Genomic DNA, 922,746 nt, shown 5'->3' with positions numbered 1-922,746 from the left:
CGTGTTGAGGATGTTGGGCGTTGCGTGGGCTGCGATGCTGTTGCCCAGCCCGTAGACGATCCAGGTGCCGTTGTAGCGTTCCATCGGCTGCACTGAGTGGCTGTGGTGTCCGTAAATCAGCGAGAACTCGCCGCTGTCGGCCAAGGCATGGGCAGTCTGCTGCTGTTGCGGGTTGGCATAGTTCGTGTATTCGTCGCCGGCATGGATGGCGCCCAGCACGATGTCCGCGCCGTCCGCCCGGGCCTGTTTGGCCTTGGCGATCATGGTCTGCGGATCCAGCATGTCCACCTCCCACGGCGCCTCCGGCACCAGTCCGTTCAGCGAGAACGCCGCGGTAATGACGGCGACGCGCGCGGCCGGAGTGTCCACGATCAGCACGCCGCCGGACTCGGCCTCACTGCGATAGGACCCGGTGTGCTCCAGTCCGCGGGCGTCCAGGGAGGCGAGGGTCCGTTCCAGTCCGGCGGTGCCGTAGTCGAACGTGTGGTTGCTGGCGGTGGTGCAGGCGTCGTAGCCCACGGCGGTCGCTGCGTCGAGGATCTGCGGCGGTGCGTTGAACGCCGGGTAGCCGGAATACGGGCCGTCTTCGTCCGCCAGCGGCGTTTCCAACTGGCAGATCGCAAGGTCGGCGGTGTCCAGGTACTGCTGCTGTGCGGCCAGGATGGGTTCGAAGTCCAGGCCCGGGGTGCCTGTGCGCCGGGCGTCTGCGGCCGCCTGCTCCCAGAGCGCTTCATGCAGCAGCAGATCGCCGGTCATCGCCACCGTGGCGCAGCGGCTTCCCGGACAGTCCGGCCCCGCGCCGGCTGTCACCTCCGGGGCGGGCTCCGTTGTGGAGGACGACGGCGGTGCCTCCCCCGCGGCGGCGCGCCCCTGAGTGCCGCTCCCTTCTGCGCCGCTTCCCTCAGTGCCGCTTCCCTTCGCGCCCGGCCCCGCTAATTCCGCTGCGGGTGCCGTTCCCGCCGCGCCGCTCTGGCCCGTACGTCCGCCGTCCGGAGCGCCCGTACAACCGGCCAGCAGCAGGGCTGTCACCGTCAGGGCCGCCACCTTCTTTGCCAGCGCACGCCTGGACCACAGGTCTGGGCCCCGCCCTTGGGTCTCCGGTCCGATCATGCCGCCAGTGTATTCCGGCGGATGGCCCTGATCACGGCGGCAGTGGGGTGTTCCTGCCGCCAACTATGGCGCAGATCCGGGGTCAGCTCGCCGGCTCTGCGATCGGCGTCGGAATCTTCCGGGGGATGAATATCGCCGCAGCAATGCCGATGAGACCCACCGCAGCCAGAACAATCGTCGAGATCGCATAGTTTTGGCCGGGAGTGGACGCGATACCGGCTACAAGGATGGTGCCCGCGATCGCCGTGCCGAACGAAGAGCCAAGGTTGGAGACACTTCGGGACAGCCCTGAGATCTCGCCCTGCTTAGACTCGGGAAAACTGGACTGCACCACGTTCACCGAAGGAGTGAGCATCAAGCCGACGCCCAGGCCGGTGAGCAGCAAACCGGGCGCGAATGCCCAGGCGACCTGAGTGCCCTGCACAATCCAAAGCCCGAGCAACATGCCGGCGACGGTGAGCGCAAAACCGGTGATAATGAGCGTCCGCTGCGCAAACTTCTTGGACAGGGGCCCGGCGGCCAACGACGACGCCAGAAGGCCGATCGTCGCGGCAGTGAAGATCACGCCGGTCTCGATGGCGTTGTAGCCGCGCACTACCTGCAGGAAGCTGGCGACCACAAAGGAGAATCCCAGCAGCATCAGCCACTGCGCGTTCTGCGTGATCATCCCAAGGTTCGAGGTGCGGTTGCGGAACAGGCTGAGTGACAGCAGGGGTTCGTGCCCTGAACGCTCCTTCGCCCGCACCGACACGAAGAAGCCCACCAGCACCAGCGCGCCGGCGCCCATCATGACCAGCATCAACCAGAGGCTGTTGTCTGCGGCCAGGATCCCCATGACGATCAGGATGAGGCCGCCGGCAGAGAGGACCGCTCCGCGCACGTCAAACTCACGGGTTGGATCCGGGGGAACGGGATCCTTGAGGCTGCGGCTGAGCAGCGCGATCACCACGATAATGAGGGCCTGGAAGACGAACGCCGCGCGCCAGCTGATCGCCGAGGTGATCAGGCCACCGATCAGCGGGCCGGCCGCGGATCCGACGCCTCCCGCGGCACTGATCGCTCCGAACGCCTTCGCCCGGGAGCCCAGATCGTGGAAGAGCATGGTTGTCAGGATGTAGACCGGCGGGATGAGGAGCGCGGTGCCGACACCTTCGAGGATTGAGTTGCCCAGGATCAGCACGGGGAGACCGGGCGCGACTGCACTGATCAGTGCGCCGACGCCATAGATGATGAGTCCGAGAAGGAACAGCCGCTTGCGACCGTAGCGGTCGGTGAGCTTGCCACCGGGGATCATCAGCGCGGCCATGACCAGCAGGAAGATGGTGATAGCGACCTGGATTCCCTGCACCGTGGTGTCGAGGTCCTCGCTCATATCGTTGATCATCACGTTCATGTTCGAGCCTGCGAAGCTGCAGATGAACTGCGCGAGTGCGAGTGGGAGCAATACGCCCCTCGCCTGAGTACGCGCTTTCTGCTCAGTCATGTTCGTGTCCCGTCATCGCCTGGGAAATACGCCACTAGCGCCCAAAATACGGCGGATGAGAGCAGTCAGGATCACCCAGAAAGGATGAGGAAACTCGGCCCCGGCCGGACAAGACTTACCGGGAGTGGGCCGAGTCTCCGGTGACACTAGTCGCCACCGGCGCACCCATGAGGGAGGACCACCATGGCAAGCGGATCAGCTGGGCGGACCACCGATCCGGGGAGATCCATCGACCCGGATTACAACGTTGCGGCCGCGGGAACAATCCTCTTCGGCGGCATCATCATGATCGTGGCCGGCTGCTTTCACATCATCCAAGCACTTGTGGCGCTGTTCAACGATGAGTTCTACGTGGCCGGTCAGGAGTACATCTACAAGTTCGACCTGACCTCGTGGGGCTGGATCCACCTGCTCGGAGGAGTGCTCTTGGTGCTCGGCGGGATTTTCCTGTTCCGCGGCGCTGTATGGGCGCGCATTCTGGCCGTGGTGCTGGCGTCGCTGAGCGCGATCCTTAATTTCATGTGGCTGCCGTACTACCCGTTGTGGGGCGCCATCGTCATCGTGCTCGACGTGGTCATCATCTGGGCAGTCCTGGCCCACCCCCGAGACCTGCGATACGCCACGCAGTCCTGAAACCGCTGGTTTGGCTTCGAGGCGTGGGCAACTTCGCCGGGCTCCGATCAACCACCGAAGGAAGTCCGGACGGCCGCGGGTGGCCTCCTTAACCGAACGAACTGGTTCCGAGACGGGCCCTGCCCGCTAATTCAACCGAGGGGGGCCAAGATCATTCGGCCGGGGTGATGCCCCGGCCGTGGAGGGAAAACTACTCTGGCCAGGTCTTGGACGGCCAAATCAGATTGCAAGGGTGATGTTCGTGGCAACAACAGAAGTGCACGGCCCAATCGACTTCCTGTTGATCGAGTTTCCAGTGGCCAAGACGGGCAGCGGCGCCACCGTTGCTGCCCTGATGGACCTGATTAACCGGAAGGTGGTCTGGGTCTATGACCTCATGATCATTAGGAAAGACGCGGACGGTTCCACCGCCGGCGTAGAGATGACCGAAGACGTTAGCGAGGGTTTGGAAGGGTTCGCATCCCTTGCCTCGGTTCGTTCGGGCCTCTTGGGCGACGATGAAATCGCCGAAGCAGCTTCGGCGATGGAACCTGGTACCGTAGCGGCCCTGATCGTCTACGAGAATCTGTGGGCGATTCCTTTTATTACCGCAGCACGCGAGGCCGGTGGAGACGTCATCGCGAGTGCGCGCATTCCGGCTGACGACGTCATGGCCGCGCTGGACGCGCTGGAATCCGATTCGACGGTCTGAGGAGGAACCGGATATGGGACTGTTACGAGGAGTAGCACGCACGGCGGTTGTCGCCGGCACAGCAACGGCCGTGAGCGGTCGCGTACAGCGCCGCCAACAAGCGCGATGGGATAGCCAGGCGCAGCAGCAGCCCGCACAGCAGGAGCAGTATGCACAACCGCCACAGGAGTACGTGCAACCGCAGTATGAGACCGCATCCGCCGAAGCGGCTGCGCCGGCCGCTGATCCACTCGAGCGGCTCAAGACCTTGGGCGACCTGAAAGCGCAGGGAGTCCTGACCGAGGCAGAGTTCGAGGCGCAGAAGGCGAAAATTCTGGCTGGCTGAAAACAGCCGATAAACCTGGCCACCACCCAATCCCGTGCCCTGCTGACTCCGGTCGGCAGGGCACGGCGGCGTTGGTCAGCGGGTCGGCGGAACCGGTACTTCGTCTACTTCGTCGGGGGCCTCGGGGTAGGCGCTCGGCTCCGCCGGCGGAGTCCCGATGAACTCTATGATCGCGATCACAACCACCACGATGATGGTGATGGTGATGACGACGCCGATTGTGGGCTCTGACCAGAACACGAGCACCAGGCCTCCGACAATGACCGTGGCCACCCAGAGCAGCCTCTTATACCGGTAAACCCAGTTGCCCACCCCGCCAGTGCGCATGCCCGCCGACTCCGCCGATCCGCGCAGGCGGCCGATCCCCCTCGAGGCGGAGGCACGCGCCCGTACGGCGGAGGCAGAGGTTCCGGTGAAGTACGCGGCTATCGCCACCACCAGCGCGATCACCGCGGTGAGGCGCAGTGAGTCACGCAGGAAGCGCACCAAGGTGTCGAAGACCAGCCCCGCCGAATCGCGCGATAGCACTACGCCCGGCAGCGCCTGAAGGTAGGCGATGCGGGCCACCGTCAGGGCAATCCCCAGTGCGAGCATCGCGGCTACGACGCCGAGCGCACCCAACATCACGGCACGGGCCCGGTGACGCGAAGCCAGCACTCCCGCGACGAACAGGATGCCGGTGATGATCGGCAGCCAGATGCTGAGTGCGTTCAATACCCGGTACGCGGTCTGGGCCTGGGTGACGGCGTCCGACTGCACCAGCTCGTAGGAGGCATTCACGTTGGGGATGTTCTGCGCCAGGCCGAACCCTTCGGCCACGAGCCGCTCCTTCACCTGAGCAATGATCGGACCGAGGTTGACCGAGATCGTGTCATTCTGGGCGCTGATCGCCCCGCCCTGGTTGCCTTCCAGCAGCTTCACCAACTGCTCGTGGGCGATCTCGTTTGAGCGGTCCCAGACGGTGTCGAATTGCGGGCTGCTGATCGTTTGCTGCACGCGGCTGTGGACGAAATTCTCAATGCCCGCAATCATCGGCTGCTGCAAGGCAGTCAAGGCGGCCTGGGCCCGTGGTGGCAGCCCGAGGTCGGACACCGCGTTAAACGCTTCGTCCGTGACCGCCTTCAGATCCACGTGGGTGAAGATGACGTTGGTGACGGCGTCGGTCAGGTCCGCCTGCACGGATGGGTCGTTGATCAGCGGACTGACGGTTTCAACATACCTGTCGGTGTCAGAGACCACGCTGCCCGCCCACACCCCCACCACCGAGATCGGAGCGAGCACACACGCCAGCGTGAGCAGCACCGCCGAGCCAACTGATCTCCAACGATGCCTTTCCTCGGCAGGTCCGTGCACGTCGCCTGGCGCACGGACACGTTCGGCCTCGAGTTCGGCCACCCGGGCCCTCAGCCGTTGTAGCTCCTCGGCATCGGTCATTCCTGGATCCGTCATCGCTGGCTCCGTTCAGGCGCGCTGTCGTTCGGGCGGGCACTATCGCCTCAGGATTCATCCGTTGACTACAGTCTCCCGCCGGAAGGACGGCGTGCTCATCATCTGGGAAGGATGAAATCGTGAAGCCTCACACCGGCCAATAACGCCAAACGCCCGGTACCGCACCTTCGTGCGGTACCGGGCGTTCGCCGTCGTTAGTTCTTACCAGCCGCGCTCGGCGAGGCGGTGCGGCTGCGGGATTTCGTCCACGTTGATGCCGACCATCGCCTCGCCCAGGCCGCGGGAGACCTTGGCGATTACGTCCGGATCGTCGTGGAAGGTGGTGGCCTTGACGATGGCAGCGGCGCGCTCGGCCGGGTTGCCGGACTTGAAGATGCCGGAGCCAACGAAGACGCCGTCGGCGCCCAGCTGCATCATCATCGCGGCGTCGGCCGGAGTGGCGATGCCGCCCGCGGTGAACAGCACCACCGGCAGCTTGCCGGTCTGCGCAATCTCCTTGACCAGTTCGTACGGGGCCTGCAGTTCCTTGGCCGCCACGTACAGCTCGTCTTCGGGCATCGCGGACAGGCGCTTGATCTCGGAACGGATCTGGCGCATGTGGCCGGTGGCATTGGAGACGTCGCCGGTACCGGCCTCACCCTTGGAACGGATCATCGCTGCGCCTTCGTTGATCCGGCGCAGCGCCTCACCCAGGTTGGTGGCACCGCAGACGAACGGAACGGTGAAGTTCCACTTGTCGATGTGGTTGGTGTAGTCGGCCGGGGTCAGCACCTCGGACTCGTCGATGTAGTCCACGCCAAGCGACTGCAGCACCTGCGCCTCGACGAAGTGGCCGATGCGGGCCTTGGCCATCACCGGGATCGAGACGGCTTCGATGATGCCGTCCACCATGTCCGGATCGCTCATCCGGGACACGCCGCCCTGCGCGCGGATATCCGCCGGAACCCGCTCAAGGGCCATCACGGCCACGGCACCGGCGTCTTCGGCGATGCGGGCCTGATCGGGTGTTACGACGTCCATGATGACGCCGCCCTTCAACATCTCGGCCATGCCCCGCTTTACCCGGCTGCTGCCGGTCACGGGGGCGTGAGTTGACGTTGCTTCACTGCTGGACACTAAAAGCCCCTAGGAGTCGGTCGAAAACGTACATCTCATCATACGTCCGGGGCCGTGAACCGGCTCACCGGTGACGTAACCTTCGAAAACGCCCGACGGCGGCCGCCCGCCTCGTGTCGCCGTCCCGCCTCCCGCGGTCGTCCCGCAGAGCGGCGGCCAGCCGGTCAGGCGGTCAGCCGGGTCTGCCGGTAGACGGTCATGATCCTCTGGATCACGGTCACCAGACTGGCGGCGGCCAGCAGCACCAGGACCACCAGCAGGACGATTTCCGGCAGGCCCAAACCGGTCAGGCCGGTGAAGACCAGGACCGCGACGAGCCGCTCGGATCGTTCGGCAAACCCGACGGCGGCCGTGCAGCCAAGCGATTCGGCCTTGGCCCGGGCGTAGGAGACCAGCGAGCCCAGCAACAGGCACACGAGCGCGAAGACGGCGATGGCCGGGTTCTCTCCCCCGGTAAAGAACCAGATGGCCACGCCGGCGAACACCGCACCGTCGGCCAACCGGTCGAGGGTGGAGTCCAGAAAGTTGCCCCAGCGGCTGCTGCGCTCCAGCATGCGGGCCATCAGGCCGTCCACCATGTCGGCGAAAACGAACGCCGTGATAAAGACGGTGCCCCAGAACAGCTCGCCCAGCGGGTAGAAAACCAGCGCCCCGACGCAGACCCCGAGCGTCCCGATGATCGTGACCGCGTCAGGCGAGACGCCCATCCGGATCAGCACGCGGGCCAGCGGGGTGAAAAGCTTGCCGAAGAATCCGCGCGCGTATTTGTTGAGCATCGCCGCGTTACCGTGCGGGCCAGGCGTCGGCTACCTGCTTGCGGACCTCGTCCAAGGTCTGGGTGATCGCCTTGGTCTGCGCGATGATCGGGAAGAAATTCCCGTCGCCGCCCCACCGCGGCACCACGTGCTGGTGCAGGTGCGCCGCGACGCCCGCTCCGCCGGCTTCGCCTTGGTTCATGCCCAGGTTGAAGCCGCTGGGGTTCGCCACCTTGCGCAACACACGCATGGCCGTCTGGGTCAACTCGGCGAACTCCGCGGTTTCTTCCGGGGTGATGTCCGTGTAGTCGGGCACATGGCGGTACGGACAGACCAGCAAGTGGCCGGGGTTGTACGGAAACAGGTTCAGTACCACGTAAGCGGACTCGCCGCGGTGGACGATCAGCGATTCCTCGTCCGGTCGGGCCGGCGCCACGCAGAACGGGCACTCGTCCTTGTTCTTGAACTGCCCCTGGCCGCCCTTGACGTAGGCCATCCGGTGCGGCGTCCAGAGCCGCTGGAATGCATCCGGGACTCCGGGCAGCTCGAAGCTGTCCGTTGCCTCATCATCCGCCCGGCCCATCATGGCTTCCTTGGTTGTCCCGGCCATCGTCAGTTGCCGCGCCTGGCCACAGCCTGCACGATCCGCGACACTGCCTCGTCCACCGGAATGCCGTTGTCCTGGCTGCCGTCGCGGAAGCGGAAGGAGACCGCTCCGGCTTCGGCATCCTCGCCGCCGGCAATCAGCACGAACGGTACTTTGTCCTTGCTGGCGGTGCGGATCTTCTTTGGGAAGCGGTCCGACCCCAGATCGGCCTCGGCGCGGATGCCCTGGGCCCGCAGCTTGGCCACAATCTCCAGCATGTAGTCGTTGAAGGTCTCCGCCACCGGAATGCCGACAACCTGTACCGGAGCGAGCCAGGCCGGGAACGCGCCGGCGTAGTGCTCGATCAGCAGGCCCATAAACCGCTCCACCGACCCGAACAGCGCACGGTGGATCATCACCGGCCGCTGCCGGGAACCATCGGCGGCCTGGTACTCCAGCTCGAAGCGTTCCGGCAGGTTGAAGTCCAGCTGGATGGTGGACATCTGCCAGGTCCGGCCGATCGCGTCCCGCGCCTGAACCGAGATCTTCGGCCCGTAAAAGGCGGCTCCGCCCGGATCCGGCACCAGCTCCAGGCCGGATGCTTCCGCCACCTCGGCCAGCGTGCGGGTAGCTTCGTCCCAGACCTCGTCTGAGCCGACAGACTTTTCGGGATCCTTGGTGGAAAGCTCCAGGAAGAAATCGTCCAGCCCGTAGTCCTTGAGCAGGTCCAGCACGAAGTTCAGCGTGGTGGTCAGCTCGTCCTTCATCTGCTCGCGGGTGCAGTAGATGTGGGCGTCGTCCTGGGTCATGCCGCGCACCCGGGTCAGCCCGTGGACCACGCCGGACTTCTCGTACCGGTAGACCGAACCAAACTCGAACAGCCGCAGCGGCAGTTCGCGGTAGGACCGTCCGCGTGAGCGGAAGATCAGGTTGTGCATGGGGCAGTTCATCGGCTTCAGGTAGTAGTCCTGGCCGGGCTTGACCACCTCGCCGGTTTCCGGATCCCGGGTCTCGTCCACGTGCATCGGGGGGAACATGCCGTCCCGGTACCAATCCAGGTGGCCGGACACCTCGTACAGATTGCTCTTGGTGATGTGCGGGGTGTAGACGAATTCGTAGCCAGCCTCGGTGTGCCGCTGCCGCGAGTAGTCTTCCATCGCCTTGCGGACGGTGCCGCCCTTGGGGTGGAAAACGGGCAGGCCGGAACCCAGCTCGTCCGGGAAGGAGAACAGGTCCAGTTCGGCGCCCAGCCGGCGGTGATCGCGGCGCTCGGCCTCCGCCAGCCGCTCCTGGTAGGCCTTCAGGTCGTCCTTGGTGGGCCAGGCGGTGCCGTAGATGCGCTGCAGCTGCTTGTTCTTCTCGTTGCCACGCCAGTACGCGGCGGCCGAACGGGTCAACGCGTAGGCGTTGGAGATCAGCTTGGTGTTCGGCAGGTGCGGGCCGCGGCAGAGGTCCTTCCAGACCACTTCGCCGCTCTTGGCGTCCACGTTGTCGTAGACGGTCAGCTCGCCGGCGCCAACTTCGATGTTGGCTCCCTCGCCGGCCTCATCGGAGTGGCCCTTGAGCCCGATCAGCTCTTCCTTGTACGGTTCCCCGGCCATCTCGGCCAAGGCCTCGGTCTCGGAGACCGCGCGGCGGACGAAGCGCTGGTTGGAGTTGACGATCTTGAGCATCATCTTTTCCAGCTGCTTCAGGTCCTCCGGCGTGAAGGGTTCATCGACGTCGAAATCGAAGTAGAAGCCGTCTGTGATGTACGGACCGATGCCAAGCTTGGAGTCCTTGCGCAGCTGTTGCACGGCCTGGGCCATCACGTGCGCGGTGGAATGGCGCAGCACGTTCAAGCCGTCGGCCGAATCGATGGTCACGGCTTCCACTTTGGCGCCGGCCGGGATGGGCTGGTCCAAGTCCTTCAGCTCGCCATCCACGCGTACGACGACGACCTCCCGCCGGGTGCCGTAAAGGTCGGCTCCCGTCGTGCCCTCGGTCACCTGGTTCTCTTCGCCGTCGACGATGAGGGTGATGTTCTGGGGCGCTGACACAGAGGTCTCCTAATTGTTTGGCTGCGGCCGTTACTGCAGCGACATACGTGGGCGCTGCAAGCCTCTACGATCGTATCCGCTGACGAGTTGCCGGACCAACATCGGCGCGGCCGGATCCGGTGTGACCACCGCCGAGGATCGGGCCATGAACGGACTCACTGCGGAGGCATGCCCGCGACGCCATCGAGTACGGCGAGACCGCGGACCGGCTGGCCGTCCGTCCCGGACTGGCGCAACTCTGGGTACTTCTCCGCCGAGGAATGGCCCGCACAGGAACGGGCCGAGTCCGCCACGCTGGTCTCGGGAGGGCCACGTCCTCGAGGCGGTCTACGCTCGTGCCGCCGCCGCGCTGTTGTCGGCACAGATGTCTGCCGTCGGCCGGCTGACCCGCAGGCCGGTTCCCCGCAGCCGCGAGGCCATTCAGGTCCTAGAAGGGCGGTGTCTGCGGCTGGGCTGGCCAACCGTCAAAGGGACTGAAGTTTCTGCTCGGCCTGGTGGGTTCGGTGGCGCCGGGCATGCCGATATCCAGTTCTTCCTGCCTCGGCACAGGTAGCGGACCGTCTCTGTGAGCCGAAAGGTTCGGGGCGTTCGCTTCATGAGGAGCAGACTCTAATACCGGTAAGGGCCCGCCGGATTTTCCGGACCACTGTCCTACGGTTACTGGTTCCGGTTGGCGTTCGGGTAGTTGGGCGTTCTTCAGCCAGGCGTGGTTGCGTAGTGGTTTTTGTGCCGGATCCAGGGTGGGCGGTGGGAAGAACCAGGCGACGCCGTTGATGACCTCGATCCGCCAGTCTCCTTCGTGGATGAGGTGGTGGTGGTGGCTGCACAGCATTACGCCGTTGTCGGTGGAGGTTGGGCCGCCCTTTTCGAACCACCGGATGTGGTGCACTTCGGTCCAGGGTGAGGGGGCGGTACAGCCGGGGAAGGCGCAGCCTCCGTCCCGGGCGATGATCGCCAGCCGCAGGTATTTCGGGAACAGCCGCTGGGATTGGCCGACGTCCAGGATCACGCCCATGCCGGCCAGGACCACCGGGATGATGTCTGCATCGCAGGCTATCCGGCGAATGGTCTTGGCGCTGAGCGCTCCGGAGAAGGTGCCGGTTCCGGGGCGGCCGAGGTCGGTGGCCAGGTCTTTGTAGTCAATGGTGGCCAGCAACTGGGGACGGCGTCCGCCGGCGGCCGGCAGCAGGTCCGTGGTCAGAGCGACCTTGCAGGCACCGATGAGTCCGTCCAGTTGCTTCTGCTGTCGGGTCCGCCCGTCCAGGTCCCGGCCGGTGGCGGCGGCCGGATCAGCATCGTCTGGTTGGTTCCCGCCTGCTGCGGTTCTGCTAAGCGGGTCGACGGCGGCGGGCAGGTACCCGGCAGCGTCCTCGCCGGTAGCATCATCCCCGGTGCCGGGGGCGGCACCGGGCGTACCGGTGCCGGCAAACCCGACCGTGCCGGCCGTGGCGGTGCCTTCCCTCAAGCGGGGATTGGTGGCCGTGTTGTAGACCGTGGCCAGGACCTCGTTTTGCTCGTCGGTGGCGTTGATCTCGTAGCAGTGCAGGCCGTTGCGGCGGCCGCGGTAGAACAATCCTTGGCGTGATTTCAGCTCGGCGGCTGTCGGGTCGGCGCCGCCGGGATTCAGGCCGCCCTCCCAATACCGGATCAGCTCCCGCAGCGAATCGGCGTCGTAATCGGAGGCATGCTTCACCAGTGCCTCTTCCATCTTGCGCAGCTGGTCCGGTTCGGCGGTGCGGCGCAGCCCGTCCACGGCTTTCCGGATCAGGTTCGCGGCCTGGCCGGACACTTTCCCGTCGTCCAGCGCACGGGCGAGCACCGGCAGCCGGGGCGGCGCGGCCGGCCTGCCCTCGGGCACCGGCCGGGCTTCGGTGGCTTCCGCGAGCTGGAACCGGCGCGCGGCTTCCTGCCGGGCAATGCCGAGCTTGGCCCGCAGGAAATCCTCATTCGACTTGAAGGCGCCGCGTTTCGGCCGGTCCGGTGCATCCGGATCGTGGGGTTCGTCCGTTTCGCCGACGGCAGCGATGTTCTGCGCTTTGATGATGCGGGCCAAGACCAGCTGGGTTTGGGCAACGGTGTTGGCCAGCTCTTCAACTTGTGCTGCCGTCCGGGCGACAGACTTTGTACTGCGTGTCAGCCCGCCGCTCCGAAGCCGGCTGTTCAGTCCACTGACTTCGGCGCACAAACGGGCCAGCAGAGCGGACTCATCCTGCCCTGCTCCTGAAGCCGCATCCAGCACCTCGATCGCCATGAATCAAGCCTATGAAGGGCACGAAAGGGGCAGGAGCGGTGGAAACGAGGATGTGGACGAGGTGCCGGCGAATGGCGCCTGTGGAGGTGGGGTGCCCGCGCCGAGCGTCGGCGATTGGTGCCTGTGGAGGTGGAGTGCCCGCGCCGAGCGTCGGCGATTGGTGCCTGTGGAGGTGGGGTGCCCGCGATGGGGCTGTGCTGCGGACTGTGGATGTAGGGCCTACGTTTAGGCCCGGGACGAACGGCTTCCGGCCAGCCAGGGTTCTGCCGGGCCGCGGTTGTCCAGACCTTCCTCGGCCATGCGGCGGGCGAGCTCGCCGGTACTCAGTGGCCCGGCAGGGGGTGCCGCCGATGATGCGGCAGGGGTCCGAACGTGCGGAGGTTCGGGACGGACGGCGTTTCCCGGCAGCGGCAGACTGGCAGCGTCGGACAGGTCCCAGGCCTCGAGCGCCTGCAACCCGATTCCTTTGGGACCGGTCCGGCGGGTGAGTCCACGAATGAGCAGCAGCTCGGTCCCGAACAGCAGCGAGCCGGAGCGTTCCTGTGCCTCCTGGAAAAAGGTGGCGTCTACACAGCCGGTCCCGTCGTCCACGCTGATGAAAACCACCCTGCGGCCGCCACGCATGGGCGGGGTTTGGGTGGCGACCCGGATACCGGCCACCATCACCTCGCTTCCGTTGCGCAGGCCCAGCAGATCCTTGGCCGGTGTGACACCCAGTTTTGCCAGTAGCGGCGCGTAGCTTTCCATCAGGTGGGAGCTGGCGTCGATCGAGAGCAAGTCCAGTTCGGTGCGCACCATGTCTACCGCAGTCGGTTCTGGGAAGACCGGGACCAGATTGCGCAGTTCCAGATCCCCCAGCGGTAGGGACAGCTGGCCTTCGATGGGCTGGTAGCGTTTGGGCACCGGGCGTGCGGTTGGCTGGTCCAGGTGATAAACCAGATCCGTCCGGCTGGCAGCACGTCCGCCGCGTTGGCCGGTTGCCCGGTTCAGTTCGTCGAAGGCTCCCAGCTGGGCCAGGCGTTTCAGCGTGGGTTTGCTGACCTTTCCCCGGGCCCGCAGGTCGGCCAATGATTCGTACGGCTGCCCGGCGACAATGCGCTGGAGTTCGGCAGCTGAGAGCCCATAGATGTCAGCAAGGCTGAGCCGGATGCCCAGCTTTTCTCCTGTCTCGGAAGAAACACGTTCCACCCGGTAGCGGCCTGCGCTGCGGTTGATGTCCAACGGCAGGATCGGGATGCCGAGCCGCCGTGCCTCGGCTACCAACAGCCGCCGCGGGTACATCCCCGGGTCGTGCTGCCAGAGCCCGGCGAGGAACGCCTCCGGATGGTGGGCTTTCAACCACGCGGTCTGGTAGGTGGGGACGGCGAAGGCGGCACCGTGGGCTTTGCAGAAGCCGAAGCTGCCAAAGGACTTCAACGTAGTCCAGACCGTATCCACTACTTCCGGCAGATATCCCCGGTCCAGCGAAGCTTTACGGAAATAATCCTCCACTGCCGGTTCGGCTTCCTCGTTGCCCAGCAACCGGCGGAATTCGTCCGCCTTGGCCAGCCCGCATCCGGTAAAGACATCAAAGGTCCGCAGGACTTGCTCATGGAAGACAGTCACGCCGTGGGTTTCCTTCAAAACCGGGATCAGGTCCGGATGAGGGAACCGCTCCGGAGCCCAGCCGTGGCGCTGCTCCAGGAACGGGCGGACCATGTCAGATTGCATGGGGCCGGGCCGGAACAGCGAAATATCGATGATCAGGTCGTTGAAGTCCCGCGGCGCCATCTTGCCCACTAGTTCACGCTGACCCGGGGATTCAATCTGGAAGCACCCCAGAGTGTGGGTGCTGCGGATCAGCTCGTAGGTCGGTTCATCGTCCAGTGGGACCTGTTCCAGGTTGATTGTCCCGTTCGCGGCGATGTAGCTAGGCCCTTCCCCGTCCTCGCCCACCGGGTGCTTTCCGGCTGCTGTCACCGCTTCCTTGTTTGGATGGATGCGGGCGATTTCGGCGAGCGCGTAAGCCATCGAGCTCTGCATCCGTACACCCAGCACGTCCAGCTTGAGCATGCCCATCGGATCCATATCGTGTTTGTCAAACTGGCTCATCGGCAGTCCCAGTCCGCTGGGCTGGGTGGGGGTACGGTCCAGCAACGAGGTGTCGCCCAGGATCACCCCGCAAGGATGCATGGAGATATGCCGGGGCAGCCGGTCCAGCCGTTCGGTCAGGTCCACCAGCAGATCCAGTTGCTGGTTCTGCTCCACCTGGGCCGAGAATGCGCGCAGTTCCGGCTTCTCTGCCATCGCTTCACGGAATTTGCGCGCGGAGAACCGCCAGAGCTGTTTGGCGATACCGGAGATCTCATCCTCCGGCAGGCCAAGTGCTAGGCCGGCGTCGCGGACCGCGCCGCGGGCGCGGTAACCGTTCTGCATGCTCATCAGAGTGACCCGTTCGCTGCCGAATCGGTCGAAGATCTTCTGGTAGACGTTGTGCCGCTCTGCGCTTTCCACGTCAATGTCTATGTCCGGCAGGGTGGAGCGGTCCTGGGAGAGGAAACGTTCGAAGATCAGCCCGTGGTCCAGCGGGTTTACGTGGCTGATGTAGAGCAGATAGTTCACCAGGCTGGAGGCGCCGGAGCCTCGGGCAGAAGCCCGGACGCCCATGCCGGTAATCATTCGCGATACTTCGGCAACTGTCAGGAAGTAGGAGGCGAAGCCCAGCCGGGAGATGATGCCCAGCTCATGTGCCAACCGGTCCCGCAACTCCTGTTCTGCCCGTCCGGATATTCCGCCAAACCGTTCGGCGATGCCGGTTTCACAGCGCTGCAGCAGCTCGGTCAGTGGCTCCCCGTCGATTCCGATGACCGTGGCTTCCGGGACCACGGGATGTTTGAAGCCCATATCCTGGTAAGGGTCCATCCGGCACCGGTCCGCCACGGCTTCCGTCATGGACAGCAAGCGGTGCACGTCCCGGCTTCCGCCACCGGCAGCCTGAACGACTTCCCGGGCCAGTGCCTGCATCTGGGCAGGGGCTTTCAGCCAGCCCTGTGCACTGGGCTGCAGGTCAGGAAGTTTGGACAGGGCCGTTAAAGCCCTAGCCGAGTCCAGCACATCTGCGGTGGCGGCTCCGTCCTCTTCGCAGTAGCGCACCGCGTTGGTCAGCACTGCTGGAATCTTCAGCTCCCCGGCAAGGTTGAGCATGCGCACAGCATGGGCGGTGCTCAGGTTCTCGCCGGGGGCACTGAGGTGGGAAACGATCTCCATTGCCAACGATCCGACCGGCAGTACGGTGCACCAGTGTCCGGCCAGCCGCCGCGCTTCGGCATAGCTGCGGCGGCGCAGCGCCTGCCCGAGCTCGGACATTGGCCCCAACAGCACCGTGAGGGCAGGTCCGCCGTCCGGAGTACCGGCATGCCGGGCGAGTTGTTCCAGCGTCACCCCGGGCGTCCGGTGCCTGCTTCCCCGCCCGCTGCCTGCCGTACCGTCATGCGCTGCCGAAATCAGGCGGCAGAGCGCATGGTAGCCGTTGCCTTGGTTCCCGCCATGCGCCAGCACCACAACACGTCCGGTGTCCCGGCCGCTGTCGTCCTGAACTGCCAGATCCACGCCGACTATCGGATCAATCCCCACTGCCAGGCAAGCCTTGATGTGCTTGACCGTTCCGTAAAGTCCATCCCGGTCTGTGCAGGCCAAAGCGTCCGCTCCGAACGAAGCGGCTGCGCCGGCCAACTCATCAGGCCAGGAGACACCGTAGTGGGCGCTGAACGCCGTGGATACGTGCAGATGGGTAAAGCTCATAGGTCATTCCAAACGCCTTATTCAAGGCACGGGATCGTTATCCGGCAGGCTGCCGCGAAAACCGAGGCGGATAAATACTGCGTGCCTGCGCTCAGGCGCTCAGTTCCCGGACGGCATCATGGACACGGATCAGTCGCCAGCGATCGGCATCCACCTGATGGGAAAGATCCAAGGTGCGGATCTGGGACCCGCTGTTCAGCCGTGCCTGCACGCGCCAGATTTCGTGGTCCACCAACCCGGCCCCCCTGCCCCGCTCTGCCCGCAGCTCTTCCGCCCACCATTTGCGGCGTTCATACCAACGCACAGGTTCTGCGACGATCCGGTAGCTCCTGCCCTGCCACCGCAGCCGCAGCGGCTGTCCGGCAGGGGAACAAATAACTTCGACAGCTTCACTGAAAACACCCATGTTCCAGTCACCTTTCATCTGGACAACGGGTCAGAGTCCGCAGCACGCGCCCCTGCGCCAACACGCCTGCCGAAGAACTTGACCCTTCTATTCTATTCGAATATGTGTTCGAATCCAAGGTCAAGCGTAGGGACGGGCACTGACAAAATCAGGGTGAGTAGTGAGGACGCCTAAGCCTGCAACAATTGCCTGGCTTGCCGCAGCGCTGGCCCGCATGCCACACGATCTTCCTCGGGGATATCCAGCAGCTCCATGATTTCCACCGGCCGGCGAGCGCTGTCCGGATCCCCCAGCCGGACGTGGAGTTCGGCAAGGCACGCGAGCGCTTCGACCTGGACGGGTACGGCTGCCTGCCGCAGGTTGCTTGTGACCGCTCCGGCCAGAATCTTCACCGCCTTGTGCCGTATCGCCATGGGAGTCGGCCAGTACAACCGCGTTGGCCACGGCCGCGGCCAGCTTTCCCGCCGCGGGCCCGGCCGTTGTTTCCGCTCCAAGACCGGAGGCGCTGTCCCGCATGACCCGGATCCAGTTACCTGCCGGGTCGACCAGCGAAAATCCGCTCAGTCCACATACTTGCGCCGTCGCGGCCGGGTAATCCGGGAAAGCCGACCATCGGCAGTTTTCCGTAGCCAGCCCTCAACCCGGCGGCGCCGGCGTCGAAGAGCCGCACGGCAGCAGCGGAACGGTCCGCGACCCCATTGGCCTAGCCTTGCTCGGCCAGATCCTTCACATCGCCCACCAGCTTGTCCCACATCAACTTGGAGTGCTCCGCCGCTTCGGCATTGGCATTGTTGTCCTGCGACAGCGTGAACTCGGTGCCGCCGGGAACCTCCTGCAGCGTCCAGATCAGGCGGTGGTAGTTCTCCGGCACGTCCTCCTGTCCGGTCAGCGGGCTGAAGTGAGTGACGACCAGCCGCCTTCCCGGTTCGAACTCCAGCACCTGGCCCTTGTCTTCGTAGGCCTTGCCTTCCCATTCACCCCGCCAGCGGATGGGCCCGCCGATGCTCCAGTCGGTGTGCACCTCGGTACCGAACATGAACCCCTTGATCGCTTCGGGGTCGGTAATCACCGCCCAGACACGATCAGGCGGTGCCGCGATGGTCGCCGTCGAACTGGCGACAAACTTTCCCGTCATGAGTAACTCCCCCGCAGACACCCTCAAACCCCACATACACCCTCACAGCGGCTGGGTCCCGCTACTTCCCTAGCTTCCAGCAGCCAGGGCCGGCGCACAATAAGTCCGGCGGAATTGTTGCGGGCGGCCGCCGACAAACCGGACCTGGGTGAAGCTGACAGCCGGCGGGCGAGAGCGCCCGGGAAAGGGAGATGCCAGGCTGAAACGAACTTGAGGGCCGGGAGGAGCCCTCAGGCAAACAGCGAGAGGATGGCCGTCGTGAAATCACTTCTGCGAACGGCCGAGCCAGCACTCATGCTGCCTCGTCGATGAGATCGGGCCCGTTATTGCGCACGTTGTTGACCTTGGAACTGACCCGCCGCGGAACAAGATGTGGTTCGGGCATGGCATCCAGCAGCTGTTGAACATCGGCCTCGGATGTTGTTTCCGGATCCAGCCAGTCCGAATAAAGGTCAGTCGGGACGATCAGCGGTGTTCTGTCATGGATGTGCCCGAGCGAATCGGAAGCTTGGGTGGTGATGATGGTGCAGGTCCGCAGCCACTTCTCCGGATGATCTTCCGGCAAGGCTGGATCCGGCCAATTCTCGAAGAGAGCCGCGAAGGCCAACATCTCTTCGCGTTCGCCGTGCAGATAGATCGGTATTTTGCCGTCCGGGGTCTTTTGCCATTCAAAGTACCCATCGGCAACGAGCAACCCGCGCTTTTTTGCCGCCGCCTTTCGGAACGAGGGTTTTTCCGTGACGGTCTCCATCCGTGCGTTGATCAGTCGCGCGCCGGAGCGAGGATCCTTGGCCCACGGGGGCACGAGGCCCCACCGAGCCATGATGAGTTTCCTGGATACTCCATCGCCGTCGGGGCCCCTGCGGTCGATGATCAGGGGGACTTCGTCAGTCGGTGCAACGTTGTACGAAGGCTGGATCTCTTCAACATAGGACTCATCGACGTCGAACGAAGCCACCAGATCCCCGGTGCTCCGCGCCATGACGTATCTGCCACACATGCCTCCATTATGGTCCAGTACCGCGGATCCGGACGGCGCAGGACAGGCATAGTTCCCGGCTTTTCGGGGCGTCCTGGGATCTCCCAGTGGGCCGCGACGAAGGCCACGAGTCGGAACTATCCGCGGCCACGCTTAGCGCCGGGAATGACCACGGCCGGCACCGCGTTGACATGTACACAAAGCTTTCACACCAGAAGGAGCCACCTTGGATTACACACCTGCTGCCGGAACCGTCACCATGTTCTCCACCACCTGGTGCGGGTACTGCCGTCGCCTGAAGACCCAGTTCGATGCGCAGGGCATCGGCTACACCGAGATCAACATCGAAGAGGTCCCGGGCACCGCCGAGCTGGTCGAGAAGCTCAACGACGGAAACCAGACGGTTCCCACCCTGCTCTTCCCGGATGGCAGCAGCGCCACGAACCCGCCGCTCTCACTGGTCAAGGAGCGCCTGGGCGTCTAGCAGCCGCAGGCTCCGCCGCCGGAATTCGAACCGCAAGCATCAAGGGCGCCACAGTTTTCATAACATTCGTTTTGGAAATTGTGGCGCCCCTGTTTTCTTCCTAGGATGGGCAGGGTGGCCGACGACGGCCCCGCCAGACTTCGCTAGGAAGGAATCACTCCCGCATGGTTCACAAGGTACGGGCAGTAGTGGCCCTGGAAAAGAATGCGCCGGTCTCCATCGAAACTATCCTGGTGCCGGACCCGGGTCCGGGCGAGGCGCTGGTGGACATCCTCACCTGCGGCGTCTGCCATACGGACCTGCACTACAAGCAGGGCGGGATCAACGACGACTTTCCGTTCCTGCTCGGCCACGAAGCCACCGGCGTGGTCAACGCCGTCGGCCCGGACGTGACCAACCTGGTCCCCGGCGACCGCGTGATCCTGAACTGGCGCGCCGTCTGCGGCGAATGCCGGGCCTGCCAGCGCGGCCAGGCACAGTACTGCTTCAACACCCACAACGCCACGCAGAAGATGACGCTGGAGGACGGCACCGAGCTCTCCCCCGCCCTGGGCATCGGCGCCTTTGCCGAAAAGACCCTGGTGGCCGCCGGCCAGTGCACCAAGGTGGACGACGACGTCGATCCGGCCGCGGTGGGCCTGCTCGGCTGCGGTGTCATGGCCGGTATTGGCGCGGCCATCAACACCGGTGAGGTCAAGCGCGGCGAATCCGTCGCCGTGATTGGCTGCGGCGGTGTTGGCATCGCCGCCATCGCCGGAGCCAAACTGGCCGGAGCCACCACGATCATCGCGGTAGATATCGACGACAACAAGGTGGAACTGGCCAAGTCCCTGGGTGCCACGCACGGCATTAACTCCAAGGAGCAGGACCCGGTGGAGGCCATCCGGGCGCTGACCGGTGGCAACGGCGCCGACGTCGTGATTGAAGCCGTGGGCCGCCCGGAAACCTACAAGCAGGCGTTCTACGCCCGCGACCTGGCCGGCCGCGTGGTGCTGGTGGGCGTCCCGACGCCGGACATGAAGCTCGAACTGCCGCTGCTGGATGTGTTCGGCCGCGGCGGATCGCTGAAGTCCTCCTGGTACGGCGATTGCCTGCCTTCCCGCGACTTCCCCATGCTGGTCAGCCACTACAAGCAGGGCAACCTGGACCTGGACGCCTTCGTCACCGAGCGGATCACGCTGGATGACGTGGAGGCCGCCTTCCACAAGATGCACGAAGGCAAGGTCCTGCGTTCGGTGGTGGAGGTCGCATGAGCGCCTCGATCGAAAACCTGGTCACTTCCGGCACTTTCTCGTTGGACGGCGGCACCTGGGACGTGGACAACAACGTCTGGATTGTCGGTGACGACGCGGAGGTGTTCGTCATCGACCCGGCCCACGACCCGCAGGCCATCGCCACCGCGGTCGGTTCCCGGACCGTGAAGGCCATTCTGCTGACCCACGGCCACGACGACCACATCCGCGCCGTGGGCGATTTCCGGGACCTGGTGAAGGCACCGGTCTACCTGCACGACGACGACCGGATGCTCTGGGACACGGTCTTCCCGGACAGCACGCCGGACCACTCGATCAAGGACGGCGATACGTTCGAGGTCGCGGGGGCGCAGCTGAAGGCCATCCACACTCCGGGCCACTCCCCCGGCTCGGTCTGCTTCCATCTGGAGTCTGAGGGCGTGCTGTTCAGCGGCGACACGCTGTTCAACGGCGGCCCCGGCGCCACCGGCCGCAGCTACTCCAGCTTCGAGACGATCATCGAGTCGATCAAGGACAGGCTGCTGACGCTGCCGGCCGAGACCACGGTGAACACCGGCCACGGCGATGCCACCAGCATCGGCGCCGAGGCACCGCAACTGGACGAATGGATTGCCCGCGGGCACTGAGTACGCCCCCTATCCAACTCCCATTACACCGCCCGCGCTCAACCGGATTTCGGCCTGAGCACGGGCGGTGTTCCGTGTAGGGGCTGGGTCAGCACATCCGGGACGTCCTGCTGCCATGGAAACAGCCCTTCCTCGTCGGCCCAGATGGCCTGCAGGCCGCGTAGCCGGCCCTTGTAAATATCTGCCGCAACCAGGAGCACATCCTCCGGCCGCTCAATCCGGGCCAGCGCCACCTTCCGCGGCCGCAACGGTACTTCCATCCCGGCAACCAGGGTGCGGCCATGGTGGAGCACCCGGTGCGCCAAGAGGCTGAGAATGGCGTGGGTTTCCGCCAAGGTCCGTCCGGTAAGCAGTATTTCGGGATGCTGCACCTGGGTCAGCCCGATGGTGTAGCCAAAAGCGGTGTTGTCGGTATCCCCCTCGACAATCATGCATTGCCAGCCGTACTTGTCGATGGTTCGGAGCGTCTTCTCCCTGGCCTCCCGCTGGGTCATGCCGTTGCAGATATCGCACACCATGGGCTCCTCTTGCCGACTGATCGGATTGTCCAGCCAGTCTGCATCCGCGTCCGCTGCAACGGCACCGGCGAATCCGCCGATGTGGATAAGGCCGATGTGGATAAGTGGGCCCTAGCCGCCGATATAGTGCATCTCCACTTTCCGCCCCGGCCAGCCAGCCGCAGGCGGGGCACCAGTCCCGGCCGGAGCGCTGCCGGAACGAGGATCAACGCCCGCGGTCTCGGCGCTGCGCAGCTCCGAATAACGGTCCGACCGGCGGCGCCACACGCCGGCGAGCACGCCGGCCAGTTCGTCATCGTCAGCGCCACCGCGCAGCAGAGCCCGCAGGTCGGTGCCGGCGGTGCCGAACAGGCAGGTGAACAGCTTCCCATCGGTGCTCAACCGGGCCCGGGTGCAGCCGTGGCAGAACGCCTGAGTGACACTGGAAATCATCCCGATCTCGCCGCCGCCGTCGCGGTACCGGAAGCGCGTCGCGGTCTCGCCGGCGTAGCGGGGAGCCAGCGGTTCCAGCGGGAGTACGGCATCGATCCGGCGCACCACGTCCGCGGAGGGGACCACCTGCTCCAGATTCCAGCCGTTGGTGGAGCCGACATCCATGTATTCGATGAACCGCACGATGTGCCCCGTATTGCGGAAGTGGCGCGCCATCGCGAGGATGCCGCCGTCGTTCATTCCGCGCTTGACCACCATGTTCACCTTGACCGGGCCAAGCCCGACGGCGGCCGCGGCCTCGATTGCCTCCAGCACCGTGGCCACGGGGTAGTCGACGTCGTTCATCCGGCGGAAGGTGGCGTCATCGACGGAGTCAAGAGAGACCGTTACCCTGGACAGCCCGGCCGCTTTGAGCGCCCCCGCCTTGCGGGCCAGCACCGAACCGTTCGTGGTCATCGCCAGGTCCAGCGGGAGGCCGTCGGGTGTGCGCAGCTCGGCGAGCCCGGCCACCAGATTTTCGATCCCCCGCCGCAGCAGCGGTTCGCCGCCGGTCAGCCGGATCTTTTCCGCGCCCTGGGCGGCCGCTATCCGGGCCACCCGGGTGATCTCTTCGAAGCTGAGCAGCTGGTCTTTCGGCAGGAAAACGAAATCGCGCCCGAAGATTTCCTTGGGCATGCAGTAGACGCAGCGGAAGTTGCACCGGTCGGTCACGGAGATCCGCAGATCCCGCAGTGGCCGGCCCAGTGTGTCGTCCAGAGTGTGCGGACCGTGCTGCGCTGGCCCGTCCATGGTGCGCCTCCGCCGTGCCGGGACTTGAAGTCCCTTCCAGACTAGGCTGGCTGCACCCGGACTACAACGGGCGCCGGCACCAGGGCCATCAGTTCGCCGAACGCCCCGTCCCGCACCGCGGCGTGGCCGGAGTAGGCCGCACGCAGCGACCGTTCCACCGTGGCGACGCTCAGCCCTGGCACCAGGTCTTCGGCCGACCCGGCGGTCGCCGGGTCCCAGTCCAGCCCAAGTGCGTCGTAACTGGCCGTGAGCACCTCGCGCAGCGGAGCCGAATCCTGCACCACTACCACCGAGGAAAACAGCCAGGCGCCCGCCACTACCCGTTGCGCGGTCCCTACCAGCTTGACCCGGCGCAGCGGATCAACCGCGTGCGCGCCGTGAACGCTGAACTCGCCGGGGCAGTACTCCCCCGGGATTTCGCCGACGGCGGCGAGCAGTCCCGCGTCGCGCAGGCCTGCGGCGATGAGCTCGCCGAACTGGCTGAAGCGCCTCTTCGCGCCGGCAATGGCATCGGCCAGCGGCTCCACATGGTCCAGAATGAGGCAGCCTTCGTGGTATGCCGCGGCACGGCCTCCTGCCTTGCGGACCAGCGGTTCGAATCCGAGTTCGCGGCAGCGCCGTGCCGCCTCTTCAAAGCCGGGCAGGTGGGCGTCGCGCTGGCCAAACGCCACGGTCGGCGCCGGACGGTAGACGCGCATGGTGGGGCCCAGCCGCCCCTGCTTGGCGGCGGCCAGCAGTTCCAGCCCGTACTGCAGGTCCGCTTCCGCACCGAACGATTCCGGCTGCTGGACCCATTCAAGTCCGCCAGCGGTTTGCGGTGGCTGCTCCAACGTCATGCCTGCTTCCTCAACGTGCTGCTCCGCGCTTCCGGCTGGGGCGGAATACCCCTGCCATCTTACGGCGCGGCCGGCGGCCTGCGCCGAACAGCCCGTGTCCGGACACGGGTGGGTCGGGACGTAAGCGCCGGACACGGAATAATAGCGTTGTGCCTTCTCCCCAAACCCCGCTCATTTTGCTCGGCGGCGCCTCCGGTTCCGGTAAGTCCTATCTGGCGGCCCGTTTCGGCCGACCGCACGTGGAGCTCGACGGGTTCTACCGGGAGATCGGCGAGCACACCGCCGCTTCTCCGCTGCCGCAAACGCCTTACGGAGAGATCGACTGGGACCATCCCGGGACCTGGAACAGCGACGCCGCGGCCCGCGCGATGGTGCAGTTGCTGCAGACCGGGCGGACCGAGATCCCCAACTGCTCCATCGCCACCTCCAGCTACACCGGTCACCGCACCTTGCATCTCGCCGAAGGCCCGGTGATCGCCGAGGGCATCTTCGCCGATGCCGTGCTGGCCCCGTTGCGCAGCCTCGGGGTGGAGGTGCACGCCGTCTTCATCAAGGTCCCTCCCATCACGACGGCGGTGCGCCGGCTGGTGCGTGACCTCCGCGAGCACCGCAAACCGCTGCCGTTCCTGCTCAAGCGCGGCTGGGCGCTCTTCCGCTCCGAACGAGGCGTGCGTGAACGCTACCTGGAAGCAGGGTTCCGCGCCGTCGCCAAGCGGCAGGTAAAGAAGGAACTGGCCGGGTTGCAGCCGCTTTCGGTCGGCGGCCGACAGTAGCGCTCCGAACCTGCTCGCTCCAAACCTACTCGGTGACGTCCCAGATCCGGCGCCACCAGTGACGCTTCGGCTCGGGCTCCGGCGCCTCATCTGCCGCCGCGGCGGCCTTGGCTACCCGGCGTTCGTGCCAGCGTTCCACCTCGTACTCCACGTCGCGGGTCTTGGTAATGACCGGCGGGCCGCCCTGCAACTGGCGCCGCGCGTTGACCACCCTGGCGTTGAAGTCCGCCAGGATCTCGCGCACCTGCACTTCCGCAACCTGCTGGTCCAGCCGGCCGTCCAGCTCTGCGTCCTCGGTACGCAGCAGCAGGGCTTCCGGGCCCAGCCCGGTCAGGTGCTCGCGCTCGATCAACCCCTTGAGCCACCAGTCCGGGTCGTAGCCGTTGCCCAGGTTCGGGATCGGTTTGCCGGCATATTTCAGGTCGTCGAACTCGCCGCGCGCCATCGCCTCCCGGACCAGATACTCAGCGCGTCGGGAGGTGTCCATCTCCCGGATTTTCCGCTGCTTCTCCTCGTCCGCAGCGGTCTGTTCGGCATCCTCCGGAACGGCCGGGCCGTGTTCCCGCGCGGCGCGCAACTCGGCGGCGCGTTCCATCCGACGGCTGTTGTCTCCGGATGCCCTGCCCATCTGTCCCTCACCGCCTCCGTAGAGCCTTGGCCCGGCTGCGCTGTCACCGGGCGATTGTTGATATTTTCCCAGCCCGGACTACACGCGGCAATGCACGGTGGCAGACTCGGAGCCATGCGCGCATTCGTCGTCCTCGGCACCTCTTCCCAGGTCCCCACCCGAACCCGCAACCACAACGGCTATCTGTTGCGCTGGGACAACGAGGGCCTGCTGTTCGATCCGGGCGAGGGCACGCAGCGGCAAATGCTCCTGGCCGGAGTCTCGGCCAGCCGGATCACCCGCATCTGCCTCACGCATGTGCACGGCGACCACTGCTACGGTTTGCCGGGCGTGCTTTCGCGCATGGTTCTTGACAGCGTCGAGCATCCGGTCCACCTGCATTACCCCGCCTCCGGCGAGGACGTGGTCCGCGCGCTGGTCTCGCTCGCCTCGCCGGGGCTGGACCTGCACCTGCACCCGCACGGCGCGGCCGGTGCCATTGCGGATGGACTCGAAGTCCAACGGCTGGACCACCGGATTGAGGCCTATGGCTACCGTCTGACCGAGCCCGACGGCCGCACGCTGCTGCCCGAGCGACTCGCCGCCGCCGGGGTTTCCGGTCCCGACATCGGACGCCTGCGGCACCAGCGCGCCCTGAACGGTGTGCGGCTGGAAGATGTCAGCGTGCCGCGGCCCGGCCAGCGGTTCGCCTTCGTCATGGACACGGCGGTGTGCCCCGGCGCGGAGGACCTCGCGGACGGAGCGGACCTGTTGGTGGCGGAGTCCACCTTCAGTGACGACGACGGCGCGCTGGCAGCGCAGTACCGCCACCTCACGGCGGGACAGGCAGGCGACCTCGCGGCCGGCGGCGGGGTGGGCATGCTGGTGCTCACGCACTTCTCATCGCGCTACGCCGACCTGACTCCGCTTGGCGAGCAGGCCCGCGCCCGTGCGGGGAACACCGCCGTCGTTATTGCACGGGACCTGGACGTGATCCCCTTTCCCAAGCGCCGGCAGACCACCGCGATGTGAGGACCTTGGCCGCGGGAGGCCCGCGTCCGTCCCTGCCCCACACCAGTGCCAGCACCGTTCCGCCGCCCGGTCTCTTCCCCCGCCGGCGGCAGCGTCCGGGATCCGGCCTATTTCCTCTGGCACGCGGTCGGGCCATGTTGGCACACTAACCGCGAGATACCGTCCAACGTCATTCTCGCTTCTGAATTCACTGCCCGGTTCGACGGCTTTTCCATCGGCTCAAACGACTTGACGCAGCTCATCCTTGGCGTTGACCGCGACTCTGAATTGCTGGCCCCGCTGTTCGACGAACGGGACGAAGCGGTCAAACACATGATCCGGGACGTCATCGCCCAGACCCACCGTGCCGGAATCAAGATCGGAATCTGCGGTCAAGGCCCCAGCAACCAAACCGACTTCGCCGAGTTCCTCATCGATCAGGGGATCGACTCGATTTCCCTGAATCCCAGACACCGTGCTCAAGACAATTCCGATTATTGCCGCCGCCGAACTTCGACGATACCGGAGTCGACGTCCTCGATCACTCGGTGCACGCGCTGCGGGACGCCCACTGGTCAAGGCTTCCCCGATGGAGTGCCTAGCGATTTACAGAGCTCCCTGAGAGGGGACCAAGGAGTCAAAGTCAAGAGAATGCGAACACTCGCTCGCTGCTTGGGTTCGGAGTAGGCTCGCCGCCATGGAGAACAAGCCCTCACCGCCCACCGTTGAAGTTTTGGAAGCGGACGACTGCTGGCGACTGCTTCGAGGTGTTGCGTTGGGCCGTCTTGCTGTCTGGGTCGACGACCACCCGGAACTGTTTCCGCTCAACTTCCGGACCGACAAAGAGACCATCGTTTTTCGCACTGCGCCGGGCACCAAATTATCCGCGGCATTGGAGGGAAAACCGGTGGCATTGGAAGCCGACCACATCAATGGCCGCACCAACGTCGCTTGGAGTGTCGTCGTCAAAGGACGGGCGGCAGAGGTGGAACAGACCGAAGAATTCCGGACCAACGTCGCCCAACTCCTTTTTCCGTGGAGTCCAGGTCCCAAGGACCTTTTTGTTCGCATCACCCCCGACGCCATTACTGGCCGCCGGTTTACGATCGCGCCCCCGCAAACATGGGAAATCACTCTGGACAATGCGACAAGGGCGGGTTTCGAATAGGTTGGTTACTTCTCCTCAGGCCGCCGGCATCCCTCTAGCACCAGCAGATTCTTGTGCTGCCTCGACGACTTGAGAGTGCGCCCGCACCGGGCGACAAAGGCATGGAGCACCCCAATGCCTTGTCTCGCTAGGACCCCCCGATGAGGTCGAAATTGTCTGCCTCGGCGTTGCCGGGCACGCTGTGCCGGCTCATTGACCCGTTCCCGGGAGGCTGCCACACTTTGAGCATCGCACCTTTGGTTCAAAGGAGATCCTCATGGCTGGCATGATCCGCAAGAGTCTGAACGAACCCGAAGAAACCCGGCCCTTCGAGGACGGCAAAGGAAAGCTGGACCTAGTTCATCTTGAGGCTGGCGGCGTGGGACGGGCCGTTTTCGAGCCCGGCTGGCAATGGTCCAAGCACGTGAAGCCGATCGCCAAGACGGACAGCTGCCAAGCGAACCATGCCGGCTACGTGCTGTCTGGACGGATGAAGATCGTCATGGACGACGGCGAAGAAAGTGAGTTCACCGCCGGTGACTACATGTCGGTCCCGCCGGGCCACGATGCCTGGGTCATCGGCGACGAGCAATGCGTAGTCATCGACTGGGCGGGGTACGCCGACTACGCCAAGCGACGCGACTAAATCGACATCGGCCGCATATTCCTCGCCAGCACCGGCCGGAGCAGCATCTCGATTGACTCAGGGTGTGTTGACCAGGCGCCTTTCGCCATGGAAGTGGAATGACTGCGTTCTGACGCGCCTCGAGCAGCCGGAATTACCTCAGTAACCCGGACACTGTTCCTCGCTCACAATCATCCTGTACACCCTGCACCCTCCGTCATGCCCGCCTGCAACCATCGGCCACTGATGCAGCGGGATTCCGTCCATGCGCGGGGGCAGCGTCCTGAATCTGTTGCCGCGAGTGAAGGCCGCCGCTGAGGATGCTCTCGTGCGTTCGGGCCCGAGACAGCGTCACGGGACCGTCAGTGGTTGCTCATCCTTGAGGGATGATGACACCGGCCGCGGACGCCCAGAACATTAACAAGAGTCGCCAGGATTCCAGCCTGACGAAATGATGCCGCGAAACCTTCCCTTCCCTTTCAACATCCGGCGTCAGAACAGCCTCAGCTACCTGAAGAAAAGGTCTTCGTGATGAACAAACACCAACTGATCGCCGACCACGGTCTGATCGGTGATCTGCAGACGACGGCGCTGGTTGCTACAGACGGCACTCTTGATTGGTTCTGCAGCCCACGCTTCGATTCGCCCAGCATATTCGCCTCCTTGCTCGACCATGAGCGCGGAGGCCACTTCACCACGCGGCCTCGCGAGGAAGCATTTGCAACGAAGCAACTCTATTTCCCCGATACAGCGATCCTCATTACGCGTTTCCTGACTGAAGCAGGGGTCGGAGAACTCACCGACTTCATGATTCCCACCACCGGCACTGCCCCCAGCCAGCAGCACCGGCTTGTGCGGATGTTCCGATGCGTACGCGGGAAAATCTCGTTCGACATTGAGGTTGCTCCCCGGTTCGACTACGGACGTCAGAGCCATGAGCTGAGTGTCTCTGATTCCGGCGCAGTCTTCGACGCCGGCGAGACACGTCTGAGTCTCAGCCTCATCCGTGAGCAGGATGACGAACGGCTAGGGCGTTCCATATCCACCGACGAAGGTATGCTGCGGGCCGTCCTCGACCTTGAGGAAGGTCAAATGCGCGGGGTCGTGCTGGAAACCGGCCCGGATGTTTCCCCCACGTTCATACGACCGGCGGAGGCCCAACAGTTGGCCGACGACACCGCGCACTTTTGGCATGACTGGCTCAGTCAATCCACTTATACGGGACGGTGGCGCGCGGTCCTGGAGCGGTCGGCCATCACGCTTAAGCTGCTGACCTATGCCCCCAGCGGAAGCCTGGTGGCTGCTCCCACAGCCGGTCTTCCGGAACAGATCGGCGGGGAACGCAACTGGGATTACAGATTCACTTGGGTCCGCGATGGATCATTCTCAGTTCACGCACTGCTTCGCATGGGATTCGTCGACGAGGCTGTCGCCTTCAGCCAGTGGCTCCGCAACCGTGTTACCGAGCCACGCGCGGAAGGCTCCTACCCGCTGGACATCATGTACCGCGTTGATGGCAGCTCCGACCTCCACGAGGAGGTCCTGAAGGATTGGAAGGGCTATCGCGGCTCCTACCCGGTGCGGATTGGAAACGGAGCCGCTGACCAACTCCAACTGGACATTTACGGCGAAGCGCTCGATGCGATGTACTACCTCGACGGCGCAGGCGTCGGAATCGGACAATCCGGTTGGCTCGCCATCTCCGAATTGCTCAATTGGCTCGCCGATAACTGGGACCAGCCGGAAGAAGGGATCTGGGAGACCCGGGGCGGCCGCAAAGACTTCACGTACGGAAGACTCATGTGCTGGGTCGCGTTTGACCGGGGCATCCGACTCGCCACATCGCATGGGCGGCCGGCGCCACTCGCCCGATGGATAGCTGAACGAGACGCCATATACCAGCAGATCATGGAAAAGGGGTGGAGCAGCGAACGCCAGGCATTCGTCCAGCAGTATGGAGATGAGGTCCTCGACGCCGCGCTGCTGAAGATGCCCCAGGTCGGCTTCGTGTCCCCGCAAGATCCCATGTGGCAGTCGACCCTCCGGGCGATGGATACAGAGTTGGTCTCAGATAGCTTGGTCTACCGTTACGACCCCAGCGCCTCCCCCGACGGGCTGCGTGGTTCGGAGGGGACATTCTCACTCTGCACGTTCCTCTACGTAGATGCCCTGGCACGGTCAGGGCGGCTCGAAGAGGCACGATTGACATTCGACAAGATGCTGACTTACGCAAACCACGTCGGGTTGTACTCCGAGGAGATCGCTGCCACCGGAGAGCAGATCGGCAACTTTCCACAGGCGTTCACGCATCTGGCACTCATCGACGCCGCCATGACCCTCAACGAGCGTCTGGACGCCGCGCAGAATGGTCGGCGATTTAGGGGCCAGACAGGGCACACGTCGCCGTAAGACCGTAGTCAACGTCCCGACCGTATGGGGCCGCTGCGTCGCCCGGCCATCCCCAGTGGTTTTGCGCCAGTGGTTATACGGCGTCGCGTGGATGCCCAATGGGCGGCGCGCTGAATTCAGTTGGGCGTGCACAGTTGCAGCTGAGAAGGGGTTCTCCCCCGACGGTCATGACAGGAGCCTCGCTTTCGCGGCGGCGAATTCCTTGTCAGTCAATACGTGGGCGGCGTGCAGTTCCGCGAGTATCTCCAGCTGATCAGCCAGCCACTCTTTACCGGCAGGCGTCGCGGACGGGACACTCGGCGCCCGCTGTTCAGCAGCCCGCCGGGAACGCACTCGATCATCGATTGAACCTGCTGTTACGCGCGCCGCACCCGAGATGGCAGCAGATCTCGCTATGGTCCCGAGCAGCCCGGGCAGGCCGCTTCTTGCAAAAGTCATCAGAATTCTGGGTCCGTGTCCGGTTCAGGTCGCGGAAATGCCGGCTGCTTCGACGGCGGCGACCACAGTGTCGTGGGGAATTCTCGCGTATAGGGTGGTTACGCCTCCTGAATCCTGTACGGCATCAGAAAGGTGCTGCGCCCAACGATGTTCCAGAGCTAGTACCAATGCTGTTTCGTTGTTTCCTATTGATTCAGCAGCGACTTCGAGGTCCGTGTCGCTGAGCAGCGTCAGCAACCGGGGATGGTCAATGAGGCCAGACCAGGCCTCCTGAAGGTGGTCTTCCAGGTCGCGAACGTGCACTACTCCGAACTGGTCTCTCGATAACAAAACCAGATCGATGATAGTCACCGCTCCAGGCCTGACCGCCTCCCTCAGCGCATCGATGACGGTTGGGTCGACCTCCGATCGCCGAAACGCACAGATCATCACTTCAACGGGTCCGACTTTCATGTGTGGCTCCTGTTGGCCGGAACTGCAAGTCCTATAAATATTCCCTATGCCGAACCGGTCAGACCTCACCCGCCCCGGATGATCTGATGCCATGGCAGCCACGCGACCGATCGTGTGATCCCTATCGGCTGCTATACACGCCCCAGAAATACCGCTTGGCCCTTGTTGAATCGCATCGTCTGCGCCTAGCATGAGCGACGTGGGACATATCTCGCCTAGTCCCCAGTTCAAGATCAAGCCCCCCCGTCGCGCGGAGCTGGCAATTGAGCGTCCGCGTTTGTGCGAGGCCCTGTCGGTTGCCGCCGATTCGCACAGGCTCATACTCGTCGAAGCTCCCGCGGGCTACGGAAAGTCGACGATCTTGAGCGACTGGGTTCGGGATACCACCAAGGCTTCAGGATGGCTCACCCTCGACCGCTTTGACGTACGGCCCGATCGGTTGTTCCGCGGCGTCTTAGCCGCCATACAGTCGGCAGCCGACGGATTGTCCCCCGTGATGAACGACATCCTGCTTGCCCATGATCAGTCTGAGGCCGGGGACGAAGTTGCATCCTATGACCACCTCCTCGCGGCGCTCGACCTATTGGAGGAACCCCTTGCCCTCGTCCTAGATGACGTGCATCTGGCCGGCCCGGGACTGGCCGACGGTATTGTAGGTGTGCTCACCAGCTCAGCCCCTCCGGCATTACGGCTAGTACTCTCGGGCCGTGACCATTCTTCCTTGCGGTTGGAGAAACTCCGCTATGGCGACGGGTTGGAGGAATTCCGCACCACTGAATTGGCCTTCACCTTTCAGGAGGCTACGGAGTTGGCGTTCAGCCTTGGACGGGCCGCCGAGGTGGATGTTGAAGCGGTTTGGAGGGCCACCGGTGGGTGGCCGGTGGCCCTCCATGCCGGCCTGGGTGGAACCCACGCCCATAAGGAGCACGACGACGGTTCCGGCGCATTTCCCGCGGCGCGAGCCTTCACCGAATACATTGCCGAAGAAGTTCTCGGCCAACTTGACCCAACGCTGGCAGACTTCGTTTTGCGAGCCACGACCTGCGACTGGCTTGAGCATGCACTCGCAATCGAACTGTCCGGTGTGCAAACCGGCGGAATCCTCCTCCAAGAGTGCATCAGAAAGGGCCTGTTCATCGAGGAGAAGGTCTCACGCGGCGACAAGTCCGTCTACCAGTGGCAACCCCTGTTTGCAGCCCAGTGTCGGGAAATACTGGAGGAGCGCAACCCAGTTCTCGCGGAGCACCTTCACCGGATTGCCGCCCGCTACTACCAGGACCTCGACATATCCGAGAGTGTCAGCCATGCCCTTCAGGGGCAAGAACCTCAGCAAGCCGTGACCTCCCTTGTAGCTCACTGGTTGGAGTATCTGCTGCGCAACGGCCTCTACCCCCTCGAACAGCTGTGTCTCGACCTGCCGGCACCATGGTGTGACCACGCCGGAGTACTCATGATCAGGTCTGTGTGCCGTGCGCTGGCGGGTGACGCACAGTCCGCCGTCGATCTTGCCGACCGAGCGCTTGAGGGTGTTTCTGCACTGGACGCCGCGCCCCGGAGACGGTTCGAACTGTACGTGGACTTGCTCGGATTGATGCCCACCCCAGGCATGCCTCTGCCTGGACAGGCTCGCGTTCGTCAGCACGAGGAAGTTCAACCCACACTTCTGGCACCCTCGGCCGCAGACACGGCGGATGCAAGCCATGTGGCAGTGGCAGATGAAGTAATCATCACCTCGGAGATCGCGTTGGCATATGCACTGGCGGGCGATTTGGCGGCCGCTGATAAGCGAGTGGTCCACGCCTTAAGCGGAGCCGACGAACTCGGATGGAGCCCGGAGGGCCGGATGGCAGGCCTCTGGCTGGCACAAGGGATCTCAAGCTACTGGATTGATGATCTGCCGGGCGCTCGAACGCACCTGGACAACGTCCTGCCCTCGGGAACTCAGGCCTCTTCGATCGACAAGCTATGCGCTGTCTACCGGATCCTGGTCGATTGTGCCAGGGGCGATTCCGCCCAGATCGCCGCCTCCGGCGAGATGCTGTTGTCGCTTCGAGATCGGGGACTGTACGGACCTTCATGGAATGCGTTTTCGACGATGGCAAGCGCAAAAATTGCCGAAGCCGAAGGAGACCTGGCCGGCGCGCTGGCGATTGCAAAGCCTCTTCAGGACGCAAAGAATCCTCCACTGGTGATTGCGTTCCTTGCCGAGCTACTCAGGCGCGGCGGCAAATTTGCCGAGGCGCTGTACTGCACGCACGCCGTGACGGAACGAGAGCGTAACTCATACACGGGCACTAGTATCGCCCTGACCGAGGCCCTCCTGGCCTCCCAGGACGGCGACTTGGCTGCGGCGCACGAGCGGCTTGAGCATGCGGTTTCTCTCGCGGAGCCGCAGCGCATCTTGCGCCCATTCGCCGACCGTAGAGACGAACTATCTGGACTTCTTATGCGGCACGCGGTGTGGGGCACCGCGCACGAGGCGTTTGTTGCGGCCCAGCTAAAGGAGAATACCCACGGCGACAACCTGACGACGTTTCTCTACTGGCGTCTCACGGAGCGTGAACTGGAAGTCCTTGCCTATATGCGCTCAATGATGACCGCTGCGGATATCGGAAAGGCACTTTTCATTTCGGTGAACACGGTCAAGACGCACCAGCGATCGATTTACCGGAAGCTCGGCGCGGCAAGCCGGCGGGACGTTCTCAAGATTGCTGCGGCCCGCGGAATCATCTAGAGATTCAGATGTGGTCGAGGCCGAGCTGCTCGGTTTCCGGTTTCATACTCTAGGGGTGAGGTCTGGGTTCAATCCTGTCCCGATATCCCTGGCGGCTTTCCTGCCCTGCTCGCAAAGAGGCGGCCTCCCCTAAGGGAGCGCCGCCACCGGGGGCCCTATCTACGCCCCTACCTATGACGGTTTCATCCTCGGTGCGGACGCTGTGAAGATCCTTTTGTCATGACCTGTGTCGATGCCTTCCTGATAAATCCTTTGGATGGCGGGCCAATCAGAGCGCTGCATGCTTCTCAGGGTTGCTGTGGCGCTCATAGGTTGGCCAGGATGCCTGTGACTTTGTCCAGGGCGCCGGGGGCCAGGGAGTAGTAGGCCCAGGTGCCCCGCTTTTCGCGATGCAGCAGGCCGGCATCCACCAGGATTTTCAGGTGGTGGGAGACGGTGGGCTGGCCGAGGTCCAGGGGTTCGGTGAGGTCGCAAACGCACGATTCGCCCGAGGCTTCGGCCTTGACGATGGAGAGCAGGCGCAGTCGGTTCGGGTCGGACAGGGCCTTGAAAATGATGGCCTTTTCCTTCGCCGCTTCGGCGCCCAGAACTGTCCCCGCTGGGGGGCAGCAGGTTTCTTTCGTGGCCGGTTCAAGGATGGGCAGCGCATTCATGCACACCATTATGCCCGAACATTGACCGCCATCAATGTATGAGGGCGGCATGCCCGTTTCTGCCGGCGAGTAACTCATGCATGCAGTGACGGTCAGGATCCGTCCTTCTGCGAAGGGTGCGGGACAACAACGTCGTCGGCCATGCGCGACGCCGCTGGGAAGAGGAGCACAAGGAGGCCGACACCCACTGCCGCACCGACCAGCTGCGCCAGCACGAAACCGGGGACCGAGCTCGGCGCGATGCCGGCAAACGTGTCGCTGAAGATGCGGCCGACCGTTACCGCCGGGTTGGCGAAAGACGTCGAGGAAGTGAACCAGTACGCCGCGCCAATGTATGCGCCCACAGCGGGAGCCGCGAGGATACCCCGTCTAGTGGCAGCCAGGGAGAAGATCAGCAGAACGAGCCCAGCGGTCGCAACCACCTCGCCCAGCAGTGTTCCCGCAGTGGCTCGGTCCTTGGCCGAGATGGACGTACCCACCTCGAACATGGCGTTGGCGAGCACGCTACCCCCGATGCCCCCGACCATCTGCGCCACCACATACGTGCCCAACTCCGCAAGGGTCAAGCCGGTGCGGCTGCGCCTGCCCAGGAGCCAGTCAGCGAGGGACACCACAGGATTAAAGTGTGCGCCGCTGACCGGTCCAAACATGAGGATCAGGACCGTCAGGCCCAGCACCGTGGCGGTGCTGTTCTGCAGCAACTGCAGTCCCACATCATTCGGGGACAGCTGCTGCGCGGCAATGCCCGAGCCGACGACGATGCAAACAAGCAGGGCCGTGCCGAGCATCTCGGCGACAGCGCGGCGCCACAAGGGCGGCTGATGTGAAGTCATAAGATCCAGCTTGACCGAAGAAATTAACTCAGTCAAAATTGAATCAATGACTACTGAGCTAACCGAGGACTTTCAGGCGCGTGCCGCAAAGCATGCAGCCCTCGCAGACCCTGCCCGCCTGCGCATCATCGACCTGCTGACTCTCGGCGACTACTCGCCGACGGAACTGCAGGCCGAGCTCGGCATCCCCTCCAACCTGCTGTCCCATCACTTGCGCACGCTGGAAACTGCCGGGCTCGCGACCCGCCACCGCTCGGAGGCGGACAAACGGCGCAGCTATGTCAGGCTCACCTCCGGGGCGCTGGAGGGACTCTCCCCCGGGCGGGAGCACGGAGTGCGCCGCGTCCTCTTCGTCTGCACGCACAACAGCGCTCGGTCGCAACTGGCGACGGCCCTATGGCGACGCGTGAGTGAAATCCCGGCAACGTCGGCGGGCACGCATCCGGCAGACCGCGTCGCCCAAGGGGCCATCGACATCGCAAAGCGGCACGGCATCAACCTCGGGAAGGCGAGTCCGCGTCAGCTGGCTGACGTCGTAACGAGTGACGACTTCATCGTCACTGTGTGCGACAACGCACACGAGGAACTCCCCGGCCTGGAAGGAATCCACTGGTCAGTACCGGATCCTCTCCGGCTGAATACCAACGTCGCTTTCGAACACGCTTTCCTCGACATCTCCAACCGCATCAGCGATCTCGCACCACGCCTGCACGCCGCCTGAACGGTCATGGGCAGGACAACCGCACGCACATATTGACAATCATCAATATAGTGCCGGATACTCCATCCATCGACAAGCATCAATACCGAGTCGGTGCAGCAAGGGAGCGGGCCGCACACCCAACCAGACCCACCATCAATTTGAATCCCAGGAGTAACCCGTGAGCACCGATACCACCAAGAAGCCTTCCGTCCTCTTCGTCTGCGTCCACAACGCAGGCCGTTCGCAGATGGCGGCGGCATTCCTGACCACCATTGCTGAAGGCGCTATCGAGGTCCGCTCCGCCGGCTCCCAGCCCGCGGACCAGGTCAACCCGGCCGCGGTGGAGGCCATGGCCGAACTCGGCATCGACATGTCCGCCGAGATCCCCAAGGTCCTCACCACCGAGGCCGTCAAGGAGTCCGACGTCGTGATCACCATGGGCTGCGGCGACGAGTGCCCCTACTTCCCCGGCAAGCGCTACGAGGACTGGGTCCTCGAGGATCCGGCCGGGCAGGGCGTGGACGCTGTCCGTCCCATCCGCGACGAGATCAAGACCCGCATCGAGGGATTGATCGAATCCCTGATCCCGGCCGCCAAGTAGACCAATCCGAATGAGAGCAGCAGGAGAGAGCTTCGTGAGCACCGACGTCCAGACCGAACAGCTGATCATCATCGGATCCGGCCCGGCAGGCTACACCGCCGCCGTTTACGCCGCCCGCGCAGGCCTGCGGCCGCGGGTGATTGCCGGAGCGGTCACCGCCGGCGGCGCCCTGATGAACACCACCGAGGTGGAGAACTTTCCCGGTTTCCCTGACGGTATCCAGGGCCCGGACCTGATGGAACAAATGCGCGTCCAGGCAGACAGATTCGGGGCGGTCATCGAGTACGACGACGTCTCCGCCGTCTCGCTCAAGGGCCACCTCAAAGAGGTGACCACCATGGGCGGGAACACCTATCGGGCACCAGCGGTCATCCTGGCCACCGGTTCCGCCTACAAGGAACTCGGCCTGCCGGAGGAGAAGAAGTTCTCCGGCCACGGGGTCTCCTGGTGCGCCACCTGCGACGGGTTCTTCTTCCGCGAACAGGACATCATCGTGGTCGGCGGCGGCGACTCGGCCATGGAAGAAGCGCTCTTCCTGACCCGCTTCGGCAAGACCGTCACCGTCGTCGTCCGCCGCGACACCCTGCGCGCCTCAAAGATCATGGCCCAGCGTGCGAAGGACAACGAGAAGATCCGTTTCGCCTGGAACAGCGCCGTCACCGCCATCCACGGCGACGGCAAGGTCACTGGCGTCACCTTGACCGACACCGTCAACGGAACCGCCACGGACCTGCCCGCGACCGGGATCTTCGTGGCCATCGGGCACCTGCCGCGCACCGAACTGGTCAAGGGACAGGTCGATTTGGACGACGAGGGCTACATCAAGGTCGACGCCCCCACCACGTGCACGAACCTCCCCGGCGTCTTCGCCTGCGGCGACGCGGTGGACCACCGGTACCGGCAGGCCATCACGGCCGCTGGCACCGGCTGCTCCGCGGCCTTGGACGCCGAACGCTACCTGGCAGCCTTGGAAGACACCGACAGCATCGCCACCGCACTCGTTGAGGAGAGCATCCATGCTTGAGAACACTGAAACCGAGACTCTGCAGCTTCCCGTCGCCGTCATCGGCGCCGGTCCGGTCGGGCTGGCAGCCGCCGCCCACCTGCTCGAACGCGGGCTAAAGCCGGTCATCTTCGAAGCAGGCGACACGCCTGCCGCGGCAATCGACGCGTGGGGACACATCCGGCTCTTCTCGCCGTGGCGGTACAACATCGACGCCGCCGCACGCCGGCTGCTGGCCGGAACCGGTTGGCAGGAACCGGACCCGGAGGCACTTCCCATCGGCGCCGGACTGATCGAGCAGTACCTGAATCCGCTGGCATCGGTCCCCGCGATCGCCGGCGCCCTGCGGACTTCCCGCCGGGTCACCGCCATCAGCCGGGACGGCCTGGACAAGACGCACTCCCGCGGCCGGGAAACCACCCCGTTCCTGGTCCGGGTCGAAGACGCCGAGGGCGCGACCACCGATCATCGTGTCCGCGCCGTCATCGATGCTTCCGGCACCTGGAACACCCCGAACCCGCTCGGGCAGGCCGGGCTCCTAGCGGAAGGGGAGGTTGAAGCCCGCGCGGCGGGATTCATCACCGACCCGCTGCCCGATGTCACAGGACGCGGCCGGGCCCGCTTCGCCGGCAAACACGTTCTGGTCGTCGGTGCGGGGCACTCGGCCGCCAACACCCTGCTGTCGCTGGGCGAGCTGGCGGCGCAGGAACCCGGCACCCGGATCAGCTGGGCCATCCGCCGCAACTCTGCGGCCACCTTGTACGGGGGCGGCAACCTCGACGGCCTGCCGGCCCGCGGAGCACTCGGCTCCCGCCTGCGCGCCCTGGTCGAGGACGGAGCCGTCGAGCTGCACACCTCGTTCACGATCACCGGCTTAAAGAGCGCAGACACCTTGGCCGTCCTCGGAACCACAGCTGATGGCCAGGCGCAGCTGGACGTGGACCTGCTGGTGCCGGCCACCGGCTTCCGCCCGGATCTGGACATGCTGCGCGAAGTCCGGCTGGACCTGGACCCGGCGGTGGAAGCCCCGCGGGAACTCGGCCCGCTCATCGACCCTGAATTCCACAGCTGCGGTACCGTCGAACCCCACGGCGCGAAACTGTTGTCCCACCCGGAGAAAGATTTCTACATCACCGGGATGAAGTCCTACGGCCGTGCGCCGACCTTCCTGATGGCCACCGGCTACGAACAGGTCCGTTCCATCGCCGCGGCACTGGCAGGCGACCAGGAGGCAGCTGACAACGTCGAACTCGTCCTGCCCGAAACCGGTGTCTGCTCCTCCGACCTCGGCGGCAGCTGCGACACAACCCCCACGCCAGCAGGCACCGACGAGGCATCCTGCTGTGCAGCTCCCGAGCCGGCGTTCCTCGGCATCCCCACCGGGCTGGCACATGGACGCTCCGCCGGGCAGGAGCGCACACCGAGTGTCCTGTTCATCTGTGTGAAAAACGGCGGTAAGTCGCAGATGGCGGCCGGCCTGATGCGTGATCTGGCTCGCGGAACCGTTGAGGTGGAATCGGCCGGGACCAAACCCGGCAACGCGATCAACGCGCTTTCGGCCGATTCCCTGGCCGAACTTGGCATCGACATCAGCGCCGAGAAGCCCAAACCCGTCGCTGACGCCGCGCTGCGGGATGCTGACGTCGTCGTGACCTTGGGCCCCGAGGCTGAGGTCACGGTCCCGGAGGGCACCCGCTACGAGAACTGGGACACCGACGAACCCTCTGAACGCGGCATCGAGGGCATCGAGCGGATGCGCTTGATCCGCGACGACATCCACCGACGCGTCCAAGAGCTCCACGCCGAACTCACCGGCTCACAACCCAGCGCCTGACCCCGCGCTTCCACCGTAGGTCACTCCCCGGCAAGGACAGGACGAAAGTGCAGCACACAGGATCAACCGGCGAAACACGTGACGTCGACGTCCTCGTTATCGGTGGAGGTCAGGCTGGCCTTGCCGCGGGGTTCTACCTGAACCGTCTGCGGCGGGACGCGGCCGCCGGTAGGTCCGGCCCGGCCCCGAACTTTGCCATCCTCGACGCCAATAACCGGGCCGGCGGTGCCTGGCAGCACTATTGGGACAGCCTGGAACTGTTTTCCCCGGCCGCCTACAGCTCCTTGCCCGGCTACCAGATGCCGCCCTGGCATGGCCAAGGCAACCCTTCAGCGGACCATGTCGTGGACTACCTGCGCACCTATGAGGCCCGCTACAGTCTGCCCGTCCACCGGCCCGTCACCGCCACTGCAGTGCAGCAAACCACCAACGGGTATACGACGGAAACCGATAACGGACGGTGGACCAGCAGGGTCGTCATCAGTGCTACCGGGAACTGGAACGCCCCCTACATCCCGCAACTGCCCGGCAGCGAGCAGTTCCTGGGGCGGCAGCTGCACACGGCCGACTACAGGGACCGGCACGGCTTTGCCGGGCTGAAGGTGATCGTGGTTGGCGGCGCGAACTCCGGAGCGCAGATCGCGGCGGACCTCACCGCCGTCGCGGCCGTCACCTGGGTGACCCGGAAGCCGCCGCACTACCTTCCCGATGACATCGATGGCCGGGCACTGTTCCAGATCGCCACCCAGCACGCCCGCGCAGTCGCGAACGGCGAACCCAGCCCGGGCGGCGTCGCCTCCTTCGGCGACATCGTTGCCGTACCCGCCGTCAGGGCAGCACGAGACGCCGGACACCTACAGGCCTCGCCGATGTTCTCCCGGTTCATCCCCGGCGGTGTCCAATGGGACAACGGACACGAGCTGGAAGCCGACGTCATCATCTGGTGCACCGGATTCCGGCCCGATCTGCAGCACCTGCAACCCCTGGGTCTTACCACCCGCAACGGCATCCCCGAAACGTCGGCGGCCCTAGCCAGCCGGTCTACCGACTGCCCCGGTCTGTTCTTCCTCGGCTACGGCGACTGGTGCGGACCCGCATCGGCCACCCTCATCGGCGCCGGGGCCATGGCCCGCGACACCGTGGCCGCGGCAGCTGCCTCGGGCGCACCACCGGTCCCTTCCACCGAGAGCCAACTGCAGGACGAACTCCACCAGTAGCGACAGCAAGCCTTCAGCCACCCACCAACGCCACGCATTCAAAGGGGAACAATGTGAACGACGAAAACGATGACCGGCTGAAAGGCGTGGCTCCCGCCGAAGACATCCTCGGCAGAATCAGCCAGGAACTGGCCGGCAAGTTCACAGGAATCTTCACCCCGGAAATGGTCGACCGCTATGTCTTCGAGTCCTACACGGCCTTAGCCAGGACCGCCCGGATCACCACCCACCTCCCGTCCACCACGCGCCACTTTGCCTACGACCGGCTCACGGCCTTGGCCCATTCGAAAGGAAGCCGTCCCAGCGGCAAGCCCGAAGTCCTCTTCGTTTGCGTACACAACGCTGGCCGTTCTCAAATGGCCGCCGCTCTGCTCAAACACCGCGCGGGCGACACCGTCAACGTCCGCTCAGCCGGATCGATGCCCGCCGAACGCCTCTTGCCCAACGTCACCGCCGTGATGAACGACCTCGGCATCAACCTCGAGCAGGAGTTCCCTAAACCCCTGACCGACGACGTCGTTCGGGCAGCCGACATTGTTGTGACCATGGGTTGCGGGGATACCTGCCCCATCTACCCCGGAAAACGATACGAAGACTGGCAGATCGACGCCCCAGAGGACCGCTCCTTGAAAGAAGTGCTGGCAATCCGCGACCAACTCGACCAACTCGTTCAAGGGCTTTTGGCCAGCCTGTCCCCTGGATTGAGGTCTTGAACGATGACAGTGGAACTGACGTCCGTACTCACATGTCCGGATGCGGGCAGGAAACCACCTCACAGATGCCGACCGATGCCTGTCAGTTCTTCTGGGTGCGCCCGGCATGCAAGCAGCGCCTGCGGGCCCCGATGGGGATTGCTGCGTGTTCTGTTCCTTCCGGATTGCCCCCCTGCTCAAGCAGACGCCCACTGCCTCGAACTAGCTTTCGTGCAAAAAGTGAACCTTCTCGATCGCCGCCTTCACGCCGGGGTGTCATTGGTCTCAAGATGAGACGGAAAATCCAGTTCCCGCCAACCGTTCGGCCTCAACCTCTGCCCGGGTAAGCGAAATGAAATGCTCGGCGTAGTGCAGGCGCGGATCCGACTCGAGGGCGCCATCGAGTCGCGGGGCGCACTCGATGCCACCTCGCCCCGGTTCATGGCGACGTAGAGGGCCGGGACCCCGCCGTTGAGTGCGTCGGCACGATGTTGTGGTTGAGGCGGAACAGGTTCTGCGGGTCGAAGCGGTTTTTCAGGGCCACCAGCCGGTCGTACGTTTTCGGCCCGTAGGCCTGGCGTGCGGCTTCGGTGGCGTCGTAACCGACTTCTGCACCGAGGAAGTTGACGTATTGGCCGTGCTCGGCAAGCGGCTGCATATTGGCGTAGGCCTTCCGGGCGAACCCGCTGAGCCGCTCGTCCTCCGCTGGGTCCTTCCAGAAGCCGTAGACGTTCAGCCAGTACTTCGCCGAACGGTTGGGAAACGCTGTCGCATCCTCGGGCACACGCCCGAAGGCCCCTTGCATGTGGTGGATGTCGATCCCCGTTCCGAACCACGTCACCTCGGAGGCGAATCCGACCAGGACATCGACGGCCTCTTCATCCAGCCTGGAGAATGACACGTTCTTCCAGTACCCCCGGGCTCCCTTGGGAAAGAGGCTGTCCATGGCGGACTGCCACTCCAGCCAGGCCGCGGGCCCCACTTCCTCCTCGTCCGGGGGTGCCGCTTCCCGCAGCTGCCCAATCAACTCGAGCCCTGGCTGATGGTTCTCGGAGGCCCAGGCAAAGCCGATGATCATCCACGGCTCCTCCCCCATCTCGAAGTCGGGCGGCAGCACCAGGATCGAGATGATCGGGTTCATCTCATCGGGCAGGTCCTGGGTCCAGCGATCAAAGGCATGCAGGGCGTCCCTCCAGCGCTCCGGGCGGTAGAAGAAATTTCCACCCAGTACGGCAACCGGCAACGGACGGGCCCGGAAGGTGAAAGATGAGACCACTCCGAAGTTCCCGCCCCCACCGCGCAGGCCCCAGAACAGCTCGGGGTTTTGCTTCTCGCTGACCTGCAAGTGTTCGCCTGTGGCGGTGACGACGTCCGCGGAGACAAGGTTGTCCAAGCTCAGCCCGTTGGACCGGGTCAGCCAGCCCACACCGCCACCAAGGGTCAGCCCGGCGACCCCGGTCGCGCTGATCACCCCGAGCGGTACGGCAAGTCCGTGCGGAACAGTGGCATGGTCGACGTCCGCCAAAGTCGCCCCGGGTCCGACGGTCACAAGCCGTTGCCCTGCTTCAACCTCCACACCGCGCAACTGGCCCAAATCCAGCACCAGGCCGCCTTCGACCGTGCCATGGCCGGCGATGTTATGCCCGCCCCCGCGCACAGCCAGCGGCAGCCCGGTGCTCCGCGCCATGTCCAGGACGTGGTCGATGTCAGCAACGGTGCCCGCCCGGATAACCGCCCGCGGGTGCACGTCGATCATGCCGTTCCACACTGCCCGGGCCTCGTCGAAGAGCGGATCCTGCGGTTCAATCACCGACCCGGCCAAGTGGCTGCGCAGCTCCTGCAGCGCGCGGTCGGTTTCGCCGTCCTGGTCGCCATGATCCATTGTGTTCATCGGTCTGTTGCTTCCCTGACGCGGGGGTGTGACGTCCTTTAATCCAGCAGTGGATTGAATTTCGCCGGTGCCGGCGATGCCGGGCGGTACCTGCCCCAGGACGCGCCCTGAGGTGTTCCGGCCCGGGAATACGGTCCAGCCGACAATGCACTGGAACAGCGCGTGGTGGCCTCAAGTATAGATTCGCCGGAGTCACCGGACAACAGACCCACCGGAGTGCCTGCTTTTCAAGAAAAGAGCGAATTGGCCGATCTTCCCTGAAGACCCTGACATGGAGCACCCCTCCGCCCTGCTCAGACAAGCCAGGGGGTCCGGGAAGCCGCCGTCCGCCGTCATCATGCAGGAACGACAACCCCTGGGCGCCCGGTCAGAGCGGAGTAGCATACCGAAATGGATTACCCGGGAGATGCCGGGCAAGGGCTGGCGCCGCCACTGCCAGGGACCGTCCAGCCGGCAACCGCACTAGCCTGGAGGGTCGTATGGGACAGCATGTGAAGGCCGGGGAGCTGGAGACCTGGACGGAGCAGGTCGGCCAGGGGCCCGACGTGCTGCTGATCGGCGGGCTCGGGGACACCGTGGAGTCCTGGCAGTGCCAGCTCGACGGGCTGGCGGACCGTTACCGGATGACGGCCTTCGACAACCGCGGGGCTGGCCGGACGGCCATGCCCCAGGGGCAGCCGACTGTGGAGGCGATGGCTGACGACGCTGCCGCGGTGCTGCCCTCGTTGGGAGTCTCCTCGGCCCATGTGGCCGGGTCTCCGGCGGCAGCATCATTGCCCTGGAGCTCGCGCTGCGCCACCCCGAAGCCGTCCGCAGCCTGGTGCTGCAAAGCACCTGGTCAGCGATGGACGACTTCATGCAGACGATGATCCGGGCCTTCCACTGGCAAGCCGAGCTGGCGCCCAGCGAGCGTGACTTCCTGGAGGGGGTTCTTCATCTGGGTCTACACCGCCAGGGCCCACAATGACGGGACGGTCGACCGGTTCATCGAGGACGCCATGGCCTTCCCACACAAGCAGAGCACGGAGGACTTCCTCGCCTTCGCCGATGCCTGCGCGCGGCACGTAACGGCCGGCAGACTGAACGCCATTCAGGTTCCAATACTGGTACTCGCCGGCGGCGCCGACAGGATGAGCCGCCCTGAGCTCGGTAAGGGGGTGGCCGATGAGATCCCCGGAGCCCGGTTCGAGGTAATGGAGGAGGAAGCGCACCAGCCCTTCCAAGAGGTCCCGGACGCTTGGAACGCGCGGGTGGATGAGTCCTGGCAGGAGGCGGAGAGGCTCCACTCGGGTACGACGTCGAGCTTACCCCGGCACCCGTTGTCCTTTTGAGTGTCGGAACGCGGGGCAGCAGCGCCTGCCATTCCGGGATCCCCGGTTCAAGGACTGTTGGCCAGTGACTCGCTTTCGGCCCGAGGCCTCGCTCTCGTCTAGGCGGATCGCCCCGCCAACCAGGCGAAAGCAACCCCGCCCGAAGTTGCTGCCCCAGCCTAGCTGGGCGGCCACTCCAGTCTGCCTTGGCCATCGCGCAGAGACGGAAGCACAGGCGGAGGGCCTGCAACGAGATACAAACGCATCACTCGCCGTGGCGGATGCGAGCCTGTGGAAATTGACCGTATGAGCCACTCCAGTCACCCAAAGTGGACTACATGTGGATCACGCTTTACGGACCCTTATGCACTCGCTGGAGCCGATTGGAGAGGCACTCCTACAGCCAGCCGGGAACACACTTGCCTGTCTCACTAGTGATACAGCAACGCGGAACAGGCCCGGGCAGTCGGTGGAACGGCTCCAAGATTCCCCTCTCCTTCCGCCTATCGGTTGCTACCCACATATCGTAGGGTGGCCTTGGCAGATCTCCGCTTCCTGTTTCCGCCGCAACTAAGCTCCTGGGTTCAGCACGTCGATTTCCGACGTTCCAACGAGATTCCCTCGAAGGCACCGTCAGGCGCCGGGGCGGCCCAAACCGTGCATGCGTCGGAGACAGGAAGGACCGTGGTGGATAAGTCAGACGTGCCGATGCCTGTCAAGGGCCCCGCCTTAGTCGGGGTAGTACAGGGGCAGCGGGCGGCAGTGGTACGGCGGGCAGCGGTCCTAGCCGTCGGCCTTGGTGTGGATTTGGTATGCGTGCATGTGGACGTCTCCACCTATGAGGAGACCCTGCCGAATGGGTCCAAGATTCTGTTGCCTATCGATTCCGATGGTGACTTCAGCTATGTGGAACGGACTGCCGAAGAAATCCAAACCAACCTGTCCGAGGCTCTGACCGGGTGCCGGGTGGCGTGGTCGTTCCGGACCGTGGCTGGTGAACCGGCGCGCGCCTTGTCTGATGTTGCAGATACGATCGGCGCGTCCATGATCGTGGTGGGAACACGCGAACCGGGCGTTGTCCACGCCCTCGAGGAAGTTCTCGTCGGGTCCGTGGCCGTTCATCTGGCCCATCATCAGCACAGGCCGGTGCTGATAGTCCCGCTCGATCCCCGCCCCTTCGAGTAAGGGCACGTAACTCCCCAATGCGGCCTATCGACTCCATTTACGGGTACGGTGGTCCGGCTCACGAACTGACCGTCCAGCCCTAGGCAAACGGCCCCTGCGCAGATGAGGGTGCTAGTTGGGCCGGCTGGTCCGCCGGATCTGGGCCAAGCGAATTCGGTGCAGCCCCGACCGGGATTACCCAACAACTACGTTCAGCGAGGCACACAAGATAACGCTGCCGCGGGCGAAGCTGACCGCCCGGGGCCTTGACTGTCGACGCATTGCATCGCAACGGGTCAACACGTCAGCGAGTCAGAACTACCTTCAACGCTTTGGTCTCTGCAGCACGGGTGAACGTGTCGTAGGCTTCAACGATCTCCGCTAGTGGGAAGTGATGTGTAGCAAACTTTTCCGCGGGGATCCGATGTTGGGCCACTAGTTTTAGGAGCATGGGGGTGGTGTTCGTATTGACTAATCCCATGCTGATGTTGATGTTCTGGATCCACAGATTTTCCAAGTGCAGTTCAACCGGCCTGCCGTGAACACCTACGTTGGCTACGTTTCCCCCTGGCCGGACTAGCTGCACGGCCATTTCGAAGGTTTCGGGGATCCCCACCGCTTCAATGGCTACGTCTGCCCCGAGCCCATTGGTTAGCGCGAATACTTGCTCTTTCCAATCCGGAGCCAGCGATGAGATGACGGTGGTGGCACCGAAGTCCCGTGCTTGGCTAAGGCGATGCTCGTCCAGATCCATTGCGATCACCGAGGCCGCCCCGTAGAGGCCTGCGGTAGCGATCGCAGCTAGGCCCACGGGTCCTGCGCCGACGACCACGACCGTGTCTCCGGGCTTGACTTTCCCATACTGGACTCCAATTTCGAACCCGGTCGGGAGAATGTCCGAGAGCATGACGGCTTGTTCATCCGTCACTCCCTCCGGGAGTTTGTGCAGCGAGTTGTCGGCGTACGGGACGCGCACAAATTCCGCCTGCGTTCCGTCGATAAGATGACCGAAGACCCATCCGATACCTGTTGCCCCCTCGTCCCCATGACAGTGGGAGTAAAGCCCCACCTTGCAGCTGGTGCAGTGCCCGCAGGATTTGATGCAGGAGATGATGACGCGGTCACCAACCCTGATGCCCATGACGGAAGATCCGGTCTCCATGACGGTTCCCACACCTTCATGTCCCAGGATTCTTCCGCTTTGAACAGCCGGGACGTCACCTTTGAGAATGTGAAGATCCGTACCGCAAATTGTGGTGGTATCCACGCGGACGATGGCGTCTGTCGGATTCTTGATGGAGGGATCCGAAACCTCGGTCCACGATTTCTTCCCGGGACCGTCGAATACCAGTGCTTTCACTTTCCATTCCTTTCTCGTTGCTCGGCCAGTGCTGAAGCTGAGGAGCCATCCCCGTCCGGTTGCGATCGCAGCGACGCGTACAAGCGGGCGGGTCAGGCACTAGAGTTGCTTGTCGAACGCGATGGCGTGTGCGGTCCCTCGATGGCGTGTGCGGTCCCTCACGGCCCCCGCACTATTTGGGGCAGATCCTCATCGCGCCTGCACTGTCGCGGAGTGGGTAGCAGGTACTCTAGGCGAGAAGCTTCAGGGCAGTGTCCCAGTTAAAGTGCTCATGCTCGGGATTCACTTGCAACGCCATGATCAGGAGCATAAACGCTTCCAGTTCGCGGGCCCAGCGGAGCGGCCCCACATCGATTGGACGCATACCTGACCGGGCAACTGCGGCGCTGACCTTTTCTTTTGCGGCCTCCGAATCGCCAGCGATGAAAACATCGAGTGGCTGGCCAGCGACGGTACCCACGACGAGAGTCTTTGGGAATGTTGTGTTGAACGCTTTCACAACTTCGGCCCGACCTTCAAGCATGGTTGCGGTCTCTTCCGCGGCTGAGGAGCCAGGCGACGTTGTCAGTCGGTCCATTGTCGTGTAGTCGACAGGATTGCTGATGTCAACTACCACTTTGCCGTCGAAACCGTCACCGTATTCGAGGAGAACCTCTCTGGTCGCTCCGTGGGGCACTGCAAGAATCACGACATTGCTCGTGATTGGACTGCCCATATATGCGCCGGATGCCCCGGGTCCGAGGGACTCTATGAGATCCCTCATCTGAGAGTCGTTCCTTCCAATAATCCGGACGTCGTGTCTGCCGGCGAGTAACCGGGTCGCAATGCCGCGGGCCATATGACCGCTGCCGATGATGTCAATTTCGGTCATGATCTCGCCTTTCAGTGCCCGATCAGCCGATTGGGCCGGGCATCTGCGTTTTCAAAATATGGATGACGGGTCTCTGCAGCAGCACCAACTAGATTGCCGCGCTGCTTGGGATCCCGGCTGCGTGTGGCTCGACCCGATGTCATGATTTCCGCTCTCGCCCAGCACGCAATTTGCGGACAAGCATCGGCTACTTCCGGCTTTGTTCAGGGCGTGGAACGTGCTTTCCCACTAGACGTACAGGCATGAGCATCAGGGTCGCACGCCCTGGATCCTTTCATAGACTGAAGCGGTACCTGAGGCCTTGACCATCTCCCCTCCTCACGGCGTGGCATGGCTAGCCGCGTGAAACGTGTATCTTCTTCTGGGGAGTTTCCTCGTCTTTCTGGGGAATTGGGGCCCGGACCTCTAGCACCCCATCCTTGTAGGTGGCGGTAATGTCTTCACCTTTTACTCCTCTTGGGAGGGGTACGCTACGGAAAAAAGAGCCGTAGCGGAACTCGGAGCGGTAGCTCTCCTTGTCCTTCTGCTCAGACTTCTCCTGCCGCTCCGCACGGATATGAAGTTGGTCATTAGCTAGTGATATTTGCACATCCTTCTCAGGGTCAATACCAGGAAGCTCCGCCCGAACAGTCAGCACGCCTTCTTTGGCTTCTTCCTCGACCCGGATCATCGATTTCTCCGCGTCGCTTTCAAAGAACCGCCGGAATGGTTCCATCAGCTCAAACGGGGAGCGGCGCTCAAACGGGGACCACCTCGACAAATCACTCATGTCATCATCTCCTTAGGACCAACCGACGGCACGGGCCCTGCCTCGTGCCGTCGGTCAACTAATGCCCCCTTGAATACGTGGAAGTCTAACGTCCCGCTTGTCTTTCAGGAAGAGGACTAGGAGATACGGCCTCCCTGCTTGGCAGGTCCTCTCGTGCAGCCCATAGCGCAGCAGCAGTAACCTGGATGTAGGGGCAACCGGGGCACCGTGTAGGTCTCGTTCGCCCCGGAGGTCCCGCGGCGGTCGGTACGTCGATTGGGCCGGCTTCGGGGCGCCTGGCTTGAACGCTTTCGATTATCTATCCTCCCGAACCGGTTGATCACTCTTGAGAGTTCGTAGCCGGCCGCCAGCATCAGCCCAACGTGCTGGGCAGCCTACAAATGTACCCTCGGTGTCTGCCCGGGACGTGGGCGCGTCGCTAGAATGAAGCCCTGGTATTGGCTGTGATCGCCGACGAAGACGATTTGGCCAACTCCACTCGTAGTCAACCAGGATCGGTGAAGACATGCGTGCGTGGTGGATAAATCAAGCGGACCAGGCCGGCCACCACACCGGGCGGCCACTGGTTCTTGGCACACGTCCTGACCCCTCCACGGGTGCAGGCGACTTACTTGTCCGAGTGCATGTATGTGGTGTTTGCCGTACCGATCTTCATTTGGCTCAGGGGGAACTCGCGCCTAAGAGACCCCGTGTAGTGCCCGGTCACGAAGTGGTGGGCGACGTCGTTGAGCTGGGGCCAGGATGCAACCGCTTCGCGATCGGAGACCGGGTGGGAATTGCGTGGCTGCGCGGCACGTGCGGAAGTTGCCGCTTTTGCCTGCGCGGAGATGAAAATCTCTGCCTTAGTCCGCGATTCACTGGTTGGGATGACGACGGAGGCTACGCCGAATTTACAACTGTGCCCGAAAAATTCGCGTATTCCGTGCCCGAGGTGTTCTCCGACAATGAAGCTGCACCGCTTCTATGCGCGGGGATCATAGGCTACCGGGCACTGCGCAGGTCGCAGATCAAACCCGGCGGCAAACTCGGCATCTACGGTTTCGGGGCCTCTGCTCATCTCGCCGCCCAAGTGGCTATGTATGAAGGTGCCGATGTATACGTCATGACCCGGTCTCCCGAAGCCCGGCGACTGGCTTCGGAGCTAGGTGCCGTATTCGTCGGGGATGCATACGACGAACCACCGGAGCCACTCGACTCAGCCATCCTCTTCGCACCTGCCGGGAACCTTGTTCCGGTGGCGCTAAGAGGTCTGGACCGTGGCGGGACATTGGCGATAGCAGGGATATACCTCAGCGATATTCCGCCATTGAATTATGCAGCCGACCTCTTCCAAGAACGCCAAGTGCTGAGTGTGACGGCGAACACGCGGAGAGACGGCGCTGATCTTCTGGCCATTGCAGCGCAAATTCCGCTACGCCCTGCCGTCACAGCCTACGACTTTACGGAAGCCGACCAAGCGCTGTCGGATCTATCTGCAGACCTCGTGACCGGGGCCGCCGTATTGCAGGTATCCAGGCACGATGCCCAAGCGTTCTGATTCCGATGGTGGAGCCGTGGCTGCGGCCCATCCGGCTGACACCCCGAAATTGCCTCCGCGACACACTCGCTCACCTACGTTAGCGGGCACACTCTCCCCGTTCGATGCCGTGATCTTGGACTTGGATGGCGTCGTCACGGATACGGCTTCAACTCACCGCATTGTCTGGAGAAAGCTGTTTGAAACCGTTCTTGCCGATCCAAGGGTGCCGCAAAAGGCTGCATCCGCCGAATTTCGGGACAGCGACTACTTCACGTTCATTGATGGGCGGCCAAGGGAGCAGGGCGTCCTTGGATTCCTGGCCTCCCGCCATGTCGAGATTCCTTTGGGATCCCCTTCGGACCCCCCGGGGGCTTGGACAGCGTTTGGTTTCGGTGGAACTAAGAACATCCTGTTCCTCGAAGAACTGCGGCGGAACGGGGTGAGGGCTTTTCCGGGAACCGTTGATTTTATCGCCCGACTCCGCGAGGGCCGGGTGCCTATCGCTGTCGTGAGCTCAAGCCGGAACGCGTCAGCGGTGCTCGCTGCAGCCGGCCTCGACGGCAGTGTGGATGTACTCGTCGACGGCGCCCTAGCCGCGGAATTGCAGCTGCCGGGCAAACCCGATCCCGCAGTTTTTCTTGAGGCTGCTCGAAGATTGAAAGTACGGCCGGCCCGTACGGCAGTGGTGGAAGACGCTGTCGCCGGGATCTCAGCTGCCCGCCAGGGAGGGTTTGGGCTCGTGGTCGGAATTGACCGCGCCTCGCAGCGTGAAGCGCTCGAGCAAGCCGGCGCCAACGTTGTGCTGCACGATGTGGCCGAACTCGATATTGGGCTGGTCCTGACTCATCCCTGGCGGCTGGTCTATGACGGATTTGATCCATGGCACGAAGGTCACAGGGAGGCGCTGACAACTCTTGGCAACGGACGTATGGCGATTCGGGGGGCCGCGCCAGAAGCGCGCGCTGATTCAGTGCACTATCCCGGCACTTATCTCGCCGGAATCTACAACAGACTTGTCCACGTGGTGAATGGTGAGAAGAGCGAGGGCGAGCATATGGTCAACTTGCCCAACTGGCTTCCCCTGGATCTCCGGTTCGGCGCGGGAGGGTGGTGGTCTGAAGGTGGGCTAACGCGCAAACGAGAGCACAGGGAACTGGACATGAGAAAGGCGGTTCTTTCCCGGCGCGTCCTGTTGCAGGACAACCAGGGGTTGGAGCTGGAAGTTACCCAGCGACGTATAGTCTCCATGGCCCAGCCTCATCTGGCATTGCTGGAAACAACCCTGACGCCGCGCGGCTGGAGCGGTCCCGTTCAAATCAGAACCGGCATCGATGCCATGGTCGTAAACGATAACGTGCCCGAAGATGCAGAACTGGGGAACCGTCACCTGGAGATTCTTACGATAGAAACGCAGGCGAACCTCGAAACGGTGCAAGCGATAACCGTGCAGAGTCAAATACGCATCGCCTTGGCGGTGCGTGTCTCGTTCACGGGTGAGCCAAGTTCAATGGTCCGCAGTCTTCCGGCCTCAACTCGGGCCTCGTCTGCCGAGAGGAATCCGCCGTGGCTGCAGAATCACCAGGCCAACGCATCGGACGGTAAATCCTTGGTGGTCTGCAAAACAGCCGCCATGGTCAGCTCCCGGGATAGAGCAGTGTCTTCCCCATTGACCGGCGCCTATGCTGTGCTGAGGAGGACACCGGAGGACTTCGAAGCAGCAGTCGCCTCCCACGAAACCTCCTGGAAGCACTTGCTTGACTTGTTCACCTTCGATCTTCATGCCGATCGAGAAACACAGCTCGTGCTCAACTTACATGTCTTTCACCTGCTGCAAACACTCACACCGCATACAGCTGATCTTGATGTAGGAGTACCTGCCCGAGGACTCCACGGTGAAGGGTACCGCGGCCATATCTTCTGGGACGACCTCTTTGTCCTGCCTCTGGTGACCTCTCGTCTCCCATCGGTCACTCGCTCGCTCCTGGATTACAGATGGCGCCGGCTGGACACGGCCAGAGACGCTGCCCGAGCGGCGGGACTTGCTGGGGCGCTGTTCCCCTGGCGTAGCGGAAGCGACGGCAGCGAGGAAACACCACGATGGCTTTACAACCGCTTTTCAGGCAAGTGGATGCCTGATCATTCGCGGCTACAACGCCACGGCAGCCTGGCCGTGGCCTACAACGTCTGGCAGTATTTCGAAGCAACTGCCGACCGGGACTGGATGTTGAGCCACGGGGCGGAAATCATCGTTGAAGTAGCCCGGCTGTTCAGCTCAATGGCGAAGCGCGACAGGCCCGACGGCAGATTCCATCTGCGGGGCATCATGGGCCCGGACGAATACCACGATGGTTATCCGGAGCATCCGGGCGAGGGCCTAGACGATAACGCCTACACAAACGTAATGGCTGCTTGGGTTTGTTCTCGTCCCTCAAAGATAATGGAAGCATTTCGCGGCCGAGACCGCCGGGATCTGCGCAAGAGGCTCGGTATTACTGGTGCTGAACTGGATCATTGGGATTCTCTGGCCCGCCTTATGTACGTCCCTTTCCACAACGGGATCATCAGCCAGTTTGAGGGATATGAACGGTTGCAGGAACTCGACTGGGAGCACTACCGCCGGGCTTACGGCAATATCGAGCGTCTTGACCTAATCTTGGCAACCGAAGGCAGCAGTACCAACCGGTACCGACTGTCCAAGCAGGCCGACGTCCTGATGCTCTTCTACATCCTGGGCGAAGACCAGTTGGCGCGCGGTCTGCGGAGGATGGGTTACGAAGTGACACCGGATCAATTGCGAAACACCGTGGACTACTATTCGCAGCGCACGGTGCACGGCTCTACTCTTAGCCGGGTGACGCATGCATCCGTCCTGGCCGCGTCCGATCCCGCGCGCGCCTGGACCACCTTCCGCGATGCCTTAAACGCAGATCTGGACGACACACAGGGAGGCACGACACGCAACGGTGTTCATCTAGGTGCCATGGCAGGCACGATTGACGTCATCCAGCGCAGTTTCGCCGGGCTGAGGATGAGCGCGGGCACCCTGATCTTCGCCCCGTGCCTGCCCGCCGAACTCCGGAAAGTCTCGTTCCATATCCGCTACCGTGACCAGCTTCTGGAGGTAACCCTGGAGCGCTCAAAGTTAAAGGTGGAAGCCACCGCGGGCCCGGCAGCACCGATTCGCATCCGGGTCGGAACAGATGTCACATATTTGGAGCCGGGCAGCACCGTTGAGATGGAAGTGCCTAGACCACGGCGCCTCGATGGCGGTGCCTGATCCTCTTGTAAAGGTAATCGGCAAAGAGGACCGCCGGTATGGCCAACAATCCTGTCAGCAGTCCGGCCACCGTGGGAGGCGCATGCCCGAGCATAGCTGCCACCGGCCCTATGAACAGGAATGCAATCAAGGCCAGCAACTCCACAGCAACGGCCCATAGCAACAACCGGTTTGTTGCCCAGCCTAGACGCCACGGCGGTACGGACTCGCTACGGCAGGCGAAGGCATTTGCCCATTGAGCCAAGACAACGGTGGTAAAGGCAGCCCCGGATGCCGCTGCCAAGACACCAACGTCAGGGAAAGGAAAGCCAGGGCGCCACCCGGCCAGCCAGAGAGTCACTGTGAATGCAGCCATTTCGCACACTGCTTCAACCGGTCCCAGTATCGCGAAGACCCGGATCATCAGGGCAGAATCCATCAGGTGACGTCGTTCCGGCGGTCGCTGCAGTATTCGCGGGCCGGCGCGTTCACTGCCCAGCGCCAAGGCTGGCAGCAGGTCGGTGCCTATGTCCAGGAAGAGGATTTGCATTACTCCCAGCGCCAGCGGGAAATTCCCGCCGGACAGCGCCCAGACAACAAAGGGTGTGAGCTCGGCGACGTTGTCGGTGAGGTGATACGTGAGGAAACGGCGGATGTTTGCGTACGTTGCCCTTCCCTGCTCAACTGCTGCGATTATGGTGGCGAAGTCATCGTCCAGCAGCACCAGGTCAGCAGCTTCCCGAGCCACGTCGGTTCCGCTGGCTCCCATTGCCACGCCGATGTCCGCCTCTTGAAGTGCCGGGCCATCGTTGACACCATCGCCGGTCATCGCCAAGACGTGACCGCGCAGTTGCAGGGCCCGCGCGACCCTCAATTTTTGCTCCGGGGAAACGCGGCTGATCACCGCCCCGTCGTGGTCCAGCAGCGCCCCAAGCAGATGACCATCGTCCGGCAGGTCCTTCCCCTCTACGACGGTTCTGTCCGGTCGCAGCAGTCCGATTTCGGCGGCGATCGCGGCCGCAGTCGTAGGGTGGTCACCAGTGACCATCGCAACCTTGATACCTGCCATCCGTGCCTTCTGCAGTGCCTCGGCAACTGATTCCCGCGGCGGATCGTGGAGGCCCACCAGCCCAAGCAAGGTTAGGTGCTGTTCATATTGGCCCGGTTCGTCCGGCCATCGCTCTACCAGGCCGGTACCCGGAAGGGTACGTTCTGCCACTGCCAGTACGCGGAGCCCTCGCCCGGCCATGTCTTCCAGGGCCGAGCTGCAGGTTCGCAAGTCCGTTGAGGGCACGCACAAGGGCAATACGTTCTCCGGTGCACCTTTGACGAGCAACTCGCTGCCGACTGCTACCGATTCGCGTCTGCGCACGGGATCGAAAGTCCAACGGAACTGTACCTGGTCGTCATCCAGGTCCTGGGCGTCCGCCAAGCGCCGGGCGAGGGCATCCAAGGCGGCCTCCATCGGGTCACCATCGGCACTCCATTGCCCCTTTTGCAGCACGGCTCGTCCCCGCGATGCTGCCCTCGCCGCACGGGCCAGTCGACGTGCTCGTTGTACTGCCGCTTCGCCGCCGATAATTTCAGCGGTGGGCGTGTATCCTTCCCCGCGCAGCCGGACCATCCCGTCCGGGGTCCAGACTTCTACAGCACTCATACGGTTCTGAGTCAGCGTGCCGGTCTTGTCGGTGCAAATGAATGTCGTCGATCCCAAGGTCTCCACGGCCTCCAGATGCCGCACCAACGCGTTTCGCCCCGCCATGCGCTGCGCACCCATTGCGAGGGACAGCGTGACCGTCGGCAACAAACCCTCCGGAATCAGCGCAACTGATACTCCGACTGCGAACAGAAAAGCGTCCCGCCAGGATGTTCCCGCCAGCAACGAGACGGCGAAAAACAGGCCTCCAAAGCTAAGTGCAACCGCTGAAATTATCCGGACGACGCGGCGCAGTTCCTTGTGCAACGGGCTTTGGGGCGGTCGAGCCTCCGCGGTCAAAGAGGCGATATCCGCGAGCCTCGTCCGTCGCCCGGTGGCGGTGACCAAAGCTTCGGCGTTCCCATTGACAAGGAATGTCCCCCCGTAGCCCACGTCTCCGGGGTGTTTGGCCACTGGCTCGCTCTCGCCGGAGAGCATCGATTCGTCAACGGTGCAGGCTTCCGCAACCGAGAATTCCAGATCGCCGGGAATTCTGTCCCCCGCAGTCAAGAGGACTACATCCCCCCGGACAACTTGTGCGGCTTCGACCTTCATCGGGCGTCCGTCCCGTCGCACCATTACGTGCGCTGGCAACATCGCCCGAAGCTTCGAAGCAGCCCGCTCGGCCCTCGCTTCCTGTGCGAAGGCGAAGACACCATTGATGATGACGACAACGATGACAGCCACACCAAGTTGTGGCATCCCGGCCACGAAAGCCAAGGCTGCCGCGACCCACAACAGTAATGCAAAGAAATGAGTGAACTCGGCAGCAAACCGACGCCAACGCGGATCAGTTTGCACTTGTGGCAGCGTATTGGGGCCGTCCATCGCCAGCAGCCGGGCAGCTTCCTCCGCCCTGAGTCCTGTAACCGCCGTCATGGGATCACGGCATTGCCTTAGACGGAACTGCTTCCGGTTGGAAGCCCCTGCCCCTTGCGGTCCGGTGCGGCGCGGAGAGCGATCTGAGGGCGTTTATAATTGTCACGAGGTCGACAAATTCCTGGAGCAGCGCACCAGCTATGGCCGGGATGTATCCGAGAAAAGCGGCGACCATCAGGCCAATGCTGAGGATCATTCCCACCCATATGCTTTGCAGCGCCACATGCACGCTCCGCCGGCCGATTTCCACCGAGTCAGCGACTTTGGACAGATCATCCAGCATGATCACCACGTCCGCAGTCTCGCTGGCTGCCGTACTCCCTCTGGCGCCCATCGCGACGCCAATATCAGCCGCCGCCAGCACCGGAGCATCGTTCACCCCGTCGCCGACCATCATGACCGGTCGTCCTGGAATCATCCTGACCATCTCAACTTTGTCAGTCGGAGTGCACTCAGCCCGCAACTGGTCAATACCGACTTCTGCTGCGACATGTTCGGCGGTTTCCCGGGCGTCGCCGGTGAGCATCAAGGTGTCGAGTGCCCCCATTTGCCGCAGCCTCTCCAGCGTGGACACCGCTTCTGGGCGGACCTCGTCCCTCATCACGAGTGCACCGGCGTAGACGCCGTCGACAGCCACGTACACGGCCAGTTGTCCACTGGATAGCGCCGCCTTCTCCATGGACGTTGCTTGTTGGCCCACAAAGGCATATTTTCCAACGCTCACCGTGTGACCGGAGAAGGCAGCTTGAACCCCTTGAGTGGCCGTTTCAGATGCCTGGGCAGCTGGTTGCAGGAGGATTCCTCTCCGTTCGGCTTCCATCATCACCGACGAGGCAAGGACATGGGATGAGTACTGTTCGGCAGATGCAGCCAGCGACAGAAGCTCATTTTCGTGGAAGCGCGGCGGGTTGCCGGCGAGTCTGATTTCGGCAAGCATTGGCCGGCCCCCGGTAAGGGTTCCGGTCTTGTCGAAAGCCACTGTTTTCACGCGGCTGAGCCTCTCCAGAGTTCCGCCGTTCTTAATGATGATCCCTGCCTTGGCTGCCCGGCTCATTCCGCCGACGAAGGCTACCGGCGCGGCAATCAGGAGCGGGCATGGAGTGGCCACGACAAGCACTTCGGCGAACCGCCTGGGTTCACCGCTGACCCACCACGCTGCTCCGGCAAGCAGCAGCGCAAACACGGTGAACGGTACGGCATATCGGTCAGCAAGACGGACGACTGGAGCTCTGCTAGCAGACGCTTCGCGCACAAGCGCGACAATCCTGCTGTACTGGGAATCACCGGCTGCCGCGGTTGCTTTCATGCGAACCGCTGTCTCCCCATTGATCGAGCCGCTCAGTACGGGGTCACCGGCCGTCCTTTCAACAGGAAGGCTTTCCCCGGTCAGCGTCGATTCATCGAGTGAGGCAAACTCCGATGCAAGAAGTCCATCAACCGGAACAACCTCAGAGGGACGAACGACCAGCACGTCCCCCGGCTGGACCTCATCGACCGCCACGTTCTCGATTGTTCCCCCGGGAACTTCGCGATGCGCGGTCTGCGGTGCCAAGTCCAGGAGCGCGGTCAATTCCCGCTGCGCGCGGCCCTGCGCGTAGTCCTCCAGCGCCTTGCCTCCGGAGAGCATCAACACGATGATCAGCGAAGCAATATATTCCCCGACGGCCACGGTGCTGACCACCGCTGTTATCGCCAGCAGGTCTATTCCCCACCGCCCTCCGGCCACCGCCCGAACCATTCCAACGGCCAATCGGGCCGCGACGAACAGAGCGAAGAGACTCGCCGCCCATTGCGCCGCGGACTGCGCTCCGGTTGCAAGCAGGACTCCCACTGCTAGCAAGCACGCCACCGTCGCAACCACCAGTGGGTACCGATGAGCAATCGCCATGAATCCCTCCGAAGATCGGCGGCTTCAGGTGCAACGGGAGCAACACTGACTCCCTGCCAGCACTTCTACTCCACCGGGCCACTCCAGCGATTGGCAGCGCAGCCCCCAACTTCAGAAACAACCGCTTCCACCAAGTATCCACTCGGCAGCCCACATATGGGAGTCTCATCGATACCCGAATTCTGGCGGCTGAGGCAAAGGTCCAGCACCTGCCTCTTGCGGTTGAACCAGCTTTCCGTTGGGACGCGCACCCCCGTTGATCGGAAAGACTTCGAGATAACTCGATGGTCCGCCGATTGGTGATGTAACGCACCACGCCTGTCGAAAGGACGCGCTCGGACCCGGCAGTACGGACCGTGCTCTTCGGCTACTGAACGTCCGAATTTGGTGGCGGAAGCCCCATGCTTCGATCTTCATCGATACTCTCGACACCATCGATCTTCCGCACAGCCATCAACTCCTCGGCTTTCACGGAGCCAGTTATGACGCCGACGGTGGAAAGCACCCCCTCGATCTTCATGCCTTGAGCCGCCAATTGTTCGGCGATTCTGCCCGTATCGCTGATGCGCTCGTGCCGCACAGTCACGATGATGTGCATGGAACCATGGTAGATCCCTCGCGTTTGTCCGGGCGGGCGGGAGCAATCCGTGCCACTCGTCCTTCGGAAGGGGCAAGGTTTTTGTACCGGGGCGGTCTTCGTGCTCTCAAGCGCCGCAAAGGCCAAAGTGTCCTTTAGCTTTCCATTGACGCTGTGTCTTTAGGCCTAGTGTTCCTGCGATGCCGCGAGTAGATTGAGTGCCGATACCGGCCAGCCATTGTGGAGGCTCGAGTGAGGCAGAATTCCAGGCTGAGAAAGATCATCATCGGAGTTGACGGGTCTGATGCTTCCTTAGAAGCGCTCCGACTGGGCCGAAGCCTCGCGGAGCCGGTGAACGCGCAGATTGAGGTCATCACATGCTGGACGTATCCACAAGTGTTCGGCAAGTACATTATGGACGGCTTTGAAATCTATAAGGAAACCGCCGCCAAAGTACTTGATCAATCGGTCTCACGTGTCTTCGGCCCGGAGCTGCCGCGGGATGTCAGGACACGGCTTGTTGAGGGCAACGCGAAAGTCTCGCTAATCGAGGCCAGCGGGGGTGCGGACATGCTCATCCTCGGCAGACGCGGCAGCGGCGGGTTCAGCGGACTCCATATAGGATCGGTCAGTTCCTCATGTGTGGCGCACGCAGAGTGTCCGGTGTTGGTAGTGCCAGCGCCGGACTCACGCGAAAGTGACTGACGCCGCCTGAGCCAGGACGGGGAGACATCATGGAACAGCGCTATGCGGTGTGGTTCGAGGAGACCGGGCTCCAAGACATTGGAGTCGTTGGGGGGAAGAACGCGTCGCTTGGCGAAATGCTCCGTGCCTTGACCGATGGAGGCGTTCTAGTCCCCGACGGATTCGCCACGACAGCGGTGGCATATCGAGAGTTCCTCTCGGCAAACGACCTTGAAGTTCCCATCCGAGAGCAACTCGACCTCTACAAGGGAGGCGAGATACCGTTGAGCGCAGCTGGGCGAACCATTCGCCGGCTCTTCCTAGCGGGCAAGTTCCCGGAAGAGATGACCAAAACCATCCTGGACTTTTATCATGAGCTCGGGACACGCGCCGGGATCATTGATCTTCCCGTGGCCGTGCGCAGCAGCGCAACAGCTGAAGACCTGCCCGACGCCAGCTTCGCCGGGCAACAGGAAACATTCCTTAACGTCATCGGGGCCGAAGCCCTGCTGGACGCCTGTCGACGGTGCTTCGCGTCGTTGTTCACGGACCGCGCCATAAGCTATCGCTCAGTCAAAGGATTCGACGACCTGGACGTTGCTCTCTCCATCGGCATCCAACGCATGGTCAGGGCCGACGCCGGAGCCTCAGGTGTCATGTTTTCGCTGGACACCGAGACCGGCTTTCCTGACGCGGCGGTGATCAGCGCAACATGGGGACTGGGCGAAACGGTGGTCCAGGGCACGGTCAACCCGGATAAGTACGTGGTCTTCAAACCCCTGCTGACGACGCCAGGCTGCTTCCCCATCATCGAAAAAACACGCGGCGCTAAAGAACGAAAACTGATCTATGGCCGGGGCGGCACGGCTCGCACCCGCATGATTGAAACCACTGAGAGGGAGCAGACCTCCCTGGTTCTTGCCGACGACGAGATACTGCAATTGGCACGATGGGCCGGAATCATCGAAGAGCACTATGGCTGCCCCATGGACATGGAATGGGCCAAGGACGGCCTCACAGGCGAACTGTTCATTGTCCAAGCCCGCCCGGAAACCGTCCAGGCCACGCGCAGCAACACCGTCTTCACCACCCGCCGCCTCATCGACCGGGGCCCGCTCCTTGCAACGGGAGCCTCCATTGGTGACTCAATCGCAACTGGACGTGCGTGTGTTATCCACGACACCGCCGAGATCGACCGTTTCCGTGACGGCTCCATACTGGTTACGGAAATGACCGACCCCGATTGGGTCCCCATCATGCGCCGCGCCGCCGGAATTGTCACGGAGCACGGCGGACCCACCAGCCACGCGGCCATCATCAGCAGGGAACTGGGAGTGCCGGCGGTCGTCGGCACCGGAAACGCCACGGATGCCATTTCAGACGGGATGATGCTCACCATATCCTGCGCAGAGGGCGATGAAGGCCACGTCTACGAAGGAGCACTGGAGTTCGAAACCGAACAGATCGATCTACAGGCCCTGCCGGAAACGAAGACCAGTCTCATGGTCAACGTCGCCAGTCCGTCCTCTGCCTTCAAGTGGTGGAGACTGCCCGTTGACGGGGTCGGACTGGCCCGGATGGAATTCATCATCAATGACCTCATCCGCATCCACCCCATGGCCCTGGCTGAGCCGGAACGTGTCACTGATGCACTCGAAGTGGAGCAGATCAGATCCCTCACCCGGGCCTACAAGGAACCCCGTGACTACTTCGTCCACACGCTCGCATCAGGGCTGGCAAAGATCAGCGCACCCTTTTACCCGAACCCCGTGATCGTGCGGCTGAGCGACTTCAAAAGCAATGAATATGCCCGTCTACTTGGAGGCAGGGCCTTCGAGCAGTCAGAGGAGAACCCTATGCTCGGGTTCCGGGGAGCGTCCCGTTACTACAACGAACGCTACCGTCAAGGATTCGACCTTGAGTGCCAGGCGCTGAAACGGGTACGGGAATACCTCGGCTTCCGCAACATCATCATCATGGTCCCGTTTTGTCGGACGGTAGCCGAAGCCGATCGGGTTCTGGAAGTTATGGCAGAGAACGGTCTGGCACGGAGCGAAGCCGGGCTGCAGGTCTACATGATGTGTGAGATCCCATCCAACGTCATCCTGGCCTCGGAGTTCGCCACACGATTCGATGGATTCTCCATCGGCTCCAACGACCTAACCCAACTCGTTCTCGGTGTAGACCGTGACTCCGAACTGCTGGCTCCGCTGTTCGACGAACGGGACGACGCCGTCAAGCACATGATCCAAGACGTTATTTCCCAAGCCCATCACGCCGGAATCAAGATCGGCATCTGTGGGCAAGGCCCCAGCAACCACGCAGACTTCGCCGCGTTCCTCGTCGATCAGGGAATCGACTCGATTTCCCTGAACCCCGATACAGTACTGAAAACAATTCCAGTCATTGCAGCCGCTGAAGACAGGAGGGACCAATCATGAACAGCCAGGCACGGAGAAAAATCGTCGTAGGAGTGGACGGGTCCGACCACTCGATCCACGCGCTTAGAGAAGCCCGGAGATTCTCAGAACTCCTCGAAGCCCCGATCGAGACAGTCACAGCCTGGCAGTATCCTCCGACGTATGCTGGCCATACGGTCGGCATATGGAACCCGGATGAAGACGCCAAGGATGCCCTCAACGAGGCGTTGGCCAAAGCCTTTCCCGACGGAACGCCGGCCAACTTGGAAAAAACTCTGTCTCCAGGCCATCCCGCTCATGTCATCTTAGAGGCGGGAAAGAACGCCGGACTGATCGTGGTCGGCTGCCGTGGCAGAGGAGGATTTACCGGTCTGCTGCTCGGCTCGGTCAGTTCCGCAGTCGCTGCCCATGCCCACAGCTCGGTCCTGGTCACTCATATGGAGCATCACGGGCATCCCTCCAACACCTATTGACTCTGAGCTGAGGTCACCGTCGATGGCCGGCCTTCGCTGCGCATACGGCGTCTACCGGTCTGTGAGCAGCAGTGCAGGATCTGGCACTGGTTCCCTACCTATGTTCGGAGTAGGCTCGCCGCCATGGAAAACAAGCCTTCAACGCCTACGACCGAGGCCCTGAACGCCGATGACTGCTGGAGGGTGCTGATGGGGGTCTCGTTGGGGCGACTCGCTGTCTGCGTCGATGAACGACCGGAGCTTTTTCCGCTCAACTTCCGAACGGACCAGGAAACCATTGTCTTCAGGACCGGTCCGGGCACCAAACTTTCAGCGGTACTGGATGGATCTCCTGTGGCATTGGAGGCGGACGGGATCAATTCACGTACTAATGCCGCTTGGAGCGTCGTCGTCAAGGGGCATGCGACGGAGGTGGACCAGACTGACGAATTCCTCGCCACTATCGCCCAGCTCCTTTTCCCATGGAACCCTGGAAAGAAGGACCACTTCGTCCGCATCACTCCTGATGCAATCACCGGTCGCCGGTTCACCATTGCACTCCCGCAGACGTGGGACATCACTCTGGACGCCGCCACCAGAGCCGGATTCGAATAAGGAAGTCCTGTGCCTGTCAAGATGAAGTTGAGGATGTGTGCCCCAGCGTTAGGACCCAAGGATAGGTCACGACGATCATACTGGTCCGGAAGTAGCTAGGTGTAGTCTCCATGGACGTTAGGTACGTCCGGCGTGGCTGAGTGACATGAAGAAGACCTCCGGGTGAGGTGGAGCTTGTCTAGAGTTCACTTCTCACCGGAGGTCTTCATGTCCCACCCTAACGCCTTCCTCGCGCCCAAGGGCCGTCTCGAGCTGGCCAAGTGCATCGTCAAGGACGGTTGGACCTACCGCCGGGCTGCTGAGCGATTCCAGGTCTCGGTCAGCACAGCCAGGCGGTGGGCAGTCCGCTTCCGCGAAGACGGCGAAGCCGGGATGGAAGACCGCTCCAGCCGGCCCCATACCAGCCCGGGGCAGACGCCGAGGCGGCGTGAACGCCGGATCATCGCTTTGCGGGTTAACCGGCGGTGGGGACCGGACCGGATCGCCTACAAGCTCGGCATGCACCCGTCCACCGTCCACCGGGTACTCTCGCGATACCGGTTGGCGAAACTTACCTGGCAGGACCGGGCCACCGGACGAGCCATCCGCCGCTACGAACACGAGTATCCCGGGGACCTGGTGCACGTGGACATCAAGAAGCTCGGCCGGATCCCTGACGGCGGAGGACACAAAGTCCTTGGCCGCGGGGCAGGGAGGAAGAACAAGACCGGAACGGACGCCAACCGCCGGCCCGGCTATGCCTACCTGCATAACGCCGTCGATGACCATTCCCGGCTGGCGTACACCGAGATCCTCACCGACGAGAAGCAGGAAACCGCAGCAGGCTTCTGGGAACGGGCCAACGCCTTCTTTGAGTCCTGCGGCGTCACGGTCAAACGGGTGCTCACCGATAACGGATCCTGCTACCGTTCGAAGCTCTTCGCCAAGGCACTCGGCGCGGGGATCAGGCACAAACGCACCAGACCATACCGGCCGCAGACCAACGGCAAGGTCGAACGCTTCAACCGCACGATGCTGGAGGAATGGGCCTACGCCAAGCCATACGCATCAGAAACCGAACGCACCGCGGCCTTCGGAGCCTGGCTACACGATTACAATCACCACAGAGGCCACACCTCACTCAAAGGTCAGCCACCAGCCAGCCGCGTACCCAACCTCGCTGGAGACTACAGCTAGGCCGCATTCTTGGACGATGAAGGCGGCCACGAAAAGGAACGAGCCAATCATCCTCGTGACGGCTGCCCCAACGTCTCTTTATAGTCGGCAAGTGCACGGACCAGGGCGCGTGATCCTCGTCTATCCGGCGTGCAACACAGCCGGCCGACGTCGTATGACTCGGCAGCCGACCTTGCGGACCTCGTCGGTCCATAGAACTGCGGAGGCCAAAGCGACGCAGACGCCCCAGTGTAGGACGTCCATTGACGCCGTCCCGAAGGCCTGCTGCAGCACCGGCACTTCCACGACGGCCAGCTGAAGTGCCACCGCGACTACAACCGCTGCCCAAAGCCACTTATTCGCGAAGGGACGGTGAAAGGCGCTGAAGGTTTCCGACCTGGAGTTGAAGGCATTAAACAACTGCGCGAAAACGAGGGTGGTAAACCCAGCGGTACGGGCCACTTCCAGAGAATCGTTTCCTTCTACAAGCCCACCTGGCAGAAAGACGTCAATACTCAGCAGCGACACCGCTGCCATGACCAGCCCGATTGAGAAGATGCTGGACCACATTCTCAACCCGATAATGCTGTCTGTGATTCTGCGGGGTTGGCGTGCCATGACGTCACCTAACTCCGGGTCGACGCCCATGGCCAGTGCCGGTCCTGCATCAGTGACGAGGTTAATCCATAGGATCTGGGTAGCCAGCAACGGAACGGCAATGTTCTCATCGGTGGCACCGCCCAGACCGATGGCACCGGCGAAGACGACTCCGAGGAAGACCGTCAAGACTTCGCCCATGTTGGAGGACAGCAGATAGCGCAGGAACTTTTCGATATTCGCGAAGATGACCCGCCCCTGACGGACTGCGGAGACTATGGTGACGAAATTATCGTCAGTCAGGATCATCTTGGCTGCCTCCTTCGTTACCTCCGTACCCGTAATACCCATGGCAATGCCAATGTCTGCCGACTTGAGTGCCGGCGCGTCATTGACGCCGTCACCCGTCATGGCAACCACATGGCCTTGAGCCTGCAACGCGTCGACGATCTGAAGCTTGTTGTGCGGAGCCACGCGGGCATAGACGGAAACGGAACCGGTGATTAGACGCAGGCCCTCCTCACCCAGCTCATCCAACTCTGCGCCGGTCGCAGCCTTATCCCCCTGTTGGGCTATCCCCAAGTCATTGGCCACGCGCAGGGCAGTTCCTGGGTGGTCACCGGTAATCATCACCACCCGAATCCCTGCCCTCCGCGCCTCGGCCACTGCTGCTGCGGCTTCCTCGCGGGGCGGGTCCATAATGCCGGCGACTCCGAGAAACACGAGCGAGACCTCGTCGGCCTCTTTTAGCACATCTGGTTCTTGAAGGTCCCCCTCGGTGAATAGGCGGGAAGCCACACCCAGGGTTCGAAAACCCTCGGCCGCGAGTACCTCTACGTCGGCCAGCACTTTGTCCTTGCGCACCCGGTCGAAAGGTACAACCTCATCACCGATCTGCAGCCCGGTGCAGCGCTGCAGAAGCACATCCGGCGCACCTTTCGTGACCAGCGACAGATTACCGACATGCTTATTACGTGCAAGTGCCGACATCAGCTTCCGCTCGGACGTGAAAGGAAGTTCTCCCAGCCGCTCGTACCCACGCACGCGCTCCGCTGCTGCGCCCATTTTTCGGGCTCCCACCAAGAACGCAGCGTCAGTCGGGTCTCCCTGGATCTCCCACTCACCATCTCGCTCCTTCAATTGGGCGTCGTTAGCAACCGCACCGCCGGTCAGGACCAGACTCGCCTCGTACAGCGCGGCAGGGTGGTCTGCTTCCCGACCGTTAACGAGAACATCTCCCTCGGGCCGGTATCCGGTGCCTGTTAGTTCGACCTGTCCTGAGGCTGTGATGATCCGTCTTATGGTCATCTCGTTCCTGGTCAACGTTCCGGTTTTGTCTGCGGCGATGACCGAGGCAGAGCCCAAGGTTTCCACTGCGTGGAGCTGCTTCACGATAGCGTTGCGTCTGGCCATGTGCTGGACTCCAACCGCCAGCACGACCGATAGAATTGCCGGCAGTCCTTCGGGCACGGCGGCCACCGCAAGTGAAATCCCCAGCAGCAGCACGGTCCTCAGATCGTCAATGGACGATACTCCGTTGACGAGCACGATGGTCGCCATCACGACGACGGCGATTCCGATCACCGTCGCGCCCAACACCCGGCTGACGCCCGAGATCTCCTTTTGCAGGGGCGTGGGCTCTGCTTTCGTCCGTTCCAGGAGGCCTGCAATGGCACCGACTTCGGTATCCATTGCCGTTCCGGTCACGACGGCACGACCCGTCCCTTGGACAACTGCCGTCCCCCTGTACACCATGTTCCGGCGGTCACCAAGCGGGACGACTCCTCCCAGTGTCCGGGGATCCTTTGTGACGGGCTCGCTCTCACCTGTCAGCGGGGCTTCGGAAATGCGTAGCTGATTCACTGCGACTAATCTGGCGTCAGCGCCCACGGAGTCGCCCTCGCTGAGTACCAGGATGTCGCCGCGGACCAGATCGGCGGAAGGAATAACCTTGCGTTCAAGATTGCGCAGGACCGTCGACGAAGCCGATGTCATCGATCGCAGGGCCGCTGCGGCGTTTGCCGCTTTGTGTTCCTGCGCCAGGCCCAGAGCGGCATTGAGCAACACGACTGCCGCGACGACAATCGCATCCACCGGCGCACCGGCAGCACCTTCTGCTATCCATGCCCCTGCTGCAATCACGATGGCAGCAAGCAGCAGATAGACCAGCGGGTCCTGAAACTGGGCCAGGACCTTCCGCCATACCGGGGTCGGAGGGGCGGAGCGCAGTTCGTTGGCACCGTCAGTTTTCAGTCTGCATGCTGCTTCATCCGGAGCCAGACCGGTTGCCGGATTTACGCCGAAGGACGCCAGGGCATCGGCCGCCCCGCGCAAGTGCCAGCCAGCGGGCGCAGTAGATCTGCGATCTTCTGGAGAGGACACCGAAGAACTCCTCGACGATAAAAGCGGCAACACGGACGCCTCGACGGTAAAGGTACCGGTTCCACCGGGGCAGCGTCCATGTTTTTCGTCCTCAACTGACGTTGCCGCCCGGACCTCAGAGCGGTAAGAGGTATCCGATACCCGCGCGGAGAGCTGCCCCGGATCAATCCGTTCGTTTGCCCAGGGTGCATAGTTGTTGCCACATGCTCCGTAGCATGGGCAATCGACTGGTCCCCTTGACTGCGCCGTTTGCGGCGAGCACACTAAACTGCGGAGCCGTGTGACGTCGCGGCAGCGGGAATCGAGCGCTTCATGAGTTGGCCAACCATAAGTAAGAATGTTGACGCCTTTCCCGTGCAGCCGAATCTTCTCGACTACGCGGCCGTGCGTGCCGGTTTCACCTGGGCCGAGGCGCGGACCGCATTATCCGGCCTGCCGGGCGGCCGGGGTATAAACATCTCCTATGAGGCTGTCGACCGTCATGCTGCCGGAGCACGCGCCAGCGCCGAGGCCTTGCGCTTTATTCAGGCCAATGGCAGCAGCACTTCGATGACTTACGCGGCATTGGCCGAGCAGACGAGCCGGTTCGCTAGTGTTCTGCGAGGACTGGGCATTGGTCGCGGGGACCGTGTCTTTTCAGTGTTGGGCCGTATTCCCGAGCTGTACATTGCTGTGCTGGGCACCTTGAAGAATGCCAGCGTCTTCTGCCCCCTCTTTTCCGCGTTCGGCCCGGAACCGATCCGGATGCGGCTGCAGCTGGGCAGTGGCCGGGCCTTGGTCACGACCCGGGCGCTGTACCGCAAAAAGGTGAGTCAGCTCCGTGCATCGCTGCCTGACCTGCGGCATGTTCTACTGATCGATTCCGACGGGGATCCGGAGCCCGGCACACTGGACCTGGCACGGCTGATGCTCGAGGCAACGCCCTACGGAGAAACAGCGGCGACAGCGCCCGAAGACATGGCGTTGCTCCATTTCACCAGCGGGACTACGGGTAAACCCAAGGGTGCGGTCCACGTGCATGACGCCGTCGTGGCACACTACGCCACCGGCCGTTATGCCCTGGACCTGCACCCGGCAGACATCTACTGGTGTACCGCAGACCCGGGATGGGTCACCGGCACGTCCTACGGCATCATCACACCGCTGGTACATGGCATCACAACCATCGTCGACCAGGAGGAAATGGATCCCCTCCGGTGGTACCGGATCCTGACTGAAGAGCAGGTCAGCATCTGGTACACCGCGCCCACAGCGCTGAGAATGCTCATGAAATCCGGCTCCGGGGAAGCCGTCCGGCCTGACTTTCCGGCGCTGCGGTTCATCGCCAGCGTCGGAGAACCGCTCAATCCCGAGGTTGTGATGTGGGGCCAGAAGGCCTTCGGCCAGCCGGTGCATGACAACTGGTGGCAGACCGAAACCGGCGGGATCATGATCGCAAACTTCGCTGCGATGCCCATCCGTCCTGGCTCGATGGGACGACCGCTGCCCGGCGTCGACGCAGCGCTCGTTGCCCGCGACGAGAACGACAAACCGGTGATGCACGAAGGAACGGCTGTGCTGGTCAATGACCCGGACGCCGTGGGCGAGCTCGCGTTGCGTCCGGGCTGGCCGTCCATGTTCCGCGGCTACCTCGGCGAAGAGGAGCGTTACCGCCGCTGCTTTGCCGGGGGCTGGTATCTCACCGGGGATCTGGCCAGACGCGACTCCGACGGGTACTACTGGTTCGTTGGCCGCGGGGATGACGTCATCAAGTCCTCCGGCCACCTGATCGGACCCTTCGAGGTGGAGAGCCTGCTGATGGAACATGAAGCAGTGGCGCAAGCGGGCGTCATCGGTGTGCCGGACCCAGTCGCCGGCGAGGTGGTCAAAGCCTTCGTGGAACTGCGCCCAGGCTGGGATCCGGACGAGGCTCTGCGACGGGACATTATCGGCTTTGCCCGAAAGCGCTTGGGCACCGCGGTCGCGCCGCGCCTGCTTGATTTCACCGCCGCGCTGCCCAGGACCCGGAGCGGAAAGATCCTCCGGCGCTTGCTCAAAGCCCGCGAGTTGGGCCTGCCCGAAGGAGACACTTCGACGGTGGAGGTGCAAGGATGAGCGACCAGCTCGCCAGGCTGAAGACTGACTCGGACACACAACGGGCGCGTTTCTTGCTGCATCAGATGTTGAGGGTCAGGCGGCTCGAGGAAAAGTGCGTCGAACTCTACAGCGCAGCCAAAATCCGTGGCTTCCTACACGTCTACATTGGTGAAGAGGCCGTGGCTGCAGGAGTCACGGCCGCGCTTGAACAGGACGACGCCGTCGTGGCTACCTACCGCGAACACGGCCACGCGCTACTTCGGGGCGTGTCTGCTGGTTCCATCCTGGCCGAAATGTATGGCAAGGTGCAGGGGTGTTGCCGCGGAAGGGGCGGCTCCATGCACCTGTTTGATGCGGCCACGCACTTCTATGGCGGAAACGCTATCGTGGCCGGCGGGCTGCCGCTAGCCACCGGGCTGGCCCTGGCAGACCACATGGCCGACCGTTCACGTGTGACCGTGTGCTTTTTCGGCGAAGGGGCCGCCGCAGAGGGGGAATTCCACGAAAGCCTCAACTTGGCCGCACTGTGGCAGCTACCGGTACTGTTCTGCTGCGAGAACAACCTGTACGCCATGGGTACGGCTTTGGGGCGCTCACAGTCCCAGACGAACCTGGCGCTGAAAGCGGCCGCCTACGAGATCCCGGCCTGGGCCGTAGACGGCATGGACGTACTTGCCGTCGAAGAGGCCGCGCGGCGGGCCGTTGACGCTGTCCGAGGCGGCAGCGGGCCGCACTTTTTGGAGCTGCGCACTTATCGATTCCGGGCCCACTCGATGTTCGACCCGGAACGCTACCGCGACAAAGCCGAAGTTGCCGGATGGTCCGAACGCGACCCGATCCTCCTGCTGCGGACTGCGCTAGAAGCCCGAGATGGGTTGCCTGAAAAGGACTGGGCGGCGTTGCAGCATGAAGTTGACGCGGAGGTCGAAGAAGCCGTCCGCTTCGCCGAAGCCGGCACCCCGGAGCCGGCCAGCGACCTCTTGCGCTTTGTCTACAGTGAACGGGAACAGCCATGAAAACCACTTACCGCGAGGCGATGCGCGCCGCGATACGCGAGGCCTTGCTCCGCGATGACAGGGTCTTCCTCATGGGCGAGGACGTGGGGGCCTACGGCGGATGCTTTGCCGTCAGCCTTGGATTGTTCGAGGAGTTCGGACCGGAAAGGATACGCGACACGCCTCTGTCGGAATCGGCGTTCGTCGGTGCGGGAATCGGCGCGGCGTTGGGCGGCATGCGTCCGATCGTGGAGATCATGACCGTTAACTTCAGCCTGCTGGCCCTGGATCAGATCATGAACAACGCCGCCACACTCCTGCATATGTCCGGCGGACAATTCAACGTGCCGCTGGTGATCCGGATGACCACGGGTGCCGGACGCCAGCTCGGTGCCCAGCACTCCCACAGCCTTGAAGGGTGGCTGGCGCACATCCCGGGCCTGCGTATCCTCACCCCGGCAACCTTGGCCGATGCGCGAGGGATGCTGTGGACCGCGCTGGAAGATCCTGACCCTGTACTGATCTTTGAACACGGCTCTCTGTACAACGCCCAGGGCGATCTCGATGATGACGCTGGAGCGGTCGATGTAAGCGCGGCCGCCATCCGCAGGCACGGAAGTGACGTCTCGCTTATCACCTACGGTGGCACCCTACCTACCGTCCTCGAATCGGCGGACCAGCTGGCCACGGAAGGCATCGACGCTGAAGTTCTGGACCTGCGTACCCTGCGCCCGTTGGACGATGACGCGATACTGGCCACCATCCGCAGAACGCACCGAGCGGTGGTGGTCGATGAAGGCTGGCGCAGCGGCAGCATCTCGGCGGAAGTGAGCTCCCGCATTACGGAGGCTGCTTTCTTCGACCTGGATGCACCAGTTGCGCGGGTCTGCAGCGTGGAGGTGCCAATCCCCTATGCCAAGGACCTTGAGCTGGCCGCCCTGCCGTCTTTGGAAGACATCGTCGTGGCTGCTAAAGATGTGGTCGGTGCACATGGGTGAGTTCCGCATGCCCTCGCTTGGCGCAGACATGGAGCAGGGACGGATCGTTGAATGGTTGGTCAAGCCGGGTGACTACGTCCAGCGCGGCGACCTGATGGCCACGGTAGACACCGAGAAGACGATGATGGACGTGGAATCCTTCGAAGAAGGCGTCGTCGCCGAACTGCTGACCGACGTTGGGTCAACCGTGCCGGTAGGAACCCCTCTGGCCCGCATTGCGCAGACCCCGGCCGCCGGCGCCGCGCCCCCAGAAACGGCACCCCCACCAATCACTGCGCCGTCGGCGCACGTTCCAAGACCGGCGCCGCCACGTGCCGCCTCCACCGCTCCCCCAGTGCGCAGTCTCGCCCACCGCCTCGGCATTGATCCCGCCCAAGTTCACGGAACTGGGAAGGACGGCGCGGTCACCCGCGCCGACGTGGAACGCGCAGCAGCCGACCAGACACATCGAGCGGAGGCTGTCCGAACTGAATCCGGCCGGATCCGCTCCTCACCCCGGGCCCGGCGCATCGCAGCCGAACTTGGTCTACAACTCGCGTCCGTTCCAGGAACGGGCCCCTCTGGTGCAGTGACAGAGGCGGATGTGCGCCATGCCGCGGGAGTTCCGGGCCCTGAGGCTGGCGCGCAGCATGCAGAGCCTCCGCCGGCCCCGCGGACCGAGGATGCGCACGTTCGCCCGGAGCGGCGCGAGGCACCTCAGCGGATAGCAGGCCTTCGCCGGAGCATCGGTGCGCTCATGTCGCGCTCTAAGAAGAGCATTCCCCACTACTATCTAAGCAACACTCTGGACCTGCAGGAGGCCCTGGCATGGATGCAACGGGTCAACGCGCAACAGCCTGTAGCCTCACGGCTGGTTCCATCTGCCCTCCTGCTCAAAGCTGCCGCACTGGCCGCCCGGGACGTGCCCGAAGTCAACGGATTCTACACGGACGGCAAGTATCAACCCAGTACCGCCGTCCATCTGGGTGTTGCAGTCGCCCTTCGCCAAGGAGGGATCGTTGCCCCGGCCATCCATGATGCCGACACACTGCCCCTTGACCTGCTGATGGTGCAGCTGCGGGACCTTGTCAATCGGTCACGGGCAGGCCATCTGCAGCGGACTGAGATGGCAGATCCTACCATCACCGTGACAAACCTCGGCGACCTCGGAGTCGAAAGCGTCTACGGCGTCATCTACCCGCCTCAGGTGGCCATGATCGGTCTGGGCAGCATTGTGGAACAGCCCTGGGCGCAGAATGGCATGCTCGGGGTGCGGCCTATAGTCACTGCCACGCTGTCAGCCGACCACCGGGTCAGCGACGGGCTGCGTGGAGGCCGCTTCCTCACACGAATGGGAGAACTGCTGCAGAAACCGGAGGAGCTATGATCGAAAACGATGCCCGCGCCGCCGTAAGCGCAGCAATAGCGCAGGTGGCACCGGATATAGTCACCGAGGACCTCGACGACAAGGCACGGCTGCGCCAGGACCTCGAACTGGATTCACTGGACTTCTTGGCCCTGATCGAAACGCTCGCCCAGACCACAGGCGTCGACACCCCGGAAAGCGACTATGGCCAGGTCACAACGGTTGCGGATCTCATCAACTATGTTGCCGCCCGAGGGTAGCCAGCCCCTAAGACAGAATTCTCGCTGGCCCAGTTTCGTGTGCTTGAAGCCGGCGTAGACGTGGAGCCCCCGTCGGAACGTAGGTTGAATTCCGGGGGGCCTTGCTGCCGGCCAACGTCTCGACCAGGAACGAGAACCCGGAGTTCTCACATTAAAACCCGGCTCCGGCAGCATCCGACAGGGATGAGAATGCCACTCAGATGTCGAGTCAGACTCCTTCACTGCCTCCAAGCCATCGTGGATCAACCTGTGACCATCGGCGCGCTTCCGGTCGCCGTGGCCCAGACCGAAGGCGTCATGGTCGGTTATCTGCCCGGGCTGGCGATGCGCCGCATCGCTGACCTGCATCCGGGCGAGTCAAGACCGACGCCGGGGCGCGGCCATCATCGCCGAGGCTGCCCGGACCATGCCGCACACGATGCACTCGATCCCGGTCACCGACGAGCAGACGGCAGAATTTTCGATGCTCCGCGGCTTCGATGACGACCTGGCCGTCGTGGTGATGGATATTCGTCGCTCAAGCGCCTTTGCGCGGTACTCCATCAAACCGGAAAGCGATAAGGTGCCCATGTGGCTGAGAAGGTATCGGCGAGCAAAGTCGTTGCGTTTCGGCTCAACGCTCACAACCTCACGAAACGCTTGGGTGGTGACGGACTGCTCGAAGCGGCAGGCCGGTGCGGAATTCAGAACAGCCCGCCCGGGTCGGCGCTGCTGGCCCTTCATGCCAGGGTCCGGGACATCACGCAGGAACGACTGGCGGCAGCGATCGCTGAAGACAAGAGCCTTATGCAGACGTGGTGTATGCGTGGCTCGCCATTCTTCTTCCCGGCAGCCGACGCACCGGTGTTTACCACCGGGGTGTCGCCCCCGACCGAGGAGGCGATGCGCCACTTCATTCCCGGCGTGGAGCAGACGATCGCCGAACTCGAAATCAGCCTTACGGAGGCGGTCGAGTTGTGTGGCGACGAGATTCACACGGTCCTGTCCGGCCTAGACTCGCCATCAATGAATTGGGACAGGAGCTCGCCCGACGTATTGCCCGCCGACTGACGACACGACAGCGCAGCATTTGGGAAGGAGAAGGACCCTACGCACCTAACCAGCCGCTCGGCGAAGGTGTGGTGCACTTCTGCATTCGGATACTCACCTTGCAACGGAAGATCTGCTTCGCCCCCCGCACGGGAAACCAGTCACCTTTCGTCCTGGTCGAGGAGTGGCTGGGCCACGCTATTCCGGATATCGACCCCGACGTCGCACGTGCCGAACTGCTTCGCCGCTACCTGCGCCGCTACGCACCATCCACGCGAGTCGACTTCGCTGCGTGGCTGGGAGTCAATCCCGGCGACACCGGCCCCTGGTGGAACCTGATCCAGGAGGAACTGACGCCTATCGAGTTCGGAGGCACATCGTGGATCCTCACCGAGGACCTCGACGCGCTGCGATCCGCACCGCAACCCGAAGGAGTACGTCTGCTCCCACCCCACGACCCATACACGCAAATGCGCGACCGCGAGACAATCGTCGACAAGAGGCGTCACCGGAGACTGTGGAAGACCGTCGGCGAACCGGGCGCGATCCTCTTAGGCGGCAAGATCACCGGTACGTGGCGGCCACGCAAGAGCGGCCGGAAACTGACCGTCACCGTCACGACCTTCGACTCGGCTTCAGCGCGTGACAAGAAGCTGCTTCAGGACGAAGCGCAGCAAGTCGCACGGTTGCGGGGCGCATTGTCCGCGGATGTCGTGTTCGACTCCCAGTGACGCTTCCTACCATGATTCACCTGCTCGAATGAGTTTGACTGAAATGCATCCAGATGAGGCCTCAGGACGAACAGCTGCACGTTCGATCGAACCTAAGCACTCACACAGGCTGCAGTCTCCGAGCATGCTCAAGTTCCCGCAAGAAGCGTGAAAATTCACGCGGACTTCCCATGGATGCCTCCCGGATACAGCCACCTCTGCGCTGGCTTCTTGCGCTGGCTTCTCTTGCCAGTCCCGGAGTCCCTGGCAGAAGAACGTCGAGCGACGACTCTGCGCCGCTACCGGCATGAGGGTGCAAAGACTGTGTTGACGGCACCGGCTTATTCTTCATCAGGTCCGGGAACACTCCCCGCGGACCAAGCCATTCGAACAATGAAATGGCTGTCGGCGCTGTTCCTGGCGATGATTGCTCCGGCGGCACCGGACAGCTTTACACCGAACTGTATTTCCATGTGTTCCGGCGCCAGTTCAGCCAACGCTTCGACCGCCGCGGCAGCAGCCGGGCGCACAGCAGTCAGGGCATCTTCGAGGCGGCGGCCTGCATCCACAATCCCTTGCTCGTTTCGCAATGGGTGATCCACACCGTAGCTGTCCTCGTCTACCTCGACCAGCACGGAGCCGGACCCCAATTCGTAACGAAGCACCTCACTCATGTGGCTCCCCTTCCTGCACAGCACGTGCACATGTTCTCGAGGACGTTTCCGCACCCATTGCCGCTCTAAACGATGCGGTAGGACGCCACTTCTGGGCTAACGTCTGATGGGCTCCCCCACCGACGGCGCGGGACGGATGCGACCGGATCAATCATGCGTGATCTGGATTTTCTGATGGGGGCGCTCCGCCTCTGCTTGGGGGACCGGAGCCTTGACTTCGAGCACGCCGTCCTTGTAGGTGGCGGTGATTTCCTCCTGCTTGATTCCCTTAGGCAAGGGGATCAAGCGGGAGAATGATCCGTAGCGGAACTCGGAGCGGTAGTTACCCTTGTCCTTCTGCTCGGTCTTCTCGCGTCGTTGGGCGCTAATTTCCAGCTGGCCCTCGGAGAGCGTAATCTCCACGTCTTCCTCAGGATCAATGCCCGGAAGCTCCGCGCGGACCGTCAGAACATCTTCCTTGACCTCCTCTTCTACCCGGATCATGGAATGCTCCGATTCGCCTTCGAACATTCGGCGGAACGGTCCCATCATGTTAAAGGGTGAGTGACGCTCGAACGGCGACCATCTCAGCAGATCACTCATTTTTCCTCCTGTGGCAGGGGCCAGCGGATTGCCGACCACGTCGACGCAAGTGTTCCCGCGCTCCCTAAAACGCCTTCCCGCGGTGGCGAGCACCCCATCGCCCCGCTGCAATGTGCAGAGAGCGGCCGGTATTGCGACACGAGAGCATCGTATTCCCTCATCCATCAGCCGGGTAGAATTGCTGCGGCTAAACGTAGCACTCTCCTCGAAACCCTGTTGCCCTGCCCACTTGGCAAATATTCACATCAGCAATATCGGTGCAGGCAATCGCACAGGTCAAGCAGCGCCCCAGCTGACGCTCCCCCGCGTAGCGGTAATAGCGCCAATGGGATGGAAGTATCGAACCGCGGGGATTCAATATTGACCGTGCTAACGTCGCTGTCGTCGTGGATCCGCCGGCCGCTGATCAGGCGCCGAGTGGCCGCTCCGGTGCCGAGCACTGCGGGGAAGCCGTTCGCGGGCCACGATGGAGTTGTTGGCTTAAGCCGCCGATGTCGGTGACCACGGCCGAGGCCAACGGGGTTCATGGTGCACGCGGCTCATGCGGCTTCCCCCAAGCTTGTTAATGTTAGCCATGGTTTTGCGTCTAATCCGCCCGGCAGTGCCGGTTCCCCGCTACTGCGTAGAATTCACGTTTCGAGTACCGGGTTATGTGCCATGCCAGCGGTTTCACCGCCGTCAATGACGAATTCGGCCCCGGTAACAAACGTAGATTCATCGCTGGCGAGATAGAGCACGAGGTCAGCCACTTCTTCCGGCTGGCCTACCCGGCCCAGGGCTACATGTGACGTATTCGGTGTGAGTGATTCCGTCATGGGCGTCACGATGAATCCCGGATGCACTGAATTGACGCGGATTCGGTCCCGGCCCAGATCGAGCGCGGCAGCTTTGGTCAGACCGCAGACCCCGAACTTTGATGCTGTGTAGCCCGGAAGCTGTTCATAACCGCGGAGTCCGGCTATCGATGAGATGTTGATGATCGACCCGCCGCGACGCTCTTTGAGCGCCGGGACAACCGCGGTCATCCCTAGAAAAACTCCGGTAAGGTTCACGGCGATGACGGCATCCCACTGTTGTCGGGAGTATTCCCCGATCGCCCCGAAGTTCACGATGCCGGCATTGTTGACGAGTATGTCCAGTCCACCAAAACGCTTCACCGTTTCCCGCACTGCGCTGTTCCAGTCTCCGCTGCTGGTGACGTCGAAACGCAGGCACGCGCCCACCTCCTCCTTCACTTCAAACTCCGCTGGATCCAGAATGTCGCCGAGCACGACTTGTGCACCTTCCGCCGCCAGCTTTGCACCGATCGCAGCACCTATCCCCTGTGCGCCACCGGTGACAAGAGCGACTTTTCCATTCACCCGGCTCATGACCGCTCCTTTGTCTAGCTGCTCCACTAAGTATCCTTCCGGAGGCCGTGCTCCGCGAGACCTCCGGTCAACCAAATCCTTCCGGCGCGAGCCGCTGCAAGCACCCGGCCGCGTCCCTGCGGGACCGGCACAGCGGATGTCCTTTAGCGGTTCCGGCCACGGCCGACGGCACTGATACACGTGGGTCGCCGGCATGGCGTGCCGGCACAATCACGCCCTTCGACATCCTGGCTGCAGCAAGCGACCTCGTTTGAGCGGAGAAAACTCAACGCTCGGAGTAACCTGTCAGGCACACGGGCTGCTCCTCCGTCTCCTGCCGTGGGCCGCTATCCCGGAAACCGGTGAATCAATCCGGAGTCATCAGGAGCACCATGAAAGATCATCGTCCCCCACGTCTGCGCTTCCTGGGCGCTACCGACACGATGACCGGTTCCAGGTACTTGATCGAGGCACGGGGCAGGCGCGTTCTGATCGACCGCGGACTCTTCCAAGGCTATAAACGGATCCGAGACCGTAACCGCACCCGGTTCCATGTTCCACCAAGGGCTCTCGACGCGGTAATTCTCACGCATGCCCATCTGGATCACAACGGTTACATTCCGGGCGCCGGTCCGCGACGGTTTCAGCGGGCCGGTCTATGCCACCCCCGGCACTGCGGATTTGTGCAGGCTGCTCCTTCCGGACAGCGGCTGCCTCCAGGAAGAAGAGGCCAAACACGCCAACAGGATGGGATCCACCAGGCACCATCCCGCAACCCCCTCTACACAGCAGCTGACGCGGTGAAGTCGCTGAACAACTTCCGGAGCTGGGACTTCGGCTCCCCTATCCCCCTCGGCGAAGGCCTTAAAGCAACCTTCATGCGCCGGGCACATTCTGGGAGCCGCTCAGATCCTCCTCACCGCTGTTGAGCGGTCTGTGCACTTCACCGGAGATCTCGGCCGCCCCAATGACCCGTTGATGCGGCCACCCCGGGCACTGGGTGCTGTAGACGTGCTCGTGGTTGAATCCACATACGGAAACCGTACCCACCCGACGACCGACCCCGAACAGGAACTCGGTGAAATTGTCACGCGAGTAGCCAAGAGGGGGGGCGTTGTCATGATCGCTTCCTTTGCGGTAGGACGGGCGGAAAACGTGCTGCTGCACCTTTCTCGGCTCCGCCGCAAAGGCGGTATACCTGATATTCCCGTGTACCTGAACAGCCCCATGGCCATCGATGCGTCCGAAATGTACAAGCGCCACCCCGAGGAGCACAGGCTCCGGCCGGAAGAATTCGACGTCATGTACCGTCTGGCTACGCCCACCAGGAGCGTAGATGATTCAAAACTGCTCGACCCGAGGGGCGGTCCCATGATCATCATCTCCGCCAGCGGCATGCTCAGCGGTGGCCGAATCTTGCACCACCTCGAGACCTATGGCCTGGACCCGAGAAATGCTGTCGTCCTCAGCGGTTACCAGGTCGGCGGGACCCGGGGCGCTTCACTTGCCTCTGGCGAGAATGTACTGCGGATCTATGGCCAGAATGTAAGGATCCGGGCAGAGGTCATCCAGCTCGGCAGCCTCTCGGCCCACGCAGACTCGACGGAACTGCTTAGCTGGATGCGCCCGGCCCCCAGCGCGCCGACAATGACTTACATTATCCACGGAGAGCCCGATTCATCCGACGCGCTCCGCGTCTTGATAAAACATGAACTTGGCTGGCCTGCCCGCGTACCCGAATATCGTGAAAGCGTCCATCTCGACTATCCCCGCTAGTGACAGGAAGAGACGCTCGCACTACTGGCAGAACCGGGGCGGTCTCCCCCACCTGCCGTCCCATCCGCCTGAGCGATAGTCGGTCTTGGAGTGTGCCATAGCCAGTGCCCCGCCACGGCCAGAAGGCCACCCGGCAAAGGATAAGGCTGGCTTCCGGCGGCGGCCAGAGCCCGTAGTGAAGAGCCAACTGCCGCAATCAACCTCATCTGAGGACAACCATGGTCAAGTATCTAGGAACGCGCCACCGCATCAGCCCGTCAGGCTGGCTTCTTCCGTGTTTGGGGGGGTGTCCCTATGTTCTTCGTCAAGGGGTCAGGCTGCCCTGAGTTGGGGTGGTTCGTAGAGGGTCATGTCTCGGAGCATGGCGAAGAGGACATCACAACGGCGTCTGGCCAAAGCGATCAAAGCTTGGTTGTGGCGTTTACCCTCGGCGCGTTTCCGGTCGTAGTAGGCGCGTGAAACCGGGTCCTTCAGCGCTGCGAAGGCGGAGAGGAAGAGGGCGCGTTTGAGGACTTTGTTGCCCTTCCTCGACGAATGATCGCCGCGGATGGAAGTGCCCGATCTCCAAGTCACCGGTGCGAATCCGGAGTAGGAGGCCAGATGTCCTGCGGAGGCGAATTCCTTGCCGACGATCTCGGTGATGATCCGTGCTTCCGTCCTGACGCCGACCGCCGGCATGGATGTCAGGACGAGGTGAAGAGGGTGGGCCTCCACGAGTTCTTCGACCCTGGCCAGAATCTTGGCGCGGGAGGTGCGCAGCTGCACCAGTTGCGCGGCGAGCTGCGGCAATACGATGCCGGCGGCGCCGGTGCCGGATACCACCACGGTCTGCTCGCCGAGGGCGGTGAACACCTCGGCCGCCCAGCGCTTGCCGGCCCGCGGCGCGAACTTGCGCAGCAGCACGGCCACGCGGGTCTGACCTGCCTTTCGCTGGGCGTCCGGGGTCGGGTACCTGACCAGTAGCTCGGCCATCGCCCGGTGGTCCAGGTGGGGTCCGATCGCCCGTTCCAACGCAGGGTGGATCTGGGTCAGCAGTCCCCGGATCCGGTTGGAGGCAGCCGTTGCCTGCTTGGCCAGGTCGTCGTCGAAGCCGCAGAGCATTGAGAGTTCCGCGGCCTGTTCATCGGCTAGGGCGATGGCGCGCAGGGTGTGGGGCATGGTCCGGGCCGCTTCGGCGATGATCGCCGCGTCCCGGGCGTCGGTCTTGGCCTCGCCCGGGTGCAGGTCCGCGATGCGGCGCATCGCCAGGCCGGGCAGGTAACCGACCAGGATGCCTTCGGCCTGGGCCACGGCGATCGGCAGGGCACCGATTGTGGCCGGCTGGTCGACCACCAGGAGCAGGGTTCCGTGCCGCGTGAGGGAGGCGATGATGCCGCGCAGTTCCGCCTCGTCCTGGGGCAGCGCCTTGTCCAGCAGTTTCTTGCCGTTGCGGTCGAGCGCGACCGCGTGGTGGTTGCTTTTGCCGACGTCGACGCCGATAAAAACGTCGACGAGGTGGTGGTCTTTGATCACGCTTCCTCCAGGCACTCCGTTGTGATGACAGTGCTGGCTTGTCCTGCGGCGGCAGAGCTCGGCATCCACGTTACGGCCGACCTGCCATGGTCAAAGCTTCGGCTGGTCTTGTCCCCATCAGCGATCCTCTGGCGCCTATCGGACCCCGGTGACAACACCCCCGGATCATCAACGACTGGGGGCACAAACCATGCCGGGGCCGACAGGCCAGCAACCCTGATTCTTACCTATTCAGGGCCCACAAAGAAGGTAACGGGACAGGGGGCGCGCCCATCCGGTTGCCGGTTGTCGCGCTGGCCTAGGCGATGTCGTGGTCGTTGTGGTCTTTGGCTTCGCTGAAGGGGCGCGGCGGTGTTCTTTGTGCCCGTCGTGGCCGGAGGGTTTGGCCCGGCAATAGCAGCCGCGGTAATGCTGGGGTTCACCTGCGATCTTTGCGGGAATGGGTGCGGTCCATCGAGGCCTGGCGGTGCCGTTGCGGTTCTATGCCTTCGCACTGCTGCTCCCGACAGACCTGCAACTGAGCATGGAGGCTGCCCTGTCGATGGGGCGGCGCGGCGATCGACTGGGCGTCACTTCCCGGGAGGCTGCCCAGGTATCTGGATTCGGTGGCAATAACGGCTGTGCTGTTCGGCGGCATGGAGGAATCCGGAGGTAATTGTGGAAGGGCTCATAATTGGCGGCGAACTGCGCTCGTAGGCTGTGCCGGAATCAGACCGACCCGAACGTAAGGTGAAGCATGGAATTCCCAGACATTATGCTGACCGTCATCGGTGTGGGACTGATTCTATTGATGGCCACCGATGTCTTTCATACACTCCTCTATCCCCAGGGTGCGGGTCCAGTTTGCAGAATGATCATGCGCGCATTGTGGCTGCTGTCCCGACAGTTCGCCGGCCGCGCCGTCACCGTTGCGGCCCCCGTCGCCATGGCAGCCGTGATCGGGGCATGGGCGTCGTTATCCATCATGGGGTGGGCTCTGGTGTACCTTCCACACTTACCGGACGGGTTTGTCTATGCAGACGGCATCCCCCGACGTGGGGACCTCGGCGAAGCCCTTTACATCTCGATGGTCAGCCTGTCCACGGTTGGCTACGGTGAAATCGTTCCGGCGGCCCCCTCGCTTCGCCTGGTGACTGCAGCGCAGGCCGTCACCGGCTTCGGGTTGCTCACAGCCACGGTCTCCTGGATCTTGCAAACATATCCCGCACTGAGCCGCCGCCGCGCTCTTGCCCACGAACTGAACCTGTTCCGACAGGCCACCGGCGCGCAGGGCATGTCCGCCCTGACGCCCGGACATGCCGCTGCACTGCTTGAATCGTTCGCCAGGAGTGTAGCCACTGTCAGCATGGACCTGCTGGCATTCAACGAGACGTACTACTTTCACGAAGCACAACACAGAGGATCGCTGCCGGCCACCCTAGCCTATGCACAACAGCTCGCCTCCGAAGCCCAGGAAAACACCAACCCTGACCTGCGCTTCGCCGGCCGGATGCTGCATGCAGCCCTGGAAGATCTGGCCGACGTCCTCCGCGGAAAATTTGGCCATGTCGGCCAAACCTCCTCAGCGGTATTTCAAAGCTACGAAACGCGCCACAGGCACCGCCGGAAGCCGGGCGGAACGGCAAGCTAGGACGATTTCCGCTCCTGCAAACCCGCTGTTGACTAGGCAAGCATCACGGACTGGACAGTGCACATTGCTCCTGGGTTTGGAATCTACAGGATCTGCTGGGAAACCGTATGGGCAAGCGGGACGGCCGCACGCTTCTATGGTCGGAGAGATGATGACTTTCCGAGCGCTGGCAACGCGCCGCTTCAGTGGTCAGGTGGTGCAGTCGTGCGCGAGGATCTGGGCATGATGCGGGTCGTTGAAGCCCGTTAGAAGGAACCAGCAAAGCGCGGCGGACGCCGTTGCCATGCAATCGGACATGGAACGGTGCGGCGTCGGCGACTAGCGGTGCGTTGGCTCTGCCCGGACGACGGCGGGTGCCGCTTCAGCGATCGCACCGTATTCATTTGTGGGCACCACCAGCATGGGGATGCCCGATTTCGGCGAGGAATGGCCCGGCACTCCCCCAGCCCGACAACCGCCTCGTTGGCCGCCGCATCCATGTGATGCCCAGTGGCCCGAGCTCGGCCAGCACCTGGGGCAGTCGGTGGGTCGCACCTTTCAGAGCCATTTCCGCTTCCTCGTCCCATGCGGCTGCCGTGTCGGTGATGTCCCGCATGTCGTTACGGCCCGGTGACGCTCGGGTTTGCTGCCTATGCTCGGCATTTACCACCTGTCAAAGAGCGGCAGTCGGACAAGTAACCAGATGAGAGGACCAATCCATTGGCCAGACTGGTGGCATCCCTCGCGGATCGTTGCCAAACTGGTGGACCGAAGTGTGCTGGCAGGCGGGCGGGGCAGTCATGGCCTGACGTAGGCCCAGCCCTCCCACTGGCGCTCCGCCAGGTGCGCCACTGCTGCCGAAACGGTGCCAATGCCGACGGTAAGGACTTCTGCGTCCAGTCCTATAGAGCGCATGCTGTTTCCACAGGCAAAAATTTCCACACCCAGGTCCTGGACTTGGGTTATGGCCTCGCTCAGGGGCGAGTCTGCAGCGAGCAGCCGGACACCGGGCCCTTGGACCACTACTTCGATGGCCGCTGCGGGCTTGAGTGCGGCGCGGGCGTTGACTGAACTGCGCAGGATACCGGCCATAGTGTCCGGCTCCAGCGGACCTGCTGCATGGATGAGCAGACCGGGACCGTTTGATCCTTGTGGCACCAAGGGGGTGCCTTCACTGACGGACAATACTCATTCCGTTAGTTTGCTCAAGTCGGCGAGGGCCTTGCGCAGGCGACTGCCGGCGTCGTCGGCAACTTCTTTGACAGCCGGCGCAGCGCTGAGCTGGACCATGGTCTGCGGATCGATGGCCTCAATGATGGTGGTTCCCCCGTCTTTGCCTTGACGTACGACGACGTTGCAGGGCAGGAGCGCGCCGAGTTCGGGCTCGGCGGCGAGGGCGCGGCTGGCCAGGGCCGGGTTGCAGGCGCCGAGGATGACGTAATCACCGACAGCGTCCGCCGCTTCAGCACCAAGTTTGGTTTCAAAGGTGGAGCGGACGTTGATTTCCGTGAGGATTCCGAACCCCTGGGCCGACAGGGCGTCCCGGGTGCGGTCCAGGGCTTCGGCCCATGGAAGGTCGACGGTGGTAGTGAGGGTGTACGTCATGGTTCTCCTTGGGCTGCGCGACAGCAGGTCTGATTAGGCGAGGGAGAGGAAGAGCTTCTCCAGGTCTTTCTTGTCCATCGTTGCATCCTGCTGGACGATGCACTGCTCGAGGCCCGTGGCAATGATGGCGAACCCGGCCCTGTCCAGCGCCTTCGATACGGCGGCGAGCTGGGTAACGACGTCCTTGCAGTCCCGGCCTTCTTCAAGCATGCGGGTGACAGCGGCCAGCTGGCCTTGGGCTCGCTTCAGACGATTGATGACGGGGGTGAGTTCTGAGGGATTGAGTTCCACGGGTTTCTCCAATATCGAGGCTTGCATCCATTCTATACCCCCCAGGGTGTTTGACTACCCCCCGGGGTATCTGTGATACTCGGTGGGGTATTCACCCGACCCCTTCCGAGAGGCCAATCATGACTTCCCCTTCCGCGGCACCCGCTGTTACCGCACTCGCCCCTGAGACCCTCCAGTCCTGGTTCAAAGAGCACCAGGACCTCGTGGTGATCGATGTCCGCTCCGCCGCGGAGTTCGAGTCCATGCACATCCGCGGCTCCTACAACGTGCCCCTGCCGCTGCTGTCCGAGCACACGGACGAGCTTGCCGCCCGCCTGGGGTCCCGCGTGGTCCTGGTCTGCCAGTCCGGAGCCCGTGCCGAGCAGGCCCGGCAGCGCCTTGCCAAGTCGGGCATCGACACCGCCTACGTCCTGACCGGTGGCGCACCCGGCTTCGCCTCTGCCGGCGGGGACGTGGTCAAGGGCAAGGACCGCTGGGACCTTGAGCGGCAAGTCCGCCTGGTGGCCGGTTCCCTCGTGGTCCTGGGCCTGGCCGGCGGCAAGTTCGTCTCCCCGAAGATTCGGACGCTTGCCGGGGTCATCGGGGCCGGACTGACCTTCTCTGCAGCCACCAACACCTGCGCCATGGGCCAGGCCATCTCGGCCATGCCGTGGAACAAGGCCGCCAAGGAGCCCACCCGCGAAAGCGCCATCCTTGCCCTGCCCGTCAACATCGAGATGAATGCCGAGGCCAAGGCATCATGACCCTCACCCTGCTCCTGGTTGTTGCCCTGTCGGTAGTCATCGGGCTCTCGCTCGGCGTCCTGGGCGGTGGCGGATCGATCCTGACAGTGCCGATCCTGGTCTATGTGGCGGGCTTCGAGGCCAAGGAAGCCATCGCAGCCTCGCTATTCGTCGTCGGCGTCACCTCGGCAGTGAGCGTGTTCAGCCATGCTCGCGGCGGCCGGGTGATGTGGCGGACCGGCCTGATCTTCGGTGCTGCCGGTATGGCCGGCGCGTTCGTCGGCGGCCTCCTGGGCGGGCACATCCCCGGCCAGATCCTGCTCATCGCCTTCGCGGTGATGATGGTGGCCACCTCCGTGGCTATGCTGCGAGGTCGGAAGAAGAAGAAGAACGACGGCGGCGCCGCGCCGGTCAAGCATGAACTGCCCCTGGGCAGGGTGCTGCTGGACGGGGCCGTCGTCGGGCTCGTCACCGGTCTGGTCGGCGCGGGCGGCGGATTCCTCGTGGTCCCGGCCCTTGCACTGCTCGGTGGCCTGCCGATGTCCGTTGCCGTGGGCACCTCCCTGGTGGTCATCGCCATGAAGTCCTTTGCAGGACTCGCCGGATACCTCACCACCGTCCAGCTCGACTGGGGCATCACTCTCGGGGTGACCGCCGCCGCCATCGCGGGCACGCTCATCGGATCCAAACTCGCCGGCCGCATCCCCGAGGCAGCGCTGCGCAAAGCCTTCGGCTGGTTCGTCCTGGCCATGGGCACCTTCGTCCTCATCCAGCAGGCACCCGCCGACCTGCAATGGTTCATCGCAGCAGGCGTCGCAGCCCTCACGGCAGCCACCGCCGGCATCTGCTGGTTCTTCATCAGCTCCTGCCCCCTGCGCAACCGCAGGGGGCAGGGGGCACCCTGCGCAACCGCAGCGGTCGGCGGCGCAGCGACATCCTAACCCCCGCCTGAACCCGCCACCACCAACCAAGGAGAACACCATGGGCCTCATCAGCTCCCTGAAAAAAACCTTCAACAAGCCCTACAAAACGGTCTCAGTAGCTGAGGCCAAGGACCTCCTGTCCTCAGGCGCAGCGCTGATCGACGTCCGCTCCGTCCAGGAATGGCGCTCCGGACGGGCCTCACAGGCGAAGCACATCCCACTGGACCGACTGCACACCAGCACCGCCGGTATCAACAAGAACCGGGCAGTGATAGCCATGTGCCAGTCCGGGGTCCGCTCCGCTTCAGCGGCCAAGCTCCTCGCCGCCCAGGGCTACGACGCCTACTCCCTGCGCGGGGGCATGAGCGCCTGGCGCTCGGCCGGCGAACCCGTCCGCTAACAACAGCCCACACTATTTTGAAGGAAAACCCCCATGGCTGAAATCACCATCACCGAAGCCGAACAGCGGCAGACCACCGCCCGTATCCTCGATGTCCGCGAGGACTTCGAGGTCGAGGACGGAATGATCCCCGGCGCCCTGCACATCCCCATGGGCCAGCTGCAGGCCCGCCTGTCCGAACTAGACCCCGCTGTACCCGTCATTGCGGTCTGCCGCAGCGGCAACCGTTCAGCCCGCGTGGCCGACGCCCTCAACGGAGCCGGATTCTCGGCGGACACCATGGCCGGCGGCATGATCGCCTGGACCCGAGCCGGCCTCCCCACCACCTGACCCCTCCGCCACCACCCAGGACAACTCCCGAAAGGACATGAAAGACGATGGCAACCATCGACCTCACCGAACAGAGCTTCGCCGAAACCCTGGAGAGCAACGAGATCGTCTTCGTTGACTTCTGGGCAGCATGGTGCGGCCCGTGCCGCATGTTCGCCCCCACCTACGGCAAGGCGGCAGAGCGGCACCCGGACATCACCTTCGCCAAGGTGGACACCGAAGCCGAACAGGCCCTAGCCGCAGCCGCGAGCATCACCTCCATCCCCACCCTGATGGCCTTCAAGGACAAGACCCTGGTCTTCTCCCAGCCCGGAGCCCTCAACGCCACCGGCCTGGAAGAAGTCATCCAGGCCGTCAAGAACCTGGACATGAATGAACTCCGCGCCCAGGCCGGACCCCAGAACGTGTGATGCGGTGCCGGGCGACCATGCGCACCGCACTGTAACGGCAGACGAACTCGCCACGGTGTGCCCCCGCGCAATGCTGGTGGACGTGCAGAGTCGTGAAGAACATGCCACCGCGCATGTACCGGGGAGCCTGAACATCCCGCTCGAAGAATTGCCCTCCCGGCTTGCCGACCTGCCCAACAGCACGATCTATATGCTGTGCGGGTCAGGAAAACGCAGCAGCCAGGCCGCACGGATCCTTACCGACCGCGGATACCAGACGGTCAACGTAGCCGGCGGGATCACCGAGTGGTACCGGGCAGGCCACCCGGTCACCTATCAACAAGCCCCGGAAAACCCGTTGCGGCAACAGCCGGGCCATCCCCCGGCAGGCCTGCGCAGACTCCTGCACAAGCTGTTCCTCAGAAAAGCGGCCTAGGCCGCAGTCTAGTTGCAGGATACCCCCGGGGGTATCTATACTGAATGCAGAACCAGCCCCTTCCAACCCCCTTTCAACTGAAGGAGAGCACCAGATGCTTATCGAGCGTATTTACGATGAAGACCTCGCCCAGGCCAGCTATCTGATCGGCTGCCAGGCCAACGGCACCGCCGTTGTTGTGGACGGCCGCCGCGACATCGCGGTGTACCAGGATCTAGCCAAGAAAAACGGCATGAAGATCGTTGCCGTCACCGAAACCCACATCCACGCCGACTACCTTTCCGGCACCCGCGAACTCGCCGCCGCCACCGGCGCGAAGATCTACGTCTCCGGCGAGGGCGGACCGGACTGGCAGTACGAATTCGACGGTGGACGCCTCTACGACGGCGACAAGATCACCATCGGCAACATCAGCATCCAAGCCCTCCACACCCCGGGCCACACCCCGGAGCACCTGTCCTTCCTGGTAACGGACGGTGCGTTCAGCGACCAGCCCGGCTACCTGCTCTCGGGTGACTTCGTCTTCTCCGGCGACCTGGGCCGGCCGGACCTGCTGGATGAAGCTGCCGGCGGCATCGACACTCGTTTCGAAGGTGCCAAGCAGCTATTCGCGAGCCTGCGGGACAAGTTCCTCACCCTGCCGGACTACGTGCAGGTCCACCCGGCCCACGGCGCTGGCAGTGCCTGCGGCAAGGCCCTCGGCGCCATCCCGTCCTCCACCGTGGGCTACGAGCGGCTCTACTCCTGGTGGGGCCCCTACCTCGCCGCTAATGACGAGCAGGGCTTCATTGATGAGCTCCTTGACGGCCAGCCCGACGCGCACGCCTACTTCGGCCGGATGAAGCGGGAAAACCGTGAAGGCCCTGTCGTGATGGGTGAGCGGACGCCGCTGCCCGAACTGGCAACCGGCACCGTCGCTGCAGGCCTAGCCGAGGACACCCTGACCCTCATCGACACCCGCCCCAACAGCGAGGTCCACGAAGGCACGGTAACCCGTTCCCTGAACGTACCGGCAGGCAAGTCCGTGGCCAGCTACGGCACCTGGGTAGTGAACCCCGAGGCCGACAAGAACCCCCTCGTACTCCTGGCGAAGGACCAGGAAACGGCGCAGGACATGTGGGACCATCTGGTCCGGGTCGGCATCGACAACGTCGCCGGCTACGTCACCAGCATCGAAGGGCTCCCCACCACCAGCCCGAAGCTCATCCAGCCCGAGGAACTCGGCGGCTTCGACGCCGCCATGGTTTTGGACGTCCGCAACAAGACCGAGCACGCGGCCGGGCACATCCCCGGTTCGCACCAGCTCAGCGGCGGCCGCCTCATGTGGCACCTGGACGAACTGCCTGCCGAAGGCACCATCGTCACGTACTGCCAGAGCGGGGTACGCAACTCGGTCGCGGCCAGCGCTTTGCGCCGGGCCGGGTACGACGTCGTCGAACTCGACGGCAGCTACGCAGCCTGGACCGCCCAGCAGAACTCAGTCGCCACGGCCTAACCAGGCATAGACACCGCCAAGGCCGACCGGGCAGGTGCTTCCGGCAGCCTAGGTGCTCCGCCAGGGCGTGTCCCCACGCGCCCGGGCAGCCCCGTAGGTCGATTTCGGAGTTATCCTCGCACGCGCTGCTTCTCTACCGTTTAATCCGGGTCTGGCACACTGGTTCTCATGCCTGCTCCTGGGTAGCGTCATGGCAACCCTAAGCCAATGTGGAGCGCACGAACTTAGCGAGAAACCAGCTCGCCGGGGACAGCATTTCTTACGGAATCCTCTCCACATTCGGGCGCAGGGCCGCGATTTGGGCTTACGATCGACATAACTCCGGTTTTGGGCTGAAATTCGGCGGCAGCGGTGATCAGCGGTGACGCCAGTGCAAGGAGTGAGGCCATGATGGGTTTCTACGGCTCGCCAGGCATGGGCTGGATGTGGATTTTCTGGATCCTGCTCATCGTCGGTTTGGTCCTGCTCATAATCCTGTTGGTCCGCCTTGTCGGTGGTGGAGTGTCGGGCCGCGGGACGCGCGCTACCGGAGGCAGTCGGGCCCGCGAAATCCTAGCGGAGCGCTACGCGCGGGGGGATCTGACTGCAGAGGAGTACCGCGAGGGCCTTCGGACGCTCGATGAGGCCGGGGAATGAAACCGGTAAGCCGTCGGCAGGCCCTGGCCCTCGGCATCGCCGGCACCGGGGCCATCGCCGTCGGAGGCGGAGGGCTGCTCTGGGCCCGCTCTTCACCGTTCCGCCCCGCAACCGGTGGCCGCCTCGAAGAGCCTGTGATTCTCGGCAGCCGGGAGCGGTTGCTGGAACTGCTTCTCGAGGCCGCACCGGCGCAGGTCACCGTGGCTGGTAGGGAGGCGTCTGTGGCCGCCTACAACAAGACCCTCCCCGGTCCGACGCTCCGCCTACGCCCTGGGGATCGGCTCCGGATCGCCCTCGTCAATTCCCTCGACACAGCCACTAATCTGCACGTGCACGGATTGCACGTCTCTCCCGCCGGGAACGGAGATAACTCCTTTGTCAGCGTGGAGCCGGGAGGATCCTTTGACTATGAGTACGGTCTTCCCACCAACCACCCCTCGGGCACCTTTTGGTACCATCCCCACCACCACGGGAACGTGGCGGATCAGGTTGCGGCTGGCCTGTATGGGGCAATCATCGTGGACGACCCGGAAGACCTTCCGGTCACCCAGGATCGGGTCCTCCTCGTCTCTGACATCAGCCTGACCGGCACCGGCGCTCTTCGAGCCCCATCAGTCGCCGAACGGATGATGGGCCGAGAAGGGGAGACTGTGCTCGTGAACGGACAGGTCGCGCCGGTGCTGTCCGCAGCCTTCGGGGACCGGGAGCGTTGGCGCGTCATCAATGCCTGCCCGGCGCGTTACCTGCGCCTTCACTTGGAGGGGGGACAGCTTCAGATATTGGCCCTTGATGGCCGCCGCCTGTCCGCCCCTGCGCAAGTGGCTGAAGTCCTGTTGGCTCCCGGAAACCGGGCGGATCTGCTGGTGGAGGCGGTCAAAGGAACCATGATCCTGCGGGCTGCCTCATACGACCGCGGAACTATGTCCGGCATGATGGGCCGCGGCAGGGCCGAAGTCAGCGGTCCGGTAACCCTGCTGTCTCTGGACACCAGTGGAGTGCCGGGCGGTGTCCTGCCTCCGGTCCCAAGCACCGGACGAATAAGGGATCTCCGGAAGGAACCGGTGGCCGCCCACCGACGGTTCGATTTTTCCATGGGAATGGGGCCTGGAATGGGCCCGGGCGGCATGAGGTTCACCATCAACGACAAGGCGTTCGATGCCGGGCGCATCGACGAGACAGTCAGCGTGGGCAGCGTGGAGGAATGGACCCTGTCCAACGGCAGCCCCATGGACCATCCCATGCACCTGCACGTATGGCCCATGCAAGTCATCCAGGAAGGCGGCCGAAACCTCCCGGACCCCAAATGGCAGGATGTCGTGAACATCCCCGCCCTCGACGAAGTGAAAGTCCTCGTATCATTCGACGACTTCCCCGGGCGCGCGGTCTTCCACTGTCACATTCTGGACCACGAGGATCAGGGCATGATGGGAGTGGTTGAAGCCCGCTAAGGATTGCTCGTGGAGCATGACAATCCGAACGACGCGCTTTTGGATTCAAAAGCACCGCCATTTTTTGATGTCGAGCGAGAAACCCGGAAGACACTGGAGGAATGATGGCTGAAGCAACTCCGCGGCAACTCGCAGCCGAACTGCTCAACGCTTTCCAGCCCCCACGGATCCGCTCGGTGCCACGGAACAGGTGCTGCCTTGGCTGGTGTGGATGGGGCAGAGCGCCCGCAGCGAGGCCACCGGGAAAATCCTGCTCCGGGCCCGTGACGCCGCTGCCGCGGGGAACTCTGACCAGCTGGCGCAAGCCATCCTTGTTTGGCACGATCATTTTACGCCCGGTCGGCTCAGGAGGATCGGGACCGCAAACGATGGTCCGAAAACGAGACTGCCGCCAGCCCTGCACCAAAGTCACCGCCGGCGCATGTGCCCGAGGCCGAGGAAACGATCCGTCTGCTCTTTCAAGCCGCCCGCGACAACGGATGGTCCGAGCGCGACGCCCTAATGTGGCTGACTGGCTAGTCGACCTACTTCCCCGAACCTGAACAGCGCGGCGTTGACTACCTCGACGATCCCGGATATGTCGCCGAACGCGCACGGAACGCATTCGGCATCATCTGGTGATGGAAGGCAGCCCTACTTCGTCCAGTGAACGGGACCAACAGCCATGCAGTGACCGGCCGGCCAGCGCCCCCTAAATCCTGCAAAAGGACCGGACTACGAAGGTAACGGGGATGCGCGGCCCCGTCCTCGATGACAGGGAGGACGGCAAGCTCCCGGTTATTTCCTATTCGGAGGCGCCGCGGCCGAGGGAGGACAGCAGCTCGTCGCAGGCTTTTTCACAACGGCGGCAGGCGTCTGCGCACACCTTGCAGTGTTCGTGCATTTCGGCGTGCTGTTCACATTCGTCGGCGCAAGCCTTGCAGACGGCCCGGCAGGCATCCAGGACGGCTTTGGTGATGTTCGCGTCGTAGCCGGTGTGGCGGGAGAGGATGTTGCCGGTCGTGGCGCAGATGTCGGCGCAGTCCAGGTTGGTGCGGATGCACTTGGTCAGGTCCGAGACCATGTCCTCAGAGAGACAGGCGTCGGCGCAGGCGGTGCGGTCTGGGTGCATTCGAAACAGGCGGCAATGCAGTCGGCGAGTTTCTGACGGTCCACTCCGCCCAGGTCTTTCGGGTAGGTGTCGAGCATTGAGCTGATGTGCGTCATGATCCGGCTCCTGTTCGTCGGGTGGCAGCCGACTGGTGCCGGCCGCCACTTAAGCACAGTAGCCTTACTATTCGAGTGCTGGCTACCTATACTGGAGGTTCGGCTTGACTTATACCCCTAGGGGGTATAGATACTGTGTTACCGGAAACCAGCGTCACGGGCCCGCTTAGGGCTTCAACGCATTGAAGGTCCTCACCGCTGCGGCGGCGGAACGTCATCCCCTTTGCGGCCCGGCGTTCCCGATTCCCGCGGCCATCACGAATGAAGTGTGAGGAGAACACCATGAGCGCGCGCCCCTTGACCGCGGACTTCCCCTGACGACCACCTCCGCTTCCGGCTGCGCCTGCTGCGCTCCGGAGAGCGGGTCCGGGAACGAAGCCGGGCACCGGCAACCCGAGCAGTCGTCGGGACTGGCGGCCACGGCTGAGTACCGGGTGGCGGGAATGACCTGCGGGCACTGCGCCTCCAGCGTCGCCCAGGCACTTAGTGCACTCGATGGGGTCAGGGATGTGCAGATCGCTCTGGTCCCTGACGGCATTTCTACGGTCACCCTTGCTGCCTCGCTCCCCCTCGACGAGGGTACGGTGCGGTCGGCTGTTGCTGAGGCTGGCTACGAACTCATCACTTCCTGAAGATTTCGGATTTCCGAGCGCGGCTGCCCGGCGGTGAGGCGCCGGCCGGGCATGAAAGAGGAGTAATGAACGCCGAGCATTCGCATCACGACGACGGTTCCGCCGGTCACACCCGGAAACATGTTCTTGACCGGGGCCATGATGGCCAAGGCCCGGACAGGACCGATCATGACACGCACGAGCAGGCCATGCCTGCAGGGCATGACGTGCATTCGGCGGTGGACGAGGAACATGCCGTCCACACACACGGCGAGCATGCAGGGCACAGCACCGCCATGTTCAAGAACAAGTTCTGGCTATCCCTGGCCCTGTCCGTCCCGGTGGTGTTTTTCAGCCCGATGTTCGGGATGCTCCTGGGCTACGAAATACCGCAGTTCCCCGGGGCAGCGTGGATCCCGCCCGTGCTCGGAACGGTCATCTTCTTCTACGGGGGCATGCCGTTCCTGAAGGGCGGGCTGAAGGAACTGAAGTCCCGGCAACCGGGCATGATGCTCCTGATCGCCATGGCGATCACCGTCGCCTTCGTCGCCTCCTGGATCACAACCCTGGGCATCGGCGGGTTCGACCTGGACTTCTGGTGGGAACTGGCCCTGCTGATCGTGATCATGCTGCTGGGCCACTGGATGGAGATGCGCGCCCTCGGCTCCGCGCAGGGCGCCCTCGATGCCCTGGCCGCGCTGCTGCCGGATGAAGCCGACAAGGTCAACGGCGACGGGACGGTCACCACCGTCCCAACAGGTTCGCTGGGCACCGGGGATGTCGTCCTGGTCCGCTCAGGTGCCCGGGTTCCGGCAGACGGGCGGATCATTCACGGCGAAGCCGAGTTCGACGAATCCATGATCACCGGTGAGTCCAAGGCCGTCGGCCGAGGCACCGGGGATACCGTGGTCGCAGGTACGGTCGCCACGGACAACGCGGTGCGGGTGCAAATCAGCGCCGTCGGTTCCGACACGGCGCTGGCCGGTATCCAGCGCCTGGTCGCCGAGGCCCAAGCCTCATCGTCCAGGGCGCAGGCGTTGGCCGATCGGGCTGCGGCCCTGCTGTTCTACTTCGCTCTGGTTGCCGGCATCATCACCTTCGCCGCTTGGCTGATCCTGGGCAGCCCGGATGAGGCGGTGGTCCGAACGGTCACCGTGCTGGTCATTGCCTGCCCGCATGCCCTGGGGTTGGCTATTCCGCTGGTCATTGCTATCTCCACCGAACGCGCCGCACGATCTGGCGTACTGATCAAGAACCGAATGGCGCTGGAGCGGATGCGCACCATCGACGTGGTCCTGTTCGACAAGACCGGCACCTTGACCGAAGGTGAGCACGCCGTCACCGCAGTCACCTCTGCTCAGGGCGTCACCGAGGCTGAGCTGCTCGCCTTGGCCGCGGCCGCCGAATCGGATAGCGAACACCCTGTGGCCCGGGCAATCGTTAAGGCCGCAGCGGAGAACCCCGGAGCGGTCCGGCTGGGTCTGTCCGGCAGCAACTTCACGTCAAGTACCGGGCGGGGTGTCCGCGCCACGGTGAACGGGGCCGAGGTCTCCGTTGGCGGGCCGAACATGCTTCGTGAGCTGAACCTCATCGAGCCCGGAGACATCGCAAGGGAAACCGAGGCCTGGATGGGCCGAGGCGCCGGCGTGCTGCATGTGGTCCGCGACGGAAGGATCATCGGCGCGCTGGCCCTGGAAGACAAGGTGCGGCCGGAGTCCCGGGCAGCCGTGAAGGCGCTGCAGGAGCGCGGTGTCAAGGTCGCCATGATCACCGGCGACGCCCGCCAAGTCGCCGACGCCGTGGGCAGGGACCTGGGTATTGACGAGGTCTTCGCCGAGGTGCTGCCGCAGGATAAGGACAAGAAGGTCATCGAGCTGCAGCAGCGCGGGCTGAAGGTGGCCATGGTTGGCGACGGCGTCAACGACTCACCTGCGCTTGCCCGCTCCGAGGTCGGCATCGCCATCGGCGCCGGCACCGACGTGGCCATGGAATCGGCCGGCGTCGTGCTGGCCGGCAACGACCCGCGCTCGGTGCTGTCGATGATCGACCTGTCACGCGCCAGCTACCGGAAGATGATCCAGAACCTGATCTGGGCCACCGGCTACAACATCATCGCCGTGCCGCTGGCCGCCGGCGTGCTCGCCTTCACCGGCGTCGCGATCTCTCCTGCCGTGGCGGCGATCCTGATGTCCGTCTCCACCATCGTTGTCGCGCTCAACGCCCAACTGCTGCGGCGCATCAACCTAGACACGGAGGCCCTGCGGTAACTCCACGCTCGGGGGGCCCGCGGAACGCCGGAGCCGGCTACCGCTGAATACAGGGTTGAAGCACGAGACGGGAACCAAGGCAATTTGTGCATCAACGCAATTAGTGCGTCCCGATCCTAGCCAACTGTTCTCTGAGGAAGCGGTTGTTTCTACTTCGGACGGGGTCATCGTCCGATATGAGATCTCTGCCTCGTGCCCTACTCTCTCAGCACTACTGAACTGATAGCCTCTTGGGCCTCATGAGTAATTTGATACTCAGAACGTACAAGTATTCTGTTCTTCCGAGCATCTTTGGTGCATTGCTGCTTCGAGCATACACAGGCCTTTGGGAGCTTCGGTTTCGGGTATCAGATTGGCGGCGCACGCCGGACTACCTGGAGTTCCTAGACGCGAGTTGGCGCCAAGCAGCGAAACGGTTTAGCTTCCAGTTCTTGGGTCTGCACTCCCACTACCCTTGAACTAGGTGAGAGAAATGCGTTAATTTGCTTCATCAGTAGCTCTGCGCGATCCAGTGTTGACGCCGGAATCTTCAGAGTTCACTGCTTCTGCAGAAGATATTTCGCCGGAGTGTAGTGGTTCAGGCGACCCTTGTTAATTTTGCGTTCCTTTAGTACCGCGCTGATCCGGTGGGTTATGCGGTCGCCAGCGGGCAGGTCCGCAATTTTGATATTTTGCCCATCCATGTGCATGGCGTAAGCACCGTTGACCAGTTTCAGGTAGAAGCTAGGCTCGAGCAGGTCTTCCATGTCCGCCTCCTCGCGGCCACAACCTCGCTGACAAGCACTATTCCCGCTTCCGCGAGCTTCCCCGCTGCCCGCAACTTCGTCTGCCTATCTGAGCATTGCTCAGATAGGCAGACGATTTTGCCCAAATAGGGCGAAATTGCTCAGATAGATCGGGATCTCACTTCTTCACAACGACGATGACGACGACGATCTAGAAGTCCCAGTCCTCGTCTTCGGTGTTGACAGCCTTGCCGATCACGTAGGATGAGCCGGAGCCGGAGAAGAAGTCGTGGTTCTCGTCGGCGTTGGGGCTCAGGGCGGAGAGGATGGCCGGGTTCACGTCCGTGACGGTGGACGGGAACATGGCCTCGTAGCCGAGGTTCATCAGCGCCTTGTTGGCGTTGTAATTCAGGAACTTCTTGACATCCTCGGCCAGGCCAACGGAATCGTAGAGGTCGTGGGTGTACTGCACCTCGTTCTCGTAGAGCTCATAGAGCAGCTCGAAGGTGTAGTCCTTCAGCTCTGCGCGGCGCTCCTCGCTGACCTTTTCCAGGCTGCGCTGGAACTTGTAGCCGATGTAGTAGCCGTGCACGGCCTCGTCCCGGATGATCAGCCGGATCAGGTCGGCGGTGTTCGTCAGCTTGGCGCGCGAGGACCAGTACATCGGCAGGTAGAAGCCGGAGTAGAACAGGAAGGATTCCAGCAGCGTGGACGCGACCTTGCGCTTGAGCGGATCGTCGCCCTGGTAGTAGTCCATGATGATCTGCGCTTTCTTCTGCAGATTCTCATTCTCGGTGGACCAGCGGAAGGCTTCGTCAATCTCCTTGGTGGAGCACAGCGTGGAGAAGATCGACGAGTAGCTCTTGGCGTGCACGGATTCCATGAACGCGATGTTCGTGTAGACGGCTTCCTCGTGCGGGGTCAGCGCATCCGGGATCAGGCTGACCGCGCCCACGGTGCCCTGGATGGTGTCCAGCAGGGTCAGGCCGGTGAAGACGCGCATGGTCAGCGTCTGCTCGTCCGGGGTCAGCGTGTTCCAGGACTGGACGTCATTGGACAGCGGGACCTTCTCGGGCAGCCAGAAGTTGTTGCAGAGCCGGTTCCAGACCTCAACGTCCTTCTCGTCCTCGATCCGGTTCCAGTTGATCGCTTCCACGTGGTGCAGAAGCTTGACCTTCTCGGCTGACATCGCGTCCCCTTCTTCCCAAAGTCTGTGTTGTTCCATGATGCCCGAATGCCGGCCGTGGTGCGGCCGGCGGTCGCCCGCGGGTGGGCCGGATTGCCGGCGCCCCGTCGGTGCCCGTACGACGGCGGGCGGGCACCCGCCGTCGTACTTTTCAGTTGTCCGGGGCTGCTACAGCATGCAGCTGACGCAACCCTCTACTTCGGTTCCTTCCAGCGCGAGCTGGCGGAGCCGGATGTAGTAGATGGTCTTGATGCCCTTGCGCCAAGCGTAGATCTGCGCCTTGTTGATGTCGCGGGTGGAAGCGGTGTCCTTGAAGAACAGCGTCAGCGACAGGCCCTGGTCCACGTGCTGGGTAGCCGCGGCGTAGGTGTCGATGATCTTCTCGTAGCCGATTTCGTACGCGTCCTGGTAGTACTCCAGGTTGTCGTTGGTCAGGTACGGCGCCGGGTAGTACACGCGTCCCAGCTTGCCTTCCTTGCGGATCTCGATCTTGGACGCCACCGGGTGGATCGAGGAGGTGGAGTTGTTGATGTAGGAGATCGAACCGGTCGGCGGAACGGCCTGCAGGTTCTGGTTGTAGATGCCGTGCTCCATCACCGAAGCCTTCAGCTCCCGCCAGTCTGCCTGGCTGGGGATTTCCACCTCCGCAAACAGTTCCTTGACCCGCTCGGTCTGCGGCAGCCACTCCTGCTCGGTGTACTTGTCGAAGAACTCGCCGGAGGCGTACTTGGACTTCTCGAAGCCGCCGAACGTCTGGCGGTGTTCAATCGCCAGCTTGTTCGAGGCACGCAGGGCGTGGAACAGCACGGTGTAGAAGTAGATGTTGGTGAAGTCCAGGCCCTCTTCGGAACCGTAGTGCACCCGCTCGCGGGCCAGGTAGCCGTGCAGGTTCATCTGGCCCAGGCCGATGGCGTGCGACTGCAGGTTGCCTTCGGCGATGGAGGGCACCGAGTTGATGTAGGACATGTCCGACACGGCGGTGAGCGCACGGATGGCGGTCTCGATGGAGGTGCCGAAGTCGGGCGAGTCCATGGTCTTGGCGATGTTCATCGAGCCGAGGTTGCAGGAGATGTCCTTGCCGATCTCGGCGTAGGTCAGGTCCTCGTTGTACAGCGACGGCGACGAAACCTGCAGGATCTCCGAGCACAGGTTGGACATGATGACCTTGCCGTCGATCGGGTTGGCCCGGTTCACCGTGTCCTCGAACATGATGTACGGGTAACCCGATTCGAACTGGATCTCGGCCAGCGTCTGGAAGAACTCGCGGGAGCTGATCTTGGTCTTCTTGATCCGGCTGTCGTCGACCATCTCGTAGTACTTCTCCGTGACGGAGATGTCCGAGAACGGCACACCATAGACGCGCTCGACGTCGTACGGGGAGAACAGGTACATGTCCTCGTTCTTCTTGGCCAGCTCGAAGGTGATGTCCGGGACGACCACGCCGAGCGAGAGCGTCTTGATGCGGATCTTCTCGTCCGCGTTCTCGCGCTTGGTGTCCAGGAAGCGGTAGATGTCCGGGTGGTGGGCATGCACGTACACCGCGCCGGCACCCTGGCGGGCGCCGAGTTGGTTGGCGTAGGAGAAGCTGTCTTCGAGCAGCTTCATGACCGGGATGACGCCGGAGGACTGGTTTTCGATCTGCTTGATCGGTGCGCCGTGCTCGCGGATGTTGGTCAGCGACAGCGCCACGCCGCCGCCGCGCTTGGACAGCTGCAGGGCGGAGTTGATGCCGCGGGCGATCGACTCCATGTTGTCTTCGATGCGCAGCAGGAAGCAGGAGACCAGCTCGCCGCGCTGGGCCTTGCCCGCGTTGAGGAAGGTCGGGGTGGCCGGCTGGAAGCGGCCGTCGATGATCTCGTCCACCAACTGGGTGGCCATGGCCTCGTCGCCGCGGGCCAGGTGCAGGGCCACCATGCAGACACGGTCTTCGTACCGCTCCAGGAAACGCTTGCCGTCAAACGTCTTCAGTGTGTAGGACGTGTAGAACTTGAACGCGCCCAGGAAGGTCTCGAAGCGGAACTTCTTCTTGTAGGCCCGGTCGTAGAGCGAGCGGATGAAGTTCATCGTGTACTGGTCAAGCGTTTCGCGCTCGTAGTACTCGTTCTTGATCAGGTAGTCGAGCTTCTCTTCCAGATCGTGGAAGAAGACCGTGTTGTTGTTAACGTGCTGCAGGAAGTACTGGTGGGCAGCCTCGCGGTCGGCTTCGAACTGGATCTTGCCGTCCGGGCCGTAAAGGTTAAGCATGGCGTTGAGCTCGTGGTAGCCCAGCCCCTTGAAGGCGGCCGGCAACTCTGCCTTGGCGTCGGCTACGGCCGCGTGTGCAACTGTTGTTTCCAAAAGAGTTCCAATCCTTGCTTGACCCGGTCTACGTCCTCGGACGTGCCCATGAGTTCGAATCGATAGAGAAGGGGCACCTGGCACTTTGCTGCGATTTTCTCCGCCGCCAGGCAGTAGGTTGTGCCGAAATTCGTGTTGCCGGCACCGATCACGCCGCGCAGCAGCCGCCGGTTCTCCTCGCGATTGAGGAATTTAATAACCTGCGGTGGAATCGAGTTCCTGCCGGATTCCCCGCCATAGGTGGGCAACACCAGCACGAACGGCCGGAGCGCTTGCAGGGTCTCCTGCTGGGTGCGCAGCGGGATCCGTGCCGCCGGCAGTCCCAGCTTCTGCATGAAGCGGTCCGTGTAGCCGGAGGCCGAGGAGAAGTAGATCAGGTCCGTATCGGCTGTGCCGCCGTCCGCCGGACCTGCCTGCTGCGGCCTGGCGTCCTCACTCATCAGCAGCTCGGTCATGACGTGTGCATCTGATTTCGCTTGGTGCAGGTCAGGCTACGGAAGCGGCGGCCTGGGCCAGCTCCTCGATCTTGTCGGGGCGGAAGCCGGACCAGTGGTCCTGCTCGGTGACAACCACAGGGGCCTGCATGTAACCAAGGGAACGGACACGCTCCAGCGCTTCAGGATCCTGGGACAGGTCAACGCTCTGGTAGGCGATGCCCTTCTTGTCCAGAGCCCGGTACGTGGCGTTGCATTGCACGCATGCTGGCTTGGTGTAAACCGTTACAGTCATGGTCCTTCTCCCCTAATTTTCGGTACGACGTTTCTGCTGTTTTCTTGGCTGCGCGGCCTCCCCAGGAAGGACCCGGACTCACTGCCCAACAGCTGCTCCAATACTACATCTAGTGGACCCGGCCGATCGGAACCCCAAGATGATGTATTACAAGTATGTCATTCCATTCCCAGCTTCGTCCACAGCCCATGGGGATATCTTTCGGTGGTTAAACAGTTGATATTCCGGCCTTCTCGATCCGCCGTCCACAGCCTGTGGATTCCCTGCCCACAGCTTGGGAAAGTATCGTGTCGCCGCTTCCTCGGCGTGTCGCTCGTAGTGCTGCCGCCACTAGATGTTGTGGTCCCTGGTCCGGAGGGTGTCCGCGCTCACCGCCCGATGAGTGATCAGAACGGTAGCGGGTACGTCGGACACTTCGGTGCCACGGCATGAGGGCCGACCCAACCCAGTGCCTGTCCCCCGGCGAGACCTTTTCGCACCTCTTAAAACAACACTCCAAGACGCCGGCACATTCCTCCGGCCGGCGAATCGGGGCCCGCGATGCCCTCCCCGTCGAGGCGGCCCCTCGGCCAGGACCGGTGAGCCCCGAGCCGCACCAGCAGCCCAAGGTAGGCTGGGCTCAATCACCCACATGCAACAGGAGAGCTGATGGTCAACACGGTGCACCTGCGCACGCTGCTCGAAGTGACCCGGCGCGGATCGTTCGCCGCAGCAGCCGCCAACCTGGGCTATACGGCCTCGGCGGTGTCGCAGCAGATGTCCGCCCTGGAGCGCGAGACGGGCGCCAAACTGTTTGAGCGATCGGCTCGCAGCGTTCAGCCGACCGAAACGGCACTGGTGATGTCCCGGCACGCGGCCAAGGTGCTGACGGACATCGATGCCCTGCTGGCTGCCACCGCCCGCAGCCAAGACACCAGCACGCAGGAAATCCGATTGGGCATCTTCCCCAGCCTGGCCACGTACGTACTCCCCCGCCTCTTGCAGGCACCTGAATGGCCGGGCCTGGGAATCAATCTCAAAGTATCGGTCGCCGAGCCCGGACAGACGATCCAGGGGCTTCGGGCCGGCGGCGGACTCGACGTCGCGCTGGTATTCCAGGTGGGCCAGGGCGGTTTGGCCTGGCCCAATACTGTGAGCCGGCAGTGGATCGGCGACGATAATTTCCGAGTGGTATTGCCCGAATCGTGGGGCATCCGTCCCGGTGCCTCCGTGACGGCGTCGCAGCTGGCCGAGATGCCGTGGATCATGCACCACCCGGGCACGGCGGACGCCACCGTGATAGAGCGGCTCTTTGCCAGCTGCAACCTTCATCCGCGCGTGGTGGCCTACTGCGACGACTTCAATGCCAGTCTGGCCATGGCCGGTGCCGGGCTGGGTGCCGCGCTGGTTCCGGAGCTGGCCATGCACAACGGACCGGACGGAATCGTGGTGTTGGACGTTCCGGAAATCCGGTTGGCCCGAAACATCTTCGCGCTGCTGACCAACGACAGGCAGAACGCGCAGCTGGGCCTGTTCATGGACCAGCTGTCCTTGATCCTGCGCGACATGAGCATCACCACCCGGCGCGCCTGATGGCAACACCCGCCGTCGCTCACGCGCTAGGTTCGTATCCGACGAGCCAGTACAGTCCGTGACGATCGATGACTTGGCCATCTGACGCACCCCATGGCTTTGGCGCGAGGGGATCGACCACCGAGCCGTCAACGGAAAGTTTGTCGAACCATTCATGCAGCACCGTCGGTTCGGCGGTTCCCAGCAACGACAGCATGATGCCTTCGAGCCGGACCGTTGATTGGCCTTCGGCTGCGTCCGATCCGGCCAGGGCAATGACGCCGTTGAGCATTCCATGAGCTATGGCGTCCGGCGGGCCGTCGCTCCTGCCGAAGTCCTCGTACGTGTGAAGCGAAAGCTCACCGCCGAAAACGTCTTTGTAGAAGTTCAGTGCTTCCCGTGCTGTCCCGGGGAAACAGATATAGAGCTGAGGCCCCGCCATGTGCCCGTCAGTCCTGCTGGTCAATGCGGTACTGTCATTTACCCGGTCAATGGTGGCCCGCCAGCCCTCCCGGGTGCCACCGAGAATGAGTGTTTGCACCTCTTCGACGTCGAGGCTCGCGGGAAACTGAACGGTGAGGACGAGCTCCGTATCCGTGCCGAGGTCGTTGAGCTGCACCGTGACGACAGGGGCATCTTGTTCGTTCCCGCCATCGAGTTCGGGCCACCCTCCGACGGCTCCCCAGCGGAATACGAGTCGTTCGTCGGGAACTATCTCCAGGTAGATCCCCCCGGTGGGGTAGCTTAGGTCTTCATTAACGATCATCTGCTGTTTCCACGTTCCCCCCACCCGGAGGTCGACCTCGATGGGGGTGGTGGGCTTGGGCATGTCGGGATTGTAGAACCAGCCGAGGTGCTCAGGGTCGGTCCAAGCGGTGAACACGGCACGACGCGATGCAGCCAAAACGCGAGTAAACGTGAAGCTTCGGTCCTGTGTTGAGAAGTCGGCCATCATCTATCCCTCGGTTCTGTGAGCTCATCTGGTCGGTCTGGCGTCATGGAGAGCTGGGCGTCAAGACGATCTAGCGGGTGCCCAGGAAATCGCCGTACGGGTGCATCCATTCCTCAACCCGCTGTAGCGACGCGGGTTGTAGGCGGCAGTTCCTGCTCTGAGCGGATCTGGCTTTAGTGGTATCCGGCCTGCGCAAACACTTCACATAGCGTGATACGGATCGCACGCTGATTGAGTGCGGGTGGCTCAATTTGCCTCATTGCGCTTTAGCGTAATTTCGCAACAGGGCGAATACAAGGTAGCCGGGCACCGCCGTCGTTGTTTGGGCAAGAGCCAAACGGCAGGCGCCGCCGGTTCCCGCGGTGAACGGGATCCGGCGGCGCCGTGCTTGTTACTGGTGGAGGGCTGGGCTGCCTTACTTGGCGGTCAGGCCGTCCACATACTCCTGGTTTTCGCCGATCCACTTTTCCACGACCGGGCCGTAGTCGTCGGTGTCTGCCTCGTTGAACATGGCGTTCTCCAGCGAGTACAGCGTCTCGGAGTCCATCTTGAAGTCCTTCAGCCAACCGGCCAGCGTCGGGAAGTCCTCTGCGAAGCTGGTGCTGGAGTAGGCGTAGATGCCCTCGGTGTCGCCGAGGGTTCCCTCGGGATCTTCAAGGTCCTTCAGCGGAAAGGCATCGTAGGCCCAGTGCGGGCGCCACAGGGTGACGGCGATGTTCTCGCCGGCGGCGGTGGCCGACTTCAGCTCGGAGAGCATGGCCGGGGTCGATGAGGTCAGGTACTCCATCTTGTCCAGGCCGTAGGTCGGGATGACGTTCTTGGTGGTGGCCTCGGTCAGGCCGGCGCCGGGCTCGATGCCCACCAGTCGATTGTCGAACTTGTCGGCGTTGGCGGCAAGGTCCTTGAGCGAGTCGACCGGGGCGTCCTCGTTCACCGCGATGGTCAGCTTGGCTTCGTCGTTCCACTGGCCCAGTTCGGTGATCTTGTCGCCGTACTCTTCCAAATAGCTTTCGTGCGTGACCGGCAGCCAGGTATCCAGCGTCAGGTCATAGTCTCCCGTGGACAGGCCGGAGAAGACCGGGGCCGGGTCGGCATATTCCAGCGTGACCTTGTAGCCCTTCTCCTCCAGGATGGCCTTCCACAGTTCCGACGCGGCGATGCCCTCATCCCAGCCGTTGAAGACAGCGATGGTGACGTCCTGCTGGTCGCCGTTATCCAGGCCGCTGGCTGCCTGCCCGCCGGCCTCGCCACCGCTGCCGCAGGCAGTCAGTCCGAGCGCTGCCACGGCGGCTACGGCCGCGAGCTTGCTGTAGTGCTTCATATTGTTCCCCTTCGTTATGCCCGCTGAGGGCACGTTGATTGGTCTTGGAGCTACGCGTGTCAGGCGTTCTGCAGACTTTGTTTCGCCGGCCGGCCGGCGCGCTGGCGCCCGCCGGGCCGCGAGGCCTTGCCCACGCTGGCGGTTACTCGGTCCAGGAAGATGGCGAGGATGACCACGGCCAGTCCGGCTTCGAAACCGAGGCCGGCGTCGATCCGGTTCAGGCTGGCGACCACTTCGCCGCCCAACCCGCCGGCGCCGACCATGCCGGCGATGACCACCATGGACAGGGCCAGCATGATCACCTGGTTGATGCCGGCCATGATCGTGGGCATGGCCAGCGGCAGTTGGATCTTGCGCAGGATGCTGCCGGGGCTGGAACCGAAGGCGTATCCCGCCTCCACCACTTCCTTGTCCACCCCGCGGATGCCCAGCTCGGTGAACCGCACACCGGGTGCCATGGAGAAGATGATGGTGGCGATGATGCCGGGAACCACGCCCACCCGGAACATCACCAGGGCGGGAATCAGGTACACCATGGCGGGCATGGTCTGCATGAAGTCCAGAATCGGCCGGATGATGGCCGAGGCGGTGGCGGAACTGGCGGCCAGTATGCCCGCCGGGACGCTGATAACAATCGCCACCACGGTGGCCACGATGACCAGCGCGAACGACTCCATGGCGTGGTCCCACTGGTTCACGCCGACAATCAGCAGGAAGCCCACCGCGGTCCCCAGTGCCAGCTTCCAGCCCTTGGCCGCGTAAGCGATGGCAGCGAACACGATGATAATCACCAATGACGGAGGCGTGATGAGCAGCCACTCCAGGCTGTCGTAAGCGCCCAGGAAGACGCTGCGGATGAAGGCGAAGACACCGGCAAAGGTCGCCAACAGCCAGTCAAGAGCGACGTCGACCCAGTCGCCCAGCGGGATGCGGAATTCGAGATCCATTAGCGGGTTCCCCCTTCAGCCGATGTCGTGACATCCATCGATGTCTTGTTGAGAGTGCGCGTGACTTCCTGTTCGGGAATCGGCGCGGGAGCGCTTTCGACGATCGGAATGTCTGTGGTGCTGGAGGGCACGTTGCCCAGGGCCGCCAGCAGCGTCACCCGGGGTATCACGCCCACCAGCCGGCCCTCGTCGTCGACCACGGGCAGCGGGATGGGACTCTCCACGGCCAGGCCAAAGAGCTCCGAGAGCGGGGTCTCGGCACGCACCGGCCCGTTGCCGTTGCGGACCGCGGCGGCCAAGTCCGGCGCCCGCGATTCGACCAGATGCATCACATCCCGGTCGCGTACCGTGCCGAAGAAGGTTCGTCGCCGGTCCACTACGAAGGCTGCCGAAGTCTGCAGGTCGCGCATGGTGCGCAGCGCGTTCCGCGGTCCGCCCGAGAGATTGACGACGGCGCGGGCCGGCTCCATCACCGATCCGGCGGTCAGCACCCGTGTCCGGTCCACATCCTGGACGAACTGCGCCACGTAATCATTCGCGGGGTGAGTCAGGATGTCGTCGGGGGTGCCGATCTGCACAATCCGGCCGTCTCGCATCACCGCGATCCGGTCGCCCAGGAACATGGCCTCGTTCAGGTCGTGCGTGATGAACACAATGGTCTTGCCCAGGTCCGCCTGCAGTGCGACCAACTGTTCCTGCATTTCGCGGCGGATCAGCGGGTCCAGGGCGGAGAAGGCTTCGTCCATCAACAGAATGTCGGTCTCCGCGCACAGCGCACGGGCCAGCCCGACGCGCTGCTGCATACCGCCGGAGAGTTCAGCCGGGAACTTGTCGCCCCAGCCTTCCAGCCCCACCAGCTTCAGCACCTTCTCGGCCCGGGCCAGCCGTTCGGCCTTGGCCACGCCCTGAACCTCGAGGGCGTAGGCGGCGTTGTCCGCCACGGTGCGGTGCGGCATCAGGGCGAAGTGCTGGAACACCATCGAGATCTTTTGCTGCCGGACCTTCCGGAGCTCGCCGTCGGAGATGGTCGAAATATCCGTGCCGCCGACCACCACGCTGCCCGCGGTCTGCGGCTGCAGCCCGTTGAGGGTGCGGATCAACGTCGACTTGCCGGAGCCGGAGAGCCCCATCACCACGAAAATTTCGCCGGCCCGGACGTCGAACGACGCGTCGATCACCGCGGCGGTCCCCAGAGCGGAGACCTCCTCGCGCGTCTTTCCGGCTTTCAGGCGCTTGACGGCTTCGGCCGGTCGTTTACCGAAGACCTTGTAGACATTTTGTACGCTCAGTGCGATTTGTTCGTTCACTACGGCCCATCTACGCTGCGGCGCCGCCAGGAGCGGACGGTTTTGCAACGATTGGTGCTTGGTCTGCGGACAAATACACGCGTCAAACTCATAGGCTCCTGGTTGCCGCGGTCACGGCGCCCAGAAAGACGGTTTCGCCGAAGCGATGACGGGAAGCTCCCCCAACCGCCAGTTCGACGTCCAGCACATGTGGACTTCTGCCACGGGTCTTCGTGGCTTGGCCACATGCTGTTCGTATTACTGGTTGTTCGTCCCCCACCGTAACAATCCGCTGTTCACTCTGAGCTGAATATTGGACTGAAATCGGTAAAGTCATTGCAGGCTAGCAGCGGTTTGGCCCTGAAATCCCGGGGCTGGGAAGGAGTTATGCCATCGTGACCACCGGCGCGGCAAACCGGCGTTTTTGGCAATTGGGTGCGTCCTGCGCAACACATTTGCCTCACTAGTACGGGACGACCGTGGCTGTCCGTTCCCCCGCAGGCGGGCGGGCACTCTCGAAGCGTTCTCCGCCGGTCCACGAATCAGCACCGGCCCGAGGGGTCCGGCTCGGACCGGCGCACTTCCGGGCACGACAGAACAGGCCCTTGCTGGCCGACGAATGATCAACTTCGGTGCCCTCGCACACGGCGTCGTTAGGGCCTTCGGGAAACCGCGGGAAGACACCCGCCTGCCTCCCTTCAGAAAGCGCCCGGCAGCCAAGCAGGCCGCCGCTCAGCGCCATAGCTCGCGGAGGTGATATCGAATCGACATGGAAGTCTGCTTGGCAAACGACGCGAGTGGTGTAACGCTCGACACACGCGAGCAAGCCGCGATCATCATGGCCGACAAGCAGAGTTGCCCCTCTGCGCGCGCATTATCCCGACCACGCACCGCCCCTTTTACAGGACAAGCACACTCGACCTGAGGAGAAGCATGACGTACGACGTTTCCGCCATACGCGCCGAGTTCCCGTCGCTGACGTCTGGACTGGCCCATTTCGATGGCCCCGGAGGCACCCAGACTCCGGCGGTCGTGGGAGAGGCGATAGCCCGCACCCTGACCGGCCCGTTGTCCAACCGCGGCACACTGGTCGCCAGCGAAGGCAACGCCGAGAACGCCGTGGAAGGTTTCCGCACCGCCGTAGCCGACCTGCTCGGCGCCTCGCCCGAGGGGATCGTCTATGGGCGCAGCGCCACCCAGATCGCCTACGACTTCTCGCGCACTTTGGCGAAGACCTGGAAACCAGGTGGCGAGATCGTCGTCACGGGTCTCGACCACGACTCCAACATCCGCCCCTGGCTCCAAGCCGCCCAGACAGCGGGGGTCACCGTCCGCTGGATTCCGCTCGACCCCGCCACCGCAGAACTTGACCTGTCCGGGCTCGGCGAGATCGTCAATGAGCGCACCCGCCTGGTCGCCGTCACAGCCGCTTCCAACCTGCTAGGCACCAAGCCCCCCGTCGCCCGAATCGCGGCACGCGCGCACGAAGTCGGTGCCCTCGTCTACGTCGACGGCGTCCATTACACTGCCCACACCGCAGTTGACATCAAGGCACTGGGCGCGGACTTCTTCACTTGCTCGCCGTATAAGTTCTTCGGACCGCACTGCGCCGCTCTCGCCGCCGACCCCGCCCTGCTGGAAACCCTGAAACCCGACAAGCTGCTCCCCTCTACCAACAACGTCCCCGAGCGATTCGAGCTCGGCACCCTGCCCTACGAGATCATGACCGGCACGACGGCGGCCGTGGACTTCATCGCCGGCCTCGCACCGGTCGACGGCACCCGCCGGGAACGGCTTATCGCCGCCCACCACCTCATCGAGCAGCACGAATTGCGCCTACGTCACCGCATCGAAGAAGGTATCGCCAGTCTCGGGGACCGCGTTACCGTCCACTCGACCGCCTCCGATCGCACGCCGACGCTGTTCTTCACCTTCCGCGACAAGAACGCCGCTGAGGCCTCCCGGTTCCTCGCGGACGGCGACATCCACGCCCCTGTCGGCAACTTCTATGCCCACGAGCCCTTCCAAGCCCTCAACCTCACCGTCGATGCCGGCATGCGCATCGGACTCGCCCCCTACAACGACGACGCCGAGGTCGACCGACTGATCACTGCGCTGTCGGAGTTCCTCTGAGGACGGTGCAACCCAGACAAACGAAAACACCCCGGTCCGAAGACCGGGGTGTCAAACGATGACCGGAGTCATCCGCGAGGGATGTCTCAACTCATCACCTTGGTGGAGCTGAGGGGACTCGAACCCCTGACCCCCTGCATGCCATGCAGGTGCGCTACCAGCTGCGCCACAGCCCCTTGAAATGGAAGTCTTTGCCGACGTGTCAGCGGTTATTCCACAGCGTGAATATCACCGATGGTGTCTTCACGAGTGGAGCTGAGGGGACTCGAACCCCTGACCCCCTGCATGCCATGCAGGTGCGCTACCAGCTGCGCCACAGCCCCGTTGTCCTTGCGGATTCCGTGCCGCTTCCTTCGAAGCAACTTGAATATTCTATGCAGAGATCAGCACGGAATCCAAATCAGCAGACGGGTTCGGAACGTGCCACCGACGCCGCGCAGGACGGTACCATGCGGCAGGTGCCACGTTCCCCCTCGGCTACTCAGTCCCCGTTGACGCCGGCTTCTCGTCCAGTTGCAGGTCGATGGACGGGCAATCCTTCCATAGCCGTTCCAGGGCGTAGAAGACGCGGTCCTCCTGGTGCTGCACGTGGATGACAACGCCGGCGTAGTCCAGCAGTACCCAGCGTCCTTCGGAGCGGCCTTCACGGCGGACAGGGCGCAGATCCTGCTTGTGCAGTTCTTCTTCGATGCCGTCGACGATCGCGTTGACCTGCCGTTCGGTCTGCGCAGAGGCGATCAGGAACACATCGGTGATGGCCAGCCGCTCGCTGACATCGATAGCGACGATGTCTTCGGCGATTTTGTCGCTGGCAGCCTTGGCGGCGGCGCGCGCAATGGCGATAGAGCTTTCGGGTGCGGTCATGTGTCTCCTTGAAATGTAAACCAGCTATTGATTGGCGGTTTCAGCCGCCGAAAAGTCCAAGCATCATGGCGATTCCCGCTGCGAAGGCAGCGGCGCCAAGCACCAGAGCGGCCCCAACGGCCAGCCGGGTCCGATGCACCCGGGCCAGCCCAGCGGTCCGGGCGTCGAGTGGGTCCAGGCCGTGGGCGCTGCTGGCCTTGAGCGGGTGGATGGTAGCGCTGCGCCCCCCGGCCAACGCTTCGGCCTCGGCCAGGATCTTTGACCGCGGAGCGGCACCCGTTGCCTGGGCCGCGCGGGGTGCGGGCGTAGCCTCCCGCGGCACCGGCACAGCCCGGGTTGTGGCGGAAGCTTCCGTCTTCGGTGCCTGCGCGGCGGGCCGCCGCGGTGCGGGAGCCGCCTGCCGGGCGGGAGTCGTTTGCCGGGCGGGAGCCGGCTGGGCCGGAGCCGGCACTACCGGTGTGGTCACCACGGGAAGGTAGGACGTCGAGGACGGCCGGAGCACATGCTGGTCGGATCCAGGCACGGCCACAAACTCCATCGGCGCCGATGCGATGTCCGCTATCGGCCGGTCCGAGGCCGAGTGCCGGCGCTGTTCGTTCTGGTCGCTCAGCCGCTTCTTGTCGGCTGCCCGGCGGTTGAGGACTGCGGCACGCTCGGCCAGAGCCTTCTGCTGCGCCAGCAGTTCCAAGTCCACGTCATGTGGAGACTGTTCCTGCCTGGCCTCCATCATGGCGACCATATTCTTGGCCTGGCCCATCAGCAGGTCGCGGGCGGCCAAGGCCTGCTCCACGCTCATCTCGCCGGCGTCGACTGCCTCGCGTCCGGCGGCAGAGAGCAGCTGCTCCTGCCCCTCGGGCTGAGGCTGGACCGGGTGCCGGCCGGTGTCACCGCTGCGCCGGGCGCGGCGGCCGCCTTCGATCGGCGGACGCTGCGGCTCATACGGGGCATCGGCCGGAGCGGCCGAGGTGCGCGCCCGGCCGTCCGCCGGAGCAGCCGCGGTGCGGGCCCGGCCGCCCGTTGGCTCGGCTGAGGTACGGGCCGGACCGGCAGCCGGAGCGCCAGAGCCACCGGCCCGTCCGGGGTCCGGAGTACGGGCGGGGCCATCAACCGGAGCATCCGGGGCGAGCCCGGGGTTTCCACGCTGCAATTGCTGTTGGCGCAGCTGGCGTCTGGTCGGCACCTGTTCCCGCTCCGGGGCGGGGATCTGCGGCAGCGCTGCGGTCAAGGTCTTGAGCGCACGGCGTGCCTCACGCTCGCGGGCGCGGGTCTGCGAGGACCGCTCGCCCTGGCGTTCGCGGGAGGCTGGCGGGCCGTCACCGGAGGCTGCGGGAGCGTCTTCCCCGCCGTCGACCGGGGCACTTGCTTGGGCATCCGGTGCCTGCGGGACGATCCCGGAGGCAGACTCCGGACCCGTACCTGCGCCATCGCGCTGCCTCCGGAGGTCCCGGCGGCTGCGCGGCGGCTGGGATTGATTGCTCATGCTTTGCTGATCACCCAGTAATAAACGACTGATTTCATTGGCTCGGTTCAAGTTGGCTCGTCAACGCGGCGCCCTGCGACGAGCGCCGGTAGAGACCGTACTTGGCTATGTACTGTACTACGCCGTCCGGAACCAAGTACCAGACGGGCTGGTCATCGGCCACGCGCTCCCGACAATCCGTGGACGAAATCGCCATCGCCGGAACCTCCAGCAGGCTGACGTCCTTGCGGCCCAGATTATGCAGTTCATGCCCCGGCCGGGTCACGCCAACGAAGTGTGCCAACGACCACAACTCGTCAATGTCTTTCCAGGACATGATCTGCGCCAGCGCGTCCGCACCGGTGATGAAGAATAGTTCCGCGTCGGGTCGCGCCGCGCGCAGGTCCCGCAGCGTATCAATGGTGTAGGTCAGGCCCGGACGTTCTATATCCACCCGGCTGACCGTGAACCGCGGGTTTGACGCGGTGGCGATCACGGTCATCAGGTAGCGGTGTTCGGCCGGGCTGACGTCGCGCCCGGTCTTCTGCCACGGCTGGCCGGTGGGTACGAAGACCACCTCGTCCAGGCCAAACACGGACGCTACTTCGCTGGCTGCTACCAAGTGCCCGTGGTGGATCGGATCGAACGTTCCGCCCATGACGCCAAGCCGGAGCTTGCGCCCCGGGTAAGTGAGGTGCAGTTCTCCGGCTGGCGGGGCTTTGACAGGCAGCGGCACGAACGGCTAGTGGCGCGCGGCTTGGCCGTGATCGTGCTTGTTCGGGTGCTGGCGGTGCGGGTCCGCCTGCTCCTCGACGGCCGAGTGGCGCTGGCCCACACTGGTAAACGCGATCGTGGCGAACATCAGGAGCACGAAGAAGGCCATGATTCCGGCGCCGATGGTCCACGCGGGGACCGGCAGTTCGACGTGGGCGGCTTCGCTAGCCACGAGTGCGGCGTCGAGGACCTGAGACAGCATGATTCTCCCTTGATGTTTTTCAGTCCGGCCGCGCTCAGGCGGACGGGATATGGCTTCCTACTCATGGTACGCGTTCCGGCAGTGGAACCGTGATTCAGTGCCGGAACCGGGCCGGCCCGCTACAGGGTCAGTCGCGGACCTGGCCGTCGCCCTGGACGATCCATTTGGTGGTGGTCAGCTCCCGCAGGCCCATCGGGCCGCGGGCATGCATCTTCTGCGTGGAAATACCCACTTCCGCACCCAGACCGAGTTCCCCGCCGTCGGTAAACCGGGTGGACGCGTTGACGATCACGGCGGCCGAATCGATCTCGGCGATGAACCGCTCCGCGTTGCGCAGGTCGTTGGTAATGATCGCTTCGGTATGCCCCGTGGTCCAGGTGCGGATGTGCCGCAGCGCATCGTCCATGGAGTCCACCATGGCCACGGCCAGGTCCAGGTCCATGTACTCGCGGGCCCAATCCTCGTCGGTGGCGGCGGTGGCCTGGACGCCGGACGGCAGGATGCCGGCCACGCGCTGGTCCACGTGCAGCCGCACCCCCGCCCCGGCCAGGGCAGCGAGGACATCGGCCGAGGCGGCCGCGTCGCGGTGCACCAGCAGGGTCTCCACGGTGTTGCACACCGACGGCCGCTGGGTCTTGGCGTTGAGCAGGATGTCCACGGCCATCTCCGTGCCCGCCGACTCGTCCAGGTAGATATGGACATTGCCTTCGCCGGTCTCGATCACCGGCACCTTCGCGTTGTTGACCACCGACTGGATCAGCTCGCGTCCGCCGCGCGGAATCAGTACGTCCACCAGCCCGCGCGCCCGCATCAGGGCATTGGCGCCGTCCCGGCCGTACTCGTCCACGCTCTGCACCGCATCGGCGGGCAGCCCAACCCGGTCCAGCGCATCGCGGATGATGCCCAGCAGCGCAACGTTGGTGTGCCGGGCCGCGCTGCCGCCGCGCAGGATCACGGCATTGCCGCTCTTGAGTGCCAGTCCGGCGATGTCCACGGTGACATTCGGGCGTGCCTCGTAGATGGCGGCCACCACACCCATCGGAACATGGACTTGGCGGAGCCGCAGTCCGTTCGGCAGGGTCTGCCCGCGCATCACGGTGCCCACCGGGTCCGGCAGCGCCGCAAGGTTCTCCAGTGCAGCGGCCAGCCCATCGATCCGTTTGCTATCCAGCGTCAGCCGGTCCAGCAGCGCGGCGCTGGTGCCGTTTACCTTGCCCTCGTCCAGGTCCTGGCGGTTGGCCTGCAGCACCACGTCCCGCTTGGCGACCAGCGACTCGGCGATCTCCCGGAGCGCTTTGTCCTTCCACGCCCGGTTGGCCCGTGCCATCCGCCGCGCGGCGTTCCGGGACCGGACCGCGATGGCCTCAACGGCCGCGGCGGCATCCGGCTTGTGGCCGTCCTGGGACGCTTCGGTCGTGGACTGGGAAGAGGCTGTCTGGGTCATACAGCCGATTTTAGCCGGTGCGCCACGGGAAGCACGACGACGGAGGTCACGTTACGCCTCCACCCCGCCGGCGGGGTGGTTTAGAGCACCACCAGATCGTCGACGTGGATGATTTCGCGTTCGTACTGTCGGCCCAGCGACGCCGCGAGTTCCTTGGTGGAGCGGCCGAGCATCCGCGGCAGTTCATAGGAGGAGAAGTTGACCAGTCCGCGGCCCACCACCCGGCCGTCCCCGTCGGCCAGTTCCACCGGATCCCCCGGCTCGAAGTCGCCCTTGACCGAGACGATGCCGGCCGGCAGTAGCGATCGATGCTTGTCCCGCACGGCCTGCACGGCGCCGTCGTCGAGGATGAGCCGGCCCTGCACGGAGGCCAAATGCGCCAGCCACAGCAGCCGCGGCGGCCGGCGGGTGCCGCTGACCGCGAACCACGTTCCAACGTCCTCGCCGGCCAGCGCGCGGGCAGCGTTCGGCGTGGATGTGACCAGTGCAGGGATGCCCGAGCCGGCGGCGATTCCGGCCGCCTCGACCTTGGTCATCATGCCGCCGGTCCCGACGCCCGCGGCGCCGGTGCGGCCAATGTTCACGCCGTCCAAATCCTCCGGCCCGGACACCACGGGAATCCGCCGCGCGCCGTCCTTGGGCGGGCCGTCGTAGAGCGCATCGACGTCGGACAGCAGCAGCAGCGCGTCGGCCTTGACCAGGTGGGCCACCAGCGCGGCCAGCCGGTCGTTGTCGCCGAAGCGGATTTCGTGCGTGGCCACGGTGTCGTTCTCGTTGACCACGGGGACGACGCCGAGGTGCAGCAGCCGGTGCATCGCCCGGTAGGCGTTGGCATAGTGCTGGCGGCGCATCAGGTCCTCGGCGGTCAGCAGCACCTGGCTGACGGTGATGCCGCGGGCGCCGAAGGCCTGCGTGTAGCGGGCCATCAGCAGGCCCTGGCCCACGCTGGCCGCGGCCTGCTGGGTGGCCAGGTCCTTGGGCCGGCGGCCCAGGCCCAGCGGGGCCAGTCCGGCGGAGATGGCGCCGGAGGACACCAGGATGACTTCGGTGCCGGCGTTGCGGCGCGTTGCCAGCACTTCCACCAGGGACAGCAGCGCCTCCTCGGAGATGCCGCCCGCCACCGAAGTCAGTGAGGACGAGCCGACCTTGACCACCAGACGCTCGGCCGTGGCCAGCAGGGTCCGGTCGGCCGCCGTGGCCGGCTCAGAGCTCATCGTCGTCGTCATGGTCTTCCTTCTCGATCCAGACGCCTGACTTGCGCTCGGCCTCGAGCTCGGCGCGGGTGGCGGCCCTGGCCTCCTTGCGCTCTTGGTACTGCTCGCGCTTCTCTTCGCGGGTGGGCCGGATGTACTCCATCAGGCGCAGATCGGTGCCGCGCGGGGAGGACAGCAGTTCCGCGCCGGCGGCCATGGTCGGCTCCCAGTCGAAGACCACTGCGTCGCCCTCACCGATCACCACGGTGTCTCCCGGGCGCGCTCCGGACTTGAACAGCTGGTCCTCGACCCCCAGCTTGGCCAGTCGGTCGGAGAGGTATCCCACGGCTTCGTCGTTGGTGAAGTCGGTCTGCTTGACCCAGCGCTCCGGCTTCTCTCCCAGCACCCGGAAAAGCGGTTCCAGGTTCTTCTCTTCGCGGCGGATGATGAAGCCGCGGTCGTTCACGGACCGCGGGCGCAGCACGGCAGGCGCGACCTTCGGCGGGGCAGCCTTCACTTCGGCGCGCGCCGCGGTGACGATCTCGGCCATGGCGAAGCCCAATTGACGCAGGCCCTCGTGGCTGGAGGCTGACACTTCGAAGACCCGGTAACCGCGCTTTTCCAGCTCGGGCCGGACGAATTCGGCCATGTCGCGGCCGTCCGGCACGTCCACCTTGTTCAGCGCCACCAGCTTGGGGCGCTGGTTCAGCGGCACCACGTCGCCGTCCGCCCCGGCGTAGCTCATGTCCACCGCGTACTGTTCCAGTTCGCGCTCGATGATCGCCAGATCGGAGAGCGGGTCGCGGTCGGCTTCCAGCGCGGCGCAGTCCAGCACATGCACCATGGCCGCGCAGCGCTCCACATGGCGCAGGAAATTGTGGCCCAAGCCCTTGCCCTCGCTGGCGCCTTCGATCAGCCCGGGCACATCGGCGATGGTGAAACGCACGTCGCCGGCCTCCACTACGCCCAGGTTCGGCACCAGCGTGGTGAACGGGTAGTCGGCGATCTTCGGCCGCGCCGCGGACATGGCCGCAATCAGGCTGGACTTGCCCGCGGACGGGAACCCGACCAGCGCCACATCGGCGATGGACTTCAGCTCCAGGACGATGTCCCGCTCGTCGCCCGGAATGCCCAGCAAGGCGAACCCCGGGGCCTTGCGCTTGGCCGATGCCAGCGCGGAGTTGCCGAGCCCGCCCTGGCCGCCGGCAGCGGCCACGAATTCGGTCCCGTGGCCCACCAAGTCGGCGAGTACATCGCCGTTCTTCGTCTTAACCACCGTGCCGTCCGGAACTGGCAGCACCAGCGTGGCGCCGGTCTTGCCGTCGCGCCAGTCCCCCATGCCGGGGCCACCGTTGGTGGCATGGCGGTGCGGGGCGTGGTGGTAGTCCAGCAGCGTGGTGGTCTGGTTATCCACACGGAGGATCACGTCACCGCCGTTGCCGCCGTTGCCGCCGTCGGGCCCGCCCAGGGGCTTGAACTTTTCGCGCTTGACGGAGACGCAACCGTGGCCACCGGATCCGCCGGATACATGCAGGACTACCCGGTCAACGAATGTTGCCACGTGATCGATCTCCTCTATGCCGATGGGCCGGAACTGAAACGGCCCACCAGTGATTCTAGTCTGGTTAAAACACCAGTGAGGCGGACCGTCGGCCCGCCTCACTGGAAAGCATTTTGCTGCTGGAAGATTACTCCGCAGCCGCTGCCACGATGTTGACCACGCGGCGTCCGCGGCGGGTACCGAACTCAACGGCACCGGCCTCAAGGGCGAACAGCGTGTCGTCGCCGCCACGACCGACGTTGGCGCCGGGGTGGAAGTGGGTACCGCGCTGGCGGACGATGATCTCGCCGGCGGAAACTACCTGGCCACCGAAGCGCTTGACGCCCAAGAACTGAGCGTTGGAGTCGCGGCCGTTGCGAGTGGAACTCGCACCCTTCTTATGTGCCATTTGTTTTGCCTACCTTTTGATCTTAGGAACGTTACAGAAAGTCAGCGGACCGCTTACGCGATTCCGGTGACCTTGACCTTGGTCAGTGCAGAACGGTAGCCCTGGCGCTTCTTGTAGCCGGTCTTGTTCTTGTACTTCTGGATGACGATCTTCGGACCGCGGAGATTCTCGACGATCTCGGCGGTGACCTTGACGTTGGCCAAGGCATCGACAGCAGAGGTGACCTTGTCGCCGTCGACCAGGAGCAGAGCAGGCAGCTCGATGGTGCTGCCAGCCTCACCGGGGACGCGGTCAAGGGTCACGAGGTCTCCAACGGAAACCTTTTCTTGGCGGCCGCCGGCGCGGACAATCGCGTACACCACTTGGGAACTCACTTCTCTAGACGTTTATTACAGTTTTTGCTCGAATACGCAGGCACGTTCACGACGGCCTGGAAAGCACTGTGCATCCGCGCCTGCGGGTGGAAACCCTTCGAAGGCGTACGCACCGAAGATCTAGATTACGCTATTGCGGCTATCCGCCGCAAACCAGCGGCTCCGGGAGTGCCGGAGGGGCCCTGCGTGATCCTTTACCTGGCGCGAGCGGACGGGAATCCGCTCGGTCGCACCTAGTAATACTACTGCCGCCATGCCCGGACGCGTGCATTTCCGCTCCGCGACACGGCGGGCACAGCACAGGCCGCGGCCTCAAAGGGTCCGCGGCCTGTCCGATGACACGTTGCTACAGCTCCGAGGCGGGCACTCCCACGCCCAACACCAGCGGAGCGGCGGCTTCGGCCTTTCCTGCTGCCGCCTCGGCCAAGGCGGGCGCTGCCGGCGCCGCTGCGGCGTGCCGGTGGCTGCCGTTGCCCTCCGGGGAGACGGCGGCATCCACGGTCTCCACCGGAGCGTCGGCCGCACCCTGCGGGCTGCTGGCAGCACGACGGCGGCGCGGCTTGCGGACCGGGGCTGCGGCCGGAGCCTGCGGCTCGGCGGCCACGGGCCGGACCTGGTCCGCCGCCACCGACGGCTCGGCCGCCTGGGACTGGACTGCCGCGGCCGGTTCCGGTGCGGCTACCGGGGCGGTCCGCTCCGGCTTCTCCACCGGGGCAACCTTGTTGAAGGCCTCGGTCAGGCTCTCCAGGGTCAGCGACGGCTCAGCCGGCGCGGCCACCGGAGCGTGCGTGGCGCGCGGAATGGCGACGGTTTCGCCGTTGATCTTCAGCACTCCCGCTCCGCCGTCCTCGTCGGCCGTCGCGGCCGGGGCAGCAACTGCGGCAATGCCGGAATCGTCGGCACGGCGCGACCTGCGCTTGCGGCCGGTGGCGGCAGGCTGACCCTGCGCCGGGGCCGTTGCGGCGGCGACGTCGGGCTTGCCCGCCCCGCTGGCTGCGGGGGCTGCTTCGGCGTCGTGCTGTTTGGCCTTGGCCGCCTCAGGGTGCTCTTCCGCCTCGTGGGCGGCATGGGCAGCGGCGGCGATGTTGGCCAGTGCCGCACGGGCGGCCTCGGCCTTGGCCTTGCGCTCGGCGTCGTCCTCCTGCACCACAGGTGCCGGCGTCTCGGAGGGCGACTCCTGCTGGCCCTGGCCGCGGCTGCGGCGCTTCTCGCTGCGGGACTGCCGCTCCGAACGCTTCTCGATCCGGACCTGGTGGTGCTCGGTCGCGGCACCGACGCGTCGGTGCTCGACCGGTTCGTCATGGGTGATCACGCCGCGGCCGGCGCAATGCTCACACTGCTCGCCGAAGACTTCCAGCAGACCGGTGCCCATCCGCTTGCGCGTCATCTGGACCAGGCCCAGCGAGGTCACCTCGGCCACCTGGTGCTTGGTGCGGTCGCGGCCCAGGCACTCGACCAGCCGGCGCAGCACCAGGTCCCGGTTGGACTCCAACACCATGTCGATGAAGTCGATGACGATGATGCCGCCGATATCGCGCAGCCGCAGCTGGCGGACCACTTCCTCGGCCGCCTCCAGGTTGTTCTTGGTGACGGTTTCCTCAAGGTTGCCGCCGGAACCGGTGAACTTGCCGGTGTTGACGTCCACCACGGTCATCGCCTCGGTGCGGTCGATCACCAGCGAGCCGCCGGACGGCAGGAACACCTTGCGGTCCAGCGCCTTGTGGATCTGCTCGTCCAGCCGCTGGGCAGCGAAGATGTCCGTCTCCGACGTCCACTTTTCCAGCCGGTCCACCAGGTCCGGGGCCACGTAGGTCACGTAGGCCTCGATGGTGTCCCAGGCTTCCTCGCCGGAAACCACCAGCTTGGAGAAGTCCTCGTTGAACACGTCGCGGACCACCTTGATGGTCAGGTCCGGCTCCGCGTAGAGCATTTCCGGTGCCAGCGTCTTGGTGGAGCCGGCACGCGATTCGATGCCCTCCCACTGAGCGCGCAGCCGGTTGATGTCGTTCATCAGCTCTTCTTCGCTGGCGCCTTCGGCCGCGGTGCGCACAATCACGCCGGCGCCGTCCGGAACATGTTCCTTCAGGATCTTCTTCAGCCGGTTGCGTTCCACGTCGGGCAGCTTGCGCGAGATGCCGGTCATCGAACCGCCGGGTACATAGACCAGGAAGCGGCCCGGCAGCGAGATCTGGCTGGTCAGGCGGGCGCCCTTGTGGCCCACCGGATCCTTGGTCACCTGCACCAGCACCGAATCACCGGACTTCAAGGCGAGCTCGATCCGGCGCGGCTGACCGTCCAAGTGGGCGGCGTCCCAGTTGACCTCACCGGCGTAGAGCACGGCGTTGCGGCCGCGGCCAATGTCGATGAAGGCCGCTTCCATGCTGGGCAGCACGTTCTGTACCTTGCCCAGGTAGACGTTGCCGATTAGCGAATCCTGCTGCGTCTTGGAGACGAAGTGCTCCGCGAGTACACCGTCTTCGAGCACGCCGATCTGGATCCTGTCGTCGCGCTGGCGGACCACCATCTGGCGGTCGACGGATTCGCGGCGGGCCAAGAACTCGGCCTCGGTGATCACCTGGCGGCGGCGGCCGGACTCGCGGGATTCGCGGCGGCGCTGCTTCTTGGCCTCAAGCCGGGTGGAGCCCTTGACTGAGGCCACCTTGTTGCTGGGAGCGGTCTCCGCCACCGGGCGCGGCGCCCGAACGCGGGTGACAGTGTTGGGCGGATCGTCCTCGGAGCCGCCGGTGAGTTCCAGATCGGCATCGCCGCGGCGACGACGGCGACGGCGGCGCGACGTCACGCCGTCCTTCTCCCCCGCAGCGCCCTCTTCTGCGGATTCGGCGGCCTCGTCGGTTCCTTCGGCGCCGCCCGCCTCGCCGCTGCCGGATTCCTCGGCACGGTTGCGGGTGCGCCCGCGGCGGTTCCGGCGGCTGCGGCGCTGCCCGCCGTCTTCGTCTTCCTCTTCGGAGTCCGCTGCCGCGGCCGTTTCCGGCTTGGCGGCTACGGCGGACAGGTCCGGTGCGTGGAAGAGCAGGGATACCGGCGAGGACGGAATGGTGAACGGATCGTTCCCGGCACCCGCTTCCGCCGCTTCTTCGGCCTGTTCCTCTTCGGCGGCAGAGCCGGCTGCGGGTGCGGGCTGCTCCGCGGCGGTGGCTTCCGCTGTTTCCGTGGCGGCGGGGGCCGTTGCCCCAGTGGAACGACGACGGCGGGAGGGCGCCTTCGCGGGCTGCTCGCCTGCTGGCTCGGTACCGGCGGCCTCAGAGGCTGGCTCGGTGGCTACCCCTGCACCGGCGGCCTGCATAGCCGCGGCGGTCTGAGCGGTGGCTGCCTGGGCGCCCGAAGGGTCCGCTTCCGCGGCCGCGGGCTCCTGCGCGTCGGCCGGGGCCTCGCCTTCGGCGGTGGTCAGTTCGGCGGCAGCCTCGGTGGTCTGCGCCGAGGTGCTGCGGCGGGTCCGGGTCGTGGCGGCAGTGCGACGGCGGCCGGCCGGCTTTTCGGCGGGTTCCTCCGCGCCTTCGGCCTCCAGGATGCCGTCGGCATCGACGGGCTGCTCAACCGGCTGCGCCGCACGGCTGCGGCGCTTGCGGGCCGGCTTGCCTGCGGCGTCGTCATCGGCCTGCACCGCTGGGTCCAGCACGCCGTCCGGAGCGGCTCCGCCGGTGGCCTCGGTCGGCTCGGCGGCAGGCTGTGCGTCGGTGCCTTCCTGCAGTGCCGCTTCCTGAGCTGCTGCTTCCGCGGCCTTCTGCGCGGCGGTCTTGCGCGGCTGGCGGGTTCGGGTCTTGGCGGCAGGTGCCGCTTCGGCAGCCGGGGCGGCGTCGGGTCCGCCAACGCTGGCGGCGACAGTCCCTGACGCCGCGGCGGCGGCCTCGTCCTGCTGCGAGGCCTGGGCGGCCGCTGCTTCGGCGGCCTTCTCGGCGGCCGTCTTGCGCGGCCGGCGAGTTCGGGTGGTGGCTGCCTGCGCGGGTCCGGCGGACTGGCTGCCTTCCGGAGCTACCCCGGCTGGCTGCTCCGCCGCCGGAGCCGCATCGGTGCCCGGCGCTGCGGAGGAGGCACCGCCGTCGTTCGTGGAATCAACGGCCGCGGCAGGCAGTTGCACATCCAACTGGTCCTGCGACGGTGCGGACACAGTGGGTTTGCGACGGGGGCGCGGCGGTTTCTTGGCTGTTCCCTCCGGCGACTCGGCCGGTGCGGAGGTAGCGGGTATTACCTGTTCATTATCCATTTAAAGTTTTGCTCCAACCCTTGCGGCACCGGCCACATCCCGGTGCCCTCGGGGGCACGTAGCCGGGTGTCCGGGCGCCTGAGGCTGCCCGCCACCAAAAGTCGTCTTGGTATCACCCGAGCTCGCGCCATCACGTGGGGCGCGGCACACCCGAGGACCAGCGGCGCTTTTCCGTCTGCCGTATCTATCTTCTCTTCACCGGCAGGGCCGCCCGGCGGATTCCCAGCGCCCATCCGGATTGATGGGCTCCTTGTTCGGGAAGCGTCGCCGACGGACCTGGAAGCCTGTCGCTGGACCAATAGCAGCATGTGGGGCCGCTATCAGCCACGATCATTCTCTCACACCGGGTCCGTTTTGGTGAGTATTAGCCGTTCCCTCCGGCGTAGAATCAAGCCAATTGCCCCCGAGCTCGAGGAACACGGTGCACACCGACGCGCAACCCTCCACATCCCTGGCCTCCACCGCCTCCGGCCACCGACCGGACAGCGAGGTCCCCGGCATCGCCCGGGAAAAACCGTTCGCTTGGCTGCTGCTGATCACCGGCGTCTTCGGCTGGATCATGTCCGGCATCCTGGTGCTCGAGCGGCTGGCCACCTATGCGGACCCGGGCCACGTGACCAGCTGCGACATCAACCCGTGGGTCTCCTGCGGCAAGGTGTTCCTGCACTGGCAGGCCTCGCTCTTCGGCTTCCCCAACCCGCTGATCGGCATCGTCGCCTTCGCGGTTCCCATCACGACGGCGGTGGCGATCCTTGCCGGGGCACGGTTCCGCCGCTGGTACTGGATCGGCCTGCAGAGCGGCGTCACACTGGGCTTCATCTTTATCGTCTGGCTGTGGAGCCAGGCGCTCTACGACATCCATATCCTGTGCCTGTATTGCATGGGCGTGTGGGCCGCGATGATCGCGATGATGGTTCACACCACTGCGCGGAACCTGGCGCACGGGGTCATCAAGGCGCCCGCCGGCGTGGTCCGCTTTGCCGGCAGCTGGGCCTGGACCATCACGGCGCTGCTGTGGATCGTGACCGCCGGGACCATCTTCCTGGCCTTCATCGACGCGTTCCTGGGCTGATGTTGCTGCGCTGATTTTCGGCTTAAATAGCCAGAGGCCGCGTCCCCGTTCGGGATCGCGGCCTCTGTGCGTTGGGCTGGGCCTAGGAGAACCAGATGCCGATCTCGCGCTCGGCGGACTCCGGCGAATCCGAACCGTGGACCAGGTTCTGCTGCACCTTGACGCCCCAGTCGCGGCCGAAGTCGCCGCGGATCGTGCCGGGAGCGGCTGTGGTGGGGTCGGTGGTGCCGGCCAGCGACCGGAAGCCCTCGATCACGCGGTGCCCCTCGAACACGGCGGCAGCCACCGGGCCGGAGAGCATGAACTCGACCAGCGGCTCGTAGAACGGCTTGCCAATATGCTCTTCGTAGTGCTTCTCCAGCAGTTCGCGGGTGGGCTCCACCAGCTTCAGTTCGGCCAGCGTGTAGCCCTTGGCCTCGATGCGGGCCAGGATGCTGCCGGTGAGACCGCGGGATACGCCGTCGGGCTTGACCAGTACCAGTGTGCGTTCAACGCTCACAATTTCTCCTCTTCGCTTCACGATTAACCCCGTTTATCCTACGGGACGGGCCGGCAGCCCCCGACTGCGGACGGAATTGCCGCGGGCCGCTGGATGGGAGCGCCCGGCTCGGTCCGGCTCGCCGAAGCCCGCACAGCCTTCCACCGGCAAACAGCGCAACTGGGCCTTGGCCTGCTGCGCCGGTCAGCGGACGTCGCCGCCCGCGGCCCCTGTTTCCCCGCCGTGCTGGCGCTCCCATTCCGCCTGTTCAGCGGCGCGCTGTGCGTTCTCGCGGTCCAACCGGCCGCCCGTGCGCACCGCATACCACCAGGACAATGCGAACAGCAGCCCGACCACGAACATCACCGGTTCGACGATGCCGGTGGCGATCAGCAGCACCTGCAGGCCCCAGCCGATGGCGTAGCCGGACGGGCGGCGCAGCAGCGCGCAGCAGAGCACCAGCACGATGCTCAGGCCGATCCCGAAGCCCAGGATCAGCGCCGGCGGCACCTCGTCGCGGTAGAGCCCGAACACCACCAGCGTGGCGAAGAAGGCAACGAAGGCTTCCAGCAAGAGCACGGTGGAGGCGAACATGGTCTTGATCGAGCGCCGTTTCTTGGGCGTGTCCGGACGCCATTCGCGCTGGGCTTTGGTCAGTTTGGCCATGGATCTAGTTACTTTCCTAGCAGGATTCGGGCGTCGGCGACCAGGGTGATGGACCCGGTGATCAGCACGCCGCCGGAGAGGTCGTTGTTGGCTTCGGCCCGGCCGACGGCCCACTCGATGGCGTCGTCCAGCCGGGGCGCGATGTGGACGGCGTCCTCAGGGAACCCGGCGGCCATGGCGTCCTCAGCCAACTGCTCGGCCGGAATGGCGCGCGGAGAGTTGGACGTGGTGACGCAGATTTCGTCGGTCAGGTCGATGAGCTGCTCACGCAGCTGCTGGAAGATGCCGATGGCGTCCTTTTCCTGCAGCACGCCGACCACCGGGACTAACGTGGTGAAGTTGAACGCCTCCAGGATGGCCTGCGCACTGGCCTTCATCCCGTCGGGGTTGTGGGCGGCGTCCACAATGATGGTGGGCGCGGTCCGGACCACCTCCAACCGGCCCGGCGAGGTGACCTCCAGGAACGCCTCGCGGAGCACTTCGACGTTGAGCTCTTTCTCCCCGCCGCCGAGGAACGCCTCCAGCGCAGCCACGGCCACCGCGGCGTTCTGGGCCTGGTGCGCGCCGTGCAGCGGCAGCATCAGATCCTCGTAGCGGCCGGCCAGCCCGTTGATGGTCAACTGCTGGCCGCCTACCGCCACCGTGCGGGACTCGACGCCGAATTCCACGCCTTCGAAGCGGAACGGCACCTGCACATCGCGCGCCTGTTCCAGCAGCACCTCGGCCGCGTCGAGCGGCTGGGCAGCGCTGATCAGGAAGCCGCCGCTCTTGATGATGCCGGCCTTCTCCCGGGCGATATCTGCGGTGGTGTCCCCCAGCAGGTCCGTGTGGTCCAGCGAGATCGGCGTGATCACCGAGACCTGGCCGTCCACCACGTTGGTGGCGTCGGTGATGCCGCCCAGACCCACCTCGACCACCGCAACTTCCACCGGCTCGTCGGCGAAGATGGCGATGGCGAGGATGGTCACGCACTCGAAGTAGGTCAGCCGCGGTTCGCCCTCGGCGTTCAGCTCCTGGTCGATGATGTCCAGGTACGGCCGGATCTCGTCCCAGACCCGCACGAATGTCTCGTCGGCGACGGGCTCGCCGTCGATGCTGATCCGTTCGGTGACCTTGGACAGGTGCGGGCTGGTGTAGCGGCCGGTGCGCAGCCCGTGCGCCCGCAGGCCGGCCTCGATGATCCGGGCCGTGGACGTCTTGCCGTTGGTCCCGGTCAGGTGGATGCTGGCGAACGCCTTGTTGGGTTCGCCCAGGATGTCCATTGCACGGAACAGCGGTTCCATCCGCGGTTCCATCTTGTTTTCCGGGGCTCGGCCCAGCAGTTCCGCGTAGACGCTCTCAACGCCGAATTCATCGCTCATGGTCGGTGCCCCTTCAGGATCCGGTCTTTTCCACGGACACGGCATCGCCGTCCCCGGTCACCAGGACAAGGTCCACGGTGAGGGTTTCCTGCGAGACCAGCCCCTGGTGCAGGGTGAGGGCGTCCAGCACGGACTGGTCTGCCGTCACCGTGGTGCGGACTCGGTCGCTGACCACCAGTCCGGCGTCCTTGCGGGCCTGCTGGATGGTGCGCACGTAATCGCGCGCAACCCCCTCGGCCTCCAGCTCCGCGGTCACGGTGGTGTCCAGGACCAGGAAGCCGCCGCCCGGCAGCATGGTGACGGCGGCACCCGCCGCGGCGTCCTCGGCAACCACCGTTTCCAGCGAGTATTCCGACGGCTCCAGCACCAGTCCCCCGGCGGTGACCACACCGGCGTCGTCCACCGACCAGTCACCGGACTTGGCCGCCTTGATGGCCTGCTGCACGTTCTTGCCCAGCCGCGGACCGGCGGCCCGGGCATTGACGACCAGCTTTTGCGAGAAGCCGAACTCTTCCGGCGAGGCGTCGGCGGCGTCGATCAGCCGGACGGACTTGATGTTCAGTTCGTCCTGGATCATCACCGCGTACTGGCCGGAGAGCCGATCGGCGCCCGGGACCACCACCGTCAGGGAGGCCAGCGGCAGGCGCACCCGCAGGTTCGCGCCCTTGCGCAGGCTTGACCCGGACGAGCAGATCTGCCGGGTGGTGTCCATCAGTTCCACCAGCTCGGCCAGTTGCGGGAACTCACCGGCGTCGGGCAGGTCGGTCAGGTGGACCGAACGTCCGCCGGTCAGCCCGCGCCAGATCTCCTCGGTCACCAGCGGCAGCAGCGGAGCGGCCACGCGGCACACGGTTTCCAGCGCGGTGTAGAGCACGTCGAACGCGTCGCGGTCCTCGTCGAAGAACCGCTGCCGGGAGCGGCGGATGTACCAGTTGGTCAGAGTGTCCAGGTACTCGCGCAGCGCGTCGCAGGCACCGGAGACGTCGTAGGCGTCCAGCGCGGCGGTCATGTCGCGGACCAGGTCCCCGGTGTTGGCCAGGATGAACCGGTCCAGTGACTCCATCCCATCGATCCGGGCGGTATCGCCGAGGGCGGAGCCCGCCTCGTAGCCGGCGCCGTTGTTCGCGGAGTTGGTGTAGAGCTTGAAGAAATGCCACACGTTCCACAGCGGCAGCATCACCTGGCGGACGCCGTCGCGGATGCCCTGCTCGGTGACGATCAGGTTGCCGCCGCGCAGGATCGGGGACGCCATGAGGAACCAGCGCATGGCGTCGGAACCGTCGCGATCCAGGACCTCGGACACGTCCGGGTAGTTGCGCAGGCTCTTGGACATCTTCTGCCCGTCCGAGCCGAGCACGATGCCGTGGCTGATTACGTTGCGGAACGCCGGGCGGTCGAACAGCGCGGTGGCCAGCACATGCATGGTGTAGAACCAGCCGCGGGTCTGGCCGATGTACTCGACGATGAAGTCCGCGGGGTTGTGGCTGTCGAACCAGTCCTTGTTCTCCATCGGGTAGTGCACCTGGGCGTACGGCATGGAACCGGAGTCGAACCAGACGTCCAGCACATCCTCCACCCGGCGCATCATCGACTGGCCGGTCGGGTCGTCCGGGTTGGGGCGGACCAGATCATCGATGTACGGGCGGTGCAGGTCCACCTCGCCGTCGTGATTGCGCGGCAGGGTGCCGAACGCTTCCTCCAGCTCGGCCAGCGAGCCGTACACCTCGCGGCGCGGGAAGTCCGGGTTGTCCGATTCCCACACCGGGATGGGCGAACCCCAGAACCGGTTGCGGCTGATGGACCAGTCGCGGGCGTTTTCCAGCCACTTGCCGAATTGGCCGTCCTTGACGTTTTCCGGGATCCAGTTGATCTGCTGGTTCAGCTCGACCATCCGGTCCTTGAACTTGGTGACCTCCACGTACCAGGAGGAGATGGCACGGTAGATCAGCGGCGTGCGGCAGCGCCAGCAGTGCGGATAGCTGTGCTCGAAGCTGGCCTGCCGGACCAGCCGGCCCTCGGCCTTCAGCACGCGGGTGATCGGCTTGTTCGCCTCGAACACCTGCATGCCGGCGATCTCGGCCAGCGGGCCCTCGGCGAAATTGGACAGGAACTTGGCGCCCTCGTCCACGGACACGATCACCGGGATGCCGTTGTCCTCGCAGATCTTCTGGTCGTCCTCGCCGAACGCCGGAGCCTGGTGGACCAGGCCGGTACCGTCGGTGGTGGTTACGTAGTCGGCCACCACGATCTGCCAGCCATTGCCGGTGCCCCACTTTTCGGTGTCCGTGTAGTAGTCCCACAGCGGCTCGTAGCGCAGGCCGGCCAACTGGGTGCCGGCGTAGGTGGCGGTAACCGCTTCGGCGGCGGCAGCGGCGTCGTCGTAGCCCAGATCCTTGGCGTAGGAGCCGAGCAGGTCCTCGGCGAGCAGGAACTTGGTCTCCACGCGCTCGCTGGCGCTCGCTTGGTCGACCTCCGAGGAACCCAGCCAGCCGTGCGGACCAGCCGGCAGCACCACGTAGCGGATCTCAGGGCCGACGGCGAGCGCTGCGTTAGTGGGCAGCGTCCACGGCGTGGTGGTCCAGGCGAGTGCGTTGACGCCGACCAACTCCGCGGCCAAGGGGTTCTCCGAGCCGTCCGCCCGGATCGGGAAAGTGACCGTGACCGTCTGGTCCTGGCGCATCTTGTAGACGTCGTCGTCCATCCGCAGCTCATGGTTGGACAGCGGAGTCTCGTCCCGCCAGCAGTACGGCAGAACGCGGAAGCCCTGGTAGGTCAGGCCCTTCTCGTGCAGCTGTTTGAAGGCCCAGATGACCGACTCCATGTACTCGACATTGAGCGTCTTGTAGTCGTTCTCGAAGTCCACCCAGCGGGCCTGGCGCGTTACGTAGTTCTGCCATTCGTCGGCGTACTTCATCACGGACGTGCGGCAGGCATCGTTGAACTTGTCGATGCCCATGGCAACGATTTGGTTCTTATCCGTCATGCCCAGCTGCTTCATTGCCTCCAGCTCGGCGGGCAGGCCGTGCGTGTCCCAGCCGAAGCGGCGCTCCACCTTGTGGCCGCGCTGCGTCTGGTAGCGCGCCACCAGGTCCTTGACGTAGCCGGTCAGCAGGTGGCCGTAGTGCGGCAAGCCGTTGGCGAAGGGCGGCCCATCGTAGAAGACGAACTCGTTCCCGCCATCTTCGCCGGCATCGCGGGCATCGACGGAGGCCTGGAAAGTGCCGTCCTGCTGCCAGTATTTGAGCACCAGCTCCTCGATCTCGGGGAACTTGGGCGAGCTCTCGGCAGCGGCAGCGCCGGCGGTGGAGGCCTTGGGATAGATCTGTGGCATTTTCGTCATCCTGGAAAGACAGCTCGGCAAGTGTGGGTACTTCTGCGAGGACGTGCCCTGCTCCAGCGCACCGGTGCGGCTTGAAAGCCGAACCCGCTGCCGGGGCGGAACCCGCGGTACCACCTCACTTGCTGGCCTGATGCGCCGGAACCGGTGCAAAGGGACAGCCACTCGTTCGCTGCTGTGACGGGCTTACCCGTCCGGCTCTACTAGGCCCGGTGTTGCTGTGTGGACCGTTCTTCCGGAAGCTCACCGGTGATGGCCGGGTCGAAGCTTGTAGCTCAAGTTTAGGGCCACAGCGCCGCGACTGTCGAAACGCGGCCGGCAGCGCGCCCGAAAGCTCGGGACCCCACAGGGTGCTTGCCTTTTCCGTTGCCGGCGAGGCCGCCGATCCCAGGTTCGTCAGCCCCGCCGTCCTCACGGAACCGCCAACAAGTCTGGAACTTTGGTGTGCCAGTATCGGTTGCGTCTTCTGCGGCGGCGCGGATCGATGTAGCCGGGCGGGATGAACCAGGGGATGCCGCCTTCGACCACGATCTCCCAGTCGCCCTGTTCAACCAGGTCATGGTGAAAGATGCATAACAACACGCCGTTGTTCACACTTGTCCGCCCGCCTCGGTACCAGGGCACGATGTGGTGAGCCTCGCACCAGAGGGGCGGCATCGTGCATCCGGGAAACGCACACCCGCAGTCCCGTACAGCGAGCGCTTTGCGGACCGCCGGGGTGAAGAACCGCGACGCGCGGCCCAGATCCAGGACCTCATTATGCGCACCCAGCACGACCGGAATAATCGATGCGTCGCACGCTAGTCTCCGCACCGTCTTGACCGAGACGGGATGGCCGAACACCGGATGCGCCGGGCCGGTCAACTCGCCGGCTAGTTCCTTGTAACCGGTGGTGACCATGATCTGGGCTCGGTGTCCGCCGGTGGCCGGCAGCCTGCCAGCCGACAAAGCCACCACGCACCCGGCCACCAGGCCGGCCAGCTGCTTCTGCGCAAACGAACGCGGATCCAACGACGTGGCATCCGGATCCGTCGTTCCATCCTCGAAAACGGCATCGGTTGTCCCGGACGTGGGAGCGGGCAGGAACGCAGCGGTCCCCGGCACCTGACCAGCCCCGTCGACGGTGGCGCCGGCGGCCACGCCCGTGCCGTTGCCGGCAGTTATGTTCTCCCCGGTCAGCCGCGGATTGGTCGCTGTGTTCATCACCGTCGCCAACGCCTGGCACTGAGCGTCATCGGCCGCCAGAGTGAAGTAGTGCAGTCCCCCGCGCCGCCCACGATAGAACACACCCTGCTTCGCGCGCAGCGCCGCCTCGGAAGGCTCCTTCCCGTCCGCGTCTGCGGCCGCCTCCCACATCCTGGCGACCTTGGCCAAAACGTCCTGGTCGGCTTCCACCGCCTGAAGCACCAGCGCCGCTTCCATCGCCGACGCAGTATCCATCCCGGCAGTCGGACGCACCCGCGCCACTGCATCAGTGATCAGCGACGCAGCCCGGCCCGCAATCCTGCCCTCGGCCAGCGCCTTCCCGAGCACCGGCAGCCGGACGCTCCCGGGCTCGCCTGAGGGAAGCCGTCCGGCGAGCGCAGCCCGACCCACCCTGATCCGCCGCTTTGCCTCACCCGCACCGATCCCCAGCCTGGCCCGCAAATACTCGGCATTCGTGCGGAACTCCGTCCCCCTGCGGGCGCTGCCGTCCCCACCCTTCGCCGCTACCTGCCCGGCAGATCCGTCTGGACCAGTGCCGGCGCTCAATGCTTCGGCCGGATCAGACCAACCGCGCTCCCCCGTGTCGGCACCCGCAGCAGGGCCTAAGCCACCACTCGGTGAAGATTCTGCGCCGCGGCAATCGGCAGCCGCGGGGCCTCCGAAAAGTCCGTCCCGCTCCCCTACACGGGCAACATCCGCCCGCTCTACTGCCCATGCTCCTGCCAACTGGAAAAACTCAACGATCTTGGAGATGTCCTCCACGGTTGCGACAGCCGCCGCCAGTTCACGGGTGGACATGTGGTCCATTCCAGCGACAAAGATACCCGCCCTGCTGGCCAAATCGACGCGCACTCGGTCCAGGAAAGCAAGTATCCCTGGATCCGGTTCGAGAGGTGCAATGGCCATACATCCATTTTTCTTCGAATACAGATTCGAAGCAATCGGATTCCTCGATTGTGTAGGGATAGTCGGCTGGTGCCCGCCGTGCCGCGCCGGGAGAAGCGAGTCCTAGCCGGGCGAGTCCGACCTCGGAGCCGGGCGAGTCCGATCCCGGAGCTGGGCGAGTCCGAACCCGGAGCTGGGCGGGCGAGTCCGAACCCGGACAGAGCGAAGCCCTACGCTATTTCCGAATCAGCTTGTGCGCGGCTGCCTGCGCGACCGGGCGCATGACGACCTGGTCAAGGTTCACGTGGTGCGGGAGGTTGAGCGAGTAGGCCACGACGTTAGCGACGTCCTCGGCCAGCAGAGGCTTTTCCACGCCGGTGTAGACCCTGTCCGCAGCGGCCTGGTCGCCGCCGAGACGGTTGAGTGAGAACTCTTCGGTCTGCACCAAGCCCGGCAGGATGTCGATCACGCGCACGTTGTGTTCGGCCTCTTCCAGCCGCAGCGTACCGGCCATGGAGTGCTGCGCGAATTTGGCGGCCACGTATCCACCGCCCCCTTCGTACGCCACGATCCCCGCGGTGGACGTCAGCAGCACGACGGAGCCTTCACCGTTGTGGCGCAGGGCCGGAAGGAACGCCTGGATCATCCGCAGCGAGCCGAGGACGTTGACGTTGTACATCTTCTCCCAGTCGGCGAACTTTCCTTCGGCGATCGAATCCACTCCGAAGGCGCCGCCGGCGATGTTCACCAGCGCGTCAATCCCGCCGCCCGCAAGCACGTCGGCCACCAGCTGGTCGACAGAGGCCTGGTCTGTCACATCGCCGGGCATCGCCACGGCGCCGGTTTCTTCGGCGAGGGCGGCAAGCCGGCCTGCACGCCGAGCCACAGCCACTACCTCCCAGCCGCTTTCGCGCAGCGCCCGCACGGTGGCGGCGCCGATACCCGAACTTGCTCCCGTTACTACAGCGCGCTTGGTCATGGATCACAGCCTAATCGCGAACGAAAACGAAGGCCCACCAGACAACAATTACCGGGAGATCAGGAGGGGCTTCACGGGCATCGCGCAGGACACGCGCTCCAGTTCGACGCCGGTACCCCCCGAAGCGCGGTTGTTCCGGCCGGTGTCATCGCACCAGTCAACGTTGTAGGGCATCGCAGTCACCGAGGCCTCGCCGGCCGCGGTTTCGGAGGGGACCGTAAATGAATACGTAAAGCCGCCGCCGTCGTTCATTGGGGCCGTTTCGTGGAGAACTTCTGCACGTGAGGCATCTGTCACGATCACTTCAATCTGGGCGTCGCTGCCGTAGCGCGGGTCGCAGCTGGCGTCGGGCGCTGACACCGTCACAGCCTGCCCCGGATTCGCCTCCGCAGGGCTCACCGAATACTCCGGTGGGAGGCAGGGCGGAGCCACGAGCCCAGGGATAATGCCGCACCCGGCCATGGAGCCGACCAACACCACCGCACCAGACACGGCCAGGACGGCGCCGCGCCGTGTTCTGCCGCCTGCGCCTCGGCTCCCGACTCCAGCCATCCAATCCCGCAGGCCGTCCGCACCAAGCAACTCCCCCATCCGCCGCGGCATGTCAGCCGGTTTCCCCGCCGAGTTCCTCCAGGATCACATCGCGCAGCACCGCCGCCTGGTTGTGCGTCTTATCCTTGGCGCCGTAGAGCAGGCAGAGCTTCGGATGCTCGCGGGCCAGTTCCAACAAGCGCTTCAGCGCCTCGGAACCATCCAGCTCCTTCCGGTACGCCACGGTGAACGCTTCGAACTTCTCCGGCTGGTGGCTAAACTCCTTGCGCAACTCGGCGGATGTTCCCGCTTCCTTCAGCCAGAGGTCCAGCCCCGCCTCGTCCTTCTTGATACCGCGCGGCCAGATCCGGTCCACCAACACCCGGTAGCCGTCACCGTTGTCGGCCGGTTCATAGACCCGCTTGATCTGAACGTCCGTCATAGCCGCATGCTACGCGAGGCGGGCCGGAGCGGATAGGCAAGCCAGACGAGCCGGGGCACGTGAGGCGGCCCGCGGCACGCGAGGCGGGCCGGGGCAGGTAGGGCGGGCACCGCCGTCGTACGAATCAGCAGTCAGGGTGAAGGTGCGGGGCAGCTAGGAGGTACGCAAGGTAGGGCGGGCACCGCCGTCGCGAATCTTCATTCCGTGCCCGGCATGAAAGAATGGCCAGCATGGCAGAACATACCCCGGGCACAGACACGCCCGTTTCCGTAAACGTTCCCGACAAGCCCGCCCTCGAAGGCCTTGAGGACGCCCTGACCCGGCGCTGGCGCGGGGAGGGAACCTACAAGTTCAACCCCGAGACCACGCGGGAGCAGGTCTACTCGATCGACACTCCGCCGCCGACGGCGTCCGGCTCGCTGCATGTCGGACACATGTTCTCCTACACCCAGACCGACGTGCTGGCCCGCTACAAGCGGATGCGCGGGAAGAACGTGTTCTATCCGATGGGCTGGGACGACAACGGCCTGCCCACCGAGCGCCGCGTGCAGAACTTCTACGGCGTGCGCTGCGACCCGTCGGTGCCGTACAACCCCGACTACCAGCCGCCGGCCGCGCCGGCAAAGAACCAGCGCGATTTCGACGTCGTTTCCCGCCGGAACTTCATTGAGCTCTGCGAGACCCTGGCTGTGGAGGACGAGAAGGTTTTCGAGAACCTCTTCAGCACCCTCGGCCTGTCCGTGGACTGGAACCTGACCTACCGGACCATCGACGACGTGTCCCGCTCCGTCTCGCAGCGCGCGTTCCTGGCCAACCTGACCGCCGGCGACGCCTACATGGCCGAAGCCCCGACGCTCTGGGACGTCACGTTCCGCACCGCCGTGGCGCAGGCCGAACTTGAGGACCGGGACATGCCCGGCGCCTACTACCGCTACGCCTTCGAGACCGCCGACGGCGAGAAGGTCCACATCGAGACCACCCGCCCCGAGCTGCTGCCGGCCTGCGTGGCGCTGGTGGCCCACCCCGACGACGAGCGCTACCAGAAGCTGTTCGGCACCACCGTGAAGTCCCCGCTGTTCGGCGTGGAGGTGGAGGTCAAGGCCCACGCCCTGGCCAAGCCGGACAAGGGCGCCGGCATTGCCATGGTCTGCACCTTCGGCGACCTGACCGACGTGACCTGGTGGCGCGAACTGCAGTTGCCCACCCGCTCGATTGTGGGCCGCGACGGCCGGATTGGGGCCGAGACGCCGGACTGGATCACCACTGAGGAAGGCGCGGCGAACTACGCCGAGCTGGCCGGCAAGACCGTGTTCTCCGCCAAGGAGAAGGTGGTGGAGCTGCTGACCGCCGCCGGCGAGCTGGACGGCGAGCCCAAGAAGATGTCCCACCCGGTCAACTTCTACGAAAAGGGCGACAAGCCGCTGGAGGTCGTGACCTCGCGCCAGTGGTACATCCGCAACGGCGGCCGGGACGAGGACCGCCGCGAACGGTTGATCGGCCGCGGCCGGGACATCGAGTTCCACCCGGCGTTCATGCGCTCGCGCTACGAAAACTGGATCGAAGGCCTCAACGGCGATTGGCTGGTCTCCCGGCAGCGCTTCTTCGGTGTGCCGATTCCCGTCTGGTACCCGCTGGATGCCTCCGGCAACCCCGACTATGACAACCCGGTGCTGCCGGGCGATGAGATGCTGCCGGTCGATCCGGCCGCGGAGCCGGCCCCGGGCTACGAGGAGTCGCAGCGCAACCAGCCCGGCGGCTTCATCGGCGACGCCGACGTGCTGGACACCTGGGCCACCTCGTCACTGACCCCGCAAATTGTGGGCAAGTGGAGCCGGGACGAGGCGTTCTTCAGCAACGTCTTCCCGTTCGACCTGCGCCCGCAGGGCCACGACATCATCCGCACCTGGCTGTTCTCCACCGCGGTGCGCGCCGACGCGCTGAACGGCTGCGCGCCGTGGAAGCACGCGGCGCTCTCCGGCTGGATCCTGGACCCGGACCGCAAGAAGATGTCCAAGTCCAAGGGCAACGTGGTGGTCCCCACCGACGTGCTGGAGCAGTTCGGTGCCGACGCGGTCCGCTACTGGGCGGCCTCCGCCAAGCTCGGTGCGGACACCGCCTACGAAATCGCGCAGATGAAGATCGGCCGCCGGCTGGCCATCAAGCTGCTCAACGCCTCCAAGTTCGTGCTGAATCTGGGCGCCACCGAGGCGTCGGTGATTGCCGACGACGCCGCTGTGGTCACCAACCCGTTGGACATCTCGCTGCTGGGCCAGCTGGCCGACGTGGTGGAAACCGCCACGGCGGCGTTCGAGAAGTACGACCACGCCCGGGCGCTGCAGGTCACCGAGAGCTTCTTCTGGTCCTTCACCGACGACTACGTGGAACTGATCAAGGACCGCGCCTACGGTGCCGCCGGCCAGGCGGAGCAGGACTCGGTCCTGGCCACCCTGGCCACCACGCTGGACGCGCTGCTGCGCTTGTTCGCGCCGTTCCTGCCCTTCGCCACCGAAGAGGTCTGGAGCTGGTGGCGCGCCGGTTCCGTGCACCGTGCCGAATGGCCGACGACCGCGGGGCTCGCCTCGGTTGCCTCCGCCGCGGACAAGGGCCTGCTGGGCACCGTCGGGCTGGCGCTGGGCGGCATCCGCAAGGCCAAGTCGGAAGCCAAGGTCAAGCAGCGCACCGAAGTGCTCACCGCCACCATCAGCGGTTCGGCCGCCCAGGTTGCGCAGCTCGAGGCCGGGCTGGGCGACCTGAAGGCCGCCGGCAACGCCCGCGAGGTCATGCTGGCCGAGGCCGAGGGCGAGCTGACCGTCACCAAGGTGGAGCTTGCCGCCGCGGAGGCCGCGGCCGAGTAACCGCTGCTGGGCCGTTCAGGCGGCCCGTTAACGAGGGGAAGCCCCATCAGCGTTTCGCCGTTGGTGGGGCTTCGACTCTTTTGATCCAAAGGTGACGGCTTTGGGTCTCGCGAACTCCGCTGATTTTCAGGTCTTCCTAGCCTCGTCACTGGCTGGCAGTTTGTGGAGCTAGTCCACTACTTGTCACTGAATCTTTGGTGTTCGGTCCCGCATCTTTTGGTGGATGCGTATAGATATTTATACTCCTGTGCAAGCCGACACGCCATAGCTATGCCGAAATTCTTTCCGGTTGGCTGTGGCGTGCCGTCTTGGAGTTGTTCAGCCCGGCAGACGGCCGGCCTGAACTGTCCGGCGGGACCGATCAGTCGAACTCGGGGCTGGTGGTCCGGGAACGCTTGATCTCGTAGAAGTACGGGAATTCTGCCAGCGCCACCGCGCCGTCGAAGATCTTGCCGGCGTCCTCGCCGCGCGGAATGCGGGTCATCACCGGTCCGAAGAAGGCGGTGCCGTTGAAAGCCACCACCGGGGTTCCGACTTCGTCGCCGACCTTGGAGATGCCTTCCTCGTGGCTGGCGCGCAGCTGCTCGTCATACTCGCTCGAGGTGGCGAAGCGGGCCAGGTCCGCGGGCAGTCCGACCTCTTCCAGCGCGGCGGCGGTGACGGCCTCGTAGTCCTTGTTGCCCCCGTTGTGGATGCGGGTGCCCATGGCGTCGTAGAGCTTCCCCACGTAGGCGTCGCCGTGCAGTTGCTGGGCGGCAATGATCACGCGCACCGGTCCCCAAGCCTGCTTGAGGAACTCCTTGTATTCTTCCGGCAGCTCATCGCGGCCGTCGTTGAGCACGGCCAGGCTCATCACGTGCCAGTCCACCTTCACGTCGCGGACCTTCTCCACCTCCAGGATCCAGCGGGAGGTGATCCAGGCGAACGGGCAGGCCGGGTCGAACCAGAAGTCAACGGTTGACGGTGCGGCGTTTTCAGACATATGGCAGTGCTCCTTCATGAGGACCGGTTATGGGTGCTGTTCTGCGTAACTGCGCCGCCGGAGGTTTTGTTCCGCCGCAGCACAGTGGGCTGAGTGTCAGTGCGACGCACGAGCGGCCGTACCGGCTGCACGGTCAGGCGGAGTCGCGGCGGCGGATGGCTTCCACATCGTGCGGGATGAGCGTGGGCTCGGTCCCGTCCAGGACCGTCGCCGCGGTGATCACGGCGGTGGCAATGTCGTCGCGGCCGGGCAGGTCGAACATGATCGGCTGCAGCGTCTCTTCCATGATCGCGCGCAGTCCGCGGGCTCCGGTTCCCCGCTCCAGCGCCAGCTCCGCGACCGCCTCCAGCGCGTCCTGCTCGAAGGCCAGCTCTACGCCGTCCAACTGGAACATCTTCTGGTACTGCCGGAGCAGCGCATTCTTCGGTTCGGTGAGGATCTGGATCAGCGCCGGCTTGTCCAGTTCGGACACCGTGGTGATCACCGGCAGGCGGCCGATGAACTCCGGGATCAGCCCGAACTTGAGCAGGTCCTCGGGCATGACCTCGCCGTAGTTGTCCTGCTGCTGGACGGCGTCCTTCAGCGGGGCGCCGAAGCCGATGCCCTTGCGGCCGGCCCGCGAGCCGATGATCTCTTCCAGCCCGGCGAAGGCGCCGGCAACAATGAAGAGAATGTTGGTGGTGTCGATCTGGAGGAACTCCTGCTGCGGGTTCTTCCGTCCGCCCTGCGGCGGCACCGAGGCCACGGTTCCTTCCAGGATCTTCAGCAGCGCCTGCTGCACGCCCTCACCGGAGACGTCCCGAGTGATCGACGGGCCGTCGGCTTTGCGGGTCACCTTGTCGATCTCGTCGATGTAGATGATGCCCTGCTCGGCCTTCTTGATGTCATGGTCCGCGGCCTGGATCAGCTTGAGCAGGATGTTCTCCACGTCCTCGCCCACGTAACCGGCCTCGGTCAGCGAGGTGGCGTCCGCCACCGCGAACGGCACGTTCAGCTGACGTGCCAGCGTCTGCGCCAGGTAGGTCTTGCCGCAGCCGGTGGGGCCGATCAGCAGCACGTTCGATTTGGCGATCTCCACGTCCTGCAGCTCGCCGGCGGCGGACAGTGCGGCGTTGCCCGGCGCGGCGTGGCCGGAGCGGATCCGCTTGTAGTGGTTGTAGACCGCCACGGCCAGCGCGCGCTTGGCGGGCTCCTGGCCGATCACGTATTCCTGCAGGAACCCGAAGATCTCCCTAGGCTTGGGCAGCTCCAGCAATTCGGAGGCGGTCGCCCCGGCACCGAATTCTTCCTCCAGCAGCTCGTTGCACAGCCCGACGCATTCGTCGCAGATGTAGACGCCGCCGCCGGCGATCAGCTTCTTGACCTGCTTCTGGCTCTTCCCGCAGAACGAGCAGGTGAGAAGCTCCGCGCTTCCGGCGGTGCGGGCCATAGTGTGTCCCCTTGTCTGGTCCTCGTGCGGTCGTCCGGTGGTCGTGAGTGGTTCAGTGCGTCAGGCGGACTTGTTCCGCCGCTTGGCCACCACGTCGTGGGAAATCAGCGTCGGTTCCGTCTTGTTCAGCACCGCGTCGGCGGTGATCACCACGGAGGCGATATCCTCGCGGCTGGGCAGATCAAACATCACCGGTTGCAGCGTCTCTTCAATGATCGCCCGGAGCCCGCGGGCACCGGTCCCCCGCTCCAACGCGAGGTCAGCCACTGCCTCGAGGGCGTCCGGCTCGAAGCTCAGTTCAACGCCATCCAGTTGGAACATCTTCTGGTACTGCCGCAGCAGGGCGTTCTTCGGTTCGGTCAGGATCTTGATCAGTGCCGGGCGGTCCAGGTTGGACACCGTCGTGATCACCGGCAGGCGGCCGATGAACTCCGGGATCAGGCCGAACTTCAGCAGATCCTCGGGCATGACCTCGCCATAGCTATCCTTTTCCGCTGCCGCGTCCTTGAGCGGGGCTCCGAAGCCGATGCCCTTGCGGCCGGCCCGCGACCCGATGATCTCCTCCAGCCCGGCGAAGGCACCGGCCACGATGAACAGCACGTTGGTGGTGTCGATCTGGATGAATTCCTGGTGCGGATGCTTCCGTCCGCCCTGCGGCGGAACCGAGGCCACGGTTCCCTCCAGGATCTTCAGCAGCGCCTGCTGGACTCCTTCACCGGAGACGTCGCGGGTGATCGACGGGTTCTCGCTCTTGCGCGAGATCTTGTCGATCTCGTCGATGTAGATGATGCCCTGCTCGGCCTTCTTCACGTCATAGTCGGCGGCCTGGATCAGCTTGAGCAGGATGTTCTCCACATCCTCGCCTACGTAGCCGGCCTCGGTCAGCGCGGTGGCATCCGCGACGGCGAAGGGAACGTTCAGCCGGCGGGCCAGCGTCTGCGCCAGATAGGTCTTGCCGCAGCCGGTGGGGCCGATCAGCAGGATGTTGGACTTGGAGACTTCCACATCCTCCAGCGGACTGGCGTCGGACAGGTTGGCCGTCCCCTTGGGGGCATGGCCGGACTGGATGCGCTTGTAGTGGTTGTAGACCGCCACGGCCAGCGCGCGCTTGGCGGGCTCCTGGCCGATCACGTACTCCTGAAGGAAATCGAAGATTTCGCGCGGCTTGGGTAGTTCGAAGCTGCCCAGGTCCGAAACCTCGGCCAGCTCTTCTTCGATGATCTCGTTGCACAGCTCGATGCATTCATCGCAGATGTACACGCCGGGGCCGGCGATCAGCTTCCGCACCTGTTTCTGGCTCTTGCCGCAGAAAGAGCACTTGAGCAGGTCAGCGCTCTCACCTATGCGAGCCATATCCGTCCCCTTACTTGGTTCTACGTCGGCACTTGCCGCGGCAGCCGTAGCCTCAACCCCACCTGGAATGCCGGGTTGGTGCTGCGTTGCCGAAGCTAGCTGACACCAACTCTAATTCACTGCGCCGACAGTTTCAGTAACCACACTGCCCGTGGTGCGATATGACGCGCCACGGGCAGTGAAGGCAATCCGGCAATTTTACTCGGTATTACTTGGTGATCGCCGGTTTGTGGATCTTGCGGGAGTCGAGCACCTGGTCGATCAGTCCGTATTCCAGGGCGCCGTCGGCCGTGAGGATCTTGTCGCGCTCGATGTCCTTGTTGACCTGGGCCGCGTCCTTGCCCGAATGCATGGCCAGCGCGTTCTCCAGCCAGGCGCGCATCCGCATGACTTCGTCCGCCTGGATCTGCAGGTCGGAGGCCTGGCCGCGTTCGCCGCCGCCCAGCGCCGGCTGGTGGATCAGCACGCGGGCGTTCGGCAGGGCCAGACGCTTGCCCGGCGTGCCAGCGGCCAACAGCACGGCGGCGGCACTGGCAGCCTGGCCCAGGCACACTGTCTGGATCTCCGGGCGGATGTACTGCATGGTGTCGTAGATCGCCGTCATCGCGGTAAACGAGCCGCCCGGCGAGTTGATGTAGATGGTGATGTCGCGGTCCGGGTCCGTCGACTCAAGCACCAGCAGCTGGGCCATCACGTCGTCGGCCGAGGCGTCGTCCACCTGGACACCCAGGAAGATAATGCGGTCCTCGAACAGCTTGGTGTAGGGATCCTGGCGCTTGAAGCCGTAGGGCGTGCGCTCCTCGAACTGGGGCAGCACGTAGCGGCTCTGCGGCATGTTCGCGGCGAAACCGCCGGCAGCGGCACCGAAGTTGTAGTCCATGAGATTCTCCTGCTTGTATTCGGGTCGGTGGCGCGTGGGCTCAGGATTCCGTCGTCGAGGCGGAATCGCTTTGCGTCCCGCCGCCGCCGGTGACCCCGCCGGCGTGGGCGGAGATCTTGTCGAAGAATCCGTAGGCCAGGCCTTCCTCGGCCGTGAACCACTTGTCGCGGTCGTTGTCGATCAGGATCTGCTCAACCGTCTGACCGGTCTGCTCGGCGGTCAGCTCCGCCATGACCTGCTTCATGTGCAGGATCAGCTCGGCCTGGATCCGGATGTCCGAGGCCGTGCCGCCGATGCCGCCGGAGGGCTGGTGCATCAGGATCCGTGCGTGCGGGGTGGCGTAGCGCTTGCCCTTGGTGCCCGAGGACAGCAGGAACTGGCCCATCGACGCCGCCAGGCCGGTAGCCACGGTAACCACGTCGTTCGGAATGAACTTCATGGTGTCGTAGATGGCCATGCCGGCAGTGACCGAGCCGCCAGGCGAGTTGATGTAGAGGTAGATGTCCTTTTCCGGATCCTCGGCCGAGAGCAGCAGCAGCTGCGAGCAGATGGCGTTGGCGTTCTCGTCCCGCACCTCGGAGCCGAGCCAGATGATGCGCTCTTTGAGCAGGCGGTTGTAGATGTAGTCTTCGCGGCTGGCGGCTTCCACCGTAGCCATCATCGGAGTGGCGGATTCATTCGACATGCTGAAATACCTCTCGCTTCTTCCCCGGGCCAAACCGTCATCCGGCGGCCCTCGGGTGGTTTATCTACTTGGACAGTAACGTGTTCGGCTGCCCGATTCCTCCCTGACAACGCACTGTTCGCTGACGGCGCATCAGGCCCGTGTTGGCGCGGGAAAACCTCTGCCTGCAGCAGAATTACGACGCCGGAGCTTGCCTTCCGCAGGGCCGTTCACCATGCGCTCGGGCCGCCTTTTCCGGCGGCCCGGAGGTCACGCGCCGGAGCCGGGCACCGCCGTCGTGCACCCCATCCCGGCCAAGCCGGGCACCGCCGTCGGGCACCCCATCCCGGCCAAGCCGGGCACCGCCGTCGTGCACCCCATCCCGGCCAAGCCGGGCAGCGCCGTCGTGCGCGGGAGTTAAAGCGGCGGACCGCCGGCCCCCTGTGGGGTCCGGCGGTCCGTCTGTGCGGCAGTGTGCTGCCTACTTCTTGTCTGCCTCGGCGGCCGGAGCTTCCTCAGCGGCCTCGTCGGCGCCTTCGGTGTCTTCAGCCGATTCGGCGTTGTCAGCTTCGGCTTCGGCAGCCTGGATCATGTCCTCGATGTTCGGCTCTTCTTCGCCGGCGGGGCGGACGAAGTCGCTCAGGTCCACCTCGGCGCCGTTGGAGTCGGTGACCTTGGCCAGCTCCAGGACCTTGGCCAGGGCCTTGCGGCGGCGGACCTCGCCCACCATCATGCCGACCTGGCCGGACTGGTCCAGCAGCTGCGCGAACTGGTTCGGGTCCATACCGTACTGGCCGGCGGAGGAGACGATGTAGTCGATCAGTTCGGCCTGGCTGACGCCCAGCTCTTCCTTATCGGCCACGGCGTCCAGCACGATCTCGTTCTGGAAAGCCTTCGCGGTGTTCTCGCGGACCTCGGCGCGGTGCTCCTCGGTGTCGTGGTCTTCACCGTGGCTGTTCTCCGGGCGGAAGTGCTGTTCCATCTGCTCTTCGACGACGGAATCCGGCACCGGAACCTCGACCAGCTCCATGAGCTTGTCCAGCACCTTGTCGCGGGCCTCGATGCCCTGCTCCATCACCTTGGCGTCGGCGGCCTGCTTGGCCAGGTCTTCCTTCAGCTCGGCGATGGTGTCGAACTCGCTCGCCAGCTGGGCGAAGTCGTCGTCGGCCTCGGGCAGCTCGCGCTCCTTGACGGCCTTCAGCTTCACCGTGACGGTGGCGTCCTTCCCGGCGTGCTCGCCGCCGGCCAGCTTGGTCTCGAACGTGGCGTCTTCGCCGGCGCTCAGCGCGGTGACGGCTTCGTCCAGGCCTTCGAGCATGGTGCCGGCGCCTACCTGGTAGGACAGGTCGGCGGCCGAATCAACCTCTTCGCCGTCCACCTTGGCGGACAGGTCCATGGTGATGAAGTCGTCGGCAGCGGCCGGACGGTCAACGGTCTTCAGGGTGCCGAAGCGGCCGCGCAGGTCGTCCAGGGCCTTCTGCACGTCTTCCTCGGAAGCTTCGGTGGCCTCCACGGTGACCTCGAGGCCGGCGTACTCGGGCAGCTCGATCTCGGGGCGGATGTCAACCTCCACGTGGAAGGCCAGCTGGCCCTCGGTGGCGGTGGGATCCGGAACCTCGGTGATTTCAACCTCGGGGCGGCTCAGCGGGCGGATGCCGGTCTCTTCGATGGCGCCCTGGTAGAAGCCGTTCAGCCCCTCGTTGATGGCGGTCTCGATCACGTAGCCGCGGCCCACGCGCTGGTCGATCAGCTTGGCGGGAACCTTGCCCTTGCGGAAGCCGGGAACCTGGATCTGGCCCGCGATGGTCTTGTACGCCGCGTCGATGCTGGGCTTGAGTTCCTCAAAGGGGACCTCAACGTTGAGCTTGACCCGGGTGGGGGTGAGGGTTTCGACAGCGCTCTTCACAGCGTTAGGACTCCTGATAGCTATAGGGGTTAAATCTGCACCAAGAATACAGAGTCGGGGCGACAGGACTCGAACCTGCGATCTCCTGCTCCCAAAGCAGGCGCGCTAGCCACTACGCTACGCCCCGTAGTGCACACGCAAGTCTACGGGCTATCCCGGCTTGCTGCACAATTGCGTTCCGCGGACTGCTGCGCCGATGAAACCCTGACGCTACAGCCGCTAACAGAAAAGGCGGCCCTACTGGACCGCCTCTCACTGCGAGGGGATGACGGGAATCGAACCCGCGTAATCAGTTTGGAAGACTGAGGCTCTACCATTGAGCTACATCCCCGAGGACGTTGAAACTTTAGCACGACGGCGGCCCCGTTCAACAAATCGGCCCGGCCGGTGCTGCGCCCTCGTCCGTGGTCTTCACGCCAGGCTCACTCGTCCCGCGCCCGCAAGTCAGGGTTTATTTTCCACGTCAGGGTTTGTCGCCGAGACCATACGCCACAAACCCTGCTTTGGACGATAAAACCTGATTTGGGCCGCCGGGAGCAGCCAGGTGACGCCGCCCGGAGCGGTCAGGTGACGCCGCCCGGAGCGGTCAGGTGACGCCGCCCGGAGCAGGCGGGTGACGCCGCCCGGAGCAGTCAGGTGACCGGCCGCGGCCCCGCGAATCAGTCCGGCTGGCAGGAGGGGCACCAGTAGAGCTTGCGGGCGGCCATGTCCGTCAGCGCCACGGGGTTGCCGCAGACCCGGCACGCCATGCCCTGCCGCTGGTACACGTAGTAGGCGTTGTCCGGCCAGACCGGCAGCACCTGGCCAGCCGGGTCGGTGTCCCGGTGTTCGGGCCGGGTGGTGATGATCTTGCCGTCGCGGACGCCGTCGCCCATCACATCCACGATGTCCGCCCACAACAGCCCGGCTTCCTCCGGGGACAGCTGCTTGGCGGGCAGCCAGGGACTCAGGCCGCGGCGGAACAGCGTCTCGGCCCGGTAGATGTTGCCAACGCCGGCCACCACGTTCTGGTCCATCAGCAGCTGCCCCACGACGGTGCGCTTGGAGGTCAGCCGGCGGACAAACTCGGCCGCCCCGCCGGCTCCAGCCTGCAACGGGTCGCTCTCATCCTGCCGCGGGCCACCCTCACTCTGCAGCGGGTCCGGACCCAATTTACCGACGACGGCGGACGCCTCCTCGGGCGTGAGCACCTCGCAGGCGGTGGGGCCGCGGAGGTCCGCCCAGCCGTGGTCCGACACCAACCGGACGCGCACCTGGCCCACCGGCTCCGGCGGGCCGTCGTACGCAACGGGAGCACCGTCGTCGTACGTTTCCCGCTCCCCCACCCGGCGCGGCGCCCCGATGCTGGAGGCCCCGCGGAAGCTCGCGTCCCCGCCGAAACTCCACGCCCCATACAGGCCCAGGTGGACCCGGAGGACCAGGCCGTTGTCGAAGTCCAGGAACAACTGCTTGCCGTGCGCGCGGGCGGCCAGCAGCGTGGCCCCGTGGAGCCGGGCGGCGCCGGCGGTAAAGCGGCCCTGCGGGCTGGAGACGGCAAGCCGCGCGCCGGCGAAAACGTCCTGGAACTGGCGGGCCAGGCGGTGGACCGAATGGCCTTCGGGCATGGTTAGGCCGGGACCTCGCCGGTGGTTTCGTAGGAGGCGATCTTGCCGATCCGGCGGGCATGGCGTTGGGCGTTGGAGAACGGCTCGGCCAGGAACGCCTCGATGATGGCGGTGGCTTCCTCCACGCTGTGCATGCGGCCGCCGACGGCGACAACGTTGGCGTCGTTGTGCTCGCGGGCCAGCTTGGCGGTGTCCAGGTTCCACGCCAGCGCGGCGCGGATGCCCTTGACCTTGTTCGCCGCGATCTGCTCGCCGTTGCCGGAGCCGCCCAACACGATGCCCAGCGCTTCCACGCCGGCGGCCTGGTCCGCCACCACGGCAAGCGCGGCGTTGATGCAGAACGAGGGGTAGTCGTCCTCGGCGTCGTACGCGGTGGGTCCGTGGTCGATGACCTCGTGGCCCTGGCCGGTCAGGTGCTCGATCAGGTGGTGGCTGAGCTCCAGGCCGGCGTGGTCGGTGGCAATGTGAACGCGCATGGGGTCCTTCTGTTACGTACGGGGAGGGAGATTGGCGGCTTCCAGCCTACTGGAGGCGGCATGCCGGTCCTGATTTCCGGCGGATTTACGACGGCGGTGCTCGCCTTGGCGCGGCCTTCCTCCTTGCGCGGGCCGCGTCAAACCCCTGTGGTCTCACTAACCCGTCAGCGGGTTCACCCAGCGGCCGCGGTCTTGTAGCCGTTCAGCACGGCTGCCATCCGCTCGGCGTTCTGCAGCGTGTCCGTGTTGACTACGAAGTCCTTGCCGCCAGCCAGATGCAGCACCACGGCGGGTCCGGTGCGCACCACAAAGGCCGAGCCCCACGCAGAGATCCGGTAGCCCCATCCGCCGTACTGAATCGGGTAGATCTCCCGCGCCGCCGTCGCAACCCGGAAGTCCGAAACCGGGATGGACACAATCCGCCAGCCGCCCAGTACCCGCACGCTCAGTCCGTCGGCGTCGGCCCGGACGGTTGCCACGAAGAACGCCAGCAGGGCGGCCGTGATGACTGCCGCCACCAGCACCCACCATCAGGACGCCACGGCCAGCCACGCGATGGACCCGAACATCAGCACGCCCAGAACCGACATCAGGGTCCGCGAGCCACTGATTTTCAGCTCCAACGCTTCGCCACGGCGGGCGGCATCGACGTCGAGATGGGAGCCATCCCGAACCTCGGCGGGCACCGCATTGACGTGGTCGTCACGCTTCAGCAGCCAGGGCAGGCCGATCGCCGGCAACGCCGCCAGCCCGACGCCGGCCCAGAAGAGTCCCCAGTCCAGTTGGGTCCCGGCGGCGTCCGCGACGTCGAACTGCGGCGCGATGCCGGCGACAAAGATCATGACGCAGAACGCGGTGATCAGGATGCTGAATCCGACGCCGAACCGACGCATGGCCAGCGGCACGGCATACAGGGCACAGCAGAGTCCGCACACGGCGCCGGTGAATGCCGTCACGACGACGGCGGCAACCGCGGTGGAGGTGAAGCCGGAGAAATCATCGGCCACACCGGTTGCGTCGAAGTGCGAGGCCACCGGATCGGGCATCCGGTGCGCCACGGACATCAGCCACAGCGCCAGCCCCACGGCCATCAGCACCGGCACGCCGACGCCGAAGAGCACGGCCCTGACGTCGAAGGTCGGCCGGTAGGTTGCATCGCTGGCCGTGATCGTCCGGCTCATCTCTCCCCTGTCATTGAGCGTATTGAATCGACTGTAACCGCACGGCTCCAAGGACTATTCAGCAGACGCCCTGATGACGGCGGAAAAGGGCGCCTGCTGGACAGTCGATGGAGGCGGCGGGCGGTGGTTGCCACCAGCCCGGGGCTAGTGGAACCGGCGTCCTTGGTCCCTCCTGTAGGCCACGACCGCCAGCGCGGTGAACAGCGCGCCCCAGCCCAGCAACACGGGCAGCGCCAGCGGGTAGGCGTCCGATCCGGTGAGCACCTGGATCAGCAGCTCGCGGCCAGCACGGCTGGGCAGAAACTGGCTGAACCTGTCCAGCCAGTCCGGGAACAGCTCCGCCGGCATGAACAGTCCTCCCGCGAAGGCCAGCGGGAACAGCACCACCTGCACCACGGCCAGCGCCGCCTTGGCCGAGATCGAGTAGCCGATCGCCAGGCCCAGCATCAGGAACGGTGCGCCGATGACCAGGATCAGCGCGGCGGCCAGCAGCAGCACCGCCATGCTGACCTCGGCTGCCGTCAGGAACCAGCCGACCAAAACCAGCGGCACCAGGGCCATCAGTGCGAAGATGCACCCGTTGATCAGTCTCCCGGCCATCCGCGGACCGGCGCCCGCCGGCAGCGTCCGCATGTAGGGTTCGAACGGCTGCGCCCGGTCCTCGGCGACCCCGATGCCGAAGCTGAACAGGAAGGTTGACATCACCGCGAACATGGCCAGTTGACCGACCATCGCCGTCGCAACGGCCGGGACTTCCTGGGCCGCCGGCTGCGGCACCACGAAGAAGAACACGGCCAGTGTGGGGAAGAGCAGATTGCCAATCACCGCAATGGGGATCCGGACCGTCTCGAGGAACTGGAACTTGGTGTGCAGCAGCACCAGCCTCGCGGTGCCCACGGAGCCCTGCGCGGTCGAGGCGGGCACCGCCGTCGTTGTTGTTGTGCTCAAGACTATTTCCCCTCTCCGTGGGATGCGGTTCCCCCGGCCGACGGCGCGGCGAACGCCGGCTCCGGCGCGGCACCGCGGTCCGCGGCGTGTTGGTGCGTCAGGGTCAGGAAGGCTTCCTCCAGCGAGGCGCCGCGAACCTCCAGGCCGGAGAACGGCACGTTGGACGCCACAAGGGCACGCACGAAGTCGTCCGAGTCCGAGACCAGCAGGCTGTACCGGCGCCCGGCGCCAGCGGTGGATTCCGCCTGATCGGTGCTGATATCGGCAACCCCGGGCAACCGGACCAGTTCGGACTCCGGCACCGGCGCGGCCAGCGCCACGCGGCGCACGCTGACCCGGTCCAGCACGGCCGGCAGGGCATCGTCGGCCAGCACGCGGCCGCCGCCGATGACGACGACGCGCCGGGCCAGCGCCTCCACTTCCTCCAGGTAGTGGCTGGTCAGCACGATCGTGGCGCCGTCGGCGTGGTAGTCGCGCAGCGCCTGCCACAGCGCGCGCCGCCCCTCCACGTCCAGCCCGGTGGTCGGCTCATCCAGCAGCACCAGCCGCGGCCGGCCCACTAGCGACAGTGCCACGGCGAGCCTGCGCTTCTGCCCGCCGGAAAGTCCGCCGGTCTGCCTGCCGGCCAGCCCCGCCAGGTCGAATCGCTCCAGCAACTCGGCCCGCGGCATCGGGTCCCCATAGTGCCCGGCCACGAAGTCCACCACCTCGCCCACCTTGAGCGTCGGCGGCAGCCCCGTTTCCTGCGGCGTGGTGCCCAGCATCGCGCGGGCGGCGGGCTTGCGCGGGTCGGCGCCGAAGAGTCGGACGACGCCGGAGTCCGGCTTCCGCTGCCCGTTCACCAGCGAGAGCAGCGTGGTTTTGCCCGCCCCGTTTGGTCCGAGCAGGCCCACCATCTCCCCCGCGCCCACCTCCAGGCTGACATCGTCGAGCGCCACCACGTCCCCGAAGCTTCGGGTCACGGAGCGGACACTGATCAGTGCCTCCATTACTGTGCTCCTTTCAAGAGCGATTTCAGCGCGGCGGTATAGCTTTCGAACGCGTAGCGGCCGCGGGGCGTCAACGCGATAAAAGTTGCCGGGCTGCGGCCCTCGAAGGTTTTCTCCATGGCCACATATCCGGCCTCTTCGAGTTTGCGCAGGTGGGTGGACAGGTTTCCGGCGGTCATCTCCAGCAGTTTCTGCAGCCTGGGGAAAGAGATCCGATCGCCGGCGCCCAGCGACGCCAGAGTAGCCACTACTTTCAGCCGGGCCTGCGCGTGGATCACCGGATCCAGATCCGGCTCGCTCACGGCGCCACTTCCACAGCGGCGTCCGTTGCGGACGTCTGCGAGCGCCGTCGCCGGTCAAGCACAACGTCCGAAACCACGGCCAGCAAAAAGCCGCCGCCACCGGCCACAGCCATCAACAAATAGGACGACGGCGGCCCCACGATTGCGGCGGCCCCGCCGACCAGCGCGATCCAGACACCGAGGGCGAACATCCGCCACTCGCGCCAGAGCGCCCCGCCTGCCATGTACAGCGCGGCCACCACCAAGCAGGACATCGAATTGGAGAGGATCTGCATGACTTCGTCGCTGGCACCCGCCCTCGCCACGCCGCTCAGGATGAGGAAGACGACGGCGAAGCAGACCGCCCAGGACCAGCCGTACATGGCCCCGGCCGCCGCTGAAGCGCCCCGGACGCCGACTGCCCGGCGTCCGATGTGCACGCCGGTGAAGACCATCGCCGAGACCAGCAGCATCCCGAACACGACGAACGCCCAACCTGCCGGCAGGCCGTGTTCTTGGGTCCCGCTCACGTAGAGCATCAGGTAGCCGGCAAACCAAGCCACTCCCCACGCCGCGAAGAGCAGCGCCCCGCTGGGCTCGGTGCCCGTGCGGACCATGTCCTGCTGGGACCGGATGAGGGCCAGCATTTCCGCCGGGTGGGCCGGCAGGTCCTCTCCGTCGCGCCGAGCGTCCTCCCCGTCGCCCACGGTGTCCTCCCCACCTCGGGCTTCCTCCCAGCCCACGGCAGGGCTTCCGGTGGTTCCTGGACCGCCCGCCGGCCTGTTCGGAGGTTGGCTGTCGCTGTCCATCGACTCCCTTTCGATCCCGTCAAAGTACTTTGTGTTGCAAACCACTTTGTCAGGATGCAAGATGCCGCACAAGGGATCTTGGCAATCTTGACCACTTCTTGAGGCTGGCGGATCCCCCGTGCGCCCTGAGGCAGCGCCGCGGGCCACGGGAGCCGGACGCTGGCCACGGCCGCCGGCCCTTTACTGTTCCCCGTGGGGCGACAACAATAGCGGCATCCGTTCCGACAGGATGCGAGCGTGTCTCCCATAGTCCATTTCCCCGTCAACACCTTGGCCCTCAAGCGCGGGGGCCTGGTCAAGGCGGTGCGCACCCGGGCCAACACGCTGGCCAAGAACGGCGCCGCGGAACAGATCTGGATCGAGGTGCTGGGCCTGCAGTACCGGCTGGCCAGCGAGGTGGCCGAGCTGAAAGCGGATGGCCATCTGCATCCGGACGTCAAGGTCCGCAGCGTCCTCTACGGGCTGGACCCTAGCCCCCAGCCCGACAACCGCGAGCCGGTCCAGCCGCCGCCGGAGGACGACTACGACGTTGTCCCGCTGGGCAATTCCGGCTTTGCCTTCGGGTACTTCCGCGACGGTGTCCAGGAGTACTACGTGCGGTTCCAGCCCGACGGCGTGCTCGCCGCCGTCGAACATTTGGCGCCAAACCGCGCGCGGCTGACCCGGGAGGACATGGACGAAGGCGGCCGGCTGGTGCTGGTGCAGCATTTCCTGGAAGCGTCCAAGACCCCCACCGCGCGGCTCCTGATCGGCCGCAACGGCCGTTGTTTCCTGACCATCACGCAGCAGCCCGGCTCACCCAAATGGGGACGCTGCTACCTATTCGACGGCGTGGCGCACGACGACGCCGATGCCCTCAGCTTCGCGGATCCGGCCGAGCTCTACCGGCATGCCTTCGAGCAATTGTTGGCGGACGAAGAGGCTCCGGTGCTCACGTCCGAATTCCGCGAGAACCTGAACAACCTGCCCGGGAGGACCTTGGACGACGCGGTCGTTGGCGTCCGGCACCCCCGCCTGCGGCGCATCGCCGCCGTGCACAGCAACCATTTGGAGCCGCCGTACGTCGCGGGGTCGGGCGTCAGCCGCAACTGGCGCAGGCTGCTGGAGCATCTGGACCAATGGGACGGCCTCGTACTGCACACCGACGCCCAGCGCGAGGACATCGCCGCGGAATTCGGCCACGCCGACCGGCTGCACACCATCGGGCAACTGGCGCCGCCGGGGCAGCCGGAACCCGCCAACCCCGCCACCGATCCGAACCGGCTGGTCATGGCCGCCCGGCTGCACCCCAAGAAGCGCGTGGACGAGGCCATCCAGGTCTTCGCCCTGGTGCGGGCCGGCAACCCGCAGGCCAGGCTGGAGCTTTTCGGCTTCGGCTACGGCGACGAGGAAGAAGGCGCCATCCGCGCACTGATCGACGAACTGGGCCTCGGCGCCGCCGTCGACTTCCCGCCCTTCACCAACAACCCCGCGGATATTTACGCCACCGCCTGCGCCACACTGCTGACGTCGGCCTCCGAGGGCTTCCCGCTGATCCTGCTGGAGAGCATGTCCTTCGGCGTCCCGGTCGCCGCCTACGACGCCAACTACGGTCCGCGGGACGTGATCCGCCACGGCGTCAACGGCCACCTGGCGCCGTTCGGAGACCGGCAGGCCCTGGCCGACGGCGTCCTGGCGCTGATGCGGGACCCGGAGCTGCGCTCGAGAATGGCACAGGCCAGCCGCGAAACCCTGAAGCGGTTCGACGAAACCGGCTACGTCGCCGGCTGGACCAAGGCACTCACCGGCTGACGCCTATGGTCCGAAGGGACACAGAACCCGTCCGAGAGGACACAGAACCGAAACTATTCGCCTTTTTTACACAACTGCTGCGCCACCGCCCATCGCGGTGAGAGAATGACCACATTGTGCAAGGGTTCTTTCAGATTCCCGGCACTTCCGACCGGTCCTTCACCCAAGGACACCCGTACTTCTGGAGGCGATCTTGCCAGGTTTGAATCTCACCCGTGACGAAGCGCGGGCCCGCGCCGAACTGCTCAACGTCGAGTCGTACGACGTCACGCTGGACCTCACCCGCGGCGCCAAGGTTTTCGGCTCGCGCACCGTGGTCACCTTCACCGCCACCGCGGGCGGCTCCACCTTCATCGACGCCGTCACGGACACCGTCCGCTCGGTCACGCTCAACGGCACGGCGCTGGATCCGGACGAGGTCTCCGACGGCGTGCGCATCCAGCTGCCGGAGCTGACCGAGCACAACGTGCTGGAGATCGACGCCGACGCGCTCTACATGAACACCGGCGAGGGCCTGCACCGCTTCGTGGACCCGGTGGACAACGAGGTCTACCTGTACAGCCAGTTCGAGGTCCCCGACTCGCGCCGCATGTTCGCCGTGTTCGAGCAGCCGGACCTGAAGGCGGCCTTCCGCTTCACCGTCACCGCGCCGTCGCACTGGGATGTCATCTCCAACTCCCCCACCCCGGCGCCGCAGCACGTGGGTTCCACGGACGACGGCGGTGCTGCCGCCACCTGGGCGTTCGAGCCCACGCCGCGGATCTCCTCCTACATCACCGCGCTGATCGCCGGCCCGTACCAGTCGGTGCGCAGCGAACTGACCAGCTCCGACGGCCGCACCATCCCGCTGGGCGTGTTCGCGCGCAAGTCGCTGATGGAGTACATGGACGCCGAGAACATCTTCACGCTGACCCGGCAGGGCTTCGAGTTCTACGAGAAGCAGTTCGGCACCCCGTACCCGTTCGCCAAGTACGACCAGCTGTTCGTGCCGGAGTTCAACGCCGGAGCCATGGAGAACGCCGGCGCGGTCACCTTCCTGGAGAACTACGTGTTCCGCTCCCGCCCCACCGACGCCATGGTGGAACGCCGGGCCATCACGGTGCTGCACGAGCTGGCGCACATGTGGTTCGGCGACCTGGTCACCATGCGCTGGTGGAACGACCTGTGGCTGAACGAGTCCTTCGCCGAGTTCATGTCCACGCTGGCCGCCGCCGAGGCCACCGAGTACACGCATGCGTGGACCACGTTCGCGTCGATGGAGAAGTCCTGGGCCTACCGGCAGGACCAGCTGCCCTCCACGCACCCGATCACCGCGGAGATCAAGGACCTGGAGGACGTGCAGGTCAACTTCGACGGCATCACCTACGCCAAGGGCGCCTCGGTGCTGCGCCAGCTGGTGGCCTGGGTGGGCCAGGAGGAGTTCATGGCCGGCGTGCGCGAGTACTTCGGCAAGCATGCCTGGGCCAACACCGAGCTGGCCGACCTGTTGGGCGAACTGGAGGTCTCCAGCGGCCGCGACCTGAAGGATTGGTCCGCCAAGTGGCTGGAAACCGCCGGCGTGAACACCCTCCGGCCGGAAATTTCAACCGACGACGGCGGTGCCATCACCTCGTTCGCGATCCTCCAGTCTGCACCGGAGGGCTACCCGACCATCCGGCCGCACCGCCTCGCCGTCGGCTTCTACAACCTGGATGAGGCGGGCAAGCTGGTGCGCACGCACCGCGAGGAACTGGACGTGGACGGCGAGCGCACCGAGGTGCCGCAACTGGCCGGGCTGGCCCGTCCCGCCCTCATCCTGCTCAACGACGACGACCTGGCCTACGCCAAGATCCGCCTGGACGAGGCCTCGCTGGCCGCCTCCAAGGCCCACCTGAAGGACTTCACCGCGTCGCTGCCGCGCACCCTGGTGCTGGCCTCGGCCTGGGACGCCATCCGCGACGGCGAGACGCCGGCCCGCGAGTACGTGGAGCTGGTGCTGAACAACATCGCCTACGAGTCCGACTCCTCGGTGGTGCTGGTGCTGCTGCGCCAGCTGGCCACCACGCTGACCTTCTACGTGAACCCGGACGACCGCAAGCGGCTGACCATCGCCGCCGCGGACCGGCTCTGGGAACTGGCCGGAGAAGCCGCCGCCGGGTCCGACTCCCAACTGCAGTTCGCCAAGGCCTTCGCCGTGCATGCGCAGACCGAGGGGCAACTGGACACCGTCGCCGCGCTGCTGGACGGCAGCCGGACGCTGGAGGGGCTGACCGTGGACGCCGACCTGCGCTGGGAACTGCTCACCTCGCTGGTGGCCGGCGGACGCCTCGGCCAGGCCGAGATCGACGCCGAACTGGAGCGCGACCACACCGCCACCGGCCAGCGTGCCGCCGCGCTGGCCCAGGCCGCCATCCCCACCGCCGAGGCGAAGGCGGCGGCGTGGGACGCCGTCGTCGTCAAGGGCGACCTGCCCAACGCCACCCAGCAGTCGGTCATCGCCGGCTTCACCCGCGTGCACGACACCGCGCTGCTGGAGCCGTACGCGGCCAAGTACTTCGACGCCATCGAAGACATCTGGAACACGCGCACGCACGAGCTCTCGCAGCAGATCGTGGTGGGGCTCTACCCGTCGCAGCTGACCACCCAGGCCACCGTGGACGCCACGGATGCCTGGCTGGAGAAGCTGGCGGACCGCACGCCCGCGTTGCGCCGACTGGTGCTGGAAAGCCGCGACGGCGTGGTCCGCGCGCTCAAGGCCCAGGCCGCCGACCGGTAACCCTGCCCGGCACGGAACCGCACGCGGCTTAGACACGTCGCTCGTTCCTCGCTCCGCGATGCGCCGCTTAGCGCTCCCGTGCCCGGCCAATCGGTGGTCGACCAAGGCCAGCCTGAGCCTCAACGGTGGTCGATTAAGGCCGCTTGCGGCCGCATGGAGACCCGGCCGCGTGGAGACCCGTCCCGATTCAACACCCACTGCCCGTCGGAACACCAGTTCCGGCGGGCAGTTGCGTTTCCATGCGCTCCGCGGAGGGTACTGTCCGGCAGCCCGACGGATCTACAATTCCACAACAGCCTCCGTGCGAAGGAGTCCGGATGCGCAGCCAGCATGTCCACCGAAACTGTTCCTTCGCTACGTCCGGACAGCGGCGCTGATATGGATGCCTTGACGGTTGCCGGGCAGTTGGCGGTCATGCTGGCTGTGTTCTACCTGCCCGGGTTCCTGGCGCTCCGCGCGCTGCGGCAGCCGGCGATCCGCGCCCTGGTGCTTGCCCCGGCCGCCGGCACCGCGCTGGCCGCGGTCGGCACCATGGTCTGCCTGCTCACCGGCGTGCGCTGGAACCTGCTGTCCGCCACCGTGCTGGCCGCACTGGGCATTGGGCTCTGCTGGCTGACCGGCCGGGCCATCGCTCCGCCCGAAGCCCGCGTCATAGCCGTGCCGCGCTCCGTGAGGTGGATGATGGGGGCGTCGCTGGCCGTCACCGCCCTGGTCCTGGGTTGGGTCATGCTCGAGGCCATGGGCTCGATCCACCGGGTATCGCAGGCGTGGGATCCGACCTACCACGTCAACGTCCTGCAATGGATCAAGGAGAACGGCCAGGCCAGCCCGTGGAGCATCTGGCCGATCTTCGGGGGCGCACCGCCGTCGTTCTATCCCGCCGGCTGGCACGCCGTGGTGTCCCTGGTGCCGGGCGACGTGGTGACGGCGGGCAATTTGTCCTGCCTGGTGATCGGCTGCCTGATGTGGCCGGCCTCGCTCGCGCTGCTCGCCAGGGCGTTGTTCCCGGCGCGGCCGCTGGTCTGGGTCCTGACGCCGCTGGTCGCCTCCTCCATGCTGGCGTTCCCCTTTGTCCAGATGTTCCGCGCCGGCCAGTGGCCCAACGGCTTCGCGGCAGCCCTGCTGCCGGCCATCCTCGCGCTCGGCATCGAGCTGCTGCACAGGGTGCAGGGCAGCAGCACGGCCAGCCCTGCCGTCGAGCGCACTATCAACGCAGACACCGGCCCCGGCGCACGGAAACGCTCCCTGCCGCATGCCAGTCGGCGAAGGACGACGGCGGACCTCGCCGCGCTCGCGATGGTCACCTTCGGGGCCGCCTGGATCCATCCCTCGGCCCTTGCCAGCCTGCTGGTGCTCGGCGGCGTCTATCTGGTCCGCGCCGCAGTCTTCGGGCTGGCCCGCCTGTGGCGAAGCCATCGTGGCCGGTTCGTTGCTGTCATCGGCACGCTGGCGGCGGCAGCTGTCGCCGTCGTCGTCCTCCTGACCCAGTCCCAGCAGCTGGCGGCCGTGATGTCCTATCCGCGCGGCCGCACGGCGGGCTGGGCGGACGCGCTGGTGTGGTTGTTCTTCGACCTGCCGCGCCAGCCGGACAGCGCCGATGCCGTTCCGGGAAGCTACGCCGTCACCGTCGGCGTCCTGATGGTCTGCGGTGCACTGCTGGCGTGCTTCAGCGCCAGGACCTGGCCGGCGGTGGCTGGGATGGCGGCCGCCGTCGTTCTGTTCATCCTGGCTGCGGGGCCGGAGGACCAGCCGTTCCGCTGGCTGACCGGGTTCTGGTACAATGACCCGCCGCGGATCGCCCCGCTGGTCCACATCTTCGGCGTGGTCTTCGCCGCGCTGGCGTTGGAACAGTTGTGCACGCTGCTGGTGCGGCTGGTCCGCCCGCTGCGCACCCGCGTGGGCACCGGGATCCGCACCGCCACCCGTGCCAACCGCCACAAACTGGCAGCCACGGGGCTGGCTTTCGCCGCGCTGGCCGCGGTCTTCGTGACCACCGGCGCCTTCCGGCACAACGTGCGCGTTGACGCGGCCTCCATCCGCTACAGCATCACCGAGCACCGGGACGGGCGGGCGCTGCTGGGCGAAGAGCAGGATTTCATCCGCTCGCTCGGGCCGCTGCTGCCCGGAGACGCCATCGTCATTGGCGACCCGTTCAACGGCCTGCCTTACATCTATTCCCTCACCGGCCACCAGACCGTCTACTTCCAGAACGTCAGCAGCGCGGGCAGCAGCGACAAGGACTACCTGCGCCGGCATTTCCGCAACATCGCATCCGATCCCCGCGTCTGCCCGGCGCTGCAGAGCACCGGCGCCACCTACCTCTACGACGACGAACCGATCCGCGGCTACCAGCACAGCCCCAGGCACCAGTGGCCCGGCTTCCACCGCGTGGACTTTTCCCACGGCTTCCGCCTCATCGCCTCCCACGGCAGCGCGGCGCTCTATGAAATCACCGCCTGCCGCTGACCTCACTTGCCTGCTGTGAGTGCCGTCTTCCCATGAGTGCACGGCCTAGTGGGATGCCCGGTCCTAGCTCTTGAGCTGCCTATACTTGCTTTTGGCCCGCCGTCCGATGCAAGAGGCGGCCGGAACCGGTCGCCCCCGCCGCAGTGCGAATCGACCCCTGTTGGTAAGGAAGTCATGAATCCCGTTCTCCCTGACTCGGCCGAAAGCGTTACCGAAGCCGGCGGGACGAACTTCTACAGGCTATGAGCGTCCTTCACATAGGTGGCCAACTCTTGGCCCTCCTCATTGTTTTCTACGTGCCGGGATATTTAGGGCTCCGAGGACTGCGGCTACCTTCACTCCCGGCGGCTGTCTTGGCTCCAGCGGCGGGCGCGGCCTTTGCCGCAGCCGGAACCATGTTCTGCCTCATATCAGGGCTGCAGTGGAATGGGATTTCTGCCGCAATCGTGGCCGCTCTATGCATCGCCGTCTGCGTTCTCCTCGGTCGCCTGATCGCAGCGCCGAGTGATCCTCCGAATTCACCGATTTCAAGATTTTTCAAACTTCTGGTCGCAGGCTCGTTGGTTGCCGCGGCCACCATCATCGGTGCCGTTCAGGTCGGTTCCATGGGCGAGTTGGATCGTGTCGCGCAGGCCTGGGACCCCACCTATCACGTCAACGTCCTGCAATGGATCAAGGACAATGGCCAAGCAAGCCCCTGGAGCATTTGGCCGATCTTTGGAGGTGCTCCGCCGTCGTTCTATCCGTCCGGCTGGCACGCAATGGTCGCGCTGGTACCCGGCAGTGTGGTTGTTTCGGGCAATCTTTCCGTCCTCATTATCGGTTGCCTCGTGTGGCCCACATCGATGTGCCTCCTCTCCCGAGCGCTATTCCCCAACAAGCCGGTTGTTTGGATAGCGACGCCAATCGTTGCAGCCTCGCTCCTGGCCTTTCCGTTCGTCCAGATGGGACGCAGCGGTCAGTGGCCGAACTCGTTCGCCACCGCTCTGCTGCCAGCGATCCTTGCGTTGGGAATCGAAATGCAATTCCGGAGCAGGGTCAGGTGGACTGCCGATGCAGTGCTTCCAGGGCGCCATATGACCCACCGCACAATTGCCGATCGTCGGGGAACCATAGCCAGGCTTGTCTCACTCATGATCGTCACGGCCGGCGCTGTGTGGATACATCCCTCAGCGTTGTTTGCCCTGTTGGCTCTGGGCGGGCTCTATATGGTCAGATTCAGCGTGCTCTGGTGCCGCGGAATCTGGCTAAGGAACCAGATGCAAGGCGTGCTCCTGACGTCCAGCCTGATCGCTGCCAGCGTTATGACCGCCATCGTGCTCGTCAATTCGGACATTCTCGCGGGCGTAATAGGCTATCCACGCCGCGCCATAGCGGGGTGGGAAGATGCGTTGACATGGGTTGTATTCGATTTGCCGCGTCCACCCGATCATGAGGACGCCACTGCCGACAGTTATGGGATTGTGGTCGGCGTCCTGATGATTATTGGTACAGCTTTAGCCCTTCTCATGCCGAGGGCAAGGCCTGCAGTGGGCGGGATGGCCATTTCCGTTCTTCTGTTCGTGTTTGCGGCGGGTCCAGAGGGTCCCTTCCGTTGGTTGAGCGGGATTTGGTACAAGGATCCGCCAAGGCTGGCGCCGCTGGTATTGATTTTCGGATGTGTCTTCGCCGCTTTCGCACTTGAGTCGGTCTTACATCGGATCCTCCGCAGCTTCCGGCCGATTAGGCGGCGCGAACGGCTTCTTCAACCGATGACGGCCGCAGTTTGCATTGGCGTACTCGCGATCACTTTTGTAGCCTCGTCCTCGTTCCGTTACGAGTTCCGAGTGACTGCGGCCGGCGCCCCCTACTCGACCACACCCGGCGCGTCTGGGCGCGGCCTGGTTGGAGCCGAACAAGAGTTCATTAAGTCCTTCGGCCCTTTGCTGCCCGAAGGCGCGATTGTAATTGGGGATCCTTTCAACGGTTTGCCGTACATCTATTCGTTGACAGGGCACCAAGTCGTCTACTTCCAGATGGTGATGACTTCCGGCAGCGCCGACAAGCACTATCTCCGGCACCACTTCCACGACATCAACAAAGACCCGAAGGTCTGCGATGCACTGAACCGACTGGGGGCAACCCACCTCTACGACGATCAACTCATCCGGGCACACCAATCGAACGGCAGTCTAAAATGGCCCGGTTTCAAGGACATAGACTTTTCCCACGGCTTCCGACAAATCTCGTCCCAAGGCAGCACCGCGCTCTATGAAATCACTGCCTGCCGTTGAGCCCTCGACGCGCACGAGGTCCAGGCGGGTGCGCCTGCGGAGGTGCGGGGTTTAATGGCCCCATGGACCTCTCCCAGCACCACTACTCAATTTCGCTCCACTGGACCGGCAACCGGGGCGACGGCACGGCCAGCTACCGCGGCTACGGGCGCGACCACGTAGTCCGCGCGGCGGGCCTGCCGGACTTGGCCGGAACCGCCGATCCGACCTTCCACGGCGACAAGGACCGCTGGAACCCGGAACAGTTGCTGCTGACCGCGCTGTCCCAGTGCCACATGCTCTCCTACCTGCACGTCGCGGTGAAGAACGGCATCGTCGTGACCGCCTATGACGACGACGCCGAGGGCACCTTGCACCTGAACCGGGACGGCAGCGGCGAATTCACCTCCGTGACGCTCAGGCCGCGCGTTGTCATCTCAGATGCCGGGCAGTCCGAGCTCGCCCAGCGGCTGCACGAGGACGCCAACAAGGTCTGTTTCATTGCGCGCAGCGTGAACTTCCCGGTCCTGCACGAACCGCTGGTTGTCCCCGGCTGAGACAATGGTTGCTGACAGCACCAGCGAACAGAGACCATCGATGACCGAAATTCCCCAGAACCCAGCACAGCCCGCCTCCCCCGCCGCGTCGACGCAACCGGCCGAGGGTACGGCCATTCCGTCCCGCTTCGGCCAGCCGCTGGCCACCCTGACCCCGGCCCCGGCGGCCGCGAACGCGTTCAAGCAGCCCGAGTACACGGAGAACTTCTACAACGCCGTCGGCGGCCACGAGACGTTCGTGAAGCTGGTGGACGCGTTCTACGACGGCATCGCCGTAGACGACGTGCTCCGGAAGATGTACCCCGAAGAGGACCTGGGACCGGCCAAGGTCCGGATGCGGATGTTCCTCGAGCAGTACTGGGGCGGCCCGGGCACCTACAGCGAACAGCGCGGCCACCCGCGGCTGCGGATGCGGCACCAGCCCTTCAAGGTGGACTTCGACGCCCGCGACCGCTGGCTGTCGCACATGCGCCGGGCGGTCGATTCGCTGGAGCTGCCGCCGCTCCACGAGCAGACGCTCTGGGACTACCTCGAACGCGCCGCCCACTCCATGGTCAACAGCGCCTAAGCAGCTCTGCCTAGAGCGAGGCGCCGCTGCGCACCAGCACGTGCCCGCGGCCGGTGCTCACCCGCAGCCACCGGCCGTTCCGGTACACCGCTGCCGGGTTCCCGTCCAGGAAGCCCAGCGTCAGCGCAGCAAACGCCGCCCCGGAAGGGATCTCGACGTCGGCCGGCAGCCCGCCGGTGCTCGGCAGCGGCCTGCTCCACACGGTGCCGCGGGCGTTGTTGACCATCAGTTGCCCCGGACTCTCCGGCAGCGCTTCGGAGACCTGCCGGATCCCGTCCCGGGCGGCTTCCTCCAACACTGCGGACTCCAGCACGCCGGCGTGTTCCCAGCCGGAACGCGGCGGCAGCACCCCTGTCCACGATTCGGTGACCCTGGTCGGCGGAACGGTCAGGCCGGTTTCCTGAGTCCCCATCCTGGCCAGCCGGTCCCCGACCGCACCCAACGGGACCGTCTCCTCGACCGCGGCCGGCGCAGCCAGCGGCATCACCCGCAGGCCCAGGATGGTCGGCGTCGACTCGCCCAGGATCCGCGGCCGCATCAAACACACGTACGCGGCCAGCACGCTGCCGAAGGCCTGCAGGTGGATGGAGCTTTCTCCGGCGGCGCGGGCCCGGCTGACGTAGGTCTTCAAGTCCGCCGCAACCTGCACATCGGCCAGCTGCAGAACGGGCGTTCCGGCGGTCACTGTGAGGCCTCCCGTCCGGCGCCGGCGGCCTGAGTGCTGCTGCGGAACGGAACCGGCGGCCCTGCCCATCGCTGCAGGGCAGCGCGGTAGCCGTCCGGCAGCGGCACCGGCCGTCCCGTGGCGGCAGCCGCCAGCACCATGGTGGACGCGCCCAGCGCATGCACGGTGCCGGTCTGGTCCTGATCGACGACGGCGTAGCCCAGGTCGAAGCTGGAGTTGCCGATCCGTGTCACCCACACGCCCACATGCACCGGTTCGGTCCGGAACTCCAGCGGGACCCGGTACTCGATTTCCTGCCGGCCCACCAGCGTCTGGTTGTCGGTGCCGGCCAGCTCACGCAGTGTTGCGCCCGGCTCCCCGCCGGCTGGTGCCGGAAGTTCCGGCCGCAACAGTTGCAGCAGCACCCGGGCCGTTTCCAGATACCCCAGGTAGGTCACATTGTTCACGTGGCCATAGGAATCAATGTCGCTGAACCGTAGCTGGATCGGGAAACGCGGGGCATTCGGCGGAACAGTAGGCATGCTGCCATCTTCTCAAAGCGCGGCAGCCGCCACGAACCCGCACCTCGCCGGCGGGCCTACCCTGCCCCTTCCAGCCACGCGGGAGTTGAGTGGTTGACGGGTGCGAACTACTGTCGGAGATGTTCGTACCCGCGGGTAACCGGCAAGGAGAGCAGATGACCGCCATTGAGGAACACGCCGATCCGACGGCGGTGTTGCTGGAACTGCTGGACCTTTCCGACGCCGACGGCGCCCACACGGATGAGGAAATCTTCGTCGGCGTCTCCGAAAAGCAACCGCGCGGGCGGGTGTTCGGCGGCCAGGTGCTGGCCCAGTCGGTCATCGCGGCCCAGCGGACGGTGGAACCGGACCGGCCGATCCACTCCATGCACGGGTACTTCCTGCGTGCCGGCGACGCCGACCTACCGATCACCTTCGGCGTCGAACGACTGCGCGACGGACGCTCCTTCTCCGCCCGCCGCACCCATGCCTACCAAAACGGCATGCCGATCCTGTCGATGATCGCCTCGTTCCAGACGCCCGCCGACGGACTGGAACATCAGGAAGACTTCCCCGACGGCATCCCGGATCCGGAAACCCTGCCGAGCACCGCTGATCTGCTGGGCAAGGTGGACCATCCCGTGGCCAAGCACATGGCCTACCACCGGCCGTTCGACGTCCGCCACGTCCAGGACGCCCTCTACATCCAGGCCAAGGGCGAACGCCAGGCCGTCAACGCCGTCTGGATGAAGACCAAGGGACCGCTGCCCGACGACCAGGGCCTGCACCGTGCCGCGCTGGCCTTCGGCAGCGACTACACCCTACTGGAACCCATCCTTCGCCAACACGGCGTCAGCTGGGTGACGCCCGGCATGAGCGTGGCCAGCCTGGACCACGCCATGTGGTGGCACCGGCCGGTGCGGGTGGACGACTGGCTGCTCTACGTCCAGTCCTCCCCCAGCGCCTCCGGCGCCCGTGGCCTCGCCGTCGGCAAAATCTTCAACCGCAACCGCGAACTCGTCGCCACCGTCGCCCAGGAAGGCATGATCCGCATCCCGGAGTAGGCAGCGAAAGACCGAGGGCCGGGGTCCCGCAGTTGCGGGACCCCGGCCCTCTTTGGTCCGTGCGACTAGTCGCGGGTCAGGCGACGGTGCGTCACGCGGTGCGGCTTGGCCGCATCCGGTCCCAGGCGCTCGATCTTGTTCTGCTCATAGGAATCGAAGTTGCCCTCGAACCAGTACCAGTTCGCCGGTTCTTCTTCGGTGCCCTCGTAGGCCAGGATGTGGGTGGCCACCCGGTCCAGGAACCAGCGGTCGTGCGAAACCACCACGGCGCAGCCGGGGAATTCCAGCAGCGCGTTTTCCAAGCTGGACAGCGTTTCCACGTCCAGATCGTTGGTCGGTTCGTCGAGCAGCAGCAGGTTGCCGCCCTGCTTCAAGGTCATGGCCAGATTCAGCCGGTTTCGTTCACCGCCGGAGAGTACGCCGGCCTTCTTCTGCTGGTCCGGGCCCTTGAACCCGAAGGCGGAGACATAGGCGCGGGACGGCATTTCGACCTGGCCCACTTGGATGTGGTCCAGTCCGTCGGAGACAACCTCCCACAGTGTCTTGTTCGGGTCGATGCCGCCGCGGGACTGGTCAACGTAGGAGATCTTCACTGAATCGCCGATCTTCAGCTCGCCGCCGTCCAACGATTCGAGGCCGACGATGGTCTTGAAAAGCGTGGTCTTGCCGACGCCGTTCGGACCGATCACACCGACGATGCCGTTACGCGGGAGCGAGAAGGACAGCCCGTTAATCAGCTCGCGGTCGCCGAACCCCTTGCGAAGGTCGCTCGCCTCGATAACCAGCTGGCCCAGCCGCGGTCCCGGCGGAATCTGGATCTCCTCGAAGTCCAGCTTCCGCGTGCGCTCGGCCTCGGCAGCCATTTCCTCGTAGCGCGCCAGACGGGCCTTGGACTTGGTCTGCCGACCCTTGGCGTTGGAACGGACCCAGTCCAGTTCCTCTGACAGGCGCTTAGCCAGCTTTTGGTCTTTCTTGCCCTGGACTTCCAGCCGGGCACGCTTCTTCTCCAGGTAGGTGGAGTAGTTGCCTTCGTACGGATACAGGTGGCCGCGGTCCACTTCGGCGATCCATTCGGCAACGTGGTCCAGGAAGTACCGGTCGTGAGTCACGGCCAGGACGGCACCTGCGTACGACTTCAGGTGCTGTTCCAGCCACAGCACGCTTTCGGCGTCCAAGTGGTTGGTGGGCTCGTCGAGCAGCAGCAGGTCTGGCTTCTGCAGCAGCAGCTTACACAGCGCCACCCGGCGCCGCTCACCGCCGGAGAGCACGGTCACGTCGGCGTCGCCTGGTGGGCAGCGCAGGGCATCCATGGCCTGCTCCAGCTGCGAGTCGATGTCCCATGCATCGGCGGCGTCGATCGCCTCCTGCAGCTTGCCCATCTCCTCCAGCAGCGCATCGTAGTCGGCGTCAGGGCTGGCCATCTCTTCGGATATCTCGTTGAAGCGCTGGATCTTCCCGTAAATCTCGCCGACGCCTTCCTGGACGTTGCCCAAGACCGTCTTTTCCTCGTTCAGAGGCGGCTCCTGAAGCAGGATGCCCACGGTGTAGCCGGGGCTGAGCCGGGCCTCGCCGTTGGACGGGGTGTCCAGCCCGGCCATGATCTTCAGGATCGTGGACTTGCCAGCGCCGTTCGGGCCGACGACGCCGATCTTGGCACCGGGGAAGAACGACATGCTCACGTCGTCCAGAATGACTTTGTCGCCAACGGCCTTGCGGGCCTTGGTCATCGTGTAAATGAATTCCGCCATGCCCCCAAGGCTAGTCGGTGCGCCCCGCGATCACACATTCAGCTCAACTGCCATCCGGTGGCGGCCGGGCGCCGCCGCCCGCCACCGGACACTCAGCTGGCAATCGGCAAGTCCGCCCCGCTTTCCCTGGCATCGCCGGTAGGCTCGTCATCCGGTGGGACCATGGCTGGTTGGCCCGTTTCCAGCGTGTCTCCGCCGCCCGACCCCGGACTCGCGTCTGCCGACTGCGGATCCACCAAGGCCATCGAGCGGTAGTCCGCACTTGATTGCTGCCCGTCCTGACCATCCGGCGGGGCGGCACCCATTGGCGCCGCGGTCCAGTTCTTGATGAATTCAGCGGTGCCCCGGCGTAAATCGTGCCCGATCGAATCGGCGTCGATCTCCGGAGACGTACCGCGGCGGCCGTCCTGCAGCTCCCACTGGCGCAGTTTCAGCTTGCCGGTGACCACCACGGGATCGCCCTTGGACAGGCTCCGCCACAGGTTTTCGGCCAATCCACGGAAAGCCTGGACCGTGTACCAGTTGGTCACGCCCTTGACCCACTCGCCGGTGTCCCGGTTCAGCCAATCCCCCGACGACGCCAGCCTGAACTCGGCCACCGCGTCACCCTTCTTGGTCCGCTTCCGCTGCACCTCCGTGCCGAGTACGCCGCGGACCGTGATGTAGTCGCTCATCTCCTGCCTCCGATCTGTCTGTCGCCGGCGGGGGCGCCGGCACCCGCCACTCTTCCCGAACAGGACGTGCCACAGAAGTTGCCGGAGCGTGGCTGTGGAAGGGTGGTGGAGCGGCGGCCTCTGTGTAGGAGCGGATGTCCTTGCTTCGGCCCCCGCCCCGGCTCCCCGAGGCCAACGACTGAAGCAGGTGTCCGATCCTGAAACCACCCAGGACGTCAAACCCCGTGGGGTCACAATGCGAGCGGATGACGATGTACATCTGGCCGGGAACCCCTCGCACATAGCGCCACGGCTAATTTTCCGATCTACAAGATTAACTTTTGGAGGTTTTCCGTTTGACACGGCGATCAGGCCAACGACGTGGGCCGCTTTGAGGCTAGGGTGAATCGATATCGCGCCAAAGACCCAACCCTTTTCATTGTCGCGTCCTGCCTATAGCGAGACTCCGGAGAACGACACCTATGGCTCATGGTCAAACACAGGTCAACGACAGCCGCTTCCCCTTACGGCGCAAACTCGTGACAGGTTGCACAGCGCTACTGCTGCTCTTCCCATTGGGTCCGCCACCGGCGTCGGCCGCAGAAACGGAGGCTCCGAGATCCTTCGTAACTTCGCACGAGGCCCCCGGCACTCCGCCAGAAGCGGCACCCGTGAATGCCCCCTCCACACCGGCCACTCCAACGGCGACCGTTACCGGCGCGCCCACGGAACCGGCGCTCCGGGATGCCGCCACGGAAGCAACGCCTCAAACAGAGACTCCGCCGCCTGCCCGAGGCGGAAACAATGGTCCGTCGCCTACAACTGAGGAAGACGCTGCCGGTAGCCGTGAAGAAGGCGGGGAGATCCCTTTCGACGACATGTCTCCCGGGCAGATCCAAGAACTCATGAAGGCGCTGTACGGAGAACGCGGCGCCGCCATGGGCAAGGGAGAGGAGCTAGCCGAGGAGAACGCAGCAAGACTGGACGATCCCGGAGAACAGCAAAAGCTCGACGAAACGCTCGAAGCTCTCGATATCGAACGCACGATGTCCGTTCAGGCCCTAACCGCAACCGCCCCCGCCCCAGCGGACAAATGGCGTCCCGCTGGGATTCAAGGCATTGACGTCAGCAATTGGCAGGGCGCAAACATCAATTGGCAGGATCAATACGACAAAGGGATCCGCTTTGCCTATGCCAAAAGCACGGAAGGCAACTACTTTACGGACAAGACGTTCGCCAATAATTACACCCGTGGGTATCGGGCCGGCATCATCCGAGGCGCCTACCATTTCGCCATTCCGAGGGTCTCTACAGGCAGGGCGCAAGCGGAATTCATGCTCAAGAACGGCGGAGGCTGGTCCGCCGACGGGCTCACGTTGCCGCCTCTTTTGGACATCGAACACAACCCTTACTCGGAACTGTACGGAAACATGTGTTACGACATGTCCGCCACGTCGCTGGTGAATTGGATCAAGGATTTCTCGAACACCATCAAAGCTAAGACCGGACGGCTGCCGGCTATTTACACAACTGCAAGTTGGTGGAACAAGTGCACGGGTAATAGCACGGCATTCAATAATCATCCGCTACACGTGGCGGGCTACCCCATCGCCGGCTGGCCCGCCACGGACGCGCCGACGATCCCAAACGGCTGGAAGACCTGGGACATCTGGCAGTACAGCTCCACCGGGCCCTTCATCGGCGACTCCAATGTCTGGCGTGGCAGCCTTGCCCAGTTGAAGTCTTTCGCGAAGAACGCAAGCTTCAAGTCAGGTGCCCGGATTACTAAATCGATTACAACGCCGGGGACTTCACGCCTCGCGGGCTCTGACCGCTACGCAACAGCTGTCGCCATTTCACAGCGCTCTTTCAATCCGGGCGTGGACAGTGCGTTTATAGCCTCCGGCGCGGGCTATGCCGATGCCCTGGCGGGCGGACCGGCGGCAGCTCACAAAGCAGGCCCTGTCCTATTTGTCTCACCTAACGGGATACCGTCAGTGGTTAAAAACGAGCTCAATCGTTTGAAGCCACGAACAATCTATATTCTCGGTGGAACCGGCGCCGTCAGCTCCGGCGTGAAGCGGTCCCTCCAGCAAATTGCCACCGTCAAGCGAATCGGCGGCGCCGATCGGTATGAGACGGCTTCGAATCTGGTGGACCACGTCTGGGGCACCGCCCACACCATTTATGTCGCTTCAGGGGCGGATTACCCGGATGCCCTGGCCGGCGGCGCCGCTGCGGGTGGTCAAGGTGCGCCCGTCCTGATGACCATGCCCAACGGCCTGCCCAATCCGACGGCAGCAACGATAAAACGCCTGAAGCCCTCCCGCGTCGTCGTCCTCGGTGGCACCGGTGCGGTTTCGAAGAAGGTGGCAGGACAGATCGCATCAGCGCTGAAGTCTGTTGGCGTCAGCGCGTCGCAGATCCGCTATGCAGGTTCGGACCGCTACGACACAGCGGCGAAGGTGGCCCGCGGCGAGTTCCCCGCAACGCAGTGGCGCATCATGTACGCGTCCGGGCTGGACTATCCTGACGCATTGGCCAGCGCTCCTGCCGCCGCGGTTAACGGGGCACCGATCCTCCTAACCCGGGCAACATGCTCGCCTGACACGGTCGCCAAGGCATCAGCGGCTTTCAGTGGCGCACTATCGTCCTACGGTGTTTCCCCCGTGCGCATTATCGCGGGCGGATCCGGTGTAGTGACAACCGCGGCACCGACGAAGCGTTGCTGACCGCGCCCGCTCGCGAGGATTCTACGGAGAAGCCAAGCCTGCGTGGGCTCAACGGCTTGATAGAGTAAATGGTGGATTTGGCCCGATCCGCGCGGCAACGCGCTGGCCCGGGATAAATGCACCAGCCTCGGTAGCTCAGCGGATAGAGCAGGAGCCTTCTAATCTCTTGGTCGCAGGTTCGATTCCTGTCCGGGGCACAATAATAACTGGCCGTCCTCGCGGCGGCGCCTACTGGTATTTCGGTGTCATCAATCCGGCTGGCTTGCTCGGCGTCATCACGTGCCTGGTGGTTCTGGAGACCCCGCGCACTTCATCGCTGGCCGGGATTCCGATTCATGGCGGACACCATTCCGGACACCGTCGCAGGATGAGTCGTCATCTTGGGTCACCCGCCTGGTTTCGCCCCTGAGGGAACGTATGCAGCCAGCGGCGCCGGCGGAGGCCACGGGGAAGTAGCCGCTCCCATGGAACGAAGACGACGAGGCTACCGCCCACCGAGACAGGGCAAGCCGCAGTCATTCCCACGTCCGGGACGCCGGAACGGCCTCCCGGACCGCCGGGGTGAGCAGCGTCTCAATTAGACACGGCCGTACCGGGAACCGACCGCGCACAGGTATCGTTACCTATCCGTAATATTCTCTGATCGAATTAGGTACCAAATATGGCTGACGACTCCGCCGCCGACGACAAGCCCAAGAAGTTTCTCGGACTAAGTGGCACCCAAACTATTGGCTCGGCGATGGCCGCGGTGACCTCCGCATTGGTAGGGTCCTTTCTCGGCGTCGCCGGAACGCTGATCGGCGCCGCACTTGGTTCCATCGTCGCCACCGTGGGCGCCGCGCTCTATGCCCGGACGCTGAGTTCGGCCGCCACCGTGGCCCTGAAGAAAATCCCCAAGGCTCGAGTGGGTGCCCTGCGGGAGGTCGAAAAGGTGGCCGCCAGCGCCCCGTCCGAGGCGATCGAACAGCCCGCCAAGCCCGCCAGAAAGCCCATCGCCCCGATGATGTGGGTCAAGGTGGGACTGGCCAGCGCCGCGGCCTTCGCCATCGCGATGGTCGGCATCACCGCGGTCGAATTCGGAACCAGCCAGCCGATCTCCAGCCTGGTCTCGTCGACTACGGGCATCGACCGTGCCTCGAGCGCCCACAAGACGACCCTTGGCTTCTTGGGCGGCAACCAGAAGGCCCCAGATCAAACGGACAAGCCGGCCAAGCAGGACGAGGACCCCGCGAAGACCGGAGATGGCGCGGCCGACGACGCTGTGATCACGGATGATCCCGCGGTCGGCGGGAGCAGCTCAACCCAAGCTGAAGAGCCGGGAAATGGCGATTCGAACGGCACCGAACAGGGCCCGGCCCCTGCCCCTGAAACGGGCCAGACCGTAGAACCTGCTCCGGAAACGACCCAGGCCCCGGCACCGGAAGAGATCCAGGGACCCGGTCCGTCCGGGCAGGACGGCCTGTCCGATGGTGCCGGCGACGCCGAAACCGGCCAGTAACAGGTCGTTTCCCCGCGGCTGGGCGCCGGCCGCCCGGCGACGCGGGAGGCGGTGCAAACCCGACGTCGTAGCACGGTTAAGGGCTGACGCTTCGCTCGAACACAAATCACGGAGGGAAGGACGAGATCGTCCTTCCCTCCGTGATATCCACGTCCAGTCACCGAGTGAAGGCCGGCACCGAGAACAGCCAAATCTGTTCGTTGACAGCGTTCAGGTGCGGGTCCATACTGGCGTCTGTCTGCACGGCCTTCCGTGGAAAAGACCACGGTTCCAGCCCGCAGCCATGGGGGGAAAAGCGGGTGGAGCCATGCGCACACGCACACTGGTCATGCCGTCTAAACCGACGGCTTTCCTGTCCGCGATGCTTCTTGTGGCCGGCGTCCTGTTCCCATCAATTCCGACCGCAGACGGCCTGAATGCGGGCATAGCCCCGCCCGGGAACAGCAATACGGTGGGAGGCAGCAAAACCGTGCCGGGAACCGCCGTCGGGATCGATGTGCGGGTCATGACCTTCAATATCCGGCACGGCACGGATGAGGATAACGACCTTGACTTGGAGAGCGTCGCCGACGATATCGAATCCGCCAAGGCACAGATCGTCGGGCTACAGGAGGTAGACCGGCACCGCTCCGCCCGGAGCGATTTCGTAGACCAGGCCAAATGGCTGGCCCACCGCCTCCACATGGATTTTGCCTTCGGACTCAACCGCAAGACACCGCCGAAGAAGGGGCACAAGAAGCCCGGCCTGCACGGGGTCGTTGTGCTGAGTAAGTTTCCCATCCTCTCCGCGCGCAACCACATGCTGACCAACATCAAGTACAAACACCGCCCCACCAAGCAGCGCAGCATGCTGGAGGTGGTAGTTGACGTCAACGGCACCAAGATCAGCGTCTACAACACCCATCTTGACCACCAGCGCAAGGAACAGCGTCTGGCAGAGATGAAGGAAATCCTGGCGATTACCGCGCAGTCCTCTAGGCCATCGATCCTTGTCGGCGACCTCAATTCCCAGCCCTTCTCCCGTGTGGTGGCCCTTGCCAAGACCCAATTCCACGACGTAATGGCTGAGCTGGGCGAAGGCGAGGAACCCACCTTCCCCTACGATGAGCCGGACCGAAGGATTGACTACATTTTGACCCGCGGTCACATCTCCGCGCGCTGGGCCGCCGTGATTGACACGGACTCATCGGACCACATGCCCGTGGTGGCAGACCTGACCATCGCCACGCCTGTCGAGAAACCGGCCGGGTCGCCGACGCGGCTGCAGGGCGGGCCGAGGATTGTGCCGCATCCACCGGCGGCGCCGAGGACCGGCCCCACACCCATCTGGTTCTGACCAGGGCTCCCAGCCGGAGGCGACGGAGGCCCGGACGGGTCAGGAATGCGGGGACGAGGCTGGGCGGCCGCCGTCGTCGCCCGGCATGCGGCCATCATTCGAATCGGCACGCTGCCGCAGCGGGACCGGCGGCAGCAGCAGGTCCACCACGCGCCGGGCCGCACCGCCGTCGTCCTTTGGGGCGAATCGTGCCGCAAACTCCTCCAACCGACGCTCGCGCCCGGGATCCGGGACAGCTGCCTCAGCCAGCGCGTCGAACAGTTCGTCTTCGGTCTGGGCCACCGGCCCGGGCAGGTCCGGACCATAGTCGAGGTAGAAGCCGCGCAGCGTGTCCCGGTAGTGCTCCAGGTCGTAGGCGTAGAAGACGATCGGCCGGCGCAGAATCGCGTAGTCGAATAGGACGGATGAATAGTCGGTCACCAGCACGTCGCTGGCCAGAAACAGTTCCTGGATTTCCGGATAGCCGGAAACGTCGCGGACGCAGCCCGCGACGCTCTCGGGAATGGCCAACCGATTGGCGATCAGCAGATGCATGCGCAGCAGGAGCACGGTGTCCGCTCCAAAACGCCGTTGGAAGGCGTCCAGGTCCAGCGGCAGTTCAAAGCCGAACCGTCCTGTGCCGGTGGACTGGTCGTCCCGGAAGGTCGGCGCGTAGAGCACCACCCGGCGGCCGTGCGGAATGCCCAGCCTCTCCCTGATGACGTTGCCCGCGTCACTCCGACGGCCCAGCGCGAGCACGTCGTTGCGCGGGTACCCCTCCTCCATTACGGGCCCCCGGTAGCCGAAGGCGCTGCGGAAGGCGTGTGTGGCATACGAGCTGGGCGAAAGCAGCACGCTCCATTGCCGGACGGCTTGATTGACCCGGACCATATAGTCCTCATCACGGCCGTGGACCTGTTCCAGGTCGAGCAGCATGCGCTTGAGTGGCGTGCCATGCCAGGTCTGGATGAACACGCCGTTTCGGCGGCGTTGCAGGTAGTGCGGGAAGTTCTGGTTATTCACCCAGTACTTTGCCCTGGCCAGGTACCAGAAATAGCCGGGAGAGAGCCGCCGCACCACCTTGGTCCGTGGATCGCTGCCGGGCAGTTTGCGGTGGTAGATCCAGACTTTGCGGCGTTGGTCCCCGCGCCGAACCAGTTCCTCGTAGAGGTAGCGGGGGCTGTCCGCATACTGGGTGCCCAGCCCGCTTTCGAACACGATGAGGTCCTCGGCGGCCGGTGTGCGGGACACGGCACGGAAGAATCGGCGCATCGCTGGGAAGTAGAACCGGCTGCCACGCAGCCGACGGCCCGCGGTTTGCACAATTTCCGGCACACCGCCGTCGCGCAATCCCCGTGCCGCAGGCCGGGCGCTGAGCACGGCATCGAAAATGCGGCGGCAGTTCTGATGGTCCTTGAACGTGAGGAACCGGCGGGCCCGCCGCTGGTATTCAGGGGTGACGGTGCAGCCGGCGCGGAGAGCCTCCTCCAGCAGGTCCAGCAGCCTGTCACGGTCGAACGCAATCCGGCCCGGCAGCTCCGCGTCCAGGTCAAGGTGCGACCCCCGCGGACCGAGGAAGCGCTCCCGGTCGAACTGGTAGTAGATCACCGGTCTATCCAGGAAGCTGAAATCGAATCCGACGCTAGAGTAGTCAGTGACCAGCAGCGCGCTCTGCTTAAGCAGGTGCTGAACGCTGACTTCCCCCTGTGAAATGACGCGGGCCGGAACGCCGTCGAAGTAGGAGCGGAAGTGCTGCATGTTGGGGTGCAGGCAAAAGACCAGTTCTGCCCCGTACTCTTCGGTCAAAGCGGACAACTGGGGGTCCCGCAGGAAGTCCCCCCAGGCGTGCAGGTAGTCTGACTCGGTGAAGCGGGCCGGATCCTGCAGCCAGTCCCGCCAGGTGGGGATCACTAAAATCTGATTCGGCTTGACCGGAACGTCCCCGGCAAAGAGCGTGTCGAATCGGGACAGGCCCGTGACCGCGACCTGCTCCGGCCGGTAGCCGAAGTCGCTGACAATATACTCCTTCTCCCGTTCCGAGCTGACCAAGAACAGGTCCGTTTCGAAGCCCGGGGAATTGCGCCCGTAGTTGGGCACCATCCATTTAGTCCCCATCACTCCGTGCTGCAGGAAGACCTTCACGCCCCGCACCGCACGGTGGAACTGCGGCAGCCTCGTCGGGTAGAGGAAGTCGGGGTGGTGCGAGCCGATGAACCGTTCAGCCTTCAGCGCCACTTCCACGTGCTCCTTGGACTGATACGCGACGACGTTGCCCAACCCCTCAAGGTTCCGGGCTTCCGGGGAATCCGGATCGATGACGTAGTAGGCGTCGATCTCCGGATGGCTGGCGCGCAGGTACTGGAAGAAGGCCAGTCCCGTGTCCTGGGCTTTGTAGGGCTGCTCCCCCACCAGCCATACCGGCCGGTCGGTCCCCTTGCCGACCTCCCGCGCCCTGGATAACCGGGCGCGGGTGTGTTCCTGCAGGCTCTCGAAGGCGTCAGTATCCAGCAGCTCAATGTGAAAGGACGTCTTCTTCGCTTTGAACGTGTAGTACGGGATGATGCACAGGGTGCGCTCGCCGCGGTTCTTCCAGCCGGGCCGGGTCAGCTTCCGGACGAGATATCGGGTGCGGCCGACCCGCACCCGGTGCGGTTGGTCCGATGCACGGTCATGGATCTCCAGCCAGGCGTCCAGTATGCCGTCTTTGGTCAGTTCATCATCGGACAGCGCCGCCAAGTCAAGCCGGACCGAGAGCCGGTATTCATGAAGACCGAAATTGCGCTGGGTCACGGTGCTATCCAGAGCCAAACGTGCGGGGGCCGTGTACCGGGTTCCGCTGCGGCGACCGATGAGGACGAGCTCGGCCCGCACTGCCTCGCCGTGGCGCGTGCGTAGCCGCCCGGAGAGCCGGACGACACCGCCGGCCACCGAGAGGCGTTTCACGTAAATAACGTTGTAGCGCTTAAGCGCGCGGTCGACCGCGAGGCGGAGAAAGCCGTTACGGTTCACATACAGCGCCAGGACGCTGCCGGTGCCTGACGTGACCGGCCGCAGCGGGCCGGTAATAGTGCGTCGGAACCTGCCCACGGAGACGAAGCCGCGGACATGCCCGTCTTCCGCCACGACCCTTGATGCATAGCGCGGCAGCCGGTCTGCCACGGCCCTGACTTCCAGCAGCACCGGCAGGACACCGCCCTCACCGTCATGGGCCGGCTGCGCAGCGACGCCGGGAAAATCCTCTAGCGCGATCACTGCCGAATACTCTGGCCCCGCGTGGCCGGCGACGTGGCCGGGACCACTGCGCGGCGCCACAGGCGGATCGGAGCCCGGAGACACTGGGTGCAGTTCAGCCAGACGGACCAACTCCTCCCCGGATCTGGTCCACAGTGCGATCGGAGCCAGCTCCGTCGACAATTTCACGCACACCGTCAACTGCGTGCCCTGCTGGCTGACGGCCAGCCGGTGCAGCTCCAGCCGGGCGCCGGCCGCGCTCCGGTCCAATACGTGCTCGGCGCGCCGCCGGGCCGAGCGCAGCAGGCTACGGAGGGACGCCGGCGCGGTCACCCTTGCACCTCGAACGAGCAAGGCACCGGGAAGTACTCGGCGAGGAACTCCTGCATCATACGGTCTAGGTCCGCCTGGTCCAGCCCGGTGCTATCCACTTCGTTGAGACAGAAGACATCCGAGCTGCGGTCGCGTAGCAGCCGCAACAGCTTGCCCTGGGCGGAAGGCTGGGAGATGTCGCAGTACCGGTAGCTCAACCGGCCCGGCACGGTAGTGCCAATCAGGTAGCCGTAGTAGTGGGCAACCGCGGAGGCCACCGAGACGTCCTCGGGCGTGCGGAACTTCGCCAATGTTGTGGCGCGGACCTGGTCCGGAAACTGCTGTTCGACCCGGGCCAGCGTGCTGACCCGCTCCGGGTGGACCACGTGCTGGAACTTGTAGGACATCGTCCGACCGAAAGCCTCCTCGAGCAACGCGCGGTTCCTGCGGGCGGCGCTGTCCACGGGAAGGTCCTCCGGACTGCTGGGCCCGAAGTCCACTGCTTTGCTGGATAGGAACATTTTGGTCAGCCCATTGCCGAGGAAGAATAGTTCCGGTTCCACGTGGCGGCCGAAAAAGACATCGTCGTTCAGGTAGAGAAAGTGCTCGCTCAGGCCTCGAATGCGGTGTAACTGTGCCTCGATGGCATGCGAGTTGAAGGTGGGCAGCGCGCCGGGGTCCGCAAAGATTTCGCGGTGGTGCACCAGTGTGATCCGCGGGTTGGTGAGGTCCAGCCAGTCCGGGGCCTGCCCAGCGGTCACCAGATAGACGTGGTTGATCCAGGGGGCGAAGTAGTCCAGCGAGCGCATTGAGTAGCGCAGTTCGTCATGCTGCCGGAAGCGTGCCTCGTTCGCTGAGTACTCGCTGTACCGGCTTCCGCCGTCGCCCCCGTGGTCGACTGCCTGCCGCCAGGCTTCGGCTTTCTCGGCCGCCCACTCTGGATCGGCGCCGTCCACCCAGGTGTAGACGGCGTCGATAGGAAACGTGACGTCCGAATACCACGGCAGGGTCCGGCGCGGACCGGCGGCCACGCTCAGCACACAGCCATGCCGCTGGTCGGCCAGCACCACCCCGCCCGCCTCCAGCGCCTCGAAGATGGTCAGTGGCTCGCCCTGCGCCGGCTTGGCATCGGCGACGGGATACGGGCCGTGCCCCTTACCGGAGAGCACATAGACGGGCCGCCCCTCTGCGGCATGTGCAACAGCCGCCACGGCCTGCTGCAGTTGCCGGGGGGCGATGTCCAGGGTGGGTCCATCCCCGGGCAGCGTCGCGTCCCGGAAGGCGATGCCGGCGGCTTCGAGGGCTCCAACTAACAGAGCCCGGTTGTCCGCAACGGCCTGGACCGCGCTGAACCGTGCCACGGAACGGGCCGGAAGCAGTCCGCCCGCGACCGAGACGGCGGCCTCGCCCTCGGTCAATTCGGTGTGGTGGACCCGCAGCCGGGTGTGGTCGACGGCCCGCTTAATGCCGCGCTGCATCCCCGTCCTGCCGTAGACAAGGTTGAACAGGGCCCGCGCCATGGGCCTGGGAAGGGTGCGTGCGAACCATCCCCGCACTGCAGCGATCATACGCTTCCCTCCCCCAGCGAACCGGTAGTCCCCTCAGCAGGAATACTAGGCTGGTAACAGTCCCACGGAAAGCAGGAAAACCCTTGACCATCGCCGCCACCGCCCGACGAACTCTGGAGCTAGCACGCGACCGTGCCGCTGGTGCGCTGTTGGAAGGCCGGGTCCGGACCCGGCTCGCTGCCGCCAATACCGGTGCCCCGGACCGTTTTGACTGCGTGGTTTACTTCGCCGATGATCCCGGCAGCGCTTACCAACTCCGGCAATGGCTGGCTCCGCTGGCCGAGCTGGCCAAGACGCATCCGACCGCCGTGCTGGTGCACAAGCCCACGACGGCCGCGGCGCTGCTGCCCGATTCCCCGCTGCCGGTTTTCCTGACCACCGGCATTGGTCAGGTGGAGGAGTTCGTGGACTCCCACCGCGTCAGGCTGGTGTTCTATGTGAACAACAACCGCGACAATTTCACCGTCCTGCGCCTCGCCGGCCCACGCCATGTGCACCTGAGCCACGGCGAGAGCGACAAGATTTCGATGGCGTCCAACCAGCTCAAGGCCTACGACTATGCCTTCATCGCGGGGGCCGCCTCCCGCGAGCGCATCCTCGGCCACCTCCGCCGGATGGACCCAGCCAAGCTGGTAGAGATCGGCCGGCCCCAACTGGACACCCCGGTGCGGGACGTCAGGGCGTACGACGGCGGACGGACCACCGTGCTGTATGCCCCCACTTGGGAAGGAGACCGGCCGGCGATGGCCTACGGTTCGGCCGCCAGCCACGGCACCGCCCTTGTCGCGGCGCTGCTGGCCGATCCTCGCTACCGCCTGATATTCCGGCCGCACCCGCGCACCGGCGTCCGCGTCCCTGAGCACCGGGCCGCAGTGCGCCACATCACCGGCCTGATCAAAAATGCCCAGCAGCATCCCGGGGCCGGACACTACCTGGACACGCGCCGCGATGTGGCCGCCGCGATGGCCGAGGCAGACGCATGCATCTGTGACATCTCGGCGGTGGCGATGGACTGTCTGCCGCTCTCCAAGCGGTTGCTGGTCACGCGCCCTGTGGATCCGGAAGCTGAAATCCAGCACAACGGCATCACCGCCGTCGTGCCACTGCTGGACGCCACGGATGCGGAAGACGTCCCAAACATTCTCGCCGGCCTGCTCTCTCAGCCCCTGCCGAAAGAGCAGACGGCCCTGGTGGAACACTATTTCGGTGACACGGCGCCGGGGGCCGGCACACGACGCTTCCTAGACGCGGTGGAGAAGGTGCTGCAAGCGGGCTGAAGCTCTCCCAGCTACCTCGGAGCATTACCTCCGGGGAGAAATAGCTCGTTGCCGCATTTCTCAGTCTCCGAATGGGCGTGGTCGTTGCCGAAGGAAAGGGGCTCAGGGGGATCAGGCGTTCCATGCCAGTTGACGGCGACTCTGACGCTACATGTTGTCCTATTTCCGGCCGAAGAGTAGGGTACGGGCACTATCGCATCTGGGGTTGCGCGCTGATTCGGGGGAATCATGAAAAGCCTATTTTCTGCTGCCGCAATAGTCTCTCTCTCGCTCGGTTTGGTGGTTATGCCACCCTCGCTCCCGCAAGCGAGCGCGGCCACCGCAACATTGGCAATGGTCGACGGCGGACCGGGCACCGCCGCCAAGGCGACCGCTCAGTTCAGCCCGGCAGCATCGGGCCAAGCTGTCAAACTACAAGTGAAAACGCTCGTCACCTCCATGACCGTTGAAGTGACGTCCGCGGCGTGGAAGACGGTTGCCACTGGCGTCCAGGATGCCAGTGGCAAGGCGACCTTCAGCATCTCCAATCCGCTGGAGGTTAAGCACGAGTACCGTGCGGTGACCGGAACCGGCAGCACACAAGCGGTCTCCGGCACTGTCAGATACGCGGCCAAGACCGCCACCAAAAAGTCCGGGCTCCCGGTGGTGTACCTGAACACCAACGAGGGCAAGTCAATCAGCACCCGCAGCCGCTACTTCGAAGGCAGGTTTGCCATCAAAGCCGGGGCTGGCTGCGCGGCCGTCTCATCGCAGTTGGCAGCGGCCAAGGGGCGGGGCAACTCATCATGGACCTTCGCCAAGAAGTCGTACACCGTGAAGCTCGACAAGAAAGTCGATCTGTGCGGGATGGGCGCTAGCAAGAAATGGGCTCTGGTGGCGAACCATTATGACAAGTCGCTGCTGCGCAACTCGCTCGCCGGCTTCATCGGCTCGAAGATGACGAAGCTAGCCTGGACCCCCAAGTCCAAGCCGGTGGACCTCTATCTCAACGGTTCCTACCGCGGTTCGTACCTGTTGATCGAGCGGATTGCCGTCACCGATCCGGCCAAGAAGAAGCCAGGGGACGCGGTCCGGGTCAGCGTGCCGGAGCTGGATTCGAGCTCCGCCAACAAGACCGGCGGCTATGTCCTCGAGTGGGATTTCCGTAAAGGAGCCGACCACAACGTGACAGTCGGTAAACACGGCTATGTGGGCATCAAGGAGCCCGAAAACGACTTTGACGAGGCTGGCAAGAATACCGGAAAAGGCATCACAGCGGCCCAGATCAAATACATCGACGGGTATCTTGATGCCGCGGACAAGGCACTGTTCGGCAAGAACTTCAAGTCCTCCACGAAAGGCTGGCGAAAGTACATCAGCCTTCCCTCCGCCGTCGACTATTACATCGCCATGGAACTCATGAAGCCCCTTGACGGCAACATGTATGCCAGCGTTTACATGTACAAGAAGGCCAATGGGAAGCTGTATTTCGGACCGCTGTGGGACTTTGATATTGCAGCCGGAAACGCCGACCGGGGCGGCAAGCTGGAAACCACTAACACCTGGTACCTCCGCGATCCGCAAAAAATCGCCGCACGGCAGTCGGCAGACACCTGGTTCAACCGGCTGAATGACGATCCCGGTTTCCGGAAGGCCGTCAGCAAGCGCTGGACGCAGGTTCACGCCTCTCTGAAGAAGAGCGACTCCTACCTGGCCAGCCAAAGCAAGCTGATCTCGAAATCCGCCGCGGCAAACTTCAAGCTGTGGAACGTCAAGCAGAAGCTCCGCGACTACCACATTGTCAAGGGTTCCTGGTCGAAGGAAGTCAGCTACCTGCGCAGTTGGACGAAGAGCCGGATCGGCTGGATGAACGGCCAGTACAGGTAGCCGGCTGCCCCTCCCTGTTTCCGGTGGGGAGCGGCGGGTAGACTGACCGGCACACATTGGCCGTGACCTTCGTCAGGAGTCACCACGAACGCTCAGCCAACAGCACGGGCCGGAACCAGCCAGGATTCCGGTAGCACGCCCCGCAGCGCCGGCTTCCGGCAGGACATCCAAGGCCTGCGGGCGCTCGCCGTGTCCATGGTCGTGGTCTACCATCTCTGGCCCGGGGCGCTAACCGGCGGCTTTGTTGGCGTGGACGTCTTCTTCGTCATCTCCGGTTACCTGATGACGGCACATCTGCTCGGCAAGCAGCCGCGGACCGGCCGGGACCTGCTGCAGTTCTGGGGCCGGCGCATCCGCCGACTGCTGCCGGCAGCCTTTGTTGTCCTCGCCGCCACAGCGGTGGGCTCACGGCTGCTGGCCCCGCCTACCCAGTGGGAGGACACTGCCCGGCAGATCATCGGCTCGGCGCTGTACGTGCAGAACTGGCTGCTGGCCAATAGCTCGGTGGACTATCTGGCCGCGGACAACGCTCCCACGCCCGTCCAGCACTTCTGGTCCCTGTCCGTGGAGGAGCAGTTCTACCTCGGCTGGCCGGTGCTGATGCTGCTTGTCTTCGCGGCTGCCCGTCAGCGGCATCTCCGTCCGACGGTGGCGGTCCGCTGGATGGTGGCAGCGGTGATCGGGGTTTCGTTGGCCATCTCCGTGCTGGGCACCGCGGTGGAGCCGGCAAGCGCCTATTTCATCACCCCAACGCGGATCTGGGAGCTGGCTGCAGGAGGCTTCGCGGCTACCCTCCCAGCGCTGGCCGCCACGCGCCTCCCGCAGCCGACGACGGCGGCACTTGGCTGGGCAGGCATGGCGGCTATCGTCGTGGCCGGGGCCACCTATTCCACCCACACCCCGTTCCCCGGTTATGCTGCGCTGCTGCCGGTGCTGGGCACGATGCTGGTCCTTCTGGCCGGATCCACCCGGGCATACTCCCCCACCGGGATCCTGCGGCCCCGGCCGGTCCAGTGGCTCGGAGATGCATCGTATTCGATCTATTTGTGGCATTGGCCGCTGATCGTTCTGCTGCCTATGCTCATGGGCGTCGGCCTGCCGGTCCAGCTGACCGTCCTTGCGCTGACGCTGGCTCTGTCGGCAGTGACGAAAACCTACGTCGAAGACAGATTCCGGCGGTCCCTGCCCTCGGCGCGGCTGCTGCCCACCTACCGTTTTGCCGCAATCGGCATGGCCACGTTGGCGGTCTTCGGCAGCGCCCAGTTGGCCGAAGTTGGCGTGCGTCAGCAAATGGCGGCCAGCCAGCTGGCGGCCATAAAGCAGAGCCGGGACCCCTGCATGGGTGCTGCGGCTGCAGCGCAGGGCTTCGAGCAATGCCCACAGGATGCGCAGGCCTCGCTCGTGCCGGAGCCGTCCCTGGCCAAGAAGGACCTGCCGGACGCCTACAGGGACGACTGTTGGGCGGTCAGTGATTTCCTGGACCGGCCGGTGTGCCGCTATGGCAACGGGCCGGAGCAGATCGCGCTCGTAGGCAACTCCCATGCCGGTCATTGGCTACCCGCGCTGCAGGAGATGGCCGAGCACCACGGCTGGACCATCACCACCTTCTTGGCCTCTCGCTGCAACGTGACAGATGCCCCGCTGGAGCTGGGCAGCCAGGCCAAGACCCAGAATTGCCTGGACTACGGGGACTGGGTCATGGAGCAGACCAAGGGCGGCAAGTTCGATCTGGTCATCACGTCCGAACGCCAGTCCGTCCCGGTGCAAGGCGAAAGCTGGGGCACCACGCAGGCGCCCGCCCTCGCCGGTTACGAATCATATTTGAAGCAGTGGGCCGCAGCCGGTACCAGGGTGCTGGTGATCAAAGATCCGCCCTACCCGGGAACCAAGATCAGCAACATCCCCGACTGTCTGGCCTCGAATCCGGGCAACCCCGCTGCCTGCTCCGGCACTCCGTCCAGCTGGCACTGGATGGACCCGCTGGATGAGGCGGTCCGCAAGCTGTCCCTGCCCGGCATCAACCGAGTGGACCTGGACAAGTATTTCTGTGTCGACGGCGTCTGCCCGGCGGCCATCGGCTCCGAGGTTGCCTACCGGGACGGTTCCCACATCACCGCAACCTATGCCTCCTCGCTGGTCCCGTACCTGGAGCAGCCGATCAGCAAGGCCCTGGCGGCTCCCCGGCCGGGGGCAAGATAGCCGCGATGGTCCCGGAGACGAACCGCTTGGGTTGGGCTCCGGCCGCCGGACCGCAGGACCAGTAGTCCCACACCCCCGCCCTCATCTTGGTGGCAGGCTGGGGGCTGGCGCCTACCGCGCTGCCGTGTGTTCCTGCTCAAAGGGGCAGCCTTCCCGGGCGGCGCGCATCGGATGCTTATCCCGAAGCCAGCCGGCAACGGTGTGTCCCCCGGTCGGCACCAGATGCCGTCTGACAGAATTTGTAAATTCTTTATACAAATTTGCTTCGACACTGCGTTAGGGCGGGCCTGGCGCGGGTCCTGATGTTAAGGTGAAGCGGTCAATCTACCCCGGCCCAGTCATTTTCCTTTCGGTCTCGCAGCGCAGCGATAAGGAAGCCTTGGAGCAGCTTTATGAGCAACCGCAACTCTTTGTCCGCAGGCGCCCCGTCCTTACGCCGCAAACCGACCTGGTTGGTCTCGGCCCTGACTACCGTGGCACTGGCGTCCTCCACTTTGCTGATGGTTCCACCGGCCGCTGGAGCCGCTGAGCTGCCGCCGGAAAACACAGTGGAAAGCCCGCTGGTTGAAGCGGACAACAGTGCCAGCCCCACCGAGGCCGCCGCAGTCCCCGAAACTGCGACCGCGGCCGACCCGGACGTTGAACCCACAGGAACGAACGTCGCGGAGCCCCCGGCTGATCCTGTCGAGACAGAGACCGCCGAATCCGATCCAACCCCTGCCCCTACCGAGCAGGCAACAGAACCCGCCGTCGAAGAACCCCTCAGTGAAACGATGGAGGCGCTGCTGGATCCTGCGGCCGAGGTTAACGTTGACGAGCTCACGCAGGAACAACTGGACGGCCTGATGAAGGCCCTGCAGGGAGAAGACGGCGCCCAGATGGGGCAAGGCCTTCAGCTTCGTCGTGAACTGGCGAAGCCGGATCAACAAGAACAACTTGAGCAGAACCTACGGCAGGAACTGGCACCGGACACGGAAGTACTGTCCATCGACCGGATGGCAGCGGTACAGCCGCTGGCTGCGCCGAACCGCAACAAAGCCCGGCCCAACGGTATTCAGGGCATCGACGTCAGCAGCCACCAAGGAACAGTCGACTGGAAAACCGAGTGGAACCAAGGCGCCCGCTTCGCGTACGTCAAGGCCACTGAGGCAACCACTTATCTGAATCCCTACTTTGGCCAGCAGTACGGCGGGTCCTATCAGCAGGGCATGATCCGAGGCGCCTATCACTTCGCCATTCCCAGCGTTTCCTCGGGGAAGTCACAAGCGGCCTACATGCTGAAAAACGGCGGCGCTTGGTCTGCCGATGGCAAAACGCTCCCCCCGCTGCTGGACATTGAATACAACCCGTATACGAAGCTGGGCAACACCTGCTACAACATGAGCGCCAAGCAGATGGTGGCCTGGATCAAGGACTTCTCGAACACCATTAAGTCACGCACCGGCCGGGTCCCCGCCATCTACACGACGGCCGGCTGGTGGAACCAGTGCACCGGCAGCAGCACCGCGTTCCGCGATCATCCGCTGCACATTGCCGAGTACGGGGTCGCCTACCCTGATCCGTTGCCGGCCGGCTGGACCAGCTGGGACATTTGGCAGTACAGCTCCACCGGACCGTTCGTGGGCGACTCCAATGTCTGGCGCGGCAGCTGGACCGACCTCAAAAACTTCGCGGGGCTTTACGACCGCAAGCTACGCAATGCCGCCCCCGGGGACATGACCGGTGACGGCAACGGGGACCTGCTCTCGCGCCGCAGCGACGGAACCATGTGGCTCTATCCCGGCAACGGCAGCGGCGGTTTCGGCGCGGCACGCCAGATCAGTAGCGGCGGCTGGCAAAAATACGATGCAATTGTCGGTGCCGGGGACCTGAACGGGGACAAGATCCCCGACGTCCTGGCCCGGCACACCGACGGCTCCCTGTGGTTCATGGCGGGAACCTCCAACGCCACATTTAAGAAGGGTGTGGAGATATCCGCGAAGGGTTGGGAGAAGTTTCAGTCCATCCTGGTCCCTGGCGACCTGAACGGGGACGGCAAGCGGGATGTTCTGGTGACGATGTCCGATGGGACGGCCTGGGTCTTCCCCGGCCTGGGCACCGGCCGACTGGGGTCTCGAACCAAGGTGGCGTCCGGTTGGGGCGGCTACAACCAACTGGCCGCACCCGGGGACTTCAGCGGGGATGGCAAGGCGGACGTCCTGGGCCGCCGGGCCGACGGTTCCCTCTGGGTGCTGCGCGGCACCCGGACAACCAAACTGGACGGCACCTTTACCGCCGCCACGCGGGTTGCCTCCAAGGGCTGGGAGAAGTTCACCCAGATCCTTGGCCTTGGCGATAACAACCGCGACCGCAAGGCAGACGTCGTCGTCACTCTTCCCGATGGCAATCTTGGGTTCTTCCCGGGCTCCCAAATGAAGGATTCCACAGGAGTAAAGAACCGCGTACGTGCGGGGCAGTCCGTCTGGCGCACTTACGACCTTTTGCTGGCAGCAGGCGATCTCAACGGCGACGGGGATCCAGACTTGTTGGCCCGCAAGTCCAACGGTTCGTTGTGGTTTGCCGCCGGTAACGGCAAGGGCGGCTACGGTGCCCGGGTCAAAATCGGCTCGAGCGGCTGGAATAAATTCAACCTGTTGGTGGGTGTGGGCGACTACAACGGCGACGGTCGGGACGACGTCCTGGCCCGCGGGCAGAAGGGATCCCTCTGGCTCTACCCAGGGGCCGGGCGTGCTGCCGCGGGCCAGCAAGTGTTCACCAAGAAGGTCCGCATCGGCAAGAGCGGCTGGAATAAGTTCAGCCACCTGCTCGCCGCCAGCGACGTCAATCGGGACGGCAAGCAGGACCTGATTGCCGTCCAAAGTAATGGCGCCGCCTACCTGTACGCGGGCACCGGCACCGGAGGTACCGGGAAGAAGTCCCGGATAGAGTCCGGTTGGCAGAGCTACGACGCGATGGCGGGCCCCGGCGACTTCACCGGAGACGGAGCCGGCGACCTCGTTGCACGGAAGCGTGACGGCTCGCTCTGGCTGCTCTCCGGGTACAAGTCGTATTCCGCTTCGAAAGGCTGGTTCGCGGCCGAGAGGAAAATTGCGTCCAAGGGCTGGGACAAGTTCAACCGGATCCTCGGAGTGGGCAATTTCAACCAGGACAGCAAGCCGGACCTAGTGGTTACCAAGCCGGACGGCTCGGGCTGGTTCTTCGCGGGCACCCGCTTTGAGCACAGCGGATTGTTCTCGCGCATGGCCGCCGGCAGGCTGTGAGATTGGGCCCAGCCGCCCGTGGCCCCAGCCAAGCCCGTATATGATGGGTACTTGCCTCCAGCCCTTCGCACCGCCGGAGGCAAGTACGGGCGGTCATTGTGGAGGCCGCTGGACCAAAGACCGGCTCACACTTGCCAGGCGTGATTGTTACCGCTGCCTGCTGCCGGCAACCGTAACGCGCGAAAGGCAGCACCATACCGCCATGCAGATTAACGGCACGCCATCCGCTGTCTCGGCTCTGCGCACCCAGGCAAAGCGCCTGGTCCGCGCCTACGGACGGGTCACTGACCCGGACCCCTTACGGTCCTTGCAGAGCCGACTCGGACAGCGGACCACTGGGATGCCCGGCCTGGTCCGGCTCAGGAGGCACTCGGAAACCTGTATGTGCCTGGACTTCAAGGACGGCGCGCTAGCCTACGCTTTCGACCTACGGGTGAAGGCCAGCCAGCTGGAACTGTCGGTGGTGGGCCGGGACGCCGTGTCCAGGCGCGTGCTTCGCAGCTCCCTGGTGGGACTGGCGCCGATGGTCCGGGATCAGGGTGAACGCCACATCCTGTCCCAGTGGCCAGGCGGCCGCAATGCGCGCCAGCGCCTCGTTCAGGAAACCTTGGCCAAGATGCAATGGCTGACTGGCTTGCTGCAAACCTTGCCGCACGAGGCGGCTCCAGATCGGCCGGTCCCCCACGACCATGTACTGACCTACTGGTGGGACCAAAAACCCAACTTCGGGGACACCATCGGCCCCTGGCTGGTGGGCGCCATAACCGGCCGCCCGGTGGTCAACAGCAAGTGGACCGAGCCGCAGCAGCCTTCGCTATTTACCGTCGGGTCCGTCGTCGGCCACCTGAACGTGCCCGGCCACAAGCTGTGGGGCTCCGGAATTATCAATGCGCTGGGCACCGAAAAGGCCGGCCGGATCGGGCCAAACAAACCGGCTGCCATCCATGCCGTCCGGGGACGGTTGACCCGGCACGAGCTCACCACCAAACTGGGCTGGCAAGTCCCCGAGATCTACGGGGATCCGGCCCTTCTGCTGCCGCGGTTTATGGAACCAGCAGCGTCTAAGCAAGCCGGCAAGATCGCCATTGTGCCGCACTACTTGCACAAGCCCTATTTCGCCGAAGTCAAAGGTCCGCAGCTGAACGTGGTCAACGTCGGCAACGGGCTGGAGCGCGTGGTGTCCCAGATCGCCCACGCGAGCCACTGCATTTCAACGTCCCTGCACGGGATCATCATTGCCCACGCTTATGGCGTCCCGTGGACTTGGCTGCGGATCGGGGATCATGTATTGCACGGGGACAACTTCAAGTTCGAAGACTTCTTTAGCGTGCTGGCGCGCGATGAGGTCTCCGAGGCAATAGTCGCCGCTGAGCAGATCACGGCAACGGACTTCGTCAAATTGGCCCAGGCCGCCAGACGGCCCGCCGACACACTCAGCCCGGACCCGCTGCTGGATGCGTTCCCGGCATACTTTCCGGCATGAAATAGAGGCAACACGTGACCACTCCCACCATTTCCATTGTCACGCCCACCTACAACTGCCAGTCGCTGCTCCAGGAATCCTTGGAGAGCGTGTTCAACCAGACTTTGCCGCAGTCCGAAATCGAAATCATCGTGGTGGACGACGGTTCCACCGACGGCACGTGGGACTACCTGCAGTCCCTGCGCGCGGAGCATCCGAACCTGAAGGCCCTGCGGCAGGAGAACTCGGGCAAGCCCAGCGTGGGCCGCAACCGCGGGTTGGCCGCTGCCACCGGCGAGTTCGTCTTCTTCCTCGACTCCGACGATTGGTTCTCCCCGGAGGCTTTGCAACGGATGGTTGCCGCCGCCCGCGAGCATGGGTCCGACGTCGTCGTGGCTCTTGCCGTGGGTGACAACCGGACGGTGCGCCAGGCGTCCTACCTGAAGACCATCTACGACGCCGACGTGCTCGACGACGGCGCGTGGCGGACTCTCTCCCCGTGGAAGCTTTTCCGCACCTCCCTGGTACGCCGCCTCGGAGTCGAATTCCCGGAAGACATGGTCCAGGGCGAAGACCAAGTCTTCGTGGCCCAGTGCTACCTTGCCGCCGAAAAGGTCACGACTCTGGCGGACTACGACTATTATCATCTGCGCGGTCGCGAGGACGGCGGCAACGTTTCCAAACAACGGCAGTCGCTGCGGAACAAACTGCTGACCACCACCCGTGTGGCCGAAATCATCGTGGCGAACACGGAGCCGGGCCGGCGTCGGCAGAAGTTTTTCCACCGCATAATTTTCAGGACGCTGGCGCCGGGGCTGGGCAAGCCGCTCATGACCGCGCCGGCCGATGAGCAGCAGGAATTCCTGAGCCGGATCCAGCGGGAAGTCCTGACCAGCATGGGCAGCGAGGACCTCGCAGCGGCAAGAGACAAGTCCAGACTGCGGCTAGCTGTGGCCCGGGAGGGGACCGTCGCCCAGTTGACTAACCTCAACCACCAGTTGGCGGCAGGACCGTCCTATGTCGCCGAAGAAGGCAGACTGCATTTCGATCTCGGCCCCGAACTCAACGCCCTGGTCCCTGTTGAACTGCGCCGGGTCACGGACGCTGCCAAACTCAACCACAGCTTCGAAGGATTGGGCAGCACGCCCAGCGGGCTAGCAATCATCTACTCCATTCAAACTCCGCTGACCGAGGTCCCCGGTCTGGCCCTTCAACCGCTGGTGATGGAGCTGGTGACTCGAGGCACCTCCCCCGTCACAGTCGACGTGGCCGGCAAAGCGCTTGACGACCAGCGCTGGCAATTCGTTCTTGGCGCGGATCTACTCCCCCAAGCTCCTACGGTTCCCGCGGTCTGGGACGCACACCTAGTGTTATCTGACGGCAGCGGAAAGCTGAGTTCGTCCCGTGCTTCCTATCCCCGCGCCGAGGATGTAGCTCAAGCCCGCGCCGTGGTGCTGCTCTCACCGGAGGACGGCGCAGCCGCCTATTTGGAGGCATACTCCACAACCCATGGCAGCCTGAGCATGCGCCAAAGTGCGCGGCCGAAGTTCACGGCGGTCAAAGTTTCCAGCTACGGCGACGGCGATCTAAAGCTGACGCCCCCCAGGAACGGCGGCAAGATTCGCGCTGCGGCACTCTTGACCGCGCACGGGCGCTTGCAGCTCGATCATCAGCTACTTGCGGACGGCCAGATGGTCGTTCGGCAGCCGGGCGCCTCTAGAATGACGGCCGATTCGACCGCGGCCATGGAAGACCACGTCCCCCCGTTCGTCCTAGAGGTCGAGTGCGAATGGACCAGTTCCCAAATGCCCGTGATCCTCGCTGACGGCAAACTGGTCCCGCTGAAGATGTCTGCCGCCTCGCGGAAGCCTTCGGCCGGAGCCATTGGCACACCAAAGGCGCAGCATCACGATTACAACCGTTCCCTGTTGAAACGCAGCGGACTCTCCAGATTGATGGACCGGTTCCGCCACTCAATACGACACGCACCCCGCGGGTGAGCGCCATATGGCTTCACCATGCCTAGAATTCCCCCAACTGCCCCCAGTGAAAGCTTGACATGGCACTGATATCAGCTGATGATTCCGAAACGCTTCCCAGCGCCCGGCGGGTGCTGCGCAGCCTGGCTGGCGAGGCAGGTTACGGGCTGGGCCTGACCCTGCTGGCCACTGCCGCAGTGGCAGTGGCAGTTTCCGACGGATCCGCCTGGCTGGCTACGGCTATACTTTCGGTGATTAGTGCCGCCGGTATTGTTCAATTGGGGGTGCCCGGCCTGCGGCCTGTCGAATCGCTGGGGCACCTCGCCGTCCCTCGAACAGCGGCTATTGCCGCTGTTTCCCTGCTTCTTATCCAAACCTCCCCGTCATCCGCCGGACGCTGGACCGTGGCGCTCACGGCTGGTGCGGCTCTGGGCATGGTGCTGCTGGAGCCCATAATGCTCCGTGCGGTGGGCGCGCGGCAGGCTTTCACAGCCCAATTGCCTGGTGTTTCCGCAGTGCCAAAGCTGACGAGCCATGCCCACGCCTATGTGATTGGCTCCTTCATATTGCCGTGCTGGGGCGCCGCTATCGCCGCCCTCGGATGGCCGGTTTGGCTCTGGAGCATCGCCACGACGGCACTCCTCGGGTTCTATGGAGCCGCCGGATCGAATGCGTACCGGCGGGCAGTGGCCAGTCGCGCCGTCGAAAGCAACCTCAACACGGCGCTACGGCAGTATGCCCCCGACTTCATCATCTACACCGCCCGGCCGGACGACGCGTCCTACCAGGTGGCCATGTGGCTTCCTTATCTGCAGCGCACTGGCAAGAAGTTCATCATTGTTACCCGCTCGTTGGTGCCCGCCGAGGCCCTGGCCGCAATGACCGATGCCCCCGTGGTCATGCGCCGGCGGGTCGCGGACCTCGACGACGTGGTGGTGCCCAGCGTCAATGCTGTGTTCTATGTCAACGCTTCCTCTGGCAACGGTGCCATGGTGCGCTTCCATGAACTCACGCATGTCTACCTAGGCCACGGGGATTCGGACAAGCCACCGTCGTACAATCCAACGCACGGCATGTATGACAGGATCTTTGCCGCCGGCGAAGCTGCGACCCGTCGCTACGCCGAGCATGGCGTCTCGATCCCACGGGACAAATTCCAGATTGTCGGCCGACCGCAACTGGAAAACGTTCAGCCTGCCCGGCTCAGGGGTACCGAGGCCCCCGTGGTGCTCTACGCCCCCACGTGGCGAGGGCATGTAGAGGAGACCTTCTTCCACTCTCTACCCGTAGGAGAGAAGATTGTCCGCTCGCTGATGGATCGCGGCTCCACTGTCATCTTCCGCCCGCACCCGTTCAGCTACGAATTCCCCGAGGACGCTGCGCTAATCGGCAATATTCAGGAACTCTTGCGAGAGGACGCGCAAAGCACCGGCAGGAAACATCTGTGGGGTGCCGAGGCGGAGTCGGTCCGCGGCATCGTCGATTGCATCAATGCCTCCGATGCCATGGTTTCGGACGTCTCGAGCGTGGTTTCGGATTACCTTTACTCCGGCAAGCCATTCGCCATGGTTGCGGTCAACGCCGCACCGGAGGACTTTGTCCACCAGTACCCGATCGCCCGGGCTTCCTACGTGCTCGAGGGCGGGCTGTCCAATGTGGACGAAGTTCTGGACTCTCTGTTGGGAGCGGACGAGATGGCCGGCGTCCGGTCGGATCTTCGCTCCGATTATCTGGGCGACTTCCCGGTAGAGGGCTACACCGAAGTGTTCATCGAGGCAGCACGCACCATTGCTTCGACGCGCCCCAGCCACGCTATTCCGTCAGCTGCCGCGGAACCCGAGGTGCAAGCGGTGCCGGCCGAGAACGGAGATGCGCCAGACGAGGCGGACGACCGCTCTGCCTCGGGGCGTCGCAGACTGCTGGCCTTGCTGCGCTTCGTCCTGCCCGCGGCCGGGGCGGTGGTCACTTGGTGTGCGTACGTGTTGGCCGCGTCGGGGTGGCTGGTCGGCACTGCCGGTCTGGCAACAGTAGCCATCTCGCTGTTCTTCCACCGCCGTGCCTTCCGACGCCGCCGAGCGCTGAACGCCATGCTGGGCAACGACCTTGCCGCGCGGGCTCTGCTTGTTCTGGCCCTCCTGCTTCAGCTGGGATCGCCCGCCTGGACTGGGACCGCCGCTTGGCTTACCGCCGGCTTGGTCTGCTGGCTGGCAGCCACGTCTCTCGAAGAGCACGCGGCAACGGCTTGGCGCCCCCGGGGATTGGATGCCCGCAATCTGCCTGGCATCAACACGCAGGGCCACGAGATTCTGCCGCGCGGCAGTGCCGCGGTCTTGAGCATCTTTGGCCTTGGTGCGGGCTTCGTGACCGCGTACTTCAGCCCCGGCACCGCCCCGGTTGCAGCCGGGGTGATGGCCCTGCTGCTACTGGCATTCAGCACCAAGGTTTTGGGCGCCGGCTGGTGGCGCAGTTATCGGAACCTGCGCCACGAGGCAGAGCTGTCCCAGACGGTGGAACGCCTAGCGCCCGAATTCGCCCTGTACTTCGGATCAAATGTCGGTGCTGGCTACCAGGCGGGCATGTGGCTGCCATACCTCGACCGGATCGGTCGGCCCTACATCGTTATCACTAGGACCCTACGGATGATGCGTGCAATCGCCGCTCTGACTGAGGCCCCTGTGGTCCACCGGCCGACGCTGCGCAGCTTGGAAGAGGTCGTTCCGCCGAGTCTGAAGGTGGCGTTCTATGTAAATAACGCGGTCAAGAACACTCACTTCATTGAGCGCCGCGAGATGCGCCATGTCTGGCTCAATCACGGTGACTCGGAAAAGCCGGCCTGCTACAACCCGGTGCATGCCATTTACGACCACCTTTTCAGTGCCGGGCAGGCCGGTGTGGACCGCTATGCACGCCACGGCGTTGAAATTCCGGGTGAGAAATTCCGGATTGTGGGAAGGCCGCAGGTGGAGGGCATCCAGCGCCGCCTGGGTGTGCCTGGGCCCAATCCGACTGTGCTGTACGCCCCGACCTGGCGCGGGCCGTACGCGGACTCAGCCGTGTATTCACTCCCGTCTGGGCGCGGCATCGTGGAGGGCCTGTTGGCCCGCGGGTGCACAGTCATTTTTCGCGCTCACCCGTTCAACTACCGCTTTCCTGAGGCAGCCAAGTGGATCGCCGAGATCGGCGATCTCCTGGCAGCAGACGCCGCAGCCACCGGCCGGCAGCATATCTTTGGGAAGGCGGCCGAGCAGGAGATGAGCGTGGTGGACTGCTTTAATGCCTCTGATGCGATGGTCTCCGATGTTTCCGCGATGGTTTCGGACTATTTGCAGTCCGGCAAACCCTTCTCCATCGTCTCCGTGGGACGTACCGTCGAGGAGTTGGCGGCGGAGGCCCCGGCGTCTCGGGCCGCCTATGTGATCGAGGAGGACTTGGGGAATCTGGACCAGGCGCTGGACGATCTGCTCGTCCAGGATCCGCTGGCGGCGCAACGGGAAGAATCCAGGGTCTACTATCTTGGTGACTTCCCGGCAGGCAGCTACGCCGACGGCTTCCTGACGGCCGCCAGAGAACTAATCGACGCGCCCAGGCGGCCGTTGTGAGGCGCGCGCTTCGTACCGTGCTGCCCCTCACAGCGGGTACCGTGGTGCTCGGTGCCGGAGCCGGTTTCCTCGCCGCCTCACTCGCGCTACAAGGCTCTGCCGGGCTGTGGTGGGTGCTGCTGGGTGGAATCGGAACGGCCCTCAGCATTGTCCTGGTCCCAATTACCCACCGGGTCCTTGCCGTTCACCACGTCACCGCGTACGGGCTACCCGGTGTCAAGCTGCCCACCGCCCCGCAGGTTTGGGTTCCAAGCGTCCTGGCCGGGGCCAGTTTGCTCGGGACCGCGGCCATTCTCAATGCCGGATGGAGCGTGTTGTGGTGGATCCTGTGGCTGGCAGCTATCGGATCTGCCATGGCCGGCGTTGCTGGCTATGCCTTCTGGCTAGCTCGTCAGCGCCGCCGACGCTGGCCCTCCGTACAACAGGCTTTAGACGACTACGGCCCACAGTTCCTGATCTACACCGGACGCAAAGACGGCGGTGCTTACCAGATCGAGCAGTGGCTGGGACCGTTGAAGGAGCTCCGGGTGCCCTTCGCCGTTATCACTCGGCACAATGAAGCCGCGGATTCGCTGCAAAAGCGATCTGCGCTGGCGGGCATACCGCTGGTCGCTTGCCTAAACACCGCAGAGCTGGACAAGGTCATAGCCCCCACCGTGCGTGCAGTCTTCTACGTCAACTCGGTGGCGTCGAACATTAATATGGTCAGCTACAGGAATCTGACGCATGTCTACCTTGGGCACGGGGATTCTGACAAAGAGATTTCCGCGCACCCGGTCCACGCCATGTACGACAAGATTTTTGTCGCAGGACAGGCCGCCATTGAGCGATACTATGCCAACAACGTGCTTATCCCGGAAGGAAAGTTCGCCATCGTTGGACGCCCACAGCTGCGCGGGGCGGACCGAGGACCGCGCAGGCGCGGCCCGAACGAGCCGGTCACTGTGCTCTACGCCCCGACTTGGCTTGGCTATAACGATGCTTCCACTCTCAGTTCGCTTGCGCACGCCGGCCCCTACATCGAGCGACTCCTGTCAGGCGGAGCCCGGATCATTTTTCGCCCGCACCCTTTCAGCAGCAAGTCACCCGACGAGCGGCGGCTTGTAGCCTCCGTGGACGAACTACTGCTCCGGCACGGGGGTCCGCACATAGCTTCCGGCGAGGCCCGGGCAGCGGACCTGGTGGGATTGTTCAATGATTCGGATGCACTGATTACCGATGTCTCAAGCGTTCTAGTGGACTATACGGTCACCGATAGGCCAATTGGCGTCATTGCTCAAACAGATGACGGGCTGGTTGACCGCTATCCGTCATTGCGCGTCGCACAACTGCTGCACTCGCCCGCTGATGCGGATGTCCTGGTGGAATGCGCGCAGCGGGGAGATAACCCGCGCAGGGAGAACGCAGCCGTCTACCAGAGCCAATCCGAGTGCTTCGAGACCACAATCAGGGAGATTCTGGCCACCGACGCCAGTACCGCGCTGGCCACGGTGCCAGCTTCGACGGTGGACACGGAAGCTATCACGTCGGAAGATTGAACTTTTGTCGGCGGACTTAGTCGCCTGAGGAATCGGGCAACTGTCGGTGGGTCACCCCGATCGATGATGTCCAAGAGCGCGCTCAAAAACTCGGGGCCAGAAAGACTTGACATAGTCATGGGAGATGTCACCTAGGTAACGCGCATCAACTGGCGAAATAGCCGCCTACTGGGCCTCTGGTCTTCTTCGCGTGGAGATGGGAACGTTGTGTCCGGATACAACGGCGCTATCACTGGCGTCGCGCAAAATCTTTTCGACAAATCGTTCGGTTGCACGTCCGTCGTCAAGGGGATTGAACCGGGAAACAAATTCGTCATAGACGGAACCGAACCGATCCCAATAGCGGTTTAACCCCATGAGCTCTTCCGCCAATCCGTCATTATCAATAACGCGCGGACCCGGAGCGGTTTCGCCATACGGGATGAGCGGGGGTGTCTTTGCAAAGTACGTTTCCTCGTCCGGCACGAAGAATATCATTGGCTTCTTTGTCACCGAATAATCAAAGCGGACGGAAGAATAATCGAAAACACCGACATCGGATGCCATAATCAAGTCATTAATTTCGGGATAGTCAGTTACGACGACTACGCCAGACTGCTGGACCGGCCGGCTTGAGTGCCGCTGATGTGCTGGATGACCTCGAAGAAGCACAACGAAGCCGTCGCCCAACATGGCCGACAGCTCGTACGGATTGAGCAGCTCGACCATCCGTGACACCCACGGGTTGGTGCTCTCGTAGTCCCGCCAGGTGGGCGCATATAGCACCGCCGTCTGATCATCGCGAATACCCAGCATCTTCCGCACGACACTGCGTCGATCGACTCTGTCCGATACGAGAACGTCATTGCGAGGATGTCCAGCCTCAACAATCTCCGCAGAGATAGGGAAACACTTGCGGTACATTTTCGTCGCTTCAGGGCTGGGCGACAACAAGTAATCCCAAGTATCCCTCTCAGCCAGGTTCCGTGCCTGCTGTGCAGAACTGACATTTTGCGATTCCCATCGCGGCAGTCCCATGAGTTTGAAGGGATGACCGTGATATGTCTGGACCACAACCTGACCGGGCTTCTTCTCGTAAACTGGAGGCAGCTCATGATTGACGCAGATGTACTTGCAAGTAGCCAACACTTCGAACCAGGACTCCGTATGGATAACCACAGGGATGGCGCCGTCCGGTAATGGAACGGAATAATCCACAACACCCCAGTACGTCTCTATTTCAGGATGGTTTATCCGCAAGTAATTGTGGATCGCCAGTTGGCTGTCTGTCGCGCAATCGCCGATGAGGCATTGGAAATAAATGGCGTTCTTGAGTCTAGGAGTTCTCCCAGCCGAGGCGACCAGGTATTGAGTTCGCGTGTACATTGACCGGTCAGCAAGACTATGCGCTGCCTGAACCTGGAAGCCGACGGCCCCGCCCCGCTTGAGAAGCTGTCCGTGCATGCGCGGGCTCTCAAGCCGCAGGGGCAGTTGCTCTGTCATTGCCCGGTCTGTCAGCACCTGCAGAGACTCTCGGTTTCCGCGCGGGGTCATACGGTAGGCTACGAAGCGGTACCAAGCCTGCGGGAGCACAGTCTCTCGGTCTGTACCGGGCCGTGCTTGGCTAACTGGTATGGACCAGCGCAGGCCGTCGACCGATTTGGTTGCCCGCACCCGTCGCGACGTTTGTTTCGATGAGACCATTTCCAGGAAGACTCCCGAGTCACCCGAGAAAGTGCTGGAGGCTTCGATGACGAAGAAGCCGTCGTTGCTAATGGAGAAACCGGACACATTAATCTTGTCCGCAGCTGCCCCGAGATACATAACCCCGGTGACCGACCGGCTAATTGCAAACGGCTCACCTGAATTGTCAACTGACTCGGCGGACCCGACATGCAACTTGCGCCGCACGCCGGCAGCATCGACCAGATAGATGTACAAGGGCAGTCCCAACGAGACCAATTCGTTCATGTCCAGATCGATCGAGTAATGCCCTGCTGCATTTGGGGTAATGGGGAAGGACCAGGCCAGGTTTGCGTCCTTGGCACTAACTTGAGCCACGATCGGCATGAATTCTGATGAGGGGCTTTCCAGTTGGATGGCGACCATCGAACCATCCACCTGCACACTTCGGGCGACGGCCGCCCGACGGTCGGCGAAGATTTGAAGGCCGGCGTCGGGCGTCCATTTAGGCCGCAGAACCACGCGGTCTCGGCTGTGGCTCATGGACAGAGACTGGGCGGATCCACCCTTAGTCCGGGATCCGAACGGACTCTCCAGTATCAGGGTTCCGAGCTTAACCTCCACGGAAATCGACCAACGGGCCATCTTTCCGTCTACACAGGGCAGCGACATAAGCAAATCTGTCAGGTCCACCGTGGCAACGAAGGCGGTCCCACCGTAGTCCACCCAGTGGTGCCGGGCGCGCACGGATGCTTCGGCATTGTGAGCCTGCGCTACAGGAACCCGAACGACTTCCCCTCGAGCGTCGCGAACGACGATGTGGACCGACTGAGTCTTCTGCATGGGGTCGGTGTTCGACAAGTAAGCCCACCCAGACACTTCAAGCTTGACGGGTGACAGCCACCGAACCTTATCCAGGACGGACTCAATCTTGAGGTCCTCACGCGGAATGCGGAGCAACTTTCGCGGTATTGCGTATGCTGCCTCCGTTGCGAACGGAAGGATGGAGTAGACGTCCTCACGCTCGTGTTCAACGGGATGGGACCGCAGGTCCCGGCCACGCCGGTTGAGGTATTCTTCGACAACTGTTCGGGGCTGGGTCAGCGCCAAGTACATCAGGACACGGTTCTGCGGCGAAACTTTTGCCTGCTCCAGCAGTTCCTCTTCCGAGACGACAAAGCTGACCATTTGGATCACTGCTTCGTAGGATTCGTCCCCAAGGGATCGCGCCTGACCGAGATAATTGGGGAAATGGTACTGCAGCAAGGTCCACTTCCACGCGGCTGTAATCTCCACTTTATCGAGATCATCCAGGTAAGTCTTTGTCAACTTAACTGCGTGGAACCGGGCTTGAATCTTCTCGGTCGTATACATATTTTGGCTGAGCGAAGAACCATCTTCCCTAATAAGCCAACGATAGGTAGTTGCCTTCAGAACATCGATCGACCGTGCGGCTGTCAGCGCATTCGTGATGACCGGCTGGTCTTCAAACAGAACCCCCTCACGGAAGGCAAAGTTCTGGCGCTGCCAAAAATACCTATTGTAGATCTTGTTAGGAGAATAAAAGTCACGAAGTATCTCTGGAAAATCTTCCGCTTTGATGCCGAGACGGTCCTCGCTGTGGACAAGCTTGACCCATTCGGGCGTGATGGTCTTACCGTTGCGGCTGCGGACCATGGCACCTACGACGATTTCAGACCCTGTCTGCGTGGCGGAGGCAATCATTTGCTGATAGGCATCCGACGGTATCTCATCGTCAGAGTCCACGAACGTGATGTAGTCGCCTCGAGCCTCCGCGATGCCCGTATTTCGTGCCGCCCCCAGACCACCGTTCTCCCGCCGCACAATTCTGATCCGGTGATCTAACGACGCAAATGTATCGGCGATGGAAAACGAATTATCAGGTGACCCGTCGTCTACGACAATAATCTCGAGATTCTCATAAGCCTGGCTGATCAGGCTTTGAAGACAGTCAGCCAGGTACTTCTCGACATTATAGACAGGTACGATGACCGACAAGAGCGGTTGTTCGGCTTTCCTGCGGGACTTAGACGGGACCATTTTACGGTATGTGCTCTTAAGGCTCCGGGGCACAAATCTGGTCCACCGCCGCTGCTTTTGCCTAAACTTCGTCGTTTGGGCTGCTCCCTGCTTGTTCGCTGCCACGCTTCTGTCTATCCTTTTACTTCTCAAAATGTGTCAACCAGTGGAGCGGATTATTTGATGATTTCCGCTTCGTATTCAAGAGAAGCAACGGACAGAGGGTCGGTTTTACGGACGTCGATGACGTGGCCTGTCTTCTCCGAGATGAGAATGTCGAGGGAGGCTTGAGCCACAGTCTCGGATTCGAGCAGGCCAGCAGGGTCTTCCTGTCCGAACGCCTTGGTCCGCATGGGCGTCCCAGTGCGTTCCGGGTTAACACAGTTGACGCGAACGCCATCTTCGGACCATTCATCCGCCAGCGCCTGCGTGAGGTTCACCGTTGCGGCTTTGGCCGAACTGTACAAACTATAACTGGCCCGCCCCCGGGTGTAGGAACTCGAAGTGAAAAGAAGGAGCGAGCCGCCAGTTTTCTTCAGTTCTGGATAGAAGGTCTGAGCGACCAACACTGGGCCAATGTAATTGATTTCGGTCGACTCCCAAATCGTTTCATCCGACGTCTCGCTCAGCAGCCCGCGCGGCAGTACGCCTGCGGTGTTGACCACATAATCGATGCGTCCCGTTTCGGCGAGGACTAGGTCTCGGGCTGCAACGATATCCTCACGCCGGTTTACATGGGTCTTGGTGCTGGAACGGGAGAAGGTTTTGACAGTTGCCCCATAGCGCGCCGCTACTGCTGCGATATCGGCACCGATTCCGTACGAGCCGCCGAAGACCACAACAGTCTTCCCCTCTAGCGCCGCACGATATCCTTCCTCGTTCAAAGGCGTCTGCACATCGTTGCTAGTGAGTTGGAAGAGCTTGTCTGCGATGTAGATGTCGATCGGTTCGGTAACCTTCATGTTCCGGTCGTCGCCGTGCACAACTGCTACGGGGACGTTGGAATTGTATTTCAGCACTACCGTGCAGTCGTCTGTAGCAGCGAAATCCGGGTCCTTAGCTGCCTCGGCGTAGGCCGACCGGATGACGCTGAGCTTGAACGCTTGGGGCGTCTGGCCCCGGCGAAGCATGGCCCGCGGCGGGACAGAGCTAATTACCGGATAACCGTCGATCTCTGTGCCTGCGACAGCAATGATGGTATCTGCGGAAGGGATAGCGACATCGACGGCGCCGTGTGTTTCCAGGGCCTTGACAACGTCGGTGATAATCCGCGGGGACAGCAAGGGGCGGACAGCATCGTGGAGGATGACGTTGCATTCCTCGTCGTCCAAGGCAGCCAACGCCCGCTGCGTGGTGTCGTTACGGTTGTCGGCTCCCTCGAGAATCTGCGTAACCTTCGCGAAGTCGTTACGTTTGACGATCTCCCGTACCTTATCGAGGTATCCAGGAGTCATCATGACCAAGACCTCGTCAACGGCGGGGTGACTATTCAGGACGTCAAGGGTGTGTTCCATGATGGGCCGGCCAGCGATTTTGATCAGTTGCTTGGGAATATTCAGGCCGACGCGTGACCCGACGCCTCCGGCCAGTACAACTGCTACGTTCCGAAGCTGAGACAAAAGACTCTCCCTAATTCATCAAATCGTTGGCGGGTCGCCCAGAACAGTTTACCGGCTATTCACAAGCCACTTTGCCAGCAGCCTGCCAGTCCGCAGCTGGCGCGTGCATGTAGTACGCATTGACCGGGCAAACTGCCCCGACATCTACCGAGGCAGTGTCCAATCGCCCGGATGGCGTGGCGAACCGTTGCGAGACTACGTCGTGCCAGAATGCTTCCTTGCTGAGCCGTCCGTTATGGCACCGTTGATTTGACCGCCGGTAGGCCGTCGATGATGGCCAAGGAAGCCTCGACAAACGGCTTCGCAGCCTGCGGACCTATCACGTCGCCCAGGCAGTACCGGCGGCGCTCTGCTCGCTTGGCTGCCAGGGGGTCGACGCCCAGAAGTCCGTCCAGGGCCGGTGCGAGCGTCGAAAGGTCCTTCTCGATCACGTAGGCAACCTGCGCCGTGGGGAACTCCCTCAGGAAGGCCTCACCGCCGGAAGTGATAGCTGCCATGGCGAATGGCTTGCCCGAGGCCAGATACTCGGAGGCGATGCTGGAGACATCGGTGACCAAGGCATCCGAGAGGTTGAAGCAACCCGCCACATCGAGGTCCTTCTCGGCGGGCCGCCCGAAGACGTGCTTGCGGCCGGAGGCTTCGGCATTCTTGCGCAGCAGATCGTGAATCTTTAGTACCTGCTTCTTATCGGCAGGAATCCCGTAGCTCAACGGGTGCGGACGGAAGACCACCGTCGCGCCCCGTGCCAAAAGGGCAGTGACGATCTCGGGCCCGATGGGCAGGGACGAGTAACTAGTGCTCGGACGGCCACCCTGCCACGTCGGAGCATAAAGCACTGTCGGCGAGGTCGGCACGGTTGCGTTTTCGCGGAACTCGATCTTCTCGACCTGCGGCCGCCCCACCAACTCAAACTTCTCCCGCGGAATATCGATGCCGTGGGCCGCATAACGCGCTACACCCTGCTCACCGCAGACGAAGAGCTTGTCATAGGTCGCATGCCGCGGGTGGAAATTGGCTTCCTTGTCCGAGTCGCCGTGATTGAGCCAAATGTGGGTCAACTTCCGGTAACGCTGGAAGGCAGCGTTGCCCGGGCTTCCCTGAACGTAGTAGGCCGCCTGCAGCGTCGGTACCACCAAACGATCCAGCGCACCGACTGCGCCTTCCATCACGCTGACAACCGGTGCATTCGTGAGACGTGCGATGACCGGCACCGTCGCCGGGTTCTTCGTGATGACCACGAAGGGACGGTCCAGCCGTTCCAAGTATGGAAGCCACATCCCCAACTGGTACTCGGCGCCCTTGAGCGCGGCATAGTAGACCGCGAAGTCCGGCTTGTGGCCCTTCAGCAGGTCCGGCAGCCGGTCATAGTTTCGCTTGCTTACCGCCAGGGACACGAAAGCAAATTTCAGCACCCGCCACACAGGCACCAACTGGGCCAGCGCCACGATGAACAGAATCCAACCAGGAACCCGGAAAACGGCCAGTGCCACGGCCAGCCCGATGATCGCCAGCGTATTGCGGGTGAGGTTACCGGCTGCAAAGGGTCGGCGAGGCGTGGTCGCGGCGCCTGGCAAGTTCGCGCACTGCTGCCGCTTTCCGCCCAGAATGCGCTTGAGCACGGGCTCCTGCAGTACGACGATGGTGGTCAGTCCCAGTGCCGCCCAGCTCCATGCCGCGCTATCGGGAACCATCCGAGCGTAGAAACCGGCCGCGGTGATCGCCAGTACGACGCGCAACGATACGTAGGTGGCCAGAAGCCGCCCTCGGTTCACGCGCCGAAGGGAACCGCGCTTCAGCCAAAGAATGGCCGAGTAGGCCAGCCCAGCGACTGCCGCCCCGAGGACTGCCGGAGGAATGGACGACGATGCTAGTACCAAGGCGCAGCCCGCAAAGGCAAGAATGCCGAGGACGAGATTGGAAGCCAGGCTCTTCGTGTCGCTTTTCAGGCTCTTCAGGGCAGTGGCAAAGCCGACCGTCACCTCGCTCGTGTCGCTGGCCATTCCTAGCTGAGCTCTTTGACGATCTGGCTGATGCTGTCCAGCGTCCGCTTAAGCTCTTCGACATGGCGCTCGTCGAAGGCGCTCAGGACCCGCTTCATCTCGGTGGTTGAGATGCCGCTGGTCCGGGGCAGATACACGACCTCGACCTTGTCTCCAAGATCGTCGAACTTGCCCTTCCAGTCCTCACCGATACCAAAAACATCGACGCTGTACTTTTCGATGTCCGCGCGCTTCTGCGCCCAGTTGCTCTCCGGTATTGCCATGTCCACGCAACTAAGAGCACGCACGATCTCGATCCGCTGTTCAAACGGGACCACAGGTTTCTTGCCCTTGATTGCGTTGAACTCGTCAGTGGACACACCAACGATCAGACGGTCCCCCAAGTCACTCAGTCGCTTGAGAATGTTCAAATGACCGATATGGAACAAGTCGAACGTTCCATAAGTAAGAACCGTTTTGCCCACCAGCGTTACCCCGCCTCTTTTGTTAACCTCAGTTTTGTCTGCCTGCCATCTTAGGGCAGGAGTTGCTATCCATGGTGCCGGGAGGACTAGATCACGGGCCAGCGGCCCGAAGCACCCATCCGGAAGATGGTGGACCACTTCAGCTTCCGCCGGCTCTCCCCCGGACCCCACGGGTCCTGCTGCCAGCCGGCACGCCAGCCGGCGAACCAGGGCTTGAGCTGCCCGACGTCGCGCCGCGAGCGGAGGATCTGGACCAGCGTCCAGGAGCCTACATAGGCCCAACTGAAGGGCCAGCGCAGGTTGCGCCGGGCCAGCCAGACCCGGTTGCGGGCGTTGAGCCGGAAGAACTCTTCGTGCCGGCGCGGATCGATCACAGGGTGCCCGGCACGGAGGTCCCCGGCGTACCATGTGCTGAAACCGGTGTCCCAGACCCGCCAGGCGAATTCGATTCCCTCGTGGGCGTACCAGAACGTGGAAGGCCAGCCACCGGTGCGATCGAACACGTCGCGGCGCATGGCGATGGCCATTTCGACCACGGAGAAAACATTGCTAGACGTATCAGCGCTGCCCTTGCGCAGCCGCGGAATCCAGCGTTGCGGAGCGCTGGGGTCTTGCGGGTCTTCGATCCGGGGCTGGACCATCCCGATGTAAGGCCGGTCCCGGAACAGTCGAGCGCAGGAGAGCAGGAAGTCCTCGTCCGGCAGCCAGGCGTCGTCGTCGAGGAAGAAGAGGTACTCCCCCGAGACCTGGGGGACGCCAGCGTTGCGCCCGGCGGGGATGCCGAGGTTCTCTTCCAAGTGCAGGGTCTTAAAACCTGTGGGCAGTCCTTCGGGCTTCCAGCCGTTGCCGACGACGACTACGTCTAGGCTGACCCCACGCTGGGCACGCAGTGAGTCAAAGCCGCGCTGCAACTCCTCTGGCCGCGTGCCCTGCGTCAGGATGACCACGCCAAAGGCGGGCATCACGGTGGAGTCGCCGGGCGCCGTCGCACGATTGTTCGGCATTGTGGAGCTCACTTCCGCAGCCTCGGCGACGCCATGATGGCGACGAAGTGGCCAATGTTGACGAGCAGCACCGCCGGCACCATCACGTAGAGCAGCCAGCGCTCCCCCAACACCGGCACGCCTGCAACCACGGAAACTACTGAGGCGGCCAGGATGAGCAGGCTCATTTCCACCGAGTGCAACACCCGGTGAAAGGGCAGGAACCGGGCCAACCGGCGCAGCCGTCCAACCAAGGTCGCGGCTGGGACTGCCTTGGCCGCGGCGGTGTCCGGCAGCTTGTCCATTCCTGCCAGCGCCCGTGAGGCGTGGACCATTTCGTTCTGGGCTTTGTTCAACACGATCAGGAACGCTAGCAATGCACCGAGGAAGAGCAGAAAGTAAGCCTGTCCCGGATCCCGGCCAAGTAGCCCAAAGTCCCCCAAACAACGCAGTCCCAGCGCGATGGGTATCAGGCCCTCGGTGGTGTAATGGCCGATCTTGTCCAAGAAGATGCCCTTGGGGCTCTGGGTTCCGCGCCAACGCGCAACTTCCCCATCACTGCAGTCGAAATATAACTGCAGTTGCGAGAAGAACACGGCCAGCAGCGGCCCCCAGATGCCTGGGATGAGCAGGCAGGCGGAGATGGCCCAGCCTGACAGGATCATTAGCCCGGTCACGCCGTTGGCGCTGATCGGGGTGCGTACCAGCACGCTGGTCAGGTAGATGGAGATGTGCCGCAGGTACAGCTCGGCCGTCCAATGCTCCGCGTTCTTGCGGCTGCGCACTTCCGGCGGCTGGGCGACGGCGCGCAACTGCTCGAGTGTGGGATGGGCCGGGCGGGTGGTGCCGGTCATGACTTCCTCCGGCTGGTGTCGACAGTGCCGGCTGCGCCGAAGAGTCGGCCACGAAGGTAGCCCAACCCCCAGCTGATGTGGATGCTGGGCAACACTGCAAGCAGACGGACCCGTTCGGCGGGGCCCAAGTCCCCTCGCATCGTCGCCGAAGCACCAACCACGCCTGCGCCGTACAGCACAGGGAAGAGGGATGCCGCCGACGCTGCACTCTTCAGCCAGGCCGGCCAATTGTGGGTCGACCCACTAAAGCTGGCGATTGCTGCTGCTGCGCCGGTTGCCAATCCTCCTACCAACAGCGGTGGAATGAAATGTCGTATCGACTTGCCCGATCTGTGACGGCGAGCCAGCTCCGCTCTCCAAATGCCCGCCGCATAGAACTGCCTCACCAGCTTGTCCCAATCGGCACGTGGCCAGTAGGTAACCCTGAGCCGCGGATCGAACCATACCGCGAAGCCAGCTTCCCGGAGCCGCAAGCACAAATCCCAATCCTGCCCGCGCCAAAACGTCTCGTCGTAACCGCCTACGGCCGCGAGCGCTTCACGACGGAAAACCCCCAAGTAGGCGGACTCGGCCGGGCCCTCCGGAGCCCCGCTGTGGTAAGCCGCTCCCCCGAGACCAAGCGGAGAATGATAGGCACTTGCCACGGCTCGCTGAAAGGGCGACCGTCCCTTTGCATCCATCAACCCGCCAACGTCGGCGGCTCCCGTGCGGAGAAGAGCTTCGACGCCTTTCGCCGTGTAGTCAGGCTCCAGTTCTGTGTGTGCATCTACGCGGACGACGATCGGATACTGGGATGCTTCGATAGCCAGGTTCAGCCCGCTGGGCGTCCTGCCAGTCGGCGAATCAACGGCCTTTATCCTCTGTTCCCGGCGTTTCAGTTCCTCAACGATTTCATTCGTTCCATCCGTTGACGGACCCAGGGCGAGGACGACCTCTTTGGGTCCTTCGTAGCGCTGCTCGAGGACGCTGAGCACCGCGTCTGCAACATGACCCGCCTCGTTCAGAATGGGCATGATGTACGAGACGCCCGGAGTGCCCGATATCGGCGCCAGAGTCCGACTCATTGATTCCGCAACTTCTGGTAAGCCCTGATCACTTGCGTCGGATCACCGTCCATGCGAAGTTCGCCCTTTTCGATCCAGAGCGCACGACTGCAGGTGTCCTTGATCGACTTCATAGAATGCGAGACGAGGAACACGGTACCCGCATTCTCGCGCATCTCCCTGATGCGGGCTTCGCTGCGCTGCCGGAAGCGCTGGTCACCGACTGCAAGCGCTTCGTCGACGATCAGAATTTCGTGCTGTTTTGAAGCAGCGATGGCGAACTTGAGGCGTGCCTGCATGCCGGAGGAATACGTGCCCATGGGCAGGTCGATGAACTGCTCGAGTTCCGCGAAGGCGATGATCTCGTCCTTGAGTTCGGCCATTTCAGCTTTGGTGAACCCCAACGCTAGGCCGCCCAGGATGATGTTCTTTTCACCCGAGAGCTTCGGCATCAACGCAGCCCCGACACCCAACATGCTGGGACGGGACGAAGCGTAGATAGCACCCCTCGTGGTTGGTGTTAACCCCACAATGGCCCGCATCAACGTCGACTTGCCGGAGCCGTTGGAACCGATAATGCCAATCGACTCGTTCTCATAGGCCTTGAAGGTCACACCCTTGAGGGCGTGAACTGTGCGAAGGGCCTTATGCGGCGTCAAAATCTTGCGTGTACCCTCTTTGAGGCCTTTGCCCGAAGCATGCGCTTTGTACTCCACGTGGACGGAGTCCGCAATGACAACGGGTTTGGCACCCTGTGACGTTTCAGCCATGGTTCCGCCCTTCCTCAGTAGATCCTGCCGTAGCGTTCCTCGGCCTTCCAGAAGAAGACCACCCCTATCACTAGGAGAGAAACGCTCCAAATGCTGGCATAGATCCAAAAAACGGGGTCAACAGCGTAATCGCTGAGCATGGCACCACGTGCTAGCGACAGGAACTCGTACAAAGGGTGGTAGTCGAAGAAGGTGACCAACCAGGGAAATTTACCCAGGATCCGGTCCACTTGGAAGAACACCCCTGATGTGTAGAACAGCACACGGGTGATGATCGGAATGATTTCCTTGATGTCCGTCAAATGCACAGTCAATCGCGCCGCAATCAGTGCGACGCCTGTGTTGAACATGGTCATCAAGAAAACGAGCGGAACCATCTGCAGCCAACTCCAGGAAATCGGGTTCCCGGTCAGGAGGACGATCAAGGCCATGACAGCTAGGATCGGCACCAGATTCATGAGCTGCTGAATGACCGCTCCGAGGGGGAGGGTGATTCGGGGAAACGCCAAGGTCTGAACCAGTGCCTTGTTCCTCATAATCGAGTCGGCACCATGCGAAAATGAACTGGCGAAGAACTCGAAAAGGAAAACTCCGATGACAATATAGGCAACGACGTTCTCTGGCCGCCGGTCTCCTTGAAGTACACCGAAAACGAGTCCATAAATCAACGCGTTCATCGTGGGCTTGAGTGCGACCCAAGCCATGCCTAACCGATTTTCCTCGTTGCTGGCCTGAATCCGATACTTCGCCATCGAGGTGGTCAGTTCACGGCGGCGCCAGACTTCGGCCAGATACTCGCGCAGAGGCGGCCTTTGGCCAACCCGCTCAAGGTTATTCTGCGCCGCTTCCTCGGCAAGGCTCATGCCACATGTCCCTTACAGGTCAGTCAAATAAAACGGTAATCGCGACGGGTCGATAGCCCGCCGCGCCCCTATCGAGTGTAGTAGATGGATCCGTTCCAGTTTGCGGCCGGCCGGGGGCTCATGCTTCGCTGTCGCGAAAGAACACCCGTAGTTCAAGGCTGTGCTGCCCTGCTGCGTCCTGGACGTAGATGGCTTTCCCCACAATTCCTTCGAGGGCGCCCGTGCCGGAACCAGGGATGATGTGGCCGTCGCTTGCCGCGGCTTCGCCCTCGGCGAGGCCCCAGTGTTGGATCACCATAGTGCCTTCACGGCCGTCCACAGATCCGGTGAAGACTTCGGACGCGACGTATCCGGCACCGGATGCATTGCCGGCCATGAGCAACTCGGCCCGGCTGGTCCCTGTGATTAAACCGTCAAAAACCTTGGTCACGAGTACACGGCTCAGATCGGAGTTGGTCCCTTCGACTTCGTACGGTTCGGGAACCCAGTCGGTGACGTCAAAATCTGCGGCGATGATGTGTTCGGCGTCGTTGGTCATGGGGCCTACGGTCTCCTAGGTAGCTGCCGGGAGCAGTTCAGGGCCTCAGAAGAGGCGCTGATCGTCTGCGTCGGCGTATTTCTTGCGGAAGAGTTTGCGGGTTTTCGGGTCCAAGAACACCAAGTACAAGGCGAAGGCAACCGCCACGATGCCGGCAAGAAGCCGGGCCATGTCGAGGTCGAACTCGATGTACGGGAAGATATCCAGCTGGTCCGTGATCGCGTAGATCATCAGGAACGACGTCACCGCGTAGACAGTCCGAACCTGCCAGTCATTCCGAATGCCGGTGGCGGCGAAGAGCGGCAGCAGCCAGACGATGTACCACGGCTGGATCATCGGGCCCAGCAACACCACGGCGGCCAGTGCCAGCGCCAACCGCCGGACGATTCGGTCGTAGCTGCCGCGGAACATGGTGTAGAGCACTATCAGCACAGCCGCGACTTTTCCGGCTGTGTACACGGCGGCTTGCACGAAAGCGCCATCGAACCCCAGTCCGCCGGAGATCAGCCCCAGCAAGATCCCCAGCAGTCCGACCGGTGCGTACCAAATCATCAGGCCGGCACCTTGCTGGCTGAGCGCTCCAACCCAGCCGAAGCCGAGGCCGTTGATCACGCCCATGACGGCAAGCAGCCCGAAGGAAAGGCCGGCGGTGAGGGCCCAATAGCCAAACTTGCGCGGCCAACTGGCGCCCTTGCCCGCCCACAGCAGCCCGATAAACGGCAGGAAGATCAGCGTGATCGGCTTAATGGCTATGGAGAGCGTCACCAGCAAGATGCCCAGCAGCACCCGCCGGGTTGCCGCGTAATAGAGGCCGGCAAGGGCAAGTCCTAGCATCAGGGCATCGTTGTGGATGCTGGCAATGAAGGTGGTCAGGAACAGCGGGTTGGCGCAGGCCAGCCAGAGCGCACGGTTGGGATTGATCCCGTGCAGTTCCGCGAGTTTGGGGCCGTAGTAGACGCACATCGCGGCCCCGGCGATAGCGAGGATCCGGAACATGACGATGGAGTATTCCGGGTGCCCACCGCTGAGCCAGACGATGAACTCTTCCAGCCACAGGAATATCGGGCCGTAGGGAGTTGGGCTGCGCGCCCAGAGATCGTCGGCGCCGGTCTGCAGGTAATTCTGCAACTGGTCGTACCCATCCACATAGGGATTGAGGTTGTTGACCATAACCTTGCCCTGCGCGATATAGGCGTACACATCTCGGCTGAACAGCGGGATGCTCAGCGCCAGGGGCGCGCCCCAGGCGACGATTGCGGTCAGCGTGGCCCGGCGCGCTTCGGCCCCCCAGACGGTGAACTGCTGACCCAACCGCAACCACGCGCGAACCAGGATCATGCCGCCCAATGCCAGCAGGATCACCGAGAGGACAACCCCGACCAATTCCACGCGGAGAAAGATCAGCAGCGGCCAGCGGCGCAGTTCGGACACCGAGGCCAGCCAGCCGACCCCCAGAGAACCAAAGAACATCATGAAGGAACCGACGGCGCCCTCGATGATGCTCAGGGTGGACCGCTCCTTGACGTCGCTTCCGCCCCGAGGGACAGAGGGCTCGGCCGTAGGTCTTTGCGCGGTCATCGTCTCGGCGGTCCAATCACTCCGGGGTCGGTACACCTGGTCCGGTGCGGTCATCGTCTCGGCGGTGGTCCGCACGCCTCAGAACGGTCAGGCGGACACATCAGCAGGCAGCCGCTGATGGTGCTTTCTGCATGTTAGCACCGGGCACCTCGCCAGTCCGCGCGAACTCGTCCCGCGAGGCAAGACCAGGACGCGATACATTTGACAGGTGCCAATCTCTAACGAACATATTGTCTGGATCGACTGCGAAATGACCGGGCTGGACCTCGAGGCGGATGCGCTGATCGAGGTTGCAGTCCTGGTCACCGACTCGGAACTCAACGTTTTGGGCGAAGGAGTCGATGTTGTCATCAAGCCCAGCGCAGAGTCCCTGGCCCAGATGAACGACTTCGTTCGAACCATGCACACCACCTCCAAGCTGCTGGACGAGCTCCCACACGGCATGACCATGGCGGACGCCGAGGACAAGGTGATGGAATACATCACCCAGTGGGTTCCGGAGCCGCGCAAGGCACAGCTGGCGGGCAACTCCGTCGGCACCGACCGGACGTTCCTCGCCCGGGACATGCCGCGCGTCATAGACCATTTGCACTACCGGATCATCGACGTCTCCACCATCAAGGAGCTGTCCCGCCGCTGGTTCACCCGTGCCTATTTCCAATCCCCGGCCAAGAGCGGCGGACACCGCGCGCTGGGAGACATCAAAGACTCCATCAACGAACTTCGTTACTACCGCGAAGCTGTCTTCGTCCCCTCCCCCGGCCCGGATTCCGCCACCGCCAAGAAGATCGCGGCCGGCATCAGTGCCGTCCCAGCCGACTAGAATGTTAGCTATGCCACTTTCACGCCGGGAATGGCCTAAAGTGGCAAAGGCCAGATGAAAAGCATGTAAACTAGTCTGCGTTGCCTCACTGGTTGGAGACCGGCAGGAACCGCTTGAGCGGGGCCCGTCGGGAGGAACAAGTTGGCACATGGTGGGTATAGCTCAGCTGGCAGAGCGCCTGGTTGTGGTCCAGGAGGTCGCGGGTTCAATCCCCGTTACTCACCCCGAAGGTCCGGCATAGCCGGAAGGAAGAGCCGTCCCGCACGTCGGGACGGCTCTTTGCATGTCCCGCTGCAGCGGGAGTGTTCCCACGGCACCGTCGAGGTGGCAGTGCCCACGCCGGAGAACCTTCGTCCTGACTGAAGGAGAAAAATGACTGTCCGCCCCGTCACCGTCACCGGAGATCCGGTGCTGCACCGCCGCGCCGTCGAGGTGGAGACCTTTGACGATGAACTCCGGGCCTTGATAGCGGACATGTTCGACACGATGGACGAGGCGAACGGGGTGGGCCTGGCTGCTCCCCAAGTGGGCGTTGGCCTGCGGATCTTTACCTACGAGTTTGCCAACGACGACGACGTCCCGCCGCGGGGCGTGCTGGTCAACCCAACGCTGGTGCTCGGCAAGGTCTCCGGCGCGGAACCCGACCCCGACGAGGAAAACGAGGGCTGCCTGTCCGTGCCGGGTCACAGCTACCCGCTGAAGAGGGCGGAGTGGACCCGAGTCCGCGGCTTCGACGCGGACGGCACTCCGGTGGACTTCGAGGCAACCGGTTGGTTCGCCCGCGTGATGCAGCACGAGTACGACCACTTGGACGGCAAGCTGTACATTGACCGGCTCAATGACCGGTGGGGCAAGCGCGCCCGCAAAAACATCAGGAAAGAAGGCTGGGGCATCCCCGGCAACACCTGGCTACCGGGCGTCGATCCGGATCCGTTCGGCCACTGAACCCTTCGTCAGCTGTCGGTGAGGCCCGACTTGTGGTCTTTCTCGCAGCGGCGCAGGTCCTCCAGCGTAATGTCGCGCAGCCGTTTGAGCTCGTCGATGCGCTTCTCCGGCACGCTGCCGCGGGCATATGCATCCTCCGCCGCGTGCAGCAGCCGCTCGGCTTCCTTGTGATTGGCCTGTGCCTGTTCCCACCGCGTCATCTCTACCATGCCGCCATTGTAGGAACGCCGTCCGGCTAAAAGCCATAGCAAAGGCCGGCGGCATTCACTGCCGCCGGCCTCCGCCGTCGTTATTGCTGGATGTGCCCGGTTAGACGGTTTCCGCCACCGGCTCCATCACGGCCGGGAAGATCTTCGGGTTGACCCCGGCGATCTCTTCCAGCACGCGGACCACCTGGCAGCTGTAACCGAACTCGTTGTCGTACCAGACGTAGAGCACGGCGTTCTTGCCGTTGGCGATGGTTGCCAGACCGTCCACCACGCCGGCGCGGCGCGAACCGACGAAGTCGGTGGAGACAATTTCCGGCGAGTTGACGTAGTCAATCTGCTTGCGCAGATCCGAGTTCAGCGACATGCCGCGCAGGTACTCGTTCAGGCCTTCCTTGGTGGCGTCCTGCTCCAAGTTCAGGTTCAGGATGGCCATTGAAACGTCCGGAGTGGGAACTCGGATGGCGTTGCCGGTCAGCTTGCCCTCGAGCTCCGGCAGGGCCTTGGCCACAGCCTTGGCAGCGCCGGTCTCGGTCAGCACCATGTTAAGCGCCGCCGAACGGCCGCGTCTCGTGCCCTTGTGGAAGTTGTCGATCAGGTTCTGGTCGTTGGTGTAGGAGTGGACCGTCTCCACGTGGCCGTGTGCGATGCCGTACTTGTCGTTCAGGGCCTTGAGCACCGGCGTAATGGCGTTGGTGGTGCAGGAAGCTGCGGAAACGATCTTGTCCTCATCCGTGATGTCCGAGTGGTTCACGCCGTGCACGATGTTCTTTAGGCCGCCCTTGCCCGGCGCGGTCAGCACCACGCGCGAGACGCCCGGGCACTGCAGGTGCTGGGACAGGCCGGCTTCATCGCGCCACTTGCCGGTGTTGTCCACCACGATGGCGTCCTTGATGCCGTACTGGGTGTAGTCCACCGACGCCGGGTCGTTGGAGTAGATGAACTGGATCAACGTGCCATTGGCCTGGATGGTGTTGTTCTCTTCGTTCACGGAGATGGTGCCGTCGAACGGGCCGTGCACGGAGTCGCGGCGCAGCAGGCTGGCTCGCTTGATCAGGTCATCGTCGCTGCCCTTGCGCACCACCACGGCGCGCAGGCGCAGACCGTGGCCGCCACCGGAGTGGCCCACCAGGATGCGGGCCAGCAGGCGGCCGATCCGGCCGAAGCCATAGAGCACCACATCGGTGCTGGTGCGCTCGTCCGCACCGTGCTTGCCGACAATATCCGCCAGCTCGGCCCGGACGAAGTCCTTCAGGTCCGTGCCGTCAGCCTCGTTCTTGAACTTAACCAGCAGGCGGGCTAGGTCGACCGAGCCGGCGCCGAGTTCCAGCTCGCTCAGTGCCTGCACCACGGGGAAGGTTTCTTCCAGCGGCAGTTCGGCGTCGTCGATTTGGCGGGCGAAGCGGTGCGCCTTGAGGATGCCCACCACGGACTGGTTGATCAGGCTGCGCCCGTGGATGGAGGTGACCACGTTGTTTTCTCGGTACAACCGGCCGATCATCGGGATCATCGCTTCGGCAAGGGCCTGGCGGTTGCTCCACGCATCTAGGGCCGACTCTGACATCTGGTTCACAGAATTACCTTCCTACATCAGCCGGGTTCTCCCTCGAGCCCGGTTGTCACCGCCGTGGATTTTCACGACGACGCCGCTTTCGCCAGACCATCTGTCCGGTTCCGACGGCATGCCACCGCCAACTGCCGGCGGGAAGCTTTAGGATCTGCGCGGTTTGGCCGCTCGTTGCCAAGCGACGTCAGTCACGCCTACCTGCTATCCATTCTAGGGACTGCTGGAAGCATCGGCGTACGCCTGCAGGTGAACTGCCTCACGTTAACGGGCATCGACCCGTTCGCCGCTCGACTTTGCAACCGCTGCCGAGTAGCTGCTGACTACATGGCCCGACGCGCGTCGGATGGTGTTCTCAAAGACTGGCAGAGCCAGCAGCATGGTGGTCACCGCAGCCAACACCAGGCCAAGGACGAGCACTCCTGTGCTCCCCCACAGGTCTTGGATTGCAGGCAGCGCCTCCGCCACGGCCAGGACAACGAAACCGTGAAGGACGTAGACCGCCAGACTGTGACGGCCGACTCGGGCGACGAACCCCTGCCGGTTCGGGGCTACGCAGAGCAGGGCGGCTATCGCGACAGCTGCTAGGAGCAGCAGCGCCCCTCTGGTGCCCAGACCCAAGGCGTCGGGAGTATCAAGCCGGTCGAAACTGAAGGAGCCATACAGCCATTGGTGCGGAATGTCCTGGCTGTAGACGAGTAGCCAGCCGCCCAGAGCAGCGACAAGGGCAACCGCTTTCCACACCAAGGTCGCCTCCCCCAGGGCGTGAACTATGCGCTTCCCGTAGGTGGCGCCCACTACGAAAAACGGGAGGAAAACCAATGCCCGTGAGAGCGACAATGAATAGCCGACCGAGTCCAAAGCGCCGACTACCAGTGCGATGACAATTGACAGCAAGATGGCCGCCCTGGGGAACCGCGCAATAGCCGGAAGCAGCAGGAGCCACCACATCATCCCGAGCAGGAACCAGAGGATCCAGAACGGCCGCTCGATGGAGAACTGCCGGTCGATGCCCAGAACGCTGACGAAGACAAAGTACAGGGTCTGAAACGCCACCAGAATCACAGCGAAGGTTCCAATGCGCTGGCCCAGCCGGCTTGTCTTGGCGGTCACTCCGGCCAGAAACACAAAGGCCGGCATGTGGAACATGTAAATGCCCGTCAACGCCAGCCGAGTGCCGTCCGCCTTCCAGGAACCGATCTCCTCGAGGAAGTGGCCAAGGACCACCGCAAAAATGAGCAGTCCCTTGGCGGTATCAAGTCGAAGGTTTCGCTGCGACGCCGGAGAAGTCATCCCAACACATTACAAGACCATAACGTGCAGGCCTCTGCTCCCGCACCGGCAGCCAGCGAAACCTGGCGCACACCCCAACGGCGCTAACCAACATTGGGGATATCTGTTGCTGCGGAGGACTGCGAGACTGTGCGGTAGCGAACCCCGCCACGGCCCCCAACTCTGCGGTGGTGTTCGGCAGTCGAAGCGGCCCCGTCGGACTCCCCAAAACTGAACTGCTCCCCGGAAGTTGGACTGAGAAATTCAGTTCCGACTCCCGGGGAGCAGTTTTATGCATGCATGTAGTTCGTTATCCGAGGATCAGCGCGAGTCCGCTGTAGCGTGGTTCGAGCAGGGCATCGCTTATAGGGCGACGGCCAGATTGCTGGGAGTGCCTCACTCGCCGGTCAAGCGGCTTTATCGGCGATGGAGGATTCATGGCCGAGGAGCGTTGATGACCAAGCAGACAAAACAGTCGTATTCGTTCGAGTTCAAGCTCGCTTTGGTTGAGCGGTTCCTCGCTGGTGAGACTGCCCCTGATCTCGCAGCAGAAGTCAGCTTGTCGTCGCCTCGCCTGCTCGAAACCTGGGTACGGGCATATCGCCGTGAGGGTGTGGACGCGTTGCGCCCGAAGCCTAGAGGCAGACCCAGAAAACCCGATGCCCCGGCACCCGCGGAGTTGTCCGAAGTGGAGCGGCTGCGGCTCGAGAACGAACGGTTGCGGGCGGAAGTGGCCTATCTGGGAAAATTGCGGGCCTTGAGGGCGCAGGAACGACGGTGAAGGTTCAGGCCATCATCGCTCTCAAGGCTGACTTTCCTCTCCCGGTTCTGCTGCAGGTCGCCGGCCTCGCCCGGTCGACGTTCTTCTATCACCAGGCCCGCCTTCAGGCCCCGGATCCGCAGGAGGCACTCAAGGCCGCGGTCGCGGAGATCTTCATGAAGAACCATGGCCGGTACGGGCACCGCCGCATCCATACCGAGCTGGTCAAGCAGGGGTGGTCGGTCGCGAAGAAGACCGTGCTGAAGCTGATGCGTTCCCTGCGGCTGGTCTGCAAAGTCCGGCGAAGGAAGCGCTACAACTCCTACCAGGGCGGGCAGGGCGCCGTGGCACCCAACCTGCTGAACCGGGAGTTCGACGCCGATGCCCCGAACCAAAAGTGGGTGACGGATGTGACCGAGTTCAGCGTCGGAGATCGGAAACTCTACCCCTCACCGGTCATGGACCTCTTCGACCGGCAGATCATCTCCTACGCCGTCGGCACGTCGCCGAATCTGCAGCTCACCAACACCTCACTGCGTGAAGCTCTGACAACCCTCGCATGCGGACAGAAACCGCTCGTGCATTCCGACCAGGGCTTCCAGTACCAGCACCTCTCATGGCGGCATCTTCTGAAGAACGCCGGCGCCGTCCAGTCGATGTCCCGCAAAGGTAACTGCTTCGACAACGCGGTGATGGAGAACTTCTTCGGACACCTCAAGGAAGAACTCTTCCACCACGTCCAATTCCTCAACATCGAGGCGCTGCAGTCCGCACTGCATGAGTACATGCACTGGTACAACACCGAAAGGATCTCAACAAAGCTCAAGGGCCTGAGCCCGGTGCAATACCGTGCTCAGGCCCTCGCAGCCTAGGCTCTTATTTAGCCGGTCCAACTTTCGGGGCCCAGTTCAAACCTGGCGGGGCTGCTTCCTTGTGGAACTGCCGCTTTGGTCCCCGGTCGGGGCGAAAATTTGTGGGACGGGTTGGCCTATGAGCCGGGTTCTGTCACCTGCGGCAGTTGCCCGCCGCCGGGTGGCGATCATCCATCTAGGAGCACCGTTGCCGGCGCCCTCAAGCGGCCTACCCGGACACTCGGGCGAGCAGCCCTCGATCGTGCCCTGTCTGGCCTTGCTCCGGGTGGGGTTTACCTAGCCGCCCCGGTCGCCCGGCGCGCTGGTGGTCTCTTACACCGCCGTTTCACCCTTACCAGGTGCTGCACGAGGCAGCCCTGGCGGTCTATTTTCTGTGGCACTTGCCTGCGGGTTTCCCCGAGTGGGCGTTACCCACCACCCTGCCCTGCGGAGCCCGGACTTTCCTCGGCAGACGAATCTTCGCAGACCCGTCCGACGCGATCGCCCGGCCAACCCGTCCCGCCTTCAGGATACGGCCTGCTCCCCCGCCGCCAGTAATCTGCTCAGCTTCTTCCGGATTCACTGAATGACGACGGCGGGGTTCCCGCCTTTCGTGCGGCGGTGCAGTACGACGGTAGGCTGCTACGGTGCTGATTCTGCTTCCGCCTTCCGAAGGAAAGACCGCTGCTGCCAAGGGACATCCGTTCGACCTGCACGAACTGCAGTTCCCGGAGCTCAATCCGGCACGCGAGGAAGTACTGGCCGCCCTCGCCCACATCAGCCACAGTCCGGACGCTTTGGCGCAGCTGGGCGTCGGCGCATCGTTGGCTGCGGAAGTGGAGCGCAATACCCGGCTCCACAACGAACCGTCCGCCCCTGCACACACCGTGTACTCCGGCGTGCTGTACGACGCCCTGGGCTACCGGAGCATGACCGCCACACAGAAGCGCAAGGCGGACGCCGCCGTCGTCGTTATCTCAGCACTCTGGGGTGCGATCGGTTTCGCGGACAGCATTCCGGCCTACCGGCTGTCCATGGCCGTGGGACTTCCGGAAACCGGGAAGCTGGCCTCGTACTGGAGGAAGCGGCTGCCCACGGCGTTGGACACCCACGCGGAGGGGCACCTGCTGGTCGACTGCCGCTCCAGCACCTACGCGGCGGCCTGGACGCCGGAGCCGGCCCGCACCGTGGTGGTCAACGTGTTCCAGGAACGCAACGGCAAGCGCACTGTCGTCTCACACTTTGCCAAGCACACTCGCGGCGAACTGGCCCGCCATCTGCTCACCCGCCGCGGCAAGGCGCCCGAGACGCCGGCCGCACTGCTGAAGGCGGCGCAGGAAGTCTGGCAAGCGGAGCTGGTGGCAGGCACGGCCCGCAAGGCGCACGCGCTGAACATTGTTCTGGGCGAATAGATCTCCACGCGGGCCTGGCGGCCCTTGGTCGATCACCGGAATGCTTGACTGACGCCCCTTGGTCGATCACCGGAAGGCTTGACTGGCGGCCCTGGGTCGATCACCGGGTTGCTTGACTGGCGGCCCTTGGTCGATCACCGAGTGGGGTTCGAGGCCGGGTAACCCGCGAGTTTGCCTGCCGTTCACCAAGGCCGCGTAGTTTCGGTGCGTCCGGGTACTTAAAGCATTGATGGAGGCGTTGGGGGCGCATGTCCGAACGAGAGCTAGATTTTGTCCACAGCGGCGTGCTGGTGCAGTACAAACGGCGCGCGGCGAAGCTGGACCGGCGCCACCTGATCGTCATGTTTGCGGGGGTCGGGCGGCTGGACAGCTACGAGTTTGACGGCAGGGCTTCCAGCGACAGCCAGGCGCACTGGCTCTGGATCAAGGACAAGTTCGACGGGCAGCACGCGTACTACCTGTGCCGGAATATGGACTTCTCCATTGAGCGGGCCGTGGTCGCGCTGATCGAGGCAGAGCTGCAGCGGCTGGGGCTGAGCCGAAAAGAATGCACGCTGGCGGGTTTCTCCAAGGGCGGGTTCGCCGCGCTGTATCTGGGCATCAAGTACAACTTCGGCAATATCCTGGCCAGTGCCCCGCAGATCTACGCCGGCACGCATACCCGCGGGAACCGGCCCAAGATCTTCGCGCATCTGACCGGCGGTGGCGGGCAGGCGGAGCTCGAGTCGCTGGACGGGCTGCTGCCTGACGCGGTGGCAGCTGATGAGCAGACGGAGAAGAACATCTACCTGTTCAGCTCCCCGCGGGACCAGTTCCACGCGGGGCAGATAGTGCCGGCGCTGCCGATGTTCGCCAAGTACCCGAACTTCAACTACATCGAGACAGATTCGGATCTGGTCAACGAGCACACGGATGTGACCCGCTACAACGTGCCGCTGATCCTGGCCACGCTTTACGCGCTCGCAGAGAACGTTGCGCCGCGCTACGGCACGGTGCGCAACGGCGACCGGATGCCGTCCCAGTTGCGCAGCGAGGTGCTGGCGCGGCAGCGGGAGGCCGGTAACGCCGTCGCCAATCTCACCGGCGTGCGGCTGTCTGGCTCGGTGTTCTTCCCGGAGGGGGTGGGCTTCCTGCGCGGGCACGCCACCGAGGATTGGGCCGATTTGGCCAGCACGCTGGTGCTCGCTGGGGAAGCTTCCCGGCACGAGTTTGCGCTGGGTGGGAACGAGGACGCGGGCACCTCCTTCCGGTACTTCCAGCAGGCCTACTGCAATTACCGGCTGGCTCGGTTTTCCTCGCGCAAGCACCAGGGCATCGACTTGGCCGGGCTGCCGGCGGGAACGTACGACCTGCGGCTGCGGCTGATGGCCCCGGACCGGGAGGCCGAGCAGCCGCTGGCCACGGGCACGCCGCTGAGCACCGAATCCCAGCGGGACGGACGGCTGTATCGCTTCCGCACCCGGCCCGGCGGCGCCGTGCTGGATGTGCGGCCGGTCCTCGGCACCGCACCGCAAGAGGCCTACTTCCGGCTGCGCACCAGCTGGGCACGCGGGCAGCGCGTGCACCTGGACGGGGACTTCGCCGTCCGCGGGGTGGAAGTCCCCGACAGCAAGGCCGCCCGCTACTACCTGGTGCTGCACGGACCCGCCGGCACCCAAGCCTTCGCTCTGGCCGCCGGCGGCTTCCGCGGGGACACGAACGTCTTCGGCGACGGGCTGAGCGACTACTCCGGCGCGCATTTCGGCACCCGCAAGGGCGCCGGCGTGGACATCTCCGCGCTGCCGCCGGGAACCTACCACGCCGCCGTCAGCCTCAGCTGCGCCGGCGGACTCTACACCCTCCCCACCGGCAAAACCGTACAGATCCGGACCGCCGACGCCGGCACCACCGCCGCCATGCACGACACCGCACCCGGACCGGCGTCGTTCCGGAGCGGGATCGTCCGTCTGGCGCCATCGGCGCTCCGGCGCCGGATCAAGCGCCGGCTGGCCCGGCGGTAACTTCGGCTCCGCACCCCGCGGTCGGCAGGTGTTTCCCCGGCGTTCATCCGGGCGCAGTAGCTTCGCAGGCATGCCCCAACGCGAACAGGACTTTCTGCACAACGGCGTCCTGGTGGAATACAAGACGCGCGAAGCCAAGCCGGACCGGCGTCACCTGATCGTCATGTTCACGGGGCTCCGGCCGCGGGACACCTACGACTTCGACGGTCAGTCCACGCAGGAGAACCAGGCCAACTGGCTGTGGATCAAGGACAAGTTCGGGCCGCAGCCCGCCTACACGCTGTGCCGGGACATGGACTTCGCCGTCGAACAGGCAGTGATCGCGCTGATCGACGCGGAGTTGCAGCGGCTGGGCCTGAGCCGGAACGAATGCACCCTTGCGGGAATCTCCAAGGGCGGTTTCCCCGCGCTGTACTACGGGATCAAGTACAACTTCGGCAATATCATCGCCTGCGCCCCGCAGGTCTACGTCGGCACGCACACCCGCCGGAACCGTCCCAAGACCTTTGCGCACATGACAGGGGACGGCGGGGACCGGGCGCAGGAACTGCTCGACGCGCTGATTCCGGACGCCATTGCCGCGGACCAGGGCACGGACAAGAACATTTACCTCTTCAGCTCGCTGCAGGACCAGTCCCACGCCGCGCAGACGGGCCGGGCGCTGCCGCTGTTCGCCAAGTACCCGAACTTCAACTACGTCGAGACGGACTCGGACCTGGTCTGGGACCATGCCGGGGAAATCCGCTACAACCTGCCGTTGATGCTCTCCGTCATGGCCGCAGTGGCCGACAACACCCCGCCGCGGTTCGGCGCGGTGCGCAACGGCAATCGGATGCCGTCCCAGTTGCGCAGCGAGGTGCTGGCGCGGCAGCGGGAAACCGGCTCCGCCGTCGCCCATCTCACCGGCGTGCGGCTGTCCGGCTCGGTGTTTTTCCCGGAGGGTGTGGGGTTTCTGCGCGGGCACGCCATCAAGAGCCGCGCTTCGCTGGCCGCCATGCTTGTCCTCTCCGGCGATGGGATCCGGCAGGAGCACGAGTTGGCCGGCGCCAGTGATCCGGCGATCTCTTTCAGGTACTACGAGGAAGCCGCCTGCGACTACAAACTGGCGAAGTTCACGTCCCCGGACAAACGCGGCCTCGACCTGGCCGGGCTGCCGGCGGGATCGTACGAGCTGCGGCTGCGGCTGATGGCCCCGGACCGGGAGGCCGAGCAGCCGCTGACCTCGGGCACACCGCTGAGCACCGAATCCCAGCGGGACGGACGGCTGTACCGCTTCCGCACCCGGCCCAGCAGCGCCGTGCTGGATGTGCGGCCGGTCCTCGGCACCGCACCGCAAGAGGCCTACTTCCGGCTGCGCACCAGCTGGGCACGCGGTCCGCGGGTGCACCTGGACGGGGACTTCGCCGTCCGCGGGGTGGAAGTCCCCGACAGCAAGGCCGCCCGCTACTACCTGGTGCTGCACGGGCCCGCCGGCACCCACGCCTTTCCGCTGGCCGCCGGCGGCTTCCGCGGGGACACGAACGTCTTCGGCGACGGGCTGAGCGACTACTCCGGCGCGCACTTCGGCACCCGCAAGGGCGCCGGAGTGGACATCTCCGCGCTGCCGCCGGGAACCTACCACGCCGCCGTCAGCCTCAGCTGCGCCGGCGGACTCTACACCCTCCCCACCGGCAAAACCGTACAGATCCGGACCACCGACGCCGGCACCACCGCCACTCTGCGTGACACCGCTCCCCTGCGGCGCCGAGACTTGAGGCCGGTCCAGCCGAGGGAACTCCAGCGGAGGATCAGGCGCAAGATCAGACGCCGACTGTCCCGCCTGGTAATGCGCTGACCAGCCCCTCCTGCGCCTTTATCCGCATGGTCCTTAAGGCTTATATTGGGCGTGCGCTCGAAGCCGCCATTCATCGGTGACCGGGGGCATTGCCACTGCCGGCGTGACCGTAGGGGAGGCACAGTGTCCTCGATTCAGCACCCCGTCCGGCGCCGGGCCGTCCTGGGCCTGGTACTGGCCGCGGTCCCCTGTGCGGTAGCCGCCGACCTCTCCGGCCATCCTGCGGCGCTGATGACGGCCGACCCCGCCCGCTCCGGCGCGCCGGAGATGGCCTGCTGGGGTTCATCGACCGCTGCAGGAATGTCCCCGGATTTGGCGCTCCTGGCCTCTGCCTACGGAATGACGTACTTCAATGGAGGCGCCGGCGGTCAGACCGCAGAACAGATCCTCGCGCGGCTGGGGTCCCGGCCGGCGCGCGTTGGCGCCGGTGTCATTCCGGCCTCCGGCGCCGTCCTCATGTCCTCACCGTCGCTGAGCCCCAAGGATGCTGCATCGTTCAGCGCTGCGGGCGCCCTCGCGGGCATCCAAGGGAAGCTTTCCAAGGCCCACGGTGCACAACCTGGCTACAGCTTCCGCCGCAGCCAGCCCGGCAATCGCCTGCGGATCCCTGACGGAACCCCGTTTATCTCCGCCGAGGGCAACGAGTTCAGGGCCGGCATCAGCCACCTGAGCATTGGCAAGAACAACCTCACCGGCAAACACCACGCTACGACCGACCCGGACACCATTATCGAGTGGACCCAGACGGCTGACGAGTGGCTTTCAGCCGCCGGCGGACACGTGCTCGTCTGGGGGCACTTCGTCAACACCGGAACGCACGCATCGTCGCCCGTGCGACGGCGCATCAACCGCGTGAATGATGCCCTGGCGGCGCGGTACGGTCCGCGGTACGTGGATCTGGACCGACTGCTGACACACCGAGGTGTTTGGGAGATGGCCGGCGTCCGGCCGACACCGGAGGACCTGATGGAACAGGCGCGGGGCAACAAGCCGCCCAGACTCTCCAGCAACCGTGCGCACCTGAATACGGCGGGGTATGCGGTCCTGCGCCGCGTGATCGAGGGCAAGCTCGACGATCTGGGCTGGCTTCCGCCAAGCCGATAGCTGCCGCCTCCGGGCGGCACCCGACCCGAAAATGCGGGCTAGCTGTTCCACTCCTCCGAGCGGATGAGGATGCAGCCGGAGTCCGGGCAAAAGACGATGTCGTCGGCGGCGGCCTTGCGGATGTCGGAAAGATCGCCGGCGCTCAGTTGCATGCCGGAGCCTTCGGACTTGCCGTGGAACAGGCGGGCGGCGCCGATGCCGCGGTGGGCCAGGGTCTTTTCGTAAACGGCCAGCAGGGCCGGTTCGAAGCTGCCGGCTAGTTCCTTCCGGTCCGCCGACACCGCGCCGCGTTCGCTTTCGATCCCGGCAAGTTCATCGTCGCGGGTGCGTTCCAGGCCGGACAATTCCGCGCGCAGCTGGTCGTTGGATTGCTGGTGCTCGGTGTGGCGGGTCCGCAGCGTCTCCAGCCGCTCCATGACTTCCAGCTCCACGTCTTCCAGGTCGCTGCGGCGCTTGTTCAGCGAGACCAGTTCGTGCTGCAGCGCGGTGAGGTCCTTGGGGGTACCCGATCCGCTGTCCAGGCGCTTCTGGTCGCGTTCGATCCGCGATTGGACCGTCTCCACGTCCGCTTCGGCGCGCTTCAGTTCACGCTCGGTGTCCTCGATCTCCGTGTTCAGGGCGACCAGTGACGATTCGGCAGCGGACAGCTTCTCCACCAGCGCATCGATCTCGGCGTTCTTGGCAGTGGCTGCAGCGCGGCGGCTCAATTGAGTGAGCTTGCCATCGAGTGCCTGCAGGTCGAGCAACCTGAGTTGCTCGGAAGCCGGTGCCTTCGCCATGTACGTCCTTTCAACACGCTGCGGAACCGTTGCGGTTCAGCTTCGTCCTAGCCTACCGTCCGGACGCGGCGCTGTTAGCCCGGCGTGAGGACGAAATCCCACGGGTCGGTGTTGGTCATGCTGACCTTGACCTCCACCGTGTAGCCCTGATCGGTCAGGACGTTGTCCAGCGCCGCGGAAGCCGGCGTCAGCCAGAGCCACTCGCTGCCGAAATGCGAGACATCGATCAGGTACGGCCGGCCATCCACCGTTCCTTCGCGCGCCTCGGAGGCGGGATGATGGCGCAGATCTGCCGTGACATACACATCCGCCCGGGACATCCGGACCTGGTCGAACAGCGAGTCGCCGGCGCCGCCGCAGACGGCCACGCTGCGGATGATTCCGTTCCGGTCGCCGGCCACCTTCACTCCCCCGGCAACGGCCGGCAGGATGCTGAAGACCTGCTCGGCGAATTCGCCCAGGGTCCTGGCTTCGGCCAGCTCCCCCACCCGTCCGATGCCTTCTTCGGGCAGACCGTTGTCGGCCGGAGACAACGGCCGGACGTCCTGCAGGCCCAGGGCATCGGCCAGTACGTCGGAGACTCCGCCCACGGCGCTGTCCCCGTTGGTATGGACGGTGACCAGGGCGCAGCCGTTCTCGATCAGCCGGTGCACGGCGTCGCCCTTGAAGCTGGAGGTTGCCACCGAGTTGACTGGCTTCAGCAGCAGCGGGTGGTGCGTGAGCAGCAGGTCGGCGCCCCATTCGATGGCTTCGGTGATCACGTCGGCGGTGGGATCCACGGCGAACATGATCTTCCGTACGTCGGCCGAGGGGCGTCCGACGACGGGGCCCACGGCGTCCCACTGCTCGGCCAGCGATTCGGGCCACAGTTCCTCGATGGCCAACAGCACGTCGCCAAGGACCGGTGTCTTCGGCTGCGCTTCGTCCGTTGCGGCGGCGTCCGTGTCCACGGGGTTTTCAGTTCCCGCTGGCAACTCGGTTCCTTCCGAGGCTTCGGTGCCCGCTGGGCTCTCTGTTCCCGCTGAAGTTGTGGATCCCGCGGGGGCTTCGGTGTCCCCGGTGCGGAGCAGTTCGTCGTCGACCATAGGTCCTTTTCTACCCCATCCGGCGCGGGCCCGCCCACACGCCCTGAGCGTAAGACTGACGCCCCGGGAACATTCGAGGGGTCCATGACATTGTTTAACCCATGAAGACTTTTGTGCTTGGCGGTGGCTGCTTTTGGTGCCTGGACGCGGTGTACAACATGACCCGCGGCGTGACGGACGTGGTTTCCGGCTATACCGGCGGCGCCGTGAAGAACCCGTCCTATGAGGCGGTCTGCGCCGGAACCACCGGCCATGCCGAGGTCGTCGCGGTCACGTTCGACGAAACGGTAGTGCCCGAGGACGTGATCCTGGGCATGTTCTTCGCTTCGCATGACCCCACCACGCTGAACCGCCAGGGGTACGACGTCGGCACGCAGTACCGCTCGTCGATGTTCTACATCGATGACGAGCAGAAGCAGACCTTCGTTTCGGCGATCGAACGGGCGCAGGCGGACTGGCGGGATCCGATCGTGACCGAGGTGGTCCGGCTGCCGGAGTTCTACCCGGCGGAGGAATACCACCAGAACTTCTACGCCAAGTATCCCCACGTCGGCTACTGCCAGGTGATCATCAATCCCAAGCTGGCCAAGGCCCGTAAATATTACGCCGAATGGCTCATCGCATAGCAGGCTGCTCAGCGCCCTGACTAGGCTGAAAGAAGTTTTGTTACTCCCATCGCTGTAGCGGCCTCCGGGCCAGAAGGCAGGAACACCCATGGCACCGATTTACGACGACGTCACCCAGGTTGTAGGACGCACCCCGCTGGTGCGCCTGAACCGGCTCACCGAAGGCCTGCCGGCCCAGGTGGCCGTGAAGCTGGAGTTCTACAACCCGGCCAACTCGGTGAAGGACCGGATCGGTGTGGCCATTGTTGACGCCGCCGAAAAGGCTGGAGCCCTGAAGCCGGGCGGCACCATCGTGGAGGGCACGTCCGGCAACACCGGCATCGCGCTGGCCATGGTCGGCGCGGCCCGGGGCTACAAGGTCATCCTGACCATGCCGGAGACCATGTCCACCGAACGCCGCGTGATGCTGCGCGCCTTCGGTGCCGAGATTGTGCTGACCCCGGGCTCCGAGGGCATGCGCGGTGCCGTGGAGAAGGCCAAGGAAATCGTGGCCAACACCGAGAACTCCATCTGGGCGCAGCAGTTCGCCAACGAGGCCAACCCGCTGATCCACCGCACCACCACCGGCGAGGAAATCTGGGCCGACACCGACGGCAAGGTGGACATCCTGGTGGCCGGCATCGGCACCGGCGGCACCATCACCGGCGCCGGCGGCCTGCTCAAGGAGCGCAAGCCCAGCGTCCAGATCATCGCCGTCGAGCCGGAAGACTCCGCCATCCTCACCGGCGGCAACCCCGGTCCGCACAAGATCCAGGGCCTCGGCGCCAACTTCATTCCGGAGGTGCTGGACACCAGCATCTACGACGAAGTGCTGGATGCCCCGACGTCGGCGTCGGTCGCCGTCGCGCGCGAGCTGGGCATCAAGGAAGGCATCCTCGGCGGCATCTCCTCCGGTGCTGCAGTCTGGGCGGCGCTGGAAGTGGCCAAACGGCCGGAGAACGCCGGTAAGCTGATCGTGGCCGTGGTGCCTGACTTCGGTGAGCGCTACATTTCCACGCTCCTGTACGACGACATCCGCGGCTAAATTAGCTTCCCTGCGCCAGACGGGCGGCGGCCGTTTTCCGGGCTGCCCGCGGCGCGATGTCCGATCAGAAAGAGCACATGGGTTTCCTAGCGCGACTGCGTGAAGACCTCGAGGCCGCCCGGTCGCACGACCCGGCGGCCAGGGGCCGCGTGGAGAATTTCCTGGCCTACTCCGGATTGCACGCCATCTGGATCCATCGGCTGACCCACAAAATGTGGGCCAACCCGTCGCTGCGGCTGCCGGCCCGACTGATCTCGCAGGCCGGCCGTTTCCTGACCGGCATCGAGATCCACCCCGGTGCGACCATCGGCCGCCGGTTCTTCATCGACCACGGCATGGGCGTGGTGATCGGTGAAACCGCGGAGATCGGTGAGGACGTGATGATCTACCACGGCGTCACCCTCGGCGGCCGTTCGCTGGCCAAGGTCAAGCGCCATCCCACCATTGGCGACCGCGTGGTCATCGGCGCCGGTGCCAAGGTGCTGGGACCCGTGGTCATCGGTGCGGACAGCGCCATCGGGGCCAACGCCGTGGTGGTCAAGGACGCCCCGCCGGAATCCATCATCACCGGCATTCCGGCCACCTTCCGGCACCGGGATCCGCAGCGCGAAACCAAGCCCGCCGTGGACCCGGCCGAATACATCGATCCGGCGATGTGGATCTAACACCCACTGCCTGACAAACCGTTGAACCTGACGAGAGGACAGAGCCTTGGGTGAATCGATTCGCATTGGTATTGCCGGCTACGGAAACCTGGGCCGCGGCGTGGAGGCCGCGGTGGCCAAGAACCGCGACATGCAGCTGGTTGGGGTCTTTACCCGCCGGAATCCCGCGGAGCTGGCCACGCTGCACGCCGAGACCTCCGTGAACACCATGGATGACCTTGCCGCGCATGAGGACCGGATCGACGTGCTGATCCTGTGCGGCGGCTCCAAGGAGGACCTGCCGCAGCAGGGACCGGTCATGGCGGCCCGCTTCAACACGGTGGACAGCTTCGACACGCATGCCCGCATCCCGGAGTACTTCGAGACCGTCGATGCCCCGGCGCGCGCCGCGCGGAAGACCGCGCTGATTTCGGCCGGCTGGGACCCCGGGATGTTTTCCATCAACAGGGTCTACGGCGAAGCCCTGCTGCCCGACGGCGACACCTACACATTCTGGGGACGTGGTCTCAGCCAGGGCCACTCCGACGCCATCCGCCGGGTACCCGGTGTGGCCGCCGGTGTCCAGTACACCCTGCCGTCCGAGGCCGCCATCGAGCAGGTCCGCAACGGCAGCCGCCCACAGTTGGAAACGCGGCAGAAGCACACCCGCGAATGCTTCGTGGTGCTGGCCGACGGCGCCGACCCCGCTTCGGTCCGCGAGGCCATCGTGACCATGCCGCACTACTTTGACCAGTACGACACCGAAGTCCACTTCATCACCGCCGATGAGTTGGCCCGCGACCACAGCGCCATGCCGCACGGCGGCATGACCATCCGCAGCGGCAACACCAGCGACGACCACGCACAGGTCATCGAATACGGACTCACCCTGGAGAGCAACCCGGAATTCACCGCCAGCGTCCTGGTGGCCTACGCCCGGGCAGTGCACCGGCTGAACCAGCAGGGCCAGTTCGGCGCCGTCACCGTCTTCGACGTCCCGCCCGGCCTCCTCTCCCCCAAGTCCGCCGCTCAGCTGCGCGCCGAACTGCTATAGCCGTCCAGCCCCACGGCCAGGCTCGACGGTGCGGAAGGAACGCTCAAGCGGCCACTCTGCTTCAGGAAGGCAGACAAGCCGCTTGTTACGTCAAAGCCCTACTCGCGGACGAGTGTTCCGCATCTATGGACTTTGAACCCTTTGGCGTCCTTGGGGATCTCAACTATGGTTCGTGCCGACCCGATGTAGTTGTCCCGCAGGTCATCAAGATCCTCGGTGAAGTCGTCCAGCGTCGCCCAGTAGCACGAGTTTCCCTTGCCATTGCTCACGTAGGTGCCGGCCTTGATATCTACACCGACCCTGTAAGTCCCGTCCTTGGTGATTTTGCTAGCATTCGCGCCGCTGCTGGAAACGGTCTTCCAGTTACCACAGCGGCTGGTCTTGAATCCCTTATCCGAGGCCTTGATACGCACGTAAGTGTTGCCGGTTCCAAAGTAGTTGTTGTTGATGTCCGATAGAGAGCCGGAAAACCCTTGAAGGGTCGCCCAGTAGCATCCATCGCTGCTGCTCGCTTTGTACAGCCCGGGTTTAATACCCGTTCCAACTTTGTACGTTCCGTCGCGGCTGATGACGGTCCTGGGGGGAACCGAAATGGAAACCGCCTTGCTGGCGAAGCTCGTCGGGGAAAAACTGCTGCGCTTCACCGTGACCCGGGCAGAAATCCTCTTGCCACGATCCAACATAGTGAGCTTGTAGCTTGATTTCGTCGCGCCCTTGATCTTCGCAGCCCCTCGGTACCACTGATATCCATACAACGACGGTGTTGCCGAATATCTGCCCTTGCTCACCTTCAGCGTGTGTCCGGCTTTCTTGATTCCGGTAATTTTGGGCGCAGTCTTGATGGAGAACGACGCCTTACCGATCTTCGCCGATTTGGCAGACGTCTTATACGTCGCATAACCAGATCTGGTGACGGTCATGCCAACCTTCATGGTCTTGCCGATATCGGTTTTGGTCAGCTTGTAGCTGGCCTTGGTGGCGCCGTTGATCTTGCTGGAGCCGCGGTACCACTGGTAGGTAGCTTTCGCCCCGCTGGGCCACTTCGTGCTGACCTTCAGAGTCGAACCGTACTTGGCCGTCCCGCTCACTGTGGCTGCTTGGGCTGGCTTAAGTGAACCAGCCTCTATCTTCTTGGCTGCCGACGTCTTGAAAAGGGTTGTATATCCAACCTTGGTGGCTGTTACCTTCACAGCCACCGACTGGTTGACGTCCGCAGCCGAAGGGCTGTAGTTGGACTTGGTGGCCCCGCTGATGATCTTTCCGTTGCGCAGCCATTGGTAACCAAATGTGACATTGGGCGACCAAGTGCCCGGTTGTGCGGTGAGAGTTTTACCTACGGCTGAGGCCCCCCCGATAGTCGGGGTACCTGTCTTGGTGAACGCCTTCCCGATCACTATCCCGCCATCAACGTCGTACTCCTGGGCTTCATCATCCGGCCAAAAGACCCAGCCCCTGACGGACAGCCTCTTTCCGACCGCGTTTGCCGGAATGGTGAAGACATAAGGATATTCCGGACCCCAGGAGTCGACATCCTGCCAGACACCGTCGAGATACCACTCGACGCCCCAGTCAAAGGCTTGTTCCAAGTCACCGATATTCAGCCGCACGGTAGAACCGGCTTTCACCGAACCAGATATCGAAGGCTGCGGCACGACTGTGACTGTGGAGACCGAAACCGGGCTTGACCCTGGGGCAGCGACGGCTGCAGGAGCGGCGATGAACCCTCCACCAATGAGAGCCGCCACGGCCAATGTTGTAATGCTTTTCCTTCGCCAGAAGCGGCGGCCCGTATCCAAGCGCCCATCTAGATAAGACATCTATGTCCTCTTCCCCAACTAAAGTGCGACTGTCCCGCTTCGATACGAGACCAACCACAGAATAAGCGTTGTTAGTGACGAATCAGTATTCGGGTTGTTGCACGCCATGACGTGGGTAAAGCGCCAGCTGCTGCTGATCGGCCTCAGGAATAGATTCCAGTTCCGCGGATCTATCGCTAAATCACTTTGTACCGGGTTGATTCAATGGCGCTCTTCGGACAATCGGTGGGGTCAGGGGGGGTCTGTGACCTGTGGTTGAATTCGCGTCGCTACCACGGCCTAGGTTGGATGTCAGTTCGTGGTGGGGACCAGGCGCGACCACTGATAATAAGGCACCTTTCAGTATGGGCACCCGCTACGGGTGCAACCCGACTTCGGTACCTTTGCAGTTCGATGCCGAGGAGAAAACGGCCAATTGCACGGCCTACGGAGAGTGGGTACTGGATGAGACTTCGGGCGATGCGTTCGATCTGGTCGTTACGTCGGAACGCCAATCCGTTCCGGTCCAGAGCGAGTCGTGGGACAGCACTGAAGAAGCTGCCGTTGAAGGCTACCAGGATTACCTGTCCCGTTGGGCGGACAGCGGCGCCAACGTTCTAGTGATCAAGGATCCGCCCTACCCGGGCAACACCATCGATTCGATTCCGGACTGCCTCGCCGAGAACCCCGGCAATGCGCAGGAATGTTCGGGCACGAGGGAAGAGTGGCATTGGATGGACCCCGTCACCACGGCAGCCCTGGATATGGGCCACACAAGGATCCATACCGTGGACATGGACGGATACTTCTGCGCCGATGGCTCCTGCCCTGCCGTTGTCGGTTCAGTAGTCACCTACTTCGATGCCTCGCACATCACGGCTACGTACCTGGAACGTCCGATTCTCCAGGCTTTGCGTCACTAATCAGCGGCTGGGGTCTAGTTCAAACGGCAACGCCCGGTGGCTACGCGGCCACCAACCGATTTGTTCCGTGGGGTGCCGCCGCTACCGGCATCCTGTCCCAAGGTCCGCCAGAACGTTCGTCGCTCAAGTAGATCAAGTGTTGCCCGCGTACACGGAGCACTGTGTTCGGACGTGGCGTATAAGCCGAATGCCCCGCAACTGCTTGAGCAGTTGCGGGGCATTCGGTCCTGGGGATCTCCACGCGGTTGCAGAGCAACCTTGGTCGATCAGCGTTGGGGAATCCTTGGGCCTTCACCGGTCGGGACAACCTTTTGGTCACCGCGTGATTAGTGCGTGTCGACCGCTTCGACCTCGGACTTGTCTCCACTCCAGAGGGTGTGGAAGGTGCCTTCGGCGTCGGTACGGCCGTAGGTGTGCGCGCCGAAGAGGTCGCGGAGGCCCTGGGTCAGGGCGGCGGGCAGCCGCTTGCGGCGCAGTCCGTCGTAGTAGGCCAGCGAGGAGGAGAAGACCGGCACGGGGATGCCCAGCTGCACGGCGGTGGCCACCACGCGGCGCCAGGCCGGGACGGCAGCACCGATGGCTTCGGCGAAGGCCGGCGCAAAGAGCAGGTTCTCCGGCTTGGAGTCGCCGGCATAGGCCTTCATGATGTCGTCCAGCAGTTCGGCGCGGATGATGCAGCCCGCTCGCCAGAGCGAGGCGATCTCGTCCAGCTTCAGCTCCCAGCCGTACTCGCCGGCGGCGGAGCCAAGCATGTCGATGCCCTGGGCGTAGCTGACCAGCTTCGAGGCGAACAGCGCCTGGCGCACGTCCTCGACGAAGCTCTGCGGCACTTCGACGTCCTCCTCGTGACCGGTCAGGACGTCCTGGGCGATGGCGCGCTGGCCGCGCTGCGAGGACAGGCCGCGGGCGAAGACGGATTCGGCGATGCCGGAGACCGGCGAGCCGAGCTCCAGCGCCGAGACGACGGTCCAGCGGCCGGTACCCTTCTGGCCGGCCGAGTCAACGACGACGTCGACGAACGGCTTTCCGGTCTTGACATCCGTGTGGGCCAGCACCTCTGCGGTGATTTCGATCAGGAAGGACGAAAGCTCGGTCTTGTTCCAGGCAGTGAAGATCTCAGCCTGCTGCTGCGGCTCCAGGCCGGCTCCGGTGCGGAGCAGGTCGTAGGCCTCGCCAATGACCTGCATGTCCGCGTATTCGATGCCGTTGTGCACCATCTTCACGAAGTGGCCCGCGCCGTCGGTGCCGATCCAGCGGCAGCAGGGCTCGCCGTCGTACTTGGCCGAGATCTTTTCCAGCATGGGTCCGAGCGAGTCATAGGACTCGCGGGAGCCGCCGGGCATGATGGACGGGCCCAGCAGCGCGCCCTCCTCGCCGCCGGAAACGCCGATGCCCACGAAGTGCAGGCCCTTCTCGGCCAGCGACGCTTCGCGGCGGCGGGTGTCCTCGTAGTGCGAGTTGCCGGCGTCGATGACGATGTCGCCTTCCTCCAGCAGCGGGACCAGCTGCTCGATCACCGAATCCACCGGCTTGCCGGCCTTGACCATGATCAGCACGCGCCGCGGCTTCTGCAGGTTGTCCACCAGTTCCTGCAGCGATTCGGTGCGGATGAAGTCGCCCTCGTCACCGTGCGCCTGCAGCAGCGCGTCCGTCTTTGCCACCGAGCGGTTGTGCAGGGCGACCGTATAGCCGTTGCGGGCAAAGTTCCGTGCCAGGTTGGCACCCATGACGGCCAGACCTGTCACACCTATGTGTGCGCTCATTGAATCTCCAAGTGTGGGCGGTCCCCGCGGGCAGGGACGTCAGCGAACAGCCCGAGCGGGCCGAGGTTCCTCAACAAGCCTAGTCGCGACCGGCCACACGGGCTAAGTGGCCCGGCGTTACCTTGCGCTCATTCGCCCGATGTCGTGGAGGGGCGGAAGCGCAGCCAGGCGTCGATGGCCTCATCACCGGCAGCTTCTTCGGCGGGAGCACCCGGGCCGGCAGCGGCACCGGCATTGTCCTCGCCCGTTTCGACGTCGAGCGGCATGACCAAAGGAGCCTCTGGATTGAAGACGTTGTGCTGGGTTGCCGCGAGCAGCGTGCTTTCCTCCACCAGGTCCCGCCGCGACATCTGGCCCGGGTCCTGCACCGACCACGGCCAGCGATGGGTCCCGCAATAGGCGCAGCGTCTGGACGTGACCGTGCGCGTGTGGATGAAGGTGTGGCCTGCACTGCGGCAGAATCTGTCCAATGTTGCCCCCAACGAAAACCAGCATGACCGGTACAGCTTTACAGACGGTCGGGTGGTTGTGGAGGGTTCGAAAGCTCCGTTGCTTAACCGTTATTGCATGACGCAACGTCGGCTCAGCCTTGGCTCAGATTGCGCGAAACATCAGCTCTTGCGCAGCTTAGGTGGAGCGCGACTAGCCTTGGGCGGGGCTGGTTTTTGCCGCGAAACTACGCACTCAGGACGACACGTTGGGAAGTTCAATGATTGTGGTTGAGAAATGCCCATCGCCGTGGCAGACTAGCCCGAGGCGGTTGCCTTTTGAACGCCTTGGAGCCCCCATCTCCAAGTGCTGCACCGCCGATCCCCTGGCAGTCCCGTTGATCCCCCATCTAACGGCTGCCCGAAAGGCACTGTCCCTCCCCGGGACAGTGCCTTTCCCTTTTAAACCTTGCGGGCCCGATACTACTGCCCAGGTGTCAGCGGCGGGAATATGGCCTCGATTGTCCATACATCCCCGGCCGCCGCTTGCCCGCCGGCAAGGATAGGGGCCGTTGCCTCGAAATAACGTCCCGGAAACGCCGTTGCAACGTCGTGCTTGCACCATGGAGAGGAACGCTCTTTCCAAGGAGGCCGTCATGTCAGAAAAGCACCAGCGGGACGATGATCTTGCCGATCGTCCGGTGTGGCTGGCCGATCTTTCCCAGTTCCATCGGGGAGACCAGGTGGAAGCCGGGCAAAACGACGTGGTCTACTACCGGGGCCGCGTGGAGAGTACGGCCGCGGGGCTGGGTGTGGTCTGGATTCGCGAAAACAGGTTCAACCGCCGCCGGATGCTGCACACGGACGAATACTTCATCCGGCACATCCCACGGCCATGAGGAACAGCCCCGCCCCTCCCCCACAGACGGCGGGGCTGTCACCTCATCAATCCGGTTTCCCTACCCCCATGTAGTCGTCGCCGGGAGACAAACGTTACCCCTGAACCGGGAGGCCGCGGCCTAAGATCTGCTCAGGATTCGGCAATCCCGCACTCAGCTCACAACTGCTAGGACCCAAGGAGTGGCCGGGAAACGAAGAACCCCGTGTTTTCCAGGCAGTCTCGCCTGGGAAACACGGGGTTGAACGTGGGTCCTACCGGGATCGAACCGATGACATCCACGGTGTAAACGTGGCGCTCTACCAGCTGAGCTAAAGACCCGTTGTAATGTCGAAAGCGGGACCGCGGAGCGTTATCCGCCGCAACATCACGAGGATTTACTCTACCGGATAAATGGGTCTGAACGCCAACTAAACCTCCGTGGCAATCAACACGATAGGACGATAAACCTGACTGGCTGCTCAGGTGGGCCAGGGCACAGTCTCGAGGCTCCGCCGTCGTCCGTTTCGGGAGTGGTTCAGGCGACGTTGAGGGTGCTTCAGGCGGGCTGCTGGAGCAGGCCGGGCAACTCCGCAGCCAGATAGCCCAGCGCCTCGGAGACGCCGGTTTCCAGCTTCATGTCGGCCAAGTTGTCGCCGCGGGTGGCGCCGCGGTTGATGATAACCACCGGCTTGCCCTGCTTGGCGGCGTGACGGACAAAGCGCAGGCCGCTCATCACCGTCAGCGAGGAACCTGCCACCAGCAGCGCATCGCCGTCGTCCACCATGTCGTAGGCGGCGGCCACCCGGTCTTTGGGCACGTTTTCGCCGAAGTAGACGAAGTCCGGTTTGAGCATGCCGCCGCAGACCAGGCAATCAGCCACCACGAAGTGGGCGGTGTGGGCGACGTCGGCATCGGCGTCCGGGGCCACGTCGCCGGCATCCCCGGTGGCGGCGTAGGCGGGGTTGAGCTCCTCCAGCCGGCGCGCCAGCGAGGTGCGAGTAGTGGCGTCGCCGCAGTTCAGGCAGACGACCTGGTCAAAACGGCCGTGCAGGTCGATCACGTTCACGCTGCCGGCGTCTTCGTGCAGCCGGTCCACGTTCTGCGTGATCAGCCCGCCCACCACGCTGTTGCTTTCCATCGCGGCCAGCGCGTAGTGGCCGGGGTTCGGTGCGGCGTGGTGCATGTGCCGCCAGCCAACGTGGTTGCGGGCCCAGTAGCGGCGGCGGAGTTCCTCATCCCCGACAAACTGCTGGTAGGTCATCGGGGTCCGCGGCACCGAAGTGGGGCCGCGGTAATCCGGAATGCCGGAATCGGTGCTGAGGCCGGCGCCGGTCAGGACGGCCAGACGGCGTCCGGCCAGCAGCTCGAGCGCCGGCGCCAGCAGCTCCATGGCGGCTAAAGCTCTTTCAGCACGCGGTGGTATTCCTGGATGTCGCGGGCCTGGCCGCGCGGATTGCGGATCTCGTGCCGCAGGATGCCCTCGGCGTCGATGATGAAGGTGCCGCGCAGCGCCATGCCGGATTCCTCGTCGAACACGCCGTAGGCCTTGGCCACCTCGCCGTGCGGCCAGAAATCTGCCAGCAGGTCGAACTCGTAGCCCTCCTGCTCGGCGAAGGCACGCAGCGCGAACTTGTGGTCCACCGAGACCGCAATGACGCGGGCATTCTCGTTGCGGAAGACGCTCAGGTCGTCGCGCAGCTCGCACAGCTCGCCGGTGCAGATGCCGGAGAATGCGAACGGGTAGAACACCACCACCACGTTGCCGCCGCGCAGCGCGGACAGCTTGATGGGTTCGCCGAACTGGTTGGCCAGCTCGAAATCGGGCGCGGGCCGGCCCACGTGCGGTGCAGCCACGCTCACTTGTTGGTCCGCTTGTTGACCAGCCGGTTCGCGGACCAGTCGCTGGACACGCCGGCGGACGTGGTCACGTGCAGGCCGGCGGTCGGCGCCGCTTCCTGGACATCGGATGCCGGCACGTAGCCGTCGCGGCCCGACTTCGGCGTCAGGAGCCACACCACGCCACCCGGGGCGAGCGTGGTCTGTGCATCGACCAGCGTGTCCACCAGGTCCCCGTCGCCGTCGCGCCACCACAGGATCGCCGCGTCAACCACGTCGTGGTCGTCCTCGGTGAGCAGCTCGGAGCCGGTGAGGTCCTCGATGTCGTCGCGCAGATCGAAGTCCACGTCCTCGTCGTAGCCGAATTCCTGGATCAGGTCTCCGTCTTTGAAACCCAAATTGCCTGCCACATTCTCTACCGCGGCGGCTTCGGCCTCGCCCACTGTGCTCCTCCTGTATGGAACGTATTGATCCGCCCACCGGTCACAGGTGAGCGTGTTGCTAGTTACAAGCCAACACCCTAATCGCCATCGCTTCAAGCCACCCGCAAGACGGTGCGGAATTTTGTCCCGGCGCGCCCCTCTTTTGAGGGGGACACGGAACAAGTACGACGGCGGTGCGCCCGGTTTTGGTGCGGCGGGTCGGTGACAGTGCACCCTCCTTTCGCGGGGCGGCACCGAGGCAGCCGATAACGCAGCCCGCGCGCCGTCGTCGTAATAACTGGCATGCGGGGCTTCGGCTGCGCTGTAATGCGGTGAACAGTTAGAGTGGCAGTGAAGAATATCCTCCCGGCCGGACCTTGCGCCGGGTCGCTATGCCACGTAAAGCGCAGACACAATCTGCACGTATGAGAGGTTGGACGTGAGCGCAGGAGAAGATACCTCGCACATCCTGAGCGGGCTGACAAGCCAGCTGTCGGATCGCGATCCCGATGAAACCGCCGAATGGATTGAGTCCTTCGACGACCTGGTGGATTCCCGGGGCACCGAACGGGCCCAGTACATTGTCCGCTCCCTCCTGCAGCGTGCAGGTGCGCAGAGTGTTGGCGTGCCAATGGTGACCACCACCGACTATGTGAATACCATTCCGGTGGACCAGGAACCGGAGTTCCCGGGTGACGAGGAGACCGAACGCCGCTACCGCGCCTGGATGCGCTGGAACGCGGCCATGCTGGTGCACCGCGCCCAGCGCCCGGACATTGGCGTGGGCGGGCACATCTCCACCTACGCCGGCGCAGCCACGCTCTACGAAGTGGGCTACAACCACTTCTTCCGCGGCAAGGACCACCCCGGCGGCGGCGACCAGGTCTTCTTCCAGGGCCACGCGTCCCCCGGCATGTACGCGCGCGCGTTCATGGAAGGCCGGCTGACCGAGGAAGACCTGGACGGCTTCCGGCAGGAAAAGTCCCGCGAGGGCCACGCCCTGCCGTCCTACCCGCACCCGCGGTCCATGCCCGAGTTCTGGGAATTCCCCACCGTCTCGATGGGCATCGGCCCGGCCAACGCCATTTACCAGGCACAGCTGAACCGCTACGTGCACAACCGCGGGATCAAGGACACCTCGGACCAGCATGTCTGGGCGTTCCTGGGCGACGGCGAGATGGACGAGCCGGAGTCGCGCGGCTTCCTGCAGCTGGCGGCCAACGAAAAGCTGGACAACCTCACCTTCGTGATCAACTGCAACCTGCAGCGCCTGGACGGCCCGGTGCGCGGCAACGGCAAGATCATGCAGGAGCTTGAGGCGTTCTTCCGCGGTGCCGGCTGGCACGTGATCAAGGTGACCTGGGGCCGCGAGTGGGACGACCTGCTGGACAAGGACCGCGACGGCGCGCTGGTGGACATCATGAACTCCACCCTCGACGGCGACTACCAGACGTACAAGGCCGAGTCCGGCGGGTTCGTCCGCGAGCACTTCTTCGGCAAGACTCCGCAGACCAAGGAAATGGTTGCGGACATGACCGACGAGCAGATCTGGAACCTCAAGCGCGGCGGCCACGACTACCACAAGGTCTACGCCGCCTACGATGCCGCGACCAAGTTCAAGGGCAAGCCCACCGTGGTCCTGGCCCAGACGGTCAAGGGCTACGGCCTGGGCACGCACTTCGAGGGCCGCAACGCGACCCACCAGATGAAGAAGCTGACCCTGCAGGACCTGAAGGACTTCCGCGACCACCTGCGCATCCCGATCTCGGACGAGCAGCTCGAGGCCGATCCGTACCGTCCGCCGTACTACCACCCGGGCGCCGACGCCCCGGAGATTAAGTACATGATGGAACGCCGCGCCGCCCTCGGCGGGTCCGTGCCGGAACGCCGGACCGAGCACAAGCAGCTGCACCTGCCCGGCGACAAGGCCTACGAGGTGGCCAGGCGCGGCTCCGGCAAGCAGCAGGCCGCCACCACCATGGCGTTCGTCCGGCTGCTGAAGGACCTGATGCGGGACAAGGAGTTCGGTGCCCGCGTGGTGCCGATCATCCCGGACGAGGCCCGGACCTTCGGCATGGACTCGTTCTTCCCGACCGCCAAGATCTACAACCCCAAGGGCCAGAACTACCTGTCCGTGGACCGCGACCTGGTCCTGGCATACAAGGAGTCCCCGCAGGGCCAGATCCTGCACACCGGCATCAACGAGGCCGGCTCCACCGCCGCCTTCACCGCCGTCGGATCTTCCTACGCCACCCACGGCGAACCGCTGGTGCCGATCTACATCTTCTACTCGATGTTCGGCTTCCAGCGCACCGGCGACTTCTTCTGGGCCGCCGCGGACCAGATGGCACGCGGCTTCGTGATCGGCGCCACCGCGGGCCGGACCACGCTGACCGGCGAAGGCCTGCAGCACGCCGACGGGCAGTCGCCGATCCTGGCCTCGACGAATCCGGCCGTGGTCACCTACGACCCGGCCTACGGCTACGAAATCGGGCATATCATGCGTTCCGGACTGGAGCGCATGTACGGCGGGAACCATCCGGATCCCAACGTGATGTACTACCTGACCGTGTACAACGAGCCGATCGTCCAGCCCGCGGAACCAGAGGAACTGGACGTCGAGGGAATAGTCAAGGGCATCTACCTGCTGGCTCCGGCCAAGATCGACGGGCCGCGCACGCAGCTGCTGGCCTCCGGCGTGGCGGTGCCGTGGGCGCTGGAGGCCCAGCAGTTGCTCGCCGATGACTGGGGCGTTTCCGCCGATGTCTGGTCCGTGACCAGCTGGAACGAGTTGCGCCGCGACGGCCTGGCCGCCGAGGAAGATGCCTTCCTGAACCCGGGTTCGGAGCCGCGCAAGCCGTTCGTCGCCCAGCAGCTTGAAGGTGCCACCGGCCCGATCGTGGCGGTCAGCGACTACATGGCGGCCGTGCCGGACCAGATCCGGCAGTACCTGCCCAACGAGTTCGCCACACTCGGCGCCGACGGCTTCGGGTTCTCCGACACCCGTGCCGCCGCCCGGCGCTTCTTCAAGATCGACAGCCACTCGATCGTGGTCCGGGCGCTGCAGATGCTGGCCCGGCGCGGCGAGGTCGACGCGAATATGGCCAAGGATGCGTTCGAGAAGTACCGGCTGATGGACGTCAACGCCGGCACCTCGGGCAACGCCGGAGGCGACTCCTAAACCCGGCAACAGCGCCACTATCCAGGCGGCGGACCCAGCCTTTCACGGCCGGGTCCGCCGCCTGTTTTAGTAGGAACCACACAAAAGACCGAATGGAGCTTGCACCGGCGAGTGCGTATGCTCATTGCATGCCCCAAGCCCGGACCGACACCGCCAAAGCTGCCGCGCAGCCTCCTGCGCAGCCCGCCTCGGCGGCCGCGGCTGCAGCAGGGCAGAACGCCGAAAAGTCCGCTGTGGAGTCCGCGGTGGAGTCCGCCGAGAACAAGCCGACGTCGACACCGTCAGCTGCGCGCCGCCGCGCCGCCGCAGGGCGCAAGGCCGACCGCGCGGCCACCGGCAACCCCGAGACACTGGACCGGCTACGGTCCAAAATCGGCGCCTTGGCCACCGCCACGCTGAAGCGGCTGGACTCGGACCTGCCCTGGTACCGCGGGCTGCGGCCGGATGAACGGTCCGCGCTGGGCCTGGTGGCGCAGAAGGGCATCGCGTCCTTTGTCACCTGGTACGAACGGCCCACCTCCCCCGCCTGGGTGATGAACGACGTCTTCGGCACCGCCCCCACCGAGCTGACCCGCTCCATCAGCCTGCAGCGCGCCCTGCAGCTGATCCGCGTGGTGGTCGAAGCGGTGGAGGACGAAGTCCCGGACCTGGCCGGCGGCAGCGACGAGGCCCAGTTGCGCGAAGCCGTGCTGCGCTACTCGCGCGAAGTGGCCTTCGCCGCCGCCGACGTCTATGCCCGCGCTGCCGAGACCCGCGGCTCATGGGACACCCGGCTGGAGGCGCTGGTGGTGGATGCGATCCTGCGCGGCGAAAGCTCCGATGCGTTGCGCTCCCGGATTGCCGCCGTCGGCTGGAAGACCACCGGCCCGATCACGGTGATGGTGGGCGGCTCCCCCGGCGAACCGGGCCCCAGCTTCGTGACCGAGCTGCGCCGCGCCAGCTCCCGCTACGCCGCGGACACGCTGGTGGGCATTCAGGGCGACCGGCTGATCCTGGTACTGGGCGGTGTGACGGACCAGGACACGGCGTTCCTCCGGCTGGCCGACCTCTTCGGCCCCGGGCCCGTGGTCTATGGGCCCGAGGCCCGCTCGCTGGTGGACGCCAGCAGCTCGGCGCAGGCCGCGTTCGCCGGGCTGAGCGCCGCGAAGGCCTGGCCCGCGGCGCCGCGGCCGGTGGCTGCCAACGACCTGTGGCCGGAACGGGTGATGTCCGGCGACGATATTGCCCGCCGGGACCTCTACAAGTACATCTACGTGCCGCTGGTCAACGCCGGCAACGGGCTGGTGGAAACGCTCTCCAGCTACCTGTCGCTGGGGCATTCGCTGGAAGCCACCGCGCGCGAACTGTTTGTCCACGCCAACACCGTGCGCTACCGGCTGCGCCGGGTCTGCGATGTGACCGGCTGGGACCCGCTGCTGCCCCGGGAGGCTTTCGTGCTGCAGACGGCGCTCGGCGTGGGCCGGCTGATCGCTCCGGCGCGGGGCCCGAAAGAGCGCGCGCCGTCCCGGCCCTAGCCTGCGGCAACCGGCACTACCTTGTAGACTTCCTACAAAGCGGTCCGGCGAGCTTCGTGTGCCGAAACACCGTGGAAACCATCTCCTCTTTGGAAAGCTTGATACGTGCTTGCAATAGTCTGCCCAGGCCAGGGCTCCCAGACGCCCGGATTCCTCAGCCCCTGGCTTGAGGTACCCGGCGTGGCCGAACACCTCGGGCTGCTCAGCGACATCGCGCAGCTTGACCTGCTCTCCCACGGCACCGTGTCCGATGAGGAGACCATCAAGGACACCGCCGTCGCCCAGCCGCTGATCGTCGCCGCAGGCCTGCTGGCCGCCCGCGCACTGACTGTGGACGAGGCACTGGACCTCTCCACCGTCGTCGCGGGACACTCGGTCGGGGAAATCACCGCTTCCGCGGTGTCCGGCGCGCTGACCGAGAACGATGCGATGAACTTTGTGCGCGAGCGGGCCAACGCGATGGCCCGTGCCGCCGCGCAGACCCCCACCGGCATGAGCGCCGTGCTCGGCGGCGATCCGGACGAAGTGCTGGCCGCCATCGAGGCCGCGGGCCTGACCCCTGCCAACGCCAACGGCGGCGGCCAGACGGTTGCCGCCGGCACGCTGGAGCAACTGCAGGCGTTCGCCGCGAACCCGCCGGCCAAGGCGCGGGTGATCCCGCTGAAGGTCGCCGGCGCCTTCCACACCGAACACATGGCTCCCGCGGTCAGCGCCCTGGAGAACCTGCGCCCGCAGCTGAAACCGGCGATGCCGGCGCTGACCCTGCTCTCCAATTACGACGGCGAACCCGTCGTCGGCGGCGAGGAAAACCTGGACAGCCTGATCGCCCAGGTCTCGCGCCCGGTGCGCTGGGACAAGTGCATGGAGAAGATGCTGTCCGTCGGCATCACCGGACTGCTGGAACTGCCGCCGGCCGGAACCCTGGCCGGGCTGGCCAAACGCGGCATGAAGGGCGTGGCCACCATGTCGCTGAAGTCGCCGGAGGATCTGGATGCAGCCCGGGCCTTCATCGCTGAACATACCGAACAGACCCCCGTTACGAACAGCATGTCTGGAGAATCCGAGAAGTGAGCACCCCCGTTATCCAGCAGACCCCGCTTCGCGACTTCTCTCGTGTGCTGGGAATCGGCGCCTACCGCCCCGACGTCATCGTCACCAACGACGACGTCTGCCAGTGGATCGATTCCTCCGACGAATGGATCCGCCAGCGGACCGGAATCGTCACCCGCCACCGGGCCAACGCCAACACCTCCGTGCTGGACATGGCCGAAGGCGCCGCCAAGGAAGCGATGGCACAGGCCGGCATCACCGGCGACCAGCTCGGGGCCGTCATCGTCTCCACCGTGTCGCATCCGTACGCCACGCCGTCAGCCGCCGCTGCGCTGGCCGACCGGGTAGGCGCCACCCCGGCCCCCGCCTTCGATATCTCCGCCGCGTGCGCGGGCTACTGCTACGGCATTGCCCAGGCCGACGCCCTGGTGCGTTCCGGCACCGCCGATTACGTCTTGGTGGTCGGCGCCGAGAAGCTCTCCGACGTCATCGACAACACCGAACGGACCATCTCCTTCCTGCTGGGCGACGGCGCCGGCGCCGTCGTGGTGGGCCCGTCCGACATCCCGGGCATCAGCAAGCCGGTGTGGGGCTCCGACGGCAGCAAGTGGGACACCATCAGCATGACCCACTCGCTCAATTCGGTGCGCGAACTGTCGCTGGCCGCCGAGGCCGCCGGCTCGCTGTCCGCCGTCTCGGACACCTTTGACGAGAAGGACACCAAGCTCTGGCCGACACTGCGCCAGGACGGGCCGTCCGTGTTCCGCTGGGCCGTGTGGGAAATGGCCAAGGTGGCCAAGCAGGCGCTGGCAGCCGCCGGCCTGCAGCCGGAAGACCTCGCCGCTTTCGTCCCGCACCAGGCGAACATGCGCATCATCGACGAGATGGTCAAGCAGCTGAAGCTGCCCGAAAGTGTGGTCGTGGCCCGCGACATCGCCGACGCCGGCAACACCTCTGCCGCCTCGATCCCGCTGGCAACGCACCGCCTGCTTCAGGAGAACCCGGCGCTGTCCGGCGGACTGGCGCTGCAGATCGGCTTCGGTGCCGGTCTGGTGTTCGGCGCGCAGGTCATCGTCCTGCCGTAGACTGCCTTGCGGTAGTCGGGCCTCCCCTACATTCCAACCAGAACCAGGCCGCAAAACGCGGTTTGAAACCCCGTCCGGACACCGTCCGGCAGCACAAGAAAAGGAGCCACCATGGCTAGCAACGAAGAAATCCTGGCCGGTCTGGCCGAGATCGTCAACGAAGAGACCGGCCTGGCCCCGGAGGCTGTCGAGATGGACAAGTCCTTCACCGACGACCTGGATATCGACTCCATCTCGATGATGACCATTGTGGTCAACGCCGAGGAAAAGTTCGGCGTGCGCATCCCGGACGAAGAGGTCAAGAACCTCAAGACCGTCGGCGACGCCGTCAACTTCATCGTCAACGCCCAGGCTTAGTTCCGCGTTGCCCGGGTCTGCCCGGGATTCGGCGGCCGGCGGGTGATCCCCCAGTCCGGCCGCCGCACCAGATTTATCGCCCAATCACTATTGAGAGACTGAATCAATGGCACGCAAAGTAGTCATCACCGGCCTCGGCGCCACCACCCCGATTGGCGGCGACGTCCCCACGATGTGGCGGAATGCCCTCAAGGGCGTTTCCGGGGCCCATACCCTCGAAGATGATTGGGTAGCCAAATACGAGCTGCCGGTGACGTTCGCCGCCAAGGCCAGCAACCGTCCGGACGAAGTACTGACCCGGGTCGAAGCCAAGCGGATGGATCCCTCCACCCAGTTCGCCGTCGTCGCATCGCGCGAAGCCTGGAAGGATTCCGGCATCGAAGAGGTGGACCACGACCGGCTGGCCGTGGCCTTCGCTACCGGCATCGGCGGCGTCTGGACGCTGCTCGATGCGTGGGACACGCTGCGTGACCGCGGGCCGCGCCGCGTGCTGCCGATGACGGTTCCGATGCTGATGCCGAACGGTCCCGCGGCCGCCGTGAGCATGGACCTGGGCGCCCGCGCCGGTGCGCACACCCCCGTGTCCGCCTGTGCTTCCGGCACCGAGGCCATCTCCATGGGCGTTGAACTGATCCGTGCAGGCAAGGCCGACGTCGTGATGACCGGCGGTGCCGAAGCCGCGATCCACCCGATGCCGATCGCCGCCTTCAGCGCCATGCAGGCACTGTCCAAGCGCAACGACGACCCCGAGCATGCTTCGCGTCCCTACGACATGGACCGCGACGGCTTCGTCATGGGCGAAGGCGCCGGTGCGCTGGTGCTGGAGGCCGAGGAGCATGCCCTGGCCCGTGGCGCCCGCATCTACGCCGAACTTGCCGGTTCCGGTGTCACCGCCGACGCCTACCACATCACGGCGCCGGACCCCGAGGGGCTGGGCGCCACCCGGGCGCTGAAGGCTGCACTGTTCGACGCGCGGGCGCAGGCGACCGACGTGGTGCATGTCAATGCCCACGCCACGTCCACCCCGGTGGGCGACAAGCCGGAGTACACCGCTCTGAAGGCCGCGCTCGGCGACCACGTTTCCAACGTGGCCGTCTCCGCCACCAAGTCGCAGACCGGCCACCTGCTCGGAGCCTCGGGCGCAGTGGAGTCCGTGATGACCGTGATGGCCGTCTACGAACGCCGCGCGCCGGTGACGATCAACCTGGAAAACCAGGATCCGGAGATCCCGCTGGATGTGGTCACCTCGGCCCGCGATCTGCCGCAGGGAGACATCATTGCGTTGAACAACTCCTTCGGCTTCGGCGGGCACAACGCCGTCGTTGTGTTCCGCAACGTCTAATCGCTACGCCTGATTGAGTGTGCCGCCCGCGGGCAGCACGAAAGGGAGGGCGGCCGGTAAAACACCGGCCGCCCTCCCTTTTACGTTGCTGGAGGAGGGTTCGGAAGCCCGCGGTTAGCCGACCTGGTGCAGCCAGCGCACGGGGGCGCCTTCGGCTGCATGGCGGAACGGCTCGAGTTCTTCGTCCCAGGCCTCGCCCAGGGCGAGCGACAGTTCGTGGTAGACAGCGGCGGGATCGCCGGCTCCGGCTTCGTAGGCGTAGCGGATGCGGTCTTCGCTCACCATGACGTTGCCGTGGACGTCCGTCATTGCGTGGAAAATCCCGAGTTCGGGTGTGTGTGACCAGCGGCCGCCGTCGACGCCGGGGCTTGGTTCTTCGGCCACTTCGTAGCGCAGGTGCGCCCAGCCGCGCAGGGCAGAAGCCAGCATGGCGCCGGTCCCCTGGGCCCCGACCCACGACAGCTCGGCCCGGTACATTCCGGGCGCGGCAGGCTGAGCGGTCCACTCCAGATCGGTTCGCTTGTCCACGACCGATCCGACCGCCCACTCGATATGAGGGCACAATGCCGAAGGTGCTGAATGCACAAACAGCACGCCACGAGTCATCACAACAGACATCCCATCCTCCATTTGCTGTAGGTACGTCTTCCCCAACGACCTTCAGCCTTGAGACAGATGGAACTTGTCAGTGTCAGTACTGCTGTTTCCGACGCTTTCGATCCTCATTGTGCCGTACGGCGGCGAATTGCGCCAGTGTAACTACCAATGTGCCATTGCGTGTCGCGGATTCAGCCCAAGCAGGCCTGTTCCGGGCCCGCCACCTGCGTCGTTGGGCCCTGCGTCCTGGCTCGCGGCTCCCGCGAGCTGTGGCTTCCGCAACCCCGCTCGCCGCTCCCGCAACCCCGCGGTGTCCACAACCCTACTCGCTGCTCCCTCCACCCTTTGGTTCCTGCTACCCGCGGCCTAAGCCCGCGGATGCGCCTGTTGGTAGCTGCGCCGCAACCGGTCCACCGAGACGTGGGTGTAGAGCTGTGTGGTCGCCAGGGTGCTGTGTCCCAAAATCTCCTGCACGGCCCGCAGGTCCGCTCCCCCGTCCAGCAGATGGGTGGCAGCACTGTGCCGCAACGCGTGCGGCCCGGTGGCCGAAGTATCGCCAAGCAGAGCGAAAAGCCTGGCCGAAACGGAGCGGACTTGCCGCGGGTCCACCCGTTTGCCCCGCTGGCCCAGGAACACGGCCGGGCCGCTCTGGGCGTCGGAGAGTTTGGGGCGGCCGCGGCGCAGCCAGTCATCCATGGCGACGGCGGCCGGTAGGCCAAACGGTACGGTGCGCTCCTTGTTTCCTTTGCCCAGTACCCGGATGGTCCTCCGTTCGTTGTCCACGTCGTCGATGTCGAGGCCGGACAGTTCGCTGACCCGGATCCCGGTGGCGTAGAGCAACTCGATCATCGCCCGGTCACGGAGCGGCAGCGGCTGGCCGTCCGCTACTTCGTCCGCGAGGGTGCGGAACAACTCGTCCACCTGGGCCGGCCGCAGCACGGTCGGCAGCGAGCTGTTGCGTTTGGGCGCCTTCAACCGAAGCGACGGGTCGGTGCTGATGAGCTCCTCCCGCAGCGCCCAGGCCATGAAGCTGCGGGCCGTCGCAGTGCGCCGCGCCAGCGTGGACCTGGCCATGCCGGCGCCGTTCATCGCGCCGAGCCAGGAGCGCAGGGTCCCGAGCGAGATATCCGATAACGTTGCGGCTCCGGCCTCGGCGGCGTAGCCGAGCAGATGCCTGACGTCGGTCAGATAGGCCCGGACGGTGTGTTCGGAGCGGGCACGTTCAGCACTCAGATAGCGGGCGAAGCCATCCAGAGCAGAATCAAAAGCCTCCGGAAGTGGGTGTGTGCCCTGCGCTTCGGGTATATCTGCAGAGCTCATCCCCTTACTTTGCTGGCCGGGCGAGGCGAACTCAAGCAGGCGCACGGGGGCAGCCTCGATCTTTCTGTCGCGCCCGGCCCTGCCACGCCCCGAAGGCGCTGACTTCGCCAACCTGATTGTCATCCTCAGGTACCGTTGTCCGGCCCTCAGCACCTCCGTCCTCGCTCAGCCCCTCCTCCCGCGCCGCCAGCCGCCGGCATCCGGCACGGCGAGCCCTGCCGCCTCCAGTCGGCCGAGCCCGGCCAGCACCGAGCGGACCGGGATTCCGGCGACTATGGCGAGTTTGTCCACGGTGCTTCCTCGGCGAACTGGCAAGGCATCGAGCAGCAGCAAGTCATCCACGCCGAGACCGTCGTGGTCCGCCAACGTTTCCAGGGTTCCCGGCTCGAGGGCGGTTCCAACCGGTCCAGCAAGTTCGGCCGCCTCCGCCGCGTCGGTGATGGCCGTTGCGCTGCCGTCGCGCAGCAACCGGTGCGTGCCGGCCGAGTTGGCGCTGTAGACGGATCCAGGAACCGCGCCCACGCCCCGGCCAAGGCCAGCTGCGTGGTGCGCTGTGTTCAGAGCACCGGAGCGCCAACGCGCTTCCACAACAATGGTGGCTGACGCCAACGCTGCGATCAGCCTGTTTCTCTGCAGGAACCTCCATCGTGTTGGCGCGGCACCGGGCGGCACCTCGGCCAGCAGTATGCCCCGGCTGGCAATGGCCCGGAGCAGTTCCTCGTTACCTGCCGGGTAGTAGCGGTCGAGACCGCCGGCCATGACCGCCATGGTCGCGACGTGGTCCGCCTCCGCGGCAAGTGCCGATCGATGCGCTTGGGCGTCAATTCCGTAGGCGCCGCCGGAGATGACACAGTACCCCCGCTGCACAAGTCCGCTGCTGATGTCGCCAGTTACCTGGTTGCCGTAGTTGGTGCTGTCACGGGAGCCGACAACGGCCACCGTTGCTCCGACCGCCGGAATGCCGTCTGTGAACCTGCCCCGTGCCCAGAGGCAGAGCGGTTCTCCGAGCCCGAGGTCGGCCAGGGCTGCCGGCCAGACTGCATCTCCGGGAATGAGCAGCGCGCCGCCGAGTCTGCCCACGACAGCGAGGTCGCGTTCCGGCGCCAGATCCTTGACCCGCGGTGCCCAGCGTTCCAAGGCATCGGACAGCGGCTGCGTGGTGCCCGTCGTTGTCTCTCGGTCCAGGGTCCTGAGCAGCTCTGCCTGCAGACCGTGCCCAGCGGTCATCTGTCCGGTGGCGATACGCAAGGCGTCGAACGGACCGGCAACGGCAACCAGGGCCAGTCCGATCCAGTCCGACGGTTCCATCAGCCGGGACAGGGCCGCCCGGGCCAGGCGCTCATCGTCGGAGGGCAGTTGCGTCATTCTGGTCATCTCCTCGTAGCTGGCCAACGCTGGTGGGGAAGGCACGTTCAGGCCGCCTTGACCTGTTGGCGGAAGGTCAGCGCGGTGCTGACTGCGTCCCGGTCCGGCCTGTCCAAGCCGGCTAGGTCCGCGAGCGTCCAAGCCACGCGCAGCACCCGGGTATAGCCGCGCCCGGTCAGCACGGCCCTCTCCATGGCACGGTCCAGGTCACGGGTGACAGCCGGCGAAGGCCGCAGCTTGCCGGTGAGCAGTTCCCCGCTGATCTCCGAATTCAGCCCGATCCCCCACGGGCGCAGCCGCTCCTGCTGGGCCGTCCGGGCGGCAGCGACCCGGCCGGCCACGACCGCGCTGCTCTCCCGACTGCATCCGGCGGACATCATTGCAACCGTCAGCCGCTGCAAGGTCAATTGCAGGTCGATGCGGTCGGTCAAGGGATTGGAGAGCTTGCCAAAGTAGCGGCGCTTCTGCTCGGCCGTACAGGTACAGTCCAGTCCCTTGCCTCCGGAGAGCCCGCACGGACAAGGATTGGCGGCCATCACCAGTTGGAAGCGTGCGGGGTAGGCGGCACTTCCGGCGGCCCGGTGCACCACCAGCTTTCCGCTTTCCAGCGGCTGGCGCAGGGCGTCGAGGACCTGCCGGTCGTATTCCGGCGCTTCGTCCATGAAAAGCACGCCCCGGTGGGCCCTGGAGGCGGCGCCCGGTCGGGGCAGGCCGGAACCGCCGCCGATGATTGAAACGGCGGTGGCTGTGTGGTGGGGGCTCTCATAGGGTGGGCGCCGAATCAGTTCGGTGAGCGGCGCCGCTATGGCGCTCAGGGAGTGGATGGCCGTGACCTCCATCGCGTGATGGTCAGGGAGGTCGGGCAGGATACCGGGCAGCCGTTCTGCCAGCATGGTCTTCCCAGCGCCGGGCGGGCCGACCAGAAGCAGGTGGTGCCCGCCCGCGGCGGCCACTTCCAACGCCATGCGGGCATCGTGTTGTCCCGCCACGTCTGCCAGATCCGGTGCCGGACCGGCAGGGGCAGTGGCCGCCGCCGTGGGTTCCCAGCGCGGTCCCGACGCGGCGAGATTGAGCCGGTCAAGGTCTGCTCCGAAGGCCAGGAGCACTTCGGCCAGCGTCTCGAAGCTGCGTACTTCCGCGCCCGGCACCAAAGCGGCCTCATCGGCATTGGCCGCAGCGACGGCCACCTGTGAATAGCCCGCGTCCACCGCTGCCATGACAGCCGGCAGGACCCCGCTCACCGGACGGAGCCGCCCGTCCAGCCCGAGCTCGGCCAGAAACACCGTACGGCCGGCAGAGCGGATGTCGCCCGCTGCTTGAAGGGCTGCCAGCACGATGGCTAAATCAAAGCCGGAGCCCTTTTTCGGCAGCGATGCAGGGACCAAATTGACGGTGATCTTCCGCCGGCTGAGCGGGACACCGGCGTTCTTCGCGGCGGCCTTGATCCGCTCCTTTGCTTCGGACAGGGACGCATCCGGCAAGCCCAGGAGCACAAACGCCGGAAGTGTCTGGCCAATGTCGGCCTCGACCTCCACGATGTATCCGTTCAAGCCCACCAGCGCAACGGAAAACGTCCGCCCGAGGCCCATCAGCCGACGTCCTTGAGATACTCGATCACGGGCCAGCGGGCCTGTCCGTAGAGCACCGCCACAGCGTCCACCCGCATGGCTGTGCCGGCCATGCCATGGTCCCGCAGCCACTGTTGTCCCAACGACTGTAGCCGCCGGACCTTGGCACCGGTGATGGCTTCGAAGGGGTGGCCGTAGTCGGTGCTGCGACGCGTCTTCACCTCGGAGACCACGATGGACGCCCCGTCCACGGTGATCAGGTCCAGCTCCCCGTCCGGGCTGCGCCAGTTCCGGTCGATCACGCGCTGGCCGGCACCGGACAGATAGGCGGCGGCCATCTCCTCGCCGCGCCGCCCGAGTTCATCCTTCGCTCTCATGCCTCCAGCGTGGCGTGACCATGTCTGTAGGCGCAGGATGGATACGGCGGATGTGGATGCCACACCAGTGTGGCTTACCTGTGGAGGACCACTCGCTCAGCCGCGCGCGGTTGGAGCTGGAATCCTACGCCGCCGCGGCAGCCAACCGCTAGGCATCAGGTCAGCCGCCGAGGCCGTCCTTGGGCAGGGTGAGGTCGTCGTTCTTGGTCAGTTCCTCCACGTTGACGTCCTTGAACGTGATCACGCGGACGGACTTCACGAACCGGGCGGAGCGGTAGACGTCCCAGACCCACGCGTCCTGCAGGGTCAGGTCGAAGTAGACCTCGCCGTCGGCCGAGCGGGCCTGTAGGTCAACATGGTTGGCCAGGTAGAAGCGGCGCTCCGTCTCCACGACGTAGCTGAACAGGCCGGCGACATCACGGTACTCCCGGTAGAGCTGCAGCTCCATGTCGGTTTCATAGTTCTCAAGGTCTTCGGCGCTCATGTATCCATCCTGCCCCAGATTGGCTGGCGGTGTTTAGTTGGCGATGTCAACCGCGGGCATCAGCGGCTGCTCCGGGGTCAGCCGCCAGCTCCGGCGGTGCAGATCGGACGGGCCGACGCCCAGCAAGGCTGCGCGGTGTGCGGCGGTGGCGTAGCCCTTGTTGATCTCCCAGGCGTACTCCGGGTAGTCGGTCGCATAGCCGGTCATCATCGCGTCACGCTCAACCTTGGCCAGCACACTGGCGGCCGCTACGCTGAGGCACTGCAGGTCCGCCTTGATCCGCGTCAGGACCGGGGCGTCGCAGCCCGGCTGGGCGGCGTCGTCGAACAATGACGGCTCCCCGGCGGAGAGCCAGTCGTGGTTGCCGTCCAAAATCACGATGTCCGGGCGGGCGGTGGCCACCACCTGGCCCCAGGCGCGGGCGCCGGCGAGCCGCATGGCCGCCATCAGGCCCAGCGCGTCGATTTCCGCGGCGCTGGCGTGGCCCACGCCGTAGGCCAGTGCCCATTTCTGGATCTTGGGCACCAGTGCCACGCGATCGGCCGGGGTGAGCAGCTTGCTATCGCGCACGCCGCGGATCTGTTTGGCCGAGGTCGCGTCGATGGCCACCATGCCTACACTGACCGGACCGGCGAGGGCACCGCGGCCCACTTCGTCCGCGCCGGCGACCAATTTGTGTCCGGCCTCGACGAACGAACGCTCAAAACGCAGCGTGGGGGCTTTAGTTGTCACTGGGACTCGTTCTGACGGGAAATGGCAGGCGGCTCCGTGCCGGTCGCCGCGGAAGGTGCCGGAACGCCGTCGAACACTTCCGGATAGTTGCCCAGGAAGCCCAGCCGGTCCAGCGGCCAGGCGATGACGCTGGCCTTGCCCTCGACGGATTCCACGTCGACGAAGCCCTTCGACGCTTCGTCCTGGTGCTCGCGCGAGTCCGCGGAATGATTCCGGTTGTCGCCCATGACCCAGATTTTACCCTCGGGCACGGTCACGTCGAAGGGGATCCGTGTGTTGTCCGAGCCGGGCGCCAGATAAGGCGACTCGTCCAGCGGTTCGCCGTTGACCGAGATCCGGCCGTCGGCGTCGCAACAGACCACCTGGTCTCCGCCCATGCCGATGACGCGCTTGACCAGATGCTGCTGCGAGGCATCGGGCATCAAGCCCACGAACGTGAGGAACTGCTGGAACCAGTTGCCGGCGTTGTGCTCCCCGTTGGGGGGCAGCCAGCTGAGATCGTCCTGGAAGACCACCACGTCGCCGCGGGTGAGCGCAAATGGCTGGGGCACCAACAGGTTGACGAATATCCGGTCGTCCACCTCCAGCGTGTCCTCCATCGAGGTAGACGGAATGAAGAAGGCACGGAAGAGGAACGTCTTGATCAGGAAAGAAAGGACGACGGCGACCGCGACGATCGTGGCGATCTCCTTCAGCCACGACAACAGCGAGTTAGGCCCGGCGTTCTTGCGTTTGCGGTTTTTACGATCGCGCTTCTGCGGCCCGGAGGCGTCCGGCTGGTACCCGCCAGTGTCCTTCGGGTCGTCCTGGTCCATGCTCACTATCCTCAATTCTCCGCGGGCTGGTCCGCCGGCTGGGAACCCAACTGTATCCGGTCCAACCCGGCCGCCCTGTCCAACGGCCAGATGATGCTCAGCGGCCGGCCGATGACCCGCTCAACTGGAACCATGCCCCCGCCGGGCGCACCCAGGAGGGCACGGGAATCGGCGGAGGCGGAGCGATGGTCCCCCATCAACCACAATCTATCTTTGGGCACCTCAACGGAGAACTTCATATCACTGGGCGCGTCGCCGTCGAAAATGTAGTCCTCCTGCACCGCTTCACCGTTGACCTGCAGGCGGCCGTCCGGACCGCAGCATTTGACGGTGTCCCCCGGCAGTCCGATCACGCGCTTGACGTAGATGGTGTCGCTGCCTGCCACGCCCAGCCACTGGCCGGCCTGCTGCAGGAGATCCACGAACGGGGAGTTGCCGCTGTTGAAGGGCGCGAACGAGCCACGGCCGTCGAAGACCACCAGGTCGCCGCGCCGAATTTCACCGAAGTGGTAGTCGGTGCGCGAGACCAGCACGCGGTCTCCGGTCTCCAGCAGCGGCTCCATGGAACCGGAGGGAATGAAGTACACGTCCACCAGAGTGGCCCGCACGATGGCGCTGAGCACCACCGCGCAGACCACGATGGCCAACACAAAACGCCAGCCCGGAAGTCCGGACCGGCGTCTTGGCGGTTCCCCGGAAGTGTCCGGGGAACCAGAGATTTGCTGCACTGCTTAAGTCAAGAAGCTGCTGGTGGGCAGCTTTACTTGGCGGTGCCGAAGTCGCGCTTCTCCTTGATGCGGGCAGCCTTACCGTGGCGCTTGCGCATGTAGTACAGCTTGGCGCGGCGAACGTCACCCTTGGTCACGACCTCGATGTGGTCGATGATCGGGGAGTGCACCGGGAAGGTACGCTCCACGCCCACGCCGAAGGAAACCTTGCGGACGGTGAAGGTCTCGCGGACACCATGGCCCTGGCGGCCCATCACGTAACCCTGGAAAACCTGGATACGGGCGGTCTTGCCTTCGATGATGTTCACGTGCACCTTGACGGTATCGCCGGCGCGGAACTCGGGAACGTCGCGCAGGGATGCTGCGTCGACAGAGTCGAGGATATGCATTTCTCACTCCTGGTGAACGCCACAGGTCATTCACTTTGGTTACGGCGCGACGGCCAGACCGGGGCCTGCAACAGTCGCTGCCGAAATTCAAGAACCGGCTCGTCCGGGAATCGGCGGCCGGCGAATCCAGCTGTTGGCAGCGCTCCCCCTGTGGCAGGATCGCGCCCAGCGGACACAATCCTCTATTTTGCCACATCGCGCGGCCGAAGCTCTAATTCCGTCGAAATTCCGTCCTCGCTGCGACAACCGGTCCCGGCTGCGAGGTCAGGGCACACCGCGAGGTCGGGGCACACCGCGAGGTCGGGGGCAGGCTCCGAGATCGGGGGCAACAACCCCTGACGTGGCGGGCAGATATCCCCCTGGCTGCGAGGTCAGGGAGTGTGCGGGGTCGCTTCGGCGGCGACCCCTGACTTCGGCGTAGCCGGCAAAACCTGCGTCGGGGTGATGGCGTAGCCGAGCGTGCTGAGGGTGGCGCGGTCGGCCGTGTCCAGCGTCTCCGGATCCAGCGCCAGGATCAAATCCGGGCGGCGTTCGGCGGTGCGGCGCAGTTGCTCGTCGCGGCGGTGCCGGGCGATCTTGGCGTGGTTGCCGCTCAGCAACACTTCCGGAATGCCACGGCCACGCCAATCCGACGGCTTGGTGTAGACGGGATACTCCAGCAGTCCGTCCGAGTGCGACTCTTCCACCAGAGATTCGGGATTGCCGACGACGCCGGGCACCAGCCGGCCGACGGCTTCAACCATGGCCAGCACGGCAACCTCTCCCCCGTTGAGCACGTAGTCGCCAAGGCTGACCGGCCGCACGCGGAAATGCTCAGCGGCCCACTCGAGGACACGCTCGTCAATGCCTTCGTACCGGCCGCACGCGAAGACCAAGTGATCCTCGGTGGCGAGTTCGTAGGCAAGGGCCTGGTTGAACACCTCTCCGGCGGGCGAGGGGACGATCAGGATCGGGCGTGCGGCGTCGGGCTGCACGGGGGTCGGCGCGGTCTGGGTCTCCACGCGTTCGCTGGCGCTCACTTGGTCGACCACCGGGGTGGCGCTCACTTGGTCGACCACCGGGGTGGTCGGCGCGATCTGGGTCTCCACGCGTTCGCTGGCGCTCACTTGGTCGGCCGCCGGGGTGCCGGCCGCCGGGGTGGCGACCAGTGATTCGAGGGCTTGGGCCCAGGGCTCCGGCTTCATGACCATGCCGGCGCCGCCGCCGTACGGCGTGTCGTCGACGGTGCGGTGGCGGTCGGTGGTGAAATCGCGCAGGTCATGCACCTTCAACTGCAGGAGTCCGTCCTGGCGGGCTTTGCCAATCAGCGACAGGTCCAGCGCGGCCAGGTACTCCGGGAAGATGCTGACGACGTCGATGCGCACCTAGCGCTCCCCCTCGCCGTCGTCGGGGGTTTCCTGCGTGTCGGGCGCGTTCAGCTCAAACAGCCCGGCCGGCGGCGTGAGCCGGACGAAACCGGCTTCCACATCGACCTCCGGCACGATGGCTTCGACGAACGGCACCAGCACTTCCTCGCCGTCGACATTTTCCACTATCAGCAGATCCTGGGCGGGCAGCGTGTTCAGTCCGGACACCTTGCCGACCACCTCATCCCCCACGCGCACGTCGAGGCCGACCAGTTCGTGTTCGTACCAGGCATCGTCGTCGTCCTGGACGTCGTCAGTATCGATGAAGAGCTTGGCGCCGCGGAGTTCTTCGGCACCGTTGCGGTCCGAGACTTCATGGAAGCCCAGCAGCAGGATGTCCTTGTTCCAGCGGGCGCTGCTCACGGTCAGCGGCCCGAGGCGCGCCGGCTCCACGGTCAGCTCGACGTCGGGCACAAAGCGATCGGCCGGAGCATCGGTCAGCACCTGTACGGTGACCTCGCCCCGAATGCCGTGCGGCTTGCCGATCCGGGCAACTTGTAGCTGCATGCAGACTCCTTGGATAAACGTCCGTCGGGTGAAAAACGTCCGGCCCCTGGACCATTAGCTGGTACAGGGGCCGGAGGTTATGGAAATGGGTGCCCGGCATGACGCCGGGCAGCGCCGATCCGGATCAGCGTCGGCGGTCGGTGTCCACCACGTCGACGCGGACCTGCTCATCGGCCAAGGCGTTCACCACGGTGCGCAGTGCGCGGGCGGTGCGGCCCTGGCGGCCGATGACGCGGCCCAGATCCTCCGGGTGAACACGCACCTCGATGATGTCACCGCGGCGGTTGTTCTTCTGCGTGACCTTGACGTCCTCGGGACTGTCAACGATCCCGCGGACCAGATGATCGAGCGCTTCGGCCAGCATTACTCAGCCTTTTCGGCTTCGTCTGCAGCTTCCTCGGCCGGAGCCTCGGCAGCTTCTTCCTTCTTGGCCTTCGGGGTGATGGCCTCGGGGATGATCACGGAGCCCTTTTCGGGAGCCACGAAGGCTTCCTTGGCTTCCTTGGTCTTGAGAGTGCCTTCCTGGCCCTCAATACCCTTGAACTTCTGCCAATCGCCGGTGATCTTGAGCAGGACAGCAGCCTGTTCGGTCGGCTGCGCGCCGACGCCGAGCCAGTACTGGGCGCGCTCGGAGTTGATCTCGATGAACGAGGGCTCTTCGGTCGGGTGGTACTGCCCGATCTCTTCGATGGCACGGCCGTCGCGCTTGGCGCGGGAATCCATGACAACGACGCGGTAGTGGGCAGAGAACTTCTTACCGAAGCGCTTAAGGCGAATCTTTACGGCCACTGTTGTGGTCACTCCTGGTTCTGAAAATGGGCGAACCCGTATGTCTGCTCCCGTGGGGCGGGCCATGGTTGGGGTTCAAAGGACAAGATGCATACACGGAGAGAGGGGCCGCGCAGATCGAGTACCTGTCTATTGTGCCAGATAGGAACCAATCCGCGCGACTCGACGGCGGTGTTGGATTTGCGGCGGGTCTCCACGCGTTCGCTGGCGCTCACTTGGTCGAACACCGGATGGGGGCGCGATGCTTTCGCTGGGCGGGCCTCCACGCGTTCGCTAGCGCTCACTGGGTCGACCACCGAGCAGATGTCCGCCGGGCTAGGCTTCGGCGGTGCTGGACCAGACGTAGAGCTGCTGGCGTTCGGCCTGCTCGGCCTGCGAGGCCAGCTGCGCGATCCGGCGGACGTGATCCTCGGCGATCTCGCCGCTGAACGGCATGTCCTCTTCGGCAGCCCACAATGCGGCGACCTCCGGGATCAAGGAGTCACCGGCGTCGTCGGTGTGGGTCAAGAGCTCAGCCAGCGACTGGACCATGGCGTCCGAGGCCACCATCAGGTAGTCGCTGGAGACGTCCGCCATGTCCAGCGACTCGCCGCCGGCGGCTCCGACCGCCTTGGCAGCCAGGCCGCCGAGGATCTCAACCTCCAGGTCGGTGACGCCATTGAGGCGGAGGCTGGGGGCATCCCCGACCGCTGCCATGGGCCCGTCGGTTTCGCCGCGGGATTCGACGCTGGCCTCGAGTTCTGCGGCGCGCCGGACGGCGGCATCGTGGGTGGCAACGAAGATTTCGGTGGTTCCGGACATGTGCAAGCCCTTCCGCGGCTAGACCGATGGTTCTCTTTCAGCCTAGCCGCAGCGGGCGGATTTCCGCTTAGCCGACGGCGATGCGCAGCTGGTTGCGCCACGGGTCCTCGAAGCGCAGCTCGGCGCCGGTGTGGTGATGCGAGATGCCTGCGCTGGTCAGCCGTTCGGCCAGGGCGCCCACTTCGTCGTCGGTCGGCACGTGGATGAGCACTTCACCCAGGCCCAGGGTGTCCTTGCGCGGGCCTGCGCCGCGGCTGTTCCAGACGTTCATGGCCATGTGGTGGTGGTAGCCGCCGGCGGCGACGAACAGCGCCTGGCCGTGCCAGCCGGCAGTGCGCTCGAAGCCGAGGGTCTTCACGTAGAACTCTTCGGCCGTGTGAGTGTCGCCGACCTGCAGGTGCACGTGGCCGATCCCGGCGCCCGACTGGCGCTGGCTGGCGAGTGACTCCTCGGTCAGGTGGCTCTGCAGGTAGGTCTGGGGATTCAGGGCCAGGCTGTCCATGTGGACCTCCTTGCCCTCGGCCGTTTCGTTCCACGACCACTGGTCGCGCGGGCGGTCCCAGTAGAGCTCAATGCCGTTGCCCTCCGGGTCGGTGAAGTAGAACGCCTCGCTGACCAAGTGGTCGGCGCTGCCCGTGAAGCGGGAGGGATCGGTCTGCGCCGCTGTGGCCACGGTGGCCGCCAGGTCAGACTGGTTCTCGAACAGGAAGGCGGTGTGGAACAGGCCGGCTTCACCGCGTGACGGCAACTGCAGCCCGGTGGCCGGCGCCAAGTGGAGCAGCGGTGTGGTGCCGCGGCCCAAGAAAACCCCGCCGAGTCCCTCCGAGACAGGATCCAGCCCCAGCGCCTGCTGGTAGTAGTTGGTCATGTTCTTCATGTCCCCCACCTTGAGCATCACGGTGCCCATGCTGAGGTCGGAGGAGAGCAGGTCCTGGGGGCTTACTTGAAAGTTCATGTAAATATAATACTTGAAGCTTCACGTTTATTCCAGTCCGCTGTTCTTGGGTCTGAGAGTCCCGCTGCTCACTCTGTCCGGACCAGCACGGCCTACCAGGCGGCAGTTGATCAGCGCCGCCGGGCCGGGCGGCTGTTGTTCAGCGCCGCCGGGCCGGGCGGCGGTTGATCAGCGCCGCCGGGCCAGCCGGCAGCTGATCTCGACGCAGGCCTGCCTTCAGCCGATCTCACGCCGGACCCGGCCGGTAACCTGATCCAAAGGGTCACTACGAGTCAGGATGCTGCGATGCAATGGTGGGAACCGGTCCTCGCCGTGGCCGGCGGGCTGGCCCTGTTGTATGCCCTGATGCTGCTGGCCTTGTGGGGGTACGCGCGGCGCCATCCGGACACCGTCCGCATGCGGGACGCCTTGCGCCTGTTGCCGGATCTGCTCCGCCTCTTGCGTCGGCTGGCGGCGGACCCGGAACTGCCGGTCCGGACGCGGCTGCTGCCGCTCCTGCTGCTGGCCTATCTGGCCTCGCCCATCGACTTGGTTCCCGATTTTGTCCCGGTGCTCGGCTACGCCGACGACGTGCTGGTGGCCGCCTGGCTGCTGCGCGCGATGGTCCGGTTGGCGGGACCGGATCCGCTGCGCCGGCATTGGCCCGGCACCGAGGCCGGACTCGGCGCCATCGAACGGCTGGCCGGGGTTTCCGGGGATCAGCGGCGCCGACGGTAAGCCAGGTAGCCGCCCAACGCCACATCCCCGGCGGCCTGCAGCACCAGCCCCAGTGCGCCGGCGCGCAGCAGCCGGGCACTGGCCGGCCGGCGGCCCGCGGCCCGGAACAGCAGCGCAGCACCGGTGGCCGCGGCGGCGGCGCTGCCGGCCAGCATGCCGGGGCGTGCGACGACGGCGCGCTGCCAGGCGGCCAGCGGCCCCCTCCCTTCGGCGGGGGTACTGGCCAGTTCAAGCAGTGCTTTGCCGATTGATTGGACCGGGAGGTTCTCCATTCCGGGGACCCGGTCGGGCTGCAGCGATCCTTCGGCCAGCCGTGCGGCGACCGGCGGCAGTCCCAGGAGTTGGCCGGCGCGGGCCAGGATTCCCGGCTCGTCCGGTGAGGCCATCAGCTCCTGCAGTCCTTGAATGGCCCCCTGTTCCAGTCCGAGGACTTCGCTGAGCCGCCGCGGATCGGGACCTTCAGGATGCACAATCCGGCCGAGCAGCCGCAGCGCTTCGGCATCGGCGCGGGAGGCCGACGGGAACGGCTTGGCCGGCCCCTCCCAGGCGTGCCAGAAACTGGTGTCCGGGTCGCGCCGGGTACCGGGCAGCCATGCCTCGACAGCGCGGAAACCGTCCAAGTCCATCAACGCCACGATGGGTTTGGCAGAGGCCGGCCAGTTGTAGAGCCCTGGCGCTGCCTCGCCGTGAACCAGCACGACGCGCTGTCCAGATGCGGGCGCGTCAGGGCTTCCCTTACCGGGCTCCAGGACGTGGACTTCCACACCGTTGATGGCGCCGAACATCATCAGGTCTTCGCGCCGGAACTTGCCTACCAGTACGGTGCGCAGCTCAGCGGCGTCCGGCGCTTCGTACTCCTCGGCGTCGTCGGGTTCGGGCACGGCTTCCAGTTCCAGCGCGGCTTCCGGTGCTGGCGCCTCGTATTCAATGCCGTCAATCTCCACAGCCGCCCCCAGATCGGCGGAGAGCCCGCGGACCAGGGCCGCGACGTCCGGGCCCGGCACCGCCTTGCCTGCGGTATCCAAGACTGCCGCGCGCTGTTCCGGGTTCACGGCCAGCAGCACGGACACCACGCTGTCGCCGGGCTGCGGAACTCCCCCGGCGAAGGCGCCCAGCAGGGACCGGTTGGTGAATTGCTGCTGCAGTGCCGCCACGCCGGCCTCGTCCAGCGGCCATGGCCACCACAGTTGTCCGGACGCCGGTTCCCAGCCTGTTTGGTTCATAGCTCAACGCTAGCAACCTCTGGTCGGTCCGGCTGCGCAGCGACGGGCGGAAATCCTCGGGTCAGTCCGGCAGCGCCTTGCGGGCCAGGAAGGCTTCCAGAAGTGCATGGCCTCCGTCCGAATCCTGCGGACGGTGATCCCCGCCGGCGTGGCGGTGGATGGCGCCGGTGCCGGCCAGGTAGTGGGCCACTTCCTCATACAGCGGCTCCCAACCGCCGGTGACCACCAGCGTGGGCAGGCCCGGGACAATGTGCAGCGGCGCGTTCCACGGCGGCGCCTGCAGCCGGGCCCGCTTAGCCTGTGCCCGGTCGGCCGCGGTGGCCAGCGGCAGCGCTTCGGCCCCGACCACCAGCCGGACGAACTCGCGCTGGTACTCCTCATCGGTCAGCTCACCTCGGGCGGCGAACAACGGTTCCAGCCGTTGGCGGTAGGCACGGGTGGCGGGCAAGTCTGCGGTCAAGGATAGGCATGCCGGCTCGAACAGCGTCAGCGAATGCACCTTGTCCGGGTGCTCCACGGCTGCCATCATGGCGGCGACGGCGCCCTGCGCGTGTGCCACCACATGCGCTCCGGCGCCGAGATGCCCGCCGACGATCCGGGCGTCTTCATCAAAGTCGGTCGGCAGCGGTTCGGCCTGCAGATCAAAGCCGTGGCGGCGGAGGAAAAGGCAGTCGAAACGTCCGGCCAGCCGGTGCTGATGCGGCCAGGCCGCGGCACCGAAGCTGTCCGTGCCGTGGACAAAGACCACTCGTTCTCCGCTGCCGAATGCCATGGGAGAAATACTAAACGCCGGACCCGACAGTTCCTTTGGAGCCGCCCGCTGGCTCGGGTTCCCAGACCTGCGGCGCCAACTCGCGTTCCGGCACGCGCGGCTGCGCTGTCCGCAGCACCTGCCCGTTGCGCAGTTCCACCACGGTGAGCAGTTCGTGGGCGCGGAGCCCGGCGGCCAACTGGGCGGACTGCGCACTGTCCAGGACCGCTTCGGCCTGCTCGACCGGAAGGAAGACCGCCTGTCCCCCGGCACCCGCGGCGAGCTCACCGCCGTCGTACGTTCCGCCGTCGTACACAAAGGTGATGGCTTCGCCCGCTGCGACGGCTACCGGCAGGTAGTCGAGCGCCAGGATGCGCCCCGGCGGCACCGGCAGGGAGGATTCGGCGAGCACGCGGGACGCAGCGGACCGCGGGTCTTCGCCCGGCCGGACCGCAGCAGCCGGCAGAGAGGGGCCACCGGCGCCCTCCACCAACACCACGGAACCGCCGACGCTGCGTACGATGACCACGACGGCGGCCTGCCGCCTTCCGACCGGGCGGTCCACGCCGCTGTGTGCCTGCTCTGCCACAAAACTCCTTCGCTGCGCTGCCTCGCCGGTGGGGCTTCACGGCCCTCGTCGTCGTCGCCGAAACGATTCAGCAACCCAGCTTACCTTCACCCCTCATGCCAAGTGCCCCGCCGGACTTCACCGGCGGGGCACTCATCATGCATAGGGAATCTGACGGACTACTTGCCGAGGAACTTCTCGAAGCCCTTGGGCAGGTTCAGCGCCGACGGATCAAAATCCTGTCCGTCCTGCGGGGCGCCGAAGGCACTTCCGGCCGGAACCGATGCCTTGTTCTTGCGCCGCTCCTCGGCCTCGCGCAGTTCCTGCGCCGCCTTGGCCGGGTTGCCGGAGCGGGTCTTCTTCTTGCCCTTGGCGGCCTGCTGCTTCTTGCGTGCGCCGCCGAAACCGCCGGGGCCGGCCACGCCGGGCATACCCGGAATGCCGCCACCCTGCGCCATCTTCTTCATCATCTTCTGGGCCTGGCCGAAGCGCTCCAGCAGGCCGTTGACTTCGGAGACGTGGACACCGGAGCCCTTGGCAATGCGGGCGCGGCGGGAACCGTTGAGGATCTTCGGGGCGACACGCTCGTGCGGGGTCATTGACCGGACGATCGCCTCCACGCGGTCAATCTCGCGCTCGTCGAAATTCTCCAGCTGCTGGCGCATGTTGGCGGCGCCGGGCATCATCATGAGCATCTTCTTCATCGAGCCCATTTTGCGGATCTGCTGCATCTGGGCGAGGAAGTCGTCCAGCGTGAAGTCTTCCTGGTCGGCGAATTTCTGCGCCATCCGCTCGGCTTCGCCCTTGTCCCAGGACTTTTCCGCCTGCTCGATCAGGGTGAGAATATCGCCCATGTCCAGGATGCGGTTGGCCATCCGGTCCGGGTGGAAGATCTCGAAGTCGTCCAGGTTCTCGCCGGTGGACGCGAACATCACGGGCTTGCCTGTTACCGACGCGACGGAGAGCGCCGCACCGCCGCGGGCATCGCCGTCGAGCTTGGAAAGGACGACGCCGGTGAAGTTGACGCCTTCGTTGAACGCCTGCGCGGTATTGACCGCGTCCTGACCAATCATTGCGTCGATCACGAAGAGGACTTCGTCCGGGTTGATGGCGGCGCGGATGTCCGCGGCCTGCTGCATCATCTCGGCGTCGACGCCCAACCGGCCGGCGGTGTCCACGATGACCACGTCGTACAGCTTCTGCCGCGCTTCGGCAATGCCGTCGCGGGCCACGGCCACCGGATCGCCGGTCACCGAATCGAACTCGGACTGCACGCCCGGGTGCGGGGCGAAGACGGGCACGCCGGCGCGCTGACCGTTGACCTGAAGCTGGGTCACGGCGTTGGGGCGCTGCAGGTCGGCGGCAACCAGCAACGGACTGTGGCCCTGACCCTTGAACCACTTGGACAGCTTGCCCGCCAGCGTGGTCTTACCGGCGCCCTGCAGACCGGCGAGCATGATCACGGTCGGCGGGTTCTTGGCCAGCTTAATGCGGCGGGTCTCGCCGCCGAGGATGTTGACCAGTTCGTCGTTGACGATCTTGACGACCTGCTGGCCCGGGTTCAGGGCGCCCGAGACTTCCTCGCCCAGAGCGCGTTCCTTCACATGGGCGGTGAACTCGCGCACCACGGGCACGGCAACGTCGGCGTCTAGCAGGGCACGCCGGATCTCGCGCACGGTGGCATCGACGTCGGCCTCGGACAGGCGTCCCTTGCCGCGCAGATTCTTGAAGGTTGAGGTCAACCGGTCAGAGAGTGAATTGAACACGCGCCGTGTCTACTTTCGTCGATCTGGTTCACAATCCCCGGGCCACGCCGGAGTTCAGCTCTTAAGGGTATCAACTGGCGGTGGCCTCAGTCGCGCCCCCATGTGACTTCCCTTCTGCGGACGCCGGAACCAGGCTGGTATGCCAGTCCCGCCTTCCCGCAACTGCCACCGGTACCGTTCCCTCCGGATCACAGCCGTGGCAAGGTGGGAATCGTGAGCGCTGAACAGACCCACACCAAGGACGCTTCCTCCCCCTACGCCAGCGGGCCGACGCAGATCCGCACACTGCTCATCCTGGGGGCCTCCGGCGATCTGACCGGCAGGCTGCTGCTGCCGGGGCTGGGCAAGCTGATTGCTCAGGGCATAACCACCGGGCTTAAACTTGTGGGCGCCGGCTCCGATGACTGGGACGCAGCGCGCTGGCAGCAACGCGTCAGCGGGGCCTTCGATTCCTGCGCTGGCGCCGCGAACGACGACGGACGGCAGCAACTGCTCGACATCCAGCAGGACCCCCAGTACCACTCGGTTGACGTGACGGCCGAGGGTGCCCTGGCCAAACTGCTGGCGGTGCTGGAAGGCCCGGTGGCCGTGTTCTTCGCCCTGCCGCCGGCCGTCAGCCAGAAAGCGTGCGAAGTGCTCCGGCCTGAGGACGTGCCGGAGGGGACACGTTTGGTGCTGGAGAAACCGTTCGGCACCAGCCTGGAGTCGGCCGAATTGCTGAACAAGACGTTGCTGAAACTAGTCCCGGAGGACCATATCCACCGGGTGGATCACTTCCTCGGCAAGGCGACGGTCTTCAACATTCTGGGCCTGCGCTTCGCCAACCGTCTATTGGAACCGCTGCTCAGCAACGAACACGTGGCCAAAGTGGAGATTTTCTACGACGAGTACCTGGCTCTGGAAGGGCGCGCCCGCTACTACGACGGCGCCGGCGCCCTGCGGGACATGATCCAAAGCCACTTGTTGCAGGTAATGGCGCTGACGGCTTTGAACCCGCCGGCCACACTCAAGGAGCGGGACCTGCGCGACCACATCGGCAGTGTGATGCGAGCTAGCAGCGTCGACCCCGATTTCGCCAAGAGCACCCGGCGAGCCCGCTATACCGCAGGCCGCATCGGCGAACGTGACATCCCCGATTACACCGGAGAACAGGGCGTTGACCCCTCGCGGAAAACAGAAACCCTTGCTGAAGTCGAGGTTTCCATCAACAACAGCCGTTGGGCGGGCGTGCCGTTCATCCTGCGCTCAGGCAAGGCGTTGGCCAAGCCGAAGAAGGAAGTCATCATCACCTTCAAGCCGGTCAATCACCTGCCTGTGGGATTCAAAGGCGTCGACTCGCCTACCCGATTGAGGATCGGCCTTGGGCCCGAAACCCTTCAACTGGAGATCGATGTCAACGGCCCGAGTGACCTCTTCACGCTGGACCGGGCCGTGCTGGAGGCAGATTTGCACGCGGCCGATCTGCTGCCCTACGGCGAAGTCTTGGAAGGCGTGCTGCACGGCGACCCGCTGTTGTCTGTCCGTGGAGACATCGCCGAGGACTGCTGGCGAATTGTCGAACCAGTACTCAAGGCTTGGGAAAACGACGTGGTACCGCTGGAAGAGTATGAGGCCGGCAGCAACGGTCCTGCCGACTGGGACACGTCCCGGAGCGACAATCCGCTGCCCTGATTGGAAGCGCCGCGGATACGTGACGCCATGGGAATCGCCGCGCAGAGGCAGCGCCCGGAATAGGTAGCGTCGTTCCCACCCATCAGAAGGGTGGTGGCGTTTCGTCGCATGGTTCGCCATCCTCTCCGTCAACGGACCGTTCTGCTGCGCTTTTGTCCTGGTTCGTTGTGTTGCTGGCCCGGTCCTCTGCTGTGGGGTAGGTGATTGCCCAGCCTTCGTCGGGGGTGGTGGTGTGGGTGTGTCCGGAGCGGGTGGTGAAGTGCAGGGTGCCGTCGTTGTCCTGGGTGACGCTGCCGCCGCCGTGGTGTTTGGTTTTGTGACCGGGTTTGCAGTGGGCGCTGAGGTTCTCGGGCACTGTTTTGCCGCCGTCTTCCCAGGCGATGGTGTGGTCGATGTCGCATTGGTCGGCGGGCACGGTGCAGCCGAATTCGCGGCAGTGCCGGTCGCGTAGCCGGATGAGGCGTTTGAGCCATTCGGGCGGGATCCGCAGGTCTTTGGCGGCGGCGATGGCTTGGCCGAAGTCGTCGGTGAGCACGAGGAGCCAGGAGGTGGCCAGTGCGGTGAGGTTGCGGGTCATCTCGGGCTCACAACCCTAGCCGAACTACTCGGCACAGATCAGGCGTCTCCGACCCGGGAGTTCATCAGCTCGGTGCGTGCTTTGGTGCCGGATGCCACAGACATTTTGCGGGGGCCGGATCGGCACCTCTACGGGCTGAACCCAGCCAAGTAACCTCGGCGAGAGGCGAGAATCGGGTGCAAACTGATTCGTCACGCGATTGGCTGGCAACTCGACCAAACCGCGGCATGCGCGCACAGCAAAGCCCGGCTGCCCGGCCGCCACAGGGACGGCCAAAGCAACCGGGCTTTGGAGCGAGCCGGAGGATACGCGGCCTAGATGGCTGCCTCACCACGTTCGCCGGTGCGCACTCGCACGGCTTCTTGGACGTCCACCAGCCAGACCTTCCCGTCGCCGGCATGGCCGGTATTGGCCGTGGCCACGAGGACATCAACGATGTCGTCGGCCTGCTCATCGGAGACCAGCACTTCGATGCGGATCTTGGGCAGCAGGTCCACGGTGTATTCCGCGCCGCGGTAGACCTCGGTGTGGCCGCGCTGCCGGCCGTATCCGCTGGCCTGGCTGATGGTCAGTCCCTGGACGCCGTAGCTTTCCAAGCTGTTGCGGATGGCATCGAGCTTTTGTGGCCGAATGATCGCTGTCACCAGTTTCATGCGTTGACTTCTTCCTTGATGGCGGACCGGGCGCCCGCATTATGCGCGCTGCGGTCGGTGGCCGGGTGCGGGATGAACGTGCCGCCGGTGCCCAGGCCGCCGAACTCGTAGGCGGATTCGGCGTGCTGGGTCAGGTCCACACCGGTGACCTCTTGCTCTTCGGTCACCCGGAAGCCGATGGTCTTGTGGATCGCCAGGCCGATGAGGACGGTGAGCACCGCGCAGAACACCACGGATACCGCCGCCGCCACGGTCTGTGCCCACAGTTGGGCGAATCCGCCGCCGTAGAAGAGGCCGCCGCCGACACCCTCGACCGGCAAGGCGATGAAGCCCAGCGCCAGCGTGCCGACCAGGCCTGCCACCAGGTGGACGCCCACCACGTCCAGCGAGTCGTCATAGCCGAACCGGTACTTCAGCCCGACCGCCAGCGCCGCCAGCACGCCGGCCACCAGGCCCAGGCCAACGGCGCCCACCGGGGATACGTTCGCGCAGGCCGGAGTGATGGCAACCAGGCCTGCAACCACGCCGGATGCTGCCCCTAGCGAGGTGGGGCGGCCGTCGCGGACGCGCTCAATCACCAGCCAGCCCAGCATGGCGGCGGCCGGAGCGGCCATGGTGTTGACCCAGATCAGGCCGGCTTCCTCGGTCGTTGCAGCCGCACCGCCGTTGAAGCCGAACCAGCCGAACCACAGCAACGCGGCACCAAGCATGACCAGCGGAATGTTGTGCGGGCGCTGGGCCGGGTCCTTACCGAAGCCCTTGCGCTTGCCCAAAATCAGGGCCAAGATCAGGCCGGCCACGCCAGCGTTGATGTGCACCACGGTGCCGCCGGCGAAGTCGATTGCCTCTCCGGCCCACGCCCCGATGGCTCCGTCGGCTCCGAGCAGTCCCCCGCCCCAGATCATGAAGGCCAGCGGGCAGTAAACCAGCGTGACCCAGACCGGTACGAAGACCACCCACGCGCCGAACTTCGCCCGGTCGGCGATGGCGCCGGAAATGAGCGCCACCGTGATGATCGCGAACGTAGCGCCGTAGCCGGCACCGATCAGGTCTTCGGTGTTGAGCAGCGACTCAAGGCCGAAGGCGGCGAGCGGGTTGCCGAAGAGCTGAGCCACGCCCTCGCCACTGCTCATGGAGTAACCCCAGAGCACCCAGACCACCGCCACCAGCGCGATCGCGGAAAAACTCATCATCATCATGTTCAGGGCCGATTTGGCCCGTGTCATGCCGCCGTAGAAGAACGCCAATCCCGGCGTCATGAGCAGCACCAAGGCTGCCGAAATCATTACCCAGACGTGACCTGCTGACAGATCCATCTTCACGTCCTCTCGTCCTTCGGCAGGTAGCTTCCCGCCGCTGACTCAAGCCTGACGACGGCGTGTTTCGGCAAACCGGAGCGTGTATTGCGGGCGCGTTACAACAAACCCGCCCAGGTAAAACCGGCTTGTCCGGCTTGTTTCGGCAGTGTTACGGCGGCAGCAAACGCACGACGGCGGTGTCCGCCTCCCACGGCCGACGTGGCACTTTTGGGCGGGCCCCTGCAGCGCACGACGGCGGTGCCCACCTCCAGCGGCGCGTGGCACTTTAGGCGCGGCGCGGCCTGGCTTCTTGAACGCACGACGGCGGTGCCCACCCGGTCATTCGGCGTGGGCCTGTGCCCCCGGCCACTGCCACAATTGACACCGATCCAACCGGGCTAGGCTTGATGACATGCCAGTTTCACGCCGCACGGAGCGCTACATCCGCCTGCCTGGTCTGCAACGTCCGGGCAGGGAGGCGCAAACGCCGCTGCCGCGGGATATCAAGGTCCTGGTCGCGGCGGCTTTTGTGATTGCGCTCGGGTACGGGTTGGTGGCGCCGGTTTTGCCGCAGTTCGCCGCCAGTTTCGACGTCGGCGTGGCGGCCGCCAGCGTCATCGTCAGCGTGTTTGCCCTGGCCCGGCTGGTGTTCGCGCCCGTTGGCGGCGCGCTGGTAGGCAGCTGGGGCGAACGCCGGGTCTACCTCACCGGGCTGCTGATTGTGGCCGCTTCAACCGGCGCCTGCGCGATGGCGCAGGACTATTGGCAGCTGCTGATCTTCCGCGGTCTCGGCGGCCTGGGCTCCACCATGTTCACCGTTTCCGCCATGGCGCTGATCCTGCGGCTGGCCCCGCCGAACGGACGCGGCCGGGTCTCCAGTCTCTACGCGGGCACCTTCCTCATGGGCGGCATCCTGGGACCGGTGGTCGGCGGCCTGCTGGCCGGGTTCGGGCTCCGGATGCCCTTCGTGGTCTACGCCGTGGCCCTGCTCGTGGCGGCCGCCGTCGTCGCCGTCCTGCTGAAGAAGCCCGCGCCCAGGACCGCCGACGACGGACCGGCGCCGGTGGCGATGGATCTGCGCGAGGCGCTGTCGGACCCCGGCTATCGCGCCGCCGTCGTCTCCGCTTTCGCCAATGGCTGGGCCACCTTCGGGGTCCGGATGGCACTGATTCCGCTGTTCGCGGCAGCCGTGCTGGGTGCCGGCCCGGCGACCGCCGGCCTGGCGTTGGCCGTCTTTGCCGTCGGCAACGCGATGGCCCTGACCTTTTCCGGCCGCCTCGCGGACAACGTCGGCCGCCGCCCGCTGGTGGTCGCCGGGCTCACCGTTGCCGGCCTTGCCATCGCAGCCATTGGTTTCATCGATTCCGTACCGGCGTTCGTGGCAGCCTCGGTCATTGCCGGCTTCGGATCGGGCCTGCTGGGGCCGGCACAACAGGCCGCCGTCGGGGACATCATCGGCAACGACCGCACCGGCGGCAAGGTGCTGGCAGTCTTCCAGATGGGCACCGACGCCGGGGCCATCATCGGCCCGGTCCTTGCCGGCATGCTGGCCGACCGGCTGAATTACGCCTGGGCCTTCGGCGTCACCGGAGCGGTCATGCTGGCCTCCGCCCTGCTCTGGCTGGTGTTCGGCCGGGAGACGCTGATGAAGCCCGTCAAGGAAACTGCGGCGGACTGACCCGCGTCAGGCGGCAACGCCACCGGCAATCGCCGTTTCTGCGCCAGACTCGCGCCTGTAGCCAAGGACCGTGTCCACCGCTATTGTCTGACCCATGACCGTCGGGGGACGTATTTTCGCGGTGTTCGCCGTGCTGTTTTGGGCGATATTGCCCGGTTTCGGGCTGATCGATTTGTCCACCATGTTCGTTGAGGATTCCTTCTTCGCCGAGGTTGCGGCGCTGGAGACGAGCTGGGGCGTCCTCACCACCTTCGCGGTGGCCTTGCCGTTCGGCTGGGTGGCGTTCCGGCCGCGGGACGTCTGGCCGGTACTAGCCTTGCTCTGGCTCACGACGGCGGCGCTCCTCGTGGGTGCCTTGCTCGGCTTCAGCTTCGGTCCGGTGGTGATGGCCGGGGTGCTCGGTGCCATGTCCTTGGGCCTGCTGTGGTCCGCCCGGCGCGCCGGAACCCGGTTTGAGAGGCCCCGGCTGTCCGTGTACTGGCCGCTGCTGGTGCTGGCCCTGCTGGCTCTCCCCTGCTGGGCGGCCTACGCCTGGTACGCGCTCGACTCTTCCCGCACCACAGGATCAGAGCCCGAATACTGGACGATGGGCATCGATCACTGGCCGGTCCAGGGTGCCCTGGGCCTGACGCTGGCCGCAGCCAGTTTGCTGAATGCGCTCTGGCCCCCGGCCCGTACCCTGCTGGGGACCGCGCTCGCTTTCAGCGCGGTATCGCTCGCCATCAGCTGGCTGCTCGGTCCCGAGACAGGAGGAAGCGTGGACGTGCAGTGGCTGGCAATCGCCGCGCTCGTCTGGGGCTTGCTGATCGCGCTGCGCACACCGGGCCTTCCGTCCGAACCGGGCGCGCAGCCGGCGAAGCGTCGGCAGAACCTGCGCTCCAGCGCGGTTTAACTCCCCCGCGGTTAAACGCGAAACCCTCCCGCCGGACATCATGCCCGGCAGGAGGGATCGCCGTCGTGCGGTGTGCTCTGCCCTTGGGTTTTTGCGCCGCCCTTGGTTAAGCGGGCTGTCCTGCTAGTTCAGCAGCGCGTCCACGAAGTCTTCGGTTTCGAACGGGGCCAGGTCGTCGGCGCCTTCGCCCAGGCCCACCAGCTTCACCGGCACGCCCAGGCTGCGCTGGATGGCGACGACAATGCCGCCCTTGGCGGTGCCGTCGAGCTTGGTCAGCACGATGCCGGTGATGTTGACGACCTCCGCAAAGACCTTGGCCTGATTCAGCCCGTTCTGGCCGGTGGTGGCGTCCAGCACCAGCAAGACTTCATCGACCGTGGCCTGCTTCTCGATCACGCGCTTGACCTTGCCGAGTTCGTCCATCAGGCCCACCTTGTTCTGCAGGCGTCCGGCGGTGTCCACCATGACCACGTCGACTTCCTGCTCGATGCCGGCCTTGACCGCCTCAAAGGCGACGGAGGCTGGGTCCGCACCATCGACGTCGGACTTCACCGTGGGAACGCCCACGCGCGAGCCCCAGGTGGCGAGCTGCTCGGCCGCGGCCGCACGGAAGGTATCCGCGGCGCCCAGGATCACGTCCTTGTCTTCGGCCACCAGCACGCGGGCCAGCTTGCCCACCGTGGTGGTCTTGCCGACGCCGTTGACGCCCACCACCAGCACCACGGCCGGGCGGTCGGCGTGGCGCATCACGGCCAGCGATCGGTCGATGGACGGGTCCACCAGCTTGATCAGTTCCTCGCGCAGCATGGCCTTGACCTGCTCCGGGTTCCGGCTGCCCTCCACCTTCACCCGTTCCTTGAGCGCATCCACCAGTTCCAGCGTCGGCTCCGTGCCGAGGTCGGCCAGCAGCAGGGTCTCTTCGATTTCGTCCCAGACGTCGTCATCGATTTTGTCGCTTGCGAGCAGCGCCAGCAGCCCCTTGCCCAGCGCGTTGTTGGACTTGACCAGCCGGGCGCGCAACCGGGCCAGACGGCCCTGCACCGGTGCCGGTGTCTCCACCGGGATGGTCTCCAGTGCTGCGGCGTCCTCCGGAATTTCGACGCCGGCCGGCAGCGGTTCCTCTTCCGTGGGCACCCCGATGGGCGGTGCCGTGCCTGTCGGTGCGCGGGGCGCTTCCAGTGTGTCGGTGCCGCCCCCGGCCGGCGGCGCGGCCGGGTCGTTGGCGTCCCGGGTAGTGGTGTAGGTGCCCGGCGGAGTCCTGCGCCCGCGCAGCAACAGCGTTGCCACGAGGCCGATGACGGCGATGGCGATGACTACGTAAATGATGATGGTTGCGTCCACGGGGTCTAGCCTACCGGCCACCACCGCCCGCCGTGCAGCCGCACCGGAGGACCGTTTACCGTCCGCGGTACACTGCGGGCATGTCCACCAAAGGCGGGGATCGGGGCGGCGCCGAGGCTGCACCGGCGGGTCACGAGCAGGGCGCACCGGCCGGTCACCAGGAAGATGCGCTGACTCCGCAGCCGCGTGCCGAGCCGGGGCTCAAAGGCCCGGCCGCCGACATGCTGCTGCACGCCGTCCACGGACATTTTCTTCAACTCAAGGAACTGGCCGGCCCCGCCCGGCGAAACGCCCCTGATGCCGTGCACCAGATGCGCACCGCCACTCGCCGGATGCGCTCGGTCTTGAAGGCCTTCCGCAAGCTGTTGGACCCGCCGCCGAACCGGCTGCAGGCCGAGCTGAAGTGGCTCGCCGGCGAACTGGCTGCCGCCCGGGACGCCGAGGTGCAGGCCGAACGCCTGGGGCGGTTGCTGGCTGTCGCCATCGAGGACCAGACCGACGGCCGGGCCCCGGGCCACGGACAGGACAACGGCGCCGGTGCGGACGAGCAAGATAACGCGCCCGGAACGAAGGAGGCCCCCGGGAACGTCCGCCCGGATCTGGCCCGGCAGGTGGATCGGCAGTTGGATCGGCAGCTGGAGCGGACGGTATTGCCGGGCGCTCCCGGCACCGCACCTGCCGTCCGCCGGCTGAACGCCGAGCTGGCGGAACGGCTGGACGCCGGACACCGGCAGGTGGTGCTGGCCCTCAACGGCAGACGCTACCGCCGGCTGATGACGGACATCGAGGATTGGCTGGACCACCCGCAACTGGCCCCACTGGCCTCCGAACCCGCCCGGCAGGTCGTGCCCCGGCTGGTGGGCCGGCAGTTCAAGCACCTGCGTGCAGCGGCCAACTCCGCCCTCGCAGCCCCGGAGGGCACGGAGCTGGCCGAAGAAGCGCTGCATGCGGCCCGCAAACGGGCCAAACGGCTGCGCTATGCCGCCGAAGCGGCCGCCGTGCTCTCCCCCGTGGACGTCGCTGCCTTGGGCCAAGCAGCCCACGAAATCCAGAGTGTGTTGGGCGAACACCAAGATGCCGTGGTGGCACGGCAACTGCTGCGCCGGGTGGCGGCCAAGGCAGCCTACGAGGGCGAGGATACGTTCCTCTATGGCCGTCTTGACGCCCTTGAACAAGCGGCGGCCCAGGAGGCAGTGTCACAGTTTCAAACGCTCTGGCGCCGCTTTCCCACGGCCAAGCCGAAGAGCTGGGGCAAACCGTGGAAGCCGGCCTGACCGCACGCGGCGGCGGACGGCCCGTCCACCGGCAGCGGATACGGCCTGCCGCATCAGGCGACCGCGCCAACCGCCGTACCGGCGGACCGCGCGGCAACTGTACGATCAACGCATGAAGCCGTTCCTGCTGCTGGCCACACGCGCCGACGACACCGCAGCCGATGAGGAATATGCGGCCTTCGCCCGGTTCGGTGGTCTGGTACCGGACCAACTGCGCCGGGTCCGGCTGGAAGCCGGGCCGATGCCGGCCATCAACCTGAACGACTACAGCGGCATCATCCTGGGCGGCAGCCCGTTCACCTCCAGCGACGACGACGCGACCAAGCCGGCCGTCCAGCTGCGGGTGGAAGCCGAGCTGGAGCAACTGCTGGACACCGTCGTCGCCCGCGATTTTCCGTTTTTGGGGGCCTGCTACGGCGTGGGCACGCTGGGCCGGCACCGCGGCGGAGTGGTGGATCGCCAGTACGGCGAGCCGATCGGGGCAGCGCAGGTGGTGCTGACCGACGACGGCGCCGCCGATCCACTGCTTTCCGGCCTGCCGCGGGAATTCAGCGCCTTCGTAGGACACAAGGAAGCCTGTTCCGTGCTGCCCGCGGGCGCGGTCCACCTGGCCAAATCCGAGCATTGCCCGTACCAAATGTTCCGGCTCCAGAACAACCTCTATGCCACCCAATTCCACGCCGAACTGGACACCGAAGGCCTGCTGACCCGGATCTGGATCTACCGAAATGCAGGCTACTTTCCGCCGGACCAGGCGGAGGCCGTGATGGAGCAGGTGCGCTGCAGGACGGTGTCGGTCCCGCAGCGAATCCTGCGCAACTTCGTCGCCCGCTACGCCACCACCTGACCACCACAACACCGAAGCGAGGAAACTGACATGACTTTGAAAGAACAGCTGCAGGCCGACGTCGTCGCCCATATGAAGGCCGGGAATAAGACGGCGCTGACCACCGTCCGCAATGTGCTGGGCGAGATCACCACCAAGGAAAAGTCGGGCAAGACGCCGGTGGAGCTGGATGATGCCCAGACCACCGCCCTGCTGCAGAAGGAAGCGGCCAAGCGCCGCGACACTGCCCGCATCTACACCGAGGCCGGCGAATCGGAGCGGGCCGCTGCGGAGAGTGCGGAAGCTGAAATCATCGAGGCCTACTTGCCCAAGCCGCTCAGCGAAGCCGAGGTGGCGGAGATCGTGGACAGCACCATCGCCGGTCTCAAGGCCGACGGCGTGGAACTGTCCATGCGGCAGATGGGAGCGGTGATGAAGCCGGTCACCGAGAAGGTTGCCGGCCGCTACGACGGCAAGGCGGTCAGTGAGATGGTCCGCGGGCGCCTGGCCCAGCAGTAACCTCCGGCACGGTTTCGGCGCCGCCCTCGCCGCCTAGGCGGGATGGCCGGCGCTAGGCGGGATGGCCGGCGTCGAAATCCTTGACGTCGCTGAAGGACAAGAGGTCGGTGGCCTCGCTCCCGCGCGTCTCAACCGGCGACAGCAGGAAACCGGTGTGGTCGCCCATGTCCACCTTTTTCACGACCCGCCCCACCATGACCCGCGCCGCGTCCGCCAGCAGCGGAACGTCCTCCGGGCCCGGTTCCCAGTCGCAGCGGGAGAACTTGTCCACCTCGTCACCGGTCGTTTCACCGAAAAGTTCTGCGAGCGCCCGCTGGCGGCGCGCCAGCACATGCACCGCGAGGACGCCGCCCTCCAACGCCACGGGATGGGTGTGGTTCTGCTGCGAGATGCAGACCAGGAACAGTGCCGGCTTCAGGCTGCACTGCGTGGCGAAGCCGACCAGGCAACCGGACCGCGCGCCGCCGCGGCCCACGGCGGTGACCACATACATCGGATAGTCAAAGCCCTTCGCGAAGTCGCTCATGGGCTGTTCCGACGGTGCCTGTTTCTGCGCCATGTCCCCATCATGCCGTAAATCACAGCGGCCCTGCCTGACCCCCTCGACGGCGGCGGGCGTCCGGTCCGGACCCACCCTTCGGCCCTGCTGGCGCCTTGACGGCCTATCTGGTGCGTGGTTGGGTCGAAATACCCCACCCGACCAACCGATCCTTTCCATGGCCTCTGCACCTTGCACCGTCCATGAGGGTCACCACCAACAACGGGAGGCATTAATTTGAAGAACGTTTTTATTCTGGGACTGACCGATTTCCAGGCCGGCGAACTGCAGACTGTCCGCGGAGCCGAGAACTACACTTTCCACAGCCTGCTGGACTACGACCGGCTGGTCGGCGCGCAGGACATCGATTTCCACGGCCTGCTGGAGGCAGCGCGGCAGCAGTTGCGGGAATTCGATGGCAGCGTGGACGCGATCGTCTCGCACTGGGACTTCCCCACCAGCGTCATCGGCCCCATCCTCGCCAAGGAGTACGGCATCGCCGCGCCGACGCTGGAAAGCGTGCTCAAGTGTGAGCACAAGTATTGGAGCCGGCTGGAGCAGCAGGCGTCCATCCCCGAGGTTGTTCCGCAGTTTGCCTCCTTTGATCCTTTCGACGACGGCGCCTTGCAGCAGATCGACATTCCGTTCCCCTTCTGGGTCAAGCCGGTGAAGGCGCACTCTTCCAACCTCGGATTCGAGATCCGCAGCGAAGGAGACTTCACCGACGCCATCCAGCAGATCCGGGCGGAGATCGAACAGGTTGGCGACGCCTTCAACGAGGTCCTGAAGATGGTGGACCTGCCGCCGGAACTGGAGAACGCCGGCGGCAACACCTGCCTGGCCGAACAGTTTGTTTCCGGCACCCAGGCCGCCCCGGAAGGCACCATGTTCCGCGGCTCGTACAACGCCCACGGGGTCTTCGACATGCACAAGGACGCTGCCGGAACCAGCTTCGAACGGCTGGACTACCCGGCGAACAGCGTCCCGGAGACGGTCCAGCAGCGCATGATCGACCTGGCCGAGCGGTACCTGCGGCATGTTGGTTTCGACAACGGTTGCTTCAACGCCGAATTCATGTGGGACCAGGCCGAGGACCAGCTCTGGCTGATCGAGGTCAACACCCGCATTTCCCAGTCGCACAGCGATCTCTTCGCCAAGGTGGACGGGGTATCCAACCACGAGGTCGCCATCGACATTGCGCTGGGCGTCGAACCGTCCATGCCGCACCGCAAGGGTGAATTCGCCGTCGCCTCCCAGTGCATGGTCTTCCACGACGACGACTCCATCGTGACCCGTGTCCCGGACGAACAGGACATCGCCCGGCTGGCCAAGCAGATCCCGCACGCCAATTTCACCCTGCAGGCGCAGGTGGGAGACCGGTTGTCCGAACTGCCCAACCAGGACAGCTACCGCTACGTCGTCGGCATCCTGTATCTGGGCGCCGATGACCGGGACCAGCTGGTGGAGCGCTACAACGCAGCGGTCGACTCGCTGCCGTTCGAGTTCGAGCCCGTCCCCGCCGCCTAGTCCCCTGCCCTGTGCCGGGCCGCAGCCACGCGGCCCGGCACACGCGCACCCGGTGCAGGCAGACAGGTGCAGGTACACCCGGTGCGCACCGCCGGTGCAGACAACAGTCGAAAGGAGCACTGAGCACTGCATGAAAACCATCGAGAACTTTCCGCACAAGGTCCGTGCCATCGAAAACGTCTTCATTCCCATGCGCGACGGCGCCCGGCTGGCGGCACGGATCTGGATGCCGAAGGGTGCCGAGCAGCTTCCGGTGCCGGCCATCCTTGAATACATTCCGTACCGCAAGCGGGACAACTCCCGCGGCCGCGACGAACTGAACCATCCGTACATGGCCGGCCACGGCTACATCAGCGTCCGGGTGGACATGCGCGGCAGCGGCGATTCCGACGGCGTGATGACTGACGAATACCGGCCGCAGGAACACGAAGACGCCGAAGACGTCATTGCCTGGCTGGCCGACCAGCCCTGGTGCGACGGCAAGGTGGGCATGATGGGCATCTCCTGGGGCGGATTCAACAGCCTGCAGATGGCCGCCCGCCAGCCTCCGGCGTTGAAGGCGATCATCAGTGCCTCGGCCACCGACGACCTGTACGTGGACAACATGCATTACATGGGCGGCTGTCTGCTGGCCGACAACCTTTCCGAGGCAACCGTGATGTTTGCCTTCAACAGCCTGCCGCCGGACCCGGAAATCGTCGGCGACAGGTGGCGCGAGATGTGGCACGAGCGGCTCTCCGGCAGCGGCCTCTGGCTGGAGACCTGGCTGGAACACCAGACCCGGGACGAGTATTGGAAGCCGGCGTCGGTCTGTGAGGACTACTCGCAGGTGAAGATCCCGGTCATGGCCGTGGGCGGCTGGGCGGACGGCTACACCAACGCCATTTTCCGCCTGATGGAGAACCTGGATGTGCCGCGCCAAGGACTGATCGGCCCCTGGGGGCACAAGTACCCGCATCTGGGCGTGCCGGGTCCGGCCATCGGCTTCCTGCAGGAAGCGGTGCGCTGGTGGGACCACTGGCTGAAGGACAAGGACACCGGCATGATGGAAGAGCCGATGGTCCGGGCCTGGATGCAGGATGCGGTCTCCCCCGAGCCCTCCTACGAGGACCGTCCCGGCCACTGGGTTGCCGAACCGTCCTGGCCGTCGCCGAACATCGAGAACCAACGCTGGCAACTGGGCCGTTATGGCCTGTTCCCGGAAGGCTCACCGGTGGAGTCGGGCGGCGGCGTTGATCTGCTCTCGCCGCTGAGCGTGGGCATGTTCGCCGGCAAGTGGGCTTCCTACGCGGCACTGCCCGACCTGCCCTCCGACCAGCGCGAGGAGGACGGCGGCTCACTGGTCTACGAGACGGAACCGCTGGAAAGCGACCTTGAAGTCTTCGGCCGGCCGGTCGCCGCGTTTGAGGTGGCCTCGGACAAGCCCGTCGCCCAACTGGTGGTCCGGCTCTCCGATGTGGCGCCGAACGGTGAGGCCACGCGGGTCACCTACGGACTGCTCAACCTGACGCACCGCGACGGCAGCGAGCAACCTCAGCCGCTGGAACCCGGCGAGCGCTACCGGATCGAAATCCCGCTCAACGGGCTCGCACAGTCGTTCCCGGCCGGACACCGGCTGCGGCTGTCGGTCTCGACGTCGTACTGGCCGCTGGTGTGGTCGGCGCCGGAACCGGCGACGGTCACCATCTTCTCCGGCGGCACATTGGACATCCCGGTGCGCCGGCCGCGGGCTGACGACGGCGAGCTGCGTCCCTTCGCGGAACCCGAGACGGCCCCGGAGCTGGCCACCACTCTGCTGAACCCGGGCAACCACCACTGGCGGACCATCCGCGATCTGGAGACGGGCACGTCAACGGTGGAGATCATCAACGACCAAGGCCGCTTCCGAATCGACGAAACCGGCACGGACATCAAGCGGGTGAGCAACGAGTGGTACAGCTCCCGCGGGAACGACGTGAATTCGGTCCGCGGCGAAACCCAGACCATCCGCCGCTACGAACGCGGCGACTGGCGGATCGAGGTGCAGACCCGGACGGTGCTGACCTCCACGCCGACGGATTTTGTGGTGAACGCGCAGCTGGATGCGTACGAGCTGGACGAGGACAAGGGCAACCCCCGCGTCTACTCGCAGAACTGGCAGCGCAGCATCCCCCGGCAGCTGGTCTGACCTCGCTCAGCTGATCAGGGCTCAGCTGATCAGGATCTGGGTCGAAGACTCCTTGAGCTTCGCATTGGCCCAGCATTTCCCTGTCCACCCGCACCGGCCAGTCCTGCCCCGCGGTGTGCGGGGACTGCTTTTTTAGGAACGACGCCGGTCCACGGCTGCGGAGAAGTCCGGCAGGTTGCTTTCGGTGACCGGCTGGATTCCGGTGACCGTGGCGAAGCCGGCGGCCAGCAGCGCGAAGTCGCTCTCCGGCGGGGCCTGCTCCTGGCTGTCCGCGATGGCCAACCGGAGATGGTCTTCGCCCCGCTCGGCCACAGTGGTCTGAACGATGCCGAACTCGGCGAGCGTCGCCGTCCTAAATTCGGGCAGCTCGGATCCGTCCACGTTTGGCACGTTGAGGTTCAAGACGGTGCCCACCCGCTGGTCCATCAGGTACGGCAGCAACCCCGTGGCCAGCACGGCGGCGGTTTCCCAGTTCAAGTGCGCCGGGTTCAGCCCGGTGTCCAGCGAAACTGCCATGCCGCGTCCGCCGTTCACTCCTGCGGTCAACGCGGCGCCAACGGTGCCCGAGTGCAGGATCACCCGGCCCACATTCGCCCCTCGGTTTACACCGGAGAGGACCAGATCGGGCCGGTCGCCGAAGGCACCGTGCGTGGCGATCATAGAGATGAATCCGGGGCTGCCGTGCACGGCAAAGGCCGGCACCGACTCGAGCCCTTCCAGCGTCCGCTGCTCAACCCGGATGCGGCCCTCGTCTTCCCACGCCGTAATGGACGCACTGCTGCCGCTGGCTTCGGCGACCGGGGCCGCGACAGTCACGTTCAGCCCGGCCTCCAGGGCGCCGGCGGCCAGGGCATGCAACCCCGGAGAGTCGATGCCGTCGTCGTTGGTAATCAGCACCATCTTCGGCGTCTTCATTGTTTCCACACCTTTCGGGCCAGTTCCTCCGGGCTCGCCTGCTGGTCAGCGGCCGGCTCCTCGGCCTGATACGCCGAGACGGTCACCAGCTTGGTCAGGTTGCGGATGGCGCCCTCTTCGCCGGTGCCGAGGCCATGGCGGGTGACATTCAGTGCGCCGGCGGCAGTGCCCAGCACCACCGCCTGATGCATGGTCCCGCCGTCGGCCAGCGTGGCGGCGACTCCAGCGGTCAGTGAATCCCCCGCGCCGTGGGTATCCACGCTCTGCATCTCCGGTACGCGGATCTCGCTGAGCTCGTCCTCGTGCAGCATCAGCGACGGCAAATGCGCCCGGGTGACAATAACCGTGCCGGCACCTTCCTCGTGCAGGGCGTGCATGGCCTCGATGATCGCCTCCGGTTCGTCCGAGGCGGCACGCCCGCTGTCCGTGAGTTCGTCGTCGGCAATCTTGGCCACGCTGACGCCGCCGGCGAGCGCCGCGGTGAGCCGGTCGCCGGTCAGGTCGGTGATCACCCGGCAGCCCGCGGTGCCCAGGTCGGCGGCAAGTCTCCGGTAGACGTCGGACGGGACGGCGTCTTCGCGGACCGCCCCGCTGAGGATCACGGTGCCGGCTTCCATACCGGCCTTCAGGGTCTGCCCGTAGAGTTCGTCCAGGTCGTGGCGGGTGAGCTTTTCTCCCGGGTTCTCGGCCACCAATTCCCGTTCGCCGGCCCGCCGGTCGTGGATGTAAGCCCCGCTGCTGCCCTGCCCCTCCACCGGTATCACCTCGACGCCTTCATCCTCTATCAGATGCCGGATCACGCTGCCCGTTTCACCTGAGAAGACGGCGCACATGGTGACGGACGCACCCAGCCCGGTCAGCATCCGGGCCTGCCAGACGCCTTGCCCGCCGGCATGCAGATGGATATCGGGGCGGCCGTCAACATCCTCCACGGTTACGGTCAGTCCCGGCGACGGGGCGAAAACTACTACCGAACCCATCGCGCACCTCGATCCAAGCGGCTTGTCCGGCTGATCGTCATGCCTGCCTCCTTTGCTCGGGCAGTCAACACGGCAACGCCGCTGCCCAGTATCCGTCTGCAGTGGTCCTTGTCTTCGACACTAACGCGGGACAACTGGCCGGACAATGGGCGAACCGCCCGGTGGTCGTCCGGTCTCTACTCGGCGCTGGCGCGCCTCCATCGACCACCGACAGCCCCGGTGGTCGACCAAGCGAGCGCCAGCGAGCGCGTGGAGACCCGCGCGCCGCACCTTGAAGAAACGCTCCGACCCGCCGGCGGCTAGGACGGCATTGTTCCGGCCAGCACCTGGTCGATGATGTCGTGAACGCGTTTCTCGGCAAGGATTTTGAAGTGCCCGGTGCTTTCCAGCCGGATGTTCACGCCGCCTTCCAGCCAGCAGCCGCCGGGAATGTGCGGGTCGAAGGCGCTGTAGGCGGACACGATCCGGTGGTTGACGTCCAGGTTCGCCAGCAGCTGCCGCAGCATCCGGTTCTTCGGCGAAAACGCCCGGACCATCGGCGTCACGGCATACGCCGCGTAGCGGGAACCCGAAAAGGGGGTCCCGATGGCCACCATCCGCTGCACTCGCCCGGCGGACTCCGCCGTCGTCATCAAGAGTTTGCCGATCAGGCCGCCCTTGCTGTGCGCGATAATCGTCACGTTCTCCAAGCCGTTCCCACGCAGGTAGTCGCCCACGACGTCCGCCATGCGCGCGACGCTGCCGACGTTGTAACCCAGCGGCTCGACCACGTGCACCGGATGCCCGCGGTCGTGGACATGCTCAATCAACGGGAGCATGAAGGTCCAGGACTCGTAAATACCCGGAATAACGACGACGGGGCTCGCGCCGTGCGCGGCGTCCCCCCGGTACTGTGCCGGGTCGGCTCTCGCGAGGAATCCGCGGACATGATGCCGGCCGAGATAGATGTAGTCCTCCAGCCAGCCCAAGGCCCGCCGCAGCACCCGGAGCAGCCGCTGCAGCCGGTTCACGATCGGTCGCCGACGGCGGCGTCCCCGCCCGGTCCAGCCGGAGCCAAGCACAGCTGCGCCACGCGGTCGGGTGAGCGGAACATCATGACGTGCCCCTCACCGTCTATGTTGTCCACCGTAGTTCCGGGCAGGGCCTCAGCCAGCTCCCGACACCAAGACAGAGGCACGATCGGGTCCCGGCTGCCGCGGATGATCCGCACCGGCACCCGGACGCGGGCGATCCGGTCCTCCAGCTTCTGGTAGAGCATCGCCGGCAGCGCGGCGAAGTACCAGCGTGGGCCGCAGCGCAGGTAATCGGCGACTACAATCGCGTCCACGGCCAGCGGTTCCCGGAACGCGTCCTGGAACAACCGCCAGCCTTGCTTCCAGGGGTTACGCTCGCGCCGATTAGTGGTCGGTGCCAGCAGTACCAGTGCGGTGGCCGCTTCCGGATGCAGCAGGGCCAGCTCAGCGATGACTTGGCAGCCCATTGAGTGGCCCACCAACACTGCCGGACCGATCCCCAACTCCTCCATAGCGTGGTGAACCATCTGCCCCAGTTCCACCAGATCGAGGGCCCGCTCCGGCTCGGGCAGCCCGCCGTAGCCCGGCAAATCGACCAGGTGGACGGTGCCATGCCGAGCGAGTTCGGCTGCGAGGGGTTCGAAGTAGCGGGCGGACACTCCGATTCCGTGCACCAGCACGAACGCTTCCGGGCCGGTGCCGACGGTTCGGACCCGAAGCCGGCAGCCGTCGACGGTCAGCAGCTGCACCGTTTCCCCCGGAATCTTCACCTTCGCCTGCCTTCCCGCCTCAGTCCACCAGTGCCTTGGCGTGCTCGAGCCGCTGCGAGATCACGGTGGTCACGCCGTCGCCGCGCATGGTCACGCCGTACAGTGCGTCGGCCACTTCCATGGTGCGCTTCTGGTGCGTGATCACAATCAGCTGGCTGGATTCGCGCAGCTCCTCGAAGATGGTGATCAGCCGCCCCAGGTTGGTGTCGTCCAGCGCGGCTTCCACCTCGTCCATCACGTAGAACGGCGATGGGCGGGCCTTGAAGATCGCAACCAGCAGTGCCACCGCGGTCAGCGAGCGCTCCCCGCCGGAGAGCAAGGACAAACGCTTGATCTTCTTGCCGGCCGGCCGGGCCTCCACCTCGATGCCCGTGTTAAGCATGTCCTCCGGATCGGTGAGCACCAGCCGGCCCTCGCCGCCCGGGAACAAGCGGCCGAACACCCGCTCGAACTGCACGGCGGTGTCCCGGTAGGCCTCGGTGAAGACCTGTTCCACCCGCTCGTCGACTTCCTTGATGATGTCCAGCAGGTCCTTGCGGGTGGCCTTCAGGTCCTCCAACTGGGTGCTCAGGAACTGGTGGCGTTCCTCCAGCGCCGCGAACTCCTCCAGCGCCAGCGGGTTGACCTTGCCCAACGCGGCCAGGTCGCGTTCGGCCTTCTTGAGCCGCTTCTGCTGCTCCTCGCGCACGAACGGAACGCCCTCGACCACGTCGTTGCCCTCTTCGTCCACCGGAGCGCGCAGCGCGGCCCATTTGTCGGTCGACGCCGCAGTGGCGACCGGTACCGGCTGATCCGGCCCGTAGTCGGCAATCAGATGGTCCGGAGTCAGGCCCAGTTCTTCGATGGACCGGGTCTGCAGCGCCTCGATTTTCAACCGCTGCTGGGCCCGGGCCAGTTCGTCGCGATGCACGGTGTCCGTCAGTTCGCGCAACTCGGCTGCGAGCGCGTCGGTGGACGAGCGAACGGTGGACAGCTCAGCCTCCCACGCGGCGCGCACCTCTTCGGCCTCGTCGCGTTCCCGTTCAGCCAGATCCACCGAGACGTCCAGCCAGGCCAGCGCCTTCTGGGCACCCTGGGCCACGGCGGCGGCCTTGGCCGCCTGCAGCCGGCGCTTGCGGGCACGCTCTGCGGCCTGTGCCCGGGCATGGCGTTCGGTCGCGGCGGCGCGTTCCAGCGAGGCCGCCCGGTTGCCGATGGCCGTCAGCTGTTCCTCGCCCGACCGCAGCGCCAGCCGGGCTTCCATTTCCACTTGGCGTGCCTGGGTCGCCGCGGCGGCAAGCGCATCCCGCTTGTCGGGGGACGGTTCGGCTTCAGCCGGAGCGTCCTCGGCGGCCTGTGCCGCGCCCAGCCGTTCGGTGATTTCGGCCAGCTTCTGCTGCTCGGTCACGATGTTGGCTTCGGCGGCAGCCACCAGCTTGGCCAGCCGTTCGCTCTCGCCGGTGGCGGACCGCAGCGCGGAGCCGAGCTGTCCCAGCCGTTCGGCGACTGCCGCCAGCCGGGCATCGGAATCATGTAGCTGTTCCAGGGCGGCGTCGGCCCGCAGCTTGGCTTCGTCACGGCGCGAGGTTGCGCCGGCGATCGCAAACTTGGCCCGCTCGCCCCGGGCCGTGGCGGCCTCCAGCCGCTGCGCGGTCTCGTCCACGGCGGCCTGGACTTCCAGCAGGCTGGGGCCGCCCGCAGAGCCGCCGCGCGCCGAACAGGACGTGAAGATGTCACCCTCGCGGGTGACCGCAGTCAGCGCCGGGTCGGCCGCAATAACGCGGGCGGCGGCCTGAAGGTCTTCAACCACGACGACGGCGGCCAGCAGCGCACGGACGGCGCCCTCGACACCCTGCTTGGCCTGGACCAAGCTGTTCGCCGGAATCGCCCCCTCCGAGGTCTCCACGCGGTCGCTGGCGCTCCCTTGGTCGACCACCGGGGATCGGTCGCTCGCGCCGGTGGGCGATGGAGGCGCGCCAGCGCCGAGTAGAGACCCGGCGACCACCGGGGATGGCGAGCCGGCGATGAGCAGGTCCACTTGGCCCGCGTCGTCGGCCTTCATCAGCTCCAGCGCCCGGACGGCGGCATCCGGGTCGGCCACCGCAACGGCTTCCGCCAGCGGCCCCAGGGCGGCGGCAACGGCGGTCTCGTAGCCCGGCTCCACGGTGATGAGGTCCGCCAGCGGGGCGAGCACGCCGTCGGTGCCGGAGGCCAGCAGCGTCTCGCTGCCGTCCCGCCGGTTCAGCCCGACTTCAAGTGCTTCCTTGCGGGCGGTCAGGGCGTCGCGTTCCCGTTCCGCCTCGCGTTCGTCGGCCCGCAACTGCTCCAGTTCCGCTTCGATCTCGGCCAGTTCGTCGCTGGCCTCCTCATAGGCGGCGTCCAGGCCTTCTTCGCCTTCTTCCACCCCGGCCGCCTGGGATTCGAGTGCGGTGAACTCGGCCTGGGCGTGGCGGCGGCGTTCTTCCCCCTCGGTGATCGACGTGCGGAGCCGGCCCAGCTCCGCCTCGGCAGACTCCACCCGGGAGCGTGCCGCCCCCACCTGGCCGGCCAGCTTGGCCAGCCCTTCGCGGCGGTCGGCCGCGGCCCGCAAAATGTTGGTCAGCCGCTTCTCTTCGTCCTGCGCCGCCCGCTCTGCCGCCGCGCGCGCTTCGATCGCGTCGTCCAATACCTCACGGCGATCTTCGAGCTCGAACTCCAGCTCGGCCTGCTCCTCGCGGACTTCGGCCGCCTGCTGCTCCAGGATCTCCGGGTCCCGTCCGCTGTCCGGCTCCTGGTCGGCGGAGCCGAGCAGCCGCCGTCGTTCATTGGCAAGGCTGGCGAGGGCACGGAAGCGTTCCCGCGTGGACGAGAGCTGGTACCAGCTGTCCCGCGCGGCGTTGAGTTTGGGCGTGGCCTCCGCCGCCAGCCGCTCCAGCTCGGCCAGCCGGCTGCGGCCTGACGCCAGGGTCTTCTCCACCTCGGCCTGTCGGGATTTCAGTGCAGCCTCGTCCGCCACCTCCTGCTCCAGCGAGGTGCTGAGTTCCACCAGCTCGTCGGCCAACAGCCGGGCCCGGGCATCGCGGACTTCGAACTGCACCTGCTGGGCCCGGCGGGCCACTTCGGCCTGCTTGCCCAGCGGTGTCAGCTGGCGGCGGATTTCACCGGTGAGGTCGGTGAGCCGCTGCAGGTTGGCCTGCATGGACTCCAGCTTGCGCACCGTCTTTTCCTTGCGGCGGCGGTGCTTGAGGATGCCCGCGGCTTCTTCCACGAAGCCGCGCCGGTCCTCCGGGGTGGCGTGCAGGACCTTGTCCAGCTGGCCCTGGCCAACGATCACGTGCATCTCCCGGCCGAGGCCGGAATCCGAGAGCAGTTCCTGAATGTCCAGCAGCCGGCAACTGCTGCCATTGATGGCGTATTCGGAGCCGCCGGTTCGGAACAGGGTGCGGGAAATGGTGACTTCGGAGTATTCGATCGGCAGGGCGCCGTCGCTATTGTCGATGGTCAGCGAGACGTGCGCGCGGCCCAACGGCGGCCGGCCCGCGGTGCCGGCGAAGATGACGTCCTCCATCTTGCCGCCGCGCAGGGTTTTGGCGCCTTGTTCCCCCATCACCCATGCGAGGGCGTCCACCACATTGGATTTGCCCGACCCGTTCGGACCGACAACAGCGGTGACGCCGGGCTCGAAGTCGAAAGTCGTCGCCGACGCAAAAGACTTAAAGCCCCGCACAGTCAGAGATTTAAGATGCACGTTGTGTCTCCCGCGGCGGACGTTTCCTTGAAACAATCTACCGTGTGCACCGCGTATTCCACGGCACCACGGCCTTGTCCCGCCGGACAAACAGGTGTAGTACCTAGCGGAGGTGGCCGGTCTGCACAGGCCATGGAGAACTAAGCCCCCGGGCCCCAGATCGCGGCGCTCGGCTGGTCGGTGCTTCTTTACCTTCTCGGATACATCCCGATTGTCCATGCCTCTGATTTCCGATATAGCTATGGGCCCGCAGTCGCCTGCACTCTGGCCGGAGTGCTCTTCATCGCAGACCGGCGCTTGAACAAGAAACCGCCCGATGGTTCTCCTACCCCTGCGAGTGAATCAGGGCGGGCTGTGGGAACACGCTTCGGGGTCACCGAATAACTGAAAGGGTGTCCGAAACACGTCTAAAGCTTGGTCAAAAACGCGTCGCGGAGCAGTAGCAGAGAGAATTGCCACAAACCAATGCCTTTGTCCGTATGTGCGGAACGTTGGCGCGGGGTGCATAGTTAAGACTTCGGGTGCCCATGCCGGATTCTCCGTGTACAGGTGACCGTCCCCGACAGACGAATAAAGGCTGGATATTGATCGGTAACGCGACGTTTCGACATGACAACGCGGCTTTGCTGGCCGTCTCGAGCGTAGAGGCGCCGGTAGCCGTCACTTCCGCTGAGTTCGACGAGCGTCTCGCCCCCAGCCTGAAGCGCCTCAAGCTCTCCCGGAAGCTGCTGGAACGTGTTGCCGGCGTGACCGAGCGCCGCTGGTGGTCACCCGGTTCATCCTTCGACGACGCCGCGATCGAAGCCGGCGCCAAGGCCCTGGCCGAAGCCGGCGTGGAGCCGGGCCAGATCGGCCTGCTGATCAATACGTCCGTGACGCGCAAGAACCTGGAACCTTCAGTCGCGGTGAAGATCCACCACGGACTGGGCCTGCCGTCGTCGGCCATGAATTTCGATCTGGCCAACGCCTGCCTGGGCTTCGTCAACGGCATCACGCTGGCCGCCAACATGATCGACTCCGGCCAAATCAAATATGCGTTGATCGTGGCGGGCGAGGATGCCCAGCCCACGCAGGAGACCACCTTTGAACGCCTGAACCATCCGGATTCCACCCGCGCCGACTACCTGCGCGAATTCGCCACGCTGACATTGGGCTCGGGGGCCGCCGCAGCCGTGATCGGCCCCGCCGACGCCCACCCCGAATCACACCGGATCCTCGGCGGCGTCTCCCGTGCCGGTACCGAGCACCACGAACTCTGCGTCGGCGGGCCGGCCGGCATGTTCACTGACACCAAGGGCCTGTTGGAAAACGGGCTGGAACTGGTGGTCAGCGCTTGGCACGAGGCCCACCGCGACGGCTGGAACTGGACCGCGATGGACCGGTACGTCACGCATCAGGTCTCCACCTCGTACACCAACGCGATCATCAAGGCTGTCGACCTGGTCCGCGAGCGCGTGCCGATCACCTTCCCGAAGTGGGGCAACGTGGGGCCGGCCTCGCTGCCGATGACGCTGGCCCAGGAGTCGCAGACCCTGAGCAGCGGCGACCGGGTGCTCTGCATGGGAGTGGGCTCCGGCCTGAACACCACCATGATGGAGATTGCGTGGTAGCCAAACCCCTCTGGCCCGGAGTCGACCCGGCCTGGTCCCGCCGCGTCCGCGTCCCCTCCACCGCCGCGGTGGATCCGGCCGGCAACGCCCACACGTGGCACCTTTTGGACAACGGCCCGCAGCTGGCCGAAAGCGGAATCGAGCCGGCCGGCACCCTGCTATGCGTGCACGGCAACCCGACCTGGTCCTACCTCTGGCGCACCCTGCTGGCCGCCGCCGGCGACGCCGTGGCGCCGTGGCGTGTGGTCGCCGTCGACCAGCTGGACATGGGGTTCTCCGAGCGCACCGGGCGTTTCCGCCGGCTGGAAGACCGGATCACGGACCTGGGCGACCTGACCGCCGAACTCGGCATCACCGGTCCGGTGGTCACCGTCGGGCACGACTGGGGCGGCGTGATCTCGCTGGGCTGGGCCACCCGGCACCGCGGCCAACTCGCCGGCGTCGTGCTGACCAACACCGCCGTGCACCCGGCTGGCTTCGGCCTTCCCGCCCCGCTGAAACTCGCCCTGCACCCGGCCGTCCATCAGTGGGGTACGACGACGTCGGCCGCCTTCCTGCGCGTCACCCACGCCTTGGCGCATCCCCCTTTGGAAAAGGACGTCAAGGACGCGTTCATGGCACCGTACCGGCACGCCGCCCGGCGCACAGGGGTGGGCAACTTCGTTGCGGACATCCCGGCCGACGAGAGCACGCCCAGCTGGAACACGCTGAACGAGGTGGCGGAGGGCATCCGCACCCTGGATGTTCCGGCGCTGATCATGTGGGGCCCCAAGGACCCGGTCTTCTCCGACCGCTACCTGCGCGACCTGATGGACCGGCTGCCGCACGCGGACGTGCACCGCTTCGAAGGCGCCGGCCACCTGCTCCCCGAAGACCGCGACTTCGCCACCCCGCTCTTCACCTGGCTCGCCGCCCCGGTGGTCGACCGAGGGAGCGCCAGCGACCGCGTGGAGACCCGCGGTGGTCGACCAAAGGCTGCCAGGCCTGCGCGGAGATCCGTGGAGACCCGCCCCGGGACCTTCCGCCCGATGCTCGCTGAACTCCACGAACGCCGCACAGACAACTCCCCCGCCGTCGTCGACATGGCGCCCCTGGCCGCCCCCGGCGCCGGACCGCGGACGCTGACCTGGGCCGAACTCGCCGGGCAGGTGGATCTGCTGGCCGATGGACTCGCCGGAATCGGTGTCAAGGCCGGCGACCGGATCAACCTGCTGGTCCCGCCCGGCATCGAACTGACCAGCCTGATTTACGCCTGCCTGAAGCTCGGCGCCGTCATCGTGGTGGCCGACGCCGGACTCGGACCGGCCGGGCTCAGCCGCGCCATCAAGGGCGCCGGCCCCCAGTTCATTGTCGGCATCGAACGCGCCTTCGTTGCCGCCCGGCTGTTCAACTGGCCCGGCCAGCGCATCAGCGTCACCGAGATGGGCGAGGCCAAGCGCAAGCTCTACGGGATCGCCCACACCGTGCCCGAACTGGTGGAAGCAGCCGCGGCCGGCCCGGCGGCCGGTCGGTCTCTACTCGGCGCTGGCGCGCCTCCATTGACCACCGACGCGAGCGCCCCGGTGGTCGACCAAGCGAGCGCCAGCGAGAGCGCGGAGACCCGCGTGGCGCCCCCCGCCCCCGACGACGACGCCGCCATCCTCTTCACGTCCGGCTCCACCGGTCCGGCCAAGGGCGTGGTCTACACGCACCGACAGCTGGCGGCCATGCGGGACACGCTGAAGGACACCTACGGGCTGGAGGCCGGCACGTCGCTGGTGGCAGGCTTCGCGCCGTTCGCCCTGCTGGGCCCGGCCCTCGGCGCCACGTCGGTCACGCCTGACATGGACGTCACAGCACCGAAGACGCTCACCGCAGCCGCCCTGGCCGACGCCGCCGCCGCGGTGGACGCCACCGCCGTGTTCGCGTCGCCGGCCGCACTGGCCAACGTCCTGGCCGCGGCCGACGGACTGACCGACGAACACCGTGTGGCGCTCTCCAGCGTTGAGCTGTTGCTCTCTGCCGGGGCGCCGATACCGGAACCACTGCTGGCCAAGGTGCAGTCGCTGGTGCCGTCTTCCACCCTGCACACGCCCTACGGCATGACCGAGGCGCTCCCCGTCACGGACATTAGCCTGGACGGCATCCGCGCCGCCGGTTCCGGTAACGGCGTCTGCGTCGGCACCCCGGTGTCCGGAGCCACGGTGGCCATCGCCGCGGTCGCTTCGGACGGCAGCGTCTCCGACCAGCCGACCACCAACCCCGGCGTCACCGGCGAGATCCTGGTCAGCGCCCCGCATGTGAAGGACCGCTACGACCGCCTCTGGATCACCCAGCGGCACAGCGCGTCCGTGCCCGGCTGGCACCGCACCGGCGACGTGGGTCATCTCGACGCCGAGGGGCGGCTCTGGGTGGAGGGCCGGCTCGCGCACATCATCACTACTGCTTCCGGCGTCGCCACTCCCGTGGCCGCCGAGCAAGCGGCGGAAACGCACGACGGCGTCCGGCTGGCTGCCGTCGTCGGCGTCGGTCCGTCGGGTGCCCAGGTACCCGTTGCAGTGGTGGAAACGCTTCCGCCGGCCACCAAGCCGGGAACCGCGCCGCGTGCGCTCGGCGAGCAGGTGCGCGCCGCCGTCGAACGCTCTACTGGTTTGGATCTGGCGGCGGTGCTGGCGGTGCCCGAACTGCCCACCGACATCCGGCACAACTCCAAGATCGACCGGGCCAGGCTGGCCAAATGGGCGGCCAAGTCGCTGGCCGGCGGACGGATCCGCAAGCCATGAGCAACAACGAACCGGCGAAGGACCCGACTCTACTCGGCGCTGGCGCGCCTCCATCGACCACCGACAAGAACCACCCTGTGGTCGCCCCAGCGAGCGCCCCGGTGGTCGACCAAGCGAGCTCCAGCGAGCGCGTGGAGACCCACGACGAGCCCAAAACCGTCCTGGTCACGGGTGCCAGCGGCATGCTCGGCGGTGCCGTTGCGCGGCTGCTGCTGCAGCAGGGCCACCGGGTCCGGACCTTCCAGCGCCGTCCGGTCGACATCGGCCCCGGTGCCGAGACGGTGTTGGGCTCGTTGACCGATCCCGACGCCGTGGCCCGGGCCGTGCGGGGTGTGCACGCCGTCATCCACTTGGCCGCGAAGGTCTCGTTCACCGGTGAGTGGAGCGAGTTCGTGGCCACCAACATCGACGGCACCCGCACCCTGCTGGCCGCGGCCAAAGCCGCCGGAGTGCGCGACGTGGTGTTCGTTTCCTCCCCGTCCGTGGCGCATTTCGGTGAAGCGATCGCCGGAGCGGGCGCCGGGACCGCTGATCCGAAGCGGGCCCGCGGCAACTACGCCCGGTCCAAGGCCGCCGCCGAACTTCTTGCCCTCGCGGAGGACTCCCCCGGCTTCCGGGTTGCCGCCATCCGCCCGCACGTTGTGTGGGGCCCCGGCGATACCCAGTTGGTGGAGCGTGTGGTGGCCCGGGCCCAGGCTGGCCGGCTGCCCCTGCTGGACAACGGCGCCGCCTTGATCGACACCACGTACATCGACAACGCCGCCGCGGCAATCGTCCGGGCACTCGACCGGATGGACCAGGCACATGGCCAGGCGCTGGTGGTCACCAACGGCCAGCCCCGTCCGGTCGGCGAACTGATCGCAGGTATTTGCGACGCCGCGGGCGTGAAGGCGCCCGCCTGGTCGGTTCCGGGCTGGCTGGCCCGGGGCGCCGGTGCCGCGATCGAGGGTGCCTGGACCGCTGCCGGAAAGCGCGGACTGGTCAAGGACGAGCCGCCCATGACCCGGTTCCTGGCCGAGCAGCTGTCCACGGCGCATTGGTTCGACCAGCGCCGCACGCGCGAAGTGCTCGACTGGACACCCGACGTCAGCATCGAAGACGGGCTACGCCGGCTGGCAGCCCACTACCGCCGAACGGCAAGCTAGGAGTAACTGTGGAGAGCGTCAAGCTGATCGAGTCGTGGCCGGCGGACAACGCGGCCACCGCCGTCGTCGGCGCGGACGGCACTGTCCTGGCCGCACACGGCGACCAGCAACGCCGCTTCCCGCTGGCCTCGGTGACCAAGCTCCTCAGTGCCTATGCCGTGCTGATGGCTGTAGAAGAAGGCGCGCTGGAACTCGATCAGGCTGCGGGGCCGGAGGGTGCCACGGTACGTCATCTGCTGGCCCACTGCGCCGGCTACGACTTCGGTGACCGCACCATCCGCTTTACCCCCGGAGCCCGGCGGCTCTACTCCAACGCCGGCTTCGAGGTTCTCGGCGAAACGTTGGAATCCGCCACGGGCATGAGCTTCGCCGAGTACCTGTGGGAAGGCGTGCTGGCGCCGCTCGGCATGGCGGACACCAGTTTGGACGGCTCGCCCGCCGCCGGCGCCACCTCCACCGCCGCTGACCTGTCCCGCTTCGCCGCCGAACTGCAGAGCCCCTCGCTGCTGGCCCCGTCCACGCTGCAGGAAGCTACTCAGCTGGCCTATCCCGGTTTGTCCGGCGTGCTGCCCGGCTTCGGACGCCAGCAGGACAACGACTGGGGCCTGGGCTTCGAAATCCGCGATCACAAGGAGCCGCACTGGACCGGGACGAACAGCTCGCCCAAAACCTTTGGCCACTTCGGCCAATCCGGCACCTTCCTCTGGGTGGATCCCGACGCCGGTGCCGCCTGCATCGCGCTCACCGACCGCGCTTTCGGCCCGTGGGCAGCTGAGGTCTGGCCGAAGTACACGGACGCAGTGCTAGACGAACTGCAGCGCTAGCCTGCTACCGGCAGTCTCCGGTCAGTCCCAGCGGATCAGGTTGACCAGACCCCATTTGCGGGCGTCGGCATCGTACTGGAAGGTCAGCAGGCTCGTGGCGTTCGGCCCCTCTGCCAGCGTCAGAGCCACCGAGGACTTCCGGAACCCGGAGTCCAGCTTCAAGCGGCGTTTTCCTGCGCGGTCCTGCTTGACCCGCAGCGTCAGCTCCTGCCCGTCATGAGGCAGGCCCGATGGCAGCGCGAGTGTCCGGTTCCCGGACAGGGTCACCCGGTAGAGGTCCCCGTGTTCGCAGGACCAGCGGATGGTGCCAGCGTCCGGGGTGGTGCGCACCCTCTTCCGGAGCGCTTTGTCGACGTTCGGGCTCGGATAAGTGCCACGGGCAAACTTCAGGTCCGTGACTTCGAACCACCCGGCTTGGGAGTTGTTCCCGTACCGGAAGAAAGGTAAACGCCACGCGCCCTGGTCATCGAAGGTATTGGCGAACTGGACGATGAACGTCTGCCAAACCGTGCCGAGCAACAGCGAACGGTCGCCGGCGAAGAGTGCATCGCCGTCGGGCTGGCGCATGCCTGCGCTGAGCCGGAACCCGTCGAAGGAGGCGCGGGCCCTGAAGGTGAAAACATGGGGCTTTCCGAGCTCAAAGTCCAGCTCGCCGGAGCGCGCATCGCGATAAACCGCGAACTCATTCTCGGACGAGCCGTTGGACTTCGGCTTCGTCACCCGCAGGCTGGTGGTTCCACGGTCCATATCGGACGGCGCATTGGTTGTGATCTCGAACTTGGAACGGTCGCCGGCCAAGGACCAGGTGGCCGTCGAGGCCGGCACCGAGACCGACGGCGGCAGCAGGTTCCGGTTGAAATCCGAGGGGGCATCGAAGCGGGTCACCCGGCCGGCGGCGTTGATGGCCTGACCCACCAGACGCTTTTGCTCCGCATTTTCCAGCCGCATATCCGTTGAATCCGCGCCGATCAGGAACAGGATCGCCGCCTCGATCCGGGGCAGCTCCGGGGAAGCGACCAGTCGGATCAGATCGGCATACCACTGCCCCTTATCTTCGCCTTGGTTGCTGGCCGCGCAGCCGGATTCACAGATCCATATCTTGCAGGCCGACATGGCCTCGATCTGGCTGACGAAACGGCGCAGCTCCGCCCCCACAGGCGTCCAGGTCTCGCTGTAGCCCTTCGCATTGGAGCGGTTGTAGTAGGAGACCCCGATCAAGTCGACCCATTCGTCCCCCACATACCCTTCCGCCAGGTTCTTCGGATCGCCGTCGCCGCCGTTACTGGTCAGGTACCACTGAATGAATTTGCACCTCACGCCCATGGAGCGGGCCAGCTTCACGATTCGCTGGAACGCCTGCTTGAATTTCTCCGGGCTGTTGGCGTTTGTGTCGCGGTACATCTGCCAGGGGTAGCTGTCCGCGCCGTTGCCCTCATGGAACGGGGCGAGGTAGACGCGCTCCATGTTCCCGCCGTCGATGATGGCCTGGAACAGCCGGACCAGATCCGGATAGATTCCGTTCTTCGAGTCGAATTCCTTGACGAAGGAGTCGTTCTCTTTCCAGATTTCGAGCGCGTACATGAGCTTCCGCGTCCTGTCGCGCGCCAGTTCCGGCACTACCTCGGCAGTGTAGGACTTGGCCGTGTCTTCACCGACCGCCCGGTAATAGGAGACGACGTCGAAGCCCGCGTTGAGCTCGGACTCCAGCTCCTGCGTCGGCTTGAAGTAGTTTGCGCCGGCGTAGTCCTGTTCGGATTCACCGCGAACGCGAGCACCGATCCACGGGCGTCTGACACTGGTGGCACCGGCCTGCTCAATCCTCTCGACTATGGCGGCCTCGGACGGCAGCCCTGCCACCCGGCTCGGCGTCTCGGGCTGCTCAGGAGCGGTAAAGGTGACCACCCGAGGCAGGGCCACGCCGGCAACGAAGCCCAAGGCCGTGCGGCGTCCTACGGTAAACGGCTTTTCAGACGGCAACGCGGCTCTCCTGGATCCCCTGCAGCTAACCCTTTCAGCCTAGTCGACGCTTTCGGGCACGATGAAGGTGGATGTCGCTTCCAACACCGCCCTGTCGTACAACTCGGTCACGGGCCTCGAAGCACCTTAACACCCGGTCTGCTGAATCAGGCTCAACCAGGGAGGAGTCGATTTATGGGGAGACCTTGGGACGCATGCGGAGCATGATCGCCTGGCCCGCCTGGCTGTTGCCCGCCTCCTCCTTGCCGGTAGTCAAGCACTGTCGGGTGCGGAATCCGTCGAAGCTTCCCGCTCCAATTCCTCTGCGCGGATGCCTTCAAGAACCGGGAGGCACTGGCGATGTGCGCGGAGATGGTGGTCGCCCAGGGCGAGGAGGCCGGCGGTGAGGCCCTGGAGTGCCTCAAACGCGGGTATGTGAAGAACGGTGCGGAGCTGGCCGTCGCCGCCCCCAACGTGGAAGGTGATCTAACCGCGAATTATTTCCCGGGTCACTCCGCAGGCCCCTCCCCGCAGATCCTCAGTGACTGTACCCGCGACGGATTCGGTGGCGGTGGCTGGGAGGATATGACGTGGCCCCTTCCCGATGGAAAAGACAGCCTCGAGGATTGCCTCTAGGGAGAGGCAATCCTCGAGTATCTGTCACACGGGGGGGCTTCGCCGCGCACAATCTACAGCGGCCACGTCTTCGATTGCCGGTCGCCGTACTTGGTGCCCAACTCCGACCGCCAATCCGTGCTGTCCATTCACCTTTGAGACGAAGAGGACATCTTTACGGGCGGAGCTCAAGGCAGCCTCACCCCTTGACGAAGAACATGGGACCCGGGGACCGGCCGACAGTGAAGCTGACCGTGCCCGGCGATGCAACCGCCAGCGTCAGGCCCACCGGCCATGAAGACGAGACTGTATTTGACGATGACTGGTACATGAGCTGCGACCAGGACACCCGGGATGCAATCGGAAGACACGATATGGGCGAGACGCGTTCACAGGCCTGTGACGCGCGGCGCGGGCGTAACAGGCCCGCCGGTTGCTGCCTTTCCGCCAGATGAATCGTATTATCCGAGGAGTAACCGTGATCACGTTGGGGGAAAATTGAAAATCGGCAAAGCGCTGGGCGCGGCCCTGCTCGTATCGGCAATGGCCCTGGGTTCGCTCCCGGCAACCGCTCCGGCCCAGGCTGCGGTCCAGGCCCAGACAGCACCGGCGAGCCACCTGGTCAGCGACAGCAACCAGCAGACGATCATTGACGTCTTCGAAGGCCACAATGCCTTCCGCGCCGCCAAGGGCCTCACTCCCCTGAAATTCAACACCGGCATCTCGGCCATCTCCCAGGGCTGGTCCGACTACATGGGCGAGGCCGGCGTCTTTTACCACAACCCCGATTTCACTACCGGCTCACCCGGCGGCTTTCTCGGCGCCGGTGAAAACATCGCGGCCCGGCATGATCGCTCCGGCAATGCCCTGGTCCAGATGTGGATCAACTCCCCGGGGCACAACGCGAACATGTCGAATCCCGCATGGGGATTTATCGGCATCGGCGTCGCATATACGGACAAAACCCAGGGGAGGCACGCCACCTATTCGGCTGTCAATTTCTTCCAGTACAAGCCCGGAGCCATTCCGCCGGGTACCTACAACCACCCCCGGGATTACTTCAGCGGCAAGCCGCAGCTGACTCCCACCATCCCCGCTATGAAGACGGTCATACCAAAGGCGCCCACCTGGGATACCGTCAAGCGCACCTACACGATCCCCGATTCGGAAGAGGTCGAGTACCGGGTCGGCTCGACCTACTCCATGCCGGTTGCAAAGAAGCCAGGACCTCATGCCGCCGATGACGGCTACCACTGGATTGAGGCTTTCGGCAAAGAGGGCTACTACGTTCTCCCATACTCCAGTGATAAAGCCCCGACCGTCTGGGACATGACATTCCCCAAGCTCAAGGTAGTCGCCCACGTGCCGGTCTTCGACAAGACTGCCCAGACCGTGACCATCCCGGCTGTTACCGGGGTCCAATACACACTTAACGGGTGGCGCGAGGACGCCGGGGTGCATCGCTTCTTTGAGACGGCGGTGGTGAAGGCAGAGCCGACCCGCGGCTACGAGCTAACAGGGACCACCGAATGGAGCGTCAACTTTCCGCTGACCAAGGTCACCGTGAAGCCGCCGGTTTTCAATCACGCCGCTGGCGCTTACACGATCCCCAAGGTTACGGGCGTCCGGTACCTTGTCAACGGCAAGGTTCAGCCCGCCGGCACCTATAGCAGCCGCTCACAGGTGACAATCAGCGCAGAGGCGGAGCCAGGGTACTCAGCTGTTGGGGACAGCTACTGGAACGAGAGCCTCGCCCTGATCGAGATCTGGTTGTTTGGGCCGGATTTCTGGGACGACAGCTACACCATCAGAACCGAGGACGGCGTCCAGTATTACGTCAACGGCAAGGCAGTAAGCCCGGGAACTTACCCGGCCAACGGGGCGAAAATCACGGTAACGGCCGAGCCTAAGCCCGGCTACATCCTGTATCGGAACGCATCCGGGCCCTGGAGCCACCAGTTTGTTACTGAAGTTACGGCTCTCAATCCGAAATTCGACAAGGCCGCCGGCACGTACACCATTCCGGCCAAGACCGGCCTTCAGTATTTCGTCAATGACAAGGCCGTGAAACCGGGCACCTATGCTGCAGCCGGGACCACGATAACCGTTACCGTCGCTGAGGCTTCGGACGCTTACTACATCATCTCAGGGGAACGCTGGTGGCAGGAGACCTTCCCCACCCCAAAGCCCCCCATCGTCAAGGTGACGCCTCCTGCGCCGTCCTTCTCCGGGGCTACCGGCAAGTACACCATCCCCGCCCGGACTGGGGTAAGTTACCTGGCCAACGGCAAGACCGTGCAGGCCGGCACCTACGACGGCGGCAAGACCAAGGTCACCGTCACTGCGAAAGCGGCCTCCGGCTACGTCCTGTCCGGTACCTTTACCTGGTCGCACGACTTCACCCCGCCCAAGCCTCCGGTGCAAGCCCCGGTCAAGGTCACCGCGGCAGCACCGGCGTTCGATGCAAAGACCGGCAGGTACACCATCCCCGCGGTGACCGGCGTCGTCTACGAGGCCAATGGCAAGACCGTGAAGGCCGGCACCTACGACGGCGGCAAGGCCAAGGTCACCGTCACCGCGAAAGCGGCTGCAGGCTATGCCCTGAGCGGCACCGCCAGCTGGTCGCATGACTTCACCCCGGCCAAGCCCCCGGTGCCAGCCCCGGTCAAGGTCGCCGCGGCAGCACCAGCGTTCGACGCCAAGCCCGGCAGGTACACGATCCCCGCGGTGACCGGGGTCAGCTACCAGGCCAACGGGAAGACCGTGAAGGCCGGAACCCACGCCGGCGGCAAGGCCAAGGTCACCGTCACCGCTCATCCGGCTGCCGGCTATGTCCTGTCCGGTACCGTCTCCTGGTCGCACGACTTCACCCCGCCCAAGCCCCCGGCCCAGGCGCCGATAAAGGTCACCGCGGCAGCGCCGATGTTCTCCCGGGCAACGGGCAAGTACACCATCCCCACCCGGGCCGGAGTCAGCTACCTGGTCAACGGGAGGACGGTGAAGGCCGGCACTTACAAGGGCAACAAGGCCAAGGTCACCGTCACCGCGAAGGCTGCAGCGGGCCATGTCCTGTCCGGGAAGGCTTCCTGGTCGTATGACTTCGCCCCGGTGAAGGCGACGGCTGCCAAGCCCACGTTCAACGCCAAGACCGGCAAGTACACCATCCCCTCCCGGACCGGGGTCAGCTACTTGGTCAACGGGAAGGCCGTGAAGGCCGGCACCTACAAGGGCAGCTACAAACTGACCACCGTGACGGCAAAGGCGAAAGCGGGTTATGCCCTGACCGGCACTGCCTCCTGGAAGCACGACTTTCGGCGGGTGGTGAAGGCCTCCGCCCCGTCGTTCTCCCCGGCGGCGAACAGGTACACCATTCCGAAGAAGACCGGCATCACGTACCTGGTCAACGGGAAGCCGGCCAAAGCCGGGACACACAAGGTCCGCAACGGCCAGAAGATCACCGTCACCGCCAAAGCCGCGTCGACCTACCGCCTGTCCGGAAAGGCCAGATGGAGCCGCACCCTATAAGCGTGGAGTGAAAGTGCCATGCCACGCATAACTCGGTATGAGGACTCAATCTGTCATTGTCAACCGCCCACCCTGCTGTGGGACATGGACGGCTGGCTAAGGACGTACCGTGCGCTGCCGTCACTTGGACTAGTTCGACACACCAAATTTTCCCCCGGCGACCATCGCTCACCCGTCGACGAGGCGGCCGTCTGAGGGCGGGGCGAGCCCTAAACTGAGGCTTGACTGGCTGGACCGGCGAGGACGGAGAACACTACGACCTGCAGGAGGTCGTCGCCGATGAGGGCTGGCGCTTGATCAGACCATGAACAGGGCAGCTCCCTATCCACCATTACCCACGGTTCAGCAGACTGTCCGCACTGGGGACGCGCCCCATCCGGTAGGTCGATTCCGCGCGGAACGTCTCCCCTGCCTTGAAGGAGCGGTTCGTGCCCGCAGGCAGCGGGCAGACGTAAAGCTTCTTGATGCCCGATGAGCGGTCCTCGTAGTAGACCTGCGGCTTTTTCTCCGTACCCCACTGCCACCCCGCCACGGAATCGAGTGAATAGTCACAGACACCGATGTGCTTCGATCCCGGGTTCCAAGCCACGCAGGTCAAAGACTTTTGAAAGCCCAAGTGAGCCTTGGCTCCCTTCCCCAAGTTGCGGTCCGCATCCCAGTTGCGGTCCGCGCCAATCCAAGTGACACGTTCCAGACTTGTGGGCCACATGACGAAATACGGTCTCTTGTAGGTACCCTTTACGGCCCACCTGACTGTCCGGTTTACTTTCAGGCCCCATCTGGTCATCGAATATCTGACCAGCGCGTCAGCGGCCTTACCGTTATCCCTGACCCCCGGATGCTCCAGCCGTGTTTTCCGCTCCAACCGGATGGACGTGCCGACGTACGTTTTCCCATTGGGTATCTGCGACTTCCGCTGGCCGTCCACGTAAACAGCTAGGGATACCGGTGCATCATATCCATGGACGCCGCCGATGAATACGTCCCTACCGCCTATTCCGACGTTCAGTGCGTATTCGTGAGCAGAGTGAGAACGCCACGACGTCCCCATCCTTTCCACTGTGACCCAATGTGTCCCGCTGTTCGGCTTCTGCGTCTCCACTGATGCTCCGAAGATGCCGGCGTACTTGTTAGTCCGGCCTTTAAGCTTGACGTTTACGGGCCACACCTTCAGGGTGTATTTTCTGGCCGGGTCCAGATTTTCCGCGAGCATCTTGACCTGCTCCCTCCCATTCTGGGAGCCGGGCTCATATGTATCCACATAGCGTGAGCCAGAGGTTACGGCACCGGATGCCATCGACGCCCGGGAGACCACGCCGGCCGCCATGAGGTCGCGGCCTTTCTTCGCGCCAGTCAGCGTTACGGATTTGCCCCGTTCGTCAGTGAGGCGGACGCGGACCAGTCCATTGGCGACGTGGGACGCTGTGTGTAAGCAGACGCTGCGGGATCCGGGCGGGAGGGCATATGCGGCCGACGGCGCTCCGGGGAGAGCACGGAGGTAGCCATAGGAGGTTTGAACCTTCCAGGCCTTTGAATACTTCCACCGGGCCCTGTCCTTGCATCTGTGGCGGGACCGCGGCATCCGGATGTAGGCCGTATGCAGCTGGGGAACTCGATCGTAGGCGGCCCGGGGACCCGGCACTTCTGGCGCCTTTAGCGTGTAGACCGCCCAACGGACTCGGTCCATCTGGTAGCCAACTTCCCACGAGGTATCGGAGATTCGCTTGATGAAGCAGCGTCCACCCTTCAGGCCCTGGGTGGATTCCATCACTTTGCGGTATTCGGCCGCAGCCAGAGCTGTGGGTGAGTTGCCCTGCGCGACTGCCTGTATCTGGGCTCTGGCTGGCAAAGGATCGAGGACGCTGACAATAGCCGCGACGGCAGATCCGCCAAGCAGACCGAGGATTGAACGGCGTGCGATAACAACTGGTCGGCGAGCTTCCAAGGCGATTCCCCCAATCACCGATGCACGCCACACAACATGCGAGACTCGTACCTGCGGAGACATCGCCTCGTCGAGACGACGGTCCACATTCTGCAGTTCCATACTGCTGAACGGTTCCGAAAGCGGTGGCTGTCCCGGAGGTAGCAAGAAGTCTTGCCCGGGTCGCTGTGCATAACTCTGAAATAGCGCCTCCGGGCCGGTCCCATACGGCTCAGGGCGAACAATCATGAATCTGGTGACAGATTATGATCCCCAACGCATCGTCCCGCAGGTAGCAGGACGAATCCCCAATGTGCGGGTTAGCGGCCTCTCGAAACCGCTAGCACGCAGTAAGTAATCAAGATAGTTCGTGGACGGTGCTACGGAAAGATTGCGCTCACTCGGATTCAGTATTTGCGCGAAAAAGCGGCTGTGCCCAGCCAACGATCCTTACCAGCGGCCGTTGCGGGGCCTGGGCTGGCAGACTGGGCAGGTGTAGGACGAGCGGTTCATGAAGGTGTCGCGACGGATCTTGGTGGACAGGCCCAGTTCGCTGCAGCGGTAGCAGGGCTCATTTTCCCGGCCGTAGGCGTTCAGATGCCGTTCGAAGTAGCCCGATGCACCGTTGACGTTCACATAGAGCGAGTCAAAGCTGGTGCCGCCGGCCGCCAACGCCTGCGTCATGACCTCACTGCAGGCATCGAGGAGGCGTTCCGCGTCCTTGCGTCGCAGTGTTTCCGTGGGGCGGGCGTAGTGCAGCTTCGCAGCCCACAGTGCCTCGTCCGCGTAGATGTTTCCGATGCCGGAGACCAAGGCTTGGTCCAGGATGGCGCGCTTGATGCCGGTCTTGCGGGCACGCAGGCGCTTGTAGAAGGCGTCAAAGGAGAATGCCGGGTCCAGTGGGTCGCGGGCGATGTGCGAGGCTTCGACAGGGATCAGCGGCAGGCCGGTCTCGGAGATGCCGCCGGCGTAGCCGTCACGAGTGGGGGCCAAGTCTGCCAGGAACATGCCGCCGAAGATCCGCTGATCGACGAACCGTAGCTCGGCGGGCATGGGAGAGCCGTCAGGGTCACTGGCCGGACTCAGGGTCAAACGCACTTTGAGGTGCTTCTCGTCCGGCTGGGCGCTGTCCTCGACCAGCAACTGTCCGCTCATGCCAAGGTGCGCCATGAGGGCAAGCTTGGGCTCATCCCCGGCCGCACCGTTGGATTCGTGCACACCCGTGGCATCCGCCTCCAGCAGCGGCATCCAGAGGAACTTGCCGCGCCGGACGACGTCGGCAACGTGCGCGCCGAGCAAGTTCCCGCGGAGGTCTTCGGCGCCGAGTGCATGCCGGCGAATGGAGCGTTCGTCAACGACCTCGACGCCGGTGATCGTCCGGCCGCGGACCCACTGGGCCAGCCCGCGGCGGACAACCTCCACCTCGGGCAGCTCAGGCATCAGATCCGGGGCTGCCTGTCACAGGCTCAGGCAAGGATCCGCGCAGGTTCCGCCAGGTCGAGGCGGCGGCTTCCTGCTCGGCCTCCTTCTTGGAGTGTCCGCTGCCCTGGCCGTGTTCGGCGGTGCCGATCAGGAGCGTGGCCACAAACGTCCTCGCGTGGTCCGGGCCCGACCCCTCCACGCGGTACGTCACGTTGCCCATTTTCCGGGCTGCAGCCAGTTCCTGAATGCTGGTCTTCCAGTCTGTCCCGGCGCCAAGGGCTTCGGCGTCGGCCAGCAGCGGCCCGATCAGGCGCATCACCAACTGGCGTGCGGTTTCAATGCCGTGGCAGAGGTACGTGGCGCCGAACAGTGCTTCCATAGTGTCAGCCAAAATCGAGGACTTGTCGGCGCCGTTGGTCAGCTTTTCGCCTTGCCCGAGCAGCACATACTGCCCCACATCAAGCGAGCGGGCGATTCCAGCCAGCGCCCGGGTGGACACTACCGCGGATCGCCGCTTGGCCAGCTCACCCTCGGGCAGGTCCGGGTTGTCCCGGTACAGCGCGTCGGTCACGGAGAAACCCAGGATCGAATCGCCCAGGAACTCCAGGCGCTCGTTCGTGGGCAGGCCGCCGTGTTCGTAGGCGTAAGAACGGTGGGTTAAAGCGAGACGGAGCGTCTCGGCGTCGAGATCGACGCCGAGACGCTCCAAAAGCTCTTCAGTTGAAGGCATACCGGACGTTATTACGCGTCGGCTACCTTGCGGCCCTTGTACTCAAGGAACAGCGCGGTGCCTGCCGAGTCGGTGACAACCTTTGCCTGGTGCGGCAGGCTGTAGGTGACACGGCCGTTCTCAACGGTCTTGACCAGGTTGGGCGCGGTGGCCTTCCACTGGGACCGGCGGGCGCGCGTATTCGAGCGGGACATCTTCCGCTTGGGAACAGCCACGGCTAACTCTCTTCTCTCTCGTCTGACTCTTTACTTTTCGGCGCCTCGTCGGCGGCCGTGCCGGCCAGCCCGACAAGGGCTGCCCAGCGAGGATCCACAACCTCATGGTGGTGGCCCGGATCCTCTTCAAGGCGTATCCCGCATTCTGGGCACAAGCCTTGGCAGTCTTCCCGGCACACCGGCTGGAACGGCAGGGCGGTCACCACTGCGTCCCGCAGCGCCGGTTCGAGATCGATCAAATCGCGCTCAACCCGCCGCTGTTCGTCCTGTTCTTCTTCCTCGAGGAGTTCAGCATCCTCGTAGTAGAAGAGTTCCTGCACCTTGACGTCAAGGTCGTACGCGATGGGATCCAGGCAGCGCCCGCACTCGCCCGTGACATCCACGGATACAGTGCCGGAAACCAGGATTCCCTCGTGCACGGCCTCAAGCTTCAGGTCCAACTCCATATCGGAGCCTTGCTGAACGCCAATGAGCGCTACCCCGAAATCCTTCGGCGCAGCTGTATGTTCTTCAAGAGTCCGCATGCTGCCCGGGCTGCGCCCGAGGTCCTTGACCACAAGGGTCAAGGGCGAACTTTGATCATGGTTCAAGACCAATGTACTGAAAACTCCTAAAGGAACATACGACCGACGTATCATCTTAGCTTGGATCCGGCGCTGACCCAAACCGGTCACACTGTGCCTGGGATAACGACGGCGGAGCCCGCCTGCCGAAGCTACACCACCTCAGGCGACGGTAGCGTTAAGACGTGCCCTCTTCACGCATTGCCTTCATCCCACGGCGGGCCCTGATGGCAATGATCACCGTCATCTCCGCACTCACGGCCATCCTGATGATCTGGCTGGCGGCCTGCTACGCGCTCTTCTACAACCCGAGCACTGAGCCTGTGCGGTCCGCCGATGCCGTGGTTGTCCTCGCCGGAGCCAGCAGCGAGCGTCTGCCAGTGGGACTTGCCCTGATGGATCAAGGCATCGCCCCTGTACTCGTGCTCTCCTCCACAGGAAACCCCGGCAACGTCCACGCGGATAGGATCTGTGACCAGCCGTCGCTCGTCCCCTACGACCTCATCTGCTTTACCCCGGATGTGGACACCACCCGCGGCGAAGCCCGCAGTATCGCCCGCTTGGCGGAGGACAACGGATGGGACAGCGTGACGGTGGTGACTTCCCGGTACCACGTCACCCGGGCCTCCGCCTACATCGGCCAGTGTTCGGATGAGGACATCAACCTTGTAGCGTCCAAGCCCAACGCGGGCGCGATTGAATCGCTGCGGCGGTTCGTCGAAGAATCCGTCGCGCTGGCATCCGCCTGGATACGGCCGGTTTGTGCCAGCCGAATCTAGCTGATGCATTGACCTGGCTTCCCGCCTTCGACCTCGAAGGCGGGAAGCCAGGTAGCAAGCCATATGGGCCGGGGGTCAGGCAGGGTGTGGCCTGATGCCAATTGCCCCGTGAGGCATCCTGAACACCTCATAGGGTTCGTCGTGAAGGGCCCACGGCTGCACGATAAGGCATCCTGAGCCGACGGTGATCGTTTCCGAGCTGGTTTCCAAAATCGTGCCGACTTGAAGGTCGCTGGCCCGGTCGACCAGCTGCGCGTCATCCATGCTTCATCATGTCGTTGAAAGCTAGGGATTTCCCTATGGGGCGCCTCAACTCGGTCGGAATCCAACGGAGTGCGTCAGGTTTTAGACGCTCGCGCTCTCCGGCACGCGCCTCTGGTCCTCGGCTTGAATCTGCGCGGCTAGCTCGAGAATCCACGGTCGCAAGTCCTGCCCCAGGTCTTCGCGTTCCGTAGCCAGCGAGATGACCGCCTTGATGTAGCTGAGCTTGTCACCGGTGTCGTAGCGACGCCCCTTGAAGACCACGGCATATACGCCGCCGCCCTCCTCCTCGGACTTGGCCAGGGTCTGCAGCGCGTCCGTCAACTGGATTTCGCCGCCGCGCCCCGGCCCAGTCTGCTCCAGGACTTCAAAGACGGCCGGATGCAGCACGTAGCGGCCGATCACGGCTAGGTTCGACGGCGCGTCAGCCGTGGCCGGCTTCTCCACCAGGCCGTGGACCTTCACGTGCGCAGCGCCCTCAACGGCGCTGACGTCCGCGCAACCATAGGCACTGATCTGCTCCGGGTCGACTTCCATCAGGGCGATGACAGAACCGCCAGTCGCCTGCTGCACAGCGATCATCTCCGAGAGCAGTTCGTCTCGCTCGTCAATGAGGTCATCGCCCAGCAGGACGGCGAAGGGCTCGTCCCCTACGTGCTGTTTGGCGCGGAGAACCGCGTGGCCCAGCCCCATGGGATCGCCCTGGCGAACGTAGTGGATATCCGCCAGCTCGGAGGATTCACGCACGGCGGCCAGCTTCGCGTGGTCGCCCTTGGCCTCCAGCGTCTCCTCGATAAACGGCACGCGGTCGAAGTGGTCTTCCAGCGAGCGCTTATTACGCCCGGTGATCATCAGGACGTCCTTCAAGCCGGCACGCGCCGCTTCTTCGACGACGTACTGGATGGCCGGTTTATCGACGACCGGCAGCATTTCCTTCGGCATAGCCTTCGTGGCGGGCAGGAACCTGGTTCCCAGACCTGCGGCCGGTATCACGGCTTTGCACACAACTTGAGCATGAGACATGCGTACGAGACTATCGGAAGTCACCTTGCTGGCGCATTTACCTAAGCGGACACACCTGAACGACCCCGACACTCTTCACGGACCTCGCAGCTGAAGTCCCGCGGAGGTCGTCGACACCAAGGGCGGACAGGGGACGCGGCATCGATTCGCGGAAGTATTCGCTGCGACGCTAGCGGCTGCATCCTGCATGCAAACCGGAACCAGCGTGGCAGTCTTCATTCACGGTGAGGTCTTATTTCGATTCCTCCACCCTCACCGGTAATCAGTTCATATGCTTCCTCGTGCAGTCCATGCGGTTCAATGATGATGCAACGGGGGCCAATAGTTACCGTCTCTGTGCCAGTGTCCCAGATCGTGCCAACCGGCATGCCGGCCGAACGTGCTCGAATTTCTGCATCGTCCATGCCTGACAGCATGGCGCGCGAACCTAGGAATTAGCTGGGTTTGCCGATCGGAAACGGGTCAGAACGGCCTTGGGCACGAATTCGGAAATGTCTCCGCCCAGTGACGCAACTTCTTTGATCAGCGTTGAGGAGACATGCGAATAGCTGTTCTCGCCAGCGAGAAACACTGTCTCGATTCCGGCCAGATGCCGGTTCATCTGGGCCATCGGCAGCTCGTAGTAGTAGTCCTGCGACGAGCGCAGGCCCTTGACGATGACTCCGGCCCCACGGCTGCGGCAGTATTCAGCGAGCAGGCCGTCGCCCATTGGTTCAACGCTCACCCCGCGGAGGTAGGACAGCGTCTCGCGGGCCATGGCGAGCCTTTCCTCCAGACTGAAGCGGTACTTCTTCGCGTAGTTGGTCGAGACGGCGACGATGACCTCGTCATACATGCTCGCGGCACGGGCAATGATCTCCACGTGGCCTTTGTGGAGCGGGTCGTAGGATCCTGGGCAGACAGCACGGCGCATAGAGTCGAATCTAGCCGATCCGGCAGGCCGCGCACCACGCGCAGCGGTAACACTTCAGTGGTAATACTGGGAGTCATGAGCACAGCAATGAGGCAACTCGTCCACGGACGCCGGGACGACGTTGCTGCCCCATGGCAGCGGACCGCGGCAGGTTCGAACCTCCTCGGCGACGACGGCGGGCTCGGTGTGACGATTTTCGAAGAGATGACCACGCTGGCGGCCCGGACCGGTGCCATCAATCTGGGACAAGGCTTCCCCGACGAGGACGGTCCGGCCGAAATCGCTGCCGCCGCGATGGACGCGATCCGCAACGGCGCCAACCAGTACGCGCCGGGAAAAGGGACGCTCACGCTGCGCACCGCCGTCGCGCATCATCAGGAGCGGTTCTACGGGCTGACCCCGGACCCGGAAACTGAAATCATCGTCACCACCGGAGCAACGGAAGCTCTGGCAGCGACCCTGCTGGCGCTGACCGGACCGGGCGACGAAGTCCTGACCTTCGAACCCTTTTATGACGCCTACGGCGCGGTCATCGGATTGAGCGGCGCCCGGCACACCACGGCGCCGCTGCTGGCTCCGGATTTCCAGCCCGACCTCCATGCACTGGAAGCTGCCTTCTCGGAGCGCACCCGCATGGTGGTGGTCAACAACCCGCACAACCCCATGGGCAGCGTGTTCTCCCGTGAAGCGCTGACCCGGATCGTCGAACTGGCACACCGCTACGATGCGCTGATCGTCACCGACGAGGTCTACGAACACCTCACCTTCGATGTCCCGCACATCCCGATCGCGACGCTGCCGGGTGCGGCGGAGCGGACACTCACCATCTCCTCGGCCGGAAAGACGTTTTCCTTCACCGGCTGGAAGGTCGGCTGGCTCTCCGGCCCGGCGGATCTGGTGGCGGCGGTGCGGACGGTCAAACAGTTCCTCACGTACAGTTCGGGCGCTCCGTTCCAGGATGCTGTGGCACTGGGGCTCGGACTGCCTGACGCCTTCTACAACGGCGTAGCCCGAGACCTGAAGGCCAAGCGCGATCTGCTCAGCGACGGCCTGCGGGAAGCGGGCTTTGACGTCTTCACGCCGCAGGGCACCTACTTCGTCAACGTGGACACCGCTCCGCTGGGCTTCGCCGACTCACTGGAACTGGCCCGGCGGATGCCGGAGCAGATCGGCGTTGCGGCCATCCCGGTGCCGGTGTTCTGCCACCCCGACGGCGCCCGGCGGACCCGTTCGCTGCTGCGCTTCGCTTTCTGCAAGAAGACCGAGGTCCTGCAGGACGCCGCCCAGCGCCTCGCCTCCCTGAAGAAAGGCGCCTGAGCCATGGCTGAACGTTATCTCGGCGGCAGCGGCCTGCACGCCAGTATCGAGAAGGACGACCGCGTTCCGGGGTCCTACGTCCTCAGCATCGGCGGCGCGGAGCAATCGCACGTCAATCTACGGCATCCCGACGACGTGTTCTACGAATACCTGCGCAGGATTGCCAACGTCGTTGACCTCGCCGGCCCACGGGGAGTCCCGCTCCGGTTCCTTCATCTGGGAGCCGGCGCCCTGACGCTGGCCCGGTATGTGCAGGCCACCCGCCCCGGTTCCGAACAAGTGGCCGTGGAGTTGGAGCGGGAACTGTTGGACTTCGTCCTCGAGCATCTGCCCATGCCCGAAGGTACCGATCTCGCGGTCCACTTCGGCGATGCGCGGCAGGAAGTGGCTTTCGGCGATATTGAGGGGGCGTTCGACGTCATCGTGCTGGACGTCTTTGCCGGCGACGACGCCCCGGAACATCTCACCACCGCCGGCTTTTACGACGAGTTGCTGGATGTGCTGGAGCCCGACGGTGTGCTGCTGGTCAACGTGGGCGATGATCCGCCGCTGACGTTCGCGAAACTGCAGGCCAGAGAGCTGGCGTCGGCCGCCGGGTCCGTCGCTGCCCTCGCCGAGACCGGCATGTTCTCCAGCACCAGGGCCGGCAACATCGTGCTCGCCGCCCGCCGTGACGGCTGGTCGCCTGTGTGGACCGACGCGCTCCTGGCCGCCGGTCCGCATCCGGCGGCAGTGCTCACCGGCCCAGAGCTTGAGTCATTCGCCGGGGGCTGACGGCTCCATGACCGGCTCGGCGAACCATAGCTGGGTCTCGCCGTACTTCTTGACCGCAAACCGCTCGAGCCCTTCCGGCCATGCGGGTTCCGGGGAACGCGAAGAGCGCTCGACGACGACCACCGCGCCGTCGGCAAGGTAGGCGGACAGAGAGCCGAGGACGCCGCTGAGCGCGTCCTCCCCCAGCGGATAGGGCGGATCCATCAGCACCAGGTCCCAATGTTGTCCCGCCGGCAGGTCGTCAAGGAAACGTTCCGCTTTCATGCGGTGAACGGTGGCCGTCTTCCGGCCCAGCTTCTGGTTGACCAAATCGGCGTTTCGCCGGCACACCGTGGCGGCCTTGTCTGCTGCTTCCACCAAATCGACTGTGGCGGCGCCACGGCTGGCCGTCTCGACTCCCAGTGCCCCGGAGCCGGCGAAGAGGTCGAGCACCCGTGCACCCGCTATGACGTCGTAGGACTCCAGCCGGGAGAACAGCGCTTCCTTGACCCGGTCCGTGGTCGGCCTCGTGTTGTCGCCCGGGACGCTCGCCAGGGTCAGTCCCCCGGCCACGCCGGCCACAATCCGGCTCACCGGCTACCCGCGCTCAAGGAAGGCCTCGCGTTCGGGGTTAAGGTACAGCTCGATGGCCTCCGCCAGCTCCGGATACTGGGACAGCGTGGAGTCATGCTGCAAGATGGCGGTGGCGTCTTCGCGCGCACGGGCGATGACTGCTTCGTCCTTGATCACCCGTAGGAGCTTCAGGGTCGATTTGCCTCCCGATTGCGAGGCCCCGAGGATGTCGCCTTCACGCCGCAGCTGCAGGTCGGCCTGGGACAGTTCGAATCCGTCGGTGGTGGCGGCGACTGCCTGCAGCCGCTCCCGGCTGGGGTGGCCCGGTTCCAGCTGCGTCACCAGCAGACAGGTCCCCGGGAGGCCGCCTCGGCCCACCCGGCCGCGGAGCTGGTGGAGCTGCGAAATCCCGAAACGGTCGGCGTCCAGGATCACCATCATGGTGGCATTATGCACGTCGACGCCGACCTCGATCACCGTGGTCGAGACCAGGATGTCCAGGGTGCCGTCGTTGAACTCCGCCATGGCGGCGGCCTTCTGCTCGGACTCCATCCGCCCGTGCAGCATGCCAATCCGCACGCCGGAGAGCGCCGGCAGGCTGCTGATGTGCTCGATGATTGCGGCCACCGAAGCCATCGGCCGCTGTTGCTCCTGCTGCAGATCGTCCAGCGGATCCGCTTCCTCAAGCTCGTCGTCGCCGATCTTGGGGCAAACCACGTAGACCTGCCGGCCGGCGTCGACCTCTTCGCGGGCGCGCTGCCAGATTCGGTCCTCCCACGCAGGGTGTTCCTGCAGCGCCACCATGTGGGTGGTGATCGGCGCGCGCCCGGCAGGCAGTTCGGTCAACACCGACGTCTCCAGGTCCCCGAAGACCGTCATCGCCACCGTTCGGGGAATGGGAGTGGCGGTCATGACCAGCAGATGCGGCGGTGTGTCGGCCCGGCTGCGCAGTTTGTCCCGCTGCTCCACACCAAACCGGTGCTGCTCGTCCACCACCACCAGTCCCAGGTCCAGGAACTGCACGGTCTCGGACAGCAGCGCATGGGTGCCGACGACGATCCCCGCTTCCCCGGTTGCTACGTCCAGCAGGGCCCTGCGCTTGGCGGTTCCGGCCATCGATCCGGTCAGCAGCACCACCTTGGTGCCGTCGGCGTCGCCGCCGAGCATGCCGCCCTGTGCCAGCGGGCCGAGCGTTCGGCTGATCGACTCGTAGTGCTGGCTGGCCAAGACCTCGGTCGGCGCGAGCAGCGCCGCCTGGCCGCCTGAATCGACCACTTGAAGCATCGCCCGGAGGGCGACCAGGGTCTTTCCCGAACCGACTTCCCCCTGCAGCAACCGGTTCATCGGCGCATGGCCTGCCAACTCCGCGGCGATGGTCTCTCCGACGTCGCGCTGCCCGTTGGTCAGCTCGAAGGGCAACCGGGCATCGAACTTGTCGGCGATTCCGCCGATCCGTCCCGGTCGCGCGGTGGCCTGCTCTGCCGCCGCGATGGCCCGCTTCCGTCCCAGCGCCGCCTGTAGCACCAGCGCCTCCTGGTAGCGGAAACGGTCCCGGGCCGCGTTGGCGGCCTCCATGGAGGCCGGCCGGTGGATCTGTTCATAGGCCTCGGCCAGGGAAAGCAGGCCGTCGCGGATGGCGATGTCCGGCGGGATGGGGTCTCCCAAGCGGCTGAGGTCCACGATGTCCAGCAATGCATCCACCGCGGCCTTGATCCGCCAGCTGCCGAGTTTTGCCGTGGCCGGGTACATCGGTACCGGACGCAAGGCTTCCTCGGCGTCGAAGTCGAAGGCGTCCTCGAGCAGTTGATAGTCCGGGTTGGTCAGCGTGAGGCTGCCCCGGTAGGAGGTCACCTTGCCGGAGAACATGGCCAGCGTGCCGGGCTTCAGCTCGCGTTCGGCCTGGTAGCCGTTGAAGAAGGTGAGGCTGATGTCCGAGGAATTGTCGGTCACCACGACTTCGGTCAGTGAGCCGCGGCGGGCGCGCATCCGGCGCGACGTGCACTTCAGGACCCGGGCCACCAGGCTGGCGTCCTCATCACGCGGCAGCTCGGCAATCATGGTCAGTTCGCCGCGCTTCAGGTACCGCCGCGGAAAGTAATTGAGCAGTTCCCCGGTCAGGGTGATGCCCAGGTGCTTTTCGAGTGCTGTCGCCGAACGCTTGCCGAGCCGCCGCTCCAGCGGAACACCCAGCTCATCGGGCAGGTCAGCCGCCATGGGTGTGCTCCGGCGGGCCCGCCAGTTCCGTCATGGTGACGTTCATCGGCTCACCCAGCTCCCGGATGAGTTCCAGGGCCGCATCGCCGTCGGGCACGTGGGCGTGGACGCGCCAACGGTACCCGCCTTCGACTTCGGTCACCGCACTCATGATGACCGAATCGCCCAGCTCATCCAGCTTCAGGCGCAGCGTGGCAGCATCCAACGGGCTGAGGTTGATGGTGCACATTACCTCGACGCCTTCGTCGATGTGGTCCAGATGCAAATGCGGATCCTGCACGTTGAAGCCGTGCAATCCGTCCAGCAATTCGGGCTGCAGCCCCTCACCCAGGGCACTGGCACGCAGGGTGTCCATGATGAGCAGGAAGCCCACCGCCCCGGCGTCGACAATATGGGCCGATTCCAGGGCACCCAGCTGGGCCTCGGTCCTGACAACCGCGGCGAGAGCCTCCTCCACGATCGCTTCCAGCGTCGCCGCCAGTCCATGATTGCTGTCATCGTGCTGGGCTCCGTGCGCGGCCGAGGCGGCCCGCGACACCGCAGCGATGACGGAGAGCATGGTTCCCTCAACCGGCTCGCTCAGCGCGGACCAGCAGCGGATCTCGGCACGCTGCAGGGCCGCGGCCAGCAGCGGTCCGGTCAACCGGGTGGTTCCACGCAACGGCTCAGCCAGGGCAGCCAGGAAAACGGACAACAAGGTGCCCGAGTTTCCGCGTGCTTCCTCCATGGCGGCCTGGCCTGCTCCGGCCAGGAGTTCACCGACATCGCTCGTGGGGTTTTCCGAGGCGGACTGAGCCGCCGCCCGGATGGTCAGATAGAGGTTGGTCCCGGTGTCGCCGTCGGCCACCGGAAAGATATTGATGGCGTTCAGGCGGTCACTGTGGTTCCCGAGTACCACTTCGGCTTTTGACAGCCAGCGGCGCAGCGCTTCGGCATTGGCAGCAATCTTCGTCTGCAACATGGTCCCATCTGCATGCGCCGGCGATGCCCGCCAACGATCGTCCTCAGTTCTCCGGCGTTAACTGAGCCTACCGCAGCCATCACGGAGAACGAGGCATCAGCCAACTTGTTCGTTAGTTCCTGTGCAGACGCAGCCCGCGCTGACCGCCCGTGACATTTCCCACAACCAATTGGTCGTTGGGCTCATCGCAGTCCACCGCAAATTTATGAATAAGCGACGCGTAAACACCTCCCCGACCAAGGTGCGGAATCTCCGGTCTGCCGGATTTGAGCCAGCCGGTGCTCCAGTACCCGATTTGGAGAGGAATCTGCTGGGCGTGTCAACTTCAAGTCCGATTGGTCCCGTTGGTACGCTTGCTTGGGCAAGGACTGCGCAACCGTTTAAGCGTTGGTAGGCATTTTTCGGATAGGATCACAGCAGTCTCGCACACCTAGGAGTAAATCATGCCTATAGTCATGCCTATCTATGGCACCCGGCCGGAGGCCATCAAGATGGCACCGATCGTCGATAAACTTAACCAGTCGAAGAATCTGGATTGCGTTGTCACGGTCACCGGTCAGCACAGAGATATGCTGGACCAGGTTAACGAACTCTTCGGTATTTCTCCGGATCATGATTTGAACATCATCCAGCCGCGACAGACGCTGAACTCGATCGTCACGAGAACGATCGACGGGCTCGACCGACTCTTTGAACAGGCAAAACCCGACGTAGTTGTCGTCCAAGGTGACACCTCCACGTCGACTGCGGGTGCTCTTGCAGCATTCTATCGTGGGATTGCGGTAGTCCATGTTGAAGCTGGTTTGCGATCGGGCAACCTGTTCTCCCCGTTTCCGGAGGAAGCAAACCGCAAAATCACTTCGCAGATTTCGAGTCTGCATCTGGCTCCAACCGGCATCAGTCGCGCGAACCTTGAGCATGAAGGAATCGCTCCTAAGGACATCGTAGTCACCGGCAATACAGTTATTGATGCGCTACTCAAGACTGTAGAAAAGCAAGTGCCCTTTTCGGATTCCAATCTGGAAGACATCGCCACATCAGGCAAACGCGTGGTGCTCGTAACAACTCACCGTCGTGAAAATCAGGGCCAGGCAATGGAAGGTGTAGGTCGTGCTCTCGCCCGTATCGCCGATGCAGATCCGAATGTCACGATCGTCTTCCCGGTTCACAAGAATCCGGCGGTTCGGGAGGCCGTACTTCCAGCCATCCGAGGAAAGAAGAACGTTGTCATCACCGAACCTCTCGCCTACGGGGAGTTTACTAGGATGCTGTCCTTGGCCCACGTTGTGCTAACAGACTCTGGTGGAGTCCAGGAGGAAGCACCCAGCCTGGGCAAGCCGGTCTTAGTCATGCGCGACAATACGGAACGTCCGGAAGCCGTTCACGCGGGAACAGTCATGCTCATCGGGACCCATGAAGACCGTATTGTCAAAGAGGTGGACCGGCTCCTCAACGAGGATGAGCATTACGAATCTATGGCGACTGCCGTCAACCCGTACGGCGATGGCAGGGCTGCCGAACGGACCGTAGCAGCCATCGAGCAGCTAGTGGGCGTGGGATCCAGAATCGCCGACTTCGCAGGCTAGTAAGATCGGCGGGCCGCTGATCTTACTACCGGAGCATGCTTCCAGGCGCAATCAAAAACGACGAGCAACGAAGTAGATAGAGAAACGATGACCATACAGGACAAGAAGAGAATCGCCGTTATCGGTTTGGGCTACATCGGTCTGCCCACAGCTGTGGTGCTCGCTGTCAACGGGCATGACGTCACGGGGGTAGATGTAAAGCAGAGCACAGTCGAGGCGATCAACAGGGGTGAACTCCCTTTCGTCGAGCCTGATTTGGGCGCCTCTCTGACTGGCACAGTTGCTGCGGGTAAACTTCGTGCTACGACGTCGACACCCGAGGCAGAGGCCTACATCGTGGCTGTGCCGACGCCTTTCAAGGACGGCCATACTGCCGATCTCAGTTTCATTGAGGCGGCGGCCAAAGGAATCGCTCCGCAGCTTCGGGGAGGCGAACTCATTATCCTCGAGTCCACCTCACCGCCGGGCGCAACCCAGCACATGGCGGACATCATAATGGATGAACGGCCGGATCTCAGTTTGGGCGGCGATGCCTCCAATTCCATTCATGTGGCCCATTGCCCGGAACGGGTACTCCCCGGCCGTGTCATGATCGAGCTAGTTGAGAACGACAGAATTGTCGGCGGCCTAACGCCCGGAGCCGCCGAAATGGCGAAAAACCTCTACTCGTCCTTCTGCAAGGCAGATATTCACATCACAGACGCTGTGACAGCGGAGATGGCCAAGCTGGTGGAAAACTCTTTCCGTGATGTCAACATTGCCTTCGCCAATGAGCTTTCCGTGATCGCCGACAAGCTCAACGTCGACGTATGGGAACTCATTGAACTCGCTAACCACCACCCGCGCGTAAACATTCTCCAGCCCGGCCCCGGAGTGGGCGGGCATTGCATCGCTGTTGATCCATGGTTCATTGTGTCGGCCATGCCCGACGACGCCAAGATAATCCGCTTGGCTCGAGAAACAAATGATAGCAAGCCGCAAATTGTGATTGACAAGGCTTTGACCGCACTAATTGGGGTGGAGTCTCCAACGATCGCCGCACTAGGCCTGGCCTTCAAGGCGGACATCGACGACCTGCGCGAGTCGCCCGCCAGGGACATTGCAGGCCGGCTGGCGGACGCGATTCCCAATGGTCAGCTACTCGCAGTCGAACCGAACATCTTAGAGCTTCCAGCCGAATTGCACAATCGCAAGAACGTGCGGCTCAGCGAACTCGAACCGGCCATCGCGGCCGCCGATCTGATCCTCCTGCTCGTCGACCATGAAGAGTTCAAGAAGTTTGACACCGATAAGCTGTTGGACAAAAAAGTCATCGATACCAGAGGAGCATGGCGCCAGGTACAGACCAACGCTCCGGCCTTAGTGTTGTAAACCACATCCAGATCGGCCAGACCGGCACCAGGCAAGCAAGAAGTCGTCAATTGTCTGGACAGCTGTATTTGCGAGCCACGACACCACGGTTTCCAGCTGGTCGGTGGCACGGTGGGGCAGTTATCGTGCCACTGGCAGATCAAACGGACTGCCACGATGCGTCCGAGGCCGAATCGCAAAGCCGGCCGTCACCAACGAACATCTCGGCGAAACAGTTCAATAGAAAACGTTCGGAAACGCTATGGGTCAGCCATTCGGCATCTATTTGCACCAGACGGCTGACGCCAGGAGACTATACTGTCGAAGGAAATTTTCGAACAGATATCCGGGAGGTCGACCTAGTGAGTTACATGCCGACTGAGATTCCTGCCGCTCGGCATCTGGGACGCTCCGCAAGTAAGCCCGCCCAAGAGCATAAGATAATCCGGCAGAGTGCGCTACGTGATGGAAGCAGTTACCAACGCAAGCGAAAAATAGCCGGGTTTATAGTTGCGCTTGTTATCACCGCCGTCCCTGCTATCCTAGCCGCACTGATTTTTCTCAACTAGTCGCACCCGTCAATGCGCACCTGGACAGGGCAATAAAGACGCTCGAGCCTGAGGCTGGCTTGAAGATCTTTCAATTGCCGCAGGAGCTTCCCTACTGGCGCGTTAGGCGAAGCATACTCGCTATCCGTAGACCTGGACCGCGGGACCCGGTGTCTTTGCAAGGCACGGAGACTCATCTACATATAACGTGGTGTCCCTGAATTGAAAGGGCTCACAGTCCCGCGAGCATAGGTGTTGTCGAGACATTTATGCTGAGAACTACGAGCCTTGTTACAGATTACGGGTGAGGTCCACGCTGCGTCGATTTTGTTGAATCTTGCGGGCCGTGTTGTGCTGCCTGCCGTGCGGAACGCGATTGGCCGCCGTGTGCTGATCGAGCCGTCTGTCAGGCATCGAGTCAGTAGGTAGAATAGGATGCGTGAATCGAGGGCGTCAATCAGTCGCCTGGAGAAAAGGAGAGTCTTCGTGGCGAATCAGCACGTCATGCGCAGTCTGAAGCGCCACCGCTACGCAGTGGCAGCCCTCGCAGTCAGCGTAATTTTGGTATTTCTGGCCTTGCAAACAACCTTGGTGCGGAATAACTTCGGTGCAGGGCTAATGTTCGCACTTCTTTCGGTACAAGCAACCATTGTGGGGGTCGGGTTAGTTGCCTACAAAAGCCTCCGCATAATGCACCGCACGCGTAGCAAGCAAGTCACGCAAATTCTTGCAGAGCATCTCTCCGCCGTTGAATCTTCATTGACACGCAATTCTTGGCGTAGCAGCGAGTATTCATCCCTCCTCGATGAACGACTTTCTCGGCACAGGACCGCAGTGCAATCGACTGTCCGTCACAATTCTTGGCGACATGCTGACTGGGCGGAAGAGCTCGGCAAGCAGTTCGAACCTCTAAGAAGCGCCCTCGAAGCATTGACGCCTGTGGATCCAGCCACATCATCCCCAGAATTGACGCCTGCAGAATCCCTGAGCGCCGAAGGATGGCCGGAACCTAGAATTGATTCTCGCCCATTGACCTTGGCCGTCATGGACGAGTTTACGGAAGGTTGTTTCGAGCACGATCTCAATTTGGTACAACCACGTCCAGACAACTGGCTCGCGCTAGCGAAAAAGTACCAGCCAGAGTTAATATTCATCGAAAGCGCGTGGAAAGGCAGGGGTCGTAGCTGGCAGTACCGGATCGGTAATTACAGCGTCACCCCAGGATCTGAACTGAGTGATATGTTCCGATGGGGCCGCCAGAATGGCGTACCCTCCGTCTTCTGGAATAAGGAAGATCCGGTGCATCACGATAAGTTTTTGACTGCCGCCAAATCCGCGGACCACATCTTTACAACCGACGCCAACCTGATTGACTCATACAAGAGAAAGACAGGTAATGCCAGCGTCCACGCTCTTCCTTTTGCAGCGCAGCCTGCCCTCCACAAGCCGAGACCTCTTACGGGCAGGATTCCTAAAGCAGCGTTTGCCGGTAGCTGGTACGGTAATCGACATGCTGAGAGAGGCAGCGCTATGCAATGGCTGCTTGAAAGTGCCCTCGGCCATGGGCTCGACATTTTCGACCGCAACCATGGAACTGGGACATTTCCGTTTCCCGACGAGTTCTTGGGGAGTGTTCGCGGAGGGCTCCCCTACCTAGAGCTTTGCAGGGAGTACGCGAAGTACAGAGTGTTCCTAAACGTGAACTCAGTGACAAACTCCCCCACTATGTTCTCACGGCGTGTTTTCGAGCTAATGGCTTCCGGAACACCCGTTATCAGCACCTACGCCTTGGGCATCGAGGAACTCTTTTCCGATGAAGCGGTCTGGCTAGTAAATTCCCCGGACGAAGCCCGGGAGGCTCTCGACGTCCTACTTAACGACGACGAAGAGTGGCGACGCAGAAGCCTCGCAGGAATCCGTGAGGTGTTTGCACACCATACTTACGCTCACCGCACCAATGACATCTTCAGGATTAGTGGAGTTGGTAATCAGACAGAGACCAGCCCCGGGGTGCTTTTCAAAACGAAAATTGCTGACGCGGCAGATCTCCATACAATCAACACTTTTGCTGAGCATCAATCGTATCGAAACTTTAAGATTATAGCTGAGACTATTTCAGGTTACACCCCCGAGTACTTCAATGAACGGATTACACCCGTTGCTCCTGGAGTGGCAAACGACGTTGCTCTACGCGCAGAAATAAACGGCTACACCCTCATAGGACAGCTATCTACAAGCCACCACTACGGACGTCACTACCTGCGTGACCTCGTGAACGCATCCCAATATCAACCTGGAGGGGCAGGATGGGGGAAATCACTTGAACAAGATGCGTTTAGTTACGATGGAGAAGGATACCTGAACGGATCCATCTGGCGACCAGAAATCTTTCGACAAAAATGGAGTCACTCGGAAGATCATCTCGTAAGACACGACGGTCTTTTCTTCGCCGACTCTTCAGAGTTTTCGCCAGGCACTGCTTTACAGGGATAGGAACAGTATCTAGCTTGGATAATCGACGCGTACTAATTTGCGCTAACCCCGACCTCAACTACATTGACGGCTCTTCTGTATGGGCTCAATCCCTGGCGCTACTTTTCGCAAGAACCGGTGTTGCTACAGTTGATCTCCTGACGAGAAGCACACCGCGAAGGTTCGAGCTTTATGGCGCTCTCGTTGATGAACCCAATATTTCTCTGGTAGATGGACGTAAGGTACTTGGCCTAAAGGGGGACCTGTACTCCCGGCTGAGACACTCATCGAGCTTGGTGAAGGCCGCCCGGATACTTAACAAGACCCAATCCTACGATGTCATCGTCGTGCGGGGCTTCGACATTGCCGTCAAAATGCTCGAGCGCCCCTGGTTGCTGAAGAAAAGCTGGCTCTACCTAACAGACATACCGCAAGTGCTGGAGGACTACTCCGCCGAGCAACGTGAACAGATAGCGCAACTTGCCCTCGGCGCGGCGAGAATCATGTGTCAAACCGAGGAACTCCGGAGTCTTTGGACACACCTTGTTCCCAACATCGATCCTGGCAAGCTTTGCACCTATGCCCCTCTTGTCCCCGACTTTTCACCCACTAGCCCACCAATTGCCGACAGAGAAATGACGGCCGTGTACGCTGGTAAATTCAAGCCGGCCTGGAACACGTTGGAGATGGCGGAACAATGGACCAAACTGCATCCCAGGATCCCAAGCTCCCGCTTCCGGGTGTTCGGCGATAAGTTCAACGCTGACTCGCCAGATTTTGTCCTCAAAATGAGGACCGCCCTCAATGAGACGGTTGGCTTGGAATGGGTAGGCGCCATTTCCCGTGAGGAACTCCAGGAGGAATTGCGGCGTACGCGAGTCGGTCTCTCATGGCGTGCAGAGACGATGGACTCGTCTTTAGAGTTTTCAACCAAACTACTCGAGTACGGTGCGGCGGGTTGCGCTGCCATCGTGAACCGCAATTCGTTGCACGAGTCGCTTCTAGGAAGCGATTACCCTTTGTACGCCAACAGTGCCCGCGAGTTCTTGGCCAAGCTTGAACTGGCTCTTACCTCAGACGAGGTCGCCCAAGCCTCCGCTGACCGCTTGCGTACAGTTGCTACAACCCATACGTTCAGCAACCGAGTTGAGACTGTGAAGAAGTGGCTCGAGTTGAGCCCACAGCAGCCACTCCCCCGGGCAGCAGTCCACGAGCAGCCTCTTAATGTGTTGGTCGCCGGTCACGATCTCAAGTTCTTTCACGGCCTGCAGCACAGTCTCGAGGCCAGTGGAGACTTCAAGTTTCACGTCGATGAGTGGTCAGGACATGCAAAGCATGATAGCGCTCAAAGCAAACGCAAGTTGGCTCGCGCAGACATAGTGTTTTGCGAATGGGCTCTTGGGAACTTGGAATGGTATTCACACATGCGCCTGCCCCACCAGAGCCTGGTCGCTCGATTCCACCTTCAAGAGCGAGCCCTTCCATACCTAGCAAGATCTAAATGGGACAGGATCGACCATATCAGCTACGTGAGCGATATAGTTCGTCGGCAAGGCCAAGAGTCGTTTGGCTTCCCGGAGAATCGGACGTCTGTGATTCCCAACTATCTCGATCCTGAACGGTTCTACCCAAAGAAAAAAACTGGGGACGCAAAGTACACCTTAGGGTTGATCGGTGCCGTCCCTTCTAGGAAGAGATTGGACAGAGCCCTAGACGTCCTCGAAATCCTTCAAGCATCAGATACTCGATACCAGTTAAGAGTCAAGGGCAAACATCCTCTTGAGTATGGATGGCTATTGTCCCGGCGCGAAGAACTTCAGTTCTATCGCAGGGTCTTCATGAGATTAAATAGTTCACCTGTGCTTGCCCACAACGTAGTCTTTGATCCGCCCGGCGATGACGTCAATGACTGGTTCACCATGGTTGGCCACCTGCTATCCCCGTCTGACTTCGAGTCGTTCCACATGGCCGTCGGTGAAGCACTACTTGCAGGAACTAACCCTGTGGTGTGGGACTGGCAGGGTGCGGCAGAAATTTGGGGCGACCACCTCGTCGTCGGTGACTCAAGTGATGCCGCCCGCCGTATCCTGGCAGGTGAAAACGAACAAGAAATCGTTCTCCCCGCCGCCTATCAGGCCAGCCGCGTTGTGGAGGCCTGGCGGGAAACTCTCATTGGCCTGAGCGGCCGCCCGCGAAGGAGTCAACGATAGTGCTTCGGGATGTCCGACAAAACTACGCAAAGCTCCTGATAGACGCCTAAAGTTCGCAGCCGGCCGTCCGAGGCAGCATCCCCTGTTTATATGAAGGATGGCCGCCACTCGATATTGCCTGTCGGGGCCATTGACAGCCGGTAGAGGCCAGTGGCCGCGGTTGTGGGGGCTACGCGGCTCCCACCGGCCTTTTCCCACTGCGTCATCGTGGCGTGTCATGCATGTTGTTGTTGCCGGTTTCGCCCCAGATGGTGTTGTGACGATGCGGTCCATGATCGCATCGGCGTGGACTCCGGAACCGAGTTGCTGGTGCCAGTCTTTCTTTGCGTAGTACATAACGGTCGAGGCGGTGTCGTACCGGCGCTCCAGTAGCTCCAGCAGCATGCTGCGCATGCCTGCGTCGGGGTCGTCGAGAAGCCAATCGTCGATCATCAGCAGGGTGAAAGCCGCGTACTTCTCCAGGAATTTGGTCTGCCCCTGGGGCTTGTCCTTTGCCAGCGCCCAGGCTTCCTTGAGGTCGGACATGCGGATGTAGTGAGCCCGGATCCGGTGCTGGCGGGCCGGCTTGGCCAGAGCGCATCCCAGGTACGATTTCCCGGATCCGGTGAATCCCTGAAATACGACGTCCTGTTGCCGTTCGATGAACGAGCAAGTCCCGAGAGCGTAACCCCGGTGTGTCTACACGGCCTTCGTCTTCGATGCGTTCTCCGAGATGACCGTCGCAGTCAATGTCGCTTCGGAGATGCCCACGCCACTTGGTACAGACCTGCCACGAATGGCTATCTGGTCCCGCAAGAACACCGGCCAGCCAGTCGATGGTGAGCGATCCACAGTTCAGAGGCGGGAAGCCATATACACCGCTGTCCGCTTCACCGAGCACCTGATGCTCGAAGGACTGACAGCATCGATAGGCAGCGTTGGGAATGCCTATGCAGACCGAGTGCGTAGGGCCCGAGTCCATGCCGGCAGGTTCAGAACCATTGAGGACGTCGAAGACGCGACTTTCGAAGGAGTCGACTGGTCAACAACCACCGCCTGCACAGCCGCTCGGTATGATTCACCCGCCGAATACGAGGCTACCTACGAGAGCAAGAATCCCAGCCCCATTCCGGAGATGGCCGCCACATAAGAACGTCTCTATAGAGTCGGGCCGGTTCACGATGTGCAATCCATTTCCGTGGTCTGAGAAACCGACCGCCTTCATGTAAGCTCCGCGCGCCTTCACTCAATCCAGTCTGTGGCGTTTCGACACAGCAGACGCCTCGGGCGAAACCCTTGCGCAACTTCGTCCACGATGGAGAGCCCGACGCCTTCGCCGGCAAGGACCCGACTGACCGGTACCCGCCAGTTACTGGCATCAATAGCAATCGCTAAGTCAGCCACCAGGGCATGCCGCAATGGGTTCTCCCTGCCACCGCGTTATAGTTGTGTGAGATTGTTTGGCGGGTTGGCATGGTGGCCCCCTTTGGTCCAGCGGTATCTCTTTTACCTGGCCCGTTGGGGGCTCTCCGTGCGAACGGCCCGGGGGTGGGTAATGGTTTATGCTGTGATCATGTTGTTTATTGGTCACACGCGGTTTAGTTTGTTCGAGCCCGACTCGGGCGCTTGGCGTGCGTCCAACGGGACACGTTTCAACACCGTGGACGAGTACCGTGATTACCTGTTCTCAGACGAGCGGTTGGCGCCGCGGGCCGAAATCTTCATCAACGAGTCACTTCCGCAGCTCAACGCCGCCATCGGTGACCACGACGTCCTTCATGTGGTGTCCTACTCAGACTCCCTGCCGGCGAGATACGAGAACGCGCTGAAGAACGCTGCGGAGAGATACCCGTTCCTGGTCCTCGACAAGCACTCCGGAGGGAAGTCCTCCAACCCGCGCACCAGCGTGGAGAGGGATGCAGTCTCGCAAATGCGGCCGGCTGGCGGGGTGTACGGTCGGTACCGGCTCGACGATGACGACCTGTTGCCGACAAGCTACTTCGACCAGATCGCCCCGTACGTCTCCCCCGAACACGTGGGCTGGATGGTCTCTTTGGGCTCCGGCTTCACCGGCGTCCGTATCGGTGGCGGTTACTATGACCTGCGCCGGGCGTACTACCCGTTGCTCGCATTGGGGCTGCTGAGCGTCTGCAAGGTCAGCTTGTCTGGAAAATTCATCACTCCTCTCAGCGCGCCGCATGAGCAGTCGGCCCAGACTAATCCGGTCATACTCGATGGTCGGGGGATCGGATACTTCTGGGGGCGGCACCCGCTCCAAGACACTACACTGGGTAGAAGCGCCAGAACGGAAGCTGAGGTCATCAATCGGCTGCGCGACTCAATCTCCGCCTACCCGCCCATCACAGATGTGGATGACCTCAAGGCCCTTTTCCCCGCTGTATGGCACAAGATGCACCGGACGGCCGGGCCAACCGAGGACGCGGCCAACCTATTGCCCGAGGCTGCCGATCTCGTCGAAACACCCTTACGGTACTCGTTCGACCCGGTACGCGGAAAACTTGGCATGGCCGTCTCCCTGGAATGCAGCGGCTCTCCGACTGAACGTAATGCGTTGGTTTCTTTCGACCTTACGGACACCACCGGCGGGCCGGTGCCAGAACACCTCGACGCTGACTTGTTGCGTGCCGGAATCGTCCGCTCCACCAACCCGGACATCGGCTACTATCGGTATCTGCCGACTAATGAGGGAAGCCGAACCATGCGGTATGTCTTCGAGTTGCCGGAGGGCCTAGAATGCCGTGGAGCGTCCGTCCGGCGATTCGGGAAGAGCAGCTGCCAGATCCGCGTCACCAGCCTGTCCTTCCATGAGGCTGCCGACAACGCGGCAGGGTTGCGCGTATAGAGTCGCACGCATGGCCTCCTCGACGACTTAAACGCCGGTCGAAGCTATTCCTTTAGTCTGGTCCATACTCAGAACCCGGCTAGGACTGGCGATAGCGCTCGACCCCTTAATGCGAGACCGGCAGTTACGAGTATTGCTCGTGGGAGCTCAACACTTCCAGACGCGTTCAATAGCGCTCCCTGGATGATCAGCGGGACCAGCAGTGAAGGGGAAGCGGTGGTGAACTTTCGCGCGAACACTTTGGTCCCGCCCGACTCGTAGCCTTCCCACACCACAACTTAGGAATCTTGGGCTCTAGCGGTCGACTCTTCTATGTCTGTCAAGCCGCGTTCGTCGCTATTGCCGCCGCGCTGATCGCGCGGTAGATACGGCGGGCCAAGTAGCGTCTGATGCAGCGACGAATTTCCTTGTCCGTACGGCGCTCGGCGCGTCTCTTCTCCACGTACTCGCGGGTTTCGCCGTCATGGGTCATCCTGACGATCGCGACCATGTGCAAGGCACTGTTCAGGGACCGGTCACCGCCCGGTTCAACCGGTGCCGGACAGTGTTCCCGGAGGACGCTGGGATCGGATTCACCCCGGCCAGGGAGGCAAGTGCTGCGGCGCTGATCGCCCTGAACCCCGTCTCCTCCAGTAACGGTGCGGCCTCGCTGAGCTTCACCAGCTCGTCCAGCCGCTTCTCGTTGTCCGCGAGTTGCTCATCCAGCGCCAGGACGTTTTTGGCCAACCGCACGGCTTCGGCACGGGCGATGGACAAGAAAAGCTCTTCCTCGCGGGAACGCCACTTTGAGACCTCGGTGATCTGGGTGCCGTTGAGCTTCTGGCGGGCATCGATGCCCAAGTCGTTGCCGCGCACCAGTGCGTTTAGTGCGTTGACCGACCGGGTCCGGTCCCTGCTCATGGCTCCCCGCGCCGTGACCAGGATCCTCACGCCCTGGCGGACCCCGTCATGAAAGCGTGGTCGACGCAGCTTGTCCCCCGGCAGGGGCAGAACGGCCATGGCGATCCGGTGGGCGTCCAGGGCATCGGACTTGCCCACGCCACGGCGCTTCTTGGCATCCATTCGCGGCGCCTCGGCGACTGGGAATCCGTGGGTTGCCGGCGTGCGACCCAGTTGATGGCCCGGTTGATCCCGGCTGTGGTGGTGGGGAATGACTGCGTATCCAGTAGTGCGCCGTTGGTGGCGTCGAGGATGGCGTAGACATGGTTTCGGGCGTGCGTGTCGACACCCACGACAAATGGATGGGCATGCGCAACGATAGACATGGCGGTCATTCGTACCTTCCTCTTCACGGATGTGGTCATGGCCGTCAACGGCCGGCACCAGTCCGGGTAGAGGTCACCAAAGGAACAACACTGTGATGGGTCACGCCCCGCAAGGGGTGGACAACCTTCTGATCAAGCTACCTAGTAGGTGGGCCGGACGGGTGCCGGTCGGACCACCCCGATGACGGACAAGTCGACCGAAGGACACCTGGGGTCAGTTGCAACATGAGTCACGTCCACGGGGTGGAACGGCCGATATCCATCCTGCCAGCCAGTCCCAGACCAACTACGAACAACTCTCACAGTTGCAACACCCGAATTTGGGAGTTGCAACGACCGTGTTCTCAAATAAGAGTTCGTCCCGCAGGTCGAGGAAGTATTCCTGCAGCAGAAAGACGAGTTCTTTCCGTCTGTGCAGGCGGGAATCAGTGTCAAAGCAGCTGCTGGCGAGCTGCGACTGATATGTAGGTTTGGCTGTCAAGAGTCGTAGGTGAGCGGCTCCCGGGTGTTCGGTTCCGGGGCCGCTCACCTTTGTGCCCAATACGGTTGATCGACGGCAGCGGGGCGAGTCATTTTCGACTGGCATGGTCAGACTGATATTCGCGGGTTGGGTACCGCATGACGATTATTCGGCCGGAGCGTTCGGGTGTCTAAAATCGAGCGTCGGAGCGTGTCAGGCGCCTGCTCATAGTCGCGTCTCCGGTTGGCTCCGCGTGCTTGCCACGTCGCTGCCACGGTCGGCCGGTGGGCACGTTCTTGGGGGGGGTCAGGCCGCGTTCATGGGTTCTCCTAGTTGGAGCGGGACTGCCAGCGACCAGCACCAGCCTGCGAGTTCGCGGGCAATCGCGGTGTTGGCTTTGACGGACTTCTTCTTCCGGGCATCGAAATGCTCCCATTTGCGGTGCAGCCGGTGGTTCCCTTCCAGCGCGCGGATCCGGGTTGCCGGGTCGACCAGATCCAGTTGGTGCAGCATCCTGAGGCCGGGGCGGGCGAACGGTCGGCGGTGATGCCAGGCGGCTTCGATCAGGAGTTTACGGGCATAGGTGCTGCCGGCTTTAGTGATCGGGCCCTGACTTCGGGACTGGCCGGAAGACTGTTCGCTGGGAACAAGGCCCAGGTAGGAGCCGATGGAGGATCCGGTGAAACGGGTCCAGTCACCGATCTCGACCGCGAGGCCGAACGCGGTGGTTACCTGGATGCCGCGAAGACACATCAACGCGTTGATGACGGGGGCATACCTGCAGCGTGACGCCGTGGCCATGAGCTGCTTATCGATGCGTTTGAGATGAACGGCGAGCAGTTCGGCCTGTTCCAGGTCGGCGTCGTAGGTGAACTGATCAACCGGGTCGGTAAAGCGCTGTCGGTGCAGCCAGGCATGATGCTCCAGGGTCCACTTGGTGTCTTTGGGGTAGCGGATGCCATGGCGGAGCAGGAAGGCGTTGACGTGTTGGCGGGCGTGGGCAAGGTCCTTGGCCGCTGCCGCACGCAGTCGGGAGAGATCGCGGAGAGCTTCGGTCTCGGCATCGGGTATGCGGACTTCGGTGACACTGCCGACGGCCAGCATCTCGGCCAAAACGCGTGCATCCCGGCGATCGGTTTTCACATGGTCGCCCGGGGCTCGCAGAAGCTTGGACGATGCCGCGACCACGCAATCGATGCCTGCTTCTTGCAGGAACCGAGCCAGGACATAGCCGGTCGGCCCTGATTCGTACACTGCCTTGACTGGCGGTTTAAAACGCCGCACCCATTGAAGGACCACCGCCGGGTCAGGCGGCAGCGTCTTCCGGACGAGTTCCCCGGTTTCCGGGTTGAGGGCGCAGCCAACGACGTCGACGGCGTGAACGTCAAGACCGATGAAAGTATGCTCGAACATAGCCGGGACCTCCCAAGCTTCACATGCGGCACTACCATTGCACCCCCGGCAGCCCCTCGGGCAAAGGGGATAGCCGATGGCAACCCGCGGACCTGTGACAAGGAAGGCCCCGGTTCCAGCGAACGGACATACCTGCTGTCCGTCCGGATACAGGACATCACCGCCGGGCAGCAGGCCGCGGGAGCGCCGCCTGCTGCTGTACTGGACGGACGCTGCCAAGCCGGCGCTACGCGGCCGACCGGCGATAATGGCCATCCGGGGCCGACAGCGAGCCAATCACCCGTCCCGTTCATATTGTCTAAAAACGCAATGTGTACTACTGCGTCCTAATGACCCTGCCGGTGGGAGACCTGCTTCCGGGTACGCCGCGGGGAAAGCGCACATGGGCGCAGAAGGGGGCTTCTTTCGGGTGTTCGTGCGCCTGGGCAGCGTGGCCGAGACCGCTGCCAGCTGAGGCTGAACTGGAACACCTGCTATCAATGGATGCGGCGGGCCGGGCTGGCCGGCCGGCCCGGCCCGGCCCGCCCAACCCTGGAGGACTTTCAGATCCATGGGAAGGACGGCTTCCTGAACCAAATGATCAAGGCGGTCCTGGAGCGCGGACTCCAGACAGAGCTCTCCGAATATCGTGGATATGAGAAGGGCGATCCGGCGGCCCGGTTGCTGCCGAATGCGCGCAACGGCTCTTTTCCCAAGGCATTGGCCAGCTAAGTCGGAAATCGTAAGCTGGCTATACCGCGCGATGATAACGTGTCCTTCACTCCGCAACTGGTGCCCAAGCAACACGCCGCAACGGCGGTCTGGACGACATGATCCTCAGCCTCGATGCGGGCGGAATGAAGATCCGCGATATCCAGCTCCATCTTGAATCCACTATCGGCACTGAGCTCTCCCGCGAGACGTTCTCGGAGATCACCGATGAGGTCCTTGAAGAAGTCATCGTTTGGCAGCAACAGCCGTTGGACCCGATTTATCCAATCCGGCGACACACCCTCAGGGTGCGGGCGGCACTCCAGCTGGAAGAGGACTTCACCGTTGACGATGCGCCGGGCACTCTACAAGCGGTCTGGAAGGTCAAGGAGTAGCTCAGGGCCCTACTGCGCACCGCTCATTGGAGGCCGCCGCGGCGGCCAAGAAGGTACTCGAGGAACTCGTCTAAGCAGCTGCACGGCCGGATTCGAAACAGGCTCCACCGCACCGTTTGCCGGTGGTGGAAGGAGATCGAGGTGCCGATATTTACCGGCGCCACGACGGGAAAGATCGACCAACAACACCGCGATCAAAAACATCAAACGCCTCGCGCTCGGCTACCCAACCCAACCAACTACAAATCGGTTACATTGTTCAGAAGTGCCGCCCGGACGGAGGCATGACGCTCATCCCGGGAATCCATTTCCCCACGATCCACGAAAAGCCGACATCCTCGGCCACTGGCTCCACCGACAATATCAATGGCACCGAAAGGCAATATGGGGCAGCCTCCAAGCTTTCAAATACTCACCTCTCAAGTCGCACCGATACGCTGAGAATACGCTTGCGCACTTTCTGCAGTCTATTTCACACTAATAGCAATATTCTCGTAAACTTCTTTGTATATTTTTGCATTGCTTTGCCAAGTAGGGATGCTGCTCTTCCCGATCCGCATTTTTCTCCGTTCAGGCGTAAATATTTCAGGCTTCGAGACCAAACATTTGAAGATGTCTGCCAGCGCTTCACGGTCACCGGGGGGAAAGTAACTAACGGTATCATCACCATACTCACCCACTTCACGGAGCGCAGGAATGTCGGCCAACACATTGATGCAGCCACTAGCCATCGCCTCAAACGGCTTAAGCGGTGTTACCAGCTGAGTTACGCGAGCCATCGAACGAGGTGTCACAAAGACATCTATGGCCGCGTAATAACTTGCTACGTTCTCGTGATCTACACGCCCGGTGAAATTTACCCCGTCCAGTTGACGTTCACGCACGACCTGTTGAAGCTCGTTCAGTTTGGGTCCCGCCCCGACAATCAGGAGCCGATGTTCGATTGCGGGCTCACTTCTGGCGAAAATTTCATAAGCATCGATAAGTGTTTCGATGTCTTCGTGGGCTGCAAGCGTAGAAATGTATCCGAAGACGAGCGCATCTCCCTTTATATCGAGACTCCCCCGAATCTGCTGAGACGCTAGCTCGCCAGGGGGTTGGCGGTTTACCGCTGCATTTGGAATGACCGTAACATCGCCGGCCTGGACTCCAGGAGATTCATCGCGCACGATGAATTCCTTCAGCGTCTTCGAAAGAGTCACTATGTGTGACACTCGCTCCCTCGCCGCACGTTCAGCCTTTTCCGTCCATTCGAAGTACTCCGGCAAGCCAAACATCTCGATGCCGTTTTCAGTTGCAAGCCACTGTTCAGTCTGCGCCGTTCGAGTGAGCCACGATTCTTCCCAAATCCCTCTAACCTCATACACGACAGGCACGGAAAGTGCCTCACCGACATGAGTCGCGAGAACAACATTAACAAAATTGGAGTGAGCGTGAATTACCCGCGGACGAGATTGCTTAACCAACTCATACAATGCGCTGACATTTTCTTCTATCCAGTCACGTATTTTCAATTCTGACCTAGCACTGTCACCAAGCGATATCATGCGTACAGGTGAATTGCTTGCCAGTAACTGTTGCTCGTCCGTAAGATTATTAATTCCGCCAGATTGGACGGCTATAACAGGATTGAGACCAGCTTCAAACTGGGCTTCGGCAGTGTGTTTGGTCCTAATTGTGTAGCCGTTTTGTTTCTTTGGGAAACATTTACCGACCAGGTGTAGTATCGGTCCGTCCGGATCATGGCTTTTTCCCGCAGCAAGTTCTGGCATCATTCGCCATGGGTTCTTGAGAAAGTCAGATTCACGCGCAAGTTCGTCTGCACCACGACGGCCGGGAAGTTTGGTTCCTCTACGCTCTATTTCCTCTGCGCACGCTAGAGCGTGTACCAGGTATCCGGTATCTCGCGCGTGCGCGAGCATCTTTTGAAGGGCCGAAAGCGGTAGTTGCGAGTACAGATCGAAGTCGCGGACAACTTCCTTTGCTTCCAGCAGGTGGTTGGTAGAAACCAGTCCGAGCGCCAGCGGCAGAGACTCTTGTACAGTCAAGATTGATCGAAGTGGCACTGCATCCATTAGGGCCCTACGGATGGTCATGACAGCACCTATGTCTGGCGCACCGGCACTAGCCAGACCAGGACTAGGCGCCACTGCCTTGCCCATAGGGTAGATTCCTGGGGTTGCACTCTCGACTGCGTCGTGCTCTGTCGCCTGGAGGTGCTTGATCGTGAGACTGCCAAGCCCCGATAGTCGAACTGTCAAAAGAAGTGCGTGAGCTCGTGGGTCCGCGATGAAGATGGACCTATATCCATTGTCCACAACTTCCCTCGAAATTCGCTTACCGTCCCGTGAAAATTCATGAATAACAAGTTGAACTTTGACGCTGCCACTAACATCGGCAACTAGACCAAAAATTATTCCGTGCCCACGTTTCGCGGGTAGCTGGACACCAGACCCGGGTTTCAGTGATTTGAGATCGTCTGCCTCGCCGTTGAGTATCAAATGGACAGTGTAAGCGGCTAATTTTTCTACGCTTAGAAAGCCGTCGTCTGTCAACTCCACTTGTGCAGATGATGTATTGCCGAGACACCACTGGTTGGTCCACCCCCAGCTAGTCTCAAACCTTGGCAAGGGAAAGTTCTCAGCCATCTCGCTCCTTAGTGAAAGCTGGGCCATTTCCGCGGGGCAATCGCGGCACCCCAAACTCATGACAGCGACATGAATAGTTGGGTGTCGCCGTGTGTACCGACGCGGATCAGGCGAACTCGTATCGGAATTATCGAACTATGTGTTGTTGCAATTCGGAGAACACTTCTTCGTTTTCCGCACCTGCGTGACCGGACTCGTCAGAAAACTCACGGGTTGTAAGCTTTTCCGCGTATCCCGAGGACTCAACGTACTCCATGAAGGGCGTGAAGTGGTTGTCATAGTGGTCAACGTCCTGCATGTTCTGAGCGAGGAAGATACTACGTGCTCCCACCATCACTTCAGGATCAAGGGCTGTGAACTTATACTGCTGATCTTGCGGCACTCCCCCAAGGTCATCGGCGCTGTAGCACACCTTGGACATGCGCGTGGTCCACTTGACGGGATACTTCCAAAGGTCCGTCTGGGGGTTGATCGCGATCACTTGTAGTCCCCGGTAGTAACGTGCGAAGCGCAGCGCAGCGAATCCGCCACCGCTGGACCCATAGGAGAAGACCTGATCCTCACCAACACCCATGGTTTTCGCTACCGAGGCAACAATCTCTGCAATGTGCGCCAGGTAGTCGCCCTGGCTGTTGCCTGCATACCAGGCGAGCCCGAGGTTGTCGTGGTGGTAGAGCGCGGGGTCCGAGAAGTACAAGCAGCTAGCGGGGAACTTGGAAGCCCAGCTCCAGCGCTGGAATACTGGCGGCTCGAACATGCTCCTTCTGGCGTCTCCGGAGAAGAACACAATGAGTCGCGCCGTCTCAGGTTTGGGGGCGAAAATGAAATCAAACCGCTCACCCTCGAATTGTTCTGTGTAGAGACCCCGGTCCTGGACGTCGAGGTCTGCCGGCCCCTCCCAGTTATGGCGCGGGACACTGTCCAGGTGCTTGATCGATGTCTTCTTAGCCTTCATACTGCTCGACCTCCACGCCTAGACCGGACAAACGCTTCAAATACGCCGCCGGAGTACAGTTCTGTTCGATGAACTGGACCGCGCGCTGCTGCTGTTGTGCATAGCGCATTGGATCCCACAACTTGTTGACTACATCATTGACTTGGTCCGGCTCCGCATAGACCGCTGCATCTTTGAACACGGGTTCAAAGTGACCTGGCAGAACACAGACCACCCCGTAGCTCATAGCTTCGAGGATGGCCATGCCGAAGGCCTCGAGCCAGCCGTCGCTGTGGAAGTAAACAAAGAAGTCGATCTTCTCCGACAGGTACTCTTCCACGCTGATCTCGTTAAATGCATAGATCTCCCAGGAAGGCGGGTTCCGCGGGAGGAAGCCCTGCCGCACAGGCACCTTGGCGCCTCCCAATATGCAGACATTCGCAGACCCGTCAGCCGGATAGACCTGCTTGAAAACCTGTCGGTCGGAGGGCCACTTTGCGGCGTCATCACGCGCATGCCGTCCAATCGTTGGCCTGCCCGCGCGGTAACGGTTGTGGCTAGCCTGCTCTTTGAGCTCGATGATGCCTTTCCAAGAGAAGCTTGTCAGGTCTGAGGCTGGCATGAGAGGCGCGATCATGGCCCCGATCTGCTCACTCTGCGGGGCCCAGAGCGGCCGCACGCCGAAAAGCCCCTCGATGTTGCGGGTGACGACGCCGATGTCATAGCTGCGCCGCTCTCCGCTCGGTTCGAACGGCGGGTGATTGGAGACGACGACCGCCTTCTTCGGCTTCAACCTAGCGGCCCCGTCCGGCGCCACCTGCAGCGCGGTGGGCCACCGGACCACGAGAAGGTCAGTCTCAGCTGCGGTGTCCAGTGACAGCCGGTCCACCTGGCCGGTCAGAACCAGGTCATCGATGTTGCGGCTGAACTGCCGCTTGGAAGCCGATGGGATCAGACCGTTCTGGAACGGGATCACGCCGACCCGGAGGCCAGCCCTCAGACAGACCGAGATCTCGTTGAAGAGCGAAGTGGAGTTGCCGGCGAGGAAGCCGAACTCCGAGGCGAAGACCACGTCATATTGGGCGGGCCCCTCCGTGCGAGCTCCTGGCAGGTAAGCGGCCGGGGCGACGAAGCGCCGCTCTTCCAGTGACTTCGGCATATACGGTGATTCGCCGGATTCCCGAATCTCGCGATGCCAACTCTTATAGCCACGAAGGTAGGCCCGGCGTTCCGGAGCGAGGTAGCCCACACCCATGTCATCACGGGTCAGGTTTGCACCGTCCATGAGAGCGAAAGCCAGGGGCGCCTTGGTGATCGGTTCCACGGTGATGCCGTAGTAGTTCTCGATGCGGCTCTTGAACTCCGAGTCGCCGGATTTTCGAACGGTGTCCCAGTAGCCGAGGTCCTTCAGCACTGGATCGCGTCGGAACATCAATGAGGCCATGGAGGGGTAGACCACTCGTCCGGTGGCGGAGCGCAGCATCAGGGTAAGCTGTTCGTCCACGCGCACCCAATTGGTCATATTCGCCACCCGATCGGGGGCTGCCAAAAAGTCGCGAACCTGCAGCTCAATCTGCTGGGGGTGGTGCCAGTCGTCCTTATCGGCGACTGTGATCAGATCACCAGTGGCAAGATCCAATGCTTCATTGCGCACAGAGTAGGAGCCACGGTTCACCTCATTGAGCACCAGACGAATGCGGGGGTCACGTTCAGCGAGCTCCTGCAGCTGCTTCCGGTATGGAGTGGCGTAGCCGTCAGCATCCTGCTCGGGTGAGCAATCATCGATCATGATGATCTCGAGGTTGCGCCAGGTCTGCTGCAATAGGGAATCGACCGCGCTGTTGGTTGCGTCACTGGGTTCGTAGATCGGCATGATCACGGTCACCAGGGGTGAATCCTGATCCTCAGTGGCTGGGGGCAGGTCCGTGGTGACATTGTAGAAGCTGATGCCTCCCTGCATCGAGACTGGGGCAATGCCATCTTCTTCAAGCAGCTCGTTGAAGCTAGCCAGCCAGACGTCGGTGTAGCCGGGCGTTCCCGCCACGTTGGGATTGACCGCGTTGAGCGCCAAAAGGTTCTGCGAGTAATTATGCTCGATATCGGGATCTTCCACTCTAAGCACACGGGCGGATTCCTCGAACTCGCCGCGCCATCGTAGTAGGTCCCCATAAAAGGCGCGATCTGTGCCGGTGATTTCCTTCAGTCCGTGCCATTCTTCGAGCATGGAGTAGAGGGTCAGAGCATCGAGCTGGTCTGTCTCGTCTCGAGGAGCGGCAAAGAGGAACCGAGCCATGGCGAGGACACCGGATTTCCAATGCTTCTCTCGCAACATCCCGCCAGCGGACTCTCGGAAGAACTGTGCTCGATAGGACTCGAGAATCCCATGGAGCTGGCCAAAGTCATGGCGGCCATTGGAGGCAGCGTAGGCGAGGACATCGCGGGCTCCGCCATTGCGATTACGGATCGCGTTAGTGGTAAACCACTGGAGCCGGCCTGGATTGAGGCGAAGCTCCTCAACCCAGTACCAGATCGCCCCTCGCGCAGGCTCCAGCACATCGCCGGCTTTCCTCTTCTCGGAGACGATCGCCGCTTCGAGCTCTTCCAGGCTGATGTCTGCCCGCGCCTGCTTGTAATTCTCAAGAAAAGATTCGACAAATTCTCGACGATCAGCTCGCCTTGCATTGCTCAGAAGCTCAGTTGCATACTCCGAGGATGACGCCTGCAGCGCCTGAGCAAGTAAGAAGCTGTCGGTTGCCAAAAAGGAGTGGTCCTCCCAGAGCAGCCGCTCCCCCTGCGGGTGGACGGCAACAAGGCGCAAATGGGCCGTACGTCGCTCAAGAACCGAGGAAGGCAGGGCCAGCGCGTATCCCGCTCGGCGGACGCCATGCTGCAGTTTGGCCTGCTTGTTCTTCAAGACGGCCGAGGACCGGTGGATGTCCGTCTCTTCCGTCTCAGTGACTTCACGCAGGACGAGCTCCACGGGGAAATCTAGACCGTCCGTGTGGAATGCCCACCCGGTGAACACCCCGCCGTCGAGAACACACTCTGAGAGCATGAACTCCCCGCCGGCGTCCTGAACGATTCTCTCGGGCAGTCCCGAGGGCCTGCGGCCGGCAGAATCTCCCAAGCGGAGGTCAAAGGTGTTGCCGATTTCGGCTCCGGGCTCGAACAGTGGCATGGAGTCGGTGAATCGCCCCTCAAGGGGGATCTCGCCGGCATAACGCTGGGTCCCCTCGCCCTTGAGGTCACCTTCAAACGGCTCGGCAAGCGCGTGGAGGATCACTTCTGCCTCCCCCAGACGCAGCGCCAGCCGCCGATGCTGCGTCTGGCCCGTCAAAGTGATCGACGCATAGCATTCTGTCAGTGCAACATGCGCGACGCCGATCTCGGGACGAACTTGGGCGTGATTAATCCAGGTGGAGGAGGTGTCGGGCGCACCGTGCACAAGACGCTGAGCTTCACGCGCTGCGACGTCACTATCCTCTGCGGCAAGTTCCAGTGTCTGATCCAAAACAGACACGGGAGCGTGCGGCTCTCCCCCAGCGAAGATCTTGACGCGGTGTACCCGACCGTCGAAGAACTCGGAAGGAATCTGCGCCCCGTACATAAATCCGACAGGTCCGTCGAACTTCACCGTCGTGCGCTTCCACGGAAGGGCACGACGGTCAGTTCGCGCTTGGTCGATAACCTTGCCATCCACGGTCACGCGGACATATGCTGGCTGATTTTCGGCGCATGCCCACCCGGCCACTTGGCCCCGCGGCGTGACCAGGAAGTCGGCGCTGAGACCTTTCGTGCCCGCGATCCGGGCATCAGCCGTACTGATCCTCTTCTGCGTGAGGACATTGCCTGTCCCGCGGTGGATGAGGGCGACGTCGTGCTCTTCGCCGGTCCAAAACTGCGGAGGCAAGTTACCCAGGAAACCCACATTTCGGGTTCTGAACTCCTCAGCCGAGAGTTCGTCGCGGAAGATGTTGCAGGTAAGGGCGGAGACTGTCTCCCCGTTGACCACGACGTCCAGGACCGCATTTCCCTGATCGGCGTCCGGCTCGTACACCCAACCGCTGATCCGATCGGCCCGGTAATTGACAATCTTGAACTTCATAAACCTGCAATCTCGTGACGCGCCATAGGTGGCGAGGGAAACATAAAAGCTACGAAAGTCGGAGGTGGACGGGAGTACGACTCGGAATTCTACCCACGGGCATACAGCGCAAGGCGTCACCGGAATCATTCTCGCCAAAACTTATAGAAAGTGCCACGTCGAGCAGCGGACCGAAAAATACAGAGCCCCGCCAGGTTTTCGGAAGGATGTCTCTATATGGTGCCCGCAAGCTGGCGAGAACGTTCACTAATACCCACGTCCAATCGCGCAGCCAAAGAAATCTTCGTGCGCATCTCTGATGTGTCGCAGAAAACGCCCGCGGGACGGCGGTTGGTGCCCCTGCTGCATTGATTCCAGCAGCAGACGCACGCGTCCAGATGCATCGATGCCGCCGGTGGCCGGGTCGACTCCCCTAGCCTCGGCGAACGGAGTGTAGTGTGCTTGCACATGCCTGATGTCGTTGGAGTTCTGAACGTAGCGCACAAAGTTATCGATTTCCTGCTCAGCGTAGAGGCGGCGGAGGTTAACCGACTCGGGGAACTGCGCCTCGACGGCATCAATCGATGCGAAGTCCGGGAACGCGGCGCGGATTAGGGCTTTGTACACCCATTTGTAATAGTCACCGACGCGGGTTTGCGGTGAAAAGCACACTGCAACTGTTCCCGGGAGCCGGCGGGAGACTGCCAGCGAGGCGTAGCCACCGCCGCTGGAGCCCGCGAGTATCACGCGGTTGTAGCCTCCGTCGGCCGCGATCTGGCGGATCATGGCGGCGACGTCGTCACTCAAGTTCTGTTGGGCTGTGCCGATGTACCAACCCAGCGGCATCGTCTCATTGAGCTCCAACGTCGTATCGGCGATCAACAGTTTGCCTGCGTCCAATTCGCCCAGCGTCTTGCGCCACTCAAAGCGGGGAAGCCGGTATTTGGAACGCTGCAGCGACCCATGGAAGGAAACGACCAAGGTTTCGGACGCGCTCGGCGTATAAAGCGCGCACATGGGGAGTCCGTCCTCCTGCCGCGAAGAAACCACGTACTCAAGGTCCTCGTCGGCGGTATGGTCAATCGCCTTGGCATGGTCGATGTAGCGGATGGCAACGGCATTCCGCTCGTCCCACTCCATATTATTCCCCCGCATTGATCCCCTCAGGATGTGCTTCTCGCAAACCAGCAAACCGGACAATCCTATCAATGGAGGGCCACTCGTCCCCGCCGTTGACAAGCGTTGACCGGAGCTCATTCCATCCTTGTGCCGCCAGCATTGCCTCTGGAACCAGCGGTTGAACGCGAGTAAAAACTGCACTCGTAAGTGGAAGCCATACCGGATGGCGACCGAATGCCTTATGCACGTTTTCGGCCACCGCTGTTACCTCGTAATGGTGCCCCGTATCAGATTCAGGGGCGTGTTGGATAAGGATTGCCACCTGCTCTGCCCCAACGTTGGAAAGCAATGCACTGTGGAACTGGAATCCAGTCGGATCATAAATCAGGACTAGTTTGACTGCCACAACGTCCGTGATCTCAACCCGCTGCAATTCTCCACTGCGAAAGGCTTCCAGGAAGCGATCGGTGAACGCGGGACCAAAGGACGCATCGCGTCCCAGACTGTATTTGTGCTGGACGCCCACCGTGAGGCCTAGACCCCGCGCTGCCTCTACATGCCCAAGCAGCAGCGAGGACTCCTCGCCACCGGAACTGAAATCCCCGACGAATAGAACGTCAATTTCTCTGCTGCGGACCGGGACGGGCAGGTACTTGCCGGGGGCGGCGAAGGCCCTTTCCAGCAGCGGGAAGGGCAGGTAGCCGTTGTGCTTCCCGGCCTCGATCTGCTGGTGCCAGCGACCGTAGTATTCGCGGTACGCGCTCCGGTCCGGGACGCGGAAGCCGAGGCGGAAGTCCTCGACCGAAAGGTTGGAGTCGGTGACCAGAGAAAGCGTGAGCGGTGCTTCGCTAATCTCCAGTGCGTCCTCGGGATTGACTATGAGCTTGTAACGCAGGATAAATTCGCCGTCGGCGGCCTTGCGGACTGTGTCCCAGTAGCCGAGCTTTTCGCGGATAACGGCCGTTGGAAACATAGTGGAGACGTGGGCAGGGGTAATGAAGGCGCCACGCCAGCCGCGGTAGTGGAAGTACACCTGGGGGCTGACCCGGGCCCACGGCGCGGAGACGAGTCGGTGATCGCTCTGTTCCGCCGCCGCGGCCACCAAGCGCTCAATCTTTTGCGGGTGCTGCCAGTCATCGCCGTCGAAAACCGTGACGAACTCGCCCCTGGCACGTTGGAAGGCCATGTTCCGGGATGTGTACGCCCCGGAGTTTACCCGATTGTGCACCACTGTGATGCGGGGATCCAGGGCCGCCCAGCGCGCCAACTGGTGCTTGTATTCTTCGCCGGACCCGTCGTCGACGATGATGATCTCGATGTTTTGATAGGTCTGCCCCAGCGCCGATCGGACGGCCAATTCGGCGTAAGCGTCCGGCTTGAAGACTGGCATCAGGATGCTCACCAGCGGGCCATTTTCGACGGCAGGAACATCCGTCGTGGCTAAACGCAGAATTGGTTCCCCCTCTCCCGGAACCAGTCGTAGCTCAGCCAAGCCTTCGGCGCGGTAGACGGCGTTAATGGTTTCCAACCACTCGTCGAACCCCATCTCGGGGCGCCGGAACGGGTTGCGGAAGTTGGCACGGAAGAGTGTCACGTCGTGTTGGCGGTTGTCCTCGGGCTCGAAGAGCGATAGCAGACGTTCGGCTTCCGAATACCGGCCGGTCGCCGCCAGAGCCTCTAATAGGAAACCTGCACGGCTACTTCCCTCGAAAAGATCAGTGCCCCGAGCCCTGAGTACCAACTGGTACATCGTGCCAGCGTTGAGCTGGTCCAATGGGCTGACGTTCTGACGAAAGCATAGGTCTGCCAGTTGGGCCAGTGGAAGTCCTGCTGCAGCCAGCAAGTGTTGTTCCACATACAGGCGTGCGTTACCGCCGAGCCTATAACTTTCCAGCGCCCGTTCCAGCGAGGACCAATTCCAGCGCCCCCTGGTCGCTTTCAGGCTCAGGAGGTCACGGCCCTGGATCGACCGCATCCGGGTCAGCCGTTGCAGAATTTGTGTCGTGCTCAGCGGGCTGTGCTCTTGAAACCATCCCAGGGCACCGAACTGGGGGAACATAGCGAGAGAATCCGGTTCCAGTCCGGCCGAGCGCAGATAGCTTGAGGACTGCTGGGAAATTTCCCTGGTCGAGATCGCGATCTGTGCCAGACGCCGGTAGGAGATGGCAATGCCGGCTCCAACCAGCAGCACCATCACCATCACCGCCAACAGGAGCAGGTGCATGGAGTCAAAGAGCAGCCCGAGCAGCACAAGCACAGTGAAGGAAAGAGCGGACAGCCCGGCCAGTGGGACTGCCACACGGGCCAGTTGCAGGCGGTGGCCGCGTCTCTTGGTGGCCGGAGTCGTCATTTGCGCCCTCCCCCTGCCGAGACGGCGGTTTGCAGGCTAGGCCCACTAAAGATGCTGGACAGCCCCGCATGTCGGCCCGGCGGGCGGTAGTCGATGTACACGGCGTCGATCTGCGGCGGCAGGAAGAACCCGTCCCATTGCTCGCTGGAATTCTGCAGGAAGGTCTCCGTCTCCGGGGCCCACGTGTGCCCCCCGTGACCCGGGGCATCGCTGTACCGGTGCATCACATAGTTCTGACCGTGGCTGCGGTAGATGCTGCCTCCGGCTGCCTCCACCGCCTGCAGTAGGCAACGGTCGACCGCACGGTGCACTGGCCGCCAGCCGCCGACGTCGGTTAAGTCTGCTTTGGAGATCAACATGGTGCCGCCAGCCACATGGTCCGAGTAGCGCTCCCCCTCTGAGGGGCGCCTGGTCAGAATGTCCAGATCCTCCAGATAAACAAACTCGACCTGGCTTCCGGTCAGCACCGCGCCGGAGTAGCGGCGCGCGTGGACCAAGTCCCGCAGATGGTGTCGCCCATACCAGTCGTCGTCATCCATCTTGGCGATGAGCTCGCCTCTGGCTGCTCGAACACCGAGGTTCAGCACTTCTCCCAGGACCAATTCCGGACCGCCTTTCCGGACCACCAGATCACGCGAGCAATCCTTGCGCAGCTGATTCAGCTCCTCATCGGGCAGTTCGATGCCGTGAAGCACCAACACGATTTCCACTGCCGGCCAGCACTGCCGCTCGATTTGACGCACCGCTCCGCGGATCCGGTCCGCACGGCGGGTGGCCAGCACCACGCTGACTGTCTCTGATTCCTGCCGGGGCATTCCGGCCGCTGCGGCCCAGTGGTTCCAGCGTGCGGACGGTTCAAACAGTCCCAACGCCAGCCGGCGCATGTCGATCGACTTGGATTCCCGCAGCAACACTGAGTCCTGTGCGTCGAAAGCCGAGATGGCGGCAGCGAGGTCAGGCCCGAGCAAGCGCAAGGCAGGCGCGTCGCTCGCCTTCAGCAGCGGCACACCGGCCGTGGCTAAGGATGAAAGGACGACGGCGGCGGCACGCTGGTCGGCTGCATCGAGCAGCGCGGAGACGTCCACATAGCTGTAGGGCCGTAGCGCGGCAATAGTGTGCTCGCTGAGCGGCTCCCCGCTACGGAGCGAGGCAACGAGCCCGCCGGCATTGGCGTCATCGGGGTTGGTGAAGCTCACGCCGCCATTCGCATCGAAGCCTGCACGCAGCGTGCCACGCTCAGGATGGGGAATGAAGCCGCGCGGAGACACACAACGCACATCCACCGGCGGCAACGCCATGGACCAACCGCTGTGATCCGCTAGCCCCTCTGCAGGTAGGACGAAACCTGCTGGTTTCCGAATGGAAGCGATTTCGAATTCGTCGTCCGCCACGACCATGTCCACCGGGAAGATATCGTCCTCGGGCGGTTCGAGCAGGTCCGGGGAGAGGGAGCGGGCCAGTGGATCGCCGGCGGCCCAGGCTGCGTGGGCCGAATCCGTGATACCCACCCGCAGACCCCGGAGCACTGAACCGGGGCGGCCCTCCTGCAGATGCATCAGCGCTGCCGTTACCGCTCGGTGGACATCTACCCATTTACCTGCCGCCACGGTGATGGATGCATAGCCGCCCGCCGTTGCCGAGGCCGAGACCATCAGCCCAACGCCCAGCTGCGCGACTGTGGGCCGTGATGGTGGCGGGTGCGCTCCGCCGTCGTTCTGCAGCACCAAATGAACCCGGTGGGCCTTGCCGGACAGCGTCAGCAGGGGCAGCCACTGCCTTGCCTGGGCAATCGAATGTGCGGCGAGAACGAAATTGTCGTGCCACCGTTGCTGCGATCCCGAGGCGGACGCGAGGCTCTGGGGGTCTGTCAGATCCTCGAACACCCAGTTAAATGCCTTTGGACCGAAGCCAAGTGCGTTGGCTAGTTGGGGTGGCGAAAAGTCATGGCTGCCGACCCAGGTGTTGGCAAGTACCACCGCTATTTCATCCCGGCATTCAGGCGACGCAAGCGGGCGGCCGCTCGCGATACGAGGTAGCGTGGCCCTTTTCGGAGGGCGTGGAACGGCAAAAAGGCCGTCCCTGGTGAGGTGCCCCGTGTGGCGTTCTGCCACTGATGTCGCTTGACCCGGGCGAGTTCCGCTTCAAGCCGGCGCACTTGATGCTCGTAGTCCAGCCGGGTGGCTGGATCCTTCAGGTCCTTGACGACCACGTGCAGATCGAACTTTCCAGCTCTGCCTTTGCGGAGGAACTGTTTGGGCGCAGGTCGTCCCAGTGCATGGACACCGAGGCTGGCTCCGGATACCCACCGCTCGCCGTTCAAGTTTCGGATGGCTCGCTCCGCACCATTCAAAGAACTGTGCGCCTCAAGTGCAGCAGCCTTCCAGAGTTCCAACGTGCCGCTGGCGCCGTCCACCACCACGCGGAGTAGATCGGCGCCGGTTTCCTCTGCCGCCTCCAAGGCGGCTTCCACGGAATAAGTGCCGAGCATGATCCCTGCAGGACACACCAATAGGAACTGGTCCCCCGCCGCAACCTCTTCGAGGCCCCGGATAAAATGGACGCTGTGTTCCGACGCGAGCCACTCCTCCAGCATGGCCGAGTCCGCAGACATCGGCATGAGTATCTGGAGGGGAGAGCGCTGCACGCTGCCCGAAAAGATCGATGCGATCGTCAGCGCCGTCGTGCGTGCGTCCGCGCTACGGGCATCAACCAGGATGGTCAAAACTCCGTTGCTAGTTTGCCGGGGCTGCCAGATATCCGCGCTCGGCAGTCCCGCCTCGACCTGCCATTTCCGCACCCGTTCGTGAACGCTGGAGCTGATGCCGGTTCCCGTCATTGACACTTCTTACTTGGCCAGAACGGCTGCGGAAATGATGGCAAGCTCAGCCTCCAACCCGTCGGGCTGCCGCCTGGCCCCGCGGGTGTCTATTACAAGTTTATCGATCAACCGATCTGGACCCAAGTCCGGTTCGACGAACGGGACCTCCCCGCGATTTATGGGGTCCACCGTGGACAGCTTTACATCGACGCCGGCAACGTACTTGTCGTGGTTGGCGAAAGTGGCCGCCGTTGGCAGTCCGCTGTAGCCCAAACCGATAACGGCCAAGTCGAACGTGGCGTTCACCATAATGGACCCCCTATAAAAAGATCTGTTCCACGGGATTTCCGAAAAACTTAATGGCAGACGTAGCGAGCAACTCATTGGCCGTAACCTGCCATGTGTGCTTTGTGTGGTCTGCGGCACGCACCTGGCAGTAGTTGAAACGGTCTGAAGCGTAAATCTTTCCTCCCGATTCTAGAACACTTCGCAGGAAGGACGTATCCTCGCCTCGGTTAACTGCGGGAAAAGGGTGCTCAAGAAAAGTCGTCAGGCGCCCAACTAGCGATGGACCCGCAACAAAGTGGGAGTATCGATGTTCGAATTGTGAATTTCGCAACACTGTGACATTCGGACCCTGCAGATGCATGTAATGGGCTCTTTTTCCGACAACATCGGCATCGGCATAGTTCAGCGCCTGGAGTTGGTCAAACAGGTACCACGGGCCATAGAGGTCGTCGTCATCCCACTTCGCGGCAAACTCTCCGGAGGCTAGGCCGGCAAGAGTGTTAAGGCACTCCCCCAAAGTCACATCAGAGGGAAGCTCCACCGCCACGGCGTCCATGATTCCTGCTGCACGGCACTTCCGCCGGAACTGATCATTGTCCACATCGAAACCATGGGCACCATAGATCAACTGCACTGTGATACCTCGCTGCGAGGCGACGCCCTCAATGACATGGTCCATTTGGGCGGGCCGGATACTCGAGGCGAGAATGGAAACGACCGGACTGTCCGTTCCGGCTGCCAATTCCGGACGAACTGCCCGCAGGATCTGCTCCGCCCGGTCGCGGTACGTGTGTCCTGACCAAATACGGCGCTGGGCTCGGTGGACGAGCCGCTCTGCATACTCGCGGTTCTTCAGCAGAGTGCGGATGGTATTGGCTGCGTCGTCACGATTGTGAACGGCTGGCAATTCTCCTTGAGGAAAAAAGTGGTCGACTGCGGGACTTGGCGTGGTCACAACGGTCGCTCCGGCGGCCGTCATCTCAAAGATCCGCCGCGAACACATGGTGGCCGAGTCCACCACTGAATTGACGTTGAGGAAGATCTTGTATGCCTTGTAGGCGGTGAGCATCTGGGGATAGCTCAGGGATCCAACGACGAATTTCTCCAGGGGCTTCGGGAACTGGTACTCGGGGTTCTTGCCCAGCTGGCGGGAGAAGACGTCGAACCTGAATTCGCGCCCGTTGCAGGCTTCAGCGGCCCCGGGCAGGATGATGTCCATCTGCTCGCGCCGTTCCGGGTATTTGTGGGCGAAATACATGCCGGCGAAGGCCACGTCCCGCATTTGCCAACCGTGCCTTGGCCGTACCGGATTGTGTAATTTCGGTTGGGCAGCGAACGGCAAGCATGCCACGTTGGAGTGCCCCAGGTCTTCGCGATATCGCTGCACCATGTTCTCGTCGGTGGTGAAGACGTAATCGCAGAGCTGGGCCAGCGGCAGGAAGTCCTGGTAGTGCGGTGGGTCTTCCTTGTTCCATAGCACGACCGGGAGATTCAGGGCCTTTGCGACCGCGATGAGCTCTCGGATTTGCTGGGACGGCCCATGGCTACCTAGCAGTTTGTGGCGCCACGCACCCTCGTTGGCGGCCCACGCCGACTCGATCAGCACCAGGTCCAGCCCAAGTTCAGCTACTTCGGCTTGGCTCAGTCCGGGACGCAATGGCGTGCAGTTCCATTCCCACTCGAACCCAGCCAAGGAAAACTCGTCCAGAATGACGCCGGCATGCACTGCCGTGTTGGCTGGATGCACAGCCATATGTTCCGCGGGTTCGAGTTTGGGTCGACCCGGGCGGATTCGGAGCACGGACTTGGTGAGGGCGGGCAGAAGGCGGGGACCAGCCGCAACAGGATCTTGGCGGATTAAGTGCCGCCGTAGTGCCGCTACTCCACCGTGGCGCACATGCCAGAGCGCACGCCTCAGGGATGCTGCGCTAGAGAAGGCCGTCATTTGCTGACGGCCTTGGCGCTCCGCCAACCGCTCTCGAGCAGTTCGACCTGCAGATGAGGACGGCTGGACATGATTTCATTGCGAATCCGCATGCCGTAGTCCTTGTTGCCCTCAGTCATGCGCCAGACAAAGTCGTGATACTCCTTGGTCACGTCCTCAGGTGTACCGTCCATCACGAAATCCCCCTTGTCCAACCAAATACATCTATTGCAGTTGTCCTTGATGGTTCCAAGACTGTGGCTCACCAGGAAAACGGTCCCGGCCTGCTCCCGGATGACATCCATGCGCTGCTTGGAACGCTGCTTGAACTGAGCGTCACCGGTATTCAGTGCTTCGTCGATCAGCAAGATCTCCGGGTCCACTGCACATGCGATGGCAAAACGAAGCCGCGCCCCCATGCCCGAGGAGTACGTGTTCATCGGATGGTTGATCTCATCCTCCAGCCCCGACATGTCGACGATGCTGGCAAACTTACTGTCTACTTCGTCCTCTCGCATGCCCATTGCCAGACACCCGAGACGAATGTTTTGAGCACCGGAGAGAGAAGAGATAAGGGCTGCGTTCACTCCGAGAAGCACCGGCTGACTCTGGGCGTACACCGCACCGCCTGTCGGCAGTGTCAAGCCGGCAAGAACGCGCATCAGCGTGCTCTTCCCGGACCCGTTGCGGCCCACTATCCCAATGGAATCGCCTTTGTAGCCCACGAAGCTGACCTGATGCAAAGCGTGTTTGACGGCGTTTCCGGAATGGTTCATTCGACGGCGGATGCCGCCTAGGAGACCCGGGCCCGAGAGCCCGCCCGGCGATGAGTCTTGTTTCGTGCGGTAGTGAACGTCCACCTGGTCGACCACCACGGACGGCTCGGCATCCCAACGGACACCACTAGCTGACACGGCCATAAGATTCCTCCTGGCGCCAAAAAACGAAGAATCCGATGGACAGTAGGCCCAAGGCCCACGCGGTCAGGGCCGCCCAGCTCTGCCAACTGGGTGTGGTGGCATAAAGGACGGAATCCCGGATGATGTCGATGACGATGTACAGGGGGTTCGCCTCAAGAACTTTAACCAAGACTGGGTAGTCCTTGAAGCGGTCCAAGCTGTAGAAAACCGCTGAACTGTACATCCACAAACGGGTCAGGAAAGAAAGTAGATTCCCGATGTCATGAACCTTGTACAGGAACGGGGCCAGCAGCATGCCAATCCCGAGATTGAATAGGTGCTGGAGGAGAATGGCGGGGATGATCAGCAGCCAGCGCCAGGTAATCTCCTCTACTGGCGCAGCGATGAGCACGATCAGCAGCATAACGATGGTGGACGGAATCGCCGACAGCAATTCCCGCAGGTTCACCGCTATCGGCAGGGCAGCGCGCGGGAACGTAAATGCCTTGATGACGGATTCGTTGGAGACCAGGCTGCGGGCGCCCTGCAGTAACGCCCCGGCCGAGACTTGGAAGGTGAAAATACCGATCACCAGATAACCTACAAAGTTATCGATGCCACGGCCTGTCCCCAATAGCATGCCGAAGACAAAGTAGTACGTCAGTCCGTTGAACAGCGGTGTGAGGATCAGCCAAAGACTGCCCAGCTTGTCCTTGTCATTGGCCGACTGCACGCGAGCCTGGGCATCGAAGCCAATGAACTGGCGCCTGTCCCACAGCTGGACCAGATAATCCGTGAAGTCTGGGCGTGCACCGATCCGGTGTAGTTTTTTCAGGTTGACCGGAACGGTGACCGTCTCTTGGGACGGTGTGATGCTTATTGCTTGGGGTTTGTTTTCAGTCACGGTCGTGGATCACCCGCGAGGTCGGAATAAAGCCGGCCGAGAACCGCTGCATTGGCTGACCAGGTTCGTTCTGCCAAAACATTCTTCCGTCCCATCTGTCCCAGCTTCAAGCGTAAGGCGGCATCCGCCACCAGTTTCCCGACAACAGCGGCCTGGTCGGCGGGGTCATCTGCCCTGAACAATAATCCGGATCTGCCTGGCGAGACGACTTCGCGCAGGGCCGGCAAGTCGCTGGAAGCCACCGGACGCGCAGAGGCCATCGCCTCTATCGGCTTGAGCGGAGTGACGCTACGTGTCACCTCGAGATCCTTTCGTGGCACAACAAAAACATCCAATGCTTGGTGGTACAAATGCGCCGTGGTCCGGGGCACCCGCCCAGGAAACAGGACGCGTGCGGAGACGCCCAGCTCCGCTGCGAGACTCTTGAGCCTGGGCGCAGCGACCCCATCCCCGACGATCAAGCACTTGAGATCTGGATTCTCACCGGCCAGCAGGGCGAAGGCCCTGAGCAGATCGTCCAAGCCTTCGTAGTCAACAAGGCTGCTGACTGTCCCGATGAACGTCCCGTTTTGTGGTAGACCCAGCCGTCGCCTCGCTTCGTGCGGCGCGTGAGGCTCGGTGAGGAAACTGTCTCCGACCGCGTTGGGCAGCAGCAGCACCTTCTCCCAGCTTAGGCCTTGGCTTAGGATATCCCCTTTCATGGTCGCCCCGAGTGTGGCCACTGCGTCTGCCTGGTGCATCACGGCTGTTTCGCGCTCACGGAACAGTGTGTAGCGCTGGCTGCTCCGTGCCTCGGGCGCGCGGGTGGAAGCCCAGGTATCCGCCAGTTGACCACGGACCTCATAGACCCAGGGGATTCCCAGCGCGCCCGCGACTGCGGCGACCACCAGACCGTTGACGAAGTGGGTGGTTGTGTGCAGAACGACGGGCCGGATATCCAAGGCGAGAGCCAGCAGGCGATCCGCCTGCTGCTGGAGGCGCCAGTCGAAACCAGACGCCAAAGTGGCGGGCAGGTCCCGGTGGTACACCACGCCGTCGAGCACGTCTTTTTGCTGTGCGAAAAGACGTCCGACCTGTACTGGATAGCCCGTTCGGGTAACGGCATGGACGTTCCAGCCGAGTTCATGCTGGGCTTTAAGCAGAGAATGCGAACGCTGGGCATAACCGCTGCCCGTATGCGGCAGGGAGTTGGTCAGCAGATGCAGGACCGTCCGGGCTTCTGGTACGTAACCATCCACCGGTGCCAACTGGGGTGTCCATCCGGTGAAGACCTTCAGCTCGCTGGCCAACTGGTGCCGCTGGCGCTGCTCCCGGCGCGCACCGCTGCCCAACTCGTCTACCGCCCCGGCCATGTCGCCGTCGTACCAGCGGCGCCTGGCCATGGTACCGCTGCGACCGATGGTACCGAGAGCCACATTCCGCAGTAGGTTGTCAGCCACGTCCGTCATACCGGCAGCAGTGGCTACGTCCGCCAGTCGCCGGGCGCGAAGGTCGGAAGCCCCGGTGCGGGCAGCCGACTGGAGCATTTTGCGGGCAACGTCAAGATCGCCAGCGACATAGGCGCCCAGCGGCGGCAGCACGCCCCTGCCATGTGTACGGGCGGCCCGCCGGGCCAGCGGCTGCACCAGCCGGGCTGGCAGCCGCCGTGAGATCTGGAGAGCGAGGACCATAGGATCATCGCCCAAGTGCTGGCGGACGGTGGCCGCAGCCAAGCGGGCATTGCCCAGCAACTGCCGAACAGTCATCGGGCGCCCAGCATCGCGGTTGTTGTGCCCACGGTTGGCGCGGCTACGCTTTCGAGCAGTTCCATGTAAGAGGCCGCGAGCGTGGGAACGTTGGCGTTGTTCCGCAACCAGTCGCGGCCGGAGCCGTTGGTTTGCAGACGGGAGCGGTCATCCAAAAGGTCCCGCCACAGTTGGGCCACGGCCTCCGGCTGCGCCGGAACAACGTCGCCCGTACCGGAGTCCTCTAGGATCTGCCTGGCCTCGCCAAGGACAATACCCGTAACGTGCCGGCCGAGAGCCAACACTTCAAAGGTCTTGGAGGGGATGGTGGTTTCAAAAGACTTCCAGTCATCGCGAAGAGACACTACGCACGTGTCCGCGCGGCGGTAGTACTCCATCACCGCGGTCCGGTTGGCAGGTGGATGGAACTCTACCGGGGCGTCCAGCTCGGTGGCCAGATTCATCAGGTGGCTGCGCTCAACACCGTGCCCCACCATGGTGAGTTGGACCTTGTCCCCCAGCAAGGCGGCAGCTCGGACCACCACTTCCAACCGCTGGCTCTCCCCGTGATTGCCGAGGTAGACCACTTCCAGGCGGGACGGTTCTGTAGACCGAGGTGGCAGTTCCTCGATGAACTCCAGATCCACCCCATTGGTGACCGTGGCCACGTTCTTTAAACCGCGTTCACGAAGCGTCTCGGCAAAGCCGTAAGTCACGGTGACAACCAGATCCGCACGGTCTTGGATGGCGATGATGGCCTTCTCGACAAGGCTCTTGGCGCTGCCCTGGACGAGTCGGGCGTCGCGGGCGATGTCCGGCCAAGCGTCCCGCATGTCCACGACCAACGGGGCCTTCAGCAGTTTCCCGATCACGTAGGCAGCGCCAAGAATGGGCAGGCTCGGGACCGTCACAATGAGTACATCGGGCCTGGGTCCCATGATGGCAGCAGGAATGCTGCAGGCTGCGGAAAAGGCATGGTTGGCAAGCCTGCCCAGCCGGGTGGCCCGGTGGGGCAGGAAGGGCACCCTGCGGATCCGTTCGCCGTGGGCACCGGTGTGCCGGCGGAAGGCCCGGCCCGCCTGGTCCTTGGGCAGGGTTCGGCGGCCTTCAGGCAAGTGGGCGATCGGCGTGACAACATCCACCTCCCAGCCGCGCTGACGGAAATGGGTAATGAACTGGGACCAACGACGTTGCGGCGGGCTCACTTCCGGTGTGTATGAATGGGTCAAGAGCATGATCCGCACGTAGAGCTCCCCCTAAAATTTGAGACTGGGTGTGCAGGGACAGGACTAGGCGCCCGGACGGGTGCCCTGTTGCAGTGTTGGCTTGCGACTGCTCCGCAACCGGAGGTAGTAGAAAAGCCCGATGGCGATCAAGCCCGCCGCGACCCCGGCACGCAGGAGGGGGGATGAACCGACGCTAGAGGCCCTTTCCTCCTGCGCGGCCAGCGGACCCTCGCCCAACGCCACTGGTTCCGCCGTTGAAGACGGAGTAGGTTCGGATGTCGGCTCCGGGCTGGCATCGGACGTAGACTCCTTGCCCTTTTTGGGCTGCTCAGATTTCTCTGGTTTGGGTTCGGGAGTCTTTGTACCTTCTACCGGGAGAAGGGTGTACCGGTCAAAGTACTCCCCCGTGACAGGATCCATAAGGTAATCCGTGTCTGGCACGTACAACAGCCCTGTGGCCGGGTGCATCAAGTACCCGGTGGAGGGGTGGATGGGCAAGCCGTAGACCGGATCGAGGTAGTATCCCGTGACCGGATCGATCGCGGGTCCGGGATCTGTCTCCTGGACTGGGGCGGGGTCTTGTTCCGCCGGCGGAGTCTCAACGGGCTTCGGGTCCTGGGGAGCCGGTTCGGGTGCTGGCTCTGGTTCCACTGTGGGTTCCGGACTCGGCGGAGCTGACGGACCTGGGGTCACAGGCTCTGGCGCTTCCGGCACCACTGGCTGCTCATTCGTCACCGGCTGGTTCTGAACGATGGGTAGCGCCACGGTGAGATCCGACGCGGCAGCCTCCGTCACGGCTCCCCCCGACAGCAAGAGGGCAACAAGCAATGCTGCCGCCAAGGTACTCACGAGTTTCACTCCGGATCCTAACCCGCGGCTTCGGAGGTCGCCCAGTAATCGTCCATCGAATCAGACTTTAGAGCCTCGGTGATCTCGGCGATCGCTGCTTCGTCCTTGACCACGATCGACTGTCCATCCGCGGACGTTCCGGTGCCGTTCGTCGGCAGCGTGAACATGTGCACGTCCGGCGTTCGAATATTCCGGAGGCTGACGCCGAGGGATCCGGCGGTTCCGGCGTCAAACCCGGAGTCAACGCTGATGTACGGCGAGAAGTCACTCACAACGTCGGCGATCCGCCCCGGATTGGTCAGGGTATCGGCTGTCAGGAAGCGGGACATGATGGCCTTGACGAACAGCTGCTGATTCTTCACCCGCTGGTAATCGCCATCGCTGAAGGCCTTGCGCTCACGGACAAATTTAAGTGCCGACTCGCCATTGAGTGTCTGCACGCCCTGCGGGAAGGCTTCACCCATCGAGCCACTGGACTGGAACGCGATGGGGTTGTTGATCTTGACGCCATCCAGGGCATCAGTCAAAGCTTTAAATCCGGAGAAGTCGATGATGGCTACGTGGTCTACCCGGGTGTCGAAGAGACCTTCCACCGTTTCGACCGTCAGAGGCACTCCCCCGAAAGCGGCTGCCGCATTGATTTTGTGCTCGCCGTAACCGGGGATCTCGGTCCAGGTGTCCCGCATGATGGACATGACGTACACGGAATCCCTATTGCCCGGAATGTGCATCAGCATCATGGTGTCCGACCGGCTGCCATCGGAGCTTTCGACCAGATTCTCGTCACTGCCGTTACGACTGTCGGAGCCCATCAGCAGGATGTTCATTGACCCATCGTCGTTTTTCTGCGGACGCTTTTCGGGTGCCGGAAAGGCCTTTTCAATAGTCTGCGACTTTGAGTTGAAGGTGTTCGCGAGGTTCATGACATACATACCCGCTACGATCGCTGCGACAAGTACCAGGCCCAACAGAGTAAGCATCGTTACCAATACCGGGCGGTTCTTTTTCCGGCGTTGGCGCATTCGGCGACCGGAATCGAACTCCGGGAAGTGTGAGTTTTCAGTCACAGCATGACCTTCCAGCTTAGGCAACCTGTTCATTTTAGCCTCATTGCCTGCGTCAACCGTAAACTGAAAATATGCCGCGCTTCATTTCGCCACGCCGTACCTCTGTTGGGCTGTTAGGGCTAGCCACCATCTCGCTGGTCTCCGCATGTTCACCGGTCGTCACCGTCGATGCGGCCCCTGATGCGGCAAATGCAGGCTGTGCCCCGATGATGGTGATCCTGCCCCAATACGTGGCCGATTTCCCGCGCCGCGAGACCAGCAGCCAGGCCACCGCTGCCTGGGGGGACCCGTCCCAGGTAATCCTTCGCTGCGGCGTGCAGGTGCCGGGTCCGACGACGGATCAGTGTGTTTCCGTCAATGACGTGGATTGGGTGCTGCGCGAGGGTGAGAACGGCTATTGGACGGCGACGACGTACGGGCGCACGCCGGCCACGGAACTGATTTTCAAGCCCGACGACGTGGCGGAGAGTTCCGTACTGATGGATCTGTCCGCGGCCGCCTCGGAGATTCCGCAGGAACGCAAGTGCCTTAGCATCTCGGACACGTTGTAGGTCCGCTGTAGGTCTCCACGGGTCTCCACGCAGGCGCAAGCGCCTTTGGTCGACCATCGACTTATGCGCCTTCGACGGCTAGCGGAGGCCGGTCTTGCGGTTGAGCGCCAGGAACAACAGTTCGTCGATCAGCTCGGTGTAAGGCAGTCCCGACTTGGCCCACATCTGCGGGTACATGCTGATGGGCGTGAAGCCCGGCATGGTATTGATCTCGTTGATGATCAGTTCGCCGTCGGGCGTGTAGAAGAAGTCCACCCGCGAGAGGCCCTCTCCCCCGAGTGCGTCAAACGCCAGGGCTGCAAGCTCCCGAACCTTTTCCGTGGCGTCCGCCGGCAGATCTGCCGGACAGCTCAGCGCGGCAGCCGCCCCATCGATGTACTTCGCTTCGAAGTCGTAGAACTGGTGCTCCCCGGGCTGTACCGCAATCTCTCCCGGCAGGCTGGCGCGGGTCGGTTCGGTGCCACGGCCCTGAAGCACGGCGACTTCGATTTCCCGGCCGTTGATGCCGGCCTCCACCACCACCTTGGGATCGTGTTCGCGCGCCGCTTCGATAGCGGACCGTAACCCCGACGGTTGGGTCACGCGGGTAATCCCCATCGATGATCCGGCGCGGGCGGGCTTGACGAAGACCGGGAACTGAAGCGAGGCCGCCCGCTGGAGCGCAGCTTCGGCGTCCTGCTGCCACTGGCGATCGGTGATGACCGCGTAGGGGCCCACGGAGAGGCCGGCCGATTCGAAGACCACCTTCATGAAGTGTTTGTCCATCCCCACTGCAGAGGCCAGCACGCCGGCGCCGACGTAGCGCACGTCAGCCATCTCCAGCAACCCCTGCAGAGTCCCATCTTCACCGAACGGTCCATGCAGCAGCGGCAGCACCACGTCCACGTTGCCCAGGCTCTGCGGAACCTGCGCAGCCGGAGCCACGACCAGCTCAGGAGCGGTGTCGCGGCTGGTCAACATGACCGGTTCAGCGGACGCGGTAATCTCCGGCATGGCTCCGGAGGCCAGCGACCATTGGGCCGGATCATCGGCGACCTGCACCCACTGGCCGTTGCGCGCTATACCGATGGGAACGACGTCGTACTTGTCCTTGTCGATGGCGCCCAGGACGCCGGCGGCGGTGACGCAGCTGACCGAATGTTCGCTGGAGCGTCCGCCGAAAAGTACCGCGACGCGGGGCTTTCGGCCGGCTGTTGGCGCCGGCGCGGCCGGGCTGGATTCGTGGTTCACTGCAGCTCACCTTCGGACTTGAGTTCACGGGCCAAAAGCCGTGGGGCCAGTTCCTCGACGGCGATCTCCCCCTCGAGAACGGCCACCACGGCCTCGGTAATCGGCATGTCGACACCGAGCTTGGTGGCCAGATCCAACACCGCACGGCCGGACTTGATGCCTTCGGCCGTCTGGGTCATCTGTTCGGACACTTCATCAAGCGTCAGCCCCTCGCCCAGCAAGCGGCCGGCGGTATGGTTGCGCGACAGCGGCGACGAGCAGGTGGCGACGAGGTCGCCCAGCCCGGCCAGTCCGGCCATGGTCTGCACGTCTCCGCCCAAGGCGAGGGTGAGCCGGGTGGTCTCCGCGAGTCCGCGCGTGATGACCGTGGCCTTGGTGTTGTCGCCCATGCCCTTGCCGTCGCAAATGCCCACGCACAAGGCAATGACGTTCTTGACAATTCCGCCGATCTCAACCCCGGTGACGTCGGGATTGGTATACGGGCGGAAATAAGCGGCGGTGCAGAGCCTGGCAATCCACTGCGCCACATCTTCATCCGTGCAGGCCACCACGGACGCGGTTGGTTCCTTGCGCGCGATCTCCATGGCCAGGTTGGGGCCGGAAATGACTGCCACGCGGTCGTCGGACAGCCCCAGCTCTTCCTTGATTACTTCGCTCATGCGTGCGTCGCTGCCACGCTCCAACCCCTTCATGAGCGAAACCACCACTGCCTCCGGATCCAGCAACGGTTTCCAGGAAGCCAGCTGCGGCCGGAGGGTCTGGGCCGGCACGGCCAGCACGACCAGCGGTGCGTCCACCACGACGTCGGCCACATCCGCGGACGCAACCACGTTGCCGGGCAGGACAATGTCCTTGAGGTACTTCGCATTCCGGTGGTGGGTGTTGATTTCCTCCGCCACCTCGGGGCGCCGCGCCCACAGCCGAACTTGGACCTCGGGGTGTGCGTCAGCAACTACCTTGGCGAAGGTAGTGCCCCAGCTTCCTGCTCCGAGTACTGCAATGGTTGCAGGCAGGTCGGGGCGTTCGGTCACAACTTCTCCTCTGGCGGTAATTCTTCCGTGTGCACCGCAGGTCCGGCGCCGAAGTCCCGGCCGGTCGATTTCTGCCCGTGAGCAGAAGGATCCCAGCGCACAGCAGGGGGTTCTTCGCCGCGCAGCTCGGCCAGCAGCGCAGTGATGCTGTCCATAATCCTATTCGTTGCGGCGTCGAGCACCGTCTTGGTGATCGGCATCCCACCGAACTCCGACAGGTCGACCGGTGCACCGGCCACCACATGGGCCGTCTTGCGCGGGAAAAGACTCGGTTTCTTGGCATAACGGGGCAGCAAGTCGTTGGCGCCCCAATGTGCCACCGGAATGACAGGCGCTCCGGTCTGCAAGGCGAGCCGGGCTGCCCCCGTATGCCCGCGCATGGGCCACAGATTCGGATCACGCGTCAGCGTGCCTTCCGGATAGATGATGACGGCGCCGCCTTCATCCAGCACGTCGCGGGAGATTTCCAGGGAGCGGTTGGCGCCCGAGCTGCTCCGTTCGACCGGAATCTGGCGGGCCCCGGACAACAGCTGACCCACCACCGGAATCTTGAACAGCGAGGCCTTGGCCAGAAAATGCGGCAGGATGCCTTGGTTGTAGACATAGTGGCCCACTACCAGCGGATCAATCTCCGTGTTGTGGTTCGGACAGACGATAATTCCCTGGTTGCTGGGGAAATTTTCGGTTCCTGCCCAGTTCCGCCGCAAGACCAGGTTCAAGGCCGGCCGGACTATGCCGGCCAGGATACCGATGACCACACGCTCTTTGGTACCTGCTCCCATCGCTGCCTACTCGACGTCGAAGTCCGCGCCGAGGCCTTCCAGTTTTGACTGGAAGTGCTCGTAGCCGCGATTGATGAGTTCGATACCGGTGACCCGGGAGGTTCCGGTGGCAGCCAGTGCGGCGATCAAGTGGCTGAATCCGCCGCGCAGGTCCGGAATGTCGATCTCCGCACCCGAGAGCTGAGTGGGCCCGGAGATGACGGCAGAATGCAGGAAATTCCGCTGGCCGAAACGGCACGGAATGCTGCCGAGGCATTCGCGGTGCACCTGGATGTTCGCCCCCATCCGGATCAAGGCTTCGGTAAAGCCGAACCGGTTCTCGTAGACCGTCTCGTGCACAATCGAGACGCCTTCCGCCTGGGTCAGGGCAACCACCAGAGGCTGCTGCCAGTCCGTCATGAACCCGGGGTGCACGTCGGTCTCGAGCACCAACGGCGACAGGCTCCCGCCGGGGTGGTAGAACCGGATGCCGTCGTCGTCGATATCGAAGGCCCCACCGATCTTGCGGTAGGTGTTCAGGAAAGCGGTGAGATCGCCCTGGTTAGCGCCTTCGACGTAGATGTCCCCCTTCGTGACCAGCGCGGCCGATGCCCAGGAGGCCGCCTCATTGCGGTCGGGCAGAGCACGATGGTTGAAACCAATCAGTTCCGGCACGCCCTCGATGCGTATGACGCGGTCCGTCTGGACGGAGATGATGGCGCCCATCTTCTGCAGCACGGCGATCAGGTCCATGATCTCCGGCTCGATGGCAGCCCCGCTGAGTTCCGTGATCCCCTCTGCCCTGGTTGCCGTCAGCAGAACCTGTTCGGTGGCCCCGACGCTGGGATACGGCAGCGTCAGCTTGGCACCTTTCAATCCCCTGGGTGCCGAGATGGAGATGCCACCGGGACGCTTGTCCACGATGGCACCGAACTGGCGCAGCACGTCGAGGTGGTAGTCGATGGGACGGTCGCCGATGCGGCAGCCGCCCAGATCGGGGATGAAAGCTTCGCCGATGGCGTGGATCAGTGGGCCGCAGAAGAGGATCGGGATGCGGGAATCACCGGCGTGCGCGTCGATGTCCTTCATCTGGGCCGTCTTGACGTTCGTAGGATCCAGCGTCAGATCACCGGTCACCGGGTCTTTGGAAAGCTCCACGCCGTGCAGGCGCAGCAGGCTGGTGACGATCTCCACGTCCCTGATCTCCGGCACATTCCTCAGGACGGAGGCATCGCTGCCGAGCAAGGAGGCGACCATCGCTTTGGGAACCAGGTTCTTGGCACCACGGACGGGCACCTTTCCCGTCAGGGGTACGCCACCACGAATGGTCAAAACACTTGCCATGAATACCTGTTTCCTCAAGCTAGTTTAACGCCGGACTGGGCCTAGGGCTCAGCTAAGCATATTGGCAATCCGTGACCATTCCGAAATAAACGGACCGCGCGTCCCGTGCCTTTCTGCGCGCCGGCCGCTGACTTACATAGGGCGGGCCATTCACGCAAATCGGCGCCCTCGAGGGAACTATTCCAGTTCCCTCAAGGGCGCCGATCCGGTGCAGGATGCCTGCGGTCAGACCTTGACGGGAAGCGTTTTCGGCTTCCACGACGGCCGGGTGGCCTCGTAGGAGGTGATTTCCGCCTCATGGTGGAGGGTCAGGCCGATGTCGTCCAGGCCTTCGAGCAACCGCCAGCGGGTGTAGTCGTCGATCTCGAACGGAGCGGTGATGGTTCCGCAAATGACGGTTTTCGCATCCAGGTCAACGGTGATTTCGGTGCCCGGGTGGTTCTCGAGTTCCTTCCAGATCAGCTCGATGTCATCCTGCGCCACCTCGGCCGCCAGCAGGCCCTGCTTCCCGGAGTTCCCGCGGAAGATGTCGGCAAACCGGGACGAGAGCACTACGCGGAACCCGTAGTCCTTCAGGGCCCAGACAGCGTGTTCGCGCGAGGAACCGGTGCCGAAGTCGGGGCCGGCCACCAGGACGGAACCGCGGTTGAACGGCTCTTGATTCAGGATGAAATCGTCGTTCTTGCGCCAGCCGGCGAACAGGGCATCTTCGAAGCCGGTCCGGGTGATCCGCTTGAGGTACACCGCCGGGATGATCTGGTCGGTATCCACGTTGGACTGCCGCAAGGGAACGCCGATGCCCGTATGGGTGGTGAACTTCTCCATGGTGCTTCAGGCTCCTTAGGCAGCAGACCGCGTGGCGGCGTCGTTAGTGACTGGGTCCAGATCCGAGGGCGAGCTCAGAGTGCCGCGCACCGCGGTGGCGGCAGCAACGACCGGCGAGACCAGATGGGTCCGGCCGCCCTTGCCTTGCCGGCCTTCGAAGTTGCGGTTGGACGTGGAGGCGCAGCGCTCCCCCGGAGCCAGCTGGTCCGGGTTCATGCCCAGGCACATGGAGCAGCCGGCGAACCGCCACTCGGCACCGAACTCCTTGAATACCTGGTCCAGCCCTTCGGCTTCGGCTTCGAGCCGGACGCGCGCCGAGCCGGGAACCACCAGCATGCGCACGTTCGGCGCCTTCTGCCGGCCGCGGATGATGTCCGCGGCGATGCGCAGGTCCTCGATTCGGCTGTTGGTGCAGGAGCCCAGGAAGACGGTGTCCACCGGGATCTCCTTCATCGGAGTGCCCGCTTCGAGCCCCATGTAGGCCAGCGCGCGTTCCGCCGCAGCCTTGGCGTTCTCGTCGGCAAAGTCGTCAGGCGACGGCACCGACTCGGACAGGGAAACACCCTGCCCGGGGTTGGTGCCCCAGGTGACGAAAGGCTCCAGCGTGTTGGCGTCCAGGAAGACTTCGGCGTCGAATTCGGCGTCGTCCTCCGTGTGCAGAGTCTGCCAATACTCGACGGCGGCATCCCAGTCGGCGCCTTCCGGGGCGTGCGGACGTCCCTTGAGGTACTCGAAGGTGGTCTGGTCCGGCGCCACCATGCCGGCCCGGGCGCCAGCTTCGATGGACATGTTGCAGATGGTCATCCGGGCTTCCATGCTCAGCGCGCGGATGGCGGAGCCACGGTATTCGAGCACGTAGCCCTGCCCGCCGCCGGTGCCGATCTTGGCGATGACGGCCAGAATGATGTCCTTGGCCGTGACCCCGGGACGCAGCGTGCCCTCGACGTTGATCGCCATCGTCTTGAACGGCTTCAGCGAAAGCGTCTGGGTGGCCATGACGTGTTCCACCTCGGAGGTGCCGATGCCGAAGGCCAGCGCGCCGAATGCACCGTGCGTGGAGGTATGGGAGTCGCCGCACACCACCGTCATGCCCGGCTGGGTGAGCCCAAGCTGGGGACCCACTACGTGCACAATCCCCTGCTCGGCATCCCCGAGCGAGTGCAGGCGAACGCCGAATTCCCGGCAATTGGTGCGCAGCGTCTCGATCTGGGTCCGGCTGGTCAGGTCGGCAATCGGCTTGTCGATGTCCAGTGTGGGAGTGTTGTGGTCCTCGGTGGCGATGGTCAGATCCGGCCGACGCAGCTTGCGTCCCGCCAGTCGCAGGCCCTCAAAGGCCTGCGGGGAAGTGACTTCGTGCACCAGGTGAAGGTCGATGAAGAGGAGGTCGGGCTGGCGGGCTGCACCTTCCCCGTCGCCGCGGCGCACCACGTGCGCCTCCCAGACCTTTTCGGCGAGCGTCCTGCCCGCAGTAGTACCGGCCATGGCCAGATCCCTCCATCATTACCAACGCAGGTGGTGCCTCCCAGCGGGAGACCTGCTTCAAGTGTGTGATTCAACTCTTCCAGTACGGGCTCGGATCCCGCCACTGTAACGACTTGCATCTCAAATAGTGAGATGCAAGTATCATTCTATGGACAATCCTAGTGGTGTCGGTGTCATCGACAAAGCGGCCATGGTGCTCGACACCCTCGAGGCCGGCCCTACTTCCCTGGCCCAGTTGGTGGCCGCCACCGGCCTGGCCCGGCCAACCGCTCATCGGCTTGCCTTGGCCTTGGTCCACCACCGGCTGGTCAGCCGGGACATGCAGGGCAGGTTCGTGTTGGGCAGCCGGTTGGTGGAACTGGCCGCCGCTGCAGGCGAAGACCGCCTCATTGCGGCGGCGGGCCCGGTCCTGATGAATCTTCGCGACGCCACGGGCGAAAGCGCGCAGGTCTTCCGCCGGCAGGGCGACGCGCGTGTCTGCGTGGCCTCGGCGGAGCGGCCGATTGGCCTGCGGGACACCATTCCGGTGGGGACGCAGCTTTCCATGAAGGCCGGTTCCGCCGCCCAGGTCCTGTTGGCGTGGGAAGACCACGAACGGCTGCTGGAAGGCCTGCATGGCGCGCGCTTCACCCCGACGGTCCTCGCCGGTGTGCGCCGCCGCGGCTGGGGCCAAAGCCTCGGCGAACGCGAACCCGGAGTGGCGTCGGTCTCGGCGCCGGTCCGCGGACCATCGGGGCGCGTCATCGCCGCTGTTTCCATTTCCGGCCCGATCGAGCGGCTCACCCGTCAGCCCGGCCGGCTGCATGCCGAGGTAGTCTGCAACGCCGCCGCACAACTCACCGAGGCCCTGCGAAAGACCAACGACTAGCAGCCGTTCAACCGCCGAAGTGGTCCCACCCAATGGCCTGAACGGCGGCGCCGTCCAGCGTCGCCGGAGCCGACCCGCTTTCACGGACCGCCCCGACGGCCACGAATCCGTCCGGTAGGGCCTCAGCTGCCGGGAAGGTGCACAGCAGGCCATGGTCTTCTCCGCCGCCGAGCACCCATTCCATCGGGTCGGCTCCCAGCAGGGCCGCTGCCTCGCCCAGCGGTTCAACAAAGTCCTGCAGCGCTGCCGCGAACAGGTCCACCGAGACGGCGCTAGCGCGGGCCAGCCGGGCGGCGTCGCGGAGCAATCCGTCCGAAATGTCCATCATGGCGGTGGCGCCTGCCTTGGCGGCCGCCGGGCCTGCATGCAGTGGAGGCTCGGGCCGGGACTGAATGTTCGCCAGCGCCTGCAGCGAAGCTCTGGCCTCGGCGATAGGGTGCTTGCTATCGAGCAGGCACAGTCCAGCCGCCGCCTTCCCCAGCGTCCCGGCCACGGCCACGATGTCCCCGGGGCGCGCACCGCTGCGGAGCACCGGAAAGCGGCCTTCCAGATCGCCGGTGACGGCGGCCGTGACGACCAGCGCATCGCCCCGGCCCAGATCGCCGCCGACGACGGAGCACCGGTCCGCGCCAAGTTTCCGGATCGCCGCGGCCACCCCGTCGGCCAGATCCTCAACCCACGCCACCGGCGTCGACCCAGGCAGGGTGAGGCTGATGACTAAAGACGTGGGCACTGCCCCCATGGCGTTGATGTCCGAGAGGTTTTGCGCCACGGATTTCCAACCGACGTCGTAGCCGGTCGTCCGGTATCCCGACGGCCACTCGAGCCGGAAGTCCTGGTCCTGGACCAACGTGTCGATCGAAATGACGGTCCGGGCATCCGGTGCGTCGATAACGGCAGCATCGTCGCCGGGGCCGACCGGGACGTTGGCGGGGCCAAGGCGCGGAAAGATCCTCTCCAGCAGGGATCCCTCATCCAGGTCATTGATCATCAGTTCATCGGCCAATCTTGCAGTTCTCCCTTGTCATCACCGGGCCGCGCCGAACTTCGCACGGGTCACACAGTTTTCCGACGGCGTCATTCTCCGGCCGCCGCCGCTACCGCCTGGCGGAATTCCTTGTACACGGCGACCGCCTTTTCCACAGGCTGGACGATCCGCTCTTCCGCCACCTGCGCCACGGAGGCATGCAGCCGCCGTCGTGCCTTCGCTGCCCTGGATGTGGCGACCAGACGCGATATCAGACCGGATGCCAGCGCCAGCAGCACCCCGGCGAGAATCCCGGCGGCCAGCAACAAGGTGGGCACGGGGAAGCCCTCCACCCTTGGTGTTTCCGGCACCGGGAACTGGAAGTATCCCAGCGCCGCGATGCCCAGCAGCCAGAGCGCTCCGGCCAAGGCCGCCGCTAAGGCGCACCATTGAATCACGCCGAAGACGGGCCACCACCAGGACGCCCGGTCAGAGCGCAGATCGGTGCGCGCCAGGGCTTGGTCCAAGTCGTCGGGGAGCGTGTCCTCTGCGGACCGTGCGGACCGGCGGATGGCCGCGCGCCACGGGGCGCTGGCTCCTTCGCCGGCTCGGTCGGCGAACTGCCGGACCGCCTTGTCAGCCTGCGCCTGTTGCGCCGGGCCCGGCGCCGGCATCGACGAGCGATTGAGCATCGGGCTGACGTCTTTGCGGTCCAGGTTGAGCCGTTTGAGCGGATCCCGGCGCAGCTTCCCCAGCCAGCGGACCACCGGCCAACCCGTCCGGGCATGCGACTGGCGACGGTAGGACGTGGCGACGGCGTCGCAGATCGCATCAACGCCCGCGGCCTGCGCGAGCTGATTGGCTAGTTCCGCGCGGGCGGGCTTGCTGACGCCTGCCGGCTCCGAGCCAAGGTGCACGTGAAGCGAGTGGGCCGCGTTGCGGACATCGGCGACGAGCCGGTTGGTTGCGGCCTGCCGCTGGTCGGCGAATGCCGTAATCGCCGCCTTGAGCTCGTCGATGCCGGCGCCGGTCCGGGCGGAGACAGGATAGACATCTGTCCGGCCCAGCCCGTCCTGGACCAGGATGTCCTTGAGCGATGCCAGGACCGGTTGCAGCTGGTTCTCTGCCAACCGGTCCACCTGGTTCAGCACCACCAGGGTCACCGCCCCGTGGGATGCCAGCGGCCGCAGGAATCCGTGATGCACGGCGGCATCGGCATACTTCTGCGGATCCAAGACCCAGACCAAGACGTCCACTTGCCCGGCGAGCCGCTGCACAATGTCGCGGTGCTCGACGGCGGTGGAATCAAAGTCGGGTAGGTCCAGCAGGATCAGGCCGCCATGTCCGCCCAGCGACTCATCGGCAACAAAGTGCCGGTGGGCTACCTGCAGCCAGTCCAGCAGCGGCTCACTGCCGACCTTTCCCCAAATGCCGGCCAGTGTTTCCGATGTGGTCGGACGACGTGCAGCCACGGTGGCGTGATGGGTTCCGGATACGGCGTTGAAGAGGGAGGACTTGCCGCTGCCCGTCGCTCCGAAAAACCCGACGACGGTATGTTCGGCAGACAAGGAGCGACGAGTGCTGGCGCGTTCCAGGACGTCGTTGATCGGCGCGAATTCCGCTTTCGGCAGCACGCCCTCGGCCAGTTCGGCAGCCGAGTTCAAGGCCTCCAGCCGCGCCTCCAACACGGATGCTTCGGGCTTCCCCCGGTGCCGGCTCATTCCGGTGCCTCCGTCTCCGTTGTGGCACCGACAGCGTGCAATTTTTCCGCCAGTGAGCGGAACGCCTCGGCTTCTTGCTGCTCCTGCGGCGGGACTCTGGAGAGGAAGCGCTCCGCCTCAGCGTGCATCAGCCTGCGGGTGCGCTCCTCGAGCTGGGAACGGGCCTTGCGTGCCAGCCGGCGGACGGCGTCCTCGCCGAACACTGCCTCGAGCAGCTTCTGGCCCACCACGGCCGTGCCGCCGGCCACGCCGATTTCCAAACCCGTCAGTCCGCCGGTCGCCGCGAAAATCACCACCATCAGGGCCACCCCGAGCCCGTTAACTCCGAAGGAGAGCATGCGCGCGGTGAACCGCTTGTCCTCGCCCTCGCTACGGATCAGCTCCAGCAGGTCCGCCTGCCATGCCCGGATCTCCCGCGCCACTTCAGCCGAGAATCCGGCGCTGGGAGTAGACAGGTCCTCGCCTCCGAGCAGACCCTGTCCTGCCGGATCCACCCGCCAGCCCGCGTCGGATTGCTCCGCCCCCTTGGCCGCGGCCTCGACGACGACGGCCTGAAGCCCGGACTCGATGGCCGCCTCGACCACCACCGAGGGGGCTGGCTTGCCGGAGAAGAACGCGCCGATCCGGTCCCGCAGCCGGCCTATTCCGCTCTCGATGCCGCGGATAAATTCTCCGGTTCCGACAAAGTCCTGCCACCGGGCCAACACCTCGCCGCGCAGCAGCGTCCCGTCCTGCGTTGCCGCGAGGGCTTGGACGGTGGCGGCTTCGTAGGCGCTCTCGACGATCTTGCGGAGCCTCTGGCTGGCAGCGTATTGATCGTCCGCCGCGACGGCGCCGGCCCGGACTGTGTGGGCCAGCGAGCGCACGGCCCCAGCGAGCGTGCGACGGGCAATGTCGGCACGGCTGGAAGCATCGGCGGCGAGCTCCTCGAGCCACGCGCGGATCGGGTCCACGGCACCGGCCGGCAGCATGCCCTGGCCGTCCAGCGCGGACTCATGGATGACGAACAGCTTGGCGGCGGCGAGCCCCTGTCGCTGCAGCAGCCCGGCCAAGTCGGTGCGGACCTCCAGCTCAACGTCCGCCGGCACCCGGTCCAGGACGACCGCGACCTCGATGTCCCGTTGTGCGGCATCCAGCAGCAGCGCCCACGGCACTGCATCCGCGTAACGGTTGGCCGTGGTGACGAAAATCCATAAGTCCGCGGCCGCCAGCAGTTGTCCGGCCAGCCGTCGGTTGTCGTCGGAGATGGAATCGATATCCGGCGCGTCGAGCACCGCAATGCCGGCAGGGATGCTGCGATCCGCCAACAACACCAGTGAGCTCCCCGCCGGCTCGGCTGTCAGCTCTGCCCCGCCGACGTGCGCCTCGGCCGCGGCGTGTGGCGGTGTTCTGGTGATCCTGCTCAGGCCCGGCAGGATCCGCCGGTCCTTAAACCAGGCCGCATCGCTCGGATGATGCAGCAGGACGGGCTGGCGGGTGGTTGGCCGAATGGCGCCGGCACGCGTCGCCGGATACCCGGCCAGCGCGTTCACCAAGGTTGACTTACCGGCGCCTGTCGAGCCTCCCACCACCGCCAGCAGCGGTGCTTCCAGCCTGCGGTAGCGGGGCAAAATATAGTCGTCCAACTGGGCCACCGCGGCGCGGATTGCGACGCGTTCCTCGGCGGCGCCCGGCACGTCCAGCGGCAGGTCCAACGACTCGAGCGTGCCGCGGCTTTCTTCCAAGAGCGCGACGGCGTCCACCGCTCCCCTGTCCTGGCCCTCGGGCAACATGCTGGTCACGCTCCCCATCATGCCAGCAGAAGCGGTCGACCATGCGGACCATCGCCGCTGCGAGACGCACGTCTCCTGGCAGAAAAAACCGGCCCCGGACATGATGTCCGGGACCGGCTGTTGGTGACCCCAGCGGGATTCGAACCCGCGTTACCGCCGTGAGAGGGCGGCGTACTAGGCCGCTATACGATGGGGCCGCATAGCTTGCACTGTTGAAAGGCCGGTGCTGCCTTGTCCTGCTCGGACAGTGACCCCAGCGGGATTCGAACCCGCGTTACCGCCGTGAGAGGGCGGCGTACTAGGCCGCTATACGATGGGGCCGTAGGTTTGTTTGGAGTTTGCCTCCGCACAATCCAGCCCCCGCAAAGCGGAGGCCGTAGCGCTGGGATACCAGGACTCGAACCTAGAATGACGGTACCAGAAACCGTTGTGTTGCCAATTACACCATATCCCAATGGCACTTTCGGAGCCGATGGAAACGGGCTTCTGCCCATTCCTTGGCGCCTCAGCACGAGTAATTACTTTACCGGATGCCTGCTCGAAAGTGCAAAACGAGCAGCAAACGGATGGCTGGACCGTGCGCTGCTCCGATTCATGCTCAGCCGCGGAACGACTTCAACCGTGCCAGCGAGGACTCCTTGCCAAGGATCACCATGGACTCGAACAACGGCGGAGAGATGCGGCGCCCCGAAACAGCGGTTCGGACCGGACCGAAGGCCAGCCTGGGCTTAAGCCCCAGGCCATCCACCAGGGCCGCACGCAGCGCCGCCTGGATGTTCTCCGCCGTCCACTCCTCGACCGGCTCCAGCGCCGCCAGCGCGGCATCCAGCGCCTCGGTGAGGTTCTCCGGCAGCCCCTTACGGGCGTCTTGGGCGACGTCGATCTGGTCGTCGTTCTTGAACAGGAAAGCGAGCATCTCCGGCGCCTCGCCCAGCAGCGTGATGCGCTCCTGGACCAGCGGGGCGGCATCGGCCAGAATCATCTGCTCGCGTTCGGCCAGCACCTCGCCGACCAGGCCTGCGTGCTGCAGGTAAGGAACCAACCGGAGCTTGAAGTCACCCGGTTCCAGCAGCCGGACGTGCGAGCCGTTGATGGCTTCGGCCTTCTTCAGGTCAAACCGGGCAGGATTGGCAAGCACGTCGTGGATGTCGAAGTTCTCCACCAACTGGTCAACGGTAAAGATGTCCTCGTCAGCGGACAGCGACCAGCCCAACAGCGACAGGTAGTTCAGCAGCCCCTCGCGGATGAAGCCGCGTTCGCGATGCAGGAAGAGGTTGGATTCCGGATCACGCTTGGAAAGCTTCTTGTTGCCTTCGCCCATCACGTACGGCAAGTGGCCGAACAGCGGCATGTAGCGGGCAACGCCGATGTCCACCAGGGCCCGGTAGAGCGCGATCTGACGCGGCGTCGAAGAGAGCAAATCTTCCCCGCGCAGCACGTGGGTGATGCCCATTAGCGCATCGTCGACCGGATTGACCAGCGTGTAGAGCGGCTTGCCGTTCGCCCGCACCACCACGAAGTCCGGGACGCTGCCGGCCCTGAAGGTGATCTCGCCGCGGACCAGGTCGTTGAAGGTGATGTCTTCGTCCGGCATCTGCACCCGCAACACCGGCTCGCGGCCTTCTGCCTTGAAGGCAGCGACCTGCTCCGGCGTCAGGTGCCGGTCGAAGTTGTCGTAGCCGAGCTTGATGTCGCGGCCTGCGGCGCGGTGCCGCTCCTCGACCTCCTCCGGGGTGGAGTAGGACTCGTAGACATGGCCGCGCTCTTTGAGCTTGGCGATCACGTCCTGGTAGATGTCGCCTCGCTGGGACTGCCGGTAGGGCTCGTGCGGGCCCCCGACTTCAACACCCTCGTCCCAGTCAATGCCCAGCCACTTCATGGCCTCCAGCAACTGCTGGTAGCTCTCCTCGCTGTCGCGGGCAGCATCGGTGTCCTCGATCCGGAACACCATGGTGCCAGCGGTGTGCCGGGCGTAGGCCCAGTTGAACAGCGCGGTACGGATCAGGCCCACGTGCGGGGTGCCCGTGGGAGACGGGCAGAAGCGTACGCGGACAGGGGTTTCGTCGTCGACAGTGGGAATGGCAGCAGCATTAGTCATGATGGGACCCAGTTTAGTCCGCCGGACACGCCTCAGTTGATTACACGTTTTGCCCCGGCCCGCATAGACCCCGGATACTTGTCAACAGTTCTCTAATTTTTCTTCAGTCTCATTTCAAAGGACCCCCTATGCGTATTTCTGTCATCGGCTGCGGTTACCTCGGTGCCGTGCATGCCGCTTCCATGGCCAAGCTGGGCCACGACGTTGTCGGCATCGACGTTGACGAGCGCAAGATTACGGACCTGCAGGCCGGGCGTGCTCCGTTCTTCGAACCCGGGCTGCCGGAGCTCCTCACCGAGGTTCAGGAGACAGGCCGTTTGAGCTTCAGCACCGACATGGCAGCGGCCGAAGGTGCGCAGGTCCATTTCGTTTGTGTCGGCACCCCCCAACGCAAGGGTGAGTACGCCGCAGACCTCACCTATGTTGACGCTGCATTCACCGAGCTCATCCCCTACCTGCATGAGGGGGACATCGCTGTCGGCAAGTCGACGGTCCCCGTCGGAACAGCAGCACGGCTTGCTGAAGCGGTTGCGGCGGGTGCTCCTGGCGCAGTGCTGGCATGGAACCCTGAGTTCCTTCGTGAAGGTCATGCCGTCAAGGACACGCTCACTCCGGACCGATTTGTGTACGGCGTCCCGGAAGGCGCTGCCGGCGAGGCTGCTACCTCAGCCCTCGACGAGGTGTACGCGACTCCTTTGTCCGACGACACTCCACGGCTGGTTGTCGACTACGCGACGGCAGAGCTCGTGAAGACAGCCGCAAACTCGTTCCTCGCCACAAAGATTTCCTTCATCAACGCGATGGCGGAAATCTGTGCGGCAACTGGTGCCGACGTCACGGCACTCGCAGACGCGATTGGAATGGACGACCGCATCGGCCGCAAGTTCCTCAATGCTGGAGTCGGTTTTGGCGGTGGTTGCCTCCCTAAGGACATTCGTGCGTTCATGGCCCGTGCCGGCGAACTCGGCGCAGACCAGGCGCTGACTTTCCTCCGCGAAGTCGATGACATCAACATGCGCCGTCGCTCGCGCGTGGTGGAACTGACCCGGGAACTCGTCGGAGGGTCTCTCATCGGCAAGCGTGTGACCGTTCTTGGTGCGGCCTTCAAGCCAAATTCCGACGACGTACGCGACTCCCCCGCCCTGTCCGTGGCTGCCCAGTTGCAACTGCAGGGCGCCACCGTGACCGTCACTGACCCGGAAGCGTTGGACAACGCCAAGCTGCGGTTCCCCGAATTGAGCTACGAACCGGACCTGAAGAAGGCCCTTTACAACGCCCATGCGCTGGTCCTGTTGACCGAGTGGGATCAGTACAAGGGCATGGATCCAGTCGAAACCGGCAGCCTAGTTGACGAGCAGAACATCCTCGATGGACGCAATGTCCTCGATCCTGCATCATGGCGCGCGGCAGGTTGGAATTACCGCGGCATCGGCCGCCCGTAGGGAAATCGATCAAGCGGGGCCTGCGAAAGACGCGGGCCCCGCTTTTCGTCAGCGGTAGTTCTTCTCCCGCCGCCACCGAGATAGCTGTCGGTACAGGTAATACAGGGCGAGCAGAATGCCGATGGCAAGGAATGTGCCTGCCAGCCACAGTGGACCGCCCAGATGATGGGTTGCCCTGGCCGCCACCGAGAACGTGGCAAGCGAGCCGAGCGCAAAGACAATGAACGAACGACGATGAGATCGGCTGCTGTCGCTTCGCGCGGCCGACCTCATCGCTTCGCCCATCGCGCGGCCGATGGCACGTTGTCCCCTCAGGATGGCCACCCGCCGTCGTGCTTTGATGGATGGTTGGAAAGCAGCACAGCGACTACCGGCGGGCCGTGTTGGAGAGCGTTCCGATGCCTTCGATCTCGACCTCGTAGCGCTGGCCGGCTTCGATGGTGCCGACGCCGGAGGGGGTGCCGGTCATGATCACGTCGCCGGGCAACAGGGTGAAGGCTTGGGAGGCGTAGGAGACCAGTTCTTTGACGCCCCAGATCATCTGCGAGGTGTTGCCGTCCTGCTTCAGTTCGCCGTCGAGCCGGCCCCTAATGGCCAGGTCTTCGGTGTCCAGCTCGGTTTCAATCCACGGACCGAGCGGGGCCGAGCCGTCGAAGCCCTTGGCGCGGGCCCACTGGTTGTCGGTGCGCTGCGCGTCCCGTGCGGTGAGGTCGTTGCCGCAGGTGTAGCCGAAGATGACATCGTCCACCCGCTCCACCGGGACGTCCTTGCAGATCCGACCGATGATCACGCACAGTTCGGCTTCGTAGGAGACCTCGTCGGAGAACTCGGGCAGCACCAGCGGCTCGTTCGGGCCGATCACCGAGGTGTTGGGCTTGAGGAACATCAGCGGTGCGGCCGGGGTCTCGTTGCCCATTTCCTTGATGTGTTCGGCATAGTTGCGGCCGATGCCGATCACCTTGCTGCGCGGGATGATCGGGGCCAGCAGGCGGACGTCCTCGAGCTTGTGCCGGGCTCCGGTGGGCTGGACGCCGTTAAAGAACGGGTCGCCGGCGATGACGGTGACCTGCTCGCTTCCCTCCTCGCCTTCGACGATGCCGTACTGGGGGTCAGAATCGAGGACAAACCGGGCTATACGCATGGGTTTAGCCTACCGTCTGTCCCATTCGATGCGGTGGTGGGGTAGCATACGATCGCGTTTGGATGCATAAGAATGCGTCCTTTTGATCACTTAGCTTGGGGGCTTCAGTTGACCATTCGTACATGGCATTCCAAAGGGACGGCCCTCATTTCGACACTGGCTGTCTTGCTGGCCTGCGGGGTTGCTCCCGCCGCGGCAGCGACGTCCACCTCGCGCTTCCAGATCGACACCAGTGCGCCAACGCTGCACTCTTACGAAATCACTTCGGGCAACATCGACGCGTCCAAGGGCGGGACGGTTACTGCCCGGCTGCACATTACGGATGCTACCTGTTTAGACGGTATGCCGACGCTAATGCTCGACAATGCCATCGGCAACTCATACGGGTCATGGATGTCCGTCAGTCGCGTGTCCGGCGACTGCAAGGACGGCGTGTACGTGGCCTCGGCTCAGGTGTTCGCGGACGACCTCGGGTCCCAGCCGTTTGGCGAGTGGAGCACAATCCTCTTTCCACTGAGGGATACCCTCGGCAACAGTGCCGGCCTCTACAGCAATAGCTTCTTCGCGCACCGATACTTCACATATGGATTGGCTCCGGAAGCACCAGCAAGCATCAGCGTCAGGGCCGCAAACACCGTGGAGTGGTCCGCAACTTGGTCTGAACCGGAAAGCTACGGCTCTCCGATCCGGAGCTATCGCGTGAGTCTGAAGAACGTAGATAAGGGCATCACCGTCAAGACCTTCGCAACGACGACCCCTGGCTGTGCCGGCTGTAACATCGCGTTGGAGCCTAACACCCGGTACCAGCTCGCCGTCATCGCCCTAAACGGCATGGGTGAATCTGCGTCCCGCAACAGCTCTGTCTTTTCTACCGCCACCGTCTTTGAGCCGCCGGTTGTCAACACGGTGAAACCGTCGATTTCGGGTAAGACCACCCAAGGCCAGACGCTCACCGTTTCCCCGGGTTCCTGGACATCCGGTACTACGCTGACCTACCAGTGGGTGCGGAACGGCGCAGCCATCAGTGGGGGTAACGAAATCGGTTACTCGCTGACCTCGGACGACCTCGGCAAACGCATCACTGTTACCGTGACCGGCTCGAAGCCTGGCCACAAGAGCGCCTCCGCAACAACGCCACAGACCGCAGTCATCACACAGGACACTGTCTCGAATAGCAAGCGCCCGGCAATCTCGGGCAAGGCTATCCGCAGCCAGACGCTGAAGGCCTCGACCGGCAGTTGGACGGCCGGGACTAAACTGTCCTACCAATGGAAGCGAGACGGCCAGACTATTAAGGGCGCCACCCGTTCGTCGTACAAGCTCGCCACCGCTGATGTGGGCAAGCGCGTCACGCTGACCGTGACCGGCACCAAGACACACCACAAGTCCCGCGCAGTAACAACCGCAAAGACCGCGAAGGTGGTCAACCCGAAGCTGAGCAACAGCAAGCGCCCGACAATCTCGGGCACGCCGAAAGTCGGCAAGAAGCTGACCGCCAAGGCCGGCAAGTGGACGTCCGGTTCAAAGTACTCCTACCAGTGGCTGCGCGCCGGCCAGTCCATCAAGGGCGCAGCCAAGTCCAGCTACAAGCTATCAGCGAAGGACCGCGGCAAGAAGATCAGCGTCAAGGTCACCGCAGAGAAGCCGGGCTACATCTCCGTTTCGGTGACGTCCAAGTCCACAGCCAAGGTCAAGTAGACCCTTAGTCGGGAACGCCTCCGTCGCCGCGCAAGTACTCCAACTGAGCCGCGACGGAGGCTTCGGCGGCGAGCCGGACGGCGGCGTCGATGTCGGCATAGACGTGGTCGGTCACGTCGTCGACGCTGGCGTCGGCGCCGAGTTGCTCGAGGGCGGCGCGGATCTGGTCCAGCCGCATCTGGCGGTGGCTGGCGTACTCGCGGCAGATCGCCGAGAGGTCCGGCAGCGTGCCGCCGTGGGCCGGCAATACCCTTGCTGGGCCAAGCACCTCCAGCCGGGCCAGTGAGTCCAGGTAGGGGCCGAGCCGGCCGTCCGGGTAGGCAATGATGGTGGTCCCGCGCCCCAAGATGGTGTCGCCGGTGAGGACCGCGCCGTGCGGGCCGTCTGCAGGCAGATGGAAACTGACCGAGTCGGCCGTGTGGCCCGGCGTGGCCAGAACGTGGATATCGACGCCGGCAGCCTGGATCACCTCGCCGTCGCTCAGCGGTTCCCCACCGAAGCAGAGCGCCGCGTCCAGCGCCCGCACGGGGGCACCGGTCAGTTCATGGAAACGCTCGCTGGCCTCTGTGTGGTCAATGTGGTGGTGGGTGATCAGGACAAGCTCCACTTCACCGGCTGCCGCCAGCTCGGCGAGATGCACCTCGTCCAGGGGCCCCGGATCCACCACGACCACTCCCCTGCTCTCCGGCGCCGCAATCAGGTACGACTGCGTGCCGTCCAAGCTCATGGGCCCCGGGTTGGGAGCCAACCGGTAACGGGTCAGGTCGCTGCTGCGGACGAGGGCGGAATTCTGTTCAGCGGTCACAGAGCCATCCTTGCATTCCCCTGCCCCACACCGCAGAGCTGCCCAGCGGAAGGCGCGCACCGCCGTCGTAATATTCGCGCAATATGAAGGAATCGATTCATAATCCCGCAGATCGTGCGGGAATGTGACATCGGTCGCATAGGCTAGTGGCCTGCACGGCCGCTCACGGCGGCGCGACGATGGCTGGAGGATGCGCACATCACCAGCCGGACGGGGGAATCAGTGCTGGAGGAAGTTCACTCAACCTACGATGTGCAACTGGACGACGACGGGCTGCTGGTGCTGACGCTCCATCGCGGCCTCAGCGTCGGCGCCGAGCTGGCGCAGCAGGTAGTTGACCGCCTCTTCGACCTGGTCGGCGAGCGGCAGGTGGTGGTGCTGCTGAGGATGGCTGGCGTGCGCTGGGCGACCCCGGAGGTTCGGTCGATAGCCCATACCTTCACGCCCTCTCTCGCCGTGGCGGTGCTCGGCAATGGGCCGGTGGACCGTGTGCTCGGGAACTTTTTCCTGCGGATCTTCGCCGATGACGGTTGTTCCCGGTACTTCGACGACGAGACCGAAGCGCGTACCTGGCTGGCAGCGCACGCCCAACACCTTCCCACGCTGGAGATCGACGCGAGCGTCGTCTAACAGCGGACACCGGCGCGAGTGGCAGGGTTCACGGCGGAATTAGTTCGCGCGCAGCGGGGTTGCCCTGATGGAACCATTGCTGCTGCACGATAGGACGAATTTTCATGGCGGAAACCGAGAACACCATCTCCCTGGCGGGACTGCTGGCCGAGTACGACGAGGCCGAGCATGACCACGCGGCGGCCGAACGCAATAGCGGGATGCAGCACATACACAACCATGCCAACGGGGACATCGTCTGGTTCCCCACCTGGCAGAAGAACCGCGAGACGACCGACTGGGAAATCGCGATCAACGGATTCACCGCCGAGCTCAGCGCCGCGGCGGCACGCGGTGCCGATGTCTCCGACGAGGCCTCGGGCCTGCTGGCTTCACGGCTGCAGCACTTGCTGGAGCAGGCTGCGGAAGCCGCGGACGCCAATGCGTTCATTCGCGAGAACCTGGCCCGCTACCTGTCGGAGACGTGGGCACTCGGCGACGCCTATGCGCTGAAGAGCGGGAAGGACCTTCCGGGGGCCGCCTCGCCGGCAGGAATCTTCGCGTCCTTCCCATACGAGGTCTACGAGCGCGACGGCGGCAGCTTCGCCTCCGCGCTGTGGAACGACCTAGTGGATGCCCGGAAGAACCGGATTGCCGCCGAAGAGGCGGAGCGCAAGGCGCTGAAGCCGGTTTCGAAGAAGGCCCGCAAAGCGGCCGAGCGCAAAGCCGCCGCCCGGAAACGGTAGCGGCGCTGTTGGCGGGGCCCCGCCGGGAGGCTGAGCCCGCTGGAAGGCGAGGCGCTCCGCCGTCGGGCGGGCCCCGGCGTCGTCCTCCGCCTGGGTCAGACCAGAAGCAGGAAGAGGACGATCAGCGGCAGGATGGCCTGGGCCAGGGCACTCTGCCAGAGCGAGCCAGCCTACGCCAGGCGGGTGAGCCAGCCGCGCGAGTCCTCCACCGCACCGGTCTGGATGCCGAGCAGTTCCTGCCGGATGGACATGGCCACTTCGCCGGAACCGGCGCTCGGGGACGCGATGGACCAGCCGTCCGCTTTCAGCTCGCCAATCGGGGTAATGACGGCCGCGGTGCCGCAGGCGAAGGCTTCGGTGATGTCGCCGGCGGCCACGCCGTCGCGCCATTCGTCAATGGTGATCTTGCGTTCCTGCACGTCCAGGCCGCGGTCCTTGGCCAGCTCGATCACCGAGGAGCGGGTGACGCCGTGCAGGATGTGGCCGTTGAGTTCCGGCGTGACCAGGCTGCCGTCCTTGAAGACGAAGAACACGTTCATCCCGCCGAGTTCCTCGATGGCGTTGTCGTTGAACTTGTCCAGGAAGAGCACCTGCTGGCAGCCGTTGGCTTCGGCTTCGAGCTGGGCGGCCAGCGACGCGGCGTAGTTGCCGCCGCACTTGGCCTCGCCGGTGCCGCCCTCGCCGGCGCGGGAGTAGCGGTCGGAGAGCCAGATGGACACCGGCTTGAGCTCGCCGCCCCAGTAATTGCCGGCCGGCGAGGCAATCACCCGGTAGGAAACCTCATGGGCCGGACGCACGCCCAGGAAGGCCTCGGTGGCGATCATGAACGGGCGCAGGTACAGCGCTTCGCCGTCGCCCGTGGGAACCCAGGCCTTGTCCGCGGCGACCAGCTGGCGGAGCGACTCGATGAAGGTCTCTTCGGGCAGCTCCGGCAGCGCCAGCCGGCGGGCCGAGGTGTTGAGCCGGGCGGCGTTGGCCTCCGCACGGAAGGTCCAGACGGATCCGTCGTCGTGCTGGTAGGCCTTCAGGCCCTCAAAAATCTCCTGGCCGTAGTGCAGCACCGCCGCGGCCGGATCCATCATGATGGGCCCGTAGGGCTCGATCCGCGCATTCGACCAGCCGCCGCTGCCGTCTGCGTCGACCTTGTAGTCGACCACGGCCGTGTGGTCCGTGAAGTGTTTACCGAAGCCCGGGTTCGCCAAAATGGCGGCGCGCTCCTCGGCACTCTTCGGACGATCCGAGCGCTGCTGGGTGAATTCGAGGGTTTCAGTCATGGGTTCCTCCGCGGTGAGGGCACGCCCTTGTGCGTCAATAAATGGTTTTGGTTAGTAACCGCTAACTAGCCTACTGCCAAAGCGGCGCTGATGGCATCGCCGATTTGCGCGGTGGTGCGGGAGGCACTCCCTCGGGCTGCGACGTCGTCCTCCACCGCCTTTTGCACGCGGGCGGCGGCGTCCGCCAGGCCCAGGTGCTCCAGCAGCAGCGCCACGGACAGGATCGCCGCCGTGGGGTCGGCCTTCTGCTGGCCGGCGATGTCCGGGGCCGAGCCGTGGACCGGTTCGAACATCGACGGCGCGGTGCGGTCCATGTTGATATTGCCCGACGCCGCGAGGCCGATGCCGCCGGTGATCGCCGCGGCCAGGTCGGTGATGATGTCGCCGAACAGGTTGTCGGTGACGATCACGTCGAAGCGCGCCGGGTCGGTGACCATGAAGATGGTGGCCGCGTCGATGTGCAGGTAGTCGACCGCGACGTCTGGGAACTCAGCGCCGACGGTCTCCACGGTGCGGCGCCACAGGTGGCCGGCATGAACCAGCACATTGTGCTTGTGCACCAGCGTGAGCTTCTTGCGGCGGACCGAGGCGCGGCGGAACGCGTCGCGGACCACACGCTCCACACCGTAGGCGGTATTGACCGAAACCTCGGTGGCAATTTCGTGCGGCGTGCCCACCCGCAGCGCACCGCCGTTGCCCACGTACGGACCCTCGGTGCCTTCACGGACGACGACGAAGTCCACCTCGCCGGGGTTCGCCAGCGGGCTGGCCACCCCGGGCAGCAGCTTGGCCGGGCGCAGGTTCACGTAGTGGTCCAGCGAGAAGCGCAGCTTGAGCAGCATCTCCCGTTCGATGATGCCGGACGGGATGCGGGTGTCGCCGGGGGCGGCACCGACGGCGCCGAACAGGATGGCGTCATGCTTGCGGAGCTGCTCCAGCGTTTCCTCGGGCAGGGTCTCGCCGGTGGCCAGCCAATGCTCGGCGCCCAGCGGGTACTCGGTCAGCTCGAAGGTGGCATCGCCGCCGGCAGTTGCCGCCTCGAGGACCTTCACCGCCTCCGCCACGACCTCCGGACCGATGCCGTCGCCGGGGATGACTGCCAGGGAGAATGCCTTAGTTGCTGCGCTCATGGAATCATTTTAGGGAGGGCGTCCACATTCTGGGCAAACCGTCCCAATATGTGAACTGCTTGGCTGGTGTAGACCCCCTCCTAGCCAGCAGGATCAGACCTGGGCATGACGCGTTGGCCGGCGCGGACATCCTAAAGTTGTGGATCATGGGCGTGCACCACAGAATTTACCGCTGGCTACAGGCCAACACCGGCAAGGTCGACCTGATCCTGATGCTGCTGGCCCTGGTGGCGTTTGTGCTGCCGTATTTGGCGATGTCCCACCCGGCAGCGTTCGCCCTGTCCGCACTTCTGGTTGTCCCTCTCGCGTGGCGCCGTACGTATGCGTGGCAATCCGGCCTTGCGATGGCGGCGGCTGCGCTGCTCAACGTGGCTTTCATCGGCGAACCGCTGCCCGCGCAGGTGTTTGTGCTGGTCACCGTCTACTCCTTGGCGGCCTACGGCCCGCGCTGGGCCAGTCTGGGCGGCCTGGTGCTGGCGCTGTTGGGCGGAGCGATGTACGTGGTCCGTTACGGAATCACAGAACCGTTCACCGGAGGCACCGCGCCGTTCTACTTGCTCTTCCTCGTAGCAGTCGATGCCTTGGTGCTCGCCTGCTGGATGTTCGGCGACCTGGTGCGCAACCGCCGGCTGACCGTCCAGGCGCTGGAGGACCGGGCCCGCAGGCTGGAGGTGGAACGCCAGCAGGAACGCGATTTGGCCGCCGCGGACGAACGCAGCCACATCGCCCGCGAGATGCATGACATCGTGGCGCATTCGCTCTCCGTCATCATCACGCAGGCCGACGGCGCCCGGTACGCCAGCGCACAGGACCCCGCCATTGCCACTGGCACCTTGGCAACCATCGCGGAAACTGGGCGCACCTCGCTGCAGGACATGCGCCGGTTGCTTGGCGTGCTGCGCGGAGACGAAATCGCGTCCACCCGGCCGCTGCCGACGCTTGCCGACGTGGAAACCCTGGTGGACACCGTCCGCCGCTCCGGGCTGGACGTGCAGCTGGAACATTTCGGCCAGCCGAGGCGCTTGATGCCGGCGGGCGCCGAACTGACCGCGTACCGGGTGGTGCAGGAAGGCTTGACCAACGTCCTCAAGCACGCTGGGCCCGAGGCCTCCGCACAGGTGCGGCTCGAATGGACTGTCCGTGGCCTGGAACTGCAGATTAACGACGACGGCCGGGGCGCCGGCGCCGATCCGGCCACCGCGGGGAGCCAACAGGGCCTCACCGGAATGGCCGAACGGCTGGCGCTCTACGATGGAACGGTCGAAGCCTCACCCCGTACCGGCGGCGGATTCGCCGTCCGCGCCTTCATCCCGTACACCGAGGCCTGAGGCCAAGCGCCACTAGGCCCAACTGTCCCCAGCCCACCTGGCGCCCCAGCCGACCCAGAAAGATCGCGATGACCGACTCCCCAATCCGCGTTGCCCTCGTTGACGACCAGCAACTGGTCCGCGGCGGCTTCAAGATGCTGATCAACTCCCAGCCGGACCTGGAGGTAGTGGCCGAGGCAGGCGATGGGCGCGAAGCCGTGAGCGCGCTCGCGAAGGTGCGCGCCGACGTCGTGCTGATGGATGTGCGGATGCCGGGCATGGACGGGATTGAGGCGACCACCCGGCTGCTGGACACCGCCGCCGCACAGCCGGCCGGTTCGGACCGGGCGGAGCTGAAGGTGGTGGTGCTGACCACGTTCGACCTGGATGAGTATGCGCTGGCTGCCATCCAGGCCGGAGCCAGCGGGTTCCTGCTCAAGGACGCGCCGCCGGAGGAACTGCTGGGGGCCATCCGCACGGTGTACCGGGGCGACGCGGTGATCGCGCCGTCCACCACTCGGCGGCTGCTGGAACACGTGGCACCGCTGCTGCGCGCTCCGAGCCCGGCGGCCAGCCGAAGTCACGCGGCCGTCGAGTCGCTGACGCCCCGGGAGCGCGAAGTGTTTACGCTGATCGCGGAGGGACTGTCCAACCCGGAGATCGCCGGGCAGCTGTTCCTGTCCGAGGCGACGGTGAAGACCCACGTGGGTCACATCCTGGCCAAGCTCAACGCCCGCGACCGGGTGCAGGCCGTCCTGATCGCCTACGAAACCGGGGTTGTTGCGCCGTAGCGTGCCACGTCCGGGGCCCGATCGGTTCGAGCCACGGTCAGCCTGGCTTCAGCCGGCCGAGCTACCTCCGCCGGACTTCAGCCGGCCGAGCTACCTCCGGCCGGACTTCAGTCGGCCGAGCTCCCTCGTCCGAGCTACAGGTTGCCGTCTGCGAAGGAGTCGAAGATCTGGCGTGTCTTCGCATCCAGGGGCAGCATGAACTGGCCGTCTGCGCTGTACCCGAATGGCGGCTCGGGCACTTCGCCGCCGACCTTGCGCGGATCCGCCTTGTAGGCCCAGGCGCCGAGGGTCAGCGCCTGCTCCGCGGTCAGGTTGGTCTCCACCAGTGGATCGGCGGCGGAGAGCAGGTCGACGAGCCCGGCCGGACCGTTCATCTTTGCCAGGGCGGCGAATCCGAGCAGCAGGACGCCCTGGTGCGCTGAGCGGTCGAAGTCGCCACCCGGCAGGGTCTTTCGTTCGCGGGCGAAGTCCAGCGCGGTCTCGCCGTCGAGCTTGCTCTTTCCCGCCTTGACGTCAAGCACCGGGATGGGGGCGTCGACGGTAACTCCGCCTATTTCATCGACCAGGTTTTCGAAGCCCCTGAAACCGGTGAGGATGTAGCCCTCCATCTTCAGGCCTGTCACGTCCGTTACGACCTTCTGCTGCGCCTCGGGCCCACCCTGCATCATGGCCGCGTTGATTTTCGCGTGCCCGCCGTCTGGCATATTCACCCAGAGGTCGCGCGGAATGCCCAGGATGCCGCCGCCGCCCCTGCCGTCCACGCCGACCACCTGAAGGGCATCGGCTCGGGCTTCGCGAACTTTCTCGCCCTTACTCTTCTGGGCGTCGGAGCCGATGATCAGGACGTGGCGTTTGCCGCCAAGGACCGCTTTCTTAATGTCCAGCGACGGCCACCAGCCACCGACCGCGGTCCACGTGCCGTCCTTGTCGACGGCGAGGGTCACGTCCTTGCCCGACGTCAGGACGGCCATCTTCTGCTTGTTCCATTTGCCGGTGGCCGCCTTGACTGTGATCCTGGTGTCCACCGGTGTGCGGTCTGCGAGCGCAGCTGCGGTTCGCTTGTTGGCCTCCAGGTCGCCGCCCTCGTAGATGGCTGTAGCAAGTTTGGCCAGCGCGGCCGGCATGTCCCCCGTCTCCACTCCGGTGACGGGTGTGGGCGTCGCCGCGGCCGACGTCAGCGGGCGGGCCGGCTCGTCCTTCGCGGCGCAGCCGGTCAGGACCAGCAGGGAGACAAGGGGCAGGGCTGCAATCCGGGCGAGCTTCATGCCCTCCATATTCCACGCCGCCCCGTCCAGATCAAAAGGTTTCACCAGTTGCGGCGTGTCCCGGTCCGCCGAGCCGAGGACAACGCTGACCATCTGGCCGTGAGGCATCCACCGGTGTCTTCGAAATCCCCGGCTGTGGGCGGCGTTCCCGCACGAGATCCCCCTTGCCTTCCAGATCGCCTGCTATAGGGGGTGGTCTCGAAGCCAACCCTGACGCGGCGGTTCACGCGTCTGCCGGGCACGGCTTCTCCACCCTGGGTATGAGCGGGGCGGCAGCGAATACCAGCCCGGCGGCGGATCCGGACCGGGGTGCCGATTCCATACCGTAGGGCTATGACCACAAGAACCGAGCAATCACTCGCCGGCACCGCCCCGGACGGCGCCGCCTCGGCCGCGGCCACGCGCGGCCTGAACAAGACCTACGGCACCGGCGATACCCGCGTGCACGCCCTCAAGGATGTGGACGCCAGCTTCGACGCCGGCAAGTTCACCGCGATCATGGGCCCGTCCGGATCCGGCAAGTCCACCCTGATGCACTGCCTGGCCGGGCTGGACACCGCCGATTCGGGCAACATCTGGATTGGCGGCACCGAAATCACCGGACTCAGCGACTCCCAGCTGACCAAACTGCGCCGCGAGCGCGTCGGGTTCGTGTTCCAGGCGTTCAACCTGGTCTCCACGCTGACCGCGGAGCAGAACATCACGCTGCCCATCTCGCTGGCCAACGGCACGGTGGACAAGGATTGGTTCAGCTATGTCACCAAGACGCTGGGCCTGACCGACCGGCTGGCGCACCGCCCGCACGAGCTGTCCGGCGGACAGCAGCAGCGAGTGGCCGTGGCCCGGGCGCTGCTGACCCGCCCGGATGTGGTGTTCGGCGACGAGCCCACCGGCAACCTCGACTCGAAGGTGGGCGCCGAAGTGCTCTCGCTGCTGCGCCGGTCCTGCCAGGAGATGGGCCAGTCCATCATCATGGTCACGCACGATCCGGTGGCCGCCTCCTACGCGGACCGCGTGGTGCTGATGAACGACGGCGCCCTGGTCGGCGAGCTGGACCGCCCGGACACCGACACGATCCTGGCCGCCTTGGCCAAGCTGGGGGCCTAGGCCATGTTGCAGGTAGCACTCGCGCAGCTGCGGCAACACGCGCGGCGGTTCATCGCCGTCGGGCTTGCCGTGGTGATGGCGGTGGGTTTCCTGACCGCCACGCTGATGGTCAATGCGTCCACGGAGGCATCGCTGGGCAACAGCATCGGCGCCACTTTTCGCAACGCCGACCTGGTGGTTTCGGAGGGCCCGGACAAGCAACTGGATGGCTCCGCGCTCGATGCAGTCACCGGCGCGGCGGGCGTGGGCGAGGTCTACGCGCACCGGCAGGCGTCCATCGCTTTCGGCTCCGCCGCCGGCGCCAGCTATGGCGCGTTGCAGAACACCGCGCCGGCCGGTCTGGAAAACCTGGAGCTGCTGGACGGTGCGCTCCCCGGCGACGGCGAGGTGGCAGTGGACGCCGGAACCGCGGAGAAACAGGGACTGTCCGTGGGCGACAAGCTGGAACTGGCTCCGCCAGCCGGCATGGTCGCCGCCGAGGACGTGGCTGCCGCCGGAACCGCGCTGACGGTCACCGGCATCGTCAAGCCGTCCAAGGACCCGTTCATGATGGTCCAGCCTCAGCTCTTCGCCACTGACGCCCTGCAGCAGCAGCTGGCGGGCGCGGACAATTCGTGGCTGCGCAACATCCAGTTTGATCTGGCCGCCGGCGCCGACACCGCCGCCGTCAAGGACACGGTAACCGCCGCACTGGCCGACGCCGGGTTCCCGGAAGCCTCGGTGAACACCGCAGCCGATCAGACCAAGGAAGTGGTGGCCAGCCTGACCGGCGGCGCCGACCAGCTGACCATTGTCCTGTTGGCGTTCGCGCTGGTGGCGCTGCTGGTCTCTGCCCTGGTGGTGGCCAATACCTTCTCAGTGCTGATTGCCCAGCGGACCCGCGAGCTGGCCCTGCTGCGCTGCATCGGTGCCGACCGCGGGCAGATCCGCCAGTCGGTGCTGGCCGAGGCCGTGCTGGTGGGCATCAGTGCCTCGGTGGTGGGCGTGCTCGGCGCCGTGGGCCTGATGGCCGGCATCATCACCGTGCTCCAGGGCCAGCCCGACACCGAGTTCGCCACGCTGGCCGTTCCGCCGTACGCCGTCATCATCGGCCTGGTGGTCGGCATCCTGATGACGGTGCTGGCCGCGCTGGCTCCGGCCCGCGCCGCCACGCGCGTGGCCCCGCTGGCAGCCCTGCGGCCGGCGGACGAGGCCCGCGCAGGCAACAGCAAGGGCAAGGTCCGACTCGCGGTGGGCCTCGCACTCGCGGTGGGCGGCGCCGTCGTGCTCGCGCTGGGGGCAGTGTCGGCGGACCTGCTGATCGCCCTGCCGGGCGGAATGCTGTCCTTCATCGGGCTGCTCATGTGTGCCACGCTGTTCATCCCGCCGCTGGTCACCGCCGTCGGCACCCTGGCGAAGCCGGCCGGCGTCCCGGGCAAACTGGCGGCGGTCAACGCCGTGCGCAACCCCGGCCGCACGTCCGCCACCGCCACCGCGCTGCTGATCGGCGTGACGTTGGTGGCGATGATGATGACCGGCGCGCAGACCGCGCGGACCGCCTTCGACGGCCAGTTGGGCGCGGAGTACCCGGTGGACCTGTCAGTCGGCGACCTCACGTCGGCGGGGCGGCCGCTGGATGCATCGGCTGCGGCCACCGCTGTGAATTACGACGGCGTTGCGGCCGCCGGCTTGGTGACGAACGGCGGTTACGCCGAGGTGCACGGGTCGCGCACCGGGGTGTACCAGCTGGCGCCGGAGCAGTTGGCCCTGCTGCAGGATAAGACGCTGGTGCTGGACGGGAACACCGTGCTGATGCCGCAGGGCTCCGAACTGAAGACCCTGACGGTCTCCGGCAGCAAAGGCTCCAAGGAGCTGACCGTAGTGGAGGCCGACAGCTGGACGCTGCCGCCGCTGATCTCCTCCGCCGTGGCCACGGAGATCGGCGTGCCGGAACTGCCCGCCGCCGACAGCGAGGACTACTACTCGTCCTTGCCGCAGCTGTGGGTCTCGGTGGACCGCGATCTGGACTCGTGGGCGCTGCTCGACCTGCGCAGCCAACTGGCCGCCGGACTGGAGGTGAACGAATACCAGATCTCCGGCGCCGCGGTGGAACGGGCCGCGTTCAACCAGGTGATCGACGTGCTGCTGCTGGTGGTCACCGGGCTGCTGGCCGTGGCCGTGCTGATCGCGCTGGTCGGTGTGGCGAACACGCTCTCGCTCTCCGTGCTGGAGCGCACGCAGGAGTCCTCGCTGCTCCGGGCGCTGGGACTGACCAAGTCGCAGCTGCGCGGCATGCTGGCGCTGGAGGCGGTGCTGATCGCCGGCGTCGCCGCGCTGATCGGCGCTGTGCTGGGCGCGGTGTACGGCTGGCTCGGCGCGCAGTCGGCGCTGGGGGCATTCGCCACCGTGGTGCCGGATGTCCCGTGGCTGCAGCTGCTGGCCGTGCTGGCCGTCGCCGTGGTGGCCGGACTGCTGGCCTCCGTGATGCCGGCCCGCCGCGCCGCCCGCCTCTCCCCCGTGGAGGGCATGGCCACGGTCTAGCAGGGAGCTGGGTAAGGCGGTCCGGGACTAGGTTTAAGGTCCCCGGACCGCCTTACGAGTCCTAGGGTGCAGGAGCAGATACTTATTGGACGTGGTACCACGGGGGTGTTGCTCTACGGAGCGTCGCCCTGTGACCGCGAAGCCGCTACCGCGTGTAGAACGCCTGCAGCAGTGCTTCGTTTGATTCTTTGATGTGTTCGGCCATGGCGGCCGCAGCTGCCTCGTCGTCGTTGTTCGCCACCGCATCGAGAATGCTTTGGTGCGCTGCCTGCTCTGTTGCCGAATAGAGGTGCTGGACTGCTCCGGGCATCAGGTGGTGGATGCGGGTGGTTTCGTCGTAAAGCCCTCCCACCAATCCCATAGCGCGCTGGTTCATTGATGCACGGACGCACAGCATATGAAACTCCCGGGCCGCCGATGTGCGATCGACCAGGGACGCCCCTTCATCGAATTGCTTGGCCAATTGGACGCGCAGAGCCTCGACGATCTCTTCGGAAGAGTTGAGGGCGGCCGCAGCGGCCAAGGGCGGTTCCAGCATCAATCGAAGATCCATCACATCGCGCACATCAGCGAAGCCCATGCTGCGAATCAGATAACCGCGGTGGGGCAGCACCGACATAAGCCCCTCCACGACGAGCATCTGCAGTGCCTCGCGGACCGGCGTCTTGGAGACCTCGTATTCACGGGCTAGGTCGGCCTCAATAACCACGGCGCCAGGCCGAAGCACGGCGGTGATAATGTCGCCCCGGATCGCCTGATAGAGCTGCTGCGTAAGGGACACTTTGGCCGGTCTAGGCATGCCGCGGACGCCCTCGCTGTCAGTCACGGTTGTCATCCTGGCCCTCCATGAGCTTTTGAAGCATAGGTAAAATCCTAAGGCCGCCGGGCAAGCCACGGCGGCCTTAATGGCCATGTCTGAAGTGCTGCGGCCTAGAAGTAACCGTTGTCGTTGATCGGCGGGTAGATTTCCCGCGGAATCGGCTGGACTACGTCCCAGTGCTCAACGATCTTGCCGTTTTCGGTGCGGAAGATGTCGACGATGGCACGGCCTTCTTCTCCCGGAACGCGTACCGAATGAACGTGCAAAGCAACCAGGTCGCCGTCAGCGATGACCCGTTTGACCTCGTTCCGGCCATCCGGAAAGTTGTCTCGCAGGAATGTCACGAAGCGCCGAAATGCGTCGGGCCCGTCCGCCACCCAGGGATTGTGCTGGATATAGGTTTCGCCGATGTAGGCCATAGCGCCCTCGACATCACGGTTATTGTACTTTTCGTAGAATTCTACAACGAGGTTCTTGCTATCAATGGTCATTTAATTGAGTCCTTCCGTATAAGGGAATGTCGGGCACCTATGAGGGGGCTAGGCGGTTCTTTTATTCAAGACGCTGTCCTCGGGGTATTGGTCTAGATTCATGCAAAGTGGAGCATGCAGTTGGCCCTGTCGAAGGTCCGTAATCGTGGCCGCACCGAGCAACTGCATGGCGTTGCGCGTCTCATCGGAGAGGATCTGCAGGACACGCTCCACGCCGGGTTGGCCGCCGGCCATCAGACCGTACAGGAATGCGCGTCCGACGTGCACGAAATCCGCTCCGGCCGCCAGTGCAGCAGCCACGTCCAGCCCCGAGCGTATGCCGGAGTCGAGGATTAGCGGCCGGTGCGGCCCTACGGCGGCACGGATTTCGGCAATAACGTCAATGGGGGCGACGGTTCGGTCCATCTGGCGCCCGCCATGATTGGAGACCCAGACAGCATCGGCGCCGTGGTCGAAAGCGGTACGTGCGTCGTCGGGATGGAGCACGCCTTTGATAATCAGATTCTTTGGCCATTGCTCCCGCAGCCAGTCCAGGTCATCAAAGGAGAGCTGAGGGTCAAACATGCTGCTGACAAGTTCGGAAATGGAGTTGGTGCTTTCGCTGAAGTTCGCCAGCTTCGGAGCACCGTTGGCCAGAAATCTCAGTGCCCAGCCCGGATGACGCGCCGTGTCGAAGAAAGTGTCTACCCGAAGCTTGGGCGGGAGCGCCAAACCATTCCGATCATCGCGCAACCGCCGCCCGGCCACAGCTGTGTCAACGGTCAGAACCAGTGATTCATACCCGTGGTTTAGGGCTCGCCGGATCAGGTCCAGCGATTTGGCCCGGTCAGTGCGCAGATACAGCTGAAACCAACGCCGCGAATCCGGCGCTGCCGCGGCGACATCCTCGATACTGCTGGTGGCCATGGTCGAAACGCTGAAGGGCACACCGAACGCTGCCGCCGCGCGGGCTACCGCCTTCTCGCCCTCCGGGTGCGACAGTCCCGTCAGACCTGTCGGGGCCAACCCGATCGGCAACTTGGTTCGTCCGCCAAGCAGTTCGGCGGACAGATCTGGCTGACCGACCGGGCGCAGCACCCGGGGTGCAAAGCGATGGCCGGCAAAGGCTGTCTGGTTGTAGGCGACCGATTCTTCGCGGAAGGACCCGCCGTCGACGTAGTCGAAAACGAAGCGCGGGGTACGGCGTCGTGCCAGTTCTCGAACATCTCCAATGTCACGTGCCGCGTGCAGCGCGCTGGCCGTGGTCGGCAACGCCGGTGCCTGAAGCTGCACCAAACTGCTGAAATCCCTGATTCGTGTTCTTAGACTCATCGTCCGCTTTCAATCTCGCCTATGTAGCGCGCCGTGCGCCTTCTGCGCTGTCAGTCTGAGTGTCCAGACGGGACCGGCCGCTGGGCCGGACCCGCCTGGACCGGTGGGACTAGCGTCCGTTGATGTAGAAGTCGCTGTTTTCCAGCCCGTTCTCCTCCAGGACACGTGCGGCGGTGCCGTCTTCCTTGACGCGCTCGTAGAAGTCGTCGATGGCTGCGGTGAATTCGGGCACGTCCTTGGTGTGCGGCCAGTTATTCTCAAGCAGACCGGTCAGTATCGGGTAATCCGCATCTTCTTCAATGACTTCCGTGCCGAACTCGGGATTGGTGGAGCTGTGGAAAGTTCCCTGCATCGTCTGCCATACCAGAGCGTCTACACGGCCAGCGGTCAGATCTTCGAAAGCATTGACGTCGTTCTGGTATTCCTCTACCAGCTCCGCTCCCAGGGCCTCTTTAGCCGGCGCGACATAAGTGGAACCTGAAATCAACCCCACTTTTTTGCCCTTCAGGTCATCGACGCTGTTGTAGCCTTCTTTGGAGGTGATACCAACAGTTTCATACGTGATGTATCCCTTGCTCTGGCCGAAGATCTCGCCACGAGCCTCGCTCTTGAGGATCAACCCGCCCATCATGTCCGATTTGCCGTCTTTGAGGTCCAGCTGGGCGGCAGGACCGGTCATCGGCTTGAACTCGACCGTTAGGCAGTTCTCCTCGGCGAAAAGCGAGATGAGTTCGGCATCCACCCCTTCGAAGGGGCCGCTGTTGGACAGTGCATGGAACTTCGGCGGCGAGTTGAACGCCGCCACGCTGAGGACGCCCTCGGTAATAGTGGGAAACTCGTGCTTGGGCACGCAGTCCGGATCGACTTTTGCGGTTGCCGGCTGGCCTGCGCCGCCGCAGGCAGCGAGCGAAAGCATCACGGTGAGCAGGCCCCCGGTGAGGGCGGCGCGGCGATAGTTTTTCTGTGACATAAGGATGTCCCCCTTTGGACGTTGTCGTTCGCTTAATTCAGGTTTGTTGGGTTTGTGGTTCAGATTCGCTGCTATGGCTCATCAGATTCGCGTTATGGCCCTGCTCCGGGTCCGTTTGGCGGGAACCGGGCGACCGGAAATTCGTGCAGCGCGTCGTTCGGCAACTACTTCCAGCCAGGCCATTGCGCTGGTGACCACCAGATAGAGCAAGGCGGCAGTCAGCAGTTCAGGCAACATCTGAAAGGTCGTGATGCCTCGGGAGTACGCCTCGCCCATGAGTTCCTTGCCACCGATGGCATATGCCAGCGCGGTGCCTTGGAAAGCGATGATTACGATCCCCAGGATCGGCGGAACCACCACACGCAATACGTGCGGCACGATGATCCGCTGGGTGATCTGGGTCTTTCCCATTGCCAGAGCGGACGCTGCTTCCAACTGGCCTTTGGGCACGCTGGCGATCGTGGCTCTGAAGATCTCTGCAGTGTAGGCCGCGACGGTTACGCCGAAGGCGACGGTAATGGATGTAAACCGGTCCAGGTCGACCGCCTTGGCTAGGCCGAAGTAGACCAAGTAGAGGGTCAGCAGAGCCGGAAACCCGCGAAAGACCTCCACGAGCACCATGACTACGTACCTAAGCCATTTGCGCTGGCCATTGAGCGCCAACCCTGCCAAGAAGCCCAGCGGTATGCCGACGGCGACGGCCGCTGCGGTCATTTGTAATGAGACCCACAGCCCCGGCAGCAACCCCAGAAGCGAATCGGTGAAATCGAACATCAAACCGCTACCCCTTTCGAGGCCTTCGCATCGATCCAGCGGGCCAAGAAACCGACCGGCACGGTGAAGGCAAGGTAAACAAGGCCGATGATGACGAACGAACCGACTGCGGGCGCACCGATCTGCACGGCGTTGTAGGCGTAGAAGACCATTTCATTCGCCCCGATGATGGAGGCAATGGCTGTATTCTTCAACAGCGTGATGGAGTAGGCCGCCGTCGACGCAATCATGATCGGGATGGCCTGCGGCAGAATCACCCGGCGCATAGATTCGAACCGGGACAGCGAAACAGCACTCGCGGCCTCCCACTGCCCGCGCGGTACCGCATCCAGTCCAGCGCGAATGCTGTCGCCTACATAGGCAGAGTTGACGATCCCGAGTCCGACGATGGCCGCGATGACCGGCACCTCGGAAATGATTCCGAGCGAAAGACCGAAATAGATGATGATCAGCCAAGCGACGGGCGGAATACCGCGGGCCAGTCCAACCCACAACGCCCCAAGGAATTTGAGCAGTGCATTCTCGGATCGGCGCAGCACAGCCACGGGCACGGCCAAGATAATAGACAGGACAAGCGCCCCGACCCATATCTGCAGGGTGACAAGTAGGCCTTCAACAACGTAGCTCGGATCAAGCATTCAGACGACCCCGCCGACCGCTTGGACAAACCGCTGTGTGCGGGGATGCTGTGGGGCCGAAAGCACCTGGGCCGGCGGGCCGATTTCCAGGACTTCACCGTCCGCGATGAACATGACACGGTCCGCGGCTTCCTCGGCGAACTGGATCTCGTGGGTCACCATGAGCATTGTCATGCCCGACTGTGCAAGGTCCCGCATGACATGGAGCACCTCGATACGCATTTCCGGGTCGATGGCCGAGGTCGGCTCGTCGAAGAGCATGATCTTCGGATCCAGCGCCAGCGCCCTGGCAATCGCAACTCGCTGCTGCTGACCGCCGGACAGCTGCGCCGGATGCTTATGCATATGATCTTGGAGCCCAACCCGCTCAAGAAGTTCGTGTGACCGCACGGTAGCTTCTGCCAAGCTGCGGCCCAGCGAACGGCGCTGGGCCAGGTTCACATTCTCGAGGGCGGTATAGGTCGCAAACAAGTTGAAGGACTGGAAAACCATCCCCACCTGCTTCCGCAACTCGCGAACCGACCGGTCCGGCGTTTTTGTACCAGCATGGAAGACCTGCTGCCCCAACACCTCAAGCGAACCGCCGTCCGGTGTTTCCAACAGATTCAGGCAGCGAATGAAGGTGCTTTTGCCTGAGCCGCTGGGCCCGATGATGGCAATTTGCTCGCCTTCGTGGACTTCGAGGTCAATGCCTCGCAGGATTTCCTTCTCGCCGAAGGTCTTGCGGATCCCCTTTGCGGAGAGGGTGATGGGCTTTCCTTGACTGTTCATGCTTGCTCTTTCGACGTCGCAATTCTTGGTAACGATTCGCTAGCTGTATGTGCGGCGCCGATCACCGGACGGACGGTCTCCGGGCCTCGGAGGAAGTCAAAGTCGCAACCTCGGTCTGGTTGGAGGACATGCTGGCTGTGCAGCCAGGCAAAACCCCTTTCCGCCACGGCCCGCTTTGGTGCCGGTTCTCGAGCGGAAAACTCTGCCTCGGGAACCAGATGGCGCAGCGCTCCGGCGGCCACATCGATTTCCACCTCATCGCCGTCCCGGAGATAGGCAAGTGGTCCGCCAGCAGCCGATTCCGGCGCTACGTGCAGCACGACGGTCCCGGTCGAGGTCCCGCTCATACGCGCATCTGATATGCGCAGCATGTCCGTTACACCGAGACGGTGAAGTTTGGCTGGAATCGGGATGTGCCCGACTTCGGGCATACCCGGTGCGCCGAGAACCCCCATTCCGCGCAGCACGAGAATGCTGTCGGCGGTCACCGGCAGATCGGCGTCGTCGATTCTTGCGTTGAGGTCCTCTATGCCATCGAAGATCGTTACCCGCCCCCGGTGCTTGAGCAGACCGGAGGCCGTGGGTCCGACGACCTTGATCACGGCCCCGGAGGGTGCCAGGTTTCCTTCCAGCATCCGGAGTGAGCCAGTAAGCTGCAGCGGTTCGGCGGCACTGGCAATGGCATCGCTTTCGGGAAAAACACGTGAATCGAGTTCCTCGCCCCAGTGCCGGCCGGTCGCGGTGGCTGCCGTCAAATGCAGTTTGGTGCGGATTCGATCCATCACAGCAGGTACGCCTCCGGCTGCTTCCAGTTCCGGCAAGGTATGCACGCCACCTGGGCGAACATTGGTGATGAAGGGCGTATCACGCGACCAATCGTTGAACCGGTCCCTACCGATGGTCAATCCGGCGCGGCCGGCAATCGCTTCGAGATGGATCAGGCTGTTGGTGGATCCACCAAGGGCGATGACGGTTCGGAATGCGTTTTCCAGCGACTCGATAGTGACCTGATCTCGCGGCTGTTGCTGACGTCGGACCGCAGCGACAGCCTCTATGCCCGTCCGGCGAGCCATGGATTTACGGACCTCGGTCACAGCATCGGGCAGCGAACTGCCAGGGAGTGCGAAGCCTAGGACCTCGGCGATGGCCGCCATCGTGCTAGCGGTACCCATCACGTTGCAGGTACCAACACTGACGTTGATGTTGCCTTCAAGATCGCACCATTCGGCATCGTCCATCTCGCCGACCCTGCGCCGGTCGCAGAGCGGCCATGCGTCGTCGACGGTGAACTGGCGGTTCGCGCCGTGACAGGAGACCGAGCGTGGCCCGGCCGTGACCATCAGGGCCGGCTTTCCCGCACTGATCGCTCCCATGAGCTGGGCCGGAACCGTCTTGTCACAGCCGCCAAGAAGTACCACTCCGTCGATGGGAGCGGTGGTGATCATTTCCTCCACGTCCATGGACATCAAGTTGCGCAGGTACAAACTTGTGGGCCGTGTGAAAGGCTCCGAAATGGAGATCGTGGGAAATTCCAGCGGAAGACCGCCAGCCTTGCGCACGCCTTCCTTTACATAGGTGCTCAGCTCGCTAAGCCCGCGATTGCACGGGTTCAAGTCACTTGCACTGTTGGCGATGCCGATGACCGGGCTGCGACGGACGTCCTCCGCGCTCAGACCCATTCCGCGCAAAAAGGCGCGGTGCATCAGCCCGTCCTGCCCTTCATCACGGAACATTGCTCCACCGTCAGCGTGGATACCGCGCTGAGACATGTACACCTCATCATGTGACCCGAATTACAATATGATGGAAATATATCTTGGTAATCCGAATGATACAAGTCACATTCACACAGGGAGATTTCATGAACTTTCAGGACCGCCGCGTCGATAGGCACGGGCTAGCTTTCCTAGGCCCGCAAGACTCTCCTCTGGCGGAGGGAATCCGGCGTTCAGGAGGCACATTGGTTCGGAGACGGCCGGCAGGTGTCGTCGTCGACTACTCCACGACGCCTTCCGAACTGCACCAGTTGGTACGGGAAGAACGTGGCATCCGGTGGGTACAGCTCCCGACTGCAGGCATCGAAGCCTTCGCCGACTCACTGGCTGAACGCCCGGACGTTGTTTGGACGAGCGCCAAGGGGGCGTATGCGAAACCCGTGGCCGAGCACGCCCTGGCTCTGTTGCTGGCACTGCTTCGGGACCTACCCAAGAGAGTGGTGGCACGCAGTTGGGCGGAGCGTTCCGGGCGTAGCCTTCACGGCATGAATGCTGTTGTTGTCGGAGCCGGGGGCGTCGCCATCGAGACCATCCGACTGTTGGAAGTTTTCGACGTCAACGTCACCGTCGTGCGGAGACTTCCGGATCCGGTGTCCGGCGCCAGCCGCACCATCGGCATCAATGAACTGCCGGGGGTACTTCCCGACGCCGACGTGGTGATACTCGCAGCCTCGCTTACGCCTGCGACACGAGGACTGTTCGGAGCGGCGGAGTTCTCGCTGATGAAGGAATCGGCTGTGCTGGTCAATATCGCCCGAGGAGGACTGGTGGACACCGACGCACTGGTGGCTGCGTTGCGGCAGGGCGCCATCGCAGGAGCCGGCTTAGACGTGACAGATCCGGAACCCCTCCCTGACGGGCATCCGCTCTGGGACGAGCCTGCCTGTCTGATAACGCCACACTCCGCAGACACCATGGACATGATCATGCCCCTCTACCGCAGCCGCATCGAGACAAACGTTCAGCGGTTCCTCAATGGACATGAACTTGACGGCCTCGTGGATGCCGAAGCTGGATACTGATTCTCCGATTCTGACTCAGCCTCGAGCGCGATGACCCTCTCATCCCGCGCTGCAGTGGGCACCTGCGCTGTCGCCTCATCGAAGAGTCAGCGGGCCCCTTCTCACGCTTGGGGAAGGGGCCCGCTGACTAGTGAGTTGGCGGCGGCGGACGGTCAGGGCGGGATGCGGGCGCGTCCGGCAAGTGATGGCGGGCTGCGTGCCGCGCGGCGGCCGGCGGGCTCACCTTGCCCATTCGGTCTGCATCTGGGCGACGGGGTGGATGTTGACCATTTTTACGCCGTCGGCGGTGGTGGCCGTGAACTCATGCCAGGTATGGGCGGGGATGACAATCACGGTCTCGGACGTTGCATGGCCGGACTCGCCGTCGATGGTGAAGTCGATCTCGCCGTCGAGCAGGACAAAGATCTCTTCATACGGGTGGCGGTGGCGTTCGGCGCCGCGGGAGTTGACGAAGAAGGACGCGTGCGCGCCGTGTTCGGAGCCGTGGAAAACGGCGGCGCCCGCGGCAGGACGCAGACCAGCGAACGACAGCGTCTTGTAAGTCATCGGAACATCCTTCCGCCATGGAGTAGCCGACACTCTACCGATTGGGCGACCGCGGGCCTAGGGAACAGCAATCTGGACGTGCTCCTCCCCCGCGCGGGTCGGCGGCGCAGACATCGTCTGTGACGAGTGCTACGTTGGCCCGATAGACCAGCGACAAGCGCCGTGTGGACGGAGGTCGATCGTGAGTAAATCCACCGCAACCGAAAAGCAGCCGGAGCTCAAGAGGGCCATCGGCACCAAACTTCTGCTGCTCTTCATCGTGGGCGACATTCTGGGAACGGGCGTGTATGCCCTGACCGGGCAGGTGGCCGGCGAGGTGGGCGGCGCGGCCTGGGCTCCGCTGCTGCTGGCGTTCATCGTGGCCACCATCACCGCGTTTTCCTATCTGGAGTTGGTGACGAAGTACCCGCAGGCAGCGGGCGCCGCGCTGTATACGCACAAGGCTTTCGGGATCCACTTCCTCACCTTCTTGGTGACCTTCGCCGTGCTCAGTTCCGGCATCACGTCCGCCTCCACGGCAGCCAAGTTCCTCGGCGAAAACTTCATTGCCGGCTTCAACCTGGACTGGGACCAGACCGGGGTGACCTGGGTGGCCATCATCTTCATGGGCGTCCTGGCTGCCATCAACTTCCGCGGCGTCAGCGAATCGGTGAAGTTCAACGTGGTGCTGACCCTGGTGGAGTTCACCGGTCTGCTGATCGTGATCCTGATCGGATTCTGGGCGATGAGCCAGGGCAATGTCGACTTCAGCCGGGTCATGGTCTTCGAAACCTCCAACGACAAAAGCGTTTTCCTCGCCATCACTGCCGCCACCTCGCTGGCCTTCTTCTCCTTTGTAGGCTTCGAGGATTCGGTCAACATGGCCGAAGAAACCAAGGATCCGTCCCGGATCTTCCCCAAAGTCATGCTCACCGGCCTCGGCATCACGGTGATCGTGTACCTGCTGGTGTCGATCACCGCGGTGGCCATTGTGCCCATCGGGCAGTTGTCGGAGAGTCCAACGCCGCTGCTGGAAGTCGTGCAGGTCGGCGCGCCGGGCCTGCCGGTGGACGTCATTTACCCGTTCCTGTCCATGTTTGCGGTGGCCAACACCGCGCTCATCAACATGCTGATGGCCAGCCGCCTGCTCTACGGCATGGCCCGCCAGGACGTGCTGCCGCGATTCCTGGGCAAGGTGCACTCGAACCGCCGCTCCCCGTGGGCCTCGATCATTTTCACCACGCTCATAGCCTTTGTCCTGATTTTCGTGGTCACCAACGTGATGGGCGCCGAGACCGTGACGGCCCTCGGCGGCACCACCGCGCTGCTGCTGCTGGGTGTCTTCACGATTGTGAACCTGGCGGTGCTGGTGCTGCGCCGGAACCCGGTGGACCACAAGCACTTCCAGACCCCGACGGTGCTGCCCTATCTGGGCATGTTCACCTGCCTCTTCTTGGTGGGGCCGTGGGCGCAGGATCCCATTGAGTACCAGATTGCCGGGCTGATGATCGGCCTGGGTTTGGTGCTGTGGGTGATCACCTGGCTGTGGAACCGGGGCGCCTACGGCAAGAGAACCAAGTTCCGCCACCCGGAGGAACTGGGCGAATGAGAGCGCGCATTTGTGGGTAAGGACAGACATAACAACGACGGCGGAATCCGTCCGCTTGAGATGACGGGCATCAGAAAGGAAGACCATGGCCGCTGACAAACTGTCGACAGGCACGCTGAACCAGAAGGACCTTGCGTCGTATCTGGACTACCACCTGCTGGGCTCGGCGGCCGGCGTGCAGTTGTTCGACGCCGTCCGCCAGGCCTGGGCGGGCACACCCCAGGAAGCCGAGTTCCGGAAGCTGCGGGAGGAACTTTCCGCAGAGCGCAAAGAACTGAAGGCACTGCACCGCAGCTTCGGCCACGGGCGCAACAAGCTTAAGCGGCTCGGCGCGATGGCCGGTGCAGTCATCAGCAGGCTGAACCCGCTCAATCCGACGCGTGCTTCAGGCGGCGTAGGGACCCAACTGGAACTGGAGTCACTGCTGTCCGCGCTGCGCGGCAAGCAGTGCATGTGGCAAATCCTGGCTGAGCTGGCGCCCATGGATCCCCGGCTAGATGCCCTCCGCTTCCAGGAACTGGAGGCGCAGGCGGTGGCCCAGCAGAGACGCGTGGAGCGGATGATGAACAGCACCGCGGCCCAGCGGTTCCTCGCTTCGCCATAGCTAAGGCGTTCCGTCAGAAGCTGAGGGCCGCCGGGCACTTTCCTCGCCGCAGGCCAGAGTTAGCCGGCGGCCGGTTCCTCGTACTTCGGGAAGATCGGCGTGGGAGCCGGCAGCGAGGTTCCCGGCACCAAAGCCGTGCCGATGGCAGCGAAGTCGCGGGCGCCGTCGTCGTGCTGTCCCAGCACATCCAGCAGTTTGCCCGCGGACGTGGGCATCACCGGCTGGACCAAGATGGAGACAATGCGCAGCACCTCCAGCGTCACGTAGAGCACCGTGTTCATCCGCTCCACGTCCGTTTTGCGCAGCACCCAGGGGGCCTGTTCCGCGAAGTAGGCGTTGGTGTCGCCGAGCACGGTCCAGATGGCCTCGAGCGAGCCGTGGAAGTCCTGCACCTCGTAGGCCGCACGCGACTTCTCCAGCAGGCGCTCGGCGCGGGCCAGCAACTCGTGGTCCTCCGGCGCCAACGTGCCGGGCTGCGGGACCTTGCCCTCGCAGTTCTTGGCCACCATGGACAGCGAACGCTGGGCCAGGTTGCCCAGGTTATTGGCCAGGTCAGCGTTCATCCGGCCCACCACCGCGTCGTGGCTGTAGGATCCGTCGGCACCGAAGGGGACCTCGCGCAGCAGGAAGAAGCGCACCTGGTCCAGGCCGTACTGGGCAACCCAATCGGTCGGGGCCACCACGTTGCCCAAGGACTTGGACATCTTGACGCCGTTGTTGTTCAGGAAACCGTGGATCATCACGCGCTTGGGCAGTTCCAGCCCGGCGGACATCAGGAAGGCCGGCCAATAGACGGCGTGAAAGCGGGAGATGTCCTTGCCGATGACGTGGACATCGGCCGGCCAGTACTTCTTGAAGGACTCGGCCTCCGTGTCCGGGTAGCCGACGCCGGTGAGGTAGTTGGTCAGCGCGTCCACCCAGACGTACATGACGTGCTTGTCATTGCCCGGAACCGGGACGCCCCAGTCGAACGTGGTGCGGGAGATGGACAGGTCCTCCAGCCCGCTCTTGACGAAGCTGATGACTTCGTTGAAGCGGCTGCGCGGCGCGCCGAAAGTGGGCTGCTCTTCATAGAGCTTGAGCAGCTTGTCCTGGTACTGGGAGAGCCGGAAGAAGTAGCTCTCCTCCTCGGTCCAGGTCAGCTCGGTATCCGTCTGGATGGAATAGCGCTTGCCGTCCTCGCGGAGCTCGGTCTCGTCCTCGGCGTAGTAGGCCTCGTCGCGGACCGAGTACCAGCCCTCGTACTTGCCCAGATAGATGTCCCCGGCCTCTTCCATCTTCTTCCAGACGGCTTGGGAGGCCTCGTAGTGGTCGGCGTCGGTGGTGCGGATGAACCGGTCGTAGGAGATCTCCAGGACCTGATGGGCGGACTTGTAGGCCGCCGTGTTCCGGTCCACCAGTTCCTTGGGCGTGATGCCCTCCTTGGCCGCCGTCTGCGCGATCTTCATGCCGTGCTCATCGGTGCCGGTCAGGAACATCACATCGTAGCCGTCCAACCGCTTGAAACGGGCCATCGCGTCCGTGGCGATGTACTCGTAGGCATGGCCGATGTGCGGCACGCCGTTCGGGTACGTGATGGCCGTGGTGATGTAGTACGGGGTCTTGGGCTCAGAGGAGGTCACCCTATGAAATTACCCTCTGCGTTCGGCGGTTGTCGAAATGCGCAGGACAGTTCGGTTGTCCACAGTTTCGGAACGGCCGTGGACTCCACCTCTAATCCACGGGCACATTGGTGGCATGCTTGCTTCTTCCGCTCCCCGGGTGGTGGATATCCCCCACGCCCGGCTCATGACCTTTTCTGAGCTACGACGCTCAAACTATGAGGAAAGCGAGATAGCTGCTGCGCTCCGGGCGCGGCACATCGTGAGAGTGAGGCACGGTGTTTACGCCTCGGCAGCGTTCTGGTGGACGCTGAAACCGTGGGATCGCGATGTCTGGAAGGTTCGCGCCCATCATCTAAGTTCGCGATCGGAACTGATTTATACCCATGTTTCGGCTGCACGCCTGTGGGGCATGGATGTCTGGAACGCGACGAATGACATCCACGTGGCCCAGCGAACGCGGCATGGGGACAACTCCGCCGGCGTGGTGAGGCACAAACTAATGATTCCCGAGGAACAAGTGGCGACGCAGGACGGCTTCCGGTTGACGAGCAAGGACCGCACCGTCGTCGACTGCGCCAAGCTCCTGCCACATGAGTTGGCAGTTGTTATTACAGATTCGGCGCTTCACCGCGGCGCCAGCCGGCAAGGTGTTAGCAGAATCCTTGAAGAACAGGCTGGCTACGCGAATATCAGCAAGGCTCGGCGCGTGTTGGCGGCTGCGAACCAGCTAAGCGAATCCGCCGGTGAAACGAGGCTCCGGCTCAAAGTCATGAAATGGGGATTCCCGCCGCCGACCCTGCAATACGAAATCGATACTGCTATCGGTAGACATCGAGCGGACTTGGCATGGCCAGAACTGATGCTAATCCTGGAGTTCGACGGCGAGACCAAGTACAACGGCACGGCGCCGACTGACTCTGTGCTGTTGGAGGAACGGAAACGCGAAACTGCGCTGATGGAATGCGGCTGGACCTTTGTCCGCATTCGCTGGCCGCAACTCGATCACGAGGCGAGCCTGCGGAACCGCATTCTCCGGGCCTACAACAATGCCGTTTACACACATGGCCGGCCCCCGGCTGCTTAGCGCCCAGGACTTCCCCTTGTCGGTGCAGGGTTGATCGGTCGGGGCGGGTGCCGTGGATCCTGCAGTGACAGATTTACCCTGCACCAGAAGAGCCGTACCGAGAATCCGCCTGCAGCAGTGCCGGCAGAACCGGCCCCGGCGCGGACCGTGAAGCCGGACGCCCGGCCGCAACGGACTGCGCGGCCGAGACCACACTCTGCGAGCTGGAGCCGAGGTCTGGCGGCCTTAGTTCATCTTGGTGCTGCTGTCGGCGGCCTTGATCAGTTCCTGGTCATGGGAGGCCACGAGCACCGCGATGCCGTCCTGGGTGGTGTCCTTCAGGATATGGATGATCTTGTTGGCCTGTTCGCGGTCCAGGTTGGCGGTGGGCTCATCCACCACCAGGACCTTGGTGCCCAGGATCAGGGCGCGGGCGATGGCGACGCGCTGGCGTTCGCCGCCGGAGAGCTGACCGGGACGGTGCCGCATGCGGCGGCCCAGGCCGACCAGATCCAGCAGATCCTTGGCCATCTCGGTGCGCTCTTCGACCTGGCCGTCGGGCACGGCCGGCAGCAACACGTTTTCCAAGGCGCTCATGCCGTCGATCAGGGCGCCGCCCTGGTCCACGTAGCCGATCAGCGCCCGGCGGCGGTCGGAGATCTCGTCGTCGTCCATGGTGCTGAGGGCGTCGCCCTGCCAGAACACCTCGCCGGAGGTGGGCTGCTGGAGCCCGGCAGCCACGGTGAGGATGCTGGTCTTGCCGGAGCCGCTGCGGCCGGCCAGGCAGTGCATGGTCCCGGCTTCGAGGCCGAGGTCGAAGTCGTCGGCGATCACTAGAGGTTCGGCGCCGCCGTCGTACCGGATGGTGATGCCCCGCAGCTCCACCGGCATGGCGTGGTCCTCGGTGCGCTCCTTGATGGCAGCGCGGGTCAGGCGTTCTTCAATCATTTGCGGGTCCTTGTCATCAAAACAAACCAGAGGAGCACGGCCAGAATGCCAGCGGCAGCGGCCCACACCGCGGCGTGCGGTGCAATAAACAGGGCGGTTACGACGGCGCCGATGATCGCCAGCGGCAGGGCGATGGCTGCGGTGATGCCTGCCTCGCCGCGGCGGGCCTGCAGCAGCAGCGTGGGCGTCCAGCCCATGGCGCCGAGGATGGCGAACTGTTCGCGCTTCCGCTGGGCTTCAAACCGGGTGGTCATCAGCGCCAACAGCAGCGCAGTCACGACGCCGAGTAGCGCCAGCGCGATGTTGAGTCCGCTCAACTGCGAGGCGGCCAGCGACCCGAGCGCGGTGCTGCCGGCAGCACGCGGGATGTCGGCCAGCACGGCGACCAGCGCTCCGGCCGCGGCGCCAAGGACGGCCACGGCCAAGGCAATGGCCACGGTATTGAACCGATTGGTGCTCAGTTGCCGGGCGGCGAACTGCAGCGGCGTCTTCACGGACGGCACGCCGGCAGCACCGGACGGTTCGGTGTCCGCCTTCGGGTGCGGCTTGAGCATGGCGGCCGAGATGAAAGCGGCGGCAACGTAAACCACCAGCGCGATGAGCGACACCCACAGGGTCACGGCGCTGCGGCTGATGGCGCTGGCAATGATCGCCACCGCCAGCACGGCGACGCCGCCGACCAGTAGTTCGTTCAGGAACCAGGAGCGGATGCGGCGCCGGTTCCAGCCCATGGCCCGCAGCGTGACGGCTTCGGTCCGGCGGGAACGGGTGAAGGCCACGGAGCTGGCGGCGGTCAGCAGTGCCGCGCCGCCGACGGTGAGAGCCAACAGCGCTGCACTGGATGCGCTCAGGGCACCGTGGACTTCGCCGGCTGCGCCCTGGCGGACCCAGGACTGCTGCACGGTGCCGAGATCGCTGACCGTGCCGGAGGCGTCCTTGTGGTAGTCGGGAACATAGATGGATACGTCTTCGCGGGCGGAGCCGGCGACGACCTGGGTCTGCAGACCCAGGTCCTCGATGGCGGCGGCGACGGTGTTGATCTGGTCTTCGGCGTCGGCCCATGAGCCTCCGGCGTTCACTCGGACCCGGACGGCGTCGATCACGGCCTCGTCCGCGCTGGTGCCGCGCACTGCTGCGAGCCCGGTGAAGTCGGTGATGGCACCGGCGGACTGCACGGCCAAGCCGGCGCCGCTGAGGCCCGGCTTCATCACCGTTTCGTCGATCTTTTTGCCCTCGGCATCGTGGGTGATGGTCACCGGCGTCGGGTCATAACCGCCCAGCGGCAGGTAGTTCACATCGCCGGCGGCTTCCCGGACCGCGGCGGCGTCAAAGGTGCCGTAGACGAAGGGCAGCGGAGTGGCGGATTCGGTGCCGGAATCGACGGTGCTGCGGTAGGACTGCTCTTCCACCGGTCCGCGCTGGCTCTGGTCCGGTTCCAGCTGCCACTGCAGGGTCTTCTCCGGCAGCTTGTTGACCTGGACCCAGCCCTGGGGTGTGGCGGTCTGTTCGGCGCTGCCGTTGCTGGCGGCGTCGCCGAGCGCGTAATCCGGGTTGGACATGAAGTCAGTGGTCCACACCGGAGGCTGGTGCAGGCCGGCGACCATCTGGACGCCGCCGGAGCCGAGCAGGTAGTTGTAGTCCTCGCCGCCGGGCCAGCGCAGCTGGAACGGCTTGCTGGACGCGAAGGGCAGGTAGCCCTCCCCCAGCTCCTTGCTGACGGTGCCGACTTCCTTGACCGTGTTGCCGGAGTCATCCAATTCTTCGATCTTGACCGAGTAGGTCAGGTCCAGGTCGGTGCCAGACCGGACCACCATGGGGATAACCTGCGACTCGTCGTCCAGCGTGCCCGCTTCCACCGCGTTCTGGTACTGCACGAAGAACGGGCTCCAGAATTGGAACGGGTGCCCGTCGATTGCGGCGCCTTCGCCGCCCTCCGAGAACATGCCCATGCCGAACTGCGAAGAGAAATACTGGCCCAATTCCTGGGCGTTACGGTCCGTGGCTTCCGGCGCCTGCTTGAGCGGGGCCAGGAAATCGCCGGCATCGCCGAGCAACGCGGATTCGGCGGCCGGATCCACGGCAACCACGGTCTCGGTGATCTGCGGCAGCATCGGCAGCGCAATGGTGGTATCAAAATCGCCGTGCATGCTGCCGCCGGCCGGATCCGGGAACTTGATTCCGGTCTCGCCCTTGGGAGCCACGGTGCGCAGGCTGGTGCCGCCGGGAACGTCCAGTTCCTCCAGCTTCGCCTGGCCCAGTGAGCCTTCGGCGGCGGTTTCGAACAAGACGGTGTCGCTCAGACCGTCGGAGCTGACGGCCTTGGCGGTGATTCGGTAGTTGGTCGCTTCCGGGTTGAACACGGAGTCCGGCTCCGGCCACTCGCCTTCCGGCACAGCGTCCTGGATCCCTTGCGACTTCAGGTACTGCTCGATGTTCGGGTTATAGCCGACGTAGTCCGTGGCTTTCAGCTGCGGAAACTCGATGTCCTGGACCACCTTGGACACCAGCGAAATCGGTGCAGCGACGGAAACACCGTCGATCCCGCGGACCTGGTCGAGGTCTGACGCGGCGATGCCGCCGTTACCGGAGAGGAAGTCAGGCTGGCGCAGTTCGTCGCCCGCGGTGCCGCCGGGAAGCACCAGGATGTCGTACACGCCGCGGGTGTTTTCATCGACCACCCGGGTCAGCGATGCCTGCGCCCGGCCCTGCACGAAAATGGAGAGAACCATCGCCGCAATGAGGACGGCAACCGTGAGTACGAGCGAGCGGCTGCGCATGAAGCGCGACGCAGCGTTGAACCGGATTTCCAAAAAATCACTCCATACGGCGGCAAAGAGGCCAAAGGTCGAATTGACCCGGCATTAAGGTTCTCATGAGGTGCGTGCAGTCGAGGAATCGACATGCGTGTATGGCCAAAGCCCGCCCGTGCCCTGCACATGCAGCGCGGACCGGGCGGGCTTTACGGCGTCAGAAACGTCAGTCCTGCAGGTCCACTTCGCGCGCAACGACGGCGCCGATCTCCACGGTGAGCTGGTCCAGCAGGTCCTGCGGCAGGGCGCTGTCCACGGTCAGCACGGCCAGAGCCTGCTTGCTGTCCTCATTGCGGGCAACCTGCATGCCGGCGATGTTGACGTCATGCTCGCCCAGGAGCCGGCCGAGCGTGCCGATGACGCCGGGACGGTCCTCGTAGAGGAACACGATGACGTGTTCGCTGATCGGCATTTCCACCTCGTAGCCATTGATGGCCACGATCTTTTGGATCTGCTTGGGTCCGGTCAGCGTTCCGGATACGGAGATCTGCGAACCGTCCGACAGGGCGCCGCGGATGGTGAGCACGTTGCGGTACTCTTCGGACTCGATGGTGGTGATCAGGCGGGTGTTGATGCCGCGCTGTTCGGCCAGCACCGGGGCATTGACATACGAGACCTGCTCCGAGACGACGTCCCTGAACACGCCCTTGAGCGCGGCCAGTTCCAGCGCCTTGACATCCAGCTCGGCGATTTCCCCGGCGACCTCGACGTCGATCTGGGTCACCGAATCGTGGGTCAGCGCCGTGAAGATGCGGCCGAGCTTTTCCATCAGCGGGATGCCCGGGCGGACGTCCGGGGCGATCACGCCGCCGGCCACGTTCACGGCGTCGGGCACCAGCTCGCCGGCCAGCGCCAGGCGCACCGACTTTGCCACGGAGATGCCGGCCTTTTCCTGGGCTTCCGCGGTGGAGGCGCCCAGGTGCGGGGTGACCACCACGTTGTCCAGTTCGAAGAACGGCAGGTCGGTGCTGGGCTCGTTGACGAAGACGTCGATGGCGGCGCCGGCGATCTTGCCGCCCTTCAGCGCGTCGTACAGGTCGGATTCGTCAATCAGGCCGCCGCGGGCCACGTTGACCACGTACGCGGTGTCCTTCATCTTCTCGAAGGCGTCGGCGCCAATCATGCCCACGGTCTCCGGGGTCTTGGGCATGTGGATGGTGATGAAGTCCGACTGCTCCAGCAGTTCGTCCAGGCTGACCAGCTGGACGCCCAGCTGGGCGGCGCGGGCGCTGGTCACGTACGGGTCATAGGCCAGGATCTGCGTCTCGAAAGCCTGCATGCGGGCGGCGATCAGGGCGCCGATGCGGCCCAGGCCGATGATGCCGATCTTCTTCTCGTAGAGCTCGGCGCCGGTGTACTTGGAGCGCTTCCACTCGCCGCCCTTGAGCGAGGCGTTGGCGGCCGGAATGTTGCGGGCCAGCCCCAGGATGTGGCCGACGGTCAGTTCCGCGGCGGAGATGATGTTGGAGGTCGGTGCGTTCACGACCATGACACCGGCCTGGGTGGCGGCCTTGATGTCCACGTTGTCCAGGCCCACGCCGGCGCGGGCGATGATTTTCAGCTTCTTGGCCGCGGCGATGGCTTCGGCGTCCACCTTGGTGGCGGAGCGGACCAGGATGGCGTCGACGTCGGCAATCGCGGCCAGCAGCTGGGACCGGTCGGCTCCATCGGTCTGGCGGATCTCGAAGTCGGGTCCGAGGGCTTCGATGGTAGCTGGGGAGAGTTCCTCGGCAAGGAGAACTACTGGTTTTTCCACAGGGGTTGTTCCTTCGCTGCATGCATGGTGATGGCCGTGCGTATAGATGGGGGTGGGTCCAGTCTAGAACGGCTACCGCCCGGTCCCCCAGTTGTTACCGGTGCCGGCGGGCCCGGCGCCTCCCGCCGGGCCCGCCGGGAAGGCAAAAAGTGACGGCCGGCGCCCTCTGCGGGCGCCGGCCGTGGCACGGGACTAACGGGCTGCGACGCCCTCGGTGTAGTCGTCGTCGGACTTGATCCAGGAGAACAGCTTGCGCAGTTCGCGGCCGGTGGCCTCGATCGGGTGGTCTTCACCCTTCTGGCGCAGTTCCAGGAATTCCTTGGCGCCGTTGGCCTGGTCGTCCATGAAGCGCTTGGCGAAGGAACCGTTCTGGATGTCGGCGAGGACGGCCTTCATGTTTTCCTTCACCTCCGGGGTGATCACGCGGGGGCCGGAGACGTAGTCGCCGAACTCAGCGGTGTCGGAGACCGACCAGCGCTGCTTGGCGATGCCGCCCTCGACCATCAGGTCGACGATCAGCTTCAGCTCGTGCAGCACCTCGAAGTAGGCGATCTCCGGCTTGTAGCCGGCTTCGGTCAGGGTCTCGAAACCGTACTGCACCAACTGCGAAGCGCCGCCGCAGAGCACTGCCTGCTCGCCGAACAGGTCGGTCTCGGTCTCTTCGGTGAAGGTGGTCTCGATGACGCCGGCGCGGGTGCCGCCGATGCCCTTGGCGTAGGACAGTGCCAGCGCCTTGGCGCCGCCGGTGAAGTCCTGCTCGATGGCGATCAGGTCCGGCACACCGCGGCCGGCTTCGAACTCGCGGCGCACGATGTGGCCCGGGCCCTTCGGGGCAACCAGGGCGACGTCGACGTTGGCCGGCGGCTGGATGAAGCCGAAGCGGATGTTGAAGCCGTGGCCGAAGAACAGGGCGTTGCCCTCTTCGAGCTTGTCCGCGATGGAGTCGGCGTAGACCTTGGCCTGGACCTGGTCCGGGGTGAGGATCATGATCACATCGGCCTCGGCGGCGGCGTCGGCCACGGAGAGGACCTTGAGGCCCTCGGCCTCGGCCTTGGCACGGGACTTGGAGCCCTCGGCCAGGCCAACGCGGACGTCCACGCCGGAATCGCGCAGGCTCAGGGCGTGGGCATGGCCCTGGCTGCCGTAACCGATGACAGCGACCTTGCGGCCCTGGATGATCGAGAGGTCGGCGTCGTCGTCGTAATACAGCTCAGTCACTTGGGTTTCTCCTGTTGGGGGTTTCATGGAAAGGAATTAGGCGGAACGCAGCGCGCGGTCGCTCATGGAGCGGGAGCCGCGGCCAATGGCCAGCGTTCCGGATTGGACTATTTCGCGGATACCAAACGGCTCCAGCACTGCAAGCAGGGCCTCAAGCTTATCGGCGGTGCCGGTGGCCTCCACAACCAACGAGTCGGTGGACACGTCGACCACGGAGGCGCGGAACAGATCTGCTGCCTGGGTTACCTGCAGCCGTGTTGCGGCATCCGCGCGGACCTTGACCAGGATGTGGTCGCGTTGCACGGAAGTTTCGGGAACCAGCTCGACGATCTTGATGACGTTGATGAGCTTGTTCAGTTGTTTGGTGACCTGCTCCAGCAGATCGCCCTCGGCCTCGACCACCACGGTGATGCGGGAGAACCCGTCTGCTTCCGTGGGGCCGACGGCCAGAGAATGGATGTTGAACGCGCGGCGGGCGAAGAGGCTGGCGACGCGAGTGAGCACACCGGGGACGTCCTCCACCAGCACTGAAAGGGTATGGCGGGCCATGCCTAGTCCTCCTCTTCCCATACGGGGGTCATGTCGCGGGCAATCTGGATGAGGTCGTTGCTCACGCCGGAGGGGACCATCGGCCACACCATGGCGTTGGGGCTGACCACGAAGTCGATCACCACCGGACGGTCGTTGATCGCCAGCGCCTGTTGGATGGTGGCGTCAATATCCTCCACCCGTTCGCAGCGCAGGCCCACGCAGTCGTAGGCGTCGGCCATCTTGACGAAGTCCGGCACGCGCACGGTGTCGTGGCCGGTGTTCAGGTCGGTATTTGAGTACCGGCCGTCGTAGAACAGGGTCTGCCATTGGCGGACCATGCCCAGCGAGGAGTTGTTGATCACCGCCACCTTGATCGGGATGTTGTTCAGCCGGCAGGTGGCCAGTTCCTGGTTGGTCATCTGGAAGCAGCCGTCGCCGTCGATCGCCCAGACCACCCGGTCCGGGTTGCCCACCTTGGCGCCCATCGCGGCCGGCACCGAGTAGCCCATGGTGCCCAGGCCGCCAGAGTTCAGCCAGGCGTGCGGGCGCTCGTACTTGATGAACTGGGCGCTCCACATCTGGTGCTGGCCCACGCCGGCAACGTAGACGGCTTCCGGCCCGGTCAGCTCGCCGATCCGCTGGATCACCTGCTGCGGGGCCACCAGGCCGTCGTCGGGCTCGGCGAAGCCCAGCGGATAGGTCTCGCGGAGCCGGTTCAGCATGGCCCACCACGCGGAGAGGTCGGGCGTGCCTTCGGCGGCGAACCGCTCGCGGCAGGCGTCGGCCAGTTCCGGAATGATCTCCTTGACCGAACCGACGATCGGCACATCGGCCGTGCGGTTCTTGGAAATTTCCGCCGGGTCGATGTCCGCGTGGATCACCTTGGCGCCCGGGGCGAAGGTGCTCAGCACGCCGGTGACGCGGTCGTCGAAGCGGGCGCCCAGCGTGATCAGCAGGTCGGCCTGCTGCAGCGCGGTCACCGCGGAGACGGCGCCGTGCATGCCGGGCATGCCCACATGCTGCGGGTGCGAATCCGGGAACACGCCGCGCGCCATCAGCGTGGTGGCCACCGGGGCGCCCACCAGCTCGGCCAGCTCGCGCAGCTCCTGGGAGGCGTGTGCCTTGATCACGCCGCCGCCCACGTAGAACACCGGGCGCTCGGCCGCGGCGATCAGCTTGGCCGCCTCGCGGACCTGCTTGGAATGCCCGCGCACCACCGTGCGGTAGCCGGGGAGGTCGATCTTCGGCGGCCAGGAGAAGGTCATCATGGACTGCTGGGCGTCCTTGGCGATGTCCACCAACACCGGGCCGGGGCGGCCAGTGGTGGCAATGTGGAACGCTTCGGCCAGCACGCGCGGAATCTCCTGCGCCTTGGTGACCAGGTAGGAGTGCTTGGTGACCGGCATGGTGATGCCGACGATGTCCGCTTCCTGGAACGCGTCCGAGCCGATCACGGCCGAGGACACCTGCCCGGTGATCGCCACCATCGGCACCGAATCCATATGCGCGTCGGCAATGGCGGTGACCAGGTTGGTGGCACCCGGGCCGGAGGTGGCAATGCAGACGCCGGCGCGGCCGGTGACCATGGCATAACCCTGTGCGGCGTGGCCTGCACCCTGTTCATGACGGACCAAGATGTGGTTGATCTTGGCCGAATCCATGAGCGGGTCGTAGGTGGGGAGGATGGCCCCGCCCGGCAACCCGAAGACGTCATCGACGCCCAGTTCTTCCAGCGAACGGACAACGGCTTGTGAGCCGGTCATTTCCGTGGGCGGCACGATGTTGTTCGGCCCGACTACCGGGCTGAGGCCGTCCACGACGGAAGAGACAGAGGCAGCTACATCTTTGGTTTTGGCGGCGTCGGCCGTGGCCGGCGCCTTGTTGGCCATCAGCGAGGGGCTGATTGGCGATCCCTTAGTCATCGGATTTTCCTTTGCGGATCTTACGTTTCTGGCGATGTGCTTGCCGTCCTCCGCGAGCGGAAGAAGGCCCTGTGCTCTTCTGCAAATAAAAAAACCCCGTCGAGCCGGTTGGCTCCGATGGGGTTTAGCGCGTGACGTGGTCGAACCAGACGGGCGTTTACGCCACGCGCTTGATAAGGACGACCACGGATACGCTTTGCATGGCTTCAGTTTCTGCCACGCGGATACCAGTGTCAACCTGAGACATCAGCGTCTCACTATTTGGGCAATTTCGTCCAAAAAATGGACTCCCCCTGAGTACGACGGCGGGGCGCGGCCCAGTGCAGGGCGCGCACCCGCCGTCGTGGTTCAGCAGGAGCACGGCCGCCTTGGAGCCGCCGTGCTGCCGCTGAACTTGCGCCGCTTAGCCGCAGTACGCGCCGGTGGAGGCGGAGTTCACCAGCTTGGCGTACTTCGCCAGCACGCCGGTGGTGAACTTGGGTGCCAGCGGCTCCCAGCCCACCCGGCGGGTTTCCAGTTCGGCCTCGTCCACCAGCAGGTCGAAGCTGCGGGCCGCGATGTCCACGCGGATCCGGTCGCCGTCGCGCACAAAGGCGATCGGACCGCCGTCGACTGCTTCCGGCGCCACGTGGCCGATGCAGAGCCCGGTGGTGCCGCCGGAGAACCGGCCGTCGGTGAGCAGCAGCACGTCCTTGCCCAGCCCGGCACCCTTGATCGCGCCGGTGATGGCGAGCATTTCGCGCATGCCCGGCCCGCCCTTGGGTCCTTCGTAGCGGATCACCACCACGTCACCGGCCTTGATCTGGCCGTTGTCCAGCGCGTCCAGCGCGCCCTGCTCGCGTTCGAACACGCGGGCGGTGCCTTCAAAGACGTCGGCGTCGAAGCCGGCGCTCTTGACCACGGCGCCCTCGGGGGCCATGGAGCCGTGCAGGATGGTGATGCCGCCGGTCTTGTGGATCGGGTTGTCCAGCGCGCGCAGGATCTTGCCGTCGACATCCGGCGGGTTGATCTCCGCCAGGTTCTCGGCCACGGTCTTGCCGGTGACGGTCAGGCAGTCGCCGTGCAGCAGGCCGGCGTCGAGCAGTGCGCGCATGATCACCGGGACGCCGCCGATCTGGTCCACGTCCGTCATGACGTAGCGGCCGAACGGCTTCAGGTCGCCCAGGTGCGGGATCTTGTCCCCGATCCGGTTGAAGTCCTCGAGCGTCAGGTCCACCTCCGCCTCGCGGGCGATCGCCAGCAGGTGCAGCACGGCGTTGGTGGAGCCGCCGAAGGCCATGGTCACGGCGATGGCGTTCTCGAACGCCTTCTTGGTCATGATGTCGCGGGCGGTGATGCCCTTGCGGAGCAGGTTCACCACTGCCTCGCCGGACTTGTGCGCGAAGACATCGCGGCGGCGGTCCGCCGAGGGCGGCGCGGCCGAGCCCGGCAGCGACATGCCCAGGGCCTCGCCGATGCAGGCCATGGTGTTCGCCGTGTACATGCCGCCGCAGGCACCCTCGCCGGGGCAGATGGCGCGTTCGATCCGGTCCAGGTCGCCGCGGCTCATCTTTCCCGCGGCACAGGCGCCGACGGCCTCGAAGGCGTCGATCAGGGTGACCTGCTTTTCGGACCCGTCCTCGAGCTTCACGAAGCCGGGCATGATGGAGCCGGCGTAGAGGAAGACGGCGGCCAGGTCCAGCCGGGCCGCGGCCATCAGCATGCCGGGCAGGGACTTATCGCAACCGGCCAGCAGCACCGAGCCGTCAATCCGCTCCGCCTGCATGACGGTTTCCACCGAGTCCGCGATGACCTCGCGGGAGACCAGCGAGAAGTGCATGCCTTCGTGGCCCATCGAGATGCCGTCGGAGACGGAGATGGTGCCGAACTGCATCGGGAAGCCGCCGCCGGCGTGCACGCCTTCCTTGGCGCCCTGGGCCAGGCGGTTCAGGGAAAGGTTGCAGGGGGTGATCTCGTTCCAGGAGCTGGCGACGCCGATCTGCGGCTTGGCAAAGTCGTCGTCCCCCATTCCCACTGCTCGGAACATTCCGCGCGCCGGAGCGGCGTGGATGCCATCGGTGACTACCCGGCTACGGGGCTTGATATCAGGGGTTACGTCCGCGCTCATGGGTTTGATTCTATGACCCGCACCGCAGTGTTCAGGGCATATTACGACGGCGGTGCCTCACCGGCTCCGCCGAGGCGCGGCCGGCGCGCCGATATCTGTGGTGTTGGCCACGCTCGCCTGTTAGTCTGCGCCCATGAATGCCGGAAGCAACGAGTACTTGGCCCGAGCCGTTGAAATCGCCGTGGAGAACGTCGGCAAGTCCGGAGGCCCGTTCGGCGCCACCGTGGTCACGCGCGACGGAAAGGTCTTCGACGGGGTCAACCGCGTCACCGCCACGAACGACCCGACCGCCCACGCGGAGGTGGTGGCGATCCGCCGTGCCGCCGCGGAGACCGGGTTTAACCTGTCCGGCGCGGTGCTGTATTCCAGCTGCGAGCCTTGTCCCATGTGCCTGGCCGCGGCGCTGTGGGCGCGGATCGAGCGGGTTGTTTATGCCGCGGACCGCGACGACGCCGCCAGCTCCGGCTTTGACGACGCACTTTTCTACGACTACTTCGGCCCCGAGGGCGATAAGCAGCTCATGCCCGTGGTCCGCGACGGCTACGAAACGACCGACTATCTGGCACCGTTCCGGCTCTGGGACCGGCTGCCGGACAAAGTGGAGTACTGACCCGCCCGCGGGCCGCACTCCCCCGGTGATCGAGTAAGGCCGCTTGCGGGCCGCACCCGGTGATCGAGTAAGGCCGCTTGCGGCCGCATCGAGATCCGGCCGCGCCGGGCGCTAATCGAGCGGGCGCTAACCGAGCCGGCCAAGGTCCGACGGCGTATCGATGTCGCCGCCGTCGGCCAGATCCGAGCAGTCCACCAGGTCCACCAGTTCGGGGTGCGCCGACAGATAAGGTCGTGCACCGGCGTCGCCCGTTGCCTGCTCCGCCGCATGGGCCGCCAAGCCGGGCGCGAAAAGCACCGGATGCCCGCGGCGCAGCTTTCCGTCCGGACCGCGGTAGCCGGCGGCGGTGATCCGGCCCGGCTGACCGGCGCGGATCAGGCGGGCCACCAGTTCCGGGCCGATACCGGGCTGGTCCACCAGCGCGACGAGCACCGCCTGCTCCGGCTGCGCGCTCTGCACGCCGAGTCGGAAGGAACCCGCCATCCCTTCGCTCCACTGCTCGTTGACCAGCACCGGGTAGCCGGACAGATTCACGCCCGAACGCACTTCGGCCGCGCCGGCGCCCAGGACCACCGCCACGTTGGCGCAGCCGCCCTGCCGGAGCACCTCCGCGATCTTTCGGACCAGCGCAACGCCGTCGGAGCCGGCCAGCAGCGCTTTCGGCCCGCGGCCCAACCGCCGCCCGGCCCCGGCAGCCAACAGCACCCCGTGGACTGGCGTCTCCATCTGGTCCGCCCCCTCAGCCCTGCTGGCTGGCAATCGCCGCAGCCTCCTGCTGCAGCATGCCGATGACCCGGTGCACGCTGCTGCGTTCGGCTACATCGCTGCGGGCCAACACCACGATGCTTCGGCTGGCGCGGATTCCCTCAAGTGGCCGCATCACGAAGCCGCGGGCCGTCTGCGCCTTGCGGGAAGTGAAGCGCGGCACGATCGCCAGCCCGTGGCCGGCCGCCACCATGGCCTCCATGACGCGCAGGTCGGCGTAGCGCGTGGTCCGCTTGGCCAGCCGGCCGGTGCGTGCTTCGATCTGCCGCAACACCTGCTCGAAGGGAAAGCCCGGGGGCACGCCGATCCACGGATAGGCCACCACATCTTCGGGCTTGAGGGCGTCGAATTCGGCCAACGGATGCCCGGCGGGCATCGCCACATCCAGCGGCTCGTCCAGCAAGGGCAGCACGGTGATGCCGCTCCGGGCAAAGGCCTCCACGCCCTGCTGGCTATGCGCCAGCACCAGGTCGTAGTCGGCCGCCAGCCGCAAGAAGCCGTCCACGGAGGGATCCTCCATACAGGGCTCGAAGTGCAGCCCCTCGATTTCCTGCAGCCGGTACATCAAGCCCGGCAGGAACATTTCCGCCGCGCTGGGAAAGAACGCGGCACGGATCTGGTTCTGCCAACCGCTGCGGTAGCCATCCACGGTGGCCTGTGCCCGCTCCATGGCGGCAGACACGTCCGACGCAGCCGCTGCCATCGCCAGCCCGGCTTCGGTCAGGCGCACTCCCCTGCCGGCTTTTTCCACCAGCGTGACGCCAACTTCCTCCTGCAGCACCTTGAGCTGTTGGGACACCGCCGATGCTGTGACCTTCATCGCAGCCGCCGTCGCGACGACGGACCCCCGGTCGCCGAGTTCCCGCAGAATCTGGAGCCGTCTGATGTCCATAAAGCGATCCTACATAGTGTGCTTAGTAACGTTAGATTGAACTTGACGGTCTGAGCAGTCGAGAATAGAGGCATGACAGTCTCAATAGCCCTGATCGTAGTGGGGATGGCCGCCGTCTTGGCGCGCCTCGCCGTCGTTGTTCGCCGTGACCAGGGGCCGGTGCCGCGCAGCCACGCGTGGGAGACCGATCACGCGGCCATGCCGGTGAAATCGGTCGACGCCGTCTGACCCTTCCACCACCGCAATCGAGCGCCGGGCACCACAAGGGCCAGGCGCTTTTTTGTGGGTCCGGCCACCTAGGCTGGCCGGGAGCAATGCTCGCTTCCGCCGCCGCAGGCGCCGCCGCCCAGCCCATCCACGCCGATCCGAAGGCCACTATGCCAACCAGCGACGAACTCAAGGACGCGCTCAGCGCCATCTTTGACTCCCAGATTCCCAACTACGGCGACTACAACCTGGTCTTCGGCAGCACCCGCCAAGACAACCTGCAGGGAGCACCGGGCGACGGCACCGGGCCCTGCTATGTGATCGGTTACCGCTGGCGGCCGCAGGAACTGGTCATCGCCCCGTTCGACGGCACCGGCCTGACCGCTGGCGGGATTCCGGTGGCCATCAACATGACCAACCTGTCCCACGCCGTCCAGTTAGGTGGCGGCGAGTACGAAGTGGGCACCAGCACGGGCAAGACGTTCCGCTTTGGCGTGCAGGCCGAAGGCAAGCTGCCCGGTGAGGGGCGCACCATCGACCAGTCCGAGGACCAGCCCGACTTCCACCGCTTCATGGCCGAATTGATTTTCCGGGCGTAGCCTTGCCGCTCTTCCGGGCTGATTTTCAGGGCTGGGTTTCCGGGCATAGGAAGCCCCGGATGAGCCCTCAGGACGCGGCCGCGGGCTCTATGGACACCGCTCTCCCCCGCACGTAACGTCGGGACCAGTTGCACCATAACCATCAACTGGAAGGTGAAGTCCGTGGACTGGATATGGGCCATCGGGATCGTCCTCGTCATGATCATTGCCGCCCTGTTGTGGTGGCTGTTCTCCCGCAACTCCAGCTCCACTGAGGCCGGAGCCCTGACCCACTCGCCGACCAATCCCACGCACGGCCCTGCCGAGGCCGCCGGCCAGAATCCCGTTGCAGGCCGCCTGCCGGCGGCCGATCGGGTGCCCGCTGCCGAGCCCGAACTCCCCGGAACCCAGCTGCCGGCCAGCACCGGCCATCGAGAGGACGACGGCGGAGCCGTACCCACCGCTGCCAGCGACGCAGCAGTTGACCAGGAGCGGCGGGCGCGCGACACCGACGCAGACCGGCCGCTCGGAGACTCGGGCAGCCGTCAGGACCATGTTGCCGACGCCATCTATGAGGACGAGGTCAGCGGCCCGGCCGACGAAGACATGATGGTGGAAGAGACGATGCCGGACTCTCCGGGCGCCAGCGGAACCACCACCGCGCAGGGCTCCGGCACCGAGGAACCGCCGCCGGCCGCGGTCGAGGACGCGGCGGCGGAGCAGTCGCTTCCCACGGCCGAACCGCTTTACGATGAAACCGAATGGCTCGGCTATGCGGGCGAAGCGGTTATCGAACCGTCCGTCGCGGCTGAGAACGGAGACGGGCCGGACCGGCGAAGGGGATAACGCGTGGACGCCGACAGGAAAGATCGGGCCAAGCCGCTGCGATACGCCGGGCTGGGGCTGGCCGTGGTGCTGACCACCGTCCTGGCCGGTTGCACCGGCGGCGTCAACGGCGCACCGAACACTGGCGGTAGCGCCGCGTCCGCCCCGGAGGTGGGCACGGCCGCTTCGGGGCTGGACGAGCCGTGGTCCATCGCGGTGCTGCCGGACGGCAGCGCCCTCATCTCGGAGAACAACACCGGCCTGATCAAGCACGTGGTGGACGGCAAAACCGTGAGCACGGTACCCGTGGAGTCGCCGCTGGAAACCACCGGCGAGGGAGGTTTGCTGGGGCTGGAGCCCAGCCCGGATTTCGACGCCGATGCGCGGCTTTACGTCTACCTCACCTCGCCAGAGGACAACCGCGTGGTCAGTTACCGCTGGAAAGACGGCCAGCTGAGCGACGGGCGTGAAATTGTGACGGGAATCCCCAAAGCCGGGAACCACAACGGAGGCAGAATCAAGTTCGGCCCTGACGGCTACCTGTACATCGCCACCGGTGACGCCGCGGTGTCCTCCAGGTCCCAGGATCGATCCTCGCTCGGCGGCAAGATCCTTCGCGTCACTCCCGACGGCGACCCCGCACCCGGCAACCCGTTCGGCGACAGCCCGGTGTACAGCTATGGCCACCGCAACGTGCAGGGACTGGCCTGGGATGAGGACCGCAGGCTGTGGGCCACCGAGTTCGGTCCGGACCGGGACGATGAGCTGAACCTGATCGAAGCCGGCGGCAACTACGGCTGGCCGGAGGTGACCGGTGCCCCGGGCGACGATCGCTTCATCGACGCCACGGTGGTTTGGCCGTCCACGGCCGACGCTTCGCCCAGCGGCATGGCTCTGGTGGACGGAACGGCATGGATCGCGGCGCTGCGCGGCCAGCGGCTGTGGAAGGTGGAACTGGACGGCACCGAAGCGGGAGAGCCCGAGGCATTTTATGAGGGCACCTACGGCCGGCTGCGCGACGTTGCTGCTGCTCCGGGCGGAGGGCTCTGGGTGCTGACCAACGGCACCGGCAATGACCGGATGCTATCCATTCGTGTGAAGTAGGCTACAAAGGCCCTCTCGATTTCACTTTCGCGGAAATGTCCTGCTAGAGTTACATGTCGTTGCGAGGGAAAAAGCAGAGGGAAACCGCCGCTGAAACCTTCAGGAACAGATGCACCTCTAGCTCAACTGGCAGAGCAATTGACTCTTAATCAATGGGTTCCGGGTTCGAGTCCCGGGGGGTGCACAGACAAACCCCGTCCGGCTAAGCGAAAGCCTTAGTCGGACGGGGTTTCTTTTCGTCCCGAGGCAGCAAGAAGCGCGGCCGGGCCGTCATTCCGCCGAGTCGTGGCGCCCACCGCGGGTCTTCACGCCTAGGGTTGGTTGAACGTGCCATTTACGCCTGCTCAAGGGGACCCGTGAAGAAACTCTCCACCGCCGTTGTGCTGATTGCGCTGGCAACCGGTGCGACTGCCTGCTCGGCTGGACGAATGACCGTTGCCGACTCCTGCGAGGAGATCAAGGCGATCACGGTGGAGATGGCGACCGGGGTCCAAGCCTTTGCGATGAGCGAACCGGACGACGAGAGCGTGAAGTCCTACCTCGCCGAGGCAGCCGACAAGTACCGCAACCTGTCAGAGCGAGTCGCCGAGCCGTTGGAGGCACCGCTGCAGGCAGTGTCCGACAACATCGAGAACCCTGACGCCGAGAATGAGGCCGCAGGCGACCAGATCCTCGAGATCTGCCCTTCCCTCTCGCAGTAAGACCAAGCCGAAGCAATCCGGCTGCCCTGCGCCGCCGATCCCCAGTGGCGCAGGGGTATGCTCAAACCGTGAACCCCTCCCCAGCTTCCGGTGATCTTTGCGGCCGCCTTGGCTTGACCCAACCGCTGCTCAATGCCCCAATGGCCGGGGCCGCCGGCGGCCGTCTGGCTGCGGCGGTATCGTCGGCCGGCGGCCTGGGCATGGTGGGCATCGGCGGCGGTGTGGCCACCGATTGGCTGGAGCGCGAGCTGGCCTTGGCTGCTGCCCCGGGCAAGCCGTGGGGCGCGGGGCTGATGGCATGGGTGCTGGAGGAATCGCTGGAGCCGCTGCGCGTGGTGCTGGAACACCGTCCGGCACTGGTCTGTGTCAGCTTCGGAGATCCCGGTGCGGCCGCGTCGATGGTCCGCGACGCCGGTTCGTTGGTGGCCATGCAGGTGGGGAACGCCGCAGATCTTCAGCGTGCGCTGGAAGGGGACATCGACGTCGTCGTGGTCCGTGGCAGCGAAGGCGGCGGGCACGGCCGCAATGAAGTGGCGACCCTGCCACTGCTGCAGTTGGCGCTGGAGAAGACGGACAAGCCCGTACTGGCTGCCGGCGGGATCGCCACGGCACGAGGGGTGGCGGCCGTGCTGGCGGCCGGCGCGCAGGGGGCATGGATCGGCACCCGGTTCGCGGCCTGCACCGAATCCATCAGCCACGCCAAGGTCAAAGAAGCCATCGCCGCCGCCGGCACGGATGACACGGTGTACACCCGGGCTTTCGACATCGCCCAGCAGGTGCCGTGGCCAGCCGAATTCGGCGGCCGCGCGCTGCGCAACCAGTTCAGCGACCGTTGGGCCGACGACGTCGAATCACTGCAGGGCGCGGTAGCTGCATCGACCTCGATCACGGATACGGTCGAGGCCGCACGCCGTGACGCGGATGTGGCCCAGGCACCCGTTTATGCCGGCCAATCTGCAGGCCTCACGCATGGCGGGGAATCTGCCGCCGACGTAGTGGCGGATCTCGCCGGCTTCCGGACCTACCTGAGGGCGTCGGTGTCCCGCTGGTGAATTCCTGGGTGCCGCTGGTGAAGGCCTTCGGTGAAGGGAGGGTCAGTCGCCGTCCTCGAAGCTTTCGAGCTCGACGATGTCGATGGGTTCGCCCGCGGCTATGCCAAAACGGGTGTTGCCCAGCCTGCGGATGATGACGGTCAGCCGTTCCTTGAGCTCGTCCATCTGGTCGCCGTTGCCGCTGCTGAGCAGCCGTTCCAGTTCGGCGGCCTGCTTGAGCGCCAACTGCCCCTCGTCGCTGATCTGTACGATCTGCCGCCGTCGGTCCACCTCGCTGCGGGCCCGGACAATGTGCCCGTGCACTTCGAGCCGGCCGAGCGTCTTACCCATGGTCTGAGCCTGTACGCGCACACGGTTCGCCAATTGCGCTTGGGTCATCTCGCCGTCGGCGGCCAGCACCTCAAGGGCGATGACACCGGCGTGGGTCAGTCCGAGGCCGGCCAATTTGTCGTTCCACTCATGCTCCACCAACCGCGCGGCGGTGGAGAGCAACCGTGGCATCGGCCAATTCTTCAAATCCGGCATGCCCATAAGTATACGTATGTTGCCCCGGCGGGCCGAGGACTGACTTGGCTATGCTGGTTCTGGAACCCGAAACTGCTAAGGAGCTGCCCCATGGCCGAACGACTGTCTACCGGCGACATCGCCCCGGAATTCACGCTTCAGGACTCGGCGGGCAACACCGTGTCGCTGGCCGACTATCGTGGCCAAAACGTTGTGGTCTACTTCTATCCGGCCGCGTCAACACCGGGCTGCACCAAGGAGGCCTGCGATTTCCGCGACAGCCTCGACTCCTTAAAGAGCGCCGGCTATGCAGTGCTGGGCATCTCCCCCGACGCGCTGCCCAAGCTGGTGAAGTTCGCCGACAACGAGCAACTGAATTTCCCGCTGCTCTCCGATGAAGACCATACCGTGGCCGAGGCGTATGCGGCCTGGGGAGAAAAGAAGAACTACGGCAAGGTCTACGAGGGCCTGATCCGTTCCACCATTGTGGTGGATCCGGCGGGCAAGGTGGCTCTGGCCCAGTACAACGTCCGCGCCACTGGGCACGTGGCGAAATTGCGTCGTGACCTCGGTCTGGACAACTAGGCCGTCTTTCGGACGGTTCGGGCCTGCCGAAGGCCTGACTGGATGCCGGTAGACTAATTGCTGTTCCTCGTCGGCCGGAGTCCGGCGCGGAGCAACATGCGCGAGTGGCGGAATTGGTAGACGCGCTGGATTTAGGTTCCAGTGTCTTCGGACGTGCGGGTTCAAGTCCCGCCTTGCGCACCACCGATAAGAGCCCTGCAGCCCAGAAGCTGCGGGGCTCTTCGGGTTAACGCCGCGGCCTCTCCGGCGCACGCCCCGCGCCCGGCGCCCTGCCGGCGGCAGATGCGCACCGCCGTCGTGCTTGATGGGGCGCTGTCACCAAATTGTGATGCTTTTGTCCCACGCCCGAACGTGAAACCGATGCTTTCGATCTTTCATGTGACTAAGCTCTCATCAAGCGGAGCCCTGCCATAGCGCGGCTCCGCCGGTCGCCGCACACACGGTCGGCGCCCCACCTCACGTCCACGAGGAGCAGTCCATGTCATTCACTGGAACCACTTCAGGTGGCCCGCGCCGAGGCCGGCGCACCGCAGCCGCTATAGCCGGACTGGCCGCCGGCGCACTCATTTTGTCCGGCTGTGCCGAAAGTGAGCGCGGCGGCGGAACGGACGCCGAAAGCGAAGGCGGCGTCAACTCGACGTTCGTTTTCGCCGCATCCTCCGATCCCAAATCGCTGGATCCGGCATACGCGAGCGACGGCGAATCGTTCCGCGTGAGCCGGCAGATCTTCGAGGGCCTGGTGGGCGTGCAGCCCGGTACGGCCGATCCGGCACCGCTGCTGGCCGAGTCCTGGGAGGCGTCCGACGACGGGCTGTCCTACACCTTCAAGCTGAAGGAAGGCGTGAAGTTCCACGACGACACCGATTTCAACGCCGAAGCGGTGTGCTTCAACTTCGACCGCTGGTACAACTTCACCGGCGTCCAGCAGTCCCAGGCGGTCAGTTACTACTACGGCTCGCTCTTCAAGGGCTACTCCGACTCCCCCGAAACCGCCGTCTATGACTCCTGCGAAGCCGCCAGCGACACCGAAGTGACCGTCAAGCTGGCCAAGCCGTTCGCCGGATTCATCGCCGCATTGTCGCTGCCAGCCTTTGCGATGCAGAGCCCGACGGCGATGGAAGAGTTCAAGGCCGATGAAGTGGGCGGCTCGGCCGAGGCTCCGGTACTGAGCGAATACGCCGAGGGGCATCCGGTGGGCACCGGCCCGTTCAAGTTCGACAGCTGGGAGGCCGGCCAATCGCTTGAGCTCTCCTACTTCGACGGCTACTGGGGCGACCGCGGACAGATTGACAAGATCATCTTCCGGATCATCGACGATCCGAACGCCCGCCGTCAGGCCCTGGAGGCAGGACAGATCGATGGCTATGACCTGGTGGCCCCGGCCGACACCCAGGCGCTGGCGGACGCCGGCTTCAAGATTGTTCCGCGCGATCCGTTCACCATCCTCTACCTGGGGATCAACCAGAAGGTGAAGGCGCTCTCCGACCTCAAGGTCCGCCAGGCACTCTCCTACGCGATCGACAAGGACGCGCTGGTCAAGCAGACACTGCCCGAGGGCACCAAGGTTGCCTCCCAGTTTGTGCCGGACATGGTCAACGGCTACAACGACGACGTGACGACCTACCCCTATGACCCGGCGAAGGCCAAGGAGCTGCTGGCCGAGGCCGGCTACGCGGACGGACTGGAGCTGCAGTTCAACTACCCGACGGGCGTTTCCCGGCCGTACATGCCGACGCCTGAGCAGGTGTTCACCAACCTGAGCGCCCAGCTGGAGGAAGTGGGCATCACCATCAAGGCGCAGCCGGACAAGTGGGCGCCGGACTATCTGGACAAGGTCCAAGCCAGCGAAGACCACGGGATCCACCTGCTGGGCTGGACCGGCGACTACAACGACACCGACAACTTCGTCGGCGTGTTCTTCGGACAGGAGAAGCCGGAGTTCGGGTTCGAGAACAAGGAACTGTTCGACAAGCTGGCCGAGGCCCGCGGCACCAGCAAGGTAGAAGAGCAGACGCCGCTGTACGAGGAGATCAACGCGAACATCGCCGAGTACGTCCCGGCCATCCCGCTGGCGCACCCGGCCCCGTCACTCGCCTTTGCGCCCCGGGTGGAGTCCTACCCGGCCAGCCCGGTCAATGACGAGGTCTTCAACACGATCAAACTGACCGAGTAACCCCCGCCGCCGGGGCCCGCCCAGCGCGGGTCCCGGCGTTTCCACCCCACGGCAACAGGACGAGGCGCTTCCAACGGGCGCCGGAAGGATACTGTGCTCAGAGTCATTGGCAAACGCATCGCGTTGCTCATCCCGACGCTCATCGGGCTCTCGCTGCTGCTCTTCCTGTGGGTGCGCAGCCTGCCCGGCGGCCCGGCCACCGCATTGTTGGGCGACCGTGCCACTCCCGATGCCGTGGCACGGATCAACGAGCTCTACGGCTTCGACCGGCCGCTGATCGAACAGTACTTCGTCTACATGGGCAAGCTGCTCCAAGGCGACTTCGGCACCTCGATCCTGACCGGCCGGCCGGTGCTTGAAGAATTCGGCACCCGGTTTCCGGCAACACTCGAACTGACCATCGTGGCGTTGATCTTCGCCGTCGGAATCGGGATTCCGCTGGGGTATCAGGCCGCGAAGAACTACGGGAGATGGCCGGACCACTCCTCGGTGGTCCTGTCGCTGATTGGCATCACCGTTCCGGTCTTCTTCCTGGCCTTCATCCTCAAATGGATGTTCGCCATCAAGCTGCCCTGGTTCCCCACCGACGGCCGGCAGAATCCGCGCATCGATGCAACGCACGTGACCGACTTCTACGTGTTGGACGGCATCCTCACCCGCGAATGGGACGCGGCATGGGACGCCTTCATGCACCTGGTCCTGCCCGGCATCGCGCTGGGCACCATTCCGCTGGCCATCATTGTCCGCATCACCAGGGCGTCCGTGCTGGAGGTCCAGAACGCCGACTACGTCCGCACTGCCAGAGCCAAAGGGCTGCAGGAGAAAACCATCCGCAACCGCTTTGTGCTGCGCAATGCCATGCTGCCGGTGACCACCACGATTGGGCTGCAATTGGGGCTGCTGGTTTCCGGCGCGGTGCTGACCGAGACGGTCTTCGCCTTCAGCGGGATCGGCAGGTTCCTGCGCGATGCCATCTTCAATCTGGACTATCCGGTACTGCAGGGGTTCATTATTTTCATTGCCTTGATCTATTCGCTGATCAACTTGCTGGTGGACGTTTCCTACAGCGTCATCGACCCGAGGGTGCGTGTCTGATGAGCACAACACTTCCTCCCCAGCCCGGCGGCGATACCGACGTCGCTGCACCGGTGCCCGTTGTCCGGGACAGCGGCGGCGGCACCAGCCTATGGAAGGACGCCTTCCGCCGGCTGCGCAAGAACCCCCAGGCGATCGCCGGCGCCGTCATTGTGGGACTGTTCCTGCTGGTGGCGCTCTTGGCCCCGCTGCTGGCCCGCTACGGCGGCGAAGAGCTTCCCGGCCGCACCTACATCACGCCCACCCACATCCCTGGCTTCGGCGAGGTCGACGGCTTCCCGCTGGGGCTGGACCGCTTCGGCGGCGACCTGCTGAGCAAGCTGATCTGGGGCGCGCAGGCGTCGCTGGTCATCGGCGTCATTTCCACCGCCATCGGGCTGGCCGGCGGCCTGCTCCTGGGCATCATTGCCGGCGGTTTCGGCGGCAAGATCGACAACGTGATCATGCGATGCGTGGACATCCTGCTCTCCGTGCCGAACCTGCTGCTGGCGGTGTCGATTGCGGCCATCCTGGGCCAGGGGGCCTTCGCGGTCATGATCGCCATCGGCGTGGCGCAGGTGCCGATCTTCGCGCGGCTGCTGCGCTCATCGATGATTTCGCAACGCAGCGCCGACTACATGCTGGCGGCGCAGACGCTGGGCCTCAGCCGGGGCGCCATCATCATCAACCACCAACTGCCCAACAGTCTGGGTCCGGTGATTGTGCAGGCAACGCTGACGCTGGCCACCGCGGTGATCGACGCCGCCGCCCTGTCCTTCCTGGGCCTGGGCGGCGGGCGGCCGCAAACCGCCGAATGGGGCCGGATGCTCACCTACGCCCAGGCCGAGCTCGGCATCGCCCCGCAACTGGCCTTCCTGCCCGGCCTCTGCATCGCCATCACGGCGCTGGGCTTTACGCTGCTGGGCGAATCGCTGCGCGAAGCGCTGGATCCGAAGACCCGGGCCAAGTAGCCGCGCCGCCGGCCACGCCGGCGCAGCGGCTGAATCGATTCAGCCGACCGGCGTGGCCGGTGGCTGCCTGCCGTTGCGGCGGCGCTGGCGGGCCATGTGCAGCATGGCCGCAAAGCCCGCGATGAAGAACAGTTCCAGCACCAGCAGCAGCCAGACGGCGCCCCACTGGCCCTCCCCCATAAAGATGATCGCGCCGAAGGCCACCAGCACGGTGCCGATCACCAGCACGAAGACTGCAAACCCGGTGGCGACGGCGGCACTTCGCACGCCGGTCCGGAAGCCAAAACCTTCCGGGCGGTGGTCGTCAGGCTCCGGCGTGGATCCGGGTCCGGCTGGCTTAGGACGCAATCTCCGGATCCTCCGCCTCGATGTCCAGTTCGTTGCTCGGTATGGAGGCCAGCAGCCGCCGGGTATAGGGGTGCCGCGGATTGGTGAAGACTTCCTCCGAGCTGGCCGCCTCCACGAGTTCGCCGTCCTTCATCACGCAGACGAAGTCAGAGATCAGCCGCACGACGGCCAGATCATGCGAGATGAAGAGGTAGCTCAGTCCAAGTTCCGACTGAAGGTCGCCGAGCAGCTTCAGGATCTGCGCCTGGACCAGCACATCCAAGGCCGACACCGGCTCATCGCAGACAATCAGGTCCGGCTTCAGCGCCAGCGCCCGGGCAATCGCGACGCGCTGGCGCTGGCCGCCGGAGAGCTCGGACGGGTAGCGGCGCAGCATGCTCTGCGGCAGGGCCACCTGGTCCATGAGTTCCCGGACCCGGGCCGCGCGTTCCCTGGCGTTGCCGCGCTTGTAGGTGGACAGCGGCTCGTCCACGATGCGTTCGACCGTGAACATCGGGTTCAACGACGAATACGGATCCTGGAACACCGGCTGCACCCGCTGCCGGAATTCCCGCAGCTGCGGCTTGGACAGGGTGGCCACGTCCATGCCGTCGAAGGACATGGTGCCGCTGGTCGGTTCGATCAGCTTCAGCAGCATCCGTGCCGTGGTGGTCTTGCCGGAGCCCGATTCGCCGACGATCGCGACGGTTTGCCCGCGCGGAACATCCAGGGTGACGTTCTTTGCGGCGTAGAAATCTTCGGCCTGGCCGCGGATCTTGTACACCTTGGTCAGGTCGCGCAGCTCCACGATGTTGTCCGGAGCCGTCCCGTGGGAGGAGGCCCCGGCGTCGTGGTTTTGGAACACCTTTTCTGCACGGTCTGCCGGCGCCGCCGGGCTGGAGGTATAAGCGCCCGGCAACAGGCGCACGGCCGCCACGCTGGGCGCCGCCTTCACCAACGACCGGGTGTACGGGTGCTGCGGGTCCTCCAGCAGTTGCCGCGCCGGTCCGGCCTCCACCACCGTGCCCCGGTGCATCACCACCAGTTCGGCGGCGCGTTCGGCTGCCAGTCCCAGATCGTGGGTAATCAGCAGCACTGCCGTGCCCAATTCCTGGGTCATCGAGTCGATCTGGTCCAGGATGGTGCGCTGCACCGTCACGTCCAGTGCCGAGGTCGGCTCGTCTGCGATCAGCAGCCGCGGCCGGCAGGCCAGGCCAATGGCGATCAGGGCACGCTGGCGCATGCCGCCGGAGAACTCATGCGGGTACTGCTTGGCGCGTTCCTTGGCGTTGGGCAGTCCCGCCGCCTCCAGCACCTCCACCACCTTCCGGTCCACATCACGCTTGGTCGCCATCCCGTGCACCAGCAGCGTCTCGGCCACCTGCGAGCCGATCCTGGTGACCGGGTTCAGGTTGGACATCGGATCCTGCGGGACCAGGCCGATCTGGCGGCCGCGGATGGCCCGCATCCGGTTCTCCGGCAGCCCCACCAGCTCCTGCCCGTCGAAGCGGATGCTCCCGGCGGTCACCCGGCCGTTGCCCGGCAGCAGGCCGATCAGGGACATGGCCGTGGTCGACTTCCCGGAACCGGATTCACCCACGATCCCCAGCGTCTGGCCCCGTTCCAAGCGCAGCGAGGCGCCCTCCACTGCGGTGACTTCCCCGTACGTCGTGCGGAACGCAACGGCCAGATCCCGGACCTCGAGCAGCGCCGCGTCGTCGGCAAATTCGGTCATAAGTCCATCCTGCCCCATCGAGAGCCGGATGTGGCCTACCTCTCATCGGGAATTCGCCGCTCGGGGTGCAGGACCGGCGTCGATTAGACTTGAGGATCAACCCCGCCTGCCCCGAGGAGCCCGAAGCGTGACACCACTTCCCGCGCGCCGCACCGTGCTGCAGGCCGGCGCAGCGGCAGCGGCTGTGTTGCTCGCCGGCTGCACCTCGGAACCCAGTCGGCCCGCCCCGTCCTCGACGGCGGCTGCCCAGCCGACGGCATCGCCCGAGGACACCACCTTTTCCATGGGAATCGCCGCCACTCCGGTGACCTTGGACCCGGCGCTGGCAGTGGACACGGAGTCCTACCGGGTGACCCGGCAGATGCTGGAAACCCTGATCGGCGTGGATCCGGCTACCGGTGTGCCGGCGCCGCGGCTAGCCGTCGAATGGACCGAGTCGGACGACGGCCGCTCCTACCGCTTCCGGCTGCGCGAAGGCGTCATCTTCCACGACGGCACCGCCTTCAATGCCGAAGCGGTCCGCACCAACTTCGAACGCTGGTATCGGCTCCCGGAGGACGCCCAGCCGGTGGAGGGCGGACTGGCCTTCCGGTCGGTCTTCGGCGCGCTGGCCGACGACGAGGGCGAATCGCTCTACGAAAGCTGCGAGGTGGTGGGACCGCTGGAGGTCCAGCTGAACCTGACGCGCCGGTTCACCGGGCTGGTGGCATCGCTGGCCATGCCGGCCTTCGCCATCTCCTCGCCCGCCGCGCTCAAGGCCGGACGGGCCGACCGGTTGACCGAGGAACGAAATGGCAACAAGGTCTCCCGCTACGGACTGGCTCCGGTGGGCACCGGCCCGTTCGCCTTCGCCAACTGGGACCAGGATCGCGTGGCGCTCTCCGCCTACGACGGGTACTGGGGAGCGGCCGGCGACGTGCGCACCGTGGTGTTCAAGGCGCTGCCGGATCCGGCCGCCCGGCTGCGGGCGCTGCAAGCCGGGGACATCGACGGCTACGATCTGGTCACCCCGGCCACCTACGCGGACCTGGTCCGGGCCGGCATGCAGGTGCTCCAGCGCGACCCGTTCTCGGTGGCGTACCTGGGCATGAACCAGGCCGCCGACGGGCTGAAAGACATCGCCATGCGCCAGGCCATCGCCCACGCCATCGACCGGAAGACGCTGATCGACAGTTTCTACCTGCAAGGCACCACCGAGGCGATGCAATTCATCCCGCGCAGCCTGGGCGTGACCAACGAGACCATCCCGTATTACGAGTACAACCCGGAGCGCTCGCGACAGCTGTTGGCGGAGGCCGGGTACGACGGCGGCGAGCTCACCTTTTACTATCCGCTCGACGTGACGCGGGCCTACCTGCCCACACCCGAGAAGGTGTACGCGGAGCTGAGCCGCCAGCTCACCGCCGTCGGAATCAATATCAAGCCGATGCCGGTTCCGTGGGATGAGGGCTATCTGGAAGCGGTCCAAGGCTCCGACGATCATGCCCTGCATCTGGCCGGCATCAGCGGCAGCTACCGAGACCCGGACAACTTCGTGGGTCCGCTTTTCGGCAGCAAGTCGCTGGAGTTCGGCTATGACAGCGCGCAGATCCGCAGCAAGATTGCCCGGGCCAAGACCTTGCCGGAGGGCGAAGACCGCGTGGACGCGTACCACAGCATCAACGAGCAGCTGGCCCGCGCGGTCCCCGCCGTGCCGCTGGCGTTCCCGATTTCGGCGCTGGCCATGGGGCCTCGGGTGGAGAGCTACCCAGCCAGCCCGCTGCTGGACGAGGTCTACAATCTGATTCAGCTGGGCCCGGCCTAAACTGGGGTGAGGCTACTGCGGCAGCGGCCGCCTCGCAGTTTGACCGCTGCTTTACTACGGCTTTACTACGGCACACCCCGCCGCGTCTGTCTATTGGGTCACAACGGAGACGACAAATTTTAGTCTCGCTGTGGCATCGCGCTAGGCTTCTGAATGCTGGCAAAGCTGCTATTGGAGATTGAAGTTGACTGCAAACACCCCCTCGGGATCATCCAACAACGTCGACGTCGCGCTAATTGGCGGCGGCATTATGAGCACCACCCTCGGCTCCTTCATCAAGCAGCTGCAGCCGGACTGGAGCATCAGCCTTTTCGAGAATTTGGACGAGGTTGGCATGGAAGCCTCGGACCCCTGGAACAACGCCGGAACCGGGCACGCCGCGCTCTGCGAGCTCAACTACACCCCCGCCGCCGCTGACGGATCCGTTGCCACCGCCAAGGCCGTGGGCATCAACGAGAAGTTCCATGTGTCGCGCCAGTTCTGGTCGCACATGATCCGCGAGGGCCACATCTCCTCGCCCAAGGAATTCGTCAATCCGCTGCCGCACATGAGCTTTGTCTGGGGCGATGACCACGCGGACTACCTCAAGCGCCGCTATGAGGCGCTGAAGAACGAACCGCTGTTTGAACAGATCGAGTTCACCGAAGACCACGCCACCATTAACGAGTGGACCCCGCTGATCATGGGTGGCCGCGACGCACAGCAGCGTGTGGCAGCATCCCGCGTCATCGGCGGCACCGATGTGGACTTCGGCTCGCTGTCCCGCAAGCTGGCCGGCTACCTGACCGCCAACGGCGTCGAACTGAACTACGGACACCGCGTGCTGGACGTCTCCCGCAACACGGACGGCCGCTGGACGCTGGAAGTCAAGAACAACGCCACCGGCGAAAAGACCAAGGTCAACGCCCGCTTCGTGTTCATCGGCGCAGGCGGCGGAGCACTGCATCTGCTGCAGCGCTCGGGCATCCCCGAGTCCAAGGGCTTCGGCGGCTTCCCGGTGTCCGGCCAGTTCCTGCGCTGCACGGACGAAACCGTCATTGCCGCCCACAACGCCAAGGTGTACGGACAGGCTTCGGTGGGCGCCCCGCCCATGTCCGTGCCTCACCTGGACACCCGCTTCGTCAACGGCAAGCGCTCCCTGCTCTTCGGCCCGTACGGCGGATTCTCGCCGAAGTTCCTCAAGACCGGCTCGCTGCTGGACCTGCCGCTGTCCGTGCGCCCGTCCAACCTGATCCCCATGCTGGCCGTGGCCAAGGACAACTTCGGATTGGTCAAGTACCTGGTCACCGAGGTGCTCAAGACCCGCGAGGGCAAGAACAAGGCCCTGCGTGCCTTCCACCCGGAGGTTGCGGGCGACCAGTGGGAACTGATCACCGCCGGGCAGCGGGTCCAGGTCATCAAGAAGGACCCGAAGAAGGGCGGCGCCCTGCAGTTCGGCACCGAGATGATCGCCTCCGCCGACGGCAGCATTTCCGCCCTGTTGGGTGCCTCCCCCGGCGCTTCCACCGCGGCGCCGATCATGATCAGCCTGCTGGAACGCTGCTTCCCGCTGGAGTTCAAGGGCTGGGAGCCCAAGCTGAAGGAAATGATCCCCGGCTATGGCGCCAAGCTGAACGAGAACCGGTCGCTGCTGGCCGAGATCACCGCGGACACCGACAAGGTGCTCGAGCTGGCCTGACACCGGTCCGTTACGGCGGTCCAGCCCTGACAAACTAAGCTACATCCCATGCATAAGCTGGCAACGCTGTCCCTGGCGAACCGGGCGCTGATCGCGCTGATTACGGTCTGTGTGGCCGTTTTCGGCGTGATCACCATGGGCTCGCTCAAGCAGGAACTCATCCCCTCGCTGGAGTTTCCGCGGGTCACCGTGGTCAGTTCCATGCCCGGCGCCTCCCCGGAAGTGGTGGACAAGCAGGTCAGCGAACCGCTGGAGCGCGCCCTCACCGCCGTGGAGGGGCTGGAATCGTCCTCGGCGGTGTCACGCACGGGGTTCTCCACCGTCAACCTCACCTTCGTCTACGGCACCAATCTGGACCGTGCCCGCAGCCAGGTGGACCGCGCCATTTCCAACGTCCGCCAGCAGCTGCCCGACGACGTCTCGCCGCTGTCCCTGGCCGGCAGCATCGACGATTTCCCGATCGTCTTCATGGCGGTCTCCTCCGATGTGGACCTGAGCGAGCTGAGCACCGAGCTGAACCGGCTGACCGTGCCCCGGCTGCAGAATATCGCCGGCGTGCGCGGCGCCGAAGTCTCCGGCGGCCCCGGCCGGCACATCGCCATCCTGCCCGACGACGAGGCCATGGCGAAGGCAGGCGTCGGCGTGTCCGCCCTGGTGGACAGCCTCGCCAGCAGCGGCGGGCTGGTCCCCGCCGGGGCCGTGCAGCAGGACGGCAAGAGCCTCTCGGTGCAGATCGGCAGTCCGCTGGACAGCCTGAAAGCCATCGAGAACCTCCCGCTCTCCCCCGCTGAAGCAACGACGGCGGAGCAGCCTTCCGCTTCTTCCTCACCGGGGGCGGGGCAGGCACCGGGACAGTTCCCGGGCCAAGGCCAGCCGGCGCCGCCGGGCAACGCGGCGGACCAGGGCCAGGTTCCGGTCCCGGACACCGTGCCTGGCCAGGCACAGCCCGGCCAGGAATCGGAGGCCGCCGCGGCAGCTCCCGCCACCATCGGCGAGGTGGCCAAGGTGTCCATCGCCGATGACGAGCAAACCTCGATCACGCGGACCAACGGGGACCTGACGTTGGCCCTGGCCGTCACCAAGACGCCGGACGGTGACACGGTGGCCATCTCGCACGCGGTCAAGGACATGCTGCCCGAGCTGGAAGCGGAACTGGGCGACGGCGCGCAGATCACCACCGTGTTCGACCAGGCGCCTTTCATCGAGAAGTCCATCAAGGACCTGACCACCGAGGGCCTGCTGGGGCTGGGCTTCGCGGTGCTGATCATCCTGGTCTTCCTGCTCTCCGTGCGCGCCACCCTGATCACCGCGATCTCCATTCCGCTCTCACTGCTGGCCACGTTCATCGGCCTGAATGCGCTGGGCTACTCGCTGAACATCCTCACTCTCGGCGCGCTGACCATCGCCATCGGCCGGGTAGTTGACGATTCGATCGTGGTGGTCGAGAACATCAGGCGGCACCTGAACTACGGCGAAGCCAAGCGCGAGGCCATCATGGCCGCGGTGCGCGAAGTCGCAGGCGCAATCACGGCCTCCACGCTGACCACCGTGGCGGTCTTCCTGCCGATCGCGTTCGTTGGCGATCTGGCCGGTGAACTGTTCCGGCCCTTCGCCGTCACCACGGCCCTGGCCTTGCTCGCCTCGCTGGCGGTGTCGCTGACGATCGTGCCGGTGCTGGCCTACTGGTTCGTCAAGTCGCCGCAGCCGCAGTCGCGCTCCGATGCGCTGGCGGTGCGCGAAGCGGCTTCGGAGAAGGAACGCCGTTCCCTCCTGCAGCGTGGCTACCTGCCGGTGCTCGCGGGCACCCAGCGGCACCCGGTGGTCACCACCGTGGCGGCCCTGCTGGTGCTGGGCGGCACCGTTGCCATGGTCCCGCTGATGCAAACCAACCTCCTGGGCGACAGCGGCCAGAACAGCTTCAGCCTGCGCCTGAAGATGCCGGCCGGGTCCAGCCTGGAGTCTACCGACGAGGCGTCGGTGCCGGTCGAGGAGCTGCTGGCCGGGATGGACGGCATCCAGGATGTCCAGGTCACCATGGGCAATGCCGGCGGCGGCGTGGGCACGTTCCTTTCTGCGGGCGCCTCGGTGGCCCAGTACACCGTGATCACCGAGGAAGGCATTGATCAGGCCGCGCTGCGCGACAGGGTGCGCTCCGCCGTCGAGGAGTTGCCCGGTGACGCGACGTTTACGCTGGGCACGCAGGGTGGTGGCTTCGGTACCTCCAGCACCGTGGATGTGGAGATCTCGGCCAGCGAACCGGGCCAGTTGCAGGACGCCTCGGACCGGCTGGTGGAACGGCTGCAGGACCTGCCGGGAGCCGCGGAGGCGTCCAGCAACCTGTCCGCGGCCGAACCCGTGGTGCAGGTGTCCGTGGACCGGGCCAAGGCCGTGGCCGCCGGCCTGGACGAGGAACAGGTAGCCGGCCTGCTGGCGTCAACGATCAGCCCGTTGCCCGGCGGCACCGTGCGGATCGGCACCACCGACTTCCCCGTGCTCATCGGCGCAGGCAGCGACTTCGCCAGCATCGACGAACTGCGCGACGTCGAGTTGCCGACAGCCGCCGGACCGGTGCCGCTGACCGATCTGGCCACGGTGAAGGAAACCGACGTGCCGACGTCGATCAGTGCCAGCGGCGGCGAACGCACCGCCGTCGTCTCCGTCACCCCGGAGGGAGATAACCTGGGTGCGCTCAGCGGCGAGGTGGCAGCGGTCCTGGACGGCACCGAGCTGCCGGCCGGTGTCACGGCGAGCCTGGGCGGCGCGGCCACCCAGCAGGCCGAATCCTTCGCGCAGCTGGGCTGGGCGCTGCTGGCCGCCGTCGCCATTGTCTACGTGATCATGGTGGCCACGTTCAAGTCCTTGGTGCAGCCGCTGATCCTGCTCGTCTCCATTCCGTTCGCGGCCACCGGCGCGATCGGGCTGCTGGTCCTCACGCAGATCCCGCTGGGGCTGCCGTCGCTGATCGGCATGCTGATGCTGGTGGGCATCGTGGTGACGAATGCGATTGTGCTGATCGACCTGATCAACCAGTACCGGCGTCCGCATGACGGGCAGCCCGGCATGAGCGTGGCGGACGCCATCACGCACGGTGCGCGGCGCCGGCTGCGGCCCATCCTGATGACCGCGCTGGCCACTATCTGTGCACTCACGCCGATGGCGCTGGGACTGACCGGCGAGGGCGGCTTTATTTCGCAGCCGCTGGCCGTGGTGGTGATTGGCGGCCTGGTCTCCTCCACCGCGTTGACGCTGGTGCTGGTGCCGGTGCTGTACCGGCTGGTGGAAGGCCGGCACGAGCGCCGGACGATCAAGCGCAATACACTCGAGGCAGAACTGGTTCCGGCCGGGCGCTGACCCCGGCGGGTGCCCCCCGAGCCTTGGAGGTACCGCGTATGAGCGAGCCTGACGCAGCGCAAGCCGGCACGCCCGGCCGGCTGGCCCGGTCCATCGGCCGGTTCGTGGACGGGCTTCCGGCGCCGGTGCGAAAGTTAGGCCAGCAGCTGGGCGGCTGGCAGCGGATCCAGCTGGCGTTCAAGACGGCCGTGGCATGTGGCATCGCCTGGTTGATCGCCCGGCAGCTGCCCGGCGAGGTGGCCGACTACCCGTATTATGCCCCGCTCGGTGCCCTGATCAGCATGTATTCCACCGTCGCGGATTCGGTGAAGACGTCCCTGCAGACGCTGGCCGGGCTGCTGCTGGGCATCGGGCTGGCCTGGGTCCTGCTGCTGACGGTCGGCTTGCACGTGCTGACCGTGAGCCTGCTGGTGTTCCTGGGTGTTTTGGTCGCCGGGCTGCCGCGGCTCGGCGCCGGGCGGGACTGGGTACCGATGGCCGCGCTGTTCGTCCTGCTGGTGGGCGGCTCCGATGCCGGCGACTACTCGCTTGGCTATGCGGTGCAGATGGCCGTGGGGGTCCTGGTCGGCATTACCGTGAACTTCCTTTTGATCCCGCCGCTTAACTTCAGCGCCGTGGGCCGCAGCTTGCAGCAATTGCAGTCCGATCTGGCTGGCCAGCTGGAGGAAATGGCCGAAGCACTGCTGGAAGACTGGCCGCCGGAACGCGACGAGTGGGCCACCAACGGAGAAAACATCGTCCGGCTGAGCGAGCAGGTGAGGCAGGCCGTCCAGACCGCCGACCGCAGCCGCAAGGCAAACCCGCGGCGACGGTTCCACGACCGGGATCTGGAGGCCGACTGGTCGAATCTGCGCACGTTGGAACGCGCGGCGTTCCACACCCAGGACATGACCGAGGTGCTCGGCGCGGTGATCTGGGACGATCACCTGCGTATCCCCGAGCCGGTACTCGAACCCATGTCCGAGGCGCTGAAGGCCTCGGCGGCCGCGGTCCGCAGCCTGGCCGCCGACGACCTGCAGGAGAAGCTTGACGCCGCCGACGCGGCCCAGCAGCAACTGGCCCGGGAGCTGGCCGGATCAGTCACCGCGGATACCCCGGCCACGGCAGCCGGTTATGTGGTGGTCAGCCTGGACCGGATCCTGGGCGCCATGCGCCACCAGTTGAGCGATTCCAAGGACTAGCAGCCGAAAACAGCGCTAGGCCCGGGTCGCCACGCGCCCTGACCACAACCCGGCAATGCGGCCGTGCCCCGGCCCACATGACGGCGGGGAATCTTTCCGCCCGACGCGCCGTTGACGACAGTGAATGCAAATGCATGTAAACTGATTTCGAAGCAAGCATCACGAGAGGCACATCATCATGGAACTCGGCGTATTCAGCGTCAGCGACGTCACCCTGGACCCGACCACCAACCGCATGCCCACCGAGCGCGAGCGGATCAAGGCGGCGGTGGCCATTGCCAAGAAGGTCGAAGAAATCGGCATGGACGTCTATGCCGTCGGCGAGCACCACAACCCGCCGTTCTTCTCCTCCTCCCCCACCACCCTGCTGGCCTACATCGCCGCGCAGACCGAGCGGATCACGCTCTCCACCGCCACCACGCTGATCACCACCAACGACCCGGTGAAGATCGCCGAGGACTTCGCCATGCTCCAGCAGCTGGCCGACGGCCGCGTGGACCTGGTTTTGGGCCGCGGCAACACCGCCCCGGTGTACCCCTGGTTCGGCAAGAACATCCAGGACTCGCTGGAGCTGACCGTGGAGAACTACGCCCTGCTTCGCAAGCTCTGGGATGAAGAAGTGGTCAACTGGCAGGGCAAGCACCGCACACCGCTGCACAACTACACCTCCACGCCGCAGCCGCTGGACGGCGTCGCGCCCTTCGTCTGGCACGGCTCCATCCGCACCCCGCAGGTAGCTGAACTGGCCGCCTACTACGGCGACGGTTTCTTCGCTAACAACATCTTCTGGCCGAAGGAGCACTACATGCAGCTCATCGGCCTGTACCGGGAGCGCTACGAGCACTACGGCCACGGCACCGCCGACCAGGCCATTGTGGGTCTGGGCGGTCAGTTCTTCATGCGCAAGAACTCGCAAGACGCGGTCAATGAATTCCGTCCGTACTTCGACAACGCCCCGGTCTACGGCCACGGCCCGTCGATGGAGGACTTCACCGCGCAGACCCCGCTGACCGTGGGCAGCCCCGAGCAAGTGATCGAGAAGACCCTGGCCTTCGCCGACTACTTCGGCGATTACCAGCGCCAGCTGTTCCTGATCGACCACGCCGGGCTGCCGTTGAAGACCGTGCTGGAGCAACTGGACCTGTTCGGCGAAGAGGTGCTGCCGGTGCTGAAGAAGGAGTTCGCCGCGCGCAAGCCGGCACACGTGCCGGACACCCCCACGCACGCCAGCCGCAAGGCCGCCCGCGACGCCAAGCAGGCTGCCGGTGAGGCGGTGGCCAATGGCTGAGTCCTCCAGCCCTGATGTCAGGACGACGGCGGAGGCCTGGGAATCGCTGTTCCGCACCCAGGTGGCGGTCATGCGCCGGATGCAGCAACTGCCCGAGTTCAAGAAGCTCGCGATGCGGGAGTACGACGTGCTCTTCAATCTGAGTTTGTGCCCGGGCGGCTGGAGCCGGCTGAACGAGCTGAATGAGGCGCTGCTGATTAGCCAGCCGAGCCTCAGCCGGATGGTTGACCGGCTGGAAAAGAAAGGCCTGGTTCTCCGCCGCACGGCCCAGAACGACCAGCGGGGCATCGAGATCTCGCTGACCGACGAAGGCCGCGCGCTGCAGAAGAACATTGGCCGGGAGCACGTCAAGCACCTGCACTCCATGCTGGCGCCGCTGCTCACCGAGGATGAGTTCGGCCAACTCCGGGGGCTGACCGATAAGCTGCACTCCGGCCTGAAGAACGACTGACCCGCCAACGCCCGCCCGGATTCACCGGCGCTGTGTCGTCGGTGCTGGGTAGTCGGCGCTGGGTACACCGGGCGCCACATTCACCAGAAGCCGGCTCGGGTGCATCCTCAACTGCGGGAAAAAGGCCCGGTTGCTGCTGCTGATGCGGCAGTAACCGGGCCTTGGTGTTGCCAATGTGGCGCCCAGTGTACGGCAAGCGTCCGGGCCGGGAGATCTAGGCCGTTCGGGTGCGCGCTTCAACCTTCCCGGCCGCGGAAATTTCGGCCGCCCCGGCGTCCACGAACCGGCCCGGCAGCGGAGCGCTAGGCCTTCGCGTCTCCGGCGATCTGCAAGGTCATGATGACCTGCTGCACCGTCTTGAAGCGCTCGGTGGTGATGAAACGCTCCGCCTCGGCGATCAGCCCGTACTTATCCAGCAGGCCGGTCTTTTCGCCCGGCGCCGGCGTGCCGTGGCGCACCGCCGTGCCAAAGGAGTAGACGCCCACGGGTTTCGGGCCGTTGACGGTGTTTTCCACGGTGCAGGCCTGGAATCCGTTGCCAGCAGGTTTGTCGGTCAGCCCATAGGAGCCGAAGTACTTGTAGCCCAGCAGCGTTCGGTAAACGAACACCGGCTCGATGGTGTCAGCGGATGCCACGGCGGGCACTTTGGCCGGTTCGCTGAGCAGCACCCGCAGTTCGGTCACGCCACCCGCGCTGCAGGTGGCCTTCGGCAGCTTCAGCCGGGTGTGCAGTTGGGCGGCCAGCTTGCCGGAAGAGTCGCGGATATCCAGATGAAGTCCGTTATCCGAGGGTTGGCTGGCCTTGACCTGCCTCTGCACCACCCAATCGGCGGGGATTTCGAAGCTGAGCACCCGGTCGGGGTCGGTGTAGACCTTCCAGCCGTCGATGGTGGCTTTACGCACCGGCGCTTTCCCGAGCGGTGCCGTGGTTCCGGAGGAACCGCCCCCGCCTGCCACCGCCGCCGGTGACGCACCCGGGCTGGCCGAGGCACCGCCGTCGTTAGTTGGCAGCAGATTGCAGCCGGATACCAGCGCCACGCAGAGGGCCGCTGCAGCACCACGGCCCAGTAACTTCCCTGTCCTCATGGCCTGCTCCCCCTCTGTCAGGTTCCTACCGTAGCCACTGTGAGGGCCGGTCCGGTAGAGCACCACGCCGTGTCCCGCCCGATACCCACTCGGTACCCGCTCCGGGCTCCACGCGCAGCCGTGACAGGAGCCTACCCGCCACAACGCCGGCCAGCGATATCCGGATAGAGGTTCACTTCTCCCGGCTCCGGGACGGCCTCAGCGACGCAGCGCCTGGACCTCTTTGACCGCGGCGACGACGGAACGGGCTGCCAGCGCGATCTCGGATTCCTTCACGCCGGCGGTAAAGGTCAGCCGCACCGCGGTCTGTGCCACGGCCCTGTCGATGCCCATCGCCAGCAGCACCGCCGACGCCTCGTCCGAGTCGGCCGCGCAGGCGGAACCGCTGGAGCAGACCACCCCGCGGCGTTCCAGCTCCAGCAGCACCGCCTCGCCGGAGGTTCCGGGGAAGCAGAAGGAGGCACTGGCCGGCAGCCGTTCGGTCCGGTGCCCGGTCAGCACCGTGCCCGGCAGTTCGCGCAGCACTGTGTCGATGAGGTAGTCACGGTAGCCGGTGAGCCGTGGCACGTCGGCCGCCCGGTCGCCGTCCGCCAGCGCCAGCGCCGTGGCCACGGCGACCGCGCCGGCAACGTTCTCGGTGCCGGACCGCCGGCCGCGTTCCTGTCCCCCGCCGTGCAGCACCGGCTCCAGCGGAAGCCGGCCGGCAACGTAGAGCAGGCCGCAGCCTTTGGGCGCACCCAACTTGTGGCCGGACACGCTCAGCGCGTCCACGCCCAGGGCCGAGACGTCCAGGTCCAGCCAGCCGGCGGCCTGCACGGCGTCGGTGTGGAACGGCACGCCCGCGGCCCGGCAGAGGGCGCCGATCCGGGCAATGTGCTGGATGGTGCCCACCTCGTTGTTCGCGTACATCACCATGCACAGCGTGGTGTCCTCGCGCAGCGCAGCTTCCAGTGCGTCCACGCGGACTGTGCCCGCGGCATCCACCGGCACCCGCGTGGCCGCGAAGCCATGGAACCGGACGAGGTAGTCCACCGCCTCCAGCACCGACGGATGCTCCACCGCGCTGGTGACGATGTGCCTGCCTCGTGGGGCAGCGAGCGCGATCCCTTTGATCGCCAGGTTGTTGGATTCGGTCCCGCCGGACGTGAAGATGATCTCGCCGGGACGGCAGCCGAGCACCTCCGCCGCCTTGCCGCGGGCATAGTCCAGCGCCCGCAGCGCCGCTTCGCCCACGGTGTGGTGGCTGGACGGATTGCCAAAGTCCTGCGTCAGCGCCGGCCACATGGCCTCCAGTACCTCGCGGCGCACCGGCGCCGTGGCCGCAGCATCCAGATAAATCACGACGACGCTGCCCCGCCGGCCACGGGAGCTGCCTGCCGCTCCGCGGGGTCCGCAGCGATGCGGATGTCCAGGCCCAGGTCCAGCGACCGGACGCTGTGGGTCAGCGCGCCGGAGGAGATGATGTCCACCCCGGTCCGTGCGATTGCGGCCACGGTCTCCAGCCGGACATTGCCGCTGGCCTCGACCAACGCCCGGCCGGCCACCTGCCGGACGCCGGCACGAAGCTCGTCCAGGCTGAAGTTGTCCAGCATGATGGTGTCCACGCCCGCGGCGAGCACCGGCTCGATCTGCTCGGCCCGGTCCACCTCCACCTCGAAGTGCATGGTGTGCGGCAGCCCGGCCTTCGCCGCCCGCAGCGCCTCGGTCAGGTCGCGGGTGCCGTCCGCCGTGAGAACGGCCAGATGGTTGTCCTTGGCCATCACCGCGTCGGAGAGCGAATAGCGGTGGTTCTGCCCGCCGCCGCAGCGCACCGCGTAGCGCTCCAGCGCCCGCAGCCCCGGCGTGGTCTTGCGCGTGTCCACCACCCGGGCTCCGGTACCGGCGGCTTCGGCGACGAAGGCCGCCGTCTGGCTGGCGATCCCGCTCAGCCGCTGCAGCAGGTTCAGTGCCACCCGCTCGCCCAGCAGGATTGCCCGGGCGTTTCCGGACAGCACCGCCAGCACGTCTCCGGCGTCGAAGGCGGCACCGTCAGCGGCCTTCAGGTCCACCTGCACGGACGGGTCGACTTGGCGGAACACCTCGGCCAGCACCGGACCGCCGGAGAAGACGCCGGGTTCGCGGGCGGCGAGCTCGGCGGTGGCCGTGGCGTCGGCAGGGATCAGCGTGCTGGAGGTGATATCGCCCCACGGCGCATCCTCGGCGAGCGCCCCGGCGACGATTCGCTCCAGGGCGGTGCCGTCGATCGGCTGGATGTCGATCGGCTGGATAGGGGTCATGGCTGCTCCTGCAGGATTCGCTGGGACGTTGGGAAGTAGTCGGGCGCAGTAACCGTGCGGCCGTTGACGAAGGCCAGCCGGGCACGGTCGGCCGGCGCCTGGCTGTGGTCGCTGCGGAAATGCGCGCCGATGCTGTTCTGCCGCGCGGCGGCGGCCGCCACCACCAGCCGGGCCACCGTCAGCAGGGCTGCGTCCTCGGTCGAGGCGGCACCGGTGGCCGGCAAATGCCACTGCGCCAACTGCCGCGCAGCCTCCTGCAGCGCCTCACCGTTACGGACCACGCCGGCGGCGGCGGCCATCACGGTCTGGATCTGTTTCCGCGTGCCCGGCGTGGTTCCGGCGGCCGGCACGGTACCGGCACGATGCACCCCGGCCGCATCGGTCGGGCCGTCAACATCGAGCGGCACCGCGTCGAACCCCGGTGTATTGTCCGGCCGGTCCAGCGCGGCGACGGCGCGGCGGGCGAAGACAAGCCCTTCCAGCAGCGAGTTCGAGGCCAGCCGGTTGGCGCCGTGCACTCCGCTGCAGGCCACCTCGCCCACCGCGAAGAGTCCGGGCACCGAGGTCCGCCCATGGGCGTCGGTTTGCACGCCGCCCATCCAATAATGCGAGGCCGGACGCACCGGCAGCGGCTGGCTGGCCCAGTCGAAGCCGAGCGAGCGGACCGTTGCATCGATCAGCGGGAACCGCGCGGCCAGGAAGCCGGGGCCCTTCTCCCGCTCCACACCGGTGGCGTCCAGGAAGACCTGCGGCACCAGGCCACGTTCCTCCTGCAGCCTCAGCTGCTGGTGGATGCAACGCGAGACCACGTCCCGCGGCGCCAGTTCGGCGGCCGGGTGCAGTGCCGGCATGAACCGCTCCCCCGCCGCGTCCACCAGCACGGCGCCTTCGCCGCGCACCGCTTCCGAGATCATGAACGGCCTGCCGCCGGTGGCCGCCGGGTCCAGCAGGGTGGGGTGGAACTGGATGAACTCCAGGTCGGCCAGCACCGCACCGCCGTGCCACGCCAGCGCCACACCGTCGCCGGTGGCCGTCGCCGGGTTGGTGGTGGCCGGGAACAGCTGCCCCGCTCCGCCGGTCGCCAGAATCACGACGTCGGTGTCCAGCTGCGCGGGCACCGCACCGTCACCTTCGGTCCGCACATCCAGCAGTTCCACTCCGGTGACGCGGCCGCCGCCGGTCAGCAGCCGCCGCACCGTGGTGTGTTCGAGGATCTCCAACCGGCCGGCTTCGGCCAAGCGTCGGCCCACCCGGATCAGGACTTCGGTGATGCCGGCACCGGTGCGGTCGCCGCCGGCATGCAGGATCCGCGCGGCCGAGTGCGCACCCTCCAGCCCGAGCGAGAATCCGCCGCCGTGCCGGTCGAAGGCCACGCCCCAGTCTTCCAAGGTGGCGATCTCCCGGGCCGCGCCTTCGCACAATAGGCGGACGGCGCCGTCGTCGTTCAGCTGCGCGCCCGCGGTGAGCGTGTCCGCCACGTGCGCCGCCACGGAATCCCCCGCCGCAATACCCTGTGCGGTCACCGCGGTGATGCCGCCCTGGGCGTGCCAGGTGTTGGACTCGGCGAGCGCGCCCTTGGTGATCAGGGTGACGGCGGTGTCCGCACGTTCCGCGGCGAGCGCGGCGGCGTAGAGCCCGGCGATGCCGGACCCCACCACCACAACGCGCCGGGCCGGTTTCCCGTTCACGGCTTGGCTGCCAACATCCGTTCCAGCGCCACGCGGGCGGGGACGGCCACGGAATCGGGCACGGTGATCCGGTTGAGCACCTCGCCGCCGGGAAGTTCTCCGGTGCCGGCATACGCCTCGAGCACCCAGGCCAGGTAGCCCGGGTGGATCCGGTACATGGTGGAGCACGGGCAGATCACCGGGTCCAGGCAGAAGATGGTGTGCTGCGGGTACTCGGCGGCCAGCCGGTTGACCATGTTGATCTCGGTGCCAATGGCGAAGGCCGTCGGTTCGGTAGCCGCGGCCACCGCCTTGCGGATGTAGTCGGTGGAGCCGGCCTCGTCCGCGGCATCCACCACCGGCATCGGGCATTCGGGGTGCACGATCACCCGGACGCCCGGGTGGTCGGCGCGGGCCTTGTCGATCTGGTCCACCGTGAAGCGCTTGTGCACCGAGCAGAAACCGTGCCATAGGATCACGCGCGAGTCCAGCAGCGCGGCTTCGTCGTTGCCGCCGAGCACCTGGCGCGGGTTCCACATGGGCATCTGCTCCAGCGGCACGCCCATGGCCTTGGCGGTATTGCGGCCCAGGTGCTGGTCCGGGAAGAAGAGCACCCGGTGGGCGCGTTCGAAGGCCCACTCCAACACCGTCTCGGCGTTCGATGAGGTGCAGACGATCCCGCCGTTCTCGCCGCAGAACCCCTTGAGCGCGGCCGACGAGTTCATATAGGTAACCGGGATGACCGGGACCTTGCCGTCCGCGTCCGGCCCGGTGCCGAGCACGCCGGCGAGCTGGTCCCAGCATGCCTGCACCGAATCGATGTCCGCCATGTCCGCCATCGAGCAGCCGGCCGCCAGGTTCGGCAGGATCACCGCCTGGTCGGGGCCGGAGAGCATGTCCGCGGTTTCGGCCATGAAGTGCACGCCGCAGAACACGATGACCTCAGCCGCCGGCTTCTCCTTGGCGGCCCGGGCCAGCTGGAAGGAATCGCCCACGAAGTCGGCGTACTTGACCACTTCATCGCGCTGGTAGAAGTGGCCCAGGATCACCAGCTTGTCGCCGAGCTTGTCCTTGGCGGCGAGGATCCGCGCGTCCAGCTCTGCGTCGCTGGCCAGCCGGTATTCGGCCGGAATCTCGCCCTGCCGCGGGGTGGCGGCCGGCGCCGGGTCGGCCAACGACGCGCCAGGCCCGTACGACGGCGCCCACGCCCCGCTCGCCGACGCGGTGTCGAAGGACCATGGCCCTTCGGCCAGGCCGGGCGTGCAGGTGGACGCGGGCGCGCCCGAGCCGGCGGCCTGCGCTTCCTCGCGGGTGATCAGCTGGATGGTGCTGTTGACCGATGGCATGGTGTTCTCCGTTGTTTTTAGCAGTTGGTCAAGTCTGGGAGTCGGTGGGGCAGGCTAGGCGGATGGGCTGCCGCTGAGCTGGGCGGCACTGCCGGTGTAGCGGTAGAGCCGGGGCGGCCGGTGCCGGCCGCCTTGCAGATACTCGTCGGTGGGTTCAATGTCCGGCGTGGCACGCAGCTGGCGACGGAAGTTGGCCGGATCCAGCTGCTTGCCCAGTACTGCCTCATACACTTCGCGGACCTGGGCCAAGGTGAACGTGGAGCCCAGGAAGGCGTAGGCGATGGAGCTGTATTCAACTTTGTTGCGCAGCCGCCAGAGCGCGTACTCCACGATCCGGTTGTGGTCGAACGCCAGCTGACCAAGGTCATCGGCGCGCACCCAGCGGACATTCTCTGTTTCGCGGGCAAGCGCCGCCTCGTCCGGCTTCACCAGGGCCCAATAGACAATCGAGACCACCCGCTGGACCGGTGAACGGTCCAGGCCGCCGAAAGCGTAGAGCTGCTCCAGATAACTCGGCTGCAGCCCCGTGGTCTCCTGTAGGTTCCGTGCCGCCGCGTCCTGCAGCGATTCGTCCGGGCTCAGCGGCCCGCCAGGCAATGCCCAGAGATCGCGGAACGGCTGGCGGGTACGGCGAACCAGTGGCAACCACAGAGTGGGGACGCCGGCCTCCGGATCCGGACGGAGGGCGAAGATGACGGTGGAGATGGCCAGTTCCGGGGGCTGCTGCGCGCGCTCGGACACATTGGCCGAATAGATCGGCATGGCTGGCTCCCTCCGGAATAGAGTAAAAGTCATAATGACTAGAACAGATAATAGCGCGTTAAGGTCACTTTGACCCAATCAATTCCACCGCCCGCAGGAATGTGACGTGGCCACTGCTGTAGCCGCGGCAGCAGCCATACTTACGCACCGCGACCGGCACCGCCGCTACCTTCCCGCCAGCTAGAGTACGGTCCATGCCCGTTTCGCCTCCGCACTTGGTTGCCGTCCCCGCGGGCAGCGTCCTGCTGCGGGACGCCCGCTCGGAGAGCTCCCGCGAAGTCAGCCTGGAGTCGTTCAGGATTGGTGCTACCCAGATCACCCGCGCCCAGCACGCAGCCACCTCCGGTTCTGCCGAAGCCGTCGGCGGATCACCGCAACACCCCGCCCATCCCGCGACATGGTTTGAGGCGGTCCGGTGGTGCAATGCAGCATCCCGGGAGGAGGGGATCGAACCCGCTTACACGATCCGCGGTCGTGACGTGCATTGGGATCTCAGCGCGGCCGGCTTCCGGCTGCCCACCGAGGCGGAGTGGGAATGGGCCTGCCGGGCGGGCACATCCGGCCCGGCCTACGGAACGCTGGCTGACATTGCCTGGACAGCTGCCGACCATCTGGAGGGGCCGCAGGAGGTGGGGCTTAAGCGGGCCAACGACTTCGGCCTCTTCGACACGCTCGGGAACGTCTGGGAGTGGTGCTGGGACTACGCCGACCCGGCTCGCTATGCCGACTACCGGAGCCTGCGCGGCGGCGGCTGGTCCGATCGTTCGTGGAGCTGCCGCGCGTCCGTCCGCCGCGCCAGCGCTCCCGATGCGGTCTTGGAGGATGTTGGCTTCAGAGTTGCACGCGGAGCGGTCGGCGAAAAAGGCTCCGCCGCCGCCCAAGGCTGGTCGGCGGCGGCAGACCGTGCGCGTGCAAGGGCGATCTGGCCTTTGCCCGTGGGCTGGACGCCGCTGGCGCCGTTGCCCGCGGGTGCTCCTGGCGAAAGCACGGACTTCGGGCACTAGGCTTCAGGCATGCAGCCAGAGGAGCAGCGCCGGCGCTATGAGTGGCCGGACAACGACGAGATCCTGCGTCGCCGCTACGGTGCTAAGTCGCGTCCCGCCCACCACCGCGTGATTCTTGGCCGCTACGCCTTCATCAAGGGCTGGCTGGTGGCATTCGGCTCGTGGCTCATGTTTTCCCTGACCGTGAGCATCATCGATACGGTGATATCGCCGGACTCGACCGCCCTGAGCATTTGGGACTTGGTGCTGATGGGCAGCTTTTTCTTTGCCGTTTTCCTCGGCGCTCCGTTTGCCCTGGTTCTTTCCGCGCTGCTGCGCCCGGTTCGGCAGCAGGGGATCCACGTGCTGGTCTTCACGGCGGGCATCGGCGGGTTCACTTGGGCAGTTTTTACCGGTCTCGCTCCGGAGACGGGAGCCTTGCCTGCCGTCTTCGCAGCGATCGCCGGAGTCACTGCCGGGCTCGGCCGAGCGTCGGTGATTCCCGACGTCGAAATTCACGACGACGACGGCGCTGCTGGTTCCGCGGGGCCCGCCGCCGTCAGCGGGGATCCGCAGCAGCTTTGACCAACGGAAGCGTCCGCTCCTGGAAGTGGCTGTTGAGCACGATCACGGAGGAGGAGCGCAGCACCGTATTGGTTGCCATTACCTGATCGAGCACGCGCTGCAAATCGGCGTTCGACCGGGCAACCACACAGGCCAGCAGGTCACTTTCGCCGGACACGGTATGCAGTTCCAACACTTCCGGAATGTCGGCGAGCGCCGCCGCCACGGCGTCGTGGCCGGATTCCTGCCGGATCACGAAAGAACAATAGGCGCGCACAATGTAGCCCAGCGCTTCGGGTGAGAGTCGGGGTCCCCAGCCCGAGGTCACGCCGGCGCGTTGCATCTTGTCCAACCGGGCCTGTACTGTGGCACGCGCAACTTTCAGTACCCGCGAGGCTTCCAGCACGGACATCCGCGGGTCCTCCGTGAACAGCGTGACGATGTCCGCATCGAGAGAATCGATCTGCATGACGCTGGGCGTCCTTTCGCGTCGGTAACCGCCAATTGCGGAAACTGCTAGACAAATTGTCAGCCCCTGTGCTGATTTCACCAAACAACAGGACAGTCGATGCCGCGACCGCGACCCGCCACCACCCACCACCGCGAGCCCACCGGTCCGGCGCCCGTCGGCCTCGGACACGGCATGAAGCAGCGCCAGTTGATCATGATGGGCCTTGGCAGCGCCATTGGTGCAGGCCTCTTCCTCGGTTCGGGAGCGGGCATCCAGGCCGCCGGACCGGCCGTCCTGGTTTCCTACTTGCTGGCGGGCACGCTGGTGATCATCGTGATGTGGGCGCTGGGCGAAATGGCTGCGGCCAACCCCAGCAGCGGCGCCTTCTCCACCTATGCCGAGAAGGCGATGGGCCGCACCGCCGGCGCCACCATCGGCTGGCTTTGGTGGCTGCAACTGGTGGTGGTCATCGCCGCCGAGGCGGTCGGCGCCGCCGGACTCTTGGCCACGATTTGGCCGGTGTTGCCGGTCTGGCTGCTGGCACTGGTGTTCATGGTGGTTTTCACCGTGGTCAATTTGTTCGGAGTTCGGAATTACGGTGAATTCGAGTTCTGGTTCGCCATCTTCAAGGTCCTCGCCATCTTGGCCTTCCTCGCCGTCGGCGCCGCCCTGCTCTTCGGCTGGCTGCCCGATGTTCCTTCCCCCGGGCTGGGCGTAATCTTCGGCGGTGACGGCTTCGCCCCCAATGGAATTGCCGGAATCGGCGCCGGGCTGCTGGTGGTGATCTTTGCCTTTGGCGGCACCGAGATCGTGGCCGTCGCCGCCGCGGAAACGGAAAACCCGGGCCCCAGCGTCGCCAAGGCCATCCGCACCGTCGTCTGGCGCATCCTGGTGTTCTACTTCGGTTCCGTGCTGGTGATCGCCCTGACGGTACCGTGGGATTCGGAGGCGCTGGCATCGCCCTTTGCCGCGGTGCTGTCCGCCGCGCAGATCCCCGGGGCGGATGCGGCCATCACGCTGGTCGCGGCCATCGCCCTGCTCTCTGCACTGAATGCCAACTTGTACGGCGCTTCCCGGATGATCTTCTCCCTCTCGGAGCGGGACGAAGCGCCCGGTGCCCTGCGCCGGCTTAGCCGCAGGCGGGTTCCGATCCGGGCAGTGTTGGCCTCGGTGGCGTTCGGTTTTATTGCCACCGTGCTGGAACTGATCTTCCCGGAAAGGGTCCTGCCGGTGCTGCTGAATGTGGTCGGCTCCACCTGCCTGGTGGTCTGGGCGATGGTTTTGCTGTCCCAGCTGGTGCTGCGCCGCAGGGCGGACCGGGACGGCACCGAGCTGCCGTTCCGCATGCGCGGCTTCCCGGCCGTCACCTACATCGGCCTGGCCCTGCTGGCCATCATTCTGGTGCTGGGCTTCTTCTCCCCGAACACCGGCATCCAACTGCTTTCCACCTTGGTACTCATCGCCGGCATCGCCACAGCGGCGAAAATCAACGCCCGCAGAAACTCTGCAAAAAGTTCCCGCCTACCCTAAACCTCCTAGCAGTTTGTCTACGCGGAGGCGTGAAGTAACAGACGAATTGCGCACGTTGTGCGGTGAATCAGTTGCATATTGCGCACCCCCTCTCCGGGTGACTATCGTCACGGTAAGCAACCGACGCCGTCGGCCGCCGCCTAAGCGGTGGGCCCGCGGCACCGAAACTATATGGAGGAGCAGGCATGAGCGACGTTCTTGCCCTGGACCCGTCGGCCCAGCCCGACCTGTCCGCCGAAGACCTCAAGCAGCTCTACCGGCTGATGGTGGCGGTGCGCCATCTGGACGAATCGGCCATCCGCTGGCAGCGCCAGGGCCTGATACCCGGCTACGCGCCGGAGCTGGGCCAGGAAGCCGCGCAGGTCGGCAGCGGCTACGCGCTGGACATGGCCCGGGACTTCGTCTTTCCTACCTACCGGGAAATGGGCGTGGCCCGCACCGTGGGTGTGGACATGGTCGAGTACATGTCCACCCACAAGGCCAGCTGGCACGGCGGACTCTATGATCCGCAGGCCGCCCGCTTCGCGCCGATCCAGGCCGTGGTGGCCGGTTCCGTGCTGCACGCCGTCGGCTGGGCCCACGGCCAGACGCTTTCCGGTACCCCTGCCGGCGAGCTCGGCGTAGCCATCACCTACTTCGGCGACGGCGCCAGCTCGCAGGGCGACGTGCATGAAGCCATGAACTTCGCCGCCGTCATGAAGGCCCCGGTGGTCTTCTTCATCCAGAACAACGGCTTCGCCATCTCGGTGCCCACCGAGCGCCAGGTGGCCGGCGGCTCGGTGGCCGCCCGCGCCGCCGGCTACGCCATGCCGTCGCTCCAGGTGGACGGCAACGACGTGGTGGCCGTCCACCAGGCCACGGCTGCCGCCCTGGCACACGCCCGCTCCGGCAACGGACCGGCCATCGTGGAAGCCATGACCTACCGCCGCGGCCCGCACTCCACCAGTGACGATCCCGGCCGCTACCGCACCCTGGCCGAGGAACGCGCCGACGGCGGCGAGGATCCGTTGGCCCGGATGCGCAGCCGGCTGCTGGCCGAGGGCCTCGCCGGCGAGGACTTTTTCACCGAAGCCCTTGAGGCGGCCCAGGCCGAAGAGGAACGGATCCGCAACGGCGTGGGAGCACTTGGCTCCCGTCCGGGCACCGAAATGTTCGATTTTGTTTACCAAGAACCCACCCACGCCTTGAAGGCCCAGGCACGCGCCTGGCGAGAGGAGTCCGAGCATGTCTGAGCACACCACCCTCAGCGACCTCGAAGCCGCCATCGACAACACCTTCGCAACCGATGCCCAGCAGGCATCCGTTGACGTGGTGGAGCCCGGCATTGTCGCCGCCGTCGAGACCCTCTCCATGCAGCAGGCACTGAACCGCGCGCTGGCGGAGGTGCTGGAGGAAAACCCCAAGGCACTGGTGCTGGGCGAGGACGTCGGGCTGCTCGGCGGCGTCTTCCGAATCACCGATGGCTTGCAGAAGCAATTCGGCGAGGACCGGGTTTTCGACACTCCGCTGGCCGAATCGGGCATCCTGGGCATGTCGGTGGGCCTGGCCATGGCCGGCTACCACCCCATCCCCGAGGTGCAGTTCGACGGCTTCGCCTACCCGGCGATCAACCAGATTGTCTGCCAGGTGGGCCGGATGAACTACCGCAGCCGCGGCACCATGCCGATGCCCATCACGCTGCGGGTACCCAGCTTCGGCGGGATCCGCGCCCCGGAGCACCACGGCGAGTCGCTGGAATCGCTGTTCGCCCATGTACCCGGCCTGAAGGTGGTCTCGCCGTCCAGTCCGAACGAGGCCTACCACCTGCTCAAGCACGCCGCGACGCGGCCGGACCCGGTGATCTTCATGGAGCCGAAGTCCCGCTACTGGCAGAAGGGGCCGGTGGACACCAGCGCCGACGGCTACTCCCCCGAAGGTTCCCGGATTGTCCGCGAAGGCAAGCACCTGACGCTGGTGGCCTGGGGCGCCATGGTGGCCCGCTGCCTGCAGGTGGCCGAACTTGCCGCCGAAGACGGCATCGACGTCGAAGTGCTGGACCTGCGCTGGCTCAAGCCCATCGACGCCGAAGGTTTGGCGGCGTCCGTGGCCAAGACGCGACGCGCCGTCGTCGTGCATGAAGCGCCGCTTACCTCCGGCCTGGGCGCCGAAGTGGCGGCTCTGATCACCGAGCGCTGCTTCGGCACCTTGCGTGCGCCCGTTGAGCGGGTGACCGGATTCGACGTACCGTACCCGTCAGGAGACCTGGAAGACGAGTACGTGCCCAACATTGACCGCATCCTGTTCGGGATCCAGCGAGTATTGGAGTATCGCCGTGGCTGAAATTTCGTTCCCCCTGCCCGATCTGGGCGAAGGCCTGATTGAGGCGACCGTGCTGGAGTGGCTGGTCGCCGAGGGCGAACAGGTCGAGCGCAACCACCCGCTGGTGGAGGTGGAGACCACCAAGTCCGCCGTTGAGCTGCCTTCGCCGCAGGCCGGCAAAGTAGTGAAAATCTACGGCGGCCCCGGCGACACCATCAAGGTGGGCGACCCGCTGATCGTCTTCGAGGTCCCCGACGACACCGCCGGTATTGTGGGCACTGTACCGAAGGAAGAAGCGCCCAGGCGCCGCGTCCGCTTGACCGCGGCGCTCGACGACGAGGACTAAACATGGGAACCCACCGGGTGCACACCGTTGAAGGCGTCGACCCGCACCTGCACGTGCAGGTGTACGAGGCGGCCGAGGGCACCGAAGGACCTCGCCGGCCAGTGATCCTGCTCCACGGTTTTGCCTCCTCCGCCAAGCTCAACTGGGAGGACGCCGGCTGGATCACCGCGCTGACCCAGGCCGGCCGGCGGGTGGTGACGGTGGACCTTCCCGGCCACGGCGAAAGCACGGCGCCCGAAGAAATGGATGCGTACGCGCCCAGCCGGATCCGCGCCGACCTGCTGCAGCTGATCCAGGACGCCAAGGTCCGTCTTTTGAAAGAGGACGACAGCGACACCGGGGTGGACCTGATCGGCTACTCCCTGGGTGCGCGGCTGGCCTGGGAATTCGGCGCCACCCAGCCGGAACTGGTCCGAAGGATGGTGCTCGGCGGCCCGGGCAGCGCGGACCCGCTGGCCGACTTCGACCTGCGTGCCGCGCAACGCTTCCTGGCCGACGGGACGCCGATCGACGACGTCAACACCGCCGAATTGCTGCGGATGGCCAAGCTGGTGCCGTCCAACGACATCTTCGCGCTGATGACCATGATCGAAGCGGTCAAGACGGAACCGTTCGTGCCCGCCGAAGCCGTGCCGAAAATGCCGGTGCTGCTGGTGGCCGGAGACAGGGACGACCTGGCGGCCACCGCTCCGGAGCTGGCCGCGCTCGCGGAGGCGGCCGAGTTGATGTGGCTGCCGGCCCGTACGCACGCCAATGCGGTGACTTCCCGCGCCTTTAAGACCGCCGCCATCGAATTCCTCGCCGGATAACCCTTTTCGCTTCCAACCGGAGACGCGGAGCAGGCTGTTCGTCGCTACAATGGCCGACGACAGCAAATCCCGGGGGCGTGGAGGCTTGATGGAGACAATCCTGGGCGGGCGCTACAGGACGCGAGAGCTCATCGGGATCGGCGGGTCAGCCTCTGTGTACCGGGCCGTGGATGAATCCTTGGGCCGCGACGTGGCCATCAAGATGTTCGCTCCGACGACGCCCGATGACGACGAGTACCGGCGGCAGCATACTGAGACCTTGCTGCTGGCCACCCTGAATCACCCCGGTCTGGTCACCTTGCTGGACGCCGGCCTGCACACCGCCGACGACGGCGCCACCGCCAGTTTTTTGGTGATGGAACTGATCGAAGGAGCCGACCTTCGGCGCAGATTGCGCGGCGGCCCGCTGACGTCCGTCGAAACGGCTCAGATTGGCGCCGATCTGGCCGACGCACTGAACTACATCCACAACCACGGGGTGATTCACCGCGATGTGAAGCCTGCCAACATCCTGCTGGCCAACGGCCACCTCGAGGACACCTGGCACCACCCCAAGTTGTCCGATTTCGGCATCGCCCGGATGGTCGAAGCCAGCATGACCACCGCCCAGGGCGCAACCATCGGAACTGCCAACTACCTCAGCCCGGAACAGGCGTTGGGCCACCCGGTCACCGGAGCCGCCGATGTGTATTCGCTGGCACTGGTCCTGCTCGAATGCCTCACCCGCGAGAAGGCCTTTTCCGGCACGCCGATGGAGGCCGCCCTGGCCCGGCTGCTGCGCGACCCGGAGATTCCAGACTGGCTCCCGGCCCGCTGGAAAGATCTGCTGACCCGGATGACCAGCCGCAATCCGGATGCGCGGCCCACTGCGCACGAGGTTGCGCTGAGCCTGCGGAACCTGGCGGAAGCCCCGCTGCCCGAGCCGTCCGCTGTCGTTTCGCCCTCGCTTGGTTCCAGCGGAGCCGGCAACGTTGCCGCGGCATCCGCGGCGAGCGCATCCCCCGTGGCCGAGCTGCCCACTGCTGGGCAGCCCTCCGCCGAGTCGCCCGCAGAGCGTACCGGCGGCAATACCACCGGGAACCTGGCCATCCCCGCGCCGCCGAACCGCGCTCCCAGCGTGGGCTGAACAGCAGCCATTCATAGTCTTTGAATCGTCCTCGGCCGCCGCTACAGTTTAGCCAGATCCCGGGTGCATAGCGGCCGCGCGTCGACCATGAAACGGGCAGCAATATATCGACGTAGGGCGCAAACTTCCGCCAGCTAGCCCTACGTCCCTTCGGTCCGGTCCATCCGTGCGAGCGCCACCAAGAACAACATCGGGCGAAGCCAGTGCCCGCACCTTTCAACTCTCCGACCGATCGTTCGAGAAATGTTTCGCCACCCCCTTGACGTGGCTTCCGCCACACGCGATGATAGATCGTATACGATTTCGTACTTCACAGGAGGATGCTTTGTCCGAAGGCAACGTCACCCAGTCCGCCGCCACGCTGCAGGCGGTGGATAGCAAGATCCTGGAGGACGCCGGCAAGGTGCTGGCCGTACACCTCTCCTACAGTTCCCGGGCGGAACAGCGCGGACGGGTTCCCGCCAACCCTTCCTACTTCATGAAGGCCTCCTCCTCGCTGGCCCTATCGGGCGGCACCGTGGAGCGTCCCGCCAACACCGAGCTGCTGGCCTTCGAAGGTGAAATCGCCTTGATCATCGGCAAGCCCGCCCGCCGCGTCTCCGTCGAGGAAGCCTGGAATTACGTGGGCCAGGTGACCGCCAGCAACGATCTGGGCGTCTACGACATCAAGTATGCGGACAAGGGCTCCAACATCCGTTCCAAGTCCGGCGACGGCTTCACCCCGATTGGCCCGGCCCTGCTGCCGGCTTCATCGGTCAACCCGGACGCGCTGCGGATCCGCACCTGGGTCAACGGCGAGGTTGTCCAGGACGACACCACCGCCGGCTTGATCTTCTCCTTTGCGCGGATTGTGGCCGACCTGTCCCAGCTGATGACCCTGCACCCGGGCGACGTCATCCTCACCGGTACCCCGGCCGGATCCTCCGTGATCGTGCCGGGCGACGTCGTCGAGGTGGAGGTATCGGACGAAGCCGCCGGCCTGAGCACCGGCCGCCTGTCCACCACCGTCACCCAGGGCGAAGCGGAATTCGCCTCCTTCGGCAACACCCCCAAGATCACCGACCAGGACCGGATCGATGCCTTCGGCAGCGAAGAAGCCGCAGGCCTGGCCCCGGCAGTCACCGGCAAGTCCGCGCTGACCGAGGAGGTCAAGGCCAAGCTGCTCTCGGTTGCCACCGCCACCATCTCCGGCGCGCTGCGCAAGCGCGGGCTGAACAACGTCAGCGTTGACGGCCTGCTGGCCACCAAGCCCGGCCAGAAGGTCATCGGCACCGCGCGCACGCTGCGCTACGTGCCCAACCGTGAGGACCTGTTCAAGTCCCACGGCGGCGGCTACAACGCCCAGAAGCGCATCATCGACGCCATCGGCCCGGGCGAGATCCTGGTCATGGAGGCCCGCGGCGAAAAGGGCTCGGGCACGCTCGGCGACATCCTGGCCCTGCGCACCCAGGTGCGCGGCGCGGAAGCCATCATTACCGACGGCGGCGTCCGCGACCTGTCCGAGGTGGCGGCACTGGAGATCCCCACGTTCTACAACGGCGCCCACCCGGCGGTCCTCGGCCGCAAGCACGTCCCGTGGGACACCGACGTGACCGTCGCCTGCGGCGGCACCACCATCCAGCCCGGCGACATCATCGTGGCCGACGACAACGGCATCCTGGTCATCCCGCCGGCTCTGGCCGCAGAGATCGCCGACGAGGTCGTGGAGCAGGAACGCCAGGACACCTTTGTCTTCGAGATGGTCAAGGAAGGCAACAAGATCGAGGGCCTGTTCCCGATGAACGCCGAATGGCGCACCCGTTACGACGCATGGGTCGCGGAGCAGCCGAAGTGACCACCCTGGCCCCCAGCAAATCGGAGCAGGCCTACGAGCTGCTGCACGAGCGGATCGCCAAGGGCGAGCTGGTGCCCGGCTACCGGCTGGTCCTCGGCACCATCGCCGCGGAACTGGGCTGCAGCACGGTGCCGGTGCGCGAGGCGATCCGCCGGCTGGAGGCCGAGGGTCTGGTGACCTTCGAGCGCAACATCGGCGCGACGGTTGCGGCCGTTGATGCCGAGTTGTACCTGCACACCATGGAGACGCTGGCGGTGATCGAGGGAGCTGCCACGGCTCTGGCCGCTCCGCTGCTCTCCGCGGTGGACATGGCGGAGGCGCGGGCGATCAACGCCGAGTTGCGCCGCTGCCTGGAGGACTTTGATCCGCCACGCTTCACCCAGCTCAACGACAGGTTCCACGCCGTGTTGTACGAGCGCTGCCCCAATCCGCACATCCTGGACCTGGTCCACCGGGGCTGGAACCGGCTCAATGCCATGCGCGCCTCCAGCTTCAGCCACATCCCCGGCCGTGCCCGCTCCTCCGTGGAGGAACACGAGCAACTGCTGGATTTGATCGACGCCGGTGCCAGCACCAGCGAGGTGGAGAAGGCTGCCCGGGCCCACCGGACCAACACGCTCAACGCCTACCTGGCCGCGGACGGCATGCCGCCCTCGCCCCTCTAGACCCAACCGACTACCCGAGACCGCAATTCCCAATGGAAAGGACCATCATGGCCGAGCACTTTGTTCCGGACAACCTGCCCACCCACCTGCAGCACTACATCGGCGGCAAGCTCGTCGACTCCATCGACGGCGACACCTTCGACGTGCTGGACCCCGTCACCAACAAGCCGTACATCAAGGCAGCTTCCGGCAAGGTCGCCGACGTCGCCGCGGCCGTCGCCGCCGCCAAGGACGCTTTCGAGAACGGTCCCTGGCCGACCATGCTTCCGCGCCAGCGCTCCCGCGTGCTGCACCGGATCGCCGACATCGTCGAGTCCCGCGGCCAGGAACTGGCCGAAATGGAGTGCTTCGACACCGGGCTGCCGATCAAGCAGGCCCTGGGGCAGGCCCAGCGCGCGGCGGAGAACTTCCGCTTCTTCGCCGACCTGATCGTTTCCCAGCACGACGACGCCTTCAAGGTCCCCGGCCGCCAGGCCAACTACGTCAACCGCAAGCCCATCGGCGTCGCCGGCCTGATTACGCCGTGGAACACCCCGTTCATGCTCGAGTCCTGGAAGCTGGGACCCGCGCTGGCCACCGGCAACACCGTGGTCCTGAAGCCGGCCGAGTTCACCCCGCTCTCCGCCTCCCTGTGGCCGGGGATCTTCGAGGAAGCCGGCCTGCCCGAGGGCGTCTTCAACATCGTCCACGGCTTCGGCGAAGAAGGCTTCGCCGGCGACTCCCTGGTCAAGCACCCGGATGTCCCGCTGATCTCCTTCACCGGCGAGTCGCGCACCGGCCAGATCATCTTCGCCAACGCGGCCCCGTACCTGAAGGGCCTGTCCATGGAGCTGGGCGGCAAGTCCCCCGCCGTCGTCTTTGAAGATGCCGACCTGGAGGCCGCCATCGACGCGACCATCTTCGGCGTCTTCTCCCTCAACGGCGAGCGCTGCACCGCCGGCTCGCGCATCCTGGTCCAGCGGAGCATCTACGACGAATTCGTCGAGCGCTACTCGGCCCAGGCCAAGCGGGTCAAGGTCGGCCTGCCGCACGAGGAAACCACCGAGGTCGGCGCACTGGTCCACCCGGAGCACTTCGACAAGGTCATGTCCTACGTGGAGATCGGCAAGCAGGAGGCCCGCCTGACAGCCGGCGGCGGACGCCCGGCGGAATTCCCGGAGGGCAACTTCATCCAGCCGACCGTCTTCGCCGACGTGGCCCCGGACGCCCGGATCTTCCAGGAGGAAATCTTCGGGCCGGTCGTGGCCATCACCCCGTTCGACACGGACGAAGAGGCCCTGGAACTGGCCAACAACACCAAGTACGGACTGGCCGCCTACATCTGGACGAACGACCTCAAGCGGTCGCACAACTTCGCCCAGAACGTCGAGGCCGGCATGGTGTGGCTGAACTCCAACAACGTCCGCGACCTGCGTACCCCCTTCGGCGGTGTGAAGGCGTCCGGCCTGGGCCACGAGGGCGGCTACCGCTCCATCGACTTCTACACCGACCAGCAGGCCGTCCACATCAACCTCGGCGAGGTGCACAACCCGGTCTTCGGCAAAGCCGAAGACGCCGCCGCAGTGACGGACGCCTAACCCTTATCCCTACCGCTCGAAGGAGAGAATCATGAGCAACGTCATCCCCAAGCCCTCCGTCCCGGCCCCGGACATCCTGCGCTGCGCCTACATGGAGATCGTGGTGACCGATCTGGCCAAGTCCCGCGCGTTCTACGTGGACCTGCTGGGCCTGCACGTGACCCACGAAGACGACGAGGCGATCTACCTGCGCTCGTTCGAAGAGTTCATCCACCACAACCTGGTGCTGCGCAAGGGCCCGATCGCCGCCGTCGCCGCCTTCGCCTACCGGGTCCGGAACCCGGAGGACGTGGACCGCGCCGAGGCCTACTACAAGGAGCTGGGCTGCCGCACCGAGCGCCGCAAGGAAGGCTTCGTCAAGGGCATCGGCGACTCGCTGCGGGTGGAGGATCCGCTGGGCTTCCCGTACGAGTTCTTCCACGAGGTGGACCACGTGGAGCGCCTGCACATGCGCTACGACCTCTACTCCGCCGGCGAACTGGTGCGCCTGGACCACTTCAACCAGGTCACCCCGGACGTCCAGCGCGGCCGCAAGTACCTGGAGGACCTGGGCTTCCGCGTCACCGAGGACATCAAGGACTCCGACGGCGTGACCTACGCCGCCTGGATGCACCGCAAGGGCACCGTGCACGACACCGCCCTGACCGGCGGCAACGGCCCGCGCATGCACCACGTGGCCTTCTCCACGCATGAGAAGCACAACATCATCCAGATCTGCGACAAGATGGGCGCGCTGCGCATGTCCGACCGGATCGAACGCGGCCCGGGCCGCCACGGTGTGTCCAACGCGTTCTACCTGTACATCCTGGATCCGGACGGCCACCGTGTGGAAATCTACACCCAGGACTACTACACCGGCGATCCGGACAACCCCGTCATCACCTGGGACGTGCACGACAACCAGCGCCGCGACTGGTGGGGCAACCCGGTAGTCCCGTCCTGGTACACCGAGGCCTCCCTGGTGCTGGACCTTGACGGCAACCCGCAGGAAGTCGTCGAGCGCACCGACAACTCCGAGATGGAGGTGACCATCGGCGCCGACGGGTTCTCCTTCACCCGTGAGGACGACGAGGACGGCACCTTCCGCGGCCAGGCGTCGAAGGGCTTCAAGATCGGCAACCAGGTCTAGTTCCTTCAGGCCCGCTTGAATAACGACGCCGGTGGGCGGCTTCCGCACGGACGCCGCCCACCGGCGTTTGCGTACCCTTGCCGCTTCCGACAGCCGGTGCAACACTGGCAGCTACTGGGGGCCGGTCAGCGGCCGGCGGGGCTGCCCGTTGGCCACCACTCTATGGGGAAGAGGAACACCCATGTCTGCTCTGCACAAGCTGATGGCACGGATCGAACAAACCGAGGCACTGGACAAGGTTGCGCAGCCGGTCGCCGGTCTGGTGGGCCGAATTGTTAAACCGCGGCCAATCCGGAACATCCTCAGCGGCAGCTATCTGGGGCATCCGCTGCACCCGCTCATGACCGACCTGCCCATCGGCGCGTGGACCATGGCGACGCTGCTGGACACGGTGGGCGGCCGCCGCGCCGAGCCTGCCGCCGACCTGCTGGTCACCGCCGGAATCCTGACGGCGGCGCCCACCGCCTGGGCCGGGCTCAACGACTGGTCGGACACTCAGGGCGGGGACCGCCGGGTGGGAATCGTGCATGCCGCCGCCAACGCAACGGCACTGGTCTGCTTCACGGCATCATTGGTGGCCCGCCGCAGCGGCCGCCGCCGCGTCGCCAAAGTCATCGCGTTGGGCGGGTTCGGTCTGCTCATGTCCGGCGGTTACCTCGGCGGGCATTTGAGCTACTCGCGCGGGGTCAACATCAACCACACTGCGTGGCGGGAGGGGCCGGCCGAATGGACCAGTGTGCTGGCCGCGAGCGAGCTGACCGATGACATGCCGCAACTGGTGCAGGTCGGTGACCTGTCGTTGGTCCTGTACCGCAGCGGCGGCACCCTCCGGGCTCTGGACAGCGTCTGCAGCCACATGGGCGGACCGCTGGACGAGGGCACGGTGGACGACGGGTGCGTCACCTGCCCCTGGCACGGCAGCACGTTCCGTCTGGCGGATGGCAGCGTCGTCAGAGGCCCTGCCAGTTCCGAGCAGCCGGCCTACGAGACGCGCGTCCGCGAGGGACACATCGAAGTCCGCCGGCGCTGATCCACGGTTGCCCGGGGCCCGTGTGCCGTTGGCTCCGGTCAGCCCGGTGGCGGCAGCGCGCGGAATCAGCTGCTGCCGGCCCGCCGTAAGGACGCACGCGAGCCGCGGCGGGCATCGGAGACGGCAATCACCAGCGTAGCCATGACAGAGACAGCAGTGACACAGAGTCCCGCGGTGATCGCCGCGGTCCAGCCCGCCATGGCCTGGACGGAAAAGGCGACGGCGGTGATCACCGCGATGCCCACGGCGGTGCCAATCCGCTGCGACGTCTGCAGCACTCCCCCGGCGCTGCCGGAATACTCCAACGGCACCTCGGCCAGCGTCAGCGTCTGGTTGGGGGTAATGATCAATCCCTGTGCCATGCCGATGAAGGACAACGTCAACAGCATCCACCAGATGCTGAGCACGCCGGCCGCCTCCAGCTGGATGACCGCGATGGTCAGGCCCAGCCCCAGCAACGCGCAGAGGATTCCGACGACGATCGACTGCCGCCCTTGCTCCAGCACTCGCTTGCCGGACCAGTGCGAGGCATACGCGCCGAGCAGGGCGGCGGGCAGGCCGATCAGCCCGGCCTCAAGCGCGGTGCCGCCCAGACCTTGCTGGATGTAGAGCGCCACCAACACCCACACGCTGGTCACACCCATGAAGTACAGGCCGGCAATCACGGAGCCGTTCGAAAAGCTGTGCGTGCGGAAGATGCGCAGGTCCACCATCGGGCTCCGGCCGCGACGTCGGTAGGCATGTTCCCACCACGCCCACGACGCCAGCAGTGCCGCTCCGCCGGGGAGCAGCAGCCAGATCCAGGGACCGGTCCCGCGTTCCACGAACGGCAGCAGCAGCGCCAGCACCGCCAGTCCCAGGAGCACAGCTCCGAGCGGATCCAAGTCGCGATCGGCTGTGGCGGCATCCCCGCGGCCGTCGGCGTGCCGGGGCTTGAACCACATCAAGGCGAGCACAATGGCCAGGATCCCGAAAGGAACATTCACCAGGAACGTCCAGCGCCACCCCTGCTGCACGCCGACGAACTCAATGATCATCCCGCCGACCAAGGGCCCGATGGCCACCGAAATCCCAATCACGCTGCCGAGTGCACCATAGGCCCGGCCGCGTTCGGCGCCGCGGAAGTACTGCTGGATCATGCCCACGGCCTGCGGATTCAACAGTCCGGAACCCAGCCCTTGCAGAAAACGTGCGATGTTCAGGGTGAGCGGGTCGGGAGCCAGTCCGGCGGCCACCGAGGAGAGCGTGAAAAGCGCGACACCCGCGATGAACAACGGCCCGCGGCCCAGAATGTCGCCCGCCCGGCCGGCGGCCACCAGCACCACACCGAAGGTCAGCGCGTAGCCGGAAAGCACCCACTGCAGGTCCGAATCGGACGCCCCCAGCCCGATCTGGATGGACGGCAGCACCACGTTAACAATGCTGACGCTGACCAGCGACATGAAGATGGCCACCAGCAGCACGGCCAGGATCCGCCAGCGGCCGGGATCCGGCACGAAGCCCGCCTCGGCGCCGTCAGGGCCGTCGGGGCCGACCGAAAGGTCGACAGCAGGATGGTTCTCTGGCGCGGAGTCGGAGACTGGGGTCACCCCTCATTCATACGCCCGGCGCACTCCGCTGCCAAACGGCGAGGGACCTTCGCGCCGCAACGCGGGCCAAAACCTCAGTCAGCCTGCGCTTCTAGCGGCGCTGGCGCAGCCGGCGCAGGTAGAGGGCCGCCGACATGGCCGCCGCCAGTTCCAGCAGGATGACGCCCAGCATCATTTCGGTGTGCGGAAGGGCTGCTGTCAACGGCGCGGACGGGACGGCGGTCCCGGCGTGGCCGCCAGCGATCACAGTGCTGCCCGCGGCTGAGGCCATCCCGTGCCCGGCATGGCCGCCGGCATGCGAGCCGGCCCCCGTCAGCAGCAGGGTGTGGAAGGCTGCCATGGCCAGCGCCGCGAACATCAACATCCGGGCGGGTCCGGCCCCGCCGTGGCGCCACGTTTTCAGTGCGCACGGCAGGCAGAACGCCGCCATGGCCAGCATCAGCAGACTCTGCCACGGCGTGTCCAGGTGCTGCCAGGCCATCCACAGGTGGGCGGCGATGGATATGAAGGCGACCACGGCGCACAGCCGGGCCAGCGGCACAAGCCACGCGCCGCCGTCGTGCGGTGCCGTGGATCTCAACTGCGCGACCGCGGTCATCTCCACACCCCCTGGTTAGCGGTGGCAGTGCCCGCCGGCGGCAGGCTTGCTTGCCGGCACGTCCAGCACGGGGCTGCGGTCGAAGAAACCATCCGGGCGGAGCCTGAATCCGGCCGTGTCTACCGGCATAATAGGCCAGTCCTCCACCCGCGGGTAGTGGGTCAGGCCGAAGGTATGCCAGAGCACAATGTCCTCGCCATCGATGTTGCGGTCCTGCGCCACGTAGGCCGGCAGCCCGGCGCCGCCGGCATGCTGGTTTACGAAGTCGCCGGTCGGGTAGCGCTCGTCCTCTGAGTACTGGGTGACCCACAGGTCCTTGGCGGCGAACGCCGCGCGCTTGGCCACCGACGACTCCGGGTCGGCCAGCAGCATGGGCTGGCCCTGCGGCATCAGCTTGTAGGCCACCGGCTCGCCGAGCCGGTTTGCGGATTCCGGGTTGGAGATGTGCCAGGTCCGGCCGGCCGGCATGTTGGCTTCGCGGACGCCCTCGGCCTCGGTCTTCAGCAGCGTGCGACGGCGGCTGAAGGCGTTGCCTCGCTCGTTGCCTTCGCCGAGGGGAACCCGCACCGCTTCCTCTTCCTCTACCCGGTTGGTGAAGCCGTCCAGTGCCATGTCCAACCGGGCGCTGAACAGGTGCTGGTGGTACGGCGCGCCCAGTCCCGGGGCCATCTCGGAGGCGTACTCGTAGCCCTTGCCCGGGTAGGCGCTGGTGAACACGATCCCGGTGGCCTTGGCCTCGAACTCGATGGTGCCGTCCAGGTAGAGGTACCAGTAGAAGCCGTAGTCATAGTTGCCGATGGTGGTGAAGAAGGAGACCACCATGCGCCGGTTGCGGCGGGTGTAGTTGATCCCGGTCCACAGGTCGGAGTGCTTGGCCAGGATGGAGTAGTCCTCCTCGTGCATGCAGATGCCGTTGCGGATCTCGCGCGGGTTGCCAAAACCGTCGGCGATCACGGGCGAGAGGTAGGTGATCTCGCCCAGGCAGTCGCAGCCCAGTTCCAGCGAGTTGGCGTACTGGCCCACCAGGTATTCGCCGGTGTCGAAGTAGTTCTGCCAGGAGCGCACCGGCGACGGGTCGCCGTAAGGGACCACCATTTCCGCGATGGATGCCCGCTTGATGATGGAGCGGGTGCGGTCGCCGTCCTGGAAGCCGATGTTGTGCAGCACCACGCCCTCTCGGACGTCGAAGCCGACGTCGAAAGACCACTTCTCCCACTCGATGTGGTTGCCGCCGGTGACCGTGAAGCTGGGGCCCTCGGGCTGGGTGATCTCGATGGGCTTCTGCGTGGTGCGGAGCTCGCCGGTCAGGTCCGGATCCGTGTAGTTGCCGTGCTCGGCCGGAACGGGCATGGCACCGAAGTCCAGCACCTGGTCCACGGTCTTGTTCACGATGTCCACGTAGGCCACCAGCCCGTCGATCGGGTGTGCCCAGGCGCTGTCCTCGGGGAAGTTCTGGTAGAAGGCCAAGCCGCGCAGGATCCGCCGGCCCTTCTCCTCCGGATACTCGAACACGCCGGCAGAGAGCGGAGCGACCCGCACCTTGTCGATCTCCAGACCGCGCTCGGCGATGGCTTTCAGCCATCGCTCATCGGTGGAGAGGATCGCTTCAACAACCTCGAACTCCTCCTCCAGCACCGGCAACTCGCCGGTCACCGAGGTATCCAGCTCGGCCACCGTCAGGACCTTGCCGGAAGTGACGGAGACGGTCACGTCCTTCGGCGCGGCACCGGTGACATCGAGCAGGAAGGCGCGGAAACGCCGGTCTTCGGTCGCTTCGGCTCCGCGGCGCGGCGGGTCCAGCAGCCCGAGGTAGGCGAAGCGGGTGTTTTCCCCCGCCAGCCCCGCCTCGGCCAGGATGGTGCGGACGGCGGTGATTTCTTCGGCGGAGGCCAAAGCATAGGAGGAAACAGTGGCGGCAGCAGCGGTGGTCATAGCGGCCCTTTCACGAGCAACGGGAAAACGCGGGCCGGAAAGCAGCTGTGAGCGACACCACGTTCTTTTTTCTATGTTCGTAGAGAATAACCCTCAGTAGGATTCATGGCAAGGGTTTTTTCTACGCACGTTTTATCAGGAGGCTGCCGGTGCCGAAGATCGTCGACCACGACCAACGCAGGATCGAACTGGTCCAGGCTACGTGGCGGATCATCGCCCGGTACGGCATTGACGGTGCCACCATGCGTGAAATTGCCGCGGAAGCGGGCTTTGCCAACGGCGCCCTCAAGCCCTACTTCCCCACCAAGGACGACCTGCTGGCCTTTGCCTTCGGCTACGTTTTCGACCAGACAAACCGGCGGGTGGCCGATTCCATCCGCGGCCACAGCGGCCTGGACGCCCTGCGCCGCTACTGCATGGAAGTCCTGCCGGTGACAGACGTGACCATCAGCGAGGCCCGGCTGGTCATCCCCTTCTGGCAAAAGGCCCTCAACGACCCGGACAAGGCCGCACTCCATGCCGACTCGATGGAACGTTGGCGCGTGGACTTCATGCGCTTCCTCGCCGAGGCGCGGGAGGCTGGCGAGGTCCACACCCAGGCCAGCGATGACGTACTGGCAGGGCAGCTCATGTCCTTCCTGTTGGGCGCACAGATCACGGCTTCCCTTACCCCGGACCACCACTCCCCCGAACAGTTGATTGAACATCTGGACAGCTGGCTCCGCATGGTCGGGGCGGATTCCTGATCCACTTCTTTTTTCGCCGGTTGTGGAAAATAGATGACAAGGCGGCGGAGCAGGCGCTATGGTATGGGGACTGTGTCGTGAGACACACCTGATCCAGGTTCCAAGCGAAGGGGCCACCGTGACGCTTACCTATCCCGAACGCAGCACCCACAGCCAATCGGGCACTGCCAGCGACTTCCGCGGCTCCGCGCCTTCAGCCGTGCAGGTCGCCGAAGCCCACTCGTTCTCCGAGTGGAACACGCTCATTTCCGAGTCCTTTGTGCCCCTGCAGGCCCGCACCAACTCCCCCACCGGTTTCCGCGGCCGCCTGCGGTCCCGCGTCCTCGACGAATTGTCGGTAGTGGAAGTGACCGCGAACAGCCACAAAGTGCTGCGCACGCCGGGCCTGATCACTCGGTCCGACCGCCTCTACTACAAACTCAACCTGCAGCTGTCCGGCACCGGCATCCTGATCCAGGACAACCGCGAAGCCGCCCTGCGGCCGGGTGATCTGGCCGTCTATGACACACACCGGCCCTACACCTTGGAGTTCGACGACGATTTCCGCACCCTGGTGTTGATGTTCCCGCACGACGCGCTGGATCTGCCGACGGAGTCGGTGGCCGAACTGACGGCTGTCCGGATGGCCGGGGATGCCGGCATCGGCCGGATGATCAGCCCGTTTATGGTGCAGCTGGCGGACAACCTTGAGCTACTGTCGGGCCCCAGCGGCCACCGGCTGGCCCATAACGCCGTAGACCTGCTGGCAACCTTGTTCGACAGCGAGCTGCACAGCGGGGACGGGCCGCCGCAGCGCGGCCACCACAGCGAGTTGCTCGCTCGTATCCGCCAGCACATCGAAGCGAACCTGGGCGACCCGGAGCTGTCACCGGCAGCCATCGCCGCAGCCCATTTCATCTCCACCCGGCACTTGCACAGCATTTTCCACGACGCCGGCACCACGGTGGCCGGATGGATCCGCGCCCGCCGGCTCGAGCGCTGCCGCCGCGACCTGCGCGATCCGCTACAGGCCGACCGCGCAGTCGGTGCCATCGCGACCCGCTGGGGCTTCACCGATGCCGCCCATTTCAGCCGGGTCTTTCGCGGTGCCTTCGGTGTCCCGCCCAGCACGTACCGGCGCACCTGACCGCGCCGCTTCCCGCAGCGGCCTTGGGTGGGAGCCCATAACGAGGAACGCAGCAGGCAGACCCGAACCAGGTGCGGGCCCGTCTGCTGGGAAGTGTGCGGAACGGACGACGCCTGCCGCTAGCGGCCCGCGAGGGCTTCCAGGAGCTGGCGGAACGCCGACAGGTTGCGCGGGGCCGTGCCCGGATCCCGGGAGGCATCGATGCCTGCTTCCCGGATGGCTCCGATCAACAGGCCGGCAATGGCCTCGATGTCGAGTTCGGCGCGGAGGCCGCCCTTGTCCTGCTCGTTGCGAAGCTCGCGGACAAAAGTATCCAGCGTATGCTTCGACGCGCTGCCCCGCCGCCTGCCGATGCCGAAGTGCTGGGGTCCGGAGACGTTGTAGAACAGGCTCAATTCACGGCGGGCGGCCAAGTCGAGCATCGCCCGCGGGTAGGCGCAGAGCTTCTCGATCCAATCGTCCTGCCCGGCGGCATCGCGCTCAGCAGCGTCGATGAGATCCTGCCCGATGGTCCGGTAGGCCTCGGACATCAGATCCGTCCGGCCGCCCGGAAAATGGGCGTACAAGGTTGCCCTTGATGTTCCGGCACGTACCGTGATCCGATCAATGGTGGCGGTCTTGGCGCCTGCAGCATCGATGATGTCGATCGTCGCGCGCACCAGGTCTTGGCGGGTGCGAAGTTGTTGCCGTTTCCGCAGCGGAAGCGGCTCTGGCAGTTCGGGTACGGTCCCCTGCCCGGGGGCGCGGTCCATGGTGGTGTGCTCCTGTTCCGCGGCGCTCATACCCGCGCCGCCGGCTGCCCGGCTTCGGCCAGCAACGCGGCGTCCAGTACGTCGATAACCCGGTCCAGTTCGTCCCCTTCGATCACCAGCGGCGGACGGATCTTGAGAATGTTCTCGTTCGGTCCGATTCGGCTGATCAGGATGCCGGCACCCACTAAAGCTTCGACGATCCGCTTAGCCAGGTCTCCGTCGGGGCCTCCGGCGCTGTCGACGAGCGCCAGTCCGAAGAACAGGCCGCGCCCCTTGGCCGCTGCTGCCCTCGGATGGCGCTCGACGAGCTCGCCCAGCCGCGCCGCTACATGCCGTCCGAGTTCACCTGCACGGGCAACCAGCCCCCGGTCGATGATCTCGTTGAGCACGGCGTGGCCGGCAGCGGCTGCCGCAGGTGTGCCCGCGAATGTATTGAAATACATGTTGGTGCTGCTGAATGATTCGAGGACGTGCTCGGTGGTGACGACTCCACCCAGCGGGTAGCCATTGCCCAACGGCTTACCCAGGGTCACCACATCGGGCTTGATTCCCGTGGCCTGATGGCCCCACCATTCGTCGCCCAACCGCCCGAGGCCGGTTTGCACCTCGTCCGCGATCACCAGCCCTCCGGCTGCCCGGACCCGTTCAGCCAGGCCCTCAAGGTAGCCCTCGGGCACGCGGGGCAACCCCTCGGTGGAGAATGCCGGCTCAATAAGGAGCGCCGCGACCCCGTGGCCCGCCTCCTGCAGTGAAGCAATGGCGGTGTCGACTGCGGCCAGGGCTGCCTGCAGCATATCGCCGGGGCGGCCAGCCTGGCCCTCCCCGTCAAGATCAGGAACGTGGATGGTCCGGACATGGTCACCGAGCGGTTCCGAAACCGTGAGGCCGGTGGTGAGCGCGGCCAGGCTGATGGTGTTGCCGTGGTAGCTGTGGTCCGTCACGATCATGCCGCTGCAGCCAGTCATGTGCCGTGCAATGCGCAGTGCCAGTTCGTTTGACTCCGAACCGCTGTTGGTGAAGTACACCCGGTCGAGTGGGGCGTCAAAGGTGCGCAGGAGCAGCTCGGCATAGTCCACAATCGGCGCACTGAGATAGCGCGTGTGGACGTTGAGCGTCTTCATTTGCGCGCATACCGCTTCGGCCACCCGCGGATTCGCGTGGCCGACCTGCGGGACATTGTTGTAGGCATCCAGATAGCGGCTGCCTTCGGCATCGACGACCCAGGCCCCTTCCCCCGAGACCAAGTGCAGCGGCCGGTCATAGAACAGCGGGGAATAGGGCCCGATGGTTGCCGCCCGGCGGTCCAGCAATTGCTGGTCCCCCACGGCCTGTCCCTTGGAATGCACCTTTGCCAGTGTGCCCGTGTAGTCGCGGCACATCTCGACGACGACCGGCAGGACTTCGGCCCGAAGGAAACCGCTCGTTTCATCGTCAGGACGATTGGCGGCCCACCCAAGGTATGTGAGCGCCCTCGCCAGGACGAAGGTATCCAATTCTTCGAGGGCCCGCTGCGGAATCTCCGCCGCCTTGCGGTAGCCGTCCAGCAGGGCGGCCCGGTAATCATCGGCGTGGGGATGCCGGTGGTACCAGAACAAGATGGTGGCCAGGTCGAAGAGCCACCAGCCCTCGCCAAAGTCATCGAAATCGATCAGAACGAAGTCACTGCCGGCCGCCAGCACGTTCTCCGGCGTGAAGTCGGCATGGATTACGCCAAAGAACTCGGGCGCAGTGCCCAGGCTGAGCAGGCGCTCGCGGATGCGCTTTTCGGCGGTATCGATCAGGCGGCGGTCCTCAGCTGTCCCGGCAAGCCGCCGCGGGTCGCCCCACAAAGCCCCGGGTCCGGTGAGTCCGTCCAGATCCCACGCTGGCCTGGAATAGCCGGGGATCTTCCCGATATGCCGGGAAGCGCTATGGAACCGGGCACAGATCTCCCCCAGCCGCGAGAAAACCCCGACAGTCAGCGCATCGGTCCCCATCCAGGCATCACCTGCATCGCCAAGCGGGCTGCTGTTGTCCACCCAGTGCTGGGCATCAATCTGGTAGGCCTCGCCGTCGCTGCCACTAACCTCGGCGAAAAGACCGCCGGAGACTGTCCGCACCACATCCGAAACGGGAACGCCTAACTGGTGAAGGGCCGCCATGAATGCGCCCTCGGTCCGGACTTCGTCGTCAGTTCGGTGCCCGAGCCTGTGGATCCTCACCGCGTAGGAGGCATCGCCGTCGGTCACGCGGAAAACAACGTTCTCGCGCTGCTTGACGAAGTCGATGGCGGCGCCGGGGCCAATGCCAAACATCGGCAGGGCGTTTCTGGCGATGGCCAGGGCTTCATCGCGGGTCAACTGCGTCATGAGACTCCTCGTACGGACGGGATGGGGGCTGTTCGGGCCGACTATACCGGCAGTTCAGGAAAAGGAGAATCCTTTGCAAGAAGTATAAAAAACAGACCGACAGTCTGCATTTCGGACCGCTCTTCCATTGCCCGGGATCTGTGACTACTTTGACTCATGTCCTCTTCAGCACAGCTGGCGGCAGGACACCCAACGAGTGGAGGAAAGCGGGAGTACGCATGTCATCGTCACCATCAGCCGGGACCCAGCTCCCCCGGCGCGTCCTCATCACCGGCGGTTCCTCTGGTATCGGGCTGGCGGTGGCGCAATTGTTTGTCCAGGCGGGTTCCGACGTCGGCATCTTGGGACGCGATCCGGGCCGGCTGGATGCAGCGCTGGCCGAACTCGGCAGCACAGGACCAGGGCGGGCGGCCGGAGTCTGCGCGGATGTCGCAGAAGATCCGCAGGTGGACAAGGCGGTGACCGATCTGGCCGGGCAGTTGGGTGGTCTCGACGCGCTCGTCACCTGTGCCGGCATCGAAGGCGAAATGGGAGCGGCCTGCGAGGACGTCACGGCGAAGAGCTTCCGGGAAGTACTCGACGTCAACGTTGTCGGCACCTTCCTGGCAGTCAAGCATGCCCTGCCCTACCTCAAGAAGTCCGCGGGCAGCAGCGTGACGATGGTCGGCTCTGACTCCGGTTTCGTCGCGGTGCCGGGCATGCTTGCGTACAACGCGTCGAAAGGCGCATTGGTCCAGATGACCCGCGCCCTCGCCGTCGAACTCTTCGACGAGCACGGCATCCGGGTCAACAGTGCCTGCCCGTCCATTGTTGACACACCACTGGCCCGGCGCGGCCTCGGCGACGAGGCCATGGACCAGCCGTCCTTTCCGCTGCAGTCAGCCGAGGACATTGCCTGGACGGTCAGCTACCTGGCCTCACACCGTTCGCGGGCGGTCAACGGGGTCAACCTGCTCTCCGACTTCGGCTACACCGGCCGTTCGTCCTTCCCTGCATAAAGGGCTGCAGCCGCCGCTCGGCCCGGCCAGCTTACGGCGCGCATTGTCTAACTTCATGCACGGAATGACAAGCCGGAACTGCTGTTTCGGGTCCACACTGGCTCTATTAGTCCGGGAGCGTGGTTCGTTTCCGATATTCACCACAACTCATTCGATTGGAGTTCTGTTGTCTGAAAAACAGACCGAGGTGTTGGCACGCAACCAGCTCGGAGTAAGTTCGATCGTCTTTCTCGTACTCGCTGCGGTGGCTCCAGTCACTGTGCTCATTGTTGTGCTCCCGCTCGCGATCGCGCACGGCAACGGCGGCGGTGTTCCCGTCGCGATCCTTATGGTCGCAGCGGCCCTGCTGCTCTTTGCGATCGGCTACGCACAGATCACTAAGGAGCTGACCAACGCTGGTGGCTTCTACGCGATCGCGGTGAAAGGCCTGGGCAAGACTGCGGGCCTCATCACTGGCATCATCGCCACGATCGGTTACAACGCCTTCGTGGCCGGCGCCCTTGGAACCATCGGCTTCTTCGCCGGCATGGTCGTCATGCCCGAACTCTTCGGTGAGGCGTTCACGCTCGATTGGTTCTGGACCGGTTTGGTGCTCTTCGTCATCGTTTACATGCTCGCCATCTCAGGTATTCATGTGAGCGCCGTCGTTTTGGGTGTCGCGCTCGTGCTCGAAATCATCATGGTCTTCGTGTTCGGCTTCTCCGTGCTCTTCCAGCAGGGCTTCAATTTTTCGGTGTTCGCGCCTGAAATCGTCATGGGCGGATCATTGTGGATCGGCCTGCTGCTCGCGGCCACCGCGTTCATCGGCTTCGAGGCAACGGCGCTCTTCGGTGAGGAAGCGAAGGATCCGCACAGGACCATTCCCAAAGCGACCTACGCGTCCATCATCATCATCGGTCTCATGCATGCGTTTGCCGCATGGGCGATCGTCAGCTCGATCGGTCCCGACATCGCGCAGGCGACGGCAATTGAGCATCTCGAGGCGGGCGACCTCACCCTGATGCTCATCGACAAGCATCTTGGGCCAGTTTTCGTCGTCATCGCCCTGGTGCTCGTCGTGGTCAGCCTCTTCGCCGCGCAGCTGGCATTCCACAACTCGGCCGGACGCTACCTCTACTCGCTCGGTCGCGCACGTGTGCTGCCGCGGTGGCTGGCTAAGACCAACTCGAAGGGAGCGCCGCAGCGCGCGCTGCTGACCAACCTGATTTTTGCATTAGTCATCGCGGCGATCTTCCGTTTCGCCTTCCCGGATCTGCCGTCGATCCTCACACTCGTTCCGGTGGGTCTCGGCTTCGCGACACTCTCGATCATCATCGTGCAGGCGATCGCCGCCCTTTCAGTCGTCGTCTACTTCCGCAAGAAGCGCGACCCGCGACTCTGGACGACCCTGATCGCACCGGCCATTGGCTTTATCGCGCTCGCGGTCTTCAGCGTCATGGCGATTGTTCAGTTCCCGCTCGTCGCAGGTTCCGAGGAGCCCTATGTGCTCGTGCTGCCGTGGATACTCGTGCTCGCTGTCGTCGGCGGCATCGTCTACGGCGCTTACCTCAAGTCTAAGAAGCCTGAAGTGTACGCAGGTCTCAGCGACGATCTTGAGAAGTTCGACGATTTGCTCGTCGAAGATGCGGACACTCTCAGGAAATAGCGCCGCCTCTCGATATCCAAAAGGGTGGATGCCCCTGACGCCACGTAGTGCGCGTCAGGGGCATCCACCCTTTTCGGGAAAGCTATCTGTCCGGCCAGTCCACCCCGCGTCAAGACAACGCGCGCGCAGGCCAAAGCCCTTGGTGCCCACGCACTCCCCCTCGCTAGCTGCCGGACGGCCCTCTTCAGTGTGCGGGCGCGAGGGAAGCCGGATATAAGTGAACCCGTGCGACCACTCTCCGTGGCTCCGACACTGGCTCGAGCCTGGCAGCCTGGCACTGATGTCTACCTGAAGGCCAACGTCGCTGAGCTCAACCGGCGCAACGGATTCGGCGCCGACGACGGTTGAAGACAACCTAACCGGGGCCTTAGGCCGGGGTTAAACGAAAGGGCCGGAGCAGCAGGCGTTGGGGGGAATCCTGCGGCTCCGGCTCTTCCACGCCCGGACCCAAGTCCGGCCGAGCCGGTGCGGGCCCCCGTTCCGAGCCCGACCGTTGACACGAGCTTATCCGGGTAGCGGCACAGCCGCGATGGGGAGAACTACCCATCGCGCCCTAAAACGATTACCTGAGGCGACCACTATGATGCTGGCGGCTATCGCTACAGGGCACACCATGCGACCCGCGGCCACCCCCTGACGCAGCCCGCGGACCGACCGACGCAGTCCCCCGCTCGGTCGGCACAGTCCCCCGGCCCAGTTCGCCCATCCCTCGCCGATTGGGCCGTGGGAGAGGATACTGGAGGCCGTGGGACTGTTGAGCGGGACGCCTTCCCCTTTTGTCGATCGGTCCGATGCGGCGCATCAATTGGCGGCCGAATTGGCTGATTACCGCGGGCGCGACGACGTAGTCGTACTGGGACTGGCCCGTGGCGGCGTTCCGGTGGCTGCTGTTCTGGCGAAAGAACTCGCCGTCGACCTCGATGCCCTCATTGTCCGCAAGTTGGGGATTCCCGACCAACCGGAGGTGGCCTTCGGCGCACTGGCCGCCCACGGCGGGCACACCGCCGTCGTTATGGTGGACCACATTGTGGCCGAGCTGCGCCGCCGCAACTACAGCGAGCAGCGCCTCCAAGCCGTCCAAGCCGCGGAAGGAGCCGAACTGCAGCGGCGCCAGGAGGCGTATCTTCACGGACGGACAACAGAGGTGGGCGGCCGCACCGCCATCCTGTGCGACGACGGTCTGGCAACCGGCGCCACCATGAAGGCCGCGATCAAGGCTGTTCGGCAGAGCAAGCCGCGCGCGATCGTCGTCGCCGTCCCGGTGGGGCCCCCGCAGACCTGCGCAGAACTGGAAAAACTGGCCGACGCCGTCGTCTGCCTACGTCAGCCGCGGGGCTTTCGAGCCGTCGGCGAGGCCTACCGGCACTTCAACCAGGTCAGCGACGACGAGGTACTGGCCGCGCTCCCACGGTAGCTGCTGCCTGCAGCCGAGACAGCAGCGGACCGCCGCCGGTAATGCACCGACGGCGGTCCGCGTAGCTGTCCTTGCAATCCCTACTGGGAGTCGCGCGCCTCAGGGTGCTGCTGCAGGTACTCCTGGTGCGCAACTTCCACCCGCAGGTTCTTGCCCTTCGTCTCCTTGACCGAAGTTACGGCCGCGAGCGAGATGACGCAGAGCACCATAATGTAGATTCCAATGGAGATGGTGCTTCCCGTCGCGCCCAGCAGCACTTCGGCGATCAACGGGGCAAACGCGCCGCCAAGAATCGCGCCGATGGCGTAGCCGATGGATACGCCGGAGTAGCGGACGTGGGCCGGGAACATCTCAGCGTAGAGAGCCGACTGCGGACCGTAGGACAGGCCCAGCCCGATGGTCAGGACGAACATCGCGATGCCCATCAGCACGATGCTCGCGGTGTCGATCAGCATGAACATCGGGATCTGCCACAGCAGGACCCAGACGTAGCCAATCTGGAAAGTCCGGATGCGTCCGATCTTGTCGGAGAGAATGCCCCCGTACATGGTGAAGATCAACCAGCCGAAGGCCGCCAGCGTGGTTGCCAGCAGCACGGACGGACGGTCCATGCCCAGGCCGCCATCCTCCACCGGCTTGGTGGCGTAGGAAGCGAAGAATGCGATCAGCAGGTAACCGGCCGCGTTGTTGGCAATGAAGATGAGCGCGGTCTGGATGACTTCTTTCCAGTTGTGCTTGAACAACTGGCCCAGCGGAGCGGCCGATTCCTTCTTGCGATCCTGCATCTCCTTGAACACCGGTGACTCATCCACCGAGCGGCGGATGAAGTAGCCGACGAGGATCAGCACGATCGAGAACAGGAACGGTACGCGCCAGCCCCAGCTCATAAAAGCTTCTTCTGTCAGCATGGTACTGAGCAGCCACATCACGCCGGTGGCAAGGATCATGCCGCACGGAACACCGATCTGCGGGTACGCACCGAAGAAGCCGCGCTTGTTGACCGGGGCATGTTCGACGGACATCAGGGCAGCGCCGCCCCATTCACCGCCGGCCGAGAAACCTTGCAGGATGCGCAGGAACACCAGCAGGATCGGAGCCCAGATGCCAATCTGGGCGTAGGTCGGCAGCACACCGATCAGCGCGGTGGCTGCGCCCATGAGCACCAGCGTGAAGACCAGCATCATCTTCCGGCCAAGACGGTCACCGAGGTGCCCGGCGACGATGGCGCCGAGAGGGCGGAACAGGAAGCTGATGCCCAGCGAGGCCCACGCAACGATTTGCGCCAGGCCAGAACTCTCCTGCGACAACGGGGCAAAGTACAGGGAGGCCAGCACCAATCCGGCGGCTTGGGCGTAGATGAAGAAGTCGTACCACTCAATGGTGGTGCCAACCAAGGTGCCGGCGAGCACTTTGCGCTCTTCGCGGCGTGTGGCCGGGCTGATGTTGCCTGCCAACTCTTCTGACGTGGACATATTATTCTCCGTTGTGTTCACAGAACGGTATTTACCGAACGGTCGGTAATGTGACCCCAGCCATACTACCGGACAGTGATAGGGGACACATAGTGTCGTCATATCAATTGGGTAACGTCGCTCCGCTCGCCATTGCATCCCCACTCGCCTCCGCCCGCAGAGTGCCGCCCGCCGCGAACGTTCTATAGTTGGACACTTCGTCCTGATATAGAACAATGGAAGATGTGAGGCGTTGCACAGCCCCGTGACTCCGTCTCCAACAAAGCGCGCTCCCCAGTTACTCTTCCTAGGATGGTCCGATGAGCCAGACTCCCACCAAGCCCGCCGCGGCGCACTCGCAGACCCTGTCGCGCGGCATAAGAGCGCTGGAGATCCTAGCCGAAGCACAGTCGCCGATGACCATCGCTGAGCTGTCCGAAGCTTTGGAAGTGCACCGCTCGATCGCCTACCGGATCCTGCGCACACTTGAAGACCATTCGCTGTTGATGCGGGATACGGCCGGACGTGTGCAGGCGGGGCCAGGGTTGGCCGCGCTGGCACGCGGTGTGTCGCGCGACCTGCAGTCGGCGGCGCTGCCGGAGCTGACCACGTTGGCGAACGACCTGATGATGACCGCTTTTATCGCTGTCTGGGATCAGCACGATTGCGTCACGCTGGTCACGGTGGAGCCGCGGCACACAACGGCGCTGGTCCAGCATCCGGGCACGCGTCATTCCTTCGCCGCCGGAGCGCCGGGAATCGCCATCCAGTCGGCGCTGACCCGGGAACAGTGGGAGCAGCATGCACCGGGAGAACAGATCCGGCCTGAAGCCCAACTGGCCAAGGAAACCGGCTATGCCGTCAGCCACGACGAGGTCATCCCGGGTGTCTCCTCTGTGGCGGTGCCAGTCTCCGTTCCCGGACAACTGCCGGCGGCTATATCTGTGGTCTACATCCGCACCGATACTCCCGACCGGGAGATCGCGGCGGCCCTGAAGCGCTCTGCTGCCACCATCGAGGCAGAACTGCGCTGATTTGCCTCAGCGCCGCCGGCGACTGACGACGGCGGCGGCAACCAGGCCGAGCACCAACAGCATGCCCGCCGCGCCAATCGAGACCAGGAAGGCGCCGGAATGCCCCGAGGTTTCGGCCAGTGCACCGGCGAACGCCGAACCCAACGCCGAGCCGAGGACAACGCCGCTGGCCAGCAGCGTCATGATCGTGCCAAGACGCTCGTCCGGAGCGACCACGCTGCCAATGCCGTAGATGGTGACCATGGTCGGCCCGACGGGCACGCCGACCAGAAGCAGCACGAAAATCATCGGCAGCACGTCTTCCGGCAGCAGCAGCAAGAAGCAGAATGCCGTCATCAAGGCAGCACAGACGACCCAGCGCCGGGCATGCGTCCACCGCGCCGGCCAATAGGCGACAGAGAGGGCGCCGAAGGCCGACGTCAGGCCCAGCAGAGCGTACAGCAGGCCCGCCGCGTCGGCCGCTCCGAAGGTGCCGCCGAAGGCGCTGAGTGCGTTCTGGGTTGCCCCGAAGAACGTGCCCATGGCCACCATGCCCAGCACCGGGATGGCGACCAACGGCCAGTTGATCCGCACCGGAGTGGCGGCCGCAGCCGCTTCCGGATGCGCCTTGACCAGTTCGGGTGTCACCGGGACCACCGTGCGGTAAGTGGGGTGCACAGCAAAAGCGGTAACCATGGTGACGGTCAGGGCGGCGGCGAGCACGAAGGGCAGCCATGGCGCAATCAGCGCGGCCAACAGCCCGACCAGCGCCGGCCCCAACACGAACGTCAGCTCATCCGCCGTGCTTTCGTAGGACAGCGCCGTGTCCAGCGCAGGCTTATCGCTGCGCGTCATCGCCATCCAGCGCACCCTGGCCAGCGAGCCCACCTGCGGGCACGTGGCCCCGACGAGGAACGAGGCCGCCAGCACGGCTGCGGCTCCGGCCCCGCTGGTCCCGATGTAAACGCACGTCAGCAGCAAGCCAATGGCACAGGTGTGCGCCGCAGCGGCGATCAGGAGAACCGGCCGTTGGCCCGCTCGGTCCGCCAGATAGCCGAACAACGGCGCCCCCGCGGCCGAACCGATGCCCACCGCACCGGCGGCAAAGCCACCCGAGGCGTAGGACCCGGTGGTCACGGTGACCAGGGTCAGGGCTCCGACCGTCAGCATCGCCAGTGGCAGCCGGGCCAGGAATCCGATGGCCAGGAAGGAAGCGCCCGCCAGCCGGGCCAGCCGGGCGTAGCGGCCGAAGGGATTGCGTCGCTTGCGCGGACCGGCGGGAGCGCCGGTCGCGGAGTGTTGCCGTGCGGGCGCGCCTGAATCAGGAGATATCATACGTTTTTCCGTTGGTTCGAACCGCGCATCGTCCCGCCTCCCGATGCGCACAACCCGGATAACGCAACTATCATACCGGTGTCACGCCACGCCGGTGAGTACCGTACGAACGGATGAGCCGTGGCGTCCCTTCGTGACTTGAAGTTGGGCGCCGATCCGCTGCTTCATTTCTGCCACATGGCTGACGAGGCCAATCACCCGGCCGCCGTCGCGCAGTCCCTCCAAGGCGTCCATGACCTGTTCGAGCGCCTGCTCATCAAGGCTGCCAAACCCCTCGTCGACGAAGAGCGTTTCAATGTCCACGCCGCCGGCTTCGGCCTGGACGACGTCGGCCAGGCCCAGAGCCAGCGCGAGCGAGGCCATGAAGGACTCACCACCGGAAAGCGTCGCCGTGTCGCGCCGCTGCCCGGTCCATTCGTCACTGACGTGCAACCCAAGTCCGGACTTCTTGTTGCCGGATTTGGAATCGTCGTGGACCAGGCTGTACCTGCCGTCAGTCATCGCGATCAGACGTTCGGACGCCGCGGCCGCGATCTGTTCCAACCGGGCGGCAAGGACATAAGTGGTCAGCGTCATTTTTCGCTCGTTCTCGCCCAATCCCCTGACCGTGTCCGCCACCGACTGCAGCAGCTCGTGCCGTGCGGCAATCGGCGCCAGTCGGATTTGCTCCTCCTCGAAACCCCGGCGGTACGCTGCCAGCTGTTCCTGCGACGCTGCCAGCACGCCGTGCCGCACCTGGTGCTCTCGAACCTTGCGGTCCAGGACATCGGCCTGATCGCGTGCCTCGTCCAATTCCCCGGCCCCCGGCAACGCCACTCCGTTCTCGAGGGCGGTGCGGGCGCGGATCACTGGTTCGGAGGACTCCAGCACCACCAACCGCTGCCCGGCTTCGATGTGGGCGGTGTGGCGCCGCTCCAGTTCCTGCTGCTGTGCCGGCGCCAGTAGCGACACCCGGACTTCTTCTTCCGTGGCGAAGTTGGATTGGTCGATCGCCGAGGCAAGCTCGGCTTCCGCCTGATCCAATGCGTTGCCGCAATGGCGGTGCTGCGCGAGGATCCGTAAGGCATCGGCCAGCAGCTGGTCCAGGCGGGACAAGGACGCCGCATGATCGTGCAGGCTGCCCCCATCAGGCAGCGCATCGTGCAGCTTCCGTTCCAGCTCGTCCGTGCGTTCCCTTCCGGCTTTGAGTTCGGAATCCGCGCTGGCCTTGGCCACGGCCAGGGCCGAGAGCTGCTGCCCGATCTCTTCAAGCTGCTGCGTCGTAGCGGCTGAATGTTCCTGCAACTCGCGACGCCGGTCCCGCACAGCCACGGCGTGGTCCAGGCTGGCTCGGGCAGTGGCCACGGCCGCAGCGGCTTCGGTGGCATCGGTCGCCCCGCCGCGGGAAACCAGGGCGGAAAGCTCCTGTTCCAGGTCGGCGCAGGCCTCGCGTGCCTCGGTGTAGAGTGCTTCCGCGGCCGCGTGTTCATCCCGGGCCGCGGCTTCCTGCTCGCGGGTGACCAGTCGGCCGGAGGCTGCCACTGCTGGTTGCGGGTGCTCGATCCCGCCGCACACTGGGCAGGATTCTCCCTTGGCAAGGGTGGCAGCGAGTTCGGCTGCGGCCTGGTCCAAGCGCTGTTCAAGCAGGGACAACCAGGCTTCCTTGCACGCGAGTTGCCGGGTGTGTGCTGCATCGCGGCGGGCGCGCGCCGCTTCTGTCTTGGCCCGACATGCGGCATGATCGGCCACCGCTTCCCGGACGTGCTGGGCTTGTTCAAGGCGCTCGGTGAGCAGGCCGATGTCCGGTGTCTCCGCCAGTGCGGCCAGTTGCTCCTGCAGGCTGCGGCCGGTTGCGGCGTGCTGTTCGCGGTCAGCGGCGGCAGCAGCCAGGTCCAGCGCCAACTGCTCCGCGCGTCGCTCGAACCGCTGCACCTCGGAACGGGCCGATTGCAACCGCTGCTCTTCGGGCAGCAGAGCCCGGATTCGCCCAAGTTCGGCAGCGAGCCGGCCCGCCGCTTCGTCGAGCACCGCCTGTCCGGCATGGTCGGGTTCCGGACGGCTGGGAACGAACGCCGGATAGAGCGGATGGGTCTCTGCCGCGTCGATCCGGTCCAAAAATTCCTTGGCGGCGCGTTCCATGGCGAGCGCGGCCTGGTCGCGATGGCGGATCGGCGATGCCAACAATTCCGCCGACCGGTGCGCCACCAGCGTGTCGACCAACGCGGCATGGCCGTCTGCGGCTTGGCGGTGCTCAACGGAGAGTTTCTCCAGCTCGGCCAGTGCCGCGCGGTCGGCGAGTGCCAGCTCGCGCCGCCCGATGGTTTCCCGCAGTCGGCCCAGGTCTTCCTGTCCGCGGGTGGCCGCGTGCTGGACCGAAGCGGCAGCGGAGGCAATTGACGACTCAAAGGCAGCGATCAAGTCCGCGGCAGCCAGCGGCTGGGTCGGCATGTCCTCGGCAGCCAGGTGCCGAGCCGCTTCCTCCGTTGCCCGTTCCACGAGTTGATCCGCTCCCGCGACGGCGGCCTGATAAGCCGAACGCGCCTTGGCCGCCTCGTCCGCGAGCGTTTGCTCCACCGCCTCGTAGCGGTCGGTTGCGAACAGCCGCTGCAGCAGCGGCCGGCGCTCTTTGGCGTCGGCCCGCAGGAATGCAGCAAAGTCGCCCTGCGGCAGCAGAACCACCTTGGTGAACTGTTCAAGGCTCATGCCCAGGACGGACAGCAGTTCGGCGGCGGCCTCGTCGTTGCGGCCGCTTTTCTGGACCCACGCGCCGTTCACCTTTTCGCGCAGCAGGGTGTGCGCCTGTTCCGTCACCGAACCGGACCTTGCCCGGGACGATGGACGCTCCCATTGCGGGTTGCGGGTCACTTCGAAGCGGCGGCCGCGCGCCGAAAATTCGCAGACGACTTCGGGTTCCGTCTCCGGCTCGGCGTGGTCGCTGCGCAACCGCTTGCCCTGCTGGCGCGCGCCGGGAACGGACCCGTACAGCGCAAAACAGATGGCGTCCAGGATGCTGGTCTTGCCGGCACCGGTCGGGCCGTTGAGCAGGAACAGTCCCTGCGAGCTGAGCTCGTCGAAGTCGATGGTTTCCCGGGCCGCGAAGGGCCCGAAGGCTTGTATTTCCAGCCGGTGGATCCTCATGCCGATACCTCCGCCGCCTGCACGGCCTGCAGCGCGTCTGCCAGCAGGGCCCGTTCGGCTTCGTCGGCCGGCCGCGAGCGCACGTGGTCCAGGAATCCACAGCAGACCTGCAGATCATCCTGGGCCTTGGCGATGCGCTGGCTGTAGCTCATGGTGTCCCGCCGCGGTCCGGAGGCTGGCTCAAAGCTCAGCACCAAGGTGTCCGGGAAACGTTCGCGCAGACGTTCCATGGCCTTCAACGGCCGTTCGTCGTCCGTGATGGTGATCTGGCAATAGGCATCTTGGGCCCAAGCGTGGTCTGCGGATTCCAGCAGGTCCCGCATGCTCCCCTTGAGCACGGCGAGCTTGCGCTGGGCGGGCCAAGAAACGTCTTCAACGGAGCTGAGCCCGCCCGCAGTGAACTCAAGAATGATGCCGCCCTTCTCATGCCCGGCCTCGGAGAAGGAATACGGCAGGGGCGAGCCGGAATAGCGCACGGTTTCGCTCAGCTTCTGCCGTCCGTGCAAGTGTCCCAGCGCCACATAGTCAAGACCGTCGAACAGGTCCAGCGGAACCGCTCCCACTCCCCCGATGCTCAGGTCCCGTTCGCTGTCCGAGCTGATACCCCCGCTGGCGAATGTGTGCGCCATGACGAGGGAATAAACGGGCCCACCTGCCTTCCGCTGTGCAAGGTCGGCACGGATGCGGCCTAGTGCCGACCGCGTCACTGCGGTATGGCTGGGAGCCGCAGCCCCAAGCTCTTCCGCGCACATCCGCGGTTCGAGATACGGAATTCCGTACACGGCCAAGGTGGCCCCGCCAAGGTCCAGCTCCACCGGGTCTGCGAGTTCGTCCAGCCGGGTGCGGACGTGGACGCCGCCGTGGGCCAGAATGCCGGATCCAAAACCCAACCGGGTGGCCGAATCGTGGTTGCCGCTGGTCATGATGACGGCGGCTCCGGCGGCACGGATGCGAGACAGCGCTTCGGAAAAGAGGTCGACAACATCCACGCCGGGCAAGGCACGGTCGTACACATCGCCGGCGATCAACACTGCATCGATGGCCTCGTCCCGCACGGTTTCCAGGAGCTGGTCGACGAATGCGCGCTGCGCCTCCAGCATCCCGACGCCATGGAATGAGCGGCCCAGATGCCAGTCCGACGTGTGCAATAACCTCATGCTTCAAAACTATCCGTCGGTCAGGACAGTTTCGGACAAGCGCAACGGCACGCCCCGAAATCGGGACGTGCCGTGGTGCTTGGAGCATTCGGTTATTCGGTGTCCGGGCGGGGCTGGTTCGGCTTGCGGTCAAAGAAATCGCGGGCTTCGGCCGCGCCCTGGTCGTCCGCAGGCGTCGGCTGGTCCGGCTGGTCGTCCACAGCGACGTCGGGAACATCACTCCTGCCGGCAGCCGTCCCGGCGACCGCGCCCTCCACAGGTGCGTCGGCAGACCCAACCGGAGCACCGCCGTCGTCCGTCTTCCTCCGCGATCCCGGCGCCATCTCGGCACTGCGGTACAGCAGCCCGGCGATCACGGCACCGAGCAGCGGAGCCACCCAGAACAGCCACAGTTCGCCCACCGCGCTGGGACCGGCGAAGTACACCGCGGCGGTGGAACGGGCAGGGTTCATGCCGGCATTGGAGATCGGCAGCATCACCGCGGTGAGCACGGCGACGGCCGTGCCGACGGCATAGGGTGCGCTGCGCAGCCGGTCGCGGGACGAGGTCGCGCCCAGGTAGACGGCCACCAGCAGGCCCGTCGCGATGGTTTCGGCCAGGAAAACGCCGGCCATCGAGAAGCCCAATTCATCGCCGCTGGCAAAGCCGTTGGCGATGGAAGCGAAGACGCTGGCCGACTGCGCGCCGGCGGGATGGCTGCCAATAATGACCCACAGCACCACGGCGGCCAGCGACATGCCGACCAGCTGCGCCAGGATATAGGGCAGAACCGACTTCCAGGCGGTGCGGCCGGCGAGCGCGCTGCCCAGCGTGATGGCCGGGTTGAATTGGCCGCCGGAGATGTAGCCGAAGGCGAGCATGCCGGCAATAACCGCAAAGCCGAAGCCGAAGGGAACGCCGAACGCGCCCTGCGGATTGAACATGCCGATCCCCAGCGCACCGAAAAACAGCAAGAACGAACCTGCCAGCTCGGCACCGATCCGGGCCGAGTAGCTGCGTCCTTCGCCGAGCCGGGGTGGGGCGGCGGGGACGGCCGGGGCCGGTGCCGCCGGGTGGGCTGCTGCCATGGATATTGTCCTTCTGCCGGGCCGGCGGGACGCCGGCGATTGACTCAAAACTACTCCACTCTGTCACCGGGTTCTGGGAGAACCCTGAACGCTTCCGGGGAAGCCCAGCCGGGCGAAATGTCCGAATGCACGCCTAAGCTGGTAGTCGTGACTACCGACGCCCCGCTTCCCGCTTCCCGGTCCGATGCCCCCACTGCCCACGTTGTACCTGACTACGCCTCGCGGGTGCGCGGCTGTCTTCTGGGCGGCGCGCTGGGAGACCAGCTGGGAGCAGCCGTTGAATTCGACTCCTTCGACGAGATCGCCGGACGAGTCGGGGCCGACGGTCTGCGCGACTTCTCGCAGCTGCCGGAGCCGGGGCATTTCGGCGACGACACGCAGCTGACGCTGTACACGCTGGACGGATTGACCGAGGCCCTGGAGTGGGCCAACGCCGGCACCGCCGCGGACGAAGCCGCCTGCCTGTGGCTCGCCTACCTCCGCTGGTACGCCACACAGGAAGGCCGCTTGCCGGAGAACGCGCCGGCGCCGCAGCCGCGCTGGATCGACGGCCAGTCCGTCCTGCACGCGCGGCGCGCTCCGGCCGAGGCCTGCCTGTCCGGACTGGCCACCGGCGAGATGGGAACCCGGTCCCGTCCGGTCAACCCGGACGCTTCAGACGGCAGCACGGTGACACGCTCCGCGCCCTTCGGACTGCTGCCGTTCGTCGAGGACCAGACCGTCCAGCGGCTGGCGACCGACGGCTCTGCCCTCACCCACGGCCATCCGGCGGCACACCGCAGCGCGGCCACCGTGGCGACGTTGATCCGGCTGCTGGTGCATGAACAAGCCACGCTGCCGGGTGCCGCCGTGGCCATGCTGGCCCGCACCGAGCAGGATGCCGGAGCCGCCGAACTGGCCGGCCGGCTGCGCGCCGCCGTCGAGCTCTCCGCCCGCGGTCCGGTGGCACCGGCCGCCCTGACCGCGGCACTCGGCACAGGCAGGGAGGCCGAGGAAGCTCTCTCCATCGCCCTGTACGCGGTGCTGGCTACTGCGGACAGCACGACGCCGGAACAACACTTCCGCAGGGGCGTCGCCGCGGCGATCAATCACGACGGCGACAGCGACGCGACCGGCAGTCTCGCCGGTAACCTTTTGGGCGCCCGTTACGGCGAAGCTGCTTTGCCCGCCGAATGGCTTGCCGCGCTGGAGGGACCGGAAGTCATCCTCGGCATGGCCAAGCGCTTCCTGGCCCAGACGCAGGGTTAAGGCATGCGCCACGACAGCCACCCGGCGGTCCTGTACCGGCAGGACGGCAAGACGATCATTGTGACCGGCGCCAGTGCCGGACTTGGCTATTTCGCAAGCGAGCAGCTGGCCGCGGCCGGAGCCACGGTAGTGATGGCCGCACGGAATGAGGCCCGCGGCCGCGCTGCCATGGAAGCCGTCCGGAGCCAGGTGCCCGGAGCAGACGTGCGCTTCCAGCAGCTCGATCTGGCTAGCCTGGACTCGGTCCGGCAAGCCGCGGAGGAACTGGCCGGCCTTGGACGGATCGACGCCCTGCTGGCCAATGCTGGCGTGATCGGCTCCCAGGAGCTGCAATTCACCCCAGACGGCTTCGAGCTGCAGTTCGGCACCAACCACCTGGGCCACTTCGCACTGATCGCCAGGCTGATGCCTGCACTGACCCTCAGCCACAGCCGCGTGGTTCATGTGGGCAGCATCAGCCACCGCTGGGTACGCCCGGACTTCCGCCGCGCAGCACTGCCGGCGAAGTACTCCAGCTACCGGTCCTACGCCTTGTCCAAGCTCGCGGTGATGAGTTTCGGGTTTGAGCTGGCCCGCCGGCTGGAAGCGGCGGATTCGAAGGCCTCGTCCGTGGTGGCGCATCCGGGTTACGCCCGGAGGTACTTCACGCCCGACCGGCCCGGCCTCCAGCTCTCACAACCGGCCAGTCGCTGGCAGCGGCGTCTGTACGGCCTGGTGGCGCAGGGCAAGGATGCTGGAGCGTGGCCGCTGGTACAGGCGACGGCTGGCGACGGCGTCCGAAACGGCGACTATTGGGGGCCCGACGGACGCTTCCAACTGACCGGGAACCCCGCCGTCGTTGCGCCGGAGCGAAATGCCCGCGAGCGCAACGCTGCCTCCCGGCTGATCGACCTGTCCGAAGAGCTCACCGGGGTCCGCCTGCGGCTCTGACGCCGGGCGCTACCAGTCAGGCGCTGTGTGCGGGACGCATTCGGTCAGGCGCTGTGTGCGGGCCAGCGTCCGCCGATCATCTGCAGGAACTCGCCCTCGGATAGCACCTCGATCTGCTGGCCCTTGCCATGCAGCTGCAGCACCTTGTGCGCCTTGGCCGTCACCCGGCCGCTCTTGAGGTCGGAGGCGACGAAGCCGTCTCCGACCACCAGCACCGTGGTTTTGCGGGTCACGTTGCTGGCCGGTCGCGCACCCAGTTCCGCGGCGCGGTTCTTAGCCTCTTGGCGGGAGAGGCCCAGGTTACCGGTGAAGACCACGGTCTGGCCGTAGAGCGGGTGGGAGTCGTCGGCGTCCTGGTTCGGCTCCGGATTGCTGCCCTCGTCCGGCCAGTAGGTCCAGGCGGAAGACGGTGCCGCACCACCGGCAGACCCCAGCTCCTGGCGTTCCAGCGCCGTCCGCGTGGGTTTCGAGACAGCTGCTGTTCCGTGGATGTACGCCTCAAGGCGTGTGGTGCGCATCTGCATAGCTGTCAGCAGGTCCGGAATGCTTCCGGCCGTGTTCCGGCTGGCAATGTCGATCATGATGCCGGCGCAGGCCCGTGCGTCCGCCACGGCGTCGTGGTGGTTCAGCAACGGCACGCCGGCGGCTTCTGCCACGAACGGGAGCGAATAGGACACCAGCGAATAGCTGCGTCGCGACAGGATGACTGTGCAGGCGTAGTCGTACGCCGGGCCGGAAAGTTCAGAGACTTCCAGTGCCGACCGGATAACCCCCATGTCGAAAGCGGCGTTGTGGGCGACCAGCATGTCGGTGCCGATGAAATCTGCCATGTCGGCGAACAGTTCCCCGAAGCGGGGCTTTGCCGCAACCATTCCTGCGGTAATGCCGTGGATCTGGACATTCCGCGGATCGAATTGGTCAAAGCCTTCCGGCGGGCGCATCAGCCACGAGGCTTCCTCGATGATCCGGCCGCCACGGACCTTGCTTAAGCCGACGGAGCATGGCGAGCCCCTGAACCCGTTTGCCGTCTCGAAATCGATCGCCGTGAAGTCAATTGCCACGGATCAACCCTAAGTGACGGCCAGGACAGTTCCGGCCCACCAACACGCAGCACGGCGGCTCCCGCTTGGTATGCGGGAGCCGCCGTGCTGCTGATGATGTGAGCGCTGATCAGGGCTTAGATCAGGGGGTCGCGCGACGCAGGGTCAGGTAGGACCCACCGGCGAGAACCGCGCAGAACAGCGCCGCCCAGGCGGAAACACTCAGCGGTGTCTGGCCCACGAACCACTGCCCCACCAGCGGCCACCAGCCTTGCCAGCTGGTCAAGCCCAGCAGGCCGATCAGGACCACGGCGATGGCGATCCATGTGAGCAACATCCCGGTGGCCTGCCAGCGCTTGTAGATGGTGGCAAACCAGAAACCGATCATGAATAGCGCCACCATGGCGATGAAGTAGAACAGGATCTGTACCACCGCATGCTCATTGGCGATCCAGTCCAGGGCATACAGCTGTCCGTTGAACCCCCAGCCATTGGTGGCAACTTCCACCAGGCCCAGCAGGTAGTAGAGCACGCTGATGACCAGGGCCACGGTGGCGAATAGTCCCACGGTGCCGATGTAGAAGGTCCTCCGGCTCACGCTCATGGCCTGTGAAAACGGGAACGTGAGGGTCAGTGACTGGATGCCCAGCGCCATGAAGTACCACATCACCGCCTGCGAGGCGCCGGAGTAGAACGTCTCGCCGCTGGCCGGAATCATCGCCCAGATGGCGAGGGTTATCAGGAAGGCGGACACCATGATGATGGCGGGGATCCCCAGGAAGGTCCACTTGTTGATCAGCTGCATGCGCGCAACGTTGACGACGCGGTTCATTTAAGGACCTCCAGTTCGGAATCGGTATCGACGACAGCATCGGTTGCTGCCATGGTCTTGCGCACCACCAACTGCTGGAGCGAGACCGGTGCCAGCTCCAGACCAAGTTCGGCTGCTTCGGCACGCTCGGCATTCGTCATCCGGCCTTCGACGGTCCACGAAGCCAGCGAGCCCAGCGACTCGCGGTGCAGCACCTCGCGGCCGGCCGCGAACGACTGGACCGCGGATGCGTTGCCCGCAACGGTGACGGCCGTGCCGCGGATCGCCTCGGCGTCGTCATCCATGATGATCCGGCCGCGGTCGATCAGGACCACGTGCTCCAGCAGGTTCGCCACTTCATCGATCAAGTGCGAGGAAAGGATGATGGTCCGCGGGTGCGCGGCAAAGTCCTCGACCAGCCGGTCGTAGAAGATCTGCCGGGCCACGGCGTCCAGCCCCAGATATGGTTCGTCGAAGAACGTGATTTCCGCGCGGGACGCCAGCCCGATGATCACGCCGACGGCGGAGAGCTGGCCACGTGAGAGCTTCTTGATCCGCCGATTGAGCGGCAGCTGGAATTCCTCGACCAACTGGTCGGCGAAAGCTTGGTCCCATTGCTTGAAAAACAAGGAGGCGGATTTGAAAGCCTGCCGCGCGTTGAAGTCGTCGGGGTACTTCTGCGATTCACGGATAAAGCAGATCCGGGACAGCACGCCGTCGTTCTCATAGGGGCGCTGTCCGAAGACCAGCGCTTCACCGCTGGTCTGGAAGCCCTGGCCGGTAAGCACCGACATCAGGGTGGTCTTGCCGGCACCGTTTCGGCCCAGCAGGCCGTAGATCCGGTTGCCTTCCAGGCGGAGGCTAACCTCGTCCAGCGCCTTGGCATCGCGGTAGGTCTTGGTCACCTGCCGCAGTTCTATGGCGGCGGGTGTGGTCGGGTTATTCATCGGGACACGCTTCCCTCTGTCATGTCGCTGGTGGACTCGGTGCGGTGGAGCATTTCTGTCAGCTGTGCGGTGCTGATGCCCAGTTTTCGTGCCTCCCGGGTCATCGGCTGGACGTACTCCCTGAAGAAGTCGTCGCGCCTTTGGGCTAATAGCCGGGAGCGGGCGCCGGCTGCAACGAACATGCCGATCCCCCTCTTCTTGTACAAAATCCCGTCATCCACCAAGCGGTTCACGCCCTTCGCTGCAGTGGCGGGATTGATCCGGTAGAAAGCGGCGAACTCATTCGTGGACGGCACCTGGCTTTCTTCGACCAGTGCCCCGTCCACGATGTCGTTCTCGATGAGCTCCGCAATCTGCAGGAAGATCGGCCTTGAATCGTCGATCACAGCCGCTCCTTCCAGGGACCCCGCACCGGCAATTCGGTGAAGGGGTTAGTTACTGATGTAACTAACCATACAACCTCGGAGGCACTTGTCAAGCAGACGTTGTGGCTATGGGAACGGACGTATGAGAGTCCGCGAGGGAACGGCAACTTCGGCGGACGCTCCACCGCGGCGAAGGTGCACTGCCGGGTAGCGAGCCACGGCAGTTTCAGACGAGCGCGGCCGGCGTGCGGGCGGGCCTGAAACGCCGGAGACGTCCATGACGAGCGGTTCACTTCCGGCAGCGTTGACCGGGCTTCAGCACGGGCAAGTGCCCGGACGACGGCGGGCTGCAGCCTACGGACCGTCTAGATTGCGGTGTGTGGGGAAGCTACGCTCTGCGCCGCGACGGCGGGCGAAAGTCGCTCAGTGCAGTTCGGAACGGTGCATCGAACTCAGCGGCTGAGCAGCAGGACAACTTCGAACCGCAGTAGGAATCCAGGGGCGACCGGTCAGCGGGCCGGGGTACTAGCTCCGGCGGTTCCGGATCTTACGCAACCTCGTGGTGACCCAGTAGAGCACCGCAAGAACGACGACGACGATGACGATCTTTTGGAAGATGCCCGCGTATTGTTCCACGATGTGCCAGTTCTCCCCTAGGTAGAATCCGGCAAACACGAAGATGGAGTTCCAGATCAGGCTGCCGGCGCTGGTCAGCAGCAGGAACTTGGCCACCGGCATGCGTTCAATTCCGGCGGGGATGGAGATCAGGCTTCGGAAAATGGGGATCATCCGCCCGAAGAACACAGCCTTGTAGCCATGTCGGTTGAACCAGGCCTCGACCTTATCCACGTCCTCCAGATCGATCAGCGGAAGCTTTGCGGCGATGGCCCGCATTCGCCTCCGGCCCAGCCACGCCCCCAGACCGTACAGCGCCCAGGCACCGAAGACCGAGCCCAGCGTGGTCCAGATCAGTGCCTCGATGAGGCTGAAACTGCCGCGGCTCGCAGTGAAGCCAGCCAGCGGAAGCACCACTTCACTGGGCAGCGGCGGAAAAAGGTTCTCCAGTGCAATGGCCAGTCCGGCGCCAGGGGCACCAATGGTCTCCATCAGGCCGACAGCCCAGTCGGCTACACCGGTGAGTGCACTGGTATCGCCGGAGGTTTGTGCGGGGATGTGGGCTGACAGGGAGGAAAGGCTCATCATGGTCATCGCTTACAAGTTTGCCTCACCGAACCCGATAGTCCGAACCGGACTCGGCTTCACCGCTAACGCAAAGGCGGTCGGAAGCTGTCGCCGTGACCAGCATCAGACCAGATCGATGGTGCGCCGGGTGTGGGGACTACGGCGGCGTTTCAGCCCTGCGCGTCGGCGGCACTTTGCCAACTATAGGCGCGCGTGGCGCCGGGGGTCGGCCACGCGTCTGGCGTCAGCGTCCCCCGCTCGTCCAGCCCGATCTCCTTCGGCCTGGACTCCTGGACTCCTGCCTCCTGGCGGCCATCCATACCTTCCGGCGCGCCGGTGTCACCGAGGTGCATCTAAGCAGGAAAGAGCGACACGGCCATTTGGTGGCTTGGGACATGAACGAGCCGATGCCAGAACAAGCGCGTAGCTGGGTTGCTTGGCTGGCCGGATGCGGGCGCGTCCTAGCGCAGTGCCGCCACCAGGTGCGGCAGCAGTGCGCGGAACGCTTGGCCGCGGTGGCTGATGGCGTTCTTTTCCTCCGGCTGCAGTTCCGCGCAACTGCGGTCCATGCCGTCTGGCTGCAGGATCGGGTCGTAGCCGAACCCTCCGGAGCCGCGGGGTTCGGTCAGGAGGACGCCGGCCAGGCGGCCCTCTTCGACGGCTTCCAGCCGCGGCGACACCATACTGGCGGCGCAGACGAATGCGGCACCGCGGTGCTCGGGCGCTATGTCGGCCAGTTGGGCCAAGAGGAGGCGGAGGTTGGCCTCGTCGTCGCCGTGTTTACCGGCCCAGCGTGCGGAGAAGATCCCGGGGGCACCGCCGAGCACGTCCACGGCCAAGCCCGAGTCGTCGGCCACCGCCACAAGGCCGGTGGCCTCGGCCACCGCGCGCGCCTTCAACAGGGAATTTTCCGCGAAGGTCAGGCCGGTTTCTGGGACGTCGGGCGCACCGGCTGCAGCCGCGTCGATCACCTGAGTGTCCACGTCGAGTCCAGGAATCTGGCCGCGCAGCAGTTCGCGCAATTCGCGCAGCTTGCCTTGGTTATGGGTGGCCAGGACCAGACGCGGTTCCCCGTCAGCCACGGATGACTTCTCCCAGCGTCTCCAAGAGCGTGTCGCGCTGGATCTGCGAGAGCTGGGCAGTGCCGGCCAGGGCCAGGTCCAGCAGGGCGTCGAGCTCTGCACGGTCGAACGGTGCGCCTTCGGCGGTGCCCTGGACTTCCACGAACTGGCCGGACCCGGTCACCACCACGTTCATGTCGGTTTCCGCGCGAACGTCTTCGACATAAGGCAGGTCCAGCATGGGCACGCCGTCGATAATTCCCACGCTCACGGCGGCCACGGTGTCGGTCAGGGGCCGGGCCGAACGGGCAATCAGTTTCTGCTCTTTGGCCCAATGCAGCGAATCGGCGAGGGCCACAAAGGCGCCGGTGATGGCCGCGGTGCGGGTCCCGCCGTCGGCCTGCAGCACGTCGCAGTCCAGCACGATGGTGTTCTCCCCCAGTGCCTTGGTGTCGATTACCGAGCGAAGCGAACGGCCGATCAGCCGGGAAATTTCGTGCGTGCGGCCGCCAATCTTGCCCTTGACGGATTCGCGGTCGGAACGGGTGTTGGTGGCCCGGGGAAGCATGGCGTATTCGGCGGTGACCCAGCCACGTCCCTCGCCCTTGAGCCAGCGCGGCACGCCGACAGTCAGCGAGGCGGTGCACAGCACCCGGGTGTTGCCGAATTCAATCAGCGCGGAGCCTTCGGCCTGGTTGGACCAGCCACGGGTGATGCTGATCGGGCGCAGCTGGTCCGGCGTCCGGCCGTCGGCTCGGGCAGTGACGGCGGGCAGGGCGGAGCTGGAATCAACATCAGTCATGGCACCAGCCTATCGGCTCGCGCCGACCGCCGCGGTTCAGGCTGGGAGGCGCAGGCTGTGAGTCTCAGGCCGCGAGTCAGACGATGTAGCTGACGCCGGCCACGGCCACGGCCAAATCGCCCTGGTAGGTTTCGCGGGCCTCGTTGACGGTGCGCACGGAATCGTTCCAGACCGGCAGGTGGGTCAGCAGCAGCCGCCGGACCTGGGCTTCGGTGGCGGCCGCTCCGGCCCGCTTCCCGGTGAGGTGCACGCCGTCGACCGCGTCGTCGCGGCCTTCGTGGAAGGCTGCTTCGCAGAGGAACATGTCCGCGCCGGTGGCTGCTTCAACCAACTCGGGGCAGCTGTCGGTGTCACCGGAATAGGCCAGCACCCGCGTCACCGGCCCGTCGGGGGTGGGTTCGGTCGCCTCGACGCGGATGGCGTAGGCCTCTTCCACCGGATGGCGTACCGGGTAGGGAGTGATGGTGAACGGGCCCAGCTTCACCGGTTCCCGTTCCGACCAGTGGTGGAAGTCGAATTCCTCGGTCATGCCGGGATCCAACTCGAGTCCGTAGGCCGTGGCCATCCGATCAGCGGTGGCCGCCGGTCCCCACACGGGAATGCGGCCCTTGGCCCAGCCGCCGGGATTCCAGCGCACGGCCACATGGAGTCCGCACAGGTCCATGCAGTGGTCCGGGTGCAGGTGGCTCAAGAAGATCGCGTCGATATCCTCCAGCTCCATGTAGCGCTGTGCGGTGCCCAGGGCGCCGTTGCCCAGGTCCAGCAGGATCCGCCAGATGCGTTCGCCGTCGTCAGCACTCACCAAATAGCACGATGCCGGGGACTGCGGCCCCGGGAACGAGCCGCTGCAGCCGATGATGGTCAGGTTCATGCCCGCTCCCCCTGGTTGGGCTGCCGTGCCGCGCCGGCAAACGGCGAGATCCTGGGTGCCGACGCCGCGCCGGTGCGCGCAGCGGCAACCATCTCCGGAGTAATGCGGGCCATGCTGCCGGTGGGATAGTGTGCGGCCACGTGGTCGACGTGCTCCACGTCAATGACCTCCGGCCCCAGGAACCGGCGGGCCAGCACCTCGAAGGACGCGGCATCGCCGGTGGCAACGAAGTGGTGCTGGCCTGGTGTTCCTTCCGGCCGGAGCAGGTCGTGGGAGACCAGTGAGCGGTAGACGTCCTTGGCGGTCTCTTCCGCGCTGGACACCAGCGTGACGCCGTCGCCCATGACATAGGAGATGACGCCGGTCAGCAACGGATAGTGCGTGCAACCGAGCACCAGGGTGTCAACGTCCGCACGCTTGAGCGGCTCCAGGTACTCTTCGGCGGTGGACAGCAAGTCCTGCCCAGCGGTGACGCCGGCTTCCACATATTCCACGAAACGCGGACAGGCCACCGAGGTCACGTCGAGGTGGGGCGCTGCGGCGAAGGTGTCCTCGTAGGCCCGGGAGCCTACGGTGGCCGATGTGCCGATCACGCCGATCCGGCCGCTGCGGGTGGAGGCGACGGCGCGGCGGACCGCCGGCTGGATCACCTCGATCACCGGGATGCCGTAGCGGGCGGTGTAACGCTCCCGGGCGTCGCGCAGCACGGCGGCGGAGGCCGAGTTGCACGCAATGACCAAGAGCTTCACGCCGGCGTCGACCAGTTCATCCATCACGCCCAGCGCATTCGCACGCACCTCGGCGATCGGCAGCGGGCCGTAGGGGCCGTTCGCGGTGTCGCCCACGTACAGAATGGACTCGTTCGGCAGCTGGTCGATCACCGCGCGGGCAACAGTCAGCCCGCCCACTCCGGAATCGAAGATACCGATCGGAGCTGCGGGTTGGATCAACATCTTCGGTGTCACTGCCTTTCCGGGCTCATATTGACTAGAGGATAAGACCTCGGTGGCCGGTTGGGCGAACTTCTGCCCGGCTTCTGTAAGCCATCTCACAGCCCTGCCGGGGGCGAGGGACGTCCTCCGCTGCGCTACGGAGCGTTAGCGCTCGTCGCCGCGATGGCGTTCCAATCCGTCCAGCAGCGCCTGCATCAGCGTTTCCTGAAGCCAGGTCATGAAGTTGTAGACCAGCGCCAGGTAGGTCTCCAGGTCCTCGGCCTGGGACCAATCGTCGATCTCATGCAGCGCCTGCGCGTCTTCATCCGTGTGGATGTCCAACCGCTCGGCCAGCACCAGCCGGACGTCATTGACGGCGCGCGCGAACAGCCGGGCCTGCTCATCGGTCAGTTGCATGGGCGTGTGCTCCAGCAGCAGTGCGCTGGCGCGCAGCGCACCGAGCTTGTCCTCGCGCAGTGAGCGCTCGGTGAGCCTGCGGAACTCCAGCGCCTCGCCGTCGTCGTGCTGTACCGCGTCCGGGAGCAGCCGCAGCAGGGCTGCATCCTGGGGCTTGGCGGCGTCGAGGTCCAGGCCCACCATCGCCGCCAGCGGATCCTCGTCCTTCCGGTCGATCTCCAGCATGGCGATCACGTCACCGAACAGCTTGCTGATCAGGTCCCGCTCGGCCGGCTCCAGAAACCCGGTAATCCCCTTGCGCGTGCGCTTGAATGCCTTGGCCATCTACGCCTGGTCCGCCTTCTGGTAGGTGGCCCACAGGCCGAACGAATGCATCGCCACCGTGTCCCGCTCGGCCTGCTCTCGGCTTCCCGTGGCCACCACGGATTTGCCCAGTTGGTGCACTTCGAGCATCAGCTTGTGCGCTTTGGCCTCCGAGTAGCCGAAGTAGCTCTGGAAGACATAGCTGACGTAGCTCATCAGGTTGACCGGATCGTTCCACACGATGACGACCCACGGGACGTCTTTGGCCGTGAGTTCAGACGATTCCGTGCGGCGGGATGTCTCGATATCCGCGTCCAGCACGGTTGTGCAGGAGGGAAGCATGCTCACGGTCATGACTTCCATTGTAGGCAGGCGTCGCTTCAGGGCCTGCCAGCGGCCCTGAAGTACTCAGACGGCGAACACAGGATTAGAGTCGAGGATGTGAACACTGCAGCCGGCTGGAGACACCCCAGCACCTCCCTGTACACCGACCACTATGAGCTGACCATGCTCCAGGCCGCCTTGCATTCCGGGGCAGCCCAACGGCGCTCCGTCTTCGAGGCCTTCGCCCGGCGGCTGCCCGAGGGGCGCCGGTACGGAGTGGTGGCCGGCACCGGCCGGATCTTGGAGGGCATCGAGCACTTCACCTTCTCGGAGGACCAGCTCGACTTCCTGGCCCGCACGGACGTGGTGGACGCGAAGACCATCGACTGGCTGGCCGATTTCCGTTTTTCCGGCGACATCTACGGCTATGCCGAGGGCGAGGCCTACTTCCCCTATTCGCCGATCCTGATTGTGGAATCAAGCTTCGCCGAAGCGTGCGTGCTGGAGACGTTCGTCCTGTCCGTGCTGAACCACGACAGCGCCATCGCTTCGGCAGCTTCCCGGATGACCGGCGCGGCCGGCGGTCGCCCCTGCATCGAGATGGGGTCCCGGCGCACGCACGAGGAGTCCGCCGTCGCGGCAGCCCGCGCCGCGGTGATTGGCGGCTTCTGGAGCACCTCCAATCTGGAAGCCGGCTACCGGTACGGCGTCAAGACGGTGGGCACGGCCGCCCATTCCTTCACCTTGCTGCATGACAGCGAGCAGAAGGCGTTCGAAGCGCAGCTGGCTTCGCTGGGCGTGGGGACCACCCTGCTGGCGGACACGTACGACGTCGAGACCGCCGTCCGTACGGCCGTGGACTTGGCAGGTCCCGAGTTGGGCGGCGTGCGGCTGGATTCGGGGGACCTGATTGCCCAGGCACAATGGGTGCGCAAGTTGCTGGATGATCTGGGCAACCACCACACCCGCATCACCGTCACCTCCGACCTGGACGAATATGCCATCGCCGCACTCGCCTCGGCCCCGGTGGACTCCTACGGCGTCGGCACCGAGCTGGTCACCGGGTCCGGCGCGCCGACTGCCAGCATGGTCTACAAGCTGGTCAGCCGCGAGGGCCCGGACGGCGAGCAGGTCTCGGTGGCGAAGGCCTCGAAGAACAAGATTTCCGTGGGCGGCCGAAAGTACGCTCTGCGCCGGCTCAACCAGCGGGGCGCCGCCACTGCCGAAGTGATCGGCATCGGCCATCGGCCGTTCGACGACGGCAACGACCGGCCGCTGTTGCAGCAATTTGTCACCAACGGCAAACTGGCGGATGGCTGGACCGGCGACGAAGCCGTCCGCCGCGCCGCTGAACGCCACGCCGCCTCCATGGCCGAGCTGCCCGGCGCCGTACACCGGCTGCAGCGCGGCGAGGCCGCCATTCCCACCGAGTTTGAGGAGCAGCCATGACCCGGGCACTGATCATCGTCGACGTCCAGAACGACTTCTGCGAAGGAGGCGCCTTGGCGGTCGACGGCGGCGCGAAGACTGCCGCCGACATCAGCGAGCATTTGGACACCCGGCCGGACGACTACGACGTCGTGGTGGCGACCCAGGACTGGCACGTGGATCCGGGCAGCCATTTCTCCGACGAACCGGACTTCGTGGACAGCTGGCCGCGGCACTGCGTGGCAGGCACGCGCGGGGCCGACCTGCACCCCGATCTGGACACCGACCGGATCGACGCCTACTTCCGCAAAGGCCAGTTCGACGCCGGCTACTCCGGTTTCGACGGCCTGCTGGCACCGGCTGACGAAGTAGCCACGGGTGAGCGCGAGGGCGACGAGGAAGAAGAAGACACCGAGATGCCCAGCCTGGACGACTGGCTGCAGGAGCACGAGGTGGATGAAGTCGTGGTTGCCGGGCTGGCGACCGACTACTGCGTCCGGCAGACCGCCCTCGACGCCGTACAGGCCGGCTACGCCACGTCAGTGAACCTGACGCTGTCGGCGGGAATCAACGACGAGCGAGTCGAGAAGACGCTGGCCGAATTCAGCGACAACGGCATCGACGTCATCAAGTAGGGCCTGCGCCGGAATCGCACGCGGCTTAGACACCGCGCTCGTTCCTCGCGCGGCGATGCGCCGCTTAGCGATTCCGGCCTCCGGCCCCTTCGGTGATCGACCAAAGGCCCTTGCGCCTGCGTGGAGATCCCATCCCCGGCCCGGTGATCGACCAAAGGCGCTTGCGCCTGCGTGGAGATCCTGTCTGGGCGGAGATCCGCCTATTTCATGTTGCTCTTGAGATCGTTCAGGCGTCCCTCGATAAGCGCGATGCGTTTGGCACGGCTCCAGTTCTGAACCTGCTTCTCCCATACAAACGCGTCTTCTACGCGGGTGAATTCCTCGCAGTAGACAAGACGAACCGGTCGGCGGCGCGCCGTATAGGCAGCGCCTTCACCGGAACCGTGCTCGCTGAGCCGCCGTTCAAGATCCCATGTACTCCCGACGTAGAAGCTGCGGTCCGCGCACTGCAGGATGTACATGTAAGGCATGCTGCCTCCTGTCCGGAGGAACCAGTGTGCCAAAGAGCGACGGGAAGGGCAGGGGATTTCCACAGGACGCCAGCGAGCCGGATCTCCACGCAGGCGCAAGCGCCTTTGGTCGATCACCGGAGGAGGCCGATCTCCACGCAGGCGCAAGCGCCTTTGGTCGATCACCGGAGGAGGCCGATCTCCACGCAGGCGCAAGCGCCTTTGGTCGATCACCGGAGGAGGCCGATCTCCACGCAGGCGCAAGCGCCTTTGGTCGATCACCGGGGACGGGCGTGGGCTATTTGCGGCCGATGAACCAGTCCTGGAGCTTCTTCAGGCGCTTGTTCAGCTGTTCTTCGTTGGCCTGGGCCACGGCCGGACCGCCGCAGACCCGGCGCAGCTCCGAGTGGACCATGCCGTGCGGCATGCCCGAGCGGGCCGACCAAGCGGAGACGTTCTTGGCCAGCTGGTTGCGCAACTCGGTCAGCTGCCGGTGGTCCACCAAGGCCGGCGCCGGCTCGGGGGCGGCAGTTCCTCCGGCCCGCTGGCGTTTGCGGGTCTGCTGCTCCTGCTGGCGCTGGCGCAGCAGCACGCCCACTTGCTCGGCGTCCAGCAGCCCGGGGATGCCCAGGAAGTCCAGTTCGTCTTCGCTGCCGATCTCTCCCCCGGTGCCGAACTCGGCGCCGTCGAACAGGACCCGGTCGAAGGAGGCCTGGGAGTCCAGCGCTTCGAACTTCTGCTTGGTCAGCTCGCCGGAGGCCTTGTCTTCCCGGTTGGCCTGCTCCATCAGTGCCTCTTCGGGAATGAAGCCTTCGTCGTTGTCCTTGTCCGGCCGGTCCAGCGCGTGGTCGCGTTCCAGCTCCATCTGGTTGGCCAGCTCCATCAGGTTCGGCACCGACGGCAGGAAGACGGACGCGGTTTCGCCTCGTTTCCGGGCACGCACAAAGCGGCCCACGGCCTGGGCGAAGAACAGCGGCGTGGCCGTGGACGTGGCGTAGACGCCGACCGAAAGCCGCGGGACGTCCACGCCTTCGGAGACCATGCGCACGGCGACCATCCAGCGGCTGTCGCCGGCGGAGAACGATTCGATCTTCTCGGAGGCACCGGCGTCGTCGGAGAGGATGATCGTGGCGGATTCGCCGGTGATCTTCTTCAGCTGGCCAGCGTAGGCACGCGCGTCGTCGTGATCGGTGGCGATGACCAGCCCGCCGGCGTCGGGCACGGCCCTGCGGACCTCGGTCAACCGCTTGTCGGCGGCAGCCAGCACGGACGGGATCCATTGGCCCTGCGGATTCAACGCCGTCCGCCACGCCTGCGCCGTGATGTCCTTGGTCACTGCCGCTTCGCCGAGCGAGGCTGCGTACTCGTCCCCCGAGCTGGTCCGCCAGCGCATTTCGCCGGAGTACGCCATGAACATCACCGGTCGCACCACGTGGTCGCGCAGCGCACTGCCGTAGCCGTAGGTGTAGTCGGCCCGCGAGCGGCGGATACCGTCCTTGTCTTCGGCGTACTCGACGAAGGGAATGGCCGCGGTGTCGGAGCGGAACGGGGTACCGGTCAGCGCCAGCCGGCGGACGGCCGGTTCGAACGCCTCGCGGATGCCGTCGCCCCAGCTGAGCGCGTCGCCCCCGTGGTGGATTTCGTCCAGGATTACCAGCGTCTTCGCGGCTTCGGTTTTGGCCCGGTGCAGCATCGGTTTCATCGCCACCTGCGCATAGGTGACGGCGACGCCGATGAAGTCGCGGCCATGCGAACCGTCGGAGTTCTTGAAGTTCGGGTCGATGGCCAGCCCCACCCGGGCGGCGGCGTCCGCCCACTGGCGCTTGAGGTGGTCCGTCGGCGCCACGACGGTGATCCGGTTGATGAGCCCGCGCTCCACCAGCTCGGTGGCCACGCGCAGCGCGAAGGTTGTCTTGCCGGCGCCGGGCGTGGCCACGGCGAGGAAGTCCTGGGGTGCCATCTCGAAGTACTTCTGCAGGGCCTCGGCCTGCCATTGCCGCAGCTTGGGCGCCGTGCCCCATGCGGCCCGTTCCGGGTATGCCGGCGGCAGCACCGGTCCCGCGCCAAATAGTGTGTCGTTGTTCATTCGGTGGCCTCCTCCCGTTGTTCCTGTCTGTCTTCCGTTCGTTCCGCGCTGCGCCACCCGGTGGCAATGCCGCCGGCGGCCACCACGGCTAGCACCAGCCAGATCACCACGTAGACACCGATCGCGCCGGGGTTCTCCGGGTCGCGCAGCAGCGAAAACAGCGCTCCCGCTCCTGCGGTTCCCACCACGCCGCCCAGCTGGTCGGCCAGCTGTAGTGACGCGGAGTTCCGTCCGCGCTCTTCCGGAGCGGACATCTGCAGCACCAGCACCGAGGTGGTGGACAACGCCACCCCCATGGAGAACCCGGCCAGCGCCCAGACCACAATAAGCGCCCACAGCGGCACCGATGGCGGCGAGACCAGCGCCATCAGCCCCATACAGGCGGTCAGGATGCCGGAGCCGACCACCAGCATCCGGTGCCGCGCGGTCTGCACCCGTGCCTGCACCCACGAGCCGATGCTCCAGCCCACCGCGCCGGCCGTCAGTGCCAGGCCTGCCGTGGCTGGGGAGATCCCGTGCGCCGCCACCAACATCAGCGGGATGAATGCTTCGGCACCAAAAAACGCCAGATTGATCAGCCCTCGGGTGGCGATCACGCTGGGCAACCCACGGCGCAGCCGCAACGTGCCGGCCGGCATGAGCTTGGGCAACGCCACCAGCGCCAGCACCACTCCCCCGGCCGCCAGCGCATACAACAGCACCAGCTGCCCGGCGGGCCCGCCGGCGACGGCTTCGAACAGGGCCCACTGAGCCAGGAACACGCCGCCGGCCAGCATCAGGCCGCGCACCGCCTGCAGGCGGCCGACGCGCCGGTCCGTGGTCGGGTTCTCGGGTGCGCCCATGCTCCGGGTCCGCGGCCAAATCACCAGCACGGCCAGCAGGAAAATTGGCGCCACGCCGTAGAACACCAGGCGCCAGGAAATGTACTCCGCGACCACGCCGGCGGCCAGCGGCCCCACCAGCGAGGGCACCACCCAGGCCGCGGCCAGCCAGCCGAACACCACCGGCTGCATCCGCTGCGGATAGACCTGCCCGATGATCACATAGACGGCCACGATGGCGAAGCCGCCGCCCAGCCCGGCCACGGCACGTCCCGCGGTGAAAATCCAGAACTCTCCGGCCACCCCGGACAGCACCAGGCCGGCCACCATCAGCACCAGCCCTGCGCCAAGTGCCGGCCGGGGCCCCTTGGCGTCGCACCAGACGCCGGCCACCACGCTGGCCAGCAGCGAGGCCGTCAGGAACATGGAGAAGGCCAGCCCGTAGGCGGACTTTCCCTCCAGATCCGCGGCAACCACCGGCATCGCCGTGGCCACCGCCACTGCCTCGAAGGCCGCCAGCGTGATCACTGCCAACAAACCCAGCGTCAGCGGCCGGTAGGCAGCCGACATGGCGCCGGGCGCGCGGACGGCAGTGGATTCGGTCATCAAGGAACCAGGGCTGACTTTCTTTGCAGGCAGGCGGAAGCGCGGCGGGCGCCGGAAACGCCCGTTTCAGGTGTGGTGGGAGCGGCTATTTCTTCTTGCCGGAATCGTCGCCGCCGGGGCGCAGGCCTTCGTAGATGGCCTTGCAGTCGGGGCAGACGGGGAACTTGTTCGGGTCGCGGCCGGGCACCCAGACCTTGCCGCACAGGGCGATCACCGGTTCGCCGGACAGCGCCGACTCCATGATCTTTTCCTTGCGGACATAGTGCGCAAAGCGTTCGCGGTCGCCTGGCTCAAGCTCTTCGCGGAGTTCTTCACGCTCGATCGTCGCGGTGGACCCGCCCGGGGTCTGCGGCGCGCGGGGGTCGTTTTCGAAAGGATCCGGGGGAAGACTCATGCCTTCCATCTTAACCCCTGAAAAAGGAAGGACGACGGCGGAGGGCAGCCTCCGCCGTCGTCCCCGCCTGCCGCAGCAGGTGAGTTGGTCTTCTACTTGTTTTTCGCCACAGCCTGAAGGAGTTCGGGCGCGCGGCGGTCGTACCAGCGGCCGCCCAGCACGATGCCGACCACCAGCAGCACCGCACCAAGCACGACGCCGACCAGCAGGGCCAGCCAGCCCCACAGCGCGTCGCCGGTAAAGACGCCGATCAGCGCCAGCACCAGTTCCGGCAGCGAGAGCAGCACCAGCACGCCGAGGCCGCCGAGCTGGACCAGCATCATCCGGGCGGTCGATCCGGGCGGGGTCTTGAACGGGCTCTCCCCCGGCAGCGGCACGTTGTAGGTGTACCGGGCCGAGACCACGCTGGACAGGCCCAGCCCGGTCAGCAGCACGCCGAGCGCCACCCCGGAGACGGGGGCCAGCAGGTGCCATTCGCCGATGAAGACGAACGGCAGCACGGTCAGCACGACCGTGGCCGGCAGGGCGATCACCGCGCAGGCGACGGCGCGCCCGATCCGGTCGTCCCGGCCGCTCACGCCGGTGCTGACGTGCAGCGCGAAAGCCGTATTGTCGTAGGCGATATCGGCGGAAATGCCGAAGGAGAGCAGGAAGGCGATCATCGGGCCCAGCCACAGCATGAAGGTGAAGTCGCCGGTCTGCGAGAGGCCGAAGAAGACGGCCACCGGAATGAGTGGAATGGACACCAGCGACGCGCCGTAACGCGGATCCTTGAACCAGTAGATCAGCGCCCGTGCCGCCACCGCTCCTGCCGGGGTGCCGGGCATCCGGGAGAACCAGCCCAGCTTGCCGCCGGCTTTGCGCGACACAGCGTTGTACGGCGGCGTCACCAGTGCGCGGGCCAGGCTCAGCTTCCACAGCCAGGCCATCACGGCCAGGAAGGCCACCGCGATGAGCAGCCGGGCCGCCGCGGCGCCCCAGTTGCCCAGCGCCAGATCACCCGGGACGGCCCAGACCGCGCCCAGCGGCGACCAGGCCAGGCCCTCGGCCAGCGACGGCAGGAAATCCTGCGAGCTGCGGAAGCCCTCGGTGATGCCGATCATGATCGGCCCCAGCAGCACCAGCGGGATGATGCCGATGACGCCGCTCAGGTCCTTGAACCGGCGCGAACTGGCCAGCGTGGTGGACGCCGACGTGGTCACGCGGGAGAGCACCACGCAGGTGAGCGTGGCGATCACCGCGCACAGCACGGCGGCCACGAGCGCCACCGGGTGCTGCCACCATGCGGCCGCCTGCCCCAGCGCCGCCACCAGGGTCACCACGCCCGGGATGCCCACCAGGCCACCGATGGCGAGCCCCAGCAGCAATTGCCGCATGGGTACGGCATAGGTGACGAAGCGGGCCGGGTCCAGTGTCATGTCCACACCGGTGGCCATCATCGGGATCAGCGCCCAGCCCAGGAAGGCCGCGGAGCCGCCCAGCACCACCACCATGCGAGCCATTTCCGGCTCGGTGTAGCTGAGGAAAAACAGTCCGGCGATCAGCAGTGCCAGCACACCGATGGCATACAGGCCGCCCAGGATCACGCCGACCAGCTGCCACGGGCTGCGTTTGAAGCCGTTGCGCAGCAGCGTCAGCTTCAGCCTTACGAGGTGCGCAACCACTCGAGCCCCTCCGCCTGGGTCCGGCCGCCGACCAGCTGGACGAACCGCTCTTCCAGGCTGGCACCGGCGCGGACCTCGTCCACTGTCCCGGCCGCCAGCACATTGCCGCCGGCGATGACCGCCACGTGGTCGCACATGCGCTGGACCAGGTCCATGACGTGGCTGGAAACGATCACCGTTCCGCCGGAGGCCACGTAGTCGTGGAGGATGTCGCGGATGTTCGCGGCGGAGACCGGGTCTACCGCCTCGAACGGTTCGTCCAGCACCAGCAGCTTGGGTGCATGGATCAACGCCGTGGCCAGCGCGATCTTCTTGGTCATGCCGGCGGAATAGTCCACCACCAAGGTGCCGGCGTCATTGGCCAGATCCATCGCCCGCAGCAGGTCCGGCACGCGCGCGGCCACCGTCTCCCGGTCCATGCCGCGCAGCAAGCCGGCGTAGGTCACCAGCTGCTCGCCGGTCAGCCGGTCGAACAGCCGCACGCCGTCGGGCAGCACGCCCATCAGGCGCTTGGCTTTCAGCGGCTCAGCCCAGACATCCACCCCGTGCACCCACACCTGGCCGTAGTCGGGGCGGAGCAGCCCGGTGGCCATGGAGAGCGAGGTGGTCTTGCCGGCGCCATTGGGGCCGACAAGTCCGTAGAAGGACCCGGCCGGCACGTCCAGATTGACGCCGTTGACGGCGATCTTCTCGCCGAACCGCTTGGCCAGACCGCGCACCGCCAGCGCGGGAACGGGGGCCTGGGCACCGTAGGCGGGGGCGGGAGCCTCGGCGCCGCCGTCCGGCGCAGGCGGCTGGCCGGGGTTCTGGTCATCCGGCTGCTGGGCCGGGGGCTGTGATGGGTGCGAAGTCATACTGCCACGCTAACAACGCGGCATCCGCGCCGGCATCATCCGCAAGGACTAATAATTCTCCGCCACGGCGGCACGCTCGTACTGCGGCGCCCACGCTAGATCGTGACCCAGTTCGACGGCGGCGCGCTGCCACCAGTGCGGATGGCGCAGCGCCGCGCGCGCCAACAGCACGGCGTCGGCGGAGCCCTCCCTGATGACCGAGTCGGCCTGCGCCGGCGTAGTGATGAGCCCGACGGCGCCCGTCGGGACGCCGGTCCGGCGACGGATGGCTGCGGCGAAGGGCACTTGGTAGCCGGGCCCCAGCGGAATGTTCACGCCGTGTACCGCGCCGCCGCTGGACACATCCACCAGGTCCACCCCGCGGGCGGCCGCCTGGGACACCACGTCGGCCACCGCTTCCGGTTCCAGGCCTCCGTCCGCCCAGTCGCTGGCGGAGACACGCAGCAGCAGCGGCATGTCATCCGGGATCACGCCGCGGACCGCGTCCACCACCTCCAGCAGCAAACGCGCGCGGTTGGTCGCCGAGCCGCCCCACTCATCGGTGCGGGTGTTGATCAGCGGGGACAGGAACTGGTGCAGTTGATAGCCGTGCGCGCCGTGGATCTCGATCGTGTCGAAACCCGCCCAGACCGCACGAACGGCCGCGTCGCGGAAGTCGGAGACGATCTGCCGGACGCCTGCTTCGTCCAGTGCCGCCGGTGCAGCGTAGCGGCCGAAAGCCTCGTTGGTCGGACCGACGGTCTGCCAGCCGCCCTCGGCGTGCGGCACGGAACCGGATTCGCGGGCAAACGGCGCGTAAGTCGAAGCTTTGCGGCCGGCGTGGGCCAACTGGATGCCGATCTTGGTGTCCGCCGAACCGTAGCGGTGCACGAACTCCGTGATCCGGCTCCACTCCTGCGCCTGCGCGTCGGTCCAGATGCCGGTGTCCTGAGGACTGATTCGGCCGGTGGCGTTGACCGCCGTCGCCTCGGTCAGAATCAGCGCCGCCCCGCCGGCGGCGAACTGGCCCAGGTGCATCAGGTGCCAGTCGTTCGGCGTTCCGGGCGCATCGTCCCGGCGGACCGAGTACTGGCACATGGGGGCCACCCAGCCGCGGTGGGCCAACTGCAGTCCGCGCAGCCGCATTGGCTCGAACAGTCCGCCGGCTGAAGCCTGCCCCATTTAGAAGAGCGCCCGCGCCAAGGCCTGGCGTGCCTTCGAGACCCGCGGGTCGGAGCTGCCCACCACATCGAACAGTTCCACCAGCCGCGCGCGGGCCGCTTCCCGTTCGTCTCCGGCATGCCGGCTGATGAAGCCGACCAGGCGCGCAAAGGCGTCCTCGACGTGCCCGCCGGACACGTCCAGGTCGGCTACGGCCAGCTGCGCCTGCAGGTCGTCGGTCTGATCGGCGGCGGCGCGGCGCAATTCATTGGCATCGGCACCCTGAAGCCGCTGGAGCAACTGCACCTGGTACAGCCCCGTGCGGGCCTCGTTGTCGGCCGGCTGTTCGGCCAGCGCCTTCTGGTACGCCGCCGCTGCCCGCGCGTAGTCGCCGGCCTCGATGGCATCGAATGCCTCCTGATGCAGCGGCGGCAGCGGCTTCTCCTCCTCAGCCGGAGCGTCCGCTGCGCCGGGAGCCGTGCCGGTCACGCCGTTGGCCTGTGCCACCTTGAGCAACTCGTTGACGAACTGCCGCAGCTCGTCCGCGGACGCCGCACCTTGGAACAGCGGGATCGGCTGCCCCTTCAAGAGCGCGACGGCGGCCGGCACGCTCTGCAGCTGGAAGGCCTGGGCAATGCCGGGGCTGGCGTCGACGTCCACCCGAGCCAGCACAAACCGGCCGGCAAACTCGTTGGTCACCTCGGCCAGGGCGGAGGCCAACTGCTGCGCCAGGTCGCTCCACGATGCGGTCAACTCCACGATCACGGGAACCTGGGCGGACAGTTGGACGAGCGACTGGAAGCTCTGCTCGTTGACCTCGACGATGTAGCCTGCGGTGTCGGCGTCGCCCGCTGCCGGCGCTCCGGCGGCCGCGGCCGGCGCTGCGCCGGCCGGTTGCTGCGGCCTTTTCAGCGCCGACAGGTCAACGGCGCCGCGCAGGCTGACGGAGGACGGCGCGGGGCCCTGCTCTGGAGTTGGAGTGGTCATGACATCACACTAATACGTCTCGGTGCGCGTCCGGAATTGCGGGGCGAAAAGCGAAGCTGCCCGGCCGGGTTGCCCCGGCCGGGCTTGGCCCTACTTCAGCTTGGCGTCCACCAGGCCCTGGGCCACCCCGACCACGGTGAGCTCTTCATCGGAGCCGGCCGGCGGCACGCGCAGGAAGACCGCTTCGCTGTAGGTCACGTCCACGCCTTCGGTGGTGGAGTCTTCCCCGGCCAGCGCCGCAAACTCGGGCGAGAGTTCCACGGTGGCGCCGGCTTCGGCCGGCACGCTTCTGGTCACCGACTTGATGTGGCCGAACACCACGGCGCCGCCGTCGGCCGTGCGCAGCGCGCTCAGCGATTTGTTGTCGACGCTGCGGCGGAAGGAGATGTCCGCGCTCTTGTTGGATTTGACCTGGTCCTTTTGGATCTTCTGGATCTGGTCGGAGAAGGTGTTCTTGCCGATCTTGTTCTGGTGTTTGCCGCTGTCCAGGTTTTCGGCGACCATCTTCACGGCTGCCTGCGGCGAGTAGAGCAGACCTTCCTCGGCCTCCAGCGGAACGGCCGGCGTCCCGCCGGTCTCGGTGGACACCTGCGGGAACGTTGTTCCCGGCAGCATCTGCATCGCACCCATCATCCGATAGTTCGACCGGGGATCCTGCTGGGTCAGCACGATCACCTGCGGCACCGGATTGTCCTCGCCTTCGGTCACCGTCACCACGGTCCGCGGCCATCCCTCACTGGTGCTGACCATCGAGGCCAGAATCGGTCCGGCGGCCACCGGGACCGGAGCCGCCGCCTTGCCGTTTTCTGCCCGGACCGTGTAGTTGGCCTCGCGGACCGTCAGCGCCGCTCCGCCGACGCGCGGTTCCAGCTTGCCAGCGTCCCGCGCCTTGTCGGCAGCCGAAACTGACGCCGCCACCGAATCCATGATCCTCGTCAGCTGGCTCTCCTGCACGACCGGCGAGCCGGCTGTTTCCTCGGCTTCCGGGGAAGCAGCTGCCTGCGCGGGCAGCACTGTGCCGGCGGCAAGCACGACGGCGGTGCCCGCCGCCGCCGCGGCACGCAGGCCAAGCGCGGGGCGCACCATCAGGGAACGGCGGCCCGAGGAACGCGAACCCTCCTCCGGATTCTCCATGCCGGGTCTTGTGGGTGCGGTGTCATCAGCGCGGCCGGCGGGTACGGCGGCGTCGGTCTCGGCAAGCGGCGCGGTCGCCGGACCGGCGACGGTCCGCTTAGCGGTTCCGCCGCTGGGGCCCGAGTCGTTGCCCGGCGAGTCGTTGCCCGGGGTCTGGCGGTTCGGACGGCGGGATACAACTGCCATCGCCACACCAAGCACCACCAGCAGGGCGCCCAGGATGATCAGGGCAAGCGACCACGGAACGGACGTGTCGTTCGGCCAGGTGACGGTCACGTTGGTCGGAGCCGGCGCGCTGCCGTCGGAGGCCAGCAGGATGGACCACTCGCCGTCGGCCGGAGCCACCCAACGGTGCTCAAGGCTGCCCTCGGCCTGCTCCTCGCTCACCCAGAGGTCGGATCCGGCCGGGTTCGGCACTTTGGCATCGCCCTCGGTCACGGTCCCCTGCAGTTGGCCGTCCTCCATGCCGGTCAGGGAGGTGTGCGCGGCTTCCCCGACCCATGCGTCGACGTCGCCGGCACGGCCGATGGCCAACAGGAAGTCGCCGTCGGCCTCCACCGAAACGTCCACTTCTTCCTCGTGGACACCAAAGACTTCCGGTTCAATCACGGTGACCGGTGCGGTGGCGTCCGCCGTGTAGCTGGCGGATGCCCGCTCGGGCGGGGCCCAGACGGTGCGCTGGGCGATGCCCAGCGCGATGGCCAACAGCCCGATCACCATCAGGGCCACGGAAATCTTGAAACGCACAAAAATACCAATCGTCGATCGTGCAGGAAGGAAGGGCCGCAGGTCCGCCCAAGCCTTTACTGCCGGGGCGGTTGCCCGGCGTCGGTTAAACTTTATAACCCTATGGTAACGAACCGTCTTGCGGTCCGCTCGAAGCCGGATTCCCCGCCGGCCCACGCAGTCCCTGTTGCCTGACCTCATCCGCTCCAGCGCCCCGCCATACTGGTAGTCTTTCGCTCAGAATTGACCGCATCCTGCGCCGTTGCTGCCTACCGCGACACAGAAGCGCCCGCCCGTAGCTTCAGCGGCTGCAGGCGGAAGAGAGGATGCTGCGTGAGCGAACACCGGGACGGTCCGATGCCCGGCGCGGGCAACGGACAGGATGCCGAAGACCACCGGGCTGCCGCCGATTCACCGGCCGAACCTGCTGCCTCGGCGCCCGTGACGGCCGCACGCCAGCGCGCGGTCCTGGGCGCCCTCGGGCGCATCGGAGCCTCAATGCCCCGCGCCAGGCCCCGCATCCGGTTCGAGATGCCGCCCGAGTCAGATCCGCCTACTGCGCCCTCTGAGCAGGGCGGCTCAGACATGTCCCCCGCGCGGCACCCGATCCATTTCGGTTTCATGGCAACGGTCGGCGTCGGTTTCGCCCTGCTGCTCTACTTTGTGCTCATCAACGTCGGTGCCTTGCTGGCCTGGATTGCGGCGGCGCTGTTCATAGCCCTGGGGCTCGACCCGATCGTCCGCTGGCTGGGACGCAAGGGGCTTCCGCGTCCGGCCGGCGTCATCATTGTGGTGCTGATCCTGGCGGGGTTGGTCGCCGCCTTTATCTCCACGCTGATCCCGACCATCGTCAACCAGACCACCCAGATCGTGGCCAATGCCCCGCGCTACGTTGACGACTTCCTCAACTCGGCCTTCTTCCAAAGCGTCGATGAGCAGTTCCAGGTCCGCGAGCGCATTGACGTGGAACTGGCGAAGTTCTTTGCCAATTCCGAGAATGTCACCGGTATTTTCGGCGGTGTCCTCGGCGTCGGCAGTGCCGTCCTCCAAGGGGCCTTCGGGGCACTGATCGTGCTGGTGCTCACGCTGTACTTCCTGGCGTCGCTTCCGGCGCTGAAGATTTGGGCCTATCGGCTGGCCCCACGGTCCAGGCGCCAGCAGGTGCAGCGCCTGTCCGAAGAGATCAGCAGCAGCGTTGGCAGCTACGTGATCGGCCAGGCCTGCGTGGCACTGATGAACGCCGCGGTGGCCTTCATCGCCATGTCCATTGCCCAGGTGCCGTTCACCACCCTGCTGACGTTCGTCGTCGCTTTGCTGGCGTTCATCCCGCTGATCGGTGCGGTGATCGCCGGTGTGCTCGTCTCGCTGGTGGCCCTGACCGTGAGCTGGCAGACGGCGGCGCTGTTCGCGGTCATCTACTTCGCCTACCTGCAGATCGAGGCCTACTTCGTGTCGCCGCGCGTCATGCAGCGGGCCGTGGCGGTTCCCGGCGCGGTCGCCGTGATCGCCGTGATTGCCGGCGGTTCGCTGCTGGGCGTCCTGGGCGCGCTGATGGCGATTCCGGTCGCAGCATCGGTGATGCTGCTGCTGAAGGACGTCTTTATCGTGCGGCAGGACCGCGCCTGACTCACCGTTCAGCGGTAACGGAAACTGCGGGTCTGCCAGCAGCGCGGGTGCCAGTGCCGCCGCTCGGCCAGTGCCGTTTCGCCACCGAACAAGGAATCGGCGCGCCAGGCCACCAGGTGCTCGATCCCGGGGCCGATGGTGCGGTGACAGCCCGGACAGGTGTAGTCCTTGGCCGCGTTCGAGCCGGTGATCCGCCGGACGTTCCATTCGCCGTCGGGGGCGTTCTGGCGCTCGGGGATGCCGGCGCGGGCGCGGTCCAGGTCCAGTTCGCTTTCCCGCGTCCACTTGCTGCTGCCCGTCCCCGAACGGCGGCGCGGACGGTTGGATCGGGGCATGCCTTCCATTCTGCCCCAACGCCGCGGCCCGGGCCGAACCACCCACCCGGCAGCAGGTAAAGTGGCCTACTGTGCGTCTTGTCATTGCCCGTTGCTCCGTTGATTACATCGGCCGCCTCCGCGCCCACCTTCCGCTGGCCACGCGCCTGTTAATGGTGAAAGCGGACGGCTCCGTCCTGATCCATTCCGACGGCGGTTCCTATAAGCCGCTCAACTGGATGAGCCCGCCGGCCACGCTGCGCGTCGCCGAGCCGGAGACCGAAGACGCCGAGTCCGGGGTCCAGGAAGTCTGGCACGTCCAGCACGCCAAGAGCGATGACCGCCTGGTGATCAGCATCCACGAGCACCTGCACGAGTACAGCCACGACTTGGGCGTGGACCCGGGGCTGGTCAAAGACGGTGTGGAGGCCGATCTGCAGCGCCTGCTGGCCGAACAGATCGACCGCCTCGGACCGGGCCACACCCTGGTGCGGCGCGAATACATGACGGCGATCGGCCCGGTGGATATCCTTGCCCGCAACGCCGACGGCGGCACCGTGGCCGTAGAGCTCAAGCGACGCGGCGACATCGACGGCGTGGAACAGCTGACCCGCTACCTGGAACTGCTCAACCGCGATCCGCTGCTCGCCCCGGTCAAGGGGATTTTCGCCGCGCAGCAGATCAAGCCGCAGGCTCGGGTGCTCGCCACCGACCGCGGCATCGCCTGCCTGACCCTGGACTACGACGAAATGCGCGGCGTGGACGACGCCGACTCCCGCCTGTTCTGAGCCGGCGGCCTCCACATCGGCTGCCGTCAGGGCGCCCGGCCTAGAATCGGATCATGAGCTCCCCTGGGCAGGCCGGCCCGCAACCGCAGTACGTCCGGGGCCGGATCGTCTCGTCAGGAACCACGCTCGACGACGGTGTCGTCGCCTTTGAGGGCGACCGAATCCGCTATGCCGGCCCCGCCTCACACTTCGATCCCGCAGGCTGGCACCAAGTGGACCTTCCGGCTGAGAGCCTGTTGCTGCCCGGGCTGATCGACACCCACTGCCACGGAGCTTACGGCGGCGACTTCTCCTCCGCGGACGAGGAGGGCGCCCGGCGCGCCGCCGGCTTCCTGCATCGCAGCGGCACCACCACCGTGGTGGCCAGCGCCATGGCCGGTTCCCGGGACAGCATGCTGGCGGCCGTGCGGCTGCTGGGGGAACTCTCCCGCGAGGGTGTGCTCGCCGGCGTCCACGCGGAGGGGCCCTTTCTCTCGCAAGCCCGCCGCGGCGCGCAGAACACCGAATATCTACTCGCACCGGACACCGGCATCGCTGCCGGGCTGGTCGAGGCCGCCGGCGGGCATCTGGTCTCGATGACCTATGCCCCGGAGTTGGTCGGTGCCGACGAACTCGTTGATCTGCTCACCGAGCTCGGCGTGACGCCGTCCGTAGGGCACACCGACGCCGATGCCGCGACGGCCGCCGCCGCGCTGGTCCGCGCGGCGGATGGTTTAGCGCGGGCTGGTTTGGACCGGTACCGCCGGCGGCCGCTGGTCACGCACTTGTTCAACGCGATGCCGCCCCTGCACCACCGCTCCCCCGGTGCCGCGGCAGCCTGCTTGCGGGCCGCCTCCGCGGGGCGCGCCGCCGTCGAACTCATTTCCGATGGGATCCACCTGGATCCGGAGACCGTCCTGACCGTTTTCGATCTGGTGGGCGGCGCCAACATCGTGCTGGTGTCCGATGGAATGGCGGCCACCGGACTGGGCGACGGCGGGTATGAGCTGGGCGCCAACGATGTGAGCGTCAGCGGCGGCGTTGCCAGGGTGGCCGCCAGCGGCGCCTTGGCGGGCGGCACGGCCACGCTCCTGGACTGCGTACGTGGTGCGGTTGCGGCGGGGGTCCCGCTGGAAACCGCCGTCTCCTCGGCTTCCGCCGTTCCGGCCGCGGCGCTTGGATTGGCGGAGGAAGCCGGCACCTTGTCCCGAGGCTTCAGGGCCGACCTGCTGGTCACCACCGGAGACTTGGCCTTGACCGCCGTACTACGCGGGGGCCGCTGGCTGGACCCGCTGCCGGGCTGAACCTCACGGCGGGCATAACCACGAATCGAACTCTTCCTTAATTTTAGATTGAATGCCCTTTGTACCGTTGACCGCCCATGTTGCTTATGTGATGCTTAACTCAGTCTTTGTGTAGGTGAGTTTTTCATGCTCGCAAGACATGTTGCGAGTGTGAAGCTCCTCAGCGTCCGGCCCGATGGCCTTGTTGTTCGGATCTTCCACGGAGTAACCGGGTTGGTACGAGGTGTACCGGCTTGATTCTGTTTCACGATGAGGAGATTTAAATGGCACAGGGGACCGTCAAGTGGTTTAACGCGGAAAAGGGCTTCGGCTTCATCACTCCGGATGAAGCTGACGGAGATGTCTTCGTTCACTACTCCGAGATCCAGTCGGGCGGCTTCAAGACGCTCGATGAAAACCAGCGCGTGAACTTCGAGATCGGCCAGGGAGCCAAGGGCCCGCAGGCCACCGGCGTCACTGTCATCTAGCTTCGGCTTCAGCACCGCGCTGCCCTATGGCAGCGCAGCGCCAGCAGGACCCCTCCGGACGGTTCCGGAGGGGTCCTGCTGTTTCCGGCGTCAGGCCGGCAGCTTCGGCGGCCCCAGCCGGACCACGTCTCCGCCCAACGCCCGCAGCCGCTCGTCGAACCGCTCGTAGCCCCGGTCGATGTGCTCCACGCCGTGGACCTCGGTGGTGCCATCCGCCACGAGCCCCGCGATCACCAGCGCGGCTCCGGCACGGATGTCGTTGGCCTCGACCGGCGCGCCGGAAAGCTGCGCGACGCCTTTAATCAGTGCATGGTGCCCGTCCAGCCTCACCACCGCGCCCAGCCGGGACAATTCGGAGGTGAACCCCCAGCGCGCTTCGAAGACGTTTTCCGTTACCATGCCGTGCCCGTTGGCCACGGCGTTCAAAGCCACAACAAACGGCTGCAGGTCCGTGGGGAAGCCAGGATATGGCAGCGTGGAAACGTTGATCGGGTCCGGACGCTGCGGTCCTTCCACCGTGAAGCCGTCGTCCCTGCGGGTGATCCGGCAGCCGGCCTGCGCCAGCTTGTCCAGCACCACGGCCAGGTGGCCCGGATTGGACTCGGCAACGTCCACGGTTCCGCCCGTGATGGCAGCCGCAAAGGCCCAGGTGCCGGCAACAATGCGATCCGGCACGGTGCTGTGGCGCACCGGGTGCAGGCTCTCGACGCCGGTGACCACCAGGGTTGGCGAACCGATCCCTTCGATCCGCGCCCCCATGGAAACCAGCAGGTCGGCAATGTCCGTAATCTCCGGTTCCCGCGCGGCGTTGTCGATCACCGTCACTCCCCGGGCCAGCGTTGCCGCCATCATCAGGTTTTCGGTAGCCCCAACCGACGGATACGGCAGGCGATGGTGGGCGCCGTGAAGCCCGTTCGGCGCCTTGGCCACCAGATAACCATGATCGATGCTGATCCGCGCACCCATTTGCTCCAGTCCCGCCCGGTGCATGTCCAGTCCGCGGCTGCCGATGGCGTCGCCCCCGGGCAGCGCAACCTCGGCCTGTCGGCAGCGGGCCACCAGCGGCCCGAGCACAGAAATGGAGGCCCGCATAGCGCGGACCAGGTCGTAGTCGGCCTGGTGCGCCGGAGCCGCCGGCACGTCGATGTGAACGCTGGCAGCGTCGACGTCGTAGTCCACCGCGCAGCCGAGCCGGCGCAGCAGTTCGGACATGATCCAGACATCCTGAATATCGGGCACATTGGTGATCGTGGATCGTCCCTCCGCCAGCAGCACCGCCGCCATCAGCTTCAAGACGCTGTTTTTGGCGCCCGAGACCTCCACCCGCCCGTTAAGCGTGCTGGGCCCGCGCACCACGATCACCTCATCCATGCAATCCATCCTACGGTTGTGGCACGGCTGTGCTGGTTAAACGGCTGGCGGCGCGGCTCCCGGGGGAACCGCGCCGCCACATCCGGGACTAGCGCCAGGTGCCGATGCCGATCACCGGTCCGGCTTCGAGCCAGGACGAGAGACCTGCGTAGACGTCGAACGTCATCGCCATCGACAGATCCTGTTTTTCATGCGTAAGCATCACGACGATCGCACCGGGCTGGATCTTTGCCCGTTCGGCTTCGGTCGGTTGCCGCCACCCTTGCAGCTCCAGCGAGCTGCGCCGGAACTTGTAGCGCGGCTTGGGACTCAACGACAGCAGGCGCAACCATTCCAAATGGGTGTCCGTATAACGACAAACCCCCATCTGCCAGCTGCCGGGCAGCATGGCGATGGAGGCGTCGAAGGTGCCCAGAGCGCGCCGCAGTTGATAGCGGCGCACCCCGAAGGCAATCAGTGCCAACACCAGCAGCAGGAAGACTGCGGCCAGAATGGCGAACGTGATGTCGAGACCGTTCACCGGCGGCTAGCGGGTCGCCGTGGCCTCGTCGCCAACCGTCGCATTGTCTGCGACGATGACAACACGGTTGCTGTCGACGGAGAAGAACCCGCCGTCGACATTTACGGTAATACGGTCACCAGAGACCGGCTCGATGGCCAGCTCGCCGGCGGCCAGGACTGCCAGCACCGGGGTGTGCCCGGGCAGGATCCCGATTTCGCCGTCGCTGGTCCGCGCCTTGACCATTGTTGCCTGGCCGGACCACACAAAGTGGTCAGCCGCGACAATCTCAACTTCCAGTTCAGCAGAAATATTAGCCACAGGCCTTACTTCCCGGTCTGTTCCTGGATCTTGGCCCACTGGCGCTCAACATCGTCAAGGCCGCCCACGTTGAAGAAGGCCTGCTCGGCGATGTGATCGAGCTCGCCGTCGCAGATGGCCTTGAAGCCTTCCACGGTGTCCTTGATGGAAACCGTGGAACCCTCGACGCCGGTGAACTGCTTGGCGGTGTAGGTGTTCTGCGACAGGAACTGCTGAATGCGGCGGGCCCGGGCGACGACGATCTTGTCTTCTTCGCCCAGTTCATCGATGCCGAGGATGGCAATGATGTCCTGCAGTTCCTTGTTCTTCTGCAGGATCTGCTTCACGCGGACAGCGGTGTTGTAGTGATCCTGTCCGATGTACTGCGGATCCAGGATGCGGGACGTGGAGGTCAGCGGATCCACGGCCGGGTACAGGCCACGCGAAGCGATTTCACGGGAAAGTTCCGTGGTCGCATCCAGGTGGGCGAAGGTGGTCGCCGGAGCCGGGTCGGTGTAGTCATCCGCGGGGACGTAGATCGCCTGCATCGAGGTGATCGAGTGACCCTTGGTGGAGGTGATGCGTTCCTGCAACACGCCCATCTCGTCGGCCAGGTTCGGCTGGTAGCCCACAGCAGAGGGCATACGGCCCAGCAGCGTGGAAACCTCGGAACCGGCCTGGGTGAACCGGAAGATGTTGTCGATGAACAGCAGCACGTCCTGCTTCTGCACATCGCGGAAGTACTCCGCCATGGTCAGGGCAGACAGGGCCACGCGCAGTCGCGTTCCCGGCGGCTCATCCATCTGGCCGAACACCAAAGCGGTGTCCTTGAGCACGCCGGCTTCTTCCATTTCCACCCAGAGGTCATTGCCCTCGCGGGTACGCTCGCCAACACCGGCGAACACGGAAGTACCGCCGAAGTTGCGGGCCACACGGGTGATCATTTCCTGGATCAGCACGGTCTTGCCCACGCCGGCGCCGCCGAACAGGCCGATCTTGCCGCCCTTGATGTACGGGGTCAGCAGGTCGATCACCTTGATGCCGGTCTCCAGCATCTCGGTGGAGCCTTCCAGCTCGGCGAAGTTCGGCGCCTTGCGGTGGATCGGCCAGCGCTCGGTGATTTCCAGCTGGGACGCTTCGACGTCCAGCGGCTCGCCCAGGACGTTGAAGATGTGGCCCTTGACGCCGTCGCCCACGGGCACGGTGATCGGGGATCCGAGGTCCTGCACGGTGGTGCCGCGGACCAGTCCGTCGGTGGCCTGCAGCGAGATAGCGCGGACCAGGTTGTCGCCCAGGTGCTGCGCGGTCTCGAAGGTGATGGTGCGGGTCTCGCCGTTGAGGGTGACCTCAGCGGTGAGCGCGTTGTACATTGCGGGGATTGCGTCCGCCGGGAATTCGACGTCGACAACCGGGCCGATGACACGGGCGATACGGCCGGTAGCGCCCGTAGCGACGGAACCGGTTCCGTGCTCGATGGTTTGGGCAGTCATCTTTCTCACTTCTCAGTTTCGATGGCGTGGTTTATGTGTGCTGTTGCTGCAGGGACTGATTAGGACGCTGCCAGGGCGTCCGCGCCACCGACAATTTCGGTGAGTTCCTGCGTAATCTCTGCCTGACGCGCGTTGTTGCGCAGACGCGTGTACTTCTCGATCAGGTCCGTGGCGTTGTCGCTGGCGGACTTCATCGCTCGCTGGCGGTGGGCAAGCTCGCTCGCCGCAGCCTGCAGCAATGCCGCGAAGATGCGCGATTCGATGTAGCGCGGCAGCAGTGCGTTCAGAACCTGCTCAGGCTCCGGCTCGTACTCGTACAGCGGCAGCAGGTCGGTCTCCGCGGTGGCCTCTTCTTCCACAACCTCCAGCGGCAGCAGTCGGATGACCGCAGGCTCCTGGACAACCATGGACTTGAAGCGGGTGTAGACGATGTGAATCTCGTCCACGCCACCGTCCTCGAACGGCGTGTTGAAGTCGGAGAGCAGTTCCTCGCCGATCTCGCGGGCGGTGCTGAACTCCGGAGAGTCAGTGCCGCCCGTCCAGACCTGCTGGTACTGGATGTTCCGGAAGTCGAAGTAGGCCTGCGCCTTGCGGCCGACCAAGTAGTGGCGGACTTCCTTGCCTTCTCCGTGAAGCAGCTCGGTCAGGGACTGGGCCTGCTTCAGCACGGACGCGGAGTACGACCCCGCCAGACCGCGGTCGGAGGTCAGCACGAGCACGGCGGCCCGGCGGATTTGCTCCGGCTCGGTGGTCAGCGGATGGTCGATCTCGGACTGCGAAGCCACAGCAGAAACGGCACGGGTGATCGCATTGGCGTACGGCATCGAAGCCGCGACACGGCTGCGGGCCTTGCCAATGCGTGAGGCGGCGATCAGCTCCATCGCCTTGAAGATTTTCCGCAGCGACGAAGTCGATGCGATCTTCTGGCGGTAGACCCGAATCTGGGCTCCCATACTCTTCCTTTCCTCGTCCTCGGCGGCCGGGCGGGACCGCGGTGTGGTCCCGCCCGATCAACGAAGATGAATTAGCGCTTCTGCTTGACGATCTGTTCCTGGGCGACTTCGTCTTCGGCCAGGGCATCGTACTCTTCGCGGCCGGCGCCAACCAGACGGCTGTCGCCCTCCCCGAAGAAGCCCTGCTTGAAGTCGGCAATCTGCGACTTCAACTCGTCCACCGTGGAATCCTCGAGCAGGTTCGTCTGCGCGATGGTCGTCAGCACGGAGCTGCGGTGCCTCAGGTGCGAGAGGAAGTCGGTCTCGAAGCGGGTGACGTCCTCGACCGGAACATCGTCCAAGTAGCCGTTGGTACCGGCCCAGATGGAGACGACCTGGTCTTCCACCGGGTACGGCGTGTACTGGCCCTGCTTGAGCAGTTCCATCAAACGGGCACCGCGGGTCAGCTGCTGGCGTGATGCTGCGTCGAGGTCCGACGCGAACATGGCGAACGCCTGCATATCGCGGTACTGGGCCAGGTCCAGCTTCAGGGTGCCGGAGACCTTCTTCATCGCCTTGACCTGCGCTGCGCCACCCACGCGGGAGACGGACACGCCGACGTCAACGGCCGGACGCTGGTTGGCGTTGAACAGGTCGGACTGCAGGAAGATCTGGCCGTCCGTGATCGAGATGACGTTGGTCGGAATGTAGGCCGAGACGTCGTTTGCCTTGGTCTCGATGATCGGCAGGCCGGTCATCGAGCCCGCGCCCAGCTCGTCGGAGAGCTTGGCACAACGCTCCAGCAGGCGGGAGTGCAGGTAGAAAACGTCGCCCGGGTAGGCCTCGCGTCCCGGCGGCCGGCGCAGCAGCAGCGACACGGCACGGTAGGCTTCAGCCTGCTTGGAGAGGTCATCAAAGATGATCAGGACGTGCTTGCCGCCGTACATCCAGTGCTGGCCGATGGCCGAACCGGCGTAGGGAGCCAAGTACTTGAAGCCTGCCGGGTCGGAGGCGGGCGACGCCACAATGGTGGTGTACTCCAGCGCGCCCTTGTCTTCCAGGGTCTGGCGAACGGCAGCGATGGTCGATGCCTTCTGGCCGATCGCCACGTAGATGCAGCGGACCTGCTTGGTGACGTCGCCGGATTCCCAGTTGGCCTTCTGGTTCAGGATGGCGTCGACGGCGATGGCAGTCTTGCCGGTCTGGCGGTCACCGATGATCAGCTGGCGCTGGCCGCGGCCGATCGGGATCATGGCGTCGATGGCCTTCATGCCGGTCTGCAGCGGCTCGTGCACGGACTTGCGCTGGGTGACGCCCGGAGCCTGCAGCTCCAGTGCACGGCGTTCGGTCGACTCGATCGGGCCCTTGTCATCGATCGGGAGGCCCAGCGGGTCCACGACGCGGCCCAGGAAGGCGTCGCCGACCGGCACGGACAGGATCTCACCGGTACGGTGGACTTCCATGCCTTCTTCGATGCCGGTGAATTCGCCGAGGATCACCACGCCAATTTCGCGGGTGTCGAGGTTCTGGGCCAGGCCCAGAACGCCGTTCTCGAAGCGCAGCAGTTCGTTCGCCATGGCCGAGGGAAGCCCCTCGACACGGGCGATGCCATCGCTGGCGGTGGTCACGTGGCCGACTTCGACCCGCTCGGCGCTTCCGGGTTCATAGGACGCCGCGAACTCGTTCAGCGCATTGCGGACGTCGTCGGCGTTGATGGTCAATTCGGCCATCTGCAGTCCCTGCTCTCCTGTGTTTGTGATCATCGCGGGGTGCGCGACGACCGGTGTGTAATTCAGTCTGTGTGAGGCTTCCGGTCCTAGTTTCCGAGGAAACTACACCGTGAGGCTCCTGCGGAGTTCAGCCAGGCGGGAGATTACGGACGCATCCACAACCTCATCCCCGACCATGACCCGCACGCCGCCAACCAGTCTCGGATCAACGTTGACGTTCATCTTCAGTCCGCGGCCGTACAACCGGTCAAGGCCGGCCTGCAGGCGGGTCGTCTGCTCACTGGTCAGCGGACGGGTAACGCTGACCTCCGCGATCCAGCGCTGTTGGCGCTTGGCCACCAGCTGGACGAACCGCTCTACCAGTGCCGTGGGCTTGATGCCGCGCGGTGCGGACACCGCCTGCCGGATCAGCAGCTGGGCTGCGGGACCCGCGCTTGGCACCAGCTGCAGTGCCAGCGCCGTCTTGGCTTCGTCCGAAGCCTGGGGCTCAACCAAAGCGCGCTGCAGGTCGTGATCCGACCCGACAACGCGGTTGAACGCGAACAGGTCGCTCTCCAGACCTTCGAGTCCGTCGACGCCCTGGCCCTTCTCTGCAACAGCGACGGCAGTGGTGGCCGCCAGGGTCTCCAAGGCGTCCCCGATGTCGCGCGCAGAGGCCCAGCGCTTGGCAGCCAGCGAGGTGACGATGTCCCGGGCATCCGCCGAGACCTTCCCCTCGAGGAGACGGCCGAACATGTCGGCCTTCTCTTTGCTGTCGCGCGACGGATCGGTCAGGGCACGGCGCAGTCCGGCATTGCTGTCCAACAGGCCCAGGACCCCAAAGAGTTCCTCTGCCAAGGACAGCGAAGCGGTGGGAAGCTTAGCTTCCAGCTCCTGCAGTGCCGCTTTCAGCGACTCGCTCGATACACCGGCCATTATTTAGCAGCACCTGCACTCTGGGACTCAAGGTCGGCGAGGAAGCGGTCCACGACGCGTGCAGAACGCTCGTCGTCGTTGAGCGATTCGCCGACAATCTTGCCAGCCAGTTCGGTCGCCAAAGATCCGACCTCGCTGCGCAGCGATGTCACGGCAGCCTGACGCTCGGCGTCAATCTGCACCTGGGCCTGCTCGCTGATGCGTGCGGCTTCGGACTGCGCCTTTTCCTTCAGCTCCGCCAGGATCTGGGCGCCTTCGGCGCGGGCGTCCTCACGGATGCGGTTGGCTTCCGTGCGGGCTTCCGTCAGCTGCTGCTTGTACTCGTCCAGTGCGGCGCTGGCTTCAGCCTGGGCTGCTTCCGCCTTCGCGATCCCGCCCTCGATGGCTTCGGTCCGCTCTGCAAACGTCTTCTCAAACGTCGGAACGACGAACTTGGCGACGATGTACATGAGGATCGCGAAGCCGATCAGCGTGACGAGGATTTCCCAGACGTTAGGGATCAGAGGGTTAGTACCCTCCGCGGCGGCGAGGATCATTGCCTGATTCATATCTCACCCGTCCTATCTATTCGGTGTGAATGGTTCGCGTTGCCTTGATTAGAGGACGAACGCGAACACCAGACCGAGGATGGCCAGAGCTTCAGTCAGAGCCAGGCCCAGGAACGCGATCGGCTGCAGCACGCGCTGTGCCTCCGGCTGGCGGGCAACGCCGTTGATGTAAGCAGCGAACACGAGACCCACACCGATGGCACCGCCGATAGCGGAGAGACCGTAACCGACGAGGTTGATATTGCCTTGGATGTTGCCTTCCATTTTTTTCCTTTCAAGATGCCCTGGGGGCAGGTTGTTGGTTCAGGTTCTTCCCCAGAGGGGAAATTTAGTGTTCCTCGGCCAGGGAGCCTTGGATGTAGATCGCGGTCAGCAGGACGAACACGTAGGCCTGCAGGACCTGGATCAGGATTTCGAAGAAGTACATGCCGACGCCACCGGCGAGCGTGAGGATGCCCAGCGGCTTCAGCCAGAAATCAGCATCCACCAGCAGGAATTGCGTACCAGCTGCGGCCAGCATGATGATCAGGTGGCCGGCCAGCATGGTGGCAAAGAGACGGAGGCTGTGCGTAACCGGGCGGACCAAGAAGGTGGAGATGATCTCGATCAGGACGACCAGCGGCAGGATGGCCTTCGGTACACCGGAAGGGACCACGGCCAGCTTGAAGTAGCCGATGCCGTGCTTCTTGATGCCGAGCACAATCCAGGTGAAGTAGACGATGCCGGCCAAGGCATAGGCCGTGCCCACATGGGACGTAGTCGGCATCTGGATCAGCGGAATGGAGCCGAAGAGGTTGTTCACCAGGATGAAGAAGAACAGCGAGAACAAGAGCGGCACGAACGGCTTGAAATCGCGCTCACCGATGATGTCCTTACCCACCGAGTTGCGGACGAAGTTGTAGCTCATTTCGCCCAGGTACTGCAGCTTGCCGGGGACAAGCTGGCGGCGGCGGGCCGCCGCAATAAAGAACCAGGAAATCAAAACGACGGACAGCAGTACCAGCAGCATCTGCTTGCCGAAGCCCTCGCCGTAGGGGGCCATCCACGGAAGAATCTCCGGTAGATGCATGTCTTCGAGGGTCGGTGGGACGAAGCCACCTTCATTAGCGGCCGCCGGAAGCGCAAGCGCGATCAACGCGTTTCCTCTCTGCAGTGTCCATCTTTGGGCGTTTCAGGGTGGGTCGCCGTCAAGGCAGGCCACCATATGAAGTTTTCTAACATTTAGGTGTGGTCCCCCGGGCCGCCCTCATGGCGACGCCGAGCGCCGCGCGTGAGTTTGTGTTTGCGGGCTAAGTAATATCCGCCTCCAGCGCCAAGAACGGCGCCGGCGAAAATCAGCCAGCGGGTATCCAGCAGATAGTCCAGCCCCCACCCTATCAAACCCCAGGCGATGATCCCGCCAACAATATAGGTAAGGACGCTGTTGCCGCCCTGATAGGTGGAACCGTCGCCGGAATCGTTGTTTACGGGGCCGGATGAGCCTTTAGCTGCCATGGGAGGACTCCCCGTTCGGCTGCTGCTGACGCTCTTCCGGCGCTGGTACGGGATCGTTGTACAGCTGATGCCGGGTGCGCGAAAAAGCGAACACTTCTGCGGCCTGCCACACCACGACGACGGCAACCGCCGCGACGAAGAACCAGGTCCGCTCCAGCCAGTCCGGCGTCCCGAGAAGGAACAGCGCGGCGCCGAATCCCACGACTTTGATGACGTAGGTGGCGATGAATGCGCCAATCGCACCGGACGGATTCGACCGTCCGACAAAATGGCCCACCAGCAAACTAATGCCGAAGAACAGCATCACCAGCACGGCGCCGAGCAGGGCGCTCACCGCACCGGCTGCGCCGGCCACGATCGCCGACGTTGCGATGATCAGCACGGCGGCTGCGCCGCTTGCGGTCAGGGAAGCACGGAGGATCTTCAGCCATGGCGACCGGGTCGGACCGGATGCGTCGATGGCTCCGCCGGCGGCAGCAGGGCCGTCGTGGCGGGAAGCGCGCATTGAAGTGTCCGTTTCGGTCGCAGGCGAAGTCATCTGGCCGGAACCGGCCGGAATAATTCTACATGAGATAGAACTGGCCGACGAGTCAGGACCTGCTGTTACGCAGCGGGTCCCGCAGCGTTCGATGAGCGTCGGCTGAAGATCACTGGCGAACGCAGATAGAAAACAACGACGGCGGTGCCCACAACGATGGCGGCGGCCTTGCCCATCAGGTCCGACTCGGCAGCCAAGTAGCCGCAGAAACCTGTCAGCAGTGAACAGCCGGTGACCAGCAGCGCCGACTGCAGATGGCTGAAGCCCACGTCCGTCAGCCGCTGGTAGACGTGCGTGCGGTGCGGCGTGTACCACCGCTCCCCCGCGCTGATCCTGCGCAGCAGTGTGGCCAGCGTGTCCGCCAGGTAGATGGCCACCGGCCCCAACAGGTACTCGGCGGGTGCACCGTCCAGAAACGCCGTCAGGCCGAGCATGGCCAGCGAGGCTCCCAACAGGTAACTGCCGACGTCGCCCAGGAAGACGTTGCCCCGCCCGAGATTCCACGGCAGGAACGCCACGAACGCGCCAGCAACTACCGCACCGCCTACTACCAGCCAGCCGTGGCCGGTGACCGCCCCGGTTACGGCGAACATGAGGCCCACGGCGGTGCCATGAAGCCCGGAGATCCCGTTGACGCCGTCCATGAAATTGGCAATGTTGATGTAGGCGGCCAGGGCCAGGGCGCCCAGCGGCAGCCACCACCATGTCTGGCCGGTCAGTTCGATGGCCAGCGCTGTTCCGCCGGCGCCGATGCCCAACTGCAGAGCGGCCCGGCCGCGGATGGACAGCCCGCGGAAGTCCTCGACCCAGCCCAGCAGCGCGGCCGCCGCCGCCACGACGGTAACCGCGAGCAGCAACTGGTGTGCTTCCGCAGCGCCGCCGAAGCCGGCGATCAGGAGACCGGTCAGCAGGCCGATGGCCACAGTGATGCCGACGCCGCGCACCACCGCCCGCGTGTGCGAAGAACGTTCATTCGGCACATCAAGCACCCCGTGCCGTTTGAGCAGCGGAATCAGCGCGAACGGCAACAGCAGGCTCAGCAGAAGGGCCGCAGTGACGGCCACCACGGCCGTGGTCACGAGGCCCGCTCCCGTCCGTCGGACTCAAGGTCGTCCTCGGGGGCAACCGCCAGCGGGACGGTGTCCAATGCACCGGTCGAAGCGGAGACCAGATGCTGCCGGCTCTTCCAGTCGGCCAGGCTCATCCGGTCCGGATCAAGTCCGTCGATGCTTGCGTGCGAGATCTTGGGGTGCAGCGGCCGCGAATCGCTTTCGCCCTCCCCGATCAGGTCCTCGTGCAGCTTCTCCCCCGGGCGCAGGCCGGTGAACACGATTTCGACGTCCCGGCCCGACATGGCGATCATCCGCTCGGCTACATCCAGGATCTTCACCGGTTCGCCCATGTCCAAAATCAACACTTCGCCGCCGGTTCCGATGGCTCCAGCCTGGATCACCAGCTGGCAAGCTTCCGGGATGGTCATGAAGAACCGGGTGGCCGCCGCGTCGGTAACCGTGACCGGACCACCCTTGCGGATCTGCTCGCTGAACAGCGGCAGGACCGATCCGCGGCTGCCCAGCACGTTGCCGAACCGAACGGAGACGTACTTCAGTCCGGTTTGCTGCGCGACCCAGGCTGTCAGCTTCTCAGCTACCCGCTTGGAGTGGCCCAGCACGGTGGTGGGGTTAGCGGCCTTGTCGGTGGAAACGTTGACGAAGGTCTCGACCCTGGCAGCGCGTGCAGCACGCAGCACGTTGAGCGAGCCGAGCACGTTGGTCTTCCAGGCTTCTTCCGGATACTGCTCCAGCAGCGAGACGTGCTTCAGCGCCGCAGCGTGGAACACCACTTCCGGATTGCGGTCCAGGAAAATGGCTTCCAGCGCATCCGCGTCGCGGATGTCGGCCAGCACGGTGTCCTTGCCCGTGAGCAGACCCTGGCCGGTGATGGAAATCTGGGTGCCCTGCAAGCCCGTCTCGTCACGGTCCAGCATGATCAGTTCGGCCGGCTGGAAGGCGTGGATCTGCCGGCAAAGCTCGGAACCAATGGACCCGCCGGCGCCGGTGACCAGCACCCGCCGCCCGGTCACGTAATGGGCGATTTCTTCCACGTGGATATCCACCGGCTGGCGCCCGATCAGGTCTTCAATCGCCACTTCGCGGAAGGAAAAGTCCTGCCGGCCGGTCAGCATGTCCTTCAGCGGCGGCACCACCAGGACCCGCACATTGAGGCCGGCGATGGTGTCGGAGATCTTGCGCATCCGCACGGAGTCGATGTCCGCAATGGCCACGAGCAGGACGGTTGCCTGGGTGCGCTGCACGATCTCCGGCAGGTCTTCCATTCTGCCCAGGACCGGAACGGACGCGATGCGCAGGTGCTTCTTGGCCGGGTCGTCGTCGATCAGCCCCACCGGCAGCCACGGCGAGGCGGGATCGTTGCTCATCCGGGTCACGATGTTGTTGCCCACAAAGCCGGCGCCGAAAATCAGCGTCCGTTCGGCCTGCTCGCCCGGCTTGGCTTTGCTTTCCACATACATCCGCTTCAGGTAGCGCACCGCCGCCATGAACAGGCAGGCGAAGGGGAACGCGATCAGGCCCGTGCCGCGCGCGATGCCGAGCGAGATGCCGAAGGTCAGCAGTCCGAGGGTCAGGATCACGGACACCGAGATGGTCACCATGACCAGCAGCTTGGCCTCGTGGAAACTGCCGAAACTGTAGCGGCCCTTGTACAGTGCGAAGGCTGACCCGACGGCCACCTGGGCCGCTATTGCCAGCACGCACAGCAGGATGATGCCGGGAATCTTGGCAGTGCTCAGCGCCATTTCGTAGCGCAGGAAAACCGCCAGCAGAATCGCCACGACCCAGGCAAGGGAGTCCAGCAGGATCTGCGACCACAGCCACAGGGCGCGATCGCTGCTGGCCGTTTTGCCGGCCGGAAGAGCGGAATCGCGGCTCATGCTTCTACCGTCTCCCCGAGGCCCAGGACATCCGGGACGACGGTGCGCAGGGTTTCCAAGCTGATCGTTCCTTCGCGCACCACCCGCAGCGGGCTGGAAGTGCAGTCCACGATGGTGGAGGCCACCGCCGTCGCACCTTCGGCAGGGCGAAAGCCGTCTTCCAAATAAACGTCCACCGACTCAGCCAACTGCTCCATGGCCTGCGCGGCCGTCTGCGCCGAGGGATGGCCGGTGCGGTTCGCCGAGGAGACGGCCAACGGTCCGGTGGCAGCAAGCAGTTCCAGCGCCAGCTCGTCGTCGGGCATGCGCAGGGCCACGGTGCCCTTGGTTTCGCCCAGGTCCCAGGTCAGCGACGGCTGGGCAAGGAAAATCAGGGTCAGGCCGCCCGGCCAGAAGGCATCGGCGAGGGCGCGGGCTTCGTCGCTCACGTCGGTGGCGAGGCCGTCCATGGTCTGCGGCCGTGGCACCAGCACCGGCGGCGGCATTTTCCGCCCGCGGCCCTTGGCTGCCAGCAGGGTGGCCACCGCCTGGGGCGAGAACGCGTCGGCGGCGATCCCGTAGACCGTATCGGTGGGCATGACAACACACTGCCGGTCTGCGAGGGCGGCTTGTGCTGCCGCCAGACCCTCGCTGCGGTCTGCGGCGTCGGTGCAGTTGAACGTGGTGCTCACAGTTTCATTGTTCCATTCTCATAACCGTCGAGCGGACGTGGCCCGCTCGCGCCCGGTTAGATCGTACTCGGTAGCTACCTGCTGCCAGCATCCGGCAGCCTGCAGCAGGGACAGCACCGCCGCGGCCTGGACCTCGGCATGCTCCATGATGAAGTAGCCGCCGGGCTTCAACAGCCGCGCGGCGGTTGCCGCGGTGGCGGCCGGCAGTTCCATCCCGTCCGCTCCCCCGCCGTAGAGCGCCATCTGCGGATCGTGGTCGGCGACCTCGGGCTCGCGCGGGACCGCTTCGGCGGGAATGTACGGCGGATTGGACACGACGACGTCGAAGGTTCCGTCATGCGCGGACAGCGCGGTGCGCAGGTCCTCCCTCAGCAGGGTGACGCCCAGCGGTGCCAGGTTCCGCTCGGCCCAGGCGTGCGCGAGCTCGCTGAGTTCCACCGCGTACACAGTGGCCGAGGGCACTTCGCTGGCGACGGCGGCGGCGATGGCGCCGGAGCCGGCGCCCAGGTCCACTACCTTGGCCGCGGGCAGGGCCAGCGCCTGGTCGATCGCATGCTGGGCGACGGTTTCGGTCTCCGGCCGCGGCACGAAGACACCCGGCCCCACCTGCAGTTCAAGGTGCCGAAAGAAGGCCCGGCCGGTAATGTGCTGCAGCGGAACACGTGTGGCACGTTCGGCCACCAGGTCCTCAAGGCCGTCCGGAGAAGCCGCGTCCATCAGCGCCAACGCACGGACACGCCCCAGCGATACGCCCAGCAGGTGGGCGGCGAGCAGCTCGGCGTCCACCCGCGGCGAAGGGACACCGGCCTCTGCCAGCCGCGCGGTGGCGGCGGAGAGGGCTTCGGCAAGATTCGTGCCGGGCACCGCTGGCTAGTTTTCCTCGCCCAGGGCGGCCAGCCGGTGTTCTTCGTCCGCCTGGATGGCTGATTGGATCACGGGTTCCAGTTCGCCGTTCATCACCGCATCCAGGTTGTACGCCTTGTAGCCGGTGCGGTGGTCCGCGATCCGGTTTTCCGGGAAGTTGTAGGTACGGATGCGCTCGGACCGGTCCATGGTGCGGATCTGCGACTTGCGGGTCTCGGAGTTCGCTGCGTCGATCTGCTCCTGCTGGTGGGCCAGCAGCCGCGCACGGAGCACTCGCATACCGGCCTCACGGTTCTGCAGTTGCGACTTTTCGTTCTGCATCGCCACCACAATCCCGGTGGGCAGGTGGGTGATGCGCACTGCCGAGTCGGTGGTGTTCACGGACTGGCCGCCGGGGCCCGAGGAACGGTAGACATCGATCTTGAGGTCGTTCTGGCTGATGTCGATTTCTTCGGGTTCGTCCACTTCAGGCAGCACCAGCACGCCCGCAGCCGAGGTGTGGATGCGGCCCTGCGATTCGGTCACCGGAACGCGCTGCACGCGGTGCACGCCCCCCTCGAACTTGAGCCTGGCCCACACGCCTTCGGCCGGGTCGTTGGAGTTGCCCTTGATGGCCATCTGGACGTCCTTGTAACCGCCCAGATCGGACTCCGTCGCGGAGATGATTTCGGTCTTCCAGCCGCGCGATTCCGCGTAGCGCATGTACATCCGCAGCAGGTCGCCAGCAAACAGCGCAGCCTCGTCGCCGCCTTCGCCGCCCTTGACCTCGATGATCACGTTGCGGGCGTCGTCCGGATCGCGCGGGATCAGCAGCCGGCGGAGCCGTTCCTGGGCGGTCTCGAGTTCGGCCTCCAGTCCTGGCACTTCGGCCGCCAGTTCCGGGTCCTCGTCGGCAAGTTCGCGTGCCGCCTCAAGATCGTCCGACAGGTGCGACCAGCGCTTGTGCGCCTCCACAATGCCGTTCAGCTCCGCCGAACGCCGCCCCAGCTTCCGCGCCCGCGCCTGGTCGGCATAGACAGCAGGGTCGCTCAATTCCTTCTGCAGCTCGGCATGCTCATCCAGCAGCCCCTGAACGGACTCAAACATCTTCAAACCTCTTTCGACTCACAACAAGTCTAAATAGCAACGACAAGGACTGGGACAAAAAGCCGACTTAACAGCAACAGCCGCTGAGTTTTTTGCCGGCCAGGGAGTGCGGTCGAGGCCTCCCAACCCTCGCAAGCTCGGGTCGGGTCCCTCGGCATCTCCCTGTCGGGCCTACCGGAGCCGGGCGGCTCAGGATCGGAGATCCTGGGCCGCCCGGCGTAGGGGCGGGGCCGGCAAAAAATCAGCGGCTGTAAAGCAGCTACTTGTCGTTCTCGGCCTTCGAGCCGAGCGTTGTCTTCTGGACCTGCATCAGGAACTCCACGTTGGACTGCGTTTCCCGGATCTTGCCGGTGAGCAGTTCCAGCGCCTGCTGGGTGTCCAGTCCGGAGAGGACGCGGCGCAGGCGCCACATGATCTTGACCTCTTCGGGCGAGAGCAGGTTCTCCTCGCGGCGGGTGCCGGAGGCATTGACGTCGACAGCCGGGAAGATGCGCTTGTCGGCCAGCGAGCGGGACAGGCGCAGTTCCATGTTGCCGGTGCCCTTGAATTCCTCGAAGATGACCTCGTCCATCTTGGACCCGGTCTCCACCAAAGCGGTGGCGAGGATGGTCAGCGAGCCGCCGTTTTCGATGTTGCGGGCGGCACCGAAGAAGCGCTTCGGCGGGTACAGCGCGGACGAGTCCACACCGCCGGAGAGAATGCGGCCGGACGCCGGGGCGGCCAGGTTGTAGGCTCGGCCCAGACGGGTCATCGAGTCCAGCAGGACCACCACGTCCATGCCCATTTCCACTAGGCGCTTGGCGCGCTCGATGGCAAGTTCGGCCACTGTGGTGTGGTCATCGGCAGGACGGTCGAAGGTGGAGGCAATGACCTCACCCTTGACCGTGCGCTGCATGTCGGTGACCTCTTCAGGCCGCTCGTCGACCAGCACCATCATGAGGTGGACCTCAGGGTTGTTGGTGGTGATCGCATTGGCAATGGACTGCAGGATCAGGGTCTTGCCGGCCTTCGGCGGGGAGACGATCAGGCCGCGCTGGCCCTTGCCGATCGGTGCCACCAGATCGATGACACGGGGGCCGATCTTCTTCGGCTCGGTCTCCAGGCGCAGGCGCTCCGACGGGTAGAGCGGAACCAGCTTGGTGAAGTCCACGCGGTCCTTGTTGTCTTCCACCGGCTTGCCGTTGACGGAAGTGAGCTTGACCAGCGCGTTGAACTTCTGCCGGCTGCTCTGGCCGCCCGAATCGCCGTCGCGCGGGGCGCGGATGGCACCCACGACGGCGTCGCCCTTGCGCAGGTTGTACTTCTTGACCTGGGCCAGCGATACGTAGACGTCGTTCGGTCCGGGCAGGTAGCCGGAGGTGCGCACGAAGGCGTAGTTCTCCAGCACGTCCAGGATGCCGGCGACGGGCAGCAGCACATCGTCGTCGGAGACCTCGGTGTCGTCGACGTCCGGGCCGCGGTCGCGGCCACGGCGGCGCTCGTTGCGGTCGCGGTAACGGGTGTTGCTGTCATTGTCGCGGCGGTTGCGGCGGTTGCGGTTGCGTCCGCGGCCACCGTCCTCGCCGTCGTCCTGACGGTTGTCCCGGCTGTCCTGACGGGTGTCGCGGCTGTCCTGACGGGTGTCGCGGTCGGCCGCCTCGGTGCGGTTGCGGGTGCGGTCGCGGCTGCGGCGGTCGGACTGGCCTTCGCCGCGGCCGGACTGCTGCTGCTGCGCGGCGGCGTCCTGGCCGCCCTCCTTCTCGTCCTGCTTGCCGGCCTCGGCGGTTTCCTGCTGGGCATCGGTCTTGGTCTCGGCTGCGTCCTGCTGACCGGAGTCCGAACGCCGGTTGCGCCCGCGGCCGCGGCGCTCCTGGCGGACTTCGCCGTCGGCCTGGACGGCCTCCGCGGCGGGAGCCTGGGCAGGGGCTTCGGCCGGCGCCGCAGTGGCGGTCGCGGTGTTCGCGGCCGAGGCCTCGCCTTCGGCAGATGCCACCGTGCCGTCGCTGCTGGCGCGGCGGTTACGGTTGCGGGTGCGGCTGACCCTCTCGGCGGCCTTGTTGAGGTCACCGCCGGACGTGCTGCCGGCGCCCTCGCCTGCCGTGCCGGTGGTCTCTTCCTTGGCCGGAGCAGGAGTTTCGGTGCGCGCCGGCTGGTCCACCTTCTTGGCTGCCCGGTCTGCAACCGAGGAGCCGCGCTGGTGGTCGGAAATCGCGGTGACAAGGTCGCCCTTGCGCATCCGGGAGCCGCCGGTGATGCCGAGCTGTCCGGCCAGCACCTGCAGCTGGGCCAGCTTCAGGCCGGCAAGGCCTGCACTCTTCGGTGCAGGTGAGTCTATGGTGTCCACACCTGCAGTCAGGTCAGTGGTTTCGGTCACGAAGGATCCTTCCCCCTCGTCGGGCGGTGTGCATATGAAGCGCACCGCGTTGTTTGCCACCCGACCGTTGCATGAGAAGCCCGGCCGGGGTCCGTTATTGCCTGCGGCGTCATGCCGAGGAAAGTCCGGGTGAACAGATATGAAAGCCTTTGAAACAAGCCGTCCGGCTGGAACGAGGGAGGTCCTGTCCGGCCGATGGCCGACAGCAACGCCGTTGAGTGCCGCGGAAGGCTCCTGAAAGGCTGCACCTGGAACGTGGATCCTGCCTCAACGGCTGCTCGGCTTGCGTGATCCGGAGCATCCGGGCAGGATTCCTCGCCGGTTAATCCCGGGGGTGCTCTTCCACTTTAGCACCATCTGTGTCCACTGCCAGTTTCAGAACACGCCAACTCCCCGGCATGTCGTGCTGCTCCAGGTGGGCGGCGATGGCCTTCTGGACCTGCGCCGCTTCCGCCTCGTCCGCGGCGAGCGTCATGACGGTGGGTCCGGCGCCGGAGACGACGGCGGCATGGCCCTGGCTGCGCAGCGCATCGATGAGCGCGGCACTGGGTTCCATGGCCGGTGCCCGGTGCCGTTGATGCAGCCACTCTTCGGTTCCGGCCCGCAACAGGGACGGGTCGCGGGTGAGTGCCTGGACCAGCAGTGCGGCGCGGCCGGAATTCGCGGCAGCAACGTGGTGCGGCACCGAAGCGGGCAGCAGATTACGTGCCGTTTCGGTGGAGAGTTCATAGGAGGGAATCGCCACCACCGGCACGATGTCATGGCAGATCGGAACACAGGTGCTGTAGAACACCCCGACTTCCTCCCAGGAGATGGCCAACTGGCCGCTCAGGGCCGGCGCCACGTTGTCGGGGTGGCCTTCCAGGCCGGAACAGATCTGCAGGATCTTCCCGGCGCCCAGGCGTTCCTGCTCCGGAAGCAGGGCATTGGCCAACAGCACTGCGGACACCACCGCGGCGGCGGAGGAACCCATCCCCCGCCCATGCGGGATCAGGTTTTCGGCTTCCAGACGCAACCCACCGGCGTCGTACCCGGCCTGGCGCAGCGTGCTGCGCAGCGTGCGGATGATGAGGTGCGATTCGTCCGTGGGCAGGTTGGCCGCGCCTTCGCCCGTGACGGACGCCTGGAAGACGCCGTCGTCGGTCGGCTCCACCGTGACGGTGTCATAGAACGCCAAGGCCAGGCCCAGGCTGTCGAAGCCCGGACCCAGGTTGGCGCTGGTGGCCGGCACCCGCACCGTGATGCGCTGGCCGGGCGCTATGCGGCCGGCCACCGCGGCGTCCTCCCCTGCCAAGGTGCTGCTACTCAAGACCCAGGGCGGCGGCCACGCTGACCACGTCGAAGTCGACCTTGATCGGCGACGCTTCGCTGCCATCCTCGGTTCGCAGTGCCCACTGCGGGTCCTTCAGGCCGTGACCTGTGACGGTAATGACGATGGTCTTGCCGGACGGCACTTCGCCGGCGGCGTGCTTCTTGATCACGCCGGCCACGCCTGCAGCAGAGCCCGGCTCGACGAAGACGCCCTCCTTCGAGGACAGCCAGCGGTGCGCGGCCAGGATCTCGTCGTCGGTCACGGAATCGATCAGCCCGCCGGACTCGTCGCGGGCAGCGATGGCGGTGTCCCAGGAGGCCGGGTTGCCGATCCGGATCGCGGTGGCGATGGTCTCCGGTTCGGTCACCGGGTGTCCCAGCACCAGCGGGGCGGCACCGGCGGCCTGGAAGCCCCACAGCGTCGGGGTCTTGGTGGCGACCGGGCCGAGCATGCCGGCAGTGGCCGACTCGTACGGCGCGGCGTACTCCTGGTAGCCCTTCCAGTAGGCGGTGATGTTGCCTGCGTTGCCCACCGGCATCACGTGGATGTCCGGGGCATCGCCCAGGTAGTCAACTGTCTCGAAGGCCGCCGTCTTCTGGCCCTGGATGCGTGCCGGGTTCACCGAGTTCACCAGGAACACCGGGTAGGCCTCGGAGAGTTTGCGGGCCACTTCTAGGCAGTTGTCGAAGTTGCCGTTGATCTGGATGATTTCGGCGCCGTGCGCGATCGCCTGGCTCATCTTGCCCATGGCGATCTTGCCGGCGGGAACCAGCACCGCGCACTTCAGCCCGGCCTGGGTGGCGTAGGCAGCCGCCGAGGCGGAGGTATTGCCGGTGGATGCGCAGACTACCGCCTTGGCACCCGCCTCCACCGCTGCCGTCATGGCCATGGTCATGCCGCGGTCCTTGAAGGACCCGGTGGGATTCATCCCCTCCACCTTCAGGTACACCTCGGAGCCGGTCAGCTCGGAGAGGGCCTTGGCCCGCACCAACGGGGTGCCGCCTTCGCCGAGGGTGATGATCTCGGTCTGCTCCGTTACCGGCAGCCGGTCCGCGTACTCACGGATAACGCCGCGCCATTGGTGGGCCACTTAGATTCCTTCTACTCGCAGGACAGAGATAACAGCGTTGACAATGTCGAGCCCGCGCACGGCTTCGACCGTCGCGGCCAGCGAAGCCTCGGACGCCCGGTGCGTGACGAAGCGCAGCTCCGCGGTCACCTGGCCGCCGTCGTTGGCAGTGTCATGGGGGTCTTCGGCATGAATGGTTTGGCGCATCGTCTCGATGGAGACGCCGTGCTCGGCGAAGACGCCGGCAATCTGGGACAGCACGCCCGGCTGGTCGGCCACGTCCAGGCCGATGTAGTAGCTGGTCTTGACCGAGTCCAGTCCGACGGCGGGCAACTGGACCGTGGCGGTCTCGGTCCGTCCCGGGCCGCCGCCAACCATGCGTCGGCCGGCGCTGACCACATCGCCCAGCACGGCGGAGGCGGTCGGCGCCCCGCCGGCGCCCTGGCCGTAGAACATCATCTCGCCGGCGTTTTCGGCCTCCACGAAGACCGCGTTGAAAGCTCCGTGAACGGCCGCCAGCGGGTGCTGGCGCGGCAGCAGGGTCGGGTGGACGCGCACGGCCACGCCCTCGCGGCCGTCGAGGCCGCGCAGCCGCTCGGCGATGGAGAGCAGCTTGATCACGTAGCCGGCGTCCTTGGCCGCGGCAATGTCGTCCGCCGTGATGGAGCTGATGCCCTGGCACTGGACGTTGGCCAGATCGAACGGGGTATGGAAGGCCAGCTCGGCGAGGATGGCTCCCTTGGCTGCGGCGTCATGGCCTTCGACGTCGGCGGTGGGATCGGCTTCGGCGTAGCCGAGTTCCTGCGCTGCGGCCAGCGCGTCGGCAAACTGGGCGCCGGTGGAATCCATCTGGTCCAGGATGTAGTTGGTGGTGCCGTTGACGATGCCCATCACCTTGGTGATGCGGTCACCCGCCAGCGACTCGCGGATGGGCCGCAGCAGCGGAATGGCGCCGGCAACCGCGGCTTCGAAGGAAAGCTCGACGCCGGCTTCGTCGGCGCGGGCGTACAGGTCCTGGCCGTCGGCCGCCAGCAGTGCCTTGTTACCGGTGACGACGGCGGCGCCGTTGTCGATGGCGCTGCGGATCAGCGTCCGCGCCGGTTCCAGCCCGCCGAGCAGCTCGATCACGATGTCGGCGTCCTTGATCAGCGGCTCGGCCTCGGTGGTGAACAGCTCGGCTGGCAGGTCCACGGTTCTCTTGGCGGCCACGTCTCGCACGGCGATCCCGGTCAGTTGCAGCCGTGCGCCGGTACGCGCGGCGAGCACTTCGGCGTCGTCAATCAGGATCCGGGCCACCTGGGCTCCGACGTTCCCGCATCCCAACAGTGCTACTTTCAGCGTTTTCATGCTGCCCAAACTCTCAGTCTTTTATCTCGCTCGCCATGCCTGCTGCCCACCGGGCGTCAGCCCAGGTCGCGGGCCAGCAGGTCGTCTTCGGTTTCGCCGCGGATGATCAACCGCGCCTCGCCGCCGCGCACGGCAACCACAGGCGGCCGGGCCACATAGTTGTAGTTGCTGGAAAGCGCCCAACAATAGGCCCCGGTCGCCGGCACCGCCAGCAGGTCCCCCGCCTCGATGTCCTCGGGCAGGTAAACGTTCCTGACTACAATGTCACCGCTCTCGCAGTGTTTACCAACCACACGGGAAATAATCGGCGCTGCTTCCGTCACACGGGAAGCCAACACGGCCGAATAATCGGCGTCGTAGAGCACCGGGCGGGCGTTGTCGCTCATGCCGCCGTCCACGGACACGTAGCGCCGCGGACGGCTTCCGCCGCCGTCCACGTCCACCTGCACGGTCTTCCGGGTGCCGGCCGAGTAGAGGGTGAAGGTGCTGGGTCCGGCGATCGCGCGGCCCGGCTCAATCGAGATCCGCGGCACCGGGATGCCCAGCCGCTCGGTGGCAGCGCGCACGACGGCGGCCATCGCCTGGGCGAGTTCGGCCGGCGGCCGCGGGGTGTCGGCTTCGGTGTAGGCGATGCCGTAGCCGCCGCCCAGATCGAGTTCGTGCAGGTCAACACCGTGTTCGTCGCGGACCTGCGCCACGAAGGTCAGCAGCCGCTCGGCCGCCAGCGCGAAACCTTCGGGCTCGAAGATCTGCGAGCCGATATGGCAGTGCAGGCCCAGCAGGTTGATCGACTCGTGCGCCAGCGCCGCCGCCACGGCCTGCGCGGCGGGCGAGCCGGCGGACGGAGCCGGCGCCCCGGCGTCGTGCTCCGTGGCCTCCTGCTGCTCGCCGGCGCCGGCCATCGAGAGGCCGAACTTCTGGTCTTCGTGCGCGGTGGCAATGAACTCGTGCGTGTGCGCGTGCACGCCGGGGGTCAGCCGTAGCATCACGTTGGCCATCTCGCCGCGGGCAGCCGCGATGGCGCCGACCCGAGCCAGTTCATCCAGGCTGTCCACCACGATGCGGCCCAGCCCCATGTCCAGGGCGCGGTGGATTTCGGCGTCCGACTTGTTGTTGCCGTGCAGGCCCAGGTTTTCCCCGGGGATGCCCGCGCGGGCGGCAACGGCCAGCTCCCCGCCGCTGCAGGTATCCAGCCGAAGCCCTTCCTGGGCCACCCAGCGGGCAATTTCCACGCTGAGGAACGCCTTGCCGGCGTAGTAGACGTCCACGCCGCCACAGAGCGAGCTGAAGGCATCGTCGAAGGCCTGCTTGAAGGCACGCGCGCGGGCGCGGAAGTCGTCCTCGGACACCACAAACAGCGGCGTGCCGAACTGCTCCTTGAGCTCGCCGACGCCGATGCCGGAGACTTCCAGCTCTCCGGCTGCACCGCGGGCCACGTCCTGGGCCCACAGCTTGGCGTCCAGCGCATTGACATCCTGCGGGCAGGTCAGCCAGTCCGGGGCCAGGCCAGACGCGGCGCCGGATTCGTGTGCTGCGGGCATTACATCCTCTCCGGGGCGCTGACGCCCAGCAGGTCAAGGCCGTTGGCCAGCACCTGGGTCACGGCGGTGTTCAACCACAGCCGGGTACGGTGCGTGTCGGTAACTTCGCCGTCGCCAATCGGGGTGACGCGGCAGGCGTCGTACCAGCGGTGGTAGGCGCCGGCGATGACTTCCAGGTGGCGGGCGACGCGGTGCGGTTCGCGGAACTTCGCAGCCATGGCCACCACCGACGGGTAGGCGCCCAGCACGGCCAGCAGTTCATTCTCGGTGGCGTGGTCCAGCAGCGACGCGTCGAACGCGCTGCGTTCCACGCCGGAGGCGGCAGCATTGCGGGCGACGGCGCAGGTGCGTGCGTGGGCGTACTGCACGTAGTAGACCGGGTTGTCGTTGCTGTGCTTCACCAGCAGGTCCAGGTCAATGTCGATGTTCGAATCGGCGTGCGAGCGGGTCAGGGCATATCTGGCCGCATCCACGCCCACTGCGTCGACGAGGTCCTCCATGGTCACCACGGTGCCGGCGCGCTTGGACATCCGCATCGGCTTGCCGTCCTTAACCAGGTTGACCATCTGGCCGATCAGCACTTCCACCCGGTCGGCGCTGTCGCCCATCGCGGCCGCGGCGGCCTTGAGCCGAGCGACGTAGCCGTGGTGGTCGGCGCCGAGCATGTAGATGCACAGGTCGAATCCGCGGTCGCGTTTGTTCTTGAAGTAGGCGATGTCGCCGGCGATGTAGGCTGCGTTGCCGTCCGATTTGATGACCACGCGGTCTTTGTCATCGCCGAAGTCGGTGGACTTCAGCCACCACGCGCCGTCGTTGAAGTAGAGGCTGCCGGAGCCTTTCAGCTCTTCCAGCAACTTCTCGACGGCGCCGTCCTCGAACAGCGAATTCTCGTGGAAGTACACATCGAAGTCCACACCGAATTCGTGCAGCGATTTCTTGATGGCCGTGAACATCAACTCCACGCCGCGACTGCGGAATTCTTCCTGCGGGTCCGCGGCGGAGAGCGCGTCCGGGTTCTGTGCCAGCACCGCGTTGGCGATGTCGGCGATGTAGTCTCCGCCGTAGCCGTCCTCCGGCGCCGGCTCGCCCTTGGCTTTCGCCAGCAGGGAGCGGGCAAAGCGGTCGATCTGCGAGCCGTGGTCGTTGAAGTAATACTCGCGGGCCACGTCCGCGCCTTGGGCAACGAGGATGCGCGCCAGCGAATCGCCGAGCGCGGCCCAGCGGGTGCCGCCCAGGTGGATCGGCCCGGTGGGGTTGGCGGAGACGAATTCCAGGTTGATGCGCTGCCCGGCCAGGTCGTCGCTGGTGCCGTAGCCGGTTCCCGCTTCGACGATACTCTTGGCGAGCAGGCCGGCCGCGGCGGCATCCACGGTGATGTTGAGGAAGCCTGGCCCGGCAATCTCAACCCGGGCGACGCCGTCGATCTTCTCCAGACGGGCACTGAGAATCTCAGCAAACTGGCGCGGATTCATGCCGGCCTTCTTGCCCAGCTGCATGGCAATGTTGGTGGCCCAGTCCCCATGCTCCCGGTTCTTCGGACGCTCCACCCGGACCTCGTCCGGCATTTCGACGGCGAAATCGCCGGCGTCGACGGCGGCCTGCAGGCAGGCGGCAATGGCAGCGGAAAGTTCTTCAGGAGTCACCCCACAAGCATAGGGCAATCGCTTCTGCCGCCCGGCTTTCCACGGCCCGGCTGTGACGGGGCTCGCACCGAGCTTTCGCGGAGGGCGCGGCCGCTCCCCCCACAACGGTGCTTCAAGCGTGCAGCGTTGCGCATTTCTTCTGGCGGGTCGGATGCTGATAAGCTCAATAGGTCCCGCAGGGCATCAGGCGAACAGCCGGTGCCGCGCCCTCGTAGCTCAGGGGATAGAGCGTCTGCCTCCGGAGCAGAAGGCCGTAGGTTCGAATCCTATCGAGGGCACTGATGAAGCAGGACCTGGGATTCCCCGGCCACACGGCCGGGGATTCCTTCGTTAACCTGCCCTACCGGGCTGCGCTGGCTGCGGGCTGGCGATCCCGCGTTACCGCACCGCCGGCGGCGCCGCTGCCGCGGAAGGTTCGGCGGTAGGCCGCCGGGCTCACGCCGACGGACTTGGCGAAATGGTGGCGCAGCAGCACGGCCTGGCCGAATCCGGTGATCCGCGCAATTTCGTCGATGTTCAGGTCCGATTCCTCCAGCAGCTCCTGCGCGCGGAGCACCCGCTGCGCGTTGATCCAGGCGGCCGGCGTGGCACCGGTTTCGGCCCGGAACCGGCGCGCGAACGTGCGCTCGGACATATGCACCCTGTCGGCCAACTGGGCGACCGTCACGTCCTGGGCCAGGTTTTCATCCAGCCACACCAGCAGGTCTTTCAGTGTGTGGCAGCCGGCCAGCGACATCGGGCGGTCAATATACTGCGCCTGCCCTCCGGCCCGGTGCGGCGGTACCACCATGTCCCGCGCGATGGCCGTGGCCACCGAGGCCCCGAGTTCGGTCCGGACCAAGTGCAGGCAGGCGTCGATCCCCGCGGCCGTCCCGGCACTGGTGATGATGCGGTCGTCCTCGACGTACAGCACGTTTTCGTCGACTTCGATCTGCGGATAGTTGGCCGCCAACTGATGGGAGTACTGCCAGTGCGTTGTGGCGCGGCGCCCGTCCAGCAGCCCCGCTTCGGCCAGCACAAAGGCCGCCGAGCACACGGACAGCACCCACGCGCCGCGGGCATGCGCGGCGTGAAGGGCGTCCCTCAGCTCATCGGGGACCTGGTCCATCTGCTGGTAGGGCGCAACCACCACCAGGTCTGCGTCGGCGGCCGCCTCCAGTCCAAGCGGGACGTTGAGCGAGAATCCCAGCTTGCTGCTGACCACTCCGGGCACAGTCGTGCAGATCCGGAAGTCGAACGCCGGAACGCCTGTGCCACGGTCGGACCGGTCGAGGCCGAAGACTTCGCAGACCACCCCAAACTCGAACGGCGCGGCCCCCGGAAGCACCACCACAGCTACTGTTTTCAACATGCAACTAGTATGGCAGTTTTTTGTGCTTTATGGTCGTTTCTGCCACTCTTTTTTCCGCTCCAGCGGGATCACCATAGAGGCATGGAACTCTTTCTGATTACCGCACTTGCACTCTTCGTCATCGTCGCCACCATCCGAATGATCATCCGTGACGGCCGCGGCGCCACTCCGCCGGAACCTTCACACGCCGATTGGACCGCCGGCTCCGTCCCGAGTCGCCCTTATTCTGACCTCCCCCGGTTGGTTTGAGCAGACCGTGGGCTGGCCAAAATCCACGCCGATCTAAATCCCACCCCGAGCCCGACCGCAACCCGGCCGGGCTTCGTCTTGCTACTGGCGGTGGGCGAACAAGTCCCGCAAGAGTGCAATCTCGGCCAAATGATGAATCATTTCCCGGTTGATGTGCAGCACCAGCGTCCCCATGGACCGGTCGGCAAAGGCGCCTTCCGCCGGACCGCACGGCCGGCCAAGCCCGTCCTCGTCGAGTGCCCGGACCCCGTGGAGCCAGCGCTCGTAGTATTCGTCCAGCAGGGCCAAGGCCCCGGCTGCGGTCCCGGGATACTCGAAGGACTCGTAGCCCACCCGTGGGCCGCCAAAGTGTGAGGCGTTCCGACTCCCCAGCACCCCCACCAGAATGTGGTTCAGGCGCCAGGCCACCGTGGTTACCGGCGGCGGTTTCGGTTCCGGGACGGCGAATTCGATGACGAAGTCTCCGGCGCCAACTGCCATCTGGGCGGTGCTGGTGCCACGGTGGCGGACGTTCCAGCAGCCTTCGGCGGGCTCCCAGAAATACTCCTCGTCCGTGAGTCCATGCAACCGGGGCCGAGCCTGGGCGTCCCAGTGCCAGGTCAGTTGCTCGACCAATTCCACTGCAGCATTGAAAGACATCGCCGTTCCCATCACGCTTGCAACTCCGCCACGCGGGCCGTCGAGTCCATCTTGGAGGGTCAGCCCGTCCTTGCCCAGTGTCCAGTGCCCCTGGGCCGACCTTGAGGCCGTCATCACGGACAGCTCTTGTCCGCAATCATGAGTAGATTGGTCGTAGTCCGGAAATTCCGGTTCCCGTCCACAGCGGAAAACACCCGCCAGGGCGGCCGCTTCAGACACAGGTGACCATGCTCGAAACGTCAGCACGGCTGCTGCAATTGCTTTCCCTGCTCCAGATGCGCCGGGAGTGGACCGGCTCCGCCCTGGCCGAGCGGATGAGCGTCACCGAGCGCACGGTGCGCCGGGACATCGGCAAACTGCGCAACCTGGGTTATCCCATCAACGCCTCCCCCGGCGTGGCCGGCGGCTACCAGCTGGGTGCCGGTGCCCAGCTTCCGCCGCTGCTGCTTGACGACGACGAGGCCCTGGCCGTGGCGCTGGGCCTCAGCGCGGTGACGGCCAGCCCGGTGGCCGGCGTCGGCGAAGCTTCGCTGCGGGCCCTGACCAAGCTGGAGCAAGTGCTGCCCTCGCGGCTGCGGCCCAAGTTCTCCACGCTGAAGAATGCCGTGGTCACCCTGGCCGGACCCACCGCCGCGGTGGATCCCGAGGTGCTGACCGGGATTTCCAGCGCCGTGGCCGAGCGGCGCGTGATCGGCTTCCGCTACGCCAAGGCCGACGGTGAATCCTCCCGCCGGCTGGCCGAACCGTACCGACTGGTGGACACGGGCCGCCGTTGGTATCTGGTGGCCTTCGACACGGGCAGGCAGGACTGGCGCACCTTCCGGGTGGACCGGTTCGAGTCGGTCCCGACGCCGCGGGAACGCTTCGCCCCGCGAAAACTGCCGCAGCCGGACCTCGCCGCGTACGTCCAGCAGTCGATCACCCGGTCCCCGTACCAGTTCGACGTCGTGGTGCGGATCGACGCTCCGCTGCAGGCGGTGGCCGAGCGGATCCCGCCGAACATCGCCACCCTGTCCGACGACGGCGGTGCCACCGTGCTGCGCGCAGGTTACGACTCGCTCGACTATCCCCTGGTCCAGCTGGCCGCCGTCGGTTTCGCCTTCGAGATCCTGGAACCGGCGGAATTCCGGCAACGCGCTGCGGAGCTCGCCGACCGCTTGTCCGCCGCCGCGGGCACGGAAACGGCGGCCGCCCCACCCGCGTAGGTGGGACAGCCGCCGTCGTACGCTGCCGTGGGCTGTTGCGCCGGGAGCGCCGGTTGCTACTGGAGCATGGTGCGGTCGTCCACCACGCCCTTGATCTTTTCGAACTCGTGCAGCAGGTCCGGCACGGTGGCCTTCAGCTTCTGCTCTTGATCCAGGTCCAAGATGATCCGGCCGTCATGCATCATGATCAGCCGGGTGCCCAGCCGGAGTGCCTGCTCCATGTTGTGCGTGACCATCAGGGTGGTCAGCTGATGGCGGTCCACCACCTCGGCCGTCAGCCGGCTGACCAGTTCCGCACGCTGCGGATCCAGTGCGGCGGTGTGCTCGTCCAGCAGCAGGATCTTGGGACTGCTGAAGGTGGCCATCAACAGCGACAGGGCCTGCCGCTGGCCGCCCGAGAGCAGTCCCACCTTGGCCTTTAGCCGGTTCTCCAGCCCCAGTTCCAAAGAGCGCAGCTCCTCTTTGAAGAACTCGCGCTTCTTGCGGGTCACGCCCGGGCGCAAACCGCGCCGCTTGCCGCGCTCGTAGGCGATGGCCAGGTTCTCTTCGATGGTCATTTCCGGCGAGGTGCCGGCCATCGGATCCTGGAAGACGCGTCCGATGAAGCGTGCGCGCTGATGGTCTGCGAGCCTGGTGACGTCCTTGCCGTCAATGCTCACTGTGCCGGTGTCCGGACGCAGCTTGCCGGAAGTGATGTTCAGAATGGTCGATTTACCGGCGCCGTTGCTGCCGATGACCGTGACAAATTCGCCGGCCGCCAGCGTCAAATTGATGTCCTGCAGGGCAACGCGCTCGTTGACCGTGCCCGCGAAGAAGGTCTTGTGAACGTTCTTGATATCCAGCATGTCAGCCCTTCGCTCCCGTCAGGGATTTCTTCATCTTCCCCAGACCACCGACCCGGGCGAAGACCTTCCATTGCGGAAGGAGCAGCGCCATCACCACCAGCACGGCGGAGACCAGCTTCATGTCGGTCTGCTTCAGTCCGGCTTCCAGGGCCAGCTGGATGACCACGCGGTACAGCACCGAGCCGAACACGACGGCCAGCGTGGCGATCCAGATCAGGCGGGTGCCGAAGATTGCCTGGCCGATGATCACGGAGGCGAGGCCAGCCAGGATCAGGCCGATGCCCATGCCGATGTCGGCAAAGCCTTGGTACTGGGCAATGAAGGCCCCGCAGAGTGCTACCAGTCCGTTGGACAGTGACAGGCCGAGGATCTTTTGGTTGTCGGTGCTGACGCCGAAGCTGCGGATCATCTGTTCGTTGTCGCCGGTGGCCTGCATGGCCAGTCCGACGTCGGTGTGCAGGAACCAGTCCATGACCACCTTCACCGCCAGCGCGACCAGCAGGAAGATGGCGATGGCGCCGATGCCACCGAGCAGGCCTGCTTCGCGCAGCGGAGTGATCAGGGTTTCTTCACGTAAGAGCGGAAGGTTGGCCTTGCCCATGATGCGCAGGTTGATGGAATAGAGGGCGATCATGGTGAGGATGCCTGCCAGCAGGCCGTTGATCTTGCCCTTGGTATGCAACAGGCCCGTGACGGCGCCGGCGGCCATGCCCGCAATAAAGGCCAAGACCGTCGCCAGGACTGGTGGCATGCCGTTGATGATGCTGATGGCGGCAACTCCGGCACCGGTGGTGAAGCTGCCGTCGACCGTCAGATCGGGAAAATTGAGGATGCGGAAGGTCAGATAGACCCCCAGGGCCATGATCGCGTAGATCAGCCCAAGCTCAACCGCGGTAATCATAGGTAAAGGACCTTGGTTCTCTCGTGGGGTCCGTCCGGCGGCCGGGGTGGCCGGACGCCGGACGGACTGCGGACTTCGTCAGCTCGCGCTGGAAATGCCTTCGGGTTTACTTGAAGACGTGGTCGGCCTTGGCCTTGGCAGTGAAGCCATCGGGCAGCGTGACGCCGGTGCGCTTGGCAGCGGCCTCGTTGACGTATAGTTCCAGCTCGGTCTGGGTCTCCACCGGCATGGATGCCGGCTCGGCCTCGCCCTTGAGGATCTTTACGGCCATCTCACCGGTCTGGTAGCCCAGCTTTTCGTAGTTGATGCCGTAGGTGGCCACCGTGCCGCGCTTCACCGAGTCGCCTTCGGCGGCGATGGTGAGGATCTTCTTGGACTCGGCCACCTGGATCAGCGACTCGAGGGCCGAAACGACGGCGTTATCGGTCGGGACGTAGAACGCGTCGACGTCCAGCGACTCGGCGGCCTGCTGGACTTCGGTCGAGTTGGAGATGGCCGCTTCCTTGATCTCCAGGCCCAGTTTCTTGCCGGCTTCCTTGGCCCACTCAACCTGGACGCCGGAGTTGACCTCGCCCGAGGAGTAGACAATGCCCACGGACTTCGCGTCCGGGTTCAGCTCCTTGACCAGGGCCAACTGTTCTTCGACGGGGTTGCGGTCGGACGTACCGGTGACGTTGGAACCCGGGGCGTCCATGCTTTCCACGAGGTCGGCGGATACCGGATCGGTGACGGCGGTGAACAGGATCGGGGTATCCACGATGGCCTGGACGGCCGCCTGGGCGGTCGGCGTGGCGATCGCCAGGATGAGGTCCTTCTTGTCGCTGGCGAACTTGCCGGCGATGGAGGTGGCCGTGGCCTGGTCGCCCTGCGCGTTCTGCTCGTCGTAGGTCACGGTCTCACCATCGACGTAGCCATTGTCGGCCAGCGCCTTCTTGAATCCTTCGCTCGCCGCGTCCAGGGACGGATGCGAAATAATCTGGCTGATGCCGATTTCTACGGATTCGGTGGCGCCATCGGCTGCGTTGCCCTCGGACGATGCCGAGTTGCCGCATGCCGAAACCAGCAGGGTGGTGGCCAGCAGGCCTGCACCCAGGCCGAACATGGTCGAACGTTTCTTCACGGTGTTCCTTTCGAATGTCCATCATGTGCCGGTAGTCCGGCACATTTCCGCCGTGCTGCCCCTCCCCGGCGCAGCTGTTGCGGTCCGCCACACACGGCAGCGTCATCGGCGCCGGAGATATGGCAGGCGATCCCTGCGGAAAGCGTCCTGAAGATCTTACCTGTGAACCGAGTCACATTGTCTAATCAGAACCGCGGGGTCAGGACAACCATATGAGATTCGTCTCCCCCGCCGGACAAATTGCGTCCCTATGTCGCCGGATAGTTATTTTCGTCCACCAGCGGCTGGCTGCCCTGGCTCCCCGTCCGGCCGGGCCGGGGCCGCCGGTCCAGCCGTTAGACTGTGATCAATCATGGCTGTGAATATCACGTATCCCTCGGCCCTGCCCGTTTCCGAGCGGCGCGAGGACATCATGGCGGCCATTGCCGCAAACCAAGTGACCGTCATCGCCGGCGAAACCGGTTCCGGCAAAACCACCCAGATCCCGAAAATGTGCCTGGAGCTGGGCCTGGGCGAGAAGGGTCTGATCGGCCACACCCAGCCCCGGCGGCTGGCGGCCAGAACCGTGGCCGAGCGAATTGCCGAAGAGCTGGATGTGAAGATCGGCGAGGAAGTGGGCTTCCAGGTCCGCTTCACCGGCGTAGTCGGCCGGGAGACGCGGATCAAGCTGATGACCGACGGCATCCTGCTGGCCGAGATCCAGCACGACAAGCTGCTGAAGAAATACAGCACCATCATCATCGACGAGGCGCACGAACGCAGCCTCAACATCGACTTCATCCTGGGCTACCTCAAGCGCGTCCTGCCGAAGCGCCCAGACCTGAAGGTGATCATCACCTCGGCCACCATCGATCCGGAGCGATTCGCCCGTCATTTCGGCAGCGACGACGACCCGGCGCCCATCATCGAGGTCTCCGGCCGGACGTACCCGGTGGAGATCCGCTACCGCCCGCTGAACCAGCCAGCGGACTCGGACGCCGACAACCCGGACCCGGACGAACTGGAGGAAGACCGGGACCCGCTCGACGCCGTCTGCGATGCAGTGGACGAACTGTCCCAAGAAGCACCCGGCGACATACTGGTCTTCTTCTCCGGCGAGCGCGAAATTCGCGATGCCGCCGACGCCCTCGCGGCCAGAATCAAGACCAACCGCCGGCTGGCGGGCACCCAGATCCTACCCCTCTATGCCCGGCTCTCACTCGCCGAGCAGCACCGCGTTTTCTCCCACGGAGGCCAGCGCCGGATTGTGCTGGCCACCAACGTGGCCGAGACCTCGCTGACCGTTCCCGGCATCAAGTACGTGATCGACACCGGCACGGCGCGCATTTCCCGCTACTCGCACCGCACCAAGGTCCAGCGACTGCCGATTGAACGAATCTCGCAGGCCTCGGCCAATCAGCGCTCCGGCCGCTGCGGCCGTGTCAGCGACGGGATCGCCATCCGGCTCTATTCCGAAGAGGACTACGACTCCCGGCCGGAATTCACCGACCCCGAAATCCTGCGCACCAACCTGGCCGCCGTCATCCTGCAGATGACCGCCATGGGTGTTGCCCGGGACTCCAAGGACATTGAGGCGTTCCCGTTCGTGGAGCCGCCCGAGACCCGTGCCATTAACGACGGCGTCACGCTCCTGCGCGAACTCGGCGCCCTGCCCGAACCCGGCGGCAAAGGCGGGGCGGCGGCGAAAGGCGGACTCACCGCCGTCGGGCGCAAACTGGCGCTGCTGCCGGTGGACCCTCGGCTGGGCCGGATGATCGTGGAAGCCGGCCAGCGCGGATGCGTGCGCGAGGTGATGGTGCTGGCGGCGGCGCTGACCATCCAGGACCCGAGGGAACGTCCCACGGACCAGCAGCAGCAGGCCACCGAGAAGCACAAGCGCTTCGTGGATGAGAAGTCCGACTTCACCGGCGTCCTGAACCTGTGGCGCTATCTGCAGGAGAAGCAGCAGGAGCTCTCCTCGACCCAATTCCGCAAACTGTGCCGCACCGAGTTCATCAACTACCTACGGGTCCGGGAATGGCAGGACCTGTTCGCGCAACTGCGCCAGCTTGCCAAGCCGCTGGGCATCACGCTGGAGTCCGGGCGGGATGTGGACCCCACCGGCAAGCACGATGACATCCACAAGTCGCTGCTGGCCGGCCTGCTCAGCCACATCGGCGCGTATGAGGAACGTAAACGCGAATACGCCGGCGCCCGCGGCACCCGGTTCGCCATCTTCCCGGGCTCGGCACTGTTCAAGAAGTCGCCGGACTGGGTGATGGCGGCCGAGCTGGTGGAAACATCGCGGCTCTGGGCCCGGGTGGCGGCTACCTTCGACCCCGCGTGGGCCGAAGAGATTGCGCCGCAACTGTGCAAGCGAACGTATTCGGAGCCACACTGGTCCAAGAAGCTGGGCTCGGTGATGGCCTATGAGAAAGTCACGCTCTACGGAGTGCCGATTGTCCCGCAACGGCGGATCCAGTACGGGCGGATCGACCGTGAGCTCAGCCGCGAGCTGTTCATCCGCCACGCCCTGGTGGAAGGCGACTGGCGCACGCACCACAAGTTCTTCCACCGCAACCGCAGGCTGCTGGCGGAGGTGGAGGAACTGGAAACCCGGATGCGCCGCCGCGACCTGCGCGTGGACGACGAAACACTGTTCGAGTTCTACGACGAGCGGATCGGACCCGACGTGGTCTCCGAACGGCACTTCGACAAGTGGTGGAAGGACGCCCGCGCGGACGATTCCACCCTGCTCGATTTCGATCCGGACGCGGTGCTGGCCGCCGACGCCGAGGAACTGGACGCATCGGCGTTCCCGAAGACCTGGCAGCAGGGGTCGTTCGAGCTTCCGCTGAGCTATGAATTCTCGCCGGTGGCACCGGGCGCGACCCCGGATCCGTCCGACGGCGTGACCGTGCACGTGCCGGTCCTGTTCCTAAACCAGCTGGACGAAGCCCCCTTCCGCTGGCAGATCCCCGGACTTCGGGTGGAACTGGTGACAGCGCTGATCAAGTCGATGCCTAAGCAGATCCGCAAGAACTTTGTCCCGGCCCCTGACGTGGCCCGGAGCGCGGCGGCAGCCCTGGCAGCGGACTTCAACCCGGCCGAGGATGCGCTGGAGCCCTCGCTGGAACTGGTGCTGCGCCGGTTGAAGGGGCACATCATCCCGCCCGGTTCCTGGAATTGGGACACCGTACCGCCGCACCTGCGGATGACCTTCCAGGTGCTGGACGGCAAGGCCAAGGTGCTGGACGAGGCCAAGGACCTGGCGAAGCTGCAGCAGGAACTGGCGCCGGCCAACCGGCGGGCCATCGCCGAGTCCCTGGGCGCGACGCCGGGTCTCCACGCGGCCGCGAGCGGCCTTGGTCGACCACCGGGCCAGCCGTCGCCGGACAAGGGCCGCGGCGCCGCCGGCAAGAAACACGGCAAGCACGGTGGCCGGCAAGGAGCCGCGGCCGGAGCCGCCCCCGGTGCCGGCGCACCACCGTCGGCCTCCCCCGGGCTGACTACCGGTGGCGTGCAGGAACGCAGCGGCCTGACCGCCTGGCCGGATGGTGACCTGCCCCGCGAGGTCAAGCGCGAGGTGGCCGGCCACACCGTGACCGGATATCCGGCGCTGGTGGACGAGGGCGCCACCGCGGGTGTCCGGGTCTTCCAAACCCCGGCGAGCCAGCAGGCGGCCATGCGCTCGGGCGTCATCCGGCTGCTGGTGCTGCGCGTTCCCTCGCCGCAGCGGTATGTGCTGGACCACCTGAACAACACGGAGAAGCTGACCTTCACGCAGAACCCGCACGGCTCGGTGGCGTCGCTGATTGATGACTGCACCCAGGCTGCGGTGGACAAGCTGGTCCCCGCCGAGCTGCCGTTCACCAAGGCCGGCTTTGATGCTCTGTACGAGCAGGTCCGCGCCGAGCTGATCGACACCGTCTTCACCGTGACCGCGATTGTGGAAAAAATCCTCTCCAGCGCCCGGCGGATCCAGAAGGAACTGAAGTCCAACGCCAGCCTGGCCCTGATCAGCCCGCTCTCCGACATCAAGAGCCAACTGGAGCAGCTGGTCTACCCCGGATTCGTGGCCGCTACCGGCTACGCACAGCTCAGCCAACTGCCGCGCTATCTGGAGGGCATCGAGCGCAGGCTGCAGAAACTGCCCACGGCCGTGGGCCGGGACGCACAGCAGATGTCCGTGGTGCAGCGGCTCGAAGACGAGTACGACGACGCCCGGGCGGCCCTAAAACCGGGCAGCCTGGACGGTTCCGGACTGGACAAGGTGCGCTGGATGCTGGAGGAACTGCGGATCAGCTTCTTCGCGCAGGAGCTGGGCACGGCCTTCTCGGTCTCCGAAAAGCGCGTCCGGGCAGCCCTGCACGAGGCCCTCGCCGGCTGACGCTGACCTCAGGGTTTGGCGCCCACGTCAGGGGCTGGCCGCGAGGGCCGGGCCCGAGGTCAGGGGCAGGCCTCGACCTCAGGGGTTGCTGCCCCTGCTCTCAGCGTCACCACAGGGTTTGGCGCCCACGTCAGGGGCTGGCCGCGAGGGCAGGGCCCGAGGTCAGGGGCAGGCCTCGACCTCAGGGGTTGCTGCCCCTGCTCTCAGCGTCACCACAGGGTTTGGCGCCCACGTCATGGGTTGCTGCCTCACATCTGGACGACGCAGGGTGATCTGGACGCCAAGCCCTGACCTCGCGGGCAGCCGCGACGCCCGGGCGATGTCCGCCCGGCGCTACCAGGCGAAGCACCGGATCAGTCGGCCGGGACGAAGTCCCCGTGGCCCGCGTCGCGAAGCGCTGCCCGAAGCCGCTTGGCTGATGCCTCCATCACGTCCGGATCGGGATTCTGCTGGGCGCGTTTGAAGTCGAACTCGGCCTCCGAGTTCGACGGCCAGACGTGCAGGTGCAGGTGGTCCACTTCGAAACCGGCGATGATCAGGCCCGCACGGGCGGCGCCGAAGGCCTCCACCTGGGCCTTGCCGATGGTCTGGGCGACCGCCATGAGTTTCTGCAGCAGTTCGGCCGGGGCATCGGTCCAGCGGTCCACTTCCTGCCGCGGCACCACCAGCGCATGGCCGTCCGCGAGCGGACCGATGCTCAGGAAGGCCACCACCTCGTCGTCCTTCCAGACGAAGCGGCCGGGAATCTCGCCGTCGATGATCTTGGTGAAGAGTGTGCTCATGTACGCAATCCTTATCAGTCAGTAAGTCAGTAAGTAGGTCAGTCAGTCAGTCAGTTGGGCAGCGGTCAGCGGATCCGTGGACCGGCGAAGGTTCAGTCGTTGAGCGAGGCGATGTCCAGCACGAACCGGTAGGCAACGTCGCCGGCCACCATCCGGTCATAGGCCTGGTTCAGCTCCGGGGCGCGCACCAGTTCGACGTCGGCGGTAATCCCGTGTTCGGCGCAGAAATCGAGCATCTCCTGGGTTTCGGCGATGCCACCGATGTTCGATGCGCCGTAGGCAATCCGGTGGCGCATCAGCAGGTTGACCGGCACCGGCGGCATCGGCTCGGGCGGCACACCCAGCTGGATCAGCGCGCCGTCGCGCCGGATCGTCCGCAAGTACGGCGCCAGGTCGTGGGCCGCGGACACCGTATCGATCACCAGGTCCACGCTGCGTCGGGCTGCGGCGAGCGCCTCGTCATCGCCGGTCACCACCACGTGGTCGGCACCGAGCGCACGGGCGGAATCGGCCTTGTCCGGCGAGCTGGTGAAGACCGTCACGGACGCGCCCATGGCCTTGGCCAGCTTGACGGCCATATGCCCCAGCCCGCCGAGCCCCACCACGCCGACGGAATCGCCGGCTTCCACGCCGAAATAGCGCATCGGCGAGTACGTGGTGATGCCGGCGCACAGCAGTGGTGCCGCCGCGGCCGGATCCAGCTCCGGCGGCATCCGCAGCACAAAATTTTCATCGACGACGACGGAGGTTGCGTATCCGCCCTGCGTCACCTCACCGCCGTGGCGCCGGTCGCGGGCGCCGTAGGTGCCCACCGCGCCCTTGTCGCAGTACTGTTCCAGCCCCTCGTCGCAGGCGGCGCAGTCGCGGCACGAGTCAACCATGCAGCCCACGCCCACCAGGTCACCCACGGCGTGCAGGGTCACGTCCTGGCCGATGGCGGTGACCCGGCCGACGATCTCGTGGCCGGGCACCAGCGGGTAGTCGATCTCGCGCCACTCCCCGCGGACGGTATGCACGTCGGAATGGCAGAGGCCGCAGAACGCGATGGCGATCTCCACGTCGTGCGCCTCCGGGTCGCGGCGTTCAACCTGAAGCGGGACCAGCCCGGAATCGGGGGCCTCCACTCCGTAGGCCGAGGCCGTGTTCATGCTGCTCCTCGATGTCTGCCGGTCCGCGGCCGCGTGGGCCAACTGTTCCTGCTCCGGTGAAAGCGGTTTTCCCAGCGGCGGGGGTGCCGGACGGCCAAGTGTCATGAGCCCGACGCTACCGTTTGCCGGACCGCCATGCCACCGGGACGCACCGTGTGTGACGCTCCGGATTCCGTGGTGCACGACGCCGGACGGCTGCCGTTCACGGCGTGGCGCCCGTGGCTATCGGCAGGTCCGGATGCCCGCACCACTGAGACCACGAACCGGGAAACAAGGCCGCATCGATGCCTGCCTCGGCCAAGGCCGCAATCTGGTGCGCGGCGTTGATACCCGAGCCGCAATAGACAGCCACGTCCCGACCGTCGGCGCCCAGGTCCTTGAACCGCGCGGCGAGTTCCGCGGCGGGCAGGAACTGTCCACCGGGGGCGAGATTCTCCGTGGTCGGCGCATTCACCGCGCCCGGAATGTGCCCTGCGCGCGGGTCCACCGGCTCCTGTTCACCTCGATAGCGCTCGGCGGCGCGGGCATCAAGCAACAGCGAGGTACCGGCGAAGTCCAGCACGTCGTCCAGCTCCAGACGGGGCATTCGCCCGCTGCCCAGCTGGACGTTTCCCAGCGATGCCAGCTCGTCGCCGTTGTCGAGTTCGTACCCTTCGGCGCGCCACGCGGCCAGTCCGCCGTCGAGCAGGTACACGGCGTCGAAGCCGCCGTCGCGCAGCAGCCACCACACCCGGGCGGCGGACAGGCCGCCGTTGTCGTCGTAGGCCACCACCACGTCGTCGTTGTTGATACCCCAGTCCCGTGCGGCCTCGCGGAAGGCCTCCGGCTCCGGCAGCGGGTGGCGTCCGCCGGCCGCCGACGGCGCGGACGCAAGTTGCGACGGCAGGTCAACGTAGACCGCACCGGGGATATGGGCCTGGCGGTAGCGGCGTTGGCCGTCGCCGTCGCGGTCGCCGAGTTTCCAGCGGACATCCAGCAGTACGGTGCGCTGTCCGGAGATCATCCGTTCACGCAGCGTCTGCACGTCCATCAGAGTCCTCATGAGATCTCCTCCTGACTGCTGGCGGGCGTCGTTGCCCGCCGGTGTCCGGCCAGTCCATCACAGCGGCGGGTACCGGGCCAAGCGTCCGCCCGGACACCGCCTGCTCCAACGGTCAGGCCAGTTCCACGCTGTCCCCCGGCGACAGGTGCCGGTAGCTGGTGCCGTAGTGGCCGCCGAAGAGCGTCACGTGCTTTTCCACCAGCGGCAGGCCGCGGTCGCTGAGCCCGGCGTCGTGGATCGGGTAGGCATGCTCGGCGCGCATGGCCGTGACAAAGTCGATCACCTCGGCCGTCTTCGACCACGGCGCGTGGATGGGCACCAGCACGTTCTTCACCATCAGCCCGTGCGGCACGATGAACGAATCCCCCGGGTGGTACAGATTGTCATTAATGACGTAGCCGATGTTGGCCACCACCGGAATGTGCGGATGGATCAACGCATGCTGGCCGCCGAAAGTGCGGATGCTAAACCCTGGCACCACGAACTCCGTCTCAGGTTCGGCGGCGTGGATCCGCGCCGACGCCGCCGGGGCGAGCGCTCGGAGCTCGGCCGCAACCGAAGCCGGAGCGTACAGCTGCATTCCGTCCGTCTCCGCGAGCAAGGCCAGCACCCGGTCCCGGTCCAGGTGGTCCGCGTGCTCGTGGGTCACCAGGACGGTGGTGGCCCCGTCGAGAGCCTGTTCCACCTCGGAGAAATTGCCGGGATCGATCACCAGGATGTGCCCATTCTCTTCGAGCCGGACGCAGGAATGGGTGTATTTTGTCAGCTGCATGGCACCAACCCTAACCGCGCCGGGCGTCAGGCGGTATGGCGGCCCCGCCGGCCCGGCAAATCAGGCCTGCTGGTAGGCTGGAAAGAGCCCACGGGCGTCCAGAACCAGCAGCAAGGAGCCGAAGCGGCCATGTCCGTCCCGTCAGCCAAACCGCAGGCGCAGCGCCGCGGTCCGGAGCAGCGAGTCACCCGCCAGCGGGTAGCGGTGGCCACCGCCTTGGACAGCCTGGAGGACTTCGTCAGCACCCAGGAACTGCACCGTTTGCTGCAGGAACGCGGCGAGCCGGTCTCCCTGGCCACCACCTACCGAATCCTGCAGTCCATGGCCGACGACGGGCAGTTGGACGTGATGCGCAACGGCGAGGGCGAAGCGGTCTACCGGCGCTGCGCCGTCGAGCATCACCACCATCACCTGCTGTGCCGGAACTGCGGCAAGACCGTGGAGATCGAGGCTCCTGCGGTGGAGCAATGGGCGGCGCGGATGGCACGGGAGCACGGCTTCACGCAGGTGGCGCACACCGTGGAAATGTACGGGCTGTGCCCGGAATGCAGCGCCGCCCAGTAACGCCATCGCCCCGTAGCCCCGCAGCGCTGTAACCCAGTACTCCCGGTGCTTATCCGGCGCTGACCTTCACCGCGGGCTCGGTGCGCCGCCCCACCCTGCCGCGGCGCTGCCGCCGGGCGCCGGCCAGCCGGCACACCACGTAGATCAGGAACGAAATCGTGGTCACGTAGGGGCTGATCGGCAGGCTGCCGCCGAGAGCCAGCAGGATTCCGCCCAGCGTTGCGGTCACGGCGAACAGCACGCTCAGCAGCACCACCACCCGCGGCGAACTGCTCACCCGGAGCGCGGCGGCCGCGGGGGTAATCACCAGCGACAGCACCAACAGGGCACCGACCACCTGGATGGACAGCGCCACGGCCAGACCCAGCAGGAACATGAATACGATCGCCAGCGCACCCACCGGCACGCCGCGGGCCTCGGCCAAGTCCGGATCGGCGCTGGCAAAGGTCAGCGGACGCCAGATGGCCAGCAGCCCCAAGACCACCACCGCCGACCCCGCGGCCAACAGGTTCAGTTGCACGGTATCCACGGACACGATCTGCCCGGTCAGCAGGCCGAACTTGTTCGCGGAGCGGCCCTCGTAGAGCGAAAGGAACAGGATGCCCAGGCCCAGCCCGAAGGACATGATCACACCGGTGATCGAATTACGGTCCCGGGCGCGCATGCCCAGCACGCCCAGGACGACTGCCGCTATCACCGAGCCCACCAGCGATCCGAACACCACGTTGGCGCCGATCAGCAGGGCAAAGGCCGCCCCGGCGAAGGACAGCTCGGCGATACCGTGCACGGCAAACGCCAGGTCCCGCATCATCACGAACACGCCGATCAGGCCGCCGACCAGGCCCAGGATGGCGCCGGCGATCAGCGAGTTGCGCACCAGCGGAAGCAACTCGGCGTAATCGCTGAAATTGAAGACCGCGTTCAGCAGCTCCGAGAGGTCCATGCCTACTCCCCCTCGCCGTGCTGGTGCGTGGTGGCGTCCGGCAGGCCCACCACAATGATGCGGCCCTGGTTGTGGATGACTTCGACGTGGCTGTTGTACATCCGCGACAGCACCTCGGTGGTCATCACCTCTTCCGGCGTTCCCACCCGGAACTGGCCGCCGGCCAGGTACAACACCCGGTCCACGTAGTCGATGATGGGATTGATTTCATGCGTCACGAAGACCACGGCGCTGTTCTTTTCATGGCACTGCCGGTTGATCATCGCGCTGACCGCCTGCTGGTGGTGCAGGTCGAGCGAGAGCAACGGCTCGTCGCAGAGCAGGACTTTGGGGTCGGATGCCAGCGCCTGGGCCGCCCGCAGCCGCTGTTGCTCGCCGCCCGAAAGCTGCCCGACCGGGGCTTCCGCGTACCCTTCGGCACCGACCATCTCCAGCAGTTCGTCTACCCGCCTGCGATGTTTGCGCGCGTTCAGCCGGATGCCCCACCGATGGCCGTCCAAGCCCAGGCCCACCAGATCGCGGGCCCGCAGCGGTGTCTCCGGGGCGAAGGTCTTCTGCTGTGGGATGTAGCCGATGTCCCGGCTGCCGCGCTCCAGCCCCCGCCCGTTGATCTCGGCCGTGCCGTGGCTCAACGGCTGCAGGCCCAGCAACACGCGCAGGAAGCTGGTCTTGCCGGAACCGTTCGGACCCAGCACCGCGAAGAACTCCCCCGGCTTGATGGTCAAATCCAGGTCATGCCACAACACGCGCCTGCCGAAGGACAGCGAAGCACCCTGCAGGCGGACGGCCTCGGTCGTGGCCCCGCTCATCCGCGCAGCGCTTTCTCCACGGCGTGGAGGTTTGCCGCCATCCAGCCCAGGTAGTCCTGGCCTTCGGGCAAAGTTTCGGTGAAATCGACGACGGCGATGCCCGCCTTCTCCGCCAGCAGGCGGAGGCGCTGTGTCTGCGGTCCCTCGGTCTGTTCGTTGTAGGCGACGAACCGGACCGACCCGCCGGTGACCAGGTCTTCGGCTTCTTTCAGGGCTTGCGGGGATGCATCGCTGCCTTCCTCCGCGGCCTCCATGAAGTCGTCGGGGGTCTTGTTTTCCAGCCCCAGGGCATCGAACAGGTGCAGCGGCACCGGATCGGTGGCCGCCACGGCTTCCCCGCCGGCGGCTGCGGCCAGTCCGTCCACCTCGGCCTGCAGCTTGTCCAGTCCGGCCTGGAACTGCCCGGCGTTGGCCTTGAAGGTGTCGGCCTGCTCCGGGTCCAGCGCGGACAGCTTCGCGGCGACGGTGTCTGCCACTTTCGCCATGGTGGACAGGTCGTACCAGACGTGTTCGTTGAAGCCGCCGTGGCCGTGCTCCGCGTGGCCGTGGCCCGTGTGGCCGGCGTCGGCGTCTGTGGCCGCAGGATCGTGCGGCGCCTCGTCTTCCGCCCCGGGCAGCGGCGACAGCTCCACCGCCGTGATGATGTTGTGGTGGTCGACGCCGGTATCGTCAGCGAGGGTGTGCATGAACGTGTCGTAGCCGCCGCCGTTTTCCAGCACGAGGTCGGCCTTGGACACCGCCAGCTTGTCGCGGGCCGTTGCCTCGTAGGAGTGCGGGTCCTGGGCCATCCGGTCGATGATCGACGTGACCTCAACCTGGTCGCCGCCGATGCTGCGGGCCAGGTCGCCGTAGACGTTCGTGGAGGCGACCACGCTCAAGGTGCCGTCCGCTTGGTCCGCGCCCCCGGCAGCCGCGCAGCCGGACAGCAACAGTGCCGTCGCGGCCAGGCCTGCCAACACAGGGGTGGTACGGGAGTGCCTCACGGGCGACCTCGGTTCTACTCACAGATGAGAATCAATAACAATAAGGATTTCCAGCTTAGCGCATTGCGAACCGTTCGCATTACCGTGCGCCGAGGGCGCGGACCCGCCGCAGCAGTTCCGCGCCCTCGGAGTGGATTACTCGCCGGTCCGGCGCAGGCCCTGGGCCTGCGTCTCGTCGCGGATCTCGCCCACCAGCACTTCGATCACGTCCTCGAGGAACAGCACGCCGTGGGTGCTGCCGTCGGTGCCCAGTACGCGGGCCAGGTGCGACCCGGTCCGCTGCATGACGCCCAACGCGTCCTCGATTTCCTCGTCCAGCGCCAAGTTGGCCAGCGTGCGGACCTTGGTGACCGGAATCGTCTTATTGAACCGGTCCTCCGGGATGGTCATGACGTCCTTCAGGTGCAGGTACCCGGTCAGGTTGTCATCGGCGTCGGCCACCGCAAACCGGGAGAATCCGGTCCGGCCCACCACCCGCTCGAACTGCTCCGGAGTGGTGTCGACGCCGATGGTCACCAGCTGGTCGAGGGGCACCATCACGGTGGCCGCGGTGACGGCCGAGAACTCCAGCGAACTGGAGATCAATCCGGCGTCGTCGTCCACCAGTCCGTGCTTGGTGGACTCCTGCACGATCGACTGGACCTCCTCCAGCGTGAAGGTGGAGGTCACCTCGTCCTTCGGTTCGATCCGCATCGCCCGGAGAATGTGGTTGGCCGACCAGTTCAGCGTGGCGATCACCGGCCGCACCACCTTGGACACGGCAACCAGCGGCGGCGCGAGCAGCAACGCGGCCTTGTCCGCCACGGAAACGGAGATGTTCTTCGGCACCATTTCGCCAAAGGTCACGTGCAGGAAGGTCACCACGATCAGCGCTACGGCGAAGGAAATCCCATAGGACATCTCATGCGGAACGCCCAGCCAGCCCTCCAGCGGCAGCAGCAGCAGTTCCTTGATGGCCGGTTCGGCCACGTTCAGAATCAGCAGCGAACACACGGTGATGCCGAGCTGGGCACAGGCCAGCATCAGGGAGACGTGCTCCATGGCCCACAGCGTGGTCTTGGCCCGCTTGGAGCCGGCTTCCGCCAAAGGCTCGATCTGGCTGCGGCGGGCGGACATGACGGCGAATTCCGCGCCGACGAAGAAGGCGTTGCCAAGCAGCAACACGACCAACCAGAAAATACCCATCGCCGCCATCAGAGCTCACCTGCCTGGCCGGCATCGGGCAATACCGCACCGGTTGCCGGATCGGGAATGAAGCGCACGCGGTCCACCCGCCGTCCGTCCAGCCGCTCGACCTCCAGCGTGCCGCCGTCCACCGGAACCCTATCGCCGACCACGGCAATCCGGCCCAGCTCGGCCATGATGAAGCCGCCCACCGTTTCGTAGCTGGCCTCGTCCGGCACGGACAGCTGCGGGATCTGCTCGGTGACCTCATCCGGACGCATCAGACCGGGGAAATACCAGTTACCGGTGGCGCTCTGCAGCACTCCGGGCTTCACCCGGTCGTGTTCATCGGCGACCTCGCCGACAATTTCCTCCACCAGGTCCTCCAGCGTGACCACTCCAGCGGTTCCGCCGTATTCGTCGAGCACGACGGCGAACTGCAGGTTCGCGGCACGCAGTTCGGAGAGCAGCGAATCCAGGTGCACGGTCTCCGGCACCCGCAGCACGTCGGTCATGATGGTGGCCGCGGGCAGGGCCGCACGCTTCTTGCGCGGGACGCCGATGGCCTTCTTAATATGCGCGACGCCGCGGACGTCGTCCGGGGAATCGCCGAGCACCGGGAACCGGGAGTAGCCGGTACGGCGTGCCGCGGCGATCAGGTCGGCCACGGTCTGGTCCGCATCGACGAACTCAACGCGGATCCGCGGCGTCATCACATCGGCCGCGGTCCGGCCGGAGAAGGACAGCGTCTTGGCCAGGAAGTTCGCGGTTCCGGCGTCCAACGTGCCCATTTCGGCGGAACGGCGCACCAGCGACGCCAGCTCGGAGGGAGTCCGGGCTCCGGAGAGCTCTTCCTTGGCCTCCAGCCCGAACAGGTGGAGCACCTTGTTGGCGAAGCCGTTGAGCATCAGCACGAACGGCTTGAACACGGCGGTGAAGACCAGTTGCGGCCGCGCCACCAGCTTGCCGACTGCCATCGGCAGGGCAATGGAAGCGTTCTTCGGCACCAGTTCGCCCAGCAACATGGAGAGCAGGGTGGCGATCACCATGGCGATCACGGCACCGATGGGCTGAATGACTGCCTCGGCCAGGCCCAGCGCCGCCAGCGGCGGACGCAGCAGGCTGCTGATGGCCGGTTCCATCAAGAAACCGGTCAGCAGCGTGGTCAAGGTGATGCCGAGTTGGCAGCTGGAGAGCTGTGTGGAGAGGGACTTCAGGCATTTCATCAGCGGCACTGCGCCGCGGTCGCCCTTGTCGATGGCGCGCTGCACGGTGGGCTGGTCGAGGGCCACCAGGGCGAATTCAACCGCGACGAAGAACCCGGTTCCGAGGATCAGCAGCATGCCGGCGGCGATTTGGATCCATTCCATTTAGCGCGCCACCGTCCTGCAGATCAGGCGGGCAGATGGAGGGTGGTCATCCGAGCCCGGACTAGAGGGCTCCTGACCGGCCGCGTTGGCGGCAAGTGTGTGATGGGCACGTGCACGGGATTTGCCGGTGCTGGGTGACGCCTCGCATCTGGCGGCCGCCTGGGCTGCCTGTGCTCCCGCGGTGCGGCATGCTGCCTGCCCTGCGGGGCGCGTCACGGACCGGCTCCTAGAATAGCTGTCCATTATGCGCACTAGCGTAGCAGGCGGGCCGCCGTCGCGGGCTGCCTGGGTACAGCTACCAGCTCTGCGGAACCGGGCGGCCTTCTTCATAGCCGGCGGCCGATTGGACGCCGACGATGGCCTGTTCGCGGAACTGCACCAGGTTCTGCGCACCGGCGTAGGACAGCGAGCTGCGCAGGCCGGCGGTGATCTCGTCCAGCAGGTCCTCGACCCCGGGACGCAGCGGGTCGAGGTACATCTTCGAGGACGAAATGCCCTCCTCGAAGAGAGCCTTGCGCGCCCGCTCGAACGCGTCCTCGCGCCGGGTACGGTTCTGCACCGCACGGGCCGATGCCATGCCGAAGCTCTCCTTGTATTTGCGGCCGCTGCTGTCCGTGAGCAAATCCCCCGGGCTTTCGTGCGTCCCGGCAAACCAGGAGCCGATCATCACCTGGCTGGCACCGGCCGCCAGCGCCAGGGCCACGTCCCGCGGATAGCGGACCCCGCCGTCGGCCCATACATGCGCGCCGAGCTCCCGCGCGGCCTCCGAACATTCCTGCACGGCCGAGAACTGCGGGCGGCCCACCGCGGTCATCATCCGGGTGGTGCACATGGCGCCCGGTCCCACCCCGACCTTGACGATGTCCGCGCCGGCTTCCACCAGATCGCGCACTCCTTCGGCGCTGACCACGTTGCCGGCCACCACGGGAACCTGCGGATCCAGGCTGCGCACGGCGTCCAGCGCGTCGAACATCTTGCGCTGATGCCCGTGCGCGGTGTCCACCACCAGCACGTCCACGCCCGCCTCCAGCAGCGCCTCGGTCTTACCCTTGACATCGCCATTAATTCCGACGGCGGCCGCCACCCGCAGTTTGCCCTGCGGGTCCAGCGTGGGGGTGTAGATGGTGGACCGGAGCGCGCCCGAACGGGTGAGCGCGCCCAGCAGCACGCCGTCGTCGTCCACCACCGGCGCGAAGTTCGCCGATGCCGAGTCGAACAAATCGAAGGCCTGGCGCAGCGAGGTGTCCGCCCCGGCGTCGAACATGGAAGCCTCCAGCAGCAGCGGGTGGGCGGCCATCACGGTCTCGAGCGAGGCGTAGCGGTCCACGCCTTCGCAGTCCTCGGCGCGCACCACGCCCACACACTTGCCGGCGTCGTCCACCACCGCCACGGCGCCGTGCGACCGCTTATCCATCAGGTGCAGGGCGTCAATGACGGTGCTGCCGACGGTCAGTTTCAACGGTGTTTCGAAGACGGTGTGGCGGTCCTTGACCCAGCCAGTGACCTCCGCGAGCACCTCGAGCGGCACATCCTGCGGCAGCACGGCGAGCCCGCCCCGGCGCGCCATAGTCTCTGCCATGCGGCGACCGCTCACGGCGGTCATGTTCGCAACGACCAGCGGAATCGTGCTGCCCGTGCCGTCGCCGGCGGACAAGTCCACGTCCAGTCTGGAGGAGACGTCGGACCGCGACGGCACCAGGAAGACGTCCGAATACGTCAGGTCGGTCATCGGCTGGTTGATCAGGCGCATGGATGCTCACTTTCCTCGGTAGCCGGCCAGGCTCCCCGGCGGTTAACCGGCCAGGCTCCCCGGCAAGTCTAGAGGCACCGGTGCCGGGAACGAATCGGGGTGCTGTTCGGCGGCACGGGTGGTAAAGATTAGCCTGCGTTGCGAAAGTGTCATTAGACTGGCTACTGGTCCAGATCTAGTGCGCGCCAGACGCGCACTCGCAATTCCGCTGCTGACGGCAGGTTCGGAAGGCAGCCAGGGAAGCGTGTGATCTGCAGGGCAAGCGGCAACTCACGGAAGAGGCGTATTACAAGTGCCAGAGCATCCCAACCTTCGTCTACCCGAGGAATTTGGCGGTAACGAATGGCTCGTTGACGAAATCTACGAGCAGTACCTCCAGGACAAGAATTCCGTGGACAAGAAATGGTGGAGCATCTTCGAGGCGGCCAATGGCGCCGGCAGCTTGAACGACACGGCTGCCGCTTCGTCCGCCCCCACCTCGGCTCAGTCTCCGTCCCGCCCCGCTCCGGTGAAGGACACGCCCAAGGCTTCGGGTGAGAGCACCGCCACGGATCGGGCAGGAACCAAGCCGATTCCCGCCGACAACGAGCCGGCACCGAACACCTCCACCGACACGGCCGCTGCCCCGGCCAAGCCCGCCGCGAAGGCGGAGCCGAAGCCGGCACCGATCCCGGCCCAGCTGCCCAAGTCCGCGCCCAGCGCAGTCGCCGAAGAAGACACCGTCTCCGTGCTCCGCGGCCCGGCCAAGGCCATCGCCACCAACATGGACGCCAGCCTCAGCGTGCCCACCGCGACCACGGTGCGCGCGGTTCCGGCCAAGCTGCTGATCGACAACCGCGTGGTGATCAACTCCAATCTGGCCCGCGCCCGTGGCGGCAAGGTCTCCTTCACCCACCTGATCGGCTACGCCGTGGTCAAGGCGCTGGGCCAGTTCCCCAGCCAGAACGTCCACTATGAGGAGATCGACGGCAAGCCGGCGGCGGTCCAGCCGGCCCACGTGAACTTCGGCATCGCCATCGACATGCCCAAGCCTGACGGCAGCCGCCTGCTGGTGGTGCCGAACATCAAGCGCGCCGAGACCATGAACTTCTCCGAGTTCTGGCATACCTACGAGGACCTGATCAAGCGGGCCCGCGCCGGCAAACTGACCGCCGACGACTACGCCGGCACCACCGTCTCGCTGACCAACCCGGGCGGCATCGGGACCGTGCACTCCGTGCCCAGGCTGTCCAAGGGCCAGGCCACCATCGTTGGCGTCGGTGCCCTCGAGTACCCGGCCGAATTCCGCGGTGCCAGCGAAAAGACCATTGCCGCCCAGGGCGTCGGCAAAATCATCACGCTGACCTCCACCTACGACCACCGCGTGATCCAGGGTGCCGGCTCGGGCGAGTTCCTGCGCCTGATCGAATCGCTGCTGCTGGGCGAGCAGGGCTTCTACGACGAGATCTTCGAAGCACTGCGCATCCCCTACGAGCCGGTCCGCTGGCGCTCGGACAACCAGGTTGACGTCGAGCTGCAGGTCAACAAGATTGCCCGCATCCAGCAACTGATCCATGCGTACCGCGTCCGCGGCCACCTGATGGCGGACACCAACCCGCTGGAATACGTCCAGCGCAAGCACCCGGACCTGGACATCACCACCTACGGGCTGACCCTGTGGGATCTGGACCGGGAATGGGTCACTGGCGGATTCGGCGGCGCCGACCGCCTGAAGCTGCGCGACATCCTCGGTGTGCTCCGCGATGCCTACTGCCGCACCACCGGCATTGAGTACATGCACATCCAGGATCCGGCCGAACGCGAGTGGTTCCAGAACGAGCTGGAGCGCCCCTACGCGAAGCCCAGCCGCGAAGAGCAGCTGCGTGTCCTGGGCAAGCTGAACGCCGCCGAAGCGTTCGAGACCTTCCTGCAGACCAAGTTCGTGGGCCAGAAGCGCTTCTCGCTGGAGGGCGGCGAATCCCTGATTCCGCTGCTGGACGCAGTGATATCCGACGCCGCCGACGACGGCTTGGACGAAGTTGCCATCGGCATGGCCCACCGCGGCCGGCTGAACGTGCTGACCAACATCGCCGGCAAGACCTACGCACAAGTGTTCCGCGAGTTCGAGGGCACCCAGGACCCGCGCAGCGTCCAGGGCTCCGGTGACGTGAAGTACCACCTGGGTACCGAAGGTAAGTTCACCTCCGACAACGGCAACGAGACCAAGGTCTACCTTGCCGCCAACCCCTCCCACCTGGAGGCCGTCGATCCGGTGCTGGAAGGCATCGTCCGCGCCAAGCAGGACCGGCTGGACCGGGGCGACGAGTTCCCGGTGCTGCCGGTGATGATCCACGGCGACGCGGCCTTCGCCGGCCAGGGCGTCGTGGCTGAAACCCTGAACCTCTCCCAACTGCGCGGCTACCGCACCGGCGGCACCGTGCACATTGTGGTCAACAACCAGGTCGGTTTCACCACCTCACCGCACTCCTCGCGGTCCTCGGTGTACTCCACCGACGTGGCCAAGATGATCCAGGCACCGGTCTTCCACGTGAACGGCGATGACCCGGAAGCCGTGGTCCGCGTGGGCCAGATGGCCTACGAGTACCGCCAGCGCTTCCACAAGGACGTCGTCATCGACATGGTCTGCTACCGCCGGCGCGGGCACAACGAGGGCGACGATCCCTCGATGACGCAGCCGATGATGTACAACCTGATCGAAGCCAAGCGTTCCACCCGCAAGCTGTACACCGAGGCCCTGGTCGGCCGCGGCGACATCACGCAGGACGAGGCGGACCAGGCGCTGCGCGACTACCAGGAACGACTGGAGCGCGTCTTCGCCGAAACGCATGCAGCGCAGACCTCGCCGCTCCCGATCATCACCAAGGACTCCGCCGCCGTGTCCGATCTGGAGCGCCCGCTCTCGCAGCAGGCCGAGGACACGGACAACGTGCCGTCCGGCACCGCCATCTCGACAGAGACGCTGGCGAAGATCGGCAAGGCCCATCTGGAAATTCCGGAAAGCTTCACCGTCCACCCGAAGCTGAAGGCCCTGCTGGAGCGCCGCGAGCAGATGTCCCGCGAGGGCAACATCGACTGGGGCTTCGGCGAACTGGCTGCGTTCGGATCGCTGCTGATGGAAGGCGTCCCGGTCCGTCTCGCCGGCCAGGACTCCCGCCGCGGTACCTTCGTGCAGCGCCACGCCGTCTTCCACGACCGCGTGAGCGGCGAAGAGTGGGCACCGCTGAGCAACCTCTCGGACGACCAGGCCAAGCTGTGGATCTATGACTCGCTGCTGTCCGAATACGCGGCCATGGGCTTCGAATACGGCTACTCGGTGGAACGCCCGGATGCGCTGGTGCTCTGGGAGGCGCAGTTCGGCGACTTCGTCAACGGCGCCCAGACCATCATCGACGAGTTCCTGTCCTCGGCCGAGCAGAAGTGGGGCCAGCGGTCCTCGCTGGTGCTGATGCTGCCGCACGGGTACGAAGGCCAGGGCCCGGACCACTCGTCGGCCCGGATCGAGCGCTTCCTGCAGATGTGCGCCGAGGACAACATGATCGTGGCCAACCCGACCACCCCGGCCTCGCACTTCCACCTGCTGCGCCGCCAGGCCTACAGCCGGCCCCGCAAGCCGCTGATCATCTTCACGCCGAAGCAGTTGCTGCGGTTGAAGGCTGCTGCCGCCAAGGTCGAGGACTTCACCACCGGAACATTCCAGCCGGTCATCGGCGATGTCCAGGACCTCAGTGGCAATGACGTGGACCGCGTGGTGCTGGTCTCCGGCCGGCTCTACTACGATCTGCTGGCCGCCCGCCAGAAGAACTCGGACACCAAGACCGCGCTCATCCGGGTGGAGCAGTTGTACCCGCTGCCGGTCGAGGAGATCAAGGCAGAACTGGCGAAGTACCCGAACGCCGAGGTGGTCTGGGCCCAGGACGAGCCCGCCAACCAGGGTCCGTGGCCGTTCATGGGTCTGTACCTGCCGGAGGCCCTCGATAAGCCGCTGCGCCTGGTTTCCCGTTCGGCCTCCGCTGCGACCTCCACCGGCTCGGCCAAGCGCCACGCTGTGGAACAGGACGTTCTGGTCAAGAAGGCCTTTGAACGCCGGTAAGTAGGATGGTGGGCGGGGGGCCGCAGGGCGCCCCGCCCACTTTCTTTTAAGCACAGTTCTTTTAAGCACCGTCTCCAGCCCGTCAAACCAGAAAGCTACTCGTGGAGCAACGCAGAATCAGGATCGCCGCAGTGGGTGAACAACTGCTGGCCGGCGTGGGAGACCCGCGCGCCCTCGGTTGGTTGGGCCGAACCTTGGCCCGGACCAACCCTGATCCAGCCACCTTGGAATCCTTCGTTCTGGCATCGCCGAACGAGGGGACGGAGGAGTTGGCCGGCCGCTGGCTTCAAGAGGCCGGCCGGCGTTTCGATGACGGCTTCGAAAACCGGCTGATCATCGGCCTGTCCGGCCGCGACCTCGAGCTCGGCTTGTCCACGGCCCGCAGCCGCCTGAACCTGGCGAACATCCTGGACGGCGCGGCCCAGCTCAGCGTCAAGGTCTTCGTGGTGGGTCCGCCCCCCGGACTGGATGCCCAGCGCAATGCGCAGCTGGCTGAGCTGTCGACAGCCTTCGGCGATGTCACCACGCGCCGCAAACACGTCTTCGTCGACACCTTCACACCCTTGCTCAATCACGAGCAGTGGCGCACCGATCTGGCCAGTAACGGCGGGGCCCCGGGCCAAGCGGGCTACGGCCTGCTCGCCTGGCTGGTCCTGCATCGGGGCTGGTATCCGTGGTTGGATCTGCCCGAGCCCTTCTAACGACCCGGGCTCGCTGGACGGCGGGCCAGCACCTTCATCGCCCAGACGGCGGGACCGGCCATGCTCCGGTCCCGCCGTTTCTGTATCTGTGGGCGGCAGACCCTTGCCAGCAGTCGAGTCGCGATATATCGTGTCTTGCATTACGAGATATATCGCGTCGAGAGCGGTGTATTGCCACCAGGCAGGACAAGCCATGAACGATATGTGGAGCATCGATGGTCCACAAACAATTGACGTTGACGAGGTCCGCATGCTCAAGGCCTCCATCGTCAAAGGGCGGCTGGACATCATCGTGCACGAGGAGCCGACCGTCAGGGTGCAGGTCTCCGAAGTCAGCGGCGCGCCGCTGGAGATGACCCTGCGCGACGGCACGCTGGAGATCAGCCACAACAAGGGCGGCGAGGGCCCGTTGGGGTTCTTGGCACGGCAGGTCAACCTGGCCGTCTCCGGCTACCGGGAAGAGGCCGTGATCAGCATCGCCCTGCCACGGAACGTTCCCGTCAAGGCCTCCACCGTCAGCGGGGACGGCCTGGTATCCGGCCTTGCCGCCAACGCGGATTTGAGCACCGTGTCCGGGTCCATGATGGCCGACGAAACTACCGGCGTGCTCACCGTCAATACCGTCAGCGGCGAGATCATCGTCCGTCACCACGGCGGCACGCTGGCGGCGAAGAGTGTCTCCGGCGAGGTCACGGCGTCCGGCGACCTGGACCATGTCCGGGCCAGCACGGTCAGCGGCGACTTGAGCTTCGACCTGCAGGGCGCACCCCAGGATTTGGCCGTCAATTCCGTTTCCGGCAACGTCACCGTACGGGTGCCCGAACAATACGGCGTGGATGTGGCCGCTTCTTCGGCGACGGGCAGCATCACCGTCAACGACCAGAAGTTCTTCGGCTTCTCGGAGAAAGTGAAGACCCGGATAGGACCCGAAGGCCGCGGGCTCACCGTCCGGTCAACCACGGTCTCGGGCACCTTGGCGGTATTCCACCGGGACACGGCCGGAAGCCAGGTGAACTGATGCCTCCCGTATTCGCCCACGGCGCCCTGCGGCTCTATCTGCTCGCCTTGCTGGCAGAAGGGGACAAGCACGGTTATGACATCATCCGCGCCCTCAGCGACCGGTTCGGCGGCACCTACTCCCCCAGTGCTGGCACCGTCTATCCCCGGCTGGCCAAACTCGAGGAGGAGGGACTGGTTTCTACCGCCTCGGACGGACGGCGCACGGTCTACAGCATCACCGACGCCGGACGGCAGGAACTGGCCGCCCGCCAGGACGAGCTGGCCGACGTCGAAGCTGATATCTCCGCATCCGTGCGGCGCCTCGCCGATGGGTTGCGGGACGAGCTGCGCAGCTCCATGAAGGGGCTCCGGGCGGACCTTGCCGCCTCGGCCGAGGCCGCCCGCAGCAAAGCCAGGACTTCTCCGCGGGCGGCCGACGCCGCCGGGCTTCGGACGGTAAAGGAACTGGAGCACCTGCTCAACGACTTCCGCGACGACGTTCGGGTGCGCTTGCGCCGGCGCAGCGCCACCGGAACGGTAGACGAAGTCGCCGTGCAGACCATTCGGACGGTGCTGGACCAGGCCAAGGCCTCCATCACCGCGGCGCTGCGCTGACTTCCGGCGTGCAGCTCCTTCAGTTAGGAGCAGGCGCGGGCATATGAAAGACTGGTGCGCAGTTCTTTTTCATCCAGCAAAGGAGGCAGCCATGAGCAAGCGTGCACGCAAGCGTCGTGACCGTAAGCGCGGCGGCGCAAACCACAGCAAGCGCCCCAACACCTAAGCGGTTGGGCACCAGCCCGCACGGCTGATGCTGCTGACGGAAGAACCCCCGTGCCCGGTTGGGCGGCGGGGGTTCTTCTGTTGTGTGCTCCTGTGCCCTGGCAGGCGGGCCGGGCGAAAAGACTAGACGGTGTCTGATTCCCTGATGTGGCCTATCTTGTCCAGGATGCGTTCCTTGAGGGTCTGCGGTGCAGCCTCCTGGCAGGAGCGCTTCACCACCAAACGGATCAGGCACTCCAGGTTGTGTTCTTCGGCGCATTCTTGGCAGCTGTCCAGATGCGCCTTAATCTCCGCGAGGTCGTCGCGGGAGAGTGCGCCGTCAACGTACTCGTAAATCCGTTGCATCCGGTCGTCTTCGCAGTCGCCCAGTCCGTGGCAGTCGCTCATTTGACGTTCTCCTGTTGTGTCCCCACCGCCGCTGCGGCGTTTTTCCTGTCCTTGGTACCGCTGATGCCGCGTTCGTGCGCATAGTCGGCAAGCAGCTCGCGCAACAGCTTGCGTCCCCGGTGCAGGCGGGACATCACGGTACCGATGGGGGTATTCATGATTTCCGATATTTCCTTGTACGCGAAGCCCTCTACATCCGAGAAGTAAACGGCCAGCCGGAATTCCTCCGGGATGGCTTGGAGGGCGTCCTTCACATCAGAATCCGGCAAGTGGTCCAATGCCTCTGCTTCCGCAGACCGCAGTCCTGAGGAAGTGTGGGAGGCAGCTTGGAACATCTGCCAGTCCTCTACCTGATCCGTGTTGGACTGTTGCGGTTCGCGCTGCCGCTTCCGGTAGAGGTTGATGTAAGTGTTCGTCAGGATCCGGTACAGCCAGGCCTTGAGGTTGGTCCCCGGCTTGTACTGGTGAAACGCCGAAAAAGCCTTGGTGTAGGCCTCCTGCACCAGGTCCTCGGCATCGCTGGGGTTGCGTGCCATCCGCATTGCGGCCGAGTACAGCTGGTCCACATACTGCATCGCGTCGCGTTCAAAGCGGGCACGGCGCTGCTCGGCAGTTTCCGTCTGGACGTCAACCTCATCCGGCTGCCCCGTTGTGCCGGGGTTGCTGCGGTTCTTGGCGCCGTCCGAATTCTCAGTCGTCATTGGCTCCCAGTCTACGCTGAGCTTCACGAACCCCTGGGCCGATGCTGCGCCGTCTACCAGCCCCGCGTGGGCTGGTTCGGCAAGCGCTGTAGTCACAGGTTTCCCTTCGTTCCGACACGTCCTGGACCGGCGACAATGCACCGGCATTCCTGTCAGACGTAACGTTCGATGCCGCCCGGCTATTCCCTGCCGATGATGCCAAGCCGCTCCGTAAGGTGTGCGGTGGCAACAAAAGTGCCAGACTAGTGTCCAGTGCCGCCTTCCCGCGGTCCGGCCGAGGGGAAGGGCACAGATTCCTTCGACGCACGCCGACGCCCAGGAGGCTTCCATGTCAATCGTCCGCCTTGCCGCCCGTCCCCTGCTGGCCACCAGCTTTATAGCGACCGGCTTTGACCGTTTGCGCCACGCCGACGAAACGGCTGCGTCGCTGCGGCCGCTGGTTCAGCAGACAGAATCCGTCCTTCCCGCGGCAGGAGCGTTGGTCGGGCAAGAGAAGACGATTGCACGGGTCATCGGCGCAGCCCAGGTGGGAGCAGGCGTCCTGCTGGGCATGGGCAGGTTCTCCCGGCTTGCTGCGGCCCTGCTGGCCGGCACCACCGCCGTCAACACACTGGTGGAATACCGGACGGCGGATTCCGCCACACCGGAAGCCAGGCGGGTGCGCCGCAACCGGCTGTTGAAGAACCTGTCATTGATCGGAGCCGTCATGCTGGCATCCGTTGACACCGCCGGACGGCCCGGGCTGGTCTGGCGCGCCGAGCACCTGGCGGCCGATGCCCGCCGCAACGTCCGTTCCATCGGCAAGGGCGCCCGGCGCAATGCGGAATCGATGGGCAAGGACGCCCGCAAACAGCTGAAAAAGGCGGAACGCGCAGTGCGGGAAGCCACCTCGGATGTGGTGGGATCCTGAACGCAATGCCCGTGGTTGCCAACAGTTGGCCGGCTCCCTATGCAGAGAAGCCGATCGACGCAACGGTCCAGATCCCTGCTTCCAAGTCGCTGACCAACCGCTATTTGGTGCTCGCTGCGTTGGCCGACGGCCCGTCACGGCTGCGCGCCCCGCTGCACTCACGTGACACCTTTTTGATGGTGGAAGCGCTTCGTTCCCTGGGCGCCCGGATTACCGAGGCGGAGGGGGACGGCCGGTTCGGCCCCGACCTGCTGGTGGAACCGATTGATCCGGCGCGTCCGCTAGGCGATGCCGGAGTCGATTGCGGTCTGGCGGGCACCGTCATGCGGTTCGTGCCGCCACTGGCGGCGCTGTGTACCGGAGACGTGGAGTTCGACGGCGACCCCGCGGCACGGCGCCGGCCGATGTCCCCCACCATCGACGCGCTGCGCCAATTGGGTGTGGCAGTGGAGGACGGCGGAAGCGGCAGCCTCCCGTTCCGCATCACCGGCACCGGCAGTGTGGCCGGCGGCCATCTGGCGATCGATGCCAGCGCGTCCTCGCAGTTCGTCTCCGCCCTGTTGCTGGTGGGTCCGCGCTTCCGCGACGGCCTGCATCTGGAGCACGTCGGCGAGCGCGTGCCGAGCCTGGACCATATCGCCATGACGGTGCAGTTGCTGCGCGACCTCGGCGTGAGCGTGGACGATTCCCGTCGGAACCACTGGGTGGTCTCCCCCGGCCCGATCCGCGCCTTCGACACCCGGATCGAGCAAGATCTCTCCAACGCCGGCCCGTTCCTGGCCGCCGCCTTGGCCACGCGCGGGCGGATCAGGGTGCCCAACTGGCCGGCTTCCACCACCCAGGTGGGCGACGCCTGGCGGGACATCCTGCCCCGGCTCGGCGCCACGGTCACGCTGGCGGGCGGGACGCTGACCGTGATCGGCGGCGAAAAGATCACCGGCGCGGACCTTGCCGATACCAGCGAACTGGCTCCCACCGCGGCAGCCCTGTGCGCGCTGGCCGACGGCGAGTCCCGCCTGAGCGGCATTGCCCACCTGCGCGGCCACGAAACCGACCGCCTGGCCGCTTTGGTGACGGAGATCAACCGCTTGGGCGGCGACGCAGAGGAGACGGCCGACGGACTGCGGATCCGCCCTCGGCCGCTGCACGGCGGGTTGTTCCATTCCTACGAAGACCATCGCATGGCCACCGCCGGTGCCATCATCGGCCTGGCCGTGCGCGGCGTGGAGGTCGAGGACATCGGAACGACGGCCAAGACCATGCCCGAGTTCCCGCAGCTCTGGCAGGAAATGTACGCAGCCGCGCCGGCGCCCTCGGCCACCGAGGGCTGACGGTGGCGCGTAGCACTGGAAGCTGGGATGAATCGGATGTGCGCATCCGTCCCAACAAGCGCGGAACGCGTCCACGCACCAAGGACCGCCCCGCCTACGAGGATGCCGAGCTCGGCCGGATCGTGACCGTCGACCGTGGCCGCTACACCGCCGTCGTCGATGAAGACACGCTCGGAGAGCGCGTCGTCGTCGCCGCCCGCGCCCGGGAGTTGCGCCGCACCCCGGTGGTGGCGGGAGACTTCGTGGCGCTGGTCGGCGATGTCTCCGGCGAACCCGACAGCCTCGCCCGGCTGGTCCGGGTGGAGGAACGCCGTACCCTGCTGCGCCGCAGCGCGGACGACACCGACCCGGTGGAGCGTGTGGTGGTAGCCAACGCGGATCAGCTCGTCATTGTGGTGGCCGCAGCGAATCCCGAACCTCGTACCGGGTTCATCGACCGGGCGCTGGTGGCCGCGTACGACGCCGGGATCAGCCCGCTGCTGTGCGTCACCAAAGCGGACCTGAAGGATCCCGCCGAGCTGCTCTCCAACTACGAGCATCTGGACCTGCCGGTGATCGTCAGCCGCACCGCGGCCGTGGACGCTTCCGGCGTGGATACACTCTCCGACGAGGGCCTGTCCGCCCGGCTGGATACCGAGGCCGTGGCGGAGCTGCGCAGTTACCTTGACCGCAAGGTCACCGTCACCCTGGGCCACTCGGGCGTGGGCAAGTCCACCATGGTCAACGCGCTGACCGGGGCGCAGCGGGCCACCGGTGGGGTCAACGCCGTTACCGGGCGCGGCCGGCACACCTCGTCGTCGGCCTTGGCGTTGAAAGTCCTGGACGCGCCGGCCGGCACCTGGATCATCGACACCCCGGGCATCCGGTCCTTCGGATTGGCCCATGTGGATCCGGACCGCATCCTGTCTGCCTTCCCCGATCTGGAGCCCGGCACGGCCGACTGCGCGCGCGGCTGCAAGCACGACGCGGCGGCCATCGACTGCGGCCTGGACGCCTACGTGGCTGACGGCGGGGCCGGCGATGCCGGGGTTGCCCGGCTGGCGTCGCTGCGCCGTTTGCTCGGCGCCGAGGAACGGCCGGAGGCCAAAGAGCTCGGCACGGTCTAGGCAAGGCGCCCGGTTTGCGGGCGCTGCCTCCCGCGTCCGCACCGCACTTACCGATAAGTTGAAACCTATGACCCACGCTCCGCAAACCTACAACGACGATCTGCGCCTGGCCCACGTGATGGCCGACTCGGTGGATGCGCAGACCATGGCCCGGTTCAAGGCCCTAGACCTGAAGGTGGAGACCAAGCCGGATCTGACGCCGGTCACCGACGCCGACCGCGCCGCCGAAGAAGCCATCCGCGGGCAGCTCTCCCGGTCCCGGCCGCGCGATGCGGTGCTGGGCGAGGAGTTCGGCAGCAGCGGCCACGGCGCCCGACGCTGGATCATCGACCCGATTGACGGCACCAAAAACTTTGTCCGCGGCGTACCGGTCTGGGCCACACTGATCGCCCTGGTGGACGAGGGCCAGCCGGTCGTGGGCCTGGTCAGTGCTCCCGCGCTGGGCAAGCGGTGGTGGGCAGCCAAGGGAACCGGCGCCTACACCGGGCGTTCGCTGGCCGCGGCCACCCGGCTGCAGGTTTCCGCCGTAGACCGGCTGGAGGATGCGTCCATGTCCTACTCCAGCCTGGGCGGCTGGAAGGAGCGCGGGAACCTGGACGATTTCCTCGATCTGACCGAAACGGTCTGGCGCACCCGCGCGTTCGGCGACTTCTGGTCCTACTGCCTGGTCGCCGAAGGCGCCGTGGACATCGCCTGCGAACCGGAATTGAACCTCTACGACATGGCCGCCCTGGTCCCGATCGTGACCGAAGCCGGCGGGACGTTCAGCTCGTTGGAGGGCGAAGACGGCCCGTTCGGCGGCAACGCGCTGGCCACCAACGGCCTGCTGCACCAAGCGACCCTGCACCGCTTGAACCCCGAACTCCGCGGCCAGCGCCCGGCGGGTTCGGCCACGGCAGCGTACGACGACGAAGCAGCCGGCAGCATTGAAGCCAACGGCGAGAGCCGGTAACCGGCCGCTGCACAAGGAGCACCACGTGGCACACGGCGGCCCCCGGATGGACGATGACCGGCGCCGGGCATACGGCGACACCTTCCAGCAGGGCGGCGAACACTACGACCGCATCCGCCCAGGCTACCCGGACGACGCGGTGGATTGGCTGCTGCCGGCCAACGCCCGCACCGCCGCTGATCTCGGCGCCGGCACCGGCAAATACACCGCCGCGTTGGCCGCACGGGGGCTCCAGGTGGTGGCGGTGGACCCGTCCGCGGACATGCTCGCCCAGCTGCAGCGCAAGCTGCCCGGTGTGACCACGGTGGTGGGCACCGCGGAGGACACCGGGATTGCCGGCGCGAGCATGGATGTTGTCACCGTGGCCCAGGCCTGGCACTGGACGGACCCGCTCCGGGCCAGTACCGAGGCCGCACGGATCCTGAAGCCCGGCGGCGTCCTGGGACTGGTGTGGAACCAGTTGGATACCGGTGTGCCGTGGGTGCACCGGCTCACCCGCATCATGCATGCCGGTGACGTGCTCAAGCCGGATTTCCGTCCCCGCATCGGTCCGGAGTTCAGCGGACTCGAAGGGCACGACACCCGGTGGCAGGATCCGCTCAGCACGCTCGACGTGATGGAGCTGGCCAAGACCCGCAGCTATTACCTGCGCGCCAACGAGGGAACCAGGACGAAGGTGCTGGCCAACCTCGACTGGTACCTTCACGACCATCTGGGCCACTCCCCCGGAGCACCGATCGGCCTGCCGTACCTGACCCACAGTTGGCGGGCCCGGGCGGTCTGAGCGGCTGAGTGACGTCACAGTACCCCTTGGCTTGTATTGAGGCTTACCGTCCGGCAAAATTTAGGCATGCCGAAAAATTGGGTGAAGGTGTCCCTGCTGGCCATGGCCACCATGCTGGCGTTGGCTGGCTGTGTGCGCCCGCCCGCTGCCGCCTCGGCGGGCGACCGGCCGCTGGTCCTGACCACCTTCACCGTTCTGGCCGACATGGCCAACAAGATCGGCGGCGGATATGTGGAGGTCATCTCCATCACCAAGATCGGCGCGGAAATCCACGGTTACCAGCCCACGCCGTCGGACTTGGTCAAAGCACAGGATGCCGACCTCGTCCTGGACAACGGGCTGGGGCTCGAACGTTGGTTCGCGCGGTTCCTGAATGCAGTCCCGGCCCCGCATGTGGTCCTCAGCGACGGCGTGGAGCCGGTGAACATCACTGCCGGCAACTATGAGGGCCGGCCGAATCCGCACGCGTGGATGTCGCCGGAGGCGGCCAAAATCTACGTGGACAACATCGTGCGCGCCTTCAGCGACCTGGTGCCCGGACACGCCGAGGATTTCCAGCGCAACGGCGCGGCCTACCGGCACGAGCTGGACCTGGTGATGGAAGATCTGAAGGCAGCCTTCGCCGATCCGGCGGCCGTTCCCGCCCTGGTCAGCTGCGAAGGGGCCTTCTCCTACCTGGCCCGCGACGCAGGGCTGCACGAGGCGTATCTCTGGCCGGTGAACTCGGATGCCGAGGGCACGCCCCGGCAGATCAAGGAAGTCATTGGACAGGTCCGCCAACACCGGATTCCATCGGTGTTCTGCGAATCGACCGTCAACCCGGAATCGATGCGGCAGGTGGCAATGGCCACCGGTGCCCGATTCATCACGCCGCTGTACGTGGACTCCCTCTCCGGACCGGACGGCCCGGTCCCGACTCACCTGGACCTGATTAGGCATGACATCTCCCTGATGAAGGAAGGACTGGCGCCGTGAGCACACACGTCATCCCGGCCGGGGCCCCCGCTATCTCGGTGGCTGGCCTGCGCGTGGCCTATAACGACGTCGTTGCCCTCGACGACGTCGGCGTAACGGTGCCGTTGGGGACCATCTGCGGGCTGATCGGGGTCAACGGCTCCGGCAAGTCGACGCTGTTCAAGTCGCTGATGGGGCTGGCGCATCCGTCCTCCGGCGCGGTGGAACTGTTCGGCCTCTCGCCCCGGCAGGCGCGAAAGTTGAACCTGGTCAGCTACGTTCCCCAGTCCGAAGACGTCGATTGGACCTTCCCGGTGTCCGTGCGGGATGTGGTGATGATGGGCCGCTACGGCCGGCTTGGCCCCATGCGTCGGCCGCACCGCGGGGACCGCGAAGCTGTGGAGGCGGCGCTGGAACGGACGGGCCTGAGCCACCTGCAGCAACGGCAGATCGGCGAGCTGTCAGGTGGCCAGCGGAAACGCGCCTTTGTGGCCCGCGGGATCGCCCAGGACGCCGGACTGCTGTTGCTCGATGAGCCGTTCGCCGGCGTGGACAAGGCCTCGGAAGCGGGCCTGATCACCCTGTTGAAAGAGCTGCGCCACGAGGGCAAGACGATCCTAATCTCCACGCATGATCTGGCCGGCATCCCGCAGTTGTGCGACGAGGCGATCCTGCTGCACCAGAAAGTCCTGGCGCACGGATCGCCGGCGGAAGTGCTGACCAATGACAATCTGGCCCTGGCCTTTGGCTCCGCGCTGATCGGCCCCTCGGAAGGAGTCCGCCGTGGACTTAGCTAACTGGCTGCTGGAACCGCTGCAGTACGGGTTCCTGACCCGCGCCCTGCTGGTCACTCTGGCAGCCTCCATCGTGTCCGCGGTGTTGTCCTGCTGGCTGATTTTGATGGGCTGGTCGCTGATGGGCGACGCGGTCTCCCATGCCGTGCTGCCAGGGGTTGCGTTGGCGTACATCATCGGCGTGCCCTTCTCGCTCGGCGCCTTCGTCTTCGGCGCGGCCGCGGTGGCGCTGATCGGCTGTGTGCGCTCCTCCACCCGGTTGAAGGGCGACACCGTGATCGGCGTGGTGTTCACCGCGTTCTTCGCCGCCGGCCTGGCCATCATCTCCAAGACGCCCAGCCAGACCGATCTGCAGCACATCTTATTCGGCAACGTTCTTGGCGTCAGCGACGGCGAACTGCTGCAGGTGCTCGGCCTGGGTGCGGTGACACTGTGCGTGCTGCTGTTCAAACGCCGCGATCTCACCCTGTTCGCCTTCGACCGCGTCCACGCGCACGCCATCGGGCTCAACACCCGCTGGCTGTCGGTGCTGCTGCTCGGGCTACTGGCGCTCACCGTCGTCGTCGGCCTGCAGGCAGTGGGCATCGTGCTGGTGGTGGCCATGCTGATTACGCCGGGCGCCACCGCCTTCCTGCTGACCCGCAGGTTTGACGCCATGCTGGTCATCGCCGCATCGGTCACTGCCGCGGCCTCGATCGCCGGCATCTATGCCAGCTACTACCTGGACGTCGCTACCGGTGCGGCGGTGGTCCTGGCACAGGCTCTGGTCTTCCTCGTGGTCTACCTGTCCGCGCCGCGAACCGGGGTAATCTGGCAGTTGGTACGCCGCCGGTCGGAGGGTCGGCGCACCGCCGTGCAGCTGGAAACCAGCAGCACCAGGATGTAAGCCTGCAGTCCTTCACGGACGTACGAGGAAAGGGTGAAACCGCATGCCACCGGCAAGGAAAACCGCGCTCAGCAGCGGCTCGTCCAGCGTGCAGGACTACGTCAAGGTCATCTATGCCTTCACCGAGTGGCAGGACAAGCCCATCACGTCCTCCCAGCTGGCCGTGCGCCTGGGCGTGGCCAACTCGTCGGTCTCCGAGATGGTGCGCAAGCTGGTGGAGCTGCAGCTGGTGGACCACAGGCCGTACAGCGCCATTGAACTGACCAGCGCCGGCCGCCGGCTGGCGCTGACCATGGTCAGGCGGCACCGGGTGCTGGAGACCTTCCTGGTCCAGGAACTCGGCTACGCCTGGGACGAGGTCCACGACGAAGCCGAACTGCTCGAACACACCGTCTCCGACACCTTCATCAACCGGATGGCGGCCAAGCTAGGCAATCCGCAGCGCGATCCGCACGGCGACCCCATCCCCTCGGCGGACGGCACGGTGCACGTGCCCAACGCCGTGCAATTAGAGGAACTCGACGGCGGGCACACCGGCCGAATCACCCGGATCAGCGACGCCGACGCCGATCTGCTGCGCTTCTTCAGCTCCGAGCAGATCAGGCTCGACGACCGCGTGGAAGTTGTCGGCCGGCGCCCCTTCGGCGGTGCGTTGGTGGTTCGTTTCGGCCCCACCGGATCCGCCCGGGAGCTGGATCTGGGCGACCAAGCGGCCGCAGCGCTGTGGGTACACAGCGACCCGCACCCCGGCTGTCTGCTCGCTTCCTGAGTACGACGCCGGCCGCGCGCCGCTGCGTCGGCACCGCACCTTCCGTGCCGCCCAACTGGGCCAGACGGCGCTGACCGCGCCCACAAGCGCCGGCTGATCGGTTAGGCTCGGCTGTGTCCGAGCCTCGGCAGATGGAAGCAGAAGAAAGGTGTCTCTTGGCGACTCTGGGAATTGAAGAAGAATACCTGCTGCTGGATCCGACCACCGGCCTGCCCGCCCCGATGGCGGACAAGGTCGCCGAAAACCTCGAAGGATCGTTGCATGTGGCCCGCGGGGAAATCCAACGGGAACTGCTCACCTGCCAGATCGAAACCGCCACCGCAGTCTGCTCCACGCTCACCGAAGCCGAGGAGTCGCTGTTGAACTTCCGCCGCGAACTTGATGCGGCTGTCCGGAAGTCCGGCATACGGGCCGCTGCCACGGGCACCGCGCCGCGGATCCAGGACGACTACCCGGAGGTCACGGACAATCAGCGCTACCACCAACTGAAGGCCAGTGCCAAGGGCATTGTGGCCGATCAGTTCGTCAACGGCCAGCACGTCCATGTATCCGTCCCGGATAAGGAAGCCGGGGTGCAGGCCCTGAACCGGATCAGGCCGTGGATGCCGGCGGTGGTGGCGCTCAGTGCCAACTCACCCTACTGGCTGGACCGCGACAGCGGATTCGGCAGTTGGCGGATCGTGCACTACCGTCGCTGGCCGGTCCAGGGCTGCGCGCCGGTCTTCCGCGACGCCGCCGACTACGAGCGCCGCATCCAGCGCCTGGTGGACTCCGGCGTGATTATTGACCGGGGTGTCCTCACGTGGCTGGCGCGGCTCTCCGACCGCTACCCCACCCTTGAAGTCCGTGCGGCAGATGTGCAGCTCGAGGCCCAGGACGCCGTGTTGATCGCGGCAGTGATCAGGGGCCTGATCTCCACGGTGCTGGCCGATGAGGCCGCCTCACGGACTTTCCTGCAGCCGGAGCCCGAGTTGCTGGATGCCGCCGTTTGGCAGGCCGGACGGCAGGGGCTGGCCGACCGGCTGGTGGACCCGGAGTCCGGCTTGTTGCTGCCGGCGCGCGACGTGGTGGGCATGCTGCTGCGCTATATCCGGCCGGCGCTGGAGGAGGAAGGCGATTCGGCCTGGGTGGATGCCAGCATTGAACGGCTTTTCGCCACGGGAACCGGAGCCGAACGGCAGCGTAAAGCAATGGAGTCCGGCGGGCTGCCGGCCCTGTTGGATCTCTATGCGACGTCGCTGACCGCCGAACCGTAGTCCGCGGCGAGGCGGGAGACGAGCGGCCAATTCGCCCGCTTCGCGCTGCCGCCCGCCGAAGGCGGCTAGGTGAGCAGGGGCGCCATGATCTTCGTAATCTTGGCCGAAGGTTCCACCCCGAATTCCCTCCAGAGTCGGGACTTGAAAACTTCGAACGCCCGCAATGCCTGGGCATAATTGCCATCGGCAATGTGAGTCTCCAGCAACAGCCGCTGGGCGCTTTCGCGCAGCGGTTCAATGGCGATGGCAAATCCCGCCGCGTCCGTCGCCTGATCAGTCTCGCCGCGCTCCAGATATCGCGTGGCGAGGCGTTCCAGCGCCGATATCCTCAACTGCTTCCACCGCTCCTGCTCTGCCATGACCCAGTCCTCGTACCATCCGGGCAGTAGCTCGGCAGTGCGCAGCCGATCGAGCATGGCCGGCCGCACGCGGGCACCGGGGTCCCCATCCAGGGCGGCTAGTCGCCGGCTGATTTCATGGACATCAACCTCAACGTCCGCAGCAAGCGCCAGCGGATCCCGGCTCTCCACCAGCAACCCTTGCAGCTGGTGGGAGATCATCCATATTGTCTCCCGGAGGCTCCCCGTCGCCTGCTTGTCGGAGCTGTCGGGCCAGAGCAGTCCGGCCAGGAACGTGCGTGGCTGGCTGCCGTACAAGGCCAGAACGGCGATGAGGCGCTGCTGCCGGATGGTGACTTTGACAGGAAGTCCCCCACGGCGAATCTGCCATCCCCCTAATAACTGGACTTCCCAGATGTGTTCTGTTGCATTCATTTTTGCGCCCCCCAAGGCATTTGTTAGGCACCCCTAGCCACTGCCGAAAACGTCTCCCCGATCAGCTTCCCATCCTGTCCGGCGTTGTCAACGTAGCTAAAGGATTTATCCTGAAAATAACCTGAGTATCCCTAAAGGCCGCCGACCGGCCGGTGGGCGCAGATGACCCCGGTACGGAACCCCCAAGTTGCGGCAGGTGGCGCCCCGGTCCATGGTGGTAGGTGATGATTACCAGACGCGAAGCAGCCCAGTTCCTTGATATCCCGCCGGAGATGGCCAAACGCCACGGTATCCCGTCACGCATATCCCAGGAGGAGCTCGCCGCGCTGGACGCCAACCCGCCGGCTTGGCTGGCCCAGTCGCGCGCCAACCGCACGGGCAAGCGGCCTGTCTGGACATCGCTGCAGTGCGTCGTGTGCGGCCACGCAGAGACGGCGCGTCCGAAGAAATGGTGGCCGGAATTCACCTACGTCTACTGCCAGCACCATGACCCCGGAGAGCTGCCGGAGCTGCCCACCGGATGGGTCCGCAGCGAGTATGACGGCATCGGCGCCAGATTCATCGGGATCGTCGACGTGGCGCTGCCCGGCTCCTGACCCAGCGGCCGAGTGACGCAGGAGGCCAGAGCTTTGAGCTGCTAGCACGGACTCTCCGCTGGCCGGCCACGTGCCTGGCTGTCTACATCGCTGCCCTGATCAGTTCACGAAGTAGCTTGTGCTGCGACGCCCTGCTTGCCGCCTCACTGAGCTTCACCAACTGCTGCAGCGATGGCTCCAAGCCGTCATTGATCTGATCTTGGTACTGCACCAACTTGGCCGTGTCCCGTTTTTCATCCAAAACAAGGAACAAGGGTAGCTGACGCTCCCCACTAATAAGCACCTACTCCCAGGGCCGGCAGGCCCGGCGTCCGTAGACCGCCGGATCTGAACTGACGCCGTGCCGGTGGCAGAACACTATGAGGGCCCGGAGTGGACATGCCTAAGGATTAAACCGGGCCGATAATGAACCAGTCCCGCCAGAGGTTCCAACTCGTACACACTCCCACTCCGCTATCGCCCTGCGTGCCGTCGAGCCCCAACAAAGATCGTGGATCTGAGTCTCGTAAGGGATTTACTTTCCGCGGTATGGCATAGCAAAACTTCCAGCCTCACGGTTGGTGCCTACTCAGCCCCCCATCCCGTCCGGGTCTGCCGGCTCCAGGAGATGGGCGTCTCCCGGACCTGCGCCCACCGCTGGCACCGGCGCTACCTCGACCATGGATGGGAGGGGCTGGAGGACCGCCCGTCCCGGCCCCGCTCAAGTCCGGGCGCCACTTCCCCGGAGGTCATAGACGTGCTGACTCAACGAGAAAGGCACCGCGAAGGCCCGGCAGATCTGGGCGCCCGCACCAGTGTTCATCCGCGCAGTGTGTCCCGGATCCTGGCCCGCGCCGGCATGCCGAAACTGTGGGAGCTGGACTCCATCACCGGGGAGAGGATTCGCGCCGGCCGCGCCACCGGAAACAGGTACGAACACAAGGCGCCCGGGGACCTGCTGCACGTGGATGTGAAGAAACTCGGCCGGATCCCCGACGGCGGCGGCTGGCGCGCCGACCCCGCCCAGAACGCCCGCAACCACCGCTCCTCGGACCGACGGATCTGCTTCGATTACGTGCACGTGGCCGTGGACGATCACTCTCGGCTCGCCTATGCAGAGGCCCTGCCGGATGAGAAAGGACCCACCTGCGCAGCCTTCCTTGCCCGGGCTGCCGTGTTCATGGCCGCCAACGGGGCGCCGGTCAAGCGCGTCATGACCGATAACGCGTGGGCTTACAGGAAGTCGCGTGAACTTCCGGGCTTGCTTCAGGACCTGGGCGCCAAGCACAAGCTCATCAAACCCCGCCATCCCTGGCAGAACGGCAAAGCCGAACAGTTCAACCGCACTCTGCAGGAGGGTTGGGCCTACCGCCCCCCTACGCTTCAAACCAGGAACGCACCGAGGCCCTGGCCTCGTGGCTAGACGTCTATAACAACCGCCGGGCCGGCGTAAACAACCTGCTGTCTGAGCACAGTAGTGCCGTGGTCTCCTGTCAACGCCGGATTCCCTCGCAGCTGTCGGAGGTCCCGCAACGGGAGCCGGTCCAGGGTTCCGTTGGCGGGCTAGCCGATGATAGGTCGTTCTTCGGGCAGTTCGTAGAGCCGCGGGCGGGAGGACAGGGCCAGGGAGGAAGCGACGGTGATGGTGCCGATGCGGCCCGTGAACATGAGAGCCATGAGTACCCATTGGGCGTTGGCGGGCAGGTCGTAGGTGATTCCGGTGCTGACGCCCACTGTAGCGAACGCGGAAATGGATTCGAAGAGGACTTTCTCGAGGCTGTAGTCCGTGAACATCAGGAGCAGCAGGGTGCCGCTGACCACCGCGGCGACACCCAGAAGTGCGACGGACAAGGCCTGGCGTTGGGCGGAGGAGCTGATGGAGCGGTGGGCGATGGTGACGTGGTCGTGGCCCCGGATTTCGTTCCAGATCGCGAACCCCAGGACCAGGAATGTGGTGATCTTGATGCCGCCGGCGGTGCCTGCGCTGCCACCGCCGATGAACATCAGGATATTGGTGATCATGAGGGTCTCAGGGGACGCAGTGGCGTAATCGATGCTGTTGAACCCTGCGGTGCGCGGGAAGACACTGCCGGCCAGGGTTGCCAGGAGTTTCCCGCCCAAGGACATGGGACCCAGGGTCTCAATCCGGTTCCATTCAAAGGCGCCGAAGAGAATGCACCCGGCTGCGAGAAGGACCAGGGTGCCGTAGACAGTCAGACGAAGGTGGACGGTCCAGTCTTTCATCCTGACACCGCCTTTGAGCAGGGAGATGAGCACGGGGAAGCCGAGGCCGCCGGCGATCACCGCCAGGCAGACCGGGATGATGATCCAAGGGTCGTCGGCGAAGCTGATCAGGTTATCGCTGTAGAGGGCGAAGCCGGCGTTGTTGAACGCTGAAATCGCGTGAAACGTTCCGTGCCAGAGCGCTGCGCCCGGGTTGTCGTCGTAGGCAAACCAGAAGCGGATAGTGAGAACGGCGGCCGTGACGGCTTCGAAAGCAATCATGATCCGGGCGACCCGGAAAAGGACGGAGCGGACGTCGCCGAAGTTCAGCGTCTGGGTTTCGGACTGTGCAACGAGCTGGCCCCGGAGCCCGATGCTTTTGCGCACGAGCAGCGACAACAAGGTCGCCAAGGTCATGATGCCGAACCCGCCGACTTGAATCAGCCCGAGAATCACGGCATGTCCAAAAGGCGTCCAGAACGTGGGGGTGTCGACGGTGATCAGGCCTGTGACGCAGACAGCCGAGACGGCCGTGAACAGGGCGGGGAGGACGGGGTCTGCCTCGGCTGCCGTCCGCGCGGCGGGCAGCATCAGGAGTCCGGCGCCGAGGAGGATCACGGCGAGGAACGCCAGGGGCACCGACCGGACGGGATGCAGCAGCGCGCGTCTGATACTGTCGCCGTGGGCTCTGATCCGAGACTGCATTCACCGGCCGCCATTCAAGGGGGCGGCATTGCGGATCTGCAGACCCTTTTCCCTTCCGCCGGCCCTCACTCGGACATCTCCTCGGCTTCTGCTGCGACGTTGTGGATACCCCGCGGCCGCCCGGCCCTGATCCATGCCCCGTACAGGACGGCCGCGATGATCAAGTCCGCGACCAGGCTGATGATTGGCAGGCCCCGGGAGAGATTGGCGGTCAGGGTGAACGCCGGTGCTCCGACGAGGCCGCGCCCGGGGGCTACCTTGTCAGGTGCCGGCATCGGATGGTCCTTTCCGCTCGTCGGCCAGCCCTGCGCGTCCTGGTCCGTGACCCGGCCGGACTGCCGGGAACATCACGGAGCGTAACACCGGAAATCCGGCGTACCGCCGGCTAAGGGACAGTCTTAACGAATCCTTAACGCCGCTACTTTCGGCGGGCACTGGACCCTGACGGGGTGTGGCCCGTGTGTTGCGCACACCTCCGGACTGGAGGGGTGTGTGAAGGTCTTCCTTGGCCGTTCGGGTGCTTGTATGCTGTGGATCGGAGAGCCGGGAAGCCTGGTCGGCCCGTGGGCAATGCCTGCGGAACGCCCTCGGCGACCGCCTCGGGTGTTCGCGTGATGACCTGAGGAGCGGCCGGCTCATGAATGCAGCAACACAACCTGTCATCGAGACCTTGGGTCTTGTTAAGGATTTCGGCAGGACACGGGCACTGGACGGCCTGAACCTGAGCGTCGCCGCTGGCGAAATCCACGGTTTTCTGGGCCCCAACGGTGCGGGGAAATCCACCACCCTGAGGGTTCTTCTGGGGCTGATCCGCCCCACCGCCGGCACGGCACGGGTGTTCGGCCTGGATCCCTGGGCCGACCCGGTCGCCACGCACCGGGACATCGCCTACGTCCCGGGCGATGTGAGTCTGTGGCCGAACCTTTCCGGCGGGGAAGTCATCGATCTGCTCACCGGCCTGCGCGGCGGCGCCGACGGGAATCTGCGCCGGGAGCTCATCGAGGAGTTTGAGTTCGAGCCGCGGAAGAAGGCCCGGACCTACTCGAAAGGCAACCGGCAGAAAGTCGCCCTGATCGCCGCGTTCGCCCGCCCTGCCCGGTTGTATCTGCTGGATGAGCCCAGCGCCGGCCTGGACCCGGTGATGGACGCCGTGTTCCGTCGCCACATCGAACGTGTCAGCAGGGGCGGGGCGACCGTTCTGCTCTCCAGCCACATTCTCAGCGAGGTCGAACAGCTCTGTGACCGAATCACTATCATTCGGTCCGGTGCCGCGGTCGAGACCGGAACCCTGAGTGAACTCCGGCACCTGAAACGCACGCATTTCCGGGTCACCGGGCTGGCCGAGCCGGCACGTCTGGCGGGGCTGCCCGGCATGCACGGAATCAGCATTGACGGCGCCGCTGCCGAGTTCGACGCCGACGCCGCGGATCTCGGTGCTGTCCTTGCCGGCATCGCCGAGCCAGGGATCAGCGGACTCAGCGTCGCACCGCCTTCGCTGGAGTCTTTGTTCCTGCGCCACTACAGTGACGGCAACGGCCGGAAGGTGCTGTGATGCACGGCGTGCTGCGGCTGGCATTGTTCCAGACCCGCAGGGACCGGGTGACGCTGCCGGTCTGGATCCTCAGTATCACGCTGCTCGGCTTTGCGACCTCCAGTGCGGTTGTCACGCAATTTGGTGACGAGCCCTCGCAGGCAGCGATCCTGACCCTGGCAGCATCGAACCCGGCGTTTCTTTTCCTCCGCGGACTGCCCGACGGCACCGGCGTCGGGGCGGTCGTATTCTTCCAGGGCTATGCGTTCACGGCCGTCCTCGCGGGACTGATGAGCACTTTCCTGGTGGTGCGGCACACCCGCACCGATGAGGAGCTCGGACGGGCTGAACTCCTCGGCTCGGTCCCGCTTCCGCGGGCGGCATCACTGGCCGCGACGCTTCTCCTGGGCGCGGCGGCGAATCTGCTCTTGGCCGTGTTTGTTGCCGCCGGTTTCGTCGCGGCCGGGCTGGAACCTCCCGGTGCCGCGGGGGCCGGTGCCGCTGTCGGTGCTGTCGGTGTCTTCTTTGTGGGTCTCGCCGCGGTCATCGCCCAGGTCCTGCCCTCGGGCAGGAGCGCGAACGGCGCCGCCGCAGGCCTGGTGGGGGCTGCGTATCTGCTCCGGGGTGTCGGGGACGCGCTGGGGACCCCGGCGGCGGACCTGCTTCACGTGAGCAGCGCCTGGCCCTCGGTCCTGTCCCCCATCGGCTGGGGCCAGCGGGTACGGCCGTTCACCAGTTCGGACCTGTCCGCGCTGCTGGTCCTTCTCGCTGCCGCGCTGGTCTTGGCAACTGCTGCAGTGCTGATCCGGCAACGGCGGGATGTGGGCGCCAGCATTTTGCCCCAGCGCGACGGCAGGGAGCGCGCCGGAGCCGGGGGTACCTCGTTCGTGGGCCTGGCCTGGCGCCTGCAACGCTCCACCCTGGCCGGATGGTCAGTCGGGGCCGCGGTGTTGGGTGCCGTGGCCGGCGCTCTTGGCCCTCTGGTCTCCGAGACGATCTCCAGTGTGGCGCCCCTGCGGGACCTGATTTCCCGGCTCATGCCGGGCGGGCAGACCGGACTCATTGACGTGTTTGTCACGGCCCTGCTCGGCGTAGCCGGGGTGTTCGCGGCGGCTGCAGGCATTCAGGCGGTGCTGCGGATGCGCGCGGAAGAGATTGAGGGCAGGGCCGAACTGCTCCTCGCCGCTCCGCTATCCCGGGGCCGGTGGCTCGGAGCGAACCTGTTCGTCGCGGCTCTTTCGGCGGTCGTTGTTTCAGGAACGGCTGGCGTCTCTGCCGCCATCGGCCTGGGACTCTCGGGCACCGCCAACGGACCTGCAGGGTCTGTGGTGCCGGCAGCGCTGGCGCACGTTCCCGCTGCCTTCGTGTTCCTGGCGGCGGCCTCCGTGGTCTTCGCGTTCGCACCGCGGCTTAGTGTTCTGCTCGGTTGGGGGATGCTTGCGGCCGGACTTGTTCTGGGCGAATTCGGGGAGCTCTTCGGGCTGCCGGTATGGCTACAGGACGTGAGCCCGTTCCGGCACTCCTCGGCCATGCCCGTGGAGCCCTTCGATCCGGCCGGGGCGCTGGGCTTGGCCGTCATCGCTGCCGCGTTGGCGGCCCTGGCCACGTACGTGATCCAGCGGCGGGACCTGACCGCGTGAAATTCATCGTGTGCGTGTTTTCCCACCGCCGGATGAAAGGGACCGGTTGCTTCAGTGGGCGCCACCGAGTTTGCCGCTAAGGCGTTAGCGCATGAGGCTGCTGGCGTCGGCAGGCAGGAGAGCGAACGCGAAATAAGGATGGCACCGCAGTCGCGATTTACCACCCGGTGGCATCGCCACTTGGGCGCGCGTCCACGCCTCAGGCATCCACGCCACCGTCGCCGGCGTGCTCCTGGGATTCGCCGTCCCGGTCATCCGGTCACAGATCAGCAGCGGGCCCGACGCCGGCCCGGGCCTGGCAGAAACCTTCGAGCACCGCTTCCGCCCCATCTCTGCCGGCCTCGCCGTGCCAATCTTCGCGTTCTTCCTCCGCGGGCGTCGCCGTCGGAGGCTGGGACGGCCTGACATCAGCGCTGACCGACCCGGTCGCCGTCGGCATCATCCTTGCCCTTGTCCTGGGCAAACCCCTCGGCCTCCACGGAACCACCTGGATTCTCAAGAAGGCACCCCGGGCAAGACTGGACGACTCCCTTAAATGGATCGACATCTTCGGAGTCTCTGTCCTCGCGGGCATCGGATTCACCGTTCCCTGCTCGTGGCCGAACTAAACTTTGGTCACGGAAACATTCATGACGACCATGCCAAAGTCGGCGTCCTCACCGCATCCCTCATAGCTGCACTTCTGGCCGCCGCGGTACTCAGCACCAGGAACCGGCAATATCGGCTGGCACAAGCCGAAGAAGAAATCGACTCCGACCACGACGGCATCCTCGACGTCTACCATCAGGACCACAGGTCCTGACTCCAACGCAGCACGGTTTCCGTGGGTATGTCCGGACGGAGCTCAGGGTTGGAAGCGGTAGCCGATGCCGGATTCGGTCAGGAGGTGGCGGGGGTTACCGGGTTCGGGTTCGAGCTTTCGGCGGAGCTGGGCCATGTAGACCCGGAGATAGTTGGCTTCCTTCCCGTAGGCGGCCCCCCACACTTCGGACAGCAGCTGTTGCTGGGTGATGAGTTTCTCGGGATTGCACACCAGAAGCTCAAGGATGTTCCATTCGGTGGGTGTCAGGCTCACATCCTTTCCGTCGCGGAGGACACGGTGCAAGGCCAGGTCCACGGTGAACGCGTCGGTGGTGATGACCGGCGTTTCGTCAGGTTCAAGGCTGCGGCGCAGCAGGGCGCGGAGGCGGGCGAGCAGCTCATCGAATCCGAACGGTTTGGTGATGTAGTCGTCCGCGCCGGCGTCCAGGGCTTGGACCTTGTCGTTGGAACCGTGCCGGGCGGAAAGGACAAGGATTGGCACGCCGCTCCACTTCCGCAGACGCGTGATGACTGTGGTTCCGTCGATGTCCGGCAGGCCGAGGTCGAGGATGACGACATTGACCGGGTGTTGGGCCGCTGAAACAAGTGCGGATTCACCGTCCGGTGCGGTGGAGACGGTATAGCCGTTTGCACGAAGAGTAATCCCCAGTGCGCTCCGGATGTGGGCGTCGTCGTCCACCACGAGTACGTTGTTCATGGTGTCTGCTTCCGGACGGGGAGGGGTGAGGTGTGCTGCCGTCGCAGCAGCGCGGTCTGTGCTCTTATCGGCGACTGTGCACCGTCGTCGGTGAAGGCTACGCCGGTGGAGAGCGGCAGGCGGATCACCATCGTGAGCCCGCCGCCGGGTGTCTGTTCGGCGGTGAGTGTGCCGCCCATCGCTTCGGTGAAGCCTTTGGCCACGGCCAGGCCGAGTCCGACCCCAGTGGCCGCCGGGACGTCGTCGAGCCGTTGGAACGGTTGGAACATTTGCACGACGCTTTCGGCGGGGACGCCCTGGCCGTGGTCGATGATGCGCAGTTCCCCTGCCGGCTGCCCTGCCAGTGTGGTGGTGCTGAGTCCGCCGGCGGCGCCGACCAGGACGATGTCGGAATCCGGGGCGTATTTGACAGCGTTTTCCACGATGTTGGCAATGACCCGTTCGAGCATTCCCGGGTCGGCATCCACTTCGGGCATGTTGGGCGGCAGGTCGACCCGGACCCTGCCGGCCGAGATGCCGTGCAGGGCTGGCTGGATGACTTCGTACCAGCGGATGTCCCGGATCAGCGGGTTCACCGAGTCCGAGGTAATCCGGGACATGTCAAGGAGGTTGCCCACCAAGGCGTCGAGCCGGTCCGAGCACTCATCGATGGTGGCGAGCAGTTCTTGTTCCTCTTCGGCGGTGTAGTGGATGTTGGGCTGTCTGAGGCCGCCGACTGCCAGTTTGATGCCGGCCAGCGGTGTGCGCAGGTCGTGGGAGACTGCACGGAGGATGGAGGTGCGCATGGTGTTGCTTTCGGCCAGGCGGAGGACTTCGCGGCGGCTCGCCGCGAGTTGGCGGCGTTCGAGCTGGGCTGCGAGTTGGACACCGAACGCGCCGAGCAGGCGCCGGTCGGCGGCCGGCAGGACCCTGCCTGAGAGGACCAGGCGGGTCCCCGGATTCACCTCTTCGATGTTCTGGCCTTCGTCCGGCCCAGTGGCGGCGCTATCCCCTGCGTGTGCGACGAGCCGCCAGCCGCTGTCAGCGCCGTCGGCAGCCGCGTTGCTCTCGGAGGCGCTGCCCGACCGGGTGAAGAGGGCCGCGCCGCGTACCTGGAACACGTCCAGCGCCTGCTCGAGCAACCCCTTGACCGTGTCCTCGGCCCTGAAGGCCCCGCGTGTCAGATCACCCAGGGTTGCGGCCTCCGCCCGCGCCCGGGCAGCTTCCTTCGAGCGGCGGGCCGAAACGTCCACAACAGCTGCCACGGCTGCGGAGACGCCGACGAACACCAGGAGTGCGAGGATGTTCTGCGGGTCGCTGATGGTAAGAGTCCCGACCGGCGGAGTGGAGAAGAAGTTCACCAGGAGGCTGCTCCAGAGCGCTCCGAGCAGTGCCGGCCACAGCCCGCCGACCAGTGCGACGGCAATCGATCCGGTGAGCTGGATCAGGACCGCCGTCGCAACATTCTGGTCCGGGTTCAAAGCCAGAAGCAGCTGCAGCAGCACCGGAAGGATGACTGCCATAGCGAAGCCGACGGACACCCGGACGCGTCCGAGGTCCCGTTCCCGTGGATGGTCGACGCCGCGCCCGCCGAGCGAATGGGAGACCATGTGCACATCGATGTCTCCGGAGTCCCTGACCACCCGGTTGCCGATCCCGCCGCCGCCGAACAGTCTGCTGAGGTTGCTGTGGCGGGAGACACCGACGACGATCTGGGTGGCGTTGACGCTGCGGGCGAATGCCAGCAGGGCACTGGCCGGGTCTTCTCCGGCGACGGTGTGGTAGCTTCCGCCAAGGTCCCGGATCAGCTGCCGCTGGGCCTCGAGGGCCTGCGGGGACTCTGCGGCGACGCCGTCCGCGGCCCGCACATGGACAGCGAGCAGGTCCCCGCCGCTGACACGCTTGAGGATTCTGGCGGCCCGTCGGATCAGAGCCTCGCCTTCTGGCCCGCCGGTGAGGCCGATGACAATCCGTTCGCGGGCCGGCCAGCTGGCCTCGATCCCCTGCTCGGCACGGTATTTAGCCAGGCCCTCATCGACCCTGTCGGCGAGCCAGAGCAGGGCAAGCTCCCGCAGCGCGGTGAGGTTGCCGAGGCGGAAGTAGTTCGACAGGGCGGCGTCGATCTTCTCGGCGGCATAGATTTTTCCGTCACCGAGTCGTTGGCGGAGCAGCTCCGGGGAAATGTCCACCAGGTGGATCTGATCAGCCCGCCGGACAATGTCATCGGGCACGGTCTCGGCCTGCCGGACATCGGTGATGGCAGTGACGACGTCGCCGAGGGATTCCAGGTGCTGGATGTTGACGGTGGACAGGACATTGATGCCTGCGTTGAGGAGTTCCTCTATGTCCTGCCAGCGCTTCGGATGACGGCTGCCGGGGATGTTGGAGTGCGCGTATTCGTCCACGATCGCGGTGCCGGGTCGGCGCGCCAGGACGGCGTCCAGGTCCATCTCTTCGAACTCGGTGCCCCGGTACGGGAGTCGCCGGGGCGGGATGACGTCGAGCCCGTCGAGCAGGGCGCGTGTGTCGGCGCGGCCGTGGTCCATCGCAAAGGCGACGACAACATCCTCCCCGCGTCCGGCCAGACGGTGGCCCTCCTCGAGCATGGCGTAGGTCTTGCCGACGCCTGGTGCCGCCCCTAGGAAGATCCGCAGCGTTGCCCGTGCCATTAGGTCATTCTTTCACTTGGACTGCACCGCGGAGGCCAGGTCCAAGTTCAGTTCGGTGACGTTCACGGACGGCTGTCCGAGGAACGCCTCCGGGCCTGAGCTGGTGCGCCGGTCGACCATGGCCTGGACCGCTTCGGGGCTAAGGCCGCTGGCGGCGGCGACCCTGGGCACCTGGATCCGGGCGTAGCCCGGGGAGATGTCCGGGTCCAGCCCGGATCCGCTGGCTGTCACGGCATCCGCGGGGACTTCGGCTTCGCTGATGCCTTCTGCCTCGGCAATGGCTGACCGGTTGGCGGTGACGGTGTCGATCAGCTTGGGATCGTTGGGGCCAAGGTTGCTGGGCGAGGAGGACGCCGGGTCCCACTTCACGGCCGAGGGTCGGGCGTGGAACCATTTCGGGTCCTGGATGCCGGTATCGTCGGCGGAGACCTGTGCCAGCAGTGCCGAAGCTGCGGGCCTGCCGTCTGGGCCTTTCAGAATGGAGCCGTTGGCCTGGTACGGGGCTATGGCCTGCCCGATGCCGAAGATCGCCAGCGGATAGACCAGTCCGAGAACCACGGTGGCAAGAATGAGGAACCGCAGGGCCGCTCCGGCCTGGCGGAGGTAACCGGTGAGAGTTTTCATGGGGAGGTTCCTAGCCAATGCCGGGGATGAGGGAAATGAGCACGTCGATGATCTTGATGCCGATGAACGGTGCGATGAGCCCGCCGAGCCCGAAGATCAGCAGGTTCCGGCCCAGCGCCTGGTTGGCGGACACGGCCCGGTACTTCACTCCGCGCAGGGCCAGCGGCACCAAGGCAATGATGATCAGGGCGTTGAAGATCACCGCGGACAGGATGGCCGAGGACGGGGTAGCCAGGCCCATGATGTTCAGCAGCCCCAGCCCGGGGAAGGCGGCTGTGAACAGTGCCGGGACGATTGCGAAGTACTTGGCGACGTCGTTCGCGACCGAGAACGTGGTGAGCGCGCCGCGGGTGATGAGCAGCTGCTTGCCGATGCCCACGATGTTGATGAGCTTGGTGGGGTCGGAGTCGAGGTCCACCATGTTGGCCGCTTCCTTGGCCGCCGGGGTGCCGGAGTTCATCGCGACGCCGACGTCGGCGGCCGCCAGGGCGGGGGCGTCGTTGGTGCCGTCCCCTGTCATGGCCACGAGCCGTCCCTGAGCATGTTCCTTTTTGATGACGGCGAGTTTGTCTTCGGGGGTGGCTTCAGCGACGAAGTCATCGACGCCGGCCTCGGCGGCGATCGCCTTCGCAGTGATGGGGTTGTCACCGGTGATCATCACCGTCCGGATGCCCATCTTTCGCAGTTCGGCGAACCGGGCGTGCATGCCGGGCTTGACGACGTCGGCCAGATGGACCGTTCCGAGGACCTCGGCGCGGCTGGACGCGCTGATCCGGGCGACCAGCAGGGGGGTGCCGCCCTCGGCGGAGATCTCCCGTACCCTGAAGTCCACCTCGGCCGGGGTCTGGCCGCCGGCCTCTTCAACGAACGCTGCTACCGCGGATGCGGCACCCTTGCGGATCTGCCTGCCGTCAACATCCAGCCCGCTCATCCGGGTGCTGGCGCTGAACTCGACCACCACAAACGCGCCGGAGGTCTTTCGGAGTGCGGCCAGATCAGGCCCGGTCACTCCCTTGTCCGCGGCGAGATCCACGATCGAGCGTCCCTCGGGGGTTTCATCGGCCAGGCTGCAGAGCCGGGCCGCTTCGATGAGTTCGGTCCGCTCCACGTTATTGGCGGGGAAGAAATTAACGGCACGCCGGTTGCCGTAGGTTATGGTGCCGGTCTTGTCCAGCAGCAGGGTGGTGATGTCCCCGGCGGTCTCCACGGCCCGGCCGGAGGTGGCCAGCACGTTGTGCTGGACCAGGCGGTCCATGCCGGCGATGCCGATCGCCGGAACCAGGGCCCCGATGGTGGTGGGGATCAGGCACACCAGCAGCGCGACCAGCACGATCGGCGACGGCGTGGCACCGGCAAGGGATGCGAACGGTGCCAGGGACATGGTGACGATGAGGAACACGATCGTCAGGGAGACCAGCAGCACGTGCAAGGCGATTTCGTTGGGGGTTTTCTGCCGCACGGCGCCCTCGACGAGCTTGATCATCCGGTCGATGAACGTCTGGCCCGTCTCGGCGGTGATGCGGACGGCGATGCGGTCCGAGAGGACCCTGGTGCCGCCCGTGACGGAGGAGCGGTCGCCGCCGGATTCGCGGATGACCGGGGCCGATTCGCCGGTGATGGTCGATTCGTCAACACTGGCCAGACCCTCGATGATTTCACCGTCCGAGGGGATGACGTCCCCGGCCTCGCAGATCACCACATCGTTGAGCCGCAGCTCCGTGCCGGGGACGTCCCTGGTGCTGCCGTCGGGCAGCCGCAGCCTGGCGTGCACGCCTTTGCGGCTGGCCCGCAGGCTGTCGGCCTGGGCTTTGCCCCGGCCCTCGGCGATGGCTTCCGAGAGGGTGCCGAACAGGACGGTGAGCCACAGCCACGCCGTGACAGCGATGCCGAACACCGACGGCCGGACGGCGCTGATCAGAGTGGACAGGGCAGCCCCGACGAGCACGGTGAACATGACCGGGGAATGGATCATTTGCCGCGGTGCGAGCTTCCGGACTGCGACCGGGAGTGCGGCCGCGACGGTGGTGAGCGTCAGCTTCGCCGGGGCCTTGGTGTGGTGTTTGTGCTCCCCGGGGGTGCCGAGGGGGTTGCCGTCGGCGTAGGTTTCGGCGGCGGCGGTGGTGTCCGTCCGGGACGGGGTCATTTGAGGAGTCCTTCTGCGAGGGGCCCGAGGGCAAGGGCCGGGAAGTAGCTGAGCGCGGTCAGTACGACCGTCACGCCCAGGAGCAGCGAGCCGAACAGCCATCCGTGCGTCGGAACGGTTCCGGCCGACGCCGGGATGCGTTGTTGCCGGGCGAGGGAGCCGGCCAGGGCCAACACCAGCGCAATGGGCAGGAAGCGGCCCAGCAGCATGGCGATGCCCATCATGACCGACAGGTACGGGCCGGAGGTGGTGATGCCGCCGAACGCCGAGCCGTTGTTGTTCGCCCCGGAGGTGAAGGCGTAGAGCATTTCACTGAACTGGTGCGGGCCCGAGGACGGGGCGTTGGCCACAACGTCCGGCAGCAGGACTGAGATGCCGGCCAGTGCCAGCACCAGGGCCGGGGTGACCAGGATGTACAGGGCCGTGAGTTTCATTTCACTCGGGCCGATCTTTTTCCCCAGGTATTCCGGGGTGCGCCCGACCATGAGCCCGGCGATGAAAACGGAGATGATGGACAGGATCAGCATGCCGTACAGCCCGGAGCCCGTCCCGCCGGGGGCAACCTCCCCAAGCATCATGTTCACCATCGCCACCCCGCCTGCCATCGGCGGCAGGGAATCATGGGCGGTGTTCACGGCGCCGGTGGAGGTCAAAGTGGTGGAGGCGGCGAAGATCGCGCCCGGCACCGGCCCGAAGCGCTGCTCGAATCCTTCCCCGAGGCCACCGGCGGCCGCCGTCGCAGTTCCCTGCCCGGAGGCCACCGCCCAACCCATCAGGGAAACGGAGGCCAGCCACAGCGAGCCCATAACGGCGGCAACGGTGAAGCCCTGCCGCTGATCGCCCACTATGCGGCCGTAAGCGTACGGCAGGGCCGAGGGGATCAGCAGCAGCAGGAAGACCTGGAACAGGCTGATGAACACGTTCGGGTTCTCAAACGGGTGGGCGGAGTTGGCGTTGAAATAGCCGCCGCCGTTGGTTCCGAGCTCCTTGATGGCTTCCTGGGACGCGACGGGCCCACCGGGAATTGTCTGGCTGATCCCGGACGCCTGGTTGACGACGTCGGTGGACCAGAAATTCTGCACCACCCCGCCGAGGACCATCACGATGGCTGCGGCGGCCGCCATCGGCAGCAGGACACGGAACGAGGTCCGGGCGAGGTCGACCCAGAAGTTTCCCAGCCTGTCGGTCCGGGTGCGGGCTATGCCACGGATCAGGGCGACGGCGACGACGATGCCGACGGCGGCGGAGAGGAAGTTCTGTACGGCCAAAAGGCACATCTGCACGAACATCCCGACCGTGGCCTCCGGGGCGTAGGTCTGCCAGTTGGTGTTGGTGACGAACGAAATCGACGTGTTCATCGCCACCCAGGGGTCAACCCCGGCCAGACCGTTGCTGCCCGGGAGGGCGCCTTGGAGCCGCTGGAGCAGGAACACCGCCAGGATTGAGACGGCGGAGAACACCAGGACGCTACGCAGATAAACGGACCAGGTCTGCTCGGTCCCGGCGTCGACGCCGGCGAGCCGGTAGAACATCCGCTCCGCCCTGGTTGAGGTCTTCCCCTCGAAAACCCGGACCAGATACACCCCGAGCGGCTTGTGCAGGGCGGCCAAGGCCACGACTAGGGCGGCCACCTGGATGAGGAACGAGGCAGCGTTGAAGTTCACTGGATCCTCACCATTTTTCCGGGTGGATGAGAACGGCCAGCAGATAGCCCAGCAGGGACAGGCCTGCGATCAGCAGCACAGTCCACATGATGGCATCAGCATTCACTGGTCCGTCACCCGCCCATCACGGGCACCGCCAACCATCCCGGTCAGGAGCTGACCGACCCACATCACGAAACCCATGGACACCACAAAAATGCCCAGAACAGCCAGATCGGCCACGACACGTTCCTTTCATCTGCCCGCAAAATTTTCTGCGGGATAGGCCCAGTCAACCCCCGGACCGATGTGAAAGAGTCGTGAAAAAGCCGTCCCTAACGAATTCTTAACGCGGCAGGGCTGAATCTTGACGGCTTCTTAACGCCTACGGTGAATCCGGTGTCGGGTGGATGCAACCCGGTCCGCACGGCCTTTCGCCGTTCCGCATTCGCCCCGGTGTCAAGGACTCGGCGTTAAGGATTCGCGAAGATCGGCGACAATCCCCGGGAAATTCCTTCCACCGGATCTGGCGCATCCTGCGCCGGAACCATTCATCCAAACCCCGGAGTGTCTTCGGGGTATCAGCCAGACGGAAATATCCCATCCAGCCGCGGATATAGCGGTTCAGCAGTTGGATGCGCTCCCCCATCGAGATGCTCCACTTCCGCGAGGTGAGCTGCTTGATCCGCGTCTTCACCCGTTTCAGGGCTTTCGGCGCGACCCGCAGCTTCACCCCGGAAGCGGTGAAGAAGAAGGCATAGCCCAGCAATGTAGCTACGTTTGCCGGACCGACCTTCGACTTCTCCCGGTTCACCCTCAGTTTCAGGTCCTGCTCCAGTATTTTCGTGCACTGGTCCAGCACCCGTCCGGCTGCCCGTTTGCTCTTGACGAAGACCCTGATGTCATCGGCGTACCGGACGAACCGGTGGCCGCGCGACCACATCAGCTGGTGAAAGTCATCGAGCATAATGATGTTGCTCAGCAACGGGTAAAGCGGCGATCCCTGCGGGGTGCCTTCCTCCGTCGGCTGTTTCACACCATTAGCCATGATCCCGCTCCAAGATAGGAGCGGATCAGGCGAAGCAGCCGCTTGTCCTTCACTTTCCGCGCAACACAGGCCATCAAAGCGTCGTGGTTGACCCGATCGAAGAATCCAAATCAACCTCGATCACCCACTTATAGCCCTGCTCAATCACGGTCGGGCGACCCGGACCGCGTCATGGGCACTCTTGTTCGGCCGGAACCCGTACGAGACCGGCACGAACCCCGGGTCAAAGACCGGGACCAGCACCTGCGCGATTGCCTGCTGGATCAACCGATCCAGCACGGCCGGCACGCCCAGCTTCCGCTCACCGCCGTCAGGTTTGGGAATCATCACCTGACGCACCGGCAGCGGACGGTACGTGCCCGCATCAAGGTCTTCCCTGACCGCCTCCCAGTGTCCTAAACACCACGAAGGAGCTCGTCCGTACACAGTCCGTCAGCACCAGGGGCGCCCCGGTTCGCCTCGACACGGCGTAACGCAGCCAACAGGTTCTCCCGCGAGAACACCAGTTCCCACAGGCCCTCCTTCTGGCCGCTGACAGTATTACCGGCACGCGCCGGGACATCACTACGCTCAGGCAGGGGCCCTCTCGGATTCACCGATACCTCCACACTGCTCTGGCCCGCGCACGGCGGGATGGCTGCGGTCAACGTAATGTCCACGAGCAATGCCCGTTCAACATGTCATCTCCCAACGTTCGGCCCTTCCCGGCAATCTTGCGATTCCCGCCGGTACTACGGCCTCGGCTGACTCCTGCCCCGTCAGACCAACACTCACGGCTGATCCGCTCCAGCGTGCATATCGAGCGCTGGCGCACCGGGACAGATCTCCCCGGATAAGAACATTTACTTTCCCCCTGCCGCCGCCGCATTTACACACCGGCCGTTTCGGTGGAACGGGCTTCAGCTTCGCGTGCAGCCTTACCCCGACCGGCATGCCTTCTATGCGGTTCGTGTCCCTCGGTGCAGGGATTTGCCTCCGGCTTCCTTCCCACCCCACCTCACGGTGACGCAGTTGCCATTGGCTAGGGGTTAAACCACCTTCTTCTCCAGAGGACTTTCACCTCCAAGCAAATTCCCATGCCGGGCGTACACGTCGAAGGCCTGCCCCTCGGGGAGGGGCAGGCCTTCGTGACCCAGCAACTGCCGGTCGATACGCACCATCCTCACTGCTGCCTCCCGAATGGCCCCGACACGTAACCGGTGGCGCCTGTCGTGAGGGAGACAGTAGCGGAGTGCTGCAATTTAGGGAATGAGAAGACACTCCCTGAATTTCAGAGGTGGAGATGGGGGGAATTGAACCCCCGTCCGATGTTGTGTTGCCAGGACTTCTCCGGGCGCAGTTTGCTTCGGGTTTTCTTGGCCCCAGCCATCCTGCAAACAGGTGGCTGACCCGGGCCCAGCCGTCTAAATGTCCCGAATACCCCAACGGCGAAGGTATCCAGCAGTGGCTCTCTTAATGACGCCAGCATCCGGGGCGAGAGCATCCCCGGGCTGACGGACTTGCAACGCTACTTAGGCAGCGAGTGCGAAGTCAGTGCGCTTAGATTCGGCACTTATTGGTTTGCAGAGAGCGTTTCCGAGATAACTCTGCATCCTCGGCCCGCTTCCCCTGGCGCGACTAACATCGTCGAAACCTGTCATCCCCGTATGTAGTTATCAAAATAACCATGTGTGCCGGCCAGTTACCTGTCCGGACCATCCAGTGTAACCCATCCCCGCAGCTGTCTATTCCCTCATTATTCTAGCCAGCATGCCCGGGCGAGATTACTCTCGAACCATGGTTGTGCGTGCAGCGGAGGGCACACCGTCGGGAGCGAGTTTCATCTCGGCTACATTCGGCATCGAGGAAGAATTCCTGCTGATGGATCCCCGGTCGGCACAGCCGGTGCCCACGGGGCCGGCGGTGCGGGCTGCCCTGCGCCTGGACACCAACCCGGACTGGGTCAGCACCGAGTTGCTGGACTGCCAGGTGGAGACCGCCACGCCGGTATGCCACACGCTGGCCGAAGCGGCCGAGGCCCTGCTGGACTTCCGCCGGGATTTGGCCCACAGCGCGGTCTCAACCGGGGCAGCCGCGGCCGGAATCGGGGTGATTTTCGACGCCGATCTGCGCCCGGCGTCCGTGACCGACACTCCCCGCTACCGCGGTATTGCCGAACGGGCACCGGCGCTGGTCGCCGACCAGTACGTCACCGGCATGCACATCCACGTTGAAGTGCCGGACCCCGAGGTGCGGCTGCAGGTACTTAACCGGCTGCGGCCCTGGCTGCCCTTGCTGACCGCGGTCGCGGCCAACTCGCCGTTCTGGCGGCATGCGGACAGCGGCTTCGCCAGCTGGCGGACCATCCTGTACCGACGGTGGCAGATCCAGGGGTGTCCGCCGTACTTTGCCGACCTGCACGATTACCGCGTCCGCGTGCGGCAGCTGTATGCCTCCGGGGTGGCGCCGGACCCGGGGCATCTCTCCTGGGTCGCGCGACTTTCGGACCAGTTCCCCACTATCGAAATCCGGGCCTCCGACAGCCAGCTCACGGCGGCTGACAGCGTGCTGCTGGCCGGACTCGCCCGGGCGCTCGTAGCCACCGAAGAGGCCGCCGCCGTCGCGGGGCGACCGTCCGCCAACCACTTCCCCGAGCACCTGGATGTGGCACTCTGGCAGGCCGCCCGATTCGGGCTGTCAGACAAACTGGTGCATCTCGACTCGGCCACCCTCTGGCCCGCTTTTGACGTCCTGGAGTTGCTGCTCCGGCACATCGACGACGCCTTGGAACAACATGGGGACCGCGGCTGGGTGCATGAGCAGTGCGCCCGGCTGCGCCTGGAGGGCAACGGCGCGCAGCGCCAGCGGGCGGCGCTGGCTAGCGGAGGCTTGGCAGCGTGGCTCGATTTGGTGGGCCGGTCCATCACGGCAGGCTGACGTTGCCGGAGCACCAAGGGTCCGCCCCGGCATGACCGCGGCTCCTGCGGGTTAGGCCCCGCGGTTCTTTTCCCGCATGACGCGCAGGGCCTCGCGGTTGTCCTGCTTCTCGCGCAGCGTCTGCCGCTTGTCGTAATCCTTCTTGCCGCGACCCACGCCGATCTCGACTTTGGCCAGGCCGTCATTGAAATACAGCTGCAGCGGCACAATGGTGTAGCCGGACTCCCGGGTCTGGCGTGCGATCTTCTCCAGCTCGGCCCGGTGCAGCAACAGCTTCCGGCGGCGCCGGGCGGCGTGGTTCGTCCAGCTCCCGTTGAGGTATTCCGGGATATAGACGGACTCCAGGTACAGCTCGTCGTTGTAGAAGATGGCGAAGCCGTCCACCAGCGAGGCACGGCCCTCGCGCAGGGACTTCACTTCTGTTCCCATCAAGGCCATCCCGGCCTCGTAGGTATCCATGATGTGGTAGTCGTGCCGGGCCTTTCGATTGGTGGCCACTACCTTTCGGCCACTTTCTCTGGGCACGGGGTAACTCCTTCGTCGTCGGAACGTTCCATTATAACGGCGCCGCGGGGATTAGTCCCGCGGCGCCCGCTCCAGCCGGAGCTTTAGAGCAAGTTCAGCGGATTCACGAAGTCGGCATTCAGGATGGTTTCGAAGTGAAGGTGGCACCCGGTGGAGTTGCCGGTGCTGCCCACATAGCCGATCAGTTGTCCCTGCCCAACCTGCTGGCCCGCATACACCACGTACTTGTTCAGATGGTAGTAGTTCGTGTCCAGCACGTTCCCCGCCACCCAGCCGTGGCTGATCGTCACGCTGTTGCCGCCGCCCCAGACCGAGCCGTCGGCGCGCTCCACCGTGCCGGCGGCCGGTGCATAGACCGGAGCGTTGCAGCCGGGTCCGTAATCGATCCCGCTGTGCAGATAGCCGCCGGTGCCGAAAAAGTCGATGGTGCCGGGCGGGGTGCTCCGCCAACCGAACCCGGAGGTGATGACCCCGCTGGTTGGGGCGATCAATCCAAAGGACGACGGCGAAGAGGTGGCCGGCTTTGGCGGCTTGACCTTGGGAATGATCTGCGGCACCGGCTGGCCGTTGTTCCGCGCCGCCTGCTGGGCCGCCTTGATCCGGGCCTGCTCGCGTTCCCACGCCTCCTGGGCCTTGCGCTGCTCTTCGGCTTCTCGCCGGGCCTTCTCCTCCGCCTCGCGGCGCAGCCGTTCCTGCCGCTCCTTGATCTGCGCGAGCACCTGCTGCTGGGCCTGCTCGGACTTGGCCAGCTCCTGCTCGATCTCCGGCTTCCGGGCCTGCAGGCTGTCCGACAGCGCCGAGGTCTCGGAAATCAGCTGGTCGACCTTCTGCTTCTCGGCCGCGGCCTCGTCGCGGGCGGTCTGTTCCGCCGCCAGCGCGTCCTCGGCCTGTGCCTTCAGGTCCCGGATTTCTTCTTCCACGGCCTCCAGCCGGGCCTGGGAGTTCACGTTGGTGGCGTTCTGCTGGGACAGCTTGTTCAGCGCCGCGTTCTGGCTGCGCAGCGCCTGGTCGGCCAGGTCGATGGTGCTGGCCAGGCTCGCGTCGCCGTCGGATCCGAAGAACAGCGACAGGTTGGACGGCACGCCGCCCTGTTTGTAGGCCTGGGTGGCAATCTGGCCGATGACCTTCTTGGTCTCTTTGAGCTCTTCGGCGTCGCTGGCCAGCTGCTGGTTGATCTTGTCCTTGGTCTGCAGTGCCAGGTCCACGCGCTGCGCCAGGGCGGCCACCTTGTTGGCGGCCGTTTCCACCCGGCCCTCGGCCTCGGAGAGCTTCTGCTGGGCTCCGGGCAGCCGGCTCTGGTACTCCTTAAGTTCCTTAACCGTCTCCACAATGTCCGCGTCAAGGAACTCCAGCGAATGCTCGATCTCCTCGATTTCCTGTTCCAGCGCCGCCTTGCGGTCGTCGAGCTCGTCGGCCTGGGCCGGTCCGGCAGAGCCCAGCGAGAAGGCGAGCAGAGCCGCCATGGCTGCACTCAGAATCCCCTGCGGAAGACATTTCTTCCGCGGCGTTGAACGGCTCACAGCCTGGCTCCCCATTGTCAAGTTCTGCTCACGTTTCATGATTCTAGACCTTCAGGTAGCGGCGCAGGGTCAGGAGGGACGATATTCCTGCAAGGACAGCCCCCAACAGCACCAGCGCGGGGCCGATGACCAGCATGGTGCTGGAGGAAATGAATGCGGTATCCGGGTACTGGCTGGCAAGCCAGTCACCGATGAAGAAGTGCGCCACGGCCCACAGGGTGACCGAGGCCAGCAAGGCCCCGACCACGGCGGCGATCACGCCTTCCAGCACGAACGGAAGCTGGATCACCGCCTTCGAGGCCCCAACCAGGCGCATGATGCCGGTTTCCCGCCGACGGCTGAAGGCCGAGAGCCTGATGGTGGTGGCGATCAGCAGGATGGCGCAGACAATCATGATGACGGCGATGCCCACCGCCACCAGCGAGGCAATGTTCATGACGTTGAAGACCTTTTCCAGGATCTCGCGCTGGTCCACCACCACCTCCACGCCGGGCAGCGAGGAGAAGATCTCGTTGATGACCTCATACTTCTGCGGATCTACCAGGGAGATGCGGAAGGATTCCGGCAGCTGGTCGGCGGTCACCGAATCAACAATCGGCGAATTCGCGAACTGGTCGCGGAAGTGGCCCAGCGCATCCTCCTGCGATTCGTACAGGTAGGTGTCCACGTACTGCTCCACCGCCGGACTGGTCAGCGTAGCCTCGATCTCGGCGCGCTGTTCATCCGTCACCGGGCCGGACGCGCAACTGGCCGCCGTCGACGTGTCAACACACAGGAAGACGGCCACCTGGACCTTGTCGTACCAGTAGCCCTTCATCTGGTTGATCTGCATCTGCAGCATGCCGGCGGCGCCCACGAAGGTGAGCGAAATGAACGTCACCAGCACCACGGAGACCACCATGGACAGATTCCGGCGCAGGCCGGACCCGATTTCACCGAGGATAAAAGCCAGTCTCATTTGGCCTCCTCCGGCTCGCCGAGGTAGATGCCTTCGGCCTGGTCCCGGACCAGCACGCCGTCGCGCAGTTCGATCACACGCTTGCGCATTTCGTTCACGATCACGTTGTCATGCGTGGCCATCACCACGGTGGTGCCGTTCTGGTTAATCCGGTCCAGCACCTTCATGATGCCCAACGAGGTGGTGGGATCCAGGTTGCCCGTGGGTTCGTCGGCCAGCAGGATCCCGGGCTTGTTCACCACGGCCCGTGCGATGGCAACGCGCTGCTGCTCGCCGCCGGAGAGTTCGTGCGGCATGCGGTGGTCTTTGCCTTCCAGACCCACTGTCTTGAGCACCTCGGGCACCGTCTCGCGGATCACGGCACGACTGCGTCCGATCACCTGCATGGCAAATGCCACGTTCGCGAAAACCGTCTTGTTCGGCAACAGCCGGAAGTCCTGGAACACCACCCCGATGCCGCGGCGCAGTTTGGGCACGCGCCAGCTGGGAATGTTGGCCACATTCTGGCCGGCGACGTAGACCGCGCCGCGGGTGGCACGGTCTTCTTTCAGAACCAGCCGGATGAACGTTGATTTTCCGGACCCGGAGGAGCCGACCAAGAACGCGAAGTCCCCGCGGTCGATCTCCAGGCTGATCCTGTCCAGGGCAGGACGCGAGTTCTGATCGTAGATCTTCGTGACGGTATCGAATCGAATCATGACTACTTTGTGCCTCAGTGCCGAGGACGAGGGCCTGTGCTTGGGGGAAGAAACCTCAGCCTCTCGACTATAGGCACGCAGTCTTGGGTTTAGCCTGCAGCATTCGGGGTGTGTCGTTTCACCAGCGCACCCACGGCCTGGCGGACGGCTCCGGCCACCGCGGCGGCACCCGGGCTGTCCATCACGATCGTGTAATGGTTGGTTCCGGGAACGTCGCGGACCTGCAGGTCCGGCAGCCGACGGGCCCACTGGTCCACGTAGCCGGGCGTATACAGGCCCGCGTCTTCGTTCAGCAGGCCGCGCGGCGCCCGCAGCATCATGGCCGGCACCGCCAGCGACTCCAGCGCGTCCATCAGGGCCGCCCCGCCATTCAGGTCCGCGGTGTCGCGGGCCATCGCCGCGTAGTTCGTCGACGGCCGCAGCAGCGGCGGTTCGCCGGCGAGGTCGTAGTCGACGTAGTCCTCCACCAGCGCATTCCAATGCTCGGCGAAGGCCGGATGCACGCGCCAGAAGTCCCGATAGGCGTCCCGGCTGCGGAACGTTGCCGCCAGCCGTTCGGCCGCCGGCCCCAGCACGGACTGGATGACTTCCTCGTCGCTGAGCCCGGCGGGCACCTGCAGCGGCAGCCCGCCGTCCACCAGCACCAGCGACTCCACCAGCTCCGGGTGCCGCCGCGCCAGCACCACGGAGGCGAACGCTCCCATGGAATGACCGACGACGACGGCGCTGCCCACCCCGTGTGCCGCCATCACCGCAGCGAGGTCGTCGGCGTGGGCCGCCATGCCGAACGGTCCGGGCAGCTGGTTGCTGCGGCCACGGCCGCGCAGGTCCGGTGCGATCAGCCGCACGCCGTCGAGCTCCTGCGCCAGCAGGCCCCAGGTGCGGTGCGACGCCGTCACACCGTGCACGGCCAGCACGGCCGGTGCCTCCGGATCCTGCGGCCCCCACACGCCGGTGCGCAGGGTGCCGCCGCGGACCGGAACGTCCAGCGTTGAATAAGGCAGGGCTGTCGGTTCAGCGCTCATCGGCTGGACCATCCGCCGTCCATCGTGTAGGACGCGCCGGTGACCATGCCGGCGTCGGCGCCGGCCAGCCAGCAGGCCAGCGAGGCCACTTCGTGCGGTTCGGTCAGGCGTTTGACCGCGCTCTCGGTGAGCATCACCTGGGCCACCACTTCCTCCTGGGGCAACTGGTGCAGCCGGGCCTGGTCGGCGATCTGTTTCTCCACCAGCGGCGTCTTCACGTAGCCGGGATTGATGCAATTGCTGGTCACGCCGTGGGCGCCGCCCTCCAGCGCCGTGACCTTGGAGAGGCCTTCGAGCCCGTGCTTGGCGGAGACGTACGCTGATTTGTAGGCGGAGGCCCGCAGCCCGTGCACCGAGGAAATGTTGATGATCCGTCCGAAGCCTCGCTGGTACATGCCGGGCAGCGCCGCGCGGATCAGCAGGAACGGGGACTCCAGCATCAGCCGCAGCATCAGCCTGAAGTCCTCCGGAGCGAACTCCTCGATCGGATTGATCCGCTGGATGCCGGCGTTGTTGACCAGGATGTCAGTATCCACCGTCGCCGTTTCCAGCGCCCGGGTGTCGCTGAGGTCCACTTGCCACGCGACACCGCCGATTTCCTGCGCCACGCGTTCGGCGGCGGCACCGTCCAGGTCCGCCACGGTGACTTTGGCGCCGCGCTCGGCGAGGGCCCGGGCACAGGCTTCACCGATGCCGCTGGCCCCGCCTGTGACCACGGCGCTGCGGCCTGTCAGAGTCTGTTCAGCCATGGGGTTGTCCTTCCGTCCCGTGCGGTTGTCCGGGCGCCAGCGCCCGCTCGATAAACTGCATCATTTCTTCAAAAACATGGTCCGGCACTTCCCGCGGAACGGGCTGCGCGCCGGTGTCGTCCTCCCAGAGCACCCAGCGCATGCCGATCAACTCGCCGATGCCCATCAGCGCCCAGGCCGCGACGTCCGGATCCATCGGCCGGACCTCACCGGTGGCCTGTGCCGCCTTCAGCCCCTCGATGTAGCCGTTGACAATGCGGGTGTAGTGCATCCGCAGGGCGCCCGGCGAGACGAACTCGGCCTGCCGGACAATCCGGTAGAGCGCGGGGTGCTGCGCGGTGAAGCGGAAGAACGCCTTGAACCCGGCGCGCTCGGCTTCCAGCCGGTTGCCGGCCGACTTGGCCGCCTCCGTCATCGCGTGGCGGACCCGTCGGTTGAGGTCCTCGACCACTTCGTCGAAGATGGCCTGCTTGCCCTGGAAGTAGAGGTAGAACGTGCCCAGGCCGACTTCGGCCGCCTCGGTGATCTTCACGATCGAGGCGTCGTGGTACCCCACCGAAGCGAACACGGTTTCCGCCGCTGCCAGCAGCTTGGCGCGGGTCCGGGTGCCCCGGGCGGTGCGTGGTGCGGCACTCATGATTCCTGCTCCGATCCGGCAACTGCTGCGGTCCGTGCGGCACGCTCGGGCCGGACCGCGGCCTGCCGCAGCCGTCCCCGGGCCACCTTGTTCAGCGCCGTCCGCGGCAAGGTTGGCACAAAGTCGAAACGCCCGGGGACCTTGAAGGAGGCCAGCTGAGCCTTGCAGTGCTCGGCCAGCTCTTCGGCGTCGGTGATTTGTCCCGGGCGGACCACCACGTAGGCCAGGCCCGTCTCCCCCCAGCGTTCGTCAGGGACCCCGACGACGGCGGCCTCCGCCACCGCGGGATGCGACAGCAGGGCCTGCTCCACCTGGGCCGGCGCCACGTTCTCGCCGCCGGAGATGTACAGGTCCTTGATCCGGTCCACGATCCGGTAGAAGCCGTCCGCCGTGCGTTCCACCAGGTCCCCGGTGCGCAGCCAGCCGCCGGCGAGCGCTGCCGCCGTAGCCTCCGGATTGCGGAAGTACCCCGCGAAGACGCCCGGACCCGAGACCAGCAGTTCGCCGGTGGCTTCGCCGAGGAGGATCTCGCCGGTGGCCGGATCCGCTACCGCCACGCTGACGTGCGGGTAGGGCTTGCCCGCGTAGCCGATCATGGACGCGGCATCTTCATTGGGCAGGCAGAGCACGTTCGGCGACGCCTCGGTCAGACCGTAGCCCTGGCTCAGCGCCACGCCCCGCTTGTGCCAGATCCGCAGCAGCGGTGCCGGCATGGACGCCCCGCCGACGATGGCGTGCTGCAGCCGGGACAGGTCAGCGGACGCGAAGTCCGGGTGCTCGGCCAGCATGGCGTATTGGGCGGGCACGCCCATCATGGTGGTGACCTTGCGCTCGGCGATCAGCTGCAGCACCCGGCCGGCATCAAACGTCCGTTCCAGCACCACCGTGGCACCGGTCCACCACGCCAGCAGCGGCTGGATGTTCCAGCCGCCCACATGGAACTGCGGCAGGGCCGCCAGCACCACATCGGAGCTGGACAGCTCCATGGTGCGGGAGAGCGAGAGGTTGGTCCAGAAACAGTTGGCATGCGTGAGGATGGCGGCCTTGCTGTGCCCCTCGGTGCCGGAGGTGAAAATCATCAGGAGGGCGTCGTCGTCGCGCACTTCCCGCTGCACCGCGGCCTCGACCGCGGTCCCTGCCGTCCGCCGGGTGGGGTGCGGCACCTGCCGCTCCACCCCCGAGGGCCCGGGCGCCGCGGTGCGCGGCGGCAGCGGCAGCATCGCGGCGGCGGCCGCGGCGAGCGCATCGAATTCGTGCTCCACCAGCAGCAACGCCGGGTCGGCCAGTTGCAGCTGCTCGGCGATCTCCCGCGGGGACAGGCGCCAGGACAGCGGCACCAGGACCAGGCCGGCCTTGGCACAGGCGAAGAACAGCACCACGTGGTCGGCGGAGTTGCCGGTCAGGGTGGCGATCCGGTCCCCCACCCCGTAGCCGGCGGCGAGCAGCCGTCCGGCCAGGGCAACGGCCCGGGCATCGAGCTCGCGGTAGCGCAGGACGACCCCGCGGTCATCGATCGCCACCCGGCCGGGCGTGGACACGGCGCGGTCGGCGGTCCAGCGGCCCAGGGTATGGAGCCCGTCCTGCTGGTTGTGCTGCTGGTTCACTCGGCATTCTCCAGTGCTTGGCGCTGCCGGGCGGCTGCCTGGCGGCGCTGGCCGCGGCTGAGGGTGGCCCTGTGCACCGCTCCGGTGATGCCGCCGGGCAGGAAGAGGACCACCAGAATGAACAGTGTACCGAGGATGAACAACGGCTCCGAGAGCGGAATCCGCAGGATGTCCGGCAGCCCGGCGATGGCCTCCGACTGGGCCAGCGCGGTGAGCCGCTGGTCCAGCAGCGTGTAGAACACACCGCCGATGATCGCACCCCAGCGCGAGCCCACGCCTCCGAGCACCACCATGACCAGCAGCGTGATGGTGAAGTCGGCAGAGAGGCTGCGCGGGACGGCGCCGGACTGTAACAGCAGGTAGACCATGCCCACCGCCGAGGCCAGCACGCCGCCGACCACGAACACCAGCAGCTTGACCAGGTAGGGCTGCACGCCGATCACCCGCACACGGAGCTCGTTCTCCCGCACGGCCGCGGCCACATGGCCGGCCCGGCTGTACTGCACCCAGGTCACCACGGCGAAGACCACCAGCAGCACAATCAGCGCCAGCCAGTACAGGTTGCGGGTGTTGGCCACGCCCAGCAGGGCCTCGGGCAGGTTCTCGGTGGCCAGGGTCAGGCCCTCTTCGCCGCCGGTGGCCTGGCCCGGGTTGCGGCCCACCAGCACGTGGCCGGCCTCGGCGAAGGCCAACGTCACCATGGCGAACGGGATGCCGGTCACGCGCAGCCCCACCGCACCGACCACGTGGGCCAGCACGATCACCAGCAGCAGCGTCAAGCCCATGGCCGGTAACAGCGGAATGTCGAACGTATCCAGGATGACGCCGAGCCCGTACACTCCGGCACCGAAGTAGAGCGCGTGGCCGAAGGAAAGCAGCCCGGTCACGCCCAGCAGCAGGTGGTAGCTGAGCGCCGCCGCGGCCATCAGCATGCACATGGCGAGCAGCTGGAGCGAACCGGGCGTGTAGGTAGGCCCGGGCAGCACGCCCGGCAGGGACAGGTTCAGCAGCGGCAGCAGCGCCAGCAGGACCACGCCCGCTCCCCCGGCACCCCACGTGAGCAGGCTGCGGCCGCCGGCGGCAGCACCGCCGTCGTGCTTGGCTTTCCGGGGCCGCTGCCCCGCGCCTACGGCCGTCTCGCCGGCGCTTGCGGACCCGGCAGCTGCCGGCTGCGCCTCGGACTGCGGGTCGGTCTTGCTGGTGGTCATGATTTCCTCCCGAGCAGGCCGGAGGGCCGGAAGAGCAGGACAAGGGCCAGGGCCACGACGACGACGAAATCCCCGGTGCCGTTGAGGTAGAAGTTGGCGAACTGTTGCAGCAGCGCCACCACCACGGACGCGATGGCCGCGCCGGTGAGCGAACCGAGGCCGCCGATCACGGTGACGATGAAGGCGAAGATCAGCAGCGATCCGCCCAGCAGCGGCGAGACGTACTGGAAGTAGTGGCTGGCGAGCACGCCGCCCAGGCCGGCCGCGGCGCCGCCGATGGCAAAGACCAGCGTGAAGGCTTTGCGGACGTCGATGCCCAGCGCGGTCACCATGGAGCGGCTTTCCACGCCGGCGCGGATGATCATGCCGTAGCGGGTGCGCTTGAGGAAGAACACCAGGCCCAGCAGTACAAGCACCGCGGCGATGATGGCCACGAAGCGGTCGTTCGAGATCTGCGCACCGAGGATGCCGGTGGTCTCGCGGAACCATTCCGGTCCGGAGATGTGGATCGTGTCGGTGCCCCAGATCCCGTCGAACAGCGCGACCGACGCCAGCGAGAGGCCGACGGTGACCAGCACCTGTTCGATATGCCGCTCGTAGAGCTTGCGGATCAGCACGAATTCGGTGAAGGCAGCAAACAGCGCCCCCACCACCGCGCCGACCAGGAGCGAGCCGAGGAAGGTCCACCAGTTGTCGGCCCCGGCGCGGCGGGCGAATTCCCAGCCGGCGAACGCGCCCAGGGTCAGGAAGGAGCCGTGCGCGAAGTTCAGCACGCCCATCAGGCCGTAGATCAGGCTTAGCCCGGAGGCCACCAGGAAGTAGAGCGCGCCCAGCCCCAGGCCGGTGACGGTCAGCAAGACGATGGTACTCACTTCTGCGCTCCGTTCCGGTTGGTCTGGGTGTTCGCCGGGGCAGCGGCCTCGCCGTGCCCCGTCTCGGCGTTTTCGCCGTGCCCGGCGTCGGCGTCTTCGCCGTGCCCGGCGTCGGCGTGGACGCCCAGCAGCCGCTGGGTCAGGTCTTCGTTGTCCAGGAACTCCAGCGCGCTGTTGGTGGTGTGGACCACCCTGCCGCCGGAGAGCACTACCGCGCCGGCGGCCAGTTGGCGGACTACCTGCAGGTTCTGTTCCACCAACAGGATCGGCACCGTTTCCGCGGCCCGTTCCAACGTCTCGGCGACTTCCTGCACGATCTTGGGCGCCAGGCCCTTGGTGGGTTCGTCGATCAGCAGCAGCTTGTTCTCATTCAGCAACGCCCGCGCCAGCGAGACCATCTGCTGCTGCCCGCCGGAGAGCGTGCCGGCCATCTGCGAGGCGCGCTTGAGCAGGTCGGGGAACAGTTCCTCCACCAGTTGGCGGCGGGGGGAGGCGTCCCGTTCGGCCAGCCGCAGGTTCTCCGCCACGGTCAGCTTGGAGAAGACTTCCCGGTCCTCCGGGACGTAGCCGACGCCGCGGCGGATGATCTTGAACGTGGGTTCCTTATCGATCCGCTCCCCGTCCAGCGTGACGCTGCCGGTCCGCGAGATCAGGCCGATGACCGCCTTGATGGTGCTGGTCTTGCCCACTCCGTTGCGTCCAAGCAGCGCGGTGATGCCGGTGGCTGGGACGGAGAAGCTGACGTCCTCCACCACTTGCTGGCCGGCGATGTGGGCGGTGAGGCCGGCAATTTCCAGCACCGGGCGGGCGTGGGCACCGGCCTGCGCTGCCGCCGGTTGCATGGCGGCGGCCTGGGCCGGGGCGCCGGTGGCCCCGGCGTGCGCTGGGTCCGCGCTCGGCTGAGGGTGCTGGCTCATACGGGTTCTCCCAAGTAGGCGCTCTGGACGGTGGGATTGGCCATCACCGCGTCCGGGGTATCAATGGCCAACAGCTTGCCGTGGTGCATGACGGCCACCCGGTCCACCAGCCCGAGGACCACATCCATGTGGTGTTCCACCATCATCACGGTGCAGCCGCGGTCGCGGTGCATCCGGCGGATGATCGCGCTCAGCCCCGGGACATCGCCGGAGGCCACACCGGCCATCGGTTCGTCCAGCAGGATGACGGCGGGATCGCCGGCCAGCAGCATGGCGATCTCCACCTTGCGCTTATCTCCGTGCGAGAGGTCTCCGGCCGCGGTATGCAGCTTGTCCTCCAGCCCGACCTCGGCCACGTTCTGCTGCGCGACGGACGTTGCGGAATCCGTCCGCGAGGGGAACCGGAAAACCGACAGGCTGCCGCCAAGGGCGGCCTGGGCTGCCAGCCGGACGTTTTCCAGCACACTCAGCCGCGGAAACAGGCTCGAGGTCTGGAACGTCCTGCCTAGCCCGGCCCGTGCCCGGTGGTGGATCGATGCCGAGGTGACGTCGGCGCCGTCGAGCTGGACGGATCCTTCCGTCGGCTTGAGCACACCGGAGATGAGATTGAACAATGTGGTCTTGCCGGCACCGTTGGGTCCGATCACGCCGACCATTTCGCCGGTGGCCACGGAGAATCCGACATCCTCGAGGATGCGGGCGCCGCCGATCTGCAGGCCGAGGCCCTGCACCAAGAGCGCGGGCTGATCTGGGGAGGTCATCATGTCACTTTCTGTGCGGTCACGGACCGTAGTGGTTGCCGGGACGGTCCGCGGCCAGGGCCGCCGCCCACCAGGTGGGTGGGGCGGCGTCCCTGGACCTGCGGCACCTGTAGCCGGAGCTGAGTTGCGGGGCTTCGGTTACTGGGTTTCGGTTACTGGGTTTCGGTTACTTGGCTTCCGGCGGAGCTACTGCGTCGGCCGGGATCGCCTTGATCAGCTCGGGCACCCAGTCGCCGCCCTGCTCCACGAGCTTGGCCTGGTACATCTCCTGCACCAGCGCGTGGTCGGAGGCGCGGACGGTAGTCTCGCCCTTGGGCCCCTCGAACGTGTAACCCTCCAGTGCGGTCACCATGGCGTCGACGTCGGTGCCGCCTTCCTTGACGGCCTGGACGATCATCTGGCCGGCAACGAAGCCGTCCGGGGTGAACAGGTCCGCCTTCTTGCCCTCGGCCTCGACGCTTTCGATCATGGCCTTCTCCACGTCGTTTCCGGCGGCACCGGGGAAGTAGTGGTTCAGGAAGCTGATCTTGTCCGAGGCGGGGCCGTAGGCTCCGAAGGTGGCGGCGTCGCCCAGACCGGTCACGATCGGAGCGGCGTCGAACGCGCCCTGCTGGCTCAGTGCCTGCCACATGGATCCCGACGTCGCGCCGGCCCAGGCAACGAAGACCAGATCCGGCTTCGCATCGATCAGCTGGCGGGCGAACGGCGTGAACTCGGTGGCGTCTTCCGGCACCAGGACGTCATCGACTTCGGCGCCCTGCTCGCCGAGCACGGCCTTGACGGCGGCGAGGTTGCCCTGGCCGAACGCGTTGTCCTGGCCGAACACCACTACCTTCTTGCCCTTGAGGTCATCCACGAAGGTTCCCGCGGTGGCCACGTCCTGCAGGCTCTGGCGCCCGGACCGGAAGGTGTAGTCGTTGATGCCCTGCAGTGCGTCGGTGGCGGCCGGGCCGGAAATGTAGAGCACCTTGTTCTGCTCAGCCTGCTCGGCGAGCTTGAGCGCGATGCCGGACACCACCGTGCCGGCCAGGATCTTGTAGTCCTTACCAATCAGGTCCTTGGCGACGTTGACCGCCTTGTCGGGATCGCCGCCGTCGTCATGGTAGGTCAGGTTCAGCTTGGTGCCGTTGACCTCGCCGGTGCCCTCGGTGGCGTAGTCGATGCCTGCCTGCAGGCCCTGGTAGTAGGCCGCGCCATAAGCGGCGAGCGGGCCGGATTCGGAATAGACGATGCCCACGTTGATGCTCTCGGGCGCGCTGCCGGCCTCGCCGGCCGCGCCGGCGGTCTCGCCGCCGGTGGTGGGCGCGCATGCGCTCACGGCAAGTCCGGTGGCCAGTGCTGCGGCCATCAGGAACTTCTTTGTTGCCTTCACTCCGATGCCTTTCGTTGAAGAATCTGCTGAGGAGAAAAAATCTGGAACTGTCTGAACCTGATGGTCGGGTCACCCAAACCTGAAAGGTGATTCAGATTACAGTTAATCTATGGCGCGGCTCACAGCAGTGTCAACATCAGGGCCCCGGAGCTAGGTCACGATTCGGTTGCAGAGCACCTGAGGACGGCGAAAGCCCGGCCGCTCCAGAAGGAGGGACCGGGCTTTCGTGCAGCCTTCGAGGTTAGTTTTCCGCGTGGCGGCTGTTGGCGCGCCACCGGATGCCGGCGTCGATGAAGTCATCGATTTCGCCGTCCAACACGGCACCGGTGTTCCCGACCTCGTGTTCGGTGCGCAGGTCCTTGACCATTTGGTAGGGGTTCAGCACGTAGGAGCGCATCTGGTCGCCCCAGGACGCCTTGACGTCGCCGGCGAGCGCCTTCTTCTCCGCGTCCTGCTGCTCCTTCTTCAAGAGCAGCAGCCGGGACTGGAGCACGCGCAACGCGGCGGCGCGGTTCTGGATCTGTGACTTCTCGTTCTGCATCGAGACCACAATCCCGGTGGGAAGGTGGGTCAGCCGGACCGCGGAGTCGGTGGTGTTCACCGACTGGCCGCCCGGACCTGAGGAGCGGAACACGTCCACCTTGATCTCGTTGTCCGGAATGTCGATCGAGTCGGTCTGTTCAATCAGCGGGATGACTTCGACGGCGGCGAACGAGGTCTGGCGGCGGCCCTGGTTGTCGAACGGGCTGATCCGCACCAGGCGGTGGGTACCGGCCTCCACCGAGAGCGTGCCGAAGGCGAACGGTGCCTTGACTTCGAACGTGGCCGACTTCAGGCCGGCCTCTTCGGCGTAGGACGTATCCAACACCTGGGTCGGGTAGCCGTGGCGCTCGGCCCAGCGCAGGTACATGCGCATCAGCATTTCGGCGAAGTCGGCAGCGTCCACGCCGCCGGCGCCGGAGCGGATGGTCACCACGGCCTCGCGCTCGTCGTACTCCCCCGACAGCAAGGTGACCACTTCGAGTTCTGACAGTGCTTTCTTGAGCGAGGTCAGTTCGCTGGCGGCCTCGGCCATGGAGTCTTCGTCGCCGGCGTCCTCCTGGCCCAGTTCCACCAGGACCTCCAGATCGTCGATCCGTGCGGCGAGCTTCTCCAGCCGTTCCAGTTCGCTCTGGCGGTGCGACAGTTTGGAGGTAATTTTTTGCGCCGCGGCCGGGTCGTCCCACAGATCCGGCACGCCGGCCTGCTCGCTCAGCTCGGCGATATCCTTACGGATCCTCGCCACATCGGAGACTGCTTCGATGGATTCGTACGTGGCGCGTAACGCGCGGATTTCAGCGGGAAAGTCGATCTCAGCCATGGTTCTCCAAGCGTACGCCATGGTGAGGAATCCTCTCCCCCGGCAGGTCAGGCCTTCCTCCTCGCGCTCCTGCGGCGCCGGTCTGTGTGGCTTCCGGGCGTGCGTCGCGGGCGGCGCTGGCAGGAAAACCTGCCGGCGCTTTCCGGCTGCCCCTAGCACCGGGGCGGAGCTTGCAATAACCTTTGGGAGTGCGGACATGCAGGTTGTTCACGCTCCGCGCACGGGGACGAGGGCATCCTGATTTACATTCCACCTTGTGGGGAGGCTGCAATGTCCAGTCAAAGTCACGGCCCGGGTCACGCCCGGCGACGGCGGCACAAGCCCGCGAGCCGGCACGACGGCCAGACGCCACAACCCAAGAGGTCACGAAGAATTCTGGGGGCTGTCAGCGCGGTGATTCTGGCCGCCGCAACCATCGTGGCCGGATCCGGACCCGCAGCCGCCGAGGACGAAAGCGACTACACAGTCGTCCTCAAGGAGAGCGTCACGAACGTCGATTCCACCGCCGCGGCGCAGGGCAAGGAGTACGGGTTTAAGCTCTCGAGCACCTACGAACACGCATTGAAGGGCTACTCGGGGACCATGACGGACTCGGAGGCAGCCCAGCTCGGTGCCGATCCAGCCGTTGATTTCATTGCGCCCGAGCGGGCATTCACGTTGGCAGAGGACGAGGCCGATGACACTGAGCCACCCGCGGTCACTGGTTTCCTGCCCACTTGGTGGCTGCGAGTCGGCGGTACCCCGCAGGAGGCGGCTGCGAACGGCCAGGAGATCACGGTCAACACCGCCGTGATCGACACTGGAATCGACAGCACCCATCCAGACCTGAACGTCGTTGGCGGGGTGGACTGCTCGTCTGGAACTGCGGTCGAGGTAACTCCCGTCGACCTGAACGGCCACGGAACGATGGTTGCCGGAGTTATTGCGGCGAAGAACAACACCTTCGGAGTCATCGGCACCGCCTACGGCGCCCCGCTCTGGTCCGTCCGGGTTATGACAGACGGCGGAACCATCTCAGAGGCTGCCCTGCTCTGCGCCGCCGACTGGGTAGTCTCCACCCGCACCGATGCGGACCCGCAGAACGACATCCAGGTTGCCAACATCAGCATCGGCGGCCCCGGACAAGATCAGGGAAATTGCGGCAATGGGGTCGATCCCTTGCACAAGATGATTTGTCAGGGATCCCAGGAGGGAGTCACCTGGACGGTTGCCGCCGGCAATGCGGCCTCGGATTTCTCGGCCACCATTCCGGCCACCTATGACGAGGTGCTCACCGCCACGGCCATGGCCGACTACGACGGGCGTCCCGGGGGCAAGGCAACGCCCATCTGCAGCGGCGGGTCAGTTCCCAGTCCCGATGACCAGTTAGCCAACTTCTCCAACTTCGCGACTCAATCTGCCGATGTGGCGCACACCGTTGCGGCCCCCGGGGTCTGCATCACCTCCACGTTCCCGGGAGGCCTCTACAACACGGCACATGGCACCAGCTTCTCCAGTCCTGCTGTCGCCGGCTCGGTGGCCCGCTGCATCTACAGCGGGGTTTGCCAAGGCGACGGGCAGTCCGTGATGAACGCATTCCTCGCCACCGTCGAGGGGTACAACCAAGAGAATCAACAGTATGGGTTCATCGGCGACCCGCTCCGGCCGGCTTCCGGCCAATACTTCGGTTACCTCACCACCACCGCCTTGTGCGACTAGACAGGTCAGCGCGTGAGCCCTGGGCCCGGATCCAGCACCGCCTTATTGCCAGCCGGTGGCGGGAGCTCCCGGCCGGCGTCTCAACTCTGAGAGCTACATCTGGACAGCGCCGGTCTGCTGAAGCAGCTTCAGCATGTCGGTCGCGCCCCAGTGCTCCACCACTTTCCCGTCCTGAACGCGGATGATGTCGATACCGCTGAACTCCACCGTGTTGCCTGTGGCAGCCGTACCCATCAGTTCGCCCCGGTGCGTACCGGTGAGGACGACGCGGGCCGCCTCCAGATCTCCGTCGACCATCGTGGGCTCAATGGCCTTCGCCTTGATGTCCGGGAAGGCCGACCTAAACGTCTGCACGTAGAACTTGATGCCCGCCAGGCCGGACGGCTGCCCGGGCATGGGCTCTTCATGATCCGTGTAGTTTTCGCTGCCCAACTCGTCGATCAGGTCAAGATTTCCTCCCTCCATGACCTCCCGGTAGAACCGCTCAATCAGTCCTGATCCGCCAGCCATTTCCGATTCCTTTCCTCGGTTCGAAATTCCCCCGCTTCAAGGCTCCCACCGGCGCAGCTGCGACACGCCGCCTATGTGTGGCTCCCAGGGCCGTACCCCCCACGCCAAAAGGTTCTCCCCAGTCAGCGGTCGGTATATGAGTGCACGACTCCAGCCGTGGCTGAAGAATGTGAGCTTTTCCGGCTGTGGTGCTGCTAGGCTGATCGGGTTTTGGCCGGTTTGAACGGGGGAACCGTGTACGAGGAAAAGTCCTGCCCTCTGGGTGATGGCCGCAGGTTGGCCTACTACGATCTTGGCGACCCTTCCGGTCCTCCGGTGGTGCACCACCATGGGGCGCCCAGCGGCAAGCTGGAAACCGCGTTCTTCAACCTCGGCGACGCGGCGGCCAGGGCCGGTGTGCGGCTGCTGGTGGTGGACCGGCCGGGAATCGGCGGATCCACGCCCAAGCCGGGCCGCACCCTTCTCGGGTGGGCCGACGACGTCGAAGTGTTCGCGGATCGGCTGAGCCTGGCAAAGTTCAGCGTGATGGGGTACTCGATGGGCGCCCCTTCTGCCCTTGCCTGCCTGCACCGTATCCCGCACCGCATCGACGGCGTCAGCATCGTCTCCGGGGCCGGCCCCTCCGACGTCCCCGGTCTGGCCGACGGCCGATCGCCCGACGTCGCCCGGGTCCTCAAGTTCGCGCAGCACCGCCCGCGCGTGACGTCCGCTGTCCTGGCCTTCATGAAGTTCGGCACCCGCAGCCCGGAGAAGATGATCGCCGCGTCAGGCAAAAGCATGCCGGAGGCCGACCAGGCCGTCGCGGCCCGGCCCGGAGCCGCACCGCGATTCGCTGCCTTCCTCGCGGACGCGATGCGACAGGGCACAGCCGGGGTACGCGACGACATGAGGCTCGCCGCGTCGCCTTGGGGATTCACCGTCGATGACCCCGGTGTACCGGCGTTCATCTGGCACGGGACGGTGGACCGGAACGTTCCGGTGGCGACGGCGCACTGGCTCTCCGGCCGGCTGCCCTCCGCCGAACTGCAGTTGGTCGAGGGCGGCGGGCACATTTCCGTGCTGGACGCCTCGGCTGAAACGGTCCTGCTGCAGTTGCACCAGCAAGCACTTCGGTAACTACCCATCGTCAGGGATCATGCCGGCCACCAGCTGGCCCTCACGCCCCATCAGCGTCTGAGCTCTGAGCGTGCGTCGCTGGAGACGGTCACCGGTATGCCTGCCGGGACCAGAAAATTGACCAACGGTGGCCGAACCACCGCGCTCAGCTCGACGTGCGCCGTACGCCGCTCCGGGGAGCCGGTGCCGCCGCCAACCGTCAACTGGTCGAATCTCCCGTAGGCATCCGTCTCCGACAAGTAGCGCAGGACCGATCCCCGCACTGATCCGCTGTCCAACGATGGCACAGGAGCACCTGAGTCAGCTTCGACGTCGGCCAAGGCGAAAGTATCTGCGGCTGCCAACGCTGCCCCGTCTGCGACAGATAACAGCTTTTTCCTTTCGACGTAAACGGTGGATGCCCCCATCACTACGGTCAGGATCAGCAAGCTCAATAAAACGAAGCCGATGAGCAGAACCAGCACCTGGCCGCCTTCATCGCTCCTCCCCTGCTGATTCCTGGCTCCCAGAAAGCCACGCGCAACTCTGGTATTCGCGGGTCCCTCGACCATCATCCGTACCGTTCCACGATTTGAGTCGCCGAGGAGTTCACGGTCGCCATGCTGAGCCCGGTGCCCCCGAGCAGCGGCAGCGGGACCGTAATCGAGACTTCCGCCGTGACCGACGATCCGGCTTCCAGGCACGCACCGTTGCCGCAGCTGATCCTGACATCCAGCTGATCCGGGCCAATACCGAAATCTCCCGCGGCAAAGAGCGCCGCCTGATGCGCCGCCTGACCTCCAGTTGCGGCGTCGTCGGACCCGGCATACACTTTCGCCGCTTGGTCAGCCGCATTCACCACAGCAAAAGAGGCTGCCTGGACCTGTGAAACGCTGATAACGAAATAAACCATCGGCACCAAGAGCAACGTTCCAAGGAAGACGAACTCAACGACCGCACTCCCCGCTTCCCCTCCCTGACCGTCGCCCAGGCATTCCCTCAGCCGCTGCCGCAGGCGCATCAGCGCGCCCTTCCGACTGGTCCGGGCCTCGGCACCCGCTCGGCGGCCCCCTGCCCGCGGCCGTCCAACCGCTGTGCGGTCAGCGTGGAATCGCCGCATGACCGTCAACTTCCAACGCACCGCGCGGTCCGATCAGTCCAAGGGCAGGCAGTGGGGCTCGGACCGTGACCCGCAACGTGCGTACGCCTGACCGGAGGATCTCCTCGACGTGCACATCTTGCGCATAGTCGCCGGTCAGCGCAGCGGAGATCAAGGCCACTGTCCGCTCCTGCGCGTCGGCGGCACCACGATCGGCCAAGGTTCCGTAGCGGGCACCGGACCCTGCGGCGTCGATAAGTGTGTTGCGCACGTGCAGGATGAGGGTCAACTGCATGATCGACACAAACATCAGGGTGAGGACTCCGCCGACCAACACGAAGTCCACGCTTGCCGAACCCCGATCGGCTGACCGGCCACGGTCCTGGTCGGGAATACGGCGGGCGGCTAATTCGGAAAACGGCCGCAACCGGCGAACCCACGGACGCTTTCCCACGTCAGGGCTGCGTCACGCGACCAATTGCGTCATTAAACAGCCCCTCCAAAGCGGGCTTGGCTAGCGCCAAGATGCCTGCAACAAGGACAGCCGACATCAGCGTGATCATCACCCACCCCGGGACGTCTCCGCGTTCGCCGTCCCCGGACCGAACCGACCTTCGCAAGCGATCCAGCCCCCCGCTCCACATCAATGACATCGTCGCAACGACCCTGAGCGATAGTTGTGTCATGTCCTGGTTCCTTCCCAGTTTGCGAGTTGGCTCGTAGGTTCCTTCTCTGCTTCACCAGCCGAGATTGATCAGTGCAATCCCCGGATACACGGCAAACAAAACCGTCAGTGGTAACACGCCGAACACCAGCGGCACCATCATTGTCAAGTGCTAGTATTCCTGCATGAGGGTTGCAATCTACGTCAGGCAGTCACAGGACAAGGCCGGCAACGCCGCCGCCGTCGAACGCCAGGAAGCCGCCTGCCGCAAGCTCGCAGATGCCAAAGGCTGGACCGGCCCCGCCCTCTACCAGGACAACGACAAGTCAGCCTCAAGCGGAGTTCGTCCGGCATTCGGCAAATTGCTGGCAGACATAGAAGCCGGCCGGGTAGACGCCTTGCTTGTCTGGCACCTGGACCGCCTCACCCGCACCATCCGTGACCTCACCCAAGTCATCGAAGCCGGCAAGGCGCGGCGCGTGAACATAGCATCAGTGCACGGCGTCAGCCTCGACCTCGGCGACCCGACCGGCGTAGCCGTGGCAACCATCCTGACCGCCATTGCCGCCATGGAAGTCCAGCACAAAGGACAACGCCAAAAGGCCGCAAACCTTCAGCGGGCCAAAGCCGGCCATGCTCACTGGATACGCCGCCCGTTCGGCTACCGCCGCGACGGGCACACAGTCACCGCCGACCCGGCCGAGGCCGAAGCCCTACGGGACGCCGCCGCCCGCATCCTGGCCGGCGAATCGCTTAGCGCCATAGTTAGGGAGTGGAATGCCGCCGGAATCCAATCCACGGTGGGGAAGCCGTGGAATGTGACAAGCCTGCGCCGCGCCCTGCTCAACCCCCGGAACACCGGCCGCCGCCTCTACAATGGCGAAGACCTCGGGGAGGGAGCTTGGCCGGCCATCCTCGACGCCGACACCCTCCAGTCGCTGGAAACCAAGCTAACGGATCCTCGCCGCCGCACCGCCCCCGACGACCTGAACGCAAAGTACCTGCTCTCCGGGATTGCCCTCTGCGGGAAATGCGGAAAGAAAATGTTCGCCTCGCCGGCCAAGAAGAACGGCCGCGAATGGATGATGTACCGCTGCTTCGGCGGATACTGCATGACCCGCCGGCTCGACAAGGTAGACGAGGTTGTGGAAGCCGTGATTACCGGCATCCTGGCGCGCCCCGACGCCGCCGCCCGGTTCGGCTCCGGCGACGAAGCAGCCGCCCTCCAGCAGCGGGCAACAGACCTGCGCGACCGGCGCGATGCCCTCGCCGCCATGCTGGCAGACGGCTTGCTCTCGCCGGGCGCCGTCCGAAAGCAAGCCGGCCGCCTGAGCTCCGAGCTGGCCGACGCGGAAGCGTCCCTTGCCGCCGTGGACGCCCTGAACCCTGCCGCGGCCGTCATCGCTGCCGACGATGTAGACACCGCCTGGCTGGCTCTGCCGCTGGGCGACAAACGCCGCATTATCCGAACCCTCGCCAGCGTGACTGTCCTGCCGGCCGGCAAAGGCGTCAGATTCGACCCGTCACAAGTCCAGGTAGTACCCAAGGGGTCAGCATCGTGAGACAGATCCGCATCGTTTGCCAGGACAGCCAGCACCCCAGCCAAACAGCGCGTCTCGAGACGTACAGCCGCAAAATTGATACGTGGATGCCGGCCCGGCCGTACACCCGCTCCAGCAAGCCCGAGAGGCGGCGCGGCCGCCATGAATCAATGCACGGCAATGCGCCGGTGACCGACATCAGCGAGTGGATCGACGTGTTCGACGGAGCCATCGAGACCAGGACGAAGGTCGTCTTGGAGTGCCCGCGCTGCGGCAAGTCCTTGCGCACCAGCGAACAAAAGCTGTTCCCGCTGCTGGACAAAGCTGCCGCAGCGGGTGTGTCTGAAATACCGCTGTCAACTCTCATTGCTACACTGACATAACAGCTATCTTCGGATAGCGACGACGCCGGCGGCGCTTACCGTTGGCAAGCAAGGCCCTCAGCCCGGGGCAGGATTCGTTCTGCCCTGGAGACAAGCAAATGTCTTGGACGACTGAGAGAGCCAAAATAGCGGCCCTGTCCCGTAGCCGCAACGCCGATGATCCCGAAATCTTTACCGCGAGGCAGCGCCTCAAAGCCGCGCGCCTGGAAGACCACATCCGCGCCACCATCGACGCGTTCCCACCTCTGACACCGGACCAACTGGACCGCATCGGCGCAATCATCCACACCGCCCGCACAGCCGGCGGTGACGCAGCATGAGCCGCGACGAAAAGAGAAGCCGCCCCAGGCTGGGGGAACCGGGGCGGCCAAACGAACACCGGGAAAGGGCATCGTCAGAGCAGAGCCTACCGCCCGGCACCCGCATCCACGCGAACCACGAACCATCGGCGTGGCTCCGCACGGCCACACGAGCCACACTTCACAACGCACGACGCTGCCCACACCTGTCCCCCGGCGCACCCGGCTGGGCCGCGCTCTGGCACCCCCGCTTCATCGCCTGCAGGGCCTGCGCCCACATATTCCAGCAGCACGGCAGCACAGCCGACCATACTTGCGACCGCTGCCGCCGCTTCACCCCTGGCCAACTCGAAATCCTCGCGCTGCCCCTACCCGAAGCCTTCCTGTTCGGCGGCCTCTGCCCCGACTGCTGGGCACTGGAGGTGCCGGCGTGAACCCGACCGACACCACAACACTGCCGGGCCCCGTCGCCGCCCTGCACCGCCTCGGCGTCCCCGTCTTCACGGCACCGCCCGGCGGCAACGAATTCAAACGCCCCACCGGCTGGCAAAACTTCCGGCCCGAAGATAACCCCGCCCGCCTCCTCCACTGGCAGCCCGGTCACGCCATCATGGGTGTCCTGGGCGGCCGCGTCGCCGTCCTCGACGTGGACACCAAAAATGGTGCCAGCATAGACAACGCCCGAGCCCTTCTCGCGGGCCTCGGCATCACCGTCTTCGCGGAAATAGCGACCCCATCCGGCGGACGCCACTACTACATTGCAGGCCACCCGGACCTACCGTCGATCGCAGCGCAGGACGGCAAGCCCGGCCTCGCCGGCCACCCCGGCGTCGAAATTCTCTCCCACGGCAGGAACGCGTTCCTGCCAGGTACCAGCCGCCCCAAATACGGCGGGGCCGGCTACACCGTCGTGCACGACAATCTAGACGCCCTCGCGGACGGCGGCGACCCCAATGACGGCGGCCAAACCCTCGCCGAATGGGCAGCAGCGAACAGGGTCAAACCCGCAACGGCCAGGACACCGGCAGCCCCCGCCTGGGACGGAACCCCACCGGACCGCCGGCAGACTGCATACCTGGCAAGCGCGCTGGAGAAGGAAGCCGCGACGGTCGCCGGCACCACCGAAGGCGGCAGGAACCACACGCTCAACAACGCCGCATTCAGCCTGGGCGGCCTCATCGCCGGCGCCGGCCTCGACGAATCCGAAACCGTCGCCGCACTGACAACAGCAGCAGAAGCCTGCGGCCTCACCCGCGACGACGGACCCGCCCAGGTCGCCGCAACCATCCGCTCCGGCATCCGCGCCGGCGGGCACCACCCGCGCCCCGTCCCGGCAGCCGACCAGGGAAGCGGCCTCGGCACCACCTGGCCCATCCGCGGGAGCCGCACCACAGAGACACCAGCCGACCCGGAAAAAACCGACCGCATGCCTCTGGACGACGCCCGGCTGGCCGGGCACATCGGCTACCGCCTGAAGGACCGATACTGTTGGGCCGGCGGCATGGGCTGGCTCCACTACACAGGCAAAGCCTGGGCGGCCGTCACCAACGCCACCATGACCGAACGAGTACGTCAGGAACACCTCGAACTGTTCCGCGCCGCCACCACCACAGCCGACGCCGACCGCGCCCGCAAACTAGCCGTCCTACTCGCCGTCTCAAAAATCCGAGCCGTTGCCGGCCTGCTCCGTGGCATCCTCGAAACCGACCCCGCAGACTTCGACGCCCGCCCCGACCTCCTCAACGTCCGCAACGGCACCGTCGACCTCGCCACCGGCCAGCTGCAACCGCACAACCCGACCGACAAACTCACCAAGACCGCCGGCGCCGACTACCGACCCGACGCCACGAGCGCCGACTGGACGCAGGCCCTGCGCGCCGTCCCTGACGAAGTGGCCGCATGGCTGCAAGTCAGGTTCGGACAGGCCGCCACCGGGCACATGACGCCCGACGACATCATGCCGGTGATGCAAGGCGGCGGCCAGAACGGCAAAACCACCGTTCTGGCCGGCATCAGCGCCGCCCTGGGAGAACACGCCGTCACCGTCCCCGACAGGCTGCTGCTGGCCAACCCCAGCGACCACCCCACCGAGCTGACCACTCTACAAGGCGCGCGCCTCGCCGTCATCGAAGAAACCCCGGAAGGCCGACGGCTGAACGTCAAACGCCTAAAGGACATACTCGGCACGCCGACAATCACCGCCCGCCGCATCCGGCAGGACAACATCACCTGGCACGCCACTCACAGCCTGTTCCTGGCCACGAACTACCGGCCTGTCATCAGCGACACCGACCACGGCACCTGGCGGCGGCTCGCCCTCGTTCGATTCCCGTTCACGTTCCACCGTCCCGACCGGCCCCACCCGGACGGCAACGGACACCTAACGGGTGACCCGGCACTGCGGCAGCGCATCACCCAGAAGGAGAGCCGCGAAGCCGCCCTCGCGTGGATCGTGGCCGGTGCGCAAGCCTGGTACGCCGCCGGCCAGACCATGCCGCCGGCGCCGGCCGCTGTCGAAGCCGACAGCCTCGCATGGCGGGCCGAATCAGACCTGGTACTGGCCTACATTCAGGACCGGCTGCAATTCGACCCGGACAGCGCCGTGCTGACCACCGAACTCCACGAGGACTTCAGCGACTGGCTGCGCCGCCACGGCCACACCGCATGGTCCGACCAGACTTTCACCGCACGCTTCGCAGACCACAGCGAAACCACCACGGCCGGCGTCACGAAAACCCGCAAGAACGACCCTTCCAACCTCTCCCGCCGGGACTTCTTGGCACCCACCGCCATGCAGGGCAAACAGCGAATCTGGGCGGGCTTAGCATTCACTGGACCGGGGCGGACCGGGGCACTCCGAGAACCCCCATACCGTCAACCTCATGAGGGTCACCAGACACCCCCGGTCCACCCCGGTCCAGCCCAGGAAAGACCAGAGCATGTGACACAAGCGACGCTACAAAATTCAGCCTGTCCGCTGCACCCAACCGACCCTCTGGCCGGCTGCTGGACTTGCGACGCAGACAAGCCCTGAAAGCCACCGGCAGCGACGCTCACCGCGCCGGCTGCACCACCATCGACCTGGACAGGAGACCCCGCAGATGCCAACAGCGCCCCCTACCCGGTGCACCACCCCCGGCTGCCACCAGCTGGCCACCCGCAAGGGCCGCTGTGACGCCCACCCCTCCAGCGGCTGGATAGACCGCCCCCGACCCCAAGACCGCGACCGCTCCACCACTCGGCGCAACCAGACCACCGCCAGCGAATGGCAGCGGACCCGATCCCGGGTCCTCCGAGACCACCACAACACCTGCCATGTATGCGGTCTACCCGGTGCCGATCAGGTAGACCACATCATCCCGATAGGCCTGGGCGGCGCACGGAAAGACCCAGCCAACCTGGCCCCCATTCACGCCGAGCCCTGCCACAGGAACAAGACGGCGAAGGAGCTAACCGAGATGCGGCGCAACGCAACAGCCCAACAAAGAGCCATGCAAAGTGAAGCGAACGAAAGCGAAACGAACTGATGACGAAGCAATCGCATGACATAGGCAAACGAAAGCAACGAACGAACAAGATCGAAGCTGAACGACGCAAGCGGCTTCGACTTGAACGCGGTGCGCTGCTTCCGCGGCGACCAAAGCGTGACGATGAAGCTCGCCGCGACGGACGGCCCGTCGCGGCGAGCTACAGGCTCGCGGACGCTGGAGCCCGCCGCACCCCCAGCGAGGGGTAGGGGAAGCTGCCGCCGGCCACTAACCGCATGCCTACCCCGGTAGGGGGGTCGAAATCCCAGCGGCCGGGTCGATCTTTCACGGCGACGGTAAGAAAATGTGCGCCACCGCGAAAATGGAAGGACCCCTAGGGGGGTCATGATTTTGGAAGGAAGACCTTTGACCAGCTATCCACTTGGAGCCACCGGCGGTCAATGCTCATGCTGTGGCCAAGGAATCGAGCCATGGCAGAGGTATTGTCGCCGCAAGTGTAGGGAGCAGGCGCGGCGGGAGCGACGGCAGAAGTCCAAGCCGTGCCGGATATGCTTCCAGCCCTCAACTTCGATTAAGCGGGGACGCGGGGGCGGCCCACGTTGTGCACTACACGTCAACACCACGGCTCGGTAGCGGTCCTTGGGCATGACCAGACCGTGTGACTTCGATACGTCAAGATAGAACAGTCATGATAGGAGGTACGGTCGTTCAATCAAGACCGGGGACTGGTGGCGCGTCAAGTAAGAATTACTTGTCCCCGCTGGGCCGAGGGTTTTTGAATCACTCATCTATTCGTCCGGCAATCAAACAGGATTTGCATACCTTAGATACCAAAGTTGCGTCTGTTATTTGCGGACCGGCTCTGAGTTCCTCCCCAAAGAAGCTGATGGTAGCGTCACGCAAGGGTTGCACAGGGTAATGATTTTCTTCAGACTCAACGTATTGTAAAAAAGGTCGTTACCAGCACTCAGCAGAAAACGCTCATGTGCCAGCGGGCCGAAGCTCTTGCATTAGAGAATCCAGACGACACAATTCCTCTATCATACTTTTCGCCGTTGCACACATTTGCGGAGATGGCACAAAACTACCGTTAGCGTCAAAATGCGTAGAAACAAACGGGATGTTTACGGACTCTAGCACCGGGACAGCTTTCACTGACAGGAATACCGGCTTCAACGCTTGGACCGCGCGCGTGCCGGCACTGACGCCACCGTAGCTGACGAAGCCAACTGCCTTATTTCGCCATTCTACGTGCAGGTAGTCGATGGCGTTTTTCACCGCCGAGTTATAACTGTGATTATATTCAGGGATCACAAAAACGAAAGCGTCCCCGCGGCTAACAATGGCGCTCCACTCCTTTGTGTGTTGGTGTACGTAGCGGCCAGAAGCAGGATGTTCTGGTTCGTTGAGCACCGGCAAGTCAATTTGACCAAGATCCACGACCTCGACTTTAGACGTGAGATCTAGCTGCGCAAATTCAGCGAACCATCTGCCTATCTTTGCTCCGACTCTGCCAGGTCTAGTGCTGCAGATAATTACTTGGAGGGTCCCGAGCTGCATGCTTCTCCTTGTTTTTGGTAATTCGACAAGAGGTGCCGTTCTTACTTATTTAGACTTGCCGCGAGGGTCGAGGCCCCGACAACGCGCAATCCCGAGGTCTGCAAGGCTGTTTCGAGGAAACGCTGAACAACGCCTTGCCTCTCATCGTCCACAAAGGACACGAAGGGATGAAGAGTAACAGTCATAAGGCCCGCGTCTGCCACTACTTCCTTGAGCGTCTCTTCCCACGTCTCAAGCATTTGCGCTGGTGATCGACCCCCGTCAGGGTGCATGGTGTACTGCCAATAGTCGTTCCCTGTCCAATGCCATGGCACGACTGCGAGCCCGCTCTCCAGAGCATGGGCCCGGAGGAGGTCCCCTTCCGTCCCCGGCTCAATGCTGCTGTCGTACTCGTACCCTAGTTCAACCAACAGTTCCTCCGTGCGGGAGCCTCGGTATCCTCCCGGCGCACGGAAACCCTTAGGATTCGCCCCAGCCATTCGGAGTGCAGCATTACCATCCCAAAGCAGCACCTCTTGTTGTTCGTCGCTCAGCTCTGCCCAGCGCTCGTGGACCCACCCATGGAGGGCTACTTCGTGCCCATGCTCGAGCATCGCCGCGATAGCAGACGGATGATGAATTCCATTCCATCCTTCGACGAAGAATGTTGCAGAAAGTCCTAGTGACTTGAACAGTGAGAGAGCTCGCGGCAAACCGAGCGCTAGCCCAGGCTCACATGGATCAGGGCGAAAAGCGCGCCCACGACCTATAGCGAGGGCGTTGCCAAGATTGTCAACTGTTAGACATAGCGTTCCCTGCATGAATTCAAACCCTCACTCCGGGGCCAGAAACGAAAGTATTGGTCATCTCGCCGACACCTTCGACCCAACTTGTAACGCGGTCTCCCGGAAGAAGAAACTGAGCCGGGGTCCGAGTAGATCCAATACCCGATGGTGTACCAGTAAAAATGACGTCACCGGGCATGAGCGGCAACATTTCAGATAAGTAGGCGATCAGTTCAGGAATAGAAAATATGAGATCGTCGGTACATCCATCTTGCTTGATTACATCGTTCACGGAGCATCCTAGGCGAATGGAATTCGGGTTCGAGAACTCCTCGGGTGAAACAAGTACAGGCCCAATGGGAGCGTATCCAGGATGCGATTTACCAAGCGAGTGTTGGGGGGCGTTTCTCGGTCGCTTTTGTGTATCCCGATCCGAAATATCCTGACCAATAGTGAGGCCGGCGACATACGACCATGCGTCTTCGGGGCTGACTCGCCGCGCTCTCTGGCCAATGACCACCACTAACTCGACCTCCCAATCTACGCTCGCCCCAGTCAATTCGACCGCGGAGCCGGGCCCAGAAATTGAGCTCGGAAACTTGGTGAAGACGACCGGAACTTCTGGAACCTGCCAACCAGCTTCTTCGGCATGGCTGCGATAGTTCAAGCCGATGCAGAATGACTGGGAGGGGAAAGGAGAGACAGCTTCCAGACTATCCCATTTTATTAGCCCGGCGCCATCAAAAGATGTTGTAGATGCCCACTGGCGAAACTCTGACCAGTCGGCATACAAGGCCATAATATCTTTGCTAAAGCGACCTTCGCTGGCTATTTCAATATCAATTCCCAAGGCGCCATTCACAAGCACGGCCCTACCACTCTGGTTCGCGATTCGCAATTCGCAACTACCTTTCAATCACTTGGATAAATTCGCCGCGCTTAGAGCGCAGGACGCCTGCAAAAAATCGCGATCGAGAATGTCATTGCAACACCCCACAAACCCTGGGCAACGTGACACTTATCCAACCCTGTTCGACCACTGATTTGAGCAACTTTTGCAAGCCCCAGAAAGAAATCAAGCCGGAGAGATTTCTATATCAACGCAACTCCTGAACCGCATTTCACGCCGAGGGTGGAGGCATGCGGCACCGAAGATCCGTCATTCAACCCAAAGCTTCGTTGTCAATTCTCTTTTGCTGATCGACCTTGGAACGCCGTTACCGTGAAACAGTACCGGCGTTCCAAGATCCTTCTCTTCAGGTAAAGCTGAGGTTAGCCCAGCTTGCCCGCATGCTTATCAGCTACCCATGCCTCCATAGTCTCGAACCCCTGTCTCCGGTCCTCGTCGTTGAGCTGGCGCGTCTGGTACGTAATTTCAACGCGCTGTCCGTTTGGGTCAAAGAGGTACAGCGAATAAAACAGGCCGTCATGATCAACTTCTCCTGCGACCACAACGCCAGATTCCTTAAGGTGCCGGTGCCATGCTCGGAGTTCCTCATGTGAGTCGACCGCAAGGGCCAAGTGCTTGGTCCAGGACGGCACCCCGTCATCGACAGGTTCAATGCCAGAGGCAAGCTCGAAGAAGGCAATACACGATCCGTCCTTGAATGAGTAAAAGGCGTGCAGGTACTCAGGAGCCACCTCCCCCGTGCTCATTTGATGCTCGTCTCCTCTGAGGGCTGCCTTGAATTCGCAACCCATAACACCCGTCCAAAAGGCATGGGTGGCTTCCATATCCTTTGTCGCGATCGCATAGTGATTTATGCTCTGAAGACTGAGTGTTCCAATATTCGTCAAAGTCATCGATCTTTCCTTTCAATGTCTACTCGCGCTAAGAGTCTGTGATTAATGGATTCTGAGCATCTCGTTCCGGTTGGTCAAGCTTGTCGTTACTCAAGGATCCGCTTCAGTGTTTCGCGCCAGGCAGGATAGTCATTTTGAAGAGCCTCGATGGTGACAACGTGGGCCTCTTTCAAACCATCCATCTTGGGTGCGTTAGGCATTGTTCCAGGTCGACCGGTTTCTTTGAGACTGATCGTCTGCGCTTCCGGAGTGAAAAGCCATGCGAGGAACAGTTTCGCTCCTGCTTGATTAGGGGATTCCTTGAACAAGGCAACGGCGTCCCTGATCGCCATATTGCCTTCCTCCAGGAAAGCAAAGGCCAAGGGAGCTCCCTTCTTCTTTGCACCGTTATACACGACGTAGGGACCGGTTGTGTACAGGTCAATTTCTCCAGATATGAGGGCTTGGACCGTGTTAGCTGAGGACGGGAAGTAGCTCGGTTCCTGTGCGGCAAGTCCTTCGAGCCACGTCTCGTCAATAATGCCTAGATTATTTGCTTCAGTTGTGGCCATTGGAAAACCACCGGAAGTGGTCGGAGGCGTATTTCCAACCCTTCCCTTGAAAGAGGGGTCGGTAAGGTCCTTCCACGATGAGGGCGCCTCTTCGGCTGAAACGCGATCGGTATTGTAGATCGGCCCTTGAATATTTAAGGCAGGAGTAATCCACATATCATCCAAACCTATGTAGATCGGGTCGATTCCACTCATCGTCTCTGGGACATACTGCTCGAGCCAGCCGTTGTCGCGGAACTTGAGCAGTTCACCCTCACCTAGATTGGTGAAGTCAGCCGAAATTCCTCCTGTAGCAATTTCAGAGTTGAGACGCGTGTCGAGTTCCGGTCCGAAAAGGGGGACCAACTCGACCTCAATTTCCGGAAAGTACTCATTGAAAGCCTCAACCCATGGTTCAAATGCAGCCGGATTAGGAACGTATCCTAAGATATCTGTCTGCCCCTTATCCAAAGCGTCTTGGTAAAGTGAGGATAGGTATTCCGAATGCTCCCCTTGAAAGTCGGTCTTCGGGCGGGCATCTGCAACGCCACTGCCACAGCCGGCGATCGTCAATGCCGTGACAGACAGCACAGCGCTTGCAACCAGCGTATATCGCTTCATAATATTTCCCTTCGAGTAAGTGCGTTGGAGGATCTTTGGTTAGAAAACGAGTGAACGGCTCGGATCGATGCGGACAGCAACACGGTCACCTGGGCGTACGGCGACATCAAGTAGCTCAAGCGGTTGGCGGATCAGGACTTTGCTACCCCCTACAGCTACTTCGGCTTCAATGGCGTGACGAATCTGCACCAGAGAAGTGAGTTCACCGAAGAGAGCGTCTTGGTCGTTTTGAGGCATCAAGCGGGCACCGCTCGCACGAAAAGCAAGTACACCGTTCTTGTTGTCATTACCGTGGGGATTACCGACTGTGAATTCAGTAGTCAAATCTGAATCTGTAAGCCTGACAACAGCCGTCTTATTGCGACTACGTATGATATTCACATCCAGGAAGTTCTCGAATCCAACGAACTCTGCCGTAGACCGAACTTGGGGACGTTCCAAAACCTCGTCCGGTGTCCCAATCTCCGAAATAACGCCTTCGTGCAACATCGCAATTCGATCCGCCATCACAGCCGCTTCCTCCTGATCGTGGGTGACCAGAATTGTTGTCAGTCCCATGCGGTTGTGGAGCGCTCGGAGCTCACGGCGGAGACGAACACGCAGTGCGGCGTCCAGATTCGATAAGGGCTCGTCCAGCAATAGTGCGGTTGGTTCACTGGCTAGGGCCCGAGCGAGGGCGACACGTTGTTGCTGGCCGCCCGATAATTGCGCCGGGCTACGTGAGAGCGTCGCATCTACTCCTACAAATTCTGCCAAGTCCTTCACACGTTGCCGGCGGTCCTCTCCCCTGACGCCTCGTTCTTTCAAGGGGTAGGCGATGTTTTGTTCTATTGTCATATGCGGCCACAGGGCATAGTGCTGGAAGACCATCCCCAGTCCCCGCTTTTCGGGGGGGACCATGATCCGCGATTCGCGGTCAACAACGAGTTGCTTGCCGACTACGATTTTCCCTGCATCGGGCACATCAAGGCCTGCGATGGTGCGCAGCAAGGTGGTCTTTCCACAACCGCTTGGACCTAGGAAGCAAATCAGTTCCCCTGGGCGAATGGACAGCGATACGTCTCGCAAAACAGGAATTCCATTCGTAAAAGACTTCGACACACCGGCAACTTCAATTCCACCCTCACAAGAGACGGGAATCCGTTTGTCGTCCGAGGTGTTTGTCGGAACAGTAATCGTCATTTTGCATTGCCTATCTGGGCGGAGTGAACAAGACGTTTCTGACGGTGCTGGTACGCCCTAAAAGTCAGGGCGACTATGCAGACAACAAGTAGGAGGCAAGCCAAATAGAGACAATAGGCCGCGGCAGATTCCGCCACTTCACCGCGCCCGTACATGGCGTAGGTGAGTGTCGTGATTGTCTGATTGCCGGTACTTTGCAGCATCATGGGGATATCCAAACGCCCTGACATCATCAGCCCCACGAGCAGCCATCCGGAGAGAATGCTCGGCAAGCAGAGTCGCGCTGTGATAGTCAACACTGACTTTGTCTTAGAAGCACCCGAGATTCGGGCAGCCTCCTCAAGCTCAGTTCTGATTTGGACCACGCTGCCCTCGATGGCCCTGGCGGCGATTGGAAGCGTTGCGACAATCAGCGCAAGCATCATCATCCAGGGCGTTCCGAATAATTCCCTAAGACCCGGCGTATACAGGTACATCCAGAGCAGTGAGATGCTCAAGACGATGCCGGGTGCAGTCGCAGGCACCCATGTCCCAATCTTGAACAGCAGTGCAGTCTTCGTACCCCGGTAGCGATGTATGACGTATGCGAGAGTAAATGACAGAAGCGCGCTCACTGCCCCGCCGAGAACAGCGATGAAGAGCGTTGCGGTGATCGCTCCCTGCATTCGACGGTTGCTTGCGGCTTCGACGTAGTGGGCGAGAGTCCAGGTTTCGTATCCCCCGAAATAGCTCTGAAAACTCCCTATCACGATCTGTGCAAGGGGCAGCACCAAGGCTACGGCGAAAAAACCCAGCAAGATGACGTTCAAGGAGCCCCTCACCGCAGATGGTAATGAAAGAGGAGCGTGCTGTCGGGTTTTCCCTCCGACTGTGGTGAAGTCGCGGGTCCCGAGGATCCTTGCCTGTAGCACCAATAGCAGGGCAACGACAACCACAAAGACGAGCGACAAGGCGGTGGCAGAGGCGTAGTCGGGGGACAGATCCGAGTCTAGATATCCGTAAATGAACACGGACAATGGCTCGATTCCTACAGGTCGGCCCAGCATTGCTGGAATCTCGAACGTTTCAAGCCCAGCGACAAAGAGAAGGGCACCCGTCGCACTGAGGGCCGGAATAAGACTGGGGAGAGTGATTTGCCTGAAAGCTTTCAGTCGCGGGACGCCGCACATTACAGCTGCATCCTCGACGCCTGGGTCAAGGTTGCGGATTGGTCCAATGAGCAGCAAGTACGCCAAACCCGTGACCTTGACAGCAGTCACCAGAACCAGTCCTGGCCAACCCATGATGTTCAGATACTGCGTCACTTCTGACATCCCGATGGCCTTTAGACCCTGTGAAATGATGCCCCCTTCGCTACTTCCCAGCATGCTCCACGCGAGTACATAGAACAGGTTGGGGACGACAGCGAGCGTAACCATCATGGGAGTAATAATCTTCCGAAATCTCACGTCTGTTCGAACATTTAGGATTGCGAATCCAGTAGCCGCAACTAGCGAGATAACGGTAGTAAGGCCGGAATACAGAACAGAACTTCCCAGAGCTCCCCATATTCCTGTGTCGGCAGCGATAGTCTGAAACCCAGAAAGTGTCCAGACAGCGTTTGGAGTGAGCGGTGACGACCGAAATGCTCCGATAGCAAGCATTACGAGCGGCCCTATCAGGAAGTACAGGACCAAGAAAATTCCGACGTACCTAGTAGCAGCTCTAACAACACGGAGTGGGGTGGGATGGCTGGGGTCGTATCCCGGCCCTCGTCGATTGCGGTGCACCCCAGGTTTTTGCTGTTGCCCCCGTTGTGAACGGTCGGTAGTAAGTGTCATAGACCCCCCTCAGAATTTTGATGCTACGTGACGTACACTACAGTCTGCCGAGATAATGTCAACGCTTGGATCTATTTTGTTGCCGATAACATCCTGCTGTGGCAGACTCAGCGGTGATGTGAGTCACTCCGCATCAACGAGTCTGAATGAGAGGAAAACATGACGAACGTAGCTGTCATCGGAGCCGCTGGAAAAGCCGGCCGAGCGATCGTGTCGGAAGGATTGCACCGTGGCTTCAAGATGAAGTCTCTCGTGCGAAATCCAGAACGGTCCGACGTACTAAGTGATTCGGACTTTTGTGATGCTGCCCAAGGAGACACTGTGGCTTCGGCCGTGTCCGGTGCAGATGTCGTTGTAGTAGCCATTTCCCCCGTTCCCGGTGACGAGAAATCGCTTGCTAATGCTGTTGAAGAAGTTCTGACTGGAGCAGACAAGGCCGGCGTAAGTCGGATGATCATGGTCGGCGGGGCAGGAACGCTTCAGATCCATTCAGGTGCGTTGCTGATGGAATCCGAAGCATTCCCGGAGGCAGCATTGCCAACAGCGACAGCTCACCGGTTTGCACTTGACGCCTTGCGCGCGTCCGCCACTGATGTGGATTGGGTCTACATCAGCCCTGCTGCCGTCTTCCTCCCAGAGGGCCCGATGACTGGGGAATATCAAGTGGGCGACGACATGCTGCTTTTGGATTCAGAGGGGAAAAGCCAGATTTCATATCAGGACTTCGCGCGGGCCCTCATGGATGAAGTAGAGAACCCGAAACACCATCGCACCCGTTTCACTGTGGCGTGGGCATGACCAAAACTACCAGTACAGAAGCGAGATTGATCCAATGTCTTTAGAAAAGTCGACCGTGGGCCCCTCCGAACTTCCGCCTTTGGCGCTGGGCTCATGGCACATTTTCGACCGCATCTTCTTCGACGACGCGGCAGAACTAGTCCATGAAGCAGCGCGCAATGGAGCCTGCATGTTTGACGTGGGGACCTACGATGGGCACTCCCCGCGAGGTAGGTCTCTTTCCCATACAGACATAATTTTCGGTCAAGCACTTAGACGCGCAGGCCTACCTCGTGAGGACTACCTGCTCCAAGCAAAGGTCTGGCTGTGGGCCTTCCCGCAGCGAGACAACAAAGATCAGGTGAAGAACACGCTCGATCGCGTAGGAGTTGATGCCTTCGACATACTCTCCCTAGGCCCGTCCGGTGGTGATATTGACATGCCCCGGCTTCTCGATAGCCTGGCCGAGATCATCGATGAAGGCCTTGCCGGCGGATGGGGGGTCACTGGATGGTCAGCTCGCGACATCCTGGAGGCAGACGAGCTCGCCGTTGCCCGTGGCCTTCCCCGCCCCCAGTTGACCCAGCTTAAATACGGTGTGGCGCGTCGCGCCGTTGGAGAAGGTCGCCCATACGCAGAGGTCTTCGAACGCACTCAAGTCAGGCTTCAGGCCTCGGATATTCTGGAAGGCGGAGTCCTAATTGGGCGCTCTCCCGAACGTGTCATAGGCGGAGACAATGGGGAATTGCGCTCCGAAATTCAAAAGAATTTTCCTCGGCTGGCATATGCCTCTGAAAAAATTGGGGTTTCCCCAGCTGTACTCGCAATCGCTTTCGCCTTCACACACCCGCATACTGCCAATGTTTTGCTTGGCATCAGCAATCTTTCACAGCTCGACGATGCGATAGCAGGGCAAAAACTCGCGGCAACGCGACCTGATGAAGTGCGCGCTGCAGTAGAAGGGCTGCAAGTCGACGGAGACGGCCGTGTTGACCCCGCCGCTTGGTCCTAGTTGGTTCACCAGTTCGAACTAAGCGTCATCACTAGGGGTGGTGTGCTCCTAACGGAGAGCATGCCACCCCTAGTGTGATCCTGAGATGACCGCCAGCACTTACAGAAGGCGCACTTACGGTCGATCAGATCGCTTGTTACCGAGTTCCCGTCATGAAAGCGACGGTACTCATGGTCGCCCCTAATTCCCCATCAAGTACGCTGGCCGATCGACGGGATGGGATACCGACGCACTCATAGAAACGAAAACGACGAAAATGACTAGCATCGTCCGTTCTTTAAGCCTCGCACGCGAGGATTTAGACAACGCCTTTATCTCGACAATCGAAGAAGATTTATGGATCTATCAAGAAAGTGTCGGACAGCTTGCAGGCATTCCATTTGCATGTAAGGACAACATCAACACGTCTGCGCTCCCGACGACCGGAGGCACCCCTGCCCTGGCGAAGGCACGTCCGCAATTCAACCACCCAGTGGTTGAGCGCCTACAGGCCGCTGGGGCAACTCTTATTGGTAAAACCAATCTCCACGAACTAGCATTTGGGATAACCAGCGACAATGCTGGATATGGTCCTGTACGAAACCCACATGATCCGACTCGTTCTGCAGGGGGATCATCCGGCGGGTCGGCAGCCGCCGTGGCTTCCGGAATAGTTCCTTTCGCGCTCGCCACAGACACCGGCGGGTCGGCAAGGATTCCAGCTTCGTGGTGCGGTGTCGTCGGGTTTCGGCCTTCCATGAAGCGCTGGGGCTCCGGGAACGCGGTGCCTCTGTCGGCGTCTCGCGACACCTTAGGTGTAATCGCCCGAGATGTCAGCTGGATTGCGAAGGTAGATGCTATTGTGACGGCAGAGCCATTGGGATCGGGATCAGAAAAACCATTCCGCCTTGGCGTTCCTAAACAATACCTGGAAGGAATGTCCCCTGAAGTCGAAGAAAACTGGCTGAAAGCGTTACAACGGATTAAGACTTCTGGTATTTCCATAGTCCCAGTGTCCTTAACTAACGTTTTAGTCAGTCAGGCTGGCTCAGGGTCAGACCTCGTCCGCTATGAACTTCGCCGAGACCTTCCCACTTACCTGATGAGCCTGCCAGTTCCTATCTCTGTTGAAGATGTCATCGACGCCATAGCCTCAAAAGATGTAGATAATTTAGTTCGGTCGACTTTCGAGAACCCCATTTCTGAAGAACGTTACCTGGAATGTCTGTCCGCCCGAAGGCTTAGCCAACAGGCATACAACCATCTCTTCGCGGCGGTATCGATCGATGCCCTTATTTACCCGACTTGCGTACTGGGCCCATCGCCTTTAGGAGAGGACTCCGCGCCCCTCTTTCCGACAGTTACTCAAAACACTGAATCGGGTTCCTTCGCAGGGTTACCTTCTATCTCGATCCCATACCCGTCCCGGCAGCAATGGCCCGTCGGTATATCATTGGAGGCTCTGCCCTACAACGATTCTCAGCTGTTGAGATTGGCTCTGCATGTCGAACAGGTACTGAACCATAGTACGGTCTGAGCGACGTCAGCACGCCATAACAGCTTCGACGAGGAGGAGACGGAACGAAAAGTTCGCCGAGCCCTCTCAATGATTGTGGCCGAGCCATTCCCTCAGATGTTTCGCCTGTCAGGTGCCTCGTAGGGCGGCTTCTGCAATTACGTGCGCCCCGGCCGAGATTTGTCGGGGGCGGCATCGGGTCTGGCAGGCGGCAAGGGATCGCCGATGCGGGCACATCGGGAAGCAGACTGCGGGAGGCCGGCCGTGACCCGGATGCCCTAACTCTGCGCCTCGTGGATGCAGCACAGGTACCAAGCGCAACTGCGCGCCCGGGCGCCCTGCGCCGGGCGTACAAGCCCGCTGGCGACCCTACAGCGAAGGTTCGGAGCACATTTGTTGGCCCGACACGGGGCTTGCAGAGGTCTTAACCGCCCTGGATTGGACCGAAACCATTATCGGCACCGGTGCTGCCGAGATCCTACTGCAGCAGCCCGGAGCATAACTTTCCTGGTCTTGCACTTCCCGCGGCGAAACCCTACCGGGGTCGACCAGCTCGCGCAGAGGTAGAGTGTACCTAAATTCAGTCTTGCGGTCCTTGACTCTTGAAAAGGACAAAGTCTGGCGGGCTGCGCCAGGAGTGCCAATGTTTGAGCTGCTCCCTATGTCGTTTACTCTGCCTTAACACCAAGTTGCTTCTGGCTCTGTTCCCATTGCTGGAGTAGGTGATGCGTAGTTTCCCTGTAGTGACGCGCCAAGAGGTCACCAGCCCGGTCGGCGTCCCGTTCAAGCACGGCTGCTACGATCTCACGATGTTCGTCCTCTACGTCCCGTGCACCGAGTTCAGGTCCAATCTGAAGGCGACAAATATCGAACATGGCAGCTAGCTTGCGGCAGAAGTCTTGCAAGGCAGGTACCGATGCGTTCGAAATCAGTACCCAATGAAATTCGGCGTGGAGGCGCGCCCATTCCTGGTTCAGCATACGGTCATCATCCGAGGCTCTTCTTGGTTCGCGGGACATCCTGTGATGCGCGGCAATCAACCGAGCTTCCCAGTCAACATCCCCCTTATCAACGGATTTTTTCAGTGCATAGGTTTCGACGAGACATCTTACTTCCGTAAGCTCCGGCAATTCGGAGGGACTGAACTCAGCCACTCGAAATCCCCGTCCGGGTATGAGTTCCAACAGCCCCTCACCCACCAAAGTGGACAAAACCTCACGAATAACAGTTTTACTTACCTCTAGCCGGTCACTAAGTGCGCCCAGCTGGATCCATCGCCCCGGTTCGAGTTGACCGCTGAAAACCAGCTGTCTGATTGAGGAGTACACGTCCGACGACAGACTCCGGCTCTCTCCATTAACGATTTTGCCCACGGTTGGCCTCCAGGAGGAAAAGTTGCTGAAATAGATCGGTTTCAACAGATTATCCTGGCTGCCACTTCCCTTGCAAGGATGCTAGGAGGCGCCCGGGCAATCCGGAGGCCTAAAATATCTTTTCCTTGCTAGTACTAGCGAGGTGCGATGGTCCTGTACGCTCCCCCAAAGAAGACAAGCGGGTCTGTCCCTTCCGGCAATTCGGACCATGCAGACACCTTCGCAAGCACAAGGTCGTGGTCGCCCGCAGGCACTATCGACTCGAGCTCGCAGTCTAACCACCCGATCGACCCAGCTGCCACGGGCTGATCTACAGGATGCAACCAGTGATCGCGAAATTCCTCGCGGGGATCCTGGCGGCGGGCGTACTGGGCACTTATGTCCTGTTGATTGTGGGCTAGAAAGGAGACCCCGAAACGCTTGCTCTGCCTAATTCGGGCCCACGTTGCACTCTCCTTCGCGGGACAAAAAGCCACTAGCTTTGGATTCAGTGATACGGAGGTGAACGAATTCACAGTCATGGCAGAGATACCCTCTGCTGTCTCCGTCGAGATCAACACTACGCCTGTCGCAAACTGGCCAAGCAGGTTTCGGTACTCCCGGTTGTCCGACTTTCGTGCTGGCTCCAGGACCCTATCCTGAACTTTCATGGGGGCATTCCTTTCGGTCGAGAACGACTGAGGCTCGTACCGGCTAAAACAGTTCCGCGGGGATCGTGAACCCAAGCCCCAACAGTCCGCGACCTGCCTGCTCCATAATCGGATCCACGGTCAATGTGGCGTGGTTCAGCAAGACGTTAACGTCTCGCTGAATTCGCTGGAGCGGGTTCGAGAGGCGCTGGGCATTGCCTCCCGACCCCGTCATGATGAGACGAAGAGCCTCCGCAGATGCTTCTCCACAGAGAGCAAGCGATAGCCTGTAGCGGGCTCTTTCGCTGTCCGTCAGAGTCGAGGGCCTACGCTCATACGATGCTGAAACAACTCGGACCGCTTCCTCCCAATGGAGCCGGGCGGTGATCAACAGCCCAGAGATACGTGCGAAACGGGCTTGAGCCAACGGTGCGTCCGCTTGGCGGCTCTCCGTAGTGTGCTTGACCTTTCGCACCAACATTCGTTCGCGGAAAAGCTCGGCCGCATATTCGGTTGCCCCAAGAGTTGCCGCCGGTGCCACCATATTCAAAAGCGTGGCTATGGGCACGTGGACGATCGTTTCTGGATGGATGTGGCTACCGGGATTATCCGCAGCGCCCAACAGTGCCCAGTCGAGCGTTCGGTACTCAGGGACGAAGAAGTTCTCCGCAACTATGTCGTTGCTGCCTGTACCTCTGAGACCCGAAGTGTGCCAAACATCCAACAATTCGACATCCGAGAGCGGCACGAGGCATTGCAGACGCATGTCCTTGTACTGTGCCGCGAGTAAAACCCATTCGGAGTGCATTACCCCAGATGCAAAGCTCCATCGGCCGGAGATGGAGTATCCCCCCGAAACCTTTTCTGCCACCCCAACCGGAGAGCCTGTTGCGGCAGCCAGAGGAGTCGGGCCCTTCGCGAATACCTCGTCCTGCACTTTCTGGGGCCAGCGTGCAAGCATCCAGACATGCTCGACAAGGTATCCCACGCTCCACGCGGTAGAGGGGCAACCACGCGCCAACCTGCGGACGACTTGCACGTAGGTTTCGAGCCCCATGCCGTACCCCCCGACAGATTTGGGCGCCAGCATTTGAAAAACACCGGCTTCCTTTAGTTCGTCGATCGTTTCATCCGGAATGCGTCGAATCCGCTCCGTCTCCTCCGAGCGCTCCCTCAATCGGGGAACGATCGCGTCCACGCGGGCAATCATTTCTTCATGGGTGGGTGTAGCAACCAAAGCTTCAGTGCTCATAGCGTCTCCTCGGCGAATAAAGGAAAAATCTGGAAGCGTCTCAGGCGCACCTGGAGGCTGATATGAACTTTATACTCCAAAAAGATTGGAGTGTCCATAGGATCCTGAAAGCCCTGGTAGATATTTTGGGCCCCACCAGATAAGTTGGATGTGTCAGGCGATCACTTCAGGGAGGCGAAGCATCAAAATGTCGCGACTAACGAATGAGGACAGTGTCGATGTTCTGGTCATCGGGGCCGGCCCTGCGGGCGGGGCTGCTGCTCTTGCCCTTTCCTCCTACGGCATTAGCACCCGACTCATCACCAAATATGGATGGCTTTCAAACTCACCACGTGCCCACATCACGAATCAACGTACTGGTGAGGTACTCCGGCACTTCGGGGTAGAAGATGAGATCAAGAAGTACGCCTCTCCTTGGAAATCGATGGGAGACACGCTCTTCACGACCAGTCTCGCCGGGCCTGAAATTGCCCGGATACGGACATGGGGCACTGGGGACGATCGATACGGTGATTATTTAGCAGCCAGCCCCTGCGAAATGATGGACGTGCTGCAACCTGATTTGGAGGCCGTCCTAGTCCGGAACGCTGCATCCCGCGGTAGCCAGCTTGCATTCGACACCCTGTATCTCGGTCACAGCCAAGATACGGAGGGAGTGACAACTCATGTTCTTGACCGTCGCACCAACCGCGACTATACAATTCGATCCAAATACCTCATCGGAGCTGACGGGGCCGCTTCCAAAGTGGCGGAGGACATTGAGCTCCCCTTCGAGGGGGAAATGGCTAGGGCGGCAACTATCTATGTACGCTTCAAATGCGATCTCTCGAAGTACGCGGCCCATAGGCCCAGCATCTTGTACTGGATCGCTTCGCAGACCGCCGGCTACGGCGATATCGGACTTGGGCTGCTGCGAGCGGTGCACCAATGGGATGAGTGGATCGCTGGATGGGGTCACGACCTGGCTGAGGGCGAGCCGGTCCTGCATGAGGCTGAACTTACCGATAGGATCCGCTCACTGATCGGCGATCCCCAAGCGAAAGTAAGGGTGGAAAGTAGCAGTGTTTGGTACGTCAATGAAGCGTACGCGACGCGTGCCTCCGACCGGCGCGTGTTCTGTGCCGGGGACGCAATCCATAGGCACCCTCCGTCCGGCGGCTTGGGCTCCAACACGTGTGTCCAAGACGCCTTTAATTTAGCTTGGAAACTCGCCTTCGTTCTGCGAGGGTACGCAAACCCCAAGCTTCTTGAGACGTACAGCGCCGAACGAGCTCCTGTAGCCCAACAGGTTGTCCGGCGAGCCAACCAATCGCGCCGGGAATACAGCGCATTCCGTGAAGTCATTCAGAAGGCATCCGCTGGTGGTGACATCGAACTAGCTCTGAAGGAACTGCACTCTTCAACCGCAGACGGTGCGATATTACGGGCAGCCTTGGTGGAAGCAATGCAGTTGAAGAACTTCGAGTTCAATGCCCACGGCATAGAAATGAATCAGCGCTACGATTCTGCAGCCGTGGTTCCCCCAGACAATCTTCCAGACGAGACATTCGTCCGCGACTCTGAAATCTACGCCCAACCATCGACACGCCCAGGGTGCAAAACGCCCCATGTTTGGTTGGTCAACGAGGACGGCCTACGAACATCCATTCTGGATCTCTTGCCCATGGGAAAGCTGACTCTCGTTACTGGTCTATCCGGAGGTGTCTGGGTCGAAGCTCTCCAAGGAATGCGTGTAACCGCATACACAACGCATATTGTTGTTGGGACACCGGGAGCTGAAGACCGTTACGGGGACTGGTCCCGACTAAGAGAGATACGGGAGGACGGCATGTTGCTGATCCGCCCGGATGGCTACGTTGCAGCCCGTATAGATTCGGCGCCCGCCACGGCAGAAGAAGCCAAATCTGCCTTAGATACGATATTCAGCAGGTTATTGCTTGTGGGAGACCGTCGAAGACTTGTGTAATACGCTTCGGGAAAAGCGGGGTTGTCCAGCACGATCGCGAGGAGAGCCCTAGCAGCGAATCCGCCCGCAGCGTCCCCGTCAGACCTGCCGGTTGCGGAGGTACTCGACCGCGCCATGTGCGCTCGGCGCGCCGAGGCCGACGAACTGCTCACGATTCTCGGCGAGATCAGCGGCGAGCAACCGGTCGTGTGCGAGGGCGCATCATGCGTTTCGGAGAGTACGAGTACCGCTACGAAGCGGACACGGGGCCACGCTCCCCCTGCTCGCCTTCGCGCCGGGTCCCATGAAGCAAACATCTATCTCGTCTATGATTCCTGTGCGCCCAGCGCCAATCACGTGGCCCGGCTCGGCAAGCACCGTGCGATCCAGGCCTGCCTCTACTTAGCGCTGCTCGCCGAGACGCGGACGCCGGTGCGCTAAGCGTCTAAGCGTCTAAGCGTCTAAGCGCCACGTTCTCTGGCCGCCGCGCGCACCGCCGAGTCAGGGCCTGTCCGGATTCCTAGGCGAATGGTCAGGATCGGACGCTTCTGGTGCCCCAACGCTCAGTAGAGCAGACGATCGACTGCGCTCGGGCTTTATACATGAAAAGGCTTTCGCTGATTCATGTGGCGGTGGGGCGGGCCTAGGTGTACTGCCCAGGCAGGTTGGTTGAATTCGTGTGACGACACGGTCTGAATGATGGGATGACGAAGGCCCCCTGATGTGGAGTGGAGCTGTCTAAGAAACCGCTTCACAAACAGGAGGCCTTCATGTCCCACGCTAATGCAGCATTGACCCCTAAAGCACGTTTGAAACTCGCCAGGCTCATCGTCGACGACGGATGGAGCGTGGCCACCGCGGCAAAGCAGTACATGGTCTCCTGGCCCACGGCCAAACGCTGGGCAGAGCGCTACCGGGTCCACGGGAAGGCCGGCATGGCCGACAGGCCCAGCCGACCGCTCACGAGCCCGAACCGGACACCGCAGGCCATGGTCAAGAAGATCGTGGCCCTGCGCTGGCGCAAACGCATGGGCCCGGTCCAGATCGCCTTCCGGCTTGGTCTGCCCCCGTCAACTGTGCACGCGGTGCTGGTGCGGTGCAGGATCAACCGGCTGCGCTACATCGACCGCGTCACTGGCGAGCCGATCCGGCGCTACGAACACCCCTATCCCGGGGCGATGATCCACGTGGATGTCACCAAGTTCGGCAACATCCCCGACGGCGGCGGGCACCGGTTCGTCGGCCGGGAGCAGGGGGAAAAGAACCGTGTGGCGACACCCGGGAAACCCCGCAGCTCCCACCACAACCCGAAGATGGGCACCGCCTTCGTGCACACCGTGATCGATGACCACTCGCGTGTCGCCTACGCCGAGATCCACGAAGATGAGAAGTCAGTGACGGCCATCGCCGTGCTCGAGCGAGCCGTGGCCTGGTTCGCGGCCAGGAAGGTCACAGTGGAGCGGGTTTTAAGCGATAACGGGTCCGCTTATCGCTCCCATGCCTGGCGGGATGCCTGCACCGGGCTGGGCATCAAACCCAAGCGGACCCGGCCCTACCGGCCCCAAACCAACGGCAAGATCGAGCGGTTCCACCGGACCCTGAACGACGGATGGGCCTACGCCAAGTTCTACGGCAGCGAGACCGTCCGCCGCGAGGCCCTGCCGGCGTGGATCCATGAGTACAATCATCATCGGCCCCACACCGCAATCGGGAACAAGCCGCCCATCAGCCGCTTAACCAACGTCGTTGGTCAGTACACCTAGGGGCGGTCCTGGACGGTTGCGGCTGACCGGTGCCGTGGCGCAGCCGATCGATGCTCACAGCGGGCTTCGCAGTAGCACTGGCAACCGTCACGGGTTTTATCGACATACACCTTTCGACAGCCAACGCGGGGGGCTTCACCTGCCGCGCAGCGGTTCAGTCTGTAAATGTCACCAGTAGTAAGGTGGACGGCTAGTTCTTCACGTCGTGGTTGGCCAAACGCAATGACCTGCCGCTGCAGCCACTTGGGAGTTGAGGAGTCTTCTAAGTCCGGGCAGGCGACGGTCGGCCGATCAAGGTCTTCTCGATCGTCGAGCACACTTGCGAGTGTATCGGCTGGCTCGCCAACCGGTTCTCACCGCCCACCTCGAGGACCTCGTCGACGTCCGTGGCCAAGCGGTGCTGCACGGCGGCGAGGGACAGGATTCGACCAGTGAGGATATGGCCGATTGGTTCGGCACGCACTGGCCTATCCTGCATCCCGCCCGGATTCTCGTGCGGCAACCGGCACCCTCGAGGCGCCTATTGGGTGGATCCGCAAAGAACGAGCGCCCCAACTTCTACAGCTTCTACTCCCTGCTGCACGCCCAGGCAGTCATCCGAGACTGAAAGACTGAGCACCACGACCATTCCCACCCATCGCCAGGCAAACGCACGCGTCCTAACTAGGCAATGCACCCACCGGTATCGAATACCCGACCGACTCACACCGTACAGACGTGACGATGGGAGCAGGCCTTCCCAACCGAATACGTAATGCTGTGCGCTGCAGTTTTGTCTAGTGGACGAGCTCGACTGTGTTGCGCAGCGTTCCCAGCCCGGTGACTTCCACTTCGACTACGTCGCCCTCAGCTAGTAGCCCCGACGGGGTCATAAATCGACCTACGCCACCCGGTGTGCCCGTGACTATGACATCACCAGGAGACAACTTTGTGAAGGCGGTAACGTAAGCAATTAACTCTGGGATCGTAAAGTAAAGGTCGCCGACAGAAGCCTTTTGCCGGACTTCGCCGTTGACACGAGTCTCCAGGACGAGCCTGTCCAGGTCCCCTAGGACGGTGGCGGGGACCAAATACGGTCCGAAGCCGCCGGTGCCCGGGAAGTTCTTGCCGGGGGTCCACTGTGTGGTCGCCAATTGCCAATCGCGGACGCTGAAATCATTGTAGATGGAGTAGCCGGCTACATATTGGAAGGCATCCGCCTCTCGAACTTGGAAGGCCGGTTGGCCGATCACCAGGGCCATCTCACCTTCGTAGTCGAATTCTGAGGTAGTAAGCGGCATCTGCGCCGGCTGCAGATGGCCAATTTGAGTATCTGCAAAGCGGGTAAAGATGGTCGGCGCCTTCTGCTCCGTCCGATGTGCTTCTCTACCGGTTTCTTGTTGATGACTGCGGTAGTTAACGCCGACGCACACGATCTTTCCTGGATCCGGAATAGCAGGAAGAAACTTGATCGCTTCCTCGGCGTATGCAGGAGCGTTCTGGAGTTCAGGACCTACCATTCCAAACAGCCCCTGTTCGACGGCTGAGCGCAGGGTTGGTGCTAGATTTGCTCCCGTTGGGCCCAGGTCGTAAGCGATACCATCCTCGACGACACCCCAGGTAGGCGCGTCACCGCTAGTCACGAAGCTTGCGTAGTTCATTTTTGATTCCTTTCCGTTATTCGACCGCGTGCTGAGTAAATTTAGTGGCGGTTTGTGACCGGGGGGATGCCGAAATCACGGAAACTCTCCGGCCGATATGAACTCCACATGTTCCACCAGTTCTCCTCCCCACTCCACTTCACGGGAGGCCGATTCTCGTCGTAGATCTGCTCTAAATCTGTGTACAACTCAACGACCGCCCCTGAAGTCTCGACGTAGTAGGCCGCGACATTATGGCCGGCGCCGTGCCGAACAGGCCCCCAAATCAACTCGCGGCCCACTCGGTTTAGTCGGTCGCCTAATTTGCCCAAGTCGACGATGGACTGCGCTTGCCATGCATGATGGTGAAAAGTTCCTTGGCCTTGGATAAGGGCTATCCCATGGTGATCTGGACTGCAGCGCATGAAATAGGCATAGTCATCACCGATGATGTCTGACAGCCGAAAGTCGAGTGTCCGCTGAAGGAACTCCATCATGCCGCGAACATCCCGAGGGTGGAAGTTAATGTGTCCGTAGCGGTCCGGTCCGAAGGAGAGCCGTCCGGGTTCAGCAGGTTGCATATCAATGAAGACTTCAAAGATCCAGCCCTCCGGTCCCACAAACGAAAATCCATCTTCAATCCCCGAGCACTCTGGTCCTTCGCTGATGATCCGAAGGTTTTCGTCCTCAACTCGGCGGCGGATGGTACGCAAGGCGTCACCGTCTTTGGCCAGCAGACCAATGCTGTGAATACCGTTCGTTTCGGACTCGATGTAGACGAGTTCATGATGAACAGCGCCTGCTGCCAAATAGACCTCGTTGCCTTTTTGTTCCGTCACGTGTAAGCCCAGGAGTTGGGTGGCGTCGAAGATGGACCCCTCCACATCGGTGGTCTGGATGGCCACGTAACCCATCCCGGTGATCAATCCCCAAGACATTTATTCTCCGTGATTCCGCAGTAGATGATTCGGTTGGCCTTCCGGGACCGTCTTACGAGTCGTAGGTATCAGTCACCATTGGGCGCTTTTCATACGTTCGGCCCGCACCCTCGAAGCAGTCAGTTGAGAGACCGTCTTTGATGTTCTCATCGTCTTCTAGCCCCCCGAGCGATAGCCTGGGCTTCCCTGTCAGAAATCATTGCATACAAATAGTTTACAGGCAACATAAAATATCCAACCCTTGACAGGATTCTCACTGCCTGTACGATCGACGGGAATGCAACTCGTCAGGCGTACTTCAAAGCATCGGGGTGGAACAATTGCCAACGGTCTCAGCGGTGCAAGCCGAACCCATCTGGTTCAATCTTGCCGCCACGGTCGACAAGACGGTCGACCTCATTCGGGTAGCTAGTGAAGCTGGAAGCGATCTCATAGCCTTTCCGGAAACCTGGGTTCCCGGGTACCCAATCTTTCTCTGGGCTGGGGATCCTCAGTTACGGCAGCAGCAGTTGGCCGCGTACATGAGACAGGCGATATCAGTAACTGGCCCGGAGCTGATCCGTATCGCCGAAGCTGCCCGACGCCACCACATCCTTGTGTCTGTTAGCTTCGCCGAAAGGCAGGGGCAGACTTTATACATTGCCCAAGCTCTGATTGAACGCGATGGAACTATGGCGCACATGCGACGCAAGCTAATAATGGCGTTTGGGCGTGAGAGGACCATCTTCGCCTCAGGCTCAATTGATGGTCTCCGAGTCATCGATACGTCTATTGGTCGACTTGGCGGGTTGATTTGTTCCGAACACACACGCCCTCGATTGCGGCATGAGCTACTTCGTCAAGGGGAACAGATTCATATTGCGGCCTGGCCTTCATTCGCCCTTCTCCCTGATGTAGCCCGCCTCAGCGCAGGCGTAAACATGCTGCTGACTCAGCAATACGCCGCGGAGGGAGGTAACTACGTCGTCGCTCCGACCATGGTTATTAGTGAATCCACCCAGGCTCGAATGAGAACGGAGGGAATCTCCGCTAGCGAGGTGAAAGTCGGTGGCGGCCATGCGCGAATTTTCTCCCCCCTAGGAGAGGTGCTCGGTGCGCCCCTAGCTCCGTCAGCCGAAGGGCTAGTGACCGCGTCGGTTGATTTCGATGAGTTGCGCCCAATATTCGATAGGGATCCATTGGGAGTAGGGATGAATAAATGGAGATGAGGATGCCACCGGGCGGACTTAGGGTTGCCGCCGTTCAGGCAGAGCCCGTCTGGTTCGATTTAGCAGCCACGGTTGACCTAACCATCCATCTCATCGAACGCGCCGCATCTAAAGAGGCGAAGCTAGTCGTGTTTCCGGAGCTTTGGCTGCCGGGTTATCCCTTTCATGCTTGGTTCGACCATGATCCGAATACGTTCGATATCATGAACCGACTGAGATCTGAATCGCTGACGCTCGGTCATGCAGCACACAAGCGAATCGAAAATGCGGCGGCCACTGGAAATATTCACGTAGTCGTTGGTTTTTCTGAGCGCTGCAATGACGAGTTCTACATAGCCCAAATGCTAATCGGTCGGGACGGCCGCACCCTCATGACACGAAGAAAGTTGCGCCCCACAGGTCCTGAGTCGCGCATTTTCGGATCCGGGAACGCTGAGGAGGACTTGAAGGTTGTTCCCACGGAACTCGGAAACTTGGGTGCCCTGAATTGCAACGAACACCGTAGGCCTCTCTTGCGCCACACTTTGATGGCGCAAGGCGAAGAGATCCATGTCGCGTCGTGGCCATCTCACGCGTTGATGCCTAATTCAATCCCTATGAGCGCCGCAACAAGCCTGCGCTTCTCTCGGCAGTATGCAATAGAGGGCGGTGTATACGTGCTCGCGCCCACAATGGTGGTTGGTGCAAAATTTTGGGCGAGAGTGCCCATTGCAGACAGCAACAGACACCTGCTTGAGAATGGCCACGGTGCTACACGAATTATCGACCCAGACGGACAAAACGTTTGTGAACCGATGGGACCTGCTGACGAAGGCCTCCTACTGGCTGACTTGGAATCGTCAAGGCTTTACCGGACTTTCGAGGCTGACCCTCTCAACGAAACGAATAATGTTCCGCTCGGCCATAAGTAGGACGGTCTCAGCCATGCGCCGATGCGACCTGGTTCGACGCATACGGGGCCACCATGTTCAAACGGCGCCGTAGAGCCGATGGGGGTCGTGATTTCTGTAGCTGCGTCCGGCACGGTAGATCCACAGCGTGGAGTTCTACGCGCTGCCGTTCTCGCTGCATTGAGCGCATAGTTGCTGCGAAACTACAGCACATTCGTTCTCACCGGTTCAGGTCGGTGCTGACGTTTTCGCAGACCCGGCATTCATCATCTTGAGAATGATCGTCGCCCTTCCAATGTGGCTGCCAGTGTCCCAGGTCGCTTACCGATGACTGTTGCCCTCGAGGTTGCCAGCCCCAGCTGGCGGATCTACTTCACTCCACCCACGGCGGCGACGACACCAAGGTCGTCGCTGGCGTTGACCGGCACGCAGGAAAGGTGAACGTCTGTGCTCCCCCTCCAATAACTGTCCGGCACCGGCTGTACGGGTGGAGTTCGAGAAGGAAGGCTTGGCCTTGACCGGGAAGGACTCCCCGCCCAAATGATGCTCTCCAGTCAGTGGAGCCTTCGCTTGAACAACGCCAATGCAAAACGCGGCGCATCCCGCGGACGGAGAAATCCTTTAGAGCCGCGCGAGAGTCGGAACTTGTCCACCCTCCCACTGCGGTATCAGCAGAGGAAATATCTACCAACCTGGGTCGAACGGCCTGGCGGCTACTATCGCTCCCTGTGTCAAAAGCTACGCGCACCGGTGTCTGTGCCGAGAGCGGAGGGAACCTCGCGCGGGCAACCGCTACCGCGCTTTCCCCGCTTTACCCGCCTGCTGAGCGGAGGGGATCTATGGGATTACGGACCGGGGGGCCGAAGGTGGCGTTGTTGCTCGTCACGCCCAATTCCAGTTCGTGCATATTGGTCTTGCCGATAACGACAGCGCCTGCGTCAATCAGCTGCTGGACAACCCGGGCGTTCCATTGTCCTTCAGCGCTGCCGATCCTGCGGTGGTGATGAATTCGGCCGGTTCGATGTGTCCTTCACCGTGAGGCGCACCCCGGCCAGCGGCCGGTAACTGTTCTCGGGTTTGGCTGCCTTTTTCGGATCGGGCCCGGACGTGCGGAGCATGCCTTTCTACATGCCATTCGCCCTCGGGGCGACAGACCAGGCGTCCATTTTGAACTACGACCTGATGCTAATCTCGCGTGCCGACAGACGAGCTGTGACCTGTAAGAATTGCGATAAGTTTGAAGCCCGCTCATGATGAGCTCATGGCCCCTGCCCTCACTCAGCACGATGAACTCCGCCGACGCATCCTGTCCGTACTTGCCACCGTACCTTCCCGTTCGCTCGCCGCGACCGAGGCCGCTAGCACCATCTACGAGCAGTACGTTTGGACGGCCGACGATCACGAGCCGTTTCCGGCTAGTGAGGGAATGCCTAAATGGCGCAAGCGGCTGCAGATTCAACGCGATCGCATGGCAAACGACGGACTGGTGGAACGGTCTAGGGACCAGGTCTGGACGCTCACTTCCGAGGGCTGGGCTCAAGCCCAACAGCTTCGGACAGACGACGACGCGGACCTGCAGCGCGAACGGGAACGGCGGGAGGAGCTCTGGCAGGACCTCCGCAACGAAGGCGGCCCGGAGAAGGTCACCAAGGCCCTGATACGCGACCTTGGCTTCTACAGTGGGCAAGCCGGTATCTACGCCAACATGGAGGCCACCCGGACTGCTGCACACCCCAACGGCATCGCCGTAACGGTCATGCACACCGGCAAGAGCTACAGTGATCATCTCAGTTCCGACGGCCTCATGTATCACTATCCGAGCACCGAGCGGAGAGGCCATGACCAGAACGAAGTCGAAGCCGCCCGCGCCGCCTTTATGACAGCCATGCCCTTATTCGTCATTACCCCGGAGCCCGGCAACCTGCGCACGGTGCACCGGGGGTACATCGAAGACATGGACGACGTCAACAAAGTCCTCCTGGTGACCTTCACGAATGGCGAAATGCCTCCTCCCCCGGCCCAGGAGGAACTGGAAAGCTTCACCATCACCGACGACGACGGCACTGCAACGTACAGTCTGCGCAAGAACCGCCCAAACCAAAACAGGTTCGCCTTCCAAGTGTTTAAACGCTACGGCGAATCCTGCGCTGTCTGTAACGTCAGCTCATCGGAGCTCGTTCAGGCCGCGCACCTTATTTCCAAGAAGAACAAAGGCACCGACGACCCCCGCAACGGGTTGCCGCTCTGCGCCAACCACCACCTGGCCTTCGACAAAGACCTCTGGACAATCGATCCGGACCACAATTTGCACCACAAAACGACCGGACCCAGCCTCGACGACCTGGCCATCAACCGGCGCAGCCTCGCACACTTGCCCCGACACCCGCACCCCGACGTACTCGATACGATCTGGCAGCACTGGACCAAGAAACGTACGAAATGAGGGACTCGAGCCTACTAAACCGGACAGGCTGCTAAAAGCCATCCGGACCACGCGTGGAAGCCGGGCGCACCCTTGTAACGCGGTCGCTCCAGCGGCATGCTCGATTATTCGGTTCTCGGAACCTGCGAACTACCGCTGCTAAAGACCGAAGCAGGAACAGTTTCGTCGCAACGTCTTGGCAACATCTGAACGTGAAACAGCGTGAGGCAAGGCCACCGCGACGCCATCCGCGTCCCGTCGAAGAGATCCACGGACAAGTCCGGAGTCATGGCATCGGAGCTATGTTCGAGCATCCGCTTGCACCGCTTTGACGTTCGCGCCTGTCGACGTGCAAGTTTGCCGTATGCCGGAGATCGTTAGAAGTGATTGGCGGGTCTCCTGACCGCTTCATCGCGTCGACGGACTATGAATGCCCAGCCAGGAGTCTGCGATCCTAAACTTATGTCGCCGCAGCAGCCTTCCGACCGATTCGTTACGCCCGCACTTCTCAAGTGGGCCACCACGCTCGCCTTGATACTAGCGGTGGCAGCGATAGCTTTTGGCCTGTTGATAGTTCCGATGGTCTCCGAAGACGCTTCAGCCTTCGTTTCAGCGTTGGTCGGAAGTTTCGTTGGGAGTGTCATAGCTTTCGGCGGAGCAGCGTTGCTTTGGAGGATGGAGCGCAAGATTCTCGTGCAGGAACGCGTTGAAGACCGTCGGTTGGCTCGAACCGAAGAACTCAAGCGCCAGGACGAGCGGATCTTGCATGAGTGCCTGACAACAGTAGGCCAACTCAGGGCCCTTGACTACCACCTGCCCGATGAGGGGCGATGGGTAAACGAGCGAGACAAGTACCGCATGACCCTGAAATTTCGGGACGGGGTCTCGCTCATTTCCGACGCGGTCCTTCGCGAGGAATTGGACATCATCGCGTCCTTGATAGACGACGACAACGCCTTGGACCACTTCGTCATGCCTAGATGGCAGCGCATCGATCTAGTTAGTGGGTGGCTAATTTCCCTGTTGGCCAATCATGAGCAACATGGCATTCCCGTAATTCGTCCCAAAAACTACGACAAGCTTGTCAGCGACCTGCAGGCATACTACGAGCACCAAACCGAGCAGATGGAACTCCATACAGAGTGGGAGGAAGAAAGGGAAAGGCGTCAGCGAGAGTCGTCGGCCAACGATTAGCTCGCAACCCTCTGTCAATGATAGGCCTGCCCACGCGTGCAGCATTCGCCAACAGCCGTCCCGCCGGAAGCATTCTGCATAGCGTCCTTCACGCGGGTAACCACTTCTACAAGTTGATACCCCGGGTGCACTTCAATGAGCACGCAGCCGTACTTGTTGCAGATGCTTCGCTTTCGGGCGTCTCGCTCTTGCTGAAGCGCGAACGCTCCATCTCCGCCAAAGAATTCGACGGGAGTTGAATGCTGAGCCCCTTGGTACTCGATCGCAATTTTGTGGTCGGGAAGAAAAATATCGAGGCTCTGTGGTGCAAGCCAACCCGGCCGTGCCTGATGCACTATCCTTTCGTACGGGAATGCGGCCTGTACTTGACGCAGGAGTGCCATTTCTGACACCCATCCCTCTCCGACTCGGGGAACCTTCGCACCGTCTCGAGCGGCATTTTCGGCGTCCCGGGTGAGAGTCTGACATAGGCCGAAAAGGAGGGCAAAGTGCGGGCCCCACGCGACCCAGGGGCCTGGCCAATGAATTGGTTCCTCATATCCGGGGAACCGCTCGAAGGCTCGAGGTGGTTTCTGGTCGGCGATCTTCTCACGCGCCTCGGAGAGAAAATATCGCACATCTTCTCCCGTGTAGCGCAGCAGGACATCTTCTTCGACACTGGCTGCCACTTCTTGCAATGACTTGTCAGCGGTCACTCGACGCCAAAAGTCTTCCAGGAGGCTCAGTCCATGAACAGCCTGGAAGTTATCGAGACGTGACTGCAGCGCATCCATGAGGGCGCCCGTGTGCCGTAGGCCTTTCCTGGTGATCCTCCACTCTCCCCACCTGAGCACTTGCTGCGCTGTCAGTCGAGGTCGGCCAAGGTGGGCCGAGAGAGACAAATGGTGCGACGGACTTATCCACACGCCGAGCGCAGCGTAACCGGCAGCAAAGTCCCCCTCAAGAAAGTAGAAGTCAGCTAACACGTCCTTTGCGTACAAGGGGAGATCCGAGTCGTGATAAGAGCTAACGAGGAATTCCAGTGTGCACCTAGCTTTTATCGGATTCTTCCGACGTTCGTCTAATAGGTCGTAGAGCAGCACCAGCCCATACCCCGACTGCCCCTGTACATCCACAGGGTCGCCGGCGAGCAATGAGGGCAGAAAGACACGGCGATAGAAAGAATTCTGCAACCGGTTCATGGTCGGTCGATCCGAGCCGGTGTCGAACTTCGGAACTCGCCGTGCCACCGTTGCGGTGCCTGCGAGCATGGGTTTGTCATGTCCATGCGATTCAATGACGTTACTGGAAGAGCTTCCCCCAGCATCCGTATCGATCAACGCTGTATCGGGCATCGGGCCTGGACTTCCCTCGCTCACGCTGACCGGTTCCTATTTCGGCGACGGAATGCCGACAGCCGGATATCGCTTCGATCCGTTGTAACTTTTTTCGCCAAGGACAATCCTCGATTCAGGGGACGAGCGCGCCAATTCATATAGTGACATCTGAACTCTGACACGATCGGAGTGACAGGTCACGCGATCGGCTAAAATCGTGTCTCTCAGAGATTAGCCAGTATCCTTTTTACCAGCCGTCGCTTCTCCGCCTCGCCCCGCATGGCCTCGTCGCTGTTTCGTCTGGCGGATTTCCCGTGACACAAAACGGCAAGTCTTTGCACACCCCAACGGAATCGCCCTAACCCGTCATGCACACCGGCAGAGCTCTGTCAGCCTCATCGCAAGCCCTTTCGGCGCCTACGCTTTGATTCGCAATGCCATCGACTCAGCGGCTAGTGCCCTTTGGCTTCTCGAACCTGCAAACGGCATGCTCAGGATAAAGCGGATGATTGCCCTGCAACTTGATGAAGTGGAGAGGGTAACCCAATTCAAGCTGACAATGGAGCAACCCGTCCAGCCATGGAAGCGCAAAAAACTGAGCCGGTTGCAAGAGGCGTTCGAGGGTGCGGGTATCAATGGAGTTATGTCGCGCAAACAGGATCTGCCGACCATGACGACGATTCCCCGCCAGATTGAGAGGCATCATAGCAAGAAAATCGTTCTCCCATGGCTCGCTGCCTGACAGACGGCCAGCGGACACGCACACGGCAAGCTCTGTCTAAGGCCGCATCGCATGACCTGAAGGAAGTAACCGGTACACGCACGGAAACTGGCGCGCAGTACCGGGTAACGAGTCGCTATGGAATGCTTGCGTAGTTGTTGCTGGAGTCGGTGATGCTGATCGAAACTAGGGCACGCGTTAAGTGTCGCTTGCGAGTGGTCGACAGCTGAAATTTGGCAGGACACAGGGAAAGTATGGAAGGCTAACAGGTGGCATTGACGACCATCATGCCGATTTCCTTCTTTCCCGCCGACTCCATCAGATTGCGTTTCGCCATATCGCGCACGTCCTGGGCTTGAGCCCTTAGGACATCCGCAAGCGGGGTTCCGCGTTCAACAGCAACGGTGATCCCATCGACGAAGCGGACCAGCGCAGGCAAACGGGTCCGGTGTGAAAACTCCTGCAATGCCGTCAGCACCGGCGTGCCCGAGCGGGTCTGTGCAAGTACCACCGCAAATTCCTGAGCCAGCTCGCCGTGAGCGCTGCGACAGATTCTTTCCAGTGCACCGGTCGCGCTTTCCCCGGCGCTGACTGCAAGTGCCATCAACTCCGCCAAACTCGGGAATTCCGCCAGCATCTTTGCCTCGCGGCGATGTATCTGGGCGGTCAATAGATGGTCCCGCAGCATGAACCCGCCAGTGGCCAACCCAACGGTCAGAATCACCGCAAGGACCGGATCCAGCGAGCCTCCTGCCGCCGTCGTAATCATCCACGCGATGCCGATGAGGAACCCAGCGACCGCCCACAGCAATTGCTCGGCGCGAAAATCGACCGTGCTCTGCTTGCGTCCGGCTTGCAGCAACCGCTTCGATAACAAGGTCGAACCGAGATTGAATGTTCCCAGCCATGCGACCGAGTCACGGAGCACCGGTCGGAAAATTCGCTCCAAGGGACCGAACGGCGTGACATTTCCTGGTCCGCTGTCCAAGAGGCGCGATTTCATCTCTATCGCCTTCAGCTGTGGCGCAATACGATCGGCAAATTTCGTTGGCCGGAAGAACGGCAACCGCGTAGCCGTCAGCCACAGACCCATTCCCAGGGCAATGCCGATCAACACAGTGAATGCCGCCGTGTGGTTCATCGGAGCACCCGCTCCTCTTCGGGGAGCGATCCAATGCGCAGCATGAGGCGATAGCACACCAGCGACACGACTAGACCGCCCAGCAGCACGGCCGCCCCGGCCGCGGTGTTGTAGGCCGCCACCGCTTCGGGCCTCGTGGCCAACAGCATCAAGATGATCCAGGGCGCAGCAACGGCCAGCCGGGCAGCGTTAACCGTCCATGACTGGCGCGCCTCGAGTTCGCTGCGGGTCCGTGCGCTGTCGCGGAGAAAGTCCGCCAAGGTCCCGAGCAACCTGCCTAAGTCGGTGCCGCCAACCTCTCGCGTCATGCGCAGCGCTTCAACGATGCGATCAGCCACGGGGTCCGAAAGCCTGGCTTTGAGCCGTTCCAACGCATCGTCGAAATGCCCGCCTGCCCGATAGTCGGTGGCGAACGCGCTGAAGGCCGGCCGCAACTCCACCGGTCCGCGCGTTCCCAGCTGAACCAGTGCCTCGGGCAGGGACAGGCCCGCCCGGATCGCCGACCGAAGATGGTCGACGACGTCCGGCCAGATTTCGCGTAGGGCGGCGGTACGGCGGCGCGCCCTCCAGCGAACGAGAACGAGCGGGAGCCAGCCTCCGAACAATCCGAAACAGGCTGCGATCGGGCCCGACGCCGTCAGGGCAAAAACGATCAGGAAAGTAGCCGCGGCCATTCCCACGCAGCTGGCCAGGAGCGCCTTCGACGAGACCTTCTCGATACCGGCCTGATTGATCACGAGCTGGAGCCGGCTGAGCCGCTTCTGCCTTGAGGGCCTGCCCGGCGGTTTTTCCCAGCAAGACCACCAGATCAAGAACAAGCCGACACCGCCTACAAGTCCCGCCGCCGCCGTCATGACACGGGTTCCAGCAGCTGCATCACTTCGTATCCAGCCGCATAAACTTTTCCTCAGCCGGACTCGCGGAGGGACTGACCTCCAACTGGCCGCCCTGCCGGCTGAAAACGGTGGACGTCTCGATGATGCCGTTCTCAACTCGGCGGCCCAGCGAGACGATCTCCACGACCTGTCTCTTGCCGTCAGGCCGGCGGGCACAATGGACGACGAGGTCGATGCACGATGCCACCGTAGGAACCACGAACGCTGACGAGATGTTCTGGCCCGCCAGCAGCGGCAGCGTACAAATCTTGGTAATGGCGTCGTGAGCACTATTTGCATGGACTGTGCACATCCCAGGCATGCCGGGCAATCTTCAGACACGGTACAGCGATCGACGGGACAGGTGGGCAGGAGCCGAGACCGACCGGGTAGCCTAACAGGGGAAATGACGATGCCCCTACGGCCTGTAGGGGCATCGTTGTTGCGGCGGTCGGTGGCTAACGAACGCGCAAAGAAACCGAGGTCTTGGCGGCAGGCTTGTATCCGGACAGCGATCCGGTGATGCGCACGCTGACCCGTTTATCGCGGTCACTCCGAGTGAGCTTGTAAGTCTTGCCGTTCGCGCGTGTGATCGTTTTGCCATTACGCAGCCACTGGTACCGGACGGCTGCCTTCGGTTTAAACGGCGCATGCGAGGCGGTTAGGCGGGACCCAACGCGCGCTGTGCCCTTGGCCTTGATAGACGGGGCTGATAGGGCCCCGTAGGCGACGGGCCGGGTGACCGCGGAGATTTTGGTCAGTGTTGCGAAGCCCGCCCGTGAGCCGGTGGTGCGCACGCTGACCCGTTTGCCGCGGTCCGATGCGGTAAGCGTGTACGTCTTGCCGGTCGCCTTGGAGATAGCCTTCCCGCTGCGCAGCCACTGGTAACTCACTGTGGCTCCCGGCGTGTAGGAACCGTGGGAGGCCGTGAGGCGCTTGCCGACCTGGGCTGTGCCGGAGACCTTTACGGTGGGCGCTTTTAGGGCCCCGTAGTCGACCGGACCGGTTGCCGGAGTAAAGATGGACATTTCTTCGGTGTAGCCGCGCTTCATGGCATGGATCCAGGTACTCAGGCGGGCCCCGCGGTCGGCGGCGACCGGGGTGTAGGTTCTGCCCTGCGCGCCGCGGATCATCTGGCCGTTGCGAAGCCACTGATAGGAGACTTCGTCTTCGCCCACTGGCGTTCGGACACCGTGGTTTGCCGTCAATGGGGAGCCGACCCGGGCCACGCCCGAAATACTGGGAGGAGTGGTGTCAAGAGTGGCGAGACCGATCTCGCGCCCGTTACCCTCCACCGTGACGGGCTGCAGCCCAGGCTTGCTGCCCGTGACGCGGACGTTGACCCCGTGATGGACGTCTTTGAACGTGGCGGTATAGGTTGCTGAAATGGCACCGGTGATCGGATACCAGTCCCGGTACCACTGGTAGGACAGCTTCACGCCGTCGCCCCAGCCCGCAGGGACGGCTGTCATGGTCGAACCGAATATGCGATTGCCGGTAATGGAGACGGAACCGGCACGGACCCGCCCTTGAACGGGGGTGGTGGGGGCGCTGGTTGCGAAGGTCTGGGCCCTGCCACGGGACCAACCCTCGACGGTCAGAGTGATCTTGTGCCCGACGTCTTCGGACTTAAGGGTGTAGCTGGGCCTGTCGGCGGCGTAGAAGTCCCCTCCCTCGTCCGGCTCGTGGATGGGCAGGCCGTCGCGGTACCACTGGTACTCCAGGACGGGCGGGGTCGGAGACCATCCCTCTACAAGAGCCGACAGCGTCGAACCTTCGGCGGCGGTTCCTACAACCTTGGGTGCCGGAGCTACGTCGAACTGCGCCGCTGTAATGACCGGGTTGTCGAAACGGAAGGACATAGTCTTGAAGTTGAGGTTGTGGTGCTCGGTGGGAGCCACGCGCCCGTCCCGGGCTACGCTCCCATCAGGGTAAAACGTTGCCGTCCCTTGTGTTGCGTACATGTCCACCTTTACTAGGCGGTATAGCCCGGGCAGCATGAAATCGTCGGTCGGGTTTCCGGTGGCATTGCCGGAGTTGCTGCCTGTGGAGTTGTTCGGTGACATCCATTGGGCTAGGTATTCACTCTGGCCGGGTCCATCGTAGACAAAAATGATGTGCCTGGCGGTGGTGTCGCTGGTGGCCCAGCCCGCTTGAAGGTACTCGTATGGGCGATACACATTGCGTTCTGGTGTTAGGCCGGTCAGGGTTATGGGTCCAGTTCCGGTGGCCGTCACATCCTGAGTGGACGTGCTGGCCGCCATGGAAGCGTCGGCAGGCGCCACCGGCGCAAGGACCACGGACAAGACGGCAAGTACCGCCAGAGCGCGCGGCAGCAAGGTTTGTTTCACATTTTCCCCCAACGTGACCTGCCGGGCACCGTCGCCCAGCTGCTCACATCCTATAGGGCTCCCAAACGGGCTCAGCGGGTGGGAACTGCGTCGTGGTGCGCGGTGAACGTAGATAGTGCCTAATGCTGAGAGCCCGCTAATTCCTCAGACACAGTCCAAGCAGGTCCATCCCGTAGCACGGAAAGGACCATTCGGAGCGTCCTCGCATCGATTGGGATCCTCCGAGCACCGCCTTAATGATCAATCAACCTTCCTGCGTGGCCGTCGACGTAGGTTCGCACGAGCCCGGCGTCAGTCGCAACCGTCCGAAGTGGGCCGTACGCTACGGGTAGTCTCTGGGCTGCCGCCCAGGCACATGACCACTTTCGATCTGCCACAGGAGGGCACTATGACCAAGCCGTCGGGTACGGGCAGGGGACGACCGCCAGGGGATCACTACATCGTCAACGCCGACTACGCGACTATGACTGGGGACTGCAAAACGCACGGGCCTGGAGTGCCCATTAACGCCGGAGGCCGGTGCCTCCAGTGGACGCGGGAGCAACACCGAGAGTACCGGATGGTCTATGACGTGTCGGGTCGGCTCAACGACACGCCCATCCACTACATATCGAACGCGGACTATGACGCCAGGATCGGCGACTGCTTTGTATGCGGCCCCGGCGCACGACTGGACTCGCAGGGCCGATGTGCGGTTGCGAAGCTAGCCACACAGCGCCGCTCGTTGAAGTGGTACTACTACCCACTCAACGACGGCACGATGACGAAACTGCCCGTGGACGAACGCGACAAACTGCTTGCCGACAGCCACTGCTTCGTGTGCAGGGGCGACGAGGAACTGCATGTGGACCATGACCACGAAACGGGCGAAATCCGCGGGGTGTTGTGCCGCATACATAATCACATGATAGGGGAATGCCAAGGACGACACTGAGGCTCTGCGCCGAGGGGCCATCTACCTCGACAACTTCTATGAGTCAGGCATCGAGTACATTATTTAGGCTTCCAAAAGGCGCGGCCAGAGCACGGCCGCGAGCTGGGTGGATGCTCGGGGCCAGCGGCTCGAGATGTAGAAAATAGACCTCGATTCCGAAAGTCCTAATCGTCCGTGAGGGATGCGAACAACCTATGAACATCACCGTCATCTGCCCGCTTGGAGAACGATTCTTCCCTCCAATCTTCATCGGAACCATTGGCCTCTTCTTCTGCCTCGTCCACCGCGACCAATGCGCTCATGTATTCGCTTGGCTCCTCGAGACCGAGGTCCTCTAATAAATCCCGCCAGCTCTCCACTTCATCCCTCAACTCGTGCAGGTCGCTCCTACTAGGAATCGACTCCCATTCAGAGACGGCAAATGCTTCGGCTTCCTCCCTCACCGAAGTCATTGTGAGCGGCGATGATACGGATTCGAAATCGTCAAGCTCCCCGGCTTCGATCGACGACACTAGCGAGAACATGGCATAGAAGTCTTCCGGTGCGGCATTCGGTCCGAAGCTAATGAAATCAGCGGCGGCTTGGACAAGATTCTCACGCACAGCAGAATTGAGCGGGTCATCTAGCAGTAAGAGTGTGGATAGTAGTGACGACGCCTGTTCCTTCGAGCCCCTTTTTTCCGACCAAGCCATTATGAGAGCATCGACCATCGGGACAAAATCTAACTCGCCATGCCCTGACTCGGCGCTTCGGGCCATAACCAGCAAGTTATTCAGGTGAGACTCTTCAACGGACTTTTTCCATGTCGCAAGAACTCCGGGGATTACTTGGCGAATATACTTGTGGAGCATCGAGTCCAGGATCATCTGCAACGCTCGTCTATTCGGTGTAGAGCTACGCGGGGCCATTGAGATCGCTGTCAACCACGGCGACGGGCGCGTAACTTTGGCTGTAGAATGATCATTGGCGTGGTTCCAAAGCACCAGAAGGCGGTCGTATCCACTAGGTCCGATTAGGGTTTCAACCACCTCTCGAATGACGAGCAAATGTTCCAAAACCGCGTCTTCTACACCAGGGTTGGCAAACCTTACAGTCTCGACTTCACGCCATTTTCTGATCTCTAAAGCTGAGCCTTCCAGCCCTCTCATTGCGGCATCAAAGGACTGCCCCCTCTGGAGATCCTTTCCACCCGTTACGTAAAAGCGTTCCAACTTTTCCAGGTCGCATTGTCCCCGCTCTAAGGCTAAAAATGCGAGGATAGTTCGCTGCCCGTGCGTCATGTGCTTGGTTAGCTGGACTCTCCAAAGTTCCCGCGGGTCTTCCAAAGATTCCACTAGGAACTCGGCAATGTTTTCGGCCTCGACCTCGTTCTCCAATGCCAGGCCGACAGCTGACTCTACAGCCCGTGGAGTGAAGTTCTCACTGTCAATCATTTCCGTATATCGGCGTGATTTTACAATTGCGGCCTTGTGATCTTCGGACAAAACAGAAAAGTAGAGATGATTATAAAGAATGTGAGCCTTATTGGCTTTAGTGTATGACGCCATTTTGAAAAAGTATTCGGCGTGTTTTACATGGGGACTATCCAGCGGCTCGTGAATCTCCTTGGCCTGTTCCAGAATGTAGTGTCTCGTCGTCATTAAAAATCGTTTCGAGCTGGTATTCGAGACTGATCTTATGAAGTGCGATAAACGACTATCTTCATTTTTGCCCAGTTTTTCAAGGCCAGTTGTTCTGCCTAGAAAATCGTCATAGAGGAATATTTGCTTGCGATCTTTCATATAGAGCTTCTGCGCTTCATTGAAGTTCTCGCTGACCACGATCGGCTCGAATCCCCGATCAACGTAGTAGATCAACAGCATGTTGGCGAGCGTTGTCTTACCCACCCCTGCTGGACCACTAATAATACATACGTGTTGGCTTTCGAGGATTTGTCTTACTGCCTCAACCCCACTGTTGTCGACAAAGGTTCGAGCCGTTCGCTCAAGTTCTTCAAGATAGACATCCGTCTGGGTGTATATTTCATTATGTAGCACACGCTCGAGCACCGCGGTACTGTTCAACCATAAGCGAAAGTGGCTTTTCTCGACCTCAGGGTAGTCGCGCAGAAGTGACGCAATATCGTTGGCAGCATATATGTCAGATTCACTGGCAATAAGAGGATGCAAGGCATCCTTCAATTCTGTCTTTTTCGTGGATGTCATTGAGACCGTGGTGGCAAGTACATATTGCTTGGCGTTGATCTTTAACGCCACGCCACGTTCGGCAATCATTTTCGATTTCAGCTTATCGAAACCACTTCGCTCATAGTGCTTACACTGAATAATTAGATCAGGATTCCTCTTTGATCCATGGCCTATATACCGCACATCTATGCCGCCGTCACGTCCGACAGGAAATGTCTCTAGATGAGCGTTGAACTTCCTAGCGAGCAAGTCTCTTACGAGGTTCTCAAAATCATAAGGCGATAGGTTTTCGAACTGGCTCACAGGCGGTCCTAGCTTAGGGTTTCGTTGCGTCAGGCTGGATATGCTCTCACGATTTTAGCCGTTCGCTTCGCTTGCAAGTCACTCCTAGACGATCGATCAAGCGCAACTTCGGCCTCTGCTTCTAGCCAAATTAGAGAGCCGGACCAGTTCGAACGGTGGAGCGCGGTCCAGCGCTTAAGGGTATTCCCTGGTAGAGGCGGCGCCTGCCAGCTTATCGGCATAGGGACGGAATAGCCGAGGGCAGAAACCCCGGTAGAGGCTGAGCGGTCGAAACGCTTGTATTTACGAGTTTCCCATCGCCCAGACCTGTTCTGCTCGGTCGCGGTCGCAGCCACGTTACTCTAAACTCACGGGCGTGCCCCTTGAATATTTCGAAGAAACCGATCCCTCCGAGATCGAGTACAGCAGCTATATATCGCGCCTGCTGAAGCGCGTGGACAACCTCAGTCTCACGGTTGAAGAGCGTGTCAATGCGGAACCAGGATCAAAGCTGGCGACCGATGATGCCCGATCACCGCATTACTCAGTTTCGAGCTATGGCTATAGCCAGATCCTTATCGCCCTCGGATGTCTGGAATCGTTGGGGCACATGATCCTCCGAGAGGACGAGGAAACTGTATCCGTCACCGCCGGCCCGTATGGTGCCTATGCGCTCGTGCGAAACGCTTTAGATTCCGCTGCATCTGCGCTTTGGCTACTCGAACCTCTCAGCTCCACTCTTAGGGTCAAGAGAAGAATCGTGCTCGAAGTTGATGAGGTGAAGAACGGGGCGGCGCTGCGCCAGTCTCTCGACCGGCCATGGGAGAAGTGGAGGGGGCGACGATTCGCTCGTATGCAGGAAGTAGCGAACCTTGCTGGTCTTGCCGAGTGGGACCCTCTGAGTAAGTCCGAAAGGTTGCCGACAATGACGGCTGTTCTGAAATCCCTTGAACGTCACCACCAGAACGCCGTCATGCCATGGCTGTCGGCGTGGCAATTAGCTAGCGGTCATGCTCACGGGAAGCTATGGGCCCAGGTTGTCTCGCACCAATTGAATGAGATAGCCGAGACCAGAACAGAATCGGGAGCCACCTTTAAGGTCAGCATTCAGTTTGCCGTGCTGGCAGCTCTGCTGTTGGAAGCCGTCCAACTGATCGAGACAGCGTGTGCGCGTTACATGGAGCTCAGCAGCGGCTCCGAATTAGGGCGGGGAAGTAGAGAGGAGAACTTGCCCCACTAAAGCTTCGTGCCTTGCCCGCCTCTTGCGAATTGCGCAACGAGCTCGCTTACGGGAGAGCTTAGAGTCGGGCTAGGCTCATCCTTGTTCTCCGGTGAGGAGCCAAATACACGAGCGGCAAAAGCAACTCGCATCTGGTCCCTCAGGCTCTCGTCGTTCACAGGAGCTAAATAACCATCGAATGTGAGTAGCTGGACCTTTATGGTTCCAGCCCAGGCGCTTAGAGTTCTGTGATGCGCGGCCTGACGCCCGAGATAGGTGGCAAGCCCGAGCATCCCAGCGAGCAATGCGATTCGGAACACGGCGTGTCCCGTCTGAGCGTTCTCTCCTGGACCGAGGAAGTAGGAAGAGACTACTGCCGCTATCACGGTCACGACGGTCCAGAAGCGGTACTTCTTCGCCGCCGCACCCTCTTTTAAGGCGAGGTCATCGAACTGGGCGGTCAATTTCGAACCTGCCGAGAATCCCGCTGCATTGCGCGCATCGTCAGCCGCCTTCTGCGCATCTCTCACCGCTTCTTCCGCAAGTCGCGTTGCGACACGCAAGCGATGGGCCAGCTCCAACCCCTCCATGCGCTGCAACAACAAGTTAACGGTTCGCCATTCAAGCTGGGCCTGCGCGTAGTTGGTGTTCGCCTGACTTTCGCTCCCCATAACCTTAGCGGCCCTCTCCACCGCCCTCTTGCGCACCTTTTTCAAGTAGGCTTGGAGAGTGCCGAGCAGGACACCGCTCCACACATCGATGTTTGCTGAATTGAACTCACGAATGGCCTGAGCCAACTGATCTACAGCCGTCCGATGATCCGAAACTGACTGTTCGTCCGACAGCACCGTAGTGACGAACAAATCGGCGAACTGAAAATCTTCGCTGAGCACGTCCCACCAAATTCGTAGCAGTTCGTCAACGCGTTGGTTTGCCAACGGGTCTTGCATGATCAGGACGTCCGTTGCTTCTTTGTACGCGCCGGTAAGGGATTTAATCCCTTCTTCGAAATCCATTCGCTGCATGCTCTCATTCACGCGTTCATTTGACCACGAATGACCGTCGAAAGGTGCTGGGACCCACCGACGGTTGCTGATGGCATTCCCCGCTCGCGGACGATCAGAGAAACGCTTGGATCAATCCTGTTCCTCAAGTGATTTACATCTCACCCGAGGGTTGGCCAATGTGTTCCAATCGCGCAACGGCATTTCCCTAGTTTGCAGGGAAGTCGGCGCCATTAGGGTTCGAATTAGCTGCGCTCTAACAAAAGTGACGCAGCTCACAGTGACTTTGTTGGTCCTACTGTGATTTCAGAACGGACGCTGCCTTCGCTCCCCTGGTCAGGCTGCCTACTGCCGGAGCGAGATCTGCATCTGCTGTGTCCTTCGCCGACTGAAACGGACTATTCAAGATGACAGCACCGCCCCCTTCACCTCGACAGGGCCCACCACCCACCGCCACCAGGGCCTCTCCCGGCTCCTCCTGGTCCACCGGCAAATCGATACATTCAGAGCGATTAGAAGTGTTCACCATGCAGGACGCGATACAACTTGATAGGCCTACCTGGCTCGTCGAGGGCCTCGTCTCCTCCTCCCTTACGCTGCTCAGCGGCAAACCGAAGTCCGGCAAGAGCGGCTTGGTCCAAGGTCTAATAGCCGCCATCTTACGGAATGAGCCATTCTTGGAACGCCCTGTACTTAGGGAAGTCCGTCGCATCATAGTTGTGGGCACGGACCCTGATGCTGTGATCGAGTACCGAGATCGATTACTTGACGCAGGAGTAACTGTTGAGGAAGCCGGCGATCGCCTAGTCATAGTCAAGGCCCTGCGGCTGAACGCGGAACTGTGTCGATTAGTCGCCGAAGAATTGAGACCGGCCGCTGGGGACGTCGTAGTTCTGGATCATCTTTCTGACATGGAAGGCGACTTTAACTCGCAAGCCGACGTAGCAAACGTGTTCGGCAACATAAGAGCCGCCACTGGGGAGGCGGCTGTGGTAGTTCTAGCCCACTCGAGCACGGCAGTTGGTCAAAATGGGTTCTCGTCGAAGAAGCCGTTGGGCTCCACCGTCATTGAGGGCAAAGCCAGATGGATTATCCACCTCGAACCGCGGGGAGCGAGTCAACGAATATTGACCACCCGAGGCAACAGTGGCCGGGGTGAAGTCCTTCGCTTGGAAACAGGTGATCACGCCGCTGATTTTCTTGTTGGGTCCGTTGAGACGCCAGAAGAAGCGCAGATTGCTGGTCGTCGAAGCAGAAACAAGTCCACGCTGGAGAAGAGGGCCGAACAGTGCCGATGGTATGAGGCGAATTGTAAAGGCTTAAGTAAGGCTGAAGCGAGCCGACGGCTATCAAAGGAGTTCGGCGACACCATGAACACGTGGGCCAATCGACTCACTCCGTCAGGCTGGCTAGGGCAAATGTTGGCTCGAAGATGATACTCACCGCCTCACTGCCTCACCCCTTATAGGTGAAGGAGACCTCCACCTAATCCCACTTTGTATTTCCTGGGTTACCCGCGTAAAGCGGTAACCCTCAGCCTTGGCGAAGGGGATAGTTCTGCAGCACTAGCCCTCCGCTTGGGCTGCGGGCTTTCACATCGCATACACGAACACCCCGTATGGATTTCATGCGCAGAGGAAATCCAGCCACGGCCGTCGCACCACCCAAACTATCAGGAGCCGAGGAGACATGCCGCAACCCACCGATACCGACAAACAACGCTTCCTCTCAAAAGTGGAGGGAGACTGGGCAACAGGATGTTGGAATTGGAACGCTGCCTCTCACAATCGGTATGGCCGCTTCAAGTTCCGCGGACGATCTTGGCTAGCCCATCGTTGGGCGTGGGCCTACATCGCTGAGCTTGACCTGCCTGAAAAAGAACTAGACCATATCTGCCGCAACACGCATTGTGTCCGCCCCGGACACCTTCAGCCTGCATCCGGGGAAGTAAACAAAGAACTCCACCAGCTACGCCAAGTATGGTCACAACACTACAGCGAAGTTCTTGTCGCCCCAGTAGCACCTCGAAGCATTGCAGAAGTTATGGCCGCCGTGCAGTTTGCCCTGCCCAACGTCTTCCAGATTTCGCCGTTGTTTCATTCCCCGAGGCACGTCGGCTTCGATGATCCTCGAGTTCAACACTTGCGAAAACTATGGCGGCCGCGTTGAGCCGTACCCCATCGTGGCACCGACACTGCGGATGAGCTAGCGGCTGACGGCATTCAATTGTCCACAAGGTGTGGAAAACTTTCTATTCCGTACGCGTCATTAGGCGCTATCACCACCGGTCCCGCTGGCGCGTGCCCGAAGGGGTGCACCCCCACCCCTGTCGCAGTGGATACCCGTACGCTTCCGTGGCCGCCATGTACGGGCGGGCGGGGTAGCCCCCTGATGAAGGGCTACCCCCCACCCGGCTAGGGACCGACCCACCGGAACGCACAGCCGCTCACCGTAAAGCCAGCGGCGCTGGCTGGGACAGTTATGCGGAACTGCGGAGCCACGCTAATGAAGTTGTTGGCGATGATGTTGCCGCTGGCATCGGACACCTCCCAGTAACAGTCTTCTACTTTTTTACCCTGAGACTGCCAAGTGCCGGGCACGACCTCCTTGCCAACCAAATAGGAACCTCCGCCAACGAGCTTCCCGCTTTCACGGTCCTTGTCGAGGGCTTTCTGTTCCTTCGCGGCAGCCAAGCCCTCGGCGATACTCTTCTTGATCTTCTTCTTCTTCGGGTGATCCGGACAGAGCATTACGGCTCCGGCGGCTTCGTCTGCTTGGTTCTTACCCACCGTTCCCGTGATGGGAATTCCCGTCATCTGGGTGCAAATCTCGTACAGGGTTGTGATGTCAACCGGCCCTGGCTCCGAGCCGTAAGCCTTCTTCAGTGCCTTCTTCTCGGTATCGGTGAGCTCTCCACGCAGAGATAGCTCGGCTTCACAGCTCAGATCCCCACTGACCTGAATTTCATCCCATACCTCACGGAGACTTTCGAAGGTCCACTCATTCTCGTAGTCCTCGTCGTCGCAGCTATACGTGACGGTATAGGCGTTTACTACCTCTGAGGGCGGTGCTGTCGTGGAATCTGCGCGCGCACCTGCTTTATTGCTGTTCACTACAATCAGGGTTATCCCCCCAGCGCCTGTCAGAGGCCTTCCAGCTCGTGGGAATTGCCCGACGACCATCCATTCGGACTCAGCTGCAGGCGTGGAGAGCTTGTAGTCGTCGATGCCGGCATCGGCCATAGCCGCTCGGGCCTCGGCAACCGTCTTGTCTACAACGGACGGCATGGTGTCTGCGGCAGGAGTGGCAGTGCTCTGCACCTCGGCAGCGCTCTGCCCCTCGGCCGGGTTCTGCCCTTCAGAAATGTTCGGAGCGCAGGCGGTCAGTGTGAGCGCCACGGCGGCGACGAGCGCAGATGCTTTCTTCAATTCTTGATTCCCCCAGGTGATTTGTCAGAGTTGTTGAATCATTCAACCACCACTTCCTAAAACTAAAGGCGATCTTTTCACTCTAAGGCCACCTGCCTCGCAACCTGTAAGTTCTGAGACACATCAGTTATGAGACAGGTTGTCCACCAGAACGACCACCCAATGTGTCTCGCTTGTATGTCTCGCAAGTAGTTGTTACCGTCTCTGTACACAGACACGGTTACGAGACACTTGAAAGCAAGGGCAAGCGATATGGGAAAGCTGATTGGCTACGCGAGAGTGTCAACCAAAGCACAAGACACCGACCGTCAGGAACAAGACCTGCTGGCCGCAGGTGTGCGCCGCGATGATTTGTACGTCGACCATGGCATTAGCGGGGGCAAAGTGTCTCGCCCGGAATTGGACAAGGCGCTGGCCGCGCTGCACGACGGCGACACGTTAGTCATTACAACGCTGGATCGCCTCGGCCGGTCCACCCAGAACATGCTGGCACTTGCCGACGACCTCAAGGGTCGCGGCATCGGACTCCGCGTTCTCAACCTTGGTGGTGGGGATGTGGACACCAAAACACCTACTGGGCAGATGGTCTTCACCGTCATGTCCGCGCTGGCGCAAATGGAGCTGGACATCAAACGCGAGCGCATCAATGACAGCGTGAGCAAGCGCCGGGCTGCGGGCAAGGATCTTGGCGGGCGGCGAGAGCAGTTCAGTGACCGGCAGATCCGGAACGCCAAGCGTTTGATCGACGGTGGCCAGCCCGCCGCACAGGTAGCCCGTGACATGGGCATGTCCCGAGCAACGCTCTACCGGAGGATGGAAGCACTCACTTCCTAGCAGGGTAAAGCGCACGGGCCCGTTGCCGGCACAGAGGGTTATGCATGTCAACTGTGGGGGCTTAGTCCACCCTTCGGACACCTTCGGCAATAGAAGCTACTACGGGCGTCAGAGCGGGGAGGGCTTCAGGAAGGATACTCCTCTTCGAGCGCTGCAAAGCGCTGGCGGTCCGGCCGACGTGGATCGTAAGTGGAACCAACTCGACTGTCTATCCAGCGCCGCACCATGATGTGCGAGGGCTCGAACATATCGTCCGGAGCATTGGGCACGTCGAGCGTTGTGCGCGGAAGATCCAGAATCTCGGAGGCGGTGAGTGTTCGTCTGGCTTCCCTTTTGCTCTTGACGTGGACACTAACGGTGTCCGGGTCGAAGACACGGCTTGATCCTTTGTCGTGGCTGTGCAGCACGATATGCAATCGGGAACGAATGAAGTCCCGGCGGTCATCCAGGGGAAGGGCAAGCCATGCGTTCAACCGCTGATGGACGTTCGCCATCTCCGTATTGAACGCTTGGAGGGGGTCCAGCTCTTCCCCCCGGCCCAAGCCAAGCGCGGCCAACTGTTCTTCCAGCCCGGCACGTTGACGACGGATTGCTTCGTTGAAGGCCGCGATCTTGGAGGGCAGCATTTCGCCAAAGGCCAGCAGCCTGCCTCCCTCCTCCTCCCGCATACGCAGCGCCTCAAGCTCGGCCCGCAGCCGCTCGGCACGCGCCAGAACATCCGGATCCTCGGGCTCCTCCCTATATGCCTGCCCCAGCAGGCGCATGATCCAGATCTCCACAACGGCGTCCACGTACTCTTCCCGTTTCCCTACGTGACCAGGGCCTTTGGCGGGACAGCGGTAAACGGTGTACTTGGGCTTAGCGCCGGTCTCCTTGTCTGCACGACCGGTCACGGTGGCTGAGCGCACCGGCTCTCCGCACTGACACTGCGCAATCCCTGCCAGCAGATGCGCAGCCTTATTTGACTGCGAGCGCCTGCGTTCCGGAGCCTTCAGCACGGTGCACACACCGCGCCAAACGTCCTCGGAAACAATGGGAGGAATCTTGTCGCGACTCATGATCTCGCCGTTGAACTCATATAGGCCCGCGTTCCGAGCCCGCAGCAGCACTTGTCGCAACTGTGCATACCCCCAAGGCTTCCCTACGGAGGTCAGCAGCGGCCCTCCTTCCCGGTCTGGATCGTTCCAGTCACGGATGATGGAGCCCAGTGATCGTCCGGCAAGCACGTCATGGTGAGCGGACGCGAGCGCGTCCGCTTCCACGCGATCCAGCACCAGCCGCTTGCCATCTATCTGCCAGCCGAAGGGACGGGCACCGCCCTGCCACTCGCCCGCCTGGGCTTTTTGCAAAGCCTTGGCCCGTGCACGTTCACGTTTTGTGTCCGACTCAAAGCGAGCGACCTGCCCCATGATGCCTGCCCGCAGCAACCCGTCCGCCGTCGACAGATCAATCTCGCCACCGGCTGTAACGGCGTACGTAAGGATCGGAGACGCTCCGCGCTCTCCCCGGCAGACGTTTGCGTACTCCTCTAATTCAATTGGCTGGCGGTGCAGCCGGTCCATCCGCCAGCACACCACGGCCTCGGCCGACCCCGCCCGCAGCCGCTCCAGCATTGCCTCGTAGGATCGGCGGCGGCGGCCGCTGAATGCGGAAACGTCGTTGTCACTGAACACTTCCACTACGTCCAAGCCATGCGACATGGCGTAGTCCCGGCAAACCTCCTCCTGACGCTGGACGCCCAGCCCCTCGGCTGTGCGGTCCTGGGAGATACGTGTGTAGATGAAAGCGCGTCGAGTCACCCAACCACTATATGTGCTGTGCATGAACGATTGTCGGGAATCCCGCTATTAAGCGCCACGAGCATGTCCAGGCTCTCTGCTTCCCTGACCTCTCCGACTATCAACCGATCGGGCCTCATCCGCAGGGCCTCTTTAACCAAGCGCCGCAGCGGTATGGCTCCTTCGCCTTCCAGATTCGGCTGCCGGCATTGGAGTCCGACGACGTCGCGGAGGGGCAGTTGCAGTCCAAATATTTCCTCGACCGTGACCACGCGCTCCCGGCTGCCAATCGCGGCTGCCAAGCAGTTGAGCATCGTTGTCTTCCCGGCCTGGGTAGCTCCAGATACTAGGATGTTCAGTCCGCTGCTGACCGCTGCCCCAAGGAACCGGGATGCTTCCGGCGTCAGTGATCCCAGTTCGACCAAGTGCTCCAACCGGGAAGCCCGGGCAATGAACTTCCTGATGTTGACGGACCAGTGCTGGCGGGTGATGTCCGGAATGACCACATGCAGGCGTGACCCGAAGGGCAGGGCAGCATCGACAAAGGGCGAGGACAAGTCCAACCGGCGGCCGGAGGACTTGAGCATCCGCTCGACCAGGTCCCGCACCTGTTGTTGCGTGAGCGTCACCGATGTCAGCTCAGACTCTCCGCTTCTGGCTACATATACCTCCGACGGAGAGTTGATCCAGACTTCTTCAATCGAGGGGTCGTCCAGCAGCGGCTGCAAGGGCCCGAATCCGGCCACGGCGTCAAAAATGTACTTGCGTGCATGGTCCAGTTGCCCGAGGGGCGGAAGGGTTCCCAACAAAGAGCGTTCGTCATAGTCAGTCACGGCTGCTTCGACCAGCCGTCGGACCTCCGGGCCTTGGCGGGCAGGGTCCAATCCGCGTTGGCGGATCAGTTCGCGGACCTCACCCTCGACGATCCGGATGCCATCCATCCGTTCCCCCTTTTCAACCCCCAAGCAGAACTGCCCCGCGACGTTGAGACCGGCGGGCAGCTGTTTGCACTGACCCTAAACGACCAATCTGCTGACGGGCTAGGCCCAACAGGTGGATTGTGGAAAACCCGTCCCAACTTTCAGCCACCACTGGCCAGAAAGCTGTCGCGGGTGATAATGGCGCGATGCAATAGGCTGAGGGGCAGTATGAAAAGCATTCTCGACGTCCTCGTGCCGCTGCTGCGTACCTTGCCGGCCGGCAGCCGGCGTTTCCTCACCGGCTACGGCACGGCGTCCGCAGCGTTGGCCCTGCTCGACGTCGTCGCGTTGGGTTTGATCGCAGCGCTCCTGCCGGCCCTGGTGGGGAGCTCCGACGCAGAGCTGCCGCTGGTGGGCAACGTCGCCGAAAACGGGATGGCGCTGCCGATCCTGACCTTCATCTGCCTCTTGATCGTGCTCAAGGGAATCCTGGCGGTGCTGCTGCTGCGTTTCGCCACCAAGCGCTTCGCACGGCATGAGGTGGCGATCGGCGACCGACTGTTTGCCGCCTACTTGGCCTCGCCGTGGGAAAAGCGGCTGGGCCGCAACTCCGCCGAGATTGTCCGGTCGGTGGACGTGGGCGTCGGGATCACGGTCTCCGGGGTGCTGATGCCGGCCATGAGCCTGTTCGGCGAGCTGGGCACTTTGGCGGCGGTCGTCGTCGTTCTTTTTGTGGCGCAGCCACTCATTGCGGTGGTGACCATGATCTATCTGGGCCTGGTGGCACTGCTGCTGGCGAAGGTGGTCTCGCCCCGCGCCGTCGCGATTGGCCGGGAGAACCGCGAATGGTCCAACCGGACGGCCAAGACCCTGTATGAGGCGCTGGGCGCGCTCAAGGAAATCACGCTGGCCGGCCGCGGACCCGAGGTGCAGGAACAGGTGCACGGCACCCGCACCAAGTCCTCGATAGCACGCGCAGGCGCCATCCAGATTTCGCAGATCCCGCGCTACGTGCTGGAGACGGCGCTGGTCCTCGGTTTCGCGCTGCTGGGCGGCGTGGGCTACCTGACCGGCGGACCGGCCGGAGCTGTCAGTGCCGTCGGCCTGTTCGCCGTCGCCGGCTTCCGCTTGATCCCGTCGCTGACGCGCATGCAGGCGGTGCAGTCCTCGGTGAACACCAGCGCGTCCTTTGCCCGGCAGATCGTCGAAGACATCCACGAGGGCGAAGCCGAAATGTCCCGGCAGCGGGATGAACGTCCGCAGCACGAACTGCCGGACAACGCCGCGGACATCGAGCTCCGGGACGTCGCGTTCAGCTATCCGGCTGCGGCGGCGCCGGCCCTCCACAACGTGAACGTCAGGATTCCGGCCGGCAGCCACGTGGCCTTCGTCGGTGCCTCCGGCGCGGGCAAATCAACCATGGTGGACTTGCTGCTGGGGCTGCTGGAGCCAAGCCACGGACACGTCTTGGTGGGCGGCGAACCGATGGAGTTTGTACTGGACTCCTGGCGCCGGCGCATCGGCTACGTGCCGCAGGAAGTCTCGCTCTTCGATGCGTCGATCGCGCAAAACGTCGCCTTGGCCTGGGACACGGCCCGGGTGGACCCGGAGCGCGTGACCATTGCCCTGCGCCGTGCGCAGTTGCTGGACACCGTGATGCAGCGCGACGGCGGCTTGGATGCCTTGGTGGGCGAGCGCGGCATGGCCCTCTCCGGCGGGCAGCGGCAGCGCCTCGGCATTGCCCGCGCGCTCTATGACAACCCCCGGGTGCTCGTCATGGACGAGGCCACCTCCGCCCTCGACACCGCCACCGAGGCAGCCGTGACGACGGCGATCCGGCAGCTGCACGGCGACGTCACCGTCATCACCGTGGCGCACCGCCTGGCCACCATCCGGGATGCGGACATTGTGTTCTTTATGCGCGGCGGAACCGTGGCGGCAGCCGGAACCTTCGACGAAGTGGTAGCCAGCGTCCCCGACTTCGCCGAACAAGCCGCCTTGGCCGGCCTCGGAAAAACCGAGAACCCGGTAGACGAACGCCGGTAAGACGGCAGCGGCTGCGTCCGGTCCCAAGACCGCAGCGCAGCCGCCGCCGATTGTCCGGACAAGCGACTGTCCGGACGAGCGTCCTACACGGAAACCATCCCGTGCGGATCGATCACGTACTTCTTGGCCGCCCCCTTGTCGAATTCGCGGTAGCCCTGTGGCGCCTCGTCCAGACTGATGCTGGTGGCGTTCACGGCCTTGGAGATGTCCGCCTTGCCGGCCAGGATCATGTTCATCAGCTTCCGGTTGTACCGCTTCACCGGGCACTGACCGGTGGTGAACGAGAGCGACTTGGCCCAGCCAGTCCCCAGGTTCACGCCGATCTGGCCGACCTTCGCGTTCTCGTCGACGGCACCCGGGTCCCCGGTGACATAGAGGCCGGGAATGCCCAGCGCGCCGCCCACCTGCGTCACGCTCATGACGTCGTTGAGCACCGTGGCCGGCGCCTCACCCGCGTTGGCGCCGTGTCCGCGGGCCTCGAAACCTACCGCGTCCACCGCGGCATCGACCAACGGGACGCCGAGGATCTGCCCGATCCTGTCCGGCAGCGAGCCTTCCTTGCTCAGGTCGATGGTCTCGCAGCCGAAGCTTGCGGCCTGCTTCAGCCGTTCGGCGTTCATGTCGCCGACAATGACGGCCGAGGCACCCAACAGCTGCGCCGAGAAGGCTGCGGCCAGTCCCACCGGCCCTGCCCCGGCGACGTAGACCGTGGAGCCCGTTGTAACGCCGGCGGAGAAGGCACCGTGGTAGCCGGTGGGGAAGATGTCGGAGAGCATGGTCAGGTCCATGATCTTCTCCAGCGCCTGATCCCGGTCCGGGAACTTGAGCAGGTTGAAGTCGGCGTAAGGGACCATCACGTATTCAGCCTGGCCGCCGATCCAGCCGCCCATGTCCACATAGCCGTAGGCTGCGCCGGGCCGGGCGGGGTTCACGTTGAGGCAGACGCCGGTTTTGCCTTCGTTGCACATCCGGCAGCGGCCGCAGGCGATGTTGAAGGGCACCGAGCATATATCGCCCTCCTTCACGAAGAGCACGTCGTCACCGGTCTCGACCACCTCTCCGGTAATTTCGTGGCCGAGCGACTGGCCGACCGGCGCGGTGGTGCGCCCGCGTACCATGTGCTGGTCGCTTCCGCAGATATTGGTCGCGACCAGTTTGAGAATCGCGGCGTGCGGTGCCTTCTGCTGGATTCCCATTTTGCTGGCGACCTCGGAAGGCAGTTCCAGCTTAGGGTAGTCGATCGTTTCAACCGCTACTTCCCCTGGGCCTTTATAGACGACTACACGATTTCCCGTCATGGTTGTTCCTCTCGTTTTTATCCAAAAACCGCGCTAAAGCCGACGGACCCTGCGCAGCCGCATTTTTTCTCTCACCCTGGTTTTTATTCTTTGCCGGAATCGGGTCTATTGTCCTTTTCCGACGACATTGACTGATCGTCGGCGCGTGGCTCGCCTTCAGGGACTTCGCGCGGGCGGACGACCAGATCATAGGCAACGGCGGCAGCAATGCTGCCGATGAAGGGACCGAGGATGTATAGCGGGTACTGGGCCCATTCGACCGCGCCGCCGAAGATGGACTGAACCAGGTTCGGTCCAAACGTTCGGGCCGGGTTGAGCGAACCCCCGGTCAGCGGAGCCAGGACCAGGATGGCGCCGGCGACAGCCAGCCCGATGATCAGGCCGGCCCAGCCCTTGGGCGCCCGCTTGTCCACCGCCACCGCCATGATCGCGAGCATGAGCAGGAAGGTTCCCAGCGCCTCCGCAACAATGCCTTGGCCGTAGGAGACTCCCGGACCCAACGCGGTGGCGCCTCCGCCAAAGTCCACCGCCCGCGTTCCGAACGACGCCACCAGCAGGAGGCTGCCGACAGTGGCGCCGACGAGCTGGGCAATGATGTACGGAGCCACTTCCACCCAGGAAAAGCGCCTGGTCACCGCCAGCGCGAAGGTCACAGCCGGATTGATATGGGCACCCGAAACCGCCAGGAACGCATAGATGGCCACGGCAATGGCAATCGCAAATCCCAGAGAGATAAACCCTACTCCCGGATAGTTCAGATCCCCGGCTCCAACAGTCAGAGCCGCCAGCACCGAGCCAACTCCGAAAATCACTAGTACTGCCGTGCCGAGCACTTCGGCTGCAAGCCGCCGCATTAAAGTCGGGGTCATTTTGCACCATTTCATGTGGATGCGAGGAAATGTTACGAAAATGGAACAAGGTGAAGTGCTGTGAGTCTAGGCGGGCGCTCCGAAGGCCGTCAATAGGGCAAGATGCTTGCATCCTTTAACCAGGGCTTATGCATCCGGCCGCTTCATATCGGAGCTGCGGCCCGCGGTCTAGCCGGCTACTTCTGCATAGATCCCGGCCAGACGGCGCACCAGACGTACCGGGTCGTGGCGTTCTTGGAGCCAGGTCCGGCCGCCCAAGGCGGCGGACGTGCCGGACGGGTCAGCCAGGGCGGAGCTGGCCGCAGCTGCCAGCGCCTCGACGGAATCCCCCTGCAGGATAGGAGGCGACTGGTAGTACCCCTCCCCAATCGGCATGACGACGGGAACGCCGATGCCGATGGCCTGCAGTTCACTCATGGCCAGGATGCCGGCGCTCTGGCCGACCACCACGTGCGCCGACCCGAGCCAGCGCAGGTAGTCCGGCTTGGGCATCTTCGGCATCAGGACCACGCCGAGCTCCGCGGCCTGCGGAGCGCCGTCGCCCCAGTCCAGCCCCTGCAGTTCCACGCCCGGCCCGACGGCGGCCAGCAGCGCCCGCACGAGCTCCAGCTGGTGCTGGCCGCCCTTGGAGGAATGCCAGCGGGAGGCGAAAACAATGCGCGGGCGGTCGGCGGGCCGCCACTCGGGCAGTTCCTCCAGGTCCACCGGATTCGGCAGGTAGACCGCGTCGGCCCGGGCTGCTTCGGCGTGTTCGCGAAGGTCGGGGGTGGAGTACAGGACTTTCACCGCATGGTCGGCTCCCCACTGCAGCGCGGGCCGGCGGGCGGGTTCGTAATACTGAGTGCGGATGTCCGTGCCGTGGAAATGCAGCAGGAACGGCTTGACCGGGCGGGACCGCACCACGCCGATCCGCGAGCCGGAATGAACGTGCAGTAAGTCCGAGCGCAGGATGGCGGCCGCCCGTCGGACCTGCCAGGCAGCACCCGCGGCGAGCTTCCCGGCCCGGGCGGCCACGGTCGCTGGCTTGCCCTCGGGCGGCAGCACGTTGAAATGCCGCCACGGCTGTCCCTCGCGCCGGCCGTACTTGACCAAGGTGGCACCGACGTCGGCCGCGTCATAGATGTGCAGGACGCGCGGTTCGGCCGCCACCGCTCAGGCCTCCTGCCGGGCGAACAGTCCGTCCACCGCGTGCTCCCAGCCCTTGATCTGATGCTCGGAGGACAGCTCGCGGGCGGCGGCGTGCGCATTCGCCTTCCACTCATCCACCAGCTGGGGCGTCAGTGTCTTGAGTACCTCGACCAGTGCCGCCGGGGTGAAGTCGGCGGTGACCGCGCCCAGTCCGTGCCGGCGCAGCAAGGTTTCCATCGCCGGCGAGGGGCCGATGATCAGCCCGGTGCGGGCCTGGACCGCCTCGAAGAACTTATTCGGCAGGGCGTGCGCGAGGTTGAAGTTGGTGGGCGGGATGATCGAGATGGCGACGTCGTATTCGGCCACGGTGTCCACCAGCTGGTCATACGGGACCGGCTCGCGGAACCGCACCCGCGGCAGCTCCTCGCCCAGTGCCTTGAGCTCGGCAACGTAGGCGGGCTCGTTCGGCATCACGATCAGGTCCAGTTCCAGCTGCTCCGGGGCACCGCGCATGGCTTCCATGATGTCTTCGATCTTGCGGTAGCGCTGCCCGGCGGAGCTGTAAATCATCCGGATTTTCTCACCGGTGGGCCGCGGCTGCTTGTCCGCGTACGGCGCGGCGTTCGTGACCACCGAGGCCGCGACGCCGAAGTCCTTGGTGTACTGCTCCGCGATGCCCTCGGCCACCGTGGTGACAGAGCGTGCGGCGGGAAGGTAGGTGCGGCAGAGCCAGCGCACGTAGGGGGCCACCAACGCCCGCCACGCCGGCTTGTTGAAGTGCTCCTTCGGCGCGAACTCGTGCAGGTCTGCGTGCACGCCATGCTTCGGCTCGAGGCTCAGCGCCAGCGGCACGGTGTTGGTGTCGTTGGCCAGCACGGCATCAAAACGCTGGCCGCGCAGCAGCTTGCGCGCCTGCGCCACGGCTGCAATGTTCCAGTACACGTCCACGTAGCGGCGAAGGGCCAGCCGCTGCGGATCCCGGGGCCAGCTGGCCAGCGCGATGTCCAGCTCGAAGTGTCCGGCGACGCCGTCCGGTGCCGGACCGAACCCGCAGGTGAACAGCTGGTACTTGTCACGGAACAGCGTGATCTGCTTGAGCACACGCGGGTCGCTGCGCAGCGGCGAGAGCGAGAGGATCAGCAGGGAGCGGGGTCCAGTCAACGAGGCTGCCTTCCATCGGTTCTGTCGGATGCCGGAACGGCCAATGGTCCAGCGGCCGCGGAGCCTGCCGCCGAGCGGTGCAGCCGGCATGCCGCGGTGAAAACGAGCGAGTTCAGGTTGGTCCGCAGCGGTGCTTCACGCCGGATGTTCGCGAGCCAGCGCCGGGTGAAGGTGCGCTGCAGCGCGCCGGCGGCCGCACGCCGTCGTAATTCAGCCGAAATTTCCTCGCCGGAGACCGCGTCACGCAGCACCAGCAGCAGGCGTTCATCCGGGGCGCTGAGCAGGCGTGGCGCGCCGGGTGCGGCGGCGGTCAGGGAACGCACGACGGCGGAGATCGCCTGCCGGTCTTCGGCTCCCCATGAGAACTCCGCACCTCGGCGGACGGCGGCGCTGATCACGTGGCCGCGCAGCAACTTCACCGCGATGGCTTCCCGCTGGGCAGCGGGCAGCGCCGGAAACCACGTTCCGGAAACCAGCGAGGTGACGTCTTGGAACTGGCTGCCCAGCGGCAGCACGGCGGACGTCACGCGTTCGTCCGCGTCCTGCCCCACCAGGTACGCCGGGGCGTGGGCCGGGTAGGCGATTTTCTCACCGGAGAACCACAGCCGCAGGCCGAATTCCAGGTCCTCGCCGGTGCGCAGCCCCTGGCTCAGCCGCAGCCCCAGCCGGCTGAGGGCCTCGCGCCGGATCAGCCCCAGCGGCGCGGTCCGGTAGGCCAGCCGGTCACGCAGCGGATCCACCAGCGGGCCACGGAACACTCGGGCTCGCGGGGTCAAAATCCGCGGACCGCCGCGGTAGCGAACCGGTGCGATCACGGCGGCGGCGCCGGTGGCCTGCGCGGTATCCAGCCAGGCGGAGACGGCTCCGGGCTCCAGCGTGTCGTCCGACCCCATGATGCCGACGAACCCGGCACGCGACTGGTCCAGGCCATAGTTGAAGGGGCCGGCCGGGGACGGAATGGCATCGGCCAGTTCGATGAGCCGGACGGTCTCCGGGAGGCCGGTTAGCTTGTCGCGCACCGGCCCGGGATCCATGTTGTGGCACACCACGACGGCGCCGACGCGTCCCGGCGCTGCGGCCAGCACGGACTCCACCGCCCGCCTGACCGGCCGGTCCGCGGTGTGCACGGCAATCACGATCTCCGCTTCCGGAACCGTCATGGGCCGTCCGCCGGCCGTGCCGTTTCATCGGGTCCGGCCGCGTCTTCCGGGCGCGGCGCTTCGTCCAGCGCAATCCGGCGGGCCAGCTTGGTAATCCGCGCCTCCAGTTGGCGCGTGCGCTGGAACGAACTGGCCATGAAGATCAGGAAACACACGATCAGCCCGTACAGCACCAGGTCGGTGCCGCGGCCAATGCCCAGCGCGTTGGCTGCGGCGGTCAGCATGCCGGGGAAGAAAACGGACAGCGCCGCCAGCACGGCGAACAACAACAGCAGGATCCGGCGCACGGCCTGGTGGCGCGCATTCTGGCCCCCGCGCATGAGCGCAAGCGCGCCGAGAGCGACGGCCAGGACCAGGACAATTTGGACGACTATGAGCATGGGATCACCGGAAGAAGAGGTCTGCGAGGATGTTGACGCCGTTGAGCAGGGACTGCCCCTTGGACTTGGAATATTCCGTATAGACAATGTGTACCGGTTGTTCCACCACCCGCGCCTCGAGCGCGGACAACTGATGGATCAGCTCGGATGCGTGCGCCATCCGGTTCTGCGTCAGGTGGATCTTGCGCGCCACCTCTGCGGACATCGCGCGCAGTCCGTTGTGGGCATCGGTGAGGCGGTAGCCGGTGGACAGTCTGGACTGGATGGCGGCCGTGCGCAGCACCAGCCGCTTCAGCGCCGACACGTCTCCCCGGCCGTCCAGGAAACGGGAGCCTAGCACCACATCCGCCTCGCCGTCCCGGACCCGATTCAGCATGGCAACGGCATCCTGGACCCGGTGCTGGCCATCGGCGTCGAACGTGATGATCGCGTCCGCCTCCGGATCCTGCACGGCATATTCGAAGCCGGTCTGCAGCGCGGCACCCTGGCCAAGATTCACCGGATGGACCACGACGACGGCGCCCGCCTTGCGCGCCATGGCGGCGGAATCGTCGCTGCTGCCATCGTCAACGCAGACAACGTTCGGAAAGGTCTGCAGCAACTCGGAAATGACCGAGCCGACGACGGTGGCCTCGTTATACATCGGCACGACGACCCAGCAGCGACTCACCCGCCTAGTATTCCACAACGGGAATGGTCCCAGCGGCCGCAGCGCCCAGCGCTCATCGCCGCCGCGGGGGCGGCGTCTGGGCTGCCAGATCTTGGTAGTGGCCGTCCAGCTCCCGGACGCTGCCCGCCAGGCTCCGCCGGTCAACCACAAACTTGCGTGCGTCCCGGCGCATGGCCAGATATTCTGCGCTGCCCAGCTGGAGCAATTGCTGCAGCCCGTCCTGCAGCTGGCGGAAGTCCGCTTCCGGTGCCAGCAGGCCGGTGACGCCGTCCTCCATCATTTCGGGAATGCCGCCGCTGCGGTACGCCAGCACCGGCGTCCCGCAGGCCTGGGCTTCCAGCAGCACCAGGCCGGCCGCTTCCCGCGCGCCGCCGGCTTCCTGGCTGGGTGCCACCAGGATCTGGGCCTGCTGCATCCAGGAGCGGACACCGGCCCGGTCCTGGCGGCCCACAAAATCGATGTGCGGATGGCTGGCCGCGTGCTCGGCCACGGCGTCACGCAGCGGTCCGTCGCCGATCACCACCAGCCGGTGCCTGGCTTTGCGCCAGACAGCCAGCGAGGCGTCCAGCAGATCCCGGATGCCCTTTTGCATGTTCAGCGAGCCGACGAACAGCACAACCGGCATCTCATCGGAGTGATGGCGGGTCGGTACAAAATAATCGGTGTCCACGCCTTGATAGTGCACATGGATCTTTCCGGTATCGAGTTCCAGGTCGGCTGCCCGCCCGGCCATGTAGTTGCTGACCACCAGGAGGCGGGAGCTGTGTGCCGCGGCGGCCAGGACGTTGCGGTGGTGCCACCGGGCCATCATCGTGTCCGCTGGATTCGCCAAGGACACCAGATCGGAGCCGTGCATGGTGGTGATCAGCGGGGCTCCGGAGACGGTGGACGCCTTGACCGCCGGCTCCGACCACGTGGCGAAGTGCTGGTGGATGATGTCCGGTCCAAAGCGGTTCACGGCCACGGCCATGGACCGCATGAACGCGGGCATCACCAGCTCGCGGCGGCGGAAGCCCAGCCCCGGAGCCGGGACGAAGTCGGTGATGGGGACTGTGACCGAGGCGTCCTCGATCTGCGCCACCAAGGTGAAAACGTGGAAGTCGTGCCGATCCTTCAACCGCTCGGCGTGCGCCGTGACGAAGTACGTTGGCGGAATCCGCAACGTGCTTTTGGTGATGGCGATCTTCACGAGGCTCCTGGACCGTTTCGGCTGCCGCCGGCTGTGTCCGGCTTCCATCGCCATCCTAGCCCGGCGTCCTGCACACCACCTCGGATCTTCCGCCTCCGGACGGGTCCGGCAGCAGAGTGCGGCCGTCCGGCGCGCCGGATGCGCCGCCGCGCACAGCCAGCCGATCGCCGGACGGTAATCTTTCAATGTCCGGCATCCGCCCGGCATCGGTGACAAGGAGCAGTGGTGGCCCAGCAGATCCTGTGTATCTCATTCTCGGATATCCAGGCCGATTCCCGCGTTCTGCGGCAGCTCAAGCTGCTGGCCGAGGCCGGTGAAGTCACCACGCTCAGCTACGGCGAACGTCCGCCCGGAGCCACCCACCATCTGGAAATCGACGCGTCGCTGCCATCGCTTCCGCAAACGCCGCTGGGCGTGCTGCTGCTGGCGCTGCGCCAGCATTCCGCGGTGGAGCTCAGCGCTCCCGCGGTCAAGCAGGCCCGCGGGCTCGTTGCGGGCCGCCGCTTTGACCTGGTGGTGGCGAACGAAGCACGGGCGCTGCCGCTGGCCCACGCGGTTGCCCAGGGCGCTCCGGTCTGGGGCGATATGCACGAGTGGGCCCCGGAGGAACGCTCGCATGTGCTGCCATGGAAGCTGCTGGTCGCACCGTATATGCGCAGCATCTGCGCCAAGTACCTGCCGCGCACCACGGCGATCACGGCCGTGAACGGTTCCATTGCCCGGATGTATGCCGAGCAGTTCGGTTGCACCGTGGAAGTGGTCCGCAACGCCGGCCCGTTCCGGCATTTGGAACCGTCCCCGCCGCTGCCCGGGAAGATCCGGCTGGTGCACAGCGGCGCGGCGGTGCCCGGCCGCAATCTGGAAGGCACCATCGAGGCGGTCAAGATGCTCGATGACCGCTTCACGCTGGATCTGTACCTGGTCAAGGCACGCGACGGCGGACGCTATTGGCAGCAGCTCAAGGACCTGGCCGCCAGCGACCCACGCATCACCTTCCACGACGCGGTCCCGCCGGAAGAGCTGCCCGCGACCCTCAATGCCTACGATGTGGGGGTTTTCTCGCTTCCGCCGCAGACCATGAACCACCAGTTCATGCTGCCGAACAAGTTTTTCGATTTCGTCCAGGCCCGACTGGCCCTGGTGTTCAGCCCGTCCCCGGAGACCGCAGCCTTAATGAGGGCCTACGATCTGGGCGTGGTCACCGAGGACTTCAGCACCGAGTCGCTGGCCCGCGCTCTGGCATCGCTCACCACGGAGCAGGTGGACAAGTACAAGGCCAACGCGCACGGCGCCGCCGCGGCGCTGAGCTCCGCGGAGGACGAAGCGGTCTCCCGCGGCATCCTCGCCGCCGTGCTCACCCCCTGACCGGGACGGTCCCGGCGGGACTTGGGCCGGCTCGCGGGAGCGGCTAGCGCGGGCGGAAGGCTTCGGCGGCGTCGGCTATGGCTGCGGCCGCCCGGCGCCCCACGCTGCGCAGCGAGTAGTTCCGTTCCACCCATTCGGACAGCCGGCGGCGTTCGACGTCGTCCACCGGCTGTTCCAGCGCTTGGGCCATCGCCTCGGCGGCCTGTCCGGCGTCCCAGTCCACGCTCTGCCCCAGCTTGTGCTCGGTGACCAACTGCCGCAGCGGCCCGACGCCGGCGTAGACCACCGGGGCTCCGCAGCTGAGCGAGACGAAGGCCTTGGTGGCGAAGGCGAAGTCATAGCCGCGGGCCGGCCGCACCGAGGCGAGCCCAGCGGTGGCGGTGCGCAGCGCGCGGGCGATGGTGCCGCCGTCGGCCGTTCCCATGAAGCGGATGCGCTCCCCCGCCGGTACCGCGCGGCGGCGCAGCTCCTCCAGCTCCACGCCGCCGCCGTACATCAGCAGCCGGGCATCGGGGTAGCGGTCCAGGATCTTCAGGAAGCCGTCAACAAACACGCCGGCGCCCTGGATCTCGGACATGGTCCCCGCGTAGACGAAGGTGCGGCCGGGATGTGGATCCCCGGGCCCGGCCAGGCTGAAAGTATCCGTGTCGATGCCGGTGCCGACTTCTGCCACCCTGGCCCGTCCCGCGGTCAGCCGGGCCAGCGCCAGCGTCACACCGGTGGAAATGCTCAGCACGCCGGACGCGCCGGTGATCACCCAGCGCTCCACCATCCGCAACACCGCGACCACCCGCGGATCCACGCCGATCCCGGCCGCGGCGTCGGAGCTGACATCGGCAGAGAAATAGACGTATGGGCGGCGGCGCAGCGCGGCAGCCAGCCGGACCACCACGCCGGTGGTCGGCGGCGGTTCCACCAGCAGCACATCGAACGGTTTCTGCGCCAGCAGGCGGAAGAACAGCGGAAGGTCGAAGCTGGCGTACTGGAGATAGCCCCGGACTGCCCCGCTGGCATCGCGCAACACGGGCCAGCGCAGGATCCGGGCACCTGCTCCCTCCGCGACGCGAAGTCCCCGCGGAGGCCGGGTGGTCAGCACGGTCACCTCATGGCCGGCCTCGGTCAGCGCCCGTGCCGTGGCGGCCAGCCGGTAGGCGGCGGCGCCGGCTTCCGGGAGATAAATCCGGGTGGCCAGCAGGATCCGCAGGCCCATCAGCCCTGCAGCCCGACGGTGCGGGATTCCTTTGCGCTGGCGATCATGGCTTCGGCCACGCGCAAGGTGTTCAGCCCTTCCCGCATGGTCACGATGGTCGCCGCGGGACGGTCGGTGCCGGCACCGCCGTCGTGCTCCGCGGCCGCGGCGGCCGGGGCAGGTTGCAGCAGACCCCGGTTGGCCAGCACCGCGTCGCGGAACGCTTCGTGCTCCACCTTGAGCGGTTCGCGCTTGGCGATGGCCAGCCGAGTGATGTTGCCTTCGGAGACGCCGCGGAAGTTGGCCACGGACTCCCACTCGGTGTTGATGGTGCCGTTTTCGTGGAAGGTCAGATCGGCGGTCAGGGTGTCGGCCACGAAGGCGCCGCGCTCGCCGGTGACCACGGTGACGCGTTCCTTCGTCGGCGACAGCCAGTTCACCAGATGGCTGGTGATCACGCCGTTGTCCAGCAGTCCGGTGGCCGCCACCATGTCCTCATGCTCGCGGCCGGAGCGGATGGTGGTGTTGGCGCTGACGGAAGCGTAGGCGGCCTGCGCCAGCCAGGCGGTGAGGTCGATGTCGTGCGTGCCCAGGTCCTTGATCACGCCGACGTCGGCGATCCGTGCCGGGAAGGGACCCTGCCGGCGGGTGGCGATCTGGAAGATCCGGCCGAGTTCACCCGATTCCAGCCGGGCGCGCAGCGACTGCAGCGCCGGGTTGTAGCGTTCGATGTGGCCGACGGCGCCGACCAGCCCGCGGGCCTCGAACGCAGCAGCCAGCTTCTCGCCGCCGGCGACCGTGTCAGCGATCGGCTTTTCCACCATGGTGTGGATGCCGGCTTCGGCCAGGGCCAGGCCGACCTCCACGTGCAGGCCGGTGGGCACCGCGCACATCGCGATGTCGATCCCGGCATCGATCAGTCCCTCCACCCCGGAATAGACCGGCAGCCCGGTCGCCGCGCCGTGCGGGTCGCCGTAGGCGTCGGCGACGGCCACCAGTTCCACGCCCTCGGTCTCGCGGAGCACGCGGGCGTGGTGGCGGCCCATCATGCCCAGCCCGATCAGCCCGGCGCGGAGAACGGTTTTCCCGGTCCCGGCCATGGTCAGGCTCCTGCCTTCGCGAGTGCGTTGACCGCGGTCGCGATCCGGTCCAGGTCCTCGGCGTCCAGCGAGGGATGCACCGGCAGCGAGAGCACCTCGGCCGCCGCCGCCTCGGTCACCGGCAGGTCCGCGGCGATGTTGAAGGAGGGCAGCCGGTGGTTCGGGATCGGGTAGTAGACCCCGGAGCCGATGTTGTACTCGTCCTTCAGTGCCGCGGCGAAGCGGTCCCGCTCCCCCGCGCCGATCCGCACGGTGTACTGGTGGTAGACGTGCACGGCGCCGTCGGCGACCTGGGGCGTGCCGACGCCGGCCAGGTTCGCATCCAGGAACGCGGCGTTGGCCCGGCGCTGTTCGGTCCAGCCGCCGACCTTGCCCAGCTGCACCCGGCCGATCGCGGCGTGCAGGTTGGTCATCCGGGCGTTGAAGCCCACCAGCTCGTTTTCATACTGGCGTTCCATGCCCTGGTTGCGCAGCAGCTTCAGCCGCCGCGCCACCTCATCGCTGCCGGTGGAGACCATGCCCCCTTCGCCCGAGGTCATGTTCTTCGTCGGGTACAGGCTGAACATGGCGAACTCCCCGAACGTGCCCACCCGGCGGCCGCCCAGCGACGCGCCGTGTGCCTGAGCGGCGTCCTCGAACAACAGCAGCGACTTCTCCGCCGCCAGCGCGCCGAGGGCGTCCATGTTGGCCGGGTGCCCGTACAGGTGCACCGGCATGATCGCCTTGGTCCGCGGCGTCACGGCGGCGGCGACCGCCTCCGGGTCCAGGCAGTAGTGCTCCGGCTCGATGTCCGCGAACACCGGCGTGGCCCCGGTCAGCGCCACCGAGTTGGCGGTGGCGGCAAAGGTGAACGACGGCACGATCACTTCATCCCCCGGACCGATGCCGGCGGCGAGCAGGCCCAGGTGCAGGCCCGAGGTGCCGGAGTTGACCGCCACCGCATGCCGGCCGTCCAGCAGCACCTGCGAGAACTCCTGCTCGAAGGCGGCCACCTCGGATCCCTGGGCGAGCATGCCGGAGACAAGCACCGCGTCCACCGCGGCCCGCTCCTCGTCACCGATGATCGGCCTGGCCGCCGGAATGAAGTCCTTGCTCACTGCTGTTCTCCTCGCGTTTCGTGGCCAATTTCCTGCAAGATGCCCGCATCCTCCCGGTACCGCGCACCGGTGGCCGGACACACCCACACCGCAGGGTCCGCCGGGTCCTGGACCAGCCGCTGCCCGGCCCGGCCCACCCAGCCGATCCGCTTGGCCGGCACCCCGGCCACCAGCGCAAAGTCGGGCACGTCGCGGGTGACCACGGAGCCGGCGGCCACGGTGGCCCAGGCGCCGATGGTCACCGGCGCCACGCAGACCGCCCGTGCGCCGATCGACGCGCCGTCGCCGATGTCCACGCCCACCGGCGTCCAGTCGTCGGCGCTCTTCAGCGACCCGTCGGGCGAGACGGCGCGCGGGTAGGTGTCGTTGGTCAGCACCACCGCTGGGCCGATGAACACGCCGTGGCCCAGCCGCGCCGGCTCGTACACCAGGGCGTAGTTCTGGACCTTGCAGTTGTCCCCGGCCTGCACCCCGGTGCCGATGTAGGCGCCGCGGCCCACAATGCAGTTTGCGCCCAGCACCGCATCCTCGCGGACCTGTGCCAGATGCCAGATCTTCGTTCCCTCGCCCAGCCGGGCTGCGTCGGCCACATCGGCCGAATCGGCGATGAACACCATAGGTTCCCTCTTTCCGCTCACGGCGAGCGCCGCCGTCGTCGTCAATGTGGTGTTGCTGCCGGTGGCCCTAGGCCTTGCCGATCACCCGGTAGGCCACGCCCGGCCAGCGCTCGGCCGAGCTGACGCGCCGGCCGTCGATGAACACCTTCACGCCGGGCAGGTCGTCCGGGCCCAGCTGGGCGTAGTCGGCGTGGTTGGCCTGCACTACCGCGGCGTCGGCCGGCTCGCCCAGATGGTAGGGCGCGAACCCCAAGGCGGCGAGCTCCGCATCGCTGAACAGCGGATCATGCACGACGGCGGTGCCTCCCCGCGCGGTGATCGCCTCCACCGCGCCGAACACCCCGGAGAACGCCGTTTCCTTCACGCCGCCCCGGTAGGCCGCGCCGAGGACCACCACGCGGGCGCCGGCCAGTTCGCCGTAGGCGCCCTCCAGCAGGCCGATGGTGTAGTCCGGCATCCCCGCATTCGCGGCGCGGGCCGCGGCCACCACGGTGGCCGACGGGTCGTTCCACAGATACAGCCGCGGATACACCGGGATGCAGTGCCCGCCGACGGCGATGCCGGGCTGGTGGATATGGCTGTACGGCTGGGAGTTGGAGGCTTCGATCACCTGGTAGATATCGATCCCCGCGGTGGCGGCGTAGCGGGCGAACTGGTTCGCCAGCCCGATGTTCACGTCGCGGTAGGTGGTCTCCGCCAGCTTGGCCAGCTCGGAGGCCTCGGCCGAGCCCAGGTCCCAGACCCCGTTGCCGCGCGGCAGGTCGGGGCGGTCGTCGAAGTCCAGCACCGCCTCATAGAACTTTTGTGCCGCGGCGGTCCCGGCCTCGGACAGTCCGCCGATCAGCTTGGGGTACTTGCGCAGGTCCTCGAACACCCGCCCGGTCAGCACCCGCTCCGGGGAAAAGACCACGTGGAAGTCCTGCCCCTCGAGAAGTCCCGAACCTTCCTCCAGCATCGGCTTCCACCGGGTCCGGGTGGTCCCCACCGGCAGCGTGGTCTCGTAGGACACCAGGGTGCCCGGGGTCAGATGCCGGGCCAGTTCCGCGGTGGCGGCGTCCATCCAGCCGAAGTCCGGTTTGGCCTCGGCGTCGACGAACAGCGGCACCACCAGCACCACGGCGTCGGCGCCGGGCACCGCCTCGGCATAGTCGGTGGTGGCGCGCAGCCTGCCCGCGGGCACCAGCTCGGCCAGCTTCTCCTGGAGGCCCGCCTCGCCGGGGAACGGCTCGGTGGCGGCGTTGACCAGGTCCACCACCGCGGCGTTCACGTCCACGCCGATGACCTGGTGCCCCTTCGAAGCAAACTGGACGGCCAACGGCAGCCCGATCTTTCCCAGAGCAATGACAGCGATCTTCAAGAGCTAAGGCCTTTTCTCGTTAGGTCAACGTGGCGGCCGCTTCCGGCCCAGAGTCAAGCGTATCGCTTGAACCGGCGGGCTTGAGGTCCACGGGTTATCCACAGGTCGGTCTGCCGCACAGGAAAGCACCCGGGCATTCTGCCTAGGTTCGTCTCATGGCCCTTCACCTGACGCTGGCGGCCGCGCCCGGACTCCCGGCCCCGGCGGCTGCCTGGATCGCCGAGCATTCCGAAGCAGTTTGCGGACTGGAGGCCGGCCTCAGCGCTGCGCCGTTGGCCGCATGGCTGCGCGCGCGGCTGGCCGGCGTGGCCTTCACGGTTGCCGGCCACGGCTTGGCTTCGCTGACCGCCGGGGTGCACCCGCTGGTCGACGGCGCCGTCGTGGTCTGCGCCCCGGAGGACGCCGTCTTTCCCCTTCGGGATGTTTTCCCGCTGCCGCCGCTGGGGCTGGCCGTGACCGCGGGGCCCGACGCCGGCCGGCTGTTCGGCCTGCAACGGGGCAGTTTCACTGTGGGCCGGCATGCCTGCGCACTGACGATCGCGGATCCGTCCTTGTCGCGACTGCATGCCACGCTGGAGGTAACCGACCGCCACGTGCTGCTCCGCGATGCCGGATCGGCCAACGGCATCGTCTGCGGCGGCAGGCGCGCCGGACGTGTGGTGCTGGCGGCGGGGTGTCCCGTGTGGATCGGCAACAGCCAGCTGCGGCTGATCGTGGGCAGCGAACCCGGCGAACCATTCCTACCGGATGCCGAGCTGGCCGTTCCGGTCCCGGTGGCGGAAAAATGCCCGGAACCGAAGACCACCATGACGCTGTTGCTGGCCGGGCTCCCGCTCATCGCCGGCCTGGCCCTGGCCCTGCTGACGGGCATGTGGTTCTTCCTGGTCTTCAGCGCCATGTCCCTGCTGGCCGCCGGCGTGCCGTACGCCGCCGGGCGCCGCCAGCGCCGACGCTACCGGGCGGCAGTGGCCGCGGCCGCGGCAGCCGATGCCCGCCGCCGCCAGCTGGCGGCCCCGGACGCTGCCGCCCTGACAATGTCCCTGCTGCGCCGCGGAACCCCGGCCGGAGGTCCAACGGTGCACCGGCCCGTGGGCCGGCCGAGTCCGGAACATGCCTGGGTGCGACTGGGCACGGCCAGCCTGCCGGCGCACATCGGCGCGGCGGAGGCGCCGGTCCCGGAGCCTCCGCTGCTGGAGCACGTTCCGCTCTGCGTGGACCTGATGGCCGAGCACCGGCTGCGGTTCGAGGGAACACAGTCAGGGCTGGACGGCATGTTGAGGTCGGTGCTGTTGCAGGCAGCCGCCCGGGACGGCGGAAGCGTCCTGCAGGTGGTCTGCTACGCGTTGCCTGAACCGGTCCGGTCGTCGGCGCGGTTCCTGCCGGGAGTCCAGCTGGCGGAGCGGCCTGGGCAGCTGGCCGAGTTGCTGTCCGAGGGACGCGGCAGCGCCGTCTTGCTGGTGGCCGGACGGCATGCCGAGGCAGCGCGGGCGCTGGCGGGCTGCGCCGCCCCGGCGGCCGAGCTGTGGTTTGGCGGTCCCGCCGGACCGGGGACGCGGATCGAGGTGTCGGGAGCGGACAGCCGCCTGATCCGTGACGGAGGAAACGTACGGTTTTCGGCGGACCTTGCCACCGCTTTGGTGCTGGATCGCTTTGCCCGGCTGGCGGCGGTCTCCGGAAAGGGCGCGGAGCCCACCGGATCAGTGCCCGCCGGCTGCCGGCTGCAGGCATTGCTTCGGCCTCAGCCACTTGCCCAGCGCTGGTCCGACGGCGACCGCGCTCCCGGCCTGACCGCCGTCCTCGGCGCAGGCGCCGCCGGACCGCTGGCGCTCGACCTTGCCGTGCACGGACCGCATCTGATGGTGGCCGGGACCACCGGCGCCGGCAAGTCCGAGCTGTTGCGCAGCCTGGTCCTCTCGCTGGCCCTGACCAGGTCGCCCGATACCGTCAACTTCCTGCTGGTCGACTTCAAGGGCGGTTCCGGGCTCGGCCCGCTCGCCCGGCTGCCGCACTGCGCCGGCCTGCTGACGGATCTGACGCTTGAAGCGGTGAACCGGGCGCTGGCCTGGCTGCAGGCGGAAGTGCGCCGCCGCGAAACGCTGCTGGCCGGCCTCGGCCTCAGCGACATCGCAGCCTGCCGTCCGGGAACGTTGCCCCGGCTCGTCGTCGTGGTGGATGAATTCCGGATGCTCGGCGAGGACGCGCCGCAGGCGCTTCCGGAACTGATGCGCGTGGCCACGGTCGGCCGCGCCCTCGGCATTCACCTGGTGCTTGCCACACAGCGGCCGCAGGGTGCCGTGTCATCCGACATCCGCGCCAACGTCACCACCATGGTTGCGCTCCGGACGCAAAACTCGGCCGAGTCGCGGGACCTGCTTGACTCGCCCGTGGCGGCGGACATCCCGGTGACCGCACGGGGCAGGGCCTATCTGCGCGTCGGCACAGGGGCTGCCGTGCTGTTCCAGTCAGCCTCCAGTTCCCTGCCGGCCGCAGGTCCGGCTCCCGTCTTCCGGACCGTGGACGACTGGCTGCGGGAGGAAGAGGGACCAACAACGGACCTTGCGGAAGGAACCGAACAGCTCGAGCACCTGGTGACGGAAGCTGCCGGCGTCGTCGGCGGGCTGGGCCTGGCGGGAGCCAGAGGGCTGCTGCCAGCCCTGCCCACCGATCTGGCTGTCGCCGACCTGGCCGGTGACCCGTCCTCGCTGCACACCGGCGGGGAGATCGCGATCGGGCTCTTGGACCTACCCTCCCGGCAGCGGCAGGAACCCCTGCACTGGCGGCCGGAGCGCGACGGGCATCTGGCGGTTCTCGGCGTCGAGGGCGGCGGGCACCGGGAGTTCCTCCGGACGCTGGCGGCCCAGGTCCTGGGCAGCCCGCCGGAGCGTCATTGCTATGTCCTGGACGGTGACGGATCGCTGGGCCCGGTGTGGCGCGCGGAGCGCACGGGAGCCTACGTCGGACCGCAGGACGTCGAGCGCGCGGCAAGGGTGCTCCGCCGTCTGGCCAACGAGGTCGCCTCCCGGCTGGGCACCCTGGCGTCGACGCCGGATCCGGCCGCACCGGCGGCCGGTGTTCCGTTGGTCCTGCTGGTGAGCGGATGGGGCCGCTGGCTCGGTGGATTCCGGTCCGGCCGGCTCGGCTGGGCCGAAGATTGTGTGCAGGACATCGCCCGCGATGGCCAAGCGACGGGAGTCGTCCTGGCCGTGACCGGGGAGCGGGAGCTGGCCAGCAGCCGGTTCCTGCCCCTGGTGGCCAACAGGCTCCACCTTCCCACCGGCACCGGTCCCGAGACGTTGATGAGCTGGCCGCGGCTTCCGCCGATGGAACCGGTGCCGGGCAGGGCGCTTGTCCAAGGGCGGATCGGCGGCGGGGGCGGTGTCTGCCAGTTGGCCACCGACGCGGCGGGCGCTCCCCCGCCTGCCGGGGCCCTGATCCGCCCGTTCCGCGTCGAGTCGCTGCCGCGTTCCGTTGCCGCGAGCGCGCTGCCACGCGTCTGGCACGGGAGTCCGGTGATCGGGGTGGAAGGGGACGAACTGGAACCTTCCACCCTGCCGTTGCCGGCCGGCGAGGTGTATTTGGTCCTCGGACGGGAAGGCAGCGGAAAAACCAATCTCTTGGCCCTCCTGCAGCGGGCGCTCGACGGGCTGCGGCCCTGTTCGGCACCGTCCGACGGCGCGAACGCCGACGGTTTCTGGGCCGGCCACGCGCCCGTCGCCCGGGGTACGGTGCTGCTGGTCGACGACGCCGCCAACTTGGGCGTCCGGGCCCAGGAGGCGGTTGCCGCCCTGGTTGCCGCCGGCGCGTCGGCCGTCGTCGCAGCCTGCCCCGGGCCGCTGTTGCTGCAGCAGGTCCCGCTGGCCCTGCAGGCCCGCGCCGGTGGGCGCGGCATGGTCTTGTCACCGCGGGCCGGGGCGGATGCTGAATTCTTCGGTGTCAGGCTCGACGACGGGTGGAGACCGCCGGGACGGGCCTACCGGATCGGAACCGGTAAAGCCGTGCCGTTGCAGGTCGCCGTGGCTACAGAGCGCGCGGAGCGGCACCCTTGACCAGGAAAGCCGTCACGGGCTTGGTCAGCAGCAGGCCAAAGGAGGCTCCGGCCGCCACCAGCAGGACCGGGCCGAGCGCAAACTGGCCGCCCTGGATCATCGAGATGGCCACCACCACAACGAACACCTGCCACACCAAGGCGGCCGCCCTGGTCCAGCGGTAGCCGCGGAACAGAAAATGCCCGACCACCAGCAGCCAGATGCCGAAGACCAGCATCAGGACCAGCAGGAAGATGCTGCCGGCTAACGATATCGGGGTCTGCGTGGCCAGTCCGTAGCCATACAGTGCGGCTCCGGCCAGCAACGCGAGCGCCTCCAGAACGACGGCTGCGGCGATGATCAGGATGGCAATCGGGCGGGAGGCAGGGCTGGACGAGGGGACAGGCATTGACACATTCGCACCCTACCTTAGATAGTCAGGTATCAGCTTCCGGACCGGGAGCCTCACCAAACCACCCGTGTGATGAATGACTCACGAATTACGGCCGGTTAAGTCGGCATGACCCCTTGTTTACATGGATTTAACATGAAACGCTGGATGGCGAAGCAAAGGGGGCCTGTCTGGCTCCCTTTTCTATGAGTCTGTTCGTGAATGTTTTCACGAATTCCCAGCCGGACACTAAACCGGACACCATTTAGAGGAGTATGTGATCAGCATGGATTGGCGTAGCCGCGCGGCATGCCTGGATAAGGACCCCGAACTGTTCTTCCCTGTGGGGAACACCGGGCCGGCACTCCTGCAGATCGAAGAGGCCAAGAGCGTATGCCGACGCTGCCCGGTAATCGATACCTGCTTGCAGTGGGCCATCGAGTCCGGCCAGGACGCCGGTGTATGGGGCGGGATGAGCGAGGACGAGCGCCGTGCGCTCAAGCGCCGCGCTGCCCGGGCCCGTCGGGCGTCCTAACCCGAACCCAGGTTTGATCAGAGGCCGCTGCCGATTCCGGCAGCGGCCTCTTGCATTCCACATGCCCAGCTGGCTTCGGCTCAGCGGGCCGCATGGTTGTTGAGCACCAGGTCGATCCGCACGCAGGTTCCGCCGCCATCGCGGGGCGTCCACTCGATCCGGCCGCCCAATTCGCTGGTGACCAAGGTCCGCACAATCTGCAGCCCCAGGCCCTCCCGCCGAGGCTCCTCGGGCAACCCCACACCATCGTCTTCCACCGAAACGGTCAGCAGTTCCTCCTCACCGCGCCGGGACCGCCGGGCAGTCAGCAGGACTGTGCCGTGCCGCCCGGCCAATCCGTGTTCGACGGCGTTGGTCACCAGTTCGTTGATGACCAGCGCCAACGGGGTGGCGAATTCGCTGGGCAGTTCGCCGAACTCGCCGCTGCGCTCGGTGCGGACGGCCTGGGTGGGTGAGGCGACCTCGGCCGAGAGCCGGAACTGGCGCCCGATCAGTTCATCGAAGTCGACGTTCTGCGCCAGGCCTTGGGAGAGCGTCTCATGGACCAGGGCGATCGTTGCCACCCGCCGCATGGCTTGTTCCAGCCCCTGCTTGGCTTCGTCGCTGACCATCCGCCGCGATTGCATGCGCAGCAATGCCGCCACCGTCTGCAGATTGTTCTTTACCCGGTGATGGATCTCCCGAATGGTGGCGTCCTTCGACACCAGCTCCATCTCCCGCCGGCGCAGTTCCGAGACGTCCCGGCACAGCACCAAGGCACCGAATCGTTCCCGCTCATTCCTCAGCGGGATCGCCCGGAGCGAGAGCGAGACGCCGCGGGATTCGATCTCCGTGCGCCAAGGCATCCGTCCGGTCACGACCAACGGCAGAGTCTCATCGACCATCCGCCGGTCCTTGAGCAAGGCAGTGGTCACTTCGGCCAGGGAGCGGCCTTCCAGTGACTCGACGTCGCCGAGCCGACGGAATGCGGAGACGCCGTTCGGGCTGGCGTACTCCACCACCCCGTCGGCATCCAGCCGAATCAGTCCGTCTCCGACCCGGGGGGCGCCGCGGCGCGACCCGGTCGGAGACGCGAAGTCCGGCCACAGCCCCAGCGTTCCCATCTTCAGCAGGTCGTAGGCGCACTGCCGGTAGGTCAGCTCCAGCCGCGACGGCATCCGGGAACTGGACAGGTCCATGTGCGAGGTCACGATTGCCAAGGTCCGGCCATTGCGGACCATGGGAACCGCTTCGACGCGCATGGCCATCTCGGTGGTCCAGTTCGCCTCCGACGATCGTTCGATCGTCTGAGACTCCCGCGCCGCGTCCACCAATGGCTTCAGGTCGGCACGGATGCGCTCCCCCACGAAGTCGCGGTGGAACACGGTGTGGGTGGTCGACGGGCGAACGTGCGCCAGGGCGACGTAGCTGCCGTCCGGCGTCGGGAACCACAGGGCCAGGTCGGCGAATGCCAGGTCCGCGATGAGTTGCCAGTCGCCGACCAGCAGATGAAGCCATTCTGCATCGCCCGGTCTGAAGTCGGCGTAGTCGCGGATGGGGTCGGTGAAAATGGCCAAGCTACCGCCGCACTGTCGAGCGCATCAGGCGCAGGGCTACGGACAACGAGGCCATGTCGTCCTTCTCGAGCTTGTTCACTTCTTCGAACATGTCCCTGACACGCTTGATGTTCTCGGCGTTGGCCTGCTCCCACTCGTCGATTCTGGCTTCCGCCTGCTCCCCCGGCTGGGTGCTTTGCATCACCGCAACGGTGATGTCGGTGACCGTGGTGTACAGGTCGTCGCGCAGGGCGGCCCGTGCCAGCGACTGCCAGCGGTCCTCCCGCGGGAGCGCAGTGATGCGCTCGAGCAGATCGTCGATGTCGAACCGGTCGTAGACCGTGAAGTAGACGTGCGCGACCGAAGCGACCGGCTCGTCCACCTGTCCGGCGATCCGGGCGACGTCGAGCAAACCGAAGCTCTCGAACTGCTCGGCCCACTGCCGGGCGATCTCCTCGGGCAGTCCGCGTTCTTCCGCATTGGAGAGCCATCCGCGCACCCGTGCCAGGTCGTCACCGCGCAGGTACTTGACCAGTTGGCTGCGCAGCGGGTCCATCTGCGGCTTGAACGCGGCGATGCCGTCAGCGACCGGCGTACCGCTGTCAACATGGTTGATGTACCAGCGCACCGCCCGGTCCAGCAAACGCCGCATATCCAGGTGCACCGTGCACCAAAGATCCGTCGGGAAGCTGGCCGGTAGTTCGTTCAGCTCCGCCACCAGCTTGTCGAATTCAAAGATCTCGCGCAGCGCCACGAAAGCCCGAGCGACGTCGGCCTCCGAGACCGAGGTCTCCTCCAGAACGCGGAAGGCGAAGGTAATGCCGCCCATGTTGATCATGTCGTTGGCCACCACGGTGGCGATGATTTCCCGTCGCAGCGGGTGGCCGGACAGCTCGTCGCCGAACCGCTCGACCAGTTCCTGCGGGAAGTAACCGCGCAATACCCGGTCGAAGTACGGGTCGTCGGCCAAATTGCTGACGGTCAGGGCATGGGTCAGTTCGATCTTGGAGTAGGCCGCCAGAACGGACAGCTCCGGCGAGGTCAGGCCCAGGCCGGCGTCGATCCGTTCGTGCAGTTCCTCGGTGGTCGGCAGCGCTTCCAGCTCCCGGTCCAGTTCCGCATGGTTCTCCAGCCAGTCCATCAGGCGTTCGAAGCTCGGGCTCGCCTTGGTAATGTGCTGGCGGTCATTGAGCAGCAGGACGTTCTGGTCGATGTTGTCCTGGATCACCAGCCGGCCGACTTCCTCGGTCATCGAGTGCAGCAGGCCGGACCGCTCCTCCACCGGCAGTTTTCCGGCGGCGACCATCTGGTCCACCAGGATCTTGATGTTGACCTCGTGGTCGGAGCAGTCCACACCGGCCGAGTTGTCGATGGCATCGGTGTTGAGGATGATCCCCTGGCTGGCGGCTTCGATGCGCCCGCGCTGGGTCATGCCCAGGTTGCCGCCCTCACCGATCACCTTGACTCTCAACTCGTTGCCGTTGACCCGAATGGGGTCGTTGGCCTTGTCCCCCACCTCGGCGTTCGACTCGGTCGAGGCCTTCACATAGGTGCCGATGCCGCCGTTGTACAGCAGATCCACCGGTGCCCTCAGGATGGCCTGCAGCAGTTCGGGCGGGCTCATGCTCGTGACCTGCGGATCCAACCCGAGGATGCCCCGGACCTGCTCGGAGACCGGAACCGACTTCACCGACCGCGGGTAGACCCCGCCACCGGCGCTGATCAGCTTGTCGTCGTAGTCGGCCCAGGACGACCTGGGAAGCTCGAACAGGCGGCGGCGCTCCTGGAAGGAGGCAGCGGCGTCGGGATCAGGATCCAAGAAGATGTGCCGGTGGTCGAAGGCAGCGACCAGCTTGATGTGCTCGGAGAGCAACATCCCGTTGCCGAACACATCGCCGCTCATGTCTCCCACCCCGACGACGGTGAAGTCCTCGGCCTGGGTGTCGACGCCGAGTTCGCTGAAGTGCCGCTTGACCGATTCCCACGCTCCGCGGGCGGTGATGCCCATTTCCTTGTGGTCGTAGCCAACCGAGCCGCCGGAAGCGAACGCGTCGCCCAACCAGTGGCCGTACTCCAGCGAGATGTCGTTGGCGATGTCGGAGAAGCTCGCGGTTCCCTTATCGGCTGCCACCACCAAGTAGGTATCGTCGCCGTCCATCCGGACCACCCGCTCGGGCGGCACTACCTTCTGGCCGGACTCGGTCCGGACCAGGTTGTCGGTGATGTCCAGCAAGCCGCGGATGAAGGTCCGGTAGCTGTCCTGTCCTTCCGCCATCCAGGCGGCGCGGTCCGCCCCTGGGTCCGGCAGGCGCTTCGCGTAGAACCCGCCCTTGGCGCCGGTCGGTACGATGACCGCGTTCTTGACCGTCTGTGCCTTGACCAGGCCCAGGATTTCGGTGCGGAAGTCCTCGCGCCGGTCGGACCACCGCAGCCCGCCGCGGGCCACGTCGCCGAACCGCAGGTGGACGCCTTCGACGCGCGGCGAATAGACCCAGATTTCGTACTTCGGCCGCGGGAACGGTGCGCCTTCGATCCGCGCGGGACTGAGTTTGAAACTGAAGTACGTCTTGTTCTGGAAGTAGTTGGTGCGCAGCGTTGCCCCGATCAGGTTGGACAGCGAGCGCAGCACCCGGTCGGCGTCCAGCGTCGGGACGGCGTCCAGGCCGGCTGCCAAGTCGGAGCGGGCGGCCTCGACCGCTGCTTCGCGGTCGCCGTCGAGATCCGGATCAAAGCTGGCGTTGAACACCGCCAGCAGTGCCCGGGCCACGTCCGGGTTGGCCAACAACGTGTCCGAGACGAACGCGTAGGACACCAGGTTGCCCAGCTGCCGCAGGTAGCGTGTGTAGGCCCGCAGCACTGCCACTTGGCGCCAGCCGATTCCCTCGGCCAGCACCAGCCGGTCGAAGCCGTCCGATTCGCTGCGCCCGGTGACGGCGGCGCCGAAGGCTTCTTCGAGCAGGCCGCCGGTGGCAATCGGATCGACGCCGGCAGGGTACCGGAGGCCGAAGTCGTACAGGAAGTAGTCTTCCCCGTCGGCCGTCATGATCTCGAAGGGCCGCTCGTCCAGCACTTCGAGCCCGGTGTTCTGCAGTATCGGCATGATGTTGCTCAGCGACCGCGCCTCCGGCAGATACAGTTTCAGCCGGGCGTCGGCGGCCAGGACATCGGTCCTCTTCTCGGGAACATAGACATGCAGGACCGGGGCGGCCTCGGCTTCGCCACCTTCGTAGCTGCGGAAGCGGCTGATGTCCTCGAGCGCGTCTTCCACTTCATAGTCCACCCGGTAGCTGGGAGGGAACGCGTCCTTCCAGTTGGCCGAGAGCCGGGCGGCGGCCTCGCCGTCGAAGTTGGCGCGCAGCACCTCGTCGATGCCCTCCGACCAGGACCGGGAGGCCTGGGCCAGCCGGCGCTCAAGCTCGGCGGTATCGACCTTCGGCACCCCGGAATCCCGCTTGAGCCGGATGCGGAAGAACAACCGGGCCAGCGCGGATTCGGACATCCGCGCCTCGTAGTCAATGCTCTGCGGGTCGAAGGTGCGGCGCAGCTCGCCTTCGATGCGCAGGCGGACGGCCGTGGTGTAGCGGTCGCGCGGCAGGAACACCAGCGCGGAGACGAACCGGCCGTAGACATCCGCGCGCAGGAACAGCCGGGTCCGGCGCCGCTCCTGCAGCCGCAGGATGCCCATCGCCGTCGCCGCCAGCTCGTCGGTGTCCATCTGGAACAACTCGTCGCGGGGGTAGGTTTCGAGGATCGAGAGCAGATCCTTGCCGGAGTGCGAATCGGCCGGGAAACCGCTGTGCCGCAGCACGGCCGCGACCTTCTGCCGGACAATCGGCACGTTCTTCACCAAACGGTTGTACGCGCTGGTGGCGAAGAGACCGATGAAGCGGCGCTCGCCGTCGACATTGCCCTGCGCATCGAAGCTCTTCACCCCGATGTAGTCCAGGTACGCGGCGCGATGTACGGTGGAGCGCGAATTCGCCTTGGTGATCACCAGGGCACGTTTCTCCCGGGCGCGGGCGCGGCCTTCTTCGGTCAGGTGCTGGACGCGCCGTGCGTCGGCGACGCGGCGCATCATGCCCAGGCCGCTGTCCTGACGGACCAGCAGGACGTCTTCGCCGTTCTGGGTGACGAGGTCGTACTCGCGGTAGCCCAGGAAGGTGAAATTGCCGTCGTCGAGCCATTCCAGCAGCGCCTTGGCTTCGGCCAGATCGGGAATCTCCTCGGCGCCGACCACCGAATCCAGCGACGCGGCCACCTGCCGCACCTGCCGGCGCATGGCCGGCCAGTCCTCGACCGAGGCCCGGACGTCCGCCAGGACACGCTTGAGCCCGGCCTCCAGCTCGGCGGCCTTCGCCGGGTCGATGCGGGCGGTTTCCACCGCCATCCAGGATTCGATCCGCAGGACCTTGCCGCTGCCGGCCTCGAATGCGGCCAGGTTCGGCAGCGCTGCCGTGTCCCCGCTGGAGACTCCGGCGCTGGTCGGGACCCGCTCCACGCCGGTCAGGTCGTGGCTGTCCCGGTCGCGGGTTGCCACAAAAGTCGGGTGCATGATCATCCGGATGGCAATGCCGTGCCGCACCACCTCAGCAGTGACCGAATCCACCAGGAACGGCATGTCATCGGTGACAATCATGACGACGCTGGCGTCGGGTTCGTCATGGATCCCGATCACAGGTTCGGCCGGGGGCCGGTGGGCGGCCAGTTCCCGGTGCGCCAGTGCCCGGGAACTGAGCACATCGGGACTGTAGCTGGCCGCGTCGTCCGCTGCCAGATGCTCGTAGTATTTGGCGATGAATTCCTCATCGTTCGTTGCTGAGCTGGACAGATCCGCCATGCTGGATCCAGTCGACATGTAAAACGCCTCCGATAGGTGTGTCCAAACCGCGCCTTTGCGGTCCTTGCGCAAGCCTAACGCGGCACGTTCAAAACTTCACTTTGACCAGAGCCCGACGGCGCGGTGCCCGCCTGGGTGCCGACAGTTGGCTTCCTGCCAACCCGGCAATGGCATGGCGCAGCGCGGAGTCCGGCGCGGACTCCAACAGGACCGATCCGCCCAGGAGCGCGGCATCGGCTGCCGCCGGATCGGCAGGCAGCATGGCACGGATCTCGCGCACCGGCCCGAACCGCTCCCACGCCTCCCGCAACTGCGCCTCCGGCCGGGCCCCCACCGCCGCCGCCCGGACCTTGTTCAGGACCACCTCCGCGGACGTCGAAGGGACCGCGTGCTCCAGTTCGTCCAGGGCCCGGACCAGCCGCGGCAATCCGACGGAATCGGCGCTGCCCACTGCCAGCAGCCGGTCCGCCAGCTCCAGCACGCGCAAGGTAGCCCCGTTGCGCCGCGGAGCCATCGAGTCGAAGCTCAGCTCTTCTTCGTGCTCCAGCGAAAACCCGCAATCCACGACGACGACGTCCGCCAGCGCGCGCGCCAGCTCCAGGACCGTTCCCAGTGCCGACGGCCTGAGCTCGGTCCAGCGGTCCACCCGGGTGATCCCGGTCAGCACCCTCAGCGACGTACCGGTCACCGCCACTTTCAGGCAGACCCGCTCGAATGCCTCCCTATCCAGCATGCCCTGGTCCGCCATCCGACAGGCATGGGCCAAGGCCGCAGATTCGTCCAGCAGGCCAAGGAACGCTGCCACACTGGCCCCATAGGTATCCGCATCGACCAGCAGGGTCCGTTGCCCGGCGGCTGCGTATTCGGCGGCGAGGTTGACCGCCACGGTGGTGCGGCCCGGCGCCCCGGCAGGACCCCATACCGCCACCAGCTCGCCCTTCGCGGCCGGCATTCCAGGTTGCCCCGGGTCGGCATCACGTGGCCGCAGCGCGCCGGCGGGGTCCGCCAACCCGGCCAGTCGCGGGCCGGCCGCTCCCGCTGCAGCTCGGGCCGGCGGCCAGGTGCCCTGCAACTGCGCCGCCGACTCGGCCACCAGTGCCGCCAGGGCCTCAGGCTCGACCGTTTCCGCACCGGTGCGGATGCCGAGCGCCTCGAGCCGGAGCCGTTCGCCGTCGTCGTCGGTGAGCGCCACCACCGAGACCTCGGCGCTGTGCAGCCGCTCCAGCACCCCGCCGTCAAGGTCCTGGGTTTGGCCGGCGATGATGGCGGCGCGGGCCAGTCCGGATTGCGCCGCCGCCAGCAATTCCGCCAGTTCGGCGCAGCGCCGGACCACCGTCACCGGCCCGTGCAGCCGCTCCAGGCCGGAGACGAAGTCTACGGCCGCCGTGCCCAAGGTGAGGACCGGCAGGCTCACGAAGTGCCGCCCGGATTGAGCACCACGTTGATGCGGGCGCCGTTGGCGAGCGCGTGCAGCAGCGCCGGCAGGGTGTCATCCCCGACCAGCACGTGCAGCCGTTCCGCACCGGACGAGCCGAACGCCGTGGTGGCGTCCGCCAACTGCGATACCTCGGCCGCGGCAAGCAGCAGTTCAGGCTGGTCGAAGCCGTTCCGGCCATCGAGTAGGGACACCCAGACGTCCACCCTGGAGCCGGGGCCGGCGCCTTCCGGCAGCGGGTTCTCAATGTTCAATCCGATCGGTTTCCGATCCAGGTCATCGGCCGTGCCCAGCACCGAGGCCGGCAGCAATTCGCCGCCCCGGATCAGCGCAGTAGCGACCGCGCCTGCCGGCAGCCCGGCATCCGCCGGTAGATAGCGGGCCGAGGCGTCGCCCAGCCTCACGTCGACGACGATCAGGTCATCGGCGGAAACCGCCTGCCCCACCGCGATGTCAGATTTGGCCGCCAGCACACCCACGGTTTGGTCCGCGGTGGCCACCAGCGCGGAGACCCCTGCCACTGACGCCAACACCAGCAGCAACCCCACCAGCAGGCGCGGATCTTTCCAGGACGGACGCTTCAACCGTGGTGCCGCGGTCTTTTCCGTGATGGCAGCGCTCAAGGATCTCCCCCTCAATCCCCGCGCTGGGCGGACAGCGATGCTGCGGTCCGAACCTGTGCTCCGGGACGCGGGTGGCACCATTCTGGTCGAGCCGGTGCCGCTTGGGAACTGCACCCGCCTGTTCCGGGCGCAATCTGTGGAAAACTAATCGCGTCAACAGCAGAGCCTCAGCTCCGTCAAACCGCATCAAACGGTGCCATAATGGGGAAACCATCCCCGTCCCCAAGGATCTGTCCATGCCACGGTTCCTCACTCTGGCCGATGTGGCCGAAGAGCTGCAGATTTCCTCGTCGCAAACCTACGCCCTGGTTCGCAGCGGCGAGCTGCCCGCCATCCAGATCGGCGGCCGGGGCCAATGGCGGGTGGAGCAGGTTGTGCTGGACCAGTACATCCAGGACAAGTACGCCCAGACGCGTCGGTTGATCGAAGAAGCCAAGTCGAACGCGGAGTGAGCGTTCAGTCCAGGCGCCGCGAAACGAGTGCCGCGATGGCTGTGAACGGCACGGTGTAGACCGAACGGACATTGGCCGCGCGCCGGTCCTCTCCGGACGGTACCGCAGCGATGTCGAAGGAATCAGCCCCGACCCTGTCGATCACTCCCTCAGCCGCCGCGGTGCCGGAGTTGCCTGACAGATAGACGCCTACCGGAGCTCGGTCCCGGCCGAGCCCCCGCAGTGCCGACCCGAGTCCGAGCCGGCGCGCTGCGGACTCGGGTGCCACCGCATGCCGGCCCATGCCTTCGATCAGCTGCACGGCAGCCAACGGCACGAGCACGCTCCGCACGCCCTCGTTGAGCACTAGCCAGGTAGACCCGACGTGGGCTAGCGATCCGTCGAACCTGAGCTGTGCGCCAACGCTCACGCGCAGCTGCGTACCCATTTGTCCTCGCAGCCTGTTGGCGAGATCCACAGCGGCTAGCTCTATCCGGGCTCGCTCGTTGACCTCGGCCTCCAGCTCCAGCCGGTCCGCGGCGTGCAGCTGTGCCTCCAGATCCTCGAACAGGGCGTCCCATCGCATGGCGCAAGCCTAGGAAGCACGGACAAACATCGTCAATCGGGCCAGGGTCTTTACATCAACGCCGCCTAAGTGCCACTATATGGATCCTCAGCTTTCTAAACGCCATCAAACGACATCAAATGGCATCAAATCGAAGTTTAGGCACCGACTGGAGGGGCATCCGATGCGCCGAATCATCTCCGATCTCGTCACCGCAGGGCTGATACTCGGGAGCGGTGCCGTGTTGATTCTTGCCGGGACGAGGATCGGCTCCGGGTCGTTGTGGCCCCCGCACAACTATCAGGACGCGTTGGCGGTTCTCTCCATCGGCGCCGGTGCCGTTGTGCTGTGCTGGCTTCTCCTTGGCCTGGCGGCAGCCGCAGCCGGCGCCATGCTGGCGAAAACCGGACACCTGCGGCTGGCGGCACTGTCGGCCGCCGCGAGTCCGGCCTTCCTGCTGCGGTTGGCGGGCGCCGTCGTCGGGCTCAACCTGATGGTTGTTCCCGTCGCCCATGGTTCCCCTGCGGCCGCTACCGCCGGACTGCCGACGTCCACCGGCCCTACGGACACCGTCGGCATCGATCCGCTGTGGCAACCGGCCTATCCGGCCGGTGAAGTTGTGGACCCCTCGTGGCAACCGACTCCCCCGGCGGCGGCGCCCGGCATCGTCGCCAAGCCGCTGACCCGGCATGATCTCGGAAGCCCGCGCTCCGTAACCGTCACTGCCGGAGACTCCCTCTGGCATCTAGCGGCTGCCGAGCTCGGCCCGTTGGCGACGGACGCGGAAATTGCCGAGCGGTGGCCGGACTGGCATGCCGCCAACCGGAGAACCATCGGTCCTGACCCCTCGCTGATCCGTCCGGGGCAAACCCTCGTCGTTCCCCCGCCGCGTTAGGAGGGTCCCCGGGTCTCGCCGGAGCCGCCGGACAACGAGGTGACAGAGCAGCACCAACGCACAACCAGTGGAATGAAAGGGCAGGACATGGACAACGTTCGACGACTCCCGGACGCACGGACACGGGCGGAAGACGCGGAGGCTGCCGCGCAGGCGGACGCACTCGCCCCGGCCAGCGGCGCGCCGCGGCCACTGACGGTGCGGCGGGTCAATCCCGCCGGGCCCGACAGCTACTTCGCGCCGGTCATCCGCCTGCAGCCCAGGAGACCGGACCCGACCGAGGCGGACCGGCCATCCGGGCCCGGTGCGGTGTCTCCGCCGGTTCGGCTGCACCAGAAGGCGGATCCCGAAGCGGCGGCGGAATTGCGCCAGGTGACGGCGACGGCCCGGTCCGTGGCGCAGGCCTGTCTGGAAGCGGTTGCCGGCACGCGGCCGGTCCAGCAGTTGGCCCGCTGGCTCGATCCCGCCAGCTACGAAAAGCTGGCGCACCGCGCAGACATCGTCAAGGCGCACCAGGCCAAACTTCGGTCCGGCGGCGGCGTGCCGCTGCGGCTGCACCGGAGCGCGGTGGTCCGGTCCGCAAGGGTCTGCCGGGCTGCCGAGGGCGCCTACGAAGCGTCGCTCGTGGTTGTCGATGCCCGGCGGGTGCGTGCCATCGCACTGCGGCTGGAACTGGTCCGGGGGCTGTGGAAGGTCACGGCCTTGGAGATCGGCTGACCGGCGGCCCCAGGCTACTTCCGGCGCTTGCCACTCTTCGCGGGCCGCTTGTCCTTGGCTGCCTCGGCCTTGGCTGCGCTTTGGCGCTCCACCCGGGTCTCGGCCTCCCCGGACGCAGTCGGTGCCGTGAACTGCAGCGAGGCAGGGCGTTGCGGAGCTTCCAAACCTGCCGCCACGATCTGCGGCCCCGCGGCCGCCCGGGCGTCCGCAATACCCGGCGCAGTCACCTCGGCAGGCTGCTGGACCTGGACCTCGAGGTTGAAGAGATAACCGATGCTCTCTTCACGGATGGACTCCATCATCGTCTGGAACATGACAAATCCCTCGCGCTGGTATTCGACCAACGGATCGCGCTGCGCCATGGCGCGCAGGCCGATCCCTTCCTTGAGGTAGTCCATCTCGTAGAGGTGTTCCTGCCACTTCCGGCCGATCACCGAGAGCACCACGCGCCGCTCCAATTCGCGCATGGTCTCTGATCCGAGTGTCTGCTCGCGCTGAGCGTAGGAGACCTTGGCATCGGACACAATTTCAGCGCGCAGGAAATCCGCCGTGACCTTGGACCGGCCGCCGGCTTCCTCCAGCACTTCGTCGATCGTCAGCTCGATCGGGTAAAGCTGCTTGAGGTTGGTCCACAGCTGCTCATAGTCCCAGTCGTCGCCGTGGCCTTCCTGCGTAGCTTCGTTGACCATCGCGGTCACCACGTCCTCGAGGAAGAACGAGACCTTCTCGTGCAGGTCGTCGCCCTCCAGGATCCGCCGCCGGTCGTTGTAGATCGCTTCGCGCTGCCGGTTGAGCACGTCGTCGTACTTCAGCACGTTCTTGCGCTGCTCGGCATTACGGCCTTCGACCTGCGCCTGGGCGTTCTGGATGGCTTTGGACACCATCTTGGACTCCAGCGCCACGTCGTCGGGCATCCGCGAGGAATTCATGATCCGCTCGGCGGCGCCGGCATTAAACAGCCGCATCAGGTCATCGGTTAGGGACAGGTAGAAGCGTGATTCGCCGGGGTCGCCCTGCCGGCCCGAACGGCCGCGGAGCTGGTTGTCGATGCGGCGCGACTCATGCCGTTCCGTACCCAGCACGTAGAGCCCGCCCAGCGCCCTGACTTCGTCGTGCTCGGCCTGCACTGCCTTCTGCGTCGATTCCAGGACCGCAGGCCAGGCGGCCTCGTACTCCTCCGCGTTCTCGGCCGGGTCCAGGCCGCGGCGTTCCAGCTCGGACACGGCGTTGAACTCGGCGTTGCCACCGAGCATGATGTCGGTGCCGCGGCCGGCCATGTTGGTGGCGACCGTGACCGAGCCCTTGCGGCCTGCCTGTGCGACGATCGCCGCTTCACGGGCATGGTTCTTCGCGTTGAGCACTTCGTGGCGGATGCCCTGCTTGGCGAGCTGCTTGGACAGGTACTCGCTCTTCTCCACGCTGGTGGTACCGACCAGGACCGGTTGGCCCTTTTCGTGGCGGGCGGCGATGTCCTTCACCACGGCGTCGAATTTGGCGATCTCGTTCTTGTAGATCAGATCCGACTGGTCGATGCGCGCCATCGGCTTGTTCGTCGGGATCGGCACCACGCCGAGCTTGTAGGTGCTCATGAACTCGGCGGCTTCGGTTTCGGCCGTTCCGGTCATGCCGGAGAGCTTCCCGTAGAGCCGGAAGTAGTTCTGCAACGTCACGGTCGCCAGGGTCTGGTTCTCGGCCTTGATCTCGACGCCTTCTTTGGCCTCGATCGCCTGGTGCATACCTTCGTTGTAGCGGCGTCCGGCCAGAATTCGCCCGGTGTGCTCGTCGACGATGAGCACCTCGCCTTTGAGCACCACATAGTCTTTGTCCCGCTTGAACAGTTCCTTGGCCTTGATGGCGTTGTTCAGAAACCCGATCAGCGGCGTGTTCGCCGACTCGTACAGGTTGTCGATGCCGAGGTAGTCCTCGACTTTTTCGATGCCGGACTCGAGCACGCCGACGGTGCGCTTCTTCTCGTCGACCTCGTAGTCTTCGGTGTCCTTCAGCCGCATCACCACGCGGGCGAATTCTGTGTACCAGCGGTTGACGTCGCCGGAGGCCTGGCCGGAAATGATCAACGGGGTACGGGCCTCGTCGATGAGGATCGAGTCGACTTCGTCCACGATCGCGAAGTGGTGTCCGCGCTGCACCAACTCGTCGCGGCTCCAGGCCATGTTGTCGCGCAGGTAGTCGAAGCCGAACTCGTTGTTCGTGCCGTAGGTGATGTCCGCGGCGTACTGTTCGCGGCGGGTGGCCGGGTTCTGGTTCGCCAGGATGCAGCCGCTGGTCAGGCCGAGGAAGCGGTAGACACGGCCCATCAGATCGGACTGGTACTCGGCCAGGTAGTCGTTGACCGTGACGACGTGGACGCCCTTGCCGGTGAGCGCGTTCAGGTAGGCAGGAGCGGTAGCCACCAGCGTCTTGCCTTCACCGGTCTTCATCTCCGCGATGTTGCCCAGGTGCAATGCCGCCCCGCCCATGAGCTGGACGTCGAAGTGGCGCAGCCCCAGCGTGCGGCTGGCGGCTTCGCGGACCGCGGCGAATGCTTCAGGGAGCAGGTCATCCAGCACCTCGCCGTCCTGGTAGCGCTGTTTCAGCGTGTCGGTTTCCCCGCGCAGCTCGGCATCTGTGAGGGACTTAAAGTCCTCTTCCAGCACGTTGATCGCATCGGCGTAACCGCGCAGCCTCTTCAGCGTCTTCTTGTCGCCGGTACGAAGCACACGCTCGAGAATCGTTGGCACTACATTGCTCCCAGTCAGTCGCGCAGAATTCTGGCTTGTTCAGTCTACGTGAGAGACGTGCCGGGCACCGTTTTGGTTCCCTGCGCCCGTTTCGCAACTTCCCGGGCCAGGCCGGCAGCCAGATCGCCCTTGCTCTCAACCACCACGCTGTCCAGCTCCAACCATTCGGCCATGGCCGCGAGCTCGGCCGCCAGCTCCGCCGCCGTGCCGGCCGGAGCGTCGTCTTCGGAATGCGCCGACCTGACCACCAGCCTGCCTGCGGGCCGGTCCGCTTTCAGGTCCACCCGGGCGCACAACCGGTCCCCCAGCAGGAACGGCAGGACGTAGTAACCGTAGGTCCGCTTGGCCGCCGGCGTATAGATTTCGATCCGGTAGCGGAAGTCAAACAAACGTTCGACCCGCTGGCGCTCGAAAACCAAGGAATCGAAGGGGCTCAGCAGCGCCCGGCCGGTGGCCTGGCGCGGCCGTGCTGCATCCGCATGCAGATAGACCTCTGAATTCCAGCCATCCACCGCTACGCGTTCCAAGGTGCCATCGGCCTCCAGCGCCCGCACCGCGCCGGCCGCAGCCCGCACCGGGACACGGAAGTAGTCGGCAAAGCACTTGACCGTCCCGATGCCGTGGGCCCGCGCCGCGGCCTCAATCAGCCGGAGCATCGCTTCCTCCGGATGGGGCCGGTGCCCCGCGTCATGCGGCGCGGGCAATACCCTGTCGGTCAGGGTGTAGAGCCGTTCGAATTGCGGTGTGCGCGCGGCGGCGCTGACCAGCCCCTGTTCGAACAGCGCCTCCAGCACCCGTTTGACGGCGTTCCAGTTCCAGCCCCAGTCGGTCTTGGCCCGGGTCTCTTCATGGCCGATCCGGTCGGCCACGGCCCGGGCAGTCAGGCCCCGCGAGGAGGCGAGCGCGTCAAGGATCCGGTCGGACAAATCCCGGACGAGGTCCGGATCCATTCCGGAAGCGCCCACCCAGCGGCGCCGCTGCCACTGGCGGAGATCGGCGAAATCCTCCGGCTTGATGTAGCTGGCTTCGTGGGCCCAGTACTCGATCATGCGGCGCGGTGGCTTCCCGGCCAGCCGGTGGAGGATGTCGACGTCGTAGCCGCCGAGCCGGGAGTAGAACGGCAGATAGTGCGCGCGCACCAGCACATTCACCGAATCGATTTGCAGCAGCCGTATGCGGTCAAAGGTCCGGCCCACCTGCCTTGCTGTCACAAGACCGGTGGGCCGTTCCTTGGCCAATCCCTGGGCGGCCAGCGCAATGCGGCGGGCCTGGGCCAGACTGATGCGGGCTGTCATGCCTTCATATTAGGCAGCCGCGGCGGCAGTCAGGCGTTGGCGCTCTCCTGCGAGCGGTAGGCCAGCAGCTCTTCGCGCGCCTTGGCTTCTTCGGCGCTGCAGTCGGCATCGAGGGTAATCACGCCATAGGTCCAGCCACGGCGGCGGTAGACGACGCTGGGCGCGCTGGTTGCCTTGTCAACGAACAGGTAGAAGTCGTGTCCCACCAGTTCCATGTTGTCTACGGCATCATCGAGGGTCATTGCCGCGGCCGGGAAGACCTTACGGCGGATCAGCACCGGGGAGTCTCCCGCAGGGACGTCGTTTTCAATCTCGTAGCCGGACCGTTCCTCGGCTGGGGTCTGGAGAGCGGCCGCGGAGGCCAGCGTTTCTTCATGCAGCGGCACGTCCGTACTGGCCGGTTCCAGCGTGGCGGTGGCCTGGTGGACGGCGGTCGGAGTGTGGCGTCCGTGATGGACCTTGCGGCGGTCCCGGGCGCGGCGCAGTCGCTCCAGGAGCTTGTTGTAGGCGATGTCGAAAGCTGCGAACTTGTCCGCTGCCTTGGCCTCGGCACGGACCACGGTGCCGCGGCCGAGCACGGTGAGTTCGACGGTCATCGAGCTCTCGGCATTGCGGGCGTTGGCTTCTTTGGTGACCTTGGCGTCAAGCCGTTGGACCTTGTCGCCCAGTTGCTCGATCTTGGAGATCTTCTCCTCAGCGTACTCGCGGAACCTATCGGAAACGGACAGGTTGCGGCCGTTGATGTTGAATTCCATGGTGCCCTCCATCGTTGCCTAGATGACACAACAGCGACTGAAAGAGAAACTCCTTTCAGCCGCTGAAGACGGGAATCCTCCCTTACGGGAGCCCATACCTCACGTTAGATCACGTATGCCTTTTATTCACCTTTTAGTCGGATATTCTCGAACATTTCCTGCCGATTCCGCGGGGAACCCGCGCCAACACCGGCAGGTCCGGCGCTCACGAGGAAGGTCCGCCGGCGTGTCCTGCCGGAGCCGAGGCAGCTGCCAGCACGGCTCCTCCCAAGGGAACTCCGCCGGCGGCACGGAGCGCCCTGGCCAGCTCCGCCATCGTTGCCCCGGTGGTCAGCACATCATCCACCAACAGGCAGCCGCGCCCGGCGACCAGCGGTACGTAGCGCGGCGGCACGGCCATGCTGCCGGCAACATTCCGCTGCCGGGCGGTCCGGCCCAGCGACTTCTGCCCGACCGGGGAAGTCCACCGCATCAGTCGCTTCCCCGAGCCCACCGGCCGGACGGCAGGCAGCAACTGCAATCCGGCCGGCAGCAGTCCCTGCCGTTCCAATCGGGCGAGCAGCAGTTGCAGCGGGTCGTAGCCGCGGCGCCGGCGGGAGATTCCGCGGGCGGGAACCTGCACCAACGCTGCGCCGGCGGGCCGTCCGGCACGCTCCGCGGCCGCGTCCAAGGCGCCCGCCAACGCGACGGCCAGCACCGGGGCGAGTTCGGTCCGGCCATGATTTTTGAAGGCCAGCACCGCTTGGGACAATTCGCGCCGGTAGGGACCGCCCGCCGTTACCGGCAGCGGCTGGCCGGCCTCGTCCAGCGGGAGCGATTCGGCCGCCTCCTCGACCGCTACCGGGCGCAGCGCGGAGCGCCTCAGCCGCTGCCTGCAGGCAGCGCACAGCACGTGGTCCGGCGCACCGCAGGCCACGCAATCGGTCGGCAGCAGCAGCCGCCCGAACTGCCCGGACCAGACGCGCAGGGCCTGGCCGGCCCGGCTGAAATACAGCTGGTCCAGCCAACCGCCCAGCTCCGCCGTCGTCCTCATTGCCGTTTCCCTGCCACGGACCAAGCCTTGCCGGCCCCGCCCGCTCCGGGGACCGAATGCCGTCCGGTTGTGGACAAGGCTGAGCCCGCAGCAGCCTGTGGAGGCGAGGCTACCCGGGGAAGGACGGATCGATGACCAACGGCGAATTCCGCTGCGGGGCCCAGCTGTTGCCTACCCGGATGTAGAGCATCTCGTTGGTTTGCGCGTAAACATCCTGGTCACCGTTGCCGGCGCTGATCTCCACCATGCCTTGCAGCGGTGCGGTCCGCTGGCTGCTGCCGTCCAAGTGCAGAATTTCCGCGGTCACTGCCGCTTCCGCCGAGGACTTCATGACGATGACGGTGTCCTCATTCGCCCACACGCCGGTGTCCACCGGCACCGACGCCTTCAGCCGCTTGGGCGTGGTGATGCCGCGGGGCCGCCCGTCCCGGTCCCGGACCACACCGGCGATATACACGCCGGTGCTTGCGCCTTCCCGGGTAATGATCAAAGCCCTGGATCCTTCGCGGGAGATCTGCAGCTCGGTCGCCGTCCGCTCGGTCAGCCACTGGGCGCTGACCGCAACCACTTCCGCCGGCTTCTCGACGGAGACCGCGGAAACCCTCCCGCTGCCGTCGCCGGCGGCGGTCCAGGCCCAGCCGAAAGGATCAATGCTGGGACCGGTCAGTTCCCGCCCGGAAGCCGCTTCCACCGCTGTTCGGTCCTCACCGATCACGAACATCCGGTTGCGCTCGGCGGTCAAGAAGGCGAAGCGCTCCTGGTCCAGCGACATCGCCGGTTCGCGCGGGCTCAGTCGGTCAACCGAAGGCAGGCCCTCGGGTTTGACCGGCCGCGATCCCTCGTAGAAGACCAGTTCCTCGTTCAGGATCCCGACCTGTACATTGCCGACGGCGGGGTCTGTCACCGCGGCCTGGAACTCAGGATCGGGTCCGCTGCCCAGGTCCACTTCCCGCTGGTCCACGGTCATCTGCACCGTGGAGACGGTATTGAGCTCGCCCAGGGTCAATTCCAGCTGTTGCTGCATCTGCTGTCGGCGCAGGAACGTGGTGCCGGTCAGAACCTCGGCGGAGAGGTCAACGCTTGCAGCACCCGATTCGATGGGCACGGCCCGGCGCACCAGCTGCGATCCTTCCGGGAAGGCGCTGATCACCGCCCCGGCCAGGTACGGTGCCGGCCCCTCCAACAGGGCCGCCACGATCGCCGCCGAAATTCCCTGCCGGTTGGCGAACCAGCGCACGTCGGGGACAGCGTAGGTGTACGTGGGGTCGTAGAAATAGAGGTTGTACGGGGAGAACAAGGTGCGGAAATCCACGGTGGAGACCATGGTTCCGTCCGGGATGCTGGAAATCCGCCATTGGCCATCCACTTCGGTCAGCTCCACGGGCAGCGATTCCGTGGCGCCTTCCTCGGCCTGCGTCCGTACGCCGGATTCGTTGATGGAGGTGTCAACTTCCACTTGAAGCACGAATTCGGTTTCGGACGGCGAACCTACAGTCTTGACGACGTTGCGGTACACCAGCGTCCGTTGCACCGGTTGCCATTCGCCCGCCAGATCCGGCGCCAGGAATTCCCGCGCTATCCGGTAGTCGTCCTGCGGCGCCGTGCCGGCCTGGATGAATCCCTCGACAATTTCCTTGGGGTCGTCCCCGGGCGTCGGCCCCGGCGGGTTGAAGGTGTATCCGGTCCCCCGGCTCTCCCCGGAGTCGGCCTGGACCGTCGCGACCGGCCCCGACATCGGGATGGAGGAGCAGGAGGCCAACGCCAGCATGGCCAGGACCATAACGACGACGGCGCGCAGCCCGCTCACGCGGGCGGGGTCAGCTGGGGTCCGGAACACCGTTTTCCTCCTGCTGTTCGAGTAGTACGTTTTCCGCCGCCGGGTGCCTGTGCATGCCGTTGGCACCGGCCGGCGGCAGCGGCAGCGGCGAATGCGTGAGCGTGCCGCCGCTGTGCCGCGGCAAGGTCAAGCGGAAGCAGGCACCGTTGCCGGGCTCACCCCATGCTTGAAGCCAGCCGCCGTGCAGGCGCGCATCCTCGGTGGAGATGGACAGTCCCAGGCCGCTGCCGCCGGTGGTCCGTGCGCGGGCCGGGTCGGCTCGCCAGAACCGGTCGAAGACCCTCGAAGCTTCCATCGGCGTCATGCCGATGCCGTAGTCCCGGACCGCAACGGCTACCGCCTCCTCGGTGGCACCAACGGTCAGTTCCACCGGGTTGCCGTCGCCGTGTTCCAAGGCGTTGACGATCAGGTTCCGCAGGATGCGTTCGATCCGTCGGCGGTCCATGTCCGCAATGCAGCGTGGTTCCAGCGCGATCAGGCGCAGTTCGGCACCGGAGTTGTCCGCCAGCGGCTGGGCAGCGTCCAGCGCGGTGCGGGCAATTTCCACCAAATCGGTCGGCTCGGCGTCGAGCGCGGCAGCACCGGCGTCGAAGCGCGAGATTTCCAGCAGGTCGGCCAGCAGCGCCTGGAAACGCTCCACCTGGTTGTACAACAGCTCGGTGGAGCGGGCGTTGATCGGATCGAAATCCTCACGCGATTCGTAGAGCACTTCGGCAGCCATCCGGACCGTGGTCAGCGGCGTGCGCAGTTCATGCGAGACATCGGAAACGAACCGCTGCTGCATCTCGGACAACGTGGCCAACTGCGTGATCTGCTCCTGCAGGCTGCCGGCCATGTGGTTGAAGGAGGCACCCAGCCGGGCCAGCTCGTCCTCGCCGCGGACTTCCAGCCGCTCCTGCAACTGGCCCGCGGCCAACTTCTCCGACACGATCGCCGCCTGGCTGACCGGGTGCACCACCGCACGGGTCAGCAGCCAGACGATGCCGCCGACCAAAACCAGCAGCAAGGCGCCGCCGATCCAGAGCACCCGGTGGATGAAGTCCAGCGTCTGCTGCACGGAGGAGAGGTCGTAGACCAGGTACAACGCGTAGGCATTGCCCGGCGGCAGCTGCACCTGGGTGCCGAAGCCGATGGCCGGCACGTCACTGTCGCCTACCGGCAACGCGAGTGCCTGGCGGTACTGGCCGCTGCCGGTGGCGACCTCTTTGGCCAGCCCCTCCGGGATGATGTTAGCGGTGATGGATGTGTTGGACTGGCTGAACACGTAGAGGTTCTGCCCGCCCGGCAGCGGCGTCAGCAGGTAATAGCGCGGGGCTTCCGCGCCGGTGCCCTCCAGCAGTTTCAGCGTGTCCCCCACCATGCTGGCCACCGTGGCACGGTCGCTGGCAGACGAGCTCTCAAAGATGGTCTTGACCTGGGACAGGCCGCGCCGGGACTCGGCCTCGGCCTGGTTCACGCGCTCCTGGTACAGTCCCGAGGCGATCTGGCTGGAGAGGAACGCGCCGACGCCCAGGAACGCGAAGGCGGTGAGCAGGACGGCCGCCGTGACCGTCCGGAACTGCAGCGAGCGCCGCCATTTCCGGTTCAGGAAGTCGCGGCCCTGCAACGTGGCATGCCAAGCTGCCTCAGCTGCCGCCTTCAGCTTGGCTTTCCACCGGTTGAGAACCGGCTCCACTTACCCTTGGCCGGCCTTGTATCCGACGCCGCGAACCGTGAGCACCACTTCGGGGGCTTCCGGATCGCGCTCGATCTTGGAGCGCAGCCGCTGGACATGCACGTTGACCAGCCGGGTGTCTGCGGCGTGGCGGTAGCCCCAGACCTGCTCCAGCAGCAATTCACGGGTGAACACCTGCCACGGTTTCCGGGCCAGCGCCACCAACAAATCGAATTCCAGCGGGGTCAGCGAAATCCTCTCGTCCCCGCGGTGCACCACGTGGCCCGCAACATCGATCACGACGTCGGCGATCCGCAGCGTCTCAGGGGCCCGTTGGTCCCCCGGACGCAGCCGCGCACGCACGCGGGCGACGAGTTCCGCCGGTTTGAACGGCTTGGGCACGTAGTCGTCGGCGCCTGATTCAAGTCCGCGGACCACGTCCGACGTATCCGCCTTGGCGGTCAGCATGACAATGGGGACATCCGATTCGCCGCGGACCTGCCGGCAGACCTCGATCCCGTCCAGCCCAGGCAGCATCAGGTCGAGCAGCACCAGATCGGGCTTGCTGCTGCGAAAGACCTCGAGGGCCTGGGAACCGTCCGCGCAGAACACCGGATCAAAACCGTCGTTGCGCAGCACGATGCCGATCATCTCGGCCAGGGCCTCGTCGTCGTCTACGACCAGAATGCGTGCCTTCATATCTCCTAATTGTCCCCTACTTCACTGAATTCCTGCCGCAACGGCACACCGGGCGCACCAAAAACGAACCCACGGCCGGACCCGCTCCGGGATTCTAGGAACTCACGGACCGAAACTATAGGCTGATGAGAGGCTAACACTTCGCCGACGGCCTCCCGCAGTCGGCCACACGAGATCAGAAAGTCGGAACGCGATGAGCCACGGGGCCAACGACGCCGGGCACGACAGCAGGGATCCGCAGCAGGGCTCCGGAGGCGCCGGTTCCCACGGCGGGGGCGCTTCCGAGCCGGCTGGGCAGGGCAACGAAACCGGCAGGCAGCGGCCGGGCCAGCAGGATGCGGCCGGCCAGCCGGCCTGGAGCCAACCGGCAGCGCCGGGTCAGCCGGGTCAGCCGGCCTGGGGTCAACAGCCGGCCTGGGGTCAGCAGCCGGTTTGGGGACAGCCGGAACCTGCCGCTCAACCGACGTGGGTGCAGCCGGGCCAGCAGCCACCGCCCGCCCAGCCCGGCTGGAACCAGCAGCAGCCGTGGGGGCAACCCGCACCCGGCCAGCCGGTGGGACAGCCCGCACCGGGTCAGCCGTGGGGACAGCCCGCACCCGGCGGACAGCAGCCTGGATCGTGGCAGGGGCAGCAGGGCGGCTGGCCTGCACCGTCCGGCCCCGGTCCGTACCGAGGTTACGTGGCGCCGCCGAAGCCGGGCGTCATCCCGCTGCGTCCGCTCGGTGTGGGCGAGATCCTCGACGGCGCTTTCCAAGCTGCCCGCAAGAACGCGGCGGCCGTCTTCGGCACGGCGGTTCTGCTTCAAGTAGTGATCAGCGCCCTGGCCTGGCTGGTCGGCGGACTGATCATTTCGGCCTTCGGCGGCCTGCAGGTCATGGCCAACGAGGAACTCACCGATGAATCCGCGCTGGCCTTCGGCCTCTCCATCATCATCTCCTCCTTGGTCCTGGGTCTGCTGTCCAGCGTCGGGGTCCTGGTCCTGCAAGGCGTCCTCGCCATTCCCACGGCCAGGGCAGCGGTCAACCAGAAAACCAGCTTCCGCCTGATGTTCGCTCTGGCCAAGGGACGGATCGGTGCCTTGGCGGGACTGGGTCTGCTGTATTTGGCCCTGACCGCTCTTGCGCTGGTCGTGATCATTGCCGGCTCGTTCTTCCTAGCCGATCAGCTGGGCGTGTCCTCGGTCTGGATCATCGTGCTGATCATTCTGGCCCTGACGGCTGTGTCCATCTGGATTGGCATCAAGCTGATGCTGGCCCCGGCCGTCATCATCATGGAGCGTGCACCGCTCTTCCACTCGCTCGCCCGGTCCTGGCAGCTGACCAACCGCAGCTGGTGGCGGACGTTCGGCATCATCCTGCTGTGCACCATCATCGTCACGGTGATTACATCGGTGATCAGCATGCCGATTTCGTTCATCCTTGGACTGGCCGGCCCACTGCTGGGCGATCCGACGTCGGCCGAGAGCATGCTGTCCACCATGGGACCGCTCACGCTGGCTTCGATGCTGCTGTCTTCGATCTTCTCGGCCATCGGCTACGCGTTCCAGGCCGCGGTGATCGCCCTGGTCTACATCGACCTGCGGATCCGCCGCGAGGGGTTCGACGTGGTGCTGCTGCGCGAGCACGAGGCCTCCGGCGGCCAGGAAACCCGCAGCATTCCGGGACTCGGTGCCGGAACGGCGCCCGGCTCCGCGGTCCCGGGAAGATCCGGGCCATGGGGGCCGTGACTATGGCCCCGGCAGCTCTGGCGCTCGCCGCGGCCCTGCTGAACCCGGATCCGGAGGAGGCACGCGAACTGCTGGTCCGCGAGCTGGCCAAGGAGGAATACCAGGACGCCCGCCCCTCAGTGTTGGAATCGGTGTTGCAGGGGATCCTCGACTGGTTCGCCGAGCTGATCTCCCAGCTGAACGGCTTCAGCCCCAATCTGGGCACGTTGATCCTGGTCCTGGCCGCCCTGCTGTTGATCGGCGCGGCCGTCTGGGTGGTCAAGCCGCGGCGCAACGCCCGCCGCCGTGCAGCGGAGGAAATTTTCGACGCCGCTGCCCCCCTCACCGCCGACGAGCACCGCCGGAATTCCCGCGACGCGGCCGCCCGAGGCGACTGGGATACAGCCCTCGCCGAGCGGTTCCGCGCGCTGGTGCGGTCGATGGAAGAGCGCGTGGTGCTGGATCCACAGCCCGGCCGGACCGCCGACGAGGCAGCCGCCGGGATCGCTGCCGCGTTCAGCACCGAAGCCGGGCGGCTGCGGACTGCGGCCAACCGTTTCGACTCGGTGCGTTACGGCAACGTTCCTGCGTCCCGGGACGATGTCGAACGGCTGGCCGCCCTGGATGACTCGCTGGCTGCCGCGTCGCCGGGTGCGGCCGGCGCCACCTTCCCACCGCTGGCGATGCCGCGATGACCCCGGTAGGAACAACCGCGGCTCCGGCGGCGGTCCCCGAAAACCGGGCCGAACGCCCAGCCGACGGAGCGGAAGTCCACGCAGCCGGGACCCGGCCGGAAACGGTCGGCGACGGCGCCAGCGTGTGGTCCACGCTCCGCAACCGGCTGCGTCGGTGGAGCTTCTGGCTCGTCTTGCTGGTGCTGCTCTGCGGCGTCGTCGCCCTGGAATTGCTCCGCGGCCCGGCAGCCGACCGTGCGGACCTCTCCCCCGGCAATGCCGCGCCCAACGGGGCCAAGGCCGTGGCCGAGGTGCTCCGCCAGCAGGGCGTGCAGGTTGTTGCCACCGGCTCGCTGCAGGAGACGCGCGACCAACTCCAGGCGGCCGGCGCCACGCTGCTGGTCCATGACCCGGACAGCTACCTGGCGGCGGAGCAGCTGGAACCGCTGAAGCAGCAGGCCGACCACATTGTGCTGCTTGAACCCGGTTTCGAGGCCCTGCGGGCGCTCGCCCCCGGTGTCCGGGCGGCCGGCGTGGTACCCGCCGAAGGCGGGAACTTGCCGGCCGGCTGTACGCTCCCCGGCCCCACCAGGGCCGGCGAGATCACCCGCGGGGGCTTGTCCTTCCGCGGCGGCAGCGAGATGTGCTTCGCCTTCGAAACGCCTGCAGGAGACGCCGGCCCCTATGTGCTGTCCGAGGACGGGGCCACCGTCGTGCTGGGGGCAGGCCATGCGCTCAGCAACGAGGCCATCGCCCAGGCCGGCAACGCGGCGCTGGCCCTGAACACTTTGGGCGCCACGGACCGGCTGGTCTGGTACCGGGCGGGACCGCAGGACATGCCCGTGGCGGAAACACCGGTCAACCCGATGAGCCTGCTGCCGGGATGGGTGCTGCCGGTGTCGCTGTGGCTGATGGCCGTCGGCGTCGCGGCCATGTTCTGGCGCGGGCGCCGGCTCGGCCCGCTGGTGGCCGAGCCGCTGCCGGTCCTGGTCCGCTCGGCCGAGACGATCGAGGGCCGCGCCCGGCTCTACCAGAGTGCCAAGGCAGTCGGTCATGCAGCGGACAACCTGCGCGCCGCAACCCTGACCCGGCTCGCCGCCCACCTGCGCCTGCCCGCGGGAGCCAGCAGCGCCGACGTCGTACATGCGGTGGCCCGGAACAGCGGCCGCGCAAGGGCGGAACTGGAACGCATCCTGCGCCAGGAGGCGCCCGGGACCGAATCCCGGCTGGTGGCGTGGGCCCAAGAACTTCAGCAGCTAGAGAAAGAGATAATGCACCGATGAGCGAACAGACAGGACAGCGGCAGGCGGCCCGGTACGGCAGCGGCCCGGCCGTGGCCACGCCGCCCTCCGACGACGACCGCCTGCGCCAGGCCCTGCACGATGTGCGCGGCGAAGTGGCCAAAGCCGTGGTGGGCCAGGACGCCACCGTGACCGGGATGCTGATCGCTCTGCTCTCGCACGGGCATGTGCTGCTTGAAGGCGTGCCCGGTGTGGCCAAGACGCTGCTGGTCCGCTCGCTCTCCGCCGCGCTGAGCCTCGATACCAAGCGGATCCAGTTCACCCCGGACCTGATGCCGGGCGACGTCACCGGCTCGATGATCTACGACACCCATACCTCCGAATTCCGATTCCGCGAGGGTCCCGTGTTCACCAATATCCTGCTGGCGGATGAGATCAACCGCACGCCCCCGAAGACCCAGGCGTCGTTGCTGGAAGCCATGGAAGAACGCCAAGTCTCGGTGGACGGCATATCGCGGAAGCTGCCCGAACCGTTCATTGTGGCGGCCACGCAGAACCCGGTGGAATACGAAGGCACCTACCCGCTGCCAGAGGCCCAGCTGGACCGCTTCTTGCTGAAGCTGACCATGAACCTGCCGGACCGGGACGCCGAGATCGAGATCATCCGCCGGCACAGCCTGGGCTTCGACCCGCGCGACCTGCAGGGCGCCGGGGTGCGGGCCGCGGCCTCTGCCGAGGACCTGGTCCAGGCCCGGGCCGCCGTGGCCCGGGTGGCGATCGCACCCGAGGTAGTCGGCTACATTGTGGATCTGGTCCGGGCCACCCGGTCCGCGCCGTCGTTCCAGCTGGGCGTCTCGCCGCGCGGCGCCACCGCGCTGCTCAACACCTCCCGGGCCTGGGCCTGGCTGAACGGGCGCGGCTTCGTGACTCCGGACGACGTCAAGGCACTGGCCCTGCCGGCGCTGCGGCACCGGGTCGGCCTGCGGCCGGAGGCGCAGATGGACGGTGTCCAGGCCGACGACGTGCTGCAGAGCATTCTGGCCACCGTGCCGGTCCCCCGCTGAGCACGCCGTGGCGATTACCGGGCGTTTTGTCCTGCTGGCCCTGGCGGGCATCATTCCGCTGCTGCTCTTCCCGCGGCCGGCCACGGCCCTGGCATGGTGCCTGCTCTTGGCGACCGCGGTGGGCGTTGACCTGGCGCTGGCGCTTTCGCCGCGCAGGGTGGGGCTGCAGCGGAGGCTGCCGGCTAATGTCCGGCTGGGCGAATCAGTGACGGCCCAGCTGCTGCTGGCCAATCATGGCCGCCGCCAGCTGCGGGCCGTGGTGCGCGACGGCTGGCAGCCCTCGGCCGGCGCCGCGGATCCCGACCAGCGCGTGCGGATTTCGCCGGGCGAACGCAGGCTGCTCGAGGTCCAGTTGACGCCCCAGCGCCGCGGCGACCTGTTGGCCCACCACGTGGCCATCCGCTCGCTCGGTCCGCTCGGCGTGGCCGCGCGGCAGCTGACGATCGACCTGCCGGGCCGGCTGCGGGTGCTGCCGCCCTTTCATTCCAAACGGCATCTGCCCTCCAAACTGCGTAAGCTGCGCGAACTGGACGGACGGGTTGCGGTGCAGATCCGCGGGGCCGGCACCGAGTTCGACTCGCTGCGCGACTATGTCCGCGGCGACGACGTGCGATCGATCGACTGGCGCGCCACCGCCCGGCGGCAGGCCGTCGTCGTCCGCACCTGGCGGCCGGAACGCGACCGCCGCGTGGTGATCGTGCTGGATACCTCCCGCACCTCGGCCGCGCGGATCGACGACGAGCCGCGGCTGGACACCGGAATCGAAGCGTCCCTGCTCCTGGCGGTGCTCGCCGAACGCGGCGGCGACCGCGTGGACTTCCTGGCCTACGACCGGCGGGCGCGGGCCAAGGTCGCTTCCGCGGCCAAAGGCAACCTGCTCAACCAGCTGGTCAACGCCATGGCACCGCTGGACCCGGAGCTGATCGAAGCGGACTGGTCGCAGATACCTGCCGAGGTCCATGCCCTGTCCTCGCACCGGTCCCTGGTGGTGCTGCTGACCGCGCTGGATTCCGGGGCGGCCGAGGAGGGGCTGCTGCCCGTGCTGGCGCAGCTCACCGCCAAGCACACCGTGGTGGTCGCCTCGGTCAGCGATCCGCACGTCGACCGGCTGCGCACCGTGCGCGACACCGCAGACGACACCTTCCGGGCGGCGGCCGCGGAGCGGGCCATGCTGGAACGGGCTGCCGTCGCGGCCCAGATCCGCCAGCTGGGCGCCGAAGTGGTGGACGCTCCGCCGCACGAACTGCCGCCACAGCTGGCCGACATGTACATCCGACTCAAAGCGGCCGGACGGTTGTAGTTTCATGAACACCGCCGTCTCCGTCTATCAACTGGCCATGGGTACTGACTTCGCGCTGCTCCAGCCGGAACTGCAACACTACTTCTCGCTGACGCCTGGTGAGGAGAACGACGGCGGTGCGACGCTCACCGGCGTCGGCTCCGGAACGTTCAAGGTGGCGGGCTGCCCGGTCCCGGTATTGCGGCCGTTCCTCGGCCTGACAAGCAGCGACAACGCGCTCTTCCCCGAGTACCAGCACCATGTCCCGTTCACCATCGAGAACCGGGCCTCGCGGACTGCCGGCGGACTGCCGCAGCTAACCGCCATCAGGACACTGCACTTCGAAAACCGGACACGGGTCATGGAGGACCGGACCAGCTGGGACGACAATCTGGGCAAAGCCGTCGGCGCCCTGGGCCGGAGCGGTCGTCTGCTCACGGACGTGGCGTGCTCGGCCGGCGCCGATGGCCGGATGCGGATCATCTCGCGCCGCAGCCGCCTGGCGGCCGGCCGCCGCTCGGTCCCGTTGCCACCCGTGTTCGAGGCCGCGGCCTTCACCGAACAGTGGTGGGACGAATCCGAACACCGCTTCCGGATCCGCACCAAGGTCATTCAGCGCCAGCTCGGAACCGTGCTCGAATACGACGGATCCTTCACATACTCGGTACACGCCTGAGCGAAGTCCAGCCCACCGCTGAATCCGAGACTCGTTGTCGGCCGCCGGCCGCCGGCTTTGCCGGGGGCCGCTCCGGGCTCAGGCCTCCGCGACAACCTGGTTCAGGGCGTCGGCCGCCTGGGTCAACCGCTTCACGACCGCGCGCGCTGCATCAGGGGCGGATCCGGCCAGGCCGGCGGACGGCGTGATCCGCAGCTGGGGCAGGCGTTTCAACGGCAAACCGAGCTGCCGCCACGGCCGCACTACTGCATCAACCAGTGCCGTGACCTGCGGGATGCTTCCGGCGGCGGGGTCGACCAGTCCGGCCCAGATGCGCCGGTCGGCTTCGACAGCCGCAGCGATGGTTTCCCACTGCCGGGTGCTCAGCCCGCCGGCCGGGATGGCAAACCCGTCCAAGCCGCTGGCGGCCACCGCGTCCAGGGCGGAATCCTTGGCGGGAACCTGGGCCACCACTTCGACGGCACCGGCGTCGCGAAGGGTCGCGGCCAGCAGGTCCCAGGCGGCGGATGCTTCCGAAGCCGCCACCGACCGCAGGGTCCGGTAGCCACTGGCGGTGGGAATGGTCCCGGCCAGCACGGCGTCGATGTCCGGCTCGTCCAGCTGGACCACCAGCTCCGTGCCGGCCGGCAGCGAGGCCTTGACCTGGGCGAGGTGGCCTGCAGCACCGGCAGCCAGCGATTGGGCCAGGTCGCGCCGGGCCCCGGCATCGATCAGCGCGCGTTCGCCGTTGTGGAGGTAGAGATTGGCGGCCAAGGACATCGGCCCGCGCAGCTGGACTTTGAAGTGGGAGCCCGGACGGTCTTCGGCACCAACCACATCGGCCAGCACGTTCAGGTCGGTGCGCAGGGCGGAAACAGCCCGGCGGTGGTCCTGCCCCGGGCGGTCCACCAGCCGCCAGCCATGCGGCTGCAGGTCGATGAACAGTTCCTCCAGCAATCCGGCCGTGCGCGCCACAGGGTCCGAGCCGACGCCGCGGTCGGGCAGCTCCACCAGGTGAGGCAGGTTCGGTTCGCCCAGCTCGCCGCGGATGATCCGGGCCGCTTCGTCCGGATCCGTACCGGGCCAACTGCCCAGCCCGGTGGCGCTCACCTGATTGGGCCGCACCGCGGCAGCGGGTGCGTCGGAGCCGGCCGTCACGTCAGTTTCCGCCGTTGTGCTCGTCGGAGATGGCTTGGTGGTGCCTGATGACCTCGGAGATGATGAAGTTCAGGAATTTCTCGGCGAAGGCCGGGTCCAGATGCGCTTCCTCGGCGAGCCGCCGCAACCGGCCGATCTGGGCGGTTTCGCGGTCGGGATCGGCCGGGGGCAGCTTGTGCCTGGCCTTGAGGTAGCCCACCCGCTGCGTCGCCTTGAACCGCTCGGCCAACAGATAGACCAACGTGGCGTCGATGTTGTCGATGCTGCCGCGCACTGCCAGCAGCTCCGCCATCACCTCGGGAGCCACCTGGTCGGAGAGGGAGCTGGCGGTCGGGTCAAAGTCATCGGCAAGGTGGGGCTCGGTCATGTTCCCAGTTTATGGTTCGGCGCGCACCGGCAATGCACCGGTTACTCCTGTGTGAAGTCCGCCGGCGGTATGTCAGGAAACCTTGGCCGGGTCCCAGCTCAGCGAACGGGCCGAATCAATGGTTGCCTGGCCCAGCACCCGGGTTCCCTGGTAGAGGACCATGGTCTGGCCCGGGGCCACGCCGCGCATCGGCTCGATCAGGGTGACCACCAGTTGCTGCCGGCCGTCGTCGTCGAGCTCGGACTGAGCCCGGGCGGCCACCGGGTCACCGTGCGCACGGACCTGGACCATGCACTCAAATGAGGTCTGCGCTTCCACCTCGGGCAGCGGCAGGCCCGCCCAGGAAACCTTGATGCCGCGCATCTGGTCCACGGCCAGCAGGGCCTCCGGCCCCACCACCACCTTGTTCTCCTTCGGCCGGATCTCCAGCACGAACCGCGGCTTGCCGTCCGGCGCCGGCCGGCCCAGCTTCAGTCCGCGGCGCTGGCCCACGGTGAACGCGTTGGCGCCCTCGTGTTCACCGACTACTTGGCCGTCCTGGTCAACGATGGATCCCGATTCCATCTCGATCTTCTCGGCCAGCCAGCCACGGGTGTCGCCGTCGGAAATGAAACAAATGTCATGGCTATCCGGCTTGTTCGCCACGGAGAGCCCGCGCCGCGCGGCCTCGGCGCGCACTTCGGCCTTGGACGGCGTTTCGGCCAGCGGGAACATGGAATGCTTGAGCTGCTCGTGGGTCAGCACGCCCAGCACGTAGGACTGGTCCTTGGCCCAGTCGGCGGCGCGGTGCAGTTCCCGGTTGCCGTGCTCGTCCTCGATGACCTTGGCGTAGTGGCCGGTGCACACCGCGTCGAACCCCAGCGCCAGCGCCTTCTCCAGCAGTGCGGCGAACTTGATCCGCTCGTTGCAGCGCATGCAGGGGTTGGGCGTCCGGCCGGCGGCGTATTCGGCGATGAAATCATCCACCACGTCTTCCTTGAACCGCTCGGAGAAGTCCCAGACGTAGTACGGGATGCCCAGGATGTCGCAGGCGCGCCAGGCGTCACGCGAATCCTCGATGGTGCAGCAGCCGCGGCTGCCGGTGCGGAGTGTGCCGGGCATCCGGCTCAGGGCGAGGTGAACGCCCACCACGTCATGGCCAGCCTCCACCGCCCGTGCCGCCGCCACGGCGGAGTCCACGCCGCCGCTCATCGCTGCCAGTACCTTCATAATTCGTTTCCCTACTGATGTGTTGTCTGTCTCTGCCGCAGCGGCACAATGTTTCGCGCCGATGCAGCGTGCGTTGCGCCGGTCAATCCGCCTGCGTGCCGGCGGTCTGGATGCTGGAGACGTGCCCGGCCATGCCGGCCTTTTTGGCCCGTGCGTAAGCCTCCGGCAACGCGGCTACCAATGCGTCAACGTCGGATTCGGTGGTTGTATGCCCGAGCGTGAAGCGTTGTGCGCCACGGGCTTCTTCTTCGCTCAGCCCCATGGCCAGCAGGACGTGCGAGGGACGGGGCACTCCCGCGGTGCAGGCCGATCCGGTGGAGGACTCGACGCCGGCCAGATCCAGCAGGAACAGCAGCGAATCTCCCTCGCAGCCGGGGAAGGTGAAGTGCGCGTTGCCCGGCAGCCGCCGGCCGTGCTGTTCCGGGTCCGGAGTCCCCCGCAGCACCGCCTCGGGAACGGAGCGTACGACGCCGGCAATGAGTTTCTCGCGCAGGCCCGCCAACCGCCGGGCTTCTTCCGGCAAGTGCCCGACGACGGTCTCCGCCGCGGCGGCAAAGGCGGCGATCGCCGGGGTATCCAGGGTGCCGGACCGGATGTCGCGTTCCTGTCCACCGCCGTGCTGGACGGGAGTCAGCTTGACGTCCCGGCGGACCAGCAGCGCGCCGACGCCCACCGGGCCGCCGATCTTGTGCCCGGTGATCGCCATGGTGTCCAGGCCGGAAGCCTTGAAGTCCACCGGCAGGTGCCCGAAGGCCTGGACGGCGTCGGAGTGGACCGGAATCCCCTGCGCCTGGGCGGCGGCAACAATCCCCGCCACCGGCTGGACGCTGCCCACCTCATTGTTGGCCCACATCACGGTAATCAAGGCCACGGCTGCGGGGTCCGCGTCGATTTCGCGCTGCACGGCCTCCAGCGGGACCACGCCGTCCGCGTCAACCGGCAGCCAGACCGCCTCGGCGCCCTCGTGCTTTTCCAGCCACTCCACCGTGTCCAGCACCGCATGGTGCTCCACCGGCGAACACAAAATGCGGCGGCGCCGGGGATCGGCGTCGCGCCGCGCCCAGTACAGCCCCTTGACGGCAAGATTGTCCGCTTCGGTGCCGCCGGAGGTAAAAATCACTTCGGACGGGTGGGCTCCGGTTGCGGCGGCGATGGTCTCGCGGGCGTCCTCGACCACCCTGCGGGCACGACGGCCGGAGCCGTGCAGCGACGAGGGGTTGCCGCTGCGGCTGAGTTCGTGGGTGAGTGCGGCCAGGGCCTGCGCCAGAATGGGCGTGGTCGCCGCGTGGTCAAGGTACACGGGCACGCCAACATTTTACATGCCCCCGTGCCCGCACCCCAGCCGCCGCGTGGGATGGCCTGCCGGACGGCCGGTGGGAAGGCGCTCGACCCGGCCCTACCGGACCGAGGCGCGCCGGACTGAGGGGCGCCGGGGCGCACAAACGGGCCGGTGCATCAAGCGGGCGGGCGCCGGTTGATTCTGGCGCAGCAGAACGGCCCCTCCGGATCGGCGGCGACTCTGTGGTCGCGGTCGGCGCAGCCGTCCAGCATCCCCTCCAGCAGGGCCAGATTCAGGCCGCACACCGTCTGCGTATGACTCCTGGCCAGCAAGTGGAACGGGCAGTTGCCCAGCGCAAATCCGGCCGCATCGGGCAGCGGCCGGTAGCCCGCCGATGCCAGTGCGGCTTCCAGCCCGGCCGCGCCGGCCCCCAACTCCAGGCCTTTGGCCCGGGCGGCCTCTGCCACCAGCTCATGCGCCGGACGCGCGGTCTTGGCCGATTCCTCCACCGCCGTCGCCAGCAGTTCGCCGGCCAGGTCATAGGAGCGTTCCGGTACGGAGGCCGAGACTTCCGGCACCGCGGCCGCGTACACCTTCGACGGTCGGCCGGAGCCCGGCCCGGATTTGCCGCTGAGTTTGCGGAACTCCACGCTCAGCAGCCCGTGCCCGGCCAGTGCGTCCAGCTGCAGGGACACGGTGCTGCGCGGCAGGTCCAAGGCGGCGGCGGCCTGGTCCCGGGTCACCGGTTCGGCGCTGTGCCGGACAAATTCGAACAGGCGGCGGCGAACGTCGTCGCCCAAAGCGGTGACGGCCGAGAGTCCGGGCGGCGGCTGGTCGGTCATGGCGCTCTTTCCGGTGGCAGGTGCATTGACTTATGCGGAACAGATTTCTAAAGTCGAACATAACCATTTTAGAACATCTGGCCCTGCCCCAACAGGCAGCTGCCGGTGCTTCCATCAGATCGGCGGCTGTCGCGGCACGGCCCGAGGAGTGCCCGCCGGCACCTTGAAGGAGCGCTGCCATGGCAGAGAACCCGATCGTCATTGCCGGAGCCGGACTGACCGGCGCCACCGCTGCCGAGGCCCTGCGGCAGGGCGGCTACGGCGGCGAAATAGTGCTGGCGGGCGCCGAGGACCAACACCCTTATATTCGGCCGCCGCTGTCCAAGGACTTCCTGGCCGGACGCGAGGACGCGCAGGCGGCACTGGTGCAGCCGCCTGGTTGGTATGCCGAGCATGGCGTCCGGCTGCTGCGCGGCACCACGGTGGAGTCCTTTGATCCCGGCGCCCGTACCGTGACGTTCTCGGATGCCATCACCCTGAAGTACTCCCAGCTGCTGCTGGCCACCGGCGCATCGCCGCGGAGGCTGGAACTTCCCGGGGCCGAGCTGGAAGGCGTGCACTACCTGCGCACGCTGGATGACAGTGAATCCCTGCACACGCTGCTGGCTACCGGGAACCAGCGGCTGGTGGTGCTCGGCATGGGTTGGATCGGCATGGAGGTTGCCGCCACGGCGCGCCAACTTGGAAACCAGGCCACCATTGTGGGCCGCGGCGAGATCCCGCTGGCCTCGGCGCTGGGCGGAACCATCGGCAGCATCTTCGCGGACACTCATCGCCGCGAGGGGGTGCTGCTGCGCACCGGGCGCCGGCCGATGGAAATCCTCGGCGGGAACGGCAAGGTCAGCGGCGTTCTGCTGGACGACGGCGAGCGCCTCCCGGCGGACGTGGTGCTGGCAGCCATCGGCGCCGTCCCGAACACGGCGGTGGCCGAGGCCGCCGGGCTGACGGTGTCCAACGGCATCGATACCGACCAGCGGCTGCGCACCTCGGCGGAACATGTCTTTGCCGCCGGTGACGTAGCCCGCGCCTATCATCCGGTCTACGGTGCACCGCTGCGCAGCGAGCACTGGGCGAATGCCATCGCGCAGGGCAAAACTGCCGCTGCCGCTATGCTGGGCCGCGATGCGTCCAACGACGACATTCCGTACTTCTACACCGACCAGTTCGGCATCGGGATGGAGTACTCCGGCTATTTCCCATGGGCGGCGGAGAGCGAACCGGTCTTCCGGGGCAGCTACCAGGACCCGGACAAGTTGGAGTTCATCGCGTTCTGGCTGCGCGGAGGCAAGGTGGTGGCTGGTATGAATGTAAACATCTGGGACGTCCAGGAGCCCATCCAGGACCTGATCCGGTCCGGCCGCACCGTGGATGCCGCGGACCTGTCCAACCCCGACAAGGAGCTGACCAGCCTGTGAGCCAACCACTGACGGAGCGAACGCCGTCCGGCGCCTTCCTGCCCGAGCTGCACCACCCGGTGCACGAATTCGGCTCCCGGCGGATCGATTTCCGCTCGCAGGTGGCCCTGATGGCCATCGTCAACCGCACCCCGGACTCGTTTTACGACGGCGGCCGGACCTTCGCGCTGGAGGCCGCCATCGATGCCTCGCTGCAGGCGGTGGCAGCGGGGGCGGACTGGGTGGACATTGGCGGTGTTCCCTTCGCGCCGGGACCGGCCCTGTCCGCGCGCGAGGAGGCGGAACGGATTGTTCCGGTGATCGAGGCGGTGCGGGCAGCCTCGGACGTGGTGATTTCCGCCGACACGTTCCTTCCCGCGGTGGCCGAGGCGAGCATCCGCGCCGGGGCGAACGTCATCAACGACACCACCGGCCTTCAGGACCCGGACATGGCGGCGGTGGTGGCGGAAGGCGGGGCGCATCTGATCATTACCCACTCGCTCGCCGCCCCCCGCACGGTGTATCCGCGGCCCCGCTACGACGACGTAGTGGAGGACGTTGCCCGTTTCCTGCGCCGCAAGGTGGACCTGGCCGTGGACCTGGGCATACCTGCGGAGAAAATCATCATCGACCCGGGCCACGACCTGAACAAGAACACGCTGCATTCACTGGAAATCACCCGCCGCTTCGGTGAAATCGCCGCCCTCGGCTACCCGGCGCTGGCGGCAGTCTCCAACAAGGACTTCATCGGCGAGACACTGGACCAGCCCAAACAGGAACGGCTGTCCGGATCGCTCGCGGCCGCCGTCATCTGCGTCATGAACGGCGCGCGGATCCTGCGCATGCACAACGTTCCCGAAGCCAGCGCCGCCATCCGCATGGCCGAGGCCGTGCTGGGCTGGCGCGAACCGTCCTATCTAAAACACAACATGGGCGACGTCAACGAACCGGCGTCGCAGTGACCAGGCCGATCCGGCGCCTCCTGCCGCCCGGGCCGGAACAGGCCACCGACCAGGATCTGCTGGACTGGTACGGCGAACTCCCCCGGTCCGGTCCGTGGGTCCGGTTCAACTTCGTTGCCAGCCTGGACGGTGCGGCCACCTATGAGGGCCGCTCCGGGACGCTGGGCGACGAGGTGGATCAGCGGGTCTTCCTGCTGCTGCGCCGGCTGGCCGACGTGCTGGTGGTCGGGGCCGGGACCATCCGGGCGGAGGGCTATGGCGGCGAGCTGCTCTCGGCCGAGTCGCAGGCCTGGCGCACCGCGCGCGGCCTGAGTCCGCATCCGCCCGTCGCGGTGGTCTCCGCCTCGCTCAACCTTGATCCGGACAGCGAGTTCTTCACGGCCGCACCGGTGCGCCCGATCGTGTTGACCAGTGCCGCCTCCCCCGCGACGCGTCGCCGCGCACTGGAACCGGTGGCGGATGTGGTCGACGCCGGCACCGCCCGGGTGGAGCCGGCGTTGATGGTGCAGGCACTGGCGGCCCGGGGCTACCGGCAGCTGCACAGCGAAGGCGGACCCACCCTCTTCGGCAGTTTCCAGGCCGCGGGACTGGTCGACGAGCTGTGCCTGACCCTCAGCCCGCTGCTGGCCGGCGGCATCGGCAAGCGGATCTCGGACCATGTTCCCGGCCAGTCGCTGCAACGGCTGGAACTGCGCCAGGTGCTGGAGTCCGGTTCCATGCTGCTGCTGCGTTACACGGCGGCGGACAGCGCACCGGGCACCACGTCGACGGACACCGGCAGCCTGCCGACCGGCTCGCCGTCGGCATAAGCGGTGACCCCTGCGGCTTCCAGCCGGACCGTCCGCACCCGCTCAATGTGGACCGCTGGATGACTGGTGTGCCGGCCGGCATAGACCCGCGGAAAGATGCCCAAAAAGGCGGGACGGGACAGCGGCGAGACGATGAACAGATCCAGCGCACCGTCGTCGTACGCTGCCTCCGGGACAATGCGCATTCCGCCGCCGATCGACCGGCCGTTGGCAACGGCAACCAGCATCGCGTCGGTCCGCCGCGGCACCCCGTCCACGACCAGGCTGTAGCGGAGCGGGCGAAAGGAGGCGAGTTCGCGCAGCATCGCCAGCGGGTAGCGCAGGCGGCCGCGCGGGAAGCGCCAGCGGTTGGCCCGGTCGTTGACCGCGGCGTCGAAGCCGGCGGAGAGGACCCCGGCGAACCAACAGCTGGTTCCGTCCGCGCGGGTGACCCGCCCCAGGTCCACCCTGCGCGGCTGCTCCAGCGCCTGCAGGAAATGCCCGACGGCGGTGCGCGGCTCCGTGGGCAGGTTGAACATCCGGGCAAAATCGTTTCCGGTCCCCGTCGGCACAATTCCCAGCGGAACCTGTGTGCCCGCCAGCGCGTTGACTGCTAAGTGAACCATTCCGTCCCCGCCCACCACCAACAGGGCGGAGATCCCGCGGCGCAGCTCGCCGGCCACCCCATCCGCGAGCGCGGACCACGTCTCCGCCCGCAGCTCGACGGCGTACCGGCCGCGGCGGGCCAGCTCCGCCATCACCTCTGCACCGGCGCGGGCGGTGGTCCCGAACGCGGCATGCGGGTTGATCGCGACGGCGATCGGGGCGGCGGGCGGCAACGAAGTCACAGCAGATCATTGTGGCAGCATGATCGCGTGCAGCCGCGGCACGACACAGGCGGCCGCTTCCCGGCGGTTACACTGGGCTTCGCGCAGGACCCCCAGACCCTACAGAGAGGCGGCCGGTGACTCCCCCATCCCATTACGATGCCTTGGGGCTGCCGGTCACTGCCACCGCACAGCAGATCAAGGCCGCGTACCGCAGGCAAGCACGGGCCACCCACCCGGACCACGGCGGAGACCCCGCCGAGTTCCGCCGCGTGAGCCTGGCCTATGAAGTTCTCAGCAACCCGCAGACCCGGTCCCGCTATGACCGGTCCTATGGCGCCGCCACCGCCCCGGACGCACGGACGGACAGCGCCGAGTCCTTCGCGGCGTCCGCCGCACCCCCGCGCGCACCCGGGCAGCGCGGGCCCTCGGCGTCCGACACGCCGGTTTTCGTTCCCGCCTATGGCTCCGCAGAGGCCTCCACCGGGCTGGCGGAGAACATTGCCCGGCAGCAAATCCACGGGGTGCCGCGCAAGCGCGGGATCTTCGGTGCCGGCGCCAGACTGCGCCGCGAGGCGCTGAGCGTACAATTGCTCAGCCGGCAGATTCTTCCGTCGATTCCGTCGGCGCGGATGGTCAACGGCCTGCATTCGCCGGCCGACAACGGGTTCATCGACCATGCGCTGCTGGCCGGCTACCGGTTGGCCCTGATCGATTCGATGCTGCTGCCGCGGGGGAACTTCCGCTGGGATGGGCGCACCCTGCACAAGGACGGCCGGGTGGTGGAACCGCCGCAGCTGGCACCGGCGGTGCGGCGGATGCAGGAGCTGTTCCCGGAACTCAATGTCACCGGCTGGATTGTGATCCATTCCGCGGACGGCAACCTGCACGAACCGGTGATCGACTACACCCGCGGCTACGATCCCGACGGAATTGCGCCGGTGCACGTGGTCAATGCCGCCCGGCTGGTGCGCGAAATCAAGCAGTTCCTGACCTCCGGACCGGCACCGAACACGGTACATGTCCCCTCGCTCGCCCGGCTGCTGGCAGGGATGCACAGCTGACCGGCTGCGGGGTCCCTGGCCGCCGGCCGGTGCGGGACGGCGCTTCGGCGCGCTTAGGATGGAGTCCGTGTTCCGCATCCTCTTCTACACTCCCGAAATCCCCGGCAATACCGGCAACGCCATCCGGCTGGCCGCGGTCACCGGAGCCGAACTGCATCTGGTTGAACCGCTGGGTTTCACCTTCGAAGACTCCAAACTCCGCCGCGCCGGCCTGGACTACCACGACCTGGCCGTGGTCCACGTCCACGCCAATCTGGAGGCCGCCTGGCAAGCCCTGCAACCGGAACGGGTCTTCGCTTTCACCTCCGACGGCGAGTCCTCCTACACGGACGTCTCCTACGTTCCCGGCGACGTGCTGATGTTCGGCCCGGAGTCCGTCGGGCTGCCGGACGCGGTCAAGCAGGATGCCCACGTGACCGCCCGCCTGCGCCTGCCCATGCTGCCGTCGCTGCGGTCGCTGAACCTGGCCAACTCGGCCTCGATTGCCGTCTACGAAGCCTGGCGGCAGCACGGCTTTGCCGGGGCGAAGCTGTAGCCAGCCGCCGGAAGCAGCAGCGTGTCGCCGGCCAGAGAGGCACCGCGCCCGGGGACCGATAGACTGGCAGCCTATGGATACGCCACAGCCTGATCGCCTGGCCAGCCCCGGAAACTCCACCGAGGGGAACGACTACGCAGCAGCGGATGAGGACCATTCCGTACTGCACGCCGACCAGTTGACCGGCGGAGCAGACGAGGACGAGCGGCGGCCGATGCCCGCGGTGACCAAGTGGCTGTTGCTGGCCTTGGCTGCCATCGTGGTGATTATTGGTGCCATCGCCGTGGCCGGAGCCCTGGGCGGAACCTCCGATCAGGACGTCGCCGATGCTCCGGACGTTGTCTCCAGCCAGCAGGACGTCGAAGGCGGCGGCACCGTCGACGCTGTCATCTCACTGGACAAGAACGCTGCCGTCCTGACGTTCAACGACGTCGCGGCGTCCGAGGGGCGCACCTACCAGGTCTGGCGGGTTCCGCTGGACGGCTCCGCACCGGTCTCTGCCGGCACCATTGAGGCCTCGGACATCACCGCGGGCAACCCGGTAGTGGTCGACGGCATCTCCACCACGCGGGAACTGGCCGTCTCGGTCGAGGCGCCCGGCGGAGCCGAGTCCCCCAGCCTGCCGTTCGCCGTCGTCATTCCCACTCCGGCCGGCTAACCTGCCGCGCTGCCGGCGTCAGAGTCCGGCAGCGCAGGGGTCCGCGGCGGAGCCGGCATACCGCCGGCGTCAGAATCCGGCGATCGTCTCCGGGGTATTGATTCCGACCACGTGGAAAGCCTCCGCGCTGCGGCCTGCCGGGAGCCCGCCGCGCGCCGCGTTCTCCATCAGGTTCTGCCGCACGCGGGCGTCCATGCCCGCCAGGTCCGGGTGCTGGCTCGCATGGATCCGGATGGCGTCCAGCTTGGTGTCGACCCAGTCGGTGATGTCCACGAAGTGGTTTTCCCGTTCTCCTGGCCCGCCGTAGAACCACAGATAGGGCACCTTGTAGGCAGCCAGCCCGGCCTCGAGCAACTCGGGATAGGCGTACGGGTTCTCCACCGCCGGGTAGATCGCGCGGGTCACGATCTCACCGCAGGCCAGATGGTCCGGGTGGCTCTTTTGGATCCGGTCCCAGGCCCGCTCCGGGTGCATGGACAGCACGATGTCGGGGCGGATCCGCCGCATCAGCTCCACCGTCTGCCGGATCACCTCATGGGTGGGCTCCAGATAGCCGTCGGGCTGGTGCAGGAAATGCAGGTCGGTCACGCCGGCCAACGCCGCCGCCTTCGCCTGCTCGGCCGCCCGCAGTTCCACGATGCCGGCCCGCTGGCCGTCGTCGAAGCCACCGGCATCGCCGTCGGTCATGATGCAGTAACTCACCTGCACACCCGCGGCCGTCCAGCGGGCGATGGTGCCCGCCGCACCGAAATCCAGGTCGTCCGGGTGCGCGGCAAAGACGAGGACGCGTGCCGGCATGAACTCCGCAGCAGTCACCGCGGCTAGCCCTTCCGCCGACGGATCTCGGCGGCGGCCTGCGGCAAGACTTCAGCCAGGTCACCGACGATGCCGAAGTCTGCAATCTCGAAGACCGGCGAGTCGGCGTCGTTGTTGACCGCCACAATCACCTTGGCCGTCTGCATGCCCGCCTTCTGCTGGATGGCGCCGGAGATGCCGGCCGAGACATACAGCTGCGGCGAGACGGTCTGGCCGGTCTGGCCCACCTGTGCCGAGTGCTCGATCCAGCCGGCGTCGGTGGCGGCCCGTGATGCGCCGACTGCCCCGCCCAGGGCGTCGGCCAGGTCCTCGATCGGCGAGAAGTCTCCGCCGGTGCCGCGGCCGCCGGCCACCACCACCCGCGCCTCGGTCAGGGCCGGCCGGCCACTGGCGGCTTTCTCCGCGCGGTGGGTGATGCGGGCCGCGGGGCCGAAGTCCCCGGCGTCCACCGTCGCCACCTCCGGCACGGCCGCTTCGGCCGCAGGGGCCTCGGCAACGGCGTTGGCCTTCACGGTGATGATCGGCGTGCCCCTGCCGACCTGTGCCTGGACCGTGTAGGCGCCGGCGAGCACGCTCTTGGTCACGGTCAGGTCGGCGGAGACGCCGATCGCGTCGGTAATGACGCCCGAATCCAGCTTGATCCCGGTCCGGGCAGCAATCTCCTTGCCTTCGAACGTGTTCGGCAGCAGCACCGCGGCGGGGTTGGCTTCACGGGCGGCAGCGGCCACGAACGCGGCCTTCGGGGCCACCAGGGCGCCGTCCAGGTCCGCTGACGGCCGGTAGATGGTTCCCACGCCGTAGTCTCCGAGCGTGGTCCGGACGGCGTCGGTGAGGTCTCCGTTGAACGCTGCCACCGGCTCGCCGATGTTGCGCGCCAGCGTGAGCAGTTCCAACTGGCCCTTGTGCAGGGCCTGGCCGGGATGGTCGATAAAGACAAGAACTGTGGGCATGGTGCCGATATCCTTCGCGGTTTCCGTGGCGGACTAAAGCAGGTTTTGGGCGGCCAGGAAGTCAACCAGGCGGATGCCGGCGTCGCCCTCATCGGTAATGATGGTTCCCTGCGATCTCGGCGGCCGCGCCTCGGCCGTCCGGACGGCGGTCCAGGCGCCGGCGGTGCCGACCTCAGCGGCCTGGATGCCCAGGTCCGCCAGCGTCACCGTGGCAACCGACTTTTTCTTGGCCGCGATGATGCCCTTGAAGTTCGGGTAGCGCGGTTCGTTGATCTGGTCGGTGACGGATACCAGCGCCGGAAGTTCGGCTTCCAGGCTGTCGGCGTGGGTGTCGCCGTCGCGGCGGGCACGGACCGTGGTCCCGTCCAGCTCCAGGCTGGCGGCAAAGGTCAGCTGCGGCAGGCGCAGGCGCTCGGCCAGCTGCGCCGGAACCAGCGAGGTTTCGCCGTCGGTGGACGCCATGCCGGTGAGCACCAAGTCAACGTCGCCGAGGCTGCGGATGGCCGCCGCCAGAACCAGCGATGTTCCGGTGGCGTCGGAGCCGGCCAGCGCGTCGTCGTTCACATGCAGGCCTTCGGTGGCGCCGATCTGCAGGGCTTTCTTCACCGCGGTGGCTGCTGCCGCCGGGCCCATGGTCAGCGCAATGACCCGGTTGCCGGCCTTCGGCCCGCCGCGCTCCTCCGCCAACTGCAGGGCGGATTCGATGGCGTATTCGTCCAGTTCGGACAGGATGCTCTCGGACCGGTCCACCGTCGCCGGATCGCCGGTCAGGTGGCGGTCGAACTGCGCGTCCGGTACGTATTTGACCAGCACTACGATGTTCAAGGCTGTGCCTGCTGCTTTTTGCATCCTCGCTGAACTTCCTTCCGCCGTCCACGGCCCGCGCGGGTGTTGCGGGTCGCTGCAAACACCCTAACCTTACCGGGAACGCCACGTCGGTAAACACTTGCGGCCCCGCCGTGAATGGCAGGGCCGCAGGTGCGTCGCAGGAACTGAGGTCAGGCTTGGCCCTCACTGAGGGTCACGTCGGCGGTGCGTGTCTCGCCGCCGCGCAGATAGGTGACCTTGACGGTGCTGCCGGCGGCATGTTCACGGATGGCTGCGGTCAGGGACTGGCTGTCACCGATGACGCGGTTTTCCACGCCGGTGATCACATCGCCCTTCTGCAGCCCGGCCTTCGCCGCTGGCGAATCCTTGACTACCTCGACCACGTCCGCGCCGACCGAGAACTGCGTGTTGCCCGACGAATTGCCGGAGGCCTTGGCGGTGACCGAGACCCCGAGCATGCCGTGACTGGCGGACCCGTCCTTGATCAGTTCCTGGGCAACCCGCTGTGCGTAGTTGCTGGGAATGGCGAAGCCGACGCCGATGCTGCCGCTATCTTCGCTGGAGGACGCGATAGCCACGTTGACGCCGATAATCTCGCCCTTCGTGTTCACCAGTGCACCGCCGGAGTTGCCGTGGTTGATGGCCGCGTCGGTCTGGATCACGTTGATGAAGATGCTGCCTTGGTTTGCCGACTGTTTCTCGCCCGGGAACTGGAAGTTGAACTGGTCGCCCGGGCTGGGCTGGGCGCTGTCACCGGAATTTTCCGGAACGGCCGAGGACGAGACACTGATGGTCCGGCTCAACGTGGACACGATTCCGTCCGTGACGGTGCCCGCCAATCCCAGCGGCGCGCCGATGGCGATGGTGGTGTCGCCGACGTTGAGTTTCCCCGAGTCGCCAAACGTCGCGGGGGTGAGGCCCTCGGCGTCGATCTTGATCACGGCCAAATCCGATAGCGGGTCGGTGCCGACAACCTTGGCCTTGTGCACATTACCGTCGCTGGTGCGTACCTCGACGTCGGGACTGGACGTTTGGCCGCCGAGGGTCACCACATGGGTGTTGGTGAGGATGTGGCCCTCGGTATCCAGGATGATGCCGGACCCGGAACCGCCGGTGTTGCCGCTGGCCACCGATATCGTCACCACGCTCGGGGAGGCTTTGGCCGCAGCTGCGGTGATTTCGTTGACCGAATCGGTGTTGTTCACAATCAGCTGCTTGGCCGGGCTGCCGGTAATCGAGGTGCCGGCTGTACCGTCGGCCAGCGCCTGCGACCCCACTGCCACGCCCCCGCCGGCCAGACCCGCGAGCAGCATGCCAGCAATCAGCGTCCCGGTGCCGAAACGCTTCTTGGCGCTGGTTGCGGTCTGCTGCCCGCCGTAACCGGCAGCTGTTCCGGAGCCGAAGCCGGTTGCGCCCTGGCCGTGACTGCCGTAGCCGCCCTGACCGGATGAAGCGTCCGGCCCGTAGGACGGAGCGGCATACTGGCCAAACGTGCCCGGAGCGTACTGGCCGTACTGGCCGTACTGGAGCGTCGGGGAAGTCAGGGGCTGCGTCTGTTCCTGTGCCGGGACTCCCTGTGCCGGGACCTGCCGGGCGGCATCAGGGGCCGGGGAACCGAACTGCTCCGTGTCGTTGGCAGCGGACCGCTGGTCTCCGGCTGCGAAGGCCGGCGGATTCTGAGGCTGGGGCGGTACTGGCCGCGCGGGCCGCTGCTGCGGGTCCTGATTGTTCTCAGTCATGGCAGGTCCTTTCTTGGTCTGCAGTCCACTATGCACGGCATCGCTGGGATAACGTCGCACGTTTCCTGAAAGGTTTCTGGGAAGAAACCGGATGCGTACGACGGCGGCGTCCGCCCTCAGCGTGGGGCGTTGCCCGGCGGCGGAGCTGCTCAGGGACCGGCCCCCACCGGCGCACCGGCGCCTGCCGCGTTCGCCGCGGGCACAGAGCGTCGGTGGACTGTGTCAAATGCAGGACCATAGAATCACAATGGCGGATCCGCCCCGTTCGGGGACCGGACCATGCTGACGAGCCGGGGCACCACGGCCCCAGTTTGCGTTTGCCGAAGGGACCTTCATGCGTTCACCGTTCAGGCGTCTGGCGGCCATAGCCGGCCTGACAGCAGTCTTCCTTGCGCCGGCAGCGCTGGCGCACGCCGTGCCGCCGGTCGACTTTCCGCCAGGCGAGTTTGTGGTGGACCAGGCCGGTGTGCTGGGCTCCCGGACCGGCGAAGTCGAGGACGCGGTCCGTGAACTGCAGCAGTCTGAAGGTTTGAACGTCTTCATCGTGTACGTCGACGAGTTCACCGACCCGGCCGGCCGCCAACAGTGGTTGAAAGCCACCTCCGAACTCAACTCGATGGGCTCCGTCGATAGTTTACTGGCCGTTGCCGTGGACAGCCGCGAATATGTTTTTGAGTCCGCCCAGGATAATCCCGTCGAGCCCTACGACCAGAACATCGCCCGGTCCATCCGGCCGGCCCTGGGCGCCGAGGAATGGGCGGACGCAGCCCTCGACACGGTGGCTGCCGTCAAGGACGCTGCCACGGGCGGCGACGGATCGGTCAAGTCCAGTGGTGGCGGCGCCTCGCTGGCTCCGGTGCTGCTGATCGGCGGCGTGGTGGTGGCGGGCGGCGGCGCGGCCCTGCTGTATGCCCGGTCCAAGCGGAAGAAGGGCTCCCGCCAGCAGCCGCAGCTCGTGGCCGGCCCCGACGGCCGTCCGATCGATCCGCATGACGCCATGTCCGTCGAAGACCTGCGAAAGAAGGCCGGGAGCCTGCTGGTGGCCGCCGACGATGCGATCAAGTCAAGCGAGCAGGAACTCGGCTTCGCCATGGCGCAGTACGGCGATGAAGCGGTGCAGCCGTTTCGCCAGGACATCACGGCAGCAAAGTCCCACATGATGGAGTCGTTCAAGTTGCAGCAGCAGCTCGACGACCATATTCCAGACACCGAAGAGGAGCAGCGGGCCTGGCTGGGGGACATCATCCGACGCTGTGAAGCGGTGAACGATTCGCTCCAGGCACACAAGGAAGACTTCGACGCACTTCGTGAGCTGGAAAAAACCGCACCGCAGGCCCTCGAGCAGGCACGGGCTGCTGCCCACGAAACCCGCGGCCGGCTGGCCGACGGCACGGCGCGGTTGCAGGAGCTTCGCGCCCGCTACGCCGACAGCGCGCTGCAACAGGTGGCAGACAATATCGACCAGGCCGGGGAGCGGCTGAATTTCGTCGAGAACGCGGCCGACACCGCACAGGCCAAGCTCGACGAAGGAGACCGCAGCGCCGCCGTGATCGCCGTGCGTGCCGCCGAGGAAAGCCTGCACCAAGCCAACATCCTGCTGGAGGCCATCGCCAAGACGGCCAAGGACCTGGACGATGCCCGGAACAGCATGGAACGGACCGTCTCCGATGCTGCGCAGGACATCGCCCAGGCCAAAGCCATGATGGCGTCCGGGCAGCACCCCGAGCTCACCGGTCCGGTGGCGGGGCTGGAGGCAGCACTGTCCTCGGTCCAGCAGCAGGTCGCCGGAAGACGTATCGATCCGATCATGTTGGTGCAACGTCTTGAAGAGGCCATGGCGCCGCTGGATGCTGCGCTCTCCGGAATCCGCGACAGCCAGGACCGCAACCGGCGTGCCCGCGAGTCCCTCCAGCACGCAATCATGTCCGCGCAGGCCCAGATCTCCGGCACGTCCGACTACATTCAGGCGCGCCGCGGCGGCGTGCGCAGCGAGGCACGCACGCGATTGGCCGAGGCCGAACGCAACCTTGACCATGCGCTGGCGATCGCAGACTCCGATCCGGAGCAGGCCCTCAACTACGCCCGGCAGGCCAATGCCCTGGCCCAGCAGGCCAGCCAAATGGCCCAACAGGACGTGGACGGTTTCGGCGGCATGGGCGGCTTCGGCGGCGGCGGGATGTTCGGCGGCCGGGGCGGCGGGTTGGGCGGAGCCATCCTCGGCGGCATCCTGATCGACTCCATCCTGCACGGCGGCCACGGCTCGCACGGCGACGGCGGGTTCTTCGGCGGCGGCGGAGGCGGCGGCGGCGACGTTTTCGGCGGCGGCGGCTTCGGCGGATTTGGCGGCGGCGGCGGTTTCGGCGGCGGCTTCGGCGGGTTCGGCGGCGGAGACGGAGCCGGCGGCAACTTCTAGACCAGACAGGCCGGGCAGCCAACCGGCTGCCCGGAAGGCAAACAGTTCGAGTAACCCAGATCGAAAGGCATCACCGTGGTAAAGCACTCCATTTTCGGCCGCATCGCACAACTGGCCAAGGCGAACATCAACTCACTGATCGATCAGGCCGAGGACCCGCAGAAAATGCTGGACCAGATGGTCCGCGACTACACGAACAACATCGCGGAAGCCGAAAGCGCCGTCGCGCAGACCATCGGCAATCTGCGGATGCTGCAGGACGACTACAATCAGGACCTCGAGAGCGCCAACAGTTGGGGCAACAAGGCGTTGGCTGCCAGCAGGAAGGCCGACGAATACCGTTCCGCCGGACAGGCCTCCGATGCCGAGAAGTTCGACAACCTTGCCAAGGTGGCGATCCAGCGCCAGATTTCCTCAGAGAACGAGGCCAAGGGCGCGGAGCCAACGATCTCGTCACAGACGGAGATCGTCGAAAAGCTCAAGCAGGGCCTCAACCAGATGAAGGGCAAGCTCAATGAGCTGCAGAACAAGCGCGATGAGCTGATCGCCCGCTCCAAGACGGTGCAGGCCCAGACTCAGGTCCACGACGCCATCAAGAGCATCGACGTTCTGGACCCGACCAGCGAAGTCGGCCGCTTCGAGGAAAAGATCCGCCGCGAAGAAGCGAAGGTCCGCGGCCAGGCCGAACTGGCCGCCTCCAGCCTGGACGCCCAGTTCGAAAGCCTGGAAGACCTCGGCGAACAGACCGAGGTGGAGGCACGGCTGGCTGCACTGAAGGCCGGCAGCAGCACGGCGCCGTCGTCGCTCGAGGCTGGCAAGGAAACGACGTCGGAAGCCTACTGACCCGTCACCGACTGAGGCACCTCGAATGGCTCCGGCCGCACCTGGCGAAGGTGCGGCCGGAGCCATTCTCCACGTCAGCGGCGCGGCTTCGCTGACCGGAGGAAGAAGCGGTGGCTTGCGGCAGGCCCTGGCCTGGATGGGACGTCCCGTGCCCGGCGGAGGGCCTTCGGATTGAAATGCCGCGGCCGGTGCTCGTCTGCCTCCAGCCCGGGGCTCTGCTCCCGCGGCGCCGCCTCTCCCCCGTCCTGCCTGAGCAGCGGACGACGGCGGGGACGCCCCGTGGATGCCGGCGTGGGCCGAGCGGCTGCCGAGGCGGCTGGGACCGGGACAGCGGCTGTACCGCGCGGAGACTCTCCTCCGTTGCTGCTTTCTCGCGGCTTGCGCAGCAGGAGCCAGCCGGTCAGCGCCAGGTAGGCGGCCGGGATCAACCACACCGGGACGGCCTGCAGCACGTCCGTCAGCGCCCCGTGGACGCCGTGCGCGGCGTCGATCAGCCGGTCCTCGACCTTGGTTCCTGCGGCGTCCCGCACGGCGAAGAAGGCGTAGTAGGCGGTGCCTAGCCCGGCGAGCAGGAGCAGGTACCCTTGCGCTTTGTCCAGGACGGTTCCGCTGGCGGCCCATCGCCGGCCGGCAGCGGAACCCGGCCAAGCCGCGGCGGCACAGAGAAGGCCGAATCCTGCGAGCAGGCCGAGGAGGTATGCGGCGGTCTCGGCGGCGGCGGCTCCTGCACCGTACCCCAGCTCGCCTTCCATTCTGGTCAGCAGTTCCGGAAGTTGCGGCGCCAACGACGCCAGTCCGGTCACGGCGCCGGCCACGGCGAGGCCGACGAGCCGGATGCGGGATCCACCAGTCGGCGACCCTGCCTGCAAAACGGGCACACGGCCGCCGGCAATCAGGAAGGATGCCAGCAGCACCATCAGCATCCCCGTGCCGGCGGAGACATATGCCAGCGCGCCCGCCGCGGCCGCCGGTCCCCCCGGTACCAACAGCGCCACAGAAAACGAGACAGCGTAGCCGCCGGTCAAAACCAGCGCCGCGGCGGCCGACCAGCGCAAAGCGGCTGACGTTGAGATGTCGGAGGCCCGGGCAGCGACCATCGCGAGCCAGACCGGCAAAAACAGCAGACTGCATGGATTGAATAGAGCTGCTACTCCGGCGGCCACTGCATAGCTGGGCACTGATTCAAGCATGGGACAAACAGCGATCTTTCCGGGGAAAATCGGGAACGGGTGAAACCATTCTAACCGCCTCGTGTTCCGCGCTCAGGGATTGCTCCCCGGGCACGCAAAAGCCCCGTCCGATGTGACATCGGACGGGGCCTCTACTTTTCGTTGCGGGGAGAGGATTTGAACCTCTGACCTCTGGGTTATGAGCCCAGCGAGCTACCGAACTGCTCCACCCCGCGGCGCAGTGAAAACATTACCGGCCGCGGGATGGTGAAGCAAATCGGCTACTGACCCTCGCTTGGCTGCGGGGAAGGCTGCTCGGTTGCCCCGCCCGCGCCGCCGCCCGACGTGGCGCCGGAGATGGCCTCTTCGGCGGCGATCGCATCCTGGAGCGCGGACTGCAGGCGCTTCTGCGCTTCGCCGTAAGCTGCGAAGTCACCCTTGGCCAACGCTGCTTGTCCGTCCTGGATCGCAGTGCGGGCCGTTTGCAGCGCCGTCTGCAGCTTCTCCTCGGAGGTGGTCGTCGTCGGAGCTTCCGGCGTCGCCGGTGTCTCACCGACGTTGCCTTGGTCGCCGGTGGTGGCACCCGAATCGCCTTGGAAGACCTGGTCCAGTGCTTCGGACAGTGTCGGCGCAAAGCCCACCGATTCGCCGAAGCTCACCAGCACGCGGCGCAGGATCGGGTAGGAGGAAGCACCCGAGGACTGGACGTAGACCGGCTGCACGTACAACATGCCGCCGCCAACCGGAAGGCTGAGCAGGTTGCCGTTGATGACTTCGGACGCACCCTGACGCAGCAGGTTCAGCGCCTGCGACACTTCGGTGTCCGAGTTGAACAGGTTCTGTGCCTGGCCCGGGCCGGGAACGGTGATATCCCGCGGCATTTCGAGCAACCGCATGGTGCCGTAGTCTTCCGCCTTCACCCCGTCTTTGCCAGTGCCGGCATCGGCGTTGACGGACAGGAATCCATACAGCACGTTGCGCGCCGGCTGGCCCGGCGGCGTGAACGGAATGAACGGGGTGGTCAAGGAGAACGATGCCTCGTCTTGCTTGGGCATCTTCAGCGACAGGTAGTACGGCGGCTGCTTCACGGACGATCCCTCGCCCAGCGTCGGGTCCGCGGGAACGCTCCACGCGTCGGAGTTCTCGTAGAACTGCCCGACGTCGGTCACGTGATACCGGGTCAGCAACTCACGCTGCACCTTGAAGAGGTCCTCCGGATAACGTACGTGGGCCATCAGGTCCGCAGACATCTCGCTGTACGGCTTGATCGTGGTCGGGAAGACCTTCTCCCAAGCCTTGAGCAGCGGGTCGTGGTCGTCCCAGGCATACAAGTCCACTGACCCGTCGTAGGCGTCGACAGTTGCCTTGACGGAGTTGCGGATGTAGTTGACGTCCTCGGCCGGCAGGGCAACCGTGGCACCTTCCCTGGTGGTCGAATCAATCGTTGCTGATTCCAATTGCTGCGGTGTCGAGTACGGGAAGGCCTTGCTGGTGGTGTACGCGTCGACGATCCACTTCACCCTGCCGTCCACGATCGCCGGATAGGCGTTGCCGTCCACCGTCAGGTAGGGGGCCACCTTCTCGACACGTTCGCGGGGATTGCGGTCGTAGAGAATCTGCGACTCGGAGTTGACGGCGTCGGAAACCATCAGGTCGGTGGACTGGAACTTCAGGGCGTAAACCAAGCGGTTGAACCAGTTGCCGATGCTCGGACCGCCATCGCCGTCGAAAGTGTTCCGGGTGTCTGTTTCGGCGTTGGCGCTCTGCGGCCTGTCGATCTCGATCGGGTTGTTGCCCTTGGGCGCGCCCACGATCGAATAGTTCGGCGACTTTTCGCCGAAATAAATCCTCGGCTCGTAGTTTGAGTCGTTAGCCAGCACACCCTGCGTCGGGATGCCGGAGAGCAGGAAGGAGGGTTTCCCGTCGGGTTCGACCCTGGAACCGGCTGCGGCCACCACACCGTAGCCATGCGTGTAGAGCAGGTGTTCGTTGACCCAGCCGGCCGGCACGCCCGCCGTGTTCAGCTCACGGACGGCAATGACGGTGTCCTGCACTTCGCCGTCGATGTTGTAGCGGTCCACGTTGAGGGTCTTGTCGAACTGGTAGTACTGGCGGAACTGTTCCAGCTGGGCAAACGCGTCGGAGACGAGGTTCGGATCCAGCAGGCGGATGTTCGCCGTGGTCTCCGCATCCGTCCGGAGCGCACCGGCTTCGGCCTCCAAGGTTGCCTTGTAATTGGTGGACTCGATCTTATCCAGCCCATAGGCCAACTGAGTCAGCGCGATATTCCGTTGAATGTAATCGGCTTCGACCTTCTGCTCGTTGGGCTCCACCTGGAAACGCTGCACGATCCACGGGTAAACGCCGCCGGCCAGAATCGCCGTCACGATGAGCATTGCCGTGCCCACGATCGGGAGGCGCCAGCGTCCGGCGAACGCAGAGACGATGAACAGGATGGCCACCAGCACGGCGGCGACGGCCAGGATGGCCTTGGTCGGAATCACCGCATGGACATCCGTGTACAGCGCGCCGGTCCACTTCCCGGCGTCGGACTGGACCGTGGAATAGCGGTCAAGCCAGTAGTTGATGCCCTGCAGGATCAGGAAGAGCGCGGCAAAAACGGCCACGTGGATCTTGGCAGCGGTCGACGCGAAAAACCCCTTGTCCTCCAGCCGGATGCCGCCGTACAGGTAGTGGGTGAGCAGCCCGGCGATGCCGGCGATCAGCACGACGCTGACCAAGTAGCCGTTGATGAAGCCCAGGAACGGCAGCGTGTTCATGTAGAAGCTGTAGTCGAGGCCGAACTGCGGATCGGCCTGGCCGAACTGCTCTTGGTTGAAGAACAGCAGCACGGTCTGCCACGCGGACGCCGCGGCGGTGCCGGCGAACGCGGCGAGAACCAAGGGGATGCCGATCATCAGCAGGCGGCGGACCGGTTCCAACTGCTGCTGGTAGCGGTTCAGATTGTCCTGCAGCGAGCTGTCCGGCGCGTACACCGGGCGCGAACGGTACGCCACCCGGAGGCTGAAGTAGACGGCAAGGCCCATGATCAGGAAAGCAATCAGGAAGATGGCAATCCGGGTGCCGTTTTCTTTGAGGAAGACCTCCAGATAGCCCAGCTGGTTGTACCAGAGGATGTCTGCGTAGATCTGCGAGAAGAAGACGAAGCCGACTACCAGGACCGCCACCACAATCAGGGTGGGTACCAGTGCGGAACGCTTCTTGCCAGGACTGCTGGGCGGTGTTGGCCGGTCGCCGTAGGACCGGTCTTGTCCGAACGTCACTCGTTACCTCGTTATTTGCGTGTTTAGCATCGCGGGCGGACCCGCCGCTTTTGGGGATACTCCCCCTAGGTTCCACGAACGGACGGCTCGGAGGGTTCCTAACCCATTCTGCCTTGTCAGCACCGGCCCGGGCGAACCGCTTCGGCCGTCAGGACGTTACTGTTGCCTGAATGTGACCGCCGGCCGCTGAAACGAATCAGCTGCAGCCAGGCAGGGAGGAGGCGTCCCCGCCCTCGCCGATCAGCGTTACGGCATGGACGGCGTCGTCCAAGGTGGCCACCGAAACCACCTGCAGACCGTCCGGGACATGGCCGGCAACCTCGGCGCAGTTGGCCTCCGGCGCCAGGAAAACGGTAGCTCCGGCTGCTGCTGCACCGACCAGTTTCTGCCGGATTCCGCCAATCGGACCGACGGTTCCCTCGGCGTCGATGGTGCCGGTCCCGGCAAAGTGCTTGCCGCCGGTCATTTCGCCTTCCGTCAGGGTGTCGATGATGCCCAGTGCAAACATCATGCCGGCGCTGGGGCCGCCCACGTTGTCCAGTTGGATCTTCACCTTGAACGGGAAGTCGAAGTCGGTTCCCAGCAGGACGCCCAATTGGTAGTCGCCGTCGCCGTTTTCCTTCGGTGCGACGGCGACGGTTTCCTGCTGGCCGCCGCGCGTAATGCCCAGCTCCACCGGGGCGCCTTCACTGGCATTGAGCTCTTCGCGCAGCACGTCGATGCCGGTGACCGGCCGGCCGTTGACCGTCCGGATGGTGTCCCGCGACTCGAGCTTCCCGGCTGCCGCGGCGTCCGGGGTGAAATCGGCTACCGACAGGGTCTGCGAGTACTTAACATCCAGCTGTGTCAGGGCCGCCGCGATCGAAGACTCCTGCGACGACGCCATCATCGCAGCATTCTGCTGTTGAATGTCGTCCTGCGTCACGTTCGGCGGATAGACCAGATCGGTGGGCGCGACGCTTCGCTGCGGGTCCAGCCAAGCGGCCAGGACCTGAAGCATGTTGACGTGCGAATTGGGTCCGCCCTCTACGTATACCGTCGTGAGGTCCAGTGCGCCGGAAGTCTTATAGGTCTGACGGTCCGGAACCTCGATCAGCGGCGTTCCGGAGACTTCGCCAATGGTGTTGAGCGCCGGGCCGGGGGTCTCGATGACGTATCCCGCCGGCAGCGCCAGTCCTAACGCGCCGGTCACAACCGCCACCGCCGCGGCGGCCGCCATGACCGGCCCCCTGCGGTCCCGGGGACGCGGCGCAACAGGCTGCGGCCCGGCACCCTCGCCGTCCCAACCGTCCATGCCGTGCTCAGCGCCGTTGTTGGTGGACTGTGTCACCTGATGGATTCCTTCTCGCCGCTCGGTTGTACGCAGACGGCACGGCCGCCTGATGGCGCGCACGGCGCCTGCTCTAGCGTACGCCGTCGGCCTGGCATCAGCGGTCCCGGTCCTGCTCGGCCTAGAGCGAACTGCACACGCTCCGGCGCGACAAGGAATCCCGGCTGCCGGTAACGTGTAAGTGACGCAACATCCCGGGCACAGTCCCCCGCTGCCTCCCCGGCAGCCGCTGCGGCTTTGCTCGCTCCAACCCTTCGAGGACCGGTGGTAGTGATGACCCCCAAGCAGCCAGACGACAACGCGCAAGATCCGCTGTCGGAGATGTTCGCCAGGCTCTTCGGCGGTCAGGCAGGGGACGTGGATCCCGCCGCCATGGCCAAGGCCGCAGGACTGCCCTCCGACCCCAATGCCCTGGCCCAGATGTTCCAACAGGTCCAAGCCATGATGAACGCGCCGTCGGAGGGGCCGGTCAACTGGAAGCTGGCCCATGAAAGCGCCCGCAAGGTGGCGGCCTCGGACAGCGACCCGTCGGTTACCTCGCAGCAGACCAAGGCGGTTGACGAAGCGCTCCACTTGGCCGAGATGTGGCTTGATCCCGCCACAACGATTCCGGGCACGGGAGTCATTGGCCGTGCCTGGTCCCGCGCCGAATGGGTCGAAGAAACGTTGCCTACCTGGAAGCGGCTGACGGAGCCCGTCGCCAACAGCATCGCGTTTGCGCTGACCTCCGCCCTCACCGAGCAGGTCCCCGAAGAGATGAAGCAGATGCTTGGCGGGGCGCATTCCATGCTGCAGAACCTGGGCGGGGCGATGTTCGGCATGCAACTGGGGCAGGCCGTCGGAGCCCTGGCCAAGGACGTGGTCAGTTCCAGCGACATCGGCGTTCCGCTGGTGGAGGGAAAGATGGCCCTGCTGCCGGCCAACGTCAAGTCCTTCGGTGAAGGCCTGGACATCCCGGCGCAGGATGTCCTGCTCTTCCTGGCCATCCGCGAGGCGGCCCACACCCGGTTGTTCACGCACGTGCCGTGGCTGTCCGGCTATTTGCTGGGGGCCATCGAAAGTTACGCGCGCGGAATCCACATCGACATGGGCCGGATCGAGGAAGTCGCCCGCAACATCGATCCCAGCAACCCCGAATCCATGCAGCAGGCTCTCTCGCAGGGCGTTTTCATGCCGCAGCGTACTCCGGAGCAGGATGCCGCTCTGATCAAACTGGAAACGGCCCTCGCTTTGGTTGAGGGCTGGGTGGATGAACTTACCGCCAGCGCGGCGGCCAACCTGCCGTCCGCCCCGGCGCTGCGCGAGACGGTCCGGAGGCGCCGTGCCACCGGCGGCCCCTCTGAACACGCGTTTGCGGCCTTGGTCGGCCTGGAACTGCGTCCTCGCCGGTTGCGCGATGCCGCAGCACTGTGGGCGGCGCTGAAGGAAGAACGCGGGATTGAGGGACGCGACGACGTCTGGAACCACCCCGACCTGCTGCCCACGCCCGAGGACCTGGACGATCCGGCCGGCTTCAGCGCCCGACGGAAACTGCTGGACGCCTCCGAGGCCGAAGTCGATGAGGCGCTGCAGAAACTCTTGAGCGGCGGATTCGACGAACAGGCGGGCGATGATAGTCCCCCGGAAAAGGACGAAACACCCGACGGGAACGACAACGGTTCAGCAGAGGGCGGTCCGGACAACTCTGGGAACGGAGACCGCAGCTAGCCATCGCTTTCGTCGGCGCCGTCCACCACATCGTCGTCGTCCTGCAGGCCGCGGCCCATGGCAAAGGCTGCGCCCGAGAGGAAGGCCTTGGCGCGTTCCAGCTGCGGGTAGGGCTGCAGCAGCCGCCAGAAGCGCGGCCCGTGCCCCGCCTCCAGCAGATGCGCTAGCTCGTGCAGGATCACGTAGTCCACCACCCATGTGGGCATCTCTTTGATTTTGTCCGAGATGCGGATGCTGCCCCGGGCCGGTGTGGCCGATCCCCAGCGGTCGTTCTGGTTGGACACCCAGCGGATGCTTGCCGGCACCGCGTCGCCGGCGAGGTACCGCTCCGACAGCTCCGCCGCGCGGCGCGCCAGCTCAGTGTCGGTGGTTGCAGCACGGCCCGCCGGACGGACACTGCGGGTCTCGAGCTTGGCCAGCATCCGCCGCACCCACTCCTGTTCCTGCGCCAGTGAAAAGTGGCCGGGTATGGAGATCACGGCAGCGCCGTCCCGCCATGCGGCAGAGACCGTCCGGCGACGGCGCGCGGAGCGTTTGACCACCACGGGAGCACCGCCGGATGTGGTCAACGGCACGCGCTCCCCTGCGCCGGTCACCAGCGGCACCGGCCGCGAGGGTTCCGCTGATCCGCCGGATTTCTGCATCTGTTCTGCTCGGGACATGCGTTGAGGTTACCGGGTGGTTCGGACTGCCCGCATCCGCCCATGGCGCCTGCCCCGTTTTCTGTGGATAACCATCGGGCACAGGTTACCGCCGTGCCAGCATTGACTATCAGCTCGCTCCCGGTCACGGGCAAACGGCAAGGAGGCGGCCATGGCACAGCTGAAAATCAATCCAGGCCTGCGCATGGTCGAATTCGCAGCGGGCAGTGTGCAGTTCGGTCTAGGGGCCGGCGGACTGGTGCTCGAAGGAACCGGGGAATCGGACCGGCAGTTCCTGCGACGCCTGCGTCAGGGATTCGATTCCTCCGATCTGGAGGCAGTGCGCGCCGGCTGCGGTTTGGAGGCCGAACGGACCATTCTCTTGCTGGAAGCGTTGGCGCCGGTGCTGGTGCCGGATACCGGCGGGGAACGCTTGTCCGGTTTGCGCGCGGACCGGCTGGCACCGGACGCGCGCCACTGGTCCGCGGTCTACTCGGCCGACGGCGAGGGGTCGCTGGCGGCCCGGAGCCGCTGCGTGGTGCAAATCATAGGGCTGGGGCGCACCGGTGCAGCGTTGGCCACGGCCCTGACGGCCGCCGGCGTCGGCACGCTCCTGCTGGAGGATCCAGCCGTGGTGAGCCCGGCGGACGTAGGCTCAGGCGCCTTCCGGATCACCGACATTGGCCTCACTCGAGGACAGGCTGTCCGGCGCGCGGCCCGCCAGATCGACCCTACCGTCGCTTGCCACCTCTTGCCGGGCGCGACCGCGGAACAAGGGGCCGAGGGGATCTTTCCACGCGCGCTCAGCCTGGCCATCTACATCGACCGCGACGTGGCGGACCCTAGGGTTGCAGCTGCGCTGATGAGCCGCGGCCATCCGCACCTGAGCGTTCTGGTCCGTGAACACGACACCTTGATCGGGCCGCTGGTGGTCCCCGGTCAAACAAGCTGTCTCGGTTGTGTGGAACTGCACCGGGCGGATGCCGATCCGACGTGGCCCGAGGTCGTCGCCCGGCTGACCAGCACGCCTGGCAAGCCCTCCGCCCGGGGCCAAGCCGACGAGGTATCGCAGTCGGTAGCGGCCGCCGGTTTGGCGGCCATCCAGGCTCTGTTGTTCCTGGACGGGCGGAACCAACCGGGCAGTTTTTCCGCCGTGCTCAGGCTCGAGAGCGGCGACGGCACCCTAACCCGGCACCCCTATCCGCCGCATCCGGACTGCGGTTGCATGCTGGCCGCGGCGTCCTGACACCGGCCCGCGCCAGGCGGCCTCTAGAGACGGCGATAGCTCAGTTCGCGGCCAAAATCCGCAGCACGTCCTCGCCGTAGCGCTCCAGTTTCGCGGGTCCCACGCCGGCCAGCTTGGACAACTCAGGCAGCGACTGCGGCCTGGCCTCGGCGATCGCCACCAACGTGGCGTCGGTAAAGATCACGAAGGCAGGCATCGACGCATTGCTGGCCGTGTCCTTGCGCCACTCGCGCAGCGCCTCGAACGTCGATTCCTCGTAGGTGGGAGGACAGTTGTGGCACCGGCCGACCTTGCGCTCCGCCCCGCTGCCCAGCAGGGTGCCGCACACCCGGCACACCGCCGGAGCGGCTTGCTTTCGGCGTGCTGGACGCTGGCCGGACACGCTCCGCACCGAGGATGAAGAGGCCGGCCGCAGCCCGTCCAGGAACCGGGACGGCTTGCGGTTGGCTCGGCCGCCCGGAGTCCGTGCCAGCGACCAGGACAGCCCCAGGTGCTGGCGGGCACGGGTGATGCCCACATAGAGCAGGCGGCGTTCTTCGTCCACGGCCTCGTCCGTGTCGGCAAAGGAGATCGGCATCAGTCCCTCGCTCAAGCCGACCAGGAAGACCGCGTCCCATTCCAGGCCCTTGGCCGAGTGCAGCGATGCGAGGGTGACGCCTTGGACCGTGGGAGCGTGCTGCGCAGCCGCGCGTTCATCCAGTTCCGCGACGAACTCCGGCATGGTGAACACTCCGCCGGCTGCCGAACCGCGTACGGCATCCAGCTCCTCGGCCAGCCCCACCAGCGCGGCCAGCGATTCCCAGCGTTCGCGCACGGCGCCGCCGGCCTGCGGCGCTTCGCGGGTATAGCCCAGATTCGCCAGCACATCGCGGACCAGTTGCGGCACGGGCTCCGTTCCCGCGGCGCGGGACGATGCGCGCAACTGCAGGATCGCGTCGCGGACCTCCCGGCGCTGGAAGAACCGCTCCCCACCGCGCAGTTGATAGCCGATACCGGCACTGGCCAGGGCCTGTTCGTAAGCCTGCGACTGACCATTGGTCCGGAAAAGCACGGCAATCTGGGCGGCAGCCACGCCATCGTCGATCAGACCGCGGATTCGGGTGGCCACCTGCGCCGCTTCCGCCTCGTCGTCGGCGCATTCGGTAAAGGTCGGCTCGGGTCCTGCCGGGCGCTGGGCGATCAGTTCCAGCGGCGTCGGCCAACTGTCCCCGCCGCGCGACGATTGCCGGGTGCGGGCGGCCAGCAGAGAGTTGGCCAGCTGCACTACCTGAGGTGAAGAACGGTAGTCCCGCACCAGCTTCACCACATCGGCTCCGGGGAAGCGTTTGGTGAACTCCAGCAGATGGCGTGAGGTCGCGCCGGTGAAGGAGTAGATGGTCTGGCTGGCGTCTCCGACCACGCACAGTTCGTTGCGGTCCCCCAGCCAGAGGTCAAGCATCCGCTGCTGCAGCGGCGAGACGTCCTGGTATTCATCCACCACGAAGTGCCGGTACTGGTCCCGCACGGCGGCGGCGACCTTCGCGTCCTCCTGCAGAATCCCGACGGTGATTAACAGGACATCCTCAAAGTCGATGATGTTCCGGTCCGTCTTGACGTCCTCGTAGGCCTGATACAGCCGCGCCACGGTGGTTTGGTCGTAGCCCGCCGGCGCTGCACGCCCGGCCGCCCGGCGGACGTAACTCTCGGGCGTCAGCATGGAAACCTTGGCCCACTCGATCTCGGCGGCCAGGTCACGGATGGCAGCCCGGTCGGTGGTCAGCCGCAGGCGCCGGGCCGCTTCGGCGATGACGCTGGCCTTGTGGTCCAGCAAACCGGGCAGCGGGCCTCCGACCGCCTGCGGCCAGAAAAACTGCAACTGGCGCAGCGCCGCGGCATGGAACGTGCGGGCCTGCACCCCGCCGACGCCCAGGTCGCGCAGCCGCGTCCGCATTTCGGCGGCCGCCCGTGCGGTGAAAGTCACGGCCAACACGCGCTGCGGCTGATACACCCCGGAGTGCACGCCGTAGGCGATCCGGTGGGTAATTGCCCGCGTCTTGCCGGTGCCCGCCCCCGCCAGGACGCACAGCGGGCCGGCCAGACTGGTGGCCACCTGGCGTTGTTCGTCGTCCAGCCCGGACAGGATCTGCTCTTCGAGGCTGCCTTCCGGACGGGACGCGGCCGATGCGCTCATTGCCCGGCCTGCGGCAGGTCGCCGCCGTACCAGTGCTCGATCAGCGCCCGCGCAATGGAAATGCCGCTGGCGACCTGGACCTCGTCGGCCTCCAGTGCTGCGGCCAGCTCTTCGCGGCTGAACCAGCGCGTCTCTAAAATCTCCACACCGTCCGGCACCGAAACCGCGTCGGTTGCCACGGCCGTGAAGCCAATCATCAAGGACGCCGGGAACGGCCAGGGCTGGGAGCCAAGGTACGTGGGCGAATGCACCACGACGCCGGACTCCTCCTCGATCTCCCGCACCACCGCTGCCTCCAGCGACTCCCCCGGTTCAACGAATCCGGCCAGAGTTGAATAGCGGCTGGCCGGCCACGCACTGTTCCGGCCCAGCAGCAGCCGGTCGTCCTCGTCGATCACCGAGACGATGATCGCCGGGTCGGTGCGCGGGAAATGTTGGCTGTCGTCGGCCGGACAGCGGCGCACCCAGCCGCCTTGCTCGATCTCCGTGCGCTGCCCGCAGCGCGGACAATGGGTGTGCGTCAGGTGCCAATTTGAAATGGCTACGGCTTCCACAAACAGCCCGACATCCTGGGCCGAGAGTTCCCCTGCCACATCGCGCAGGCCCAGCCACTCGCCGTCGTACTCCGCCAATTCCGCGCCTTCAGGCAGCACGGACAGCACAATGTCCGTGCCCACCGGTACATCCGCCCCTTCCACGGCCCGTCCGAGGTAGACGGAGAGGTCGGTCGCGGCCCGTTCGCGGCTCGCGAGCAGCACGATCTTGCCGCCCCGGACCAGCGTTTTGCCGTCGGCGATGAGCATCACATAGGTGGTGTCGCCGCCCCAGATGCCGTCCAGCAGCCCCGGATGGCTGCGCCGTTCGCAGCCGCGGTCCATGGTGGTGCGCGCCAGCATCAACTGGCCCAGCGGCGGAAACCCGGCGGAGGCGGTGCTAAGACTCATGCATCTACCGTACTCACCGCAGGGCCCGGACCGTTATTCGGACCGTTGCAGCTGTGGAAGGCACGACGGCGGTGCGATCCGGTGCGGTCTGCGTCACCGTTCCGACGACTCGCCGCGGCCGTGGACAGGCTGCCGGTACCGGTTGCACGTACGGTGGACTACGTGAGAAAGACACCTCTGGAGCTGGCGGCGATAGCCAGTGCGGCCGTACCCGGGTTGACGCCCACGGGCGTTGCCGGCTTGCCAGACGATGCAGCGGATTTCCAGTCCGCCGTGCTCACCGATTCGGCCGGCAAGCGGTGGCGGGTGCGTTCGCCGAAACACCCCGAGGCCAGTATGCGGCTGGAGACGGAACTGCTGGTGCTCCGGGCTTTTTCCCCTGCCATCCGGGCAGAGCTGCCCTTCCAGGTGCCCACTGTTGCCGGAACCGTCCAGCAGTCTGAGCTGCGCACTTTCGTCTACAACCACGTGCCGGGCAGCATTTTCGCGCTGGAGGCGCTGGTCGCCTCCGCAGCCTCCGTACCGGTGTCCATCGGGCGGGCAACTGCGGGCATTCACGACCTGCCGCCGGCCATGGTCGATGCGGCCGACCTGCCCTCTTACACCGCCGACCAGTTCCGCCAGCGCAAGCTCAACGAGCTGGACCAGGCGGCCACCACAGGCAAGATCCCGCCCGCCCTGCTGCGCCGCTGGGAGCACGCCCTGGAGGACGTGGCCCTGTGGAAGTTCAACCCGTGTGTGGTGCACGGGGACCTGCACGAAGACAACCTGCTGCTCCATGACGGCAGCGTCGGCTCGGTAACCGGCTGGACGGATCTGCGCATCGGCGATCCGGCCGATGACTTTGCCTGGCTGGTGGCCGTGCACGAACAGTCGTTCGCCGACGTGGTGCTGGAGTCCTACCGGAAGTACCGCAAGGATCCGGTGGACCCGCATCTGATGCGCCGGGCAGCGCTGGCCGCCGAATTCGCCTTGGCGCAATGGCTGGTCCGGGGTTTGGCAGCGGACGATCAGACCATGGTGGACGAAGCCGTGGAAATGCTGAACGAGCTCGAATCGGACGTGGCAGAGCACGGCGGCCAGCCCATCAGTGTCACCGCTCCCCCACCGCCCGCCGTTCCGCCGACCATCGCCTCGGCCGCGTCAGTTCCCGCGGCTGCGCCGGGCGCTCCGAAGCGGGAGGCTGCGGAGGGCTCAGCCCGCGCCGCAGGCTCCGCGGCCGATGCCCCGGCTCACAAGCCGGGGAACGGTAATTCGACGGAAGCCGTCACAGATGAGGCCGAGGACACCGGTTCCGCGGATGACGTGGATTCCGCACCGGAGGACGGGGCTCCCATCAACACGGGCTCTCCGCGCGTGCATCTCTCCAGCGGTTCCGGTCACCGGAAGGTCACGCTGCTCCCGATTGAGGATCCTGAGGCCGATTCCGCTTCGTCGGCAGCCCCCAAGGACCGACCGGACAACCAAGCGCCGGCCGGCCGGCAGGACAGCCCTCCGGAGAACAGCAGTCCCGAGAACAGCGGTCCGGACCGGCCCGAACTCGCTGACGGGGAAGACGCGTCGGGAACCGGCCCTGCGTCGGTGGATACCACCGCGTTGCCGGTGATCAACCAGCAGTGACCGGCGCTGATGCGGCGACCGGGACGCGCTCCTAGGCGTAGGCCCGCAAGACCGCCGCTTCCAGTTCATCTTCACCGGCAAGATCGTGCGGCCTCACCAGCCGGTCCTGGGCAACGTAATAGAAGGCGGCCTTGACCTGGTCCAGGTTGATACCCTGCAGCCTGGCCCACGCCAGCCGGTAGACGGCCAACTGCACGGATTTGACGGCCATCTGCCGGCCCGTCGGCGCCGTGCCGGTCTTCCAGTCAATCAGATCCCAGCAGCCGTCGGCATCCCGGAAGACCGCATCGATGCGCCCGCGCACCACGACGTCGCCGACCCGGGTCTCCACGGGCACTTCGATGGCTGCCGGCACCCGGTTGGCCCATTCGGAGTCCTTGAACGTCTTGATCAGCCCGTCCAGATCGTAGGCCTCGTCAATGTAGGAGTCGGCCGCCCCCGGGTACTCCTCGAGGTCCAGCATCCCCGTGGTGCCGAAGTACTCCTCGATCCACCCGTGGAAGGCTGTTCCCTTCCTGGCTGCCATGCCGGGCTTGCGCGGCACCGGTCGACGCAGGCGCCGGGTGACTTCGTCGGGATCGTCGGCCAGGTCCACCAGCAGCGAAGCGGAGATGTGGGCCGGCAACTGCACTTCGCCGGCAGTTGGCGCGGCATTGTGCCGCTCCAACAACAGTCTGGCTTCATGCGCCCACACCGACTCCGCAGGAGGCCGGCCGTCCTGAGCCAGCGATTCGAGCACTGCCTGGGCTGCCTGTTCCATGGCCGCGCGGCGGCCGGCACGTTGGCGCTGCGGGACACCGTTGCGGTAGACCCGCGGTCCTTCCAGGGGATCAAAGGGCCACAGCGCCGATTCCACTTCCGCGCGGAACGGATTCTCCGGGCCAAGATCCTCGTCCTGCACCCACTGCGCCACCTGCACCGCCTCTGGTTCACTCTGCGACAACTCGTGCAGTTCGGCCAAGAACACAGAGGCCGCCGTTGGCTTTACCTTGCTGCCGGTCCAGCCGGCGGAACTGCAGACCAGCAGGTGCTTGGCCCGGGTATAGGCGACGTAGGCCAGCCGGCGCTCTTCGTCTTCACCGTGGGCTTGGACTTCCCCTTTATAGTCCGCTTCCGCGTTCAGCCATGACAACTGATCCGGCTGGTCGGTGTCCCATTGGGGCAGATCCGAGCGGTCTCCGCGCAACGGCCAGGGCAGCGCCGCGTGGCCGCTGCTCCACCGGCTGTCCGACGACGAGGGGAAAGCTCCGTCGTTGAGCCCCGGCACGAAGACCGCATCCCACTCCAGCCCCTTGGACGCGTGGACGGTGAGCAGCTGCACGGCATCGTGACGAACGTCCACCTGGGCCATGTCCAGGCCGCCTTCCTCGGCGGCAGCGGCTTCCAGCCACGCGAGGAAGGCCAGCAGATCAACGCGTTGCGATGTCTGCATGAACGCGGCCGCAGCGTCGTGGAAGGCATCAAGATTGCGCCGCGCTTGGTGGATGCTCTGTCCGGGTTTGGAGGCGACCTCGATATCCAACTTCATGGTGCGTTCGACTTCACCCAACAGCAGGGTCAGGTCATCGCCGATGAAGCTGCGCAGATACCGGACCTCATCCGCCAGGCGTGCCAGCCGCTCAAGCGCTACCGGCGTCAACGAGCGTCCATAGCGTGAGGTCCAGCCCGGCCTGGGCAGCCGGTCGAGCGCCTCAATCAGGGACGCTGCCTCGGCCAGATCGTGTTTTACGACGGTTTCCGCGGTCGCCTCGTCCCGGTCCAGATCGGGGGCCTCGCCGGCCCGGACGGCGCTGAGGCGCTTGCGCTCCAGGAAGCGCGACCAGTCGGCCAAGGCCATCAGGTCCGCAGGTCCAATCCGCCAGCGGGCACCCGCCAGCAACCGCATCAGTGCATCGGAGCGTCCCGGATCCGCCAGGACCCGCAGCATTGCCACGAGGTCCACAATGTCAGGCTGGGCCAGCAGCCCGGCCAGCCCTACGATTTCGTAGGGAATGCCCCGTTCGTCCAGTACTTTGGCGATGCCGGGGATCTGGGCCCGCCGCCGGCACAAGACCGCGGCGCTGACCTGCTCCGCCTTGCCCGTCTCCGGATCGCGGGCAAAGACCGTCATCCTCGCCCGTTCGATGGCGTCGGCAAGGGCGTTGGTTTCTTCCGCCTCGGTCGCGTACCGTCCCAGTGCCACCATTCCGTCGGTGGCTCCGGGCCGGGGGCGCAGTGGCGGAACACTGATCCTGCCGGGGCGCGGCCGATTCGGGTCTTCCCTGTTCAGCGGTGCGGAGATCCGGTTGGCCATCCGCAGGATGTTTTCACTGTTGCGCCAAGCCACCGTGAGGAAGCCCGCCGGAGCGGGGGCCCGGTGCCCGTCCTCGTCCACCAGCGGGAATTGCTCTTGGAAGGCGAAAAGCTGGCCGGCCGAAGCCCCGCGGAAGCCGTAGATGGACTGGTTGGGGTCGCCCACCGCGGTCACGGCGTGCCCGTCGCCGAACAGTTCGGAGAACAACACCATCTGGGCGTGGGAGGTGTCTTGGAATTCGTCGAGCAACACCACCTTGTAGCGACTGCGTTCGAGTTGGCGGGCCTGCGGCACTTCGCGGGCGATACGCGCCGCCAGCGAGACGAGATCACCGTAGTCCAGCACCCCGCGTTCCCGCTTGGCCCGGTTGTACGCGGCGGCGAGGCCCGCCACCGTAATCCGCGTGCGCAGCCGATCCAGCAGTTTCCGGACGTCCTGCTTGGCCGGTTTGGTGCTGCCGTCGATATAGGGAAGGGCGGCGACGCGCTCCACCTCCGACTCCAGGTAGTCGGCCGCCTCCTCAGGGGTCACCAAATGCTCCGAGCATTCTGATGCGAACTGCATGACAGAGCCGACCAGTGTGGACTTGGCGGCCATCAAATGCTCGATGGGGCCGTCATAGGCTTCCACACATTGGCTGGCCAACTGCCAGGACTGCGCTGTGCCCAGCAGCACAACGTCGCGTTCGATGCCCAGGCGCAGCCCGTAGTCGCTGACCAGGCCATTGGCGTAGGAGTGGTAGGTGGAGACCTTGGGCTCCACGAATCCGGCGGCATTGTCCGCCTCCTGCGGCAGCAGTCCCTTGCGGTCCAGCCTGGCGAGCTGCGCACGGATCCGGGCGGCGAGTTCCCCGGCGGCTTTGCGAGTGAAAGTGACGCCGAGGATCTCGTCCGGCCGCACGAGACCGTTGGCCACCAGCCAGACGACGCGGTCCGCCATGGTCGCTGTCTTGCCGGATCCGGCGCCGGCGATGACCAGCAGGGGCTGCATCGCGGAACTGATGATGGCGGATTGTTCCTCGGTGGGCAGATGCTGGCCCAGCGAACCGGCGAGTTCTTCGGGGGTGTAAGTGGTGGTGACCGATCCGATGCTCATTCGGTGACCTGCCTTCCTTCTGCGCACAGGGGACAAATTTCCGGGGCCCGGCAGCCGTGGCCGCCGTTCCGGGACCGCTGCGGATCGTGCCGGGCTTCGAACTGCGAGGCAGACATCAGTGCCGCCGCCTCATGGATCATCGGCGTCGCCCAGTCATCGCCGTCGGCCAGGCTTTCCTGCTCCTGGACCTTGACCGACTTCAAGTCCTGTCCGAGTTGGACCAGGGATGCGCCGCCGGCGACCGGCTGGTGCCCGGAAATCCCTCCGGCCAACACCGCCGCTTGGTAGCTTCCGAGCTGCGGGTGCCGCTCCAGCTCCGCTTTTGTCGGCGCAGAGCGTCCCGTTTTCAGGTCCACAATGTGCAGCCGTCCGTCGGCGTCCAGCTCCAACCGGTCCACTTGTCCGCGGAGCCTGGCCACCCGCTCGGGCCCTTGCAAATCCACTGAGAAGTCCTGCTCCACGCCAGCCAGGCTCCGTCCTTCCAAACGCATCTGGACTACGTACTGGGCCAGTCTCCGGACCATGCCTTCCGCCCGGTTGAAGTCCAACCGGCCTTCCCAGTTCTCCTTCATGCCCAACTGCGGCCAGCGGCGGACAAGTTCCGCCACGTATTCGTTCCCGGTGCCCTCGGGAAGGTCCTGCGCAATACCGTGGACCAGCGTGCCCAGGCTGCGGGCAAAATCGGTGGCGGCTTCGCCCCCGGCGGCCTGGATGAACCAGTCCAGCGGCGACTTCTGGACAGCCTCCACCTTCGACGGGGATACCGGGACCGGTTCCCCTTCCGGCACAACCGGTGCCGTGCTGCTCAGGGGCAGCAGTCCCCACCAGTCGCGGGGATGCGCCCCCGGCACCGGCACCGGACTGGCCGCCAGCATGGCCAGCACCGCCGCAGCGTCAGCAGCTTGTTCCGGACGGTCAGTTGCTTGCTGGGCGGCCTGCCGGAGTTCCGCGGCCAACGCCCGCACGGTCCGCGGCCGAAGTACTTCTGTGGCCGGCCGGGGAGTTTCCGGGTCCAGCCACGGATCAACCAGGTCCAGGAACTGGGACGGCTGTGCATCTTCCGATTGCACGGCCGTGCAGATCAACCGGCGTTCAGCGCGGGAGATTGCGGTGGAGAAGCTGCGCAACTCGTCATACCTGATTTCGCGCAGCCGGGCCACCGCGTCGATCCGCCGTGCCTCCTCGGCACCGTACTCCAGGACGTCGACGAACTGGGTGCTGCCCAACAGTTCTCCGCGCAGCCGGGTGTTCGGCCACACTCCCTCCTGGACCCCCGCCACGATGACCAGCGGCCATCCCCGGCCAGCCGCCGAGGCCGGAGTGAGCAGTTCAACCGCTTCGCGCAACTGGGCCCGCGGCGCCAGGTTGTCCATCGGCAGTTCCTGATTCAGCAAGTACTCCAGGAACTGTCTCGGGCTGGAGCCGGGAAGCTGGTCGACATACCGTTCGGCCGTCTGGAACAACGCCATCATGGCGTCGAGATCACGGTCGGCCCGCACACCGGCTGGCCCGCCTTGCAATGCCTGCGCGGCCCAGCGGTCCGCGAGCCCGGCTGCGGACCACAGGGCCCACAGCACGGTCTCGGCGTTGGCTCCCGGCGCTGCCGCTGCCTCCCGGCCGGCTTGGAGCATCCGCGCGACCCTCCGGGCGGCACCGCCTTCCCTCCCCAACGTGCCCAGGAACGCAGCGTCGCCCAGCGCCTCCACAAGCAAGGCATCGCTGGACCGGCCCCCGCCGCCCAACAGCTCTTCGCGCCGCAGAGCTTGGCGCAGGCGGCGCAGGTCGATCGCAGTAGCGCCCCCGATCCTGGAGGTCAGCAGGGAAACGGCGGCGTCGGCGTTGAGCAAGTCCGGATCGAGCGCCATGGCCAACGCATCCAGCAACGGCCGGACGGCCGCTTCGTCGCGCACTGCGGTTTCAGCCACCGGAACCTTGACCGCGATGTCCTGGCCGGTGAGGTAGCGCGCGAGGGCGGAGAGCTGGCCGCCGGTCCGGACGATCACGGCCATCTCACTGAGCCGGTAGCCCTCGAACAACCGGGCTTCCAGGATCCGCTGGGCGACATAGCGGTGCTCGTGGACGGGCGAAGCCACCACGTGAGCACTGGCGAAAGGCGCATCATCATCCCCTACCGCGCCATCCCGGCCGGGTTCGGTGTCGGCTCCGGTTTGTGACCGCGGAGCAGGATGGACGAGGTCGCGGGCGCGGTGGGCGCCGGCAACCTGGGAGATCCTGGCCGCGGTGGATTGCCACGAGGCGGCGATTGCGGGCGCCATCCGGTGCGAGGTGGTCAGCACCAGGGTCTGCAGTGGTTTGTCCCGGGTGCCGAGGAGTCCCGGAAGTTTGCCGATCACATCCGGCCGGGCGCCGCGGAACCCCTGGACGACCGTGTCCGGCGAGGCCGCCAGCACGGCGTCCTGTCCCTCGACGAGCAAGGCAAGCAGCTCGAAGACGGCAGGATTGGCTTCCTGCAGGTCATCCGCCAAGATCAGCTGCAGGCGGCTGCGCTCCCGGTCAAGGAGTCCGGGATGCTCCAGCAACAGTTGTCGCGCCGATGTAATGATGCCGGCTGGGTCGAAGGCCTCAGGCATCCGGAGGTCGATCAAGTCCCGGTATTCACGGTAGAGCTGTGCCGCCGCAGTCCAGTCCGGGCGGCCGCACTCGGCGCCCAGGAGCTCCAGCTGTGCTGCGGTGCTGCCGTACTCGGTCAAACGGTCGAAAAGCTGGCGGATCTCCTGCCGGAAACCTCGGGTCGGCAGCGCCTGCTGCAGGTCTTCCGGCCAGCGCGCACCCTGGCCGTAGCCCGCACGATGACCGGCCAGCAGTTCGGCGATGATCTGGTCCTGTTCCGGCCCGGACAGCAGCCGGGGCGCCCGTTCCACCAGCGGCAGCAGACCTTCCACGCGGGCCCGGCGGATCAAGTCGAAGGCGTAGGCGGACCACGTCCTGGCCGGCGTCGTGCCCAGGCTTCGGTCGAGCCGCGCCGTCAAGGCATCCCGTAGCCGCGCGGCTGCCAGCCGGTTGGGGGCCATGAAGAGCAAGCCCGCCGGATCCAGCCCGGTTTCCTCCACACGGCGGACCGCATGCTCCACCAAAGCGGTCGTCTTCCCGGTACCCGGACCGCCGAGCACCAGCACCGGACCACAGCCGGCGGGCAGGGCGATGACTGTTTCCTGGTCCCGGCTCGGCAGCGGGGCGCCTGCGGACGTGGCTTCGGGCCGGACCAGCTTCAGCCCCACCGGTGCCTTCGTCTCCATCATGCGCCCATCCCATCAGTCGCCTCGGACACTTTGTGCCGCAACCGCTCGATCGCCGTGAATTCTTTGTCTTGGGGCATCCATCGGGCCTGGGCCATGCGCACCTTCGCCGGCCCGGTAGCCGGCGCTGCCAGCGGTGTCCCCTCCCGGCGGTAGTGCACCACCGCCCGCGCCATCAGCTCATCAGGCAGTGAACCATCGGCGCGAATGATGCGCCACCACGGAGCCGCGTCCCCGTGCAGCGACATAATCCTGCCGACCAACCGGGGCCCGCCCACCTCGAGCAGCTCGGCAACGTCCCCATAGGACAGCACGCGGCCGGGCGGCACGATCGCTGCGAGGTCAAGGACCGCTTCTACCACCGCTTGCCGCATTACACCATTGTAATTTGACCTACCGGTGCCGCCCTACACAAGGCACCGGAAGGCCCCGGAGTTTCGCGCGCGCCGCTGTGCCTCCCCGATTTCGTCCGACCCGGCGGCTACGGTACCGGCATGAACAGCTGGCATGAACGTCCCCGGGCCGCCTTCGATCTGGAAACCACGGGCCGTGATCCGCATACTGCCCGGATCGTCACGGCTTCCCTGGTCTCGGTCGACGAAGGGGGCGATCCCGTGCAGGAGCGCGAGTGGTTGGTAGACCCCGGCGTCGAAATTCCGGCCGAAGCGGCCGCGATCCATGGGGTCAGCACGGAGCGCGCACGCGCCGAAGGCCTCGACGCGGCCACCGCCACCGCAGGGATTGCCGAGGCGTTGGCTGGCCTGTTTGACGCAGGCATTCCCGTCATGGCCTTCAACGCCGCCTACGACTTCACCGTACTGGCGAACGAATGTGCGCGCTACGGCCTCCAAACCCCGACGGCAACTCCGGTGATTGATCCGTTCATCCTGGACAAGCAGATGGACCGCTACCGGCGCGGGAAGCGCACTCTGGTGGCGCTGTGCGAACTCTACGGCGTGCGCCTGGAGGCTGCGCACACGTCGGCGGCCGACGCGCTGGCAACCATCGGAGTCGCTGATGCCCTCGCCCGCCGCTACCCGGGACTGTGCATCGACGCCGCCGAACTGCATGCACGGCAAATCGGCTGGTGCGCACAACAGGCAGCCAGCTTTCAGGAGTGGTTGCGGCGCACGAATCCGGAAGCGGTTGTGGACGGCGTCTGGCCCGTTCGCCTGATGCCCGCGGCCGTTTGACGCTCCTCCGCGGCCCCTGGATTCCGTTGCACGCCGCGAGCGCCTGAGTGTCAACTTCGGGTCGTAATATGACGCAACCTCTTGTCGAATTCCGGCGCACAGGCCCGGCTGTCATAATTAAGACTTGGCGGCGGCGCGTGCTATGGCGGCTGCCAATGCTTCCTGAGTTCAACTCCCCGAGGTTTCATGATCACCGTTACCGACCTGCGCAAGGTCTACCGCCAGGGCAACCGCGAAGTGGTAGCCCTCGACGGCGTCAGCCTGTCCGTTCCCAAGGGGTCCATCCACGGCATCGTCGGCCATTCCGGCGCGGGCAAGTCCACCTTGGTGCGGTGCCTGACCCTGCTGGACAGCCCGACGTCGGGCTCGGTATCAATCAACGGCGCGGAACTCAGCGCATCCCGGGACGCCGATCTCAGGACGGCCCGGCGCCGCATCGGGATGATCTTCCAACATGCAAACCTGATGGATTCGCGCACCGCTGCCGACAACGTGGCGCATCCCCTGGAGATCGTCAAGACGCCCAGGGCGGCGATCCGCTCGAAGGTTGCCGAGTTGCTCAAGCTGGTCGGACTGGAGGGGTTTGAGAACGCCTACCCGTCCCAGCTTTCCGGCGGCCAGCGCCAGCGCGTCGGCATCGCCCGCGCCCTCGCCTCTGATCCCGACGTCCTGCTCTGTGATGAGCCCACGTCGGCGCTGGACCCGAAGACCACCGATGAAATCCTGACATTGATCCAGGACCTCACACAGCGGCTCCAGTTGACCGTGCTGGTGATCACGCACGAGATGCAGGTCATCAAGCGCATCTGCGACTCGGTCTCGCTGCTGGAGGCGGGCCGGATCGTCGAACATGGCCCGCTGCGCACCGTGGCGGCCGATCTCGGCGGCCGACTGTCGAGCACGCTGTTACCACTGCCGCCGGCCGAAACGAACGGCAGCGGCACCGTGCTGGAAATCCTGTATTCAGGCGACAGCGCTTCGGAACCGGTGCTCACCGGGGCCGCACGCACGTTCGGATTGGACCTGAACGTCCTGGCCGGCAGCGTGGAGTCGTTGGCCGGCACGCAGTTCGGCCATCTCCGCATCCAGTTGCCGGCCGGGGCGGACACCGCTTCCCTCGCCCGGCACTTGACCGGCCAGGGCGTCGCCGTTCGCGTCGTCCAGGAAGAGACCTCATGAACTTCATCAACGAACTGATGACCAACCCGGCCATCACCAAGGCCCTGCCCAAAGCCCTTGGCGAAACCTTGCTCATGGTGGGTGTCTCGGGTTTCTTTGTCCTGCTGATCGGGCTGCCGCTGGGCATCTTCCTCTACACCAGCGCACCCGGAGGCCTGCGGCCCATGCGGGTGACTAACCGGATCGTGTCCGACGTCATCGTGAACATCACCAGGTCCATTCCGTTCGCCATCCTGATGATCGCGCTGATCCCGGTGGCACGGGCGATCACCGGCACGTCGATCGGCGCCTTGGCGGCCTGTGTCTCGCTCACCATCGGCACCGTGCCGTTCTTCGCACGGTTGGTGGAAACCGCGCTGCGGGATGTCAGCTCCGGCAAGATCGATGCCGCGATGGTCATGGGCTCCACCCGGCTGCAGATTGTGGCCAAGGTCCTGGTTCCCGAAGCATTGCCCGGGCTGGTCGCCGCCTTCACGACCACGGTGGTCACCTTGGTGGGCTACTCCGCCATGGCGGGCCTCACCGGCGGCGGCGGGCTGGGCCAACTCGCTTACAACTACGGCTTCCAGCGTTTCGACACCACGGTCATGATTGTCACGATCGTCATCATGGTGGTCCTCGTCCAGCTGATCCAGTGGACCGGAGATGCCATGGCCCGCCGGGTGGACCACCGCAGCGCTGCCCAAGCGGGCACGAAGAAACGCCGGCACGAACCCGCCACCGCCGTCTGAACGGTCTCTCTGCCACTTCAGGGACATCGTCAGTTCAGGGACATTGCCGTCCCGCTCCCCAAGCTCCCGCCGGCCGTGAGGCCGCGGAGGAATGCAGCCAGTAGCCGCTAGCTGCACCATATCCGGGATGAGCCGCCTTCGGCCTGCCCCGGTTAGTTGAAAGGAACGCACGCAGATGCGTAAAGCACTAACCCTCATTGGTACCGGCCTGGCCGCGGCCTTGGCGCTGACGGCTTGCGGTGGCTCTGATTCCACCCCCAGCGCCGATGCCACGCTGGACCCGGCCAATCCCACGACGATCACGGTGGGTGCCACTCCGGTCCCCCAGGGCCGGATCCTGGAGTTCGTGGACGAGAACTTGGCCAAGGACGCCGGCATCGACCTGGACATCAAGGAATTCACCGATTACCAGACCCCGAACATCGCCCTGAGCGATGGTTCGCTGGATGCCAACTACTTCCAGCATCTGGCATTCTTTGACCAGCAGGTCGCTGACAAGGGCTACGATTTCGAACACGGCGAAGGCATCCACATTGAGCCCTACGCCGGGTTCTCGTCCAAGCATCAGAGTGTCGACGACATCCCGGAGGGCGCGACCGTTGCGGTCACCAATGATCCGGGCAACCAGCCGCGCGCGCTGAAGATGCTCGAAGCCGAGGGCCTTCTGGCCGGCATCGAGGACGATTCGGCGGCACTGACGCTGACCGACGAGCAGAACCCCAAGGGCCTGAAGTTCGAGGAGAACCAGCCCGAAATCCTGGTCCAGTTGATCGACGATCCGAAGGTCGACCTGGCCATCATCAACGGCAACTTCATCCTGGACGCCGGCCTGAACACGGATGACGCGGTGATCGTGGAATCCGCCGAGAACAACCCGTATGCCAACTTCCTGGCTTGGAAGGCCGGCGACGATAACCCGGCCATCGCCAAGCTCGAAGAACTGCTGCACAGCCCGGATGTGAAGAAGTTCATCGAGGAGACCTGGCCCAACGGCGACGTTTTCCCCGCCTTCTAACCCAGTCCCTGGCCGCTGACCTCAGCGGCTGCCGCGGACAACGATAGGTCCCCGGAAGCTTCGGCTTCCGGGGACCTATCTCACTTGGTGATCGTCTCTGGTCAGCGGTGCTGCCGGACCGGCACGGGTTGCTCACCGGAGGCCCGCCCAGAGAGCACCTGGATGACCACCCAGGACACCGCCGTCACCGGAACGGCCAAGACGGCGCCAATGATGCCGCCCAGGATGGTCCCTGCGGTCAACGCCAGCAGGATCACCAGCGAGTGCAGGCTCACGGATCGGCCCATCACCACCGGCTGCAGGAAGTTGCCTTCCAACTGCTGCACCACAATCACGACGGCGACCACCACCAGCGCTGCCACCGGCCCATTGGCCACCAGCGCCACGAGGGTGGCCAAGATGCCGGCAACGGTGGCGCCGACGATCGGAATGAATCCGCCGATGAAGATCAACACGGATAGCGGCAGCGCCAGCGGCACCTGCAGGATGAACAGGGCCAGGCCGATGAAGAAAGCGTCGACGGCGGCGACGGTCGCGGTCCCCCGCACGTAGCTGCCCAGCACGTCCACGGCACGCGACCCGGCCTCTTCCAGCTTGGGCCGCCGGGCCGCCGGGAACCAGCTGAGCAGGAAGCCCCAGATCCGCGGACCGTCCTTGAGGAAGAAGAACAGGATGACGGCCATCAGGACAGCCCCGGTGATGATTTCCGCCGCCGTCGACAACCCGCTCAGGGCACTGCGCCCAGCGGCGGCGCTGGTCAGGAAATCCACCACTGAGGCCAGCGCTTCGTCGATCTGCTGTTGGCTCACCGGCAGCGGGAAGTTGGCTATGAACTCCTGCAGCTGCAGCCAGCCTTCGTTGGCGGAGCGGACCAGTTCATCCGATTCGCTGCGGACGGCAAAGACGATGCCGGTGACCACGCCGCCGAGCACCGCGAGGATTCCGAGGAAAGCCGTGGCCGTCGCCAGCGCCGCGGACCAGCCCCAGCTCCGCAGCAGTCCCACCACAGGGCTCACCGCCGCGGCCAGGATCAGCGCAATCAGGAAGGGGATGAGGAGCAGCCGAACCTGCAGCAGCCCGTAGATCACCACAACGGCCAGCGCCAGCGCCAGCAGCAGCTGCGCCGAACGGGTGGCCGTACGGCCCAAACCGTCCGACCACATGGACCGCGGCGGCACGTGGACGGCGACCTCCGGCGCCGGGCGAGCGCCGCCGTCGTGCTTTTCCTGCATTTGCCTGCGCCTGGACAACAGGCCCATCTGCACTCCCCTGGTTTGACGTTTTGGCAGGCCGCCCCGCGGGGCCGGCCTCAGGACCAGTCTGCCATGCCCCTGGCCGGCCCGGGCACGCCGGAGGCTGCCCCGCAGCGCCCGGCGCCGGGCGCCGTCAGTGGGTCAGGCTATGGGTGTGGCCGCCGCGGCGGCGCGCGCGGCCGCCGGGAGGGCCGCAAAGATCTTGTCCATCGCCGCGTCGTCATGCGCGGCGGAAAGGAACCAGGCCTCGAAGACCGACGGCGGCAGGTAGACGCCGGCGTCGAGCATCGCGTGGAAGAACGGCGCGTAGCGGAAGGCCTCCTGGGCCTGGGCATCGGCGTAGTTGCGCACGCCGTTGGCCGAGGTGCCGAAGGCCACGCTGAACAGGTTTCCCGCGGTCTGGATGCTGTGGTCCACGCCGGCCTCGGACAAAGCGGCGGAGAGCGCGTCCTGCAGTTCGCGCGAGCGGGAGTCGATGGCTGTGTAGACGTCAGGCGTTGCGGCAGTCAGCGTCGCGACGCCGGCCGCCATGGCAATCGGGTTGCCGGAGAGGGTGCCGGCTTGGTAGACCGGGCCCACCGGCGCAAGGTAGTCCATGACGTCCGCCCGGCCGCCCAAGGCAGCCACGGGCATGCCGCCGCCGATGACCTTGCCGAAGGTCAGCAGGTCGGGCACGAACGGATCGGCTGCACCGACGGCTCCCCCGGTCAGCCCCCAGTAGCCGGCATAGCCGGTACGGAAACCGGTGAGCACTTCGTCCAGGATCAGCAGCGCACCGTGTTCACGGGTGATCCGGGACAAGGCCGCGTTGAAGCCGTCGGCGGGGGTAACCACGCCCATGTTGGCAGGTGCCGCCTCGGTGATGACCGCAGCGATCTGGCTGCCGCGGGCGGCGAAGACCTCTTCCACGGCGGTGATGTCGTTGTACGGCAGCACCAGCGTCTCGGCGGCGGTCGCCTCGGTGACGCCAGCCGAACCGGGCAGCGCCAGCGTGGCGACGCCGGAACCTGCGGCGGCCAGAAGCCCGTCCAAATGGCCGTGGTAGCAGCCGGCGAATTTCACGATCAGGTTCCGCCCGGTGTAGCCGCGGGCAAGGCGGACCGCGGTCATGGTCGCTTCCGTACCGGTAGAGACCATCCGCAGGCGCTCGACGGCGGAGACCCGGCCGACGACCAGGGCGGCCAACTCGGACTCGGCCGGCGTGGAGGCGCCGAAGGACAGGCCGCGGTCCACCGCGGAGTGCACAGCCTCAAGCACGGCCGGGTGGGCGTGGCCCAGCAGGGCCGGTCCCCACGAGCAGACCAGGTCCACGTACTCGCGGCCATCGGCGTCGGTGAGGTAGGCGCCCTTGCCGCTGACCATCATGCGCGGGGTTCCGCCGACTGAGCCGAAGGCCCGCACCGGCGAGTTCACGCCGCCGGGCATCAGTTGGCGGGCGCGCTCGAAGAGTTCCTCGGAGCGGGAGGCATCAGTCATGGTCTTGGTTCCTTTCGGCACAGCTTGAGTCCGCTGCGGGCACGGTAGTTCCCGCAGGCGGCGGGGAGTTCAGGTGGCTACTTCAGCCAGCGGGCCAGTTCCGGGGCCCAATAGGTCAGCACCATGTCGGCACCGGCACGGCGGATGCCGAGGACCGACTCCAGGATGGCGGCCTTGCGGTCGATCCAGCCATTGGCCGCGGCCGCCTCGATCATCGCGTACTCACCGGAGATCTGGTAGGCGGCCACCGGTACCGGGGACATCTGCGCCACGTCGGAGAGGACGTCCAGGTAGCTCATGGCCGGTTTGACCATGATCATGTCGGCGCCTTCGGCCAGGTCCAGTTCCACTTCCCGGATGGCCTCGCGCCGGTTGGCGGCATCCATCTGGTAGGTGCGCCGGTCTCCGGTGAGCTGCGAATCCACCGCCTCGCGGAACGGCCCGTAGAAGGCGGAGGCATATTTGGCGGCGTAGGCCAGGATGGAGGCGTCCTGGTATCCGGCCTCGTCCAATGCCTGGCGGATCACTGCCACCTGGCCGTCCATCATGCCGGAAGGACCCAGCACGTCGGCTCCCGCCGCCGCCTGGACCACTGCCATCTCAGCGTAGATCGGCAGTGTGGCGTCGTTGTCCACCGTGCCGTCGGGAGCCAGCACGCCGCAGTGCCCGTGGTCGGTGAACTCGTCCAGGCAAACGTCGCCCATCACCACCAGGTCGTGGCCGACCTCGGCCTTCACGTCGGCAATCGCGCGGTTCAGCACGCCGTTGGGGTCCACCCCTGCGCTGCCGGTGGCGTCGCGTACCGCGGGAACACCGAAGAGCATGATCCCGCCCAGCCCCAGTTCCACGGCTTCGGAGGCCGCCCGCTTGAGCGAATCCGTGGTGTGCTGGACCACGCCCGGCATGGACTGCAGCGGCACCGGCTCACTGATGCCTTCGCGGATGAACGCCGGCAGGATCAACTGGTTCGGGTGGGTCCGGACCTCCGCGGTCATCCGGCGGATCGCTTCGGTGGCCCGCAGTCGACGGGGCCGGTGGTAGGGGAAGCTCATGGCGTTCCTTCCGTTTCGGTGGGCTGGCGCTCGAGGGTTTGTGCGAGCGCGTCGGCGATGCCCGACGGCGTCGGTTCGGCAGCCGTGGCCGCGACCTCCAGCCCCAGTTCGGCGGCCTGCCGTGCCGAACTGTTGCCGATGGCGATCAGCGCGAGTCCGGCCGGCCAGGGGTCTAGAAGACCGGCCAACCGCCGGGTCACGCTGGGCGAGGTCAGGATGACGGCGTCGATGCCGCCGTCAAGCGCGCGGCTGCGGAAATCGGCGGCCGTGATGACTTCCAGGCCGTCGGCGCGTTCACGGGAGGCAATCTCCAGTGCGGCCGTCAGCCGGAGCTCCGGCCGGGCGGGATAGTCCACGGTCCGGTAGGCAGTCACGGGCAGCACCTGCCACCCTTTGGCCATCAGGCCTTCGAAAACCGTGGGGGCGGCGATGTCCGCCTGCGGCAGCAACACCATCATCCGCTCCGTCGAACGGCTCGCGCCTTCGGGCGGAAGCGGCCAGGCTTCCACCAGACCGACGGCGTCCATGCTGCCGGGCGGCACCAAGTCCACCGAGAGTCCTTCCGCCTCCAGCGCCTTGGCGCTGGGCGTGCCGACGGCGGCAACCTTGGTGTCGCCGACCAGGGCGGCCAGGCTGGTTCCGCGGTCCAGGGCGCAGGCCTTGAGCGCCCGCACCGTGGTGATGCTGGTGATCACCAGCCAGTCCACCCTGTGCCGGGCCAGCAGGGTGAGGGCTTCGTCCAGTTCGGCAGGCTTGTCCGTCCGCTCGAAATCGATCAGGGGCATGACGCTGGACGACGCGCCGCGCCGGAGCAGTTCTGCTGCCATCCCGGCCGCACGATCCGGGGTGCGCGGCAGCACCACCCGCAGCCCCTGGAGCTGGTTCTCCGGCGTCCCGCGCTGCCGCAGCAACGCCATGGTCAGTGGCCAGCCTGGCTCATCAAGTCGCCGGCGCCCTGCGCGAGCAGCTCTTCAGCGAGTCGGGCGCCCAACGCCACAGCCTCTTCGGCTCCGGCGGCCTGCACCTGCTGCTCTCCGTGCAACAGCCGGCTGCCGTCGGGGCTGCAGACCACTGCCCGCAGCACCAGGGTGCCGGCCTCCACCCGCGCCAACGCCCCCACCGGTGCGCTGCAGCCTGCTTCCAACCGTGCCAGCAGCGAGCGTTCGGCGGTCACGGCCAAGCGGCTTTCCGCGTCGTCGTAGTCGGCCAGCGCGCCGGCCAATGCCGTGCCGGCCGCCGCGTCGGCCACCCGGCATTCAACAGCGAGTGCACCCTGGCCCGGAGCGGGCAGCATGACCGACGGATCCAGCAGTTCCGTTACATGCTGGGTGCGGCCCAGCCGGGCCAGGCCGGCGGCGGCGAGCACGACGGCGTCAAGATCGGCGTGCTTTCCTTCGACCATCGCTTCACCGGTCAGCCCCTTGACCCGTCCCAGCCGGGTGTCCACGTTGCCGCGGATGTCCACCACGTCCAGATCGGGGCGGGCAGCGCGCAACTGGGCTGCCCGGCGCGGCGAGCCCGTGCCCACCCTGGCACCGGCCGGCAGTTCGGCAAGGGTCAGGCCGTCACGGGCGCACAACGCGTCCCGGACGTCCACCCGCACCGGAATGGCGGCGATCTGCAGACCCTCCGCCACGCCCGTGGGCAGGTCCTTGAGCGAATGCACGGCCACGTCGCAGCGGTCGTCCAACAGGGCCTCGCGCAGGGCAGCGGTAAACACACCGGTGCCGCCGATTTGGGCCAGCGGTCCCTTGAGCACGTCGCCCTCGGTCTTGATTCGGACCAGTTCGTACTCCAGCGCTCCCCCGGCGGCCAGGGCCTCGGCCACGGTGGTGGTCTGGGTGACGGCCAGCGCGCTGGCTCGGGTGCCCACGCGGATGGTCACGGTCATGGCTGCGTCACCCCGACGGTCGAATCCATCCCCGCGACGGTCGGCTTCTCGCCGCGGCGGTTGGCGCAGCAGCCGGGCATGCAGACGTCCATCCAGGGGCCCAACGCGGTCAGTGCTGGACGCTCCGCCTGGTGCTGGTCCAGCGTCCGTTCGCAGACCAGGTCCACCAGTCCCTCGACGAATTTTTGGTGCACACCGGGCGTGGGGATGCGGGCAGCGGCCAGGCCGAGGTTGCGGCAGGTTTCCAGCGCCTCGGTGTCCAGGTCCCAGACCACCTCCATGTGGTCGCTGACAAAGCCCAGCGGGACGATGACCACGCCCTTCACACCTTGTGCCGGCAGTTCCGCGATCGCGTCATTGATGTCCGGTTCCAGCCAGGGCACATGCGGTGCGCCGGAGCGGGACTGGTAGACCAACGACCAATCGACGCCGGCGGCTTCCGGTACCCGGTCCAGTACCGCGCGGGCAGTGGCCAGGTGCTGCGCCACGTAGGCGCTGCCGCCCTCGTACTCCACGCCGCGCGGTCCGGCGTTCTCGGCGTCCCCGATCGGAATGGAATGGGTGGCAAACAGGATGTGGACGGGTGCGTCCGCGGCACCTTGGGCGGCCAGGTCGGCACGGACCCGGTTCAGCCCCTCGGCCAGTCCTTCCACGTAGGGCTCCACGAAGCCCGGGTGGTCGAAGTACTGGCGGATCTTGTCCACTTCCAGCTTTCCGGCCAGCCCGGTCTCCACCAGTGCCATGCCGAAGTCCTCGCGGTACTGCCGGCAGCTGGAGTAGCCGGAGTAGGCGCTGGTGCTCAAGGCCAGCACGCGGCGGTGGCCGGCGTCGTACGCTTCCCTGAAAACGTCGGTGATGTAAGGGTCCCAGTTCCGGTTGCCCCAAAGCACCGGCAGGTTGATCCCGCGGCGGGCCAGCTCTGCTTCCAGGGCGGACTTCAGCGCACGGTTCTGTGCGTTGATCGGGCTGATGCCGCCGTTGGCACGGTAATGGGTGGCGACTTCCTCGAGCCGTTCGTCGGGGATGCCGCGGCCGCTGGTGACGTTGCGCAGGAACGGAATGACGTCGTCCTGGCCCTCGGGCCCGCCGAAGGAGGCCAGCAGCAGGGCGTCATAGCTTTTCGGCTGCATGGTCCCGTCGGGGGCCACGCCCGCACGCGGGTCGAAGGAACGTTCGGCTGGCTGGCTCACCGCAGCACCTCGGCGATCTCGGCGGTGCTGATGCGCTTGCCGGTGTAGAACGGGATCTCTTCGCGCACATGGTTGCGGGCGTCCGTGTAGCGCAGGTGGCGCATCAGGTCCACCAGGTCGATCAGCTCGGGAGCTTCCAGGCCCAGGATCCATTCCCAGTCGCCCAGGGCGAAGGATGCAACGGTGTTGGCGAGCACCTGCGGGAAGTCCCGGCCGAGCACACCATGGTCGCGCAGCATCTTGCCGCGTTCCTCGGCAGGCAGCAGGTACCACTCGTAGGAGCGCACGAACGGGTAGACGCAGAGCCAGGCTTCCGGCTCCTTGCCGAGGGAGAAGGCCGGCGCGTGGTTCTTGCTGAACTCGGCGTCGCGGTGGACGCCCATCGCGGACCAGACCAGTTCGGTGGCGGCGAACAGCCCCGTGCGGCGGATGGCGCGCACAGCGGCCTGGAGTTCGTCCGGCTGCGGGCCGTGCAGCCAGATCATCACGTCGGCATCCTCGCGCATGGCGGACACATCGTAGGCGCCGCGCAGCGTGACCTTGCGGCCGGCCAGTTCTGCAACCGTTTCATCGAACGCCGCCACAGCGGACGGATCTGCCGGCGCACCGGTGCGCTTGAAAACCGTCCAGAGGGTGTAGAACAGCTCCTCGTCGGTGCCGCCGGCGGCGGTGGTTGCTGACTCTGACTTTGCCGATTCGCTCATGCTTACCAGTCTGCCTTCTGCATCGTAATTAATCGAAAACTAGATCTTCTACACATTGTAGAAGATCAGGCTGCGGGTTGCAGCCGGGCGGCGAGCTCGCGCGCGCGGCGGCGTGCATCGCCCACCACCGCCACCAAACCGGTGCCGGCGAGCCAGGCGCCGGTCACGTCCACCCCGGTTTGGGCAGCCAGTTCGCGGCGTACCGCGGCCACCCGGTCGCGGTGCCCCACCGTTGCGGACGGCAGCGCACCGATCCAGCGCACCACCTTCCAACCCACCACGTCGTCGTCGCCGATGCCCACACCCATCAGCGAACTGGCATCAGCCAGCGCCTGCCGGTAGAGCTCGTCGTCGTTCCAGCCGGTGAAGTCCTCGGCGCCCTGCTGCCCCACCGCACGTCCAAAGGACAGCCGCAGCACGTGGCTGCCCGGACCCGCTTCGTCCGCCAGCCACGGCCACTTGGCGGTGGCATGGGTGAGCGCCTTCGCTTTGACGTTTTGCACCGACGGCGCCACCAGCAGACCCGTGCCGCGCGGCATGGCATCCAGCTCCGGCAGGTCCACCACCAGCGTCACCAGCGCCACCGAGGGCCCCGCTTCGGGTTCCAGCCCGGTCAGGCCCGGCACCGTGCCGGCCAGCAGGCGGACAGCGGCACCGCCGTCGGCGGCCATCATCACCGCGTCGGCCGAGAAGGTGCCCGCCGCAGACTCCACCAGCCACCCGTCGTCGTGCTTGGTGACGGCGGTGGCCGCCGCTCCTGCATGCAGCGAAACGTGGCGGGTCTTCAGATCCGCCAGCAGCGCCTCGGTCAACCGCCCCATTCCGCCGGCAATGCCTGCCACGTTCGATCCGGCCGGGGCCGCCTTGCGGATGGCACGCACCGCGGCAGTCAGCGACCCGTGCGAGGCAACCGAGGCACGCAGCCCAGGCATCACCGAATCCACTTCCAGCACATCCGGATCCGCCGAATACACTCCGCCCACCACCGGTGCCACCAGCTTCTGGAGCACCGCATCGCCCATTCGGGTGCGCACCAGCTCGCCCAGGCTGAGCTGCTCGCGGCGCAGCAACGATCCCAGCGGCATGACCTTGTCGCCGGAAGCGCGCAGCGCGGCCCGGCGGCCGATCGCCCGCACCACGTCCGGATCCGAGAGGTCCGCGGGGATGCCGAGCACGCCCGTCTTGGGCAGCCGCTGCGCGCCGTCGGGCAGCTGGATCCAGGCACCGGCCGGGTTCGGTTGCACCAGTTCGGCGCCCAGCCCCAGTTCGGCGACGAGGTCGGAGACCACGCTGGAGCGGGTGGCAAACGACTCGGCACCGGCGTCGAGGGTCAGCCCGCCCACTTCGTGCCGCGTCACGCAGCCACCGAACCTGGGGCTGCGCTCCAGGACCGTCACCTCCACGCCGGCCAAGGCCAGCTCGCGCGCGGACACCAGACCGGCTATTCCGCCACCGATAACGACGGCGGTGCTCGGCTTGGGCTTGCGCCCGCCCTGTCGTTCGGGGCGGCCGGATGCGTGCTGCGGGGCCGGGTGCTGCATGGTTACGGAGCCACCGAGTGGATCAGCTCGACCACGCGGGTCAGCACCGCCGGGTCGGTCTCCGGCGGCACGCCGTGGCCCAGGTTGACCACGTGGCCGGGAGCGGTGCTGCCGGCGGCCAGCACATCGCGGACGTGGGCCTCGAGGACCTCCCACGGTGCCGACAACAGCGCCGGATCGATGTTGCCCTGCAGCGGCGTGCGGCCGCCCAGCCGTCGGTTCGCCTCGTCCAGCGGCAGCCGGTAGTCGACGCCGATCACGTCGGCACCGACATCGCGCATGGCGACCAGCAGCTCGGAGGTGCCGGTGCCGAAGTGGACCAGCGGGACGCCCAGGTCGCGGACATGGTCAAGGGCGCGGGTCGACGCCGGCGCCACCCGCCGCCGGTAGTCCGCCAGCGACAGCGAACCGGCCCAGGAATCGAACAGCTGCCCGGCGCTGGCTCCCGCTTCCAGTTGGGCGCGCAGGAACTTGCCGGACGCGTCGGCGGCCCAAGCGGCCAGCGCGTTCCAGGTCTCCGGGTCCGAATGCATCATGGTGCGGGGACCCAGGTGGTCGCGGGACGGCCGGCCCTCCACCATGTACGCCGCGAGCGTAAACGGTGCGCCGGCGAAACCGATCAACGGCTTCTTGCCGAGCTCCGCCACGGTCAGCCGGACCGCTTCACGGATCGGTTCCAGCGCCTCGTCCGTCAGCTCAGGCAACGCCGCCACGTCGGCGGCGGTGCGGACCGGGGCGCCCAGGACGGGTCCGACGCCGGGAACGATGTCCACATCCACCCCGGCCAGCTTCAGCGGGATGACAATGTCGGAGAAGAAGATTCCGGCGTCCACATCGTGGCGCCGCACCGGCTGCAGCGTGATCTCGGCGGCAAGCTCCGGTTTCAGGCAGGAATCGAGCATGGCGATGCCCTGGCGTACTTCCCGGTATTCGGGCAGCGACCGCCCGGCCTGCCGCATGAACCAGACGGGACGGCGGCCGGGCTTGCCGCCGCGGTAGGCGGTGATCAGGTCGGAGTCGGCGGTACGCCCGTCCACCAAGGGATGGGAAGCATTCAGTGTCATGACATAGATTCTCATCCAGCGGCCGCACTTCTGGCCAACCCGAAGGAACCGCGCCCGGCCCATAACCCGGCTTCCCGCAGGCCGGAGTGGGCAATATCACCGCCGCCGGTGCCGCTGACTGCGGGTTAACGCAGGGTTAATGGGCGAAGCTTGAATGAGCTGAGGCTTCCTTCCCGCTAAGATAGAGGCGCTGTGGTCTTACTTTCACTCGTTGCAACTCATTCCAAGGTCGATCTGGAAACGGTGGCCCGCCTGAGCGCCGGCACCTCCCGGATCGATACAGACGTGCTCGCGGACGGGTCCCCGGTCGCCGGCGCCGTTGTCCTGGCCACCTGCAACCGGGTGGAAGTGTACTGCGAGGCCGAGAGCGAATCCGATCTGGAATCCGCCCGCGCCGCCCTGATCGAACAGATCAGCCGCAGCTCGGGCCTGGACGAATCGCTGGTTGCCGACTCCTTCGACCTGAATACCGGCGAGGACGTTGCCCGCCACTTGTTCGCCGTCGGGGCCGGCCTTGATTCGGCCGTTGTCGGCGAACGCGAAGTGGCCGGCCAGGTTCGCCGGGCGCTGATCGAAGCGCAGGAGAAGGGTACGGCCAGCGGCGGGCTGGTCCGCTTGTTCCAGACCGCGTCCCGCACAGCCAAGGACGTCGGCACGCAGACCGCGCTCGGCGGCCGCGGGCTCTCGATCGTTTCCGTCGCCCTCGATCTGGCCACGGATCTGGCGGCGGACAAAGACTGGTCGGGCAAGCAGGTCGTGCTCTTCGGAACCGGCGCGTACGCCGGGGCCACCATGGCGCTGCTGCGTGAGCGCGGTTGCAGCCAGATCAGCGTCTATTCCTCGTCCGGACGCGCCGAAACCTTCACCGAAACCCGCGGCGGGACCCCGTTGACGCATACCGCGTTGGGCCCGGCCATCGCCGCAGCCGACGTAGTCATCGGCTGCAGCGGCGGCGACAACCAGGTCAGCGCGGACCGCGTGGCCCGCGTGCGCACCGGCGTGGAGAAGCCGCTGACCATCATTGACCTGGCGCTGAGCCACGACTTCGAACCTGCCGTTGGTGGCTTGGAGGGCGTGGAGCTGATCACGCTGGAATCCGTGCGCATGGCCGCGCCCGAGGAACAGGCGGAATCGGTCCAGCAGGCGGCGGAAATCGTAGCCACCGCGGCCCGCAGCTTCGAAGCCAGCCAGCAGGCACGCAGCGTGGATTCGGCCATCGTGGCGCTGCGCAAACACACCATGCAGGTGCTGGAGAGCGAACTGGAAAAGGTCCGCTCCCAGCACGGCTGCACCGGCCCGGCCCAGGAAGTCGAATTCGCCATGCGCCGCATGGTCAAGCAGCTGCTGCACCTGCCCACCGTGCGGGCCCGCGAACTTGCCGCCAACGGCGAGCAGGACCGCTACGTTGCCGCGCTGGAAGCGCTGTACGGCATCACGGTGGAGGAGCCGGCGCTGCCGGCGGCCGCGGATGCCGCCTCCTGTCCCGTGGCACTGGTGCACGACGACGACGACGCAGCCACCGCCTGATCCGCCGCCTGAGGTCAGCGGCCTGGCCTCATCTCGGCGGGCGCGGCCTCAGTACACCGGCTTGGCGGGCTCCACGTCCCTGACCCAGGCCAGGATTCCTCCGTCCAGGTGGGACACCCGGGTGTAGCCCTGCGCCAGCAGGTTCTCCAGCACCTCGGATGAGCGGCCCCCCGACTTGCAGTGGAACACCAGGTCCTGCTCCCGCGGCAGGTCATCGAGGGCCTCGCCGGACAGGATCCGGCCCTTCGGGATCATCACCGCCCCGGGAATGTTGACTACCTCGTACTCACCGGGCTCCCGGACGTCAATCAGCTGGAAATCCCGTTTGCCGGCATCTCGCTCAGCCAGCATGCGGGACAGGGTGCGGGCGTCCACGGCGTGGTCGCTGTCCACTTCACGCGTCGACGCCACCCCGCAAAAGGCCTCGTAGTCGACCAGCCGGGTGATCGGCTCGGCGGCCGGGTCCTTGCGCACCTTCAGCTCGCGCCAGCTCATCTGGAGGGCGTTGAAGACCAGCACGCGGCCCAGCAGTGTCTGGCCGATCCCGGTGATTAGCTTGATCGCTTCATTGACCATCACGGAGCCGATCTGCGCGCACAGCACACCCAGCACGCCTCCCTCGGCGCACGACGGGACCGAACCCGGCGGGGGCGCCTCCGGGTAGAGATCGCGGTAGTTCGGACCGTAGGCGTCCCAGAAGACGCTGACCTGTCCGTCGAATCTGAGGATGGAACCCCACACGTAGGGTTTGCCCAGCAGCGCGGCGGCATCGTTGACCAGATACCGGGTGGCGAAATTGTCCGTGCCGTCCAGGATCACGTCGTATCCGGCGAAGATTTCCAGCGCATTGCCCGAATCCAGCCGGACCTCGTGCAGCACCACGTCCACCCCGGGGTTCAGCGCCAGAATGCTGTCCCGGGCCGAGGCCGCCTTGCTGCGCCCCAGGTCGGCCACGCCGTGGATGACCTGGCGCTGCAGGTTGCTAACCTCCACCTCGTCGTCGTCCACAATTCCAATGCGGCCCACGCCGGCTGCCGCCAGATACAGCATGGCCGGCGAGCCCAGGCCGCCGGCACCGATCACCAGCACTTTGGCGTTTTTCAGCCGCAGTTGGCCAATCATGCCTACTTCCGGAATGATCAAATGCCGCGAGTACCGTTCGGTCTCGTCCTTGCTGAGCGCAGGGGCTGGTTCCACCAGCGGCGGCAGCTGCCCGGTTTCCTGGGTGGTCATTGTTCCAATCTACGCCGCTGGGCGGTTACTGGTGCGTAAACTGGTCGGGACTGACACCTACTGCATTGTGGCGCTGGTTTACTCACCGAGCGCCGGAAGAGGCCGTGTACCGCCGTGATGACAGAACCCCGCCCCGCCGCCAGGCCCACCCGACTGCCCCGGGAGGAACGGCGGCGCCAGTTGCTGCAGGCGGCGCACGAGGTGTTCGTGGCGCACGGCTACCACGCCGCGGCGATGGACGAGATCGCCGACGCCGCACATGTGAGCAAGCCGGTGCTCTACCAGCACTTCCCGGGCAAGCGGGAGCTGTATCTGGCGCTGCTGGATCACCATTTGGAATCGCTGAACGCCATGTTGATGGCCGCGCTGAATTCGACCACGGACAACAAGCTGCGGGTGCACGCCACCATTCGGGCCTACTACCAGTTCATCTCGCAGGACAGCCAGGCACACCGGCTGGTCTTTGAATCCGATCTGAACAACGATCCCGATGTCAGCTCCCGGCTGGAGGACTTCAACGCGAGGCTGGCCAGCGCCATCGCCGAAGTCATCGCCGAAGACACCAAGCTGTCAGAGGTCGAGGCGACGCTGCTGGGCCGCGCCCTGGCCGGCATGGCGCAGATCAGTGCGCGGCACTGGCTGCGTGCCGGTGGCGATCTGGACCAAGACGCCGCCAGCGAACTGATCTACCGTTTAGCTTGGCGCGGAATTTCACGCTTCCCGAAGGAACCCTAGGATAGATTCGCCAGTAGGGAACCTACCCGCAACAGCATTCAAGCAGGAGGCATCAGCGTGGAAGTCAAGATCGGCATGCAGAACGTCGGCCGTGAAATCGTGCTCGATTCGGCGCAGTCGCCGGACGAAGTGGCCGAGATTGCCAGCCGGGCCATGAACGGCGGTGCCGAACTGCGCCTGACCGATGCCAAGGGCCGCCTGGTCATCATTCCGTCCAACGTCCTGGCTTACATCGAAATCGGCGCCGAAGGTCCCCGCCCCGTCGGTTTCGGCGCGCCCTAGCCGTCATGGTCCCGCTGGTCCTGCTGCTGCTGGTAGCCGTCGCCGTCGGATTCACGGCATGGGCGGTGGACTCCCGCCGGAATGCTTATGGCGTGCTGTTGCTGCCGGGCATAGCGGTGGCGGCGGCGGTGCTGCTCTGGTTCATCCTGATGGCCGCAGGGCTGGCTTCCGAGCCCGGCGTGCATTACCTGTCATGGCTGCTGCCCATGGCGGTATCCATCCCCGCTGCGTGGGTTGGCGCCTGGTTGATTGGGCGCCGCCGCGTACAGCGGGACACGGAGAGCCTGACCGCCCTGCTGGGCTGAGTCAGGCTACCCCGGGTAAGCGTCCGGGTCCGCGTCCGCGGAGAGCTTCCCCGCCAGCACGCTGACGGCTGCCGCCGCGGACACGTCTCGCGTGGTGACTTCGGCATCGGCGTCGTGCGAAGTGAAACGCAGGAAGACCTTGTTGTACCGCCAGTCCAAGTCCGGATGGTGCTGTTGCTCCTCGGCAAGGTCACCCACGGAGGCGATGAAATTCAGTGCCTCGCGCCCGTTGTCCAGGGTGAACACGCTGACCAGCGCCCCGCCCGCATAGCGCCACTGCGGCAGCCCGATGAGCTGCCGGTCAATCTCTTCGCTGCTCAGTACGTCCTTGGCACGTCCCACGATGTCCTCCCGGTCTGCTGCACGGCCAGGTCCGGCCGCCCGGGTCCAGCGGCAAAAGCCAGCGGGTGCACTCGAAGGTAAGCCGTCCTGACCGTCAGCCTACCGGCGATCCCACCGGCTTTGAAGGGTCCCGCTCACGCCGTCAGGCCCAGATCGTTCATCCGCCGGGAGTGGTTCTGGGTCAGCTGGGCAAAGAGCTCTCCGGTGGCCTGCGCCTGCCGGTCCGGGTCCTGCCCACGCATCAGCTCGCTCAGGACGGCCCGCTCAATCCCGATCCGCTGGGCCTGGGTCAGCGCCTCGCCCACCAGGCGGCGCCCCCACAACGCCAGTCGCGAGGATAGCCGCGGATCGTCGGCCAGCACCTGCTTGAGCCGGGCCGCGATCATGGAAATCTGTTCGGTGTTTTCCTTGATCCGGGCCACCAGCTTCTGCGTCTCGCTGTCGAGCGCTCCGGCGATGTGCAGGTAGAAGTCGCCCAGCACGCCGTCGGTGACGTACGCCTTCATCAGGGATTCGTACCAGTCGGCCGGCCGGGTCCGGTCATGGAACGCGTCGATGGAGGGCTGGAACGGAGCCATCGCCGTCTCCACGTCAACACCGAGTTGCTCAAGCTGGGCGGCCACCGCCTCGAAATGTTCAAACTCGGTCACGGCAAGCCGCCCCACCGCGGCGCGGTCGTGCAACGTGGGCGAAAAACGTGCGTCGGAGGAAAACCGCTCGAAGGCGGACAGTTCGCCGTAGGCCATCACGCCGTACAGATCGATCAGGAACTGCCGGCGGCGGTCGGAGTCCTCTCCGGCCGCCGCGGGCACGGTGCTCTCGGTGCTCATGAATTCAAGGGTAGCGTCCCAATTCGACGCGGCTGACGTTAGGCTAACCCTGTGCCGTACCCGCATTTGGATTCGAGGGTCAATGAGTCCCAGCACCTGCTGGCCAGGGTGCTGAATGACCTGCGGACAGAATACGATCTGCCGCAGGAATTCGACGCGGGCGCACTGGCCGAAGCAGAGGCAGCCGTTGCCGCCCACCAACTGCCCCAGACCGATCTGACGTCGCTGGAGTTCGTCACCATCGACCCGCCGTCCTCCACCGATCTGGACCAGGCGATGTACATCGAAAGCCGCGACGACGGCTACACGGTCTGGTACGCGATCGCCGACGTTCCGTCCTTCGTGGCGGCCGGTGGGGAGTTGGATGCCGAAACGCGGCGGCGGGGCCAGACCATTTACGCTCCGGACGGGCGGATCCCTCTTCATCCGGACGTCATCGGCGAAGAGGCCGGATCATTGCTGGCGGACCAAGTGCGGTCGGCCTACGTGTGGCGCTTCGAGCTCGACGCCGGTGCCCACGTCACAGCGGCGACGGTAGAGCGCGCAAGAGTGCGTTCCCGGGCCAAGCTGAACTATGAGCAGGTGCAGCAGGACATCGATTCGGGTGACGCGGCCCCCACCCTGCTGCTGTTGAAGGAAGTGGGCCTCAAACGTGTGGAACTGGAACGCGAGCGAGGCGGCGCCAGCCTCAACGTTCCGGACCAAGAGATCGCCCACGACGGACGGCACTACTTTATTGTCACCAAACCCCCGCTGCCGGTGGAGGATTGGAATGCGCAGATCTCCCTGATGACCGGGATGGCCGCGGCACGGATCATGTTGGAGGGCAGGATCGGCATCCTTCGCACGATGCCGGGCCCCGATGCCGAGGCCGAAGCCCAGTACCGCCGACAGACCGAGGCCCTCGGCTTTCCGTGGCCGCAGGACGTGGCCTACGGTGACTACCTTCGCAGCCTGGACACCACCGATCCTCGGCAGCTGGCCCTGATGCATGCGGCCACCACACTGTTCCGCGGCGCCGGCTACACGCCGTTCGACGGCGATTTGCCCGCCGAACAGCTCCAGGCAGCCATAGCCGCTCCCTACGCACACACCACCGCTCCGCTGCGCCGGCTGGTGGACCGGTTTGTGCTGGTGATCTGCCACGCACTGTGCGCCGGTGAACCGGTGCCGCAGTGGGCACGCGACGCGCTGGACGAATTACCCAAGCTGATGGCGGCCTCCGACCAACTGGCGGGGCGGGTGGACCGCGCCGCGCTGGATGCGGTGGAAACTGCGCTGCTCAGCCACCGGGTGGGCGAGGAGTTCGACGCCGTCGTCATTATCGGCACCCGCAACCCGGGCAACGGAAACGGATACGGCACTTCAAACGGCAGCGCAAACGGAAACCAGGGCAACCGCGGCGGCAATGGAAACGGGAAAGTCCTGGTGGCGGGCCGGGGCAAAGGCAACGGAAATGGCAACGGGCATGGCAATGGCGGCCAGGAGCCATACGGCGTGGTGCAGCTCAGCGATCCTCCGGTCACCGCACGGTGCTCGGGGGTTCTGGAGGCAGGGGCCACGGTGCGCGTTCGGTTGTCCGTGGCGGACATTGAAGAACGGCGCCTTCGCTTCGAGCTGGCGGACGGATAGCCTCTCTTCGGTGCGCCGAAAGGCCCGGTTTGCCCGGCACCGGTAGACTTAATCGTGTAGTACTGGATGCCCGGTCGTTGATTGAGTGAATTGAATCCATCAACAGATCAGCCCCTACGCGATCTTTAACCTCCTTGGTTGCCATTTTGGCCGGCGAGGAAAGCAGTTGTTAGCCCGCGATCGGCTTCCACTGGTTGCGCCACGCTTCCGCTTTGTTCCGCTGCCGCCATCATCTGTGGCAGGACCGTTGAGCACCGGCGGCGTCGGCGCCTGAATGAACGGTATGTAATTGAACACTGACAACATCCAAGTGGGCGGCGAACAGCTCATCCACGCTGACAACAGCGCCGAAGAACTCGCCGTGGAGGCCTCGCTGGCCTCGGACGAACGCCCGCACGAACTGCCCAAGCAGACCTTCGCCGATTTCAATGTCCGCGCGGACATTGTGCGTTCGCTTTTCGACGCCGGCATCACCCACCCCTTCCCCATCCAGGCCATGACCCTGCCGGTGGCCCTGAGCGGCCACGACATCATCGGCCAGGCCAAGACCGGTACCGGTAAGACCCTGGGCTTCGGCATCCCGGCATTGCAGCGGGTCGTTGGGCCTGATGACGACGGCTTTGACAAGCTTCCGGTTCCCGGTGCGCCCCAGGCCTTGATCATCGTGCCGACGCGCGAACTGGCGGTCCAGGTCAGCAACGACCTCACCACTGCTTCCAAGCAGCGCAATGCGCGCGTCGCCGTCATTTACGGCGGCCGCGCCTATGAGCCGCAGGTCGAGATGCTGCAGAAGGGCGTGGAGGTTGTGGTCGGTACCCCGGGCCGGTTGATCGACCTGCACCGGCAGAAGCATCTGAGCCTGAAGAACGTCCGCATTGTAGTGCTGGACGAAGCGGACGAAATGCTGGATCTGGGCTTCCTGCCGGACGTCGAGACCCTGTTGGCCGCTACACCGGCCGTTCGCCAGACCATGCTCTTCTCCGCCACCATGCCGGGCCCCGTCATCGCCATGGCCCGGCGGTACATGACCCAGCCGACGCACATCCGTGCCGCCGACCCGGACGACGAAGGCATCACCAAGAAGGACATCCGCCAGGTTGTCTACCGTGCGCATAACCTTGATAAGTCCGAGGTCGTGGCCCGAATCCTGCAGGCCGAGGGCCGCGGCCGGACCATCATCTTCACCAAAACCAAACGCACGGCCGCCAAGCTGTCCGAGGAACTGGTGGACCGCGGATTCGCCGCCGGAGCCATCCACGGCGACCTTGGCCAGGGCGCCCGCGAACAGGCGCTGCGAGCCTTCCGCAACAACAAGGTGGACGTCTTGGTCGCCACCGATGTTGCCGCCCGCGGCATCGACGTGGAGGACGTCACGCACGTCATCAACTACCAGTGCCCCGAGGACGAGAAGACCTACCTGCACCGGGTGGGCCGCACCGGCCGCGCCGGCAACAAGGGCACAGCCGTCACTTTTGTGGACTGGGACGATGTGCCCCGCTGGGGCCTGATCAACAAGGCCTTGGGCCTGGACGTTCCGGAACCGCAGGAGACCTACTCCTCGTCACCGCATCTGTACTCGGAACTGAACATCCCCGAGGGCACCAAAGGCAGGCTGCCGCGCAGCCAGCGCAAGCTTGCCGGCATCGACGCCGAAAAGCTCGAGGACCTTGGTGAGACCGGAAAGCGCCCGTCGCGATCCGGCGGCCAGCGGCAGGACGGCGGACGCAGCGGGTCCCGCCGCACCGGCGCGCACCAGGGCGGCCCGCAGGGCCGGTCCGACTCGGGCAACCGCCGCCAGCGCCGCAGCGGCGAGGAAGCCCCAGCCGAGAGCTCGGCCGGCACCTCCGCCGAGAAGCCGCGCCGGAAGCGCTCGCGCACCCGCCGCCGCAACGGCGAGGTCGTCAATGAGGCGGCCCAGCAGGGCACCGACGGCGCCAGCGGGGAATAGTGGCCGACGCCCGGTGGACGCAGGACGGCGGCTCGCTGGTAGTTGAGGCGGACAACGCCGACTTCCTGCCCACGCTGCCCGACGGCGCTTTCACCATGATCTACCTGGACCCGCCCTTTAACACCGGGCGGGTCCAGCGACGGCAGCAGACCTCAATGGTCCGCAGCGCCGACGGCGAAGGTGACCGCATCGGATTCAAGGGAAGGTCCTACCAGACGGTCAAAGGCACGCTCGCCAGCTATGACGACGCCTTCGATGACTACTGGTCATTCCTGGAACCGCGGTTGTCCGAAGCCTGGCGGCTGCTGGCCGACGACGGCACGCTGTACCTGCACCTGGACTACCGCGAGGTGCATTATGCCAAGGTGCTGCTGGACATCTTGTTCGGCCGTGAGAGCTTCCTGAACGAGATCATTTGGGCTTACGACTACGGCGCCCGTGCGCGCAATCGCTGGCCGGCCAAGCACGACAACATCCTCGTCTATGTGAAGAACCCGAAGGCTTACCACTTCGATAACACCGAAGTGGACCGCGAGCCCTATATGGCACCGGGCCTGGTGACGGCGGAGAAAGCCGCACGCGGCAAGCTGCCCACCGATGTCTGGTGGCACACCATCGTCTCGCCCACCGGCCGGGAGAAAACCGGGTATCCCACGCAGAAGCCGGAAGGCCTGCTGCGCCGGATGGTGGCCGCCAGCAGCCGGCCCGGCGACTGGGTCCTGGACTTCTTTGCCGGCTCGGGGACCCTCGGCGCGGTGGCAGCCCGGATGGACCGGCGGTTCGTCTGCGTGGACCAGAACCCGCAGGCCATCGACGTGATGCGCAAACGGCTGGGCAACCATGCCACTGTCATCGATGCCGGCGAGAGCGCCGTCGTCGGAGCCGGCGAGGCAGCAGCGCTGCCGGCCACCTGACGTCCTTCCCGGCAGCCTGCCGGCGCCGGGAGGGACGCCGAAGCAGCCTCAACTACAGCGGGACTCACCCCATGCCTTGCAGAAGCCGCGGGATATGACGTAGAGGCCGCCCGCGCCGGAAACGCTCATAACTAAGGTGTAACCAACTCAGTGGGCGAGGCGTCCCGGCAGGTATGCCTTCGTGCCGCTGCCAATAGACAGGATGCGGTCCAGCACCGCCTCATCGGTGGTGTTTTCGCCCAGCCGGTTGGGCTTGCCAGCACCGTGGTAATCACTGGATCCGGTGATCAGCAGATCATGCCGGGCGGCGATCCGGCGCAGCTTCTGCCGGCCCGCTTCCGGGTTGTCCCGGTGGTCGATTTCCACGCCGACAAGGCCAGCGTCTATCATCTCCGCAAAGACAACATCGCCCACAATCCGGCCCCGGCTGCTGGCCACCGGATGGGCAAAGACAGGCACTCCCCCGGCCGCCCGAACCAAAGCGACGGCGGTGGCCGGATCCGGGGCGTAGTGCGGCACGTAGTAGCGCGAATGCGCGGTCAGGATCTGCGCGAAGGCCTCGCTGCGGTCGGACACCACGCCGGCAGCCACCAACGCGTCGGCGATGTGCGGCCTGCCGATCGTCGTGCCGTGGCCGAAATGGTTGGTGACTTCGGACCACGTGATCGGGAAGTCTTCGGCGAGCAGCTCCACCATGTGTTCGGCGCGTGTCATACGGGCTTCCCGCGCCTTGCCGATTTCATCGAGCAGACCGGGATGGGTCGGATCATGCAAGTAGGACAAGACGTGGACGCTGATGCCCTCCACTGTCCGGCAGGTGACTTCCATGCCTGGGACAAATCCAATGCCTGCCGTGATCGCGGCGCTTTGTGCCGCCTCCCAGCCGGCGGTGCTGTCGTGGTCCGTCAGTGCGACGACGTCGAGCCCGGCGGCCGCAGCGGCCCGCATGACGTCGGCCGGCGGTTCCGTGCCGTCGGAAACAGTGGAGTGCGCGTGCAGGTCGATCATCACAGGACCAATTTACGCCAGGACCTCCGCGGACGGCGGATGTTGGCAGCACCATGGGCCGATGAGACGATGGACCGGTGAGTACTTACCAGACCGAAAACGCCTCGCAGCCGCCTGCCGGAGAGCAGCCGCTGGAAGACCGTGTCAACAACCGCTCCCAGCGCCCCGAATCAGATGCCTTCAAGGAATTCATGGGCAGCCACTGGGCACCGGCCGACTCGTCCGCCGTTGAGCAGGCAGCCGTGGCGCCCTACGCTGCGCGCCGCCGCCGGGCCCTGTCCGACCAGTTCCAAGGCGAGCGGCTTGTCATTCCGGCCGGTCCCCTGAAGGTCCGCTCCAATGACACCGATTACCGCTTCCGCCCTCACTCGGGCTTCGCGCACCTCACCGGTTTAGGCCTGGACCATGAACCCGACGCGGTGCTGGTCATGGAGCCCACCGAGGCAGGAGCGGGCGACGACGGCGGCCACCACCGTGCCACGCTGTACTTCCGCCCGATGTCCGGCCGCGATTCCGCCGAGTTCTACGCGAACGCCCGCTACGGCGAGTTTTGGATCGGGCCCCGGCCCACGTTGGAAGAGCTGAACCGGCGGCTTGGGCTGCCCACCGCTGATCTGGGTGAGTTGGAAGTTGCGATCACCAAGGATGCCGGAGTGGTCCACGTCGGTGGCATGCGCATCCGGTTGCTGCGCGAAGTCGACCTGAACGTGGACGCCCTGGTGGACACCTCCCGGATCAACACCGGGGTGGATCTGGAGGAGTCCGACCAGCTCGACGGCACACTGGCCGAAGCGTTGTCCGAGCTGCGCCTGCTCAAGGACGAGTGGGAAGTGGAGGAGATGAAGAAGGCAGTGGCGGCCACGGTCAGCGGCTTCCACGAGGTGGTCAAGATGCTGCCCCGTGCGCTCACCCACGAACGCGGCGAACGCGTGGTGGAGGGCGCCTTTTTCGCCAGGGCGCGCGAAGAAGGCAATGACCTGGGCTATGACACCATCGCCGCCAGCGGAAACAATGCGACCATCCTGCATTGGATCCGCAACAACGGACAGGTGAAGGCCGGTGACCTGCTGCTGCTCGATGCCGGCGTGGAGGCCGACTCGCTCTACACCGCTGACGTGACCCGCACGCTGCCGGTCAACGGAACGTTCACCGACATCCAGCGCAAGGTCTACCAGGCGGTTCTCGACGCTGCCGATGCCGGTTTCGCCGCCGCGCAGCCGGGCGTGAAGTTCCGTGACATCCACACCGCCGCCGTCACCGTACTCGCCGAGCGGCTGGAGGAATGGGGCCTGCTGCCCGTGCCGCTGGAGGAGGCTCTCGCCCCCGAAGGCCAGCACCACCGGCGCTGGATGCCGCACGGCACCAGCCACCACCTGGGCCTGGATGTCCATGACTGTGCCCAGGCGAAGCGCGACCTGTACCTGGATGGCGTGCTCACCCCCGGCATGGTGTTCACGATCGAACCCGGACTGTACTTCAAGAACGAAGATCTGGCGGTGCCGGCCGAATACCGCGGCATCGGCGTCCGGATCGAGGATGACATCCTGATGACCGCCGATGGTCCGGTCAGCCTGTCGGCGGCCCTGCCGCGCAAGCCCGAGGACGTGGAGTCCTGGATGGCCGGCATCTACGGCACGTCCGGTGAGTAATCGGGATGGCCGGTAGCGGCCGAGCCTCAGGACTGGCAACGCGCAAGGGGTCCGCCGTTCACCACGGCGGACCCCTTGCGCGTTCCGGTGCTGCTGCGGTTTGGGAAGCTATGTGCCGGAGCGGCCTTCACCGGAGGAACCGGCGTTCCGTTCCGGATCTTCCGTGTTGCCGTCGGTTTGGGGCATGCCGGACTGTTGGCCGCTGCCCTCGGGCTCAGCCGGGCCCGCCTGCTGCGTCGGGGCGGCCTGTTGTCCTGGTCCGGCCTGCTGGGGTGCGGCGGCCTGCGGTTCGGGCGCTACACGTATTCCGTACTGCGGGCGGCCGTCCGGCAGATCCGGGTAGCGTCCCCGCACCGGCTGGCCCTGCACGGGCCGCCCGTTCGGCTCGGCCGGCCCGGGCTGCGGCTGCTGGGCCGGGGCGTTGCCCTGGCCGTACGGATCGTCGCCCCATTGGGCGGGCCGCTCCGGCGCCTGCGGTTGCTGGCCAAAGGGCGGCTGCTGGCCATAGCCGGCCGAAGGTTGCTGGCCCAAGGGTGCCTGTGCCTGGTTGACGGGCGCTCCGGCATGGGCGGTCCCGGCCATCGGCAACTGCGCGGCCAGGCGCCGGGCCTCCTGCGCCACCTCGGTGGCAACCACCACGTCATAGCTGGTGGCGATCACCTGATTGGTGGAGGTGAAGTCCCGCTTGCCGCGCTGCAGGGCGTAGGAAATGATGCCGAAGAGCATCCAGAAGGCTGCGCCCATGGCCATCGACGAGATCAGCAGCACATAGGTTTCGCCGCCGCCGAACAGCATCAGCAGCAGCCCGACGAACAGGCCAAACCAGGCGCCGGTGGCCGCCCCCGAAAGGGCCACGCGGGGGTAGCTGAGCTTGCCGGTGACGCGCTCGACGGTCTTGAGGTCATTGCCGACGATACTCACGTGCTGGACGGGAAACTCCTGGTCCGCCAGGTAGTCCACCACTTTTTGGGCATCCAAGTATGACCGGTAGTTACCGATCAACTCGCCCTGTGGAAGAGCACGGTTGAGGTCCCGGGAATCTGTGCGGCCAAGCATCGACATACCCTCATTGTCCCTGATATAGGCGGCAGATGGTCTGCGTATCGCTTCAGGTGAACGCGGCACCCCGTTTTGGCCTCGGTTTCAGCCCCTGCCGCGCCCCTCAGCCCGACGCTTGGTCCCACACCGAAGGTTTGCCGGATCCCGGATTTCGGGGCCCAGCACGTAGCCTAAAGGGGTGAGCACAAAAACCAACCGCGTCTTCGTCGCCCGGCTGCTGGGCCTGGATGTCTTCGACCCGCTCGGGGACCGCCTGGGCCGGCTGCGCGACGCCGTCGTCCTGGACTACGGCCCGGCTAAGCCGCCGCTGGTCGTCGGTCTGGTTGTGGAGGTCCCGGGCAAGAAGCGGGTATTCGTCCCGATGACCCGTGTCACCTCCATCAACGCCGGGCAGATCATCTGCACCGGGCTGGTCAACCTGCGCCGGTTCGAACAGCGCGGCGCCGAGACCCTGGTGGTCGCCGAAATGTTCGACCGGCGGGTCACGCTCGCCGACGGCAGCGGCGATGCCACCATCTTGGACATCGGCATGGAGCAGTCCCGCGACGGAGACTGGTATGTGTCCCAGCTCTTTGTCCGGCGCGGGTACTCGAGCTCGCCCTTGCGCAGCCTGCGCCGCAACGAAACGCTGATCGTGGACTGGCAGGAGGCCTTCCAAGGCGCCCGCCACGAACCCCAGGCCGCCGCCACCTTCGTGGCCAGCCATGAGGACCTCAAGCCCGCCGACTTTGCCGAGGCGCTGCACGAAATGACGCAGAAGCGCCGGCTGGAAGTCGCCAGCGAGCTTCAGGACGACCGTCTGGCGGATGTCCTGCAGGAGTTGCCGGATGACGACCAGGTACAGATCCTGACGTCGCTGGACGCGGAGCGCGCCGCCGTCGTGCTTGAAGAAATGGACCCGGACGATGCCGCGGACCTGCTCGCCGAGCTGCCGGAGGAGCAGAAGGAAGAGCTGCTGCAACTGATGGAGCCGGACGAAGCAAAGGACGTCCGGCGGCTGTTGGAGTATGAGGAAAACACGGCCGGCTCCATGATGACGCCGGTGCCGGTGATCCTGCCGCCGGAAGCCACCGTGGCCGAGGCGCTGGCGCACGTGCGCCGCGAAGAACTCACGCCGGCGCTGGCATCGGCCATTTTTGTCTGCCGGCCGCCGCTGGAAACACCCACCGGAAAGTACCTGGGCGTGGTCCACATCCAGCAGTTGCTGCGCTATCCGCCGCCGGAGGCGCTGGGCAACATTGTGGACTCGGATTTGGAACCGGTGCTGGACCAGACCGACGTCAGCGACGTGGCCCGCACCTTGGCAACCTACAACCTGAACGCCCTCGCGGTGGTCAACAGGGCCGGCCGGCTGGTTGGTGCCGTGACCGTTGACGATGTGCTTGACCATCTGTTGCCCGACGATTGGCGGGCACAGGACGACTCCCCCGTGATTGGAGGCGGACGCGTTGGCTGAGAAAACAGACCGCAAACTCAAAGTCGCCGGACTCGACACCCCAAGCGAGACACGCACCCGCCTGCTGGCCCGGCTGCGGCCCAACCCGGATGCCTTCGGCCATGCCACGGAGAACTTTGCCCGCTTCATGGGCACCCCGCAGTTCCTGATGTGGATGTCCGTTTTCTGTGTGGTGTGGCTGGCTTGGAACACCTTCGGTCCCGACTCGCTGAAGTTCGACAGCGCGGCGTTGGGCTTCACCGCCCTGACCCTGATGCTCTCGCTGCAGGCCTCCTACGCTGCTCCCCTGCTGCTGCTGGCGCAGAACCGGCAGGACGACCGCGACAAGGTCTCGCTGCAGCAGGACCGCCAGCGCGCCGAACGCAATCTGGCCGACACCGAGTACCTGACCCGCGAACTGGCCGCGCTGCGCATCGCCATCCGCGAAGTGGCCACCCGTGACTTTGTCCGCAGCGAGCTGCGCTCGGTGCTGGAGGAACTCATGGACGACGAGTCCGGAGACGAACGCCGCCGCGGCCGGCGCAGGCCCTCCGACGCCACCGCCGCCCTGCCCAAGCTGCCGCAGGCCCAGAACGGCGCCCAGGAGTACTGATTCATGGCTAATCCATACACGTTCGAACTGCCGGATCCGGCAGCTGTGAGGCGCGCGCTGGCAACGGTGATTGATCCGGAGCTTCGCCGGCCCATCGCCGAGCTGGGCATGCTCAAGGAAGTCCGGATTGACGACGCCGGACGGGTCAGCGTGGGCGTGCTGCTCACCATCGCCGGCTGCCCGCTGCGCGGCACCATCACCGCCGACGTCGAACAGGCGCTGGCATCTGTTCCCGGAGTATCCGCGGTGCAGGTGGAGCTGGACGTGATGACGCCGCAGCAGCGCAGCGAGCTCAAGGAACAGCTGCGCGGCTCCGAACGCGGCAACCCGTTCGCCGATCCTTCCTCGCTCACCCGCGTCTACGCCGTGGCCAGCGGCAAGGGCGGCGTGGGCAAATCCAGCGTGACCGTCAACCTTGCCTGCGCCATGGCCGCCCAGGGGCTGCGGGTGGGAATCGTCGACGCCGACGTTTATGGGTTCTCCGTCCCCGGGCTGCTGGGCATCACGCAGGCCCCGACCCAGGTGGACGAGATGATCCTGCCGCCGGTGGCGTTCGGGGTGAAGGTTATTTCCATCGGCATGTTCGTCGCCAACAACAAGCCGGTGGCCTGGCGCGGGCCCATGCTGCACCGGGCCTTGGAGCAGTTCCTGACCGACGTCTACTTCGGCGACCTGGACGTGCTGTTCCTGGATCTCCCGCCGGGCACCGGGGATGTGGCCATCTCCGTGGCGCAGCTACTGCCGTCGTCGCAAATCCTGGTGGTGACGACCCCGCAGACCGCCGCCGCCGAGGTGGCTGAGCGCGCCGGCGCCATAGCCGAACAGACCGGGCAGCAGGTGGCGGGAGTGATCGAAAACATGTCCTGGCTGCTCCTGCCGGACGGGTCGAAGATGGAGGTCTTCGGCTCGGGCGGCGGCAGGGCGGTCGCCGAGCGGCTCTCCGCGGTGCTGGAGGCGCCGGTCCCGCTACTGGGAAGCATCCCGCTGGAACCGGCGCTGCGTGCCGGCGGCGATGCTGGGCGACCGATCGTCCTGGACGACGTCCCCTCAGAGGGAGTCGCCGCGGACGAGCTGCGGCGGATAGCCGCAGAATTGGCTGCGCGCCCGCGTGGGCTGGCCGGACGTCCACTGGGCGTCACACCCCGCTGAAGCCGTTCCGGCTGCTCCCCTGCGCCTTCCCAGCGCCCCCTGGCATGCGTATTGGCGAACGACGGCGGGTGCAGTGCTTCCTCACCGTCCTGCGCCTTCGCGCACGACCGCGGGTCCTTGGCTGCCTAGCTCAGGTCGCCTCGGAGTCAAACGGTGCGGGTTCGCCTGCAGCCAGCTGCACTGCTGGCTTGGACGCCGGACGTCCCGGCGCCCGTGAGCCGGTGGATATTGCGCTGCCGGCCGCCGTTGCTGCCGCCGCGGCCACTGCAGGTGCCGCCGGCGCCGGACGGGGCGCATCGTCGTCGTCCAATAAGGCTTCTTTGATGATCCGGCGGGGGTCGTATTGCCGCGGATCCAACTTCCGCCAGTCCATATCCACAATGTCGTCGCCGACTTCTTCACGCAGCTGTTCCTTGGCGCCGGCGGCCATCGTTTTCAGCTGCTTGACGAACCGGGCCAATTGGGCGGCATATTCGGGCAACCGCTCAGGACCGAGGATCACCACGGCAAGGATTGCCAGGATGATCAGTTCTGAGCCGTTGATTCCAAACACGCTTGAAGATTACCCGTTCGTTGTGCCGGTCAGCCACTTTGGCGCTGTATTCCGGCCTTGAGTGTGGTCCTGTGACGTTCTGACCGTCCCGGCTGCGGATCAATCGGAAGCCGGCGGGCTGACCATCATCCCCAGCCCACGGATGATGCGGCTGAGCGGGTCGTCGGGCGGAGCCGGAGGGGGCAACTCCAGCCGCGAGTTCTCCATCAGGACCACTTGGCTGACGGTGTCCGGCATCTCCGCCAGCGGAAGGTCGGAGCGCAAGGTATAGGTCACGTCCTCGGAGTCGAGGACTACCGTCCACTCCTCCCCGCCGCGCACCCAGACCGCCCGATCCAGTCCTGCTACTTCCTGGAAGCCATCCATGGTCACGGGATGACCAGTGGCGGCGTTCAGCGGCGGCGTGGCGTGTGCCGAGTCCGATCCCTCCCCGCTGGCGGCGGTATGCCGCTGTTCGGTGATGGTAACCCGGTGGTTGTCATCGGTCAGGTCCAGCCGCACGGCCGGTTGGCCGCCCACGAGCAACTGTTCCGCGCTTTTCAGACGGTAGCCGAGTCCCAACAGCAGCGGGCAGGTCCAACCACTGCGGCGCAGTGCTTCCAGCCCCGAGCTGTCCAAGGCAACCGGCCGAACGGCAGCCGCATTCGCGGATAACGGCGCCCAGGTTATCCCGGCGGCCGAACCCGAGACTGCGGTCTGTGCTTCGCCGCCCAGAACGTAAGCTGCGGACAACGCCACGACGGCGCAGCCAGCCAGGACACCGCCGACAACGACCGCGACGCGCGCGGGCCGTTTGTCGTCGGGAGCCAGGTCGGCGGCCGGGGAACTGGCCGCGTCGGCGGCCGGGGAACTGGCCCCGGCCGGCCGGAAATCGGCTTCAGGAATCACCGCTTCCGGCCTGTCCCCCGGCGCGTCCGGCCGCTCAAATAACGATCCGGCTTCGGCTGGATTACTCCCGGAGGCCCCCCTTCCAGTCGGTTTGACCTCAGCCGTCGGGCCGTCGGACTGGCTGCAGCGCATGATGCGGGCTGTCAGGTCCTCGCCAGGCGGCGGCACGTCCAGCGAGCGCAGCCTCTCCTGGATGTAGCGGTACTCGTCCACGCTGCGGCGGCAGCGCTTGCAGCGTTTCAGATGGCGTTCGAGGGCAGGACGGCGATCATCGGAAAGTTCACCGTCCAGGTACTCCGCCAGCTCTTTGTCCGGGTGGAGCATTGCAGCGATCAGTGTGCTCCGACGATCCGGGGCAGTTTCAGGCGCGGACGCTTGCCGCCCGGATCCCGGTGCGCGAGCTTTTCACGGAGCATGGTCCTGCCGCGGTGAATGCGCGAGCGGACAGTTCCCAGCTTGACGTCCAAGGCTGCGGAGACCTCCTCGTAGGACAACCCCTCCAGGTCGCAGAGCACGACGGCGGCGCGGAAGTCCGGGGGCAGCTCTTCCAGTGCGGCCTGGACATCGATGTCCAGGTTGTTGAATTCGAAGCTGCGCTCGGGCCCGGGGTCCTTGCCGGGCAGCCGGGCTTCGGCGTCCTCGCTGAGCCCGTCGAAGCGGATCCGGCTCTTACGACGGGCTTGGTCCAGGAAGAGGTTGGTGGTGATCCGGTGGAGCCAGCCGTCCAGCGTGCCGGGCTTGAAGTTATCCAGCGACCGGAAGACCCGGACAAAAACTTCTTGGGTGAGGTCCTCGGCGTCGTAACGGTTTCCCGTCAGCCGGAACGCCAACCGGTAAACCTTTGCCGAGTGGTTGCGGACCACTTCTTCCCAAGTCGGGGCAACCCACTGTTCGTGGCCAGCCGCTGCGTCCTGCGCTGCGCCCTGAAGCTTCGTCATCGTAGTGCCCCTTCCACGGCTCGCCACCGTCCCTGATGTCCGGGAATGCGGCGCGCGAGTTGCCGGTCTGGCTAACGGCGTCCCGGGTAACCATCTTGGCCCAGAAAACTGGGAGAATTCTGTAAACAAGCTTTGCGAACCCCGCCAACCTAAGCTGCGTTGTGCCACTTTTGCCGACCATGGCCTTGGTTCCCGCGGCACGCGCGGAAATCCGGCTATTTCTGGCAGTAGGCTAGGCACTGCGGCCACTGGCCGTTCCCCTGAAAAACCTGAAGAGAAAGCGATGATCCATGAGCGCCGACAAGCAGACGAGTTGGTCCTACACGGAGGGGCTACCCGCCGAGGATGACGTCTTGCTGCGGGCTCGGGAACGTTCCTATGAGCTGGGAGTGGCAGCGGTGGGACCCGGTGTCGGCGCGGCCCTGACCGTCCTCGCCGCCGGGACCAAAGCGCAAACCGTGGTGGAAATCGGTTCCGGCGCCGGGGTCTCCGGAGTCTGCTTGTTGCGCGGGCTGCCCCAGGCCGCGGTGCTGACCACCATCGACGCAGACGTCGACCACCTGCGGGCCGCGCGCCAGGCCTTTGTTGATGCCGGGATCCCCGGCAACCGTACCCGCACCATCTCCGGCCGCGCGGCGGACGTGCTGCCGCGGCTGACGGACAACGCCTATGACCTGGTCTTCGTCGATGCCGACAAGCCCTCCTACCCGCAGTACGTGGAGCAAGCGGTCCGGCTGCTCAAGCGCGGCGGCATGCTGATTGTCAACGACGCGCTGGACCATGACCGGGTCTCGGATCCGGCCATCCGCGAAGACTCCACCACCACGCTCCGCAAAGTCGGCAAGGCTATCCGCGAGAACGACCAACTGGTGTCCACCATCCTGCCAACCGGCGACGGGCTGCTGCTGGCCGTCAAACGCTGACGGTTCCGACGGCGCCCTGCCCACCTGCGGGTTAGGCCTGGGCGCCCCGGCCTAGCCCGGGTAGGAGCTCAGGAAGGACAACAGCAGCCGGGCACCGTAGCCGGTGGCGCCCTTGGTGACTTCGGCCTGGTCGGAGTCGGCACGGGCCGGACCGGCGATGTCCAGATGGATCCACGGCGTCCCGCCCACAAACTCACGCAGGAATAGCGCCGCGGTGATCGATCCGCCGCCGACCTTCGACTTCTGCGAGGCGATGTGGGAGATGTCGGCGATGCCGGACTCCAGCGCGAAGCTGTACTCGGCGGCCACCTCCTCCAGCGGCATGTGCCAGACCCGCTCCCCGGTTGCCTCGCCCGCGGCTTCGAAGGCACGCAGCAGCTCCGGCTGGGAGCCGTAGAGCGCCGCATGCCGCTTGCCCAGCCCCATGGCGGCGGCACCGGTGAGGGTGGCGACATCCACCAGCACGTCGGGCTGCAGCCGCGCCGTGGCGTAGGCGAGTCCGTCGGCCAGCACCATGCGGCCTTCAGCGTCCGTGTTGCCGATCTCCACCGTGGTGCCGTTGTAGACGGTCACTACGTCACCCGGCCGGTAGGAGCCGGCGCCGATGGAATTCTCGGCCAAGGCGAGCAATCCGGTGACACGGTGCTGCACCCCCAGCTCCGCAGCGGCGGCGAGCACAGCCATCACGACGCCGGCGCCCGCCATGTCGGTCTTCATCGGGACCATGGGTTCGCGCGGCTTGAGTGACAATCCGCCGGTGTCGAAGGTAATGCCCTTACCGACGATCACGATGTGCTTGGTGTCTTTGCCGGCCCGTGCCGGAGTGTAGTCCAGCTGGACCAGCCTAGGCGGGGTCGGGGACGCCGATCCCACGGCCAGCAGTCCCCCGAAGCCCTCGTCAGCCAGTTGGTGCTCGTCCCAAACGTGGATGCTCAAGCCGCTGGCCCCGGCGAGCCGGCCGGCTTGGCCGGCCATCCATTCCGGGTTCTTCACGTTGGAAGGCATGTTCGCCAGGTCCCGCACCAGCCAGGTGGCCCGGGCACCGGCGGCGGCAGCCGCGGCCGTCCCCTCGGCCAGGCCGCTGACTTCCAAAACCGCCGCCATCGGCTTCGGCACTGCCGAGGAGCCCGCACGCGGAGGGCGGTAACCACCGAGCAGGAATCCCTCGATAAACGCCCGCTGCAGCTCTTCGGGCAAACTGTCGACGGCGGTGGTGCGCACGGTCTCGGTGCCCATCGTCGCCCGGGCCAGGGCGGCTCCGGCCTTGCGCAGTTCCGCGGGACTACCGCTGCCCAGCCCAATCAGGACCAACCGCGAGGGCAGCCCCTGGGAGTGTGGCGGAGGTGGCACGGCCAGCACGTCGCCGGCCTTGCCGGTAATCCCGTGGACCTCTGCCAAGGCCACAACGTCGACGCCGAAGTCCGCCGCCGCCTCGCCCGCGCCGTGGCGCGGCTGTGGCGTGGCTCGCTCAGCGCTGCCGTCACCCGCGGCAATCGGCACGGCAACAACCGCTACGCCGCCGGCGCCGCGGACCGGCGACTCTCCACGACCCAGCGAGGGGTGGGCACGGACCAGCGCCATCGGCGGTTCTGTCAGGGTCGATTCCAGAGTGTGGGCGGTGTGTTCCGCTGCGGTGGCGGGAACGCGGCTCACAGCAAACGGGTCCTAGCTCGCCACGTCGCTGGTGACGCCCAGCAGGCAGTCTTTGAGGTTGCCCGCTTCTTCGGCGTTGAGTTCCAGCACCAGACGCCCGCCGCCGTCGATGGGAACCCGCAGGATGAGGCTGCGCCCCTCCTTGGTCACTTCCATCGGACCGTCACCGGTACGCGGTTTCATCGCAGCCATCTGGGAATTCCCTTCCGCCATGGGGCAGTCCGATCGGTGATCGCACTGCCCGCCAACCTCACATCAACGGCCTTCATTTGTGTGGCCGCCATGTCCAACCACTACCTATTATCGCGTACATCACAACCGGGTGCTAATTCCGTCCCGGCGTGGTGCGGCGGACACCGGACTGCCGCTACGGCGGGTAGTCCCCGCCGCCGGGCAGTTGCGACCAGGACCAGAGCCAGGCGACCCACACAATCTGCCCTGCCAGGAACATCACCGCCAAGCAGAAGCGGTAGGCCCGGCTGCGGGACACGAAGGCCGCTGCCAGGGCCAGCGGGAAGAGGGGAAGCATCAGCCGGAACGTGCTGGTCTGCGGGTGCAGGAAGGCGAGCAGGTAGCCCAGATAGCAGACGCACCACAGCCTCAGCTCGGCACCAATGCTCCGGGCCGGCGGGCTGCACAAGAACCAGGCTGCCGCGGCGACCAGCAGCAGGGGCGCCATCATTCCGCCCACCGGCCCGAACAAGTGCACGCCCATGTCGAACCACGGCCTGAACAGCACCAGGTCCTCACCCCGCCAGGCCGTCTCCGTGTCCGTATAGGCGGTCGGCTCCCCGGTGATCGACCAGGCCAACACCGGCCAGGCCACGGCGGCGGCACAGCTGACCAGCGCCAGCGCTGCCGCGCGGAGGAACTCCGGGGTGTCCAGCGGGTCCGTGCGGCGCTGCTTGATCCGCCACAGCAGGTGCAGGCCGGCAAGCGCCGCGAACGGCACGCCCACCGGCCGGGACAGGCACATCAGCACGACTATCGGAATCGCCAGCAGGTACTTCCGCTGCACCAGCAGCAACAGCGCCGCCGCCAGCAGCGCCAGGTTCAGCGACTCCGCGTACGGCACTTGGAGGATCGGCGAGACCGGAAAGACGGCCACAAACGCCACGGCCCACAGGGCGGTGCCGTGCGGTGCGTACCGCCGAAAGAGCTTGAAGATCACCAGCACGGCCGCAAAGCCGGCGATGGTGGCCACCAGCGGGGCCAGCAGCTGCCAGCCCAGCCCGGTGGCTGCCGCCAGGCCGCGCACCATGCCGGGGAAGAGAGCGTAGAACGCCCATTGGTTCTCCACGGCCCGCCCGTCCAGGCCGCGCGGAATATCCGCCGGATAGCCTTCCGAATAGACCTGGTGGTACCAGGCGCTGTCCCAAATGCCGATGAAGGAGAGATGATCCGGGTGCGCCTCGGTCCACGGGTTCGGGCCTTGCTGCCGGGCCACCGCGAGGAAGACCACCAGTGAATACACCCGGGACAATGCGTAGAGCAAGGTGACCTGGATCCACCACGGCCAGCCGGCGATCCGTCGGCGCCAGAAATAAAGCTCGGCGTCCACGGCCTCCCGCAGCACCCGCGTCCGCGGAAGACGGTCCTGCACCGGGGTCACCCTTCCCGAGTCGGGCGGGCCCCGCCGTCGTGCTGTGTCTGTTTCTGGCTCAGCTGCCGGATCAGGCGCTCCTTGGCCCCCAGTTCGGACCGCAGGACATCCAGCACTTCGTCCACTTGGTCCATCCGGTAGCCCCGCAAGGCCGTGGAAAACCGCAGGCTGTCCAGGTCCTCGGCGCGCGGATGTTCAGGCAGCAGCACCGCCGGCAGCCGCGCCTCATGCTCACTCAGTCCGTGGAGGGCGGCCACGTGCCCGACTTCCCAGCCGACGCCGGCGTCATCGTCGGCGGTTGCCTTCCTCCGGCCCCAGCGTCCGGACGCGGCAACAGCAGCCGCGCCGGCGACGGCGACGGCAAGGAAAACCAGAAATACGCTCACAGGACCATCGTGCCAGAGTGGTTTTGCCGCAGCTTAGAATCCGGTGCGGGCGGACAACCCGGAAACGATCTGTTGGACCGCTTCCTCGGCCGTATCCACCACGTTGATCAGGTCCAGGTCCACCTCAGCGATCATTGCTTCGGCCAGCAGGGTGTTGCGGATCCAGTCGATCAGCGGCGACCAGAAAGCGGTGCCGACCAGCACTATCGGGAAGGTTGTCACCTTCTTGGTCTGGACCAGCACCATGGCCTCGAACAGTTCATCCATGGTGCCCAGGCCGCCGGGCAGCACGATGAACCCCTGGGCATACTTGACGAACATCGTCTTGCGGGCGAAAAAGTACCGGAAATTGATGCCCAGGTCCACCCAGTTGTTCAGCCCCTGCTCAAACGGGAGCTCAATGCCCAGCCCCACGGAGACGCCGCCGGCCTCGCTGGCGCCCTTGTTGGCCGCTTCCATCGAGCCGGGTCCGCCGCCGGTGATGACCGCGAAGTTCTGCCGGACCAGTAGACGGCCAATCTCTTCCGCGATGGCGTAATGCTTGCTGCCCGATTTGGTGCGGGCGGAGCCGAAGACGCTGATCGCCGGGCCAAGATCAGCCAAGGTGCCGAAGCCTTCCACGAATTCACTCTGGATCCGCAGCACGCGCCAGGGATCCGTATGCGTGAATTCGGCCCGGTCCTTGGTATCCAACAGGTACTGGTCGGCCTGTGGGATGTCCGCTTGGCCGCGCCGCAGTTCCACCGGTCCCTTGAAACGGATCTTCGGAGCGCCGGGGAGTTGGGACGGCAGCGGAACATCTTGCTGGTTTGTCATTTCCCAAGGCTACAGATTCGGCGGCCATCCGGGGCGGTATTTCCATCGATTCGGCTGACGATTCGGCGTCTTTGGCGGCTGACGGGCAGGTTGCTCTTAAATCACGATTCCGACCGTTCGGGCGTGAATGCATTGCTTGAAGGGAATCTTTCGCTAGATTCGTTTCATGACCAGTGACGAATCGCACAGTGAAACGCCGCCTGCTGCTCCGGCGGCGGCAACCGGAGCCAGGTCTGCCACCCCGTTGGGTCAGCCGCTGGTCTCCTTGAAGAACGTCAATAAGCACTTCGGCGCCCTCCACGTGCTGCAGGACATCAACCTGGAGGTCACCAAGGGCGAAGTGGTGGTGGTGATTGGGCCGTCCGGTTCCGGCAAGTCAACGCTCTGCCGGGCGATCAACCGCTTGGAAACCATCGACGACGGCGAGATCCTCATCGACGGCAACAAGCTGCCGGCCGAGGGCAAGGCGCTGGCCAAACTGCGGGCCGACGTCGGCATGGTCTTCCAATCCTTCAACCTCTTTGCCCACAAATCGATTCTGGAGAACGTGACTCTGGGCCCGATCAAGGTCAAAGGGATGAAGCAGTCCGAGGCCAAGGAGCTGGCGATGAGCCTGCTGGAGCGGGTAGGCGTGGCCAACCAGTCGCAGAAGCTGCCGGCGCAGCTCTCCGGCGGACAGCAACAGCGCGTGGCGATTGCCCGGGCGCTGGCGATGAGACCGAAGGTAATGCTCTTCGACGAGCCCACCTCGGCGCTCGACCCGGAAATGATCAACGAAGTGCTGGACACCATGGTGCAGTTGGCCAAGGAAGGCATGACCATGATCGTGGTGACTCACGAGATGGGCTTCGCGCGTAAGGCGGCGGACCGGGTGATTTTCATGGCCGACGGCAAGATCGTGGAGCAGGCCACGCCGGAAGAATTCTTCACCAACCCAAAGAGCGACCGCGCCAAGGACTTCCTGGGCAAGATTCTCGAACACTAAACCCCTGACACATCTGGCCCTTCACTGAAGGAGGGCCGACAACGCAAGGAGAAAACATGCGAAAGATCCGTTACGGAATGGCTACCATGGCAGCCGGAGCCGCGCTCGTGCTGTCCGCCTGCGGCGGCGGCAGCGGCAGCGAAGGTGGCGGCGGTGGCGAGACCGGCGGCGGCGGCGAAAAGGTCCGCATCGGCATCAAGTATGACCAGCCGGGCCTGGGCTTTTCCTCCAGCGGCCAGTTCAGCGGCTTCGACGTGGATGTAGCTAAGTACGTGGCCAAGGAGCTGGGTTACACCGAGGACCAGATCGAATTCGTCGAGTCGCCCTCGGCCAACCGGGAAAACATGCTCGCCAACAACCAGGTGGACATGATCTTCGCCACCTACTCGATTACCGATGAGCGGAAGAAGACCGTCGACTTCGCCGGTCCGTACTTCGTGGCCGGCCAGGACCTGCTGGTCCGGGCGGATGATACTGAAATCACCGGCCCGGACTCGCTCAACGGCAAGAACCTTTGCTCGGTCACCGGCTCCACCTCAGCCCAGCGGATCAAGGACGAGCACGCCTCCAACGTGAACCTGGTCGAGCGGCCCAGCTACGCAGAATGCGTCACCGCCATGCAGGGCGGCCAGATCGACGCCGTGACCACCGACGACATCATCCTGGCCGGCCTGGCAGCCCAGCCCAACAACGCGGGCAAGTACAAGGTTGTTGGCAACCCGTTCTCCGAGGAGAACTACGGTGTGGGCCTGCCCAAGGGCACTGACAAGTGCGCCGATATCAACGCTGCGATCAACAAGATGGTCGAAGACGGCTCGTGGGACGAAGCCCTGAAGAAGAACACCGAGGGCGTCGACTACTCCTACAACAAGGAACTGAACCCGCCGAAGCCGACCGAAGCCTGCGCCTAGCAACAGCTGCTGTGGGGCGGGGATCTCCCGCCCCACAGCGTGACTTGCCTCTTCCCACCGAAAGGGGATGGACAGTTTGTCCGAGTATTTCCAGAGCTACCTGACGGCGCTGGAGAGCTATGACGTCGTTGCAGCCTTCTGGGTCAATATCCAGCTCGCGTTCTGGGCAGCGCTGGGGTCCGCGGCCCTGGGCATTGTGCTGGCGTTGATGCGCATCTCTCCCGTGCCTAGCTTCCGCTGGGCAGGTGCAGCGTACGTCAACGTCTTCCGCAACACGCCGCTGACCATCATCATGACTTTTTGCATCTTGGTCCTGGTGTTCCAGCTGCAGCTCAACCTCTCGAGCGACTTCGACTTCAACTTCTTCCTCTGGGCGGTTGTCGGCTTGTCCGTCTACCACGCCGCCTTCGTGTGCGAAGCGATCCGCAGCGGGGTCAACACCGTCCCGCTGGGCCAGGCCGAAGCAGCACGCGCTATCGGCTTAAGCTTCCTGCCGGCGGCGCGGATGATCATCCTGCCGCAGGCCTTCCGCGGCGCTATTGCTCCTCTCGGCAACACGCTCATCGCCCTGACCAAGAACACCACGGTGGCTGCGGCTGCGTCGGTCGCCGAAGCCGCCGGCCTGATGAAGACCATGATCGAGTTCCGGCCGGATGTCATTTTGGCCATTTTCGCCACCTTCGCCGCCGGTTTCGTGATCATCGTGATCCCGATCGGCTTACTGACCACGTGGCTCTCGACGAAACTGGCGGTGACACGATGAGCAGCATCAGGCAAAGCGTCCTCTTCGACGCACCCGGCCCCAAGGCCCGTGCGCGGATCATGGTCATCAACGTCCTGGGGGTCTTGATTTTCCTGGGTGCCGCGTTCTTCGTGCTGAAGGCCCTCAATGACAAGGGGCAACTGGCACCCGAGCTGTGGACACCCTTCCTGACTGCCGACGTCTGGCAGTTCACCATCCTGCCGGGCCTGATCAATACCTTTAAGGCCGCCGCGGTCGCCATCGTCACCTCCGTGGTCTTCGGGCTGCTCTTTGGCGTAGGCCGGCTCGCCGCGAATGCCACGCTCCGCTGGCTGTGCGGCGTGATCGTCGAATTCCTGCGGGCAGTCCCCGTGCTGCTGATGATGATTTTCTTCTGGCTGCTCTTTGGGCAGTTGCAGGTCGGCACCCCCGCAGACATTCCGTTCTACGCCGTCGTGGTGGCTTTGACGTTGTACAACGGATCGGTCATCGCCGAGCTGGTGCGTTCCGGTGTGTTCGGCCTGCCGAAGGGACAGCGGGAAGCTGGCATGGCCATCGGCATGAACCGTGGCCAGTCGTTGCGGAACATTGAACTGCCGCAGGCACTGGTGGCCATGCTGCCGGCCTTGGTCAGCCAGTTCGTCGTGATCTTGAAGGACTCCGCCCTCGGTTACATCATCACCTACTCGGAACTGCTGCGGTCTCTGCAGATCTACGGTTCCGCCGGCCCCATCCTGCAGGCTCTGACCGTCGCCGCCGTGCTGTTCATCATCATCAATTTCACCTTGTCCTGGGTTGCCAACTGGCTCTCCCGGTTCCTGAGCAGCCGGACGTCCGGCAAGACGGAGCCGCTCACAACCCAGCCGATGGCCGTCAAGGTCTGATATCGGCTGCTAAGCGGCGAACTAGAAGGGGAGGATGCCTGGGCATCCTCCCCTTCACCGTTGATCCCCGCAGCCGGACCCTATCCGGCCAGCATTTCAGTCTGCCAGCCACCGTCGCAGCGCGGCCAGGCAATCGCGGATGGCCTCGGCCGGCACATGTTCGTTGTCGGTATGGGCCAGCAGCGCATCGCCGGGGCCGAAGTTGACCGCCGGAATGCCCAGCTCGCTGAAACGTGCGACGTCGGTCCAGCCGTATTTGGGCTTCGGCTCCGCCCCCACGGCGGCAACAAAGTCGGCGGCGGCCGGGTGGTTCAGGCCGGGGCGGGCCCCGGCCGCAGCATCGGTGCGCACCACGGTGAAGCCATCCAGCAGGTTGCGTACATACAGCTCGGCGTCCTCGGGCGACTTATCGGGGGCGAACCGGTAGTTGATTTCCACCGTTGTGCCATCGGGGATGACGTTTCCGGCCGTGCCGCCATTAATCTTTACGGCGTTCAGGCTCTCGCGGTACTCCAGCCCGTCCACCGTCACGGTGGCCGGTTCATGGTCACGGAGCCGGACCAGGATCTCCGCCGCGGCGTGGATGGCGTTGATCCCCATCCACGCCCGTGCAGAATGTGCTGCTTGTCCCACGGTGCCGACCTCGAACCGGGCGGTGCCGTTGCAGCCTCCTTCCACGGTGCCGTCGGTTGGTTCCAGCAGGATGGCGAAGTCGCCCTGCAGCAACTGCGGGTGGTTGCGCGCCAGCCGGCCCAGCCCGCTCAGCGACGCTTCAACTTCCTCGTGATCGTAGAAGACATAGGTGACATCACGGCCCGGCGCGGTGAGCTCGGCGGCCAAGGCCAGTTGCACGGCTACCCCGCCCTTCATGTCGGTAGCACCCCGGCCGTAGAGCACGGTCCCGTCCCAGGCCGACGGCACGGTGCCGCGGGAGCCGGCGGCGGTGGGCAGCGGCACGGTGTCCAGATGCCCGGCCAGGATGACCCGCTCCTTCCGCCCCAACTGCGTGCGGGCCACGATCGCGTCGCCATCCCGGACCACGTCCAGATGCGGCAGGGTCCGCAAGGCGTTCTCAACGGCGTCGGCCAGTACCGTTTCGTTCCCGGAAACGCTGTTAATGTCGATTAGCGCGGCGGTCAGGTCGGCGACGTCGGTGGTCAGGTCCAAGGCGATTGGAGAAGTCACTTCCCCAGCTTAGCCAGCCGACCCGCGGCGCCCTCAACGTACCCGATGCGTCAGGCGCGCTCGGTAGACTTGAAACCATGACTGAGAGCACCACGGCTGTAACCGCTCCCCGCACCGCCTATGGCACCGGCTTGGCCACCGTCACCGATACCGGCACCGTCCTGGATGTCTGGTATCCAGCCCCCGCCTTGGGTACCCCGCCGGCCGGTCAGGAGACCGAAAACGACCTTGCGGCCGATGCCGCCGACGGCGCCGACGCCGACCGCGGCACCTATCTTGAGGTTCTCAGCCGAAGCATCGACCTGGACGCTCCTCCGGCGGACACCGCGGATGCCTATCTGCGCCTGCACCTGCTCTCCCATCGCCTCGTCGAACCCAACTCGCTGAACATGGACGGCGTCTTCAGCCAACTGGCCAATGTGGTGTGGACCAATTTCGGTCCGTGCGCCGTGGAAGGCTTCGAATCCGTTCGCCGCCGTTTGCGCCGCCGCGGGCAAGTCACCGTTTACGGCGTGGACAAGTTTCCCCGCATGGTTGATTATGTGGTCCCTTCCGGCGTGCGGATTGCTGATGCCGACCGCGTCCGCCTGGGTGCGCATTTGGCCGCCGGCACCACCGTGATGCATGAAGGTTTCGTCAACTTCAATGCCGGCACGCTGGGCACGTCCATGGTGGAAGGCCGCATCTCTGCGGGCGTCATCGTGGCGGACGGTTCCGACGTCGGCGGCGGCGCCTCGATCATGGGTACGCTCTCCGGCGGCGGCAAGGAACGGATCAGCATCGGCGAGCGTGTCTTGCTGGGTGCCAACTCCGGCGTCGGCATCAGCATCGGCGACGATTGCGTTGTCGAGGCCGGCCTGTACGTTACCGCCGGCACCCGGGTCAGCCTCCTCGATGTGGCCAGCGGGGACCACCGCCAAGTCAAGGCCGTAGAGCTTTCCGGCCTGTCCAGTCTGCTGTTCCGCCGCAACTCCACCAGCGGCGCAGTGGAAGTCCTGCCGCGCAAGGGCCAGAGCGTCGAGCTCAACGCGGTCCTGCACGCCAACTAGCAGAATCCTCACGCCACCGCCATGTCCAGGGCAGCGCGCATACGCCGGAGACGAAGCCTGGTCAGCCTGTTTGTCCTGCTGGCCCTGGTCGGCGGCGCCGTCTACTTCGCCGCCACTTTCATTGACCGGAACCAAACCCTGGTCAGGGAGCGGTGCACCGCCGTCGTTGGGTCAGACACCTTTGAACTGGCGCCGGACCAGGCTGCGAACGCCGCACTGATCTCCGGAGTCTCCATCGAGCGCGGGCTGCCTGCGCGCGCCGCGTCGATTGCCTTGGCGACGGCCATCCAGGAGTCCAAGCTGCGCAATATCGACTATGGCGACGCGGCCGGCCCCGACTCCCGCGGGCTGTTCCAGCAGCGGCCGTCGCAAGGCTGGGGCACCGAAGAGCAGGTACAGGACCCGGTGTATGCGGCGAATAAGTTTTACGAGGTGCTCGAAAAGGTTCCGGACTATGAGTCGATGCCGGTGACCGATGCCGCCCAGACGGTGCAACGCAGCGCCTATCCCCTGGCCTATGCGGATCATGAGGCCGAAGCCAAGGCCTTTGCTTCGGCGCTGACCGGCCACTCCCCTGCCGCCCTGAACTGCGTGCTCAAGCAAGCCGAGTCGACCGGCGACCCGACTGCGGTCCTGGCACAGCTGGCTGCCGTGCATCCCGGTTTGGACATGGCCGTCGCCGGACGCGAACTCCGGGTGGCCGCCGCCGATCAGCGTGGATGGGCCGTTGCCCAGTGGGCAGTCGCGTCCGCGAAGCAACTCGACCTTGAATCGGTCGCCTATGCGGGTTTGAGCTGGCAGCGCGACGACGGTGCATGGGTCGCCGCCGATACCGACACCGGCTACGTGGTGGTGACCGTGGCGCAGGGCACCGAGGCCTGACCGTACGAACGGAGTCAAACCATCAGCTCAACGATCGGCTGCACAAAGCTGCGGAAGGTGGTCTCGTCGTCCATCAGCGTCTGGGACATCAGGATTCGGTCCGGCTCCACGAACCAGGCGCGGGGCTCGCACAGCGGCAGCTCGATCAGCTTCAACTCGAAGGACCGCGCCGCGCGCCCCAATTCCATCTCCCGGTCCTGGATTAGTTCGCTGATCAGCCCTGACTTGCCCTTGGCTTCACGCTCCTGCGCCAGCTTTCCATACTCGGCCATCCTGGCTCGTGACCAACTCATCGCTGCGCCGAAGTGGGCTTGAAGGAGACGCTGCAAGGCCGGGCTGTCGGCAAAGGCCGGAAACGATGGTGGAGCGAGCTTGGCGGCGTTTCCCGGGCGCTCACGGACCAGATCCTCCCACCACTGCTCCCACTCGCCCCGCAACGCCGAGGGACCGCCAACGTGCGCGGTCAGCTGGCGTGGATCGGCGGTGCGGACGGTGGGCAACACCGGTGAGACCGCCGGTGATCCGGCTCCGGCAAGGTCGGCAACGTCTCGAAGATACAGGGCCAGCAGCATATGTCCTGAGGTGTCGGCGGTGACCCGCCACCCCGGTCCACCTGTATGGTGCATCCGGTACGCATCCTTTCGCTCGTAGCGGCGAGAGCAGCGCAGCCGGAATGCTCCCGCCGCGGTCTATCGCACGGGATTCGGCTGCTGCCGGTAGCTCAACTCTAGACCTTGCTGTCCAGCCGCTCCACTGGACCCTGCCGCGGACGCGGCCGGGGAAACTGGGGCCAGCTACTAAGCTGGTAGGCATGAGAATTCTGGTCACCGGAGGAACCGGCTTCATCGGCTCGCACACCACCCTCTCCCTGTTGGAGGCGGGCCATGACGTAGTGGTGCTCGACAATCTGGCCAATTCCAGTGAGGAATCGCTGCGCCGGGTCCAGCAGCTCGCAGGCAGGGAAGCACGGTTCTACCAGGCCGATCTCCTGGATGAGTCTTCGTTGGACCGCGTGCTGGGGACCGAAAACGTTGACGCCGTGATCCACTTTGCCGGGCTGAAGGCCGTGGGCGAGTCCGTTGAGAAACCGCTGCATTACTACCACAACAATGTGGGCGGAACGCTGAACCTGCTCCGGGCGATGGAGGCCCACAACGTCCGCACTATTGTTTTCAGCTCCTCTGCCACCGTCTACGGTTCCACCGAGGAAGTCCCGTTGACCGAAAAGTTGCCGCTGGACGCGATCAACCCCTATGGCAGGACCAAGGAGCAGATCGAAGACATCCTGTCCGACCTGGGCGCCTCCGACCCGCGCTGGCACGTGGCCCTGCTGCGCTACTTCAATCCGGTGGGCGCCCATGAGTCCGGACGGATCGGCGAAGACCCGACCGGCGTACCGAACAACCTGCTGCCGTTCGTGGCCCAAGTGGCCGTGGGCCGCCGGGACAAGGTCCGGGTGTTCGGCAGCGATTACCCGACGCCGGATGGCACCGGCGTACGCGACTACATCCACGTGATGGACCTGGCCGCCGGGCATTTGGCCGCGCTGGACTTCGTCGCGCAACGGTCCGGAGTGCGCCGCTGGAACCTGGGCACCGGCCAGGGGTCCTCGGTGCTGGAGGTCCTTGCCGCGTTCGGCAAGGCCGCAGGGTTCGAGATCCCCTATGAGCTGACCGACCGGCGCCCCGGCGACGCCGCCGTCAGCTACGCCGATCCCTCGGCCGCGCTGGCCGAACTCGGCTGGTCCGCCAACAAGACGCTGGAGCAGATGTGCGAGGACCATTGGCGCTGGCAAAAGAACAACCCCAACGGCTACGCAAGCTGACCCGGACGGCCAACCGCCGGGAGAGCGTCCCAGGGACTGTCCGGCCGCCCGCGCGAGCGGCGAGGTCAGGGTATAGCGTCCATCTCGGGGTCAGGTGCAACCGGTGATCTGGCAGAGAAACCCTGAGCTGGCGCGACCGGCGCTTTGTCGTCCACGGGCCACGCCAACTGACTGATCGATACGTGCGGCAGGCGGGGATTATCGTAAGCGCGCATCGCCGAGCGAGGCACGAGCGAGGTGTCTAGGCGCGTCGATGATCTCCGCCTGAAGCAAACGGACGGCCCCTGGATTGCTCCAGGGGCCGTCGAGGTTAAGGCGGGGCTCCGCCGTCGTTATTTGGTGTTTAGCGGGCCGGGTACTGGCGCTCCTGTGCGCCCGTGTACAACTGGCGCGGGCGGCCGATCTTGGTCTGCGGATCCTTGATCATCTCGCGCCACTGCGCAATCCAACCCGGCAGGCGGCCGATGGCGAACAGCACGGTGAACATCTTCTCCGGGAAGCCCATGGCCTTGTAGATCAGGCCGGTGTAGAAGTCCACGTTCGGGTACAGCTTGCGCTCGATGAAGTAGTCATCCGCCAGCGCCTTCTCTTCCAGGCGCATGGCGATGTCCAGCAGCTCATCGTTGCCGCCGAGCTTGCCCAGGATTTCGTGCGCCGTGGCTTTCACCAGGCGGGCGCGCGGATCGTAGTTCTTGTAGACGCGGTGCCCGAAGCCCATCAGGCGCACGCCTTCTTCCTTGTTCTTGACCTTCTCCATGAACTGCTCCGGAGCCTGGCCGCTGGCCTGGATCTGGCGGAGCATGTTCAGCACGGCCTCGTTGGCGCCGCCGTGCAGCGGGCCGAACAGGGCGTTGATGCCTGCGGAGACGGACGCGAACATGTTCGCGTTCGAGCTGCCCACCAGGCGCACGGTGGACGTGGAGCAGTTCTGCTCGTGGTCCGCGTGCAGGATCAGCAGCAGGTCCAGCGCCTTGACCACGGTCGGGTCCAGTTCGTAGGGCTCGGCCGCCAAACCGAAGCTGAGCCGCAGGTAGTTCTCCACCAGGTTCATGGAGTTGTCCGGATACAGCAGCGCCTGGCCGATGGACTTCTTGTGCGCGTAGGCGGCGATCACCGGCATCTTGGCCATCAGGCGGATGGTGGACAGTTCCACCTGCTCGTCATCAAACGGATCCAGCGAGTCCTGGTAGAAGGTGGACAGCGCGCTGACGGCGGAGGACAGCACCGGCATCGGGTGTGCGTCGCGCGGGAAGCCACCGAAGAACCCCTTGAGCTCCTCATGCAGCAGCGTGTGGCGGCGGATCTTGTGGTCGAAGGTTTCCAGCTCCGTGGGAGTGGGCAGTTCGCCGTAGATCAGCAGGTAGGACACTTCCAGGAAGGACGAGTGCTCGGCAAGCTGCTCGATCGGGTAGCCGCGGTAGCGGAGCACGCCGGCGTCGCCGTCGATGTAGGTGATGGCGGAGGTGGTCGCCGCGGTGTTCATGAACCCCGGGTCGAAGGTGACCGCGCCCGTCTGCTTCAGCAGTTTGGATACGTCATAACCGTCATTGCCTTCGGCGGCCTTGAGCCGCGGAAGTTCGAGTTCGCCGCCGGCAAAGTGCAGCGTGGCACCGGTCTGCTCAGTCATTGAGTCCCCTTCAGGAGGTTTGGAAGCTAACGGCACGCCGGGCACTAGTGGCTCTGAGCATGCACATACTCGGGTAAAACGCTACCTGCACAGTCACCGATATATCTAATCCGCGACTCACATTTTTGTTCGTATCCACAGTGAGCAGCAACCTGCATGGGGTCAGGAAAGCCGCTCGACGGCGGCGTCGATCCGTTCGTCGCTGCCGGTCAGCGCCACTCGGACGTAGCCGTTTCCGGCGTCGCCGTAGAACACCCCTGGACCGATCACAATGCCCAGTTCGGCAAAGCGGCCCACCGTTGTCCACGTATCTTCACCGGCAGTTCCCCAGAGGTACAGCCCGGCCTCGGAATGGTGGATTGTCAGGCCAAACTTCTCCAGCGCCGGCAACAGGCGCTCCCGCCGGCCCCGGTACAGGTTCTTTTGCTCCTGCACGTGCGCATCGTCCTGCAGCGCCGCCCGCATCGCGGCCTGCACCGGGAACGGCACGATCATGCCCGCGTGCTTGCGGCTGTTGATCAGGTTGGGCATCAGCTCCGGGTCGCCGGCCAGGAAAGCCGCCCGGTAGCCGGCGAGGTTCGATTGTTTGCTGAGCGAATAAGTGCACAGCAGGCCCTGGTGCGATCCCTGTGCCACCGCGGGATCCAGCACGCTGGGAACAATCTGTCCGCCGCGCGCGGTGTCCCAACTGCCCCAGCCCAGTTCCGCATAGCATTCGTCGGAGGCGACGACGGCGCCCAGCTTCCGGGCGTCCTCCACCAGGGCGCGCAGTTCGTCCTGGTCCCGGACAATGCCGGTGGGGTTCCCCGGCGAGTTGACCCACACCAGCTTCACCCGGCTTCTGGTCTCCGCATCCAAGTCCGCCAGGCTGTCGGCAGCCACCGGGGTGGCGCCGGCCAGGATGGCGCCCATGTCATACGTGGGATAGGCGACGACGGGCCGCACCACCACGTCGCCCGCGCCGAGCCCCAGCAGTGTGGGCAGCCAGGCGACAAGTTCCTTGGACCCGACGGTGGGCATGATCGCTTCCGGGTCCATGCCGGGCACATTGCGACGGCGGGCGAACCAGTCCGCTATCGCTTCACGCAGCTCGGCGGTGCCGTGCGTGGTCGGATAGCCCGGCGCGTCGGCGGCGGCGGTCAATGCCTCGCGGATGACGGCCGGGGTGGGGTCAACCGGCGTGCCGATGGACAGATTCACCGCGCCGCCGGGGTGCTCTGCCGCCTTCTGCGCATAGGGCGCCATGGCATCCCACGGGTACTCCGGCAGTTGCAGGCCGAAAGAACTCATCGAGTTCAGTCTTGGTTCTGCGGCGGCAGCGCAGCGATCAGCGGGTGGTCCTTGTGTGTGTTGCCCAGCTTGGCAGCACCGCCCGGGGAGCCCAGGTCGTCGAAGAACTCCACGTTCGCCTTGTAGTAGTCGGCCCACTCCTCGGGAGTGTCATCCTCGTAGTAGATTGCTTCCACCGGGCACACCGGTTCGCACGCACCGCAGTCGACGCATTCATCCGGATGGATGTAGAGGGACCGTTCACCTTCATAGATACAGTCCACGGGGCATTCTTCAATACATGCCTTGTCTTTTACATCCACGCACGGCTGTGCGATTACGTACGTCACGTCCGTCAGCACCTTTCTGAACAGTTAGCCCAAGCGTATCGCTTGGGACCATTATCTCCCCAGCCGGAGGCCGCACCCCTAGGATGGTCACGTGATACCCGCTACTCCTTCAGCTCCTGTCTCGTTTCTGGCCTCGGCCGCGCCCGGAACGCGGGTGGTGGTCCGCTACCGGATAGAGGGCGGGTTGACGGACGCGCTCGGCGAACTGCTGGCCGCGGATGCCGAGACCTGCACGGTCAGGACGGCGCGGCGCGGCGACGTCGTTGTTCAGTTGTCCGCAGTGACGGCAGCCAAGCAGGTTCCGCCCGCACCGCCGCGGCGCGGTCCGCGGGCAGGCCGTCTACCCTCGTAGCTGTCCGAGCACCGCATGGCCAGCTGGCCGATCTGGACCCCGGATTGGCTGATGGTTTGGGGGCGGACGGAAGGCGGCGGCGTTCGTGTCCCGCTATAACGACGGCGGTGCTTCCGTCAACGCGGAAGATTCGGCTTCCGCGGTGGCGTCGACAGCATGCGGGGCGCCAGGCTCGATCACTCCGTCAATGTGTCGGTCAGCGATTGGGGAACATCAATCATTCTGCCGATGGTGACGTATGCTGGATTCATGCCTACGGATCAGGACCTGCAAGCCACCGGGCGGGCGCTCAGCTCGCCGGTCAGGCTGCGTATTCTCCGGCTCTGCCTGCACCGGTCCCGGACCAACAAGGAGCTTGCGGAGCTGCTCGGCCTGAATCCCGCTACGTCGCTGCACCATGTGCGCACGCTGCTCAATACCGGCTTCCTGGAGGCCGAAGAACCGCGCAAGGGCAACCGGGGCGCCAAGGAAGTCCCCTACCGCGCCACCCGGATGTCCTGGGGCGCCAAGATGCCGGACGCGGCACCCGTGTTGGTGGAGACCTTCCTGCAGGAGATCGAGGGCCTGGCCCCGGATGAGATCGAAACGACGCGGATGGGCATCAAGCTCAACGACGCGCACCGCAAGGAGATGCTGGCGAAGATCCGCGCAATCTTTGAGGAATACGCAATGTTACCCGCCGACGAGGACGGAACCGCAACCTCAATCTTCCTGGCCCACCATCTGGACCAAACGGCCAACTGACACCCTCCCGACCGCGGACGGATGAGGCCTCGGCCGGACGGAATCAGGCTTTCGCCCGCCGCGGTTTGAGTGCCCAGATGCAGACCAGCATCGCCGCCAGCGTGGCCGGGACCAGCCCGATCATCCAGATCCGGCCGGCCACGGCAATCGGCAATTCCACCGCAGCAGACGTCCCCGTGACAATCAGAGGCTCGGTTCCCGGAGCCAAGGCCATCAGGCCAACCAGGACGTACGCGAGAACACCGGTCAGCCCGGCTACCAGCACATTGCGCGCCTTGAGCCCGGCCCAAACCATCACCGCCAGGGCGAACAGCAGAGCCGCCGCGGCTCCCCACGGATAGCTGGCGTCCGCTGCATAGAGAATCTGTGAGTGCAGGGCCGTCCCAGCGACCGCCGTCACCACCGCGCCGAAGACAGCGGCGCCCCAGCCCTGGAAAGGCGGACGACGCCGTCGTGCTTCACGCCGTTCCGGCTCCTGGCCAGGTTGGTTAAAAGCGGAAGGCAACCCGCCGTGGTCTCCGGCGGGTTGCCTCTGCTCTGTCATACGGTCCAGTTTATGCCCTGGCGCGCGCACGGGCGGCCTTGAGCCGCTCGTTGGCGTCCAGGACCAGCTTCCGGATGCGGATCGACTCCGGAGTGACCTCCACGCACTCGTCCTCGCGGGCGAACTCGAGGGACTCTTCCAGCGTGAGGTTCCGCGGCGGAGTGAGGTTCTCGAAGCTGTCGGAGGAAGCGGCACGCATGTTGGTGAGCTTCTTTTCCTTGGTAATGTTCACGTCCATGTCATCCGCGCGCGAGTTCTCGCCGACGATCATGCCTTCGTAGACCTCCGAGGTGGGCTGCACGAAGAAGGAACCGCGTTCCTGCAGGTTGATCATCGCGAACGGGGTGACCACGCCGGCCCGGTCGGCCACCATCGAGCCGTTGGTGCGGTACTCGATCGGCCCGGCCCACGGCTCGTAGCCCTCGGAGATGGACGCGGCGATGCCGGCGCCCCGGGTTTCGGTCATGAACCGGGTGCGGAAACCAATCAGGCCGCGGGCCGGAACAATGAATTCCATCCGGACCCAGCCGGTGCCGTGGTTGGCCATGTTGACCATCCGGCCCTTGCGGGCGGCCAGCAGCTGGGTGACGGCGCCGAGGTACTCCTCGGGCACGTCGATGGTCATGTGCTCCATCGGTTCGTGGACCTTGCCGTCGATGGTCTTGGTGACCACCTGGGGCTTGCCCACGGTCAGCTCGAAGCCTTCGCGGCGCATCTGCTCCACCAGGATGGCCAGTGCCAGCTCGCCGCGGCCCTGGACTTCCCAGGCGTCCGGGCGCTCGGTCGGCAGCACCTTCAGCGAGACGTTGCCCACCAGCTCCTTGTCCAACCGGTCCTTGACCTGGCGGGCGGTCACCTTGGCGCCCTTGACCCTACCGGCCAGCGGCGAGGTGTTGATGCCGATGGTCATCGAGATGGCCGGATCGTCCACCTTGATGAGCGGCAGCGGCTGCGGGTTCTCGGCGTCGGTCAGGGTTTCACCGATGGTGATTTCCTCAATGCCGGCGACGGCGACAATCTCGCCCGGGCCGGCCGATTCTGCGGGAACACGGGTCAGTCCCTTGGTGGCCAGCAGTTCGGAGATCCGAACGTTCTTCAACTGGCCGTCCTGGCGGGCCCAGGCCACGGTCTGGCCCTTCTGCAGGGTGCCGTTGTAGATGCGCAGCAGCGCCAGGCGGCCCAGGAAGGGGGAAGCGTCAAGGTTGGTCACGTGGGCCTGCAGCACGCCGTCCGGGTTGTAGGACGGGGCGGGGACGTGCTCCATGATGGTGGCGAACAGCGGCTCCAGGTCCTCGTCCTCCGGCAGCGTGCCATCGGCGGGCTGGGTCAGCGAGGCGCGGCCGGCCTTGCCGGAGGCGTAGACCACGGGAACGTTGAGGACGGCGTCCAGATCCAGGTCCGGAACTTCGTCGGCCAAGTCGGAGGCCAGGCCCAGCAGCAGATCCATCCCCTCGGCAACGACGGCGTCAATCCGTGCGTCCGGACGGTCGGTCTTGTTGACCACCAGGATGACGGGGAGCTTGGCGGCCAGCGCCTTGCGCAGTACAAAACGGGTCTGCGGCAGCGGGCCCTCGGAAGCATCAACCAGCAGGACCACGCCGTCCACCATGGACAGGCCTCGCTCCACCTCGCCGCCGAAGTCGGCGTGGCCCGGGGTGTCGATCACGCTGATGGTGATCGTCTCGCCTTGGGCGGCCGGGCCGGAGTAGAACACGGTGGTGTTCTTGGCCAGGATGGTAATGCCCTTTTCACGTTCCAGTTCCCCGGAGTCCATGACGCGCTCTTCGGTTTCGCCGTGGCTGGAGAAGGCACCTGTGTGCTTCAGCATGGCGTCCACGAGGGTGGTCTTCCCGTGGTCGACGTGGGCTACGATGGCGACGTTGCGAAGGTCGCTGCGAACGGCGCTCTGCGTCGATGCGGTGGTTTCAGACATGCGGGATTACTCTTCCGTGGATTACATGGAACCTGGGCCTAATATCGGACAGCCAGCGCCGTGCCCGGATGCGGGTAGGCACTCCATTGTAATCCGCCGTGCCACTGATGGCCTAACGGAGACCGGAGCCGTAGCCGATCACGGTGCCAAAAATCAGCGTCGGGCGCCGGAGGTCAGGCACCGTACCCGCGCAGGAACAACGCCAAGCTCAGTGCCAGGCGCTCGATTTCCGCCGGGTCCACGCTTTCGTTCGGTGCGTGAATCAGCGCGAGCGGCTCCTCCACTCCCATCAGGATGATCTCCGCTTCCGGATACGTGTCTGCGAGCACATTGCACAGCGGGATGGATCCTCCCTGCCCGAGCATGGTCATCGGCGTGCCGTACGCCTCCTGCATTGCAGCGCCCATCGCCCGGAACCCCGGTCCGTCGACGGACGCCTCGAACGGCGAGCCGATCGCTTCGGTGCGCACGTCGACGTCCACACCCCAGGGGGCATTGCCACGCAACTGCGCGACCAGCGCGTCGTGGGCCTCGTTCGCCTCGGTACCTGGCGGTATCCGGAGGTTGAGACGGGCGGCGGCGCGCGGCACGATCGCGGCCGATGAGCCAGTCACGGGAGGGCAGTCGATGCCCAGCACCGTCACGGCGGGGCGCGCCCACAGCATGTCCGAGACAGTTCCGTCGCCGAGCAGTTCCACTCCATCTAGCACGCCGGCGTCGGTACGGAATTGCTCGGACGGATAAGGCCCGCCCTGCCATGTCCGTGTCGCGTCGAGTCCCGCGATCGTCGTGTTGCCCTTCTCATCGCGGAGGTCAGCGAGCATTTCGATGAGGGCCGCCAGCGCGTCGGGTGCCGGTCCACCGAACATGCCCGAGTGCAGCTCGGAGGCGAGCGCCTGCACGGTGACGACCACGTTCGCCATGCCGCGCAGGCTGACGGTCGCGGCGGGCCGACCGACCGCGGCGTTGCCGGTGTCGCACACCAGGATGGTGTCCGCCCGCAGCACATCGGGATTGGCTTCCACGAAGGCCTCAAGCCCACCCGTCCCCTGCTCCTCGGAACCCTCGACGACGAGTTTCAGGTTCACGGGAATGTCGTCGCCGAGCGCTCGCAGCGCAAGCAGGTGCATGACGATGTTGCCTTTGCAGTCTGCTGCCCCGCGTCCGTACCAGCGGCCGTCGGCCTCGGTGAGCTCGAACGGGGGCGTGCGCCACGCGGACTCATCGAGCGGCGGCTGCACGTCATAGTGCGCGTACAACAACACCGTCGGGGCATCCGGGTCGGCGGCGATGCGCCGCCCTACGACCGCTTGGCTGCCATCGGGGGTGAGTTCAAGACGTGCGTCCGCGAAGCCGAGTTCGGTGAACTTATCGCGCACCCACCCCGCCGCCCTCGTGCATTCCTCGGGCGGGAACTGGCGCGGATCGGCCACCGACGGTATGGCCACGATCTCGGAGAGCTCCGCGCGCACAGCCGGCATCAGCTCGCTGACGCGAGTACGTAGGTCCACCTTCGTCATCCGTTCGCCGAGTCGGTCGTATTAAGGCTGTCGACGAACTGCTGGAACTCCTTCAGCTCATCGGGGCAATAGACCTTGATGATCGCCAGCTGCCCCCGGAAGACGGCGTTGTCTACCAAGACCGGGCGGATGCCCGGCCCGCTTGCACCGTTCGTGAGCAGTCCGTAAAGCGTCGAGCGGCTGAGTGCCCGGTTGGGGTCTGCGCAAACGGCGCCGCCGTCGTCGCCGAGCACACGGGCCACTACCTCCGGCGAGGGCGCAGCCGTCGCGCCGGCGTCTTGGAGTACTTGAACAAGTTCGGTAGCTTTCTCCTCAGCCCGCTGGCTCTCGCGTGCGGTGCTGAACGCAATCACCGCCCATACGGCGAGGATCACCAGCACGACCGTCACGACGACGTACAGCACCGACCGGTGGCGAGGGCTCTGTTGCTCGGCTCCTGTGCTCATTGCTCCGCCTCCTCCGACTCACTAGCGACATCCGGCAACTTCCACGACGGCTTCCGGAACCGGTAGAACAGCCAGGGTATGAGCAGCCCGAGGCCGAGCGCCCCGCCGGCGACGATCACGAAGTAGACCCACGGGTTGCCGCCGCCGAACTGCGACGGCGGGATGAACCCGACGAGCAGAGCGGCGAGCGAGGCCGCGAAGCCGACTCCGCACAGGCTGATAAGCATCGGGGCGCGGTACCCGCGCGGGTGGTCCGGGTGGCTACGCCGCAGGCGCACGGCTGCCACGAACATGAGCAGGTACATGATCAGGTACACCTGCGTGGTGATCACCGAGAAGATCCAGTATGCGCTCGATACGTTAGGGATAAGCGCGTAGCCGAGGGCGATCACCGTGGTGACGAGCCCCTGCGTCACGAGGAGGTTCTGCTGCACGCCGTTCTTGTTCAGCTTCTGCAGGAAGGGGGGAAGATACCCCTCTTGGCGCGAGATGAGCAGCAGGCCCTTCGAGGGCCCGGCGAGCCAAGTCAGCATGCCACCGAGCGAGGCAGCTACCAGCGCGATCCCGATGATCGGGGTGAGCCATTGCCAGCTGAACACGGCGAGCACCGCGTCGAACGCCTGCATGACCCCCGCGGTGAGCGAGAGTTGATCTGCCGGCACGATCCAGCTGATGGCCAGCGCCGGCAGGATGAAGATCAGCAGCACCAGGCCCATCGAGAGGAAGATCGCCTTCGGGAACTCCTTGTCGGGCTTGCGCAACGACGACACGTGCACGGCGTTCATCTCCATGCCGCTGTACGACAGGAAGTTGTTGACGATAAGCACAAGGCTCGCGAGGCCGGCCCACTGGGGGAAGAAGTTGGCTGCGGTCATGGGCGCCGCAGACGGGTTTCCCTGGCCAAGGTAGACGGCGCCGAGGACCACCAGCAGGGTACCGGGAATCAGCGTTCCGATGATCAGGCCGGCGCCGGCAAGGCCGGCGACGCCCTTGGTGCCTCGCGACGAGATGAACACGCCGGACCAGTAGCAGACCATGATCACCAGCGCGGTCCAGACGCCGTTGCTCGCGAGGTCGGGGTTGATCACGTAGGCGAGCGTTGACGCGACGAACCCGAGAAGGGTCGGATAGTAGAAGATGGTCATCGCGAACTGGCACCAGACGGCGAGGAAGCCCATCGGCTTCGAGATGCCGGTGGCCACCCAGTTGTAGACGCCGCCCTTCCACCCCGATGCCAGCTCCGCCGAGACCAGCGAGGTCGGCAGCAGGAAGACGATGGCCGGCACAAGGTACAGGAAGACCGCTGCCAGCCCGTACACCGCCATGGTCGGCGCGGGCCTGAGACTCGCCACCGAGGCCGTGGTCATCAGCGCGAGCGCGACCCACGAGATGTAGGCGACGGCGGGAGGCTTGGCGCCGGGCGTGCCCGAAGCGCCGACGCGGCCGGCAGAGGAGCCTGCGGTGCTCATCAAGACCTCCTCGGCCGGGGCATCGCGGTCCGGAGCCTTGCGGTCCCGTGAGGATCCGATCTCAACCGCTCCATGGTGTCCACCTCCAGGTAAACCACCTCGACGATGCCCCCACGTTCACCCCTGTTGATCACCGGTGACGTCGAGGTACCGATCTGATGCTCAGGATCGTCCCAGAACCTTCGCTCGTCCGGCATCGCCCGACCGGGGTGATCTCTTCCGCGTTGGATACCAGCGGAAGGGCAGATGAGGCTTCCTGCGGTGTGGCCGGCGAGCCCCAAACGCGCCGGCGATGCCTCCTGGCCGGTCTTCAGCGGCACCGGTGCCCCGCTCCGCCCGCGATGGGTCAATGTAGCTACTCATGTACTAGGGGTTCTCACCCAATACGGATGATGCGTCTACCAAGCGGCGCGTGGTCGACTCATGGGAGTCAACCCGCTCGAAAGTCACGAGGGCGCAAGCTACAAGATCGCGGCACGGCAATGAACGACAAAGGGCCGGCAACGGCCGATGCTCCGAAGAAGCCGATGACGGTACTCCAGGCCTCCTTCATCGGTGTTGGCGCCATGGTCGGCGCGGGGATATTCGCGTTGCTGGGTGCCGCCGGTGCCGTCGCGGGCCCGGCGGTATGGCTGTCGTTCCTCATCGCTGGCGCGATCTGTGCACTGCAGGGGTACTCGTTCGCCAGGCTCGGTTCGAGCTACCCTTCCTCGGGCGGGATGCTCACCTACCTCGCGAAGGGATTTGGCGAAGGCCACATCACGGGCATCGTGTCGTGGTTGTTCTACATGACGGGTGCGATTGTCGCTGCGATGGTGGCGACCTCCTTCGGAGGATACGCGAGCGCCGTCGTGGCGAACGACAACCCCGGGTGGGCGGTCGCCTTCGCAGTCGGGCTCGTCATCGTCATGACCTTGCTCAACATCGTCGGGTCCACCGCGGTGGCGAGAGTGCAATCGCTCATCGTCAAGGTCGTGTTGGCGATCCTCAGCCTGTTCGCGATTGTGACAATCATGAACTGGGACCCCTCGTTGCTGAACCCTGCTGGATACCCGGGTCTCCGCGAGATCATTTCGAGTGTCGCCCTGACGTTCTTCGCGTTCCTCGGGTTCGGCGTCATCACGTTCACGGCGAAGGATCTTCCCCATCCCGTCCGGCAGCTCCCTCGGGCCATTTATCTTGCCCTGGCGATTGCTACCACCGTCTATGTAGCGGTGTCGCTGGGCGTGTTCGGAACACTCACTGCCGACCAGGTCGTCGAGTACGGCGCGACGGCCATGGCGGAGGCAGCAAAGCCGACGCTGGGCCAGGCGGGTTACGTCCTGATGGTGATCACCGCGTTGTTCTCCACGGCTGGCGCGGTGAATGCGAGCCTCTACCCGTCGACCGGGATGACTCGTCACCTGGCTGAGACCGGGCAGTTCCCCCGTGCATTCGGCCGTCAGATCGGCCGCCGCGCACCGGTCGGCCTGGTGGTCATGGCCCTGCTCACGATCTTCATGATCACCGCGCTCGACCTGAACAGCATCGCCTCGCTCGGCAGCGCGGTCGCACTCCTGATTTTCTCCGCGGTCACGGCCTCCCATTTCAAGACCTATCGAGAAACGCACGCGAGCTTGATCGTGCTCGTCGTTGCCCTTGTCGCCACCTTGGGCACACTCGTCGTCTTCACCATGACGACACTGGTTGACGAGCCGAAGACCGTGATCGCCTTCGTGGTCATCCTCTCCGCAGCGTGCTTGCTGGAATTCGTCTGGACAGGCGTCCGGGACCGCGGGAGTCCACGCCCGGCTTCAGGCGACCAGGCGGACTCCCGTTAGTTCCCCGGCTTCCAGTGCCCTAGGGCCGCTGTCAGGCCAGCTCGCCTAGCTTGGCCTTCCAGAACAGACGCCAGTGATCGAGCTGCTCGACCGACTCCAGCCGTTCATGCTGTAGGCCCACGGAGGCCTTGCCTGCGGCCTTCTCGTAGATGTGCACATTGACCCGGGAACCGTCCGCCAAACCGCAACGCCAGTAGCGCCATTTCGCGGTATCACTCAACTCGGGCCCCCGGGTCACCGCAATGCCCGAGAATTCCTCGGCGCCGCCGACCACGGCAACCCACTTATCCCGCGCCTGGTCCATGCTGCCGCGTACCGTCTTGCTCACCGAGGCCTGGAACTCGCCGTCGCAGTCCTGGCCCGGCTGGCGCCGGCCGATCTGCTGCTCGAAGGCCACTGTCGCCGATTGTGCCCACCAGCCCTCGGCCAAACCGGACTCATTCAAGGCCTGGGCAATCTCCTTGTGGCTGAGCGTTGTGGCGTCGATGCCGGCCAGGAAGTCCTCGACCTTGGACCAGCTGACGCCGATGCCGTTTTCGATCGCCTCGATGTTCATGCTGCGAACCACTGACACTCCTGATGTGAAAGATAACCCGGCCGGTGCGCTCAACTGACCGCACCGGCCGGGTTCGGGCTGAACCTCTGCCCGTCATTTCATCATGGGCAGGGGCGCAACACTATGGATGGCAGAATTCCAAGGTGACTCAGTCGCCGGCAGCCAGCAGCAGGGCCCGCAGCTCGCGGCGTTCGCGCTGCTTCTCGGGATCGGGCAACGGCACGGCCGCCAGCAGCCGCTGGGTGTACAGTTCCTGCGGGTTGCGCAGAATCTCGTCCCGGGTGCCCTGCTCAACGATCCGGCCGTGCCGCATGACGCAAATACGGTCGGCCAGCACGTCGATGACGGCCAGATCATGCGTGACGAACAGGCAGGCGAACCCCAGTTCCTGCTGCAGATTTTGGAACAGCTCCAGCACCGTGGCCTGGACCGACACGTCCAGTGCGGAAGTGGGTTCGTCCGCCACCATCAGCTTGGGCTCCAGCGACAGTGCCCGGGCGATGCCCACGCGTTGCTTCTGGCCGCCGGAGAGTTCGTGCGGATAACGGTTGCGGTAGGCGCGCGGCAGCTCCACCTGATCCAACAGCGCCTCGATCCTCCGCTGCAGGGCGGCCCCCTTGGCGACGCCGGCCAAGTACATGGGTTCGCCAATGCTCTCGCCAATCGGCAGCCGAGGGTTCAGCGAGGACGACGGGTCCTGGAACACCATGCCCACCTGGCGGCGCAGCGCGTGCAGCTGTTTGGGCCGCGCACCGGCGATTTCCTGCCCGACCACGCGCAGCGAGCCCTCCGCGACGGGCAGCAGCCCGACGGCGGCGCGCCCGATGGTCGTTTTGCCCGAGCCGGACTCCCCCACCAGACCAACAACCTGGCCAGGGTAGATGGACAGGTTGGCGCCTTCCACCGCCCGGAAAGCCGGGACGCGCCCCTGCTTGGGGTATTCGATGGCCACGTTGGACAGTTCGAGCACGGCTTCGCCCCTGGCCACTTCGTGACGTGACTGTGCCAGGGCTTCGGCGTTCTCGCGTTCGCGCCGTTGCAGCTCGGTCTCGTTGATGCTGAGTGAGGCGCCGGTCGCCGCGGCCAAGGCCGCTGTAATATCCACTTCGGCGTCGTCGACTGAGCCTCCGCCCAAGTGGGGCACGGCGGCCAGCAGGGACTGTGTGTACTCGTGCTGAGGATTGTTGAAAATCTCCACCGCGGTTCCGGTCTCCACGATGCGGCCGCGGCGCATGACGGCGATCTTGTCCGCCAAGTCGGCCACCACGCCCATGTCGTGCGTGATCAATACAATCGCACTGTCCAGCTTGTTGCGCAGGTTGCGCATCAGGTCCAGGATCTCGGCCTGTACGGTGACGTCCAAGGCGGTGGTGGGTTCATCGGCGATCAGCAGTTTGGGATCGCAGGAGAGCGACTGGGCGATCATGGCGCGCTGCCGCTGGCCGCCGGAAAGCTGGTGCGGGTAGGACCGGAAGGCCTTCTCCGGGTCGGGCAGCTCGACCAGCTCCAGCATCCGCAGCGCCCGCTGCTTGGCTTCCTCCGGCGAGATGGCGTTGTGCAGCCGCAGCGTTTCCACAATCTGGAACCCGATCGTGTACACGGGGTTCATCGCCGTCATCGGTTCCTGGAAAATCACGGCGACGTCGTTGCCGCGGACTTGCCGGAGCCTGGAGCTGCTCAGTCCCAGGATCTCGCGTCCGTTGAGCTTCACGCTCCCCGTGGCGCGGCTGTTGGACGGCAACAGGCCCAGCAACGCCATGGAACTGGCGCTCTTGCCGGAACCGGATTCGCCCACGATGGCGAGGACCTCGCCTGCCTTGACGTCGTAGGTGAGGTTGATCGCGGCCGGCACCCATTCCTTGTCCACGCCGAAGTCCACGCTGAGGTTGGTGACCTCCAGGACGGGGGCTGAACCGCGAGCCGTCTCCACGCTTCCTACCGGCAGCGTCGGATCAATGATTTCGGTCATAGCTGGTCTTTCCCTTCCAACCTGTCGCAGTTGGTTGATGCTAGTGGAGAACTGGTGGCCAGTCCTGAAACTATGGGGGCATGACAACGTCTGCTGCTGCCAGCTCCACGGTCTTCCGTCCGCGCTCCGCGATCTGGTTCACCGGCGTGGTCTGGGCGATCGTGGCGGTCAGCTTGGTGTCCTCGGTGCTGACCCACGGGCCGGACAGCCTGCTCGGCTCCTGGCCGCTGCTGACCGTCGCTTACGTGACGTGGTGGCTGGCCTGGTACCCCGCCGTCGTGATCGGCGAAGACGGGGTGGTGCTGCGCAACCCAGTCCGGACAATCTCCGTGCCCTGGAACGCCTTGGTAACGGTGGACACCAAGTACGCGCTGACCCTGGTTACCCCGCGCGGGAAGTACAGCGCGTGGGCCGCTCCCGCTCCCGGGATGTTTGGCGTCCACCGCGCTCGCACCGATCATGTCCAGGGTCTGCCGGAGACCACGTACGGGCCGGCGCAGTCGATCCGTCCCGGCGATCTCGCAAATTCCGATTCGGGGGCGGCGGCCTACTACGTCCGGAAGCGCTGGGCGGAACTCCTGGCCGCGGACAGGATCAGCATCGGCGACGCGGACGGCGTCCCGGTGGGCCGGACTCCCAATTGGGCCGTGCTCGTCGCAGGAGCCGTGCTGGTAGTGCTCAGCCTCGTGACGCTGGCCCGCTGAGCGGTACCGCGTCTGGCCGGGAAGGCGTCGGGCGCGCATCTTAGACGCCCGTCGTCGAAGTGGTTCCGGTCTCGGAGTGCGCGGAAACCGCAGCCGCCTTCGCTCTCTTGGCATTGAACTTCTTTTGCCGGGGGTCGAAGGCGTCGCGCAGCCCGTCGCCGATGAAGTTGATGCACAGGCAAATGGCCACGATGAACATACCCGGCCACCAAAACAGCCAGGGACGGGTTTGGAACGCTTCCTGGTTCTGGCTGATCAGCAAGCCCAGCGACACGTCCGGCGCCTTAACCCCCATCCCGATGTAGGACAGGCTGGTCTCCAGCAGGATCGCCGCAGACATGCTCAGGGTTACCGAGACGATGATGACGCCGACGGCGTTCGGCAGGATGTGCTTGAAGATGATGCGCGCACTGGATGCGCCGGCGATCCGTGCAGCGTCGACGAATTCCCGCTCACGCAGGGACAGGAATTCGGCGCGCACCAGACGGGCCAGCCCGGTCCAAACGACGGCGCCCACGAACAGGCCCAGGAAGTATGGCTGAACGTCGGCGCCTACGGCGCGACCAGCCACCTGACCCATCACGGCCGCGATGATGATCAGCGGGATCACGATGACAACGTCGGTCAGCCGCATCAGCACGGCTTCAATCCAGCCGCGGAAGTAGCCCGACAATGCCCCTACCACGACGCCGATGGTCCCGCCTACCAGGCCGATGAGGAACATGACGGCGACCGAGATCTGGACACCGCGCATGGTCTGGGCAAAGGTGTCGCGGCCCAACCGGTCCTGGCCGAACGGGTGCTCGCCGAGGCTCAAGGGGAAAAGCTGCAGCGTGGGTCGGCCGCCATTGACCAGGTCGTTGACCCCGTTGTGCGTGTACTTCCACCAGCCCGGCAGGCCGAACATTCCGCTCGATGAATAGGCGATCAGCAGGATCAAGGCGAAAACCACCAAGCTGATCACGGCGGCGGTATTACCGAGGAAGCGCCGGCGGACAATCTGGCCCTGGCTCAGGCCCTCTTTGTTCTCGTCGGTTGCGGCTACAGGCTTCGTTGACGTAGTGCTCATGCCTTTACCCTCACTCGCGGATCAAGCGCGGAGTAAACCAGGTCCGCGACTAGGTTGAAAGCCAAAGCCAGAACGCCGGTGATCAGGAAGACTCCCATCACCGGATTGGGATCGGTCCGATCCAAGGCCTGGACGAATAGTTGGCCCATGCCGGCAAACGCGAACACCTGCTCGGTAATCACGGCACCGCCAATCAAAGCGCCGATGTCGAAAGCGACGATCGTGGCGATCGGGATCAGCGCGTTGCGGAAGGCGTGGCGCATGACCACGGTCCTCTCGTTCAAGCCCTTGGCCCTCGCGGTGCGGATATAGTCCATGTTCATGATTTCCAGCATGGAGGAGCGTGCGTAGCGGCTGTAGGACGCCAACGAGATCAGCAGCAGTGCCACGGTCGGCAGCAGCAGGTGGGTGAAGGTATCCAGCCCATGGACCCAGAAGTCTCCCTGCAGATTCGGCGTCTCGGAGCCGATGGTGGCAATGGGCCGGCCGTTGATTCTGCCGTTGTTGAAGTACGCGGGCCAGGCCTGCATATACCGGTCCAGCAGGATGAGGCCGCCGACCAGGAACGCGGTCATCGCTGCGGCGTTCATGTTCTGGCGGCGGTCGTAGCCGCCCATCAGCCAGCCGACAGCCAGTCCGACCAAGACGGTGGCAAGGGCCAGCAAGAAGATCATCAGCCCAGTGGCCTGCGCCAGGAGTTCTTGGATGGGGAAGTAAATGACGGTGCCGATACCCACGGTGATCAGCGCAGCGTAAAGGGCCCTGCGGTTCTTCAGGCCGGCGGCCAGCAAGGTAATGCCGAAGGCGATCGCTACGCCGCAGATAACGATGACGACCAAGCCGAGCCCCGGTGTCTTGAACCACTGGGTCACGGACAGCCCCCACATCACCGCGGCGGCCAGCAGGAAGCCTATGCCTGCGCTACCCAGTTTCCTCAGGTAGCTTCCCTTGGCACAGACGAACCACACCGCGGCACTGACGACTCCAATGATCAGAATCGATGAAACCGGAATATGCGGATCCCTGAGGAAATTGTTGAAGCCGATGGCGCCGAATTCCTTCAGCAGCACAGCGACCCAGAACACCGGAAGCGAAAAGAAGAGGAACGCCATGAAGGTCACGCCGTAGTCCAGCCCGCTGTATTGGCGCAGTGCCGTGACGATGCCGAGCGAAACGCCGATGACGATGGCGAGCACAGCCGAAGCTGTCACCAGCAGAATCGTCATTCCCATGGCCCGGCCCAGGGCCTCGGTGACCGGTTGGCCGTTCAGCGCATAACCCAAATCGCACTGTCCGACGAAGGGAACGACGCACTTGGCCGCGCCGGCCAGCCAGCCGAAGTACCGGATCGGGGCCGGCGTGCCGAGGTCCAGCAACGCGATCCGCTGTTGGATCAGCTGCTCTTTGTTGGGTGAATTGCTTTCGCGCAGGTCATGGAGGGGGTCACCTGACAGGGCTGTCAATTGGTAGACCAGGAAGGAGGCACCCAGGAGAATAAGCACGGCAGTAAAAAGCCGCCGCACAATGTAGGTCACCATAGCGTTTTTCAACCTCGCTGATGTGGTTCTGGAAGTCTTGTGGATCCCTCGGTGTCACAAATGAGCGTAATGCAGTCGCAGGCTGACGACTATTGGGAAAACCCAACGACTTGTGGCAGGAAATGGATCATAAAAGCTGCAAGACGTCGGGACCGAGGTATTCAGGGTCCCGACGCCTTGCATGCTTTTGCCTAGGATCAGGCTTGAAGGTTACTTAACCTTCCACTCCCAGAAGTTCCAGAAGACGCCTGTCTGGTTCGGCTGGTATTTCACACCCTCGATGCGGTCGCTGTTGTAAGCATCAAGGCCCACGGACTGGAACAGCGGGAGCCCGTAGAAGGAATCCCAGACATGCTTGTCGATCTGCGTGACGAGCTTGTCCTGTTCCACCGAGTCGGTGGTCACGATCAACTCGTCCATCAGCTTATCGGCTGCCGGTTCCGAGAAGCCGTTGAAGTTGGAGCCGGCATCGGTCTTGAAGATCTGCGGAACGCCGGAGACACCCACACCAGGCGAGGTCCAGCCGAAGATCGTCGCGTCGTAGGTTCCGTTGCCCAGCGCAGCACCCCAGTCGGAGGCACCCAGGCCGCCGTCGACAATCTTGAAGCCTGCCTTCTCAGCGGACTCCTGGATCAGCGCATAGGCGTCGGCACGGTTGGGGTTGTCCTTGTTGTACATGATCCGGACTTCCGGAGTGGCGCCTGCAAGGAGCTCCTTGGCACCCTCGATGTCCGCTTCCTTGTAGTCCCCGGAGCCGTTGCTGGCAGCGGAGGCCTCGTACGCATCCTGGGCCGGCACGAAGAACTGCGAATCCAGCGGTGCGGCGTCGGCCTTGAGCGGCTTCACGATCCGGTCAACAATGGCCTGGCGGGGAATGGCCTTCATGAAGGCCTCGCGGACGTTCGCTTCCTTGAACACACCCTTGTAGTTGAGGTCGATGTGGTCGTAGGCGAGCTGGTCCTCGACGTCCACGGTGACGCCCTCGATGCCTTGCAGCAGTTCGACGGTGTCTGCCGAAGGCTGCGGGGCGATGATGTCCACCTCGCCGTTCTTCAGGGCGCTGACCTGGTCCGGGGCGGCACCGATGAAGCGGATGGTCACTTCATCAACTGCCGGCTTCGGCCCGAAGGTGTAGGACTCGTTGCGAACCAGGGTGATCGACTGATCCGGAGTGATCGAGTCAACGACGAACGGTCCGCTGGAAAGGTATAGCGACTCATCGGTCGGCAGCGATTTCGTATCGAAGCCCGTATTCCAGAAATCGGCGACGGCCTTCAGGTCCTTGTTCTCCTTGGCCGGCTCGTCGGGGTTTCCACGCTTCAGGCCCTGGATGATGTCGACGAGCGCCTGCTCATCGGCCAAGCCGGCCTTTTCGGCCAGAACGTGGGCCGGAAGGCCGATGCCGCCGTCGTTGAGTCCGCCGAAAGCGATCTCCCAGTCGGCGAACGGCTTGGAGTACGTCAGGGTGATCGACCGGCCGTCATCGCTGACCTCGGGGATCTCAGTCAGTCCCAGCCCGCTGGTATCGCCGGCGAAGTCGAAGTAGTTCGTTCCGCTGGTGACGTTGCCTTCCTCGTCCGTCTTGGCGTCGTTGGCATAGCCCGATTCGACCAACCAGTTCAGCAGCAGGTCTCCGGCGTCAACAGCATTGCCGTCCGACCACTTCGCGCCTTCGTTCACGGTGTACTTCACCACGAGCGGGTCATCCGAGACCTTCTCGTACGTGCCGAACTCTTCGTTCCGTACCACCTTGAGCTGATTGTCAACGTAGTAGAAACCACCATGCGTCATGTAGGCGATTTTGCCGTTGATGTCGACGTTGCCCGTGGCGGAATCCGAGTTGAATGAGCTGAAAGCATTGGTCTCAGCGACGCTGATTGAACCGCCGGCTGCGGCCGCGGTGGACTCGCCCGTGCCTTCGGGGGAATTTCCGCCGCCCGAAGTCGCGCAGGCGCTCAGGGCCAGGGCTGCAACAGCCGCGACACCGATAGCTTTGGAAGTACGTCCGAAACGCATTCCGCCTCCTTGTTTCTGTCTCTGAAAGGTCCCCGGCAGTGCTGCAGAGGACGGACATACACCCCGTCGCCTGAAGTTCAACGAGCTTCCCGCCGAACGTGGCATGTCTCACACGCATTAGAGCGTAAACCGGAACCCCCCGGGTTGGGTATAAAAACTTCGCTTCAGATCCGGTTGTTACCGAGATGCAACCTTAAAGCCTCGGCCCGTCTCCGCGGGAAACATGGCCGTCATCGTGACGCAACAACCGAAATAGCCCGGAAACACGGGGAACGAGGGCGTTTCGGCTGGTAATGCCGGGCCCGGAAGACAGTTGCCTGAGACAAACTTTAGTTATCGGCTGCTAACTGAACTCACCGGCTGCTGACGCCTTCGACCGGCGGCCTGCCGCCTATCCCTGGGCCGGACGGACGAGGGTCCTGCGGCCGGAGTCGAGGCGCCGGGTCCATCCCAGCGCGTCAAGGTGCTCCAGCAGCGGGACAGCAACGCGCCTGGTGGTGCCCAGGCTTTGGCGTGCCTCGCTGGTGGTGAAGGGCTGCGGCAGGCGCGCCAATTCGCGCATCGCCATGGCCGGTGCCTGTGGAAGCAGGACTACGCCGCCCGCCAACCGCAACAAGCGTCCGCTTCGCTGGGCTGCCGCAAGTTCGCGCTCCCCCAGTCCCAGATCCTTGAGGTCGTGGGCCTCCGGCGCGGCGAATGGTTGGGTGCTCAAGCCGCTCTCCACCGCGCGTACTGCCGCCTCTGCCGGGCCGAGGTCGCTGCGGGTTCCCGGGAGGCGAATGAATCCGCCGTCGTGCTCCAGACCCGCCTCCCGCACCACCGCGTCCAGCAATGCTTCGCCTTCCGGGCCCAGCAACTCCCGGGCGGCGCCGCGGGACAGGCCGGCCGACAACGGGTCCTTCTGCGCAAGTTCCTCGACCGAGAGCCGCAGCCGCCGCTGCCAGGCTTCGAAGACCGGCTGATGTACCCACCAGTGACCAAATGCCTGCACCTGGTCGGGGACCTTTCCGAGGGACGAAACACCCATCCGCCGCAATTGGCTCACGCGGACCGCACCGCGGCGGGCGACTTCGATCAGCGCGTCTCCATCGGGAGGCATGACCGCGAGGCTTTGCGCCCGCTTAGCGCTGTCGCCGCGGCGTTTGAGGGCCGGCGGGTCGACGTCGAGGATTTGCACCCCCGCCAACACCGTCCGGCTGTCCGTTGTTCGAAGCACCAGTCGATCCCCGAGCTCAAGCGGCAGTTGCCGATCGAAGGCGAGCCGAGCATGGTCGCCGTCGAACGAACGCAGCCGGCACGGGGCGGCGGCGGTGCCAATATGCGCGATCAGTTCACGCGGAACGTCGCCGAACGGCGTACCCATGGTCCGGCGCACATCGATCGTGTCCACAACCGGCCAGCTGTCCTCCGAGAGAAGGACGTCGCCACGGTGCACGGCATCAGCGGGCACACCAGAGCGCAGATTGACGGCCACCCGGTTGGTTGGACCGACCGAGGCAACCGCTTGATTGCGGCTGTGCAGAGCCCGCACAGACACCGTCCTGACGTCCCGATGGCCGTACATCCGCAAACGGTCTCCCTGGGTCAGGGTGCCCGCCGCCAGGGTCCCGGTGACCACTGTCCCGGCACCGCTGATGCTGAACGAACGGTCAATCCATAGGCGAACCCGGGCCGTGGGGTCGGGACGCGGTAGAGAATCCAGCATCTGGTCCAGTACACGGCGCAATTGATCGATTCCGGTCCCGGCAACCGCGGACACGGTGACCACCGGTGCGTTGTGCAGCCCGGTGCCGGCCAGCTCGGCGCGCACCCGCGCAAGAACCTCGCCGGCCCGATCCGGCGCGCGGTCACTGCGGGTCAGCACCACTACCCCATGACTGATGCCAAATGCGGCGATGGCGTCGCGGTGGTCGCTGGTTTGTGCCTGCCACCCTTCGTCGACGGCGACGACGAAACACACTGCCGGGACGGGTCCAAGTCCAGCCAGCATGTTTCCGAGGAACCGCTCGTGGCCGGGCACATCCACGAATGCCACGCCCTTGCCCGACGGCAGCCGCGTCCAGGCGAAACCGAGGTCGATGGTCAGGCCCCGGCGCCTTTCTTCGGCCCATCGGTCGGTCTCCATTCCGGTGAGCGCCCGAACCAGGGTGCTCTTACCGTGGTCGACGTGTCCGGCGGTGGCCACCACGAACATCTCAGGTGCCTGCGGCTCTCGGCCCGTCATGGACGTGCGCCAGTGCAGCACGAACGGCCGCAGCCAGCCGCTCGTCGTCGGCCTCCGGCACGCAGCGCAGGTCGATCAGGCAGGCGCCGCCGTGGACCCGTGGCAACACAACCGGGTCCCCCGTGCGCAGCCGCCGGGCGACCGGTTCGGGCAGTTGGACTGCCCAGCCCGGCAGCGGAACCCCGGGCGCTCCCCCGCCTCCGACCCTTCCGTCATGCTGGACCACCCGGCCCCCGGTGGCGGCCGCCAGTCGTTCCGCGCGTTCGCGTAGCCGAACGGGGTCGGCGTGCAGCGCAGCCGTCACCGGCGTCGGTTCGCCGGTGATGGTCGCTTCCAATGCGGCCAGAGTCAGCTTGTCCGCCCGCACCGCCCGCGCCAAGGGATGGCGGGCCAGCCGGGCCATCACTTCGGCACGGCCCAAGACCAGTCCTGCTTGGGGGCCGCCCAGAAGTTTGTCCCCGCTGGCGATGACGACGTCGGCTCCAGCGGCCAGCGCACCGGAGATGTCTGGTTCCCCAGGCAGCATCGGGTCCGGTGCGAGCAGGCCGCTGCCGAGATCTACGACCAAGGGAACCTGATGTTCGTCGGCCAGGGAGCGTAGCTGGCCGATGCCGACGCCCGAGGTAAACCCGCTGACCCGGAAATTGCTGGGGTGCACCTTGAGCAGGCAACCGGTTTGCGTGCCGATGGCCGCAGCGTAATCCGCCAGGTGCGTCCGGTTGGTGGTCCCTACTTCGCGCAAGCGGGCACCGGTCGATTCAATCAGCTCGGGAAGCCTGAAGCCGGCCCCGATCTCTACGAGCTCACCGCGGCTGATCACTACTTCGCCGGCACCGGCGAGCGCGGTGGTCGCCAGCACCAGGGCCGCGGCGCCATTGTTCACCACCAGGGCTTCTTCGGCCGCCGGACAGGCGTCCAGCAGAGCCCGCCGCGCACCGGCCCCGCGCCGCGATCGCCCGCCGGTGGGCAAGTCCATTTCGACGTCGACATAACCTGCCGCCGAGAGCAGCGCTTGCCGGGCGGAGCCGGAGAGCGGAGCGCGTCCTAGATTCGTATGGACGATGACCCCGGTGGCGTTAAGTACCGGCCTGAGCGAGGAGGCTGCGCGGTAAGCTACCGCGGCCAGGACCCTCGCTTCCACGTCTCCCGGGGCAAGGTCGCCGCGGCGGGCCTGTTCCTGCACGTCGCGCACGGTAGAACGGATCACGTCGTCGCCGAGCCGGCTGCGTGCGTGGCGAAGCTCCGGGTGGGCGAGCAACTGGTCGGTGCGCGGAATCTGCCGGCGCGGGTCGTTCTGGCCCACGGACCCTCCTTCCCCGCGTCACCATCAACTGCGGCAGCTGGCGGAGGCGGACGGGAATCGAACCCGCCAGACCGAGGTACTCGGTCTCACCGGTTTTGAAGACCGGGGGGCCCACCAGGACCCGGACGCCTCCAAGTGCATGCTAACATCGCCCGCCGCTCCTATGCTGGACCCATGAACGCGATCACCGGCGTGATGGAAGAACCTGCGGAAGCCGTCCGGCTCACAACCTACGCGCACGGCGGAGGCTGTGCATGCAAGATCCCGCCCGGTGAACTCGAGGACGTTGTCCGCGGCCTGACCGGCCAGGCTGACCCCGGCGTCCTGGTCGGGCTTGACGATGGCGACGACGCGTCCGCCGTCCAGGTAGGTAAGGATCTCGCAGTGCTTTCGACGGCGGACTTCTTCACTCCCGTGGTGGACGATGCCTACGACTGGGGCAGGATTGCGGCGGCGAACGCCCTCTCCGATATCTATGCCATGGGCGGGCGTCCGATCAGCGCGATCAACCTGGTCGGTTGGCCCCGCGGCGTCCTGCCGATGGAACTGCTGACCGAAGTGCTGCGAGGTGGGCTGGATGTAGCCTCGGAGGCGGCGTGTCCGGTGACCGGCGGGCACTCGGTCGACGACCCGGAACCGAAGTACGGGATGGCGGTGACCGGAATCGCCGCGCCGGCACAGCTCCTGCGCAACGACGCAGCCAGGCCCGGGCTGCCGATCACGCTGACCAAGCCGATCGGCCTGGGCCTGCTCAACAACCGGCACAAGCAGACCGGCGAGGTCTTCGACGAGGCGATCGCCGTGATGACGCAGTTGAACCGGGATGCCGCGGACGCCGCGCTGCGCAGTGGCGTCCGCGCGGCAACCGACGTCACCGGCTTCGGTTTACTCGGCCACCTCTACAAGATGTGCCGTGCCTCCCGGGTGGGTGCGGTGATCGACCACGCTGCGGTGCCCCTCGTCGCCGGCGCACGGGAAGCGCTCCGGGACGGCTACATCTCCGGAGGCACCCGGCGCAATCTCGACTGGGTGCGCCCGCACCTGCGCCCGGGAGCAGGAATCACCGAAGACGACCTGCTGATGCTGGCCGATGCGCAGACGTCGGGCGGCCTGCTCGTGGTTGGAGAGCTGCCGGGGCACCCCGTAGTCGGGCAGACCGTTGCCGGGTCCGGGATCGAAGTCCGCTAAACGTCTCCCGGCTTACCCGGCGGTCGTGATCGAATCGTCGACGATGCCGGCTTGCCGCCGCGCCGCGAGCCGCTTCTTCTGCGGTTCGATCGTGTACCGGGGGTCCTCCGTCGAGCGGATGCCGGCACGCAGAATTCCGAACCGGGTCAGCGCCGAGGCGGTCAGCAGCGCCAGGCCGCAGGCGGCCGCCACCGGCCGGTGCCGGCCCCCGGCCAGGACGCCGATGCCGCCGGCCACGGCCAGCCGCTGACTCCAAGTGAGCATTCGCCCCGGAGCACCCTCGCGGAGGGGTTCGGCAGCCACCGGGTCCATCCGGTTTTCCATAACCCGCATGGCGATCACATCAACGGCTACTCCCAGTACCGCCAGCGCGCGGGCGGGCCCGGCTTCCTGGACGGACGTGGTGATCATGGCAAGACCGGCCGCGGCGAGGCTGGCAGAACCCACGAAGACGAAGGGCAGATCTTCGCGCGCCGCGTTCCACGTCGGGTTGGCGGTGTCCGACAGCAGAACGGCGGTGTAGGCGGAGAGCGGGGTTGCGAACAACGCCGCCTCCACGCCCGCCGGCCCCTCAACCGCGCGCAGCATCCTGCGCAGCGGCCCCAGCGGAAGCCGTGACCCGGTCAGGCGGTCAATCTCGGAAGCTGCCGAGATCCCGACGCCGGCGCTGAACGCCGCGAGGATCCAGGAGCCAAGGCTCATCGGAGACGTGGGCTTGATGGTGCGCAGCATGTTGAGGAAACGTTCCGGCCGGCCCAAATCGGCAACCAACGCGGCAGCACCAATCCCCACCGATGTGAGGGCGGCCAGACGGCTGTTGCGGCACAGCACCGGCCTGCCCGTGAGCTGCCCGCCGAGTCCAAGCAGCGCCGAGCCGCCGGCCACGCCGCCCAGGAAGAGGTAGGCGCCGATCGGGTCGCCCCATGGCGGCGGTTTGACTACGGGCCGGCCGTAATAGGAGGCGAACTCCGGCTCCGGCACCATTGGCATTTCGCCGGAGCCGTCCCCTGTTCCAACGCGCCGCCGCTTGCCTCCGCGCCTGGACCGGCGTGGCGGTTCGGGCGGGCGGTAGTTGTCGAAGTCGGAGACGGTCAACGGCGGCCTCCAGCCAAGAAGGCTGCTGCGGTCGCGGCCAGCATGCCGGCCGCAGCGATTCCCGCCCGCTTGAACATCCGTGGCAAGTCGGCGGTGGGAACGCGCGGATCCGGCGGCAGACCGTACACCTCCGGCTCATCCAGCAGCAGGAACACGGAACCGGTGCCACCGACCCCGTCGGCGTCGTTGGCCCCGTAGAGGCGCGCCTCGGTCAGTCCCTGCGCGTGCAGTTCGGCAACCCGCTGTCTCGCAGTGCTCACCAACTCCTCGCGCTCGCCGTACTTGATCGACGTCGTCGGGCAGGCCTGGGCACACGCGGGCGTCTGGCCATCAACCATCCGGTCGTAGCACAGCGTGCATTTCTGGGCGACGCCTACGTTGCGGGTCGGAGCCTGCTCCCCGGGGGTGAAGTCGCGCTCTGCCTTCACCCCCGCCGTGCCATCGCTGCGCCGCTCGATGACGCCGAACGGGCACCCTGCCACGCAGGTGCCGCACCCATTGCAGACATCGTCCTGCACCACAACGGTGCCGTGCTCGGTGCGGAACAGTGCACCGGTCGGGCACACATCGAGGCACCCGGCGTTGGTGCAGTGCTTGCACACATCGGAGGACATCAGCCACCTGAAATCGGGCGTTTCGGGTGGCGTCGTATCCACGCCGGACGGCTTCCCCGCGGCGTCGGAGTTTCCCGGCGGTCCGAGGCCAGGCATGCCGAGGCTGACGAGCGCCCGTCCGGAGTCGCGTGCCTTTTCGATGTGCTCGCGGTCCTGCTCGATGAAGGCGACATGGCGCCAGGTATCGGCTCCCAACGCGCCGGTATTGTCGTAGGAGGACTCAAGGAGTTCGTACTCCGAGTTGTGGGGGTTGCGGTTCCATTCCTTGCAGGCCACTTCGCACGCTTTGCAGCCGATGCAGATCGAGGTGTCGGTGAAAAAGCCCTTTCGCGGGTGTCCCGTGTGCGGAATGTGTCCGGGAGCTTCGGTCAGCTTGTTCATTTAGCCTTCCCTCGTCGAGCCGTCGCCCAACACCGGTTTGGGGTCGGTGACCTTGTCGCTGCCGGTCTCGGGCGTTACACCGGCGCGGGCTTGATAGTCGGCAACCAAGGAGAGGAGTTCCGGTCCCTGCGGCCGCCGGCATGGGATGATGTCGCATGATCCGGCCTTGGACTCCTGGATCTGCACATTCGGATCCAGTGTCACCCCCAGCAAATCGTTGGCTGCGTCGCCGCTGACGACGGCGTCACCGCCGACTCCCCAGTGGTAGGGCAGCCCGATCTGGTGCAACGTGCGGCCGCCCACCACCAATGGCCTGACCCGCTCGGTCACCAGTACTCTGGCCTCGATGGCAGCCCGCGGCGAGACGATTGTTGCCCATCCGTAGGGTTCCAATCCACGTTCGGCCGCCAGTTCCGGGGACACTTCGCAGAACATCTCCGGCTGAAGCTCTGAGAGGTACGGCAGCCACCGGCTCATCCCGCCGGCCGTGTGGTGTTCGGTCAAGCGATACGTGGTGAAGACGTACGGGTAGATGTCCGACCCGCGCGTGCCCGCGCTGGGTGCACTGAGGTTGTCTTCGCGCGGATAAATCAGTCGGGCGGGGTTCTGCTGTTGTCGGTAGAGCGGGTTGGCCACAGGGGACTCCTGCGGCTCATAGTGGGTCGGCAGCGGGCCGTCCACCATGCCCTTCGGCGCGAACAGCCATCCCTTGCCGTCGGCTTGCATGATGAAGGGGTCGTCCCCCGCCAGCGCCGCCGCACCACCCACGGATATATCCGGACGACTTCCCGGAGCGCGGTCCAGCGGGAAATCGGGGACGTCCTCGCCGGTCCACCGGTTCCGCTCCTGGTCCCACCACATGTACTTCTTGCGTTCGCTCCAGGGTTTGCCCTCGGGGTCCGCCGAAGCGCGGTTGTAGAGGATGCGCCGGTTGGCCGGCCATGCCCAGCCCCATTCGGAGGCAACCGGTCCCTGTTCCTGCCCGGGCTTCCGGTCCGCGGCGTGGTTAATGCCGTCCGCGTAGACGCCGGTATATATCCAGCATCCGCCCGACGTCGAGCCGTCGGGGCGCATCTCGGTGTACGACGAGAGGGGCTGGCCGGCTTTGGGACCGGTGAGATGCCGGCCGTTGATTTCGGCCAGCACCGCCTCGCCGTCGGGCTCGCCCTGTTCGTCGGTGGGATAGTCCCAGGTCAGGTCCAGCAGCGGCCGGTCCCGTTCATCGGTCGAATCCGCCAGCTTGGCCCGGAGGCGCTTGCCCAGTTCGTAGAAGAACTGCAGTTCGCTCTGGCAGTCACCCGGCGGCCGGACCGCCTGGTGCCGCCATTGCAGCAGCCGCTGGGTCTGCGTGAAGGAGCCGGCCTTCTCCACATGGGTCGCGGCCGGCAAGAAGAAGACCTCGGTGCCGATGTCTTCGGTGCGCAGTTCGCCGGAGGCGATCTCCGGACCGTCCTTCCACCATGTGGCCGACTCGATGAGGTTGAGGTCACGCACCACCAGCCATTTCAAATGGGACATGCCAAGGCGCTGCATCCTGCCGTTGGCGGACCCGACGGCGGGATTCTGGCCGAAGATGAAGTAGCCCTCCACCTCGTCATCAAGCATGCTCATCACTGTCTGGTACGTCCCGTGCGGGCCGTTGATCCGGGGCAGGTAGCCATAGCCCCAGTCCGAGTCTTCGTTGGCCGCGTCACCCCACCAGGCCTTGAGCAAGCTGATGGTGTAGGCATCGGCATCGGCCCAGTAGCCCTTCTGCTCCGGGGATGCGATGCCGTCGCAGTATTCGCGCAGGGTCTCAATTCCGGCCTTCGGCATGGGGAGGTATCCGGGCAGCAGATTGAAAAGTGTCGGGATGTCGGTGGAACCTTGAATGCTGGCATGGCCACGCAGCGCCATGATTCCCCCGCCTGGCCGCCCCACATTACCCAGCAGGAGCTGCAGGATCGCCGCGGTGCGGATGTACTGCGCCCCCACCGTGTGCTGCGTCCAGCCCACGGCATACGCAAAGCAGGTGGTCCGCTCGCGGCCGGAGTTCTCCGTGACTGCCCGCGCGAGGTAGTCAAAGTCCTCGAGGGAGATGCCGCAGGCGTCCCGGACCATTTCCGGGGTGTAGCGCGAATAGTGGCGTTTCAGGATCTGGAACACCGTCCGCGGGTGCTCAAGGGTGAGGTCCTGCTCGAAATCCGGGCGCCCCAGAGGCGGGCCGCCGCTGCCGTATTGGTCCCCGGCGGCACGGGCGGCGGTATCCGCGCCGTGTTCGTGTCCGTGACCGTCTGATTCCTCTGATTTCCGCTCATAAGCCCAGGAAGCCAGGTTGTAGTGGCCCGTTTCAGGTTCGAATCCGGAGAACAGCCCGTCCAGGTCCTCCGTGTCACGGAAGTCCTCGCCCACCAGCGTCGCCGCGTTCGTATAGGCAAGAACGTATTCCTTGAACCACAGATCGTTGCTGATCACATGGTTGATCAGGGCACCCAGAAGAACGATGTCCGAACCGGCGCGGATCGGAACATGTTTGTCGGCCACGGCACTGGTGCGGGTGAACCGTGGATCCACATGGATGACCTTCGCGCCGCGCGCCTTGGCCTCCGTCACCCACTGATAACCGACGGGATGGCACTCGGCCATGTTAGAGCCCTGAATAACAATGCAGTCGGCGTTGGCCATGTCCTGGAGCGATTGCGTCGCTCCCCCGCGTCCAAAGGAGGTTCCCAAACTGGGAACCGTGGCGGAGTGTCAAATACGCGCCTGGTTTTCGAGCTGGATGGCGCCCGCTGCGGTGAAGAGCTTCTTGATCAGATAGTTCTCTTCGTTGTCCAGGGTTGCCCCACCCAGGCCGGCGATGCCCATGGTCCGCCGAAGCGGCCGACCGTGCTCATCGTTTTGCTGCCAGTTGTTCCGGCGTGCCGCGAGGAACCTATCCGCCACCATGTCGACGGCGGTGTCCAGGTCAAGGTGCTGCCAGTCCTTGGCATGGGGTGCCCGATACAGCACCTTCGTCTGCCTGCTCGGCGCGTTGACCAACTGCTCGCTGGCGGATCCCTTGGGGCAGAGCCGGCCACGGGAAATCGGCGAATCCGGGTCGCCTTCAATCTGGACAACCTTCTCGTCCTTGACGAAGACGCGTTGGCCGCATCCCACCGCACAGTAGGGGCACACGCTTTGCACCACGCGGTCCGCGGTGGATGTCCGGGGAGCGATGTCGCGGGTTCGCGGCGATGTTACGGCCTCGCCCCGCCCGAGTGAATCACTCGACCGGAACTGCCGTACAACGGGCCACTCCAAATAGCTGAACCGCGACATGCGCCCACCCTAACCCAAAGGATGCACGGACAACAGGGGTGCGACGGCGGGAAGCCGGCCGTCCTCAAAGTCCCGTCAGCCGGGCTGGAAGGTGAGACGTTCCAGTGACGTCGGACGCCGTCAACGGCACCACGTTCCTACATCCACAAGACACCGTCTTCCCGGAACTCCCGGATGCGGTGGGCAATCATCCTTTTGAGCAGCTCGGCCGGAACAGGCTGCCCGTAGGGCAACTGTACCGATCCCTTGCCTGTTCGATAGTCCGTGAGTTCGTCGTCGAACACCGCCCGGGTGCTCGGCGTGAAAACGAAGTTCGCGTGCTGCCGGTAACCGGCAAAAACAAACATGATGGTGCCGTCGAGAGAGTACGCCGGAGAGCCCCATTTCAAGGCCTCTGCGGCTTCGGGTACCTGCCTGCGGCTCAGCGCCCGCAGTTCGTCCAGCAGCTGACGGGCGTCTTCGGGGAACGTGGCCAGGTGCTCGTCTACGGTCTTCGGCTTGTCCACGGTTTGACGCTATCGCGGCCGCCCGCCGGAACCAAGCCTGCTTCGGAACCGCCACCGGGGTGGCGGAATTTGCATGTTCAGGACCGCAAACTATTCCCAGCGGGCAGCGCGCGGTCCATACTCGAAAACGTACAGGGCATCCGCACGGCGGAGCCGCCCCTTGCACAGGGTTCCGGCGGCAGATGCAGGCTCGAACATCGGAGTCCGGCATGTCTATCTGGAGCGGTTCCCAATCCATCCTCAGGCGCAAGCCGATCACAGAAATGTTGGAGGAGAGCGGGGAAAGCCATCTGTCCAAAAGCCTGGGCCTGTGGCAGCTGACCGCGATCGGCGTCGGCGGGATCATCGGCATCGGCATCTTCACACTGGCCGGTCTGGTGGCCAACGGCGGCCCCGACGCGCCGCCGGTCGGCCCGGCGGTGGTCATTTCCTTCCTCATTGCCGGTCTGGCCAGCGCGGCGGCCGCACTGTCGTACGCAGAATTCGCGGGCATGATCCCGTTTGCCGGCTCCGCCTACACGTATGGCTATGTTGCTCTGGGGGAGCTCGTCGGTTGGTTTATCGGCTGGGACCTGCTGCTGGAGTATACGGCCATCGTCGCCGTCGTCGCCATCGGTATCTCGGGCTATTTCAGCGCCTTTATGGAGGGCATCGGCGTCGAGGTGCCGGCCTGGATGGAGGGCACCGGCGACACGGTCGAGGGCGGCGTGATCAACCTGCCGGCCATTGTGGTCTGCCTGCTGATCACTTGGATCCTCAGCCGCGGGACCCGCACCTTCGGCCGGTTCGAACTGATAGCGGTGGGGCTGAAGATCGCGCTGATCCTGTTCATCATCGGGCTGGGCTTCTTCTTCGTGAATCCGGACAATTACACCCCGTTCATGCCCTCCGGATTCGGCCCGGTGCTGGCCGGTGCCGCCACCGTCTTCTTCGCAGTGTTCGGCTATGACGCGATGAGCACGGCGGCGGAGGAATCCGTCGACGGCAAGAAGTACATGCCCAAGGCGATCCTGCTGTCGCTGGGCATCGCGATGACGCTGTATGTGCTGGCCACCCTGGTGCTGACCGGCATGCAGAACTACGCGGACATCAGCCCCACCGCGGGGTTCGCGTCCGCCTTCGAGTCGGTCGGCTTGCCGACGGTGGCCACGATCATTGCCGCCTTCGCCGTGGTTTCGATCCTGACCGTGATGCTCACCTTCCTGCTGGGCGTGACCCGGGTGTGGTTCTCGATGAGCCGCGACGGGCTGCTGCCGTCCTGGTTCGCGGCGACGGACCGGCACGGCACGCCGCAGCGGGTGACCTGGATCGCCGGCATCGCGGCAGCGCTGCTGGCCGGAGTGTTCCCGATCCGGGCTGTGGCGGACCTGACCAACATTGGCATCTTGGCCGCCTTCGTGGTGGTCTGCGTCGCGGTGATCGCGCTGCGGCGTACCCGGCCGGACGTGCCCCGGAGCTTCCGGCTGCCGCTGATGCCCGTGGTCCCTGCCTTCGGCGTCTTCGCCTCCTTGTTCCTGATGTTCCAACTGCACTGGGAAACCTGGCTGCGCTTCGGGATCTGGCTGATCATCGGCCTGGTCATCTACATGTTCTACAGCCGCAAGCACTCGCTGATGAACCCGGACAGCCCGCGCCACCGGGCCGTATCCTGAACTGGCTGCCCAGGCCCGACCTTTGCTCTGGCTACCCCGCAGCTCGGCAATAGCGTTTGGCCACTCGGTACGGGAGCGGGTCAGCGTCCTCCGTAGTGGACAACGATGGTGCGCTGTTGCGTGTCACCGTCGTCGTACAGGACTGTGCTGACCGGAACGCCGTACAGCGCGGAAAGCTCCCCGTCGGTGAGCATCTCGTCCGCCGTCCCGGTTGTCGGCCCGGATCCGCCCATGAGTACCACCCGATCCGCCAGGTACAGCGCGTGGTCGGGGTGGTGCGTGCTCAGCAGTACGGTCATGCCGTCGGAGCACAGTTCGCGCAGCAGCGTCAGGATGCGGGCCTGATTTTTCAGGTCCAGGCCGGTGGCGGGCTCGTCGAGAACCAGGACGGGGCAGCCGGCGGCGATGGCGCGGGCTAGCAGGACCAGTTGCTGCTCGCCGCCGCTCAGGGTGGGGAACAGCCGGTCCTGCAGTTCAGCGATGCCGATCCGGTCCATCGCTTCCAGCGCAGCCGCTCGGTCGGCCGGTCCGGGCGAGCGGAAAAAGCGGACCTGCCGGGCCCGCCCCATGAGCACCATTTCCAGTGCGGGGTAGGCGAAGGCGGTCCCGTGGGCCTGCGGCACGTAGCCGGCGTCTCCGTCCCGGCGGACGGCGCCTTCCACCGGCGACAGCAAGCCGGCAGCGCAGCGCACCAGCGTGGTCTTTCCGCTGCCGTTAGGGCCCAGCACGGCCGTGGCGGTGCCGGCGTGGACTTTGAAGCTGACGCCGCGGAACGTCCATTCCCGCGGGCTGTAACCGAACCCTACGCCGTCAAGCTCAAGCACTGTCCCAGATCCTGTCCCGGTTTTGGCGCAGGAGGAGGAAGAACACCGGTGCACCGATCAGGGCGGTGAGCACTCCGAGCGGAATCTCCCCGGCCGTCAGCGTACGGGCGATGGTGTCGATCACGATGAGGTAGGCTCCGCCGAGCAGGAACGATACCGGCAGCAGCACCCGGTGGTCGGGCCCCACCCACATCCGGGCCACATGCGGGATGACCAGGCCCACCCAACTGACCGCTCCGCTGACGGCGACGGCGCCTGCGACCATCAGCGCGACTGCCACCAGCACCACCCAGCGCAGGGCCGCGGGCCGTAGCCCCAGCGCGGCAGCGTCGTCGTCGCCCAGGGAGAGCACATTGATCCGCCAGCGCAGAACCAAGAGCACGATGGTGCCGAGCAGGACCGGGATTGCCGCCACCAGGACCTTCGCGAAGGTAGCGGACGCAACGCTGCCGAGCAGCCAGAAGACGATGGCCGGCAGCGTGGTGTTCGGATCCGCGATGTAGGTAATGAAGGCGACAAGCGCGGAGAAAAAGGAGCCGATGACTACCCCGCCAAGCACGATCATCAGCAGGGGCGTCCCGCCGCGCCCGGATGTGATGAGGAAGAGCATGACGAGGGCCAGCAGTCCGAAGACGAACGCGCCGGAGACGAGCAGCAGGGAACCCAAACCGAGCAGCAGGGCCAACGCGCCGCCAAAGGATGCGCCGGACGACACACCAATAATCTCGGGACTGACCAGCGGGTTACGGAAGATAGCCTGCAGCGCGGCCCCGCCGATCGACAGCCCGGCCCCCACCAGCAGTGCGAGTAGGACCCGTGGCAGCCGCACCAGCACAACCACGCTCTCTTCCGTGGCGCTAACCTCGGGGGCTGCAGGGAAGATCTGGGCGGTGAGAATCTGAGCCACATGCCACAGCGGGACGTTGTAGCGGCCCACCGCCAGCGCCACCAGGCAGACTACTGTCAGCAGGCCGGCGGAGACCGCGATCGGGATGAAAATAGACGGGCCGCCGGGACGCTCACGCCTATCCCTGCGGAGAGGGGAACGGCGAGCCGCCTTTCGCCGTTTTTTCGACCGTGGATGGGCCGCCTCATCCAGCATTGAACTGCTGATAGTCGGCGGATTGGCGGTTCTGCTCGGTCCAGAGGATCCGATCGAGGTCCGCGTTGGTGGGCCGGTAGTTGTAGAGCATCCGGTAGTAGTCGGTAGTCTTGCCGCGCAAGCCGGACTGCTCCTGCGGGAAGGCGATGTCGCCGAGCCAGTGCCACATGAGCGGAGATTCCTGGCCCGGCGGATCCCAGCGGTAACCGCCGAGCGGAACCTTGTAGACCCGCCGGGACCGGACCGCGGCGACGTTCTTCCAGACCGGATCGTCGTACACGTCCTGCGGCATGGCGCCGTCGAAATTACCCAGCAGGATGACCTCCGGATCCCAGCTCAGGACTTGTTCCACGTCCAGCCCCACCATCCCGGTACCAGGCAGCGGGTCCTCGCCGGTGGCCGGATTGCTGCCGCCTATCAGCTTGATGTAGAAGTCGTTGTAGGTCTTGGCGGCCGCCGCTTTGAGCCCGCCCACGAATCGGTTGAAGTACAGGATACTCGGCCCGGGTCCGCTGCGTCCGGCCGCGAGTTCCTTGACCTCCGCGAGTTCCCGATCGCTGTGGTCCTTGATCTCTGTGGCCCGTTCCGGCTTCCCGAGCATGGCGGAAAACATGGCGATCCAAGCGTCCACGTCCTCCTGCTTGCCGTTGTTGACCAGGCCGATCACTTTCAGCCCGGCGTTTTCCAAGGGGGCCACCAGTTGGGCATCGCTCCATTGGATAACGACGTCGGGGTTCAGCGCCCGGACGCTTTCGACGTTGGGCGTGAAATCCTGCGTGGCGATCTCGTGTGGAAGCTCCAAGGCTTGGGGGAACATGGTGCCGAGGATGCCGTCGCGCATGGCGACCCAGGATGCGTTGTGCATGGCGGCCAGATGGTCTGCGCCGCCGTCCACCGCCACCAGCAGGGAGGCGGCCGGCATGGGGATGGTCACCACGCTGGTGACGGGCCGTTCGAAGGTGATGGTCCGGCCCTGCTGATCACGGAAGCTGATGCCTGCAGACGTGCCTTCGGTCTGTGCCGGTTCGGTGCGGCCGGCACCGCATCCGGCTAAAAAGGCGATGCCGCCCCCTATCCCGATGACCTGCAGGATTGACCGGCGGTCGATTTCAGCGGTCATGGGCACGCTCCCCGGATGCTGTCGCGTTTCGCCGTTGCGGCATCAGGGATGCTGAGGCCGCGGTGCTTCAGTGTAAACAGCATCGTCCTCGGGGTCAGGCCTGTCAACGACTCGACGAGCCCCATCTACTGCGCAAGCGAACCGGGGCGCGCGCCTCAGTGAGGTGATGAGCCGCAGAGCACCTTCCCCAGCGGCGGCCGAAAATGGGCCGAAGCTGATTGGGGGTGCATGTTCCTTGCCGGTGTGTCAATCCCGGTGCTACCGTCGAAGCACGCATCAGCGGAAGGTGGCACACCATGGTCATCGACGGCGCCCAGTTGTTTGTCCGTTACGCTTACCCGCCCAATGCCCGGGGCAGCTGCGGTCCTCTGGACAGCGATGCGCTGCTCCACTACGGACAGACCGGAGTCACCGATCAGGGCCTCCGCGAGCTCGCGAAAGGTTTCGCCGGAGCCTACCCGTATCTGGAGCTGATCGCCGGATCGAACGGCATCCCGGATCCGTTGGACCGGCGCGTCGTCGAGGCCTATTGGGTGGGCAATGGCCTGTTGGATTCCGTGGGGATCCGGAACATGGGCAATTCCATGGAGGACCGCTTCCGCGCCCGGACCGGCCAACAGTTCCCGCACTTGGTGGAAGGGGTTCTGGCCGGCGGCGTTCCCCACCACAGCTTCCATGTCTTCGAGATTTACCCATGGTTGGGTTTACTGCGTGACGAGCGGCGTTACGCCACGGCGCTCACCGTGCTCGACCGCTGCCGGATCCGCTGGGGACAGGTCCGCGGCATTGCCGGTGACGAGGCCGTGGTCAGCTCGCCCCAGCTGGTCTGGAAGGGCACGTTACTCTCCGTCGGGGACCCGGTGGTCGAGACTGCGAAATTCGCCGTGGCGGGGACTGGTTTCGTGGAAAAGCTCAATGTCGGGGATGTCGTCTCCCTTCATTGGGACTGGGTGTGTGATGTCCTGACCCCGCGTGGCCTGCGGCAGCTGCAGCACTTCACCGCCCGGCACCTGGAGATCGCCAACCAGGGCGTCGAGCATCGGGGCGCGGCGATCGCGCTCGAACATTAGCCCCAGGAACGTTACCCCGGGAACGTTGCCCTGGCGTCCAGAGGCTACGGTGCCTGTGGAGCGGCCTCCCCCGATGCGTCATCGGTGTCGACGCCGGAGGAATCGCGGGTCGTCGACGTGCCCGTAGGACGCCCGGACGGTCCCTTGGTCCCGGTGTCCTCCCGGCCTGGCTCTTTGCCGTCCTGCTCCACCACTTCTTCGCCGCCGCGGGTCATGCTCGCGCCGACCCCTTCCGGAGCCATCTTGGCGTCGGCGGGAGTCTCCTCCTGGCCGGGTTGCTCCGGTTCTTTCGCCGGAGGCTCGCTGCCCCAGGCGCGGGCGGTGCCTTTGTTGTCGTTGCCCTGCCGGTCGGTCTCGTGCCCGCGCTGTTCACCGGACTCGGACGGTTGTTCCTCGGACATGGTCTCTCCTCCTCGATAGACGGTGCTGTTCGAATTCCAGCAAGCGCGGTCTAGGGCAACCCGTCCCCGGAATCCCGCTCTTGCCCCATCAATTCGAGGCCGGTCATCGCCTCCTCCGCGCCCTCTTCATCCACCCGCTTCAAGGCGAAGCCCATGTGGATCAGGATCCAGCTGCCGACTTCCGGCGGGCCGTCGTCCAGCAGCCCGATGTTGATTTTCCGCTCCGCCCCGGCAACATCCACGAGGGCGAGCTGGCCGCCGTAACCTTCGACGAGCTCGATGACCCGCCCCGGTATTCCTAGGCACATCGCGGTACCTCCTTAGGTGGGATGGGAAACGTTTCCTTCGAGGAGTGTGACGACGGCAGCCATCGCCTTCGGGACGGCGGCCGCTACCGCTGGCGAGAGCCCGATGCCTTCCGTCGTATCGGCCGGCACGCAGCCGACGACGTAGGTTGGCGGCAGTTTGCCGCCGAGGGAGCGCAGCCGGTTCAACACCGCGGCGGGATCCATGCCATGGGGATCCAGCGGCCCGGCTTCCGCGAGGTCTTCGGCACCGACGTGCAGGACCCGGATGCTGCCCGGTTCTGCATCGTGCGGATCGGGAGGGACGGTATCCACCAGGACCAGTGCGTCCACGCCGGCCAGCAGGTCGTACGCCAGATGCATCCCCCGGATTCCATAGTCGACCACCTGCACTCCGGGCCATTGGCCGGCCGCGGCTGCGGCCAGGCGCCGTGCGACCTCCGGGCCGAAGCCGTCGTCGCGCAGGAACATGTTGCCGACGCCGGCCACCAGGGTCCGTCCTGTGAGATCCGCGGAGGTATCGCCGGCGGGTGCGCGCGGTTGGAGCCGGGTGTTCACATCCGGCTCAGCTTCAAGTAGCGCCGGATGTCCGGGAGCGACCGCAGCCCGACGTAGACGAGGCCGAGCGCGACGGCGGAAAGCACGCCCGTGGCCACTATGCCTACTGCTCTCATGATTGGTTTTCCCTTCCGTGCCGGGGTTCGATCTGTCGGCCGGACGGGGCAGGGTCAAGAGGCTCCAGTTCGTCCGGCGCGTAGTAGAAGGATCGGCCGTAGCCCTCGTGCAGGTCGGCTGCAGGGTCCTCTTCGAAGACCAGGCCGATATGAGTGCTGCCGTCGACGTCGAAATGGACGCTGGTGACTCTTGCCGACTGGCCGGCGAAGAAGAGATCCTGGGCATCTGCCCGCCGGCCCGGTTTCACCCGCACCCGGCTGCCGCGGGCGACCGGAACGCTGCCGATCAGCACGGCGTCCTCGTCGGGATGGACGCTGGCGTCCGCTGCGGGATCCCACCACGGAAGGCTCTCGGATCCGCTGGTGTCCCCTGATCCGGCCACCGGCTCTTCGGTGAGCGTCGGGAAGGCCGGGGCGTGGGGATCGCGCAGGACGCCGTGCAGCTGCTGCAGCTGCTCGGGCGACATCGCGGCGCAGCGGTCGATCACCGCTGCCGCCCGCGGATCGGTGGCCCGGGCCTCTGCCTTTTCCTCTTCCGTCAGGGTCAGCACCCGCAGGGTGAGGATCTCGTCGATCTCCGTCGAGTCGTACAGCTCCACCGAGCTTTCCGGGGCGACGGCGGGATGGTCGTAGAGGATGATGGGCGAGATGAGCAGCACGTCGGTCTGGCCTTCGGGTCCGGCGAGGACCGGCCAGCAACGGTGCTGCGTGCAGGACCGCGCCGCGGCTGCTGCCGCTTCCGGAGGCTCGAGCAGGGAGAGGAAATCCCCGTCCTGCAGCGTCAGCAGAGCGTGGGTTCCGATGAAGGACAAGGCGATCGCGTCCTGTTTGTCTGCGGCTCCGGGCGTGTCCGTAGCCGGACCGAGGTTTTCCGCGGTGACACGCAGCCGAATGACCCCGTCGGCGTGTGGCCTCGCGGTCAGCCTGACCTCTCCGCGGAGCCGACGACGGCGGCGCTCTAGCCGCCCGGCAATCTGCCCGACGCTGTCGGTGAGCAGCTCCGTGTCCCGGCCGGCCGGCACGTCGACCGGCAGTGCCAGCCCGTCTCCCTGCGGGCCGGCCAGGTCAGCCAGGGCAAACGGACCCAGAACAATTTCCTGCTCCACGGCTTCGTCCCAGGTCAGCCACTGGTTGGCACCCAGGGTGAGCTGTCCGACGGCCCCGAACGCGCCGTCGTCGCCCTTTTCCTCCACGGTCCGGGTCTGCAGCTGGAGGAAGCGCAGGTGCACCTCCAGTGACGCGTTCCGGCCAGCCGTGAGCAGGCAGTCCGCGGACATGTCCGGTTCCTCACCGATCCCCGCCACCGCGGCGCCGGGTGGGCCGAGGATACCGAACTGCCAGCGCGCCTGGTTCTTCCGGGACGACGCGCGGTACGGGTAGAGCAGGTACCCCTCGTAGAGAACAGCATCGGCGACGGCGCGTGCCAGACTCAGTCCCATGTTCATCGCGGCGGCTCATCCACAACGTTTGCGGTGGCGCCGGCCAGCAGCGCCTCCACGGTCGCTTCCCAGGAGGTGAGCCCCCGGGCCGCCTTGAAACGGGCCAACGATGCGAGCACCTCGCGGTGCAGCCGGAGCCAGCCGGTGTTGGGGAAGTGCAGGTCCATGAGCCGGCGCCACGCCTCCACCGGCAGCTGGTAGGAAGCCTCGAGGTCCCACGGAACCTGTTCCACCGTGAACCCGGTCTGGCCTCTGGTGAAGACGGTGCCGGAGAACAGCAATTCCAACGGGATCATGCCCTCTTGCAGGGCGTTCAGGTATTTGGATGCCGCGACCTCGAAATCGAACGTACAGGGCAGCGGCAGATCCACGTCAGTGCTGTCGGTAAAGCCCTGGACCAGGGCGCTGCACCGCAGCCACAGGAAGGACTTCAGAGTCGAGGGCCAGCGGCCGCGCTCGCCGAAGAGATCCAGCAGCCCGGGTTCCTCGCCCGGGCCATAGCCGCGCCGCTGCGGCAGAATGCGGACCTGGCAGCGCAGCGCGATCGCATGGACGACGGCGCCGCTGGACTCGGTGACGCGCAGCCGGGCCGTCAGCTGGGGGGCCGCCGAGTAGGGCTCGGGCTGGATATCGAGGACCGTGAAGGACAAATCGGTCACGGCAACTCCCCCGGCCCGGCGCCGCCCCGGTCCTCCTCGTGAACCGGCCGGCACCGGCTCTGGACCTGGTTGAAGAACATCCTGAGTTGCTCGCGGGACTGCTGCCCGCCGTCGAACCCGCGCCACACACGGCGCAACTGGCCCACCAGTTCGTAGCAGGCGTCCACCGGAACCAAGTAGCAGTCCGCCTGTGCCCGCTCGGGTCCAGGACCGCGGATCAGCAGCGCCTCCGTATCAGCGGCGGCGACGGACAGGTGCGGATTGCGCGCCAACACCGCTCCCCACGCCTCCAGCGAAAGTTCGGATTCGGTGGCTCCCGCCGGACCCGGATAGAAGGCGACCGTTCGCTCCAACTTGGAACTGTAGAAGAAGAAGGCCAGGCCCACCGGGATTTCGAGCTCCTCCCACTGGCCGGGGCCGAGCTCGAAGTCGGGGAAGGAGAGGTAGCGGTCCGGGACGGCGCGGTAGCGGAGCCGGGCGTCGGCATCGATGAAGAGGAGGTAGCACGGCCGGCAGGTGCACAGCATGCCGCGGCTTTCCACATCGACGACGTGCTGGTGTTCTTCCGTAATGGGCTCGCCGCACATCTCGCAGCGCTCGCCCGCGGGGGCAGGTTTGGTGGCTGCGATCCTGCGCAGCAGCGCAATATCCATCTCAGCCTCCGTGCCCGGCGGACACCGGGACGGCCACGCACATCACGCCGCCACGGCTGAGCAGGGGCAGCGGATCCAGATGCATGGCCTTGTCCTCCAGACAGGCACCGGCCTGCCGCACGTCGAAGTGGCTGCGGCAGGACGGGCAGCGCAGCAGGCCACCGCCGACCGGTGCCGCGAGTGCACGCTGCAGCGTCGCGCCTTCCAGCGAGCGGGTGCACCGCGGGCAGTAGTCGCGGTAGGCATACACGTCCTGCCCGGTCCGGCAAGCCAGAAGGGAATACCCGCCGCCGACCAGGAAGCCCGCAACCTCCCCGGGTTCCAGCTCGGCGAGCTGGGGCAGGGGCTCCCAGGAACCCGTTGGCTGGTCCCCGGAACCATCGGCTTCCCGGTTCAGCCGGACCAGCAGCGCGTCCACGGGGATCACGGCCGGCGAGGCGGCGGTCCTTTCGGCCTCGACGACCTCGATCGCCGCCACTTCCGGGGCAGCCGCTTCAATCGCATCCTCGACCGCGTACTTGAGGGTGACGGACGACGACGGGCACCCCTGGCAGGTGCCCAACAGGCGCAGCCGCACCACGCCGTCGTCGTTGATTTCCAGCAGTTCCACGTCGCCGCCGTGTGAACCAAGGTAGGGGCGGACGCTGTCCAGCGCGGCGGCAACCCTGGTCTGCAGGTCCTGCGGGTGCAGCCCGTGGATGAGCAGCACAGCGGACACCAGCTCATCCGAGGTCAGCGCCTGCATGGTGGCGGGATCTAGCGCTCCGCGGTCCTTGAGGATTTCCAGCAGCCGTTCCAGCCCCGCTCCGTACAGGTCAGCCACCTCGCGGACCAGATCCTCCGCGCGTCCGCGGGCGACGGCGCCGCCAGCCCCGAGCGCGTCCAAAAGCGTGCCGATGCGGTCACCGATCTGGCGTGGCTGCTCCCCCGCTGGCATGGCAGGTCACTCGCCGGTCATCGTCTGGGTTGGTGAATGCAGTTTGTCCAAGGTCTGCCCCTTGCCCAGGTACATGTGGACGCCGCACGGCAGGCAGGGGTCGAAGCTACGCACCGTGCGCATGATGTCGATCCCCTTGAAATGCTCGCGGTCGTTCTCCTCGAAGATGGGCTGCCCCTGGACCGCGTCCTCATACGGCCCGGAGATGCCCTGGGAATCCGTGGGGCTCGCGTTCCACGGGGTCGGCGGGTACGGGTGGTAGTTGGCGATCTTGCCGTCGCGGATCACCATGTGATGCGAAAGCACGCCGCGCACGGCCTCGGTGAAGCCGCAGCTGAAGGCCTCGTCGGGGACCTCGAAGGTTTCCCAGGTCTTGGTCCTTCCGGCCCGTATCTCTTCGAGCGCCTGCTCGGCGAAATGCAGTGCGGCCGCGGCGGCATAGGCCTGGAAGTACGTCCGAGCCCGGTTGCGCTCCAGCGTGTTGCTCCATTGCGGGGTGTGCCATTCGAAGGATACCGGCCCCTTCAGCGCGGTCTTGGGCAGGTTGATCTGCACGCTGTGGCCGGTGGCCTTGATGTATCCGATGTCGACCAGCCCCGCCAGCGCCGTCGACCAGAGCCGGGCCAGCGGACCGCCGCCGGTGTCCAGGGCGAGGTTCTCCGTGCCGTCGAACCAGCGCGGGGACATGACCCAGCTGTACTTCTCCGCCAGGTCGCGCTTCTGCGGCTTCGGGTTGGTGTGCTGGTTCCATGGGTGCCGGCGGTCCACCGGATTGCCCAGCGGATCCCGCGTCACGAACATCTCCTGGCCTTCCCAATCCTCGTAGTACGAGGAGCCGAGCATGATTCGTATTCCGAGGTTGATCCGCACCAGGTCAGTGGTCACCAGATTTCCGTCAACCACGACGCCGGGCGTCACGAACATCTTCCGGCCCCAGTCCGTCATGTCCTTGTACTCGAAATTGCAGAACTCCGGATCCTGGAAGGCACCCCAGCAGCCGAGCAGGGTGCGCCGCAGGCCCACCTGCTCGTAGCCTGGCAGGGCCTCGTAGAAAAAGTCGAAGAGGTCGTCATGCATCGGCACAACCTTCTTCATGAACTCGACGTAGCGCATCAGCCGGGTGATGTAGTCGGTCATGAGCTGGATGGTCGCCACCGTGCCGACGCCACCCGGGTAGAGCGTTGACGGGTGGACGTGGCGTCCCTCCATCAGGCAGAACATCTCACGCGTGAGCCGGCTGACTTGCAGGGCCTCCCGGTAGAACTCGCCGGTGAACGGGTTCAACGAGCGCATGATGTCCGCGATCGTACGGTAGCCGTGGTCAGCTTCGTGCGGGGCGCGGGTGTTCTCCGCCTTCGCCAGCACGCCGGGGTTGGTTTCGGAGACCATCTTTTCGCAGTAGTCCACGCCGACGAGGTTCTCCTGGAAGATGTTGTGGTCGAACATGTACTCGGCCGCTTCGCCGAGGTTCACGATCCACTCGCCCAGATTCGGGGGTTTCACGCCGTAGGCCATGTTCTGGGCGTAGCAGGAGCAGGTGGCATGGTTGTCGCCGCAGATGCCGCAGATCCGGCTGGTGATGAAGTGGGCGTCGCGGGGATCCTTGCCCTTCATGAACAAGGAGTAGCCGCGGAAGATCGAGGACGTGCTGCGGCACTCGACAACCTGGTTGTTCTCGAAATCGATCTTGGTGTAGATGCCGAGGCTGCCGACGATCCGGGTGATGGGGTCCCATGCCATCTCCACCAGGTTGTTGCCGCCTGTGCTGCTCTGGGAAGGCGTTGGAATTGTGGAGGTCATTTTGCTTCGCCTTGTCTGGAAGTAGCCGGTCGGTTACCAGGTGCGCCGGGCACCGGTCAGGAGTTCACGTCCGGGCCGGCGCCACTTGGGTTCCTTGTCCAGCGTGTTGGCCGTGATGCCTCGCAAGGCCTTGATCGCCGCACCGTAGGGGCGGACGGCGTTGGTTGACAGCTTGCCGCCGGGCGGCTCGTCCATGAAAGGCATGAACTTGTCCGGGAATCCCGGCATCGTGCATCCGATGCAGATGCCGCCGACGTTGGGGCAGCCGCCGAGGCCATTCATCCAGCCGCGCTTGGGGACGTTGCATTTGACCACGGGTCCCCAGCAGCCGAGCTTGACGATGCACTTCGGCGACCCGTATTCCGTGGCGAAGTCGGCCTGCTCGTAGTAACCGGCGCGGTCGCAGCCTTCATGGACCGTCTTGCCGAACAGCCAGGTGGGGCGCAGCGCCTCGTCCAGCGGAATCGGCGGTGCCTGTCCCGTAGCTTGGTAGAGCAGATAGGTGATGGTTTCCGAGAGGTTGTCCGGTTGGATGGGACATCCCGGGACGCAGACGATGGGTATGCCCGCTTTGGATTTCCAGTCGTAACCCAGATAATCCGGCACTCCCATGGCACCGGTCGGATTGCCGGCCATCGCATGGATGCCGCCGTACGTGGCGCAGGTACCGGCCGCGATGATCGCGGTGGCTTTCGGCGCAAGCCGGTCCAGCCACTCGCTGGTGGTGATCGGCTGTCCGGTCTCCACATCATTGCCGAAGCCGCACCAGTAGCCGCCGGGATCGTGGAGCTGCTCGTTCGGGATGGAGCCCTCGACCACCAGGACGAACGGCTCCAGTTCGCCGCGGTCCGCCTTGCGGAACCACTCGAGGAAGTCGTCGGCCCCTTCCTGGGGCCCGCACTCAAAGTCGATCAGCGGCCAGTGCATAGCGATCCTGGGCAACCCGGGCAGCGCGCCGAGCGCAATCTCCTCGACGCTGGGCTGGGTGGCCGCCGTCAGCGCGACCGAATCTCCGTCGCAACTGAGCCCCGCGTTGATCCACAGCACGTGGATGAGTGCTTCTTCGGCCTGCAAGGAAGTTTCGGTAGGCATCGGTGCCTCCTTCAGAGCCCTTGAAGGACTCAGTGAGCGTCTGTAGTCAGTGACCCGGTCAGGGGTTCCGGCTCGGGTGAGTCGCCTTCGAGCCACTCATACCAGCGGGGCAGCCCCTCGCCGGTGGTGGCCGAAACGACCATAAATTCGGTCCGCGGATTAAGCTGGCGGATGCGCTCCAGGCACGCACTGGTATCGAAATCCACGTAGGGCAACAAGTCCGACTTATTGACGATCACCAAGTCGGCCGCCATGAACATGTGCGGGTACTTCTGGGGTTTATCATCACCTTCCGTCACCGAAATGATCACCACCTTGGCGGCTTCGCCAAGGTCGAAGAGCGCCGGACAGACGAGGTTGCCGACGTTCTCGATGAACACCGTCGAATCCATGGCCGGGTCCAGAGCATCGAGTCCTCGGCGGAGCATGTCGGCATCGAGATGGCAGCCAGCCCCCGTGTTGATCTGGATGACAGGCCGCCCGAGCGCACGGATCCGGTCGGCATCCAGGGACGTTTCCTGGTCGCCTTCGATAACGCCGGCCTGCAGCCTGTCGCCTAGTTCCTGAAGTGTCCTGACAAGCAGCGTGGTCTTGCCAGCGCCGGGCGAGCTCATCACATTGAGGGCGCGGATGCTCCGGCCCTCCAACCAGCCGCGGTTCCGGGCGGCCAGCAGGTCGTTTTTGGCGAGCAGATCCTGCTCAAGCAGAATGGTTTGCGGGCCGCTGGCGGCATGCCCGTGGGCGTGTTCATGGGCATGCTCATGAGGATGGCTGTGGGGATGCGGATGGTCGTGGCCAGCCGAGGCAATCTCGAGGCCCGAAACCCGCGTGTTTTCTGCGTCTCCACAGCCACAGGTGGTACACATCTATGCCACCTCCACCGATGTCACCGCAAGTTCACGGCCGCCGAGGACTTCCACGTCGGCACTGCCGCAGGGGCACAACAAAATCAGGTCTTCTAGCAGGAAATCACGCTTGCAGTTGCGGCACCGACCCTGGCCGCGGGGCTCATCGATCTTCAGCTGCGCCCCGGCCAGTGTTGTGCCGGCGGAGGCGACTTCAAAGCAGAAGCGCATAGCGTCCGGAAGCACACCCGAGAGCGCCCCAATGCGAAGATTCACGAGGGTAACCTGCCGATCACCTGTTCGCTCCAGGACGGCGTCGATAAGGCTTTCCGTAAGTGAGAGCTCATGCATGGGTCTGCCACCTCGTGAACTCCAAGATAGGCGCGTGAGGGACAATGCGCAACCATCGGCGTTGACTCATCAAAGCTGCCCGCGTAGCTGCTATCGAAGAATCACGTGGGAATGGCTGCCTAGCGTCGCGTCTTTGATAGTTAGTCCGGCAGCGAATAGCGGGCCTCGACTTTGCCCAGTTTCCAGTACGCGGCCGCGGCCAGCCAGGTTGCCGCGAACAGCCCGCAGATCAGGAAGCCGAAGTTTTCCAGATTCACGGAAGCGACCCAGGCAACGGGACCGCTCTCTACCTGCATTCTCTCGGCCACCAGTCCCAACAGTCCTACCCCGCCGACGAGGAAAGCCACAATGACGGAGGTGCCGGTGACCATAAGGTTGTAGTACACCTTCCGGACCGGGCACGCGTAGGCCCATTGATAGGCCCGGTGCATGAAGATGCCATCGAGCGTGTCGAACAAAGTCATGCCGGCGGTGAACAAAACCGGCAGGACGAGAACCACATACCAGGGGGCGGTCAGGGCGGCGCTGCCTCCGATCACAAACAACCCAATCGTCGTTGCCGTATCGAACCCCAGCCCGAACAACACACCGATGGGATACATCTTCCAAGGCCGGTCGATCTGTCGGGACAGCGGTGCCAATACCCGGTTAAGGAGGCCGCGGTGTTGCAGCAGCTCCTCGATTTCAGCTTCGTTGTATTCGCCAATCCTGAGCTGGCGGAATACGCGGGCGATCCCGATGAGCGAATACAGGTTCAGTGAACCGATCAGCAGCAGGAACAGTCCGGAGACGATCACACCCCAAACTCCGGTGATAGACGCGAGCAACGAATCGCCGTCGGAAATCTGGTCGGCCAACCTATTCAGCCCGGCGGCAAGCAGCGTGACAGCAACGATCACAACGGTCGAATGCCCCAAGGCGAACCAGAACCCTACGGACACCGGCCGGCGGCCCTCCCCCACCAGCTTGCGCGTGGTGTTGTCCACCGCCGCGATGTGGTCGGCGTCAAACGCGTGGCGCGCCCCCAGGATGAATGCCGTAAACGCCAGTCCGAGGCCGAAAGGCGCCCGGTCGGCCACTTCGTACTGCCCAGGTAATACGACGGCGAAGAACATGCCCCACCCGACGACCAACAGGAACGCTATCACCGAGGCCATGCCCAAGATACTGCGCCGGCTACCTGCCTGTCTTTGGAGGTGACGTTTCACGATTTCCTGCCACTCTGGCCGCATGACTGCTTAGCCTGTGGAATATCTATGGAGCACCTCCGCCCAGAATGCAGACCGCGCATCTGCCATGTCAAGAGCCCGCGTTGACTCATCAAAGATGCTGTCCGCTCCGCCGCCGCTTCACTCCCCGGCAGGTGATCGAGGCGCTGCGGCTTTGCTGGTCCACTCGGGGCTGCCGCCCGGACGGCTGCACGCGAGGACGCTTCCCGCCTCCCCGGTTGCGCTGGTTCGAGGACTGCAGATCGATGAGGCCACATCGGCATTGATCCAGCAACCGGAACGCGGCTTCACGAGATCCTCCTTGACGAGCTCGGAGCCTCCAGTATGGTGATTGCAATCTACAAGCACTCATGACTTGGAGTACCGATGGCCGTTCGCGTTGACCTCAACATCTCGCTCGACGGATTCGCGACGACGACTGGGCAGACCCCCGACAACCCGATGGGCGAAGACTGGCCTCGCCTGGTCGGCGCGTACGCCGCGACCAAGACCTTCCGCGAACGCGTCTTACACGACACCTCGGGCCAGGGTACTACCGGAGTGGACGACGAGTATGCGAAGGCGTACTTCACTGAGCTCGGCGCAGAGATCATGGGCGCGGGGATGTTCGGCCTGCACCACTTCCCTGACGACCCGGACTGGCGAGGCTGGTGGGGCGACGAGCCCCCGTTCCGTGTCCCGGTTTTTGTGCTCACGCACAGCACCCGTCCGTCGATCGAAATGACCGGCGGCACGACGTTCCATTTCCTTTCCGCCACGCCGCAGGAGTCGCTCGACCGCGCGCTGGAAGCCGCCGGTGGCAAGGACGTCCGCGTGGGCGGCGGAGCGAGCGTCGTGCGCGACTTCCTGAAGGCCGGGCTTGTCGACCAACTCCACGTCGCGATCGCGCCGATCATCCTCGGCCGCGGCGTCCGCCTCTGGGACGACCTGCGCGGCTTCGAATCCGACTACGACGTCACCACCGAGACGGCCGAGAGCGGCACAGTCCACCTGACATTCCGTCGATAGGACGCAACCTGGCGCACCGGCGTTAGCGATCCGATGTGTTGCTGCCTGGGCCGACTGATCTCATCGTTGCCCTGGGCGGACGTCGAGGGCCGGCACCTTGGGTTCCGCAGACCGCGTGCGGGCAGGGAATGGGCTACCGCTGACCTTCGCCGGCCGTCGTTGCTGCCAGGGCCGTCATGGCCTGGACGGCGTCCCGATTGGAGAGCCCGTTGTCGTGGCAGAGGGACCGCCACGTCCAGAACGAGACCGCGTGGCCGACGACGGCGCACAGTTGATCGCTCCTGCCGGACGCCGGAAACGGCTCAAGCAGTGCATCGCGGAAAAACTTGTTGCGTTCCTCGAGCTCTATGCGGCGTCTGTCCGGGAGTGCATCCCAGTCGGCATAGATACGCGCGAGCATCGACTCGCCACCGCGATAAAACCGGTAGAGATCCGTCAGGCCAGCGTGGAGTCGTTCCAGCGGGTCTGGGAGCTCGGACCAAGCAGCTGGATCCGGTAGTTGCTGCTGTGACAGCCAATGCGAGGAACAGGCAGAGAACAGTGCCTCGCCGTCGGCGAAATGCCGGTAGACCGTCAGTCTCGTCACTCCGGCCCGCTCGGCGATGCCGGCAATCGTCGTCCGGGCAGGGCCCACGGCACCGTGCAGGGCCACAGCCGCGTCGACGATACGCTGACGCGTGGTGTCCACCTGCTCGGCCCGCTTAGTCATCTGATAACGGCGCGATTTGGTTGAACGCTGCTGTTCACTCAAAGCCTTGACACCGATCCCTTTGCGGTTGGACAATTCGATATACACCACTGTATATCGAATTAGAAGGGGTGGCCTGTCATGGGCGGCGAGGAGGCTCCACGGCTCACCGTCGTGCAGCCAGGGGCAGGACGCCAAGGCAGCCTAGGAAGTATCGGGGTTGTCTTCAAACTGTTCGGCGAACACACCAACGAGCAGATCTCGATCGTGGAGCACCCGTTCCCGGTTGGGGCGTTGGTTCCGCCGCACATGCACACCCGTGAGGATGAGTATTCGATCGTCTTGGAAGGCGAGATCGGATTCCGTTCCGGCGAGCGCGAAGCGGTGCTGGGCGCCGGCGGTTACATCACGAAGCCGCGCGGCGAACTGCACACCATGTGGAACGCAGGCAAGATTCCAGCGAGGATGATCGAAGTGATCAGTCCCGCCGGTTTTGAGCACTTCTTCTGGGGTGTGGCCGACCAGCTCGAAGCCGGGGCACCATTCGATCCGGAGGCCATCGGCAAACTGGCAGCCGAGTACGGCCTCCAGTTCGGCGAGGCTCCGTGGCTGCCGGACATCATCGCCCGGTACGGCCTGACTCCTCCGATGGGCTGACGGGAAGGGCCTCGCACTGGACTTGGCGAATCGGCGGTCAGTTTTTCTTCAGTTCCTCAGCAAGCATCACAATGATGCCGCTGGGACCGCGGACGTAGGTGAGCCTATAGACGTCCCCATAAGTCGCCACACCGCGAAGCGGACGGCAGCCGTGTTTCGCGGCAATCGCCAGGGCCTTGTCCAAATCATCTACCGAGAAAGCGACGCGGTGCATGCCAATCTCGTTGGGGCGAGTGGGCATCAACTCGATCGCTTGGGGGTGGATGTATTCGAAAAGCTCGAGCCGGCCGTGACCGTCCGGGGTCTGGAGCATCGCGATCTTGGCATGGTTGCCATCAAGTCCGACGGCGGTGTCGGCCCACTCACCACTGACCGTGTCACGGCCGATAACCGTCAGACCGAGGTCGGTGAAAAAGGCGATCGTTGCTTCGAGGTCGCGAACGGCGATACCGACGTTCTCCAGTTTGATGGCCATGCGCGCCATGCTAACGAGCCGGGAGTGCTGAAGAGAAGCCCCCTACCGGCCACGCGCCGCATAACTCCACCACGCTCCGTAGCCGAGCAACCTCAGGTTCGACACGCAGTCATGTGCGAAACCTGGCTTTAGCTTTGACTGCCGACAGGTACTGATCGCGGCAACCGCTTCCGGGCTGGGGGACAATAATCCTGTGGACGACCTGCATGTGCCCCCGGGACCCGGCGCGCCCCGCGGCCTCCGGGTCCCGGCGGGAGAGCTGGTCGAGCAGTTCTCCCGCGCCTCCGGCCCGGGCGGCCAGAGCGTCAACACCGCCGACTCACGTGTGCAACTCAGTCTCGATCTCGGCACGACAACAGCGCTGAGCGAAGTCCAGCGCGAACGCGCCCTCGAGCGGCTCTCCGCGAGAATCTCGGGCACGGTGCTAACTATCAGCGCCTCCGAGCACCGCTCCCAGCGACGAAACAGGACTGCGGCCAGGCAACGCCTCGCCACAGTCCTGCGAGACGCAGTGGCTCCCCCTGTCGTCCGGCGGCCAAGCCGGCCGACGAGTGGCTCGCGGCGTCGTCGGCTCGAAGGAAAACGGTTGCGCTCCGAGACCAAACGCAACCGCAGGCGCCCAACCCCCGAATGACCTGCCTGCTTGCGCCGATCTCTGGGCTCTCTCTCAGACGTTAAACCGGAACTCCACCACGTTCCGTAGCCGAAGAACCTCACATACCCACCAGCGCCAGGGGCTTCGGAGCACGGGTCCTACGGGACGGCCTCGCAGCCAGGTCGTCCCGGCAACACGTCTCGCGGCAATTCGGTCACAAGAGTTTGTCTGCGGTCGAGCAATTCAAGGGCCTCCGTTGAATTCCCTTCAGATGGGCACTCAGGTGCAGCCAAGGGAACGATATCGTGTGCACATGGCCGAAATTCGCGGACTCGACGACCTTCTGACTGCACTAAACGCCGGTGAGACGATTCCAGGAGGATCGCCGCACCATGAGGCTATGCACGCTGCGAGCCAGGAGTCACTGCGCATCACCGCCGAGCTCAACGGGCGGTACCACTCCCCCGGCGAGGTGCGGGCCCTGATAAGTGAGTTGACCGGGCGCGAGGTCCCCGAGTCCTTCCAGCTCTTCCCTCCGTTCAGCGCTGACTTCGGCAAGAACATCCGTTTCGGCTCGGATGTGTTCGTCAACAGCGGCTGCCGGTTTCAGGACCAGGGCGGGATCGAAATCGGCGATGGGTCCCTCATCGGCCACAACGCCGTCATCACGACGTTGAACCACGACATGCTGCCGAGCCGACGAGCCGACATGCACCCGGCCCGCGTCGTGATCGGCTCGGGCGTGTGGTTCGGGGCCAACGTAACGGTGTTGCCGGGCGTGACGATTGGCGATGGGGCAGTAGTCGGCGCGGGTGCGGTCGTCACAAAGGACGTGCCCGCGGGGGCAGTGGTCGTTGGGGTGCCAGCAAAGCAAGTGGGCAAGGTGTCGGAAGAGTAATTCCCTGGCCGGGAGGTAACCGTCCTGCAGGTTTAACCAAAACTGGCAGTGAATCTCGAAGCAGCGCCCGAGGCGAAGCGCGGTGTCAGCGGTTATGCGCCTGGATGCCGATTAGCCATTGCTCGTTGTGCGGACACAAAACAAAGGAGCTCAGTCGACTTCAGTCGACTGAGCTACGTTGTTGCACTGCAAAATTAATCGTTAAACATTGAAGCGGAACGCCACCACCACGTTCCGTAGCCGAATAACCTCTTGAAAATAGCTGGTGCTAACGCCTTCTCCGAGCTCCAGCGCTCAGGCCACCCCGGCCAGCCCGCCACCGAGCACCAGAACTCGCTCAGTTGTTATCCGATCTGCCATCGTCCAGTCGATACCCCGGTCAATGGCTCGCTTGCGTGCCACCTCGTCAGTGAAGTCAGCACGGACGACCCCGGAGCCCCGGTCGGGCTAGTCGTCGACGCCTTCTTCGGGAAGCAGTCCGCGCTGGTCGAGCACGTACAACAAGATGAAGGCCGGCACGATCAGCAGCACAGCGAGACCGGCCGCGACCAGCACGGCCGTGATCGTGCCTGACGGCGCAGCGGCCGCCGAGACCGTCAGCGTTTCGGGCAGCAGGTAGTCCCACTGTGCGACGCCCCAGGCCAGCACAAGGGCGCCGGCCGCGGCGATCGCAGCCAGCCGCCCTCCGCGGTGGGGTTGGCCTCGGAGCAGGAGAAGCGCGCCGATCCCGGCGACCGCCGAGATGATCACCAGCGGCAGGGCGCGTGAGGTGAGTCCTCCGAAGACGTAGCTGGCTTCGCTGCGTACGACGAAAAGACCGACCAGCGCGACGGCTCCAGCTACCGCCCCGGCCGCCACGGCGCGGACGCGGAAGTAGCCGACCATCGCCTCGTCGGAGAGGCGACCGGCATCCCAGGTGAGCAGTACCGCGGCGACGTAGGCCGTCACGGATACGGCGAGCAGACCCATGACGACCGACGTCGGGTTGACCCAGCTGTGCAGCGGATCGCCCGCCCGACCGCCGGCCGGAACCTGGCCAGTACTGCAAGCCCGCTTCCAGTACTGACCCTGCTGGTCCTGGTAGGGGCGCACACCCAGCCCTAGCGCCCGCGGCTTCCCGCGAGCTCGCGTTGGGGCCGGCGGCCAACGTTAGCGCCTATCCGCCTCCCTGTTCGCAACCTCCCCACATCGCCTTCACGATCCGGCTGGCCCAGCGGTGATCCTAGATCTTCCGTCCGGTGGCTCGCCCAGTGGTCGCCGGGGAAACCATTGAAATAACACAGACGCACTCTTAGAGTCATAGATGGGGAAGGATGAGAGGGATCATGGGCGACCATAGTGACCGGAACCCGAACACCCTGGACACCACTGCTACGGCTGGCCAGGGCCAGGTGGAGAAGTTCCAGGATCCTGGACTACCTCCCCACCGCCCGCGCCTTGCCGATAAGGATCCCCGGGCCGAAAAGCGTGCCGAGCGACAGGTTGCAATTCTCTTCGCAATTTCAGTGATCGGAACCCTGCTTTTCTTCGTCGGGTACTTTGCCATCCCCTTGGATGAATCCACCACGATTTCCACGCTGCGCCTACAGAACTTGCTGCTCGGCATGGGCATCGCCTTCTCGATGCTCGGCATCGGCGTCGGCATCGTGCACTGGGCGAAGACCCTGATGCCGGATCATGAGGTGGCCGAGGAACGCCACGAGGTCCGCACCGAAGAGGACCGCGGGGACGCGGAGCAGATCGTCGGCCAGGTCCTTGACGAGTCCGGCATCAAGCGCCGGCCACTGATCCGCAACACCCTCATCGGTGCCGGGGCGCTGGCCATCCTGCCGGCCATCGGCATCTTCCGGGACCTGTCCAAGAACCTCGACCCGGAGGTCCTGGGACATACGCTGTGGTCCAAGGGCGTCCGCCTCACCCGCGACCCCGAGGGCACGCCGATCAAGGCCTCGGACGTGACCTTCGGCGCTATCTTCCACGTCATCCCCGAAGGCCTGAACGAACTGTCCGAAGGCAAGCTCGTCGAAAAAGCCAAGTCAGTGGTCCTGCTCGTCCGGCTGAACCCGGCGGATCTGCATCCCAGTCCCGGCCGGGAGGACTGGGCCTACAACGGCATCGTTGCCTATTCCAAGATCTGCACGCACGTCGGCTGCCCGGTGGCCCTGTACGAGCAGCACACCCACCATCTGCTCTGCCCTTGCCACCAGTCCACCTTCGACGTGACGCAGCAATGCAAGGTGATTTTCGGCCCGGCATTCCGACCGCTGCCGCAACTGCCGATCACCGTGAACAGCGAGGGCTACCTGGTCGCTCGGAGCGACTTCCATGAACCTGTCGGACCGAGCTTCTGGGAACGTGCTCTGCTGGTCAAGGAATCCGGCCGCTAGATCTTCCCGGGCCATTGGTCCTTCAAGTTCGGCGAAGTGGCCGCTCCGCGCGTGGTCCCATGCTGAGCTTGTGAGGCAGGCGGCAAACGTCAGGGCGTGTCGCCTAAATTCCTTGAGCCGGATTGTGATGGCTCGGAGAATGACTCCGCCGCGGTAAGCCAGGCCACGGCACCGTGTCCTGGGTGGCCAGGCCACGGCAGCGCAAAAGGATTGGCTAGAGCTTCACACTTCAAGGTGCCCTGAAAGCCATTTTCGCAGTCCGAACGACGGAATGTCGGGGACCTGACAACAACGCATCCCAGTCCAGGACAGAGCCTCCGTCGGCGGAACTCGAATCAGCTAAACATTCAAGCGGAATTACACCACGTTCCGTGACCTACTTACCTTTGTAGATCGGACAGATCACGGGAGCGTGCGACAGGCCGGAGCACGGATGAGATCGTTCACGCATGATCGGAGTCCTCATCCCCATTTTCCCGAGAATCTGACTTCCCACGCCGCGGTTGCGGGTCAGACTCGCAGGCGCGTCGAAAGTCACCGGTGAACACCGCTCAAACCGCACGTGGCTCCATGGACTGGCCGCCGTGTAGGGCGTCAACTTTTCAGCCGTATCTAACATGTGCTGGCAGTCCCCGGCCGGGTGGGTGCGGATCTTGTGCAAGGGAACGCCTTGCGGCGAATCCCGGACCGCACTGTGCTCTAGGGCAGGAGTTTGTAGACGTCGACCACTGTCTCCTCGGGCATGGAGGTGAATCCTCCCTGGATGCCCTCTTGGAACCGCGGCATAAGAATATTGTCCCGGAACTGTTCCCAGCTCTCTTTCGATTCGTGAACCGCCATGACCGTCCATCCACCCGGGGATGCCCCGGCGGCATGGAAAATCTGCCCGGCAGGCATCCGTCCCTCGCCCGGATGCACTGCGGCAATTGCCGCCTCGTACTGCTCCTTGGTGCCTTCCGGGAAGAAATGCACGATTCCATAGGCCGAACTGTCCATGGCTGCTCCTTCGATGGTGGGTCCTTTCATGGTGGCCCCTTACGAGGCCGAAGACAACGGACCGGGGTGGAATGCTGCTGCAACCCGGGTAGCCGTGGCGGTCGGGAACCGTGCCACGGCTACCCGGTGCCGTTCTGTGAATATTTGGTCGATGTCCCACCACGGAACTGACCCGCAAAGCCTTTCGCTACGAGATCGAGCAGCGCTAGGCTGTCATCTTGTTCGCCAGTTCGTGCTTCTCCGGGCTGACCTCCACCGGCAGGTTTGGCCTGACATTCTTGTCGAACCAGGCGTCGTGCTGCGTGGCCGTCTCCCAAATTTCCACAACGGTTATTCCGCCTTCGCTCTCATAGGCGTAATGGGCGTTGAATCCGGGGGGTGCCCATGAGTTTGTCCCTGAGAGCGGCGGCGATGCCTTCGTACTGTTCCCGGGTCAGGCCGGGCACAAGATTTTGGACGAGAACAGTCATGGCGAACTCCTTTGCAGGCGCTGCCGGCCGGGCGGACGGACCCCGCGGACAGAGCCGGCACAGCCGAAGCCTACGCCGGCAGCCCCGGCTGCGACAGGGCTGAGTGGTGCTGCGCTGACACCGTCGTACAGGGGCGGTCACAACCAGGAAGTTACTCACCTGTAGATGAAGACAGGCCCATTTTCTGGGTCCGACCCGACGACGGATTCTGTTTGGGTCGACAGCCCCCAAAAAGCGCAGCGCCGCTAAGAACACGTGTTCTTAGCGGCTATCGCAAAAGGTCTCAGGGAAGATCGGGAATTACACCGAATCGAAATTCAGCCACGTTCCGTAACCGAATAACCTCTTATCTCGGTGCCTGATTTCGGCGTAGCGAATGCAGCAGAGCGGAGACGGCGGCAGCAGGTCGTTAGGCTGGGTGGATGGCGACAGTTATTCTCGTGCGGCACGGCCGCACCACAGCCAATGCCACTGGACTGCTCGCCGGTCGGGCCGCCGGCGTCTGCTTGGATCAGGTCGGGCGCGACCAGGCGGCCCTGACCGGAGAACGGCTCGCGGCCGTGCCCGTAGTCGGGGTGGTGTCGAGCCCTCTGGAGCGTTGTCGGCAGACCGCCCAGTTCATCCTCGATAGCCAGGCTGGCTCGCCGTACGCGCCGGTCGATCCGGCTCTCACCGAGTGCGATTACGGCCAGTGGCAGGGCCGCACGCTCAGTGATCTCGCCACCGAGGATTTGTGGCCGGTTGTGCAGTCGCAACCGTCCGCCGTCGTTTTTCCCGGCGGTGAATCCCTGGCGGCGATGCAGGCTCGGTCGGTGGCAGCGATTCGACGCCACGATGCAGCCTTCGAGACGGAGTACGGGCCGGACGCCGTGTGGGTGGCGGTGAGTCACGGTGACATCATCAAGTCAATCCTCGCCGACGCGCTCGGTATGCACCTCGATCTGTTCCAGCGTATCTACGTGGGCCCAGGGTCCGTATCGATCGTGCGCTACGGCGTTGGTCGACCAAGCGTCTACGCGACCAACACCGACGCCGGGGATCTGTCGTGGCTCTCGAACGGCATCCACTCTGCCGATGCGCCGGTGGGCGGCGGTGCCGGGCAGCAGGCGCCATGAACCCCTTGTGCCTAAAATACTGACATGCCTACACGTGTTCACGAGTTTGCCTGGCCTGATCGGGTCGTCGTTGGCACCATTGGCCTTCCGGGGGCGCGTGCGTTCTATCTGCAGGTGCGTGCGGGCACGCAAATCGTGAGTATTGCTCTGGAGAAGCAGCAGTCGGCTCTGCTCGCGGAGAAGATCGACGAAATTCTCGACCAGCTCATCACCGTCGAGGGCAACCCCTTCAGCGTTCCCACGAGTACTCCCTTTGAACTTGTCGACAACGACCAGCTCGAGGCAGTTCAGGAGCAGTTCCGCACCGGCTCCATGAGCTTAGGTTGGGACCCGACGACCGCGCAGGTCGTGATAGAGGCATACCCCATCACCGATGCTGAAGACGACGAATCGATTGACGGGGACGGGGCTAACGCGGCCGAAATGCTACTGGTGCGAATGCCGGTCGGCACCGCCCGTGCATTCGCCAAGCGTACCCGCGAGATCGTGGGCGCCGGACGTCCGACGTGCCCGCTCTGCGGTTACCCCATAGACGCCGACGGGCACATCTGCACCCTTCCTGAGGCCTGATGCCAGCGTCTGACCTGGTGACCACCGAGCTGACGCTCACCGGCCGCATCACGACGGCTTCAAATGCAACATTTCTGGGCAGCATCGGCGACGTGGTGGTCGTCTATAAGCCGATAGCAGGCGAAAGTCCGCTGTGGGATTTTCCCCGCGGCACCCTAGCTCACCGGGAGGTGGCCGCCTACATGGTCTCGCAGGCCTTCGGCTGGGACGTCGTGCCGCACACTTGGCTGCGCGATGGTCCGATGGGCGAAGGAATGGTGCAGCTCTGGCAGGAGCAAGACCCCGCCCAAAGCGCCGTGAACCTGGTCGCGGCTGACCAGGTGCCGGAGACGGGCTGGAAACACGTTCTCAAGGGTCGAGACGAGAACGGACAGGTGATCGCCCTCGTTCACGAAGACTCGCCGGCGCTCAGACGCATGGCCGTGTTCGACATCATCGTCAACAACGCCGACCGCAAAGGCGACCACATTCTTGCCATGACGGACGGACACCGGCACGGCGTGGACCATGGCCTAACCTTTCACCGTGACCACAAGCTGCGCACGGTTCTGTGGGGATGGCTGGGAGACGCTCTCACCGCCGAGGAGCGCGACGGCGTAGATCGTGTCAGCGAGGGACTGCACGGTGAGCTGGGCCGAAACCTGGCGGAGTTGCTCAGCGACGAAGAAATCGCATCGCTCGCCACGCGCTGCGCCCGGTTGCGCTTGGCAGGGCGGTTTCCGGCTCCGAGCGGTGAGATGTCTGCGGTGCCCTGGCCGTTGTTCTAATGCACCGGCCTCGAACGATAGGCCGGACCTGACCAAATACTACTAGGCGAACGCTTAGCTGCGTGCCTCAGCCCAGGACGTCGTCGACATAGCACCAGCGCCACGACTCACCCGGTTCGACGCTGCGCATGACGGGGTGTCCCGTCGTGCTGTGGTGCCGGGCCGCGTGCAGGCCGGGGGAAGAGTCGCAGCACCCGACGTTGCCGCATTCCAGGCACAGGCGCAGGTGGACCGGAGTGGTTCCTTCGGCGTGGCAGTCGAGGCATTGTGGGTCGACCGGAACCGGCCGGTCCGGTGCCTGGCCCAGGTGCCCGCAGCCGTTCGCCACCTCTTGCGGTACGGCCAAGAACGCCTCGTGGCGGGTGCCGCAGTCGCCTATCGCGGCGTCGAGCATTGATTCTTCGACATCCAACCGCTCCAGCACCTCATCCACGACCTCGGCAGGGTAGGCACCCGTTCCGCGAAGTTCCAGGACTTTGGCCCGTTCGGCCTCCAGCATGGCCACCCGCAGCTGCGCATAGCGGTGGCTCGGGGTGCGGATTTCGGTTTCCGGCCGGCCCAGCCGCTCCCAGGCTGCCAAGCTGCGTTCCTCGGTCCGCCGCTGCAGCATGGCCAGGACTTCCGGCGGATCCTCAGGCACAGCGGCCGTGCGCAGCCTTTCCAATCCTGCTGCAACGGTCTGCTGGAGCATCGAGGCTTGGGTCAGCGCGTCCTGCCCGGGGTCCGGACCACGCAGGCCCAGCCTCCGCACCAGCCAGGGCAGGCTGAATCCCTGCAGCACCAAAGTTCCGCCCACTACGGTCAGCGCGGTGAGGACGAGGACCTGGCGGTGGGGTATGTCCTGCGGCAGGACCAGGGCCGCGGCCAGGGTCACCACGCCGCGCAGCCCGGCCCACGAGACAACGGCGGGTACCTGCCAGCCCGGCGCCGGGTCCGATCGTCTGATCCGCGGAACCAGGCGCGGGAGGTAAATGGTGGGAAATACCCAGACCGGGCGCAGGACCAGTACTGCCAGGAGCACCACCGCGCAGGTCCACCAGGCATGTCCGATGCCGAGCGGGTCAGCGTTCGCGGCATCGATGATCGACCGCACCTGCAGCCCGATCAGCAGGAAGACGGAATTTTCCAGCAGGAACTGTACGGTGGCCCAGTTGCTGCGCTGGCTCAACCGGGATGCACCGCCGGGCATGGCGGGACTTCGGGTGCCGATGATCAGTCCGGCGACGACGACCGCCAGGACGCCGGAGGCATGGATTTTCTCGGCCGGGATGAACGCCACGAAGGGAGCGGCCAGCGACATTGAGGTATTGATGGCTACATTGCGCACCCTCCTGCGGATCTGCAGCAGCAGCCAGGCAGCAGCCGATCCAACCGCTGCTCCGCCGGCCACCGCGAGCAGGAACTCCAGTCCGATCTGCAGCAGGGTGACACTGCCGGCTATCGCGGCGATCGAGGCCCGGAGTAGAACCAGTGCTGTTGCATCGTTGACTAGCGACTCCCCCTCAAGGATGTTCACGATCCGCCGCGGCATGCCCACCCGCCGGGCGATGGACGTGGCGGCCACGGCGTCGGGTGGCGCGACCACGGCGCCAAGGGCAAACGCGGCCGGCAGCGGGACGTCGGGCAGCAGCCACCAGTCCGATGGTGACGGTACCGAAGATCACGTAGCCGACTGAGAGCAGTCCGATCGACCGCTTATTGGCCTGGAACTCCACCACCGAGGTGCGCAGTGCTGCCGCATAGAGCAGCGGCGGCAGGATCCCGATCAGGACGATGTCCGGAATCAGGACCACCGGTGGAATGAAGGGCAGATAGGATCCCGCAACGCCGGCCAGCACCAGCAGGAGCGGGACGGAGACTTTCAACCGGCGGCCGAGCGCGCTGACCGCGCAAACCACCACCACCAGGGCCAGCAGACTGACTGCGACGTCCATGAACCAATTCTGGCAGGATGCTCCGGGTCAGCGGTGAGAAATCTGATGCATTAAACCAAGGAGACGCTTCCCAAACGGAAATCTGGAAGCGCCTCCTAATCGGTTTTAGACATCAAACGACGAAACCCCTATCCATGGGGAATGGCCGCGGGTCAGAGGACCTTCTTCACAACGCTGGACTTCAACTGCATCCGCCCCAACCCGGGAACGGTCGCATCAATGTCGTGATCGCCCACGCCGTCCTCAATGAGCCTGATGCCGCGCACCTTGGTGCCGACCTTCACGACACCGCCACCGGCGCCCTTGACCTTAAGGTCCTTGACGATCGTGACCGTGTCACCATCGGCGAGCACATTGCCTACGGCATCCTTGATCGAAGCGGTCTCATGCGTGGTCTCCTCCGAGTCTCTTGACCACTCATGCCCGCACATCGGGCACACCAGCAAGGGGCCCTGCTCGTAGGTGAACGCCTCGCGGCACTCCGGGCAAGCCGGCAGACCGTCAGACATTGAAGCGGAACTCCACCGCGTTCCGTAGCAGAATAACCCATGGAGCGGGCTTTGAAATTGCGGCGGAGGCCAGGTTCCCGTGTCCCTCCGCAACAACGCCTGCAGGCCTTTCCCCGAGAACCGGCTCGCTGGCGACGCCGCAAGGTGGGTGAGGCGTCCATCCAGCGATTCCACGACAAAGGCGCCTTCCCCGTGGTGTGCCAGCGCCTTTTGGACCACTTTTTCCCACTTCACAAGGGTCAAATGTTCGCGACCTCATCGCGCAATGCCCTCCGTTCGATGCGCAAATCATAGTGCGACTGCAGGTTCATGCAGAACAAACTTGCGGTCGCAATAGGCGTGCCGACGCGTATCTTCAACGATGCTTCTGTCTATCGAAAGCAGGTCCTTCACTGGGCGTTTACACGAATGTTTGAGCTGACCTACCCACCAATCGTTCCAGGTAGTCCTGCGTTCGAACAACGGAGCTCGACCACGATCCGCCACATGACAACTCGCCCGTTAGGTCGACAAGCGGCCGAGAGTGGGCCAAGAACTTGCAGAAGCCTGCGAACTCAGCCCGCCCAGTCGCGCCTGAGCAAGCCGTACACCCAGGAGTCAGACACGTCGCCATTGACGATGCAGTCCTCGCGCAATGTCCCCTCGCGTACGAAGCCGAGTTTCTCAAGCACACGAGCCGAGGCCACGTTGCGTGTATCAGTCTCGGACTGAACCCGGTTGAGATCGAGACTGCCGAAGGCCCAGTGCAGCAGGACGCGCGCTGCCTCCGTGGCGTAGCCGCGACCCCAAGCCGCCTCACTGAGGCAGTACCCGAGGGAGGCGCTGCGGAAGTCGGGATTCCACCCGTTGAAGGTGCACCAGCCCAAGAAGGCGCCGTCAGACTTGCGCGTGATAGCCACGCGTGCTCCGCTGCCTTCGTCCGCCATCTGTCGGCAGCCATTCATGAAGCGAGCGACCCGCGATCGGTCGGTCCACGGTGGACTGTCCCAATAGCGCAGCACTCCGGCGTTGCTCTGCAAGGTGAAGAGGTCGTCGGCGTCGGCATCGGTGAAGGGGCGCAGCAGCAGGCGCTCGGTCTGCAATGTCGGGGTCGGCAGAGACATGCGTGCCACTCTGCCATATTTTGGGAGATCCGGAACGGCGCCTGCACGAGCAGGATGTTGGTACTCGCGGCCGAACGGGAATATCCGGGTTGGTGCCAAAAAGATCGAGATCGCCGAGCACAAGGCACAGCGCACCGTCTGCTCGCAAAGGTTGCGGGCACCGAGGCCATTGCGAATGGCCGCGGGTCAGAGGACCTTCTTCACCACGCTGGACTTCAGTTGCATCCGCCCAAACCTGGGAACGGTCGCATCAATGTCGTGATCGCCCACGCCGTCCTCAATGAGTCGGATGCCGCGCACCTTCGTGCCGACCTTCACGACACCGCCACCGGCGCCCTTGACTTTGAGATCCTTGACGATCGTGGCTGTGTCACCATCGGCGAGCACATTGCCGACGGCATCGTTGATCGAAGCGGTCTCGGGCGTGGCCTCGGCCGAGTCATTTGACCATTCATGTCCGCACATCGGGCACACCAACAAAGCGCCCTGCTCGTAGAGGTGAACGCCTCGTGGCACTCCGGGCAAGCAGGCAGACCGTCAGCCATTGAAGCGGAACTCAACCACGTTCCGTAACCGAATAACCTTTTTGACGGCTACCATTCTGTCCGATGCCCACGAAGTTGGATTGCTGCCTCACGGTCGATGTCCGCGATCCGTTCCGCCTCTTCGAGCGAGCTCAGCCTCTGTGTGAGATCGCCGGTGCGTCGTGGTGGGGTCGCAGAGGCGGTCGCCGACGTTGCTGAACTGGCAGGTCCTAGAGGCCGATAACGGCGCTTACGGAAGCCAGTAGATCCTGGAGGTGCTGCCGCTGATAACGAGACGGGACCTGCGAACAGTTATGAACTTGATGTGAGGCCGGATGAGGGCCGCGGCGGTGACGGGTGCTCGGCGCCCTCAAGCTGCACCGCATTTCGCGCGCCCTTAGTACGGTGAACATCCGCTGAAGCAACCTGACAGGGATGGACACACTAACCCTCAAAGCGCAGGAGCAGCGCAAAATGACGTTCCGCCAAGGCACTGCAGGCTGCCGGAAGCCGACGGTGCTGCAAGTATGTGTGCTGGCCCAAACCGAGCCGGTGCGAGTGACGCAGCTGTCCGGGCGACGGGCCCTAAGACGTCGAAGATGGTCACGGGTTTCGCCCTAGGCAGCCTTCTGATGAGCTGTGTTCGGGCCTTTCCCTCACAGGTCCGGGAGCGTATTGTACGAGGCGATGACCGAGCAGCAGCCCTACGAGCTAGTACAGCGATACGCGGACTTTGAGCTGCGGCGCTACCCCGTGCATACAGTGGCAGAGGTCGAAGTCAGCGCGTCCTTTGACCGCGCCGGTAACGCCGCCTTTCGCCCCCTTTTCAACTACATCAGGGGCAACAACACGGCTCGGCAGTCCCTAGCGATGACCGCGCCCGTGATCCAGACCGCCGCACCGCCATCCCGGAAGGTGCAGATGACGGTGCCGGTCCTTCAACGCGGACCGATGCATAGCCCTCGCGCCGACGGCGAATCAGACGAAGGCCCGTACGTGCTCGCGTTCGTGCTTCCTGCCGGAATGACTGAAGATACTGCCCCGGTCCCCGCTGACCCGCAGGTCAGGATCCGGACCGTGCCGGGCTCTACTGCCGCCGCTCTTCGCTTTTCCGGCGGCGGATCCGGCTCCGCCTTCGCGAAGCGCAACCAAGCGCTCCAGGACGCCATCGCCGCCGCCGGCATGAGGGCCTCGGGGCCGCCGCGATTTGCCCGATTCGACCCGCCGTTCAAACCCTGGTTTCTCCGCCGCAATGAGGTCATCCAGGATGTGACGCTAGGGCCAGAACACAATCCTGCAGGTTGAATCCGCCTTCCAGCAACTGCGCGCCAATCCACCTCGCTGATCCGCCTGTTCGGACAGTACGCACGGAGCCCGTTCCTTCATCACGGCCTTCAAAGCCGGACTGCACAAATGGGCTTTAACACTGAAAACGGCGCTTACGTTGAGCACGTCGCGTCGGGCCGGCCATCGTCTGCTGCCGTTTGGGTTAGAAAAGCGGCACCAGACGGCACCACATCCCGAGAGGCTGGTCCTTGCCCACGGTTTCAGAGCGCAATTGGCGCTGTTATCTATTGGGCACTTCCGCTCTCCTGCGGTGACACCAATTCCGGATTCAGCTCGAGCCTCCATTGTTTCCTCGACCGGGGGTTTCGGGATCAAAACGGTGGATCAGGCCTTCAAAGTACTGGCCAGCACCGACACTTCTGCTCAATGGAGAGAGCCGGAAGTACGAGGGACAAGCCGAAGAACTCGTCTATGGCGGGGAATCGGCGGGGACTTCGAACTACTTTTTCTACGGCAGTTCGTCCATATCATCCCCAGCCGACACAAACAACACGAACACCTCATACCCGACAGACGACGGCAACCGGCAACTCGGCGGCCCACAGTTGGCGGACCGATTACTACAGCACCACCGTTGATATTGACCTTGTCCATGCCGATGCCTAGGTCCGGCCCGGCCGTCTCGGACGTGCCTGCTTCCCCCGCACTCGAGAACCAGAAGCAACGCAGGTCTAGTCCAGCAGGTGGAAGTCCAGGTCGAGGTCTTCGACGGCATTCAGTTTCCGCCACGTGGACCCCACGCGGGCAGTGCAAAGGGTCGCGGCGATCGGCATCCGGTCCACGGCGACCAGCTGGTCCAGGTTTAGGCCGGTCAGCTCGGCGATGTCCTTGATGGGTGCTTGGAACGTCCGGAACGGGCCCAGCGGCGGAACGTCGTCGACGGCCCCCGGCCGCGGGACGTCGGGCAGTTCATCCAGCTCAGGCGTCTGGTCCACCACGTATCCGACCGCCGCCAACTCTCCCCGGTGGATGAACACGGCAACCTTGAAGAAGCGCAACGGGATCTCCGCGCCCCGATACACGGGATCCTTGGCGCTGAAAATCGGCCCGGTGAACACGACGATCCTGTCGCGGTACTCGGCGGCATGCTCTTGCAGGTAAGACTCCAGGCCCAGCCACAGTTCGAGGCCCTGGTTGAACTTGGCCGCCTGGGGTGCGGCGTTGGTGTAGTGGAAGGTGTCTTCGTTGGCCAGCCTCGCCTCGGCGACCGTGTCGCCCCAGACCGCCGAGGCCCGTCGGACCAGGTGGCCGCGGTCGATGTCGTTCCGGGCGTAGACCCGCTCGCCCGTCTGCAGGTCGGAGGCCAGCCGGGGATCCAGCCGCCAAGGGATCCCGGCCCGGCCCAGGTCCATGAGCTTGCTGCCGTCCATACCCAATCCTGTAACGGCGGCCAGACGCTTATCCGGGCGCATCAGAACCGAGAAGTGCGTGTACGGCAACAGGACCGTCTCCACGCCGGGCACGGCGGGCATCGGCACGGACCGGCCCAGGAAGTTCCCGTCGAAGCCTGCACGGCCGGCAAGGTCTTCGGCGGTAAGGTGCGGGGCTACGAGCGGTTCGTCATCCATGACGGGACACTACCAGCGCACCCTGCATGTTGGGATGAACGATGAGCAAAACGCTGAAGCCGATCAGCTCAGGTAGAAGCAACAATCAGACCTGCGCGCGGGAACATGTCACTTGATTCCCCGAGATTCGGAGCCCGCTGCCTTCCAGCTGCAGCAGCTTCCTCGCCCTCACCGGCCGACTCGAAGCCATCGCGACAGCGAAACAGCCCGGCCCGCTCAGACCGTCGTGAAGAAAAAGGAACCCCTTACGCGACGAGCCATGGAGGTCGTGAGCATGGCGGAACATTTGATCCAGCCACGGCCTACACTCGGAGTTGTGGCTACATATGAACCTGCAGAACTTGCTCGAGAACTCGGCTACACCGACGAACACCGACCGGGCAAGGTCGTCCGGGATTACCTTCGAAAGAAATACCCGGAACACCCAAAGTATCAGCGTTGGGTGCTAGATGAAGCTCAGGCGGCCGACGTACGTGTCAACGTCCCTCGAAAGCGCTGACTATGCTCCAGGCAACCGCGGCCCATCACTGAACCTCAAGCACTGCCTCTGAGGCGATGAGGGGCTGGTCCCGCAATATACCTGCCGGCCCAGGCCCTCGCCCGGCCTCGATGATCCAGTCGTGAATAGGTTCGTCCCTAACCACCGTGAACTCTCGCGATCAGAGGACCTTCTTCACCACGCTGGACTTCAGTTGCATCCGGCCAAAGCCGGGAACGGTTGCATCAATGTCGTGATCGCCCACGCCGTCCTCAATGAGTCTGATGCCGCGCACCTTCGTGCCGACCTTCACCACACCGCCACCGGCACCCTTGACCTTGAGGTCCTTGAGGTCCTTGACGATCGTGACCGTGTCACCATCGGCGAGCACGTTGTCAACGGCATCCTTGATCGAAGCGGCCTCGGGCGTGGTCTCGGCCGTGGTCTCCTCCGAGTCTTTTGGCCATTCGTGGCCGCACATCGGGCAAACCAGCAAGGCGCCCTGCTCGTAGGTGAACGCCTCGTGGCACTCCGGGCAAGCCGGCAGACCGTCAGACATTGAAGCGGAACTCCACCGCGTTCCGTACCTGAATAACCTTTGATTTGCGCTGTCTTCGGTTGCGTCTGGGACGAATCCACGTTCTGCTTGGGCTGCGGATTCTAGGCGCAATCCATGCTCTATTACTCCCCAGAAAAAGGCAGGCTGCCCGCCAAGACGATGTGTCCGGACGGGCAGCCTTTCTCGCTGTTGGGCTGGTGGGCCTGTTCAGAGACGTTTGACGCCGATGGTGTGGGCCGTGGTGAACTCCTCGATGGCCCATTCGCCGTTGAAGCGGCCCAGCCCGGAGTTGCGTTCGCCGCCGAAGGCCACGTGGGCCTCGTCCTGAACGGTCATCTCGTTGACGAAGGTCATCCCCGCCTTGACCCGCTGGGCGAAGCGCACGCCGCGGTCCAGGTTCTGGGTGAACACGGCCGAGGACAGCCCGTAGACGTGGTCGTTGGCCAGGGCCAGCGCGTGCTCCTCGTCGTCGGCCTTGAGAATCGCGACCATGGGGCCGAAGATCTCTTCGCGGGCAATCTCCATGTCCGGAGTGACGTCGGCGAACACGTGCGGCGGGACTACCCGGCCCACGATGTCGCCTCCGGCGACCACACGGGCGCCGGCCTCCTTGGCTCCGGCGATCTTGGCCTTCAGGCCCTCCAGCTGGGAGTCGTTGACCACCGGACCGACCAGGGTGCCTTCCTGGCTCGGATCGCCGAACGGCACGGACTTCGCGGCGCCGGAGAACTTCTGAACGAACTCGTCGTAGACCGGCGCCTGGACGATGATCCGGTTCACGGACATGCAGATCTGGCCCGAGTGCAGGAAGGTGCCGGGCACGGCCTGGCCGACGGCGGCGTCGAGGTCCGCGTCATCCAAGACCACCAGCGGGGCGTTGCCGCCCAGTTCCAGGGAGGTCTTCTTCAGGTGCTCCCCGGAGGTGGCGACCTTGCCCACGTTCTGGCCCACCGGCGTCGATCCGGTGAAGGAGATCAGCCGCGGCACCGGGTGGGCGACAAACTCATCGCCGATCTCCGAACCGGCGCCGGCCACCACGGACAGCACACCGGCCGGGAGGCCGGCCTCCTCGAAGATCCGGGCGATCAGCAGGCCGCCCGTCACGGGGGTGTCCGAGGCCGGCTTGATGACGACGGCGTTGCCCAGCGCCAGCGCGGGGGCCACCGAGCGCTGGGACAGGTGCAGCGGGAAGTTCCACGGGCTGATCACACCCACAACGCCGACCGGCTTGCGGTAGACCCGCATTTCCCGGTCTGGGGTGTTCGAGGGATGGATGGTGCCGTGCACGCGGGTGGGGAACGAGGCGGACTCCTGGGTGATGCCTGCGGCCAGGGAGACCTCGATGTTGGCCTTGAGCACCGTTGAGCCGGACTCCTTCACCAGCCAGGACACGATCTCCCCGCGGTGCTCCTCGAGGAGGTCCCCGGCGCGGCGGATAATCTTCGCGCGCTCGGACGGTGCAGTGGCGGCCCAACCGGGCTGGGCCGCCTCGGCGGCGCGGTAGGCCTCGTCCAGGTCTTGGCTCGAGGCCTGGCGGATTTCGGCCACCACCGAGTCGTCAAACGGGTTGACGTCCGTGTTCACCTTCTCCGAACGGCCCTCGCGCCACTCGCCGCCGATGAACTGCAGGTTCACCGGCTGTCCGGCGAAGGTCGCGGGGGTCGTAATAGTCTCTGCAGTCGCAGTCATTTGTCTTTCTCCTTCAGGTAGGAAGGGCGCCGCAGGGGGCGGCGGCACTCTCCTGATCGTCTCTAAGATAACGGGGCATGGTAAGCCGATTCGCAATCAGCGGAGTTCCGACCTCCGCTGCCACGGGGGCAGCTCCCCGCCCGACCAAGGAACTGCTTGGAGGAGGTCATCACGAATGGGATTTCGAGGCCTCGCTTCGTGCCACATCCGCGGCCTCCGGGTCATGCTCGGTGCGTAGGTCCTCGACGGGCCGTAGAGCACCGATGAGCAAGCCGGCGCTTATGGCGACCAGATAGAGGCCCGGGAGGATCACGGACACGGCCCCCTCCGTGTCGATCAGGGCGCTAAAGTTCGTGACGGCCAATACCACGGCGACGACGAGCATGGCTCCACCTATCAGCGGGGCCACGAGGCGCGCCCACAGGTTCACTTCGGCTGACCGCCGTCGCAGGAATACGATGACGGCGGCGGCACCTGCGGCTTGCAACAGCAAGAGGCCGAGTGTGCCGAGCCCAATCATCCACATGTACAGGACCGCGAAGGGGTCCTGTCCTGTCAATATGAACAGCACCAGCAGAATGGCAATGGTGATCGTGACCAGCACGCTGGCACGGCTGGGGCTCCGGTGGCGGGCATGGGAGTGGCCGAGCGACTTCGGCAGGAAGCCAGACCGCCCCAAGGAGAACACATAGCGGTTTATCGCATTGTGGAAGGACAGCAGCACCGCCAGCAGGCTGGTGACCACGAGCAGTTCCATGACCGTTGCCGCCCACCCCCCGAGGTAATCGGTGACTGGGGCCAGTACAAAGTTGACTGGGTCAGCCAAAGCGGCGTCCTGTACGTCGTTGACCCCGTAGGCGAGCGCCAGAGCCCACATAGTGAGGGTGTAAGCCACGCCGATCACGATGACGGCAATGTACGTGGCCCGAGGGACAGACTTCTTGGGCTCTCTCGCCTCTTCTCCGTACAGAATGGTCGCTTCGAAGCCGACAAAGCAGGCGAACGCAAAGAGCAGGGCTAAGCCAGTGGTTGGGCTGAAGATGTCGGCTGGGTTGAAGGAAGCAGCGTTGATACCTTCGGCACCGCCTTGCACCAGTACTGCGAGGTCGAAGACGAGCAGAAACAGGACTTCCAGGACCAGCATGATTCCCAAGAGCACGGTGGATACGCGTATGTCCCGGTAGGCGAGCAGGCCGATGACGACCACGCCGACCAGCAGCGTGGCTTGCCATGGAACGTGGATGCCCAGGAACCGGTCAAATAGATCAGAGGTGAACGTGGCGAATTGGGCAGATATCCCCATGAACATGGCGAGGTAAGCCAGCAGGGCAATTCCGGCTGCAGCGTAACCGGCCCAGCGGCCCATGCCCCAGGAGATAAAGGCCGCGAATCCTCCGGCATTGGTGACGAACTTGCTCATGGCGGAAAAGCCGAAGGCGAAGAGCAGGAGCGCCAAGGCAGCGATCAGGTACATGGCTGGGGCAGCGGGTCCGGCAAACATGAATACCACCGGACCGGCCCCCAGCGTAGCGGCCAGCGGTGCGGCAGCCGCGACCACGAAGAACACAATGCCGGCGGTCCCGACGGAACCCGCCTGCAACTGAGTGGAGACCGCCGATGTTTGCCGGGCTGACCGTGCGCTCGACGGGGATGATGTTTTCATGGATACCTCTAGAGTGGGTAGAGACTGGCAGGTTGTCGCGTATCTGTGGTCTTCCATGCTCCGGGAACCACCGGTGCATGACAACGAACACTCTGAGAAGGCGCGTTCGCGATTCTTGAACGTGAGAAGCCACGGATCGGCAACTGGGACGAAAGGCAGGGCGGACTGACGATGGAGATTCGGCAGCTGCAGTACGTGGTGCGGGTGGCCGAGACATTGCATTTCGGCCGGGCCTCCGAGTTGGAGCACATCGCCGCGTCCGCGCTAAGCACCCAAATCCGCCGGCTTGAGTCCAGGCTGGACGTCAAGCTGTTCGAACGGACACCTCACCAGGTGTTGATGACCCCGGCCGGGGCTCATTTCGTTCGCGAGGCCCGCAGGATCCTGGACCAGTTAGACCTGCTGCGCACTCAGACCCAATCCATCGCCCGGAGCGCCACCGAGCACCTGAGCATCGGTTTCTTCGGAGAGGCTCTGGGCGAACTCACGCACCGGGTCTTCGGAGCCTTTGCCGCTGCCTTCCCGCAGACCCGACTGGAGTTCACGGAGTTGTCCATGAGCACCCAGTTCGAAGACCTAGGATCCGGCGTGGTGGACGTCGCCTTCTTTCGCATGCCGATCGACGACCAGCGGTTCGAGGTCAGGCCGCTCTTCAAGGAGCGGCTCTACGCCGCTGTCGCGGTCGCGGGACCCTTCGGCGCGGCCACATCCCTTCAGGTGGAAGACATCATCGATCAACCCTTCGCAGTCGCCGGGGACACCACGCCGGCCGAATGGGCTCATTTCTGGACTCTCGCCGGGGCGCGCGGGGCCCCCGGGCGCACCGGTGCCCTGGTCCGGACCCTGAACGAGAGTCTTTCGGCGGTAGCTTACTCGGGAGCGATCGACACCTATCCGGCCTCGGCCACTCGAACCTTCCACCACCCCGGCGTCCGCTTCGTCCCCCTCTCTGATGGCCCGGCCAGTGTCCAGGCCTTCGTCTGGCGTCGAGGCAACACGAATTCAATGATCCCCGAACTGTTAGAAGTGACCCAGTCTGTGGTCCGCGACCACATCGACGAATTGCCAGAGGCCGAGTCCCTCGTCGACTGACCCGGCAGAGCAGCCGCGTGGGGCGACGTCGGGGCGTTCTGGTCTTGCGAAGATGCGTTCGAGTTTTCGTGATTGCCCGCCACATGAGAGCGAACCGAGGATGGAACGACAAGCAGGCAGCCCTGGGGCTGCATTCCATCGAGAAGAGGTTCACTGTGGCGGCACTTTCGCTCCAGCAAGCACAGCAAACATTCATCGAGCGGTTCTCGGTGTCCGGCCGGATGACCGAGGAAAGCCGCCGGTCGGTCCCGGGCGGATACAGCCGGAACTCCTTCAACTTTGGCCCCCACGCGGTCTTCGTGACTCGCGGCGAGGGTGCCTACATTGAAACTGTCGACGGAAACAGACTGCTGGATTTAAATAACAACTACACCGTGAATGTCTTGGGACACCATCACCCGGCGCTGACGTCGGCTCTGATGGATGCCATTCCCAATGGCATCTCCTTCGGGAACCCGGGCGCCCAGGAAGGCGCCCTGGCTCGGATGCTCATAGAGCGGATCCCCTCGGTGGAGAAGGTACAGTTCTCTTGTTCTGCTACTGAGTCTTGTATGACGGCCATCCGATTGGCGCGAGCCACCACGGGCCGCACCCGGATTGCGAAGTTTGAAGGCGGGTACCACGGCTTCAGCGACATGCTACAGATCTCCGCGCACCCCACCCCGGAGAACGGGGGCGATGCCGCAGCCCCGGTGGCTGTTCCAGACAGCGGTGGCATCCCCTCCGCCAACACGGACAACGTCCTTGTGCTGACCCAGAATGACCTGGCCGGCACCGAGTCACTCCTCCGGGCTCATAGCCAGGAGTTGGCCTGTCTGATCCTGGAACTGCAGAGCGGAGCAGGTGGCATGGTGGCGCTGGATCAGGAATTCGTGCAGATGTTGCGGAATGTCACGCGGGAACTGGGGATTGTCCTGATTTTCGACGAGACCATCAGCCTGCGCGCCGGATACCACGGGCTGCAGGGCCGCTACGGGATCACCCCGGACCTGACCGTTATGGGCAAGATCATCGGCGGTGGCCTGCCACTCGGCGCGGTAGGCGGCAGCGCAGAGATCATGAATGCCTTGGAGGACGGCCGGGTCAGCATCTCCGGAACCCACCACGGTCACAAGCTCTCGGTAGTGGCCGGTGCCGCGTGCCTGACCGAACTCACTGAAGAGGCCTTCACCACATTGAATGGGCATGCGCAGCGAATCACCACGGAGCTCAACGCTTGGAGCCAGGAACGCAATAGCCCGTTCCGGATCCACGGTTGGGGATTCTCTCACTTGGGCTACGCCTATATGACCTCTCCCGGGGAAGTCGTGCGTACACATCGTGACTACTGGCGACATGTAGACGGCGACAAGACACAGACCATCTCCCTGGAATTGGCCAACCGCGGATACTTTCCCGTGCACCGGGGAGAGATGTCCTTATCCCTGGCTATGACCGACCAAGACATCAGCGGACTGATCGAGACCCTGAAGTCCATCGTCTCGGACATCGATTCAGAGAGCGTGACGAAGGAGGCCCGGTCGATCGCCCACGCTGTGTAGGCTGTCGGTTCGTTGCTTGAGACGAGCAGATCCCCCGTTGAGGCGCGATCTGCTCGTCTCTTTATCGGGGCATGTCTATCCGTTTCTGGTGGGGTTCCAAATACTCTCGGCGGTACTCATGGTCCTCGCGTCGGGTCGATGAAGGTCCGTTGCGCCGTCGGCTTCGGGGCTCCAGAGGTTAGATCGCAAACCCAAATTCCACCACGTTCCGAACCCGAATAACCTATGAGATCGCTACGCCTCTCCTGGCGCTCCTGAATCTTCAAGTACCTCTTGACGACCCTGGACGACCGAGTCAGCCAATGCCTGCCCGGGAGCGTCACGACCCTGCGGATCACGACGCTCCCCAAAGCCAGCAAGACGCTTATTTAGCTCGGTACGGATCGAATGCTTCCGTCTTAAGCCGATCGACAACCGGTGCACGATCGAAGTCGTCGGCCGCAGACCAATCTTCCTGCACACTCGATGCGTCGCGGGCTTCACCGTTCAATCCGAGCTCAGTCGTGATCCCTTCCCATTTAGTGAGTAACGACTGGTACTGATCGATGAACGTCTGGTCTATAACATCGCTCTCGGCGGCAAGGGTAGCAATCGCTTCCTTCTGGTAGTCCTGAATCTCTGCATCAAGTTCACTGGAGTCGTTGAATTTGATCCCCCATTCGGACGGTCCTTCGGCAGCAAAACGCGCATACTGCTCAATGCTCCCCAGATTGTATTGCTCCCAGTATTTGATCGCTGCGTCCTGGACGATTTGCTGGGCCTCCAACGGTAGCTTGTTCCAGATATCGAGGTTGATGGCAAGAACGCCTCCGTTGTAGCCCGACAGCGTGACTGGAGTGTATTCGTTGGCTACGTCTACCAGCCCCGTGTCGATATACCCGCCGGGATGGAGAACTGAGCAGTCGACCACTCCGCGTTGCAAAGCTTCGTATGCCTCGGCCGCCAGCATGGGCACGGGGACCATGCCTAGCGCCTGCACTTCTTTGCTTTGTAGCTCCCCCGGTGTTCTTATCCGCGCGCCCTGCGCTGCGGCCAGGCTGTCTATCGGCTTGGTGCAGAGCAAGTCGTATTGGGGATAGGGAAATATTCCCGTCAGGGGCTTGATGTTGTGGCTCATAAGCTCCTGCTGCAGCTCATCCGATGACTGATACATTTCATGAGTTGCCGCTGCACCCTGAATGACTCCGAAGGGGATGGAATCGTTGACCAGCGACGCGAGTGAACCCAGCGCATTGGCCACGGGAAGCTCTTGAGGGAAATAGGGTGTAATAAGCTGGCCCGCGCCGGCGACGCCAGAACCGATTCCGGTCAACATCTCATTCCCTGGCATTAGAGATGACGAAAAGTAGTAATCAAATTTAATTTTTCCGTTAGACTTTTCTTCTACTTCTTCCGCAAAGGCCAGTGTAGCGGCTCCAACATTTGACTGTTCAGTATTGATTTCCGCGAAACTAATAGTGACAGGTTCCATAGTCTCGAGAGTCCCCTCCCCCGCGTCAGCATGTGTTGCGGTGGACCCTGAGCAGGCAGTTACGGAAAGAATCAACGCGACGCTTAGAGGAAGGGCCTGTTGGTAGATTTTCGTGCTTTTTCTCATCACATTTCTCCTGTGAGGGTGAAGCTTGTCTGACAAAGATTGCAACTGAAACGAGCATCATACAATCGGCGAGGAGAGGTACGCCTCAACTCAAGCGCGTGCCTTAGCTGCCAACTTATCGAGCATTTCCATGGGAAGTTCTAGCGGTCTCCTGTATGAGAAGTCCGACTTGTCCTGGGTTCCCTTCTCGTAACCGTCCCATTCGCCGAAGATCGAACCGTCTGCGAGGACACGGAAGTCCATAATGAGGCGGCGCATAGCGATTTTCCATTCACCATCACGCTTTTCGAATCGGTCAACATACCTCCCGCCGGCCATTTGAACCACTTTTCCATCCTTGTACCGGTGAATGTATAACACATACGTCTCAGTATTTGCGGTGTCACCATCAAGTTCACATGTGTGGCTTGTGACATGGTGCATGTGGGCATTCAGGTGATTGTGGCACACGTAGTTCGCCCATTGAACGAATTCATCCCTTCCGCCGATCCATTCCCCATGATTATCGATCGCGTCCGTATGAAAAACGCTCGCAAGCAATTCGTCGTCGTGCCGATCCAAGGCGCGTGTGTATCGGTTGATGCAATCAAGAATGTCCTGGCGGTCGAGAAGGTTCTGGATTTTTTCTTCACGGGTAAGCATAAATGATTCCTTGTCCTTTGATATTAACAGTTGTCATGTATTTGGGGTGCAGGGCGGCACCGTTAGAAGTACTCCGCCTCGTACTCCTTCCTGTATGTGCGCAGCTTGTGGAGCTCGCCTTTGGAGAAGGCATCTACCCAGTTCGGATTGACAAGCAAGGATCTTCCGCTTGCCACAAGATCGAATTGGTCGTCCATGAACTGGTCCACCAGCGGTTGAAGTGGGGCGTGGCCTGCAGTGTCCGAACCTCGGAAAGCTCCGTCGAGCCCCAAGGAACCGACAGCAATGACCGGCATTCCGGTGAGGTCCTTTGCCCAACCGGCAAGCGTCCGCTTGGAGATGTCGAAGGCTGGTTCCCAGAATCGGCGGGCGGAGGCGTGAAAGATGGTAGTGCCGGCTGCTGCAATCGGACGAAGCAAAGCCGCCAGTTGATCCGGGGTCTCTGCGATCCGGGCTGTGTAACGGTCCACTTTAAACTGGGAAAACCGGAACGAGATTGGGAAGTCAGGTCCAACTTCGCGTCGCACCGACGAAACAACGTCCGCAGCGAATCGCGCTCGTTCAGGATGAGTCCCGCCATATTCGTCAAGGCGGTGGTTCGTGACATCCCAAAGGAACTGGTCGATCAAGTAGCCATGTGCGCCGTGGATTTCCACCCCATCGAATCCGATCGATTGGGCGAGCACTGCCGCTTCCGCAAAGGCGGAGCAGACTCGATCCATGTCTCTCATAGTCATGTGGCGCCCATGAAGACGGCCGTCAAGGGCGATTCCACTCGGGCTGATGGCAGACGTTGCTTCGAGAGCAGCGCCTATGTGCCAAAGTTGGGCGAAGATCGCAGCATTCTTGCTGTGGACCTTCTCGACCACCCGGCTCCATGCGTCAGCCGCAGCGCCTTGTCGCAGAACCGGTACGCCCTCTACGCCACCTGCATCAGGGGTATCTATGTACGTGCCTTCGGTGATGATTAGCCCGATGCCGTGTTCCGCTCGGCGCTCGTAATACTCAACCATTTCCTCGCTAGGTATTCCGTTGACAGCGCGATTGCGAGTCATTGGAGCCATCACCAGTCGGTTGCGGACCCTGAGAGATCCGATATCGAACGGATCAAGTAGGAGAGCCCGTTGTTCGTGAGACAGGTTCATTTGGGCAGGAGGGATCAACATAAGTACTTCCTTAGATCGTGGGAGCTTCGGGTCGGCTAAGGCCGCTGGGCGCTCAGTTCCGGCAACCAGGTGACGAGCTCCGGGAGGAAGATCAAAGCCACCAGGACTAACAAAGCAGCCCCTACAAACCACAGCACGCCCTTGAAGACATCAGTCAGCGAAATGGGTACACCCAGATTGACGTTCGCGTCTTGTGCAAGCCTGTGAACGATAAACGTTAGGATGCCGATCGGCGGAGTGACGATACCGATCTCCGCGAGGATCACGATAAATACCCCGAACCACAACATGTCCACCTCGAGCGCAAGCAGGGGCGGGACGAGGACCGGAACCGTCAAGAGGATCATCGCCAGAGGGTCGAGAAACATGCCCAGGATCAAGAAGACAATGACCAGGATCAGGAGAAACTGGATGCGGTCCAAGCCCATGTCTACGACCAGTTCAGTTAGTGCATGAGGCACTCTGCTTAGCGCAAGGACTCGCGTCAGCAAGTTGACTGCGATCATCAGCAAGAAGATCGCAGCCGTCGCGATCACGGCGTCTTTGAGGCTGAGCATAACGAAAGTGGCGAGGCCTTTCGGCGACCGAGCATGGTTCCCGCCGAAGAGCCAACCCAAAAGAATCGCTCCGAGGGCGCCGAAGGCTCCTGCCTCTGAGGGCGTAAAAACGCCGGCGAACAGACCACCGATCACAATAAGGACAACTACTAGAACCGGGAGCGTACTGAGCACCGATTTCCACCGTGAAGGCCAAGTGACGTCAGAGAGGTCTGCTCGTGGGGCGAGGGCCGGGTCCAATGCCGCGCGCACTACGATTAGCCCGGCGAACGCCAACATGATGATCAATCCGGGGACGACAGCAGCTATGAGTTGCGGTCCCACCGGTGTCTGTACAACGCCTGCGTAGATAACCAGCATGATGCTCGGTGGAATCAACTGCCCAAGTGTTCCCGCCATCGCCACTGTTCCTGTGGCAAGCGATGGCTTGTATCCGGCTTTCATCATTTCTGGGATTGCCACGCGGCCAAGCGCGTAAGAGATACCGACTGTGCTTCCGCTTGCTGCGGCCAGTCCAGCACCGGCAAAATTCGTCCCTACGGCCAGACCACCAGGGAGTTTTCCGAGCCACTGGCGGGCCGCCTCATATGCCCCGGTGGTTAGACCCGAGCGCCAAAGTGCGATGCCCATCAAGATAAACATCGGCAGGACGCTCAGCGACCAACTGGCGGTCGAGGAGAAAACGTTTTCCGTGAAGGTAGCGTCGACCATTACCCAGCCGCCCAATTTCCAAAGGCCAAGTAACGCCGATAAAGACATGGCGAACGCGATGGGGATACCTGTCAACAGCAGGATCACGGTCAACAGGATTACAAGCAGGCCGGTGGCTTCGCGGGTCAGGGGGAATGCCAAAAGCAGGACAATAATGATGACGCTGAGGGCGCCGGTAATAGCAAATAACAGTGGTCCGATACGGGATGAACGGGGCCCGACCGGAACTTCATCCAGCACAGGTACCCGCGCCTGCATGGTGGGTGTTTTCATGTCCTGCCGTCCTATGCTTGGGAGGCGTGTTCGGCGGACCGCATGGGCCCGCCTTCTGCCGTTAGAGTCCGATAAATGGTTGCTCCGAGCTGGAGTAGCAGGCTCACAAGCCCGACGACGGCGATCATCTTAATCGGCCAAATCGGCACTGTTGCCGTCCCTAGGGCCGCCTGCTGGATACGGGCCGAGGACTCGGCTTCGACGATCATAAAAACAACCAAGACCCCGGTCATCAACGTGCCGATACCAAGACAAAGCGCGTCGGCGAGGGCACGAGCTCGCCCCTTTAACGAGTCGAGGAGGAGGGTGGCGCGAATGTGTTCGTTTCGGTACTGCGCCGAGCCCAGGGCGAGGAATATGATCAGCGGCATCCACCAGTACGTAACAAACTCGAGTGTCCCGTTCACTGGGCGATTGAAGAAGTAGCGTCCAATCACGTCGGAAGCTACGTGTACTGCGGCGATCAGGCAGGCGATTGCTGAGCCCCACAGGCACCATCCACTGAACCTGTCGATGGCGCGAATCCATTCGGGAAGGCTTTTATGCTCGCCCATCGTCATCTCCTTGAAGTCCGGACTAAATATGGGAACAGTCTGGCTGCGATGTAAGCCAGAACACATCGCTGTCGTAGTGATGATCACGCTAGTAAGAACGGTGAGAATTGAAAAGTGGTTTTAGTTGGTCTTGAACAACACTAATATTGTTGTATGCAGGCATTACCCTTCACGCTCAGGCAAATGGAGTACTTCGAGGCAGTCGCTGCTGCAGGTTCCTTTGCAACCGCTGCCGTCTCGTGTCACGTCAGCCCCTCGGCCATTGCAGCCGCCATCGACGAACTTGAACGTTCATTGGAAGTGCAGCTCTTCATCCGTCGCAAGGCCAAGGGCATGGTGCTCACCGCGCTGGGAGCGCGATTGCTTACAGAGGCAAGAGTCCTTCTCGGTCACGGCGCAGTCTTTGCATCCGCAGTCAAGCAGGATGGTCGAGGAGTCAGTGGCCGCTTTCCGATTGGGGTGTATCCCACCCTTTCGCCGTTCCTCGTTCCCGGATTGCTGGAACACTTCGACCAGAACTACCCAGACGTGGAGTTGGACATAGTAGAAGCGTCGTCGCCACAGCTCCGAGACGCAGTTCTGCAAGGACGCATCGAAGGTGCTTTGCTGTACAACGTCGCCGGCATGCAAGACCTCGATTTCCAAGAAGTACGGCGCCTGCGGCCAATCGCGCTTCTGTCAGCGCAGCATCATCTTGCGGGTCGATCAGAGATATCCCTGCGCGAGCTCGCAGACGAACGCCTCATCACGCTGAACGTGACTCCCAGCAACGAGAACATCAATACCATCCTTGGTGCAGCCGGCGTGCGGCCCAAGGAACGCGTCGGTTATGACAACTACGAATTGGTACGCTGCTTGGTTGCGCGGAACTTCGGATTTTCCGTGATGTTGCAGTCCCCTCAATCTTCTACAACGTATGACGGTAACCGGGTCGTCGCAGTTCGGATTGCAGATGACGTCCCATCAACTCGAGTAGGCCTTGCATACGCATCGGGAGCACGTCTGACAGGACGGATGAATGCTCTCCTAAATTTCCTAACAGCGGCAAACTTCTACAGCGACGAATCGATCGACAATCACTCTTCCCCCCTGCGAAGCTTGTAATTAATCTTCGGCTACCGGTACAAGTAGCAGGCAAAGCTGGGGATGGCTCGATACGAACAGAGAAAGGATGCAGCAGAAACGCACTAGAAATAGCGGGCGAGTGCCCTAGCTGTTTGTCTTCAGGTAGTCCAGCCCGCACACCAGCAGGTTGTTGTGAGGTAGCGCCAGCTTTCGGCCAAATCCTTGCCGGCGTTGTAGCCAACGAACACCAGTTTCTCTTCCACGAGGTTGGAGGTTTCGACCCCGTGCCCACATAGGGGGTGGAGTCGCTGCACCCAATGCCCTCGCTGCCCTCTTCGGTTTGGCTTCTGCCAGCTGAAGTCTGTTGGTTGATTTGGCGACCAGGCATCAGTTGGCTCCGCGTGAGATGAACTGTGGAACCTTCAGGTCCGGACGGGGTCGGCTTGGGTCCGCTGGTACAGCCTGCCATGCCCAGCAGAACAGCGGTATCGACAACCGACAATTAGTTGGTCAGAGTGCGCATCATGTCCCTTGTCTGCAGGTATTACAGCTTCACTGCGAACTTGGCGCCGAGATTCTCGGCGAGGGCTTCCAGCTTCATTTTTCTGTGCGGATCCCCACCTCCAACGGCGACTTCCGCCTCATCGACGCAAGGCCTACATGTCCAGCCCGCGATGAGAAATGGGTCAGGTCGTGTAGAGCCTCTTGGTCATTTCCCAGATATGGAAGCGCATGAGTGCCTCTGCCGCCTCCTCATTTCCCCCACCGATAGCATTGGCAACATCTTCGTGCTGCTGAATGATTTCGGAGCTGTCTGCCAGATCCCCCGATAACCTGTACGACCGATTGGGTCAGGAGAATTCGGGTAGTTTCACCAACGGCCGTCCGCGCACTTCATAAGCCAGGACACGGTACAGACCGCAGCTTGTCTGCGATATCGTCCGGCGCTTGCTTATCGAAAGCGCGCACAACGCGTTACGACTGCCGTTTTTGCGCTGCGAAAAGCGGGCCCGAGTCGTTTCCTTCGTCTCAGAGATTAGACCGCAAACCTAAAATCCACCGCGTTCCGTATCCGAATAACTTCATAACCTCACTCGGAAGGTTTCGAGGCACAGAGGTTTCGAGACAGATTCGGTTGTGAGATCGGGCTTACCGCTGGGCCCAGAGCAGTTCGCGTGTGATTCGGCGCATTTCACTGCGATCAACCTCGGGATGGGTGGCCGCCCAGTCAGCAAGCGCGTCAGCATAGCTGCCGAGCGGTCCGCCCGGGTCAGGCACACGTTGCGCTTCAGCGCGTAATGCACGGACGGCCGCCAGCAACTGCTGACCTCGCTCGGCGCCTATCTCCGCCAGGAACCGCTCGTCCCCTGACGGCACGGACTCGCCTCGACGACGCGCGGGGTCGTGAGTGTAGTCATGCCATGCTTCGCGGTAAGCTCTCAGCGCTGCGCTAAGTTCGTCGTCGACCATGCCTCATACTGGCATACGTCGGTGGCACTTTAGGGCGCACAAATCCTGCCCTTGCAATGGGTGGAACTGCAGCGCCGCCCTCTCCATGGGGAATGGCCGCGGGTCAGAGGACCTTCTTCACCACGCTGGACTTCAGTTGCATCCGCCCAAACCCGGGAACGGTCGCATCAATGTCGTGATCGCCCACGCCGTCCTCAATGAGTCGGATGCCGCGCACCTTCGTGCCGACCTTCACGACACCGCCTCCGGCGCCCTTGACCTTAAGGTCCTTGACGATCGTGACCGTGTCACCATCGGCGAGCACATTGCCTACGGCATCCCTGATCGAAGCGGTCTCGGGGGTGGTCTGGGTTGAGTCCTTTGACCATTCGTGGCCGCACATCGGGCACACCAACAAGGCGCCCTGCTCGTAGGTGAACGCCTCATGGCACTCCGGACAGGCCGGCAGACCGTCAGACATTAAAGCGGAACTCAACCACGTCGCCGTCGACCATCACGTAGTCCTTACCTTCGATCCGCACCTTGCCGCGGGATTTGGCCTCGGCCATGGACCCTGCGTCAACCAGGTCGGCGAAAGAAACCACTTCGGCCTTGATGAAGCCCCGCTGGAAGTCCGAGTGGATGACACCGGCTGCCTGCGGCGCTGTATCGCCCCGGCTGATGGTCCAGGCGCGCGCTTCCTTCGGCCCAGCCGTCAGGTAGGTCTGCAGACCCAAGGTGTGGAAGCCAACACGCGCCAGCTGGTCCAGCCCGGACTCGTCCTGGCCGTTCATCTCCAGCATCTCGCGGGCTTCTTCTTCGTCGAGTTCCACGAGGTCCGCTTCCAGCTTGGCATCCAGGAAGACGCAGTCGGCCGGCTCCACCAGCGCGCGGAGTTCGGCCTGGCGCTCCGGGCTGGCCAGTACAGCGTCGTCCACGTTGAACACGTAAATGAACGGCTTGGCGGTGAGCAGGCTCAGTTCCTTGAGGTTCTCCACATCCAGCTTGTCGCTGTCCACCGAAGCGAAAACGGTGTCGCCACGTTCCAGCACCGCCTGGGCCGCCTGCATGGCAGCCAGCTCGGCGGCGTCGCGCTTCTTGATCTTGACTTCCTTCTCCACCCGCGGAATGGCCTTCTCCAAGGTCTGCAGGTCGGCCAGGATCAGCTCGGTGTTAATCGTCTCCATGTCCGAGCGCGGGTCCACCTTGCCGTCCACGTGCACTACGTCGGGGTCGTCGAAGACGCGGATGACCTGGGCAATGGCCTGCGCTTCGCGGATGTTGGCCAGGAACTGGTTGCCCAGCCCTTCACCTTCGGACGCGCCCTTGACGATGCCGGCGATGTCCACGAAGGACACGGTCGCCGGGAGAATCCGCTGCGACCCGAAGATCCCCGCCAGCTGGTCCAGCCGGGGGTCCGGCAAGGCAACCACGCCGACGTTCGGCTCGATGGTGGCGAACGGGTAGTTCGCCGCGAGCACGCTGTTGCGGGTCAGCGCGTTGAAGAGAGTTGATTTGCCGACGTTGGGCAGTCCGACGATGCCAATAGTTAGAGCCACGGTAGTCAAGGATACCGTGACCGGGACACAAGGACCGGCGTTCCCTGTTTTGTCCGAGGCAGCTGGCAATGTGAAGGCATGGATGCTTCGCATGTACTTCTCGCACTTCTGGCCTTGTTCGTTGGCGCCGCGGCCGGGGCCGTGGCCGTCGCGGTCCTTTTCCGCCGCCGTCTGGCGGATCTGCAGGAAGCTTCCAAGCACGACGGCGACCGGCTGGCAGAGCTCTCGACCCGCCTCGCCGGGGTAGAGGCAGAGCGCCGGATGCTCGCCGAACAGAACAGGCAGCTCTCCGCCCAGGATGAGCAAGAGAACACGGTACTGCGCGCCCTGATACCCGTTGGAGAGAAGCTCAAACTGGTCCAGCAGCAGGTCAGCCTGCTGGAACGGGACCGGGTGGAGCAGTTTGGCCAGTTGGCCGAGCAGCTACGCGCAGCCCAGCGCAGTGACGAGGCGCTGATGCGTTCCACGCAGACGCTCGCCTCCGCGTTGCAGTCCAACTCAGCCCGTGGTCAGTGGGGCGAGGTTCAGCTGCGCCGGGTCGTGGAAGCGGCCGGCATGCTCCCCCACGTGGATTTTGACGAGCAGGTCCATCTGGCCGGCGCGGACCGGACCGGCCGCCCGGACATGCTGATCCGCCTGCCCGGAGGAAAGACCATTGTCGCGGACGCCAAGGTACCGCTGCGGGCCTACCTTCAGGCCCAGGAGATCCCGGTGGCCGCATCTGCTGCCGAGCAGCAGCAACGTGTCGATCTGCTGGCAGCCCATGCCAAGGCCGTGCGCGGACATGTGGATGCTTTGGCGGGCCGGAAGTATTGGGAGCAGCTGCAGTCCTCGCCGGAGTTGGTGCTGTGCTTCCTGCCCTCGGAAGCGGTGCTGTCCGCCGCCCTGCATGCCGATCCGGGCCTGCTGGACCACGCCTTTGCCCGCAGCGTTGCCTTGGTCTCCCCCGTCTCGCTGCTGGCCACGCTGAAGTCGGTGGCGTTTACCTGGCGGCAGGAGGTCCTCAAGGACAACGCGCGCGAGATCTTCGATCTGTCCAGGCAGCTCTACGAGCGGCTCGGGACGCTGGGCGAGCACGTGACCCGGCTGGGATCATCCCTGAAGAGCTCGGTCGAGCGGTACAACTCGTTCGTCGGGACCTTGGAGTCGAGGGTGCTGCCCACCGCCCGAAAGATCAATGCCTTCGACGCAACGGTGCTGGAGGAACCCACGGCGCCTGCTGCCTTGGAAAATACGCCCCGGTTGCTGTCGGCCCCGGAACTGATCGAAAACAGGGATCCGGCCGCCTAGCGCGCCGGTTCCGCCTCCTGCGAAGCCGCGGCCCCGGGCAACTGAACTGGGCCCCGAAAGTTGGACCGGCTAAATAAGAGCCTAGGCTGCGAGGGCCTGAGCACGGTATTGCACCGGGCTCAGGCCCTTGAGCTTTGTTGAGATCCTTTCGGTGTTGTACCAGTGCATGTACTCATGCAGTGCGGACTGCAGCGCCTCGATGTTGAGGAATTGGACGTGGTGGAAGAGTTCTTCCTTGAGGTGTCCGAAGAAGTTCTCCATCACCGCGTTGTCGAAGCAGTTACCTTTGCGGGACATCGACTGGACGGCGCCGGCGTTCTTCAGAAGATGCCGCCATGAGAGGTGCTGGTACTGGAAGCCCTGGTCGGAATGCACGAGCGGTTTCTGTCCGCATGCGAGGGTTGTCAGAGCTTCACGCAGTGAGGTGTTGGTGAGCTGCAGATTCGGCGACGTGCCGACGGCGTAGGAGATGATCTGCCGGTCGAAGAGGTCCATGACCGGTGAGAGGTAGAGTTTCCGATCTCCGACGCTGAACTCGGTCACATCCGTCACCCACTTTTGGTTCGGGGCATCGGCGTCGAACTCCCGGTTCAGCAGGTTGGGTGCCACGGCGCCCTGCCCGCCCTGGTAGGAGTTGTAGCGCTTCCTTCGCCGGACTTTGCAGACCAGCCGCAGGGAACGCATCAGCTTCAGCACGGTCTTCTTCGCGACCGACCACCCCTGCTTGACCAGCTCGGTATGGATGCGGCGGTGCCCGTACCGGCCATGGTTCTTCATGAAGATCTCCGCGACCGCGGCCTTGAGTGCCTCCTGCGGATCCGGGGCCTGAAGGCGGGCCTGGTGATAGAAGAACGTCGACCGGGCGAGGCCGGCGACCTGCAGCAGAACCGGGAGAGGAAAGTCAGCCTTGAGAGCGATGATGGCCTGAACCTTCACCGTCGTTCCTGCGCCCTCAAGGCCCGCAATTTTCCCAGATAGGCCACTTCCGCCCGCAACCGTTCGTTCTCGAGCCGCAGCCGCTCCACTTCGGACAACTCCGCGGGTGCCGGGGCATCGGGTTTTCTGGGTCTGCCTCTAGGCTTCGGGCGCAACGCGTCCACACCCTCACGGCGATATGCCCGTACCCAGGTTTCGAGCAGGCGAGGCGACGACAAGCTGACTTCTGCTGCGAGATCAGGGGCAGTCTCACCAGCGAGGAACCGCTCAACCAAAGCGAGCTTGAACTCGAACGAATACGACTGTTTTGTCTGCTTGGTCATCAACGCTCCTCGGCCATGAATCCTCCATCGCCGATAAAGCCGCTTGACCGGCGAGTGAGGCACTCCCAGCAATCTGGCCGTCGCCCTATAAGCGATGCCCTGCTCGAACCACGCTACAGCGGACTCGCGCTGATCCTCGGATAACGAACTACATGCATGCATAAAACTGCTCCCCGGGAGTCGGAACTGAATTTCTCAGTCCAACTTCCGGGGAGCAGTTCAAACCGCCCGGGGCCGCGGTCCTGCGGCTTTAGCTTGTGGGGCGGGTGACCCTGCCGCCGAGACCGCGCGATTCATCGCCGCGTTCCTTGAGCGTGGCGCGCAGTTCCTTCGGCAGCGAGAACAGAATGTCCTCCTGGGCGGTGACCACTTCCTCCACCTCGCCGTAGCCGTAGTCGGCCAACAGGCTCAGGACCTCGCGCACCAGCACCTCCGGCACGGAGGCGCCCGAGGTCACCCCAACGCTGGCCACGCCCTCGAACCAGGACTCGTCCACCTGATTGGCGAAGTCCACCCGGTAGGCCGCTTTGGCCCCGTATTCCAAGGCGACCTCCACCAGGCGGACCGAGTTGGAAGAGTTTGCGGAGCCAACCACAATCACCAGGTCCGATTGCGGAGCGATCTTCTTGATCGCTGCCTGACGGTTGGAGGTGGCATAGCAGATGTCATCGCTAGGCGGATCCTGCAGGGCCGGGAAGCGTTCGCGCAGGATAGAGACGATTTCCAATGTCTCGTCGACGGAGAGCGTCGTCTGCGAGAGCCAGATCAGTTTATTCGGGTCGCGCACCTGCACGGTCCGCGCTTCGTCCGGATTGTTGACGATCGTGGTGTGGTCGGGTGCTTCGCCGTAGGTCCCTTCGACTTCTTCGTGGCCCTCGTGACCAATCAGGAGGATCTCGTTGCCGTCGCGGGCGAAGCGCACTGCTTCACGGTGCACCTTGGTGACCAACGGGCAGGTGGCGTCGATGGTGCGCAGCTGCCGGTCCGCGGCAGACTGCACAACGGCGGGGCTGACTCCGTGGGCTGAGAAGACGACCAGCGCTCCTTCCGGAACCTCGTCCGTCTCTTCAACGAAGATGGCGCCCTGTTCTTCCAAGGTGGACACCACATGCACATTGTGGACGATCTGCTTGCGCACGTAGACCGGCGGCCCGTAGTGCTCAAGCGCCTTTTCAACGGCGATCACGGCACGGTCCACGCCGGCACAATATCCGCGGGGAGCTGCCAGCAGCACCTTCTTGTCGCCGTCCACGGGCGTGGCTGACGCGATCTCATCAGGAGTGCGTCGCTTGCGGGGAACGGTAGGCATGGAAAGGGAGACTGCAGTACTGGCCATGCCTCTATGCTAGCCCGTGGCCTTCTTCCGCCGGTCCCCGCCCAGCAGGGCCCGCAGCGTGAAACCGGCCACGGCAACCACCAGTCCGATGCCGGCAAAAACGATAGCCCAGGAGCGGAAATCAGCCACGGCCATTCCGGCAAGCCTCCCCACGAAGGTGGCGGCAAGCTCGCTGCTGCCCGCCGCGCCCTCGGCCAGAGGCGGCACCTGCACGGCCGCCAGCCAGAGGATCCCGCCCAGCAGTGCCGTGCCAATACCGGCCCAGGCCAGTGCCGTGGTGGAGCGGCGTGCGGCCAGCAGCATCAGAACCAGCGCGGCGGCGGCAGCCAGCGCCGCTACCCACCACTGTGCGGCCAGGTCCTGCCAGAAAGTCAGCTGGCCCGCGGTCTGGGCCGAGCCCAGCGGGACCAGCACTCGCTCCGGCACCGGAAGATTGGTGCCCAGGGCGTCCGCTACCCGCGTAACCGCCAGGCCCACAATGGGAGCAATATCCAAGGTGATCCCGGCCTCTGACCCCGTGGTGCCGGAAAAGGTCAGGGTGTGCGAGTTGGCCAGGGTTTCATTCACCGCGTGGGGAAAACCGTCCAGCTCAGTGACCGCCCCAGCGGTCCGCTCGACGATGGGCCGCACCAACTCCCGCAGACCTGCTGGCAGATCTTCGGTTCCGGCGACTTCTTCCGTTACTGCGGAGGCAAGCGCGGCACGGAATTCAGCATCGCTGCCAAGCGGTGCAGCCAGCGACACGAACCCGTCGCGGTCGAACACGCGCTGGTTTGCCCAGGCTCCGCAGAGTGCGGCGCCGGCGAGGAGCACCGCCAGAAGCCCGCTCAGCGCGGCCAGCAATGCGCGCACTGCTACCTCCGTCCTTGGCTTCCATCGGCTGGTTCGGCAGTGCCCCGCGAGCCCTGCGCCATTTGTACCTAGTACAACAGAGAATCCGAATGACGGGGATAGCTGGTAAGAATGTAGAGTCTTCGGCAGCCGCCGGAAGCACACGGAAGCACACTACCGGAGGGGGCAATTCATGGAGTCAGGCGGGGTCCAAGGCGCGGACACCGGGAAGTCGACCCTGCCCCCGACTGCCAACCAAACCACGGCGGAGAACCCCTGGCCGCTGCGGATGCTGTCCCAGAAGCTCAAGATGCACATTGACCGAGTGCCGCCCACCTGGGTTGAGGGCCAGGTCATTGAGCTCAATCGCCGGAACTCAACTACCTACCTGACACTGCGGGACACCGATGCCGAGGCATCCTTCAGCCTGGTGGTCTGGGGCAGCGTGATGGCACGCCTGGAGATGCCACTTGAACCGGGCTCGCGCGTGGTGGCGCAGATCAAGCCGGACCTTTACATCAAGACCGGCCGACTGACCATGCAGACCCGCGACATCCGGCCGGTGGGGCTAGGAGACTTGCTGGTGAGGCTGGAGCGGCTGCGCCGGGCGCTGGCAGCCGAAGGCCTGTTCGACGCCTCACGCAAGCAGCGCCTGCCGCTGCTTCCGCACCGCATCGGCCTCATCACCGGCCGGGATTCCGACGCCATGAAGGACGTCATCCGGAATGCCTCGCTGCGCTGGCCGGCCGTCGAATTCGAAGTGCGCGAGGTGGCCGTCCAAGGCGTGAACGCGGTGGCCCAGGTGATGCGGGCCCTCGCGGAACTCGACGCCCGCCAGGACGTGGACGTCATCGTCATCGCCCGCGGTGGCGGATCGCTGGAAGATCTGCTGCCCTTCAGCAACGAAGACCTGGTTCGCGCGGTGGCCGCCGCGGCCACGCCGATTGTCAGCGCCATCGGACACGAGGCAGACCGCCCGCTGCTGGACGACGTTGCGGACCTGCGCGCCTCGACCCCCACGGATGCAGCCAAGCGCATTGTCCCGGATGTCAGCGAGGAACTGCACCGGATCGGCCAGGCCCGCGCCATGCTGGCCCGGCGGGTGGAGCAGTTGGTCCACCGCGAAACCGACCGGCTGGCCACCTTGCGGAGCCGCCCGGTGATGGCGAATCCTGCCGGCATGGTGGATGTCCGGACAGACGACATCCACCGGCTGACTTCACGGGCCCACCAAGCAGTCTCCGCGGCCGTGCACCGGGATACGGACCGGATTGCCCACCTCAAGGCGCAGGTACGTGCGCTCTCGCCTCAGAACACGCTGGACCGCGGCTATGCCGTGGCCCAGCTGCCGGATGGGCACGTGCTGCGCGATGCAGCCGACGCTCCCGCCGGCACCCGGCTGCGTCTCCGCCTCGCGGTAGGCGAGGTCGCCGCCGAAACACTCCCCTGACGCCGCTCCCGAACTCCCACAGGCTCCAACAAAATGACCTGCACCGAAAGCGAGAACCCGATGACAGAGCAGCCAGCAGTGCCGGCCGATGTCGCTTCCTTGTCCTATGAACAGGCGCGCGAAGAGTTGGTGGCCGTTGTCAGCCAGCTGGAAGCCGGCGGCGCCAGCCTTGAACAGTCCCTCGCGCTGTGGGAACGCGGCGAAGCGCTGGCCGCCCGCTGCGAGGCTTGGCTGGAAGGTGCGCGGCAACGTTTGGACGCAGCCCGCAGCGCGACCAACGCCGGACAGTCGCCGGTCAGTGCCGGCACTCCGGGTTCCCCGATTTCCCCGCTCTAGCCCGCCCGGCACCCCCACCGGAAGGTCCGCCACAGCGCGGACGCCCGCCTCGACTCTTTGCCGCCGTTCCGGCCGCAGCTACGAGTCGGCTAGCCGGGCCTTTTCCGCGGCGACGTCGAAGTGGGCCGGTGGCCACTGCGGGTCGATGGCTTCCAACGCCTGCAACAGAAGCTCCTGCACGGCAATCCGGGCGTACCACTTGTTGTCCGCCGGCACCACGAACCACGGTGCATCGGCGGTGCTGGTCCGGTCCAGCATCACCTGGTAGGCCTGTTGGTATTCGTCCCAGAAACGGCGTTCGTCCACATCGCCCGGATCGTACTTCCAGTATTTGTCCGCCCGGTCCAGCCGCTCGGACAACCGTTTGCCCTGTTCGTCCTTGCCCAGGTGCAACATGACTTTAACCAGCCGGATACCTCTTCCGGCCACCGATGACTCGAAGTCGATGATCTGGCCATACCGGGCTTCCACCACCTCCCGGGACGAGAGCCCGTGCACTCGGTGGATGAGCACGTCTTCATAGTGCGACCGGTCGAAGACGCCGATCAGGCCAGGCCCAGGCAACTCCCGCTCCACCCGCCAGAGAAAATCGTGCTCCAGTTCTTCCGGCGTCGGGGCCTTAAACGCATGATGGGACACGCCCTGCGGGTCGGCCGCTCCGACCACGTGCCGCACGATCCCGCCCTTGCCGGAGGTATCCATGCCCTGAAGCACCAGCAGGACGGCATCCCGCGCCCCACCGCGACTCTGCGCGAAGAGCCGTTCCTGCAGTTCGGAGAGGCGTTGGTCGGATGCTTTGAGCAAGGTTTTGCCCTCAGCCTTGCCGCCGGCAAAACCCGGGGTGCTGCCGGTGTCCACGGCAGCCAGCTCAAAACCCGGTCCGACCCGCAGCAACTCCGACGGACTCCGCGAAAACACCGGCACATCTGCCTCGTCCACCCTGGTTCTCCCTTCGGCACGGCCCGCGTGGCACGCGGTGGGGAAAGCCTACCCACGCGCGGGTACGGCGGCTACGCCGGTTATTGCCGGTACCCGGTCAGGAATTCCTCGATCCGCCCGACGGCTTCGGTCAAGACGTCCACATTCGGCAACGTGACCAGACGGAAGTGATCGGGCTGTGTCCAGTTAAACGCCCGGCCGTGCGAGATCAGGATCTTCTGCTGCTTGAGCAGGTCCAACGCGAACTGCTCGTCATCCTTGATCGGATAGATTTCCGGGTCCAGCTTCGGGAACAGGTAGAGCGCCCCCTTGGCCTGCTGGGTACTGACTCCGGGGATGGCGTTCAGCAGCTCATAGGCTTTGTTGCGCTGCTCCAGCAGCCTGCCGCCGGGCAGGATCAGGTCGTTGATGCTCTGGTGTCCGCCCAGCGCGGTCTGGATTGCATGCTGGGCCGGAACGTTGGCGCACAGCCGCATGTTGGTGAGCAGGTTGATGCCTTCGATGTAGTCGCCGGCCAAATGCTTGGGCCCGGAGATGGCCATCCAGCCGCTGCGGAAACCGCAGACCCGGTAGGCCTTGGACAGCCCGCTGAACGTCAGGACCAACACGTCGTCGGCCAGCAGCGCCGTATTCACATGTTCGGCGTCTTCGTAGAGGATCTTCTCGTAAATCTCGTCCGAGAACACCACCAGGTTGTGCTTGCGTGCCAGTTCCAGCATGCCTTCGAGGATGTGCTGCGGATAGACGGCCCCGGTGGGGTTGTTCGGGTTGATGATCACGATTCCCTTGGTGTTGGGGGTGATCTTCCGTTCCATGTCTTCCAGATCGGGCAGCCAGCCCTCTTCCTCGACACAGAGATAATGCACGGGATGGCCGCCGGCCAGGGACACCGAGGCGGTCCAGAGGGGATAGTCGGGCGCCGGGATAAGCACCTCGTCGCCGTTGTTCAGCAGCGCCTGCAGGCTCATGGTGATCAGCTCGCTGACGCCGTTGCCCAGATAGACGTCGTCCACGCCGATCTCCTGGATGCCGCGTGTCTGGTAGTACTGCGACACGGCGGTCCGGGCGGAGAAAATGCCGCGCGAATCGCTGTAGCCCTGGGCCGTGGGCAGGTTGCGGATCACGTCCACCAGAATGGCGTCCGGCGCCTCGAATCCGAACGGCGCGGGGTTGCCGATGTTCAGTTTGAGGATGCGCTGGCCCTCGGCCTCCATCCGCTGCGCGTGCTCGAGCAGCGGCCCGCGGATGTCGTAGAGAACGTTGTGGAGCTTATTGGACTGCTTGAACTCGGCCATTCAAAAATCTTCGCACACCGCACGCGCCGCCCCGGTGACCGGAGCGGCGCGTACCTGAACTTGAGGCAAAGCCTTAGTCGGCCAAGCCCTTCTTGGCCAGCCAATCGGCGGCCGCGTCGGCCGGGTTGCGCTTTTCGTCCCCGCTGACCTGTCGGTTGAGGTCAATCAGGTCCTCGGTGGTCAATGCCGCCGAGACCTCGTTGAGCACCTTGGATGCCTTGTCGTCCACGGATTCTGTGCGCACCAGCGGCAGCACCTGCTGGGCAATGAAGTTGTTCTTCGGGTCTTCAAGCACCACCAAGTCGTTGTCCTCGATGGAAGGGGTGGTGGTGTAGATATCGGCCACCTGGATTTTGTCCGTGATCAGGGCATTGAGCGTGGTCGGCCCACCGTAATCGTTGATCGGTTCGAAGGACTTGGGCACGCAGTTGTAGTGCTTCTTCAGTCCCGGCAGGCCGTATTCGCGCTCGGCGAATTCCGGGTTGGCTCCGATCACCAGATCGCCGCAGACCGGGGCCATGTCCTCGATCGAGGTCAGCTTGTGTTTCTCCGCCGTCGCCTTGGTCACCACCATGGCGTCCTTGCTCTCCGCCGCTGCCGGCTCCAGCACGCCGAGTCCCTCGGGCATGGCGGCCGGCAGTGCCGCCATGACGTCCTTCGCGGAGGCGGCCGTCGCACTGGTGTCCAGGAACAGCAGCAGGTTCCCGCTGTAGTCCGGGATAACGTCTACGGAGCCTTCCTCGACGGCCTTCACGTACACCTCCCGGGAGCCGATGCCCGGCTTCGTGGTGACGTCGTAGCCGGCCGCGGTCAGTGCACCCGCGTAGAGTTCCGCAATAATCTGGCTTTCCGTGCCGCCGCTGGAACCGATCACCAGGGACCCGCCGGCGCTTCCCTCCGACGCCGGTGTCCCTTCCTGCAGCGGGTTGGATCCGCCGCCGCAAGCGGCCAGTACCAGTGCCAGGGCCGCCGTTCCTGCCGCGAGCACGCTCCGCCGGGCGGCCGGGCGCCTGGTCCGTTCTTGGCTGTGTGCGTTGATCCCGGGGTGGTTTTTCATGCTCATCTCCTCATATGCCTGCACTGGCTGCTCCAACCTTACTTGTCCTGCCTTTTGACCCGGAGGCGCCGCCGCGCACGCCGGGCGATACTGCGGCTTTCTGCACCACAGCCAACAAGCCGTCCGTCACCAGCGCCAGCGCTGCGATCAGCAGTGCGCCGGCAAACAGCCGTACCGGGTCGCGTAAGGCGAGCCCGTCGATCAGATACCGGCCGAGGCCGCCGAGATTAATATAGGCGACCACGGAGACCGTGGCGATGACCTGCAGGAAGGCGGCACGCACCCCGCCCAGCAGCACCGGCAGCGCGTTGGGCACTTCGGCACGGAACAGCACCTGCCATTCGGTCATGCCCATCGCCCGTGCGGCGTCCACCAGCGGCCGGTCGACGGCAGCAATCCCGGAATAGGTGCCCGCCAGCAGCGGTGGGATGGCCAGGATCACCAGGGCGTAGATCGGAGGCATGAGACCCAGGCCCATCAGGAGGACGAACAGTGTCAGCAGGCCCAGCGTTGGCAGCGCGCGCAGCCCGCTGGCAAGCCCGACGATGGCGATGCGCCCCCTTCCGGTGTGGCCGACAAACAGCCCCAGCGGCAGGGCAATGGCCGCGGCAATCATCAGGGTCAGGCCACTGTAGAACAGGTGCTCGGCCAGCCTGGCCGGAATGCCTGCCGGTCCGGTCCAGTTGGCCGGATCCAGGAACCACTCCGCTGTCTGCTCGAAGAGATTCATCCGCGCACCGCCGCCCGTGCAGCATCGGGCCGCTGTTCCGGGCCGATGCGATTCTGCACCGCCGCGCCACCGCCGGCTTCCGACTCGGTACCGGGCCCGCCCCGGGCGAGGGTATTGGATCCGTCCGTTCCTCTGCGCCGGCGCAGCCACGGCGTGAGTACTCGTTCCAGCACCACCAGCAACAGATCCATCAGCGCCGCCAACACCAGCGTCATGAGAATTCCGACCACGATTTCGGTCATGAAGTTGCGCAGCAATCCGTCGGTGAACAGGAAACCAAGGTTCGGGACGCCAATCAGCGCACCCACGCTGGCCACCGATATGTTGCTCACCGACGCCACCCGCAGGCCAGCCACCAGCACCGGAATACACAGCGGCAAATCCACTTGGAAGAAGCGGCGCACCGGCCGGTAGCCCATGGCCGCTGCGGCTTGCCTGACCCCGTCGTCCACGGACTCCAGCGCATCAACCACCGAACGGACCAGCAGCGCAACTGTATAAACGGTCAGCGCAACGATCAGGTTGGACATTTCCAGGATTCCGGTGCCCAGGATCACCGGCAGGATGACGAACAGGGCCAGCGAGGGGATGGTGTACAGCACCGAGGAAAGGGACAGGATGAGGCCGCGGATGGCGTGGATCCGCCAGGCCAAGTAGCCCAGCGGCAGCGACGCCGCCAGCCCGAGCACCAGCGGAAGCGCGGACTGGAACCAGTGGAGCCAAGTCAGCTCCAGCACATACGGCAGGTTCGCCAGGAACCACTCCATCAGTTGCCGTCCGCCCGGAGCCGCTGCAGCACGGCGGAAGGTTCGATCAGGCCGGCCACACGACCGTCGGCGTCGATGGCAACCCCCGCCCCGGAGGGCGAGGACAGTGCCGCGTCCAGCGCCTGCCTGAGGCTGGAGCCGAGCGTGAACAGCGATCCCCCGATCAGTGCCTTCGCCGGGTCCCGCTGACCGGGAGGCAGCCACCCCGCCGGTCCACCGCCGTCGTTGGTCAACAGCAGCCAACCCTCCGCTGGCGCTTCCGCAGCACGGTCTGCGGTGGCAGTGGCGGCTGGCAGCAGGGTCAGGCCGGCCGCGTTGTTGAACGACAACGAGCGGAAGCCGCGGTCCCGGCCGACGAACCCGGCGACAAATTCGTCCACCGGTGCCCGCAGGACTTCCTCCGGCGTGCCGAACTGCGCCAGCCGGCCGCCTGTGGCGAAGACGGCCAGCTTGTCGCCGAGGATGGTCGCCTCGTCGATATCGTGGGTGACGAACACGATGGTTTTCGCCAGGTGCTGTTGCAACCGCAGCAATTCCTGCTGCAGCTCGGCGCGGACCACCGGATCCACCGCGCTGAAGGGCTCGTCCATCAGCAAGATCGGCGGATCGGCCGCGAGCGCCCGGGCCACCCCAACACGCTGCTGCTGGCCGCCGGAGAGTTGGGCCGGGTAGCGGTTGCCCAACTCTTGCGCCAGCCCGACGACGGCGAGCAACTCCTCGGCGCGCTTCCGCGCAGCCATGCGGCGCACTCCGTTGAGCCGCGGCACGGTGGCAACGTTGTCCAGCACGGTGCGGTGCGGAAGCAGTCCGGACGACTGCATGACATAGCCCATGGAACGGCGCAGGGCCGCGGCGGGTTGGGCGGAGACATCCTGGCCGTCCACCAGCACGGAACCAGCGGTTGGCTCTACCATCCGGTTAATCATCCGGAGCGAGGTGGTTTTGCCGCAGCCCGAGGGACCCACAAAGACGGTGATCGCACCCCGTTCAATGTCCAGTGTCAGGTCATGGACGGCCGGCTGTCCGGCATAGGTCTTGGTGACTTCCCGGAACTCCACCATCGGGCTCTGCCCAGCCGTGGCTACGGCTGCCGGCTGATCAGCCGGTTGGGCCGTTGGAAGGGCAGTCGGCTGTATGGGCTCGGTCATGCTGAACCTTCCGTGGGAGATCCTGCGGCCGGCGGGCCCGCAGAAGTGCTGGCTCTGAGTCTAATCACCTCCGCGGCCCGTCTGCACGTGGTTCCCGGTGCCCGCGGTAGTCCTTGGCCTGCGCGGCCGCCTTGGCCAGCTTGGCGAACTGCCGGCCGGTCCGGCGCTGCGCCGCCGCGTTCTGCCGCAGGTGCAGGCTGGCCAATTCCCGTTCCATCTTCCGGTAGCTATCCCAGCGCCGCCGCTCCAGACTGCCGTCGGCGAGCGCCCGCTGGACGGCGCAGCCGGGCTCGGCATCATGGACGCAGTCGCTGAACCGGCAACTGGTAGCCAGCTCTTCGATATCGGCGAATACTGTCCCCAGTCCGTCCTCTGCATCCCACAGGGCGAAGCCGCGAATGCCGGGTGTGTCCATCAGCACTGCGCCGTTGTGCAGCGGAATGAGTTCACGCACCGTGGTGGTGTGGCGGCCCTTGCCGTCGCCTGCGCGGACCGCTCCGGCGTCCTGCACCTCCCTGCCCACCAGTGCGTTGATCAGACTGGATTTGCCTGCGCCGGAGGGTCCAAGCAACGCCATCGACCGGCCGGGGGCCAGGTACCCGGCCAAGGTGTCCAGGCCGTCTCCCGTTTCCGCGCTGGTTGTCAGGACTTCGGCACCGGCCGCCTGCTCCACGATCTGGGCGGCGACCTCGTCGTGCTTCCCGCGCAGGTCCGCTTTGGTCAAGATCACCAGCGGCACGGCGCCCGAATCCCACGCGGCCACCAGAGTCCGCTCCAGCCGGTTCGGCGAGAGCGGCCTGTCGAAGGGCGCCACGACGCCGATGATGTCCATGTTGGCGGCCAGGATCTGTTCGGCCGAGAGCGGATCGTGGGCCTGTTTGCGGGACAGCGCGGAAAACCGCGGCAGCAGCCCGGCGATGGCAGGTCCGCCCGCGGACGCCGGACGGCCGGCGTCGTACGCCACCCAGTCGCCGGTGGCCGGCTGCTGCGGCAGCCCCGCGGTCGCCAGATGCAGAAGGCCGCCGTCGGCCGCCAGCAGGACGCGGCCTCGGTCGGTGCGCGCCACCCGGGCAGGGCGGAGGCCGGAATCGGGAAATTCGTCCCTGAACAGCGCGGCGATGCGTTCGGTGTAGCCGTAGCTGTGCAGCAGGGAATGGGGTGTGGATGTGTCGGTCACGACGGTTACCTCGGGAACTGAGGCCTCCGGACCGGGTGTTCCGGCTGCTAGCCGCGGCCGGAGCGGCGGTGGGAGGCGGGGCTGGAGATGGCAACGACATCTGCGGCAATGACGGTCATCACATCCACCTCCTCAAAAAGTCCCAGCGGGCATCGCGGCCCGTCAACCGGACCAGCATAGCGCTCAGCGGCCGGTTGCGGAATGGCCAGCCGGCACACCGTCCGGAAAGAGCAGCCGAAGCCCCAGATCCACCAGGTCGACGCGGTCCAGCGACGGGACCCGGTGGAGCGGAATCCACCGCGCCAGGTCGGTGGACCCGTCGGCCTCGTCCTTCAGTTCACCGTCGATGACGCTGGCTGCGTAGATGACGCGGAAGGCGTGCAGTGGGCGGTTCCCGTGCAGCCGCATCCCAGCCGGGATGTGTTTGCTGTCCACGCCCAGCAGTCCCTGGAGCTCGGCTGAATAGCCCGTCTCCTCCCGGATCTCCCGGACAGCGCCGGTCTCGGCGTCTTCTCCATATTCCAGGCCGCCGCCGGGCAGCGTCCAACGGGGCCAGCCGGCGCCGGTCCAGCGGGCCAGCAGCACGGCGCCGTCGGCGACGATCACGCCGTAGGCGGCAACCCGCGTATCGAATTCCATCCCTTTAGTGTAGGGCGGCGGGCTGGGGCTACCGGGCGTGGATACCGCTGTGTGCTGCAGCCTGGACATCGGTCCGAAGGGTTTCGTGGGCCAGCAGCAGCACGGCAGGAGCACCATGGCTGGGCGTCGGCCGGCGCAGGGCCGCCTGCCGCCGGGAACGGTGTTCTCCGGCCCTCATCAGCGCGCGGCCGGAGTGGATCAGGAACGATTCAAAAGCCGTGGGCCTGATGGTGAAGCCGGCGGAGGACGGCGGGCGGTACGGCTGGCTGGGAACGGTAGTCATGATGGGCTCTCGGTGGGTGGGGGCGTCCGGTCCGAGCGGACGTCGATGATCGGAAAAGCGTTGAGGTGGAGCTGTACCGGGCGGACGCCATCGGTGCTCTCCGCATTCTGGTCCAGATAGGGCGCCGCCAGTTTGCGGACGTAATCAGATGCTTGTTCGGCGATTTCGGCGAGCTGTTCACGGGTCAGCCGGACGTTGATCGTGCTGACCACCGACGCATCCAGCCATTCTTCCGGCACCAGCTCGCTCCCGTGGGCCATGAAGTCGGCCAGCAGGTCCGCCCGGCTGTGCTCGAATTCCCGCGTGACCAGGCGGGCCGCCTCCCTGGTCGCCGGGCTGCCGGCCAGTTCACCGGCGCTGATGGTCAAGCTGCCGGGGGTGCGCCGCCACCAGCGTTCGCGGGCCGTTCCCCGGCCTTCGACCTCGCGGACGAAGTCGTGCTTGGCCAGTTGGCGCAAGTGATAACTGGTGGCACCGCTGGACTCCCCCAGACGTTCCGCGAGTCCGCTGGCGGTCTGCGGGCCGTATTGGGACAACGTATTGAGCAGCTGGATCCGCAGCGGGTGGGCCAGTGCCTTCAAGGACACCACATCCACCCGACGGTCATTGCCGTGCTCGCCCGTCGGGGACGGGATGGCTTCCTGCGTTTGGTGCTGTTCCATGAGCACAATCCTAGACATGCAAAGACTTCTTTGCAAGCAGTTCTTTGCAATGACTTGTTTGTATCCCGCAATGCAGCCTGCCGATGACCATCGCCGCCGCCCCTCTGCGGGGCACTCAGAAGGGCATTGCGCGGACCTCCGTTGGCAGCTAGAACTGAGACCATGGGCAATGCGGCAACGAGGTTCCACGGCACAGCGCTGCGGAAGCGGGGCGGCCGTGCCTGAGTCCGCGGCCACCATGCCTCGCGGCCTGATCGCCGACCGATTGCGTGCCGTCCTGGAGAACGCCGGGCCCGATCCCTCACGGTTCCCTGCTGCCGCCCGGGACTGTTTGGACCGCGCCTATGAGGCCGCCTATGCGGAGAACCATGCCAACGCCCGTGCGTTGGCAGAGGCCGGACTGGCCCGGTCCTCCGACGCCGATCTGGACGTCCGGCTGGGCTTGTACTCGGTGCTGATTGCGCTCGACCAACTGGCCGGAGACGAGAGGCAAGCCCTTGAGTACCTCCAGGCGCGGATAGCCCTGCTCCGCCGCAACGGGCTGGCGGCAGAGGCTGCGGCGGGCGAACGGCTGGGAATCGTCCTGTTCCGCGAGGCCGGCGACCACGACCTGCCGCTGCTGGAGGCCGAACTGGCCCGCCTGCTGGATACCCATTCCCCGGCGTCGGTGACCTCGGACGTCCAGTTAGCCATCGCCGTCGTCCGATCCCAGCGGGGCGAGGCGAAGCGGGCGATCGCCCTGCTGGAAGAGGCGGTGGCCGGCTACGAACGTGCCGGCCGGACCGACAGCTTGTCCGGTGCGCTGATGTATCTGGCCAATACGTACCTGCAGGCCGACCAGCCGGAACGGGCCACGGCGGCCGCTGAACGGATGCTGGCCTTGCCCGGAAACCGTGCCACCACTGCCAGCATGTGGCTGCTGAAGGCCAATGCAGCCGGCGGCGAAGGCGCGGCCGGGCTGGAGGAAGCGCTGACGGCGCTGGAACTCTACGCTGCGGCGGGCGTGCGCAAGGGCGCCATCAGCGCGGCCGTGGTGCTGGCGCGGCTGTGTGCGGGGATGGGCGACTATGAAGATTCCGTGCTGGCCTGGCAGGCGGCCGTGGCGCAAGCTGAACGCGGAGAAGTCCAAGAAGAACTGACCCTGCGTCTGGCCTTGGGAAACCAACTGCTGGAGGCCGAGGAATATGAACTCGCCGGCGAGGTGCTGGCCAAGCTGCTGCAGCGGTTGGAGCAGACCAAGGCACCACACCCGCAGGTGGCCCGCGCCCTGATGAGCATGGGCCATGCCCACCGGCACGCCGGCCGCACTCCCGAGGCGCTGGACTGTTGGCGCCGCGCGGTGGCCGAATTCAGCCACGGCGGTGAGTTCGGCGAGGCGGCCCGCGGCCTGCTGGCGACCGGCACGCTGCTCTCCCGGGAGGACCGCGACAAGGACGCGTTGGTCTGCTTTGAAGCGGCGGTAGCCGCCGCCCGCAAGGCCGAGGACGACGACGCCGCGCTGCCGCAGGCGCTGCACGCACTCGGCCACGCCTTGTGCGAGGCCGGCGACACGAACGGCCTGACCGCCCTGGACGAGGCGATCAGCCTGGCCCGGGAGTACGGTGCACACTGGTACGAGGCGGACTACAGCGACACACGGGCCCGGGGACTGTGGGCGCTGGAGGACGGCACCGCGGCGATCTCGGCCGCACTGCACGCAGCCGATCTCTACTCGGCCGCGGATGACGCCGCCTCGGCCGGCAATTCCGAATTGTTCGCCGCACACGTCCTGGCGGAGATGGGCCGGGCCGACGACGCCGTGCCGATGTTCAAACTGGTGCTGCAGGAGCCCGACGTCGGCCGCACGCTCCGGGTGGCTGCCTATCTGGGGCTGGCCTCTGCCCTCGATGACCTGGGCAGGACGGTGGAAGCGGACATTGCCCGGCGCGCCGCGGACGCCGCGGCCGACGGCACCGACTGACGGAGGTCCGCTCCCGCCGAGCATCCGGCCCACTCCCGCAGCAAGGCCCCACCGGGGCTTCGGGCGAGGCTCTCATCTTGGTCTCATCTGCGCCATGGATACTGATGCCATGCCTCGTGTAGCCATCCGCACCGTTTTGATCACGCTGGCCGTGCTGCTCGGGCTGGGCGCCGGCGGCGCTGCGCTGGCCGCGGCGATGCGTGATCCGGGCACCACTGATCTTGGCCCGTCGATCAGCGTCACGCAGTCCGGATCGCCCGGTCCGGCCGAAACCCCGGCCCCGGCGGCAAGCGAACCGCCGTCGCCGGCTTCCACCCCCAAGCCGTCGCCAACTCCATCCGAACGGCCGCCGGGAGAAGAGACCAAGCCGGTTCCGGTCCAGCCTGCCCCACCGCAGGACTACGATGACGACGATGACGATTGGGATGATGATGGGGATGACGACGGCTGGGATGATGACTAATTCCGGAACAGGTCCGGCTGCAGCGACCCGCCTGCAGAACTGGTCCCGGAACCTTTGCGGCGGCGCCCCGTCCGGCGGCCGTGGATAGTCCCTCGGGCGGGCTTTCGGTCCGTGTCCGGATACTGGCTGCCGTGCTCGCCCTCTCCGCCCTGGGCCTGCTGGTTGCCGGATCGGTCGCCTTCGCCTTGCAGCGGGCCCATATTGTCCAGCGCATCGACGATTCGCTGCAGCGCAGCGTGACCGAGTTCAAGACGTTGGCGGAAACAGGCATCGACCCGGAAACCGGGGAACCCTTCACCCAAGCCAGCCGATTGGTGTTTCTGGCGATGCAACGGACCCTGCCCGCGGCCAACGAAGGCATGCTCGGCCTGGTGGACGGGCAGGTGACCTACACGGCGAGCCCCTCCGTCCAGCTACGGCTCGAGCAGGATGCCGAACTGGTGGCCCGCCTGGGCTCGGAGGCAGCCGCTTCCGACCGGGTCACGCTGGCAACAATGCAGACGCCCCTGACCGTCTACCGGGTGGTCACGGTGCCGGTTCAACTGTCCTCCGACCCTGCCCACAGCACCTTTGTCCTGGCCTACGACTATGAGGCCGAACTGCGGCAGTTGGGGGACATCTTCCTGACCTACGCGCTGATCGGCTTCGGTTCGTTGGTGCTGATCGGCGGCGTGGGCTGGCTTCTGGCCGGCCGGCTGCTCGCGCCGGTCCGGTTGGTGCGCGAAACCGCCCAGCAGATCACCGACGCTGACCTGACCCAGCGGATTCCGGTCGGCGGAAACGACGACATTTCCGAGTTGACCCGCACCTTCAACGACATGCTCGACCGGTTGGAAGCTTCGATGACGGCCCAGCGTCAACTGCTCGACGACGTCGGGCACGAACTGCGAACCCCCATCACCATCCTGCAAGGCCATCTGGAGCTGCAGGACTCGCACGACCCGGCGGACGTGGAATCGGTTCGCGGGATCGCCCTGGACGAACTGGACCGGATGCGCTTACTGGTTGACGATCTGGTCTTGCTGGCCAAGGCCGAACGTCCTGGCTTCGTCAGCGTGGACGGGGTGGAAGTCGGCCAATTGACCGACGACGTGCTGGACAAGGCACGGGCGCTGGGCGAGCGCCGGTGGATGGTCGATGCCCGAGCCGAAGTCCGCTGGCCGCTCGACTACCGGAGGATCACCCAGGCGTGGCTCCAGTTAGTGGCCAACGCCGCTAAGTTCTCCGAGCCCGGGTCCACTGTGGCCATCGGGTCTGCCGTGAGCGGCGATGAACTGCGGCTGTGGGTCAGGGACGAGGGAACGGGCATCCTCCCTGAGGACCAAAGCCGGATTTTTGACCGCTTCACTCGCGGCAGCAACGGGACGCGGGCGGAAGGCTCCGGCCTGGGGCTGACCATCGTCAGCGCCATCGCAGCAGCGCACGGCGGCACCGTGGAACTGGCCTCCGCTCCGGGCGCCGGTTCCACCTTCACTATCGTGATCACCGGGCGGCCGGACGCGGCCGAGGACAAGGAGTTAACAGCGTGGGCCAGATTCTGATCATCGAGGACGAGGACAGGATTAGCTCCTTCGTCGCCAAGGGGTTGAAGGCGGCCGGTTATGTGCCCACTGTGGTCGGCACCGGCCGGGAAGGCTACCATCTGGCCATGACCGGCGATTTCGAACTGGTCATCCTCGACCTTGGGCTGCCGGACCAGGACGGGTTTACCGTACTGCGCCGCCTGCGCGATGGCCGGAACGATACTCCGGTCATCATCCTCACCGCCCGCAGTTCGGTGGATGACACGGTTGCCGGGCTGGAGAACGGGGCGAACGACTACATGTCCAAGCCGTTCCGGTTCGAAGAGCTGCTGGCCCGAGTGCGGCTGCGGCTGCGTTCCGAGGCGCAGCCGGCGGACCTGGCCAGCCTGAGCAGCGGCACACTGAGCCTGGACCTGCGGACCCGACGCGCCAGCGTGGGTGATCGGGACGTGGACCTCTCGGCGCGGGAGTTTGCCCTCGCCGAGGCCTTCCTGCGCAACCCGGGGCAGGTCCTGAGCCGCGAGCAGTTGCTCTCGCGGGTTTGGGGATATGACTTCGATCCAGGGTCCAACGTGGTGGACGTTTACGTCCGCTACCTGCGGAACAAGCTGGGGGCGGAGAAGTTCGCCACCGTCCGAGGTATGGGCTACCGGCTGGTGCCGGACGCCTAAGGCCTCAGACTGCGTCGGCGGCCAGCCCCTCGGCGATGGCGAGCCGCTGCAGGGCATCCTGCTGCCACCCGTCCCCCTCGCCGGCCGTCTTGGCCCCGGCCACCAGCGACAGTGCCACGCCGGCGGCCCGGCCGCGCAGCCCCGCGGGGTCCACCACGGCATCGAACACCGCAGTGAACCGCTCCAGGGCTGCCGACACATGCACGTAGCCGGCGTGAACCGCCGGCAGCACGGCCAAGTGCCCGATGAAGCAGGCCAGATCGTCCACCAGATGGCCGGGGCCCAGCGAATCCACGTCCATGAGTCCGGTGATCCGCCCGCCGTCCACCAGCAGGTTAGCTTCGTAGAAGTCCCCGTGCGAGGGGACCACCGGACCGGAATCCGTGGTGGCCAGCAGCTCTTCCACCCGGCCGGCCAGGGCGAATATCCGGTCCTGCTCGTCGGGAAGCACCGCGGCCGCCGCCTTGGCATAGTCGGAGGCGCGCTCCGCCCAGGCCGGACGCCGGGAGAGTTCCAGCACGCCGGGCGGGAGGGCGTTCAGCAGGTCCAGGAGGGTCTCCGGCGCGAGCGCCGCGGCGCCGTCGTTCATGATGGCCCGGGCCAAGTGGGTTCCCTCCGCCTCCGTCAGCACCACCACGCCGTCGGCCGGGCCGGAGGTGGCAACAGGTGCAGGCAAACCCGCGTCGGTCAGCAAGCGGTGCCGGCGAAGCAGCTGGTCCGCCCGGTCCGGGCGGACCACCTTGAGAAAGACTTTGCGGCCGCCCTGCACGGCCTCCAGGACGGCACGGCGCAGCGGCCGGTAACTGACCATCCGCAGCTCCGCTTCTCCCCCGCCGAAGACACTGCGGCCGACGGCAGCCGGGTCGCAGGCTGCAGGCAACCCGACCAGCACCGGGTCGGACGGATACAGCCAGGCTGTCAACGGGACGGTTCCACCGTCAAGGCGCACCAGCGGCAGGCCGCATTCGGGCACCGCCGCCGTGGTGATGCAGACGTACTCCGTCCGATCGCCGCCGTCGTTCCCGCGAAGCCGCACCGTGTAGATGCCTGTGGTGCCGGCGCCCGGGCGGTGCTGCAGTTTCGCCATGTGCCAGGACTGGACGGCGCCGCCGATCGTGGCGACGGCCAGTTCCAGCGGCTCGCGCATCTCGGAGCTTTCCAAGAGGTCGATGCCGGCGGTTTCCGTGGCCATCACGTCCTGATTCGGTGCGTCCATAGTTCCATTCCACACCATCTCGGCCTTCACCGCTCGGTATTGCTGACCCGATTACCGACCAGATAGCACTGCGGCCCGCCCCAAGGGCAGGCCGCAGTCACCGTCTGGGAGAGGTCAGGCCCTGCGGCGCTGCAGCACGTCGTCCAGGTTCAGCCGGTTCGCTGCAGACGGCTGGCCGGATACATCGGCCGCCGAAGCAGCCTCCTCGGTGTGCTGCTCAGCAGCGTCCGCAGACCGCTGCGCCGCGGCTTCTTCGGTCCGCTGCGCGGCAGTCTGCTTGATCGACGTCTTGACCTGCGGCTTCTTGACCTCGGGAGCCGGCAGCGGAGCGGGAGCCGGACGATTGGCCTTGGCGGCGGCAACGTACGTCGGTTTGGGTACGTCCACGGGCTGCCATGGGGCCCCGGACGGCCGGGACGGGGCAGCAGTATCCCCGGCCTCTGCGGCAACCTTCAATGCTTGCCCACGCAGTTCGGCGGCCGTCAGCGGAGCGGGCGCGGCCGGTGCGGCTTCCGGTGCCGGCTGGGCCTCAGCGGCGGCCCCATCAAAGAGTTGGGTGGGCCGGGCGGGAGTCCTCATGCCGGCGGCCTGGGATGTCGACGCTGTGTGGGCCGCCCGATTCGCGCGTGCCGCCGCACGGTTCCTGCGATCGCGGATTGCCAGGGAGCGCAAAATCACGACGACGGCGAAAGTCGCCAGCAGCGCGAAACCAGGGACCTGGCCCGCAACCACGCCGGCCAGCGCAAGCGCACCGCCGGCGACGAAAACCACCAGGGCCACGGCTCCGGTCAGTGCCAGCGCGGTCCGGCCATAGCGGATCCGAAACTCGGGCCGCCCGGCGGCCTGCTGGGAGGGCTGCCGGGAGGAGGGCTGCTGCACGGGCGACGACGTCGACGGTGCCGGCTGTGCGTTGTATTCCATGATGATCCCCTGGTTGCCGCTGGAGGCGGTTGCGGGTATTGAAACTAGTGGTGCTGCTGCGTGCCCCGGCGCCGGTTCAGCCATCGCGGGACGGAATCCTCCGCGGAGCAGGTACGGTCCTACCCAGACAAACCACAGCCCAACGATGACCGCCAAGATCACAGAGCTCTGAATGTCCACTCTCAAAACCGTAGAAGCTCAAGCATGCCGGACGTGGCATTCTTCCCGGTGTGTCGGATAACGATTCCGCCCGGCCCTGCTTTATGGTGTCAACCCGACGTCCCCGTGCTCCAACCAGCGGGCCAGCAGGCCACCGGGGACTTCCTCGGCTGTCAGCGCGAAGCTGCGGTGGTCTGCCCACGCGCCGTTGATGTGCAGGTACCGCGGACGCAGACCCTCGTCCCGGAAACCGAGCTTCTCCACTACGCGGAGGCTGGCCCGGTTCTCCGGCCTGATGTTGATCTCCATCCGATGCAGCCCCAGCGTCTGGAAACAGTGGTCTGTAGCCATCGCCACCGCCGTCGGCGCTATCCCCCGTCCGGCGCAAGCCTGATCCACCCAGTAACCCAAGGTCGCGGACATCGCGGACCCCCAGGTGATGCTGGAAACGGTGAGCTGCCCGATCAGCGCGGGCTTGGGCTGTCCCTGCTGCAACTCCGTGATGATCCAGGGCAGGGCCATGGCCATGCGCGCCTGGTGCTTGAGTGAGCGGACCATCTCGGAGAAGGCGGGCAGATAGCCGCCCGGAGCCGGATTCGAGGCCTCCCACGGCTCCAGCCAACGTGCGTTGCGGCGCCGTACCGCCATCCACTCGTGCCTGTCCCGGTAGCGGATGGGGCGCAGCGACAAATCCCCGCACTCAAGTGTCGCCGGCCAGATCGCCGCACCATAAACCATGTGAAGATCTCTTGCGGTCGAGCTGTCAGTCGCACGAACCGTCGACGAACTCTTTCAGCCAGCCCCGCAGTTCCGTGCCGATATCCTCCCGCTCGGAGGCTATCGTCACCACCGCCTTGAGATAGCTGAGCTTGTCGCCGGTGTCGTAACGGCGTCCGGAAAAGACCACGCCGTAGACGCCGCCGCCCTCGCCTTCCCGGCCGGCCAGCACTTCAAGGGCGTCCGTCAACTGGATTTCGCCGCCGCGGCCCGGCTTCGTATCCTCCAGCACGTCGAAGACATCCGGATGCAGTACATAACGGCCGATCACGGCCAGATTCGATGGCGCCTCGTCCGGCGAGGGCTTCTCGACCAGTTCGTTGATCCGCACGTAGCTTCCGTCGCCCACCGGGGTAATGTCGGCGCAGCCATAGGCACTGATTTGTGCCGGCTCCACCTCCATCAGGGCGACCACGGAACCGCCGGTCTGCTGCTGGACCTCGATCATCTGGGCCAGCAGGTCGTCGCGTTCGTCGATCAGGTCGTCGCCGAGCAGCACGGCGAAAGGCTCGTCGCCCACGTGCTGGCGGGCCCGCAGCACCGCGTGGCCCAGCCCCAGCGGATCCCCCTGGCGCAGGTAGTGGATGTCCGCCAGTTCCGAGGCAGCGCGGACGGCGGCAAGCTTTTCCAGGTCGCCCTTCTCCTCCAGGATCCGCTCAATGTTGGGCACCCGGTCGAAGTGGTCCTCCAGCGCCCGCTTGTTGCGACCAGTAATCACCAGGACGTCGTTCAGGTTCGCGTGCACGGCTTCTTCGACCACGTACTGGATGGCCGGCTTGTCCACGACGGGAAGCATCTCCTTGGGCATAGCCTTGGTTGCAGGCAGGAAACGGGTTCCCAGACCGGCGGCCGGAATAACTGCTTTGCGTACCGTGCTATGAGACGTCATGACTTCAGAGTACCGAACGAAGCTGCGCAGCAAGCCGACTGCCGGGAAAGGAATTACGATTGCGGCCATGGAGAAGCAGACGCGATTGGATAAGGAGACGGCCCGTGCCTACTTCCGGGCCCGCCGCAGCGAGCGTCCCGCCGAGGAGCGGCTGCGGGCCGGAACCGCTTTCGCGCAGCAGGTGCTGGACGGACTGCGGCAGCTGAAGATCCCGGCCGGGACCACCGTCCCGGCGTACCTCTCCGTCGGTTCTGAACCGTCGACCCGAACCCTGCTGCCTGCACTGGAGGACGCCGGCTACGACGTAGTGGTCCCCATCTGCGAACCGGGCTACCGGCTCAGCTGGGCCCGCTGGTACACCGGCGTGGAGTTGGCCCGCAGCCCCCGGGCCTGGGTGGACGAGCCCGTCGGAGAGCGCTTCGGACCGGAGATCATGGCCGGCCTGCCGTTGCTGCTGATTCCCGGCCTGGCCGTCGACTCAGCTGGCAACCGGATGGGCCAAGGCGGCGGCTACTACGACCGGTTCCTGGCCTCGCTGCCCGCCGGCGCCGACCGCACGAAGATTGTGGGACTTTTCTACTCGGACGAAGTGGTGCCCTCGGGCACCTTCGAGTTCACTACCCTCGATGCACCGCTGGACGGTGTAGTCACTCCCGACGGCTGGACGTGGTTCAGTAGCCGGACGGTGCGGAACACGGTATAGACACGGTGTAGAATTGGCACTCGGAGCATTTGAGTGCCAATTTACGTATCAGGCACTGTTCTGCTCCAGGCCAAGTTTTCAGGAGGAACCACAGTGCCCACGTACGCCTACGCCTGCAAAGATTGCACCCACGCCTTCGATATCCAGCAGTCCTTCAGCGACGATTCGCTGACCGTCTGCCCCGAATGCGGCGGAAACCTGCGCAAGAAGTTCAACAGCGTGGGCGTCGTCTTCAAGGGCTCGGGCTTCTACCGCACGGACTCCCGCGACGCCGCCAAGGCCAGCTCCGTTCCCGCGGCGTCCTCCGGTTCCACCGGCGGTACGGAAGCCGCTAAGCCGGCTGCCGCCGCCGAACCGGCTAAGCCCGCCGCGGCTCCGGCACCCGCCGCAGCCGCCAGCTAGGCCACTGCGGACGGCGGGCGACCCGCCGCTTTTCCTACACACCTCAACGGTGACAGCGCTGTATCCACAGTGCCCTGCCGCCTGCTGCCGGCACACCCGCCGCCCGGCATAACGTGGCAGCATGCCCCCTGCCGCAGCAACCACCCGCAGCGCCCGCCTCGCCTTGATGCCGCGGCGGCTGTTCCGCCGGCACTACCGGCTGCTGGCCGCCCTGCTGCTCTGTGCTGCCGCCGCTCTGGTGGTCCATCAGTTCACCCCGGCACCGGCGCCGACTGATGCCGTGGTGGTCGCTGCGGCGGATCTGCCTGCCGGCACCGTCTTGTCCGCGGGGGACATCGCTCTGGCCGAGCTGCCGGCGGGCTCCGTCCCGGACGGAACCGCCGACAGTACCTCGCCGCTGGTCGGCCAGCGCCTGGCCACGGCCCTGCGGGCAGGTTCTCCGGTCTTCGACACCTCAATTGTCGGGCCGGGACTCTTGGCTGGTGCACCGCCAGGGACGGTGGCCGTGCCGGTCCGACCAGCAGACCCCTCCACCGTCCAGTTGGTCTCACCCGGCCAGCTGGTGGACATCGTCCTCAGCAGCGGCAATGGATTCGACGAGCCGGCGGGATCGACGGTCTTGGCGCGCGCGGTTCCGGTGCTGTGGAAGGCCGACGACGGCGGTGCCTCGACTCCGCTGCTCGGCTCACCGGAACCGGACGGGCTGGTGGTGGTGGCCGCAGCGCCGTCCGACGCAACTGCCTTGGCCGGCGCCTCCAGCCGGGGCAATATCTTCCTGGTGCTGGTCGGCTGACAGCCCGGGTTGGGCTGTCAGCCCTTTCCCCGCCGGTTCACTGGTTCAGCCCCAGTGCGGAGGGCGCTGCTCATGCAGCCAGGCGTCCCGGTCCTCGTCCCGGTCGCCCCAGGCACGGGGGTCGTCCTCGGTTGCCTTGGTCGGCAGCGTCGGGGACTGGCTGCGCTTGGCCCGGCGCGGCCGCAAACCGTCCTGGCCGGCATCTTGTGCCTCGGCCGTGGCATCCGTTTCGGGCTCAGCCGGTGCCTGCCCGGTTTGCTCCGCTGACGGCTCCGGCTTTCCAGGAGCGGCCGCGCGACCGTTCTTTTCTGCCGGTTCTTCCGGCTTCTGCAGTCCCAAGTAGCCTCCGATCAGGTCCGCGCATTTCTCCGGATCAGTGAACACCTCGATGGTCCACAGGGTCAGGGGCCGCCAGCCGAGCCGTTCCAACTGCTGCGGGCGTAGCCGGCTGCGTTCGCGGACGGTCAACTGCCGGTACTCCGGGGTCCCGTCCGATTCCAGGGCCACCGGAAGCGTCGGTTCAGCATCCGGCGAATACTCTACCGTGTTCGTGCTGGCCACGATATCGATGAGTCCGTAGTAGTGGTCCCAAACGCGGGCGCCGCGGGCGCGGATGCGCTCCACTAGATCGGCGACCAGCGGGTCGTCGATGCCCGGCGAGAGTTCGGACGCCCGGAAGCGGCCGTCGCCCAGGTGGCGGTCCAGCAGTTCGTGGAAATCAACTGCTCCATGCCGCAGCCGCTCCGGGTCAAGATCCTCCGGACGGAAGCAGCTCAGCACGTGCAGCGAGTGCCTGGACCGGGTCACCGCGGTCGCGAAGAGCGCCCGTCCGCCCGCCGCCGACAACGGCCCGAAGTCGTGCACGGCGCGTCCGTGCGGAGTCCGGCCGAAGCCCAGCGAGAAGATCACGTCGTCGCGGACCAGTCCGGACGCGCGTTCCACTGGGACCACCCGGAAGGGTTCTTGGCGGCGCTGGAAGAAACTCGTTGCCGACGGGTAGTTGGGCATCTGCAGCCGGATGGCCTCCGCCACCCGGGCGGCATGCCGGGCGCTGGCCGTCACCACCGCCAGCGACCGCGACGGCCGCAGGCTGATGTGCTCGAAGACCAGGTCCACCACGCGGTTCAGTTCGGCCGGAACGCTCTCCACGCCTTCATGCCCGGCGCCGGGCATGCCGGTGCCGTCCGGCAGGTATTCCACTTCCAGGCCGCCCCCGCGGATGGAACTGGCACCGGGCAGCCGGGACAGCGATCCCCCGTAGAACTTGTCGCTCAACGAGCGGGTCAGGTCCAAGTCCACGGCGCGGTACGCGGTGGTCAGGCGCACCACCGGCAGCACCTCGGAGAGGGCGTGGAAGCAGCTGGTCAACGGCTTCGGCGTCTCGCCGGTGACCGGATCGTTCCGGCGGTCCACATTCACCTCGAAGGGCGCTGCGCGGCCGAGCTCGCCGTCGCCGAACGCCACCACCTGGTGCGCCCGGGAGACCGCGGCCAGGGCCGACGGCAGGCTGGTGGCCTCGGCGTCGAGGACGATCACGGCGTCGAAGTGCTTGCCTTCCGGCAGCAGCAGCGGCAGCACCAGCGGGGAGGCCGTCCAGATGGGCAGCAGCGCCGACACCAGCGATTCTGACTGCTGCCCCAGCGCGGCCAGGGTAGGTTCGCCGGCCTTAAGCAGGTCGCGCAATCGGTGGGCGGCCTTGGGCTTGCTCTTGAGCGAATGCCGCCAGTTCTGCGCCAGTTCCCAGCGCAGCCGGGCGGGCCCGGACGCGATGTGTGCGTTGTCCGCGAGCCGGTAGACGGCCTCCAGCTTGCGCAGATTGTCGCCGTCCGACATGGCCAGGTAGTCGTCGCCGCTGATCATCGCTTCCAGCGCCGACTGCCACCAGGCCAGATCCAGTTCCGCACCTACCTGCTCGGCACCGACTTGGCGTTCGGCCAGGTCGTCCAGCAGCTCGCCCAGTCCGTGTTCGCGCATTTGCTCGAGCAGCAGCGTCCGTTCGGGCAGGTTGATCAGCGTTTCCTTGTCCGCGGCCAGCGAGTTCAGCTGTTCCTGGAGTTCGCCGTCGGGCATGGCCACCAGCGCACGGTCCTCGGGCACCGGTGCCAGCAGGGCTGCCAGTTTCTGCAGCCGCTGTGCCACATCCCGATAAAAGCTGTTCAGGTCGGCCAGGCCGGACGGAACCGCCGGGTGGCGCTGCGAGGTAGCGTAGTCGGCCCACTTGGTCCGCTGCTGCTGCGCCTCGAAAAGGGATTCATGCAGGTCGGAAATGTGCACGCCGGGGCGGATGTATTCCTTGGCCACCTTGCGCAGCCGGGAGCGGGTCATCGAGCTCATCTCGATCCCGCGGTCCCGCCGCCAGGAGTTCGGCGCGGTCGCCGAGATCAGGTCGGTGACCGGCCGGTCGAAGATGTCCGGGGTGAACTTGTCCAGGCTGCCGCGGACTTCCACCAGCAGCTGCAGCTGCTCGCCCCACTCGCGGAATGTTTCGGCGAGGGCGATCTGCGAATGCTCGGCCACCTTGCTCATCCGCGTCCGCAGCTGCGGAACATACTTGGACAGGTCGGAGGCCAACTGGTGGGCGTCCTCCGTTTCCTTGCGGTTGAGCAGCTTGGCGCCGAACCACGGACTGGTGGTAGAGGATTTGCTGAAGCTGCCCAGTTCGGCCGCGCGGACCAACCGTGCCGTCAGTTCGGCCCGGTCGGTAATGCTGTCCAGCACCGACCGCTTCAACCGGACTGTAGTAGCCGGCGCCGGATCGAGCGAGGTGAGCTTGGCCAGCGACTGCATCGCCTGATAGGGCGAGCAGCGCCAGCGGCTCCGGACATTGTGCAGCGATTTAACGTGGTCCAGCAGCTTGTGCCGGTGGTCGGCGAGAGTGGCGTGCAGCTTCCCCAGCTGCGGCTCCTGTGCCTTTTCGCTGCGGCTGATGGCGCGGATCAGCGTCTGCCGCAGCTGGTCAGGCGTCAGGTCCGCGCTAAGCTGCAGCGCCAGCGATCCCAGGTCCACGGTTTCCAGCAGCTGCGCGAATTCGTTCAGCGTGCCGCGGCGCTCCGCCACCACCAGCACACTCTTGCCCTCGTAGGCGAGCGCCGCCGCGGCGTTGAGCGCGGTCTGGGTCTGGCCAGTGCCCGGCGGCGTCGAAACCACCAGCGAGTGCCCGGCCTGGACCAGATCCAGCACCTGCTGCTGCGCCGCGTCGGCATCCAGCAGCAGGAACTCGTCCTGAGGATCGCGCTCATCGATCGGCGGCAGCTCCACCTCCGGCACCGGCACCCCGCCCAGGCCGTGGGTAGCAGGGCGCGGCTCCTCGGAACCCGCGCCGGCTTCAGCCAGAGCCCGGATCACCGGGTGTCCCGCATCGATCAGGACCGGATCGGTGACGGCCTCCAGATCGGCGAAGGTGGACACCAGCAAATGGTGTTCGATGGTCATGTTCCGAACGTCGGCGGTGAGCAGGCGCAGCCGTTCCAGCACCGGATGCGGATCGAGGCGGGCAGTGCCGTAGGCCAGCCGGGCGGTCGCCTCCGCATCGATGCCGATCCCCTGCTCGGCGGACAGATGGCGGACGAGGGCCGGGTTCAGCCGAGCGCGGTCGGCCAACTGCAGCTCGAAGTCGTCCTGGCTGGGGCGCACGGTCAGTGCCACCGGCGTCAGCATCACCGGGGCATTCAGCGACTCCGACCGGCCGATCTCCGGAACCCGCCAGGACGCGGTGCCCGCGGCAAGATAGCCGACGTCGATGCCGCGGTCGGCACCCAGTTCCAGAATCTTGGCCCGCAGGCTGCGGGCGGTACGCATCGCGGCAGCGTATTGGTTCGGATCGCGCAACAAGGTGGAGAGACGGGTGCGCCGCCCGGCCAGCAATTGGGCCAGGCCGGAAGGGTGGGCATGCGTCAGGTCGATGCTGTTCGACGACGTCGGAGCGAACCGCAGCAAGGTGTCGGACCCGGCCACATCGCCCAGCTTCTCCAGCCAAGATGCCACAACGTCTTCAGCAGCCTCAGCTACGCTGGCCAGCGACACGGCTGCCCCCTTTACTTCACTCTCGGCTACTTGCCTCGACCACAACGGCATGTCAATCAAGGTATCGGACTTTAAACGCCAAACGGGCGACCGCAACACTGCCTCGGCGAATTTTGCTGTGCAGTGTTCCCGCGCTGTGCGGCGGGTTGGCAGCGGTTGCCCGTTGTGGCTACTCCCACTCGATGGTTCCCGGCGGCTTGCTCGTCACGTCGAGCACCACGCGGTTGACCCCGTCCACTTCGTTGGTGATCCGGTTGGAGATCCTGGCCAGCAGGTCGTAGGGCAGGCGCGACCAGTCGGCGGTCATCGCGTCCTCGGAGGAGACCGGACGGAGCACGATCGGGTGCCCGTAGGTGCGCCCGTCGCCCTGCACGCCCACGCTGCGCACGTCGGCCAGCAGGACCACCGGCATCTGCCAGACTTCCTGGTCCAGGCCGGCAGCGGTCAGCTCCGCACGGGCAATCGCGTCGGCCTTGCGCAGCAGGTCCAGCCGTTCCTGCGTGACTTCGCCGATGATGCGGATGCCCAGGCCCGGGCCGGGGAACGGCTGGCGGCCGACGATCTCGGCCGGCAGGCCCAACTGCGCGCCGACCGCCCGGACTTCGTCCTTGAACAGCGTGCGCAGCGGCTCGACCAGCTCGAACTGCAGGTCCTCGGGCAAACCGCCCACGTTGTGGTGGCTCTTGATGTTCGCGGCCCCCTCGCCGCCGCCGGACTCGACCACGTCCGGGTACAGCGTTCCCTGCACCAGGTATTTCACCGACTCGCCCTCCGCGGCCGCCTCGGCAAGCACGGCCTTCTCGGCTGCCTCGAAGGCGCGGATGAACTCGCGGCCAATGATCTTGCGCTTGGTCTCCGGATCGGTGACCCCGGCCAACGCGGACAGGAAGCGCTGCTGCTCGTTGGCAACATGCAGTTTCACGCCGGTGGCGGCGACGTAGTCGCGCTCCACCTGCTCGGCTTCGCCCTCGCGCAGCAGCCCGTGGTCCACGAAGACACAGGTCAACTGGTCGCCGACGGCGCGCTGCACCAGGGCCGCGGCGACGGCGGAATCCACCCCGCCGGACAGCCCGCAGATCACGCGGGAATCGCCGATCTGCCCGCGGATGCGCTCCACCTGCTCTTCCACGATGTTGCCGGTGGTCCAGTTGGGCTTCAGCCCGGCACCATGGAACAGGAAATTCTCCAGCACCTGCTGGCCGTGCGCGGAGTGCTTGACCTCCGGATGCCACTGCACGCCGTAGAGTTTCTTTTCCTCGTTCGCGAACGCCGCTACCGGGGCGCCGGCCGTGCTGGCCAGCACATCGAAGCCCTCGGGCGCCTGCTGCACCGAGTCGCCGTGGCTCATCCAGGTATTCTGCGAGGCCGGGATGCCGGCCAGGATCGAGCGTCCCTCCCCCACCGTGGTGGCGTCCGTGGCGCCGTACTCGCGCAGACCGGTCTTTGCCACCGTGCCGCCCAGGGCGTTTGCCATGGCCTGGAAGCCGTAGCAGATGCCGAACACCGGGACACCCGCCTCGAACAGGTCGGCGCCGACGCGGGGAGCGCCCTCGGCATACACGCTGGACGGGCCACCGGAGAGGATGATGGCCGCCGGGTTCTTGGCCATCAGCTGTTCGGTAGTGAAGGTGTGCGGAACGATTTCGGAGTACACGTTGGCTTCGCGCACGCGGCGGGCAATCAGCTGCGCGTACTGGGCCCCGTAGTCAACAACGAGGACAGGCCGGTGGTCCGTAGTGGCGGGGGGAGGAGTAGTCACCCCTACAGGATAGTCGCCGTGCCCGGGGCCACGCACTTTGACGTCGGGCTTCGCAACGTGACTTAAGGCACGACGGCGGTGCGCACCGCCGTCGTGCTCCGCCCCTGAAACTGGTGGCTGGCTCCGGTCAGTAGCGCTTGGCGGCTTCGGGGTGGGCGGCCAGTTCTTCTTCCACCTCGCGGTGCACCCTGCGCTCCAGGATGATGGACAGGAACGGGATCACGCCGCCCATGGCAATCAGCACGAACTTGGTGAACGGCCAGCGCATCAGCGACCAGAGCCGGAAGTCGGCAATCAGGTAGAGCACATACAGCCAGCCGTGTGCCACCAGCACCGCGATGGACAGGTTCACGCCCTCTATCACCGAAGGTTCAGCCTGCGCCAGGCCGAGCGCGAAGGTCTCCCCGGTCAGCGTGTTGGTTGCGCCGGCGAACAGGAACAAATTGAAGCCGTAGCGCAACACCATCTCCGCGCAGAGCAGCAACAGCATGATGCCGGTGATGTAGGAAGTGACCTTGTAGAACGTCAGGGCAGAGCGGATCTGGGTGTGCGTTCCAGCGAAGCGGCGCTTGGCCGGGCGCTGGGGCGGCGCGGCGGAACGGTCTGGGGCGTTGTCTGTCACGTGGACTACCTCGTTGTGTGGGGTGTGTTGCTGGGTCTGGTCTGGTCGGCGTTGTCTTGGTCGGCGCCGTCTTGGTCACCGGGATGAGGTGCTGCCGGGCCCGCCGCGCCGCCGCGTTCGGCTTCTGCAGCGGAGCGGGCTTCTGCGGCCGCGTCTTCGGCGTCCTCCAGGTCGCGGCGGTAGTCGTCGGCCACCAGCCGCCACCAGAGGAAGATGGCGAAGCCGGCGAACACCACCCATTCCACCGCGTAGAAGATGTTCATCCAGTTGACCGGTGCTTCCTGCGGCTGCGGTCCAACGACCACCGGCTGCATGGCCGTGCCGTCGGTCGCCGTGCCCAGGTCCTTGCCGGCCACGGTGAAACCGGTACCCACCACGAAGCCGGCGTAGCTCGGTACGTCCCAGCGGTTGATCAGCTCGGCAACCGAGAGCGAGGCAACCTGCCCGGCGGGCCTGGCGCCGGGCAGCGGCGCCTCGGTGGGCAGCAGCCGCCCGACGACGGTGGCCTCGCGTTCCGGGGCGGGAACGGCATCCGCCGGATCCTTGATCCAGCCGCGCACCACGGGGATGACCACGTCTTCACGGAACTGCTCCACACCGTCCACGGTAAACGCGTCCACCACCCAGAGTCCGCTGTCGCCGTCCTGCAGACGGCCCTGGACCAGCACCTGTTCGCCGGGGACAAAACTGCCGTCCAGACTGACCATCTGGTCCGCCGTGGCGGCCATCATCGGGACGCCCGGCTCGAACACATCGGTCAGCGGCTTGACGGTTTCGGTCTCGCCCGGGGGCGGCGGCGGTTCACTCTGGGAGCTGGAAAACTGCCACTGGCTCAGCAGCACAAACACCGTGGACAGCGCCAGCGCAAGCACCAGAGCCGCTATCCAGCGGGGTTTCAGGGCAGTCTTGAGCACCCTTTAAAGGTACTTCGCAAGCCTGTAGAAAACGAATCCACGCGGGGTCCGCCATGGGCGGCACCCGCGCCCTCAGGCCAGCGGCACGATGTCGTCGACGCCCATCCGGGCACTGTCCGCGGAGACGTCGTCGGGCTGCTCCTGGCTGAGCCGTTCCGCTTCCACCCGGGCCAGGTAATGCTTCACCTCTCGCTCCACTTGTTCCTCGCTCCAGCCCAGGATCGGCGCCATCAGGGTTGCCACCACCGGCGCGGCCGAGACGCCGCGGTCCCAGGCCTCGATGGAGATCCGGGTCCGGCGGGTGAGCACGTCGTGGATGTGCCGGGCTCCCTCGTGCGTGGTCGCGTAGACCACTTCGGCCGCCAGGTAGTCGTCGGCGCCCGGCAGCGGTTCGGCCAGTTCGGGCCGTTCGGTGATGATGTCCAGCACGTCGCCGGCCATGGAACCGAAGCGGTTGAGAAGGTGCTCCACCCGGGCCACGTGGATGCCCGTCCGGTCGGCGGTGCGGCTGCGCTTGTTCCACGCGGCCTTGAACCCGGAGGCGCCGAGCAGCGGGATGGTATCGGTGCAGCTGGGCGGCACGCGCTCATCCAGTGCCCGCGCGGCTTCGTCCACGGCGTCCTTGGCCATCACGCGGTAGGTGGTGTACTTGCCGCCGGCCACCACCACCAATCCGGGGACCGGGTGCGCCACCACGTGTTCGCGCGAGAGCTTGGCCGTGGAATCGTTTTCGCCCGCCAGCAGCGGCCGGAGTCCGGCGTAGACGCCTTCGACGTCCTCCCGGGTCAGCGGGCGCTGCAGCACTTGGTTGACGTGTTCGAGCAGGTAGTCGATGTCCTTGGACGAGGCCGCAGGGTGGGCCTTGTCCAGGTCCCAGTCCGTGTCCGTGGTGCCGATGATCCAGTGCCGGCCCCAGGGAATCACGAACAGCACCGATTTCTCGGTGCGCAGGATCAGGCCCACGGTGGACTGGAAGCGGTCCCGCGGCACCACCAAGTGGATTCCCTTGGACGCACGAACGCTCAGCTGGCCGCGCTCGGTCACCATCGCTTGGGTTTCGTCCGTCCACACACCGGTGGCATTGACCACCTGCTTGGCACGGATGTTGAACTCGCTGCCGTCCTCTTGGTTGCGCACGCGGGCGCCGACCACGCGTTCGCCCTCGCGCAGGAAGTCGATGACCGCCAGCCGGTTGACCGCCTGCGCTCCGAACGCCGCCGCCGTGCGGACCAGGTTCACCACCAGCCGGGCGTCGTCCACCTGCGCATCGTAGTAGCGGATGGACCCGACCATGGCGTCCTTCTTCAGGCTGGGTGCCGCCCGGAGGGTCCCGCGCCGGGACAAATGTTTGTGGAAGGGCACGCCGCGGCCGCGCCCGGTGGCCGCCGCCAACGCGTCATACAAGGCCACGCCAGCGCCCACATAGGGCCGCTCCACGAACCGTTTGGTCAGCGGATACAGGAACGGCACCGGCCGCACCAGGTGCGGTGCGATGCGCTCCAGCAGCAGCCCGCGTTCCTGCAGCGCCTCACGCACCAGAGCGAAGTCCAGCATCTCCAGATAGCGCAGCCCGCCGTGGATCAATTTGGAAGACCGCGACGACGTTCCCGATGCCCAGTCCCGTGCCTCCACGATGCCCACGTCCAGCCCGCGGGTAGCCGCGTCCAGTGCCGCCCCGGCGCCCACCACGCCTCCACCGACGATCAGCACGTCCAGTTCGGCCCCACGCTCCGCGGTGGCGCGCAGAGCGGCCAACGACTGCTCGCGGCTCTCGGGACTCAGGGCACCGGTGGTCATCGCCTCAGCCTTCCATGATCGGGATCAGTCGCCGGGCTGGATGGGCGCCAGCACCACTTCGCAGCGCTGGAACTCCTTCAGGTCGGAGTACCCGGTGGTGGCCATCGACCGGCGCAGCGCTCCCACGAGGTTGGACGTGCCGTTCGTGTGGTTCGATGGCCCGTGCAGCACCCGCTCCAGCGGACCCACAGTGCCCACATTCACACGGTCTCCGCGCGGCAGCTCGTCGTGGTGGGCCTCCTGGCCCCAGTGCCAGCCGCGGCCAGGTGCTTCTTCGGCCCGGGCCAGCGCGGAACCGAGCATGACGGCGTCGGCTCCCATGGCGATGGCCTTGACGATGTCGCCGCTGAAACCCAGTCCGCCGTCGGCAATCACATGCACATAGCGGCCGCCGGATTCATCCATGTAGTCCCGCCGCGCGGCAGCCACATCGGAGATCGCCGAAGCCATCGGTGCGTGGATGCCCAGCGCACGGCGCGTGGTGGTGGTCGCTCCCCCGCCGAAGCCCACCAGCACACCGGCCGCGCCGGTGCGCATCAGGTGCAGGGCCGGGGTGTAGCCGGCCGCGCCGCCGACGATCACCGGCACGTCAAGTTCGTAGATGAACTGCTTCAGGTTCAGCGGCTCCTGTGTCTTGGACACATGTTCTGCAGAGACCGTGGTGCCGCGGATCACGAAGATGTCCACGCCGGCGGCCAGCACCGTCTTGTAGTGCTCCTGCGTGCGCTGCGGAGTCAGCGATCCGGCCACAGTTACCCCGGCCTCGCGGATCTCGGCCAGCCGGGAGGTAATCAGCTCCGGCTGAACCGGTGCCGCGTAGAGCTCCTGCATCCGTTTGGTGGCGGCCGGATTGAAACTCTCCGTACCCAGGGCTTCGATTTCATCCAGCACCGGCAGCGGATCCTCGTACCGGGTCCACAGTCCTTCAAGATTGAGCACGCCAAGGCCGCCGAGCTTGCCCAGCGCAATGGCGGTAGCCGGGGACATCACCGAGTCCATCGGCGCGGCGATCACCGGGGCGTCGAACTTGTACGCGTCGATCTGCCAGCTGACGGAGACGTCCTTCGGGTCGCGCGTACGGCGCGACGGGACGATCGCCACGTCATCGAGGGAGTAGGCTCGGCGCCCACGCTTGCCACGGCCAATTTCAATCTCGTAAGTCACGGCTCTAGGTTATCCCACTGCGGGAACGCTTCACCGGTGAACCGGCGGGAGAGGACTTACGCCGGCCTGACGCCGGCCGCGGCCGTCGGCTGCCGGGCTCCCCTATGCCGACTGCTGGCGTCGTCCCGGCGCAGGCGGTACGCTCGACCTGCCGCACGGCAGGCAGGCGCACCGTAGGTCCGCTCTCCTCACGGTTGCCGCCGGCCGGCCGCAGGTAGCCTGAGCGGGAAGTGGGCAGTCATGAGCGGAAGAATCCGGCGGTCCGTTGCGCGCATCCGACCGTTCGCGAGTGGCTTGGCGTCCACCCTGTGTTTTGGCATCGTTGGGCTCATCTGGTCCATGCCCTCCCTTCGTTCGCGCCGGTTGCGGAGAGCCGCATCGTGTACCGTTTGCGCTTTCCACCAGCGGCTGCGCGGGATCGCCCTCTGTGCGGTGGCGGCCCTCCTCGTCGCGGGAGCTGGAGCCCGCGCCCAGGAGGCACTCGCCCCGCAAATCGTTTGCCACAGCCACATCACTATCGACGGGCAGATCAAGCCTGAGCCGCGTCTGCAGATTTCACCGCCAACCCCGTGGCGCATCACCCGCAATTTTCTGGTCGCCCCTATCAGCGGCGTCGGGGTCCTGATCGGGCGCAGCCTTGAGATGGAATCGTGCTCAGGACCGTCGCTGTGGGTCATGTTCTGGCTCCCGCCGCGAACCAGCGGTGGCGGAACAATGCTCGGCGACGTGTTTGTTGCCTGGATGCCGCCGGTAGCCCCAGCGGGCCCCTTGAGCGTCAACGGATATGGCATAGCCGACGAGGGCCAGTATGTCCGCTACGGCCCAAACATCTCCCAGACCCGGACCGAGGAGGCGGACCTCGCCAGCCACGAGTCGCGGCATGTCGACCAGTGGGCCGTAGGCACCTTGCTCGCCGGCCCACTCGCATTTCCGGCGGCGTACATCATCGACGGAGCGCTGTTCCCCTCCTCACGCAACCACTTCGAGCGAGCCGCCGGATTGCCCAGTGGGGCGTATCCGCCCGCGCCGGATAACTGGCCGGCGCCGCGCTGGCCTGACACTGCGGCCATCGTGATCATCGCCCTTCTGCTCTTCCGACGTCGGCTCCGTTGGCTCACCCGCGTGGCGGTCGGTGGCCGTATGCACACCCGCGCCCACGCACCCATGCGCTGTCCCGTCCACACCCGCGGCTGGTCGCACCCCGTCCACAACGTCACGCGGAGCGGCGGGACTTTCGTGTAGGCGCGCATCGCCAGCGAGGAACGAGGGGAAGGACGAGGCGGTCGGGTCGCTGCGTGGCGACGCAGTCGACACGATAGGGTCCGCCGTGTCCGCTAAGCGCCGGCGAAAGTCCTGCCGCTAGGTTAACGCGGGAGGCGCCGCTCCCCTGTTCTGGGGAACGGCGCCGTCGTGGAGTGTGGGACTACCGCTTGTAGTTCGGTGCCTCCACGGTCATCATGATGTCGTGCGGGTGGGATTCCTTCAGGCCAGCCGCCGTGATCCGGACGAACTTGCCCTTGGCCTTGAGCTCGGCGACGGTGCTGGCGCCGGTGTAGAACATGGTCTGGCGCAGGCCTCCCACCAGCTGGTGCGCGACGGCCGACAGCGGGCCGCGGTACGGCACCTGGCCTTCGATGCCTTCGGGGATCAGCTTCTCGTCGTCGGGCACATCGGCCTGGAAGTAGCGGTCCTTGGAGAAGGACGTGTTCTTGCCGCGGGTTTGCATGGCACCCAACGAGCCCATGCCGCGGTAGGCCTTGAACTGCTTGCCGTTGACGAACACCAGATCCCCCGGGGACTCGGCGGCACCGGCCAGCAACGAGCCGAGCATCACGGTGTCGGCGCCGGCGACGAGGGCCTTGCCGATGTCGCCGGAATGCTGCAGGCCGCCGTCGGCGATCACCGGGATGCCGGCCGGGATGGCTGCCTTGGCCGACTCGTAGATCGCGGTGATCTGCGGGACGCCCACACCGGCCACCACGCGGGTGGTGCAGATGGAGCCGGGGCCCACGCCCACCTTTATGGCGTCGGCGCCGGCGTCGACCAGTGCCTGGGCACCCTCGCGGGTGGCTGCCTGGCCGCCGATGACATCCACATGGGCCGCGGCCGGATCCTTCTTGAGCCGGGCGATCATGTCCAGCACGCCCTGGCTGTGGCCGTTGGCGGTATCCACCACCAGCACGTCCACGCCCGCCTCGATCATGGTCATCGCACGCTCGTAGCCGTCGCCGAAGAAACCGACGGCGGCGCCGACGCGCAGCCGGCCGTCGTCGTCCTTGGTAGCCAGCGGGTACTGCTCCGCCTTGTCGAAGTCCTTGACCGTGATGAGGCCCTGCAGGATGCCGGCGTCGTCCACCAGCGGCAGCTTTTCGATCCGGTTCTTGCCCAGCAGTTCGATCACGTCGGGACGGCTGATGCCCACCTTGCCGGTGATCAGCGGCATCGAGGTCATCACCTCGTGCACCTTGGTGGTCGGGTAGTCGGCGCGGGGCACAAAGCGGGTGTCGCGGTTGGTGCAGATGCCCAGCAGCTTGCCCTCGGAGTCCACCACCGGCAGCCCGGAAACCCGGTAGTTGAAGCAGAGCTCGTCCAGTTCGGCGAGCGTGGCGTCCGGTGCGATGGTCACCGGGTTGGTGATCATGCCGGATTCGCTGCGTTTGACCCGGTCCACGTGCTCGGCCTGGTCCGTAATGGAGAGATTGCGGTGGATCACGCCCAGACCGCCCTGGCGGGCCATGGCGATGGCCATCCGGGATTCGGTCACCGTGTCCATGGCGGCGGAGAGCAGCGGGGTCTGCACGGTGATGCGGCGGGTCAGGCGTGAGCTCGTGTCGGCCTCGGACGGAATGACATCCGTGGGGCCGGGCAACAGGAGAACGTCGTCGTAGGTCAGACCCTCGAAAGCGAACGGATTGAATTCTTCGGACACTGCAGGGCCTTTCGAGCGATACCGGTGGCGGCCTCCGGGCACGGTCCGGAAACCGGATCCTGAGGTTGGTTACATCCTAAACGTTTCCGGCGCACCCGGTATTTCTGCCCGCTGCGGATGTGGTGGAGCTAACGGTTACTCCGGGCAGCACAGAGGGGACCAGGCTTGGCCTGATCCCCTCTGTGTTTGGGTGCCCATGGGTCTCCGCGCGTCGCGGCGACCTTACTGGCTGTTAGTGCTGGTGGTTGTGCTCGTCCTGGTCGGCCGGCTTCTCGACAACCAGGGTTTCGGTGGTCAGCACCAGGGCTGCGATCGAGGCCGCGTTGCGCAGCGCCGAACGGGTCACCTTCACAGGGTCGATAACGCCGGCGGCGAACAGGTCCTCGTACTCGCCGGTGGCGGCGTTGAAGCCGTTGTTGACGGTCAGTTCGCCCACCTTGGAGACGACGACCATGCCCTCGTGACCGGCATTTTCCGCGATCCAGCGCAACGGCTGGACCAGCGCGCGGCGGACCAGTCCGACGGCGGTGGCTGCATCGCCTTCAAGTGCCAGCACGTTCGGGTCGGTGTCCAGAGCCTGGGACGCGTGAACCAGGGCGGAACCGCCGCCGGCAACGATGCCTTCTTCCAGGGCAGCACGAGTGGAGGACACTGCGTCCTCGATCCGGTGCTTCTTCTCCTTCATTTCGACCTCAGTGGCAGCACCGACCTTGATCACGCCGATACCGCCGGCCAGCTTGGCCAGACGTTCCTGCAGCTTCTCTCGGTCCCAATCGGAATCGGTGCGCAGTACCTCGGCCTGCAGCTGGGCCACGCGGTCCGCCACATCGGCGTCCGAACCGGCACCGTCCACAATGGTGGTGTTGTCCTTGGTGATGGTGATCCGGCGAGCGGTACCCAGCACTTCGAGGCCTACCTGGTCCAGCTTCAGACCGAGGTCGGCGGACACCACCTGGGCGCCGGTGAGCACCGCGAGGTCCTGCAGCATGGCCTTGCGGCGGTCGCCGAAGCCAGGAGCCTTCACGGCGGCAACGTTGAGCGTGCCGCGGATCTTGTTGACCACCAGGGTGGAGAGGGCTTCGCCGTCGATGTCTTCGGCGATGATGAACAGCGGCTTGTTGGCCTGCAGCACCTTCTCCAACAGCGGCAGGAATTCCTGCACGGTGGAGATCTTGCCCTGGGAGATCAGGATCAGCGCGTCCTCAAGGACGGCCTCCTGGCGCTCCTGGTCGGTGACAAAGTACTGCGACAGCAGTCCCTTGTCGAACTGCATGCCTTCAGTGAGCACCAGCTCGGTCTCCATGCCGGAGGCCTCTTCGATGGTGATGACGCCGTCCTTGCCCACCTTGTCGAAGGCTTCGGCCAGCAGCTTGCCGACCTCGGGGCTTTGGGCGGAGATCGTCGCGACCTCGGCTACCTTGTCCTCTACTTCGCGGGCGTTCTCCAGCAGGCGGGCGGCCACGGCCTCGACCGCTACCTCGATGCCATGCTTGAGGGCTCCCGGTGCGGCTCCGGCGGCCACATTGCGCAGGCCTTCCTTGACCAGGGCCTGGGCCAGCACGGTAGCGGTCGTGGTGCCGTCGCCGGCGACATCGTTGGTCTTGGTGGCGACTTCCTTGGCCAACTGCGCGCCAAGGTTCTCGTACGGGTCGTCGAGCTCCACCTCACGGGCGATGGTCACGCCGTCATTGGTGATCGTGGGGGCACCCCACTTCTTGTCCAGGACCACATTGCGGCCGCGGGGGCCGAGAGTAACCTTGACGGTATTGGCGAGCTTGTCGACGCCGGCTTCCAGCGCCTTGCGGGCCGCGTCGTTGAACTCCAACTGCTTTGCCATGAATTTGTTCCTTTCACGCGAAAAGCCCCGGCTGCGCTGCAATACAGCGGCAGCCGGGGCATTTCGGTTGTCCGTAGTTCCGGCTGAGGGCGTCGACTGCGCGCGCCCGAGCCGCCGGACTGAAGCTGATGGACTTACTTGGTGACGATGGCCAGCACGTCGCGGGCAGAGAGCACCAGGTACTCTTCGCCGCCGACCTTGACCTCGGTTCCGCCGTACTTCGAGTAGATGACTACGTCACCCTCGGCTACGTCAACGGGAACCCGGTTGCCATTGTCATCGACGCGGCCGGGGCCGATCGCGACAACTTTGCCTTCCTGCGGCTTTTCCTTGGCGGTGTCCGGGATAACCAGGCCGGAGGCCGTGGTCTGCTCTGCTTCGAGCGGCTGGACAACAATACGATCCTCAAGAGGCTTAATGGAGACCGACACTCGGCTCTCTCCTTTTCATGAGCTACGAATAGGTTTGGCCAAGGAGATGTCTGCCGTCGTCGCGGTGCCGGCAGGCGGTTCCTTGAATTAGCACCCACACGGGGAGAGTGCTAACTGCGACTCTATGAGACGGGTTAGCACTCGGTCAAGGCGAGTGCCAGCAGGAAGTGGATCCGACCCGCTTGCCGACCCCCATGTGACGCCACGAGGCTTTTCCGGTCGCGGGCCAAGTTGCGTAAGGCTTACCTAACCCGATAGTTTTCACAGTGCGCGCAAATAGCAAACGTTTATGTTGCCTAATGCCGAGCCCATCCCCGGGCCCGGCATTGACTAACGATGGAGTGTCAGTGAAAAAGCCCCTGAAGTCCGGCCTGATGGTTGTGACCGCAGCCGTTTCCATGCTCGCTATGAGCGCGTGCGGTCAGCAGACCGATGCCGCAGCAGGCGCCGGTGCAGAGACGATCAGCGTTGAGCATGCCTCGGGAACCACGGACGTGCCGGTGAACCCGGAGACCGTCTACACCTTCGACCTTGGCGTGCTGGACAGCCTCACCGCCCTGGGCGTCGAGGTTGACGGCGTCCCGGAGGCCGTGTTCCCCGAGTCTCTGGCGCAGTACGGCGAAGACAGCTACACCAAGATCGGTTCCATGAAAGAACCTGATTTCGAGGCGATCAGCGAGGGCGCCCCGGATTTGATCATCATCTCCGGCCGTACCGCTGAGGCCTACGGAGAGCTGAGCAAGATCGCCCCGACCATCGACCTGAGCGTCGATGCCGCCGCACCGGTCGAGAGCTTCAAGGAAGTCTCCACGACTCTGGGCGAAATCTTCGGCAAGGAAACCGAGGTCGAAGAGAAGCTCTCTGCCCTCGACACCAAGATCGAGGACACGAAGGCCGCAGCTGCCGACGCCGGCACCGGCTTGGTGCTGATGACCAGCGGCGGCGAAATGACTGCCTACGGCGCCGGATCCCGCTTCGGCATCGTCCACGACGTGCTGGGCGTGCAGCCCGCCGCTGAAGTGAAGTCCGAGGGCCCGCACGGTGAGGCGATCTCCCACGAATTCATTGCGGAAACCAACCCGGACCACCTGTTCGTGATCGATCGCGACTCGGCTGTCGGCGAATCCGGTGAGGCAGCCACCGCCGTCCTGGACAACGAACTGGTCAACGGCACCAAGGCGGCCAAGAACGACAGCATCACCTATCTGGATTCAGCCTCCTGGTACCTGGTGGGCTACGGCCTGAACAACACGGACGCGATGATCAGCGCCGTCCAGGCAGCCATTACGAAGTAGCACCCCGTAAGGCCGCCGGCTCTCTGCCGGCGGCCTGCGCGGTGGTCCGACCTATGGCTTCCTCCACGATTTCCACTCCTGCTCCGGCCCCGGCTGCAGCCGCGGCCCGGCGTTCCCGCCCCCGGGGATCCGGTGCGCAGCTCGCCTGGGCGGGCACCGCCGTCGTTATTTTGGCCTGTGCCAGCATGTTCGTGGGGGTCAGCGATGTCTCCCTGCCGGCACTGCTGTCCAGTGACCAGACCGCTTGGGACATCTTCTGGATCAGCCGGCTGCCGCGGACCCTGTCCGTGATCCTGGCCGGTGCGGCGCTGGGCATTGCCGGGCTGATCATGCAGCTGATGGCGCGGAACAAATTCGTGGAGCCATCCACCGTGGGAACCGTGGAGTCCGCTTCGCTGGGCATCCTGGTGGTCACCGTGGCGATCCCCGGCGCATCGCTGCTGGCCAAGATGTCGGTGGCCACTGTGTTCGCGGCGGCCGGAACCGGGCTGTTCCTGCTGGTGTTGCGCCGGATCCCGCTGCGTAACACGCTGATTGTGCCGCTGGTGGGCATCATGTTGGGCGGCGTGATCGCGGCAGTCACCACCTTTTTTGCCTACCGGTACGACCTGCTGCAGTCGCTGAACAGCTGGATGATCGGCGACTTTTCCGGCGTGCTGCGCGGCCGCTACGAACTGCTTTGGATCGTCGCGATCCTGGCTGTAGTCGGATATCTGTGCGCGGACCGGTTCACCATGGCCGGCATGGGCCAGGAATTTTCCACCAACCTGGGCCTGAACTACGGCCGCGTGATGACGCTGGGACTAATCATCGTCTCGCTGATCAGCGCCGTGGTGGTGGTCAACATCGGCGCCATACCGTTCCTGGGACTGGTGGTGCCCAACCTGGTCTCGCTGGCGTTCGGCGACAGCGTCCGCCGCGCGGTCCCATGGGTGGCGGTCTTCGGCGCCGGCTTCGTGCTGCTGTGCGACATCATTGGCCGCACCATTCGGTTCCCCTACGAGATTCCCGTGGGCGTGATTGTCTCCGCCGTGGGCAGCGCCATTTTCCTGTACCTGCTGCTGAGGACCCGCAAGAATGGCTGACACGGTTCTGCCCGCCGCACTGACGCAGCACAAACGCCGCACCGTCAAGACGGTCCGGCCGCGGACGTGGATCATCCTGCTGGGACTGCTCACCGCCGTCCTGGTCGCCGTGTTCATGACCATCGACCTGCGCGGCAACCTCGGCTACATCCTTCCCCGGCGCGCCATCAAGATCGGCTCGATGCTGCTGGTGGCGTACGCGGTGGGGGTGTCCACTGTTCTGTTCCAGACGGTGACAGCCAACCGGATCCTGACGCCGTCGATCATGGGTTTCGACGCCCTGTACATGCTGATCCAGACCGGGCTGACCTTCGCCATCGGCGGCCAGGCACTGCTCAGCATGGGCGCACCGGTTCGCTTCGTGATCGAAGTCATGCTGATGGTCGCGTTCTCCTTCCTGCTCTACCGCTGGCTGTTCACCGGCGGCGGCAAGAGCCTGCACTTGATGCTGCTGGTGGGCATCGTGTTCGGCACGATGTTCCGCGGCATCTCCTCGCTGCTGCAGCGGCTGATCGACCCGAGCGAATTCATCATCCTGCAGGACCTGTTCTTTGCCAGCTTCAACAACGTGGACGGCCTGCTGCTTGCCGTCTCGGCACTGGCGGTGGCTGCCGCCAGCATCCCCATCTGGCGGATGCGGCGGGAGCTGGATGTGCTGGCCCTGGGACGGGATACCGCGCTGAACCTGGGCGTGAACCACCGGCGCGCCGTCACCACGGTGTTGATGGTCTGCGCCGTTTTGGTGGCCGTCTCCACCGCGCTGGTGGGTCCGATTACCTTCTTCGGCCTGCTGGTGGCCAGCCTGGCCTACCTGCTCTGCTCGCATTTCCGCCACACCTTCGTGCTGCCCATCGCCGTGCTGCTGGGCGCCATCGCCCTGATCGGCGGCCAACTGGTGCTTGAGCAGGTGTTCAGCTTCGACACCGCGCTGAGCATTGTCATTGAATTCGCGGGCGGCCTCCTGTTTATCGCCCTGCTGTTGAAAGGCTCCGTCAAATGATCCACGTCTCCGGCGTCTCCAAGACCTACGGCACGCAGACGGTGGTGGACGATGTCAGCTGCTACATCAAGGACGGCGGCATCACGTCGATCATTGGGCCCAACGGAGCCGGCAAGTCCACGCTGCTTTCCATGGTGTCCCGGCTGCTGCCGATGGATGCCGGAGCGGTCACCATCGACGGCCTGGACGTCAGCAAAACCGCGGGCAAGGAACTGGCCCGCAAGATGGCCATCCTGCGCCAGGACAACCAGCTGACAGTCCGCCTGACCGTCCGTGACCTGGTGGGTTTCGGTCGCTTCCCGCACAACAACGGCCGGCCGACGGCCAACGACAAGGCCCACATCGAACAGGCCCTGGAGTATTTGGACCTGACCTCAATGGCCGACAAGTTCGTGGACGAGCTCTCCGGCGGCCAGCGCCAGCGCGCTTTCATCGCCATGGTTCTGGCGCAGGACACCGACTACCTGCTGCTGGATGAGCCGCTGAACAACCTGGACATGAAGCACTCGGTGGAAATGATGCGGCTGCTGCGCCGGCTCACCGACGAGCTGGGCAAGACCGTGGTGTTGGTCATCCACGACATCAACTTCGCCTCCTGCTACTCCGACAGCATCATCGCCATGCGCTCCGGCCGGCTGGTCCATCAAGGGCCGCCGGCGCAGATCATGCATGCAGAGGTGTTGCGCGATGTCTACGAAATCGACATCCGGATAGAGGAAATCGACGGCAACCGGATCGGCGTCTACTTCGCCTGACCGCCGGCCGCGCGGTTAATTGGCAGGCGAGATGACCGGCCGGGCATTAATTGGCCGGGCGTTAATTGGCAGGCGCGAGCGGGCGCCGCGCCATCACTGCTTCAGGACGGCAAGGACGTTCCCGGCCGGGTCCTTGAACCACGCGATGTCCGGGCCGTTGCCCCGCATGATGCCCTTGTCATCGGTGGGCAGGTCTGGATCGTTGTAGATCTTGGTCCGCACTCCCCGGCCGTTGAGCTGGTCCACCGCGGCTTCGACGTCCTCGACGGCGAAGTTCAGGATGGTGAAAGTGGCCGGTTGGTGGTCCGGCTTCGGGTACATCATGACTTTGACGCCTCCCGGAAGGCTCAGTTCCAAGGTGCCCATGGGGCCTTCGGCCACCTCGAGTCCCAGGGTCCCTCCGTAGAACTGTTTGGCGGCGGCCGTGTCATTGACGCTGAAGCCGCTGAAAGCATGGGCGGGGGTAAACCCGACGCTGTCCATGGTGGTCTCCTTCGCTCTGCGGGCGGGACACCTCCCAGACTGGCACAGCCGCCTCGGTCAGGCCAGAGTTCCACCCGCTAGCATGGAGCCAGGACCCGCCGCAGGTCCGGTCGGCGGGCGTTGACGGAGGCGGACATGGGACAAAACCCGGCGTGGATCGCGGACGCCCCCGCGCTGCAGGCGATTGCCGCGTCGCAACTGGGCGGCCTGCCGGAGCCGCTGCTTGGCGACCTCTTCGCCGACAGCACCCGGGGCCGGGTGCCGGCCGGCACTCTCACTCACCGTGAAGGCGATTCCGACCCGCACCTGGAGCTGATGGTCTCCGGGCTGCTGAAGTTCTATGCCACGGCTCCCGACGGGCGGACCATCACGGTGCGCTACTGCCGGCGTGGGTCGCTGATGGGAGTGGTGTCCCTGTTTTCACCGGATTTCGCCCTGCCGGTGAGCGCGGTGGCCCTGACCGACACCGAACTGGTGCGGCTCTCCCCCGTGCGGGTGCGTGGCGCCGCGGCGCGCGAACTGACCGTGGCCCACGTGTTCCTTCGCGAGCTGAGCGAACGCGTGCTCGATTTTTTGGCCGGGATCCCGGGCAGTGCCTTTACCTCGGTGCGTCAGCGGGTAGCGCGGCATCTGCTGGACCTGGCCGACGGCGCCGGCCAGCTGGCCCTGACGGAACCTTGGCCCGGTGCTGGCCCTGAGCTGTCCGTACGCATCACACAGCAGGAACTGGCGCAGGAGGTGGGCTCGGTCCGCGAGGTAGTGGTGCGCATCCTGCGCGAACTGCGCGAAGCCGGCGTAGTCCGTACCGAGCGGGACCGGATAGTGGTTGTTGAGCCCGGGAGGCTGGCGGAGCTGGCCATCTGGAACCCAAGTTCCTGACACCGTCCCGGCCGCGCCCGAGACTGGACTCATGAAGACGGTACCCAAACCGACAACCGAATCCGGGGCCACGACCGATGTGCCGCTGACCGCAGAGGAACTGCAACTGGCCTCCCGCAATCACGCGATGCCGCTGGAGATGCTCGCCGCCGACCGTACCCCGGCAGGCATGCACTATGTGCTCATCCATTTCGATGTCCCTGCCATCGACGCCGGAGCCTGGCGGCTCCGGATCGGAGGCGCCGTCCGCCGGCCGCTGGAGTTCACCTTGGCCCAGCTGCAGGCCCGCGAACAGCGCACTCTGGCCGTCACCTTGGAATGCTCTGGCAACGGCCGTAGCCTGCTCAAACCCCGGCCCGTGAGCCAGCCGTGGATCCACGGCGGGATTGGCACTGCCGATTGGACCGGAACTCCGCTGGCTCCGCTGCTCGCAGAGGCCGGAGTGGAACCGGAGTCGGTGGATATGGTGTTCACCGGGGCGGACCGGGGCGTCCAAGGCGACGAGGAGCAGAACTATGCCCGCAGCCTGAACGTTTCCGAGTCCATGTCCCCGGACGTGCTGCTGCTGGCCTACGCCATGAACGGCGCTCCGTTGCCGCCACAGCACGGATTCCCGTTGCGGCTGGTGGTGCCCGGCTGGTACGGGATGGCCAGCGTGAAGTGGTTGACCGGCATCGAGGCCATCACTGTTCCGTTTACGGGATTCCAGCAGATGTCCTCGTACCGCTACACCAGCGATGAGGCCGACCTGGGGCAGCCGGTCACCCGGATGAAGGTCCGTGCGTTGATGGTTCCGCCGGGCATCCCCTATTTCATGACCAGGGATCGACTGGTGAATGCCGGCCAGGTGCTGCTGCGCGGCAGGGCATGGTCCGGCAGGGCGCCCATCCGGCAGGTCAAAGTCGCAGTCGACGGTGTGTGGTCAGAAGCGCAGCTGGACCCGCCGGACGGCGAGTTCGCCTGGCGCGGCTGGACTTTCCGCTGGCAGGCGGAACCGGGCCGGCACCAGCTGATGTGCCGGGCGATGGATGCCCTGGGCCAGGTCCAGCCGCTGGAGCCGGAATGGAACTATTTGGGCTTCGGCAACAATGCTGTGCAGAAGGTACAGGTGACTGTCCGTTCGTGAAAGCAGCATCCGGAGGCTGTAAGATTCCGGTTCATGGCTTCGCCCGGCCCGCCGGCCCGCTCGGAACACCCTCGGCCTGCATCTTTGCGGAGAAGGGCAGGGGAAGCCAGAATCCTTCTAGTCGCCATTCTGGCTTCCTTCGTGGCCTTCCTCGACGCCTCCGTCGTCAACGTGGCGCTGCCGGCCATTGACCGGGACCTCGGCGGAGGCTTGGCCGTCCAGCAGTGGGTGGTAGGCGGCTATCTGCTGCCCCTGGGCGCGCTCATCCTGGTGGCCGGCGCCCTGTCCGACGTGTTCGGCCGGATCCGGATCCTGAGGCTGGGGCTCATGGTCTTTGGGGGCGCTTCGCTGGCCTGCGCGGCGCGCCGGCGGCAGCCGGCCTCGTGGCCGCCCGAATCGTCCAAGGTGCAGGCGCGGCGCTGCTGGTGCCGGCTTCGCTGGCCTTGATCACCCTGACCTTCGCTGGACGAGAGCAACACCGGGCGATCGGCGTCTGGACTGGCTGGACCGGCACGGCCTACATCATCGGCCCGGTTCTCGGCGGCCTGCTGGTGGACACGGTGGGCTGGCGGGCGGTCTTTGCCGTGAACGTGCTGCCTATCGCCGCCACCTTCTGGCTGATGGCCCGGCTGGCAGATCCGCCCCGCCAGGAGCCCCGTGCACCGGTCGACGTCCTGGGCGCGTGCCTCGCCGCCGCCGGGCTCGCCGGACCGGTGTTCGCGCTGATCGAGCAGCAACGGCTCGGCTGGGCAGACCCACGGGTGCTGGTCCCGCTGGTCGCCGGGCTGATAAGTCTGGGGCTCTTTTTGTGGTGGGAACACCGAGCGCCCTACCCGATGATGCCGCTGCAGATATCCGGCGTGCGCAACTTCGGCGTCGGTAACGTCGCCACGGCGGGGGTCTATGCCGGGCTGGCCCTGGGCCTGTTCGCGCTGCCGGTCTTTCTGCAGCAGACCGCCGGCTTCAGCGCTGCCGCCGCCGGCCTGGCGACCTTGCCGATGAGTGTCCTCTCGCTCGCGCTTGCCGCCTGGTTTGGCCGGCTCTCAGGCCGCTACGGGCCGCGCCTGTTCATGTCCGCGGGCCCGCTGCTGGCCGGGACCGGGTTCCTGCTCATGATGTCCGCGCACGAGCCGCTGGGCTTCTGGCAACAAATCCTGCCGGGCGTGCTGCTGGCAGGCCTGGGCTGGGCGGTCACCGTCTCCCCGCTGACTGCCGCGGTGCTCGGCGCGGTAGCGACAGAACGCAGCGGGATCGCCTCCGCGGTGAACAACGCGGTGGCCCGCATCGCCGGGCTGGTGGCCATCGCCGCAGCCGGCGCCATTACCGGCGGCATGCTGGACTTTGAAGGGTTCCGGCGCGCCGCCTGGCCGCTGCGCTGCTGCTCTTCGCCGGCGGCGTGGTCTCCGCCGCCGGCATCCGCAACCGGCCCTAGGCCGGCAGGACTACACCACGGAAAAATCGCCCGGCAGGATGGTCCGGCCGGTCAGCGCCAGCAGGACCATTGCGCCGTCCCCGCGTTCGGAGGCGATCTGAATGGCCAGCCGGCCGGCTTCCAGTTCTACGTCGCTGGGCAGTTCGGCCACCAAGCCGCACGCACGGGAAAGGTCCAGGGTGTGCACGGCCAGTTCGAAGATCCGGGTCGGCAGGTAGTCGCGGAAGCGCATCCCGCCAGCAGCCGTTTCGATGATCCGGTCTTCAGCCAGCGGCAGTGTGTTCTCCAATTGGGCCAGCAGCCGGTCCACCATATCCACCGGATGCGCCCCCAACTCCTTGCCGGCCGCTATGGCCCGCTCTGTCACCCGTGGATCATTCGCCAGCCCGGTGGCCAGGTAGTAGTCGGCGGCAGATTCCACCTGCACCTTTTCGGCCGGACGCCCCAAGTACGTCAGCACCGTGGACAGGGCGCGGCTGGTGTGTCCGGCCAGGGTCCTGACGGTCCAGTCATCCAGTCCGGGCGCGTTCCACGCGGTAGACGGGACGTTGGCCAGGACTTCACGGAAATAGCGTCCCGCGGACAGTAAAGTTGCCGCCGATTCGATCATGCGCCCATGCTAAGGCCGGCGGCTTTCCACGGCCAGCGCTTCGGCGCGCCCCCGTGCGGTCCGGGCGGAAACGGCGTGTGCCTCAGGCCAGGCGGCGCATGTCCTTCTGCCACGCAGGCGCGGGGACGGCGACCTCTTCCCACAAGGCCTGCCATCCGCGGTGGACACGATTGCTGGCCGCGATCAACTCGCCCAATTCCGCTTGAATTTCCGCCTGGCAAGCATCCGTATCGATGTCGCTCCAGTCACAGGGTATTGACATAATCCGGGCCTCCTTCACAGTAAGCTTCCTTCGATCCTACGGAGGCCCCGCTCATCCGGCCATGGGGAGAACTACCCATAGCCCGCCATGAGCACGAACGGGGGCAGTGCGCTGGCCCGAATCGGCTGCACTAGGCTTGAAACCATGGCAACCGAGACCCACGCCGAGAGCATCGCCCCGATTCTGACTCCGGAAGGCTGGGAACTGCTGAACTCGCTCGGCCCGTACTCCGAGGCCGAGAGCCTGCACACCGGAACCGAACTGCGCAAGGCCGGCCATTCCCCCGAACTCGTTTCCGCCGCGATGACGCAATCGCGCTTGCGGGCCAAGGCCGAGGCGAAATTCGGCCCGTTCGCGGAGAAGATGCTCTTCACCCAGGCCGGGCTGGAACAGGCCACCCGGCTGAACATCGCGGCCCTGCACGCCCAGCGGTTCCAGACTGCCGGGGTGGAACACGTCGCGGACCTCGGCTGCGGAATCGGCGCGGACTCCATGGCCCTGGCCACGCTGGACCGCAGGGTCACCGCCGTCGAACGTGACGAAACCACCGCCGCAGTGGCCACCATCAACCTGATGCCCTGGCCGGACGCGACCGTGATCAACGCCGAAGCCGAAGACGTTGACCTGACCGGAATCGACGGCGTGTGGCTGGATCCGGCACGGCGGACCACCACGACGTCGGGCACCACCCGGATCTTCGATCCGGAGGCGTTCTCGCCGCCGCTGTCCTTTGTGGAGAAACTCGCCGACCGGGGCCTGCCGGTGGGCGTCAAGATGGGTCCGGGAATCCCCCACGACGCGCTCCCGGAGAACTGCGAGGTCCAATGGGTTTCCGTCAACGGGGACGTGATCGAGGCCGCGCTCTGGTTCAACACGCTGGCCCGCCCCGGCGTGCGGCGGGCAGCCCTGGTGATTGGTGCCCGCGGCACCGCCGAACTGACCAGCGCCATCAGCTTCGATCCGGCGCACCAGGACGTGCAGACCGGCCCGGCCGGGGGCTACCTGTACGAGCCCGACGGCGCGGTGATCCGCGCCGGGCTGGTCGCCGACCTGGCCCGCGGCCTGGGCGGGCACCTGCTGGATGAGCACATCGCCTACATCTGTTCGCCGGAACTGCAGGAAACCCCGTTTGCCCGCGCGTACAGAGTGTTGGAGGTCAAGCCCTACAACGTCAAGAAACTCAAGGCGTGGGTCAAGGCCAACCGGATCGGCACGCTGGAGATCAAGAAGCGGGGCACCTCGGTCACCCCGGACGAGTTGCGCAAAACCCTGTTGACCGGTTCCGGCAAGGGACCTAACAAGGCCACGCTGGTGCTGACCCGGATGGGTGAGGACCGGGTGGCGATCGTCGTCGAGCCCCTTCCATCCGCCGGCGGCCGCAGCCGTGAGCGCGCGGCCAGGCCCTGACGCACTAGAATCAATTCAGTGTCGCCGCCCGTTCTACGCGAGACGTGCATCTCCGGCGGCAGCCGGTACCGCCAGATACGGAGCAGCGTTTGAACATCGATTTCGCCCAGTCCGCCCAGTCTTCCCTGGGGGTCGAGTGGGAATTGGCGCTGGTGGACGCACAAACCGGTGAGCTGGTCTCCGTGGCCGAGCAGGTGCTGGATGCTGTCCGCGCCGGCCACCCTGAGCTGAAAGACGACGACGAGCACCCGCACGTGAAGCAGGAGCTGCTGCTGAACACCGTGGAGCTCGTCACCGGCGTCTGCAATACCGTCGGCGAGGCCAAGGCCGACCTGAGCAGCGCGATGACAGCGGTCCGCGACGTGACCGACCCGATGGGCGTGGAGCTTTTTTGCGCCGGCAGCCATCCGTTCGCCGCCCCGCGGTCACAGCCGGTGACGGACAAGGCGCGCTACGCCAAGCTGATCGACCGCACCCAATGGTGGGGCCAGCAGATGGTGATTTACGGCGTGCATGTGCACGTTGGCCTGGACCACCGGGACAAGGCGCTGCCGGTGCTGGACGGGCTGCTCAACTATTTCCCGCACTTCCAGGCCCTCTCCGCGTCATCCCCCTTCTGGGCCGGGGAGGACACCGGATACGCCTCGCAGCGCGCGCTGATGTTCCAGCAGTTGCCCACCGCCGGACTGCCGTTCCAGTTCCCCAGCTGGGCGCTGTACGAAGACTACGTCCAGGACATGTTCACCACCGGGGTGATCGACGCGATCAGCGAGATCCGCTGGGACATCCGGCCGGTTCCCGCGCTGGGCACCATTGAAATGCGGGTCTGCGACGGGCTGTCGACGCTGCAGGACGTCGGCGCCATCGCCGCGCTCACCCAGTGCCTGGTGGACGAGTTCTCCACCGCACTGGACAACGGCTGGGCCATCCCCACGATGCCCCCGTGGCACGTGCAGGAGAACAAGTGGCGCGCTGCCCGCTACGGCATGGACGCCATCATCATCCTCAACGCCGCCGGCAAGGAAATGCTGGTCACCGAACACCTGCGCGAGCACGTGCTGAACCGGTTGGAACCGGTGGCCCGCAAGCTTGGCTGCAGCAATGAACTGGCAGACGTGGAGAAGATCATCGATGCCGGTGCAGGCTACCAGCGCCAGCGCCGGGTGGCTGCAGAGCACGACGGCGACCTGCGCGCCGTCGTGCTGGATGCGGTTGGACAGCTTCGCCGGACCAGCTGACCGGGTTGGCTCACAGTCCGCTTGCCCGGCGCCGCCGGTCGTGGCTGCCGCGCAGGTCGCGGTTCAGCCGCCGGTCACCGTGGTACAGGATAGAACTGAAGTCGACTTCTTCGGCTGTCTTGGGAATCACGGCCGGTTCGGCAGGCTTCGGCTTTTTGGGCTCCACGTAGAGCCAACTGATGGTCCCCAGCGCTATGTCCACCAGCGAGTTTTTGATCCCGATGTAGGAGTGGATGGCGTAGGTGGCGAGGCTGGCGTTGAGTGCGGCAAAGGCCGCATTGCCCCAGTTGCCGGCCATAACGTCCCGGTAGAGCGTCAGCAAAGAGAACGCCACCATCAGGTACGGGATCAGTACGTACAGGGCCGGTGCCGCCGTGCGGTCTTTGACCTTCGGCGTGCGGACGAACGGAATCTTCTCGCCGGTCAACGCCTGCTGCATCGATTTGAAAACGCCGGCCAGGTTCACCGGCAGCATCACCAAGTTGAATCCGTAGATGCGGAAGATGTCGCTGAACCGGTGGCCGCAGTCGCGCAGGTCGCTGCCCATGGCCAGGAAGTAGGGCAAGGCCGCAACGAACACCACCGGGCTCAGCAGCCGACTGTCATACGGGTAGGCCAGCAGGAAGACCAGACCAAAACTGGCCCAGGCGATCGAGGCCATGTAGTTGACCTTCATGAACACTTCACGGACCAGAATCCGCTCGTGCCGGCGGCGCCGCTCAACCAGTTGCGACCACAGCTTGGGCAGGATCAGCAAGCCGCCGTTGGCCCACCGCCGCCGCTGCACCACCAGCGAGCCGAAGTCGGGCGGGGTGGCGCTGTAGCTCAGCCTCTCGGGGTAGTTGGCCAGCTTCCAGCCGTGCGCCCCCAAGTCGATGCTGGACTCGGTATCTTCAATGACCGTACGGTCCTGGATATAGGTGCGGATCTCGAATCCGCCCACCGTCTCCACCTCGACGATGTCTTCCAACGCCTCCTTGCGGATCACCGCATTGGCGCCCACCCAGAAGGTGGCCCCGTAGTAGGTCATGCCTTGATGCAGGATGTGCTGGATGTCGGTCGTCGCGCCGGCTACTCGTTCAATCCGCGTGGGAGCACCGCGGAAGGCGGAATAGGGCGTCTGGGTGACCGCCACGCGTTCGTTGCCCGGGGACTCGAGGAAGTAGACCAGCCGCAGGCAGTAGTCGCGCAGCAGTTGGGAGTCGGCGTCCAGCGTCAGCAGGTAGCGGGTGTCTGGGACGTCGAGGTCCGCGTCCTCACCCTCCCGCACCTGCCTCAGGACGGTGTCGCCGGCGGCGTCCTCCACCGCCCAACGCTGGCCCATCAGGGAGATGTACGAGTTCAGGTTCATCGCCTTGTTGGCCTCGTGCGAGAGGTTCGCGTAGCGCTTTCGCTCGAATGTCTCGGTCTTCACGCTGAACGTCCGCACCAAGCGCAGATGCAGCTCCTCGATCCGTTCGGGGGCCAGCTCAGCCGATTGCGCGGCGGCTGCCTCCAACGCCAGCAGCACCAGCCGGAGTTCGCGGGCCAGCCCCATGACCACCAGGTCCACGAAGAACTCGTCTACGTGGTCCTCGATGCGCTCGGCCTCGGCGAATTCCTCCAGCCAGATGGCGGCAGCGCGGTACTCGCTGATCAGTCGCTGCAGATCGGACGACGGCGCGTGGTCGCCATTGCGGAACGCGGCCAGGGCGGCGAGGGCACGTCCGGCCGGCGCCCGCAGCCTGTCGCTGATCTCGGTTTGCAGGGCACGCGTGCGCTCCAGCCGTTGGATGACGGCGGGATCGGTGGGGAAGGGCGGGTCGTCCAGCAGCAGCACCACGCGCAGGTCGGGGAATTCCTGCAGCGCCGCCGACCAGAGCGTGGCACGGACGATCTCCTGCTCTTCGGCGTAGGACGGCACCAGAACCGTCACACCGTCGTCGTAGCGGGCAAAGTGGCGGTCCAACTCACCGCGCGGGACGCGCTGGTGGTCGCGGAACCGGTACATGGCACCCTGCCGTGCCAGCAAGTACATCAAGGCGGAAAACGTTAGGAACGTAACGACCGTCAGGTAGGAGGCGGCCTCCAACTGGAACCTGAAGCCCGCACCCGGGTTGTTGGCGAACTGGCGCAGGATGGTGGTGACCACGTAGACGATCCACGCCGTGATGGTGGTGATAATGCCCAGCCGTCCCAGCACGATCTTCCGACCGGTCGGCTTCGGGTGCACGATGGACATCGGCTCCGAGCGCTTTTCGGCACCCCATTGGCGGCGCCGCGGCGCGGGGTCCGCGGCTGGAGCGATCGGCTCCGGGTGAGCGACGGGCATGGTGTCTAGCATGGAAACCCCCAACAGACAGGACGAAACAGGGCAGAGCGGTGGTGCTCTGCCCTGGTGGATCCTTGACCGGCGGAACGAACGCCGGTGTTCCTTAGTCTAGGGGCCGGTGGGGCGCAACGTTACAACGTTTAAACGTGATTAACAACACTATTTCTGGCGTGTCGCCCCGTGATGACTACCTGTTACCGTACAAATACGGATTCCAGAGTGCGGAATCAGTAGTTGGGGAGAGCAATGTCGAAGAGATTTCCGGGCCGCCGCCTGTCTTGGCTGCGGCTCGGTGTGCTGATCACCGCAACCGCCGCGATCGTGGCAGCGGCAGGGGTCGGCTGGGGACAGTTCACCGATGCCCGCGCCGCTGCAGGCAAGGCCTCGTGGTTCGCCGGCTACGTGGACGCC

At 65.0% G+C, this 922,746-nt stretch carries 786 protein-coding genes, 15 tRNA genes, 2 other RNA genes and 17 pseudogenes (2 of these 820 cut by a window edge); 314 read left to right on the top strand and 506 right to left on the bottom strand.

Annotated elements, in window-relative coordinates; all coding sequences use genetic code 11:
- Together MNQ99_RS09835 and MNQ99_RS09830 are read right to left on the bottom strand one after the other, a co-directional pair.
- On the bottom strand, positions 1-756 hold the 5' portion of the coding sequence (locus tag MNQ99_RS09835) for a CapA family protein (RefSeq protein WP_241912829.1). Its footprint begins 273 nt before the window's first position; the window shows 756 of its 1,029 coding nt (coding positions 1-756); its start codon is at positions 754-756; its stop codon lies beyond the left edge, outside the window.
- 436 nt (positions 757-1,192) lie between these two features.
- Entirely contained in the window at positions 1,193-2,593 is a 1,401-nt protein-coding gene (locus MNQ99_RS09830; RefSeq protein ID WP_241912828.1) for an MFS transporter, read from the bottom strand.
- Positions 2,594-2,776: 183 nt separating this feature from the next.
- Here MNQ99_RS09830 and MNQ99_RS09825 point away from each other — a divergent pair, with 183 nt between their 5' ends.
- From MNQ99_RS09825 to MNQ99_RS09815, 3 genes are all read left to right on the top strand, one after another.
- Positions 2,777-3,226, top strand: coding sequence for a DUF7144 family membrane protein (locus MNQ99_RS09825; protein ID WP_241912827.1), 450 nt, complete (start codon positions 2,777-2,779; stop codon positions 3,224-3,226).
- 241 nt (positions 3,227-3,467) lie between these two features.
- Positions 3,468-3,917, top strand: coding sequence for a DUF6325 family protein (locus tag MNQ99_RS09820; RefSeq protein ID WP_241912826.1), 450 nt, complete (start codon positions 3,468-3,470; stop codon positions 3,915-3,917).
- 70 nt (positions 3,918-3,987) lie between these two features.
- A complete protein-coding gene (locus tag MNQ99_RS09815; RefSeq protein ID WP_338423087.1) occupies positions 3,988-4,242 on the top strand; it encodes an SHOCT domain-containing protein in 255 nt (84 codons plus the stop codon).
- Positions 4,243-4,317: 75 nt separating this feature from the next.
- On the opposite strand, the gene MNQ99_RS09810 is transcribed toward MNQ99_RS09815, so the two are convergent.
- The 11 genes from MNQ99_RS09810 to MNQ99_RS09760 form a co-directional block, all read right to left on the bottom strand.
- Positions 4,318-5,691 carry a hypothetical protein gene (locus MNQ99_RS09810; RefSeq protein ID WP_127512690.1) on the bottom strand — a complete coding sequence of 458 codons (1,374 nt, stop codon included), beginning with the start codon at positions 5,689-5,691 and terminating at the stop codon, positions 4,318-4,320.
- A gap of 201 nt (positions 5,692-5,892) precedes the next feature.
- On the bottom strand, positions 5,893-6,807 hold the full coding sequence (pdxS, locus tag MNQ99_RS09805) for a pyridoxal 5'-phosphate synthase lyase subunit PdxS (protein WP_127512691.1): 915 nt from the start codon (positions 6,805-6,807) through the stop codon (positions 5,893-5,895).
- 164 nt (positions 6,808-6,971) lie between these two features.
- Complete coding sequence (gene pgsA, locus MNQ99_RS09800; protein ID WP_241912823.1) at positions 6,972-7,583, bottom strand: phosphatidylinositol phosphate synthase; 612 nt, start codon at positions 7,581-7,583, stop codon at positions 6,972-6,974.
- A gap of 7 nt (positions 7,584-7,590) precedes the next feature.
- The gene (locus tag MNQ99_RS09795) at positions 7,591-8,172 is read right to left on the bottom strand and encodes an HIT family protein (protein WP_241912822.1); all 582 of its coding nucleotides are present in this window, start codon (positions 8,170-8,172) and stop codon (positions 7,591-7,593) included.
- 2 nt (positions 8,173-8,174) lie between these two features.
- Positions 8,175-10,187: a threonine--tRNA ligase gene (gene thrS, locus MNQ99_RS09790; RefSeq protein WP_241912821.1), complete on the bottom strand. Its 2,013-nt coding sequence runs from the start codon at positions 10,185-10,187 to the stop codon at positions 8,175-8,177.
- A gap of 427 nt (positions 10,188-10,614) precedes the next feature.
- Positions 10,615-12,438, bottom strand: coding sequence for an HNH endonuclease signature motif containing protein (locus tag MNQ99_RS09785; protein ID WP_241912820.1), 1,824 nt, complete (start codon positions 12,436-12,438; stop codon positions 10,615-10,617).
- A 225-nt stretch (positions 12,439-12,663) separates the two neighbouring features.
- Positions 12,664-16,218 (bottom strand): DNA polymerase III subunit alpha, encoded by a 3,555-nt coding sequence (locus MNQ99_RS09780; RefSeq protein WP_241912819.1) that lies wholly within the window; start codon positions 16,216-16,218, stop codon positions 12,664-12,666.
- A gap of 91 nt (positions 16,219-16,309) precedes the next feature.
- The gene (locus MNQ99_RS09775; protein WP_241912818.1) at positions 16,310-16,624 is read right to left on the bottom strand and encodes a DUF6504 family protein; all 315 of its coding nucleotides are present in this window, start codon (positions 16,622-16,624) and stop codon (positions 16,310-16,312) included.
- 170 nt (positions 16,625-16,794) lie between these two features.
- Complete coding sequence (locus MNQ99_RS09770) at positions 16,795-17,016, bottom strand: hypothetical protein (protein ID WP_241912817.1); 222 nt, start codon at positions 17,014-17,016, stop codon at positions 16,795-16,797.
- A 311-nt stretch (positions 17,017-17,327) separates the two neighbouring features.
- The gene (locus MNQ99_RS09765) at positions 17,328-17,759 is read right to left on the bottom strand and encodes an SRPBCC family protein (RefSeq protein WP_127512698.1); all 432 of its coding nucleotides are present in this window, start codon (positions 17,757-17,759) and stop codon (positions 17,328-17,330) included.
- Positions 17,760-18,051: 292 nt separating this feature from the next.
- Entirely contained in the window at positions 18,052-18,759 is a 708-nt protein-coding gene (locus MNQ99_RS09760; protein ID WP_277883533.1) for an SOS response-associated peptidase, read from the bottom strand.
- A gap of 205 nt (positions 18,760-18,964) precedes the next feature.
- On the opposite strand from MNQ99_RS09760, the gene MNQ99_RS09755 reads away from it, so the two are divergent.
- From MNQ99_RS09755 to MNQ99_RS09745, 3 genes are all read left to right on the top strand, one after another.
- Positions 18,965-19,222, top strand: coding sequence for a glutaredoxin domain-containing protein (locus MNQ99_RS09755; protein ID WP_127512700.1), 258 nt, complete (start codon positions 18,965-18,967; stop codon positions 19,220-19,222).
- Positions 19,223-19,386: 164 nt separating this feature from the next.
- Positions 19,387-20,475, top strand: a complete 1,089-nt coding sequence (locus MNQ99_RS09750) for an S-(hydroxymethyl)mycothiol dehydrogenase (RefSeq protein WP_241912816.1) — start codon at positions 19,387-19,389, stop codon at positions 20,473-20,475.
- Complete coding sequence (locus MNQ99_RS09745) at positions 20,472-21,101, top strand: MBL fold metallo-hydrolase (RefSeq protein WP_241912815.1); 630 nt, start codon at positions 20,472-20,474, stop codon at positions 21,099-21,101. The genes MNQ99_RS09750 and MNQ99_RS09745 overlap by 4 nt, the downstream gene beginning before the upstream one ends.
- 38 nt (positions 21,102-21,139) lie before the next feature.
- On the opposite strand, the gene MNQ99_RS09740 is transcribed toward MNQ99_RS09745, so the two are convergent.
- The 3 genes from MNQ99_RS09740 to MNQ99_RS09730 form a co-directional block, all read right to left on the bottom strand.
- On the bottom strand, positions 21,140-21,619 hold the full coding sequence (locus tag MNQ99_RS09740) for a DUF4262 domain-containing protein (protein WP_241912814.1): 480 nt from the start codon (positions 21,617-21,619) through the stop codon (positions 21,140-21,142).
- Between the two features lie 111 nt (positions 21,620-21,730).
- Positions 21,731-22,840, bottom strand: coding sequence for a GTP 3',8-cyclase MoaA (gene moaA / locus MNQ99_RS09735; protein ID WP_241912813.1), 1,110 nt, complete (start codon positions 22,838-22,840; stop codon positions 21,731-21,733).
- Positions 22,841-22,881: 41 nt separating this feature from the next.
- Positions 22,882-23,676, bottom strand: coding sequence for a lipoate--protein ligase family protein (locus MNQ99_RS09730; protein WP_241912812.1), 795 nt, complete (start codon positions 23,674-23,676; stop codon positions 22,882-22,884).
- Between the two features lie 149 nt (positions 23,677-23,825).
- Between MNQ99_RS09730 and MNQ99_RS09725 the strand changes: the two genes are divergently transcribed.
- Complete coding sequence (locus MNQ99_RS09725; RefSeq protein WP_241912811.1) at positions 23,826-24,449, top strand: uridine kinase family protein; 624 nt, start codon at positions 23,826-23,828, stop codon at positions 24,447-24,449.
- 25 nt (positions 24,450-24,474) lie between these two features.
- Here the strand turns inward: MNQ99_RS09725 and MNQ99_RS09720 are convergent, their stop codons facing one another.
- Positions 24,475-25,077, bottom strand: coding sequence for a DnaJ family domain-containing protein (locus tag MNQ99_RS09720; RefSeq protein ID WP_241912810.1), 603 nt, complete (start codon positions 25,075-25,077; stop codon positions 24,475-24,477).
- A gap of 114 nt (positions 25,078-25,191) precedes the next feature.
- Here MNQ99_RS09720 and MNQ99_RS09715 point away from each other — a divergent pair, with 114 nt between their 5' ends.
- The 5 genes and pseudogenes from MNQ99_RS09715 to MNQ99_RS09695 all read left to right on the top strand — a co-directional run bounded on the left by MNQ99_RS09715 (position 25,192) and on the right by MNQ99_RS09695 (position 30,248).
- Positions 25,192-26,088, top strand: coding sequence for a ribonuclease Z (locus tag MNQ99_RS09715; RefSeq protein WP_241912809.1), 897 nt, complete (start codon positions 25,192-25,194; stop codon positions 26,086-26,088).
- 153 nt (positions 26,089-26,241) lie between these two features.
- Positions 26,242-26,584 (top strand): annotated as a pseudogene (locus MNQ99_RS09710) (putative PEP-binding protein); the annotation flags it as partial.
- A 180-nt stretch (positions 26,585-26,764) separates the two neighbouring features.
- The gene (locus tag MNQ99_RS09705) at positions 26,765-27,235 is read left to right on the top strand and encodes a pyridoxamine 5'-phosphate oxidase family protein (RefSeq protein WP_241912808.1); all 471 of its coding nucleotides are present in this window, start codon (positions 26,765-26,767) and stop codon (positions 27,233-27,235) included.
- Between the two features lie 256 nt (positions 27,236-27,491).
- Positions 27,492-27,860: a cupin domain-containing protein gene (locus MNQ99_RS09700; protein ID WP_241912807.1), complete on the top strand. Its 369-nt coding sequence runs from the start codon at positions 27,492-27,494 to the stop codon at positions 27,858-27,860.
- A gap of 510 nt (positions 27,861-28,370) precedes the next feature.
- The gene (locus MNQ99_RS09695; protein WP_241912806.1) at positions 28,371-30,248 is read left to right on the top strand and encodes a glycoside hydrolase family 15 protein; all 1,878 of its coding nucleotides are present in this window, start codon (positions 28,371-28,373) and stop codon (positions 30,246-30,248) included.
- A 165-nt stretch (positions 30,249-30,413) separates the two neighbouring features.
- Here the strand turns inward: MNQ99_RS09695 and MNQ99_RS19205 are convergent, their stop codons facing one another.
- Together MNQ99_RS19205 and MNQ99_RS09690 are read right to left on the bottom strand one after the other, a co-directional pair.
- The gene (locus MNQ99_RS19205) at positions 30,414-30,686 is read right to left on the bottom strand and encodes an SHOCT domain-containing protein (RefSeq protein ID WP_127512715.1); all 273 of its coding nucleotides are present in this window, start codon (positions 30,684-30,686) and stop codon (positions 30,414-30,416) included.
- Between the two features lie 24 nt (positions 30,687-30,710).
- A complete protein-coding gene (locus tag MNQ99_RS09690; protein WP_241912805.1) occupies positions 30,711-31,139 on the bottom strand; it encodes a DUF6325 family protein in 429 nt (142 codons plus the stop codon).
- Positions 31,140-31,329: 190 nt separating this feature from the next.
- Between MNQ99_RS09690 and MNQ99_RS09685 the strand changes: the two genes are divergently transcribed.
- Positions 31,330-33,873 carry a helix-turn-helix transcriptional regulator gene (locus MNQ99_RS09685; protein ID WP_241912804.1) on the top strand — a complete coding sequence of 848 codons (2,544 nt, stop codon included), beginning with the start codon at positions 31,330-31,332 and terminating at the stop codon, positions 33,871-33,873.
- A gap of 305 nt (positions 33,874-34,178) precedes the next feature.
- Here MNQ99_RS09685 and MNQ99_RS09680 read toward each other — a convergent pair whose 3' ends face one another.
- On the bottom strand, positions 34,179-34,526 hold the full coding sequence (locus MNQ99_RS09680) for an ArsR/SmtB family transcription factor (RefSeq protein WP_241912803.1): 348 nt from the start codon (positions 34,524-34,526) through the stop codon (positions 34,179-34,181).
- A gap of 92 nt (positions 34,527-34,618) precedes the next feature.
- Positions 34,619-35,359: an MIP/aquaporin family protein gene (locus MNQ99_RS09675; RefSeq protein ID WP_241912802.1), complete on the bottom strand. Its 741-nt coding sequence runs from the start codon at positions 35,357-35,359 to the stop codon at positions 34,619-34,621.
- A gap of 46 nt (positions 35,360-35,405) precedes the next feature.
- Between MNQ99_RS09675 and MNQ99_RS09670 the strand changes: the two genes are divergently transcribed.
- The 6 genes from MNQ99_RS09670 to MNQ99_RS09640 all read left to right on the top strand — a co-directional run bounded on the left by MNQ99_RS09670 (position 35,406) and on the right by MNQ99_RS09640 (position 41,430).
- Entirely contained in the window at positions 35,406-36,080 is a 675-nt protein-coding gene (locus MNQ99_RS09670) for an arsenate reductase/protein-tyrosine-phosphatase family protein (RefSeq protein WP_241912801.1), read from the top strand.
- Positions 36,081-36,240: 160 nt separating this feature from the next.
- Positions 36,241-36,663 carry an arsenate reductase ArsC gene (locus tag MNQ99_RS09665; RefSeq protein WP_241912800.1) on the top strand — a complete coding sequence of 141 codons (423 nt, stop codon included), beginning with the start codon at positions 36,241-36,243 and terminating at the stop codon, positions 36,661-36,663.
- Positions 36,664-36,673: 10 nt separating this feature from the next.
- Positions 36,674-37,687, top strand: a complete 1,014-nt coding sequence (gene trxB, locus MNQ99_RS09660; RefSeq protein ID WP_422387443.1) for a thioredoxin-disulfide reductase — start codon at positions 36,674-36,676, stop codon at positions 37,685-37,687.
- The gene (locus MNQ99_RS09655) at positions 37,680-39,500 is read left to right on the top strand and encodes an FAD-dependent oxidoreductase (protein WP_338423086.1); all 1,821 of its coding nucleotides are present in this window, start codon (positions 37,680-37,682) and stop codon (positions 39,498-39,500) included. The genes trxB and MNQ99_RS09655 overlap by 8 nt, the downstream gene beginning before the upstream one ends.
- 47 nt (positions 39,501-39,547) lie before the next feature.
- On the top strand, positions 39,548-40,717 hold the full coding sequence (locus tag MNQ99_RS09645) for an ArsO family NAD(P)H-dependent flavin-containing monooxygenase (protein WP_241912798.1): 1,170 nt from the start codon (positions 39,548-39,550) through the stop codon (positions 40,715-40,717).
- A 53-nt stretch (positions 40,718-40,770) separates the two neighbouring features.
- A complete protein-coding gene (locus MNQ99_RS09640) occupies positions 40,771-41,430 on the top strand; it encodes an arsenate reductase ArsC (RefSeq protein WP_241912797.1) in 660 nt (219 codons plus the stop codon).
- A 418-nt stretch (positions 41,431-41,848) separates the two neighbouring features.
- Here the strand turns inward: MNQ99_RS09640 and MNQ99_RS09635 are convergent, their stop codons facing one another.
- Positions 41,849-43,300 carry an FAD-binding oxidoreductase gene (locus MNQ99_RS09635; RefSeq protein ID WP_241912796.1) on the bottom strand — a complete coding sequence of 484 codons (1,452 nt, stop codon included), beginning with the start codon at positions 43,298-43,300 and terminating at the stop codon, positions 41,849-41,851.
- A gap of 479 nt (positions 43,301-43,779) precedes the next feature.
- Here MNQ99_RS09635 and MNQ99_RS09630 point away from each other — a divergent pair, with 479 nt between their 5' ends.
- From MNQ99_RS09630 to MNQ99_RS09620, 3 genes are all read left to right on the top strand, one after another.
- Positions 43,780-44,169 carry an alpha/beta fold hydrolase gene (locus MNQ99_RS09630; protein ID WP_241912795.1) on the top strand — a complete coding sequence of 130 codons (390 nt, stop codon included), beginning with the start codon at positions 43,780-43,782 and terminating at the stop codon, positions 44,167-44,169.
- Positions 44,170-44,211: 42 nt separating this feature from the next.
- Positions 44,212-44,631 (top strand): alpha/beta fold hydrolase, encoded by a 420-nt coding sequence (locus MNQ99_RS09625; RefSeq protein WP_241912794.1) that lies wholly within the window; start codon positions 44,212-44,214, stop codon positions 44,629-44,631.
- Between the two features lie 663 nt (positions 44,632-45,294).
- Positions 45,295-45,795 (top strand): universal stress protein, encoded by a 501-nt coding sequence (locus tag MNQ99_RS09620; protein ID WP_241912793.1) that lies wholly within the window; start codon positions 45,295-45,297, stop codon positions 45,793-45,795.
- A 283-nt stretch (positions 45,796-46,078) separates the two neighbouring features.
- Here the strand turns inward: MNQ99_RS09620 and MNQ99_RS09615 are convergent, their stop codons facing one another.
- From MNQ99_RS09615 to MNQ99_RS09605, 3 genes are all read right to left on the bottom strand, one after another.
- Complete coding sequence (locus tag MNQ99_RS09615; protein WP_241912792.1) at positions 46,079-47,134, bottom strand: zinc-dependent alcohol dehydrogenase family protein; 1,056 nt, start codon at positions 47,132-47,134, stop codon at positions 46,079-46,081.
- A gap of 229 nt (positions 47,135-47,363) precedes the next feature.
- Positions 47,364-48,005 carry an NADPH-dependent F420 reductase gene (locus MNQ99_RS09610; protein ID WP_241912791.1) on the bottom strand — a complete coding sequence of 214 codons (642 nt, stop codon included), beginning with the start codon at positions 48,003-48,005 and terminating at the stop codon, positions 47,364-47,366.
- Positions 48,006-48,339: 334 nt separating this feature from the next.
- A complete protein-coding gene (locus tag MNQ99_RS09605) occupies positions 48,340-48,774 on the bottom strand; it encodes an Hsp20/alpha crystallin family protein (RefSeq protein ID WP_241912790.1) in 435 nt (144 codons plus the stop codon).
- Positions 48,775-49,279: 505 nt separating this feature from the next.
- Between MNQ99_RS09605 and MNQ99_RS09600 the strand changes: the two genes are divergently transcribed.
- Together MNQ99_RS09600 and MNQ99_RS09595 are read left to right on the top strand one after the other, a co-directional pair.
- Entirely contained in the window at positions 49,280-50,311 is a 1,032-nt protein-coding gene (locus MNQ99_RS09600) for a zinc-dependent alcohol dehydrogenase family protein (RefSeq protein WP_241912789.1), read from the top strand.
- Positions 50,295-53,570 carry an HAD-IA family hydrolase gene (locus MNQ99_RS09595; RefSeq protein ID WP_241912788.1) on the top strand — a complete coding sequence of 1,092 codons (3,276 nt, stop codon included), beginning with the start codon at positions 50,295-50,297 and terminating at the stop codon, positions 53,568-53,570. Before MNQ99_RS09600 ends, MNQ99_RS09595 begins: the two co-directional genes overlap by 17 nt.
- Here the strand turns inward: MNQ99_RS09595 and MNQ99_RS09590 are convergent.
- The 3 genes from MNQ99_RS09590 to MNQ99_RS09580 form a co-directional block, all read right to left on the bottom strand.
- Positions 53,539-56,124: a cation-translocating P-type ATPase gene (locus MNQ99_RS09590; protein ID WP_241912787.1), complete on the bottom strand. Its 2,586-nt coding sequence runs from the start codon at positions 56,122-56,124 to the stop codon at positions 53,539-53,541. The genes MNQ99_RS09595 and MNQ99_RS09590 overlap by 32 nt on opposite strands.
- Before the next feature lie 4 nt (positions 56,125-56,128).
- Positions 56,129-58,012 carry a heavy metal translocating P-type ATPase gene (locus MNQ99_RS09585; RefSeq protein WP_241912786.1) on the bottom strand — a complete coding sequence of 628 codons (1,884 nt, stop codon included), beginning with the start codon at positions 58,010-58,012 and terminating at the stop codon, positions 56,129-56,131.
- Positions 58,013-58,379: 367 nt separating this feature from the next.
- Entirely contained in the window at positions 58,380-58,610 is a 231-nt protein-coding gene (locus MNQ99_RS09580) for a hypothetical protein (RefSeq protein WP_241912785.1), read from the bottom strand.
- A 231-nt stretch (positions 58,611-58,841) separates the two neighbouring features.
- On the opposite strand from MNQ99_RS09580, the gene MNQ99_RS09575 reads away from it, so the two are divergent.
- The 5 genes from MNQ99_RS09575 to MNQ99_RS09555 all read left to right on the top strand — a co-directional run bounded on the left by MNQ99_RS09575 (position 58,842) and on the right by MNQ99_RS09555 (position 63,936).
- On the top strand, positions 58,842-59,294 hold the full coding sequence (locus MNQ99_RS09575; protein ID WP_241912784.1) for a universal stress protein: 453 nt from the start codon (positions 58,842-58,844) through the stop codon (positions 59,292-59,294).
- 29 nt (positions 59,295-59,323) lie between these two features.
- A complete protein-coding gene (gene ppsA / locus MNQ99_RS09570; RefSeq protein WP_241912783.1) occupies positions 59,324-61,714 on the top strand; it encodes a phosphoenolpyruvate synthase in 2,391 nt (796 codons plus the stop codon).
- Positions 61,711-62,166, top strand: coding sequence for a universal stress protein (locus MNQ99_RS09565; RefSeq protein WP_241912782.1), 456 nt, complete (start codon positions 61,711-61,713; stop codon positions 62,164-62,166). The genes ppsA and MNQ99_RS09565 overlap by 4 nt, the downstream gene beginning before the upstream one ends.
- Before the next feature lie 123 nt (positions 62,167-62,289).
- Positions 62,290-62,760, top strand: coding sequence for a pyridoxamine 5'-phosphate oxidase family protein (locus MNQ99_RS09560; RefSeq protein ID WP_241912781.1), 471 nt, complete (start codon positions 62,290-62,292; stop codon positions 62,758-62,760).
- 207 nt (positions 62,761-62,967) lie between these two features.
- Positions 62,968-63,936: an IS481 family transposase gene (locus MNQ99_RS09555; RefSeq protein ID WP_241912780.1), complete on the top strand. Its 969-nt coding sequence runs from the start codon at positions 62,968-62,970 to the stop codon at positions 63,934-63,936.
- A gap of 120 nt (positions 63,937-64,056) precedes the next feature.
- On the opposite strand, the gene MNQ99_RS09550 is transcribed toward MNQ99_RS09555, so the two are convergent.
- Positions 64,057-66,894 (bottom strand): cation-translocating P-type ATPase, encoded by a 2,838-nt coding sequence (locus MNQ99_RS09550; RefSeq protein ID WP_241912779.1) that lies wholly within the window; start codon positions 66,892-66,894, stop codon positions 64,057-64,059.
- A 312-nt stretch (positions 66,895-67,206) separates the two neighbouring features.
- On the opposite strand from MNQ99_RS09550, the gene acsA reads away from it, so the two are divergent.
- From acsA to MNQ99_RS19015, 8 genes and pseudogenes are all read left to right on the top strand, one after another.
- Positions 67,207-68,988 (top strand): acetate--CoA ligase, encoded by a 1,782-nt coding sequence (acsA, locus tag MNQ99_RS09545; RefSeq protein ID WP_241912778.1) that lies wholly within the window; start codon positions 67,207-67,209, stop codon positions 68,986-68,988.
- On the top strand, positions 68,985-69,986 hold the full coding sequence (pdhA, locus tag MNQ99_RS09540; RefSeq protein ID WP_241912777.1) for a pyruvate dehydrogenase (acetyl-transferring) E1 component subunit alpha: 1,002 nt from the start codon (positions 68,985-68,987) through the stop codon (positions 69,984-69,986). The genes acsA and pdhA overlap by 4 nt, the downstream gene beginning before the upstream one ends.
- On the top strand, positions 69,983-70,963 hold the full coding sequence (locus tag MNQ99_RS09535) for an alpha-ketoacid dehydrogenase subunit beta (protein ID WP_241912776.1): 981 nt from the start codon (positions 69,983-69,985) through the stop codon (positions 70,961-70,963). The genes pdhA and MNQ99_RS09535 overlap by 4 nt, the downstream gene beginning before the upstream one ends.
- Positions 70,956-72,329, top strand: coding sequence for a dihydrolipoamide acetyltransferase family protein (locus MNQ99_RS09530; protein ID WP_241912775.1), 1,374 nt, complete (start codon positions 70,956-70,958; stop codon positions 72,327-72,329). Before MNQ99_RS09535 ends, MNQ99_RS09530 begins: the two co-directional genes overlap by 8 nt.
- Positions 72,326-72,568: an acyl carrier protein gene (locus tag MNQ99_RS09525; protein WP_241912774.1), complete on the top strand. Its 243-nt coding sequence runs from the start codon at positions 72,326-72,328 to the stop codon at positions 72,566-72,568. Before MNQ99_RS09530 ends, MNQ99_RS09525 begins: the two co-directional genes overlap by 4 nt.
- Positions 72,569-72,802: 234 nt before the next feature.
- Positions 72,803-73,061 (top strand): annotated as a pseudogene (locus MNQ99_RS09520) (IS110 family transposase); the annotation flags it as partial.
- 77 nt (positions 73,062-73,138) lie between these two features.
- On the top strand, positions 73,139-73,618 hold the full coding sequence (locus MNQ99_RS19020) for a DNA glycosylase AlkZ-like family protein (protein WP_277883529.1): 480 nt from the start codon (positions 73,139-73,141) through the stop codon (positions 73,616-73,618).
- Positions 73,579-74,328: a DNA glycosylase AlkZ-like family protein gene (locus MNQ99_RS19015; RefSeq protein ID WP_277883528.1), complete on the top strand. Its 750-nt coding sequence runs from the start codon at positions 73,579-73,581 to the stop codon at positions 74,326-74,328. The genes MNQ99_RS19020 and MNQ99_RS19015 overlap by 40 nt, the downstream gene beginning before the upstream one ends.
- A gap of 320 nt (positions 74,329-74,648) precedes the next feature.
- Here the strand turns inward: MNQ99_RS19015 and MNQ99_RS09510 are convergent, their stop codons facing one another.
- From MNQ99_RS09510 to MNQ99_RS09500, 3 genes are all read right to left on the bottom strand, one after another.
- Complete coding sequence (locus MNQ99_RS09510) at positions 74,649-74,981, bottom strand: CU044_2847 family protein (RefSeq protein ID WP_241912773.1); 333 nt, start codon at positions 74,979-74,981, stop codon at positions 74,649-74,651.
- A gap of 147 nt (positions 74,982-75,128) precedes the next feature.
- The gene (locus MNQ99_RS09505) at positions 75,129-75,563 is read right to left on the bottom strand and encodes an Hsp20/alpha crystallin family protein (protein WP_241912772.1); all 435 of its coding nucleotides are present in this window, start codon (positions 75,561-75,563) and stop codon (positions 75,129-75,131) included.
- 629 nt (positions 75,564-76,192) lie between these two features.
- The gene (locus tag MNQ99_RS09500; protein WP_241912771.1) at positions 76,193-76,933 is read right to left on the bottom strand and encodes a glucose 1-dehydrogenase; all 741 of its coding nucleotides are present in this window, start codon (positions 76,931-76,933) and stop codon (positions 76,193-76,195) included.
- 371 nt (positions 76,934-77,304) lie between these two features.
- Between MNQ99_RS09500 and MNQ99_RS19260 the strand changes: the two genes are divergently transcribed.
- On the top strand, positions 77,305-77,841 hold the full coding sequence (locus MNQ99_RS19260) for an MBL fold metallo-hydrolase (RefSeq protein ID WP_338423085.1): 537 nt from the start codon (positions 77,305-77,307) through the stop codon (positions 77,839-77,841).
- 82 nt (positions 77,842-77,923) lie between these two features.
- On the top strand, positions 77,924-78,688 hold the full coding sequence (locus MNQ99_RS19255) for an MBL fold metallo-hydrolase RNA specificity domain-containing protein (RefSeq protein WP_338423084.1): 765 nt from the start codon (positions 77,924-77,926) through the stop codon (positions 78,686-78,688).
- 312 nt (positions 78,689-79,000) lie between these two features.
- Here MNQ99_RS19255 and MNQ99_RS09490 read toward each other — a convergent pair whose 3' ends face one another.
- On the bottom strand, positions 79,001-80,197 hold the full coding sequence (locus tag MNQ99_RS09490) for an IS110 family RNA-guided transposase (RefSeq protein ID WP_422387528.1): 1,197 nt from the start codon (positions 80,195-80,197) through the stop codon (positions 79,001-79,003).
- Positions 80,198-80,954: 757 nt separating this feature from the next.
- On the opposite strand from MNQ99_RS09490, the gene MNQ99_RS09485 reads away from it, so the two are divergent.
- Positions 80,955-81,830: a potassium channel family protein gene (locus tag MNQ99_RS09485; protein WP_241912769.1), complete on the top strand. Its 876-nt coding sequence runs from the start codon at positions 80,955-80,957 to the stop codon at positions 81,828-81,830.
- A gap of 777 nt (positions 81,831-82,607) precedes the next feature.
- On the opposite strand, the gene MNQ99_RS09480 is transcribed toward MNQ99_RS09485, so the two are convergent.
- The 3 genes from MNQ99_RS09480 to MNQ99_RS09470 form a co-directional block, all read right to left on the bottom strand.
- On the bottom strand, positions 82,608-82,901 hold the full coding sequence (locus MNQ99_RS09480) for a DsrE family protein (RefSeq protein ID WP_241912768.1): 294 nt from the start codon (positions 82,899-82,901) through the stop codon (positions 82,608-82,610).
- A 96-nt stretch (positions 82,902-82,997) separates the two neighbouring features.
- The gene (locus tag MNQ99_RS09475; RefSeq protein WP_241912767.1) at positions 82,998-83,414 is read right to left on the bottom strand and encodes a DUF302 domain-containing protein; all 417 of its coding nucleotides are present in this window, start codon (positions 83,412-83,414) and stop codon (positions 82,998-83,000) included.
- 33 nt (positions 83,415-83,447) lie between these two features.
- The gene (locus tag MNQ99_RS09470; protein WP_056083890.1) at positions 83,448-83,705 is read right to left on the bottom strand and encodes a metal-sensitive transcriptional regulator; all 258 of its coding nucleotides are present in this window, start codon (positions 83,703-83,705) and stop codon (positions 83,448-83,450) included.
- A 119-nt stretch (positions 83,706-83,824) separates the two neighbouring features.
- On the opposite strand from MNQ99_RS09470, the gene MNQ99_RS09465 reads away from it, so the two are divergent.
- From MNQ99_RS09465 to MNQ99_RS09425, 9 genes are all read left to right on the top strand, one after another.
- Positions 83,825-84,448: a rhodanese-like domain-containing protein gene (locus tag MNQ99_RS09465; protein WP_241912766.1), complete on the top strand. Its 624-nt coding sequence runs from the start codon at positions 83,825-83,827 to the stop codon at positions 84,446-84,448.
- The gene (locus tag MNQ99_RS09460; protein WP_241912765.1) at positions 84,445-85,368 is read left to right on the top strand and encodes a sulfite exporter TauE/SafE family protein; all 924 of its coding nucleotides are present in this window, start codon (positions 84,445-84,447) and stop codon (positions 85,366-85,368) included. Before MNQ99_RS09465 ends, MNQ99_RS09460 begins: the two co-directional genes overlap by 4 nt.
- 40 nt (positions 85,369-85,408) lie before the next feature.
- Positions 85,409-85,750: a rhodanese-like domain-containing protein gene (locus MNQ99_RS09455; protein WP_241912764.1), complete on the top strand. Its 342-nt coding sequence runs from the start codon at positions 85,409-85,411 to the stop codon at positions 85,748-85,750.
- 33 nt (positions 85,751-85,783) lie between these two features.
- Complete coding sequence (locus MNQ99_RS09450) at positions 85,784-86,080, top strand: rhodanese-like domain-containing protein (RefSeq protein WP_241912763.1); 297 nt, start codon at positions 85,784-85,786, stop codon at positions 86,078-86,080.
- A gap of 47 nt (positions 86,081-86,127) precedes the next feature.
- Positions 86,128-86,490 (top strand): thioredoxin, encoded by a 363-nt coding sequence (gene trxA, locus MNQ99_RS09445; protein WP_241912762.1) that lies wholly within the window; start codon positions 86,128-86,130, stop codon positions 86,488-86,490.
- Positions 86,491-86,560: 70 nt separating this feature from the next.
- On the top strand, positions 86,561-86,905 hold the full coding sequence (locus MNQ99_RS09440; protein ID WP_241912761.1) for a rhodanese-like domain-containing protein: 345 nt from the start codon (positions 86,561-86,563) through the stop codon (positions 86,903-86,905).
- A 94-nt stretch (positions 86,906-86,999) separates the two neighbouring features.
- Positions 87,000-88,400 (top strand): MBL fold metallo-hydrolase, encoded by a 1,401-nt coding sequence (locus MNQ99_RS09435; protein ID WP_241912760.1) that lies wholly within the window; start codon positions 87,000-87,002, stop codon positions 88,398-88,400.
- 387 nt (positions 88,401-88,787) lie between these two features.
- Positions 88,788-89,036 (top strand): SHOCT domain-containing protein, encoded by a 249-nt coding sequence (locus MNQ99_RS09430; RefSeq protein ID WP_241912759.1) that lies wholly within the window; start codon positions 88,788-88,790, stop codon positions 89,034-89,036.
- Positions 89,033-90,484: a multicopper oxidase family protein gene (locus tag MNQ99_RS09425; protein ID WP_241912758.1), complete on the top strand. Its 1,452-nt coding sequence runs from the start codon at positions 89,033-89,035 to the stop codon at positions 90,482-90,484. Before MNQ99_RS09430 ends, MNQ99_RS09425 begins: the two co-directional genes overlap by 4 nt.
- A gap of 784 nt (positions 90,485-91,268) precedes the next feature.
- On the opposite strand, the pseudogene MNQ99_RS09420 reads toward MNQ99_RS09425, so the two are convergent.
- Positions 91,269-91,690: pseudogene (locus tag MNQ99_RS09420) on the bottom strand (four-helix bundle copper-binding protein).
- Positions 91,691-92,124: 434 nt separating this feature from the next.
- On the opposite strand from MNQ99_RS09420, the gene MNQ99_RS09415 reads away from it, so the two are divergent.
- Both MNQ99_RS09415 and MNQ99_RS09410 read left to right on the top strand, forming a co-directional pair.
- Positions 92,125-92,322, top strand: coding sequence for a heavy-metal-associated domain-containing protein (locus MNQ99_RS09415; protein ID WP_277883527.1), 198 nt, complete (start codon positions 92,125-92,127; stop codon positions 92,320-92,322).
- 65 nt (positions 92,323-92,387) lie between these two features.
- Positions 92,388-94,568 (top strand): copper-translocating P-type ATPase, encoded by a 2,181-nt coding sequence (locus tag MNQ99_RS09410; RefSeq protein ID WP_241912756.1) that lies wholly within the window; start codon positions 92,388-92,390, stop codon positions 94,566-94,568.
- Positions 94,569-95,104: 536 nt separating this feature from the next.
- Here the strand turns inward: MNQ99_RS09410 and MNQ99_RS09405 are convergent.
- The 5 genes from MNQ99_RS09405 to nrdH all read right to left on the bottom strand — a co-directional run bounded on the left by MNQ99_RS09405 (position 95,105) and on the right by nrdH (position 99,545).
- Positions 95,105-95,314, bottom strand: a complete 210-nt coding sequence (locus tag MNQ99_RS09405; protein ID WP_241912755.1) for a hypothetical protein — start codon at positions 95,312-95,314, stop codon at positions 95,105-95,107.
- Positions 95,315-95,504: 190 nt separating this feature from the next.
- On the bottom strand, positions 95,505-96,482 hold the full coding sequence (gene nrdF / locus MNQ99_RS09400; protein WP_127513744.1) for a class 1b ribonucleoside-diphosphate reductase subunit beta: 978 nt from the start codon (positions 96,480-96,482) through the stop codon (positions 95,505-95,507).
- Positions 96,483-96,647: 165 nt separating this feature from the next.
- Complete coding sequence (nrdE, locus tag MNQ99_RS09395; protein WP_277883627.1) at positions 96,648-98,768, bottom strand: class 1b ribonucleoside-diphosphate reductase subunit alpha; 2,121 nt, start codon at positions 98,766-98,768, stop codon at positions 96,648-96,650.
- Positions 98,769-98,785: 17 nt separating this feature from the next.
- Entirely contained in the window at positions 98,786-99,271 is a 486-nt protein-coding gene (gene nrdI, locus MNQ99_RS09390; protein WP_422387442.1) for a class Ib ribonucleoside-diphosphate reductase assembly flavoprotein NrdI, read from the bottom strand.
- Between the two features lie 31 nt (positions 99,272-99,302).
- The gene (nrdH, locus tag MNQ99_RS09385) at positions 99,303-99,545 is read right to left on the bottom strand and encodes a glutaredoxin-like protein NrdH (RefSeq protein WP_127513743.1); all 243 of its coding nucleotides are present in this window, start codon (positions 99,543-99,545) and stop codon (positions 99,303-99,305) included.
- Between the two features lie 648 nt (positions 99,546-100,193).
- Between nrdH and MNQ99_RS09380 the strand changes: the two genes are divergently transcribed.
- Positions 100,194-101,117: a LysR family transcriptional regulator gene (locus MNQ99_RS09380; protein ID WP_127513740.1), complete on the top strand. Its 924-nt coding sequence runs from the start codon at positions 100,194-100,196 to the stop codon at positions 101,115-101,117.
- 19 nt (positions 101,118-101,136) lie between these two features.
- Here MNQ99_RS09380 and MNQ99_RS09375 read toward each other — a convergent pair whose 3' ends face one another.
- The 5 genes and pseudogenes from MNQ99_RS09375 to MNQ99_RS09355 form a co-directional block, all read right to left on the bottom strand.
- Positions 101,137-101,538, bottom strand: coding sequence for a VOC family protein (locus tag MNQ99_RS09375; RefSeq protein WP_241915321.1), 402 nt, complete (start codon positions 101,536-101,538; stop codon positions 101,137-101,139).
- Between the two features lie 54 nt (positions 101,539-101,592).
- Positions 101,593-102,048: pseudogene (locus tag MNQ99_RS09370) on the bottom strand (SRPBCC family protein); the annotation flags it as partial.
- A gap of 415 nt (positions 102,049-102,463) precedes the next feature.
- On the bottom strand, positions 102,464-103,369 hold the full coding sequence (locus MNQ99_RS09365) for a glycine betaine ABC transporter substrate-binding protein (RefSeq protein ID WP_241912754.1): 906 nt from the start codon (positions 103,367-103,369) through the stop codon (positions 102,464-102,466).
- Positions 103,370-103,428: 59 nt separating this feature from the next.
- The gene (locus MNQ99_RS09360) at positions 103,429-104,316 is read right to left on the bottom strand and encodes an ABC transporter permease (protein WP_127513733.1); all 888 of its coding nucleotides are present in this window, start codon (positions 104,314-104,316) and stop codon (positions 103,429-103,431) included.
- A complete protein-coding gene (locus tag MNQ99_RS09355; RefSeq protein ID WP_241912753.1) occupies positions 104,316-105,623 on the bottom strand; it encodes a quaternary amine ABC transporter ATP-binding protein in 1,308 nt (435 codons plus the stop codon). The genes MNQ99_RS09360 and MNQ99_RS09355 overlap by 1 nt, the downstream gene beginning before the upstream one ends.
- 912 nt (positions 105,624-106,535) lie before the next feature.
- On the opposite strand from MNQ99_RS09355, the gene MNQ99_RS09350 reads away from it, so the two are divergent.
- Positions 106,536-107,735: a cysteine desulfurase-like protein gene (locus MNQ99_RS09350; protein ID WP_241912752.1), complete on the top strand. Its 1,200-nt coding sequence runs from the start codon at positions 106,536-106,538 to the stop codon at positions 107,733-107,735.
- A gap of 100 nt (positions 107,736-107,835) precedes the next feature.
- Here the strand turns inward: MNQ99_RS09350 and MNQ99_RS09345 are convergent.
- The 12 genes from MNQ99_RS09345 to MNQ99_RS09290 all read right to left on the bottom strand — a co-directional run bounded on the left by MNQ99_RS09345 (position 107,836) and on the right by MNQ99_RS09290 (position 120,216).
- Positions 107,836-107,911: transfer RNA gene (locus MNQ99_RS09345), tRNA-Ala, on the bottom strand.
- Between the two features lie 74 nt (positions 107,912-107,985).
- Positions 107,986-108,058: transfer RNA gene (locus tag MNQ99_RS09340), tRNA-Ala, on the bottom strand.
- A 154-nt stretch (positions 108,059-108,212) separates the two neighbouring features.
- Positions 108,213-108,599, bottom strand: a complete 387-nt coding sequence (gene rsfS / locus MNQ99_RS09335) for a ribosome silencing factor (RefSeq protein ID WP_127513729.1) — start codon at positions 108,597-108,599, stop codon at positions 108,213-108,215.
- 40 nt (positions 108,600-108,639) lie between these two features.
- A complete protein-coding gene (locus tag MNQ99_RS09330) occupies positions 108,640-110,079 on the bottom strand; it encodes a hypothetical protein (protein WP_241912751.1) in 1,440 nt (479 codons plus the stop codon).
- A 34-nt stretch (positions 110,080-110,113) separates the two neighbouring features.
- Positions 110,114-110,758: a nicotinate-nucleotide adenylyltransferase gene (gene nadD / locus MNQ99_RS09325; RefSeq protein WP_422387527.1), complete on the bottom strand. Its 645-nt coding sequence runs from the start codon at positions 110,756-110,758 to the stop codon at positions 110,114-110,116.
- A 42-nt stretch (positions 110,759-110,800) separates the two neighbouring features.
- Positions 110,801-111,034, bottom strand: coding sequence for a hypothetical protein (locus tag MNQ99_RS09320; protein ID WP_241912749.1), 234 nt, complete (start codon positions 111,032-111,034; stop codon positions 110,801-110,803).
- Between the two features lie 127 nt (positions 111,035-111,161).
- Positions 111,162-112,478, bottom strand: coding sequence for a glutamate-5-semialdehyde dehydrogenase (locus MNQ99_RS09315; protein WP_241912748.1), 1,317 nt, complete (start codon positions 112,476-112,478; stop codon positions 111,162-111,164).
- An 80-nt stretch (positions 112,479-112,558) separates the two neighbouring features.
- On the bottom strand, positions 112,559-113,704 hold the full coding sequence (proB, locus tag MNQ99_RS09310; RefSeq protein WP_127513721.1) for a glutamate 5-kinase: 1,146 nt from the start codon (positions 113,702-113,704) through the stop codon (positions 112,559-112,561).
- Positions 113,682-115,232 carry a GTPase ObgE gene (gene obgE, locus MNQ99_RS09305; RefSeq protein ID WP_422387441.1) on the bottom strand — a complete coding sequence of 517 codons (1,551 nt, stop codon included), beginning with the start codon at positions 115,230-115,232 and terminating at the stop codon, positions 113,682-113,684. The genes proB and obgE overlap by 23 nt, the downstream gene beginning before the upstream one ends.
- A gap of 127 nt (positions 115,233-115,359) precedes the next feature.
- The gene (rpmA, locus tag MNQ99_RS09300; protein ID WP_127513717.1) at positions 115,360-115,620 is read right to left on the bottom strand and encodes a 50S ribosomal protein L27; all 261 of its coding nucleotides are present in this window, start codon (positions 115,618-115,620) and stop codon (positions 115,360-115,362) included.
- Positions 115,621-115,673: 53 nt separating this feature from the next.
- Positions 115,674-115,982 (bottom strand): 50S ribosomal protein L21, encoded by a 309-nt coding sequence (rplU, locus tag MNQ99_RS09295; protein WP_127513859.1) that lies wholly within the window; start codon positions 115,980-115,982, stop codon positions 115,674-115,676.
- Positions 115,983-116,340: 358 nt separating this feature from the next.
- On the bottom strand, positions 116,341-120,216 hold the full coding sequence (locus MNQ99_RS09290) for an Rne/Rng family ribonuclease (RefSeq protein ID WP_241915225.1): 3,876 nt from the start codon (positions 120,214-120,216) through the stop codon (positions 116,341-116,343).
- A gap of 421 nt (positions 120,217-120,637) precedes the next feature.
- Here MNQ99_RS09290 and MNQ99_RS09285 point away from each other — a divergent pair, with 421 nt between their 5' ends.
- A complete protein-coding gene (locus MNQ99_RS09285) occupies positions 120,638-121,288 on the top strand; it encodes a vitamin K epoxide reductase family protein (protein WP_127513713.1) in 651 nt (216 codons plus the stop codon).
- Positions 121,289-121,370: 82 nt separating this feature from the next.
- Here the strand turns inward: MNQ99_RS09285 and ndk are convergent, their stop codons facing one another.
- From ndk to MNQ99_RS09245, 8 genes are all read right to left on the bottom strand, one after another.
- Complete coding sequence (ndk, locus tag MNQ99_RS09280; RefSeq protein WP_241915224.1) at positions 121,371-121,787, bottom strand: nucleoside-diphosphate kinase; 417 nt, start codon at positions 121,785-121,787, stop codon at positions 121,371-121,373.
- 183 nt (positions 121,788-121,970) lie between these two features.
- Positions 121,971-122,432, bottom strand: a complete 462-nt coding sequence (locus tag MNQ99_RS09275; protein WP_127513709.1) for a DUF4233 domain-containing protein — start codon at positions 122,430-122,432, stop codon at positions 121,971-121,973.
- Between the two features lie 8 nt (positions 122,433-122,440).
- Positions 122,441-123,793 carry a bifunctional folylpolyglutamate synthase/dihydrofolate synthase gene (locus MNQ99_RS09270; protein WP_127513707.1) on the bottom strand — a complete coding sequence of 451 codons (1,353 nt, stop codon included), beginning with the start codon at positions 123,791-123,793 and terminating at the stop codon, positions 122,441-122,443.
- A 13-nt stretch (positions 123,794-123,806) separates the two neighbouring features.
- The gene (gene ileS, locus MNQ99_RS09265) at positions 123,807-127,133 is read right to left on the bottom strand and encodes an isoleucine--tRNA ligase (protein WP_241915223.1); all 3,327 of its coding nucleotides are present in this window, start codon (positions 127,131-127,133) and stop codon (positions 123,807-123,809) included.
- A gap of 408 nt (positions 127,134-127,541) precedes the next feature.
- Positions 127,542-129,242 carry an HNH endonuclease signature motif containing protein gene (locus MNQ99_RS09260; RefSeq protein ID WP_241915222.1) on the bottom strand — a complete coding sequence of 567 codons (1,701 nt, stop codon included), beginning with the start codon at positions 129,240-129,242 and terminating at the stop codon, positions 127,542-127,544.
- Positions 129,243-129,456: 214 nt separating this feature from the next.
- On the bottom strand, positions 129,457-130,200 hold the full coding sequence (locus MNQ99_RS09255) for an SDR family oxidoreductase (RefSeq protein ID WP_241915221.1): 744 nt from the start codon (positions 130,198-130,200) through the stop codon (positions 129,457-129,459).
- A 48-nt stretch (positions 130,201-130,248) separates the two neighbouring features.
- Entirely contained in the window at positions 130,249-130,560 is a 312-nt protein-coding gene (locus tag MNQ99_RS09250; RefSeq protein WP_241915220.1) for a hypothetical protein, read from the bottom strand.
- A 244-nt stretch (positions 130,561-130,804) separates the two neighbouring features.
- Positions 130,805-131,173 carry a DUF488 domain-containing protein gene (locus MNQ99_RS09245; RefSeq protein WP_241915219.1) on the bottom strand — a complete coding sequence of 123 codons (369 nt, stop codon included), beginning with the start codon at positions 131,171-131,173 and terminating at the stop codon, positions 130,805-130,807.
- 230 nt (positions 131,174-131,403) lie between these two features.
- Between MNQ99_RS09245 and valS the strand changes: the two genes are divergently transcribed.
- Positions 131,404-134,028, top strand: coding sequence for a valine--tRNA ligase (gene valS / locus MNQ99_RS09240; RefSeq protein ID WP_241915218.1), 2,625 nt, complete (start codon positions 131,404-131,406; stop codon positions 134,026-134,028).
- 361 nt (positions 134,029-134,389) lie between these two features.
- Here valS and MNQ99_RS09235 read toward each other — a convergent pair whose 3' ends face one another.
- From MNQ99_RS09235 to MNQ99_RS09215, 5 genes are all read right to left on the bottom strand, one after another.
- Positions 134,390-135,010: a mycothiol-dependent nitroreductase Rv2466c family protein gene (locus MNQ99_RS09235; protein ID WP_127513693.1), complete on the bottom strand. Its 621-nt coding sequence runs from the start codon at positions 135,008-135,010 to the stop codon at positions 134,390-134,392.
- Positions 135,011-135,143: 133 nt separating this feature from the next.
- Positions 135,144-136,439 carry an ATP-dependent Clp protease ATP-binding subunit ClpX gene (gene clpX, locus MNQ99_RS09230; RefSeq protein ID WP_241915217.1) on the bottom strand — a complete coding sequence of 432 codons (1,296 nt, stop codon included), beginning with the start codon at positions 136,437-136,439 and terminating at the stop codon, positions 135,144-135,146.
- Between the two features lie 60 nt (positions 136,440-136,499).
- Positions 136,500-137,792: an ATP-dependent Clp protease ATP-binding subunit ClpX gene (gene clpX / locus MNQ99_RS09225; protein WP_127513690.1), complete on the bottom strand. Its 1,293-nt coding sequence runs from the start codon at positions 137,790-137,792 to the stop codon at positions 136,500-136,502.
- Between the two features lie 208 nt (positions 137,793-138,000).
- Entirely contained in the window at positions 138,001-138,672 is a 672-nt protein-coding gene (locus MNQ99_RS09220) for an ATP-dependent Clp protease proteolytic subunit (protein WP_127513688.1), read from the bottom strand.
- A gap of 40 nt (positions 138,673-138,712) precedes the next feature.
- A complete protein-coding gene (locus MNQ99_RS09215) occupies positions 138,713-139,330 on the bottom strand; it encodes an ATP-dependent Clp protease proteolytic subunit (protein ID WP_127513857.1) in 618 nt (205 codons plus the stop codon).
- Between the two features lie 217 nt (positions 139,331-139,547).
- Here MNQ99_RS09215 and MNQ99_RS09210 point away from each other — a divergent pair, with 217 nt between their 5' ends.
- A complete protein-coding gene (locus MNQ99_RS09210; protein ID WP_241915216.1) occupies positions 139,548-139,757 on the top strand; it encodes a hypothetical protein in 210 nt (69 codons plus the stop codon).
- Positions 139,758-139,817: 60 nt separating this feature from the next.
- Here the strand turns inward: MNQ99_RS09210 and tig are convergent, their stop codons facing one another.
- The 11 genes from tig to MNQ99_RS09155 form a co-directional block, all read right to left on the bottom strand.
- The gene (gene tig, locus MNQ99_RS09205) at positions 139,818-141,242 is read right to left on the bottom strand and encodes a trigger factor (protein WP_241915215.1); all 1,425 of its coding nucleotides are present in this window, start codon (positions 141,240-141,242) and stop codon (positions 139,818-139,820) included.
- A gap of 54 nt (positions 141,243-141,296) precedes the next feature.
- Positions 141,297-141,369 (bottom strand) — tRNA-Pro (locus MNQ99_RS09200).
- Positions 141,370-141,502: 133 nt separating this feature from the next.
- Positions 141,503-141,573 (bottom strand) — tRNA-Gly (locus MNQ99_RS09195).
- 328 nt (positions 141,574-141,901) lie between these two features.
- A complete protein-coding gene (locus MNQ99_RS09190) occupies positions 141,902-142,846 on the bottom strand; it encodes an Fpg/Nei family DNA glycosylase (RefSeq protein WP_241915214.1) in 945 nt (314 codons plus the stop codon).
- A 2-nt stretch (positions 142,847-142,848) separates the two neighbouring features.
- A complete protein-coding gene (locus tag MNQ99_RS09185) occupies positions 142,849-143,322 on the bottom strand; it encodes a ribose-5-phosphate isomerase (protein WP_241915213.1) in 474 nt (157 codons plus the stop codon).
- A 173-nt stretch (positions 143,323-143,495) separates the two neighbouring features.
- Positions 143,496-143,840, bottom strand: coding sequence for a hypothetical protein (locus MNQ99_RS09180; RefSeq protein ID WP_241915212.1), 345 nt, complete (start codon positions 143,838-143,840; stop codon positions 143,496-143,498).
- A 12-nt stretch (positions 143,841-143,852) separates the two neighbouring features.
- Positions 143,853-144,503 (bottom strand): hypothetical protein, encoded by a 651-nt coding sequence (locus MNQ99_RS09175; protein WP_241915211.1) that lies wholly within the window; start codon positions 144,501-144,503, stop codon positions 143,853-143,855.
- A 144-nt stretch (positions 144,504-144,647) separates the two neighbouring features.
- A complete protein-coding gene (locus MNQ99_RS09170; RefSeq protein WP_338423124.1) occupies positions 144,648-145,451 on the bottom strand; it encodes an ABC transporter permease in 804 nt (267 codons plus the stop codon).
- Positions 145,452-145,453: 2 nt separating this feature from the next.
- Positions 145,454-146,440 (bottom strand): ABC transporter ATP-binding protein, encoded by a 987-nt coding sequence (locus MNQ99_RS09165; protein ID WP_241915210.1) that lies wholly within the window; start codon positions 146,438-146,440, stop codon positions 145,454-145,456.
- Complete coding sequence (locus MNQ99_RS09160; protein ID WP_127513671.1) at positions 146,440-146,742, bottom strand: winged helix-turn-helix domain-containing protein; 303 nt, start codon at positions 146,740-146,742, stop codon at positions 146,440-146,442. Before MNQ99_RS09160 ends, MNQ99_RS09165 begins: the two co-directional genes overlap by 1 nt.
- A complete protein-coding gene (locus MNQ99_RS09155) occupies positions 146,739-147,575 on the bottom strand; it encodes a hypothetical protein (RefSeq protein WP_241915209.1) in 837 nt (278 codons plus the stop codon). Before MNQ99_RS09155 ends, MNQ99_RS09160 begins: the two co-directional genes overlap by 4 nt.
- A 192-nt stretch (positions 147,576-147,767) precedes the next feature.
- Here MNQ99_RS09155 and MNQ99_RS09150 point away from each other — a divergent pair, with 192 nt between their 5' ends.
- The 6 genes from MNQ99_RS09150 to MNQ99_RS09125 all read left to right on the top strand — a co-directional run bounded on the left by MNQ99_RS09150 (position 147,768) and on the right by MNQ99_RS09125 (position 157,919).
- Positions 147,768-149,321, top strand: coding sequence for a glycosyltransferase (locus MNQ99_RS09150; protein WP_241915208.1), 1,554 nt, complete (start codon positions 147,768-147,770; stop codon positions 149,319-149,321).
- A 202-nt stretch (positions 149,322-149,523) separates the two neighbouring features.
- Entirely contained in the window at positions 149,524-152,076 is a 2,553-nt protein-coding gene (gene pepN, locus MNQ99_RS09145; protein ID WP_241915207.1) for an aminopeptidase N, read from the top strand.
- A 330-nt stretch (positions 152,077-152,406) separates the two neighbouring features.
- Entirely contained in the window at positions 152,407-154,542 is a 2,136-nt protein-coding gene (locus MNQ99_RS09140) for a DUF6541 family protein (protein WP_241915206.1), read from the top strand.
- A gap of 272 nt (positions 154,543-154,814) precedes the next feature.
- Positions 154,815-156,815: a DUF6541 family protein gene (locus tag MNQ99_RS09135; RefSeq protein ID WP_241915205.1), complete on the top strand. Its 2,001-nt coding sequence runs from the start codon at positions 154,815-154,817 to the stop codon at positions 156,813-156,815.
- 62 nt (positions 156,816-156,877) lie between these two features.
- The gene (locus MNQ99_RS09130) at positions 156,878-157,351 is read left to right on the top strand and encodes an OsmC family protein (RefSeq protein WP_241915204.1); all 474 of its coding nucleotides are present in this window, start codon (positions 156,878-156,880) and stop codon (positions 157,349-157,351) included.
- 40 nt (positions 157,352-157,391) lie between these two features.
- The gene (locus tag MNQ99_RS09125) at positions 157,392-157,919 is read left to right on the top strand and encodes a globin (RefSeq protein ID WP_277883617.1); all 528 of its coding nucleotides are present in this window, start codon (positions 157,392-157,394) and stop codon (positions 157,917-157,919) included.
- 10 nt (positions 157,920-157,929) lie between these two features.
- Here MNQ99_RS09125 and MNQ99_RS09120 read toward each other — a convergent pair whose 3' ends face one another.
- Positions 157,930-158,604 carry a DUF8185 domain-containing protein gene (locus tag MNQ99_RS09120; protein ID WP_241915203.1) on the bottom strand — a complete coding sequence of 225 codons (675 nt, stop codon included), beginning with the start codon at positions 158,602-158,604 and terminating at the stop codon, positions 157,930-157,932.
- Positions 158,601-159,125, bottom strand: coding sequence for an acyl-CoA thioesterase (locus MNQ99_RS09115; RefSeq protein ID WP_241915202.1), 525 nt, complete (start codon positions 159,123-159,125; stop codon positions 158,601-158,603). Before MNQ99_RS09115 ends, MNQ99_RS09120 begins: the two co-directional genes overlap by 4 nt.
- A gap of 155 nt (positions 159,126-159,280) precedes the next feature.
- Here MNQ99_RS09115 and MNQ99_RS09110 point away from each other — a divergent pair, with 155 nt between their 5' ends.
- A complete protein-coding gene (locus tag MNQ99_RS09110; RefSeq protein ID WP_241915201.1) occupies positions 159,281-160,168 on the top strand; it encodes an acyl-CoA thioesterase in 888 nt (295 codons plus the stop codon).
- 65 nt (positions 160,169-160,233) lie between these two features.
- Here MNQ99_RS09110 and ettA read toward each other — a convergent pair whose 3' ends face one another.
- Together ettA and MNQ99_RS09100 are read right to left on the bottom strand one after the other, a co-directional pair.
- Positions 160,234-161,916 (bottom strand): energy-dependent translational throttle protein EttA, encoded by a 1,683-nt coding sequence (ettA, locus tag MNQ99_RS09105; protein WP_241915200.1) that lies wholly within the window; start codon positions 161,914-161,916, stop codon positions 160,234-160,236.
- A 92-nt stretch (positions 161,917-162,008) separates the two neighbouring features.
- Positions 162,009-162,590, bottom strand: a complete 582-nt coding sequence (locus tag MNQ99_RS09100) for a single-stranded DNA-binding protein (protein WP_241915199.1) — start codon at positions 162,588-162,590, stop codon at positions 162,009-162,011.
- Between the two features lie 884 nt (positions 162,591-163,474).
- Here MNQ99_RS09100 and MNQ99_RS09095 point away from each other — a divergent pair.
- From MNQ99_RS09095 to MNQ99_RS09080, 4 genes are all read left to right on the top strand, one after another.
- Entirely contained in the window at positions 163,475-165,301 is a 1,827-nt protein-coding gene (locus MNQ99_RS09095) for a cell wall-binding repeat-containing protein (protein WP_241915198.1), read from the top strand.
- A gap of 124 nt (positions 165,302-165,425) precedes the next feature.
- A tRNA-Arg gene (locus tag MNQ99_RS09090) sits at positions 165,426-165,498 on the top strand.
- Positions 165,499-165,962: 464 nt separating this feature from the next.
- Positions 165,963-166,799: a hypothetical protein gene (locus MNQ99_RS09085; RefSeq protein WP_241915197.1), complete on the top strand. Its 837-nt coding sequence runs from the start codon at positions 165,963-165,965 to the stop codon at positions 166,797-166,799.
- Positions 166,800-167,106: 307 nt separating this feature from the next.
- Entirely contained in the window at positions 167,107-168,135 is a 1,029-nt protein-coding gene (locus tag MNQ99_RS09080; protein WP_241915196.1) for an endonuclease/exonuclease/phosphatase family protein, read from the top strand.
- Positions 168,136-168,174: 39 nt separating this feature from the next.
- Here MNQ99_RS09080 and MNQ99_RS09075 read toward each other — a convergent pair whose 3' ends face one another.
- On the bottom strand, positions 168,175-171,678 hold the full coding sequence (locus tag MNQ99_RS09075; protein ID WP_241915195.1) for a CDP-glycerol glycerophosphotransferase family protein: 3,504 nt from the start codon (positions 171,676-171,678) through the stop codon (positions 168,175-168,177).
- Positions 171,675-173,225: a stealth family protein gene (locus tag MNQ99_RS09070; RefSeq protein ID WP_241915194.1), complete on the bottom strand. Its 1,551-nt coding sequence runs from the start codon at positions 173,223-173,225 to the stop codon at positions 171,675-171,677. The genes MNQ99_RS09075 and MNQ99_RS09070 overlap by 4 nt, the downstream gene beginning before the upstream one ends.
- 83 nt (positions 173,226-173,308) lie before the next feature.
- Between MNQ99_RS09070 and MNQ99_RS09065 the strand changes: the two genes are divergently transcribed.
- From MNQ99_RS09065 to MNQ99_RS09030, 8 genes are all read left to right on the top strand, one after another.
- Positions 173,309-174,502 (top strand): CDP-glycerol glycerophosphotransferase family protein, encoded by a 1,194-nt coding sequence (locus MNQ99_RS09065; protein ID WP_241915193.1) that lies wholly within the window; start codon positions 173,309-173,311, stop codon positions 174,500-174,502.
- A 438-nt stretch (positions 174,503-174,940) separates the two neighbouring features.
- On the top strand, positions 174,941-176,368 hold the full coding sequence (locus MNQ99_RS09060) for a CotH kinase family protein (protein WP_241915192.1): 1,428 nt from the start codon (positions 174,941-174,943) through the stop codon (positions 176,366-176,368).
- Between the two features lie 165 nt (positions 176,369-176,533).
- Complete coding sequence (locus tag MNQ99_RS09055) at positions 176,534-178,567, top strand: acyltransferase family protein (RefSeq protein WP_277883626.1); 2,034 nt, start codon at positions 176,534-176,536, stop codon at positions 178,565-178,567.
- Positions 178,568-178,959: 392 nt separating this feature from the next.
- Positions 178,960-181,827 carry a GH25 family lysozyme gene (locus MNQ99_RS09050; RefSeq protein ID WP_241915191.1) on the top strand — a complete coding sequence of 956 codons (2,868 nt, stop codon included), beginning with the start codon at positions 178,960-178,962 and terminating at the stop codon, positions 181,825-181,827.
- 202 nt (positions 181,828-182,029) lie between these two features.
- Positions 182,030-183,310 (top strand): polysaccharide pyruvyl transferase family protein, encoded by a 1,281-nt coding sequence (locus MNQ99_RS09045; RefSeq protein ID WP_241915190.1) that lies wholly within the window; start codon positions 182,030-182,032, stop codon positions 183,308-183,310.
- Between the two features lie 14 nt (positions 183,311-183,324).
- Positions 183,325-185,289, top strand: a complete 1,965-nt coding sequence (locus MNQ99_RS09040) for a glycosyltransferase family 2 protein (protein ID WP_241915189.1) — start codon at positions 183,325-183,327, stop codon at positions 185,287-185,289.
- A 59-nt stretch (positions 185,290-185,348) separates the two neighbouring features.
- Positions 185,349-188,867 carry a CDP-glycerol glycerophosphotransferase family protein gene (locus tag MNQ99_RS09035; protein WP_241915188.1) on the top strand — a complete coding sequence of 1,173 codons (3,519 nt, stop codon included), beginning with the start codon at positions 185,349-185,351 and terminating at the stop codon, positions 188,865-188,867.
- Complete coding sequence (locus MNQ99_RS09030; RefSeq protein ID WP_241915187.1) at positions 188,864-190,405, top strand: CDP-glycerol glycerophosphotransferase family protein; 1,542 nt, start codon at positions 188,864-188,866, stop codon at positions 190,403-190,405. Before MNQ99_RS09035 ends, MNQ99_RS09030 begins: the two co-directional genes overlap by 4 nt.
- A 165-nt stretch (positions 190,406-190,570) precedes the next feature.
- On the opposite strand, the gene MNQ99_RS09025 is transcribed toward MNQ99_RS09030, so the two are convergent.
- The 11 genes from MNQ99_RS09025 to mptB all read right to left on the bottom strand — a co-directional run bounded on the left by MNQ99_RS09025 (position 190,571) and on the right by mptB (position 204,819).
- On the bottom strand, positions 190,571-194,086 hold the full coding sequence (locus tag MNQ99_RS09025; protein WP_241915186.1) for a bifunctional glycosyltransferase/CDP-glycerol:glycerophosphate glycerophosphotransferase: 3,516 nt from the start codon (positions 194,084-194,086) through the stop codon (positions 190,571-190,573).
- A 197-nt stretch (positions 194,087-194,283) separates the two neighbouring features.
- Complete coding sequence (locus MNQ99_RS09020; protein WP_241915185.1) at positions 194,284-195,726, bottom strand: bifunctional cytidylyltransferase/SDR family oxidoreductase; 1,443 nt, start codon at positions 195,724-195,726, stop codon at positions 194,284-194,286.
- A 233-nt stretch (positions 195,727-195,959) separates the two neighbouring features.
- Complete coding sequence (locus tag MNQ99_RS09015; protein WP_241915184.1) at positions 195,960-197,726, bottom strand: CDP-glycerol glycerophosphotransferase family protein; 1,767 nt, start codon at positions 197,724-197,726, stop codon at positions 195,960-195,962.
- Between the two features lie 2 nt (positions 197,727-197,728).
- Positions 197,729-198,190, bottom strand: a complete 462-nt coding sequence (locus MNQ99_RS09010) for an FAD synthase family protein (RefSeq protein WP_241915183.1) — start codon at positions 198,188-198,190, stop codon at positions 197,729-197,731.
- 86 nt (positions 198,191-198,276) lie between these two features.
- Positions 198,277-199,194: a glycosyltransferase family 2 protein gene (locus MNQ99_RS09005; protein ID WP_422387526.1), complete on the bottom strand. Its 918-nt coding sequence runs from the start codon at positions 199,192-199,194 to the stop codon at positions 198,277-198,279.
- A gap of 8 nt (positions 199,195-199,202) precedes the next feature.
- Positions 199,203-200,027 carry a CDP-alcohol phosphatidyltransferase family protein gene (locus tag MNQ99_RS09000; protein WP_241915182.1) on the bottom strand — a complete coding sequence of 275 codons (825 nt, stop codon included), beginning with the start codon at positions 200,025-200,027 and terminating at the stop codon, positions 199,203-199,205.
- Positions 200,024-201,091, bottom strand: coding sequence for a glycosyltransferase family 2 protein (locus MNQ99_RS08995; protein WP_277883616.1), 1,068 nt, complete (start codon positions 201,089-201,091; stop codon positions 200,024-200,026). Before MNQ99_RS08995 ends, MNQ99_RS09000 begins: the two co-directional genes overlap by 4 nt.
- On the bottom strand, positions 201,088-201,840 hold the full coding sequence (locus MNQ99_RS08990) for an ABC transporter ATP-binding protein (protein WP_241915180.1): 753 nt from the start codon (positions 201,838-201,840) through the stop codon (positions 201,088-201,090). The genes MNQ99_RS08995 and MNQ99_RS08990 overlap by 4 nt, the downstream gene beginning before the upstream one ends.
- A gap of 14 nt (positions 201,841-201,854) precedes the next feature.
- Entirely contained in the window at positions 201,855-202,703 is an 849-nt protein-coding gene (locus tag MNQ99_RS08985; protein WP_241915179.1) for an ABC transporter permease, read from the bottom strand.
- Positions 202,704-202,821: 118 nt separating this feature from the next.
- Positions 202,822-203,241, bottom strand: coding sequence for a DUF3224 domain-containing protein (locus tag MNQ99_RS08980; RefSeq protein ID WP_241915178.1), 420 nt, complete (start codon positions 203,239-203,241; stop codon positions 202,822-202,824).
- A 45-nt stretch (positions 203,242-203,286) separates the two neighbouring features.
- Positions 203,287-204,819: a polyprenol phosphomannose-dependent alpha 1,6 mannosyltransferase MptB gene (gene mptB / locus MNQ99_RS08975; RefSeq protein WP_241915177.1), complete on the bottom strand. Its 1,533-nt coding sequence runs from the start codon at positions 204,817-204,819 to the stop codon at positions 203,287-203,289.
- Positions 204,820-205,027: 208 nt separating this feature from the next.
- On the opposite strand from mptB, the gene orn reads away from it, so the two are divergent.
- The 3 genes from orn to def all read left to right on the top strand — a co-directional run bounded on the left by orn (position 205,028) and on the right by def (position 206,587).
- The gene (gene orn, locus MNQ99_RS08970) at positions 205,028-205,642 is read left to right on the top strand and encodes an oligoribonuclease (RefSeq protein WP_277883615.1); all 615 of its coding nucleotides are present in this window, start codon (positions 205,028-205,030) and stop codon (positions 205,640-205,642) included.
- 151 nt (positions 205,643-205,793) lie between these two features.
- Positions 205,794-205,866 (top strand) — tRNA-His (locus MNQ99_RS08965).
- A gap of 148 nt (positions 205,867-206,014) precedes the next feature.
- Positions 206,015-206,587 carry a peptide deformylase gene (gene def, locus MNQ99_RS08960; protein ID WP_241915176.1) on the top strand — a complete coding sequence of 191 codons (573 nt, stop codon included), beginning with the start codon at positions 206,015-206,017 and terminating at the stop codon, positions 206,585-206,587.
- Positions 206,588-206,595: 8 nt separating this feature from the next.
- Here the strand turns inward: def and MNQ99_RS08955 are convergent, their stop codons facing one another.
- The 3 genes from MNQ99_RS08955 to MNQ99_RS08945 form a co-directional block, all read right to left on the bottom strand.
- Positions 206,596-206,796, bottom strand: coding sequence for a hypothetical protein (locus MNQ99_RS08955; RefSeq protein WP_127514882.1), 201 nt, complete (start codon positions 206,794-206,796; stop codon positions 206,596-206,598).
- 100 nt (positions 206,797-206,896) lie between these two features.
- On the bottom strand, positions 206,897-208,357 hold the full coding sequence (locus MNQ99_RS08950; protein WP_241915314.1) for a glyceraldehyde-3-phosphate dehydrogenase: 1,461 nt from the start codon (positions 208,355-208,357) through the stop codon (positions 206,897-206,899).
- A gap of 264 nt (positions 208,358-208,621) precedes the next feature.
- Positions 208,622-209,650, bottom strand: a complete 1,029-nt coding sequence (locus MNQ99_RS08945) for an acyltransferase family protein (protein WP_241915175.1) — start codon at positions 209,648-209,650, stop codon at positions 208,622-208,624.
- A 344-nt stretch (positions 209,651-209,994) separates the two neighbouring features.
- Between MNQ99_RS08945 and MNQ99_RS08935 the strand changes: the two are divergent.
- Positions 209,995-211,261: pseudogene (locus MNQ99_RS08935) on the top strand (IS3 family transposase).
- A 103-nt stretch (positions 211,262-211,364) separates the two neighbouring features.
- On the opposite strand, the gene rnpB reads toward MNQ99_RS08935, so the two are convergent.
- Positions 211,365-211,757, bottom strand: an RNA gene (gene rnpB, locus MNQ99_RS08930) — RNase P RNA component class A.
- Positions 211,758-211,887: 130 nt separating this feature from the next.
- Here rnpB and MNQ99_RS08925 point away from each other — a divergent pair.
- The 4 genes from MNQ99_RS08925 (at position 211,888) to MNQ99_RS08910 (ending at position 217,590) form a co-directional block, all read left to right on the top strand.
- The gene (locus tag MNQ99_RS08925; protein WP_241915173.1) at positions 211,888-212,652 is read left to right on the top strand and encodes a YaaA family protein; all 765 of its coding nucleotides are present in this window, start codon (positions 211,888-211,890) and stop codon (positions 212,650-212,652) included.
- 248 nt (positions 212,653-212,900) lie between these two features.
- A complete protein-coding gene (locus tag MNQ99_RS08920; RefSeq protein ID WP_241915172.1) occupies positions 212,901-214,652 on the top strand; it encodes a hypothetical protein in 1,752 nt (583 codons plus the stop codon).
- A 70-nt stretch (positions 214,653-214,722) separates the two neighbouring features.
- On the top strand, positions 214,723-216,486 hold the full coding sequence (locus MNQ99_RS08915) for an accessory Sec system protein Asp2 (RefSeq protein WP_241915171.1): 1,764 nt from the start codon (positions 214,723-214,725) through the stop codon (positions 216,484-216,486).
- A 123-nt stretch (positions 216,487-216,609) separates the two neighbouring features.
- Positions 216,610-217,590 (top strand): SGNH/GDSL hydrolase family protein, encoded by a 981-nt coding sequence (locus tag MNQ99_RS08910; protein WP_241915170.1) that lies wholly within the window; start codon positions 216,610-216,612, stop codon positions 217,588-217,590.
- 38 nt (positions 217,591-217,628) lie between these two features.
- Here the strand turns inward: MNQ99_RS08910 and MNQ99_RS08905 are convergent, their stop codons facing one another.
- Both MNQ99_RS08905 and MNQ99_RS08900 read right to left on the bottom strand, forming a co-directional pair.
- Positions 217,629-218,369 (bottom strand): zinc ribbon domain-containing protein, encoded by a 741-nt coding sequence (locus MNQ99_RS08905; RefSeq protein WP_241915169.1) that lies wholly within the window; start codon positions 218,367-218,369, stop codon positions 217,629-217,631.
- Positions 218,370-218,443: 74 nt separating this feature from the next.
- Positions 218,444-219,454, bottom strand: a complete 1,011-nt coding sequence (locus MNQ99_RS08900; RefSeq protein ID WP_241915168.1) for a Nif3-like dinuclear metal center hexameric protein — start codon at positions 219,452-219,454, stop codon at positions 218,444-218,446.
- A 101-nt stretch (positions 219,455-219,555) separates the two neighbouring features.
- Between MNQ99_RS08900 and msrA the strand changes: the two genes are divergently transcribed.
- The 4 genes from msrA to MNQ99_RS08880 all read left to right on the top strand — a co-directional run bounded on the left by msrA (position 219,556) and on the right by MNQ99_RS08880 (position 222,802).
- Positions 219,556-220,080, top strand: coding sequence for a peptide-methionine (S)-S-oxide reductase MsrA (gene msrA, locus MNQ99_RS08895; RefSeq protein ID WP_241915167.1), 525 nt, complete (start codon positions 219,556-219,558; stop codon positions 220,078-220,080).
- Between the two features lie 88 nt (positions 220,081-220,168).
- Positions 220,169-221,104, top strand: a complete 936-nt coding sequence (cysK, locus tag MNQ99_RS08890; RefSeq protein ID WP_127514866.1) for a cysteine synthase A — start codon at positions 220,169-220,171, stop codon at positions 221,102-221,104.
- Positions 221,105-221,181: 77 nt separating this feature from the next.
- Entirely contained in the window at positions 221,182-221,769 is a 588-nt protein-coding gene (gene epsC / locus MNQ99_RS08885) for a serine O-acetyltransferase EpsC (RefSeq protein WP_136786967.1), read from the top strand.
- Positions 221,770-221,815: 46 nt separating this feature from the next.
- Positions 221,816-222,802, top strand: a complete 987-nt coding sequence (locus MNQ99_RS08880; RefSeq protein WP_241915166.1) for a diaminopimelate dehydrogenase — start codon at positions 221,816-221,818, stop codon at positions 222,800-222,802.
- A gap of 98 nt (positions 222,803-222,900) precedes the next feature.
- Here the strand turns inward: MNQ99_RS08880 and MNQ99_RS08875 are convergent, their stop codons facing one another.
- Positions 222,901-224,619, bottom strand: coding sequence for a hypothetical protein (locus MNQ99_RS08875; protein ID WP_241915165.1), 1,719 nt, complete (start codon positions 224,617-224,619; stop codon positions 222,901-222,903).
- Between the two features lie 344 nt (positions 224,620-224,963).
- Here MNQ99_RS08875 and MNQ99_RS08870 point away from each other — a divergent pair, with 344 nt between their 5' ends.
- Positions 224,964-225,521, top strand: coding sequence for an SGNH hydrolase domain-containing protein (locus MNQ99_RS08870; RefSeq protein ID WP_241915164.1), 558 nt, complete (start codon positions 224,964-224,966; stop codon positions 225,519-225,521).
- A 326-nt stretch (positions 225,522-225,847) separates the two neighbouring features.
- Here MNQ99_RS08870 and gndA read toward each other — a convergent pair whose 3' ends face one another.
- Both gndA and MNQ99_RS08860 read right to left on the bottom strand, forming a co-directional pair.
- Positions 225,848-227,284 carry an NADP-dependent phosphogluconate dehydrogenase gene (gene gndA, locus MNQ99_RS08865; protein ID WP_241915163.1) on the bottom strand — a complete coding sequence of 479 codons (1,437 nt, stop codon included), beginning with the start codon at positions 227,282-227,284 and terminating at the stop codon, positions 225,848-225,850.
- Positions 227,285-227,412: 128 nt separating this feature from the next.
- Positions 227,413-227,634, bottom strand: a complete 222-nt coding sequence (locus tag MNQ99_RS08860) for a hypothetical protein (protein WP_241915162.1) — start codon at positions 227,632-227,634, stop codon at positions 227,413-227,415.
- Between the two features lie 734 nt (positions 227,635-228,368).
- On the opposite strand from MNQ99_RS08860, the gene MNQ99_RS08855 reads away from it, so the two are divergent.
- Positions 228,369-228,611, top strand: a complete 243-nt coding sequence (locus MNQ99_RS08855; protein ID WP_127514841.1) for a hypothetical protein — start codon at positions 228,369-228,371, stop codon at positions 228,609-228,611.
- A gap of 247 nt (positions 228,612-228,858) precedes the next feature.
- Here the strand turns inward: MNQ99_RS08855 and MNQ99_RS08850 are convergent.
- From MNQ99_RS08850 to MNQ99_RS08835, 4 genes are all read right to left on the bottom strand, one after another.
- Positions 228,859-228,931: transfer RNA gene (locus tag MNQ99_RS08850), tRNA-Val, on the bottom strand.
- 217 nt (positions 228,932-229,148) lie between these two features.
- Positions 229,149-229,982: an NAD-dependent protein deacetylase gene (locus MNQ99_RS08845; protein WP_241915161.1), complete on the bottom strand. Its 834-nt coding sequence runs from the start codon at positions 229,980-229,982 to the stop codon at positions 229,149-229,151.
- A 5-nt stretch (positions 229,983-229,987) separates the two neighbouring features.
- On the bottom strand, positions 229,988-230,446 hold the full coding sequence (locus MNQ99_RS08840) for a peroxiredoxin (protein WP_241915160.1): 459 nt from the start codon (positions 230,444-230,446) through the stop codon (positions 229,988-229,990).
- 2 nt (positions 230,447-230,448) lie between these two features.
- Positions 230,449-230,871 (bottom strand): DUF3052 domain-containing protein, encoded by a 423-nt coding sequence (locus MNQ99_RS08835; RefSeq protein ID WP_127514835.1) that lies wholly within the window; start codon positions 230,869-230,871, stop codon positions 230,449-230,451.
- A gap of 418 nt (positions 230,872-231,289) precedes the next feature.
- On the opposite strand from MNQ99_RS08835, the gene aceE reads away from it, so the two are divergent.
- The 6 genes from aceE to fabF all read left to right on the top strand — a co-directional run bounded on the left by aceE (position 231,290) and on the right by fabF (position 239,379).
- On the top strand, positions 231,290-234,031 hold the full coding sequence (aceE, locus tag MNQ99_RS08830; RefSeq protein ID WP_241915159.1) for a pyruvate dehydrogenase (acetyl-transferring), homodimeric type: 2,742 nt from the start codon (positions 231,290-231,292) through the stop codon (positions 234,029-234,031).
- A gap of 128 nt (positions 234,032-234,159) precedes the next feature.
- On the top strand, positions 234,160-235,545 hold the full coding sequence (locus tag MNQ99_RS08825) for a PucR family transcriptional regulator (protein ID WP_241915158.1): 1,386 nt from the start codon (positions 234,160-234,162) through the stop codon (positions 235,543-235,545).
- A gap of 105 nt (positions 235,546-235,650) precedes the next feature.
- On the top strand, positions 235,651-236,616 hold the full coding sequence (locus MNQ99_RS08820; RefSeq protein ID WP_127514830.1) for an ACP S-malonyltransferase: 966 nt from the start codon (positions 235,651-235,653) through the stop codon (positions 236,614-236,616).
- Complete coding sequence (locus MNQ99_RS08815; RefSeq protein WP_127514827.1) at positions 236,613-237,680, top strand: beta-ketoacyl-ACP synthase III; 1,068 nt, start codon at positions 236,613-236,615, stop codon at positions 237,678-237,680. The genes MNQ99_RS08820 and MNQ99_RS08815 overlap by 4 nt, the downstream gene beginning before the upstream one ends.
- Positions 237,681-237,791: 111 nt before the next feature.
- Entirely contained in the window at positions 237,792-238,037 is a 246-nt protein-coding gene (locus MNQ99_RS08810) for an acyl carrier protein (RefSeq protein WP_127514824.1), read from the top strand.
- Between the two features lie 106 nt (positions 238,038-238,143).
- The gene (gene fabF / locus MNQ99_RS08805) at positions 238,144-239,379 is read left to right on the top strand and encodes a beta-ketoacyl-ACP synthase II (protein WP_127514821.1); all 1,236 of its coding nucleotides are present in this window, start codon (positions 238,144-238,146) and stop codon (positions 239,377-239,379) included.
- Between the two features lie 114 nt (positions 239,380-239,493).
- Here the strand turns inward: fabF and MNQ99_RS08800 are convergent, their stop codons facing one another.
- The 16 genes from MNQ99_RS08800 to MNQ99_RS08725 all read right to left on the bottom strand — a co-directional run bounded on the left by MNQ99_RS08800 (position 239,494) and on the right by MNQ99_RS08725 (position 252,212).
- Positions 239,494-239,997 (bottom strand): DUF3145 domain-containing protein, encoded by a 504-nt coding sequence (locus tag MNQ99_RS08800; RefSeq protein ID WP_127514818.1) that lies wholly within the window; start codon positions 239,995-239,997, stop codon positions 239,494-239,496.
- 345 nt (positions 239,998-240,342) lie between these two features.
- A complete protein-coding gene (locus MNQ99_RS08795; RefSeq protein ID WP_241915157.1) occupies positions 240,343-241,296 on the bottom strand; it encodes a tyrosine recombinase XerC in 954 nt (317 codons plus the stop codon).
- Between the two features lie 165 nt (positions 241,297-241,461).
- Entirely contained in the window at positions 241,462-242,670 is a 1,209-nt protein-coding gene (gene dprA, locus MNQ99_RS08790) for a DNA-processing protein DprA (RefSeq protein ID WP_422387525.1), read from the bottom strand.
- 38 nt (positions 242,671-242,708) lie between these two features.
- A complete protein-coding gene (locus MNQ99_RS08785) occupies positions 242,709-244,250 on the bottom strand; it encodes a YifB family Mg chelatase-like AAA ATPase (protein WP_127514812.1) in 1,542 nt (513 codons plus the stop codon).
- Entirely contained in the window at positions 244,250-244,606 is a 357-nt protein-coding gene (locus tag MNQ99_RS08780) for a YraN family protein (RefSeq protein ID WP_127514808.1), read from the bottom strand. Before MNQ99_RS08780 ends, MNQ99_RS08785 begins: the two co-directional genes overlap by 1 nt.
- A gap of 160 nt (positions 244,607-244,766) precedes the next feature.
- Positions 244,767-245,090, bottom strand: coding sequence for a DUF2469 domain-containing protein (locus tag MNQ99_RS08775; RefSeq protein WP_127514805.1), 324 nt, complete (start codon positions 245,088-245,090; stop codon positions 244,767-244,769).
- Between the two features lie 33 nt (positions 245,091-245,123).
- A complete protein-coding gene (locus MNQ99_RS08770) occupies positions 245,124-245,822 on the bottom strand; it encodes a ribonuclease HII (RefSeq protein WP_241915156.1) in 699 nt (232 codons plus the stop codon).
- Positions 245,819-246,637, bottom strand: coding sequence for a signal peptidase I (gene lepB / locus MNQ99_RS08765; RefSeq protein WP_241915155.1), 819 nt, complete (start codon positions 246,635-246,637; stop codon positions 245,819-245,821). The genes MNQ99_RS08770 and lepB (MNQ99_RS08765) overlap by 4 nt, the downstream gene beginning before the upstream one ends.
- A gap of 11 nt (positions 246,638-246,648) precedes the next feature.
- Positions 246,649-247,365 (bottom strand): signal peptidase I, encoded by a 717-nt coding sequence (gene lepB / locus MNQ99_RS08760; protein WP_422387511.1) that lies wholly within the window; start codon positions 247,363-247,365, stop codon positions 246,649-246,651.
- Between the two features lie 32 nt (positions 247,366-247,397).
- Complete coding sequence (gene rplS, locus MNQ99_RS08755; protein WP_127514798.1) at positions 247,398-247,754, bottom strand: 50S ribosomal protein L19; 357 nt, start codon at positions 247,752-247,754, stop codon at positions 247,398-247,400.
- A 371-nt stretch (positions 247,755-248,125) separates the two neighbouring features.
- Entirely contained in the window at positions 248,126-249,118 is a 993-nt protein-coding gene (gene trmD, locus MNQ99_RS08750; RefSeq protein WP_241915154.1) for a tRNA (guanosine(37)-N1)-methyltransferase TrmD, read from the bottom strand.
- On the bottom strand, positions 249,119-249,667 hold the full coding sequence (gene rimM, locus MNQ99_RS08745) for a ribosome maturation factor RimM (protein ID WP_127514796.1): 549 nt from the start codon (positions 249,665-249,667) through the stop codon (positions 249,119-249,121).
- Between the two features lie 124 nt (positions 249,668-249,791).
- Positions 249,792-250,031 (bottom strand): RNA-binding protein, encoded by a 240-nt coding sequence (locus MNQ99_RS08740; RefSeq protein ID WP_127514794.1) that lies wholly within the window; start codon positions 250,029-250,031, stop codon positions 249,792-249,794.
- On the bottom strand, positions 250,031-250,456 hold the full coding sequence (gene rpsP, locus MNQ99_RS08735) for a 30S ribosomal protein S16 (protein ID WP_127514792.1): 426 nt from the start codon (positions 250,454-250,456) through the stop codon (positions 250,031-250,033). The genes MNQ99_RS08740 and rpsP overlap by 1 nt, the downstream gene beginning before the upstream one ends.
- 315 nt (positions 250,457-250,771) lie before the next feature.
- Positions 250,772-251,257, bottom strand: a complete 486-nt coding sequence (locus MNQ99_RS08730; protein WP_127514790.1) for a hypothetical protein — start codon at positions 251,255-251,257, stop codon at positions 250,772-250,774.
- Positions 251,258-251,324: 67 nt separating this feature from the next.
- A complete protein-coding gene (locus tag MNQ99_RS08725; RefSeq protein ID WP_241915153.1) occupies positions 251,325-252,212 on the bottom strand; it encodes a VOC family protein in 888 nt (295 codons plus the stop codon).
- Positions 252,213-252,497: 285 nt separating this feature from the next.
- Between MNQ99_RS08725 and MNQ99_RS08720 the strand changes: the two genes are divergently transcribed.
- On the top strand, positions 252,498-252,929 hold the full coding sequence (locus MNQ99_RS08720) for a YkvA family protein (RefSeq protein WP_241915152.1): 432 nt from the start codon (positions 252,498-252,500) through the stop codon (positions 252,927-252,929).
- On the opposite strand, the gene MNQ99_RS08715 is transcribed toward MNQ99_RS08720, so the two are convergent.
- The 4 genes from MNQ99_RS08715 to ffh all read right to left on the bottom strand — a co-directional run bounded on the left by MNQ99_RS08715 (position 252,911) and on the right by ffh (position 257,237).
- Positions 252,911-254,152 carry a hypothetical protein gene (locus tag MNQ99_RS08715; protein ID WP_241915151.1) on the bottom strand — a complete coding sequence of 414 codons (1,242 nt, stop codon included), beginning with the start codon at positions 254,150-254,152 and terminating at the stop codon, positions 252,911-252,913. The genes MNQ99_RS08720 and MNQ99_RS08715 overlap by 19 nt on opposite strands.
- 61 nt (positions 254,153-254,213) lie before the next feature.
- Complete coding sequence (locus MNQ99_RS08710; protein ID WP_241915150.1) at positions 254,214-254,924, bottom strand: alpha/beta hydrolase; 711 nt, start codon at positions 254,922-254,924, stop codon at positions 254,214-254,216.
- A gap of 10 nt (positions 254,925-254,934) precedes the next feature.
- Positions 254,935-255,492: an NUDIX hydrolase gene (locus tag MNQ99_RS08705; protein WP_241915149.1), complete on the bottom strand. Its 558-nt coding sequence runs from the start codon at positions 255,490-255,492 to the stop codon at positions 254,935-254,937.
- Between the two features lie 158 nt (positions 255,493-255,650).
- Complete coding sequence (ffh, locus tag MNQ99_RS08700; protein WP_127514778.1) at positions 255,651-257,237, bottom strand: signal recognition particle protein; 1,587 nt, start codon at positions 257,235-257,237, stop codon at positions 255,651-255,653.
- A gap of 213 nt (positions 257,238-257,450) precedes the next feature.
- On the opposite strand from ffh, the gene MNQ99_RS08695 reads away from it, so the two are divergent.
- The gene (locus MNQ99_RS08695) at positions 257,451-258,908 is read left to right on the top strand and encodes a glucose-6-phosphate dehydrogenase (RefSeq protein WP_241915148.1); all 1,458 of its coding nucleotides are present in this window, start codon (positions 257,451-257,453) and stop codon (positions 258,906-258,908) included.
- Between the two features lie 82 nt (positions 258,909-258,990).
- On the opposite strand, the gene MNQ99_RS08690 is transcribed toward MNQ99_RS08695, so the two are convergent.
- The 3 genes from MNQ99_RS08690 to MNQ99_RS08680 all read right to left on the bottom strand — a co-directional run bounded on the left by MNQ99_RS08690 (position 258,991) and on the right by MNQ99_RS08680 (position 261,454).
- On the bottom strand, positions 258,991-259,485 hold the full coding sequence (locus MNQ99_RS08690; RefSeq protein WP_241915147.1) for an HNH endonuclease signature motif containing protein: 495 nt from the start codon (positions 259,483-259,485) through the stop codon (positions 258,991-258,993).
- Between the two features lie 314 nt (positions 259,486-259,799).
- Positions 259,800-260,138 (bottom strand): P-II family nitrogen regulator, encoded by a 339-nt coding sequence (locus tag MNQ99_RS08685; protein WP_241915146.1) that lies wholly within the window; start codon positions 260,136-260,138, stop codon positions 259,800-259,802.
- Positions 260,135-261,454: an ammonium transporter gene (locus tag MNQ99_RS08680; RefSeq protein WP_241915311.1), complete on the bottom strand. Its 1,320-nt coding sequence runs from the start codon at positions 261,452-261,454 to the stop codon at positions 260,135-260,137. Before MNQ99_RS08680 ends, MNQ99_RS08685 begins: the two co-directional genes overlap by 4 nt.
- A 394-nt stretch (positions 261,455-261,848) precedes the next feature.
- Between MNQ99_RS08680 and MNQ99_RS08675 the strand changes: the two genes are divergently transcribed.
- Entirely contained in the window at positions 261,849-263,114 is a 1,266-nt protein-coding gene (locus tag MNQ99_RS08675; RefSeq protein WP_241915145.1) for an MFS transporter, read from the top strand.
- Positions 263,115-263,208: 94 nt separating this feature from the next.
- Positions 263,209-264,006 (top strand): hypothetical protein, encoded by a 798-nt coding sequence (locus MNQ99_RS08670; protein ID WP_241915144.1) that lies wholly within the window; start codon positions 263,209-263,211, stop codon positions 264,004-264,006.
- Positions 264,007-264,129: 123 nt separating this feature from the next.
- On the opposite strand, the gene ftsY is transcribed toward MNQ99_RS08670, so the two are convergent.
- Positions 264,130-265,347 carry a signal recognition particle-docking protein FtsY gene (gene ftsY, locus MNQ99_RS08665; protein ID WP_241915143.1) on the bottom strand — a complete coding sequence of 406 codons (1,218 nt, stop codon included), beginning with the start codon at positions 265,345-265,347 and terminating at the stop codon, positions 264,130-264,132.
- Positions 265,348-265,427: 80 nt separating this feature from the next.
- On the opposite strand from ftsY, the gene MNQ99_RS08660 reads away from it, so the two are divergent.
- From MNQ99_RS08660 to MNQ99_RS08650, 3 genes are all read left to right on the top strand, one after another.
- Positions 265,428-266,621 carry a CHAD domain-containing protein gene (locus MNQ99_RS08660; protein WP_241915142.1) on the top strand — a complete coding sequence of 398 codons (1,194 nt, stop codon included), beginning with the start codon at positions 265,428-265,430 and terminating at the stop codon, positions 266,619-266,621.
- 112 nt (positions 266,622-266,733) lie between these two features.
- A complete protein-coding gene (locus tag MNQ99_RS08655; RefSeq protein WP_241915141.1) occupies positions 266,734-267,468 on the top strand; it encodes a glutamine amidotransferase in 735 nt (244 codons plus the stop codon).
- Between the two features lie 30 nt (positions 267,469-267,498).
- On the top strand, positions 267,499-267,966 hold the full coding sequence (locus MNQ99_RS08650; protein WP_241915140.1) for a GatB/YqeY domain-containing protein: 468 nt from the start codon (positions 267,499-267,501) through the stop codon (positions 267,964-267,966).
- 52 nt (positions 267,967-268,018) lie between these two features.
- Here the strand turns inward: MNQ99_RS08650 and MNQ99_RS08645 are convergent, their stop codons facing one another.
- On the bottom strand, positions 268,019-268,525 hold the full coding sequence (locus tag MNQ99_RS08645; protein WP_241915139.1) for a flavin reductase family protein: 507 nt from the start codon (positions 268,523-268,525) through the stop codon (positions 268,019-268,021).
- Between the two features lie 216 nt (positions 268,526-268,741).
- On the opposite strand from MNQ99_RS08645, the gene MNQ99_RS08640 reads away from it, so the two are divergent.
- Together MNQ99_RS08640 and MNQ99_RS08635 are read left to right on the top strand one after the other, a co-directional pair.
- Positions 268,742-270,031 (top strand): ATP-grasp domain-containing protein, encoded by a 1,290-nt coding sequence (locus tag MNQ99_RS08640; protein ID WP_241915138.1) that lies wholly within the window; start codon positions 268,742-268,744, stop codon positions 270,029-270,031.
- 130 nt (positions 270,032-270,161) lie between these two features.
- Positions 270,162-272,198 carry a CocE/NonD family hydrolase gene (locus MNQ99_RS08635; protein ID WP_241915137.1) on the top strand — a complete coding sequence of 679 codons (2,037 nt, stop codon included), beginning with the start codon at positions 270,162-270,164 and terminating at the stop codon, positions 272,196-272,198.
- 132 nt (positions 272,199-272,330) lie between these two features.
- Here MNQ99_RS08635 and surE read toward each other — a convergent pair whose 3' ends face one another.
- The 5 genes from surE to MNQ99_RS08610 all read right to left on the bottom strand — a co-directional run bounded on the left by surE (position 272,331) and on the right by MNQ99_RS08610 (position 279,582).
- Entirely contained in the window at positions 272,331-273,113 is a 783-nt protein-coding gene (gene surE, locus MNQ99_RS08630) for a 5'/3'-nucleotidase SurE (protein WP_127511591.1), read from the bottom strand.
- The gene (locus tag MNQ99_RS08625; protein ID WP_241915136.1) at positions 273,110-274,093 is read right to left on the bottom strand and encodes a 1-phosphofructokinase family hexose kinase; all 984 of its coding nucleotides are present in this window, start codon (positions 274,091-274,093) and stop codon (positions 273,110-273,112) included. The genes surE and MNQ99_RS08625 overlap by 4 nt, the downstream gene beginning before the upstream one ends.
- Before the next feature lie 299 nt (positions 274,094-274,392).
- The gene (locus MNQ99_RS08620; RefSeq protein ID WP_241915135.1) at positions 274,393-275,103 is read right to left on the bottom strand and encodes an esterase/lipase family protein; all 711 of its coding nucleotides are present in this window, start codon (positions 275,101-275,103) and stop codon (positions 274,393-274,395) included.
- On the bottom strand, positions 275,100-275,876 hold the full coding sequence (locus tag MNQ99_RS08615; protein ID WP_241915134.1) for an alpha/beta fold hydrolase: 777 nt from the start codon (positions 275,874-275,876) through the stop codon (positions 275,100-275,102). The genes MNQ99_RS08620 and MNQ99_RS08615 overlap by 4 nt, the downstream gene beginning before the upstream one ends.
- Positions 275,877-275,895: 19 nt before the next feature.
- Positions 275,896-279,582 (bottom strand): AAA family ATPase, encoded by a 3,687-nt coding sequence (locus MNQ99_RS08610; RefSeq protein WP_241915133.1) that lies wholly within the window; start codon positions 279,580-279,582, stop codon positions 275,896-275,898.
- Between the two features lie 584 nt (positions 279,583-280,166).
- Between MNQ99_RS08610 and MNQ99_RS08605 the strand changes: the two genes are divergently transcribed.
- Genes MNQ99_RS08605 through MNQ99_RS08590 form a run of 4 tightly spaced genes read left to right on the top strand, consistent with a single transcriptional unit; the run spans position 280,167 to position 285,923 of the window.
- Positions 280,167-281,192 (top strand): 3-oxoacyl-ACP synthase III, encoded by a 1,026-nt coding sequence (locus tag MNQ99_RS08605; protein WP_241915132.1) that lies wholly within the window; start codon positions 280,167-280,169, stop codon positions 281,190-281,192.
- A complete protein-coding gene (locus MNQ99_RS08600; RefSeq protein WP_241915131.1) occupies positions 281,186-283,954 on the top strand; it encodes an alpha/beta fold hydrolase in 2,769 nt (922 codons plus the stop codon). Before MNQ99_RS08605 ends, MNQ99_RS08600 begins: the two co-directional genes overlap by 7 nt.
- Positions 283,951-285,099 carry an NAD-dependent epimerase/dehydratase family protein gene (locus tag MNQ99_RS08595; protein ID WP_277883614.1) on the top strand — a complete coding sequence of 383 codons (1,149 nt, stop codon included), beginning with the start codon at positions 283,951-283,953 and terminating at the stop codon, positions 285,097-285,099. The genes MNQ99_RS08600 and MNQ99_RS08595 overlap by 4 nt, the downstream gene beginning before the upstream one ends.
- A gap of 8 nt (positions 285,100-285,107) precedes the next feature.
- Positions 285,108-285,923 carry a serine hydrolase domain-containing protein gene (locus tag MNQ99_RS08590; protein WP_241915130.1) on the top strand — a complete coding sequence of 272 codons (816 nt, stop codon included), beginning with the start codon at positions 285,108-285,110 and terminating at the stop codon, positions 285,921-285,923.
- 21 nt (positions 285,924-285,944) lie between these two features.
- Here the strand turns inward: MNQ99_RS08590 and MNQ99_RS08585 are convergent, their stop codons facing one another.
- Positions 285,945-287,900, bottom strand: coding sequence for a glycosyl hydrolase (locus tag MNQ99_RS08585; protein ID WP_241915129.1), 1,956 nt, complete (start codon positions 287,898-287,900; stop codon positions 285,945-285,947).
- A gap of 1,092 nt (positions 287,901-288,992) precedes the next feature.
- Here MNQ99_RS08585 and MNQ99_RS08580 point away from each other — a divergent pair.
- Positions 288,993-292,019 carry a CAP domain-containing protein gene (locus MNQ99_RS08580; protein ID WP_241915128.1) on the top strand — a complete coding sequence of 1,009 codons (3,027 nt, stop codon included), beginning with the start codon at positions 288,993-288,995 and terminating at the stop codon, positions 292,017-292,019.
- 331 nt (positions 292,020-292,350) lie between these two features.
- On the opposite strand, the gene MNQ99_RS08575 is transcribed toward MNQ99_RS08580, so the two are convergent.
- The 5 genes from MNQ99_RS08575 to MNQ99_RS08555 all read right to left on the bottom strand — a co-directional run bounded on the left by MNQ99_RS08575 (position 292,351) and on the right by MNQ99_RS08555 (position 296,876).
- A complete protein-coding gene (locus MNQ99_RS08575) occupies positions 292,351-294,066 on the bottom strand; it encodes a hypothetical protein (RefSeq protein ID WP_241915127.1) in 1,716 nt (571 codons plus the stop codon).
- 327 nt (positions 294,067-294,393) lie between these two features.
- Complete coding sequence (gene mutM, locus MNQ99_RS08570; RefSeq protein ID WP_241915126.1) at positions 294,394-295,383, bottom strand: bifunctional DNA-formamidopyrimidine glycosylase/DNA-(apurinic or apyrimidinic site) lyase; 990 nt, start codon at positions 295,381-295,383, stop codon at positions 294,394-294,396.
- Complete coding sequence (gene rnc / locus MNQ99_RS08565) at positions 295,376-296,095, bottom strand: ribonuclease III (RefSeq protein ID WP_241915125.1); 720 nt, start codon at positions 296,093-296,095, stop codon at positions 295,376-295,378. Before rnc ends, mutM begins: the two co-directional genes overlap by 8 nt.
- Positions 296,096-296,106: 11 nt before the next feature.
- Positions 296,107-296,310 carry a 50S ribosomal protein L32 gene (rpmF, locus tag MNQ99_RS08560; RefSeq protein WP_127511582.1) on the bottom strand — a complete coding sequence of 68 codons (204 nt, stop codon included), beginning with the start codon at positions 296,308-296,310 and terminating at the stop codon, positions 296,107-296,109.
- A gap of 2 nt (positions 296,311-296,312) precedes the next feature.
- The gene (locus MNQ99_RS08555; protein ID WP_241915124.1) at positions 296,313-296,876 is read right to left on the bottom strand and encodes a YceD family protein; all 564 of its coding nucleotides are present in this window, start codon (positions 296,874-296,876) and stop codon (positions 296,313-296,315) included.
- 182 nt (positions 296,877-297,058) lie between these two features.
- On the opposite strand from MNQ99_RS08555, the gene MNQ99_RS08550 reads away from it, so the two are divergent.
- Positions 297,059-297,652, top strand: a complete 594-nt coding sequence (locus tag MNQ99_RS08550) for a YdcF family protein (protein ID WP_241915123.1) — start codon at positions 297,059-297,061, stop codon at positions 297,650-297,652.
- Positions 297,653-297,997: 345 nt separating this feature from the next.
- Here MNQ99_RS08550 and galU (MNQ99_RS08545) read toward each other — a convergent pair whose 3' ends face one another.
- The 3 genes from galU (MNQ99_RS08545) to coaD all read right to left on the bottom strand — a co-directional run bounded on the left by galU (MNQ99_RS08545) (position 297,998) and on the right by coaD (position 299,849).
- A complete protein-coding gene (gene galU / locus MNQ99_RS08545) occupies positions 297,998-298,936 on the bottom strand; it encodes a UTP--glucose-1-phosphate uridylyltransferase GalU (protein ID WP_241915122.1) in 939 nt (312 codons plus the stop codon).
- Positions 298,937-299,151: 215 nt separating this feature from the next.
- Entirely contained in the window at positions 299,152-299,340 is a 189-nt protein-coding gene (locus MNQ99_RS08540) for a hypothetical protein (RefSeq protein WP_241915121.1), read from the bottom strand.
- A 23-nt stretch (positions 299,341-299,363) separates the two neighbouring features.
- Entirely contained in the window at positions 299,364-299,849 is a 486-nt protein-coding gene (gene coaD / locus MNQ99_RS08535) for a pantetheine-phosphate adenylyltransferase (RefSeq protein WP_241915120.1), read from the bottom strand.
- A 75-nt stretch (positions 299,850-299,924) separates the two neighbouring features.
- On the opposite strand from coaD, the gene MNQ99_RS08530 reads away from it, so the two are divergent.
- Together MNQ99_RS08530 and MNQ99_RS08525 are read left to right on the top strand one after the other, a co-directional pair.
- Positions 299,925-301,166, top strand: coding sequence for an aminotransferase class I/II-fold pyridoxal phosphate-dependent enzyme (locus MNQ99_RS08530; protein ID WP_241915119.1), 1,242 nt, complete (start codon positions 299,925-299,927; stop codon positions 301,164-301,166).
- Positions 301,167-301,169: 3 nt separating this feature from the next.
- A complete protein-coding gene (locus MNQ99_RS08525; RefSeq protein WP_241915118.1) occupies positions 301,170-301,940 on the top strand; it encodes a spermidine synthase in 771 nt (256 codons plus the stop codon).
- On the opposite strand, the gene rsmD is transcribed toward MNQ99_RS08525, so the two are convergent.
- The 3 genes from rsmD to MNQ99_RS08510 are packed head-to-tail and all read right to left on the bottom strand — an operon-like array spanning position 301,923 to position 305,631.
- Positions 301,923-302,513, bottom strand: a complete 591-nt coding sequence (gene rsmD / locus MNQ99_RS08520; protein ID WP_241915117.1) for a 16S rRNA (guanine(966)-N(2))-methyltransferase RsmD — start codon at positions 302,511-302,513, stop codon at positions 301,923-301,925. The two genes, MNQ99_RS08525 and rsmD, sit on opposite strands and share 18 nt — an antisense overlap.
- A 3-nt stretch (positions 302,514-302,516) precedes the next feature.
- Positions 302,517-304,706, bottom strand: a complete 2,190-nt coding sequence (locus MNQ99_RS08515; RefSeq protein ID WP_422387510.1) for an ATP-dependent DNA helicase RecG — start codon at positions 304,704-304,706, stop codon at positions 302,517-302,519.
- Positions 304,696-305,631, bottom strand: coding sequence for a DAK2 domain-containing protein (locus MNQ99_RS08510; RefSeq protein WP_127511664.1), 936 nt, complete (start codon positions 305,629-305,631; stop codon positions 304,696-304,698). The genes MNQ99_RS08515 and MNQ99_RS08510 overlap by 11 nt, the downstream gene beginning before the upstream one ends.
- A gap of 479 nt (positions 305,632-306,110) precedes the next feature.
- Between MNQ99_RS08510 and wecB the strand changes: the two genes are divergently transcribed.
- The 4 genes from wecB (at position 306,111) to MNQ99_RS08490 (ending at position 313,833) form a co-directional block, all read left to right on the top strand.
- On the top strand, positions 306,111-307,253 hold the full coding sequence (gene wecB, locus MNQ99_RS08505) for a non-hydrolyzing UDP-N-acetylglucosamine 2-epimerase (protein ID WP_241915115.1): 1,143 nt from the start codon (positions 306,111-306,113) through the stop codon (positions 307,251-307,253).
- A gap of 87 nt (positions 307,254-307,340) precedes the next feature.
- Positions 307,341-308,624, top strand: a complete 1,284-nt coding sequence (gene wecC, locus MNQ99_RS08500; RefSeq protein ID WP_241915114.1) for a UDP-N-acetyl-D-mannosamine dehydrogenase — start codon at positions 307,341-307,343, stop codon at positions 308,622-308,624.
- A 1,013-nt stretch (positions 308,625-309,637) separates the two neighbouring features.
- Positions 309,638-311,644 carry a CgeB family protein gene (locus MNQ99_RS08495; RefSeq protein ID WP_241915113.1) on the top strand — a complete coding sequence of 669 codons (2,007 nt, stop codon included), beginning with the start codon at positions 309,638-309,640 and terminating at the stop codon, positions 311,642-311,644.
- 275 nt (positions 311,645-311,919) lie between these two features.
- Positions 311,920-313,833: a glycosyltransferase family protein gene (locus tag MNQ99_RS08490; RefSeq protein ID WP_241915308.1), complete on the top strand. Its 1,914-nt coding sequence runs from the start codon at positions 311,920-311,922 to the stop codon at positions 313,831-313,833.
- Positions 313,834-314,035: 202 nt separating this feature from the next.
- Here the strand turns inward: MNQ99_RS08490 and MNQ99_RS08485 are convergent.
- Positions 314,036-314,493: pseudogene (locus MNQ99_RS08485) on the bottom strand (ATP-binding protein); the annotation flags it as partial.
- A 52-nt stretch (positions 314,494-314,545) separates the two neighbouring features.
- Between MNQ99_RS08485 and MNQ99_RS08480 the strand changes: the two are divergent.
- Positions 314,546-314,962: a hypothetical protein gene (locus tag MNQ99_RS08480; protein ID WP_241915112.1), complete on the top strand. Its 417-nt coding sequence runs from the start codon at positions 314,546-314,548 to the stop codon at positions 314,960-314,962.
- Between the two features lie 423 nt (positions 314,963-315,385).
- Positions 315,386-316,675 carry a glycosyltransferase gene (locus MNQ99_RS08475; protein WP_241915111.1) on the top strand — a complete coding sequence of 430 codons (1,290 nt, stop codon included), beginning with the start codon at positions 315,386-315,388 and terminating at the stop codon, positions 316,673-316,675.
- 319 nt (positions 316,676-316,994) lie between these two features.
- Here MNQ99_RS08475 and MNQ99_RS08470 read toward each other — a convergent pair.
- Both MNQ99_RS08470 and MNQ99_RS08465 read right to left on the bottom strand, forming a co-directional pair.
- A pseudogene (locus MNQ99_RS08470) lies at positions 316,995-317,949 on the bottom strand (transposase).
- 757 nt (positions 317,950-318,706) lie between these two features.
- Positions 318,707-319,813, bottom strand: a complete 1,107-nt coding sequence (locus MNQ99_RS08465) for an IS110 family RNA-guided transposase (protein ID WP_241915110.1) — start codon at positions 319,811-319,813, stop codon at positions 318,707-318,709.
- A 483-nt stretch (positions 319,814-320,296) separates the two neighbouring features.
- Here MNQ99_RS08465 and MNQ99_RS08460 point away from each other — a divergent pair.
- Positions 320,297-320,793, top strand: a pseudogene (locus tag MNQ99_RS08460) (transposase); the annotation flags it as partial.
- A gap of 572 nt (positions 320,794-321,365) precedes the next feature.
- On the opposite strand, the gene MNQ99_RS08455 reads toward MNQ99_RS08460, so the two are convergent.
- The 14 genes and pseudogenes from MNQ99_RS08455 to MNQ99_RS08390 form a co-directional block, all read right to left on the bottom strand.
- The gene (locus tag MNQ99_RS08455; RefSeq protein ID WP_241915109.1) at positions 321,366-323,546 is read right to left on the bottom strand and encodes a glycosyltransferase; all 2,181 of its coding nucleotides are present in this window, start codon (positions 323,544-323,546) and stop codon (positions 321,366-321,368) included.
- 127 nt (positions 323,547-323,673) lie between these two features.
- Positions 323,674-324,501, bottom strand: a complete 828-nt coding sequence (locus MNQ99_RS08450) for a hypothetical protein (protein WP_241915108.1) — start codon at positions 324,499-324,501, stop codon at positions 323,674-323,676.
- Positions 324,491-328,585 (bottom strand): glycosyltransferase, encoded by a 4,095-nt coding sequence (locus tag MNQ99_RS08445; RefSeq protein ID WP_241915107.1) that lies wholly within the window; start codon positions 328,583-328,585, stop codon positions 324,491-324,493. Before MNQ99_RS08445 ends, MNQ99_RS08450 begins: the two co-directional genes overlap by 11 nt.
- A gap of 246 nt (positions 328,586-328,831) precedes the next feature.
- Entirely contained in the window at positions 328,832-329,704 is an 873-nt protein-coding gene (locus MNQ99_RS08440) for an alpha/beta hydrolase (RefSeq protein WP_241915106.1), read from the bottom strand.
- A 1-nt stretch (position 329,705) separates the two neighbouring features.
- Positions 329,706-332,033: a glycosyltransferase family 2 protein gene (locus tag MNQ99_RS08435; RefSeq protein ID WP_241915105.1), complete on the bottom strand. Its 2,328-nt coding sequence runs from the start codon at positions 332,031-332,033 to the stop codon at positions 329,706-329,708.
- The gene (locus MNQ99_RS08430; protein ID WP_241915104.1) at positions 332,030-333,916 is read right to left on the bottom strand and encodes a glycosyltransferase family 2 protein; all 1,887 of its coding nucleotides are present in this window, start codon (positions 333,914-333,916) and stop codon (positions 332,030-332,032) included. The genes MNQ99_RS08435 and MNQ99_RS08430 overlap by 4 nt, the downstream gene beginning before the upstream one ends.
- Before the next feature lie 95 nt (positions 333,917-334,011).
- On the bottom strand, positions 334,012-334,869 hold the full coding sequence (locus MNQ99_RS08425) for a hypothetical protein (RefSeq protein ID WP_241915103.1): 858 nt from the start codon (positions 334,867-334,869) through the stop codon (positions 334,012-334,014).
- 123 nt (positions 334,870-334,992) lie between these two features.
- Positions 334,993-335,160, bottom strand: a pseudogene (locus tag MNQ99_RS19195) (UDP-N-acetyl-D-mannosamine dehydrogenase); the annotation flags it as partial.
- A gap of 10 nt (positions 335,161-335,170) precedes the next feature.
- Complete coding sequence (locus MNQ99_RS08415; protein ID WP_241915102.1) at positions 335,171-336,886, bottom strand: glycosyltransferase; 1,716 nt, start codon at positions 336,884-336,886, stop codon at positions 335,171-335,173.
- Positions 336,887-337,080: 194 nt separating this feature from the next.
- Positions 337,081-337,983, bottom strand: a complete 903-nt coding sequence (locus MNQ99_RS08410; protein WP_241915101.1) for an ABC transporter ATP-binding protein — start codon at positions 337,981-337,983, stop codon at positions 337,081-337,083.
- On the bottom strand, positions 337,967-338,866 hold the full coding sequence (locus tag MNQ99_RS08405; protein WP_241915100.1) for an ABC transporter permease: 900 nt from the start codon (positions 338,864-338,866) through the stop codon (positions 337,967-337,969). Before MNQ99_RS08405 ends, MNQ99_RS08410 begins: the two co-directional genes overlap by 17 nt.
- Positions 338,863-340,446, bottom strand: coding sequence for a glycosyltransferase family 4 protein (locus tag MNQ99_RS08400; RefSeq protein WP_241915099.1), 1,584 nt, complete (start codon positions 340,444-340,446; stop codon positions 338,863-338,865). Before MNQ99_RS08400 ends, MNQ99_RS08405 begins: the two co-directional genes overlap by 4 nt.
- Positions 340,447-340,607: 161 nt before the next feature.
- Positions 340,608-341,795 (bottom strand): glycosyltransferase family 4 protein, encoded by a 1,188-nt coding sequence (locus MNQ99_RS08395; protein WP_241915098.1) that lies wholly within the window; start codon positions 341,793-341,795, stop codon positions 340,608-340,610.
- Between the two features lie 887 nt (positions 341,796-342,682).
- Entirely contained in the window at positions 342,683-343,732 is a 1,050-nt protein-coding gene (locus tag MNQ99_RS08390; RefSeq protein ID WP_241915097.1) for an LCP family protein, read from the bottom strand.
- Between the two features lie 71 nt (positions 343,733-343,803).
- On the opposite strand from MNQ99_RS08390, the gene MNQ99_RS08385 reads away from it, so the two are divergent.
- A complete protein-coding gene (locus tag MNQ99_RS08385; RefSeq protein WP_241915096.1) occupies positions 343,804-344,283 on the top strand; it encodes a DUF3515 domain-containing protein in 480 nt (159 codons plus the stop codon).
- 78 nt (positions 344,284-344,361) lie between these two features.
- On the opposite strand, the gene MNQ99_RS08380 is transcribed toward MNQ99_RS08385, so the two are convergent.
- From MNQ99_RS08380 to leuC, 6 genes are all read right to left on the bottom strand, one after another.
- Positions 344,362-345,513, bottom strand: a complete 1,152-nt coding sequence (locus MNQ99_RS08380) for a D-alanine--D-alanine ligase family protein (protein WP_241915095.1) — start codon at positions 345,511-345,513, stop codon at positions 344,362-344,364.
- Positions 345,510-346,544: an NAD(P)H-dependent glycerol-3-phosphate dehydrogenase gene (locus tag MNQ99_RS08375; protein ID WP_241915094.1), complete on the bottom strand. Its 1,035-nt coding sequence runs from the start codon at positions 346,542-346,544 to the stop codon at positions 345,510-345,512. The genes MNQ99_RS08380 and MNQ99_RS08375 overlap by 4 nt, the downstream gene beginning before the upstream one ends.
- Entirely contained in the window at positions 346,541-347,326 is a 786-nt protein-coding gene (locus MNQ99_RS08370; protein ID WP_241915093.1) for a lysophospholipid acyltransferase family protein, read from the bottom strand. The genes MNQ99_RS08375 and MNQ99_RS08370 overlap by 4 nt, the downstream gene beginning before the upstream one ends.
- Positions 347,327-347,332: 6 nt before the next feature.
- Positions 347,333-348,649, bottom strand: a complete 1,317-nt coding sequence (murA, locus tag MNQ99_RS08365; RefSeq protein ID WP_241915092.1) for a UDP-N-acetylglucosamine 1-carboxyvinyltransferase — start codon at positions 348,647-348,649, stop codon at positions 347,333-347,335.
- Positions 348,650-348,874: 225 nt separating this feature from the next.
- Complete coding sequence (gene leuD, locus MNQ99_RS08360; RefSeq protein WP_241915091.1) at positions 348,875-349,474, bottom strand: 3-isopropylmalate dehydratase small subunit; 600 nt, start codon at positions 349,472-349,474, stop codon at positions 348,875-348,877.
- A 15-nt stretch (positions 349,475-349,489) separates the two neighbouring features.
- Positions 349,490-350,956: a 3-isopropylmalate dehydratase large subunit gene (gene leuC, locus MNQ99_RS08355; protein ID WP_241915090.1), complete on the bottom strand. Its 1,467-nt coding sequence runs from the start codon at positions 350,954-350,956 to the stop codon at positions 349,490-349,492.
- Positions 350,957-351,104: 148 nt separating this feature from the next.
- On the opposite strand from leuC, the gene MNQ99_RS08350 reads away from it, so the two are divergent.
- Positions 351,105-351,824, top strand: coding sequence for an IclR family transcriptional regulator (locus MNQ99_RS08350; RefSeq protein WP_241915089.1), 720 nt, complete (start codon positions 351,105-351,107; stop codon positions 351,822-351,824).
- Positions 351,825-351,831: 7 nt separating this feature from the next.
- On the opposite strand, the gene MNQ99_RS08345 is transcribed toward MNQ99_RS08350, so the two are convergent.
- From MNQ99_RS08345 to gltX, 7 genes are all read right to left on the bottom strand, one after another.
- Positions 351,832-352,815 (bottom strand): thiamine-phosphate kinase, encoded by a 984-nt coding sequence (locus MNQ99_RS08345; protein WP_241915307.1) that lies wholly within the window; start codon positions 352,813-352,815, stop codon positions 351,832-351,834.
- An 86-nt stretch (positions 352,816-352,901) separates the two neighbouring features.
- Entirely contained in the window at positions 352,902-354,512 is a 1,611-nt protein-coding gene (locus MNQ99_RS08340) for a GTPase (protein WP_241915088.1), read from the bottom strand.
- The gene (locus tag MNQ99_RS08335) at positions 354,509-356,302 is read right to left on the bottom strand and encodes a dynamin family protein (protein WP_422387524.1); all 1,794 of its coding nucleotides are present in this window, start codon (positions 356,300-356,302) and stop codon (positions 354,509-354,511) included. The genes MNQ99_RS08340 and MNQ99_RS08335 overlap by 4 nt, the downstream gene beginning before the upstream one ends.
- Positions 356,303-356,405: 103 nt before the next feature.
- Positions 356,406-356,481: transfer RNA gene (locus MNQ99_RS08330), tRNA-Glu, on the bottom strand.
- A gap of 51 nt (positions 356,482-356,532) precedes the next feature.
- A tRNA-Glu gene (locus MNQ99_RS08325) sits at positions 356,533-356,605 on the bottom strand.
- A gap of 61 nt (positions 356,606-356,666) precedes the next feature.
- A tRNA-Gln gene (locus MNQ99_RS08320) sits at positions 356,667-356,738 on the bottom strand.
- A gap of 144 nt (positions 356,739-356,882) precedes the next feature.
- Positions 356,883-358,382 carry a glutamate--tRNA ligase gene (gene gltX / locus MNQ99_RS08315; RefSeq protein ID WP_241915087.1) on the bottom strand — a complete coding sequence of 500 codons (1,500 nt, stop codon included), beginning with the start codon at positions 358,380-358,382 and terminating at the stop codon, positions 356,883-356,885.
- A gap of 128 nt (positions 358,383-358,510) precedes the next feature.
- Here gltX and MNQ99_RS08310 point away from each other — a divergent pair, with 128 nt between their 5' ends.
- The gene (locus MNQ99_RS08310) at positions 358,511-359,824 is read left to right on the top strand and encodes a UDP-glucose dehydrogenase family protein (protein ID WP_241915086.1); all 1,314 of its coding nucleotides are present in this window, start codon (positions 358,511-358,513) and stop codon (positions 359,822-359,824) included.
- Between the two features lie 48 nt (positions 359,825-359,872).
- Here MNQ99_RS08310 and MNQ99_RS08305 read toward each other — a convergent pair whose 3' ends face one another.
- The gene (locus MNQ99_RS08305; RefSeq protein WP_241915085.1) at positions 359,873-360,148 is read right to left on the bottom strand and encodes a hypothetical protein; all 276 of its coding nucleotides are present in this window, start codon (positions 360,146-360,148) and stop codon (positions 359,873-359,875) included.
- 43 nt (positions 360,149-360,191) lie between these two features.
- Positions 360,192-360,965 (bottom strand): fumarylacetoacetate hydrolase family protein, encoded by a 774-nt coding sequence (locus tag MNQ99_RS08300; RefSeq protein ID WP_127511563.1) that lies wholly within the window; start codon positions 360,963-360,965, stop codon positions 360,192-360,194.
- 72 nt (positions 360,966-361,037) lie between these two features.
- On the opposite strand from MNQ99_RS08300, the gene MNQ99_RS08295 reads away from it, so the two are divergent.
- Positions 361,038-362,663 (top strand): fibronectin type III domain-containing protein, encoded by a 1,626-nt coding sequence (locus MNQ99_RS08295; RefSeq protein WP_241915084.1) that lies wholly within the window; start codon positions 361,038-361,040, stop codon positions 362,661-362,663.
- A gap of 4 nt (positions 362,664-362,667) precedes the next feature.
- On the opposite strand, the gene MNQ99_RS08290 is transcribed toward MNQ99_RS08295, so the two are convergent.
- Positions 362,668-363,468: an MBL fold metallo-hydrolase gene (locus tag MNQ99_RS08290; protein WP_241915083.1), complete on the bottom strand. Its 801-nt coding sequence runs from the start codon at positions 363,466-363,468 to the stop codon at positions 362,668-362,670.
- Positions 363,469-363,690: 222 nt separating this feature from the next.
- Between MNQ99_RS08290 and MNQ99_RS08285 the strand changes: the two genes are divergently transcribed.
- Both MNQ99_RS08285 and MNQ99_RS08280 read left to right on the top strand, forming a co-directional pair.
- On the top strand, positions 363,691-364,098 hold the full coding sequence (locus MNQ99_RS08285; RefSeq protein WP_241915082.1) for a DUF7793 family protein: 408 nt from the start codon (positions 363,691-363,693) through the stop codon (positions 364,096-364,098).
- A gap of 104 nt (positions 364,099-364,202) precedes the next feature.
- On the top strand, positions 364,203-364,823 hold the full coding sequence (locus MNQ99_RS08280) for a hypothetical protein (RefSeq protein WP_241915081.1): 621 nt from the start codon (positions 364,203-364,205) through the stop codon (positions 364,821-364,823).
- A gap of 170 nt (positions 364,824-364,993) precedes the next feature.
- Here the strand turns inward: MNQ99_RS08280 and MNQ99_RS08275 are convergent, their stop codons facing one another.
- Both MNQ99_RS08275 and MNQ99_RS08270 read right to left on the bottom strand, forming a co-directional pair.
- A complete protein-coding gene (locus tag MNQ99_RS08275) occupies positions 364,994-366,097 on the bottom strand; it encodes a branched-chain amino acid aminotransferase (protein ID WP_127511558.1) in 1,104 nt (367 codons plus the stop codon).
- 65 nt (positions 366,098-366,162) lie between these two features.
- On the bottom strand, positions 366,163-367,227 hold the full coding sequence (locus tag MNQ99_RS08270; RefSeq protein WP_127511557.1) for a 3-isopropylmalate dehydrogenase: 1,065 nt from the start codon (positions 367,225-367,227) through the stop codon (positions 366,163-366,165).
- Between the two features lie 146 nt (positions 367,228-367,373).
- Between MNQ99_RS08270 and MNQ99_RS08265 the strand changes: the two genes are divergently transcribed.
- Together MNQ99_RS08265 and MNQ99_RS08260 are read left to right on the top strand one after the other, a co-directional pair.
- Positions 367,374-368,555, top strand: a complete 1,182-nt coding sequence (locus MNQ99_RS08265; protein WP_127511556.1) for a sensor histidine kinase — start codon at positions 367,374-367,376, stop codon at positions 368,553-368,555.
- A 68-nt stretch (positions 368,556-368,623) separates the two neighbouring features.
- The gene (locus MNQ99_RS08260; RefSeq protein WP_127511555.1) at positions 368,624-369,325 is read left to right on the top strand and encodes a response regulator; all 702 of its coding nucleotides are present in this window, start codon (positions 368,624-368,626) and stop codon (positions 369,323-369,325) included.
- 134 nt (positions 369,326-369,459) lie between these two features.
- Here the strand turns inward: MNQ99_RS08260 and MNQ99_RS08255 are convergent, their stop codons facing one another.
- Positions 369,460-370,698, bottom strand: a complete 1,239-nt coding sequence (locus MNQ99_RS08255; RefSeq protein WP_241915080.1) for an LCP family protein — start codon at positions 370,696-370,698, stop codon at positions 369,460-369,462.
- Between the two features lie 225 nt (positions 370,699-370,923).
- On the opposite strand from MNQ99_RS08255, the gene MNQ99_RS08250 reads away from it, so the two are divergent.
- Both MNQ99_RS08250 and MNQ99_RS08245 read left to right on the top strand, forming a co-directional pair.
- The gene (locus MNQ99_RS08250; protein ID WP_241915079.1) at positions 370,924-371,697 is read left to right on the top strand and encodes an ABC transporter ATP-binding protein; all 774 of its coding nucleotides are present in this window, start codon (positions 370,924-370,926) and stop codon (positions 371,695-371,697) included.
- A 3-nt stretch (positions 371,698-371,700) separates the two neighbouring features.
- A complete protein-coding gene (locus MNQ99_RS08245) occupies positions 371,701-374,217 on the top strand; it encodes an ABC transporter permease (RefSeq protein WP_241915078.1) in 2,517 nt (838 codons plus the stop codon).
- Between the two features lie 145 nt (positions 374,218-374,362).
- On the opposite strand, the gene MNQ99_RS08240 is transcribed toward MNQ99_RS08245, so the two are convergent.
- The 8 genes from MNQ99_RS08240 to MNQ99_RS08205 form a co-directional block, all read right to left on the bottom strand.
- Complete coding sequence (locus MNQ99_RS08240) at positions 374,363-375,043, bottom strand: GntR family transcriptional regulator (RefSeq protein ID WP_241915077.1); 681 nt, start codon at positions 375,041-375,043, stop codon at positions 374,363-374,365.
- 104 nt (positions 375,044-375,147) lie between these two features.
- Positions 375,148-375,528 (bottom strand): nuclear transport factor 2 family protein, encoded by a 381-nt coding sequence (locus MNQ99_RS08235; RefSeq protein WP_241915076.1) that lies wholly within the window; start codon positions 375,526-375,528, stop codon positions 375,148-375,150.
- 48 nt (positions 375,529-375,576) lie between these two features.
- A complete protein-coding gene (locus MNQ99_RS08230; protein ID WP_241915075.1) occupies positions 375,577-376,839 on the bottom strand; it encodes an alpha-hydroxy acid oxidase in 1,263 nt (420 codons plus the stop codon).
- 109 nt (positions 376,840-376,948) lie between these two features.
- Complete coding sequence (locus MNQ99_RS08225) at positions 376,949-377,809, bottom strand: substrate-binding periplasmic protein (RefSeq protein WP_241915074.1); 861 nt, start codon at positions 377,807-377,809, stop codon at positions 376,949-376,951.
- Positions 377,810-377,890: 81 nt separating this feature from the next.
- Positions 377,891-378,583 carry an amino acid ABC transporter permease gene (locus MNQ99_RS08220; protein ID WP_241915073.1) on the bottom strand — a complete coding sequence of 231 codons (693 nt, stop codon included), beginning with the start codon at positions 378,581-378,583 and terminating at the stop codon, positions 377,891-377,893.
- Positions 378,583-379,221: an amino acid ABC transporter permease gene (locus MNQ99_RS08215; protein ID WP_241915072.1), complete on the bottom strand. Its 639-nt coding sequence runs from the start codon at positions 379,219-379,221 to the stop codon at positions 378,583-378,585. Before MNQ99_RS08215 ends, MNQ99_RS08220 begins: the two co-directional genes overlap by 1 nt.
- Positions 379,222-379,992 carry an amino acid ABC transporter ATP-binding protein gene (locus MNQ99_RS08210; protein ID WP_241915071.1) on the bottom strand — a complete coding sequence of 257 codons (771 nt, stop codon included), beginning with the start codon at positions 379,990-379,992 and terminating at the stop codon, positions 379,222-379,224.
- A complete protein-coding gene (locus MNQ99_RS08205) occupies positions 379,989-381,725 on the bottom strand; it encodes a dihydroxy-acid dehydratase (RefSeq protein ID WP_241915070.1) in 1,737 nt (578 codons plus the stop codon). Before MNQ99_RS08205 ends, MNQ99_RS08210 begins: the two co-directional genes overlap by 4 nt.
- A 227-nt stretch (positions 381,726-381,952) precedes the next feature.
- On the opposite strand from MNQ99_RS08205, the gene MNQ99_RS08200 reads away from it, so the two are divergent.
- The gene (locus MNQ99_RS08200; RefSeq protein WP_422387509.1) at positions 381,953-382,789 is read left to right on the top strand and encodes an NAD(P)-dependent oxidoreductase; all 837 of its coding nucleotides are present in this window, start codon (positions 381,953-381,955) and stop codon (positions 382,787-382,789) included.
- 219 nt (positions 382,790-383,008) lie between these two features.
- On the opposite strand, the gene MNQ99_RS08195 is transcribed toward MNQ99_RS08200, so the two are convergent.
- The gene (locus MNQ99_RS08195) at positions 383,009-383,335 is read right to left on the bottom strand and encodes a cupin domain-containing protein (RefSeq protein ID WP_127511551.1); all 327 of its coding nucleotides are present in this window, start codon (positions 383,333-383,335) and stop codon (positions 383,009-383,011) included.
- Positions 383,336-383,516: 181 nt separating this feature from the next.
- Between MNQ99_RS08195 and MNQ99_RS08190 the strand changes: the two genes are divergently transcribed.
- Positions 383,517-384,923 carry an APC family permease gene (locus tag MNQ99_RS08190; protein ID WP_241915069.1) on the top strand — a complete coding sequence of 469 codons (1,407 nt, stop codon included), beginning with the start codon at positions 383,517-383,519 and terminating at the stop codon, positions 384,921-384,923.
- Between the two features lie 85 nt (positions 384,924-385,008).
- Positions 385,009-385,527, top strand: coding sequence for a hypothetical protein (locus MNQ99_RS08185; protein WP_241915068.1), 519 nt, complete (start codon positions 385,009-385,011; stop codon positions 385,525-385,527).
- 59 nt (positions 385,528-385,586) lie between these two features.
- Here MNQ99_RS08185 and metG read toward each other — a convergent pair whose 3' ends face one another.
- Positions 385,587-387,149, bottom strand: coding sequence for a methionine--tRNA ligase (metG, locus tag MNQ99_RS08180; protein ID WP_241915067.1), 1,563 nt, complete (start codon positions 387,147-387,149; stop codon positions 385,587-385,589).
- 115 nt (positions 387,150-387,264) lie between these two features.
- On the opposite strand from metG, the gene MNQ99_RS08175 reads away from it, so the two are divergent.
- Positions 387,265-388,215 (top strand): hypothetical protein, encoded by a 951-nt coding sequence (locus tag MNQ99_RS08175; protein ID WP_241915066.1) that lies wholly within the window; start codon positions 387,265-387,267, stop codon positions 388,213-388,215.
- Positions 388,216-388,440: 225 nt separating this feature from the next.
- On the opposite strand, the gene MNQ99_RS08170 is transcribed toward MNQ99_RS08175, so the two are convergent.
- From MNQ99_RS08170 to ilvD, 7 genes are all read right to left on the bottom strand, one after another.
- The gene (locus MNQ99_RS08170) at positions 388,441-389,142 is read right to left on the bottom strand and encodes an ABC transporter ATP-binding protein (RefSeq protein WP_127511547.1); all 702 of its coding nucleotides are present in this window, start codon (positions 389,140-389,142) and stop codon (positions 388,441-388,443) included.
- Positions 389,139-391,952, bottom strand: coding sequence for an FtsX-like permease family protein (locus tag MNQ99_RS08165; RefSeq protein WP_338423122.1), 2,814 nt, complete (start codon positions 391,950-391,952; stop codon positions 389,139-389,141). Before MNQ99_RS08165 ends, MNQ99_RS08170 begins: the two co-directional genes overlap by 4 nt.
- A gap of 166 nt (positions 391,953-392,118) precedes the next feature.
- Positions 392,119-393,708: a phosphoglycerate dehydrogenase gene (gene serA, locus MNQ99_RS08160; RefSeq protein WP_127511545.1), complete on the bottom strand. Its 1,590-nt coding sequence runs from the start codon at positions 393,706-393,708 to the stop codon at positions 392,119-392,121.
- A 192-nt stretch (positions 393,709-393,900) separates the two neighbouring features.
- On the bottom strand, positions 393,901-394,926 hold the full coding sequence (gene ilvC, locus MNQ99_RS08155; RefSeq protein ID WP_127511544.1) for a ketol-acid reductoisomerase: 1,026 nt from the start codon (positions 394,924-394,926) through the stop codon (positions 393,901-393,903).
- A 36-nt stretch (positions 394,927-394,962) separates the two neighbouring features.
- Positions 394,963-395,475, bottom strand: a complete 513-nt coding sequence (gene ilvN, locus MNQ99_RS08150) for an acetolactate synthase small subunit (protein WP_127511543.1) — start codon at positions 395,473-395,475, stop codon at positions 394,963-394,965.
- A 2-nt stretch (positions 395,476-395,477) separates the two neighbouring features.
- On the bottom strand, positions 395,478-397,379 hold the full coding sequence (locus tag MNQ99_RS08145) for an acetolactate synthase large subunit (protein WP_127511542.1): 1,902 nt from the start codon (positions 397,377-397,379) through the stop codon (positions 395,478-395,480).
- A gap of 403 nt (positions 397,380-397,782) precedes the next feature.
- The gene (gene ilvD, locus MNQ99_RS08140) at positions 397,783-399,486 is read right to left on the bottom strand and encodes a dihydroxy-acid dehydratase (protein WP_127511541.1); all 1,704 of its coding nucleotides are present in this window, start codon (positions 399,484-399,486) and stop codon (positions 397,783-397,785) included.
- A gap of 133 nt (positions 399,487-399,619) precedes the next feature.
- Between ilvD and MNQ99_RS08135 the strand changes: the two genes are divergently transcribed.
- Complete coding sequence (locus MNQ99_RS08135; protein ID WP_127511540.1) at positions 399,620-400,096, top strand: nucleoside deaminase; 477 nt, start codon at positions 399,620-399,622, stop codon at positions 400,094-400,096.
- Positions 400,097-400,222: 126 nt separating this feature from the next.
- On the opposite strand, the gene MNQ99_RS08130 is transcribed toward MNQ99_RS08135, so the two are convergent.
- Both MNQ99_RS08130 and MNQ99_RS08125 read right to left on the bottom strand, forming a co-directional pair.
- Positions 400,223-400,822 (bottom strand): nucleotidyltransferase family protein, encoded by a 600-nt coding sequence (locus MNQ99_RS08130; RefSeq protein ID WP_241915065.1) that lies wholly within the window; start codon positions 400,820-400,822, stop codon positions 400,223-400,225.
- 13 nt (positions 400,823-400,835) lie between these two features.
- Complete coding sequence (locus tag MNQ99_RS08125) at positions 400,836-401,753, bottom strand: LysR family transcriptional regulator (protein WP_127511538.1); 918 nt, start codon at positions 401,751-401,753, stop codon at positions 400,836-400,838.
- A gap of 72 nt (positions 401,754-401,825) precedes the next feature.
- Between MNQ99_RS08125 and MNQ99_RS08120 the strand changes: the two genes are divergently transcribed.
- The 7 genes from MNQ99_RS08120 to MNQ99_RS08090 all read left to right on the top strand — a co-directional run bounded on the left by MNQ99_RS08120 (position 401,826) and on the right by MNQ99_RS08090 (position 406,220).
- A complete protein-coding gene (locus MNQ99_RS08120) occupies positions 401,826-401,981 on the top strand; it encodes a hypothetical protein (protein WP_241915064.1) in 156 nt (51 codons plus the stop codon).
- Positions 401,982-402,067: 86 nt separating this feature from the next.
- Positions 402,068-402,559, top strand: coding sequence for a hypothetical protein (locus MNQ99_RS08115; RefSeq protein ID WP_241915063.1), 492 nt, complete (start codon positions 402,068-402,070; stop codon positions 402,557-402,559).
- Positions 402,560-402,721: 162 nt separating this feature from the next.
- Positions 402,722-403,384, top strand: coding sequence for a hypothetical protein (locus tag MNQ99_RS08110; RefSeq protein ID WP_241915062.1), 663 nt, complete (start codon positions 402,722-402,724; stop codon positions 403,382-403,384).
- Between the two features lie 3 nt (positions 403,385-403,387).
- A complete protein-coding gene (locus tag MNQ99_RS08105) occupies positions 403,388-404,467 on the top strand; it encodes a PQQ-dependent sugar dehydrogenase (RefSeq protein WP_241915061.1) in 1,080 nt (359 codons plus the stop codon).
- A gap of 111 nt (positions 404,468-404,578) precedes the next feature.
- A tRNA-Lys gene (locus MNQ99_RS08100) sits at positions 404,579-404,651 on the top strand.
- Between the two features lie 172 nt (positions 404,652-404,823).
- Positions 404,824-405,168 (top strand): hypothetical protein, encoded by a 345-nt coding sequence (locus MNQ99_RS08095; RefSeq protein ID WP_241915060.1) that lies wholly within the window; start codon positions 404,824-404,826, stop codon positions 405,166-405,168.
- 68 nt (positions 405,169-405,236) lie between these two features.
- Positions 405,237-406,220, top strand: coding sequence for an NAD(P)H-dependent flavin oxidoreductase (locus MNQ99_RS08090; RefSeq protein WP_241915059.1), 984 nt, complete (start codon positions 405,237-405,239; stop codon positions 406,218-406,220).
- Positions 406,221-406,262: 42 nt separating this feature from the next.
- Here the strand turns inward: MNQ99_RS08090 and MNQ99_RS08085 are convergent, their stop codons facing one another.
- Positions 406,263-406,745, bottom strand: coding sequence for a MarR family winged helix-turn-helix transcriptional regulator (locus MNQ99_RS08085; protein WP_241915058.1), 483 nt, complete (start codon positions 406,743-406,745; stop codon positions 406,263-406,265).
- Positions 406,746-406,835: 90 nt separating this feature from the next.
- On the opposite strand from MNQ99_RS08085, the gene bcp reads away from it, so the two are divergent.
- From bcp to MNQ99_RS08060, 5 genes are all read left to right on the top strand, one after another.
- Positions 406,836-407,309: a thioredoxin-dependent thiol peroxidase gene (bcp, locus tag MNQ99_RS08080; RefSeq protein WP_127511531.1), complete on the top strand. Its 474-nt coding sequence runs from the start codon at positions 406,836-406,838 to the stop codon at positions 407,307-407,309.
- A 98-nt stretch (positions 407,310-407,407) separates the two neighbouring features.
- Positions 407,408-407,492: transfer RNA gene (locus tag MNQ99_RS08075), tRNA-Leu, on the top strand.
- A gap of 295 nt (positions 407,493-407,787) precedes the next feature.
- On the top strand, positions 407,788-409,482 hold the full coding sequence (locus MNQ99_RS08070; RefSeq protein WP_127511530.1) for an ABC transporter substrate-binding protein: 1,695 nt from the start codon (positions 407,788-407,790) through the stop codon (positions 409,480-409,482).
- A gap of 93 nt (positions 409,483-409,575) precedes the next feature.
- The gene (locus MNQ99_RS08065) at positions 409,576-410,577 is read left to right on the top strand and encodes an ABC transporter permease (RefSeq protein WP_127511529.1); all 1,002 of its coding nucleotides are present in this window, start codon (positions 409,576-409,578) and stop codon (positions 410,575-410,577) included.
- Positions 410,577-411,527 carry an ABC transporter permease gene (locus tag MNQ99_RS08060; protein ID WP_241915057.1) on the top strand — a complete coding sequence of 317 codons (951 nt, stop codon included), beginning with the start codon at positions 410,577-410,579 and terminating at the stop codon, positions 411,525-411,527. The genes MNQ99_RS08065 and MNQ99_RS08060 overlap by 1 nt, the downstream gene beginning before the upstream one ends.
- A gap of 39 nt (positions 411,528-411,566) precedes the next feature.
- On the opposite strand, the gene MNQ99_RS08055 is transcribed toward MNQ99_RS08060, so the two are convergent.
- Together MNQ99_RS08055 and MNQ99_RS08050 are read right to left on the bottom strand one after the other, a co-directional pair.
- Positions 411,567-411,875 (bottom strand): hypothetical protein, encoded by a 309-nt coding sequence (locus tag MNQ99_RS08055; protein ID WP_127511527.1) that lies wholly within the window; start codon positions 411,873-411,875, stop codon positions 411,567-411,569.
- A complete protein-coding gene (locus MNQ99_RS08050) occupies positions 411,865-413,589 on the bottom strand; it encodes an ABC transporter ATP-binding protein (RefSeq protein ID WP_241915056.1) in 1,725 nt (574 codons plus the stop codon). Before MNQ99_RS08050 ends, MNQ99_RS08055 begins: the two co-directional genes overlap by 11 nt.
- A gap of 127 nt (positions 413,590-413,716) precedes the next feature.
- Here MNQ99_RS08050 and MNQ99_RS08045 point away from each other — a divergent pair, with 127 nt between their 5' ends.
- The 6 genes from MNQ99_RS08045 (at position 413,717) to MNQ99_RS08020 (ending at position 423,342) form a co-directional block, all read left to right on the top strand.
- Entirely contained in the window at positions 413,717-415,393 is a 1,677-nt protein-coding gene (locus tag MNQ99_RS08045; protein ID WP_241915055.1) for an ABC transporter substrate-binding protein, read from the top strand.
- A gap of 184 nt (positions 415,394-415,577) precedes the next feature.
- Positions 415,578-417,071, top strand: coding sequence for a malate:quinone oxidoreductase (locus tag MNQ99_RS08040; RefSeq protein ID WP_241915054.1), 1,494 nt, complete (start codon positions 415,578-415,580; stop codon positions 417,069-417,071).
- A gap of 48 nt (positions 417,072-417,119) precedes the next feature.
- Positions 417,120-420,422 (top strand): efflux RND transporter permease subunit, encoded by a 3,303-nt coding sequence (locus MNQ99_RS08035; RefSeq protein ID WP_241915053.1) that lies wholly within the window; start codon positions 417,120-417,122, stop codon positions 420,420-420,422.
- A gap of 38 nt (positions 420,423-420,460) precedes the next feature.
- A complete protein-coding gene (locus MNQ99_RS08030; RefSeq protein WP_241915052.1) occupies positions 420,461-421,603 on the top strand; it encodes an FUSC family protein in 1,143 nt (380 codons plus the stop codon).
- Between the two features lie 178 nt (positions 421,604-421,781).
- On the top strand, positions 421,782-422,891 hold the full coding sequence (locus tag MNQ99_RS08025) for an LLM class flavin-dependent oxidoreductase (protein WP_127511521.1): 1,110 nt from the start codon (positions 421,782-421,784) through the stop codon (positions 422,889-422,891).
- On the top strand, positions 422,884-423,342 hold the full coding sequence (locus MNQ99_RS08020; RefSeq protein WP_127511520.1) for a MarR family winged helix-turn-helix transcriptional regulator: 459 nt from the start codon (positions 422,884-422,886) through the stop codon (positions 423,340-423,342). Before MNQ99_RS08025 ends, MNQ99_RS08020 begins: the two co-directional genes overlap by 8 nt.
- Before the next feature lie 302 nt (positions 423,343-423,644).
- Here MNQ99_RS08020 and MNQ99_RS08015 read toward each other — a convergent pair whose 3' ends face one another.
- The 6 genes from MNQ99_RS08015 to MNQ99_RS07990 form a co-directional block, all read right to left on the bottom strand.
- On the bottom strand, positions 423,645-424,427 hold the full coding sequence (locus MNQ99_RS08015) for a hypothetical protein (protein ID WP_241915051.1): 783 nt from the start codon (positions 424,425-424,427) through the stop codon (positions 423,645-423,647).
- Positions 424,428-424,625: 198 nt separating this feature from the next.
- Positions 424,626-425,768 carry a cysteine desulfurase family protein gene (locus MNQ99_RS08010; protein WP_241915050.1) on the bottom strand — a complete coding sequence of 381 codons (1,143 nt, stop codon included), beginning with the start codon at positions 425,766-425,768 and terminating at the stop codon, positions 424,626-424,628.
- Positions 425,765-426,703 (bottom strand): carboxylating nicotinate-nucleotide diphosphorylase, encoded by a 939-nt coding sequence (gene nadC / locus MNQ99_RS08005; RefSeq protein WP_241915049.1) that lies wholly within the window; start codon positions 426,701-426,703, stop codon positions 425,765-425,767. Before nadC ends, MNQ99_RS08010 begins: the two co-directional genes overlap by 4 nt.
- Positions 426,700-428,391, bottom strand: a complete 1,692-nt coding sequence (gene nadB, locus MNQ99_RS08000; protein WP_241915048.1) for an L-aspartate oxidase — start codon at positions 428,389-428,391, stop codon at positions 426,700-426,702. The genes nadC and nadB overlap by 4 nt, the downstream gene beginning before the upstream one ends.
- Positions 428,388-429,716, bottom strand: a complete 1,329-nt coding sequence (gene nadA / locus MNQ99_RS07995) for a quinolinate synthase NadA (RefSeq protein ID WP_241915047.1) — start codon at positions 429,714-429,716, stop codon at positions 428,388-428,390. The genes nadB and nadA overlap by 4 nt, the downstream gene beginning before the upstream one ends.
- A gap of 54 nt (positions 429,717-429,770) precedes the next feature.
- Entirely contained in the window at positions 429,771-430,478 is a 708-nt protein-coding gene (locus MNQ99_RS07990) for an NUDIX hydrolase (protein WP_127511514.1), read from the bottom strand.
- A gap of 194 nt (positions 430,479-430,672) precedes the next feature.
- Between MNQ99_RS07990 and MNQ99_RS07985 the strand changes: the two genes are divergently transcribed.
- Both MNQ99_RS07985 and MNQ99_RS07980 read left to right on the top strand, forming a co-directional pair.
- Positions 430,673-431,482 carry a formylglycine-generating enzyme family protein gene (locus MNQ99_RS07985; protein ID WP_241915046.1) on the top strand — a complete coding sequence of 270 codons (810 nt, stop codon included), beginning with the start codon at positions 430,673-430,675 and terminating at the stop codon, positions 431,480-431,482.
- Positions 431,483-431,491: 9 nt separating this feature from the next.
- Positions 431,492-432,046, top strand: a complete 555-nt coding sequence (locus MNQ99_RS07980) for a hypothetical protein (protein ID WP_241915045.1) — start codon at positions 431,492-431,494, stop codon at positions 432,044-432,046.
- Here the strand turns inward: MNQ99_RS07980 and MNQ99_RS07975 are convergent.
- Complete coding sequence (locus MNQ99_RS07975; protein WP_127511511.1) at positions 432,021-432,494, bottom strand: Lrp/AsnC family transcriptional regulator; 474 nt, start codon at positions 432,492-432,494, stop codon at positions 432,021-432,023. The genes MNQ99_RS07980 and MNQ99_RS07975 overlap by 26 nt on opposite strands.
- Before the next feature lie 195 nt (positions 432,495-432,689).
- Here MNQ99_RS07975 and MNQ99_RS07970 point away from each other — a divergent pair, with 195 nt between their 5' ends.
- The 11 genes from MNQ99_RS07970 to MNQ99_RS07920 all read left to right on the top strand — a co-directional run bounded on the left by MNQ99_RS07970 (position 432,690) and on the right by MNQ99_RS07920 (position 444,820).
- Entirely contained in the window at positions 432,690-434,006 is a 1,317-nt protein-coding gene (locus tag MNQ99_RS07970; protein ID WP_241915303.1) for an amino acid permease, read from the top strand.
- A 185-nt stretch (positions 434,007-434,191) separates the two neighbouring features.
- Positions 434,192-435,238 carry a thiamine pyrophosphate-dependent enzyme gene (locus tag MNQ99_RS07965; RefSeq protein ID WP_241915044.1) on the top strand — a complete coding sequence of 349 codons (1,047 nt, stop codon included), beginning with the start codon at positions 434,192-434,194 and terminating at the stop codon, positions 435,236-435,238.
- Positions 435,239-435,356: 118 nt separating this feature from the next.
- On the top strand, positions 435,357-436,325 hold the full coding sequence (locus tag MNQ99_RS07960) for an alpha-ketoacid dehydrogenase subunit beta (protein ID WP_422387523.1): 969 nt from the start codon (positions 435,357-435,359) through the stop codon (positions 436,323-436,325).
- Positions 436,318-436,650 carry a biotin/lipoyl-containing protein gene (locus MNQ99_RS07955; RefSeq protein WP_127511508.1) on the top strand — a complete coding sequence of 111 codons (333 nt, stop codon included), beginning with the start codon at positions 436,318-436,320 and terminating at the stop codon, positions 436,648-436,650. The genes MNQ99_RS07960 and MNQ99_RS07955 overlap by 8 nt, the downstream gene beginning before the upstream one ends.
- A 2-nt stretch (positions 436,651-436,652) precedes the next feature.
- On the top strand, positions 436,653-437,459 hold the full coding sequence (locus MNQ99_RS07950; protein WP_127511507.1) for an alpha/beta fold hydrolase: 807 nt from the start codon (positions 436,653-436,655) through the stop codon (positions 437,457-437,459).
- Positions 437,460-437,547: 88 nt separating this feature from the next.
- Positions 437,548-438,585, top strand: a complete 1,038-nt coding sequence (locus tag MNQ99_RS07945; RefSeq protein WP_241915042.1) for a serine/threonine-protein kinase — start codon at positions 437,548-437,550, stop codon at positions 438,583-438,585.
- A 325-nt stretch (positions 438,586-438,910) separates the two neighbouring features.
- Entirely contained in the window at positions 438,911-440,419 is a 1,509-nt protein-coding gene (locus MNQ99_RS07940; RefSeq protein ID WP_277883613.1) for a fumarylacetoacetate hydrolase family protein, read from the top strand.
- Positions 440,395-441,084 carry a GntR family transcriptional regulator gene (locus MNQ99_RS07935; RefSeq protein ID WP_127511504.1) on the top strand — a complete coding sequence of 230 codons (690 nt, stop codon included), beginning with the start codon at positions 440,395-440,397 and terminating at the stop codon, positions 441,082-441,084. The genes MNQ99_RS07940 and MNQ99_RS07935 overlap by 25 nt, the downstream gene beginning before the upstream one ends.
- Positions 441,085-441,131: 47 nt before the next feature.
- Entirely contained in the window at positions 441,132-442,661 is a 1,530-nt protein-coding gene (hpaE, locus tag MNQ99_RS07930; RefSeq protein WP_127511503.1) for a 5-carboxymethyl-2-hydroxymuconate semialdehyde dehydrogenase, read from the top strand.
- A gap of 31 nt (positions 442,662-442,692) precedes the next feature.
- Positions 442,693-443,790, top strand: coding sequence for a 3,4-dihydroxyphenylacetate 2,3-dioxygenase (gene hpaD / locus MNQ99_RS07925; protein ID WP_127511502.1), 1,098 nt, complete (start codon positions 442,693-442,695; stop codon positions 443,788-443,790).
- Positions 443,791-443,971: 181 nt separating this feature from the next.
- A complete protein-coding gene (locus MNQ99_RS07920; protein ID WP_241915041.1) occupies positions 443,972-444,820 on the top strand; it encodes a Rieske (2Fe-2S) protein in 849 nt (282 codons plus the stop codon).
- 65 nt (positions 444,821-444,885) lie between these two features.
- On the opposite strand, the gene MNQ99_RS07915 is transcribed toward MNQ99_RS07920, so the two are convergent.
- The 3 genes from MNQ99_RS07915 to MNQ99_RS07905 all read right to left on the bottom strand — a co-directional run bounded on the left by MNQ99_RS07915 (position 444,886) and on the right by MNQ99_RS07905 (position 448,939).
- The gene (locus MNQ99_RS07915; RefSeq protein ID WP_422387508.1) at positions 444,886-446,409 is read right to left on the bottom strand and encodes an MFS transporter; all 1,524 of its coding nucleotides are present in this window, start codon (positions 446,407-446,409) and stop codon (positions 444,886-444,888) included.
- 91 nt (positions 446,410-446,500) lie between these two features.
- Positions 446,501-447,013, bottom strand: a complete 513-nt coding sequence (locus tag MNQ99_RS07910; RefSeq protein WP_241915040.1) for a hypothetical protein — start codon at positions 447,011-447,013, stop codon at positions 446,501-446,503.
- Between the two features lie 9 nt (positions 447,014-447,022).
- A complete protein-coding gene (locus tag MNQ99_RS07905; RefSeq protein ID WP_241915039.1) occupies positions 447,023-448,939 on the bottom strand; it encodes a primary-amine oxidase in 1,917 nt (638 codons plus the stop codon).
- Between the two features lie 149 nt (positions 448,940-449,088).
- Here MNQ99_RS07905 and MNQ99_RS07900 point away from each other — a divergent pair, with 149 nt between their 5' ends.
- A complete protein-coding gene (locus MNQ99_RS07900) occupies positions 449,089-449,685 on the top strand; it encodes a TetR/AcrR family transcriptional regulator (protein ID WP_241915038.1) in 597 nt (198 codons plus the stop codon).
- Between the two features lie 199 nt (positions 449,686-449,884).
- Positions 449,885-450,811 (top strand): AraC-like ligand-binding domain-containing protein, encoded by a 927-nt coding sequence (locus MNQ99_RS07895; RefSeq protein ID WP_241915300.1) that lies wholly within the window; start codon positions 449,885-449,887, stop codon positions 450,809-450,811.
- Between the two features lie 119 nt (positions 450,812-450,930).
- On the opposite strand, the gene MNQ99_RS07890 is transcribed toward MNQ99_RS07895, so the two are convergent.
- Positions 450,931-451,593, bottom strand: coding sequence for a TetR/AcrR family transcriptional regulator (locus MNQ99_RS07890; RefSeq protein ID WP_241915037.1), 663 nt, complete (start codon positions 451,591-451,593; stop codon positions 450,931-450,933).
- Entirely contained in the window at positions 451,590-453,911 is a 2,322-nt protein-coding gene (locus tag MNQ99_RS07885) for an aminotransferase class III-fold pyridoxal phosphate-dependent enzyme (RefSeq protein WP_241915036.1), read from the bottom strand. The genes MNQ99_RS07890 and MNQ99_RS07885 overlap by 4 nt, the downstream gene beginning before the upstream one ends.
- A gap of 218 nt (positions 453,912-454,129) precedes the next feature.
- Here MNQ99_RS07885 and MNQ99_RS07880 point away from each other — a divergent pair, with 218 nt between their 5' ends.
- The 3 genes from MNQ99_RS07880 (at position 454,130) to MNQ99_RS07870 (ending at position 457,968) form a co-directional block, all read left to right on the top strand.
- Positions 454,130-454,909: an SDR family NAD(P)-dependent oxidoreductase gene (locus MNQ99_RS07880; protein WP_241915035.1), complete on the top strand. Its 780-nt coding sequence runs from the start codon at positions 454,130-454,132 to the stop codon at positions 454,907-454,909.
- 166 nt (positions 454,910-455,075) lie between these two features.
- On the top strand, positions 455,076-456,554 hold the full coding sequence (locus tag MNQ99_RS07875) for an APC family permease (RefSeq protein ID WP_241915034.1): 1,479 nt from the start codon (positions 455,076-455,078) through the stop codon (positions 456,552-456,554).
- A gap of 745 nt (positions 456,555-457,299) precedes the next feature.
- Positions 457,300-457,968 carry a phosphoribosyltransferase gene (locus MNQ99_RS07870; protein ID WP_241915033.1) on the top strand — a complete coding sequence of 223 codons (669 nt, stop codon included), beginning with the start codon at positions 457,300-457,302 and terminating at the stop codon, positions 457,966-457,968.
- A gap of 80 nt (positions 457,969-458,048) precedes the next feature.
- Here MNQ99_RS07870 and MNQ99_RS07865 read toward each other — a convergent pair whose 3' ends face one another.
- On the bottom strand, positions 458,049-459,440 hold the full coding sequence (locus tag MNQ99_RS07865) for an MFS transporter (RefSeq protein WP_127511492.1): 1,392 nt from the start codon (positions 459,438-459,440) through the stop codon (positions 458,049-458,051).
- A gap of 299 nt (positions 459,441-459,739) precedes the next feature.
- Between MNQ99_RS07865 and MNQ99_RS07860 the strand changes: the two genes are divergently transcribed.
- Positions 459,740-460,453 (top strand): IclR family transcriptional regulator, encoded by a 714-nt coding sequence (locus MNQ99_RS07860; protein ID WP_241915032.1) that lies wholly within the window; start codon positions 459,740-459,742, stop codon positions 460,451-460,453.
- A 6-nt stretch (positions 460,454-460,459) separates the two neighbouring features.
- Here MNQ99_RS07860 and MNQ99_RS07855 read toward each other — a convergent pair whose 3' ends face one another.
- The 4 genes from MNQ99_RS07855 to MNQ99_RS07840 all read right to left on the bottom strand — a co-directional run bounded on the left by MNQ99_RS07855 (position 460,460) and on the right by MNQ99_RS07840 (position 467,108).
- The gene (locus MNQ99_RS07855) at positions 460,460-461,767 is read right to left on the bottom strand and encodes an MFS transporter (protein ID WP_241915031.1); all 1,308 of its coding nucleotides are present in this window, start codon (positions 461,765-461,767) and stop codon (positions 460,460-460,462) included.
- A gap of 81 nt (positions 461,768-461,848) precedes the next feature.
- On the bottom strand, positions 461,849-464,884 hold the full coding sequence (locus tag MNQ99_RS07850) for an AAA family ATPase (protein WP_241915030.1): 3,036 nt from the start codon (positions 464,882-464,884) through the stop codon (positions 461,849-461,851).
- Positions 464,881-466,041, bottom strand: a complete 1,161-nt coding sequence (locus tag MNQ99_RS07845) for an exonuclease SbcCD subunit D (protein WP_241915029.1) — start codon at positions 466,039-466,041, stop codon at positions 464,881-464,883. The genes MNQ99_RS07850 and MNQ99_RS07845 overlap by 4 nt, the downstream gene beginning before the upstream one ends.
- Before the next feature lie 92 nt (positions 466,042-466,133).
- A complete protein-coding gene (locus MNQ99_RS07840) occupies positions 466,134-467,108 on the bottom strand; it encodes an MIP/aquaporin family protein (protein ID WP_241915028.1) in 975 nt (324 codons plus the stop codon).
- Positions 467,109-467,255: 147 nt separating this feature from the next.
- On the opposite strand from MNQ99_RS07840, the gene MNQ99_RS07835 reads away from it, so the two are divergent.
- Both MNQ99_RS07835 and MNQ99_RS07830 read left to right on the top strand, forming a co-directional pair.
- Positions 467,256-468,356 (top strand): ADP-ribosylglycohydrolase family protein, encoded by a 1,101-nt coding sequence (locus tag MNQ99_RS07835; protein WP_241915027.1) that lies wholly within the window; start codon positions 467,256-467,258, stop codon positions 468,354-468,356.
- Between the two features lie 3 nt (positions 468,357-468,359).
- Entirely contained in the window at positions 468,360-469,286 is a 927-nt protein-coding gene (locus MNQ99_RS07830; RefSeq protein WP_241915026.1) for an SDR family NAD(P)-dependent oxidoreductase, read from the top strand.
- A 44-nt stretch (positions 469,287-469,330) separates the two neighbouring features.
- Here the strand turns inward: MNQ99_RS07830 and MNQ99_RS07825 are convergent, their stop codons facing one another.
- The 11 genes from MNQ99_RS07825 to clpS form a co-directional block, all read right to left on the bottom strand.
- Complete coding sequence (locus MNQ99_RS07825) at positions 469,331-470,347, bottom strand: 3'-5' exonuclease (protein WP_241915025.1); 1,017 nt, start codon at positions 470,345-470,347, stop codon at positions 469,331-469,333.
- Between the two features lie 121 nt (positions 470,348-470,468).
- Positions 470,469-471,158: a hypothetical protein gene (locus MNQ99_RS07820; protein ID WP_241915024.1), complete on the bottom strand. Its 690-nt coding sequence runs from the start codon at positions 471,156-471,158 to the stop codon at positions 470,469-470,471.
- Positions 471,155-472,084, bottom strand: coding sequence for an ABC transporter ATP-binding protein (locus tag MNQ99_RS07815; protein ID WP_127511482.1), 930 nt, complete (start codon positions 472,082-472,084; stop codon positions 471,155-471,157). The genes MNQ99_RS07820 and MNQ99_RS07815 overlap by 4 nt, the downstream gene beginning before the upstream one ends.
- Positions 472,081-472,470, bottom strand: coding sequence for a GntR family transcriptional regulator (locus MNQ99_RS07810; protein WP_241915023.1), 390 nt, complete (start codon positions 472,468-472,470; stop codon positions 472,081-472,083). The genes MNQ99_RS07815 and MNQ99_RS07810 overlap by 4 nt, the downstream gene beginning before the upstream one ends.
- Before the next feature lie 504 nt (positions 472,471-472,974).
- Complete coding sequence (locus MNQ99_RS07805) at positions 472,975-473,649, bottom strand: DedA family protein (RefSeq protein ID WP_422387522.1); 675 nt, start codon at positions 473,647-473,649, stop codon at positions 472,975-472,977.
- A 443-nt stretch (positions 473,650-474,092) separates the two neighbouring features.
- A complete protein-coding gene (gene rdgB, locus MNQ99_RS07800; RefSeq protein ID WP_241915021.1) occupies positions 474,093-474,713 on the bottom strand; it encodes an RdgB/HAM1 family non-canonical purine NTP pyrophosphatase in 621 nt (206 codons plus the stop codon).
- Positions 474,706-475,494, bottom strand: a complete 789-nt coding sequence (rph, locus tag MNQ99_RS07795) for a ribonuclease PH (RefSeq protein ID WP_241915020.1) — start codon at positions 475,492-475,494, stop codon at positions 474,706-474,708. The genes rdgB and rph overlap by 8 nt, the downstream gene beginning before the upstream one ends.
- Before the next feature lie 76 nt (positions 475,495-475,570).
- Positions 475,571-476,365 (bottom strand): MBL fold metallo-hydrolase, encoded by a 795-nt coding sequence (locus tag MNQ99_RS07790; protein ID WP_127511478.1) that lies wholly within the window; start codon positions 476,363-476,365, stop codon positions 475,571-475,573.
- Positions 476,362-477,318: a glutamate racemase gene (murI, locus tag MNQ99_RS07785; RefSeq protein WP_241915019.1), complete on the bottom strand. Its 957-nt coding sequence runs from the start codon at positions 477,316-477,318 to the stop codon at positions 476,362-476,364. Before murI ends, MNQ99_RS07790 begins: the two co-directional genes overlap by 4 nt.
- A 144-nt stretch (positions 477,319-477,462) precedes the next feature.
- On the bottom strand, positions 477,463-478,038 hold the full coding sequence (locus MNQ99_RS07780; protein WP_127511476.1) for a DUF2017 domain-containing protein: 576 nt from the start codon (positions 478,036-478,038) through the stop codon (positions 477,463-477,465).
- Positions 478,039-478,371, bottom strand: coding sequence for an ATP-dependent Clp protease adapter ClpS (gene clpS, locus MNQ99_RS07775; protein ID WP_414958557.1), 333 nt, complete (start codon positions 478,369-478,371; stop codon positions 478,039-478,041).
- A gap of 87 nt (positions 478,372-478,458) precedes the next feature.
- Between clpS and MNQ99_RS07770 the strand changes: the two genes are divergently transcribed.
- The gene (locus MNQ99_RS07770; RefSeq protein WP_241915018.1) at positions 478,459-479,790 is read left to right on the top strand and encodes a nicotinate phosphoribosyltransferase; all 1,332 of its coding nucleotides are present in this window, start codon (positions 478,459-478,461) and stop codon (positions 479,788-479,790) included.
- A complete protein-coding gene (locus MNQ99_RS07765) occupies positions 479,787-480,404 on the top strand; it encodes an isochorismatase family protein (RefSeq protein WP_127511474.1) in 618 nt (205 codons plus the stop codon). The genes MNQ99_RS07770 and MNQ99_RS07765 overlap by 4 nt, the downstream gene beginning before the upstream one ends.
- A 200-nt stretch (positions 480,405-480,604) precedes the next feature.
- Here the strand turns inward: MNQ99_RS07765 and MNQ99_RS07760 are convergent, their stop codons facing one another.
- The 9 genes from MNQ99_RS07760 to MNQ99_RS07720 form a co-directional block, all read right to left on the bottom strand.
- Positions 480,605-480,874, bottom strand: coding sequence for a GIY-YIG nuclease family protein (locus MNQ99_RS07760; protein WP_241915017.1), 270 nt, complete (start codon positions 480,872-480,874; stop codon positions 480,605-480,607).
- 277 nt (positions 480,875-481,151) lie between these two features.
- Positions 481,152-482,939 carry a DEAD/DEAH box helicase gene (locus MNQ99_RS07755; protein WP_241915016.1) on the bottom strand — a complete coding sequence of 596 codons (1,788 nt, stop codon included), beginning with the start codon at positions 482,937-482,939 and terminating at the stop codon, positions 481,152-481,154.
- Positions 482,936-484,366, bottom strand: a complete 1,431-nt coding sequence (locus MNQ99_RS07750; RefSeq protein WP_127511472.1) for an MFS transporter — start codon at positions 484,364-484,366, stop codon at positions 482,936-482,938. The genes MNQ99_RS07755 and MNQ99_RS07750 overlap by 4 nt, the downstream gene beginning before the upstream one ends.
- Positions 484,367-484,451: 85 nt before the next feature.
- Positions 484,452-484,769, bottom strand: a complete 318-nt coding sequence (locus tag MNQ99_RS07745) for a DUF3039 domain-containing protein (RefSeq protein WP_127511471.1) — start codon at positions 484,767-484,769, stop codon at positions 484,452-484,454.
- A gap of 83 nt (positions 484,770-484,852) precedes the next feature.
- Positions 484,853-486,424, bottom strand: coding sequence for a transporter (locus tag MNQ99_RS07740; RefSeq protein ID WP_241915015.1), 1,572 nt, complete (start codon positions 486,422-486,424; stop codon positions 484,853-484,855).
- Positions 486,406-487,278, bottom strand: a complete 873-nt coding sequence (locus MNQ99_RS07735; RefSeq protein ID WP_241915014.1) for an ABC transporter ATP-binding protein — start codon at positions 487,276-487,278, stop codon at positions 486,406-486,408. Before MNQ99_RS07735 ends, MNQ99_RS07740 begins: the two co-directional genes overlap by 19 nt.
- Before the next feature lie 48 nt (positions 487,279-487,326).
- Positions 487,327-488,439 (bottom strand): NADH:flavin oxidoreductase/NADH oxidase, encoded by a 1,113-nt coding sequence (locus tag MNQ99_RS07730; protein WP_241915013.1) that lies wholly within the window; start codon positions 488,437-488,439, stop codon positions 487,327-487,329.
- Entirely contained in the window at positions 488,440-489,405 is a 966-nt protein-coding gene (locus MNQ99_RS07725; protein WP_241915012.1) for a tetratricopeptide repeat protein, read from the bottom strand.
- A gap of 90 nt (positions 489,406-489,495) precedes the next feature.
- Positions 489,496-491,286 (bottom strand): DUF8094 domain-containing protein, encoded by a 1,791-nt coding sequence (locus MNQ99_RS07720; RefSeq protein ID WP_241915011.1) that lies wholly within the window; start codon positions 491,284-491,286, stop codon positions 489,496-489,498.
- 312 nt (positions 491,287-491,598) lie between these two features.
- Between MNQ99_RS07720 and MNQ99_RS07715 the strand changes: the two genes are divergently transcribed.
- Positions 491,599-492,891: an AI-2E family transporter gene (locus tag MNQ99_RS07715; protein ID WP_422387507.1), complete on the top strand. Its 1,293-nt coding sequence runs from the start codon at positions 491,599-491,601 to the stop codon at positions 492,889-492,891.
- An 8-nt stretch (positions 492,892-492,899) separates the two neighbouring features.
- On the opposite strand, the gene MNQ99_RS07710 is transcribed toward MNQ99_RS07715, so the two are convergent.
- Positions 492,900-493,226: a hypothetical protein gene (locus MNQ99_RS07710; protein WP_127511466.1), complete on the bottom strand. Its 327-nt coding sequence runs from the start codon at positions 493,224-493,226 to the stop codon at positions 492,900-492,902.
- Between the two features lie 71 nt (positions 493,227-493,297).
- Between MNQ99_RS07710 and nucS the strand changes: the two genes are divergently transcribed.
- The 3 genes from nucS (at position 493,298) to MNQ99_RS07695 (ending at position 495,743) form a co-directional block, all read left to right on the top strand.
- On the top strand, positions 493,298-493,993 hold the full coding sequence (gene nucS, locus MNQ99_RS07705; RefSeq protein ID WP_241915010.1) for an endonuclease NucS: 696 nt from the start codon (positions 493,298-493,300) through the stop codon (positions 493,991-493,993).
- Positions 493,994-494,046: 53 nt separating this feature from the next.
- Positions 494,047-495,276 carry an N-acetylglucosamine-6-phosphate deacetylase gene (locus MNQ99_RS07700; RefSeq protein ID WP_241915009.1) on the top strand — a complete coding sequence of 410 codons (1,230 nt, stop codon included), beginning with the start codon at positions 494,047-494,049 and terminating at the stop codon, positions 495,274-495,276.
- A gap of 263 nt (positions 495,277-495,539) precedes the next feature.
- Positions 495,540-495,743 carry a cold-shock protein gene (locus tag MNQ99_RS07695; protein WP_127511463.1) on the top strand — a complete coding sequence of 68 codons (204 nt, stop codon included), beginning with the start codon at positions 495,540-495,542 and terminating at the stop codon, positions 495,741-495,743.
- A gap of 90 nt (positions 495,744-495,833) precedes the next feature.
- Here MNQ99_RS07695 and murA (MNQ99_RS07690) read toward each other — a convergent pair whose 3' ends face one another.
- The 23 genes and pseudogenes from murA (MNQ99_RS07690) to argS all read right to left on the bottom strand — a co-directional run bounded on the left by murA (MNQ99_RS07690) (position 495,834) and on the right by argS (position 520,396).
- Positions 495,834-497,114 carry a UDP-N-acetylglucosamine 1-carboxyvinyltransferase gene (murA, locus tag MNQ99_RS07690; protein WP_127511462.1) on the bottom strand — a complete coding sequence of 427 codons (1,281 nt, stop codon included), beginning with the start codon at positions 497,112-497,114 and terminating at the stop codon, positions 495,834-495,836.
- 88 nt (positions 497,115-497,202) lie between these two features.
- The gene (locus MNQ99_RS07685) at positions 497,203-497,634 is read right to left on the bottom strand and encodes a DUF2550 domain-containing protein (protein WP_127511461.1); all 432 of its coding nucleotides are present in this window, start codon (positions 497,632-497,634) and stop codon (positions 497,203-497,205) included.
- Between the two features lie 6 nt (positions 497,635-497,640).
- Positions 497,641-497,934, bottom strand: coding sequence for a F0F1 ATP synthase subunit epsilon (locus MNQ99_RS07680; RefSeq protein ID WP_241915008.1), 294 nt, complete (start codon positions 497,932-497,934; stop codon positions 497,641-497,643).
- A gap of 5 nt (positions 497,935-497,939) precedes the next feature.
- Complete coding sequence (gene atpD / locus MNQ99_RS07675) at positions 497,940-499,403, bottom strand: F0F1 ATP synthase subunit beta (protein ID WP_127511460.1); 1,464 nt, start codon at positions 499,401-499,403, stop codon at positions 497,940-497,942.
- Between the two features lie 59 nt (positions 499,404-499,462).
- Positions 499,463-500,356 (bottom strand): F0F1 ATP synthase subunit gamma, encoded by an 894-nt coding sequence (locus tag MNQ99_RS07670; RefSeq protein WP_127511459.1) that lies wholly within the window; start codon positions 500,354-500,356, stop codon positions 499,463-499,465.
- 71 nt (positions 500,357-500,427) lie between these two features.
- Positions 500,428-502,065, bottom strand: coding sequence for a F0F1 ATP synthase subunit alpha (atpA, locus tag MNQ99_RS07665; protein ID WP_127511458.1), 1,638 nt, complete (start codon positions 502,063-502,065; stop codon positions 500,428-500,430).
- 102 nt (positions 502,066-502,167) lie between these two features.
- A complete protein-coding gene (locus tag MNQ99_RS07660) occupies positions 502,168-502,980 on the bottom strand; it encodes a F0F1 ATP synthase subunit delta (RefSeq protein WP_127511457.1) in 813 nt (270 codons plus the stop codon).
- Positions 502,980-503,528 carry a F0F1 ATP synthase subunit B gene (locus MNQ99_RS07655; protein ID WP_127511456.1) on the bottom strand — a complete coding sequence of 183 codons (549 nt, stop codon included), beginning with the start codon at positions 503,526-503,528 and terminating at the stop codon, positions 502,980-502,982. Before MNQ99_RS07655 ends, MNQ99_RS07660 begins: the two co-directional genes overlap by 1 nt.
- Before the next feature lie 48 nt (positions 503,529-503,576).
- A complete protein-coding gene (gene atpE, locus MNQ99_RS07650) occupies positions 503,577-503,792 on the bottom strand; it encodes an ATP synthase F0 subunit C (protein WP_127511455.1) in 216 nt (71 codons plus the stop codon).
- A 64-nt stretch (positions 503,793-503,856) separates the two neighbouring features.
- Positions 503,857-504,663 (bottom strand): F0F1 ATP synthase subunit A, encoded by an 807-nt coding sequence (gene atpB, locus MNQ99_RS07645; protein ID WP_127511454.1) that lies wholly within the window; start codon positions 504,661-504,663, stop codon positions 503,857-503,859.
- A gap of 86 nt (positions 504,664-504,749) precedes the next feature.
- Positions 504,750-505,022 carry a hypothetical protein gene (locus tag MNQ99_RS07640; protein ID WP_127511453.1) on the bottom strand — a complete coding sequence of 91 codons (273 nt, stop codon included), beginning with the start codon at positions 505,020-505,022 and terminating at the stop codon, positions 504,750-504,752.
- The gene (locus MNQ99_RS07635) at positions 505,012-505,527 is read right to left on the bottom strand and encodes a Cg1360 family ATP-synthase-associated protein (protein ID WP_241915007.1); all 516 of its coding nucleotides are present in this window, start codon (positions 505,525-505,527) and stop codon (positions 505,012-505,014) included. Before MNQ99_RS07635 ends, MNQ99_RS07640 begins: the two co-directional genes overlap by 11 nt.
- A gap of 98 nt (positions 505,528-505,625) precedes the next feature.
- Complete coding sequence (locus MNQ99_RS07630; protein WP_241915006.1) at positions 505,626-506,639, bottom strand: MraY family glycosyltransferase; 1,014 nt, start codon at positions 506,637-506,639, stop codon at positions 505,626-505,628.
- Positions 506,636-508,510, bottom strand: a complete 1,875-nt coding sequence (locus MNQ99_RS07625; protein WP_241915005.1) for a polysaccharide biosynthesis protein — start codon at positions 508,508-508,510, stop codon at positions 506,636-506,638. The genes MNQ99_RS07630 and MNQ99_RS07625 overlap by 4 nt, the downstream gene beginning before the upstream one ends.
- Before the next feature lie 11 nt (positions 508,511-508,521).
- Positions 508,522-509,181 (bottom strand): annotated as a pseudogene (locus tag MNQ99_RS07620) (L-threonylcarbamoyladenylate synthase); the annotation flags it as partial.
- A gap of 18 nt (positions 509,182-509,199) precedes the next feature.
- A complete protein-coding gene (gene prmC / locus MNQ99_RS07615; RefSeq protein WP_241915004.1) occupies positions 509,200-510,045 on the bottom strand; it encodes a peptide chain release factor N(5)-glutamine methyltransferase in 846 nt (281 codons plus the stop codon).
- Between the two features lie 6 nt (positions 510,046-510,051).
- Positions 510,052-511,131: a peptide chain release factor 1 gene (gene prfA, locus MNQ99_RS07610; RefSeq protein WP_127511447.1), complete on the bottom strand. Its 1,080-nt coding sequence runs from the start codon at positions 511,129-511,131 to the stop codon at positions 510,052-510,054.
- A gap of 259 nt (positions 511,132-511,390) precedes the next feature.
- The gene (rho, locus tag MNQ99_RS07605) at positions 511,391-513,484 is read right to left on the bottom strand and encodes a transcription termination factor Rho (protein WP_241915003.1); all 2,094 of its coding nucleotides are present in this window, start codon (positions 513,482-513,484) and stop codon (positions 511,391-511,393) included.
- 322 nt (positions 513,485-513,806) lie between these two features.
- Positions 513,807-514,793 carry a homoserine kinase gene (gene thrB, locus MNQ99_RS07600; RefSeq protein WP_241915002.1) on the bottom strand — a complete coding sequence of 329 codons (987 nt, stop codon included), beginning with the start codon at positions 514,791-514,793 and terminating at the stop codon, positions 513,807-513,809.
- Positions 514,786-515,886, bottom strand: coding sequence for a threonine synthase (thrC, locus tag MNQ99_RS07595; RefSeq protein WP_127511444.1), 1,101 nt, complete (start codon positions 515,884-515,886; stop codon positions 514,786-514,788). The genes thrB and thrC overlap by 8 nt, the downstream gene beginning before the upstream one ends.
- Positions 515,887-517,212 (bottom strand): homoserine dehydrogenase, encoded by a 1,326-nt coding sequence (locus MNQ99_RS07590; RefSeq protein ID WP_422387506.1) that lies wholly within the window; start codon positions 517,210-517,212, stop codon positions 515,887-515,889.
- 56 nt (positions 517,213-517,268) lie between these two features.
- Positions 517,269-518,753 (bottom strand): diaminopimelate decarboxylase family protein, encoded by a 1,485-nt coding sequence (locus MNQ99_RS07585; protein ID WP_241915000.1) that lies wholly within the window; start codon positions 518,751-518,753, stop codon positions 517,269-517,271.
- Positions 518,753-520,396, bottom strand: coding sequence for an arginine--tRNA ligase (gene argS, locus MNQ99_RS07580; protein ID WP_127511441.1), 1,644 nt, complete (start codon positions 520,394-520,396; stop codon positions 518,753-518,755). The genes MNQ99_RS07585 and argS overlap by 1 nt, the downstream gene beginning before the upstream one ends.
- Positions 520,397-520,601: 205 nt before the next feature.
- Between argS and MNQ99_RS07575 the strand changes: the two genes are divergently transcribed.
- Positions 520,602-520,674, top strand: a tRNA-Arg gene (locus MNQ99_RS07575).
- 62 nt (positions 520,675-520,736) lie between these two features.
- Here the strand turns inward: MNQ99_RS07575 and MNQ99_RS07570 are convergent.
- Entirely contained in the window at positions 520,737-521,747 is a 1,011-nt protein-coding gene (locus MNQ99_RS07570) for a GlxA family transcriptional regulator (protein ID WP_127511440.1), read from the bottom strand.
- A gap of 330 nt (positions 521,748-522,077) precedes the next feature.
- A complete protein-coding gene (locus tag MNQ99_RS07565; protein ID WP_127511439.1) occupies positions 522,078-522,635 on the bottom strand; it encodes a DinB family protein in 558 nt (185 codons plus the stop codon).
- A gap of 227 nt (positions 522,636-522,862) precedes the next feature.
- Between MNQ99_RS07565 and MNQ99_RS07560 the strand changes: the two genes are divergently transcribed.
- Positions 522,863-523,840, top strand: a complete 978-nt coding sequence (locus MNQ99_RS07560) for a helix-turn-helix transcriptional regulator (RefSeq protein ID WP_127511438.1) — start codon at positions 522,863-522,865, stop codon at positions 523,838-523,840.
- 56 nt (positions 523,841-523,896) lie between these two features.
- Here the strand turns inward: MNQ99_RS07560 and MNQ99_RS07555 are convergent, their stop codons facing one another.
- From MNQ99_RS07555 to MNQ99_RS07545, 3 genes are all read right to left on the bottom strand, one after another.
- On the bottom strand, positions 523,897-524,685 hold the full coding sequence (locus MNQ99_RS07555; RefSeq protein ID WP_127511437.1) for an ABC transporter ATP-binding protein: 789 nt from the start codon (positions 524,683-524,685) through the stop codon (positions 523,897-523,899).
- A gap of 1 nt (position 524,686) precedes the next feature.
- Positions 524,687-525,586, bottom strand: a complete 900-nt coding sequence (locus MNQ99_RS07550) for an ABC transporter permease (RefSeq protein ID WP_127511436.1) — start codon at positions 525,584-525,586, stop codon at positions 524,687-524,689.
- 106 nt (positions 525,587-525,692) lie between these two features.
- Positions 525,693-526,688, bottom strand: coding sequence for an ABC transporter substrate-binding protein (locus tag MNQ99_RS07545; RefSeq protein ID WP_241915299.1), 996 nt, complete (start codon positions 526,686-526,688; stop codon positions 525,693-525,695).
- Between the two features lie 370 nt (positions 526,689-527,058).
- Here MNQ99_RS07545 and hrpA point away from each other — a divergent pair, with 370 nt between their 5' ends.
- On the top strand, positions 527,059-531,075 hold the full coding sequence (gene hrpA, locus MNQ99_RS07540) for an ATP-dependent RNA helicase HrpA (protein WP_241914999.1): 4,017 nt from the start codon (positions 527,059-527,061) through the stop codon (positions 531,073-531,075).
- A 353-nt stretch (positions 531,076-531,428) separates the two neighbouring features.
- Here hrpA and MNQ99_RS07535 read toward each other — a convergent pair whose 3' ends face one another.
- The 4 genes from MNQ99_RS07535 to MNQ99_RS07520 all read right to left on the bottom strand — a co-directional run bounded on the left by MNQ99_RS07535 (position 531,429) and on the right by MNQ99_RS07520 (position 534,819).
- A complete protein-coding gene (locus tag MNQ99_RS07535; protein WP_127511434.1) occupies positions 531,429-531,857 on the bottom strand; it encodes an HIT family protein in 429 nt (142 codons plus the stop codon).
- Between the two features lie 92 nt (positions 531,858-531,949).
- Entirely contained in the window at positions 531,950-533,110 is a 1,161-nt protein-coding gene (locus MNQ99_RS07530) for an NAD(P)-dependent alcohol dehydrogenase (RefSeq protein WP_277883610.1), read from the bottom strand.
- A 97-nt stretch (positions 533,111-533,207) separates the two neighbouring features.
- Positions 533,208-534,047 carry a sulfurtransferase gene (locus tag MNQ99_RS07525; protein WP_241914998.1) on the bottom strand — a complete coding sequence of 280 codons (840 nt, stop codon included), beginning with the start codon at positions 534,045-534,047 and terminating at the stop codon, positions 533,208-533,210.
- Positions 534,048-534,159: 112 nt separating this feature from the next.
- Positions 534,160-534,819, bottom strand: a complete 660-nt coding sequence (locus MNQ99_RS07520; protein WP_241914997.1) for an MBL fold metallo-hydrolase — start codon at positions 534,817-534,819, stop codon at positions 534,160-534,162.
- A 129-nt stretch (positions 534,820-534,948) separates the two neighbouring features.
- Between MNQ99_RS07520 and MNQ99_RS07515 the strand changes: the two genes are divergently transcribed.
- A complete protein-coding gene (locus MNQ99_RS07515) occupies positions 534,949-535,383 on the top strand; it encodes a Fur family transcriptional regulator (protein ID WP_127511430.1) in 435 nt (144 codons plus the stop codon).
- Positions 535,384-535,432: 49 nt separating this feature from the next.
- Here MNQ99_RS07515 and MNQ99_RS07510 read toward each other — a convergent pair whose 3' ends face one another.
- From MNQ99_RS07510 to guaB1, 6 genes are all read right to left on the bottom strand, one after another.
- Positions 535,433-536,326, bottom strand: a complete 894-nt coding sequence (locus tag MNQ99_RS07510) for a metal ABC transporter permease (protein WP_127511429.1) — start codon at positions 536,324-536,326, stop codon at positions 535,433-535,435.
- Between the two features lie 2 nt (positions 536,327-536,328).
- Positions 536,329-537,135, bottom strand: coding sequence for a metal ABC transporter ATP-binding protein (locus tag MNQ99_RS07505; RefSeq protein ID WP_127511428.1), 807 nt, complete (start codon positions 537,133-537,135; stop codon positions 536,329-536,331).
- Complete coding sequence (locus MNQ99_RS07500) at positions 537,132-538,118, bottom strand: metal ABC transporter solute-binding protein, Zn/Mn family (protein WP_127511427.1); 987 nt, start codon at positions 538,116-538,118, stop codon at positions 537,132-537,134. Before MNQ99_RS07500 ends, MNQ99_RS07505 begins: the two co-directional genes overlap by 4 nt.
- 135 nt (positions 538,119-538,253) lie before the next feature.
- Positions 538,254-539,312 (bottom strand): hemolysin family protein, encoded by a 1,059-nt coding sequence (locus MNQ99_RS07495; RefSeq protein ID WP_241914996.1) that lies wholly within the window; start codon positions 539,310-539,312, stop codon positions 538,254-538,256.
- Positions 539,312-540,652, bottom strand: coding sequence for a hemolysin family protein (locus MNQ99_RS07490; RefSeq protein ID WP_127511425.1), 1,341 nt, complete (start codon positions 540,650-540,652; stop codon positions 539,312-539,314). The genes MNQ99_RS07495 and MNQ99_RS07490 overlap by 1 nt, the downstream gene beginning before the upstream one ends.
- 295 nt (positions 540,653-540,947) lie before the next feature.
- Positions 540,948-542,402 carry a GMP reductase gene (guaB1, locus tag MNQ99_RS07485; RefSeq protein WP_241914995.1) on the bottom strand — a complete coding sequence of 485 codons (1,455 nt, stop codon included), beginning with the start codon at positions 542,400-542,402 and terminating at the stop codon, positions 540,948-540,950.
- 292 nt (positions 542,403-542,694) lie between these two features.
- On the opposite strand from guaB1, the gene MNQ99_RS07480 reads away from it, so the two are divergent.
- From MNQ99_RS07480 to MNQ99_RS19190, 5 genes are all read left to right on the top strand, one after another.
- Entirely contained in the window at positions 542,695-546,492 is a 3,798-nt protein-coding gene (locus tag MNQ99_RS07480) for a multifunctional oxoglutarate decarboxylase/oxoglutarate dehydrogenase thiamine pyrophosphate-binding subunit/dihydrolipoyllysine-residue succinyltransferase subunit (protein WP_241914994.1), read from the top strand.
- Positions 546,493-546,593: 101 nt separating this feature from the next.
- Positions 546,594-547,193, top strand: a complete 600-nt coding sequence (locus MNQ99_RS07475; RefSeq protein ID WP_241914993.1) for a GDSL-type esterase/lipase family protein — start codon at positions 546,594-546,596, stop codon at positions 547,191-547,193.
- Between the two features lie 193 nt (positions 547,194-547,386).
- Positions 547,387-548,211 (top strand): DUF4097 family beta strand repeat-containing protein, encoded by an 825-nt coding sequence (locus MNQ99_RS07470; RefSeq protein WP_241914992.1) that lies wholly within the window; start codon positions 547,387-547,389, stop codon positions 548,209-548,211.
- Entirely contained in the window at positions 548,211-548,807 is a 597-nt protein-coding gene (locus MNQ99_RS07465; protein ID WP_241914991.1) for a PadR family transcriptional regulator, read from the top strand. The genes MNQ99_RS07470 and MNQ99_RS07465 overlap by 1 nt, the downstream gene beginning before the upstream one ends.
- Before the next feature lie 91 nt (positions 548,808-548,898).
- Positions 548,899-548,973, top strand: coding sequence for a 50S ribosomal protein bL37 (locus MNQ99_RS19190; RefSeq protein ID WP_394940783.1), 75 nt, complete (start codon positions 548,899-548,901; stop codon positions 548,971-548,973).
- A 122-nt stretch (positions 548,974-549,095) separates the two neighbouring features.
- Here MNQ99_RS19190 and rsrA read toward each other — a convergent pair whose 3' ends face one another.
- Both rsrA and MNQ99_RS07455 read right to left on the bottom strand, forming a co-directional pair.
- Positions 549,096-549,359, bottom strand: a complete 264-nt coding sequence (gene rsrA / locus MNQ99_RS07460; RefSeq protein ID WP_127511419.1) for a mycothiol system anti-sigma-R factor — start codon at positions 549,357-549,359, stop codon at positions 549,096-549,098.
- Entirely contained in the window at positions 549,356-550,060 is a 705-nt protein-coding gene (locus tag MNQ99_RS07455; RefSeq protein WP_127511418.1) for a sigma-70 family RNA polymerase sigma factor, read from the bottom strand. Before MNQ99_RS07455 ends, rsrA begins: the two co-directional genes overlap by 4 nt.
- Positions 550,061-550,388: 328 nt before the next feature.
- Here MNQ99_RS07455 and MNQ99_RS07450 point away from each other — a divergent pair, with 328 nt between their 5' ends.
- From MNQ99_RS07450 to MNQ99_RS07405, 10 genes are all read left to right on the top strand, one after another.
- A complete protein-coding gene (locus MNQ99_RS07450) occupies positions 550,389-550,970 on the top strand; it encodes a DoxX family protein (RefSeq protein WP_127511417.1) in 582 nt (193 codons plus the stop codon).
- A gap of 5 nt (positions 550,971-550,975) precedes the next feature.
- Positions 550,976-552,301 carry a 3-phosphoshikimate 1-carboxyvinyltransferase gene (gene aroA / locus MNQ99_RS07445; protein WP_241914990.1) on the top strand — a complete coding sequence of 442 codons (1,326 nt, stop codon included), beginning with the start codon at positions 550,976-550,978 and terminating at the stop codon, positions 552,299-552,301.
- Between the two features lie 2 nt (positions 552,302-552,303).
- A complete protein-coding gene (rsgA, locus tag MNQ99_RS07440) occupies positions 552,304-553,407 on the top strand; it encodes a ribosome small subunit-dependent GTPase A (protein ID WP_241914989.1) in 1,104 nt (367 codons plus the stop codon).
- 67 nt (positions 553,408-553,474) lie between these two features.
- Complete coding sequence (gene hisN, locus MNQ99_RS07435; RefSeq protein ID WP_127511414.1) at positions 553,475-554,359, top strand: histidinol-phosphatase; 885 nt, start codon at positions 553,475-553,477, stop codon at positions 554,357-554,359.
- Between the two features lie 25 nt (positions 554,360-554,384).
- Positions 554,385-555,143, top strand: coding sequence for a class I SAM-dependent methyltransferase (locus MNQ99_RS07430; protein WP_241914988.1), 759 nt, complete (start codon positions 554,385-554,387; stop codon positions 555,141-555,143).
- Positions 555,144-555,209: 66 nt separating this feature from the next.
- Positions 555,210-556,118, top strand: a complete 909-nt coding sequence (locus tag MNQ99_RS07425) for a metal ABC transporter substrate-binding protein (RefSeq protein ID WP_241914987.1) — start codon at positions 555,210-555,212, stop codon at positions 556,116-556,118.
- On the top strand, positions 556,115-556,894 hold the full coding sequence (locus MNQ99_RS07420; protein ID WP_241914986.1) for a metal ABC transporter ATP-binding protein: 780 nt from the start codon (positions 556,115-556,117) through the stop codon (positions 556,892-556,894). The genes MNQ99_RS07425 and MNQ99_RS07420 overlap by 4 nt, the downstream gene beginning before the upstream one ends.
- Entirely contained in the window at positions 556,881-557,777 is an 897-nt protein-coding gene (locus MNQ99_RS07415; RefSeq protein WP_241914985.1) for a metal ABC transporter permease, read from the top strand. Before MNQ99_RS07420 ends, MNQ99_RS07415 begins: the two co-directional genes overlap by 14 nt.
- A gap of 43 nt (positions 557,778-557,820) precedes the next feature.
- A complete protein-coding gene (locus MNQ99_RS07410; protein WP_241914984.1) occupies positions 557,821-558,546 on the top strand; it encodes a metal-dependent transcriptional regulator in 726 nt (241 codons plus the stop codon).
- 155 nt (positions 558,547-558,701) lie between these two features.
- The gene (locus tag MNQ99_RS07405) at positions 558,702-559,802 is read left to right on the top strand and encodes a carboxylate-amine ligase (protein WP_241914983.1); all 1,101 of its coding nucleotides are present in this window, start codon (positions 558,702-558,704) and stop codon (positions 559,800-559,802) included.
- Positions 559,803-559,867: 65 nt separating this feature from the next.
- Here the strand turns inward: MNQ99_RS07405 and MNQ99_RS07400 are convergent, their stop codons facing one another.
- Positions 559,868-560,590 carry an AfsR/SARP family transcriptional regulator gene (locus MNQ99_RS07400; RefSeq protein ID WP_241914982.1) on the bottom strand — a complete coding sequence of 241 codons (723 nt, stop codon included), beginning with the start codon at positions 560,588-560,590 and terminating at the stop codon, positions 559,868-559,870.
- 209 nt (positions 560,591-560,799) lie between these two features.
- On the opposite strand from MNQ99_RS07400, the gene MNQ99_RS07395 reads away from it, so the two are divergent.
- The 3 genes and pseudogenes from MNQ99_RS07395 (at position 560,800) to MNQ99_RS07390 (ending at position 562,573) form a co-directional block, all read left to right on the top strand.
- Positions 560,800-561,171 carry a hypothetical protein gene (locus MNQ99_RS07395; RefSeq protein WP_241914981.1) on the top strand — a complete coding sequence of 124 codons (372 nt, stop codon included), beginning with the start codon at positions 560,800-560,802 and terminating at the stop codon, positions 561,169-561,171.
- A 607-nt stretch (positions 561,172-561,778) separates the two neighbouring features.
- Positions 561,779-561,868, top strand: a pseudogene (locus MNQ99_RS19185) (helix-turn-helix domain-containing protein); the annotation flags it as partial.
- A gap of 39 nt (positions 561,869-561,907) precedes the next feature.
- Positions 561,908-562,573, top strand: coding sequence for a DDE-type integrase/transposase/recombinase (locus MNQ99_RS07390; RefSeq protein WP_241914980.1), 666 nt, complete (start codon positions 561,908-561,910; stop codon positions 562,571-562,573).
- Between the two features lie 140 nt (positions 562,574-562,713).
- On the opposite strand, the gene MNQ99_RS07385 is transcribed toward MNQ99_RS07390, so the two are convergent.
- Entirely contained in the window at positions 562,714-564,078 is a 1,365-nt protein-coding gene (locus MNQ99_RS07385) for a TrkH family potassium uptake protein (RefSeq protein ID WP_241914979.1), read from the bottom strand.
- A gap of 65 nt (positions 564,079-564,143) precedes the next feature.
- Positions 564,144-564,353 carry a hypothetical protein gene (locus tag MNQ99_RS07380; protein WP_127512735.1) on the bottom strand — a complete coding sequence of 70 codons (210 nt, stop codon included), beginning with the start codon at positions 564,351-564,353 and terminating at the stop codon, positions 564,144-564,146.
- Between the two features lie 362 nt (positions 564,354-564,715).
- On the opposite strand from MNQ99_RS07380, the gene MNQ99_RS07375 reads away from it, so the two are divergent.
- From MNQ99_RS07375 to MNQ99_RS07365, 3 genes and pseudogenes are all read left to right on the top strand, one after another.
- Entirely contained in the window at positions 564,716-565,630 is a 915-nt protein-coding gene (locus tag MNQ99_RS07375) for an ABC transporter ATP-binding protein (RefSeq protein ID WP_241914978.1), read from the top strand.
- A complete protein-coding gene (locus tag MNQ99_RS07370) occupies positions 565,630-567,249 on the top strand; it encodes an ABC transporter permease (RefSeq protein ID WP_241914977.1) in 1,620 nt (539 codons plus the stop codon). The genes MNQ99_RS07375 and MNQ99_RS07370 overlap by 1 nt, the downstream gene beginning before the upstream one ends.
- A 157-nt stretch (positions 567,250-567,406) precedes the next feature.
- Positions 567,407-568,051 (top strand): annotated as a pseudogene (locus tag MNQ99_RS07365) (Na+/H+ antiporter NhaA); the annotation flags it as partial.
- Between the two features lie 42 nt (positions 568,052-568,093).
- Here MNQ99_RS07365 and MNQ99_RS07360 read toward each other — a convergent pair.
- From MNQ99_RS07360 to ssrA, 9 genes are all read right to left on the bottom strand, one after another.
- The gene (locus tag MNQ99_RS07360; RefSeq protein ID WP_241914976.1) at positions 568,094-568,768 is read right to left on the bottom strand and encodes a response regulator; all 675 of its coding nucleotides are present in this window, start codon (positions 568,766-568,768) and stop codon (positions 568,094-568,096) included.
- Positions 568,765-571,416 carry a DUF4118 domain-containing protein gene (locus MNQ99_RS07355; RefSeq protein ID WP_241914975.1) on the bottom strand — a complete coding sequence of 884 codons (2,652 nt, stop codon included), beginning with the start codon at positions 571,414-571,416 and terminating at the stop codon, positions 568,765-568,767. The genes MNQ99_RS07360 and MNQ99_RS07355 overlap by 4 nt, the downstream gene beginning before the upstream one ends.
- Before the next feature lie 12 nt (positions 571,417-571,428).
- A complete protein-coding gene (locus MNQ99_RS07350; RefSeq protein ID WP_241914974.1) occupies positions 571,429-572,040 on the bottom strand; it encodes a potassium-transporting ATPase subunit C in 612 nt (203 codons plus the stop codon).
- Between the two features lie 10 nt (positions 572,041-572,050).
- Positions 572,051-574,183: a potassium-transporting ATPase subunit KdpB gene (gene kdpB, locus MNQ99_RS07345; protein WP_241914973.1), complete on the bottom strand. Its 2,133-nt coding sequence runs from the start codon at positions 574,181-574,183 to the stop codon at positions 572,051-572,053.
- Positions 574,180-575,847 (bottom strand): potassium-transporting ATPase subunit KdpA, encoded by a 1,668-nt coding sequence (gene kdpA, locus MNQ99_RS07340; RefSeq protein WP_241914972.1) that lies wholly within the window; start codon positions 575,845-575,847, stop codon positions 574,180-574,182. The genes kdpB and kdpA overlap by 4 nt, the downstream gene beginning before the upstream one ends.
- A gap of 7 nt (positions 575,848-575,854) precedes the next feature.
- Entirely contained in the window at positions 575,855-575,953 is a 99-nt protein-coding gene (locus MNQ99_RS07335) for a potassium-transporting ATPase subunit F (RefSeq protein ID WP_241914971.1), read from the bottom strand.
- 258 nt (positions 575,954-576,211) lie between these two features.
- The gene (locus MNQ99_RS07330; RefSeq protein ID WP_241914970.1) at positions 576,212-576,811 is read right to left on the bottom strand and encodes a group II intron maturase-specific domain-containing protein; all 600 of its coding nucleotides are present in this window, start codon (positions 576,809-576,811) and stop codon (positions 576,212-576,214) included.
- 207 nt (positions 576,812-577,018) lie between these two features.
- Positions 577,019-577,201 carry a reverse transcriptase domain-containing protein gene (locus MNQ99_RS07325; RefSeq protein ID WP_241914969.1) on the bottom strand — a complete coding sequence of 61 codons (183 nt, stop codon included), beginning with the start codon at positions 577,199-577,201 and terminating at the stop codon, positions 577,019-577,021.
- A gap of 947 nt (positions 577,202-578,148) precedes the next feature.
- Positions 578,149-578,518, bottom strand: a transfer-messenger RNA (tmRNA) gene (ssrA, locus tag MNQ99_RS07320).
- A gap of 132 nt (positions 578,519-578,650) precedes the next feature.
- Here ssrA and MNQ99_RS07315 point away from each other — a divergent pair.
- Entirely contained in the window at positions 578,651-579,790 is a 1,140-nt protein-coding gene (locus MNQ99_RS07315) for a carboxylate-amine ligase (protein WP_241914968.1), read from the top strand.
- 51 nt (positions 579,791-579,841) lie between these two features.
- Here MNQ99_RS07315 and smpB read toward each other — a convergent pair whose 3' ends face one another.
- The 14 genes from smpB to prfB all read right to left on the bottom strand — a co-directional run bounded on the left by smpB (position 579,842) and on the right by prfB (position 593,996).
- Positions 579,842-580,315: an SsrA-binding protein SmpB gene (gene smpB, locus MNQ99_RS07310; RefSeq protein ID WP_241914967.1), complete on the bottom strand. Its 474-nt coding sequence runs from the start codon at positions 580,313-580,315 to the stop codon at positions 579,842-579,844.
- 83 nt (positions 580,316-580,398) lie between these two features.
- Complete coding sequence (locus tag MNQ99_RS07305; RefSeq protein ID WP_241914966.1) at positions 580,399-581,778, bottom strand: M23 family metallopeptidase; 1,380 nt, start codon at positions 581,776-581,778, stop codon at positions 580,399-580,401.
- Between the two features lie 100 nt (positions 581,779-581,878).
- On the bottom strand, positions 581,879-582,793 hold the full coding sequence (gene ftsX, locus MNQ99_RS07300) for a permease-like cell division protein FtsX (RefSeq protein WP_241914965.1): 915 nt from the start codon (positions 582,791-582,793) through the stop codon (positions 581,879-581,881).
- Complete coding sequence (ftsE, locus tag MNQ99_RS07295) at positions 582,790-583,491, bottom strand: cell division ATP-binding protein FtsE (protein WP_127511401.1); 702 nt, start codon at positions 583,489-583,491, stop codon at positions 582,790-582,792. Before ftsE ends, ftsX begins: the two co-directional genes overlap by 4 nt.
- 89 nt (positions 583,492-583,580) lie before the next feature.
- A complete protein-coding gene (locus MNQ99_RS07290; protein WP_241914964.1) occupies positions 583,581-584,516 on the bottom strand; it encodes an alpha/beta fold hydrolase in 936 nt (311 codons plus the stop codon).
- Positions 584,513-585,265: a 3-hydroxybutyrate dehydrogenase gene (locus tag MNQ99_RS07285; protein WP_241914963.1), complete on the bottom strand. Its 753-nt coding sequence runs from the start codon at positions 585,263-585,265 to the stop codon at positions 584,513-584,515. Before MNQ99_RS07285 ends, MNQ99_RS07290 begins: the two co-directional genes overlap by 4 nt.
- Positions 585,258-585,902, bottom strand: a complete 645-nt coding sequence (locus MNQ99_RS07280; protein WP_241914962.1) for a TetR/AcrR family transcriptional regulator — start codon at positions 585,900-585,902, stop codon at positions 585,258-585,260. The genes MNQ99_RS07285 and MNQ99_RS07280 overlap by 8 nt, the downstream gene beginning before the upstream one ends.
- Entirely contained in the window at positions 585,899-587,506 is a 1,608-nt protein-coding gene (locus MNQ99_RS07275) for a class I adenylate-forming enzyme family protein (RefSeq protein WP_241914961.1), read from the bottom strand. The genes MNQ99_RS07280 and MNQ99_RS07275 overlap by 4 nt, the downstream gene beginning before the upstream one ends.
- Positions 587,503-588,714: a branched-chain amino acid ABC transporter permease gene (locus MNQ99_RS07270; RefSeq protein WP_241914960.1), complete on the bottom strand. Its 1,212-nt coding sequence runs from the start codon at positions 588,712-588,714 to the stop codon at positions 587,503-587,505. The genes MNQ99_RS07275 and MNQ99_RS07270 overlap by 4 nt, the downstream gene beginning before the upstream one ends.
- Entirely contained in the window at positions 588,711-589,586 is an 876-nt protein-coding gene (locus MNQ99_RS07265; RefSeq protein WP_127511396.1) for a branched-chain amino acid ABC transporter permease, read from the bottom strand. The genes MNQ99_RS07270 and MNQ99_RS07265 overlap by 4 nt, the downstream gene beginning before the upstream one ends.
- Entirely contained in the window at positions 589,583-590,428 is an 846-nt protein-coding gene (locus tag MNQ99_RS07260; protein ID WP_241915297.1) for an ABC transporter ATP-binding protein, read from the bottom strand. The genes MNQ99_RS07265 and MNQ99_RS07260 overlap by 4 nt, the downstream gene beginning before the upstream one ends.
- Positions 590,429-590,499: 71 nt before the next feature.
- Positions 590,500-591,264, bottom strand: a complete 765-nt coding sequence (locus tag MNQ99_RS07255; protein WP_241914959.1) for an ABC transporter ATP-binding protein — start codon at positions 591,262-591,264, stop codon at positions 590,500-590,502.
- 166 nt (positions 591,265-591,430) lie between these two features.
- Positions 591,431-592,636 (bottom strand): substrate-binding domain-containing protein, encoded by a 1,206-nt coding sequence (locus tag MNQ99_RS07250; RefSeq protein WP_241914958.1) that lies wholly within the window; start codon positions 592,634-592,636, stop codon positions 591,431-591,433.
- Between the two features lie 241 nt (positions 592,637-592,877).
- Positions 592,878-593,996: a peptide chain release factor 2 gene (gene prfB / locus MNQ99_RS07245; RefSeq protein WP_127511392.1), complete on the bottom strand. Its 1,119-nt coding sequence runs from the start codon at positions 593,994-593,996 to the stop codon at positions 592,878-592,880.
- A 393-nt stretch (positions 593,997-594,389) separates the two neighbouring features.
- Between prfB and MNQ99_RS07240 the strand changes: the two genes are divergently transcribed.
- Complete coding sequence (locus tag MNQ99_RS07240; protein WP_241914957.1) at positions 594,390-595,694, top strand: S8 family peptidase; 1,305 nt, start codon at positions 594,390-594,392, stop codon at positions 595,692-595,694.
- A gap of 93 nt (positions 595,695-595,787) precedes the next feature.
- On the opposite strand, the gene MNQ99_RS07235 is transcribed toward MNQ99_RS07240, so the two are convergent.
- Positions 595,788-596,204: an ester cyclase gene (locus tag MNQ99_RS07235; RefSeq protein WP_127511390.1), complete on the bottom strand. Its 417-nt coding sequence runs from the start codon at positions 596,202-596,204 to the stop codon at positions 595,788-595,790.
- Between the two features lie 210 nt (positions 596,205-596,414).
- Between MNQ99_RS07235 and MNQ99_RS07230 the strand changes: the two genes are divergently transcribed.
- Entirely contained in the window at positions 596,415-597,320 is a 906-nt protein-coding gene (locus MNQ99_RS07230) for an alpha/beta fold hydrolase (protein WP_241914956.1), read from the top strand.
- A gap of 50 nt (positions 597,321-597,370) precedes the next feature.
- On the opposite strand, the gene MNQ99_RS07225 is transcribed toward MNQ99_RS07230, so the two are convergent.
- The 4 genes from MNQ99_RS07225 to MNQ99_RS07210 all read right to left on the bottom strand — a co-directional run bounded on the left by MNQ99_RS07225 (position 597,371) and on the right by MNQ99_RS07210 (position 599,042).
- Complete coding sequence (locus tag MNQ99_RS07225; RefSeq protein WP_241914955.1) at positions 597,371-597,784, bottom strand: pilus assembly protein TadG-related protein; 414 nt, start codon at positions 597,782-597,784, stop codon at positions 597,371-597,373.
- Between the two features lie 86 nt (positions 597,785-597,870).
- The gene (locus MNQ99_RS07220; RefSeq protein ID WP_127511388.1) at positions 597,871-598,320 is read right to left on the bottom strand and encodes a pilus assembly protein TadG-related protein; all 450 of its coding nucleotides are present in this window, start codon (positions 598,318-598,320) and stop codon (positions 597,871-597,873) included.
- A gap of 79 nt (positions 598,321-598,399) precedes the next feature.
- Positions 598,400-598,744 (bottom strand): TadE family protein, encoded by a 345-nt coding sequence (locus MNQ99_RS07215; RefSeq protein ID WP_338423120.1) that lies wholly within the window; start codon positions 598,742-598,744, stop codon positions 598,400-598,402.
- Positions 598,745-598,853: 109 nt separating this feature from the next.
- On the bottom strand, positions 598,854-599,042 hold the full coding sequence (locus MNQ99_RS07210; protein ID WP_241915295.1) for a hypothetical protein: 189 nt from the start codon (positions 599,040-599,042) through the stop codon (positions 598,854-598,856).
- A gap of 205 nt (positions 599,043-599,247) precedes the next feature.
- Between MNQ99_RS07210 and MNQ99_RS07205 the strand changes: the two genes are divergently transcribed.
- From MNQ99_RS07205 to MNQ99_RS19180, 5 genes are all read left to right on the top strand, one after another.
- Positions 599,248-600,624: a recombinase family protein gene (locus tag MNQ99_RS07205; protein ID WP_241914954.1), complete on the top strand. Its 1,377-nt coding sequence runs from the start codon at positions 599,248-599,250 to the stop codon at positions 600,622-600,624.
- A complete protein-coding gene (locus MNQ99_RS07200) occupies positions 600,621-600,986 on the top strand; it encodes a hypothetical protein (protein WP_241914953.1) in 366 nt (121 codons plus the stop codon). The genes MNQ99_RS07205 and MNQ99_RS07200 overlap by 4 nt, the downstream gene beginning before the upstream one ends.
- Positions 600,987-601,084: 98 nt before the next feature.
- The gene (locus tag MNQ99_RS07195) at positions 601,085-601,306 is read left to right on the top strand and encodes a hypothetical protein (RefSeq protein ID WP_241914952.1); all 222 of its coding nucleotides are present in this window, start codon (positions 601,085-601,087) and stop codon (positions 601,304-601,306) included.
- A gap of 409 nt (positions 601,307-601,715) precedes the next feature.
- Positions 601,716-604,319 (top strand): phage/plasmid primase, P4 family, encoded by a 2,604-nt coding sequence (locus MNQ99_RS07190; RefSeq protein WP_241914951.1) that lies wholly within the window; start codon positions 601,716-601,718, stop codon positions 604,317-604,319.
- 67 nt (positions 604,320-604,386) lie between these two features.
- Positions 604,387-604,812 (top strand): HNH endonuclease, encoded by a 426-nt coding sequence (locus tag MNQ99_RS19180; RefSeq protein ID WP_422387505.1) that lies wholly within the window; start codon positions 604,387-604,389, stop codon positions 604,810-604,812.
- A 942-nt stretch (positions 604,813-605,754) separates the two neighbouring features.
- On the opposite strand, the gene MNQ99_RS07185 is transcribed toward MNQ99_RS19180, so the two are convergent.
- From MNQ99_RS07185 to MNQ99_RS07160, 7 genes are all read right to left on the bottom strand, one after another.
- A complete protein-coding gene (locus tag MNQ99_RS07185) occupies positions 605,755-606,333 on the bottom strand; it encodes an NADPH-dependent FMN reductase (protein WP_241914950.1) in 579 nt (192 codons plus the stop codon).
- A gap of 41 nt (positions 606,334-606,374) precedes the next feature.
- The gene (locus MNQ99_RS19175) at positions 606,375-607,133 is read right to left on the bottom strand and encodes a polysaccharide deacetylase family protein (protein WP_422387504.1); all 759 of its coding nucleotides are present in this window, start codon (positions 607,131-607,133) and stop codon (positions 606,375-606,377) included.
- 4 nt (positions 607,134-607,137) lie between these two features.
- Positions 607,138-607,947 carry a fumarylacetoacetate hydrolase family protein gene (locus MNQ99_RS07180; RefSeq protein ID WP_241914949.1) on the bottom strand — a complete coding sequence of 270 codons (810 nt, stop codon included), beginning with the start codon at positions 607,945-607,947 and terminating at the stop codon, positions 607,138-607,140.
- Positions 607,948-608,369: 422 nt separating this feature from the next.
- Positions 608,370-608,900: a VOC family protein gene (locus MNQ99_RS07175; protein ID WP_241914948.1), complete on the bottom strand. Its 531-nt coding sequence runs from the start codon at positions 608,898-608,900 to the stop codon at positions 608,370-608,372.
- An 86-nt stretch (positions 608,901-608,986) separates the two neighbouring features.
- Entirely contained in the window at positions 608,987-610,051 is a 1,065-nt protein-coding gene (locus MNQ99_RS07170) for an ABC transporter substrate-binding protein (RefSeq protein WP_241914947.1), read from the bottom strand.
- Positions 610,052-610,090: 39 nt separating this feature from the next.
- Complete coding sequence (locus MNQ99_RS07165) at positions 610,091-611,233, bottom strand: ABC transporter ATP-binding protein (RefSeq protein WP_241914946.1); 1,143 nt, start codon at positions 611,231-611,233, stop codon at positions 610,091-610,093.
- Entirely contained in the window at positions 611,230-612,876 is a 1,647-nt protein-coding gene (locus tag MNQ99_RS07160) for an ABC transporter permease (RefSeq protein ID WP_277883623.1), read from the bottom strand. The genes MNQ99_RS07165 and MNQ99_RS07160 overlap by 4 nt, the downstream gene beginning before the upstream one ends.
- Positions 612,877-613,212: 336 nt before the next feature.
- On the opposite strand from MNQ99_RS07160, the gene MNQ99_RS07155 reads away from it, so the two are divergent.
- The 3 genes from MNQ99_RS07155 (at position 613,213) to MNQ99_RS07145 (ending at position 616,358) form a co-directional block, all read left to right on the top strand.
- On the top strand, positions 613,213-613,851 hold the full coding sequence (locus MNQ99_RS07155; protein WP_241914944.1) for an NAD(P)-dependent oxidoreductase: 639 nt from the start codon (positions 613,213-613,215) through the stop codon (positions 613,849-613,851).
- A 34-nt stretch (positions 613,852-613,885) separates the two neighbouring features.
- Positions 613,886-614,842, top strand: a complete 957-nt coding sequence (locus MNQ99_RS07150; protein WP_241914943.1) for an aldo/keto reductase — start codon at positions 613,886-613,888, stop codon at positions 614,840-614,842.
- A gap of 256 nt (positions 614,843-615,098) precedes the next feature.
- Entirely contained in the window at positions 615,099-616,358 is a 1,260-nt protein-coding gene (locus tag MNQ99_RS07145) for an amidase family protein (RefSeq protein WP_241914942.1), read from the top strand.
- Between the two features lie 647 nt (positions 616,359-617,005).
- Here MNQ99_RS07145 and MNQ99_RS07140 read toward each other — a convergent pair.
- The 3 genes from MNQ99_RS07140 to MNQ99_RS07135 form a co-directional block, all read right to left on the bottom strand.
- Positions 617,006-617,710: a GntR family transcriptional regulator gene (locus MNQ99_RS07140; protein ID WP_241914941.1), complete on the bottom strand. Its 705-nt coding sequence runs from the start codon at positions 617,708-617,710 to the stop codon at positions 617,006-617,008.
- A gap of 134 nt (positions 617,711-617,844) precedes the next feature.
- The gene (locus MNQ99_RS19170) at positions 617,845-618,360 is read right to left on the bottom strand and encodes a flavin reductase family protein (RefSeq protein WP_422387503.1); all 516 of its coding nucleotides are present in this window, start codon (positions 618,358-618,360) and stop codon (positions 617,845-617,847) included.
- Between the two features lie 43 nt (positions 618,361-618,403).
- Positions 618,404-619,591: an acyl-CoA dehydrogenase family protein gene (locus MNQ99_RS07135; protein WP_241914940.1), complete on the bottom strand. Its 1,188-nt coding sequence runs from the start codon at positions 619,589-619,591 to the stop codon at positions 618,404-618,406.
- Positions 619,592-619,778: 187 nt separating this feature from the next.
- On the opposite strand from MNQ99_RS07135, the gene MNQ99_RS07130 reads away from it, so the two are divergent.
- Together MNQ99_RS07130 and MNQ99_RS07125 are read left to right on the top strand one after the other, a co-directional pair.
- Positions 619,779-621,557: an FAD-dependent monooxygenase gene (locus tag MNQ99_RS07130; RefSeq protein WP_241914939.1), complete on the top strand. Its 1,779-nt coding sequence runs from the start codon at positions 619,779-619,781 to the stop codon at positions 621,555-621,557.
- A gap of 749 nt (positions 621,558-622,306) precedes the next feature.
- On the top strand, positions 622,307-623,299 hold the full coding sequence (locus MNQ99_RS07125) for an IS481 family transposase (RefSeq protein WP_241914938.1): 993 nt from the start codon (positions 622,307-622,309) through the stop codon (positions 623,297-623,299).
- Between the two features lie 262 nt (positions 623,300-623,561).
- On the opposite strand, the gene MNQ99_RS07120 is transcribed toward MNQ99_RS07125, so the two are convergent.
- The 3 genes from MNQ99_RS07120 to MNQ99_RS07110 all read right to left on the bottom strand — a co-directional run bounded on the left by MNQ99_RS07120 (position 623,562) and on the right by MNQ99_RS07110 (position 625,823).
- Positions 623,562-623,762 (bottom strand): hypothetical protein, encoded by a 201-nt coding sequence (locus MNQ99_RS07120; protein WP_241914937.1) that lies wholly within the window; start codon positions 623,760-623,762, stop codon positions 623,562-623,564.
- Between the two features lie 313 nt (positions 623,763-624,075).
- A complete protein-coding gene (locus MNQ99_RS07115) occupies positions 624,076-624,939 on the bottom strand; it encodes a fumarylacetoacetate hydrolase family protein (RefSeq protein ID WP_241914936.1) in 864 nt (287 codons plus the stop codon).
- A gap of 41 nt (positions 624,940-624,980) precedes the next feature.
- On the bottom strand, positions 624,981-625,823 hold the full coding sequence (locus MNQ99_RS07110; protein WP_241914935.1) for a VOC family protein: 843 nt from the start codon (positions 625,821-625,823) through the stop codon (positions 624,981-624,983).
- A gap of 344 nt (positions 625,824-626,167) precedes the next feature.
- On the opposite strand from MNQ99_RS07110, the gene MNQ99_RS07105 reads away from it, so the two are divergent.
- Positions 626,168-627,064 (top strand): carbon-nitrogen hydrolase family protein, encoded by an 897-nt coding sequence (locus tag MNQ99_RS07105; RefSeq protein WP_241914934.1) that lies wholly within the window; start codon positions 626,168-626,170, stop codon positions 627,062-627,064.
- Positions 627,055-627,975, top strand: coding sequence for a carbon-nitrogen hydrolase family protein (locus tag MNQ99_RS07100; RefSeq protein WP_241914933.1), 921 nt, complete (start codon positions 627,055-627,057; stop codon positions 627,973-627,975). Before MNQ99_RS07105 ends, MNQ99_RS07100 begins: the two co-directional genes overlap by 10 nt.
- Before the next feature lie 790 nt (positions 627,976-628,765).
- Here MNQ99_RS07100 and MNQ99_RS19165 read toward each other — a convergent pair.
- On the bottom strand, positions 628,766-628,945 hold the full coding sequence (locus tag MNQ99_RS19165; RefSeq protein ID WP_422387521.1) for an amidase family protein: 180 nt from the start codon (positions 628,943-628,945) through the stop codon (positions 628,766-628,768).
- Between the two features lie 270 nt (positions 628,946-629,215).
- On the opposite strand from MNQ99_RS19165, the gene MNQ99_RS07095 reads away from it, so the two are divergent.
- Positions 629,216-630,397, top strand: a complete 1,182-nt coding sequence (locus MNQ99_RS07095; protein ID WP_241914932.1) for an HNH endonuclease — start codon at positions 629,216-629,218, stop codon at positions 630,395-630,397.
- 441 nt (positions 630,398-630,838) lie between these two features.
- Positions 630,839-631,570, top strand: a complete 732-nt coding sequence (locus MNQ99_RS07090; protein WP_241914931.1) for a hypothetical protein — start codon at positions 630,839-630,841, stop codon at positions 631,568-631,570.
- A gap of 14 nt (positions 631,571-631,584) precedes the next feature.
- Here the strand turns inward: MNQ99_RS07090 and MNQ99_RS07085 are convergent, their stop codons facing one another.
- On the bottom strand, positions 631,585-632,904 hold the full coding sequence (locus MNQ99_RS07085) for a PDDEXK family nuclease (protein WP_241914930.1): 1,320 nt from the start codon (positions 632,902-632,904) through the stop codon (positions 631,585-631,587).
- A gap of 487 nt (positions 632,905-633,391) precedes the next feature.
- Here MNQ99_RS07085 and MNQ99_RS07080 point away from each other — a divergent pair, with 487 nt between their 5' ends.
- Positions 633,392-633,628, top strand: a complete 237-nt coding sequence (locus tag MNQ99_RS07080) for a hypothetical protein (RefSeq protein WP_241914929.1) — start codon at positions 633,392-633,394, stop codon at positions 633,626-633,628.
- 241 nt (positions 633,629-633,869) lie between these two features.
- Here the strand turns inward: MNQ99_RS07080 and MNQ99_RS07075 are convergent, their stop codons facing one another.
- From MNQ99_RS07075 to MNQ99_RS07060, 4 genes and pseudogenes are all read right to left on the bottom strand, one after another.
- Positions 633,870-634,748 (bottom strand): type II secretion system F family protein, encoded by an 879-nt coding sequence (locus MNQ99_RS07075; RefSeq protein ID WP_241914928.1) that lies wholly within the window; start codon positions 634,746-634,748, stop codon positions 633,870-633,872.
- Entirely contained in the window at positions 634,745-635,602 is an 858-nt protein-coding gene (locus tag MNQ99_RS07070; RefSeq protein ID WP_241914927.1) for a type II secretion system F family protein, read from the bottom strand. The genes MNQ99_RS07075 and MNQ99_RS07070 overlap by 4 nt, the downstream gene beginning before the upstream one ends.
- Positions 635,599-635,948: pseudogene (locus tag MNQ99_RS07065) on the bottom strand (CpaF family protein); the annotation flags it as partial. The gene MNQ99_RS07070 and the pseudogene MNQ99_RS07065, both read right to left, overlap by 4 nt.
- Before the next feature lie 133 nt (positions 635,949-636,081).
- Complete coding sequence (locus MNQ99_RS07060) at positions 636,082-637,974, bottom strand: hypothetical protein (RefSeq protein ID WP_241914926.1); 1,893 nt, start codon at positions 637,972-637,974, stop codon at positions 636,082-636,084.
- Between the two features lie 388 nt (positions 637,975-638,362).
- Between MNQ99_RS07060 and MNQ99_RS07055 the strand changes: the two genes are divergently transcribed.
- Positions 638,363-638,908 carry an endonuclease domain-containing protein gene (locus tag MNQ99_RS07055; RefSeq protein WP_241914925.1) on the top strand — a complete coding sequence of 182 codons (546 nt, stop codon included), beginning with the start codon at positions 638,363-638,365 and terminating at the stop codon, positions 638,906-638,908.
- A gap of 164 nt (positions 638,909-639,072) precedes the next feature.
- Here the strand turns inward: MNQ99_RS07055 and MNQ99_RS07050 are convergent, their stop codons facing one another.
- The gene (locus MNQ99_RS07050) at positions 639,073-641,397 is read right to left on the bottom strand and encodes an nSTAND3 domain-containing NTPase (RefSeq protein WP_241914924.1); all 2,325 of its coding nucleotides are present in this window, start codon (positions 641,395-641,397) and stop codon (positions 639,073-639,075) included.
- A gap of 355 nt (positions 641,398-641,752) precedes the next feature.
- Between MNQ99_RS07050 and MNQ99_RS07045 the strand changes: the two genes are divergently transcribed.
- Complete coding sequence (locus MNQ99_RS07045) at positions 641,753-642,616, top strand: hypothetical protein (RefSeq protein ID WP_241914923.1); 864 nt, start codon at positions 641,753-641,755, stop codon at positions 642,614-642,616.
- On the opposite strand, the gene MNQ99_RS07040 is transcribed toward MNQ99_RS07045, so the two are convergent.
- Positions 642,613-643,632 (bottom strand): hypothetical protein, encoded by a 1,020-nt coding sequence (locus tag MNQ99_RS07040; protein ID WP_241914922.1) that lies wholly within the window; start codon positions 643,630-643,632, stop codon positions 642,613-642,615. The two genes, MNQ99_RS07045 and MNQ99_RS07040, sit on opposite strands and share 4 nt — an antisense overlap.
- 494 nt (positions 643,633-644,126) lie before the next feature.
- Between MNQ99_RS07040 and MNQ99_RS07035 the strand changes: the two genes are divergently transcribed.
- Positions 644,127-645,035, top strand: coding sequence for an AAA family ATPase (locus tag MNQ99_RS07035; protein WP_241915294.1), 909 nt, complete (start codon positions 644,127-644,129; stop codon positions 645,033-645,035).
- 978 nt (positions 645,036-646,013) lie between these two features.
- Here MNQ99_RS07035 and MNQ99_RS07030 read toward each other — a convergent pair.
- Entirely contained in the window at positions 646,014-647,027 is a 1,014-nt protein-coding gene (locus MNQ99_RS07030; protein WP_241914921.1) for a PASTA domain-containing protein, read from the bottom strand.
- Between the two features lie 252 nt (positions 647,028-647,279).
- Between MNQ99_RS07030 and MNQ99_RS07025 the strand changes: the two genes are divergently transcribed.
- Positions 647,280-647,861, top strand: a complete 582-nt coding sequence (locus MNQ99_RS07025) for a recombinase family protein (RefSeq protein ID WP_241914920.1) — start codon at positions 647,280-647,282, stop codon at positions 647,859-647,861.
- A gap of 125 nt (positions 647,862-647,986) precedes the next feature.
- Here MNQ99_RS07025 and MNQ99_RS07020 read toward each other — a convergent pair whose 3' ends face one another.
- A complete protein-coding gene (locus tag MNQ99_RS07020; protein WP_241914919.1) occupies positions 647,987-649,660 on the bottom strand; it encodes a recombinase family protein in 1,674 nt (557 codons plus the stop codon).
- Between the two features lie 11 nt (positions 649,661-649,671).
- A pseudogene (locus tag MNQ99_RS07015) lies at positions 649,672-650,580 on the bottom strand (CpaF family protein); the annotation flags it as partial.
- Between the two features lie 207 nt (positions 650,581-650,787).
- Between MNQ99_RS07015 and MNQ99_RS07010 the strand changes: the two are divergent.
- On the top strand, positions 650,788-652,605 hold the full coding sequence (locus MNQ99_RS07010; RefSeq protein ID WP_241914918.1) for an ABC transporter ATP-binding protein: 1,818 nt from the start codon (positions 650,788-650,790) through the stop codon (positions 652,603-652,605).
- 83 nt (positions 652,606-652,688) lie between these two features.
- Here MNQ99_RS07010 and fdhA read toward each other — a convergent pair whose 3' ends face one another.
- From fdhA to MNQ99_RS06970, 8 genes are all read right to left on the bottom strand, one after another.
- The gene (gene fdhA / locus MNQ99_RS07005) at positions 652,689-653,903 is read right to left on the bottom strand and encodes a formaldehyde dehydrogenase, glutathione-independent (RefSeq protein ID WP_241914917.1); all 1,215 of its coding nucleotides are present in this window, start codon (positions 653,901-653,903) and stop codon (positions 652,689-652,691) included.
- Positions 653,904-653,986: 83 nt separating this feature from the next.
- On the bottom strand, positions 653,987-654,772 hold the full coding sequence (locus tag MNQ99_RS07000) for an MIP/aquaporin family protein (protein WP_127511367.1): 786 nt from the start codon (positions 654,770-654,772) through the stop codon (positions 653,987-653,989).
- 168 nt (positions 654,773-654,940) lie between these two features.
- Positions 654,941-655,921 (bottom strand): glycosyltransferase, encoded by a 981-nt coding sequence (locus tag MNQ99_RS06995; RefSeq protein ID WP_241914916.1) that lies wholly within the window; start codon positions 655,919-655,921, stop codon positions 654,941-654,943.
- Between the two features lie 3 nt (positions 655,922-655,924).
- On the bottom strand, positions 655,925-657,061 hold the full coding sequence (locus tag MNQ99_RS06990; protein WP_241914915.1) for a glycosyltransferase: 1,137 nt from the start codon (positions 657,059-657,061) through the stop codon (positions 655,925-655,927).
- Positions 657,058-658,221 (bottom strand): glycosyltransferase, encoded by a 1,164-nt coding sequence (locus MNQ99_RS06985; RefSeq protein ID WP_241914914.1) that lies wholly within the window; start codon positions 658,219-658,221, stop codon positions 657,058-657,060. Before MNQ99_RS06985 ends, MNQ99_RS06990 begins: the two co-directional genes overlap by 4 nt.
- Positions 658,218-658,601, bottom strand: a complete 384-nt coding sequence (locus MNQ99_RS06980; protein WP_127511364.1) for a DUF2304 domain-containing protein — start codon at positions 658,599-658,601, stop codon at positions 658,218-658,220. The genes MNQ99_RS06985 and MNQ99_RS06980 overlap by 4 nt, the downstream gene beginning before the upstream one ends.
- A 4-nt stretch (positions 658,602-658,605) precedes the next feature.
- On the bottom strand, positions 658,606-659,271 hold the full coding sequence (locus tag MNQ99_RS06975) for a glycosyltransferase family 2 protein (protein WP_241914913.1): 666 nt from the start codon (positions 659,269-659,271) through the stop codon (positions 658,606-658,608).
- Positions 659,272-659,323: 52 nt separating this feature from the next.
- A complete protein-coding gene (locus MNQ99_RS06970; protein ID WP_241914912.1) occupies positions 659,324-660,460 on the bottom strand; it encodes a glycosyltransferase in 1,137 nt (378 codons plus the stop codon).
- A gap of 225 nt (positions 660,461-660,685) precedes the next feature.
- Between MNQ99_RS06970 and MNQ99_RS06965 the strand changes: the two genes are divergently transcribed.
- Positions 660,686-661,825: a glycosyltransferase family protein gene (locus tag MNQ99_RS06965; protein WP_127511362.1), complete on the top strand. Its 1,140-nt coding sequence runs from the start codon at positions 660,686-660,688 to the stop codon at positions 661,823-661,825.
- Between the two features lie 43 nt (positions 661,826-661,868).
- On the opposite strand, the gene MNQ99_RS06960 is transcribed toward MNQ99_RS06965, so the two are convergent.
- From MNQ99_RS06960 to MNQ99_RS06940, 5 genes are all read right to left on the bottom strand, one after another.
- On the bottom strand, positions 661,869-663,035 hold the full coding sequence (locus tag MNQ99_RS06960; RefSeq protein ID WP_241914911.1) for a glycosyltransferase: 1,167 nt from the start codon (positions 663,033-663,035) through the stop codon (positions 661,869-661,871).
- Entirely contained in the window at positions 663,035-664,114 is a 1,080-nt protein-coding gene (locus MNQ99_RS06955; protein WP_241914910.1) for a Gfo/Idh/MocA family protein, read from the bottom strand. Before MNQ99_RS06955 ends, MNQ99_RS06960 begins: the two co-directional genes overlap by 1 nt.
- 2 nt (positions 664,115-664,116) lie before the next feature.
- Positions 664,117-665,211, bottom strand: a complete 1,095-nt coding sequence (locus MNQ99_RS06950) for a DegT/DnrJ/EryC1/StrS family aminotransferase (RefSeq protein ID WP_241914909.1) — start codon at positions 665,209-665,211, stop codon at positions 664,117-664,119.
- A complete protein-coding gene (locus tag MNQ99_RS06945) occupies positions 665,208-665,828 on the bottom strand; it encodes an acyltransferase (RefSeq protein WP_127511358.1) in 621 nt (206 codons plus the stop codon). Before MNQ99_RS06945 ends, MNQ99_RS06950 begins: the two co-directional genes overlap by 4 nt.
- Before the next feature lie 67 nt (positions 665,829-665,895).
- Positions 665,896-667,185, bottom strand: coding sequence for a nucleotide sugar dehydrogenase (locus tag MNQ99_RS06940; protein ID WP_241914908.1), 1,290 nt, complete (start codon positions 667,183-667,185; stop codon positions 665,896-665,898).
- 155 nt (positions 667,186-667,340) lie between these two features.
- Here MNQ99_RS06940 and MNQ99_RS06935 point away from each other — a divergent pair, with 155 nt between their 5' ends.
- Complete coding sequence (locus MNQ99_RS06935) at positions 667,341-671,231, top strand: FtsK/SpoIIIE domain-containing protein (protein WP_241914907.1); 3,891 nt, start codon at positions 667,341-667,343, stop codon at positions 671,229-671,231.
- Here the strand turns inward: MNQ99_RS06935 and MNQ99_RS06930 are convergent.
- Positions 671,203-671,619 carry a hypothetical protein gene (locus MNQ99_RS06930; protein ID WP_241915293.1) on the bottom strand — a complete coding sequence of 139 codons (417 nt, stop codon included), beginning with the start codon at positions 671,617-671,619 and terminating at the stop codon, positions 671,203-671,205. The two genes, MNQ99_RS06935 and MNQ99_RS06930, sit on opposite strands and share 29 nt — an antisense overlap.
- Positions 671,620-671,887: 268 nt before the next feature.
- Here MNQ99_RS06930 and MNQ99_RS06925 point away from each other — a divergent pair, with 268 nt between their 5' ends.
- Positions 671,888-672,136, top strand: a complete 249-nt coding sequence (locus tag MNQ99_RS06925) for a WhiB family transcriptional regulator (protein ID WP_086994524.1) — start codon at positions 671,888-671,890, stop codon at positions 672,134-672,136.
- Between the two features lie 80 nt (positions 672,137-672,216).
- On the opposite strand, the gene MNQ99_RS06920 is transcribed toward MNQ99_RS06925, so the two are convergent.
- The 4 genes from MNQ99_RS06920 to MNQ99_RS06905 form a co-directional block, all read right to left on the bottom strand.
- Complete coding sequence (locus MNQ99_RS06920; protein WP_127511355.1) at positions 672,217-673,692, bottom strand: sensor histidine kinase; 1,476 nt, start codon at positions 673,690-673,692, stop codon at positions 672,217-672,219.
- Position 673,693: 1 nt separating this feature from the next.
- Positions 673,694-678,526, bottom strand: coding sequence for an NAD-glutamate dehydrogenase (locus tag MNQ99_RS06915; protein ID WP_241914906.1), 4,833 nt, complete (start codon positions 678,524-678,526; stop codon positions 673,694-673,696).
- A gap of 70 nt (positions 678,527-678,596) precedes the next feature.
- The gene (locus tag MNQ99_RS06910) at positions 678,597-679,922 is read right to left on the bottom strand and encodes a CpaE/TadZ family protein (protein WP_241914905.1); all 1,326 of its coding nucleotides are present in this window, start codon (positions 679,920-679,922) and stop codon (positions 678,597-678,599) included.
- A complete protein-coding gene (locus MNQ99_RS06905; RefSeq protein ID WP_241914904.1) occupies positions 679,919-680,566 on the bottom strand; it encodes an SAF domain-containing protein in 648 nt (215 codons plus the stop codon). Before MNQ99_RS06905 ends, MNQ99_RS06910 begins: the two co-directional genes overlap by 4 nt.
- A 236-nt stretch (positions 680,567-680,802) precedes the next feature.
- Between MNQ99_RS06905 and MNQ99_RS06900 the strand changes: the two genes are divergently transcribed.
- Complete coding sequence (locus tag MNQ99_RS06900; RefSeq protein WP_136784652.1) at positions 680,803-681,018, top strand: helix-turn-helix domain-containing protein; 216 nt, start codon at positions 680,803-680,805, stop codon at positions 681,016-681,018.
- A 4-nt stretch (positions 681,019-681,022) separates the two neighbouring features.
- Here MNQ99_RS06900 and MNQ99_RS06895 read toward each other — a convergent pair whose 3' ends face one another.
- The gene (locus tag MNQ99_RS06895; protein WP_241914903.1) at positions 681,023-681,583 is read right to left on the bottom strand and encodes a hypothetical protein; all 561 of its coding nucleotides are present in this window, start codon (positions 681,581-681,583) and stop codon (positions 681,023-681,025) included.
- A 163-nt stretch (positions 681,584-681,746) separates the two neighbouring features.
- Here MNQ99_RS06895 and MNQ99_RS06890 point away from each other — a divergent pair, with 163 nt between their 5' ends.
- Together MNQ99_RS06890 and MNQ99_RS06885 are read left to right on the top strand one after the other, a co-directional pair.
- Positions 681,747-682,457: a LysM peptidoglycan-binding domain-containing protein gene (locus MNQ99_RS06890; protein ID WP_241914902.1), complete on the top strand. Its 711-nt coding sequence runs from the start codon at positions 681,747-681,749 to the stop codon at positions 682,455-682,457.
- A gap of 87 nt (positions 682,458-682,544) precedes the next feature.
- The gene (locus tag MNQ99_RS06885) at positions 682,545-683,174 is read left to right on the top strand and encodes an Rv3235 family protein (RefSeq protein WP_241914901.1); all 630 of its coding nucleotides are present in this window, start codon (positions 682,545-682,547) and stop codon (positions 683,172-683,174) included.
- A 14-nt stretch (positions 683,175-683,188) separates the two neighbouring features.
- Here the strand turns inward: MNQ99_RS06885 and secA are convergent, their stop codons facing one another.
- The 8 genes from secA to MNQ99_RS06845 form a co-directional block, all read right to left on the bottom strand.
- Entirely contained in the window at positions 683,189-685,912 is a 2,724-nt protein-coding gene (gene secA / locus MNQ99_RS06880; RefSeq protein ID WP_241914900.1) for a preprotein translocase subunit SecA, read from the bottom strand.
- A 44-nt stretch (positions 685,913-685,956) separates the two neighbouring features.
- Entirely contained in the window at positions 685,957-687,207 is a 1,251-nt protein-coding gene (locus tag MNQ99_RS06875; RefSeq protein WP_241914899.1) for a winged helix-turn-helix domain-containing protein, read from the bottom strand.
- Positions 687,208-687,236: 29 nt separating this feature from the next.
- On the bottom strand, positions 687,237-687,962 hold the full coding sequence (hpf, locus tag MNQ99_RS06870) for a ribosome hibernation-promoting factor, HPF/YfiA family (RefSeq protein WP_241914898.1): 726 nt from the start codon (positions 687,960-687,962) through the stop codon (positions 687,237-687,239).
- A 205-nt stretch (positions 687,963-688,167) separates the two neighbouring features.
- Positions 688,168-688,995: a ComF family protein gene (locus tag MNQ99_RS06865; RefSeq protein ID WP_241914897.1), complete on the bottom strand. Its 828-nt coding sequence runs from the start codon at positions 688,993-688,995 to the stop codon at positions 688,168-688,170.
- Positions 688,996-689,104: 109 nt separating this feature from the next.
- Positions 689,105-690,832 (bottom strand): LpqB family beta-propeller domain-containing protein, encoded by a 1,728-nt coding sequence (locus MNQ99_RS06860; RefSeq protein WP_241914896.1) that lies wholly within the window; start codon positions 690,830-690,832, stop codon positions 689,105-689,107.
- The gene (gene mtrB, locus MNQ99_RS06855; protein WP_127511343.1) at positions 690,813-692,507 is read right to left on the bottom strand and encodes an MtrAB system histidine kinase MtrB; all 1,695 of its coding nucleotides are present in this window, start codon (positions 692,505-692,507) and stop codon (positions 690,813-690,815) included. Before mtrB ends, MNQ99_RS06860 begins: the two co-directional genes overlap by 20 nt.
- The gene (gene mtrA, locus MNQ99_RS06850) at positions 692,508-693,185 is read right to left on the bottom strand and encodes an MtrAB system response regulator MtrA (protein WP_127511342.1); all 678 of its coding nucleotides are present in this window, start codon (positions 693,183-693,185) and stop codon (positions 692,508-692,510) included.
- 175 nt (positions 693,186-693,360) lie between these two features.
- A complete protein-coding gene (locus MNQ99_RS06845; RefSeq protein WP_241915439.1) occupies positions 693,361-693,720 on the bottom strand; it encodes a hypothetical protein in 360 nt (119 codons plus the stop codon).
- A 144-nt stretch (positions 693,721-693,864) separates the two neighbouring features.
- Here MNQ99_RS06845 and MNQ99_RS06840 point away from each other — a divergent pair, with 144 nt between their 5' ends.
- The 6 genes from MNQ99_RS06840 to MNQ99_RS06815 are packed head-to-tail and all read left to right on the top strand — an operon-like array spanning position 693,865 to position 699,824.
- Positions 693,865-694,911, top strand: coding sequence for a glycerophosphoryl diester phosphodiesterase membrane domain-containing protein (locus MNQ99_RS06840; protein ID WP_241915291.1), 1,047 nt, complete (start codon positions 693,865-693,867; stop codon positions 694,909-694,911).
- Positions 694,899-695,585 carry a DUF4129 domain-containing protein gene (locus MNQ99_RS06835; RefSeq protein ID WP_241914895.1) on the top strand — a complete coding sequence of 229 codons (687 nt, stop codon included), beginning with the start codon at positions 694,899-694,901 and terminating at the stop codon, positions 695,583-695,585. Before MNQ99_RS06840 ends, MNQ99_RS06835 begins: the two co-directional genes overlap by 13 nt.
- Positions 695,582-696,847, top strand: coding sequence for a DUF4350 domain-containing protein (locus tag MNQ99_RS06830; RefSeq protein ID WP_241914894.1), 1,266 nt, complete (start codon positions 695,582-695,584; stop codon positions 696,845-696,847). The genes MNQ99_RS06835 and MNQ99_RS06830 overlap by 4 nt, the downstream gene beginning before the upstream one ends.
- Positions 696,844-697,869, top strand: a complete 1,026-nt coding sequence (locus tag MNQ99_RS06825) for an AAA family ATPase (RefSeq protein ID WP_241914893.1) — start codon at positions 696,844-696,846, stop codon at positions 697,867-697,869. Before MNQ99_RS06830 ends, MNQ99_RS06825 begins: the two co-directional genes overlap by 4 nt.
- Before the next feature lie 7 nt (positions 697,870-697,876).
- Positions 697,877-699,169, top strand: coding sequence for a DUF58 domain-containing protein (locus MNQ99_RS06820; protein WP_241914892.1), 1,293 nt, complete (start codon positions 697,877-697,879; stop codon positions 699,167-699,169).
- 4 nt (positions 699,170-699,173) lie between these two features.
- A complete protein-coding gene (locus MNQ99_RS06815) occupies positions 699,174-699,824 on the top strand; it encodes a DUF4166 domain-containing protein (RefSeq protein WP_241914891.1) in 651 nt (216 codons plus the stop codon).
- A gap of 78 nt (positions 699,825-699,902) precedes the next feature.
- Here the strand turns inward: MNQ99_RS06815 and MNQ99_RS06810 are convergent, their stop codons facing one another.
- The 5 genes from MNQ99_RS06810 to MNQ99_RS06790 all read right to left on the bottom strand — a co-directional run bounded on the left by MNQ99_RS06810 (position 699,903) and on the right by MNQ99_RS06790 (position 704,658).
- On the bottom strand, positions 699,903-700,961 hold the full coding sequence (locus tag MNQ99_RS06810) for a uroporphyrinogen decarboxylase/cobalamine-independent methonine synthase family protein (RefSeq protein WP_241914890.1): 1,059 nt from the start codon (positions 700,959-700,961) through the stop codon (positions 699,903-699,905).
- A gap of 1 nt (position 700,962) precedes the next feature.
- Positions 700,963-701,328, bottom strand: a complete 366-nt coding sequence (locus MNQ99_RS06805) for a chorismate mutase (RefSeq protein WP_127511335.1) — start codon at positions 701,326-701,328, stop codon at positions 700,963-700,965.
- 72 nt (positions 701,329-701,400) lie between these two features.
- Positions 701,401-702,537: a tRNA 2-thiouridine(34) synthase MnmA gene (gene mnmA, locus MNQ99_RS06800; protein WP_127511334.1), complete on the bottom strand. Its 1,137-nt coding sequence runs from the start codon at positions 702,535-702,537 to the stop codon at positions 701,401-701,403.
- A gap of 82 nt (positions 702,538-702,619) precedes the next feature.
- A complete protein-coding gene (locus MNQ99_RS06795) occupies positions 702,620-703,843 on the bottom strand; it encodes a cysteine desulfurase family protein (RefSeq protein ID WP_241914889.1) in 1,224 nt (407 codons plus the stop codon).
- A 149-nt stretch (positions 703,844-703,992) separates the two neighbouring features.
- A complete protein-coding gene (locus tag MNQ99_RS06790; RefSeq protein ID WP_241914888.1) occupies positions 703,993-704,658 on the bottom strand; it encodes a helix-turn-helix transcriptional regulator in 666 nt (221 codons plus the stop codon).
- A gap of 179 nt (positions 704,659-704,837) precedes the next feature.
- Here MNQ99_RS06790 and MNQ99_RS06785 point away from each other — a divergent pair, with 179 nt between their 5' ends.
- Genes MNQ99_RS06785 through MNQ99_RS06775 form a run of 3 tightly spaced genes read left to right on the top strand, consistent with a single transcriptional unit; the run spans position 704,838 to position 707,823 of the window.
- Positions 704,838-706,073: an NAD(P)/FAD-dependent oxidoreductase gene (locus tag MNQ99_RS06785; protein ID WP_241914887.1), complete on the top strand. Its 1,236-nt coding sequence runs from the start codon at positions 704,838-704,840 to the stop codon at positions 706,071-706,073.
- Positions 706,070-707,014, top strand: coding sequence for a dihydropteroate synthase (folP, locus tag MNQ99_RS06780; protein WP_241914886.1), 945 nt, complete (start codon positions 706,070-706,072; stop codon positions 707,012-707,014). The genes MNQ99_RS06785 and folP overlap by 4 nt, the downstream gene beginning before the upstream one ends.
- The gene (locus tag MNQ99_RS06775; protein WP_241914885.1) at positions 707,011-707,823 is read left to right on the top strand and encodes a pyrimidine reductase family protein; all 813 of its coding nucleotides are present in this window, start codon (positions 707,011-707,013) and stop codon (positions 707,821-707,823) included. Before folP ends, MNQ99_RS06775 begins: the two co-directional genes overlap by 4 nt.
- On the opposite strand, the gene MNQ99_RS06770 is transcribed toward MNQ99_RS06775, so the two are convergent.
- Positions 707,745-708,650: a diacylglycerol/lipid kinase family protein gene (locus tag MNQ99_RS06770; RefSeq protein WP_241914884.1), complete on the bottom strand. Its 906-nt coding sequence runs from the start codon at positions 708,648-708,650 to the stop codon at positions 707,745-707,747. The two genes, MNQ99_RS06775 and MNQ99_RS06770, sit on opposite strands and share 79 nt — an antisense overlap.
- A 116-nt stretch (positions 708,651-708,766) precedes the next feature.
- On the opposite strand from MNQ99_RS06770, the gene MNQ99_RS06765 reads away from it, so the two are divergent.
- From MNQ99_RS06765 to MNQ99_RS06755, 3 genes are all read left to right on the top strand, one after another.
- On the top strand, positions 708,767-709,693 hold the full coding sequence (locus MNQ99_RS06765) for a J domain-containing protein (RefSeq protein ID WP_241914883.1): 927 nt from the start codon (positions 708,767-708,769) through the stop codon (positions 709,691-709,693).
- A 67-nt stretch (positions 709,694-709,760) separates the two neighbouring features.
- Complete coding sequence (locus MNQ99_RS06760) at positions 709,761-710,228, top strand: tRNA (cytidine(34)-2'-O)-methyltransferase (protein ID WP_127511328.1); 468 nt, start codon at positions 709,761-709,763, stop codon at positions 710,226-710,228.
- 73 nt (positions 710,229-710,301) lie between these two features.
- A complete protein-coding gene (locus MNQ99_RS06755) occupies positions 710,302-710,886 on the top strand; it encodes an anti-sigma factor (protein ID WP_127511327.1) in 585 nt (194 codons plus the stop codon).
- 69 nt (positions 710,887-710,955) lie between these two features.
- Here the strand turns inward: MNQ99_RS06755 and MNQ99_RS06750 are convergent, their stop codons facing one another.
- The 4 genes from MNQ99_RS06750 to MNQ99_RS06735 all read right to left on the bottom strand — a co-directional run bounded on the left by MNQ99_RS06750 (position 710,956) and on the right by MNQ99_RS06735 (position 715,219).
- Positions 710,956-711,684 carry a PIG-L deacetylase family protein gene (locus MNQ99_RS06750; RefSeq protein ID WP_127511641.1) on the bottom strand — a complete coding sequence of 243 codons (729 nt, stop codon included), beginning with the start codon at positions 711,682-711,684 and terminating at the stop codon, positions 710,956-710,958.
- Between the two features lie 23 nt (positions 711,685-711,707).
- Complete coding sequence (locus MNQ99_RS06745) at positions 711,708-712,652, bottom strand: electron transfer flavoprotein subunit alpha/FixB family protein (RefSeq protein WP_127511326.1); 945 nt, start codon at positions 712,650-712,652, stop codon at positions 711,708-711,710.
- Positions 712,653-712,685: 33 nt separating this feature from the next.
- Positions 712,686-713,501: an electron transfer flavoprotein subunit beta/FixA family protein gene (locus MNQ99_RS06740; RefSeq protein ID WP_241914882.1), complete on the bottom strand. Its 816-nt coding sequence runs from the start codon at positions 713,499-713,501 to the stop codon at positions 712,686-712,688.
- Positions 713,502-713,650: 149 nt separating this feature from the next.
- Positions 713,651-715,219: a S1C family serine protease gene (locus MNQ99_RS06735; protein ID WP_241914881.1), complete on the bottom strand. Its 1,569-nt coding sequence runs from the start codon at positions 715,217-715,219 to the stop codon at positions 713,651-713,653.
- Between the two features lie 334 nt (positions 715,220-715,553).
- Between MNQ99_RS06735 and MNQ99_RS06730 the strand changes: the two genes are divergently transcribed.
- Together MNQ99_RS06730 and MNQ99_RS06725 are read left to right on the top strand one after the other, a co-directional pair.
- Entirely contained in the window at positions 715,554-717,632 is a 2,079-nt protein-coding gene (locus tag MNQ99_RS06730) for a TPM domain-containing protein (RefSeq protein WP_241914880.1), read from the top strand.
- Between the two features lie 75 nt (positions 717,633-717,707).
- On the top strand, positions 717,708-718,475 hold the full coding sequence (locus MNQ99_RS06725) for a PspA/IM30 family protein (RefSeq protein ID WP_127511323.1): 768 nt from the start codon (positions 717,708-717,710) through the stop codon (positions 718,473-718,475).
- Between the two features lie 74 nt (positions 718,476-718,549).
- On the opposite strand, the gene MNQ99_RS06720 is transcribed toward MNQ99_RS06725, so the two are convergent.
- The 4 genes from MNQ99_RS06720 to MNQ99_RS06705 all read right to left on the bottom strand — a co-directional run bounded on the left by MNQ99_RS06720 (position 718,550) and on the right by MNQ99_RS06705 (position 724,258).
- Positions 718,550-719,665, bottom strand: a complete 1,116-nt coding sequence (locus tag MNQ99_RS06720; RefSeq protein ID WP_241914879.1) for a hypothetical protein — start codon at positions 719,663-719,665, stop codon at positions 718,550-718,552.
- Positions 719,666-719,806: 141 nt separating this feature from the next.
- Positions 719,807-719,880 (bottom strand) — tRNA-Met (locus MNQ99_RS06715).
- A 45-nt stretch (positions 719,881-719,925) separates the two neighbouring features.
- Positions 719,926-722,928, bottom strand: coding sequence for a UPF0182 family membrane protein (locus MNQ99_RS06710; protein ID WP_422387502.1), 3,003 nt, complete (start codon positions 722,926-722,928; stop codon positions 719,926-719,928).
- Between the two features lie 196 nt (positions 722,929-723,124).
- Positions 723,125-724,258 carry a YlbL family protein gene (locus tag MNQ99_RS06705; protein ID WP_241914878.1) on the bottom strand — a complete coding sequence of 378 codons (1,134 nt, stop codon included), beginning with the start codon at positions 724,256-724,258 and terminating at the stop codon, positions 723,125-723,127.
- A gap of 273 nt (positions 724,259-724,531) precedes the next feature.
- Here MNQ99_RS06705 and MNQ99_RS06700 point away from each other — a divergent pair, with 273 nt between their 5' ends.
- On the top strand, positions 724,532-725,965 hold the full coding sequence (locus MNQ99_RS06700) for a zinc-dependent metalloprotease (RefSeq protein WP_241914877.1): 1,434 nt from the start codon (positions 724,532-724,534) through the stop codon (positions 725,963-725,965).
- Here MNQ99_RS06700 and MNQ99_RS06695 read toward each other — a convergent pair.
- A complete protein-coding gene (locus MNQ99_RS06695) occupies positions 725,962-726,627 on the bottom strand; it encodes a M48 metallopeptidase family protein (protein ID WP_241914876.1) in 666 nt (221 codons plus the stop codon). The genes MNQ99_RS06700 and MNQ99_RS06695 overlap by 4 nt on opposite strands.
- Positions 726,628-726,778: 151 nt before the next feature.
- Between MNQ99_RS06695 and MNQ99_RS06690 the strand changes: the two genes are divergently transcribed.
- A complete protein-coding gene (locus MNQ99_RS06690; RefSeq protein ID WP_241914875.1) occupies positions 726,779-727,852 on the top strand; it encodes a TOMM precursor leader peptide-binding protein in 1,074 nt (357 codons plus the stop codon).
- Between the two features lie 40 nt (positions 727,853-727,892).
- Here the strand turns inward: MNQ99_RS06690 and MNQ99_RS06685 are convergent, their stop codons facing one another.
- Together MNQ99_RS06685 and nudC are read right to left on the bottom strand one after the other, a co-directional pair.
- A complete protein-coding gene (locus MNQ99_RS06685; protein ID WP_241914874.1) occupies positions 727,893-730,022 on the bottom strand; it encodes an ATP-dependent DNA helicase UvrD2 in 2,130 nt (709 codons plus the stop codon).
- Positions 730,019-730,966: an NAD(+) diphosphatase gene (gene nudC, locus MNQ99_RS06680; RefSeq protein ID WP_241914873.1), complete on the bottom strand. Its 948-nt coding sequence runs from the start codon at positions 730,964-730,966 to the stop codon at positions 730,019-730,021. The genes MNQ99_RS06685 and nudC overlap by 4 nt, the downstream gene beginning before the upstream one ends.
- 162 nt (positions 730,967-731,128) lie before the next feature.
- On the opposite strand from nudC, the gene MNQ99_RS19070 reads away from it, so the two are divergent.
- Positions 731,129-732,586 (top strand): macrolide 2'-phosphotransferase, encoded by a 1,458-nt coding sequence (locus MNQ99_RS19070; protein ID WP_338423119.1) that lies wholly within the window; start codon positions 731,129-731,131, stop codon positions 732,584-732,586.
- A gap of 31 nt (positions 732,587-732,617) precedes the next feature.
- On the opposite strand, the gene MNQ99_RS06670 is transcribed toward MNQ99_RS19070, so the two are convergent.
- Genes MNQ99_RS06670 through MNQ99_RS06660 form a run of 3 tightly spaced genes read right to left on the bottom strand, consistent with a single transcriptional unit; the run spans position 732,618 to position 739,605 of the window.
- The gene (locus tag MNQ99_RS06670) at positions 732,618-735,974 is read right to left on the bottom strand and encodes an ATP-dependent helicase (protein ID WP_241914872.1); all 3,357 of its coding nucleotides are present in this window, start codon (positions 735,972-735,974) and stop codon (positions 732,618-732,620) included.
- A complete protein-coding gene (locus tag MNQ99_RS06665; protein WP_241914871.1) occupies positions 735,971-739,234 on the bottom strand; it encodes an ATP-dependent helicase in 3,264 nt (1,087 codons plus the stop codon). The genes MNQ99_RS06670 and MNQ99_RS06665 overlap by 4 nt, the downstream gene beginning before the upstream one ends.
- Entirely contained in the window at positions 739,231-739,605 is a 375-nt protein-coding gene (locus tag MNQ99_RS06660; RefSeq protein WP_127511315.1) for an MGMT family protein, read from the bottom strand. Before MNQ99_RS06660 ends, MNQ99_RS06665 begins: the two co-directional genes overlap by 4 nt.
- 120 nt (positions 739,606-739,725) lie before the next feature.
- Between MNQ99_RS06660 and MNQ99_RS06655 the strand changes: the two genes are divergently transcribed.
- The 4 genes from MNQ99_RS06655 to MNQ99_RS06640 all read left to right on the top strand — a co-directional run bounded on the left by MNQ99_RS06655 (position 739,726) and on the right by MNQ99_RS06640 (position 743,349).
- Positions 739,726-740,424: a 3'-5' exonuclease gene (locus MNQ99_RS06655; protein WP_241914870.1), complete on the top strand. Its 699-nt coding sequence runs from the start codon at positions 739,726-739,728 to the stop codon at positions 740,422-740,424.
- 186 nt (positions 740,425-740,610) lie between these two features.
- Positions 740,611-741,603 (top strand): methionine ABC transporter ATP-binding protein, encoded by a 993-nt coding sequence (locus tag MNQ99_RS06650; protein ID WP_241914869.1) that lies wholly within the window; start codon positions 740,611-740,613, stop codon positions 741,601-741,603.
- Entirely contained in the window at positions 741,600-742,334 is a 735-nt protein-coding gene (locus MNQ99_RS06645; protein WP_241914868.1) for a methionine ABC transporter permease, read from the top strand. Before MNQ99_RS06650 ends, MNQ99_RS06645 begins: the two co-directional genes overlap by 4 nt.
- Positions 742,335-742,509: 175 nt before the next feature.
- Positions 742,510-743,349, top strand: a complete 840-nt coding sequence (locus MNQ99_RS06640; RefSeq protein ID WP_241914867.1) for a MetQ/NlpA family ABC transporter substrate-binding protein — start codon at positions 742,510-742,512, stop codon at positions 743,347-743,349.
- 101 nt (positions 743,350-743,450) lie between these two features.
- Here the strand turns inward: MNQ99_RS06640 and MNQ99_RS06635 are convergent, their stop codons facing one another.
- The 9 genes from MNQ99_RS06635 to hemE all read right to left on the bottom strand — a co-directional run bounded on the left by MNQ99_RS06635 (position 743,451) and on the right by hemE (position 753,520).
- Positions 743,451-744,581, bottom strand: coding sequence for an AI-2E family transporter (locus MNQ99_RS06635; RefSeq protein ID WP_241914866.1), 1,131 nt, complete (start codon positions 744,579-744,581; stop codon positions 743,451-743,453).
- A 162-nt stretch (positions 744,582-744,743) separates the two neighbouring features.
- Positions 744,744-746,078 carry a glutamate-1-semialdehyde 2,1-aminomutase gene (gene hemL, locus MNQ99_RS06630; protein ID WP_241914865.1) on the bottom strand — a complete coding sequence of 445 codons (1,335 nt, stop codon included), beginning with the start codon at positions 746,076-746,078 and terminating at the stop codon, positions 744,744-744,746.
- Between the two features lie 77 nt (positions 746,079-746,155).
- A complete protein-coding gene (gene hemB / locus MNQ99_RS06625; RefSeq protein ID WP_127511308.1) occupies positions 746,156-747,130 on the bottom strand; it encodes a porphobilinogen synthase in 975 nt (324 codons plus the stop codon).
- Positions 747,127-748,047, bottom strand: coding sequence for a uroporphyrinogen-III synthase (locus MNQ99_RS06620; protein WP_241914864.1), 921 nt, complete (start codon positions 748,045-748,047; stop codon positions 747,127-747,129). The genes hemB and MNQ99_RS06620 overlap by 4 nt, the downstream gene beginning before the upstream one ends.
- Positions 748,048-748,049: 2 nt before the next feature.
- Positions 748,050-749,015 (bottom strand): hydroxymethylbilane synthase, encoded by a 966-nt coding sequence (gene hemC / locus MNQ99_RS06615; RefSeq protein ID WP_127511634.1) that lies wholly within the window; start codon positions 749,013-749,015, stop codon positions 748,050-748,052.
- A gap of 2 nt (positions 749,016-749,017) precedes the next feature.
- Positions 749,018-750,151 carry a ferrochelatase gene (locus MNQ99_RS06610; protein WP_241915289.1) on the bottom strand — a complete coding sequence of 378 codons (1,134 nt, stop codon included), beginning with the start codon at positions 750,149-750,151 and terminating at the stop codon, positions 749,018-749,020.
- A gap of 56 nt (positions 750,152-750,207) precedes the next feature.
- The gene (hemQ, locus tag MNQ99_RS06605) at positions 750,208-750,915 is read right to left on the bottom strand and encodes a hydrogen peroxide-dependent heme synthase (protein ID WP_127511306.1); all 708 of its coding nucleotides are present in this window, start codon (positions 750,913-750,915) and stop codon (positions 750,208-750,210) included.
- A gap of 65 nt (positions 750,916-750,980) precedes the next feature.
- Positions 750,981-752,456 carry a protoporphyrinogen oxidase gene (hemG, locus tag MNQ99_RS06600; RefSeq protein WP_241914863.1) on the bottom strand — a complete coding sequence of 492 codons (1,476 nt, stop codon included), beginning with the start codon at positions 752,454-752,456 and terminating at the stop codon, positions 750,981-750,983.
- A gap of 2 nt (positions 752,457-752,458) precedes the next feature.
- Positions 752,459-753,520 (bottom strand): uroporphyrinogen decarboxylase, encoded by a 1,062-nt coding sequence (hemE, locus tag MNQ99_RS06595; RefSeq protein WP_127511304.1) that lies wholly within the window; start codon positions 753,518-753,520, stop codon positions 752,459-752,461.
- Positions 753,521-753,712: 192 nt separating this feature from the next.
- On the opposite strand from hemE, the gene MNQ99_RS06590 reads away from it, so the two are divergent.
- A complete protein-coding gene (locus tag MNQ99_RS06590) occupies positions 753,713-755,047 on the top strand; it encodes a glutamyl-tRNA reductase (protein WP_241914862.1) in 1,335 nt (444 codons plus the stop codon).
- 48 nt (positions 755,048-755,095) lie between these two features.
- On the opposite strand, the gene moeB is transcribed toward MNQ99_RS06590, so the two are convergent.
- Positions 755,096-756,280 carry a molybdopterin-synthase adenylyltransferase MoeB gene (moeB, locus tag MNQ99_RS06585; protein WP_241914861.1) on the bottom strand — a complete coding sequence of 395 codons (1,185 nt, stop codon included), beginning with the start codon at positions 756,278-756,280 and terminating at the stop codon, positions 755,096-755,098.
- 117 nt (positions 756,281-756,397) lie between these two features.
- Between moeB and MNQ99_RS06580 the strand changes: the two genes are divergently transcribed.
- From MNQ99_RS06580 to MNQ99_RS06570, 3 genes are read left to right on the top strand one after another with little or no spacing between them, the layout of a single operon-like run.
- Positions 756,398-757,015: a TetR/AcrR family transcriptional regulator gene (locus MNQ99_RS06580; RefSeq protein ID WP_127511301.1), complete on the top strand. Its 618-nt coding sequence runs from the start codon at positions 756,398-756,400 to the stop codon at positions 757,013-757,015.
- A 57-nt stretch (positions 757,016-757,072) separates the two neighbouring features.
- Entirely contained in the window at positions 757,073-757,297 is a 225-nt protein-coding gene (locus tag MNQ99_RS06575) for a DUF3107 domain-containing protein (RefSeq protein ID WP_127511300.1), read from the top strand.
- A 5-nt stretch (positions 757,298-757,302) separates the two neighbouring features.
- Positions 757,303-757,602 (top strand): hypothetical protein, encoded by a 300-nt coding sequence (locus MNQ99_RS06570; RefSeq protein ID WP_241914860.1) that lies wholly within the window; start codon positions 757,303-757,305, stop codon positions 757,600-757,602.
- Between the two features lie 6 nt (positions 757,603-757,608).
- Here the strand turns inward: MNQ99_RS06570 and MNQ99_RS06565 are convergent, their stop codons facing one another.
- Positions 757,609-757,944 carry a 4a-hydroxytetrahydrobiopterin dehydratase gene (locus MNQ99_RS06565; RefSeq protein ID WP_127511298.1) on the bottom strand — a complete coding sequence of 112 codons (336 nt, stop codon included), beginning with the start codon at positions 757,942-757,944 and terminating at the stop codon, positions 757,609-757,611.
- A 134-nt stretch (positions 757,945-758,078) separates the two neighbouring features.
- Positions 758,079-758,774, bottom strand: coding sequence for a ferritin-like fold-containing protein (locus MNQ99_RS06560; protein ID WP_127511297.1), 696 nt, complete (start codon positions 758,772-758,774; stop codon positions 758,079-758,081).
- A gap of 51 nt (positions 758,775-758,825) precedes the next feature.
- Here MNQ99_RS06560 and MNQ99_RS06555 point away from each other — a divergent pair, with 51 nt between their 5' ends.
- The 3 genes from MNQ99_RS06555 (at position 758,826) to MNQ99_RS06545 (ending at position 763,268) form a co-directional block, all read left to right on the top strand.
- The gene (locus MNQ99_RS06555) at positions 758,826-760,406 is read left to right on the top strand and encodes an RNB domain-containing ribonuclease (RefSeq protein WP_241914859.1); all 1,581 of its coding nucleotides are present in this window, start codon (positions 758,826-758,828) and stop codon (positions 760,404-760,406) included.
- Positions 760,407-760,734: 328 nt separating this feature from the next.
- Entirely contained in the window at positions 760,735-762,354 is a 1,620-nt protein-coding gene (locus tag MNQ99_RS06550; protein ID WP_422387520.1) for a DEAD/DEAH box helicase, read from the top strand.
- Complete coding sequence (locus tag MNQ99_RS06545; protein WP_241914858.1) at positions 762,354-763,268, top strand: DNA-methyltransferase; 915 nt, start codon at positions 762,354-762,356, stop codon at positions 763,266-763,268. The genes MNQ99_RS06550 and MNQ99_RS06545 overlap by 1 nt, the downstream gene beginning before the upstream one ends.
- Before the next feature lie 147 nt (positions 763,269-763,415).
- Here MNQ99_RS06545 and MNQ99_RS06540 read toward each other — a convergent pair whose 3' ends face one another.
- Entirely contained in the window at positions 763,416-764,279 is an 864-nt protein-coding gene (locus tag MNQ99_RS06540; protein WP_127511295.1) for a PHP domain-containing protein, read from the bottom strand.
- A 74-nt stretch (positions 764,280-764,353) separates the two neighbouring features.
- Here MNQ99_RS06540 and MNQ99_RS06535 point away from each other — a divergent pair, with 74 nt between their 5' ends.
- The gene (locus tag MNQ99_RS06535; RefSeq protein ID WP_422387501.1) at positions 764,354-765,925 is read left to right on the top strand and encodes an aminopeptidase P family protein; all 1,572 of its coding nucleotides are present in this window, start codon (positions 764,354-764,356) and stop codon (positions 765,923-765,925) included.
- Between the two features lie 108 nt (positions 765,926-766,033).
- On the opposite strand, the gene MNQ99_RS06530 is transcribed toward MNQ99_RS06535, so the two are convergent.
- Positions 766,034-766,987 (bottom strand): YflT domain-containing protein, encoded by a 954-nt coding sequence (locus MNQ99_RS06530; RefSeq protein ID WP_241914857.1) that lies wholly within the window; start codon positions 766,985-766,987, stop codon positions 766,034-766,036.
- 175 nt (positions 766,988-767,162) lie between these two features.
- Here MNQ99_RS06530 and MNQ99_RS06525 point away from each other — a divergent pair, with 175 nt between their 5' ends.
- From MNQ99_RS06525 to MNQ99_RS06515, 3 genes are read left to right on the top strand one after another with little or no spacing between them, the layout of a single operon-like run.
- Positions 767,163-768,440, top strand: coding sequence for a magnesium transporter MgtE N-terminal domain-containing protein (locus MNQ99_RS06525; RefSeq protein WP_127511292.1), 1,278 nt, complete (start codon positions 767,163-767,165; stop codon positions 768,438-768,440).
- Positions 768,433-769,032: a DUF1003 domain-containing protein gene (locus MNQ99_RS06520; protein WP_127511291.1), complete on the top strand. Its 600-nt coding sequence runs from the start codon at positions 768,433-768,435 to the stop codon at positions 769,030-769,032. Before MNQ99_RS06525 ends, MNQ99_RS06520 begins: the two co-directional genes overlap by 8 nt.
- 3 nt (positions 769,033-769,035) lie before the next feature.
- Positions 769,036-770,181, top strand: a complete 1,146-nt coding sequence (locus MNQ99_RS06515; protein WP_127511290.1) for an Mrp/NBP35 family ATP-binding protein — start codon at positions 769,036-769,038, stop codon at positions 770,179-770,181.
- A gap of 130 nt (positions 770,182-770,311) precedes the next feature.
- Here the strand turns inward: MNQ99_RS06515 and MNQ99_RS06510 are convergent, their stop codons facing one another.
- The 3 genes from MNQ99_RS06510 to sigE all read right to left on the bottom strand — a co-directional run bounded on the left by MNQ99_RS06510 (position 770,312) and on the right by sigE (position 772,560).
- The gene (locus MNQ99_RS06510; RefSeq protein WP_127511289.1) at positions 770,312-770,734 is read right to left on the bottom strand and encodes a twin-arginine translocase TatA/TatE family subunit; all 423 of its coding nucleotides are present in this window, start codon (positions 770,732-770,734) and stop codon (positions 770,312-770,314) included.
- A gap of 99 nt (positions 770,735-770,833) precedes the next feature.
- Positions 770,834-771,946, bottom strand: coding sequence for an anti-sigma factor family protein (locus MNQ99_RS06505; RefSeq protein WP_127511288.1), 1,113 nt, complete (start codon positions 771,944-771,946; stop codon positions 770,834-770,836).
- Between the two features lie 8 nt (positions 771,947-771,954).
- Positions 771,955-772,560, bottom strand: coding sequence for an RNA polymerase sigma factor SigE (gene sigE, locus MNQ99_RS06500; protein ID WP_241914856.1), 606 nt, complete (start codon positions 772,558-772,560; stop codon positions 771,955-771,957).
- A 290-nt stretch (positions 772,561-772,850) separates the two neighbouring features.
- Between sigE and MNQ99_RS06495 the strand changes: the two genes are divergently transcribed.
- A complete protein-coding gene (locus MNQ99_RS06495; protein ID WP_127511286.1) occupies positions 772,851-773,483 on the top strand; it encodes an O-methyltransferase in 633 nt (210 codons plus the stop codon).
- Positions 773,484-773,534: 51 nt separating this feature from the next.
- Here the strand turns inward: MNQ99_RS06495 and MNQ99_RS06490 are convergent, their stop codons facing one another.
- From MNQ99_RS06490 to MNQ99_RS06470, 5 genes are all read right to left on the bottom strand, one after another.
- The gene (locus tag MNQ99_RS06490; RefSeq protein WP_241914855.1) at positions 773,535-775,136 is read right to left on the bottom strand and encodes a leucyl aminopeptidase family protein; all 1,602 of its coding nucleotides are present in this window, start codon (positions 775,134-775,136) and stop codon (positions 773,535-773,537) included.
- Positions 775,137-775,148: 12 nt separating this feature from the next.
- Positions 775,149-775,328 carry a DUF3117 domain-containing protein gene (locus MNQ99_RS06485; RefSeq protein WP_127511285.1) on the bottom strand — a complete coding sequence of 60 codons (180 nt, stop codon included), beginning with the start codon at positions 775,326-775,328 and terminating at the stop codon, positions 775,149-775,151.
- Positions 775,329-775,503: 175 nt separating this feature from the next.
- A complete protein-coding gene (locus MNQ99_RS06480) occupies positions 775,504-776,739 on the bottom strand; it encodes a hypothetical protein (protein ID WP_241914854.1) in 1,236 nt (411 codons plus the stop codon).
- Between the two features lie 5 nt (positions 776,740-776,744).
- Positions 776,745-777,125, bottom strand: coding sequence for a DivIVA domain-containing protein (locus MNQ99_RS06475; RefSeq protein WP_127511284.1), 381 nt, complete (start codon positions 777,123-777,125; stop codon positions 776,745-776,747).
- A gap of 33 nt (positions 777,126-777,158) precedes the next feature.
- On the bottom strand, positions 777,159-777,941 hold the full coding sequence (locus MNQ99_RS06470; protein ID WP_241914853.1) for an LOG family protein: 783 nt from the start codon (positions 777,939-777,941) through the stop codon (positions 777,159-777,161).
- A 166-nt stretch (positions 777,942-778,107) separates the two neighbouring features.
- Between MNQ99_RS06470 and MNQ99_RS06465 the strand changes: the two genes are divergently transcribed.
- The 4 genes from MNQ99_RS06465 to MNQ99_RS06450 all read left to right on the top strand — a co-directional run bounded on the left by MNQ99_RS06465 (position 778,108) and on the right by MNQ99_RS06450 (position 781,463).
- A complete protein-coding gene (locus MNQ99_RS06465) occupies positions 778,108-778,926 on the top strand; it encodes an amino acid ABC transporter ATP-binding protein (RefSeq protein ID WP_422387500.1) in 819 nt (272 codons plus the stop codon).
- A 56-nt stretch (positions 778,927-778,982) separates the two neighbouring features.
- Positions 778,983-779,837: a glutamate ABC transporter substrate-binding protein gene (locus MNQ99_RS06460; protein ID WP_241914852.1), complete on the top strand. Its 855-nt coding sequence runs from the start codon at positions 778,983-778,985 to the stop codon at positions 779,835-779,837.
- A gap of 67 nt (positions 779,838-779,904) precedes the next feature.
- Positions 779,905-780,600 carry an amino acid ABC transporter permease gene (locus MNQ99_RS06455; RefSeq protein ID WP_241914851.1) on the top strand — a complete coding sequence of 232 codons (696 nt, stop codon included), beginning with the start codon at positions 779,905-779,907 and terminating at the stop codon, positions 780,598-780,600.
- Complete coding sequence (locus MNQ99_RS06450) at positions 780,597-781,463, top strand: amino acid ABC transporter permease (protein ID WP_241914850.1); 867 nt, start codon at positions 780,597-780,599, stop codon at positions 781,461-781,463. The genes MNQ99_RS06455 and MNQ99_RS06450 overlap by 4 nt, the downstream gene beginning before the upstream one ends.
- 96 nt (positions 781,464-781,559) lie before the next feature.
- On the opposite strand, the gene dapE is transcribed toward MNQ99_RS06450, so the two are convergent.
- The gene (dapE, locus tag MNQ99_RS06445) at positions 781,560-782,648 is read right to left on the bottom strand and encodes a succinyl-diaminopimelate desuccinylase (protein ID WP_241914849.1); all 1,089 of its coding nucleotides are present in this window, start codon (positions 782,646-782,648) and stop codon (positions 781,560-781,562) included.
- 77 nt (positions 782,649-782,725) lie between these two features.
- Between dapE and dapD the strand changes: the two genes are divergently transcribed.
- Both dapD and MNQ99_RS06435 read left to right on the top strand, forming a co-directional pair.
- Positions 782,726-783,697 carry a 2,3,4,5-tetrahydropyridine-2,6-dicarboxylate N-succinyltransferase gene (gene dapD / locus MNQ99_RS06440; protein WP_241914848.1) on the top strand — a complete coding sequence of 324 codons (972 nt, stop codon included), beginning with the start codon at positions 782,726-782,728 and terminating at the stop codon, positions 783,695-783,697.
- A 21-nt stretch (positions 783,698-783,718) separates the two neighbouring features.
- On the top strand, positions 783,719-784,579 hold the full coding sequence (locus MNQ99_RS06435) for a hypothetical protein (protein WP_241914847.1): 861 nt from the start codon (positions 783,719-783,721) through the stop codon (positions 784,577-784,579).
- 14 nt (positions 784,580-784,593) lie between these two features.
- On the opposite strand, the gene MNQ99_RS06430 is transcribed toward MNQ99_RS06435, so the two are convergent.
- Positions 784,594-785,205, bottom strand: coding sequence for a hypothetical protein (locus MNQ99_RS06430; RefSeq protein WP_127511276.1), 612 nt, complete (start codon positions 785,203-785,205; stop codon positions 784,594-784,596).
- A gap of 185 nt (positions 785,206-785,390) precedes the next feature.
- Here MNQ99_RS06430 and galE point away from each other — a divergent pair, with 185 nt between their 5' ends.
- Positions 785,391-786,404, top strand: a complete 1,014-nt coding sequence (gene galE, locus MNQ99_RS06425; RefSeq protein WP_241914846.1) for a UDP-glucose 4-epimerase GalE — start codon at positions 785,391-785,393, stop codon at positions 786,402-786,404.
- 343 nt (positions 786,405-786,747) lie between these two features.
- Here galE and MNQ99_RS06420 read toward each other — a convergent pair whose 3' ends face one another.
- The 3 genes from MNQ99_RS06420 to fdxA all read right to left on the bottom strand — a co-directional run bounded on the left by MNQ99_RS06420 (position 786,748) and on the right by fdxA (position 789,650).
- A complete protein-coding gene (locus tag MNQ99_RS06420; RefSeq protein WP_241914845.1) occupies positions 786,748-788,031 on the bottom strand; it encodes a citrate synthase in 1,284 nt (427 codons plus the stop codon).
- Between the two features lie 162 nt (positions 788,032-788,193).
- Positions 788,194-789,321, bottom strand: coding sequence for a succinyldiaminopimelate transaminase (dapC, locus tag MNQ99_RS06415; protein WP_241914844.1), 1,128 nt, complete (start codon positions 789,319-789,321; stop codon positions 788,194-788,196).
- A gap of 5 nt (positions 789,322-789,326) precedes the next feature.
- A complete protein-coding gene (fdxA, locus tag MNQ99_RS06410; RefSeq protein WP_127511272.1) occupies positions 789,327-789,650 on the bottom strand; it encodes a ferredoxin in 324 nt (107 codons plus the stop codon).
- Positions 789,651-789,741: 91 nt separating this feature from the next.
- Here fdxA and MNQ99_RS06405 point away from each other — a divergent pair, with 91 nt between their 5' ends.
- Entirely contained in the window at positions 789,742-790,002 is a 261-nt protein-coding gene (locus MNQ99_RS06405; RefSeq protein ID WP_241914843.1) for a putative acetyltransferase, read from the top strand.
- 249 nt (positions 790,003-790,251) lie between these two features.
- Complete coding sequence (locus MNQ99_RS06400) at positions 790,252-790,746, top strand: ArsR/SmtB family transcription factor (protein WP_127511271.1); 495 nt, start codon at positions 790,252-790,254, stop codon at positions 790,744-790,746.
- Positions 790,747-790,789: 43 nt separating this feature from the next.
- On the opposite strand, the gene MNQ99_RS06395 is transcribed toward MNQ99_RS06400, so the two are convergent.
- The 5 genes from MNQ99_RS06395 to gadC all read right to left on the bottom strand — a co-directional run bounded on the left by MNQ99_RS06395 (position 790,790) and on the right by gadC (position 796,658).
- Positions 790,790-791,290 carry a hypothetical protein gene (locus MNQ99_RS06395; protein WP_241914842.1) on the bottom strand — a complete coding sequence of 167 codons (501 nt, stop codon included), beginning with the start codon at positions 791,288-791,290 and terminating at the stop codon, positions 790,790-790,792.
- A gap of 10 nt (positions 791,291-791,300) precedes the next feature.
- Positions 791,301-793,223 carry a translational GTPase TypA gene (gene typA / locus MNQ99_RS06390; RefSeq protein ID WP_241914841.1) on the bottom strand — a complete coding sequence of 641 codons (1,923 nt, stop codon included), beginning with the start codon at positions 793,221-793,223 and terminating at the stop codon, positions 791,301-791,303.
- Positions 793,224-793,396: 173 nt separating this feature from the next.
- Positions 793,397-794,743 carry a dipeptidase gene (locus tag MNQ99_RS06385; protein ID WP_241914840.1) on the bottom strand — a complete coding sequence of 449 codons (1,347 nt, stop codon included), beginning with the start codon at positions 794,741-794,743 and terminating at the stop codon, positions 793,397-793,399.
- Complete coding sequence (locus MNQ99_RS06380) at positions 794,740-795,189, bottom strand: hypothetical protein (RefSeq protein ID WP_241914839.1); 450 nt, start codon at positions 795,187-795,189, stop codon at positions 794,740-794,742. The genes MNQ99_RS06385 and MNQ99_RS06380 overlap by 4 nt, the downstream gene beginning before the upstream one ends.
- Positions 795,186-796,658 (bottom strand): glutamate/gamma-aminobutyrate antiporter GadC, encoded by a 1,473-nt coding sequence (gene gadC, locus MNQ99_RS06375; protein WP_241914838.1) that lies wholly within the window; start codon positions 796,656-796,658, stop codon positions 795,186-795,188. The genes MNQ99_RS06380 and gadC overlap by 4 nt, the downstream gene beginning before the upstream one ends.
- A 482-nt stretch (positions 796,659-797,140) precedes the next feature.
- Between gadC and MNQ99_RS06370 the strand changes: the two genes are divergently transcribed.
- Positions 797,141-798,478 carry an APC family permease gene (locus tag MNQ99_RS06370; protein ID WP_127511266.1) on the top strand — a complete coding sequence of 446 codons (1,338 nt, stop codon included), beginning with the start codon at positions 797,141-797,143 and terminating at the stop codon, positions 798,476-798,478.
- A 31-nt stretch (positions 798,479-798,509) separates the two neighbouring features.
- On the opposite strand, the gene MNQ99_RS06365 is transcribed toward MNQ99_RS06370, so the two are convergent.
- Both MNQ99_RS06365 and MNQ99_RS06360 read right to left on the bottom strand, forming a co-directional pair.
- Positions 798,510-799,046, bottom strand: a complete 537-nt coding sequence (locus tag MNQ99_RS06365; protein WP_241914837.1) for a hypothetical protein — start codon at positions 799,044-799,046, stop codon at positions 798,510-798,512.
- Between the two features lie 136 nt (positions 799,047-799,182).
- A complete protein-coding gene (locus tag MNQ99_RS06360; protein WP_127511264.1) occupies positions 799,183-801,003 on the bottom strand; it encodes an ABC transporter ATP-binding protein in 1,821 nt (606 codons plus the stop codon).
- Positions 801,004-801,083: 80 nt separating this feature from the next.
- Here MNQ99_RS06360 and MNQ99_RS06355 point away from each other — a divergent pair, with 80 nt between their 5' ends.
- Positions 801,084-801,707: a PH domain-containing protein gene (locus MNQ99_RS06355; RefSeq protein ID WP_127511263.1), complete on the top strand. Its 624-nt coding sequence runs from the start codon at positions 801,084-801,086 to the stop codon at positions 801,705-801,707.
- 40 nt (positions 801,708-801,747) lie between these two features.
- Here the strand turns inward: MNQ99_RS06355 and MNQ99_RS06350 are convergent, their stop codons facing one another.
- From MNQ99_RS06350 to MNQ99_RS06325, 6 genes are all read right to left on the bottom strand, one after another.
- Positions 801,748-802,776, bottom strand: coding sequence for an ABC transporter permease (locus MNQ99_RS06350; protein WP_127511262.1), 1,029 nt, complete (start codon positions 802,774-802,776; stop codon positions 801,748-801,750).
- Positions 802,773-804,314: an ABC transporter permease gene (locus tag MNQ99_RS06345; protein ID WP_127511261.1), complete on the bottom strand. Its 1,542-nt coding sequence runs from the start codon at positions 804,312-804,314 to the stop codon at positions 802,773-802,775. Before MNQ99_RS06345 ends, MNQ99_RS06350 begins: the two co-directional genes overlap by 4 nt.
- A gap of 210 nt (positions 804,315-804,524) precedes the next feature.
- Positions 804,525-806,330, bottom strand: coding sequence for an ABC transporter family substrate-binding protein (locus tag MNQ99_RS06340; RefSeq protein ID WP_127511260.1), 1,806 nt, complete (start codon positions 806,328-806,330; stop codon positions 804,525-804,527).
- Between the two features lie 391 nt (positions 806,331-806,721).
- Complete coding sequence (selB, locus tag MNQ99_RS06335) at positions 806,722-808,524, bottom strand: selenocysteine-specific translation elongation factor (RefSeq protein WP_241915285.1); 1,803 nt, start codon at positions 808,522-808,524, stop codon at positions 806,722-806,724.
- A 1-nt stretch (position 808,525) separates the two neighbouring features.
- Positions 808,526-809,857, bottom strand: a complete 1,332-nt coding sequence (gene selA / locus MNQ99_RS06330) for an L-seryl-tRNA(Sec) selenium transferase (RefSeq protein ID WP_241914836.1) — start codon at positions 809,855-809,857, stop codon at positions 808,526-808,528.
- Positions 809,858-809,895: 38 nt separating this feature from the next.
- Positions 809,896-809,990: transfer RNA gene (locus MNQ99_RS06325), tRNA-Sec, on the bottom strand.
- Between the two features lie 62 nt (positions 809,991-810,052).
- Here MNQ99_RS06325 and selD point away from each other — a divergent pair.
- Positions 810,053-811,045 (top strand): selenide, water dikinase SelD, encoded by a 993-nt coding sequence (gene selD, locus MNQ99_RS06320; RefSeq protein ID WP_422387519.1) that lies wholly within the window; start codon positions 810,053-810,055, stop codon positions 811,043-811,045.
- A 12-nt stretch (positions 811,046-811,057) separates the two neighbouring features.
- On the opposite strand, the gene nrfD is transcribed toward selD, so the two are convergent.
- The 4 genes from nrfD to MNQ99_RS06300 form a co-directional block, all read right to left on the bottom strand.
- On the bottom strand, positions 811,058-812,140 hold the full coding sequence (gene nrfD, locus MNQ99_RS06315) for an NrfD/PsrC family molybdoenzyme membrane anchor subunit (protein ID WP_241914834.1): 1,083 nt from the start codon (positions 812,138-812,140) through the stop codon (positions 811,058-811,060).
- Entirely contained in the window at positions 812,137-813,135 is a 999-nt protein-coding gene (locus MNQ99_RS06310) for a 4Fe-4S dicluster domain-containing protein (protein ID WP_127511257.1), read from the bottom strand. Before MNQ99_RS06310 ends, nrfD begins: the two co-directional genes overlap by 4 nt.
- On the bottom strand, positions 813,136-816,435 hold the full coding sequence (gene fdh / locus MNQ99_RS06305) for a formate dehydrogenase (protein ID WP_241914833.1): 3,300 nt from the start codon (positions 816,433-816,435) through the stop codon (positions 813,136-813,138). It abuts the gene before it with no gap.
- 137 nt (positions 816,436-816,572) lie between these two features.
- Positions 816,573-816,941, bottom strand: a complete 369-nt coding sequence (locus tag MNQ99_RS06300; protein ID WP_241914832.1) for an iron chaperone — start codon at positions 816,939-816,941, stop codon at positions 816,573-816,575.
- A 209-nt stretch (positions 816,942-817,150) separates the two neighbouring features.
- Here MNQ99_RS06300 and MNQ99_RS06295 point away from each other — a divergent pair, with 209 nt between their 5' ends.
- The gene (locus MNQ99_RS06295) at positions 817,151-818,593 is read left to right on the top strand and encodes an amino acid permease (protein ID WP_241914831.1); all 1,443 of its coding nucleotides are present in this window, start codon (positions 817,151-817,153) and stop codon (positions 818,591-818,593) included.
- 80 nt (positions 818,594-818,673) lie between these two features.
- Here the strand turns inward: MNQ99_RS06295 and MNQ99_RS06290 are convergent, their stop codons facing one another.
- Genes MNQ99_RS06290 through MNQ99_RS06280 form a run of 3 tightly spaced genes read right to left on the bottom strand, consistent with a single transcriptional unit; the run spans position 818,674 to position 821,639 of the window.
- A complete protein-coding gene (locus tag MNQ99_RS06290) occupies positions 818,674-819,417 on the bottom strand; it encodes an ABC transporter ATP-binding protein (RefSeq protein WP_241914830.1) in 744 nt (247 codons plus the stop codon).
- Positions 819,410-820,519, bottom strand: a complete 1,110-nt coding sequence (locus MNQ99_RS06285) for a FecCD family ABC transporter permease (protein ID WP_422387499.1) — start codon at positions 820,517-820,519, stop codon at positions 819,410-819,412. The genes MNQ99_RS06290 and MNQ99_RS06285 overlap by 8 nt, the downstream gene beginning before the upstream one ends.
- Positions 820,509-821,639, bottom strand: a complete 1,131-nt coding sequence (locus MNQ99_RS06280; RefSeq protein ID WP_241914828.1) for an ABC transporter substrate-binding protein — start codon at positions 821,637-821,639, stop codon at positions 820,509-820,511. The genes MNQ99_RS06285 and MNQ99_RS06280 overlap by 11 nt, the downstream gene beginning before the upstream one ends.
- A 296-nt stretch (positions 821,640-821,935) precedes the next feature.
- Between MNQ99_RS06280 and MNQ99_RS06275 the strand changes: the two genes are divergently transcribed.
- Complete coding sequence (locus MNQ99_RS06275; protein WP_241914827.1) at positions 821,936-822,709, top strand: DUF6390 family protein; 774 nt, start codon at positions 821,936-821,938, stop codon at positions 822,707-822,709.
- Between the two features lie 44 nt (positions 822,710-822,753).
- On the opposite strand, the gene MNQ99_RS06270 is transcribed toward MNQ99_RS06275, so the two are convergent.
- From MNQ99_RS06270 to MNQ99_RS06215, 13 genes are all read right to left on the bottom strand, one after another.
- Positions 822,754-823,110, bottom strand: a complete 357-nt coding sequence (locus MNQ99_RS06270; RefSeq protein ID WP_241914826.1) for a hypothetical protein — start codon at positions 823,108-823,110, stop codon at positions 822,754-822,756.
- A gap of 50 nt (positions 823,111-823,160) precedes the next feature.
- Positions 823,161-823,418, bottom strand: a complete 258-nt coding sequence (locus MNQ99_RS06265; protein WP_241914825.1) for a HypC/HybG/HupF family hydrogenase formation chaperone — start codon at positions 823,416-823,418, stop codon at positions 823,161-823,163.
- 12 nt (positions 823,419-823,430) lie between these two features.
- Positions 823,431-823,973 (bottom strand): hydrogenase maturation protease, encoded by a 543-nt coding sequence (locus MNQ99_RS06260; RefSeq protein WP_241914824.1) that lies wholly within the window; start codon positions 823,971-823,973, stop codon positions 823,431-823,433.
- Entirely contained in the window at positions 823,970-824,089 is a 120-nt protein-coding gene (locus tag MNQ99_RS19160) for a DUF6893 family small protein (protein ID WP_422387498.1), read from the bottom strand. The genes MNQ99_RS06260 and MNQ99_RS19160 overlap by 4 nt, the downstream gene beginning before the upstream one ends.
- Positions 824,086-825,534, bottom strand: coding sequence for a hypothetical protein (locus tag MNQ99_RS06255; protein ID WP_241914823.1), 1,449 nt, complete (start codon positions 825,532-825,534; stop codon positions 824,086-824,088). The genes MNQ99_RS19160 and MNQ99_RS06255 overlap by 4 nt, the downstream gene beginning before the upstream one ends.
- Positions 825,531-826,187 carry a DUF6084 family protein gene (locus tag MNQ99_RS06250; RefSeq protein ID WP_241914822.1) on the bottom strand — a complete coding sequence of 219 codons (657 nt, stop codon included), beginning with the start codon at positions 826,185-826,187 and terminating at the stop codon, positions 825,531-825,533. The genes MNQ99_RS06255 and MNQ99_RS06250 overlap by 4 nt, the downstream gene beginning before the upstream one ends.
- A complete protein-coding gene (locus tag MNQ99_RS06245) occupies positions 826,184-826,840 on the bottom strand; it encodes a DUF5947 family protein (RefSeq protein WP_241914821.1) in 657 nt (218 codons plus the stop codon). Before MNQ99_RS06245 ends, MNQ99_RS06250 begins: the two co-directional genes overlap by 4 nt.
- 1 nt (position 826,841) lies before the next feature.
- Positions 826,842-827,777 (bottom strand): NifU family protein, encoded by a 936-nt coding sequence (locus tag MNQ99_RS06240; protein ID WP_241914820.1) that lies wholly within the window; start codon positions 827,775-827,777, stop codon positions 826,842-826,844.
- A 6-nt stretch (positions 827,778-827,783) separates the two neighbouring features.
- A complete protein-coding gene (locus MNQ99_RS06235; RefSeq protein WP_241914819.1) occupies positions 827,784-829,577 on the bottom strand; it encodes a nickel-dependent hydrogenase large subunit in 1,794 nt (597 codons plus the stop codon).
- Positions 829,578-829,610: 33 nt separating this feature from the next.
- Positions 829,611-830,669 carry an NADH-quinone oxidoreductase subunit B family protein gene (locus MNQ99_RS06230; protein ID WP_241914818.1) on the bottom strand — a complete coding sequence of 353 codons (1,059 nt, stop codon included), beginning with the start codon at positions 830,667-830,669 and terminating at the stop codon, positions 829,611-829,613.
- Positions 830,670-830,698: 29 nt separating this feature from the next.
- The gene (hypB, locus tag MNQ99_RS06225) at positions 830,699-831,535 is read right to left on the bottom strand and encodes a hydrogenase nickel incorporation protein HypB (protein WP_241914817.1); all 837 of its coding nucleotides are present in this window, start codon (positions 831,533-831,535) and stop codon (positions 830,699-830,701) included.
- The gene (locus MNQ99_RS06220; RefSeq protein WP_241914816.1) at positions 831,536-831,865 is read right to left on the bottom strand and encodes a hydrogenase maturation nickel metallochaperone HypA/HybF; all 330 of its coding nucleotides are present in this window, start codon (positions 831,863-831,865) and stop codon (positions 831,536-831,538) included.
- 140 nt (positions 831,866-832,005) lie between these two features.
- On the bottom strand, positions 832,006-833,022 hold the full coding sequence (locus MNQ99_RS06215) for a HoxN/HupN/NixA family nickel/cobalt transporter (protein ID WP_241914815.1): 1,017 nt from the start codon (positions 833,020-833,022) through the stop codon (positions 832,006-832,008).
- Positions 833,023-833,460: 438 nt separating this feature from the next.
- Here MNQ99_RS06215 and MNQ99_RS06210 point away from each other — a divergent pair, with 438 nt between their 5' ends.
- A complete protein-coding gene (locus tag MNQ99_RS06210) occupies positions 833,461-834,102 on the top strand; it encodes a dihydrofolate reductase family protein (protein WP_241914814.1) in 642 nt (213 codons plus the stop codon).
- Between the two features lie 133 nt (positions 834,103-834,235).
- On the opposite strand, the gene MNQ99_RS06205 is transcribed toward MNQ99_RS06210, so the two are convergent.
- Positions 834,236-834,898: a TetR/AcrR family transcriptional regulator gene (locus MNQ99_RS06205; protein WP_241914813.1), complete on the bottom strand. Its 663-nt coding sequence runs from the start codon at positions 834,896-834,898 to the stop codon at positions 834,236-834,238.
- A 33-nt stretch (positions 834,899-834,931) separates the two neighbouring features.
- On the opposite strand from MNQ99_RS06205, the gene MNQ99_RS06200 reads away from it, so the two are divergent.
- Positions 834,932-835,447: a cupin domain-containing protein gene (locus MNQ99_RS06200; RefSeq protein WP_241914812.1), complete on the top strand. Its 516-nt coding sequence runs from the start codon at positions 834,932-834,934 to the stop codon at positions 835,445-835,447.
- Positions 835,448-835,484: 37 nt separating this feature from the next.
- Here MNQ99_RS06200 and MNQ99_RS06195 read toward each other — a convergent pair whose 3' ends face one another.
- On the bottom strand, positions 835,485-835,922 hold the full coding sequence (locus MNQ99_RS06195; RefSeq protein ID WP_241914811.1) for a VOC family protein: 438 nt from the start codon (positions 835,920-835,922) through the stop codon (positions 835,485-835,487).
- A 193-nt stretch (positions 835,923-836,115) separates the two neighbouring features.
- Here MNQ99_RS06195 and arfB point away from each other — a divergent pair, with 193 nt between their 5' ends.
- Entirely contained in the window at positions 836,116-836,556 is a 441-nt protein-coding gene (arfB, locus tag MNQ99_RS06190) for an alternative ribosome rescue aminoacyl-tRNA hydrolase ArfB (RefSeq protein ID WP_241914810.1), read from the top strand.
- 274 nt (positions 836,557-836,830) lie between these two features.
- Positions 836,831-837,415, top strand: coding sequence for a DapH/DapD/GlmU-related protein (locus tag MNQ99_RS06185; RefSeq protein ID WP_127511233.1), 585 nt, complete (start codon positions 836,831-836,833; stop codon positions 837,413-837,415).
- A 447-nt stretch (positions 837,416-837,862) separates the two neighbouring features.
- On the opposite strand, the gene MNQ99_RS06180 is transcribed toward MNQ99_RS06185, so the two are convergent.
- Entirely contained in the window at positions 837,863-838,507 is a 645-nt protein-coding gene (locus tag MNQ99_RS06180; RefSeq protein WP_241914809.1) for a cytochrome d ubiquinol oxidase subunit II, read from the bottom strand.
- Between the two features lie 233 nt (positions 838,508-838,740).
- Here MNQ99_RS06180 and qcrA point away from each other — a divergent pair, with 233 nt between their 5' ends.
- Entirely contained in the window at positions 838,741-839,802 is a 1,062-nt protein-coding gene (gene qcrA / locus MNQ99_RS06175) for a cytochrome bc1 complex Rieske iron-sulfur subunit (RefSeq protein WP_241914808.1), read from the top strand.
- A 699-nt stretch (positions 839,803-840,501) separates the two neighbouring features.
- Here the strand turns inward: qcrA and MNQ99_RS06170 are convergent.
- Together MNQ99_RS06170 and MNQ99_RS19010 are read right to left on the bottom strand one after the other, a co-directional pair.
- On the bottom strand, positions 840,502-840,828 hold the full coding sequence (locus MNQ99_RS06170; protein WP_241914807.1) for a hypothetical protein: 327 nt from the start codon (positions 840,826-840,828) through the stop codon (positions 840,502-840,504).
- A 317-nt stretch (positions 840,829-841,145) separates the two neighbouring features.
- Complete coding sequence (locus MNQ99_RS19010; RefSeq protein ID WP_277883606.1) at positions 841,146-841,268, bottom strand: hypothetical protein; 123 nt, start codon at positions 841,266-841,268, stop codon at positions 841,146-841,148.
- Positions 841,269-841,690: 422 nt separating this feature from the next.
- Between MNQ99_RS19010 and MNQ99_RS06165 the strand changes: the two genes are divergently transcribed.
- From MNQ99_RS06165 to MNQ99_RS06155, 3 genes are read left to right on the top strand one after another with little or no spacing between them, the layout of a single operon-like run.
- A complete protein-coding gene (locus MNQ99_RS06165; protein WP_241914806.1) occupies positions 841,691-842,383 on the top strand; it encodes an MSMEG_4193 family putative phosphomutase in 693 nt (230 codons plus the stop codon).
- 24 nt (positions 842,384-842,407) lie between these two features.
- Positions 842,408-842,953: a DUF3090 domain-containing protein gene (locus MNQ99_RS06160; RefSeq protein WP_241914805.1), complete on the top strand. Its 546-nt coding sequence runs from the start codon at positions 842,408-842,410 to the stop codon at positions 842,951-842,953.
- Entirely contained in the window at positions 842,953-843,720 is a 768-nt protein-coding gene (locus MNQ99_RS06155; protein WP_241914804.1) for an SCO1664 family protein, read from the top strand. The genes MNQ99_RS06160 and MNQ99_RS06155 overlap by 1 nt, the downstream gene beginning before the upstream one ends.
- A gap of 67 nt (positions 843,721-843,787) precedes the next feature.
- On the opposite strand, the gene MNQ99_RS19065 is transcribed toward MNQ99_RS06155, so the two are convergent.
- The 5 genes and pseudogenes from MNQ99_RS19065 to MNQ99_RS06135 all read right to left on the bottom strand — a co-directional run bounded on the left by MNQ99_RS19065 (position 843,788) and on the right by MNQ99_RS06135 (position 847,731).
- Entirely contained in the window at positions 843,788-844,114 is a 327-nt protein-coding gene (locus MNQ99_RS19065; protein ID WP_338423126.1) for a UBP-type zinc finger domain-containing protein, read from the bottom strand.
- A gap of 411 nt (positions 844,115-844,525) precedes the next feature.
- Positions 844,526-845,654, bottom strand: a pseudogene (locus tag MNQ99_RS19060) (cation:proton antiporter); the annotation flags it as partial.
- A 152-nt stretch (positions 845,655-845,806) separates the two neighbouring features.
- A complete protein-coding gene (locus MNQ99_RS06145) occupies positions 845,807-846,163 on the bottom strand; it encodes a zinc ribbon domain-containing protein YjdM (protein ID WP_241914803.1) in 357 nt (118 codons plus the stop codon).
- 554 nt (positions 846,164-846,717) lie between these two features.
- On the bottom strand, positions 846,718-847,266 hold the full coding sequence (locus MNQ99_RS06140) for a GNAT family N-acetyltransferase (RefSeq protein ID WP_241914802.1): 549 nt from the start codon (positions 847,264-847,266) through the stop codon (positions 846,718-846,720).
- A 186-nt stretch (positions 847,267-847,452) separates the two neighbouring features.
- On the bottom strand, positions 847,453-847,731 hold the full coding sequence (locus MNQ99_RS06135; protein ID WP_338423118.1) for a PhnA domain-containing protein: 279 nt from the start codon (positions 847,729-847,731) through the stop codon (positions 847,453-847,455).
- A 746-nt stretch (positions 847,732-848,477) separates the two neighbouring features.
- Here MNQ99_RS06135 and MNQ99_RS06130 point away from each other — a divergent pair.
- Positions 848,478-849,095: an SOUL family heme-binding protein gene (locus tag MNQ99_RS06130; protein WP_241914801.1), complete on the top strand. Its 618-nt coding sequence runs from the start codon at positions 848,478-848,480 to the stop codon at positions 849,093-849,095.
- A gap of 713 nt (positions 849,096-849,808) precedes the next feature.
- Here MNQ99_RS06130 and MNQ99_RS06125 read toward each other — a convergent pair.
- From MNQ99_RS06125 to MNQ99_RS06110, 4 genes are all read right to left on the bottom strand, one after another.
- Positions 849,809-850,705 carry a DNA/RNA non-specific endonuclease gene (locus MNQ99_RS06125; RefSeq protein WP_241914800.1) on the bottom strand — a complete coding sequence of 299 codons (897 nt, stop codon included), beginning with the start codon at positions 850,703-850,705 and terminating at the stop codon, positions 849,809-849,811.
- Between the two features lie 659 nt (positions 850,706-851,364).
- A complete protein-coding gene (locus tag MNQ99_RS06120) occupies positions 851,365-851,742 on the bottom strand; it encodes a zinc ribbon domain-containing protein YjdM (RefSeq protein ID WP_241914799.1) in 378 nt (125 codons plus the stop codon).
- Between the two features lie 207 nt (positions 851,743-851,949).
- Positions 851,950-853,431, bottom strand: a complete 1,482-nt coding sequence (locus tag MNQ99_RS06115) for an aldehyde dehydrogenase family protein (protein ID WP_241914798.1) — start codon at positions 853,429-853,431, stop codon at positions 851,950-851,952.
- 169 nt (positions 853,432-853,600) lie between these two features.
- Complete coding sequence (locus MNQ99_RS06110; protein WP_241914797.1) at positions 853,601-855,094, bottom strand: APC family permease; 1,494 nt, start codon at positions 855,092-855,094, stop codon at positions 853,601-853,603.
- A 171-nt stretch (positions 855,095-855,265) separates the two neighbouring features.
- On the opposite strand from MNQ99_RS06110, the gene MNQ99_RS06105 reads away from it, so the two are divergent.
- Both MNQ99_RS06105 and MNQ99_RS06100 read left to right on the top strand, forming a co-directional pair.
- Positions 855,266-856,186 carry a LysR family transcriptional regulator gene (locus MNQ99_RS06105; RefSeq protein ID WP_241914796.1) on the top strand — a complete coding sequence of 307 codons (921 nt, stop codon included), beginning with the start codon at positions 855,266-855,268 and terminating at the stop codon, positions 856,184-856,186.
- A gap of 83 nt (positions 856,187-856,269) precedes the next feature.
- Positions 856,270-857,727, top strand: a complete 1,458-nt coding sequence (locus MNQ99_RS06100) for an aspartate aminotransferase family protein (RefSeq protein WP_241914795.1) — start codon at positions 856,270-856,272, stop codon at positions 857,725-857,727.
- A gap of 364 nt (positions 857,728-858,091) precedes the next feature.
- Here the strand turns inward: MNQ99_RS06100 and MNQ99_RS06095 are convergent, their stop codons facing one another.
- The 5 genes from MNQ99_RS06095 to MNQ99_RS06075 all read right to left on the bottom strand — a co-directional run bounded on the left by MNQ99_RS06095 (position 858,092) and on the right by MNQ99_RS06075 (position 863,227).
- Positions 858,092-859,198: a C4-dicarboxylate TRAP transporter substrate-binding protein gene (locus tag MNQ99_RS06095; RefSeq protein ID WP_241914794.1), complete on the bottom strand. Its 1,107-nt coding sequence runs from the start codon at positions 859,196-859,198 to the stop codon at positions 858,092-858,094.
- Positions 859,199-859,414: 216 nt separating this feature from the next.
- Positions 859,415-859,966, bottom strand: a complete 552-nt coding sequence (locus tag MNQ99_RS06090) for a nuclear transport factor 2 family protein (protein ID WP_241914793.1) — start codon at positions 859,964-859,966, stop codon at positions 859,415-859,417.
- A 62-nt stretch (positions 859,967-860,028) separates the two neighbouring features.
- Positions 860,029-861,111 (bottom strand): oxidoreductase, encoded by a 1,083-nt coding sequence (locus tag MNQ99_RS06085; protein WP_277883621.1) that lies wholly within the window; start codon positions 861,109-861,111, stop codon positions 860,029-860,031.
- Positions 861,112-861,167: 56 nt separating this feature from the next.
- Positions 861,168-862,673 (bottom strand): TRAP transporter large permease, encoded by a 1,506-nt coding sequence (locus MNQ99_RS06080; protein ID WP_241914792.1) that lies wholly within the window; start codon positions 862,671-862,673, stop codon positions 861,168-861,170.
- An 11-nt stretch (positions 862,674-862,684) separates the two neighbouring features.
- Positions 862,685-863,227 (bottom strand): TRAP transporter small permease subunit, encoded by a 543-nt coding sequence (locus MNQ99_RS06075; protein ID WP_241914791.1) that lies wholly within the window; start codon positions 863,225-863,227, stop codon positions 862,685-862,687.
- A gap of 183 nt (positions 863,228-863,410) precedes the next feature.
- Between MNQ99_RS06075 and MNQ99_RS06070 the strand changes: the two genes are divergently transcribed.
- Positions 863,411-864,331, top strand: a complete 921-nt coding sequence (locus tag MNQ99_RS06070) for a LysR substrate-binding domain-containing protein (RefSeq protein ID WP_241914790.1) — start codon at positions 863,411-863,413, stop codon at positions 864,329-864,331.
- A gap of 647 nt (positions 864,332-864,978) precedes the next feature.
- Here the strand turns inward: MNQ99_RS06070 and MNQ99_RS19155 are convergent.
- The 4 genes from MNQ99_RS19155 to ychF all read right to left on the bottom strand — a co-directional run bounded on the left by MNQ99_RS19155 (position 864,979) and on the right by ychF (position 867,300).
- Positions 864,979-865,113: a hypothetical protein gene (locus MNQ99_RS19155; protein ID WP_422387518.1), complete on the bottom strand. Its 135-nt coding sequence runs from the start codon at positions 865,111-865,113 to the stop codon at positions 864,979-864,981.
- Between the two features lie 328 nt (positions 865,114-865,441).
- On the bottom strand, positions 865,442-865,762 hold the full coding sequence (locus MNQ99_RS06065) for a hypothetical protein (RefSeq protein WP_241914789.1): 321 nt from the start codon (positions 865,760-865,762) through the stop codon (positions 865,442-865,444).
- A 103-nt stretch (positions 865,763-865,865) separates the two neighbouring features.
- Entirely contained in the window at positions 865,866-866,222 is a 357-nt protein-coding gene (locus MNQ99_RS06060; protein ID WP_241914788.1) for a zinc ribbon domain-containing protein YjdM, read from the bottom strand.
- A complete protein-coding gene (ychF, locus tag MNQ99_RS06055) occupies positions 866,215-867,300 on the bottom strand; it encodes a redox-regulated ATPase YchF (RefSeq protein WP_241914787.1) in 1,086 nt (361 codons plus the stop codon). Before ychF ends, MNQ99_RS06060 begins: the two co-directional genes overlap by 8 nt.
- Positions 867,301-867,378: 78 nt before the next feature.
- Between ychF and MNQ99_RS06050 the strand changes: the two genes are divergently transcribed.
- Positions 867,379-868,590 carry a DNA recombination protein RmuC gene (locus MNQ99_RS06050; protein ID WP_241914786.1) on the top strand — a complete coding sequence of 404 codons (1,212 nt, stop codon included), beginning with the start codon at positions 867,379-867,381 and terminating at the stop codon, positions 868,588-868,590.
- 81 nt (positions 868,591-868,671) lie between these two features.
- Here the strand turns inward: MNQ99_RS06050 and MNQ99_RS06045 are convergent.
- From MNQ99_RS06045 to MNQ99_RS06030, 3 genes and pseudogenes are all read right to left on the bottom strand, one after another.
- Positions 868,672-869,938: pseudogene (locus tag MNQ99_RS06045) on the bottom strand (IS3 family transposase).
- A 161-nt stretch (positions 869,939-870,099) separates the two neighbouring features.
- A complete protein-coding gene (locus MNQ99_RS06035) occupies positions 870,100-871,185 on the bottom strand; it encodes a 4-hydroxy-3-methylbut-2-enyl diphosphate reductase (protein WP_127511205.1) in 1,086 nt (361 codons plus the stop codon).
- Positions 871,186-871,194: 9 nt separating this feature from the next.
- A complete protein-coding gene (locus MNQ99_RS06030) occupies positions 871,195-872,037 on the bottom strand; it encodes a hypothetical protein (protein WP_241914785.1) in 843 nt (280 codons plus the stop codon).
- Between the two features lie 172 nt (positions 872,038-872,209).
- On the opposite strand from MNQ99_RS06030, the gene xseA reads away from it, so the two are divergent.
- Positions 872,210-873,466: an exodeoxyribonuclease VII large subunit gene (xseA, locus tag MNQ99_RS06025; protein ID WP_127511203.1), complete on the top strand. Its 1,257-nt coding sequence runs from the start codon at positions 872,210-872,212 to the stop codon at positions 873,464-873,466.
- A gap of 60 nt (positions 873,467-873,526) precedes the next feature.
- Positions 873,527-873,802: an exodeoxyribonuclease VII small subunit gene (locus MNQ99_RS06020; RefSeq protein WP_241915283.1), complete on the top strand. Its 276-nt coding sequence runs from the start codon at positions 873,527-873,529 to the stop codon at positions 873,800-873,802.
- A 78-nt stretch (positions 873,803-873,880) separates the two neighbouring features.
- Here the strand turns inward: MNQ99_RS06020 and MNQ99_RS06015 are convergent, their stop codons facing one another.
- The 10 genes from MNQ99_RS06015 to MNQ99_RS05970 all read right to left on the bottom strand — a co-directional run bounded on the left by MNQ99_RS06015 (position 873,881) and on the right by MNQ99_RS05970 (position 882,499).
- Positions 873,881-874,741, bottom strand: a complete 861-nt coding sequence (locus tag MNQ99_RS06015) for a polyphosphate kinase 2 family protein (RefSeq protein ID WP_241914784.1) — start codon at positions 874,739-874,741, stop codon at positions 873,881-873,883.
- Between the two features lie 80 nt (positions 874,742-874,821).
- Positions 874,822-876,036, bottom strand: a complete 1,215-nt coding sequence (locus tag MNQ99_RS06010; RefSeq protein WP_127511202.1) for a pyridoxal phosphate-dependent aminotransferase — start codon at positions 876,034-876,036, stop codon at positions 874,822-874,824.
- Between the two features lie 73 nt (positions 876,037-876,109).
- Complete coding sequence (locus MNQ99_RS06005; protein ID WP_241914783.1) at positions 876,110-877,093, bottom strand: ABC transporter substrate-binding protein; 984 nt, start codon at positions 877,091-877,093, stop codon at positions 876,110-876,112.
- Positions 877,094-877,103: 10 nt separating this feature from the next.
- Complete coding sequence (locus MNQ99_RS06000) at positions 877,104-877,823, bottom strand: ABC transporter permease (protein WP_127511200.1); 720 nt, start codon at positions 877,821-877,823, stop codon at positions 877,104-877,106.
- Positions 877,820-878,590 carry an ABC transporter permease gene (locus tag MNQ99_RS05995; protein WP_241914782.1) on the bottom strand — a complete coding sequence of 257 codons (771 nt, stop codon included), beginning with the start codon at positions 878,588-878,590 and terminating at the stop codon, positions 877,820-877,822. Before MNQ99_RS05995 ends, MNQ99_RS06000 begins: the two co-directional genes overlap by 4 nt.
- On the bottom strand, positions 878,590-879,651 hold the full coding sequence (locus MNQ99_RS05990) for an ABC transporter ATP-binding protein (RefSeq protein WP_241915282.1): 1,062 nt from the start codon (positions 879,649-879,651) through the stop codon (positions 878,590-878,592). The genes MNQ99_RS05995 and MNQ99_RS05990 overlap by 1 nt, the downstream gene beginning before the upstream one ends.
- Before the next feature lie 151 nt (positions 879,652-879,802).
- Entirely contained in the window at positions 879,803-880,915 is a 1,113-nt protein-coding gene (gene rsgA / locus MNQ99_RS05985) for a ribosome small subunit-dependent GTPase A (protein WP_241914781.1), read from the bottom strand.
- 183 nt (positions 880,916-881,098) lie between these two features.
- Positions 881,099-881,554, bottom strand: coding sequence for an NUDIX hydrolase (locus MNQ99_RS05980; protein WP_241914780.1), 456 nt, complete (start codon positions 881,552-881,554; stop codon positions 881,099-881,101).
- 28 nt (positions 881,555-881,582) lie between these two features.
- Entirely contained in the window at positions 881,583-881,837 is a 255-nt protein-coding gene (locus tag MNQ99_RS05975) for a hypothetical protein (RefSeq protein ID WP_241914779.1), read from the bottom strand.
- Positions 881,834-882,499 carry an ArsR/SmtB family transcription factor gene (locus MNQ99_RS05970; protein WP_241914778.1) on the bottom strand — a complete coding sequence of 222 codons (666 nt, stop codon included), beginning with the start codon at positions 882,497-882,499 and terminating at the stop codon, positions 881,834-881,836. Before MNQ99_RS05970 ends, MNQ99_RS05975 begins: the two co-directional genes overlap by 4 nt.
- A 217-nt stretch (positions 882,500-882,716) precedes the next feature.
- On the opposite strand from MNQ99_RS05970, the gene MNQ99_RS05965 reads away from it, so the two are divergent.
- The 4 genes from MNQ99_RS05965 to MNQ99_RS05950 all read left to right on the top strand — a co-directional run bounded on the left by MNQ99_RS05965 (position 882,717) and on the right by MNQ99_RS05950 (position 887,116).
- Positions 882,717-884,459, top strand: coding sequence for a tetratricopeptide repeat protein (locus MNQ99_RS05965; RefSeq protein ID WP_127511194.1), 1,743 nt, complete (start codon positions 882,717-882,719; stop codon positions 884,457-884,459).
- Positions 884,460-884,568: 109 nt separating this feature from the next.
- Positions 884,569-884,922 (top strand): hypothetical protein, encoded by a 354-nt coding sequence (locus MNQ99_RS05960; protein ID WP_241914777.1) that lies wholly within the window; start codon positions 884,569-884,571, stop codon positions 884,920-884,922.
- A gap of 131 nt (positions 884,923-885,053) precedes the next feature.
- Complete coding sequence (locus MNQ99_RS05955; RefSeq protein WP_241914776.1) at positions 885,054-886,463, top strand: sensor histidine kinase; 1,410 nt, start codon at positions 885,054-885,056, stop codon at positions 886,461-886,463.
- Complete coding sequence (locus MNQ99_RS05950) at positions 886,448-887,116, top strand: response regulator transcription factor (protein ID WP_241914775.1); 669 nt, start codon at positions 886,448-886,450, stop codon at positions 887,114-887,116. The genes MNQ99_RS05955 and MNQ99_RS05950 overlap by 16 nt, the downstream gene beginning before the upstream one ends.
- A 4-nt stretch (positions 887,117-887,120) precedes the next feature.
- On the opposite strand, the gene MNQ99_RS05945 is transcribed toward MNQ99_RS05950, so the two are convergent.
- The 4 genes from MNQ99_RS05945 to galU (MNQ99_RS05930) form a co-directional block, all read right to left on the bottom strand.
- The gene (locus tag MNQ99_RS05945) at positions 887,121-888,332 is read right to left on the bottom strand and encodes a phosphotransferase (RefSeq protein WP_241914774.1); all 1,212 of its coding nucleotides are present in this window, start codon (positions 888,330-888,332) and stop codon (positions 887,121-887,123) included.
- Between the two features lie 114 nt (positions 888,333-888,446).
- Positions 888,447-889,433 carry a hypothetical protein gene (locus MNQ99_RS05940; RefSeq protein ID WP_241914773.1) on the bottom strand — a complete coding sequence of 329 codons (987 nt, stop codon included), beginning with the start codon at positions 889,431-889,433 and terminating at the stop codon, positions 888,447-888,449.
- Between the two features lie 81 nt (positions 889,434-889,514).
- On the bottom strand, positions 889,515-890,150 hold the full coding sequence (locus tag MNQ99_RS05935; protein WP_241914772.1) for a GNAT family N-acetyltransferase: 636 nt from the start codon (positions 890,148-890,150) through the stop codon (positions 889,515-889,517).
- A gap of 25 nt (positions 890,151-890,175) precedes the next feature.
- Positions 890,176-891,078 (bottom strand): UTP--glucose-1-phosphate uridylyltransferase GalU, encoded by a 903-nt coding sequence (gene galU, locus MNQ99_RS05930; RefSeq protein WP_241914771.1) that lies wholly within the window; start codon positions 891,076-891,078, stop codon positions 890,176-890,178.
- 67 nt (positions 891,079-891,145) lie between these two features.
- On the opposite strand from galU (MNQ99_RS05930), the gene MNQ99_RS05925 reads away from it, so the two are divergent.
- The 3 genes from MNQ99_RS05925 to cpaB all read left to right on the top strand — a co-directional run bounded on the left by MNQ99_RS05925 (position 891,146) and on the right by cpaB (position 892,976).
- Complete coding sequence (locus MNQ99_RS05925) at positions 891,146-891,781, top strand: 5-formyltetrahydrofolate cyclo-ligase (RefSeq protein WP_241914770.1); 636 nt, start codon at positions 891,146-891,148, stop codon at positions 891,779-891,781.
- A gap of 93 nt (positions 891,782-891,874) precedes the next feature.
- A complete protein-coding gene (locus MNQ99_RS05920) occupies positions 891,875-892,183 on the top strand; it encodes an FmdB family zinc ribbon protein (RefSeq protein WP_127511186.1) in 309 nt (102 codons plus the stop codon).
- 121 nt (positions 892,184-892,304) lie between these two features.
- A complete protein-coding gene (gene cpaB / locus MNQ99_RS05915; RefSeq protein WP_241914769.1) occupies positions 892,305-892,976 on the top strand; it encodes a Flp pilus assembly protein CpaB in 672 nt (223 codons plus the stop codon).
- Between the two features lie 45 nt (positions 892,977-893,021).
- Here cpaB and MNQ99_RS05910 read toward each other — a convergent pair whose 3' ends face one another.
- The 6 genes from MNQ99_RS05910 to MNQ99_RS05885 all read right to left on the bottom strand — a co-directional run bounded on the left by MNQ99_RS05910 (position 893,022) and on the right by MNQ99_RS05885 (position 903,255).
- Positions 893,022-897,050 (bottom strand): DUF4011 domain-containing protein, encoded by a 4,029-nt coding sequence (locus MNQ99_RS05910; RefSeq protein ID WP_241915281.1) that lies wholly within the window; start codon positions 897,048-897,050, stop codon positions 893,022-893,024.
- A 118-nt stretch (positions 897,051-897,168) separates the two neighbouring features.
- Positions 897,169-898,758, bottom strand: a complete 1,590-nt coding sequence (guaA, locus tag MNQ99_RS05905; protein WP_241914768.1) for a glutamine-hydrolyzing GMP synthase — start codon at positions 898,756-898,758, stop codon at positions 897,169-897,171.
- Between the two features lie 127 nt (positions 898,759-898,885).
- Positions 898,886-899,380, bottom strand: a complete 495-nt coding sequence (locus tag MNQ99_RS05900; protein WP_127511184.1) for a DUF3817 domain-containing protein — start codon at positions 899,378-899,380, stop codon at positions 898,886-898,888.
- A gap of 5 nt (positions 899,381-899,385) precedes the next feature.
- Complete coding sequence (locus tag MNQ99_RS05895; RefSeq protein ID WP_241914767.1) at positions 899,386-900,294, bottom strand: SURF1 family protein; 909 nt, start codon at positions 900,292-900,294, stop codon at positions 899,386-899,388.
- A gap of 72 nt (positions 900,295-900,366) precedes the next feature.
- Positions 900,367-902,091 (bottom strand): glycerol-3-phosphate dehydrogenase/oxidase, encoded by a 1,725-nt coding sequence (locus MNQ99_RS05890; protein ID WP_127511182.1) that lies wholly within the window; start codon positions 902,089-902,091, stop codon positions 900,367-900,369.
- A gap of 24 nt (positions 902,092-902,115) precedes the next feature.
- Positions 902,116-903,255: a GuaB3 family IMP dehydrogenase-related protein gene (locus MNQ99_RS05885; RefSeq protein WP_127511181.1), complete on the bottom strand. Its 1,140-nt coding sequence runs from the start codon at positions 903,253-903,255 to the stop codon at positions 902,116-902,118.
- Between the two features lie 432 nt (positions 903,256-903,687).
- Between MNQ99_RS05885 and MNQ99_RS05880 the strand changes: the two genes are divergently transcribed.
- The gene (locus MNQ99_RS05880; protein ID WP_241914766.1) at positions 903,688-904,497 is read left to right on the top strand and encodes a hypothetical protein; all 810 of its coding nucleotides are present in this window, start codon (positions 903,688-903,690) and stop codon (positions 904,495-904,497) included.
- Positions 904,498-904,678: 181 nt separating this feature from the next.
- On the opposite strand, the gene guaB is transcribed toward MNQ99_RS05880, so the two are convergent.
- The 3 genes from guaB to groES form a co-directional block, all read right to left on the bottom strand.
- On the bottom strand, positions 904,679-906,184 hold the full coding sequence (gene guaB / locus MNQ99_RS05875) for an IMP dehydrogenase (protein WP_241914765.1): 1,506 nt from the start codon (positions 906,182-906,184) through the stop codon (positions 904,679-904,681).
- 232 nt (positions 906,185-906,416) lie between these two features.
- A complete protein-coding gene (gene groL, locus MNQ99_RS05870; RefSeq protein ID WP_241914764.1) occupies positions 906,417-908,021 on the bottom strand; it encodes a chaperonin GroEL in 1,605 nt (534 codons plus the stop codon).
- A 134-nt stretch (positions 908,022-908,155) separates the two neighbouring features.
- On the bottom strand, positions 908,156-908,452 hold the full coding sequence (groES, locus tag MNQ99_RS05865) for a co-chaperone GroES (RefSeq protein ID WP_127511177.1): 297 nt from the start codon (positions 908,450-908,452) through the stop codon (positions 908,156-908,158).
- 347 nt (positions 908,453-908,799) lie between these two features.
- Between groES and MNQ99_RS05860 the strand changes: the two genes are divergently transcribed.
- From MNQ99_RS05860 to MNQ99_RS05845, 4 genes are read left to right on the top strand one after another with little or no spacing between them, the layout of a single operon-like run.
- Entirely contained in the window at positions 908,800-909,747 is a 948-nt protein-coding gene (locus MNQ99_RS05860) for a siderophore ABC transporter substrate-binding protein (RefSeq protein WP_241914763.1), read from the top strand.
- A 53-nt stretch (positions 909,748-909,800) separates the two neighbouring features.
- Positions 909,801-910,832 (top strand): ABC transporter permease, encoded by a 1,032-nt coding sequence (locus MNQ99_RS05855; RefSeq protein WP_241914762.1) that lies wholly within the window; start codon positions 909,801-909,803, stop codon positions 910,830-910,832.
- A complete protein-coding gene (locus MNQ99_RS05850; RefSeq protein WP_241914761.1) occupies positions 910,825-911,832 on the top strand; it encodes an iron chelate uptake ABC transporter family permease subunit in 1,008 nt (335 codons plus the stop codon). The genes MNQ99_RS05855 and MNQ99_RS05850 overlap by 8 nt, the downstream gene beginning before the upstream one ends.
- Positions 911,829-912,587 (top strand): iron ABC transporter ATP-binding protein, encoded by a 759-nt coding sequence (locus MNQ99_RS05845; protein WP_241914760.1) that lies wholly within the window; start codon positions 911,829-911,831, stop codon positions 912,585-912,587. The genes MNQ99_RS05850 and MNQ99_RS05845 overlap by 4 nt, the downstream gene beginning before the upstream one ends.
- 93 nt (positions 912,588-912,680) lie before the next feature.
- Here MNQ99_RS05845 and MNQ99_RS05840 read toward each other — a convergent pair whose 3' ends face one another.
- The gene (locus MNQ99_RS05840; protein WP_241914759.1) at positions 912,681-913,070 is read right to left on the bottom strand and encodes a VOC family protein; all 390 of its coding nucleotides are present in this window, start codon (positions 913,068-913,070) and stop codon (positions 912,681-912,683) included.
- Positions 913,071-913,205: 135 nt separating this feature from the next.
- Here MNQ99_RS05840 and MNQ99_RS05835 point away from each other — a divergent pair, with 135 nt between their 5' ends.
- From MNQ99_RS05835 to MNQ99_RS19150, 4 genes and pseudogenes are all read left to right on the top strand, one after another.
- Positions 913,206-913,949 (top strand): Crp/Fnr family transcriptional regulator, encoded by a 744-nt coding sequence (locus tag MNQ99_RS05835; protein ID WP_241914758.1) that lies wholly within the window; start codon positions 913,206-913,208, stop codon positions 913,947-913,949.
- 31 nt (positions 913,950-913,980) lie between these two features.
- On the top strand, positions 913,981-915,075 hold the full coding sequence (locus MNQ99_RS05830) for a sulfite oxidase (protein ID WP_241914757.1): 1,095 nt from the start codon (positions 913,981-913,983) through the stop codon (positions 915,073-915,075).
- 141 nt (positions 915,076-915,216) lie between these two features.
- A complete protein-coding gene (locus tag MNQ99_RS19055) occupies positions 915,217-915,522 on the top strand; it encodes an MFS transporter (protein ID WP_338423117.1) in 306 nt (101 codons plus the stop codon).
- A pseudogene (locus MNQ99_RS19150) lies at positions 915,459-916,316 on the top strand (MFS transporter); the annotation flags it as partial. The gene MNQ99_RS19055 and the pseudogene MNQ99_RS19150, both read left to right, overlap by 64 nt.
- 201 nt (positions 916,317-916,517) lie before the next feature.
- Here MNQ99_RS19150 and MNQ99_RS19145 read toward each other — a convergent pair.
- Together MNQ99_RS19145 and MNQ99_RS05815 are read right to left on the bottom strand one after the other, a co-directional pair.
- Positions 916,518-917,117: a maleylpyruvate isomerase family mycothiol-dependent enzyme gene (locus tag MNQ99_RS19145; RefSeq protein ID WP_127511172.1), complete on the bottom strand. Its 600-nt coding sequence runs from the start codon at positions 917,115-917,117 to the stop codon at positions 916,518-916,520.
- A gap of 82 nt (positions 917,118-917,199) precedes the next feature.
- On the bottom strand, positions 917,200-917,379 hold the full coding sequence (locus tag MNQ99_RS05815) for a hypothetical protein (protein ID WP_241914756.1): 180 nt from the start codon (positions 917,377-917,379) through the stop codon (positions 917,200-917,202).
- A 144-nt stretch (positions 917,380-917,523) separates the two neighbouring features.
- Between MNQ99_RS05815 and MNQ99_RS05810 the strand changes: the two genes are divergently transcribed.
- Positions 917,524-918,786 carry a THUMP-like domain-containing protein gene (locus MNQ99_RS05810; protein WP_241914755.1) on the top strand — a complete coding sequence of 421 codons (1,263 nt, stop codon included), beginning with the start codon at positions 917,524-917,526 and terminating at the stop codon, positions 918,784-918,786.
- Positions 918,787-918,875: 89 nt separating this feature from the next.
- A complete protein-coding gene (locus MNQ99_RS05805) occupies positions 918,876-920,024 on the top strand; it encodes a glutamate--cysteine ligase (protein WP_241914754.1) in 1,149 nt (382 codons plus the stop codon).
- A 10-nt stretch (positions 920,025-920,034) separates the two neighbouring features.
- Here the strand turns inward: MNQ99_RS05805 and MNQ99_RS05800 are convergent, their stop codons facing one another.
- Positions 920,035-922,335 (bottom strand): glycosyltransferase family 2 protein, encoded by a 2,301-nt coding sequence (locus MNQ99_RS05800; RefSeq protein WP_241914753.1) that lies wholly within the window; start codon positions 922,333-922,335, stop codon positions 920,035-920,037.
- A gap of 246 nt (positions 922,336-922,581) precedes the next feature.
- Between MNQ99_RS05800 and MNQ99_RS05795 the strand changes: the two genes are divergently transcribed.
- Positions 922,582-922,746 carry the beginning of a chitinase gene (locus MNQ99_RS05795; protein ID WP_241914752.1) on the top strand. 1,425 nt of this gene lie beyond the right edge of the window, so only the first 165 of its 1,590 coding nucleotides appear in the window; it begins with the start codon at positions 922,582-922,584; the stop codon falls past the right edge of the window.

The organism is Arthrobacter sulfonylureivorans, from assembly GCF_022637435.1.
Lineage (GTDB): Bacteria > Actinomycetota > Actinomycetes > Actinomycetales > Micrococcaceae > Crystallibacter > Crystallibacter sulfonylureivorans.
The sequence above is the reverse complement of the archived record's forward strand: the minus strand, read 5'-3'. Positions and strand labels throughout refer to the sequence as shown.

Coding starts and splice junctions, on each gene's coding strand:
- MNQ99_RS09830 (WP_241912828.1), bottom strand. CDS start 2,593: ATGACTGAGCAGAAAGCGCGTACTCAGGCGAGGGGCGTATTGCTCCCA.
- MNQ99_RS09825 (WP_241912827.1), top strand. CDS start 2,777: ATGGCAAGCGGATCAGCTGGGCGGACCACCGATCCGGGGAGATCCATC.
- MNQ99_RS09810 (WP_127512690.1), bottom strand. CDS start 5,691: ATGACGGATCCAGGAATGACCGATGCCGAGGAGCTACAACGGCTGAGG.
- pgsA (WP_241912823.1), bottom strand. CDS start 7,583: ATGCTCAACAAATACGCGCGCGGATTCTTCGGCAAGCTTTTCACCCCG.
- MNQ99_RS09795 (WP_241912822.1), bottom strand. CDS start 8,172: ATGGCCGGGACAACCAAGGAAGCCATGATGGGCCGGGCGGATGATGAG.
- MNQ99_RS09785 (WP_241912820.1), bottom strand. CDS start 12,438: ATGGCGATCGAGGTGCTGGATGCGGCTTCAGGAGCAGGGCAGGATGAG.
- MNQ99_RS09780 (WP_241912819.1), bottom strand. CDS start 16,218: ATGAGCTTTACCCATCTGCACGTATCCACGGCGTTCAGCGCCCACTAC.
- MNQ99_RS09775 (WP_241912818.1), bottom strand. CDS start 16,624: ATGGGTGTTTTCAGTGAAGCTGTCGAAGTTATTTGTTCCCCTGCCGGA.
- MNQ99_RS09765 (WP_127512698.1), bottom strand. CDS start 17,759: ATGACGGGAAAGTTTGTCGCCAGTTCGACGGCGACCATCGCGGCACCG.
- MNQ99_RS09760 (WP_277883533.1), bottom strand. CDS start 18,759: ATGTGTGGCAGATACGTCATGGCGCGGAGCACCGGGGATCTGGTGGCT.
- MNQ99_RS09750 (WP_241912816.1), top strand. CDS start 19,387: ATGGTTCACAAGGTACGGGCAGTAGTGGCCCTGGAAAAGAATGCGCCG.
- MNQ99_RS09745 (WP_241912815.1), top strand. CDS start 20,472: ATGAGCGCCTCGATCGAAAACCTGGTCACTTCCGGCACTTTCTCGTTG.
- MNQ99_RS09740 (WP_241912814.1), bottom strand. CDS start 21,619: ATGGTGTGCGATATCTGCAACGGCATGACCCAGCGGGAGGCCAGGGAG.
- moaA (WP_241912813.1), bottom strand. CDS start 22,840: ATGGACGGGCCAGCGCAGCACGGTCCGCACACTCTGGACGACACACTG.
- MNQ99_RS09730 (WP_241912812.1), bottom strand. CDS start 23,676: ATGACGTTGGAGCAGCCACCGCAAACCGCTGGCGGACTTGAATGGGTC.
- MNQ99_RS09720 (WP_241912810.1), bottom strand. CDS start 25,077: ATGGGCAGGGCATCCGGAGACAACAGCCGTCGGATGGAACGCGCCGCC.
- MNQ99_RS09715 (WP_241912809.1), top strand. CDS start 25,192: ATGCGCGCATTCGTCGTCCTCGGCACCTCTTCCCAGGTCCCCACCCGA.
- MNQ99_RS09705 (WP_241912808.1), top strand. CDS start 26,765: ATGGAGAACAAGCCCTCACCGCCCACCGTTGAAGTTTTGGAAGCGGAC.
- MNQ99_RS09700 (WP_241912807.1), top strand. CDS start 27,492: ATGGCTGGCATGATCCGCAAGAGTCTGAACGAACCCGAAGAAACCCGG.
- MNQ99_RS09695 (WP_241912806.1), top strand. CDS start 28,371: ATGAACAAACACCAACTGATCGCCGACCACGGTCTGATCGGTGATCTG.
- MNQ99_RS19205 (WP_127512715.1), bottom strand. CDS start 30,686: ATGACTTTTGCAAGAAGCGGCCTGCCCGGGCTGCTCGGGACCATAGCG.
- MNQ99_RS09690 (WP_241912805.1), bottom strand. CDS start 31,139: ATGAAAGTCGGACCCGTTGAAGTGATGATCTGTGCGTTTCGGCGATCG.
- MNQ99_RS09685 (WP_241912804.1), top strand. CDS start 31,330: ATGAGCGACGTGGGACATATCTCGCCTAGTCCCCAGTTCAAGATCAAG.
- MNQ99_RS09680 (WP_241912803.1), bottom strand. CDS start 34,526: ATGAATGCGCTGCCCATCCTTGAACCGGCCACGAAAGAAACCTGCTGC.
- MNQ99_RS09675 (WP_241912802.1), bottom strand. CDS start 35,359: ATGACTTCACATCAGCCGCCCTTGTGGCGCCGCGCTGTCGCCGAGATG.
- MNQ99_RS09670 (WP_241912801.1), top strand. CDS start 35,406: ATGACTACTGAGCTAACCGAGGACTTTCAGGCGCGTGCCGCAAAGCAT.
- trxB (WP_422387443.1), top strand. CDS start 36,674: ATGAGAGCAGCAGGAGAGAGCTTCGTGAGCACCGACGTCCAGACCGAA.
- MNQ99_RS09655 (WP_338423086.1), top strand. CDS start 37,680: ATGCTTGAGAACACTGAAACCGAGACTCTGCAGCTTCCCGTCGCCGTC.
- MNQ99_RS09635 (WP_241912796.1), bottom strand. CDS start 43,300: ATGAACACAATGGATCATGGCGACCAGGACGGCGAAACCGACCGCGCG.
- MNQ99_RS09630 (WP_241912795.1), top strand. CDS start 43,780: ATGGGACAGCATGTGAAGGCCGGGGAGCTGGAGACCTGGACGGAGCAG.
- MNQ99_RS09610 (WP_241912791.1), bottom strand. CDS start 48,005: ATGACCGAAATTGACATCATCGGCAGCGGTCATATGGCCCGCGGCATT.
- MNQ99_RS09605 (WP_241912790.1), bottom strand. CDS start 48,774: ATGAGTGATTTGTCGAGGTGGTCCCCGTTTGAGCGCCGCTCCCCGTTT.
- MNQ99_RS09600 (WP_241912789.1), top strand. CDS start 49,280: ATGCGTGCGTGGTGGATAAATCAAGCGGACCAGGCCGGCCACCACACC.
- MNQ99_RS09595 (WP_241912788.1), top strand. CDS start 50,295: ATGCCCAAGCGTTCTGATTCCGATGGTGGAGCCGTGGCTGCGGCCCAT.
- MNQ99_RS09590 (WP_241912787.1), bottom strand. CDS start 56,124: ATGACGGCGGTTACAGGACTCAGGGCGGAGGAAGCTGCCCGGCTGCTG.
- MNQ99_RS09585 (WP_241912786.1), bottom strand. CDS start 58,012: ATGGCGATTGCTCATCGGTACCCACTGGTGGTTGCGACGGTGGCGTGC.
- MNQ99_RS09580 (WP_241912785.1), bottom strand. CDS start 58,610: ATGCACATCATCGTGACTGTGCGGCACGAGCGCATCAGCGATACGGGC.
- ppsA (WP_241912783.1), top strand. CDS start 59,324: ATGGAACAGCGCTATGCGGTGTGGTTCGAGGAGACCGGGCTCCAAGAC.
- MNQ99_RS09565 (WP_241912782.1), top strand. CDS start 61,711: ATGAACAGCCAGGCACGGAGAAAAATCGTCGTAGGAGTGGACGGGTCC.
- MNQ99_RS09560 (WP_241912781.1), top strand. CDS start 62,290: ATGGAAAACAAGCCTTCAACGCCTACGACCGAGGCCCTGAACGCCGAT.
- MNQ99_RS09555 (WP_241912780.1), top strand. CDS start 62,968: ATGTCCCACCCTAACGCCTTCCTCGCGCCCAAGGGCCGTCTCGAGCTG.
- acsA (WP_241912778.1), top strand. CDS start 67,207: ATGAGTTGGCCAACCATAAGTAAGAATGTTGACGCCTTTCCCGTGCAG.
- pdhA (WP_241912777.1), top strand. CDS start 68,985: ATGAGCGACCAGCTCGCCAGGCTGAAGACTGACTCGGACACACAACGG.
- MNQ99_RS09535 (WP_241912776.1), top strand. CDS start 69,983: ATGAAAACCACTTACCGCGAGGCGATGCGCGCCGCGATACGCGAGGCC.
- MNQ99_RS09530 (WP_241912775.1), top strand. CDS start 70,956: ATGGGTGAGTTCCGCATGCCCTCGCTTGGCGCAGACATGGAGCAGGGA.
- MNQ99_RS09525 (WP_241912774.1), top strand. CDS start 72,326: ATGATCGAAAACGATGCCCGCGCCGCCGTAAGCGCAGCAATAGCGCAG.
- MNQ99_RS09510 (WP_241912773.1), bottom strand. CDS start 74,981: ATGAGTGAGGTGCTTCGTTACGAATTGGGGTCCGGCTCCGTGCTGGTC.
- MNQ99_RS09505 (WP_241912772.1), bottom strand. CDS start 75,563: ATGAGTGATCTGCTGAGATGGTCGCCGTTCGAGCGTCACTCACCCTTT.
- MNQ99_RS09500 (WP_241912771.1), bottom strand. CDS start 76,933: ATGAGCCGGGTGAATGGAAAAGTCGCTCTTGTCACCGGTGGCGCACAG.
- MNQ99_RS19260 (WP_338423085.1), top strand. CDS start 77,305: ATGAAAGATCATCGTCCCCCACGTCTGCGCTTCCTGGGCGCTACCGAC.
- MNQ99_RS09485 (WP_241912769.1), top strand. CDS start 80,955: ATGCTGACCGTCATCGGTGTGGGACTGATTCTATTGATGGCCACCGAT.
- MNQ99_RS09480 (WP_241912768.1), bottom strand. CDS start 82,901: ATGGCCGGTATCCTGCGCAGTTCAGTCAACGCCCGCGCCGCACTCAAG.
- MNQ99_RS09475 (WP_241912767.1), bottom strand. CDS start 83,414: ATGACGTACACCCTCACTACCACCGTCGACCTTCCATGGGCCGAAGCC.
- MNQ99_RS09465 (WP_241912766.1), top strand. CDS start 83,825: ATGACTTCCCCTTCCGCGGCACCCGCTGTTACCGCACTCGCCCCTGAG.
- MNQ99_RS09460 (WP_241912765.1), top strand. CDS start 84,445: ATGACCCTCACCCTGCTCCTGGTTGTTGCCCTGTCGGTAGTCATCGGG.
- MNQ99_RS09455 (WP_241912764.1), top strand. CDS start 85,409: ATGGGCCTCATCAGCTCCCTGAAAAAAACCTTCAACAAGCCCTACAAA.
- MNQ99_RS09450 (WP_241912763.1), top strand. CDS start 85,784: ATGGCTGAAATCACCATCACCGAAGCCGAACAGCGGCAGACCACCGCC.
- trxA (WP_241912762.1), top strand. CDS start 86,128: ATGGCAACCATCGACCTCACCGAACAGAGCTTCGCCGAAACCCTGGAG.
- MNQ99_RS09440 (WP_241912761.1), top strand. CDS start 86,561: ATGCTGGTGGACGTGCAGAGTCGTGAAGAACATGCCACCGCGCATGTA.
- MNQ99_RS09435 (WP_241912760.1), top strand. CDS start 87,000: ATGCTTATCGAGCGTATTTACGATGAAGACCTCGCCCAGGCCAGCTAT.
- MNQ99_RS09430 (WP_241912759.1), top strand. CDS start 88,788: ATGATGGGTTTCTACGGCTCGCCAGGCATGGGCTGGATGTGGATTTTC.
- MNQ99_RS09425 (WP_241912758.1), top strand. CDS start 89,033: ATGAAACCGGTAAGCCGTCGGCAGGCCCTGGCCCTCGGCATCGCCGGC.
- MNQ99_RS09410 (WP_241912756.1), top strand. CDS start 92,388: ATGAACGCCGAGCATTCGCATCACGACGACGGTTCCGCCGGTCACACC.
- MNQ99_RS09405 (WP_241912755.1), bottom strand. CDS start 95,314: ATGGAAGACCTGCTCGAGCCTAGCTTCTACCTGAAACTGGTCAACGGT.
- nrdF (WP_127513744.1), bottom strand. CDS start 96,482: ATGTCAGCCGAGAAGGTCAAGCTTCTGCACCACGTGGAAGCGATCAAC.
- nrdI (WP_422387442.1), bottom strand. CDS start 99,271: ATGACCGAGCTGCTGATGAGTGAGGACGCCAGGCCGCAGCAGGCAGGT.
- nrdH (WP_127513743.1), bottom strand. CDS start 99,545: ATGACTGTAACGGTTTACACCAAGCCAGCATGCGTGCAATGCAACGCC.
- MNQ99_RS09380 (WP_127513740.1), top strand. CDS start 100,194: ATGGTCAACACGGTGCACCTGCGCACGCTGCTCGAAGTGACCCGGCGC.
- MNQ99_RS09375 (WP_241915321.1), bottom strand. CDS start 101,538: ATGGCGGGGCCTCAGCTCTATATCTGTTTCCCCGGGACAGCACGGGAA.
- MNQ99_RS09365 (WP_241912754.1), bottom strand. CDS start 103,369: ATGAAGCACTACAGCAAGCTCGCGGCCGTAGCCGCCGTGGCAGCGCTC.
- MNQ99_RS09360 (WP_127513733.1), bottom strand. CDS start 104,316: ATGGATCTCGAATTCCGCATCCCGCTGGGCGACTGGGTCGACGTCGCT.
- MNQ99_RS09350 (WP_241912752.1), top strand. CDS start 106,536: ATGACGTACGACGTTTCCGCCATACGCGCCGAGTTCCCGTCGCTGACG.
- rsfS (WP_127513729.1), bottom strand. CDS start 108,599: ATGACCGCACCCGAAAGCTCTATCGCCATTGCGCGCGCCGCCGCCAAG.
- MNQ99_RS09330 (WP_241912751.1), bottom strand. CDS start 110,079: ATGAGCAATCAATCCCAGCCGCCGCGCAGCCGCCGGGACCTCCGGAGG.
- MNQ99_RS09320 (WP_241912749.1), bottom strand. CDS start 111,034: ATGCTGTCTCAGGTCCTCGACGCCGCACTCGTGGCTAGCGAAGCCGCC.
- MNQ99_RS09315 (WP_241912748.1), bottom strand. CDS start 112,478: ATGACCCAGACAGCCTCTTCCCAGTCCACGACCGAAGCGTCCCAGGAC.
- proB (WP_127513721.1), bottom strand. CDS start 113,704: ATGACGACGACGATGAGCTCTGAGCCGGCCACGGCGGCCGACCGGACC.
- rpmA (WP_127513717.1), bottom strand. CDS start 115,620: ATGGCACATAAGAAGGGTGCGAGTTCCACTCGCAACGGCCGCGACTCC.
- MNQ99_RS09290 (WP_241915225.1), bottom strand. CDS start 120,216: ATGGATAATGAACAGGTAATACCCGCTACCTCCGCACCGGCCGAGTCG.
- MNQ99_RS09275 (WP_127513709.1), bottom strand. CDS start 122,432: ATGGCCAAACTGACCAAAGCCCAGCGCGAATGGCGTCCGGACACGCCC.
- MNQ99_RS09270 (WP_127513707.1), bottom strand. CDS start 123,793: ATGAGCGATGAATTCGGCGTTGAGAGCGTCTACGCGGAACTGCTGGGC.
- ileS (WP_241915223.1), bottom strand. CDS start 127,133: ATGACGAAAATGCCACAGATCTATCCCAAGGCCTCCACCGCCGGCGCT.
- MNQ99_RS09260 (WP_241915222.1), bottom strand. CDS start 129,242: ATGGCCATTGCACCTCTCGAACCGGATCCAGGGATACTTGCTTTCCTG.
- MNQ99_RS09255 (WP_241915221.1), bottom strand. CDS start 130,200: ATGACCAAGCGCGCTGTAGTAACGGGAGCAAGTTCGGGTATCGGCGCC.
- MNQ99_RS09245 (WP_241915219.1), bottom strand. CDS start 131,173: ATGACGGACGTTCAGATCAAGCGGGTCTATGAACCGGCCGACAACGGT.
- valS (WP_241915218.1), top strand. CDS start 131,404: ATGGCAGAACATACCCCGGGCACAGACACGCCCGTTTCCGTAAACGTT.
- MNQ99_RS09235 (WP_127513693.1), bottom strand. CDS start 135,010: ATGTCTGAAAACGCCGCACCGTCAACCGTTGACTTCTGGTTCGACCCG.
- clpX (WP_241915217.1), bottom strand. CDS start 136,439: ATGGCCCGCACCGCCGGAAGCGCGGAGCTTCTCACCTGCTCGTTCTGC.
- clpX (WP_127513690.1), bottom strand. CDS start 137,792: ATGGCTCGCATAGGTGAGAGCGCTGACCTGCTCAAGTGCTCTTTCTGC.
- MNQ99_RS09220 (WP_127513688.1), bottom strand. CDS start 138,672: ATGGACTACAACTTCGGTGCCGCTGCCGGCGGTTTCGCCGCGAACATG.
- MNQ99_RS09215 (WP_127513857.1), bottom strand. CDS start 139,330: ATGGCTACGGTGGAAGCCGCCAGCCGCGAAGACTACATCTACAACCGC.
- MNQ99_RS09190 (WP_241915214.1), bottom strand. CDS start 142,846: ATGCCCGAAGGCCATTCGGTCCACCGCCTGGCCCGCCAGTTCCAGGAC.
- MNQ99_RS09185 (WP_241915213.1), bottom strand. CDS start 143,322: ATGCGCGTTCACATTGCCACCGACCACGCCGGCCTGGAGCTCAGCCAC.
- MNQ99_RS09175 (WP_241915211.1), bottom strand. CDS start 144,503: ATGAGCCGGACGATCACGGCCAGCGATGCAACCTACCGGCCGACCTTC.
- MNQ99_RS09165 (WP_241915210.1), bottom strand. CDS start 146,440: ATGGAGGCACTGATCAGTGTCCGCTCCGTGACCCGAAGCTTCGGGGAC.
- MNQ99_RS09140 (WP_241915206.1), top strand. CDS start 152,407: ATGTCCACCGAAACTGTTCCTTCGCTACGTCCGGACAGCGGCGCTGAT.
- MNQ99_RS09130 (WP_241915204.1), top strand. CDS start 156,878: ATGGACCTCTCCCAGCACCACTACTCAATTTCGCTCCACTGGACCGGC.
- MNQ99_RS09125 (WP_277883617.1), top strand. CDS start 157,392: ATGACCGAAATTCCCCAGAACCCAGCACAGCCCGCCTCCCCCGCCGCG.
- MNQ99_RS09115 (WP_241915202.1), bottom strand. CDS start 159,125: ATGCCTACTGTTCCGCCGAATGCCCCGCGTTTCCCGATCCAGCTACGG.
- MNQ99_RS09110 (WP_241915201.1), top strand. CDS start 159,281: ATGACCGCCATTGAGGAACACGCCGATCCGACGGCGGTGTTGCTGGAA.
- ettA (WP_241915200.1), bottom strand. CDS start 161,916: ATGGCGGAATTCATTTACACGATGACCAAGGCCCGCAAGGCCGTTGGC.
- MNQ99_RS09100 (WP_241915199.1), bottom strand. CDS start 162,590: ATGAGCGACTACATCACGGTCCGCGGCGTACTCGGCACGGAGGTGCAG.
- MNQ99_RS09095 (WP_241915198.1), top strand. CDS start 163,475: ATGAAGGCGCTGTACGGAGAACGCGGCGCCGCCATGGGCAAGGGAGAG.
- MNQ99_RS09085 (WP_241915197.1), top strand. CDS start 165,963: ATGGCTGACGACTCCGCCGCCGACGACAAGCCCAAGAAGTTTCTCGGA.
- MNQ99_RS09080 (WP_241915196.1), top strand. CDS start 167,107: ATGCGCACACGCACACTGGTCATGCCGTCTAAACCGACGGCTTTCCTG.
- MNQ99_RS09070 (WP_241915194.1), bottom strand. CDS start 173,225: ATGATCGCTGCAGTGCGGGGATGGTTCGCACGCACCCTTCCCAGGCCC.
- MNQ99_RS09060 (WP_241915192.1), top strand. CDS start 174,941: ATGACCGTTGAAGTGACGTCCGCGGCGTGGAAGACGGTTGCCACTGGC.
- MNQ99_RS09050 (WP_241915191.1), top strand. CDS start 178,960: ATGAGCAACCGCAACTCTTTGTCCGCAGGCGCCCCGTCCTTACGCCGC.
- MNQ99_RS09045 (WP_241915190.1), top strand. CDS start 182,030: ATGCAGATTAACGGCACGCCATCCGCTGTCTCGGCTCTGCGCACCCAG.
- MNQ99_RS09035 (WP_241915188.1), top strand. CDS start 185,349: ATGGCACTGATATCAGCTGATGATTCCGAAACGCTTCCCAGCGCCCGG.
- MNQ99_RS09015 (WP_241915184.1), bottom strand. CDS start 197,726: ATGGCCAGCGACACGAGCGAGGTGACGGTCGGCTTTGCCACTGCCCTG.
- MNQ99_RS09005 (WP_422387526.1), bottom strand. CDS start 199,194: ATGCCGAACAATCGTGCGACGGCGCCCGGCGACTCCACCGTGATGCCC.
- MNQ99_RS09000 (WP_241915182.1), bottom strand. CDS start 200,027: ATGACCGGCACCACCCGCCCGGCCCATCCCACACTCGAGCAGTTGCGC.
- MNQ99_RS08995 (WP_277883616.1), bottom strand. CDS start 201,091: ATGAGTCGGACTCTGGCGCCGATATCGGGCACTCCGGGCGTCTCGTAC.
- MNQ99_RS08990 (WP_241915180.1), bottom strand. CDS start 201,840: ATGGCTGAAACGTCACAGGGTGCCAAACCCGTTGTCATTGCGGACTCC.
- MNQ99_RS08985 (WP_241915179.1), bottom strand. CDS start 202,703: ATGAGCCTTGCCGAGGAAGCGGCGCAGAATAACCTTGAGCGGGTTGGC.
- MNQ99_RS08980 (WP_241915178.1), bottom strand. CDS start 203,241: ATGACCAACGACGCCGAACACATCATCGCCGCAGATTTTGACGTCACC.
- mptB (WP_241915177.1), bottom strand. CDS start 204,819: ATGACCGCGCAAAGACCTACGGCCGAGCCCTCTGTCCCTCGGGGCGGA.
- def (WP_241915176.1), top strand. CDS start 206,015: ATGACTGTCCGCCCCGTCACCGTCACCGGAGATCCGGTGCTGCACCGC.
- MNQ99_RS08955 (WP_127514882.1), bottom strand. CDS start 206,796: ATGGTAGAGATGACGCGGTGGGAACAGGCACAGGCCAATCACAAGGAA.
- MNQ99_RS08950 (WP_241915314.1), bottom strand. CDS start 208,357: ATGTCAGAGTCGGCCCTAGATGCGTGGAGCAACCGCCAGGCCCTTGCC.
- MNQ99_RS08945 (WP_241915175.1), bottom strand. CDS start 209,650: ATGACTTCTCCGGCGTCGCAGCGAAACCTTCGACTTGATACCGCCAAG.
- MNQ99_RS08920 (WP_241915172.1), top strand. CDS start 212,901: ATGTCCGAACGAGAGCTAGATTTTGTCCACAGCGGCGTGCTGGTGCAG.
- MNQ99_RS08915 (WP_241915171.1), top strand. CDS start 214,723: ATGCCCCAACGCGAACAGGACTTTCTGCACAACGGCGTCCTGGTGGAA.
- MNQ99_RS08905 (WP_241915169.1), bottom strand. CDS start 218,369: ATGGCGAAGGCACCGGCTTCCGAGCAACTCAGGTTGCTCGACCTGCAG.
- MNQ99_RS08900 (WP_241915168.1), bottom strand. CDS start 219,454: ATGGTCGACGACGAACTGCTCCGCACCGGGGACACCGAAGCCCCCGCG.
- msrA (WP_241915167.1), top strand. CDS start 219,556: ATGAAGACTTTTGTGCTTGGCGGTGGCTGCTTTTGGTGCCTGGACGCG.
- cysK (WP_127514866.1), top strand. CDS start 220,169: ATGGCACCGATTTACGACGACGTCACCCAGGTTGTAGGACGCACCCCG.
- epsC (WP_136786967.1), top strand. CDS start 221,182: ATGGGTTTCCTAGCGCGACTGCGTGAAGACCTCGAGGCCGCCCGGTCG.
- MNQ99_RS08875 (WP_241915165.1), bottom strand. CDS start 224,619: ATGTCTTATCTAGATGGGCGCTTGGATACGGGCCGCCGCTTCTGGCGA.
- MNQ99_RS08870 (WP_241915164.1), top strand. CDS start 224,964: ATGGGCACCCGCTACGGGTGCAACCCGACTTCGGTACCTTTGCAGTTC.
- gndA (WP_241915163.1), bottom strand. CDS start 227,284: ATGAGCGCACACATAGGTGTGACAGGTCTGGCCGTCATGGGTGCCAAC.
- MNQ99_RS08860 (WP_241915162.1), bottom strand. CDS start 227,634: ATGTCGCGGCGGGACCTGGTGGAGGAAAGCACGCTGCTCGCGGCAACC.
- MNQ99_RS08855 (WP_127514841.1), top strand. CDS start 228,369: ATGTCAGAAAAGCACCAGCGGGACGATGATCTTGCCGATCGTCCGGTG.
- MNQ99_RS08845 (WP_241915161.1), bottom strand. CDS start 229,982: ATGGAGCTGCTGGCGCCGGCGCTCGAGCTGCTGGCCGGACGCCGTCTG.
- MNQ99_RS08825 (WP_241915158.1), top strand. CDS start 234,160: ATGCCCCAAGCCCGGACCGACACCGCCAAAGCTGCCGCGCAGCCTCCT.
- MNQ99_RS08810 (WP_127514824.1), top strand. CDS start 237,792: ATGGCTAGCAACGAAGAAATCCTGGCCGGTCTGGCCGAGATCGTCAAC.
- fabF (WP_127514821.1), top strand. CDS start 238,144: ATGGCACGCAAAGTAGTCATCACCGGCCTCGGCGCCACCACCCCGATT.
- MNQ99_RS08800 (WP_127514818.1), bottom strand. CDS start 239,997: ATGTCTGTTGTGATGACTCGTGGCGTGCTGTTTGTGCATTCAGCACCT.
- MNQ99_RS08795 (WP_241915157.1), bottom strand. CDS start 241,296: ATGAGCTCTGCAGATATACCCGAAGCGCAGGGCACACACCCACTTCCG.
- dprA (WP_422387525.1), bottom strand. CDS start 242,670: ATGACCAGAATGACGCAACTGCCCTCCGACGATGAGCGCCTGGCCCGG.
- MNQ99_RS08785 (WP_127514812.1), bottom strand. CDS start 244,250: ATGGGCCTCGGGCGGACGTTTTCCGTTGCGCTGGTGGGCTTGAACGGA.
- MNQ99_RS08780 (WP_127514808.1), bottom strand. CDS start 244,606: ATGAGAGCGAAGGATGAACTCGGGCGGCGCGGCGAGGAGATGGCCGCC.
- MNQ99_RS08775 (WP_127514805.1), bottom strand. CDS start 245,090: ATGAGCGCCGAAGACCTTGAGAACTATGAAACCGACATGGAGCTGCAG.
- lepB (WP_241915155.1), bottom strand. CDS start 246,637: ATGGACCAGGACGACCCGAAGGACACTGGCGGGTACCAGCCGGACGCC.
- rplS (WP_127514798.1), bottom strand. CDS start 247,754: ATGCATATCCTCGACTCTGTCGACGCAGCATCCCTGCGCGACGTTCCC.
- rimM (WP_127514796.1), bottom strand. CDS start 249,667: ATGCAGCTACAAGTTGCCCGGATCGGCAAGCCGCACGGCATTCGGGGC.
- MNQ99_RS08740 (WP_127514794.1), bottom strand. CDS start 250,031: ATGCTGGCCGAAGCGCTCGATCATCTGGTCCGCGGGATCGTTGACAGT.
- MNQ99_RS08730 (WP_127514790.1), bottom strand. CDS start 251,257: ATGTCCGGAACCACCGAAATCTTCGTTGCCACCCACGATGCCGCCGTC.
- MNQ99_RS08725 (WP_241915153.1), bottom strand. CDS start 252,212: ATGAACTTTCAAGTAAGCCCCCAGGACCTGCTCTCCTCCGACCTCAGC.
- MNQ99_RS08720 (WP_241915152.1), top strand. CDS start 252,498: ATGCAATGGTGGGAACCGGTCCTCGCCGTGGCCGGCGGGCTGGCCCTG.
- MNQ99_RS08715 (WP_241915151.1), bottom strand. CDS start 254,152: ATGAACCAAACAGGCTGGGAACCGGCGTCCGGACAACTGTGGTGGCCA.
- MNQ99_RS08710 (WP_241915150.1), bottom strand. CDS start 254,924: ATGGCATTCGGCAGCGGAGAACGAGTGGTCTTTGTCCACGGCACGGAC.
- MNQ99_RS08690 (WP_241915147.1), bottom strand. CDS start 259,485: ATGACCCGCAACCTCACCGCACTGGCCACCTCCTGGCTCCTCGTGCTC.
- MNQ99_RS08685 (WP_241915146.1), bottom strand. CDS start 260,138: ATGAAACTGGTGACAGCGATCATTCGGCCACAAAAGCTCGATGCCATC.
- MNQ99_RS08680 (WP_241915311.1), bottom strand. CDS start 261,454: ATGGATCTGTCAGCAGGTCACGTCTGGGTAATGATTTCGGCAGCCTTG.
- MNQ99_RS08675 (WP_241915145.1), top strand. CDS start 261,849: ATGCCAGTTTCACGCCGCACGGAGCGCTACATCCGCCTGCCTGGTCTG.
- MNQ99_RS08670 (WP_241915144.1), top strand. CDS start 263,209: ATGACCGTCGGGGGACGTATTTTCGCGGTGTTCGCCGTGCTGTTTTGG.
- MNQ99_RS08660 (WP_241915142.1), top strand. CDS start 265,428: ATGTCCACCAAAGGCGGGGATCGGGGCGGCGCCGAGGCTGCACCGGCG.
- MNQ99_RS08655 (WP_241915141.1), top strand. CDS start 266,734: ATGAAGCCGTTCCTGCTGCTGGCCACACGCGCCGACGACACCGCAGCC.
- MNQ99_RS08650 (WP_241915140.1), top strand. CDS start 267,499: ATGACTTTGAAAGAACAGCTGCAGGCCGACGTCGTCGCCCATATGAAG.
- MNQ99_RS08645 (WP_241915139.1), bottom strand. CDS start 268,525: ATGGCGCAGAAACAGGCACCGTCGGAACAGCCCATGAGCGACTTCGCG.
- MNQ99_RS08635 (WP_241915137.1), top strand. CDS start 270,162: ATGAAAACCATCGAGAACTTTCCGCACAAGGTCCGTGCCATCGAAAAC.
- surE (WP_127511591.1), bottom strand. CDS start 273,113: ATGAAGACGCCGAAGATGGTGCTGATTACCAACGACGACGGCATCGAC.
- MNQ99_RS08625 (WP_241915136.1), bottom strand. CDS start 274,093: ATGGGTTCGGTAGTAGTTTTCGCCCCGTCGCCGGGACTGACCGTAACC.
- MNQ99_RS08595 (WP_277883614.1), top strand. CDS start 283,951: ATGAGCAACAACGAACCGGCGAAGGACCCGACTCTACTCGGCGCTGGC.
- MNQ99_RS08575 (WP_241915127.1), bottom strand. CDS start 294,066: ATGGAACTGCAGAATGTGGACCGTCGTCTCGACGAGGCGATGTCTCCG.
- mutM (WP_241915126.1), bottom strand. CDS start 295,383: ATGCCTGAGCTGCCCGAGGTGGAGGTTGTCCGCCGCGGGCTGGCCCAG.
- rnc (WP_241915125.1), bottom strand. CDS start 296,095: ATGCCTTCAACTGAAGAGCTTTTGGAGCGTCTCGGCGTCGATCTCGAC.
- galU (WP_241915122.1), bottom strand. CDS start 298,936: ATGTCTCATGCTCAAGTTGTGTGCAAAGCCGTGATACCGGCCGCAGGT.
- MNQ99_RS08540 (WP_241915121.1), bottom strand. CDS start 299,340: ATGGACGATGCAGAAATTCGAGCACGTTCGGCCGGCATGCCGGTTGGC.
- coaD (WP_241915120.1), bottom strand. CDS start 299,849: ATGCGCCGTGCTGTCTGCCCAGGATCCTACGACCCGCTCCACAAAGGC.
- MNQ99_RS08530 (WP_241915119.1), top strand. CDS start 299,925: ATGAGCACAGCAATGAGGCAACTCGTCCACGGACGCCGGGACGACGTT.
- MNQ99_RS08525 (WP_241915118.1), top strand. CDS start 301,170: ATGGCTGAACGTTATCTCGGCGGCAGCGGCCTGCACGCCAGTATCGAG.
- MNQ99_RS08515 (WP_422387510.1), bottom strand. CDS start 304,706: ATGGCGGCTGACCTGCCCGATGAGCTGGGTGTTCCGCTGGAGCGGCGG.
- wecB (WP_241915115.1), top strand. CDS start 306,111: ATGCCTATAGTCATGCCTATCTATGGCACCCGGCCGGAGGCCATCAAG.
- wecC (WP_241915114.1), top strand. CDS start 307,341: ATGACCATACAGGACAAGAAGAGAATCGCCGTTATCGGTTTGGGCTAC.
- MNQ99_RS08480 (WP_241915112.1), top strand. CDS start 314,546: ATGACCGTCGCAGTCAATGTCGCTTCGGAGATGCCCACGCCACTTGGT.
- MNQ99_RS08475 (WP_241915111.1), top strand. CDS start 315,386: ATGTTGTTTATTGGTCACACGCGGTTTAGTTTGTTCGAGCCCGACTCG.
- MNQ99_RS08465 (WP_241915110.1), bottom strand. CDS start 319,813: ATGTTCGAGCATACTTTCATCGGTCTTGACGTTCACGCCGTCGACGTC.
- MNQ99_RS08455 (WP_241915109.1), bottom strand. CDS start 323,546: ATGGCTGAGAACTTTCCCTTGCCAAGGTTTGAGACTAGCTGGGGGTGG.
- MNQ99_RS08450 (WP_241915108.1), bottom strand. CDS start 324,501: ATGAAGGCTAAGAAGACATCGATCAAGCACCTGGACAGTGTCCCGCGC.
- MNQ99_RS08445 (WP_241915107.1), bottom strand. CDS start 328,585: ATGAAGTTCAAGATTGTCAATTACCGGGCCGATCGGATCAGCGGTTGG.
- MNQ99_RS08440 (WP_241915106.1), bottom strand. CDS start 329,704: ATGGAGTGGGACGAGCGGAATGCCGTTGCCATCCGCTACATCGACCAT.
- MNQ99_RS08435 (WP_241915105.1), bottom strand. CDS start 332,033: ATGACGACTCCGGCCACCAAGAGACGCGGCCACCGCCTGCAACTGGCC.
- MNQ99_RS08425 (WP_241915103.1), bottom strand. CDS start 334,869: ATGACGGGAACCGGCATCAGCTCCAGCGTTCACGAACGGGTGCGGAAA.
- MNQ99_RS08410 (WP_241915101.1), bottom strand. CDS start 337,983: ATGGCCGTGTCAGCTAGTGGTGTCCGTTGGGATGCCGAGCCGTCCGTG.
- MNQ99_RS08385 (WP_241915096.1), top strand. CDS start 343,804: ATGCCGCGCTTCATTTCGCCACGCCGTACCTCTGTTGGGCTGTTAGGG.
- MNQ99_RS08370 (WP_241915093.1), bottom strand. CDS start 347,326: ATGGGAGCAGGTACCAAAGAGCGTGTGGTCATCGGTATCCTGGCCGGC.
- murA (WP_241915092.1), bottom strand. CDS start 348,649: ATGGCAAGTGTTTTGACCATTCGTGGTGGCGTACCCCTGACGGGAAAG.
- leuD (WP_241915091.1), bottom strand. CDS start 349,474: ATGGAGAAGTTCACCACCCATACGGGCATCGGCGTTCCCTTGCGGCAG.
- leuC (WP_241915090.1), bottom strand. CDS start 350,956: ATGGCCGGTACTACTGCGGGCAGGACGCTCGCCGAAAAGGTCTGGGAG.
- MNQ99_RS08350 (WP_241915089.1), top strand. CDS start 351,105: ATGGACAATCCTAGTGGTGTCGGTGTCATCGACAAAGCGGCCATGGTG.
- MNQ99_RS08345 (WP_241915307.1), bottom strand. CDS start 352,815: ATGATCAATGACCTGGATGAGGGATCCCTGCTGGAGAGGATCTTTCCG.
- MNQ99_RS08340 (WP_241915088.1), bottom strand. CDS start 354,512: ATGAGCCGGCACCGGGGGAAGCCCGAAGCATCCGTGTTGGAGGCGCGG.
- MNQ99_RS08335 (WP_422387524.1), bottom strand. CDS start 356,302: ATGGGGAGCGTGACCAGCATGTTGCCCGAGGGCCAGGACAGGGGAGCG.
- gltX (WP_241915087.1), bottom strand. CDS start 358,382: ATGACTAATGCTGCTGCCATTCCCACTGTCGACGACGAAACCCCTGTC.
- MNQ99_RS08310 (WP_241915086.1), top strand. CDS start 358,511: ATGCGTATTTCTGTCATCGGCTGCGGTTACCTCGGTGCCGTGCATGCC.
- MNQ99_RS08300 (WP_127511563.1), bottom strand. CDS start 360,965: ATGCGTATAGCCCGGTTTGTCCTCGATTCTGACCCCCAGTACGGCATC.
- MNQ99_RS08295 (WP_241915084.1), top strand. CDS start 361,038: ATGCGTCCTTTTGATCACTTAGCTTGGGGGCTTCAGTTGACCATTCGT.
- MNQ99_RS08280 (WP_241915081.1), top strand. CDS start 364,203: ATGGCGGAAACCGAGAACACCATCTCCCTGGCGGGACTGCTGGCCGAG.
- MNQ99_RS08275 (WP_127511558.1), bottom strand. CDS start 366,097: ATGACTGAAACCCTCGAATTCACCCAGCAGCGCTCGGATCGTCCGAAG.
- MNQ99_RS08270 (WP_127511557.1), bottom strand. CDS start 367,227: ATGAGCGCAGCAACTAAGGCATTCTCCCTGGCAGTCATCCCCGGCGAC.
- MNQ99_RS08265 (WP_127511556.1), top strand. CDS start 367,374: ATGGGCGTGCACCACAGAATTTACCGCTGGCTACAGGCCAACACCGGC.
- MNQ99_RS08260 (WP_127511555.1), top strand. CDS start 368,624: ATGACCGACTCCCCAATCCGCGTTGCCCTCGTTGACGACCAGCAACTG.
- MNQ99_RS08255 (WP_241915080.1), bottom strand. CDS start 370,698: ATGCCTCACGGCCAGATGGTCAGCGTTGTCCTCGGCTCGGCGGACCGG.
- MNQ99_RS08250 (WP_241915079.1), top strand. CDS start 370,924: ATGACCACAAGAACCGAGCAATCACTCGCCGGCACCGCCCCGGACGGC.
- MNQ99_RS08245 (WP_241915078.1), top strand. CDS start 371,701: ATGTTGCAGGTAGCACTCGCGCAGCTGCGGCAACACGCGCGGCGGTTC.
- MNQ99_RS08235 (WP_241915076.1), bottom strand. CDS start 375,528: ATGACCATTGATAGCAAGAACCTCGTTGTAGAATTCTACGAAAAGTAC.
- MNQ99_RS08230 (WP_241915075.1), bottom strand. CDS start 376,839: ATGAGTCTAAGAACACGAATCAGGGATTTCAGCAGTTTGGTGCAGCTT.
- MNQ99_RS08225 (WP_241915074.1), bottom strand. CDS start 377,809: ATGTCACAGAAAAACTATCGCCGCGCCGCCCTCACCGGGGGCCTGCTC.
- MNQ99_RS08220 (WP_241915073.1), bottom strand. CDS start 378,583: ATGTTCGATTTCACCGATTCGCTTCTGGGGTTGCTGCCGGGGCTGTGG.
- MNQ99_RS08215 (WP_241915072.1), bottom strand. CDS start 379,221: ATGCTTGATCCGAGCTACGTTGTTGAAGGCCTACTTGTCACCCTGCAG.
- MNQ99_RS08210 (WP_241915071.1), bottom strand. CDS start 379,992: ATGAACAGTCAAGGAAAGCCCATCACCCTCTCCGCAAAGGGGATCCGC.
- MNQ99_RS08205 (WP_241915070.1), bottom strand. CDS start 381,725: ATGTTCCGTGATGAAGGGCAGGACGGGCTGATGCACCGCGCCTTTTTG.
- MNQ99_RS08195 (WP_127511551.1), bottom strand. CDS start 383,335: ATGACTTACAAGACGCTGTCGTTCGCTGGTCTGCGTCCTGCCGCGGGC.
- MNQ99_RS08185 (WP_241915068.1), top strand. CDS start 385,009: ATGGCCGCTGACAAACTGTCGACAGGCACGCTGAACCAGAAGGACCTT.
- MNQ99_RS08175 (WP_241915066.1), top strand. CDS start 387,265: ATGCTTGCTTCTTCCGCTCCCCGGGTGGTGGATATCCCCCACGCCCGG.
- MNQ99_RS08170 (WP_127511547.1), bottom strand. CDS start 389,142: ATGATTGAAGAACGCCTGACCCGCGCTGCCATCAAGGAGCGCACCGAG.
- ilvN (WP_127511543.1), bottom strand. CDS start 395,475: ATGGCCCGCCATACCCTTTCAGTGCTGGTGGAGGACGTCCCCGGTGTG.
- MNQ99_RS08145 (WP_127511542.1), bottom strand. CDS start 397,379: ATGACTAAGGGATCGCCAATCAGCCCCTCGCTGATGGCCAACAAGGCG.
- ilvD (WP_127511541.1), bottom strand. CDS start 399,486: ATGAGCGCGGACGTAACCCCTGATATCAAGCCCCGTAGCCGGGTAGTC.
- MNQ99_RS08135 (WP_127511540.1), top strand. CDS start 399,620: ATGAATGCCGGAAGCAACGAGTACTTGGCCCGAGCCGTTGAAATCGCC.
- MNQ99_RS08130 (WP_241915065.1), bottom strand. CDS start 400,822: ATGGAGACGCCAGTCCACGGGGTGCTGTTGGCTGCCGGGGCCGGGCGG.
- MNQ99_RS08125 (WP_127511538.1), bottom strand. CDS start 401,753: ATGGACATCAGACGGCTCCAGATTCTGCGGGAACTCGGCGACCGGGGG.
- MNQ99_RS08120 (WP_241915064.1), top strand. CDS start 401,826: ATGACAGTCTCAATAGCCCTGATCGTAGTGGGGATGGCCGCCGTCTTG.
- MNQ99_RS08115 (WP_241915063.1), top strand. CDS start 402,068: ATGCTCGCTTCCGCCGCCGCAGGCGCCGCCGCCCAGCCCATCCACGCC.
- MNQ99_RS08085 (WP_241915058.1), bottom strand. CDS start 406,745: ATGCCGGATTTGAAGAATTGGCCGATGCCACGGTTGCTCTCCACCGCC.
- bcp (WP_127511531.1), top strand. CDS start 406,836: ATGGCCGAACGACTGTCTACCGGCGACATCGCCCCGGAATTCACGCTT.
- MNQ99_RS08070 (WP_127511530.1), top strand. CDS start 407,788: ATGTCATTCACTGGAACCACTTCAGGTGGCCCGCGCCGAGGCCGGCGC.
- MNQ99_RS08060 (WP_241915057.1), top strand. CDS start 410,577: ATGAGCACAACACTTCCTCCCCAGCCCGGCGGCGATACCGACGTCGCT.
- MNQ99_RS08050 (WP_241915056.1), bottom strand. CDS start 413,589: ATGACCGAATTTGCCGACGACGCGGCGCTGCTCGAGGTCCGGGATCTG.
- MNQ99_RS08035 (WP_241915053.1), top strand. CDS start 417,120: ATGCATAAGCTGGCAACGCTGTCCCTGGCGAACCGGGCGCTGATCGCG.
- MNQ99_RS08030 (WP_241915052.1), top strand. CDS start 420,461: ATGAGCGAGCCTGACGCAGCGCAAGCCGGCACGCCCGGCCGGCTGGCC.
- MNQ99_RS08025 (WP_127511521.1), top strand. CDS start 421,782: ATGGAACTCGGCGTATTCAGCGTCAGCGACGTCACCCTGGACCCGACC.
- MNQ99_RS08020 (WP_127511520.1), top strand. CDS start 422,884: ATGGCTGAGTCCTCCAGCCCTGATGTCAGGACGACGGCGGAGGCCTGG.
- MNQ99_RS08015 (WP_241915051.1), bottom strand. CDS start 424,427: ATGAGGACAGGGAAGTTACTGGGCCGTGGTGCTGCAGCGGCCCTCTGC.
- nadC (WP_241915049.1), bottom strand. CDS start 426,703: ATGACCCCTATCCAGCCGATCGACATCCAGCCGATCGACGGCACCGCC.
- nadA (WP_241915047.1), bottom strand. CDS start 429,716: ATGCCATCGGTCAACAGCACCATCCAGCTGATCACCCGCGAGGAAGCG.
- MNQ99_RS07990 (WP_127511514.1), bottom strand. CDS start 430,478: ATGCCGATCTATTCGGCCAATGTGTCCGAGCGCGCGCAGCAGCCCCCG.
- MNQ99_RS07985 (WP_241915046.1), top strand. CDS start 430,673: ATGCCCGTTTCGCCTCCGCACTTGGTTGCCGTCCCCGCGGGCAGCGTC.
- MNQ99_RS07980 (WP_241915045.1), top strand. CDS start 431,492: ATGCAGCCAGAGGAGCAGCGCCGGCGCTATGAGTGGCCGGACAACGAC.
- MNQ99_RS07975 (WP_127511511.1), bottom strand. CDS start 432,494: ATGCAGATCGATTCTCTCGATGCGGACATCGTCACGCTGTTCACGGAG.
- MNQ99_RS07970 (WP_241915303.1), top strand. CDS start 432,690: ATGATGGGCCTTGGCAGCGCCATTGGTGCAGGCCTCTTCCTCGGTTCG.
- MNQ99_RS07965 (WP_241915044.1), top strand. CDS start 434,192: ATGAGCGACGTTCTTGCCCTGGACCCGTCGGCCCAGCCCGACCTGTCC.
- MNQ99_RS07960 (WP_422387523.1), top strand. CDS start 435,357: ATGCAGCAGGCACTGAACCGCGCGCTGGCGGAGGTGCTGGAGGAAAAC.
- MNQ99_RS07950 (WP_127511507.1), top strand. CDS start 436,653: ATGGGAACCCACCGGGTGCACACCGTTGAAGGCGTCGACCCGCACCTG.
- MNQ99_RS07945 (WP_241915042.1), top strand. CDS start 437,548: ATGGAGACAATCCTGGGCGGGCGCTACAGGACGCGAGAGCTCATCGGG.
- MNQ99_RS07935 (WP_127511504.1), top strand. CDS start 440,395: ATGGGTCGCGGAGCAGCCGAAGTGACCACCCTGGCCCCCAGCAAATCG.
- hpaE (WP_127511503.1), top strand. CDS start 441,132: ATGGCCGAGCACTTTGTTCCGGACAACCTGCCCACCCACCTGCAGCAC.
- hpaD (WP_127511502.1), top strand. CDS start 442,693: ATGAGCAACGTCATCCCCAAGCCCTCCGTCCCGGCCCCGGACATCCTG.
- MNQ99_RS07920 (WP_241915041.1), top strand. CDS start 443,972: ATGTCTGCTCTGCACAAGCTGATGGCACGGATCGAACAAACCGAGGCA.
- MNQ99_RS07905 (WP_241915039.1), bottom strand. CDS start 448,939: ATGACCACCGCTGCTGCCGCCACTGTTTCCTCCTATGCTTTGGCCTCC.
- MNQ99_RS07890 (WP_241915037.1), bottom strand. CDS start 451,593: ATGAGCGCCGCGGAACAGGAGCACACCACCATGGACCGCGCCCCCGGG.
- MNQ99_RS07885 (WP_241915036.1), bottom strand. CDS start 453,911: ATGACGCAGTTGACCCGCGATGAAGCCCTGGCCATCGCCAGAAACGCC.
- MNQ99_RS07880 (WP_241915035.1), top strand. CDS start 454,130: ATGTCATCGTCACCATCAGCCGGGACCCAGCTCCCCCGGCGCGTCCTC.
- MNQ99_RS07865 (WP_127511492.1), bottom strand. CDS start 459,440: ATGTCCACGTCAGAAGAGTTGGCAGGCAACATCAGCCCGGCCACACGC.
- MNQ99_RS07860 (WP_241915032.1), top strand. CDS start 459,740: ATGAGCCAGACTCCCACCAAGCCCGCCGCGGCGCACTCGCAGACCCTG.
- MNQ99_RS07855 (WP_241915031.1), bottom strand. CDS start 461,767: ATGATATCTCCTGATTCAGGCGCGCCCGCACGGCAACACTCCGCGACC.
- MNQ99_RS07850 (WP_241915030.1), bottom strand. CDS start 464,884: ATGAGGATCCACCGGCTGGAAATACAAGCCTTCGGGCCCTTCGCGGCC.
- MNQ99_RS07845 (WP_241915029.1), bottom strand. CDS start 466,041: ATGAGGTTATTGCACACGTCGGACTGGCATCTGGGCCGCTCATTCCAT.
- MNQ99_RS07840 (WP_241915028.1), bottom strand. CDS start 467,108: ATGGCAGCAGCCCACCCGGCGGCACCGGCCCCGGCCGTCCCCGCCGCC.
- MNQ99_RS07830 (WP_241915026.1), top strand. CDS start 468,360: ATGCGCCACGACAGCCACCCGGCGGTCCTGTACCGGCAGGACGGCAAG.
- MNQ99_RS07820 (WP_241915024.1), bottom strand. CDS start 471,158: ATGAACCGCGTCGTCAACGTTGCGCGCATGCAGCTGATCAACAAGTGG.
- MNQ99_RS07815 (WP_127511482.1), bottom strand. CDS start 472,084: ATGAATAACCCGACCACACCCGCCGCCATAGAACTGCGGCAGGTGACC.
- MNQ99_RS07805 (WP_422387522.1), bottom strand. CDS start 473,649: ATGAGCCTTTCCTCCCTGTCAGCCCACATCCCCGCACAAACCTCCGGC.
- rph (WP_241915020.1), bottom strand. CDS start 475,494: ATGACTGATGTTGATTCCAGCTCCGCCCTGCCCGCCGTCACTGCCCGA.
- MNQ99_RS07790 (WP_127511478.1), bottom strand. CDS start 476,365: ATGAACCTGACCATCATCGGCTGCAGCGGCTCGTTCCCGGGGCCGCAG.
- murI (WP_241915019.1), bottom strand. CDS start 477,318: ATGTTGATCCAACCCGCAGCTCCGATCGGTATCTTCGATTCCGGAGTG.
- MNQ99_RS07780 (WP_127511476.1), bottom strand. CDS start 478,038: ATGGCCAAGGCATTCAAGCGCACGCGCAAGGGGATTACCGGGTTTCTG.
- clpS (WP_414958557.1), bottom strand. CDS start 478,371: ATGACCGTGAGCATGCTTCCCTCCTGCACAACCGTGCTGGACGCGGAT.
- MNQ99_RS07765 (WP_127511474.1), top strand. CDS start 479,787: ATGACCCGGGCACTGATCATCGTCGACGTCCAGAACGACTTCTGCGAA.
- MNQ99_RS07760 (WP_241915017.1), bottom strand. CDS start 480,874: ATGCCTTACATGTACATCCTGCAGTGCGCGGACCGCAGCTTCTACGTC.
- MNQ99_RS07755 (WP_241915016.1), bottom strand. CDS start 482,939: ATGAACAACGACACACTATTTGGCGCGGGACCGGTGCTGCCGCCGGCA.
- MNQ99_RS07750 (WP_127511472.1), bottom strand. CDS start 484,366: ATGACCGAATCCACTGCCGTCCGCGCGCCCGGCGCCATGTCGGCTGCC.
- MNQ99_RS07745 (WP_127511471.1), bottom strand. CDS start 484,769: ATGGAAGGCATGAGTCTTCCCCCGGATCCTTTCGAAAACGACCCCCGC.
- MNQ99_RS07735 (WP_241915014.1), bottom strand. CDS start 487,278: ATGACTTCGCACCCATCACAGCCCCCGGCCCAGCAGCCGGATGACCAG.
- MNQ99_RS07730 (WP_241915013.1), bottom strand. CDS start 488,439: ATGGGGCAGGCTTCAGCCGGCGGACTGTTCGAGCCAATGCGGCTGCGC.
- MNQ99_RS07725 (WP_241915012.1), bottom strand. CDS start 489,405: ATGACCACTCCAACTCCAGAGCAGGGCCCCGCGCCGTCCTCCGTCAGC.
- MNQ99_RS07710 (WP_127511466.1), bottom strand. CDS start 493,226: ATGCCCCGATCCAACCGTCCGCGCCGCCGTTCGGGGACGGGCAGCAGC.
- MNQ99_RS07700 (WP_241915009.1), top strand. CDS start 494,047: ATGAGCTCCCCTGGGCAGGCCGGCCCGCAACCGCAGTACGTCCGGGGC.
- MNQ99_RS07695 (WP_127511463.1), top strand. CDS start 495,540: ATGGCACAGGGGACCGTCAAGTGGTTTAACGCGGAAAAGGGCTTCGGC.
- murA (WP_127511462.1), bottom strand. CDS start 497,114: ATGGATGAGGTGATCGTGGTGCGCGGGCCCAGCACGCTTAACGGGCGG.
- atpD (WP_127511460.1), bottom strand. CDS start 499,403: ATGACTGCCCAAACCATCGAGCACGGAACCGGTTCCGTCGCTACGGGC.
- MNQ99_RS07670 (WP_127511459.1), bottom strand. CDS start 500,356: ATGGGAGCCCAGATTCGGGTCTACCGCCAGAAGATCGCATCGACTTCG.
- atpA (WP_127511458.1), bottom strand. CDS start 502,065: ATGGCCGAATTGACCATCAACGCCGACGACGTCCGCAATGCGCTGAAC.
- MNQ99_RS07660 (WP_127511457.1), bottom strand. CDS start 502,980: ATGGCCGGTGTATCGAGCGAGTCGCTGAAAGCGGCACTGCAGGAGCTG.
- MNQ99_RS07655 (WP_127511456.1), bottom strand. CDS start 503,528: ATGAATCAGGCAATGATCCTCGCCGCCGCGGAGGGTACTAACCCTCTG.
- atpE (WP_127511455.1), bottom strand. CDS start 503,792: ATGGAAGGCAACATCCAAGGCAATATCAACCTCGTCGGTTACGGTCTC.
- MNQ99_RS07640 (WP_127511453.1), bottom strand. CDS start 505,022: ATGGCAGCTAAAGGCTCATCCGGCCCCGTAAACAACGATTCCGGCGAC.
- MNQ99_RS07635 (WP_241915007.1), bottom strand. CDS start 505,527: ATGCGCGCTTCCCGCCACGACGGCCCTGCTGCCGCCGGCGGAGCCATC.
- MNQ99_RS07625 (WP_241915005.1), bottom strand. CDS start 508,510: ATGAGCCGCGATTCCGCTCTTCCGGCCGGCAAAACGGCCAGCAGCGAT.
- prfA (WP_127511447.1), bottom strand. CDS start 511,131: ATGTTTGAGTCCGTTCAGGGGCTGCTGGATGAGCATGCCGAGCTGCAG.
- MNQ99_RS07590 (WP_422387506.1), bottom strand. CDS start 517,212: ATGAAAACGCTGAAAGTAGCACTGTTGGGATGCGGGAACGTCGGAGCC.
- MNQ99_RS07585 (WP_241915000.1), bottom strand. CDS start 518,753: ATGCCCGCAGCACACGAATCCGGCGCCGCGTCTGGCCTGGCCCCGGAC.
- MNQ99_RS07570 (WP_127511440.1), bottom strand. CDS start 521,747: ATGTTGAAAACAGTAGCTGTGGTGGTGCTTCCGGGGGCCGCGCCGTTC.
- MNQ99_RS07565 (WP_127511439.1), bottom strand. CDS start 522,635: ATGTCTTTCAATGCTGCAGTGGAATTGGTCGAGCAACTGACCTGGCAC.
- MNQ99_RS07560 (WP_127511438.1), top strand. CDS start 522,863: ATGCTCGAAACGTCAGCACGGCTGCTGCAATTGCTTTCCCTGCTCCAG.
- MNQ99_RS07555 (WP_127511437.1), bottom strand. CDS start 524,685: ATGCTGGATATCAAGAACGTTCACAAGACCTTCTTCGCGGGCACGGTC.
- MNQ99_RS07550 (WP_127511436.1), bottom strand. CDS start 525,586: ATGATTACCGCGGTTGAGCTTGGGCTGATCTACGCGATCATGGCCCTG.
- MNQ99_RS07545 (WP_241915299.1), bottom strand. CDS start 526,688: ATGTTCGGCCTGGGTGCAGGCCTGCTGGCCACCACCCTGCTGGTTTCG.
- hrpA (WP_241914999.1), top strand. CDS start 527,059: ATGGCTGTGAATATCACGTATCCCTCGGCCCTGCCCGTTTCCGAGCGG.
- MNQ99_RS07535 (WP_127511434.1), bottom strand. CDS start 531,857: ATGAGCACACTCTTCACCAAGATCATCGACGGCGAGATTCCCGGCCGC.
- MNQ99_RS07530 (WP_277883610.1), bottom strand. CDS start 533,110: ATGACACTTGGCCGTCCGGCACCCCCGCCGCTGGGAAAACCGCTTTCA.
- MNQ99_RS07525 (WP_241914998.1), bottom strand. CDS start 534,047: ATGAGGACTCTGATGGACGTGCAGACGCTGCGTGAACGGATGATCTCC.
- MNQ99_RS07520 (WP_241914997.1), bottom strand. CDS start 534,819: ATGCAGCTGACAAAATACACCCATTCCTGCGTCCGGCTCGAAGAGAAT.
- MNQ99_RS07515 (WP_127511430.1), top strand. CDS start 534,949: ATGTCCGTCCCGTCAGCCAAACCGCAGGCGCAGCGCCGCGGTCCGGAG.
- MNQ99_RS07510 (WP_127511429.1), bottom strand. CDS start 536,326: ATGGACCTCTCGGAGCTGCTGAACGCGGTCTTCAATTTCAGCGATTAC.
- MNQ99_RS07505 (WP_127511428.1), bottom strand. CDS start 537,135: ATGAGCGGGGCCACGACCGAGGCCGTCCGCCTGCAGGGTGCTTCGCTG.
- MNQ99_RS07495 (WP_241914996.1), bottom strand. CDS start 539,312: ATGGCGGCGATGGGTATTTTCTGGTTGGTCGTGTTGCTGCTTGGCAAC.
- MNQ99_RS07490 (WP_127511425.1), bottom strand. CDS start 540,652: ATGGAATGGATCCAAATCGCCGCCGGCATGCTGCTGATCCTCGGAACC.
- guaB1 (WP_241914995.1), bottom strand. CDS start 542,402: ATGCGCCTGATCAACCAGCCGATGACCGACCTGACGTATTCGGACGTC.
- MNQ99_RS07470 (WP_241914992.1), top strand. CDS start 547,387: ATGAACGATATGTGGAGCATCGATGGTCCACAAACAATTGACGTTGAC.
- MNQ99_RS07465 (WP_241914991.1), top strand. CDS start 548,211: ATGCCTCCCGTATTCGCCCACGGCGCCCTGCGGCTCTATCTGCTCGCC.
- rsrA (WP_127511419.1), bottom strand. CDS start 549,359: ATGAGCGACTGCCACGGACTGGGCGACTGCGAAGACGACCGGATGCAA.
- MNQ99_RS07455 (WP_127511418.1), bottom strand. CDS start 550,060: ATGACGACTGAGAATTCGGACGGCGCCAAGAACCGCAGCAACCCCGGC.
- MNQ99_RS07450 (WP_127511417.1), top strand. CDS start 550,389: ATGTCAATCGTCCGCCTTGCCGCCCGTCCCCTGCTGGCCACCAGCTTT.
- aroA (WP_241914990.1), top strand. CDS start 550,976: ATGCCCGTGGTTGCCAACAGTTGGCCGGCTCCCTATGCAGAGAAGCCG.
- hisN (WP_127511414.1), top strand. CDS start 553,475: ATGACCCACGCTCCGCAAACCTACAACGACGATCTGCGCCTGGCCCAC.
- MNQ99_RS07425 (WP_241914987.1), top strand. CDS start 555,210: ATGCCGAAAAATTGGGTGAAGGTGTCCCTGCTGGCCATGGCCACCATG.
- MNQ99_RS07410 (WP_241914984.1), top strand. CDS start 557,821: ATGCCACCGGCAAGGAAAACCGCGCTCAGCAGCGGCTCGTCCAGCGTG.
- MNQ99_RS07395 (WP_241914981.1), top strand. CDS start 560,800: ATGATTACCAGACGCGAAGCAGCCCAGTTCCTTGATATCCCGCCGGAG.
- MNQ99_RS07385 (WP_241914979.1), bottom strand. CDS start 564,078: ATGCAGTCTCGGATCAGAGCCCACGGCGACAGTATCAGACGCGCGCTG.
- MNQ99_RS07380 (WP_127512735.1), bottom strand. CDS start 564,353: ATGCCGGCACCTGACAAGGTAGCCCCCGGGCGCGGCCTCGTCGGAGCA.
- MNQ99_RS07375 (WP_241914978.1), top strand. CDS start 564,716: ATGAATGCAGCAACACAACCTGTCATCGAGACCTTGGGTCTTGTTAAG.
- MNQ99_RS07370 (WP_241914977.1), top strand. CDS start 565,630: ATGCACGGCGTGCTGCGGCTGGCATTGTTCCAGACCCGCAGGGACCGG.
- MNQ99_RS07360 (WP_241914976.1), bottom strand. CDS start 568,768: ATGAACAACGTACTCGTGGTGGACGACGACGCCCACATCCGGAGCGCA.
- MNQ99_RS07355 (WP_241914975.1), bottom strand. CDS start 571,416: ATGGCACGGGCAACGCTGCGGATCTTCCTAGGGGCGGCACCAGGCGTC.
- MNQ99_RS07350 (WP_241914974.1), bottom strand. CDS start 572,040: ATGAAAACTCTCACCGGTTACCTCCGCCAGGCCGGAGCGGCCCTGCGG.
- kdpB (WP_241914973.1), bottom strand. CDS start 574,183: ATGACCCCGTCCCGGACGGACACCACCGCCGCCGCCGAAACCTACGCC.
- MNQ99_RS07325 (WP_241914969.1), bottom strand. CDS start 577,201: ATGATTCCCAAACCTGACGGCGGTGAGCGGAAGCTGGGCGTGCCGGCC.
- MNQ99_RS07315 (WP_241914968.1), top strand. CDS start 578,651: ATGGTTGTGCGTGCAGCGGAGGGCACACCGTCGGGAGCGAGTTTCATC.
- MNQ99_RS07305 (WP_241914966.1), bottom strand. CDS start 581,778: ATGGCGGCTCTGCTCGCCTTCTCGCTGGGCTCTGCCGGACCGGCCCAG.
- ftsX (WP_241914965.1), bottom strand. CDS start 582,793: ATGAGACTGGCTTTTATCCTCGGTGAAATCGGGTCCGGCCTGCGCCGG.
- ftsE (WP_127511401.1), bottom strand. CDS start 583,491: ATGATTCGATTCGATACCGTCACGAAGATCTACGATCAGAACTCGCGT.
- MNQ99_RS07290 (WP_241914964.1), bottom strand. CDS start 584,516: ATGAGCGCTGAACCGACAGCCCTGCCTTATTCAACGCTGGACGTTCCG.
- MNQ99_RS07285 (WP_241914963.1), bottom strand. CDS start 585,265: ATGGCTGAACAGACTCTGACAGGCCGCAGCGCCGTGGTCACAGGCGGG.
- MNQ99_RS07280 (WP_241914962.1), bottom strand. CDS start 585,902: ATGAGTGCCGCACCACGCACCGCCCGGGGCACCCGGACCCGCGCCAAG.
- MNQ99_RS07270 (WP_241914960.1), bottom strand. CDS start 588,714: ATGACCACCAGCAAGACCGACCCGCAGTCCGAGGCGCAGCCGGCAGCT.
- MNQ99_RS07260 (WP_241915297.1), bottom strand. CDS start 590,428: ATGCAACCGGCGGCAGCGCAGGCCGGTGCCCACGCCCGCCCGGTGCTG.
- MNQ99_RS07255 (WP_241914959.1), bottom strand. CDS start 591,264: ATGACCTCCCCAGATCAGCCCGCGCTCTTGGTGCAGGGCCTCGGCCTG.
- prfB (WP_127511392.1), bottom strand. CDS start 593,996: ATGGCTGAGATCGACTTTCCCGCTGAAATCCGCGCGTTACGCGCCACG.
- MNQ99_RS07235 (WP_127511390.1), bottom strand. CDS start 596,204: ATGGCTGGCGGATCAGGACTGATTGAGCGGTTCTACCGGGAGGTCATG.
- MNQ99_RS07220 (WP_127511388.1), bottom strand. CDS start 598,320: ATGCGCCTGCGGCAGCGGCTGAGGGAATGCCTGGGCGACGGTCAGGGA.
- MNQ99_RS07210 (WP_241915295.1), bottom strand. CDS start 599,042: ATGTGGAGCGGGGGGCTGGATCGCTTGCGAAGGTCGGTTCGGTCCGGG.
- MNQ99_RS07205 (WP_241914954.1), top strand. CDS start 599,248: ATGAGGGTTGCAATCTACGTCAGGCAGTCACAGGACAAGGCCGGCAAC.
- MNQ99_RS07195 (WP_241914952.1), top strand. CDS start 601,085: ATGTCTTGGACGACTGAGAGAGCCAAAATAGCGGCCCTGTCCCGTAGC.
- MNQ99_RS19180 (WP_422387505.1), top strand. CDS start 604,387: ATGCCAACAGCGCCCCCTACCCGGTGCACCACCCCCGGCTGCCACCAG.
- MNQ99_RS07185 (WP_241914950.1), bottom strand. CDS start 606,333: ATGCAGCTCGGGACCCTCCAAGTAATTATCTGCAGCACTAGACCTGGC.
- MNQ99_RS19175 (WP_422387504.1), bottom strand. CDS start 607,133: ATGCAGGGAACGCTATGTCTAACAGTTGACAATCTTGGCAACGCCCTC.
- MNQ99_RS07175 (WP_241914948.1), bottom strand. CDS start 608,900: ATGACTTTGACGAATATTGGAACACTCAGTCTTCAGAGCATAAATCAC.
- MNQ99_RS07170 (WP_241914947.1), bottom strand. CDS start 610,051: ATGAAGCGATATACGCTGGTTGCAAGCGCTGTGCTGTCTGTCACGGCA.
- MNQ99_RS07165 (WP_241914946.1), bottom strand. CDS start 611,233: ATGACGATTACTGTTCCGACAAACACCTCGGACGACAAACGGATTCCC.
- MNQ99_RS07160 (WP_277883623.1), bottom strand. CDS start 612,876: ATGCTTGCTATCGGAGCATTTCGGTCGTCACCGCTCACTCCAAACGCT.
- MNQ99_RS07155 (WP_241914944.1), top strand. CDS start 613,213: ATGACGAACGTAGCTGTCATCGGAGCCGCTGGAAAAGCCGGCCGAGCG.
- MNQ99_RS07150 (WP_241914943.1), top strand. CDS start 613,886: ATGTCTTTAGAAAAGTCGACCGTGGGCCCCTCCGAACTTCCGCCTTTG.
- MNQ99_RS07145 (WP_241914942.1), top strand. CDS start 615,099: ATGACTAGCATCGTCCGTTCTTTAAGCCTCGCACGCGAGGATTTAGAC.
- MNQ99_RS19170 (WP_422387503.1), bottom strand. CDS start 618,360: ATGAAAGTTCAGGATAGGGTCCTGGAGCCAGCACGAAAGTCGGACAAC.
- MNQ99_RS07135 (WP_241914940.1), bottom strand. CDS start 619,591: ATGAGCACTGAAGCTTTGGTTGCTACACCCACCCATGAAGAAATGATT.
- MNQ99_RS07130 (WP_241914939.1), top strand. CDS start 619,779: ATGTCGCGACTAACGAATGAGGACAGTGTCGATGTTCTGGTCATCGGG.
- MNQ99_RS07125 (WP_241914938.1), top strand. CDS start 622,307: ATGTCCCACGCTAATGCAGCATTGACCCCTAAAGCACGTTTGAAACTC.
- MNQ99_RS07115 (WP_241914936.1), bottom strand. CDS start 624,939: ATGAACTACGCAAGCTTCGTGACTAGCGGTGACGCGCCTACCTGGGGT.
- MNQ99_RS07100 (WP_241914933.1), top strand. CDS start 627,055: ATGGAGATGAGGATGCCACCGGGCGGACTTAGGGTTGCCGCCGTTCAG.
- MNQ99_RS07095 (WP_241914932.1), top strand. CDS start 629,216: ATGGCCCCTGCCCTCACTCAGCACGATGAACTCCGCCGACGCATCCTG.
- MNQ99_RS07090 (WP_241914931.1), top strand. CDS start 630,839: ATGTCGCCGCAGCAGCCTTCCGACCGATTCGTTACGCCCGCACTTCTC.
- MNQ99_RS07085 (WP_241914930.1), bottom strand. CDS start 632,904: ATGCCCGATACAGCGTTGATCGATACGGATGCTGGGGGAAGCTCTTCC.
- MNQ99_RS07080 (WP_241914929.1), top strand. CDS start 633,392: ATGATTGCCCTGCAACTTGATGAAGTGGAGAGGGTAACCCAATTCAAG.
- MNQ99_RS07075 (WP_241914928.1), bottom strand. CDS start 634,748: ATGAACCACACGGCGGCATTCACTGTGTTGATCGGCATTGCCCTGGGA.
- MNQ99_RS07070 (WP_241914927.1), bottom strand. CDS start 635,602: ATGACGGCGGCGGCGGGACTTGTAGGCGGTGTCGGCTTGTTCTTGATC.
- MNQ99_RS07055 (WP_241914925.1), top strand. CDS start 638,363: ATGACCAAGCCGTCGGGTACGGGCAGGGGACGACCGCCAGGGGATCAC.
- MNQ99_RS07035 (WP_241915294.1), top strand. CDS start 644,127: ATGCAGGACGCGATACAACTTGATAGGCCTACCTGGCTCGTCGAGGGC.
- MNQ99_RS07025 (WP_241914920.1), top strand. CDS start 647,280: ATGGGAAAGCTGATTGGCTACGCGAGAGTGTCAACCAAAGCACAAGAC.
- MNQ99_RS07010 (WP_241914918.1), top strand. CDS start 650,788: ATGAAAAGCATTCTCGACGTCCTCGTGCCGCTGCTGCGTACCTTGCCG.
- fdhA (WP_241914917.1), bottom strand. CDS start 653,903: ATGACGGGAAATCGTGTAGTCGTCTATAAAGGCCCAGGGGAAGTAGCG.
- MNQ99_RS07000 (WP_127511367.1), bottom strand. CDS start 654,772: ATGACCCCGACTTTAATGCGGCGGCTTGCAGCCGAAGTGCTCGGCACG.
- MNQ99_RS06985 (WP_241914914.1), bottom strand. CDS start 658,221: ATGACGGTTCCGGAAGCGGAGATCGTGATTGCCGTGCACACCGCGGAC.
- MNQ99_RS06980 (WP_127511364.1), bottom strand. CDS start 658,601: ATGCTCATAGTCGTCCAAATTGTCCTGGTCCTGGCCGTCGCTCTCGGC.
- MNQ99_RS06960 (WP_241914911.1), bottom strand. CDS start 663,035: ATGGGCCTGCGGATCCTGCTGGCCACCCGGATTTATCTCCCGGAAGCC.
- MNQ99_RS06955 (WP_241914910.1), bottom strand. CDS start 664,114: ATGGCCGGGACCGGGAAAACCGTTCTCCGCGCCGGGCTGATCGGGCTG.
- MNQ99_RS06945 (WP_127511358.1), bottom strand. CDS start 665,828: ATGGTGTTCATCGCCGATTCGGCCGATGTGGCCGACGCAGCCCGGCTG.
- MNQ99_RS06935 (WP_241914907.1), top strand. CDS start 667,341: ATGGCCCTTCACCTGACGCTGGCGGCCGCGCCCGGACTCCCGGCCCCG.
- MNQ99_RS06930 (WP_241915293.1), bottom strand. CDS start 671,619: ATGCCTGTCCCCTCGTCCAGCCCTGCCTCCCGCCCGATTGCCATCCTG.
- MNQ99_RS06925 (WP_086994524.1), top strand. CDS start 671,888: ATGGATTGGCGTAGCCGCGCGGCATGCCTGGATAAGGACCCCGAACTG.
- MNQ99_RS06915 (WP_241914906.1), bottom strand. CDS start 678,526: ATGTCGACTGGATCCAGCATGGCGGATCTGTCCAGCTCAGCAACGAAC.
- MNQ99_RS06900 (WP_136784652.1), top strand. CDS start 680,803: ATGCCACGGTTCCTCACTCTGGCCGATGTGGCCGAAGAGCTGCAGATT.
- MNQ99_RS06895 (WP_241914903.1), bottom strand. CDS start 681,583: ATGCGATGGGACGCCCTGTTCGAGGATCTGGAGGCACAGCTGCACGCC.
- MNQ99_RS06890 (WP_241914902.1), top strand. CDS start 681,747: ATGCGCCGAATCATCTCCGATCTCGTCACCGCAGGGCTGATACTCGGG.
- MNQ99_RS06885 (WP_241914901.1), top strand. CDS start 682,545: ATGGACAACGTTCGACGACTCCCGGACGCACGGACACGGGCGGAAGAC.
- MNQ99_RS06875 (WP_241914899.1), bottom strand. CDS start 687,207: ATGACAGCCCGCATCAGTCTGGCCCAGGCCCGCCGCATTGCGCTGGCC.
- hpf (WP_241914898.1), bottom strand. CDS start 687,962: ATGGAATTCAACATCAACGGCCGCAACCTGTCCGTTTCCGATAGGTTC.
- MNQ99_RS06865 (WP_241914897.1), bottom strand. CDS start 688,995: ATGAGGACGACGGCGGAGCTGGGCGGTTGGCTGGACCAGCTGTATTTC.
- mtrA (WP_127511342.1), bottom strand. CDS start 693,185: ATGAAGGCACGCATTCTGGTCGTAGACGACGACGAGGCCCTGGCCGAG.
- MNQ99_RS06835 (WP_241914895.1), top strand. CDS start 694,899: ATGGGGGCCGTGACTATGGCCCCGGCAGCTCTGGCGCTCGCCGCGGCC.
- MNQ99_RS06830 (WP_241914894.1), top strand. CDS start 695,582: ATGACCCCGGTAGGAACAACCGCGGCTCCGGCGGCGGTCCCCGAAAAC.
- MNQ99_RS06825 (WP_241914893.1), top strand. CDS start 696,844: ATGAGCGAACAGACAGGACAGCGGCAGGCGGCCCGGTACGGCAGCGGC.
- MNQ99_RS06815 (WP_241914891.1), top strand. CDS start 699,174: ATGAACACCGCCGTCTCCGTCTATCAACTGGCCATGGGTACTGACTTC.
- MNQ99_RS06805 (WP_127511335.1), bottom strand. CDS start 701,328: ATGACCGAGCCCCACCTTGCCGATGACTTTGACCCGACCGCCAGCTCC.
- mnmA (WP_127511334.1), bottom strand. CDS start 702,537: ATGAAGGTACTGGCAGCGATGAGCGGCGGCGTGGACTCCGCCGTGGCG.
- MNQ99_RS06790 (WP_241914888.1), bottom strand. CDS start 704,658: ATGACCGACCAGCCGCCGCCCGGACTCTCGGCCGTCACCGCTTTGGGC.
- MNQ99_RS06785 (WP_241914887.1), top strand. CDS start 704,838: ATGGCAGAGAACCCGATCGTCATTGCCGGAGCCGGACTGACCGGCGCC.
- MNQ99_RS06755 (WP_127511327.1), top strand. CDS start 710,302: ATGGATACGCCACAGCCTGATCGCCTGGCCAGCCCCGGAAACTCCACC.
- MNQ99_RS06750 (WP_127511641.1), bottom strand. CDS start 711,684: ATGCCGGCACGCGTCCTCGTCTTTGCCGCGCACCCGGACGACCTGGAT.
- MNQ99_RS06745 (WP_127511326.1), bottom strand. CDS start 712,652: ATGCCCACAGTTCTTGTCTTTATCGACCATCCCGGCCAGGCCCTGCAC.
- MNQ99_RS06740 (WP_241914882.1), bottom strand. CDS start 713,501: ATGCAAAAAGCAGCAGGCACAGCCTTGAACATCGTAGTGCTGGTCAAA.
- MNQ99_RS06735 (WP_241914881.1), bottom strand. CDS start 715,219: ATGACTGAGAACAATCAGGACCCGCAGCAGCGGCCCGCGCGGCCAGTA.
- MNQ99_RS06730 (WP_241914880.1), top strand. CDS start 715,554: ATGCGTTCACCGTTCAGGCGTCTGGCGGCCATAGCCGGCCTGACAGCA.
- MNQ99_RS06720 (WP_241914879.1), bottom strand. CDS start 719,665: ATGCTTGAATCAGTGCCCAGCTATGCAGTGGCCGCCGGAGTAGCAGCT.
- MNQ99_RS06700 (WP_241914877.1), top strand. CDS start 724,532: ATGACCCCCAAGCAGCCAGACGACAACGCGCAAGATCCGCTGTCGGAG.
- MNQ99_RS06695 (WP_241914876.1), bottom strand. CDS start 726,627: ATGTCCCGAGCAGAACAGATGCAGAAATCCGGCGGATCAGCGGAACCC.
- MNQ99_RS06690 (WP_241914875.1), top strand. CDS start 726,779: ATGGCACAGCTGAAAATCAATCCAGGCCTGCGCATGGTCGAATTCGCA.
- MNQ99_RS06685 (WP_241914874.1), bottom strand. CDS start 730,022: ATGAGCGCATCGGCCGCGTCCCGTCCGGAAGGCAGCCTCGAAGAGCAG.
- nudC (WP_241914873.1), bottom strand. CDS start 730,966: ATGAGTCTTAGCACCGCCTCCGCCGGGTTTCCGCCGCTGGGCCAGTTG.
- MNQ99_RS06670 (WP_241914872.1), bottom strand. CDS start 735,974: ATGAGCATCGGATCGGTCACCACCACTTACACCCCCGAAGAACTCGCC.
- MNQ99_RS06665 (WP_241914871.1), bottom strand. CDS start 739,234: ATGATGGAGACGAAGGCACCGGTGGGGCTGAAGCTGGTCCGGCCCGAA.
- MNQ99_RS06660 (WP_127511315.1), bottom strand. CDS start 739,605: ATGCGGCAAGCGGTGGTAGAAGCGGTCCTTGACCTCGCAGCGATCGTG.
- MNQ99_RS06655 (WP_241914870.1), top strand. CDS start 739,726: ATGAACAGCTGGCATGAACGTCCCCGGGCCGCCTTCGATCTGGAAACC.
- MNQ99_RS06650 (WP_241914869.1), top strand. CDS start 740,611: ATGATCACCGTTACCGACCTGCGCAAGGTCTACCGCCAGGGCAACCGC.
- MNQ99_RS06645 (WP_241914868.1), top strand. CDS start 741,600: ATGAACTTCATCAACGAACTGATGACCAACCCGGCCATCACCAAGGCC.
- MNQ99_RS06640 (WP_241914867.1), top strand. CDS start 742,510: ATGCGTAAAGCACTAACCCTCATTGGTACCGGCCTGGCCGCGGCCTTG.
- MNQ99_RS06635 (WP_241914866.1), bottom strand. CDS start 744,581: ATGCAGGAAAAGCACGACGGCGGCGCTCGCCCGGCGCCGGAGGTCGCC.
- hemL (WP_241914865.1), bottom strand. CDS start 746,078: ATGACTGATGCCTCCCGCTCCGAGGAACTCTTCGAGCGCGCCCGCCAA.
- hemB (WP_127511308.1), bottom strand. CDS start 747,130: ATGAGCTTCCCCTACCACCGGCCCCGTCGACTGCGGGCCACCGAAGCG.
- MNQ99_RS06620 (WP_241914864.1), bottom strand. CDS start 748,047: ATGGCGTTGCTGCGGCAGCGCGGGACGCCGGAGAACCAGCTCCAGGGG.
- MNQ99_RS06610 (WP_241915289.1), bottom strand. CDS start 750,151: ATGCAGCCGAAAAGCTATGACGCCCTGCTGCTGGCCTCCTTCGGCGGG.
- hemQ (WP_127511306.1), bottom strand. CDS start 750,915: ATGAGCGAATCGGCAAAGTCAGAGTCAGCAACCACCGCCGCCGGCGGC.
- hemG (WP_241914863.1), bottom strand. CDS start 752,456: ATGCAGCACCCGGCCCCGCAGCACGCATCCGGCCGCCCCGAACGACAG.
- hemE (WP_127511304.1), bottom strand. CDS start 753,520: ATGACACTGAATGCTTCCCATCCCTTGGTGGACGGGCGTACCGCCGAC.
- moeB (WP_241914861.1), bottom strand. CDS start 756,280: ATGACCACCCAGGAAACCGGGCAGCTGCCGCCGCTGGTGGAACCAGCC.
- MNQ99_RS06580 (WP_127511301.1), top strand. CDS start 756,398: ATGACAGAACCCCGCCCCGCCGCCAGGCCCACCCGACTGCCCCGGGAG.
- MNQ99_RS06570 (WP_241914860.1), top strand. CDS start 757,303: ATGGTCCCGCTGGTCCTGCTGCTGCTGGTAGCCGTCGCCGTCGGATTC.
- MNQ99_RS06560 (WP_127511297.1), bottom strand. CDS start 758,774: ATGAGCACCGAGAGCACCGTGCCCGCGGCGGCCGGAGAGGACTCCGAC.
- MNQ99_RS06530 (WP_241914857.1), bottom strand. CDS start 766,987: ATGTCGATGCTTGGCCGCACAGATTCCCGGGACCTCAACCGTGCTCTT.
- MNQ99_RS06515 (WP_127511290.1), top strand. CDS start 769,036: ATGGCTAATCCATACACGTTCGAACTGCCGGATCCGGCAGCTGTGAGG.
- MNQ99_RS06505 (WP_127511288.1), bottom strand. CDS start 771,946: ATGCTCCACCCGGACAAAGAGCTGGCGGAGTACCTGGACGGTGAACTT.
- sigE (WP_241914856.1), bottom strand. CDS start 772,560: ATGACGAAGCTTCAGGGCGCAGCGCAGGACGCAGCGGCTGGCCACGAA.
- MNQ99_RS06495 (WP_127511286.1), top strand. CDS start 772,851: ATGAGCGCCGACAAGCAGACGAGTTGGTCCTACACGGAGGGGCTACCC.
- MNQ99_RS06485 (WP_127511285.1), bottom strand. CDS start 775,328: ATGGCTGCGATGAAACCGCGTACCGGTGACGGTCCGATGGAAGTGACC.
- MNQ99_RS06470 (WP_241914853.1), bottom strand. CDS start 777,941: ATGACAAACCAGCAAGATGTTCCGCTGCCGTCCCAACTCCCCGGCGCT.
- MNQ99_RS06465 (WP_422387500.1), top strand. CDS start 778,108: ATGACCAGTGACGAATCGCACAGTGAAACGCCGCCTGCTGCTCCGGCG.
- MNQ99_RS06460 (WP_241914852.1), top strand. CDS start 778,983: ATGCGAAAGATCCGTTACGGAATGGCTACCATGGCAGCCGGAGCCGCG.
- MNQ99_RS06455 (WP_241914851.1), top strand. CDS start 779,905: ATGGACAGTTTGTCCGAGTATTTCCAGAGCTACCTGACGGCGCTGGAG.
- MNQ99_RS06450 (WP_241914850.1), top strand. CDS start 780,597: ATGAGCAGCATCAGGCAAAGCGTCCTCTTCGACGCACCCGGCCCCAAG.
- dapD (WP_241914848.1), top strand. CDS start 782,726: ATGACTGAGAGCACCACGGCTGTAACCGCTCCCCGCACCGCCTATGGC.
- MNQ99_RS06435 (WP_241914847.1), top strand. CDS start 783,719: ATGTCCAGGGCAGCGCGCATACGCCGGAGACGAAGCCTGGTCAGCCTG.
- MNQ99_RS06430 (WP_127511276.1), bottom strand. CDS start 785,205: ATGCACCATACAGGTGGACCGGGGTGGCGGGTCACCGCCGACACCTCA.
- galE (WP_241914846.1), top strand. CDS start 785,391: ATGAGAATTCTGGTCACCGGAGGAACCGGCTTCATCGGCTCGCACACC.
- MNQ99_RS06420 (WP_241914845.1), bottom strand. CDS start 788,031: ATGACTGAGCAGACCGGTGCCACGCTGCACTTTGCCGGCGGCGAACTC.
- dapC (WP_241914844.1), bottom strand. CDS start 789,321: ATGAGTTCTTTCGGCCTGCAACTGCCGGAGTACCCGTGGGATGCCATG.
- MNQ99_RS06400 (WP_127511271.1), top strand. CDS start 790,252: ATGCCTACGGATCAGGACCTGCAAGCCACCGGGCGGGCGCTCAGCTCG.
- MNQ99_RS06395 (WP_241914842.1), bottom strand. CDS start 791,290: ATGACAGAGCAGAGGCAACCCGCCGGAGACCACGGCGGGTTGCCTTCC.
- typA (WP_241914841.1), bottom strand. CDS start 793,223: ATGTCTGAAACCACCGCATCGACGCAGAGCGCCGTTCGCAGCGACCTT.
- MNQ99_RS06385 (WP_241914840.1), bottom strand. CDS start 794,743: ATGACGAAGGTGGACCTACGTACTCGCGTCAGCGAGCTGATGCCGGCT.
- MNQ99_RS06380 (WP_241914839.1), bottom strand. CDS start 795,189: ATGAGCACAGGAGCCGAGCAACAGAGCCCTCGCCACCGGTCGGTGCTG.
- gadC (WP_241914838.1), bottom strand. CDS start 796,658: ATGAGCACCGCAGGCTCCTCTGCCGGCCGCGTCGGCGCTTCGGGCACG.
- MNQ99_RS06370 (WP_127511266.1), top strand. CDS start 797,141: ATGAACGACAAAGGGCCGGCAACGGCCGATGCTCCGAAGAAGCCGATG.
- MNQ99_RS06360 (WP_127511264.1), bottom strand. CDS start 801,003: ATGACCGAAATCATTGATCCGACGCTGCCGGTAGGAAGCGTGGAGACG.
- MNQ99_RS06355 (WP_127511263.1), top strand. CDS start 801,084: ATGACAACGTCTGCTGCTGCCAGCTCCACGGTCTTCCGTCCGCGCTCC.
- MNQ99_RS06350 (WP_127511262.1), bottom strand. CDS start 802,776: ATGAGCACTACGTCAACGAAGCCTGTAGCCGCAACCGACGAGAACAAA.
- MNQ99_RS06345 (WP_127511261.1), bottom strand. CDS start 804,314: ATGGTGACCTACATTGTGCGGCGGCTTTTTACTGCCGTGCTTATTCTC.
- MNQ99_RS06340 (WP_127511260.1), bottom strand. CDS start 806,330: ATGCGTTTCGGACGTACTTCCAAAGCTATCGGTGTCGCGGCTGTTGCA.
- selB (WP_241915285.1), bottom strand. CDS start 808,524: ATGTTCGTGGTGGCCACCGCCGGACACGTCGACCACGGTAAGAGCACC.
- selD (WP_422387519.1), top strand. CDS start 810,053: ATGGAAGAACCTGCGGAAGCCGTCCGGCTCACAACCTACGCGCACGGC.
- MNQ99_RS06310 (WP_127511257.1), bottom strand. CDS start 813,135: ATGAACAAGCTGACCGAAGCTCCCGGACACATTCCGCACACGGGACAC.
- MNQ99_RS06295 (WP_241914831.1), top strand. CDS start 817,151: ATGTCTATCTGGAGCGGTTCCCAATCCATCCTCAGGCGCAAGCCGATC.
- MNQ99_RS06285 (WP_422387499.1), bottom strand. CDS start 820,519: ATGCTGGATGAGGCGGCCCATCCACGGTCGAAAAAACGGCGAAAGGCG.
- MNQ99_RS06280 (WP_241914828.1), bottom strand. CDS start 821,639: ATGACCGCTGAAATCGACCGCCGGTCAATCCTGCAGGTCATCGGGATA.
- MNQ99_RS06275 (WP_241914827.1), top strand. CDS start 821,936: ATGGTCATCGACGGCGCCCAGTTGTTTGTCCGTTACGCTTACCCGCCC.
- MNQ99_RS06270 (WP_241914826.1), bottom strand. CDS start 823,110: ATGTCCGAGGAACAACCGTCCGAGTCCGGTGAACAGCGCGGGCACGAG.
- MNQ99_RS06265 (WP_241914825.1), bottom strand. CDS start 823,418: ATGTGCCTAGGAATACCGGGGCGGGTCATCGAGCTCGTCGAAGGTTAC.
- MNQ99_RS19160 (WP_422387498.1), bottom strand. CDS start 824,089: ATGAGAGCAGTAGGCATAGTGGCCACGGGCGTGCTTTCCGCCGTCGCG.
- MNQ99_RS06255 (WP_241914823.1), bottom strand. CDS start 825,534: ATGAACATGGGACTGAGTCTGGCACGCGCCGTCGCCGATGCTGTTCTC.
- MNQ99_RS06245 (WP_241914821.1), bottom strand. CDS start 826,840: ATGGATATTGCGCTGCTGCGCAGGATCGCAGCCACCAAACCTGCCCCC.
- MNQ99_RS06240 (WP_241914820.1), bottom strand. CDS start 827,777: ATGCCAGCGGGGGAGCAGCCACGCCAGATCGGTGACCGCATCGGCACG.
- MNQ99_RS06235 (WP_241914819.1), bottom strand. CDS start 829,577: ATGACCTCCACAATTCCAACGCCTTCCCAGAGCAGCACAGGCGGCAAC.
- MNQ99_RS06230 (WP_241914818.1), bottom strand. CDS start 830,669: ATGCCTACCGAAACTTCCTTGCAGGCCGAAGAAGCACTCATCCACGTG.
- hypB (WP_241914817.1), bottom strand. CDS start 831,535: ATGTGTACCACCTGTGGCTGTGGAGACGCAGAAAACACGCGGGTTTCG.
- MNQ99_RS06220 (WP_241914816.1), bottom strand. CDS start 831,865: ATGCATGAGCTCTCACTTACGGAAAGCCTTATCGACGCCGTCCTGGAG.
- MNQ99_RS06215 (WP_241914815.1), bottom strand. CDS start 833,022: ATGGCCTCGGTGATAGCGTTCCTGTTGGTCGTCGGGTGGGGCATGTTC.
- MNQ99_RS06210 (WP_241914814.1), top strand. CDS start 833,461: ATGGCCGTTCGCGTTGACCTCAACATCTCGCTCGACGGATTCGCGACG.
- MNQ99_RS06200 (WP_241914812.1), top strand. CDS start 834,932: ATGGGCGGCGAGGAGGCTCCACGGCTCACCGTCGTGCAGCCAGGGGCA.
- MNQ99_RS06195 (WP_241914811.1), bottom strand. CDS start 835,922: ATGGCCATCAAACTGGAGAACGTCGGTATCGCCGTTCGCGACCTCGAA.
- MNQ99_RS06185 (WP_127511233.1), top strand. CDS start 836,831: ATGGCCGAAATTCGCGGACTCGACGACCTTCTGACTGCACTAAACGCC.
- qcrA (WP_241914808.1), top strand. CDS start 838,741: ATGGGCGACCATAGTGACCGGAACCCGAACACCCTGGACACCACTGCT.
- MNQ99_RS06170 (WP_241914807.1), bottom strand. CDS start 840,828: ATGAAAGGACCCACCATCGAAGGAGCAGCCATGGACAGTTCGGCCTAT.
- MNQ99_RS19010 (WP_277883606.1), bottom strand. CDS start 841,268: ATGACTGTTCTCGTCCAAAATCTTGTGCCCGGCCTGACCCGGGAACAG.
- MNQ99_RS06165 (WP_241914806.1), top strand. CDS start 841,691: ATGGCGACAGTTATTCTCGTGCGGCACGGCCGCACCACAGCCAATGCC.
- MNQ99_RS06160 (WP_241914805.1), top strand. CDS start 842,408: ATGCCTACACGTGTTCACGAGTTTGCCTGGCCTGATCGGGTCGTCGTT.
- MNQ99_RS06155 (WP_241914804.1), top strand. CDS start 842,953: ATGCCAGCGTCTGACCTGGTGACCACCGAGCTGACGCTCACCGGCCGC.
- MNQ99_RS19065 (WP_338423126.1), bottom strand. CDS start 844,114: ATGCTCGACGCCGCGATAGGCGACTGCGGCACCCGCCACGAGGCGTTC.
- MNQ99_RS06145 (WP_241914803.1), bottom strand. CDS start 846,163: ATGTCTGACGGTCTGCCGGCTTGCCCGGAGTGCCGCGAGGCGTTCACC.
- MNQ99_RS06140 (WP_241914802.1), bottom strand. CDS start 847,266: ATGTCTCTGCCGACCCCGACATTGCAGACCGAGCGCCTGCTGCTGCGC.
- MNQ99_RS06135 (WP_338423118.1), bottom strand. CDS start 847,731: ATGTGCGGACATGAATGGTCAAATGACTCGGCCGAGGCCACGCCCGAG.
- MNQ99_RS06130 (WP_241914801.1), top strand. CDS start 848,478: ATGACCGAGCAGCAGCCCTACGAGCTAGTACAGCGATACGCGGACTTT.
- MNQ99_RS06125 (WP_241914800.1), bottom strand. CDS start 850,705: ATGGATGACGAACCGCTCGTAGCCCCGCACCTTACCGCCGAAGACCTT.
- MNQ99_RS06120 (WP_241914799.1), bottom strand. CDS start 851,742: ATGTCTGACGGTCTGCCGGCTTGCCCGGAGTGCCACGAGGCGTTCACC.
- MNQ99_RS06115 (WP_241914798.1), bottom strand. CDS start 853,431: ATGACTGCGACTGCAGAGACTATTACGACCCCCGCGACCTTCGCCGGA.
- MNQ99_RS06110 (WP_241914797.1), bottom strand. CDS start 855,094: ATGAAAACATCATCCCCGTCGAGCGCACGGTCAGCCCGGCAAACATCG.
- MNQ99_RS06105 (WP_241914796.1), top strand. CDS start 855,266: ATGGAGATTCGGCAGCTGCAGTACGTGGTGCGGGTGGCCGAGACATTG.
- MNQ99_RS06100 (WP_241914795.1), top strand. CDS start 856,270: ATGAGAGCGAACCGAGGATGGAACGACAAGCAGGCAGCCCTGGGGCTG.
- MNQ99_RS06095 (WP_241914794.1), bottom strand. CDS start 859,198: ATGGAACCTGTCACTATTAGTTTCGCGGAAATCAATACTGAACAGTCA.
- MNQ99_RS06090 (WP_241914793.1), bottom strand. CDS start 859,966: ATGCTTACCCGTGAAGAAAAAATCCAGAACCTTCTCGACCGCCAGGAC.
- MNQ99_RS06085 (WP_277883621.1), bottom strand. CDS start 861,111: ATGAACCTGTCTCACGAACAACGGGCTCTCCTACTTGATCCGTTCGAT.
- MNQ99_RS06080 (WP_241914792.1), bottom strand. CDS start 862,673: ATGAAAACACCCACCATGCAGGCGCGGGTACCTGTGCTGGATGAAGTT.
- MNQ99_RS06075 (WP_241914791.1), bottom strand. CDS start 863,227: ATGGGCGAGCATAAAAGCCTTCCCGAATGGATTCGCGCCATCGACAGG.
- MNQ99_RS06070 (WP_241914790.1), top strand. CDS start 863,411: ATGGAGTACTTCGAGGCAGTCGCTGCTGCAGGTTCCTTTGCAACCGCT.
- MNQ99_RS06065 (WP_241914789.1), bottom strand. CDS start 865,762: ATGGTCGACGACGAACTTAGCGCAGCGCTGAGAGCTTACCGCGAAGCA.
- MNQ99_RS06060 (WP_241914788.1), bottom strand. CDS start 866,222: ATGTCTGACGGTCTGCCGGCCTGTCCGGAGTGCCATGAGGCGTTCACC.
- MNQ99_RS06050 (WP_241914786.1), top strand. CDS start 867,379: ATGGATGCTTCGCATGTACTTCTCGCACTTCTGGCCTTGTTCGTTGGC.
- MNQ99_RS06035 (WP_127511205.1), bottom strand. CDS start 871,185: ATGGCCAGTACTGCAGTCTCCCTTTCCATGCCTACCGTTCCCCGCAAG.
- xseA (WP_127511203.1), top strand. CDS start 872,210: ATGGAGTCAGGCGGGGTCCAAGGCGCGGACACCGGGAAGTCGACCCTG.
- MNQ99_RS06020 (WP_241915283.1), top strand. CDS start 873,527: ATGACAGAGCAGCCAGCAGTGCCGGCCGATGTCGCTTCCTTGTCCTAT.
- MNQ99_RS06010 (WP_127511202.1), bottom strand. CDS start 876,036: ATGGCCGAGTTCAAGCAGTCCAATAAGCTCCACAACGTTCTCTACGAC.
- MNQ99_RS06005 (WP_241914783.1), bottom strand. CDS start 877,093: ATGAAAAACCACCCCGGGATCAACGCACACAGCCAAGAACGGACCAGG.
- MNQ99_RS06000 (WP_127511200.1), bottom strand. CDS start 877,823: ATGAATCTCTTCGAGCAGACAGCGGAGTGGTTCCTGGATCCGGCCAAC.
- MNQ99_RS05995 (WP_241914782.1), bottom strand. CDS start 878,590: ATGGAGTGGTTCCTGGCGAACCTGCCGTATGTGCTGGAGCTGACTTGG.
- MNQ99_RS05990 (WP_241915282.1), bottom strand. CDS start 879,651: ATGGTGGAGTTCCGGGAAGTCACCAAGACCTATGCCGGACAGCCGGCC.
- MNQ99_RS05980 (WP_241914780.1), bottom strand. CDS start 881,554: ATGGAATTCGATACGCGGGTTGCCGCCTACGGCGTGATCGTCGCCGAC.
- MNQ99_RS05975 (WP_241914779.1), bottom strand. CDS start 881,837: ATGACTACCGTTCCCAGCCAGCCGTACCGCCCGCCGTCCTCCGCCGGC.
- MNQ99_RS05970 (WP_241914778.1), bottom strand. CDS start 882,499: ATGGAACAGCACCAAACGCAGGAAGCCATCCCGTCCCCGACGGGCGAG.
- MNQ99_RS05960 (WP_241914777.1), top strand. CDS start 884,569: ATGCCTCGTGTAGCCATCCGCACCGTTTTGATCACGCTGGCCGTGCTG.
- MNQ99_RS05945 (WP_241914774.1), bottom strand. CDS start 888,332: ATGGACGCACCGAATCAGGACGTGATGGCCACGGAAACCGCCGGCATC.
- MNQ99_RS05935 (WP_241914772.1), bottom strand. CDS start 890,150: ATGGTTTATGGTGCGGCGATCTGGCCGGCGACACTTGAGTGCGGGGAT.
- galU (WP_241914771.1), bottom strand. CDS start 891,078: ATGACGTCTCATAGCACGGTACGCAAAGCAGTTATTCCGGCCGCCGGT.
- MNQ99_RS05925 (WP_241914770.1), top strand. CDS start 891,146: ATGGAGAAGCAGACGCGATTGGATAAGGAGACGGCCCGTGCCTACTTC.
- cpaB (WP_241914769.1), top strand. CDS start 892,305: ATGCCCCCTGCCGCAGCAACCACCCGCAGCGCCCGCCTCGCCTTGATG.
- MNQ99_RS05910 (WP_241915281.1), bottom strand. CDS start 897,050: ATGCCGTTGTGGTCGAGGCAAGTAGCCGAGAGTGAAGTAAAGGGGGCA.
- MNQ99_RS05890 (WP_127511182.1), bottom strand. CDS start 902,091: ATGACCACCGGTGCCCTGAGTCCCGAGAGCCGCGAGCAGTCGTTGGCC.
- groL (WP_241914764.1), bottom strand. CDS start 908,021: ATGGCAAAGCAGTTGGAGTTCAACGACGCGGCCCGCAAGGCGCTGGAA.
- MNQ99_RS05855 (WP_241914762.1), top strand. CDS start 909,801: ATGGCTTCCTCCACGATTTCCACTCCTGCTCCGGCCCCGGCTGCAGCC.
- MNQ99_RS05850 (WP_241914761.1), top strand. CDS start 910,825: ATGGCTGACACGGTTCTGCCCGCCGCACTGACGCAGCACAAACGCCGC.
- MNQ99_RS05845 (WP_241914760.1), top strand. CDS start 911,829: ATGATCCACGTCTCCGGCGTCTCCAAGACCTACGGCACGCAGACGGTG.
- MNQ99_RS05840 (WP_241914759.1), bottom strand. CDS start 913,070: ATGGACAGCGTCGGGTTTACCCCCGCCCATGCTTTCAGCGGCTTCAGC.
- MNQ99_RS05835 (WP_241914758.1), top strand. CDS start 913,206: ATGGGACAAAACCCGGCGTGGATCGCGGACGCCCCCGCGCTGCAGGCG.
- MNQ99_RS05830 (WP_241914757.1), top strand. CDS start 913,981: ATGAAGACGGTACCCAAACCGACAACCGAATCCGGGGCCACGACCGAT.
- MNQ99_RS19145 (WP_127511172.1), bottom strand. CDS start 917,117: ATGATCGAATCGGCGGCAACTTTACTGTCCGCGGGACGCTATTTCCGT.
- MNQ99_RS05815 (WP_241914756.1), bottom strand. CDS start 917,379: ATGTCAATACCCTGTGACTGGAGCGACATCGATACGGATGCTTGCCAG.
- MNQ99_RS05810 (WP_241914755.1), top strand. CDS start 917,524: ATGGCAACCGAGACCCACGCCGAGAGCATCGCCCCGATTCTGACTCCG.
- MNQ99_RS05800 (WP_241914753.1), bottom strand. CDS start 922,335: ATGCCCGTCGCTCACCCGGAGCCGATCGCTCCAGCCGCGGACCCCGCG.